Origin of the sequence: Acinetobacter sp. PC34 (assembly GCF_051789135.1) — a bacterium.
Classification (GTDB): Bacteria; Pseudomonadota; Gammaproteobacteria; order Pseudomonadales; family Moraxellaceae; genus Acinetobacter; species Acinetobacter johnsonii.
In genome coordinates, this window is sequence record NZ_CP196664.1 from 2,591,773 (window position 1) to 3,508,507 (window position 916,735).

Sequence of the window (916,735 nt, forward strand, 5' to 3'; positions counted from 1 at the left end):
TAGCTGTCCAGTAATCACATCATAAGCACGAATCACACCACCCGGCATATCGGCTGCAAAGTTGTCAGCAATACGACTTCCAACGATGATACTGGTGCCTGCAATGGTTGGCGCCGAGGTCACTTCAAAACGAGGCGCTTGCGTGCCCGCACCTAGACCATCTAGTAAGTTCACTGTTCCATCAACACCAAAGTCTTTACAGCGTTCGCCTGTATCGGCATTGACTGCAATTAAACGACCGTCAGGTGTATTGGTATAAACACGACGTGGACATGCAGTATTATTTGCCACCGCTGTCACCGCACTTGCACCTGCTAAAGTCGGTTGTACCAAGGCTTGAGTCGAGTCAAAGTAACCCACACCACGGCAACGCTCCCAAGCATCGGCTTTTGAGTTCACTTCAGCCTTCCAGATTTGTTTACCTGTATCTGCATCTAAAGCAATAATGTTGTTATGCGGTGTACATAAAAAGACTTTATCACCGACCTGTAAAGGCGTGAGCTGGTCTTCTGCGCCATTACCCGTACCTGTGGTCATATCGCCTGTTTGAAAGCGCCATGCTTCCTTTAACTTAGATACATTATTACGGTTAATTTGATCCAGTGCGGCAAAACGACTTCCACCGGCATCATTACCATAGTGCGACCAATTCACTTGTTGAGTTTGAGCTGTTACAGGCACTAGGGGTAGTTCTTCACCACTGGCTTTTACCGTTGGATGTGGAATAAACATGCCATACAAACCACCGAGCATACCTAACACCGTTAAACCACCTAAGGCATAAGCGGGTGCTGAAGGCGCAATTTGAAATTGGTACTTACGAATAGCAGGTAAAGTAAAACAGAGTGCGGCAAATAAACCCGCAGGGAACATTAAACGTGAATGGAGTGCCCAAAAATCCCAACCTGCATCAAACAGTGCCCAAACCACGGTTCCAAGAAAAACCAGTGCAAAAATCCAGACACCCAATGCTTTTTTTCTAAAAATAAATATTGCGGAAATAGTAGTCAATAAACCTGCAATGAGGAAGTACCATGAACCACCTAGACTAATCAGTTTTCCACCACCGATTAAATAAAATAAGCCAGTCAGCAATAAAGCTAAGCCTAATATAAAGCACCATATTTTAAATATGGGTTGAGATTGCGCTTCGGACATACTTTTTACTCCAAATGCTGTGTTTTAAATGATCTCTCCTACTTTGTTTTGAGCATCATTCACACCACATCCAAACTTTGAGCATCCACAATTAACTTGCTTCAACAATGAAAAAAGAGTGTTTAGGGACTGTTGATATTTCATAAATGGCTTGCGTTGTAGGCTAAAATTGAGCAGGCAAGGCATGGAACGATGACAATAGTGGGACTATTTTCAAGTTTCATAACGATGCCTGTGAAGATTTTAGCCACAACCTTTTAGGACTAGAGTATTTTTTGATGCTACGTTGTTGCGAACCACTTATTTAGAATGACTAAATTGCGTATTTCACGCCTAGTATCATCTAAAAAATACTCGTTGTCGCAAGCATAGATGAAGTGTCAACAGCCCCTGACTCAGCAACAGTATTGCTTACATTTTAAACACTCTTTCACTTTAAATACGATTAAAAATTCACCTTAACGCTAAGACCCGCTACCCAAGCATCATCCACTTCTTTCACACCAGAAGGTTGATAGATATATTGTAGGTTGGGTCTGAGCATCACCGCAGGTGACCACTGATAGGTATAGTTCAACTCAACATTGAGTTCGTCATGTTGAATTGGGACATAATCGCTAGCGAGCGCGTCATAACTGTAATAACCACGGCCTTCGTTAGTGGCGATTTGCTTGTCCGTCGCACGATCATTCACGACATAATTGGCTAAACCAAAACCAATAGAATCATTAGGACGGCTATCAAAAGGACCTTTGTACCAAAGCGCCAGTTGTTGTGTACTTTCTACAAATGTTGTGGCCTTATCGTTCACTACGCCATTAAAACTGATATATAAACCACGCTTCGGATCAGCTCCGTGTTGGGTCAGTTGTTGTTGTGCATTCAGCCAAAAACTGTATTTTCCATCTTGCATTTCACCACTGCGAATGTCTTTTGCCTCAGCCGTGGAATACAGTGCACCCACTTTATATTCACCAGACAAACCATTAAATGCTGCTAACTTTGGTTTCCAAGCCAACTCTACAGGAATGGTTGCCCCCTCAACATTGTCCATGTCAAGGTTAAAACCATCACTGTCTGAGTCTGTTTTGACATTGTCTGGATTGACTTCATACACGCCCAAACCAAGTGACCATGCAGGTGCAAATTGGTATTTAATATTGGTGCCCCAGAGTCCTACAGGCCAGTTGTACCAGATCGAACCGATGGATTTACCTAACTGACCACCACACAAAAGTAAGTTCTGGAATTCACATTGTGAGCTGTTAAAGTCATCCGACATGCCCATACGTCCAATCTTAAATTGGACACGGTTATCATCAAATCCTGTTTTGATCCAAGCCTGAGTTAAGCGCCAAATCTTGCCACGCCCGTAAATTTCTTGAGTATTGCCTAAAGTACTGGCACGCGGGTCTTTAATGCGTTCAAGCGTTAAGGCGTTACCATCACGTTTGGTAATCATTAAGCCTGCGGTGGTGTTTTCCCAACCCGCAATTTTATTTAAATCAAAATTGGCACCCAGTGTGAGCTGCGCGGCATTGTCAAAACTATTGTCATCGTTATAACCACCATCCAGATTGGTTGCCGCCTGACTCATAATTGCCGCAGTAAATTTATAGCCTTGATCTTCCAGTTGCTTCCGCTCACCGTTCCAATCCCCAAATAACCATTGACGATCAGCCGAATAAAATTCATTGGCCGAAGCCAGCTGGCAAGTTAAAAGTGCCAAAGATAATGTGCCAAGTTTTAATAGTTGTTGCATACCAAACATCCCTTTTTGTGAGGAAAGCTCAACTCAAGTGAGCTTTCCATGCATTTATGCTTATTTAATATGAACGGCTGGACTGAGTTCAGAAGTTGCACCTAAATGATCGGTCACATTGGCTGTCACACTGGCAGCACCACTCAGTGTTTTCCAAGTAGTTTGACCTTGACCTTGTGCATTGGTTTTTACCACTTGCGCACCTAAGTACTGTTCAGCTTCTTGACCATTCGCTTGAAGGTTGGCAAAGAATTCAACGTGATAACGTTGATTTGGTTGCCCTTGAACTGTCGCGGTGACTTGACCTTTGTTATAGCTTAAACGTGGCGCTAGGATATTTTGGTTTGGGATCGCATTACAGCCTTGTTCATTCGACTGTGTACAGGTTTTTTGCAGTTTTGCTGCTTCAATCACCACACCACCACCACGAGAACCGACAAAGCCAGCATGTTCAAGTGCAGGCACTGCAAATACAATGGCACCCAAACGTTGATCTGGCACACACGAACCACCTGCTTCACAGCGTTTAATGTCTTTGCCATTGTCCCAAATTAGGTTTTTGGTCAATGTCGTACGGGCATTGGCATCTTTTTCTGAACGAATGGCAATGCCAAGACGGTTACCATGCACTTTGTTACTGTCAAAAATGTTGCCATCACCCGTGAGGTTAAAGCCTATCGAATTGTTGGTCAGTTCGTTATAAGCGATGTAATTGCGCTTACCCCAGTTAATTTGCAAACCATCAGAATAGTTTTCAAATTTGTTGCCGACCACTGCGTTGTCATTGCCCCACAGGATTTCAATACCCTGAGACGGCTCTGGATTGGCTTTGGTTGAAGTAAATAGGTTATTGGCAACAAGGTTAAATGCGGCGCCACGAGTCAGCTCTAAACCATCACCATTATCGACAAACAAGTTGTTCAAGACTTTGTTGTTATTAGTGGTGGTCGAGGTCGGATTGCCCTTACCGTCATCACCCGTCAACATCACGCCTGAGCCACCGTAGTTATTACTGATACGGTTATGTTGAATCAAGTTATTGCTTGAACGGTTCACCAAAACACCAATACAGAACCGATGAATATCCAGACCTTTTAGCGTCACACCATTCACATCTTGTAGAACCAGACCCGGCAAAGTCGTGGTACGGACATTGGTGCCGTACTGTTCAGGGTTTGCCCCTGGGCAGGCTTTCGCGCCTTCACCTTTAATATAGTTTGAACCATCAATCGCAATAAACTCGCCTGTTTTGTCCCATTGCATCCCGATGATCTTCACTGAAGACTTAATTGGCGGCAAAGGCTGATTTAGTTTAATTGCATAGGGGGCTTGCCCCACAGCTTGGATGTGAATTTCATTTTCTTGCGTCGCATTGGCATTCGATTGTTCAATCGCCCAACGCAGTGAACCTTTTGCACTATCGTCCTGATAACGATCCACAATATAAGTTTCTGCACTGGCCAAACCTGATGCCGCTAAACTCAAAACCAATGTGGTCAAACGTAAAGTTGATGGTTTCATATTTTAAATCCTTTTCTATCCTTGAACATGAATAACGCAGTGCGTTAAGGGGTTGGTTGTACAGTTTTCAGCAACTGTTTGAGTTGAGTCACATCAATTTGACCCGGTGCAGAGGCTTCACCAATCATGCCAAAACTTAGGCTACCGCCCATGTTGGCAGTCGCCACACGTGAAATGGTGCCCAACTGCCCCATCGACATGGTCAGTAGTGGTTTTTGACTTTTTTGGCTGACGACCAAGGTGGCATTCATGAGGGTAAAGACATCTTGTTTTGACTTTGGCATTACCGCAATTTTCAAAATGTCGGCACCCATCTGATCTTGTTTTAGCAGACGGTTTTCAATGTCTTGTTGCTCAGGTGTCTTTGCAAAATCATGATTCGACATGATCACCAACACCTTCTTGTCATGCGCCAATTGGATTAATTTCGCCACACTGCCTGCATCACGGAACATTTCAATATCCAGCAATTGCATAAATGGCTTTTTCAGGTATTCACGATAAATTTTTTCATAGTTTTGGTCAGACACCGTCATTTTTCCGCCTTCGTTATGGGTACGAATGGTGGCGATTAACGGTTTGTCTTTTAAAATTTGATTCAACTGCTGACCCAATGCCATCACTTTTTTAGTGTCGGCAGAAAATTCCAATAGGTCGATACGAAACTCAGCCACGTCAGCGTTTGGGTTATTGGCAATCACTTGGGCTTGGGCAATGGCTTGCTCTGCTGTCTTTGCGGTAATCGGCACAATAGTTTTGACAGGTAAGTCACCAATATTGAGGTTTTTCACCATATAGTGTTGTGCGCTTGATTGAGCCACTTCCGCTGCAAATGCTGGCATTGCTGCTAAAACAGCACTGCTTAAGCAGAGTTGCATCGCAATTTTTTTAATCTTCATCATTACATTTCCTTGTATTTTCAAATTATTGCCAGACTTCTGTCATCAACGGCAAATATACGTGGGATGAATGAAATGGGTCATACCATCACCACGTATAAACTTTTATCTTTAGAGTTAGTTCAAGATGTCTCGCACTAAATCTTGGAAAATTTAGATATCCAAAAAGACCGTTTCGTCTTCTCCTTGAATACGAATGTCAAAGCGATACACCACTTCACCATCACGCTGTTCACGTTTTGCAATGAGGGTTTGACGACGAGGTGCCCACTCAATGCCTTTCAGCACAGGATCTTGTGCATTGGCTTCCGCTTCATCTTCAAAATAGACACGAGTGTTCAAACCGATGTTGATACCGCGTGCGAAAATAATCAGGGCAATATGCGGGGCTTGAGTTGTGCCTTTACGTCCCGGAACAGCACCCGGTTTAATGGTATTGAAACTCCAAAAACCAGTTTCAAAGTCTGCCCCTGTACGTCCCCAACCGAAGAAGTTTGGATCGACCGCTTTGCCTTGAATATCCGCCGCACTTGGATACACGCCGTTGGCATCAGCTTGCCAAATCTCGATTAAAACATCACGTAATGGCAAACCTAAGCCGTCAAACACCTGACCTTCCAAGCGAATGCGTTCGCCTAAAGTATTTTCTTTAACCAGTTGGTTGTTAAAGTTATTTTCAAAGACTTCAATGTTGGCTTGTTTTGGTAACAAACCAATGTGTACATATGGTCCACCTGTTTGAGATGGAGTTTCATGCAATTCTTGAAAGTTCCAATTGTTCATGTTGCTCTCCCTGAATTAAGTCAAATCATTTTCGAAATAAGTCGCACGACGACCACGTAAAGTGATGTCAAAGCGGTAACAACGGCTGTCTGCTTCAATGAAGTTGCTCTTGTCTTCTAAAGCAATCAATGCGCGACGTTGTTCTTCCGAAGGAATGGTTTTAATAATCGGACACGAATCAATCAGCGTATCGCCTTCAAAGTAGAACTGCGAAATAAGACGTTGTGCCCAACCATCAGCAATCAAAGAGAAATGAATGTGTGCAGGACGCCATTCATTAATACGGTTACGCCAAGGATATGGACCCGGTTTAATGGTACGGAATACAAAATAACCATTGGCATCGGTCATCATGCGACCACAGCCGCCAAAGTTCGGGTCCATTGCACCAATAAATTGGTCATTTGGATGACGGTAGCGCCCTGAAGCATTGGCTTGCCACACTTCGAGCAAAGCATTTTTGACTGGGCGACCAAACTGATCACGGACATAACCATGCACAATAATGCGCTCGCCAATCGGCAAACCTTCTTTGGCATAGTTCAAGATCAAATCATTGTCTTTAGGACCAAACTGGTCTGCACTGAAATGCGGTGCGGTCACTTCAGTTAAAGTTTCTGCAATTGAGATCAATGCATTTTTAGGCGAGCGTAATACACTGGTTTTATAGCCGGGTGCATATGCTGGCGGATGATCTTCGGTATTGCGTTGTGCATAAGCACCTAAAATAAGTTGCGACATGTGACGTCCCTCTTAATCTTGTTCCATTACTCTTGATTCATTTGTTCTTGGCTAAGCTGCTGTTCGCTGAGCTTTTGCGGGGCAATACCCAAATCTGCAAAAACTTCTTCTGCCATATGCATAGCTGCATTGGCTGCGGGTAAACCTGCATACAGAGAACAGTGCAAAATCAACTCTTTTAAATCATCCTTGGTCACACCATTGTTAAAACAAGCACGTAAATGCATACGTAGTTCGTCTTCACGGCCCAGTGCCAATAAAACGGCAATGGTGACTAAGCTACGGGTATGACGCGGCATGCCCGGTCTAGACCAGACTTCGCCCCACGCAAAACGGCTAATAAAATTTTGGAAGTCGGCATTGAAATCATTCAAGTTCTCAAGTGAACGACCGACATGCTTTTCACCCAGCACTTCAGTGCGTACGGTAATTCCTTGTTGATAACGTTGTTCATCATTCATGGGAGAAACCTCAATTAGGTCGCATCGGTATGTGCGACCAGTGATTTAACAAAAATAGCGACTGCTGCTGCTGTTGCTGGAATTAACAGCAGACTTAAAATAGCTGTAAACGACCAGTCATTGCCCAGTAAAACTGCGCCGATCCATGCACCAAATACTGCACCGAAACGACCAATCCCAGACATCCACGCCACACCTGTTGCACGGCATTGGGTTGGGTAAAAACGCGCACTCAGTGCTGGCATTGCCGACTGCGCACCATTAATTGCAACACCAGCGCAAAGCACTAAAATGGCAAGTAAGGTTGGATTTGCTAAGCTCTGACCAACGGCAAAGGCAAAGATCCCAGCGACAAAGTAGAAGCATGCAATAATGCGGTTCGGGTTGAAACGGTCCATTGCCCAGCCAATAAATAAAGCACTGAGTACACCGCCAAACTGGAATAAACCACCAATAAATGCAGCTCGTTCCATGGTTGCGCCAGTTTCACGCATTAAGGTTGGTAACCAACTGGTGAGTAGATAAATCATCACCAAACCCATGAAATAGGTCAGCCACAATAAAACCGTGCCTTTGACATATTTCTGAGAGAACAGCATGCCAAACACACCTTTCTTCTCTGCACCTTCAGTTTTTTCTTCAGGTACATGAAACTCAGTAACACCCTGTACTTGCATCGGTGCAATACGCGTCAAAATTTTGCGGACTTTTTCACTGTCACGACCTTTCACAATCAAGAAACGATACGATTCAGGTAAGAAGAAAATCACCAAGATCATCAAAATTAGTGGAGACCAACCGCCCAATAAGAATAAGCTGTGCCAACCAAAGGTTGGGATCAACCAACTGCTAATGAAACCGCCTGTCGCCATACCTAAGTTGTAACCACAGAACATGCAGGTCACGAGTAACGAGCGTGAGCGCTGCGGGCAATATTCAGAAAATAGCGTGGTTGCATTCGGCATTGCAGCACCCAAACCAATACCCGTTAAAAAGCGCAGTACCACTAAAGTGTTTAAGTCAGTTGCATATGCCGATGCCAGAGTAAAACCACCAAAAATCAGCATCGAAACACTTAAAACAATCTTGCGCCCAAAGCGGTCAGCGGTTGGACCAGACACCAAAGCACCAATAATCATGCCGCCTAAAGCCGCACTCATGACTGGACCCAGTTGTGAACGGTCTATTCCCCAGTCTTGTGCCAAAGCGGGAGCAATAAAACCCATTGCCGCAGTATCAATACCGTCAACAAAAACAATGAGAAAACATACAATTGCAATCAACCACTGATATTTGCTAATCGGTGCATCATTAATCAGTGCTTGTGCGTCTATACTCGTTTTTTGAGTAGCGTATTCCTGAGACGCCATACCTGCCTCCTTGGGCTGAAAGTCCTTTTAAAATCCTTAAACTATTGAATCGATTCAATAAACTGACTCAGGGTTTGATTAAACAACTCGGGCTGCTCAATATTGGAAAGATGCGATGCATCAATCACCGCGAGTTCACTCTTTTGAATCTGTTGTTGCATGAAAATGCCATCATCAACTGTCGTTACAGGATCCAAAGCCCCTGCAATTACTAAAGTTGGAATGTGAATATTCTGAATCTCGTTGCTCAAATCGGCTTGTGCCAATGCACGGCAAGATTCTGCATAACCCAATGCTGGCGTAGTCGCTAAAGACTGAATGGTGCGCTGCGCCAAAGCATCGTGTTGATAATCAAACTGTTCGCTGAACCAACGTGTATGTGTTGTCGCGACCAAATCTGCCAAACCATTTTCAATCACGGCATCGGCACGCGTATTCCATCCTTCTTCATTCCAGATTTTGGCTGCTGAGTTGGCCACGGTAATGCTATGAAAACGATCTGCATGGTGAATACCGAGCCATAAAGCGGTCATGCCGCCCATCGAAATGCCGCAGAAATGCGCTTTTTCAATGTTTAAACCATCAAGAATATCAATCACATCTTCTGCAAGATTTTGTACAGTGGTTTGCTCAATCACATCGCTTTTCCCATGACCACGGGTGTCATAGGTCACTACTTTAAACTGCTGTTCAAAGGTAGCAACTTGTGGCTGCCACATGCCTTGATCGGTACCGAGTGAATTTGAAAATACAATCACAGGCGCATTGTCTTGCCCACTGATCGCAACGGATAAAGTCTTGCCTTGACGATTGGTCATCGTGATATTCACTTTGCCTCTCCTTTTGCCTCTTGCAACACCGCATCAATCTGGTCTTGAATATTGCCAAGATAAGATTCGGGTTTAAAAATTTCTGAAATCTGAGCTACGCTGAATAAGTCTTTAACTTGATCCAATTCAGCAATCACATCTCTTAAGTGCACGCCTTTTGCAACAGCTGTTTTACACGCGTCCTCTACCAAATGATGAGCCTGTAAACGTCCGATGTGTGGCGCCAATGCCATCATGACCGCTTCTGCCATGATCAAACCCTGTGTGCAAGCTAAATTACGTTGCATGTTTTCAGCATTAACTTGCATCCCTTGTAGAACGTCCAAAGTCCGCTCTAAAGCACCTGCACAGAGTTGGAAAATTTCAGGCAATGCCAACCATTCCGCATGCCATCCACCTAGACTACGCTCATGTTCCTGCACCATGCTTTGGTACAAACTTGACATCAGCACAGGCACACGATTGGCTGCTGCCAAAACGGATGCCGCAGCAACAGGATTACGCTTATGTGGCATGGTTGATGAGCCACCACGCCCTTTCGCTGCCGGCTCAAATACTTCTGCAATTTCAGTTTGCATCATCAACGACCAGTCACGTGCCATTTTGCCCAGACCACCTGTCACTATTGCGAGAACACCCGCCACTTCGACAATACGGTCGCGCTCACCATGCCAAGTACAGCTTGGAACTGAAAGTTGTAACTGTGCTGCAAATGCTTGCACAACTGCTGTGCCTTGATTTTGCAAAGATGCCAATGAACCCACTGCACCGCCTAATTGCGCAGTGAACACACGTGATTTCATAGCTTCAATACGGGCTAAATCACGATGAAAAGCCGAAGCCCAACGTGCGAATTTATGCCCCAGCGTAATCGGTAAACCTTGCTGTAACCATGTTCGTCCAATCATCACTTGTGAACGATACTGCTGTACTTGAGCTAAAGCTGCGCGATAACATTCTTGAATTAAAGCTTCAACCTGCGTCATTGCTGCACGGCATTGCAAAATACAGGCGGTATCTAAAATGTCCTGACTAGTTGCACCCCAGTGCACATAGCGCGCAGTATCTTCATCACTTTGTTTCACAATTGCGGTTAATTGCTTTACAAATGGAATCGCAATATTGCCCGCTAAGCCTGTTGCTACAGCCAAAGCATCAAAATCAATCTGATCGAGGGCAGTCTGGGCAACTTGGGAAATTGCTGTTGCTGCAGATTCTGGAATGACACCGACCTGAGCCTGCGATTTTGCCAAGGCAACTTCCGCCTCAATCATGTATGACACCAACGCGCGATCACTGAAAATTTCAGTCACCTCGTTTTGGTAAAATAAGCTGGCATATAACTGGCTCATGATCGCTATCCTTAACTCTGCTTTAAACGCGCTGAATAATCATTGCAATACCTTGACCGACACCAATACACATTGAACACAAGGCATAGGTGCCACCGGTTTGTTCTAATTGATTTAAAGCTGTGGTCACCAAACGTGCACCCGAAGCACCCAATGGATGACCAATCGCAATCGCACCACCATTTGGATTCACTTGAGTCGTGTCATCTGCTAAACCGAGGTCACGGGTAACGGCAAGTGCTTGTGCTGCAAAGGCTTCATTCAGCTCAATCACATCCATCTGCTCGATTGTGAGATTGGCTTGTTTGAGTAACTTTTTGATGGCAGGTGCAGGTGCAAAGCCCATGATGCGCGGTTCTACACCCACTGCTGTTGAAGCAATGATTTTGGCACGTGGTTTAAGTTGGTACTCTTGAATCGCCTGTTCCGAAGCGATCAGTACAGCAGCCGCACCATCATTGATGCCTGACGCGTTTCCCGCGGTGACGGTGCCTTCTGCTGTCACGACTGGCTTGAGTTTCGCCAAAGCTGCTAAGGTGGTAGATGCACGTGGATGTTCATCCGTGTCGACTACGATTGGATCACCCTTACGCTGTGCAATATTCACAGGGATGATTTCATGTTTAAAAAAGCCTTGAGCTTGCGCGGTTGCGGTGCGCTGTTGACTCGTCAAGGCAAACTGGTCTTGATCTGCACGATCAATATTAAATTGTTGTGCCACGTTCTCCGCAGTCTGCGGCATGGTCTCTACACCATACATCGCTTTCAGCTTAGGATTGATAAAACGCCAGCCCATAGTGGTATCTTCAATCTTTTGACTACGGCCATAGGCGGTTTCTGATTTACCCATCACAAACGGTGCACGGGACATACTTTCCACACCGCCTGCGATAATTAAATCCGCTTCGCTGGCTTTAATCGCACGCGCTGCCATGGCAATTGCATCTAGTGATGAACCACATAAACGGTTTACAGTCGTGGCTGGGACTTCAACGGGTAAACCTGCAAGGAGTGCTGACATGCGTCCGACATTACGGTTATCTTCTCCCGCTTGGTTGGCACAGCCATAGATCACGTCATCGACTTGGGTCCAATCCACACTGGGATTACGTTGCATTAAGGCTTGAATCGGCACGGCGCCCAAGTCATCGGCACGCACTGGAGCGAGTCCACCGGCATAACGTCCGAATGGGGTACGGATGGCATCAATAATGTAAGCGTTTTTCATATCTATTCTTCTCTTAATCCTCCCTTAATCCCTCCTTTAAAAAGGAGGGAGACCTACCGCACTTGATGCTAGAGAAGTCCCCCTTTAGCAAAGGGGGATTTAGGGGGATTCAAATCATTAATTCTGTTGTGTCGCATCCACTAAAGTTGCACCGGTCATTGCCTGCAATTCTGCAAAGCTTAGACCGTCGACTTTCTCAATCACTTTTAAACCTTCAGCGGTGACATCAATCACACATAGATCGGTGTAGATACGATCGACACACTTCAAACCTGTCGCTGGGTAGCTCAGTTCAGCCACGATCTTCGGTTCACCCTGTTTGGTGACATGGTCGGTGGTGATAAAGACTTTCTTGGCACCGACGGCTAAGTCCATCGCACCACCGACGGCAGGAATAGCATCGGGTGCACCGGTATGCCAGTTGGCCAAGTCACCATTGGCTGCCACTTGAAAGGCACCTAATACTGCAATATCTAAGTGACCACCCCGCATCATGGCAAAAGAATCCCCATGATGGAAAAAGCTACCGCCTTCGAGCATAGTCACATATTCTTTACCCGCGTTGATCAACTCAGGGTCTTCTTGGCCTTTTTCAGGCGGTGGACCAAAAGCCAATAACCCATTTTCAGAATGTAAGAACACATCTTTGTCTGAAGGCAGGTAGCTGGCAATCTTGGTCGGTAAGCCAATCCCAAGATTGACATACGCACCATCTGGAATATCTTGTGCCACACGTTCTGCAATTTGGTTACGGCTGAGTTTTTGATAGCTCATGATGTTCTCCCGATTACACAGCAACAGGTTCAGGTTGAACCTGCACCACGTGTTGAACAAAAATACCTGCGGTAATGATGTGTTCAGGGTCTAAAGCACCCAAGTCCACCACTTCAGAGACTTGTGCAATGGTTACATCTGCGGCCATGGCCATAATCGGGCCGAAGTTACGTGCCGATTTGCGGTAGACCAAGTTACCCCAACGGTCGCCTTGTTGGGCTTTAATCAAAGCAAAGTCAGCTTTGATTGGATATTCCAGTACATAATCTTTACCATCGATGTGACGGGTTTCTTTGCCTTCTGCCAATAAAGTGCCATAGCCGGTTGGGGTGAACACTGCACCGAGTCCCATACCTGCAGCTTGAATACGACAGGCCAAATTGCCTTGAGGCACCAGTTCCAACTCAATTTTGCCTGCACGATAGAGTTCATCGAAGACCCAAGAGTCGGACTGACGTGGAAACGAACAGATGACTTTTTTCACGGCACCGGCTTTGAGTAGCTTGGCTAAACCATAGTCACCATTACCAGCATTATTGCTAACGATGGTAAGGTCTTTAATGCCGAGTTGAATTAAGCCATCGATCAGTTCCGCAGGTTGTCCTGCAGTACCAAAACCACCAATCATGATGGTTGAGCCGTCGGTGATTTGGGAGAGCACTTCCGCGAGGGATGCCGCGCTTTTATCTATCATTAGATAACTCCATTGTGCATCATGCAAATTTGAAAAGGCGCGGAAAACTAACTTATACTGGAGGATGATTCAGCTAAAACCACATTCCCTAGTTTTTTAGTTCGATTTCCTTATCTGTTCATTTTTTATAATTTCTCCACTTTAGGATAGATAGTGACCATAGGTTTTGTTCGATCATCGAACAAAAAATCTATAGATCGAACAAAACCTGATTATTTCACTCTGATTTCACGTTATAGTAAAAATAATGAATTAATAAAAATCGAAAAAGGGAACATGATGGAAGAAGCAGCCGAGACAAAAGAAAAGCGTCTTCAACACAAAGACAATAAAAAAACTATTCGACATGAAGATTTTGTCGCAGGTATTAGTAAAGGTATGGCTATTCTCGACAGCTTTGGTACTGACCGACATCGTTTAAATATCACTATGGCAGCAGAACGCACAGGCATGACTCGTGCTGCGGCACGACGCCATTTACTCACCCTTGAATATTTAGGCTATTTAGAATCTGATGGTCATTATTTTTATTTAACTCCTAAAATTCTTAAGTTTTCAGGGTCTTACTTAGGTGGAGCACATCTTCCTAAAATTTCACAACCTTTGCTGAATCTGCTCACCAATCAAACCTCACTCATTTTTTCCGTTATGGTTCTAGATGGCTATGAAGCCATTACCATTGCACGCAGTGCCGCGCACCAGCAAACGGATCGCGTCAATCCTTATGGTCTACATTTGGGAAATCGCTTACCTGCACATGCGACATCGGCAGGCAAAATTTTACTGGCCTATCTCGATGATCAGGAACAATGTGAATGGCTGAATCAGTATCCGCTACAACGCCTAACCAAATACACCCATACCAACAATGAAACATTTCTGGCTTTATTGCATGAAACTCGAGAGCAAGGTTGGTGCTATTCATGTGAGGAACATGAATTGGGCGTACATGCCCTTGCCGTTCCGATTTATGGCCAACAGTTAAAAGTGATTGCCGCCTTAAATATTGTTTCCCCTACCATGCGCACAACCAAAGAGTATTTGATTCAACACATACTGCCATTACTACAAGAAACCGCACGCGAACTACGTAATATTCTGTAACTGTGACACCTTCGGCATAACTTTAGTTAATTTCATGCTGTACACACTTCAGCACGTACAGCATTTTCTGTTGAAAATATTATTTCACCACAACTTTCGGATTAGAGTTACCCCACATGGTGTAGACATCTGCCAGCAAAGCGCCATTGTATTCTTCCAAATCACTTTGCTTCACTGTTGCACCCCTTTGTTCGCCAAACAGGACCACTTCATCATTGGCACGAATATCTGGAAAATCAGTGACATCCACCATGGAAGTGTTCATAGAGGTGCGCCCAACTACAGGCACTTTATGCCCACGAATCAACACATAGGCTTTATTACTAAATGCACGTCGATAACCATCTGAGTAACCAAGTGGTAAGTTCGCCAATAGTGAATCACGCTTCAAAGTATACGTTTGGTCATAGCCAACTGTTGTGCCTTTCAAATAGGCATTGACTGTTGCCACTTGAGTTTTAAAGGTCATCAGCTTTTTATATTCAGCTCGATCTGGCAGGCTGTCACCATAAATCACACCGCCTGCACGTACCATATCTAGGTGTGACTCTGGAACCGTCAAGGTCGCAAAAGAATTTGCGGTATGTAAAGTCAGTGCTTCTCGCTTTAATTTGGCTTTTTTAATTATCCAGTCCGTTTGCTGGTTAAAGACCGCCAAACGTTCACGTACATATTTTTCATCTTCCACAGCATAATGCGTCATGATGCCCACCAGCTTTAAATTTAGCAGTTTGGTCATGCGTAGCGCTTGCTGTTTACCTAGTGCACTGTCCAGCTCTAAACCGTTTCGGTCCATACCCCCTGCATTTAAACCCAAATGATACGCAAGGGTTAAACCTTGTTGTTTGGCCCATACTGAGAGGCGCTGTGCTTGTTCATAGTTCCCCAACAACTCTTCCATGTTTAAGGAAGCAGCATTTTGGATTTCTTGATCAGTCGCAGCACGTAGCCTTAATAGGCGCCCCTGATAACCAGACTTGCGCACCATCGCTGCTTCAGCATTACTGGTGATACCAACACAGGGTACATTAAGTTTCATAATACTCGGCATCAACAGTTCAATCCCATGACCATAAGCATCGGCTTTCATGACCGCACAAATCTGGCTTTTGTCCTGTAGCTGCTGTTGTAAGGTCTGAATATTCTGCTCAAAGGTCTGCACATTAATTTCGACCCATGCATTGGCCTGTGGTGCTGCCACTTGTGTCGCTGAAAGATGTGGCGTCAATAACGGTGCGGCAAAACTGCTCTGTATATGTAGTAATCCTGTACCCAACATGCATACCCAAAGTGTCGCTTTTTTCAAAATAAATCCCTCTGCTTTGCGATAAAAATAAAGGAGGAAAACTCCCCCTCTGTTCCTTAATTATTTTCTGGCATTTCATCCTGTTCAATGCGACGACCATGGGTCAAAATCCAGTTACGCTCTGCATATTTTTTCGTTTTATAGTAATAAGCAATACCTAATCCAATAAACCAAAGTGGAGAGAACGCTAACGAAATCATGGTGTCATGATCGAGCGCCAAAATCGCTACCACAAAGATTAAGAACAATAAGGTAAACCATGCCATAAAACGTCCACCCGGCATTTTATACGCTGACTGTTCATGCAGTTCAGGCGCTTTTTTGCGATAAGCCAAGTACGATAAAATAATCATGGCAAAGGTGAAAATACATAAAATCGAGGTGAAGGCTGAAATGATGATAAATGCCGTCATTACATCAGGCACAATGAACAAAATTGAAGTACCTACCACCACACAGAACATCGAGAACATTAAACTCAATACAGGCACTTTGCTTTTCGACAGTCGAGCAAAGCTTTTCGGTGCATCTTTTTCTACCGCTAAACCGAACAACATCCGGCTGGTGGCAAACACCCCACTGTTCGCTGAAGACATGGCAGAGGTGGCCACGACAAAGTTGACAATACTGGCTGCTGCAGGCAAACCAATTAAAGTAAACATTTCAACAAATGGACTCTTGTCTGGTGAAATCTGCGACCAAGAAGTGACTGCGATAATACAAACCAAAGCACCGATATAGAACAATAAAATACGTAATGGAATTGAGTTAATCGCGCGTGGTAAAGCATGATGCGGATCTTTAGTTTCTGCTGCTGTAGTTCCCACCAATTCAATACCGACAAAGGCAAATACCGCAATTTGGAAACCAGCCAAGAAACCCGTTAAACCATAAGGGAACAGTGACTCTTTCTCGACCACATGGGCTAAAGACGCTTTCACACCATCTGGAGAGACAAAACCAATCGTAATCAGATAAACACCGACCAACAGGAACATAATGATCGCGATAATTTTAATTAAAGCAAACCAGAACTCCACTTCACCAAACAGTTTTACCGCAACAAAGTTCAATAAAGTCAAAATGGCAATGGAGGTGAAGGCGGGTATCCATGCGGGGAGATCGGGATACCAAAACTGTGCATAGCCTCCAATCACAATCACATCCGCAATTGCGGTGACAATCCAACTGAGCCAGTACGACCAACCCAAAAAGAACCCTGCCCACGGCCCCAAATAAGCCGTTGCAAAGTCTGCAAAAGATTTGTAATTGGTATTAGAAAGCAGTAGTTCCCCCATCGCACGCATGACGAAGAAGAAGAAGAAGCCAATAATGAGGTAAGTTAAGATGATCGAAGTACCCGACACAGCGAGTGTCTTGCCCGACCCCATAAAAAGACCTGTACCAATCGCACCACCAATCGCAATCATCTGAATATGACGATTGGTCAGTGAGCGTTGCAGTTGTTCTTCCTCAACTGACTCGTAATGATGCCCACCCAGTAAATCACCGTCTAAGGGCTCTTTTTGTTGATGGGTCTGTTTTCCATTCATCATGTTTTTACTCCAATTTACAACCCAATGGGTGTAAATATGGGACTCAGATTTAGATAATTCCTTATTTCATCTCAGTCCAAAATTAAGCTACATATTATTTTTCAATAACATTAATTTTTATTATTCAGCACCACACTATTTATCTCTTTATGGCGGCAAAATAATACTCACACAGGCTGCAAAACCCATGCCTAATTTAATTATTTAATATTAAAAAACAACAATTTAATAAAAACACAACACAAAATCATCCATCGATTATAAGTATCCTTATGATCGACAGATGAAAATATTGAATTAATATTTTTCTCAATATCCATATATTCAATTCCATTGAAAATTAATTTAACGACTTAAGTTCGATAAACCACCATCATCACATTTAATAAATTGACTGAAATCATCAAGCATGAACCTCAGTTAATATCAGCCCAGCTCTTAATCCCTTTTTCACTTGAGTATTCGGAAATAAAATTCGAACCTGATCAGGTGCAGTCACATACGGTTTGCCCTGTTGCAGAGCAATCACTGCATCAGTTTCGAACACGGAAAAATTAGGCGCAGAATCTGCCAAATTAAGCTGGAAGTCATCTTCAGTTTTGATGATCGAATCAACGACTCGAAAAGTTTGAATTGCTTGTTTTTGACGGATAGGTAAGGCCTGCTCACTCACCACGGTGCGAAGCACATGATTAATCGCGGCGAAAGCCGCCAAATCATTTTGGCCAAAGGGTTTGGCATGACCAAGTTCAAGCGTCGAACTGGCTGCTTGAAACTGAGCGCTGCTAAAGTGCGTAAAGGTACGACCTACTGCATTGTGATACACCAAGGCATCCAGTTCCGCAGCTTTTAGGCTGTCCAACATCACCGCATCATAGTCATGGGTTTGATAAGGAAATAAGGCAAAAGTCGGCAACAAAGATGGGCGAATCGCAGTGTGCAAATCATAATGATAGCGTCGCACTTGAGCTGGACTATCATTAAAAAAAGCGGTGACGGTCTGTTCTAAGACCGCCACCCGCTGCGCTTCAACTGTGTCGGTAAATTGTTGATAGGCCCCGCAGAACATGCGGTTCATATCATTTTCAACATAACGTTGCCCTGTGCGAATCGCGATAGGGTTACCTAAAATCAGTAATAACTTCACCTTGAGCTCTAATGCCCCTGCAAACAAATCTTGACTCAACTGCGCCAACAACTCGATTGGCGCAGTTTCATTGCCATGCACACCCGCGGAAAGCACGACCGCTTTTTCATAAGCCTGTTTTGGCGTAAAAGATAAAACACCTTCAGCCAACCACTCCCAACAAAAATCATGCTGTACGCCATGCACTACAGCCGGGACACGTTGTGCTAAAACATCACCTAGAAAATTTATCATCTGCTTTCCCTGCACGATTGCTTAACGTTGGAAGTGATACACCGAACCTAAGTTCAAAATTTGAGTCAACTCATCTAACGCAGTACGGCTTTCAATCAGTAATTGCGGGTCAGCCAAATCTTGCTGCGCCAGCTGGTCACGGTAGTAGTGATCCACCCACGTATTTAAACGGGTAAACAAGGCATCATTCATAAACAGGTTTGGATTGATCGCGTTCAGTTCTGCTTCATTCACCGCCACACGTAAACGTAAACATGCAGGACCACCGCCATTGCGCATACTTTCACGCAGGTCGAAGACTTTGATGTCATCAATCGGCGTACCCATTTGGATCATGTCGTTTAAGTAGCCCCACACTGCTGGGTTTTGATGCGATTCTTCAGGCACCACAATGCTCATCCCGCCATCGGCACGCGTGAGCAATTGGCTATTGAACAAATAAGTATTGACCGCATCTTTCACAGATACACGCTGATCAGGCACTTCAATGGACACAAACTCTTGACCCAAACGCGCCATTTTTTCGCGAATTTCTGCCAACGCTTCCGATTGGTTCAAAAATGCATGCTGATGGTGAAACAAGACGTTTTGGTTACTCACCGCAATCACGTCGTTATGGAAAACGCCTTGGTCAATCACATCGGGATGCTGCTGGACAAAAACGGTTTGTTCCGCTTTGAGTTGGTGTAAACGTGCTACTGCTTCACTCGCCTCACGCGACTGGCGTGCAGGATAGTGTTTCGGACCGATACCACCACCGAGGAACTGCTGACCATAGACAAACACTTGCACGCTGGCTTGGTCATACGCACCGCCTAAACGGTTATGGTTCGCCGCACCTTCATCACCAAACAAAGCCACTTGTGGCAGTGCTTCATGATGGGCGAAGTGACGCTCATCCTTAAACATGGCTGCCATCACGCGTGATGTAGTATCGTGTTCAATAGAACGGTGGAATTTGTTGTTCAAATTTGCCGCAGTAAAATGTACACGACCATCTGCGCTGTCTGCCGACGGTGAAACCGTTGCCGCATTGGCAGTCCACATGCACGATGCAGAACTCAAAGCTGATAATAACGCAGGCGAAGTTCGCATCGCTTGTTCGATGACGCTGTGATCATCACCGCGAAAACCCAATTTGCGCAAAGTCGGCACATGTGGGCGTTCTTGTGGTGCAAATACACCTTGCTTTAAGCCCATGTCGGCCAAAGCTTTCATCTTTAACAGACCTTGCTTGGCAGCCAACTTTGGGTTGGAAAGATTATTTTGATTTTTGGTGGATGCTTCGTTTCCGAATGACAATCCCGCATAGTGATGCGTTGGACCGACTAAACCATCAAAATTAATTTCATAGCCTGACATTTCTAAACTCCCTTTTTGTCGACTTACAGCACAATGCCTGGCGATAATTTTTCAGGTAGGCTTACCTGCTGACTTTCCAGTGATGCCATTGGCCATGCGCAGTAATCTGCGGCATAGAAAGCACTGGCACGATGATTCCCTGATGCACCAACACCACCAAATGGCGCGGCACTTGAAGCGCCTGTTAATGGTTTATTCCAGTTCACAATGCCTGCACGCGCTTCAATCAATAAACGATCAAACAGATCACGGTCAGGTGAAACTAGACCCACCGACAAACCGAATCGAGTGGCATTCGCCAGTGCCAAAGCCTCATCGAAATGGTCATAACGATAGATACAGCTGAGTGGCCCAAAATATTCTTCATCTGGCACATCGCTAACATGGGTCACGTCTAAAAGACCCGGACTTAACAAGCTGCTGTTGGCATCCGCTTGAGTAACAGGGAGCAGAACTTGAGCCCCTAAATCGATTAGGCGTTGTTGTGCTTGTAGAATTTGCTGTGCAGCATGCAATGAAATGACACCACCCATAAACGGTTGTGGCTGAGCATCCCACTGACCCACAACCAAATTACGGCTGACTTCAACCAAACGTTGAATGAAGGCATCGCCTAGTGCACCATTTTTAATGATTAAACGACGTGCACAAGTACAGCGCTGCCCCGCTGAAATAAAGGCAGATTGGACGGTTAAGTTCACCACCGCATCAATGTCGGTAATCTCGTCGATAATTAATGCGTTGTTGCCACCCATTTCTAGCGCGAGAATTTTTTCTGGTGCGCCCGCAAGCTGCTTGTGTAAGTGGTAACCCGTATTGGCACTGCCTGTGAACAACAAGCCATCAATTTCATGCGATTGGGCCAGTGCTTCACCTGTACTGCGACCACCTTGTACCAAGTTCAATACGCCTGCTGGTAATCCTGCTTCTTGCCACAACTTCACGGTTTCTTCTGCTGTCCACGGCGTAAGTTCACTTGGTTTAAAAACAATGGTATTGCCCGCAATCAGCGCAGGGACGATATGACCATTTGGCAAGTGACCTGGGAAGTTATATGGGCCAAATACAGCCAAAACACCATGCGGACGGTGACGTAAAGACGCAGCGCCATCTGGCATTTCCGTCAGACTTTCACCTGTACGTTCGTGATAAGCACGTACTGAAATCGCTACTTTACCAATCATTGACTGAACTTCAGTCAATGTTTCCCAAATCGGCTTACTGGTTTCACGACTAATAATCGTTGCAAGCTGTTGTTTGTTTTGTTCTAACAAGCTGGCAAATCGTTGAATAATTTCAAGGCGCTCAGCTAAAGGACGGCGTGCCCAAGCGGCAAATGCTGCGCGTGCAGACTGACAAGCCTGTGCAACTTGCTCAGCTGTTGCTTCTGCACCATGCCAAATTGTGTCTTGCGTAACTGGATCGAGTTTGTCCCATGCCGTACCTTGTGCTGGAGACCATGTCCCGTTTATATATAAATTCCCTTGTGACATTATTTTTGCTCCATCTTATCTAAAGGCAACATACGAATGCTTTGCCCTGCTTGCACACCAAGGGCATGCGCTTGTTCTACCGTTAAACTTAAACTGTCTGTCTCAGCCGCATGCTGAATTAAAATCGCGCGATAGTCTTGATATCGATCATTCGCCACCAAATAACGCCCTGCACCTTCTGGTACGCTATCGACAATTTTGACGGCACAAGTGTGACTTTCTTTGACTGCACGAAGGCTACTGACTTCCGCTTCAAGCGTCGGGCCTGCATCAAAAATATCGACATAACCTTGGTAACACAGCCCTTCCGACTCCAACACACGAGAGGCAGGAACAGTCTGAGGATGTACCTGTGCAATCACTTGTTGTGCGGCCATCGGCAGTAAGTCGATATACACAGGAAAACGTGGCATCAACTCCGCAATAAAGACTTTTTGTCCAATACCACTGAGGTAATCCGCAGTCGAGAAATCCATATTGAAAAAGTGATGGCCTAAGGCATCCCAAAATGGCGAACGACCATTTTCATCCGAATAACCACGCATTTCTGCAATCAGCTTATTTTGAAAAGCCTGTTTGAAAGCTGCGATAAACAGAAAACGAATCTTCGACAGCAGTTTTCCATTTTGGTCTTTGCGGTACTCTGGATCTAAAAACAGTGTGCAGAGTTCACTACAACCTGTATGGTCATTGCTTAAAAACAGCGTATTTAAAGTTTTATAAACATTCAGAGTTTGTGAGGCATGGACTTGTTTGCCCACATGGTAGTTATAAAAAGGTTCAGTTAAACCCACTGAAACTTCAATGGCACTCACACCCACCACACGTTGTAACTGAGTATCTTCTAAAACAAATAAATACCCTTGTTCACTTGGTGCAGCTTGCCCCGCTAAGGTCTTTTGTGTGCGTGCAATTCGAGCAGATAAGATCTCTTTATTTTGGGGTAAAGAAGTCAGGCCAACGCCCGACTTCCCCGCCAGAATGTAGATATCATCTAAATCTCGATGCTCTGCATGTCTAACAATCATCATAACCAGTGGCCTATCACGCGCCAACAAAGCGCGCGAGCGCACGCTCAAAGCGTTGTAAACCTGCTTCGATATCTGCTTCTGGAATAATTAATGATGGCGTGAAACGAACGACATTTGGACCTGCAACCAGCGCCAATAAGCCTTCTTCGCCCGCTAAAGTCACGATGTCTTTGGCTTTGCCTGCATATTCAGCTTTTAGTACACAGCCAATGAGTAAACCTTGACCACGGACTTCTTCAAATAGGCCATAACGTGCATTTAACTGGTTTAAACCGTCGGCAAAAATTTGCGCACGTGTACGTACACCATTTAACACTTCTGGGGTATTGATCAAACCAAACACCGCATTGGCTACAGCAGACGCCAATGGGTTACCACCATAAGTCGTACCATGGTCACCCACCACAAACATGTTGGCAAACTTATCTGTTGTGATCATGGCACCAATTGGAAAACCGCCGCCGAGTGCTTTGGCTGTGGTTAAAATGTCTGGGATCACATCCGTATTCATATACGCATATAAAGCACCTGTACGACCGACACCTGTTTGCACTTCATCAAAAATAAGTACCGCACCATGTTGGTCACACAGTTCACGTAAACCCTTTAAAAATTCAGGGCTTGCCGTAATGACACCACCTTCACCTTGAATCGGCTCAACAATCACCGCACACGTGTCTGCATCAATCGCTTCACGTACGGCATCTAAATCATTAAATGCTAAGTGCTGAATACCTTCTGGAAGCGGTGCAAAATCTTGTGAATATTTCGGTTGACCACCTGCCGTAACCGTAAATAAAGTACGACCGTGGAAAGCATTTTTAAATGCAATAATTTTATTTTTGCGTGCAGAGCCTGAAACTAGGCCCACTTTGCGCGCAAGTTTCAAAGCCGCTTCATTTGCTTCTGCACCAGAGTTACAGAAGAACACTTTATCTGCAAAGGTGTTATCAACTAATTGTTTTGCAAGTGCAAGTACGGGTTCATTGGTATAACCATTGCCAATGTGCCAAAGCTTTTGACCTTGTTCGACCAAAGCTTTAACCGCCACAGGGTGAGCATGTCCAAGTGCATTGACCGCAATACCGCCTGCAAAATCGATATATTCCTTACCTTGCTGATCCCATAAACGAGAACCTTCGCCACGCACAGGAATAAACTGAGCGGGTGCAAAAACTGGCACCATGTACTGATTAAAATCTTGGCGAGCGGGTTGACTATTCTGGTTCATGGTTTGTTCGTCCTTAATAAATCTGATGTTGTTCTTTCTAATAATGTGGTGTGCCCCGAAGGGCACGGAACTTCCCCTTAACCTGGGAAAATTCCTCGTTCTTTACGTGCTTTTAAGATACGTTTACACGCCAAGATGTATGCTGCTGTACGTAGGCTGCACTGCTTTTCGCTTGCAGTGAACCAAACGTCTTCAACTGCTGACATCATGAGTTTGTCTAAACGTTGGTTAATTTCTTCTTCTGTCCAGAAGTAGCTCGCCATGTCTTGAACCCATTCGAAGTAACTCACAGTTACACCGCCTGCGTTACACAGTACGTCAGGTACAATCGTGATTTTACGTTCTAACAGAATGTCTTCTGCGTCTGGATACGTTGGACCATTCGCACCTTCCAAGACTAATTTTGCAGTCAATTTTTGCGCACGCTCAGGCGTAATCTGACCTTCTAAAGCCGCTGGAATTAAAATATCCATTTCAACCGACCAGAACGCTTCATCTTCAATTAAAGTGGCATCTGGGAAGCCTGCTACACCTTTATGAATCGCAACGTAGTCTTGTAACTGCTTAACGTCCATGCCTTCAGCATTAAAGATCGTGCCTGTATGGTCTTGTACACACACCACTTTCGCATTGGCTTTATGGAATAAGTAACCCGCTTCGCTACCCACGTTACCGAAACCTTGGATCGCTACACGACTGCCTTCAAGCGCAAGATTGATTTTCTTAGCAACTTCTAAACCAGTCACAAATACGCCACGACCTGTTGCACGCACACGGCCTAAAGAACCACCCAAGTGCACAGGCTTACCGGTTACCACACCTGTTACGGTATGACCTTTGATACTTGAATAGGTATCCATCATCCAACCCATAATGTCTGCATTGGTGCCTACATCTGGAGCTGGAATATCGACTTGTGGGCCAATCACTAGGCTAATTTCGCTGGTAAAACGGCGAGTTAAGCGTTCAAGTTCACGTGGAGACAATTTGCGGGGGTCTACACGCACACCACCTTTGGCGCCGCCATACGGTAAGTTTAATACCGCAGTTTTAATCGTCATCCACGCTGAGAGTGCCATGACTTCATTGAGTTCTACGTCTGGATGATAACGAATACCACCTTTACCCGGTCCACGCGACAAATTGTGCTGTACACGATAACCTTCGAAGTGCTGGATCGAACCATCGTCCATCACGATTGGTACATCAACAATCAAAGCGCGCTTAGGACGCTTTAAAGTATCGATGAATGGAATTAAGTCGTCTTCCAGATATGGCGCAACACGGTTAATCTGTGCAAGATAGGTCTGCCAAGCGCCACTATTGTCCATTTCATATGACAAAGACATGATGTTTCCCTTTGAAAATTTGGTGAATCAAATCCATTAAATAGATATGAGACATCACCCGCAGAACACATCGCCTCAGCTCGATGTAACGTTCATGTGAATACTGCTCAATATGCATAGTATGAAAAATCAAACTGCGCCGAAAAAGTTGTAATTTTGATTAAAATGAAATAAATTTCATCAAATTGATAACAGGAAAAATCAAAATGAATGATACGGACAGTCAAATCCTCGGCTTACTGCAAGACAATGCGCGTATCTCGATTACCGACATTGCCAACAAGCTCCGTATCTCTCGAAATACAGTGCAAAAGCGTATTGAATATTTGGAAACCAGTGGCGTCATTACAGGCTATACAGTGCGGATTAAACCGGGGACTGAGAAAAATAGTATCCGAGCTTGGATGAATATTATGGTCGAAGGCACCAAGACCAGTGCAGTCGTCAAAGAGCTCCGAATCGACTCTGCTGTGCATACCTTGCATAGCACCAATGGCAAGTGGGATCTGTTGGTAGAGTTGAAGTCTGACAGCTTAGAGAATTTTGACCGAATTTTAGAACGAATTCGAAATATTTCAGGTATTTACAATACTGAAACCAGCATTTTGCTTTCTACCTATAAAGTTTAAAGTCGATAAAGACAATCTGGAAAATTTATACTTCTCTCTAGCCTGTTGCCTTAAAGATCAAAAGACGTTGTAAATTGGATGCTGAACTAAAAATATATAATTCATAAGGATCAAATTTTTCTTTGTCTGAGCGGTTAGTGTGAATCTTTAACATTATTGATCCAAACTATCTTATTGTTTTATTTAAGATAAAATAGTATACAATATCCCACTAGATGCATTTAGTTATTATAAAAATCCTTTGATAGGCTCGACACTTGGCGGTCGTTTCTCCACCCATACTTAGTCTAGACCACTGATTTGGTCTGTGCTGGTTTGAATGGCATGACACTTCAAATGTTCTCATTTTAAAGCGTGACGAGCCTTTACTTTATAGTCAGTTTGATGGGGTTGATCCATCTCGAACTGTAAAAATGATTCAAGCAGAAAAAATACCAGAACTCATGCAATACATGGAAAAAATTTCAGGTGTAGTGGAGTATGAGAATCAGAGGTTTTTATTATTTTTTGGGTATATTAATTTAAATAATATTGAATTTAATTATATTTAAAATAAGTCTATTTAGTGTACATAGCGGGCTTAATAAATAAAATATCAATATTAAAATATTTTTTTATTGTAGTTTGGTTATTATGCTGATAAGCGAGTATGGTATGGGTAAGGTAGGTTTTGATTTCAAGGCTTCATTTTTATTTAGTGGAGTTATGGTATTGTTATCTGAGTTTCTTCTTGTTTTTTTTGATAAAGATATAATATTGATTAATTTGGAATTAATATTAATATTTCTTCCATTTTATATTGATGTTTCCTTGTTAAATATTATTGAGGTTAGAGCTTGGATTTACATATTTTTAATGTATTTCTTTTCTTTCCCTACTCTATTTTTAATAGTGTCGTATTTGCTTTATGACCATAAAATGCTAAATCACCCAATTCCTAAGAGGTTTTTAGTTTCAATATTGAATGTGTGTCTATCACCTGTAGCAATTATTTTACCTTTTATTGTTATGTTAGAAGGTGGGGATAGCATAGGTCGTGGAGGAGCATTTTATAGATTATTCACGAATTCTATGTTGGGTTTATGGATACTAGGTGCATTAATGTTTTACGCGATTACTTATATTTTTTGGAACTTAGTCATAGGAATGCCAAAAATGTGGGTTTCGCCAAAGAACAAATAGTAAATCTCCTTCATAAATCAAAAAGTGATCTTATTAGATTTATCAACCCTCACCTCTCATTGCTTCGAATTATAAGAGGATTATGACTAGACCATACAATATTAAAAATAAACCGACTCTTAACTAATATACACCCATAAAAAATCAGCCTTGAATGGGCAAGGCTGATTTTTAAACTGAAGGGTATTGGACTATCTTAAACCGATAAATCCACGCACAAATATTTCATTTCGAGATATTCGTCGATACCAAATTTAGAGCCTTCACGACCTAAGCCAGACTGCTTCACACCACCAAAGGGAGCCACTTCATTTGAAATCGCACCCGTGTTAATGCCGACCATACCGTACTCAAGTGCTTCACCAACACGCCACTGACGTGCGGTATTCTGCGTAAATAGGTAAGTTGCTAAACCAAACTCGGTGTCATTGGCCATTTGCACTGCTTCTTCTTCTGTTTTAAAACGGAATAAGGGTGCTAATGGACCAAAGGTTTCTTCTTTCGCGACTTTCATCTCTTGCGTCACTTCCGTTAAAAGTGTCGGTTCAAAGAAAGTACCACCTAAGCTTGAACGTTGACCACCGGTTTTAAGCTGCGCACCTTTGCTAATGGCATCGGCAATATGCGACTGTACTTTTTCAATCGCGGCTTCATCGATCAGCGGGCCTTGTGTTGAAGTCTCAACTCGGCCATCACCCACTTGTAAGTTCGCTACAGCAACTGCCAGTTTTTCAACCAAGGCATCGTAAATACCGTCTTGTACATAAATACGGTTGGCACATACACAGGTCTGTCCGCTATTGCGGAACTTGCTGGCCATAATGCCTTGTACAGCTTGCTCAAGATTGGCATCATCAAACACCAAAACAGGTGCATTACCGCCTAATTCTAAAGACAGTTTTTTGATGGTTGGCGCACATTGTTGCATCAAGATACGACCAACTTGAGTTGAACCTGTGAAGCTCAACTTTTTCACCGTGTCGCTTTCACACAGTGTTTTACCCACTTCGCTTGAATCACCACTGATGTGTAATAATACGTCTTGTGGCAAACCCGCTCGTATTGCTAACACTTCTAAAGCATAAGCCGTTAAAGGCGTTTGCTCAGCAGGTTTCACAATCATCGAGCACCCTGCTGCAATTGCAGGTGCGACCTTACGTGTGATCATTGCTGCGGGGAAGTTCCACGGCGTAATTGCGGCCGTAACACCAATCGCCTGTTTGATCACCAACAAACGTTGGTTCGGCAGTGTTGGTGTTAAAACTTCACCATCGATACGGCGCGCTTGTTCTGCAAACCAACGAATAAATGAAGCCGCATAGCCAATTTCACCACGTGCTTCAGCTAACGGCTTGCCTTGTTCTGCAGTCAAAATCTGAGCCAATGACTCTTTATTTTCCTGCATCAAATCAAACCAAGCCCAAAGCACATCAGCACGTTGTAGAGCTGTTTGCGCTTTCCACGCAGTTTGTGCCTTTTGAGAACGAGCAATCACTTGCTCAACTGACGCTCGGTCATGGGATTTCACCCATGCCAAGGTGTCATGTGTTGCCGCATCTTTGACTTCGATGTAACCGCCATTTTCAGGCACATCAAAACAAATATCTGGATGCTGTAATAAATCTTTATATTGCGCTTGAAGCATAGTCATTACTCTTCAATTATGCTGCAGCAGAAAGTGCAAAACCTTGTTTTAAAATGTTTAAGCCAGCACGGAATTGTTCTGCAGGAATCGTTAAAGGATATAAGAAACGGATCACATTACCATAACGACCACAGGTCAAAATAAGCAAGCCATTTTGCATTGCATAATTTTGAATTGCTTTCGCTTGATCCGCCGTTTCCAACTCAATCGCGACCATTGAACCCAACGCACGAATTTCTTGGACTGTAGACGAAGACTGTTTGAGTTCATTCAGAACTTCAACCAACTCTGCGCCCAATACATTTGCACGTTCGCAAAGACCTTCTTCTTCAATCACGTCCAGTACGGCATGCGCAGAAGCCACAGCCACTGGGTTACCTGCATAAGTCCCACCTAGACCACCTGGGTTTGGTGCATCCATCACTTCAGCACGGCCAACCACGCCAGAGATTGGGAAACCACCACCAAGGCTTTTCGCCATCGTGATTAAATCCGCTTTGGTCTCGTAGTGATCCATGGCAAATAACTTACCAGTACGTGCAAAGCCTGTCTGTACTTCATCTGCAATAATCAAAATACCGTGTTGATCACATAGCGCACGTAAACGCTTTAAGAATTCAGCAGGAACAACGTTGAAACCGCCTTCACCTTGAACAGGTTCAAGCACAATAGCGGCAACATCATGTGCCGCAATGTCTTCTGCAAAAATGTCTTCAATGCTTTCAATCGCAGCATCGACAGTAATGCCCTTTGACTCTACAGGATAGCGCGCATGGAAAACACCTGAAGGCATCACACCAAAGTCACGTTTGTACGGTGCAGTTTTACCCGTCATTGCCATGGTCATAAATGAACGACCGTGGAAACCGTTACCAAAAGTCACAATACCGTGACGACCTGTGTAAGAACGTGCAATTTTCACTGCATTTTCTACAGCTTCAGCACCAGTAGAGAAGAATGTTGTTTTCGCTTCACCAGCAATTGGCGCACGTGCATTAATACGTTCAGCTAAAGAAACATAGCTTTCATACGGTACAACTTGGTACGCTGTATGGGTGAATTTAGTCAATTGTTCAGTAACAGCAGCAATAATTTTAGGATGACGGTGACCTGTGTTCAGTACCGCAATACCGCCCGCGAAGTCTGTATATTGATTCCCTTCAGCATCCCAAATGGTGGAATTTTCTGCTTTCTCCGCATACCATTGACACATGACACCAACGCCACGAGGAGTCGCTTTTAGTTTACGTGCGTTCAGTGCAGAGTGTTTACTGTCCATTTTGTATCCTCATTCTTGATTCATACATTTATAAAATTTCAGCGTCCCGATCATGCTTTTTGCTGATATACAAAGGACGTGGGGTTTATTGCATTTTGCGCTTTTATTGGCACTAGACGAGAGCCACTTTTCATCAGACAGATGGAGCCAATTTACCCTATCCCTTTATAGTTATTTTCCACCTGAAATATTTATTTGATAAAAATAAACAACTTAAAAAATATCAATTAAAAAAGACATACTTATTTAAGAGAGCCATTACGGTATTCAATCGAATCACCAAAAATGATAAAGAAACCCAAAACTCAGCAGATGACTGTGCCAACCCAGAACCCATTTATGTCCAGCCTTACGCTTTTCTGACTATATTTTCAAACCGTTGTACGCGAATGTGTAAATCATCTAAAAAAACTTTTGCTTTGGATGCGACTTGTGTATATTTCCAGCCCCTTAGTCGCGGGCATTTGCTCCCAACGTCTACAAGCGAAATGCTTTACAACGGCTGCCTGACGAGATAATTTTGCATTTATGGTAATCGCTCACGAAAAGCCATTTTAATATTGTAGGAGAGAGCCAATTGCGTAGCTTGCTTGGAGATTATTTACTGCAACGATTACAGCAAGATATTGACGGAACCCTACAATTGCGGTTGTTTCGCTGCTTACGCAACGCCATTATTGACAGTGTGCTCGCACCCAAAACTCGCCTACCTGCATCACGTGATTTGGCCAAAGAAATTAAAGTCTCACGCAATACCGTACTCAGTGCATATGAACAATTACAAGCGCAAGGCTATGTTGAAGCACGTACAGGCCAAGGCACTTGGGTGGCTGAAAAACTGCCTGAATCCTTTTTGGTCAAAGCTGAAAATACCAATAGTCAAGCTCAAGAAAAAAAGACTCAGCAGAATTACAATTTGTCGCAACGCGGTTCCTATCTCATCGGCTATTCAGCTGCATCACCTTACCAATGGGGCGCGTTTGTGCCTGGTGCACCCGATGTCACAGAGTTTCCGCACCATATTTTTAGCCGTATTCAAACCCGCCTCAGCCGTGAACCCGAGATTAACAGTCTCATTTATAGCAATGCGGGCGGTTGTTTAGAGCTGCGCCAAGAACTGGCGGAATACCTCAAAATTGCGCGTTCGGTGCAATGCGATGCAGACCAAATCATTATTACTGAAGGGACACATCAGGCGATCGATTTGGTTTCACGGACCTTAAGTGACCCAGGCGATGAAGTTTGGATTGAAGATCCTGCTTATTGGGGGGCACGTAATATTTTACGCATTAATGGCGTGAATCTACGCTCCTTGCCTGTCGATCAAGAAGGCATTATTCCTGACCTAGACCCGAAAACCCCACCTAAACTGATTTTTGTAACGCCTTCACATCAGTACCCTTTAGGCTCTCACTTAAGTTTAGAACGTCGTAAACAACTGATTGCCATCGCACGCCAGCATAAAAGCTGGATTGTGGAAGATGATTATGACAGTGAGTTCCGCTTTTCGGGTCAGCCCTTCCCTTCTTTGCAAGGCTTGGAGACTGATGCACCTGTCATTTATATGGGAACCTTCAGTAAAACCATCTACCCGGCGTTGCGCATTGGTTATTTGGTGGTCCCTAAAAAGCTGTTTTCACCGCTGCGTATTGTGGCATCGGAGTTATATCGGGGCGGGCATTTACTGGATCAAAAAGTTTTGGCGGAGTTTATCCGTGAGGGCCATTATGAAGCACATATTCGTCGTATGCGTTTACTCTATAGCAAGCGTCACGCCTTTTTAATCGATCTGATTACACGTCATCTTGGGGCAGATTTCCTGCATGAATACAATACCGCTGCCGGTTTACATTTGATTTTAAAGCTGCCGAGCAACATGGATGATGTGCTGATTGCCAGCAATGCACTTGATCAAGGCGTGAAAGTTCGGGCGCTGTCACAATACTATACCAAACATTACTCAACACGGCAGAAAGGACTACTATTGGGCTTTGCCTGTGTCCGTGAACAGGAAATATTGGTGGCTTTTGGTGTGTTACTCAAATGTCTGCGAAATGCAGGAATTCGTACGCTGAGTTGATTGTTTTTATAAATTAGATACTTAAGTTTTTTTACAACCCTTCGACTTGCGACTAAAGCCGCGGTTACAAAGCTGAGTTTTGCTGCTTCATTCTATAAATTATTGAGATGAGAGTAAACATTGGCTCCCATGCTTTTCATATTTTAGCTGCAATTGGCTCCTTCCAAATGCTAAAAAATGGCTCTCGTTTACTGAGAACAAAAAAGAGAGATTAGGTGCATACATAAACAACATGTAACCGTTTTGTAGCCAAAGTGTGATTTTTCACGCTTTGACAGGAATATCAGATTTATTCATTTTTGCCTTAATAATGATAAAGCCTCTGATCATTCGGTTACAGTTTTAAAGGATGAGTAGTCCGAAAAAGGCTTTGCCCCTTTTGAAGCTACCTCCTTAAGATTAAGGAAAATTATATGGAAGCACCTAAACAAAGCGCTGTGCCGGATGCATCTCAAGGCTTAAAAAATGGACTTAAGTCGCGTCATCTCACCATGATCTCGATTGCAGGTGTCATTGGTGGTTCACTGTTCATCGGCTCGGGAAATGTTATCTATTCGGCAGGCCCGGCTGCAGTTTTGGCCTATGCGTTTGGTGGATTACTCATTCTGTTAATCATGCGTATGCTGGGTGAAATGGCCGTTCTCAATCCAGACAGTGGGTCATTTTCAACCTATGCAGATCGTGCCATTGGGCGTTGGGCTGGTTTTACCATTGGCTGGCTGTATTGGTGTTCTTGGGCTTTGCTGATGGGTTGGGAAGCCTATGTCGCAGGTAAAATTCTCAACAGTTGGTTTCCCTTTATCCCAATCTGGGGTTACATGCTGGTCGTAATTGTGTCCTTAGTTTTGGTTAACTTACAAAATGTCAAAAACTATGGTGAATTTGAATTTTGGTTTGCACTCATCAAAGTAATTGCGATTGTGATTTTCTTAGTAATTGGTAGCTTGGCTATCATGCATTTATGGCCATGGGGTCAAGCAACTGCATCAGGAATCACGCATTTAACCGCAGACGGCTTCATGCCGAACGGTTTCTCGGCAGTGATCACCGCCTTGCTCGGGGTTATGTTTGCCTACATTGGTGCTGAAATTGTTACAGTTGCGGCGGCAGAATCAGAAAATCCAGCCCGTGAAATCCGTAAAGCATCTAACTCTGTGGTTTGGCGGATTATGTTGTTCTATGTCGGTTCAATGTTTATTACCGTCTGCCTAATTCCACATAACAATCCACTGTTAAAAGATCCAACTTGGGGAACCTATAGTGTGACTTTGTCAGCACTTGGCATTCCAGAAGCAAAACACATTGTTAACTTTGTGGTCCTGACCTCGGTATGCAGCTGCTTTAACTCGGCACTTTATACCTGTTCACGGATGTTATTTTCACTGTCCAAACGTGGCGATGCACCGAAAAGCTTCGGTTCAATCAACCGTAATGGTAGTCCGTGGATGGGCGTTCTGGTCTCGTCATTATTTGCTCTGGTGGCAACGTACCTTACTGCAACTGAAAGTATGAATGTCTATGACATCTTCATGTTAGCAACAGGTACAGCAGCGCTGTATGTCTACCTGACCATTGCCTTCTCACAATTACGTATGCGTAAAAAATTAGAAGCCGAAGGACAAGTGATTGACTTTAAAATGTGGTTATTCCCTTGGCTCACTTATCTTGCCATTGTCTTTATCATTGGTGCACTCATTACCATGCTTGTGGAAGGTACCTACTTTAAAGAAGTGACTTACACTAGTTTACTTGCCTTGTTTATAGTTGGATTAGGCATCTGTGCACAGAAGTTTAACTGGGGAAAGCATGCTCAAGATAAGCCTATGAACACTCAAGCCGATTTAAGCAATAACCTTTAATTTTAAAATAATGTGGTAATGATCTAAGGTTACACCAGATTAAACCGATGGCTTTCAAGTGAGAGCCATCGGTTTTTTAGTGATAAGAAATGACCACTTAGATGAAACTCAAAATCTTAATTGAGATCTTTAATCAACACGTTTTTATGGTAAGCCTCGACAGGCTGCCCCACGATTACACGGTTCTTCAGTGCCCCTTCACGCCAACTTGAACGGTAAATGCCCATTTGGAAATAAGGTGACCACTTTTGATGGTAATTATTGACCCCACTGATGTTGGCTACTTCTTTTCCATTGTGTTTTACCACCACTTTCCCGGGAATCAGTTGATTGTTTGCATCAAGTTTTGACCATTGGATATCAAAATTCCAATCATTCCACTGGTTATAAGCCACAGGCACATCTAAGACATAACGCTTCAAAAGCGTTTCTGGAACCGCCAATGGCGAGCTCATTGGCTTCAACTCATATAAATGTAACTGCCATTCAGGTTTTAGACCTGAAAGCACCAAGGCTATTGGAGGATTCAAATCCTTTCCATTTAGGTTAAAACCATGCCACTGCGCCAGTATTGTTCCATACTGAAATGCTGGCCATGTTGAGGGAATATAATGAGAAAAAGAATAGTTGTAATGACCCCAACCAAATTGCTTTCGTTGTATTTCCGCGCGATAACATTGACCATCATCAGGCACGACAAATTTGGCAACATTCTGCCCTGTACCAGCTGGATCTTTAACTATCGTGGCTGAACTACGATTTTCAAAGTGGAGAGCCATTGCATTCCACGTCGACAAATCATTGCTGTATTTATCGACACGAATTGTCCCCGTCTCAAAGCCATCACGAAAAATGACCTTACTCTTTTCTTCTGTATTGTCGACCAATACATCATCCTCTTTAGGATCTGGTATCACATCTGATGGATTGACAACTTGTTGTGTATTTCTTGCAAAGACTTGTAGTTTGACCGTAGTGGTTTGACTGTCTTGTTGACCATCATTCACCATTAAACTCAGTTCATAATCTCCAGCACGGTCTGGAATAAAATGAAATGTTTTATCTGTACTGGCACCCAGACTGGGAAAGCTATTTTCTGGCTTTTTAACAACCGCCCAACGATAGCTCAATGTGGTCGTGCCATCATCGGTACTTTCAGAACCATCTAAAAGTATACTATCCTCGACCATAGCACTGTTTTGCGTTAACTGAATTACGGCTACAGGCATTTCATTTTGAACACCTTTTACCGTTGCTGTTGTTGACTGCTGATCCTAATCGCCCCCGCAAGCACTCATCCCCAAAACTGTAACTAAAACTAAAAAACATCTAATTTTTTTTCATGCAAATGCACTCTATTTATACCCACCCAAAATCTGCCATGTACCTCATCTCCCCCATTTCTCGTTGAGAATTGAAAGCAATAGAACATGGCCAAATTCAACTTTTAAAACCCTAATGAGGTTCATTTGAAACAATGAAACGTACTACTTTAGTTATTGATAAATGATCAATTTCCCCCAAAATCAAGCATTCAGCACAGCCTGCTCATCTTATAACATTATGAAAATCCAGCTCTTCTTTTTTTTATGGCTGAATACCTCAAAAAATGAGTATCAGTATTGAATATTTTAAAAAAGCTAAAAAATAGCAGTAAGGAAAAATAAAATATTAATCACACAAAATGCCCACTTTTTAACGTAATTGGCATTTTTTTTCAGTCTTTTATCTATATTTTTTTAACTTACAATTAGTTAAATTAACTTGCATCGATAATCATTAGCCCAACCTAGCATGACCACTTTTTTAACTATAAGATGATATTTTTACTCTAGGGATAAGAAGATGAATAAGAAGCCAACAATTATTTTAGTACATGGATTTTGGGGCGGCGCTGCCCATTGGTCTAAAGTCATTACTGACCTATCTCACCGAGGTTACGAAGCCCTTCGTGCCGTTGAACTACCTCTCACCTCTTTGGCTGATGATGTTGAACGAACCCGTAAAATGATTGCACAAGTACAAGGAGATGTACTTTTAGTTGGCCACTCCTATGGGGGGCGGTCATTACCGAAGTGGGTAATCAGCCCAATGTTGTTGGTCTAGTCTATATTGCAGCTTTTGCACCCGATACTGGTGAAAGTCCAGGTGGCATTACGCAACAACATTTACCCGTTGGTGCACCCAACTTAGAACCCGACAGTGACGGATACCTTTGGGTCAAAGCCGATAAATACCATGAAAGCTTCTGTCAGGACTTAACGAATGATGAAGGACTGGTCATGGGCATCACCCAGAAAGCCCCTGTTGCCAGTACTTTTGGCGATACCATTTCAAACCCAGCATGGAAAAACAAACCATCTTGGTACCAAATTTCAACTGAAGACCGCATGATTCACCCTGAAAACCAAGCCATGATGTCTTCACGCTTAAATGCTCAAAAAGTCATTTCTTTAGATGCCAGTCATGCTTCACTCGCGTCTCAACCCAAAGCCGTTGCTGATTTAATTGATGAAGCCGCAACTTTCCTTGCGCGTTAAACTATCTTTATTGAAGGGAGTCTAAAGACTCCCTTTTTTAGAGGTATTTTAAGTATCAAACGACTTTAAAATCACAATAGATAGTGCAATATTATTATCCTGTAGGTGTAAATATTCGCACATACTCGGTTCGATGGCTGTCAGCTAGACTTCAGCTTTTACTACTGACCTTATCATTCATAATGAAGCTCCCTCGTTAAAAGTTTTATTCAAACTACGCTATTTCAAACAAGGTGTTATGCAAATTTTGAATAACATTTTTTAACTAACTCAGCATCAAAACTTTCTGTATATTTTAATGAAGCAATAAGAATGAATAGATCATAAAAACAGTTCACAAAATATAACAGACTAAGTGCAATTTTCTATTTTGTTATATTTTTTCTCTCCAATTCTTGTACCTACATCTTCTAGGCATCCTGATGCAAGATCATCATCAGTATTTTAAGTAGGTAGTTTTTAATGAAACGATCTATGCTTTTTAATCATTCCTATCTAGACAGCAACTGGGTATCGAACCGTCGATATTCCTGCCAGCCATGGAGGATGCAATGAGCCTCGGATTAACCGCACTTGAGTTGGCAAGAATTCAATTTGCCTTTACTGTTTCCTTTCATATTATTTTTCCTGCAACCTCTATTGGTTTAGCCTGCTTTCTTGCCATGCTGGAATGGAAGTGGCTGCGCACCCAAAATCCAATTTATAAAGACTTATTTAAGTACTGGATTAAGATTTTTGCCGTGGCATTTGCTATGGGGGTTGTTTCGGGCATTGTCATGGCCTACCAGTTTGGGACCAACTGGAGTGAATTTTCACGCATCGCAGGCAGCGTCACAGGGCCACTGCTCACGTATGAAGTCATGAGCGCCTTCTTTTTAGAGGCGGGTTTCTTGGGCATTATGCTATTTGGTTGGGGACGCGTCAGTCCCAAAGCCCACTTTTTTGCCACTTTAATGGTCGCTATCGGTACCTGTATTTCCATGTTCTGGATTTTATCTTCCAACAGTTGGATGCAGACACCTCAAGGCTTTGCCATCGAAAATGGCATTATTGTCCCCACAGACTGGTGGGCAATTGTGTTTAACCCATCTTTCCCCTATCGATTTGCCCATATGGCAGCAGCGGCCTTCCTAGTCTCATCACTTTTGGTGGTTGGCACCGCAGCCTGGCATTTACTGAAAGGTCGTCGTGATGAGTTAGTGAAAAAATCTTTTTCCATGGGCTTATGGATGGTACTGGTCACATCTTGCTTACAAGTTGTGATTGGGGATAACCACGGTTTAAATACCTTAAAACACCAACCTGCAAAATTGGCAGCCATTGAGGGTCATTGGGAAACCAATCGTGATCATGGCATGCCTTTATTACTGTTCGCTTTACCGAATATGGAAACAGAGTCGAATGATTTTGAGATTGGTATTCCCAATCTGGGCAGTTTGATTCTGACGCATTCCCTAGAGGGTCAGGTCACTGGTTTAAAGGACTTCGCAGCTGAAGACCGTCCGAATGCACTGATTGTATTCTGGAGTTTCCGAGTCATGGTCGGCTTGGGTATGTTAATGGTTTTACTCTCATTAACAGCGCTGTGGCTGCGTAAAAAAGGCTCTTTATATGAAAGCAGTTGGTTTCATAAATTTGCCATCATCATGGGGCCTACAGGTTATATCGCGCTCCTAGCAGGTTGGGTCACTACAGAAGTTGGTCGTCAGCCTTGGGTCGTGTATGGCGTGATTCGAACTAAAGACGGTTTATCGCATACAGTCACCGCAGATCAAGTCGGCTTGAGCCTGATTATTTTTGTTCTGGTCTATACCGTCGTCTTTGGCGCGGGTATTTACTACATGCTGCGCTTGATCAAATTAGGCCCTGCTTTTTCTACGCCTTTAGATGCCGTGCAAGATACTGGCCCAGGGCATTTTAAAACCCCTTTACGTCCACTCAGTGCTGTTGAAGAATCTATCGAGACCACTGATCCTTCTGCTCAAAATAGTAAGGAGAAACCACATGATTGATCTCGCTTTGGTTTGGGTCGGTATTATCGGGCTCGGGGTACTCATCTATGTGGTTATGGATGGTTTCGACTTAGGCATTGGTATTCTGTTTCCCTTTATGAACGGAACGCAAGAACGTGATGTGATGATGAATACCGTCGCGCCCGTTTGGGACGGTAATGAAACATGGATGGTCCTAGGTGGTGCTGGCTTATTCGCTGCATTTCCTTTGGTCTATTCAACTGTTTTATCGGCACTGTATTTACCCATTATCTTTATGGTGGTTGCCTTGATTTTCCGCGGCGTAGCGTTCGAGTTCCGCTTTAAAGCCACGCGCACCAAATACCTCTGGGATCTCGCGTTTATCTGGGGCTCTATCTTATCGAGCTTTTTCCAAGGCGTGATTTTAGGGGCTTATATCCAAGGTATTCAGACTACCAATGGTATTTACAGCGGTGGTGGATGGGACTGGTTCACGCCATTTACATGTTTTACTGGTCTAGGGGTCGTGGTGATGTATGCCACTTTAGGCTGTGGTTGGCTCATTTGGAAAACCGAAAAAGAGATACAACAACGGATGTATCATCTGATGCCTAGGCTGATTATTGCTTTACTCATTATCTTCGGTGCCGTGAGTTTATATACGCCTCTGACCCATCCTGAAATTGCACAGCGTTGGTTCTCTCTGCCGAATCTATACTATTTTAGCCCAGTGCCAATTTTAGTCTTACTGTTTGTTGGCTTGATTCTATCGGCGTGCAAAAAGCAGCATGAACTAAAACCGTTTATCTATACTTTGGCTTTAGTCTTTTTGGCTTTTACTGGCTTCGTCATCAGCTTATGGCCCAATATTATTCCGCCATCAGTCACTATTTGGCAGGCCGCTGCACCTGAGTCAAGTTTGAAGTTCACCTTAGTAGGAGCTGCAATTCTCATTCCGATCATCATTGCCTATACCTTCTTGTCCTATTGGGTGTTCCGTGACAAAGTACGTATAGGGGATCAGGGTTATCATTAATTGAGGAGATAGACATGAAAAAATTTGTTGATCGACTCAGCCCACGATTATGGTTTATTTTATTGTGGTGCTTTGGCTTTATTTCTCTCGCACTGATTGCGGGTTTCTTTAAGCTGTTGCTGAGTTTTGCTTACTAAAGCCAGCCAAGCATTTTTTATGAATTAGGCACGGGACTTTCAATACATGTCCTGTGCCTTTTAATTGCAGCGAACCCATATGTATAAATCAGAAAAACTTGCGCTCAGCCTGAAACATTTGATTGAAAGTGGTTTTTGGAAAGCCAACGATAAACTACCTTCACTCCGTCAACAAGCTGAAACATCGGGTTTTAGCCTGATGACCGTGATGAATGCCTATCAGGAACTCGAAGCGCAAGGTCTGATTTATTCACAAGAAAAACTCGGTTACTTTGTGACAGGCGATGCACGCTCAGAAAGCAACTCCAATAGCGTCATCCTCAACGAAAAAATTGAAATCAACTCTAAAATTTTCAGATACTTAAAATCGATCCAATCTGAACAAATGGTTCCCTTTGGCATTGCCTTTCCCAACAGCCAACTGCTCTACTCTGCCAAGCTGATGCAAACGTTGGGACAACGTGCCAAACACCGTCTCAGTTATGAACAGATGCCAAGTTTACCTCCCGGAAACTTTGAGCTGCGGAAACTGATTGCACAGCGCTACTGTATGCAAGGGATTCCAACAGACCCGTCCGATATCGTAATTACCTCGGGCGGATTAGATGCTTTAAACCTCTCCTTACAAGCCATGACCCAACCGGGTGACTATATTTTACTTCAAAAAACAATATTTTATGGCGCATGGCAAGCGGCTGAACATTTGGGCCTAAAAGTCATTAGTATTCCTGAACATGAAGAACACGGTATTGACCTTGAGGCGTTTAAAGATGCAATTGAACGTTATCCAATTAAAGTCTGTTTGCTGATGCTCAACAGTCACAACCCAATTGGTTTTACGGTCAGTGATGACATCAAATACCAACTGGCAAAGCTTCTGCATGAACGTGATATCTATTTAATTGAAGATGATGTTTATGAGGAGCTTTATTTTGACCATAAAAAGCCGCTGTCGATGAAATACTTTGATCAGAAAAATTTGGTTTTACACTGCTCTTCTTTTTCAAAAACCTTAGGTGCGGGTTTTCGGATTGGTTGGGTCTATGCGGGTAAGTTTTCAGAACATATTCAGCATTTACAACTGATGAGTACGCTTTCCGTCAACTCGTTTATTCAAAATGCCTTGGTCGATTATTTATCGCATCGACACTATGAAAAGCACTTAAAAACTTTGCGTAACACCTTAAAACGTCTCAAAAATCAGTATTACACTTATTTATCTGAACATTTGTCTGAAGATTATCAAATTCATTATTATCCATCGGGCTATTTCTTATGGATTACTTTGCCCGAGCAGATCAATGGGAATTTGATTTATGAGCAGCTTTTAGAGAAAAATATCAGTATTGCGCCCGGTTCATTATTTTATCAAACGGACAATGTCCCACATCATATTCGAATCAATTGTTCATTTGAAATCAATGAACGTATTCAAAATGCCTTAGATGCCTTGATCCAATGTATTTACCCAGAAGCCTTTGAGTAAAAGTTGAATGCTTTAAATCCAAACTGATTTAAACCATCTTTTGATTTGAAGAGACCCACTCCCTCACACTGCAAATATCACCATCCCAGAGATAAAATGACATGATCAGATCTGATCATGTCATTTCTCTCAAGCTAGGTATAGGATTTCTCAGCACTCATATTCTGAAAATAGGTGCGATAGATATAGACACAGCCAAGTGAAAAGCCAGCCATCAGGCCGGATGCAACAGGTAAAGCCATCACGCTGTCTTAAGGAAAGACAAAAACCAAAAATGGAAAGGCATATACCGCAGGAATGCGCATATCAAAGAGCTTGAGCAAAAGAAACATCAAGGGCATATATATGAGGGTGAGCAAGATCCAATCTTGAATCCACAACTGCATAAGCACGGCCATTGAAATCGACAGTGTCAACGCAGCAATCTGCTTAAGGCACATTTTCAACGAATACATCATCATATTTAATGATTCATATACCACCACTGTAATCGGTGGAATCAGCGCCATCGCTTCAACCTTGAAAATAGCGGCGAGTGCAAAACCGATTAAGGTAATACTGGCATATACACCTATTTTTCGTCGATCAAAATTGCCTTTCTTCTCCACGCCTTGGTTCAGTTTAAAGAGCACAACACCCAACATCAGGATAAAACTGGTGGCAAAAATCGAAATCAAAAACGATATTTCATAGGCTTGGGTCACAATCGGCAAGAAACCTGTGGCCAGTGCGGGCGGTAATATATAGTTAAACATCCGCATCACGAGCAACATAGCACAGAGAACCAAAACCAGTTTGAACAAATATGAAATCGGCATCAAATTAATACAGAACCCGATTACAGCGGTCAAACTGGGTAAAATAAAAATTTTATCTGGCTGATTCAGCCACTGTTTATCTCGATAGACCCATAGCCCAACGGCCATCGCCGCCATTTCAGGCAGAATAATTTCACGATCATTCAGCCCATAGGCAGCCGCCACCATGAGTACTATAAAGACAAAGGCCGCGAGATAGCTTTTGGGGCTTAAGATTGTCTTTGCATGTGACATAGGATTCATATTCGATTCCTTATTGATTTAAAAAGATATAAAGCCAAGTAAATACTTCGTCACTGCTATCAGCGATGGGGCAAATAGCACCATAATGATTCCTGAAATAATCATCGAGAGACTAGCAATGACGCCTTCCAATTCATGCCGCTGTCTTGCCCGAGCTATACCCATAGCATGTGCGGCATTACCCAGTGCTGCGCCCGAAGCAAGGTGATTTTTATATTTGATCCAAAGCAAAAGAAGGTCTCCCAACAACATACCAACTAAACCTGTAATTACGGTAAAGAGCGGAATCAGGCTGATGGAGCCCCCGAGTTTTTCGGTGAGCACCAAAGCAAAAGGAATCGAAATGGAACGCGCCAACAGGCTATTTTTAACGATGTCATCAAAGTCCAATAGGCTCGCCAAAAACCAACTGCTGAAAATACCCACCAACATGGCGAGACTAGAACTGAAGAGCAACACTTTAAAATGTTGCTGAATCATGCGGCGATAACGAAATACAGGAATCGCAAAAGCCACCGTAATTGGGCCGAGCATGGCCACCAAATATTGGGTATAAAAGTAATAGTCTTGGAACTGATGCTGTAAAAGAAAGATCAGTATGATGCTCAAGCTAGGAACGACAATAATCGGAGATAAATAGATTTTTTGGGTTCGAACAAAAAGCTGCTTTGCCATGAAATAGCACAGCACAGTCCAAACCAAGTAAAAAATCCCCCAGCATTCAATCATTCTGATCTTCCTGTTTTGATTCTTGATTTAGCACTGGCTGCTTTAACAACAACCGCACGCTATATACAGAAACCATCATCACCAAAGCGGTGCTGATTAAAATCACCAGCAGAATTTTCCAACCACTGGCAATCAATAAATCTTGATATTGAATCACGCCAACCACTGGCGGAATGAAAAACAGCAGCAGTTCAGCCAGTAACAGATTGGCACCGCGTTCAACGTGGGCTAATTTCAACCATTTCATTTCAAGTAAAAACAACAGCAGAAAAAACCCAAGTACCCCTGATGCCACAGGCAAATTCAGCAACTTTTGTAAGACATCAGCACAGCTCCAAACGGCCAAAATAATGATGATTTGGTAGCTCGCAGTTTTTAACTTCTTCAGCCGAGTTCGGTCATGCAACATCTCAATTTATGTCCGCATAAGCCCGCTCTTTAAACGGCTGGATCGAGACACGTTTGTAGGTTTCTAAAAAAGATTCATGTGCTAAACGTAGATCCAGATAAGTATTTAAAATTTCTTCGAGCACATCGGGAATATCTTCTGCAGGAAATGATGGTCCTAAAATATCACCGATGGATGCATCATGATCTGAGTTACCGCCTAAACTAATTTGGTAATATTCAGCGCCTTTTTTATCAACACCTAGAATGCCAATATTGCCGACATGGTGGTGTCCACACGCATTCATACAGCCTGAAATGTTCAAATCAACCTTGCCTAACTGATATAAAGCATCCAAATCATCAAAACGGCGAGCAATTGCTTCATACACTGGGATGGATTTGGCATTTGCCAAGGAGCAGAAATCGCCGCCCGGACAGCAAATCATGTCAGTCAGAAAGCCAATATGCGCACGAGCCAATATGCCACGATCTAAGACTTGCCACAGTTCAAACAGATCCTTTTGACGTACGTCGGTTAAGGCAATATTTTGCTCATGCGTGGTTCGCAGCTCACCGAAAGTATATTGGTCAGCCAAATCTGCAATTAAACTCATTTCATCGGAAGTGATATCCCCCGGTGCTACACCCGCCCGTTTTAAGCTGATCGTAACGATGCGGTAGCCCGCGACTTTATGCGCATGGGTATTGATATTGAACCAGTGTTTAAACTTTGGATACTGTTGGAACAAAGCCTCAAAATTTTCCGCATCTAAAGATTCATAGGCAAACGGTCGAAATACGGCATCCATTTGCGCTAAAACACTAGGCTGAACTTTGAGCAGTGTTTGAGTATGTGCAAACTCAGCTTCAACTTTTTCCGCGAAGCCCGCTGGACTGAGGGCTTTCACTAAAATTTTAATACGCGCTTTGTATTTATTATCTCGGCGACCATGCAAGTTATATACGCGCATGATGGCATCTAAATAGGCAATTAAATCTTCACGGGCTAAAAATAGCTTAATCACATGTCCCGCTAAAGGGGTGCGTCCAAGCCCACCACCGACTTTAATTTGATAACCTAACTCCCCCGTTCCATTTTCTACCAGATAGACCCCAACATCATGAAAAGTTGTGGCAGCACGGTCTTGTTCAGGGTGTGCACAAACTGCAATTTTGAATTTACGCGGAAGGAATGAAAACTCTGGATGGAAAGTACTCCACTGGCGAATTAGTTCACAGGTGGGGCGCGGGTCTGTGAGCTCGCCCTCAACTACACCTGCATATTGGTCTGTGGTGGTGTTTCGAATACAGTTGCCACTGGTCTGAATAGAATGCATGTGTACTGTAGCGAGTTCCTGCAAAATATCGGGGACATCTGCAAGCTGCGGCCAATTCAATTGAATATTTTGGCGCGTAGAAATGTGCGCATAACCACGGTCATACTTCTGTGCAACCTCAGCCACCTTACGCAATTGCACTGAGTTCATTAAACCATAAGGCACCGCCAAACGTAGCATGGGTGCATAGCGCTGAACATATAAACCATTTTGTAAGCGTAAGGGACGGTATTCTTCTTCGGTCAGTTTCCCCTCTAAATAACGCTGGGTTTGGTCGCGAAACTGTGCGACACGTTCATTTAATAAATTTTGATCAAAGTCTGTATATAAAAACATGGGGATGACCTAGGTATATGCATCAATATGAAAGAAAAGCTGTTTTGAATGGGAGATCAAAAATGCAAGTTAGGCGAAAAAAGTCGCCTACTTTCGGGACACGCCATGTTGTAGACAGGTCTGCATATACTCGGCATAGACCGATAACTTTTCATAAATATGCTCCGCATAGAACATATCTTCAACCAACTGGGTCGCTTGCTGCTGGTTATAACTGCCATAACTCAACAGTAACTGCGCATTCAATGTGGCGAATTTTTCACATAAATCGATATATTGCTGATCTTTGTTTTTAAAGAACAATTTCCGCATATTCCATTCACTACTGTCGATGATGACATCTTGTGGATGGGTAGAAATATAGTTGATTTTGACTTTAAAAAACTGTTCCAGCTCTGCGAGTTTTTGTGTATTGAGCACTAATGATGTCACCAAAAAAATCTGCGAGACATCAGTTCGACATAGCGCTTTGATCAATGAAAAATAAAAAAAATCGACATCATTAAATACGCTATCACTCAAATCTAAATAAACATTGAGTGCCTCAAGCACATCATCTATTTTTAGGTTTTGTTTTTGCTCTGCTTGATAGTAACGATTGAGGATATTGAGGACGGTTGGTGTTGCAGAACTGCTATAAATCACAGGATGGTTCAAATTTGCCAAGATAAAAGGTGCAAATAAAAATGCGACCTCTGCATGTTCTGCTTGAATGGCAGACTGCACAATATACTGAACTTTAGCGCTTGAAAAATCACGTAAAACTTTAGCACGTAACAAAGTCGCTTCTAAGTTTAAATACTGCTGCGCAAGTAGATGTTGCAGTTGATCTGAAAGACCCTGCCCCTCAACCAATTCAGAAATTGTATTCAGTTGCTGTGTTATAAACATTACGCCACCATCAAGATTGTGATCCCTTCTTGAATCAAATTTTCAGCTAGTTTGGTGCTAATGAGTAGCTACAGTAAGGCTTGAAAAAACTATAACAGCGTGCCTCCTTCTCAAGTTTTATGGGTACAAAACCATCAAAATTAGAAAATAAATTCGCTATTTAAATAGAAGCCAATCCCCTCATGGCGTTATTTTGAGTGCCTAAAAATTCAGAAACTACTCTTCTCTTTTCCTATTTCAAGCTGACTGTTTAGCCATTGAATCTAAAATGGAATATAAAAAGGAGAATAAAAGTTATGGCTGACAAGACACCTCTAAAGTTGTTTTGATCCTTTCTAACACAACGGTGGTTTTAAACCATTGCACATTGGCATTATGATGAAAAAGCTGATCACATAAGGCTTGAAACCGACTCATACTTGGCACCAAGAGTACCAACATAAAATCCGCCTCACCTGTTACGTAATAGCACTGCTGTATTTCTGGAATTGAAAAACTTGCTTTCAACTCGTCAAGGTCAGTCACATGGGTTTGATTGACGCGAACCTCGACAAAAATCGTAATCACTTGTCCCAATTTGTCTGGATCAAGCACCGCGGTATTACCAATAATATAGCCACTGTCTCTTAATTTTTGAATGCGACGTTGTACCGAGGCCGTTGATAAATGCACTAAATCGGCCAACTCTCGAAGTGGCGTTAAGCAATCTTTTTGCAAATGCTCCAATAAAGCGAAATCAAATTTATCCAATTGCATGAGCAGCATCCTGCGAGAAATTTTCTCATTCAAACTAATGATTACAAGCCATTTTATCAAGAGTATTGCAATAAAATATCATCCATTCATCCTGTTTTAGAACCGCCTATGTCTACGCATTCCAATACAGCACTTGGCATTAGCTTAAATGTCACGGCCTCGGTATTATTTGCTTTAATGTTTGCCTATACCTCACTTTTGGGCACGTTGGCGGGTACAGAAATATACGGCTGGCGCATTGTATTGACTATTCCATGTCTAACACTTTTTATTTGGCTCAAAGGCAATTGGTCTCAGGTGGTTGTTATTTATCGCCGTTTCTACCAAGAGCGCTTTTTCTTTTTAACGCGAATTTTATCTTCGTTTTTAATTGGGATTCAGTTGTGGCTATTTATGTGGGCACCCAGTCATGGCTATGGACTGGATGTTTCACTCGGTTATTTTATGATGCCGATTAGCATGGTGATTGTCGGTCGCATCGCATTTAAGGAGCGAATGTCACGCTTTCAGCAACTGTCCTGTATTTTTGCAGTGCTGGGGATCTTGAATCTCTTAGCCATTTCTCAAACACTGAGTTGGCCCACTCTGCTGATTTGCTTAGGTTATCCAATCTATTTTTGGCTCAGACAAAAAACGGAGACGAATAATATAGGCGGACTTTGGTTTGACATGATGTTGAGCCTCCCTGTTTGTATTTTCTTTATCATGCAAGGCAGTATCGTCACAGAAAGCCTATCTGAAAGCGCACATACGCTTTGGCTCATTTCAGGACTTGGACTAATCAGTGCGCTGGCTTTAGCATTTCAGTCCTTGTCTGCCCCGCATTTAAACTTAAGCCTGTTTGGACTGTTGGTTTATGTTGAACCGATATTGTTAGTGGCCGTTTCAATCGCCTTAGGGGAAAGCATTACTTCAGCAGAATGGCCAACCTATATCGCCATTTGGCTCGCAGTTTTTACCCTCATGCTTGAAGGATTACGCAGCTTTAAAAAGAATCGTAAACTTGCAGCATAGGCATTTTTTATGCATATTTTCCTCTAGATCGCTTAAATTTAGCCATCTAGACATGCTTTGGTGCTGAATCGAGAACTGACTTTCTGATCGTATTTAAATGGCTATTTGACTCCATGAGTTACGTGCTGACAATTTATATTTAAAACGACATAGAGTGAATTACAGTGAACCTTTTAAATGATAATGCTGCCTCACAATACTATTCAATAAACTAGAAAAGTTGATTGCAGGTTGGCTATGCAAATCCGCCTTGAACGCAATACCGAGTCCAATCGTAGCGGTCTTATTCTTCAGGTATTTATATTTAATCCCTTCAATTTTGAGCTGTTGAGTAGACTCAGGCACCAAAGAAATGCCCAAATTTGCCGCAACCAACGATAAAATTGAAACAATCTGAGGGGCTTGCTGTCCAATTTTAGGCGTGAAGCCATGCTGTTGGCAGCTATTTAAAATCGCGGCATACAGCCCTGCACTCACCTCTGGTGGTGAGACAATAAAGCTTTCATGCTTAAATTCTGCCAAATCTACTACCTCATCTTCTGCTGGATATTGAATCGGCAAGGCAGCAATCAATTTTTCATCGATCAAATTACGAATCGTAATGGCTTTAGGATACTGTGCAGGTGGTCGCACAATCGCAATATCTAATTCATTATTCAATAAACTTTCAATCAAAATCAAAGAATTGGCTTCTTTAAATACCAAATTCACCTGAGGGTATTGCTGTTGAAATGCTTGAATGGCGGTAGGAATTAAAGAGTTTAGAATTGAGGTGCCTGTAAAGCCAAGCCGCAGTTCTCCCAATTCACCATTTGCCGTACTTTGGGTCAATTTCACCGCATTTTTCAGTTGGTTCTGAACGGGCAAGACCATTTTAAGAAAAGTTTCCCCTGCTGGTGTCAGAGCTACACCATGAGAGTATCGATAAAAAAGTTCAACACCGATTTGCCTTTCCAACTTTTTAATTTGCATACTCAACGGCGGCTGACTTATGCCAAGACGCAAAGCTGCTTTAGAGAAACTTTGCTCTTCCGCGATAGCAATAAAATATTGAATATTGCGCAGCTCCATATATTAAAGCTATACCATTATTGAGTTATATATATTATACATATACAAGTATAGTTCTTAAAATAAAGCTTCTCTCCATTTTAAATCAGCCAAGTCATGAAACTGAGCTCTTCATTAGACGCAGATTGGTCTACCCCTCAACAGCCGATTCCGCAGACCATCAGCCAAGGTACAGTTGAGTATAAAAGAGCGGGCATGGCGCTGTTTTTGTTGGGCTTTGCCAGTTTTTCACTGATCTATTGCGTACAACCCTTACTGCCCAACTTAAGTCAGAGTTTCCATATTGTACCCAGTGCAAGTGCGCTAGCACTGTCGTTAACCACAGGCTTTTTGGCTATGTCGATCGTGCTATCCAGTGCCTTTTCACAAACATTGGGCAGAAAAGGTCTGATGTTTTTCTCTATGCTTTTGGCTTCTATACTCAATGTGGTATGCGCGGTTTCACCGAGTTGGCATGTGCTCATGGTTTCAAGAAGTTTAGAAGGTTTTGTTCTAGGTGGAGTTCCCGCTGTTGCAATGGCTTGGATTGCAGAAGAAATTAGTCCCAAAAACTTAAGTAAAACCATGGGGCTGTATATTGCAGGCACAGCATTTGGCGGCATGATGGGACGTGTTGGCATGGGCATTTTGACCGAGTTTTTCTCATGGCGTATTTCCATGGCCATTCTTGGCGGCATCTGTCTGTTCTGTGCGTTTGGTTTTTTGAAACTCTTACCCAATTCACGAAATTTCATTGCCCAGCAAGGTCTCTCTTTTAAGTTCCATCTACATGCATGGTATGCACACTTGAGTCATATCCGCCTGCTAAAAATCTATGGGATTGGCTTTTTACTCACCAGTGTATTTGTCACGCTGTTTAATTATGTGACCTTCAGACTGTTTGCAGCACCCTATCATTTAAGCCAAACTCAGATTAGCCTCATTTTTTTATCTTATAGTTTGGGTATTATTTCCTCTTCGATTGCAGGCAATATTGCAGACCGAATAGGCAAAAAGCAGGTAATGATTTTGGGCTTTTTGTGCATGCTCTTAGGCGTGCTACTTACTCTTTCTGCCTCGTTGTTTTTAATTATTCTTGGTATTGGCTGTGTGACCACTGGCTTTTTCATTGCCCATGCCATTGCCAGCAGTCGTGTTGGAGAACTCGCAACATCCAATAAAGGTCATGCCACCTCCTTGTATCTGCTTTTTTATTATTTAGGTTCAAGCATTGTGGGTGCGTATGGTGGAAATATCTGGCAAAGCCATGGCTGGAATGGCATCGTTATATTAAATATTTTTCTGATTCTAATTGCACTCATCGTTATTTTTTCAATAAAACCGCTTCATTCTCCATCTGTTACCCATTAGGAATATTTACATCATGCAACAACACTTATTTGTTTACGGTACTTTAGGGCCAAACAAACCCAATGCTCATATTTTAGAAGCGATTGCTGGTATATGGAACAAAGGCTCTGTGAAAGGTTTGCTTAAGGAAGCAGGTTGGGGAGCAGAACTTGGCTTTCCTGGGCTAATGCTGAGTCCAGATGGACAAACTATTGATGGATATATGTTTAGTTCAGAGCAATTAGATACGCTGTGGAACAGCTTGGATGAATTTGAAGGAAGTGAATATCAGCGTGTTTTAACTGAAGTCACTTTAGAAAATGGGCAAATACAACAGGCTTATGTTTATGCGTTAAACCCAAATGGCTTTGTTGCACAAAGATTTAAAAGATAACACTCTGCTCATTTGAACAGAATTCAAGTGACAACTTGGGTATGAGAACGACCTAATTCGGTAAATTTGTTCAATACGGCTATGCGTGCATGAATCTCATTCACCTGACTAGAAAAACTCCTTGCTGTTAATTTATCACCTAATAGTTTGATGCAATGCATCTTGGTTTCAACTAAACTTCGACGATGATAACCAGACCATTTTTTCCAAAGCGTTCTTCCTAAACGTTTAACTGTTTTCAGTAACTCATTCCGATCTAAAGATCTCAATTTCTGATCTTTCCATGGTTTTGCATTTTTTCTTGGCGGAATGAGCGCATGTGCATCTCGATCTAGAATGACTTGTCTGCAGTGCTTCGTGTCATAAGCACCATCGGTATAGACCGAATCAATTCGTTCATCTAAGGGAATTTGAGCAAGTAAATCACCGAGTACTTGCGAATCGCTCACATTATTTGTAGTAAGCTGTACTGCACGTATTTGCAAGGTTTCAGCATCGATGCCAATATGAAGCTTACGCCATTGGCGACGATATTCAGGTCCATGTTTCTTACGTTTCCACTCACCTTCACCTAGAAACTTTAAGCCAGTTGAGTCGACGAGTAGATGTAGCCCATCACTACTTTTTTGATAGCTAATCGCAATATCAATATGTTTTTGTCTTCGACAAAGCGTACTGTAATCTGGTGCGGTCCAATTTAATCCACAAAGTTTAATCAGACTTTGAACAAAACCTGTGACCATGCGTAAAGAGAGTCTAAATAAAGATTTGATCATTAAACAGCATTGGATGGCTGTATCTGAATAAGTTTGATTTCGACCATGTTTACCTTTGGGTTGAGCGTACCATTGCGTCTTGGGATCAAACCAAATTGAGAGATTTCCTCGATTTATGAATGCACTGTTATAAGAAGACCAATTGGTTGTACGATAGATTTTAGGTGTGGGCTTATTCATTTGAGAATTATATTGTGGAATAAGCCTTTAGAGATAGGTTTGTGCAACAAAGCCAACTGGTACTATCAGTGGGCAGAGGGAGACACCCATACTTTTTGATAGAGAATCGCAATATCGATATGCTCTTGTCTACTACAGAGGATTGAATAATCTGGTGCGTTTCAATCCAAACTACAGAGTTTAATGAGACTTTGCATAAAGCCAGTGACCATATGCAAAGAGAGTCGAAATAAGGATTTAATCATGAGACAACATTGAATGGCTGCAATCGAATAAGTTTGATTTCGTCCCTGTTTGGCTTTTTTTTGAGCATACCATTGGGTAGTAGGATCAAATAAAATCGAGATGTTTCCTCGATTCATTAAAGCGTGATTTTAGGTCGACCAATTGCTGATTTGATATTTTTTAGATACAGGCTTAGTCAGCTGAGTATTATATTGCTGAATGGGCCTTTAACAGTAGATTTGTACGACAAAGCCACATGGAGTTAAAAAAGTACTCAGATAACTTTCATTATCTGAGTACTTTTTTAATCGTTCAACTTATTAAATACGTTAATTTATTTTGGAAACATAAATCTCATAATGAGAATGCATACCTTTATTTAATATCACTTCTTCTATTTTATATTTTTCAACAATTCCATCGGACAAGAAATTATGCAGACAATCTCCCTCATTAAGTGGTGTACATATATCTTTACTAGTAATCATTGTCGATTGAACAATACAATTTTTTAAAATTAGATCATCTCCACCATCAATCCTGCTTAATTTTAAATCTATTTTATTCATCATATTGGATTTCCTTTAATAAAGTTTTTCGGATATCTCTTAATGATTATTAGCATTTAGATTATACGTCTGTAAAGTACAACTTATTGTAATTTGGTAATCTGTTCGGGAAAAAAACTAAAACTGCCGAAACAATAATTTTTTCCATGCCCCCGTGTAATATGAAATACGACGCACTAAATTAAAATATAGGCGGATTATAGGCTTTTTTTATCTTGTAAAAAATGCAGTATAAAATTCATCCAACTATTAGTAGACCTCATACCAAAGTTACTACTAAATCTGAGCAACTTAGAGTAGATTTAACGGTGAAATACTTTCGCAATAAAACCAAATAAATTATAATCTTACACAGTTTCGTCCACTGTTTTTAGCCTCATAAAGATTCTTATCAGCCAGAATAAATACTTCTGAAATATCTTCAGAAGCTTCAGGCCAAGAAGCGATACCTATAGAGACTGTAATCGATCCAACCTTTTCTATCGATTGCGCTTCCACTTCTCTTCTAAATCTTTCAGCACTTTCATAAACGTCTTGCTGGCTAACATCAGGTACAATAACAATAAATTCTTCACCACCATAGCGACAACAAACATCATCTTTCCGAAAATTCTTTTGCATCATTTCTGCAATATTTTTCAGTACTAAATCACCTTCAGCATGTCCATATGTATCATTTACTCTCTTGAAGAAATCTATATCTATTAATAATATTGAAAAGGAGATTTTCAAAGCTATTTTCTGATCTATAGACAAATGCATCCCTCTACGATTCATCAAACCGGTAAGAGGATCCGTATTAATGAAATAATCCATCTCAGTCATTTTTTTTGAAAAGTGATGAACACTCAATAAAAGAGCACGTTTAAATTTAACGATTTCATAATACCATGGGTTAATATTTTTAATTTCCCTACTTGCTTCAGGCTGATGTAAAGAGCTTGCCATATTTGCAAGCTTATGCAGAGGAGATGCTATAAAAAAAGAACAGGCGAATTCAAACATGAGGTGCGACAGTTTCAAAAGCCATATGATAATCAACAAGCTGAGCAAATTTCTCTAATGGTGTAAGCCAATCTAACGCCTTTCTAGGACGAGTATTCAGTGACATGGCAACTTGATTTAAATAATGCTGATCTGCCTGATTTAAATCAATCCCTTTAGGTAAATATTGCCTAATTAAACCATTCATATTTTCGCATGTGCCTTTTTGCCAAGGTGAATGTGGGTCACAGAAATATACATCTATGCCTAAATCTTCTTCGAGTATTTTATGTTCTGACATCTCGCGTCCACGGTCATAGGTCAACGTTTTACGCAGTTCTGCAGGTAAATATTTCAGAGCTTCAGTTAAAGCCTTGCGCACTGATTCTGCCTTTGCATCAGGTAATGTTGCCAAGATACAGAGCCGTGTATTTCGTTCAATAAGTGTTGCTATCGAACTTTTATTGTCTTTACCTTTAATTAAATCAGCTTCCCAATGACCCGGTATTTTTCTTTCTTGAACTTCGGCTGGGCGCTCATGAATAGTTTTAATATCCTGTAATATAGAATCTTTTTTAGGTTCACCGTTAGCTTTTCGCTTTTTATTTTCATGACGCAGACAGGATAATAAGTCTTTTTTCAACTCACCCTTGGGTAATGCTCGTATCGTTGAATAAATCGTTGTATGGCTTACATTCATTGTTTGATCCAAATCAGGAAATGTCTTTAAACGCTTTGCTATTTGCTGAGGAGACCATAAACAACGGATCGCTTCAACAATAAATTTCCAGAGGATTGAATCGATTTTGAGTTTTCTGTGACCACGTCTACGTCTAGCGAAGGTGTTATCAGAAGCATATCGAGCTTGATAAACGTCATTGATGCTATTTCTTTTAAGCTCACGATAGATCGTACTAGGATGTCTTTTAATGAGTTCAGCAAATTTTCTGGCTGAAAAGCCTTCTTTTCTTGACTCAAGCATTAATGCAGTACGATCTTCAAAGTTAAGATGATGGTATGACAATTTTATATACTCCATAAACCCTTTAAATTAATTAGGTGGTTTATGTCGCACTTCAAGTTTTACTCTGCCACACTTCCAAACAACATAAAAAATTAGTAAATAAAATATAAAGATTCCCGCTGATACTTTATAAATAATCGAATTCGCTTGTTTTAATAACTGCTTTGTGGGTTGCTGGGAGACAATTATCCAATTCGTCGTTTTTACATGTGAGAATCCAGCAAGATTATCAACACCTCTACTGTTGATAAGACGAATTTTCCCTGAATTTTGTTTTTTTATATAATCTAAACCAGTGTTATTTTTGATTATCTCACCGATTCTTTCATGATCAGGGTGAAATATAATTTTATCATTTTTATCAATTACATACATGTAACTTTTTCGATATGTTTCATTCGTTGATAAAAGTTGATTAATTACATTTTTTTCTTTTAAATATATCGCAGATCCAACAAAACCTCTGTAGCGCTTTTTTTCATCGAATATCGGATATGAAATAAAAACAATCATATTCTTTTTAACAGAAAGATATGGCGATGATATATATGGTTTTTTCCTTTATTGAATTACTAATTCCTAACGTAGTTTGTACTTTATTTTTATCAATATTCAATATATTTGGTGAATAATTAATCAACCTACCCTCTGAATCACTGACAACCACGCTATTGTAGTAATCAGATTGCATTTTTAATCTCTGTACTTCTGTTTCTCGGATCTCATTATCATCAAATTTTTTCCCTAAAATCTTTGCGCTGTATCCAAGTTCGATCAGTATATTCTTAAAGTGATTATCTATAATTATTGCAATCTTGTTTGCGTGTTCGGAATTAAGTGCTAATGAATTATTTATAAGCTGATTTCTTACTATATAATAGCTAATTACTGAGCTAATAATAAAAAGACTTAATACCGAAAAAATTGCTAAAAAAAGTATTAATTTTCTTAAATTTAAATTAATTTTAGATATTTCCATTTTTAATTAATTAGCCATAATTTCTTAATTTTATTACACCTTTAACATAGAGTTAAAGTTACAATTAGATTTTTATTACAATTTACAAAGATTAATTACGTTAACTTAAACTTTCCAACGGCAAAAATTTCGAATTCAAGTCACTTATTGGGGCAGGCCGTGCATAAAAATAGCCTTGAAATAAATCACAATCGTGTTGATAGAGCAGAATTGCTTGTTCTAGTGTTTCAACACCTTCCGCTACGACCTCTAAATTCAGCTGATGGGCTAGAAAAATTATCGACCGAACAATTGCAGCATCTTGAACACTAATTGTCAGATTCACAATAAAACTTCGATCCAGTTTGATTTGAGTAATAGGTAGTAGTCGTAGATAGCTAAGGCTCGAATAACCAGTGCCGAAGTCATCAATGACCACATGCACTCCTAAAGCACGAATTGATTTTAGAATTTCAATTGCCCTGTCCGCACCACTAATAATAACGCCTTCGGTAATTTCAATTTTAAGCAGCTCAGCTGGTAATTGACTTATTTTTAGCGCTTTTTGGAGTTCCTCAAGAAACCCAGCACGTCCAAACTGCAAAGGAGAAATATTAACTGAAACTGTGAGCTGACTATCATGCGCCTTATTCCATTTAGCGATATCTAAACATGCTGTTTCTAAAACCCACTGTCCAATATTTACAATTTGTCCTGTTCTTTCAGCTAAAGGAATAAAAACATCTGGAAAAATATAACCCCGTTCGGGATGATACCAACGAATCAGCGCTTCTACTCCCTGAACCACGCCTGTTAATGGTTTGATTAACGGTTGATAGAATAGTGTAAACTGCTTCTTTTTTACTGCTTCCATAAGTTCTAGACGCAGATGAGCATAGTCTAAATTGGGTGAAATCTTATTGCTTTCTTCATAACAATGCCAAGTATTACGGCCTTGTCTCTTTGCTTCTCTCATAGCCAAAGTAGACCGATATAAAAGTTCTGAAGCACATTGTATAAAACTGTTATTTATGACGATACCCATACTTGCGCTTAGATGGAGTGTATGGTCATCGACTTGAAACGGCTCTGAAATCAAATCAAGAATCTTTTTAGCTCTTGTGGTTATTTTTTTATGATCATGTTGGCCTTTGATCAATAATACAAATTCATCTTCGGCATACCGACTCAAAACCTCATCAGGTTTTAAAAAACCTTTTAGTCGGCTCGCTATATTTTTAATAACTTTATTACCAACGTAGTAACCTAAACTATCATTCATCGAACTAAAGTCATCAAGATCAATATAAAGTAAAGTTAGAAGCTTTTGTTTTTCGAAAGTTTGCTCTAAGACTTTTTCAAAAGTTATTTGATTTAGTAAGCCTGTTAATTGATCATGAGTATTTTGATATTCAATATATTCTTCATGGATACGTTGCTGAGTAATGTCTTCCTGAATTCCAAGAAAATGAGTACATTTGCCATCTTGATCCAAAATTGGCCCCAACATTAATCTATTCCAGAACCAGCTCCCATCCCTACAATAATTTTTTAACGTTATCTGAACATCTTTCTGCTCCTTTACCGCTTGCTTAAACAAAGCAAGTTGCTCTAGATTAGTATCTCGGCCCTGTAAAAAATTATAATTACGGCCTATGACTTCCTCTTCTGTATAACCAACTTGTTTAAGAAAAGCAGGATTAACAAAGCTGATCACCATGTTTTCAGAGGCATCCGTGATAAACATCCCACTCGGACTTGCATCAACTCCGCGCTTTAAAAGACGTAAGCTCTCCTTATTTTTCCGATTTACAATAATGTCACGTGCTATCGTAAATACACCTGTAACCTTTTGATTTTGAATTATTGGTAAATTGATAATATCAAGCCATATAATTTTTTCTAACGCATTGTAAACGGGAATTTCGTAATGTTGAGACTTCCCCAGTAGGGCAGATTTAAATGCAGCATCAACTAATTCATGATATTCATCAGGTATTAATGTCCAATAGTGTTTCCCCTGTATTTGCTCTTGTGAAAAACCCGTAATTTCACGACAAGCAATATTGGTATTAAGAACGTATCCTTGCAGATCAAGTTCAAGAATTACATCTGGATGATAATTGTAAAAAGAACTATATTTTTCATTTATGGCTATTTTTTGTTGGCGTTCATCATCAAGCTCAATCGCTAATGCAACTAAAGAGGCGGCCTGTTCTAAAAGACGAATATTATGTTTCGTCGGTTTTTTGGGAGTTCGGTAATAAGTCCCAAAAGTTCCATATAAAATATTTCTTGCATTAATAATAGGCATAGACCAGCAACTTGAAAGCTGCTCTGCCTTTACTAATGCACGATAAGCTGCCCAATTCGGATCTTCCATCAGATCCTGACTAATGACCAACTTACGTAAAAATGCAGCTGTTCCACAAGCACCGCGCTGAGGACCAATTTTTAAATTATTGACGGCTTTACAGTATTGATTTGAGAAATGTTGTTTACCACTGATAAGCTTTAAAGTTTGGTCATGTTCAGAATAAAGCATGATCGTAACTAAGGCATCTGGAATATGGGATTCAAGCCACCCAGAAATTGCATTTAGAATGGGTTCTAATTCAGCGTGCTGCCCTATAAGACTAAAAATATGATACGTATCATAACTCTCTCTCATTTACTCCTACCCTCGCTTAACCTCTATTCAATCCTTGGTCTATTCTTGGCTTCATTATTATAACAGTTTGTATATTTTCCATTTATGACTGCTCCCTTAACAAGTAACATTAGTCTTTCCTTATGACAATAACATTTTTATAGAATATCGATTAGGTCTCTTTCATAAGTGAAAAGTAATCTTTTTTATTCAAGTTTATACTTGGCATGGTTGAGCTAGGGAAAGGAATAGGCTTTGTTGTGATGTGGGTCTAGGATTTTAGACCACGCCTATAAGTGATAATCTACTCCCCAATGAGCATGGGAAATGCTTGTTTTTGGAGTCAACCATGACACGAAGAAAACGTCGTAATCATTCAAGCAGAGTTTAAAGTTAAAGTTGCTCTCGCAGCAATTAAAGGGGACCACACACTCGCTGAACTTTCTACTCAATTCGATTTACATCAAAACCAAATCATTGATTGGAAAAATCAACTGCTTGAGCAATCAATCAATATTTTTTCACGACTAACAGCACAACAAGAACCAGAGATTGACCTCAAAGCTCTACATGCCAAGATAGGACATCAGGCATTGCAAATTGATTTTTTAGAAGGTGCGCTCAGAAAAATAGGGCAGCTGAGCGGCAAAAAATGATCGATAAGACCCATCAACTTTCGGTACGACAACAATCGCAATTGATTCAAATCAATCGCAGTACGTTGTATTACAAGCCCAAAGAGATTTCATCCACTGATTTGAGTTTGATGCGTCTGATCGATGAAATTCATCTCGACTACCCATTTATGGGCAGTCGAATGATACGAGATATGCTACAGCGTCAAGGGCATCAAATAGGTCGGCGTAAAGTCCGACGTTTAATGCACTTGATGGGAATACATGCCTTGTATCCAGAACCCAATACCAGTAAGCCTAATCTTGCACACCGTATTTTCCCATATCTGTTGAAAAACATGGTCATAGATCACTCTAATCAAGTCTGGTGTACAGATATCACGTACATTCCTATGGGTAAAGGTTTTGTCTATCTGTGTGCAATTATAGATTGGCATAGTCGTAAAGTACTGGCTCATCGTGTATCGATCAGTATGGAAACAGACTTTTGCATAGATGCGTTGCAAGAAGCAATTGTGAAATATGGTTGTCCAGAGGTGCTTAATACAGACCAAGGCAGTCAATTCACAAGCGAGGCATTTTTGAATGAGTTAAAATTGCGAAATATCAGTATCAGTATGGATGGGAAAGGACGGTGGATAGATAATGTGATGATTGAGCGGTTATGGCGCAGCGTGAAGCATGAGGAAGTCTATTTGAAGGCTTACGATACGGTTAAACAAGCGAAACAATCAATTGCTGAATATTTGGATTTTTATAACATGATACGTCCTCATTCAAGTTTGAATAAGGCAACACCGAATGAATTTTATGATCAACATTTACTAAAAGTAATGGCAGCATAATTTAAATATTTAGAGCGGATTTATCACTTATAAAACTGAATTGAGTGGTCTAATTAACGGAACCACATTAGATGACCAATTTGTTGTACGGTAAATTTTAGGTGTAGGCTTATTCATCTGAGAATTATATTGCTGAATAAGCCTTAAGAGGTAGATTTATGCAACCAAGCCATGTGTGTATAGAATTTTGGTGACTATTCACAGTTCTGTTCCATGATTCATGGTTACTTCTTACTTATGTAACTATGTCAGGGGCGATACAAGAATTAAGGAAACCTTATGAAAATAGCGAATATGAAATTACTAGTTGGTGCTTTTATGGCCCTAACTTTAGCTATGCTTAGCCCTGCCGTACTTGCAAATGATAACAATGATATACGAAAGGCTGTTGTAGTTAAGTTTGCAAAAAAAGCTTACTCTGCAAATTATTACGGAAGGATAGATGGATACAAGTATGATTCCTACAAATTTTATGCTAAAAAAGGGCAAAAGTTAAAAGTGACGTTGACTGGAGGAAATGTTGAAACTTACTTATGGGGTAATCAATTAAAAGACTCTATCAATCTTGGAGAATATTCTCCAGAGCTTGATAATAATGGTATTTATATTTTACCTGCTTCAGGTGAGTATGAAATTAGAGTATTACAACCTAGATCACAGGCAAGAAAAGATAAAAAACCTCAATACTGGATGAGTATTAACATTAAATAAAAGACCTCTTGCGAAAGTATCGTTTTACCTAATTTTTGAATTGGCTAAAACCTTATTAAATGTAGCTTTATGCTGTTTAAATTTTGACTAACGCAAGAAGTCTAAAGACTTGCTAGATTCTTTTAAGCTTTTATACAAGGGTTCAAAAACTATTGCCAGTTAAGCGGGGCGTGATTTTTACGCAGATGTGTTTATGTTAGTAAAATGATATAGATTACTTGTTTAATACCCCGAGGAATAATTTAATCTTGCTGTGCGTTTGTCACTTTTCTTTCAAAAGTTGATTATATCTTTCAACGTAACCGTCGTGATATTCAAGCCCTTTTGATAGGAATTTGCAGTGAAAGAATAGGCGAAACTTATCTTAAATAATGGTAATTCCTTATCTTTAAAATAGAGAACGCCCGATGAAATTCATTAGGCGTTTACTTTAAATAAGTGTCAGCTTATTTTATAACCAGATGTACTTGTCAATCATGATTCTTTTTCTCAATTGCCTTAAAAAACAATCTTGCTATTTTTGACTTTTCACACCATTTTGTTCAATTTGTACTGCGGCTTGCCAGCTAGGTAGTTGGCTTAAACCTGCTACGTAATGTTGGATATGGGGATAATTTTCACCTTGTCCCATATGATAAACTAAAGCATGTAGTCCAAAGCCCATCATGAAGTCAGCACCGGTCAAACGGTCTGCCACTAGAAATTCTTTATCTTTTAAATATTCATTTAAATGGCTAAATACTTTATCGAACTCAACTTGAGTATAATTTTCTAGAAATACCAACTTCGTGCCCTGCTTGGTTTCTATCGTATTAAACGTTTTTAACAAAAATGGCAGCATGGCAGAGCTTTCTGAGAAATGAATCCACTGTAGATAATCGACATAGGTAGGTTCATCCATATCTGGTGCTAAATGCGGCGCAAGTTTCTGAATTAATAACTCAACGATTGCGCCTGACTCTGCAATAACTTTGCCATCCCATTCCAATACTGGAGATTTCCCTAAAGGATGGATGATTTTTAAAGATTCAGGTGCCAAATGCGTGCTTGAGTCACGATAATAGCGTTTCAGCTCATAGGGCTGCTTGATTTCTTCAAGTAACCACAAAATGCGAAAAGAACGTGATTGATCTAAATGATGTAGTGTAATCATGATAATTCCTATTTTTTTAAATTTTTACAACCACTTTGCCAAAGTTTTCGCCTTTCAACATACCATTGAAAGCATTGATCGTGTTATCTAAACCTTGCACCATATGCTCTTTATATTTGATTTTTCCATCTTTCAACCATTCAGACATTTGCTGATAGAATTCCGGATACTGACTGCCATAATCATCAAAAATAATAAAGCCTTGCATGCGAATACGCTTTTTTAAAAGGGTGGAAATAAAGCCCGGTAAACGGTCTGGCCCTTGTGCTTGCTCGGTAGCGTTATACTGGGAAACCACACCACACACCGGTACACGTGCCGCAGAGTTAAGCAATGGCCATACCGCATCAAACACTTTACCCCCTACATTCTCATAATAAATATCTATACCGTTGGGAACTGCTTGTTGTAATTGTTCTGCAAAATTTTCATCATGATGATTGATACAAGCATCGAAGCCGAGTTCTTCTACTGCATAACGACATTTTTCAGGCCCACCTGCGACGCCAACCACGCGACAACCTTTAATTTTGCCAATCTGTCCAACCGTAGCACCAACAGGTCCCGTTGCAGCTGCAACGACTAAAGTTTCACCGGCTTTAGGCTGACCAATGTCCAACAGCCCCATATAAGCAGTAAATCCTGGCATTCCCAAAATACCCAATGCCCAAGATGGATGTTCAGGTTGCATACCTAAGCTTTGACAGGCAGACCCATTAGAAATTGCGTAGCCCTGCCAGCCATTTCCGGAAAGAACCCACTCGCCTTCTTTGAATTTTGGGTTTTTAGAGGCCACCACTTGACTGACTGTTCCACCGACCATCACTTCGCCAATTTCAACCGGTGCTGCATATGAAGGAGCATCGCTCATGCGACCACGCATATAAGGATCGAGTGACAAGTAAATGGTTTTTAACAATATCTCGCCTTGTTTAAGTTCATTGAGCTCAACTTGTTCAATACGAAAATCGCTGTGTTTTGGCTCACCCACTGGCCGTTTAGCTAAAACGATGCGTTGATTAATAACTGTTTTCACACATATAACTCCATGTTTTATTTAAAAGTATTTTTCTTCACAATCAAAAACTGTGATTAAAATTTCTTTACATCCATTGTAGATGAGTTATAATAAAAAACAATACGACTGGTCTATTTTTTACAATAGAGTAAATAATTAATATGAAGCCTACTCCTATTAAAAAGTCTGAAGCGAAGCGCTTACACATTCTTAACACCAGTTCAGACCTGATTTTGCATAAAGGTTTTACTGGCGTAGGATTACAGGAAATTTTACAGAGCTGTGAAATCCCTAAAGGCTCGTTTTATCATTATTTCCAATCTAAGGAAGCTTTCGGATGTGAATTGGTACAGCATTATGTAGACAATTACCAAGTCCGTTTAAATGATGTATGGCGTTGTGATAAATCCCCTTATCAAAAGCTGATTGAGTATTTTAATTTATGGATAGAAGATCCTGAAACACAGTGTGGTTGGGCGGATAGCTGTTTAATTGTGAAACTTGCCGCAGAAGTTGCCGATCTATCTGAAGATATGCGCTCGATTATGTCCGCTGGCGTTGATGATGTAATCCAACGTATTGCTGGTTTAATTGATTTGGGAAAACAGGATCAGTCTATCCAAGCAGATACCGAGGCCTCTACTTTGGCACAAGTACTTTACCAAATGTGGTTAGGTGCAGCATTACTGAGTAAGTTGCAAAAAGATAAAACACCATTACATCAAGCTCTGAGAGCAACTAAATTTCTATTAAAAAGTGAAGATTCATAAAAATTAAATATCAACTACATAATTAATAATTCATGATAGCAGTCCAATGATTACCTATTATTGTGTTGCTATTAGATCAATTTACAATCCATGAGTATAGCGCACAATGAATTCTCCTTCTAAAGCCCTCATGACTCGTATTTTAGTTGGTTATTTAGGCTTATATCCCACCTTATTACTGGTTCTCACTTTATTAAAGCCAATTACTCAGCATCAAAGTTTCCCGATGATGGTGTTGATTGAAGTCATAGTATTAGTGCCAGTAACGCAACTGATTTCTTTTCCACTGGCTGGTTGGCTCATTACACAGCTAAAAAATTTTAAGAATTTGTTTTAACAAGAAATTGTGCTGGCAACAGCAATCCTAAGCCCTTATTTTGCCAACCACAAAGGTTGGCAAAATAACTTACTTAGTCGATATTAATCTGCGTAAGCTGGATAATCAATATAGCCTTTTTCCGTCCCACCATACAAAGTGCTTGCATCTACTGCATTCAATGGCCAGCCATTAGCGATGCGATCGGGTAAATCTGGATTCGCAATAAATGGGCGTCCAAATGCAATTAAATCGGCCAGCCCTGCCTCTAAAATTCGAGTCCCTCTTTCTGCCGTATATCGACCTGCGTAAATAATCCGACCACTGAAAGTGTCTCTGACATCTCTACGAAAATCATGAGGAAGTTCTGGTGCATTATCCCAATCAGCTTCTGCAATCGATAAATAGGCAATCCCAACTTCTTCAAGTATCTTTATGGCCTCAATATAAGTCACATGTGGATCATCTTCAACTAAACCCATGTAGACACGATCTTCCTCTGTACTTTCAAATAAGGGGGCAAAACGCACTCCTAAACGATCTGCACCAACTACCTCAGCAACTGCCTCTACTACTTCACGTAAAAAACGCAAACGATTGTTTAGTGATCCACCATATTCATCTTCACGGTGGTTACTATGTGCAGAGATAAATTGGTTCACCAAATAACCATTTGCACAATGAATTTCAACTCCATCAAAACCAGCAGCCAAGGCATTACGCGCTGCTTGAGCATAGAGTTGCACTAATTCTTTAACTTCTGCATTGCTTAAAGCACGTGGCATTGAAGGATCAGCCAAGGCCCCCGCATTGGGCCCGGTCTCAATAAAGACTTTAACATTACTATCAGCCCTAATAGCCGAGGGCGCGACCGGTGATGCATGATCGGGTTGCAAAGATGTATGTGAAACACGCCCAACATGCCAAAGTTGTGCAAAAATAATGCCTCCTTTAGCATGCACTGCTTCCGTCACTTTACGCCATCCAGCAATCTGTTCAGAGCTGTAAATACCGGGCGTCCAAGCATAGCCTTGACCACGGGGCTCGATTTGCGTACCTTCGGTGACCATAAATCCTGCACCGGCACGCTGTTGATAATAGGTTGCCATTAATTCATTTGGAATATTCCCTGGCTGACTACTGCGCGACCGTGTTAATGGTGGCAATACAATACGGTTTTGCAAAACATAAGGGCCTAAGCTTAAGTTCTGAAAAAGTTTGCTGTCTTTCATTTCATTGTATCCAAGTAATCATGACTTAATTGATCTAAATTAAAAAAATACCCTTCCTTCCTGTATATAGAAAAAATAAAGGAAGGAAAGCTATTCACTCAGGCCCTTCACCATTAAATGAGGGTTATTTTGCTTATTGCGCCAGTTGCTCAGCGTCAGAAGTTTTATTCACTGCTAAGCACCACAACAGACACTAGCTACTCTTTATTTCAACAATTGAAGTAATGCTGAGGCAGTTGCAGCAGAAGATGCTGGATTTTGTCCAGTAACCAGCAAGCCATCTACTTGAACATATACTTGCCAATCATCCACTTTAGAATAATGACCACCGTTTTGTTTAAGCATGTCTTCGACTAAAAATGGTACAATTTCAGTCAAACCTACAGCGGCCTCCTCAGTATTGGTGAAACCAGTCACTAATTTACCTCTGACTAAAGGCGCTCCATTACTTGCTTTCACATGACGAAGAACACCCGGGGCATGACACACTGCTGCAACAGGTTTGCCAGACTGAATCGCCTGTTCAATCAGAGAAATTGAAATCGGATCTTCTGCTAAATCCCACAATGGGCCATGCCCGCCTGGATAAAACACTGCATCATAATCAGCTACAGAAATTTCGCTAAGTTTATGCGTCTGTGTTAATGCTTGCATTGCAGTTGGATCTGCTTCAAAACGATGAGTGGTTTCAGTTTGAGCATCGGCTAAATTACTTTTCGGATCTAGTGGTGGCTGCCCACCTTGAGGCGACGCCAGCGTAACTTCAGCACCAGAGTCAATAAAGGTGTAATACGGTGCAGCAAGTTCCTCTAGCCAGAAACCTGTTTTCTTACCAGTATTGCCAAGTTGATCATGTGAGGTTAAAACGATTAAAATTTTCATGTTATTTCTCCGATAATTTTCAGGATTGAGGAGCATTGTTGAATGATCACATACCATGTGGCGTGAGCATGCCAGATACGTGCATTTAGCTTATATGCTCGTCTCGAGAATTTGGCGACTGATCTCTAATGAAACATTTTTATGTTCGCCTAGCTGTGTAAGATTATGTGATTTAAGTTGCGTAATGATGATCTCAATATCTGTCTCCCCCAGTCCATAATCGCTAAGACGAGTTGGCAGTCCGAGTTGCTCAAAGAAGGTTCGAGTACGGGCAATGGCTGCATCAATACGTTGTTCTTCATCACCTTCGACAATCTGCCAGACACGAGTCGCATATTGTAGTAATTTTTCTCGCTTCTCTTGACGACGTACTTGTAGATTGGCCGGCAACACAATTGCTAAGGTACGAGCATGATCAATACCATGTAAAGCCGTGAGCTCATGTCCAATCAAATGGGTCGACCAATCTTGTGGTACACCTGCTCCAATCAGGCCATTCAGTGCCATGCTGGCGGTCCACATCAAATTGGCACGCGTGTCATAATCTGCCGAATCTTCCAAGACTTTCGGTCCAATCTCAATCAGGGTTTGCAATAGACCTTCGGCAAAACGATCTTGTACTTGTGCATTGACAGGGTAAGTTAAGTACTGTTCCATGACATGAATAAATGCATCGACCACGCCATTTGCCAACTGGCGCGTCGGCAAGCTATAGGTTTTATTCGGGTCTAGCACCGAAAATTGCGGAAAAACATAGGGACTGCTAAATGCAAGTTTGGCTTGGGTCGATTTTCGGGTAACTACCCCACCGTTGTTCATTTCTGAACCGGTTGCTGGAAGAGTGAGTACACTGGCAAAAGGCAAAGCTTGGCTAATTTGAGTGCCATGGGTTTCTAAAATTTCCCATGTATCACCTGCATAATTGACTGCTGCTGCAATAAATTTGGTGCCATCAATCACCGAGCCACCGCCGACAGCCATTAAGAAATCAAGCTTTTGTTCACGAATCAGTTCTACTGCTCTCATTAGGGTTTCATAGCTCGGATTCGGTTCGATTCCTCCGAATTCGTGAATTTCTCGTGTACCTAATGCTTCACGCACTTCAGCTAATGTGCCATTTTTACGGGCACTTTCGCCACCATACAGCATTAATACCCGTGCTTCTGCAGGCACATAGTCATTGATTTTGACAATCGTGTCGGCACCAAAAAGAATACGGGTTGGATTATAAAAGTCAAAATTCAGCATATTTTTATCCTCAAAAATCAGTTAATGATTTGAAAAACCACCGTTATTAATCGCGTCAACTATAAAAATTAATCCACACTGCGGTTTTTGCTGTGATCATGCAGCAACTATATACAAAAATAGACCAGTCGTCTATTTTTATAAAAATTATTTCATCTTGCGACTTGAGTGATGGTTAAACACATTCAGGCTTGTTCTATAACACTTTTATTATTGATGTATTTTCACGAGCGATTGTTGTATGGAAGGTATCAACATGTATGACTACTGACATGGTCGTGAACGCATTGGCTAAAACAGTGAATGACTCATACAAAATAACGATGATTAAATATTTTAAAAGCAGATTGGCACGGTTTAGCAGATGTACAAATGCGACAGTAAATTAGATAGATTGGTTCAATATAAAGCATGTACATAGCTGCATTCATTTATTTACCCTGTTTTGATATTGACCCATGTAAATGATGAGATTAAGCCATTAAATAAAGTAGCCCAACTTGAATAAAAAGCCTCCGACAAACCTCACAGGGTTGAAGTGCTGCCTTTCATTCGAAATTTCAGGCAGCACCCTCATACATTTAAGCGTCGGTATGAGCTGGTAGTTTACTCGCCAAAACATCTACTTTTTCAATTGATGGTGGCTCTGAAAATAGCTCATCGGCCTGAGCCATCAACGCAGCTGCAACCTTGCCAGATAAATGTGCTTGGCGACCCGCCTCATCAGGAAATGCATCAAAAATACCAAATGTTGTAGGTCCAAGACGTAAGCCAAACCACGCAACTGTCGCAGGTTCTTCCATTACAATAGGTAAACCGGCTTTAAGGAAAGCTTCCACTTCGTCTTCTTTACCCGGTTTAGCTTCAAGACGGACATATAAAGCTGTTTTAAGCATGACTAAAACTCCACAATTGATTAGAATTCAAACTGATTCTGTCATTGCTAATGTATGCATGTCAGAAAGTTTTGTTGTATAAAAGTTAAAAAACATCCCATAGCTGAGCCAAAATTTAGGTTTTTATTTCGACATAATGCTATGAATTTATTCAAGTTAATATCATTAACATTTGAATCAAAAAATCAAGATATGAGATGATTAAATTCAATCTTAGTTATATAAGGATCAATTGACTCTACCTTAGATTTATAAGCTGACCTCTTCATCTGGAAGTTATATTGCTCAAGAAGCATTCAAGAACAACATGCACATCTTCATATCTATGAAAGTTATTTAGCTAGGAATTTGCTGTGAAACTCTATATGTTTCTCTATAAAGCTCGCAATGAAGTAATAGCTATGGTCATACCCTTCTCTTAGGTTAAGTGTAAGAGGATATTCTTGTTCCAAACAAATATCACTAAGAAGCTTAGGTCTTAACTGTTCTTCAAGAAAATCATCAGCTGTTCCCTGATCGACTAAAATAGGTAAATGAACTTCATCGTTTTTGATTAATTCAATCGCATCATAGCTTTTCCATAAAGTTTCAGTTTCACCTAGGTAGTGTGTAAAAGCCTTTTTCCCCCAAGGTACTTGGCTAGGTGCAACAATTGGTGCAAAAGCAGAAATACTTTTATACAGCTCAGGGTTTTTTAACCCAATGACTAATGCACCATGACCACCCATGCTATGCCCCATAATGCTTTGGACTTGGTTGGTCGGAAAATTCAGGTCAATCAGATTTCTGAGCTCTTCCACAATATAATCATACATTTTGAAATGCTGTGACCAGGGTGCTTGTGTTGCATTCACATAGAATCCTGCGCCTTGGCCTAAATCATAATCTGCATGATCTGGTACATCCTCTCCACGTGGGCTGGTATCTGGTGCAACAATAATGACTTTATGTTCAGCCGCATACTTTTGTGCTCCGGCTTTAGTAATAAAGTTCTGTTCGTTGCAAGTCAGTCCTGATAACCAATATAAAACTGGCAACTTCTCATCTTTGTCATGAGGTGGCAGATATATTGAGAATTTCATTGAACAGTTTAATGCTATTGACTGATGGCGATACACTTCTTGCGATCCACCAAAAGAAGCATGTTTCTCAATTATTTCCATAATCAATTACCTATGTTGAGCAAGACTTCATGAGAAATCGAGTAAACAAAGAGTCTGACATTCTCCACAGAGAATACTGATAAAGATTTAAAATGTAGGCAGGTTTGTTGAACCTATACATGATGGATACATAGATAGATCTGTTTTACAGATGATGTGCCGTTTTAGAGGATTCCATGCATGTCAATCATGATTCACATGCATGGAAAAGTATAAGGTCTGACGGAATTATTCGTAATGAATTACAGTACGAATTGACTTACCTTCATGCATTAGATCAAAGGCTTCATTGATCTGATCCAAGCCCATCGTATGTGTCACAAATGGTTCTAATTGAATTTTACCTTTCATGGCATCTTCAACCATTCCTGGAAGTTGCGTACGACCTTTTACCCCACCAAAGGCAGAACCTAACCATCTACGACCAGTAACCAGTTGGAATGGACGGGTAGAGATTTCTTGACCTGCGCCAGCTACACCAATAATTACGGATTGTCCCCAGCCACGGTGTGCACTTTCAAGTGCTGCACGCATCACATTCACGTTACCAATACATTCAAATGAATGATCTACACCCCAGCCAGTCATTTCGACAATGACTTGCTGGATTGGTTTATCGTAATCTTTAGGGTTCAAGAAGTCCGTTGCACCAAACTCTTTTGCCAGCGCAAATTTATCTGGATTCATGTCAACTACAATAATACGCCCTGCTTTAGCTTGACGTGCGGCTTGTACGACTGCCAGACCAATACCACCTAAACCAAAGACCGCAACACTATCACCTTCTTGTACTTTAGCCGTGTTATGTACTGCACCGATACCCGTTGTTACCCCACAACCCAGTAAGCAGACATGTTCGTGATTGGCTTCAGGATTGATTTTAGCCAATGATACTTCTGCCACTACAGTGTATTCACTGAACGTTGAGCAGCCCATATAGTGGTAAATCGGTTGACCATTGTAGGAAAAACGAGTGGTACCATCTGGCATTACGCCTCTACCTTGAGTTTCGCGAACGGAAATACACAAGTTCGATTTTCCAGATTTACAGAATACGCACTCGCCACATTCAGCGGTGTAAAGTGGAATTACATGATCACCTGGTTTGACGCTAGTCACGCCTTCACCAACCTCAACTACGACACCAGCACCTTCATGCCCGAGAATAGCCGGAAAAACACCTTCAGGATCATCGCCAGACAAAGTAAATGCGTCTGTATGACACACACCGGTATGGGAGATCTTAATTAATACTTCACCTTTCTTTGGTGGTGCAACATCAACTTCAACAATTTGAAGAGGTTGACCAGGACCAAACGCAACAGCAGCACGTGACTTCATGGAATAATTCCTTATACAGATCTATTTTAAATATGATTTTAGAATCTTGGCGATTTCAGCCAATTCTTCTTTTCGTTGTTGTTCTGTGGTTTCACCTGATACTAAAGTGTCCTTTAAATGAACCTCCAACATTTCATTCATCAAACCATTAATAGCACCACGCACAGAGCATATTTGTTGCAGAATTGCACCACATTCCACATTGTCTTCTAACGCTTTTTCAATCGCTTGCGTCTGACCTTTGATCTTTCTGACGCGTAGAAGAATCTTTTTTTTGTCTTCAACCTGATTAGGCATCAGACCTCCTTATTTGCTAGCATTAATACTATAGTACCCCATAGTATAAAAAAAGCAATAATTTTTATAAATCGAAAATTAAAAAGATCTTTAGCGAAAATTTTCTATCCCTGTTTTTAGTTTTTTTAAATTAACATCATAGAGCTTATGCGAAAGTCACAAAAAAAATGGGACTTTTAGCTCCCATTTTTTATTTTGTCTCATGTTCTTTGTAATGCTGTGACCTTTTAGAATTATGTTTCAAATTTTAGCCACTTTGTAGATATTTTGAACGTTTCAAGCCTTGAAAATACTACCGACAGTTTAGATTAAACTGCCTTTACAGACTGTACTAGAATATTTTTAGTGAGCGGATGATGTTTACTATTCATTATTTAGGAATTATTAAATCCTATAAATATCATTTATTGGATTAATTTATTTTGGTACTGTGCATATCATCCCCTAGTTAAGAATAAGGAACAACTATGAATAAGATGATGAATGCTCTTATCCTAGAAAATTTTGGTGATCATGAATTTACACGTGTAGAACTCCCTATACCTCAACCAGAGGCTGGGCAAGTTCTAGTCCGTATTCATGCTAGTGGTGTAAACCCTATTGATTATAAAATTCGTCTTGGTGAAGCACCATATGCTATGCCAGAGCTTCCTGCCGTGTTGGGAACGGATATGGCTGGGGTTGTCACTGCTGTTGGTGAAGGTGTCACCCACTTCAACGTCGGAGATGAAGTTTACGGTCTGATAGGTGGCGTTCGTGGTCTTCAAGGATCTTTAGCAGAATATGTTGTAGCAGATGCTGATCTGATCGCATTAAAGCCACGCAATATCTCTATGCGCGAGGCAGCAGTACTACCATTGACGTTTCTCACGGCTTGGGAAGGTTTAGTGGATAATGCGAAGGTCCAACCAGGGCAAACTGTACTGGTTCAGGGTGGTGCTGGTGGCGTTGGCTATATGGTTGTTCAGCTTGCAAAAGCACTTGATGCAAATGTTTGGGCGACTGGTCGTACAGCTGATCAATCACTGATTTCAGAACTCGGTGCAACACCTCTCGATTACACAACAGCATCTTCCGATGACATTATTGCTGCAAGCCCTGAGGGTCAAGGTTTTAACATTGTTTACGACACTGTGGGTGGTCCAGTACTCGAAGCTTCACTTTCCATGACAACTCACTATGGCCACATTACCAGCTGTGCTGCATTTGGTAATCATAATTTAGCGAGTTCATCTCTACGGTGTGCCACAGTGTCTGGCGTATTCGTCCTAATGCCGATGTTAACAGGCAATCGCCGTGCTCATCATGGTGATGTCCTTAAGATCGCGACTCGTCTCGTTGAGGAAGGTAAACTGCGTCCTATTGTTGATCCTCGTCATTTTACTCTAGACCAAGCGATTGAGGCTCATGATGCTGTTCAAGATCGCTCTGCCAATATTAAGGTCGTGATTGATGTCATTTAACGCACTTCAGGCCAAGACTTGGCGCTTCAATTGTATTGGAGATACAGATGTTCTGACATTAGAAACACTTCCTGTTGCTTTACCAGCAGCAGGAGAAGTTCTAATCCAGATGAAAACGATCGGACTCAACCGGGCTGATGTAATGTTTCGGCGTGGGACTTATATTCAAAAGGCAGTATTCCCTTCTCGTCTGGGATATGAGGGAGCAGGCATAGTTCTGGCAATAGGTGAAGGTGTACGCCAATTTTCTCCAGGAGATGCAGTATCGATTCTTCCGACTGACAATCTAGCCAAATATGGGACATATGCGGACAAGCTTCTGATTCCAGAAACTTTTTTAGTTCACAAACCCGATAGTTTAAGCTGGGAAGAAGCTTCTTCAATCTGGATGCAGTATTTGACGGCTTGGGGTGGTGTAATCCATGCTGGTGGAGTTTCGAAAGGAAAAACGATCTTGATCACAGCAGCTTCAAGTAGCGTAGGACTAGCTGCGATACAGATCGCTGAAGCAGCGGGTGCTAAGGTCATTGCAAGTACACAGACGATAGAGAAAAAGCAACGTTTACTGGATCTCGGTGTTAAAAATGTTATAGCCAGTGAAGATGAACCAGATTTGTATGAGGCGCTTGTTTTACGTTTAGGTGGAGAACATCTTGATGTCGCCTTCGATGCTGTAGGAGGGCCACATATTGAACAGATTGCCAAAGCGATGTCTGTAGGAGGAACTATGGTTATGCATGGTGCGCTTAGCCCGGAGATCACACCATTTCCCCTTAAAGTTGCATTACGCAAGAGCTTAACCATGCGAGGTTTTTTGTTCCTTGAGGTTCTGCATGACCCTGTTCTAAGAGAGCAAGCCAGACGATTTATTCTTAGCAGTATAGGTGCAGGATATCTTCGTCCAGTGATCGACCGTTGCTTTAACTTTGAGAACATGCATGACGCTCAGCGCTATCTTGAATCAAATCAGCAAATAGGAAAAATTGTAGTTACTCTAAATACATGATGGTCTTATCTGATTTCTACTTTCTAGAAAAAAGGTTAGTTCCTTCTGATTCAGGTTTCTATATGGCCCAGCACTTCCACTAAGTAATCAAACAATGCTCGGATTCGCAAAGGTGTCGGGCCCCGCTGTGGACGATATAAATACAGGCGCCAAACGGGAGAGGTTTCCTCATGAAGTATCTGAATGAGCTTACCACTCCTAAGCCACGGCAAAACTAGAAATCCAGGCATGTGTCCGAATCCAACTCCAGCGAGAATAGCTTGAAATTCAGCTTCTAGATCATCTGTAATAAAACGAGGCTTTGATGGCGTGAAGCTTCGACTTTCGGTGAATGTCCATGGCCAGTAACGCCCTGTTTTATGATCGAATAGTGCTGTTAGAGGGTATTTATCAAGGTCAATAATTTTTTTGGGCATTCCAACCTTATCAATTAACTCTGGCGTACCCACAGAATAAAAATTCACTTTAGCCAATTCCCTTGCCACATATCGATTGTCCGGCAAAAATCCAAATCTGATCCCGATATCTATTCGCTCATCGATCACATCCGAGTGTGAATCTGTTAGCACACAATCCACGACAATATCTGGATAACGTGTGGCAAATTCTGCTAGTGCAGGTACTACCAATTTACGCCCTAACACAGACGACACAGTAAGACGGACAGTCCCACGCATTTCATCTCGTTTTTCCTTGGTGTCTTTTATAATCAGAGCATCAATCGATCCCACCGCAAAACGTGCTTGCTTTGCCAAACGCTCACCATCAGCAGTAATTTTAATTTGTCGAGTACTCCTGTAAAACAGAATCTCTCCGCGCTGCTCTTCTAGCTCCTTTATTGCCCGTGTCACTACCTGCGGGGAAATACCCAGCTGAGTTGCTGCCTCTTTAAAATTTCGAGACTCTGCTGCGACACAAAAGATACGCATCATTTCCAATTTGTTCTGCATGTCCAATCCTGTGGTCTGGTAATTATTCCGTAAATAGGAATTCTGAAAGATAATATTATTCATTTATTATATATAACAAGGCTGTAATACTTAACCCATCAAATATGATTACCAGATAGGTTGAAGGTTACTTGTATGAATAATATAGAAAATAAAGTTATTGTTATCACAGGTGCAAGTAGTGGTTTAGGTGAAGCTACTGCTCGCTTACTTGCTAAAAAAGGTGCAAAGGTTGTACTTGGTGCTAGACGTACTGAAAAATTAGAGGCTATTGTTCACGACATTCGTGCTGAAGGTGGTCAAGCTGAGTTTATTGGTATGGATATAACCAAACCACAGGAAGTACAAGCACTTATTGAAAAAGCATTAAGCGCATTTGGTCAAATCGATGTATTGGTAAACAATGCTGGATTAATGTCTATTGCACCATTAAGTGAGCTAAAAGTTGATGAATGGGATCGTATGATCGACATTAATATTAAAGGTGTTCTTTATGGTATTGCAGCTACCCTACCTGTTTTCCAAAAACAAAACTTTGGACACTTTATTAATCTCGCATCTGTTGCAGGGATAAAAGTATTTAGTCCAGGAGGTACTGTTTATAGCGGTACTAAGTTTGCTGTAAGAGCCATCTCTGAAGGACTTCGTCATGAAGTTGGGGGAACAATTAGAACGACTACTATTGAGCCTGGTGCAGTTGAGTCAGAACTAAAATTTGGTTCGTCTCATAAAGAAAGTTCAGAGTTTGTTACTGATTTCTACAAACAAGCTATACCAGCTGACTCAGTCGCTCGAGCAATTGCTTATGCAATTGAACAGCCTGCGGATGTAGATATTAATGAAATTGTTTTACGCCCAACGAGCCAAGAGTTTTAATAATTGAATAACAAAAAATGGGAGCACCTCGCTCCCATTTTTACTATATTTTTAAAGTTAAGGACAAATCTATGAAAGCCGTATCGTATGTTATCAATAACCATGATGATTTTAAAAATTCATTGGTAGATATTGAAAAAGCGAAGCCTACACTTAAGGAGCGTGATGTACTGGTAAAAGTTCAGGCAATCTCTGTGAATCCAGTTGATACCAAAGTGCGAAAAAATTCGTCTGAAGCAAATAATCGTATTTTAGGTTGGGATGCCGTTGGGGAAATTATTGAAGTTGGCTCAAAAGTTACCTCGTTTAAAGTAGGAGATTCTGTTTGGTATGCTGGCGATTTAACCCGAGATGGTAGTAATGCTGAGTTTCAAGCAGTCGATGAACGAATTATCAGTCTTAAACCAATTACAGTATCTAATGCAGAAGCCGCAGCATTGCCATTAACTGCTATAACGGCATGGGAAATGCTGTTTGATCGGTTTCAAATTTCAGAAACAGATGTTGGCAGTATTCTGATTATTGGTGGTGCAGGCGGTGTAGGATCAATTGCTATCCAACTCCTAAAAGCAAAAACAAATCTGACCGTTATAGCAACAGCTTCACGTGAAGAAACGAAATCTTGGGTGGAATCACTTGGTGCCGACCATGTCATTGATCATAGCAAAGATTTAAACGAACAAATCGAAGCACTAGGTATTGAAAAACCAAAATACGTCTTCTCTACAAATCATACAGAAACATATATCAAGCAAATAGTTTCTCTGATTGCACCACAAGGCAAGCTTGGATTGATCGATGATCCACAAACATTTGATATTATGCCGTTTAAGACTAAATCTATTTCTATCCATTGGGAGTTGATGTTCACTCGTTCAATGTATGAAACCGATGATATTGAAAAGCAAGGTGATCTGTTGCAACAGGTTGCCCAATTAGTTGACCAGCAAAAAATTAGAAGTACCCTCAACCAAAATCTAGGCAAAATTAACGCTGCAAACTTGGAGAAGGCGCATAAGTTGCTTGAATCAGGTAAATCAAAAGGCAAAATTGTACTAGAAAACTTCTAAAACAAACTTAAGGTGAAATAATGACTATTTCAGTAATTGCGAACATTAAGGCAAAATCAGATCAAAAAGAAACGTTAGAAGCGCTTTTAAAAAGTGTAATAGAGCCTACGCTTCAAGAAGAAGGATGCTTGAAATATGAGCTTTATATTAGCGAAAATGACTCGAGTAGATATTTCTTCTTAGAAGAATGGCGTAGCAGAGAGGATTTAGATATCCATATAGCGTCTGATTATATTCAAAGTTTATTTGGTAATATCCAATCGCTAATTGAATCAAGTGATATTGTAGAAATCAAAAAAATATAGCTGTATTCGGACGTTATGATGAAGTATTCTTCAAATTAACATAGAGACTTAGAAAGCTAACATAAAAATGGGAGCTCTAAACTCCTATTTTTTCTGGTTTTTTAAATTTTTAGGGCTTTGTTGCACAAAGATTTGAAAGGCAAAGCGCCCCTAATTAAGCCAAATTTAAGGCGTAACTTGGGTAAGTGGTCGACCTAATTCCGTAAATCTGTTAAGGACTGCTACACGTGCATGAATCTCATTGACTTGGCTATCAAAACTCCTTGCATTGAGTTTATCTCCTAATAATTTAATGCAGCGCATCTTAGTTTCAACTAAACTTCGCCGATGATAGCCTGACCATTTTTCCATAGTGTTTACCTGAGAAGCACTGCTTCGCAAGATTAACTGTTCGAAGTAATTCATTTCGCTCTAGCGAGCTGCTTGCTCTTTGTTTCTTTCCATGGTTTCGCATTTTTCTAGGTGGAATCACCGCATGCGCTTGCCGATCTGCAATGACCTGACGGCATTTCTTAGTGTCATAAGCTCCATCGGTATAAACAGAGTCAATCCGCTCATCTTGTGGAGTTTGATCAAGTAAATCACCAAGAACCTGTGAGTCACTGACATTATTTGTTGTAAGCTGAACTGCACGTATTTGCAGTGTTTCAGCATCTATATCTATGTGCAGTTTACGCCATTTTCGTCGATATTCAGGTCCATGGTTCTTGCGTTTCCATTTGCCTCATCTAGAAACTTCATGCCTGAAGAGTCCATGAGTAGATGCAGCCCATCGCTACTTTTTTGGTAGCTGATTGAAATATCAATATGCTTTTGTCTTCTACAAAGCGTGGTGTACGAATATCACTGATATTCGGGGCTGCTCAGCCGCAAAGTTTAATCAGACTTTGCATAAAGCCAGTGACCATACGTAAAGACAGACTGAATAAGGATTTAATCATTAAGCAGCATTGGATGGCTGCGTCGGAGTAGGTTTGATTTCGCCCTTGTTTGCCTTTTGATGGAGCATACCATTGCGTAGCAGGGCGAATTCAAACCAAATGGCAATATTTCCGCGACTAATGAGTGCTCGGTTATATGCGGGCCAATTGGTTGTACGATAAATTTTAGGTGTAGGCTTATTCATTTGAAAATTATATTGTGGAATAAACCTTAGATATAGGTTTGTGTAACAAAGCCGAGCTCAAATGAGACCCCATATTTAACATGGTCAAAATATTAGCTAAACGATCAGCTAATCGCTCATGAGTAGAACTATTTTGTTTCATCAATCAATAAGCAAATTTATGTGGGTGCATGGACAGATTGTGTCATCGTTATCAATCTTTTACTCTTATTTATTAAAAATTTTAAATGTTGTTTAAAGTTCATTTTATTTCATTAAATAATACAAATTCTCATCTTTTCTGATGGGATGGCGTCAATTAAACTCAACTCCTAAGCTATTGATTTAGTGAATTATAAAGTCAATAGCATTTTACCTATACCCATTTTTTACCCAAATTAGATTTAGTGCATTGAATCACAAAAATAATCTTGTTCAAATCCGAACTAAAGGATTTGAAATGGTGTACTCATTATACGATCTTTATAGCTCAACCAAAATATTATAATATAACATTACATTTTTGATATTTATTTTTTGATGTATTATTCAGAAAGACACATTCAGGGTTAAAGTTATGTTTGAAATTATTGATGATTTAAAGAAAAAATTAGATCAATATCGCCCTTTATCTCCTGCAATTGTAAAAAATTTACAAGAAGATCTTATTGTCCGCTGGACCTATCATTCAAATGCCATAGAAGGTAATACTCTTACACTATTGGAAACCAAAGTAGTTCTTGAAGGTATTACTGTAGGTGGAAAAGCGTTAAGAGAACATTTCGAAGCGATAAACCATAGAAATGCGATTTACTACGTCGAAGACATTATTCGTAAGGAAGAACCATTTTCAGAATGGCAAATTCGCAATATTCATCAACTTATTTTAAAAAATATTGATGATGAGAATGCTGGGCGTTATCGTCAGCAAAATGTATTGATTTCTGGTGCTACTACTACCCCTCCTGACTATACTTTATTAAATGACAAGATGGCTCAGCTAATCGATTGGTATAACCTTGAAGCATATAAACTTCACCCGATTGAACGTGCAGCCAAAGTACATGCGGATTTTGTGGGTATCCATCCATTCATTGATGGCAATGGTCGCACATCACGTCTTTTGATGAATCTGGAACTGCTTAAAGCAGGCTATCCACCCTGTGTGATTACTGTAGAAAATCGTTTAGCTTACTATGAAGCATTGGATCAATGGATGGCTTCTGGAAAGACTGAAGCATTTATTCGGTTAGTTTCAGAGGCGGTACAAGACGGATTTAAACCGTATCAAGTTGTTTTAGGAATATAGAACTATACTAACTTACATTTTTCTTCATTTATCTTTGCTTAAGACATTTTTGTTTATTCGGCCGGGATAGTATGCGCACAGCAAAAAAATTAAACCTTTGTTTATTAAAACATTTACAACCAACCTACTTCATTGTACCGCGAAAAGTTAGCAGGCTAAAAAATATTAATGGCAATGTATCTACATTACAGCTGTTAATGAACCTCAAGCTGCTGAATTCTGAATATCCACCTTGTATCATCAGTGTTGATAATCGATTGGCTTACTATAAAGCTTTAGATTATGGATGGCTTGTGGAAAACGAAGCTTTTGCATATTTTTATAAAAAATTCTAACCTCAATAAAATTATTCTTAATAACATTTCACATAAAATTCACTATTAAATACCTATACTTGAATTGGAAGTAAAACGCTGAAATTTAGAACCACAAAAATTTAGCAAGTGCTTTTAAGGTAAATTTAGTAATTTTACCAATTATAAATTTATATAGGTGTATTCTTCAATGGCTATAGAATTTGTTTCCAAATCAAAGTTACCTACAGCGTTTGGTGATTTTGAAATTATGGCATTTCAAGACCAAAGTACTGGTGAAGAACATATCGCTCTTGCCAAAGACATGGATACTATTTCTAATCAACCTGTACTCGTCAGAATTCATTCAGAATGTTTAACAGGTGATGCTTTTGGATCACTCAAATGTGATTGTGGTCCACAATTACACTCAACCATGAAGATGATTCATGATGCAGGTCAAGGTGTCATTTTATACCTTCGCCAAGAAGGCCGTGGCATAGGACTAACCAATAAAATTCGGGCCTACGCACTTCAAGACCAAGGACATGATACCCTTGATGCAAATTTATTATTAAACCTGCCAGCAGATGCTCGTAAATATGACATGTGTACCATTATGCTTGATTATTTACAAATAAAAGACGTCAAGTTGATTACAAATAATCCATTTAAAATCAAATCTTTGACTGATTTAGGAATCAACGTTGTTGAACGTATTCCTTTAAAAGTTGGCTTAAATATTTTTAACAAAGATTATTTAGAAACAAAGCAAAAACGTATGTCACATCTGTATGATAATAGTGATTTTTAAAAAGCAATTACTTTCAGTAAAAAAATCCACGTATAAAGTTCCATCTCCCTTTCGGGAGAAGGCTAAGATAAGATACTGTTTTATATTTAATTATTGTTTTAAAGAATACCTATGAAAGAAGCTGGCCTACTCTTTATTTTCTCTCAGGATTTGCGAAAAAACTGTGACTTTTTCTAAAGTCGCATTCATCCCCTTATTAAAAAAAGTATTGACAAGTGCTGAGCCAATGATAATAAGATCTACTTTATTGGCTAATGCTTTAACATGACTTTCATTTTTGATCCCAAAGCCAATTGCAACTGGAATATTAAAAATAGGCTTGATTTCAGCAATCTTTTTCTCAATATTGGGTAGATTTAAATGCCCCCCTGTTAAGCCATTTTCTGCAACATGATATAAAAAACCTGTCGCGCGCGCTGAGATTTGCTCTAACCTTTCAACTGGGGTAGTCGGCGCTGTCATTGCAATTAAATGCATATTTTTTTCATTTAATTGCACTTCAAAGTTTTCTCGATATCCATATGGAGCATCTAAAATCAATATTCCATCTATAAGATTTTCTGTATCGGCGACAAGTGTTTCGAAACCATATTGCATCATCCGATTTAAATAAGTCATAAAAATTATTGGTGTCTTGTCATCATGCAGCCTGATTGCTTTTACCAACTCAATGGTCTGTTTGACCGTTTGACCTGCACGTAATGCTCTAAGATGTGCTGCTTGAATGATCTCTCCATCTGCCACTGGATCTGAAAAAGGAATGCCAACTTCAATAATGTCAGCCCCAGCTTGACCTAATTGGCTCAACAGACGACAACTTTCTGCAAAATTAGGATCTCCAGCAGTAAAATAACAGACCAGACCGCTTCGATTTTCCAGTTTCAATTGCTCTAATTTTTGATCTAGACGGTTCATGCTGTAGCTCCTGCAAGATATTTTTTGACCGTGTTTAAGTCTTTGTCACCTCTGCCGCTTAAATTGACAATAATAATCTGTTCTGGCTGCATTTCTTGAGCAAGTTGAATCGCATATGCAATCGCATGAGAACTCTCAAGCGCAGGAATAATGCCCTCCTGTTGGCTTAAAAGCTGAAAGGCATTTACCGCTTCTTGATCGGTGATCGCCGTATATGTAACACGTCCTGTTTCAAACAGAAGGCCATGTTCAGGGCCAACACCAGGATAATCTAAGCCAGCTGATATAGAGTGCCCTTCTAAAATCTGCCCATCTGAATCTTGTAATAAATAGGTTAAATTGCCATGCAGCACACCGACTTGACCTTTGCAAATAGAGGCGGCATGTTCACCACTATTTGTTCCTTTTCCACCTGCCTCAACGCCAAACATTTTGACATTCAGGTCTTCTAGAAAAGGATGCATCAACCCTAGTGCATTTGATCCCCCACCCACGCAAGCAACAAGAGCATCAGGCAGCCTATTTTCTTTCAGGAGTATTTGGTTTCTGGCTTCTAGACCAATAATTTTCTGAAATTCTCTGACCATCGTCGGATATGGGTGAGGGCCTGCGCCAGTACCCAACAGGTAATAGGTTGTATCCACATGACGAATCCAGTCACGTAATGCTTCGTTCATGGCATCTTTTAAAGTCCCACGCCCTTTTTGAACACTTCTGACTTCAGCACCGAGTAATTTCATGCGCTCAACATTCATTTGTTGCCGCTGAATATCTGTTTCTCCCATAAAAATGGTACATTTCATCTTAAACAGCGCGCAAACCGTTGCTGTTGCAACACCATGTTGCCCAGCACCCGTTTCTGCAATGATTCTGGTTTTACCCATAAATTTGGCTAATAAGATTTGGCCTACACAATTATTGATCTTATGCGCACCCGTATGGTTCAAATCTTCTCGCTTGAAATATATTCGAGCGCCGCCTGCATAAGCTGTTAGGTTTTTTGCATAAAAAAGAGGACTAGGACGACCAACAAAGTCCGTTAAAATCTGCTGATATTCAGCCCAAAATTCAGGTTTGTGCCGAACAGTATTAAAGGCTTGCTCTAATTCTTGAAGTGCCGGCATTAAGCTCTCTGGCATGTAACATCCGCCAAATTGACCAAAAAATCCCAAGTCATCAGGACCATTACCTGTATAAGGGGTTGTCATCTCATATCTCTTTTACTATCAAAACTTGTTTGATCTTAAAATATTTTCATTTTTATGATAATTGATATATTTTGAGCTTATGGTGTTAGAGAATTTTACAACATGAAACGCAGAACATTACCTCCCCTTAATGCTTTAAAAGCATTCGAGGCTGTCGCCAGAAATAAAAGTTTCAGTTTAGCTGCGGAAGAATTGTGTGTAACCCATAGTGCGATTAGCCATCAAATAAAGCAGTTAGAAGAATGGTTGGATAAAAAATTGTTTATTCGACATTCCTCGACCATCTCTCTGACGGCGGATGCCGAAGAATTATCGCTAGTTTGTACGCAGCTTTTTAATCGTTTAGAACAATGCGTCTTTGAGTTAACAAATAAAACTTCAGAAGTAGAAGTTGTAATAGGCGCTTCTCATAGTTTTATGGCAAATTGGCTGATTCCTCGATTAGAAAAGCTCGAAGTCATTTATCCCAATATCCATATCAAATTAATGACATGTAATGACTTAAAATTGTTAGAAAAAGAGAAAGTTGACATATTTATCAATAGCGTCAGTGAACATCATCTACTTCCCAACTTTTTGAATAAATATCTGTTATTTCCCGATAACATGGGTCCTATTTGTAATCGTGAAATAAATCTTCTTCATTCCGTAAATGATCTTTTAAACTATCCATTACTTCATACCCACTCAAATAAAAGTGCATGGCATACATGGTTTGATCAGTTTCAAATAAGCTTTTCCCCAAAATCCAATGACCGTTATTTTGATAGTCTGAATTTAATGATAGAAGCTGCCGTGTCTGGGTTAGGAATTGCCATAGCACCTCAAATTCTAGTAGAAAAAGAAATGCTAAATGGAAAGATCATTGCCCCTTTTGGTTTTATCTATTGTGACTATAATTTTTATGCAATGGTCAGAAAAAATAACGAAAATCGTGATGTTATGAATATCATTGATTGGTTAATGGCCGAAGAAAAAAGTTAAACCTTTAATCTTTGATTTGAAAAATTCTATTCAATTGCTCATCTATAACCTCTATTTCACATTCTGTTCACGCTGTGCTGCCTAAGGTATAAACATACACTTCATACGGACACTGATGATGAGACTTGTAAAAACACTAATTGCTACAGCCTTATCCTTGCCGCTTCTGTTGTTAGCCGGATGTAAAAGTATTCCCAGTTATTCAGCCGATTACGTCCAATCCAGAAACGGTATTCAGGGGATAGCGCTGGATCAGGCTAAAGCTCAGGATATCGGCCTCCGCTTTACCTCAGCTTTTAATACCTTGGGCACACCAGAATTTGTGGAAAGAGCCGGATCGCTGTATGCCGACCAGCTGTTTATTAACGATACCCTATCGCAATTTTCATCCCGTCAAAATCTACTCGAGCACTTTCAAGGCATGAACAAACGGGTCAGCAAGGTCAGCGTCAAGCTGTTAAACGCTTCTTATCATCAGGACTCTGCCTATGTGCACTGGCATATGGCCTATGATTTTAAAATGTTCGGCACGACCCGCAGTATGGACTCTTACGGTATCAGTGAAATCAAGATCAACGAAAACAACAAGATTATTTTCCAGCAGGATTTCTGGGACCCTGCGAATGGCCTGTATCGTTCCCTGCCTTATGTTGGAGGGGTCTACTCATGGCTACTGCCTTTCAAAAAATAGCGATCAGCACGGCGTTAGTGATGGGATGTAGCTTCTGTCCATGGGCACAGGCACAAAGCCTGAATCAATGCGGCAATGGTCCGCTGATGGTGGGACAAAAACATGTCGGTGTGGCTAGTTACTTTGCGCAAAACTGTAATCAGCCTTGGCAAGGCCAAAACATGCAGATGGATTTTACCTATACGCAGAATATTCCGGAATGGGCATTTAAACGTACGGCCACACATTTACTGAAACGTAATATTAAAGACGCAAAAATACATGCTCTATTCAACCCAATCACTGATTTGTATCGTCCGGTCAAATCAGGTGACCTGTACCGTTTAAAATACAACCATGCTACACAGACCCTGAGCTTATCCTTGAACCAGCAAGGTTTAGGGCAGCTTAAACATCCTCTGGCACAACAATATTTTAATATATGGCTGGGTCCCCAGCCATTTAGTGCTAAATTAAAACAGCAATTATTAAATTAGTATCTGCCGCTATGTCGAAACATTTTATCCTGATGGTTGAAGACCATTATGAGCTGGCCTCTACCCTATGCGAGTTTCTGGAAGAACATGACTTTGTGGTCGATCATGCCCGCAATCTGAGTGCTGCTAGACAATTACTGAAACAGCAACGCTACCATATCTTGCTACTTGACATTAATTTGCCTGATGGTTCTGGTTATGAATTGTGCGAGTGGTTACGCAATGAAGAGGGGTTAGACTTACCTGTCTTGATGCTTACCGCTCGGGATACCTTGGATGATAAACTCAAAGGCTTCAATTCCGGCACGGATGATTATCTGGTCAAGCCCTTTGACTTTAACGAGCTGGTAGTTCGGGTCAAGGCCCTGATCAAACGTTCCATGGGTGAAGTATCTAGCAGTCGTCTGCAAATTCATGACCTAATTTTGGACACGGCAACACAGCAACTAACTCGAGCTGGGCAGAACATTGAATTGCCTCCGATTCAGTTTAAACTTTTGAAGTTACTGATGCGTCATTCTCCTAAAGTACTGACCAAACAGGAAATTATGATGCAGCTTTGGGGTGACGAAGAGCCAGAAAGTGATGCTCTGCGCAGTCATATCTATAATTTACGCAAAATGGTCGATAAACCCTTTGAACAAAAGCTGATTCACACCATATCTGGGATTGGTTTAAAGATTGCTCTCGAAGATGAAGCCTAATTTAGGTACACAACGACAATCAGTCCAGTGGTGATTGCTAGATCAACATCCTGATGGGTATTGAGATAATACTGCCGATCAAACAATTCCACTCGCCAGCCAAGCTGCTTGCACAACTTCTGTACCAATTGCAGTCCAATGCCATGACCTTTGATCTCTAATTGCAATTGCTGCCCCGACAGTTCTTGCACCTTTGAGTTATTCGGTAAAGGAATGCCGACACCATTATCTGCAATCAATACTGTATTTTTTTGCAAAATGACATCAATTTCTGTGCCTTGTGAATAATTCAGCGCATTGCGCAGAATATTGCCAAACACCATTTTGGTCATCGACGGGTAAAGTTTACGTGGCTGTTCGTTTAGATCTTTTTGAAAATTTATCCGCATGCCTTTGTTATGGCTAACACTATCCAGATCCTGAACTAAATTTTCCAAACATTCTGAAAGCATAGTTGATTCAGCGGTTAAAGTATTGGTGGTATTGCGGGCGATAGCCAGTAGTGTGTCAACTAATAGTTGCATGTCTTCAATGGTGTTGTTCAGGCGAGTAAATGATTTATTGTCCCCATAGCGTGCCTGACACAACTGCACATTGCCTTTTAAGATGGTAAGTGGTGTGCGAAGCTCATGACTGACATCACCAGTAAATTCACGTTCACGCTGAATAAACTCGCTTAATACCTGATGATATTTTTCTAGCGCCTGCTTCAGATATTCCGCTTCCAGATTTGAATCAGTCCGGATGTCATGAAACGGTGAAGCCTGATTTTTATAATCTTCCCAATCAATATGTTCCAGTGCGTTGGCAAGCCTTGTAATGGGAGAAAAATAGCGCCGGGCACGACGGTTCCACCACCACAGCACACTATATAGCACAAACAGGCTGACCATCAGCGGTGCCAGACCAAACAGCCACACCAGCTTGTTGACGTTGCTTTCACCAAACACCAGCAGCACATGCTGCCCATCTTTTTCGCCATAAACGGTCATGCGTTCCTTACCATCGACAAAATGCCGATTCACCCCTTGCTCAAGTGACATATTCTTAAATTGGGAGGGAGACACAGTGTTCCAGCGGTAACCATACAGGTTTTTGGTATCGGGCAATTCTGCGGCAGGATTACGTTCTAATCGCTGCCAGTAGTGTGACATTTCCTGTTCTAGCGCCGTTCTGAGCAAAGAACCTTTGATTACCCAAGCACTACAGCCAATCCCAATCACCACAGACAGGGCAATGAATCCGATTTGCAGCCAGTAGTAGCGGTTAAACACCTCACCCAGAGGATGATCGTGTTTGTCCCTGAACAGCTTTAACATTGGTGCATTCCCCGCTACCCCATCCGATTCGCCATTCAATTATACGGTTTTCTTTTTAAACAGAAAGTGACCGATCACCCACTCGCGTCCATGGTCATAACCAAATAGCTCGGCACAGGCCATAAAGAAAATCCGCCAGCGCTGCCACCAGATTGCGGCATCCGCGCCATAAGTTTTTTCAAATAAGGGCTTTAGCTCGGCCTGTTTACCATCCATATTTTCTAGCCAAGCATTTGCGGTACGTTCATACTGCGTACCCGCCCATTGCCAGTGCTGTTCTAGCTGTAAATGCTGCTGAAAATGTAGGAAAGTTGAGGCTGCTGGCATCAAACCACCACTAAAGAAATATTGCGACATCCAGTCAAACTCATTTTTGACTTCAAACGGGTAATGCAAGAAACGATGACAGAAAATATGACACCACAATAAGCCATCTGGTTTGAGCCAAATACTAATATTTTCAAACAGTTTTTGATAGTTGCGTACATGCTCAAACATCTCCACTGATACCACACGGTCAAATGACGCAGGTTCAAGTTGCAACACATTGACATCACAAGTGATCACATTAAGGTTATCCAGTTTTTTTAAACGGGCTTGTTCCTGAATATACTCGCGCTGGGTTGAAGAATTTGACACGACTGTAATACGGGCCGTTGGATAATGCTCGGCCATATACAGACTCAAAGATCCCCAACCGCAGCCAATTTCCAAAATATCCTGCCCGTCTTTCAGTTGTGCTCGCTGGCAATAGCAGGCAAGCGCAGCTTCTTCGGCTTGGTCTAGCGTCATATCGGCATGTTCAAATAGACTCGCGCTATATTTCAAACGCTTACCGAGTACTGCCTGAAAAAATGCGGTCGGCAGTTCATAATGCTGCTCATTGGCTTTGTCTGTATCAATGGCAATTTCGCTGTTTTTCAGCATGGTCAGCACATCCATATAGCGCCGGGCTGCCAGTGCTGGGTCAAAGCGTCCTTCCTGTGCCAGACGTTTTTTGCTTAGGCTGCGAATGCCCGCGCGAATCACCGAATCGGGCAGCTTGCCGCTTTCGACCAGTTTTAAAGATTGTTGAATCATAAAGTCCATGTATTTACCTACTGTTTGGGTGGCCACGGAATAAACATTGAAGTTCGTCGTTGATAGTCTTTATAGTTGTCACCACGGTGGGTGAGCGCCTGTTGTTCACTAAAGGGAATCCCGGTGATGTAGTACAGAAACAGCCACATCAGCAGTGGATAAATCCATAATTCATAGCATCCTGCTGCCAGACCGAGCACTGGATAAGCAAACCAATGCAGCCATTCAAAGAAATAATTCGGATGGCGCGAATATTTCCACAGACCCTGATCCATGGTTTTACCTTGATTCTGTGGATCTAGCTTAAAACGGTAAAGTTGCTGATCGGCAGTGCTTTCGCCTATCAAAGCGGATAGCATGATCATGCCCGCCACAATCACAGTGACCAAAGTCCAGTCATTCCATTGCTCGGTCGAGATACTTAACAACTTCAGCATTGGGTAAGAAAATAGTAGAGCCAAACCTGCCTGAAATATAAAAAACACCAGAAATCCAAGATGCTGATAATCCCCCATCGCTCGGCGCATGTTGGCATAACGCGTGTCTTCTTGGGTTTCATTGGCATAGCGCCGTAACAGATGCCAAGTCAGCCGTGAAAACCAGATCCCACTCGCCAGTCCCAGAAATAACCGAACCAACATCGGCGCACTGTCAATCACCCAAGCGGCAATAATCACATTAAGGGCAATACTGAAACTCCAAGCGACATCGACTAGCCCTGCTCTGCGGTTATAGGTCACCAACACCCAGTTACAGAGCATGATGAAGACATTGAACAAAAATAAATCTAGCAGCATGTCGCCCTCCTGTTTTATTTCTGCTTAGTAAGCACTGGCTTCAAACAGCAAATGCACATCACTGATCACACCTTCCCTAAAACCACCTTCGCAATAACACAGATAAAAATCCCACATGCGGATAAAACGCTCATCAAAATCAAGTTGCAGTACTTGATCACGCTGCTCCAGAAAACGCTGACGCCAACACTTCAGGGTTTGTGCATAGCTTTGACCAATATCTTCCAGATGTTTGAGACGAAGTTTTTGCTCAGAAGCCGTTTGCGTCATAACACTGATACATGGAATAAAACTACCGGGGAAAATATAACGCTTAATGTAATCCACCGTATTTAAAGCTTTAACATAGCGTGCATCTTCAATCGTAATCGCCTGTATCAAGGCTAGACCATTCGGCTTGAGGAGCTCGCGGCATTTTCGGAAATAAGTTGGTAAATACTGCTCACCTACGGCCTCGATCATTTCAATGGACACCAATTTGTCGTATTTACCCTCGAGTAAACGGTAGTCCTGAAGCTGTACAGACACCCGATGAGACAGCCCTGCTTCAGCAACTCGGGCGAGTGCTTCATCGTACTGAGCTTTGGAAATGGTAATGGTGGTCACCTTACAGCCATAATGCTGAGCCGCATAAATGGCAAAGCCTCCCCAGCCGCTGCCAATTTCAACCAAATGGTCCATCGGTTGCAATTGAAGTTTTTGGCAGATCAATTCTTTTTTATAATCTGAAGCTTGTTCCAAGCTCATACAAGGGTCTTTAAAGACAGCACTGGAATACATCATGCTGGAATCTAAGAACAATTTAAAAAAATCATTGCTCAAGTCATAATGCTCAGCAATATTCTGACGACTACCATCAATCGAATTCTTGCGGGATTTATACCAAGCCTTAAGTGCCAACTGGCTAGCTTTGGCCACTACATTTTGATTCATCCGATCAAGCACATCACGGTTACGTGCCAAAATGCGGATCACATCGACCAGATCTTCACTGCTCCAGTAGCCACGGATAAAACCTTCGGCAGCACCCAGTACACCATTACGGAACAGCAAATCCATCAGACGAACATCATGCACCTGTATCACCGCCTGTAAATCGCTATTTTCCCCGACAGCCCCGTTCCAGACGCCTTTAAAAATCAGCTGACCATGGCGTAATTTCAGCAGGTGGCGCAGTACCACCGGCAGTGTGCTTTGCTCTCCCATGAATAGTGTCTTCATCGCAATGTGTTTCCTTTTTCTTTTTTAGGATGTCGATAAAATGGAATTTTCTTTTTCCATAAACGAAAGGCGTGCAGATAAATTCCGCTGACCATCCTGAAGGGTTCAAGAACTTTCAGTACAGCATAACGATGCTGCTGTGAAGGAACCGTGATGGCCTGCAAGGAAAATTTCAGGGTGGCATCGAATTGCAAGATTCCCTGCTCAAACAGCTGCATATGAATCACGTTCTGCCGATCCGAAAAGCTGAAGCGCCAGCGATAATCCAGCCCCATCGGCATGAACGGCGACACATGAAAGGCCTTTTTAAAGTCAAACTGGTGACTCTGGTACGGCGCATATTCGTCTGGATTGTTCCGGCAATCGTGAATGTAGACCTGTCGTTCATTCCACGGTGTGTTGGTGATTTCACTCAGCACAAAGAGCAATTGGTCAGTGGCATCAAAGATCAGATAAAACACTACGGAATTGAAACGGAAACCCAGTGTGCGCGGCAAGGCCAGCACCCGGATGGAAGCGGCATGCGGTAACAGATAGTTTTCCCGCTTGATTAGCAGGCGTGCAACTTTCTGCCGGATTGAACCACATTCCATGCTCAGAAAATCGCGCTCATCCAGAGTCAGGAAATTCCAGCGGTTAGATGACCACAGCCAGGATTTACCGGTAAAGGTCGCGAGCTGATCCGGATCAAACCATAGATAGGTTAGCTGGGTCTCAAAAGCATGGGCTTTGGGCAAATAACGTCGGTGCCGGATTTCGGCAGAGGCAATCGCCAGTGGATACATCTGCATCATGTGCTCCTAGGCGGCCTGCTCGGCCTGTTTCAATAGCTGATCGACTACCCATGCAGCACTACGGGCACCATCCTCATGAAAGCCCCAGCCCCAATAAGCACCGCAGTAGGAGGTGCGGTTTTGGCCGTTGACCTCGGCCCAACGTTGTTGTGCCTCAATCGCGGCAGCATCAAATACTGGATGACGATAATATCGTTCTACCCATATTTTTTTCGGATCGAGGTTAAAGTTAGGATTGAGTGTGGCAAAGATTTGGGTTTTACAATTCAGGTTTTGCAACTGGTTCATCCAGTAACTGAAACCATAATGCATGCCACTATGCTGGAATGGAGTTGATTCGGTTGCACGACTAGGTGTCACATGTACATGCCAGCTGGCCCATTGGCGCCTGGATTTGGGCATGATATGAGTATCGGAATGCACCACCATATGGTTATCCTGATAACGAAACTTGCCAAGTACTTCCCGCTCTTGCGCTGACGGGTCTGTAAGTAAATTCAAGCTATCATCAGCATGGCTGGCAAAAATGACCCAGTCAAAACGTTCACTGCCCTGTCCAGTTTCAATCACTACATCATTGGCACTACGGGATACATGAAGCACACCTGTCTTGCGGAAAGTCATATTCGATTGGGCCTGAATGGCACGAACATAACGAGCTGATCCACCCTTGACCGTAAGCCACGAAGGTCGCTCTTTCAGCTGCAACATACGATGGTGCTGAAAAAAGCTCACCACAAATTTATACGGAATCTGTCCAGCTTGCTCTACTGGACAGGACCATAGCGCCCCGCACATCGGATAGAGATGTTCCTGACGAAAGGCTTCGGAATAGTCATGTCGATTGAGATATGCATCAATACTGAGCTGTGCATCGACCTGTTCAACATCAATATCTTTATTGGCCGCATAGAAACGGAACAGATCGGACAACATCGCGCGAAAATCTGCATTAAAAAAGTTTTGAGGTCGGAACAATAACGAGAATTTTTTTGAAGGATTGTACTGTAAGCCAGTGACCTGATTATTCACCGAAAAGCCCATGTCACTGCTTTGCGATTGAATCCCAAGTTCTTTTAGCATGGCGCAGAATAGCGGATAGTTATGCTCATTAAAAACAATAAAGCCACTGTCCACCGCAACCTGTTCACCATCGATATTCAGCTGATGGGTATCGGTATGACCACCAAAGTAGTTATTCTTTTCAAAGACTGTGACTTCATGCACTTTGCTGAGTTTCCAGGCAGCGTACAGACCGGAAATACCTGAACCAATAATTGCAATTTTCATGGTGATTCCTTTGAATGAATATTCGGAGTGCCGGTCTTGGCAGCTTTTTTCTGTTTTCGAGCCCGGGCAATTTTACTGACATCATAGACACGTGCCGGAATGGGCTTGAGTCCCCAGACCAGCCCGAACAAAGACATGAGTTTCAGCAGGTAATAGGTCACATCAATCTGCCACCAGTAAAAACCCTGCCGGGTACTGCCGGCATAATAATGGTGATTGTTGTGCCAGCCTTCGCCTAAGGTAATGATGGACAAAAACAAGTTGTTGCGGCTGTGATCATCCGTGTCAAAATCCCGGCTGCCATAATGATGCGCCAGTGAGTTAATACACAAAGTGGCATGGAGCAGTAACACAGTGGAGACCACAAATCCCCAGACCAGCAATTGTAGGCCGGAGGTACCAAGTTGCGGCCAGGTCATAGCTAGCCACTCCCCTAGCGCATAAATCCCGCCCGCGGTCAGCAGCACCACAATTAAACTGAAACGGTCCAGCCAGATCAGTTCCGGATATTTCATCCAATCTCTAATGACTTCTTTTCGCGTGGCAAAGTTATATTCATTTAAAAACCAGCCAACGTGGCTGTACCAAAAACCATGCGTGGAGGAATGCGGGTCTTGCAAGGTATCGGTATAGCGATGGTGATAACGGTGATGCGCCGCCCACCAGAGCGGCCCACGCTGCGCACTCATGGTACCCATCAGCACAAACAGGAACTGTACCAGACGCGAAGTCTGAAAAGTTTTATGTGACAGATAACGATGAAAAAAAGCGGTGATGGAAAACATGCGGATCAGGTAGAACGCCAGCATAAAGCCCAGCGCAAACCATGACACCCCCACCCAGAACACGGCGAGACAGGCCAGATGCAACAAAATAAAGGGCAAAATCCGGAGCCACTGAACCTGGCTGTTTTCAGCGGTCAGCGTTTCAGGCGATGTATGTATGGACCAGCTGTCTATCCATCGCATCAGGCTTTTCAACATGGACTCATCCTACTTTTAAGCGGTTGTCTTTATTCTATTTGATGAGTCTAATCAGTCAGATATGAATTTTATGTGAAGTGAAATAAAAAAAGCCGAACTGTAGAGAGACTAAGCAGTTCGGCAAAAGGGTAACAGATTAATGCGGCAATTTGATCAGTTTTGTGATGTCATAACCATAATATTTTGCTGTATCCAGATAGGACTGATAGGTGGCTTCATCCAGTTGCGGTTCGCGCGATAAAATCCACAGGTATTTGGTGCTCGGTCCACCGACCAGCGCCACTTTATATTCCGGATCCACGCGTAATACCCAGTAATGCCCTTTGGTAAACGGAATCCATCTTAAACCTGGCGGCAAAAAGCTGACCTTCAGTTTGCTGTTGCCCTGATTTTGCGAATAGGCCACCCCTTCAGAGCTAATCATTTCACCATTTTCAATCCGGCAGCTGTTTAAGACGCCTATGGTCTGATCGGCATTGACAGTGTATTGTGCCGAGATATCCGAGACACATTTACGCTGAAAATACATCGGTAAATGCGCAATTTCATGCCATTTACCCGCATACTGCCGGATATCCACCTGATTGACTGCCTGAGGGGCAACCGTTTCAGCCCGAGCAGTAAAGCTCAAGCTAATGATGGCCAGTGCTGTAACTGAAAAAACCGACTTGAATAGCATCTTCATTTTTAAGCCTTGTTTGATTTCAGGATTAGCATAACCCAGCTGAATGTGAACAAAGCGTGAAGATTAGATGCTGTGATTCAGTTTTTGTGGAGATGCCATTCGTTTATCCGCTAAACAATAATTAAGTCTTTAACATCGGAAAATTCAGGTTCTCGGGAATTACACCGATTGAAAATAAACTTCCTGATTTTTTTCTTAATTTAAGCAGTCAAACCAGACTGGTTAATTCAAAGCCATTCTTTGCTGTCATCGGCAACAGGTGTGCCATGCATCACATGCTGAATCATGGCATAAGCAATACTGCCCTTGAACGGAATCTCGGGTAACTGATCAAATTTGAAAAACCGCGCATCGCTGAGTTCATTTTCCTGAATCTGAATCTCGCCTGCATGATATTCGGCCTTGAAGGCCATCATCAGATTGCTAGGAAACGGCCACGGCTGGCTAGCCAGATATTGAATGTTTTTGATCTGTAGCCCCACTTCTTCCATCGTCTCACGGCGTACCGCCTCCTCCAGGGTTTCGCCCACTTCGACAAATCCGGCAATCAGGCTGTACATCTGGGTTTTGTTGCGGGCATTTTTTGCCAGCAGAATTTCATCTGTACCCCGAGTAATGATAGTGATCACACAAGGATTCACCCGCGGATACTGGTTATAGCCACAGGATGGACAGACCATGGCATAGTGACTGACGTGCTGCTGGGTGGCGTGACCGCATTTACTGCAAAAGCGGTGGTTACGGCGCCATTCCAGTAACTGTACCGCACGGCTGGCCTGTTCAAACTGCGGTCTGCTCCAGACTTGCACCAGTTGCCGGATTGGAACCAGCTGATAACCTTCCGGCACCGGTTCGTCTTCTTTCAGGTCACGAGCAATGATCTCGCCATTTTCCGACAGGTTTAGGTCGTGCTGCAGTCTTTCTACCTGCGGCAACTGAAAATGCTCATCCACTAGCAATTGCTGCTGTCTAAAAATATACGCTTTTGAATGCATGCTCATGACAATTCCCTGATTAAAAAAATCTCATACAGAGGGGTGTATGGGACAAAACTAAGGAAGCTCACATGGAGTAACTTCAAGCCAGATACTAGGCGTGAGCTACTTTAATTACAACCATAATAATTTTTATCTTTTTGATTAAAATCACATAATTTTCACACTACTCATGTATTAAGAAATCATGTAAAGCGAGTTTCATCAACTGGCTTTAGCATTGTAGGGATGAATATTTTGTTATAGCAGTACCCATCATTTCTGTGCGATGTCAGCGGGCCATCTGGTCGAGTTGGATTGATTCAACATGCAGAATGATCTTTATTTTCACAAAAAATTGAACTGTCTTGACTTACACTGCGCTATCTTTCATAGGGTCTGGAATGGCTATGCGTTTCGGTTTAATTCTGGGTGACCAGCTTCATCATCAGCTTGCTACGCTCAAAGCGCTAGATCGTATCAGGGATGTGATCCTGATGGCCGAAGTTGTTGAGGAAGCCACTTATGTCGCCCATCATCCGCAGAAAATTGCCCTGATTTTTAGCGCCATGCGTCATTTTGCCAAAGAACTCAAAGCAGAAGGCTGGCGTGTACGTTACCATGCTTTTAAATCTGATAGTCCGATTCGTAGCCTGCTGGATTTCGTAGAGTCACAACAGCAACTCTTACCAGTCACAGAACTGGTCATTACGCACTGCGGAGAATATCGTTTACAGCAGCAAATTGAACAGCATTGGAGCAAGCATCTGCAACTGCCAGTGCAGTGCCTGAATGATGAACGTTTTTTCTGTAGTCCAGAGCAGTTCCAGCACTGGGCCAGCCGCTACCAGACACTGCGTATGGAATATTTTTACCGGGAAATGCGCAAGCAAACCGGTTACTTGATGCAGGGACAGCAGCCGTTTGGAGAACAGTGGAACTATGACAGCGCCAATCGTAAGGCCTGGGCTGGCAATCCCCCTTTGCCTGCACCACTTCACTTTGAACACGATCAGATTGATCTGGATGTGCTTGAATTGGTTGAACGTGAATTTTCCCGTCACTCTGGCAGCCTTGACAACTTCCGCTGGGGCACCACACGTAGCAATGCTCTGCTTGCACTGGAGCATTTCATTACCCACAGTTTGCCACATTTTGGCGATTATCAAGATGCCATGGTTCAAGACTCAGACATGCTGTTTCACAGCCTGCTCTCACCTTATCTGAACTGTGGTCTGCTACTACCTAAAGAAGTCTGTGATGCGGCAGAAGCTGCATACCATGCCGGTCATGCACCACTGAATGCAGTGGAAGGTTTTATCCGACAAATTCTCGGCTGGCGCGAATATGTTCGCGGAATTTACTGGCTGTACATGCCAGAATATGCCAGCCGCAATGCACTGCAGCACTCAGCACCATTGCCACAATTTTACTGGACTGGCCGTACTCGGATGAACTGTATGGCTGAGTGTTTCCGTAATACTTTTCAGCATGCCTATGCACATCATATCCAGCGTTTGATGGTGACTGGAAATTTTGCCTTATTAACTGGTGTAGACCCGCAGCAGATCAGCGAGTGGTATCTGGCAGTCTATGCCGATGCCTATGAATGGGTAGAACTACCGAACACGCTGGGTATGGTGATGCATGCCGATAGCGGCTTGATGGCCAGCAAACCCTATGCGGCCTCGGGCAATTACATCCATAAGATGTCCGATTACTGTAAGCACTGTAGCTACAATGTCAAAACTCGCACCGAGCTAGATAGCTGTCCGTTCAATAGCCTGTACTGGTATTTTATGATCCGGAATGAGGCTAAATTTCGTACTCATCCACGTATGGGCATGATCTATCGACAGCTAGATAAACTTAAAGATCGGCATCAGATTATCAGCCATGCCCAGCAACTTCTTAGCCAGATCAATGAGTTATAAACGATGAAAAAACAGCATCTCCCTGAAAAAATCTGTATCTATTGTTTGCGCCCTTTTACTTGGCGCAAGAAATGGCACCGCTGCTGGGAGGAAGTACAATATTGTTCTGAACGATGTAAACGTGAGTCCAGACGGTAATCAAAATCAAACACTTAGAAACGCTTGTATTGGCGTGAACAATAGGCCCGTATCACATCAGGTAAACGCAGCTGCAGATGCTTGGTTTTTCGGCCTGTCACACGTGCACGCCACATTTTAAAGCTACTGGGTTTCATATTTTGCCGCATCAAGCGGATCACTGCCGCTTCGTTCAAACCAAACTCACATTGAATGGCTTCAAATGGGGTTCGATCCTCCCAGGCCATTTCGATAATTCTGGATAAGTCTTCTTCAGAAAATTGATTCATGCCATTCTCATTTTAATTACTATGAAGCTTCAATAAGTTCTATCAACTCATTTACATAACTTGAGTCAACTTTAATTCAACTAAAAGCATAATAATACGATCATGAATTTTTTGTGATTTTCTCTAGTTTACGGACTAAACACAAATAATAGGGCTAGTTAGACTTGGACTGCTCCCAGTATCCTAGACATTGAAGTAGCCTCATTTTGAAGCTGCCTCGAATGCTTCTGGACTCATCCCATCAAGATGCGAATGGCGCCTGATTCGATTATAAAACATCTCGATGTAATCAAACACATCCGCACGCGCCATTTCGCGTGCTTTATAAATTCTCTTTTTAATTCTTTCCTTCTTTAAGCTACTAAAAAAGGATTCTGCAACGGCATTATGTTCCTTTGGCCACAATTTCTTTTACTTTTGATGAAACCTGAAAGCGAGTAATTTCATCTAAAGGTAGCTCTAAAAAATCTTCAGTGATGTAGCCCAAACGGTATTTAACCGTGCTGATATATTTTTCACTAGACCACTGCGGACTCATTAATTCAAACCATTCATCACACACTTGTTTTAAATGATGTGAGACCTTTGATTTACCAGAAACTTCAGCTTTAAATTCCCGTGCAACTTTTCTTATTTCTTTACAGCCTACTTCGGGATATTCACCCAGTTGTTTCCTGGTCTGCTTTCCTTCAATTCGATATGAAAGTACCCATTTCTTTTTCCCAGTAGGAAAAACCTCAATAGAAAGCCCTTCCCCATCGGCTATTGAATATCGCTTTTCTTTTGGTTTAAGACTTTTAACTTGGATGTCTGTAAGCATTCTTGTTGTTACACGCGTGTCACTATTGTGTCACAAGTATATTTGATAGAAAGCAATTATCAATGACTTACAATAACGGACGCTGATAAACAACAGGCAGAAAAAAAGCCCTGATTTATTGCTAAACCAAGGCTTTTATTCACTTTTTTGATTAAACCTGATCATTAGCGATCATCTTTAATCGGTGGCGTCAATTAAACTAAACACATAAGCAGTTGATATAATTTAAAATAAATCTTATTCAACCAAACACCATACAAAATACCATACAAAAGCATTTTATTTAAATCGCAACTAACTCAGCTATTTTTTCCGCAACTATCTCCAACGTATCTTCAGATGTATCAAGACCACTTCTTGAAGCTAACATTGGACTGACATCTCTAAGTGCCTCGTACGTTGTATTATGTACAATTGGAATCAAACGGTTACCAGCTAGAAGAGTTGAAAGCTCTTTATCTGCTACACCTTCTTTAGGTAAGCGCGACAACAAAGCTGGTGTTACCAAAACGAGTCCAACTTTAGAATTAGCCAAACCTTTATCAATTGCTCTCATCATTGGAACACCCAAACCAAGGTCTTTTTCACTAAACCAAACTTTTACACCAGCAGCCTCTAGAAAATCGTGTAGTTGTTTAGCAGATTCCTTACGATCATCCCATGCATGGCATAAAAACACATCACGAAGGTCAGGCTGCTCAGAAGCTTTTTTCTCGATTACCTCTCTGACAGGTGTTAGGGATGTTACTTCATTTGTCGTATATACAAGAGAGGAGCCTGTTTTAGCCCAGCGAGGTTTTGAAACACTTTTTGAACTCCCACTGCCCCCAGCTCTACTAGAATCACTATAGGTGCTACTAGACCCATTATAAGAACTACCAGAACTATATGATGATGAGTAAGAATAACTACGAGAACGAGAACCATATCTGTTACGACATGCTGGGCAAGCCGCAGCAGCTGCAGCAGAACTATGGCCTCGAACAGGAGCTGTACATCTAGACATTTATTTTCCTTTTTTATGATTTATTCACATTTAGGTTTTAATTAAGCGATTAGCCTATTTTACAACATACTACTAACAAACTAAAAAATAAAAATAATTTTATGAATAACTTAACAAGCTGATATAGCTTCTTCGATTAAAATATCATTACCACAAAGAACAGCGAATTTAAATTATTAGCTTCTTTCAAAGACAAGGCTCGTCCCTAAGGGATCGAGCCTAATGCATTTGTTAACGCTCTTTGTTGAGCAGATGATTACGCCTGTACTGGCGGTTCAATTTTTTCATGCCGACTTAGGCCATATTCCATATCATATTTCTACTGCTAGGCAATAGTTTTATGCTTGTCTAATCTGGAAGAACAAGCCACGATTTTTTCATGCTGGTGTAGCATTATCCTGATTTAAGTCTCAGGCAAACCCGTATAAGTATATTTTCATCAGTGACCAAACTTCAGAATACTTACACTGTACCAATCTCGGCCTAGTCAGAGAGACCAATCCCCGACTGAGAAACACGACCAGTGTTCCATTAACCTTTCTTTTCTACATATTGTCCAACATGCTCACGCATGTGCCGACTCAAGTTTTCGCAATGAGCATCCCGACTGAAAAAAATCGAAATGTTTTAGGATTCGCTTTAAGCTAGCTATCTCATTTAATACAAATCTTACTATTAAGATTTGTATCACAATTTCCGCAAGTAAATACTTGCTTTATATGCGCTACTCACCATCGCTCCCACACTGAAAAAAATACAACAGACTTTTAACCAATTTAAGCCTTTTTATTCAGTGCTTCCCAAGTTATTTCAAAAGTGTCTTAATGTGCAGACCGTTTATCCTCTCGCCTGTATACATGCTTCCTGTTTCCCCCGACCGTAGTTCCTTAAAAAATATCGGGATATGATGTATACACAACTTTGTAAAGGGTAAAACTCTTACACTCCAATCAGCATCTATCGATTAATGCCGTTACACGTTTAAGCTATCCAGCGACCCATTCAGCTTGCGCAAAATGGTGCCAGCTTTTCCAGCGTTAGCCTCAAAGCCCTAGTACCTTACGGCACTCTCAGCAGCCATCGTGATTGGAAATGAGCATACTTTTCCAAGTAAATAAACTTGTTCGATCAAGCATACACATTCAGCTATTAACGGAGACTATCGCACATCCTATGCTGCTCCTAACTGTATCACTTTGAACAGGGTTTCAATGTTCCACTATTTTCATAATTTCACACCTAACTTGGCTATTACTAACCAAATGACCATTTCACGATAAATCGCTTATAGGCTCCCGTTTCCTTGTCGCCCAACCACTTTTTATTTGCTTGGAACTCTTAAAAAGTGAATGAACGGATAGAAAAAGGATATTGCAATCCTCTAGCCCCCGTTGCAACGTACCGAGCGAGGTTTCCCCAGCAGTCCGCTACATCGGCAGTATGAAGATGGTTAGTCTTATACTCAGGGCAATATGTATCAAAGTTTTTGAATGGTGGTCAGCCATTCAAACAACTTCAAAAAAAGAAAGTTGGAATGGATGGTCAATCCACAATTCGATTGATATGCCGTCATATTACCAGAATAAATTTAATATATCAATATTATTGATATATTATTTAAACAAGTATAAGATTTGCTGATTAAGTTTCTTAATGCGCACTAGGAACTACTTTATTGTCACCTTACAACGTGAGGTGACAGTGCTAGCGCAATTTGATCAATGCTGATTGCTGACGCGTTCAGCAAAATGGGAAATGTAGAGAAAATTATTGTTGATGAACAATTCAAAAATGAATGAAAAAATTTGGATTTAGGTGGATTGTTGATTGACATTAAAAGTGCATAGTTGGATGACGTAGAATGATTGATTACAGCCCCCACACAAAATACACCGCACAAAAAATTCAAGATAAGGTCACAAGAGGATCATATTTTTACTGCAAATTTATAGTGCAAACTGAGTTAGGTAAAATTGATATTGAAAAGATTATTCATAAATTAACCGAACGATATTCATTAAATTTAACCAGTCGGCAAAGAACATATCGACTAAAACAAGGATTACCTGTTGCTGATCTCATTGTTCAAGACATTCTTTATAAAGATGCATGGTTATTTGTCTTGTTGATCAAAACCCCTAATAGCCATCGTCACAGCAAAGAAACCATAGGCAAAGTGACTTCAACAACCATATCAGCATATACATCAAAAGATAAAATTGCTGAACTTGAACCTGTCATCTGGGACAAAATTACAGTCGGGCAAGAATTAACTTTTATCCGTCAATACTATAAAGACAATGAACAATTTAATTTCATATTGAATAAACCTTATCTATGCTTAGATTTTGGGAAATGTGAGGCTGAATTAGTACGGTTAAGCCATAAAAAGTATGCTGAACATCAGACTAAGTTTTACCGTAAAAATAATAAGAATTTCTCATGGACGTGGAGATTTAAGAAATCTGAAATAGAGAAACAAAAAAAAGAATTAACCCAAATTCTCAATCGAGTGATTTCCCAAAAAGATCAGACTAAGGCGCTCAATGATCTTCTTGCATGGCAGAATTATTTTAAAGTTTATGCAGTATTCAGAGGCAATCGACAGCAGGCGGGACGTTTATATACCTTCGGGAAACTATTCTTTTTCAGTCGGAAAAGACAACGATGGGATCAAGCACAAATGCCTGTGATGGACTTAACAATAATCGCGCGTTATGAAACCTATGCGGATTCTTATACTGAGTATTGTATGCGTAGATATTTTTATGAATCCTTTGAAGCAGAGCTTCCACGTGAAATTTCAAAAACTCAAGATTGGACATTAATTAATGCGTATATTGATGTTGAATATAACCAACTTTAACAAACCGTCTTGTTATTTATTTTACTTATAACTATTTTTTCAAACATCTGTAATTTTGATATAAGCCTTAATTTAAATTATGATAGTTGAGCCTGTTAATCTTTTAAAATCCAAATAAAACCTTATATATCAATATTATTGATATACATTTAGTGCGACAAATTTTGTCTTTCTATTTCCAATTTTGCTGAAAAAACTTTAATTTTCGGTACACTAGTCATGTTTTATTCATTTCATCGGACATGCATAACAATGACCCAAGTACAACTGCAACAATTACAAAAACAACTTTGGAATATTGCCAATACTTTGCGCGGCACCATGGGCGCCGATGAATTCCGTGATTACATTCTGGGTTTTATTTTCTTTAAATATTTATCAGAAAAATCGGTGAACTTTGCCAATGAATTGCTCGATGGTGAGGAGGTCAGCTTTTTAGAATTAGATGAAAATAATGCTGAGCATGTGCCATACATCGAAGAAATTAAAAAGAATGCCATTGCCGAAGTCGGTTATGCGCTCACACCCAAACAGCTATTCCATACCTTAGCCGAGCGTGGTCGTCAGGGCGAATTCATTCTGGATGATTTAACTGCGACCTTAAAATCGATTGAACAAAGCACGTTAGGTACTGACTCTGCCGATGACTTTGCCAACCTGTTTGAAGATTTGGATCTAAACTCGACCAAGCTCGGCAATAATGCCAGTGACCGTAATGCACTGGTGGCGAAAGTCCTGAGTCATTTAGATGATATTGATTTTGATATTAGTAATACCGAAGCCGATGTACTGGGCGATGCCTACGAATACCTGATTGGTGAGTTTGCCTCAGGTGCGGGCAAAAAAGCAGGAGAATTCTATACCCCGCAAACGGTATCGACTCTACTGGCAAAGATTGTCACCCAAGGCAAAGCGCGTTTACGTTCAGTCTATGACCCGACCTGCGGTTCAGGTTCGTTATTGCTGCGGGTAAAACGTGAAGTGAAAGATGTCGATATGATTTACGGTCAGGAGATGAATCGTACTACTTACAACTTGGCGCGAATGAACATGATTCTGCATGATGTGCATTTTGCCAAGTTTGATATTAAGCAGGAAAATACTTTAACTCGTCCGCAGCATTTAGATAAAAAGTTTGATGCGGTGGTGGCGAATCCGCCATTCTCTGCAAAATGGTCTGCCGATCCGTTATTTTTACAAGATGAACGCTTTGCTGCGTATGGCAAACTGGCGCCAAGTTCTAAAGCCGATATGGCGTTTGTACAGCACATGCTGTATCAACTGGATGACAACGGCACCATGGCGGTGGTGTTACCGCATGGCGTCTTGTTCCGTGGTTCGAGCGAGGGTGTAATTCGTCAGTATTTGATTGAACAGATGAACGTGGTGGATGCAATTATTGGTTTACCCGCCAATATTTTCTATGGCACTTCAATTCCGACCTGTATTTTGGTGTTGAAGAAAAGCCGTGAGCAGAGCGGCAATATTCTGTTTATTGATGCCAGCAATGATTTTGAAAAGCAGAAGAACCAAAACAAGTTATTGCCTGAGCATTTGGATAAGATTGTTGCGGCATTTGAAAAGCGTGAAAATATTGAAAAATACGCTCATGTAGCAACTTTACAGGAAGTCAAAGATAACGATTACAACCTCAATATTCCGCGTTATGTGGATACTTTTGAAGCGGAAGCCGAAATTGATTTAGATGCGATTGCAAAACAGCTTCAAGCTTTGGAACACGACAGCCAAAAGACCGATGCCATCATTGCAGATTTCTGCAAAGAGCTAGGCATTGTTTCACCTTTTGCGGAGGTGAAGTAATGGCTGTACCTAAGTTAAGATTTAAAGAGTTTGATGGGGATTGGTTTCAATCTAAAATTGGAGAAATTTTTCAAGTTACTTCTGGCTCTACACCATTGCGCAGTGATAACCGTTTTTTTGAAAATGCTGATATCGCTTGGGTTAAAACAACTGATTTAAATAACGGTTTAATCGAAAAAACAGAAGAGAAAATTTCTCAAATAGCTTTGAAAGAAACATCTGTAAAAATATTACCTAAGGGGACTGTTTTTGTAGCCATGTATGGTGGTTTTAATCAAATCGGTCGGACTGGGCTTTTAGTACATGAGGCTGCCTGTAATCAAGCATTATCAGCGATTTATCCTAACGAAAAAATTGATTCGTATTTTCTTCTAACCTTTCTAAACCATAAGGTTGATGATTGGAAAAACTTTGCAGCTAGTAGCCGTAAAGATCCAAATATTACGAAAAGTGATGTACTAGCTTTTCCACTTAAATATCCAGTAAAAGAAGAACAAACCAAAATCGCTTCTTTTCTTTCCGCAGTCGATGAAAAGATCAGCCAACTCACGCAAAAACATCAGCTACTCAGCCAATATAAACAAGGCATGATGCAAAAGCTGTTTAGCCAGCAGATTCGTTTTAAAGCGGATGATGGTAGTGAGTTTGGGGAGTGGGAGGAGAAAACTCTGGGCAGCCTTGGGGTTTTTAAATCTGGGCAGGGTTTTCCAGAAAAATACCAAGGTGGAAAAACAGGCGTTCCTTTTTTCAAAGTTTCAGATATGAATACTTATGGTAATGAAAAAAGAATGGTTGTGGCCAATAATTATGTTGATGCTGATTCAATACTAGAGATGAAAGTGAAGGTAATACTTGATGAGTCTATTATTTTTGCTAAGGTTGGGGCTGCTGTCTTTTTAGAACGTAAACGTTTGGCGACTAATTTTTTAATAGATAACAACATGATGGCTTTTACACCTGATCCAAAATTGAATATAAATTTTATTAAGCAATTTTTAGATACTATTAAGTTTTCTAATTTTGTTCAGGTGGGAGCTCTCCCTTCTTATAATGCTGGTGATCTAGCTATCATTCCAATTCATATTCCATGTGTTGTTGAACAAACTAAAATTGCTAACTTTTTATCTGCAATTGATCAAAAAATTGATATGGTCGCACAGCAAATTGAACAAACCAAACAATGGAAAAAAGGCTTGTTGCAGCAGATGTTTATATAGGTTTTGTTATGAAAAAATCCAGAGAACTTATAGCACTACATTCATCTAAACATAAATGGTTGCAAGATTTAGAAAGATTATTAAATCAAATTGATCAACAAACTAATCAGTGTGGAGATACACTGATTGAATGTAGTAAATCATTTATAGAAGCGATAGCTAAAAATATTATTTTAAAACTTAGACCGTATGAAAACGCCAAGGATATTAATTTATTGGATTTAGGGCGCTTGTTTAAAAAAGCTAAGGAGTGCATTTACGAACATTCAGCAATTGAAAATGTAATGCCAAAAAGCGACATAGAAAATTATTTTTCAGCACTTAATCAATGGATACGTTTTCTGGGGGAGATGAGAAATAATGTTGGTGAGATATCTCACGGCAAAATTCTTCCAAAGAGTTATTCAGTTGGAGTGGAATTAGCTCAGATTATTGCACAAACAACAGATCGATTATCATATATATTGCTTCTTCTTCTACTTAAAATTGATCTCTCTTACACACAAAGTTACCGTTACGAGGACTATCTTGAATTTAATGATTTTCTTGATGAGCAATTTGAATTACCTAGTGGTTTAAGTTATAGCAAGGCATTGTTTGAGCAAGATTATGATGCGTACTCAGAAGAGTTAGATAATTATCTTGATGCGCAAGGTATCGAAGTTGCTTAAGTTCTTGATTATAGATAATAAAGATTGAAGTGTATAATTTAAAAGATTAGAGGGTGAAATGACAGCACAAAGCGAATACCAACTTGAAAATGAACTGATTGGCCAGCTCAAACAACTGGGTTATGCCTCAGTCACGCTCAAGGATGAAAGCCAACTACTGTCTAACCTCAAAACCCAAGTCGAACGCGCCAATGGACTTGCGCCCCTGTCAGAAACGGAATGGAAACAGGTCATCAGTTTTTTAAATACGGGCACAGTATTTGAACGGGCCAAGAATCTGCGTGATCTTTTCCCGGTCAAATTTGATGATGGTACAAGCAAACACATCTTTTTCCTGTCTGATGACCCAAGCAAAAACATCTATCAGGTGACCAATCAAATTACGATTGACCACCGCGACTATAACGGCCGTACCAGCCGTTTTGATGTGACTTTACTGGTCAATGGTCTGCCTTTGGTACAGATCGAGCTGAAAAAACGCGGCATGGAAATTGCCGAAGCCTTTAATCAAACCCAACGCTATATTCGTGAAGCCTATTGGGCAGGGCAAGGGCTGTTTGGTTTTATTCAGCTTTTTGTGATTAGTAATGGTGCCAATACCCGTTATTACTCCAACGGCACCACAGGCATCGAGTTTGCCTTTCCCTGGGCCGATGTCCATAACAAACACATCAATGAAATTGTCGACTTTGCCGAAGATTTTTTCAATCATCAGCATCTGACCCAAATGCTGACCCAGTACATGGTGCTGCTAGAAACCACCAAAAGCCTGATGGTGCTGCGTCCCTATCAGATTTATGCGGTACAGAAAATTGTGGAGCATGTGCAAAACTCCGATCAGAACGGCTATATCTGGCATACTACAGGTTCAGGCAAAACCCTGACCTCATTTAAAGCCAGTCAGATCATCATGCAAATGCCTGATGTGGAAAAAGTCATGTTTGTGGTGGATCGTAACGACCTCGATACGCAAACCTCACGCGAATTTAATGCTTTTAAAGCCGACAGCGTGGACAGCACCGATAACACATCGACCTTGGTGAAACAGCTGGATCAACGTCATGACAAACTGATTGTGACCACCATCCAAAAACTCAATCGAGCCATCAGCACCGACCGTTATTTAGAATCGATTGATTATCTTAAAAATAAAAAAGTGGTTTTTATCTTTGATGAATGTCATCGCAGTCAATTTGGTGAGACTCATCAGAACATCAAAAAATTCTTCAGCAATGCCCAAATGTTTGGTTTTACTGGTACGCCTATTTTTGAAAAGAACAGCCAAAGCAAAGCAGGTTTAAAACTCACCACAGATTACCTGTTTAATGCGTGTTTGCATAAATACGTGATTGTCGATGCGATCCGCGACCGTAACGTATTGCAGTTCCAAATTGATTATCGTGGCAAATACACCGCCAAAGGCATGGCGACGAATGACAGTTATGAGGAAGATGTAGAAGGCATTGATACCAAAGAACTGTATGACAATCCGCAACGCTTAGAAATGATTGCCCGCTACATTGTCAATATTCACGATACCAAAACCCGTAATCGTGAATTTACCGCGATGTTCTGTGTCAGTTCGGTCGAAACACTGACCCAATATTACGACATCTTTGAAAAAGTGCAGGCTGATAAGCAAATTGAAGATGAAGCACAAGGTCGGATATTTAAACCGTTGACCATTGCCACCATCTTTTCCTATGCTGCAAATGAGGCTGTACCGACTGATGACTTAACTGGCTTGATTCACGAAGAAGCCGCAGATATTCCAAGTCAGGTCAATTCATCCAGTCGGGATAAGCTGGATCGCTACATTGCGAATTACAATCGACAGTTTAAAACCAACTACAATTCTGGTGATCAATTTTATGCGTACTACCGCGACATTGCACAGCGCGTAAAAAACAGACAGATAGATATTCTAATCGTGGTCAATATGTTCCTCACGGGCTTTGACTCTAAGCCGCTAAATACCTTGTATGTCGATAAAAACCTAAAATATCATGGCTTGATTCAAGCATTCTCACGCACCAACCGTGTCTATAACGATAAAAAACCATTTGGCAATATCATCTGTTTCCGCAACCTGAAACGCGCCACAGATGAAGCACTGGCGCTATTTTCCAATAAAGAAACGACCAAGATTGTACTTGTTCCCAGCTATGCGGAAATCGAACAGGATTACCAAGCAGCGGTGAGCAAATTGTTTGCCTTAACGCCCAATTACCAATCAGTCGATGATCTTGTCACTGAAGAACAGCAACTCGAATTTATTAAAGCTTTCCGTGAAGTGATGCGCTATAACGCGCAATTACAAACTTTTATTGAATACGATCAAGACCAAACACAACTTGATAAGCAGCACTTTGCAAACTTCGCCTCTAAGTATGCTGACCTATGTCGTGCCGTTAGAAAAACCACCAAGAGAGACAAAGTATCGGTACTGGATGATGTCGATTTTCAACTGGATTTACTGCATAGTGATCGCATTAATGTTGGTTATATCATCAACCTGCTACAGCTTGTTGTTGATACAGACTCAGAGGACAAGCGTAAGAAGTACCAAGCGCAAATTTACGATTTAATCAGTAGCGATATTAGCTTGCACGATAAGCAAGACCTCATTCAAAAATTCATTGAAGAAAACATGCCGAAGATGATCAATGGGCAGAGCGTCCAAACGGCTTTTTCTGAATTCTGGGATGCTGAAAAAGAACAGGCCTATCAGCATCTTTGTAAAGAAGAAAACCTGAAACCAGAAGCCATGAAGCAGGTTCTGGAGCATTATGAGTTCACCAAACGCCTACCACGTAAAGAAGAGTTGAAGGACTTACCAAACTATAAGGTTAAGCTGTTTGAGCGGGAGAACGTGTTTAGCAATTTGCTGGTCAAGACACGCCAGTTGATTGAGAAGTTTTATACTGGTTTTAATTAAATAATACACTTCAAAATGTGACTTTATTTCCAGAGAGTAAGCAGTGAAATTAGACTATATAGCAGGAACCGTGATCACTCATGATTAAAAATATGGATTCTTTCAAGCTGTCCTATGTGTATTTCTTTCCAGTGGTCTTTTTCCCATTTTTGAATATCTATCAATTTAGAAATGATCCAGATATTAAATCTTGGTTATTTAGAAATTTACTTGTCAGTTTTATAGTTATTTTGATCCCACTTTTTCTTACTTTAAGCATGATGATTACCAAGGTTTTATACAAAGATCAGGATAAAAATACAGAATATCGCTCAATAGGTTTGGGTTTGCTATGTTGTACATTTCTGACAGGAAGCAACTATTACCAATTTCAAAAATTTACAGTAGGAACAGACCTATCCATTGACTATTACCGAATGGTCATGATGATAAGTTTTCTAATCGCTTGTTTTATATCAAGTCTGTATTTCACATTGAAATATAAAAGATATTCACAAAAATACTCGGTTGATTTTAATGTAAAAACAATGAGATTTATGACGAGTACTGCCATCCCCTTCTTTATATCAGTAACTACTTTTTTTGTTGTTTAAATCATCAAAGTGTTAAACATGTTGGTAAGCAAGATGAATTTACAGCTGAGTAGTTTTCATACTTAACAATAAGGGTTTCTCTAATTTATAAGTTAAAGGGCGATATTATGAAAAATGGTGAACTGGAAAAGTTATTGACACCACCTGAAATAATTAGTGATCAACATAAAGATAATATTATAAAGTTAAATGAATATAACAATAAGTTAAAAATTTATCTAGTTGAAAACTATTTTAAAAAACCTGATATTTTATTGATTTATTTAAAGAAAATTGGGGCTGAAAAAATAATTAGCATTAGTGAGAATATTGAACTATTGCACAGAATATTCAGTAATATAGTTTTTTTTGATTATTTTAAGGAGAGTGAGCTTTGTGTGGCTGATCTAATTAAGATATTAACTATTTGTAATAATTCATCTGAATACTTTATTAATAGAATTAAGAATGAAGAAGAAATTATTAATAAAAAAATAAAAAAGCTAGAAGTCGTTTTTAAAAGTTTTATAGATAATGCAGAAGAACTTTATGATTTTGAGTTTTGGTTTAATGATAGAGCAATAAAAAATTTAGGAGAGATATTAAATATTATTGCACCTAATGATTTTGATAAAGAAGAGGAATTACTCAACTTGGAAATAGGCGACAAAATAAAATCCCTTGTAGTTTTTGAGAAAATTTTTGAAAATTACTATCAAGATGTAAAAAATATGTATGAAAGTAAAAGAGAATTAAATCCAAAAGAAAAAAACATAAATATTAATTATTTTGTTAGGGAGTTAAGGAATATTTTTGAATCTGGAAATAAAATAGAAATTCCCAATGAAATTATTTGCGAGCTGGTTTCTCTAATATTCGATAAACAGATGGATGATACTCAATTGAATAATATCCTTAAAAATTCTAATAAAAATATTTCAAATACTAGCTATACATTACAGTTTACAACGAAAGAAAATAATATTGAAGAAAGGGAATATATAAAAACCAAAAATTGCTTATAGTTTTTCTTGCACTATGTCAAGGTTATCTAGGCCTGTTTTTTTTGTGGGTTTAAGAGCATTACTCTTTTTTTGATTATTTATAAAAATGCATGTATCTACTTTTTACATGAGAATTGAAATGCTAAAGACAAAAAAAGAAGTCTGCGAATTATTGAGTCTTACACGTGATGGTCTGACAAAGTTACAACAGAAAGATCCATCATTTCCTCGACCTATAAAATTTTCAAAAGAACGTCAAGCTCATGCATATTTTGATATTAAAGAGCTACAGGAGTGGCTTGAGTTAAAAAAATCTGAAAGAGAGGAATATTAAAATGAGTAATATTCTTTTATCTGAATTATCTAAAGACCAATTGATTGAAAAATTTGAAGAATATCCAATTTATGCCTTTCCAAAAATAATTGCTAATGCGATTCAAAAATCTGCTTTTTATCATCATGTTCCTGTTGCAGTCGCAGCTCAAACATATTTAGCTCAAATGTCATTTATCGCACAAAAATTTATTAATGCGCCAAGCGATAAAAAAGAAAGTGGACAGCCGGCAAGTCTAGCTGTATTGACAGTTTTTGCTTCAGGTGAAGGAAAAGATGTATGTAAAGATGATGCTGCAAAAATTGCAATCGAAGTCGATAATACGAATATGCAAAATTATAATGAAGAAATAATCGCATGGAAAATAGCACATCAAAAAAACAAAGGTGAACGTCCGATTAGTCCTCAATCAATTTTTGTAAGAGCAACCACGCAAGGTGTATTAAAGCATATGAGTATTAGCCCTTCTTCGAGTTTTATTTGGAGCACGGGCGAAGGCGGTTATTTGTTTGGCGGTTATTCTTTGCAAAGTGATACGAAATCAGATGCTTTAAGCACATTAACAGATTTAGTTGATCGAGGATCAGTAACTACAAATTTAGGGGGTGATGATAGTACTCTTGTTATGAATAAACGCTTTTGTTTGGATATAGCGGTTCAAGACGTCGTTGCACGACCATCTCTTGAAAATGAAATGTGTAAAAAACAAGGTTTTTTTGCAAGATTTTTATTTGCTGCACCTGAATCATTGCCTTTTAAGGAAATCACAAAAAATAATCGTAAATTAAAGTCTTATGATGATAATGATATAAATATGTATTGGAGCTTATGTCGGGAACTGCTTGACCCAATAAATTTAACTATTGATACAGCTAAAAGACAAGTTATTATGAAAAATGACGAAGCTGATGATATTCATATTGAATATGAAAATTATATTAATTTTGAATCTCAAAAAGATGGTTTATATTATTCTATTCAAGCAAATGCAAAACGAACAAAACAATATGTTTTAAGAGTTGCGGCTATTCTTTCTTTTTTTGAATCTAAAAATATAATTGATGCCAAAATCATGAGAAATGCTATTGATATATGTAAGTATTCTCTAAATCAATGGCTAATATATTATAATAAGGGTGAAAAAACAGATAGTGAGATACTATTCTCTTGGATTAAAGAGCAATATAAACGTGGAAATAAAGTAATTTTAAAATCTAGCATTAATCAAAATGTTAGGAAAGTAAAAACTGCTCAATTAAGAGATGCAGCCCTAAAATACTTAATCGAAGCTGATTATATCAATATTGAAGAAATCGGAAAAAAAGAATATATCTCATTGACTAATAAAGCTCTTGAGAACATCTAAATTGCCTAAAACAACTAAAATATATACATGGTAAGGCTTTGACCGTAGATTGTAATATCTAATGAAGTCTAAATTGTCTAATGCTCAATTTGAGCTTAGACAATTTAGATCATATTAGACCATAGAATTCAGAATGTAAAACTAGAGTAGATATAGCGCCAATAAGATTTTAGACAAATAGATCACGTCGCTCTAAGATGCTAAATCATTTTCATCTTTCAACATATCAAGAATAAATAATTTTAATTGAGATACCTTAACTTTGTCAGAAGTCAAAGTATTTAAATTATCGATGACATCAAATTGCTCAGTATCAAAATTAAAATGTTGATTATTTATTAATGCATCCAAATAATCTGCCCAAATTTGCATCATTTTAGTTCTTTGTTTCAAATAAAGAGCTTTATTATAAACGCCTTCAACTCCACCAACAGCATGAGCTAAGGCAGTCTCAACATATTCTTTTCTAAAGCCTTTTTCTCTCAGAGTAGTACTTAAAATATGCCGAAACCCATGCGGAGTCTGGCGTCCTTGATAACCTAATGACTTTAAGGCTTTATTAAATGTATTATTGGAAATGGGTTGTTTCTTGGTACTTCTGCTAGGAAACAAGAATAAAGAATCACTAGTGATTATTTTTAGCTCGTTAAGAAGTGATAAGGCTTGCAGTGGTAAAGGGATAATATGCTCTTTTCTTTTTTTCATTCTATGTGCGGGGATAGACCATAGATTTTCCTGAAAATCAAATTCTTCCCATACAGCTTGCCTCATTTCTGATGGACGGGTACCTAACATAACACTCAATTCTAATCCAATAGCCGTCATTCGATTTGGATATGCTCTTATTTTTTTCAATAATTCTGGCATCTCTTTTTCTGAAACATGTGGCATATTTTGCTTTTCATGTTTGTCCAAAAATTTTGTAATACCAGTGACTGGATTGTAATCTATACGACCTGTAACTTCTGCAAAATCATAAATCTCTCTGCATAATGTACATAGCCTTTTACCCATTTCAACAATAGGTTTTTTTGTTTTAGGGTGTAATTTTTTTTGAATCGCTTGAAATAACTCTAACCATGCCTTTTTTGTTATTTTTCTATAATCCAGTTTTCCCATGATTGGATAAATATGGTTTTTTAATGCGCCTTCATTTCTAACTCTAGTTGCCTCTGTCCATGTTTTAGTTAAACAAAATTCTATAGCTAATTGTTCAAATGTGAATGAGTTGCTTAATAAACCGGCTTGCTTTTTATTTTCTCTATCAATTTTTGGATCTATCCCCTCTGAAATTAATTTTCTCATTTCTTCAGCATTTTTTCTTGCAAGTCTTCCCCCGACTGACGGATATCCTCCCAAACCCAACCATGTCCATTTACCATCGCTTGGTCTTTTATATCTTAATTCCCAGCGTTTGTTTCCTTTACTATGAACAGTGAAATATAGATTATTGCTATCTCTAACACGATACTCTTTTTCTTCAGGTTCTAAACTTGCAAGAGTAGTATCAGATAAAGGATATTTTTTTATATCGACTCTTTTCATAGTTAAAGCCTTGTATGGTGATTTCATTACAACTCAAAATATACACGGCACCATACAAACAATACAAGACTATACATATTCGTGGCTATTTATGTATATGCATAAAAAAAGCCTTAAACACTGATGTTTAAGGCTTTTTTAGTCATATTTAGTTATGTAACTTCATATAAATTTAAGAATTTGGTGGAGGTGGCGGCTACCTAATTAATCAAATAAACACATATTTTAAAAGGTAAATTATTCCAAAAAATCACTTATGTATAACATCTGTATAACAAATTAAAAATTTCACGCCAAATATGAGTTCTATTTCAGTTTCAGGATTTGAACTCACGCCATCTTGGTCAGATTTCAAATAACAGTACAGAAAATATATCAGATGTAGAGATCACACACATATATATGACAGCAATGGCCAACGTTTGGAAAAGGCTTTTTTAATGTGATTTTGATAATTTTGAAAATTTCAGGTGAGAAAAAAAAGAGGTTAGAAAAGTTAGAAATTTATAAAACAGTATTCAAATATTTGATTTATATAAATTAATTACAATTTCAAAAAGGTTAGAAAATGGTTAGATTATGGTTAGTTCTAACCTCTAATTTTGGTTAGAAGTTCTAACCTTTTATATTATTGTTTTATATAAATATTTTAACTTTTATAACTTTTTTCTAACCACTTCTAACCTTTATATGGTTAGAAATTTAATTATTAAATATCAGATACTTAAATAGTAAAAACCTTTCATTTTACTGTTTCTAACCTTTTTTAAGCACTATTGATTGAGTTGAAGAAACTTTTGATAAATCGCAAGTTGTAGGCATTCATAGAATCCATGTTGAATTATGTAGAACTGAATTTTGGACATTCGGCTGTGTCATGCACCAGTACTGCTGTGGCTTAGAGGGTCATCGGTTGGGATCACAAATCTGTTGAATATTCGACACATTTACTGGGCAGGTGAGGTGGGGGGTCAACCGCCCGGCTTGAACCGGATTCTGTAGTTTTAGAAACTTTGGCCAAAAAAAAGCCCTCACACATGGAGGACTTTTATTTTCGTGTAAATACTGTGATTATCTTTGTTTATCTGGCTTCACCTGCTGTGGCCATGCCTGATCTAATCGTTCTGCATCAATTGCGTGTCCATCAGCTGCTGCTGCGATTGCTCCACCACGGTCTGCCATTGTTTTGAGTACGAAGTTGCAGGTCTTTCCATATTCAACGATGGCTTCATGGGTACCTGAGGACAAACGTTTGTTTGTATCACTGATCTGCTTTGACAACCGGTCAACAGCCAAAGCACTGTCACTGGCAGCAGCCAACGCAACTTGTAAGTTTTTATTTGCATTTCGTTCTGACTCCAAAAGTTCTTGCGACCATGCCTGCTCTACTTCATGCACTTCATTGGCACGTTGCGATGCAAGCAAATCACGTTGTGTTTCAGCTAAAGTTTTTTGTGATTCGAGTAAATCAATTTGATGTGACTTACTTGTGCAGCTGGTGACTGAAAATGCCAAAGCGATGGCCAAGGCAGCCATCACGATGAATTTCCAATTTTTAATTGCCAAAGCAATATTCATTATTGTTTTTCCTGTTTGAATTGAAGTTGATGAAACTCTTTGAAGCGGATGATCTGATCACCTGCCCATTCGTTTACTGTGTTGGCGAATAAATTTTGAAGTGGAACAATTTCGGAATACCAATAGGCTTCACGTGCTTCACTGATAGATCCGAAGCCACCTGCATTGGATGGAATGATTCCGAGAAGTTGTGGCGGTGTACGTTGGGATGCAAGAACATCATCACGTGTGACATTTTTAATATTTAAGAATTCATCTTTGGCAGCCAATTCACTGATTGGAATCAGTTGCAAACCATCCTTTTTTCCATTTGGTGCATGCAGAAATAAATTTCGGAAGTTACCTGGACCACGTGAATCTTTCATCGCTTGTTTCAATGCATCCACATCTGCATCATCTACACCAGGATCAGTCATATATAGGATGAAGCCGGCATGAGATCCGTTGTTGTAATACTTGCGACGGAATAGAGTTGCTGACTCATTGAGCCAAACGGATTGAAGTGCAGCGATATATTCGGGCGTGCCATAAATTTCTTGATCGACATCGATGCCCTTGATATGGCAAACGGTACCAGGTTTAAAAATGTGTTCTTCAAAACCATTGAGCAGCTGCAAAAATTCATTCGAGTTTTTCATGCGTCTGGTGTACTTGGCCATGAGCCCATCATAGTGATGTGGTTCATTCAAACGATTGTCGATCCGTTGCAAATAGCCGTTGCCAAATACTAAGTAGTCAAAAGCTATTCGTTCAAATTCAGATGAGCTGATCAATTTATTTGGCGTGAATGAAGACACCAGTTGATTCTTTTTATAAAACACTGCAGTCGACAAATATGGCATTGCCTTAAAGGATTTTGCCAAAGCGTTCATACTGATATGTGGTTCATAGTAATTGCCACACAGACATGTTTCATAGAACTGTGATAAGTCACGGCCATTCATCACCGGTTCAGCATCACCGAAGGTAAATGCCTGCACTTTGCTGTCGGACATTAGTAAATCTCCATAGAGGATTTTTTAGATTTTGTTTGGTCATCAAGGGTCAAAGGCTCATTTGCGAAGGCATGGAAAATGGCAAAAGCCAAATCAGCATGACCAATGTTTTCTGCACGTGATGCTTCAAATGTCATTTGTCTTTGTGAAGCCGTCAGTGTTTTACGAATCGCCATAATCGACATGGCCACGTCTGTGGATCCAGCATCAAATTCAAAGCGTCCTTTGTTGATCACATCCATGGCTTTTATGACCAATTGTGTTTTGACATCGACGCTATAATTGAAGGTCGTTAGATTCGGGAAGAAATCAAGAACCAATTGCGCCACACCAGTACCCATACCGGACTTATCCAATCCGATATATTTGACGTTATATTTGGTCGTTAATTTTTTGATGTATTGCGCTTGGCTGGCAAAGTCCATGCCTTTGAACTGGTGATGTTCAAGCAGTCGGAATTTAGGATAATCAGGTTCAGGTGGTGCAATGACCACAAGCCCTGCACTGTCGCCACTTTCTGCTGGATCGTATCCAATCCAAACTGGTTTATTACCAAATGGACGCAATGCCAATGGCTTAAAATCTTTGGACCATACTTCCCATGAATCGACCATACACGGCTGAATGATGGACAGTGGAAAGACACTATGACCATCATCGACAAATTCACACATATATAAATTGGCGAATTCTTCAGGACTATTTTCAGCAATCAATTCATCAATATCGAATAGATCACAGCCTTGGCGTTCAGCATCCTGAATATTGACGATATGTCGCCACATTTTGTCGCCACACAAAGCACCGTCTCTTAATTTTGCGTGACTGGTGTCGATATCAATTCGATTTTCTTTGCTGCGACCTTTATTGAATGCGTCCCCTGTCCAGAATGCATAGGCTTCATGAGTTTTGCTAGAAGGTGTACTGAAATAGGTCTTTTTATATTGTTTTTGGGCAGCCATTGCCGATGCCACTTTTTTTAAGGTGGCAAAGCCATGCACCCAGAAGAATTCGTCAAAATACAAGTCGCCATGGTATGACTGAGCTGTTTTTGCATTGGTCCCCAAGAAAATCAGCTGAACGGTATTACCACATGGCAGCGTTATTGAAATTGGATCGCCTTGCAGATCCACTTCAATGGATTGCATGACAAAGTTTTTGATGTACGTTTTAAAACCGTGTGCCTGCGCTTTCGATGCAGACAAGAAAATTTGATTTCGACCAGTGGTGACAGCTTTGATCAATGCTTCACGTGCAAAATAAAAAGTCGCACCAATCTGACGAGATTTTAATAAGGCACGATTTCGCTGTTCACGAGCACGGTACCAAACTTTTTGATATTCAAATAAACCGTCATCAAAGTCTTCAAGAAGTTTTTCAACTTGTTCTTCAGTCAGTGCATTTGGTTGTTTTGGCTTACGTGGTCCAGCATTTCGATTTTTTAGTTTTGGATTCAGATCGGTTTCATTGCCACCATCAGAATATTTATCGATTCGTGCCATGCGCTCCATCTGACGCATGAGCAAATCAATTTCTTTGTAATCACCAGGTGTTTTTTTCTCAAGAATAATCAGTTTGATCAATTGAGCAGTTAAGGCTTCACCGACTCGACCAACAGGTGCATCTTTATCCCATTCGTCACGTGTTTTCCACGCATGAACATTTTTATCAGGTTCGTCGATGTGATCTGCAATCGAGCTGATTCGCCACCCCATCCAATACAAAAATTTTGCTAGAAGGCGCTTATCAAAGGTCACGTTTTTCGGGGTATTAAGTGCATTATCCATTGGCTCATTAAGCCAACACATCAGTTTTTATTCATTGCACTGATATTGTGAAATAGTGTTTATACAACCCACTTTGATTGAATGTTATGGCTGTTCTTCCGATTCTGCTAACTACTTTAAATAGATTTTATCTATCGACAATAGACACAGGATTCAGAAATGAAGAAATCCAAATTTTACCGAGTTGCTGTCGCTGGTGCTACGACTGATGGTCGCATCATTGAAGCTTCTTGGATTCAACAAATGGCCAAGAATTATGACCCCAATACTTATACTGCTTTAGCGAATATCGAACATATTCGTGGAATTTCTCCAAGTTCTGAATTTGGGAACTATGCAAAAGTACTTGGACTTAAAGCACAAGAAGATGACATTAACGGTCAAAAAAAATGGTGCTTATATGCACAGCTTGAAGCATTCGACAATCTGATTGAACTGCACGGTAAAAAACAAAAACTTTTCAATTCTATTGAAGTAAATCCAAGTTTTGCTGACACCAATGAAGCTTATTTGGTCGGTATCGCATTCACTGATACGCCTGCTTCATTAGGTACACAAATTATGGAATTTGCTTCTAAGAATCCTGAAGCAAACCCATTCACTTCAAAAAAACAGCATAAAGACAATTTATTTACTGCTGCTGAAGAAGTGGATCTCCAGTTTGAAGACAGTCCTGATCCTGAGACAGAAGCAAAAGGCCTGTTTTCTAAAGTTTTGGATTGGTTGAAGCCACAACAAGAACAACAAGACAATAAAAATAAAGACCAATTCAAAGAAGTATCTGACTCGCTAGAAGCGATTGCAAAAACCTTTGGCGCAAGTCAGACCAAATTGCAAAAGGTCGAAACTGAGTTTTCGGAACTTAAAACCAAGCATTCTAAATTCGAAGAAGACTTCAATGATCTAAAAACCAAATTAGAAGGTGAAGAAAACCCAGGTACACCACCTGCACCTGAAAACACTGGCAACTTCTCTGAACAAATCGAGTGCTAATAGTTTCAATACTGTCAGCAGTCTATAAATATTGCTTATAAGCGAGAAAAAAATGCGTAACGATACACGTAAAAAATTCAATCATAGTTTAGCCAAAGTTGCTGAACTGAACGGTGTTGAATCTGCACAGGTGCAATTTACAGTCGCACCTGCACCAGCTCAAAAAATGGAAGAAAAAATTCAGGCTTCAAGCGAATTTCTTCAAAAAATTAATGTCATGCCTGTCGATACTCAAACAGGTGAAGCAATTGGTTTATCTGTCAATAAAACAATTGCAGGTCGTACTGATACATCAGGCAATGGTGAACGTACTCCAACTGATCCGACTGGTTTAGGTTCAGACAAATACGAATGCAAGCAGACTGATTTTGATGTGGCGATTCCATATGCAAAACTTGATGCTTGGTCAGTTTTCGCAGACTTCCATCAACGTTGGACTAATGCCGTTGCTAAAGCAATTGCTTTGGACCGTATCATGATCGGTTTCAACGGTACATCTGCAGCAGCAACAACTGATCGTACTGTAAATACAAAATTGCAAGACGTGAATATTGGTTGGTTGCAAAAGATTCGTACTAATGCACCTGATCGTGTGATGTCAACAGTCACCGTGGGTGCAGCTGGTACATATAAAAACCTAGATGCTTTGGTGGTCGATGCAGTCAATGAATTAATTGATGAAGTTCACCAAGATGATACGGATCTCGTCGTGATCTGTGGTCGTTCACTGTTGGCTGACAAAAACTTCCCAATCGTGAATGATGCGTCTGACAATACCAATGTATTGGCTGGTCAGGTTTTATTAAGCCAAAAACAAATCGGTGGTTTACCTGCAGCACGTGTACCACACTTCCCTGATAATGCACTTTTGATCACGTCTTTTGACAACCTGTCAATCTACTATCAAAAAGATGCAAAACGTCGTTACATCCAAGAAAAACCAAGCAAAAACCGCATTGAAGATTATCAATCTTCCAATGAAGCGTATGTGATTGAAGCATACGAAAAAGTTGCATTGGTTGAAGGCATCACAATTCAATAATAGGTGATTTATGTTGAGTCCAGCTCGACGACATCGCCTTCAGGCTTTGGCAGCAATTGAAGCTGCCAAGGCTGACGAATTTGGTGGTGTACGTCCAGACGCAAGCGTCTACCAATTACAACTGACCGAACTCAAAAACGATATTCATGTTTTACGTTCAATTCAGTCACAAGAAAAACGTGCTGAAGCGAAAAAAGAACTGATTCCAAAGCACATGCCTTATGTGTTGGGTATTGTTCAGTCAGGCGCAAAAGTTGAACAGGATGAAGTCATTACCACCATCATGGTGTGGTGCTTTGACTGTGGTCTATTCAATCAAGGTTTAAGCATTGCTGAATATGCTTTGCAAAATGAGCTAAAAATGCCTGACTCATTTAGTCGCAGTACTGCAAGTATTGTTGCTGAGGAAATTGGTAATGCAGCACACAAAACCTATCAGGATGGCCAAGTATTTAAACTTGATGTTCTTGAAAAAGCGGATCAACTGACTGCCAACCATGATATGCACGACCAGATCCGTGCCAAATTATATCTGGCAATTGGTCGGACTTTCTTGCAGTTAGACCGTGGATCCGAAGCAGTAGCATTTATCAAAATGGCGATTGCAAAAAATGAAAACTGTGGCGGTAAAACAGATCTTAAAAAAGCTGAAAAGCTCTACAAAGAACAATTACAAAATTCACCTGAACCCATGCTGAATGCAGATGGTTCACAGGTCGTCGATGACCAAGGCAACTTGCAATTTCATCCGACGTAACGAGTGCCCCGCGCCAACCGAGGGGCAGAATTGACGCTGTAATGACATTTTTATGTGTAATTACAAACTCAATTCTCCACCCCTCAACTATTTGAGAATGACAATGACCGGACTAATTGCAAACGGCAACCGCAACAATGAAGAAGTTGTCATCACCAGTGAAGAATTCTTTCCTGAAATTTCTTCAAAAGCCATTCGTGAAAAATTGCGCTTTGATAGTAGTGTCACCAATGAGCGTTTAATCCCTGCCATCGAATCAGCCATCATTGAAGTGAATGATCAACTTGAATCACTCACATCAAAAGCAGCCACACTTGCTGAACTCAGCACAAAAACCATTACTTCAGGTACCACCACAAAACCGATTACTGAAGTTTTATATTTCCGTGCCGTTGCTGCAGCTGTTGGTGCTGAACTGAATGAACAATATCGCGCTTATGACACCACAAATAATGGTGGCCAAAAAGCTGATGAATTGACACCAACCATTGATGACTATCGTCGTGATCTGCGCTTTGCCATTCGTGATTTAAAAAAAATTCGTCGTTTGAATGTGGAGCTGGTCTAAATGAAAACTGTTTATGCCCTTCAAGATGACACGGTTGACGCTATTTGTTGGCGCAATTATGGACGCTCATCTGGTGTGGTCGAAGCAGTACTTGAAGCCAATCCACATCTGTCTGCATTTGGTCCATTTCTTCCGATGGGTACCAAGGTTCAGTTACCAGAAATTCAAACCCAACAAAATAAAACGCAAAGCATTCAGCTTTGGGACTGAGAACAAAAATATGGCTGAACCAACCACATCAACCACTGTCGCAATTACCGCTTCTGCAGGATTGGTATCACTCCTTCCATTCGTGAATGGTGATGCACTGTTTGGTGCCGTAATTGGTGCAGCATTTTTAGCATTTACCCAAGAGTCATTGAGCTATGGAAAACGTATTTTTTCGCTCATGTTATCCGTTGCCCTGGGCTATGCCTTAGCACCTGAAATTTCAAATCGTACAGGTATAAACAGTCACACGGTGATCGCTTGTTTCACCAGTATGTTTGCTTTACCGGTATTGGTCAAAGTCATGACGTGGGTCAATAAATCCACCCTGACAGAAATATTCAATACAACGTCTAAATTCTTTTCTGCCCTGTCCAATACCTTTGGAAAGGAGAATAAAAAATGATGCAACTTATGTTGTCGCCATTGGCGCAAACTATTTTTTCAATCATTGCCGTGCTTTGTTATGTGGCATGTGCATTTCGTATTTTATGTTTTGACCGACTACACCTGCAGTCATGTTCGTTACGATTATTCGCAACTGTTTTGATTGGTGCATTCCTGGCACAAAGCATTCACATCATTTTCATCAAGGATCCAGTCACGATATGGGATTCAATTCTTGCTGTATTCCTATTGATCTTTATTTTTCGCAGTAAAGGCAATGTCGTTTCAATGTTACGGAGCACCCCATGAGTATTTTAAAAATTGGATCCAAAGGTTTAGCTGTTATTGAATTGCAAAAATTACTCATCAAAGCCGGCATGACAGGAAAAAATAAAAAGCCACTGTCAGCTGACGGTGATTTTGGTGAAAATACTGAATATGCCGTGATTCAATTTCAAAAATTAAAAAACCTGAAAGTCGATGGCTTGGTTGGCGATTACACATTAAAAGCATTACGTGGCGAAGACATCAGTAAACTTTTAAAAGAAAGTGACTTGACTGCAGGTGCAAAGCGTCTAGGTGTGCCGGTCATCGTGATCAAGGCCATTGCTGAAGTTGAAACACTTGGTGAAGGTTACTTGCCAAATGGTAAGCCAAAAATTTTGTTTGAACGTCATCGCATGTATTTCTATTTGAGTCAAAAATTCGGCAAAACCAAAGCCAATGCACTCATGGCCAAACATCCGAATATTGTAAATACAAAAACAGGTGGATATCACGGTGGATCTGCTGAGTACACACGTTTAAGCCAAGCCAAACAGCTTGATGAATCATGTGCATTGCAATCTGCAAGTTGGGGCCGTTTTCAGTTGATGGGTGAAAATTGGAAAGACCTGGGCTATAAATCTGTTCAAGATTTTGTGGCTCAACATGAACAAAGTGAAAGCCTGCAGTTTGAAGCATTCCTTCGTTACTGTGAAAACAAATCTGGTGAAGTGGATGACAAGCATTGGAAGCTGATCGATGCATTGCGTCAAGAAAATTGGCATGTGGTTTTTACACTGTATAACGGCCGAAATTATAAAAAACTAGGCTATGACAGCAAGTTTTTACGTGTGATGAATCGCCTCGATCCAAACTATAAGAGTGCTAAAGCTGCATGAAAAAGCCACATCATTTAAGAGAATATCTACTGAAAGCGATTCCTGATCTAAGCCCCGATCAGGACCGCTTGCTGATTTTTGCAAACCAAGGCAGCTTGCGAAGTACAATGGCAGGCGGTTTTAGTTTTGAGCAGTCATATACGCTTGATGTCATTATCACAGACTATGCTGGTGATATTGATGTGATCGGAGTTGTACTGTTCACATGGATTGCAGAACATCAATCTGAGCTCATGGCCAACCATGAAAAAGCAAAACAGGCGATTACTTTTGAAGCTGAATTGATTGATAACAGCAAGTACGATATCAACTTCCAGATCCCATTGACTGAACGTGTGATTGTGAAAAAGAATGCTGAAGGAAAACTTGAAATCAGTTATCCGGCTGAACTGCAATACACACCATTTGAAAAACCGACTAACGTCACACTGACCGATTCATCTGGTCAAGAACTGGCATCATGGACCACAGCTAAAAAAGAAGGTTATTCAATGGCGTTTATGCCACCAGGTAAAAATCCATGAGCAATGTACTTGAATTGGCCAATTATCTTCAGCCGTTCTTAGAACGGCTGTCGATGGGTGAACGTGCAAGACTTGCCAAACAAATTGGTCATGATTTAAGAAAAAGCCAAGGAAAGCGAATTTCTGAACAGAAAAATCCTGACGGATCTAGTTATACCCCACGACGTAAACGCCTACGTGAGCAAAAAGGCAAAATTAAAAGAAAAATGTTCACAAAAATAAAGAATACGAGCAATTTAAAAGTACTCAGCAATGCTGATTCTATTGCAATTGGCTTTGTCGGTCGTGTCGCTAGAATTGCACGTGTGCACCAGGAAGGTTTAAAAGATCGTGCAGAAAAAGGTGCACCAGATGTGGTCTATCCAAAACGTGAATTACTTGGTTTTACCGATCAAGACATTAAATTGGTTGAAGATTCATTCCTAAAACATATCAAACTTTAAATTCTTTCATCTTGTGAAAATAGGTTTATACAACTTCACTCAGCTGAAATGTAGAAACCTATAAAGCAAAGTGTTGGCATGAGTGCTGACCTTAATCGTCGTCTTGAAAATCTAATTCGTTTTGGAACTATCAAGACCATCAATCCGTCTAAACCAATTCCACGAGTCATTGTTAATCTTGGCGATATCGACACGCCTGAAATTCGCTGTATGAATGTGCGTGCAGGTGCAGATACCACCTGGGATATGCCATCTGAACGTGAAGAATGTGTGGTGGTGTCACCCTGCGGTGAAATCGGTCCAACAAGTTTTGTCTTGTACGGCTTTTATAACGACGACCACCCTGCACCTTCTGATGATCTCAATCAAAAAATCCGCATGTTTGCTGACGGTTGTGTCATCGCTTATGACGTATCAGCCCATCATCTGTCTGCAATTTTACCAAGTGGCGGTACTGCTGTTTTGACTGCTGATGGTGGTGTCATTGTGAATGGAAATACAACTATTAATGGTGATTTAACCCTAAACGGTAATCAAACCACCAATGGCAGCACAGTCATTAGTGGCAATCACACCGTAGGTGGCAGTCAACTTGTGCAAGGATCCAGTCATTCAACCGGTCATTTCAGCACTGAAGATGATGTCACTGCTGGAGATATCAGCCTGACCAGTCATAAGACCCCAGGTATTCAACCTGGTTCGGGAATTTCTGGAGAACCAATTCCATGATGTCACGTGAGCAAGGCGCAATGGTTGCCGATGAATTAGATCAGATCCGTCAATCTATCCACGATATTTTGACCACGCCAATTGGATCACGTGTCATGCGTCGTGAATATGGTTCGCTTATTCCACAGCTGATTGATGCACCGTTTAATGAAATTACGGCATTACAGCTTAAAGCTGCCACAGCAAATGCCATTTTGCAGTGGGAACCCCGTGTCATGCCAAATTCAATTTCTCTCTATGAATCTGAAGGTGGTCGTCATGTTCTTGATTTAGATCTGACCATGACATCAAACAATCAAAACCAGTCTTTAAAAATCCCATTGGATCTTGGTGCAACTTTATAAGTGATCAAAAATGGCAAATTCAAATTTAACCGCAATTGATTTATCACAGCTGAATCCACCTGATGTGGTGCGTCAGATTGATTTTGAGACCATTTTAAAAGAAGGTCTTGAAGACTTTTATCAGCGCATGGAAGAAGTTCAGCCAAATTTTCCACGTTATCTTGAGTCAGATCCAGCAATGAAGCTGGCAGAAGCATTCGCCTATCGTGAAATGCTGATTCGTAAAGAAGCCAATGAACAGGCTTTGTCCGTATTACTGGCATTTGCCAAAGACAATGATTTAGATCACAAAGCAGCTGAACGAAATATTCAACGTCGAATTATTAGCCCAGCCACAGAAAATACACCTGAAGTCAAAGAATCTAATGATTCTTTGCGTAAACGTGTGCAACTTGCACCAGAAGGTCAAACGACCGCAGGCAGTGAAGGATCATATATTTTTCACGGTTTAAATGCTGACCCACGTGTCAAAGATATTTACCCATACGCCCCATTAGATGAAACCGGCAATCCAACTGGCATTTGCAATATTTATGTTCTTTCAAATGAAAGTGATGGTACTGCACCAGAAGATTTACTCAATGTTGTAAGTGCTGCACTAAATGCGAAGTCAGTACGACCTTTGACAGACAAGCCAATCATTTATTCAGCATCGATTTTAAATTACAGCATTGATGCTGAGATCTTTATTGATGAAGGTCCAGATGAAAATATTGTCTTAGACAGCTGCTATAAGGCAGCCCAAGAATATACAAAAAAAAGTCACTCATTTAATGACGGAATTTCACTGTCAGGTATTTATCAAGCATTGCATCAGCCTGGTGTCAGCCGTGTCAATCTGATTTCTCCAGCTGGCAATATTGATACCTCCCTTGGACAAGTAGCGTATTGCACTGACATCAACATTACGAGGGCAACAGCATGAATAAGCTTTTGCCACCGAATGCCACAAAATTTGAAATGAATTTTGAAGCTGCATTTGCACGTGTTTCAGATATTGAAATCAATATCCGCAGCTTTAACGATCCGCTGAATGCTCCGGATGAAGTACTGCCATGGCTTGCTTGGGAACGTTCAGTCGATGTTTGGAATAAAGACTGGACTGATGTCCAAAAACGTCAGGTGATCAAAACGTCTTTATACAACCACAGCATTAAAGGAACTGTGGAGTCACTTGAAGTTGCGCTCAATTCTTTAGGCTTTCCGGTGATTGTCCAGGAATGGTTCAACATGGTGCCGATGGGAAAACCTTATACCTTCAAGCTTTTCATCCAAACCAGTCAAGACAGCGTTTCAGTCACTGATTACAAAGAATTATTCAAATTGGTTCGTGCTTATAAAAATCTACGTTCGCACTTAATTGACACCACCGTCATGTTGGAAAGCCCATCAAATTTACAAGTGAATGCCATGACTCAAGCTGGCCATGAAACTGAATATGTTAAGGCAGCTGGAGGGCTTTACTTAGACGGAACTTGGTTATTAGACGGTACAAAAAAATTGAATGGAGTAGATATGTAATGCCAAATTTAGAAGCTCAAGCTGCATGGGTTCCAGTCCGTGAAATCGGTATTGAACTTGCACGAGGTGGCCCGAATGGAAATATGAATGAACAAGCTAAAGCATTGCTAGCACGTACTGAATATTTGAATCAGGAAAAAGCTAGTAAATCTGAAATTGCGCAGGGACATTATGAGTTTGGGACATATGCCGAATTTAACCTTGCTAAATCAGGACTACCTTTAAATTGTACAGTCATAATTAACGAAATTAATTCAACTGGAACCGGTTCGTGGAACCAGGGCTCAAACCGTTGGAATGGCTCAACACTCTCTAAAAGTGAGCATGATCCACTTGAGCAATCCAAAAATTATACTAATAAATTTTTCACAAACTATGCTACTGCAGCATTGTTAACAGTGAAGAATAAGTTTATTCAAAAAACGACAGGTCAAGAAGCCAGTGGTGCAAGCTTTGATTCTTCAGATTTTATTCCTGTAGTCGGTGGCGAATCGTACGATGTTTACAGCTACGTAACTGGTAATGCCAGTCATGCTTGGTATGACGAAAATAAAGCATTTATTGGTGCATTCGGTGAAGATCAGACAGTTCTAAGCATCAGAACTTTTATTGCACCAGAATCTGCACGTTATTTGAGAATCTCAGCTTATAACACACAAGCAAGACAGGCTGCATATTTAAAATCATCAGGTTATGCAATTGAAAAAGTCAAAAAAATTATTACTCAGCACACGCCAAATGTTGATGCAAATAAAGTGATTTATGATGGAAAGGGTTTAGATCAGACAATAATTAATGTCATTAATAAGCAAGATATTATTGTGTCTAATCAAAATTCAATCATTAGTCAATTAGATTTAATAACAGATCAAGATAGCCCATTTTTCGTAAATACATTCCAATATACAAGATCAGGTACTACACCTAATAATTTCAATATTGTAGATGTGACTGCTCGTGTATCAGCAAATGTGATGACTGTTTCCGATCCCACGGCATTTGTATATGGTAGTGCATGTGTTGTATACGACTCAGTGTCAGATAGCTACACAAGTCATGCGGTACTTCAAATTAACGGAATGAATATTACAGTTTCACCAAGTTTGCCCAATAATCCATCTAAAGTTCAAACAATGCATGATTCTCCAAATGGTCAGCATTTAACACTATTCGGAACAAAAGGCTTGGCAGATTATGTTTTAAAATCTATTCAGAAATATAGTTACAAGAAATCAGAAAATTTAATTTTCAAGTTTAATTCAGCACTTTGTTGCTATTTGGCTTGGAATAATAGCGATATTTATAATTCTGATGCATCACAGCTTTTGATTCCTGTAACTAAGGTTGGTACAGCTGGAAATGGTGGATATACGCCAGGAACAACGAATCTAGCAAAAATTTGTGCAATGAGTAATCCGAAGGATTCATATATAAATATTGGAGATAATCCGCATACTCAATATTTATCGAGAGCTTATAATCTTATCGATGGTGTGGCTGGTAATGGTTTTGAAATAAGTTTTAATGGTCAAGGCTCAGATGGATTTATCGAAATTCCTCTAGCTGTACGCGATGCATCATATATTTCAAGCGTCGATGGTCAAACTTATAAAACCAGTGGTAAGGCTCGATTACAGATTTTTAATGATTCTACTTTAGTCCATGATGTTGCATATGCAGCTGGTCAAGTGCATTCAGTATTTGTTGATTTTGCACGTGGCGGACTAATTAAAATTCGCATTACTTGCGAATCATCAGTCCCGACTTACGCAGCATTGAGCGGTATTTTTGCATATAAAAAGTCTGCTAAAACGTCGAAAGATACGCTATTTAAAGATGGTGATGTCATTGTGTTTTTGATGGATTCATGGGGTATCTATCCAGTTGCATCAACAATTGGGGAAGCGCCATACACATATCCGCTATCAAATTTAGCACCTAAATATCAGGCCATGTATCCAACAGGTCTGAAGTCAAACGGTACACATTGGATATCTCGACGTATTCAAGAAAAGCTAGCAAATCAAGGCGTAAATGTTGAAACATACAGTTATGCATTCGGTGGTCAAACAACGAGATGGGGCAAATATTGGTTAGATGCGGTTCTCACGATGTCGCCAAAACCAACCCATTGCGTAATTAACTTTGGCATTAACGACAATAACAGTATTGGTAATCCATCCAATACTTTTTATGACTTTGATCCTGAAAAAATGTTCGCAAATAAAGCTGAATCATCTGGTGGTATAAACGGAAGAACTGCCAGTTTTGATGAATGGGAATTAAATTTAAAATGGATTTCTGAAAGATGCTTAGCGAATGGAGTTAAACCTGTAATCATGATGCCTGCACATACCGCATCAACCGCACAGGCCCAATCAATTCGACAAAATGAACTTATTCGTTTAGCAGATGGTTTCGGTGAATAATATGAATTATAAAACAATCTACACAGCCCTTGGCCTTGCACTCGTCTCTCAAGCTGTCAGCCAACAACGCACTATAGAACTCACCCACTTCGCTGTGGGTGATGGCGGTGGTAATGCAATGATTCCGAATGAATCAATGATTCAGCTAATTCGAGAAAAATACCGCGCAACCATCAACCGCATTTATCAGGACCCTGAAAACGAAAATAAATACACGGCTGAAATGATCATTCCAGTGACGGTCGAAGGCTTCGTGGTTCGTGAAATCGCGCTATTTGACCGCAATGGCAATATGGTACTGGTCGGTAACACACCTGAAGTCCATAAGCCCACACTGGCAGAAGGTGTCACACAAGATTCGGTTTATCGAATTCCGTTCGTGATTTCAAACCCTGAAGTACTTGAACTAAACTTTGACCCGAACGTAATCATTGCAACGCACCAATGGATCCTGAATACACTGACACCAGCCAATATGTTTCCAGGCGGTACAAATGGGCAAGTGCTGAAGAAAAAATCCAATGCCGATGGTGACACTGAATGGGCAGATGCTGGATCTGCAGAAGTATTCGTCAACACCATTGAAGAAGAACAGTCACTTGTGGCTGATCAACTCATTGTCGATCTCAGTACAACCACCACCACTGGTGCAGCGGTTTATATCAATGGCGACCGTATTACCAATAGAGCTGGTGCAGATGGTTGGCTTGCAACCACTGCCACACGCATCACTTTAGGCAAAGCGTATCCTGGTGCAAAAATCCTGATTGTTCAAAATGAACCTTTAGGTGCAGCCCCTTACCCACTGGCACAAAAAAACAATTTCTCAGATGTTTTAAATAAACCTTTGGCACGTCAAAACTTGGGTGTCATGAGTGCAGATGAAGCCAAATTTAATGACTGTCCACCTGGTACAGTCGTGATGCTGGCATCACAAAATATCCCAACCGGTTATCGTTTATTAAAATGTAACGGTGCAACAATTTCTCGTACAGCGTACGCAGATCTATTCTCAGTCATTGGTACGACTTTTGGTTCAGGTGATGGTGTAAATACATTTAGATTGCCGGATCTTCGCGGTGAATTCTTACGTGGTTGGGATGATGGCCGTGGTATTGATTCAGGCCGTGCTTTTGGCAGCTGGCAGCCAGACGATTTTAAATCACATAGCCACAAAGTTCTTGATTCAAGTGCTGTTGGAACCAATATGGGTGTTTTCCATTATGGTGAGCGAGGCGGATACAACAATCAGGATTACAACGAAGTATCTTCATCTGGCGGTGTTGAAACACGGCCACGTAACTTTGCAATGTTGACTTGCATTCGCTACTAAGGAATGAAACATGAACCAGCTTACCGTGTATCAAACCAATTATTCAGGTCTATTTGTCGGTGAAACGTTGGCAGATGAATCACCGCTTGAACCTGGTGTGTTTGCCATCCCTGCAGGTTGTGTCGAGATGGCACCCCCTGAAAGTTGGCAAGAAGACCAATGGCCACGTTGGAATGGCTTTAAGTGGGAACTGATCCAAAAGCCTGAAGTTCAGCAAGTGGTAACACCAGAAGAAAAATTGGCTGAGTTTTTGGCACAAAATCCCGATGTCATGTCTTTAATTAACGCCAAATAGTTTGTAATTGTATAAACCTAGTTTCACAATTTCCGAAACTTAACACTGCCTTAAACTAATGCAAGCCTGTCTATTGAATTAAAACCTCCAATAACAGGCTTTTTTTATGGCAGATTATCACCACGGTCTGCGTGTCTTAGAAATTAATGAAGGCACCCGACCAATCCGAACCATTGCAACTGCTGTTCAGGGCTTAGTTGCGACTGCAGAAGATGCAGATCCACTTGTATTCCCATTGGATACACCAGTACTACTCACCAACATTCAAGCTGCTGTGGCCAAAGCTGGCACATCAGGCACATTAAAAACTGCACTTCAAGCGATGGCCAATCAAACCAATTCACTTTGTGTGGTGGTTCGTGTGGCAGCTGCTGCAGAAGAAGCTGCCCAAACTGCAAATGTTGTGGGTACTGTCACAGCACAAGGCAAATACACCGGCTTAAAAGCACTACTCACAGCCAAAACCAAGTTGGGTGTTCAGCCACGTATCATTGGCGCACCTGGTCTTGATACTCAAGCGGTAGCCACTGAACTTGCTGTCATTGCACCAAAACTTCGTGCCTTTGCTTATGCCTATGCATGGGGATGTCAAACTAAAGAAGAAGTCGTGGCTTATCGTGACGCATTCGCTTCACGTGAACTCATGGTCATTTGGCCAAACTTTGTGGCGTTTAATGTCGATACAGCACAAACCGAAACCGTTCCAGCGGTGGCATGTGCCATGGGCTTACGTGCCAAGATCGACAATGAAATTGGCTGGCACAAAACCTTATCAAACGTTGCCGTTCAAGGTGTCACTGGTATTGATGCAGATGTGACTTGGGATCTGCAAGACCCTGCGACTGATGCTGGTTATCTCAATAGCAATCAAATCACCACGCTCATTCAACAAGATGGCTTCCGTTTCTGGGGATCACGTACTTGTTCTGACGATCCTTTATTCCCATTCGAGAACTACACACGTACTGCACAAATCATGGCAGATACGATTGCTGAAGCACATATGTGGGCAATCGATAAACCAATGCATCCGTCATTGGTCACAGACATGATTGAAGGGATCAAGTCAAAACAGCGTGAATGGACACGTCTTGGTTATCTCATGGGTGGCGATTCTTGGTATGACCCTGAATCAAACAGCAAAGAAACGCTGAAAGATGGTCAGCTCAATATTGACTATGACTATACGCCAGTGCCACCGCTTGAAGATCTTCGTTTCCGTCAGCGCATTACAGACAGCTATTTGGCTGATTTCGCTGCTTCGATTACAGCATAAGGAATTAACGCATGGGATTACCTAGCAAACTCAAGAACATGAACCTTTTTAATGAAGGTGAAAGTTATTTAGGTGAAATCAAAACTGTGGTTTTACCTAAATTAGGTCGTAAAACTGAAGATTACCGTGGTGGCGGTATGAATGGCACGGTCAAGACAGACATGGGTATGTCTGATGATGGCTTGGTGCTTGAATCCACATTCGGTGGTTTAGACCTGCTCACACTACGTCAATACGGTATGGAAAAGATCGATGGCGTGTACATGCGTTTTACTGGTGCTTATCAACGTGATGACACGGGTGAAGTCGATGCAGTTGAAATCGTGGTTCGTGGTCGTCATGAAGAAATTGATGGCGGTGATTCTGAACCAGGTGAAGACACTGAACATAAAGTCGTGACCAACTGTGTTTATTACAAATTGACTGTAAACGGCAAAGTTGAGATCGAAATTGACATTCTAGGCTTCAAAGAAGTGATTGACGGTGTTGATCGCTTAGCGAAGCAACGTAACGCACTAGGCATTTAAGTTTTCCTACCCTTGCATGAACAACGTTTTGTGCAAGGTTTTTTTAATTTGTCACTTTTTAGGAATGCAACATGAATACTCAAGACCAAGACAACGTTCAAACCTTGACTGAAGATCAAGCGATGAATCAAAAAGCGATTCAAAACCCAAATGAAGAAACCGTTCAGCTAGAACAGTTCATTCAGTTTGGCGGTACCACAATCACAGAAATCAAAATCCGCAAACCCAATGTGAAAGCACTCAGCGGTGTCAGCCTGCAGGCGATCTATCAGCATGATGTCAATGCCTTGATCAAAGTACTGCCACGTGTGACCACACCTGCATTAACAGCACAGCAAGTACTTGAACTGGATCCTGTCGACTTTGCAAATTTAGGAGGTCACTTGGTCACTTTTTTGTACCCACAAGCGGTGCAGAAGGCGATCAAAGAGGAACAGTAATAAAACTGGTCGATGAAGTAGATGAAGCAATTGCCAATATTGCCTGCATCTTTCATTGGCCACCCAGCGCATACGATGACATGGACATTATGGAATTAAGTAAATGGCATCACCTTGCGCTGAAGCGTCATCAAACCAACGTGTAAACGAGTCCACCAATGTCAAAACTAAAATTAGAAGTCCTGTTCAATGCTGTAGATAAAGTATCTGGACCCATCAAAACAATCATTGGTGGCTCAAAATCTATGGCTGCTGCATTAAAGAAAACCAATGGTGAGCTGAAGGACCTTGAAGCACAACAGCGCAAAATCTCAGGTTTCCGTCAGCTCACAGCACAGTCTGAAAAAACAGCTCAGGCTTTGGCTAAAAATAAACAAACCATTGCTGAATTAAAACAAGCCTTAAAGATTAATCCTGAAGCACAGGAAACAGTGACCGCTTTGGCACGTGCTGAAGCTGCCCATAAACGCCTGATGGCAGTGCAAAAAGGTCAAAGTAAAGAATTGACTGGCATGGCACAGGAATTCAACAAAGCTGGTATTCAGATGGATCGGCTCAACAGTGAAGAATCCGAGCTGAAAAATAAAATCCACCTGACCACAATGGAACTGAACAAACAAAAAGAAGCCCTTTCACGTCATGAAAAGGCTCAAAAAAAATATGAAGAAATGCAAACGCGCATGAATAAAGCCAGTGAATTAGCCAAGAAGGGATTGGCTGTAAGTGCAGTTGCTATTGCTGGTATGGGATATTCACTTAAACAATACGAAGATGCTGAAGATGCTGCAATGGGGCTACGTGTATCTATGATGCAAGCCAATGGGCAAGTAGCCAAGGAATATGGCGAAATCAATAAACTGGCAAACAGCCTTGGAACAAAATTACCTGGTACAACAGCTGACTTCCAAAACATGATGGCTGTTCTAATACAACAAGGTATTTCAGCCAAAGCAATTCTTGGTGGCGTAGGTGTAGCAGCTGGCTATCTTGGTGTGCAAATGAAAATGCCATTTGAAGAAGCTGCTGAGTTTGCAGCAAAGATGCAAGATGCAACTAAAACAGCAGAAAAAGATATGCTTTCCCTGATGGATGTAATCCAAAGAAGTTACTACTTAGGGGTAGATAAAGGCAACATGCTTCAAGGCTTCTCAAAACTTTCTGCCGGGATGAAAACGATTAAGCAGGAAGGATTAGAAGGTGCAAAAGCTATGGCACCTTTACTTGTTATGGCAGATCAGGCAGCAATGGCTGGCGAAAGTGCTGGTAATGCTTTCAGTAAAATCTTTAAGTCCATGATGGATACAGATGGAATCAAAAAAGCGTTAAAAGACAGCAAGACTGGACTGACCATGAATTTCACAGATGGTAAAGGTGAATTCGGTGGTCTAGATAATATGTATAAACAGCTTGAAAAGTTAAAAGGATTAAGTACCGAAAAACGGCTACCAATCTTGGGTGATATGTTTGGCAACGATGCAGAAACTATCCAAGCCTTAAACTTGCTAATTGACAAAGGTAAAACAGGTTACGATGAAGTTGTCGCAAAAATGCAGGCACAAGCAGACTTACAAACTCGTGTAAATGCCCAGTTAAGTACACTTAAAAATTTAAAAGATGCTGCTGGTGGTACTTTTACCAGCTTACTTGCACTATTTGGGGAGCAACTTGCACCCCAGTTCAAATCTATGATTGAAGGTTTCACTAGCACTACAGAAAAAGTGACAGCTTGGGCTCAGGCAAATCCGGGTTTAGCCAATACAATTGCAAAAGTAGCTGGTGGTGCTGCACTTCTTATCGGCGGTCTATCTGCCCTATCCATTGGTGCGATTGCTATTTTTGGCCCAATGATGATGGTTGCCAAAGGCTTTGGTGTGGTCGCGCTTGCAGCCAAAGGCATGAGCATGGCTTTACTCACCAACCCAATTACATGGATTGTTTTAGGCATTGCAGGTGCTGCCCTGCTGATCTATAAGAATTGGGCCCCTATATCAGGATTCTTTGTTGGTATTTGGAATACCATCAAAACAGCGTTCAATGGTGGCATTAAAGGCATATCAGCACTGATCATCAATTGGAGTCCCATCGGGCTGTTCTATTCAGCCTTTGCAAAAGTACTGTCATGGTTCGGCATTGATCTGCCTGCCAAGTTCACCGGCTTTGGTGCCATGATTTTGGAAGGGCTCAAAAATGGTATTTTATCCAAAGTGAATGCCGTCAAAGATGCCATCACAGGTGCTGTCAGTGGTGTCATTGATAAAGCCAAGGGCATTCTAGGCATTCATTCCCCTTCACGTGTCTTCATGGGCATTGGTGGCTATACCATGCAAGGTATGGCCAACGGTATTGCCAATGCCAACAACTTACCAGTAGCAGCCACAACCACCGCCACACAAGGTGTGGTCAATACTGCTGCCCAAACTAAGCCAGTCAAACCCATCAATGTTGGTCGCAATAACCCACGTTCATATATCAGCCAAGATACAATTCAAGTCACTATTCAAGTCAAAGATGGATCCGTGGTCAAAGGAACGGCTGAAGCAATGCGTCAAGAACTTCGACGTGTAGCCGAAGAACAGCAAAATGCAAAACGTAAATTTTTAACAGACACGGAGTAATCACACATGATGATGGCTTTAGGCATGTTCGTGTTTTCACTACGCACTGCTTCATATCAAGAATTGAAACGTGTCACCAACTGGCGACATCCATCCAATAGCCGTGTTGGTGCTGCACCGGCTTATCAGTTTGTGGGCAAGGGTGAAGACACCATCACCCTGCAAGGGGTGATTTACCATGAGATCACCGGCAGTCGAAATACTTTAGACATCGTTCGTCAAATGGGGGATACCGGCAAAGCCTATACCCTCATTGAAGGCACAGGCAAAATTTATGGCTTGGTCATCATCAATGACCTAGAAGAAGGCAAAACCTTTTTCTTCAAAGATGGTGCAGCACGTAAAACAGAATTCACCATCAAACTGACCATCGTTCGCGACTGGCAACCCAGCATTTTGGGCACACTGGTTGGAATGGGCATTGGTGCACTGAATAGGATCTTGTAATGCTTAAACAGGCTTTAAATTTTGCAAATAACGCCATCAATGCGATTGATAAATTAACTGAATACCCAACGCCCATTTTTCGTGTTGAAGTGGATGGTGTCGATATTTCACCACAAATGGCCACACGTTTAATGTCGCTGACAGTCAAAGATAATCGTGGCTTAGTTGTTGACACTGTAGATATTGAACTCAGTGATGCCGACGGCATGTTATCTATCCCACCCAAAGGTGCAAAAATTCAGGTGTGGTTAGGTTGGTCCAATACCGGTTTATTTGATAAAGGCGTATATAAGGTTGAATCGACTTCACATCGTGGTGCGCCAGATGTACTTTCAATTTCTGCCATGGCCAATGACGTATCTGAAGGTTTAAAACAGAAACGTGAACGCAGCTGGAATAATCAAACCATTCAGCAAATCTTTGACAAGATCGGTGATGAATATGAACTCAAAGTCATAGTTCATGAAAAATTTGCGTCCAAAGTTATTAAATACATTGCTCAGAATGAATCTGATGCAAATCTCATTACTCGAATTGCCGATGAACAAGATGCCATTGCGACAGTGAAGAATGGCCATTTGATTTTATTACCACGTGGTGCCAGCCAAACGGTTTCAGGTTTAGCTTTGCCACGCAAAATCATCACCCGGGATGAAGGCGACCAGCACAACTACACCAATGGTACTGGTACCGACAACATCACTGGTGTCAAAGCCTATTACTATGCAGAAGGCAAGGCTAAAAAACTGCATGTCTTTGTGGGTGACAGTGAAGACAACTTAAAAGAAATTCGCTATGTGCATCGGGACAAGACCACTGCAGAATTGGCAGCCAATGCCGAATACAACCGATGCAAACGGACTGCACAAAAGCTGACTTATGCTTTGGCCAAAGGAGATCCAACGCTGATCCCTGAACAGGAATTTGAGTTCAACGGATTAAAGCCTGAAATTGACGACATCATTTGGCTGGGTACCAATGTCACCCATACTTTAAATGACAGTGGCTTGACCACTTCTGTTGAATTGGAAGTGCAGCTGCCCGATGCAGATGACGTGTCGACCTTGTTTGAAGGCAGGGAAGAAAAAACGGAAGAAGAAAAGCAAGCCAAAAAGAAAAAACGCACAGGTAAAAATTATGCCGAATATACCGGTGTAATCGCGTATTACAGTGAAGGTGGCAAGTCCATCAAACTGACCTCTGGTGATCAGTCCAAACCTTTAAAACTCACCCACATTTATAAATCTAAAAAGACTGCGACCAATGCCTTAAAACGAGAACAGGCAAAAATTGATAAATATAAAAAATCAAAATAAAAAAAATCCCGACTCTGGGGAAAGTCAGGATGAAATGGGTTTAATTAAAATAACGATATTTGATTATTTTTACAACATTTTATTTATATATATCGTAATTTTGTTATATATTTGTATGAATAAATTTTGATCCAAAGGTGCAATATGTCTAGACCTTCACGTACTAAATGCCCACATTGCGGTTCAAGTTTCCCTATCCGAAACAGTGTCGAATTAAATCCACTTTTACGACGTTTCCACGCTCAGTGTTCAAATGTTGAATGCGGTTTTACTGCGCAAGGTTTTTTTCAGATTGAGTTTGAACTCTCACCATCGGGCATGCCTAACCCAGAAATAAATCTCCCCCCTTCCCCACATAAAAATAAGAATCCACAGGTCTCACGTGTCTAAAAAATTTGATATTGCCCAACAAAATCAATTGGATCAAGTTCACGTGGTACCACGTGATTACAGCGCACCATCACTGACCGAGTGTTCCGAGTGTGGCAATGACATTCCACCAGAACGCCAAAAGCTAGGTGCAGTCACTTTATGCATTGAATGCAAGACCAAGGAAGAACGTCATGCCAGTCATTATCGCTGAACCATCAGATCCAATCGAATGCCCCTGCCCTGAATGCACATCACAAGATGAATAAACAAAGGAAAATAAAAAATGGACCAACAAACTGCTCTGATTTTAATTGTTGTAAACCTATCGGCTGCCGTGGTAATCATCATCTGGTACTTGTTCGACCGCTATACCAAACGCATTGAAAGCTTAATTCGGCAAAATAACAAACCAAGCTGTGCATTTATTCAAGCGCAAACCAAACGTAAAGGATAAAAAATATGTGGCTCTATCCTTTTTTAGTAGGTGCAATTGTTGGTGTTTGTGCAAGTGCTTTATTATTTCTGCACACAGTAGGCTGGTTTTAAAAAAACGGTTATAATAACAACAGGATGACAGCAAAATATTCAATATGCTGTACGTGGCGTGACACGTTTTCAGCTCCAATAATTAAGCCCCTTTCGGGGCTTTTTTATTCATAAAAATAATCTGTCACACTCCAATTATAATAAGGAGTTGTACGGTTACAGGTTTTACATGTCAGGCTAGTTGTCATGCCTTGTTCCCAATCACCTGCTAATGTGTGATTTTTAAATTTATCGGTATCATCAAATGTTTTAAATGTATCTTCGGTACCACATCGTGTGCATTTAAGTTGCGTTAATTCATCTTGAATAATCTTCTCAATTTTATGTTTCATCACTATCCCCCTAATACATTCACAAAATCATCTTCAGTTAAAATACGGATATTCGCTCCGTCCTTTTGCCACTTCAAAGCCTGTTCAAATTTACGCCCATAGCTCATGTGTGCCCAGTGTGGATTTCCCTTATTACAAATTACAAGATAATCAACAGTCTTGGTTAAATCATCTTTAAAAATTCCACCTTTGGCTTCAATGGCATCTTTCCATTCAGCTTTGGTATATCTATTCGATGCACCAGTTAAGCAAATGGTTTTACCAATAATTTCTACATTGCCATGGTAAAAATCAGGGTTCTGATTATCACTGGTACTGGTCACGGCTAAATTTGGCAAACCAAAATTGTTAAGCTGAACATATTTGCCAATGGTGATTTTTAAGACTTCTTTACTGTCTTCACTGACACGGTTTAAAACTCGCACGTGATTTAAAGCGATTAATAATTCTCTATAAATCGGATCATCTTTTAAGTAATTGTGTTGATTCAACCAATTATTGAGTGCAAATAATTCATTATCACTATATTCCTGATCACAAGATAATCCTGCCAATACACCATGCAATCGCTGTACATCGCCAGTATGTTCTTTAAAATATTTCGAGTTTTTAAATACATCTAAACTGGATTGTACTTCTTGATGACGTGACAACAAAAACTCTGGATCTTCAGCAGCTTTTATTAAAACTTGGTATAGGTTATCAAAATGAGGAACATTTACAGCCTCAGGATATTGCTCTACCCACTTAATCAAGGCCTCAATTTCTTGCAGCCTTACACGACCATCTAAAAATAAACCTTCAAAAAATCCTAAAAAAAGATTACCTAATTTACTTTGATTTGCATTGTAATTAAGTCGATCTAAATCCATAGGCCCACCCTCAAAATAATTCTTATAAAGTCACTTGACCTTAACACTTTAACACTGTTACAGTTTTAGGACTACAGCAAAATCTGTGGTCAGGCGTGGAAACCTGAAAAGTTATATAGGCGCAAAATGTCCGTCATGGGCTATTTTTTTGTGTAAAATTCGGCTATGCCTTTTATGGCAGGCTGGACAGGGTGTCCTTCGGGGCAGCCGTTTCCTATATAGCGGTAAATTTCCACCCCTGTTCAGTCTGTCACCAATCTTTGTGGAAATTGCTTGGTGTCAGGTTTTTAACTTGATATATAGGAAAAGCCATGAATAACTCATTTGCTTCTACGCATTCGCGCAGTCAAAATAGCGTACGTGAACACTCCCCTATTTACGATCTAGCTGCATACGAAAAACGCCAGCGCAAACTTAAACGTAAACAAATTTTAAAAAACATCTTAGACACCACCGTGTTCTTTTCAGCATGTTCTATCGTCTTCTCATTATTGTTTTGGGGAGTATGAGCCATGAATGCACTCATCCAAATCGACGATGCTGTTTTTATCCAAGACCAGCAAGTGAAAACCACCAGTTTAAAAGTGGCAGAGCTTTTCAGTAAACGTCACACTCATATTTTAGAAAAAATCACTAACCTAGATTGTTCCCCCGACTTTACATCAGCCAACTTTACGGCTCATGTTCAAACCATTGAAATTGGCAATGGTGCAACACGTGAATCTAAATACTATGAAATGACCAAAGACGGCTTTATGTTTTTGGTTATGGGTTTTACTGGAGCAGCTGCCGCAAAAATTAAAGAAGCCTACATCAACACCTTTAACCAAATGGCAGCCATGCTCTACAACTTGCACGGCCAAAATGAAAGTATCCATGTCGGTGCAGTAGTGCAGCTCAAGTCAGGTGGCCCCATTTACACAGTGAGTCAGATCCACTATGACCAGAATGGCTTTATGCAAGATGCTGAAGTCATTTGGCATAATAAAGCGACTCTGTGCCGTGACATCCTTCCAGTGGCTTGTTTATCCTTAGAAACAAAAAATATTATCAACAATAAAATGTTGAATGACTTCTGGGCAAGTGTGAATAGCTATGGCTTACATAGACTCAATCACAGTCGTAACCCAAATATCTTGGCACTTAATATTTCTCAGATTTATCAGTGCATAGAAGGTTTACCACTCAAGCCCCAGCTTTTTGCCATACTTATGCAAAGTCAAAGCCCTAACCCGGTGTTTATGCAGCACAATAAATCTATTCATAGTACGCTTTTAGCAAAGACCATAAAGTGTTGGCTTTTTAAGCCTGTATCTTTACGGAACTTAGGTTTGAGCTAAATTCAAAATAGTATGCCGATTTTTATACACTTTTTTCGTTCTATTTACATTATTTAAATCAGCTTAGGTCATAATCTGTCGCAGAGCCTAATTATGAACGATGTCACTGTGAAAAAGTTGTTCTAAAATACGCGAACAACTCTGGAGGGAAAATGACAGAAACAATTACTACAACAGACAATCAAGAAGAAATTTTAATTGACCTAATTCAATTAAAAGATTGTTTAAGCCTGTATAGCAAATTCAATATCGCAGATGGTGAAAGTATTACACCAGACGAAATGCATGCGCTATTTAACTCGCTAAAGATACAGGTTGAGGGTATTGTCAAAAAGGTTGAGTTCACATTGCACTAACCTAAAGTCATTCTATAAAAAATGCCGCTTTAAGAAGCGGCATTTGTTTGTGCATAGGCTTTGGCCATGCCAATGAATCCAAGTTTGGCTTCTTCTTTTATAGATCTAAAAGCCTCAAGTACCTGGTATTCATCTTCGGTCAGGTTAGCTAGACGCTGGCCAAATGTTATATAAAAAGTATCAAATCCAACATCTTGCAAAGCTATAAGCTGATTCTGATTCAGCGGATCTCCCTGCTTTTCATAACGGACTATAGATCCGACTGCTACCCCTAAAAGCTCTCCCATAGCTGGCTGTGTCAGCTTTAAGCGCTTTCTTTCAGCCTTTAGTCGATTGCCTCTCTCTAAAAACTTATCATTTATCGACATTTTTACCCCAACTAGCCTTGTATCTTTCGATATTTCGTAATATGATGACTTTAACAGTTTAACACTGTTGATATATCGAAACTTTAAAAAAAGGTAACTCAAATGTCTACAGTCAAAGAAAACCGAACAGAAATGAGTGGCGCACATTTTACCCAGCCCGAAAAAGACTACATGCGTATCCATGCTGCAAAAAACCGCACGACTATTTCTAATGTGATTCGTCAAGCCGTTGCAAATGAATTATCAAAAATTGCAGACCCTGAAAACCCTTTTTTCATTGCGAAAAATAACACCTAAGCATCTGAAAATGCTTAGAAGTTTACAAATTCACGCAAGAGTAAACAGAATGTTAACACTCAAAGAAATATGCCAAAAGCGTAAAGCTCAGATTGAAAACCGAAACGGTACAGCAGCACTGCACGAACGTATTGAACAAATGACTCAACTTCGTGACCCGTTCCGCTTTATTGCTGCACTAAAGTTAAAAGGTTACATCGAAGCACTTTGCGATCAAAAGCTTATGACGCTTATAGATGCAAACGACTGGCTCCAAATCGTAGAAACAAAATATCAGGACGTAAATTAATGTCTGAATTAAAACACCGCATTATTGACCGTCTTGAAAATATGTTCAGTTTCAAGACACGTGGCGAATGGTTCCGTGAAGGTGTCTGCCCACAATGCGGAAAAAAAGAACTTTATACCCATGCCCACAATCCTCGTTTGGTGAAATGTGGTCGTCTGGTCAAATGTGGTTATGAAGAACACGTCAAAGATATCTGTGAAGACTTATTCAAAGACTGGTCTGAATACCATCCGCAAACCGACACAAATCCAAATGCTGCAGCAGATGCATTTTTATCTGAAGGTCGTGGTTTTGATATTTCTAATCTGATTGGTAAATACACCCAGCAGTTCTATACAGATAAAGACAGTAAAGAATCATCTGCAACTGTTCGCTTTATGCTAGATGACAAAAACTATTGGGAACGTCTGATCGACAGACCTGAACGTTTTGGCAATAAAAAAGCACGCTTCAATTTTGGTTTTAAAAATGCTGGCCAAGCATGGTCAGTGCATGAATTGGATGAAATTTGCCGTCTAGGGGAAAAAGGCCAAGCGATCTGGATCACTGAAGGGATCTTTGATGCCATTGCACTGAGTCAGTCAGGTGTCAAAGCCATATCTTGCCTGTCATGTGTCAACTACCCTTCTGCATTCTTAAAACAAATTGCAGACCGTTGTCATGAACTCAAAATTGACAAGCCACGTTTACGTTGGGCATTCGACAATGATTCGGCAGGTAAAGGTTACACAGTTAAATGGCATGAACGTTCACGTGCTGAAGGTTGGTCATCTACGGCTGCACAGCCACCGGCAAATGGCGGTAAAAAACTTGATTGGAATGACTTGTTCCAGTGGGACAAACTCAACCCTGATCAATTCCCAAAGTACAAACACTATGGTGAATTGCTCATTGCTGAAACTGCAGAAGAAGCAGGTCTTCTGATTTATAACTTCTATGAAGGTCGTCGCCACACGTTCTATTACAACCACAAATTCCGTTTGTACTGGTGGGAACTCGACTATGACAAATTCAATAAAGCGGTTCAGCATTTAGAAGATCGCAACAATGAAGCCGCTGAAAATGGTGGTCAGATTCTCACAGATAAAGAGATCCGTTCAAGTGCATTAAAGAATTGTTCAGCAGCCAAAGAAATTTGTAACGCTCAGATTGAACCGTTGTACTTCCAGCGCAATGAAATCACCGATGAATCTTGGTACTACTTCAAATTGCAAAGCCCATGGTCAGAAGCAAAAACCACCTTTACAGCTGATCAAATGTCATCACGTTCAAAGTTCAAACCACGTGTCATGTCTGTGATGTCTGGTGCAATGTGGACAGGTACAGATAATCACCTGGAAACATTCATCAAACGTGAAACCGAACGTTTACGTGAAGTTAAAACCATTGACTACATTGGTTATAGCCGTGAATACCAGACTTACATCTTTGAAAAATATGCGGTGCATAAAGGCCAAATCATTGCCATCAATGAGCATGACTTTTTCAAAGTAAAACGTCAGGAAATTAAAACACTGGCAAGTTCACCAGCGATCACATTGAACCCTAAAAAACAGTTTGATCCGTCATGGTGGAATGACTTTCACAAGGTTCGTGGTGCAAAAGGTATCGTGGCTTTGGCTTGGTGGATGGGTTCATATTTTGCTGAACAAATTCGCGGCATGCACAGCTCATATCCTTTCATGGAAATTGTCGGTGAAGCCGGTGCAGGTAAATCTCGTTTAATTGAAATGATGTGGAAACTTTCAGGCCGTAAAGACTATGAAGGCTTTGATGCAAACAAATCAACAAACGTGGCGGTGTACCGTAACTTTGCACAGATTGCCAATTTGCCTGTCGTACTCATCGAGGGCGACCGTAATGACGTAAATGGTAATGCTGTTCAAAAGTCTAAATTCAGTTGGGATGAACTCAAAGATGCTTTTAACGGTCGTGCAATTCGTTCTAAAGGTTTAAAGACTGCAGGTAATGAAACCTATGAACCACCGTTTCGTGGTGCCATCCTGATTTCTCAAAACACGGCAATTCAGGCTTCAGAAGCAATTTTGACACGTACTTTGCACTTGTACTTTGACCGCAAAGGACAGTCACTGGAAACCAAACGCATTGTCGATGAACTAGATCGCATGGAACTTGAAGATGCATGCACGTTCATGACCCATTGTCTGCGTAATGAAGACAAGATATTGGAAACCTATGCGTCAAAGCTACAGTCAATTGAAGATCACTATCATGAAATTGGTATTACACATACACGTATTGCCTTATGTCATGCACAAGTGGCTGCACTGATTGAAGCAATGACCAAACACGTTTTGCCAATCGACTTGGAAGACATGCTTGAAGCACAAGAAATGCTTGAACAAATGGCGCGTGAACGTGTTGAACAGTTGAATGGTGATCATCCTGACGTGGAAAAATTCTGGGACGCTTACGAATACCTTCAAGGCAATCGTTCACCAGAATGGGGCTTGAACCATCACCCTGCCGATGCTCAAACGGTCGCAATCAACTTAAACGAAATTTACAAAGTGGCTGCACGCAATTATCAGCAGCTGCCTGAAATCAATGAAATGAAAAAATTACTTCGCACCTCACGCAAGTACAAATTCATTGAAAGCAATAAACAGGTGTATTCAGACCGCTTCCCTGCCGATGACGTGGCAGCAGTGAATAAAAGTCGTGAAGTACCAGGTAAACCAAGCCGTAACGTGAAGTGTTGGATCTTCACCAATCCAAATTTAGGGACAAAAAAATAATGAGTGATTTTCAAACCGGTCAGCAAGTGGTTTATATCGATGCTTTCATGCCCGACACAGTTGAAGTGATTACAGACATCAAAGATGGATGGGTAACTTTTAATAATGGTTCGCGTGGTTGTATCGCTGCAATGATTCACCCAGCAACTGCAACAGAAATTAAAAATGAAAAAAGATCATTGGAGCAAAATGCATGAATGCTCAAAACCAAAAAGACCAAAGCTATTACACCATGATTGCTGAACACCAAGAACTTTCAGCACGTGTACTTCGCTTGCACAGCATTTTAAATCAGCATCATTGCGTTCAACACATGCCAACAGAAGCATGCATCTTGATCAACGAAATGAAAAATATTGTCGACACAGGCAAAGCGCATCTTGATGGCTTGGAAACTTCAGCTCTTAATTTTGATGATGCCCTTCCATTCACGGATCCTGAAATCAATACCGTTCACGACTTCCAAGTGGGTGACACCGTTTGGATACCTGATGAATTTGCACGCTACAAATTTATTGTCAGCAGTCATCAGCGTTTTGAAGTGAAACAGATCGTTGGCACTGACCAGCTATATGTCTGCCACATTGAAAATCCAGACATTCCATTCACCAATAATCAGAAATGTTTCACTGCACATTTCAGTCATTTTGCAAAAGTTACAGGAGAAGAATCATGCGTGGCGTAAATAAAGTCGTATTAGTCGGCACACTAGGTGCCAACCCTGAAAGCAAAAGCTTTCCAAATGGCGGTTCAATCTGCAATTTTTCAATCGCCACTTCTGAAAAATGTCAAAGCAAACAAACGGGTGAATGGATTGAACAAACCGAATGGCACCGCATTGTGGCCAACAATCGTTTGGGTGAAATTGCCCAGCAATACTTAAAAAAGGGCTCAAAAGTTTATATCGAAGGCTCACTTCGTACACGTAAATGGAACGACCAAAACGGTCAGGAACGTTACAGCACAGAAATTCGTGCAGACAGTTTACAGCTGCTGGATTCAGCACCACAGGCAAATGGGTATTAAGGGGAAAAAAATGGCTTTTTATAAAATTACAGATGCAGCTTTACTCGAAAAAATTAACGCCTTTTTTGACCAACTAGATGCAGCAAAAATAGAAATTCAAAAATTTGTAGAAGCACATGGTTTTGAAGATTTCTGTACTCGAGACAGCCTTTCACATGGTTTTGAATTTGTCGGTATGCTAGTTAAACATGATCAAGAAATTGATTTAGATAAATGGAAAACCTTACCCTTTGACGAAAAACATAAGATTGCTGCGCCACGTAAGAGCAATAGAAAGTTTTACAATGAATGGCTCAAAAATAGCCCAATTCTAAAAGTTAGCTATTTGCCACTTATAAATTTAATTATTAAGGATGATATTAGAACAGCTTACAGCACTGGACTAAATTGGGCAGATAAGGAATGTTTTCTCTTTGAAACTAAGTATGCCGTAGTTCCCGAAGCCATAGAAATCCTGACCAGTGAATACATTAAATTAAACAAAGGCGGTGAAGGATGAACTTCATCGAATGGTTCAAAACTTTAAAAGAATATAGACAATTACGCTGGACTCTCACAGAAGCACAAATTTTTGAGCATAACGGCACCGAATACAGCGTCATGTGTGTCAGTACTGCACACCAAGCATTTGAATATTTGAAAAGTTTATAGGAAAGACAGAAATGAATTGGTATCCAATGGTTAAAGTTGCCGCAGAACTTGGAATCTGTGTAAATACATTCAAAAAACATTACCTGGCAAAGTATCCACCAGAGCGCGTATTTGGTAATCGAAAACAATGGACAGAAGCAACACTAAATAAAATGAAATCAGATACAAATATCTGTTCAGCGGCATAAAAAAGGGGGCAATCAGCCCCTTTTTTAATTCAAAACTAGCCACAATCTATCCAGTTTCTAACCTTTCACATATCATCAAAATTCTATTAGTTTCAGATTATTAAGATGACTTTTGTTTTTTTCTAACCTTTCAACCAACTATCTACTTCCAAAGCATACCATTCCATCATTTTTACGCGTTCCTCCCAATATTCAGCACGGTTATAAATGCCGCGGATCTTGTCTTTTGGAACATGGGCAATCTGATATTCAATAACATCGTATCTGAAATTTCCCGAATTATTTGCGTGTGTAGAAAATACAGATCTAAAACCATGCGTCGTCATCTGCCCTGCATATCCATTACGCTTGATGATGGCCAAAATACTTTCAGATCTCGCTGGAAAATTGGGTTTTCGAGCATGTTTAAAAATATATCCATCATTAATACGTCTGTCATGCATGGATTTAAACAGCTGAATAGTTTGTTCCGTCAGTGGCACAACATGATCCCGACGCATTTTCATTCTAGAAGCTGGAATAACCCATTCACGTTTTTCAAAATTAATTTCTTTTGTATCCCAACGTGCAAATAAAAGCTCAGAAATACGGACAGCTGTATAACATGCTAGTTTAATTGCAATCATCAAATCATCTGAAACTTGGCAATGTTGCACCTTTTGCCAAAATTCTGGCATTTCTGCTGGTTTTAATGCCGCTAAATTCTCTACTTCTTGTTTAGGTATAACATCTGCCACCAGTAGGCATGGATTTTTTTCTGTATAGTCAGAAGCGATCGCAAAATTAAAGACATCACTCAATAGCCTTAAAGAGCGCTTTGCAGTTTCTATTGTACCTTTGGCCACAATGTTTTTAACGCTATTAACTACCTGCTTTCGTTCTATTTCATCAATACTAATGGCTTCAAATTCTTCAGTGATATAGCCAAGCCTATAGACCACGGTATCTATATATTTTTGACTTGTCCAACGTGGACGCATGATAGCAAGCCATTCTTCAATAACTTCCTTCACTGTTGGAACATCAATTTTTTTACCTGAAAGCTGTTGTTTAAAGTCACGGGCCAATTGCCTTGCATCTTTACAACTTATGCCAGGATATTCACCAAGTGTTTTTTGATTCTGTTTGCCCTGGTATCTATATGCTAAAACCCATTTTTTCTTCCCTGTCGGAAAAATTGAGATAATTAGCCCTTCTCCATCGGCCATTGAATAGCGTTTTTCTTTTGGTTTTAAATTTTTGACTTGTGTGTCTGAAAGCATGCAGGTGTTATACCAGTATAACAAAGGTATAACATATTAATTTGATAGACCGTGATTTTCAATGATTGGTCGTGATTATTAATGACAGGTAATGACTAACAAAAAAGCCCTGAAATCGTTAAATTTCAAGGCTTTTCTGAGGGTTTATGATCAATTCTGATACTTACTGATTGACCATGATTACATCATTTGGTGGAGGTGGCGGGAGTTGAACCCGCGTCCGCCAGCACTACGCTCGAGAATACTACATGCTTAGATATCGTCTACTGTTTTAACTCTTTGTGACCCGACGAACAGGGTACAAATCGCGATCCTCTTAATTTAGTACAAAACCCCGAGGCTTAGTTTTATACGGACTTGTGTGCGTGCGCTTCAGTCGGACTCTCTAACCACAAGTATTCGGAGAGGCGGACAAGCTGCCCTTAGGCAGCTAGAGCGTATGATTCGTCGTTTGCGACTAAAAAATGCAAATTTGATTTACGAGAGAAAATGCGCTCTCGACATGCATCTATGAGTTTCATCACCAGCGTCGAAGCCAGAAACACCCCCAAAGTAGCGGTAATCATAGCATAGTTGCTAGAAAATACGATCTATTTTCTAAACAAACACACATATTGATGCGCTTAATTACATAATTGCGCTAATATTTTGGTTTTCAAGTCCAACAATAAAATAATTTATGAGCTACTTACTTGCACTCGACCAAGGAACCACTTCGAGTCGTGCCATTATTTTCAATGAACAAGGTCAAGTTCAGGCAACGGCGCAACGCGAAACGCGTATACATACCCCTCAATCAGGCTGGGTAGAACAAGATGCTCAAGAGATTTGGAGCTCACAAATTGCCGTTGTACAGCAGGCTCTGGCCTCTGCTCGTATTTTAGCCAAAGACATCAAAGCCATTGGCCTTACTAACCAAAGAGAAACGACCGTGGTTTGGGATAAACGCACAGGTCAGCCGCTTGCACCAGCCATTATCTGGCAAGACCGTCGTGCATTTGAATGGTGCAATCAGCTCCTACAGCAAAACCTAAAAGATAAGATTCAATCCAAAACTGGACTCCGAATTGACCCTTACTTTAGTGCAGGAAAATTGGTCTGGTTACTCGAGCATGTCAATGGTCTACGCACACTGGCTGAACAGGGGCATGTGGCCTTTGGCACGATTGATAGTTGGCTGATTTGGAATCTTACCCAAGGTGCTCAACATGTCATCGAAGTCAGCAATGCCTCTCGCACCATGCTCATGAACTTAAGTACCCAGCAGTGGGATGAAGAGCTGTTAGATCTATTTAATATTCCGTCTGCATTACTGCCAAAAATCATCAACTCGGACACCTATGTCGCCGATACCGCGGCAGGCTTACTCGGTGCCAATATTCCGATTACAGGCATATTAGGCGACCAACAGTCTGCGCTGTTTGGACAGTCCTGTTTTGACATTGGGACTGCCAAAAATACCTATGGCACAGGTTGTTTTATGCTGTTCAATACAGGCGAGACCGTTCAATACAGTAAGAACAAACTGCTTTCGACGCTGGGTTGGAAAACGCAACATCAAACCACTTATGCCCTAGAAGGCAGTGTATTTATGGCCGGTGCGATTGTTCAGTGGCTACGAGATAATTTAGGCATTATTCAAAAAAGTAGCGATGTTGAAAAATTAGCTTGTACAGTTCAAGATACCGATGGCGTCATGCTAGTTCCGGCATTTACTGGACTCGGTGCACCACATTGGGACAGTGAAGCGCGTGCCCTCTTATGTGGAATGTCGCGTGGAACCAATAAGGCCCATATCGCTCGCGCAGCCTTAGAGTCCATTGCCTTTCAAGTCTCTGATGTACTGACCGCCATGCAAGCCGATATCCAGCAGCCGCTGAAAGAGCTCCGCGTCGATGGTGGTGCCAGCCAAAATGACATGCTGATGCAGTTTCAAGCCGATATTTTAAATGTGCCTGTACTACGCCCTAAGATGCAGGAGTCGACCGCATGGGGCGCAGCGGCCATGGCAGGGTTAAGGTGTGGCGTATTTTCAAGTTTGGATGAAATTGCACAGTCTTGGCAGCTTGAACGTGCTTTTGAACCCAAAATGAGTCCAGATCAACGTGAGTTTCACTTACAACAATGGCAATCTGCCTTGAAACGTGCAAAGTCAGAACTTTGATTATTTAACGCTATTGTTTTGAGATGTCAAAAACATCATAAAATTGCATAATAAAAAACCGCTTCAAGAAAGCGGTTTTTTATTACCTTAATGCGCATGCCCGCCACCGCCTGCCCCTATTTTAGGTTTAGGGCAGAGCCAAATAATAGATGCTGCAAATAGGAACACCAAGGCCAAGATCAGGAAAATATAGTTTGCCGATAAGGTCAACGCTTCTTTATCCACCAGACTAGAAATATAGCCTAATGCACCTTCCGCGCTCATTCCCTGCTGCATCAACACCGACTGGGTTTGATCTGTATGCAAACTGCCGACCATTTCGCTACGTGCAACTTTGGTATGGTCGTCCCAAATAGTGACAGCAATAGAGGCGCCTATCGCCCCTGCCATAGTTCTTAAGAAGTTCATTAAACCTGCGGCTGATGCCATTTCATGCGGCAATACCGATGACAGCGCCATATTTGATAATGGGATAAAGAAAAATGGTACAGCAAAGCCCTGCAAGATTTGCGGCAGTGCCAATGCAAAAAAGTCAGCATCTGTGGTCCAGAACGAGCGCATCAAAGTCACCCCGCCCAAGATGCTCAAACCAAAACTGGCCAGTGCACGTTGGTCATATTTGGTTGCCAATTTCGCCACAATGGGTGACATGGCTAAACTACCAAAACCCATGGTTGCGGTTAAATAACCAGCCCAAGTTGCGGTATAACCCAAATTGATCTGTAACCACTGCGGAATCAGTACAATACTGCCAAAAAATGCGCCAAAGCCAAAGGCTAGTGCCAAGACAGAAATCGTGAAACTACGGTATCTAAAGATTTGGATATTCACCACTGGATGCCGTTCGGTCAGCTCCCAAATGGTAAAAATCACCAAGCCAATCACAGCCGTTAAAGCCAGTACCACGATCGCAGGACTATTAAACCAGTCACGTTCATGCCCCAAATCGAGCATAAGCTGTAATGCCCCAATCCATAAAATCAGAAGGATCAATCCACCGCGATCAATTTTGAGTTTGGCCGTTGCGGTTTCCGCAGGTTTAAGCAGACGCATCGCAGCAAAAGCACACGCTATCCCAACAGGAATATTAATAAAGAAAATCCAGTGCCAAGACATGTTGTCACTAATGGTTCCCCCTAAAATCGGACCAAGAATTGGGCCAACCACTGTCGTCATTGCCCACATGCCCATCGCTTGGGATTGCTTTTCTGGAGGAAAAATCCGCATCAGTAACATCTGACTGAGCGGCATGATCGGGCCACCAAATAAACCTTGGCCAATTCGGCAGAAAACCAACATTTCCAAACTGGTCGATAAACCACAAAATACCGAAAATATGGTGAAGCCAATCAGACTTAAGGTAAAAACTCTCACGCCGCCAAAACGACCTGCGAGCCAGCCTGTTAAGGGAACACAAATCGCTTCAGCCACGGCATAAGAGGTAATCACCCATGTTCCTTGCGAACTCGATACCGCAAGGCTTCCCGTAATATGAGGCACAGAAACATTGGCAATGGTCATGTCCAGCACGACCATAAAGTTGGCCAAAGCGAGGACGAAGGCCGCCAGCATAAGGCGACCACCCTTTAAGTCACCATAGGGAACGTAGCTATTCATGCGCAATTACTTCGATTTCAAATCGATTTGAGCTTCCATCGACAAGCCAACACGTAAAGGATGTTCAGCCAACTCTTTCGGGTCGAGTTGAATACGTACAGGCAAACGTTGTACCACTTTAATCCAGTTGCCTGTGGCATTTTGTGCAGGAATCAGCGCGAAGGCAGAACCTGTTCCACCAGAAAAGCCCAAGACCGTGCCATGGAACTCAACCGAGTCACCATAGAGGTCTGAGGTTAAAACCGCTTTTTGACCTGGGCGCACATTTTCAAGCTGGCTTTCTTTAAAGTTCGCATCGACATATAACTGTGAAATTGGCACCACCACCATGAGCACCGAACCCGGCGCCACACGCTGTCCAACTTGAATTTTTCGGCTCGTCACCACCCCATCAAATGGTGCTTTAATTTCAGTACGTTCTAAATCAAGTAAAGCTTGTTTCAGTTTTGCCTGAGCAACCAAAACATCTGGCGTTGAATTTTCATTGCTACCTTGAATTAAAGCTTCATTTGCAGCCAAGTTACTTTGCGCAGCTTTCTGGCTGGATTTAGCCTGCGCCCAACCCGCTTGCGCCAAGTTATAGCCTGCTTGTGCATTATTTAAAGCAGCTTGTGCCGTGCTTAATTCTTCTTTAGAAATCGCGCCTGTCGCACTCAACTGCTGACGACGGTTCAAGTCATCTTGCGCTTTATCCAACTCTGCTTTGGCTTTAGCCACTTGTGCTTCAGCACTGTGAATGGCGTCATCACTCACAAAGACTTGCGAGTTTAGAGAGCTGCTGTTGGCCGCACTTTGTTTATACTGGCGCTGTGCTTTAAGTAATTCGGCCTGAGCTTGCGCTACAGCAATTTCAGCATCACGATGATCGACCAAAACCAGCACATCACCTTTTTTTACAGTTTGCGTGTCACTGACCAAAACTTTTTCAACTTGGCCTGTCACCATAGAGGTAATCGAGGCCGTTTCCGCGCCCACATAAGCATTATCAGTTGAAACTGAATGGTTAAAGAACAGTTTCCAAATCAAGAATAAAATGGCAGCAATGATCAGGATCACAGCCACGAAACCTAAGCTTTTCTTACGTTTAGCTTTCAGTGCTTGATCATTGATTTGATCGGCTGGATCAGTATCTGGCAGTGTATTTGAGGCATCTGTCATTGATTTTTCCTAAATCTAACAGACTTGGTCAGCCGGCATCATCCCTGCGAAAGGGACATCAGACAAGTATTGTCTGCATTGGTGTCGATGAGAAAGTCACAATAAAATTTGATGCATTCTAAGAGCAAATAATCACATTTTGAGAAAATAAATTGTAACTGCTCAGTCTATTTTAGTTTTCAGCATCCAACTTCCTATTAGATGCTGTAAATTTCACTTGAATATTAAATACTTAATTAATTTAAAACTAATAAGCATAAGAAGCAATCGCTGTTGCAATCGATTTGCCTTCATCATTGACCATGGTCATGCGCATGGTGCAGCCTTTACGCCCCAATCTTAGGGTTTCAGCACGGGCAATAAAGTATTTTCCACGTCCCGGCGCAAGATAATCAACTCGCATATCGACTGTAGCTAAACGGGATACTTTTTTAATGGTGTCCGCAATCGTGTCAGGTTCCGCTTTTTTATACAGCTCCCCCATCGCTACAATGCCACCAATACTGTCTAAAACCGTTGCAGCCACGCCCCCATGTAAAATTTGGAACGCGACATTGCCAATTAAGTAATCTTGCATATCGATATAGGCTTCAATTTTCCCGTCAACGACTCGCATGGTCATGGTGTTGTGCTTAAAAAATGGCGACGCATTAAAAGCCTTAACCAACTGCTCAAAAACCACATCTATATCCACTTTTGCTCCTAAGTGTATGCTGCCCGTCCAGCTTTTTTCACCACTACTCATAACAATCTGCTTCACTCTTAAAACAATAAAAACCCGTCAATATGTGCCCAAAGCCATAAGATAGGTCTACAATACTGACCTAGTTTAATACCGATTATCGAGATTTGTATGACCTATACGTTCAATCGTCCCGCCTTCCCCGCTACTCGCATGCGCCGTATTCGTAAAAATGAACATCTGCGCTCTATGGTTCGCGAGACCCATTTAACGACAGATCATCTTATCTATCCAGTATTTGTACTGCCGGGACAAAACCAAACGCAAGACATTCCCAGTATGCCGAAGGTGCAGCGTCTATCTGCAGACTTACTCTTAAAAAAAGCAGAACGTTTACTTGAACTTGGCGTATCGAAACTGGCGATATTTCCAGTTACTCCCCAAGAAGATAAAAGCTTAAGTGCAGAAGCGGCATGGCGTGAAGATGGTGTGGTTCAAAACACGCTACGTCTGCTCAAAAAAGAATTACCTGAAATGGTGCTGATTACCGATGGCGCACTTGACCCGTATACTACGCATGGTCAAGACGGCATCATTGATGACACGGGTTATGTACTCAATGACGAAACCGTTGAAGCACTGATCAAACAAGGGTTAAGCCACGCTGAAGCTGGAGCAGATGTCTTTGCGCCAAGTGACATGATGGATGGTCGTATCGGTGCGATTCGCCAAGCCTTTGAAGCCAATGGTCATATCTACACCTCAATCATGGCCTATTCAGCAAAATACGCGTCGAGCTTCTATGGCCCTTTCCGTGATGCGGTCGGTTCATCCAGCAACCTCAAAGGTGGCAACAAATACAACTATCAAATGGATGTCGGCAACCGCGCAGAAGCATTACATGAAATTGCCCTCGATATTCAAGAAGGGGCTGACATGGTGATTGTGAAACCGGGTATGCCGTATTTGGACATTGTCCGTGAAGTCAAAGACAACTTCGGTGTGCCGACTTTCGTTTACCAAGTCAGTGGCGAATATGCCATGCTCGCAGCGGCCATCCAAAACGGCTGGTTATCGGACAGCGTGATTATTGAATCACTGATGAGCTGCCGCCGCGCGGGTGCAGATGGCATCTGGACCTATTTTGCAGAAGAAGCTGCACTAAAACTAAAAGATATGAAATAACAGCGCGTTTAGAAGGATTGAGTTGCAATGCATATTGCCATCGTTGGCGCGGGAATCAGTGGTTTACTGACAGCGCTTGAGCTGATTGAACACGGTTGTTCTGTTGAGATTTTTGATCAACAACAAGCGGGGCAAGCGGCTTCATGGGCAGGTGGAGGGATTCTCTCCCCGATGTACCCATGGCGCTATCCACAAAGTGTCAATGACCTCGCCAAATATGGCAAAAGCATGTATCAAGCATGGAATGAAAAAATTAGTCCGGTTTCGGGGATAGATTTTGAAATCCACGAAACAGGTATGCTGATTTTTGATGAAGCTGATTTTGACATTGGCCTAAATTATAAAGATCAACACCAAGAACCGATGCAGCATTGTGAGCTTTTGCAACGTGAGCAACTGGAACAGGTCAATTCCCGCATTTCGACGCGCTTTCAACAAGCCATCCATTTTCCGCAATTGGCTAACGTCCGTAATCCACGACTGCTCAAGTCAATTGTGGAATACCTCAAACGGCAGCCACAAGTCACCTTTCATGAGCAAGCGTGGGTACATACCTTTGACATAGTCAATCAGCAAGTTCAAGGGATAAAAACTGCTGATGGACAAAGCTACCATGCAGATCATGTGGTGATTGCAACAGGCGCATGGTCACAGCACTGGTCCGAACAACTCCAGTGCAGCATTCCAGTGAACCCCGTACAAGGGCAAATGTTACTGTTTAAAACCCCTGAAAACTGGCTACCAACCATGTGTATGAATCAGGTTATGTATCTGATTCCACGTTTGGACGGTCATATCGTTTGTGGTTCAAGCATGGCGGATGTCGGTTTTGACCAACGCCCTTCGCTACAAACCCAGCAAAATATTTATAAAGCCTGTTTGGATATGGTGCCTGAGCTGGCAGATTTCCCAATTGTGAAGCATTGGGCAGGTCTACGCCCAAGTTCACCAACGGGTGTTCCTTATATCGGCCCCTTCCCTGAAATAGCCAATCTCTGGACAAACTTCGGTCACTATAGAAATGGTCTATGTATGGGGCCTGCATCTGCACGACTGCTACGCGAATTGATGTTGGAGCAAAGCTTAACGGTTGACGCCAGCGCCTATAGCCCTGAGCGTTTGGTAAGCTTTGCTTGATCAAACGCTACTTGGCTAAATTTTGCGGTTGAATAATGTGGATCAAGGCTTCTTTTAAAGTGGGATATTTAAACTCAAACCCCTGTGCTTTCAATGCTTCGGGGCGAACAAATTGACCATTCAACACCAATTGAGACTGCTCGCCTAAAAGTAACTTCAGCACAAAAGCTGGTAAAGAAAGTAATGGTCTACGTTTTAGAATTTGCGCTGCGGTTTGTGCAAATGCTGACTGGGTGACTTTTTCTGGACTGATGACATTAAAAACTTGTGCAGTGGTTTCATGCAACATTAAAAACTCAATCGCTCGCAGCACATCTTGAATATGCACCCAGACCACAGGTTGCCGCCCCGAACCGATACGCCCACATAAGTTCATTTTGATCGGAAACAACATTTGCGGCAAAATGCCAGCCCCTCGTCCAAAGACCACACCTAAACGAATAATTTTGGTATTTTGCGACGTGTCTTGCCGTGCAGATTGTTCCCATTTTTGACACAACTCTGACATAAAAATAGACTGCGGCGCTGACTGCTCATTACAACACTCTGACCATTGTTCAGTCGGATCGATGCCATAATAGCCCACTGCCGAACCTGAAATAATACATTTCGGTTTAATATTTCTTTTAGCGAGATATTGATAGAGTATTGTCGTGGTTTCAACACGACTGGCGATCAGCTTTTGCTTGCGGGCATCTGTCCAACGTCCCTGAGCAATACTTTCCCCAGCCAAATTCACCACATAATCAATGCGATCATGCTTGAGTTCTTCTAAAGCTCGAATCCAAGTCAAATGTGGGTGAATTTTAGGCAAATTTTTCTGTCGACTTAAGCCAATCACTTCATAATCTTTTTCTAATAAATAATCGAGCAAGTTTGAACCAATAAAACCACTTGCTCCTGTCACCAATACACGTTCTTTTTGCATAGCGTGATCTCAAATGATGCTTTTGCTCAAACTATAGCATTTAGAGGAAAGCTTTACGATTGATCGATCATTTTTGCTGCCATACGCTCCGCTTGTTTGCCATAAAACCAGTAAGTCAGCACATACAGCGGAATCGCAATCAATAAAATCAGAATCACCACCATACTGATAAACTGTGGTTGTTGGACGTAGAGCATAAAGTTTTGCCAAACTTCAGCATCTCCTTGCGCAAAGATAAATAAACCTAACATGAGAAAGGCAAAGTTATAGCTCCAAAAAATTAGACTAAAACCTAAAGTGAATTTCTTCCGCTCTGCTTGGCTTGGCGCACGGCGCTGCTGCTTAATAAATTTAAGTAAAACCCAAATCATGGCCACCAAATAAGGTACAGCCGTTAATACAGCTCCCATCCCTGTCGGAAGTAGTGCAGCGAGCACACCACAGACACAACTAAAGACAAAACATATGAAAAAAAACCAGAGAAAATATCGTGTTAGCGAAATCATAGCGCTACTTTAAACCCAGCCAAAAAATCATTATAAAAAAAATTCAGTTTTTTTTCATTTTCATGTCAACCAATCGAAGTTGATGTGCGTTAAATAGGGTACAAGGTCGCAGCAACCGTCAACATTGTACCGGCATCCACAATACGTACGGTGACCTTTCCTAGAGCAATAAGATTGGCTCCAAATTTAAATGTTGTCAGCAGCCGACATTTAAGCGTGAAGCAGTTTTCTTTGACCGACGATTTCATCATCACTCGAATCGTCGGTCTTTATTTTTTTGAGGACTGATTTTTCAGTGCTCCCCCACCTCAATAGATCAAGAAACCCTTAAAAGTTAATATGAGTTTAAGTGCTGGACGTCTTCTGCATCCTGAATGACATAACCATTACGTCCCCGCTCTTTGGCCAAATAGAGATTCTGATCGACCTCTTTTAAAAAGGCCATTTTGTCATTTTTTTGCGTTGGGATAATGGTCTTCACCCCTAAACTGACCGATAAACGCTGATCCAATGGCGATGAGCTATGGCAAATATCAGCGGTACGGATACTCTGTAAAATACGCTCCACCACTTCAATTGCAGACGCTTGTGTTGTATCAGGCAATATCAAAATAAACTCTTCCCCGCCAAAACGTGCGACCAAATCACGTGGTCGTGAGACACTTTTTTTCAGTATTTGTGCAATTTGTTTCAGACAAGCATCACCGAGAATATGACCATTATGATCGTTGTATTGTTTAAAATAATCGATATCCAATAAGATGAGGGTCAAAGGTTGCTGTTCACGCTGGGCATTGAGCCACTCACGTTGGTAGCTATCTTCAAAGAAGCGACGGTTGGCAATCTCCGTCAGACCGTCTTGATACGAATATTCTTCCAGTTGTTTTTTCAGTATTTCTAACTCTTGTTCCTGTTTTTTACGCTCCGAAATATCGAACATAAATCCAACCAAACTATCGACTTCCCCATTGGGTTTTCGCACTACATGCACCACATCGCGAATCCAAATATATTCTCCATTTATGGTCAGTGCGCGATAATCCGCCTCATGATCAACCCCAGAAATTGACTGCGCCACACAAAAATCAACCACCCATGCACGATCATTTTCATGTATTCGCATCGCCCAATCTTCGACTGTTCTCCACGAGTCTTGCTTCCAACCCAGCACTTTTTCAATTTGTGGGCCAATATAACTAAACTTTTTGGTACCCCAATCAATACTCCAAGGAATAGCAAGTGTTGATTCAATCAGCGTCTTATACACCAGATCATTAACAATACGAGGCGAACTGAAAATAGAATCAGACATAGTTATGTTCTCCTTATACCCTGTCCTATTCAAGGCATAACTTATTTTTTAGACATTCTGCATAAATCATTCTTATAAAGTCTCAAAATTGAATCCGTGATCGATGTTCACATTTCATTTACGACTTCGACACGATATACAATTTCACAGAATTACATAATACCCCATTAAAAGAACATTTTTTAATCAAAATTTATCTTTTTACTATGGTGTTAATCAAATAAACCCATCACATTCTTTTTCACATAATCGCTCAATAGTTTTTCTGTGCAATTCAACTTAAAAATAGGCACTCAACTATCAGGTCAAAGATTGTCGTCGTAGCGACAATTATCCATCGCATAATTTTGATTTATGTTAGCTTATAGCTCTATTGCGCTTTGAGCTTGGGGTATCTATGGCTGTTCGTTTTTTTCATACATCTGATTGGCATTTGGGACAGTTTTTTTATAACCATTCCCGTCAGTATGAACATGAACAGTTTTTAGCATGGTTACTGGAACAAATCAGTGCAAGACAGCCAAATGCGCTTTTGATTGCAGGAGACATTTTCGATGTCATCAACCCTTCATCGTCCGCACAAAAGCAACTCTATCAGTTCTTAGCGGATGCGCATGCACGTGCACCGCATATGCAAACCCTGATGATTGCAGGCAACCATGACTCAGGCTACCGCATTGAACAAGTTGAACCCTTACTGGCCAAATACAATGCCAAAGCGGTGGGAGTGATTCATAAAAATAGCCAACAACAGATTGATCTTGAGCACTTATTGGTCCCGATTTTAGATGAGCAACAAAATACTGTGGCATGGTGTCTGAGTCTGCCCTTTTTGCGTCCTGCTGAAATTACAGGCTTTAATGAACACACCACCAATAGCCAAAACGCGATTGCCTATTTGCATCAACAACTGATTGCCGTGGCCAAAGCCCGCAAAACAGCAGATCAAGCCCTGATTTTAATGTCTCATGCACATATGCAAGGCGGCGAAACCTCAGACTCTGAACGGCCTATTGTGATTGGGAATGAAGAAGCACTCTCCACGACATTATTTGATGAAATCATTGACTATGTGGCACTCGGGCATTTGCATAAACCTCAAAAAGTCGGTGAAGAGCATATCCGATATAGTGGCTCCCCGATTCCACTATCTTTTAGTGAAATTAACTATAAACATCAGATTGTTGAAGTGACACTTGATCCCACACAAAACGATTCATCCCGTTTTCAATTGAATGTTTTAGCAATACCACGAAGTATTCAACTGCATAAGATACGCGGTGAACTCAATGAAGTACTGGAAAAGCTGCAAGCACTGCCTCAAAGTGCCATCCCAGAGATTGATCAACGTGAATATGTCGATATTGAATACCATACTACTGTTCCACCGCAGCCCAATTTAAGACAACAATTCGAAGAGGCTCTACCCAAAGACCGTTATCGTTTAGTCCGTATTTCACGTCAATATTTAGCGACTGAGCAAGACCCCAATGCACCCGCTAAAGTAAGTTTAGAACCGCCTACACCAGAAAAACTGTTTCAGCAAATTTGGGAAAAACAGGGTTATCACAATGATGCAGAAGTGTTGAACGATTTTATGAGCTTAATGCGTGAAGCAGAACAATGCCTTGCAGATGAACACGAGGCTTAAAGGTTTAGTATGAATATTTTATCGATTCGAATTAAGAACCTTGCTTCACTTTCTGGCGAACATTTGATTGATTTTGAAAGTGATCCCTTAGCCAGTGCAGGTCTGATTGCCATTGTGGGGAAAACAGGCGCAGGTAAATCCACCATTTTAGATGCTATGTGTTTGGCCCTGTTTAACCGTATTCCACGACTAAAAGACAGTGATGGGAAACTTCAAGATGTCGATGGCTCAGAGCTGCTCACCAACTCCCCATTGACCGTTCTGCGTCGTGGCACTGCACATGGTTATGCCGAGCTTTGCTTTATTGCACAAGACCAAAAGCGCTATATCGCGCGTTGGGAATTAAAACGTTCGCGTGAAAAAGCCGATGGCAAACTACAAAGTGTGCAACGTTCTTTAAAATGTGTCACCGATGGTGTTGTGGTTGCGGATAAAGCCAAAGCCGTCGATGAAAATATTAAACGCATCACACAGCTCAGTTTTGAACAATTTACTCGTGCCGTTTTATTGGCCCAATCTGAGGTCACCGTTTTTTTAAAAGCACGGGACAATGAACGCGGCGAATTGCTGGAATATCTAACCAATTCCGCTATTTTTGGGAAAATTGGTCAACTGGCTTATGAGAAAACCAAATCCGTCGCCACGCAGCGCAAAGAACTCGAAAATGTACTGGGTCATATTGAACTATTAACTGGTGAACAAGTCACTGCATTATCGACAGAGTTTCAGCAGTGTGACAGGGATTATAAACAGCTTGAAGCTCAAAAGTCGCAACTAGAAAAACAACAACAATGGTTTGAACGCAAACATAAACTCGACAGTGAAATCATCAACAAACAACAACTCTTCGATACACAAAGCAAGTTACAACAAGATTTAGCTCCTGAGCGCGAACACTTGGCTCGTTTGGAGATCTTTTCAGAAATTCGTGCTGTGGTCTTCCAGCAACAACAGTTACAGCAAACGGTGCAGCAACTGACACCGCGTATTCAACAACAGCAACAATTGTTCAATCATTTACAGCTTAAATTTGAAAGTGAAAAAGCCCAATTTACTCAAGCTGAAATAGCAGTGAATGAACTACAACAGTTTGAAAGTACCCATCATGATGCATTGAATGAGGTGCGTAAATGTATTCAAGAACGTGATTTTATTGGGGCTGAATTTAAGAAAGTTCAGGAAAAATGGCATGCTTTAGAGCAGTCTAAGCTGCCCCTAACTCAGCAACAACAAAAACTTGAACAGCAGATCCAACACATTGATCGACAGCAAACCGAGTGTAAGCAGCAACTGGAAAGCTCACAACAGTTTGTAAACTTAGACAAAGGTCTCAGCGCCCATACTCAACAGCTAGAACAGTTCATTCATCAATATCAAAAAATTGAACATCAGCTCGGGCCACGTGCTCAAGCGGAACATCGGCTAGCATCAGAAAAAGAACAATTACAGCAGTCGATTCAACAGTTCGGGACGATCGAACAGCTTGAAATAAAAGTTGCGCAGACACAACAGCAACGCGAGTTCAAAATCAATCAACTCAGCCAATTCGAGCTGATTCAGCAAAAAATTCAGCAGTTTTTTGACTTACAAGCTGAGGCTACAGAACAGCAAGTACTGCTCAACAACGCCAAAACACAGCTTCAAGCCGTACAACACAATAGTCGACAAGCTGAACAAGTCTTTCAATCTGCCAAAAGTGAACGCATCCAGCTACAACAGGTGTTGCAACAGCAGCGACTTTTGCATGCTGAAAATATCGAAGATTTACGCTCGGCCCTCCAAGACGGCGAACCCTGTTTAGTCTGTGGAAGTACCTCACATCCTTATAAAGTGGAAGATACTGTGCTCTCAAAGGCCCTGTTTGAGCTTCAAAAACAGCAGGAACAACAGGCAACACTGAAAGAACAAAATTGCTTTGATGGCTGGCAACAAGCGCAGCAACAGCTGACTAAACTGAATACTGAAATAGAACAACGCCAAACTCTAATTCAGCAACTTTCTGAAAAAATTAGTACTTTGCAACACGTGTTAATCGAACACAGTCAAACAGCAAATATGACACTCGACTTCACCCTAACAGCATCGGAATTGAAGACTCAGTTCACGCAAATGGCTCAACAATATCACTCGGATTTGCAACAACTCAAACAACAGTCTGAGCAGTTCCAACACAATATTAAAATCCAGCAACAATGCATCCAAAACATTCAACAGATTGAACATTTACTACAAACAGCGAACGGTTTGCACAACCAAGTTCAGCATATCGTGCAGTGTTTATCTGAAGCTGAAAAAATAGCTTGGCAACAGCAGACCACCCAAACCGCTCAGCAAATCTTGATACGCCTAAATACCCGTTCACAACAACTGGAACAGCTGGAACAATGGCATCAGCAACGCGATCAAACCACGCAACAGTTGAAGACCAATCAACTGAATATCGAAAATACCAGTAGGCACATCACTGAAACCAACAAACAGCTCAGTGAGATCAAACAAAGAGGACAGCAAAATACAGAAATAGCCAATCAATTGATCCAACAAATGACAGGCTTAACTGACATCAAAGCCAATGAGTGGCTCATCCAGCACGATCAACATCGCCAGCAGACGCAAAGCCATTATCAACAGCTGAAACAGCATTTTGATCAATTGCGCCATCAATTCGAACAAGAAAAAAATCAGCTAGAACAGCTTAAAGCCCAGTTGCAGCAGAATCAGACCAGTACCAGCCAAGTAGAAAATACCCTTCAACTCTGGCTCAATGCACATCCTGATTTCCACAAATCAGATTTAGATGCGCTGGCTCAAATTAACTCGGCTCAGGAACAACACATCCGTCAGAAATTACAGCATGCAGAACGCCTAGTAAATGAAGCACATGCTGCATTGAAAACTATGCAAGAGCAGTTGAGTGAACATCTGGGCCATCAACCTGAGATTGACCCAGCACAGTTACAACAGCAAATGCAGGAACATCAAACAGCACTGCAAACACAACTTGAACTACGTGATCAACTCAAACTCAAACTTGAGTTGCATCATCAAAATGTCGCCAAACAAAAACAATTTGCAGATCAGATTCAAGCGATACAACAGAAAGAACACCGTTGGGGTAAAATTTCAGGTCTGATGGGAGATGCCACAGGCAAAAAATTCCGTGATTATGCGCAGCAATATAATCTCGATATTTTACTGGAGCATGCCAACCAACAGCTCAACCAACTCTCACAGCGTTATACCTTAAAGCGTTTAGAGCATTCGCTGAGTCTAGCTATTATTGATCATGATATGGATGGAGAGACCCGCTCCGTTGCATCACTTTCTGGCGGTGAGTCTTTCCTGACTGCCCTTGCCCTATCTCTTGCCATTGCCAATATGGCCTCAGGGTCAATGAAAATCGAATCTCTATTTATTGATGAAGGCTTTGGAACTTTAGATGCATCGTCCCTGCACATGGTCATGAATGCTCTCGACCAATTACAGAATCAAGGTCGTAAAGTGGTGCTGATTTCACACATCCAAGAAATGCATGAACGTATTCCTGTACAAATCCAAGTTAAAGCTTTGGGCGCAGGTGCCAGTACTATTGAGGTGGTCGGATAATTTCACATTTTTGAAATGTCAAAGTTTGATTTGTTTTAAGACACCATCTCTCGGTTAGAAATAAAGGGAGCATCCTACTTGATGTAAATGCTCCCTGTGAGATCCAAACGAATGCTTTAATCCGCTGGGAATGCTTTTGGTGGAGGTGCATATTTAGATGCATCTGCGGCTTTGTCTGTAGTCGCCACAGACTGTAGCGGGTAGATCACGGTACCTATCACACCTGTATTTTGGATGGAACCATGATCTGAGTTTGCAGCATAGGCATCTTCAGGTCGACTAAAGGTAAAAGATGCCACCGCAGAGTCACTCTTACGGAAGCCTTCAATAATCACCCCCCCCTGTGGACGAAGCACATAACCTGAATTGCTACGTGATGCTGCACGTCCATCAATAACATCTAAACCATCGACACTGGCAACCACTTCAAATGTGCTATTGCTATGGTTTTGGTATTTGAGTTGATAACTTTGTCCATCTTTGCCAGATAAATAATACTGCTGACCATCTCGAAATAAAGGCAGTGGACGCTGTGCATCATCTACAATCGAAAAACTGATTTTTCCAGCGGCTAATGACAGGCTGTTCACGGCTTTCCCCACGTATTTTTTGCTGGCATAGCGAACTTGTGATTCAGCAATTGGGCTACTGGATAAACGTTTTAAATTGACTTCCGTGACGTTTGAACTAATCTCATCGCCCCACTTGGTGCCTAATTTTTCACTTTTAGCGACCTGAGCATTCTGAACCGTAGCTTCCGCACTCATCTCACTCATTTTGGTATTTGTACTACTACAAGCTGCTACAAATAAGCTTAAAAGCAGGGAGATAAATAAATAGAGTTTTTTCATTTTGGCTTCATCCTAAATGCAATTTTTATCGTTGTCAGGCAATCATTGTTCATCTGTCTAATCTATAGACGGTTCAATTCATGAGTTTAAATTAAGCCTATTTTTTTCAGCAGCCTATTAGTTTTATATAATTGTAAGTTAAGCGCTTCTCACTGCCTTTAAGCTCAAGAATCCCTATTTAGACTTAATGCTGTGAATAATCTCTCGCTCCGAACAAGGCGGTTCCAACGCGAACCATAGTCGACCCAGCTGCAATTGCATCGACCATATCGCCTGACATACCCATGCTTAAGGTATCCCAGTTTTCAGGGTGAACATGCAGCTCTTTTACTTGGTCAAATAACACTTTCGCCGCCTTAAAGGCTTGAGTATTGTTCGGTGCAGGAATCACCATCAAACCACGCAGTTTGATGTTAGGCAACTGACTGATACTTTTTACCAACTCAGCAACCTCGCTAGGTTGACAGCCATCTTTGCTGTCTTGAGCATCGATATTGACCTGTAGACAAAGATTTAATGGTGGTTGCATTATCAGGCGCTGCGCCGATAAACGCTCTGCAATAATTAAACGATCAACCCCATGCACCCATGCAAACTTTTCAGCCAAATGTTTGGTTTTATTGCGTTGTACATGCCCAATAAAATGCCATTCAATCTCTAAATCCTGTAGCGCCTCTATCTTCTGCAAAGCCTCTTGTAAGTAGTTCTCACCAAAGGCGCGTTGACCACAAGCATACATGTCTCGTAACACTTCACTCGGATGTGTTTTAGAAACCGCCAAAAGTTCTACAGACTCTACGCCACGCCCTGAAATTTCGCAGGCCTGTTGAATTTGGGATAACACGTGTTGACGTGAATTTTGCAAGATATTCATTGACGAGGGTCTCATTTCGGTCATCTTTTTTGCTTTGCCTTTCAACAAACTGTTGGTTAAGTTGATTGAAAGCCTTATTATTCTATCAAAATAATTAGCATTTAAATGAACTCGGGGAAATAATGGATATCACAGAATTACTAGCCTTTTCGGCTAAGAACGGGGCATCAGATTTACACTTATCTGCAGGTATGCCACCGATGATTCGTGTCGATGGTGAAGTTCGTCGTATCAATTTACCAGCGTTAGAACACAAAGAAGTGCATAAACTAGTCTATGACATCATGAATGACAAACAACGTCGTGATTTCGAAGAAAAATTAGAAACGGACTTTTCCTTTGAAGTGCCAAGCATTGCTCGCTTTCGTGTGAACGCATTCAACCAAAACCGTGGTGCAGGTGCAGTATTCCGTACCATTCCTTCTAAGGTCCTGACCATGGAAGACTTAGGTTTAGGACAAACCTTTAAAGAGTTGTGTGAATTGCCACGTGGTTTAGTTTTAGTAACGGGGCCTACTGGTTCTGGTAAATCTACCACTTTGGCGGCAATGATCGATTATATTAACGATAACCGCTATGACCACATCTTAACAGTTGAAGACCCAATCGAATTTGTACACCAGTCAAAAAAATGTTTGATCAACCAACGTGAAGTGCACCGTGATACACATGGTTTTAACGAAGCACTGCGCTCTGCACTCCGTGAAGACCCCGATATTATCCTCGTGGGTGAGATGCGTGACCTTGAAACCATTCGTTTGGCGCTCACTGCCGCTGAAACGGGTCACTTGGTCTTCGGTACACTACATACCACCTCTGCGGCAAAAACCATTGACCGTGTGATTGACGTATTCCCTGCTGAAGAAAAAGACATGGTTCGTGCCATGTTGTCTGAATCGCTACAAGCCGTGATTTCTCAAACCTTACTCAAGAAAAATGGCGGTGGCCGTGTTGCCGCGCATGAAATTATGATTGGTATTCCTGCCATTCGTAACTTAATTCGTGAAAACAAAGTGGCACAGATGTATTCTGCTATTCAGACTGGTGCAAACTACGGTATGACCACACTGGATCAAAGTTTGAAAAACTTGGTCACCAAAGGAGTGATCAGTCCACAGACCGCACGTACAGCTGCCAAGCAACCTGAAACCTTCTTATAAGAAAACAATGGATTTGGGGTAGAGATATGGATTTTAACGACTTACTCAATTATATGATTCAACAAAAAGCGTCAGATTTATTTATCACCGCTGATGTTGAGCCCTCCATGAAAATTAACGGTCAAATTGTGCCTGTGGCTAAGGGTAAGCTGACGGGTGATGTCGCGGGACAACTGCTCAACTCAATTATGAGTGAAAAACAGCGTAAAGAATTTGCAGACACACGTGAGTGCAACTTCGCGATTATGAATCGGGATAAAACTGCACGTTTTCGTGTCAGTGCATTTCAACAGCGTGATATGCCAGGTATGGTTTTACGTCGGATTGAGACGCAAATTCCAACAATGGATGAGTTAAAACTTCCGCCTGTACTCAAAGAGTTAGCCATGACCAAACGTGGCATCATCATCTTTGTGGGTGCAACAGGTACGGGTAAATCGACCTCTTTGGCTTCGATCATTGGTTACCGTAACCAAAACTCAAAAGGTCATATCATTACCATTGAAGACCCAATTGAATTTATTCATGAGCATGCAGGCTGTATCATTACCCAGCGTGAAGTGGGCATTGATACGGACTCTTTTGAAATCGCGCTGAAAAACACCTTACGTCAAGCACCCGATGTGATCCTGATTGGTGAGATTCGTTCCCGTGAAACCATGGATTATGCGATTGCCTTTGCTGAAACAGGTCACTTGGTATTTGCAACGCTGCACGCCAACAACGCCAACCAAGCCATCGACCGTATTATTCACTTCTTTGAAGCAGACCGTCATAGCCAATTGTTTATGGACTTGTCTTTAAACCTTAAAGCGATGGTTGCTCAGCAGTTAATTCCAACACCTGACGGTAATTCACGTCGCGCTGCAATTGAGATTTTGATTAACTCACCGTTAATTTCCGATTTGATCCGTAAAGGTGAAATCCACGAAATTAAAGACCTGATGAAGCGTTCTCGTGAACTCGGTATGCAAACCTTTGATCAAGCCTTATTCGATTTGTACAAAGCTAAGCAGATTACCTATAAAGATGCGCTGAAACACGCCGACTCTCCAAACGACTTACGTTTACAAATCAAGTTGTCCGAAGAAGGCGGTGATCGTCTATTGCATGCCAGTGCAAACATCACGTTTGACGGACAAGCTTAAGTATTCCTTTAAACAATAAAAAAGGGCTTCTCATGAAGCCCTTTTTTTAGATCTAAGTGATTACTTTTTACGAAGTGCTTCTTGGCACTCTGCAGCATCACAGTAACCGTATAGGTTTAGGGAGTGACCTGTTAAAGTAAAGCCATGCTTTTCAGCAACTTCGTGCTGCTCATGCTCAATCACTTCGTTGCTAAACTCAACCACTTTGTTGCAGTTTTGACAAACGATATGATCATGATGATCGTCTTGCATGATTTCGAAAACAGAATGGTTATTTTCAAAGTGATGGCGCTGAATAATGCCCGCTGCTTCAAACTGCGTTAACACGCGGTAAACAGTTGCTAAACCGACATCTTCACCTTGTTCAAGTAAAGTCTTATAAATATCTTCCGCACTTAAATGGTGTTGCTTTGAATTTTCTAGTAGTTCTAATATTTTAATTCGTGGAAGTGTAACTTTAAGTCCAGCTTTGCGTAGATCTTGATTTGAAATTGGCATGTAAAAAGGTCTCTCAACAAATTTAAAGTTAGAATATGCAACAAAGTGTAGATGCAGTATGATCTATCCGTGGCTCAATTGCATCATAATTAATTTGGGATAGTGTAGCAAAATGCAAAAAATCATGTTGGCGTTATTCGTCACTTCACTGCTCGCAGGCTGTTCGACCTTGGGCGTTTATAAAGTTGATATTCCTCAAGGTACGCCATTAACTCAAGCACAAGCGTCAAAAATACAAGTTGGCATGAGCCATCAACAAGTTCGCTTTTTGCTTGGCAGCCCGACAGTTTCAGATCCAATGAATCCGCTACGTTGGGACTACATCTACAATTATACCCCAGGAACGTATGCTAAAAAAGCCAAGATTCCTGCTGCACAAGGTCAACACCTGAAAGTCTATTTCGACCCAAACGGTATTGTGCAAAAAATTGAAGGCTTAGAAACCATTCCTGCATCTCAGCCGGGCTTACCAGCATCGAAAGAAGCGATTCTAAACGCGCCCCCACTATAAAGCCTTATTCTAAAAAAGAAACCCCTCAACTGAGGGGTTTTTCATATCATTTCGATTGTTTTAAGCGATTGCCTTTTGCAAAGCGACCCACAGGATTATTTTGTGCACGTATCCTTCGAATATCTTTAGGATTAATGCTCAAAGGTCGGTAAATTTCAACACGATCCCCTGCCTGTAAAACCTGTTGAAGGTCTTTCAAGCGGACACCAAAGATGCCCAATTGTAAAGGCTCAGGCAATTCAACCTGCGAACCTATGCCACTCAGCTGAATCGCATCCTGCGCCGTCATTCCTTCAGAAAATGGCACACTGATATGAAACTGCTGGTCTGCTGTTGCATAGGCAACCCAGACTTGTTGAAGCATGCGCATTAGATCAGTTTTCCAAGTACGGCTACAATGGCCAATACGATAGAAACGGGTAATACAACACGCACAGCAATGCGCCAAATATTATAAAAAGCTTCATTACTAAAGTTCATCGACTTACGTAAATGGCTAATTTTCATAATCCAACCAGCAAAAATGGCATAAATCAAACAAATCACTAAGCCCCACAACATCAGTAAAATGTTAAAGATCAGGCCAGTGGCTGGAATCAACCACACCAACGTTGCAGCCAGCAGCACGAGCCACTGAATCACAATATTTAACTGGCGCTGAGCCAACTGCTCACGTGCCATCTGTAACAGCACGGCTGCCGCTACAACTGCAGTTAAGGCAATCGCATACGCAGGTAATGCCGCTTGGACTGCAAAAAATGCAAAAGCAACCACCGCCAAAATTTGTGCAATCCAAATCGGTAAAACAGTCTTGCTTGCAGCATCTTGCTGTTGAACTTGTGCCAAACTGTTCTGCCAGTACAGGCCGAGTCCTAAACCGCTTGCCACCAAAGCCAATACCGTTGCACTGCCCCATTCTGAAAATTCAACCGGCGTCACTTGCCACTCAGCGGTTCCTGTACCAGAGAGGTTTGCAAGCACTAAGGAGATCAGCACACCGACCGCCGTTAACGCTAAGGTCAACAGACGTGGGGCAAAAGACAACGCAATCGCAACCACAGCCAAAGCAATAAAGATCACGGACGATGTCATATCGGCCAGTGCATATTGATTTAATAATTGCGCAGCATTAGACAACATGCCGCCCGCTAAAAAAGGAATAAAGACGACAGCAAGCCATCCAACAAGACGCCACGTCTGAGAAGCATCGGCATCACGCGTCAAACTCAACAAAGCATTCAATGCCGTGGTTTTTGAACGCTTGGCTAAGGCAATTTCTAAGTAACACACAGGTAAAGCCAAGATCACCATGGTCACTAACCAAAGTAACCAAAAGTCGAGCTGACGTTCAACCTGAATTCCCACCAAGGGTGCAAGTGTGGCAATGATAATAAATGATAAACAAAATGCCATCAGCGGCGATAACCATCGTGACAGAGCATTGTCTTGCATGATGCGTTCCTTCAATAAGTCTTGCGCTATTTTGCCTTGCTCGCTTATGAAAATCAAAAACAAAAAGCAAACCATCAAAACTGATGATTTGCTGCGCTAAATATAATTAAAATTTATTGTTTTTATCCCTCGTTTGGCTCACTTATGAAAAGAAACGAGCAAACCAATTTTTCCCTTTTTTCTTTTCTTTTTCTTTAATAATGCCCATCATATTTTCTTTTACGGCACCGACATAATCTGCATCATCATGCTGGATATGGTTAATCAGCCATTTCGACAACACTTCATGCAGCTCAGCTTCGATTGAATGACCCAGCTCAAAACGGTCACGATAAGATTCAATTTTTTTAATAAATAAATCATGTACACGTTTGTGTGGCACACGATATTTATAACCTGCTTCTTCTTGGAGAGACTCTTCAAAAGTGAAGTGAGACTGTGTGTAATCAATAATATTTTCTAAAATCTGTTTCACGCGTTCACGGTCAGTATTGACATCAATCGCATCAATTTCATTGATATAATCAAGAATACGACGGTGTTGATCGTCAATCACATCGATACCAGTATTATATTCTGGAACCCACTTCATTATCATTCCGACCACCCAATAAAAATTAATAGATTAATTACATGAATTAATCATATCGATTAGAATTAAAAATAAAAGTGAATCAAATTGGTTGGTTTTATACTATTTTCATTAAATTAAACTTAAGTATTTATTTTAAATAAGTAAATAAATTTAAATCCGACCAAAAGAATCAGTTATTATTTAATCAATTTTATTATTTTATAAGTATGTACCAAAATAAAAGCATGTTTTATTTTATTATAAACATGGGCAGAGTAAAACTTGAAGTGCGACATAAACCACCTAATTAATTTAAAGGGTTTATGGAGTATATAAAATTGTCATACCATCATCTTAACTTTGAAGATCGTACTGCATTAATGCTTGAGTCAAGAAAAGAAGGCTTTTCAGCCAGAAAATTTGCTGAACTTATTAAAAGACATCCTAGTACGATCTATCGTGAGCTTAAAAGAAATAGCATCAATGACGTTTATCAAGCTCGATATGCTTCTGATAACACTTTTGCTAGACGTAGACGTGGTCACAGAAAACTCAAAATCGATTCAATCCTCTGGAAATTTATTGTTGAAGCGATCCGTTGTTTATGGTCTCCTCAGCAAATAGCAAAGCGTTTAAAGACATTTCCTGATTTGGATCAAACAATGAATGTAAGCCATACAACGATTTATTCAACGATACGAGCATTACCCAAGGGTGAGTTGAAAAAAGACTTATTATCCTGTCTACGTCATGAAAATAAAAAGCGAAAAGCTAACGGTGAACCTAAAAAAGATTCTATATTACAGGATATTAAAACTATTCATGAGCGCCCAGCCGAAGTTCAAGAAAGAAAAATACCGGGTCATTGGGAAGCTGATTTAATTAAAGGTAAAGACAATAAAAGTTCGATAGCAACACTTATTGAACGAAATACACGGCTCTGTATCTTGGCAACATTACCTGATGCAAAGGCAGAATCAGTGCGCAAGGCTTTAACTGAAGCTCTGAAATATTTACCTGCAGAACTGCGTAAAACGTTGACCTATGACCGTGGACGCGAGATGGCAGAACATAAAATACTTGAAGAAGATTTAGGCATAGATGTATATTTCTGTGACCCACATTCACCCTGGCAAAAAGGCACATGCGAAAATATGAATGGTTTAATTAGGCAATATTTACCTAAAGGGATTGATTTAAATCAGGCAGATCAGCATTATTTAAATCAAGTTGCCATGTCACTGAATACTCGTCCTAGAAAAGCGTTAGATTGGCTTACACCATTAGAGAAATTTGCTCAGCTTGTTGATTATCATAAGACTTTTCAAACTGTCGCACCTCATGTTTGAATTCGCCCTAATATAAAAGCTTATTTTCAATAAAAAACACATCATAATACCCCCTTGCCTTTTAACCACAAAAATATTGAAGTTATTATTTAGAAGCAATTAATAGAAAAATAAACAAATCTTTTTTAAACAAGCTACTAATAAAAATATCTCCATCGAAAATAAAGTATAAAAATTCAAAAACCATTTAATAAAGTATCAATAGAGTTAAAATACATATAGCTTACTTTTAATTTTAAAGAGGAATACAAGAAATAATTTCTTGTATTCCTGTTATAAGATTGGGAGAACCAAGTTGATAATTTCACCCATTTCTTTGGATCTATTAATTTAAGTTTCGACTTTACTTATTTGAGCTTAGCCATTTGGTCGAGTCACAATCGGGAAAATTGAATCTGGACGTTTAAACATTGCAAAGAATTTTCCAATTTTCAGTGGATTACCTTTGACTTTACTGTCTTTAGAAAGCAGGACTTTTACCCCTTCTATTTGACCTGTAATCATTTTTAGATATAAGGGCTTGGTTAAGGTTAATGTAGGGCAATCCAATGCCAAATCTTTACTTTCATCATAACGCTTAAACTGCATGACTGAGTTTTCAACCCATAATGAAAAATGCTCTTTGGTATCCGACAAAACCAGATTGATACACTGGTTTTCATTTTTTAAATTTTCCACATCTAAATTTGTCGCCATAGCTTCAAGAAATCTTTCAGTTGGTGTATGAATCAATAAATCACTCGGATCAGAAGTATTTTGTAGGGGTACATTATTTTGTAGCTCTTGAGCGCCCACCAAAAAGAAATTACGCCAAGTTGAAGCCTCAGCAGCATAGCCCAATTGACGATAAGTATTCGCCAATAAGTCTTTTGCTTGTTGGTTTTGAGGGTTATTCAACACAATATGTTTTAAAATCTCGGCAGCCCATCTATAGTCAGCTTGAGCGTAGGCATCCCGCGCATTTTTCAATGCATTGTTCTCCCCACCTGCTAACTCAATATATTTTTTTGCAACAGCTTTAGGGGGTAATGGATCTAAATTGGAAGGATGGGCATCGAACCATCCCATATAATATTGGTATACTGCTTTTACATTATGTTTTAGGGTTCCATAATAGCCATGAGCATATAGTTTTTGATCAAGTGCCGCTGGAAGCTTAATTTTTTCGGCAATTTCAGCGCCATTAAAACCAGAGTTCATATATCTCACCGTCTGATCATGCGTGAACTTATAAACATCTCGCTGGGTTTTAATAAAATCTTGAATATTGTCATTGCCCCAGACAGGCCAATGATGCTGTGCAATCAATACATCGGATGCTTTGGCATGCTGCATTGCTTGGTCTAGATAGCCCACCCATTTTAAGGCATCACGGACTTTAGCACCCCGAAGGGTATAAAGATTATGCATGGTATGAGATAGAATTTCTGCGCCGTTATAAAGTTTCAATGATGGGATAGAGAACGTTAATTCTGCTGGTGCTTCTGAACCCGGCACGTTATAAAACACAAAATCCAAGCCATCAACCGTCATTTTCTGTTCTGGTTGAGTGATCAGTTGTGTAGGCTCAAGGATGCCCATTTTTCCCACAGCAACAGCCTTACCTAAACCTGTATCCACCAATCCTTCCGCATTTTTAGGTAGAAAAGTTCCATACATATAAGTCGCACGACGTATCATGGCTGAACCTGCCATCACATTTTCACTGGTCGCTTCTTCCATAAAGCCTTTTGGCGCAATAATTGGAGTTTTTCTAGCGTTAATTTCTTCGCTAGAAAGAACGCCTAATGCACCACCAAAATGATCGATATGGCTATGGGTAAAGATAATGGCTGAAATTTTTTGCTCACCTAAATGCTGTCTAGCAAATTTAAGTGCTGCTTCAGCCGTTTCTTTAGAGGTTAATGTATCCACAATAATCCAGCCAGTATCACCCTGAATGATGGTCATATTTGCCAAATCAAAACCACGAATTTGCCAAACTCGATCTGTTACTTTAAATAGCCCAACATTGTTGTTTAATTTTGCTTGTCGCCATAGAGTGGGATTAACGGTATTTGGTGCTTGATCTTGTAAAAAACTAAATGCATCAAAATCCCAGATAACATTGCCTTTCTCACTTTTAATTTGACCTGTTGGCTTGGCAATAAAGCCCTTTTGAGCCTGATTAAACTCAGTCATATCCTCTAAGTTATACTTCGCCTTATATGTATTATTTGATTCAATGACCGCTTTTTCTACTACAGTATTTGCTGCAAAAACAGAAAATGGCAGAATAAGCATCAATGAAACTGTTAAAAACTTAATTTTCATCTTCTTTCCTTTTTTTAAATAGAGGTGGTCCCACATGTTTGAACAACTAAAAGCTTATTTATAAGTGATACTCTGCTCTAGTTAAGCTACCTTATTTTGTTGTGGTAGCTGGTCATAGTAAAACTCATCTGGAGTCATTTTGTCCAGACTCGAATGAGGTCGTTTCAAATTATAAAATTCAAAATATGCGTTTAATTGCTTCTTCGCATCCAAAACATTGCTGTAGGCTTTGAGATACACCTCTTCATATTTAACGCTCCGCCATAATCGTTCAACCATCACATTATCAACCCATCGACCTTTACCATCCATGCTGATTTGGATGTCATTTGATTTCAATACATGGCAGAGTAAAACTTGAAGTGCGACATAAACCACCTAATTAATTTAAAGGGTTTATGGAGTATATAAAATTGTCATACCATCATCTTAACTTTGAAGATCGTACTGCATTAATGCTTGAGTCAAGAAAAGAAGGCTTTTCAGCCAGAAAATTTGCTGAACTCATTAAAAGACATCCTAGTACGATCTATCGTGAGCTTAAAAGAAATAGCATCAATGACGTTTATCAAGCTCGATATGCTTCTGATAACACCTTCGCTAGACGTAGACGTGGTCACAGAAAACTCAAAATCGATTCAATCCTCTGGAAATTTATTGTTGAAGCGATCCGTTGTTTATGGTCTCCTCAGCAAATAGCAAAGCGTTTAAAGACATTTCCTGATTTGGATCAAACAATGAATGTAAGCCATACAACGATTTATTCAACGATACGAGCATTACCCAAGGGTGAGTTGAAAAAAGACTTATTATCCTGTCTGCGTCATGAAAATAAAAAGCGAAAAGCTAACGGTGAACCTAAAAAAGATTCTATATTACAGGATATTAAAACTATTCATGAGCGCCCAGCCGAAGTTCAAGAAAGAAAAATACCGGGTCATTGGGAAGCTGATTTAATTAAAGGTAAAGACAATAAAAGTTCGATAGCAACACTTATTGAACGAAATACACGGCTCTGTATCTTGGCAACATTACCTGATGCAAAGGCAGAATCAGTGCGCAAGGCTTTAACTGAAGCTCTGAAATATTTACCTGCAGAACTGCGTAAAACGTTGACCTATGACCGTGGACGCGAGATGTCAGAACATAAAATACTCGAAGAAGATTTAGGCATAGATGTATATTTCTGTGACCCACATTCACCTTGGCAAAAAGGCACATGCGAAAATATGAATGGTTTAATTAGGCAATATTTACCTAAAGGGATTGATTTAAATCAGGCAGATCAGCATTATTTAAATCAAGTTGCCATGTCACTGAATACTCGTCCTAGAAAGGCGTTAGATTGGCTTACACCATTAGAGAAATTTGCTCAGCTTGTTGATTATCATATGGCTTTTGAAACTGTCGCACCTCATGTTTGAATTCGCCATGCTTTTATATTCCAATCATTTTGAAATAAATTAATATTGATCCGCTTTAGTAACGCGTTTTAAAGACGGATCTTTGGCTTCTCGGATTAAACGTTCCACATGGGTCATTTGGTGGCGTATCGCTTTGCCATATTGAAATAAAATCATTTCCCCTGGTGCAAAGGCTGTCCACGCTTCATTTTGAGTCAACGGTTCGGTAGTAATCACGGCCACGCGATCCTCTGCGGTAGTCACTTGACTAAAATCGACTTCAACATCAATGTCGATCAGCTGCGCAGGTTTAAATGGGTACTCACGCACCAACCAATGCAGTTTGGTAATGGCATAACTAAACAAGGCTTGTCCATTCGATAAACAAAAATTGAACGTGCCATGCTCCGCAATCCGTGGAGAAATATCCGTTAATAAATCAAAAACTTGATCTAGACTTGGCTCGATATAGCCAAACTTGTTCACCAGCTGATCAAGTAAATAGCAAAATGCACGTTCACTGTCGGTATTGCCAACTGGGGTAAAGCGTCCTGAAAGTACAGGATCAAAGTCATGCAAATCGCCATTATGCGCAAAAATCCACTGTCGCCCCCATAGCTCACGGCTAAATGGATGTGAGTTTTCTAAGTTAATTTTTCCCTGCGTCGCTTTGCGGATATGGGCAATCACATTGCGTGATTTGATCGGATAGTTCCGAATTAATTCAGCAATCGGCGACTCAACTGCAGATTGATTGTCAACGAATAAACGGCAGGCTTTATCCTCAAAAAAAGCTATCCCGAAACCGTCACAATGGTCTGAAGTAATCCCCGCGCGCTGTGAAAAGCCTCGAAATGAAAAGGTAATATCAGTCGGTGTTGCACAGTTCATTCCGAGCAGTTGGCACATAATCTTGATCTTATTTAAACATATTTATTTATGATGGTTTTATTGTGCATGAGTCCTGACTGGCTTGCAATTCACAATGCTTCATAACCCGAACACATTCACGCATAAAACTATTTTTATAAAATGCATAGGCCTAAAAAAAGCCTCCGAAGAGGCTTTTTTAAAATGCTAGTGTTTATTACTGCGATTGGTAATTAATGTACCGACACCATGATCGGTGAAAATCTCCAACAACGTTGCATGTGGCACACGACCATCCACAATATGCGCGCTTACCACACCACCTTTCACCGCATCTAGAGCACAACCCACTTTCGGAATCATCCCGCCGTAAATCACGCCCGTTTCAATGAGACGGTCAACTTCTTGGGTGGTTAGACCCGTGAGCAGGTTTTTATTTTCATCTAAAACACCTGAAATATTGGTCAACAAAATCAGCTTTTCAGCACCTAAAGCTTCAGCCACTTTTCCAGCCACCAAATCCGCGTTGATGTTATAAGTATTGCCCTCTTCATCCACACCTAAAGGTGCAATCACAGGAATAAAATCACCACTGGTAAACATTTCCAATACATCGGTTTTAACACTGGTCACTTCGCCCACTAGGCCTAGATCAATTTTTTGTACCGTGCCATCTTCCGCAGTTTTTTCCATCAGTAACTTTTGTGCACGCAGTAAATTACCATCTTTACCCGTTAAACCAATGGCACGACCGCCATGTTGGTTAATCAAGTTCACGATAGATTTATTCACACTACCGCCCAACACCATTTCAACCACTTCCATGGTCGCTGGATCGGTCACTCGCATACCATCAATACGATCCGACTCACGCCCCAATTGCTTTAAAAACGAATCCACTTGTGGACCGCCGCCATGCACCACGATTGGATTTAAACCGACGGTTTTTAACAAAACGATGTCACGTGCAAACGAGCTCTCAAGCTCAGGATCGGTCATTGCATTGCCACCATATTTCACTACTAGCGTTTTTCCAGCAAAACGTTGAATATACGGCAAAGCTTCAGTCAGGACTTGTGCTTTGTCGAGGCCAGTATGTTGATGTGGCATGTGCCTCTCCTTAATGGGCGTCTAATAGGTCTTGTGCAATCTGCGGATAATCTGCCGTCAGCATGTGCACAAAGTTATGGCGAATTTGATGGAGCCGCTGATCACTGTCCGCGTCGAAACGCACGGTAAAATACTCGCCCGTATTCGATGCTCGAATAATGCCAAATCCATCCTCAAAATCAAGTCTTACGCCATCAATTTTACTCATTTCTGCTTGAAAGTGCTGACTTTGTTTTTCCACATTCGCTAAAACCAGCGCGGGTGAAATCTGATGGGTGCTGATATAAATATCCTCTGTACTGGCACGTTCTGGGTAGTCTGCCAGTGCTTCGGACAAAGTGCATTGCTTCAAACTTAAGTATTCCAGCACACGTAGTGCGGCATATAAACCATCGTCATAACCAAAGCCACGACCATCATTAAATACATAATGCCCTGCATATTCACCGCCAAAAACCGCATGCCCTTCAGATTGCGCCAAATATTTCCGCAAAAAAGAACTACCTGTGCGAATCATTTTTGGAATACCGTGATGGGCCAATACTGTATTTCGAACCATGGTGGAACATTTCACATCAAAAACCACTTCATGTGCTGGATGATCAGCCAAACACATGTGCGCAAACAAGGACAATAAACGGTCTGCTGAAATGATTACGCCCTTTTCATCAATCAATACAACACGGTCACCATCCCCATCAAAGGCAATACCGATATCGGCATGCTGCTGTTGCACGGCGTTTCGTAGTAGATCTAGATGTTTGGCTTGAGATGGATCGGGGGCATGTTCAGGAAATTCACCATTGGCCTCACAGCGTAAAGCATGCACCTCACAGCCGAGTTTCTTTAAGACCAAAACGGCACAACGCCCCGCTGAACCGTATAAACCATCCACCACGACTTTATAGGGTCGCGGTTGAGGCATGAGCTGTATATCATTGAGCAATGCCGCCTGATAAGCCAGACAATATTCAGGCACGATCTGATGTGGCAACGTTTGCCAGTTCATCTCTGCATGGCTGTCAAAATATTCATTTGCATCGCGTGCCACCTGTTGGATTGCCTCAGGTAAAGGAGGCTCACCCTGCATAATCCATTTGATCCCATTATCCGACTTCGGATTGTGGCTGGCTGTCACCATAATGCCATTGCCGTCGAACTGACGTGCCGTGTAATACAACACAGGACTAGCACAACATCCGATGATTTGCGCATCTAAGCCCTGTTTAAGACATTCTTTGTAAATAATTTCTGCAAAAGCAGGACTGCTTTGTCTAGCATCATAACCAATGGCTAAACGTGTCTGCCCAGTCTTTAAATATTGAGTTGCGAGCGCTTGTGTAATGGCACGAATCAGCTCAGCACTCATAACATCCAATTTGCCACGGATGTCATAGGCACGAAAAATATGTGCAGGAAATTTTGGCTGAAAATCCATAGGTCTAACTTCTAATTTATTCAGATCAACAGCTCTTTCAGCTGTCCTTGTTGTTATGCTTAACGCTGGGTTTAATTTTACTAAGGATTCAAAAAAGAGTTGTAACTTTTTATGAACTAAAAATGATCATTCAGCATTAAAACAACAAAGCCTCTTTCAAGGAGAGGCTTTGTTGTTTTACTTTATCACTGAGAGATTAGTTTTGACCAGTATGTCCGAAACCACCTGCACCACGTTCTGTCGCTTCAAATTCATTTACAATATCGAACTGGGCTTGAATCACAGGTACGAGTACATACTGTGCAAGACGTTCACCTGGCTCTAAACTGAAAGCTGTTTGGCTACGGTTCCAAACCGACACCATCAATTCACCTTGATAGTCCGAATCAATTAAACCCACCAAGTTACCCAAAACAATGCCGTGCTTATGACCTAGGCCTGAACGCGGTAAAATTAAACCAGCAAAGTGTGGGTCTTCAATATAAATAGATAAACCTGTTTTGACCAAAACAGTTTGTCCCGGTTCGATGACGGTCGCAGCATCGACACATGCACGAAGGTCTAAGCCTGCTGAACCCGTTGTCGCATAGGTTGGCATTGGCCATTCATTGCCTAAACGTGAATCCAACACTTTAACCTGAACTTTCATTCTCTTTTTCCTAGTACAATAAATTTCTAAAATAAAAAAATATTTAGCGCTTAATCAATGCACGTAAATTATCTAAATAATGCTGCGCTTGTAATTTCGGATCGACATTGCCCGCCAGTTTCTTTTTACGCCCCAGCCATTCCAACTCATCTTGCGGCAACTCATCCAAGAAACGACTTGGTGTCATTTGCTTCATTTGACCGCCCGCCTTACGTTGTTCTGCAAGCGTGATGGTTAAACCCTGACGCGCACGGGTAATGCCCACGTACATCAGGCGACGCTCTTCCTCAACCGTATCTGCGGCAATCGAGTTTTTATGCGGCAGTAACTCTTCCTCAAGACCGATCAGATAGACATATGGAAACTCAAGCCCTTTGGATGCATGCAGCGTGAGCAGGTTTACTTTGTCAGTGTCTTCTTCTTCTTGCTGCTGCTCTAACATATCCAGCAACACCATTTTACGAATTACACTTTCAATGTTTTTCTCATCAACATCTTCAGCACGGTTAATCAAACTTTGAATACTGCTATACAACACTTCAATATTATCCAGCTTGGTTTTTTCTTGCGCAGGCGTCGCCGCAGACTCTTTGACATAGTCGATATAACCCGCTTCAACCATCATCTTGCGAATAATCGGTACAGGTTCATCATCCTCAAGCAACTCACGGGTAAAGGTGGTAATAAAGTCTGCAAACTCCGCCAACTGCGTGGTGGCTTTTTTAGGAATCACCATGGTGAGACGTTGATCACCCGCTGCAGAGAGCAAAGACAAATGATTTTCTTGTGCAAACAGACCCAGCTTTTCTAAAGTCACAGGCCCAATGGCACGTTTAGGTGTATTGATAATTCGCAAAAATGCACTGTCATCTTCAGGATTAATAATGACGCGCAAATAACTCATCACGTCTTTGATTTCAGCTCGTCCGAAGAACGACTGACCACCTGATAATTTGTACGGAATCTGCATTTGACGCAGTTGTGTTTCCAGTGCACGTGCTTGAAAATTACCCCGATACAAAATGGCGTAATCTTTCCAATTTTTACCATTCATCAGTTTATGCGTAATTAAGTCTTTTACTACACGTTCTGACTCATCGTCATCATTGCGGCACGTAATCACTCGAATTACTTCACCATGACCTTTATCTGACCACAGTTTTTTATCAAAAATATGTGGATTGTTACCAATCACAGTATTGGCCGCTTTTAAAATACGACTGGTCGAACGATAGTTCTGTTCGAGTTTAATCACTTTTAAATTGTGAAAATCTTCATTCAGCAAAGCCATGTTTTCAGGCTTGGCACCACGCCATGCGTAGATCGATTGGTCATCATCACCCACCGCAGTGAACTGTCCCATCACCCCGACCAGCAATTTCACCAAAATATACTGTGCGGTGTTGGTGTCTTGATACTCATCGACCAATAAATAGCGAATACGGTTTTGCCAGCGCTCACGTACTTCTGCATTTTCTTGTAAAAGACGCGTCGGCATCACAATTAGGTCATCAAAATCGACCGCATTATAGGCACGTAAATTACGCTCATACAGTTGATACAAGTGCGCAAACTGAACATCTTCTGCGGTTTCACAGGTGGTGTGTGCTTGCTCAGGTGGAATCAGATCGTTTTTCCAATCTGAAATCATCTTCATGGCTTTGGCAATCAGTTCTTTACTTTCCGCACCGGATAAATTGTCACGGTGCATCAAGTCCATCAAAATACGCTTACAGTCGTCCGCATCCAAAATAGAAAAATTATTTTTTAATGGTGTGTGTTTCAGCTCTAAACGCAGCATGTTTAGGCCAAAGGTGTGGAAGGTCGAGACTGAAAGCCCTTTTGCCTCTTCACGTGACAGCAGCTTGGTGACACGTTCTTTCATTTCGCGTGCTGCTTTGTTGGTAAACGTCATCGCGGTAATACGATAAGCAGGAATGCCGCAGTGTTTCACCAAGTAGGCAATCTTACGGGTAATCACCGAAGTTTTACCTGAACCAGCCCCTGCAAGTACTAACAAGGGTCCTTGAGTGTATTTCATGGCTTCAAGTTGCTTGTCATTTAATTGACTTGCCAGTGACATAGTCTTTCCTCTATTTCATTCCGAGCTCGATTATAGTCATCTCCGCTACAGATGCATAATGCAAATTCATATTTTAACAGTCATAAAAAAACCACCCGAAGGTGGTTTTTCAGTCTTCAATAAAAATTATTGAATTGCATAGATGCTGATTTCTACACGACGGTTTTGCTCACGGCCTTCAGCAGTCGCGTTAGATGCGATTGGGTTTGCTGAACCTTGACCTTGTGCATTAATACGTGTTGTAGAAACACCTTGAGATGCCAAGTAACTTGCTACAGATTGCGCACGCGCTTGAGACAGAGGAATATTGATTGAATCATTACCTGTACTGTCTGTATAACCTGTTACAAGTATACCGCTCTTGTTATCTTCAGTTAAGGTTTGCGCAACTTTATTTAAAGTTGAGTAGAAGTTCGGCTTGATGTTTGATTTGTTGGTATCAAAAGTGATGTTACCTGGCATAACCAAACCTACAGAACCATCTGGATTACGTTTAACTTCTACACCAGTACCCGCCATTTGTTGACGAAGTTTCTTCTCTTTGTTGTCAAGGTAAACACCAGTTGCACCACCGACAACTGCGCCAATCGCTGCAGCACGGTTGTTTTGACGACTCGTGTTTGCGTTTCCTTTAGAAATACCATAACCCGCAGCAGCACCAATTAAGGTCCCTAGAGCAGCTTTATCGTATTCCACACCACCAGTGTTATTACCAGTGCTTTGACAACCTGTAAGAACCATTGCCCCAACGACTGCGGAAATTGCTAGTGCACGCATCGCATGCCTCCTTCTTTGTGTGTTTTGTTTATAGACCGAATATTGTCGTAAAACGATGATCTAGACCATTGATTTTTTGTTAACAATAAAGCCTTTATTTACAATATGTAATAAAAAATTTCCTTTTCAAGGCATTCTTCGTCACAATTTCTACACAGTTAATGCTTGGTGCTTTTCTATTTGATCATCCCGTACTATATTGAGCTTTAGAAATAGAACGAGTTGCGAAACGCATTATATTTTAGGGTTTATTTTTATGTCATCACCAAACCAAAAACAACCTTTATTAAAAAAAATCACACGTGGTTTAACTGTTGGTTCAGTCATTACAGGCAGTACTTTTTTTCATGGTCCGCCAGTGCTCGCGCTAGGCCTGACCAAACTGTTTAAAAAATCAAAAAAAGTAGATGAGACCAATATTCAAATCACCAACAGTTGGCTCGCTGTGAACAATTATTTAATCGATCATGTCTTACCCAACACGAAATGGGACATTTCTGTCGACGATGATCTTGAGCTAAGTATGCAGGGCCGTTACCTCATGACTTGCAACCATCAAAGTTGGGTCGACACCACGGTTAACCAATATTTTGGTTTAACCCGTATGCCCCTTACCCGCTTCTTTACCAAGTGGGAACTTATTTTTATTCCATTTGTCGGCCAAGCCTTTAAAATTCTAGGCTTCCCGATGATGAAGCGGCATAGTAAAGAACAAATTACGAAAAACCCTGCGTTGAAAACACGCGATATGGAAGAGGCACGCAAATCTTGTGAACAACTGCTTAGCCAACCATTCACCCTGTTAAATTATTTGGAAGGCACGCGTTTTACACAAGAAAAACATGCACAGCAGCAGTCGCCTTATCAAAATTTACTTAAACCGAAAGCGGGTGGCTTGGCCTTAGCCTTAAGTATTTTAGGTAATGACATTGATGCCTTGGTAGATATGACCATTGTCTATCCCGACGGCGCACCTGGCTATAGCGAATTTTGGCTCGGGGAAGTCCCACGGATTGCGGTCAATTTACGTAAAATTGATATTCCTGCATGGGTACTCGCTGGAAACTATGAAGACGATGCAGACTTTCGAGAAAAATTCCAACAGTGGGTCGATCAACTTTGGACTGAAAAAGACCAATTGATTGAAAAAATGAAAGCCAAATACTCAACGTCCAATTTAACCCAGTAAGGGTCTATGCATGATGCAGAATAACCAAGTCAAAAAGTCTAAATATCATCAGGTTGATCCACAAAGTTTGTATTTCAAACTGTTTTTGATCTATGACATTTTTATGGTGTTTCTCATCATTTTTAACTTATTTTGTTTGTGTGCTAATTTTTTTATCATGAGCAATATCGGTGGATGGTTTTTCCATGCCATTCACCTAGAAAGTGTCTTAAGCTTCTATCGTGAGCATTTGCATCCGTGGGTCATCACCACAGAAGCTTGGTTTATTCTGTTCTTGATTACTGAATTATTGGTGCGTTGGGGCATTGCCATCGTGTATCGACACCATCGTCGCTGGTTTTTCTTTCCCTTCATTCATTGGTACGAAATTTTAGCAATTATTCCTCATTTACGTTTTTTAAGATTATTTCGTGCGGGGGTGATTGCTTTTCGCCTGCATGAGTTGGGCTATAGCGTGATTCCTGAGTCGGTACAAGCCAAGGCCAAATTTTACTACCGCGTGGTGATGGAAGAGCTCTCTGACCGCGTCGTGATTACTGTATTAGATGGGGTGAAGCACGAATTAAATACCAGTTCGACCCATAAAAAAATTATCCATGACCTCGTCGATCATCATCGGGCTTTATTTGCACAAGCATTGGCTGAAATTTTACAAGAATCTCTCGCCACTGAATTGAAACAGCGTCAGTATTTCATTGCTCAGAATGTCGGTCTGATTGTCAATCGTGCGATTGAAGATACCCCTGAACTGACCCAATTACTGCGTTTGATTCCAATTGTGGGTGGAAGAATTGAGCAACAAATTCAAAGTATCGGACAACGACTCGGTGAAAACATCACACAAGGTTTACTGGAACCAATGGTGGTGGGAAATCCTGCACAGCCCAATGCCACCTATCGCTTGATAGCTGAAAAAGTCAGTGATTTAAAAATCGATAATCAGTCTTTGGAACAGTTGGTTGAGTCTGTGGTCTATGAAAGTTTGGATGCCATTCGCAAGCAAGTTAAGGTGAAACAGTGGTTAGAAGAGCTTGAAAAAGATGATCAAGCCAAAGAATAAGCATTAAGGTAAAAATATTACAAACGCAGCTAGTGCAATCCTTCATTTTGTTCTAGGATTTGCTCTATTTACAACATCACTTCTTTAGTAAAAAATAAATCTGAGAAGTCTTAAGGAAAAATTATGGCTGATATCCGGATAACTGGCAGAATGGTCAATGCGATTCGCATTACCCTTGACACCAATGATCATGATGCAATCCGACAGCAATTAAGTAAAACATTACAAAATGCATCGACTGCTGGGGCGTTAGTTGTTCTGGAAAGTAGCGTTGAGCAAGAGTTAATTTCCTTGATTCAATTATTGCTGGATCTAGATGTACAGCCAATGGCAGTACAAGAAGGAATTTTGGCGGAACAAGCCCGTGCCATTCAATTCCCCGTGATTCCTGCGCAAGGTCATGGTATTAGTTCGCAACTTCAAGAAGTCAAAGCAACCAAAGAGCAAGTGGTTGAAGCCCCAGCTCCTGCTACGACAGTTTCTACCAATGCGCCAGTTGCGGCAGCACCTGTTATTCGTCATGCAACTTCATATCATGACGAAATTTTACGTACGGGTCAGTGCTTGGTTCAAAATCAAGGCGATATCATTATTACCGCAGGCATTAACAGCGGCTCGGAAGTGATTGCTTCAGGAAATATACATATTTATGGTAGTGCTCGTGGTAGAGTCATTGCCGGCGCGGGCGGAAACAGCGCTGCACGTATCTTCTGTCATGCTCTAGAAGCTGAATTGGTTTCAATTGCAGGGACCTATTGTGTTGCAGATGATATTCCAGCGCAGCATTTAAAACGCCCAACACATATTTACTTAAATGATCAACAAGAGCTTGTATTTGAAGCGCTTGAATTTTAATGTATAAATAAACACCAAAAGCCCCAAATGATAAATAAGGGGATTTAAACCATAACAGGAGTGGATTCGGTGGCGAAAATTGTTGTCGTAACATCAGGCAAAGGTGGCGTAGGCAAAACTACGACAAGCGCATCTTTTGCAACAGGTTTAGCCCTACGTGGTCACAAAACTGTTGTGATCGATTTTGACGTAGGTTTACGTAACCTTGATTTGATCATGGGTTGTGAACGCCGCGTTGTGTATGATTTTGTCAATGTATTAAATAACGAAGCTCGATTACAACAAGCGCTTATCCGCGATAAAGATATCGAGAATTTATATATTTTACCTGCGTCGCAAACCCGTGATAAAGATGCCTTAACTGATGAAGGCGTAGCACGTGTCATGGATGAGTTGTCACAAGAGTTTGACTACATTATTTGTGACTCACCTGCAGGTATCGAACGCGGTGCAATTTTAGCAATGTACCATGCCGATGAAGCGATTATTGTCACCAACCCTGAAATTTCATCTGTACGTGACTCTGACCGTATTATTGGTATGCTCGACAGCAAAACCAAAAAAGTTGAAATGAATGAAGGTCGTATTCGTAAACACTTGTGTATCACACGCTTCAACCCTGAACGTGCCGATAAACAAGAAATGTTAACCATTGACGACATTTCTAAAGATATTTTACGTGTGCCAACTTTGGGAGTGATTCCTGAGTGTAAGAGTGTTTTACAAGCATCTAACGAAGGTAAACCAGTGATTCTCTTTACTGAAGAAGCAGCAGGCCAAGCCTATGATGACCTTGTGGCACGTTTCTTAGGTGAAGAACGTCCTTACCGTCATATTACGGTGAAGCCTAAAGGCTGGTTAGCACGACTATTTGGAGCGTAGACATGGCAGGATTTTGGAGTAAGCTTTTTAGTAATGATGAAAAACCGTCTAGTGCTCAAACAGCAAAAGATCGTTTGAAAGTCATCGTAGCGTCTGAAAGTGGTTTAGGTAAACGTCTTAGCCAAGACAAAATCGACCAAATGAAGAAAGAAATCATGCAAGTGGTGAATCGCTATGTTCGCGGTGTAGATGAACAGCACATTCAAATGGCTGTCCGTTCTGAAGCGAATATTGAAATGCTTGAAATGAATATCAATTTGCCTGAAGAACGTTAATCTGATTTTTGATTAGTCAAGCAAATTGAATCAAGGCAGAATATGCGCAGACACAAGAAAGTATTTTCTTTGTCTCCCATATTTTGCCTTTTTTAATGATTAAACCAGCAAGGAGATTGCTATGGCATTATCTCAGCCAGCAACGTTCAATGAAGAATGGTCAGATGAGCGTGTATTTGCCTACTTAACTCAGCTTCCTCCTGAAGGTGTGAATGGCGATTTTCATGTGTTGTACCATGCATTTAAACACATGCGCCCAAGTGATTATGAGCGTCTACTCACCCAATTTAAAACGGATGGTCGCGATATTAACGCAACTAATCCAGAAGGTCAGCGCATTCATGACGTCATTGCCGCTTACCCACGTCAGGCAGCACCGTTTTTAGAAGTCTTGGCTAAATTTGCCTAACTCTTCAAAAACAGCAATTTTAAAATGCCAGCTCAGTACGGTAGAACTGGCATTTTTTATGTCTGTAAAAACCACATCCAAAGTGGAAAAGTCAAACCGAAACACAAAGTTTGCAAACTAATGATTGCCGCCATGAGTTGACTATCCCCTTGAAAATATTTGGTTAGGACATAGGCTGCTGAGGCTGTTGGGAGCGAGAAGAATACCACCACAATCATGGTTTCAAATGTTGCTAAACCAAATAAAAGACAGCCTACATAGGCTAAAATAGGTACCAAGATTAAACGCCCAAAGGTATTTAGAATTAGCGCTCGGCCAGCATATTTTAACGCATTAAACTGGAGTGCTGCGCCCACACACAAGAGCCCAAGCGGAAGGCTCATCCCTGCTACTAGCTTTAAAGATTGGCTGATGCTCTCAGGCAAATGCATACCTGAAAAATTAAAAAGAATCCCGACCAGACAGGCCAGAATCAGCGGATTTTTCGCAACCGACCACGCAATATTTTTATAAGACAGTCCCTGCCCTTGAGAAAAACCAAGTACGGACAGTACATTTACCAAAGGAATGACAAAAGCAATAATCATGGCAAAGACTTGCATCCCCGCAGCACCAAAAATCAAAGCCATACTGGTCAAACCAATATAAGTATTAAAACGAATATGACTCTGTAAATAGACGCCAAATTGCGCCACAGGCGTACCATACAGCGCTTTTAATACCCACAGCACCACACTCATCAGCAAGGTCACACTAAAGACCACAGCAAGCGCTGGCAAGACTTGCCCTACATTAAAATGAACGGTGGCTAGACTACTGAACAGCAAAACAGGAAACAAAATCCAATAATTCAGTCTTTCAGCGCCTTGCCAAAATTCTACCGTTAAAAAGCGATACCGCTTTAATACATACCCCATGGCAATGAGTACCACCAATGGAATTAATGCATCAATAATTTGCATGACTGGATGCCTAAACTGAATGATTAAGAAAAAGCCTGCAATCCGCAGGCTTTCTTTTTAAACTAAAATTTCTCGCTTACCGTTCGCACCTTGCGCACTCACGATCCCGTTTTCTTCCATTTGGTCGACAATCCGCGCGGCACGGTTATAGCCTAAACTAAACTTACGTTGTAGCGAGGACACAGAAACCTTGCGTGTTTCCAATACAAAGGATACGCACTGGTCATAAAGTGCATCACGGTTTGGATCGCCATCACCATCTTCAAAGCCACGAGAACTTGGCTCTTCATCAAATGGCGTTAAGATTTCATCAACATAGTTTGGCGAACCCCGTTCACGCCAAGCATCGCAGATGCGGTTGACTTCATCATCGGCAATAAAGGCACCATGTACACGTTCAGGTTCAATTTTACCCGGCCCTAAGAACAACATATCACCATGACCCAGTAAGTCTTCCGCCCCACCAGCATCCAAAATCGTGCGTGAGTCAATTTTCGAGTTCACACGTAAAGCCACACGTGTTGGAATGTTGGCTTTAATCAGACCCGTAATTACATCGACCGATGGACGCTGCGTTGCAAGTAACAAATGAATGCCTGCGGCACGTGACTTTTGTGCCAAACGCGTAATCATTTCTTCAGCTTTCTTACCGACCTGCATAATCATATCGGCAAACTCATCCGCCACAATCACAATCGATGGTAATGGGGTCAAACGTGGTGCACGCTCACCTGCAACCGAATCACTGGCTTTCCAAGTCGGGTCAATCAGCTCTTCACCATTGGCAATCGCTTCTTCCACTTTACGGTTATAGTCCGCCAGCTTACGAATTTTTAAGAAAGACATTAGCTTATAGCGACGTTCCATTTCATTCACACACCAGTTCAAGGCACTGACTGCATCTTTCATGTCCGTGACCACTGGTGTGAGCAAATGTGGAATATCGTTATAGTTAGCGAGCTCTAACTGTTTCGGGTCAATCAAAATTAAACGTAACTCATTCGGCGTATATTTCAACAACATCGATAAAATCATCGAGTTTACTGCCACCGACTTACCTGAACCTGTGGTGCCTGCAACCAGCATATGCGGCGCTTTACCTAAGTCAGCAATGACAGGATTACCTGAAATATCTTTGCCCATTGCCATCGAAAGAATGCTATTCGGATCGGTAAAAGCAGGAATGGTCAACAACTCGATTAAACGCACCATTTCACGTGTGCTATTCGGCACTTCAATCCCGATATACGGTTTACCCGGAATAACTTCGACCACACGTACAGATGCCATGGACATGGAACGTGCCAGATCTCGGGAAATATTGGTCACTTTAGAGGCTTTCACGCCCGGTGCTAAATCCAACTCAAAACGAGTTACTACGGGCCCTGGCTGCGCTTCGACCACTTTGGCTTTGACATTAAACTCTTGTAGTTTAATTTCAAGCAATTCAGATAAACGCGCCAACTGTTCAGCAGTGAAATTGACTTTTTTATTGAGGTCAACTTCATCCAGCAAATCCAACCCTGGCAGTGGTGATAAATCACGACGACGCTCTGCTACTTGCATGGACAAAGACATTGGACGGCCTGATGCATCAGTCAAAGGCGCATCAAAGTCAAACTCTTCTTCGTCTTGCGGTTTTCCAGCGGTGTCCTGCCATGCTTCAATAAACGCTTCTTTGGACAAAACTTCTTTGGCTACAGCCACTGTAGCACTTGTGCTCACTGTATTATGATGCTGAATGGGTGCTTGTACAAAAGCTGATGACTGCGCATAGCTACTGCTGGTCCGCACATCTGAAGCAGCAACTTTCTGCTCCGACCAATCTTCAGCAAGGAATTCGTCTAAATCATCCAATTCATCAAGCTGTGCTTTTGCAATTCCACTCGGCGCTGGTTGTAATGCAACGGGACTTGCAGCAGCACTTAAGGTTGCAACCTCGGCTACCGCAATTGGATCTTCAACCACATGTAAATGAGACACCGGTTCAGGCGTATTGAAGGGGCTGTGAACATCCGTTGCTGTTTTGCCATTGGGTACGGCAGCAAGCAGCTCGTCAAAGATTTCATCATCATCCCAATCAACATTTTTCTTCTGTGCAGGAGCATCGTCTTGGAAATAATGAGGATCAGCAATTGCCGCTGTATGATCTTGCACCACTGCTTGAAAGTGTTGTTCTGGGCTAAATGGGCGATCTTCTTCGGCAGCACGAAGTAAAGCATCAATATCATTTTTATGACGTTGATCTTCACCTGAGTTTAATGCACGCCACACTTCCCCTGTCGCCACCACGCGTTGACTGTCTTGTTCTAATTGGTGCGCTTTTTCTATAGTCCGCTCAAGCTCTACTTCATCATCCACATCCACCTGTTGTTCTTGAACACGTTGCTCTTTGGCCACCATGTCATTAAACAAATGCTCTGCTGAATAGTCGCGCTGAGGTGCTTTAACTGATGCCTCTTGCACGGCTACTGGCGCCTCGACCAATTCCGTTGCTTCAACACTCTTTTTCGGTGCCGTTGCAATCACTTCTTTTTTGACGCTTGGCGTCGTACGATCAAAGGCAGACTCGCTTTCAGGTACGTTACGGTAAAATAAATCTTGTAAATACGCAGGAGTTGCTTTGAGGGTCGCGAAAGTACGGTTCCATTTGATACCGAAAGCCAAGGTCAATAAGACCACGGTAAACACGACCAAAAATAAGGTTGCACCGTAAATGGTTAAAATCTGCGACAAACTTTGTCCCAGTTCATAACCAATAATGCCGCCAGAGGCATTGTCTAATGTGTCCGCTGGAACTTTCCAAAACAAGAACAGTAAGCTAGCGGTTGCAAGCAAAATAAAGAATTGTGCAGCATAACGAAATGGACGGTTTAAAAAACTATGCGGCCACCAGACTTGAATGGCTTCAATGAACAAAAACACAGGAATAAGTAGACTTGCCCAGCCTAAAAAACCGAACAGTAAGTCAGCAATCCACGCCCCAGCAACGCCACTGGCATTCGAGACTTGCAAGGTATCACTTGATATATGCATCCAGCCCGGATCAAATGGGGTATAGGTCACGGTAGCAAGGAACAAATAAATGCCAAACGAGACTAAAAATAATGTCATTAATAAGCGCTGTGCATAAGCACCCGACACCTCAGTCATATACTGTCCTGTAACAAATTCTTCATTAATGTTTTTGTTCGAAACCTAAAGCAAAAGTTTCACAATAAACGTCATATTATGCACCTCTTCTTTATAAAAAGATGCACTATTCTTAAATGCTTTATGTATAGCGAGCAGATGATTTTTCCACTTTTCCCCGCTCTACACCGCATATTTCTTCTATATAGCTCAAATCGATTTGATTGATCAATAATATCGACATTGAACTCACACAACTGTTATAGAGTTTCACGTATAATTCCACAAATTTCTAAATAAAAAAAGGATTCTACGTATGAGCGCTCGTCACTCACGTTTGATTATTCTCGGTTCAGGCCCTGCGGGTTACAGCGCTGCGGTATATGCTGCGCGTGCCAACTTAAAGCCTACATTGATTGCGGGTATCCAACTCGGTGGTCAGCTAACGACAACGACTGAAGTTGATAACTGGCCGGGTGACCCTGAAGGCTTAACAGGTCCTGCACTAATGGAACGTATGCAAGCGCATGCAGAACGTTTTGGTACTGAAATCATCTACGATCATATCAATGAAGTCGACCTTTCTGTACGTCCATTTGTACTCAAAGGTGACATGGATGAGTTCACTTGTGATGCACTGATTATTGCCACAGGTGCGACCGCTCAGTACTTAGGTCTTGAGTCTGAAGCTGCTTTTATGGGCCAAGGCGTAAGCGCATGTGCAACCTGTGATGGTTTCTTCTACAAAAACCAAAAAGTCATGGTTGTGGGTGGCGGTAATACTGCCGTTGAAGAAGCACTATATTTGTCTAACATTGCATCGCATGTGACTTTGGTTCACCGTCGTGATTCATTGCGTTCTGAAAAGATTCTTCAAGATCATTTATTTGAGAAAGAAAAAGAAGGCAAGATCAGCATCATTTGGAATCACCAAGTGGATGAAGTTTTAGGTGACAACACGGGTGTAACCGCCGTTCGCTTAAAATCAACTCAAGACGAATCTACACAAGATATTGATGTTCAAGGTTTGTTTGTTGCAATTGGCCACAAACCAAACAGCGCAATGTTTGATGGTCAACTGAACTTACGTGATGGCTATATCCAAGTTCAAAGCGGTACATCTGGTAATGCCACAGCTGCTTCTGTCGCTGGTGTATTCGCAGCAGGTGACATTGCTGATAGCGTTTATCGCCAAGCGATCACTTCAGCAGGTTCTGGCTGTATGGCTGCGCTAGATGCAGAAAAGTATTTGGATGCTTTAGGCGAATAATCTAAGCCTTGAAAAAGACCGCCTTCCATAGGCGGTTTTTTTATGTATGATCTTAAAGTCATTTTTTATCATGTATACACACCACTATGCAGCAGTTACCGCCTTCTGAGTATATCTTTCCCGATCCGCTTGAAGTTGACCCCGAGGGTGAAGGCTTAATTTGTATCGGTGCAGACCTCTCCCCTTCTACCCTGTTTGAAGCCTACACCCATGGTTTGTTTCCATGGTTCTCAACAGGCGAGCCCATTTGCTGGTGGTGCCCCGAGCCACGTTGCATCATACGCCCGCAGGATTATCAGCCCAGTAAAACCCTCATTCGGAGTATGAAAAAGCAGGATTATCGCATCACCATCAATCAGGCTTTTGAACGGGTGATCCGTGCCTGCTCACTACCTCGTAGCTACGCTGATGACACGTGGATCAGTGAAGACATTATAGATGGCTACTGTGCAATGTTTGATGCGGGTTATGGCTATAGCGTTGAAGTTTGGGATCAAACACGCTTGGTTGGCGGACTATACGGTATTAGCATTGGACACGGCTGTTTTGGGGAGTCCATGTTCAGCACCGAAACGGATGTCTCAAAAATGGCATTTTATACGCTGATGTTGATTGGACGTGAAAATAAGCTGCCTTGGATCGACTGCCAATTGGTCAATGATCATCTTTTAAGCCTTGGTGCTTGTACACTTTCTCGGCAAACCTACTTAAAATCGTTACAAGATGTTGTAAATCAACCCGCTATCGATTGGAAAATGTATCAGGAGGGTGTATTTTCAAGTAAAACAATAGCGCAAAATGCGCGACTGACTGAATAAAGAATAATAGAGGGATTTATCATGAATTCGTATCACCCGAAGTCCCTACTGAATGATTTACAGTATTACATCACGCCACCGCATGACTGTAGCTATCTAGAAAAAAAGTCAGCTCGGATGGTATTTCTCGATCCAGCACATCGTATTGATGTCGTCACGCTGTCTGAACTTTCTCGGGTGGGTTTTCGCCGGAGTGGCGATTTTGTCTACCGCCCAGAGTGTCATCTGTGTCGACAGTGCCTATCTAGCCGCGTACCAGTGCGCGAATTTAAAATGAACAGCAGTCAAAAAAAAGCATGGAAACGCAATCAAGATCTGACTTTAAAAATTACCCGCACTGCGGATGCCACCAAAAAACATTATGACTTATATGAGCGTTATATTTTTAAACGCCATGCCGATGGAGACATGTTCCCACCTAGCCGCGATCAGTTTGATAAATTCCTCGTACATAGCTGTACCGATAGCTTTTTCTTAGAACTGTGGAAAGAAGACCAGCTCATCTGTGTTTCGACCTGCGACCCTTTAGATGATGGTTTATCTGCGGTTTATACGTTTTTTGATCCCGATGAAAACAAACGCTCACTAGGGACTTTCGCCATTTTAAAACAAATCGAGCTCGCCAAAGCACGCGCTTTACAGTTTGTGTATTTGGGCTATTGGGTGCCGCACTCAGAAAAAATGAACTACAAATCGCAGTATTTACCGTTAGAATTGTTGATTGATGGTCAGTGGCGCAGACTCAATCATAGTCTGAGCAGCGAGGAAGTGCAGCAACTGGGAAACTCCTTAATGACCACCCTACCTTCGGGGTGGAATAACGCCATTATTAAATAATGACGTTATACAGAAGCTCGACTTTTCTCTTATTTAAATAACTCGGAAAAGTCATCACTACACGATTTCACCATAATAATGGCATGCTCACGACCACCATCTGGTTTAGGATAATAGTTTTTACGCAAATCAATTTGATGAAAACCGGACTTTTCATATAAGGCAATGGCTGCCTGATTGCTCTCACGGACTTCTAAAAACACTTGTATCGGGTTGTTTTTAAGTTGTGCCAGTGACGCATCTAACAGCTGATACCCCAACCCTTTGCCTTGCTGGCTTGGATGAATGGCCATCAACAATAAATTAGCTTCATCAAGAACGGGTTGGAGGATACAAAAGCCTACGACCTGCCCTGCCTGTTCAATCACGGTACTGTGATAAGACTGCATGGACTCTTGGAACTGTTGTAGGCTCCAAGGATGGGTTTGAACTAAATTTTCAATCTGCGCAACTTGGCTTAAGTCCGCAGCTTGCATTAAACGAATCATCTTCGTTTATCTTTCTAAAATGTGGAGGTCACAGTATAAAAAATTTGTGCTAAAAACCGAACAAAAAAAAGAGCGATTTACATCGCTCAAAGAGCCAAAACTGCTTAAAACCCTAATTTTAGCTTCCACTTCTCAAGTAACGCATCGGTGTCGTGATGATTAGGATGAAAACCCGGTTTAAAGTACATGATCATTTCACGTGCCATCCCTGTAATAATTCCTTTCGATGGACTATATGCATAGGTATAAATATCCTTCAACGCCGCCCTGTTCAGTTGTTTATCTTGCTTTAATAACCGAAACACAAAATACGACTGCACGCAGAATAAAATGGCCATGGCTGCAACCAGCGATCCTGTTCTCAGTAAATAGGATTTGACTCCCTTTCCAAAAACACCTTCAAACACATCATAAGCCACAGCTTTGTGCTCATTTTCTTCAATGGCATGCCATAACCACATTGTTTTCATCGTTTCATCGCTCATCAGCTCTTGAATGTGGTTATTGACCAACAACTGAGAGGCAATCGTTGCAGTAAAATGTTCCAACGCGGTGGTTGCTGTTAAATCCACCATCTCTTGTGTAATACCCACAGGCTTGCCTAGAAAAGCAAATACTTTACGCGTGGTTTGAATTGCACGATCCGTATAGTGATCAAGTGTTGCAACATCGTGCCCATACTTTTGCGCAGACGCATTAAAACCTTCATGTTCTTGCGTATGCATCGCTTCTTGACCAATAAAGGCTGAAATTTCTTTTTGTAATTCGGCATTATCCTTGATCGAGGGATGCTGTCTAACCGCACGAACACTGTCGATAAAAAACATTTCACCTGCTGGAAAGAGTGCCGAGAGCGCGGTCATAAAATGGGTCAGTCCAGCTGAACCATTCATCCAATATTCAGGTACGCTTTCAAACTCAAAGTTCATCCGACGTACAGGAAAACTCGCACCCGCACGATTGGTAATTTTTACCTTCGCATTCATCTTTCTGCTCCTATGAATATCCTGAAGACATCCACTACTTATAGTTGTTTTCGTCTTTTTATCTTACGCGATTGGACTTCACCCATAAGTGCAGTTAGGGTCAGCAAAATATCAGTTTAGGACAGTTTTCAGGGTGGATTGTTAGACAATTTAGTGTGCGTAAAGTTCTACGCTATTTTTAGGATGAACACTAAAGCATGCTGTATCTTGCCCTCAAATAATCACTTAATTGCTAAGATGAATAAATAAAAAAAGCGCCCCAAAGGAGCGCTTTTTTTCACACAATCAGATGATTATGCAGTTACTTTAGCAACTACACCAGCACCAACTGTACGGCCACCTTCACGGATCGCAAAACGTAGACCTGGGTCCATTGCGATTGGGTGGATTAATTCTACTGACATTTCTACGTTGTCACCAGGCATAACCATTTCAACGCCATCTTGTAATTTGATCGCGCCAGTTACGTCAGTTGTACGGAAGTAGAACTGTGGACGGTAACCGTTAAGGAATGGAGTGTGACGACCACCTTCTTCTTTAGAAAGTACGTATACTTCTGCATCGAATTTAGTGTGCGGCTTGATTGCACCTGGTTTAGCAAGTACTTGACCACGTTGTACGTCTTCACGTTTAGTACCACGTAGAAGAACACCACAGTTCTCGCCCGCACGACCTTCGTCTAGAAGTTTACGGAACATTTCTACGCCAGTTACAGTTGTTTTAACTGTATCTTTGATACCAACGATTTCAACTTCTTCGCCTACTTTCACAATACCAGTTTCTACACGGCCAGTTACTACTGTACCACGACCAGAAATAGAGAATACGTCTTCGATTGGCATTAAGAATGCTTGGTCGATTGCACGTACTGGCTCTGGAATGTAAGTGTCAAGCGCGTCAACAAGCGCAACAACTGCTTCTTCGCCATACTGACCAGCGTCACCGTTAAGTGCAAGAAGAGCTGAACCACGGATAACTGGAGTGTCATCACCTGGGAAGTCATAAGTAGAAAGAAGTTCACGAACTTCCATTTCTACTAATTCAAGAAGTTCTTCATCATCAACAAGGTCACACTTGTTAAGGAATACAAGAATGTAAGGTACACCAACCTGACGAGAAAGAAGGATGTGTTCACGAGTCTGTGGCATTGGACCATCAGTCGCTGCACATACAAGGATCGCGCCGTCCATCTGAGCAGCACCAGTAATCATGTTTTTAACATAATCGGCGTGGCCCGGGCAGTCTACGTGTGCGTAGTGACGAGTTGGAGAATCGTATTCTACGTGTGAAGTATTAATTGTAATACCACGTGCTTTTTCTTCTGGTGCAGAGTCAATTGCAGCGTAGTCTTTCGCTTCGCCACCGAATTTCTTCGCACATACAGTTGCAATTGCAGCTGTTAAAGTTGTTTTACCATGGTCAACGTGACCGATTGTGCCCACGTTAACGTGTGGCTTATTACGTTCAAACTTAGCCTTAGCCATGAGATCTTCCTTTTTAAACTACTCATGCAGGATCACTGCATGAGCACTTGGTTTTTAACTATGAATTAGTTTGGGCTTATAGTAATCGAAAGATTACTCGTCGTCACCTTTTTTACCGCCAGACTGGAATTTAGAAATGATGCCTTCAGCCACGTTACGTGGAGTTTCAGCATATTTAGCAAATTCCATAGAGTATGTTGCACGGCCTTGAGACATAGAACGCATTTGAGTCGCGTAACCAAACATCTCTGCAAGTGGAACTTCAGCTTTAATTGCTTTAGTACCGCCAGGCAAGTCATCCATACCTTGAACCATACCACGACGACGGTTTAAGTCACCCATGATATCGCCCATGTAGTCTTCTGGAGTTTCTACTTCAACTTTCATGATCGGTTCAAGCAAGATAGGATCTGCTTTCATGAAACCGTCACGGAATGCGTAAGAACCTGCCATCTTGAACGATAATTCGTCCGAATCGACATCGTGGTAAGAACCGTCAAACAATGTAGCTTTAATGCCAACAACTGGGTAACCAGCAAGGACACCATTCTTCATACGCTCTTGGATACCTTTATCCACAGCACCGAAGAATTCTTTAGGAACTACACCACCAACAACTTCTTCAGCGAACTCGTAGTCTTTACCAGCATCAGCATCCATTGGCTCTAAACGTACGTATACGTGACCAAATTTACCTTTACCACCAGTTTGACGAACGAATTTACCTTCTTGTTCAACTGACTTTTTGATCGTTTCACGGTAAGAAACCATTGGTTTACCAATGTTTGCTTCAACACCGAATTCACGCTTCATACGGTCAACAATGATGTCAAGGTGAAGTTCACCCATACCAGCGATGATTGTTTGACCTGACTCTTCATCAGTACGAACGCGGAATGATGGATCTTCCTTAGCCAAACGACCTAAAGCAATTGACATTTTTTCTTGGTCAGCTTTAGTTTTTGGTTCAACAGCCAATGCAATTACTGGCTCTGGGAATTCCATACGCTCAAGTGTGATGACATTTTTCTCATCACAAAGTGTATCACCTGTAGTTACGTCTTTAAGACCTACACAAGCAGCGATATCACCCGCACGAATTTCTTCAACGTCTTGACGATCGTTCGCGTGCATTTGCACGATACGGCCGATACGTTCACGTTTAGATTTAACTGGGTTATAAACAGAATCACCTTGTTTAAGAACACCAGAGTAAACACGTACGAAAGTTAAGTTACCTACGAATTTGTCGTTCATGATTTTGAACGCAAGTGCAGAGAACGGAGCTTCGTCAGATGCTTCACGAATCGCTTTAGTTTCAGCTTTATCGTCAAGAACACCTTCAATCGCTTTAACTTCTGTAGGCGACGGTAAGAATTCAATTACTGCGTCCAACATACGTTGAACACCTTTGTTTTTGAATGCTGTACCACAAAGCATTGGTTGAATTTGACAAGCCAAAGTTTGAACACGTAGACCATTAACGATATCTTCTTTAGAAAGATCGCCTTCTTCTAGGTATTTGTCCATTAGCTCTTCAGAAGCTTCAGCAGCAGCTTCAACCATGTTTACACGCCATTCTTCAGCAGTAGCTTGAAGTTCAGCCGGGATTTCACCGTATTCAAACTTCATACCTTGTGAAGCTTCGTCCCAAATGATCGCTTTCATTTCGATCAAGTCGATTACGCCTTGGAAGTTTTCTTCAGCGCCAACAGGGATTACTACAGGTACTGGAGATGCACCTAAACGTGTCTTCATTTGTTCAACAACACGGAAGAAGTTGGCACCAGTACGGTCCATCTTGTTCACGAATGCTAAACGAGGCACTTGGTATTTGTTCGCTTGACGCCATACAGTTTCAGACTGAGGTTGTACACCACCTACAGCACAGTAAACCATACACGCACCATCAAGAACACGCATAGAACGTTCAACTTCAATTGTGAAGTCAACGTGTCCCGGTGTATCAATTACGTTGATACGGTGTTCAGGGAACTGTTTAGACATACCTGACCAGAATGTAGTCGTAGCAGCAGAAGTAATGGTAATACCACGTTCTTGCTCTTGCTCCATCCAGTCCATTGTTGCTGCACCATCGTGTACTTCACCAATTTTGTGAGATACACCTGTGTAGAACAAAATACGTTCTGTAGTCGTGGTTTTACCAGCATCAATGTGCGCAGAAATACCAATGTTACGATAACGAGAAATTGGGGTTTGACGAGCCATGATTTCTTGCATTCCTAAATTTTGTTGTTTAAAACAGGCGCTTTAAGCTGACGAACAGCTTAAAGCGATTCGATGACAGTTTGGCGTAAGCCAAGCTATCACCCTCCTGAATAGGGGCTGTTTTAGTCGCTTAGAAGCGGTAGTGAGAGAATGCTTTGTTGGCTTCAGCCATACGATGCACGTCATCACGTTTTTTAACCGCTGCGCCTTTACCTTCAGCTGCATCAAGCAACTCACCAGCAAGACGTAAAGCCATAGTTTTTTCAGAACGCTTAGCAGCAGCATCTACTAACCAACGCATAGCTAGAGCAGTACGACGGGATGGGCGTACTTCCATAGGTACTTGATAAGTAGCACCACCAACACGGCGTGCTTTTACTTCAACCATAGGACGAACTTTTTCAAGAGTAGTCTCGAAAAATTCAACTGGGTCTACTTTGTTTTTTTCTTGAACGCGGTCTAAAGCACCGTAAACGATACTTTCAGCAATAGATTTTTTACCATCTTGCATTACGTGGTTCATGAATTTAGCGATTGTTTGGCTGCTGAACTTAGGATCCGGAAGGATTTCACGAGCAGCAACTACGCGACGTCTTGGCATTTTAAACTACCTATATATATGACACTTCAGGTTAATCCAGCCGTAGCACAAAGTGTCATGTGCTTTCGCTGGCCTTACTACACGTCGCTTGAATTTCACAAAATTAATGCAGAAATCAGACAAGCGAGACGATAAAGGATTGCAGTTCTAGCGAACTAAGAAGTTAATCTCGAAAGATTATTTCTTAGGACGTTTAGTACCGTATTTAGAACGAGACTGGTTACGATCTTTCACACCAGCACAGTCTAAAGAACCACGAACGGTATGGTAACGTACACCTGGTAAGTCTTTAACACGACCACCACGGATAAGAACAACACTGTGCTCTTGTAGGTTGTGGCCTTCACCACCGATGTAGCTAGAAACTTCAAAGCCAGAAGTTAAACGCACACGGCAAACTTTACGCATTGCTGAGTTAGGTTTTTTAGGTGTAGTTGTGTAAACACGTGTACAAACACCACGACGTTGTGGACAAGCCTTCAACGCAGGAACTTTAGATTTTTCAACTAAAGTCGTACGACCCTTACGGATCAACTGATTTGTTGTTGCCATTTGGCAATTCTCCCGTTAATAAAAAACCCAAAAAAAGACGACTTTTTGAGGGCATGCAATTGTAAGCTAAGACGTAAAAATGGTCAACATTTCAAACTACATGTAATGTTGACCAAATCAGGGCTTTTACAAATTTCTATCTATTTTAAAGGGTTTATTTTTTACTTGGTACATTTCGTCTTTTTGTAACCTTTTTTTCCGTCGGCTCTACCGCAGATTTTGCTGTGACTTTTGAAGCAGTATTAGGTTCATTTGGTGCTAAAGACTCATTATTATTCTGTGTAGCCTCCTCAGCCTCATCCACTGGATATAAATCTGCAAGATCTTCTTCCACGTGTAGGGCTGGTTGCTGCGGTGCGACAGCATCATGGGGTTCAACCATTTGATCTGCGAGCTGTTCCAGCCCTTGTTGAACACGTTCTTCGGTTGCGACAGGCGCTGTGACTTTGTCGGACTTTTTCTGAACTTTTACTTTAGCAATACTTTGATGACCATTTAACTCTACTTCAGCCCCAAGCTTCAAATCTGAGCTATCGGTGTCTGATGTACTGCGCTGTGACAGCAGTCGTGGTGAGGCTTTCACCAAAAGCTCAAGTGAGCGTTCATATGCTGTTAAAGCACTCAGGCTGGTATCTTTTTGTTGAATGATATATTGACGGGCTTGTGAAAAAACCAGTTGTGCTTTTTGGTGTACATCATCAACAAGGCGCCAACTATAAGCTGCACTCACCCCTGCACTGGCAATTGGTGTGAGTTTTGCCAGCTTATTCAGTAGTGATAGGTTAGCAATCGACTGCCCCCATTTCAGCTGACCATCGGCATTGGTCAACCATTTCTTTAAGGCTTCAATGTCATTGCTTGAACCTAAAAGCTGTTGTAACTGAGAGACATCATGCGTTTGCAAGGTACTTGAAATGGCTTTTATCGCCATCAACAAAGTTTGTTTTTCCGCAATCAGCCCAAGATCAATCTGTTTAAAAATAAACTGGACGATGTCTTGATCGGATTCTTTAGTTAAGTCAAAACCATAAGAACGCCCCACTTGGTAGATCATACGTAACGACATCACCAAGGAAGCGGGTACATCTACGGTTGAACCCACAAAGCCCGTTGCTCCAGTCAGTGCGCCTTGCAAGATAGCAATAATTTTATTTTGTTCGGACAGTGCCTGACTAATCCGTTTTGAACGGTCGACATCTTGGGTCAACATTTCTAAATCACGCACACCCGCTTCATCTAAAACGGCATCGACCGAGCTCATACTCGAGCTAAATTGATTGAGCTGGCTAAAAAAATAATCTGCGGCTTTATCGGAAAGTTGTGGCGACACAAAATGCGCGACTCGATTTGCGTTGACATAATGACGTCCTAATAAATGACGTGATACTGTCGGCAGATGGTCTCTTAAGACTTGCTGCGGATGTTCATAACGCTTATTTTTCGATTTTGTTTTTGTACTCGCACTATCACCAGTTGTAGCATTGGTCAGTGCTGAAGCCGTATCTGGGCTCACTTGGTTTAATATGTTTAAACCTGTATGGCTGAGCTTTTTAGCCACTCCGAAGGCATTTGAAAAGAAACCACTGCGCTGTTTATTGTTTGAATCCGCCATTCCGTACCCCGTACTTTATAATCTTTCATTTCTAGCTAAATACTAGGTGTAGTACGCATTTATCTCAATAAGAATATGTGTCTTTTAGTAAAGTTGAAATGCCCTGCTCCCGATTTTAAGACAAGTCAAATTGGCATAGGATTTGCCATAAGAATTAAAAATTCTTTCTGCTATTATGATCTGCATTGAAAACATAAGAGTTGCAATTGGCTTAGAAATAAATTGTTGATTCATCTTTAAGCGTAACTCTGCAAAACCACCATATAAGGGATCTTTAAATGAAACGTGTAGTAATCACTGGCATGGGTATCAACTCATGTATCGGTAATACTTTGGAAGAAGTTACTCATGCATTACAAAACGGGATTTCTGGGACACGTTTTAACCCAACCTATGCTGAACTCAATTTTAAAAGTCATATCAGTGCTGCTGCTGAACAAGACTTTGATGGTATCGACCGTAAGCTGAAACGCTTTATGGGTGTTTGTGCCATGTATGCATATAATGCTGCGGTTGCTGCAGTTGAAAATGCAGGCTTAACAGCAGAGCAAATTGGTGGCAACCCACGCTATGGTATCGCGGGCGGTTCAGGTGGTGGTTCAACTGCATCTGTAGTTGAAATGAAAGAATTGTTAGACACCAAAGGCGCACGTAAAGTTGGTCCGTTCTTCGTGCCACGTAATATGTCGAACACAATTACAGCAAACGTTGGTGTTGCTTTTAAAATGCAAGGTGTTGCACACACCATTACCAGCGCATGCGCAACGTCTGCGGATGCCATTGGTTATGCCTACAATCTGATTCAACTCGGCAAACAAGACTTAATGCTTGCAGGTGGCGGTGAAGAAGATCACTGGTCTCAAAGCTTGTTGTTTGATGCGATGGGTGCACTGTGCTCAAAATACAATGACACACCAGAAACAGCGTCTCGTCCTTACTCTGCTGACCGTGACGGTTTCGTGATTGCTGGCGGTGGCGGTTTTGTAGTGCTTGAGTCTTTAGAACATGCGCAAGCACGTGGTGCCAACATTTTGGCTGAAGTTGTAGGCTATGCGGCAAACTCTGACGGTGCAGACATGGTTGCGCCATCGGGTGAAGGTGCGACACGTTGTGTACTAATGGCACTTGAAGAAGCAAAACAACACGGCGTAGACAAAATTGACTATGTGAATACGCATGGTACGTCGACGCCCGCTGGTGATATCACTGAATTAAAAGCAATGGAACGTGCATTTGGCGAAGATCAAGTTCCTCCACTGAGCTCAACCAAGTCAATGACAGGTCATAGCTTGGGTGCTGCTGGTGTACAAGAAGCGATCTACTCAGTCCTAATGATGCAAAATAACTTTATTGCACCAAACATCAACGTGACTGAACTGGATGAAGGCGCAAAACCATTTGATATCGTGCTTGAAAAACGTGACGCAAAATTGAATACTGTGATGAGTAACAGTTTCGGTTTTGGCGGCGTAAATGCATGTCTCATTTTCAAAAAGTGGGAAGGCTAAGCCGCCCATTTTAGGGTGACTTGATGGATGCTCCTTCTGATGCTTTCTTGTGGGTAAAAGCATTACATATTATTGCCGTGGTGTGTTGGTTCGCTGCATTGTTCTACTTACCACGGCTCTATGTTTACCATGCCATGAGTGATGATGCCGTCAGTCATCAACGTTTCGAGGTCATGGAACGTAAGTTGTACCGTGGCATTATGTGGCCGTCGATGATTGCAACACTGATCACGGCACATTTCTTGGTCGAATGGGGTGATGCAACGCGCCACTACCATGAAGCCCTGTGGTTCTACCTCAAAGTCGGCTTGGTTGGACTGTTGGTGATTTACCACTTTGTTTGCGGCTATTACCGTAAGAAATTGATTGGTCATGCGCACTACAAGTCACACAAATTTTGGCGCTTCTTTAATGAAATGCCGACCCTCATTTTATTTGCTGTGGTGATTTTAGTCGTGGTGAAACCGACATTTTAAAATCCCACACTTAAAAAGCCCCGATTGATTCGGGGCTTTTTAATGTCTGTACAAAATCAACAGCACAGTTCAAGATCAGTATTACGAACGTATCCAAGATTGACGAATTTTTAAATTGAGTGGGGTCGAATAATATTTCTCAATCGCCCAACTCAAAATAAACACCGCGATAAAATAAACAGGCAACAACATCAACTTTTCAGCCGCTAAAGTGTCTTTTGGGAAATACACCACTTTCATTAAGCCGAGAACAATTAAGTGAAACAAATACATTTCATAGCTACGCTGCCCAATCCAAACCAAACTCCGTGCCGTGTATGAGGCAGGTTTAACTTTCGGCTCTTGAGAAAAGCAAAATATGAGTAACGCCGTAAGTAACGCAAATACGCTGATACCCCATGTACTCACCTCTTTGATGGGTGCATAAAAATATAAAGCGGTCATCAGAAACGCTGTTACTGCAACAATCATTTTTTGATTGTAAATGGCACCTTTGAAATGCTGCGTATAAATTGCGGTGAGGCAGCCAATGGCAATTCCATCGAAACTAGAAAAATAGTGATACAAATAAGCACCACTTTCCTCACCAAAATGGAGGGCACGAAAATATGGTGCATACGCGATGACAGCGAGCAGAAAAACAATAAAGCCTTTGCCTCGACCCAGTGCTAAACACAGGACAGGAAATGCTAAATAGAAGACCTCTTCAACCGATAAAGACCACAATACGCCCAAGGCATAGTTCACCCAGCCGTATTTAATAATTAATAGATTCATCCAGAAGCTCAACGCTGAAAGAACAGTCACAGCATAGGACACCTCTACGCCATTGGGCGACTGATTGAGAAAGGGTTGCAACCCTAAACTTCCGAGCACACTGACCATCGCAACCAATAACACTAGACACGGTATGATGCGGGCAATACGACGGATATAAAAATCTTTCAGCTTAATCTGCGCCAAAGACCCACTACGCTGTAAGGTATGCTGGGTAATCAAAAAACCTGAAATGACAAAAAACATGGTCACCCCATAGTTGCCATTTCTTGCAATCAAGGTACTTAAGCTCTCACTCCCAATTGGGATGCCGAGAAAGGTATCGTGTAATTTATAAGGGATATTGAAATGGTGAATCAGCACCAATAGGATGGACACGCCACGCAGAATGTCTATTTTATAATTACGCATAAATCATTATTAAAATTTTAAAGTGCTTCATTAAAAGTGAAATCGCCTGATTTAGACAGCTTTTATATATAAAATCATACAATGATCTAACACTTAGTTAGAACCCATTAATTCAGCTCAAGTAAAAAAGAAAGCCCTACTTATGCAGGGCTTTCTTTCAAATATCAAGAGTACAGAATGAATTTTAGTTATCCAGTTGCTGCCCTAACAGACGCTTTTTCATACGTGGTTTGTACAGCAGTTGATACGTCACGGCTAAAATAATCACCCAGAGTGGACTGATCATGAGTGCACGAAGGGTATCCGCCTCTAAACTCAAAATAATCAACGTAAAGAACAAGAAGATTAAGACCACATAAGACATCCAAACACCGCCCGGCATTTTAAAGGTCGATTTTGCATGTAGCTCAGGACGCAATTTACGGTAGCGGATATAGCACACCATAATAATGCTCCAAATACTGATGAACAGAATCACACACAATGAGCTGGCTAATGTAAAGGCTTCAACCGTGTTCGGTACAAAGTACTGTAGCGCCGCACCTGCCATGATAAAAGCACATGAGAAGAATAAGCCTTTTGCTGGTACCGCACGTTTTGATAGACGCGCTAGGCTCTGTGGTGCTTGCCCTTCTCTTGCCAAACCAAACAGCATACGTGATGTAGAGAACACACCACTATTCATTGAAGACATTACTGAAGACAGCACCACCAAGTTCATAATGATGGCTGAAGTTGGAATACCTGCATGTAAAAATAGTGAAACGAACGGACTTTGATCCGCAGGAATTTGATTCCACGGCGTCACCGACATCACCACAAATAATGACAAGACATAGAACAAAATGATACGGGTTGGAATCGCATTCACTGCTTTCGGTAAGTTCTTTTCAGGATCTTTGGTTTCAGCAGCCATGGTTCCAATCAGCTCTACACCGACAAAGGCAAAGAGTGCAATTTGGAAGCCTGCTAAAAAGCCACTGCCACCTTGAGGGAACATCCCCCCATGCGACCAAACATGACTGAAGCTTGCAACTGAACCGCCTGGTGCTTGGAAATGGCTAAACACCATAAAGCCACCAATCACGATCAGCCCTAAAATGGCTAAAATTTTGATTAAAGCAAACCAAAATTCAATTTCACCAAACAGTTTCACCGTCAGCAAATTTAGCCCAAGGACAAACAGCACACAGCCGACACTGATTAAAGCCTGCCCCATGGGAGTAAATGCCATGTCTGGCGGGAGCCAAAACCCGAGATAGTTAATAATGGCTGCCAAGTCCGCAATACCAACCAACACCCAACCGAGCCAATAGGACCAACCGATATAGTAACCCGCACCCGGCCCAATCAGATCATGAGCCATATCGATAAACGACTTATAGTGCAAATTTGACAATAAAATTTCGCCCAATGCACGCATCAGGAAGAAGAACATGGTCCCGATAATCATATAAATGATCAGAATAGAAGGACCAGCGAGAGAGATGGTTTTGCCCGAACCCATGAACAGGCCCGTACCAATCGCGCCACCAATGGCAATCAATTGCAGGTGGCGGTTGGATAATTTCCGTTGTAATTCATGCGATGATGCATTTGCACCGTCAGCTTGTGGGGTAGTCGTCATAATTTAACATCCTGTTAAAGTCCTTTTTTGCGTATAAACCATGTTCATACAGTGCTCGTTATCCTAACGGGCGGCATTTATACGCTCATCAGCACTTCGGTTGAAACCCAAGCGCTGATATACACGGGGAGAGTTTAAAAAAATTAGTTTTGTGCAGCTGTCACTGCAATTTCGATCAACCAGTTTGGATTAACCAAATCAGCCTGAATCGTGGCACGCGAAGGCGCTACACAACCATTCATCCAATCAATCCAAATCGCATTGACTGTTGAGAAATCAGAGAGATTTTTGATGTAAAGCTGAGCAGATAACAAACGTGATTTATCTGTATTTGCCAAAGCTAAAAGCTCATCAATTGTTGCTAAAATTTCACGGGTCTGACCTGCGACATCATTGTCGGTATTTTTTGGCACTTGCCCTGACAAATACACCACTTGATTAAACACAGTGACTGCACTCATGACTTCGTTGGTGTTGAATTTTTGAATGTCTGAATGTGACATAGGTCTTTCCTTGTATGAAACTGTATAAAAATAAAATTTAATCTTGGATAAAATTGACACGTGCAGTGACAGCACACATCAGCTCATAGCCAATCGTGCCTGAACCTGCTGCGACTTCATCAATGCTGAGTACAGCACCCTGTTTCGATGTACCCCACAGCACCACTTCACTGCCGACTTGGGCATTTGGAAGGTGAGATAAATCGACTGCTAACATGTCCATGCTGACACGTCCGACCAAGCTACTGCGTTGTCCATCGACTAAAATAGGCGTACCTGTTGCGGTAATCCGTTGATAACCATCGGCATAACCACAAGCCACAATACCCACACGCATGTCGCTTTCAGCAATGAACTTTGAGCCATAACCGACGCTATCGCCTGCTTTTAACTGCTGAATAGCAATCAGCTCACTGCGCAAACTCATGGCTGGTTGCAAGTCCCAGTCTTGAATCGAGTGGCTTGGATAATCTGGAGAGCTGCCATAGAGCATGATGCCGCTACGGATCACATCCGACTGCAACTGTTCATGGCGTAAGATCGCTGCACTGTTACTGACTGAACGTGCACCCGGTAGATCATGGATGATGGCATCAAATAACTGACATTGATGCGCAATGCCTTCACGTCCGAAACGCTCACCATCGGCATCCGAAAAATGCATCATATGAGTCAAACGTTGAACTTGAGGCAAGCTGGAAAGCTGCTGCCACACTTGACGGTACTGTTCTGGACGGAAACCTAAACGGTTCATGCCGCTGTTCATTTTCAAATAAACATCGAACTGCGCCTCTAAAGGAAAACGCGCTAACCATTCGAGTTGATATTCACTATGAATACTGAGGCTTAGGCCCAACTCATGGCAGTCAAATAGGTCTTGCTCTGAGAAAATACCTTCGAGTAACAGAACTGGACCTGTCCAGCCCAAAGCACGGATACGTTTCGCCTCTGCCAAATCGAGCAACGCAAAACCATCGGCAGATTTGAACGCTTGATAGACGCGTTCAATCCCATGACCATAGGCATTGGCTTTGACCACCGCATAGACTTGGCTATTCGGCATTTTAGTGCGAGCAACATTTAAATTATGCTGCAATGATTGGCTATGAATCACTGCAGTAATTGGACGTGGCATTTTCTTCTTCCTTGAATCAATATGACCTAAAACGAATTAGGCTGCTGAAGGGTAACGTTGAATCGATAGACCTTCAGTACTGATGTCTGGTTGATGATTCATCACCAAGTCACTAATGAGCTTGCCTGAACCACATGCCATGGTCCAACCCAGGGTGCCATGTCCTGTATTCAAGAATAAGTTTTTAAAACGAGTCGCACCAATAATCGGCGTAGAGTCTGGTGTCATTGGACGTAAACCCGTCCAGAAACTTGCTTCAGCTAAATTTCCACCTGGGAATAAGTCTTGAGTCACCATTTCCAAGGTCGCACGGCGGTCTTGGTTTAAACCGTGGTTGAAACCACTCAGTTCAGCCATACCACCCACACGGATACGTTGGTCAAAACGCGTAATGGCAATTTTATAAGTTTCATCAAGAACCGTAGACTGCGGTGCAAATGCAGGATCTACAATTGGGATCGTCAATGAGTAGCCTTTGACAGGGTACACAGGCAAATTCAAATTCAATGGTTTTAAGAAATCACGTGAATAACTACCAAAAGCAAGCACATAACGGTCTGCTGTAAGCACTTGACCATCAACCACCACGCCTTTGATTTCATCCCCTTCAACCACAAGTTTTTCAACATTTTGGTTAAATTTAAATTCTACGCCCATGTCTTTCGCAAGATTTGCCAAAGCGTTGGTAAATAAGTAACAGTCACCTGTTTCATCATTCGGTAGATGTAAACCACCAACCAGTTTGTCTTTGGCATAGGCTAAAGCTGGCTCGACTTTGGCTAAGTCATCTTTTAATAATAATTCGTAGTCGACACCACATTCTTTTAATACTTGGATGTCACGTTGTACTGCATCTAGTTGTGCTTCATTACGGAAAACCTGCAAAGTTCCTTTCGCACGGTTTTCATAGTGAATGCCTGTTTCTTTACGCAGTTCACGTAAGCAGTCACGGCTGTATTCAGCAACACGCGTCATACGCTCTTTGTTAATGGCATAACTTTGTGGATTGCAGTTTTTCAACATTTGCGCCATCCAGTTCAACTGCCACATGCTACCATCGATGTTAATCGCTAAAGGTGCATGATGTTGGAACATCCACTTTACGGCTTTAAACGGAATACCGGGTGCAGCCCACGGTGTAGAATAACCTGGAGAGATTTGCCCTGCGTTACCAAAGCTAGTTTCTTCAGCAGGACCAGCTTGACGGTCTAAAACCGTAACGCTTGCGCCTTGTTGTGCAAGGTAATACGCACTTGCAACACCGATGACACCACTACCTAAGACAATTACACGCATGACTGATCCCTTACACACACTAGTTTATTTCACTAGTATATTTTTAGGTTAATAGTTTTTTTCACTGTTTTTAATATTATAATCTAGGTAAATCGCCATTTTTGTCGCGCTAAAATTCTAAACATAGGAAATTTATAATGCGTAAATTAGATCGGATTGATCAGCAGATTTTAGACATTTTGCAGCGCGATGGACGAATTGCGATTAGTGAATTGGCCTCTCGCGTCAACCTCTCAACCACACCCTGTTCAGAACGTGTCAAACGCTTAGAGCGGGACGGTATTATCATGGGTTACTACGCACGACTCAATCCACAACTGGTCGATCGAAACTTATTGGTGTTTTTAGAGATTAAGCTGTCAGCCAAGTCTGGCGATGTGTTTGATCAAGTGGCACGTGACTTGGTCGAAATCCCTGAGGTTTTAGAATGCCATCTGATTTCAGGTGAATTCGATTATTTAGTCAAAGCCCGTTTAAAAGAAATGAGTGCCTACCGACGCCTATTGGGCGATTTACTAAAAAAACTCCCCTCTTCAGCGTCATCGCACAGTTATATTGTGATGGAAGAAGTCAAAGAAAGTTTTTATTTGGACATTCGCTAACAGCTTATTAAAAATATGCGTCTTCAAAGTGCATTCACTTTAAATATTTAAAACCTATCGATTCCCTATTGGAAGTTCTGCACCATGTTTAACAAACTCATGTCTAGCCTTGGCTTACAAGGCATTCAAGTGGATACTCGTCTACACACCACTGCACCACAAGCGGGTCAAGCCATTCAGGGTGAGGTTATTTTTAAAGGTGCCGCGTCTAATAAAATTATCAACGGTATTTATTTAAGGCTCATGACCACAGCCGAGGTTGAGTCAGACGATGCTGAGTACAATAGCGCGTTAAGTATTGCCGAATGGCACATTAGCGGGGCTTTTGAGTTACAAGCCCATCAGTCACATGCATTTCCTTTTTCGATTCAACTACCCTTTGAAACTCCAGTTACAGATGTGCCTTGCCGCGTCAATAAAACCCGAGTGTGGTTACATACACATTTAGATGTGGACTGGGGGCTCGATGCAACTGACAAAGACTATTTACAAATTTTACCGACACCGACCATGCAAGCGTTTATTCAAGCCATGCAGCAATGCGGTTTTCAGTTAATGACCGTCGATGTTGAAAAAGGTCAACTACGTGGCAACGGCTTCCACTCGAGCATTGGTTGTTATCAAGAACTTGAATTTAAACCTACGCAATTGTTCAACAGCATCAATGAAGTTGAAGTGTCCTTTGTGGCAGAGCAACATCAAACCCATGTGCTTTTAGAAGTGGATCGTAAATTTCGTGGTGATGGCTTCAACAGCCTTACCATTCCCCATCAGCAGGCTAATCCTGCACTGTTAGCGAATGAAATTAGACGCATGTTAGGACTTTAATTTTTAATCACTGCGCACGACTGTTTCAATATAGAAAAGTCGTGCGCAGTCGAAAAAGGCGTTATTTAAATCCTGTCCGAATTAAATTCTGTCTGCGTTAAATCAAGTCCAAGACTTCGGCAAAGGTTTTAATTCGTGCTTTAGGTGCTGCTTCCGTCAACTCTTGATCAGAACCATAACCGTATTCCACCGCAATGGTTTCAATACCGTTACGACGTGCACCCAAAATGTCATGCTCACGATCACCAACCATCAGACATTCTTCTGCGTTTAACTGCTCTTTTTCTAAAATATAAGCAATCAAATCTCCCTTATTGGTGCGCTCACCGTTCAGCTCACTGCCATAAGGATGCACGAAGTATTGCAGTAAATTGAAATGTTCTAAGATTTGACGGGCATAGATTTCTGGTTTTGCTGTCGCCAAATACAAATGATAGCCCTGCTCAGTCAGTTTTTTTAAGGTCGGTTCAACATCGGCAAATAAATGGTTTTCATATAAACCTTTCACCGCAAAACGCTCACGATAGCCCAATAAAGCTTGCTCTGCCAAAACATCGTCCACTGTAACATTTAAGAGTTTTGCCAAAGACGCTTTTAGTGGTGGCCCAATAATCCAGTCAATGTTTAGATCTTCAGCAATGGGGTGTCCGACTTTGTTCAAGCCATAACGCGCACTGGTGGTAATGCCAACTTTCGGATCTGTTAAGGTTCCATCTAAATCTAGCAAAATATGTTTAATCACAGCTGATCCTTCTTGGGCTTTAAATAAAATACTATCGAGAGTTCTGCTAAAGTTGCCTATACTATCGCAAATTTTCGCAACAAGGATATTTCTGTGCGCGCAACCGTACTGTGCTTTTCTGGTTTAGACCCTTCAGGTGGTGCTGGTTTACAGGCCGATATCGAAGCGATTGGTCAAAGTGGTGCGCATGCAGCCATTGCGTGTACAGCACTCACTGTTCAAAACTCGCAACAAGTGTTTGGTTTTGAAGCGACGTCAAAAGAATTGCTGTTAGCTCAGGCCCACGCTGTTGTCGGAGATTTACCAATTAAAGCCATAAAATCTGGCATGTTAGGCACCACAGATAATATTGCAGCACTGGCTGAGTTTCTACGTGAACATCCTGAGTACAAGTATGTGCTCGACCCTGTTTTAGTGGCGAACAGTGGCGGTTCATTGGGTGATCAAGCCACCTTAGTCAAAGCCTTTGTTGAGCTGATCCCATTGGCGGACATTATTACCCCAAATACAGTTGAATTACGGGCGTTAACGGGTCTCGATGACTTAGATGCCGCAACACAAAAACTGTTTGAAATGGGTGCCAAAGCGGTACTGGTCAAAGGTGGTCATGAAGACACACCTGACTATATTCGTAATGCCCTGTTTGTGAATGGCAAACTCATTTCTGAAACTCGCTGCCCGCGTTTAGCAGGCGAATATCACGGTTCAGGTTGTTCGCTGGCGAGTTTTATTGCAGGTCGTTTGGCGCAAGGTGACAGTGTTAAAGTTGCAGTACATCATGCCGAAACATGGCTCTTTGGCGTATTAAAACAGGCAGAAACACCTGTTGAAGGCGGTCAAAAAATTCCAAAGCGTTTTTAAGTTAGAAAAAAACTACAAAGATAAAAGCCAGTCCATGAAGAAATAGACTGGCTTTTTTTAAATTCTAGATTTTATTTTCGGCACAAAATGAATCAGTCACCTTTGGAATGGGGTATTTAACTATCTTGATGACGTTGTTTTAAATGTGCCACATGCTCACGGTTGGTTTTCCATGACTTTTCTAACACTTCTTTTTCAATCCGAAGCTGAATCCGTTTCAGTTTCATCGCTGGAATCACTTCTGTGTTAAAGGTCTTAATATAATCGACCCATGCTTTACCTTTAAATACCGTACTGGGCATCGCAGTTTTAAACTCGCATTCAGACATGAACACCACAGCAGAATGGATATAATCTACATCGACAATATCTTGCAACACACTTTGCAGCACTTTGACGTGTTTATAATTTTGATGCAGCGGATTTTGAAATTTAAAGCTCTTTTTATAAATTTTTTGCGTCCACATCTTTTGACGCTCACCACCAAAAATCCAGCCCTTATAGTTTTTGGTTTCAATCACAAAAACACCAAAGGGGCTCAATACAATATGGTCAATTTGAGTCGTTCCGCCCTGCTCATCAGGCAAAGTCACATCGTTAATTAGAGTATAACGCTCATCCAAATACAATTTCACATGCGCTTGAACTGCGAACTCACCGAATTTTCCTTTCAGATAGGGCTTAAACGCTTTTAAAAGACCGATCCCGAACAAGATCAGTAGCATCCACCACAGTTCTGAAAACACATTCCCCACAATTTGACTTATCATATTATTCATCGTTATTTGAGTTAGAGACACGATTCTTCAAAAGAATACAGATTAAAAAACAAAGTACTTATTTTTAAATTATTAAACTAAAATACGAGCGTAAAAACTCCGAAACACACGCTTAATTCGCAATTTTCTCAAGTTTCAATAAAATATCTTTATTGTCCAAACCGCCTGCAAAGCCGACCAATTTTCCATTCGCCCCCACAACCCGATGACACGGCGCAATAATTGAAATCGGATTTTTGCCATTGGCTGCACCCACTGCACGAACGGCTTTTACATTGCCGATCTGTAGCGCAATATCTTTATAGCTTCGGGTTTCACCAAACGGAATTTGCAGTAAAGCCTGCCAAACTTGCTTCTGAAAATCTGTCCCCGCAAAATCCAAAGGCAAATCAAAACATTGACGTTTTGCCACAAAATACTCGCTCAACTGTCGTTCAGTTTCCAGTAAAATCGGATGCTGATTGTGTTCGATCAGCTCAGCTAAACGTACCCGTTTGGGATTTTCATTTTCCCACAATACGGCAACCAAGGCTTGATCATGTGCCACCAGTCTCAGTACCCCGACAGGAGATGGCATATATTTAAAAAATAAGCGCATGGTTCACCACAAAAATTGTCTATGTATACAATATTATGACGATGAAAGTTTCATCAGTACAAGCCCAGAAATGATTAAAACCGCTGCGAGCATCCGCATGGCATTGGCAGGTTCACCCAAAATCAAAATACCAACCAAAAATGAACCAATCGCGCCGATCCCTGTCCAAACGGTATAGGCAGTGCCCAAAGGTAAGGTCTTCATGGCATAAGACAGCAATGCAAAACTGGCCACCATAAATACAAGAGTCAAAATACTCGGCGTCAGTTTAGTAAAACCATCCGATACTTTCATCGCATAGGCCCAAACCACTTCGAGTAAACCTGCAACTATTAAAATCACCCATGCCATAAGCAATACACCTTTTATTCAGAGCAGAAACAACAAAGCTTCAAACGAAGGATCGCTTGAAGCTCTACATATTTGAATGAATTTAGCTGGATGAGAGTTTCATCAAAATCAGGCCCGATACAATCAGCACCGCAGCAAACATCCGCATAGCCGTTGCGGGCTCACCTAAAATAAAAATCCCCACCAAGAAAGATCCAATCGCACCAATTCCTGTCCAAATGGTATACGCGGTCCCTAGCGGCAATGTTCGCATTGCATAGGCCAGTAAACCAAAACTTAAAATCATGAACACAATGGTGATGATGCTGGGTGTGAGTTTGCTAAACCCTTCGGACAGCTTCATTGAATATGCCCAAACGATTTCAAACAGACCCGCAAAGATAAGAAAAACCCAAGCCATGCTACTGACTCCTCTTCACTAGAGTCAGGCCGTCCTGACGAATTTTCTCAATATGAGGGAGGTCGTTCCTCCTAAATATGCCTTAAATTATAGCAAAGAGCGCACCAAAATGAATTATTTTCACACTTAGAAATCATTAAAGCGCAAAAAAGAGTGATCCATACCAACAGATCACTCTTTCAGCACAACCTTGGTGCAATCTCAGATATTCACTTTAAACCTAAACGTGCGACTTAGAACTTAAAGCGAAGACCCACTCCATACTGCCAACCTTTCTCTTCGTCGCTTTCAGCTTGCCAAGCCGTCGCTTCATTGCCTTTGCTATATTCATAGGCAATGTCCACATAAGGCATGACTTTTTTGCTGATCTCATAACGTGTCTCAAGACCAACGGCTGCACTACTGAGACCCGATTTTTTGGCATATTTAGAGTCATCACTGAAAATAATGTTCAGATCTAAATAAGGCTTGAAAATCAGCTTTTGGGTCAGTAACAAGTCCCGCTCAGTTTCTAAACTAAACGCAGCATAGTTGTCTGCACCAGCATATACATAGGCATCGGTTTCAAAGAAATACGGCGCTAAACCATGTAGGCCAAGCACCCCATCCACTTTTTCTTCCGTATCCCATCCCTGCTGTTCACGCTCCACCTTTTCAGCTCGGTAACGTGCACCCGCCTGTACATCCCAAAAGTCTGAGATCATACGGCTATACAGCACTTTGGCATCATACTCAGCCTTATGCGATTCCTGCTTATCCGCATGGACTTTAATAAACAGCTTGTTTTCATCTGTCCCGATACGGGTTTCAAACTCAGACTTTACACCACCATCTCCGTCTTCATTCAGCAACCATTTGTTATCGACAGTGGTAACCGCATAAATTTGCGCACCGTGCTCTTTGCGGTGATCATGCGTATGTGCTGTTGAATCATAATTCATCTGCTGTACATGTTGTGCGCTAGCCTGTGGAGCAGCTTGAGTTGGAATGGTCATCGCCTGATGCTGTGCATGTTGTGACATCACAGACTCAGTGGTCATGGAGATATTTGCGCTTGCTTCAGCAGGCATATGATGCCCTTCATGCGCCATAGTCGCAGCACTCATCAACACCAAAGAACTACTCAATATGCTTTTTGAAAAAAGATTAATGGTGCGCATGATGATCTCCTTTCTGAGCATTTGGCTGCTTGCTTGGTTGAGTCTGAACTTGCTTCTCCGATGAAGACTGACCCACCGCAGTTTTCTGTTTAAGCATCTGAGCATGTTCATTGGCACTATGCTGATGATGCTCATGTGCCATATCTTTGGACTGAACTTGGCTTGTAGATTTGGCTTTTTGTTTTTCATGCTGTGCATGAGATTCGGCAGCCATAGCTAACGAACTCAATAAGACACTAAGAGCTAAAGTAAAACCTGAAAAAAGATTAGTGATGCGCATGTTCATCTCCTTTTGGTTCAGCTTGAGCTGCTGTTTTTTGCTCTTGAATTGGGGTGGTTGACACTTGACTATCACTCACATTGGCCACAATCAGTTTATTCATCATGCCTGAGCTCATGTGGTACAGCAGATGACAGTGAATGGCCCATTCGCCTAACTCATCTGCGGTCAGTAAAGCGGTCACTGTTTTGCCCGGTGGCACAATCAAAGTGTGCTTATTCGGCATATCAACGGCAGCTTGTCCATTTTCCAGTTGCATAAACATACCGTGCAAATGCATCGGATGCGCCATCATGCTGTCATTGACAAATTTGATCCGAATACGCTCGCCGTACTTCACTTTCAACGGTTCAGCATCGCTAAATTTTTTCCCGTTGATGGTCCACAAATAGCGCTCCATAGTTCCACCCAAACGAATCACTAACTCGCTCGTCGCCTCGCGGGTATCTTTTTGCGGCTCTAAGGATTTCAGATCGCTATATTGCAATGCCTTATCACCTTTAGGGGTAGAGGCATTCGCCCACCCATACACTGGTGTAACAGCTTCCTGTACCGAACTTGCTGTCGTATTATGTTGCGCATGACCCATCTGTGTATGATCCATCTCAGACATGGTCTCATGATTCATCTTCGCATGATCCATTTCAGGCATCGCTTCAGGGTTCATTTTGGAGTGATCCATTGCAGGCATCGCTTCATGACTCATCTTTGAGTGATCCATACCTGAATGTTCTGAGCCGTGTCCCATATCTTCCATGGTCAACAATGAGCGTGGACGTGGCGCAGGCATATTTATACTCTGTGCCATTGGAGTCAACTCATTGTGTAAAGTTCCAATGGCGTAGCCTGAACGGTCAATCGACTCTGCTTCAATTTGATAATGCCCTGCTTTCGGTTCCACAATCACATCATAAGTTTCAGCAGTTCCAATCCTGAACTCATCCACAGGAACGGGTTTAACAGGCTGACCATCTGCACTGACTACCGTCATTTTTAAGTGAGGAATACGGATATCAAAAAAAGACATGGCTGAGGCATTGATAAAACGCAACCGAACCTTCTCGTTCGGCTTAAACATACCTATCCAGTTCTGCTCAGGCGTTTTACCATTAATGAGGAAGGTATAACCCGTAACATCCGACAGATCCGTTTTTAGCATGCGCATTTGGTTCCACATGGAACGGTCTTGCCACGCGGCTTTTAAGCCCTCACGCTGTACTTGTTTCCACACGTCAGCAACGGTTTCACGCTGATTTTGATAATATTCTGCAGAAATCTTCAAATTCTTCTGAATTTGTTCACTGCTCTGCTCATGGAAGTCCGACAGCATCACCACATAATCACGCTCTGCTTTTTCATGCTGAGCTAAAGGCTTTTTGTCTTTGGGATAAATGACCAATGCACCATACAGCCCATCTTGTTCCTGTCCTTTAGAATGCGCATGGTACCAATAGGTGCCACTTTGGCGCACTTTGAACTTATAGACAAATTCGCTCTTCGGCTGAATACCATTAAACCCGTTAAAACCTGGTACACCATCCATCAGCCCAGGCAAAAGCAAACCATGCCAGTGGATCGATGAATCCTGTTTTTTGAGGTTGTTTTTAACCCGAATGACCGCATCATCGCCCTCCTCAAATTCAAGCAAGGGAGCTGGAAACTGTCCGTTGACACTAATCCGCTTGAGCGACTTGCCGGTTAAATTGACGGGACTTTCATCAATCACCAATTGGTATTCTTTGACTGCGGCAAAGCTCCAAGAAGATGACATCAGACACACCCCAAGGATGAGGCTTTGTTTAAATTGAATAGACATGACTAAATCCTAATAATTTTAAAAATAAAGTTTTAAAAATCAGGATTAGGCTTTGGGAGGACGTAGAATTTCTTGCCAATAGCCCACTAAATGTTGAGCTTGATAGCGAAAATGGGGGGATGATTGTGCTAAAGCGGCTTCAAGCTGAACCACTGCAAGCAGTTCAGCCTCTAAAAGTGTCAGCGTTGTTTGGCAGTGATACTGTGCACACTCCTGACACTGAACTTGCTTATTTTGCAGCATATCCGAAGCATGACAGTTGCTCTTCGCTGTTATGTCGGTCTGAGCCATATGCATTTGATGTCCAGAGACTGGACTCAATGATTTCGTTTGATGACAGTCGGGCATGCTTTGCCTGCCTGTTGCATGCGCTGAACTTTGCTCACTGGTTGCAGTCTGCATACTTAGTTGCATCATTTGATGCATCGGCGCTGCCGAAGCTTGGGCAATACCACTCCACCCCATTACCAAAGTAATGAGTAAGACAAACCAAGAATGTGTCTTGAGCAATGAACGCACAATCAATCCTATTTAGTCAGTGAAGAATGATATCTCAACGCAACAAAACGCTCTTTGCAAGTAAATGCCTGATCTTTTGTTGCTGATCCCAATCTACAGGATAAGCAAAGAATGCTTTATACACAAGTTTATAAATTTAAATTCAATTACTACGACAGTTTAGCCACTACGCACACTTAAACAATAAAGTTATTTTTTAAACAGTGCTATTTTTAAGTACAGATGAATAAAGCATCAGTAACAATCAGGCATTCACACCATAAAAAGGACTCAAATGAGTCCTTTTTATACATTTAACGTCTAAATACTAAACCATTGCTATGTAAACGTTTAAACATTAATCAAGTTATCCATATCGTTATCAACATAGATATCCACCAGTTTATCCATAAAGTTATCCACAACCTGTATAGCATTTATACCTATGAGCTTAAACCTTTACCGCACCCACTTTTGCAAGCTCTGCACGCATATCATCAATCACAGCTTTATAATCTGGTTTTCCAAAAATAGCTGAACCCGCAACAAACATATCTGCACCCGCTTCTGCAATCTCGCGAATATTTGCAGGTGACACACCACCATCCACTTCTAAACGAATATCACGCCCTGAAGCATCAATAATTTTGCGCGCTTCACGTAGTTTATCTAAAGTCATCGGAATAAATTTTTGACCACCAAAACCTGGGTTCACACTCATCAACAAAATTTGATCGACTTTATCCAGCACATAATCTAAATAATGTAACGGCGTTGCTGGGTTAAAGACCAAACCAGCTTTTGCACCGCCTGATTTAATCAACTGTAAAGAACGGTCGATATGGTCAGAGGCTTCTGGATGAAAGGTAATAATATCCGCGCCTGCTTCTAGGAAGTCACCAATCATGCGATCGACAGGTTTAACCATCAAATGCACATCAATTGGGGCTTTGATGCCGTAGTTCTTGAGGGCCTTACAAATACCCGCACCAAAAGTCAGGTTTGGCACATAGTGGTTATCCATCACATCAAAGTGAACCACGTCTGCACCTGCTGCAAGTACATGTTCAACGTCTTCACCTAAACGGGCAAAGTCAGCAGAGAGAATAGATGGTGCAATTAAATAAGGCTTGGACATGCGTGTACCTGGCTTATACAAAAGGGAATAAAGGCATTATAGCAAATTCAGCTTTTGAACTGGGACTTGTGAAAAAAGAAAGCGTTAAGCTTTCTAAATTTGCAACGTAGCGTTGCAACATTCAACTTTTCATTTGACTTGAAACTGTTATGGTAAGAGATCAATCGACGAGGTAAATATGAAAAGTACTGCGGATATTGTCACGACAGATGCGGCTCGAATTGCAAAACGACTGGTGAATCATTGGAAACATAAGTTTGAAATCGAACAAGAACCCAGTAGTTTTACCATTATCATGCCTGAAGCCCGCGTACAGTTAAGCCCTCAAGCCGAACATTTACATGTCAGCATTGAGGCGAGTGAAGAGAAACTGAGTCACTTAGAGCACGTAGTCTTAGACCACCTGATCCGTATGGGACAAACGCCACTCACAGCAACATGGACACAAGTTTAAGTCAACGGCTGAATGAATTAGTTTGATAAGCGTTGCTGTTGGTTAAATTGGCGAATAGCTGCAATACGCTCTTGGGTCGCAGGGTGACTTTGGAAAAATGAACCAATGCCACCGTCCTCCTCTTCTTCGGACTTCCCTTGCGGCTGCTTTTCTTCCTCTTCGGCACGTGCATCATCTTCCATACGTGCTAAAAATTTTGCCAAATGTAAGCTGGAGATATGGTTTTTATCCAGCACTTGCATGGCATACAAGTCCGCATCACTTTCAAAATTGCGTGAATAACTGGCACCAACCAAAGCCACGGGCAAAGTTGTAAATAAGGCCGAACTGTCCCCCGTCACCGCAATCAATAGCACACTAAAACCTAAACTGGATAAGGCTTGCTGTAAGCTATGTCGCTCGACCAAGTGCCCTTGCTCATGTGCTAAAACGCCAATAATTTCATGATCATCTTTGGCTAAATTAACCAATTCATCGGTCAGAATAATGGTGTTGTTGGGAATGGCCAACGCATTGGTTCCAATTTGTCCGCCTGCACGAAACAGTACTTTGGCAGGTTGCCCATTGGCAACAAGGTCTTGATAGCTTTGTATGATTTGTTTTTGACGTGCAAGAGGGATAGTCGAAGGTCCCGTCAGCTTAAATACTTGTTCTTGCGCTTCATCACCGAGTTTATAGATGGTATCGGCAGGCAGTTGCATCGCGACATAATGTGCTGCGCTTGGAATACCCCATCTTAAAATGGCGAAGATAAAAGCGGCAACAAACACAACACTAAACAAGATGAGACTTGGTGAGCGTTCTAATTTCCAAATCGAATGCTGTACATGCTTTTTGTTCAACTCAAACCAGTCAGGCAATGCTTGTGGAAATTCAATCCGTGCATCATCTTTCAACTCAATCACAGGTTGAATCTGCCCCAATGCCCCAATCAACTGCATATCGGCATAGTAATAACGACGTTGCTGCTGGTTATAACAGATCAAGACCGTTTCGCTATCTATCGGTGCAATCGTGGCTGGATAAGGCTTAGAAATCTGCCCATCGTAAAAGATGATGTTTTGTTCCTGCATTTAAGCCTCGTTATAGCGAAATATCGATGTCAAAAATATCACTCAGCTCTTCAGCTATCGCATTCGGGTCATCTTGAGCCAAATTGTACATACGATCTGGATCATTTTTTAGGGTTAAAGTTAATGACTCAATTTGATACTGATACAAACGCACCGCAGCCCATGCCGATAACAAACCGAGCGAAAGAATTTTTAAAATCCAGTTGGTCATCACGATCCATGCATAATGCATTTGACCACAGTCCGTTTGGAAAGGACTACGCCCCAACGTGGCTTTATTCCATGTGGTAATAAAAATACGCGCCATCATCAACGGCCAAATCATAAAAGCAGCAATCATATAAATCACCGCCACGATGATCCCAAACTGGGTTGGAGAACTGCTCCCAACTTGAAGAGTGAAGGCAACGAATAATCCTAAAACAAAGACGATTCCAATAAACAAAAACACAGGGATGTACATAGCACGCATATAGTCAGGCCAATCGGCATGTAGCTCAAAACGTAACTGCCCAAGTTGTAAATTATCCAGCGTGTATTTTTTAAAATACCAAAACAGCACTGGGAAAAAGATCCCGAGGGTAAAGATGTAAATCAAAATGCCTTTCAGCGCCAAGATATAGGCTTCTTTGGTTGTGCCTGTAAAATAAAAACGGCTATTGCCAAATTTACTGTTCCGCGCTCGGAAACGAATGGTTGAACGCACCAACCACGGAACCAATAAAAAGATGATGAGGAAACCAATTAAAGAAGCTTGCCAAGATACCTGAGCCAAAGCTGAAGCGCCAAAGTACACGCCCAAAGCAATAATTCGACCAATCAGGATACGTGTAGGTACACCCGTAAAATCAAACTTGCGGCGATAAAACACCGTGTTGCCATAAAAATAGCGTAAGCGTCTAACCTTCGCCCAAGGCGCATATAAACTGAAGGTAACAATGGTCAATAAGATATTCACAATCCAAATGCCAAAGTACTCTCGGGCATTACCACGGAATTGGAAACGAAAGGTCTGTCCCAAATAGGCGTTTGGCTCATCCGTGGGAACGGCTGGTGGAGGTGGCCAGCTTGCTTCAAAAGAAGCCTCTACAGGTGGCAAAGATGCCTCTGAATTTTGCATGTATACCCTATCTATTATTTTACTGTTTTATTTTTTAAGAACAAAAAATCAATCACCCAACCATGTTAATGCCAGTGCTGGATGATTTCTAGTCAAAAATTAAGAATAAATATGACAAATCAAGATTTAAGATTCGAGCTGTACGGCATGAAACTGCAGGTGATCATCGATAAAACTTTGAATAAAGTAATAACCATGGTCATAGCCTGCATGTTCGCGAAGCGTCAGTGGCTGGCCCGCAGCCTGACAGGCTTGCTGAAATAATGCAGGATTGAGCTGGCTATAAAACTGATCACTCAAACCCTGATCAATTAAAATATCGGCAAAATGAGCTGTTTTTGTTTGGACCAAAGCAGTTGCATCATGTTTCAACCACTCAGCTTGATCTGAACCTAAATAGTTTGAAAACGCTTTTTCGCCCCAAGGACATTGACTTGGTGCACAAATCGGAGCAAATGCAGACACCGACTTAAACTTCTCAGGATATTTCAAGGCCAAGGTTAAAGCGCCATGACCGCCCATGCTGTGCCCGAAAATCCCAATACGCTCTGCTTGTACAGCAAATTGCTGAATCACTAAATCATATAACTCTTCAACGATATAGCTTTCCATCTGGAAATGCTCAGCCCACGGTGCTTGGGTGGCATTGATATAAAAACCTGCCCCTTGCCCAATATCCCAATGATCACCTTGCGCAACCTGTTCACCACGAGGAGAAGTATCAGGCGTTACCAAAACCAGACCTAACTGAGCTGCTAAACGCTGTGCGTGCGCTTTAATGGCAAAGGTTTCTTCGGTACAGGTTAAACCCGCCAAATAAAATAATGTTGGACACGCTTGCCCCGCTAACGCTTGAGCGGGTAAATAAATACCAAACCTGCTCTCGCCTTGAAGGCTGATGGAATTAAATCGGTAAATACGCTGTTCACCATCAAAACTACGGTTAGATTGTACTAATTCCATCAGGGTTCCTTTTTAGATCCAAATTAAGGGGTTGTAACAGCTTTAGGTGGAAACAAGCGCTGTTCAAGTTGTGGAAGCATCAGCTCCATATTTTTACCCATCGACCACTGAGGTTCAGAGGGTTCAAAACCTTGTGCTGTTTCCCATTGGCTCACAGTCTTTTGTGCTTGGCTAAAAGCAGTTTCTATACTGTTTTGTTCACGCATTGCTTGATCGAAAAACGCCCGACCAAAATAAGTATAATCGGCTTCATTGGTACAACCAAAAGACTGACGGTCTGCTGCCGAAGCAGTAATGATCAAGGTATTGTCATTTTGCAATGCTGGTACAAAGCTTCCAGAGAAGCACGATGAAATCACAATCACACGCCAGCGAATACCCGATGCATCTAAGGTTTCGCGTAACCATTTCGGGTCGACCTGAGTTAAGTCTAAAGGTGCATTTTCCATTTCGAACTGGTTCGGTAAACCATGCGAAGTCATATATAAAAATAACACATCGCTTTCACGGTTCATTTGCTGTCCCATACGGCGCAGTGACATTTCAATACTGTGTTTAGAGGCAATCGGAATTTCTGTCCGTGTTGCAGGGTTATTCACCAACATCATCGAACGACCCAAAGTACCAAAACGCGTATCGAACTGTTCTTTTATTCGCTCGACTTCCGAACGGAATACATCTTGATAACTCGCTCCCGCCACACCAAGGAAATACCAATGTGACTGGGCAAATTCACCATATTGCACAGACTCTAGTGCTTTATTCAGTAAACGACTTTGTGCATAAAAGGCATCTTCTGCAAAGGTTGGTGGCGTTTCTTCTACTTTCCAAATCGGCTGACTGGTCACTGACATTTGCCAAACCACAAGGGTAAACAGCGTAGCCAAGACAATCAGAGCACGCTCCCACCAAGGCCATTTCAGCTCACGTGAAAACACCCACACCACAGCCAAACTCTGCCAGACAAACAGTACCATGAACACATTCGGCAGGTAGTCGTAGAAGAAATACGGCAGGACATCAATCATGCCCAAATATTGGATAAAACTTTGTAATAACGCGATATGCGTATCCAACACGAGCCAAAGCAATGCTGGTACCAACATCAAACGCGGATTATTCACCCGTTGAGACAGAAAAATCCCGACAATCAGGGCAATGAAAGGCCAAAGTGCGTAACTGACCAAACCTTGTGGGTTAAAGTCACCGATCTCTCCTGCGCTCAACCAGCTAAATAAAGTATTGGCTGAGCCACCTAAAATTCCCCAGAAGATGAGCTGCATAATCGAAGGATGGACAATTTGCAAAGAGCGTCGTGAACCTAGAAACAACCACATCCCCGCAGTTTGGTTGCTTTTAAAATCATGCCAAAAGTTGATGGAGGGTTTGAAGTCGATCATAAGATTCTAATTAAATTGTGACTTGCGTAGGGACACACTAAGTTTATGCTTGATCAGCATTTTATCAATGATGTTTTTAATTATATAACAAATCTTTGCATACTTTTGAAGCAGTCTTCCACTTCAGTCTAAGCGTTCATGCTGAAAATAGGCATCAAAACGGCATGCATCCCCTAGCCACTGATGAGTGGTTTCTTGATTTGCCAAAAATACGGCCAAGCGAGGACGTTTGACCACCACCCGTTTTGCCACTTTTTGCGCTAAGCCAAGCAGATTATCGCCCAGATCCATTTCACCATCTTCAGGCAATAACATATGTAAAAGCTGCATTTGCTTTTTCACTTGCGCCTGTTTTTTCACCGCTTGCTGGTTTTGATCACGTTGTGGAAACATCGGATCTAGATAAACCACATCGACCTTATTGCCCTGCTCTGCTTGTTGCTGCAAATACTCTTCGGAATCTGAAAAAACCAAGTCAATTCGAGTCACCACGGGATTTAAAAATGCATCCTGCAAAGCCTGTTCCTTACTTGACTCTAACAAGGTGAATAAAATGGGATGGCGTTCTACCAAAGTGACATTGGCGCCTAAATGTGCCATGAGCAGTGAATCATGCCCAAGCCCTGCCGTTGCATCAATGAGCTTAGGTTTTTCAGTCAAGTGGCAAGCACGAGCAATCATTTCAGACTTTAACGACGCACGCTTTAAACGTGGAACTTCAGCTTTCCAATCCGGCTGCATTTTCATGCCATTGGCACAAAGCCAAAGCCCATCGGCATCGGCACACAGACCCAGTTCAGGATGAAAACGGAAGAAACGTGCATTTAACTTTTCGGCGACTTCGATGCTGACTTCGACACCACGAGAAAAAAGCACAGCAACATAGTGCTGTGCTTTTTCTAAATGCTCTTGTTCCACATATAAGCGCATTGGGCCTACCATAACTTCCAACCCGTAAAGGCAAACAGTAGAATCACTAAGCCTGAAGCGATGCGATACCATGCAAAAATCATGAAATCACGCTTCGCCACATAAGCGACTAAAGCACGAATCAACAGTAAAGCCGAGATAAAAGAAACAATAATGCCTGTTGCCAATACGATCCAATCTTGTTGTCCGTCAAACACATGCGCACTTTGGTACAAATCTAACAGACCCGCACCAATAATTACTGGAATACCCAAGAAGAATGAAAACTCAGTGGCTGCTTTGCGCGATACACCTAAGAACATCGCGCCAATAATGGTTGCCCCCGAACGTGATGTCCCTGGAATTAAAGACAGCACTTGAATCAGACCAATCCAAATCGCATCTTTTACACTCAGGTCTTCAACTTCATGCACGCGCTCTTGTGGTGGATGCTTTTCAATCCAAATAATAATCAAGCCACCCACAATCAAACCAATAGCAATCGCAATATCATTAAATAAAAGCTCTTTCACCGTTTGACCAAATGTCAAACCAATCAGCACAATAGGAATCGACGCTAAAATTAGCCCAATCCCGAGACGGCGACCTTGGGGTTCACCACTAAAAATTCCCGTTGCTGCCCCCCACAAACGTGTCCAATATTCATAAATGACGGCTGCAATTGCCCCCATTTGAATGGCGATCACAAAGACATCACTTTTTTCTTTGGTCCAAAAATTCATAAGTTCTGAAGCTAAAATTAAATGTCCAGTACTCGAAATGGGTAAGAATTCAGTAATACCTTCAACAATACCCATAATTGCCGCTTTGAGCAGCAGTAAAAGATCCATAAAAAAACCCTAATTATGCTTTGCCCTGTTCCGGGATTTTTTTCCAAGCGTTATCACGTAAATAGACTGGAAGTGCAAGTTCAGCACTCACCCAGTGTTGTTGCTGTGCATTCTTGCGCGCAATTGTGGCAATATCTTGCGCAGTTGCACTTAAATCTTTGTATTGTATTTGTGATGGATCAATTAAGGTTGCGCCTGAACCAACTAAAGTAAACGGTGTACATTCAGTAGCCGCGGCATAGCTTAGAAGCTGTTCTTCATCGACGGCTTGCATGATGCCGTCCGTATCTAATTGAAAACTTGCAATATAGACTTCACTCATGCGAGCGTCTAAAACTGCGGTGACTGTGGTTAGACCGTGCACACGATGTGCAGCTTGTGCGAGCGCTTGTAAAGTTGAAACAGGAACCACAGGCAAATCATTCGACCATGCCAAAGCTTGAGTCACGGCGGCATTAATACGAACGCCGCTAAAAGAACCAGGACCACGACTAAAAGCGATACAAGACAAATCTTCTGTCTTTATATCCAACTGTAAAAACCCTTGTTCAATCATTGGCAGAATCGTTTGCGTTTGTGCTTTTGCGCGCGTATCCAATTGGAAAAAAAGTTCTTGATTTTCATCTACAATAGAGACGGAACACTGCTCATTTGCAGATTCCAATGCCAGCACTTTCATGCACAACCTTAATGATTTAATCTATAAAAACGTGGCTATGATACTCCACTCAAAAGCACTAGGCGAGATGTTCTCGGAATAGAGCTAAAAAAGCCTAGAAAAATCTAGGCTGAATGGGAAAAAGTAAGCTTATAACTGTGCCGGCTCTAAATCGATAAATTGTTTAAAGTGTTTTGCATAATGCAGTGCACTCATTTTCAAACGAGCTTCAGCCGTTTCATCCAAAGTTTTGACGACTTTACCCGGTGAGCCCATAACCAGAGAATTATCTGGAATGACTTTACCTTCCGGAATCAGTGCATTTGCGCCAATAATACAATTTTTACCAATCATGGCATTGTTTAAAACTACGGCATTAATCCCAATCAGACTGTTATCCCCCACGGTGCAACCATGCAACATAGCTTGATGCCCAATCGTGACATAATTGCCAATATTCATTTCAATCCCAGCATCGGTATGTAAAACCGCATTTTCCTGAATATTGGTAAAGTCACCTAAACGAATTTTGCAATTGTCTGCACGTACGACTGCTCCAAACCAAATACTGACTTGCTGCCCCAATTCGACTTGACCGATAACTGTGGCATTTTCCGCAACCCAGCCATTCCATGGTTGATGCATCGCTTGTGGGGCATGACCTTTAAATTTGTACAGCATATCTCTTCCTTAAAATATTAAACTTACTTGGACAACCGAAATGTCGGTGAATTGACTAAAAATGGCCACTCTTTATGGTAACCCAAACCATATTGAAATAATGTAACAAGCATCCGTGCTGTCAGCCCCCAAACAATTTCATTTTCCACCCGCATACTGGGAAAATAGAGAGATTGATGGGCAAAACGAACTTCATAAGGCACAGCAGGCCCTTCCATCAGCTGTTTAAGTGATGCAAAGAAAATACGATCAATTTCTGTCGGCTGGGCAACCAATTCGACTTCAGGCGGAATCAGCCCGACCACAGGTTTGACTAGCATGCCATTACGGGCCTTTTGCATCGGCAAATCACCGAGCAGCTGTACATCAAAAGGATTCAATGCGGTCTCTTCATAAGCTTCACGCAAGGCAACCACGATATTACTGGTATCTTGCGGATCTCTTTTTCCGCCAGGAAAAGACACTTCACCAGCATGATTAGATAGGTAAACAGAGCGGCGGGTCAGTAAAACTTTGGGATTGTCTTCATTGGTGATCGCGATTAACACAGCTGCATCTGCCGATTTAATTTTGTTTGAAAACCGTAACTGTTGCTGCAGTATGCGTGTTAATGAATGTTCATCCATTGAACGTCGTCCCCATCATTCTTTTTTTCATCATAGCTGAATTTGATACTGAAAAAAGAGAAATGATGCCAAAATTTAATTTTTAAGTTATGCTGAGTCTGAACTTTATCATTGATGATGAATATGGACTTTTGCAGCAATTGCGGACAAAAAACAACAGAACAAATCCCTCTTGGCGACCATCAATTGCGTCGTGTTTGCACCTCTTGTAGTTCTATTCATTATGTGAACCCTAAAGTGATTTGTGGCGCACTCGCACTTTGGGAAAATAAAGTATTGTTATGCCGCCGCGCTATTGAACCGCGTTATGGGCTATGGACATTACCAGCAGGTTACATGGAATTGTTTGAAACCATGGAACAAGGTGCTGCACGAGAAACTCGTGAAGAAGCTGAAGCGGAAGTTGAAATTGAACAGCTATATTGCATGTACAATATTCCGCGTATTGGTCAAATTTATGTGCTCTTTAAAGCGAACTTAGTGGATGGAAAATTCGGTGCTGGCGAAGAAAGCATTGAATGTCGTTTATTTGAAGAAGATGAAATTCCGTGGTCAGAACTGGCTTTCCCAAGTGTCGAACATACCTTACGTCACTATTTTGCCGACCGTAAAAGTAATCAATTTAATCTTCATCTCGAAACCCTAGGTACACGCTTAGACCATACAGGTTAATGTTGCCTAATATCAAAAAAAGCCCATCGATGATGGGCTTTTTTGTATTTACAACGATATTATTTGGCTAAGACCTTATAGCAATCAGCAATGTCAATTGAAACCTCACCCTCACGAAAGTCTGCGGCTGCTTGATTGGCAATGCTATTTTTTTCATAATAATTACTCAAATACGCCTTATAGATATTGGTCCACTTTACCCCTGCACCAGAAAAATCACTGAGGGAAATATAAGCACTTTCATTAACATTGGCAGACAATAAATTACCGAGATTAACACGTGCTCCACCAATCACTGTAGAGGTCTGTTTTCCTTCACTATTCACATCACTTACAATATTGGTATTTGCACCAATAACTGCACCATCAATTTTATCAAAGATAGGATTTGCCAAGAGGATACGGAAGGTTACCGCTTTATTTGAAGTATCTGTCGCACCCAATGTCCCAATTCGGTACTGTATTTGATTGTTATCTGTCGTTAAGGTTGCACCCGTTGTTAGTAGCGGTGTACACGCCGTCGTTTTATTACTAGCGGACTGCATATCAGTACGAATATCTCCCGACTCATCAATTGCAATACCTAAGGCTACGCTATCACTAGAGTTTTTTGCCTTAAAAATTAAGTTGGCATACAGTGGAAAAATATACTTCTGCCCAGCCGCTACATTGCTCTTCGACTTAAATACATCATTATCTAAATAGCCAATTGGAAAAATTTTAAAGGCATCAAATGAACCTTTGAAGGTATCTGTGCCATAGTTTTGCTGCCATAAACCATAGGATGATGGGCTAGCATTCGGATCCTTGGTTAATTGTTTATAAAATTTTTCCGTCCCTGCAATTAGATAGTCATTAAACAACTTGCCTTGGGTAATGGTGAAATCATCCGAATTTGGATCTGTCAGGTTAAACTTAAACGGTTGCTGAATACTTTTAGTTAAGGGGTTAATCCAAGACGTTTGCGCTAAAGCATTCATTTTGGCAGGTTCAATATTTTTCAGTAAATCGACCGTCACACTGGTTGCCAAATCACTGCCTAATTGTTCTTTTAATGGTCCACGCCACTGTACACCTGAACCAAAGGTATAACCTTGTCGATCCGTTAAAATAATAAAACTTCCAATTAAATGGCGAAGATTAGCAGGACTAGTCTTGCAGTCTGTAGCATTACAACCATATAAGCCTTGCGGTAAACCAATCCCTGTCTTGTCCGATAGGGCATTTGCAAAAATCGGGAAGTCCGCTTGATAGGTGGCAGAGTTATTCATGAGCACCAATGTTTGGACCACTTTAAAAGCATCCTCATTGCTGACTTGACTGACATCAATCCATGGTCGGATTTTATCTACGTATGCTCCTGATGCATAATCTTCAGCACTAATCGATGTCAAGAGGAGTGATAAGTCAGCTTTTTTAGAGGCTAAAATACCAAAGGGTTGTACATCCCCAACCACCCCAGCACCACGCTCTAGACCTAAAGCTTGAAAAATTTTCGCCAAAGCCATCGCAATTTTTACGGTCTTATCGTTTGGACTCAAACTGGTTGCAGCCGTTCCACCATTTAACCCTTTTGCCATATCTAAAATACTGAGGCGTGGCAGTGAAGCTGAAACCGTACTCACATTGCCAATTTCAGACAAAGGAACTGTACCGAGTTCGACTTGTTTATCCGAACTTCCAGTCAACAAGAAGTGAATTTTGTCCCCTTCAGAGCACCGACCTGTTGCCGCATTGGTTTTCGGCTCCATCAAAGTCATATACGTATTATCGGGGTCGCTACTACAGACAAAGTTAATCCCATCAACTGGATAATCCAAGGCAAACTCAACACAGTTTTTATCTTTCAGCAAACAGCTTCCGTTGATAGAATTCACTTGATTCGGCTCTGGATTCACATTGGCACTTTCTCCACCACAACCAGCTAAGGCAACAACCAATGTCGACAAGGTAAATGGCCATAAAATTTGTTTTTGCATTTTCATACTCTATTTATTTTTAGCGAATTGCGATTAATTTTAACTGACCGTGATTGGTTAGAACTTTATGTTCGACATCTACAGCAGAAGAGAGTGGTGTCAACAATAAATAATGACTTTGTTCAGGTACATGTAAAATACCTGCGATCATTTCATGCGATAGCATAGAGGGTGAGTTTTCATCATTTTTAAACCCTCCTGCCCCTTCAAGCACACAGGCATTTTGGTCTAAGAACACAGCAAAAGGCCAATAAAATGTGGGATCATTTTGTGTAGATGCATACGAATTTAATTGAATATTTTGAATATTGCTGTCCACTTTGATGATTTCAAATTCAAAATTTTCTTTGATCGGCTTTTTCGGCCAAACATTAATATCGTGATTGGCTTGTAAGCTTTTTGCTTTTCTCAGCTTTTTATCCTTAAAACAAGTTTGTCCTAAGCTAGCGATCGTGTCTTGTTGTGACATTCGGTAATAGGTCGATGCTAAGGCAATCGGTGCTAAGTTTTCTTTTTGCTTTGGTTTAAACATAGTGTTAAGGACAGATTTACTCACTCCTTTTTCTCGCTCAATGACCTGAAAACGAGTCGCTCCAGTTTTATGATCAATCACCCCTTCAGGCATGGTATAAAAACGACGTTTGCCTTCTAAGTTAAATTCACGGTCTTCTAAATATTCATTGCGAACGTAATCAGTTCCATCCATTTGATTAAACATGCTTGAGGATGCTATTGATTTCTCTGCACTTACCGAATCCGTATGAGTTATGCTTTGAGGCGTTGATGCAGGCTTAATGGTTTGAGTACTACTCACTGGGGCTTGCGGGATCTGCTGAGTGGTTTCAATCACTTTTTGTTGAACCAGCACCTTGGTTTCAGTTTTGCTTAATGGACGCTCAGCCTGAATCACTGTAGAAGAAGTGACTTGCTTCTCAGCAGAAAGTTTCTTTTTTGGCGCAGGCTTTGTATCTGGTAAATGAGCCTTCATTTCGGTTATTGGCTGTATCGGCTGTGGTGCAAATTCCTGAGCGGGCATTAGTACTGGTACTCTGACCTCAGAGACTTCACGCGTTTCCTTTTCTTCCTGCTTACGACCCTGTTTCACTTGCTTATCTGGGGACTCACTGGCTTTGCCTTGTACCACCATCGGTCTACCATCTGGACCAATAATCGTAAAAAACTCTCCCGCAAAACTTGCACTCGAAATCCAACCCAATAAGCATAGTGATGAGGGCAATAAAATCCTTTTTATTGTATTCAATGTGCTTACCACCGTGTTCTATAGTTCAACCCTAAAATCGTAATGGTTGTATCTGTTTTTACATTTAAACCGGCATACGGGTTTAATAAAATATTATTTACCCCAGTTTGGTTCGCTAAGCTACTAGAATTTGCAGGAATTTTATCTCGGCTTTGCAAAAAACCAATCGATAGATCTAAATCAGTATCTGCATCAAAACGATAACCAACACCCAAACCAAACAAGCGTGCATTGTTAATCGGCACCATCGTATTCCGTTTATCATCAGGTATCGCACTGGTCCGTGGCTCATAGCCTGCACGGAGTTTTAAACGATCTGTTGCTGAATATTCAATCCCAATACCGTAGTTCCATGGTGACTCAAATGCCAAAGGCAAAGCCAAACTACTATCTGAAATATTGGCTGAAAGCAATTTTGCAATTTTGAGCGCCGAAACTTGACGGTCAAATTCAAATTTAAATTTGTCCCATGCTTTATAGTCGGTCCAACCTACATCGACATTGACTTGTAAATCGGGTAAAAGTTTATATTTAATACCCGCTTGGAAATGTGCTGGATATTCTAAATCCATTGATACCAGACCCGACTCACTGGCTGGTACTGAACTTGGAAAACCTAAAACTGCAGCCAGAATCTGCCCTGTTGGGGAGGACATCAATCCCTTAATGAGTTCTTGTGGTGCTTTAGCATTGTCTATGTGATATTTACCTTTCATCCGCATTTTTGCGGCACTTTGGTAGACCACACCAAAACTAAAATCTTCTGTCGGCTCCCACAGTACACCTAAGTTATAGCTTGGACTCAGAGATTGTTCTGCTGAAAGTTCAAGTTGACCAAAGCGCCCAAAAGGATTCATTCCCTCTTCAGCATTACACATGCCCAGCAAGAGAATGTCGGTAATCACATCAGAGTTTTCTTTGAACGGGGTACAAACGACATCATCAATCATACGCAGCATCCCAATCAACTCATTGGGAAAACGTAGATCATTTTTTAATGCCAAAGCTTGATAAGACATCCCAATTGAACCACCAATGGAAAGTTGATCATTGATTTGGTAGGCCATAGACGGTGATAAATAGGTGATCCGTTCTAGCGCAACTTGTTGACCCATAAAATTGCCAGGATTGCCATCTTCCGCACCGAATCCTGCAATTAATGGCGCATACATAGCTGTTGCAAACGTCATTTTAGAGCCAGGCGGATTATATGCTATACCCGCAGTCGGGGCAGCCACAGGCATACCTTTACCCAAGTCCACCATTTTCTTTAAACCAGGGACATATAAGCTCGGGTATTCAACATCACCGCGGACGGGCCCTTTAAAGTCGGTACAGATATCGGCATCAACTTCAGGCCCATCATTACAAACAATTGGGTCATCTGAATAGCCAAACACGTTATAACCTGCGGGAACAGAGAACTCACGCTCGATATTAAAATCAGCGAGAATACCTTGCACATCCGTTTGCAAACCTTCAATTTTGGTTAGTGCTGCTGGGTTAAAGTGAATAGCACTAATCCCAGGTGGATCAGCAGTGACCGCATTTCCCATTGCCAAAGAGCGAATATCAACTGATAAGTTTTGTCCTAAAGCAGCAAAGGTAACACTAGAATAGCCCGTTAATAATATGGCAGACACCAAAGGGCTAAGTCGGATATTTTTCATACGACTCCCCCTATTATTTAAGCTTTTTTCCAAAACCAAGAATATCTAACGGGAAAGACAACCCTAATGAAACATCAGGCGCATCTTCTGTTAAACCAAGGCCAACCGTCCCATTCACAATTGTTTCAGGTGAAACGCGTACACCTAAGGAAATCGCAAAAGTTGAACTGGTTTGATCTGCTGGAGAGTAACTTTCCCCCGAGCTATAGGTAAATTCAGCCCCAGTATTGAAACTTTGTTGGTATGACATCGTCATTGAGACATCATAGTTAAAGGAATAGGCAAAACCGAAGGCAAAACCACCACTAATCCCAGGTTCAAACGCTTCAATCACACGGCTACCGCGGCGCTGATCTAAGCCCGATTCTTTGAAACCATAGTTTGCAGAGACCGATGCAAACAGCACCACGGGATCAATATATTTACGCGTACTTGCTCCAACACCTGCTGAATAATACCCCTTGCCTGTTGCTAAGTCTGAAGTAGCATTAATTTCATAAGGACTATCCCCAGTTTTAGTAGATACGTTACCAAATAAAATTAAAGGCAAACGGCCAGCTTTGAGTGGAAACGGTTCCCAACGTGCACCAAAGGAAATGTCCCCAAGACCCGCTGTAGAGGTGTCTTTTAATAAGTCAGTTTTGGCAACCAAAGGCAATGATGCTGTTAAGGTTAAGTTATCTCTTAAACCATATTGTGCCGTAAAGGTATTGGTTAGACTGTGTGTTGCATTTTCTTGTACCCGCAGTTGATAGAGCTGACCTTGTGCCATCTCTAAATCCAGTTGAGTATCTCGGTAATAGGTATAATCGATGTCGTAATAAGATGAAATCTCACCTTGTTTAATTAATGAATACTGACGTTCATTTGAGGTAAAAACTTCTTCTAAGTTGGTCTCTTTAGTTGCATCACCCTCTTGCTGTTGCAATGCAGACGACGCTGCTTGCTCAACACTTCCAGTGTTTACAGATGCTGGCTTTTCTGGTTGTGCGGGCGCAGTGGTTTGATCCGACCCAACTTGATCTTGTGCTTGCTCAGTAGTTTGTTCTACCTCAACGGTTTCATATCCTCCTAAGCTCGGTTCTTCCGCAGCATAGGCCACCCCAAGAATCATCTGCACACTCACTGCGAGCAGTGTTTTATTCATCCATGTCTTCATCATTGTCCCTTAGCTACACCTTTGTTCTTGTTTTATTTTTTTCACACTTTATTTGTTTTTATAATAAAGCCTGAGAAAATTGTACGTCGGCTGTCCATAGTATTCCGACTCTTTATTTTTATTACGCTCTAGGCGAATTGTAGATGCACGATCGGCTATTTTTTCCATATAGTGTTGCGGATATTGAATATCGACGAGTGCATAGCGATTGACCGTAGCATCATCTACATGTCGCAGATCGGCTTCCTGTAAAGCCAACATATTTTTACGCATTTCAGTCGGAACATTAATTAAAAACAACGTGTTATTTTCCCAAACATCCTTGAAACGTTGTTCATCAAAACTAATATTTCCTAAGGCAGGATCGGCAACATAGACCCGTCCATCTTTATAGCCCTTATACACCACAAAATGTTTAAAACCAGCATAAGAAATTGGAACAATGGCAGGTTGACCTTGCTTGACCAAATCTTCAAATTCCCCCTTGTAGCCTCCACTTTCTAAGCCAAGTGCAGTCACAAAGCGTTTCATGTCCAATAAAGAAAAACTACGACGCTCAATAATTCGCTCATATTCGCCATAGCGAAGCAAGCCATCCATGGTTTGTTGTTCTGTAAGTTGAGCACCGACATAGCCATTGATTAAGGTGGTCAGTGCTGCTGAACCACAACTATAGTCATAAGCTTGACGGACAATGCCTCGAAATTGGTCTTCTACAGCAGGGTTAATTAGGACAGGTTCATGATGCATTCTGGTAAAAGATGCATTTCGAGAGTCTAAAACTTCAGTATAGTAAACCGCTTCCGCTGGTTTTTTCTTAATATCAAAGGCTTCGGTGGCAAAGTAATACATCATTGCTGAGCCCAATGCGATCTCTAACATAGCTTTTTACTTTTTTTAATAATATAGGCATCCCGCCCATTTTTTGTTTTTAGAGTTAATACTCTATATCCATACATTCAAGAAGATACTGCGTTTTATCTAAAAAAAATAGTCTTTTTTTGCATTTTTTATGAATAAATTTTAGAAAAAAAGCGCGTGAATTCACGCGCTTTCTTGAAGTCTAATTTTAGTGCCCCGAAATGGTAATCACAGCACCTGGCATGTATACACCAGCAGCTGGGCTAAAGTAAGTTTGCATACCTTGAACTTCGACATCACCAATAGATGCAGCATTACGGCTACCCAAATGTACACCTTTAACATAAGTGTCGTGCGCGCCACTTGTGCTAATCATACGAATATAGCCCTTATTCGCACCCTCTTCACCAATCACACTAATTTTTTGATTCAGTGTTAAATCTAGAGAATTTGCATCTGCAACTTTAATGCTTTCCACAAAGATTTCGCCTGCAGCACGCGTTCCTGTTTTAGTTGAGTTATCTAAGATACCGAGATCTTTAATTTCTAAACCACCAACCATAGTCGCACTTAATTGGATCATTGCGCCTTGCGGTGCAGCACCTAGTTGGATGTTTGCAGACATTGGACCTGTTTTCAGTGATAAACCACTTAGAATCGGATTCACCGTACCTGTACCACCACGACGGATAGAAGTTGCACCAGTTGCAGGCATATCAGCTGAAGCCACGACACCAATTTGACCAATATTAATATCTAGGCCTGAAACTTGAGCTGCAACATTAATAAATGCATTACCACTGTTTGCATCTGTGTCAATTTGCAAGTCAGCTAAGTTACGAGAAGGAAGTAAATATGCCCCAGCTTTATCATAGTTTGCACCAATGACAATACCGTTAACTTTATTTACATGCGCTGTACCATCAGCATTATCTTTCCCATTACCTTGAATCACAATAGCACCAGCCTTAGCAGTACCACCATTTGCAGTAGCTAAACCATCATTATCGTGAATAAAGACTTTACCGATTTCGACCTTAGAAATACCAATCCCAATACTAATGCCATCTTGACCTGTAGCGGCACTAAGCGAAGCGTCATCCATTGCTTGCATTGCCATTGCATTTGCACTGATTGCCATTGAAGAAACTAAAGCAAGTTTAGTAATAATTTTCATCGCGTTCCTCTCCTAAGAGCTTTATTTTTGTGATATCGATCACTCGGTGTTAGTTACTGTTTTTTTATTTTGTCGCAGTATTAACACCTATCCTTGAGTGACTTTATTGCCTGAACTAAGTTATATGCGAGTGATTTTTTGATCAACTACTGTTGGTCGCAATCCATAGCTTACCGATAAACGGTATTTCCTCTATGCGTACACCTACAATGAGGTAAAATAGCCTGAATTTTTTAATCCTATTTGCGTTAGCATGACTCTAAGCCAATCATTTAAAAAGATAATTTGTGATTCAAGCCTCTCTGTATCTCATATACTACAGGCATTGAATGAGCTCACACAGTTAGTCTATTTACAAAATGTCGATGCACCTGTCATTGCTTTTTTACCCGAGCGTTATCAAGTTTTTCAAAAAAACCAGCACTTTTTCTTTCAACGCACACGGGATTTTTGTTATATCCGTGATGATGAAGAAATAGACATTTCCAGTAATATTCAGCCAAGCTCAGAACAAAAAGAAGCATCTTTTAGTGGCGGACTCATTGGATTCGTCAGTTATGATTATGCCGCCCAGCAACACGTTCCGGTTCAAATTAAGTCACAGCCAAGCCTATTTTTGGGTTTATACAGCAGTTATCTACAATGGACTGATGCAGGCTGGCTATTTTGTAGTAGTGATTCACAAGCAGAACGCATTTATCGCAAAATTGAATCGTATTTATTACAGCCATCGGCCTTAACCCATCCACTCAAACTTGAGTCGATCTGCCAAGCACGCTGGACTGAAACCGAATACAAACAAGCTTTTCAGCAAGTACAGGAGTACATCAAAGCTGGGGATTGTTATCAAATCAATCTCACACAAGAGTTCACGGCTAACGCAGAGGGTCAGTTACTCAGTGCCGTTGAACATTTTTGGAAACTCACGGATGCACCCTATTCAGGATACTTACGCCTTGATGATTTTGAACTTCTAAGCTGCTCCCCTGAACTGTTTATCGACTTTAAAGAACAGCGGAAAATTGTCACAAAACCAATTAAAGGCACCATGCCGCGCTATGCAGATCCCGTCTTAGATGAACAATCGAAACAACGTTTGATGGCTTCAGAAAAAGACCAAGCTGAAAATGTGATGATTGTCGATCTACTGCGTAATGACTTGAGTGTTTATGCAGAAACGGGCTCAGTCAAAACACCTAAACTGTTTAATATTGAAAGCTTTAATCAAGTCCATCATATGGTCAGCGAAGTCGAAGCAACACTTAAAGCAGAAGTTCATCCCTTTCATGTGCTGCTCTCTGCGCTACCTGGCGGGTCTATTACAGGTGCACCTAAAATTCGAGCAATGCAGATTATTGAAGAACTCGAAGGTGCACCACGTGGAGCGTACTGTGGCTCAATGGGTTATTTTAATTTCGATGGTACTGGTTCTTGGAACATTCTGATTCGTTCCATTCAAAAATTCCAAGATGAGGTTTCACTTTGGGCTGGCGGTGGAATTACCATTGCATCAGAGTGTGAAGCTGAATACCAAGAATGCTTTGACAAGGTCTCAGCACTGCTTAATTTACTCAATACTTTTGTGCAAACGGACGCTGAATAACCACCAAAATAAAAAAGTGAACCTTCACATCAGTGAAGGTTCACTTTTCAAAGATCACAACTGTTGAAAGTTTATTTTAAAATATCATTTTTCAATGTATCGACTAAGCGTTGATTTTGTTCATCAGTTCCAACCGTGATACGTAAAAACTGGTTAATACGCGGTTTATTGAAATAACGCACAATAATGCCTTGTTCACGTAATTCAGCCGCTAATTCACCTGCATCTTTGCTAGGTAATGATGCAAAGATAAAGTTGGCACTTGATGGCAAAACGTTAAAGCCCAGTGCGGTCAATTGTTCAACCAAATGTTCACGGCTTTGAATTACTTTTTGATTTTGTGCTTCGAAATAAGCTTGATCTTCAAATGAAGCAACCGCAGCAGCTATCGCAAAACGGTCCATCGGATAAGAGTTAAAACTATTCTTCACCGCTTCCAGTGCCGCAATCAAATGCGGTTGAGCAATCGCAAAACCAACACGTAAACCTGCCAGTGAACGAGACTTAGACGTGGTTTGACACACCACCAAGTTCTCATACTTTTCCACCAAACTGACTGCCGACTCAGCACCAAAGTCCACATAAGCTTCATCAATCACCACGACTGAATTTGGATTGGCCTGAAGCACTGCTTCTATTGCAGCTAAACCAATATCTATACTGGTTGGTGCATTTGGATTGGTGATAATAATGCCGCCATTGGCTTGTTTATAATCATCCACCACAATTTCAAAGTCATCATTGAGTGGTAAAATTTTGGTTTTGACCCCAAAGAATTGGCTATAAACAGGATAGAAGCTATAGGTAATATCAGGGTAAAGTAAAGGCAGCTCTTGCACAAAAAAAGCTTTAAAAATATGCGCTAAGACCTCATCTGAACCATTGCCAACAAAGACATTTTCAACCGCAACATTTTGTTGTTTCGCAATCGCCTGCTTTAACGCAGAAGCATCTGGATCTGGATATAAACGCAATACATCTGCAGAGTTTTCCAAAACCGCTTGAACAGCCTCCACCACTTTTGGTGAGGGTGGATATGGGTTTTCGTTGGTATTGAGCTTCAATAAATTTTGAATTTTCGGTTGTTCACCTGGCACATACGGTTCTAATTCACGTACTTCAGGACTCCAAAAACGCATTTGTTCTTTAGTAATGTTAAACATTGTCTATCTCATTTATGCACTCAACTTACTTTTATATAAGCCCTATCCTTCTAGGAGAGGGTTTGGGAGAGGTTTATAATGTCCCAAACTGAATTAAATATTTTCCCCTCTCCTAACCTCTCCCATAGGGAGAGGAACATTCATTACTGAACAAATGAGGGATCTAAATTTATATTATTGATAACGATAACGTGCCGAACGCGCATGCGCATCTAAGTTTTCTTGTTGCGCTAAGATATCCGCGGTTTTCGCCAAAGTTTTCACACCTTGCTCAGAGCACATAATCAAACTTGAACGTTTTTGGAAATCATATACACCCAGCGGCGAGGAAAAGCGTGCCGTACCTGAAGTTGGCAAAACGTGGTTGGGCCCTGCACAATAGTCGCCAATCGCTTCTGGCGTATAACGCCCCATGAAGATTGCGCCTGCATGACGAATATCTTCAGCCATTTCCTGTGCTTCATCTAGGCAAAGCTCTAAATGCTCAGGCGCAACTTGATTAATCAGTTCAACTGCTTCAGCGCGGTCTTTCACAAGCACTAACGCGCCACGATTCGCTATTGAAGTACGCGCAATCTCCGCCTTAGGTAAAGCTTGTAAATGCGCTTCAATAGCCAGTTCTACTTCATTTAACAACTGCTCATCTGGTGTAATAAACACTGCTTGTGCCACAGTATCGTGTTCAGCTTGGGACAATAAATCCATTGCCAGCCACTGTGCGTTATTCACGCCTTCGGCATAAACTAAAATTTCAGATGGCCCTGCAATCATGTCGATACCGACCTGTCCGAATACCGCACGTTTCGCAGCCGCGACAAAACGGTTACCTGGTCCTGTAATCTTATCTACTGCTGGAATCGTTTCTGTACCATAGGCTAAAGCTGCAACTGCTTGCGCTCCACCAATGGTAAAGACACGGCTGACGCCAGCCAAATAAGCAGCTGCTAATACCAATGGATTCAACTCACCATTCGGTGCAGGTACGACCATAATAATTTCAGGTACACCCGCCACATGCGCAGGCACAGCATTCATCAGTACAGAAGACGGATAAGATGCCAAACCACCAGGTACATAAATACCAACGCGATCTAAAGGCGTTACTTTTTGCCCAAGTGTGTTCCCTAAGGCATCCACATAGGTCCAGCCTTCTTGTTTTTGCGCTTGGTGAAACTCACGAATGCGGTTTGCAGCAAGCTCTAACGCCTCGCGGACTTCGGTACTCAAACCCTCAAAAGCGGTTTTTAATTGCTCTTGGGTCAGTTCTAAATCTGAGAATTGATGCGCGGGATGTCGATCGAACTGTTGAGTGAGTTTAAGAACATGAGCATTACCATGCTGACGAACATCAGCGATGATTTGATCTACGGTTTTTAAAAGTTCTGGGTCACTCACGGTTTCAAAAGCCAACAAATCAGCAAAGACTTGTTTAAATTTCTGATCTTGAGTCGATAAACGTCGCATCAATTTATCCACAATGAAAATAAAGGGAAGCTTTAGTTTACCTTGTTTCCTGTATTTTGTGGGCAACAATCCTCCAGCTAAACACAGAGTGTAATGAAAAATTACTTTTAACTTCATCGGGAAATGAATCTGATTCAATATTTTTAAACTAGAATCATTAAACATGACTAAAAAACAGGCAAAACAAGATGGCCCTTACGGACATAGCCACCTACTTTTCAACGGGGCAATTTAGCCGCATCCAACAGCATTTTTCACAAACCATTACATGGGAAATTGTGGGTGAACAACGTCTTTCAGGTTTTGATCAAGTACTGAAGCATTGCCAGTCTATCGAACATTATTTTACGACGGTCGCGCATGAGTTCCATATTCAAGCAATTCATCAAGCGGGTCATCATGTGATTGTTCAAGGTGAAGCACAATTTCATGACACCCAGCAGACATCGCGAATTTCTGCTTGTGATGTCTATACTTTTAATACTTTAAATCAACTGGCTCAAATTAAATCCTATTGTATTTCAACCCAATAAAAATATTAAAAAATGAGCAGGTACAAAAAAACCGCCATCATCGATAGCGGTTTCTTAAACAAAAAAGATGAACTTATTTGTTTTTTAACGCTTCACGTTCAGCGACTGCTGTTTCTAACTGTGCAAGAATTGGGTTTAACAATGCTTGCTTACGTTTGAAACTTGCCTTGTTCACGATCAGACGTGAAGACACTTTACAAATTTCTTCCAAAGGTTCTAAACCATTGGCACGTAAAGTATTCCCAGTATCGACCACGTCAACAATGTAATCGCCCAAACCCACCAACGGTGCAAGTTCCATTGAACCGTACAACTTAATTACATCGACTTGCTCACCTAAGCTTGCATAGTACTGACGGGTTAAGTTTACGTATTTAGTGGCAATTTTTAAACGCCCTTTGGGACGCGCCATGCCAACTTTGCCTGCAGTCATCAGTTTACATACTGCGATTTTTAGATCGAGTGGTTCATAAACGTTTTGCGCGCCATGTTCCATAAGCACGTCTTTACCCGCAACACCGATATCAGCCGCACCATTTTCCACATAGGTGGGTACGTCAGAAGCACGTAAAATTAAAATACGGACTTGTTTATGGGTGGTTGGGAAAATTAACTTGCGTGACTTATCAGGATCTTCCAGTAAGTTAATTCCAGCCGTTTCAAGTAAAGGCAGGGTTTCTTTTAAAATACGACCTTTACTCAATGCCAATGTTAAACCATGATCAAAATTGCCCATTACGTCAAAATTTGGATCATCGTTTCTCATATCGCTCATGAACTTACTCGCTTAATTTGGGCGCCTATACCTTGTAATTTCGCTTCGACATCTTCATAACCGCGATCAATATGATAGATACGATCAATCAGCGTCTCACCATCCGCAGCAAGCGCAGCTAACACTAGCGAGAAAGAAGCGCGTAAATCTGTTGCCATCACAGGTGCAGCAGAAAGTTTCTCTACACCGGTCACAACAGCATCATTACCTTCGACCTGAATATTGGCACCCATACGTGACAATTCAGGTACATGCATAAAACGGTTTTCAAAAATCGTTTCAGAAATGGTGGCAAAACCACGACCAATGGCATTGACTGCCATAATCTGTGCTTGCATATCAGTTGGGAAATCTGGATGTGGAAGCGTTTGGAAACTCACTGCTTTCGGGCGTTTACCCATCATATCCAGTTCAATCCAATCATCACCACGGGTCACTTCCGCGCCCATTTCTTCAAACTTTTCTAAGACCGATTCCATCAACGTTGGATCAGTATGTGTGGTTTTTACACGACCTCCGGTAATGGCCGCAGCAGCCAAATACGAACCTGTTTCAATACGGTCAGCAACCACAGCATATTCACAGCCATGTAGTTTTTCAACACCTGTGACCACTAGGGTATCTGTGTCTAATCCTTCAATTTTTGCACCCATCGCGATCAACATTTTCGCAAGGTCCGTAATTTCAGGTTCACGTGCCGCATTACGAATCGTGGTCACACCTTCTGCCAATGCCGCAGCCATTAAGATATTTTCGGTACCACCCACGGTCACCATATCAAAAATGACTTCGCCACCTTTCAGACGTCCATCAACTTTAGCATGTACATAACCCGCTTCAACTTCAATCTCTGCACCTAAAGCTTCTAAAGCTTTTAAATGTTGATCGACTGGGCGCGAGCCAATCGCACATCCACCCGGCAAAGACACTTTTGCACTACCATAGCGCGCCACCAATGGGCCCAGCACTAAAATAGATGCACGCATAGTTTTCACCAGCTCATACGGTGCAAACTGATTGTCCAGTGTTGAGGTATCCGCAGTAACCGTGTCACCTTCATAGGTCATGGTAATACCTAGACCACCAATCAACTGCACCAAAGTATTTACATCTTTTAAATGCGGTACGTTGGTGAGCTTGGTTGGGGTTTCAGGCAAAATCATTGCTGCAAGCAACGGCAAGGCAGCATTTTTAGCACCCGAAATACGAACTTCGCCTTCGAGCTTCGTGCCACCTTGAATTAAAAATTTATCCATCTAATTTTAAGCTCCGAATAAGCTTGCTTTACGCCATTCTTCTTTAGTCATTGCACGAATAGTCACCGCATGCACTTCGCCACTTGCGATATAAGAATTTAATGGTGCATAAACAGCTTGCTGACGTGCAACAGGGCGTTTGCCTTCGAATTGGTCGTCGACAATACGTAAGTCAAACTTTCCGCCTTGCCCACTAACTGCAACTTCAGCTTCAGGAAAAGCAGCTTTTAAAATTTCAGTGAGCTGTTCACTATTCATCACAAAGACCTCTTATAGGACCAACGGTGTAAAAACCTGCCATTTTACTATAAATCTGAAAAATAAATCATAAACCCGCACACTTTATATATAAAAAAAGAGGTTTTAAAAAACCTCTTTTTGCATAAAAAACAAACTAAATGGCAATAGGTTGGTAAACCTGCTGCATTTTACGGTGCTTATCGAGCTGTCTTTTTAGTTTTTCTGATAATTTTTTAATCGACGTATACATATCATCTGCTGAAGCCTGAGCAAAAAATTCAATGCCTGGTAAACGGATAATTGCTTCTGCAATATGATTGCTACTGCCTTTTTTAGTATGTTTATCGACCTGATGATCCTTGGTTAATTTCACCTGCATACTGTTCACCTGATCAATATGCTTGGTCATTTCTGCAAATTTGCAGCGAATGGTATCTTCAATAGCTGGGGTAATGCTCAAATGATGTCCACGAATTGTTATTTGCATATATCTATCCCTCACCTTCATTAGGATTAATGAGGAAAAGCCAAGACGATTTAATGACTACAAAATAACCAGCACGCATAGAAACATCAAATCATTTTAGCCATTCCTTAAAGAAAAAAGAGGTTCATTATGTTGTCATAATGAACCTCTAGAATAGTCAGATTTTAAATTTTAGATCAAGACTTTTCGTTCAGAAGATGACGGAATATGTAACGATTCGCGATACTTTGCCACTGTCCGACGCGCTACATCAATTCCATCGTCTTTTAAAAGATTGGCAATTGCGTTATCAGACAAAGGTTTACGTGCATTCTCTTCAGCAATCAATTTTTTAATCTTGGCACGAATTGCAGTTGAAGATGCCTCACCGCCTGAAGTAGTCCCCACATGGCTTGAAAAGAAATATTTCAACTCGAACAAGCCTCGTGGCGTCAGCATATATTTGTTGGTTGTCACCCGAGAGACGGTCGACTCATGCAATTCAACTTCTTCTGCAATATCTCGAAGTACCAAAGGCTTCATCCCTTCAGCACCAATTTCTAAAAATGCACGCTGATGTTCAATGATACACGTCGCCACTTTCAGTAAAGTTTTATGTCGTTCATCGACACTTTTAATAAAGTTTTTCGCATCCAACATCTGATTACGTAAGTACTGATTATCTTCACTTTGATCAGCACGCTTAATCATATTGGCATAAAACGAGTTCACACGAAGTTTTGGCATCACATCAGGATTTAAAGCCACTTGCCATTGTTCGTTTTTCTTCATTACCACGACATCAGGAATTTGATAATCCGAGTCTTTATCTTCAAATTCAAGTCCTGGATGCGCTTTTAGCGTTTTCAATAAATCAACCGCACACTTGAGCTGCTCTTGATTTAAACCTGTTTGTTTAATCAGTTTCGCCAGTTCATTGCTGATCAATAGTTCATAGTTTTTCAGCAGATTCATGGCATCATTTCGACATGCGGTCTGCATCGGCAAGGCTTCCAACTGCACCATTAAGCACTCTGCAAGATTCCGCGCCCCAACGCCAAGTGGGTCTAAACGCTGAATATGCTTGAGCACCACAACCACTTCGTCATCTTCGACTTCGTCGTCATAGTCCATGCTTGTTAAAAGATGTTGAACTGAAGTCGTTATTTCTGAAATATCACTGTCTAAAAAACCTTTATCGTCCAACGAGTCAATAATGCAATAAGCAATCAACATATCTACTTGCGAAAAATGCAACAGATTGATTTGCTCGAGCATATGCTCTTTTAAGCCCAAATGACCTTGGCGATTATCTTCTCGTTCTTCAAACTCTGCTGCGCCCAAACTGGTCGGTTGATGGGTGTAAACATCATCCCAGTCGGTATCGACCGGTAAATCATCGGGTAAATGGTCGGCGTTGAGTTCGTTGGTTAAATCTTTCTTATCCTGTTCTTGCTCTTGCACACTGGATAAGCTTTCGATAGATGACTGTTCTTCTACTTTTTCTAAGAGTGGATTGCTGTCGAGTTGAATCTGAATTTCCTGTTCAAGTTCAAGGCTCGATAATTGAAGCAATCGAATAGCTTGTTGTAATTGGGGGGTTAGCGACAAAGAGTTCGAAACTTTCAATCCAACCGATAACTTCATAAAACTCTACTCATCAATACAACTATTTTTAAAGCACGCTTTATAAGCAATTTTTGTGCCGTTTTATTTTTTATAGCATAGAAAATTCAAAAAACCTACATTTTTTGAGCAGATTGTTTTTCATTTCCTACCTAGTTTTAGATTTTATGGATGTATTAATGCATATCAATTATTGAAAAGGCTCATTAAAACCTTCACACAGTCTAAAGTTACACGAAACACTGCATCGGCTACTTTCACTTACTTACAAGAGTCCGTTAAATCAAAACATCGGTATCATTCTGCTTTGTTAGGCTAAGCATAGACATTTTTTAGGTGATTTACATGACTCAAAAAGTATTGTCCATAACCTCAAATATAGGCGTAGAGCATGATGAGCTAATTCAGCCTCTCCATTTTCTACAGTCCAAAGGCATAGAATGCATTCATGCCGCGATTGAAGCTAGTGATGTTCGAACTGTCAAAATGGACTCAGACTCGGCAGCAAGCTATCCTCCAGACGTCGATTTGGATCATGTTCATTATGACGACTACGACTTGCTGATTATCCCCGGCGGTGCAGTTAATGCCGATCTATTACACCAACATCCCAAAGCGCTCGAAATTATCCAAAGTTTTAGCAACCAAGCCAAACCAATCGCTGTGATTTGTCATGCGCCTTTAGTTTTGATTAAAGCTGAACAGATTAAAACTAAGCATCTGACTTCGCATAAAAATATACGACTCGATCTGGAAAATGCAGGTGCTATATGGGTCGATGAAGCCGTTCACACATGTAATGCAGGTGGTTGGACGCTCATCAGCTCACGTAGTTCAGAAGATCTTCCCGCTTTTAATCAAGTGATATTGAAAGAAATTGAATCCAATTCGTCCATTTAAGATGCCATAAAATAAAAAGAGCCTGATATTGATCAGGCTCTTTTATTCATTTTTTAAAAGTCACAGACTTTTTAAGTATTCAATAATTTCTACTTGTTCCGCCATTTCAGCCAATTGAAGCGCAGTGTATTCACCTTTGTAGTGGACATTCGCACCTTTTTCAACCAATAGTTTCACCACTTCTAGATAGCCATTTTCAACCGCTGCTTGAAGTGCGCTATAGCCTTCATCATCGGTCGAGTTCACATCTACACCATTGGCGAGACTTTTTTCTACTTCAGCGAGTTCACCTAAAGAAGCCCAATACACCAGTTCAGGTAAATGCAGTTCATCATCGTTTTCAGGAATTGGGGAGAATGTGTTGAGTTTCATAATAAGTTACCTAATTAAATCGAATTTCAGACCAAAGTGTAATCCTGATAACTGTTCAGATAACTCTTTTAGAACTTCATGAATCTCACTTAACACTTCATTATCGCTTACGTATGATTCGATGATTTCATCGTTCCCATTATGAACAAGTAAGAAAATCTTAGATTTTGATTCACTTTTCGACTCTTTTGGAGTTTTTCCTTTAACAAGATTACATTTTTTAAAAGTAGATTTTTGATAATCTAAATTTTTATCCATACTAATAGGATATCTAAACATAGTTGAATTACTATCATATTCTTCTAGTTTATTAATTAATATAGGTATTTCTTCAGGAATGTCAAACCAGTTACATCCTGTTCTACTATATATAGAATCACGGTTATTTTCTAAAATAATTAAAAAATTTTCAAATAAAGTTCTAATTGAATGGACATTAAATATTTTTTCTCTTTATCATTTTCAACTAATTTTGGGAAATCATCATTTCCAGTTTTTGATTTTTTAAGACTGATCTCATATATGAAAGTAATTGCTGATTTTAGATATAGTTCAATCGAATGCCTATAAAGATATAGAATTGGTAATTTACCTCCACCGATACCAAAACCATTTTTGTATCTTGATTATCATCTAGTGCTTGTGCCGCATAATAGAAAGAATCCGCTGTTGCCTCCAATCCTAAATCTGTCTGCAAAGCTAAAGGTTTTAAATAATCTTCGATCATAATTTCAATAATACTTAATATTTATAATCGATAATATACATCTACTAGATAAGAAAAGCCTACTTTCGGAGGCTTTTCTTTTTAAAGAATCACAACTTATGCTTTAGCTATAGATGCGTCTTTAAGATCAATCTTATCGCTATCACTATCATGCATAATCAGTGCAACCGCAATAGCAGTAATCAATACAGGTAAACCCACAGCAATAAAGTTAAAGTGTGCAGGCAAATTCATCCCCAACAAACTCCCGATTAAAATTGGTCCAATGATTGCACCCATACGACCAATCGCAGACGACCACCCAATCCCAGTTGAACGAACAGCAAGTGGATAGTACTGAGCGACATAGCTATAAAGCAGCATTTGCGAACCAATGGATGCAGCACCCGCCAAGAATACTAAAATATATAAAAGGAATTGATTCGATTGGAAGCCCATCAAGCTCATTACAACAGCACCCATCATGCCCAAGCACATCAGCACAGGTTTCAAATGGAAGCGATCAGCCAAGATCCCTCCACCCACAATACCAATCACAGCACCAATGTTCATCACCATCATAAACATCAAGCTATTGTCCATTGAGTAGCCTGCTGCCATCATTAACTTCGGCAACCAACTGCTTAAAGCATACATTGTCAGTAAGCAGGTGAAGAACGCCACCCAAAACAATAAGGTATTTACCGCACGCCCACGTTTAAATAAGCTCACAACATTTGCAGACTCTGGCACATCAACCTGATGCAACTCAAAAGTTGTATCTTCTTTTACTGTCACCGTTGGTGCTAAACGACGAACAATTTTACGTGCTTCCGCCTGACGGTTTTGTTGCACAATAAAAGTCAAAGACTCGGGCAAAAACTTCCAAATAACTGGTAACAACAACAAAGGAATACCCGCAATAAAGAACATAATTTGCCAACCAAAACTTGGAGTAAACCACGCACCTAGTAATGCAGCCATTACACCACCCACAGCATAACCACTAAACATTGTGGTTACTAAGGTACTACGCATTTTTTGTGGTGCATACTCAGATGTCAGCGCAACAAGGTTTGGCATTACTCCACCAATTCCTAGTCCCGCAAGGAAACGGAGAATTGCAAATTCCGTTGGGTTTGATGCAAAACCACCTGCACAGGTAAGCCCGCTAAAAAGTACAATACAGATCATAATGACTTTTTTACGACCAATTTTATCCGCCAAAGAGCCAAATATCATTGCACCAAACATCATGCCTGCTAAAGCAGTACTTGCAAGCATACCCGCCTGTACAGCACTTAAGCCCCAGTCTTCCATTAATAATGGCAATACCACACCATTAATTGCCAAATCATAACCATCAAATAAAATAATTAGCAGACACCAAGCAACAACTTGAAAATGGAAACCCGAAAATTTTGCACGATCAATAATATCATTCACATTAACTGCTTTAGCTGACATTATTCACCTCCTATGAGCTATTGTTTCATTGCACTTTAACTAGCGCCCTTCAGTTTTTATAATGTGCTAATTCAGCCCAAACAGAAGTCATTCACCAAAGTAATTTGGTGTTATATTCACACAATTTATAGTGATATAAAAATTCAACATTAGTCTAAATAAATGATTTAATTCGCATTAAAAATAAATAAAACCAACCATTAACACTTGTCTTTCTGATATGAAATAAAATAATAATTAACAATAAAGGCCTAATTTAAATTAGATAAAAATATAGTATTTAGTTGATAGTAAAAATTAACTGATAGTAAAAAAGAAAAATAAGTATAGAAAGGTTTATTTAAATAATAATTATGACTATTTAGGATGTTTTATTTAATTACGATAAACCTCAATTAGACGATTGATTCATTTATTATTTAAATCTTTTCAGCATAAAAAAATCCCCCTATCTCATTTGAGATAGGGGGATTTAGAATTAATGAGCTGGCGATGACTTACTCTCACATGGATAACTCCACACTACCATCAGCGCTAAGAGGTTTCACTTCTGAGTTCGGGAAGGGATCAGGTGGTTCACTCTTGCTATTGTCGCCAGCACAACTGTTTATGACTATTCGTTGGGTCTTATTTACACATTGTGTATGCCTAACTTTCATCAAATGAGTTATTAACAGGTATATTTGAGTTGATTTTAACATAAAGCATAGCTTTATGTCTTGCGCTCGGACAAACATAATTAATGTTTGTTTATTCCTCGCTCATGTATCTAGCTTTATAACTAAATCAAGTTGTTTGCAGTGATTTGAACCACAACACCAACTGTTTGGGTGTTGTATAGTCAAGCCTCACGAGCAATTAGTATTGGTCAGCTTCACATATCACTATGCTTCCACATCCAACCTATCAACGTCGTAGTCTTCAACGGCTCTTTAGAGGACATAAAGTCCTAGGGAAATCTTATCTTGAGGTAGGCTTCCCGCTTAGATGCTTTCAGCGGTTATCCCTTCCGAACATAGCTACCCGGCGATGCGACTGGCGTCACAACCGGTACACCAGAGGTTCGTCCACTCTGGTCCTCTCGTACTAGGAGCAGATCCTCTCAAATTTCCAACGCCCACGGTAGATAGGGACCGAACTGTCTCACGACGTTCTAAACCCAGCTCGCGTACCTCTTTAAATGGCGAACAGCCATACCCTTGGGACCTGCTTCAGCCCCAGGATGAGATGAGCCGACATCGAGGTGCCAAACACCGCCGTCGATATGAACTCTTGGGCGGTATCAGCCTGTTATCCCCAGAGTACCTTTTATCCGTTGAGCGATGGCCCTTCCATACAGAACCACCGGATCACTAAGACCTACTTTCGTACCTGCTCGACTTGTGGGTCTCGCAGTTAAGCGCGCTTTTGCCTTTATACTCTACGCGTGATTTCCGACCACGCTGAGCGCACCTTCGTACTCCTCCGTTACTCTTTAGGAGGAGACCGCCCCAGTCAAACTACCCACCAGACATGGTCCTCGTCCCGGATAACGGGACAGAGTTAGAACCTCAATATTACCAGGGTGGTATTTCAAGATTGGCTCCACCGAAACTAGCGTCTCGGTTTCAAAGCCTCCCACCTATCCTACACAAGTAAGATCAAAGTTCAATGTCAAGCTGCAGTAAAGGTTCACGGGGTCTTTCCGTCTAGCCGCGGGTACACCGCATCTTCACGGCGAATTCGATTTCACTGAGTCTCTGCTGGAGACAGCGCCCCCATCATTATGCCATTCGTGCAGGTCGGAACTTACCCGACAAGGAATTTCGCTACCTTAGGACCGTTATAGTTACGGCCGCCGTTTACTGGGGCTTCGATCAAGAGCTTCGCTTACGCTAACCCCATCAATTAACCTTCCAGCACCGGGCAGGCATCACACCCTATACGTCCACTTTCGTGTTTGCAGAGTGCTATGTTTTTAATAAACAGTTGCAGGGGCCTGGTTTCTGTGGCTGCCAATAGCTCAAGGAGTAAATCCTATCACCGTCGGCAGCGTACCTTCTCCCGAAGTTACGGTACCATTTTGCCTAGTTCCTTCAGCAGAGTTCTCTCAAGCGCTTTGGTCTACTCGACCTGACCACCTGTGTCGGTTTCGGGTACGATTCCTATGTAACTGAAGCTTAGAGACTTTTCCTGGAAGCATGGTATCAGCCACTTCACTGTACAAGTACAGCTTGCTATCAGTTCTCAGCATACAGTACCCCGGATTTGCCTAAGATACATGCCTACAACCTTCCACCTGGACAACCAACGCCAGGCTGACTTAACCTTCTCCGTCCTCTCATCGCATTACATAGAAGTATTGGAATATTAACCAATTTCCCATCGACTACGCCTCTCGGCCTCGCCTTAGGGGTCGACTCACCCAGCCCCGATTAACGTTGGACTGGAACCCTTGGTCTTTCAGCGTGCGAGTTTTTCACTCGCATTGTCGTTACTCACGTCAGCATTCGCACTTCTGATACCTCCAGCATACTTCTCAATACACCTTCATCGGCTTACAGAACGCTCCCCTACCACTTGCAATAAATTGCAAATCCGCAGCTTCGGCATATAGTTTTAGCCCCGTTACATCTTCCGCGCAGGCCGACTCGACTAGTGAGCTATTACGCTTTCTTTAAAGGGTGGCTGCTTCTAAGCCAACCTCCTAGCTGTCTATGCCTTCCCACATCGTTTCCCACTTAACTATAATTTTGGGGCCTTAGCTGGCGGTCTGGATTGTTTTCCTCTTGACTACGGACGTTAGCACCCGCAGTCTGTCTCCCGGATAGTACTCATTGGTATTCGGAGTTTGCATCGGTTTGGTAAGTCGGGATGACCCCCTAGCCGAAACAGTGCTCTACCCCCAATGGTATTCGTCCGAGGCGCTACCTAAATAGCTTTCGGGGAGAACCAGCTATCACCGAGTTTGATTAGCCTTTCACCCCTATCCACAAGTCATCCCCTGGCTTTTCAACGACAGTGGGTTCGGTCCTCCAGTTAGTGTTACCCAACCTTCAACCTGCTCATGGATAGATCACCCGGTTTCGGGTCTACACCCAGCAACTAAACGCCCTATTAAGACTCGATTTCTCTACGGCTCCCCTATGCGGTTAACCTTGCTACTGAATGTAAGTCGCTGACCCATTATACAAAAGGTACGCAGTCACCGAACAAGTCGGCTCCCACTGCTTGTATGCATGCGGTTTCAGGATCTATTTCACTCCCCTCACAGGGGTTCTTTTCGCCTTTCCCTCACGGTACTGGTTCACTATCGGTCAGTCAGGAGTATTTAGCCTTGGAGGATGGTCCCCCCATATTCAGACAAGGTTTCACGTGCCCCGCCCTACTCGACATCATCATATAAGCCCTTTCGTGTACAGGACTATCACCCACTATGGTTGCACTTCCCAGAGCATTCCACTAGAACTTATATGACTTAATGGGCTTTTCCCCGTTCGCTCGCCGCTACTGAGGGAATCTCAATTGATTTCTTTTCCTAAGGGTACTGAGATGTTTCACTTCCCCTCGTTCGCCTCGTATGACTATGTATTCATCATACGATACCTGCCTTATGACAGGTGGGTTTCCCCATTCAGAAATCTCCGGATCACAGGATATTTGCCGCCTCCCCGGAGCTTATCGCAGGCTATTACGTCTTTCATCGCCTCTGACTGCCAAGGCATCCACCACATGCACTTAATTACTTGACTATACAACCCCAAACAGTCGTTAATCCCTACAAGTAGGATTAAGACAGTCTATGATGATTTCTCATCACTTCCTTACAGTTTGTTGTTCTGTGTACTTAAACACTGTACAGCTTCAATTCAATTCACATACCAAAACGCTTGATTCAGTTAATTTCGCTAGTAACTCATTTCTTCAATCTTCATCAATCAGTAATAAATCACTGTTAATGTCGATCTTAAAAACGAGTATGAACAAATTATTTCAACTCAAATATATTCTGTTAATGATTTTTCCAGCCTTCGTCAGGTCAGGAAACTGCGATAAATCACAGAAGTTAATAAGCTTTAACTTACTAAATTCTATAATCTATGGTGGAGACTAGGAGAGTCGAACTCCTGACCTCCTGCGTGCAAAGCAGGCGCTCTACCAACTAAGCTAAGTCCCCAGCTTATCAATAAGTCAATGTTTCTGTTTTCTGTATTCAGCATTTAACAATGCTTGTTAGTCAGATTTGGTGGGTCTGACAAGACTTGAACTTGTGACCCCACGCTTATCAAGCGTGTGCTCTAACCAACTGAGCTACAGACCCTCAGATACATCGTCATGAAGAACAACTTGTTGTGGATTCTTACCAATCGTCAATCTTTCGTTAAGGAGGTGATCCAGCCGCAGGTTCCCCTACGGCTACCTTGTTACGACTTCACCCCAGTCATCGGCCACACCGTGGTAAGCGTCCTCCTTGCGGTTAGACTACCTACTTCTGGTGCAACAAATTCCCATGGTGTGACGGGCGGTGTGTACAAGGCCCGGGAACGTATTCACCGCGGCATTCTGATCCGCGATTACTAGCGATTCCGACTTCATGGAGTCGAGTTGCAGACTCCAATCCGGACTACGATCGGCTTTTTGAGATTAGCATCCTATCGCTAGGTAGCAACCCTTTGTACCGACCATTGTAGCACGTGTGTAGCCCTGGTCGTAAGGGCCATGATGACTTGACGTCGTCCCCGCCTTCCTCCAGTTTGTCACTGGCAGTATCCTTAAAGTTCCCGGCTTAACCCGCTGGCAAATAAGGAAAAGGGTTGCGCTCGTTGCGGGACTTAACCCAACATCTCACGACACGAGCTGACGACAGCCATGCAGCACCTGTATGTAAGTTCCCGAAGGCACCAATCCATCTCTGGAAAGTTCTTACTATGTCAAGACCAGGTAAGGTTCTTCGCGTTGCATCGAATTAAACCACATGCTCCACCGCTTGTGCGGGCCCCCGTCAATTCATTTGAGTTTTAGTCTTGCGACCGTACTCCCCAGGCGGTCTACTTATCGCGTTAGCTGCGCCACTAAAGCCTCAAAGGCCCCAACGGCTAGTAGACATCGTTTACGGCATGGACTACCAGGGTATCTAATCCTGTTTGCTCCCCATGCTTTCGTACCTCAGCGTCAGTATTAGGCCAGATGGCTGCCTTCGCCATCGGTATTCCTCCAGATCTCTACGCATTTCACCGCTACACCTGGAATTCTACCATCCTCTCCCATACTCTAGCTTCCCAGTATCGAATGCAATTCCTAAGTTAAGCTCAGGGATTTCACATCCGACTTAAAAAGCCGCCTACGCACGCTTTACGCCCAGTAAATCCGATTAACGCTCGCACCCTCTGTATTACCGCGGCTGCTGGCACAGAGTTAGCCGGTGCTTATTCTGCGAGTAACGTCCACTATCCAAGAGTATTAATCTCAGTAGCCTCCTCCTCGCTTAAAGTGCTTTACAACCAAAAGGCCTTCTTCACACACGCGGCATGGCTGGATCAGGCTTTCGCCCATTGTCCAATATTCCCCACTGCTGCCTCCCGTAGGAGTCTGGGCCGTGTCTCAGTCCCAGTGTGGCGGATCATCCTCTCAGACCCGCTACAGATCGTCGCCTTGGTAGGCCTTTACCCCACCAACTAGCTAATCTGACTTAGGCTCATCTATTAGCGCAAGGTCCGAAGATCCCCTGCTTTCCCCCGTAGGGCGTATGCGGTATTAGCATTCCTTTCGGAATGTTGTCCCCCACTAATAGGCAGATTCCTAAGCATTACTCACCCGTCCGCCGCTAGGTCAGGTAGCAAGCTACCCTTCCCCGCTCGACTTGCATGTGTTAAGCCTGCCGCCAGCGTTCAATCTGAGCCATGATCAAACTCTTCAGTTAAAATCATTAGTAGCTTATGGCTACAAATCTTGGCTCATCAATTTTCTGACAAATATTTCTCAAATAAACTTCGAGTAATTCTTACCATCAATCAATGAAATATTTTCGATCGATCAATCAGTAAAAATCCACACAAGTTGTTCTTCATAATCTCTTAATGATCTTCTTGCTGATTCGTCATCAGCAAGCTAGGTCGGCTATACTACTCTCTTTCAAGAAGAAGTCAACTGGTTTTGTTAATTATTTTTAAACCTATTCAAGACTTCCAGATTTTACCGCTTGGGCTAAATCCTTGTTTCTCAACAAGTTTTAATCAACATCACCGCCGATGGATGTGCATTCTACAGTATTTCCAAACCAACACAACCCCCTTTATTCAATTATTTATAAAAAAACCTCCAACTGTTTACTTATTCAGCAAAATGTCGCTTTTTTACTAACATTTCTTAAAATTTGATTTAACAATGAGCAATAAAGAGCTGTTAAGATAGTTAAAAGATTATTTTTTTAATTCACCTGCTGATTATAAAGTTCCGGAACTCTTTTATATGCAACACATTCGCCACTTATGTGCTGGTCTACTCTTTGTAGGCTTTACAACATTTGCATTTGCTGAAGATGTAGCGCCTACAGCTGCCAGCGAAATAGATACCAGTGCTGATCCGCAAACAGCCCAATCTTCTTCGCTTAAAGAATTAAAGAATATTAAAGCAAAAGATTTAAAAGTAGATGCCAATGCGGCACAACCTGATAATGTAAAAGATCCACTTCAACCTTTAAATAGACAAATTTTTGCCGTCAATGATGCTTTAGACCGTGCGATCGTTCGCCCAATTGCGGTGGAATATAAAGAAAAGATCCCTTCACCGATTCGTGACTCTTATAGTGGCTTCCGTAAAAACCTCGGTGAACCTTGGAATGCGGTAAACCAACTTATACAAGGTCGTCCTGGCCGCGCCGCAAAAACTTTAGGTCGATTTACCATTAATACGGTAACCACTTTAGGCTTTGCAGATCCTGCTTCGCGTTTGGGTTTAGAAACTGAAGATGAAAATTTTGGTACAACCCTTGGCTATTGGGGTGTTCCATCTGGCCCATATCTCGTGCTTCCTATTTTTGGACCCAGTACTTTCCGTGATGGTTTTGGCTTAGTGGTCGATGGCTATGCACGCCCACAAAGATACATTCTAGAAGATGAAGAAGGCCTATATTGGGCTGAACAGACTTTACGTGGTATTGATGTAAGATCACAACTGATTGATATTGAGGGTGCGATTCAAGGCGACAAATATTCTTCAATTCGTGATATTTATTTACAGCGTAAAAACTTCATTATTGCTGAGAAAAAAGGCCAAGAAGCTGAAGGGATGTTTATTGATGATGTCGGTGATGATGATTCATCTAACCCTCCATCCACCAATGAATCGCATCAAATGTTAGATACGGAATAACAATGTATTCCAGCTAGAGTTGAATTTTTTTTCTCTAGCTGTAATTTGCTTGTTATAGTAAAGCAATAGCTTAATGCTAAGGATAAGCCATTTTTTTTATGTATTTCATTCAACCCTCTCGCCATATTCCATGTTTAGAACAGGTGCTAGACACACTACCAAGTGTGCAAATGATTCGCATAGAAGACATTGATCTTTATGACCCGACTATTATTGCTATTGCCGATATCCAAGATTATTTAGATTATAAATGGACACTGCCTACCATTGTCCTTGCCTTTGAAAATGAAGGTAGTGCTTTAGCCCAAGCTTGGGAACTCGGTGCTTTAGCAGGTTGGATGTGGAATAAACTGCCCAGTAACCCACAGCAATCCTTACTCAAAATTGATGCTCAATATAAGCGTAATCAAGACAGTCGCGATCTGCCTTCCGCAGCAGAGTTACAAAAGCGACTTTTACCAAACCCTATAGAACTCCAAAACTACACCGTTGAAACATTTTTTCAGCCTTCTGCTTATTTGTCTGGAGACTGGTTTGATTATTGGAAAATTAGCGATAAAGAAGTGATGTTCTATTTGGCTGATGTATCTGGTCATGGGGTCACCAGTAGCTTATTAACCTCTTGGATGGCGGCTTTTCATGGTCGTGCCAAAACACCGCGTGGGTTAATTAAGAAACTCAATGGTATGTTGGTTCAAGAGAATATTGAAAAGCACATCACCATGATTGCAGGGATTTTAAACCTCGAAACCCATCAACTTCGCTGGTCGAGTGCAGGACATTACCCCCCCGCAATTATCTTTGAGCCAAATCAAGCCCCTAAAATATTACATACCAGTAGTTTTCCTTTAGGCCTTACTGAAGAATTGGAAGTTGAAGAGCATGAATGTGTACTCAACCGTCATGCCCGCTTCATTATTTGTTCCGATGGCGCACTCGAACCCTTCAATGGGGGACTGAATGATCAGTTCACACAATTGGTCTATCATTTGCAAAATCAATCCTTTGAAGCACCAGAGCATGTTGCAGACGATATTGCTATATTAAGTTTACGTCGAATGAATTAACTAAATTATCAATAACTTATTACAATATCCTATCTTCTAAGACTGTTAGATACTTGAGTAAGTATTTGCCCTATGGGATAATTTCCTATCCTTCTCTGCAAATGGCATTTATATGTCAACAGGTCATGTTGAATATGCAAGCTTGAATGGAACGCATATTTTTAAGCTTATTGGCGAAGTGCGTGCCCAATCTTGTATCAGTCTAGACAAACTTTTAAACCGTATTGAACAACAGTCAAATGTTGTTGGTGCAATCGTAGATTTAACCCAAACTACATTCATCGACAGCACTGTGTTAGGCATTTTGGCAAAGTTAGGCTTAAAGCTTAAACAGATCCATAATATCCAAGCTGTCATGTTGTCCACCAACTCTGATATCACTACCTTAGCCAACAGTATGGGGCTAGGGCAGGTTTTTGTGATTTTAAACTACTGTGGCGATCCAAATGTTTGTACCCTCGAACTGATGGAAGAGCACATTACGCATCGTAATATGTTAAACACCGTACTAGATGCGCATAAGACTTTGATGGAACTGAATCAAAGTAATCAAAATATGTTTGAACCTTTGGTCAAACAGTTGCAAAAAGAACAAGACAGTCTCGATCAAGTGTCACAGCAACAAAACGCATAACAACAAATTTTGTAGGCCCATTTATGACTTTACTTTCTGTTGCACAGATGAACTCTCAAAATGACATCGAAGCAAACTTCCTTGTTATTGAGTCTCTCATTCAACAAAGTAAAGCAAATGGTGCTGAACTTATTGTGTTTCCAGAAAACTTCGTTTGTTTTGCTGCAGGCAAACAACGTGAGACAGCAGCACAGTTTGAAGACATTCAAAAGCGTTTAGAAAATCTTGCTCATCAATATCAGATCTGGATCGTCGCGGGTACTCTCCCATGCCCGTTCCGTCCAGATGGTTCTGTTATTGAGGATGGTCGTGTTCGTACAGTCAGTCTTTGCATTAGCCCTGAACGTACTGAAGCACGTTATGACAAAATTCATTTGTTTGACGTACAAGTTGGCGATGCTGTGGGTGGCTACCAAGAATCGAAGTTTTTTGAACCTGGTACAGATGTCGTTGTGGCGAAAACGCCTTTTGGTAATATTGGCTTGATGGTTTGCTATGACTTACGCTTCCCTGAATTGGCTTTAACTTTACGCGCGCGTGGTGCAAATATTTTGACTGCTCCTGCTGCATTTACTTACACCACGGGGCAAATGCACTGGCAGTTATTATTACAAGCCCGTGCGATGGATAGCCAAAGCATCGTGTTAGGCGCAGCGCAACAAGGTTGGCATGGTGAAAAGAGACAAACTTGGGGACATGCAGCAGCAACCAATAGCCGTGGTCAAGTTTTGGATTTAATTCTTAACCCGGGTGCACAGTTGATTACGGTACCGTTTGACTTGGCGGAACAAGTTCAAATTCGTGAAAGCATGCCGTTAATGCAACACCGAAAATTAGTGCAGTTTTAATCACGCTGCGATCGTTTAAGACAAGGTTATTCTTCGCACAAAAACTTTATATTGATTCACTACTGCTCTTTCATGGAGTAGCTCTAGCTCTCATAAAATACATGACTCTAATTTATCTTTAAAATTAATAATCACTCGAATCGCTCTCAGTTTTCATTCACATCGACAAGCCCTGATTGCGAATGTTAAAAAACAACAATAGGATTCTATACCATTGATTTTTAATTAACTAAACCCTCAATTTAAACGCAAGCATACTCTGTATAAATTTACAAAAACACTGCTTATTCTTTCTGCAATTTAGGACAGGATAAGAACTCAAATACAATATTCTGGGAATCACAATGTCTTTAGAAAAAGTAGTTTATACAGCACATGCTAAAGCGACAGGTGGCCGTGATGGTCGCGCAACCTCTTCTGATGGAATTTTAGATGTAAAACTCACGGTCCCTAAAGAAATGGGCGGCGCAGGTGGTGGAACGAACCCTGAACAGCTTTTTGCCGCAGGTTATTCTGCATGTTTTCTAGGTGCAATGAAGTTTGTTGCTAACCGTGACCAATTAAAAATTACACCTGATGTTTATATCGAAGCTGATGTTGGGATTGGTCCGATTCCAACAGGTTTTGGTATTCAAGTGACCCTGAACATTCACTTAGAAGGTTTAGAGCAAGCAGAAGCGCAAAAATTGGTGGATGCAGCACATATCGTTTGCCCTTATTCAAATGCAACGCGTGGCAATATTGATGTGACATTGAATGTAATTGTTTAAGTCATCTTTTCTATCCCGAAGTCATTACTTTGGGATAGATAGTTCATAACTTACAAGGGTTTGGGAATATCTTTTTAAATTTCTTTTGATCATCAATTTCATCTGCCAGCAAAATCAAATTTCCTTTTTGATCAAAATAAGAAGTGCCTTGGAACACCGTATATTGGGCAATATCAAAAATAGGGACATTTTGAAAAATAGGGTGCTGAGTACTGATCAAAGTATGTCTTTTTTTCGAATTTAATTGGCGAGCTGTGATTTTATTGTATTCAGAATCAGTTTCAATTAAACAATTATTCTTCGTATCAATAGCGATAAATTCTTGAGTCGCATCATCTTCTTGTTTATTTCTCGATAGAAAACTATGAGCCTGACATGGGCTACCACATGACATTTGAACATGATAATAATTTTGATTTAAACTCTCAATATTTGGTGATTTCATACCGCCATAAACTTTTTCTTTCTTGCCATGGGTGCTTCTAATGACATCACAAGACCACTCCATTTCATCATTGCATTGTTTATAAAAATTAAAAGTTTCATCTTTTGCAAAACTGAGAGGAGTAAAAAATACCATACCACTCAACACACCAAACAAGGCTAAGGATTTATTCATCATTATAAAGTTCTTTATTTTCATTCTAAAAGTAAAACGGACGCTGCCATAGAAACACATCAGGTAATTTCAGGATAATACAACTACACGCATAACCCGTATCTACTAGTCGATATTCATTACTCTGCCGCTTCATTGGTCACACGCAATACTTCTTCCAGTGTGGTTTTCCCAGCCAACACTTTACGCAAACCATCATCACGAATAGAGCCTGAATGTTGTCGGGCATAACTTTCTAATTCATATTCAGCGGCATTGCCATGAACTAAACGACGCATCTGATCATCCACAGCGACAATTTCATAAATCGCCGTCCGCCCTGTAAAACCTGTATGTGAACAACGTTCACAGCCATTCGGTTGAGGTAACTGAAGTTCTGCTTTTGGATTCAAATGCTGAAACAATTGTGTTTCAAAAGTATCGGCTTCATGCCATGTCACACAGTGACTACATAAGGTTCGCACTAAACGCTGTGCAATGACACCAATCAAAGAACTCGACAGCAAAAACGGCTCAATGCCCATATCTTTTAAACGGGTCACCGCACCAATGGCCGTATTGGTATGCAGTGTAGATAAAACCAAATGCCCTGTGAGCGATGCTTGTACCGCAATTTCAGCCGTTTCCAAGTCACGGATTTCACCCACCATCACCACATCAGGATCTTGACGCAGCATGGCTTTTAAGGCTCTCGCAAAAGTCATATCAACTTTGGTGTTGACTTGCGTCTGTCCAATTCCTTCCAGTTGGTATTCAATCGGGTCTTCGGCGGTCAAAATATTTTTCGAACCATCATTAAGGTCTGAAAGCGCCGCATAAAGCGTTGTGGTTTTACCCGAACCTGTCGGCCCTGTGACCAAAATAATGCCGTGTGGGCGATGCACCAATTGGGTTAAACGCTCATAGTCAGGTTTCAATAAGCCCAAATGGGTCATGTTCAAACGACCAGCTTGTTTATCTAATAAACGCATCACCACACGCTCGCCATGTGATGACGGCAAAGTCGATACACGCACATCCACTTCACGCCCAGCTAAACGCAGTGAAATACGTCCATCTTGCGGAATCCGTTTCTCCGCAATATCCAATTTGGCCATGACTTTAATACGAGACACCAACAGCGGTGCGAGTTCACGGCGTGGCTGCACAATTTCACGTAATTGCCCATCCACACGTAAACGCACCGATAGTTTCTTTTCAAAGGCTTCAATATGAATATCAGATGCGCCAACACGAATGGCTTCAGACAATAACGCATTAATCAAACGAACAATTGGAGCATCATCTTCTTGATCCATCAGATCTTCAGCTTCAGGCACTTGGTCAGCTAAACTAAGTAAATCGGGATGATCTTCTAAACCTGCGGCCACTTGTTGTGATTCACCACTGTCCCCTGCATAGCTACTACTTAAAAGCTGATGGAACTCTTCATCACTACACAGTTGATGTTGTGCTGCCACACCTAAAAAACGACGTGCCTCTTGCAAAGCCAACAACGGCGTACTTTCACGGCGCACAATAAAGGCTTGATCACCTTCGTAACGCAACAGCACGCCATGACGCTTCGCAAAACTATAGGGAATTTGTAATTGTTTAAGCACTTGCATCTTAAAATTATAATAATGATGAAAAATATTATTTTGAGTGTACTCTAAGCATATGACAGCGTGAAGTCTGTTTTTCACTGATTTGCAATATAAGGAAATGTGCTGTTGCCTAATATGAATGAACTGTTTGAATCGGATAGCCCCAATTTAAAATGGTGGGGGGAATACAACTTTGAGTTGAATCAAGCCCGTGCGTGGCAGTTCGGCTCATTACTTTTTCGCCTCACCCGCGGTCTACAAGAGTGGCGTTTAGAGTTCCATCGTCCTCAAGTTCAGTATGACTATGAGCAAAAATGGCATGCGATAGAAGACCCACATTTCGCCTTTCCACACCCCGTTGAAATTAAACGCTACATGTTTAAAAACACCCATCATACGATTCAACTGATGCCACGTTTGGCCGATCGTTCAGTCGTGATTAAACCTGTCGATCCGATTTATATTCCAGCGGGTCAGCGCGGGACGCTGTATATCAGCACTCCGTTATGGATTTCAGGTTTTATTGAAGGTCAGCGAGATCCCCTATTTGATATTCCTGTGATTTTACCCAAAGAAACTTGGTTTGGGCCAAACCACCGTACAGGTGAAATTGCCTACGCTACGGCTGTCGATGGTCGAACTGAATTGCATCAACTCAAACCACGTGCATTTCGTGCAGTGACTCCCATTGAGTTCCACAACACCAGTCACTTACAACTGCGTTTTGACCGCATGAACGTGCCTGTTTCAGCCCTGCCTTTATTTTATAGTGAAAGTACGGATCGACTTTGGACATCGCAAATTAAAGTCTTGCATGAAGGTGCCGATCGACCACCGAGAATCCGTATCGAAAACCGTACGCCTCCGCATGCAGGTAAAGTGATTTATGTGCATCCACCGCGCTCTTCGGCGAGTGCGTTATTTAATATGTTTGATTCATTCTTCTAAGGGGGACAAATGCCAAACTCAAATATTCCCCAAGAAATTACCAGTAGCCTAAAAGGCATTTTTACCAACATCAACACAGAACGATTAACAGAAATCTTAATTGCCTTAGTGCTGTGTTTTGTTGGGTTTCTCTTGGCACGTCTGGTTTCAAATACATTTATCCGAACCATTGGCACCAAGTTTAACGCCCACCAACGACTGGTCTGGCGTCGTGGTATTTTTTACTTTATTTTCCTAATTTTTGTGATGGCCAGCCTCAAAGAAGCTGGTTTTAAACTGAGTGTGTTTTTAGGCGCCGCAGGTATTTTGACGGTTGCTTTGGGTTTTGCCTCACAAACCTCTGCATCCAACTTAATCAGTGGGTTGTTCCTCATTGGTGAAGGTTCTTTTGAAATTGGCGACACCATTTCAATCACCCTTATTCGTGGCAATACCATTGAAGGTGAAGTCATTTCAATTGACCTCCTCTCGGTTAAGCTACTCACTCAGGACAACATTTATGTACGACTGCCGAATGAACAACTGATTCGAGCCCCAGTTCACAACCTCTCTAAGTTTCCAATACGGCGTATTCCCATCACCCTAGCGATTAACTTTCATGAGAACATTATTAAAGTACGTGAAGTGCTGATTGATGTGGCTAATAAATATCCTTTGGTGCTTGCAGACCCTAAACCTGCCGTCACTGTCACCGCCTTTCGTGAGTCTTCGATTGAGTTACTGTTTGCCGTGTGGTGTCAGCAAGAACACTTTTTGCAAGTGCGTGATGAAATGCAGGAACGTATTCGTAATGGTTTCTTAGATAACCAAATCGAAATTCCTGTGCCTAAAATGGGCTTTGTCGATCATCCGCTTTCGCGTCCATTATCCAATGAAGAAATTGATCAATATGCCAATGCACAAGCTTTGAAACGAGAACCGAACATCAAATAAATCTCCTCAGCTCCTTATGATCCATGCAGACATAAGGAGCTGAACTTGTTTAATTGGTCTTTTCCTCAAGTTCAGGCATCGGTGCAATATACGCAATTATCAACATCACCAAACCTGCGCCTAAGAATGAAATCACGCGGGTGAATGTCCCAATGTGAGATAAGTCAAACAAGACCAATTTCAGCGTTACAAGAACTAAAATACACCCACCAAAAATCCACAATGAACGCAAGTTGCGTTTGGTTGCCGTCAGCATGCAAATGAAAGCCAAACTAACCCAAAGCAAAGTAAAGCTCAGTTGCACTAAAGCGTTTTGCCACATTTCCCAGTCATTATAGGGTGTGAGGAAGTAGACATGCAGCGCACGTAGTACCACATAACTACTGAGCCAAAGTAGACTCGACATCATCAAAATGGCACCCAGACTTTTTTCCAAACCCGCTTTCATTTGTAAATTCAGCATCCAAATGAAACCGATCAGCATCGCAATACTGACCAAGTCAAATGGGTTGAAAATGGGTAACCAGTATCCTGCAAAAGCTTGTTGGCTAAAGATCTGAGAACACACAATCCAAAACAACATGAGCACTAAGGTGTTGCGTGCCCGCCAAAACTGTCTCCATCTCGTTTGAGTCGGTTGTGTGTAGCACCATGCAGCAAAGGCCAGCGGTAAAATGACCATGCTCAAATACGGCATACTTGGAATGAGGGTTAAGCTGGTGAGCGCCAAACTCAATAAAGCCCCCAAACTCACCCACTCCACCTCATCCTCCACGCCCTGTAGCGGGCGTAACCACAGCAACGTGAGTAATCCACTCGTTAAAGCAAACAATAGGCGGTCTAAACCAGTCGACCACATAATGATGCCATCATGGCTCAAGCCCACCAAGAAAATGAAGGCAACGGCATACGGCGGAATCAGGCCAATCCATTTGGGTAATAACCATGACCAACTGGCTTTACAGTAGAGCAACCATTCATTCAACACCGTATATAAAAGCACAATAATCAGCAGTGCCATCGTTACCTGACTTTTACTGTCGATTTCATCCAAAAGTAGGATAAACAACATGGTGGTTGCTGAAAGCAGTTGTAAGCAAAAAAAGGCAATGGTGGCAAAAGACAACTGTTGTCTAAAGCGCTCTACGCTGTTGGCAACGACAACCACAGCAAAATAACTCAGACACAGCGCCCAATAGACTTCCGTTGGAAAACGATTGAGCTCCACCACATAGTACAGACTTGAGAGCCCTGCCACGGCCAGTAAGCCCATCGCCAAATAACGACTCAGGGCGGAATTTCGATATAAGGCATACATAAAGATCAGTGCACCCTCAGCACTCCAACCCACCACACCCCACTGATCAGGCAGCAAAATAGGCGGAATCAGCGCCAAGAAGACCAAAGTCAGACTGAGATAACTTTGCGCAATCATCTCAACGCTATGGGCTCTTTTTAGCAGTTGATAAAGCATGGCATAGAGCGCTGCAAAGCCTAGACTAAAGCCTGCCTGCCAAATCGTTTCCTCAAAATACATCACATACAAAAAAGCAAAAGCAACAATGGGTGCAGCAAAAATCAAAGCTACATCCAAAATCGGTTTTAACTTAAACTGAGTTAAATCCTCACGCGCCAACAATTGACTATAACGAAAACTCAACCAAATAAAGACCGCACTATGTGCCAAAACCAACACGGCCAGCATGTCTCGCTCTGACGCTTTACCTTGGTAAAAGGCATAAGCGCCGCCTACGACCACCGTCATTATAAAAGCAATTTGGTTGAGTACTTTCCACGGCCTGAACGTGCTTAAAACCGCGACCGCAATATTGATGACCAAATAATAGGCCACTAGCTCTATCGCAGTGGCATTCCGTACAGGCAAAGTAAAAGGCGCCAAATAAGCAATGATCAGCGCCATCAACGCCAGCTCAATCGACTGCTGTTTTAAACTGAGCCAAAGTGTAACTGCCATAACCACCACAAAGTACAGACTTGCAATCGCTAAACTTGCAATCACACCGTTGTAGTAAGCAAAAAACAAAGTCAAAAATAAACCTGACAGTCCAAGTGCTTCTAAAGCCAAAGCAAAACTGCGGTTTTTGTGCTGAAACACATAACCAAAGACCACAATGCCCACACTTACCGCAGCAACGAGGCTCAGCTTAACCGCGAGACTCAACTGCCAATGTTCGGTGGCAAAGCGTAATAATAAAATAAGCCCAATCAGCAGTACCACAATCGCAACTTTTAAGACAGGATTACCCTGCCAAAGCCAGCGTTTCACTTGCTCACTGAGACTTAAATCATCTGTGTTGTTTAGAATAGTTGGTAAAGAGGGAGCGTTTTCAGATTCTGGGAATCGGTCAGATATCACCTGATGTGGTTGTGCTTGTACGAATAACAATAGATATTCTAGACGACGCAACCATCGAAAGAAAAAGAACAGCCAGCCACTGATCCCCAATCCAATGAGTCCGCCCCATTGCCCCACCATACCGATCAAAATGACGAAAGCAGCAAGGTAAAGCGGCACTTTTGACGTTGGCTGAAAAGCAATGCCCCGTTGTTCCGCCAAGGTCATACTAGGGTTTTCAATGCTATCAACATAGTGCATAACACTCATGATCAAAGCAATTCCACACAATGCACTCAACAGCGGTACGGCCAGAAACCATGCTGCAATAGCAACAATCGTGAGCCCCATTAACCACATCATGCGAATTTCACGCTGTTCAGTTTGCATCCGTTCTCAATCTCTTTTTCTCATCTTCAAATAATACATCAGCTTGTAGTACATCTTTAAGCGCATAACCGTAACCATCTATGCCAACCGGTACATCAATACACTTTGTTCTGTGCCAAAATCACGTACAATAAACGGGTTATTTGGATAAGGAATCTTGCAATGCCACCATTTGTCTTGGTCGATGGCTCATACTTTTTATTTCGTGCTTTTCATGCTTTGCCACCGCTCACCACGTCAACTGGCTTACATACCAATGCAATTCGTGGGGCAATTTCTGCCATCCAAAAACTGATGCGTCGTACCCAGCCAACACATATGGCGGTCATTTTTGATACGCCAGAACCAACTTTTCGTCATGTGCTGTCGCCCATTTATAAAGGTGACCGCCCAAGTATGCCTGAGGAGTTATCAGAGCAAATTCCATATTTGCATGCCTTAATTCGTGCTTTGGGTATCCCCTTGTACATGCTCCCAGGTGCAGAAGCAGATGACATCATCGGGACATTGGCCAAACGTGCGGAAGCCGCGGGACAGCAAGTGCTGATTTCCACAGGCGATAAAGACATGGCACAGTTGGTGACCGATAAAGTCACCTTAGAAGACAGCTTTAAAGACAAGCCGATGGATGTAAATGGCGTGTTTGAAAAGTTTGGGGTGTGGCCAAACCAAATTATTGACTATCTGACCTTAATGGGCGATGCCTCTGACGGCATTATGGGCGTTCCGGGTGTTGGTGCAAAAACTGCGGCAAAACTGTTAACAGAATACGGCTCGATTGGTGGCATTTTAGAAAATGTCGATAAAATTAAAGGCAAAGTCGGTCAAAACATCAAAGAACATACCGATGGAATTGCGCTTGATCACCAACTGGCAAGTATTGTCTGTGACTTAGAGACAGGACTGACCTTTGACGATCTGAAACTCCAAGATCCGAATACCGAAGCCTTGCGTTCACTGTATACCGAGCTTGAATTCCGTCAGCAGTTACAATCGCTCGATCATCCAAACAATCCCAATAGTGCAACCTATAAACAAGCAACACAAGAAATTGTAAAATCGGCGCAGTCTGAAACCGTCATTAATACAGAAGATCAGGCCGTTCAAAGTAGTGTCGATGACCAACTGGGTCAAGCGAACTACCATACTGTGCTCAGTGCGGAACAGTGGGCACAATTATTCAAACGTTTAAGTACAGAAAAACGTTTTGCCTTTGATACTGAAACCACCAGTTTAGACTATCGCGTAGCGCAAATTGTTGGTTTTTCGGTCGCGTTCGATGCGCAAGATGCGTATTACGTTCCACTTGCACATGATTATGAAAATGCACCTGCGCAGTTAGATCGTGAACAGATCTTGGCGCAAATTAAACCTATTTTAGAAGATGAGTCGGTTCAGAAAATTGGTCATCATTTGAAATACGATGCGCATGTCTTAGAAAATCATGGCATTGAGCTAAAAGGCTGGTATTTCGATACCATGTTGGCATCTTATGTACTCAATGCTGTGGCGACTCGTCACGGGATGGATGATGTTTCACGCCTCTACCTCAGCCACTTAACCACCACTTTTGAACAGGTGGCGGGTAAAGGCGCAAAACAGAAAACCTTTAATCAAATTGAGATCGAAACCGCCGCACACTATGCGGCTGAAGATGCACACGTGACCTATCGCCTGTTTGAAGTGCTCGATGCCAAACTACAAAAGCATCCCGAACTGGTCAATATCTTGCACAATGTCGAAATGCCAGTCGCCCGTGTCCTGACCATCATGGAAGAAAACGGCATTGAGCTCGACTTAAGCTTCCTTGACCAACTTGGTATTGAGTTTGCCAATACCATGGCCAATCTTGAAAGCCAGATTACCGAACTAGCAGGACAAAGTTTCAATGTCAGCTCGCCGAAGCAAGTCGGTGAAATTCTGTTTGATAAACTCGGACTTAAGGGCGGCAAAAAAACCGCAACGGGTCAGTACAGTACCTCTGAAAGTGTTTTAGAAAAGATTGACCACCCGATTACCGAGCTGATTTTGGACTATCGTGGGTTATCCAAACTAAAAAGCACCTATACCGATGGCTTATTAAAACAAGCCAACAGTGATACCCATCGTGTGCATACCAGCTACCACCAAGCACTGACCGCAACTGGTCGTCTGTCTTCGACCGACCCCAACTTACAGAACATTCCTGTGCGTGAGGAAATTGGACGTCAAATTCGTAAAGCCTTTATTGCACCACAAGGTCGCGTGCTCTTGGCAGCCGATTATTCACAAATTGAACTGCGTTTAATGGCGCATTTTTCACAAGATGAAGCCTTGGTCGATGCTTTTAATCATGGACAAGATGTACACCGTCGTACAGCGGCTGAAGTCTTAGGTGTCGCACTTGAAGATGTCACGTCAGACCAACGTCGTCAGGCCAAAGCCGTCAACTTCGGTCTACTCTACGGCATGTCTGAGTTTGGCTTAACCCGTCAACTCGGTTTTAGCCGTGAAGAATCGCGTGGCTATATTGCGAAATACTTCCAACGTTATCCGGGCGTGCTCGACTATATGGAACGTACCCGTCAAATTGCACGTGAACAAGGTTTTGTCGAAACCATTTTAGGCCGTCGCTTGTACACGCCTGATATTATGGCAAGCAATAAAATGATCAAACAAGCGGCTGAACGTGCCGCAATTAATGCACCACTGCAAGGTTCTGCTGCAGACATTATTAAAATGGCGATGATTGCTGTTGATCAAATGCTGCCTAAAGATCAAGCCAAAATGCTACTACAAGTACACGATGAATTGGTTTTTGAAGTCGATGAAAGTATTGCAGATGAACTGGCTCTAAAACTAGCAGACGTGATGCAATCTGTTTTGCAAATTTCTGTGCCATTGTTGGTTGAAGTCGGCAAAGGTCGAAACTGGGATGAAGCCCACTAAAACATTTGCGCCTTTCTCCTAGGAGGAAGGCTGATATGGAAGTCATTTGCCTCCTAGAAGAAATATCAACGTCTTCACCTAAAAAATTCAACCACAAAAAAAGGACTCGCAATCGAGTCCTTTTTTTATTCGCTACAATCTTATAAACCAGTGAGCAGAACAATCGCCACTTCATTCATAATCATTTCGGCAATATACAGCGCTAAGAACGCTACGATTGGAGAAAGATCAATCATGCCCATATTGGGCAACAAACGGCGAAACGGTGCCAATAATGGTTCAGCAAGCTCCTGAATCACTTCGATATAAGGCGAGCGTGACTGCGTAAACATCACCACCCAACTTAAAATAATCGTTGCAAAAATCAAGTAACGGCAGAAACGAATCAAGTCCTGAATCATGGTCACAAAAGTTAGAATGACCAAATGCACAGGACTATTTGGCATCGCTCCAGAGAGATACATGACGCCAAAAATTTTCAGTAAGTACAATAAAACCAAAAGCACTAAAGCCGCTAAGTTAACGCGGCCTTTCGCTACATTTGGAAAAATACGACCAAACATATCCACAATTTTTGTGGCTTTTACGGTCGACATCACCACTGGGTTATAAAAGTTAACCGCTGCCAACTGCATGAGAAAGCGGAAGAACACCAGTAAAATTGCAACGTTAATAATGATGCCAAAAATTAGCGCAGAGTTTGCACCCATACTTGAACTTTCCTAAATAAAACGATTATTTGCTACTTTCACTCAGCTCTTGAGCAAGTTCCTGACTGCGCTTTTGAGCAGCAGCCAATGCAGCTTGGATATTTTGTGAAATTTGTGCACGATCAAACACTTCAAGTGCCGCTTGGGTTGTACCATTCGGTGAAGTGACATTTTTACGCAATTCAGCTGGTGTATTTGAGCTCGTGATTGCCATTTGTGCCGCACCCAATGCCGTTTGCAACGTCAATGCCGTTGCTACTTTTTCATCTAGACCGAGGTTTTTACCTGCACGGATCATGCTTTCCATCATATAGAAGAAATACGCAGGACCTGAACCAGACACCGCCGTCACAGCATCAATTTGCGCTTCCTCGCCTACCCATAAAGTCAAGCCTGTTGCAGCCAGTACTTGGCTCGCCAAATCACGGTCTTCTTTATCTACAGCCTCAGTGGCATATAAACCATTCGCACCTGTTTGTACTAAAGCAGGTGTATTGGGCATTACACGAACAATACGATTACTGCCAGCTAATGCAGCAATCGTTGCAATTTCAGCACCCGCAACAATCGAAATAATCAACTTACCGTCAAATAAACCGTTTAATGGCTTTAAAACATTGGCTAAAACTTGAGGTTTAACCGCTAAGACCACGACATCGGCTTCACGAATAGCAGATGCGTTATCCTCAGTCACCACCAAGTCTTTTTCAGCCAATAAATGACGAACTTGTTCAACAGGATCAGAAACCGTAATGCGAGTTGAAGGTAAACCACGTGAAATCAAGCCACCAATGAGGGCTTGAGCCATGTTACCACCGCCGATAAAACAAATATTACGATTCAACACTGCGCTCATGATTATTTCTCTATCCTGAATTTTTTAACTAAGCGATTAAATTTGGTTGCCATCCACCCGCTTCACAATAAGCCGACTCGACCAACCAAAATCCTTTAGGCGTAAAAACACCAAGCATAACATTATCTATGCTTAATATTTGTATTGTATGACGTTGCCACGGAAAAATTTGTGCGCTCTGAATGGCTTTTTTCAACGGCCATGCCCCAACACGTCCATACAAATGCAATTTTTCTCCACCTAAACGTGGTTTTATCTGTAAAGGCTGCTCTAATAATGCAGAAGACAGTCCATATTTTTGTGTTTCAATGCGAAATTTCCCTGAAGCAAATCCATAAGCTTGATCTAAACTAAACCGTTGCTCAATTGACTCAATCGTCTGAAATTGTTCCGCCAAATACTCTGTTTTACTGACACGAAAGAGCTGCTGTTGATAGCGTACATAATAATATTGGTTCCAATGCAATGCGGCTTGGGCATCCACTTTGGATTCAATCACTTCATCAAACAGGCGTTGCACCATATCAAAAGCAGGACGATATAAATCCTCACCTTTCATCCAAGCAGAGAGCAACTGTCGCTGTCTCGGTGCAGATAACTGACGAAATGGGGTTAAGTTTAAAACCGCAGCATTCCCGCAACTGGCCCAGTCTTGCGCCAATACATCGGCCAAAATCGTTTCGGCATCTTGCATTAAATAACTAGTACGCGCCAAAGCTTGCTGCATTTTCGGAAAGCGTTGTTCTAAAATTGGCCACAATTCAGCTCGGCACCATGCACGATCATAACTGGTATCAAAATTGGTTTGGTCTTGAATATTTCTTAGCTGCATCTCAGCGGCCCACAGCTCAATTTGCTGTCTGGGCAAAGCCAATAGCGGGCGCCAAATTGTAAATTCCTCTCGTATGTCGATGCTCTGCATGGCGGCAAGTCCATGAATTCCCGCACCAGAGAGTAAACGGAGTAAAATGGTTTCAGCTTGATCTTGTTGATGATGAGCGAGAACTAAAATTTCATTGGCAAGAAGATGCTTCTGAAAGGCAGCATAACGTGCACTACGTGCTTGGCTTTCTACATTGCCTGTATCAACATCCACCGCTTGAATCACACATGGGACATCCAAGACATAGCATTGTTCTTGAACAAAGCTGCCCCACTGCGGACTGACATCCTGCAATTGATGATCAATATAGATGGCACGAATGCGCTTGGGAAATAAATGAGACATCAAATGGAGTAGCAACATGGAATCCATGCCACCACTACATCCGATTAAAAAATGAGGCTGTTCAGGCGTATCCTGAAACTCAGTTAAGACACTAGCCCTAAATTGTCGCTGCCAAACTTCATTAAACGTTGGTAACGTGCTTCGCATCGTTCATTCGCATCCATTGGTTGCAACTCAGCCAATGCATCTTTTAAAACGGTTTTTAAAGCATGCATGACTTGTTCTGGGTTGAGATGAGCGCCTTCACCTTCATCGACCACATATTCAACAATACCAATTTTCTGTAGTTTTTCAGCAGTCAATGCCAAAGCTTCGCTGGCTTGCTCTGCTTTTTCAGCTGTTTTCCATAAAATAGACGCACAGCCTTCAGGTGAAATGACTGAATAAATACTATGGGATAACATCACCACACGGTCAGCCACACCAATACCCAGTGCACCGCCTGAACCGCCTTCACCGAGTACAGTTGCAATGACAGGCACTTTCAAGCTTGAAAGTTGTGCCAAAGACGTTGCAATTGCTTCAGCCTGACCACGTTCTTCTGCACCCACACCTGGATATGCACCCATGGTATCAATAAATGTAAAGACGGGTAGATTAAAACGTTCAGCCATATCGAGTAAACGTTGTGATTTACGGTAACCTTCTGGGTTACTCATACCAAAGTTATGTTGTAACTTTTCACGCGTACTACGACCACGGTGTTGACCCACAATCATGACTGGCTGACCTTCAAAGCGAGCTAATCCACCGATCATTGCACCATCATCACCAAATAAGCGATCACCATGCAAAGCATCAAATTCGGTAAAAATTTCACTCACATAATCTAAAAATTGCGGACGCTCAGGATGACGTGCAATTTGAACCGTCGTCCATGCTTTGGATTGCGCAGCTTTATTCTTCATAGCTCAACCATAAATCCCTAATTGACCAATTTATTCATCGACAAATTGTTCTGATTGGATATCCAGCTCAACATCCCAATGCTTAAATTGCGCTTGCTCATCATGCAAGTCTGCAACCAGCAAAGGCCATTGCGCGGCATTACCAGAAACACTCAGCTGCCATTGTTGCGCATTGCCTACTGTTAATTCAATGGCAGGAAGCATCTGATCGCTACGACTATGATTGAGTAAAACAGCAAGGCGAAGTAACAAACACAGATAGACTAATTTGTTGCCGCCGACTTTCATCACATCGACACGCGCGTCACTACGCAGCTTACGACGGTGATGGGCCACCAAATGTGATAGATGGTTTTGATCAATTTGCGAGAATCCCGCAATGTCAGAATGTTGCAACAAATATGCGCCATGACGATGGTAGCCCGCATGGCTAATTGCTAAACCAATTTCATGCAGATAAGCTGCACGACGCAGTAAATCACTGTCTTCCGTGGTTAATTTCAGTGAATCCGCCACACCATCGAACAAATGCTGAGCCATGTTCACGACTCGTTCAGCTTGTTTTGGATCGGCGTTATAACGGCCCATTAACGCTTGTACAGAACGATCTCGAATATCCTCATGTTGAAAACGTCCGAGCAAGTCATACATCACCCCTTCGCGTAGGGCACCATCTGAATACACCAATTTATCCAGTTCGAGTACATCAAAAATGGCATACAAAATAGCGATTCCGGCTGGCAAAACTGCTCGACGGTCTTCTTTCAGACCATCAAACTCCATCTCAGCGACATGTTTGTATTTGAGCAATTTTTCTTTGAGCTTATCTAAACCGTCACGGGTGAGCTCTTCTTTTTCATTACTCCAGCCCATATTCACAGTAATTTGACGGCACGCCTTGATGGTTCCACTCGAACCGACCACCGTATCCCAACCCGCTTCTTTATAGGTATTGGCAATACCAGACAGTTCCTTACGTGCTGCAACCACGGCTTTATCAAAACTTTTTTGGTTAATTTCACCATCAACAAAGAAAGCTTTGGTAAATGCTACACAGCCCATTTGTAAAGATTCGGTATGAATGGGCTCAAATTCTTCACCAATAATCAGCTCTGTTGATCCCCCACCGATATCAATCACAAGGCGGCGCCCACTGTTTACCATGGTATGAGATACACCCAAATAAATCAGACGAGCCTCTTCACGACCGGCAATAATTTCGATGTGCTTCGGCAAAATTTCTGCCGCTTTTTGAATAAATTCGTGTCCATTTTTGGCTTGGCGTAGCGCATTGGTCGCCACAATTCTTAAACGATTCGGCTGAACCGAACCTAAACGTCCGACAAATCGAGATAAGCAGGCCAAACCACGTTGCTGTGCGGCTTCTGTTAAGTTTTTATTTTCATCTAAACCCGCTGCTAACTGTACTTTTTCTGACATTGACGCAACTTTTTTCACTTCGCCATGGTCCACTCGCGCAATCGCTAAGTGGAAGCTGTTCGACCCCATATCGATGGCAGCAAGTAACTCTTCATCAATCAAAAAATCAGACATGATTTAATATAAACCTATACAGAATTGTGCTTAGATTAATTCACCTCCATGCAATTTAAAAGCCATTTATGGTCAGAAATTGACGAGCTTTTAAAATTTCGGCATATATGACAATTGTGTTACACGATCAGTAACATCGTGAGCTTCAATTAGACAAATTCAAACTAAAGGTTGAAAATTTAGTAATCCATCTACTCAGTGATAGCAGGCTATGACATACTATTAGCCATAAAACTATCCAAAAATTGAAACTGGAGCTATCCATGTCTGGCAATATCGTAAATACAACTGATACAAACTTCGACGCTGATGTACTTCAATCAGACGTTCCTGTGCTTGTTGACTTCTGGGCAGGCTGGTGTGCGCCATGTAAAGCAATTGCACCTGTATTAGAAGTATTGGCGAACGAATACGAAGGTAAAGTGAAGATTGTTAAGGTTGACGTGACTTCTTGCGAAGCAACAGCTGTGAACTATAACATCCGTAACATTCCTGCATTACTCATGTTCAAAAATGGTGAAGTTGTTGCTCAACAAGTGGGCGCTGCACCAAAATCGAAATTGACTGCTTTCATTGAAGAAAACATTTAAGCATCCGTTTAGATTGAAAATGAAATACGCTGTCTAAACAACAGCGTATTTTTTTCGGCTATAAATTGACAAGTCTGTCTTTCTCTCTTATATTGCATGATCAAGAGATAAAGGATTATTCAATCCTGTCATTTTCTTAAAAGACACAACACATAAGATCGCCGCTCGGCAATACAAATTGTTTTGACACGTTTCTCTTCAAACAATGAATCAGTCCTCTGAATTGTTATAGTTCAAATACAATTGCGTTACTTCATTGCATGTCTGCGGCTAAATGTTGCTTCCTTTTCATCCTGTAATTTAGAATTTTTGATTCTTATCTGACCTCCTATGAATTTAACCGAACTCAAGAAAAAACCGATTGGCGAACTCATCAAAATTGCTGAATTTATGGGCCTCGAAGGAATGGCTCGTAACCGTAAGCAAGACATTATTTTTGCCATCTTAAAGCGCCATGCGATGAATGGCGAAGAGATCTTTGGGGATGGCGTTTTGGAAATTCTGTCAGATGGCTTCGGCTTCTTACGCTCTGCAGCGGGTTCTTACCTTGCAGGCCCAGATGACATTTATGTTAGCCCATCTCAAATTCGTCGTTTCAATCTACGTACTGGTGACACCATTACGGGAACCATTCGCCCACCCAAAGAAGGCGAACGTTATTTTGCACTGTTAAAAGTGAACCAAATTAACTACGACACGCCAGAAAACTCACGTAACAAAATCTTGTTTGAAAACTTAACACCACTTTTCCCAACTGAGCAATTGGTGATGGAACTTGGTAACGGGACGACAGAAGATTTAACTGCACGTGTAGTTGACTTGGTTGCACCTATCGGTAAAGGCCAACGTTCAATTATCGTAGCGCCGCCAAAAGCGGGTAAAACCATGTTGTTACAAAACATCGCTCAGTCGATTGTGCGTAACAACCCTGAGTGCTTCCTGATCGTTCTTCTCATTGACGAACGCCCTGAAGAAGTGACCGAAATGGAACGTACTGTTCGTGGTGAAGTCATTGCGTCAACGTTTGATGAATCTCCTGCTCGTCACGTTCAAGTGGCTGAAATGGTGATTGAAAAAGCAAAACGTTTGGTTGAGCACAAGAAAGACGTTGTGATTCTTCTAGACTCCATTACCCGTTTAGCTCGTGCTTACAATACAGTTGTTCCTTCATCTGGTAAGGTTTTAACTGGTGGTGTGGATGCACATGCGCTGGAACGCCCTAAGCGTTTCTTCGGTGCAGCACGTAATATTGAAGAAGGTGGCTCACTAACCATCATTTCTACAGCCCTGATTGAAACTGGCAGTAAAATGGATGAAGTGATCTACGAAGAATTTAAAGGTACAGGTAACCAAGAAATTACACTGGATCGCCGTATTGCGGAAAAACGTGTCTTCCCTGCGATGAATATCAAAAAGTCTGGCACCCGTCGCGAAGAGCGCTTAATGTCTGAAGACAATCTACGTAAAGTCTGGATTTTACGTAAGTTACTTCACACCCAAGATGAACTTGCAGCAATGGAATTCCTACTTGATCGCATGAAAGAAACCAAAACCAACGATGATTTCTTTGATCAAATGAAGCGTAAAGCGACCAGCTAATCCGACCTGCTTTACCTAAAAAGGCTGTCTTAACGACAGCCTTTTTATTTGGTTGACTTAGCTTACACAAAGCAACATTTCATCCGACTCTCTGTAAACTTATTTGCAAGTTTTTGATAAACAAAAATTTGAAATAAAAAACCTTCATCTTTTTAAATGTTTATTTGGCACTTCTCCAATACAAACCTCATCATTGATTGTTATTTTCTGTTAAAAAAGCCCTGTTTTTAGACCTTTTTTATCAATTTTTTCATCCCAGCTAGTAGCAATTCAAAATGCGCAGTGATAGCATATTTGCAGACCAGTTAGGCTGCTCCTGCATTGTTAGTCCCTAGCAAAATTAGGAACAATAAAAGCACACAACAGACTAACGTCGGTTTTTTTTAATCTCATATTTTAGAGAGTGATGCCATGTTATTCAAAAAAATCGCTATTGCTGCTGCAGTTGCTACTACTTTAGCTTTCGTTGGCTGTGCTAAGAAAGAAGAAGCTCCTGCTGCTGAAGCTGCATCTGAAGTTGCTGCTGCATCTGAAGCTGTTGAAGCTGCATCTGAAGTTGCTGTAGACGCTGCTGCTGCTGCTTCTGAAGCTACTGTTGCTGCTTCTGAAGCTACTGCTGCTGCTTCTGAAGTTGTTGAAGCTGCTGCTTCTGAAGCTGCTCACTAATCTTTTAGATTAGTTAGTAAAAAAAGAGAGCCTATGGCTCTCTTTTTTTATGCTCAAAATTTATCAAAAACAGAGCTCTGCTAGTTGGCAAGAATTAAATCAGCCAAACAATCAGAAAAATTCTAAGCAAAAAAAGCAGATCAATCGATCTGCTCATTTCCCACACGCTGGCGGAATTTCTGCCCTGCGCGGAAGGTCACTACACGGCGTGCAGAAATCGGAATTTCTTCACCCGTTTTCGGGTTACGACCTGGACGTTGACGTTTATCACGCAACTCGAAGTTACCGAAACCAGAAAGTTTAACTTGCTCACCAGAGATTAGCGCTTGGCTAATCTCATCAAAGAACAACTCGACCATTTGCTTAGCTTCACGACGGTTTAAACTCGTGAGCTCACTTAGATGGTCAGCCATTTCCGCTTTTGTTAATGCTGTCATGAAGCCCTCAATGTCGCCTGATAAGTGTTTTCCAACACTTGTAAAATATGATCCATACCGGATTTAATTTCAGCATCTTCAAGCGTACGTGATGGGTGTTGCCAAAGAAGTGCAAATGCCAATGAGCGCTTACCGTCTTCAACGCCTTGCCCAGTGTACACATCGAACAACCAAGTCGAGTCTAAAAGCTCACCACCTGTTTTTTCGATAAGTTGCTGAATTTCACTTACATTTATCTTATCACTAATTAAAAGCGCAATATCACGTCTAACCGACGGAAAACGTGATAATTCTGTAAAATTAGATACATAAGTTTGCAAAACAGCCGATTGATCAAGTTCAGCCACCCAAGTTGTACTCAAATCCAGTGCATCTTCTAAAGATGGATGTAATCGACCAAAGTAACCAATAGATTGACCATTGACTAAAATCTCAGCAGACTGTCCTGGATGCAACCAGCTACGCTCAGAACGAACATAATCTACTTGCACACGACCCGCCGCCAATACTTCTTCAATTTCACCTTTGAAATCAAAGAAATCCATAGCTTGAGGTTTAGCATGCCAAGTTTCTGAAGTTTTTGCACCTGTTGCAATCACTGCAAGGGTAGGAATTTGTTTCAAATCATGAATAGATTCAGCATCTTGATAATCAAACCGTAAACCCAACTCAAAGAAACGCACCCGCTGTTGCTGACGATTGACATTGTATTGCACACACGGAATCAAACTCGACAGCAAAGTTGAACGCATCACGGCCAAATCACTTGAAATCGGGTTAGCCAAAGCCAAAGGATTCACAGCCGCATTGAGTTGCTTTTCAAGTTTCAAATCTGCAAAGCTAAAACTAATCGCTTCTTGGTAGCCGAGCGTCACTAAAGTTTGACGCAATTGAATCATTTCAAATTGGTCTTGATATTGAGCCAATTGCGCTTCAATTTTTGGCAAACTGATTTGAATATTGTCATAACCATGAATACGCGCAACTTCTTCAATCAGGTCTTGGTAGATTGCCATATCATAACGGTGTGAAGGCGGTACGACAGACCACTGACCTTCTGCTTTAACCGTCACAGCACAACCTAAACGGGTTAATGCATCTGCAATAAATGCACCTTCAACCGAATAACCCAACAATTGATCGACTTGAGCTTGTTGTAACTCAATCGCTTCACGCTTTGGCAAAACAGTCGCTTGTTCCGCAGTCGTAATTGGACCGAACTCCCCCCCCGCCAAGTCTGCAATCAATTGTGATGCACGGTGCATCGCGAGCATTGGCAGTTCAAAATCCACGCCACGCTCATAACGCTGCGACGCATCGGTATGCAAACCAAAGCTACGGGCACGACCCGCAATGGCTAATGGTGCAAAGAATGCAGACTCCAAGAAAATGTCTTGAGTGTCATCACCTACAGATGAAGACATGCCACCCATAATGCCTGCAATCGCCAATGCTTTTTCATCATCCGCAATCACCATGACTTTTTCATTCAGCTCCACTTCTTGTTCATTCAGTAGAACCAATTTTTCAGATGCATTCGCTTGGCGAACTTGGACTGAACCTTGAATTTTTGCTGCATCAAAAGCATGGAGCGGTTGACCCAACTCCATCAGTACATAATTGGTAATATCAACCAAAATACTGTGCTGACGAATCCCTGAGCGAACCAAAGCGCGTTCCATCCATTCTGGGGTTGCTGCTTTGGTATTCACGTTTTTAATCACACGACCTAAATAGCGCGGGCAGCCTTCAGTGCTCACCACAACTTTTTTCTCATCAGCAATAGTCGCGGCAACGGCATTAATTTCAGGTGCAGTCACAGTCAGTTGGTTAATTACCCCAATTTCACGGGCAATACCACGAATACTAAAACAGTCACCACGGTTTGGCGTGATGCTGATATCAATGACATGATCATCTAAATTTAAATATTCACGAATATCCACACCGACAGGTGCATCAACGGGCAGCTCTAAAAGGCCATCAATTTTGTCTTCTAGATCAATTTCAGATGCACCACACAACATCCCTTGTGATTCAATGCCACGAAGTTTGCCTTTCTTGATTTTGAAATCGCCTGGAAGCACAGCACCAATGGTTGCCACAGGGGCTTTCATACCAACCCGTACGTTTGGTGCACCACACACTATTTGTAACGGCTCGCCTGAACCAATATTCACAGTGGTCACACGTAAACGGTCTGCATCAGGATGTTGCTCTACCGTCAACACTTCACCAACAACCACGCCAGTGAACGGTTTTGCCGCAGGCGATAAATCATCGACCTCTAAACCCAACATGGTCAGTTGATCAGATAAAGTATTGCTATCAACGGCTGGGTTAACCCATGTACGCAACCAATTTTCGCTAATTTTCATTTTGTTAAAAACCTATAAATCTAAATTTTTGAATCCCCCTCTAACTCCCTCTTTTGGAAAAGAAGGAGAACCCCGAGTCATCACAAACAACTCCTCTCCTTCAAGGAGAGGCTGGGAGAGGTATAAATCTGTTTAAGCAAATTGGCGTAAGAAACGCACATCGTTTTGGTAGAACATACGTAAGTCATTGATGCCATAACGAAGCATCGCAAAACGTTCCACACCTAGACCGAAAGCAAAGCCTTTGTATTTTTCAGGATCAATCCCTGCTGCCTGTAAGACATTTGGATGTACCATGCCACAACCAAGCACTTCTAACCATTTACCACGCTCATCCATAATATCCACTTCAGCGCTTGGCTCTGTGAATGGGAAATAAGATGGACGGAAACGTACTTTTAAGTCTTTTTCAAAGAATTCGTTTAACAGATTGACCAATAAACCTTTCAGTTCTGCAAAGCTAGTATTTTCAGCTACATACAAACCTTCAATTTGATGGAACATTGGCGAATGCGTTTGGTCAGAGTCACAGCGGTATACACGACCTGGGCACACAATACGAATCGGGGGTTGCTGGGTTTCCATGGTACGAATCTGCACACCCGAAGTATGGGTACGTAACAAATGTGTCGCATCAAAATAGAATGTATCGTGCATTGCACGCGCAGGGTGATGCCCTGGAATATTTAAAGCTTCAAAGTTGTGGTAGTCATCTTCAACTTCTGGGCCAGTTTCAATCACAAAACCGGCTTTGGTAAAGAACTGACAAATGCGCTCTTGCACTTGAGTAACAGGGTGAATACTACCAATCGTTTGACCACGACCCGGTAAAGTAATATCCACCGTTTCACTTGCGAGTTTTTGCGCCAACGCCGTTTGTTGTAATTGTGTTTGGCGTTCAGTTAAAGCACCGGTAATCGCTTCGCGAACTGCATGAATTTGCGCACCAAAATTTTTACGCTCTTCAGGGTCCATCTTGCCTAAAGCTTTGGATTGCTCAGCGAGCTGGCTTTTCTTACCCGTAAACTGCACTCGTACTTGATCGAGTGTAGCAAGGTCCTCTGCTGCTGCAATCGCAGCAAGCGCTTCAGTGGTCAGGGCTTCCAGTGACATAGTAACTCTCAAAGCAACAATTTATAAAATTAATAAAACCCCATATTCTATCAGTTTTTAAGCACGTTGATGAAGCTCTACGATCAGGAAAATTTGTTTAGTACATGGTTTTATAAACAGGTTAAGATAGTGTCATCACAGAAGAGAACAACAAACGATGTCGCTTGATCCTATTTGGCAACAACAACTTACTTTAGTTACTTATGGCAATGAATATTTACGCCACAACCTAAGTTTCCAACGTTGGTTAGAACATGCCATTTTTGACCGACATTGCTTTCAGTTTCGTGATCTGAATAGCCAACATTTACTGGCTCAGCATTTTCAGGTCTGGCTTGAAGCCTTAAAAAAACAAGGGGTCAAACAGCTCAGTCTGCATAGTTCAACATTGCTAGCAGACGAAAAGAACCCTAACCCAAATGTTGAACTCCTTGCGACCCCACATATTATTGTGAGCCATCAAGCACAACAAAAAACAGCTTGGATTTTTGGTAAAGAACTGGCTGAATGGTACAGCGCTGAACACGATTTTATAACTCCAAAAACGCAACAAAGCTCAATCCGTAGCGAAAATTTATGGCGTTTTGAACTGAATCACAAGCTCAGCAAACGTATTGAATCGGATTTACAAACGCCGAAATGGGATGAAATCGAAAACTTTACCGAACAAGAACTATTTAGTGCGTCATTTTCACAAGGTTTAGTAGAACCCGAGACAGTAGACTTACCGTACTATGGACAACAAGAGGCCACAGATGAAGCCCACCGTCTCGCTCTTTTACCAACAGACTATACTGCCGATTATGCACATCAAACTCTGTATCGCTTAGATGCGTTATCAGCATTGATCCAGACTAAGATTCAACATCCTTACAATGCAGAAGGCCAAGTGCTCACGCCAGATGAGCAATTGAACCTACGTCATTTTGAGCAAAAGATTGATGATTTAAGTACCAAGTTTATCGTGAAAGTGGCCAATCACTATCAAACCGCGCAGCTCACACCCAAAGACACAACTACACCACTTGATGCTCGCAATCATTCAACACCTAAATTAAGTGCGATAGAGACCAAGCCTCATGAAACACACCACAAATCGGGGAAAACCGGGGTATTTGCTTTAATCATAATTACGATTTTGATCTGTGTAGTTGGCTATTATTTTGGCTTATAAGCTATTAGAGATATATCAAAGCGCTCCTCTCAAAAAGCGCTTTTTTATGGTCTCAATTTCTTCAGGCGGTAATTAGAAGATTGAAGGGCCGGATTTTGATTTGTACCTTATGCTGATTGGCATGTTGATTAATATAATGATTAACCGAAACCACCTCACCCTCTAGCTCCGCATCAGGTCCATACATAATTTTGACTGACTCACCTTTTCTGGGAATCATTTGTAATTCCACCGTGATACTTCCCTGTCCCATCCCAGTAATTTCTGCAAGCATATCCTGCTCCTTTTCTTTTTAATCTTTTTATTTATTAGGCATCGGCCACCTTTGAGATTAAAGCAGATTTATGTAACTAAAGCTTAAAGGTTCACCTTAATCGCTGAGTACGCACTGAGCTTTTTTAATTTAAACGTTATGCTTTTCAACAGCCAACTGATCTAAAAAACGACTCACTTGTTTTGGTGTCTTTAAATGAATCCACTGTATATGTTGATATTCAGGCATCTGCATCATTTTTAAGTATTTCTGTCGGTTTTTAGCATGCGTTTTAATCATCCACCAAATAATCGAATCCCGACCAAACATCCGTAGCAAGCTTTCCCGATTATTCGAGTTTTCCCATAAATCCTGTTGTGCCCATGCCCGCTGAACAGCACGCTTCACAGAACGGTACAGGTTGACTGGAAACGGTAAGTCCAACCAAATGACAGTATCAATTTCCGCCCATTTCACAGGAATGGCACGGGTATAGTTACCATCGATCACATAGCCCTGTATTGCTTTTTGTACTTCTGACTCAATCTTGGCAAAGAACACCTCATCAGGACATTCTTGCCAGTCGTCTAACCAAAACAAATTATCCAACTCGATATAATGCAAATCTAACTTTTCGGCCAAAGCTCTGGAAAATGTAGATTTTCCTGTAGCAGAAGTTCCTACGACATTGATTCTTTTCATTGTACTGGCCTAACGCTGATGCGGTCTTTCTTATCATACCTAATTATGGTTGTATCACAGTCTCACCTTTGACCCATAAAAAAATTTGATTCAAAAAATAATCAGCCATAAAAAAGACCACTAAAAAGCGGTCTTTCTTTAAGTCTTAAAGACTTATGCAGCTAATGCATCTTTAGCTTTAGAAGCTAAAGCAGCGAATGCAACTGCGTCATGCATAGCGATGTCAGCAAGTACGCGACGGTCGATAATCACTTGAGCTTTTTTCAAGCCAGCGATCATACGGCTGTACGATAAACCATTTAGACGAGCACCAGCATTAATACGCGCAATCCATAGAGCACGGAATTGACGTTTTTTCTGACGACGGTCACGGTAAGCGTATTGACCCGCTTTGATTACTGCTTGGAACGCTACGCGATATACGCGTGAACGAGCGCCGTAGTAACCTTTAGCACGAGCAAGAATTTTTTTATGACGGCGATGAGCCTGTACACCACGTTTTACACGAGCCATTTATAATCTCCTTAGATGTATGGGCACATACGACGAACTGAAGCAACGTCACTCACGTGAACCATTACACAGCCGCGTAATTGACGAATACGCTTAGCAGATTTTTTGGTCAAAATGTGGCGTTTGAACGCTTGTTTACGCTTGAAACCGTTAGCAGTAGCTTTAAAACGCTTAGCTGCACCACGGCGAGTTTTCATCTTAGGCATAACAACCTCTTTTGAACACCTGTTCGGAACGTTTGCACCATTGCAAAACGACCTGCAGGTAAGGGAGCGAATATTCTAATCGAACTTTGTCTAAAACAAAAGCAAATAATCAACAATAAAAGCAAGCTTAGTTTATTTCCCGATAAGCTTTAAGCGATGATTTTATAACCGTGGTTTAGTCCAAGTCGTATAATGCCTCATCCATTCCATACTGTACCCTTATGAACGCTACACAGGATGCTTTTGCCGCACTCCGATACCGAGACTTCTCTATTGTTACGCTCAATCAATTTTGTCTGACGCTTGCCATTTTGATTCAGGAAATTATTGTGGCGTATTCTTTGTATAAAATTACCAAAGATCCTCTCACTTTAGGCTTGATTGGTCTGGCAGAAGCAATCCCCTTTATTGCGCTCTCCTTATGGGGCGGTTATTTTGCAGATCGCTTTAATAAGCAAACCATCATGAAAATCTGCTTATTCTTTGCCATTCCTCTACCCTTGGTTTTATGGGGGTTATTTCATGCTTATGGCTTAAAGCACATTGAACTCTCCACCCTGTCATGGGGTGTTTATGCCGTGATCTTTGGCTTAGGAATAATTCGAGGTTTCTATAATCCATCTGCAACATCACTCAAACCCTTTTTAATTCCTCGGGAACTTTATGCCAATGGTGCCACATGGACTACCATTGGTTGGCAAAGCGGGGTGATTATTGGGCCAATGCTGGGTGGATTTATGCTGGCATTTTTAGGCCGTGAAACCAGTTTCATCAGTGTGGCGGTGCTGCTTAGTCTGTGCTTCTTACTCGTCAATCTTTTAAGCAAACGCACTTTTCCTAAAATTGAAACGGAACGTGTACTACAAAGTTTAGGTGAAGGTTTTCGCTTTATTGCTAAAACTAAAATCGTTCTCTGGGCCATCTCACTCGACTTAGTCTCAGTGCTGTTCGGCGGTGTGATCGCTTTACTCCCGATCTTTGCTGAAGATATTTTGAAAATTGGGCCTGAAGGATTGGGCTATTTACGGGCAGCACCTTCGATTGGTGCACTCATCACCATGATTGCGCTGACGCGTTTTCCGCCCACACGACATGCATGGCGCAATATGCTGCTTGCTGTTGCAGGTTTTGGCCTATTCACCTTATTGTTCGCTTACTCAAACTACCTCTGGTTATCTTTGTTTACTCTTGCTATGACGGGTGCATGTTACAGTATTTCAGTGGTAATTCGTCAGACCATTTTACAAATTTATCCTCCTGAGAATATGCGAGGCCGTGTTGCAGCTGTAAATGGCATGTTTGTGTCGAGTAGTAATGAACTGGGAGCATTTGAGTCAGGTCTTGCAGCAAAATATTTAGGCCCTGTGATTGCAACGGTTTTTGGCGGCGGCATGACACTCTTGGTGGTCGCACTGAGTTGGACTAAAACCAAAGACTTATTTGGTGTAGACATCACCCAAGCCGAGCAAAAATAGTTTTAATTTAACAATATAACTTGCGAGTCTTTCTAATTCAGGAAATACTCGCAACAATTATTTAAGTCATGCGCACTGGATGCGTTATAAAAGAAATCGATCATATGAAACCACTCTTCTTGCTCGCATTGTCTACACTGCCCTTTCATCTCAGTCATGCAGCTCAACCACCATTAGAACTCACCATCCAAAAAAGTTCAGCTCAATCGGCGCATTTGACCACGCGTATTCAATGGGTAGATTTTCCCAAACCCCAATATAAAAATAGCGATTTAAATCAAAAAAACCGTGCAGCAATTATTCGTGTGTATGCAGATGAAACAGGTGATGTGACCAAAGCGACAGTCCAAGAAACGACTGGACTCAAAGCTTTAGATGAAAAGCTGGTAAATGCCGTGCTTCAAGCCAAAGTAAAACCGTTTATGGAGGACGACACCGCTTTAGCTGTCATTGGTTATCAAGTTTTTAATTTAAACTTAACCCCAGATGATGCCGAAGCATGTAACTATAGCTTTGACTCGAAAAACTGGCGTGCGCAACAGCAGCAGCAAAAAGTGCCTTTTCAATATCAGGCTCAACCTAAGCTTGCGCTAGATTCAACGCAGTTAAATGATCATGACCGTCAAATTAAATTTAGCTTTAAAGCCGATAAACACGGCAACATCAAGAAGCCTAAAATTATCAAAGGTTCAGGTATCTACGCGCTTGATCAACAGGTTTTACAAGCCGTTGCAAATAGCAAAGTCAGTGTTAAACGCACAGCAAGTACACTGTGGCTCTATAAAAAGTCTAAATTTAAAGATGCGATTGAATTCGATCTAAATGCTTGTCGTTAAAATTTAGCATGACACGAGTTTTCACTCACTCGTGTCATCTCTCTATATAAACTTTAAACCCATTCAGCCAATATAAGCATGTGGCCAGCCGCTCTCAGTACTTGAAAATAATTAGAACTGACTAAACATCCAATACACAAAAAGATAGCGTCCTATTTTCGCAATACTCACCATCACGACAAAACGAACAAAGTTTTCCTTGAGTAGTCCTGCAATGAGGGTAATCGGATCACCAATAACGGGCACCCAACTGAGCAATAAAGACCAAAAACCATATTTTTGATAAATGCCCTGCGCCTGCAACATCTTTTGCTCTGAGACGGGAAACCATTTTTTGTTTTTGTATTGCTCAACTTTCAAGCCGAGCCACCAATTCACACAGCTACCTAAGATATTACCTAGACTGGCAACAGCTACCAACAACCACACTGGATACTGCATCTGAGCCAACAATCCCACCAAGACTACTTCTGACTGTAACGGCAGCAGTGTCGCCGCCCCAAAAGCAGAAAGGAAAAGTAGTCCTAAGGCCCACATCATTTTATGATTTTAAACCCAGCTTTTTCTTGGTTGAGCTATAGGCAAAACTTGACCAGATCAATGCCAGAATCAACAAAGACCAACGTGACCATGAATATTTATCGGCAAGCGGTTCAATTGCAGCACGCAGTACCACCTGATCTTTAGTATTCAGCAGTTCAATGATTTTTTGAATGTGTACCGCTTCAGCTACAAATAGCATCAAACATCCTGCAATCCCCACAATAATACTGAGATAGATTTTAGGATTCGCTTCAATAATGCGGGTTAAATTGAGGAAAAACTCTTTTTTCATTACTACCTACTAACTTTCAATTTTTAAAACCACAAAAATGTTCTGTAAGTATGAGATATTAACATACTGAAGAATTTTTCTTAGAAAGGATAAAGTCCTTTAACACAGCAAACAAAAGATAGGGGTATATCAAGTGGATGAGTGGGATAAATATCAAGAAGAAATGAAATTTAAATATCCTAAAGTTTTTGAGAACGCTTTAAAAATCCAATCTTTGTACCCGGAAACTGATCGTGGCGCTGCATTAATTGTCGCAGCAGTACTTGAGGAGCAATTAACACTAATTTTGTACTCTTTTTTACGAGATTCAAAATCTGCAAAAATACTACTAGATGGATTTAATGCTCCTATAGGTCAATTTTCATCAAAAATTCATCTATGTCACGCATTAGGCTTAATTGAGGATGATGAATATAAGCAACTTGAAGGATTAAGAAAAATTCGCAATAAGTTTGCACATAGTTTCGAAAATATAGATTTTGATACTCAACAAATTAAAGACTTAATTAACGGCAATCTTATTGAACTTCCCCCAAACTCATCAACACGCAAACTATTTCATAACTGGTTTATTAATCTTAACCATGATTTACTCTATCGCTCAAATGAGGTGTTAACAGATAAACGAAATTCTAAAACATATAAATTTAAACATATTAAAAATATAAATTTTGTGGAAGTGGATGGTTTTTAATCACCCACCTTAGACTTTAAACTTTTACTGCCAACGCACGCTGAACTGCAGGACGCGCTTGAATACGCTCCATATACGCCTTCACATTTGGATAGTCATTTATATCAATTTGTTGCCATTCATAACGCAAAATCCATGGGAAAATTGCCATATCCGCTATCGAATACTCTCCAGCTACATAGTTTTGACCAAAAAGCTGATTATCTAGTACAGCATACAAACGCTTGGTTTCATTGACATAGCGTTCAGTCGCATACGCAATACGCTCGGGTGCAAATTTACTGAAGTGATGGTTCTGTCCAAGCATTGGACCAAAACCACCCATTTGCCACATCAACCACTGCTCAACTTCAACACGAGACTGTTCATCGCTTGGATAAAACTGTCCTGTTTTACGCCCTAAGTACTGCAAAATCGCCCCTGACTCAAACACAGAAATGGCTTCACCTTTAGGACCATCTTGATCCACAATCGCAGGGATTTTATTGTTGGGTGAAATGCGTAGAAAGTCGGGTTGAAACTGATCATTTTCTAAAATATTGATGGGAAAGACTTGATACTCCAAACCCATCTCTTCTAATGCAATGCTAATTTTATGTCCGTTGGGTGTTCCCCAATAGTACAAATCGATCATTCTTATTTCCTGAGTTTATTCACTTATTTTGGATACACGATATCATAATTAAACATGACTATTTTTATGTAATTTTATATATTATTTAGCGCTTATTCGAATAAAAAATGACTTAACAACATGAATAAAATCATTGATATTCCAAGCCCAATCGATCTTAAAGATCCGCTACATGCGACACAGTGGGCAAAGGAAGCAAACCTTAAACGACCTTACCGCATCGAGTTCTTCGAACACTATATTTCTCAAATTTTAAATCATCCAAAGCCAGATGTCCGTATTTTAGAATTAGGTTCAGGCCCTGGTTTCTTTGCATATGAGCTCTTAAGTAGACGAGCTAATATTCATTATACAGCCGTCGATTTTTCAGCGGCTATGCATAACTTAGCCAAACAACGCTTAGCTGCTATTCCCCATACATCCGTAGATTTTATCATCGCTGATTTTAAACAGCAGGATTGGTATACAGTTCTGAATGGTCAACGCTTTGACTATGTCGTGATTCATCAAGCTTTACATGAACTTCGCCATAAAGCATATGCTTATGAGTTTCATAAGAGTATTGCACAGCAAGTTATCCAACCCCATGGCTCCTACTTCATGACCGATCACTTGGCCCAACCTGATGGAAATATGAAGAATCTCGAACTGTATATGACCAAAGATGAACACATGCAAAGCTTAAGTAACGCTAACTTTAGGGATATTCAGATTGGACTTGAGATAGACGGCTTATGCACTTTGCAAGCAACTTTATAAGATCATAATCAAATTGGTTAGTAGCCTTCTCTTGATATTGCAATAAAAAAAGCACTGCATAGGCAGTGCTTTTTTAAGATCAATGGATCATTACTTTTTCTTTTTAGGACCAAGCAACATACCCATTTGACGACCTTCCATTTTTGGTGATTGCTCAACAACACCAATTTCAGCCACATCTGCTTCAACTTTTTGAAGTTGAGCCAAACCAAGCTGTTGGTGCGCCATTTCACGACCACGGAAACGAAGAGTAATTTTTACTTTGTTGCCTTCTTCAAGGAACTTAGTGATTGCACGTAGTTTTACGTTGTAATCACCAACATCAGTACCCGGGCGGAGTTTGATTTCTTTCACCTGTACTTGATGCTGTTTTTTCTTCGCTTCTTTCTGCTTTTGCTTTAGATCAAACAAATGCTTGTTGAAGTCCATGATTTTACAAACAGGCGGTTCAGCGTTTGCTACGATCTCAACAAGATCAAGCTCAACACTTTCAGCAGCGCGTAATGCTTCTGCCAAGCTAACAATACCTTTTTGCTCACCATTTTCGTCTACAAGACGGACTTCTTTCGCACGAATTTCATCATTCAAAGCAGGACGGTTTGATTTGTTACCGCCCTGTTGATTACGGTCAGGCTGTTTAATCGCTGTTACTCCACAATGTACCGGCCGCGTTCGGCAACGGCTGCTTTTACTAGGTCAACGAAAGCGTCGATTGACATAGTACCCAAATTTGTTCCAGAGCGGGTACGCACGTTCACTGTACCTTCCTCTACCTCACGGTCCCCAAGTACCAGTAAGTAAGGAATACGCTCTAATGTACGTTCACGAATCTTAAAGCCGATTTTCTCATTTCTCAAGTCTGAAATCGCACGGAGACCGTTTTCTTTAAGTTTAGCGACGACTGACTCACATGCTTCCGCTTGTGAATCGGTAATGTTCATCACACATGCTTGGATTGGTGTTAACCAAGGTGGCATAAAGCCCGCATAGTGTTCGATTAGTATACCAATAAAACGTTCAAAACTGCCAAGTATTGCACGGTGCAACATTACAGGTTGATCACGATCATTGTCTTCAGTGACATATGACGCATCTAAACGTTCTGGCAAATTGAAGTCACATTGGATTGTACCACATTGCCATACACGGCCTAAGCAGTCTTTCAGTGAGAATTCAATTTTCGGACCATAGAATGCGCCTTCACCTGGTTGAAGTTCCCACTCCAAACCAGCAGCATCTAAAGCATCTGCTAAAGATTTTTCAGCCATATCCCAAAGTGCATCATCACCCACACGTTTTTCTGGACGTGTAGACAACTTCATTTGCACGTCTTCGAAACCAAAGTCTTTATACACATCTAAAGTCAGTTGAATGAAGTCAGCCACTTCTTGACCAATTTGCTCTTTTGTACAGAAAATGTGTGCATCATCTTGAGTAAAGCCACGAACACGCATAATGCCGTGCAATGAACCCGATGGTTCGTTACGGTGACACGAACCGAACTCAGCCAAACGAATTGGCAAATCACGGTATGATTTTAAACCTTGGTTGAACACTTGTACGTGACAAGGACAGTTCATCGGCTTAATTGCATAGTTACGGCTTTCTGAATGTGTCGTGAACATACCATCTGCATAGTTTGCAGCATGGCCTGATTTTTCCCAAAGCGTGAAATCAACCACTTGCGGGGTACGAATTTCGAGGTAGCCATTATCTTGCTGAACTTTACGCATGTATTGTTCAAGTACTTGATAAATGGTCCAACCGTTTGGATGCCAGAACACCATACCTGGTGCTTCTTCTTGCATATGGAACAGGTCTAAAGCTTTACCAATTTTACGGTGGTCACGCTTTTCAGCTTCTTCAATACGTTTGATATACGCTGCAAGCTGTTTTTTGTCTGCCCACGCTGTACCATAAATACGTTGTAACTGTTCATTCTTCGCATCGCCGCGCCAATAAGCGCCTGACATTTTAGTCAGCTTGAATGCTTTTAAAAATTTAGTATTTGGCACGTGTGGACCACGGCACATATCCAAATAATCTTGATGGTAGTACAAGCCCATTTCTGTTTCTTCAGGCATGTCTGCAATCAAGCGTAATTTATAATCTTCACCACGCGCTGTGAATTCTGCAATCACCTCATCACGTGGTGTCATTTTTTTGATGACATCATAGTCTTGATCGATGAGCTTTTTCATGCGCTCTTCAATGGCTACCATGTCTTCTGGTGTAAATGGCTTTGCACTAAAAATATCGTAATAAAAGCCATCTTCAATGACAGGACCAATCACCATTTTCGCTTCAGGGAACAATTGCTTAACCGCATGTCCCACTAAGTGAGCGCAAGAGTGACGAATGATTTCGACACCTTCTTCGTCTTTAGGCGTAATAATTTGAAGGCTGGCATCCGTGGTAATCAAATCAGATGCATCGACTAAACGACCATCGACTTTTCCTGCAACTGTATTTTTCGCAAGACCCGGACCGATGCTCAGTGCAACGTCCATCACAGATACAGCTTGATCAAATTGTTTTTGATCGCCATTTGGCAAAGTGATAATTGGCATAAAAAATCCTTAAGGAGTGATGCCCCGTACCATGGAGCATGTCACCGCGAGATTATGATCGAGGTAAAACCTCAAAAGATAAAAACGGTGGATAAATAAAATCAGTCGAATTTTACACGTGTTATCCACAGGATTAAACCTTTTCCCCTAGAAAATTCACGTTTCAGCGCATTTTGAATTCATTTGCCAATCCATCAGCCTCCCTAAAATGAGGGGGATTGATGTTCCGCAATCCTTATCGCTACATTTTATAATGACTCTATCGGTCACTTTGTATTGAACAATGCAGCAACACAAGCATACACACTTTGCTTAAAAAGCAGGCTAAAATCTAACTAAAAGGGTTTATATCTCACAGAATCCATAGATTCAGTTTAGATAAACTAAACAAAGAAATTCAATAAATTCATCTAAAAAGCGCAACTCGACTAAAGCATAAATGCAAGATGGCTGAAAAATGCATATCTTTTAAGCAATGGAAAAAATAATACCAAATTCAGGAGTGATCAACATGGTGAGTGCGTATGATGAGTTACCAAGAACCCCCGCAAACTTTGTAGCTTTGTCACCGCTGCGTTATTTAGAACGAGCTGCTTATATTTACCCTCATCAAGATGCCATCATTCATGGGCACCGCCATATTTCATGGCGTGAAACTTACCTTCGCTGTCGCCAATTTGCCTCACAGTTACAAAAATTGGGAATCACAAAAAACGATACTGTCTCTGTTTTGCTGCCCAATGTCCCTGCAATGATCGAAGCACATTTTGCAGTCCCAATGGCAGGTGCTGTGCTCAACACATTGAACACGCGCTTAGATGCCAAAACCATCGCATTTATGCTTGATCATGCAGAAACCAAAGTCTTATTGGTGGATCCAGAGTTTGCATCGGTTGCACAAGAAGCCTTGGCTTTGGTCGGACGCGATATTTTCGTGATTGATGTAGATGATGCTGAGTACGAAAACTGTTTTGCAGCTCCCATTGGTCAAATCGAGTATGAAGACTGGTTAACCGAAGGCGATGAGAACTTTGAATGGCATTTACCTCAAGATGAATGGGATGCCATCAGCCTTAACTACACCTCTGGCACCACAGGCAACCCAAAAGGCGTGGTTTATCACCACCGTGGCGCTTATATTAATGCGGCCAGTAACATCATTGCTTGCGGCATGACACCACGTGCGACCTACTTGTGGACCTTACCTTTATTCCACTGTAACGGCTGGTGCTTTGCATGGACTATGGCAGCCAATGGTGGCACCAACATCTGTTTACGTAAAATTGACCCTGAACTCATTTTTAAACTCATCACTGAGCACAAAGTCGATTATTTCTGCGGTGCGCCGATTGTGTTATCAATGCTGATCAATACTCCAGAAGAGCAACGGATTCACTTTGAGCATCGCGTTGAAGTGATGGTGGCAGGTGCTGCACCTCCTGCTGCAATTATTGAGGGCATGCGTCATATTGGCATCAATGTCACCCATGTCTACGGTCTCACTGAAACCTATGGTCCTTCTGCGCTTTGTGCCTCTCAAGCAGGTTGGTCTGACTTATCGATTCAAGAACAAGCGCAGCTGCACTCACGCCAAGGTGTACCGTACCCACTGCAAGATGGTATGAAAGTCCTTGATCCAGATACCATGCAACCTGTACCGCATGATGGTCAAACCATGGGCGAAATTATGTTCCGTGGCAACATTGTGATGAAAGGCTACCTCAAAAACCCTGAGGCGACCGCAGAAGCGTTCACTGGTGGTTGGTTTCATACAGGCGATCTTGCAGTCTGCCAACCCGATGGCTATGCCAAAATTACTGATCGCTCAAAAGATGTGATCATTTCTGGAGGCGAGAATATTTCATCACTAGAAGTCGAAGAAATTCTCTATCAACATCCTGCTATTTTAACGGCTGCGGTGGTCGCGAAACCCGATCCTCGCTGGCAAGAAGTGCCCTGTGCATTTATTGAACTCAAAGCTGGGAAAGAAACCACACCTGAGGAAATCATTGAATTCTGTAAGCAACATCTGGCACGTTTTAAAGTACCGAAAGATGTAGTGATTACAGAAATTCCAAAAACGTCGACAGGCAAGTTACAAAAATTTGTTCTACGCGATTGGGCCAAAGAGCGTGCAACGGGCGAGTTTAGCTAAACATTCAGCAGTCTATACAAGCAAATATTCTCACATAAAAAAAGCGACCTTGAAGGTCGCTTTTTTATGTCTAAATGACTTAATTATCTGAAATTAAAGCCACTTGCTGAATGTAGTTAAACAACTTCAAACGCGAAGCTTTAAGTTGTTCTTCATCCGCCTGCTGTTTCATATCACGGTGAATACGCAATACATGCTGACGAATGGTATGACGTTCCGCGGCATTATAAGTTTTGGAAAACTCATTAATGACCACATCACCATCTTTGATCATACGGTCAACCCAACGCTGCAATTGAGCGGTTTTTTTCGCGCCTTGTTGCGGTGTCAAATAAGACAAAATCACCGTTTCATCTTCATTACGCAACAACTTCCCAATGCGTAAAAATTGGCGACGACGAGCTTCATTTGATGTAATTAGTTTTACATCCAAAAGAGCTTCAATCAAACGCTCTTCAACAGGTAAGTTTTGAATTTGTTTAGTGTTCAACTCTGCAAGTTGAGAACCCAAAGATGCCATACGTTGTACGGCTTTTTTCTGTTCAGTTTTACTTGCACGTCCTTCTAAAGATTCAAAGTCTTCTTCAGTAAAACTATGCGGTCGACGTGCCACGATTAATCTGCCTCGTAAAATTTTGCTGCAAATAGTGCCTGAATCTCAGATAAAGCTTGTTCTTCATCTGCGCCTTCAAGCACCAAGCGTAAAGTGGTGCCCTTTCCTGCGCCTAGCATCAGGAGGGACATAATATTTTTGGCATCCACCAATTTGTCTCCTTTTCCAATTTGGATTGAAGAACGGAATTTAGTGGTCACTTCAATGAGCTTGCCAGATGAACGCGCATGTAACCCTAGTTTATTAATTACGTCAACAGTTGTGTCAATCATGCCCAGTGCTTCATTTCTCGATGGAGGACCTGAATAGACCATTTTGCCTCAAGGGCTTTTTTTAGTCTATCCACAATATATACAGAGCGATGCTGCCCACCCGTACAACCAATTGACACGGTCATATAGTGACGATGCCCTTCAGCAAAAGCTGGTAACCATTTATCTAAAAACTTATAAATATCTTGGAACATTTCGTGCGTTTGCTCACTTTGTTCCAAAAATTTTTGCACAGGAGCATCCAGTCCTGAATACTTTCGTAGTTCTAAATCCCAATGTGGATTGGGTAAATGTCGAACATCAAACACATAGTCAGCATCCAACGGAATACCGTGCTTAAAGCCAAAAGACTGCAAAATCAAAATCAGGTTATCCGACTGCCCCAACTTTGACAGCAAGGTATGCTTTAAATCGTGCACACTTTTATCGGTGGTATCAATATGCACGGTTGAGCGCAAATTAATCGGCAATAGAAGGGTTTTCTCTTCTTGAATACACTGGTTCAAACTTTGAAAGCGTGTCGCCAACGGATGCGGACGACGTGAAGCACTAAAGCGCGCAATCAGCTCTTGGTCACGCGTGGTCAAATAAATAATATCGACCGTACCATGCCTTTGCAATTGTTCAAACACCAAGTCGAACTCTTGCAAATCTGCACGTGTACTGCGTACATCTACACCAAGCGCCAACTGCTCAAGATTATTTTCCCGATCCAGCTTGGCAACAATCTCTGGGAGTAAAGCCAAAGGCAAATTATCAATACAGTAATAACCGAGGTCTTCCAACACTTGTAATGCAGAGGATTTACCCGAACCAGACTGTCCTGTAACAATTAAAATGCGCTTCATCTTAATCCTTTGAGAGGTGAGCTTGACTAAATATGTTTCACTTTCAAGTTATCAATTAAACGAGTTGCCCCGAGTTTTGCCGCAATGAAAAGCACCACATCTTGGTCAAATGCATCCATTTTTTGCAATGCAGGTGTGCGTGCTTCCACATAATCCACAACAAAACCAGCCTGTGTCAATGTCGCCTTTATATTTGCTAACACATCCGCTAAAGCGGTACCGGCTTGTAGCGACTGTTCAGCCGCTTTTAAGCTTTGATATATGGTCGGTGCCTTTTGACGGTTTTCTTCGCTTAAATAACCATTACGTGAACTTAAAGCCAAACCATCTTCAGCACGTGCAATTGCCACACCCATCACTTCAAGCGGCATATTCAAATCACGAACAAACTGACGAATCACAGCCAACTGTTGATAGTCTTTTTCACCAAAGAAAGCAAAATTAGGTTGCACAATATTGAACAGTTTCGTCACCACAACAGCGACACCATCAAAATGACCTGGGCGTTGTAGACCACACAAATCATTGGTGATATCTGAAACAGTAATATTGGTCAAACGTGGGCTGTTGCCATACATTTGCTCAACCGATGGTGCAAACACGATGTCACAACCAACCTCGGCCAACAAGCGCTGATCTTGTTCCAAGGTACGTGGGTAACTGTCAAAATCTTCATTGGGTCCAAATTGAATAGGATTCACAAAAATGCTGACTACAACCACATCACAGAGTTTTTTCGCTTCGCGTACAAGGTTCAAGTGCCCCTGATGCAAGTTCCCCATGGTCGGGACGAAACCAATACTTTTTCGAGCCGTTCGCGCAGGGTTCAATGATGCTGATAGGCCTTGGATCGTGGTTTCAGTTTTCATGTTTTACAGCTCGACTTGGAATGTTTGTTCTTTCGCAGGGAATGAGCTATCAAGCACCGCTGCATGGTATGCCTTGAACGCATCCAAAATCGCCGTTTCCCCTGCTTGTTCTTTCATAAAGTTACGCACAAATTTTGCAACACGACCAAAAGTCAGTCCAAGCATGTCTTGTACCACCAAGACTTGACCATCGGTATCCACACCTGCACCAATGCCAATGACAGGTACATGTGGGAACAACTCACTAATTTCTTTACCGAGCTGCGCAGGCACACACTCTAATAACAGCACCGCAGCGCCTGCATCGACCACAGCTTGGCAGTCCGCAATTAATTGGTCTGCCGCTTCACGTGTACGTGCTTGTAATTTATAGCCACCAAACACATGTACAGACTGTGGGGTTAAACCTAAGTGTACACATACAGGAATACCGTTTCGTGTCAAAACTTGAACCGTTTCAGCCAGCCATGCACCACCTTCAACTTTGACCATTTGCGCGCCCGCTTGCATCACCACTTTTGAGCTTCGCAAAGCATCATTTAAGGTGGCATAACTCATAAACGGTAAATCGGTCATGATTAAGGCATGTTGATTACCACGGCGTACAGCTGCGGTATGATAAGCCATATCTTCAACTGTAACAGGCAAAGTGGAATCACGACCCTGTATCGCCATACCTAGCGAATCGCCAATTAAAATGGTATCAATTTCAGCAAGTTCCATTGCCTTTGCCATACTTGCATCATAGCAAGTCAGGCAGGAAAATTTGCGACCTTCTGCTTTAAATTTTCTTAAGTCATTTAAACTAATCATCAAACTATTCCTTTCAACATCTTTAGCTCGGCTAAATTAAATCTCTGCCCAATTGCCTGCATCCAGCACGCTCAACGTGGGTTGTTGTACAACAGGCAGCTGTTTCAACGCAATACCATCAATGTGTAAATTGGGGTCTAAATCCAGTAGTGGAATCAACACAAAATCACGCTCCATCACACCGACATGTGGCACGGTTAAGCGTTCATGCTGAATTTTCTCTTCTGCATAGATCAGTAAATCTAAATCTAAAGTGCGTTCACCCCAATGGCGTAAACGTACACGTCCCGACTCTTGCTCAAAACGTTGCAGTTCATCCAGCAAAGCCAACGGCGCCAAGTCTGTGCTGAGTTGCACCACAGCATTTAAATAATTGGGTTGGTCTTGCGGTCCCATCGGTGGGCTTTGATACAGCTTGGAGATCTTCACATCGCCAAGACTGGCCAACTTGTGCACCGCTTCAGTCAAAATCACCTTAGAGTCGCCTAAGTTACTACCTAGACCAATGTACGTGACGATGCTCATTGTGTCGGCCCAAAAATCACGCTGCTTAAATCACGTTGAACACGTTTACGTTTTAAAATTGGGTGGTCTGCGCCAATCTCTGTCGAGCTGTGACCTGCTCCCCTACCAGTCTGCGTACGAGCTTCAGCGTGTTGCTTCGGTTTACGTGCACGGCGACTGCGCGATTCTTGCTCTTGCACCAGAGGCTCAATTTCATGACTTACCGTTTTGGCAATCGCTGCTTCTTCAGCACTTGCTTTACCACTGCGACGTGATTTTGCACGTTGGCGGTTATATTGGCTGATAGCACGTTCTTTTTCATCGGTGCTCATCAACTGATACGCGTCCCACCATTGTCCCATGCCGAGCGTACCCTCATCACCGGATTTTTCGCGAAGTAACAAGAAGTCAAAGCCTGCACGGAAACGTGCATGGCTAGATAAGGCTTGAATTTGCTGTGCTTTCGGATTGAGTAAGCGAGTTTGCATTTCCCACACTTCACGAATGAAGGTTTCGGCAAAGCGCGGAATAATAGTCCGCGTGGCTTGGCGTTTTAATACATCCAGTCCTGCTTGTGCACGCGCTTCAGCTGCAACCACACCCTTACTGCTATAAAACTCACAACGTTCTAAGAACGGTTGCCATAACAATACCGCATAGAAAAATGCAGGGTTGATGGTTTTGCCCACTTGAATACGCTGATCGGTATTCTTAGCGGCACGTTCAATAAATGGGGTAATATTCGGTTGGATATCTGCAAATAACTGCTTCCAAATGCCGAAGTCAATCAGCATTGGCAACACACGATTTAGATGTCCCATCGTGAACAACTTCTGAGATTCATCATATAAACGGTGCGGCGAAACATCACGCAGCAACTGCGTCATTTCCAAGGTGAAAACGTCGAGAATTTGCTGATCGATTGAGAAACCTAATTTTGCAGCAAAACGCAAAGTCCGTAGCATTCGCACAGGATCTTCTTCAAAACGCGTTTGTGCATCGCCCAGTAGACGTAAGGTTTTATTTTTAATGTCATCCACAGCATGACAGAAATCTAAGACAACGCCCTTGCGTGGCTGATAGTACATTGCATTAATTGAAAAATCGCGGCGAGCAAAGTCTTGCTCTATCGTGCCCCAATTGTTATCACGCAAAATCATGCCTTGCGCAGAGGTGACTTCTTTCTTCGGCGGTGCACGGAAAGTTGCCACTTCAACCAACTCACGACCTGAATAGACATGAGCCAGCTCAAAACGGCGTCCGATAATACGGCAACGTCGTCCGAAAACTTCTTTTACCTGTGACGGTGTTGCATTGGTCACTGCATCAAAATCTTTGGGATTTAGGCCAAGCATCATGTCGCGGACACCGCCACCGACGATATACGCTTCATAGCCTGCCTTAGTTAATGCATCGATCACATCTAAAATGTAAGAAGGTAATTGAGCGGTTGATAAACCACATTTTGACGCGCGCAAAGTTTGCAAAAGCCGCTGTCTCCTACGCCTAAACGTAAAATTCTAAGATGACGCTAATCATATATCTAACACAATCAAAGGGCAATTTGATTATCGAAAGCAAAGCAGGATTCTGATCAATTCACCAATAAATGACACCGCTTTTTTCACAAGCCCAAACGAGTTTTATTTTTTGCAAAAATTGCCGGTCCAATCCCGCGCACCTGTTGTAGCTCATCTATGGTCTTAAATGGCCCTTGTTTCTGGCGATAGGCCACAATTGCCTGTGCCTTTTTTAGACCCACACCCTGAAGTTGCTGTAATTGATCAACACTGGCTTGATTTAAACTAATTTTATTTGTGCTCGACACAGGTTGAGCCTGAACAGGAGACACAGCACGTTTCACGCTTTTAGGAGCTTGAATACGATCATCCCACACCTGCTGCTCTGCTTTCCAGTTCAGATAGTTCTGATCAAAAGACTGTGCATAACTACTGGGTATCCACGCCAGTAAACTCAGTAATAACAACGCAATGATCAACAAACTTACTTTTATTTTTATCAATTCAAGCCACCATTTTTATTATTTCAGTTGTAATTTGGCTTGCTCCCACAGTTGATCCATTTCTTCTAAGGACATCTGCTCAATCTTTTTTTGTTGTTGCAAAGCTTGATCTTCAATGAAAGCAAAACGAGTACGAAATTTATGAATCGTACTCAAAAGCGACATTTCGCTTGAGACGCCCAGTTTACGTCCAACATTGATCATTGAAAATAAACAATCGCCAAATTCATCTGCTATTTCATCGGAATTTTGCTGTTGAACCGCATGTTTCAATTCAGCTAATTCTTCTTCAAGCTTGGTATAAGCACCTGCTACATCTGGAAAGTCAAAACCGATCCGTGCTGCATTTTTTTGAATCTGTTCCGCTTGTTGTAAGGCTGGGCCATGCTTGATGCTGTCTAATCGTGACTGTGCCTTACCTTGTTTTTCCTGTTGTTTAATTTGCTTCCAAAGCTCGCCTACATCTTCGGCAGACAAAGCTGAAAACTGCTGTGCTTGAAAAACATGGGGATGACGACGAATCAGTTTTTCTGTGATGGCATGGACCACATCTTGAAAATTAAAAGCCCCTTGCTCGGCATACATCTGTGACTGGAACACCACCTGTAGCAGTAAATCACCCAACTCATCGCGCACCTCATCAGCTTTACCTGAACGCACAGCAGCTTCAACTTCATAAGCCTCTTCAATGGCATAGCGGGTTAAGCTTTCTGGAGTTTGCTGTTGATCCCATGGACACTTTTCACGTAATTCACGCATCACGTTCAGCAATTGTTCCATGTTTATCTCTCTTCAAAAATCATATTGATAAAAATTACATTATGACGGCATTCATTTGTTATGCTCAATCCAATCACAACAATAACATCAAGAAAAAGAGCAACAAGGAGCAGTTTCAATGCGCAGTATTTTGATTAGCGGTGCAGCCCAAGGTATTGGTGCGGCCATCGCCCGCTTATTTTATACACATCACTACAAAGTCGGGATTTATGACATCAATAGCGCTCAAGCCCAACAGCTAGCAGCTAGCCTCGGCCCAAATGCCAAAGCAGGACAGCTCGATGTTTCCAGCTATCAAGACTGGCAAACAGCTTTAGCCGAGTTTGTCACATGGGCAGGTGAGCTCAATGTTTTGGTCAATAATGCAGGAATTCTATTCTCTGGGCCTTTTGAACACACAGAGATCAGCGCACATCACAAAACCATCTCGATCAATGTTAATGGTGTACTGAATGGCTGCCATGCTGCATTGCCCTATCTCAAACAAGCGAATTTTGCCCGCATCATCAACCTTTCATCAGCTTCAGCCATCTATGGTCAAGCTGATTTGGTCTCGTACTCTGCCAGTAAGTTTGCAGTACGCGGTATCACCGAAGGCTTAGATACCGAATGGCAGAAATATGGCATTCGCGTATTAGATGTTATGCCGCTATTTGTACAAACTGCCATGGTGCAAGATATGCAAGCGAAGAGTATTCAAAACATGGGGGTACACTTAACTACAGAAGATGTAGCGCAACACGTTTTTCAACGTGCTGTTGCAAAAGATACGGCACTCACTGCAACCCATCAAGCCGTGGGTGCCAAAGCCAAGCTTTTATTTCAACTGAGTAAAATCAGTCCCCAATTTCTGAATCGCCTAACCAACTTGTACCTTTCTAAATAAAAAAAGAGCCTGCAATTGCAGGCTTTTTTTTCAATTCGCTTAGTTACCTTGTACCAAACGACGCGCACTAATAATGCCTGGTTGTTGCTCTAATCGCGCCAACAGTTTTGATAATTGCGATAAGCCTTTCACTTCAATCAACAATTTCATATTGGCAATACCGTCTGCTTCAGAGATGGTATTAACCTGACGAATATTGATTTGATCGGAGAAAATCACTTGGGTCAAATCTTTGAGCAAACCACGGCGATCATAAGCTTCCACCACAATTTGCACACTCTGACCACGCGTTGGCTGCATTTCCCAATCGGCTTCTACTGCACGTTCAGGTTCATTTTGAATCATGCGTAAGTAGTCAGGACACGCTACTTTATGGATGCTCACCCCACGGTTCAAGGTGATATAACCCGCAATTGACTCACCATGCACAGGCTGACAACACTGCGCCACATGCAGCTCAACGTTATCTAAACCATCAATCAGAATGCCATGCGCTGACAAGGTATGACTAGCACGTGGATTCAAAGTTGGCTTCAGCACCAGTTCAGGTTCGTCCTGATCCAAATGCATATGACGGTTCACCTGATTGATCAATGCATGCAGACTAATGTCACCATTGACCAGTGCAATCAGAATGTCTTCACCCGCTTTGACATTAAAATGATTGCAGTAATCATTCAAATCAATACTTTTTGGGTGAATTGCTAAACGTGAAAGTTCTTTGTTGAGCAGGTCACGGCCCACTTCCAAGTTTTTGCTGCGGTCTTGTTGTCTAAACCAATGGCGCAGCTTGTCACGCGCACGTGCCGTCTTGATATAACCTAAAGAGTTCACCAACCAATCACGGTTTGGCTCACGGTCTTTCTTGGTTAAAATCTCAACTTGTTCACCCGTTTTTAAGGTATAGGTCAGCGGAACATAACGCTGATTCACTCTCGCGGCATAACACTTGTTCCCGACTTGAGTATGCACATGATAAGCAAAGTCGAGTACGGTCGAACCACGTGGGAGCTCTTTAATATCGCCATCACGGCTAAAGACATAAATCTTCTCAAAATCCTCAAAATCTTGAATCTGCTCAAAATTTTCAGAGTCTTCATCAGACTTATGTACATTCGCATCATTTCGCTCTTGATAGTGTTCAAGTACTGCACGCAATGAATGTAAACGATGGTTAAAAGAGCGATCGGTATTCTTACCGCCCTCTTTATAGTTAAAGTGCGAACACACCCCAAGTTCTGCTTCTTCATGCATGCTCTTGGTACGAATCTGAACTTCAAGTGACTTATTTTCCGCAATCACAGCCGTATGCAGTGAGCGGTAACCATTGGCTTTCGGATTGGTAATATAGTCATCAAACTGATGCGGAATATGCCGCCAAATTTGGTGCACGATCCCCAACGAGTGATAGCACTCAGGAACCGTTTTAACCAAGACCCGAACGGCACGAATGTCATACAGCTGATCGAAGCTCAGGTTCTTACTTTTCATTTTTCGATAAATCGAATAAATGTGTTTTACCCTGCCACTAATTTCAGCTTCAATACCATGCTCATTCAAAGATGCACGCAAAGTATCAATCACAAACTGAATATATTGCTCACGCTCCAGTCGCTTTTCATTCAGCAGCGTCGCAATTTCTTTATAGCGATCGGGTGCTAAATAGCGAAAGGCTAAATCTTCCAGTTCCCACTTTAACTGCGCAATCCCTAAACGGTGTGCCAGTGGTGAGTAAATGGTTAAGATTTCTCGTGCTACACGCTCTTGACGCTCTTTAGATGAAGTCGCCAATTCACGCAGTGCATAAGTCCGCTCAGCCAATTTGATCAGTACAACGCGCACGTCTTCCGTCACTGAAATCAACATTTTATAAATGCCGTTTAAGTGCTCGCGCTGATTGTTATTAAAGTGATCTTCGAGGCGTTTATTCTGCTCGATGAGGTCAGATAACTTACCCATAGCCAAAGTGCCTTTGACCAGTGCATGCACTTGTTCGCCAAAATGCTCTTGTACTTCCGCCAAAGGAATCACGCCTTCGCGTACACCACGATAGAGCATCGCAGCAGCCAAGGTGTCTTCATCGACATGTAGATGGGCCAGAATATCCGCCATTTCAATACCGGTATAAAAGGTATTGGAACGATGATTAACCGTGGTTTCTAACTCTTTTTGTAAAGTCAAATTGGCAACTTCTTCGAGTTGCTCAAGCTTCGCATCATCTAATATGCTTCGAACACGATCTAACCATTCAGCCAAATCATGTTGAGCTTGTTCGGCATGCTCTACAGTCGCCTCCTGAGACAACTCATTGAGTCGCCCAGGTAGTTGCTCACGTACTGTGACCATACCCTTCTCCTACACTTTTACGCTTCATATTCTTTAATCGTTTATCTCATTATCTTTTTCAAACAATGCTATCGACTCAACGTGACCTGTGTGGGTAAACATGTCCATCACACCGGCTTTGACTAATCGATAACCCTGTTGTACCAACAGCCCCGCATCCCTTGCGAGTGTCGCTGGATTACACGACACGTAAACGATTCTTTTTGCACCAAAGTTAGGCATATAATGCATTATTTCCTCTGCGCCTGCACGTGGAGGATCTATCAATAATGCATCAAATCCTTGATTTGCCCAAGAATGATGCGAGAAATCTTTTGTTAAATCTTGTGAAAAGAACTTCAACTGGCCAAGAGCATTACGTTCCGCATTTTCTGCACCACGTTGAACCATTTCTTCACTGCCTTCAACACCAACCACTTGTCCTGTTGCACCCACGCATCGAGCCAAAGGCAAAGAGAAATTTCCTAGACCACAGAACAAATCGAGAACACGTTCTCCTTGTTTTAAATCTAGCAAGTCACATGCCAATTTCACCATTTGCGGGTTAATGGTTGAGTTTACTTGAGTAAAGTCGTGTGGGTTAAATCCAAATGCCACATCAAAATCATTTAAACGATAATGTAAACGCATCTCTGCATGTTCATCATCCATACGCTTTAGACTGTCTGGGCCTGCAGCTTGTAAATACAACTGCCACCCTCTGTCTAACGCAAATTGTTTTAATCGGTTGACATCCTCTGTGTTTAATTTTTCAGTATGTCGCACCGTGAGGGCGATGTCACAATCCCCCATGGCCAATTCTATATGACCAATAGCCGCTTTGGCTGTTAGACTTTGGAGTAACTGCTTCAAGCGTGTGATTGAACCAAACGCTTGATCTAACACCAAGCAGCGATCAATTGAAGTTAGTTTATTGGTTTGACGCTCTCGAAAACCCACGACCAATTGATCTTTGTGCGGCAAATAACGCACCCCAATGCGTGCTTTACGGCGGTAGTCTTCACGTAAAGAGCGCAAAGGCGGCAACCACTCTTCAGGTTGAATCCCTGCAAAATGCTGCAAATGCGATTTAAGCACTTCTTGCTTTAAACGAATTTGCTCATCGGGATGAATGTGCTGCATATTACAGCCACCACAGCTTTTAAAATGCGGACACTTCGGCTCAACCCGAAAAGCAGAGGCTTCACTGAGGAGTTGAACAGCATCGGCTTCCTCTAAACGCTTTACCGCATGGGTAATCTGCGCTTTAACCGTTTCACCCGGCAATGCATAGTTAATAAAGACTTTTTTACCCTGCTTCTCTGCAGGATGGTCTGGATGCGAACCATAGTGCGCTATGCCGCGTCCTTCATGCGAAAGTGACTCAACCTGAAAAATATAACTGGGCTGTTGAGTTGGACGAGGTTTGGCTCTATGTTTCATGTGTACCTATAGATGGGAAGGGGAAAAATCGGCAGCGGTAAAAGCCGTCTGCTGTGAGGTCTCACGCCACACCGACAAAAAGTCTTGATGCTGCGGTTGGGCCTGTAAAAACTGGATGGTTTGATCAATAAAATGACGGTGGTCTTGAGCGAGCAATTGCCCTTTGAGCAAGAGCCAACGCAAATACACCAACCATGTATTTAGCACATCACCTTCACAATAACTGGTGAGTTTGAGCCATTCCTGCGCCCGAACATATTCAGGTACATGATAAGCCCCATCGCCTCGTTTACCGGGATACCCCAATAAATGGGCAACATCATCTAGCTTTTGGAAATGACGTCCATTAAACATTGCCATCACATCCATCAGGTCGATGTGACGCTGATGATAACGGTTCTGATAGTTATTATAGCGCTTTTGTGTGTCAATTTCGCCTTGATCGAACAAAGCAGGTGCAGTTAAACCATGATACATAGCACGAAGCATGATTACAGGTAAGTCAAACTGAGCACCATTCCAGCTCACTAAAGTTGGTAAGCGCTTATCAAATATGGATAAAAACTTACTGAGGATTTCTGCTTCCGAATATTGCTCACGGCTAAAAGAAAAAAGTTTCATCTGGCCTTGGTCATCCAGCCATAAGCCTGAAATACACACAATTTCATGCAAAGCCAAACGCTGAAAATCCATGCCTGATTCTTGGCGACGCAATTTGGTCAGTGCCGCCTCCAAATCAGCCTCAGGCAAATCTAAACCATATAAATGCGCCCCCGATCTCAAATCTGTCATTGTTTCGATATCAAAGGTGAGAACGGGTAAACGCATAGCAGGACTCTCTTTTATTGTTTTATTCAGGATCGACCACAGAGAAAAGACCCGTCGATAAATAACGGTCACCACGGTCACAAATAATGCACGCAATGACAGCACCAGGGTTTTCTTCAGCAATTTTAATCGATGCCCACACCGCACCACCTGAAGAAGTTCCTGCGCTAATCCCTTCTTTTTGCGCCAATTTACGCATGGTTTTTTCCGCTTCAATTTGCGGAATATCAATAATTTGATCAATCCGACTGCGGTCAAAAATCGTTGGTAAATATTCTTCAGGCCAGCGGCGAATCCCTGCGATACTTGAACCATCCGATGGCTGTAAGCCAATAATTTGAATGTCGGGGTTCATCTCTTTGAGATATTTAGAGACCCCCATAATGGTACCTGTAGTGCCCATTGAACTTACAAAGTGAGTGATTTTGCCACCTGTTTGCTGCCAAAGTTCAGGCCCAGTCGTTAAATAATGTGCTTCAACATTATCAGGATTACCAAACTGGTTGAGTACATGCCCTTTGCCTTCTTCTTGCATTTGCAAAGCCAAATCACGTGCACCTTCCATGCCCTGTTCTTTGGTCACTTCAATCAGTTCCGCGCCATAAGCACGCATTGCATCTTTACGTTCTTGGCTCATGTTGTTGGGCATAATCAGTTTCATCTGATAGCCACGCATCGCAGCAACCATCGCCAGTGCAATGCCGGTATTTCCACTGGTCGCTTCAATCAAGGTATCGCCCGGCTGGATTTGCCCTCGCTTTTCCGCTTGCATAATCATGTTATACGCGGGACGGTCTTTGACAGAACCTGCGGGGTTGTTGCCTTCTAACTTTGCCAATACTGTTGCTTGAGTGTGACTAGCCAGACGCTGTAAACGCACCAGTGGAGTTTTTCCAACATAGTGATCTAACAAAAATTCGTCTGCTTGAAAATCAGTGGATGTAGTACTCATTCTTTGCACCTTGATCGAGGTGCGCCTATTGTATGGAAAAATGCCAGTCCCTGCACCCATTTAGCGTGCTTTTTCGCGAAAGTGATTAAAGCACCATCGATTTTTTATAAAGCGTGCTACACTTCAAAGCATAGGGAATAAATCACTTGCACCATGTCAAATATCAATAAAAAGTTATTTAATCGTCTGCACTTAAACCATGCTTATGGACAGCTCATTGCACTTATTTTCGTGCCGATTATGATTTTGGCCTGTGTAGGTGCATTACTGGTTATTACCGAAACTTCAAATGCAGCCAAAGCCCAGCAGCGACAAATGGCGATTGCGATTTTAACGCGCTACCAACTGGATGCAGAAGCGGCGATCAATTTGGTGAATGCCTCCCCTTGGCAGTATGAAAATGCACGTTATTTGATGCAAAAGATGTTAGATGAAAAACATCTGATTCGTGCCGCAATTATTGATGAAAAAGGCAATAACAAACTCAGCATTGGCTACCAAGACCAAGCGCCGTGGCCTGCGTTGAAAAAAAATACTGATTTTTTTGGCCCGATGAATTTTAAAGGTAATACAGTATATGGTTTGCCCATCAACCAATTTACAGGCACGCCTGCGCAGTTGGTGGTTGAATTAGATAACCAGCCTTTACAAATTGCCCGTTATCGCGTGTTGATTGTGTTGATTGCGACAGGTCTGTTGACACTATTACTACTTTTACTCTGTTTAAATTTCTACTCGCGTCGCTGGATTGCGCCGATGTATGAAATTCGCATGCAGCTGCAACGTTTAAATGCCGACACCCTCGATCAACACATGCTGATTAACAGTACTGGTGAATTACGCTTACTACAGCGCGATATTGCCAATGTGGTGAAACGCCTGCATTTTAGTTTTTTAGAATTGAAAGAACACACTGAGCAGACGGAAGACGATTTACGTCGAACCCTTGACACTTTAGAAGTACAAAACATTACCTATCGTCAAGCGCGTGACCAAGCCATTTCAGCAAGTCAGTCCAAGTCTGTATTCTTGGCCAATATCAGCCATGAACTGCGCACGCCACTGAACAGTATTGATGGTTTTATTCACCTGTTACTGCGTCAAGACAACCTCAACAATGATCAAAACCTGTATTTACAAACCATCCGTAAATCATCTGCACACTTACTAGCACTGATTAATGATGTTTTAGATTTTTCAAAAATTGATGCCGGTAAACTAGAACTCGATACTGCAACTTTTGATTTAGAAGAAGCAATTTTTGATGTTATGGATATGCTATCTCCTCTTGCTGCACAAAAGCATATCGATATGGCCTTTTACTATGCCGACAATGTGCCAAAGCATGTGGTTGGAGATGCCCTACGCTTCAAACAAATTTTAACCAACCTGATTTCCAATGCCATTAAGTTTACTCCTGATGGCGAGATCATCGTCCGCGCAAGAATGGAACAAGATGATATTGGACAGTGCCTATTGCACTTTAGTGTACAAGACAGCGGCATCGGACTCAGTGGAACCGACCGCAAAAAACTGTTTGAGTCTTTCTCGCAAGGTGATGCTTCAGTCACGCGCCAATTTGGCGGTACAGGTCTAGGCTTAGCGATTTCCAAACAGCTAGTGCATTTGATGCAGGGGCAAATTGGATTTGAGGACAACCAAGAACGCGCGCCCACCGAAAAAGGTTCCACCTTCTGGTTTACAGCCATGTTTATGGTCAATGAAGAAGATGAGTACGTTGAGCATCCTCAGTTTAGCGACATGCAAGTGGTTTCGTATTTGGCACATCCTGCAACGGCCAATATTCTGCGTCATTATCTTGAAGACTATGCTGTGGAGCACATCGAATCGAGTTCAATTTTAGACTTGTTCAGTCACCTCAACAGACTGCCTCAAGATGTGGAAAACACATGGTTGATTGTTGACCATAGTGGGGATACCGAAGCTTTATTAAAAGAAATTCGTCAACGTTATAGCGGTAACCTTGCGGTTTATGGTTACCAGATGTCACTCGATTTGACTACGCTGAATGAGTATCGCGCACGACCATTATACCAACCGCTCAGTCGGAGTGCTTTGATTCAATTACTCAGCAATCAACCGCTATTTGAAGAAGATGAAATGGAGTCCTTCAATGGTCAAGGCTTACATATTTTAGCGGTGGATGACCATCTCCCTAACCTGATTGTCCTTGAAGCCCTGCTGGGCGAATTGAATGTCAAGACAACAAAAGCTTTAAGCGGTCAACAAGCCTTAGAGATTTTACAAGAGCGTGCTGAACACGACAGCAAAGCTTTTGATTTGGTATTTATGGATATTCAAATGCCTGTCATGTCGGGGGTCGATACCACACGTGCCATTCGTGCGCTGGAGTCAACCATTGAAAACCATAAACGTTTGCCCATCATTGCCCTCACCGCACATGCATTGGCCGATGAAAAGCAAAAACTACTGCAAGTCGGCATGGATGACTATGTCACCAAACCAATTCAAATTGATCAGATTATTCAAATCCTGACCCATTGGACCACTGATCGCTTCAATAAAGGCTCACCCGTTGAAAAAGCTATCGTGATTGAAGCACTCGATCCTAAGGTGCTCGACTGGCAGCAAAGCTTACAGTTAGCCGCCAATAAAGAAGATTTAGCGGTCGACTTATTGCGTATGTTAATGGACAGTTTTGATACTGAGTTGCATGAAATGAAGCAATTGATTGAAATGGAAGATTTCCCACAATTGGAGCATGTGCTACACCGCCTGTATGGTGCAACACGCTATGTCGGTGTACCCAACTTACAAGAAGCAACAGGGACATTTGAACAGTTTGTTTCAACCTTACGTAAAGAGCGTCGTAAAGCAGATGAACAATTTGTTCAAGAAACCATCAAGCGTTTCAATGAACTCAAAGTCGTGATTGAACAAGTACAACATGCGGCACAGCAAATTTTAATCAAACATAGCCCATAAAACATTCAAAAGAGCATGACACCTAAGACAAGTTGTGACGTGACTCTTGGTGTCATTTATCCGTACGAGAGCTATGCTATGCTCCGTGCGAGCAAAAAATAAGAGTTCTCATCATGGCTTTACTTCGCATTGAAAACAAAAACGGCATTGCCACTGTTTCACTTAACCGTCCAGATAAACGCAATGCGATGAGTTTCGACTTGTTACGCGAATTGGTTAAAACTGCTGAAAAAATTAAAAAAGACCGCAGCATTCGCTGTGTCATCCTCACTGGTGAAGCGCAAGTCTTTAGTGCAGGCATTGATCTTGCCGATTTGAACAATCCGAAGAATCGCGCCTATGCCGCATGGGAACTGATCAAACCTGGACAAAGCCTCTTTCAAAAAGCTTTCCTAATTTGGCAAGAACTGCCTGTTCCTGTGATTGCCGCGATTGAAGGATTTTGCTTTGGCGCTGGTATGCAACTGGCTTTAGCGGCAGACATTCGTGTCGCACACCCTGCAACCAAAATGTCGATTATGGAAAGCCGTTGGGGACTGGTTCCTGATATGGGACTGACGCGTTCTTTGAAAGGTTTGATCGGACTAGATCTTGCCAAAGAGTTAACGCTTACGGCACGTATTTTCGATGCAACTTATGCCAAAGAAATCGGCTTAGTCACACATCTTGATGAATCACCGCTTGCTAAAGCCCAAGCCATTGCAGAAGAAATGTTACAACGCTCACCAGATGCACTCATGGCCTCAAAATATGTGTTGGATGCCATGCAGCATAAGCCTAAAAAATCCTTACGTTTGGAAAAAATTTGGCAGCTCAAATTACTGTTAGGTAAAAATAGCCAAATCGCACGTAAAAAAGATAAACAACCCGACGCGCAGTATCTACCACGCCAATACAAATAACAGTATTTAAGCACTGACAATCAAAGAGGGTCCCATGAGTTTCGATCGACACACTAAAATTGCATTTCTTGGCATGGGACTCATGGGCAGCCGTATGGCCACCCGCTTACTTCAAGCGGGTTTCGAGGTCGCTGTATGGAACCGCACCCGCAGTGCCTGCGATGCACTCATTGATTTAGGGGCGACAGACTTAACGCTACAGAATATTGCCGACTATCCTGTAATCCTAACCTGTTTAGCGGACGACAAAGCCGCACTCAGCGTTTATGAACAAATCGAACCGTTTTTGACGGCGAAGCAAGTGATTATCGACTTTTCCAGTCTTTCGGTGGAGCAAACCCTGAGCCTTGCAGCACGTGCCGAACAAAAACAGGTGCAATGGATCGACTCACCTGTTTCAGGGGGAACTATCGGTGCGGAACAAGGTACGCTGGTCATCTTTGCTGGTGGCGATGCACAGACGATTCAAGACTTGTCTTTGATTTATAATATCTTGTCGCAACGTGTCACCTGTATGGGCAACACTGGAACAGGACAAGCCACCAAAATTTGTAATCAACTGATTGTGGCAGCCAATAGCACGCTGATTGCAGAAGCGGTTGCTTTAGCAGCCAAAGCTGGCGTGGACACTCGCTTACTTGCACCTGCGCTTGCAGGCGGTTTTGCCGATTCGAAACCCTTTCAAATTTTAAGTCCACGTATGGCGACTCACCTATTTGAGCCCGTACAGTGGAAAGTTCAAACCCTGTCTAAAGACTTGAACAATGCCGTGCAGCTTGCTGCGCAGCACCAACTCGACATTCCTGTTGCAGCGCGAGCACTTCAGCAATTGCAAGCACACCAACAACAAGGCTATGCTGAAGCTGATCTTGCCTCAGTCATATTACAAGTAGAACAACAAGCCAAATAAAATCAGGAGAAAATCATGTCCAAACTTGCTGTAAATTTATCCATGATTTTTACCGAAGTACCGCTGCTTGAGCGTTTTGCTTTGGCTCAAGCCGTTGGCTTTAAACATGTGGAAATCCAATTTCCCTACGAACTTAGCATTGAACAAATTCAAACTCAGCTTACGCTTCATGACTTAAGTCTCTGCCTGATTAACGTTCCTGCGGGCGACTTAATGACTGGTGGCAATGGACTCGCAGGTGTCCCCGGCAAAGAGCTAGAGTTTCATCACGCTCTTCAGTTAGCAGTGCAATATGCCAGCGCACTCAAAGTGCCAAGTGTGAATATCCTTGCTGGCAAACAACCCCTAGATGCCGACCTACTGCCCTGTTTAAATACCTTGTCTAAAAACCTGAAACTGGCCTGCCATATGTTCAGTGAACATGACATTCAGCCTGTCTTTGAAATGATCAACGGCACAGATATGCCACGCTTCTTAGTACAAAATATTGCCCAAGCACAGGAAATGTTAGAAGCAGTACAACACCCTGCACTTAAAATGCAATACGACTGCTATCACATGGCCATGATGGGTGAAGATGTGTTGCAAGGGCTACAAGAAAATATTCAAGATATTGGTCACATCCAATTTGCAGACTGTCCGGGGCGGCATGAGCCAGATACCGCACAAATTATGTATGCAAATATTTTTGAATGGCTACAACACAGCAGTTATGACGGTTTTATTGCGGCTGAATATCGACCAAAAACTGTTTCAACTCAGTCCTTTGCATGGAAGGCAAAATACTTTGCTACACATCCTCAAAGTTGAACTGTTGCGGATTTGAAATTTTCGCCTAAAAACGCTATATTATAAGATGAGTTATTGTCCGGAAAAATTCCCTTTATGAATTTAGAACCATCGCCCAGCGCTTCTAATTCTCACGATTTCGCAATGAATACCCAAGCTGCCGACGTACAAGCTTGCTTAAAAGTTGTACATGAAGCCCTTGAAGATGTAAAAGCAAAAGATATTTTAGCGATTGATGTCAGCCTAATCAGCAACGTCGCTGATGCAATTGTGATTGCAAGCGGTACATCAACGCGTCACATCAAAGCACTTGCTGATAACGTTGCTGAAGAAGCACGTAAAGCAGGTTTTCGCCCTCTCGGTGTCGAAGGCGAACGTGATGCAGAATGGATCTTGATTGATCTTGGCTTTGTTGTTGTGCACGTGATGTTGCCAACAGCACGTCGTTTCTACGACCTAGAAAGCCTTTGGCGTGCAGCCCCAGAAGAAACTGTAGCCTAATATGAAAAGAGCGACCTGAAGGTCGCTTTTTTTATGTCTATTTTTATTTAAATTAAGCGATGCATATCGACCATTGGGTAACGCTCTTTCACTTGGCGCTTCACATGGGCATAGAGTTGATCTGCTTTTGCTGGACCATAAAATTCACAATAATTTTCATAACAGACCGTCAAGACCTGCGCATATTGAGTCATGGGCAAAGCTTCAAGTACTGCTCGATCATCCAAGGCCTGATATCTATCAATCACAATGGATAAAGCATCTAGCTGCGTTTTCACCTCACGCTCAAACTCCTGCACATCAACGGCTTTGACTGCTTGACAGATATTTTGCATAAAAAACGTCAATGCATCGAATAACGCTGCTCCCCCTTGTTCGCTTTTCGATGCTTTTGCAGATGGGTTCAACAACACTTGTTTTTCAACTTGGGCCATCTCTGCCAAGACATTTTTGAGCATGTCTTTTCGAAAGTAACGTAATTCTTCTGTGGTGCAAATTTCACTCAAAAAACGATTCAGGACAAAGGAGGGTTGATCACCATATTTCGCTTCCCAGTGATTCAATACTTGCTCTAAAAGTGTTCCTTGTAAGTACTGACTCAGTCCACGCTCGATCGCTTGGCGTTTTTGTAAAATAGTTAATGTTTCAGTCGACATGAGCTATCCTCTTTCATTAATGACGTTTGGTCATATCATCAGTTTCAAACGTCACATCACGCTGAAACTCGGGATAAGACAGTTCTGCATGTTCGGTATAGTCCAAGCCACGTTGTTCATGTTGTTTACTCACCCGCAAACCACCAAGAACGAGGTCCAAGACTTTAAAGACGATCAATGCCACACCAAAACCCCACGCAAAGGCTGTCAAAATCCCCAAGCCTTGTACCGCAATGATCCCCGCATTAAACTTATTGTTTTCAAAAAACAAACCCGCTGCCAATGTGCCCCATGCCCCACAAAAACCATGCACAGTCACCGCATCGACCACATCATCCAAGCGGAGTTTTTCCATCACCACTGGTAAAATACTGACCAACACACCTGCAACCGCCCCACTGATGATGGCATACAGTGGACTCATGGTTGCACAGCCCGCCGTAATTGCAACCAGCCCACCCAAGGAGGCATTAATGGTGCCGCGCATTAAAATTGCTTTACCACATATTAGGGTATAAACCATATAGGCAACTGCCGAAGCACACGCCGCCAAATGCGTATTCAAGGCAATCCGCCCAATACTCACATCCGCCTTCACAGTAGAGGCCGCATTAAAACCAAACCATGCCAGCCATAGAACAAAACCGCCTAGCGCCACCAACGGTAAATTATGTCCTGCCAAGTAATGGACCTGTCCATTGCGCCCAAACCGCCCTAAACGAGGCCCCAACACAATAATTCCGGCTAAAGCCACCCATCCACCAATCGAATGCACCACCGTTGAACCTGCAAAGTCAATGAAACCCATGGCTTTTAGCCAACCTTCGCCATCAAATAAGCTCCCCCAAGCCCATGCACCAAAAATCGGGTAGATCAAACCACTGACCACCGCAGCACTCACGATATACGCCACAAAGTGAATCCGCTCAGCCATCGCCCCACTGGCAATCGTCGTGGCTGTGGCAGCAAACATCATTTGAAAGAACAAGAGGTTCCAGTGCCAGTCATCCATGGCATTGGGGGCAAAATGTGAGGTTCCTATCCAGCCACTCGAATTGACACCAAACATCAAACCAAAGCCAATCAACCAAAACACCAAGCCCCCTAAACACGCATCCATATAGTTTTTCATGAGTACATTAATGGTGTTTTTAGAGCGCACCGAACCACTTTCAATCAGGGCAAAACCTGCTTGCATGAAAAATACCAAGATGCCACCCAGCACCACCCAGACACTGTCAAGCGAGAGGCGAATCTCTTGAATATTTTGAGTCTGTGTTGGCAGGGACTCTGCGGCAAAACTGGGTAAGGCAATACAGCACACAAAGAAGAGTAAGTATTTTATTTTTTTCATGAATAATCCCCCAAAGATTATTCATCTCAATTGCAAAATCAATGCCAGTGTTTCAACACCTTATAGATATTTAAAAATGATCTATGTTCGCCAATATAAATGGAGCGATTTAAACAAGGTGAAAAAGCGATACACCATACAAGAGGTCAAAATGAATTTATAAGCTAATTGCTAAAACATGGCTTTTAGTTTTTATAGTATTCATCCACAGCATAATAGTGGACCCTCTCTATCCATCGACCACGATTCAGCGTTCGCTCCGTCACTTTAACCTTTCCCGCTTGGACTGTTGCATCTTCAATAAACTCTTTGACTAAACTCAAGCCGTGTTTAGGAATCACGATATATTCCGAACGGATGTGATAACAACATCCACTTTTATTGAAGGTTAAGATTCTTTTCTGTTTTGGATCGACCTCAAACATGCCCAAATTTTCATGAGTTAAGGCCGATAACTCCTGACTCAGCACAAATTTATTTTTAGTCCGATGAAAGACATAAACATCGTAAGTTGGCCCGCCATAAGCACCATAATTACCATTACGGATGGCGACATCCTCACTGCCGTCAAAATTAAAGTCGGCAAAAATCACGGCACTTTGCTCACCATAAAGCTGCACCACATTGACAGATGGTTTGTCAGTTTCGTCCAGATCCATAGTCAATTCAGCCGAGGAAAAATGCTGAAAGTGCTGTGTTGTCCCTTTTAGGTAAAGATCAATATTGGCTTGTCCATCACAGCTACTGTCCGAACAGTTCGTCATCATTTTTACATCATAGTGCTTCGATGCATTTTTTATTTCGAAGACTTGAGCCAGTGCTGATTGACTCAAAACGAACCCACCAAAGATCAGCAACACCTGAAACCAGATCTGATTTATGTTCATCTTGTTTTCTTATTGAAAAGATACACATCATCTTAGCAAAAGCTGCAAACATAAAAAAACCACCCGAAGGTGGTCTTTATACACTCTAGGAGGAGAATTAGTGTCCACCACCATTGATTGCTTTGGTCATATCTTCAACCACTTTCTTCGCATCACCGAAGATCATCATGGTTTTTTCGTTATAGAACAAATCGTTGTCTAGACCTGCATAACCTGTCGCCATAGAACGTTTGATGACCATAATGGTACGTGCTTTATGCGCTTCAAGAATTGGCATGCCATAGATTGGAGATGTTGGATCATCTTTTGCCGCAGGGTTCACCACGTCGTTCGCACCAATCACAAGCACCACGTCTGTTGCAGGGAAGTCAGAGTTAATCTCATCCATCTCTAAAATGTCTTCATACGCGACATCTGCTTCAGCCAAGAGTACGTTCATGTGACCCGGCATACGACCAGCTACTGGGTGAATCGCAAAGCGTACTTTTACACCTTGTTCTTTTAAGATTTCACACAGTTCTTTTACCGCATTTTGCGCACGACCTTGCGCCATACCATAACCAGGTACGATCACAACGCTGTCTGCATTCGACATCAAGAAGCCTGCATCATCTGCTGAACCAGAACGGTGGTTACGCTGTGCTTGCTGGCCTTTGTCCGCAGCAGCTACCGCAGTTCCGCCCATTGCACCACCAAACAAAACGTTGATGATTGAACGGTTCATGGCTTTACACATGATGTAAGACAGAATCGCACCTGAAGAACCCACCAGTGAACCCGCAACGATCAACATATTGTTTTCAAGTGTGAAACCAATACCTGCTGCTGCCCAACCAGAGAAGGAGTTCAATAGCGATACCACCACTGGCATATCACCGCCGCCAACTGGTGCAATCCACACCCAACCGAATGCAAGTGCAAGTACAGTCATAGCCCAGAATGCATTCATGTTGCCTGTGGTGAAGAAGTACACACCACACGCCAACATTGCAAGGAAAATCAGTGCTTGTACAGGTTTAACCCATGCACCAGAAATGGTTTTTGCCCATTTTTTCGCAGCCAATTTACCATAAGCGAATACAGACGCTGTAAAGGTAATCGCACCAACGAAACAACCCACGAACAATTCAAATAAATGAACCTTACTCATGTGTGCATGTTGCACACCCGCAGCAGTTAATGCTGCTTCATTTTGTGCAAATAATGCAGTCAGTTGGTTGTTATGTAGAATTGCCGCAATTGCAATTAATACCGCAGCCAGACCCACCAAAGAGTGCATCAATGCGACCGTTTCAGGCATCTGCGTCATAGGTACAGTACGCGCACGGGCAATACCCACTATCGCACCCAGCACCATCGCACCGCCAATCATCCAAATCACAGGATGATCTGCCACAAAGAAGGTGGTCACTACAGCAATCGCCATTGCGATCATGCCGTAACGGTTACCTTGAATTGCCGTCTTCGGGCCAGACAAACCACGTAAAGTTAAGATAAAGAGGACAGCACCAATCAGGTAGAACCAATCCGCATAGTCTCGAATGAATTCCATATATTAGCCCTCTTTTTTCTTTTGCTTTGGCTTGAACATTTCAAGCATACGCGCTGTTACTGCGAAGCCACCGAAAATATTGATACTTGCTAAGAACACCGCAATTGCACCTAAGATGCTCACCACATTCACACTTTGGAATGCAACATTCGCATCAACACCAATTGCAGGAATCCCCACAGTTTGAATCATTGCACCGACCACGATGATCGATGATAACGCATTGGTTACTGCCATAAGCGGTGTATGTAGTGCAGGCGTAACGCCCCACACGACGTAGTAGCCTACAAAGATGGCAAGGACGAAAATTGTAATTGTTTCAACCATGATCTATCTCCTTAACCACGCTTCAGCAGTACTTGACCGCCATGAGTTACTAGAAGGGCTTTTTGAATTTCTTCTTCAGGATTGATAGCAAAATTTTTCTCTGCATCAAATAAAGTATCTAAGAAGTTCAAGACATTTCGTGCATACAAAGCAGAAGCTTCAGTTGAAACCGTAGACGGAATGTTTGGAATCCCTAGAATGGTCACACCGTTGTCAGTCACAACATTTTCACCATTCTTAGAACCTTCAACGTTACCGCCTGTTTCAACCGCCATATCAAGGATGATTGAACCTGGTTTCATTTTGGCAACCGTTTCCGCCTTAATCAGACGTGGCGCATTACGACCTGGTAAAAGTGCAGTGGTAATCACGATGTCAGCATTCGATACAGCTTTATCCACAATAATGGCTTGATCACGGATATAGTCTTCACCTGGCATCCAGCCATAACCATTTTTCGCAGCATCGGCTGCTTTTTGCTGTTCTTCCGCTGACATAGGTACGTCTAACCATTTGCCACCCAAAGACTCCACCTGATCTTTCGCCGTCGGACGTAAATCCGTTGCTTCAACCACAGCACCCAAACGTTTTGCTGTCGCAATCGCTTGTAGACCTGCAACACCGACACCCATGATCACGACACGTGCAGGTTTTACAGTACCCGCAGCCGTCATCAACATTGGGAACATGCGCTGGTACTCTGCCGCAGCAAGAAGCACTGACTTGTAGCCTGATAAGTTGGCTTGTGAAGATAATACGTCCATGTTCTGCGCACGAGATAAAGTTCGTGGCAGTAGCTCCAAAGCAAATGCAGACACGTGTTGTGATGCAAACTGATCAAGCTCCGTATTACGGTACGGGTCAAACATGGCAATAACCGATGTATTTGGCGCAAGCTTTTGAATTTCAGCACCCTGAGGGGCACGTACTTTCAAAATCATTTGGCTACCAGTATAGGCATCATCTGTCAGCGTAGCACCGACTTGCTCATAGGCACTGTCGATATAAGCAGCTTTCACGCCTGCTCTACGTTCAATCACTACACTATGACCAGCACTGATCAACTTTTTTACCGTTTCTGGCGTTGCGGCTACACGATTTTCACCGACGACAGTTTCGGCTGGAATTCCGATCTGCATGAGCGTCCCTCAAGCTAGTTTTTCTTAAAGTAAACATCACCGATTAGGCAATGTTTTCTCACAGGATGTTCTTATGAATTTTTGGATTCTAATGAAACTTTTTTAAAATACCACCCACTATTTATTTAATAAATACCCATATACTGAACTGGTGATTCATAAAAAATATTGGGTGATATCTCGTTTATTTACTTTGAATCCGCTTAAAAATTGATTTATTTCTATTCAAATTCTGAGCTACAGATTTTTTTACACTAAAATCTGCACTTTTTTTGTACAAAACCAAGTCCTTTAATTCCGCAGTATTGATCTTTTTGACCAATCCAAGAATATGATCCACCACGTTCACATTAACCCGAACCTGTCATTCATCGAGCTTTGCCATCTGCCGTCGCGCAAACTTTGCAGGCATTGACTTGAATGACAGTTTTGCCCCATTTGCAAAAGCTTAGAATTGGCCTGTTCCTATTTTTCATCGATCAAAAATGCCAATGTGCAAAATTTAGTCTAACTAAAACGTTTATTTGAAATGGATCATCTAAAAATACGAGGAGGGATTGATCACGTTTAAGTAGATCTGAAACGCGGAACGACCAACAAAAATGTTTTTTTCATATTTTATGGGATGATAATGGCGTGCATTGGCACACTAGGGTTAAGCAAAAATGCACCACAATTGAGCAAAAATACTTTAAATAGATGAATATTTCAGCAATCAGCCCCAAATGCTTGGTGTGCTTCATGAGTAAAAATGATCGAATGCAACAATTTCACACAAAATAGACGGGTGCGTTCAGAATTTTTTAAAGATTTTCATCATTTTTTGACAGGAAATTCGAAACATCATCATTTTTTGATTGTATTGGACGAAAATGCTCTCCTGAGAACAGGTCATGCTATTTTCTGTGTCTTCATCTCCGACGCTTTTTTTTATGCGGTCATTTCTCGCCTGTTTTAGGCTTTTACCTCAGCTTCGTATACAATTTCTGAAACGATGCATCTATTTAGCTCAAGCACGATGTAAACGTCTTTCTGAAAAAATACTCCCTCATCAAAGGCTCATTATGAATACTTCTTTCGACATCAGTCGAGATAAATCTCTGCTCTGGCTGATGGCAATTGTCTGTGGCTTATGTGCAGGGGCAAACTATTATTGCCAGCCTTTGATTTCCTCTATTCAGCAAAGCTTTCAAGCGCCAGAAGAACAAGTGGCTTTGACCGTAACCTTTGCGCAAGTTTCCTATGCTTTGGGTTTACTGTTCATTGTGCCCTTAGGCGACATGTTGAACAAAGCCAAACTGATTCCATTCCTGATGTTTGGCGCATCTGCTGGACTGTTTATCTGTGCAACATCCACCAACTTATCGATGCTCTGGCTAGGCACCATTATTACAGGACTCTTTTCTGTCGCAGCACAAGTGCTGATTCCTCTGGCCACGGTGGCAGTCAAACCTGAAAAAACGGGAGAAGTCGTCGGTTTCCTCATGAGTGGCTTATTGGTCGGGATTTTACTGTCGACCAGTGTGGCTGGATTACTCTCAGACTTATGGCACTGGAAAATGATTTATGTGCTGAGTGGCATCGCCATGTTTGCTTTGGCCCTTCTGATGAAAGGAAAACTGCCTCAACTACCAAAACTCAAAATCACCTATTTCGACATTTTTAAGTCCATGGGGAGTCTGCTGCAACAAGAGCCTCGTTTGGTGTTTCGCTCAATCACGGGTGGATTTGCTTTTGCTGCCATGAGTATGCTGTTTTCAACCATTGCCCTACTTTTAACCTCTGAGACATTTCAACTTTCGGATGTTTTAGTCGGCGTGGTAACTTTAGTCGGCGTATTTGGTGCACTCTCCACTCAGTGGATTGGTAAATGGGCCGATCGCGGTTATACCCTGCTTTTGACTTGGGTCGGCTGCGGGACGTTAGCCCTCAGTTGGGTGTTCCTATATTTAGGCGGGAGTTCACTCATCAGCTACATCATCGGTTATGCACTGATTAACTTAGGGCTTGCAACCACACACAGTTGTAACCAAAACGTGATTTTCCGTTTACGCCCCGATGCGAAGTCTCGGGTGAACTCCATCTATATGACCTTATATTTTATCGGTGGTGCGTGTGGCTCGGCGCTAGGTGTCTATGCATGGCATCACGGCGGCTGGAGCAGTACGTGTTTAGTCGGTATTACACTGGTGATGATGGCAGGTGTCTTTGCTCTGCTGGATACCCTATATAGCAAAAGACATGGTATTGCTTAACCCTCAAAAAAGACAGTTTACTGAGTAAACTGTCTTTTTATTTGGACACTACTTTTTTAGCTCTAACTGACCTGAGCCACGGGATAAAAAGGTTTCCCCAAATCGAGGCTATCGGCATTTTCCAAAGCAATGTACAAAAATGCGGGCAGCAAAGCCGATAAAATTTGACAGCCATCTTGTAGCTGCTTGCGGTTCAACGAACTCTTATAGGTTGAACCGCCATGCATCAACTGATTTCTCAAGGTATATAAACGGTTAAACAGTACCAGTAAAATATCAACCGAATGCTTCTGTTGTAACGCTTTCGCCACTTTCTTCTTTTCTTGTTCAAGCTGAGCCTTACAGACTTCTAAACCAATTTTCTTATTTTGATAGTCCCAATACCCTTGATAGGTATATTGGTTGTCTAAGAGCATACGAATAGGCTGACTAAACTTGTCCCATAAAATACTATAAATTCTATGATCGGCATCATGCTGGCAAATTAAATATAAGAACTGACGTAAACTCTGCTTGTCCTGACTTTGCCCCAAGTCTTGTGCATATATCGCATTGAAGGAAATCCAGAGGCTGATAAATTGTAAATCGGAATCATGATCGAGCAGTAATGCCTGCTTCAACCAACTCAGCCCGCGATGTATTCTCAGATTAAACTCATCACTCTGTTGTACTTTTTTAGTTTTAAAAATTTCTTCTAAAAGCAACATCGGCTTTTCCTATACTTTATTCTTCTATGTATTCAACATACTGAATGATTAAGCTAAATTCAATTTAATCCTGCTAGGACCATAGTGATTGATAAATCCCGCTAGTTCAGTGTGAATGTTCTATCGAAAAAAACATTCTGTTTTCTATATTTCAATGTATCTAATGAATATTGGCTGCTCCTCTTACCATTAATTATAAGTTCTAAGCTTGATAAAAGCAGATAATATCTCTCAATGAATGTATTCCATTTTTGTGATAGTATTGCGTGCTATCGGAAATACCTGAATAAAATGAAGCATCGAGTTTCATTTTTCGTCCACTCCCAAAGATCCTCCTATCGGTAATGAATGCATTTCAGCTCATTACATTGTGCTGTATCTTGCTCAATAAATGGATTGACGCTTTGGCTTTGCGACATCTGATTTTCATGTAATTTCCCACATATTTCTTTGCACCGCTTCCGCTCTAAGACATAGGTTGTTCACCATGTCTTTGCAGACAAAAGCGGATAAACACTGATCAAGAGCCTGATTTTTTAATGAATACTGACAAAACCATTGAAACCCCTCAATCTCCACGAATCAGTGTTGCCCCGATGATGGATTGGACAATAAATTTAAAATATATATTAAATATCAATAATTTATAAAAATATTAAAATTCCATGGCGTAAAATTGGTGTAAGTTTAATCTTTTGTATCAAAACTTAATCCCTCAACATTCTCACTCCCAAACAATGATTGACGATCTAACGCTCCAGAACCAAATCAGGGATCTGGCTTTAGCGAGTCGGAGCGAACCGACCGATGGTTGGCGTACCGAAGAGCTTGACCCTAAGTTGTGGAACGGTTGGCGTAAAATGATTCAGGGGGACCGGCTAGAAATCGCTGAATACGATCTGACGGCTAAGGTTAGCCAAGGGGACTCTCCTAGTGACAAGCCCGGAGTGGTTGAAGGTCTAAAACAAAGAATAAGGGCTTACAACTTTAGTAAACAAAGGACGTCATCAATAGCAGTGATATAAAAAGTTATCTTTGCCGCCCCGATAAGGCTTTACGGGGCGACTAAGTCTCACCCAACCGACAATTCCGATAGTTTCAGAATAAGCTTTGAGTTTTCTAAGATTGGAATTACTACACCACAGCACGTACTCGAGATACTACAAATAGCTTTTTGGTAGGACCGATACCGAATAAATATCCATAATACATCAGGAGAAACTTTTTTTAATTTTCTGTAACCGGTCATAAATCAGTGGCGGATAATTTGCATGATATTCACCACACTCTGGGCAATGCTCTTGTTTTAGGTACGCTTGATTGTCGAGATCTTGATAAGGAAAAACGCTGAAGAGAAGTTCGTGCTGCATAAGCGTTTTATAAAAACTCTTATGATAAGGTGCAATCTCGCTGTCTTTGATTTTGTCGAAATATAGGTCAACGCTGTTCAAAATGCTCATAATTTCTTTAACCCCGTCGAACCTTAAAATGTCGTCATCTTTGTGAATATCAACATCTAAGCTCTCTAGATCCTCAATGAAACATTTAATCGCTCGCCGGGAATGCAAAAGGATCATTTGCGACTTGCCATCAATCATCTTTTCCTGATCGTAGCTAAAATTTTTAATGTTTCTTTCGACGAACATATAAAGTTCGTGAAGCTGATTCAACTCGTGCCTCAGTTGCTCCTTCGTATATTCCTTTTCGATTTGCTGATGGAGGATGCCATTAGCGTCAATCTGAGCTTTTAACACCAGAAAGAGAAGCACTGAACCCAGAATTTGTAGAAATGGGCTTGAAATACCTCCAAGAACATCTCCTATTTCGCCATAACCTTTCAAATATTGCAGCGGAAGAAGAGGTGCAAACAAAGGGATAAGCAGGCAAGCCGCACCACCAATGACTATGACCCAGAAAGCTATTTTGGTAACAGGAGAGTTATAGATATTCATTTTTACACCTTTTCAGAATTTTCTTTTCTGTACGCGCTAGGAGTTTTGCCAATTTTTTTCTTAAACAACTTTTGAAAGTGTTCATGTGCCGGATACCCAATGGCTTCACTCACTTCGGGAACAGACTTACCGGATTCTTTAAGCAGCTGCTTTGCTTTTTCAAGCCGACAATAGGTTAAATAATCAAGAGGTGTCATGCCTGACAGCTCCTTAAATTTGACGCTGTAGTTCGTACGCGACATCCCCGCAATCCCGGCGAGATCGTCAAGACCCCATTTTTTATCGAGACTATGATGAATAGCTTCCAAGGTTTTGCTGAGTTGCGGATTTTCGATCAGTTTGAAGAATCCAGCATTTTTATTGGATTTGTACATGTGGATTCTTAACGCTTGCACGAAGATAATTTCGGTCAGCTTTCTGACTAACGTGTTGCTTCCAGGAAGCCCTGATTTTGCTTCCTGCTCTATAATACTTAAAAGCATGGCAAGCCAAGGCGAGTGGGAGTTATCAGCACTCTTGATATGCACGACATTTGGCAGCGAATTTAAGAATGGATGATCGGGTCCGCCATTAAAACAAAAATGTCCGCAAACGACGTTGGCTTTGAGCTTGCTCTGATCACCGTATTCCAAAACTTGAGCTTCGGTGAGGTTGGCTTTAGCTCTAAATTCGACCGCAGGCTCGGCCTTGATTTTTGGTGCACTGGCCATGGTGTGCTCCATCCCTTTGAAAAAGATCAAAATATCGCCCTGCTCCGCCAATGCTTTAAGTTTAAGTTTTGGCACCTCATACCAAAACTCGCCATGAGTCACGATGTGAAATCTCGCTAGATTCTCTTCCTGCGGGAGGCTGATGCCCCAGTCTCCCGCAAATGAGGTTCTATACCAGTAGCTGCTAGTAAGCTCTACCTTATCTAAAATTTCACTGAGAACATCCATATATAGCTCCTACGTAAACTGTCTAATAAGTCACATTATACGAACTATTGAGCATGTTATATCTATTTTACATGCTGTAAATTCAGTTCCATTAGTAAATAGATAAAAACCAAGGAGGCTTTATGAAAAATAAATAATGTGATCGTTGCCGGAGGGTGTTTTTGGAGTCTCGAAGACCTCCTTAGGAGTCTGGACGGTGTGACGTCAACGAAGGTGGGCTACTCTGGCGGAGATTTTGATGATCCTACCTACGCCGATATTATAACAGGGAAAACGGGGCACGCCGAAGCGGTTCGCGTGGAATACGACCAAGACGAAATATCTCTCGAAGAGATTCTACATTACTTTTTCAAAATCCATGATCCGACTACGAAGAATCGCCAAGGAAATGATGTTGGCACTTCGTATCGCTCGGCAGCGTTCTATCGTGACGATGCACAGAAAGCGATTATCGAAAACGTGATTGATGAGGTCAATGAGATCGGTCGCTTCGAGAATGAAGTGGTCACGACCGTCACCCTGGAAAAAGAATTCTACGACGCTGAGGCATATCACCAAAACTATTTGCAGAGGAATCCCAGCGGATACTCTTGCCATTTTGAAAGAGACTAAATCATGAACCAAATGAACGAGGAAAAAATGAAAGCACTTAAGAATGTTGTTATTTATACGAAAGACCATTGTCCATTTTGCGCACGCGTGAAGAATTACCTAACTGCTGAAAAGGTCGATTTCAAACAAATTCGCGTAGACGACGATCCGAAGACTTACCTGGAGTTGAAGGAAAGAACAAATCTCCAAACTGTACCGCAAGTTTTTGTGGATGGAGAATTCATTGGTAGTGCTACAGACTTCTTCTCGTGGATTGATAGCTAAAGAGTGAACCCTAAAATAAAGGAGCAAATATATGTTCAATTGGAAAAGCATTTACAACTACCTGGATAACGGCACTCCCGCGCCTCCCAAAAAAGTAGAAAAGAGCGAGGAAGAGTGGAAAGAAATTCTGACGCCAGCGCAATTTCGGGTCATGCGGATGAAAGGCACCGAACGCGCGCACACCGGAGAACTCTGTTCATTTTATGAAGCTGGAAGGTACGCCTGTGTGGGCTGCGACACCGAACTCTTTGACTCGAACCTAAAGTTCGATTCGGGAACGGGATGGCCGAGTTTTTCTGAGCCAGTCGCAGACAACGTAATTCAATATGAACTGGATACGACCTTCGGGCGCAGAATCGAAGTGCTATGCAATGTGTGCGAAGCCCATCTGGGGCACGCTTTTCCAGACGGTCCTGAGCCATCAGGGGTCCGATTCTGTATTAACTCGGAGTCATTGAAGTTTGTAGAATAATTTTTAAATCGAGGGGGTTTATGAAAGTGAACCTTTTGAAAAAAGGAGCCGTTCGTGTTGATTAAGCTGTTCGGTCATAAAGACTGCCATAAAACCAAGATTTACCATTCGTACTTGCAAGAAAAAGGGAGCCAGTTTGTTTTTTTGGATGTTCATGAAGACGACGCGGCTGCTGATGAACTGTGCTCCCTCTATTCGAACGGAAAGCTGAATTTCCCGACAATAGTGGTTGGGACAAAGAAGCTGAGAAACCCCAAGTTCAAGGACCTTGACAGGTGGTTGGAAGCTTCAATGAAATAATGAGTTTTTTAGAATTATTAATAACTTAATAAGCAGTAAGATCAATGATTACAGCAATTTTCCGCAGTTGTGTTACCAAGAAACATGCTGCGGAGTTTTAGCAAAGATACTTCATCAAGCTGGTGTTGGAAAACGTGGTCTTATCGTCGTTTGCACGGCGTGAGGAATGGGAGTGGCTTCAATTTTTGAAAGTTAGGTGAAAAATATGTCGGATCTAAAAATGAATAAAGAAGACGGTGTTGAAAGCTATGAATTTGCAACCCCTGAAGCAATCGAAGAAGCATTGAAAATCGGGAAGCTTAGTCAAACGGTTTTCGGCATGGGTTGCTTTTGGGGACCGGATTCTAATTTTGGAGGGACGCAGGGAGTAGTGCAAACACGTGTTGGCTACGCTGGAGCATCAACTCTGGATCCGAGTTACCGCAACATCAACGGACACGCCGAAGTCGTCAGAGTGATCTACGATAAAGACCAAATCAGCTACAGGGAACTTCTTGGAAGTTTTGAATCATGGTCTGTTCATGGTAGAAAGCAGGGCCAGTATCGCCAGATACTTTTTGTTTTTGATCTGGAGCAAAAACAAGTAGCTGAAGAACTGATTCAAGCGATTGGAAAGGAGAAATCTCCCGAGGTGATTGAGGCCGGAGAACAAAATGGTTATTTTTGGCCCGCCGAAGATTACCATCAAAAGCATCGTCTTCGCAGAAACAAACAGCTTGTAAGTCTTGCAGAAGTAGATTTCGGTCCTCGCTGGGATGAACATCTGTATTTTACTAAATTAAATAGTACCGATAGAAAAGGCTTCAGTCTCTCAAGCTGGCTAAAAAAGTTGTCTCCGGAAATGCAGAAAGCTTACCGAATCGGTTAATCTGAAATTGCAGCTGGCTAAAGAACTCTATTTTCTATATGTAAAGAATGTGACGATCTCCTTCACATGGAGTCCAAGAGAGCATAAAAAATCTGTGTAAGTCGCATTACCCATGTATTTGAAAGGAATAAATAATGCCAATATCAGACCAGCTTATCGACCGAAGCAAGACCTCAGTTTTTATGAGGTCTTGAGATCAGCGCAGCATGAACAGATCTCTTACAGTGTGGCGAACACACTGGTTTGATTGCGGCCTTGGGTTTTAGCTTTGTATAACATCTGATCGGCGACTTCGAGCAACTGCTTTTTGTCGTCAAATAAATCAGCGCTGGCCAAACCTATGCTGACCGTTAATTGTCGTAATAACCACTCATGGTTAGCCACTACCAGCCTTAACTTTTCCAGTGTTTTATTTGCGGACGCTGTGTCTGTGCCTGGCAGGATCAGCACAAACTCTTCACCACCATAACGGGCGAAAAAGTCATAGTTCCTGCTATGGCGCTGAAACAGAGCCGCGACTTGACTCAGTGCCTCATCTCCTGCGGCATGACCATAGCTGTCGTTAAAACTCTTAAAGTGATCAATATCAATCAATGCCAGTACAAAAGATTGTCCTGTTCTTTGCCAGCGAGCAAATTCAGCTTCAAACTTGAGGTCAAAAGCTCTTCTGTTGTTCACCCCTGTCAGCGCATCCGTCATGCTGGTATTATGTAATTGTTCGCCGACTTTTTTCAGCTCCAGTATGGCGATCACTTGTCTGGACAGAGCCTGCAAAGAGCTTATCTGCCGCTGGTTCAGCTGCTTAGGAACATGATCATAGACACAAATAGTACCAATCACTGCACCTTCGGGATCAATCAGCGGCGAGCCAGCATAAAATCGGTAGCCAGGTCCTGAAATCACCATAGCATTGGTACTGAATCTGTGATCTAAAGTAGCGTCAGGGACCACCATTACCGCATCAGGTGTTTCCATTGCATACACGCAAAAGGACTCTTTAATTAATACAGAGGTACGCGAAATACCAACTTTTGCAATTAGATTCAGCTTTGTGTCATCGGTTCGCGTCACCATAGCCACTGGTGCATCACAGATATAACACGCCAGTTCAGTGATATCCCGCAGGTTCTGATCTGCTTCAGCAGGTGCTTTTAGTGTGGTTTCTGCACTAGCTGTTTGAGCTAAACTAAAGGTCATGTACTTCTCCGTTTTTCTACTGCATTTTTCAAAGATCCTGCATAGAAAAATGAATTAAATCGTTGATTTAACTCTAGCATAGATCTGTCAGACTTGAAGTTATCTCTGTAGCAATGGTATTGTTTTGTACAATATTCGCCTGCTTGATTTGAGTTTTAGCTGTATTTATAAACTTTTGGCTTTTCCGGTCGCAGGCTCTATAATTTGCTCGTTTAAATCCAACTCTTCGTCTAACGTCATCTATTTAGTGTGCATGCGGCCTCCGGAGCATTTTCCGTGGCTTATTTTACCGAAGCATCGGGATTGCTAAATAGAGCTGAACGCTGTAATGCGCTTTCGAACTGAGCTTTCCGTAACTTCGGCATTAGTTCATGTACCTTGCTTACTGGATGTTGGTTGACGCGCAGCAGCACGTCCGTCAGATAATCGTAAACGTTAATAGCAGTGTTGACCTTGCTTTGAATGACGCCAACATGCTTAGCACCAAGCTCCGTTCAGCAGAATCACAGCCAGTTTTTCAGTTATCCCAAGTGTCACTCTCAGATTAAAGGCCGCCATACCGGATGTAGTGCCAACAAGAAAACTAAAACACAACTTCGCTGATCATCGCTGAGTGTTTATAAATCGTCTCCCATCACCGGTATCGATAAGCAGATAAGCCTGGTTATGCCATTAGCAGTTCTTGAAGCATTCCTGCTTTCAATGTCGTCAACGTGATCACGATTTGAGTTGAGATAACGACTCTGTTGCTGAAGACTCTCAGTTAATTGCCACTCACCAGATTCAAGAACAGCACCCGCTAACTCGGCACATACTGTTGCAAAACCATAAAGCGCTTGATTATCGCGGGTAAAACGCAGCGGCATCGTCTGGCCATTTACAAGAAGGGACCATTCCAAAACTCTGTACTTACCTTTTAATCGGTTACTGACAAAAATAGTTATACTTGTACCGCTGGCGCCAACAACTAAAAAGCTCGTGATAGCTAGTCCTATCAGAGACCATAACTCTGGTTTCCCACTTAGTAACAGTGGATTAGGCAAATGACTCCTCAAAACGAGATCAGCACCAAGGGTCAGCGCTGTTTTATACACTGCTTGTTCTAATAATGGAGTTGCATTGACCAGTGACGCAACAGCATCACAACTATAAGGTTCTAGAACTGCCGTAGCTCTCAACCATTCTGTTTCATGGGCAATCGCCAACAAATTTGACCAAATTCGAACCAGTGCCGCTATATGAATGGAGTTTTCATCAGTCAGGACGGTTTGATTAAGCTGCTTATCCAGTTCCTGATGCCAGTATTGGTATTGGCTTGTCAAAAGTACAAACAACTCAGATTGAAGCAACTTATTATTAGTTACCGGTCTTATCCTATTTGACATCTCATTGAATAGTTGTATAAATTTTTTGTCTGCTTGTTGCTCACGCTTTAGCAGATCTTGCTGTTGTTGAAGCATCTGTAAATCGTATTCAATGGCCTGCTTAAAAAGTGTGAGTAAGGAACAGTGTTGTGATGCCCGATCTGGGCTTGAAAAGTCCAACATACACAAAGTACCGAAAGTTTTTCCGCTAGGCCAAAGCAATGGCAGGCCATAGTAATAACTAAAGCCTGCTGCAAATGTTGGGTTATTGTTTTCATATCGGGTACCGATTGCATTTTCAACTAGTAATGGCTGGTTACTGGAAATGACTTGGGAACAATAAGTGTTAAGTGCCAATGGAACAGGTTCACCGCAATAAAAAGTTGGTACTGACACACTGCCAACAGCCTGACAAATTTCGTTTTTATCTAATCGATTAATCAGCACACAAGGCACTTCCGCGACTTGAGCCATCGAGTTTACAATGCCTTGCCAGCGCTCTAGGAGCAGAGCGGTTTCTATGCTCAAATCTACTGCCATTTGTTCCCTCAGTATTTAAATAGTCCCCTTTTGCATCATTCGATCTTGTTTATCTCAGAGTATCAAACAGGAAACAAAGTGATTGATGTCAATCAGGGAATTAGCAGCATTGATGCATTAAGCGGCGCACATACACTCTAAGTAAAGTGCTTAAGTCTGATTATGGCAAGAAATTGTTACTTTGTCAGGGATAGTCAACACTTTATTAGCGAGAGACTTGCTTGGCTGACATTTAAGACAAATCGCGAGATTCCAAATCTGCCACCAACAGTCGGAACTGAGTAACTCACTTGAGCTTTAAAAAGTAAAGCATTGAAATATTTATGGTATTTATACATCCTACCTAGCTCACAGCAGAGTTTAGCATCGTGCATTAATATGACCTTACACTAAAAATACGTACTAGTTGACGTCTATCAAACTCGTTTACGAGATAGTGTAGTGGTCGACAAATTTTGGCCACATCGTTATTGCCTAATAACCGATGCTCTCTTTAAATGCGAAATGAGTAGTGCACGCATTTTTAGCCTTTTGGCAAAACGTTGATGTCTCGAAATTTTCAAGCGCTGTGCCTTGTTTATTTTCAGAAACGTCTGCTTTCAGTGAGTTCCTGATGCTCGGGCGCTCTAAATTATGGGTATAGACAATCTGATTTGCCCTATATTTGCAGTTTTTCGTGAACCCTTAATTTCACAACTCTTTTAATCTGATATCCAAAGTCTGCATCCATACATAGCCCCTACGTAAACTGTCTAATAAGTCACATTATACGAACTATTGAGCATGTTATATCTATTTTACATGCTGTAAATTCAGTTCCATTAGTAAATAGATAAAAACCAAGGAGGCTTTATGAAAAATAAATAATGTGATCGTTGCCGGAGGGTGTTTTTGGAGTCTCGAAGACCTCCTTAGAAATCAGGACGGCGTGACGTCAACGAAGGTGTGTAGTGGCACTGAAATGGCGACTGCGCAAGACGTGAAGATGAGCTGTCTGATAGCAACGGATTATCAAGCAGAACCTTCTTAAATACAATTTATTCCACGCCAATACAGCGTGCTGTCTTTCAAATCACTAGGAGAAATTTATGTCACGTTTGAACACCCCTACCACAATCGACGCCGCGCCTACTGCTACCCATACCTCACTCAAGGCTGTGGAAAAACAACTGGGCCGCGTTCCTAACATGTTCCGCGTCGTTGCCAACAGCCCTGCTGCGCTGACTGGCTACCTGCAATTGAGCGCAGCATCAGCACAGGGCGGCTTGGGTACAGCGACTCTTGAGCGTATTGCCCTAGCCGTCGCTGAGATCAACGGCTGCGATTATTGCCTTGCTGCCCATTCCTTCCTAGGCCGTAAGGTGGCCAAGCTTGATGATGCTGAACTCACTGCCAACCGCAGCGGTGCATCAAATGACCCTAAGGCCGACGCAGCCGTGCGTTTTGCTGCCGCCGTAGTCCGCCAGCGCGGGCAAGTCAGCAATGACCAGGTCCAAGCGGTGCTGAACGCTGGCTACAGTGATGCACATGTAGTGGATATTCTGTTGGCTGTTGCCCTGAACACTTTCACTAACTACGTTAACGAAGTGACACAGACCGAGGTCGACTTCCCGGCCGTTCAACCACTAGGCATTGATGTCTAATCCATTGGTGCTCAACTACAGCAATTACCTAAGTTAGGTTCGACTCGAGTAAACATATAGTTTTTCTCAAGAGTCATATCATTTTAGTGGGCTACATAGAGTGAGTCCACATGGCTAAAAATAATTGGAGATATAAGATGACTATTCCCGAAATTGAAAATGGTGTCCAGACTACCAATACCCTTAGTAATAATCTCGGTGCAAAAATCACTAAGTTTGGTATAGGTGGCATCTACGTTGCCATGACGATAATATATTTGTGGTTTGGTGGCATGAAATTCACTAGCTACGAAGCAAACGGTATACATGGTTTTGTTAGTAATAGCCCTCTGCTTTCGTGGATGTATAGCTTCCTCAGCATTCAAGGATTCTCAAATTTTCTGGGTGTGCTTGAAATTTCAGTTGGCCTGTTAATCGCTGCACGAGTTTTCTCCCCTAAGCTCGCAATCTTGGGCGGTGTACTTTCAACCGGACTCTTTTTTACGACATTGTCGTTCATGCTGACTACACCCGGTGTTTTTGAGGCATCTCTTGGGTTTCCTGCGATCTCTGTGGTTCCTGGCCAGTTTTTGCTAAAAGATTTAGGCTTGTTTGTCGTGTCTATATTTATCGTAGGTACATCACTTACAGCACTGGAGCACAAAAACAAATAAGCCTCACCCGAAACAACTATAAGTTAGATGGCTCCTAAACACATTAGAGAGCCTTTATTTTTATCTTTTAAGTGCTTCAAGTACGTGCCTTACTAGAGGCTGTTGATCTTTGAGTGAAAAATGAACGGCATAGCAACAAGGTATAATGGTTTCGCCAAAAATCAAAAATACCACCGAGAACGGACGTTGCTATGCCAAGGACAATGCTAACAGATAACGCCTAGGAAGCCCTAAAGCAAATACTTAAAGAGACAGGGCGTGTTTACAATAAATATGAACACCGAAATACACTGGAAGGCATACTTTATCGTATGCGCACAGGCATTCAGTGGCGAGATTTGCCTGAAAGATTCGGTCGTTGGAACTCTGTATTTAAGCGCTTTAACCTTTGGTCAAAGAAAGGTGTGTTACAAAAATGGTTTCAAAGCATATCGTCCGATAATGATCCAGAATGGTTGTTTATTGATGGAAGTATTGTCAAAGCGCATCAAGACAGTAGCGGAGCCGCAAGCAGTTCAGATGAAGCGATAGGAAAAAGTCGGGGTGGGAGTTCTACAAAAATTCATCTCGCTGTAGATAGCGGTGGGCTTCCCGTTTATTTTGAAATATCGGGTGGTCAGATAAATGACATTGGTTATGTGAAAAAAACCGATGCAGAAACCCAGGTACTGTTTGAATTTATCGCGCATCGATATGAAAGCGGTAGCCTGATCATCACAGCCAATCACCCGTTTAGTGCATGGGATCAGATCTTCCCAGACAGCATGATGACGGTAGCGGCCATAGATCGGCTGATCCACCACGCGACAATTATAGAATTAGAAGGAGAAAGCTATCGAAAACAACATCAGTTAAAACAAGCTGGAAGTAGGAAAAATGAGAAAACCTAACCGGCCATCATAATTGACGCGAACCGGCCAAGATAGTTGACGCCGAACACAACAAATTACTTACTGTAAGAAGTGCTGTATCCGACAATGATTGAGTTGCTAACACAGCTAGCCTTGTCATTGGGCGAGAAATGGAAACATAAAAAAGATTACGAGCTCTATAAAAACCTTTCGTATTTGCTCTATTCAGTTTTTTAGTCTCAAGCAACTCGAGAAGCTGTGGCCATTTATAATGATTCCACCCACCACCTAAGACAACTAATACATTCTCAAACTCAGCCCCCTTAACACTATGCTGCGTTGCAAAAGGAGTCTGCTTTTCAATAAACCTTGTAACTTCGATAACCTCCTTATATTCGATTTTTTTTAATTTATTATAACGTTGTAGTGTTGAAGACCATTCCGCTTCAGGTGTATCCATAAGTGAAAGAATCTCTTCCTCTCTTCTAAGTATTCGATCAGATGGCAATGGGCGTTTTGTCGTCTTTAAATGATCTATCACTTGACCAATAGTTCCTTCATTCCTTAACTTTAGCAATTGATCCATATCTCTTCGCCACAACATTTTATCTTCATGTTTTGTAATAGCAGGTCTAGTGCCTAATTTCTTAAACATTTCTCCATAAAGTGATGAGCTATAAGCTATGCATATTGGTTCAATTACTTCAGCAAAGAATCTAATAACCGGATCTTCTTTCTTTGTAAATTGTTCTGTATGGCGTTTAAATAATTCAGCAATTTGAGGATAGCCTTGTTCAATAGCCAAAACATTGTGACTAAGCATTAATACTTTTGTTTTTTGTAAATCCCAACCCTCTCCTTGCAGCCTTATTATCAACTCCTCACGGCAACTACGGGCTAAATCCGAAGGTAAATCTTCCTTAGAATGGAGCTCATCAGTTCTCCCCCCCTTATAAGCGTTGGTATGGAAAAACCTAGCCTCACCTTTAGCTTCTGGTACGCTAACAGCTTGAGGGAGTTCTGGACGTAAAGTATTAAGTACATTTACGATGGCGGGAGCTGAACGAAAGTTTGATCCCTTAGCAATTTCTTCAATTGGATATTCTGCTAGCTCATACTCACTACTGTAAATGGTTTGCCAATGATCTCCAAAAAGACCAATTATGGGGCCAGTTTTTGGCTTTAAAAAGAATTCAGTTATAGCATCCATAAATTTACGGTTAGTATCCTGATATTCATCAATAAAAATTACTGGAAATTGCTCACTAAATAACATCTGAAACTTTTCTTTAGCCAAAAGCATTGCCATCAATTCAGGTATATCATCATGATTAAGCGTAATTCGCTTCTCATCGACACTAAAGAATCCTAAATCATATTCTACTAGTTGTGACCCAATACCACCGCCCAGCTCAATTTTCTCTTTTTTATCATCTATTTCACTAACTAAATCACGTATTGCCTTCTGAAATTGACGAATAAATGCCCAACAAAAACCATGAATTGTATCAACAAGAATTGCTGGGTGATCTTCAATTTCTTGAGCAATTTCATTGCGTGCAACTTCTGTATAAGTAATACAAGCAACTTTTTTACCAGTCCGTACTAACATGGAACCACGTTCGTCGATTAGTTTCTTGAGTGCCGCTACCAAAGAATATGTCTTACCTGCCCCCGCACCTGCTTCAAGTCTAAAACTATAACCCGCATCTAGAGCCTCATTGATCTTTCTCTGAGCTTCTTGTGCAGCAACTAGTGCAGGATTTTCTTTAATCTGGCTCATGCTGTTGCTCCTTTATCTAATGGTTCTAAATTTTGTATAGGAACATCAGATTCAGCAAGCCAAACTAGACCCTCATGAATATATCTTGGTACAACCCATTCTTTTTTGCGAATTGCATATTCTAAAGCAAAATCTGATTTAGTAAGCCCCTTCGCATACTCCCAAGCTTCAATAACAACATCCTCTTCATTTGGCAGAGTAAAGTCTTTGAGGTTTGCTAAAATCAGAGCATCCTCGTAGCTTCTTGCACAAACATCCGTATTTGGATCCTCAGGGATCTGGTATGCAATTCGTCTACAGCTAACCTGCTTATCAGTTGGAGTCTTAGCTAAAAGTTCTACTGGGGATAAATGAAAATCCTCTATCTTTTTAATATCCTTAGGAGCAAACCAATATCTTATTGCGGTATTACAGGTTCGCGTACCTTCCGCTACTGGGCATTTTTCCCATACGTTAATTTTCTTTTTTTTATTATTTTCTTTTTCCACCTTTTTGATTGAATCTAAATCAGTAACTACCAAAGTCTTAAGTTCAAGAAAGTCGAGGAGTGGATAAAAAAGATGAGCATGAGCTCCTCCAGCTTCAATACAAGTTACATACTGGCTTGCTAATTTTTGATGTTCTGGTAAGGATTTATCAACTAATTCTCTGAGGCGAGGCATTAATAACCGTTCAGTTGTCCCCTCAACCATAATCACTTTATCTGCAAAATAAAGATCACACTTAGTCAGAGTCATGTATTTATGCAAGAACTCTTTATCAGTAACAGATATTGTTTGCATACCCTTTTTAAAATCTTTAACTTTAGTATTTCTAATACTTTTCACTGCATCTTTTTGGTTATAGAAATATCTTACTGCATCAAAACATGCCGCATTAGCAACATGAGAAGAATGTGTAGTAATAATAAACTGAACATTCCAAACGTCTTCTGCTGGATAGGCACTCGAAAGCTTTTGAATAGCAACATTTAATTGATTAATAAAAACTTCCTGCATCTGTGGATGCAAATGAGCTTCAGGTTCTTCAATGAATATCAAATGGGCTGAAGGGCGAGTAATTTGAGATCGGTAAATTTTGTGATAGCTTTCAAGTTGTAGCAGCATATAGATTAAATTTCGCGTACCAAGACCATTATATCCCTCAGGTAAATGCACACCATCTGTACCACTATAAACAACTTTTGTATGCCCAGACAAAAGTGCCTCTACATTTAATGAAGTTTCAGGCCTTAATTCAGTATCATTAAGACTTGGAAAACCCATCACCCCCATAACAGGTAATAACTTTTTGAGCATTTTGTCAAAATCACTTTGAACATTAAGCTCAATATCTTCAACAGATTTCTTTAATTTCGCAGCTAACTCTTGATCAGATTCTGTAGCCGTTGGTGCAGCAGCTGTTTTAAACAATTCACTAAGTAATTTTCCGATAACATCAGCCTCACCAAGCTTTGTCTTATCAAGAGTTCTTTGTGCTTGAACAAAGTTACATTGTAATAATGCTGCGAATGCTGAAGTATCCTCGAAATTTCTCTTATTAGACTTATCCGTCGGATCTATTGCACTAACATGCACTTCGTAAATTTTTGCTCTGTACACGACAAATTTCACAGAACCCTTATCCTATCAGGATTCTGCCTTCTTAAAATTGCCAAAATTTCCTTAAACTCTTCTTTTTTCCCAAAACCAATTAAACGCTGAATCGCCATTTGAACATAGTCTAAACCATAGCGAAATAAACTCATTGAGAGTCGTCCATGCTTCTTTATTTTTATCGCTTTTTTTTGATCATGTTGCCATTCACCCGTTAAGTAACACCAACAGAAGCTTATAGCTAACACCGCAATCAATTTTTTCACTCGTCTAGGGTCTGTCAAGCGCGTATTTTCAAGATTAAACCCGCGTCCTTTGAGACAACTGAATAAGGTTTCAATTTCCCAGCGTAATGCATAATCCTGAATAGCATTGGCATTAAACTGAGGAGAAACGACGAGTAAAAGCTCTCCATTTTCTAACTGTAGTGCACTTATATATAGTTTCACCCGACCAACCAAAATCCGTCGTTTACGACATTCAATTTGACCAACTTTAAGATGGCGAAATAAATCACTAATTTTATGATTCTTTCCTAAATGATTGGTGACAATGAAGTTTTTTTAACACGAATGCAGAAGTTGATGTCTTGTTCAATTAACCATGTAAACCACTGCTCACCGATAAACTCTCTGTCTGCGAACACATTCACAATACGGTCTTTACCAAAAATGGCTATAAAGCGTTGAATCAAAGCAATGCGCTCTTTCGTATCTGAATTTCCACGTTTATTAAGCAATGTCCAAAGGATAGGTATCGCTATTCCACGATAAACGATTGCGAGCATCAGGATATTAATATTTCGTTTTCCCCATTTCCAATTGGTTCTATCTAAAGTCAGTTGCACTTGGTCGAATGAAAACATATTGAAAATCAACTGAGAAATTTGACGATAATCAAAATACTGACCTGCAAAGAAGCGCTGCATACGTCGATAAAATGATTGTGGTAAGCACTTGATGGGCAAGGCTTTAGATGCAGAAGAAAGATTACATGTTTGCTTTAAAATAATCACAAGCATGATGAGCGCAAAGCACTTTAAATGTGACTTGTTCCATTTTAGAGATTTGTTTAAGATAAGATATAACTCAATGAGATGTGTCATAGTATTCGTCGTTAGAAAACAATTATTATGACATTATTTCAATGAGTTATCTATTTTTGTCGTGTACAGAGATCACGCTCATAATTTATACTGTTCCTGAGATGGTAGTTTCCTAATAGTTACAGCTGCTATGATGAATGAGATCGAAAACTGAAATCCCCCACTAGAATTGTTGACTGGAGTCAAAATGAATAAAAAGCGGCCGGTTAATCTTGATATTCGAACCATTCAGCTTCCTCTCACGGCGCTTACATCGATTCTGCACCGGATTTCAGGAATTATGCTCTTTATTTTTCTGGGACTGATACTGTATATGCTGAGCAAATCGTTGGAGTCAGAAAAGGGTTTTAATGAAGTCAAGGAGATTTTTTCTTCACCTTTCGGCAAAGTTAGTTTCTGGTTGGTATACTCTTCATTTATTTATCATCTCGTAGCCGGAATTCGACACCTAGTTATGGATGTGGGTGTTGGTCATACTTTGAAAGGCAGCAATCGCGCCTCTACTATTGTTTTAGTAGTGTCGGGTGTTTTAATGGTTGCTGGCGCCGTATGGATTTGGTAGCTGTGGAGTCGTAATGCGTATTTACAAGGACTAAAAGCGTCCTTTAAAGCTAACTTACGAAAGTATTTATAATCGACGGTTCACGCTTAAACGGTTGAATCCTTTCGGGCTTCCGAATAGCTGTTAGCTGAAAGCTATCATGAGCTAAGTTTTCTGTGCATCATCAAATGTGTTAATGGGAGCGCCATAGTACTAGGTACAAATATGGCTCTAGGACAATGTTAGATGTTTTGGATTTTGAGGCGGATCGCTCTTATCGAAGATCGTCTAATTCGCTCTGAAGCGCAGGTTTTTTGAAACTATCACCTGGTTGGCACACTGTGCGAATCAACATCAGATATGAGAAAGCCAATCAGGTGAACACTACCCTCGAGGGCTCATCTGTCCAGTTAAAGCCTCGAGTCTTTCTGGGTGCGCAAAAGACAAGAAGGTTATATGGGAAAATTATGAGGCCTGGATACCATGCGTCATGGGCGTGCCGATGCTGTGAGTGACAGAGCGAGAAGCAAGTGAAAGTCCCTGAAGTAGGGGCGGGATGCGCCCGAGTGGCATTTTTTGTCTTAAGGTAGATCGCGTAGCTGTTCTTCAGAATAATCTTCAGAGCGTTGACGACAGCCATCGCTGTGCATTCCTCAAGAATAGAATGTGTCGGAAGGGTGGCGTCATTGGTGTTAGTCATCGCTTAGGATTTCTCAATCTGGCTTACACGGGCGCCTGTACCGATATCCCCGCGGATGGCGACGTATCGATGTTGAATTCCTCGCCAGACGAAGTGCAATGAGCTGCGGCTATAGGCTTGCGCAGCCTTAGATAGCCGGCCGTCGCAGGCGCGCCGGTTGGCCGGGATCTTCTTCTGCCCGTCAGGTGTCCGGTCGGAACTCCAGCACGAACGCTACGACCTTTTCGGCGGACATTTCGCACGGCTTCAACAATGTCCTATCTGATGTAACGCGGAAGAGGTTGAAGCTGACAATGTCAGTCCCGTCCAACTCCCTGGCGAACAGACTGTTGCGACGTCCGTCCCCAGATCGCCGGACGATCAAGCTGAAACGCCGGCCTTCATAAGTCCCTTCTCTGTATCCCTCCGCAAGCTTCGCGAAAGCGGCATCGAACTCGGAATGCTCCATGTCATCCATCCTTATTGATAGAACAGAGGCGCGGCGGGTGCGAGACCGCCAGTGCCGGGTCGCGCTAAGGTGCCGGGCAGATTCCTGCAGCCGACGAGGCCCGGGGTGGGCAGGATAATTGAGATGTCGGCGCCCGCATGGCTATCAGCGAAGTCGTCCGTCCAGTCTGCTAGGCAACGTCCACGCCTTTCCAGAAAGCGATGTAATCCCGGATACCCTCGGCATCCGGAGTGGGGGCGGGATAGGTCCAAGCGGCGTTCACGTTGAGCGCGTCACCCGCGCGAACATGAAAGAAGCGCGCGGCGCCTTTGATCGGACAGACAGATGTGTGCGGGCTCATCTCAAGCAGGCTCAGGTCGACTCCTGACGGTGGGAAGTAGTGATTTCCCTCGACGATGACTGTTTCGTCGCTTGTGGCGATAGTAGTGTCTTTCCAGATGGCTGAGACCAACGGACTCTCCTTTTGTATTCATCAACCGGCGAAGGCTCGCGGGCTGGCTGCCCCAAGCCGCACCTCCTCAGGTGGCAGGCGGGTTGCGCCCGAGAAGTTTGTCGAGCTCGCCTCTGACATCGAGCGCGAATAGCTCATCGGAGCCACCGATAAGGGTGCCATTGATGAAGATCTGCGGCACGGAGCTTCGCCCCGACGCTTCCGCCATGGCCTGCCGGTGAGCCGGATCCGCCTCAATATCGAGCTCCTTCCATCGCACGCCCTTTTCCTTGAGGAGCGCCTTCGCTCGGCGGCAGAACGGGCACCAATTCGTGGTGTACAGCAATACATCAGTTGTCATATTGCATCTCCGGCAGTTGCACGCGGATCGCTGTCATGGCGTTGATCTCCAATTCGCGGCGTTCAAAGATGGCGACTGCACCTTGGCCGACATCGGAGCAGATGCTGACGATTGGCCGCTATCCAGGCGACATGGCCCAAAGTGCTTTCACCGCCAGGCAGAGGCCGCACGCGCCTCCTGTAGCGCCGAGCCGATGCTCTAAGGTAACCGAGCCTCGATTGGGACGGAAGCGGTCCCGCTCGAATCGCCCATCATGCTGGTCGAGCATATCAGGACGACGGATAGTGCAGGAACTTTCAAATTGAGCTTGATGTCGAGCCAGGTATCGCGAGCGAAGGCGTTCTAGAGGCCGGGGGGTACGAAGACTGTGTTCGGCAAAACGGTTCACGTTGATCGCCAAAGCTTCCCAGGGCGCACGTCTACGATCGGCGCGACGTGAGATAGCTCGCGCCGCTAGCCCCCGTAGCGCTCCGTCTTGATGATGGAGGCGTCCAAGCCCGCCAGCAGCGCGCTATCGGTTGCGATGTTGACGAATCCGTTAGACCCGCAGACGAACACTTGCGTCGGCTTTCCCTGAAGCCTGGTTAGAATTTCTTGGACCATCATGCCGTCGATCCGTCGCGCAAAGTCCGATGCGCGAACCGGTTTCTCGCGCGTAATCGCGAGCGCCAGGACGAACGCCGGATCGCTGATTTCGATGCAATGAAGTTCTTCTGAGAAGAGAACGTCCTCGGCGGTTCGTGCGGACAGGAGCAACGCTGTCGGAACGGCTTGGGCCAATGCGCGGCGCTGCCGGATCATTGCCATCAACGGCACGAGGCCGGAGCCTCCCCCGATCAACAGAACCGGATCTATGGCAGGCTCAGGCCAAAGGAAATGGCCACCGAGCGGACCGCGAACTTCGATTTCGTCACCAATCGCCGCGATGTCGTGAAAAAACGGCGAAACTTCGGCATCCGGCATGCGCTCGATAGCTATCTCGACGATCGGGGTCGAAACTGCCGATGACGCGATCGAGTAGCTGCGCATTGCACTGTAGCCGTCGGGCGCGGTCAGCCGGATATCGACGTGCTGACCTGCGGTGTGCGCGAACGGCTTGCTCAACCGAAGGAAGAAGCTCTTGATACTCGGTGTTTGCTGGATGATGTCGTCGATCACGCATGATTGCCACGAACGGACTTGCGCTTCGTTTTCAGTCATGGGTGTATCGTTGTTCGCGCCACGGATCGCCGTAGATGTGATAGCCGTGCAGCTCCCAAAAGCCGGCCTCGTCACGCGTCGTGAATTGCAGCGCATTCACCCATTTGGCGGATTTCCAGAAGTAAAGGTGCGGCACTAGAAGACGCGCCGGCCCCCCATGATCGCGGGAAAGTGGCTTGCCCGCATAACTGAGGGCGACCATCGCTTTCCCGGAAAGCAGATCCGTCAGAGGGACGTTTGTCGAATAATTATCGTAGCAGTGCGCCAAGACGAAATCGGTAGGCCGATCAAGCTCTGCATCTGCAAGGATGTCTTCAATGAGTACACCCTCCCAAACGGTATCCAGTTTGGACCAAGAGGTGACGCAGTGAATATCCTTTGTCACCTGGGTCTTTGGTAGAGTGTTGAATTCGCCCCAATTCCACGTTTTGACGGGCTTCGGACCAATTTTGACTGTGAATTTCCAGTCGGAGGGCTCTACCCTCGGCGTAGGGCCGGCCGACAGAACAGGGAAATCCTCCACCAGATGCTGACCTGGCGGAATCCGATCGGACTGGTCGCCTGAACCGCGACCGGTGAAACCTCTGGTGACCATAGTGACCCCTCTTGCTCGATACGGCAGACCGAAGCCGGCCTTCATTTCAGTACTCTGCGTAAAGCATTTGCCCGCACATCCGCCGAATAAGCCAATCGACTAAAAATCAGATACAGATGCTCTATCATCGTAAAAAATCGCGTATCGAACATAGCGTCAGGCCAGCATGATTCCCAATACCCAATGGCTATAGGGTAGATAACCCCAAGGCTGCGTACGCTGATCTGCGGTATGCGGAGCGGAAGTTGCAGGTTCGCTCTCAAACGGATGGGCAGCGTGCAAAGCTCAAGGCTCACCAGCGCATGGTTGCCCAGTTCGCGCTCGCCGGCAGCTTGAGTATATTAAGGACGAAATGTCGATCTGATCTATTCTGGCTTCAGGAAATAGGGAAAATAAGGTCGGACGTTCGCGCACCGTCGCGACGCGCGATCATCCACTAAGCTTCTGTATCGGGGTTGGAGGATCAGATGAACGAGATCGAACGACAAGCGCCTGAGCTGCGGGTGCAAAAATGGATTGGCAAAGATGGGGAAAGTATCGCGCCGTTCAAACTGTCAGATATCGGGCCCGGCCCGAAAATCTTGTTTGCCTTCCAGCATTGGTGCCAAGGTTGCCATTTGCATGGGTTTCCGACGCTACAAAAGTTGCATGCAGCGTTGAGCTCAAAAGACGTGGGGTTCGCAGTGATCCAGACCGTCTTCGAAGGAACGCATGAGAATACCTTCGAGAAGTTGCGCGTGAACCAGCTCAAGTATGAGCTTCCTATCGTTTTCGGTCACGACGAGCAACCGACCGGCTCGCCGTTTCCAACCTTCATGGAAGACTACCGCACACGAGGAACTCCGTGGTTTACGGTTATCGACGCTGGCGGTAGCATTGTTTTCTCGGACTTCCATCTCGACGCGGAGCGACTAGTGAAGCAACTTGAGCAAGGTTAATCGTTGGAAGGTGGGCAATCATCCTGATTGCCACCCATCCCCTGATGCCCACTACAGGCGTTGCGCGCTGTAACTCTGTTGATCAGCGTGCGAAAACCCGGATCCGGATAGGAGGAGCGTCAACGATTGAATCAATCCGTTGGGAGAGGGCGGCTCCGCTCCGTCAGCTCGGCAATAGATAACCCATTCTCGCCGAGCAACTCTCTGATCCGATCGACGATATGAGCCCCTAGCGCCGCTGTCTTGGTCCCCCCCACAGATTCCCAAGATGCGAGTTCACACGCCGATACCTCGTGGTCAGCGCCGAAGTGCTTCTGTCGGTATGTCACCGCCGCCCTTCAATGATAAAGGCGCGGTAACGGGAACCGGCAAAGCGTTGAGCAGCGATGGTTTGGTAGGCGGGACTGTCATACCAGTCGCGAGCGGCCTGCATCGTCGGGAAACGCAAGATTACGGCCCCTTCGATGGGCGGCCCCTCCAAATGCTGGATCGCGCCATAAGCGGCGAGAAAGGTAACGTCGTGACCATCGAACGATGGTCCGACGCCTGCAGAATAGGTTGCGAGTGCATGTGGGTCGCTGGTTTCTTCCCGCGTAAAGACGACGAACGCTTCCATCATTAGGCCTCTCAAAGGTTGGATCTGTTGGCCATTACCACCGGTGATGGCCTCACAGTCGTCAGGCTGGCAACTGGAACCCGATTTTCATGAGTGCCTCGACGCACGCATCCTGATCCTGCTGATAGTTGCCTCCGGAGATGCCTATGCCGCCGATCAACTTCCCATCCTCCAGAATCGGATAACCGCCGCCGACAGCGACCATCCGAGGGCGATAGGCTAGCGGCGCCACTTTTGGATCGTTGGTCACATAGTCGTTCCAGACATGGGTCGGGAACCCAAACGAGGCGGAACTCCAGGCCTTGTCGATGGCAACATCGACGGTAAGGAACGGCGCATCGTCGGTGCGCTCGAACGCGCGCAGGTTACCGGTGGCGTCGACGACGGCGACGGCAGCCGGGATGCCGATGGCACGGGCCGCAGCGAGCGCCGCGTCGATGAGGGCGACTGCGGTTTCGCGGTTGATCGAGGCGGTGGCAATAGATTTGGTCATGGGATTCTCATCGCTGGGGCATAACCCGTTCGGCTTTTTGAGGTTGGACAAGATGTTTGGCGATCGCGGTCGTTAGAAGCCTTCGAGGACGATCTTGCCTTTAGCCGCGCCACTTTCGATCAGTGCATGCACCGTCTTCAGATTGGCGGCATTGATCGGCGACAGTCGCCGGGTCAGCGTCGTGCGGATTTTGCCGTCGTCAACCAGCGCTGCCATCGCATCCAGAATCTCGCCCTGCTCATTCATGTCGGGCGTGCCGTAGATCGACCGCGTGAACATCAGCTCGTGGTGGATCGACACCGCCTTGCGCTTGAAAACCATGATATCGAATGCCTTGGGATCGTCGATCAGTCCGAACCGTCCTTGTGGGGCGATCAGTTCGGCGATGTCGGCGACATGTTGCTCGGTATGTGTGGTCGAAAAGACGAAAGCGGGAGCACCGATGCCGAGTTCGGCGATCTGTGGCGCGAGCGGACGAGAATGGTCGATGACGTGGTGAGCTCCAAGCCCTCTTACCCACTCTTGGGTTTCCGGTCGAGAGGCTGTGGCGATGACGGTGAGGTCCGTGCGCTGTCGCGCGATCTGGACGGCGATCGACCCAACCCCGCCCGCGCCACCGATGATGAGGATCGCCTCCGCCGCACCGGGTACGGGCTTCGCCACGTCCAGGCGGTCGAACATCGCCTCCCAGGCCGTCAACGTCGTCAGCGGCAGCGCCGCCGCTTCCGCCCAGGAGAGCGACGCAGGTTTGTGACCGACAATCCGGGCGTCGACGAGATGGAACTCCGCATTGGTACCGGGCCGTGTGATCGATCCGGCATAATAGACCTCGTCGCCTAACTCGAACTGCGTGACGTCGGGGCCGACCTCGCGCACAATCCCGGCGGCATCCCATCCCAGCACCTTCCAATCGCCATCTGCCGGCGGCGTGCTGTTGCGGACCTTGTAGTCGACCGGGTTGACCGAGACGGCCTTCACCTCAACCAGGATATCGTATCCTGCAGCGACAGGCCGAGGCAGATTGATGTCGACCAGCGCGGCATCCGCGGCGATGGGTCCCGGAACCTTGTAACCAATGGCTTTCATAAATGTCTCCAGCTTGCTTGATCGGATGACGCGAATGCTCGTTAGTCAACTTCTTCTACATTGAGGTCCCGACTCTTGAACTGGGTCGCGGTAGCAGATTTCATCGAACACGTCGATCAACAGGCCTTTATGCTCTGTCGCCGGATCGGTGATCGCGTAGATGTTGGAGGCATCTTCGCCGTCGTCCCCGCTCTCGAGGCGCAACGCCGCATCGACGCGAATGCTGCATGCATCGAGGGTTGACCCTAGTTCGAGATCGACGAGATTGCCGTCCTTGACGCGGTATTCGCGGTCATAGCCGTTGGCGATGAATGACTGGACTGCTTCTAGAACGTCGGTCACCTGGGAGGTCATGGAAGCACCTTCATCTTGAACTGGATTGGACACGCTCGCGCACAAAGCGCGCTGTGACTCGGCGGACGGAGAAGCTCGCGAAGTGCGTTACTCATAGCCACTTGGCCTTCTTGAAGCGCATGAACAGGAGAAGGCAGAACACCGCTATCACTCCGAGCACGACGAAGTAGCCATATGGCGTGTCCAGTTCCGGCATGTGCTTGAAGTTCATGCCATATATTCCGGCGATCGCCGTCGGGACCGTCAAGATCGCCGCCCAGGCCGCGAGCTGGCGAGTGACCACACCGATCCTTTGCGCTTCCAGAAGGCTGCTGGCCTCGAAGACCGTGGACAGGACAAGCAGGAGGCCGTCGACCATGGACTGCACGCGGTGGACATGGTCCGCGACGTCGTGGAAATATGGTGTCATTTCGGCGCTGATGCAGGGAAAGTGGCCGCGAACGAGCTTTCGCACCAGCTCGGCCATAGCCCCGAGCGTGCGCTGGAACCGCGTGAGTTCGGACCTTAGTTCGAAGATTCGCGCCACCTCTTCTGGCCCGAGGAAATCGTGCAGCGACCGTCGCTCCATCGCCAGGACGTCGTCCTCGATCATTTCGAAGATGGGCAGATACTGGTCGACCACTCGGTGCAAGATCGCGTGCAGCACATAGTCGACACCCTTGCCGAACTGCGTCGGCGATGCCTCGAGTTGCTCCCGAAGTTTGCCCAGCGCTCCGGCATTGCCGTGCCGCACGGTGATAAGGTGATTGTGACCGGTGAAGATCGCCATCTTGCCGTAGCTGATCCGGTCGCCGACCAGCTCGGCGGTCTGGGCGACGACGTACAACTCATCGTTGTAGACCTCGAGCTTGGGCGGGCACAGCGGGTGCATGGCGTTGTCGATCGCCAAAGGATGGAGGTTATACGTCGTCTGGATCGCGCTGAGTTCGTCTGCGGTGGGCTCGCTAAGCGCGATCCAGCAGAAGCCCGAGCGATTCTCGTTTAGTTCGACGTGCTCATCGAGCCTGATTTCACGGACTCGCTTACCTTCGTTGTAATAATATGCGGCGATAATGGTCATGCAGGCCTCGCAGGAATTCGCAGGCCACGCTGTACAGCCGGTCGCGCCAGCCCGCGTTCGAGCCATGCCTGCACGTTCGAATAGCTGCTTAGGCCGAGGATGTCGCCCGCTGCGTAGAATTCGACCAGCGCATTCACCCAGCCAAACGTCGCAATGTCCGCGATCGAGTAATCATCGACAATCCATTCGCGGCCCTCCAGCCGGTGATCCAGGACCCCGAGAAGACGCCTGGATTCATCAACAAAGCGCTGCCGAGGTCGCTTGTCCTCATAGTCCTTGCCGGCAAATCGCAGGAAAAAGCCTAGCTGTCCGAACATCGGCCCGATGGCCGACATCTGAAAGAACACCCACGCTAGGGTCTCGTAACGCTGGCCTGGTTCGGTGGAGATGAACTGACCCGTCTTGTCGGCCAGATAGAGGAGGATCGCACCGGATTCCCATAAGGCGATGGGTCTACCGTCAGGGCCAGCCGGATCGATGATCGCCGGTATGCGTCCGTTCGGGTTCAGCGACACGAACGCCGGATCCTTCGACTCGTTGTTCGAGATGTCGATCAGGTGGGGCTCGTACGCCAGGCCAGTCTCCTCAAGCATGATCGAGACCTTGACGCCATTGGGCGTAGGGGCTGCGTAGAGTTGCAGGCGATCGGGATGAGATGCCGGCCAGCGCTGCGTGATCGGAAAGGACGAGAGGTCTGGCATAAATCTGCGATCCTGGTGTTGCGATGGCGACTGACTGGAACGAGCCGTCACTCTGAAGTAGGGTTCGATGACCGCGTCGCTGAACGACGCGGTCACGAAGATTGCGGACCGGACCGGCGCAGTGGCAACGGCAGTGAAGCCTATTCCGCCGCGGTCCCGGCCGCTGGCTGTACGTCGTCAACCTTTTGGCGCTTCGGAAGCACCCAGCCGGGACGGACGAAGTGGCAGGTGTAGCCGCCCGGGCGCTTCTCCAGATAATCCTGGTGATCGGGCTCGGCCTCCCAGAACTCGCCGACCGGCTGGACCTCGGTCACCACTTTGCCATCCCACAGCCCCGAGGCATCCACATCGGCGATCGTATCCTCGGCGACGCGCTTCTGCTCCTCGTCGACATAATAGATGCCCGACCGGTAGGAGAGCCCACGATCATTGCCCTGGCGGTTCAGCGTCGTCGGATCGTGGATCTGGAAGAAGAATTCCAGGATGTTCCGGTAGCTCGTCACTGTCGGGTCGAAGACAATCTCGATCCCCTCGGCATGCGTGCCGTGATTACGATACGTGGCGTTCGGAATATCGCCGCCCGTGTAACCCACACGGGTCGAGATGATGCCGGGCCGCTTGCGGATCAGATCCTGCATGCCCCAGAAACATCCTCCTGCGAGAACAGCGCGCTGATGCATGTTAAGCCTCCTCTACTTGATCGAGATATTCACCGTATCCCTCGGACTCCATCTCGTCGCGCGGGATGAAGCGAAGGGACGCTGAGTTGATGCAGTACCGCAGACCGCCGCGGTCGGAAGGACCATCGGGGAACACATGGCCGAGATGACTGTCTGCGTGTACTGACCTGACCTCCGTCCGGACCATGCCGTGTGCGCTGTCCCGCACCTCGTTCACGTTTGCCGAAACGATCGGCTTGGTGAAGCTGGGCCAGCCAGTACCCGAATCGAACTTGTCCGTCGAAGCGAACAGTGGCTCTCCCGACACTATGTCAACGTAGATGCCAGGCTCCTTGTTGTCGTTGTACTCGCCCGTGAAGGGCCTTTCGGTGCCCGCCTCCTGGGTAATTCGGTGTTGCTCGGGAGTCAGGTGGTCGATTGCTGTCTGTGACTTTTCAAACTTCATTACAGTCTCCAATACTTATCTAGAGGGCCAGGCACGCTACCGCTAATTTTTTATGTCTCCTGATTTGCTCCTACAATGGTAGTGGGATGGCAAACGAGGTTTTACTAAGTGTTGGAAAATTAGAGATTTAAATTTCGCGTCTATTAATTCTAGCGCAACTGAGTGGTTAAGCAAGTACGTAATCAGTAAATATTAAAAAAATAACACAAAAGCACGATTATATAATACAGTGTCAGTGTTTTATGATAATCAACAACGCCTGTTTAGATGCTGGTAGATGCGAATTTTTTGGCGTACAGTCAAAATTTTCTGATGGTTGCTTAGTGTGTTGGCGCTGATGGAAAATTGACCCACCCTGCCGATTGAAATTTGACCCAGGGCGGATTGCTGATTTTGTTACCAGCAACTGTGGATAAGTCTACCAGCGCAGCTGCTGTTGCCCCCACTCCTTCGCTAGCCCAGTTCAGTTGTTTAAGACCTGCCACACGCAGCCATGTAGCAGGCCGTCGTCGCCATGAAATCAGAACGGCTCATCGTCCTCCGGTTCCTGGCCGCCCTTACGCTTTCGCTCCCGTGATTTGATCTTGGCCTGGGCCGCCAAGCTACTGTGTTGCAGGCGATAGGACTCGTTACCGGTTTCGACGATGTGGCAGTGGTGGGTCAGCCGATCCAGCAGGGCGGTGGTCATCTTGGCGTCGCCGAACACGCTCGACCATTCGGCGAAGCTCAGGTTGGTGGTGATCACCACGCTGGTGTGTTCGTACAGCTTGGATAGCAGGTGAAACAGCAACGCACCGCCGGCCTGGCTGAAGGGCAGATAACCCAGTTCGTCGAGGATGACCAGATCCATGCGCAGCAGAGCTTGGGCGATCCGCCCGGCTTTGCCGTCGTGCTTTTCGCGCTCCAGCAGATTGACCAGATCGACCGTGGAGTAGAAGCGCACGCGCTTGCCGTGCCGGGTGATGCCGGACACGGCCAGCGCAGTGGCCAGGTGGGTTTTACCGGTGCCAGGCCCACCGATCAGCACCACGTTCTGCGCGGTGTCGGTAAAGGCCAGACTGGCCAGTTCGCTGATCAAACGAGCGTCTGCGCTGGAGGCGCTGAAGTCGAAGCCGGCCAGGTCGCGGTGCATCGGCAGCTTGGCCATGTTCATCTGGTGGCTCACCGAGCGCATGGCGCGATCTGTGTGCTCTTGTTCCAGCAGGTGTTCGAGCAGCCACTTGGACGAGGCTGTGTTCGACTCACCCTGCGCAGTCAACTCCGCCCAGGCCGTGGCCATGCCGTGCAGGCGCAGCTCCTTGAGTGATGTGTGCTGAAAAAACAGGAGGTTTTAACTTGGTAAACTAAACACACTCATCAGGAGTTTACCATGAGCAAGAAACACAAGACTTACACCACAGAATTTAAAGCTGAAGCCATCAAATTAATTGAAGCCAATCAAGGCAATGTCTCGGAAACAGCTAGACAACTTAGCATTTCAATGCAAACTCTTTCAAATTGGAATACCAAAGCAAAGGCTGGAACTTTAGCAGGTACAAAACAGTATTCACCTGATCTAAACGCTCTACTCGAAGAAAATAAAAAACTCAAACAACAGCTCAAAATAGCTGAAATGGAACGTGAATTTTTAAAAAAGGCAGCAGCGTACTTTGCCAAAGAAAGTCAGTAAGGTACGCCGATATGAAACAAAAAAGATATTCTTTTCCAATTACCTTAATGGCTCGATTACTTCATGTTTCAGTTTCATGTTTTTATGATTGGCTCAAGAGAGGCGTGAGCAAAAGAACGATTCAACGAAATCAACAGACGATATTGGTGAAAATAGCCCATGAGGAGACAAGGCAGAGCTATGGTTATATTCGATTAACCAAATACTTACAAGCTCAGGGCATAAAAATGAGTATGTACGCTGTACGTCAGATAAAAGCGCTGAACCACCTGTATTGTAAGCGACACAAGCGTTTTAAAAGGACTACGAATAGTGACCATAATCGAGCGATCTATGAAAACCTGCTGGAGCAACAATTCTCAATGACTAGACCAAATCAAGCATGGTCAAGTGATATTACGTACATATGGACTGTTGAAGGATGGCTGTACTTAGCAGCGGTAAAAGACCTTTACACGAAACAAGTGGTTGGCTATAGCTTAAATGAGCGCATGACAGCACAGCTTGTTTGTAATGCGCTAAATATGGCTATTCACAATCAAAAACCAACCAAAGAACTGATTGTGCATTCAGACAGAGGAAGTCAATATTGCAGCCATGAATATCGAAATATACTTGAGCAATATGGTTTTCAAGGTTCAATGAGCAAGCGCGGAGACTGTTACGATAATGCACCGATTGAAAGCTTTTGGGGAATACTGAAAAATGAGTTAGTGCATCATTACAACTATCAAACCAGAGAAGAAGCCAAAGCAGATATTATAAAATACATTGAATTATTTTATAATCATCGAAGAATTCAAAAGGGTTTGGGTTTTAAGACACCAAATCAAATGGCCGAAGACTTTTATAAGTTGGCTGCCTAGAATCTCCCAAGGGAAAGTCTCCTGATAATTCAGCGTATATCATTAACTTTTTAAATCTAAAAAACAGGAATTTCATTTATGTCTAAACACTATGATTATATTGCGATTGGCGGAGGCAGTGGCGGTATTGCATCAGTCAATCGTGCTGCCATGTATGGTAAGAAATGTGCACTGATAGAAATGGGTGATATTGGTGGAACCTGTGTCAACGTAGGATGTGTTCCTAAAAAAGTGATGTGGTATTCAGCTCAAATTGCCGATGCGATTCATAAATATGGTCCTGACTATGGCTTTAATACAGAATTGAAATCCTTTAACTGGAAGAAATTAGTTGAAAACAGACAAGCCTATATCAGCCGAATACATACATCGTATGACACAGGACTAGCTAAAAATAATGTTGATGTCATTCGAGGTTTTGCAAAATTTTTAGATGCTCAAACAATTGAAGTAAATGGTGAAACGTACACAGCTGACCATATTTTAATTGCTACGGGGACTCAAGCATTCAAACCTGAAATTGAAGGTGCTGAATATGGTATTGATTCCAATGGTTTCTTCGGATTAGAACACTTACCGAAGCGGACTGCTATTGTTGGTTCTGGCTATATTGCTGTGGAATTGGCAGGTGTTCTTAATGCATTGGGTTCGAATGTACAATTATTTATTCGTAAACATCAGCCTTTGCGTGGATTAGATCATTTCCTTGGTAAAACACTATTAGAGAATATGCGCAGTGAAAATATTAACGTGCATACTCATAGTCAGATTAACAAAGTGACTAAAGTTCAAGATAACTCACTTGTATTACACCTAGAAGATGGTACAGAACATAGTGTAGATTGCTTGATTTGGGCAATTGGTAGAAAACCTGCAACTGAAGCGATCAATCTTAATAAGACTCAAGTTCAATTGAACGAGAATCGCTTTATTCATGTTGATGCATATCAAAATACAACACAGTCTGGCATTTATGCAGTGGGTGATATTACAGGTAAAGTCGAGTTAACACCTGTTGCTGTGGCAGCGGGTCGAAGACTGTCTGAACGTTTATTTAACAATAAGCCAAATGAACATTTAGATTATGAAAATATTCCGACTGTGGTGTTTAGTCACCCACCTATTGGAACAGTTGGATTAACCGAAGATCAAGCCATAGAAAAATTTGGTAAAGATGCCATCAAAATTTATAGTTCTTCCTTTACATCCATGTATACAGCGATAACAGAACATCGACAACTCACAAAAATGAAATTAATTTGTGTAGGAACTGATGAGAAAGTGGTCGGAATTCATGGTATTGGATACGGTATGGATGAAATTCTGCAAGGCTTTGCTGTTGCTTTAAAAATGGGAGCAACTAAAAAAGACTTCGATAACACTTTAGCAATTCATCCGACTTCTGCTGAAGAATTCGTCACAATGCGTTAATCATTGATCATCTAAAAGAGCATTTATTTATATATTTGCTCTTATTTTTATATTCTATATCCAAATTATGAACTTTCAACAACTTAGAATTATTAGAGAACTCACTCAACATAATCTCAATTTATCACAAACAGCACATGCTCGGCTTTGTTGCACAAAGATTTGAAATGCAAAGCGCCCCTAATTGAGCCAAATTTAAGGCGTAACTTGGGTAAGTGGTCGACCTAATTCCGTAAATCTGTTAAGGACTGCTACACGTGCATGGATCTCATTCACTTGGCTATCAAAACTCCTTGCACTGAGTTTATCTCCTAATAATTTGATGCAATGCATCTTAGTTTCAACCAAACTTCGCCGATGATAGCCTGACCATTTTTTCCATAGTGTCCTGCCTAAACGTTTAATTGTTCGAAGTAATTCATTTCGCTCTAGCGAGCTACTCTTTGTATCTTTCCATGGTTTCGCATTTTTTCTAGGTGGAATCACCGCATGCGCTTGCCGATCTGCAATGACCTGACGGCATTGCTTGGTGTCATAAGCTCCATCGGTATAAACAGAGTTAATCCGCTCATCTTGTGGAATCTGATTAAGTAAATCACCAAGCACCTGTGAATCACTGACATTATTGGTTGTAAGCTGAACTGCTCGTATTTGCAGGGTTTTAGCATCTATACCAATATGAAGTTTACGCCATTGGCGACGATATTCAGGTCCATGTTTCTTGCGTTTCCATTCGCCCTCACCTAGAAACTTCATGCCTGTAGAGTCCATGAGTAGATGCAGCCCATCGCTACTTTTTTGGTAGCTGATTACAATATCAATATGCTTTTGTCTTCTACAAAGAAATTTTTGATAAGTTATTACGTAAACACTTAAAAAAATGTATTTGAGGTTCCATACCTACTGGTGGTTGAGGTATATCAAACAACAAATGCATTTTTGCTAAGACAGGCCTATATTCAATACAAGCAATCGCTGTTGTAGAGTCCATATCTAAATCAATGATAAATGGTGAAAGAGGCCCTAAAGTCGGGGCATCACTATCGTATCGAAATGTCAAAGAAAGAGTGATTATAGGCAGTGTATTATATATCTGCTCTGGACTTGCCCCCTCTTCTTTCAATTTTCTTGCATTTAAAAACTTCTCACGAGACAAACTAGAAAAATCTTCCAACCTAAAACGGGCTCCTGACTCACCACAAAAACAATCAAATATGCTAGTAAAAGATGTTTTTCCGCTATTATTTCGCCCTACAATCACAGTTGAATTCTTTTCTAATACAATCTCAATATCTTCAAGAAGTCTATACCCCTCAACTCTAACTTTTTCGATACGCATTGTTCCCCCCAAAATACATTGGTTATTGTAACTTTATCTATTTTTTCAAAGGTTTCGCCCAAGAAGAGCATGTAAATTATTTTGTGTACATTACGTTCTTTATAAATGATTTTTTAGCTAGTCGTCCACGCATTCGACAACTGCTCAGCTTGCTTCATCACAAGCTCAATCGCTTCAGCCGCTTTATCAGGCGGGTATTTCCATCGCTGCAAAGTACGACGTACTAATATTTTCAGCTGAGCACGCACACTATCCCTAACCTGCCAATCCACTGTCGTTGACTTCCTAAGCTTCTCTGTAATCTCTCGTGCGATCTGTTTCAGCGTATCGTCTCCAAGCTCTCTGACAGCACTTTCATTGTTTGCCAAAGCATCATAGAAAGCGATTTCATCAGGATTCAAACCAAGTGCAGCTTCACGCTGCATCTCTGCCTGAAATTCTTTTGCCATTTGAATGAGTTCTTCAATGACCTGAGAAGTTTCAATCGCTCGGTTATTGTATTTCCTCAAGGTTTCCTGCAAACGGTCAGAGAAGCGTTTTTCCTGTACCACATTGTTTCGCGTCTTTGCCTTAATGCCATCATTGAGTAACTTTTCCAGAAGTTCAACTGCCAAGTTACGGTATGGCATCTGCCGTACATCTTCCAAGAACTCATCTGAAAGCAAGCCAATATTAGGTTTATCCAAACCACACATTGCAAAGACATCTGTTACGCCATCAGCAATGACAGCATTGTCCAGAATCTGTTTTAGCGTACTGTCCTTTTCCGCTTGCGACAGTTTACGATCTACAGAGGTATGCTTGCTAATGACCGCTTTAATGGCTGAGTAAAAGGCAATTTCTTTGTGCAGGTTCTTCGCTTCATCCAAGGTGCTGCATAAAGAGAAGGCTTTATTGATTGCCAGAACTAAATCAAGAAAACGCTTTTTACCATCCTTTAAGCTCAGCACATAGTTAGCTGCGGGGATAATCAGTCGGTGTGCCTGAGTTTCATAAGCACCCAAATCCATACCTGCCTGCTCGTTGGTTTTGGTGAACATTCCTCGTATTGCATCCATCTTTTCAGCAAGCACTGCATAGGCTTCTTCTGCACGTAAAGTCGGCTCACCTTTCCCTTTGGCATCGGTATAGGTTTTTAAGGCCTGCTTCAATTCATTAGCAATGCCGATATAGTCAACAACTAGTCCACCCTGCTTATCTTTAAAGACACGGTTCACACGTGCAATTGCCTGCATGAGGTTATGGCCTTTCATTGGCTTATCGATATACATGGTGTGCGTACACGGTGCATCAAAACCTGTAAGCCACATATCGCGCACGATCACTAAGTGCAAAGGATCATTCACATCTTTAAAGCGTTTCTCAAGACGTTTTTTGACTTGCTTGTTGTAAATATGCGGTTGCAGTAACGGTTTGTCCGATGCCGAACCGGTCATCACAATTTTGATTTTGCCTTTTTCAGGATCAGGGTCATGCCAATCTGGACGTAAGGCAATAATCTCATTGTAAAGGTGGACACAGATCTCGCGGCTCATGGTCACAATCATGCCTTTACCCGCCGTGGCTTCTGTACGGGCTTCAAAATGTGCGACTAAATCCGCAGCAATCTGTTTCAGCCGTGGTGTGGCACCCACCAGCTTTTCTAGTCGGCTCCATTCGCTCTTAGTCTTTTCTCGGTTACCAACATCTTCTTCATCTTCTACAACCTCATCGACTTGATCAGATAACTCTTCAATCTCAGTCTGATTAATATCTAGCTTTGCCAAGCGTGATTCGTAGTAGATTGGGACGGTTGCACCATCATCGACGGCATCCTGAATGTCATATATGGAAACATAGTCGCCAAAGACAGCTCTGGTGTCTTTATCCTCACTCGAAATCGGAGTTCCAGTAAAGCCAATAAAAGCAGCATTCTTTAAAGCATCGCGCATGTGCTTGGCATAGCCAAACTTGTACGTGCCATCGTTACCTAGTTTTGCTTTCAAACCATATTGGCTACGATGTGCTTCATCTGACATGACCACAATATTGTGGCGTCCATTCAATAATGGATGCTCACTCTCACCTTCCAGTAATGCGAACTTTTGCACTGTGGTAAAGATGATGCCACCTGACTCACGCTCAGCTAAAAACCTTCTCAGCTCATCGCGGTTATTGGCTTGTACTGGGGTTTGTTTTAATAGTTCTTGAGCATTGCTAAAAGTTTCAAAGAGCTGCCCATCCAAGTCATTACGGTCTGTCACAATTAACAAGGTCGGGTTATGCATAGCCGGCTGTTGTAACAACTTGCCTGCATAACAGCACATAGAGATACTTTTACCCGAACCTTGGGTATGCCAAACAACACCTGCTTTTTTGTCCCCAGTTGGATTGGCTGCTGCAATGGTGGCTTGGACTGCCTCCCTGACTGCATGGAACTGATGATAGCCTGCAATTTTCTTAATGGTCTTTTCGCCATCTGTTTCAAACAGCACGAAGAAACGGATGTAATCTAGGAACAATTCTCGATCAAAGAAGCCTCGAATAACTGTCTCTAACTCCCATTCTAAAGCGGGTTTATCATCTTCATTCTTGATCGTACGCCACGGCAAAAAGCGTTCCTGATTCGCCGTCAGTGAACCGACACGGGCTGTTACACCATCACTGACTACCAATGCTTCGTTAAAAACAAACAGATCCGAGATTTCTTCTTTATAGGTTTGCAACTGGTTAAAGGCATCCCAAATATCCGCGTTTTCATCAGTTGGGCTTTTTAACTCCAACACAGCAAAAGGAATACCGTTGATAAAGCAAATGATGTCAGGACGTCGAGGTTGCTTAGTACCTAGAATGGTAAATTGATTGACCACAACAAATCGGTTTTGATGCACATGATTAAAGTCCACTAAGAAGGCATGATCATGTAACCAATCGTCCTGCTTCTTATAAGTGACAGGTACACCCTCCAATAACATACGATGGAAGGCACGGTTATTGGTGACAAGATCTAAACTTTCAGGTTGATTCAGCTTTTGTAAGACTTGTTCAAAACAGTTTATTGGAAGATGCGGATTTAATCGTTCAAATGCAGCGTGTAGGTCTGATTCAATTAAGACTTGTTTATAGTCTTTCCGTAATGGGTTACTGCTATCAGGTGACAACTCAGAACTATTTAAAACATTCCACCCCGTTTGTTCAAACCAAGCTAAGCAATTCAATTCCAAAGTAATTTCATTAATCAATTTCTTGCCCCTCTATTTCTTCCAAACTCTCTTTATATTCTGCTAAGGCTACTTGATACTTGCTTTTATTCATTTGAAATAAAATATCTGAAGCTAAATACATATCCTCAAAAATATTCAAACTACCGTGTTGCTCATCTACATATTCATTAAATTCTAAATTTTCATGATATCTAATAGGCTCTGGTTTTAATGAATTAGAGTGATCTAATAATTTTAAAAAAAATAATAAAATTGCATCGGTTTGCTGTGCAACAAACTCAGCATATACAAAATCTAAAGGAATATGCTGTGAGCTTCTCCCATGGGCCAATGGACAATATTCATTCCTTAAAGTTCCTATAGCTGACATTGCATTTTCCAACGTTAAGGAAAAACTATTTATTAGCTTCTTAAAAGCCTCATTAGTTTTTTGTTCTTTCCATTCATCAGAATTTTTAGCTAACTCTTGAACTGCTTTCTTCGCCAATTTACTTAAATTTATATCAGCCTCAACAGGAATCTTACTTTCATCCAATATTGATTTACAAAGACCTTCAACCAATGATTTACACTGACCAACGATTAATCCTGATTCACCATCAGCATATGCTGAATTGATTGCTAAAACCGTTCTTTTTAATTTATAACGATCTGTAGAATTATCAATATATGCTAAAGCATTTATAATGATTTGATTACTCATCTAACAACCTACACTTAGAGTTAAATCACCTGCCATTAATTTCGGTAACAAAATATCTCTGATATGAGCTAAATCTACGGACTTATTATTATTAAGTGCTATCTGTTTTAAATTAGCTTTCACTTTTTCATTGAATAAATCACAAATATTTTTTGGTGGAGTCAAAACTTTAACCTTTCTAAGCTCTGATTGTCTTATACCAACAACTGTCGTACCTGTAGCACGTCCATTCATATCTGATTTTGCATAAGGACTTAATAACCAAAAATATAAAAATGCTGAAGATATTAAATCAGTATTAGCACGCAAAGCATAAAGTCTTTGACTCAAGCAATACTTTTCATCAGAAGCCAAATAATACATTTCACCCATAGGTCCTTCTGATGTTAAGAGAATATCACCTTCCTCTAATTCTTCTTTCATCCATTTATTATAAAGTTCTCTATCAACAAATCTAAGTTGTTCACGATTAACAATATATCCATCTTTAATATGCTTAGCAGATAAAACCGTTATACCTGTATCTGACCAATCAGAACCTAATTTTTTAGGTGTTTTACCTCGATGGTCAATAATTAATGAGGTAGTTTTATCAATATCTAATATTTCCCAACCTTTTGGCACTTCCCCTAACTCACTTTCAACCAACTCTTCAGGAAACAGTGCGGCAGTCGCTTGTAACTCAGCAAGATCATCTTCAGCCATTTGCTTCAGTTCAGCTTCGCTCTTACCACTAATAGCACACATGGCAGCAAGTTCAGTGTCTGTGCCTTCCTGCTTAGCTGCAATTTTGGCGCGTACAGGCTCAAAGTCGATAAACCAACTTTTAAAAATGGTTTGAGCGATGGATTCTAAAGTTTGGTTGATTTGATTATTTAGATGAATTTTTTCATCAAGATCAGAAAGAATCTTAGATATTTTTTTTTGAATCAAAATATCGGGTTTCGGAACTAAAAACTCTTCCAACATTCCTTTGGTTAAAGCATTTCTTGTCGCACCTGTTCCCGCTAACGTTAACAAATGATTTTGTGTATTCCTATCAGTCAAAAAATATCTAACAAACTTTGGATCAAGCTCATTTTTTACTGTTCTGATAATAGCTACATGCTGATTAACTCTTGCAGGTAATTTATCTTTAGGAGCTAAGCAAACTCGGGCAACAGAATCACCTGTAATATTAATTAGAACATCATTCAACTCTATTTCTACGTTATTTAATTTCTCTGCATCACTATCAGAAATAAAAACTAACCCATTCTCGCTAAATCCATCGTTATAAATATTTTGACTACGAATTAAGCAGACATTTCCACTATCAAGATATACATTAGCCCCGCCCCTTGGTGTAGAGCCACTCCCAATTTTTGTACAATAATCTTTCAAGCGAACAAAAGACCAATCAACACTCACACCTCACCCCCAAATTCTTTCTTAATTACCCAATAGCCACGAGTTCCACCCACACGCTCAAGCCAGCTAGCATCTTTTAAATGATTCAAATGCTTTTTCACTGCTGACTCATTAATTCCGAGGTGCTCCGCCATAGCACGATAGGAAACTTTTGGGTTGTGCTGAATTAAATTTAAAATCTCTTTTTGACGATCTGTCAGAATAGTTTCTTGGATTGAGCCACCTATTGAGCCACCTATTGAGCCACCTAATTGCTCAATCGAAGGACGGTAAAACTCCCAATCGACAAAATCACCTTGTGCTTTCAGTTGAGGTTCGGCATTACCTGCTTGTAAACAAAGATCTTTAATACGGGCAATACCACTGCCCCACTGCTCGATATAACCCAGCTCTTTAAACACACGCGCCAAAACACGGTTACGAATCTCAGAACGACCTTGAGCCAAATCTTCTTCAGTCAGTCCATTTGGCAAACCACCCGGCGATACGATATTCAGAATGTCATCATAAATACCAACCTTAATATCACGCCCTGCATTGCTATAGTCACGATGTAACACTGCATTCACCAAGGCTTCACGAATAGCAGGAATTGGGATTTCATAACTTTCTGTACGTTGTAACCCTAAAATTTCTGCCCGTAGATGCAGATGATTCTTGATGAATTGCTCTGTTTGCTTCAACTGGCTAAACAAGTCTCCACGGTATTCTTTTTTATCCAAAAATACTGTCATGGTCGTGCCTTTAAAGCGGCTGCATTTAATCTCAACCTGCTCATAAAGCCCCAACAAAATGAGCAGCCCATGACTTGGGTAATCCTGTCCATTCTGCTGAATGATCAATTTGAGATTCCGCATTTTCTGCAAAGACAATTCTTTACCCACCTCAGCAAAGGCTTGCTTTAAAGGCTGTAAATCAATGTCATCTAAACTGTATTGCGGATTCGGCTGTTCATCAAAAGTCTGATTTAAGCGTTGTAGCTCAAGTTGCTGAATATATTCAGGCGATGCCACACGATTGCTTGCACCTAAACGGATATAGGTTCCCTGTGCCTTGCCTTGCGGCTTGAGATAATAAGGCAATAACGAACCACGGCTGACTTCAATCACCAATAACTCAATGCCTTGGATATTCTCGATATAAATGTAAGGTAGAATATTGGGCGCACACAGCTCATTGATCATCGAAGTGATCTGATCTTGCAACTCAAAAATATCATCTTGAATACCTACGAGTTGGCGATCATCACTTACACCCACTACCAATTTACCACCACTGGTATTGGCAAAAGCAATCAGGGTCTTTGCGACCTGTTGCCCTTTCGGTAACTGCTCTTTAAATTCAAGGGTTTGACTTTCACCCTTCTGAATTTCCAGCAATAAAGAATGATCAGAACTCATAGCCCAAGCCCTTTAGGTTCTTTTTAATCTCACTTTCCAAGACCGCACTTTCAGCAAATTGTTCTTTGAGCTGAGCGGTCAAACGCAGCATTTTCTCAGCGAATGGCTCGCCATCATCTTCCTGCTCGACTGCACCTACATAACGCCCTGGGGTCAATACATAGTCGTGCTTCTGAATATCTTTTAACTCAGCAGAGAAGCAAAAACCTTTCTCATCTTGATAGGCTTCGCCTTCAAAATTTTCGCCTTGTTGCCAAGCATGTAAAGCATTGGTGATTTTGGCAATATCTGCATCGGTAAAGTCACGCAGTACGCGATCTTTCATGTAGCCCAAATTACGGGCATCGATGAACAGAGTCTTGCCTTCACGGTTGGCTTTCTTTTTATCTAAAGACAAGCCATTCTTTTTGTCCTTGGTTAGAAACCAGATACAGGCTGGAATTTGCGTGTTGGTGAACAGTTGTCCTGGTAATGCAACAATACATTCCACCAGATCGGCTTCGATCAGGTTCTTACGAATCTCGCCTTCATTGTTGGTATTGGAACTCATTGAACCATTGGCAAGTAACAATGCCATACTGCCTGTAGGTGACAGATGGTGCAGCATGTGCTGCATCCAGGCAAAGTTAGCATTACCTTGTGGCGGTGTACCGTATTTCCAGCGCACATCACTTTCTAGAGAAGCATGCCACCAATCCTTGATGTTAAAAGGCGGATTGGCCATCACAAAGTCAGCACGTAAGTCTGGATGCTGATCCTCTAAAAATGTATCCGCGTTCTTTTTACCAAAATTAAAATCAATCCCACGAATCGCCATGTTCATAGCGGCCAGTTTCCATGTGGTCGGGTTGCTCTCCTGACCATAAATAGAAATATGCTTTTTCTGCTCTGATGCTTTGTAATGCTTTTCCTGTGCATGTTGTTCAATGAACTTTTCACTGGATACAAAGAATCCACCTGAACCCATTGCAGGGTCATACACGCGGCCTTTATAAGGTTGTAGCATTTCAACAATTAAGGTGACGATACTTTTAGGCGTGTAGTACTGCCCACCTTGCTTCCCTTCAGCCAAGGCAAACTGTCCCAAAAAGTATTCGTAGACATGCCCGAGGATATCTTTGCTGTGCAGACTGAGTTGCTCACCGTTATATTCTGGATTAGTAAAACTGGTGTCAGAAAAAGTATTGATCAGATCAAGTAGCTTGTCATTGTCCAGCTGATACTGTCCAATACGATTCAGAATACCTTTTAGTTTTGGATTGGCTTTTTCAATTTCATCAAAAGCATTATCAATCAACCAAGATACAGAGCGTAACTTCACGTCCTGTCCTTGCTCATCCTGCCAAATGATTGAGCCAATTGGTAAAGCTGCTGCATTGCGGATACTTAACCAACGTGCTGCTTTTGGCACCCAAAATACGTTTTTTTCTTGGTAGTAATCCAGTATTTCTAGTTCATCAGCAATAGCCTGTTGGTATTCTTCTTCGCTGTCGTACTGATCACGCGGCATGTAATAGATGTTGTGGTCGTCTTTTTGTGCAAACAATTCTTTGAGTTCAGATTGCCGTTCATCAAAAGCATCTGATACGTACTTTAAGAAAATCAGTCCTAAAACAATATGCTTATAGTTAGCAGCATCCAGACTACTGCGTAATTTATCGGCGGCTTTCCAAAGCTTGTCATCTAAGTCATTTAGAAATTTTTGTTCCAATGAATGCATTTTATTTCCTCAATCCAAGATCAACCGCTTTGGTTTTATACTTAATGTTAAACAATGTTGCTAAGTTAGCATATCTGCGACCTATTAAAAGTCATGCACTTAACAAAAAAAATAGAGATTAATTAAGGCTTGTCATTTTAACGGGATAACCATAGCGAATATAGTCCTTTAACAACTGCTACGTCTTATAATGTCGTAAAAAAAAGAGCAACCTAGAAAGTTGCTCTTTTCCAACCAATCGATTAATTGACGGGTCTGACTGATCGCTGCAACCCTTGCTGAATATCCTGCACAAACCCTTTAGGCGAAGCTTGTTGCTCCACCGTACGGTTTTGTTCTTGTTCAGGGTAGTATTCCTCCAGCACCTCTAACCCTTCCTCTATATCCGTTTCAAACCGTGCATTGGTAAAACCCTTCCTTGCAGTAAAGTCTAGAGCCTCCTGATAAAACCCTGCCTGCTTACTCTGCTCATCAATCTGCTTCGCCTGAATAATCGCTTCATTTAAACTGATCCCATCTCTTAAAGTTAAATCCACGTAATACACGGGCTGACGATAACTCTGTGTCGTACTCTTGCCCCGCAATATCAATTGCAAGGGTAGACATGACAACAAGCCTCCTGAAGCTGCATGGTAATAACTTAAGCGTGCTGCCAAAGTGCGAATACTGTTAAAGCCTGTGGTTCTAAAGATAAAGGTGCCAAATTCATCCGATTCATCTAAGTTCACATGCAAACGCCCGTAGGGCTTGCAGTTCCCTCCTTGAGCCAATGGACATAAATCAGGGGATGGACAGGGAAGTTGCTCCACGCCTTGATTGGTTAAACGCTGGCAGGTTTCTCCATTACCGACACAGATAGGTCTTCCAGTCTGTCGGTCAAACAGGCTGTATTCTGCACGCAGGTTTAAATCAGGATCATTAAAGATCATTCTGACAGGGATTGAACGTAGCTTTTGATTAGGCGTATTGGCTCGAAGCTGATCATCCAGTGGATGTTTAACCCAGCCTTCTTTGCTTTGAATCTGGGAAGTAATGGTGAATTGATCATCTTTTTCAGGCAATCGCTTACCATTCTTTTCGATCATACGACCGATACTGATCCGTCCCAAGATTGGAGGAGTAATTGCTAAACCTTTAATCATGTTGATATTCCTTAATGTATTACCTTACAAATTTGGGTCTATGTATGTAGGTCGGAATAAGGACCAAATAAGTTACCCAAAGAATGTAGAGCCAGATAAAGTGCTACAGAAATCGCGACCGATTTGCTCTCTACCGAAGGGTAGAGAGCGGGGAGCGATTTTTGTGAATTTTTGATTTGGTGCTGTAGATAGGGCTTAGTCGGTATAGATGTTAAATCGACGACTGCCTTGCTTTTCAAGTGGATAAAGCTCAATGAGTTCAGGCTGGTGCTGAAGCAATGCTTTGGTATTGAGGCTGATAGAATCCTTGGCTTTCTTCCAGACTACTGAGCCATTTACAAAGACTGCCCTTTCCTTGTCTTGCATCATCATCTGGATTTCATGTTTAAGCTGGTCAAAGCGTTCCTGCTGATTCTGAATCTCTTCCTTCATTTTGATAAGCTGGTCGAACATCAAATTGGCATTTTCATTTTGCGAAAGATCCTCTACCGTTAAAGGTACATGCGCTGGATAGAGTTGTTGAATCGCTTTAGCTGCGGATTCACTTGCATCCACGGATGGTGGCGTGTCCTTTTCCACACATTCCCAGAAATATCGTTCTGCTTGAACAATATGTTCAATCACGGATTCTGATCGTGTCACTTTGAAGATCTTGGTTTCATGCCCACAGATCAAGACACAAACATGCGCTGCCTGTTTACCAGTCACCGCCAGTTGATGTTGTACCTGACATAACACGTATAACGGCACACCATCTCGCCACAGTTTAGCGCCATATTCTCCTGCGGTTTTGCATTCTAGGATTTGCACGTCTTCATTGCCCACCACGGCATAATCCAAGTTTGCCAACATAAAGGCTTTGTCAGGATCAGGGTGCTGCAGCACCGCATTGACCCGACGAACTTTGTTGTTGGTATGCAGACTGTAGTATTCAGCCACTAGCGGTTCTAACTGCTTGCCCCAATATAAAGGTGCATGTCCTGAGCTTTCATCATCAATATTCTGCTGTACCCGTCCTGTTTTGATCATCCACAGCTCCAGCATCGACATATAAGGATTCAAGCCACAGGCGGCTGCGGCATCACTGCTGCCTATTCCCTGCTTACGCACTTCCAGCCATGCCTGATAGTCCAGTTGTTTGGTGTTGATCAGACGTTTGGCATTTAAACTACGTTTTGAACCTGATTGACTTTGTTTAAGCTTGTCATTGGCTACAGTTGGTAAATACTGAGATTGAGACGTTACTGTTGGGTTTATAATCTGATTCATGGGTTTATCCTTCTATCATTGATTTTAAAACGGCATAAAAAAAACCACATCCGAAGATGTGGCAAAGAGGGATACGAGATAAAATTTAGGCTGCAAGATATAAAGCTTGCTCCAATCCACGTTGTTTCAATGCTGCCCCTGCACCAAACCATGCCGAATCGAGGCGGTGATCAGTACTCATCGCACGACGTTCATGGTCGACAAACTCGGTGATCGCACAAAGTAGTCCATAGGCGGTGTCTTTGGCTGAAGATAAGTCTGCTCCACGTCCCTGCCCATTAAACATATTCATGACTTTGGTCATGGCACGTCCATTCGGTTCAGTTTTATTGGGTTGTGGATTGGCTTGAGACGCAACATTACGGTAGTACTGAATAATGTTATCCTCCTGTTCCATCGCACTTAGGCTATTGTTGTTAAATACCGCATCAAAATAAGCCGCTGCTTCTTTCTGGGTGACTTTACGTTGGGTGAGTTGTTTCATTTCATACATGTGGTTGTACCATGTTTTCACTGAAATACCGAGTTGATCTTTGACTTTGTCGGCATCGAATTTGGTACTGTGCGGTACCTTGACTACACCTGCACTGGAACTCTGTCCACGTAAGGCAATCGCTAAAGTGTTGTTGCACACCACACGGATATTGGTGAATTGTGCTGTGGTCGCCAACGTACCGTCACATGCGGTTGCTAGCAGAATATAGCCATTGCTGACATCTCCACCTTTCAATTCTGCAGTTTGTCCTGTACGTGCCAAAGCCCAGAACTTTTTCCCACCTTTTAGGACACCTGCGGTTTCCAGTTCAAAGCCTGATTGCTCAGTCAGATCACGGTAGAACTCCAGAATTTCCATCGGTTGGACTTCTTGATAACGCTGACTCACCACCGATAAAGGAGCATGGGTATCTGAACGGTACAGTACCCGTTGTTCTTCATACGGCATGATGATGCTTTGTCCACGTGAGTTTTGAGCCATGTAGCTGACATTGGATGATTCAATGCGCCAATCCATGCCCGCTTGCTTGGCCCAGACTTCAATCGGTTGGTTTTGGCTAAGTTGATTGCCCAGACCATGCCACGGGGTTTGTCCGACATACGCCATTTGTTCAAGTTGATGTGCCATTTTGATTATTCCTTAAATAAAAGTGAAAGATGTAAAGATGCAGAAATGTGCTGTAAGGGTTTAAACAATCCATCTATTCAAAGATGTAACCGTGTAAAGTTAGAGATGCGATTACGGCACCCATGCAAACGCTTGTTGGCAATCCAGACAGAGATACTGCTCGGCATTGCTGTAGTATTTTTCAAAGGCATACTGACTCACCACCACCAGTACGCCACCCACCACTACCCCAACAGCTGCACCGAAGAGCGGTGAAAAGCCTGACTTGCGAGCGACCTGCATGCCAAACATCGCCATCTGTGTTGGTGAGATACAACGTTGTAGTTGCTCAAAATAATTGGCATGCGCATTGCCTGAATCGGTTTGTCTGACCTGGGTAGACTGACAGTAGGGACATCGAATAAAAGACATGGGTATTCCTTGCGAAATGAATTCAGTGCGAAGAGCGAATTGAGGACATAAAAAAACCGTGCCCATTGAGGACACGGTTTGATTTAAATTTTGCTTTGTCGAGGAGAGTCGCTATTGAAAGCTATAGCTTGCAGTGCCTTTATCTGTTTCGACATCAACCTGCACCACATTGCTGTAGCTACAGTCTGTTAATTTCAGTCTTAAACGTTGCCCCATCTTAAAGTGCTGCGGATATTCCAACGATCGACGATAGCCTTCATAACGACATTGTCCATGATTGACAGAAACATGGCTGACATCGATAGGCTCTGCAATATTGGAACGGATGGTCAATACCGTAGCGGATTGATTTTGGGCATACCAGTTACTGGTATCAATTACATCGAGTTCGACCGTAAATGTATTTGGATCAAGGCCAGAACTGCATCCACTCAACAACATTCCTGCCGTTACAGTCACTGCGAGTAGGATCGGTTTAAAAAATCGCTTCATACATTTCATCCTTAGCAGTAGTTATAGCTCACGCCATAATCGCCCGTATTTAAGTCAATACTGACCAGATGGATTTCACAGTCTGTGCCGTTATCAAATTTATAGACGTAGTAGCGATTACCCGCTTGCTCCGACTCCAGTGCGCCATGTTCTTGCAAGCTAAAGTCTTGCACTGATTTGCCTGTATCTTTTGCGGCTTTGGCAAAGATATAGCGCTGATACTTGTCTATATTTTCCTGCTCAAATTCAGGCAGTTCATCATAAGGCAGCATCGACAGTAAGGTATCCACCGCCTTAAGGTTTTGATCAAACTCAAAACTCAGCAATTCAGGTTCATGATCTGATGGACTCAGACGCTTGCTTCCCGTGGTCAATTCTTTGACATCGATGCCATCCACTTCTGCCGCTGCAATCACAGTGGATACTGCTTCTGAACTGGCGGATTCTAAAGGTTGTGCAGAGCTGACCTCAGAAGTACTGGCTGGAACCGTTTTTTCAGTTGTGTGTTTAGGGCTAAAGAAGTAGAAGCCTGCGATGCTGATCAAGGTCAGGGCTAAGATTGCCGCCAAGCCCAATATGGTTTTTTGAGTCATTTGAATGTTCCCCTCATTTAGTTGGGCACAGTGACTTGACCATTCTGCGCATTAAAGTGAACAAAGCGTGGACAACCACCTTGAAAGTTCACCGTGAAATTACGCCAACCACGGTTGCCAGGATTGGTTTTATAAAGACATTGATAAACCCCACCGCCTGTATGACGTGCTTGAACAAGGTAGGATTCACTGGCTTGTGCAAACCAGCCTGCCTGCGCCAATGATGCGCCTGCAAGTAGTGATGAAATAAGGGCAGTTTTTAGGAAGGTTTTAAACATCATCATTTTCTCTTTTTTTTAGGCATCACTGGTCTTGGTCTTAATCAAACACAGTGTTCCCCATGTCATAAATGTTGGAATGAATATCTATGTTTTTTTGAAGTGTTATAGACGATAAAGCACACAAATCTATGCCCCTCAAAAACAGCATGAGAGATTCATCTTCATATCGGTAATATGTACTTGAAAAAGTTTTATTCTTAGAAAGTGATCGACACAGCAATGCATGAAATACACAGCATCAGGTCACATTACCCCTGTGGTGTAGATCGGGCACACATAAAAAAGAGAAATGTAAAAGACGGTATTGATGTAAGCGCATGGCGTACTCCTTTGTTTTAAAAGAATCCTGCCAAATCACTGTCAATTGAAGGTGGCAGAACGAAAGAGGGTTGACAGACTGGTAACAAAGAAACCAGCACGCGCAAGCGCGTCCCCCCTCCGCCCTACCGCAAAGAAGGGGGACGAACGAGTTAGCCACCAAAAAATTACTTTTTTGATGTGCTTGTGTGTAAACGGTCTGTCAAAACCGACTGACGATGTAGGTCAGCAGACTAAGGATAATCTGCGCAATGTAGAGCGTCAAGCAAGTGCAGGACACTGATATAAATTTTCAGCGCCGTATAGGTGCTCCATCAAACCATTTAAATCCTTTAGGGTAAATGCAGATTCTATTCGGAAGCCCAAACTGCCCCGTTTGATTCTCCGGCATGCTATTTAATGCACCCAAAGGACAGCCCGCTTCTTCTTGCATGATCCAGTCAATCCGCAACGCTTTTTGTGCATCAGCATCGGAAAGCTGATGATGCATTTCTGGATAAACGCATGTGCCCAGATATCCAGTCGTTCTCATCCAGTGCTCTCTGATCTCATTGCAATATCCCAAAGGATCAGAATAGAGTGATCGGTTAAAGCTCAGATAAAAGTGAATCACATAGCGCTGCTGAACATCATCCCGTACAATCTGATAAAAGCGGTAAACGACTTGTGTTCTATACCAATACTCAGCCGCTAGACTTTTTTGAAAATTTAATAAATACCGCTCTAGCTGCCGTATGCCGATCATTTCATTTCCTGCCTCATTTAAGCTCAGTTCTAGTTTCAAATCCGCAGCATCTGGATAGATTTGACTGGTATTGCAATAAGATTCTCTCAGCTTTTCAATTTGCTTTTCATAACGCTCATTCTGCTTGTGCATTTCTTCAGTTAAGCTGGTGCTTTCAAACAGCACTCTCAGCCGCTTTACGATCTTATCGATATAAAAACCAGCGCTTCTTTGCGCCGTGACCTCAAAGAACCGAATCTGCTCTTCCTGTAATACACTGCAGTAAGCCTGAAAGAACTTGTCTGCCCAAAAGGAAAAAGATAAATGCTCATGAATGCCAACGGCCATCATTCTGCGCCATGCTGAAAAATAACCAGACAATTTACGCTTAAACTCATCATCAATATTTTTTTGATGATCTTTGTAATCAGTACCTTCTGGAATCGGGGCAAAGCGAATCGTTTGGTAATGCTCTAAAACGTCTTGTTCTAAACGTACTGCTGCAGACTCTAACTCTGAATGGCTCATGTGTTGTCCTATGAATGAATTGATTTCATAGAACTGGCATGTTCATATTTTTTTAAACCAAATCTCCTCTTCCAGCTTTGCTAAAGCAGTCTGCGCATTCCACTCTTTGATTCTTCTATTTTCTTCTGTGTCAGGTATTGGGCGACTATGATGCTGATAATCCCCCTTATAAAACGTTTTACGCCCTCGTGGTTTAACCAATAACGTCTGCTCGTATTTATCTGGGTCACTGAGATACGCAACTGCACCCAAAGCATTATTGCCTTGTTCGGGTATTGTTCGACGAATATCTCCAATGCCTAAACGACCTTGTTTCTCGTAGTTTTCTTTATTTTCTGTCGTGTTGATGTTCCATCCCGTCCCTTTGCCTAAAGTAATCTCATTCCACTTCTCAATTACCCCTTCAGCAATCTTATAATCGCTCTGGTGCTCAGACCGATTAATCACCAATGCTAAGTGAGCATGAAAGCCTTTGGTTATACCCTGCTCCAGTGCGATCGCATAGGTCAAAAGTGCATCAAAATATCCATTCTTATCAGTGATCAAATCACGTAGTTTTCCGATATGCTGATAGAAGTCATTTACTGTAATTTCACTCATGCTGTCCTTGCTATAGCTCAAATCCACTCTGATCACTAGAACCGAATAATACCCCTTAATTGCGCCTTCGAACTCCTCAAGTAATGCCACTCGATTGAATTCTTTCCGTCTCGCAAAGCTTTTGATCTCATCACGTATCAGCCCTCGATGCGCATGCAGGATTCGTCTTAATGCCTTAATTTCCCCTATTGAAAGCCCTGTCAGATATTCAGCAAAGCTAAGCATGCCACGTTGGCTATTGACGTATTCAGTAACTGCAATAAACGCCCTAAGCGATGCTGCATACTCAAGCCCTTCTTGTTTAAACGCTTCAAATGCGCAATACAAGCGTTCTAGGTTGAAAATGAATGCTTCGTCTGAAATATCAAAATTAAGACATACATCCACAAAGGTATGAATGGTACACATCACCCCTGCCTGATCATCTAAATCCAATGGGAACACGTTGAACTTCCTTAACTATGATTCACGTCATAGTTAAGCAATCGACTTATTTTTTTAAATAGTGTTCTTATCTAGAGTAAGAACAAGTCATCCACTATCCGCATATATCGAATAGTGCTCTCATCCTACATGGACTATTGGTCCCTATCATCATCCATATTGGGTATATATTCAGATCTGAATGACATGTCTAACTGTTCTTGTTATCTGTATGAGTAACAGTGATTGTATTGATATATCTAGTATTTATAGTTCTATACGCTATAGTCATTAATCTATTATTAGTATTAATCTCTATATTAATAGTATATAAAACCGTCTTAGCGTAAAAGCAATAACCATAGCCCAGCCGATCAGCAGAATTTCCAGACCTTCGGCTAAGCTCGGCTTTTTATATATTTTAGCGTTACGATAGTTAAGTCAGAAAAATGGTTTTCAGCTTTATTTTCTCTGAATCCCCTTAATATTTTTTTTGTTCGCAATTGGGGTCAAAACAAAATACTGAAAATAATGACTGGCTTCATAGAACCATGAATGCAATATTTTTTTCAGTTTTTTTCGATCTTCTTCCAAAGTTTGGAAGTCTACGTCATCTAATCTGGATGTTGAAATGTCAATAGATACATGATCCGCATCAATGGTGTTATTATCATTGTATTTACCGAACAACATTCTTAATTTAGCGAGAAACAGTGTTTTGAAGCCCCCTCCCAACTCGCCAGTCCGCTCATCATAATCGGTATAATTACTATCGATCGAAAACAACAGGGTTACTTTATAAGTGGGCTGAGCTGATTGACACTGAATGATGGTCCAATGACCAAGATATGCATAGATTTCTGGCTGACCCACTTTTTGCAATCGATCTATTGCCTTACGAATTGTAGAATCAATCATCGTAAAATTTTCAGTAAAATTGCCACAGCCAATCACCAGAGTTAGCAATACATGTGTCCCCTGATAAGCCTGCATCTCATCCCAGTATTTCAAATACATTCTATACGCTTTTTTGCTTTGTGCACTTTGTGAATTTAACCATTTTGCTACAGACTGTCCTTGGTGTTGCGCATTTTCCCTTACTGTGCTTAGCTCTTTCTTTTTAAGTGTATGGTTGATATAGCTGAATCTGCTTAAGACTGATACACCGATCTGATCTAAGGCTTTCCCATAATCACACAATTCAACTAATGTTCCTGCTAATAAAGAACGGATATTTTCAACAAGTGTGTGCTTAATTTCATTTGGACGCATCACCTGCATATGGAACTTAGCCTGCCTTTCTTCTATCTGCTGCAATGCCAAAAAACCAACCAGAACTCTTGTACTAAAAATACAGCCATACTCCTCAAGCAATCTTTTCAGCGATGTATAAATATCTATAAAGCTCACTCCAGCAAAGAAATACTCATAAATTCGATTGAGATCCGTTGCCCAAATAGGACGATTAACCATTAAAGGTTGATACAATGATTGCTTCCACTCTCCAGCCAAGTAGACAAACATTTCAATTTTAATCAGCCATTGAAAATCTGTATAAAGATTGAAGGGATAAGCGATTTCGAATTTTCGTATTAAAAAATTATAGCAATGTTGAATTTCTGCAAGTTGCCCAGCAACAGATCTGGAAAATTTACTTTTTTTGAGTAAATCTGCGTATATTTTTTGATGAGCAGAATAAGGTTTATGAACAGTATTTCGTTTTTGCTTTACTGCTGTTTTAGCAAGTACTGGCTGATCTTTGGCTGTTTCGAATTCTGAATAGCATCCTGCTTCTAATGCGTGTCCTGCGATACTTACAGTAAAAAGCTCGGTTTGGTTAGCAAAATAATTTAACGTGGTCCGAACAAAATTTTTGTATTTTGCTGAGTCTTTTTTTAGAATTCCATCCGTCTCAAAATCATCCCACTGATAATTTTGCACCCTCACGCAATAAGGCTTGGTTTGCAATTCTAAACCAGGAGCCAAAGTACAACGTTCGAATTCCGTCAAATCATAAAACGTACTTTCCCAGACCTGCCGAATTTTTTCTTCGAGTGATGCGATCGTTTCTGAACGTGTATTTCTAAAACAAAAAACAGCAAAAATATTAAAACAGTAATTAATACCAAATTCAATTTTATCAAAATGTGTCAGCAATCCTTCAATATTGCGTATTTCCGCTCTAAAAAATTGCAGGTGCTTTTGACAGCGCTCTTTAGCATGATTTAGATTATTGGAGTCAGCCGATACATTGTATAAGGGATCGATATACAATAATTTTAGGCTGATAAATTTAATGGATTGGCTGTGCTTGAAGCAAGCATCAAGTTTTGCTTGAAACGGAATAATTCGACGATCCATCTCATTCATGAATTGATCAGGAATGGTGAGTTGCTGATCAAAAAAACTTAACGTCTTTAGATCGATATTTCCTTTTGGAAAATCAATTTTGATGAAGGGAATCGTATGCTGATCGACAGCCTTAGCAAATAAGGCAGGATATTCGATTTGAGCATCGATCAAGCGCATTTCAGTGTAAAATGGGAATACTGAAGCTTGTTTAAGCTTTACAGAGGTTAGACACGCTGAAAGATGATGATATTGCTTTTTTTTATCTTCTAGGACGCGATGGAAAGATGCCAGTATTTGATCTCTAAAAAAATCAGAATTGTCTTCTACATATGCTTTAGATAGGTTAAACTCATACAGCTTAGAAAGAAAATCTAACCCAATTTTTTGTGCTTTATTCGGTTGTTGCCGTACTCCTCCAGCAGGATCAAAATAATAATTAAACTGAACAAGTCTCATCCAAAAGAGAATTATTCCTGAAATGTCCTTCACCCTCTGCCGATAACTAATTTTCCCCGATACCACCCCAAATCCCCCAATTTCATTACATAGTCAAAATACTATATTACTCTGCTTATTTTTAATTTAAGACCCTATCTTCACATTATCAAAAATCAGAATAAAAAACACCTTTTTAGACAGGTTTCCAAGCTCAACCTGAATGATGAACGAGAATTTTCACCATAAGATTTCGATGTCGTCGCAGGTGATTGACTAGTACTTCATCGCAATATGCTGTATTAAATGGGAGTTGCTTTTGCTGTGGAAAATACCGCTCTGGATGCTGTAGAAACTGTTCCCATTTTTTATTTTCATTCTGTAATTCCCTGATCTGGTTTAGATAGGTTCTATCCTGAATTTTAAATGACACACCAAAATCATCATCTTCACAGGTTTCTTTATTCTCGTTATTTTTTCTGGCTTCTGTTAAATCTAAAATTTTCTGTTTATTTGTCTCTAATCTGCTTTGAACCCATTGCAAATCAAACTCTCTAAACTTGATTTGCAGCGCGGGTAAAATCAGTTGTACTGCCTGCGAAGCATTTTTAAATCTGCCATTTTTTTGAGCATAACCAGTTAATTCTGAATAGAATATTTCAAGCTTTTTATGCAACAGCGGCGCATATCGTTTTCTTATATTCAAAATTCCATTGATTCTACGCTTCAAACTCGGGTTATAGGTGTAGACTCTCCCGCCTTCATCAACAACCAACTCAATATATTTATTTAATATTTCAGAATATTTCTCATTAATCTGCTGCTGTCTATAATCACGAATCCCCTCTATTACCGTATTAATTTGACCAAGCAAATTCAGCAAGTCTTGTACCGAATACGTTTCACCAAAGAACTGCATTTGGCTATGCTCTACCATCAGTTCAACCAAAAATTCGCGTTCTGACGCTTCAAACTCAGTCTTTGGGTCAGGATCGCTTATTATTTTATGTTCTCTTAAAAAACGTCCAGCATGATCCAAAAAGCAATTCAGAATTTCATCCTGCAATTGCTCAAAATCAAGAAGTGTGCAATTTCTCATTTATGAATCTAAATAATAGTTTTCAATATGTTATACCACAACTCTAGTAAAATATTATTTCTAATTATTAGTATTACATAAAGACCTACATCAAAAAAATAAGATTAAGACATAGGGATGGTCAGCCTTACTTCAAAGGTGACCCATTCAAATTAAAAAAGTTTTATGTATGGAATACCCACTTCATGAGTTGCTTTCAAATTAATACTACCGAACTACTTTTTATAAAGTATCGTTCTATGACCGTTGAACTAATGACAGTAGTTTCTGACTATTATCCCCACCTCAGCAAAGCCGAAGCACTGAGAAAAGCGAATAATCAACAATTCCCTTTCTCAGTATTCAAAATAGATAAAAGTAAACGTGCTCCATTTTTGGTACACATTAAGGATCTTGCTGCTGTCTTGGATAAGCAATATTCAGAGGCATCCAAAGATTTTGCTACGTTTCATCGATGAGGCGTAGCACCTCCTCCAACTGTAATATATTTCTTCTCGCTTTCACTGATACATAACGCTGTAAACTCCCCCAAGAATCGTGCAAACTTACTTTCTGAATTTCAGGAATAGTAAAACTCTGTTCAGCTAATCGAGTACAGCCTTCATGTCTCAAGTCATGAAATCGTAAATCTTCAATCCCCAAAATTTTACAAGCTTCTCTAAACTCTTTACCCAAACTTTTGGGATTCAAAGGCAATAACAAATTTTCATTATGTCCAAGCTTTAGCATCCGTTCTCGAACTTCTGAATGTTTCAGTCTTTTGATCAGCACCTTACACGGATCAAGTACATCAAATGACTTATGATTACCTTTAGAACCATTAGGATTCTTTAAATCATGCACTTTCCACGTTGAATGATGTGGGTCATAATCTCGAAGATACAATCGTGTTAATTCAGCTTCACGTCTGCATGAGAAAATTGCAAACCACATAATCAAATGCATTGGGTATTTAGAGCCATAACGATTTAGCTTCCATCGTTCTGCAAAATACTTCGTCAATGCAATCAATTCATCTCTCGAAGGCAGTCGGTCTCTTTTTTGACTGGAGGATATTTGACGTGTTTTTCTTAACTGAGCAGTAGCCTTATCAAAGCTATTTAAATCAATATCCATTTCCCACATAACAGCAGCATGAGAAAGAACACCTCTGATATGTAAAAGCTCATGTTGCAGTGTACTAGTTGCAATAGGTTCAAGATCGAGGTACGGAATTCCACCCTTCCTTAAAGCCACATGCTCGGCCAAATGTACTGATTTTATTTTTGTGATAATATTGCGCGCAATTGGTAGTTTCTTAATTAAGAGCAGAGAATAGCGTTTCGTCCTTCCGTACTCGCTCCCGACTTCATCCAAATATTTATCTATGGCATCTGATAAGGTCAGATCAATCAACTTTTCTTTGCCAAGCAAAATATCAGGATTTTCTTGAATTTCGACTTCTCGTTTCTTAATCCAGTTTTCAGCTAATTTCTTTGAGTGAAATGTTTTACTTTCAGAAAAAGCAGGAAAGCCCTTTCGAGTGATTCGAATCGCAGCACGATAGTTAACTTTACCATCTGCACCTTTCCTTGCTGTAATTGATCCCATAATTTACACCACAACATGTTTTTTCCATTATGGTGTAAAATTTGGTGTAAATGCAAACCGATTAACCCACCTAAACACTGGTTAAAACAGATTCGCGCAGGTTGCGAAATATAGTTTAAAGGTATGATTTTTAATGACTATTAACAAAAACATTGAAAACACTCAATCTCCGCGAATCAGTGTTGCCCCGATGATGGATTGGACGACCAAAGATTATCGTTTCTTTGCCCGCTTATTTAACCCGAATGTCATCCTTTATACCGAAATGGTGACCACTGGCGCGATTCTGTTTGGCGGTGCAAATCGTCATCTCGACTATAACAATGAAGAACACCCGATTGTGCTACAACTCGGTGGCTCAAATCCTAAAGACTTAGCCACTTGCACCAAAATGGCACAAGACTGGGGTTATGATGAAGTCAATTTAAATGTCGGCTGTCCAAGCGACCGTGTACAAAATAATAAAATCGGGGCCTGTCTCATGGCAGAACCTGACCTTGTCGCTGAATGTATTGCTGAAATGCAAAATGCCGTGGAGATTCCAGTCACGGTAAAGCACCGTATCGGGATTGATGACATGCATTCTTATGAAGAAATGCTACATTTTGTCGATACAGTCGCGAAAACGGGCTGCGATAATTTTATCGTACACGCACGTATTGCCTTGCTTCAGGGGCTTTCTCCGAAAGAAAACCGTGACATTCCCCCACTACGTTATGAAGATGTCTATCGTTTAAAGCAAGAACGTCCAAATCTATTGATTGAAATTAATGGCGGGATCAAAACCTTTGCTGAAACACAAGAACATCTCAAACATGTTGATGGTGTGATGATTGGTCGTGAGGCCTATCATAATCCCTATCTTTTGGCTGAGATTGGTCAATTATGGAATTTGGATCTACCTGATCGTTTTGAAATTATCGACCAAATGCTGCCTTATATTGCAAAGCGTATGCAAGAAGGTGCGCCTTTGTCGATTATCACGCGCCATATTCTTGGGCTATTCCAAAACCTTCCGGGCGCTCGCAAGTGGCGTCAGGCTTTAAGTGGTGGTAATGCCAAGACTTTTGCCGATGTTGAAAATGCAATTCTTAACATTAAAGACGCAATGCAACGCACCGAAGATTATTTAAAAGAACACACTCTAGCCCAGTAATTTAGAACGTTGATCTAACATAAAAAAGCGAAGCATCTGCTTCGCTTTTTTATATTTCACCGTTATAGCCGAGTACAAGGTTTTACTAAAGAACGCTTTTGGATATCGGTCAAACATTTTATTGTTTCAGTTTTAAAATCATAATGATAAGAAATATACTTTGCTGCAATATACTCACTAACAAAGGGCTCTTTTCTAAAATAAGCCGTGGTTATACAACCATGTAAATCAGGTGTGGCATTTACTTTGAGCTGTTCAACAAATTGACTTTGCTGACGTATTTGATCCTGTAATTTTAAAATACAATTCATATTTTGAAATTCTACGGATTGAGCAATCTGTTGTATATTTTTAAAATGACAAGCCTTCGTGACATCATCATGATGCTGATGCATTGACCAAACCAATAATGACTGTATATCACTCATCATTTCTTTGGCTTCATTGACCTGATTTAAAACATAAAAATGACGAACGGTTGAGTAAATAGCATATACAACACCACAACTCAAAATGATCCCTAAAGCCACTATTTTAACATCAAGTTTGGAATGCCCTGAAAGATGAGTCATGGAGCTGCTTTATCCCTTTATATTTTAAAAGTGCTTCAGGCGAACTCTTCTTTTATATAAGAGCTTAACCGGTAAATTTACTCAGAGCACGCCAGTATTTGTCTTTAAACAGACTGACCTCTATTTCAAAGTTGTCTTTATATTTTTCAATTACTTGATCAATGACTTTGGATGGCTTTCGAAACTCTTTACACGCAAAATATATGGTTCTTAAGTGATTACCCGTTTCACGACCAATATTTAAATAGCCATCCACATCCTTAAGCTCTTGTAATAATTCGTCTTCTATCAAATTCAGTAGCTCATAATCTGTAGATGCAGGCATGCCATTTGAATGCTGACCATCATAAGAGATTTCAATCAACATCATCCACGGATGCGAAGCTTTTTGATCCCATGTTAAAAGTGTACGATTTAAAGTCGCCAGCAACGGTAGACTCTCATTGGTTTCTCCCTCCAAACTGACAAATTCATCGGCATCCGTATTTGAACGGGTAATTTTGTCTAATCTTGAAATTTCACTACTTTTTAAAATTAAAATGTTTTTGAGCAAGTTAATCGGTAGCAATTCTTTTTCGGCATCTTGCTTAGACTGGACATAAACATTGTCCAATTTGGTGACCGCATCATACTCGCCCAAATAGTTATCGAGAAAAATATACACAGCCTGTAAAAACGCATCGTTTTCAGCTGCATTATATTCATCATGTACCACGACCAGATCAATCTCATCGGGATACTCGGCTTGCTGGTTAAAATAAAAAGACAAAGTCTGCTGACTAAACTCATAGCCATGCATATTAATCCCGACTTGATGAATATCGCTTTCAGGTTTAAGCGCAGTGAACTTCCACCCTGCAATCTCTGGTGCAGCTGCAATCAGCTCTTCCACAAAAACAATATTTGGAATGATGCCATCAGGGGTAAGAATTAATTCAGCTGTTTGTGGGGTTAACATGCCCGTCAGAAAAAAGATGCCGCTATGGACTTTTTCCAGTTCAGGCGTCAATCGATCAAAGAAATCTCGCTCGATTTCAGTTTTACTGCCTTGATTCACAATGTGGTGAAAATGCTGTTGATGCTGCTGAAACCATTGCCAAAATGCAGTATATGCATTTTCATTCGCAGGCGTTTTTTGTTTTTGAGAACCCCATAATTTTTTTAAAAAGCTCATTTTTCTTTTCTCTTTTTTCTATTGATTTCAATATTTTTTGTGGTCTATGGACTGTATCAATATATCGATGTATACAGTCCAATTAAACCTAAAACAGTCTTATTGTTTCGCTTTCATTCCATCTAATTTTTTCAGCACTTCCGCCACTGCCACCATCGCAAAGCTTGAAGTCACCACCACCGCAGAACCATAGCCACCACAGCGTAGGCCTGCACTTGGACACACATCTGCACTGGAAAATGGATTATCAATCGAATACACACAGCTAATCCCGAACTTTTCTTTTGGTTTTTTACAAATCCCCATGCCACGCAACTGGGTTCGAAGCTTTGCCAACATTGGATCTTGTTCAGTTTTAGACAAATCAGCCACTCGGATTTTCAATGGGTCGAGCTTACCCCCAGCTCCCCCTGAAACAATCAATGGAATCTTATTAAAACGACAGTGCAACATCAGTGCTAATTTAGCTTTGACGTCATCAATACAATCTAAAATTAAATCTGGTCGATGTTCTAAAATTTCTTTGACATTTTCTGGGGTCAAATAGTCATCGATCAAATTGATTTTGATCCGTGGATTGATGGATCGACAACGCTCGGCCATCACTTCAATTTTTTCATGTCCCAAGGTTGAGCTCATGGCTGGCAGTTGGCGGTTAATATTCGAAGCCGCAATTGAGTCCATATCAACCAGTGTTAATTCTCCAACGCCTGTACGCGCTAAAGCCTCGACTGCCCACGAACCTACACCACCAATTCCGATCACCATCACATGACTTTTTTCATAATATGAAAAGGCCTCGTCTCCATAAATTTTGGCTACACCAGCAAAACGGCGGTCATATTCATCATGTTGCAGATCAGTCATGCGTACATCTATATCGGTAAAATCGTGTTCATTTTACCTGAATACGACTTTGGATTGAATGTATCGCTACAAACAATAAAGCCCTGCTGATGACAGGGCTTTATTTCATTGAGATTAGGCTGCAATTAAATTACGCAGTACATAATGCAAAATGCCGCCAGCTTTAAAATATTCCACCTCATTCAAGGTATCAATACGGCACAACACTGTAAATTGGTTTTGGCTGCCATCTTCTCGAAGCACCTGAACATCCAAGGTTTGATGAGGCTGGATATCATCTGATAATCCATGAATCGAAAGCACTTCACGACCTGTCAAATTTAAGGATTGGCGTGTTTGTCCATCGACAAATTGCAATGGCAATACACCCATACCAACCAGATTCGAACGGTGAATTCGTTCAAAACTTTCGGCAATCACCGCTTTAACCCCCAATAAGTTCGTGCCTTTGGCAGCCCAGTCACGTGATGAACCTGTGCCATACTCTTTCCCAGCAATAATGATTAATGGCGTATGCTGCTGCTGATAAAACATAGAGGCATCATAAATCGGCAAGGTTTCTCCTGTTGGAATATAGATCGTGTTCCCACCTTCTTCACCGCCCAACATTTCATTCTTAATGCGGATATTGGCAAAAGTGCCTCGCATCATCACCTCATGGTTCCCACGTCGAGACCCGTAAGAGTTAAAGTCTTTGGGTTCAACCCCTTGTTCTTGCAAATAGCATCCTGCGGGGCTGTCTTTCTTGATATTACCCGCTGGGGAAATATGATCGGTGGTGACCGAGTCTCCAAGCACAGCCAAAATACGTGCCTGTTCAATGTTGGTAATCGGTTTCGGTGGCTGACCAATCTCTTCAAAAAATGGCGGATGGCGAATATAGGTTGAATTCTCTTGCCAAGCATAGGTCTGACTTTGAGGAATCTGAATCGCCTGCCATGCTGCATCACCATCAAATACTGCGGCATATTCTTTATGGAACATCGCGGTATTCACGCTCTGTAGCGCATGATCAATTTCAGCCTGACTCGGCCAAATATCTTTCAAGTAAACCGCTTGCCCATCTTTGCCGAGACCAATCGGTTGTGTAGTCAAATCTGTACGGATATTGCCCGTCAAACCATAAGCCACCACCAAAGGTGGCGAAGCCAACCAGTTGGTTTTCACCAGAGGATGTACACGCCCTTCAAAGTTACGGTTGCCTGAAAGCACTGAAGCAACATTGAGATCATGGCACTGTATGGCTTCTTCAATCGGTTCAGGCAGCGGTCCAGAGTTCCCAATACACGTAGTACAGCCATAACCGACCAAGTTATAACCCAACTCATCCAAATACGGTGTTAAACCAGCCGCAGCCAAATAATCGGTCACTACTTTAGAACCAGGCGCAAGCGAACTTTTCACCCACGGTTTACGCTGTAGACCTTTTTCAATGGCTTTTTTAGCGAGGAGTCCCGCGGCTAACATCACGCTGGGATTGGAAGTATTGGTACATGAGGTAATGGCTGAAATAACCACATCACCATGGTTCAATGGGTAAGATTTTCCATCAATAGTGCAAGATGGCTCCTCATGCGGTAGATTGGCTTTTTTAGCTTCAACAGCTGTGCCACCGCCTTCATTTTCTAAACGCTCTTTGGCTTCTTTGGCTGGCTTGAGATTTAGTTCCATCAAGTCATGAAAAGTTTTAGGTACATCTGCTAGCAAGACGCGATCTTGCGGACGTTTAGGGCCTGCCAAACTGGCCTGCACGGTGCTCATGTCCAAGCTCAAAGTATCGGTAAAAACGGGTTCATCACCTGCATTTCGCCATAAGCCCTGCGCTTTACTATACGCTTCAACCAAATCAATCCGTTGTTGCTCACGACCCGTCAACGCTAAATAGGCCAAGGTCACGTCATCAATCGGGAAAAAACCACAGGTCGCACCATATTCAGGGGCCATATTGGCAATAGTCGCGCGGTCAGCCAAAGGCAAGTCGGCCAAACCATCGCCATAGAATTCGACAAATTTACCAACCACGCCTTTTTGGCGTAGCATTTGTGTGATGGTTAAAACCAAATCCGTTGCGGTAATGCCTTCATTCAATTTCCCTGTGAGTTTGAAACCGATCACTTCAGGAATCAACATAGATACAGGCTGCCCGAGCATCGCCGCTTCAGCTTCGATCCCGCCGACACCCCAGCCCAGTACACCTAAGCCATTGATCATGGTGGTATGTGAATCTGTTCCCACCAAGGTATCAGGGAACGCAAAAGTTTGTCCCTCATCCTCCCCCAGCCATACCGCTTGAGCCAGATACTCTAAATTGACTTGGTGGCAAATTCCTGTACCGGGCGGGACAACGCTAAAGTTATTAAAAGCTGATTGTCCCCAGCGTAGGAATTGATAGCGCTCACCATTGCGTTGCATTTCAATTTCGACATTTTCAGCAAAGGCATCTTTATCCGCAAAATGATCGACCATCACGGAATGGTCGATCACCAAATCGACAGGGGACAAGGGATTAATCAAATTCGGATCACCACCCGCTTGTGCCATTGCGGCACGCATGGCAGCCAAGTCAACCACGGCGGGAACCCCTGTGAAATCCTGCATCAGTACGCGTGCTGGCCGAAATTGAATTTCTTGATCAGAGCTTCTGGTTTTTTGCCAATCGACTAGGGCTTGAATATGCTCTACTTTTACACTTTTTTGATCTTCAAAACGGAGTAAATTTTCGAGTAAGACCTTTAAAGACTTGGGTAATTGATCAATATTACCCAATGTTTGGGCGGCTTGAGGGAGGTTAAAAATTTGATAGGATTTTTCACCCACCGTGAGTGTTTGTAATGCATTGAAACTATTGATTTTGCTATATCTGGCCATTCGGTTGCCCTCCCAGTATTGGCGAATTTATTTATTATGATGTTCTTTCTTTAATGTAAGCCTGTTTAAAAAAGAATGTGTTCCCTTTTGGTTATCTTATTTTTATCGAGATTATTGTCTTATTCTTCTAAAATTTTAAATGCAACGCAGCCAATGAGTTCTGCCAGAGTTGAGTTGCTAGTGATCGCTCAGACTGATCCAGTGTCTGTGCGAGACTCTCCAAAACACAAGGTAAATTCACCGGCGTATTGCGGGTGCGATGCTCAGTCGATGTTTGACAACACAACGGCGTCATATCTGGACAGTCCGTTTCAATCACCAAATGTTCACTACCAAGTGCTTGCACCACTTGATGCAATTTTTTGGCATTTGGATTGGTGATTTGCCCTGTCACCCCAATTTTAAAACCGAGTTTGACCAAGGCCTTGGCTTCCTCCACCCCACCACTAAAGGCATGAGCGATACCACCGAATTTAAATTTTTGGGCTTTTAAAATGGCAATGCTTTCTGCATGTGCTTTGCGAATATGCAATAACACAGGTTTTTGATATTGCTTAGCAAGTTCCAGTTGTTCAGAAAAATAAGATTGCTGCTTGGCGAAAAGTGCAGGCTGTTTATGCTCTTTTAAAAAGGTGTCTAAACCAATTTCACCCACAGCTACGCAGTCCTGCTGCTGCAGGACCTGCTCTAAACGTTGTAAGTGTTCGGTCTGATGCTGTTCGATATAAAACGGATGTAAACCAGGGGCAAGATAAGAGCACGGAACATTCTTCCAGCTTTTTAATTGCTGATGGGTCTGAATCAGCGTATCAAATCGTGATTCAAGAAAACCAATAAGGACCAGTGCCTCTACCCCAACATGTTTTGCTTGCTCAGCCAAATGCTGCCGATCAGTATCAAAATCGGCAACATCAAAATGAGTATGGGTATCGAACAGAGGCAAGCTCATGCTTGATTAGCTCTTGGCTTCAGAAGCAGCCTGTACGCTCTGTTTGGCTTTGGGTAAATACTCAGGCTTTAAAATTTTCTGGAGTTGATCATAGCCAATAGTTAAACGCGGTAAACCCACCACATAAGGGCCAATTTCATACTCGCCATATTGCAAAATCAGACCTTCAGTACCCAAGTAATAATTGTTACTCAAGCTAAACTTCCACGCTTGCTCATATTCATCGACATTGGTCGCTAACTTAGAGTCCACAACCCAAGTACGAAAGGCTTCATGCGCTACTCTATTTAACGCCGCCTTCTGATTCGGCAACAATAGATCATCCAAACTCACCAGCTTTTGCTGCTTCAAGTCAAAATTATAATAATGCTGTGACGATGAACCATGTGCACCGCCTAAGTAGCTGCTGGTGTTCAACACCACCGTGGCCAAAGGATCTTTGGCATTTAGAATTTTCGGTTTAATCATCAAACTAATTTGATGGTTCGAACTTAAAGCTTTCAACTCTTGATCTAAACCCAGAAAAGCGGCCAAATAAGGTTGAACTTGTTTCTCTAGTTTCAGTTTAGGCGTGAGGACTTGGCCTACTACCGCAGGCTCAGAACTTGCCGCCACCGCACTTGATGCCGTGCTATCAGAACTGCTATGCATCGGCGAAATATCAATAATCTGCGAGAGATCTTTGACAATTTGTTGATCAATAAAATCATCAATAAATGCTTGATTACTTTGCAAACGATCAATGTTTAATTCTGGGCAAGCATTGCCATCACATTCAGGTAATTCGAATTGTAATTTTTCGGTGTCACCGACCAGCTTTAAGGCTGTTTCTATCTCTGAAGCCGCTGTGGTTTGCGTTGCAGGAGTTTGAGGCTCTTTATCTTTTGGTTGGCAGGCTGTCAAACTGATTGCAGCTGCAAGTACGCTGATTGTAAATATTGTTTTGCTTTTTAACATAAATAACCTATTACCTTGTGAAGCCAGCTCTTGCTTTGGCCAATGCACTAAAACAACTGGGTATAGACATCGGCTTTTAATACCTGTTGAGTTTGTGCTTTCGTCAAATAAATATCAAGCTGGGTCCCATCTTTTACAATCTCATGAGTCCGATAATGTAAACCAATGCCCTCTTGGTCAAAAAACCAATCTGCTTGCCCCCAGTACAACTTCACTGGTGCAGATTTTCTCACTTCAGGTTCTTGTTTCTTCAACCAGTCTTGATACGCTTTTTGCACCAACACATTCATCGCCAGTTGCTGTTTCGGGTGAATTAAATCTAATAATGCCACCGCTTTTTGATTTTTACGATCTGCAACAAAGAAATAATAACGTTCCTTAACATTTACATTCTCTTGATTGGTATCAACCCCAATTTGCATGAGCACAAACTGATTGCGCTGATACGGTATACGCGTATACATCGCCAAGCTATAAGCCTTGTTACCCTTGAATTCGGCTTGCCATGTATCCGACTTTTTCACATAGGCATTAATAGCTTGCTGTAAGCTCATGTCTTGTTTTAAGCCAATTTGATCTTGAATCACTCGGGCCTGACTTTTGGCAATCCATTGGTTTAACCACGGATCTGCCGTTGTTAAACTTTGCAGTTCTAATTCAATACAATTCTTGGTTTCACAAAATGGCTGTGCAATATCAGCCGTTTGTTGCTGAATATTTAAATATGGTAAAACTTCAGCCTGCTCTGTTTTTAATACCGAGCTTTTGGCATCTGCATCTATTTCAGATTGTTTAGAGGAGTCACATGCTGTCAATAAGACAGTCAAACTCACCAATATTGTATAAATAGCCTGTTTCTGCAGCATGCATCTTCCATGAAATTCATGATTAAAATTAAAGTATCTTGCATAATAAAACAGCTTCACGAAGAAGCTGTTTTATTTTTTAACATCCCGATTAGTGTTCGCGGGTATTGCGGAACACGATGTCTGGATAGCGCTCTTGCATCAGTTGTAAGTTCACACGACTCGGTGCCAAGTAGGTCAAGTGACCACCACCATCTACCGATAATTGATCATGTGCTTTTTTCTTAAATTCATTGAATTTTTTGTCATCATCACATGACACCCAGCGCACAGTGTTAATGCTTACAGGCTCGTAGACGCAGTCGACTTTGTATTCTTCTTTCAAACGGTATGCCACCACTTCAAACTGAAGCACACCTACCGCACCGACAATCAAGTCATTGCTATTTTGCGGCATGAAGACCTGTGTTGCACCTTCTTCTGAAAGTTCTTTTAAGCCTTTTTGTAACTGCTTCGACTTCAATGGATCTTTCAAACGTACACGGCGGAACATTTCAGGGGCGAAGTGCGGAATACCCGTAAATTGTAATTTTTCACCTGATGTAAAAGTATCGCCAATTTGAATCGTACCGTGGTTATGTAAACCAATAATGTCGCCCGGCCATGCTTCTTCTAAGTGCTGACGATCACCAGCTAAGAAAGTCAAAGCATCACTAATACGCACATCTTTATCCAGACGCACATGCTTCATTTTCAAACCTTTTTCATATTTGCCTGAACAAATACGCATAAAGGCAATACGGTCACGGTGTTTCGGGTCCATATTGGCTTGAATTTTAAAGACAAAGCCAGTAAAACCCTCTTCAGTTGCTTCAACCAAACGATTTTCTGTTGGGTGCGCTTTAGGTTCAGGCGCATAGTTGCTAAATGCATCTAACACATGGTCTACACCAAAGTTACCTAATGCTGTACCAAACAATACAGGCGTTTGACGACCCGCAAGGAACTCTGTGTGGTCTAAAGGCTCATTGGCCATTTGCACCAACTCTAGAGACTCTTCAAATGCCGCCCAAGCCAACTCACCGACTTTTTCACGTAAGTCTGGATAGTCATAACCATCACGGACTTCGATTTCGGTAATGGTTGAACCAAAACCTGCTTTATACACATAAAACTTCTCTTCGATCAGGTTAAAGACCCCAGCGAAGTCACGACCTGTACCAAGCGGCCAAGTGATCGGCACACATTTGATTTTGAGAACGTTTTCAATTTCATCCAACAGCTCTAAAGGCTCACGGATTTCACGGTCCATTTTGTTCACAAATGAAATGATTGGTGTGTCACGCATACGACACACTTCCATAAGTTTCACAGTACGATCTTCGACACCTTTTGCACCATCGATTACCATCAAAGCTGAATCGACCGCTGTTAAGGTACGATACGTATCTTCCGAGAAGTCTTCGTGTCCCGGCGTATCCAGTAGGTTAATCATCTTGTCTTTAAAGGGAAACTGCATCACAGAGGTGGTGATCGAAATACCACGTTCTTTTTCCATTTCCATCCAGTCCGAAGTGGCAGCACGGTCAGATTTACGGCTTTTCACCATACCTGCAATCTGAATGGCTTGCCCCCACAACAGCAATTTTTCTGTCATGGTGGTCTTACCAGCATCGGGGTGGGAAATAATCGCAAAGGTGCGACGCTGCGCAACTTGCGCGGCTAATTCATTTTTAAACATAAATTAAATCTGCAATTGATCATAGCCCTTATGATCAATACGATCATAAAGTCCTATAAAAGAAATTCTAAATTGGGCTAATTGTATCCGAATACCGCTTGAGCTTCTATTGTCTTTTATCAAGCGAAGCGAGAAAGCGCCTCACGCCAAAGCGTTTCAATGAGTGGCTTAATTGAAATAAGTTGACGATGTGTACTCAAACTCTTCTAAGCGCTTAACATCCATAGGCATGCCCAACAAATAACCTTGTAATTGCTGACAGCCTAAACGCGACAAGATTTCCATTTGCAGGGGACTTTCTACACCTTCTGCTGTCACGACCAAACCCAAGCGAATCGCCAGATGAACAATACTTTCTAAGATCATTTCATCTTTTGAGCCAACGGTCAGTTCATGAATAAAGCCACGATCAATCTTCAACTCATCTACAGGAAGATTTTTTAAATATAAAAAACTGGAATGTCCTGTCCCAAAGTCATCAATCGCCAAACGAATTCCCATTTCACGTAACCGCTGTAAGGTACGAATGCTGCCTTCGATATGGTGCATGGCCGTACTTTCAGTGATTTCAATAATTAAATGATTTGGGTTGACTTTATACTTATCAAAAAGATGCTCAAGATTATTAAATAAATGCTTATGCTCAAACTGCACCGCCGATAAATTCACGGCAATTGGATAGAGTTCAATTTTCTCTCGTTCCCAAATTTGTAGTTGCTTACATGCTTGCTCCAGAGCCCAATATCCCATTTGGATGATCAACCCCGTTTTCTCTGCGCCTTTAATAAACATATTGGGGGTCAGCAAGCCTAAAGTCGGATGCTTCCAGCGAATCAACGCCTCGACTCCACAAATCCGTTGATCTTGGATGGTAAATTTAGGCTGGTAATACAAAACAAACTGTTGTTCTTCTACGGCTTTATATAAGTCATTGATTAGCTTAGTTTGGCTTTTCGCTTCTTGTTGGTCAAAACTGTAGTTAAAAATAGAATAGGTATTTCTTCCCTGATATTTTGAGGTCAGCATCGCTGCATCGGCATTAATCAGTAAATCCTGCAAATTACTACCATGTTCAGGATACATCGCAATACCAATACTCGCAGACACATTAATTTCTTTACCCGCAATCAAAAAGCTATCTTGAATCAACTCCAGCACGTGCTCCGCCATTTGGCACGCTTGCTCAGGCGTCGCCTGTTCCAGCACCATCAGAAACTCGTCCCCACCAATTCTGAGAATTTTTTCATTTTTACTTAAGTGGCGATGAATCCGAGTGGTTAGTTGAACCAATAATTGATCCCCAACATGATGCCCAAAGACATCATTTACGGCTTTAAAACGGTCTAAGTCGATATATAAAAAGGCAATGCTTTCATTGCGGAAGCGTTGATCTGTAAACAAAAAATGGGCATATTCCGCCAAATACAATCGATTGGGCAGCTTGGTTAAATTATCCTGTACCGCCTGATTTGCCAACTCTTTATTGGCCAGAGAAAGTTGAATATTGCGCTCTTCTAAACGCTGCTCCAACACCGCAACAACAAATGCCGCCACCAAAATCAAACAGGTAATAAAGATAACAACAAATAAAACAATGCTTTGACCTGCTTCAAGGGGCATCACCAGCTTGTCACTATGGGTTGGATAGAACGAGACTGCTAGCATACCGGTATAATGCATACTCACGATGGTCAAGGCCATCATCCCTGCAACATACCATTGGTACAACAGTTTCTTACTGACTGCACTTTTATATTTAAAGATCAGCCAAAAGGTTAAACCCGAGCCACTAATGGCAAGTAAAATAGAAAAAACTGTTAATAAAGGATCGTAAACACTCTGATAGCCCTCAATAATCAGCCCCATCATGCCAGTATAATGCATGCCCGAAATACCAAGCCCCATCAATACCGACCCCAAAACCAATCTTAAAAAAGGTAAGGTCTGACGCGTGGTCAACCAAATTGAAAAAACAGATGCAATAAAAGCAATAAAAAAAGAAAGAATTGTCAGTGCAGGGTCAAAATAACTATGCGTCGGCAAATCACAAGCCAACATACCCACAAAATGCATGGCCCAAATGGCACAGCCTAAGAAAAAACTACTGAGTAAAATGAGCACTGTTTGAAATTTTTTACGCCAAGTACGAAATAATAAGCGTTCGGTCGACACTGCAAAAAAACACGCCAACAATGCCACAACAATTGAACCTAATACCAAACTAAAATCGTAATGCACATGCATCATATAAAATGTCCGTATTAATTTCTCTTTTTCTTCATTTATATCCTTTTTATCAAAGGCGAAAAGCATTGCTACCCGATTAAGAATCTTATACAAACAGGTTCAGGTCAAGAAAAAAACATAGAAATCTTATTAGAATTTATAGATTTATTTTACCTTGAAGATCGGTTTGGTAACCCGCCAAACCCGCATTTGTGTTTTGAATCACAATTTAAATAAAAAGCCAGTCGAAACTGGCTTTTTAATACATTGCGTCAGAGATTAAACTATTTTGCAGTGCCTTTTTGCAACTTGGCATAATCTAATAAGACATTTGCAGATTCAGTCACAAATGCTTCCTCTTCAGGCAATGCAGGACGCTGATTCGCTTTCATTTTAGCGCGTGCTTCAACCAAAGCTTCCATAGAAGCTTGATAGCTTTCCCAGTTTGCATAAGGCTTTTGCCCTGCAATCTGACGGCGCTTGTTTTCCGAGTCTAAAGTCTGTTTTTCCAGTGCCAACAATTCAGCTTTACGTTGATCAATATCTAAAACCACACGTTTTTGATCTTCGGTCTTTTTCGAGATGTCTTTACGCTGTTCAAGATAGTTAAACTGCGGGTCGACTTTAACACGTGCTTGCGACAGCTCACCTAAACGTTTTACATACGGTGCAATACTGCCTTCACGTTTAAATGGTGCGGTTGGAATAGTGTCCCACTCAAGCGCATTTTTCGCTTTACGCTCACCAAACTCTTCATTGTAAATGTCTACCAATTTCACGTCTGGAATTACGCCTTTGTTTTGCGTACTGCCACCCGTTACACGGTAAAACTTACGTTGCGTTAGTGTCGCTTGACCATGCGCCAAGTTATCGAGCTGAACTTGTGCCGTTCCTTTACCTGTGGTGGTGCTACCAATCACAATGCCACGTTCATAGTCTTGAATCGCAGCAGAATAAATTTCACTTGCAGACGCAGATGCTAAATTCACCATCACTGCCAGCGGACCCGCATAGGTTTGCGCACCATTGTCATCGTCTTCGAAAACGCTCACATTGCCGTTACCATCTCGAATTTGCACCACAGGACCTGACTTAATCACCTGTCCAAGCATACGCGCCACTTCTTCAAGTGATCCCCCTGGGTTATTACGTAAGTCGATAATAATCCCTGATACATTCTTGGCCGCTAAAGTTTTCAGCGCATTGTTGGTATCTTCAGATACAGAACGATATTCTGTGCCCGCACGACGTGCACGATAGTTCAAATAAAAAGACGGAATTTCAATCACACCAAAGGTGTATTGTTGTCCATCACGCGTTACATTCACGGTACGTGAACGTACCCCAGCATCTTCTTCTTGAATGACGTCACGGGTAATGGTCACATTACGCGCTTGGCTCATCGACGCACCCGAGCCGAGTAAACGTATGGTGACTTTGGTACCACGTTTACCACGGATTAAGCCCACAATTTCATTGCTCGGCCAACCGATGACATCCACCATTTTTTCACCATCTTGCGCTACACCAATGATGCGGTCGCCCGACTTCACCTGTCCAGACTTGCTTGCTGGACCACCTTCCACAATGGTTTCGATTTTGGTGTAGTCTTCATTGCCCCGTTCAGGTCGAATCGACACCCCAATCCCTTCAAGTTGCAAAGTCGTCTGACGATTCAATTCCATTGCATCGACAGGCGGGAAATAGTTACTGTGCGGATCATAGGTAAGCGTCATTGCATTGAGTGTTTTGTCTAACACATCATCGCTTTTCACTCGTGAAATACGTTCTAACTGGCGCGTATAACGCTTAGTTAAAGTCTGTACTGGGGTTAAATCTTCCGAGCTAGTGAGATCTTGTCCATTGGCCAATTCTGGGTTGGCTTTAAGCGCTTTTTGCTTCGCCAACTCTTCTTCTTTACTGATGGTCAAATTGATCAGCTGCGAAACCAACATTTTGTTCCAATGCTGACGCTGCGCCGCTTCATTGGCAAAATACGGTGCCTTTTCACGATCCGTTTCGATATAAACATTGGCTTGTTTTAAATTCTGCGGCTTTTTCAGCTCATCCAGCATATACGTATAAAACTGGGTCAAACGATCTCTATACTGTGCATGAATCGCATACGGTCCACTTAAGTCACCTGCTTTTAGAGCCGCACCTAAGTTTGAACCATATTTACGCTTATAACCGTCTACTTCAGAGGCAAGAAACAACGAATGATCTGGATCTAAACTGTCCAGATAGAAATCGAGAATACGCGCCGATGTTTTCGCATCTAAACGTTGATTGAGATAATGTTGACGGTCAACCAAGGTCGCCAGTTGACGAGACACCAAAGCCTGCTCCTGCGACGGAACAATAGCTTGTTTGGTTACAGCGGTAGTTTCAGTCGCTGCAATAGCTTCATTAATGGCATGAGTGAAAAAGAATCCACCCGTTGCAATTGCAACCGCACAAGCAATGGTTTGAAGTTTCATAAATAATTCTTAGTTCCTTGGTTTTTGACCAAAATTACAATGTCATTTTTCGACATGAATTGAGAATATTCAAAATCTTAAACAACTTAATCTGTTTATGTCGTGTAGTTTTATCATAATCTGTGCTGACAAAATGTAGCAAATCATTGCAAAATTCGGGTATTGTTTTCGACGACCTGTTTCGCTCACCTTTCAGAGCCAAAACAGTCACTGACCAAAAAATCAAATACGGACACCCAATATGATTGGCGCATTGATGCTCGACATCGCAGGCACAGAACTTACTCAAGAAGATATTGCACTATTACAAGCACCGCAAGTCGGTGGCATGATTTTATTTGGACGAAATATTGAGTCTCCTGCACAAGTTCGCGCCCTCACCGACCACATGCGCCGAATTCGTCCTGATATTTTGATTGCTGTCGATCAAGAAGGTGGACGTGTGCAACGCTTAAAACAGGGCTTTAGCCTACTTCCAGCAATGGGTAAGTTTGGCGAGCTATTCTTAAGCGAACCTGAAAAAGCCTTAAGCTTGGCAGAACAATCTGGCTGGTTGATGGCGACAGAAGTGCTTGCCGTCGGTATCGACTTTAGCTTTGCCCCTGTGCTCGATCTCAATGACATCAGTGATGTGATTGGTGACCGTGGCTTTGCCAAAAATATTCAAGACATCGTACCGCTGGCCAGTGCATTCCTAAAAGGGATGAAAGCCGCAGGCATGGCATCGACAGGCAAACATTTCCCCGGTCATGGTTCAGTCCAAGCAGACTCACATGTCGCAGCAGCCATCGACTCACGCACATATGATGAAATCTATGCCAAAGATATGCAGACTTTTATCAAACTGATGCCACAGTTGGATGCACTCATGCCTGCACATGTGATTTATAACCAAGTCGATCCAAACCCAGCAGGTTTTTCACCGTATTGGATTCAAACCGTTCTACGTCAACAACTGGGCTTTGATGGGGTCTTATTCTCAGATGATTTAAGCATGCAAGCTGCATGTGTTGCAGGCGGTGCAGATGCACGCATTCAAGCCGCACTCCATGCAGGCTGTGACATGGGGCTGGTGTGTAATGACCGAGCAGCTGCATGCGTGGCTTTGGAGGGGATTAGCCAACTGGCGCTACCAAACCAAGCTCGCTTAGAACGCATGCGTGGTCAGATTCCAAACGTCAACGTTCAATCGACGCTACATTTAGGTGAAGATTGGGCCAAAGTACGCGACCAAGTGGAACTGTTTAGATTAAGTTAAGCACTTCATCTTTGACCATTTCAACCACGATATTTCGGACAAAGGGACATCACAAGATGTCCTTTTTTCATTATGATAAACTCAAAATAAATCAACAGGCTTGCTCTGCATTGCCCAAACAACAACGCTAAAATAACAAAATATCAGGTACGGATACCATGACAGATGCTCTATCAGCTCATCGCCACATCTCTTTTACTGCACACTATACAGGCTATATTTGGTATAGCATGGGCATCTCACATCCTGTATTTGCCACCCGCAAAGGGAAGTTACTGGCCAAACTAGTGCATCCACTCGAAAGCTGGGCTGAGAAATATGTCGGTGGCAGTATGCGCACGACCTTAAAACAGCGTCATCAAATGATTGATGACCACCTCAGCGCGCTGATCCAACAGTACCCAAACTTACAAGTTTTAGAAATTGCCAGTGGTCTGTCCCCACGCGGCTGGAGCTTTCGCCAACAGTATCCTGAGATTGACTATCGTGAACTCGACTTACCGGACATGGCACAAATGAAAACTCAGGCCTTAAAACAGATCGATCAGACCAGCCCAGCAGTTCTCTCCGCCGACTTATTTAGTGCAGATTTTGCCCGTGCTTTTGAGGTGTTTGACCCAAACCGCCCTTTGGTGGTGGTGAGTGAAGGTTTGATCAACTACTTTAGCAAAGACATGCTCGCTCAACTGTTACAAGGCATTGTCCAATACGGACAGCAGTTTGATCAGTTATATTATCTGACTGACCTCTACCCTGAACCTGTGAAAAATAAGCTGGCTAATTTTATCTGGAGCAGTAGCAAGCTTTTAAAATGGATGTCTCGTAGCGCCTTTGGCTTTCACTTTGTCAGTCCGCCTGAAGCGGCTCAGTTTTTCAAACAAGCGGGCTTTCATACTGTGACCGTTCACCAACCCACTTTAGCCTTCAATAGTACTCAGGCCGATACTTCAAACTTAGATCAGCAGGACCACTTAGGCGACTTGGTCTGGTTGATACATAGCCAATGGCAAAAGCCCAATCAACCCGAGCAATAAACTTAGTCCCCATATAAAAACAGCGATGACACGCTGTTTTTATATTTTTAAAGTTCAATTAACTCACGGCTTCAAGCAACGTCTGTTCTTGTTTCTGACGCCCCACAAAGCGAAGCAGTCGCTCCGCGAGTTCAAAACTACCATGTTTAAATAAGGCACGAATATACGGTCCATCTTCCGCAAAAATTAAACATTCAATCTGAAACTCGCCTTCTTCATCGCTCAAGTGCAAAGCTAAATCACGCGGATATTCAGCCGCGATAGCAGCCAAGTCTGACTCAAAGCGTAAAAGCACCCCAAAGTAGTTCAAATCCACCACTTCTGTCTCAATCACCAAATCCGAATGTCGATAGCTTAAAAAAGTTTCAGGTTGTTGAACCTGAACCCGCTCCTCACCTCGGCGCTCCATATCCAGCATTTGTGCTCGACTAAAGGAGATAATCCCGTCTAAGTGCTGAATGGATTCATCCTTCAAAAACGTCGCAAACAGGTGCATGGTTTCTTTACGACGTTGTAGTTGTGGCACATGGTCTGCATTGGCAATTTGCGCATATTCCATGTCAGGACATTGCAACGCAAAGTTGGCATTTTCATGTGGCAAGGTAAAACTGTCATATTGGCCACAGGCCACCAAGACTTTGCACTGTGGAATCGGCACATCGGTGAGGCGAAGCAAACGATTGCAGTTGATTTCATAGCGCTCTTGTTCTGTTGCGGTAAACTCCGCCATCTGTCTAAAGAACAAACGTTTGGCTGTGGGTGACATTTTTGTTTTATCCATTTTGGCATGATTGACCAAATACAAAATCACGGCCTGACCAAACTCATCCATGCGTTGTTCACGCATTAAATGTAACGATTCCTCCAGCAACATCCGCCAGCTTTTACGGGTCTTTTGCATCACACCCATTAAAATCATACGGTCAATCAGCTCTGGCCGTTGATCGGCCAGACAAGATGCCACCACTGAGCCCAGTGACATGCCCATCACTGAAACTTTGTCTAATCCTTCAATGTCTAACCAAACACCGAGCATTTTCGCGAGATCACCCAGTTCTAACGTGCCCGCAGACAAGCCTGTATCGATATTACGAATTTGTTGATTGGCGCCCATTGAAGGCAGATCAATCAGGACAATCGGACCGGCATCGAGCAGTTGCTCAACACAGTATTTGTAGGAATTAAAGTTTTGAAACGCTCCACCAATAATCACGATAGGCGTGCGATGGAATGACTCTGGCCGAGCAATCGCCATGTATTCGACTTTCCAGCCCTCAATCCATGTGGTTCGTGCAGGTTCTTTAAAGCTGTTACGATGGTAAACATCGAAAAAACCTAAGCGTAAATTCGCGTCATTCAGCTCGGCATCCCTTTGAATCATAGAATTCATGTTCCTTCCCTCTACTCTTGCCTGTACTTTTTGTTTTGCAAGAAATGCACGATCACGCCTGTCAACGGCAACAGGGTGTTCAGTTTTGTAATAATTATGCAAGGACTTCATGTCCTAAAATTCATTCTATACAGAGCACTGTTTTACACGCAACAGATTGTATAACCGCTCATCATGTTTTAGATAAAAAACAATTTCAAAATATGTATAAGCCCGCCTATACGCTGGATTTTTCATGTAGAGACTATGCGGTCGAGTGTTAGGCTGTTACTATCTTCTGTGAAATTTCTAAGTGATCAACCCGCTATGCAAGAGTCGATTGAACAATATATGCAAACGGTAGGACAGCAAGCACGTCAAGCTTCTCGTATTTTGGCGCGTGCCTCTACCGAAACTAAAAACAACGCGTTGTCAGCTATTTATACTGCTTTAGTCAACAGTGAGCCCACTATTTTAGCGGCGAACCAAGCAGATATGAACAAAGCGCACAGCAACAACTTAGACAGTGCTTTACTTGATCGCTTAGAACTGTCTCCCGCACGCTTTAAAGGCATGTTGCAAGGCTTAAAAGATGTGATTGGCCTCAAAGATCCTGTTGGTGAAATCACCGATATGGCCTATCGTCCGTCAGGAATCCAGCTCGGTAAGATGCGCGTTCCTTTAGGCGTGGTTGGCATGATTTACGAGTCTCGCCCAAATGTGACCTTGGAAGCCGCGTCTTTAGCACTGAAGTCTGGTAATGCCATTATTTTACGTGGTGGTTCTGAAGCGCTCGAATCAAATAAAGCCATTGCTGAAGCCATTCAACGCGGTTTAAAACTGGCGGGTTTACCTGAACATGCGGTTCAAGTCATTAACACCGCAGACCGCGCAGCCGTGGGGCAACTGATTACACTCACTGAATTTGTCGATGTGATTGTTCCACGTGGAGGCAAAGGCCTGATTGAACGTATCAGCAATGAAGCCCGTGTCCCTGTGATTAAACACTTGGATGGGAACTGTCACGTTTATGTTGAAGCGCAAGCTGACCTACAAAAAGCCCTACCGATTGCGCTCAATGCAAAAACTCACCGTTACGGCGTGTGTAATGCAATGGAAACTTTGCTGGTCGATGAAAAAGTTGCAGATGAGTTTTTACCGCGTGTCGCTGAGCTCTACACTGAAAAACAAGTGGAGTTGCGCGGCTGTGCTGAAACTCAGCGCATTTTAGGTGCGACAGTCAAAACGGCGACAGAAGAAGATTGGTACACGGAATACCTCGGTCCAATTTTAGCAGTGAAAGTGGTGTCTGGTATGGAAGAAGCGATTGAGCATATCAACAAATATGGCTCACACCATACTGATTCGATCATTACAGAAAACTACTCTCTAGCTCGCGAGTTCTTGGCTGCTGTTGATTCGAGTTCTGTCATGATCAATGCCTCTACCCGTTTTGCCGATGGTTTTGAATATGGCTTAGGTGCAGAAATTGGCATCTCAACCGATAAAATCCATGCCCGTGGCCCAGTCGGCTTAGAGGGCCTGACTTCACAAAAATGGATTGTGTTTGGTGATGGTCAAATTCGCCAATAGCGCGTCCAACTCATTTTAAAGCATGATGCTCAGCCCTCTTAAGAGGGCTGAGCATTTTTTATATCTAAACATTCTCTGCCTCTGCGAATCCTTAAAATCTAGAGGAAATCATGCTTTTTTTGATGGTCACATTGATTGTGCATGTGATTATGTGTGGGTCTAAAATGAAATATCAAAAATAAACAGGAACGCCACAATATATTCAGCTCTTTTCAGCAGATAGCGTGTTATTTTTAAAGGGTTAAAGCTGATGAATAATTCAGCATCATTTCATGAGTAAATGAAAATCATGAACCGATAAATTTTAATTATTATTCATCAGACGGTCGATAGTGCTTAAGTCTAATCACCTAAAGTCTATCTTGGACTAAAAATATACACATGATACAACATAAAAAATGATCAAGATTGCATAAGAACGTACTGCATGAAGATCAGTTCTAGGACGGATAATTCAATTAGAATCAGGTATTAAAACGTGTCTACATCAGTATTAGTAATTAACTGCGGATCTTCATCAATCAAATATGCGCTCGTTTCTGAACGTCGTGAAGATCGTATTTTCGGTTTAGCTGAGAACTTAGGTTCTGCTGACGCTCGTATCAAAGGCATTACTGCGGGTGGTCAACCCCTTGAATTGTCTATTCCACATGCCGATCATGAAAAAGCATTGGAAACCATCTTAGAACGCCTTTCACATTATAACCCTCAAGCCATTGGTCACCGCGTAGTACACGGCGGTACATTGACCAAAGCTGAGCTTTTAACAGAAGAAATTGTCGAACGCATTCGTGCAGCAACACCACTTGCTCCATTACACAACCCTGCACACTTGGTTGGGATTGATGCCACGATGCGTTTATTCCCAGAACTACCACAAGTGGCGGTATTTGATACAGCATTCCACCAAACCATGCCTGCACATGCTTATCGCTATGCTGTGCCAAAATTTTTATACACTGAACACAATGTCCGTCGCTATGGCTTCCACGGTACAAGCCATGCTTATGTGTCTGAACGCGGTTCAGAACTGGCAGGTAGCTTCAAACAAGGGGGCTGGTTAACTGCACACTTGGGTAATGGTAGCTCTACTTGTGCAATTTGGAATGGACAAAGTGTCGACACCTCAATGGGCTTAACTCCACTTGAAGGTGTCGTGATGGGCACACGCAGTGGTGATGTCGATCCAAGCTTACATAGTTTCCTTGCCAACAACCTAGGCTGGGACATTTATAAAATTGATAAAATGTTGAATAGCCAATCGGGCTTACTCGGCCTGTCTGATCTATCAAATGACATGCGTACTTTGATTGAAGCCTCTGAACAAGGCAATGAAGATGCGACTTTAGCCATTGAAGTGTTCTGCTATCGCCTCGCAAAATCATTGGCCGCACTGAGCTGTGGTCTACCACGTCTTGATGGCTTGTTCTTCACGGGTGGTATTGGTGAGAACTCGGCATATATTCGTGAAAAAACAGTCGCTTTCCTACCGCACTTTGGTTTTAACTTGAGTAAAGAAGCCAATGACAGTTTAAAACGCGGTACCGAAGGTCGTATTGATACAGGTACAGGCCCGCAAATTTGGGTTGTGCCGACCGATGAAGAAGGCCGTATTGCCAAAGAAACTGCATCCGTGGCCGATGAGGTGATTCAAACTGCTGCAAAAAAGTCTGAAGACAATGTAGCGATCGCTTAAGCGGTCGTTACATTCACTCAAGTCTGTTTTAATTTCTTGTATGACGAATAAATATATGAAAACGATTTTACTTGTGCCCACAGGGGAAGGCGTCGGCTTAACATCCGCTTGTCTGGGTTTGGTTTATGCGCTGGAATGCCAAGGTGTTAAGGCTGGATTTTTAAAACCTTTTTCTCAAGAACTGACCACAGGTGCAGACCGTACCACAGCGCTTTATCACCATGTTTCAAAAAATGAAACCGTTGAACCAATTAGCTATCACACCATTTTGCAACAACTCAGTGCAGGTGAAAATGATGAGTTGCTTGAAGATGCGGTGCGTTTGCACCGCGCTATTGCGCGTAAGCATGACCTGATTATTGTTGAAGGCCTAGTCCCGAATAGCCGAGATTCTTTTGCTTCTGAACTAAATGCACAACTTGCGCAAGCACTCGATGCCAAAGTTATTATTGTCAGTAATGCAGACATTAATAAACCAAGCGCGACGGCTGAAAAAGTCGATAGCCAGCTACGCTATTTTGGCGGTGCCAGTTCTGAGCGAACTGCGGGTGTGTTATTGATGCGCACCAAAGGCTTGCCCGATGACTCAGCACACATTCCAGTGACGTTTGACCCTAGTCTGCGTTTAATCAGCGATACTAATAAATTTATTATTGAACTCCAAAAGACCCATCCAAAGCTCGGATCAGACAAACTCCCTGTAATCGGCTTGGTTCCATTTAGCAACACGCTCAGCGTACCACGCATGTCGGACTTGGCTTCACACATTCAGGCGGAATGGATCAATCAAGGCGATGCTAACCAACGTCGTGTGTTACATAGCAGTTTGATTGCATCGAACATTGAGCATGAACTACATAAGTTTGTCGCAGGTGAGCTGATCATTAGTGCATCAGATCGTATCGATGTGCTTTTAGCATCTAGCTTAGCCAGCAGTAACGGTATTCCATTGGCAGGTTTGGTACTGACTGAGCACCATACGCCAAACGAGCAAGTGCTTGCGTTCTGCCAAACAGCAATTAAGCAAGGCTTACCAATTTTACATACAACGCTCAGCACGTTCGACACGGCGCAGAGCTTAGCCAATCTCAGCAATGAAATTCCTGTCGATGATACTGAACGCGCTGAACAAGTCACTCGTTTTGTGTCGAGCCATATCAATGAAGAATGGCTAAAGGTAATGTTGAATGGCTCGTACCAACCTCGTCTCTCACCTTCGGCTTTCCGCCATGAATTGGTCCAAAAGTCGATTGCTGCGAAGAAGCGCATTGTTCTACCTGAAGGCGATGAGCCACGTACAGTTCAAGCGGCGGCTATTTGCCAATCTCGTGGCATTGCACACTGTATCTTATTGGCAAAACCTGAAGCTGTCGTAGAAGTAGCAAAAGCACGTGGTATTGAGCTTCCACATGACTTAGAAATTATCGATCCAGATTTAATTCGTGAAAACTATGTCGAAAAAATGGTGGAATTGCGTAAAGGCAAACTGAACGAGCTGCAAGCACGTGAACAACTGCAAGATACTGTCGTTCTAGGCACCATGATGTTAGCGCTCGATCAAGTCGACGGTTTGGTTTCAGGTGCAATACACACCACAGCCAATACTGTACGCCCAGCCTTCCAACTGATTAAAACAGCGCCTGAGTATTCACTGGTCTCTTCCGTGTTCTTTATGCTGTTACCCGATGAAGTCTATGTTTATGGCGACTGTGCGATTAACCCAGACCCAAATGCCGAAGAGCTCGCTGAAATTGCGATTCAATCGGCTGACTCGGCAAAGGCCTTCGGTTTAGACCCACGTATTGCAATGATTTCATACTCTACGGGTACCTCTGGTGCTGGAGCTGAAGTTGAAAAAGTCGCTGAGGCAACACGTATAGCGAAAGAACGCCGTCCTGATCTGTTGATTGATGGCCCACTTCAGTACGATGCAGCATCGGTTGAAAGTGTCGGACGCTCGAAAGCACCTGATTCTAAAGTTGCAGGTCGTGCCAATGTGTTTATCTTCCCTGACTTAAACACAGGAAACACGACTTATAAGGCCGTACAACGCTCTGCTAATGTGGTAAGCGTCGGCCCAATGTTGCAAGGTTTGAACAAACCTGTAAATGATTTGTCTCGTGGGGCTTTGGTGGATGACATCGTGTTTACGATTGCACTCACTGCAATTCAAGCAGAACAGCAAACAACAGCATAAAGTAATTTAAGCAGATCAAAACCATCCAACGGAAAAGTTGGGTGGTTTTTTATTCTATAGCGCTCAACGGTATGACCGAAGCTTAACTTCTATATATTTACGAACATAGCCCAAACACAGATAAAACAGTAAGACTTTACTTTTCAGATACTTAAACAATATACTCAAGAGATATAATTAAATTCTAAATCATTGGTCTCATAATGAATAAAAAATGGCTTCCAATTCTAATAGTGACAATATTTTCACTGACAGCATGTAATGAATCTAAGAAGCACCAAACACCGTCAGACTCAACCACAGCATATAAAAACTTAAGTACAGCCAATCCAGCTGACATTAAAGCGGATCTTGATACCCTAGATCAGATTTCGAATAAAAACTCTCAAGCCATTTTGAACGCACAAGATGCACTTAAAGCGGCTCGTCAAAATAAAGAAGTCGATACCATCCCCGCCCTGCTAGAACAACTGAAAACCCATTCTCTTGCGTTTAATACCGCACTAGATGCAACAAACTTCAAAAGCCAAGAGGCTGCTGCGTTACGTGAGAAATTTAAGCAAGTCCATCTTCTAGGAGTTGAGCTCGCACAAGAAAATACTAAAAACCCACCACAGATGGATCGTATCACTGGATTAGAAGCAAAAATTAGCGTCATACAACAAAGCTCTATCAGTGAAATGAGAGCCTTACAACGTATGGTATATCCTCAACTCAATACTGGGACATTAGACAACACACGACAACAACCAAAACCAAATACCGAATCCCACGTCGCGGCTCGCACTGCACCGCAGACCACCTCACATCTAAGTCAAGATAATGCTGCAGACATTAAATATGACCTCATCGTTCTTGGAGCTGCATCTCAAACCGCCAAACAAAAGGCTCAAAATTCTTTTATGGGCATGCAGCATGCGATAGACAGTGGTAATAGGAATGCGCTTATGACGGCTGTTAAACAAACCACTACGCGAATTCATGACCTGAATCAAAAATACGATGCTGTGACACTCAAAAGTGCTGAAGTAACGGCGGCTCGTGAAAAGTTGAAAGAAGAAAATAATCTTCAAATTGAAATGGGTAATATCATCCTATCTGCCTCACCAGATCGACAGAGGTTTGCTGAGCTGAATAAGAAATGGGAAAATGCTCAAAAAATGGTTGAGATTGAGATGGAAGCGCTTCGGATTAAAGCCAATACAGCGTCATGATGAATTCATGCAGATTTGGTTAACGCTATTTTTAGTGGAAAAACTCCCTGACAGCTCTAGATACGACTATGTCCAGTATAGCCAATGATCACAGCGGTAACGCTGTATACGTTTATTTAGCCGAAGCTCTATTCTTTTAAATTGCTATAATGACCTACCTAGTTGATAAAATTGAAAAATGATATTAATAGAAAAAGTAGTCCCAGTTATATTTCGAAATATCAATCAGAAAACAGAAATATTAGTGTTTAAGCATCCTATTGCAGGCATTCAAATCGTAAAAGGTACAGTTGAGACGAATGAAGAACTAGAAGAGGCAGCTTTGCGAGAGCTTTATGAAGAATCGGGGATTTCTTCTGCACACATTCACTCATATGTGGGTTTACATCATCCATCTGAGCAAGGTCCTAACTGGCATGTATTTATATGCCATAGCACAGAAACTTTAAAAGAGCGCTGGACACATTTTTGCAATGATGATGGCGGGCTAGAGTTTAATTTCTTTTGGCACCCTCTTTTTGAGTCACCAACCGCAGATTGGCATCCATTATTCCAAGAATTACTAGCGTTTATAAAATCAAAATATTGAGCCGCAGCTTAGGGAAGATTTTGGTTCACTAAAACTAACAGCTTATAGATTTAAAAGCCCAAAGCTCATGTCTGAGCTTTATAAACTGTAGTGTCTTTAGATCTTCATCACTCAGCTTCGCTTCAACATTTGACTCAGTCTAAACTTAGGCGTTTGAGTAAAGAAAATTGCATTACCACATAAAATCAAAATCACCCCAATCACCGCATTCATATGCCATTGATAGCCTTCCCAGATGGTCGAAATCACCAAAGCCACCAAAGGAAATAACAAAGTACTATAAGCTGCCTTACCCGCACCAATCCGTCCAACCAAATAGAAGTAGGCGGTAAAGCCAATCACTGAACCAAAAATAGCCAAATACAATAAAGCACTCACCGCACTGAATTCCATAGCGGGGAAAAACTCGTCTTGTTTAAATCCAGCAATCAATGCCATCAGAATTGAACCGTACAACATGCCATAAGCATTGGTTGTAAAAATATCCAGACCTTGTTTTTGATGACGCGCACTGATCATATTGCCCAGTGAAAACCCATAGGTTCCTAACACACAAAGGCCAATCCCCATCAGCGTATGATTATTTAAGGTACTCCCTATCACATCATGCCAAAACAAGGCGATGATCCCCAATCCACCCAATAAAGCCGCAGGATAAAAACGGGTAGAAACCTGTTGTCCAAAGAACAGTTTAGCGTTGAGGGTATTAAAAATGACCGCCATCGAAAAAATAACAGCCTCCAAACCGCTGCTGATATATTGAACCGCATAATAGAAACAAACAAAGTTAAAACCAAAAATACAGTATGCTTGTAACATACAAAACAGATGATCTTTTACAGCCAGCTTTTGCAGTTTTCGGCACAACACAACAAAAGCAAACAACACCAGAGCCGAAATAAAAAAGCGCCAAAATACGGCTACATTGGGCGATATTCCACTTTGTTGTTGCAAACTAATCGCAATCCATGTCGTCCCCCAAATTACAACCACCAAAGCATATAACAGCGCATTCATACTCTTTCAACCAAACTCAAACCACTCACGCTATTGTGCTTGGTTTAGGTCTCTCATTTCTTGCACCTTCTTGTTGTCACTATCATGAACTTGTGGTTTTTACTGATTTTCCGCTATAGATGACAAAATGAAATCAAAGTCCTACACTAGATCTTCCATTTGGCACTGCGTATAGATGATGAAATATCAGATTCTAGATCAATTACAACAACATAAAGCTCAACTACTCGACTCGGTCGAATTGGGTTCAGGCATGCAGTTGGCCATGTGGCAAAACAATCAAGACCGTGTCAGTGTTTGTAGTAACCACCATACCCTTAGTATGTACATTCAAGGTGGATATCACAGTTATCAAAAGACAGCTCAAGGTTGGCATAATGGCGGTGGGCCAGATCATATGTGCTTGATGCCACAGAATTTTGAGTCGACATGGGATCTGCGCGACCCACTGACTTTTGTGCATCTGTACTATACTGAAAAACACTTGCAATGCGTCGCCGAACAGGTCTGGGATCGTGAACCGAGCCAAATTATTTTAAATCCGCAAAGTTTCGTGGCCGACCCACAGATTGCCATGATCTATCGACATTTTTTACTCAATGGGGCTTGGCAAAACCGTGAAAATCACTTGCAGATGAGTACGGCCACAACGCTTCTGCTCAACCATTTGATTAAAAATTATAGCCATACCGAATGGCAAGTCCCTGAAGTTAAAGGTGGGCTGTCCCCATATAGCCTGAAGCAGTTATTAGAATGGATTGATCAGCATATTCAGCAAAGCTTGACCCTGTCGGATTTGGCCGAGCAAACTCAGCTCAGTGAATATCATTTTGCCCATATGTTTAAGCAATCCATGCACATGCCACCGCACCAATATGTGATGCAACGTCGACTTGAACTGGCACACCAAGCTCTACAGCGGACGACTGCTAATATGACAGACATTTCGGAAAAGTATGGATTTAGCTCCAGCAGCCATTTTAGTCATCGCTTTAAAAAGCACTTCGGCTACTCTCCATCCCAAATGCGGAAAAGTGAGAAAAATTAGATCGGATAAACTCACATTCAGCTTATTTATCTAACATCAAAATAAAGCTCATCATTAAACTCGACATTAAAAAACCGAAAAAAGCACTCATCAAATAAGCTTTCCGACGCTCTTGAGCAGATTGGCTCAGGACTTGATGGCGCATTTCCATATGTTGCTTTTCTTCAAAAATCGTCATCTCGACATCGTTTTTAGGCGGAACTTTTTTCAAAAGCAAAGGCGACATTGCAAGCATCATGCAGTAAAAATTAAATTTAAATATATCTTCGACAATGACATTGCCTGCATGCTTTTGAGCCATTAAATAAAACAGGAAAATAGACCACAAGAAAAAGCATCCGATAAATAGCAAGGCTGAAGTCGAGGAATAGTATTTCATTGTATTTTTTTTAAGATTTGAAACTGGAATCTTAAGACGTTAAACAATTTTTAGCTAGTTGAAGATTTGAAGATTTGAAGATTTGAAGATTTGAAGATTTGAAGATTTGAAGATTTGAAGATTTGAAGATTTGAAGATTTGAAGATTTGAAGATTTGAAGATTTGAAGATTTGAAGATTTGAAGATTTGAAGATTTGAAGATTTGAAGATTTGAAGATTTGAAGATTTGAAGATTTGAAGAAAGCTTAAAACAAAAAAAGAAGATAAAGCTTAAGCCTGATCTTCTTTTTGACCGTACATCCAAGTCGCTGCGATATATACACAAAAGCCCGCAGCCATCACTAAACCTGTCAACATGCTCGATGTCCTATTGTTTGATGAATGCATTATGCGAAAGTTTTATGACAACTTTATGACAGTGTTGTCATATTTCAATATTATTATTTTTACATTATATTCAATGCCTTAAGTAATAAATCATATTCATAATCCAAATTTAGACATGAAATATTTCATTAAATTTAGATATTTTTGTCATATTTACCACCGTTTATAACCTCATTTTCTCATCAATTTTGTTCAACTATTAAACTTTCGCCCAAAGGCTTCGCAAAACATCCACAACCTCGGCATTTTGTCTTATAATTTAGCCCGCTAGCTATCAGCCCGCTCAAGAGATATTTGTATGACCACTATTATCAAGCAAGATGATTTGATCACATCGGTCAAAGACGCGCTTCAGTTCATTTCTTATTATCACCCACAAGACTTCATCCAAGCGATGAGCCGTGCGTATGATCGTGAAGAGAACAAAGCTGCGAAGGATGCGATCGCACAAATCTTAATTAACTCGCGTATGTGCGCAGAGGGTCACCGCCCAATCTGTCAAGATACAGGTATCGTCAACGTATTCGTTGAAGTGGGCATGGATGTTAAATTTGATTTAACTATGAGCTTAGACGATGCAATCAACGAAGGCGTACGTCAAGGTTACCTAGAAAACTCAAACGTGCTGCGCGCATCAGTTCTGGCTGATCCTGCATTTGGTCGTAAAAACACCAAAGACAACACCCCTGCTGTGATCTATCACAAACTTGTTCCAGGCAACAAAGTGGATATTACCGTTGCGGCAAAAGGTGGCGGTTCAGAAAACAAATCTAAACTGGCTATGCTCAACCCATCAGACTCAATCGTGGATTGGGTACTTAAAACTGTTCCAACCATGGGTGCAGGCTGGTGTCCACCAGGTATGTTGGGTATTGGTATTGGTGGTACTGCTGAAAAAGCCATGATGCTTGCAAAAGAATCGCTCATGGAAGAAATCAACATGGATGAATTACTTCGTCGTGGTCCTGAAAATAAAATCGAAGAACTTCGTATGGAAATCTTCGAAAAAGTAAACGCACTGGGGATTGGCGCGCAAGGCCTAGGCGGCTTAACCACAGTTCTAGACATTAAAATTAAAGATTACCCATGTCACGCTGCTGGCAAACCAGTGGGCATGATTCCAAACTGTGCAGCGACTCGTCACGCACACTTCCAACTTGATGGTACAGGTGTTGCGCACATTCAAGCACCTAAACTTGAAGACTATCCATCAGTCACTTGGGATTCATCAACCTCTAAGCGCGTTGACCTCGACACCATTACCCAAGAAGAAATGAACGCTTGGCAACCAGGCGACACTTTGCTTCTAAACGGTACAATTTATACAGGTCGTGATGCTGCACACAAACGCATGGTCGACATGCTGAACAATGGTGAAGAGCTTCCTGTCGACTTAAAAGGTAAATTCATTTACTACGTTGGCCCTGTAGATCCAGTCGGTGATGAAGTGGTTGGTCCTGCTGGCCCAACAACAGCAACACGTATGGACAAGTTCACACGTCAAGTACTTGAAGCAACCGGTATGTTCGGCATGATCGGTAAAGCGGACCGTGGCCCTGCAGCTGTTGAAGCAATTAAAGACAACAAAGCAACTTACTTGATGGCAGTGGGCGGCGCAGCTTACCTTGTGTCTAAAGCAATTCGTGAAGCTGAAGTGGTTGCTTTTGCTGACTTAGGTATGGAAGCGATTTACAAATTTGTAGTAAAAGACATGCCTGTATCGGTAGCAGTTGATGTGAATGGTACGTCTATTCACGCAACAGCACCAAAAATCTGGCAAGCCAAAATTGGTAAAATTCCAGTAGTCGATGCTGCAGCGGGCTAAAACTTAAGTTTTACTTTTTTGGATACCCTTAACATGCTAAGGTCATGTTAAGGGTATTTTTTTTACCTACTTTTATAGACTTAATCAAAAGATATAGACCAACAATGAAAAAATTAAATCACATCCTTTGCGGTATTACCTTATGTGTCCTTACCACAGCGTCTTTTGCCAAACCCGCGACCGAAGCATCGGTAGAAAAGGCGCTCAAACTAGGTGATATTAAAGGCACTTTAGCGCAGTCTCAGCAAGAAATGCGCCCCGTCTATGACCAGCAAGCCGAAGAAATTATTAAGAATATTTTTAAAACATCAACACTCAATACTGAACAGCAAGAAGCAGCCAAACAAATCGCTGAAATCACAGCATCATTTAGCAGTAAATTGATTTCAGATCCAAAATTTATGCAAATGCTTAAAAATGTCTATATGCAGACCTTTACCGAAGAGGAAGTGTTGGCCAACATTCAGTTCCTCGAAACCCCTCTAGGCCAGTCTATCAATAAAAAAAGCAGCAAAATGATGAGTGAAATCATGCGTAATAGCATCGCCATGTCTGCTGAAATGATGCAAGATCCAGCTATTCAGCTGGAAATGAATCGTCAAATTGAAAAGACCCTGACACCATTATTTGAACAAGCCAAAAAAGCACAATAGCTCACTTACCAAGTTAAAGGATTCCACAGCTTAAAGGGCTTCATCAGCTGAACATCTTCACTTGGGTCATATTTGGCAGGTTTAAGTTTTTGCGCTTTCTTTCGTAACTCACCCGTGTGTTGATCTTCCGCGACAAAGTTGTAGCTGTTGGACTTTAACTGGGTAAATGCAATTTCTTGAATCGCAATTTTTTCAGGTATGACCGCCAAAGGCCCCGAAACATCACGACGTGTGGACAAGTTCTCTTCATCATACTTGATGAAATAAGACTGCCCCGCTTCTACGCTAAAATCGATATATTTCGGCTTTTGAAAATGGTTAATGCCCAAAGGCCGACTACTGGATAAACGATAAGTCCCAGCGGGCAATTCGACCCAATAGTAATGATTGTTCAGCAGGCTTGGAATGCGTTCTTTATTGATAAATAAACTCGACGCAACAATTTCTTGTCGGTTCCATTTTGAGTCTGGACGATACAGATAAACCATCGCCGCTTGTTCATGCTGGGGTTGGACACGCTGAAATCGCTGTCCTAATTTTTGATTGACCCATCCACCTACGCTAAACACCCCAATGCGATACTGCTCAATCATGCCTGGGTCGTGTTCAAAATCAACTTCATGACTGAGGGTTGATGTTAATTCAGGTTGTTCAACTGTCGCTTTTCCATGACAACCCAATAAAATTAAACTGCTTAAAAGCGTAATCGTCATTGCACGCATGACTATTCCTCACGACGTATTTTTATTTTGATACTGAATTTTTAGTTTTAATCTAGGCATCCCAGCCTATTGATGCAGAGTAGCATTCCCTCTTTTTTTTGAATATAAAAAAACGTGTGAAAACACTCGATTTTCACACGTTTCAGATGAATAACAACTTAAGCGGACTTTGAATTAATCACTTTTAAATCAACTTTAGCTGCATCTTTCTGTTCGATTCTTGGTAAACGCTCTGGCTTAAATAATGGTGCAGCCGTGCCGTTAATCACGTCTTCATTCACCACAACCGTACCAACATCGGTACGACTTGGTAAATCGTACATGGTTTCAAGCAGCGTATTTTCCAAAATAGAACGTAAGCCACGTGCACCCGTGTTACGATCCAAAGCTTTTTTCGCCACAGCGCGTAGTGCTGAGTCTTCAAAAACCAGATCAACGTTTTCCATATCAAACAAATGTTGATATTGACGGGTCAATGCATTCTTCGGTTCAGTCAGAATTTGCATCAAAGCTTCTTCGTCTAACTCTTCCAAAGTCGCAATTACAGGTAAACGACCAATAAACTCTGGAATCAGACCAAATTTCACCAAATCGGTCGCTTCAACTTGACGGAACAAATCAGACAATTTCTTGCCTTCATCTTTCTTCTTCACTTCAGCCGTGAAGCCGATTCCACCTTTTTCTTGGCGCTGTTGTACGATTTTCTCAAGACCTGAGAATGCCCCACCACAGATGAACAAGATATTTGAAGTATCAATTTGAATGAATTCTTGCTGCGGATGCTTACGACCACCTTGAGGTGGAATAGAGGCAACCGTACCTTCGATCATTTTCAGTAACGCTTGCTGTACACCTTCACCCGACACATCACGCGTGATCGATGGGTTTTCAGACTTACGGGTAATCTTGTCGATTTCGTCGATATAGATAATACCTTTTTGCGCTTTTTCTACATCATAGTCTGCTTTTTGTAGAAGCTTTTGTACAATGTTTTCAACATCTTCACCGACATAGCCTGCTTCGGTAAGTGTCGTGGCATCAGCCATAGCAAAAGGAACATCGAGAAGACGGGCCATCGTTTGCGCAAGCAAGGTTTTACCCGAACCCGTTGGTCCTACTAATAAGATATTACTTTTCGCAATTTCAACAGCATCGTCGTGTTTATGTCCACCATGTGTCGCTTTAAGACGTTTATAGTGGTTATAGACAGCAACTGACAAGGTTTTCTTTGCCACATCTTGACCAATGACATATTGATCTAGTGCCGCACGAATTTCGTGAGGTTTAGGCAAGGGTTTTGCAGCCCAGTCACCCGACTCAACTTGTTGACTGGTTTGCACCAAGTCTAAGCATACGTCCACACATTCATTACAGATGTACGCGTCCTCGCCTGCAATCAGTTTCCCAACTTCAGACTGCGTTTTACCGCAAAATGAACAATGCTTTTGTCCTTGAGGATGTTCGGACATATTCACTCCAATTCTAAACTTTTAAAACTTATGGACGTTTAGATAACACTTCGTCCACGAGACCATATTCTTTTGCAGCTTGCGCTGTCATAAAGTTATCACGGTCAGTATCACGTGCCACAGTTTCATAGTCTTGACCACTGTGCTCTGCCATTAAACGGTTTAAACGTTCTTTAATGAACAGAATTTCACGTGCATGAATTTCAATATCAGATGCCTGACCACGGAAACCGCCTAACGGTTGGTGGATCATGACACGTGCATTTTCAAGGCAATAACGTTTACCTTTCGCACCTGCATTCAGCAAGAAAGCACCCATTGATGCTGCTTGCCCCATACAATAGGTCACAACATCTGGTTTAATAAATTGCATGGTATCGTAAATCGCCATACCCGCAGTCACCGAACCACCTGGTGAGTTAATGTAAAGATGAATATCTTTATCTGGATTTTCCGCTTCTAAAAACAACATTTGCGCGACAATCAAATTCGCCATGTTATCTTCAACTTCACCAGTCATAAAAATGACGCGTTCACGCAAAAGACGTGAATAAATGTCAAATGAACGTTCACCGCGAGATGACTGTTCTACAACCATTGGAACTAAGGCATTATCGATAGTTGGAATATACATACGTTTACTTATTCCTAAATTTTTTGTTACTCAACTCATAGTCACAATATGAGGGATAATTGCTGAAAATGCAAAATATTCCCAAGTAAATAACAGATATTTTTTGCATAAGCTTTGTGAACGCAAGGCCTTTTACAAACCCAGATCACAATAAAAAAGGCGCTCAAAGCGCCTTTTTTACTTTAGCTAAACTTAGCCTTGTTGACGAGCTTGTTGCTCTTTCAATAAGTCTTCGTAGCTTACAGCAGTATCTGTTACTTTAGCAGACGCTAAGATGTGATCAACCACTTGGTCTTCTAACACAACAGCTTCGATTTGCGAACGTTGTTGTTTGTCATTTTTGAAGTATTCGATCACTTCAGCTGGATCTTCATAAGAAGAAGCCATGTCTTCGATGTAAGCATCAACACGTGCTTGATCTACTTCAATTTTAGCATCAGCTAAAACTTTGCTTACCAGTACGCCTAATTTTACAGATTTTTCAGCTTGTTCTTTGAACAATTCATCTGGAAGCATGCTTGAGTCAAATGCTTTCGCACCTTGAGCACCAAATTGCTGAGTGAACTGTTGGATCATTTGTTGACGTTGACGGTCAACTTCTTGAGCAACCATAGACGCAGGAAGTTCAACTTCGTTTGCAGCTACAAGTGCATCAAAAGCTGCACCTTTCACTTGATTACGCAAACCATTTTTCACTTCACGTTCCATGTTTTTACGAACGTCAGCTTTTAACTTCTCAATGCCTTCTTCTTCAGTTAGACCAAAGATTTTAAGGAATTCAGCATCAACTTCTGGAAGTTTTTGTTTTTCAACAAGCTTCACAGTAATTTTGAATTGAGCTGATTTACCAGCAAGGTTTTCAGCTTGGTAGTCTTCAGGGAAAGTTACATCGATAACTTTCTCTTCGCCTTTCTTCATACCAACGATGCCGTCTTCGAAGCCAGGAATCATACGACCTGAACCTAAAACAAGTTTAAAGTCTTCTGCAGAACCGCCTTCAAACTTCTCACCGTCTACTGCACCTTCAAAGTCGAAAGTTACTTGCATGTCTTTTTTAGCCATGCCTTTCGTTTCAGCCCAAGAAGCACGTTGCTTCTGAAGGTTTTCGATCATTTGATCAACATCTTTGTCGTTTACTTCAGATGCTTTACGTTCAACTTCTAAACCATCAAATTTCACGTTAACTTCTGGATAAACTTCAACAGTCGCTTCGTATACAAGCGCGTCGTCTTTTAATTCAGATTTTTCAATGTTTGGCATACCAACAGCATTGATTTTTTCTTGTTGGATCGCTTCAAATACTGTGTCACGAATAATGTCGCTTACGACTTCTTGGTAGATACCCGCGCCATATTCACGACGAACAACATTTACTGGCACTTTACCTGGACGGAAGCCGTTGATCTTCACAGTTTTAGCAGTGCGTTTTAAGCGAGCTTCGAACTGCTCGTTAACACGGCTCGTCGGTACAGATACATTTAAACGACGGGTAACACCCGAAACCGCTTCAGAAGTTACTTGCATGGCTTCCTCAATCTTTTGGTAAGAACAATTTTAAAAAGTGCCACATTATATGACAACATTGAACGATATACAAAACACCCGATTGAAACCACATATTTTTTTCTTCATTTATCGTTTTTTATTTTGAATATTTTTAAATCGCTACTGATTAAGCGCAAAGTATTATATTTTTTATGGCTTTTTGTTGCAAATGATAAATATTACCATTAATATTTGCGTCAACTTTGATCGTTTTTTTCAATTTTTTTCTCGTCCATCATTGGAACTCTAGTTATGAGTAAGTTTAATCTACACCCTCTTTCATTGGCATTGCTTGGGGCAATCACCACTCCTGTTTTCGCAGAAACAACAACTGAAGATTCATCTACCCATCAGCTTTCCACCATTGTGGTTTCAGCTGCGGGTTTTGAACAAGATATTAAAAATGCACCTGCATCTATTACTGTATTAAATCAAGAAGATCTCAAATCCAAACGCGTGAACTCATTAGCAGATGCTTTACGTGGTGTAGAAGGTGTAGATGTTAGCCCTACTGCAGGTAAGACAGGAACACTCAATATTCGTATGCGTGGTATGCCACCTGAATACACTTTAATTTTAATCGATGGTAAGCGCCAAAATAGTGTAGGAAACATTACACCGAATGGTTTTAGCGAATCTAATAATAATTTTATTCCACCAATTTCAGCTATTGAGCGAATTGAAGTCATTCGCGGCCCAATGTCAACTTTATATGGTTCAGACGCTATGGGTGGCGTTATCAATATCATTACTAAAAAAGTGTCTAATGAGTGGACTGGCTCTCTAAACTTAAACGGCACTGTCCTACCAAATAGCTCAGAGTTTGGTAACCAATACGCTGCCGAAATATTTACATCAGGCCCACTGGTAAAAGATTTGGTTGGTTTACAAATCCGCGCACGGAAAGCTGAACGCCAACAATCATATATTAAAGTCCCAGCTGCAAATAGCGAGATCAATACGTTAGCTCAAGGAAATAGTCCGACAAAATCAGATATTGAAACATTTGGTGGCCGCTTAACTTTTACACCACATCCTGATCATAGTTTTACACTTGACGTTGAAAACACTCAACAATGGTTTGATAACAGTCGTGGACAACTTGGTACATACCTAGATAATAATGGTAAGCCACTAGCGCCCAATAGCACTCAAGGCTATGGACCTAGTCAAGAATATGAACGCACCAAAGCCTATATCTCTCATGAATGGCAAACAAATTTTGGTCGTTTAGAAAGCAGTATTTCTCATGTAGAAACAGAAACTGTTGGACGGCTTTTACCCGCGGGCATGTTAACGACACCAGAAAACCAAAAATTCGTTAATCGTGAATTAAAAAGTGAAGATATCTATTTTGATACTAAATTCACCACGCAAAACATTGAAAATCACAACATTACCATTGGTGGTCAATGGTGGGATGCCAGCCAAAAAGATGGTATTCGTCGTGCCAACCCTGAACTAACTTTTGAGCAATATGGTCTATTTATTGAAGACACGTGGTCTATTTTACCAAACTTAAATTTAACCTTAGGTGGCCGTTTCGATGATCACAATGCTTTTGGTGATTTCTTTACCCCACGCGCATATTTAGTTTGGAATATGAATGATCAGTGGACTGCTAAAGGCGGTTATGCTGAAGGATATAAAGTTCCTCGCTTAGAACAACTTACCCAAGGTTTATCCAACATTGCTGGTCAAGGACGCACACCAGTTTTAGGTAATATTAATTTGCAGCCTGAAACGAGTGAAAGTACAGAGTTAGGCATTTATTTTGATAACCAACAAGGCTTTAATGCGAACCTAACATTATTCCAAAATAAGACCAAAGATAAAATTACAACATCAGGTGCAAACTACGCACTTACTTTTATTCGACAAAGTGATGTAGATACACTGACCAAAAATGGTACCTATGTACCTGGTGTCAGCTATGATGGTCGTCCGATCGAGTTTGACTGTACAGGTAATGAAGCAGCCTGTGATGCCAAGTTAAAAGAATGGGGCGCAGACTGGACAACTGCAAAAAATCGTAACTTAACACTTGCACGCCCTTATAACGCAGAAGAAGCTGAGTCACATGGTATTGAAGTTGGTGCCTCATACCAAATTAATAACCAATGGCAAGTTTCTGGCAATTATACATGGACAGAAGGTGAACTAACTGATGCGACAGGTCGTACCATTGATGATGCAGATAATGCTGAACACATGGCTAACCTCTTAGTTAATTACCAACCTGCTGATAATGCATCACTTTGGTTACGTGGTGAATATCGCAGTAGTCAAATCCGAGAAGATGGTAACGTTAAAAACACTTTAGGTGACTATAAAGGCTATACACAATGGCATCTTGGAACCAACTATATAGTGAATGACAATATCGAAGTTGGTGTCGCACTTTATAATATTTTTGATGTCAATTTTGTTGATTATCAATATGTTTCCACTGAAGATGCTTATTATAACCGCTATACAAACACCCAAGAAGGACGACGCGTTCAGCTAAGTACCACCTTTAAGTTCTAATCTACATGCAAAACCCTGCTCTGGCAGGGTTTTCTTCGTACATAGCTAATATAGATCCAACATAATTTATACATATTCACTTGAGAAACACCTTCAAACTTAGCTTAAAAATAATGGATTCTAAATTCCAATAATATTACAAAAATATAATCTAATTTTCCAATTTAAATAAAAATCAAAAACTTACGTTAAATTTATTACATTATTACATTTATTTTTTCTACACAAATATATCTAAGCATCGACAATTCCAATGTAATAGTTATGCTACAAAAAATAAGAATCATTATTATTCGCATACTAATTTACAACGCTAGAACTAGATTCGTTATGGCCTTCATCAAAACACGTAAAAAGCTGGTTTCTTCAGCAATCGCTTCAACACTCTCTGTGGTTGCAGTCAATGCTGTTGCGCAAGATCAAATCGCGCAATTAGAAACAATTCACACGGAAGCGACAGCAGAACAAAGTTTGAAAGTAGACAAATCTGCAAACAGCAAGTTCGTTGCTCCCCTACTCGACACACCAAAGTCTGTGTCGGTTATTTCTAAGCAGTTGATTGAAGACACTCAAGTTACAACTTTAAGCGATGCTTTACGCACAGTACCTGGTATCACACTTGGTGCAGGTGAAGGTGGTAACCCAAATGGTGACCGTCCATTTATCCGTGGTTATAACTCTGAAAGTTCAATGTACGTAGACGGTGTACGTAACTCTACTTCTCAAAACCGTGAAATGTTTGCGATTGAGCAAGTTGAAGTAACGAAAGGTTCTGCATCTGCGTTAGGTGGTGCTGGCGCTGCTGGTGGTAGTGTCAATATGATTTCTAAAGTTGCCAAAAAAGGGGACTTTTTAGAAGGTTCTGTGGGTGCAGGAACAGATGATTACCAACGTATTACCTTAGACGGTAACAAAGACTTTGGTAATGGTATTGCTGGCCGTGTTGCAGTAATGGGGCATCATAACAATAAAGCGGGACAGAAAGACGGCGCAGAATATGCACGTGTAGGTATTGCCCCAAGCATTACCTTTGGTTTAGACACAGCAACTCGTGCGACATTAAGTTATTATTATCTTGAGTCTGATGATACACCTGATTCAGGCGTACCTTATTGGAATTCATCGAATAATACAGCAACAGGTAAACCATTAAATGCCAAGCAAGGCATTTACTATGGTTGGTTAGATCGCGATTTTCAAAAACAAGAAAATCAAATTGGTACAATCAAACTTGAGCACGATCTGACTGATAATTTAACCATCAGCAATACTGCTGTTTATAGTAACTCTAAAAATGACTATATCTGGACACAGCCAGATGACAGTCAGAAAAATATTGCAAACGGTGAAGTATGGCGCCGTGTGAACTCTCGTATTACCGATACTAATACTTTTACAGATCAACTGGCTTTAACTGGAAAATTCAATACAGGCTCAATTAAGCACAGCTTTAATGTAGGTGCTGAATATAGTGATCAAGAATCTGATAAAGGTTCGTATACTGTTACATCAAAATCAGGAAAACCAATTACTGGCTCACCTACAACGGGTGCATGTTCACTTGGAATAGGTGTGGCTTCTGATTATTGGTGTACTGATGCATTCAATCCAAATTCAAAAGATCCATGGTTAGGCAATATTGCTGCAAATAAAGCAGTGACAACAACTACAGCAACAACCACTTCTGTATATTTACTAGACAGTATTGAATTTAATCCGCAATGGCTATTAGACCTAGGCTTACGTTGGGACAAATTTGAAACTGAGCTTAAGACCAATGCAACTGGTGCAAAAATTGAAAGTGATACAGACTTTTTCTCTTATCAAACAGGTTTGACATTTAAGCCTGCTGAGAATGGCAGTATTTATGCAAGCTTTGCAACTTCTGCCAATCCTGTTGGTATCGATGCAGGTGACGGTTCTGAAACTGCGGTGACTGTTGTCAATAAAGATCTAGATCCAGAAGAAAGTCGTACCTTTGAAATTGGTACAAAGTGGGATTTATTTAACAAAAAGTTAAATGTAACTGCTGCTATTTTCCGCACAGAAAAACAAAATACTCGTATCTCGCTTGATGCAAATACCACAACAAACGGTGGATCAAGCAAAGTTGATGGCTTTGAACTGGGCTTAAACGGCAACATTACAGATAAATGGGCGATTTCTGCGGGTTATACCTACTTAGATAGCGAATCAACTAAAAATGGTGTGAGCTGCCGCGGTGCGACATGTACAGACCAAACCATTTATAATGGTAACGTAATGCCAAACGTTGCAAAAAACAGTGCAACTCTTTGGACCACTTACCAAATTATGCCACAGCTCACTTTAGGTGCTGGCGCAATTGCAATGGACAAAGTTTATGGCGACTTAGCAAATACTAAATATGTCCCTGGCTACGTTCGTTACGATGCTATGGCGCGTTACAACGTCAACAAGAATGTTGACCTTCAGTTAAATGTCAACAACTTGGCTGATACACGTTATTTCACTAAAGCTTATGCATCTCACTATGCAACTGAAGCCGAAGGCCGTAGTGCAGTACTCTCTGTAAACTTTAAGTACTAAGTTCGATAGTTAATTCCACAACTTAGTTATGGAACAAAACAAAAATAGCCTCTCATTGAGGCTATTTTTATATATGCTTAAAGACTAAATAGATCTTTCATTTTCAGCAGGTCGTGTTGTGATCCATCATATTCCCAATGTATTAAGCAAAGAACAGGTACAATACTTTCGCCGTGAAATGGCAAAAGTCGAGTGGATTGATGGTAAAAAAACCACAGGATCACTCTCAAAAAATGTAAAACAAAATCAACAGCTACCCGAAGATCACCCTCTCACTCAACACCTAGGTAGTATCATCTTAGAAGCACTTGGACAACATCCGCTCTTTATGTCCGCGGCCCTACCTTTAGATATTTTGCCACCTTATTTTAACCGCTATGAACAGGGCGAAACTTTTGGCTTCCATGTGGACAATGCCATTCGCTGGGTAGCCGGAAGCAAAGATCGGATTCGTACCGATGTATCCTGCACTGTTTTTCTAAGCGAACCTGACGAATATGAAGGTGGCGATTTGGTAGTAGAAGACACCTATGGCTATCATGAAGTAAAATTACCTGCGGGTGATATGATTTTATATCCATCTACTAGCGTGCATGAGGTAACACCAGTGACCTCAGGCTGCCGTGTCGCTTCGTTCTTTTGGGTTCAAAGTATGATTCGAGATGATGCTGACCGCCATATCTTATTTAATCTTGATCAAACTATTCAGAACCTACGCGTGCAACTCAGTGATCAACATCAGGAAGTGGTTAAGCTCACCAGTCTGTATCATAACCTGATGCGTAAATGGGCTGAACTGTAAAACAATAATCCCAGCTCAACGTTAACTACTGTAGCAACTGGACGTTCCATGACATCAAAAACTTTTTTGCCACCACTCACCCAAATTCCTGTCTCATTGCAAACGATTGCTGACTATGAAATTGAGGCAGAAAAGCATCTGCCTGAGATGGTCTGGCACTATTTGCAAGGTGGCGCTATGGATGAAATCAGTGTTCGGAATAACCTCGCTCAGTTCCAAAACTTGCACTTGATACCACGCATGTTAAGAGATCTCACTCAAGGCAATACGAGCTGTGAAATCTTAGGGCAAACCTTTCCACATCCTATTTTTGTCGCACCGATTGGACATCAACAGCAGTTTCATCCTGAAGCAGAAGCAGCAACCGCACTGGCAGCTGAAGTACTCGGTAGCAATATGATTTTGAGTACTTTTACCAACACAGACATGCGAACATTCAAACCTAAAAATCCCTACAAATGGTTTCAACTGTACTGGCAAGGTGACCGTAATAAATCTTTGGCTTTGGTTAAGCTCGCTGAGGCACAAAACTTCACCGCCATTGTAATCACTGTGGACTCACCACATACAGGTATCCGTGACCGAGAACGTCGAGCCTTCTTTCACCTCCCTGAAAACATGCAGCATCCGCACACTCCTGCCCATATTCCACTGCCTGAACTGCAAGAAGGCGATCATCCCGTGTTTAATGGGCTAATGAAAATTGCTCCAACGTGGGACGACATCGCATGGATGGTTAAACAGACTGATTTACCAATTCTACTAAAAGGCATCGTCAGTCCACTCGATGCACAACTGGCCATTCAACATGGCATACAAGGCTTAATTGTGTCTAACCACGGCGGCCGTGTTTTAGATACCTGTATTCCGCCACTAAAAGCATTGCAACTCATAAAAAAAACTGTGCCGCATGACTTCCCTCTTTTATATGACGGCGGTGTTCGTCGCGGCTCAGATGTGTTTAAGGCGATTGCCTTGGGAGCTTCCGCGGTTTTAGTTGGGCGACCATGTATTTATGGTCTTGCCACTGCGGGTGCCCTAGGCGTTGCCCATGTGCTTAAAATCTTAAAAGAAGAATTTGAGATCACCATGGCGTTGATGGGCACTGCAACCCTTGCAGATATACAGCCAGATATGGTTATAGAGCTCTCATAACCTCTTCAAAAAAGCGAATGAAATAAACCAAATTCGAGAAATGAAGAAAAAGATTAAACACATCTCAAAAATACACGGAAATATTTCCCCTATATATCAAATTAGAGGGAAATATTTTTTCAGATACGACTAAAAGCCATAAAAAAAGAAAAATCTTTTCGACCGAAGTGGATTAAACTCTTAAATATAACGTTACAAGGTTACTCACGGTAAATCTAAGTCGTATCAAATATTTACGTTTACAAACACCCTGAAGACTCCCTTGTAAATAGAGACCATAGACACAATCTATATAAATAGTAGGTTGCTTTTTATTACCCCCTCAAATGCAACCCGTACTATGTAAGGAGTTACCTCATGATGTTGGCTGATCCAAGTAAAAAATATCGTCGCATGTATCAACGTGTTGACTTGCCAGACCGTCAATGGCCAAACAACGAAATTACAAAAGCGCCTATTTGGATGAGTACTGACCTGCGTGATGGTAACCAAGCGATTTTTGAACCGATGGATATGGAACAAAAATTTAAAATGTTCCAAATGTTGGTGAAAATTGGATTCAAGAATATTGAAATCGGTTTCCCTTCAGCATCTCAAATTGACTTTGACTTTACCCGTAAATTAATCGAAGAAAATCACATTCCAGATGATGTGTATATCGAAGTTTTAGTTCAAGCACGTGATCATTTAATCCAACGTACTTTTGAGTCTTTAGCGGGGGCAAAACGTGCCATCGTACATATTTATAATTCAAATGCTCCAACTTTCCGCCAAAAAGTCTTAAATGTCGATGTTGCAGGTGCGAAGCAATTGGCCGTCAATGCAGCCAGCAAAGTGAAAGAATATGCAGCGCAATACCCTGAAACGGAATGGGTGTTCCAGTACAGCCCAGAGTGTTTCTCTGCAACCGAATTAGAAGTTGCAAAAGACGTGTGTGATGCCGTTACCGAAATTTGGGAAGCATCACCAAGCAATAAAGTGATTTTAAACTTACCGGCTACGGTTGAAGTTTCAACCCCAAACGTTTATGCAGACCAAGTTGAATGGATGCACCGCAACATCGCCCGTCGTGATGGCGTGATTATCTCTGTACACTGTCACAACGACCGTGGCTGTGGGATTGCTGCATCAGAATTAGCCATTATGGCCGGTGCAGATCGTGTCGAAGGTTGTGTGTTTGGTAATGGCGAACGTACAGGTAACGTCGATGTCGCTGCGATTGCTTTGAATATGTACTCTCAAGGTGTTGCACCAAACTTAGATTTTTCAAATATCAATGAAATCATTGCAACGGTAGAAGAATGTACAGGTTTGCCTGTTCACCCTCGTCACCCTTATGCAGGAGACTTGGTCTTCACCGCATTTTCTGGTTCGCATCAAGATGCCATTAAAAAAGGGTTTGAGTTCCAAAAGAACGAAGAAATTTGGGATATGCCATACTTACCAATCGACCCGAAAGACTTGGGCCGCGACTATGATGCTGTGATTCGCGTCAACTCACAGTCAGGTAAAGGTGGTATTGCTTACTTGTTAGAAGCAAATTACAACGTAGTTTTGCCACGTCGTATCCAAATTGAATTCTCTCAAACCGTACAAAAACGTACCGATGAAGAAGGCACTGAAATTACCGCACAAGAAATTTGGAAATTATTCAAAGAAACTTATGTGGACACCAAAGATACGCATTACTCGACTAAAAACTACCGTTTATATGATAACAACGGCAAACAAGTGGTTGAGCTTGAAGTTGAAGTGAATGGTGAAACTCAGCAATTACGTGGCGAAGGCAATGGTCCAATCTCTGCAATGTTGGATGCTTTACAGTTACCAATCGACGTCTTGAGCTACGAAGAGCGTGGTATTAGCTCTGGGGCAAATGCTAAAGCACTGGCTTTGGTTGAATTACAAGTCAAAGGCACAGGTAAATCAGCATTCGGTGCAGGTATTCACGACAACATTGTGACCTCATCGATTGAAGCGATTATTGCGTGTACCAACCGCTTAATTGATCAAGGTGTGTTAAGCACAGATCAAGTGATTGCTGCTGCGGTATAAGTATTAGCAATAATAATTAGCACTAAAATGACTTTAGAAGGATACCCTCAAGTGGTATCCTTTTGTTTATTAATCCCAAAGATTTAAGGCGTATTATTCCTGTGTCTTTTCCTGCTGACTCCGTGGGTATCGTTAGTCCACAAAAGTTTACTTTTGAAGAGCCCTTAGAGCTCGAATGCGGTCGTATTCTTCCTCGTTATGAATTGATGGTTGAAACCTATGGGGAACTCAATGCAGATAAATCCAATGCGATTTTAATTTGCCATGCGCTATCAGGACATCATCACGCCGCGGGTTATCATCATGACGATGATAAAAAACCGGGTTGGTGGGATGCTTGTATTGGCCCAGGTAAAGCGATTGATACCTCGAAATTTTTCGTGCTTGCACTGAACAATATTGGCGGTTGTAATGGTTCTACGGGTCCAACTTCGCCAAACCCTGAAAATGACAACCGTCCTTATGGCCCAGACTTTCCTTTAGTCACCGTCCGTGACTGGGTTAAAACCCAAGCCATTTTATCCGATCATCTGGGCATTCAAGTCTGGAGTGCGGTGATTGGTGGTTCGCTGGGTGGTATGCAAGCCTTGCAATGGTCGGTTGATTATCCTGACCGTTTGCAAAAATGCGTGATTATTGCCAGTGCGCCGAAACTGTCTGCTCAGAATATTGCCTTTAACGAAGTCGCACGTCAGTCAATTTTGTCTGATCCAGACTTCCATGATGGTCGCTATCTTGAAAATGACAGCTATCCAAAACGTGGCCTAATTTTAGCACGTATGGTCGGTCATATTACCTACCTGTCTGAAGAAGCCATGAAACAAAAATTCGGCCGCGACTTAAAGTCAGGCAAATTTATGTATGGTTTCGATGTCGAATTCCAAGTCGAAAGCTATTTGCGCTATCAAGGTGAGCAATTTAGCCGTAACTTTGACGCCAACACTTATCTGATTATGACCAAAGCTTTGGATTATTTTGATCCTTCGCGTGAGTATGAACAGTCTTTAGTTAAAGCCATGTCACAGACCAAATGTCAGTTCCTCGTGGTGTCCTTTACCACCGACTGGCGTTTTACCCCGCAGCGCTCACAAGAGATTGTGGATGCGCTGATCACCAACCACAAACCAGTGAGCTATTTAGATATCGACGCTGAACAAGGCCATGACTCATTCCTGTTCCCGATTCCTTTGTATGTAAAAGCATTACGTGCATTTTTGGGTGGTTCTGAACACCTTCAAGCAACATCTCAGGAGGCTGTGTAATGCGTATTGATCATCAACTGGCAGAAAAATGGATCAAACCTGATTCCAGCGTACTCGATTTAGGTTGTGGTGACGGTGAATTACTGGCCCATATGAGTAAAAAGCACAATATTCGCGCATATGGACTGGAAATTGATCAAGAAAAGATTGCAATTGCGGTCGGTCGCGGGTTAAATATTATCCAACAAGACTTAAACTTGGGTTTAAGCCGCTTTGCAGACCAGTCTTTTGACTATGTCGTTATGGCACAAGCCTTGCAAGCGGTAGATGCACCAGATGTTTTATTACGTGATATGGTGCGTGTAGGGAAACAGGCGATCATTACTTTTCCGAACTTTGCCCACTGGAAGACCCGTTCTTTCTTGGCACTGAAAGGAATGATGCCCGTTTCTGAAGCTTTACCGTACATGTGGTATAACACACCCAATATCCACTTATGTACTTTCCGTGATTTTGAAGCACTTTGTGCGGAAAATAACATCAGAATTATTAATCGACTCGCTGTAAATGGGGATCAACAAGATAGTTTACTCAGTAAACGTCTCCCGAATTTGTTTGGTGAAGTCGCAATTTATCGAGTGAGCGCTCTATGAAAAAACTATTCTTAAGCACGACACTACTGGTTGGACTTTTGAGCATTCAGGCTCATGCAGATTATGTTTCCCCAACCACGTCTGTTGCGAGTCAAGCTGCACAATATTCTGTTATGGATATCAATAGCTTAATTAAAGCGGCAAAAGCAGGTCAGCCTGCTGCGCAGTTCTATCTTGCAACCAAGTATCAACAAGGTAAAGACATCTCTGCAGATGAACGACAGGCCTTTGCTTGGTACAAAGCCGCTGCAGATCAAGGTCTTTCAGCTGCTCAGCTGAATGTTGGCCGTATGCTTGCAGATGGCCTAGGCACCAAAAAAGATGAATCTTTAGCACGTCAATACTTTGAAAAAGCAGCCAGCCGTGGTGATAACCGCGCAAGCTTTAACTTGGCGATGATGGAAGAGCAAAAGAAAAACTACATGGGTGCTTATCAATGGTATGAGCTTTCAACCCGTGATGGCATGCTCGATAATAAAGTGATTACGCTTTCTGAAGGCAAGAAAACAGCCTTGGCGGCAAACTTAACACAAGATCAAATTCGCCAAGCACGTGACCGTGCAGATAAATGGATTCAAGCCCAATAAGCTGAATGTTAAAGATAGAAGAGCCGACTTGTGATAGTCGGTTTTTTATTACCATAATTCAAATCTATATCATGTAAAAGCCATATAGCTGATTTTGAAGCTACGTTAATAAATATAAAGAAGATAAAATGAATGTTGAGCAATAATACATTTAAGCTATCAATTTACATAAGTACTTTCCTTATAATAAGCAGTCTGATTATATTTCAGATGTTAAAACCATTCTTTTTTGACCATTCTCAAATGTTAAATTTCACGATTCAAATTACTTCTTATAAAAATGGCTATACACCAAACGATTTCATGAAAGAGTTAGAAAAAATAAATTCAGCAGCTTATGGGACGTATGAGTCTGATTACTTTTTCCCGTTTATCACAACCCATCTACAACGTGAAACAATCTTGATGCTACCAACACTCAGAAAGAATACAGACACAGAAATCAGTGATATACCAATAAAGTCAAATAATAAATTTCATTTTCAGCTCCCTCTCTATTCCCAAGAGCATTTTTATCCCATCTCTTATATTAGCTTCAATCTCCCTTCAATTTTTGGAGGTGTAACTTTTGATTGCAAAAGTAAGCTGCCACAACAAACATCTTTGATCGAGACAGAAAACTATACAGCCCAAATCATTTTTAATCGAAAAAAATGCTCTATTCAATCATATTCATAATTCAGCTATATAATTTTTAAAATGGGTTAAAATACAGAAAATTTAGATCGGTTTAACTCATGTCTACTCAATCATGGCTCACTCAAGGCACATTAGTCCTCGCAAGCAATAACAAAGGTAAAATTGCGGAATTTGAAAAATTATTTGCAGAGCTCAACTTACCTGTTGAAGTGATTGCTCAAGGTAAATTGAATATTGAAGATGCCATTGAAGATGGTTTGAGCTTTGTCGAAAATGCGATTATTAAAGCACGTCATGCTTCTAAAATTTCAGGAAAACCAGCCATTGCAGATGACTCCGGGATTTGCATCCCTATTTTAGATGGTGCACCGGGGATTTACTCTGCGCGTTATGCAGGTGAACACGGCGATGATGCTGCCAATAACCAAAAACTCTTAGCTGAACTCAAGCTACTGCGTAAAGATGGTCAAGCGATTGAAGGCATGTTTGTATGCGTTTTAGCGTTAGTACAACATGCCGATGATCCTCTTCCGCAAATTTTCCAAGGTATTTGGAAAGGTGAAGTACTAGAGGTTGCTCGTGGGGAAAATGGTTTTGGTTATGATCCACTGTTCTGGCTACCCGAGTTAGGGCTTTCAAGTGCAGAAATGAGTAAAGAAGAAAAAAATAAAATCAGCCATCGTGGCCAGGCGATGCAACTGTTTAAAGCCAGTTTAGAACAATAAAAACTAAGCTGTGTAATGTTGCCCCTTCTCCCCTCGGGGAGAAGAGTAGCGAAAGATTTCCTATATCCCCCTATCACCGTTGCGCAGCACTTGCATTTCCAGCTAAAAGTGAGTGCTTAGATCACAGCAAATACATGCAGCAATAAACCATAAATACTCACCACGGCACAGCTGATGATCGTACCTGAAGCAATGTATTTTGCCGATGTGCCTGTACCTTGATAATGCGTTTCCAAAGCCACAATATTGGCTGCTGGCGGTAAACAAAATAATAAGAACATGACCCCAATATATTGTTCAATATTAGGAATAGCAAGATAACGATAACTCAGCCCACACAGCACCACGCCACATACCAATTTTAACAAAGCTGTCCGACTACTTTGCCACAAGTCCGCTTTTTCAACTTTGGTGTGCCTCAACCACATGCCCAATACACACATGCCAGAGAAACTCATACCAAATTTGGCTGCACTATAAACCACATCAATCAGATCATGCTGTGACCAATGTTGTACCCCAACGAAACGAAAAATAACGGCCAGCATCAAAGCAATCATGGGTGGAGCACAGAGCACTTTTTTTAAAATAAACGAAAAAGCTAACGGTGTTTGGCTCACAGCCGTCACCGCCCAGAGATTGCCAAAAATAGAACCACCGATGTATAGCGCCACCATTGCTGGACTAATTTCTGTGCCAAACAACGCTATCGCAAAAGGAAAGCCTAGCCATGCCATATTGACATAACTAAAGCATAGGGCGCTTAATTTATTCTTTGAAAAGTATAAGAAAAAGTAAAATAAGAGCACTGCCACGACAAAACTGAATAACATCAAACTAAAGCTACCAGCCTGATAAAACACCATGTTGTAGACAATAACAATCGGAATAAAACAACGCGCTAATAGACTTGAAAATCCTGTTTTCAACCGTGTTGCCAATGGGGTAGATGCAAGGAATAAACCACTAAGAAAGGCCAACAGAGGGAGCAGCAACGTCACTTCAATATCCTTGAAATTTCACCTAATCATCATAACACTGCTTTTCCTCAAAATCTGTGCGGAGCGATCGTTTTGTCTTGAAATTGAAACATCATCGTCACCGCAATGTCACACAAGCCTGTTGATATAGGGAAAACGAAAAATGATGAGGATCTACCCATGGCGGGACTATCAATTTGGCACGTACTAATTTTTGCAATTGTGGTTATTCTTCTTTTTGGTACAGCCAAACTTAAGAACTTAGGCAAAGATGTCGGTGGTGCCGTGAAAGACTTTAAAAAATCAATCCGTGATGAGGACGCTGAAGCAGCTCAACTCAATGAACCACGCACCTTAGAACATCAAAATAGCAACACAAGCAACTCAACCGTCAAACATTAAGTCATTGGAGTTTTGCGATGCTCAATATCGGCATGACAGAGCTTTTGGTGTTTGGCATTATCGCACTATTGGTTCTTGGACCAGAGAAATTACCTGAAGCGGCGCGCTTTGCAGGCAAGTGGTATGGCAAAGTCAAACGCATGGTCAGTAATGTACAAAATGACATTGACCGTGAGCTACGGATGTCTGAATTACGTGAGCAAATGCAAAATGAAATGAAGCGAATTCAGGAGCTTGAACAAAAAATGCAAGCTCAGATGCAACACATACAACAACAAAATATTTTGGCAAATGAAAAGCACCAAGAAACTGCCATACTCGATAATAAAAATATCTCCCATACTTATCAGTATGTAGATCAAAAAGCGCCTATCTTACTGACACTTCAGCCTATGAAACAAAAGTCATCTGTAGATTCGGCACCTTATTTAGGCTGTGTTCAAAATCGCTTTGAACCGATGCGGGAGGCCGTATGAAATCTAGCAACTTAAGCCCTGTAGTGACTCAAGACTCAGAGCAACTGCTGCTTGAAGAAATGCCGATTACTAAGCACTTGATCATCTTAAGAGGTCATTTATTTAAAATCGTCGGTTTAATTCTCATTTTGTTTTTTTGTTTATTGCCTTTTGCCAATCATAGCTACCAAATGCTATCTGAACCCTTACGAGCACAACTTCCAGTTAGCTCATCTATGATTGCAACGGATGTTACTGCCACCTTTATGGCGCCATTTAAACTAAACTTTTTTGTGGCTCTCATGCTGGCCATGCCTTTTATCATTTATCAGCTTTGGGCTTTTGTAAAACCTGCACTATACGAAAAAGAAAAATCACTCGCAACACCTCTTTTGATTGGTAGTATTGCTTTGTTTTATGCAGGTGTAGCTTTTGCTTATTTCATTGCGCTGCCATCCATTTTACACTTTTTTATCAGTGTTTCCCCTGACACTGTGGCCCCAATGACAGACATCAACAGCTATCTCAGCTTCTGTCTAAAACTGTTTTTGGTTTTTGGCTTAACATTTGAAATTCCTATTGTTACCTTAATACTCATCTTGATTGGGGTGGTGAGCACACAACAATTGGTTGAAAAACGAAAATTCATTATTGTCGGCTGTTTTTTTGTTGCAATGTTTGTGACCCCACCTGATGCTCTTTCGATGATTATGCTCGCGATACCAATGTGGCTTTTATTTGAGATTGGTCTGTTTTTTGGAAAACTGATTGAAAAAAAGCGAGCTGCTGAAGCTTAAGCTCCCCGATTGAAAACAATGAGCAGGCAAAATTGCCTGCTTTTTTTATGGCTAAATGTGCTACCGATCATTTCATGTTTTTGACATATAAACTTCACCACGCTGTCATATTGACGTTTTACCTTGTTTGTAACTTTCTAAAAACGACCAAGCAAAAACGCTAGGAATAAACATGACCTATCAAACGCCTTACCATGAAGACCAAGAACTGGATAATAATGACTCAAGCAACGTCCATTTTCGAGACATTCTAGAAAAACGGATCTCACGTCGTAACTTAATTAAAAAAACGGCTAGTGGGGCTGCTGCATTGGCTTTAGCTTCAAGCTTAACCGCGTGTGGAGACGATGATGACAATTCAAACTCATCAGGTGGTAACACCACACCAACCGACCCCAATACGCGACCAGAAAAGCTTACCTTTAGCCCTGTTGAAAAAAACTTAGATGATTGGGTGACGGTTCCTGAAGGCTATACTGCCTCTGTACTTTATGCAATGGGCGACTCGATTCATCCTGCATTTGGGGCATGGGAAGACAACAATGTACCTTCAGGCCCAAGCTTTCAGTTCCGTTCAGGTGACTGCCATGATGGGATGAGCTTTTTTGGATTAGATACTGCAAAGGGTCAATTTGACGCTACCGCATCTGAACAAGGCTTGTTGGTGATGAATCATGAATATATCAACCAAACCTTCTTACACCCACAAGGCCCCACCAAACCGAATGGCCGTCGCCCTGAGGATGAAGTGATTCGCGAAGTCAACGCACATGGGGTTTCTGTCGTTCATATCAAGAAAGACAACACCAATCAAAAAGTTGAAATTATACAAAACTCGTTATTTAACCGCCGCATCACAGCATCCACGGTGATGGACTTTAACGGCCCTGTTGCCAACACTACTTTACTTGCGACCCAATACTCACCTGTCGGGACGAAAACGCGTGGTACACATAATAACTGTGGCAATGGCTACACCCCATGGGGCACTTATTTAACCACTGAAGAGAACTTTATTGGATACTTTAAACGCGCTGGTGCAGATGAATATGCAGGCCGCTCAGAGAAAGAAAAAATCGCATTAAAACGTTATGGCTTGGGCTTAAGTATTGATTATCTTTATGAGAAAAATGCAGATGGCACCCCGAAGAAGAATGAAAAAGGACAAATTATTTACCTCCTTGATCCAGCAGGAAATAAAATCCCAAATAAAGATGAGCAAAATCGTACCGTTTATTTGGATACGAACTCACGTTATGCATGGGAAACCGCAATTGGCGAAGCTGAGTCGCAAGATCTATATGACCGTTGGGATGCAACTATTAAAGGAGCAACTGCTACACAAGACTTCCGTAATGGGCCAAACACCTTTGGTTGGATTGTAGAAATTGACCCGTTTAACGCAGGTCAAAACCCTGTAAAACGTACTGCACTAGGACGTTTCGCACATGAAGACTGTCGTGCAAGCCGTGCAATTGAAGGCCAACCGTTTGCCTTCTACATGGGGGATGACTCTCGTGGCGAATACATTTATAAATTTGTCTCGGATGCAACTTGGGACCCGAAAGACATTAACACAGGTTACCGAGCAGGTGACAAATACATGAACAATGGCAAGTTCTATGTGGCTCAATTTAATGATGACGGTACAGGACAATGGGTCGAATTGGCTTATGGACAAAATGGCCTAAATGAACAAAACAGCATTTACCCATTTAGCTCTCAAGCAGAAGTCCTGACCTTTGCACGCTTAGCAGGTGACACGGTTAAAGCAACCAAGATGGACCGTCCAGAATGGGTCGCAGTTAACCCAGAAAATGGGGAAGTTTATGTTACGCTGACCAACAACTCAAACCGTGGTACAGCATATACAACCGATGCAGCGAATCCACGTAACTATAGCGACCCAGAAGGCGGTAAAGGCAATGTCAACGGTCATATCATTCGCTTCAAAGAAGAAAACTCAGCGGCAGAGACCTTTGAATGGGATATTTACTTATTTGGTGCTGAAGCTGCGATGGCGGAAAACATTAACCTCTCAGGTTTAAATGATAACAACGACCTGTCATCACCAGATGGGATGTGGTTTGACCCACGGGGCGTGCTGTGGATTCAAACCGATGATGGCGCGTATACCGACACAACTAACTGTATGATGCTTGCAGCCTTACCGGGTCAAGTGGGTGATGGCGGTGCTGCAACTGCTCCAAATGAACAAGCAACTATTGTGGGTGCAAAAGTTACAGATGAAAACTTACGTCGTTTCCTCACAGGCCCTGCTGAATGTGAAATCACGGGGGTAACCATGACGCCTGACCACAAAGCCATTTTCATTAATGTGCAACATCCGGGTGAAGACTCTAAGAGCTACGATGCACCAACCAGCCACTGGCCTGCAAGCCAAACCGATCGTACGAACCAAACTGCGCGTCCACGTTCGGCAACCGTGGTCATTACACGTAATGATGGCGGTTTGATCGCAGGTTAAGCAAAAACACAGCAAATGCCGACCTCATGTCGGCATTTTTTTATAGTTTAAAGAATACCGTCTGTTCCGTGATTTTTCCTTTACACTCATCCTGCTGCTGCTTTTCCAGCCAAGACCATTGTTCATGGGTCATGCGCAGGAAGTTAGAACAGCGTGTCCCATAAATAGGGCTTTGAATAAAGGTCGAAGACAATAACTCTTCCATATCCTGACTAATGCCAGTTTGCGGCAACAGGTCTGGAATAATCTTGCGCTCATCCTCCAAAATATCCCAAGATGTCGCCTCTAACTCGCGTTGTAAGATGTGGGACTGTTGCAACATCGGTAAGAACTCTTGGGTAAAGCGCTTACGTAAATGTTTGGTTTTTTCCCAATGTTCAGTCATCAAACCATTCGACACCACATACACGCCTTTCGGAAGAACCTGTGGTGCTTCACCACGATTGCTCATGTAGACCGCCTGATGCCGATCCCCCATAAAAAGATTAAAGCCCGCATAGTCACATTGTTTTTTCTCTAAGTCTTGAGCAAAACGAATCGGGGTTTGTTCAGACTCTAAAAAGGATTGAATCAAATGTCCACGAGACGTTGAATAGCTGGTTTGATCCTTTCCATCGCGAAAGTTGGTTAAAACTGCCCAACGTCCTATTGGCGTTATACCCATCCATGTGCCGCCAGACTGCAAATCTTGCCCTGCAATAATCGGACTATTTTCCCATTGCTTTAAAAGACTCGAAGGGCGCTGATAGAACTCATCTCGATTTGAAATCAAACACAATGGCATCTCATCCAAGACCTGCCATGCTATTGCCACAATACACATAAACGATACTCATCATCTTTACACATTGAATGTACAACATTTTTCATCTCTTTCAGCTAAAATCTGTTCAAAACATAATGACTAGGAATATGCATGCTGACCTATCCAAATATTGACCCCGTCGCAATAGCACTTGGCCCTTTACAAGTCCATTGGTACGGACTGATGTATTTATTGGCCTTTTTGTTTGCTTGGGGACTTGCAAGCTACCGCGCGAAAGAACGTGGTTGGACACCTGATATGGTCTCCGATTTGATCTTTTATGGCGCTCTAGGTGTAGTCATTGGTGGTCGTGTCGGTTACGTCTTCTTTTATGGCTTTGAGCAATTCCTTGCCAACCCAATTTGGCTGTTCCAAGTCTGGACAGGCGGCATGAGTTTCCACGGCGGCTTCTTGGGTGTAATGCTTGCCATGCTGTTCTGGTGCAAGAAATACAAAATGACTTGGTTCCAAACCCTCGACTTTATTGCGCCATGTGTCCCTACAGGGCTCATGTTTGGCCGTATTGGTAACTTCATTGGCGGAGAGCTTTATGGTCGTCCTGTTGCAGACCCAAACTTTGCACTGGGTATGATTTTCCCAACTGACCCGCTACAGCTGATTCGCCATCCATCTCAGCTCTATCAGGCCTTTTTTGAAGGGTTATTGTTATTCATCGTACTGTGGTGGTTCAGTTCAAAGCCACGTCCTCGTATGGCGGTTTCAGCGTTATTCCTGATGGGCTATGGTATGGCCCGCTTCATCGTCGAGTTCTTCCGTGAGCCTGACAACGGACAGCTGTTCATTGCATGGATGAGTAAAGGTCAATTCCTCAGTCTACCAATGATTCTGGTAGGCGCGTGGATGATGTGGTATGCCTATCAAAAGAAAATCTATGATTGGGGCCCACAAAAGAATAATAGCTAATCCGGTGAGCGGATTAAATATTGGGGGCATCATTGCCCCCTTTTTTAGGACCAAATTATGCTAAAGTGACATATGTTTGGTTTTTTAAATACATCACTCCCATGCTCGAATTTTGGTTTAATCCCTCAATTTCTATTCTTAAAAAATTACTTATTTTTATCGCAATTGCTGTTGTAACAGGTGTGTTGTATTGGATGGCCCCCCTAAGCCTCAATGCCATTTTAATGTTCTTGGGTACTGGGATTATTTTTCTGATTTGTCGTTACTGCAAAATTCACTTTGCGGCCAAAAATCCTACAGGTTTTCTGTATCGTCTACTGACTTGGATTCCGATTGCCCTACTCTTGGCGCTGATTTTTATGAATATTAAAGATGGTGAACTGTTGATTCCAGGTGCACAAGGGATTGGTTTTATGGCGCTGGGGATTTGCCTATTTTCCCCCCTATCCCTTTTGCATAGCAATACTCAGCCTGAGTCCAAATAAACCATGTTGAGCTTTTGGTATTCGGAACGCTGTAGCCGTGAAATTAAACTCATCATTTGTATTGCAACTTGTGTGATGATTGTTATCGCAGCACAAGTTCAACAGCTTGGCGCAATTTTTATTGGTTTGAGTCTAGGGATTGGCATTACAACGCATCTGCTGCGCAGTGCGCACTTGAAGATTGCTCAGGGCAATCCGTATCAGGAAGGCTTTTCGCGTTTGGTGGTTTTTCTACCCCTAATTGCCCTGATTTGTTTGCTCGGCTATCTACCCGCGCAAGATAAAATTGCGCTGGCGCTTCAGTGTATCGGCTTTAGTGGAATTGGTTTATTTTTAGTATCGATTCACGCACAGCGTGAAAAAAGAATTTAATCGGGATGCGGAGTTGCTCTACATCCCGTCAACATCTGCTTAATCCATTCGATAATAGCTGTAGTTCACATTTTGGTTACGGTAAACCGCATAACCACTTTGTTTAAAATCAGAAACCCAGCCATTGCCTGAATAAGCGGCAATATGTCCATAACGGTTTTTTGCAGTACGGTCGATAATATAAATATCGCCTTTTTTAGGTTGATCAAAAGATAAGTTGATTTTACGATAACCAATGCTGGTTAAGGTCTTACCCCAATCTGCCGCAGCCACAGGATGACTCTTGAAGCGTGCACCCGCAGACTCTAAGCCAATACGAATACTTTTAGCACATTTTTGGGTACTGGTTTGACGGGTAATATTTCTTAAAAAGCCTGTAAATTTTTCAATATCCACACGCTGATGGTTACTAATAGCCCTTTCTCGTGCCTGCTTCGAGCTTAAAATATCCGAAGCGGTGACATTTCGCTCTGACTGAGAACGTATTATGATATTGGTTTGCGCAGGCGCATAGACGTCATTCATATTTACGTTTTGATCATAAGGCATACTAAAACCAACTCTCCTCCCAATCATTAGGGGTGTGCAACTTTTCGAGTTCGAAATACTAACCGCTCAGCATTGAACTTTCATGTCGTAAATGTAATATTTTTTTTCAAAATGCAACACAACCTTTCTAAAGTTTTCTTTTCTCTGTACTTTTTGAAACCTAAATTAACTAAAAAAATTTAATCCTTCACCAAGTGCCTATTCGCCTCAAGCTCAAATGTTTCAACATCAGCAATGAAGTCCTTAGATATGGAATGGATTGCCCATCTAAACGACTGCCTATTTAGATCCAATATAATTAAATTATTTCAGTTTAAATCCTGTACAAAACCACTTTAACCTGGTTCTCTGTAATAGCTTTCACATAACTTTTATATGATTAATCATCTCGCCTGACTTACTAATCTCGGGTGCGCAATAAGGCACAATTCAGTATAATCATCCGCAGATTTTATAATTTAGAGTGGAAAGTACAGGCACATCTATTAAGAGGTCTGTTCCCCCGAAGTGTTTATTTGAGAGTTTTATGAAAACGTATTTAGACCTGCTACAACACATCCTCGATCACGGCGGTGATAAAGGCGACCGTACTGGTACAGGTACGCGCTCGGTATTTGGTCATCAAATGCGCTTTGATCTTTCTCAAGGCTTCCCTTTATTAACCACTAAAAAAGTACACTTTCGTTCGATCGTGATTGAGCTGTTGTGGTTCTTAAAAGGCGATACCAATGTGCAATATTTACAGGACAACAAAGTCAGTATTTGGGACGAATGGTCAACCGCAGAACAAACTGCGCGTTTTGGTCGCCCAGAAGGTGAACTGGGGCCGGTGTATGGACATCAATGGCGTAACTTCGGCGCAACTAAAAAAGCCGATGGTTTATATGAACAAGATGGTTTTGACCAAATTGCTTGGTTAGTCAATGAAATTAAAACCAATCCAAACTCACGCCGTCTGATTGTATCGGGTTGGAATCCACAAGAAGCTGGGCAAGTTGCTCTTCCTCCGTGCCACACTCTATTCCAGTTCTTTGTCCATAACGGCAAACTGTCTTGTCAGCTCTATCAGCGCAGTGCCGATGTATTTTTAGGTGTGCCTTTTAATATTGCCAGTTATGCGCTACTCACCCATATGATCGCACAAGTCTGCGGTTTAGGTGTGGGGGACTTTGTCTGGACGGGTGGCGATACACATTTATATGCCAACCATTTTGAGCAAGCAAAGCTTCAGTTAAGCCGTGAACCTTTAGGGCTGTGCCAACTGAAACTGAATCCTGCGATTAAAGATATTTTCGACTTTAAATTTGAAGATATCGAAATCGTGGGTTATGAATCGCATCCAGGGATTAAAGCACCTGTTGCTGTTTAAAGTAGATCAAGTCCAATTCAATCTCGCATTGAATCAGCGGGATTAAGGTTTACCCATAGATATTCTTCCTCTCCTTGAGGAAGAATCAGAAATATGACCCAACATTTGAGCGCATTATGGCCTTTCAAAACTTAGAAGTTGTACATGTAGTGGCAATGGATCAGCAGCGCTGTATTGGTAAAGGCAATGACCTACCTTGGCATATTTCAGCCGATCTAAAACACTTCAAAGCCATCACCCAAGGTGGTGTGGTCATTATGGGCCGTAAAACGCTGGAATCGATGGGCCGTACATTACCCAAGCGTGTCAATTGGGTCATTACTCGCGACACTTCTTGGGCTTTTGAAGGCACAAAGGTGGCTTACAGCATCGAAGAAGCTTTAGCGCAAGCTGTTGCCAATGTTCAAGCTTCAGAAAAACCTGACAGTATTTTTATCATTGGTGGCGGTGAAATTTTTAAACAGACCATCGACATTGCGGACCGTTTAGAACTCACGCATGTTGAACTCGATGTGCAAGGTGATGCGCATTACCCTGCCATTCCAGCAGCATTTAAAAAAGTCGCGTCAGAACAACATATTGATGACAAAACTGGAATTGCTTTTGAGTTCGCAACCTATCAAAAATAAAGCATATTCTTTTTGCTAAAAGCACGATGCACAACATGATCAAAATAGAATTTTGGCGGACACTGGGCTTTGGATTACTCCACACCCTGTTTAGTATTTTTGTCTTGTTCAGTTCAATTTGGCTGTGTTTTGCATTGTGGATTCAAGAGCCTTTGGGCTGGTTGGTCAGCCGTATTTTTATTGGGATCTGGATTGCTTTTGCGCTCAGCATTTTGGGTATCTATATCACCCAAAGCTTTTTTGGTCGTCGCCTCGATATCATCCTTTATCTCCTTGGCTTTTTACTGGCATTGTCTTGGTATTTTAGTTTAGATGCTCGCCAAGACCGCGACTGGCAACCTGAAGTAGCAAAAATCTTGCATTATGAAAAACAAGGCGACCATGTCACCCTTCATAATGTCCGTAATTTTACATGGCACCCTGACGGCTCCTATACTGAACATTGGGATACCCGCTCTTTCGATCTAAATCAAATCACTGGGGTCAATATCATTACCTCATACTGGATGGGACCGCAAATCGCACATACCTTGGTCAGTTTTGATTTTGCCAATACTGCACCGCTGACTTTTTCCATTGAAATTCGCAAAGAAAAAAATGAAGAATTTTCAGCGATTGGTGGTTTTTTTAGAAAATATGAGCTGAGTTTAGTGGCCTCAGATGAGCATGATATTGTGTATACCCGTAGCAATATTCGTCATGAACAAGTCTATTTCTTTCCTGTTCGCCTCGGACAGGCTGAAAGTAAAGCACTGTTTGTAGAGTATTTACATAAGGCAGACGAGCTGGCCAAACATCCTAAGTGGTATAACACCCTCACCAGTAATTGCACCACCTTGGTGTTTGATATGGTTCAAGCCGTTTCACATGACGCTTTACCAACCGACTATCGTATTTTAGCTTCAGGTTATTTGCCGAACTATCTGTATGACTTAGGCGCGATTAGCCCACAGTGGGATATGAAAACATGGTATCAAAAAGCCTATATCAACCCACGTGTAAGCAAACAAACAGCTTTAACCAGTCCTGAGTATTCACAGCTCATTCGTCAGGGTTTACCCGTTGACCAAACACGCTAAGGTCTGCAACGAAAAGCTGCAAGTTAAAACTGGCAATCAACGACAAAATTTGCTTTGATAGTTCAGACGATACATCAAAATAAGAGTCTGATCCCATGTTAAAAAAACTGATTGCAAGCAGTCTTTTAGCGAGTAGCTTAATCATGACTGGTTGCCAAACGACACCACCGCCATCCGACACCATTGAAATGGCCAACATTCAACAGCTTCAGCAACGGACTTGGATTTTGACGCAAATCGGCAATACCGAAATTAAAACAGCACCCAATGAACGTAATATTCCAAGCCTTCAGTTTTCAGCTGATAACCGCATCAGTGGTGCAGATGGCTGTAACCGAATTATGGGCAGCTATACCGTAGGACGCGATACGCTCACCTTGAGCCAGCTCGCAACCACCCGAATGGCCTGTATCAATAACAGTACTGTTCCGCAACAGTTCCAAGAAGCGCTGGCAAAAGTGACACATTACCAAGTGTTTGGTAAAACTCTGAAACTACTCGATCGACATGGCAACTTGCTGCTACAGTTTGGCTCTGCCATTCAACCACGTTAAATTATTTCTATAAAAAGCCTGTAATCACAGGCTTTTTTAATCTGTAGCAGACAACATTGTACTGCACCAATCAGCCCTTATATAAACAGATATAAACACAATTAGGATTTTAAAATGCAACAAGCACTCTTTGGTGGTGGATGTTTTTGGTGTGTAGAAGCGGTTTATTTAGAGCTTCAGGGCATACATAAAGTGACCAGTGGTTATGCAGGTGGAGATACCGATAACCCGACGTATGAAGATATTTGTCGTGGCGATACCAACCACGCCGAAGTTATTTTAATTGATTTTGATGAAACTCAAATCAGCTATGCTCAGCTGCTCGATGTATTTTTTGCCACTCATGATCCTACAACACTCAACCGTCAAGGCAATGATGTCGGAACCCAGTATCGTTCAGTCATTTATTATTTTAATGATGCGCAGCGTGCTGATGCAGAGCAAGCGATTAACGACTTAAAGGCAGAAGGTCTCGATATTGTGACCGAACTCAGCCCTGTACCAACGTTCTATTCGGCTGAAGACTATCACCAAAACTTTTACGCTCGTAATCCATCTCAAGGCTATTGCAACTTTGCCATTCCGCCAAAACTGATGAAGCTGCGCTCTAAGTTTCAGGCTTTATTGAAAGACAGCAAATAACTCAATCATTCACCATAAAAAAAGCGACTTCAAGAGTCGCTTTTTTTTAACATCAACTTAGTTATCGCTTACGAAAGCAATATCCGCCAGTCCAGCTTCACTCGCACGAGACATAACTTGTGCGACCATATCGTAACGAGATTCTTTATCTGCACGAAGTTGAACCGTTGGCTTGGTTTCCAACTCACCCGCTTCATTAAAACGCGTTTGTAGTTCTTCCAAACTAATCACTTGATTATCCCAAGCCACTTCACCTTTTGCATTAATACTCACCGTAATGGCTTTAGGTGGAGGATCTACAATATCAGCCGTCGTTTTTGGTAAAGTTAATGGAATTGATGGGTTGGCAACGGTCGCTGTCACCAAGAAGATGATCATCAAAACCAGCATAATATCAATCAGCGGAATGAGATTCATCTCATTCATGCCAGCATCGTTATCGTCACCCAATTGAAAAGCCATTAAGCTTGACCTCCAACTAAACCTTGTTGAGTCGCTTTACTTTCTACTGCCGCAGGTGCTGAGTCTTGTTGCAACATGGTATCAATGAGCAAGCCGTGTGCTTGGTCTTGAAGCTCATGTGCCAAAGTACGGTTTACACGCGCACAGATGTTATACGCTAACACCGCAGGAATCGCGACAGCCAAACCTAAACCCGTCATGATCAGTGCTTCACCTACAGGAGTTGCAACTTGCGCTAAGCCCGCTTGACCACTTTTACCAACAGCAACAAGGGCATGGAAAATTCCCCATACTGTACCGAACAAACCCACGAACGGTGCAAGCGATGCAATCGTACCTAGAACTGAAACACCTTTCTCAGCATTCGCTTTTTCAGCAGAAATTTGACGAAGAAGGGCTTGTTCTGCAACGGCTTTACGTTGTTCAAAGTTCAATACAGCAAACTTTGATTTTAACTTAGCTAAAGCTTGTGAAAGTTGAGCATAAGCTTGTTGTTTCAATTGACGTGTACCCATGATACGTAAAACAAAGATGGTCCACGTTGCAATCGACATTGCCAACAAGATGAAATACAGTGTTTTACTGACTGCATCAGCATGTTGCCAATAAACTGAAAAGTTCATACTCGAACTCCTGATAAAGTTAGCGTTTTGTATTCAATTCTAAATCAAATGGTTGCTCAGCCCGAATTGGATAAGCCACACCATTTTCTTTATAAGGTTTAAATTTAGCGCCTTTGACAGCTCTTAAAATCTTTTCATCTAAAGCAGGCACACCACTTGAGCGCGTAATACGGGCATTCACAATCGACCCTTTTTCATTCGCCTCAATCAGCACCACGACTCGACGGTTTTCACCTTGTAAATCTTGATTACTATAAACTGGTTTTGGAGAGCGGCTCCATTGCACACCTGAACCACCAATCGACACCGACTTAGGTGAAGTATCAGCTGGTGCAGCCTGAGTAACAGGTTTCGCTTGCTCTGGTTGCACGACAGGTTTTTCGACTTTTTTCTCTGTAATCGTCGTGGTGTCTGTCGGTTTCACTGGGGTTTCAGTTGGTTTAACAACTGGTTTAACCACTTCTGCTTTTTTAACTTGTTGAACCTTTTCTACCTTTTTCGGTGGGGTCGGTTGTGGTTTTTCCACAATCTTCACTTCCTTCGGCTTAGTCGGTTCCTTTTTCGGTTCTTCCTTCGGCTTAGGCGGTAGCGGTTTTGGTGGTTCTTGAATTTTAACGAAGCGAACCTTCAATGGTTCTTTTTCAATCGGTTTGAGTTCAGGAGCTTTCATGTGGTTCACTGCCCACAATACGCCCATATGGCCCACGACAACCGCGATCAAAGCAGCAAGAACTTTCTTTTTCATCGGGTTGGGAGTCTGCATAGGAGAAATAACTGTTGAACTCATTAAAATCGGTGACCTAATTTAAGCGGAGTGGTCACTGGGTTGGTTTCCACTATAACGCTTATCGGTTAGTACAATAAAGTAGCGCAATGATAAATGAGAAGTGTTTTCATTTGCAACTATTAATTTGTCACTTTTTATGGTTTTTTCTAATCATACCCAAACAAAAAAGGCATACTTAATGTATGCCTTTTTCAATCTTGCTTGCAACCCATTTTTTATTGGAAAACGACTGTTTTGTTACCATCAACAATAATACGGTCTTCTAAGTGCCACTTCACTGCACGTGCCAAGACATTACGTTCAACATCCTGACCCAATTCACGTAATTGATCAACCGTAAAGTCATGGTTCACACGCTCTACATCCTGCTCAATGATCGGACCTTGGTCCAGATCCGCAGTGACATAGTGCGCAGTTGCACCAATGAGTTTTACACCTTTTTCATGCGCTTGCTTGTATGGGTTTGCGCCAACAAAAGCAGGTAGGAATGAATGGTGAATGTTGATCACTTTCATTTCCCACTTCTCGACAAATGCTTCATCTAGAATTTGCATATAACGCGCAAGTACCAATAAGTCATTGCCTTGCATTAATTCATCAATTTCAGCATAAGCTTCGCGTTTGTTGTCCTTCGTTACAGGGACAACTTCAAACGGAATGCCAAAGTTCTCAACCGCTTCGCGTAAAGTTTCATGGTTAGAAATCACTTTGGTGATTTCGCACGGCAAACCACCACGCGCATGACGCCATAACAGCTCAAGTAAGGCATGGTCTACTTTAGACACCAAAATCCCGACTTTTTTCACGTCGCTGACCAGTGCCAAACGCCATTGCATTTCATAACGCTCTGCTACATTTGCAGCAAAAGTTTGAGTGATGCTTTCTTTACGAGACTGTAAATTGTCTAGTTCAAACTCAACACGCATGAAGTAACGTCCGCCCTGAGCTTCAGTCGCGTATTGATCAAGCGCAGTAATATTCGCGCCTTGATGATACAAAAAGCTCGATACAGCTTGCACGATCCCTGGCTTATCTTCACAAGTAATCAGTAAACGTGCCGTGTTAGCAGTTGTCATATTCATGTCAGTTTAAATCAGTAAAATGAAAATCAAGCCGAGTATTCTAGCGCTTTTTACCCAGCTGTCAAAACACCTTATGGCTTATCATCCGATTTAAATGACGCCAAGCTCGAAAACAGTTCAGACGGCCCCATCGTATCCAACAAGCGCTCATACGTCTCACGACTTTCACCACGCAAATAGGTCCCTTCTAAGAACACCATTTGACGGAGTGCCTGCCAGACCCACTTTTCTTCTAATGTATTGGAATCAGTGATATGACCCGACATATAAAGGAAGTTGGTCCAGTTGGTCAGTACAATCCATAAATTGATAATCAGGGCTTCAATTTCTGACGACGTCATTTGCATCAGACCGGCATCAACAAAGGCCTGATAGATCTTTTGCCCTTGTTGCATCACTTGCCCTGCAAAACGCGGATACATCTTGCGGAAGTCTTCATTGTTTTCAACCAAATGATAGACATCACGATGTAAAAAGCGATAAGCCCACAACTGGCTGCTTAGCACCTGAAAATAACGAATTTTATCATTAGCATCTAACAGACGGTCATCGGGCAAAGCCAGCATCTGTAGCGTTTCGCCTTGATACTGTTCCATGAGCTCTTTGATAATTTCACTTTTATTGCGAAAGTGATAATACAAATTGCCCGGACTCATATTCAATTCAGCGGCAATATGATTGGTCGTAACAGAACGTTCTCCACGCTCGTTAAAAAGCTGCAAACTGAGTTGCAAAATACGTTCTTTGGTTTTCAACGTTTTAGTTTGAGACATCCTAAAATAACCATTCATTCAGTGCATTAGAAGACTAACACATAAAGTAACTTGACTAATTAGAGCAATTACTCTAAAAAATTAAACATAAATTGAAATTTGAAATGGTAGTGCGGCATGAACAGTCAAACAAAAACAACTTCATTGACACCACATTCTTATGATATTCAGCACCTACATGATGTGCTTGAACAGCAAAAGCACGCTTATTTACGTTATCCATTGCCAACCGCAAAAGAGCGTATTGACCGTTTGGCACGACTTAAGCGTATCTTAGTTAAGTATCAAGATCAATTTGCAGAGGCAATTAATCAAGACTATGGCAACCGTTCCACCAGTGAAACCAAAATTGGGGAATTACTCACCTGCCTTGAACATATCAAATATTATAGCAAGCATTTAACCACGTGGATGAAACCCTCGAAACGTCACGTTTCCATCATTCACCAGCCGGCTAAAGCATGGGTGCAATATCAACCTTTAGGTGTGATCGGCATTATTACCCCATGGAACTATCCTTTATTACTCTCGATTGGACCCTTAATTTGTGCTTTGGCGGCAGGTAACCATGCCATGATCAAGATTTCTAGTTCATCGGGTAACTTTGGTCGCATCCTTGAAAAAGCGCTCTCTGAAGCCTTCCCTCAAGAATTAGTTTCCGTGACCAATGGCGGTGGTGCGATCTCGGATGCCTTTTGTCGTCTGGCTTTTGACAAACTGATTTTCACAGGTTCAACCAATGTCGGTAAAACCGTCATGTCTGCTGCGGCAGAGAACCTCGTTCCATTGATCCTCGAACTTGGCGGAAAATCACCAGTATTAGTACATCCTTCTATTCATTTACGGGATGTTGCACAGCGGATTGCTGCAGGTAAACTGTGGAATGCAGGTCAAACCTGTGTGGCACCTGACTATATGTTCTTGCCTAAAGGTAAAACTGCCGAGTTTATTGAACACTTCCGCGAGTGTGTGGAAGAGATGTATCCTGACATTCTGCATAATCCAGACTACACTTCAATTATTAATGACCGCCAATACAACCGCTTGCAAAGTTATCTTGAAAATGCACGTGAGCATGGAGCACAGGTGGTTGAAATCAACCCAGCCCATGAAACCTTCTCCGATACACGTAAAGTGCCCCCTACACTGTTAACTGGCGTCACGCCTGACATGCGTATTATGCAAGACGAAATCTTTGGACCACTGCTGCCGATCATGGAATATGATCAAATAGACGATGTTATCGAGTTTATTAATAGCCGTCCGCGTCCACTTGCATTATACTACTTCGACTTTGATCAGGCGCGTGCAGATTATGTTGCACAGCGTACTCATTCAGGGCATTTCGGACAAAACACGGTTTTGACCCATGTCGCACAAGACGATTTACCATTTGGTGGCGTTGGTGCATCAGGTATGGGGAAATATCATGGTCCAGAAGGTTTCTTCAGTTTGTCGCATGAACGGTCAGTGATGTCGAATCCCAAGTTATATAGCTTGAAATTCATTCTCCCACCGTTTAACAAACCAATTCACAAGTTGATTTCAAAGACCCTTCTTCGCTAAATGATCAAGGCATGACCTATCGCACGGGTTCATGCCTAGTTTTAATGAAAATCGCTTGTCTTTTAAGCGCATTTTTGGTATAAAACGCCCCTTGAATGATTTCATCCGTTTACTTAATAACTAGCGCACAATCGGTGCTGTCTAGCAATGGAGTTCACCATGTCTAAGGTTTGCCAAGTTACCGGCAAGCGTCCAGTCGTTGGCAACAACGTCTCGCACGCCAATAACAAAACCAAACGCCGGTTCGAGCCGAACCTGCATCACCACCGTTTCTGGTTAGAAAGCGAAAAACGTTTCGTACGTCTTCGTCTAACTACAAAAGGTATGCGTATTATCGACAAATTGGGTATCGAGAAGGTTGTTACTGACCTACGTGCTCAAGGTCAAAAGATCTAAGGAGTCTGAACAATGCGTGATAAAATTCGCCTAGTTTCTACTGCTGGTACAGGTTATTTCTATACCACAACTAAGAACAAACGTACTATGCCGGAAAAAATGGAAATCAAAAAATTTGATCCAAAAATCCGTCAACACGTAATCTTCAAAGAAGCTAAAATTAAATAATTTTAGTTTTTTGGAAAAAACGACCTGCTTTAGGTCGTTTTTTTTTGCTTTTTTTTCGTTCGACTTGTTAAACTTTTAATCTCTTTTGGCACCTTTTGTGCTTTGCTTCTTTTTCACCCTTAACTTTTGCTTAAGGAGTTTTTAGTGCCTCATGACGTAGATCTCATTATATTACTTGCTGTCGGTTTTGGGCTTGCGCTCATTTTCGGCTATCTTGCCGTACGCTTACGCCTTCCCCCACTCATTGGTTATCTGATTGCGGGTATCATTATTAGCCCCAATACTCCTGGTATTGTCGCAGACATTCATTTGGCGAACCAATTGGCTGAACTTGGGGTCATGTTCCTCATGTTTGGTGTGGGCATGCATTTTTCCCTCAATGACTTATTACAAGTTCGACGCATTGCGCTGCCTGGTGCCATTTTACAGATTGCTGTAGCGACCCTGCTCGGAATAGGCGTCAGTATGATCTGGGGGTGGAGTTTTGGCTCTGCCTTGGTCTTCGGCTTAAGCCTGTCTTGTGCCAGTACAGTGGTATTACTCAAAGCACTGGGAGACCGTGGTCTACTCAATTCGGTCAACGGTAAAATTGCCGTAGGCTGGCTCTTGGTCGAAGATCTGGTCATGGTCTTGGTGCTGGTACTCTTACCCGCAACAGCAGCTCTACTCGGTGGAGAAGCCCTTGCAGGCGGTGCTGATGACAACATTTGGCTTACCTTAGGCATCACCTTACTCAAAGTAGTAGGCTTCATCGCTTTTATGCTGATCATCGGGAAACGTCTTGTTCCAATGATCATGCAATTTGTTGCTCGACTTGGTTCACGTGAACTGTTTACCTTAACCGTGGTGGCTGCTGCAGTCTCAATCGCCTTTGGCGCGTACAAAATTTTCGGTGTTTCCATGGCACTGGGCGCTTTCTTTGCCGGGATGGTCGTTAAAGAGTCTGACTTTAGCCACCGCGCCGAAGAAGAAACTCTCCCTCTACGTGAAATTTTTGCCATTTTGTTCTTTGTTGCAGTGGGCATGTTATTTGACCCGCGCATCTTAGTGGAACAACCTGTGCATGTACTTGCAGTCGTTGCGATTATTATGGTCGGCAAAACCATTGCGGCCATGGCACTAGTGCTCTTTTTCCGCTACCCCATCAATACGGCACTCACCGTCGGTGCGTCACTGGCACAGATTGGTGAGTTTTCCTTCATCTTAGCGACACTCGGGGTTTCACTTAAACTCTTGTCCTTAGAAGGGCAAAACCTAATTTTGGCAGGAGCACTCATCTCCATCACCTTAAACAGTTTTGTGTTCTCCGCAATTGAGCCTGTACAACGTTGGATTCGTGAGCGCTCACATCTAGCACGCTTACTGGAACGTAGTGGTGACCCATTGGCAATGCTGCCTGATGAAGTCTCACAAGACTACTTACGTGACCAAGTGGTAATTGTTGGACATGGTGAAGTTGGCCGTCGCATTACCAAACAATTGATGGCCGAAGACATTAAAGTGGTGATTGCGGAAGAAAACCGTGAAATTGTAGAAAACCTGCGTGAAAAAGGCATTGCGGCTGTTTCTGGGATGGCGACAGACCCTGGCGTACTGATTCAAGCCCATATTCAGCATGCGCGCCTGTTGGTACTTTCCCCGATGGATATTTTAGATATTCATAAAATCGTGGATATTGCCAAAACCCTCAATCCTGAGATTCAGGTCTTGGTGTGTGCAGAAAGTAAAGAAGAAGCTGAAGTGATTCGCCGCGATCAAATTGGTGAAGTTTATTTTGCAAAAGAGGAAATGGCGAAAAATATGAGCAATCATATTTTAAATCAAATTCAGATTGCACATCATCAAGCACCCACCCACTAAGGAACAAACACTGGATACAAAAAAACGCACTGTTCAGTGCGTTTTTTTCTTATTCGACTTAGCTGAAGAACTTTGGCTTTTCATCCACCACTTCCGCTTGCCACTCGCCTACTTGTTTTTCAAGTAAGCCGTATAAAGCCGCTTGCACCATCTGCTGAGCAACGACTGTTGTCTGGTCGCCCAATAATGCTTTAAGCTCTTCATTAAATTGGATCGTGACTAAGGGTGCACTCTCCGAACCTGCGTTACGTAGTGCGAGCTCACCACCTTCAAGTTGAACCAATTCTAAAATGGCTTCTTGATTTCCAAATAATTCTTTCAATTGTTCTATAGACATATTTCCTCCATGTTCAACATGGTGGCAAAGGCAGTTGCACTTTGCTTCGCTTAGACTTATTGATATAAGGACAAATTTTCAAACTTCAAGCGCTGGTCATCGCTTTTAGAATTCAACCATCTCATTCCGAAAGCCATCGATCAACGCCGTTAAGTCTCGATGCCACTCGCGTAATATTTTGGTATCGGGTAACCATGCCTGAGGGGTTTGAGTTACTTTGATGATCAGATTCGATGAAGTTTCTGACTCAGGTTCAGGTGTACTCGGCTCTGGCGCATACTGACACAAGCGATAAGCACGTTTTAACTCGGCAATGAAACCCTCTTTCGATAGTTGTTGCATTACAGTCACTTCAGGCGAGACTTGGCCTTTAGCTGCCATATGCTCTTCTATGGACTTTAAGGTCGGGGTAAAGTCATTTAAGCGGTAGTAACGGACCAACTCTTGTAGAAACGCAAGCACCGCGCCATGCAAGTGAAACACAGCAGCCTCACGGTAAGCCTGAGCTTGTTGCACATGATCAATTTGTTCTGCTTGTTGACATGAAAGTCGAGCAAAGTAGAGTTTTTGGTTAGTGCGATCAGCATGGTAACGGGCAACACGAGTCATGAAGGGTGTTCCTAAGTTTTGGCGTTTATAACAATTCTAAGAGTAATCTTTCTATACAGCAGTGCATAATAAAAATTATGCATGATCTATTTCAATAAAATAAATCTTTCTTTTTGCTATGACAGGCATCGAAATATGGATTGGACGCACATTTGTGAGTACCCAAGCCCAATATCCCTCTTCCCAATATGATGCCATCGCCGAATCAAGCTCATCTTCTCTCCATGAGTGAATCGACTCAACATCAACCATAGCAACAGCATACCCCAACTCTTCATCGTCCTCGTGGGTTAAATAGTGCTTATTTTCCACAATAATCAAATCTTTGAGCAGCCATTGCTCTGGTCGCCAAGAACGAATCTCTAAGGTTTTATTTCCTTGAGAAATTTGTCGTCCCATCGGCGCAACAATCGATAAAGCTGGATAGATTTTTTTCATTATATCCCATAAAAAAGGAGCATCCATTGCTCCTTTTTATTTATGCTTCTGGCTTCTCAGGCTTATCTTCCGCCTGTTTGACGCGAATACCAGTGCCATGTAAACGTAGTGTATTAAGGCCTTTAATGGCTTTAATCGCTTCACGTGCATGCGGCATTTCAACAAAAGCAAAACCTTTCGATTTACCTGTTGCTGCATCGAGGATTAAATTACATGATGCAACTGTGCCGTATTGCTTAAATAATTCAAGCAGTTCAGCTTCAGTCACTGTACGCTCTAAATTACGAACTAAAATTTTCATCTTACAACCTTCAAAAATAGGCAAAATCATCAAAAAGCAATCGCCTACGCTACTTTCTGAACATTGCACAACAAATACCACAATGTAATCTGTTTAGTTTAATCGAGATTAATACCAAAATCTAAATTAATCGATTGGCGCTCAATTAAAGCACTCTTTACCGTTTGCTGACGAGGCTTATGATGGGTTTCCATGCTACACAAATTTCGCGTCAGATCATTCAAAAAATAACTTTCGACTTTGCGCCCTTGCTCATCAATCACGTCTCGCGCCCACAGACTTAAATTTTGCTTGGTTAAAATCAGCTCATTCTGAGCACGGGTCAGTGCCACATACAAGACCCGACGCTCTTCTTCGACATCATTAAAATTACCTTGGGCACGTGCATGCGGATATTGCCCTGGGGTGACATTGACGACATAACAGACTTTTTGCTCTGTACCTTTGGCCGAGTGAATGGTAATCAGGGTAACGACATCGCTATCGGACTGGCGTTCAATTTCAGAAATCGACACAGGATCAAGCACATATTCCTCTAGGAACTCACTCAACTGGGTATGTTTAGAAGCCAACTGTTTGACCAGTTCAAAATCCCCTTGGCGGCGGTTCCAGTCTTTTTTATAATTTTCTGCCAATTGTGCTTCAATCGCCTGAATACCCAAACTGACACAAGCCTGTACTTCCTGTTTCAGTACCGTCATTTGCTTCATGATCAACACAGTTTCAGCTGGAATCCGCCCAAATTTCTCTAATTTATCAAAGATCAAATCATACTCAGGCTCCAGTAAAAGTTGCTGAGCAAGACGGCTTGCACCCACATCTCCCACCCCATTCCACAGGGTAAGAAAACGCATCCATGCAATATCATCTAGAGGATTGGCAATCACGCGCAGCAAGCTCAGTAAATCTTTCACATGCGCGGTTTCAAGCAGTTTCATGCCCCCAATAAAGCGATACGGGACATTGGCCGCAATACATGCTGCCTCAATATGCCGTGCTGCAAAGCTGGAACGCACCAAAACCATATGATCCGACCAACGCTGTCCCTGTAAGTAATGGCGCTCTTTAATGTCGATCGCAATCCATTTTGCTTCATCAAATTCATTCGGGAAAACGTGCATGCGCGGTTTAATCCCTTCACCACGGTATGCATCTAGGCGTTTATTGTATTGAATTTCAGATTGATCGAGCAGCCAATTGGATAGGTCTAGAATTTCTTGGGTAGAACGGTAGTTTTGTTCTAATTTAAAAATTTGTGCATTCGGCACACGCTCTTTGAAATGGTGAATATTTTCAAAATCTGCCCCACGGAAACCATAAATCGACTGTGCATCATCACCGACACAGAACAGGCTCACTTTGTCTTTAAGGGGCTCAAGCAAGGCCCACTGCAAAGGATTAGTGTCCTGCATTTCATCAACTAGCATGTGTTTGCAGAGCGATGCCACATAGTCGGCTAAACCGTCTGACTGGTCGAGTGCTGAGGCCACGATCGCCAGAATATCGTCATAATCTAAAAAGCTACGGGCACGCTTGCGTGTCTCGTACTCTTTCATGATTTCTGCAATTTGATCTTTAAAAGCCAAATGCTCAGGATGCTGCTTTTCTAAGGCATCACTCAACTTTTGACGCGTATTTCGTGCAAAAGAATACAAGTCACACAGTTCTTGCGGCTTAGGTAGTTGATTGGGATTTTTCTTGTCATCTTTTCCACGAATCAGACGAAACATCATCAACTGATCATCACGATCAATAATTGAAAACTGCTCTAAACCAAAGGCTTTTGGTACGCGGCGTAGCAGATACATACAAAAAGTATGAAAAGTGGAAGCGCGCAGTCCTTTTGCCTGCTCACCTAAAGCCAACTCCACTCGCGCCACAATCTCGCTGGCTGAACGACGAGTAAAGGTTAAAATCTGAATTTGGTTGGCAGGAATCCCTTGATCAATTAGGTACGCAGCACGTGCCACAATGGTTTTCGTCTTGCCACAGCCAGCCCCTGCGAGCACCAGACTGTGTTGCGACTCAGTCGTGGCAGCTTGTTTTTGTTGCGGGTTTAATTCATCAATTAGGCTGGCTAAACTCATAATCACTCATCAATTCGTGGATGCTGCTAGTCTAACAAATCTATGACGTCAATATGAGGCTACAGCAACGATTATCCATTTCTGTCTGAAATGCACCTTCAAATCTGGGGCTAAGACCTTAGGCTCGAACCGCTTACTGCCTCAAAAATTTAAAATTAGGCTTGCTCAGTATGATTTAAAAGCAAAAGTCGAGTAATGTCCTCACAACTGTTTTGCAAATTCTGTTCTGCATTTTTCAATGCTGTTGCTAAATCGCAGTCAGGTTCATTAATCGAAACAATTTGACTAAACCCTTCATCAAATAATGCCTCAATATCCTCCCCGACATGTCCAGCAAAGGCAATCACTGGTTTATTCAACTGCTTGGCTAACTGAGCCACCGCCCACGGCGTTTTGCCAAACTTGGTTTGAAAGTCGATACTACCTTCACCAGTAAAGACATAATCGGCTTGGTTTATTTTCTCCGCCAGTTGAGTTTGCTCAATCACCCACTTCGCGCCAGACTGAAGCTGAGCGCCTGTAAAAGCCATTAGACCAAATCCTAGCCCACCTGCGGCGCCTGCCCCTGCAACATTACGTATCTGTAGATTAAGCTGTGTTTCCACCACATCCGCAAAGTGACTCAAACTTTGATCCAACTGCTCAACCATCTCTGCACTCGCCCCTTTTTGCGGACCAAACACATACGAAGCGCCTTGCATGCCACATAGTGGATTAGTGACATCGGAGGCAATCAAAACTTGTACTCGTTGCAAGCGTGGGTCTAAAGCCTGCATATCGATCCGTTCAATATCTTGTAAATGACCACCACCAACAGACACTTCCCGCCCTTGTGCATCTAAAAACCTTATTCCAAGTGCTTGTGCCATGCCACTGCCTGCATCATTGGTAACACTGCCTCCAAGTGCCAAAATAATTTTGGACACACCTGCGTCCAAGGCATGTCGAATCATTTGCCCCGTTCCCAAAGTTGTGGTCAGGAGTGGGTTTCGCTGTGCGGGCTCAAGTAGATGAATACCATTGGCTTTTGCCATTTCAATAACAGCCGTTTGCCCGCCATCAAATAAGCCCCAATACGTTTTAACTCGTTGTGATGGCAATGGCCCCGTTACCTCACATTCGATCTTTTGGCCTGCTAATGATGTTAATAAAGCATCGACTGTGCCTTCGCCGCCATCTGCCATGGGTACATGTATACATACAGCATCAGGGATTATGTTTTGAATTCCACGCTGCATCGCTGCACAGGCCTGTTCTGCTGTCATACTTTCTTTAAAAGAATCAGGCGCTAAAATAAAAGTTGTCATCATCCATAATTTTTTTAGAAAATTTAATTTATTAATAACACGATTTATAAATTTCCCGCCCGCATTTTTCTCTTTTCATTGTCCTTGGCACAGTTCGTTGTGATTGAAACTGAATACATCTCGATAAAGACAAAATAGCCTCAATAATTTTTTAATTTTAGCCATCTCTGAATTTTACTGTACGCGTCACCAAAATGGCCACCATAGTCCATTTGGTTTTAATGCATAAATTAAACAAAGTACTAGGGTGTGTTGACACTTTTAGCTTAAAAAAATAGCGAAGTAGTAAAATCAAATCGCCAAACCCAATTTTACTATTCGCTATGCCTCGTACCATGCTGACAGATCAACACTGGCAAAAGTTGAAAGTTATTCTGCGTAATTTATCCATTCACCACAACTCAAATTTACGCAATTTTATTGAAGCTATTCTCTATAGAATTAGAACAGGCTGTCCGTGGCGAGATATTCCTTGTTGTTTTGGTCATTCAAACTCTATTTTCAAACGTTTTAATCGTTGGTCAAGCAGCGGTAAGTTACTTAGATTATTCAAATTACTAGCCTCATGCCCCGATATGGATTGGATTTTTATTGATGGCTCTCATGTACGTGCTCATCAACATTCTGCCGGCATAGCGAATCAATCTATTTCTAAAAGTGTAGGAGGAAACTCCTCAAAAATACATTTGATTGTTGATGCACATGGCAATCCTATTGATTTCATGATTACCGATGGAACCACACATGATGTTAAAGTTGCACCTGATTTAATATCAACATTAGATTTAAAAGAGACAAAAGTGGTATGTGCAGATAAAGGCTATGATTCAGAACCACTGCGTGAACAGATCAGGAAAACAGGGACTAAAGCGAATATACCAAAGAAAACAAATAGCCAATCGAACAATGACCATATGGACTGGTATTTATATAAAATCAGGCATTTAGTTGAAAATATGTTTTGTAGATTAAAGCAATTTAGAGGAATAGCTACTCGATATGACAAGCTCAAAAGAAATTATCAAAGTTCTGTTGCTTTAGCCTGTATATTTTTATGGCTACCTTTATAAGGTTAATTATGAACAGTAAATGTCAACAGACCCTAATCAATTAGCCGATAAAATCATCACTAAACATTAAACGCTCTTTAAAAAAATAGGTGATGTATGCAACGAATCAACTTGGGGAAAGCCGCACCTGAACTGCATAAAACAGTATTAGAACTCGAAAACTTATCCATGCAAAAAGTCCAACAAGCAGGTCTTGAGATTGGGTTTTCACACTTGCTGAAACTGAGAGCCTCACAGATTAACCAATGTGCGTTCTGTGTACGTATGCATACGCAAGATGCCATAAAAGCTGGTGAATCAATCGAACGGATTGCCCTCATCAGTGCATGGCAAGAAAGTGGATATTTTTCCGAAAAAGAACGCGCCGCGCTGATTTTAATTGAAGAAATCACACTCATTGCTCAGCAGCATTTCACCGACTCGGCGTATCAAGAAGCAGCAAGAATATTATCCGATGCAGAAATTGCCGCTATTGAATGGATCGCGATTGTGATTAATACGTGGAATCGTATTGCGATTTCAAGTCAATATGCCGTCAATCCATAAGCATGCCATTCAGCTTTGCACATGATATAAAGCACACGAAAAAAGGGAGCCTGCATGAGGCTCCCTTTTTTCGTGTGCTTTATTCAGATTGGCTTGCTGGTGGAATCTGCTTAATGGCTGCCGCTAGAGTCAGATAATTAATACCTTGGAATAAAATATCAAAAGCAAGGAATAAGCCCAGCACCCAAAATGGGGCATCTGGTGTAGTTAAAATCATAATGCCGGCCAGCAGGGTTAAAACACCAGAAAAAAGTGTCCAGCCCCAACCTTGGAATGCTCGAAATAATATTGCATTAAAGATACGAATGACCCCAGCAATAATCAGGAAAACCGCTAAAACACTGGTCAAGACAATGGCTGTTTTCACAGGTGTGCTAAATGCGTAATAGCCCGCAACCAAATACAATACACCAAACAAAGCCCATAACTAGCGGAAGCCACCCTCAAAAATCTTAAAAGCGGCGATGAAGTGTAGAACACCTCCTATCATCATCAGCACGCCAAAGATAAACACCACAGATAAGGTGGCAAAAGGCAAAGCGGCCAAAAGGATGAAACCAAACAACACCAATAAAATTCCTAAACCCAAATACCATTTACGATTTTCATGGAGTTGATGGCGAACTAAATCATTACCGACTGTTTTCATCTTCTTCTCAAGTTTGATTTTCGTTCACTTAGTTTTAACATGTTTTGCATCGAACTTGTAGGTTTGAGTTTATCCACACAATCAATCCATGCTGTGGATAAACTCAGCATTATCCACAGTTATTTTTTCCACCCAATTTCAATCGCAGTGATCTCATTCACCAATGTTTCATCAATCGACTCAGGCATTTTACTCTGTGTTTGTGAGGTTGGAATGTGCCCAGCCATTAATTCAGCTTTGGCTTGAGGAAACAGCGGTTGTTGATTTGGATATGCATAGCCCGCAGGATACATCGGCTGTCCTGTGGCTAAGTCGTATTTATCACTGGCACCAAAGGCATGTAAAAGCTCATGTGCAAGAACGACTTTGTTTTGCTCGGTTTGCTTGTTAGATGCAAATAAATTCACTGAACCGATGCGACCTTTTTGCAAAGCTGTCGAGTGTTTCAGCTCTTTAGTCAGTGCTGGGTCATAATAGTTCAAATACAAAGTAACAGTTGGTGCACCATCTGAACCTTGATGGTTTTTCCATGCATAATAACGGAACTTTAAACTCCACAAGACCGTATCCAATAAACTTGCCTGCTCAGGTACTTTCGGCGGTAGCTGTTTGAGTTCACGCCCTAGTTGGAAATAAATCGCAATCGGTTGCCCGCGATATGTCGCCGACATCTGCTCTAAATAACCTTGTACCCCTCTTAAGTTCTTAGGCGTCAATTGCTGTATATATTGCTGAGTTGTACCTTGTCCATCAGCATTAACTGGATGGAGTGATACAATAATAGGCTTGCTCCAATCTTGGTTCTGATCCCGATAAGCGTTCAAAGCAACCACCAATAAAATCAGCAGCAAGATTAAAATACGAAGTTTTTTCCACATCTTTGATCCCCAATTTTTAATAATTTTTTATCACAATGATCAGCACATTACGTAATTTCTAAATGTATTATAGGTTGTTGTAATACAAAGTTTTCCCAAATAAAGTCGTATAATTTTCTTTGATTTAAAAATATAGCCAACGTTTTAGCTTCAGATAAGCTGCACCACCGATATTCAGTATGCTCATGATTCAATAGAACAGATTGGTTTTCAGCACAGAAGCCAACAAATGCGGGAATCATTTCAATCACATTCAAGCCTGGCTCATAAAACTGCTCGATGTAATCTGCACTAAATAAACGTTGGGGCTGAATGGCGGTTTCTTCTTTGATTTCGCGAAGTATCGCTTGGCTGGCGGTCTCATTCTCTTCAACCTTTCCTGCGACATGGCACCAATAAGCACCTTTAACACGCTTCATCAATAACAGTTTAATTTCACCCTCAATTTTTGACAGTAAAACAGCGGATACAACAACAGAGCGAATAGGAATCCTACATTAACCAGAATCTTTTTTTTATTTATAGCTGTGCATCATATAAAAAATGCCCACCAAAGTGAGCATTTCTTGATTATTTCTAAGCAATTAAAACTTAGGCTTCAACCCATTTTCCATCATTGAACACCAATGACCATTTGGTTTGCTTACCTTCAGGCGTTTCAGAACCAATATATTGCGCTTGATTCTTACGACTAAATTTCACCAAAGTTGGATTCCCTTCAGGGTCAACATCAGGTGCTTGCAAAATAAACTGATACTTCGGATCAAGCTGATCGGCAACACTACGAAGTTCCGAAACTTTAGGTGCACGTGTTTCACGTACTTTCGGGAACTTACTTGCCGCCAAGAATAAACCTGCTGCCCCATCACGTAGCACAAAAAAGTCATCATGCTTAGTTGAACGTAAATGTTCCATCTTAATCGGGTCTACACGCGGAGGTGCAGGCTGACCACTTTTTAAGACTTTACGTGTGTTATCACAGCTTGAGCAAGCAAAATAAGGACCAAAACGACCCGTCTTCAGCTGCATTTCCCCATCACACTTATCACATGGAATGGTTGGGCCATCATAACCTTTAATTTTGAACTCACCTTCTTCAAGTTCAAAACCAGCACAGTCTGGGTTATTACCACAGACATGTAGCTTACGACCACCGTCGATCACATAACTGTCCATCGCAGTTTCACAGATTGGACAGCGTTTTTTCGACATCAAATCTGCTGTTTCTGCTGCATCATCATCAGAAAGTGCGGCAAGTGATTCAACTGGCGTTAAGTTCAACGTGCCTTTACAACGCTCTTTCGGCGGTAAGTTATAGCCAGAGCACCCTAAGAAGACACCTGTGGTTCCCGTACGAATCTGCATTGGACGGTCACATTCTTTACAGTGAACCGCTTCCACCTCTACAGGTTGATTGCGGCGCATACCGCCTTCACCTTGCGCATTGGTCAGACGTTTTTTAAAGTCGCCGTAGAAGCTGTCGAGCAACTCCTTCCAGTTGCGTTCGCCATCAGCCACTTTATCGAGCTGACCTTCTAAGTCCGCGGTAAAGTCATAGTTCATGAGGTTATTGAAACTTTCATCTAAACGATCAGTAACAATCTCACCCATTTTTTCAGCAAATAGACGACGGTTTTCCAGTTTGACATAACCACGGTCTTGAATGGTCGAGATAATCGCCGCATAGGTCGATGGTCGACCAATGCCCTTTTTCTCAAGCTCTTTCACCAATGACGCTTCAGTAAAACGTGCAGGTGGCTTGGTAAAGTGTTGCGATGGATCTAATTTTTCAAGCTTCAGTATTTCACCGACTTTCACCGCAGGCAATAACACATCATCGTCCGACTTGTTTTGACCACGGACTTTAGTGAAACCGTCAAAGACTAAGGTGCGACCTTTGGCTTTAAGCTCAACACCGTTGGCATCCACTAAAATAGTCGATGACAAGTATTCTGCTGGTGTCATTTGACACGCGACGAACTGACGCCAGATCAAATCATACAAACGTTGTGCATCACGTTCCACACCAACCAAGCTGTCGCCTTTTAACGCCACATTCGATGGACGAATCGCTTCGTGGGCTTCTTGTGCACCCGCTTTGTTACCATAGCGGTTCGGCTTAGCAGGCAGATACTTCGTACCAAACTCGGTCTCAATATGATGACGCACCATATTCACCGCATCGTCACTCAAAAAGGTCGAGTCGGTACGCATATAGGTAATAAAACCCGCTTCATACAAACGCTGCGCCAACATCATGGTTTTCTTCACAGAGAAACCCAAACGTGTACTGGCTGCTTGTTGTAAAGTCGAGGTGATATACGGCGCGCTCGGATTCACCTTGGTCGGTTTATCTTCACGTGCTGAAACTTTGTAATCTGCGTCTTTAATGAGCTTCAATAAAGCATCGGTATCGGCTTTATTGCGTAGCTTTAAGGCTTTACCTGCTTGTTTGACGGCTTCTAAACGAATCTCATCGGTCTGTGACTTAGTGTCTGCAAAAACTTGCCAGTATTCTTCGGGAATAAACGCACGAATTTCACGCTCACGCTCAACCACCAGTTTAACTGCGACAGACTGAACACGACCTGCCGATAAACCACGGGCAATTTTTTCCCAAAGTAAGGGCGAAATCATAAAGCCAACAACACGGTCTAAAAAGCGGCGTGCTTGTTGCGCATTAACTTTATCGATATCAAGGCGTGCTGGATGCTTGAATGCATCTTGGATGGCATTTTTGGTAATTTCGTTGAATACCACACGTTGATAACGTGAGTCATCGCCACCAATCACTTCTTTTAAATGCCAAGCAATCGCTTCTCCTTCACGGTCCAAGTCCGTTGCGAGATAGACCTCGTCAACTTGCGAAGCAAGCTTTTTCAGTTCAGCAACCACATGCTCTTTGCCTGGAAGCACTTCATAATGTGCTTTCCAGTCATGCTCAGGATCAACCCCCATACGATTGACCAGTGCATTTTGTGCTTTTTCAGCTTTCTGAGCATCGGTCAGTTTGGTTCGTGTTGCTGGCTTCTTTTCTGCAGTCTTACTAGAACCACCTGTAGGTAAATCACGCACGTGACCCACAGACGACTTCACAATGTAATTCGAGCCTAAATATTTATTGATTGTTTTCGCTTTTGCAGGCGACTCCACAATCACTAAAGCACGCTTTTTTCCAGTCTCAGGAGAATCTGCTGTAGTACTTTTGGATGTGGACCGAGGAGCTTTCGCCATATTAACCGTTAATCCTGTTTCAATGGGTCTGTAAAATTAAAGTTCAGCCAAAGACTGTAAATATGCTTTCATGGCATCTAACTGGGTTGCTCTTAAGTCAGAATGCTCATCCCAATAGAGTCCCACGCAGTTTGCTTGCATATCAATAGCATAAATACCCTTTAATTCAATGGGTAAATGTTTAAACTTGTCATCACCTGTAATGAGCTCAAGCTGCTGATCAACAACGCGAGCGCGCATTAAAGGCAAGCGTGCTTCTGGAATCAGGACACTGTAGTACGCCACCATGCTGGCACGGTTTTCCGAAGCCATTGGTATTTTCGTCCAGTCAGGTGCTGCGATTAAACGTGGGTGTAAACCCATCTTGCGCGCTTTATCACGCATTTCACCCAAAGCTTTCTCTCTTGGACTTACACGAAGTCCAAAAATCGAGCCGAGGATGAATAAGATGATAAATCCGACAACCCAAATTCCAGTATTTTCCATAGCACAACCTTTTTATTCCTTTATTAGAGTTGCATAAGCACAATATAAAACGCAAGTTTGAACGATAAAATTAATTTAAGAACATTTCATGACTATATAGAACTTCATGTCCATTCCAGTAAATATAGCCTTTATCGAGTAACTCTTTCAGTAACATACGCACATCTGACTTCGGAAACATTTGCTCAAGCAAATCACGTAGTGCATAGATATCTTTGGGTTTATTGGTTTTTAACTCGCGCAGTTTTCGTGCGACCTCAAGCTGTACAGGGTCAATCTGTGCAAAGTTTTTAAACAACTCTTGTTGCGCGGACTGCGTATCTGCAGTTGGTTCAAGCACATCTACCCCACTGTCTTTTTGCAGTTGCTGTAGCGCTTGCTGCATGCTTTGCGGCTGTGAAATTGAGTCTTGTTCATCTAAATTCAGTGCCAACCACTGCTTCAACACTTTTTTACGAAAGCGAATCTGCTCATCATAGCGTTTGATGATTTTGAGATTAATCAACATCCCCACCACCCGCTGCGTCTTTTCAGGTACGAGTTGCAAAATATTACTTATTGAATTTTTTAGACCGTCCAATGTGTTAGGCTTACCTGACATTTTACCCAAAGCATCACAATATTTTTTGACCATTTTTAAATAAGGCTGATTTTTGATGCTGTCTAAACTGGGAAGATGACGTTGACTTGGTAACGCTTCAGACTGAATGAGGATCAAATTGCTCTGAATATGCGAAGATTGCATTAAGTCCAAAAGTATTTCTGCTGTATTGACCGCAGAGATAATTTCAACCTGCGTATCTGGCTCAAGCAAAGCCATTAACTGCCCCACCACCACGGCATATTCGAACTCTTTTTGCTCGGCTTTGGGCGTGTCTAAAATCACCACTTGACCACTACTGATCCAAGCAGCCAGTTCCGTCAAATCTTGCAATGCATACTCAAATTGACCTTGGCAATGAAACAAATACAAAGTCGGATAATGCTCCACAATCTCGCGCAACAATTTGGCCGTCGGAACATTATTTTCAAGGTCAAGAAGAACAACTTTTTGAGTCATAGGACAGTTTTTATGGGATGCACCAGAAAGCGGGTATTAGAGTAGGAACTGCATCAAAGGTCAAATGATTTCGTCAGTCAAATTGGGCTTTGAGTTGGGTAAAACAAAAAAAGAGACAAGGATCAGCAATATCCACAACCCACATCACAGCATTTTTTAGCCCCAGACAGCAAATGAACTTAATAATGTGGTGGACGATCGGCCATCGGGTCAAATGTCGCAATTCCATCGGACAAATCTGAAGATTCAACACGTTGATACAAAATTTGCATTTGTTTTTTTAAATCAGCAATTTCCAGTCCTTGAATCACCAATTGTTCATTGAGTTGCTCAACTAAATCATCTAAAAATGCAATTCGGACTTGCAAATCTTCAATGGGTGCGGACAATGGCGCTTGATTATCAATATTTTGTTGTTTAGACACTTCAAGTCCTCATTTGAGATTTTTCAGGAAACATTATGGCCTATATTACTTTAAGGGATGTCCAACTTGCGTTTGGTGGACCTGCCTTGCTCGACGGCGCGAACTTTTCATTGGAGCGCGGTGAACGAGTGTGTTTAATTGGTCGTAATGGTGAAGGTAAGTCTACTTTACTTAAACTGATCGAGGGAAGTTTATTACCCGATTCTGGCGAAGTTTCTCTACAGAATGGCATTACCATTTCGATGTTGGCGCAAGACGTGCCGATGGACTCGGGCAAAGTGGCGGATATCGTGGCAGACGGTGCAGGTGAAGCAGCAGATGTACTCAGAGCCTATCATGAAGCCAGTGATGCTTGTGTACTTGGAGACATGGAAGCGTGTGACCGCATGGGTAACTTGCAACACAAACTAGATCAGTTAGATGGCTGGGCTTTAGAAACCAAAGTCAATTCTATTTTAAGTAAAATGGGCCTAGACCCAGATGCCGATTTGGCCGATTTATCGGGTGGTCGTAAGCGTCGTGTGCTGCTTGCTCGTGCGCTTCTTACCCAACCCGATGTGCTATTACTGGACGAACCAACCAACCATTTGGACGTTGAAAGTATTGAATGGCTCGAGAAGTTTTTACTCGATCAAAATAATTTAACTTTACTGTTCATCTCACATGACCGTTCATTTGTGGACAGCATTGCGACTCGAATTGTTGAACTCGACCGCGGCACCCTGCGCAGCTATGAAGGTAACTACTCACGTTACCTCGAGCTGAAAGCACAGCAAATGGAAGCCGAAGAAAAGCAGAATGCACTGTTTGACAAACGCCTGGCTGAAGAAGAAGTGTGGATTCGCCAAGGCATTAAAGCGCGTCGTACGCGTAATGAAGGTCGTGTACGTGCCTTAAAAGAACTACGTGAACAGTCGAAAGCGCGTCGCTCACAGCAAGGTAAAGTCAGCATGGCGACACAAGATGCTAGCCGTTCAGGTAAAGTGGTCTTTGAAATTGAAAACTTAAGTGTTCGCTTTGGTCATGATGCACCAATCATCAAAGATTTCTCTGCATTGGTGCTCCGTGGTGACCGTATTGGTCTTGTTGGTGACAACGGTGTCGGTAAAACCACCCTCATTAAAGCCATTTTAGGTGAACAAGAACATACGGGTACGGTGAAAACTGGCACACAATTGGAAGTAGCTTACTTCGACCAATTACGTAATGCTCTCGACCTTGAAAAATCTGTCAAAGATAACGTGTCAGAAGGTTCTGACCATGTCGATGTGAATGGCAACCGTCGTCACATTTACAGCTATTTGCAAGATTTCTTGTTCTCACCAGAACGTGTGCGTACACCAGTCAAAGCTCTTTCAGGCGGTGAGCGTAACCGTATTCTTTTAGCCAAGTTACTACTTAAGCCATCTAACTTAATCGTGATGGACGAACCCACCAATGACTTGGATATGGTGACACTAGAGCTGCTAGAAGAAATGTTGTCCGACTACAAAGGCACTTTACTGCTTATTTCGCATGACCGTGCCTTTATGGATAACGTGGTCACCTCAACTTGGGTGTTTGATGGTAAAGGCAATATCGATGAATACATCGGTGGTTACCAAGATTACTTACAACAGCGACCAGACCAAACTGCGGTTGACCAAAAAAGTGCTGTGAAAAAAGCAGCGGCGAAAGCTGAAGCGAACGCAGCACCTGCTAAAAAAGTCAAACTCAGCTATAAAGATCAACGTGCGCTTGAACAATTGCCTGCCGAAATGGAAGCACTGGAAAAAGAGCAAGCGAAAATCAATGCCTCACTTGCAGATGGTTCATTATTTATTTCAGATGCAGACAAGGCGATGACGTTGTCGAATCGTTTGACTGAAATTGATGAGCTATTGCTGGAAAAACTGGAACGTTGGGAAGAACTGGAAAATTTAACCAAATAATTTTTCGTAAACTCCATAAAAAAAACTCCGCGCCACGCGGAGTTTTTTTATTTAACGTGGCTGACGATGCCCACCTCCACCTGGATGTATCCCTCCCCCGCCAGGATGAATTCCACCACCACCTGAATGACTACCTCCTGGATGCGACCCACCTCCACCAGGCTGCCCTCCTCCTGGATGGATATGATCAGGATGTTGCCCCCCCTGGATGTCCACCGCCATGACCATTAGGTGGTGGACGATGGTCTTCTAGTGGAAAGGGTACATACCCTGTCCAACCAAACCCGTGATAATAATGATTATAATCATCATATGGACTATAGACACAGCCCGTTAAAGAAATGAATAGCACACCGCAACTGATAATGTTTTTTAGCATTTTTACCCCCTATTCTTATCTTTCTTCTTAGTATTGTGAATTTCACCCAAATTAAAACAAAACAAATGGTGCGAGATGTTTAGACCATGTTCTCCACTGAGCATGAATACATCTTCTTCGCCCACCTCATAAAAACTATCACAACTTGATATGAGAAGGTCTTGTACAATAGGTTCATGGTGAAGATTGCATCTTCATTCTTGCTTCATGCTAAACTCGAAACATTCTTTTTTCAGCCTTTATCGCAATTTATGAGTTCGAAGCCAGACTATCAACCCGGTGAATTTCAGTGGTCTTTTCTGCATCCCAAATATTGGGGCGTTTGGATTGGTATCGTCTTTCTCATGATATTGGCGATTCTTCCATGGGCAATTCAACACCGACTGGCAACCCTCTTAGGTAACCTCAGCTTTAAATATTTGAAGTCGCGACGTAAAACCACCGTTCGTAATCTGGAGGTGTGTTTCCCTGAATGGTCGGCCCAAGAAGTCCTTGAAAATGCCCGTTTAGTTTTTGTCGATCAAATGCTGGGGGTCTTTGAAACGCTGAATGCGTGGTATAGCCCAAAGTGGTTTACTGGCCGTGTCAGTATTGAAGGTTTAGAACATATTCAAAAAGCACAAGCAGAAGGTAAAGGCGCACTGCTTTTAGGAACCCACTCTACTTTGCTCGATGCGGGTGGTTATCTATGCGCACAGTATTTTGAACCAGATGTGGTGTATCGCCCACAAAATAATCCACTGCTGGATATGCTCATCTACCGCTGCCGCGCCACCATTTATGCACATCAAATTGATCATGATGACATGCGTGGTTTGGTCCGCAACTTAAAAAATGTCCATGCCATTTGGTATAGTCCAGATCAAGACTTTGGCTTAAAACAAGGTGTTATGGCGCCATTTTTTGGCGTTCCCGCAGCGACCGTTACAGCACACCGTCGTTTATTGAAAATGACCAAAGCCGCAGCCATTCCTCTGTATTTTTATCGTGATGGTGATATTAAAAACCCACAATACAAAGTGTTGATTGAACCTGCGGTGGAAAACTTACCCAGTGAAGATGAAGTCGATGATGCGACACGCGTGAATCAAATTATTGAAAATCAACTCCGTATTGCTCCGACTCAATATATGTGGTTCCACCGTCGCTTTAAAACTCGCCCTGCAGGCTATGACAAGATTTATTCTTAACAAAAAGGGCTGATTAAAAAAAGTAGAACCCGAGTTCTGCGTCCTGCAAAACTCGGGTACATGAGGTTGTGCTTTCAACGTTATTCTTGTTTTATTCGGTGGCATTCCATACCTACATCATATCCATGATGATTTCCATCAGCTTCAACTTCCATACTGGGATGATCCATTCCCGCTCCATCTGCTGATGAGACTAGAATACGGGCATACCAAATGACTAACCATTCGTCAGATTCCCAAATCCCTGTAAGCCATATCCTACACTGATGAAATCCGCGCGCCCCTATATTTACTGGTAATCTTTGGCAATTTTATCTGTAACCTGCTTACCTTCTCGTTCCGCTTTCTCAATTCCATCTTCAATCGCCTCTTGCGCTTCTTGCTCATCGGCTTCGGTTTGTTCCAGCTCTTCTTGTACTTTCTCAAATACCCGACCGGTTTGAAGCACCACATATACAGGGAAATGATCTGAACCAATATGTGCTAAACGTTGCATCTGCACTAAGGCAAAATCCGTACTGTGAAAAACATGATCCAGTGACCAGCGCAACAAAGGATAGTCAGCATGAAAAGTATTGACAAAATGCCGTCCTACGCGAGGGTCTAGCAGCCCACTGATCCGTTGAAAAAGTTGTGTCGTGCGCGACCATGCCACATCATTCAAATCCCCCATCACAATGCAGCTCTCATCCAAATCTTTAATCTGATCCCCGACTATCAATAATTCAGCATCACGTAAAGTAGAGTCTTTGGCTTCGGTCGGACTTGGCGGTTTCGGGTGTAAGCAGTACAGTTGCACTGGTTGTCCTGACCTTAAGATGACTGTGGCATGAATCGAAGGAATTTCATCGCTCAAAATAAACTTAACGTCAATATCTTTAAGCGCTAAACGACTATACAAGTGCATGCCATACAGATTATCCAAAGGCACTGCAACCCGATAGGGATAGTCATCTTCCAGTTCACTCAAGGCTTGTTCCCAATGTGCATCCGACTCTAAAGTCAAAATCAAGTCCGGTTGATGCTGGTGAATCTGTTGCAGCAATAAGTAATATTGAGTATTGGGCGTTAGTACATTCGACACAATTAAAGAAATCTGACGTTCTGGCTGTAACTCTGTTTTAGCAACCGTTTTCACCTGCTTTTTCCATACAAAGGTATAAGGCAACACCATTTTGAGTTGGTACGACACTGCCGCAATTAACCCCAGCAAAATGACTTCACGCACCCAATTCCAAGGTGCATCCCAAAGCAACATCAAGATAAATGCAATCAATCCCAATGCCAAAATCTGTAAGCGTGGAAAATCTGCGCCTCGAAACCACCATTCATCTCGTGGAATCAGTGACCAGAAGCTTAACCAAATCACAACACATGCCAGCAACTCAACCCAGATCATAGATACCCACTCTTATATTCTTAATTTTTTGTAGATTCATAAATTAATATCAATTTTGCATGTAACATAAACAAGATATATTGCACAATATAATTGCTGTTTTCATTGTGTAGTGCTTGCAGTTAAGCGCTCTTTTGATACACTCGAATCCCCTTTTAATTTTTAACGCACCGAGGCAAAGTGACATGAAAGTAGGTCTGGTCGGTTGGCGCGGGATGGTTGGTTCCGTCCTAATGCAACGTATGGTTGAAGAGAATGATTTTGCTCATTTTGAGCCATTTTATTTCTCTACCAGTAATGCAGGCGGTGAAGCGCCTGCGTTTGGCGGTAAAACTGCCCCAGCACTTATGGATGCATCAGACATTAACAGTCTGAAGCAAATGGATGTCATTATTACCTGCCAAGGCGGCGACTATACCTCAGAAGTTTTCCCGAAGCTCAAAGCAGAAAACTGGACAGGCTATTGGATTGATGCGGCATCTACACTTCGTATGGAAGATGAAGCCATCATCGTACTTGACCCTGTCAACATGAACGTGATTAAAGATGGTTTAGTGAACGGTACCAAAACATTCGTGGGCGGTAACTGTACAGTTTCACTGATGCTGATGGGCTTAGGCGGCTTATTCCAAAACAATTTAGTGGAATGGGCAACCTCGATGACTTATCAAGCAGCATCGGGTGCTGGTGCGCAAAATATGCGTGAACTCATCTCTGGTATGGGCTATTTGTACAACAACACCAAAGATTTGTTAGATGACCCACGCTCTCCAATTCTAGATATCGACTCTAAAATTGCGGAATTACAACGTGGCGAAGTTTTCCCTTCAGCAAACTTTGGCGTGCCATTAGCAGGCTCACTCATTCCTTATATCGACAAACAATTAGACAGCGGTCAGTCGAAAGAAGAATGGAAAGGTCAAGTTGAAACCAACAAGATCTTGGGCAACCAGCAAATCGTTCCGATTGACGGTCATTGTGTGCGTATTGGTGCGATGCGTTGTCACTCTCAAGCTTTAACTTTGAAGCTGAAGAAAGACGTGCCTCTCGATGAAATCGAAGATATGTTACGTAGCGCGAACCAATGGGCAAAAGTGGTTCCAAATACCCGTGAAGCGTCTATGACGGACTTAACACCTGTGGCTGTAACAGGCACATTAACTGTTCCTGTTGGTCGTCTACGCAAATTGAATATGGGCAAAGAGTACTTAGGTGCTTTCACTGTCGGTGATCAATTGCTTTGGGGTGCTGCGGAACCCTTACGTCGTATGCTCCGTATCCTGATTGACTACAAAAATACTTAAGCATTTACCCGCTAAAGTATTAAGCCGATCACATTTGATCGGCTTTTTTTTGTAACCTCAATGTTAACGTTTTACAAATAACACACAACTCGCTAATCTATAATTTTCGCTTTGCGATCTGTGACCGAGCTAAAGATTAAGATGACCGTAAATAACAAATTAAAGATAGCCATTTTAGCCATTATTGCTTCGCAAAATGTGAATGCGATCACTATTGATCCTATTCAAATTCAGTCTGCACCTGGGGAACTGTTGTATGCAGAATTGAACTTTCACGATGCCGATCCGAATGCTCCCATTCAAGCCAGTCTAGCCAGCGCAGAAGATTTGATGTCTCTTGGTGTCATGCATCAGCCGCCCAGTAATCTGAACTTTTTTACCCGTCGTACCAGCGCCAGTACAGGTGTGATTACGATTACTTCTTCACGCCCTTTAACTGAAGCGGAACTGAACATTGTCGTCAAAATCAAAGAAGGCAATGCGGCACGGCTACAACATATTAAAACAGCCAATAAACGCTCGCCAGCACTTCAAGCCCGTACGAATAATAATGAAAAAGCCTTAAAACCGGTGGTGATTGTCAACGAAAAAGATATTGCGCTAAACTTACCTGTCAGCACACAATTCAATAGCTTAAAAACAACAGCTGCGCCGACGACAAATACCACACCCCTCAAACTCAATAAACATACCCCACCAAGCATGAGTGCGACCTCTATTACAGCGCCAACGCAAGTTATTTCAGTAGCCTCTACGCAAATTGCAGCAGCTGCTCAAACATCAGCTCCACGTGTTGAACCTATTACTCAAGCGAAAAAATCGGCAGATCCGTTGGTTCAAAAGTATGCCGATTCAGTTCAAAAATCAGATGCACCCATTTCTGCACAGGCTAGCCCAAAAACTAGTCCATCGACAGCAAAAATAACACCTGCTGCCCCTGCAACTACTGCACGCCAAGCCGCACCTCAAAGTGCCCATGTAGTTCGGTCAAATGAATCTCTATGGGGTATTGCATCGCGTATTGCTGCTGAAGAAAACCGTCCTGTCGGTGAAGTCATGCAACAAATTAAAGCCAAGAATGAACATGCCTTTATTCAAGGTGACGTAAACCGCTTACGTCGTGGTGCTAACCTCAATTTAACGGGTCTGCAAACAGCCAAATCAGAGCAAAAAGTCTCCGTTTCATCACTTCCAAAACAAAGCTCACAGCAATTCGGCAAGGCGAAATACCGCCTCAATCAAGCCGAGATGAGTTTGGTTGCAGAGAAAGAGCAAGATTCAAGTCATGGTTCTGCCAAGAAGTCGACAGAAAAGAATCAAACATCAAACGAGTTGTCATTAAAAGTTATGACATCCCGTGAAAAAACCGTTAAATTACAGAGAAACGTAACACAATTAGAAGTGGCACTTAATCAGAAAGATCAGAGAATTCAATTACTAAACGCTCGTCTTGCACAATTGCAACAACAATTGAAAGCACAACAAACTGAGAAAAAGCCAACACACTAAAGTGTTATTTTGATTATTTGATTTTGGATGAACTTGCACAAAGACAAGTTCAAAAGGGGTAAAACATGCTTATTTATGTGATTCCATTTATCTTACTATTGGTTGTTGCCATAGTCTTAAAAAAGCGTGAGGCGAGTAAAGAAGCAGAACCAAAAACTCAAAAAGCGGTTGCTGCAAAAAATAAAGCCAAAAAAACCAGTTCGTCTAAAAAATCCCCGCAACAAACTCAAGTCGTTGAAGATGTTGTTGCTAAAAAAGCCACGACACCACTCGCTACAGATCTACGTAATAAAATTGAAGGTCAAATTCGCGACCGCAATTTCTTCTCAGCTGAAGCACAAATCAACCAAGCCCTAAATAAAGACAATTCACAACACGAATTATATTTACTGCTGCTCGATATTCACTTGCTCCAAAAAGATGAGTTTGCCATCAGCCAATTGCTGAATCATTTACGTTCTTTAGAACTGGATGATATTTTGGCGCAAGCAGAAGCCAAAAAATCGGATTACGATCAATTACATCAAAATAGCCGTGACACGATTGAGTTTAAACCAACTGAAATTGCACCATCTGCACCAAAACCTGTAGAAGCAACCAATACTGCTGACTTTGATGCCCTGATGTCATCAAATAATCCTGCTCCCGCTCCTGTGCAGGCTTCTGTTGTTGAACCTGTTCAAGACATTAAACCGCTTGATTTTGATACCTCAGCATTTACCACCACAACACCGGCTCAACCTGAACCGAGCATAGAAGTTCAAAGCTTAGAATTTGATATCTCTAGTTTAAATACACCAACAGCAGAACCAGCCAAACCTGCTGAAGAACTTAAACCACTCGATTTCGGTTCACTCTCTTTAGAAAGCACGCCTGCTCAACCAGCAGAAACTGCTACAGCCGACATCCAACCTTTAGATTTTTCATTCAATCTCGACACAGCGCCGACAACAACGCCAGAAGCAGAAATTTCGCCGCCTGCTGTAGATGAGCGTCCTGAATTTACATTTGATTTTTCAAGCGAATCTACGGCTGAAGCGGCAAAAGACATCCCTGCTTTTTCTTTCGATACGGTTAGTCCAAGCGAAGCGATAGTAGAAGAAACACCAGCAGTTGTTACGCCAAACCTCAGTTTTAGTCTAGAGTCTACTGCACCTGCCAATACGGTGGATCAAAGCGATCCTCTGGTACAGTCTTTCCCTCAACTGAGCGAAGTCAATGAAATACACTTAAACCTTGAATTGGCTGAGCAATACATTCAACTTGGCGCTTTCGAAGCTGCACGTGAAATTTTGGTTGAACAAGAACCAAATTACTCTACGGAACAACGTCAGCAAGTCGAACAGTTGCTGAGTCGCATAGCATCCTAAGCCATTTCGTTTTAAACTAAAGCAGTCATCACCGACTGCTTTTTTTATAATGAAAAAAATTGCGCTTATCTATATGGGTGGAACCTTTGGCTGTATTGGCGAACCCTTACAACCAATGCCTGCCGAAGACTTTATTCCCAAGCTCACACATGTCTTGCCGATTCATCTCGACATTGAATGTTTTATTGCACCTGTCATTAAAGACAGTAGCGCCTGTACGGCTGCAGACTGGTTATTGCTGATTCAGCAGATTCAACAATTGCAACTGCAACAATTCCAGCATTTTGTCGTTATTCATGGCACAGATACCTTAAGCTATGCCAGTGCTGTCGCGGCACACTTTATTGCAGATTCCGCACGTGTGGTTTTCACAGGTAGCCAATATCCATTACTTAATGTACAAGGCACAGATACGCGTGAATTTAGCGATGCGATCAGTAATTTGAATTTTGCCTTAGATGCGGTGATGAAACATCCTGTCGGAGTGTATCTGGCTTTTCATCAACAGGTATTGCATGCGCAGACTGCGCTAAAACGACATACTACAGAACTGGATGCTTTTACAGGTGTCATGGCTGAACAGCCGATTCCACACAGCTTAAAAACGCACATAGTACAAACAGGTGATGTAGAACAATCCCACCAGTTCAATTGCCTCAACCTGATGATGCAACCTGTTGCCTTGGTGCAGCAAGTACAAAACTTGCGAAATTTGCTCTCTGCGCCGCCACATTTCCTCATTTTGCAAGGTTTTGGAACGGGTAATTTAGCTGTGAATGCCGAGCTAATAGCACTTTTCGATGAATTTTACGCACAAGGCTGTGTTGCTATCTTAAGCACCCAAGTCCCTTTCGGCCGTACTGATCAGCGCTATGCCGTTGCCGCGTGGACAACTCAGGCCAAAATAATTGTCAGTGATTGCCTCGGGCATGCAGATCTGTATGCCAAAGCCCTTAAAATGTATTTACAATACCCCAGCGCTGAAGCACGCTTCAGCCATTGGCATGATTTGGGTTAATTTGAGGTACATATGCAACGTTTTGCGATCGGCATTGAGTTTTGTGGAACACACTATCGTGGTTGGCAAACCCAGCAAACAGGTGTGATCAGCGTACAAGAGACGATAGAAAAAGTACTCTCTAAAATTGCCAATGAACCGATTAGCTTACACGGTGCAGGTCGTACCGATGCGGGCGTCCATGCCACCAACATGGTGGCGCATTTTGATAGCTCTGCACTTCGTTCAGAGCGCGGTTGGTTGATGGGCAGCAACAGCCAACTGCCAAAAGATATCTCGATCCAGTGGATCAAAGCGATGGATCAAGACTTTCATGCACGCTTCAAAGCGCAGGCACGTCGTTATCGTTATGTCGTTTATAACCACCCGCAACGCCCTGCTCTTATGCATAAACAAGTCACACATGCCTATTATGCGCTAGATGTAGCGAAGATGATGCAAGCTGCTCAAAAGTTCGAAGGCACGCATAACTTTGAAAGCTTCCGTGCAGCCGCATGCCAATCCAATCAACCTGTGCGCCATGTCAGCCATTGTCGCTTAATTCAACATGGTCCATATTTGGTACTCGACATTCAGGCCGATGGCTTCTTACACCATATGGTCCGCAATATCATGGGCTGCTTACTTGAAATTGGTCAAGGTCTGTATGAAGTCGAACATATTGAGGCGATTTTCGCAGCAGAAGACCGCAAAGCTGCAGGCATTACTGCACCTCCTGATGGGCTGTATTTCATTCATGCCGACTATCCAGCACAGTTTGAATTACCTAAGCAGCCACTTGGGCCACATTGGCTAAATATGCCTGAATAATTTATTTTTGAATCCCTCCCCGCCTGCTTTTTCAAAGGAGGGGAGAAATTCCTCCCTTTTATAAAGGGAGGTTAGGAGGGATTTCTTAACGCTGCTTACGCTTGCGATATTCCACTGGGGTTTCATTGGTCCAGCGTTTAAATGCACGATAGAAGGTACTTGGCTCAGAAAAGCCAGTCAAATACACGATACGCTCTACACTTTCAGCCGTATTGGCCAAAAGTTTTTTCGCCAAACGACAGCGATAATCAGACAAAATTTGCTGGAAGCTGGTATTCGCCTCACTAAGTTGTGTGCGTAAACGCCTTGGGGTAATACTGAGCTGTGAAGCCACTGTTTCAAGTGTGGTTTCACCACTTTCTAGGGTTGAACCTATCGCACGACGGACTTCACCCACCAAATCATAACGGGCTAATTCTTGAAGTTTTTCAATCGCTAACTGCTCATGCAGTTGCAATAATTCAGGTTCCGCTTGCCACAACGGATAAGCCAAAATACTTGGGTCAAAATATAAGCGGGTTTCTTTTTGCCCTAAACTAACAGGGCACTCATATACGCGAAAATACTCATCATCAAACGCGCCTTTACTGAAGTTAAAATCAATATAGATCGGTTCAAAGCGCCCTTCAGTAATAAATTTAAAGAACCGTAAAATACCGGACATCGCACATTCAGAAAAATGTCGATTGACTAAATTTTCAGCCCAAGGTTGTTCCCCATTGGTCAAATAACAGCGGTCATCTTCAACCACCAACTTGGCATGAAAGGCATCACTGATCAATCGCTGATAAGCCAAAGCACGCTTCAAGCCCTCACCAAAGTTTTCGGATGAAATAAACAAATGCTCAATCACTTGGCCACGGTATAAAGGCAGATTTTCACCCAAATGTAGACCAATGTCTGGATCGCGGCTCACCTCTTCTGCCGCCACCCAAAAAGCGTATTGTGCGCTCAAAGGCGTACGCTCATTGGTTTCCATCTGATTTAATGCAACACCAGCCTTTGTTAAAATTTCTTCTGTTGGCAACCCTGAACGACGAATCGCTTGGTAGCCTAATCGCAATACAACCGATGCATCCGTTAGCTGACCCACGCTAGAACCTTCCTTGTATGTTCTTCATTTATACATAAAACATTAAAATTAGATTAACTGCGATTGACCGAACTGACAACAACTTATACAGTTTTTTTGTTGAAAATATTTATTCCGCTTGTTCGCTTATTTTACTGACAGATGATCAGGCAACCGCCCATTCCGCCTTGTTTTATGCAAAAAAATTGACTATAATTTGCGCCTTTCCAATTTATTCATTCAGGTAGGCTATGGCCAATAAAGAGGAACTCATCGAGTTCGAAGGCGTTGTCACCGAGACGCTTCCTAATACTATGTTTCGTGTACGTTTAGAAAACGGTCATGAAGTGATTGCTCACATCTCTGGTAAAATGCGTAAACACTATATTCGTATTTTGACTGGCGACAGTGTTAAAGTAGAAATGACACCTTATGATTTGTCTAAGGGTCGTATCACTTATCGTGCGCGCTAAGTTTTAGCGAAGCGAAAAAGCCACTTTTTAAGTGGCTTTTTTAATGTCTGCGCTCAGACTAAACGTTATACATCGACTGTATTTAAACCAAAAATCAAACTATAGTTAAATGCAATAATAACTCAATACGCCAAAACAATAATGAAGACGGCTTCAACGAAGCTCGCTATTTTACTGTTTCCAATACTCTGTGTTGCTTGTGCTACAACAAGTCAAACTCAGCTCAAGCAAACCTTACAACACTATATTGGCCAATCGTCAAATCAAGTTCAAAATTAACTCAACCTCAATAGCATGGGTTATAAAGTGCTCGGTGCTCCTGTATATACCCCAGAGAAACTGACCTAAACTCTGTTACGTAATATGCCTATTCCGATGGTAACCCCCAATATTGGAACCAGTGTCAATATGGGTGCACCCATTCCGACACCTTCCAGCGGTAGCCTGAATATTGAAATGAAATGTAACATTGAGTTCAGACTGCATGATGATCTTGTGGAATCTATTCACTAGATCGGCAAGGCGTGTTAACGGCTGCGTCATTTTGAGTCGCCTACATACCGTTTATCTCAAATTACTCGAAACATACTCAAACGAACGTTCAGATATACAATACTAAAAGGGTCTTTCTCTGCTTAGGGGATGATCATGAAGCCCTTTATTGTCAGTTTTTTTAGTTCCATCTGCTTTCTACTGCTTCAAGCTTGCAGCAGCTCTCCAATGCAACACCAGACCGTCGTTTCACCCGCTAAAATTGCGCTCCCCGACTATTTAGAACAATATATCGGCCAAGATGTATCGAGCATTCGGCGCGAACTCGACTTACGTCAACTCGGTTATGAAACTTTAGGTGCGCCGATTCAAACACCAAACCAACTGAGTTACACCATTGTCAGGCGGATTCAAATTCCAACCCCTATGCCCACTATGCGTAGCGACAGCAGTGTCGGTGCGATTCCTATTCCCACACATACGCCATTTTATGATGTTCAGTTAGAGTGCCAAGTCCACTTCTTGTTAAAAGATAATATTGCTCAATCAATTCAATATCGAGGTAAAGCCTGCAAAAGTTATTAAATTTTAGGCATAAAAAAACGCAGCGGATGGCTGCGTTTTCAAATTGCTTTTGGCTTAGTTCAGCGCAGCCACAACTGCCTGCCCCATTTCCGCAGTACCCACTTTGCTCATGCCTTCAGACATGATATCAGCGGTACGCAAGCCTTGATCTAGGACATTGCCTACTGCATCTTCAATCGCTTGAGCAGCAGCTTCTTCACGGAAGGTATATCGCAACATCATAGCTACTGAAAGAATAGTGGCTAATGGGTTGGCAATATTTTGTCCTGCGATATCGGGCGCCGAACCATGACATGGCTCATACATCCCTTTCGCATTTTCATCTAAGGATGCTGATGGCAACATCCCAATTGAACCTGTCAACATCGCGGCTTCATCAGACAAGATGTCACCAAATAAGTTACCTGTCACAATCACGTCAAACTGTTTAGGCGCTCGCACCAATTGCATTGCAGCATTATCGACATACATATGCGACAAGTTAATGTTTGGATAGTCAGCTTCTTTCATCGCCGTTACGGTTTGTTTCCAAAGCTCCGTCACTTCAAGGACGTTGGCTTTATCAACCGAACAGACTTTGCCACCACGTAAACCAGCCATTTCAAAAGCCACTTTCGCAATACGCTTAATTTCAGACTCAGCATAAACGTCGGTGTTAAAACCTTGTTTTTCACCATTCTCAAGTTCACGAATCCCCCGTGGCTGACCGAAATAAATCCCGCCAGTTAATTCACGAACGATAAGAATATCAAGACCTGCTACAATTTCAGGCTTTAAGCTTGATGCATCTGCCAATTGCGGATACAAAATAGCTGGACGTAAGTTCGCGAATAAATTCAATTCACTACGAATTTTTAACAAACCACGCTCTGGACGGATCGAACGCTCAATGTTGTCCCACTTCGGACCACCTACCGCACCAAGTAAAATTGCATCTGCATTTTTAGCTTGTGCTGCGGTCACATCTGGATAAGGTGAACCGTGTGCATCTATGGCAGCCCCACCGAGTAGGCCCTGTTCCCACGTTAAACCTAAATTGAATTGATCATTGACTCGTGTAAGTACCTGTTCTGCGGCTTTTACAATTTCAGGACCAATGCCGTCACCAGCCAAAATCAAAATATGTTTAGACATGAAATATTCCATTGTTGGTGAGTGCTGACTCACACGATTAAAGTTTTTGTTCTACAAACTCGCCCAAGCCATTTAAGACATTGTAAGGTTTGCAAAAACGACGAATTGTTCTTTGGTTTTGCTTTAAATCGACACATAAAGGGTCAGGTGCAGACATATTCAACAAACTTCCCTGATGTCGACTGCGCGCACGGAACATCCTAAAGGTGTAGCGTTCCGCAGGCTTAAAACGATGAATGACATGCAGCGTTTCAGCGCGATCGACCGAAACGGGATAGAAGCGAATCACCAGTTCATGTTGCCCCGCTGGCACTGACAGAAACAAGGCATTCGCTTCATTCAAATCATCTCGTTTTAACCGCACAACCTTCTCTCGAATAGCCTCACGGCTGACACGATGATTGTCCGCATCCACAATTTTGATCTGATTCCATCGTTCAAATTCGCAGTTCACTGTACCAGTACAGTAAAGCTGCGCATTATTTTTACTCGCTGGGGTATCCTGAATCCGCTTTATGCTTGCCGTATTCATGCTTTGGCAGGCAGTTAATGTTCCCACCAACGCCAGTAGAGCGATACGACTGTAACTCGTCACCATTGTTCAAGCCCAACCTTTACCAGTAGCAAAACGTTTAAAATTCTTTTGCTCGATATTAACAAGAGATGGCCCCAAGCACTAGATGCATCGAATTTTCAATTAAGCATGAATTTCAGCAAACACCCACGGACGTGATGCTTTGGTCTTTTCTTCATAGGCTTTGATGTCATCTGCAACCTGTAAAGTTAAACCAATATCATCCAAACCATTTAACAAACAGTGCTTACGAAATGGATCGACTTCAAATGTGAAGGCTTCACCCGATGGTGTACGCACTTCTTGCACATCCAAATCAATCGTCAGCTGATAGCCTTCTGTTGCTGCACATTCTTTGAAAAGTTGGTCAACAATTTCTTCAGACAAAATCACAGGCAACATGCCATTTTTGAAACTATTATTAAAGAAAATGTCGGCATAGCTGGGTGCAATCACAGTACGGAAACCATATTCTTCCAATGCCCACGGCGCATGTTCGCGGCTTGAACCACAACCAAAGTTCGCACGAGAAATTAAGATGCTCGCACCTTGGTAACGTGGCTGATTCAATGCAAAATCAGGGTTTTTAGGACGTTTAGAATTGTCTTGTCCCAAAAAACCTTCATCTAAATAACGTAATTCATCAAATAAGTTTTCACCAAAACCCGTGCGTTTAATGGATTTCAAAAATTGTTTTGGAATGATCAAGTCTGTATCGACATTGGCACGGTCTAAAGGTGCAACGATACCCTGTTCAACGGTATATTTTTTCATGTCTATGCTCCCAAGCCCGAATTAAAATGAACGTACATCGACAAAATGACCTGCAATCGCTGCTGCCGCTGCCATCGCTGGGCTCACCAAGTGCGTGCGACCACCATTGCCCTGACGACCTTCGAAGTTACGGTTAGAGGTCGATGCACAGTGCTCACCGGGTTGTAATTTGTCTGCATTCATGGCTAAACACATTGAACAACCTGGCTCACGCCATTCAAAGCCCGCTTCAATCAAAACTTTGTCTAAGCCTTCGGCTTCTGCTTGCGCTTTGACTAAACCAGACCCTGGAACCACCATGGCTTGTTTAATCGTACTTGCCACTTTTTTGCCTTTGGCAACTTCAGCCGCGGCACGAATATCTTCAATTCGAGAGTTGGTACATGAACCAATAAAAACACGGTCTAACTGAATATCTGCCAACGCCTGACCTGCGGTTAAACCCATGTAGTTATAAGCACGCGTCCAATCATTGCGTTGCACTTCATCTTTGGCTTGTTCTAAAGTTGGTACAGCTTGAGTCACTGGAATCACCATTTCAGGCGATGTACCCCAAGACACTTGTGGCTCAATCTCTTCACCTTGCAATACAACTACAGTGTCAAAATGCGCATCTGCATCCGAATGTAAGGTATTCCAATACGCAACCGCAGCATCCCACTGTGCGCCCTGTGGTGCATATGGACGGTCTTTGACATAGGCAATGGTTTTGTCATCGACAGCGACCATACCCACACGTGCGCCGCCTTCAATCGCCATATTACACACCGTCATACGACCTTCGATCGACATATCACGGAACACTTGACCACCAAACTCGATGGCATGACCTGTACCGCCTGCAGTACCAATTTTACCGATGATGGCTAAAACTACATCTTTCGGTGTTACACCATGACCCAATTGACCATCAACACGTACCAACATGTTTTTCATCTTCTTTTGAACCAAGCACTGGGTTGCCAATACATGCTCCACTTCAGATGTACCAATCCCGTGCGCCAAACAGCCGAATGCACCATGTGTTGCCGTATGAGAGTCTCCACAGACCACAGTCATACCCGGTAAAGTCAAACCTTGCTCAGGCCCGACCACGTGTGCAATACCTTGACGGACATCATTAATGTCGAACTGCACCACATTAAAAGCTTTACAGTTGTCGTCTAAGGTTTGAACTTGGATACGTGAAGTATCATCTTCAATACCTGCTATTCCTTCTGAACGCTCTTTGGTCGATGTTGGAACGTTATGATCAGGAGTTGCCACATTCGCACTTAAACGCCATGGTTTACGACCCGCAAGTTGTAAACCTTCAAAGGCTTGCGGAGAAGTCACTTCATGTAATAAATGACGGTCGATATAGAGTAAAGCCGAGCCATCGTCGCGTTGTTTTACTAAGTGGTCATCCCACAATTTGTCATACAATGTTTTTGCTTGTTGGTTTTCGCCTGCCATGTCGATTGACTCCACTGGACTGGGTAATTCTTTCATTAAAATCGATTATAGCGACGATTTCACATAAATCTAATTTATCATTTTTATTAATTTAAAAACTTTTTGGAATTATTTTAAATTCATACCTCTTTGTTTCAATCCCTTTGATTACAAGCCCTCACTGCTGGTTTTAATTCAAGCGCTATAGCCTATTTCTCAACCTGTTGTAGGCCTCGCAGTATATGTCTCTGCTCAGCCATGCAAGGTTTATCTCCCCTATTTAGACCAATACTTTTTAAGGCTCGCTTCGTTGATGTGAATAGTAAGACAGCGACCTATGCATAGACTAAAGAGTAAAATCTACAGAAGCTTGTTTTCTCACGTCAAATATTCCAAACAGTCGACTGCATCGCCTTGCATTCAAAAACCCAATCACGAGCAATCAAAATTTCATTTTGACTTTATTAATGATAATAATTACTATTTACAAATGAAAGGCATTATTGAGAGGGTATTTATCATGGCGAACATTCAGAAATTTGTAGCGAACAATCAGCGCATATTCAAAAAAACCCTAAGCTATTACATCATGCACATTACCGTGGCCATGATTGTGGCTTATTTTGTCACAGGTAACTTATGGATGGCGGTCACCCTCAGCTTATTAGAACCAACCGTGCAAGCCTTCGCATTCTTTTTCCATGAACGTATTTGGGAGAAAAAGAACTGTACTACCGAAGAAAATATTCCTGCTTAAGCCCTTATATCAAGCGCCCTCTCAACTCTCCAAAAGATCACATCAAGTGATCTTTTTTTATTTCAGTCCAGACCAAATAACCTATATTCATTTTAAAGATCGCAATTCATATAAAATTATTTTATAATTTAATTATACTTTCATAACTAGATTATCCTTATGAATCTTGCAGCCTTCGAAGCTTTTGTAAAAGTCATGGAAACCGGCTCTATTTCTTTAGCCGCAGATCAGCTCTTCATTACGCAACCTGCTGTAACCAAACGTATTCATAGTTTAGAAGAATATTTTGGTGTGAAACTGTTTGAGTCTGCGGGTCGTGGTGTACAAGCCACACATGCCGCGCATTCACTGCTGCCTAAAGTTAAAAACTGGCTCAATGAACTGGGTGACATTCATCACACCTTGAGTCATGAACAAGGCATGGTCCAAGGCAAACTCAAAATTGGCACCAGTCATCATATTGGTTTGCATCACTTACCGAGCCATTTACGTAGCTATGTGCAAAGCTTTCCAAATGTCACCTTAGATGTGCACTTTGTTGACTCCGAGCAAGCGCATGAAAAAGTACTGGCTGGCGACTTAGAATTGGCTTTTTTGACGCTTCCACCCAAACTCGATGAACGTTTGCAGTACATCACCATTTGGGAAGATCCTTTAGTTTTTGTAGCAGCACCGTTTCATCCGTTGGCACAAATGCAAAACCTACAACTCGAAGACCTGATTCAATACCCAAGTTTATTGCCTGCGTCACAAACCTATACCAGCCAAATCACACTAGCAGAGTTTGAAAAACAAGGGCTGAAACCTAAAATCACCATGAGCAATAATCCACTCGAGTCGATTCGTATGTTGGCATCGATTGGACTGGGTTGGTCAGTGCTTCCAAAAACGATGATTAACCAAGACCTACAGCAGTTGAATGTGAAGTTCGAAATGAACCGTCAACTCGGTATGGTTTGGCATCCAGGCAGAACCCAATCTCGTGCGGTGCAAGAGCTGATTGCAATGATGAACTAAGCTTTGCAAGCATTAAAAAACCATCCACAAGGATGGTTTTTTATTTTGCGCAAGCGAATTAAGAAACACTAATAGCCAGTGCAGCCAGCCCAAGCCAAATCACCAGCAAGATCGAACCTACTATAAGATTTGTACCCCCACGATTTTCTAATTCCGTATGGACGTTTCCACTTCCCAACTGGCGAATTTTGGCAATCTGCTGATCGACATGATGCTTGTATAAGGTATTCTCAAACATTCCAAATGCTACGGCCAAGCCAATATTTGCACCAGAACTTTCAATCCCCAAAAATATTTCAACCATCCCTATGACCACAATTAAACCAATGGCCATAAAGCCATAACGGTACATTTTTCGATAAAATAACCAGACCACACCTAAGAAAAAGGCGGCAATATTAAAGCCTGCATATTGTTTCTTTGGCGTGATTTTTTCAAATTGAGCTTGATAGTAAGACTCATATTTCGCACCGACAAACAGGGCACGATCTTGTTCTAGTTGATTAACTGAAGCGACATGTTCTAAAGACGTAGAGTCAGGAAAAGTTTGATGATCGAGAGACATAAATTTCTACTTTTATCTTATTTTTATCAAGAGAGGCAAAGCTTCGACGCTCAGCCTCTTTAAGCTCAGTTTATTTTTGAATCAGTGAATCTTCATGCAGGGATTCATTCAGCTGATCTACAATGATAGCCCACTCACCATCCGATTTAATTTTTTCTGCCAAAAACTGACGTTGCGCTTCAGTCCAATACTCTGCGTCAACAATCGTGGTTTGTGCATTGAGCTGATGCGTTACAATAAACAACGCGATGGCCTCTTCACTCGCATCTAAACCGAGTTGCTCAAACAGGTGGGTCATTCTTGGTCGTACACTCATATTTTTCTCCACGCTTATGTTCTAATTTTTCATAGTCAAAATAGTTTTAGCCAAGGTTCAACATAGCATATTTGGTTAATTTTCCAAGATCAGCCTACCTCTAGCCCGATATTTTATTATCGCTTTACTCACTTTTCATTTTTTACGTCGATGCCTTTTAAATAAAAAAGACTGCCCGAAAGGAAAGCAGCCTTTTTAAACAAAGAAAGACAGATACTTAAATCGACCAGTCTTGAATTTCCCATGCCTGCTCTTTAGCCAATGCTTCTAGGCGGTCATCTGGATTGACGGCAATGGCATGGTCAGCATATTCAAGTAAAAAGCGATCATTGATGGAATCTGAATACGCCCAAGACTCGCTAACATCACGCCCTGCAAGCCATTGATCTAAACGCGTCAATTTGCCTTTTTGATAGCACGGCGTGTTGATCACTTTGCCCGTGTATTTACCCTCAACCACTTCAGCATTGGTCGCAATAATTTCATTAATCCCAAACTCACGGAAAATCGGTGCGGTAATAAAATCAGAGGTTGCGGTAATGCCAACCAAAGCATGTCCAGCATCGCGGTGTTTTTCAATGGCTGTAAAACCTTCAGGACGCATTTGCGGGCGAATCACTTTGTGCATGAACAGCTCATGCAGTTCAGTAAGGTAGGTATTGTCATGTTGGGTTAGAAATTCAAACACAAATTCATTATAGGCAATCGGGTCGAGCTGTCCTGCTTTGTAGTCTTCATAAAATTTATCGTTCATGGCGCGATGGCGAACTGGATCGACCAAGCCTTCATTCACCAAAAACTCTCCCCAAGAATGATCTGAATCGGTGTTTAACAAGGTGTGATCGAGATCAAATAGCGCCAATTTCATGAAAATACTCGTAAAAACTGAAATTTAAGAAAAAATTTGTAAATCTATCTCCGCTAGTCGATAGAAATTCGTTAAGATCATAGCAATTTTAACATTTTTAAACTTTGCTTTTTTCGAGTTGGATACAGAAATAAAAATCCCCGATCGCAAAGTCATAAATTACACAATATTTAGGTAGCCAAATGATCGATTCGGAAGGTTTCCGACCCAATGTCGGGATCATTTTGGCAAACGAGTTTGGACAAGTTTTATGGGCAAAACGCATTGGACACAATGCTTGGCAATTTCCACAAGGAGGTATCCAATATGGAGAAACCCCTGAACAGGCACTTTATCGTGAGCTGAGAGAAGAAGTTGGCTTACTGCCCGAACACGTCCAAATTGTAGCGCAAACTAAAGGTTGGCTGCGTTATCGTTTGCCGCACCGATACATTCGTACAGATTCCGATCCCGTATGTATTGGACAAAAACAAAAGTGGTTTTTACTCAAACTCACTGCTCCCGCTCAGAATATTCGTTTGAATTTGTCTGATCCGCCTGAGTTTGACCAATGGCAGTGGGTCAGTTATTGGTACCCGCTGGGGCAAGTTGTGAATTTTAAACGCGATGTATACCGCAAAGCGATGGTGGAGCTGTGCAATCAGCTCCCTCAAAAAAAGCCTTAAAAAATCTAGACGTCCTACAGATTTTTTAAGGATCTCTTGTTATAAATAAGTTGGACGCACATTATTTTTGGAGTAGACGCGATGTCGAATATGCAACTGGATACCCTTCGACGCATTGTACAAGAAATCAATGCGTCCACCAGTTTGCATGAATCACTCGACATTATGGTCAACCATGTGGCGGAAGCCATGCATGTTGACGTTTGCTCCATCTATTTACTCGACGAACGCAATCAACGTTATTTATTGATGGCATCGAAAGGTTTGAACCCCGATTCGGTCGGCCATGTTTCACTGCATACCAGTGAAGGCTTGGTCGGTCTGGTGGGTCAGCGTGAAGAAATCGTCAACCTTGACAATGCACCGAAACATGAACGTTTTATGTACTTACCTGAAACAGGTGAGGAAATTTATAACTCGTTCCTCGGTGTACCGGTCATGTACCGCCGTAAAGTCATGGGCGTACTTGTGGTGCAAAACAAAGAGTCGCAAGACTTTAGTGAAGCTGCGGAATCTTTCCTCGTCACGCTCTGTGCTCAGCTTTCAGGGGTTATTGCGCATGCGCATGCGGTGGGCAATATCGATGTATTTCGTAAACCCAGCAATCTACCTGCCTACAAAACTTTCCAAGGTGTCCCAGGTTCAGGCGGAATTGCCTTAGGTCGTGCTGTCATTCTCTATCCCCCTGCGGATTTGGCGGCTGTCCCTGACCGTGAAGCCGATGACATCAGTGAAGAATTAGAACTGCTGGATCGTGCCCTCACCTCAGTGCGTGATGAAATCAAATCGCTTGATGACAAAATGCAAGATGCCCTCATGGCGGAGGAGCGCGCCTTGTTTAGCGTGTTCTTACGCATGTTGGATGAAAATGCACTACCCGCGGAAATTAAAGAACAAATTCGTGATGGTAACTGGGCACAAGGTGCGGTGCGTATCGTCATCGATAATCACATCGATCTGTTTGAACAGATGGAAGATGACTATCTCCGTGAACGTGCCGCGGACTTAAAAGATCTCGGACGACGGATTTTGGCTTATTTGCAAGAAGCCGACTCCAGCCACCGTGAACTTACCGATGAAAGTATTCTGATTGGTGAGGAAATCTCAACCGCAGCCTTGGTTGAACTGCCCGTCGATAAAATTGCAGCCATCGTAACCACCGAAGGTGCCATGAACTCGCATATGGTGATTGTGGCGCGCGCACTCGGTATTCCAACCGTGGTCGGCGTGACTGAACTGCCGATTAATACCCTCGATGATGTGGAAATGATCGTCGATGCGCACCAAGGGCGTGTGTTTATTAATCCACCTCGCCGTTTACGTAGTCGCTATAAAGAAATTCAAAAAGAAGAAGAACTGATTGCCAAAGATTTAAAACAGTATGAAACTAAAGATGCCATCACCCCTGATGGTATGGCAGTCAAACTGTTCGTCAATACTGGCTTGATGATTGATGTGGTCCGTGGTGTACAGCGCGGTGCCAAAGGTGTTGGTCTATATCGCTCTGAAATTCCGTTCATGCTACGTGATCGCTTCCCAGGTGAAGAAGAACAGCGTGCGATTTATCGTCAACAGTTGAGCCACTTTGCCAACAAACCTGTGGTGATGCGTACCCTCGATATCGGTGCAGATAAGGACTTGCCTTATTTTTCAATTGAGGAAGAAAACTCAGCTCTCGGCTGGCGCGGTATTCGCTTTACGCTTGACCACCCTGAAATTTTTTCTTCACAAATTCGTGCCATGCTCAAAGCCAGTATTGGTCTCAATAACCTACACATTCTACTGCCGATGGTGACCAGCGTCAGTGAAGTAGAAGAAGCGCTGTATTTACTGGAGCGTGACTGGGTCGCGGTACAAGAAGAAGAACAGGTCAAAATCACCAAGCCAAAAATCGGGATCATGGTCGAAGTACCAAGTGTCTTATTGCAGATTGAAGAGTTTGCCGAGTTGGTTGACTTTTTCTCGGTAGGTTCAAACGACTTGACACAATACTTACTGGCCGTTGACCGTAATAATCCACGTGTCGCCAATGTCTACTCACATTTCCACCCTGCGGTTTTACGTGCGCTCACCCGCTTAGTCAAAGAGTGTCATAAGTACAACAAACCGGTCAGTATTTGTGGGGAAATGGCGGGCGATCCTTTGTCTGCGATCTTACTGATGGCGATGGGCTTCAATACCCTATCAATGAGCTCAAGTAACATTCTGCGTGTACGCAAAGCCATTTGTCATGTCCCAATGCCAGATGCGGTCGAATTGTTAGAGCGTGCCTTGAAAATGAGTAATCCACTCATTGTGAAAAGTCAGATGGAATATTATTTTAAAACCCATGGTTTGGCCGACATGGTCAAATCCGCAACACGTATTGTGACAGCTTAAAGGTCTTTAAACCCAAGGAACGGACATTAAAAAAGGGAGATAATCATCTGAATATCTCCCTTTTTTGTGCTTGTCATAGCCTCGTTTTGCATTTTTCTTTCGGTCTACAAAGACTTGGCTTTGGTTGACTTCATGCATGTGTTTAGCCACGAAGTTGTGAATCACAACTTTTGGCTCAGCTTTCTTCTTTGCCATTTTTTTCACCTTGTTGATGTGATCATCTCGCTGATGATGCGGTAGAAATTTTACGCCTTTTTGAACGTATTACAAGCGATTTTGGCTGAACCTATATCCCCCAACTCATGCGCTATTTTTCAATTCAATTACAGGTTATGGCAATGCTTTATTTTGCACTGCCTTTGATCCATATGCTTAAAATATCGCTTAGATATCAAACTGTTCTAACAATAAAATCATCGCCATCAACATCATCAATGCCCCTGACACTCGACTGACCACCCTAGCAGCCTGTGGGCGTGTGCCCAAAACTTTTTGCGCACTAAATCCAACCAAGAAATAAACAGCCGCGCAACTCATGAGATGAATTCCCGCCAATAAAACAATTTGAGAGGTGGGCGACAAAGCCGCTTGCGGGTCGATAAAGGGCGGCAATAAAGCCAAAAATAACAACAGGACTTTCGGATTTAAGCCACTTAAATAAACCCCTCGAATGTACCATAACTTTGAAGATGCAATAGCAATCTGATCGCTGCTAATCGTTGCAGGGCGCATCGACAGGCTCAGCCCCATCCACAGCAAATAAACAGCCCCAACACCCGTGAGTACTTGAAGCAATACGGGCTGACTGGTCACCAATGTGCCCACACCCGCAGCAACAATCAGTGCCGCCATCAAATGCCCTGTTAATAAACCGGTTACCGCAGGCAAGACTCTTTTTCCCTGTATCCCCGACGAAATGGCATAGGCCCAATCTATACCTGGGGTCATCACAAACAGGATCGAAACACCCCAAAAAGCAATCATAATATTCAGTGACATCCTTTTCCTCTCTTATCCATCACCGTTTTGAGGTTTGACCCAATCAAAACATGATCTGTATCAAATAATTTTGAAAGGATATCCTTTAGGCTCTAAAATGTGCTTTCAAATATTTGTGCAATAACACCTAAAAAGGGGAGATTCTTCCACATGGATAAAATTGATAAGAAGATTCTTGCTGAACTACAAGCCGATGGTCGTTTATCTGTTACGGAGTTGGCGCATAAGGTAGGGCTTAGCCTCTCTCCTTGTCACCGTAGAGTCAAAGCCTTAGAAGATGCAGGTATTATCAAAGGCTATCGCGCACAGTTAGATATTTCACAACTCGGCTTGAATTTCTCCACCATTGTTTTTGTGACGCTCAAAAATGGCGATAAAGATTCGGTGCAAAGTCTTGAAGAAGCGATTCTTAAGGTTCCTCAAATTGTGAAAGCGCAGCGACTTTTTGGTGACCCCGACTACTTGCTGCATGTCGTGACCTATGACTTGGAAAGTTATCAAAAACTCTATGATGAGCACTTGTCAGCACTGCCAAATGTGCAACGTCTCATCTCTACCATGGTGATGAAAAATATTATTTCCAATCGTAGCGTCTTGTTCTAACAAGACTATGCTCTAGGGTCAGCTAAACATCTGCAATTGATCTGTCTTTTTCTGAATGGCCTCGCGATTTCAATAAAATCTTTCCTGCTCGGTGCTAAAAAGTCCTTGTTAATGAATGATGTTCAGCAAAATCGAGAAGCCTCGCTTCAATAAAAAGAAAGTGGCTAGAACATATTCTAAATTGAAGCGTGAATCATATTATTTCTCACCATTTTTTTGTTTGCTTCCCTTGATAAAAGCGCTAGATTAAATCTTAATCACATACAAAATAAGAGCATCACCATGCCACTCGAAAAAGACAAAGATGCAACCATTGTGGTCAAAGATATACCTGACCAAGAAAAGTATGAGTTTCTAAAAGAAAAAATTCGTTATAAGCAGGCCTTGCGCGAAAACTCCAAAAAAATTGACCACCAAAAAGTCCGATTAAACATCCAAGCGGATGCACTGCCAAGCAAAACCTTTTTTATTATGAATGCCTTGGCTGCTGTCATAGCAGGCTATGGACTACTGTCCAACTCGGCTGCGGTAGTGATTGGCGCGATGTTGGTTGCCATGATGCTGGGGCCAATTTCAGGTATTGCCTTGGCTTTAATTGATAACCGATGGCTGCTGTTTAAAACCGCGTTGTCCACTTTGTTACTTGGCGTTGCCATGATTTATAGCATTGGGATCATTTTAGGGCTGGTGAACTATGACCTGCCCATGACCAATGAAATTTTATCGCGCACGCAGCCAACCATTTTAGATTTGATGATTGCTTTAGCAGGCGGTGCCGCAGGTGCTTTTGCCTCAGTATCCCCTCGCCTATCTGTGGCCGTAGTGGGCGTCGCCGTTGCGACGGCCTTAGTTCCGCCCTTGGTGGCCAGCGGGATTTTATTTGCGCATATGGAATGGAAAAACTCAGCCAATGCATTTTTACTGGCAGTGACCAACATCTTCGCCATTCAGATTAGCTCATCTTTAGTCCTTTGGATTGCAGGCTTTAGACGGGGTTCCACCGAAGAAGTACAGAGTAATGTCAAAGAATTTCTCAAACGTAATGCTGTTAGCCTAATGTTCTTGGCACTTTTAGGGATTTATCTCTCACTCAACTTTTATGCGCTGCTCAATACACGGCTGTACGAAAGCAGTACCGAGGCGACCATTAGCACTGAGCTGAACCATGCCAATAATATTATTGATACCATCCAATACGATAAAAGAGATGATTTCACTTTAGTCCGTGTCTCTATCCGTGGAGATATTCCGCCTAGCCCTGCGCAAATTGCAGCACTCAATCAAAAGCTATTGCCAGACTTGAACGATAACCCAAGCATTGTTCAAGTCCGCTTTATTCCGATTGATATTATTCAGGCTGAAGACAGCCCCAACATCAAACTCGAACAAGATGAAGCACAAAAGCTTTCCGTACAATAAAGAGCTTTAAGCTACAAATGCTCTATGCAGTAGTCGTTCTACGTCGGGTTGTTTCATCTCAAGCATCCCGACAACCCGACCATGAAATGGACTATAACGGCTTTGAATAAAGCCATCAGCCACATAGTCTGGTGCATGCCGTTTCAGCAGGACTGCTTGTGCCAAAATCACTAAACGGCTGACCAAACTGCGCCCCATAAATTGTAGTTCTTCAGGTGTCTGTTGGAACAACTGAAATAGATTTTGCAGCTCTTGTTTCAACTGTTCATCTTGCATAGCCGTGGTAGCCAAATCTTGAAACAGGATTTCAATCGACTCTACATCACGGCTGATAGCACGCAGCACATCCAAACACATGACATTGCCTGAGCCTTCCCAAATGGTATTGACTGGCGCTTCTTTAAAAATACGCGCCATGATGCCGTTGTCGACATAGCCATTGCCGCCAAAAACCTCCATCATTTCCCCTGTCAGCTCAACCGCACGTTTGCATATCCAGAACTTCGACGCTGGGGTCATAATACGTTTCCACGCCACAGACAGCGCATCATCCGTTTCATAGCAGTGTGCCAAGTGGAAACTGAGTTGCATTGCCGCTTCCGTTTCTAAGACTAAATCTGCCAGTACGGCGCGCATCAGTGGTTGTTCAACCAGAAGCTTACCAAAGGCTTTACGCTGACGGGTATAGGCAATGCATTGCACCAAGGCTTGTCTGAGCATGGCAGTACTGCCCACTGAGCAGGTTAAACGGGTGTAATTCGCCATTTCTATAATGGTGGGAATACCGCGCCCAGCGTCCCCAATCATAATGCCCCACGCCTCTTTAAATTCGACTTCCGAGCTAGAGTTACTTCGGTTGCCGACTTTTTCTTTTAAGCGTTGCACATGAATTGGATTCTTGGTGCCATCCTCCAGCCAGCGCGGTACAAAGAAACAGGCCAAACCATCTTGTTCCGTCTTTGCCACCACCAAATGCGCATCACACATCGGTGCAGAGAAAAACCATTTATGCCCTGTGAGCAAATAGCCTTGACCGCGTCCCGACTCAGCGACTGGTACAGCAATGGTTTCATTGGCACGGACATCTGAACCACCTTGCTTTTCAGTCATGCCCATGCCTAGCCAAATCGATTTTTTCTGGCTAATCGGTATATCACGTTCATCGTATTCTGTCGAAAGTAACTTATCGCCGATTTTAGCCCACAGTTCAGGTTCGCGTTGAATCAGTGGAATACTGCCTAAGGTCATCGAATTTGGGCACAAATTCCCACACTCCACCTGCCCTGCCAAATAAAAACGCGCTGCCCATTCGACCCATTTTGAGGGTGAATTGGGCTGATTAAACGGATGTGCGTGGGTATCGAACTGACGATTTAATCCCATCCATTTATGCCATGCGGGATGAAACTCGATAGAGTCTTTACGGCGTCCACGGGCATCAAAGGCATGTAATATGGGCGTATGCCTATTGGCGAGCTCGGCATAATCATAATATTCCGCTGAACCAACGGCTTTTCCCATCTCTGTGAGTCTTGCCTGATCCTGACTGCCATAACGAGTGAGAATTTCTTGTAAAACGGTATCGGTTTCAAACAGGTTATAATTTTCCAGTTCATCGAACTGATTACTGATTTGATGGGTCATCCATGCGGTATTCATGTCACTTTGCTCTTGTTATGCTGTACTTTTCATTTCAGTATAGAGAAAAATTGAGTCTGCCATGTTCAGCTTTGTGCTATGAAGAATCCTGAGATCCAAGTCCGCCGTAGGCCACGCCAATCCAGAGCTAAACTCACCCAAGAGGCTTTGCAAGAAAGTTTTGTTCGGCTTTTGCATGAGCGCCATGCGCACGAAATTACCATTCGGGAAATTACCGATGTGGCGGGAGTCGGTTTAGGTACCTTTTATGAGTACTTTTCAAAGAAGGAAGATTTGGTTGCATTGACCATTCATCAGCATGTGAAAACTAATGCGGAGCAGCTAAAAAGTTATGCACAAAGCCTGATGGAGTTATCCACAAAATTAACTTTTGAGTGCTATTTACAGCAGATTATTCACTTTCAGCTTGAGCAGATTCAGGCCCGACAGTTTCTTTGGGCGCAGACTTTTTTGCTTGAACGACAGGTTTCAAACATTGAAAGTTACCGTAAAAGTTATGCCATGATGGTGCAAATGTGGCACAGCATTCTTAAGCCTTATATTGATGATGAAGTACAACTTCAGCAAATGAGTTTAAATGTGCAACGGGTGTGTTATGGCTTTGTGTCGCAGACTTTACTGGTCGAGCCTGAGTTTGGGGAGTGGCATCAACTTGAAAAGGATATCCATCAAGGTCTGGTGAAACTTAATTTTTAATAAAAATAGGCTTTTTATTCATTTTCGCACTTACATTTAAATGATAAACATTTGATATATAAAACAATACTAAGCAGTTGTTATTCACCAATTAAAATGTCTATGTGATAAACCATTTAAAATGTCCTGTTTTTAACCACAAGAGTCAAGCACAGGATTTAACTTTCTTTGTTCAATAACAGCTTTCTGAGCTTTACGACTCGGCATACTTTTCTTGAGACGGGAACGTTTATTCTGTTTCTCCAACTCTTCATGTTGTTGCTGGATATGCGCCAGAACTGAGCCTAATCTTTTATTCTCAACCACTTCATTCTGCTGTAGTCCAGCCAGTTTATTGAAGACGCTATAGTTGATCTTCCGTCCTTCATGCATGAGGGCCACAGTGCCATCCGGGTACTCCAGAAATGAAATGTATTGCCCAACAAGCTTATGATTCAGCTCTGTCGGTTCAAGCAAATAAATACACTTGTCATAGGTGATGGTTAGGTTCTTCGTGACCTTACGCGGTTCCTGCCAAGTGAATATATCCTCCAGCTCAGCATCAGATTCCGTTAAAGATCGATGTAAATTCTTCGAGTTTCTCGCACACTTGGCAAACTTCTGATTGAAGTGCTCAATGAAGCAGGGTAGCCATGCATTGGCTTCGGCAATTGAACTGATGCCTTCCAGACGCATCTCCTTGATCAAACGGTCTTGAAGGGTTCTATTCGCGCGTTCTACGCGACCTTTAGCCTGTGGTGAGTTGGCAAAGATAATATCAATATTTAACTCGTTCAGAATCCGCCCAAATTGCGTGATCTGGCTGTCTTTCCTGGATTTCTGATTAACTCTGAATACCGAATGTTTGTCGCTATAAAAGGCCAGAGGTTTGCCGTATTGTTCAATGTAGGCTCGGGTTGAAAGCATATAGTCGAAGGTGGTTTCCGTCTCACAGAAGCGTAGATGCAACAGCTTTCCAGTGGCATCATCGATATACACCAATAAACAGCACTTAGCAGCGCGTCCTTCGAACCAGTCATGATATGAGCCATCAATCTGGATCAGCTCACCGAAGCAATCCCGGTTATAACGTGGCTGATATGGACGTTTAAGGCGCTTGGATCGCGGAATCCAGAGGTCATTGGCCATCATCCAGCGCCGAACCGTTTCTACCGGGATATTCAGGTCAAATATGCTGCTGAGCTTCTCATGCGCCAAGGTAGGTCCAAAGCCCAGCAGATGTTCAGAAATAATGGAAAGACATTTTGATTTTAATAACTCATCATGGCGATGATGGCCAGGTTGACCACGACTGGCATGTGCCAGACCTGAAACACCGTCTTGATTGAGTTTCTGCAATAACCGGGTAATTTGACGAGTGGAAAGATTCAGGATTTCAGCAGCACGGACCTGGGTAATACGATGATCTCGAACGTCTTGCAGAACTGCAAGACGTTGAATTTCCTTGTCAGACATAGTGATCAACATCTCTAATTTATATCCAGTCCATGATGGTAAAAACCATCATAAACTAGACATTTTTATTGGTGAGAATATAGACACTTTAAATGGTTTCTAACAGCAGTTATTCCTATAAGCTATATTATGTTAAATTGAAGTTTTAGTAGCTAAAGATTTGGAAAGCGAATTTTTGTTTCAGCTTTTCTAATTTCATTACTGGTAAAAGAAATAGTTGTTCCTAGTGAATAAGCATAGATTCCTTGAATAGAATCATTAGATGATTCATATGAAATATAGAATCCGTTATCAACTCTATTCACCCATTCGAAATTCATTTTATATTTTTCAAATAGAAATTCGATAATTTTCTTTTTTAACTCTATATCATTTGTATCAATATCATAAGCGATGCAATGAAGCTTACCTTGCCATTCTTGAAGTGAAATAGATCCAACTGGGGTTGCGAATATATACCAGTTTGATTCTTTGATGAAATTCACGTTTGGAGTATGTTTTTCTAAATTGAATTTAGTCTGAATAGTTGAAAAATCTGAACCAATTTCAAATATAAACGGTTTTAGTACTTTATCTTGATTCAGTGTATTGGTCTCTGCATGTAATAAATTATTAGTAAAAAGTGAAATGAAAGCCATCAAGATCAAAAAAGCGTTTGACATAAGTAATTCTAAATTTAAATTTTCATAAAATGAATAGAATACATACTATACAAAACCAAACTTTTAAATTAAACAATATCAGCACCTTATAATCTATAAAAAACCGCTCTTTTGAGCGGTTTTTTATTTCAGTGATAACTACTTCACGTCAAAACGGTCTGCATTCATTACTTTCACCCAAGCCGCAACAAAGTCTTTTACAAACTTCTCTTTGTTGTCATCTTGCGCATACACTTCTGCATATGAACGTAAAATCGAGTTTGAACCAAACACTAAATCTACACGTGTCGCCGTCCATTTGGTTGCCCCTGTCGCACGGTCTACAATTTCATAACGGTTTTTACCCACGGGTTTCCAGTTATATTTCATATCCGTTAAGTTCACAAAGAAGTCATTGCTCAATACCCCCACGCGAGCCGTCAACACGCCTTCTGGTGTACCTCCATAGTTTGTGCCGAGTACACGCATACCACCGACTAGAACCGTCATTTCAGGTGCAGTCAAACCCAGTAATTGTGCACGGTCTAACAACATTTCTTCAGGCTGTACGCTGTAATCTTCTTTGACCCAGTTACGGAAACCATCATGCTTAGGGAGTAAATCTTCAAAAGAATACACATCTGTTTGCTCTTGAGTCGCATCACCTCGTCCTGCAAGGAATGGAACTTAGATATTCACACCCGCAGCATGCGCCGCTTTTTCAACGGCTGCCGTACCGCCCAATACAATCAAGTCCGCAATAGTGACTTTTTTCGCCAGACCCGCCTGAATTTCTTCAAGTTTCGCCAAAACTTTAGCTAAACGCTCAGGCTCATTGCCCACCCAGTCTTTTTGTGGTGCAAGACGAATACGCGCCCCATTGGCGCCACCACGGTAGTCGGAACCACGGAAAGTCCGAGCACTATCCCAAGCAGTATTAATCAATTCAACCGAAGTTAAACCGCTATTCAGCAACTTCGCTTTTAAGTCTTCAATTTCAGCTTCAGACAAAACATAATCGACCGATGGAATTGGGTCTTGCCAAATCAGATCATCATTCGGTACATCTGCACCTAAATAGCGGGATTTTGGTCCCATGTCACGGTGAGTGAGCTTATACCAAGCACGCGCAAACACTTCAGACAAGTAAGCTGGATCTGCATAAAAACGCTCTGAAATTTTGCGGTATTCAGGGTCCATTTTCAGCGCCATATCAGCATCAGTCATCATTGGGTTGCGGCGTACATTCGGGTTATGTGCATCAACAGGTTTATCTTCCTCTTTGATGTTAATCGGTTCCCATTGTTTCGCACCCGCAGGACTGGTGGTTTTTTCCCATTCATAAGTGAACAACAGATAGAAAAACTCGTTATCCCATTTGGTCGGGTGTGTGGTCCAAGCCCCTTCTAAACCACTGACCATGGTGTTCGCGCCATTGCCTGTACCTTCTGAGTTATGCCAACCGAGACCTTGGAATTCTACATCCGCGCTTTCGACATCTGCCCCTAATTTTTCGGCTTTACCATTTCCGTGCGCTTTACCTACGGTGTGACCACCCGCAGTGAGTGCTACGGTTTCTTCATCATCCATTCCCATACGGTCAAAAGTAACACGCATGTCTTGTGCAGTACGAAGTGGATCTTGGACGCCATCAACCCCTTCTGGATTGACGTAGATTAAACCCATTTGTACCGCAGCTAATGGATTTTCAAGCGATTTACGGTCTTGGTCATTGGCATAACGGTTTGCTGTTGGTGCCAGCCATTGACGCTCTTCCCCCCAATAAATGTCTTTTTCGGGTGCCCAAATATCTAGACGGCCTCCACCAAAACCAAAGGTTTTTAGACCTGCTTCTTCATAAGCCACGGTCCCTGCAAGAACGATTAAATCGCCCCATGAAATTTTGTTGCCATATTTACGTTTGATTGGCCAAAGCAGGCGACGGCCTTTATCGGTGTTGACGTTATCAGGCCAACTGTTGAGGGGTGCAAAACGTTGGTTCCCTGTGTTGGCGCCGCCACGTCCATCTTGTTTACGGTAAGAACCCGCCAAGTGCCATGCGGTACGCACAAACATCCCAATGTAACTGCCATAGTCAGATGGCCACCATTCTTGGCTGCTGTTGATGAGTTCACGAAGATCTTGTTTCACCGCTTCTAAATCCAATGATTTGAATGCAGCTGCATAGTCAAAATCAGGATCCATCGGGTTGGTTTTTTTATCGTGTTGCGACAGGATGTCGAGATTGAGCGCATTGGGCCACCAATCAGAATTATTGGTGCTGGCTAAACTCGTTTGTCCACCATCTTTCTGGTGAAATGGACAACCTGATGCTTGCATATTCTGTGTCATGTCGAGCTCCAAATTTGATCATCAAATTATGATTATCATGAACCGTTTAAAGTAATTATTACTGTTCTAACATAGCCCCTTTTGATGACAATCAAAAGCGAGTTTTACGAATAAAAACAATCGGATTCTTCTATGTAAATATTTAAGAAAAAAAGAATTTTAATTTTTCAACAAGATAAGATTCGATGAAAACACAGCAAAAAGAAAGGCTTTTTATGCGAGGTTGATGGGCATTTTCAATTGAGTTTATCGATTAAAACTTAGACAACCCTTACCAGCAATGAGCGCGGCTCAGCTTGAGCAAAATTAAACAATAAAAGAGGCATACTTTCGGTTTTTAGATTTTATTTGAAAGATATTTTGGTGATGTCCGTATGGTCTCGGTGATGACTGTTTTGCCAGCCATCACCTGATCTTATACTTAAAGCGTTCATTACACGCTTAAACGTCGACCTTCTCTTAAGCAGACAAATGGATTCATCAGCTTCGAGCTATTTTTCATCGCCACTTTCAAATCAATCTCAGGCTGTTCTCGGCTTTCATCGGTCAGCTGAAAAGTGCGATAGTGAATGGCCATCGAGCATTTGGCATGCAGGTCTTTATGCGCTTGAAAGGCATCTTGCGGATTCATATGCATATAGCGCATCAGCTCACGCGGTTCATACGCCCCGATGGGCAGTAATGCAATTCGCGGTGCGCCAAAACGCTGATGCAGCTCTTTAAAGTGCGGTGAATAACCCGTATCGCCCGCAAAATAAGCATAGTCAGCGCCACAGTGAATATTAAACCCACCCCATAACGCACGGTTTTGATCACGCAGCCCACGGCCAGAACCATGCTGTGCTGGGGTATAGACCAGTTTTAAATCATGCAGACGTGCCGACTGCCACCAGTCCATTTCCAACACTTGTAAGTGCTTGGGCAAATACCATGCATTGCCTAGCCCTGTGTAAATGGGCATGGCGAAACGCTCATACAACCAGTTCAGACTGGCAATATCCATATGGTCATAGTGGTTATGGCTCAAAAGCACTGCATGGATGGTCGGTAAATCTTCCAAGGCAATGCCAGCAGGCATAACACGGCGTGGACCTCGCCCTTGCTTCGGACTGACATGTTCCGCCCAAACAGGATCGGTCAATAAGTTATAGGGCCCAATTTGAAGTAATACCGTGGCATGCCCCACAAACCACACCTGCCAATCCTTTAAATCGGCATGGGGGCGATCTTGCGGTAGGCTCTTTTTATCGGCATGAAAGTGCGCATACTCTTGCGCCAAGTCCACATTCCATGTCGAAGATTTACGCTTAATCAACCATTTCAGCAAGTCGCCTCGACTACGGCCCTCAGGTCGACGAACCGAATTGACAAAGCGAGTCCCGTTATAATGGTCGGAGTGTAGGAACTGAAATTCGGGCTGCCGCCATGTATGGGACATGGTATTTTCAGTCGGAATTTGATAATGGAGTTCAGTTGATTTTGGCTTCATTTAACGTCGTTATCTTTATTGCAATACACCAGTAACAGGACCAGTTTTGAAAACTGACCTCTACCTTAACCTATTCCAAGCGTCCTTGCATTCGCTCTAACCACACTTTTTTTGATTGCGGCTTCACAAAGAGTGCCACAATCTCAGGATGATTTTGTTTAATTTTTGCTTCAATGCGATTGACACACGCTTCTATCTCATCGGTAGTCAGGTGATCTTCAAACTCCACGCTCAATGAGGCCAAAACCTGTTTGGCACCCATTTGTTCGGTCAGTAAGCCGTTGGCCGACAATACGTCTTCATCATCTTGGGCAATTTTTAAGATATTTTGCCGTACATGCAGGTCTGCGGTTTCCCCAAGCAGCAAACCTTTGGTTTCCCGTGCCAAAAGAAAAGCAGACACCGCCAGAACCAGCCCAATCAGAATGGACGCCACCCCATCCAGTGCAGGCATATTTAAACGATGTGCCAAATAAATACCCAGAAAGGCAATCAACAGACCAATTAATGCAGCAGAGTCTTCAAACAGAACTGTAAACGTGGTGGGGTCTTTACTGCGACGAAAGGCCTCAAAATAACCTTGCTGACCTTTCGCCTTACGAAACACTTTCAGAGCAACACACCATGAAATACCTTCACTTACAAATGCAAAGCCAAGTACAACATAATTGATGGTCGGGTTTAAAATGGGTTCAGGGTGCAAAATGTGCATGATCCCATTGTACATAGACACCAATGCCCCTAAGGCAAAGACCATAAGAGATACAATGAAGGCCCAAAAATATAGCTCTCGCCCGTAGCCAAAAGGATGGTTAAAGTTGGCAGGTTTATTCGACTTCTTCAGTCCATATAACAGTAAAATTTCGTTTAAGGTATCCACAACAGAGTGAATGGCTTCACTCAACATGGCAGAGCTGTTGGTCAAATAAGCCGCAATAAATTTTACCAGCGCAATGGCTAAATTCCCCAACAGCGCGGCATAGACCACCAGTTTATTTGAATCTGCCATATCGATTTTTAGCTCATATGTTCAATTAAATTATATTTATGTTTTTATCATATCCAATTTCAGCAAAACGCAATTGTATTTTTATGTAGTTCACCTCACCCGATTTTCAGGTAATTGGAATGAACTATTTTCAATATTTAATTAATACCTTTTAGCAATTATTAAAAAAGTGATTTCATATAGAAAAGTCTTAAGACTCAATCCAAGATCATTTATTTTCTAAATAATTGAATCATCTTCACGGCATCATTGTTTATCGATTATACTTTACCGCAGTCATGGTAAGACATTTTTTGGATTAGTCAGTGGGTTATTTATATGGAACTTAGACACCTTCGCTATTTCATTACTGTTGCTGAAGAACTGAACTTTAGTAAAGCAGCACTGAAACTTTATACCGCTCAACCTTCATTAAGTCAGCAAATCAAAGACCTTGAAGAAGATGTCGGCGTACAGTTACTGTATCGAACCAAGCGAAAAGTTGAACTCACGGAAGAAGGCGCTGTTTTCCTTGAACAAGCACGTCTCACCCTAGCTCAGGCAGACAAAGCGGTCGCTATGGCACGCCAAGTGTCGCAAGCCAAACAGCAGATGCTGCGCATTGGTTTTGTCCCTGTGGCGGAAATGAAAATCTTTCCTTATGTACTACCCAATTTACGAGTACAAAACCCAGAGTTAAAAATTGAGTTATTCAGTATGAACAATACTGAGCAACTACGTTTGCTGAAAAAAGGGGAGTTGGACATTAGCTTTACACGAAATAATGTCCATAGTGATGAAATCGAAAGCCAGTTTGTACTGCGTGAACCACTCATTTTCCTGTTGCCGAAAGACCATCCTTTGGCCAAATATGAGCGAATTCCGGTTAAAGCATTAAATGGCATTGATTTTATTATTCCCGCAGCCGAGCAGTCACAGACTTTACACCAGACGATTTTAGACTTTGCCAAAGCTCATAATGTCGAATTCAACATTGTGCAAAAAGCGGACAATATTCTGTTCAATATCAATGCGATTGGCTTGGGGCTCGGCTGTACAATTTTACCTGGTTATGTTGCGCCACTTAGCATGAACAACACGGTAATTCGTCCACTTGAGGTTGAGCTGCCGTATTTGGATCTGTATGTGAACTATCGTAAAAATAACAGCTCACTGGCAGTGACTAAATTTATAGAATTACTGACTCGGGTATTTTATTTGGATATTAACCGCGAATAAATCCGCAGTGAGTTCTAATTACTCATCTCATTCGGCGCGCCACTATTTTCTGAATAAAATAAATAGTTACGCGCCTTTCTCATAGACCAATCCTCTGCATGAAAAGCGTATTTTCATCCTTTTGTTTTTAAGCGATGTCGATGACATCGCGCTTTTTCATTTTGTATTCTTTTTAAGCTAGGATAGGCTAAGAAAAACAGGCTTTTGTCAAGTTCCCTACAACTGAAGTCCGAACACAGACTGGTACTGAAGTAGATCTTGCGACTTTAGCTGCACGAAAAAAATAAAACGAAGAAGGAGAAAATTATGCCGATACCCACTTTACAGCGTTTAAAAACAGCAATGAAATTTCGCCCCTTCTTTTTCATTAGTTTTTTGCTGACTGCTGTTTTTTATACGCTGCTGAATATATTTACCGACTGGTCTTGGTCGACCAATTTATTGATCAGTTGGAATATTGCCGTCTCAAGTTATTTAGTCAAAACCATGACCACCCTGTGGTCTGTTGACCATCGGCACATTCTGCAACATGCACAACAGCAAGATGCCAGTAAATGGATCATTCTACTGTTGGTGATCCTGACTTTGCTCATGTGCTTAATTGCGATTGTATTGGAATTGACTCATCTTCCGAATGACCCAACCATCAAATATGGGCACTTAGCGCTGTCCTTACTCACCATTATTAGCGCATGGTTCTTTATGCATACCGTATTTGCCATTCATTATGCACATGACTATTATCTGGCTCTCGCAGATCAACAAGATGCTGGCTTAGACTTTCCCAAAACGGCTCAACCAACCTATCCCGACTTTTTATATTTTAGTTATGTGATTGGCACTTCTGCGCAAACCGCGGATGTTTCCATTACCTCACGTTCGATGCGTATTCTTAATATTCTGCACATTATTTTAGCTTATGGTTTTAATACCTCTATTCTCGCCATTAGCATCAATGTCGCGGCGGGTTTTATCACGCTATAAATACCCTGTTTTTCATTTCTTGCTCATCTTCACAAATGACAACCATCGAATATAAAGGCGATGATTGAAGTTCTTTCTGCGACAACATCACAAAAAAAGCCCCATCAAAGAGCTTTTTCAAATTACAAATCCAAAAGTTAAATGAAACGTTCATTCGCCTTAAAACATACTAAAGACAAAAACTTTAAAGATGATCGCCCCAAAACAGGCAGGCTCACTCTGACCAGCGTCCACAGGCTATATATTTGGACTACTCAAGTTAAATCACTTGTTTAAGGTCAACATATTGTAATAAATGCTGCTGCAAGCTCGGCACATCATCCGCGATGGCTAAAGGTTGATATTGTCTGAGCGTTTCAGGTGTATGCACCCCATAACTCACCCCGATTCTCGGCATGGCAATAGTACGCGCCATCTCTAGATCATAACTGGTATCACCGACCATAATCGCGCGTTCAGCAGACACGCCCGTTTCAGCTAAAATCTCTTCCAACATCAAAGGATCCGGTTTAGATTTGGTCTCACTGGCTGCACGCGTTGCCACAAATAATGCTTGGCTCTGCGTTTGCGCCAATACTCGATCTAAGCCTTTACGGCTTTTACCTGTCGCAACCGCCAACTGTAAACCTGCTTCACGTAAGCCATTCAACATATCGGCTACGCCGTCGAACCAAACATCACCTTTCGAGTTCGCCACATAATGCTCGGCATAGCATTGCAAAATCTCAGTATGTAGCTCAGGCACTTGAGGAAATAATCGCTGCGCGACTTCTGGCAAACCTAAACCAATAATACTTTTTGCTGCATCAGCAGCTAAAGGTTGTGCAAATTGCTGCGCGGCAAACAGTAAACTCGCCACAATCTGCCCCACTGAATCAAATAATGTCCCATCCCAATCAAAGATAATCAGTTCTACAGGTTTATTCATGCTGGGGTTCCAATATTTACTTTTATAAAGACAATTTACACGATGCATTTGCTACACAATGGCGACAAGGATGCGCCGTTGAGCTGACTTGCATTTCACTTTAAATCAGTGCTTAAAGCGCGTTCAAGACGTTCCATCAGCTCAACAAAAGATTTTTGTTACTTTGCATCTTTAAAATTAAAGATGACCAATACAGCATCATTTTAAATTAATCACAACCAACAAAAGTCATGGCGTTATCACCTCTTCTAAAATGAAAGGGAAAAGACTTAATCCTTCTTCTGCGCTCTTAATTGCGCCACAATACTCTGCATATCTTCAGGTAACGGTGCTTCAATCGGTGCATAACCAGGGATGTCTAAACGCATTGCATGCAGACATAAACGACGTGGCTTCGGCCCTTTATATTCTGTTTCATGACCATACTTATCATCACCGACCAATGGATGACCAATGCTTAAACCATGCACACGAATTTGATGGGTACGCCCTGAAAGCGGCGATGCATAGACTAAGGTTGCATGCATAAAACGCTCAGCCACATTCCACTGCGTTTTAGACTCTTTACCTTCACTCGACACACGCACACGACGTTCCCCATTGGCCAGTTCATAACGGTGCAAAGGCGCATCAATTAACTGCTTGTCTAAACTCACCACACCTTTGACTACAGCAGCGTAAGTTTTCTTAATTTTGTGTTCACGCAACATGTCTTGCAAACTTTTTAAGACACTACGTTTTTTAGAAATCATCACCAAACCTGAGGTATCACGGTCAATACGATGAATCAGTTCTAAATATTTTTTACCTGTCGCGGCACGTAAGCCTTCAATCAGACCATAAGCAACACCACTGCCGCCATGCACGGCAATGCCAGATGGTTTATTGACAACCATCAATCCTTCATCTTCATACACCACACGGCTCAGTAAACTCTGTGCTACTTTGTCAGAAACAGGCGCCGCATTTTCATCTTTTTGTTCATAGCGAATCGGGGCCACACGAATCTGGTCACCAATAGACAACTTAGTTTCTGCTTTTATACGCTTTTTATTCACGCGAACCTGACCTTCACGAATCAGGCGATAAATACGACTTTTAGGCACACCTTTTAAACGGCTAAATAAAAAGTTATCAATCCGTTGCCCTGCTTGATGCTCGTCCACTTCAAACCACGTCACGTTTTGCCATTGTTGGGTAGAATTCATACAGTTACTGCGACCTAAAAAATACGGAATTTGAATAAAAAATGACCATTTAGGCTATGCTTTACACAAGAAAGACTAGCTTAGCCCATAGGCAGATGGTACAAGGTTTGATATAGTCAGCGCACGGATACCACCATAAGTGAGTCAAAAGCTTAATCATTTCAATTTTAAATTGAATAGTTAAGAAAATAACTCAACTCAGCTTGGAACGGTCCCAAAAGAATTATGCCGACGCCGAAGGCTTATTATATCGGCAAAACAGCAAACTGTTAGGTTTAATTGTGCATCTGCACATAAATCAGTTTGCCCCAAAAAAATATGTGACCAACGAAGGTTGGTTTTTAAACGTAAACTGATATACATCAGATTAGTCGCTCCCTGATGTCGTATTCAGGCCACAGCGTTGATGCATATGGATCTGTTCAGTTGTAAAGGTACGATGATAATTCCGTATCAAGACACCCTATCCAAAAAGAAGGGTTGCTCTTCGAGCAAATGTGACAGTGAAAGTTACTTACATCCAATGCACCGCTTGTCCGCCAGTGAAACGCGCAGGAGACTTTAATCGTTTAAAGATTGAAGCCGTATTGCCATCATCAATATGTGAATCAAAACCGAAGCCGATCAAAAAGGCAGGTAATAAAACTCAGACCACAATCGGTTTATTTGAGATCTGAGCAAAATTGGTCCGTGATGTTTGATGTTCGCTACGTGTTTAGCGATAGTTTGCTGTGTATCACTATTAGGTGTTACACCCATGAAACGTATGTTGATTAATGCAACACATGCAGAAGAGATTCGCGTTGCACTTGTCACTGGGCAGCGTCTTTACGATTTTGACTTAGAAAATCGTACCCGTGAACAAAAAAAATCCAATATCTATAAAGGTCACGTGACTCGCGTTGAGCCTTCTTTAGAAGCCGTCTTTGTTGAATATGGTGCGGGACGTCAAGGCTTCTTGTCTATGCGTGAAATCGCAAACTCTTATTACAAAGCTGACCCTCGCCAAACTTCCAATATTCGTGAACTGATTACTGAAGGCACTGAGCTTTTAGTACAGGTAGAGAAAGAAGAACGTGGCAACAAAGGTGCTGCACTCTCTACCTTCATTTCTTTAGCTGGTCGCTACTTGGTACTCATGCCAAACAACCCGAAAGGTGGTGGTATTAGCCGTCAAATTTCAGGTTCAGTACGTGAAGAATTGAAAGAAATGTTGGCGTCGTTAAATGTACCTCGTGGCATGAGCGTAATTGTACGTACTGCGGGTATTGGCCGTTCTCAAGAAGAATTACAACTCGACCTACAGCACTTACTTGATCTTTGGGCGCAAATCCAAAACACAGCAAGTTCTGGTCCATCACCAATGCTGGTTCACCAAGAAGCAGGCGTGGTGACACGTGCGATTCGTGATTATTTACGTGATGATGTTGCTGAAATCTTAATTGATTCAGAGCAAGCCTATAACGAAGCCTATAACTTCGTAAAAGCAGTCATGCCTCGTCAAATCGACAAGTTAAAAACCTATACGCTAAATGAGCCGTTATTTGCGCATTTTGGTATTGAAAGCCAAATTCAAACAGCTTATGAACGTGAAGTTAAACTTCCTTCAGGCGGTTCAATCGTTATTGACCAAACCGAAGCATTAGTGTCAATTGACATTAACTCTGCAAAATCAACCCGTGGTAGTGACGTTGAAGATACAGCGCTCAATACCAACCTTGAAGCAGCGGAAGAAATTGCACGTCAACTGCGTTTACGTGACATTGGTGGTTTGGTTGTAATCGACTTTATCGACATGACCAAAGACCGTAACCAACGTATGGTTGAAGCGAAACTTCGCGAAGCAACACAAAGCGATCGTGCCCGTATCCAATTCGGTCAATTGTCTCGTTTTGGCTTGATGGAAATGAGCCGTCAACGTCTACGCCCTTCGCTTGAAGAAGCAACAGGTTATGTCTGCCCGCGCTGTCATGGCACAGGTATGGTGCGTGACTTGCGTTCATTATCGCTTTCAATTATGCGTAAAGTTGAAGAAATTGCGCTGCGCGAACGTCATGGGGAAGTTCAAGTACAGGTTCCTGTTGAAATTGCAGCATTCTTATTGAATGAAAAGCGTCACACGTTGGTTTACCTCGAACAAACCTCAGGTGTTCGTGTGACAGTGCTTCCGCACCCACACTTAGAAACCCCACATTACGAAATTTCGTATAACCCTGAAGGCTTTGCACCAACCAGCTATGAGCGTACAGAAGCAACACGTTTAAGCGAAAAAGAGTTGGGTTACGAGTCATCAGAATGGCATTTAGATGGTGCAGATCATGTGCATCAACATGCTGCTCCTGCACCTGCACCTGCACAACAAGAAAAAGGCAACAAAAAACCACGTAACAACGCGCCACAACAACAAGTTGCGCAACAAGCCCCTGTTCAAGCTGCACCATCAAGTAGCCCATGTGCATGGCTAGAGAACTTGTTTGTACAAAAACAAGCTGCGACTGTCGATCAATCACGTTCTGCAAATAATGCTGCTGCTGCCATTGAGCAAATGGTGAATGGTGGTGCAGTGAGCCGTGGTCAGTTTGGTCAAGTTGGCACGCCTGCTGTGGCACCTGTCGCGCCAAGCAACAATGTCTACATGAGCTCTGCACCTGTTCATGCAAAATCTGAACACCGTGAAGATAAGCATGTAGAAAAAGAAGAACGCGGCACACGCCACAACAAAAAGCGCCCTAATAAGCACAAAGAGTCACGTGAGCAAAATGCGCAACATGACAACCAAGTTCATGAAGAAATTGTGCAGGTCTCTCGTCAAGATCAACAGCGCCAAGATCGTTATGAACAACGCCCTGAACGCAATGAACCACAACGCCAAGACCGTCATGAACAACGCTCTGAGCGCAGTGAACAACAACGTCAAGACCGCTCAGAGCGCAGTGAACAGCAACGTCAGGAACCGCGTGAAAACAAGCGTTCATCACGTCGCCAACACGGTGAACAACAGCAAAACACTGATGTTCAAAACGAACAGCAAAATGTAATGCCACGTCGTGACCGCCGTAACCAACCTCGTCCAGAGCGCCCAAATCGCCACCGCGATCCAAGTGTATTAAATGAGCAAGCGACTGAAGCAGCGCCAGCTGTGGTTCAAGAACCTCAAGTTAAAGTTGAGTTGATTGAAGCACCGCGTCAAGAAATGATCACAACAGCCCATGTGGTCAATGTCGATCAAGCGCAAAGTGAAATCGTGGCATTAACTCCGCCTGCACACACCGAAACCAAGCCTCAGCAAGCTGCTGTTGCGAAAGCAGAAGTTGAAGTAAAAGCTGAGAAAGTGGTACAGGAGAAAGCAACTGAAGTTGTAGTAGCACCTGCTGAACAACAAGCAGAGCAAAAACCACGTGAAAGCGTAAAACGTGCCAGCAATGACCCACGCCAACGCCGTCGCCAGCAACGCGCTGCACACACACAGCAAACTGAAACACCTAAACTCACACCTTCACAGGTGCCAACTTTAGGTCAGTACACCATCAGCAGCTTGATTCGCCATGTCTATGGTGAAGACTGTTCAGTGCTGATTGAGCAGTTTGGTTTAATTCCAACCTTCAACCGTGCCCTTCAGAAATTTACTGAAGAGTATGCAGCAACGTTAAGCAAAACTGTGACAACGACTGCTGTTGAAGCAGAGAAAAAACCGGTCACCCGTGATGTTGAAATCACAAAAGCGCAGCCTGAAGCAGAGCCAGTTCCAGTATTGGACCTGACACCGCCTGCACCTGTGTCTGAACAACGTGTTGCAAATGACCCGCGTGAGCGTCGTCGTTTAGCTAAACTTGCTGCTGAACAAGCCAAACAAGCACGCGAAACAGCACCTGTTGCTGAATCGTCAGCGCCTGAAACAGCGGTTGTTGCAGAAACGCTTGCTGAAGAAGCTGCACCCGTTGTAACTCCACAGGAAAGCGAACCTGTTCTTGCAACAGAAAGCGAAGCGCCTGTTGCCGTTGAAAGCAGCGAAGTGAAAAGCTCAGCTGATGTAGCTGCGGTTGAAGAAGTGGAAGTTGTTGTTGCTCCAGTTCAAGCCAAAGCGCCTAGAGCGTCAAAGCAAGCTGAAAAAGTAGAAGTAACTGAAACTGTAGCGGAAACAGCTGCGGATGAGTCAGACAAATCAGACTCGGACAAGCCAGTTCGCCCACGTCGTCCACGTGGTCGTCCACCGAAAAAAGCGAGCCCGACTGAGTCGTAATTCGCCCTAGAGTTGTAAATTTAAAAAACCTAGTCATGTCAGTGGCTAGGTTTTTTTGTTATTTTCGTCAGATTAGGTTGATTGCACTAGACCGAAACGATTAAAAGAACAAGTGTAGAAACTGAGCACTATTCAAACGCATTGGATTGCATAAAATAATTAGGATTCATATGAGCCAACACCCATCACATGACCTCATTGGTATTACCGACGTTGCAGCAAAACTTCCTCAATTCATCAGTAAAGTTCCCAACTTACTCAGTGGATTAAAACAAGCATATTTACGGACCCCAAACACCCCAGCAGGTCTCGGGATTGCTTTTGAAAAAGCAGTGAAGCGCAACCCTCACGGTATGGCCTTGCTTTTTGAAGATCAAAAATTTAGTTACCAAGCCCTCAACGAATGGGCAAACCAAATCGGGCATTATTTTTTATCCATCGGGGCAAAAAAGGGGGATGTCATCACAGTGATGATTGAAAACCGTCCTGAATTGGTTGCAACCGTGATTGCACTTGCCAAAATTGGCGTTACTGCGGCTTTAGTCAACACCTCTCAAGTCGGTAAAGTGCTGGCGCATAGTATTAATCTAGTCAAGCCCATCGCAGTCATCGTGGGTGAAGAATGCCGTGCCGCAGTTGATGAAATCCGTCATGATTTAAATCTCTCTGCGGATCGTTTCTATTGGTTTGCTGACCAAGAAACCCAAAAAGATGCAGACCTTGCACCGCAAGGTTTTAGTAATCTTGCTGAAAAAATTGATGCCTTTGCCAAATTCAATACCCCAACCACACACAGTGTGTTGGGTAAAGATGGCTTATTTTATATTTACACCTCAGGTACAACCGGTCTACCTAAAGCCGTTATTTTCACACATAGCCGCTGGACGTTGGCTTATGGAACCTACGGGCACGTACTCAACCTCGGTAAAGACGATGTGATGTATGTCACCTTGCCGCTGTACCATGCAACGGGCATTGTGGTGTGTTGGTGTGGCGTGATTGCGGGTGCGGGCACCTTGGCTTTACGCCGTAAGTACTCCACTTCTGCTTTTTGGAAAGATGTGCAAAAGTTCGATGCCTCTGCCATTGGCTATGTCGGTGAGTTATGTCGCTACCTCATGGATGCATCACCTTCAGCGTTAGAAAAAGGCCACCGTGTCACCAAAATGATCGGCAATGGCATGCGTCCGAATATTTGGGACAAATTCAAACAGCGGTTTGGTATTGAAGAAATTTTAGAGCTTTATGCATCAAGTGAAGGCAATGTCGGCTTTAGCAATGTATTTAACTTTGACAACACTGTCGGTTTTTCACCCACGCCTTATGCCATTATCCAGTTTGATAAAGAAAAAAATGCGCCTGTTTATGATGCCAAAGGTGGCTGTATCAAGGTCAAAAAAGGCGAAGTTGGTTTATTGATCGGTAAAATTACTCGCCGCTCCCCTTTTGATGGCTATACCGACCCTGAAAAAAATAAATCAGTGATTCTTAAAGATGTCTTCAAGTCTGGCGATGCTTATTTCAACACAGGGGACTTAGTCCGCGACATTGGTTTCCGTCATGCCCAATTCGTCGACCGCTTAGGCGATACCTTCCGCTGGAAAGGCGAAAATGTGTCCACGACTGAAGTTGAAAACATGGTTAGTGAATATGACAAAATCACCGAAGCTGTAGTATATGGTGTTGAAATTCCAAACACCAATGGTCGTGCGGGAATGGCTGCGATTACACTGGCAGACGGCGCTGAACTGAATGAGCAGGATTTATCCCAAATGCTCGTGAGCTTTAAAAAATGTCTGCCTGCCTATGCTGTACCCGTTTTCTTACGCGTACAAAAGCAAGTTGAAACTACAGGAACGTTTAAATACCAAAAGAACAAGCTCAAAGAACAAGCCTTTGACCCGAAAAAAACGGATGAACGCTTGCTGGTCCTGTTACCCAACAGCAGTACCTATGCAGATTTAACGCAACAAGTCTTTGATAACATTCAAGCCTATCAATATCGCTTCTAAACTCGAATTGCTTGTTTTTTAGCTACCTAATCGCAAATTTGTTGTATTTATAATCAAACATCAACAAGTTTGCGATTTTTTACTTGCGCTCGATGCATATCTTGCTACAATACGCTCCATCAAATGATATGGGTCGTTAGCTCAGCTGGTAGAGCAGCGGACTTTTAATCCGTTGGTCCCGCGTTCGAATCGCGGACGACCCACCATTCCTTTGATACCCTTGATGGGTCGTTAGCTCAGCTGGTAGAGCAGCGGACTTTTAATCCGTTGGTCCCGCGTTCGAATCGCGGACGACCCACCATCTTTCTTGTAAAATCTAATTTTACAAACCTGCTCAGGTTCGAATGCTTTAAAAATTTCTTTTTTAAACTTTCAGCGAATACTCTTTCGCATACCTTGCTCAGGGTCGTTAGCTCAGCTGGTAGAGCAGCGGACTTTTAATCCGTTGGTCCCGCGTTCGAATCGCGGACGACCCACCATTTATTTAAATCCTCTTTAATTGCATTGATATGACGTTTATTTAGCGACATGCTATTTAAGTCATAAAATTCGCACGCTGTTCATTTCTTCACTATTTTTATTCTTCAGTCTTATTCTGTTGCTTTGCCCAATTCCATTTTAACTATGAATTAGGCTCACGCTTTAATGTATACGCACGCTCTAATTTCGGAAAACCTCGTGCATACAATTTTTGGTTAGTGGCATCTAGATTATTACTTTTATCTAAATCCATTTGCAGCGTTTGCGAATCCACCACGCGATAATAAAAATTAATCCCCTCTTTACGATGCACAATCAACTCTGTTCGCTCTTTATTCATGGTCCATGTATCACGGCGATAACTTAAGTTTGAAAAGCCAGGGCGTTGTTTTTCTGAAAAGACCTTACCCAAACGCACAATGCTGCGATGCACCGTACCATCAGGTAAAAAATTGAGAATAAAATCAGCCTTCCCTGTTTCACAAGGGAAAAAATAACCATCACATTGAATTTGTGTGCGATAACGCCCAATAAACTGCTGTTCACTAATATCAAGCGTACGAGGTGCATACTCCGAATCATCTTGCATGGTTGCCCGTCCTGCCACCTCAGTCAGCTTCTTCCCTGACTCAGGCGAAACAGCAGCGTCCCCTACCGTGCTATTTTCATGTTGTTGTGATGCCTCCGACAGCCCACCATCACAGCCAGCTAACGATACACCGATTAGCGCCACCGCTCCTTGCAGTAATGCGCCAATCAAACCCTGATGCTTTCGTTTCAACTTCATTCCACACTCACTTCCTGCACGTGATTAATATCCATAACCATCACGAGTTTTTCCATCCTGACCCTTGGTGTTTTCTCGGATTCAAATGACTTGCTGACTTTAAGCAGCTAGCTCAACACCAAAGAGAGCACATTTTAATCCCGATCAAAACCATAGCTTTTATCTCTTTACATAACTTTACTTTTTAATCGACTCCGCCACCTTTAAAAACCTAATTCCATCTCCATTTTTAAACTATGAGTGCATAAAGCCACTCAGATTTTAATTTTTAAGGAGACCTAGATGGCCAATGTTGGTTTATATCGCTCAAACCGCTCGAACATGATTGCTGGTGTGATGGGTGGTATTGCTGAACGTTTTGGTTGGAACGCAAATTTACTTCGTATTGTTTTCATCACCATTTCACTGTTAAGTGCAGCATTCCCCGGAATTTTGGTTTACCTGATTCTTTGGCTGGTGATGCCGAAACAAAAAGACCAAATCGAGCATTCTCCACAGGCCCGATCAGGTTATAGCAATACGATGCGTACCGTTAATCCAGATCATCACAACCCATAGGCGCACATCTTTCGTCTCAAAAAAGTTTCTTTTTATGCTACGACAACTTCCCCCAAAGTGTCGTAGCTTTTTTTTTGCCTACGACACTCACATGACTTAGCGATGTTGCAACAGACGATACAACGCTGCAATCATATCAGCACGGCTAATGATGCCGACCAACGCCTTATTTTCAACCACAGGAATATAGTTAAAAGAACGTTCAACAAAGTACGGGATCAAATCTTGTAGTTCTTGATCAGGCTGTACCGTGACCACCTGACGTTTCATAATGTGCTTGACTTGATCTTGCCAAGAGGTACGCAAATCCGTCGCCTTTTGGAACCACTCCACCACTTCATATAAAGCCAAGGTGCCGCATACTTGTTCAGCTCGATTTAACACAGGTAAACTCATTAGATTGACCTGTTTAAATTTTTCCACAGCGACTTGAATGTCTTCATCTTCATATAAACACAGGACATCTTTACTCATAATGTCCCGACAACGTAGGTCTATATGAAAGCGAGTATCTGCCTGCGCTTGGGCTTTTAAAATCAGTTTTTGTAAATCATATTCACTGATGTCGAGCAACTGTGTTTCTTGGGCTAAAACTTGATGAATATCTTCAGGTTGGATCGTGACCTTCTGGGTTGGGGTCGGATCGGTGCTACGCGTATTGACTTGCGCCACGGTTGGGTATTGCTTCCCGAGTAAACGGTTGAACACAATCGCAATCACGAGAAGCAAGATCGAGTTGAGTAAAACAGGATAAAACACAAACTGATAACCTAACTCGTGTACCGTCTCGCCTCCCAACACCGCTGTAATCGCCACAGCACCACTCGGTGGATGCAAAGAGTCTGTCGTCATCATCAAAATAATCGACAAAGCCACAGCAACACTAAATGCTTCTGTTAAGTTGGAAATATAGAGTGCGCAGGTCACCCCAATTACTGCTGCAATCGTATTCCCAATCACAATATTCCATGGCTGAGCCAAAGGACTGGCTGGTACGGCAAAAAGCAACACCGAGGACGCACCCATCGGGGCGATATACCATGCATTGATCCCACCCAAAAGCCACCAACTTATGAGTGAAGACAGTGCTAATCCCAACAATGCACCTAAACCACAGAGCATTCTTTCCTTTAGCGGTAACACTTTAAAATTCGGTTTTAAGGTATTTAACCATTCAAGTTGCATATGAAACACAGCCACCCTTCTACTTTTTCGCACTTAACCGGTGCAAAATTATACGTGGTCTCACTAATAAGATGCATCTATTTTACATCTTATTTTTATGAGTAATTCTACTGAATTCTTTAGTGAACGTATTGCTGTAACTGTACAACCCGTTCAGCACACTGCTGCATAGGACAAAAAGCATACATAGGCGATCCAACATACTGGCCTGCATTATCACACTCTTGCTCAACATAGGCTTTCCACAAGCGTTGTGATTTCAAAATGGCTTGATAACGTTCAGGCTGCTGCCATTCGGCACTTTGCACCCGTATTTGATCGAGTAATGCCACAATTTGCTTTTCGTAGCCCTGTTTGGCTTGATCCGCACAAATTTGTACCACGCTATTGTTAATCCCTGCCAGTTGCTGCTCTTGAATGGTTTGCTCGACACATTGATTATAAACATCCAGCTCGGCCTCTTGCTGCTGTGCGTGAACCGCTCCACTGAACGTAGCCAGCAGAACAAGGATCTGATGATAAAATTTTGGCATGAGGGTGCTCTTGGTTTTATTGTGCAGAAATTTAATATAGCAAACTCGGGCAATTTGGCTCAAACCAGAGAAAAGACGGTCTATGTAATACACGCAGCTCAATCTTTTTCAACATACAAAAATCGTGCTATCTGACTTCTCTCACGCAACCACCACAGTTAAATTTTTAAATGAATGAATCCTGCTGAACCCTTTGCCACTCACTCGCAAAATCCTTATACTTAGAACCAATTTTTTCTTATATTTATAATGGATGCTGCATGAGTCGCGCCATATCGCATATTGATACATTCCAAGGCTTAATTCTTGCCTTACAAAACTACTGGGCTGAACAAGGTTGTGTCATTTTACAACCTTACGATATGGAAATGGGTGCAGGGACATTCCACACTGCAACATTCTTACGCGCACTTGGGCCTGAAACTTGGAACGCAGCATACGTTCAACCCTCACGTCGTCCTAAAGACGGTCGTTATGGTGAAAACCCAAACCGTTTGCAACACTATTACCAATTCCAAGTGGTACTAAAACCAAACCCAGATAATATCCAACAGCTTTACCTAGACTCGTTAAAAGCCATTGGTATTGATACCCTCACTCACGATATTCGTTTCGTAGAAGACAACTGGGAATCGCCAACACTCGGCGCTTGGGGCTTAGGTTGGGAAGTTTGGCTCAACGGTATGGAAGTGACTCAGTTTACTTACTTCCAACAAGTCGGTGGTGTTGAATGTTACCCAGTAACAGGTGAAATCACTTACGGTCTTGAACGTTTGGCAATGTACTTACAAGGTGTCGATTCTGTTTACGATCTTGTTTGGACCAAAGGTCAGTTTGGTACAGTGACTTATGGTGATGTATTCCATCAAAACGAAGTTGAGCAATCAACCTATAACTTTGAATACGCACTAGTCGACAAAATGTTTGAATTATTTGACTTCTATGAAGCCGAAGCATCTCGTTTAATTGAAGCAGAATTACCACTTCCTGCCTATGAACAAGTCATTAAAGCATCACACAGCTTTAACTTACTCGATGCACGTGGTGCGATTTCTGTAACCGAGCGTCAACGCTATATTTTACGTGTTCGTACTCTGGCACGTTCAATTGCACAAAGCTATGTGGCGGCTCGTGCCAAGCTTGGTTTCCCAATGGCAGAACCACATTTACGTGATGAAGTTTTAGCTCAATTGAAAGCTCAGGTTGAAGCAGAAGCGGCTCAAGCAGAAAAATCAGCGGAGAACAAATAATGTCTAAACATACAGTTTTATTTGAACTTGGCTGTGAAGAACTTCCACCAAAAAGCTTAAAAACTTTACGTGATGCATTGCAAGCTGAAACAGAAAAAGGCTTAAAAGATGCAGGTTTAGCTTTTGATTCTATCGAAGCCTATGCAGCGCCTCGTCGTTTGGCATTGAAAATTATCAATGTAGATGGTGCTCAAGCAGATACTCAAAAACGTTTTGACGGCCCTGCTGTACAAGCTGCTTATGATGCTGAAGGTAAGCCAACCAAAGCGCTTGAAGGCTTTATGCGTGGTCAAGGCATTACTGCGGATCAAGTTTCAACTTTCCAAGCAGGTAAAGTTGAAAAAGTATGCTACCTAAAAGATGTGCAAGGTCAAAGCCTTGATGTTTTACTGCCACAAATTTTACAAACTGCTTTGGATAACCTTCCAATCGCAAAACGTATGCGTTCTGCAGCAAGCCGTACTGAATTCGTTCGTCCTGTAAAATGGGTGGTATTGTTAAAAGATAATGATGTTGTTGATGCAACGATTCAGGATCATAAAGCAGGTAATGTGACTTATGGTCACCGTTTCCATGCACCTGAAGCGATTACATTAGCCAATGCAGATGCTTACTTAGATGCGCTTCGTGCTGCAAAAGTTGTAGCAAATTTTGAAGAACGCCAAGCCATCATCGACCAACAAGTCAAAGCACTTGCGGATGAAGTGAATGCAATTGCCATCGTTCCTGCTGATTTACGTGATGAAGTAACCGCATTGGTTGAATGGCCAGTTGCACTTCGTGCGAGCTTTGAAGAACGCTTCCTTACTGTGCCTCAAGAAGCTTTGATCACCACCATGCAAGACAACCAAAAGTATTTCTGTTTAGTAAATGCTGACAATAAACTTCAACCTTACTTCATTACTGTTTCAAATATTGAGTCTAAAGATCCAACTCAAATCATTGAAGGGAATGAGAAAGTTGTACGCCCTCGTTTGTCTGATGCTGAATTCTTCTTCTTGCAAGATCAAAAGCAACCGCTTGCATCTCGTAAAGAAAAATTAGCCAATATGGTTTTCCAAGCACAGTTAGGTACGCTTTGGAATAAATCTGAACGTATTGCTAAATTGGCTGTGGCTTTATCTGCAATCACAGGTGCGAATCCTGCCGATGCTGAAAAAGCAGCACTTCTTGCAAAGTGTGATTTAACTTCTGAATTGGTTGGCGAATTCCCTGAACTTCAAGGGATTGCGGGCACTTACTATGCACGTATTGAAGGCGAGAATGATGAAGTTGCGGAAGCTTTAGGTGAGCAATATTTACCTAAGTTTGCTGGCGATGTTCTACCGAAAACCAAAACGGGTACGACGATTGCCCTTGCTGATCGTTTAGATACGTTGACTGGTATTTTCGGTATTGGTCAAGCGCCTACAGGTTCTAAAGACCCGTTTGCTTTACGTCGTTCTGCGATTGGTATTTTGCGTTTAGTGACTGAAAACAATCTTGATGTTTCAATTGAAGAATTGATCAAGCTTGCTTTGGCTGCTTATGGCGATGTATTGAAAGACCACAACAAGACTTTGGCGGATGCTGTTGCATTCCTTGAAGGTCGTTATCGTGCGAAGTATGAAGACCAAGGCGTTGCAGTTGATGTGATTCAAGCGGTTCAAGCGCTTTCACCAAAATCACCTCTTGATTTTGATAAGCGTGTGACTGCGGTGAATCATTTCCGTAGTTTGCCTGAAGCTGCTGCTTTGGCTGCTGCGAATAAGCGTGTTGCCAATATCTTGGCGAAAGAAGCTGCACCTACGGGTGTAATTGTTGAATCTAAGTTGCTTGAAGATGCTGAAAAAGCACTTTATGCAGAGATTCAAAATATCCTGCCTGTGGTTCAACCGCTTTTAGCTGCAAAAGACTACACCGCTGCACTTTCTAAATTAGCTGCACTTCGTGCGCCGATTGATGCTTTCTTTGAAGGTGTGATGGTCATGGCAGATGATGCTGAACTGAAAGCAAACCGTTTACGTTTACTAGCTCAGTTACGAGACTTGTTTACCAGTGTTGCGGATATTTCGGTGTTGCAGCATTAAGCTGAATGATTGAAATAAAGAAACCGCTTTAGAGCGGTTTTTTTATCATTTATATATAGGAAATAAAGGTCTTACCTTACGTAAATCTCTATCTGAAATAAGGATTCCTAAGCTATATTTAGCTCTAGTAAGTCCAACATAAAACTTCGACTGTGTTTGTTGCTCAAAAGTTTTTGTCTCATCTTGGAACCACTCAATCATTTGACTAGTCGGATAAAGTATTACTCTATCTAGAGTAAGCCCCTTACTTGAGCCAATATTCATTGAGGGATATTGAGAATCCACTTTTTTATTTCTTGAGTCCCATCTCAATTGAATAGGTTTATACTGTTCTAAATAACTTAACTTTTTAGATTCAGGAACATAAAAAATCCCTAAATGTTCAATGTGTGAATCATTACAACATACGCAACTTTCAGACGGGGTAAAATCTGGAAATAACTGAGATGATATGTGGCAAATAATTGGCTCATTTCTATGTGATTTACATAATGTCACTTCATCAATTTCACAAATACCATTTAGATGCTCTAAGAAGTAATTTTTAATCTTGCCTTTTGAATATTTTCCATATTTCTGTGAATGATGGGTACTGTATGTAGTTTGACGAGGATCACCAACTGCAATTACATTTTGTATAGATAAATATATATTTTTGACAATATCAAGATCATACCCTGCTAAATCTTGGATTTCATCAATAAAAATACAACCATAGATTTTTGCCAATCTTTGAAAAATTAACTGATTGTCCTTTTCATAAATCCTAACTATGAATTTAGAAATTTTATCTGAATATATTGATAAATTTGAATCAAAAAAATGATTTAAAAAATCCTTTTCTGCCCAATAAATAGGTCGTCCCTTCCAATAGTAGGCGAATTCAAACATGAGGTGCGACAGTTTCAAAAGCCATATGATAATCAACAAGCTGAGCAAATTTCTCTAATGGTGTAAGCCAATCTAACGCCTTTCTAGGACGAGTATTCAGTGACATGGCAACTTGATTTAAATAATGCTGATCTGCCTGATTTAAATCAATCCCTTTAGGTAAATATTGCCTAATTAAACCATTCATATTTTCGCATGTGCCTTTTTGCCAAGGTGAATGTGGGTCACAGAAATATACATCTATGCCTAAATCTTCTTCGAGTATTTTATGTTCTGACATCTCGCGTCCACGGTCATAGGTCAACGTTTTACGCAGTTCTGCAGGTAAATATTTCAGAGCTTCAGTTAAAGCCTTGCGCACTGATTCTGCCTTTGCATCAGGTAATGTTGCCAAGATACAGAGCCGTGTATTTCGTTCAATAAGTGTTGCTATCGAACTTTTATTGTCTTTACCTTTAATTAAATCAGCTTCCCAATGACCCGGTATTTTTCTTTCTTGAACTTCGGCTGGGCGCTCATGAATAGTTTTAATATCCTGTAATATAGAATCTTTTTTAGGTTCACCGTTAGCTTTTCGCTTTTTATTTTCATGACGCAGACAGGATAATAAGTCTTTTTTCAACTCACCCTTGGGTAATGCTCGTATCGTTGAATAAATCGTTGTATGGCTTACATTCATTGTTTGATCCAAATCAGGAAATGTCTTTAAACGCTTTGCTATTTGCTGAGGAGACCATAAACAACGGATCGCTTCAACAATAAATTTCCAGAGGATTGAATCGATTTTGAGTTTTCTGTGACCACGTCTACGTCTAGCGAAGGTGTTATCAGAAGCATATCGAGCTTGATAAACGTCATTGATGCTATTTCTTTTAAGCTCACGATAGATCGTACTAGGATGTCTTTTAATGAGTTCAGCAAATTTTCTGGCTGAAAAGCCTTCTTTTCTTGACTCAAGCATTAATGCAGTACGATCTTCAAAGTTAAGATGATGGTATGACAATTTTATATACTCCATAAACCCTTTAAATTAATTAGGTGGTTTATGTCGCACTTCAAGTTTTACTCTGCCGTATTTCAATCCAGATTGACCATCAGTCCAATAATTGAACCCTATCTTTTTTCCAAAAAGATCATTGTTCAGAACACATTGATAAGGTTTTAAACACTCCTGTAAAAGAAATGAGAACCACCCTTTAATGTGAATATTGTTTGGGATAAATCCATTTATTTCTATAAATTTCTTTTTAATTTCACGAACATTTTCATCAGTAAATGTTGTGATTAATACTTTCTTATCATGTATCTTAAGTGCTTCTGTAACTAAAAATGTTGTTTTACCTGCACCTGCTGCTGCAATCATCAACTTTTTCATGATTTACACCATTCAACTACGGCTTTAATATAAGTTGGATACTCTAAAACCTCATCAGATTCAAAGAGCTTTAATGCCCAATCTGTTTTTTGATTTATCATATACTTAATGATTTCTTCTGATGTTGTATAAGTTGACGGATAACCAATTACTTGCCTAAATTTAACTAAATCCGCTTTATTAACATCAAAAAATTGTGGTTCTAAAGTATGCAGTGCATTTCTATCATCAGCACTAATAAGGATATGCGCTAAACCTGAGTACTCGTTATATTTTTGAGTAATATTTACATTAAAATCCCCATCATTATCAGTAATAACTGCAACATTCTTATTCAAAAGATTAGCAATGTCTAGAAACCTTTTAAATGCCAAACTTTGAACACTAATAACATCAACTCCATCCTCGATAGGTAATTTATTTTCATTTTCTTGCCTATAAATTTTTTGAAAGACCAACTCATCTGATGGTCCTTCAACAAGTACTGCTTTTTTAGCTAAAATTAACCTTAATGTTTCATAACCCGCCAATTTCTGAAAATATTTATAAGTATCAGGGGGTAAATCTGTAAAAAATTTTGTTCTCTTATTATCTATCAAAATCAAATTTTCTAAACCCAATTTATTTGCTACAAAACTACTATGTGTAGAAACTATAATTTGTTTGCCTTCCTTTTTATTTTTAATCTGATTTATTAACGAATTCAGCTTTGTATGTGAAAGATGATTTTCAGGTTCCTCTATTAAAATTAAATTTTTGGCTTTATCATGTGAATGAGCCAATGCTAGATTTGTTTTTACTATACATTGCTCCCCCTTTCCAATTTGGTCAAAGGGCACATTATTAAAATTTGTTGTTAGTTGACTTTCCCATGAGTTATTTGAACTAAGATCAACCGTAATTGATAACTGTTTTTCTGAAATTTCTGCACCAGTTGTAATTTTTGAATTTAAATCAACAACATTAGTATCTTCATTAAAATTTTGCTTTAATTTACGATAAGACTGTGCAAGTCCTATTTGCTCTGTTTTACTTAAGTTGTCTTTAATGATTTTTGATAAATAAATATCTGAACCATTTTTAATTTTTGAAGTAGATGAATCTATAAGCACAGATTTAATAGGAATTACCCTACTAATCACAGCCTTTCTTGCAAAAGATTGCCAATCAATATGAAAATATTCTATAGGTAAAGATGTTTGCTCATCGGGTAATTGAATTAGATCTTGATATAAATCAGAATATGTATCATCAAGCTTAATTTCGAAGCGAATACCTTGAGCTTTAGAATTAGCATCGGAATTAAAAGAACCCTCGAACTCTGCCAACTCGTCATTAGATTGAAAATATACTTCAATCAATAACTCAGGTAATTTTGTAGTTTTATCTGTTTTAATCTTTGTTAAATATTCATTCACAATTTCATAATTAAATAAATACTGATGAAAATCATGCTTCAAATATTTTCCATCTAATATTCCTGATAGGCATAAATGAATAGCTTCTAATATTGTCGATTTTCCAGCTTCATTATCCCCAACAAGGATATTCAATCCATCATTAAATGCTACTGTTGTACGCTCTTTAAAACTCTTATAGTTCTGAAGTACTAGCTTTTCTACTTTCACAGGAATACCCTACAATTTTATTATTAAAGGTATAATCTTATAATTATTACTTTTTTTCAAATTATAGAGTGGCAATTTAGAAATATATTTCAACCTTTTCCCATCCTCTAGCCAACCCCTCCCCAATTCCCTATACTCAACCTAACAACTTGCAACAAGAACGAACCTTATGAAATTAAAAACTGTACTTTTCGCTACTTTTGCTGCCCTTTCTATTACAGCATGTACATCTCAACCAACGATTCCACAGTTGACAGCGGGTGTATTACAAGAAATCCAAGACATTGAAGTCTATCCAGACACAACCAATAACAAAGCAAAACTGACCAAATTTGAAGACAAATGCGTCATCGAATTTACAGGCAACCTCAAAGCAGGCAAAGTCGTAGAACAGTGGGCGTTCCGTGACTACACCCTTATCACAGGTGGCTCAGCAACCTTTGCACTCGATGGCACCAGCACAGCAACCAAATTTGAATTACACGATGCAGAAGTACAGAAAAACTTCCTCGCACTACGTAATCACTTTGCAAAAGAAGCCTTAGCGCAATGTAACTAAGCAAATCGTCATCACTGGTGCAACATCAGTGATGACTTTCTCTCAAATGCCTTCCGCTTCGTGTCCTTTACTTCAATACCAGTCTCCATACTCGTTACATTTTAAACACCGACCACGCATAAACTTACATAATTTTAATGAATTAACTGAATGACACAATTTTCAGCCCATTGTTCATGCGCTGTTGGCGCATTGTGCGACTTTCATATCAAACGCTATTTTTAAGCTCATTTCTGTCTATGATGACTGCTGTTCTGAACTCCTCATCGGGTTCTGTCATAAGAGGTAGAAAATCAAAGATGAAAGTTTTAACAAAGACACTCACCGCTTCGGCTTTAACCACTGCACTTTTAGCCTCCACTTCCCTATTTGCAAATACCACAGCCAATACATCGGCCAATGTTCAAGTTCAAACCTCGCAACCAAGCGTATTGCAAAACTTAAAACATGATGTCAAACATGCCGCGCATGCGACAGGTGAAACGGTTGAGCATGGTGTCGACAAAACCAAAGCATTCAGCAAAGAAAAATGGCAAGACACCAAAGAATTTTCAGCTGAAAAATCTGCTGTCGTAAAAGATAAGGCTGGTGACGTTAAAGACTCTGTTGAGCATAACACCAAAAAAAGTGGTCACTATATAGCGGATAAAGCGAAACAAGGCCAACAAGCGACCAAACAAAAATGGCAGGAAACTAAGCAGGCTGTCAGTGGTCAACCCAAACGTGCAGACGTAAATGGGCAAGCCCAAGTGGAACTAGATACACCTGTTGCTAAAGCCAAAGTCGGTTCATCGACCGATGCTGCTGTTGGCGCGAAGTAGAAAGTTAAACTCCTCCAGAGTTGAGAGAGCCCACATGCTGGGCTCTTTTTTTAGCTATATACGTTTGCACACTAAGCTTGTTTACAACCAAGCACATGAAATTCACACAAAGAGGCTTTATGCTAAAACGCTGATTTATGCACGATAGCCCAAGAGGTACACTGCTCTATGAACATGATGAAAACGACACTCTTCTACGCTCTTTTAATGACAACAGCAGGTGTATGGGCACAAACAGAAACCACCACTCAGCAAGCTCAAAAGCCAATTACGCCTTATGGTAAAAACCCCAATATCTTTCATGTCTGGGCTTATAAAACTCAAGAAGGTGTGATTAACACGGCGGAAAAAGTCGGTACCGCAACAGAAAAAGGTATCCAAAAAATTCGCCCTTCTGCACACCAAGCCTTGGACAGCGCAAAAACCATCACCAACAACACCGCAGAACAAGCCAAAGAAACAGGACAGCAAGTTACCCAAAATGTGAATAAAAAGCTGCATGAAACCAAGCAAGTGATTACTGGTCAAACGGATCAACCTGCCCCCATTTACCAAGGCAGCTTGAGTCAACCGTCATCTGCACCCGTAGATGCTCCTGCGGTTCAAGTGCCTTCAGTCTCATCTCCACAGCCTGTCGCCCCCCAAACAGTAAATGAACCCACAATTACCCAAGCACCATCTTCCTTTACACCTGCCCAAGCAGAAGAAGAAATTAAAGTGACTAAGCTTTAATAGCAAAAAAGCCCGTCAGTTGATGGGCTTTTGACTAAAAAAACAAAAAAACTTTTGAATTTATTGAGCTTAGACTCTAGCATCGACCTATAAAAACCACATAATCATAAAAATTTTCATGAAAATAATCATTGGTATCATTATTGGAATATTTTTAGTACTTGTAGCGTTATTTACTTATTCTAAAATTCCTAAGCTACAGCACGCTGCAACGTTGAATCTTTTACAACAGCATCTAATATGGCCACAGTACAGTCATGAGGCTGAAGGGCGAAAGCTTCAATCTATTGAAATGATTGAGGATGAAGAATATAAATCGACTGAAGGGAATGAAGCCTCGCTGTATCAACTTAAAGATCATTGTAAGCTGACACTCGAAATTTATGGTGAATCATTCCAAAGCAAACGCAGTTTTTACTTTCATCAAAATAAAACTCTACGAGCATTTGAAACACATTGGACCTATCCCAATGGGGGATTTTATGCTGAAGAGGGAAAGGCACAAGCGTTTGCACGCCAACAAAGTTATTTTATGCTCATGAATCCTAAAAATAGCGACACACAGCGTGCGTTAATTCACCTGCAACAATATTTCGATCCTAAATTTATTAAAAATTGTTAAATTTCTAATCTTTAGAAAACACGATTAAAGCTGAACTTAAAAAGAGCAACAATTAAAAAGCCCATCATCTGACGGGCTTTTTAGTTGTCATCATTTACTTTAATTCACCCGACGGATTGGCTGTCCAGCTTGAAAAGCTTGAGCATTTTCCACCAACTGCTGCACCATGCGCTGACGTGCATCGACACTGCCCCACGCGCTGTGTGGCGTGATGATTAAATTCGGCAGACCAGCATCTAATAAAACATTGCCCTCTTTCGGTGGCTCAACGGTCAATACATCAGTTGCAGCACCTGCAATTTCACCCTGTTTTAACGCGTCTGCCAAGGCTGCTTCATTAACAATTCCACCCCGTGCACAATTAATTAAAAAGGCACTTTTTTTCATTTTTTTGAAAGCTTGAGCATCAATCAGGTCACACGTGTCATCGGTTAATGGACAATGCAGACTGATAAAATCTGATTGCGCTAACAAGTCATCAAAGCTCACTCGTGTTGAGTCAGCATGTGGACGGTTTGGCAAATTACCCACCAAAACTCGCATGCCAAAGGCTTCAGCGAGTTTAGCCACTGCCTGCCCCAATTCCCCATACCCTAAAATGCCCAAGGTCTTACCGGAAAGTTCAATAATTGGATAGTCCAGTAGGCAAAACTGCGAAGCTTTATTCCATTCGCCCTGTTGCACCGCGCGGTCGTATTGCAAGCATGAGGTTGCAAGGTTGAGCATCAACATTAAAGTGTGCTGTGCCACTGCTGCCGTACCATAACCCTGACAATTACACACCACAACACCTTGTGCTTTGGCTTGCTGCAAATCGATGTTATTGGTGCCAGTGGCAGAGATTAAAATCAACTTTAACTGAGAGCATTGTTTTAGGGTATCGGCATCTACCATTACTTTATTGCTAATAATCACATCTGCGTCTTGTACACGAGCGACAAGCGTCTTAGCATTGGTACTTGGGTAAAGGATCAGTTCATCAAAAACAGCATGCAGTGCTTGAAAGTCCAAATCATTTTTATCTAAGGATGCATAATCTAAAAATACGGCTTTCATTGCTCACGTCCAGTTGTTCTGCATAATGATAGAGCGCTTATTTAAACCAACTCAGCTCCATTTTTCAACGTCAACACTGTCTTGACCACCTAAAAATAGCCGCTATACACAGAAAAAAGCCCGCTATTTAATGGGCTTATTACGATGAATACGAATAGAAATACTGATCTGTTTAATCACATAAAACGTCAGGATCAGCAGGAGAATCAGGCCACCACCGAATGTCAGATAGGCTGGGTCTAAACTTTGTGCCAGTACGCTTTGTGATGTTGAAATAAACAGTAATGTTATAAATACAGCCGACCAATGTCTTTGCATTACTTCCACCCTATTTGATCTTTATTCGTATTGTTTAAAAGATAAACAATACTTTCATATTAAACCAAATAGGACGGAAAACAAGCGCTTGGCCTTAGACCAAAGCTCGATATGAATAAATCACATGAACACATCTGATTCAGCATCGCTTGACACCAAAAACTGCGATGTTTCAGGAATCTCTTCGACCAAATCAAAGCCACCATATTCATCACAGCTAAAGTTAAACTGCTTATAGCTAATCAAATAATAATCACTGTATTTTTTCATTAACAATGGATGCATTCCAGCACTCAATTCGGCTTGTTCATGCACCAACTTCATAATCTGACGGTCATTCATTACCACGGTATAGCGCATGTCATTATAGTAAATGTGTACCAGTCCATTACCCTTGGCAAAAATCGGCAACAGAAACTTATGATTCAGTGCAATGGCATCTGGTGCATAGCTTTCAATCTTTTGACTGATCATATTGAACACTAAACCATGTCCAAAACTATCCATTAACTGACAGCTATTTTCTTGCGGCAAGTTGACCTGAATGCCCAATTTCAGCAGATCCGTCTGGCTCACTTGTCGATTGCTGAGTAACTCGCGGATAATGCTTTGTTTTAGCTTGGCATCAAAAAATTGACCGTCTAACTCAAGCTCATTATTTTTCAGAATTCGTCCCAAAGAAAAGCGATGACGCGGCAACAAGTTTTCGATCACTTTACGGTAGTAAAACTTACTGTTCTTTTTCACTTCACGAATTTTTTTATAAAAATACGGCGCATCAAACTCATGACGTAAAAAATCGTGTAACAAATCTGAACTGGCTAAAACCGCAATCGCATCATGCCCTGTAAAAGGTAAGTTCAGGGTATTCAGATTCGGTACGACCGTTTGTAATTTTTCATAATGCGCACGGTCTTCAGGGCAGTAAGGGTCATAAATAACAATGTATTCACACTCTGCCGAGACATCCTTCGGCTGTACCTGCATGTCATGGTTCAGCTCAGGCTGATAGAACATGTTATAGCGGTTATCCGTCACCTGTTCAGGGTCAATCGAATACTGCGGCACCAAGGCCACTACGCGCTTAAAACCAAGCAGTTTAGAGTATTTAATCGCAGCATAACCGCCCATTGACCCCGCATAGGCAATACGGGTTTGAAAAGGCGCAATCCAAGCGCGAATTGCATCCAACATGGCCAACATCGAAGACTCTGGAAACCATGACTTTTGTTTTGGCATAATGCCAACCACATTGAAGCCAAACTTCGCCAGCGACTTTTCTGCATTGATCGACGTTCCCTTGGCACGAGTAATCAGGTCGCCAAAAGAGAAAATAAGTTCGTCCGATGAACCCTGTAAAAAAATGACACGAATCTGTTCGTCTTCAAAAATAATTTGTTTCGCCATGTCCATGCTGAGAGATTTCATTCCTATAAAGTGAGGTCATGTTCGTTCCATACAGCATAAGCGATTTCATCGAACCAAATGTGTTATTTTATAGATGCAGAGCAGATAAAAAAGCGCAAAATATGACACAATTACTCCATCCTGCAGCACAACACGGGTTTAGCGCAGCTGCTGAACTTTATCAACAAGTACGTCCAAGTTATCCACAAGAGATCCATGCGTGGCTCACCGAGCAACTGCATTTAAACGCAAATTCACATGTGATTGATCTTGCCTCGGGTACAGGAAAGTTTCTGCCTTATCTGATTCCGCATAGTGGACAGCTCACTGCCATCGAACCTGTCACCGAAATGTTGGCTCAACTCAAACTAGCCTACCCACTGGTGGAAACTTTACAAGCCTTTAGTGACCATATGCCCCTGCCATCGCAAAGTATCGATGCGGTTTTATCTGCGCAGGCCTTCCACTGGTTTGCCAATCTGGACAGTTTAAAGGAAATTCACCGTGTCCTAAAACCGCAAGGGCATTTGGGCTTGGTCTGGAATCAACGCGACACTCAAGTCGACTGGGTCAATGCTCTGGCAGAACGGCTCGCTCCTTTAGAAGAAGATACCCCGCGTTATCATAGTGGGCTATGGAAAAAAGTCTTTGAACATCAACACTTATTTCAGCTCAAAAGCCTGCATCAATTTGCCCAGCAGCAAACAGGTACAGTAGAACAAGTGGTCTCAAAACGTCTCCTTTCGACCAGCTTTATTGCCGCAATGCCACTCGAACAACAGCAGGATTTAAAACATCAGTTTGAACAAATTGTGTTGCAGTACACGGGTAAACAGCCACAAGACGAAATCAGTTTTCCTTACATCACCTATGCCTATCACTTTCAAAAAATAGCAGAATAATAGGACACCAATATGAACCCACATACTCTTTCATTGAAACAGGTTCTACTGCCGCTTCTTTTAGGTAGCAGCTTAATCCTGACAGGCTGTAACAAAGCCAATGAACGTGCTGAGCAAGACACGCTTTCAAGTGATGATAAAGTTCTGCAAGAACTTAGCTCAGAACCCGTCAAAAGTTTTGCTAAAACAGCCAATGATCCACACGATATTGCGCTCTTGGTCGACTATGACCAGCGCTTTAGCAGCATGAGTGATGAAATGGAAGATGAACTCATGAAGATGCGTGAGTCAGGCACGCTCACGGATGAATTTGCAAAAACACGTCAACAAGACAATATTCAGTCTGCACTGAATATGCTGAAAGCACTGGATTTAAAAACAGAACAAGGGCGCTACATTCAAACTCTGATGTACCAATATTGGGATAACCAAGCCAAAATCATCCAAAATAAAACCGCAGCACCACATGACAACGTGAAAGGCCTCGGTGAGCTCATTCATGCCCAAGAGCAGCTTGAACACTGGCAGTCGCAGTATCCTAAAGCTCAAGATACGATGTCGACAGGCTACTAACTCAATCTCGGACAAAGAAAAGGGATCCGATGATCCCTTTCACTTAAATCTATTCTAATTATGGGCGTTCAGCATATTGTGGTAATGCATCACAAATGTTGTCCCACTCGGCTTGAGATGCCACAAAAATATGCTGCGTCGGCTTTTGCTGTAACGGGGTATCTAAAGTGCCGATCCGCAAACGGTAAAACTCAGGTGTTTCAGCTTTAATGCTGATAATCGGTGAACCACAGTTGCCACAGAAACAGCGCTCTGTGCCTGCACTCGATGCATATTTTTTTACGACGTCCTGACCAGAGGTCAGTTTGAAATCCGCCTTAGCAATCGGTGCATTGGTTGCATATGCCGTTCCATTGGCCTTGCGACATTTTTGACAATGGCATTGAATAATATCGCCAATCGGCCCATCAATTTGATAAGTCACTGCACCGCATAGGCAGCTGCCCATATACTGCTGAAGATCCGACATGATGATGCTTCTTGAATTTTTTATTCAAATTAGCACAGCTGATTTTCAGTTGCATCGCTTATGGCGAATTTTTTGCCACATTCAAATACTGCATCACACCCTCACCCGCGGCGCGTCCGGTTGCAAAACATGCAGTGAGTAAGTAGCCCCCTGTGGGTGCATCCCAGTCCAACATTTCCCCACATAAAAAAACGGCGGGATTGGATTTTAATTGTAGCTGCGAGCTTAGGCCTTCACGGCGCACACCGCCAGCACAACTAATGGCTTCTTCAATCGGACGAAAACCAGTTAAAGGAATCTGTAATTGCTTCACCTGCTGCGCCAATTGTTCAGGGTGATTCCAGTGATCTTTTGCAACCAACTCTCGCGCTAAACTTGCCTTGGCTGCATCTAAACCTGCTTTACGCCAAATATTACTTAAAGACTGTTTTTTTGTGGGTTTCAGACGCACAGCCAATTCTTGAACCGTGACATCAGGCAGTAAATCAAGCGTTAACACTAAAGGTTGGAGCTGTTTTTGCTGTGCACGTAGCGCTCGACCTTGCTTATAGACCAAACCACTTTCTAGGCCATAATGGGTGATGACGATATCGCCCATACTTTTTTCCGCATCGCCCACCCATGCCGCGATACGTTTCAGTGGCTGCCCAAAGACAGGTTGCATATAGGTAGACCATTCATGTTCTACCCCAGCATTGCTGGCTTGAAAAGGCTCAATTTCATCGGCCTCCAACCAGTTTTGCCATGCGCCATCACTACCGAGCTGAGACCATGACACTGCTCCGCAAGCCAAGACAATCGCATCATAGCTCTGGCTATGCGCTTGATCACTAAGCAAAGACTTGATTTCAAGCTTATGCTCTTTGAGGCTGAGGCATTGATGACGATAGTAAAACTTGACGCCTGACTCAACCAAGCGTTTCAACCATGCACGTAATAAAGGCGCGGCTTTCATTTCAATCGGGAAAATACGCCCAGACGTTCCGACATAGGACTCAATGCCTAAACCTTTCATCCATGCTTGAATCCATGTTGCATCCCACTTACGAATCCAAGGTGCCAACCATTCTGCTTGATCATAACGACCTATAAACTGCTCCACAGGTTCGGCATGAGAGATATTTAGTCCTGTTTTACCCGCCATCAGGAACTTACGAGCAGCAGATGGTTTTTGCTCAAACACATCGACCTGAACATCATATTGACTCAACACTTCTGCTGCCATCAAACCGGCTGGGCCCGCCCCAATAATTGCAATACGCTTTGCCATGATTTATTCAGCTTGATCCGAAGCTTGCGCCTGCGGGTTCTGACCTTGCAAGGCCTGAAACGCGTCAAAGCGCGTGCGATAACCTTCAGGTTTGGTGATGATCAACTGTTGGCAGAGCTCACCACGTTCTAAATATTTAATTTCAAAATGCGTGCGCGCTGAGCTATCCGCAATACGCTCTTTTACAAATGGTAACTTCCACACCTCAATCAACTGTTGCTGTGCTTCTTCGATATATTCAGGAATATTGCTGGCTAACGTAATTTGTCCGCCCACTTGTAAACGTGAAATCAGAAACTCAAAAAACGGCATATTCAACCAGCGCTGTGCAGGATTATGCGGTTCAGGGTTGGGATAAAGAATAAAAAACTGTTCAACCTGCTGCGGCTGCAAGGCATGTACCACCCACGGTAAAGCATCGGCATGTACCAGCTGTAAATTCTGCTGACCTTCTAAGCTATGTTGTTTCTGCATCGCCACAAACTTTTCACGGGTACGTTCAACCGCAATCAGCTTTTTCTCAGGATGATTGGCCGTAAACAATAAAGCATGTTTACCCTTGCCCGCCCCAATTTCCACACACAGTGGATCAGGACTGATCATTTGAAAATCACGAGGCGCATGCATACGCTGGGCTTGAAATTGACGAATCGGCATAATCAGATCAAACTAAGAAAAAACCGCATCAGTCTAACAACTGCCAACGTTTTTGCCTATTTCAATCCGAAAATTTTATCTGGAGTCGATCATGCCACACACTTTCCCTTGTCCCCGTTGTGGAGAAATGAGTCAATGGGAAGACAACGCCTTTCGTCCTTTTTGTTCTGAACGCTGCAAACTGATCGACTTAGGTGCATGGGCCAATGATGAATATCGCCTCCCAACGCAAGATGCACCACAGGCAGAAAATTCAGAAGAATAATATGTTTAATTTCATTATATTTTTCATATTTTAAGAGAAATTGTTCATTATTTAATGTCTTAATATTCGCTTAAAAAGATCATTCGTCGACTATACTCCCCCAAATTGGTACATGCTCACCGCATGATCAAGTCACAAAAATAACATCCTAAAGGGTGATAAGATGAACATCCTGAGTAAGACTATTGTTTTAATTGGCGTTTTACTCGCGATCTGTCTATTCAGTTTTGGCATCTATATGCAAGATCTGTTGATCCTCTCGGTTGGACTATTAGTGGTCTTATTCTCCATGGTATTGGCTCTAGAAACCCAACACATTTTGCATAATCCATTTCGCAAATAAAAAAGTCAGCAGCTGCTGACTTTTTTATTTTTCAATGAGACCACAAAGCGCTTAGCCTGCTTTCCCTGCCACAAAGGGATTATGTTGTTTTTCAAAACCAATCGTACTGATTGGCCCATGTCCTGAAATAAACTGCGTCTCATCAGGTAAGCTAAAGCATTCACGCTGAATAGAGTCAATCAACTGCTGATGATTACCACGTGGAAAGTCGGTACGACCAATGGAGCCTTTAAACAACACATCGCCGGTCCACAGCAGACCATAGTTTTTGTTATAAAACATCACATGACCCGGGGTATGTCCAGGAGCAAAACGTACTTCAAACGCTTCATTGCCCAGTTTAAGGACTTCACCGCCTTCAAGCCATGTCGTGACATCTACCTTTTCAGGAATAGGAAAACCATAACGCTGCGAGACTTCTTGGATCATATCCAACCAAAAGGCATCTTCTTTATGCGGGCCAATCACAGGGACATCCCACAGTTTTTTTAATGCCCCGACTGCTCCAGCATGATCTAAATGCCCGTGGGTCAACCACAGCGCTTTTACTGTCAAACCCAACGCTTCTATTTCTGCTTTAAGCTTCTCAGGCTCTCCACCTGCATCAATTAAAATTGCTTCTTTACTGTCACTGTCCCAAACAATAGAACAGTTCTGTTGAAATGCCGTGACAGGCACAATTTTAACTTGCAACATAGAGTGTCAACCTCAATTCGTTTTGCTGGCTAATGTCTGTTTTAAGGCATCAAGATTAGCCTGAACCAGAGTATTGAGCAATTGTAAATGATCTCCGCGGCTGTTCAAGGCTGGAATATATTGATACCGCTCTCCACCTTGAGACAAAAACAATTCAGCATTCTGAATCGCCAGTTCCTCTAAAGTTTCTAAGCAATCCGCTGAAAACGCCGGACTCATAATTTGCACCGATTTCACACCCTGCGCCGCCCATTCGGCCAGTAAGACATCGGTATACGGTTTCACCCACTCTTGTTTCCCAAAACGGGACTGGAAACTGATGGCCCATTCATTCTCCGCTAGGCCCAATTCGGCCGCCACTAACTGCCCAGTGATACGGCAACGGTCGGCATAGGGATCACCTTTATCGGCATAAGGCTGTGGAATACCATGGAAAGACATTAACAGCTTTTCAGTCACCCCATGTTCAGCACGGAAATCACGCACACTTTGCGCTAAAGCCTGAATGTATAAAGGGTGCTGATAATAATCGCGAATAATGCTCAGCCCTGGCAAATTGCGCTGCTTTGGAATCCACTTCGCGAAAGCATCATATAAAGGCGCGCTAGATGTTGCAGAATACTGCGGAAACAAAGGAAAAAGCACAATATGATCTTGCGGGTTTTGACTCAGCTCAGTAAGTAAAGACTGAATACCTGGATTGCCATAGGTCATTGCAGGGACGATATTCAGCTCAAACTCAGGGTATTGCAAAATCAACTGTTGTTGTAACGCAGCCACTTGAGTCAGTAAAATCTCTCGCATTGGCGAGTCATTACCCCACACCATCTCATAAGCATGGGCAACGCGTTTCGGGCGAAACGGCAAAATAAATAAACGGAGAATAATTTGCCAAAGCGGTTTGGGAATTTCAATCACCCGCTGGTCTGACAAAAACTGATCCAAAAAGCGACGCACTGCTGAAGCTGTCGGTGCATCAGGCGTTCCCAAATTTGCCAAAATAACAGTAACTTTTGCTTTTGTTGCAGTAGACATTCAACCCTCGTGGCTCGTTTTCGAATGTCTCTACTGTAACAGTTTTCAGTTCATTATCTAAATGGATAACTACGAAGATTGAAATTGAAAAGGCCGATCCTTTTCCAATAAATTACTCTCCAAAAGTTTCATCGCCTTCGGGGTCAACTGCCAGAGCATGCGCTGACGATCATCTCGACCCGACTGAACAATCCAATCATTTTGACGCATTTGCATTTTGATACTGTGCAAAGCACGAATATTAATTTGTGAGCGCGCAACAGCATGGGCACGAGGCATTTCTAAGCGTGCATCATTTAAACCAGTTTCGTTTAAATATTCATTAATGCGTTTGGAGAAATACTCTTCAGGAGTTGGGTGAATAAAGGTTGTCCCCAAAACCGAGAGTAATTGCGCCCAAGTCATCTGCTTTTGAATTTTCAGCTCTTTAAAATTGCCATCTTGATAGGCATGCATCCGATAATCAAATGCAAAAAATTCATGCATAGCCACTTTGGGTAAAGACAAAAATGGATCGACTTCACGTTTACCCGCTTCAGTTTCCAATTGCACCAATTTGGCTTTGAGTTTATCAATTTCGTCATGCAACACTTGGGTGTTCTGCGGACGTACCCAACCCGATACAGGATAGCGCTCTAGCATTTGCGTCATATTCAAGCGAACGGCCATTTCCAAGTCACGCATGGTGCGATAAGTGAAAACCTGATCGACTTCGTTTTGGAGTAGTTTTCTAAACTCTTTGAATTTTTCACGCAGCTCAGCTTTGTCGTCATGTAAACATAACTCACGGGCATCAGGATCATCATGCATAAATACAATAATCGGCTTTTGTTTGGTGACCGCATAAATGTATTCAAGGTGCATATATCCCACCCCTGACACGGACTGTTCGCCATATTTGCTGCCCAGCAACAATATGACATAGTCACAGTCATCGATCTGACGACGTGCAAAAGCCGTTGAAAGTGGTGTCCGTTGTTCTAATCCCCAAGAAAAAAATCCCATGCCCACTAAAGTTTGGGCCAAAATGATCCGCTCTGGTTGCATCTCGCTTCCAGAAGTGGTTATAAACACTTGATAACGCTTATCGAGCATCGGTTATCCTCATTATTCTTCGCAGCATCCCATCCCCCAAATTCCATTAGATAGACACTGCGACTAACTCAAGCATATTAGGTTGCAATTTTTGACTATATATCAAAATACTCGACTTATTTGTTTAAAAATTAATCAGATATGTTTGAAATAGTCCAATTTAGTTCTGGTTCAAGCAAAAGTTGTAAGATAGGTCTCAAACTTTCTGCATTATTTCCACTGACATAACATTCAATTCGAACATCACCATCATGATTTTGTTCAAATAATAACTCATTTTTGATTAAAATACGGGCTGTTTGTCGTGCAACTGCCAGTCCAGAGTCAATTAATGTCAGTTTCTGACCAAAAATAGATTGTATCGCTATTTTCAAAAAAGGGTAATGGGTACAGCCTAAAACTAAGTAATCTGCACCCTGATCAACAACCGGTTGTAAAATATCTTTTAACGTGGCTAAACATGCCGCACTCATCTGCGCGCCGCTCTCAACAAAAGGCACTAAATCTAAGCAGGTCACTGGAATCACCGTGACTCCCGAAGGCTGTGCAAACTTCTCAACCACATCTTTAATCAGCTGCCCGCGAAAGGTCGCAGGGGTCGCTAGAACAGCCACAGTCTTGGATTTGCTTTGCAATACCGCAGGTTTTAGGGCAGGAACAAGGCCGATAATCGGGAAGTTGTCGCCATAGTGCTCGCGTAAATAATCCAAACTAAAGGCTGAAGCGGTATTACAGGCCACAACTGCAACTTTACAGCCTTTGCGGTAAAGCCACTCAATCGCTTGCGCAGTCAATTCTCGAATATTTTGATCATCGCGCGGCCCATAAGGCACATGTGCGGTATCGGCAAAATAGATAAATCGTTCATGCGGTAAATGCTTGGCAATTTCTTGAGCGATGGATAAACCGCCTATTCCCGAATCAAATATCCCGATTGGCGCATTGGTTGTCGCTTTTGGCATGGGGTTGATCAGAGGAAATAAGGGCTGAATGGCACTCATGAGAACTCGTTGCAGTATAAAGTTAAAAGATCAATCAAGCTTAAACCTCAGGTGCCTAATTGCAATAGCAAATCACCACTTTGTAAGCACAGTTTGACCTGACCCTCCGCATCGTCGCTTAGCTCACCCATTTCCACCAAATGAAAAAAAGCCGCACGTTGAATCAGTGCATTGATGCCAAAGCGGACATGCACATAAGGGCGTAGCTCCCCTTGGAAGGCACGCATAAAAATGGGATGGTCTTCATCAACAATCACCACATCATGCGTGGTCGTGGTCAGCTGTAGGTAGATTTTTCCTGCAATTTCGACTTGATCGACCTGATTGACAAATAAAGGCTCATCTTCAACCTTGATTTCAATCTGCTCGACCGGAGTTTTGAGATAAAACTTATCTGCTTCTTTCCAAAGTACCGTTGCAAACAACTCAATCATGGCTGGACGTTTGATCAATTGACCTTCGTGCCACCATTCTCCATTGGTTAAAACCTTCAAATCCATTGCGCCACAATGCTTTGGGTGCCATTGATCTAAAGGGGGGATTGACCTTTTGTGACCGGACTGTCCATCTTTTATGTATTGTGCAATATCGGTTAAGTTTTTATTATCAGCAATAGCTACTTTTTTCGTCGGATTTGCTGAGTTGTGCTGCTTATCCATAAAATTCATGCCTGTCTGACGGAAAAATAATATGATTCAGCCAATTGGCTAGAACTCGGTTTAAACCTATACTAGCTCACAATATAAAAGACACGATGATAAATTTTGTGTCTGGGAACTAAGAACACTCATGGCAGCACCGTTCTTTGAGTCAAAACGGTTGCCACCTTTAACCATATGAGGAGTCCTACATGGAACACATCGAACGTGAATCGATGGAGTTTGACGTAGTCATCGTTGGCGCAGGCCCTGCTGGCCTTTCTGCTGCGATTAAAATTCGTCAACTTGCAATTGAAAACAACCTTAATGATCTGTCCGTTTGTGTCGTAGAAAAAGGCTCTGAAGTTGGTGCGCATATCCTTTCAGGTGCTGTGCTCGAACCGCGTGCGATCAATGAGTTGTTCCCAAATTGGAAAGAAGAAGGCGCGCCTTTAAATGTTCCAGTAACTGAAGATAAAACGTATTTCTTAATGTCTGCTGAAAAGTCACAAGAAGCGCCGCACTGGATGGTTCCTAAAACCATGCATAATGATGGCAACTATGTGATTTCACTTGGTAACGTAGTGCGTTGGTTAGGCCAAAAAGCTGAAGAATTAGAAGTTTCTATTTTCCCAGGTTTTGCTGCATCTGAAATTCTTTATCATGCCGATGGTACCGTTAAAGGCATCCAAACTGGTGATATGGGAATTGGTAAAGATGGTGAACCAACGCATAACTTTACCCCAGGCTATGAACTACATGCCAAATATACGATTTTTGCTGAAGGCTGTCGTGGTCATTTAGGTAAGCGCCTGATTGCCAAGTTCGATCTCGATAAAGATGCAGACCCGCAACACTATGGTATCGGTATCAAAGAACTCTGGGAAATTAACCCTGCAAAACACAAACCAGGTTTGGTGATGCACGGTGCAGGTTGGCCTCTAGCTGAAACCGGTTCTTCTGGTGGTTGGTGGTTATATCACGCTGAAAACAACCAAGTTACTTTGGGTATGATCGTAGATTTATCTTACGAAAACCCACACATGTATCCATTTGCAGAAATGCAACGCTGGAAAACGCATCCACTGATTAAACAGTATCTTGAAGGTGGTAAGCGTATTTCTTATGGCGCACGTGCTGTTGTCAAAGGCGGTTTGAACTCTCTGCCGAAGTTCACCTTCCCAGGTGGCTCTTTAATTGGTGATGATGCAGGCTTCCTAAACTTCGCTAAAATTAAAGGCTCACATACGGCCATGAAGTCTGGCATGTTGTGTGGTGAGGCAGTATTCGAAGCGATTCAAGCTGGCGTTGAAAAAGGTGGTGACCTTGCCATTGCACGTGTGCTTGAAGGTGAAGACTTCTTTGCAAAAGAGTTAACCGCTTACACAGACAAGTTCAACAACAGCTGGTTAAAAGAAGAGTTATATCGTTCTCGTAACTTTGGCCCAGCAATGCACAAATTTGGCACGTTCGGTGGTGGTGCATTTAACTTCATCGATCAAAATGTATTTAAGGTCCCGTTTACACTGCATGACTTAGTGCCTGACTTCAGTACACTGAAAACTGTAGATGCAGCAACAGTGAAACCGAACTATCCAAAACCAGATGGTAAGTTGACCTTTGACCGTTTATCTTCAGTATTTGTATCGAATACGGTGCATGAAGAAAATCAGCCAGCACACTTGAAACTGACCGATGCTTCTATTCCTGTAAATGTAAACTTACCTAAATGGGATGAGCCAGCTCAGCGCTACTGCCCTGCTGGTGTTTATGAAATTATGGAAGAGAATGATGGTTCGAAGCGTTTCCAAATTAACGCGGCTAACTGTGTGCACTGTAAAACGTGTGATATTAAAGATCCATCTCAGAACATTACTTGGGTAACTCCTGAGGGTGGTGGTGGTCCGAATTACCCGAATATGTAATTCCTTACGACACGGCAAAGCGGTTGCTTTGCTAACCGTGTCTCATACCCGAACATGTAATGTTAAAACGGGCTTGCGCTGAAGTACATTTCCGAGCAAGTAATCGCTTTTAGATTAAAAAAATCCCTTCAGTATTGAAGGGATTTTTTTAATTAATAGGCATCTGACTCTTTGCTAAAAACCATCACCGTTGGCCCTATCGCAGTATGCCCAACCCCATGATCTTGATAAATTTCAATCCGATAATCGTCACACTGATAGACATATTTATTTTCAGCTTGTTTCCAGCCGTTTTGCGCCACCTGAAAGCGTTTTAATACTCGACTTTTAAAAACATCTAAATCCGTTTCATACGTCGCAAGCGGCCCATCTAGAAAACTTAAACTGTATGAAATAATCATTTTAGAATGCGGATCGTAACGAATATGCTGAACCCAGCTCACACCTGCTTTTTTAATTTGTGTATCCACACCTTGTGCAAATTCAAACTGATAATTATCGCCCCCTAAAATAACCGTTTTTGCGGTGGGATGATGCTGTTGAAATTCACGAATATGCTGTCCAATTTTTAAACCTGCAACATTCATCGTGCCTACAGGAACTTCACAAGATTTTGCCCAAGAAATTGAACAAAATAATGCAAAAATATGAGCCCATAAGAACATATTTATTCTTTTCATTCTGATTTCCTTGGATGAACTTGATTTCTTTTTCTTTACTCAAGTACATTTTAAAAGGCTAAGACAAATGTCCTAACCCTTTTTAACTAAATAATGAAATTCTTTATTGCCATTTTCGTCTAAGCGCTCTTCTTGCAGCAAAAGTTCATGCCCAAGATGCATACAAAATTTAGGAATATCCCATGAAGTTGAATTGTCCGTTGCAAACACCTCCACTACATCTCCCGATTTAGACTTGCGAATGGCTTGATGCAACATCATCACAGGCTCTGGACAGCGTAAACCACGGGTGTTTAATTGGATGCTTGGGCTCACTTCCAAATCAGACATATATAAACTCAAAAATTTAAAAACTTGCCAATTTTAACACAACTGCCCATTTCGCATATCTGTTTGCATAGCTTGATGGCAGATGAACCTCGTATTTAAAAGTATTGATCTAATCATTCATGCAATCACTGCTTAATTACAATAGACAACTGTGTTTTCTACGGTATGATAAAATTAAGTTTTTTAGATATTAAGAGTCTTTAGGAAAGATCATGCACGAGGAATCAGGCCCGTCGTGGGGAATGCGTGGCTTACGCAAATGGTTAGGTACCGCGCCAGAAACTCGCGATGAACTGTTAAAGTTAGTTCAAGATTCACGTCGTTTTTTAGAACCCGACACTGTTGCGATGTTAGAAGGCGTATTAGACCTTCCAGCAACCAAAGTCCGCGAGGTCATGACACCGCGTACATCGATGATCAGCCTACAAGAAGATGATGAGTTACTCGACATTTTGCATACCTTGGTTGAGTCGGCACATTCACGTTTCCCTGTCTTTTCATCAGATCAACCAGACAATGTCGTTGGCATTTTATTGGCCAAAGACTTATTGCCTTTCTTGACTGAACCAAACAATAAAGTGGATATACGTGCGCTGATGCGCCAACCTTTATATGTACCTGAAAGCGCACGCTCAGACCAAGTGCTTCGCATGTTGAAAAACACCCAAACGCACATTGCGGTGGTGATTGATGAATATGGCACGACCTCAGGTTTAGTGACGTTAGAAGATATTTTGGAAGAGATCGTCGGTGAAATTGAAGATGAACACGACAAGATCGATGAAGAAGCGGAATATATTATTCCCGACAATGACCCTACGACCGCAAATACGTGGCTGGTTCAAGCACTTACACCAATCGAACACTTTAACAATCTTTTAGATGCAGACTTTTCTGATGATGAGGTTGAAACTGTGGGCGGTTTATTGCTTCAAGAAATTGGTTTAGTGAGTGATTTACAAGGTCAGGTGATTGATCTTGAAAATTGGGAATTTACCATTGTAGAAGCAGATGCACGTTCTATTCATCTGATTCGAGCCGTTCGTAAATGAGAGCTTACTTTGACAAACTGTTAACCCCCAATCCACAACAAAAACAGTTACCTTTAATTTATCCGCTTCTAATTGCCTTATTTTCAGGGGCTGTCTTTAGTTTTGCACTCGCCCCTTATCATTATTGGTGGTTGGCAATCTTATCCCCTGCACTGCTCTACGCCACTTTACGCAGGCGCAGTGCAAAGCAGGCCTTTGGTATTGGTTGGGCCTATGGTTTTGGCCTATGGTTCGTGGGAGCTTTTTGGCTCTACACTTCCATCCATGTCTATGGCGATACCAACAGTGCCTTAAGTGTGGGCATGATCGGCATTATGGCCTTGGTCATGGGCTTATTCACGGCTGTCCAAAGCTTTATATACCGCCGTTTTTTCCCTGAAACGCCACTGACCTTCGCTCCGCTTTGGGTGCTTTTTGAATGGGCAAAAACCTGGGTTTTCACAGGCTTCCCATGGCTGTTTGCAGGCTATGCCTTTACCGAACGTTTACTGGATGGTTATGCGCCATTATTTGGTATCTTCGGGGTGTCGTTTGTAGTCTTGGTCTTAGCCTGCGCACTGGTCGAAGTTTTAAACCGTCGCGTCTTTTGGGTCATTCCTTCTGCTTTATTGGTCCTTGGTGCATGGGGCGCATCAAAAATTGAATTCGTCTCCGCAAAAAATACCCCGCCATTATCAGTTTCTTTAATTCAGGGCAATATCCCACAAGACTTAAAATGGCTCACTGAGTATCAACTGAAAACACTTGGAATCTATGCTGATTTAACCAAAACAGAATGGGGACGAGACCTCATTGTTTGGCCTGAATCCTCTATTCCGATGTTCCAGAGTGATATCGAACCCTTTTTAGCTGCAATGACGGCACAAGCCAAGAAAACCAACACAGCATGGGTCACCGGTATTCCATACTGGGATATTTCAGGCTCTGAAGCGGCAGGTCGACCACTGTACTACAACAGTATTATGGCCAATGGTGCTGAATCCGAAGGACTCTATAAAAAGCAACGTTTAGTGCCTTTTGGTGAATATATTCCACTATCCGGTTTACTGAAATGGGTGTTGCCTGCCATGCAGAATGATCCGTCGATGAGTGGTTTTTCACGTGGTGAACAACAGCAACAACCGCTTTCTATTCATCAGCAGCATTTAGGCGCGGCCATTTGCTATGAAGTAGCTTATCCAAACTTAACACGTCGTAATGCCAGCCAAAGTGATTTCTTGGTGACAGTTTCCAACGATGCATGGTTTACGGGAACTGCAGGCCCTTTACAACATTTACAGATGGTTCAAATGCGTGCCAAAGAAAATGGACGCTGGTTTATCCGTGCCACCAATACAGGCGTAACTGCGTTTATTGACCATCAAGGGCATATCGTAAAACGTGCCCCACAAGATGTGGCAACCGTGCTTCGCGGCGAACTGCCTGCTATGCAAGGTCAAACGCTATATACCCGTTTAAGTGACTGGCCAATTTTAGGTTTCTCAGTTTTTTTACTGATCTTGGGCTGGATCTATCGTCCACGTAAAGTCGATGTATCGTTTAAGTCTCGTCGATAGTTGCTATTGTTGGATCAGACTGTTCCAAAGAAAAACCCAAGCTGAGCTTGGGTTTTTCTTTTTCAATTATAGTAGCTTGGTACCTACTGGAACATCTGTATCAGGCACACAAAGTACCACGCCTGCGTCTGAATCATGAAAGCCAGTCACTAAGCACTCAGACTGGATGGGACCAATTTGTTTGTTTGGAAAGTTAACCACTGCCACCACCAATTTACCCAATAACAGTTCAGGTTGATAACGCTCAGTAATCTGCGCACTCGATTTCTTAATGCCAATTTCATGGCCAAAGTCGACATGTAAAATATAAGCGGGCTTACGTGCCTGCTCAAAGACTTCGGCCTGAATAATACGCCCGACTCGGAGCTCGACTTTTAAAAAATCCGCCCAATCAATCTGTTCCATATTTCACTCTATATTTATATTTTCTACAGTATAGGGAGCGAACACGAGGATCACATACAACGAAACAGACAAGCGATCCTATCTTTCCGCCATTCTTCATGACGCAATAAAAAACCGAGCGTATGTGCTCGGTTTTTATCACAACTATAAATGTCAGTATTAAATTTGACCGACCAAATAGGACACCATACCGGCTAAAAAGAGCATCGGGGTATAACGATATAACATGACCACTTTTTGTTCTAATGCTGTAATCTGTACTTGATCGAGTGTGAGTACGGTTACTTTTAACGCAGACCAAAAGCTCAAAACCGCCCATGTGCTGAACAGACTGATTGCAAAGAAACCCACCACAATTTGGCTGCTGCCTTCAGTCGACTGCCACACACTTAAAACACCTTGAGCAAAAGGAAGCATACTCAAAATCAAAAGAACAGATTTGAGCATCGACCAATGGAATTGGCTCATTTCATCCAACAAGGTTAATGCTTTCATTCTATTCTCCTCAGGCAAATCAGTTGCCATTGAGAACATTATGCAAGGATTTAAATAAATAAAAAGCCTATTTTTATCCATAATTTACATTATTTGTAATCAATAAATATGGGAATAATTCTTATTATAAATCTCAGCTGATGCTTATTATATTTAATATTTTAAAATCATAATCTTAGATATTAGTTTTAAATTAAGATGTATTATCATTACAGTCCACATCGACATAACCTATGCACTGTAATGATATATTCAATCAAACCCAATATATAATAATTCTCAATTAAGGTTGATACTGAATATCAGCATCGGTTTCTTCACCACCTTGCTGTCCATCTGCGCCAAAAGAATATAAATCAAATGGTCGTCCATCAGTCCCAGGTGCAACATATTGAATGTCATTGTCCCAACTGTCTTTCGGATATCCACCTTTCACATAACCGCCTGGCAACCAATTTTTTGCAGACTCAGGCTTATTCACCAAAGCGTCGAGTCCACCCTCTTGCATCGAAGGATATTTACCATTGTCCAATTTATATTGATCCAATGCCGCAGCAACCCCTTTGAGGGTTATGACAGTGGTATCCACTTTGGCTTTTTCACCGCGTCCCATCACATTGGGAACAATTAAGGCTGCCAACACACCTAAAATAACAATCACCACCATGACTTCAATTAGGGTAAAGCCTGAAGCTTGGCGTCTATAGATTTTTGATTGCATGTGAATTTTCTCTTCCATCTTATATTTTTAAAATTAAATCATGTTGTTCATGTTGACGATCGGCAGCATAACGGCAATCACAATCACCAAGACAATGCTTGCCATCAGAACCAACATCAGTGGCTCAAGTAAAGCCAGCAAGGTCGATATGAGCGTTGTCACCTCTCGGTCTTGCATGGTCGATGCACGCTCCAACATCCGATCCAATTCACCCGACGTTTCACCACTTTTAATCATTTGTACCATCATCGGTGGGAAATAACCACTGCGCTCCAGCTGGGTCGCAAGGTTTCCACCTTCGGTCACTTTTTCTGCGGCATGATTGACCGCATCGCGAATCACCCAGTTGTTACTCACCGCCGCGCCAATTTTTAATGCATCTACCAAGGGCACACCCGACTGGGTCAAAATCGATAAGGTACTGGCAAAGCGTGCGGCATTTATACCACGTGAAAGTTTACCGAATAATGGCAGTTTGAGCGTTAAACGATCAAAGGCATAATGCCCTGCGGTGGTTCTTAAAAATCGCAATAATAAGCCGATGCCGAGTACACTGCCCACCAATAAAAATGGCCATGCCACTCGAATAAAATCACTGGCTTTCATTAGTGCAACCGTAATCCATGGCAAGGCATCTTTGCTTTGGTCAAAGGTTTTGACAATGTCAGGCACCACATAGGTCATAAGTCCCATCACGATGGAAAAAGACATCAGCATTAAAATAATCGGGTAAATCATCGCGCCTTGGATTTTTTTTTGCATCGCAAAGCGATTTTCGGTGTAATCTGCCAGCTGATCTAAAATTAAGTCTAAATGCCCTGAACGCTCGCCAGCGGCAATCGTGGCAATATACAACTCTGGAAAACGTCCAGATTGCTGTAAACCCTGCGCCAATGAGTGACCTTCCAATACTTTAGAACGTACTGACATCAATAGATTTTGTACATGTGTTTTTTCTGACTGCTTTCCAACCGCACGAATGGCTTCTTCCAACGGAATGGCTGCCGCCACAAGTACCGAAAGTTGACGTGTCAATAAAGCCAAATCATAGGCGGTAATTTGTTTTTGAAACCATGTTTTACTGCTGTGCTTATCTTTTTGTTCAACAGGATCAACCGAGACTGGAATCAGCGCTTTATCACGAAGTTGTTGCCGAATTTGACGTGCTGAATCCCCTTCGAGCACGCCTTTTTGCTGCTTTCCTGCGGCATCGAGTGCGGTAAATTGATATGCTGGCATGTTTACGCTTTCTAATGGTCCATTTAGTCATTTGGCGCTGTTGCATGTCGGCACCAAAATCATTCATATTCTAAGTTATAAATTATGTCATCACTCTAACACAACTCATTCATCGCACAACGACAATTTCATCAGGACATTTTGAGCTTTTTATGCCAGAAAATACACTTTCCACAACACCAAGCTACCGTATTCGTGTGGCTGTTCCCGTTTATCTATATGACTGTTTTGACTATAGTTTAACGGCTGAACAATACCACCAAGCTGAAGTGGGTGCACGTGTGGCTGTCTCATTTGGGCGCCAAAATGTGGTCGGTGTCATTGTTGAGAAACTCACTGATGAGAAACCACTCGATTTAGGCTTTAAACTTAAAGCCATAACTGAGTTGCTCGATGACAACGCTATTCTAGATACTAAAGTTTTAAGTTTATTGACATGGTCAGCGCAATATTACCAATTTCCCATTGGTGAAGTGATGCATGCTGCTTTGCCCAGCTTTTTACGCCAAGGCAAACCTTATAACCTACTGGCGCGAATGTGGAAGCTGATTGATGATCATGCCGAAGACAAATTAAAACGTTCAGAAAAACAACAAGATGCCTATAAAATTTTAAAGCTGCATCCCACCGGAACGTCTGAAAACATTTTAAATTTGGCTGGTATTGAAACTGCGACCTTAAAAGCCTTAGAAAAAAAGCAAATCACCCAGTGCATACTTGAAGCTCAAGACTTTAAACCCCAAGCCATGACACTGGCGCAAATGCCTCTCACGCCCAATGATGAACAAAAGCGTGCCATTCAAAACATTCTCAAAGTTCGTCATAGCTACCACGCTTTCTTACTGGATGGTTTAACCGGTAGTGGCAAAACTGAAGTCTATTTGCAAGTCATGCAAGAGGTTTTAAAACAAGGCAAACAAGTCTTGGTATTAGTGCCTGAAATTGGTCTCACCCCACAAACAGTGAGCCGTTTTCAGTCACGTTTTCACTGTCATATTGCGCTACTACATTCAGGTTTAAATGATTCTAAGCGCCTGCAAGCCTGGCAAAGCGCACAAACGGGCAAAGCTTCGATTGTGATTGGCACACGTTCTGCCATCTATACGCCCCTTCCGCATTTGGGTTTGATTGTCTTAGATGAAGAGCATGACTTATCTTTCAAGCAACAAGAGGGCTTCCGTTACCATGCTCGTGATGTGGCTTTATACCGTGCACACTTAGAAAACTGTCCGATTATCCTCGGTTCGGCAACGCCAAGTATCGACAGTTATGCATTGGTTGAACAAGGTAAAATGACCCGTTTGGAGTTGGACCAACGTGCAGGTGTGGCCGTGATGCCGAAAATGCATGTGATCGATCTGAAAGTGGCACAAAAACAAAATGGCATCAGCCAACAACTGATTCATGAAGTACAAAAGCGCTTAGACAAAAAAGAACAGGTGCTGATTTTTTTAAACCGTCGCGGCTATGCGCCTGTGTTGATTTGTGAAAGTTGTGGCTGGCAGGCGAAGTGCCCCCACTGCGATGCCAATTTTACCGTGCATCGACAGCCCTACCAGCATTTGCACTGTCACCACTGCGGCACCATCCACCGCATGCCTGAACACTGCCCGCAATGTCAGCATAGCGAACTGAAACCAATTGGTTTAGGCACCGCAAAAGTTGAAGAAAACCTACAAGCACTGTTCCCAAATTTTGACGTAATTCGGGTTGATCGTGACTCGACCAGTCGAGTCGGCAGCTGGCAAAAAATCTATAACAAGATTCAGAAAAGTGAACCCATCATTTTGCTCGGCACCCAAATGCTGGCCAAAGGACATCACTTTCCTTATGTGACTTTAGTGGCGATTTTAGACATCGACTCAGGCCTACTCAGTGTTGACTTTCGTGCCACAGAACGTACTGCACAGCTCATCATCCAAGTCGCTGGACGTGCTGGGCGCGGCGAGAAAAAAGGCGAAGTCTATTTACAAACTCTACGTCCAGATCATCCTTTGCTGAATACCCTGCTGGAATCAGGCTATCGCAGCTTTGCCAAGCAAACGTTGAAAGAGCGTAAAGCTGCATGGATGCCACCTTATCGCTATGCGGCTTTATTGCGCTGTGAATCCAAAGACCAAGAACTGAACCAAAACTTTTTACAAGAGCATGCGCAAGCACTGCGCCAAGCCTCCGAAAACAGTATTGATATTTGGGGGCCCATTCCTGCGCCGATGGAACGTAAAGCAGGCCGCTATCAAGCGCATATGGTACTACTGTCCAAAGACCGTGCGCGGATGCATTTTTACATTCGTCAGTGGTGGCAAAATGTCTGGCACAACAAACCGCATGGTATGAAATTGAGCCTTGATATTGATCCACAAGAGTTAAGTTAAGACTTGACGTGAATAAGGTTTAGACCTGAGTCGCGTTCTCCCTTAAACTTCCAACATAAAGAAAAAAATTTAGGACAGGGCAATGTCTCTACTGCTTCAAATCACCCTCTTTTTGGCTGCGGCACTGATGATCGTTCCGTTGGCAAAACGGCTGGGGATTGCCACGGTACTCGGCTATTTATTCACGGGTATCTTACTCGGCCCCAGTGTATTAAATGTCGTCCATGACCCTGAAGACATTCATAAACTCGCTGAATACGGCGTGATTTTCTTGATGTTCATTATTGGACTAGAACTTCGCCCGCAACGTTTATGGGAAATGCGTAAATCCATTTTTGTGATGGGCAGTTTACAAGTAACACTCTGTGGCGTGCTACTGGCGTGCATCGTCTTTTTTGCCCTGCAGCAACAGATTTCGGCCAGTGTTGTGATTGGTTTTGCCCTTGCCCTATCCTCCACCGCATTTGTGTTGCAACTGCTCAGCGAAAAACAGCAACTTAATACCACTTTTGGTCAGCAGTCCTTTTCCATTTTACTCTTTCAAGATATTGCCGCGATTCCGCTGATTGCGATTATCCCCCTGCTTGCGGGAACAAACTCAACCCATCATGGCGTGGCCTACTTTGCAGCAATTGTGGCCACCTTTACAGGCTTGTTTTTATTTAGCCGCTATCTCATGCGCCCTTTTTTCCGCTTTGTGGCCAAAAGTGGCGCGCATGAACTGATTACTGCAGTCGGTTTGTTTATTGTCTTAGGCGTAGTCGCGCTGATGGATGTCTTAGGCATCAGTACCACCTTGGGCGCATTTTTAACTGGGGTGTTACTTGCTGACTCTGAATTCCGTCATGAACTGGAAGCCAGTATTGCACCATTTAAAGGTCTACTTCTCGGTCTATTTTTCATGACCGTCGGGATGAGCACGCAAGTTTCGCTCCTGTGGGAAAGCCCAAGTCTGATTATTGGCGGTGCGTTATTGCTGATGTTGGTCAAACTACTGGCCTTAACAGCCATCGCTCGCTACTTCGAGTTTTCATGGCGCAATAGTTTGATGCTGGCAACCTGTTTGGCACAAGGCGGTGAATTTGCTTTTGTGGTGCTCAATGTTGCCATGAGTGAACACGTGATTACGCAAGCCATTTTAGAGCCGATCAATTTGATCGTGACGTTGTCGATGATTCTGACGCCTATTCTATACTGGCTGATGAGTTCGTGGGTGGTGCCTCTATTCGAGAAAGAGGCTACACCTGTCTATGATGAGATTCCTGAACAGCATAACCCGATGATCATTGCTGGCTTTGGCCGTGTCGGCCAAATTGTGGCACGACTGGTTCACTTACAGCACCAAACCTTCACGGCGATTGACAGCAATATCGACAAGGTCGATTTCGTTCGTAACTATGGCGGCAAACTCTACTATGGTGATGCCACTCAACCCGATATCCTGCGTGCAGCCGGTATCGAACATGCCAAAGTGTTTGTATTAGCCATTGATGATATTGAAGACTCGATGAATGTGGCACGCCATATCCGACTCAATTATCCAGATTTAAACTTGCTGGTCCGTGCCCGTGACCGACATCATGTGCATTTGCTGCGTGACTTGGGGGTAGAGCATATTTGGCGTGAAACCTATTTATCGTCTTTAGGGATGGCTTATTTTGCCCTGCGTAATTTAGGCATTGCAGAACAAGATGCTTATAAGAGCATTGAGTTATTTCGCGATTATGATGAAAAACTGCTCGCACAGCAGCAAAGTATTTATAACGACGAACAGAAGGTCTATGAAACACATCGTAATGCTTTGGCCGAATTAGAACACTTATTTGAAAGTGATACGCAGCTCCGTCAGAGTCCTGTCGGCGTTGACCTACAACGCGAGTTACAACATGACCGAATAGATGTCACACGGGATGAAGTAAAATGACTTGTGTTTTACAATATCGTCACCATTAAGACAGGATATTGGAGAAATTTATGTCTGATTTGCGTCAACGCTTTTATATTGAAGATAGTCCTGTTCGTGGTGAAGTGGTTCATCTAGAAGAAACCCTACAAACCATCTTGGCGCAGCGTGATTATGCACCTGCAGTACAAGTGCTGTTAGGTGAAATGCTCAGTGCCACGGCATTACTTGCCAGTACTTTAAAAATTAAAGGCCGTATTAGTTTACAAATTCAGGCTTCAGGTAGTTTCAAATGGGCCATGGCTGAATGTAATCACCTTGGTGAAGTGCGTGCCTTGGCGGATTATGAAGCAGATCCACGCTTTAATGCTGCCGACAGCAGCACTACGGTATTGAGCACCCTCATTAGCCCTGTACTATTTATTAATATTGAGCCTGAATTTGGTGAGCGTTATCAAGGGATTGTGGCTTTAGACAAGCCAAATCTTGCAGGTTGTTTAATGCAGTACTATGACCTGTCTGCCCAAATTCCAACGCGTATCGTTTTGGCCAGTTCAGCCCAACGTGCTGGCGGTTTACTCATTCAGCTGTTACCACGTAACAGTGAAGAAGAACAAGAACGTGTCGATCAAGACTTATGGCCACGTCTAACCATGTTGACTGAAACGCTCAAAACCGAAGAGTTAACCGACTTAGAAGCAAGTGAAATTCTTTACCGTTTATACAACGAAGAAGAAGTACGCTTACCTGAAGTTGAAGTACTGAAATTTGGCTGTACCTGTTCGAAAGAACGTTGTGCTCAAGCGCTTGAACAAATTGGCGCCGAAGCCGTTCGTGAAACGTTAGAACATCAGAACCCAATTACCATGGACTGCCAGTTCTGTAACACGCAATACAGCTTTAGTGCAGAAGAAGCCTTGGGTTTATTTGGTGAACACTTAAGCTAAGCACATCATGTGCAATAAAAAAAGAGCAGCTGAACTGCTCTTTTTTTATGCCTTTATTCTCATAAAAGCAAGATAATTCAAATGATTCATCACTTTTATTCATAGATATTTCACTGGTCACACCGCATAAATTTCGTTATAAATAAACCCATAATTTTTATATGTCTTTATTTTTCTCTTCCATTTGGGGTTTTATCATCATGAAATTTTCTTGCAGTCTTTTCGTACTCAGCAGTTTATGCGCCTTCTCCAGTTTTGCAGCCACCGATCCCTTGGTCGGCAAATGGAAAACTATCGATGATAAAACAGGATACTCTCTCAGTGACGTCATGATTGAAAAAGACAAAAACAATAGCTATAAAGCAGTCATCGTAAGTACGCGTGAAATTCCAGGTGCGGTAAAAATAGAAAACTGTAGCAAGTGTGATGGGGTCAATAAAAATCAGCCCATCGTCGGCATGACAACGCTCAGCCATTTGAAGTTAGACAATGCCAAAGATTCGACCTATAGCCATGGACAGTTCCTCGACCCTTTCACAGGGCTACGTTATGATGCGTATGCACGACTCAGCAACAATGGTAAGCACTTACGAATTCGAGGAACGTCGACCGAAAATGGCGGTGGGCGCAACATCACATGGGTCAAATATTAAGTATTCCTCATCCATCAAAGCCCCTTTCATCGGGGCTTTTTTCTTGTTATGTTTTGAAACAATAAGGAACATATCTTTACTGTTGAAATCTGCTGAAAGGCTGAATAATGATTAAAACTTAATCAATTTATTTAATCTTATTTATGCCGAAGAACCATTATGAAATACTCGGTTTAACGCGAGATGCGACCGCCGAACAAATTAAAAAAGCCTATCGAAAATTGGCACGTAAGTATCATCCCGATGTCAGTAAGGAGCCTGATGCTGAGGCACGGATGCAAGAATTAAATGTCGCCTACGACACCTTAAGTAATGAAACAAAAAAAGCTGAATATGACTTTGAACTCGATCATCCGCAAGGCTCACAGCAATTCAACCCCAATGCAGGCTTTGGCGGTTTTGAAGATGCATTTCGGAACGCCCAAGGCGGGCAACAGGCACATGATTTTTCAGGGTTTGAAGACTTATTTGGCCGTTTTGGTTCAGGTTTTGGAGGATCAAACTATCAATATCAACGCCAAAATAGCACTCGCCATAAAGGCGAAGACCAACATGCGCGTTTAGAGGTCGATCTTGAGGTTGGGTTCCACGGTACCACCCAAACTATTACCTTACAAATTCCTACTTTAAATGCCTATGGTGAAGCGGAAATTCAGCGCAAAACGCTGGAAGTTAAAATTCCCAAAGGCATGAAAGAAGGGCAACAAATTCGCTTAAGTGGTCAAGGACAGTCAGGTATTCAGGGTGGTGAAAATGGCGACCTGTATATCGAAATTTATTACAAAGATACGGAGACCACACGCATTGAAGGAGTTGATGTCTATCACCAACTGAATATCAGTCCTTGGGAAGCTGCTTTGGGGCAAAGCATCACCGCCGCGCTACCCAATGGTCGGACATTACAAATTCAAATTCCGAAAAATGCCAAAACGGGGCAGCAACTCCGTTTAAAAGATCAGGGGATTCCAGCCAAAACGGCAGGACATTTATATTTAATTTTAAACATTGTTCAACCTCCTGCGCAGAGTGAGCAAGAACAGCAAGCCTACCAAGCCTTTGCTGAAGCCTTCCCTCACTTTAAGCCGCGTCAGTCTTAAGGAGAAAATTATGACGACTATTCAATATCGTGAAATTATTTTAGACGGATGTCGACACGCTGAAATTGTTGATGAACAACATAGCTTTGATTTAAAGCATTTTGCTGAAGCCTGCGGACAAAGTCCTGAATGGGTTTTACAGCTGTTGGAATATGACATTCTGCCTAACCGACCCGATAACCGCATTCACCAATTTTTTGGTGATGATGTCTCACGTGCACGGCGAGCCTATCGCTTACAACGTGACTTTGATGCCAGCTTTACTGCAGTCGCAATGATGCTGGATTTGATTGAGGAAGTTCAAAAACTTCGTCGTGAAGTAAAACATTTACATCTCACTGACCCAGTTCAAACGACTCAACACTAGTTCTATAAAGAAAGATTGGCGCATGCCTTTCTTTCTTTTTTTATTTTTGAATAAGAGGATTAGACGGCAACCATGAAACTCAAAGTTTGTAATAAAAAGACTAAGCTCATGTTTCCTGAATACCGAGACATGATTCAACAGCTTAGAGAAGACAATCCGCATTTTTCTAAAATGTTTGACGACCATGAAGCTCTCGATCAGGAAATTTGTTTACTCGAACAAGACCCTGTCAGGATTCATCGTGGAGAGATTGAGCCCCTCAAACGCAAAAAGTTGTTCATTAAAGATCAGCTTTACCGGATTTTAAAAGGAGCCCAGTTAAAAACCTCTTAAATTAAATCTCCCTGCGACGCCCACATATCCGAATAATAAATTGAACAAGGATAGCGTCAGCATGTAAAGAAACACCTTAAAGCCCATTTGCTTTAATGGTCTATGTGGAAAATCACCGAATTATTTTAATTTGGTGATTTTCTCTAAATCTTTGATGGTGCCCTTCACGGTTTGCTTGATCGGCTCATAATCGATGAACCAAAATAAATTCATATGTTGATCCGCATGCTGCTGTGCCAACATATCAATGACACTTTTTTCGCCACGCCCGACCAAATGACGTCGATAAAAATAATACAGTAAGATCAATGTCGTCATTAACATGATGCCCAACATGATCCAAAACCCTGTTGGAGACTTCAGCCCCGGAATAAACTCGAAGTTCATACCATACACCCCTGTCAACAAGGTTAGCGGCGCAAAAATCGCGGTAATAATGGCTAAAATCCGCATGTTTTCATTGGTTTGATTGGCAATGGCTGAAAAATGTAGATCGATAGCTGCTTGCACTGCATTTCTCAAGCGAATGGTATGCTTTTGAATACGTTCAATATGACTGGTTAAATCATCGACACGTACTAGCATGATGTCTTGTTTTTCGCTACGCTTTTTCCCTTTCAAGTGCGAATAGTTATCGACAATTTCATCGCGTAATTCCTGCAAAGTTTCGATTTGTTCTTCGCACAAATTTTCCACTTGTTGGAAAGCCATATTCTCTTGTAACAGTTGATGCCACTTGGTAAAACGGCGATGCCCTTGTAAAAGCTCTTGCTGCCAAAACTCCACTCGACGCGTCAGCGGAACACGTAAATCGAGATAACCATCCACCATGTTATTGAGCAGTCTCAAGGTCAAATCTAAAGGCGTTGCGGGTAATTTTCGTGGCTTATTATGTTCTTCAATCGGACGGCTCAACACCGTTTCCATACGCTGAATATAGCTTTCAACTTCTTTATTACCCTGCTCTCTAACCGTAATCAAAACTTGCGGCGTGAGCATAAAGCTAATCGGGGTCGTCGCCAGACCAAAAACCCGTTCATGTTTTTCAGCCGCTTGAGTATCAAGCTTGATTTGATCATCAGGTGTGATCAGCTTACGAAAGATCAGCAAGTCATAATCTTCCAAAGTGTCAAAGGCACAAGGGTGTTCTAAATTGAGAATATCGCGCAGATGATATTCATTCATCCACAGTCCCGTTGCCGCATAAATGTCCTGCTGCCAATGTTCTGCCCGATTGACCACATCGTCACGGCTACACTCCACCCAAATAAACTCAGCTTCCTGCTCTGCAATTGGCTGTTTCTGCACATAAGTATGCTGCGCGGTGGGATGTTGATAGAAATAATAGCTTTGCATATCTCATTTATTATTGTCTGTCTTAGCCAGCATGATGCCATAAAAAAAGCCCTGAGCAAGCCAAAGTTTAAATTGGCCAAGCTCAAGGCTTTTCTAAGACAACTCAATTCACATGGCAAACACCATGTGAATTGACAAGAGATTAAACTTGTTCGATGTCTTTCATCGTCAATTTGATACGACCACGGTTGTCTACATCCGCAACTTGTACCTTAATTTCTTGACCTTCTTTCAACACGTCTGCCACGTTTGCAATACGCTCGTTCGAGATTTGTGAAATGTGAAGTAAGCCATCAGTACCTGGAAGGATGTTTACAAACGCACCGAATTCAACGATACGAATGACTTTACCGACGTAAATTGTACCCGGCTCAATTTCAGCAGTAAGTGCTTGGATTTTTGCAACCGCAGCAGCAGCAGCGGCTTTGGTTTCACCAAATACACGAACAGTACCGTTGTCTTCAATATCAATAGCAGCTTTGGTTTCTTCAGTAATGGCACGGATGGTCGCACCACCTTTACCGATTACATCACGGATCTTATCAGGGTTGATGTTGATCACTTGGAATGTCGGCGCATGCATTGAAATTTCAGGACGAGCACGTGAAATCACTTGGTTCATTTCATTCAAGATATGCATACGACCCGCATACGCTTGGTTCAATGCCGCTTCCATGATCTCTTCAGTGATACCTTCAATCTTGATATCCATTTGAAGTGCAGTAATACCGTTCGCAGAACCGGCTACTTTAAAGTCCATGTCACCTAAGTGATCTTCGTCACCTAAGATGTCAGAAAGAACTGCGAAACGCTCGCCTTCTTTCACTAGACCCATTGCAATACCTGCAACTGGCGCTTTCAATGGAACACCTGCATCCATAAGTGATAATGAAGCACCACATACAGAAGCCATTGAAGATGAACCGTTTGATTCAGTAATATCCGATACGATACGAATCACGTACGGGAAGCGGTCAGCTGCAGGAAGAACCGCTTGAACACCACGACGCGCCAAACGACCATGACCGATTTCACGACGCTTAGGACCAGATTCACGACCTGTTTCACCGACAGAGTACGCTGGGAAGTTGTAGTGCAACATGAAGTTGTCAGTTTTAGTACCAGCTAGGGTATCAACCATCAACGCATCACGGGTATTACCCAAAGTTGTTGTTACCAACGCCTGTGTTTCACCACGTGTGAACAATGCAGAACCGTGAGCACGATCTAACACGCCAACTTGAACGTCAATTGCACGTACAGTTTTTGTATCACGACCATCAATACGTGGCTTCCCAGACAAGATGTTGTCACGTACTGTGCGGTATTTTAAGTCTTCAAATAATTCGTCAACTTCAGCAGCAATACCAGTTTCATCTTCTTCAGGAACAAACTGAGCAACAGCTTCAGCGTGAAGCGCATCTAATGCTGCATAACGCTCTTGCTTAACAGCAATTGTGTATGCTTCAGAGATTTTCGCTTCGAATGCTTCTTTCAATTTACCAAGAAGTTCTTCGTTTTTAACTGGCGCAACCCAAGTAGATTCAACTGCGCCCGCAGCTGCAGCAAATTCTTTAATCGCTTGAATTGCGATTTGCATTTCGTCATGACCGAAAAGTACAGCGCCTAACATTTGGTCTTCAGAAAGCTCTTTCGCTTCAGATTCAACCATCAATACAGCAGCTTCAGTACCTGCAACCACAAGGTCAAGATCAGATTCCTTAAGCTGTTCTAAAGTTGGGTTAAGGATGTATTCGCCGTTGATTAAACCAACACGTGCGCCTGCGATTGGGCCTGCAAATGGAACACCAGCAATAGACATCGCAGCTGAAGCGCCCAACATTGCAGCGATATCGCCTTCCATGGTTTTGTCAGAAGAAATAACAGTCGCTGTTACTTGGATTTCGTTGTAGAAACCTTCTGGGAACAATGGGCGGATTGGACGGTCAATAAGACGTGAAATTAAAGTTTCAGCTTCAGACTGACGACCTTCACGCTTACCGTAACCACCTGGGATACGACCTGCGGCATATTGTTTTTCTTGGTAGTTAACAGTCAACGGAAAGAAGTCTTGGCCTGCTTTTGCTTTTGGTTGAGCAACGATTGCAACAAGAACCTGTACACCACCCATGGTGATCACAACAGTGTTTGCTTGACGAGCAACACGACCAGTTTCTAAAACAACCGTGTGTTGACCATATTGGAATTCTTTACGAATAATATTAAACATAGACATGTATTTTTCTTTCCTGATTTTTATTCTAGTGGAGACCCCTAAGGTTTGGCATTCACATCGCCATTTCAGGCAACTGTATAAATGACAAAGCTTAGAAGCCGACCTCACCAGAGACTAAAAATATGATTTTAAGACACAAAGAAGGAGCGAAACATTCGCCCCTTCCCCATTACCTCACAGAAGCAAGGTAGACTTTCTTTTTCAGTAATAAAGCATTCAAAATGCGATAGTCCGAAAATAAAAGTTTAATCGAATTAACGACGTAAACCTAAAGCAGCAATCAAGTCGCTGTAACGAGTAGCGTCTTTACCTTTAAGGTAATCAAGAAGCTTACGACGTTGGTTAACCATACGGATAAGACCGCGACGGCTATGGTGGTCGTGTTTGTGCTCTTTGAAGTGACCTTGTAAATCATTGATTTGAGCAGTTAAAAGAGCCACTTGAACTTCTGGTGAACCAGTGTCGTTTTCAGCGCGAGCAAATTTAGCAATGATCTCTGCGCGATCTGCGTTTGTTAAAGCCATTCGATTTCTCCGAGATGCTTATAAGTTACATTTGATACAAATCAAATTGATTCTTCAAAACCAAGTTGACTGCCGTGCATCACTACAGCAAGGCATTATTTTAAGGGATCTAGCGCTATATTGCAAAAATGTTTTATGTTCGCAGTCAATTCAGCAACTGACGGCTTTGCACAAATCATGCACAATCATGACAATTCTGATTTTCAGTATCAGACTCAAATCCAATAAAAACGAAAAATAGAGAGAAATTTGTGAAAATTTTATCTGCCAATACCTGTTATGTCCCCCATGACCTCAACCACGTGATTCGTTCTAAGAATGAGGTCTCCGCTACCTTGGGTGGCATGAATGACGCACAAATTCAAAGCATTTGGGCCAGTGTAGAGTCCCTATATAAAACAGGAAACTACCCTTTCATCAGCCTCTGTTTACGTCGTCAGGGACAAATATTGTTAAACCGCAGCATTGGTTATGCGCAAGGCAACTCAGCCGATGGTTTAGCGGCAGATGCGAAAATTGGCACACCCGACACCCCAGTTTGCTTATTTTCCGCCTCTAAAATCGTTACAGCCATGCTGATTCATATGTTGGATGAACGTGGTGATCTGAATTTACTCGATCCGATTAGCCACTATATTCCCGAATATGGCGTAAACGGTAAACGTCGTGCCACCATTTTCCATTTGCTCGCTCATCGTGGTGGCATTCCTCGGATTGACAGTAAAATCACGCCTGAACTGTTGTTTAATCAAGATCAAATTTTAGAACGTCTTTATGCGGCACAACCCGTTTCAGCCTCAGGCACACATCTGGCGTATCACGCCGTGACGTCAGGTTATATTTTAGGGGAAATTATCAAGCGGGTAACAGGTCAAACGGCCCGTGAATTTCTTGCCGAAAATATCGAGAAACCCATGGGCTTAGATTACTTTAACTATGGCCTAAAACCTGAGTATCGAGCGGATGTCGCTTTAAACTATGCCACAGGTCTACATCCACGTTTAGGCACAGACCATTATCTTAATCGAGTACTAGGCGGTGGTTTACAGTTAGCCGTCGATGTGACCAATGATGCGCGTTTTATGGACACGATTTGCCCAGCGGGCAACATTTATACCAGTGCGGAACAAGCTGGTCGTTTCTTTGAAATGCTCTTGAGTGGTGGCGAATACCAAGGCAAACAAATCATGAGTGCCCAAACGGTATTTCGCTCGACCTTGGCCACGTCAGGAGTCAGTTTAGATCGGACATTATTAGTCCCGATGCGTTATGCCTTAGGCCCAATGTTAGGGAGTAATCCTATCGGCTTATTTGGACCCATGACTGGGCAAGCCTTTGGACATCTCGGGTTTTCCAATATTCTCTGCTGGGCCGATCCAGAACGTGATATTAGTGTATCGCTATTAACCACAGGAAAATCTGTCGTCGGCACCCACTTACCGGCTTTAGCGAAAACGCTTTATCAAATCTCAAAGCATTGTCCCAAAATCTTAAAGCACCAACGTCGCTCCTTATTTGCAACCGATCGAAGCGAAACAGACTTAGTCTGAGCATAAAAAAAAGCCCAAGTAAACTTGGGCTTTTTTGCGCTGTAGTGTTCTTTTATTTTTGTTCTTGTTGTTTTGGTTATCATTATAATAATGCGCTTTTCCGCGTCTTGTATTAAACATTCCATGTTTAATCATTTACATCCTTATGTGACAGATTTTGCCACATCACACAGAAGAAAAAAGTCGTATTTCACTCATCTTCATGTAAGCGATTGCTTACACAAACTCCTCATTTTCTCCATTATTCAACCTAAATCTCTCTAAAAAATGCAGTATTAAAAATTTAATAAATAAAAAAACAAGCACTTAAAGACATAAGAGCTAAATTTAAAAAAGCATAAGCTGTGCAATACTGAGACAGTATCTCTTCAATATTTAATCTAAAACTGTATTTTATACTTCGAGGAATGAATGGCTATTTTTTGTCATATTTTGCCAATTTATCAGAGATAAAAAAGCCTTGTAGTCTCTCCCAAAACTACAAGGCTTAGCGGCTGTAAGTTTCCTCTTTCACCTACTTCACTGTAAGTTCGCTGTCTACTGACGTTATTATTATCTTTTTGCGATTATACTCAACATTCCGTGTTGAGCTCTTTATGTGAAGCCATCTTCTCAAAATCCTCAGTAAAGCTCTATGCGCAAATCTCCTGAATCCCTGTAAGCCATTTCGTACAAAGCTCCTATTTGTTTATTAAATCTTCACAATTGAATTTGTTGATTAATTTTTCTTGATAGACCACTATCTCGGGTGGTTCGAGTCACCATAGCATGTACGAATGCATCGGCATCGACCAGTAAACTGACCACTTTTTTCGCCCGCGTAATTGCGGTATAAATCAACTCTTTACTGAGTAATTTTTCAGCCTGCCGATCTAAAACCACCGCGGTATGGGTGAACTCAGAGCCTTGAGATTTGTGAATGGTCAGCGCAAAAGCCGTTTCAATATTTTTGGGTAATCGTGTCGCGGCGACCCATTTATTCAGACTAGGGAAATACACTTCAAACTGCAACTTCCCTTGTTGAACGCGCTGTAAACACAGGCCAATATCGCCATTCGACACCCCCAACTGATAGTCGTTATAGGTCATCATCACAGGACGTCCTAAATACCACTCACCCTGCTTGATTTGTTTTGACTGTTCTAATAAGCGCTGCTCGATTTGCAGATTGAGCTGTTTTAAGCCGAAATGGCCGTGACGTATGGCGGCCAAAATACGGTAATCATCAAAATGATGAATCACTTTGGGTACGAGAGACTCATTAGGATTTTGCTGATATTGCTTTAAAGCCTCGACATAGCCCTGAAAGCCGAGCATCAACAGATCATAATAATGTTGTAACTGCTCTGCAGATAAAGCCTGCTCAGGCAACAATTCAAGTTGTAGATAATCGACCTTGACCTGATCCAACTCAACCGCCTTCAACGTCGTGGCATTTACTACTTGCTGTTGAAAAGTATGCAATACGCTCTGTTTTTCGACAGGATGCGTCGTTGAGTCAAAACAAGTTTGCTGTTGAATAAATTGTGCCAACTTTCCAATCCGTGCATCTGATTTGAAACGACGGCTATTGACCAAATTGACTCTATTTTCAGCCAAAGCTGGAACCTGTTGTAGATCGGCGAGTACAGAGCCGACATCGACCGAAGCCAACTGATCGGCATCTCCCAATATAATCAAACGGGCTTGATTCGGCATGGCAGCAAAGAGCATCTGTGCCAAATTTAAATCCAGCATGGATGCTTCATCAACGACAATCACATCATAAGGTAAAGGTTGTCTGCTATGAAAACGCGGTTGCTGCGTATTCCCAAGCCCCAAAAGGCGATGTAGCGTCACAGGGTTTAAGTTTTTCAAATCTGGGGTAACTAAGTCTTGTAACTTTTCATCCTGAAAAGAGTTCTGAAGGGCTTCTTTCATCCGCTGCGCCGCCTTACCTGTCGGTGCAGCCATCGCAATACGAATATCAGGCAGACTTTGTTTGAGCACTGCAATAATACGCGCCAAGGTATACGTTTTCCCTGTGCCCGGACCACCTGTAATGATCGCGAGCGCCTGCTCGGCCACCATAGCCAAAGCCTGTTTTTGGTGTTGATCTTCTAGTAAATGAGCATAAGCTGAAATATCCACTTGCGTTAAATTTTGCAGTTTTAACCGTGCTACTTGCTGGGCCAAGGACTGCTCTAAAGCCCAATAACGATACAGATATAATTGCTGCTGATCGTAAACAAACGGCGCTTTTTGTTGCTGTGCCTGCTGTTCATCCATGACCAAATCATCTAAGACTGTGACGGCTTCAGCTGCAACCGAGAAACAACTCTCACCGCGTAGCATGGCTTCAAGGACCTGTTGAATCACTTCACTTCGCGCTTCGGTGAATCCTGTTTTACTCAGTGGCGACTGCTGAATAAACTGACTCCAACGCGTTAACCATGTGTCTACCACGGTAGCCTGATCAATACTGGCTTTACGAACATTTTCCACACGGTTATCCTCAAAGTTATCCACAGCTTAATTCTTTGTTTATGAGTGACTAATTTCACTTAATTCAGAAGTTTTGCCTACATGATTTTCAGTAGAAGTATCCTCAGCAAAATAACCCAAAATCGCATCTAGTCTTAAAATAAACTCTGGGCTAGCACGCCAACTTAAAACCCCTTGATCAGGCTGCCCATTCATCCCTCTCAAATAGAGATAACTCGCCTGACCAAGATGTTTTTCAATGTCATAGTCCAGCAAATTCACTTTTAAATAGCGATGCAAAGCCACCAAATATAAGCCCGCCTGCAACCAATAACTGGCATGTGACATATTCAATTGGATTGCGTCATGATTGTAGCTCTGCTGATCCGCCCCTAAGAAGTTACTTTTATAATCGGCGATGTGATAACGCTGACCATCAAAATAAACCAAGTCTATCGAACCTGTCAGATAACGAGCAGAATTGGCTTCATTTAAGTCGAGTAGATCAATGCCGTATTCTTGAAATAATGCCTGTATGCGTTTAATCGCGAGCACATGATCGGACAATGACAAATAAAAAGGAAACTCAGCCAAGTGTTCATCGGCTTTGAGTTGCTTCAACTGAAAACCAGCATGCAAAGGCGTTTCTAGCACATCTACTAACCACGCTTGCATCCACTGTACCAATTGGATTTCATCATCCTGTCCAAACTCGTTTTGATATTTGCCCAATAACTCTTGCCACAGTAAGGGACTATCATTTTTAAAACGACGATGAATTTCCAGTCCCCAGTCACGCGAGTCCTGGAAATCAATGTGCTCGAAAATTTCGTGCAGGAAGGTTCCCGCAGTCGTACCCATTGGAAACTGCCGTTTAATCCACGCCAAAGGCTGACTCAGTTCCACATCCTCAAGTACAGGATGATTGATCTCGTCATCCGCACTGCCCACTTTCTCGCTCAAAACAGCTAAGGCATCCATTGCCTCTTTACGACTCAAATGCTGTGCCAAAGCACTAAAACTGGTTTTGGAACGTGGATAAAAACGCTGTTCAGGAAAGGCCAAAGCTTGCAGTTGAATGATCTCTTGCTGCTCGGCTGGCTGTAAACGAACCGGCTTTTCAGTCAGCAGCACCTCATTACCACTGGCAGGATGCTCAAACAGATTACCTGCTTGACCACGCCAAAACGCCAATGCCGTATTTGATTTATATTCCTGATCTTGCAGCAAGGCATACACGCGGTGGCTCGCACGGGTCAGTGCGACGTACCATAAGCGATGCTGTTCCGCTTCGGCTCGCTCATTGTGTTGATCAATCGCGGCTGGGTCTAACAGGTTGGCATCATTTACTGCCACGATGCGCTGTAATTCGCTCTGCCCTGTCGTCGGATTGATCTGTTCCAGTGTTGAAAAATTTAAGGTTTTATTCATTTCCTTAAAGTCTTTGTCGGCACCCAGCAAGAACACAATTTTAAACTCTAGACCTTTGGACTGATGAATAGTCATCAGCTGTACGCCTGTGGCATTGGAGAGTTTGCGTTCCAACTCCCACTCACGTTCCGCAGGCAAATGTAACTGTTTGAGATACCAATGATACAGTTTCTGCGCGCCTTGGAACTGCTCACTATGTTGGCTCAACAACTCAGTCAAATGTCGAAGATTAACCACAGTCCGTTCGTTGTCTCGGCTTTGGTAAGCCACCAAGTTTTTCCACACTTTAAAAAGGTTTAAAGCGTACTGCCATGCACTTAAAAAGCCTTTATTGATCCACATGTCGCGGATGTCATCAAAATCCGCCATAAACTGGCTCAAACCGTTGGCTTGCTTTTCCAGTTCTAGTAACTGTTTTAAATCAATCGCCAACAGCCGGCTCAAAAGCGCACGGCGAACTTTGGCTTCATCAAAAGGATGCATCATTGCGGTCAATAACGCACCGACATCTTTCGCGACCTGACTTTCAAACACACTGCGTTTAGACGGACGGTTGACCAAAATTCCCAAACGCTCTAGTTCAAACTGAACTTTGTCCAAGCCATCATGGTTTTTCGACAACACCGCGATATCATTTGCCCCTATAAACTGTAGCGAATCATCTGCCACATACAGTTGCTGTTGAATGCATTGGTTGATTAAATCACGAATTTTCCATGCTACTTGTTGAGCTTCATTTTTTTTGTCTTCAAGTAATAGCCAGCGCAGCGGTACATGGTTTTCACCCTGTGCATCGACCAAAGCGGGATGTGGTCGAGTCCCTGCTTCTACAGGCTGGTAATAGACCTGCTCACCAAAGTCCTGTTGGCGTTGAAATAAAGCATCCACCACCTGTACCAGTTTTTGTACAGAACGATGATTATATTTCAAACTATACTGCCGACCTTGCTTTGCCAAAACATCTAAACGTGCCTTGTTATAGGTCAGCATGTCACCACCACGAAAGCCATAAATAGCTTGTTTTGGGTCACCGACCATAATCATACAACCTTGATGATAGCGCTGTGCATCACGCCAAATTCGCGCCAACATATCATCTTGGTCTTGGTTGGTGTCTTGAAACTCATCCACTAAAATGAGCGGATAGCGTGCTTGTACAAACTGGGCAAAGCGCCGGCCTTGTTCGCCCTGTAAGGCTTCTGACAAGGTACGGATTTGCTGGGCAAAAGTCGTTTCACTCTTTTGCTGCAAGACTTGTGGTAATCGCTTTTTCACCTCAGAACTTAAGTGATATTTTAAATACGCATCCAGCACATCCAAATTGAGCTCTAGCTCTGCCAATGCGTCTAAGAAAATGCGGACCTGTCGCCACACAGGATGCTGCTCAAACTGTTCCAACACATCTACAGCACATTTGTTTAAGACTTTTTTCGTTGCAAGGTCAGTCAGGTGCTTTAAGGTTTTTTCAAAATGTGGCGCAAATAAGGCATAAGCCCGCTGCTCTTTCAGTGCAGTCAAAAAAGCCGGTAAATCCTGACATAGAATGCGTTGCATCAAAGCATCGGTACGCCATTTTTTCCCCAGCACTGCATGGTATTGCCCTTCAGGGGCATAATAGTCTTTCAAGCGTTCAATCTGCGCCACATCCAGCGCGGTAAATTGATCAATGGCCTGCTCAAATTGCGTCAAATCAAGCACAGGTTTTTCCACCTGTTGAAACTGTGCCGATGCAAAGTTCAAACTATTTTCAACAATCGGCACATAGGCCTGTTCGTTTTTTAATTTTTGTTTTAACAGTAAATAATTCACCACAGGCTGTGGCTGTGCCTGAATCCACTCACGTAATACGTCATGAATGAGCTGCTGAGTATAACTCTGCGCATCATCGGTAATATCCGCACGCTCAATCTTGCCACTTTCAAAAGAAAACTCACGCAGTAACTTTTGACTAAAACTGTCCAATGTCCCGACAAATAACTCATCTAACTGGTCAATCACCAACTTCAAACGCTCTTGGGCAAAACCGACCCGCTGTGCATAGTCTATGAGTACTTTGATAAAAAGCGGATCTTGTTCAACAGCTATTTTGACCTGTATTTCTCGCTCGGTCAGACTTTGACAACCTTCAAAATAACGTAAAGTTTCAATCAAGCGTGCCCGAACGCGACTTTTCAGTTCCGCAGCAGCAGCACGGGTGAAGGTGGTTGCAATAACCTGATTTGGCAAATAGGCCCCGAGAAAAATGCGTACCATCAAACTGGATAAAGTAAAAGTTTTGCCTGTGCCTGCTGAAGCTTCAATCCAATGTAAGCCCTGAAAGCTCATATCGGCAATGGGTTGATAAGACATGTTCGATGTGGTGGCCTGAGACTGTGCTGTCATGACTTAGTCCTCAAGGCTTTGCTGATGCAAAAAAATCGGATGATATAGTTCATAAGAAAACTGCTCGCAGGCATGGGCAAGTAATGCTTTGGCATCCTGCTCTTGTAGAATAAACTGCCAGTCGCGGTGTGCTTTATTGGCTTCGTTTTCAGTCATTGAAAAACCACTAAAGCGACCATCTTCTTCCCACACTTTATAAATGGCGTCCATGTCCGCGATCACCATCTGTCCCTGATCATTCAATTGCCATTCATGGGTTTTATCTTTCTCTGCAATTTTCAACAACAAGGCCGCAGGTAAAACTAAGGGCTGAGTTTGTGCATACTCCCATGCTTTCAACCAAGGTTTGAGCCATTCACGCGCCTGATTTGAACTCACACCAGTGCATAAAATGGTTCGGTCACTAAACACCACGATGCGTTGATATTGCTGTCCACCCTCACCCAAATTGACATAAGCCAGCCACAGTAAATACTCCAACCAAACTTTGGCACGGCGCTTTGCCCGCGCACTAGACGCTTCTACACTGACCCATTTTTCAGCACTAAATTTGGCTAAAGTAACATTGATCTGTAAATGCTCACTCACCTTCCATACTTGTTGGGTCGTGGCTGTGGCCTCAGGTGCATAACGTTGTAAACGCGCCAGCAAGCGCTGCTGTTCAAGCACGCTCATTTGCCAGACTCCATCTTGAACTTTACCAATCGGCAGTTGATCCATCAGAAGATTGGCATCCGCTTCTGCTTCATGTTGTTGTAAAAAATGACGGATGGCATAACGTCCTAAACCATCGAGAAGTAAAGGTTCTTGCGTTGCAGGAATCTCTTCTGGTTTTAAGTTTTCCACGCCTAAAGTCTTGAGATACAACCGTGCAGGGAAAGTGATGTCCTGAATCCACTGCTGACTATCAAGAACTTGAATGTCTTGCTCTAATTTTGGATAAGGCGTGTTGACCCAACTGCTCCGTTGTCCCGATGCATGTTGCAATTGTTTCGCGACTTGAAACCATTGGTCTTGAAAACGAATACTGTGCTCAGACTCAAAACCACGCGGATCAAAAGGCAATAAAGGATGGACATGATACAGCGATGCCAACTGTGCAGGAACAGTCACACCATGCTGATCAACCGTTGCACCGGCACTCTTGGTCTGTGTGTCAGGCTGCACAATAAAGGCCATATGCTGAATCAGTTCTTGCAACACTGTAGACGGATCACGGACTTCACCATCGTTGATATCAAAGCCATTATAAAATAACCATAAGTTCTCTTGTGCCAACAACAACGCATCTAGAAAAGCCCCTTGATCATCTTCCAAACGGGAACGATCCCCCAGTTGTGGTTTCAGTAAATCCATTAGGTCAAAAGGCAAATGCGCACTACGGTTGGGAAACTTGCCACTGTCCAAGCCCAACATCACGATCAACTTATATGGCACAGGTCGAATCTGACCAATTTGACTAAACGTGATCTGCCCCGTGGGTTCTGCATAGTCCAGTTGCGCTTCTAAGGTCTTTTGGACTTCTTCTAATACATAAGGCAAAGGTAAACTTAAACTGCGCAGTGCATGATGGTCGTGTTCGTCATAGAAACTCGCCAAGGTCAGCATACGTTCTTGTTTTTTGACCATCTTATACACTGCGGCCAAAGACTCGACACCCGCAGCTTCAAACTCGCGAATATCTTCCATCAAACGATTCAGCCAAGTTTCCGCAGTCGTTCGCTGTCCGGTTTCATGCGCGATCATCCACTCGGAACGGTGTTTAAAATCTTGATAGATTTCTATCAAAACACCAATCAGCTCAAAATCACTCGACTGTACTTGGGCATAGCTTAAAGTCTCATGAAACAGCACATGCTCTGGTACAGCGACGCCTAAAGCCAAACGATCTAAGGCAAACTTCAGACTATAACGATAATCTTCATCCCCTTCGGCCAAACTGCGTTTTAAATGTTCGGCATCCAATCCACGCTTAAAGCCTGCGTTGATCAACAGCTCAGTCATCCGCTCAATCATATTCATGTCTAAGCCATAACGTTGCTGCGTTGCATTTAAACTGAGCCAATCGGCAAAGTCCTCAATACTGAAACGCCCCCGTACCAAGACCATCCGTCCCAACACAGCACGCCATGCATTTAAGACATCGAGCTGAGTCACGCCAGCTAGCTTAATCGGCAAATAAATACTGTCTTTACTCAGTTGATGGCCCTTTTTCAAAGCCTCACGCTCATGGGGAGGAGGTGCAAAAACACTGCGAATAAAAGGTTCTAGCTCAGTCAAACTGGGCGTCAACACTAAAATATCACTTGGACGTCGTGGTGCTTCAGCCGTGCCCTGAGCCAACCAATGCGTCAGTTGATCTTTGAGGACTTCAAGCTGTCTAAGGCTGGAGTGACAGACATGAATCTGTATCGAATCATCTTGTTCAGCCAAAGCATACTGATGCTGCGTAGGTTCTACCAAATACAGGACATCGGACTGAATTTTACCAAGTAACGTTTCTGGATACTCATCGACAAAGACATCGGCCCATACGCCATCTTCACCTGAAGAAAGGTTGGAAAGTAAAGAGAAATGGTCGCGCGCTTGTTTACCAAATCGGGTCAGTAAAGGATGGCGAGACTCTCGGGTTTCTGCATTAAAATTGAGGGTAAACTCATCAAAAAACTGCTGAATCTCTGCATCATTGGCATTTGGATTTTTTTCAATAAAACGCTGCTTTACCCGTGCGTCATAACGCGCTTTCCAGTTGGGATCGACACTGTCTGCCCAGTATTCTTGTGAAGGGTTATAGTGAAAAATAAAGATATCGAGGTATTGCCCCAATCGATGCAAAAACTCCAATTGTTTTGGCGGTAAATCTAAAACCGTAAATACCACCAACTGTGCAGGCAATTTTTTCAGTGCAGCGTCTCGGGTCTCTGCTTGATCGAGTAAGCCCCAAAATGCAGTATCAATACGCTGAATTTGTTCAAAGTCAGCATGGAACACCACTTGCCAGAGCCAACGTTGCCATGCTTCCAATTCATAAGCTTGATTGAGTTGAAAAGCACTGAGTTCTTGCTGAGTTTTAAAGAACATCTGCTCCAAATCGAGCGGCTGGTTTTTGCCCCACGCTTGTAACCAATTGGTCTGGCAACGGCAACTTTGCGGTGGACAGCCTTTGGTGCAATGCCCACGATAATCCATATAAAAACTAAACAGCCGTGAAACCTGCTCCGCGACCCAATACAGCATGCTTTGCTTTTTGAGCTGTTTATCGATGCCTTGTTGCAAACGGTCAGCGCTGGCATAGATCCGCTGAATAATCGGATACAACGGATGAGCAACCTCTAAAGGATTCAGCTCGGCTTGTATAAATTCTTTTAAGGCTTGAAAGACACGCCATTTAATAATCAATCGCGGAATATTGGCTTTACGGACTTCATCTTTTTGGTCGACCAAAACCCACTGATAAGCCGCCCATTGAAAACCACGAATACGATGATGAAACTGCGTGTTGGCACTGATGCCCTGCTGCTCTGCCAACTTTTGTGTTAGCCAGGCCTCAACCGCAGGTGAAGGTACAATAAAGTGCTGTGCTTGCAACACTTGAAAGGCATTTTTGGCTGGTTTAAAGACGGTTTTTTGCATGGCCTGCAACAGAACATCAATACGCTGACTTTGTATTACGTGTATCGCCATGTTTCCTCTCAAATAACCATCTTATGAAAAATCTACAAAAGTACACAGATTATTGACTATACTTCTAGTTCTGTCTATGTCACTTTCATGACATATTTCTATTTAAAATTTGCTTTAAAATACGCACTTTAAGCAAAACTAGAATCAATGTGAATCAGGATATTTTAGGATTTAGAAAATGAAATTAGAGCACATTCCAGAAAAAATTGATCCCTCTTTAAATTTAGAAAAAATCCGCGAAGAATGTTTGGACTTAGTCAAAAAGCGCGCCTATTTTTCCGCAGGTGCAGCGGTTATTCCAGTCCCTTTCCTTGATGTGGTGATTGATGTGGGCATATTGTCGCAGTTGATTCCCGAAATTAACGCCCGCTTTGGCCTAACCCCTGAGCAAGTCAGTGTTTACGACCCAGAAACCAAGCAAATACATTGGTCAGAACTGCGTAAACGTGGCGTGGAGTTCTCTGGACTGGTGGTGGCACGTACAGCCGTGAAGAAATCCCTCAATAACATGGCAGCCAAATACATCACTAAACAAGTCACTAAATTCATTCCTCTTGGTGGACAAATGATTGCGGCCAGCTTGGGTTATGTCGTGATGAAAAAAATTGCGGAAACCCATGTGGAGGAGTCGTATAAGCTCGCCAAAGGCATTCAACTAAAACAAGCCGCTGAACAAGGTGTTCCTGTTGCAGCGCCAGTGACCCAAATTCCTTTAAGTTAAAGAACTAAATCTACCTCTATAAAAAACGGTCAAATGACCGTTTTTTTAAGTTTTTTAATCCGTGTCGCGATCCGCTTTGAGCTGTTTTAAAATCGCCCTTAAGACTTCAATTCGGGCCTGTTGTTTATCATTGGTGGAAATAATATACCAAGGCGCATAACCCGTATCGGTATGTGCAAACATATCCGCGGCTGCCTTTAAATAGTCATCCCATTTGTCGCGATTGCGCCAATCTTCTTCGGTAATTTTAAAGCGTTTATGCGGGGTACTTTCGCGGGCTTTAAAACGCACCGCTTGTTCATCTTTATCTATCGCCAGCCAAAACTTAATCAGCACGGTTTGGCTGTTGCTGAGGTTTTTTTCAAAACGATTGATTTCCGCATAAGCGCGTTGCCACTCAACCTCGGTTGCGAAGCCTTCTATCCTTTCTACCAAAACACGTCCATACCATGTCCGATCAAAAATAGTGATGTCATCCGACTGCAATTTGCTCCAAAAACGCCACAGATAAGGACGGCGTAACTCATATTTTTCAGGTGCGGCAATGGTATGAATTTCATATTCTCGTGGGTCGAGCTTTTTCACAATGCGCTTAATCGCCCCCCCTTTACCCGCAGCATCCATACCTTCAAAAGCGATCACCACTTTACGGTCATCACAGCGGATGGCATCGGCCACTTGTTTGGTGAGTTTTTTCAATTCTGCTTTATAGTTCGCATCCTCAGCTTGAGGGACTTCAAACTGAGTCAAAATATCTGGTATCGGTGCTTGCTGCCATTTTAGCGCGGCCTTTTTTTCATGCTCTGGACAGTGTCGCAGCGCTGTTAAAATCGCTTGTGCAAAATTGTGATTACGCAAATCTTCATCTTCACCATCAATGATTTGCCAGTCATCGGTGAAGCGCGTACGTAGCTTTTGTAAGGTGTCATATTGTTTTTTATTGCGCCAGTCTAGCCCATGCAACTTATGCCAATGCACTTCGCTCGGGTCCATATCATCCAGACGCTTTTGCAAAGACTTCCACGACAAATCGAACCAAACTTTTAAGACATCTACGTTGTTGTTTTTTAAGTCCTGTTCAAAAGCCCGCATATTGCTAATGTATTCATCAAACAAAGTGTCGTCCAAAGGCTTTGAAGCATGCATGGCCGTAGCCAACAAGTCCCCATACCAATTACCAAACCACACCATAATTTGCCCTTCGGCAGGTACAAATCGAGTATAGGGCTGCCAAAAAGGCTGTTTTAGATTAAACAGATGCGGTGGATCGGCTTTGACATATAAAAAACGCGGATCGACCCATTCGCGCAGCTGTTTCACCGCTTCGCCTTTACCCGCAAGTTCAATTCCACTGACCAAAATCACTAAACTTTTTGCATTGCTCTGATCACGGGTATTCATCAACGCATATTGCGCTTCAATTAAGTCCAGTGAAAGCTGTTCTTCGTTCAGCACTGCACTGTCGATCGTTTCTGTATCCATTGCCCCCTCCTTTTTTCTATTTAATCAAATCACTAGATCCTAAAAGATGATGGTCTAGATGATTTTCATATGTATCTTTTGACTACTTCTACATCAAACTGACCACAAATAAATAGTTTTTTTGTCACTTTGTCATAGCGAGTTCCGTCATCACGCACTAAGATTTAGCTATCTTTAAATAGAACTGAGACAGCAAATGTCCAAACTCGCCGCCCTCGATGAGCTTTTAGAACAGTATTACCAATTGCATTATCATCAAGATTCGGTGCTCTTCCAACGTTTACAAGATGTGCAAGTCTGGCAAAAACAACGGATGCAACGCACGCATAACCGTGCTTTCGCAGAAAAACAGAACCTCTTGATGGCCGAGTATTTTATCAACCGTTTATATGGTGGCCCAGATTTTGACGCTTTGGCAGGACAAATCGCGCGCTTGAGCAAATATGCGCACAAAGCGGAGAAATTAATTCCTGAAAATGCCATTAAAACCGGTACCTCTGGGGTTGAGTTGGCGATTTTGGCGGTTCGACTTGATGAACAAGTGGCGATGCAATTGCTGAAAGATCACCATCCCTCTGAAGCCTTAACCGATGATTTGATGCGCCAAGCCTACTTAAAACTAGAACAAGGCGAAGAACGCTTGAAACAGCTATATTTACTCGATCAATTGGGTAAGAACCTCGATAAATACATGCGCTCTTTTATGGTCTATACCGCTTTTAAGATGTGTAAAGGGACTGCCAACAAATATAACTTCAATGTCATGTATGAATTTATGCAGGATGGCTTTTTGGCCATGAAACCGCTAAAGTCGGCAGAGAAATTTGTGAAAGACTTTACGGCGGTGGAACGTCAAATTATTGATAAAGTCCATGCGGGGCATTTGTATCCTTTTCAGTAAATTTCAACGAATGACTTGATAAAAATAAGCCAGCAGCAGCTTTGCTCTGCTGTTTTTCTGTATATTATTCAGCACAATTGCATGATGGTTACTGTACAACGTCCTAGAATCTGTCATCATGCATGCACTGCAACATTTACCCTATTGCTATGTTAGGAGTGACTCCCATGTCGAATGAAAATCAAACGCCTACCGCTACTCAAGAGTCGGCACAAAACACAGACAAAGTGAGTCCATTTTTAACTGAACCATTACCCCAAGGCACGGCGCAAGGTCAGCAAAAATCATTACAACAACAGTTGACTGATACCCCAGTAACGGGTTCTGTACCCAAATACAATCTTCCTCGCGGTGCCAATACAGGCAACGTCGGCAGTACCACACACTTTGGTTACCAGACGGTGAGCAGCGAAGATAAAGCGCAAAAAGTGGCGGAAGTTTTCCACTCGGTTGCCAGCAAATACGACATTATGAATGACTTGATGTCTTTTGGTATTCACCGTCTATGGAAACGCTTTGCGATCAATATGTCAGGGGTACGTCGTGGTCAACACGTGCTAGATATTGCTGGCGGGACAGGCGACTTGGCTAAAGTGTTTAGCCGCGAAGTTGGCCCTACAGGTCATGTGGTACTTTCAGACATTAATGAATCGATGTTGAATGTGGGGCGTGATCGTTTAATTGATGCAGGCTGTACCAATGTTGACTTCGTATTAGCCAATGCTGAAACCCTCGAGCCATTTGAAGACAACAGCTTTGACCTACTCACGATCTCGTTTGGTCTACGTAATGTGACCGATAAAGATGCAGCACTTGCAGCGATGTACCGCGTGCTTAAGCCAGGTGGTCGCCTACTGGTATTAGAGTTTTCTAAACCTGTGTTTGAGCCTTTTTCAAAACTGTACGATCTATATTCGTTCACCGCACTGCCGATCATGGGCAAAATTATTGCCAATGACTCAGAAAGCTATAAATATTTAGCCGAGTCCATTCGTATGCACCCAGACCAACGCACGCTAAAAGGCATGATGGAAAATGCAGGCTTCCAAAACTGTGACTATCACAACCTGACAGGCGGTATCGTTGCTGTACACCGTGGTTTTAAACTTTAAAATTAAACGTTTAAGGGCAAATTATGTGGTCGATTCTGGCACTCGGTGCAATTGAACGATTAATTCATCATGTGATTAATTTGGATGCGATCACTCGCATCCAGCTCAATGAACTACAAGGCAAGATGTTACGTGTGGTGATCGCATCCCCGCAACTGTCTGTAGATGTGTTCTTTGACCAAGCCAAAGTGCGCTTAGAACCTACCGTTACAGGGCATAGTGAAACAGCGTCCATTTTCGAACAACGCCCTTTTGACCAAGCTCAATCTCACACCCCAGCAACCGCAACTTTAACGGTGGCCAATGTGGTTGAGCTGCTCAAGCTATTACTGGCGGATGATGTCGGCAATATCCCGCTCCAAGGTGATTATCACCTTCTACAGGATATTCAACGGATTATGCAACACGCTGAGCCTGACTTGGCTGCGCATTTAAGCCCATGGATTGGCCCAAGTTTGGCGCATGAATTGGCTAAAATTCAGCTGGCACCAAAACACATCAAACAGGCCTTACAAAGTCATTTGTTTTTTGCTGAAGATGCCTTGAAAGAAGACAGTGGTCTATTTGCCCCGCGTTGGCAAATGGATGATCTGCATCAAGATACCCGCATTTTTAATCAAAACTTAGATCGTGCCGAAGCCAAAATTCAACAGCTTCAAGCACAGATTGACACTCAAGACTCAACTCAGAACTAGGTATTTACATATATGATTCCGCACGTTTCACGTTTACTCGAACTTTGGCGCATTGCCGCGCACTATAGACTCGACACGTTGTTTCCTGCGGAAGAATTACCTGAAAAAGCGCGTCATGCGCTGGGTGTAATTCGTATGCACCCTGCGGCATGGTCCAGTCGTGAACGTAAAAACCCACTGAAGCTCAAACAAGCTTTAGAGGAAATGGGACCACTGACGATTAAAATGGGACAACTGCTGTCTACTCGTCGTGACCTAATTCCACCTGAAGTACTACAACAACTGGTTCTACTCCAAGACCGTGTCAAACCCTTTGGTTCTGATGTCGCGAAAATGCGTATTCAAGACTCATTGAAAGCCGATGTAAATACGCTGTTTGCACGCTTCGACGATCAACCCTTGGCAGCAGCCTCAATTGCTCAAGTACATACAGCCGCTTTACATGATGGTCGCGAAGTGGTGGTGAAAGTCACCCGTCCCGCTATTCGTAGTCAAATTTTACAAGACTTTGAAATTTTAGAATGGTTGGGCGATTTTCTTGAAAAACGCCTAGAAGCCGCGCGTGCACTACACTTATCTGAAATTATTCAGGACTATCGTCAGGTCATCTTAAATGAACTGGATTTGACCTTAGAAGCCGACAATACCCGTCGTATGCGCCATTACTTTACAGGCTCAAGCATGATGTATGTGCCTGAAGTCTATATGGATAGCAAAGACGTGATGGTGGCTGAACGCATTACGGGCGTTCCCATTTCAGACATTGAAACCTTTGAAAAGCTGGGGATGGATCGTAAAGATCTGGCGGAAAAAGGCTTAACCATTTTCTTTACCCAAGTCTTCCGTGACAACTTTTTCCATGCCGACATGCATCCGGGCAATGTCTTCGTTGAAACACTAAACCCAAGCCAACCCCGCTATATTGCACTAGACTGTGCCATTATGGGTGAGTTGTCGAAGCACGACCAAATGACCGTGGCACGTATGCTGCTTGCGGTCATGAACAGCGACTTTATGCAACTGATTCAAATCGTGCATCAAGCTGGTTGGATTCCACCGGGCACAGACCAAGATGCACTAGCACGTGAAATGCGTCGCACGGTCGGGCCAATGGTGTCCAAACCCATGCATGAATTGGACTTCGCGGGCATTTTGATTCAAGTGATGGATATTGCACGACGCTTCCATTTGGAAATTCCGCCACAACTGATGCTGCTGCTTAAAACCCTCGTACATGTTGAAGGTTTAGGGACTGACCTTTACCCGGAGCTGGACATTTGGAGCCTAGCTAAGCCAATCCTGACCGATTGGATCAAAGCGCAAATGAATCCACAAAAGAACCTAAAAGAGTTAGGACAAAAAATTCCGGACTTACTTTTAGGGGCGCAAGACTTCCCAACGCTGTTGGTCGATAGCTTAAATGGTCTCAAAAACCAATCAGCTTGGCATGCTAAACAGCTCAATGAACTGCAAAGTATGCGCCTACAAATGGAGCATCAGCAAAAACGCAGTTGGATTTTTGGCAGTCTCATGGCCATTTTGCTGTCGATTGCGATTATCTCGCCTTGGTTTATTTCAGTGATTTTAATTGTACTCACCAGCTTACTGGCGGTGTGGCGCGTGTTTAAATAGACGCTTTCTGCTGTATTAAAAGCCTGAGTCTCTCAGGCTTTTTTATGTTTAGGTTTTATGTAGGAAGTGACTCCCAAGTCATTCTTGGATCACTTTTGCCAATGCGCTCGCTCTCTCGCCAGTTAAAATGACAATACATATTGTCTATTTTGAATGATCACGATGACTCAAATCCTGCAAAAACACCCTCCCGCTTTAAGCATTCGTGCAGGTAAATTAGCACGTCAACTCATTCAAAGTGAAGGCTTACAAGCTGAACAGGTCGATATTGTACCCGGTGCCGCAGGTGGGCCCAAAGGCATCGGGATTCAAGGTTTAGACCAAGCCATTTTTGGTGAATTCTTTGCTCGTGCACCGCAAAGACGAACGTTGATTGGTTCATCCATTGGCAGTTGGCGCTTTGCGAGCATCTTAGCGCACGGTGCGAAAGCAGGTACCGAACGTTTAGGTGAACTCTATACCAACCTCTATTTTGACAAAAAAATGCAGCGTCAAGAAGTCAGTGATATTTGCCGTGGCATGCTGCTCGACTTGGTGCAAGGCAAAGAAGCGGAATTGGTCAATCATCCCGATTACCACCTCACAGTGCTGTCGATTAAAGCACAGCACATCTTCCAAAGTGACCAAGTTCTCCCGCTATTGGCCTCTGTGGCAGGTATCATCGGCACAACCGCTGTTTCGCGAAAGCATAGTCGCCACTTTATGCAACGGGTAATTAGTCAGCCCAGCAATGGTAAACAATTTAAAGTGGAAGATGATTTCCTCACTCATTATCACAGTCTCACCACTGCAAACGTTCTGCCTTGGCTGATTGCTTCAGCCTCTATTCCAGGCGTGATGGCCGCAATTCGCGATATTCCAGATGCGCCACAAGGCAGTTATCGCGATGGTGGTCTGATTGACTATCACATCGATCTGCCTTTTGAGAGTCAAGGCATTGTGCTTTATCCACACTTTACGGACAGCATTACGCCCGGTTGGTTTGATAAGCTGTTTAAACGTCACGCCAATCCTGAAAATCAAGCCCGTACGCTGCTATTGTCCCCATCCCAAGACTATTTACAGAGCTTACCTTTAGGACGCCTGCCCGATCGTAAAGATTTCACACTCAAAGGGCTCGACCAAAAACAGCGCATTCAAATGTGGAACCAATGTATTTCTGAAAGTCAGCGCTTAGGCGATGAGTTCTTGGAAATGGTGGAAAAACAGCATTTTGCACAGGTCATACAAGATTTATAAACAAAATTTGCGCATGAATGTAATCTTGTTTAATCTGACCAAATAAAGAAAAATCGAGATTACATTTTTTCTATGCTAACAATAATTTCAAGTGAACAAGAAAAGTATGCTCAAATTATTGAATTACAAAATGAATCATGGGAAAAAAGTATTATTGCAAGCTCGTTAGAGGATTCCATTCAAATCAACATCGACCAATTAAAAAAATCGGATGATATTCGTTATGAATTCATTTTAGACAATGGTTAAATCATTCGATCTATGATTTCTAATCACCCACCCCACTTCGCCATTATTGGTGCAGGAACCGCAGGATTAGCCACTGCGATTTTACTGGCTCGACAAAATATTCAAGTCAGTATTTTAGAGAAAGCCTCAGAACTTGAACCTGTCGGAGCAGGACTGTTACTACAGCCCTCTGGTTTAGCTGTTTTTGAGCATTTAGGCCTTTTAGATGAAGTTTTAAGACTGGGTGCAAAAGTCACTGGGCTTAAAGGTCAGTTGCCGAGTGGAAATTTACTGGTCAATAGCCATTATCAACAAGCGCATCCTGATTTTTATGGTGTAGGGATTCATCGAGCAACGTTATGTCATGTTTTAGAAAATAAATGCCGCGAATATCCTGCACTCATTACTTGGCAAATGAATACCGACATTCAAAAATTAGAAGAAACATCCGATCAAGTCCGAGTTTTGGGTAGTAAAGATGGTGAATCATTTGATCAAGCTTTTGATGCTGTGATCATTGCCAATGGCGCACGCAGCTTTTTAAGACCGAAAGAATGGGTAAAGGTTGATCAAGCTTATCCTTGGGGAGCCAAATGGACAATTGTTCCCGAATGTCTTGAATTAGACACAGAAATTTTACATCAGTTTCATGATCGCTCTAAAATCATGATGGGCATCTTACCGACAGGTACAGTGCCACATGAACCCAAGCAAAGACTGTCGAGTGTATTTTGGAGTCTTCCAAGCCATCAGCTAAATAACTTTCTACACAATTCACAAGCGCATTCTGACTGGTTAAACCAAGTGTCTAAGCGTTGGAAGCCTGCTGCGGATTGGTTAGAACAAGTCATTGCCCAGCCTGAACAAAAATCACAATGGTTGACGGCAAATTATCGTGATGTGGTGCTGTCTAAGTTTGGTGAGGGTCGTATCGGTGTCATGGGTGATGCAGCACATGCCATGAGTCCACAATTGGGGCAAGGTGCAAATATGGCCCTTCTAGATGCATGGGCTTTAGGGCAAGCGGTTCAAAGCGCAAGAAAAAATGAAAACATTGATTATGTTCAACTCTGGCAAACGTATCATCAACACCGTCAAAGTTCCACGGCGTTCTATCAATTTTTAAGTCGTTTACTCACACCACTTTACCAATCTGACCTATGGTGGGCAGGTGGTTTACGTGATTTAAGCTTTGCTTGGATGTATCGAATTCCCTATTTCCGTGAAGAAATGGCGGTGACGATTTCAGGTTTAAAATTAGGCATGTTCAGTCAAATGAACTATCGGGATATTGCAAAACAAAACAATCATTCTGTGTAGAATGCAACGACAATCATCTTCATCCGCTTTGGATGGGTAACGGATAGTTGAATTTCTAAAATACATTATTAAGCCACTGTGAGATAACTGTAGAAAGTTTCTCCTCTATTCTGTTTAAATCACGTAGACTATAGCGCGCTACGTTAATATCGTAACACTCTCAATATTTATTCGCTTGGTGAAATCTTATGAACAATTTGCAATGGCTCGATGAAGTAAAATTTAACGAACAAGGTTTAGTCCCTGCCATTGCACAGCATCACCAAACGGGACGTGTCTTGATGGTTGCATGGATGAACCGTGAAGCTTTGGCTTTGACGGCTGAGAAAAACCAAGCCGTATATTTCTCTCGTTCACGCAATAAGTTATGGCACAAAGGCGAAGAGTCTGGACATTTCCAAACCGTGCACGAAATTCGTCTCGACTGCGATGCCGATGTAATTGTGCTGCAAATTGAACAACACGGCGGAATTGCCTGTCACACAGGTCGCGAATCGTGCTTCTACCGTAAACTCACGCCAAATGGCTGGGAAATAGTGGATGCACAACTCAAAGACCCGAACGCAATTTATGGTGAAAAATCAACCAACCCACATACATTGGTAATGAATGCCTCAACGGTGCAGTCTGAGCAAGTTGAAGTTTTATCCTACCTCGGTCAAATGATGGCTGAGCGTAAAGCAGCGGATCCAGACTCGTCTTATGTCGCGAAGCTGTATCACAAAGGTCTCAACAAAATTTTAGAAAAAGTCGGTGAAGAAGCGATTGAGACAGTGATTGCTGCGAAAGACTTTAAGTCTGAAGCCAATGAAGACCATAAAAATGATTTGATCTATGAAGTGGCGGATCTTTGGTTCCATACGATTGTGGTTTTAGGTTATTTCGACTTAGATCCTCAAGTGGTTCTCAATGAATTGGCACGTCGTCAAGGGCTTTCTGGTTTGCTTGAAAAAGCCAACCGCAGCCACTAAGTTTATTGCCTGTGTCAAATATCATCAAACCGAGCGCGACTTATGAGCAAGCCATTGCTATTGATAACGCGCGTCTGGGCAAATCGTTTAAAGTAATTGCCTATGCAGGCACAGGTAAAACCACTACCCTGCAAATGATTAGCGATGCCATGCCACAAAGACGTGGCATGTATTTAGCGTTCAACAAAGCCATTGCCAGCGAAGCGCAAACGAAGTTTCATGGCAATGTCGACTGCCGTACTTTCCACTCGCTCGCTTTTCGCAGTGTTCCACGTGGAGTGACCGACAAACTTCGTCTGCCTCGTTTAAGTCCGAGTTTTATCGCCAAAGAATACCGTCTTGAACCCATCACCCTAAGACGGATGATGGGTGGACGTTATGAAAAATATGTATTGATGCCCTCACGCTTGGCCAGCCTTGTGGCGAATGCTGTGAGTCACTTCTGTTCAACCAGTTCTCAGTATCCTGCACCGCGACATTTACAAGCACCGAGTTGGTTACATCCCGATGATATCGATTCATTACAAAAGCACCTCTACCCTGCCATTGAACGTCGTTGGTTAGAGTCCATCGATCCCAATCATCAAGCTGGGATTGGTCACGACATTTATTTAAAACTGTGGGCGTTGTCTGAACCCAATATCCCAAGTGACTATGTGTTGTTTGATGAAGCACAAGATGCTGACCCACTGATGTTGGGCATCTTACTGAAGCAGCGTAATACACAAGTGATCTATGTCGGAGATGCACACCAACAGATTTATGCATGGCGCGGCGCAGTCAATGCCATGCAACAACTGCCATTACCTGAATCCCGTCTCACCACCTCGTTCCGTTTTGGTGAAGAGATTGCATTGCATGCCAATGCCATTTTAGGCGCCTTGAATGAAAACGTACCACTCATGGGTAATCCTCTGCTCAACTCCAAAGTGGTCAACAAACCTCATACCAAAATGCGCGATGCGATTTTATGTCGCACCAATGCGCGCGCTATGGAACTGTTGCTTTCAGGATTGGTCCATGGTGACAAAGTCAGCCTACAAGCCGACCATGTCAAACTGAACCGCTTTGTCGATGCTGCGGCAATGCTCAAACAAGGCAAGCGCGTCACCGATGTGCCGGAACTGGCCTGGTTTAATTCTTGGCATGATGTACATGAATATTGCGAAACCAATGACGGCAGTGACATCAAGCCTTTAGTAAAATTGGTAGATGATCATGGCACCGATCCACTCAAAAAAGCCCTCGCGAAGATTACGCCGATTGAACAAGCGGATTATATTATTTCCACCGCACACAAAGCCAAAGGCTTAGAATGGAACCGCGTTCACATCGAAGATGATTATCAGTTTAAGGTCAATGACAAAGACCATAAAATTAGTGATGAAGAGTTAAGACTGCTTTACGTGGCCTGTACACGTGCTAAAGTAAGTTTAAATATCCATCACATTTACGATCTGATGCAACAGCTGAAAAAACAAATGCCAAGCTCATTACGTAAAGTTGCTGGATAGTCGAATGTAAAAATAGTCACAACCGCTGCGGGTGTTCTATGAAAATTCAATCGATTCACCTGAAACACATCCTGCATTTTGCTGACCTTAAAGTCGATTTTTCTTATCACGATAAACCCGTCACTTTAATTTTAGGCGATCAAGCCTCAGGCAAGACCTCAATCTTACGTTTTAGCTATCAGGCTCTGACTTGGTTTGCGGCCCGTTATAAAGATTTACGCTCTGCAGGTGTGGTGATGTTAGATCACGACATTATGCTGAACCGCCTACAGTCCAAAATTGATATTCAAGTTGCTGTGCCCGCTGAGTTGTATGCTCTCAAACCTACGGCAGCCGATACTGCGCCCGAACCCTATACATGGCAACTTTACAAAACCTTAAACCAACAAGGCATTGGCATCAGCCGAGTTGAAACATTAGAACTCGAACAACTGGTCAATCTATATCAGCAAGCAACGTTACAAGATCCGCTGCAAGGTTTACCGTTGATTGCGTATTATCCTGCGGAACGTTTTGTCAATGAGATGAATATTCTCAGCAAGAACAATCCCCTGATTTTCCAACATGCACATGCCTATGAAATTTCAGCTATTCCCTATACCACCTTTGCGCGCTTCTTTGAGTGGTTTCGTGAAATCAGCGATATTGAAAATGCGCAAACTGCACAGTTTTTACAAACGATATTGCATCAGCCCAAAAGCATGCCACCCGATATTCCCTTAAGCTATAAACTGGCTCAGGCTCAAGCACATATCCAGTCGCCCAGCCTACAAGCACTCAAGCAAGCGTTAGCAACCGTTCTGCCCGAAATAGAAGATCTTTATCTGCAATATCATCCCAAGTTACAACTGATGGTGCGCTACCATGGCAACAGCATGCTCTATCAACAGCTTTCCAATAGTATCCGCAACTGGGTGGCGCTCGTTGGCGATATTGTGCGACGTTTATGCCTACTCAACCCTGAAAGCCTGTTCCCTTGTTTAGAAGGTGACGGCGTACTATTAATTGATGCGATTGATCATCAATTGGATCAAAATATGGCGCAAGTCATTTTAAAACGTTTAAATCAGGCTTTTCCTCGACTACAAATTATCGCCTCAGGCAACCGAAGTGAGTTGCTGGAACAAGCCAGTGAGTTTCAATGCCTCAAACTGGAAAATAAGCAATTAAGTCCGATCCAACTCGAACCACTGCAACATCAGTTCGATGTAATTTACCAAAACCTTGCCAATCATGAAGCGATGAGTGGAAGCACCGAACCGATTGCGGCTGAACCCCAAGATTTAAGTGTGGCTGAATTATTCACACAGATTCAACAGCAGCTTTCTCCCGAACAGCAACAGCATTTGATTGCTTTACTCAGTGCTGAAGATGATGCTTCATCGGCAAATCCATTAACTTAGCCTGCTTCATAAGCATATCTATTTCAACCCTCAAAAACAGGCGACCAATGGTCGCTTTTTTACATTTCTTGCACTGAGAAAGTACCTGCCACCCACCAAGAAACAACCATCACGCGTATAATGTTTTGCGTCAGCGCAAAAAAGATTGATGTTGTTTTAGTCATGTTATATGATCGGTTTTACTTGCAAATTTCTAACTGAAATCGGATTTTGCTATAACGCTTCATGAGTTGCGCAACACAACTTCATTATTTTTAAATTTCACATTGGCTTTCAAGATTGAGACTCTTGGGCTGCTCTTTGCAGTCCTGTAATCCTTGAAAGATGAGATTCACCAATAGGTTTTGACCTATTCACGACAATGGAAACGAGTGTGCTACCGATTATTATATTGTTACCGTTAATACTTGGCACAACCCTTGTCTCATTACTGAAGCAGAGCTCACGTAGGCTAACCGCCTTCGCAGCTGTTGGGGTCAGTATGACAAGTTTAGGCTTATTACTGACCCAAGCACGAGAGGTGTTTAATGGCGCTGTCATTACACAGTCGTGGTCATGGTTGCCGCAGCTTGGAATTGACTTCAGCTTCCGTCTAGACGCATTAGGCCTCCTCTTTGCCTTACTCATTAGTGGCATCGGAACGCTCATTTATATTTATGCCTATTTTTATTTAGGCCCAAAAAACTCTCTCAATAAGCTCTATCTACTGCTCATGTTGTTCATGGCAGCTATGCTCGGAATTTCACTCTCCAATAATTTAATTTTACTCCTCATTTTTTGGGAGTTGACCAGTATCTCCTCTTTCCTCTTGGTCGGTTATTGGAGCAATTACGACGCGGCACAACGCGGCTCACGCATGGCCTTGACCATTACGGGTATGGGCGGATTAGCCATGCTAGGTGGTTTCATCTTGCTCGGCCAAATCACAGGTACCTACGAGATTGATCAAATCTTGACGATGACAGCACAAATTCAAAGTCATGCTTTATTTGTTCCTACGTTGCTGCTGATTTTACTCGGTGCTTTTACCAAAAGTGCGCAATTTCCATTCCATTTTTGGTTACCCAACGCGATGGCAGCCCCGACCCCCGTGTCTGCTTATTTACACTCAGCAACCATGGTAAAAGCGGGTATTTTCTTGGTGGCACGACTGTTACCCATTTTTGCAGGTGCGGCACTGTTCCATAATTTGGTCACCTTTATTGGCCTATTTACCCTGTGTATGGCTGCATTTTTCGCCATCTTTAAAGAAGACCTGAAAGGTTTATTGGCCTATTCAACCATCAGCCATCTCGGCTTGATCATGTGTCTCTTGGGAATCGGATCACCATTGGCTGTGGCTGCGGCTATTTTCCATATTATTAACCATGCCACCTTTAAAGCAGCGCTGTTCATGATCGCAGGTATTATCGATCATGAGTCAGGCACACGTGATTTACGTAAGCTTAGTGGGTTATGGCAACTGTTGCCTTATACAGCCACTTTGACGATGGTCACTGCAGCATCGATGGCCGGCGTACCCTTGACCAACGGTTTCTTATCTAAAGAAATGTTCTTTACTGAACTGCTCAGCAATCTGTCTGGTCCTGTGCTCATCTGCTCCGCGATTGTCGCGACACTGGCGGGGATTTTTGCAGTCGCTTACTCTGTGCGTTTGGTACATGGGGTTTTCTTCGATGGCCCATTAGGCAAGCAAGTTCCGAACAAGGATGCGCATGAGCCGCCGTTTGGCATGCGTGCACCGGCCACTTTACTGGCGATTCTCTGTATTTTAGTCGGCTTATTCCCTGCTCTCTTGGTTGAAAACATCGTCAACAGCACAGCACGCGCCAGCACCCAAGTGATGGACTTTGAAGGCGCACATCTTGCTCTATGGCATGGTTTTAACATGCCATTATTGATGAGCCTGATTGCATCGATTGGCGGTCTGATTTTCTATTTCAGTCTAGCGAAGGGTGGCAAAATTCGAGAAATTGATCTCGATCCATATTTAGGTCGCCTACAAGGTCGAGTTGCCTTTGACTTATTCCTTAAGTCACTTTTGCTCAACTCACGCAAATTTAAACGCTGGACTGAAAACGGTAAATTACAAAGCTATATTCTTTGGATTGTGATCTTCAGTATCGCCGTAGTCTCACTTCCATTTTTAGGACAAGGGCTGACCACAGGTACCCGTGAACTCACCCATGCCCCTGCTTTAGCGATCGTACTATGGCTACTGTTATTCTCTTCGTGCTGGATGATGTTGTGGTTCCACCACGAACGGATTAAAGCAGTATTGATCAGTGGCGCGATTGGTTTAGTCGTGACTATGGTCTTTATCTGCTTCTCTGCACCTGATTTGGCTTTGACACAAATCACCGTCGATGTGGTCACCACCGTACTGTTATTGATGAGTTTATCACTTTTACCACAACTCACTCCCTATGAGTCGAGTGTCTCACGCCGTTGGCGAGATGCCCTGATTGCGATTGGCGGCGGGCTCGGCATTGCATGGATCACATGGCTCATCTTGACCCGTGATCACAACTCCATTTCATGGTTCTTCATGCAGCAGTCGATTCCATTAGGCGGCGGTACCAACGTGGTCAACGTGATTTTGGTCGATTTCCGTGGTTTCGATACCTTCGGTGAAATTACAGTCCTCGGCATTGCAGGCATTGGCGCGCTGTGCCTAATGGATGGTATGCGTACCCACGGCACGACTATGACCCAAGGTCTCAGCTACCGTTTTAATCCATCGCCATTGATGCTTCGTATCACTGCATCTTGGATTTTACCGATTGCCTTGGTGGTTAGCCTGTATATCTTCCTGCGTGGGCACAATCTGCCTGGGGGCGGTTTTATCGCAGGTCTAATTACCGCTTTGGCCTTGATTATTCAGTACATGGCACTCGGTCAAGATCATGCAGAACAACTGCTCAAAGCCAAGTCAGGTCGTTTGTATGAAATCTGGATTGGAACCGGTCTGGTCATTGCAGGATTAACAGGCTTAGGCGCATGGTTCTGGGGACGTCCCTTCCTCACCAGTGCACACTTTTATGTGTCGCCACCGATCTTAGGCGAAATGCACCTAGCGACGGCTGCACTGTTTGATGTCGGGGTCTATATCACGGTCGTAGGTGCGACCATGCTACTTATTTCAGTACTCGGGGACTCGCGTCACTCTAGTATGTCTGGTCCAGTACCAAAGGGGGATTAATATGATTAGTTTAGAACTGTTACTTGCCTCCGCTATTGGTCTGTTGACTGCCACAGGCATCTATCTGATTTTACGTGCCCGTACCTTCCCTGTGGTACTTGGCTTGGCCATGATTGGTTATGCCGTCAATTTATTTTTATTTGCCATGGGGCGACTTCAACTTAATGCACCCGCAGTACTCACGGAAGCCAGCAAAGCCACTGACCCTTTGCCACAAGCCTTGGTGTTAACCGCGATTGTGATTGGCTTTGCTACCACGGCGTTTATTGTACAACTGGCTTTACGCAGTCGTTATGAAACAGGAACCGACCACGTTGACTCTAAAGAAGAAATACCACAAATTGACCCACGTGAGGATGAGCCATAATGAATGACTTCATCCAATTTTGGACAGAACACACCCCAATTTTTAGTATTTTAATTCCTGCCATTACCGCCTTTATTTTGGTGTTATTGGGTAATCCAGGATCAGGTTCTTTAGCACAAGACTGGCGACAACCGTGGCGTCGAGGCATCAGTTATACCTCTGGCCTGTTGGGCTTATTTACAGCAGTCAACTATCTGATCTTTGCCAGCTCAGGGCAAATCAGTGTTTATAACCTGAGCGAATGGGCAGCGCCATTTGGCATTGTTTTAGTCCTCGATCAACTGTCTGCCCTGATGCTGGTTTTAACCTACGGCTTGGCTGTTCCAGTGATGTGGTTCGCCAGTAAAGAATGGGATGAACGTGGCCGTTATTTCCATGCCATGTGCCATTTCCTACTGATGGGTTTAACCGGTGCCTTCCTGACAGGCGACTTATTTAACCTGTTCGTATTCTTTGAAATTTTGTTGATGGCCTCTTATGTTTTGTTACTGCATGGTCAAGGCAAAGCGCGTTTTCAACTCGGCATTCACTATGTCACCATTAACTTGTTGGCATCAGCCCTGTTTCTGATTGGCCTTGGCATGATTTATGGTAGCGTCGGCAGCCTCAATATGGCGGATGTTGCACGTCTGATGCCATTGTTAGAAGGCGATCAACATCGTATCGCCGTTGCTGGTGGGCTATTGTTATTTACAGTCTTTGGCATTAAAGCAGCCATGCTACCTGTCGGTTTTTGGCTACCAAAAACCTATGCGGTCGCAACCACTCCTGTAGCAGCCCTGTTCACCATCATGACCAAAGTCGGTATTTATGCCATTTTACGTGTTAATGGCACCGTATTTGACGATGCAATTAGCCGTGAAATCCTGCAATACATTCTATTACCGATTGGTTTAATTACCTCAGTCTATGGTGTGATTGGTGCAATGGGTGCGGAACGCTTACGTCGTTTCATTGGCTTTATGATTTTGTCTTCTGTCGGCACGATTTTAATCGCCATTTCCCTGTTCAATACCTTGGCATGGGCAGCGGCACTGTATTATTTGGTGCACAGTACCATTATTGCGGCAGCTTTCTATATTTTAAGTGGTTGGATTACCTCTCAACGTGGTGAGTTTAAAGACCACTTTAAAATTGCACCGCAAATGAAACAGCATAAGGTGGTGGCGTTAACCTATTTCACTATTGCCTTGATGATGGCAGGTTTACCACCCTTTAGTGGCTTCTTAGGCAAAGTGTTTATTCTCCAAGCCACTGCACACTCACCGTATCAATTGCTGATGATTGTGACAATTTTAATGGTGAGTTTATTAAGTATTATTGCGTTTACACGTGTGGGTTTCGTGATTTTTTGGCGCGCAACTAAACCAGAAGACAACCCTGATGAAGCTACTTATGCCGCGTACCAAGCTTTGCCTGAGCAAGCACCTAAGCGCAATGACAAAACCATTTATCTATTGTTGCTAGGTTTAATGGCTTATATGGTATTTGCAGGTCCAATTCAAAAGTACACTTACCAAACGGCTGAGCAGATCCAAAATAATGCGCTCTATGAACAGACTTTGCTCAAAACTGATGAGCATGGGCAAACCATTAGCGTACAACCTTTCGACAGTGAAAATTTGCCTGAAACCAAATATGGTGGCGAACGGGTGGATCCAAATGCACATTTGATTCCATATTTAATTTCAGAAGAAACACTGGAAGGCGAACATATTTCCGAATACAAAAAACGCCAAATGCAACAGCAACAACAGGCTAAAGTGAATCCCGATGCTGAAAGCCTACAACCGATGGTGGAGCCTTAAACATGAAAAAAACGTCGTTTTTGGAGCGTTGGTTACCCCACCCTTTTGTCTCGGTGATTGTTGCGCTGAGCTGGGTGATGTTGGCACATAGTGTCGATGCAGCCAGCTTAGTGATGGCATTTTTACTGGCTACTTTTATTCCGCGTCTGATCAGACCATTCATTACTTACACTCCAAATATTGAATGGAAAGCGGCGCTGAAACTATTTTTTGTGGTGTTATACGACATTGTGGTGTCGAATATTCAAGTGGCTAAATTGGTCCTCGGCCCAATTGATCGTCTACAACCCAAATGGTTTCGCGTTCCGCTGGAAACACAACATGAGGAAGTAAACACCTTACTGGCGATGATTATTACCACCACACCAGGCACTGTTTCAGCAGGCATCGATCAAGATCGTGGGGACATTTTAGTTCACGCCCTCAGCACCGATGATGAAAATGCCGAGATTGAAAATATCAAAGCGCGTTATGAAAAACCATTGATGCAAATTTTTGGTGTCGAAGCAGGAGACAAAGCATGACTATTTTGCCTTATGCCCTCGGGATTTGTTTAATCGCCGTCACCATTTCAATGTTGCTGTGCTTAATTCGCTTAATCATCGGTCCATCGATTGTAGACCGACTCTTAGCACTCGATACACTCTTTTTAAATGCAATCTGCCTCATTATTATTTTAGGCATTTACTGGGCCAGCACTTCATTATTTGAAGGTGCTCTTTTGGTTGCGATGCTCGGCTTTGTCTCTACAGCCGCTTTAGCACGCTACTTCACCTCAGGTCATGTGATTGACTAGGAGCGAGATCGATGCAACTTACGATGGAAATTTTAGTCTCCATTTTTCTCATGATCGGCACTTTCTTCATGCTGGTTGGAGGGATTGGAATGGTGCGCCTGCCCGATTTATTCATGCGCCTGCATGCCCCAACCAAATCAAGCACCTTAGGCTTAGGGAGCTTCTTGATCGCGGCAATGATCTATTCTGCATTCCAAGGACGCTTTGGTTTTGCTGAGCTGTTATTAACACTGTTTGCCTTCTTAACCGCACCCGTATCGGCGAATTTGATGGCTCAAGCGGCGCTACATTTGCGCTTACGCTCGCTCAGTGGTGACGTTCCAGAAGCACTCAACCGTCCACTGCCTTGGCAACGTACCCGCCGCAGAGCTTTTAGCAATAAGCATGAAGACACTGAACATCGTCTTTAAATGCTTGTGGTGTAAAGGCAATAAAATAAATACATTCTAGCGCTTCAGCATTGATATGGTGCTGTTGCGCTAATTTGAACATTGTACTGATGATAAGGCTCAAACTTATTAGATAGTGTCGCATCCATTACACTGACCAACACAGGTAGACTGATCAAGCTAATTGATACTCAATCCACTCAAAAATTAAAATGATCAAAGTGTCCCGCTAGTAAATCATTGCCCATATCAATCCAGTCCACAGCAACTTGATAGTCAAAATAATCCCTAAAAGCTCAACCTCTATTCTCCTATCATAATCCTATGCAATATCCCCCTAAGTCTTGCTCTAGCTTCAACCATTACTCCGCATAAAAAAAGCCACCCGAAGGTGGCTTTTTGATTCAGTTAGACTGAATTATTCATCATCTTTGTTTGCTTCGTCAGCGGGTAAATCCTTTACTGCTTCAGCAATCAGGCCAAACATATAGTTACCATATGCATTGGTTTTATCGTAATGGAAACGCAAACGCGGTGTAATACGTGTCTTAATACGACGGCCGAGTTCGTGACGCAAGAAACCAGATGCTTTGTTCAACACATCTAGCGTTTCTTTATTGGCTGCTTCACTTTGCTCATCGCCAAGCTCACGGCCCATCACAGTCACATATACTTCAGCATAACCTAAGTCTGGACTAACCTTCACCGCAGAGATGGTCACGAGACCACCTAAGCGTGGATCTTTCAACTCTTGACGAATCAGTTCAGACAACTCACGTTGTACTGTATCCGCCATGCGCTTAAGACGTTGACTACCCGCCATTAAAGACTCCGTTTGATCAATTGAACATCATAGACTTCGATCTTGTCTTTTTCTTTGATGTCTTTATAACCTTTAACCGCAAGACCACATTCCATACCTGCACGAACTTCTTCAACCACTTCTTTATAGCGACGAAGTGACTCAAGCTCACCTTGGAACACCACCACGTCATCACGAAGGACACGAATTGGTTTATTACGGTGTAACATACCTTCAAGTACCATACAGCCTGCTGCTGCACCAAACTTACTTGAGTGGAACACTTCACGTACTTCAGCCACACCCAGAATTGTTTCACGGTGTTCAGGTGCAAGCTTACCGCTCATCGCTGCTTTCACATCATCAATCAATTGATAGATGATTGAGTAGTAACGAATATCGATACCGTCAGCATCCGCTTTTTGACGCGCTGCGTTATCCGCACGTACGTTAAAGCCAAGAAGTACCGCTTCAGAAGATTCAGCTAGTGTCACGTCAGATTCAGTGATCGCACCAACACCTGAGCCAATAACACGAACTTTAACTTCGTCTGTTGCAAGGTCAGCAAGAGCAACGTGTAATGCTTCCAATGTACCACGTACATCAGTTTTCAATACCACATTGACGATAGGCACATCTTTCTTGCCCATAGACGCCATGATATTTTCAAGACGCATTGCGCTTTGACGCTCAAGACGTTTTTGACGTTCACGATCCATACGCGCATCGGCAACTTCACGTGCTTTTTTCTCGTCATTCACAACAAGAACTTCATCACCCGCCATTGGCGCTTCAGGTAGACCTAGAATTTCAACCGGAATTGAAGGACCAGCAGATTGAATACGTTTACCGTTTTCATCTGTCATCGCACGTACGCGACCGTAAGATGCGCCGGCAAGAACAAGGTCACCTACTTTCAATGTACCGTTTTGAACAAGGATAGACGTTACCGCACCACGGCTGTTGTCTACACGTGCTTCAATCACGACACCTTGAGCAGCACCTTCTTCAGATGCTTTCAACTCAAGTAATTCAGCTTGAATTGAAATAATATCTAGAAGCTCATCAATACCTTGACCTGTATGTGCTGAAACCATTGCAACAGGAACGTCACCGCCCCATTGTTCAGGCACGATTTCTTTCACAGTCAATTCATTCAATACGCGATCTGGATCAGCAGATTCTTTATCCATCTTGTTGATTGCAACAATAATTGGCGTACCTGCAGCACGTGCGTGATCAATCGCTTCAGCTGTTTGTGGCATTACACCATCATCTGCTGCAACCACCAATACCACGATGTCTGTCGATTTCGCACCACGTGAACGCATTGCAGTAAATGCTGCGTGTCCCGGAGTATCTAAGAATGTGATAATGCCTTTATCAGTCGTAACATGGTACGCACCGATGTGCTGAGTGATACCACCCGCTTCACCAGCTGCCACTTTTGAACGACGAATGCGGTCAAGTAACGATGTCTTACCATGGTCAACGTGACCCATAATGGTCACAACAGGAGGACGAGTCGTTTGAGCGCCACGTGCTTCTTCTGCTGCTTCAAGTAAGTTATCTTCTGCTTGCGTATCCGATACAAGAACTGGGTTATGGCCCATTTCTTCTACGATTAATGCTGCAATTTCTTGGTCAATCGCTTGGTTCTGAGTCACAAGCTCACCCATTTTCATGAGTGACTTAATTACTTCACGTACCTTAACTGCCATTTTTGCAGCCAAGTCAGCAACCACAATGGTTGAACCAATTTCAACATCATAAACTTGCTTTTTAACCGGTTTTTCAAAGCCATGCTTGTTTGCAGAGCTTGTTTTCAAACCACGTTTATGCGAGTTATCACGGAAAGATTGCTCTTCACCACGACGACCACCTTTCTTCGGTGCGCGTGTAGCTGGCGTATTGGTACCACGTTTGATTTCGCGGTCTTCTTTCGCAAATGAGTCTTCATATGCTTGACCAACCAGGCCCGCAGCAAGTGGAGAATCATCCACTACACGAATGGTCGCAGTTGCATCTTCGTTTGAATACTTAGATGCCATTTGACGCATTTGTTCAAGTGTACGTTGCTGCGCTTCTTCAGCTGCCTTACGACGTGCTGCTTCTTCAGTCGCTTTTAATTGAGCGGCTTGAGCTTCACGTGCTTTTTTCTGTTCAGGTGTTTCAACAACTTTAACTTGTGCTTTAACCACAGGCTTATTGTTTGATTTACGCTTCACAACTACCGCAGCTTTTGCTACTTCTTGCTTCGTCGTTTCTTGCTTTGCAGCAGCACGCATCGCTTCAAAGTTTGCAGCCGCTTTATTTACTACTGGAGTTTCAGCTTTTGGTTCAACCATAGCTTGAACGTTCGCACGAGCTTGTTGCTCAGCTTGCGCTTTTGCCAAAGCTTCCGCTTTAATTTGTTCTGGATCTGGCTTGGTAAATGTATGTTTCTTGCGAACTTCTACATTAATCGTTTTTGCCTTACCTGATGTACTCGCTACTTTAGCGGTACTGGTCGTTTTACGTTTCAACGTGATTTTTCCTGCCTGACCATCGTCTTGACCATGAATTTTCTTCAAATGGTGCACGAGGGCATCTTGTTGTTCAGTAGAGATTATATCGTCCGATTTACGCTGTGGTAAACCAGCATCACGAACCTGCTCTAGGAGCTTCTCAACAGGGCGGTTCACACTGAGAGCTAACTCTTGTATCGTCTTATCCGTCATGTAGATCTCCTAGTTAAACCATGATTCGCGCGCTTTCATAATAAGTTGACCCGCTTTCTCTGTACCCAGACCTTCAATATCAGCAATATCGTCAGTCGCTTGGTCAGCCAAGTCATCAATTGTGATGACACCACGTGCTGCAAGTGCATAAGCAATCTCTTGCGTCATCCCTTCCATTGCAACGAGTTCCGCGCTTGGATCTTGGATGTTTTCTTGCTGCTGTAATGCATCAGCCAATGCAACTTCTTTGGCACGACTTTGAAGTAATTCAACAACTTCAGCATCTAGCTCGATTTCGTCAAATGTTTCAGCTGGAACATAAGCAATCTCTTCTAAAGAAGTAAAGCCCATTTCAACCAATGCCATTGCCAAATCTTCTTCAATATCTAGACGCGATACAAATAGGTCTAAGTATTGTTGTGCTTCATTTTGCTGACGAGCATGATACTCATCTTCAAGCATCATGTTGAGTTTGTAGCCTGTAAGTTCAGAAGCTAAACGTACGTTTTGACCTTGTGAACCAATCGCACGCGCTAATTGATCGCTAGTTGCGAAAATAATATCCGCTGTACGTTCTTCTTCATCAATCACAATACCCGATACATCTGCTGGCTCTAAAGCACTCGCAATGTACTGTGCAGGATCATCAGACCATACAACAACATCAATACGCTCACCGTTCAATTCTTGCTGAACTGCTTGGATACGTGTACCACGCATACCAATACATGCACCCACTGGATCAATACGATGATCATTGGTTTTCACAGCAATTTTAGCACGAACACCAGGTTGACGCGCTGCCGCTTTAATCTCAATGATTTCCTCAGAAATTTCAGGAATTTCTTTCTTCATCAAAGCGATGAGCATTTCAGGCTTGGCACGTGACAATTGTAGTTGTGCACCACGGCCTTCACGGTTCACATTAAACAAAATCGCATTTACACGTTGCTTCGGACGCAAAATTTCTTTTGCAATCATTTCTTCACGTGCAAGATACGCTTCAGCATTGTCACCTAAGTCAATGATAAAGCCATCTTTAGTTTGCTTTTTCACTTCACCGTAGATCAACTCACCCACTTTAGACTCGTAGGCATCTGCAATCAGCGCACGTTCAGCTTCGCGAATCTTTTGAACAATCACTTGTTTTGCAATTTGCGCCGCAATACGACCGAAGTCAATTGAAGGCACTTCAAGCTCACGAATATCACCAATCGACCATTGTGCAGGATCAACATCTGAAATCGCATCTTGACATGCTGGCATTTCATGATCTTCATCCGCAACCACTTCCCATTGACGGAAAGTGCTGTATTCGCCCGTTTTACGATCAATCTCTACACGAAGCTGAGCTTCTTCAGAGTTTGTTCCTTCGTAAAATTTCTTTTTAGTCGCAGCAACAAGCGCTTGTTCTAAGGCTTCGAAAATCGCTTCACGAGGTACACCTTTTTCATTACTAACCGTTTCAACTACGGTAAGAATTTCACGTGCCATAAGCCACCTATTCGTTCAGATTCTTATTTATTAAATGAATTAATCTTGATAGACCAAATTGGCTTTATCAATATTATTACTATCGATTTCAAGCACCTGTTGCTTTTCCACTTCGACTTGAATCATTTCAGCTTCAAGATCTACAGCAACCAATTTAGCTTGGAATTTACGACGGTTATCGACTGCACTGATCAAACGGAAAGCGATCTGTTGACCAATATATGCAGGTAATTGTTCAAGTTGGAAAAATGGACGATCCCAACCCGGAGATGACACTTCAAGTGCATATTCACCTGAAATTGGATCATGGACATCCATCATTGCGCCGACTTGCTGGGTCACGCGTACACAGTCTTGTACGCCGATGCCACGGCCCTGCTCTTCTTCACCATCTTCATTGATGATGGGTTCTGCATTTTCGTCGACAGCTTTGTCGATATAAATGCGCAATAAAGAACGTTTTCCTTGAGGAAGGAATTCAATCCCCCAAAGATCAACACCACAGGCTTGCACTGCAGGAGCAATTAAGTCTTGGAGTGCTTGAGTTTTATTTGATAGCTTCATTTACTCTCGTCATTTTTGTGCGATTCAATGGCCGAAACAGACCACTACAAGCCAATACAAACTATAGTAGTAGTGGAACATGACACTTTGACTTTCACCGTATCCGGCTCACATCGACACTACACGATAGCCAATAAAAAAGGGCGTAATCGCCCCAATTATTGCACAGAAAATTAATATCCACTGTGCAAAAAGGCCCACCTTGTTGTGAGCCTCTTTTTAGAAACTTGGTAGCGGGAGCTGGATTTGAACCAACGACCTTCGGGTTATGAGCCCGACGAGCTACCAGACTGCTCCATCCCGCATCAACGTGCAAAAATTATATACAAATATGAACTATTTTTCAATCTAAATACTTCGTACTTGCTCTGATTTAGTTGCACCTAAATCAAATTGGTAGCGGGAGCTGGATTTGAACCAACGACCTTCGGGTTATGAGCCCGACGAGCTACCAGACTGCTCCATCCCGCAACAAAACGCAAAAATTATTCAATTTAATCACTTAAACTGCTTATTTTAGTTTGCATCTAAAATAAGATTGGTAGCGGGAGCTGGATTTGAACCAACGACCTTCGGGTTATGAGCCCGACGAGCTACCAGACTGCTCCATCCCGCATCAAAACGCAAAAAATATTCTTAACTTAATGACTTAAGCTACTCACTTTAGTTTGCTTCTAAAATAAGATTGATTGGTAGCGGGAGCTGGATTTGAACCAACGACCTTCGGGTTATGAGCCCGACGAGCTACCAGACTGCTCCATCCCGCATCAACAGAATTTGCTGCATACACCAACTTAATCTTCTGGATTCATAAGTTGGTGCGGAAGGGGGGACTTGAACCCCCACGCCCGAAAGCACTACCACCTCAAGGTAGCGTGTCTACCAATTCCACCACCACCGCAGCTGTGACGCATTCTAGTAGCATCGTCACAAAAAAGAAAGGACTAATTCCAATTATTCGCTTGTTTTAGGTGCAGCTGGCGAAGTTTCAGTCGATTGTGCAGGTGCAGAACTTGTCGTTTGCACTGACTTTAAGCTATAGGCATCTGTGGTTTGCTTTTTGGCAAACACAGCAAGTGACAAACTGGTGATAAAAAACAAGGCCGTCAAAACCGCAGTCAATCGGGTCAAGAAATTACCTGAACCTGATGCACCAAATACAGTTGCAGCACCGCCACCACCAAACGAAGCACCAGCATCTGCACCTTTACCATGCTGGACCAAAATCAGCACGATCATCAACACAGCTAAGATAATATGTACTACCAGCACAAAAGTTTGCATGCTGAACTCCTAATTATTTTGTATTTGCAAATGCTTCGACAATTTTATAAAACGACGTTGCATTTAAAGATGCCCCACCGACGAGTGCACCATTGATATCTGGACAGGCCGCTAACTCTACTGCATTTTCAGCTTTTACACTACCACCATATAAAATGGCCATGTTCGCGCCATGACTGGTAATTTGCGTGAGGCCTTCACGGATTTTAGCATGCATGGTTTGCGCGTCTTCTGGTGAAGCAGTTTTTCCTGTACCAATGGCCCAAATCGGCTCGTAGGCAATCACAATATGAGGCCACTGCTCTGCCGTTACCACACTGGCTAAATCGCAAATTTGTTGTAAAACCACTACTTCTGCCTGACCCGATTCACGCTGTTCTAAGCTTTCACCGACACAGTAAATGACTTTTAAACCCGCATTTAAGGCATTTTGGGCTTTCGCATTTAAAATTGCTGCACTTTCAGCAAAATATTCACGACGTTCTGAGTGACCAATTAAAACATATTCGATTTGACTATCTTTAAGCAGCTCTGCGCTCACTTCACCGGTATATGCACCCATGTTGCCAAAACGCGATACGTCTTGCGCCACAGTAAAAACTGAACGTGTAGCATTCGCCAATTCAGCCTGCGTTGACGTCAAAGCCAGCGTCACAGGCGCAAGCCCAATATTACATTTTTCTTCTGCTATTTCATTCTCTTGCAAGAGCTGTTTAAATTCTTGAAGCAATTGCTTGGCATCTGCCTGCATTGGGTTCATCTTCCAATTGCCGACAACCCATGGCTTAATCGTCGAACCCGACATACAGCACCCTATTCAAAACAGTTCATTAAAACGGCCTCATTCTACACGGTATTTATTTTTCAAAGATAGTTTTCTTCTAGAATTTCTTCAGCAATCAAAATAATACGAATGAAAATAAAGACATCTTTTTGTAAAAAAATCGCCTGCTATCACGACCAGTTCATGCTTTTAATCGATATTAAGGTGGTGACAACACTTTCAGATATGGTATTTTTGTGCAACAAAAGTATAATTTTACGATACCAATTATAAACAATTGAGAAGTTAAGGATCTGGGGAATGTCAGTATCAAATGGTTTGCCTAAGTTCACAGGCTTCATTCGACGCTTAGTCGAAGACGGACGCGTGACTGCTGAAAATATGCAGCAGGCAATGCTCTCTGCAAAAAAGGCTCAGCAAGACATCGTTCCTTATCTGATTGAAAACCATAAACTCTCCCCACAAATGATCGCTGAGACGATTTCTTTGGAGTTTGGAGAGCCTGTTTTTGACTTAAGTGTCTATGATTCTGTACAAATTCTACGGGATCTGGTCGAAGACAAACTTATCACCAAGCATCGTGTGTTGCCGATTTACCGTCGTGGCAATATTCTCTATATCGCTACCAGCAATCCAACCAACATGGATGCGATGGACGCGATTCGCTTCAATTCTAAAATGAACATTGAAGCGATTATTGTTGAACATCCCCAGCTTGAAAAACTGATCGAACAAAATTTCGCGCAAGCTGATAGCTTTGAATTTTCTGATGAAGATATTGATTTAGACTTAGAGCAAGACCATCAGAACTCAAATGACGAAGAAGATGACTCACCTCAAGGGGATGAAGCGCCGATCGTCAAATACATCAATAAATTACTGATCGATGCGATTCGTATGGGTGCATCAGACTTGCACTTTGAACCTTATGAAAAATCTTACCGTGTCCGTTATCGTGTAGATGGAGTTCTGCGTCATATTGCCAGTCCACCACTACAACTGGCGACTCGCCTCGCCTCTCGTTTAAAAGTCATGTCACAAATGGACATTTCTGAAAAGCGCGTGCCACAAGATGGCCGAATTAAATTAAAGCTGTCAAAAAGTAAAGCCATCGACTTTCGTGTCAACTCACTTCCAACCTTGTTTGGCGAAAAACTGGTTCTGCGTATTCTCGATCCATCCAGTGCTATGCTGGGGATTGATGCTTTAGGTTATGAACCAGACCAAAAAGATCTGTTTATGCAGGCTTTAGACAAACCTCAAGGCATGTTGCTAATTACTGGCCCGACAGGTTCAGGTAAAACGGTATCTCTATATACAGGTCTGAATATTCTAAATAAAGAAGACACCAATATCTCAACTGCGGAAGATCCTGTTGAGATTAACTTAGAAGGCATTAATCAGGTTAACGTGAACAATAAAGTCGGCCTTACCTTCTCTGCTGCGCTGAAGTCCTTCTTACGTCAGGATCCTGATATTGTGATGGTCGGTGAGATTCGTGACCTTGAAACAGCTGAAATCGCGATTAAAGCCGCGCAGACAGGCCACATGGTCATGTCGACACTCCACACCAATAGTGCACCTGAAACTCTGACACGCTTACGCAATATGGGGGTTCCCTCTTTTAACATTGCGACCTCGGTCAATTTGGTAATTGCACAACGTTTAGCACGCCGCTTATGTAGCCAATGCAAAGCCTCTGTCGATATTCCTGAACAAAGCTTGCTCGAAATGGGCTTTACTTCCACAGATATCAAAGATCCAGACTTCAAAGTTTATCAACCGGTGGGGTGTGCTGAGTGCCGTGAAGGCTATAAAGGACGTGTTGGTATTTATGAAGTCATGAAAGTCACACCAGAAATTTCAAAAATTATTATGGAAGATGGCAATGCCTTACAGATTGCGGAAGCATCTGCAAAATTAGGATTTAACAATTTACGTCGTTCAGGTTTACTCAAGGTTATGCAGGGGGTCACTTCCTTACAAGAAGTGAATCGTGTAACCAGCGAATAGTTGAAATATTGAAAGAATAAGGATAAATGCATGGCTGTCAAAAAAGCACAGATGATGCCAACCTTCAATTATGAAGGGATTGATCGTAAAGGGGCAAAAATTAAAGGGGAATTGCCTGCACGTAACCTTGCCCTCGCCAAAGTTACTTTGCGCAAACAAGGGATTACCATCAAGAGTATTCGAGAAAAGAAAAAGAATATTCTTGAAGGCATATTAAAGAAAAAAGTGACCACACTGGACATCACGATTTTCACCCGACAGCTCGCAACCATGATGAAAGCGGGTGTACCATTGGTACAAGGCTTTGAAATTGTGGCTGAAGGCTTGGAAAACCCGTCTATGCGTGAAGTTGTCCTCGGCATTAAAGGTGAAGTTGAAGGCGGTAATACCTTTGCGGGAGCACTCAAAAAATATCCACAATATTTCGACAACTTATTCTGTTCATTGGTTGAATCAGGCGAACAATCAGGTGCGCTTGAGACCATGCTGGACCGCGTAGCGGTCTATAAAGAAAAAAGTGAATTACTGAAACAAAAAATTAAAAAGGCCATGAAATACCCAGCAACCGTGGTTGTGGTTGCTGTGATCGTGACTATTATTTTGATGGTCAAAGTTGTCCCTGTTTTCCAAGAACTCTTTAGTTCCTTTGGTGCAGACTTACCTGCATTCACCCAAATGGTGGTAAATATGTCTGAATGGATGCAGAAATACTGGTTCATTTTGATTATTGTCGTTGGTGTGGTGATTACCGCTTTACTCGAAACCAAAAAGCGTAGTAAAAAGTTTCGTGACATGCTAGATAAAGCCGCCCTCAAAGCCCCAATTTTTGGTGATTTAGTCTATAAAGCGATTATCGCGCGCTATAGCCGCACCCTATCGACAACCTTTGCTGCAGGTGTACCCTTAATTGATGCCCTCGAATCTACCGCGGGTGCAACCAACAATGTGGTCTATGAAGAAGCTGTGATGAAGATCCGTGAAGATGTCGCAACAGGGCAACAACTTCAATTCGCGATGCGTGCCACCAATAAATTTCCATCAATGGCAGTACAAATGGTAGCGATTGGTGAAGAATCTGGTGCGCTCGATGCCATGTTGGATAAAGTTGCCACTCACTATGAAAACGAAGTCGATAATGCGGTGGATGGCTTAACGGCAATGATGGAGCCTCTCATCATGGCAGTCTTGGGTGTACTTGTGGGTGGCCTAGTAATTGCCATGTATTTACCAATCTTCCAAATGGGTTCTGTGGTTTAATGCAAGAAATAATTTCCTATCTTATCAATACTCCAATGGCGCTTTATTTCGCCGTTGGAGTTTTTAGTTTGTGCATTGGTAGTTTCCTGAATGTAGTGATCTATCGCACGCCAAAAATGATGGAACAAGAATGGCGCACCGACTGCCAACTTCTGATTCATCCTGAACAGCCTATTATTGATGAAACGAAACTCTCGTTGAGCAAGCCTGCCTCGACCTGCCCCAAATGCAAAAGTGCCATACGCTGGTATCAAAATGTCCCTGTAATTAGCTGGTTACTGCTACGAGGAAAGTGTGGCACTTGTCATAACCCGATCAGCATTCGCTACCCTGCGATTGAACTCCTGACCGCCATTTGTGCATTGGTCGTGGTTGCAGTCTTTGGTCCAACAATCCAAATGCTGTTCGGTCTCGTACTCACTTACATTTTAATCACCTTAACTTTTATTGATTTTGACACTCAACTTTTACCTGATCGCTATACCCTCACCCTTGCAGGTCTGGGTTTAGGGGTCAATAGTTATGCGATTTACACCACACCGACAGCGGCCATTTGGGGTTACATCATTGGTTTCTTATGCTTATGGATTGTCTACTATCTGTTTAAGCTCATCACAGGCAAGGAAGGTATGGGTTATGGTGACTTTAAGTTACTTGCTGCTTTAGGCGCATGGATGGGTCCTTTGCTACTACCACTGATTGTGCTACTTTCTTCTTTCGTAGGCGCCATTATCGGCATCATCCTGCTCAAAGTCCGTAAAGAAAATCAGCCTTTTGCTTTTGGTCCGTATATTGCCATCGCAGGATGGATTGCCTTTTTGTGGGGTGAGCAAATTATGAAAATATACTTAGGCAATTAAAATAATATGTCATTTATTTTAGGTCTGACAGGCGGGATTGGCAGTGGAAAATCTGCCGCAAGCCACTGGTTTGAACAACAAGGCATACAGGTAGTTGATGCTGACGTGGTTGCTCGAGAGATTGTTGCTGTAGGGCAACCCGCACTTCAGCAAATTCGAAGCAGCTTCGGCGAGTGGGCCTTACTGGACAATGGCGAACTGAATCGACGCGCTTTACGTGAACACATTTTTCAGGACCCGTCTGCCCGTAAGCAATTGGAAAAGATCACCCACCCTGCAATTCGTCAGTCCATCATGCAACAATTACAAGCTGCGACCAGCCCTTATGCGATTTTGGTTTCACCGCTACTTTTTGAAACTAATCAGCATGAACTGACGCAACATACGCTTCTGATCGATGCTTCAATTGATATCCAGATTCTCCGCGCTTCACACCGCGACCATCAAACCATTGAGCAAATTCAAACCATCATTAAAACGCAAATGTCCCGTGAACAAAAACAAGCGTTGGCCGATGATATTGTGGTAAATGATGGACACTTGGAACACTTATACGCACAGCTCAGACCTTTGCATTTAAAGTATTTGGCCCATTCAGAAGTCTAAAAAAAAGCAGTCAATTATGACTGCTTTTTTTGTTGTGCGAGTTGGGCTTTCAAACTGTCCTGCCGTATCCAACGCCATGGCTGCAAGGCCCCGATCCCCATTCCCAGAAGACCACATAAAATCGCAACACTCAAAGGCTCATTGAGCAAAGGAACCGCAATAATCGCAGCAATAAAAGGCGCCAAAGTCACAATACTGCCTGTTTTAAATGCCCCTAAACGCTTAATGGCTTCCACATAAGTGAGGGTCGCCACGATGACTACGAACACGCCATGAAATACAACCTGAGCAATCAATTGCACAGGTTGCACATGCGCTAGGGTTTTGGGTAGAAATAAAATATAAATCGGCACAAAAATAATCGCAGCCCAAATCGCAACACCTGCCATGGAGTGCCATGCCGACAGTTTCCATTGTCTTAATAAAACGGTAAATGTTCCCCACAGCACAGCACTGAGTAAAAACAAGCCATCACCTAAACTAAAAGCAACACCTGTTTCTTGATACATCAGCCCACTCATGGCCGTCAGTGCGAGCAACATAATACTGAGACTGAGCCAAGTATGCCGGTCAAACGGTTGTCGAAATAGCAGATAAGCTGCGACAGCCGTGCAAAGCGGAATGCAGCCATTCAGAAAGATCGCAGCATGTGCCGCAGGCACATAATGAAAAGCGCTATAAGCGGTGATGCAGTAACACACCCCACCAATCATCGCCAAAATAAAAGGCTCTTTCTTCCACAAAAAGGCGGTATCTTTTTTATAGATCAAGATTGGCATTAAGATGCAAAACGCCAAGAGAAAGCGTAAGGCGGTAATATCCCACGCACCAATACCCCAATTGGCACTAAGCCGCGCCGTTAAGGTAAATCCCCCCCAAATACACATGGTGATGGCAATAAATACATAGCCTTGTTTTTGAGGGGTCATCATTGAGCTTAAATTAAATTGGGAATTAAAAAATCTTAGACATTACGTTGACGGCATGCTTCATACAAAGCCATACCCGTTGCTACACTGACATTCAAACTTTGTAGATTGCCTGCCATCGGAATATAAACCGTTTGATCGCATTGAGACTGAGTAATTGGGCGCAGACCTGTGTCTTCAGCACCCATCACCACACATACAGCCGTTCCAGTAAAATCGAACTGTTGTAGTGGTAAGGCTTTTTCATCCAACATGGTACCGACCACACGCACATTAAACTCATCTTTAATTTGCGCTAAAGTCCGAGCCAGATTGGTCACTTGGATAAATTTAACTTTTTCAGCACCACCTGCCGCAACTTTGCGCGCGGTCGGGGTCAAACTTGCAGAACGATCACGAGGCACAATCACGGCCTCAACGCCCATTGCAGCTGCGGTACGGATACATGCGCCGAGGTTATGCGGATCGGTGACTTGGTCTAAACCCAGCAATAAACAATTTGGCGATTGTTTCAGTAAGGCTTCTAAATCTTTTTCATTGAAAACTGGATTAGGACGGACCGCAGCCACAACCCCTTGGTGGAACGGTAAGCCAGCCATTTTTTCTAATCGATCACGACCCGTTTGTTGTACGCTAATACCAAAAGGTTCAGCCAACTCAAGTACGCGTTTTAAACGCTGATCATCACGCCCTTTTAAGGTAAAAAGCGTCAGTACGCGTTCAGGTTCAAGTTCCAACAATGACTCCACCGAATGAACGCCATAGAAATATTCAGGTTTAGCCATGTAGGACCTCTAAAAGATAAATGACCATCGACACGATGTGCCAAAAATAAAAATCCTGTAAAGCTGACTTTACAGGATTGCTGTGCAACAGATAGTTTAACCGATTTCGCTTGAAATTACTTGGCGAGTATCAGTTGAAGGCTTAGCCTTCTAAATGGCACACGTAGTCCAACACTTCGTCAGTTTCAATTTTAAAACGACTATTGCCAGGCACATAAAAAGACTGACCTGCGCGGAACAATTCACTCTCTTCGCTGTCTGCAATTTGTACACGACATTCGCCTGAAATAATTTCCATACGCTCTGCCACATGTGTTTCAAACGTCAAAGCTTGCTCTGTCGGAAGAATAACCCCTAACGTTTTTTTGGTGCCATCTTCAAATTGCACAGTATGACTGATGCATAAACCGCCAAAATAAACATTGGATTTTTTAATGACAGAGACATGGTCGAACTGAGTTGACATGCGTACACTCCAGATAATGCGCATTTATATTCGTATTGATTCGCTAGTTTAAAGATGTGCGATTAACTAATCAATCGATGTTTTATTCCCCTCAATCAATATTTTGTTAAAGTCCGACCATCGTACAATTGCCTCAATTTCTAGCCCATTTTGGCGTGTTTTTTGCCAATGCGATCCGTTCCCTGAGTCGTGCTCTTTCTGTATACATCGCATACCCACATGTTTGTGCTGTGTTTGCTATAACAGTCGGATTTAAAAAATCTGCTAGGTCGACTTTCAGATTCACGCTAAAATAAGCCGACTTTGCACAAAACGAATAGCGTTGCCGTCTTGTCGGCTGAATAAAACTTCACTATCTTAAACTAAAACTTTTCGCAGCTCGGATGCGTTTATGCTGACACATTTAACTTTAATTAATTTTGCTTTAGCCGATCACTTAGCACTTGATATCGATCAAGGTTTTAATGTCCTGACTGGGGAAACAGGTGCAGGCAAATCATTATTGCTAGATGCACTGTCCGCCTGTCTGGGAGAACGTACCGACACCAACTATGTCCGTTTCGGTTCAGACAAAGCTGATGTCACGGCTATTTTCAGCTATCAAGAGCACAGCCCTGAAGCCATATGGCTAAAGGCACATGAGTTAGATGATGAGTCAGGAGAAATTCATCTAAGACGGGTTATTTTTGCCACTGGCCGCAGCAAAGCATGGATTAATGGTCGTCCGAGCAGCTTAGCTGAATTGAAAGAAATCGGGCGTTTGCTGGTACAGCTGTATAGTCAACACAGTCAGCAACAGCTATTAGAACCGCCTTATCCAAGACGCTGGTTAGACCTCTATCATAACTTCTACCCAGAAGCGCAAGCTGTGCGTGAAGCCTATAGCACATGGCAAAAAGACATCCGTCAGCATCAAGCAGCATTGGATGCCCAAGCCACACGAAAACAGCGTATCGACACGCTGAACCTACAACTTGAAGAACTCGAAGATGTGGTTCAAATCGACTACAAAGAGATTGAACAAGAGTTTGACCGTCTTTCACATCATGAAAATATCATGCAAGACAGCAGTTATGCCTTAAATGCGTTAGATGATGCAGAGCAGAATATTAATCAAGAAGTTTCCAGTATCCTTCGTCGTTTAGAGTCGCATGCTGGCCGTAGTGAGCAATTGGCTGAAATTCATACCTCTTTGCTGAATGCGCAAAGTGAACTTGAAGATGCTACAGCCAACCTGCGTCAGTTTATTGACCGTCAAAGTTACGACCCTGAACGTATGGAAGAGCTCAATACACAGCTTGAAATGTTCCACCGTTTTGCACGTAAATATCGCACGCAGCCTGAATTGCTCAAGCAAGAACATGAACAATGGCGAGTCGAATTAGAACAACTTCACTTATTGGAAGACCCTGAAACACTAGCAGAACAAGTCGAGCGCTCTCATCAAGACTTTTTAGATAAAGCCCACCATCTGGATCAAATTCGCCAAGATGCAGCCGCACCACTGGCCAAACATTTAACCGAACAAGTGAAACAACTGGCCCTACCTGAAGCCCATTTTGAGTTTAAGTTTGAACCTTTGGAACAGGCTTCAAGTGAGGGACTCAGCTTTATCCAACTATTATTTACAGCCAATAAAGGTATCCCACCTCAGCCCTTAGCCAAAGTAGCATCAGGCGGTGAACTCTCACGTATTGCCTTGGTCATGCAAGTGATGAATGCTGAAAAAACTGAAGCAGAAGTTTTGGTGTTTGATGAAATTGATGTCGGGATCAGTGGTGGCACGGCGGAAATTGTGGGACGCCTCTTGGCCGACTTAGGCTCACACGTGCAAATTTTATGTATTACCCACCAAGCCCAAGTCGCAGCACAATCCGACCAACATCTATTGGTGAAAAAGCGCCAAACTGACCCGGCCAGCAGTACCATTTTAAGTTTAGAAGAAGATGAGCGAATCAATGAGCTCGCACGCATGACAGGGGGGGTTGAAATCAACGACACCACACTGCAACATGCCAAGCAATTACGCCAGCTAAAGTTCCAGTCTGCTTAGAATATGTAGATTGGATCACAAAAAAAGATTTGGAGAATAGGCATTAGTCTAGTAACGTGGTAATTAGGAACATTTACTAGAAGCATTTCAATTTCAAGGAGAAGCCTTTAGGTGAGCAAACAATATCTGACGCATCGCTGTCTCATTGCCCCGCCCGATATGGCAGATGATTTTTTTGCCAATACGGTGATTTATTTGGCTCGACACGATGAAGAAGGTGCTCAAGGCATCATCATCAACCGACCTTCAGGACTTTCTGTTAAGGAATTGCTCAATGATCTTGAAATTGAAGCAGATCATGTCCGCCCTCATGATGTACTCCAAGGTGGCCCTTTACGTCCTGAAGCAGGCTTTGTCTTACATACTGGCCAACCAACATGGCACTCATCTATTGCGGTGGGAGAAAACATCTGTATCACTACCTCTAAAGATATTCTAGATGCCATTGCCCATAACGAAGGTGTGGGTCGTTATCAAATTGCTTTGGGTTATGCCAGCTGGACCAAAAACCAATTGGAAGATGAACTCGCTCGTGGTGATTGGTTGGTCTGTGATGCTGATATGGATTTGATTTTTAATATTCCTTATGACGACCGTTGGGATGCTGCCTATAAAAAGCTCGGGCTGGACCGAACCTGGTTGTCATCTGAGATTGGACATGCCTGATTTAAACACACCTCAAATGATTATGGCATTTGATTTTGGTACACAAAAAATGGGCATGGCAGTCGGTCAAGCACTGATTGAAAGTGCAACACCTTTGGCTTTGTTTCCAATGAAAGATGGCATCCCCAATTGGGATGAACTGCATAAAATTATTAAACAATATCAACCCAATGTATTTTTAGTCGGTCTACCACTCAATATGGATGATAGCGAGTCAGAATTATCTGCTCGAGCACGTAAGTTCGCACGTCGTTTACGCCATCAAACCAATATTGAAACATGGATGGTGGATGAACGCTTAAGTACTCGTGCAGCCCGTGATGAGCTGAGCCATTACCATGCGCAAGGCCGAGGCAAAAAAGTTTCTGCTGATAGTCTTGCCGCAACATTATTTATTGAAAGTTGGTATCGCAATCCTGAAGGTCTAACACCTTAAGTAAGCCTTTCTTAAAACAGATGACATGGTTTTTATGACTGGAGTCGGATCTCGACACATCAAATAGCGTTCAAAAAAAAGCATCCTCATTGGATGCTTTTTTTTGAAATGAACAGAGGTCAATTTAGTGCTGTGACTCGGTAATATGTACCGTTACGGTTCGCCCCGCGACAAATGCCAATTCATTTTTCGGAATATCATCCAGTGCAATTTTCACAGGAACGCGCTGCGCTAAACGCACCCAACTAAAGGTTGGGTTTACATTGGCCAATAAACCTGTACTTGTAGTTCGTTCACGATCTTCAATGCCTGAAGCAATCCCCTGCACATGTCCTTTCAATATGTTTGAGTCCCCCATCAACTGTACAGTCGCGGGCGCACCCAAATATATTTTATTTAACTTAGTTTCTTCAAAATAACCGACCACATAAAGCTGCGAGCGATCTAATAATGCCGCTACCGCCTGCCCCACTTTGACATAATTCCCTGCTTTCATCTCAAAATTAGACAGTGTGCCATCGGCTGGTGCTAGGACTTCGGAACGGTTTAAGTTTAATTCAGCCAAATGTAAATTACTGGTGGCTACATCGATTAATGCCTGTTGCTGCGCAATATTGGCTTTGGCCTGCTGAATCGCCGCTTGCATTTGTTCATGTTCGGCATGTGATTGATCTCGTACGGCAAACATCTGATCTTGTTCTTGCTTTGATATAGCACCATCCATCAAATTGGCATAGCGTTCTGCATTTTTATCGGCCAAGTGACTATTGGCTTGTGATTTGGTCAAATTGGCTTTGCTTTGAAACAACTCCGCTTCGGCAGCAGCCAAACTGGCTTTGGCTTTAGCCAAGTCTGATTTGGCTTGTTCCACATCAAGCGCCTGACGCGCCACATCAATTTTAAACAGCACCTGCCCTTGTTTGACGCTTTGATTATCATGCACTAAAACTTCCGTGACTAAGCCTGATACATCGGAAGACACTTGAATCACATCGCCACGAACCCGCCCATCACGTGTCCACGGTTCAGCATTATAATAATGCCAAAGATGCACGAGCACCGCGATCGCGATACCCGCAATCAGCACTAAAGTGATGGGACGGCTCAGTTTACGCCAATCAAAGGATGCCATTTCTTTTACCTCATTCATTTCAATCAGATGTGCGCTTAGGCAAAGCTCACGATAAAACCCCAATGGACTACGCCAAGCACAGTAATGTAGAGGCATAAATAAAAAATACTGGGTAAAAAAATCCAGCCTTTGTCGACCCAAGGATCGGTCACCCGCATGAGTAACCGTAATACGATGTAGGCCAATACCGCCTGAATGACCAAAACTGGCACATACACACCATAGATATTAAGTTCGCCCATCGTTATGCTCCCAACAAACGGACTTGAAACATTTCATCCCATGTCGCATGACAAAGACTGCTTTGAATATTATTCAGTGAAACTTGCAAACGCCGAGCAATGCTTAGGTCTTGCAGCTGTATAAGCTCGGCCTGAATGATCTGAATTTTGTCCAAAATGTGTTGTCTGACCTGTAGGTCGCTATGGTCTAATTCTTTAGCGTGAAAATAAGCATCCATTTGGCTTTGTAGTTCTTGTAGATGCAGCGTGATAGAGGCCTGCATAGGCATTTTTTCAATCAGTTCTTGCACCCGAGTTAAATCAATCACAGCACTGGATTCAATCAGGGCCAAATTGATTTTTTGCTTCAAGCGATCGGACTGTACCAATTTGGTATTCAGTACGCCTATCCGATCCAACATACTGCGCAAATGCACTCTAAATTCCACCCCATAAGGTAAATAAAGCGCTTGTCGTATCGCTTTATAATGTAAAGACAGGATTCGCTTGGCGGTAATGTCCGGCGACATCGCACGCACCAAGTGAATCACATAGACAGAAATGATGGGGCCAAGCACCGTCCCAATCGATGCATCAAAAAACATCACTTGGTCAAGGTGATAACGGTTTTTCAGGTTTAAGCCCATGACCACACCCATTATCAAAGGCAGCGCCAAACCTGTGAGTGGAGGATGTAAAAACAGCATCAGACAGTACATACAAAAAGGGGCTAACACCACAGCCAACATCCAAAAAGCGCTGATGTGTGGAAAGATGCCATAAGCATAAATAAAGACAATAATCGCCGCATACACACTGGCACGGATAAAGATTTTTAAGGCAGGAACGGGGTTGTCCATACTGGTCAAAATACAGGCACAAATAGCTGCCATTTCCGCCATCATAAAACCGGCTTTCCAACCACTGACAATCCAAAAGCCAGTCGCCACAAGCACCACAATAAAAGCTGAAATGCCGCCACGCACGGCTACGCCATGATCTCGATGTAAGTTGGGATAGTTTGTACTAATCGGAGTCACGATTGCGGGTAAGCTATCATCCCCCTGTTGGATACGCTGCCAAATCAACTTAATGGCGCGTATATTTTGGGTGAAATGACGCACATCCATTTTTAAACTGACCAACATGACTTGCTGCTGTGGCAAGGCACTGTCAAACACGGCTTGAAAACTCGACTCAAACTGCTCAGGTAGCTGGTTTAAGTCCTGCTCTAAAATGACCTGATCACTTTGTAAAAATTTTACAATCTGTACATGCGCCTTTTCTAAAGCTGGTCGGTAGCGTGAGTCAATGTGATCTAACTGCTGAATTCGCTCGGCCATGGCCACCAAGTTTGTCACCAACATACTGAGTTGATGCAGCATTTCTTGGAGCGGTTTGGTCATGCCCTGCAAGGTCGATTTTTCATAGCTCAAGTGCACGGCCATCACATGAATATCGGCAATATCCCGCGTGATATGACTAAGCGTAGTGCTGTAATTAATGGCCTTAACATCATCTGTCAGGATCTGATCAAAAACCGCTCGAGTGTCTTGAAAAGTCTGTGAAACACGGGTTTTGACTACGGGACCAATATGCATGGGAAACAGTACCGCATTCACCACTGCACTACACAGTACTCCCACCGTGATTTCAATGGAGCGACCAATCGCCATATCAAACATGGAAGTGGTTTCAATGTTATACACAATGTTGTAGCAAATAATGACCGTGGTATAGCCCGCCAACATAAAAATATAGCTACGCGGCGTCCGATCCAACAATGAAAAATATAGACAAAACCCGACCCATGTGGCTAAAAATAACGTGAACAATTCTGGAGTGTTGATCAGGTTTGGCGTGACTGCAATCGAAACAATCGCTCCCAACAACGTTCCCAATACCCGATAAAGACTTTTTGAGGAGGTCATACCCGCATAGGGGTTTGCGATGACGAAGACCGTTCCAATCGCCCAAATGGGATAAGCCAAATCTAATGAAAATGCGACATAAAGTGAAAGCATGCCTGCCAAAAAGGTTTTCGTCGCAAAAATCCAGTCCAATTTATTTGGACGGAATGCGAGTAACTGTTTGGTGAGGAACATAAATTCATCTCTAAATGCGCTGAATGACAACATTTAAACAATTCTTCCACACAGCATTGCTCAGACAAACAGCATCACTTCGTCCTCACCTCATGCGAAGACGGATGAAAAAATGATTCAAATAAATGAAGTCTTTTACTGACATGGTCAAAGACAGCGCCATGTTGAAAGGAAAGAAAATAGCTCAATAAATAACAAAAGCATTATTCATTAAAAGACATTTGTAATGATAATTTTTCCAAAAATATGGATTTTTGTCAATTAAAATATCTTAATATGATAATTTACATATTTTTAAGATCATATTTCACCCTTTTTATTGCATTACAAATGCTGATAAAAGTCCACGAAAGCCATGCGCCCAGAACGAAAGCCATGTCGAGTCTAGGGTTTTTGTTATATAGTAACTGTCGTTCAAATGGCATTTATTTTGACTAAGTAGGTTCTTATGGCACTTTCAAGTTTCGGTAAAATTCTCACTGTCTTAGACCTCTTTTCTGTGTCACGCCCGATTATCAATGTCGATATCATCAGTGCCGAACTGGGACTATCACAGCCCACCAGTTACCGTTACTTAAAGGAATTGGTATCCGCAGGACTTTTACAGCGCTTAAGTGGTACCAGTGGTGACTATACTTTAGGCTCTCAGATTGCTGTTTTGGACTATATCTCTCGAACCACAGACCCACTCTTACAAATCAGCATTCCTTTTATGCAAGACATCGTTGAGCGAACGGAGTTTTGCTGTATTCTCACCCAGCTTAACGCAGAGCACTGTATTGACCTATATGGTGAAGTCTTTAAAGACCTTGAGTTATTTTCTTATGGGCGCGGTTGCCCACGTCCCGTGTATTTGGGTTCATCGCCTAAAGTGGTGATTTCACAGCTCAGCAAAGCTAAAATTATTGAATATTATCAAAAATTTTCGGCTCAGCTGGCCGAGGTCAATTTTGCCGCGAGCCAAGATGAATTCTTACAGAAAATGAAAGCCATTAAGAAACAGGGCTATTATTTTTCCAATGGCGAGTTTGACCCCAACCTTGCCAGTCTGTCTGTACCTGTCAAATTTTCACCCAAAGATACACCGTTGGCACTGACCTTATTGGCTTCGAAAAACCGGTTTGAATTTGTCGATCTGAAAAAAATGGTCGAAATATTAAGACATAGCGCCTTACAGATCGAACAGAAATGCCATCTATTGCATAATATTGAGGCTTAATTATACTTAGCGTTGAAGCGTTGGATAGAAATAGCGAAAGGTTAAATTCAGACGCGGCTCACTGATTTTACTGGATTTCATCAAAGCATGTTTCCAGTAGCGCTGGGTCTGTCCACGCATCACGATCAATTGCCCACTATGCAACATCAGCTCGATTTTTTCCTGTTTAAACTTGTGCTTAAAGCAAAACTTACGGGTTGCACCAAAACTGAGTGAGGCAATCACCACATTTTCTTGCTTCGGTGAACGTAGTGAAGGCTCATCATCACTATGCCAGCCCACGGCTTGGCTGCCATTTTCATATAAATTGGCTAGGCACGAGTTAAATGGATGTCCCACCAGTTGCTCAATATGGTGTTTTAAACGAAACAAAGCGGGATGCCATAACAGTGCTTGCTTGGCACTCCCCGAATAGTGATATTGATAGTCGGCATCACCATACCACACCACTTTTCGTTCCGTGACATAATGTTTGCCATACAGTACGACTTCGTCAGGTTGCCATGCCAAATGTGCTAAAAAATAATCCAAATATTTCGCACTTTGCTCCGCAGTTAAAATCAAGCCCAAGTCCTGCACCTGCCCATCGAATGGCAGCAAGTTTTCTTGCGGTTCAGGACTAAACAGATCTAAGGTCATGACTTTTCCTCCTCTGCAAACAGTTTAACTGAATTCAGAACGACACAAATCAAAACAAAGTCACAGCTTGTCGCCTAGCCTCCTTATGCATACACTCATGTGAACTTTCACAATAAAAAGAAGCATGTATGAACCTTTGGCAGTTGTTTCAAAAGCTTCGCCCCTTTGTCCGTCCCTATCGGATATTGGTGATTGCGACCTTGATCCTGACGCTGATTGGCTCCTTCACCGCGCAGGTCAATGCTCTAACTTTGCAATACGCCGTCGACAGTATCAACCGTCTGGTCGAACAAGGCCAAGGACTGACCGAAGGCCTCCATATTTTGATCACCATTTCTATGATTTTACTCAGTAAAGAAATCATCAGTGCCTTGGTGCAGTTTGGTCAAAAGTTTTATGGGGAAAAGCTCCGCATTCTGGTATCGCAAGACTTGGCGCAAAGTATTATCGAAAAATTCCTTAGCTACCGTTTGGCTTTTTTTAATGCCGATCAAAACCAAGCGGGTAAGCTACAAACGCGAATTGACCGTGGCATTGGTTCACTGACCCGTCTGGTACAAATCTTTTTTATCGATATTTTGCCACTTTTTAGCAGCGCCATTGTGGCACTGGGGCTGATGTACTATGCCAACGTTTATGTCGGTTTGGTGGCGACCAGTATTGTGCCCATTTATTTTTGGTTGACCTTTCAACAGGCTAAAAAACTTGGCGGATGGCGACGCAACTTGCGGGATGACCGCGAGAAAAAGAGCCAAGGCATTCTCAGTATTATCCAATCGATTAGCGTGATTAAGTCCTTTAACCGCGAGTCGATTGAATCGACCAAACAACTGACACTGCAAAAAGCCCTGACCAATAACCAAATGCAAACGCGTCAACTCAGCTTTTTATTTGATGGCTTAAAGACCTTCATTGAACAAATCGGGATTGTGCTGATTATCATTCTGACGGCGTACTTCGTACTCGATGGGCAAATGAGCATCGGCATGATCATGTTTCATATTCTACTGTTTAACAATGTCTCCGCCCCGATTCGTTCATTACACCGTATTTATGATGAAGTGAATGATGCGATGATTTACGCGGAAAGCTTTTTTAAAATTTTGGAAGCCGATGATGCAATCGAGCAAAGTGGTACACTCAAACCCAAAATTCAGGGAAAATTCAGCCTAAAGAGTGTCGATTTTTTCTACCCAAATGGTCATCACGCATTAAAACAAATCGACATGGAAATTCGACCCAACAAAATCACGGCCTTGGTCGGTTTATCGGGTGCAGGAAAATCCACTTTAATTAGCTTATTGGATAAGTTTTATCAGCCCGGAGCAGGAAAAATTGAGCTCGATGGAATTGATTTACAAGACATCGACACCGCCTATTTACGCGATCACATTGGCCTCGTCTTACAGAAAAATCACATTTTCCAAGGCAGTATTTTAGACAATATTCGCTATGGAAAAATCAATGCCAGTGATGAAGAAGTGTATGCTGCCGCAGAAAAAGCCTCTATTCATGAACAAATTTTGCAGCTACCCACAGCTTACCAATCCGATGCACTGATGCTTTCAGGCGGGCAACAACAACGCATTGCGCTGGCTCGCATGTTCCTCAAAAATCCACCGATTATTTTTCTCGATGAACCGACCGCCAGCCTCGATGCTATTGCTAGCGAGCAAATTAAACAGAGCCTCGATGAGATCAAACAAGGGCGAACGGTGATTATTATTTCGCATAGTTTGTCACAAATTATCGATGCCGATTATACCTATGTCATGAAGGAAGGTTGTATTGCAGAACATGGGGAACATGAAGCGCTGTACCGTCAGGATGGGGTCTATAAGGAAATTTTCGATGCCATGGCCAAGAGCCTCAATATTGAAAAAATTGCCAAGACTTTTGAAGATGATACTGAGGAAGAAACGCATAGCTAATGAATCTCAGGTACAAAAAAAGCTCCCGCAGGAGCTTCTTAAAAATCTAACAATCAAGGCTGTTTTAAATACGGCCAAGCTGCTTTGAGATAAATAAACATCGACCACAAAGTCAAAATTACTGCGGTATACAACAATGCATAAGCCAACATTTCAAGCGGCTGCCAATTCAGTAAGAACACGGTAATTGCAATCATTTGAAAAGCGGTTTTATATTTCCCAACCGTAGACACGGCTACATTGGTACGTGCACCTAACTCTGCCATCCATTCACGCAGTGCTGACACCGTAATTTCACGGGAAATAATCACAATCGCCGCAAATGCCATCGAAATTTCTGGTTTCCACTGCACCAACACGATCAGTGCTGCTGCCACCATCAATTTATCCGCAACAGGGTCTAAGAAACGCCCAAATGCAGAGGTCTGATTTAAAGTCCTCGCCAAATAACCATCGAACCAATCTGTCACCGCTGCAACGACAAAAATAGACGTCAACAGAATATGACGAGACATACTTACCGCCTGTTCAGCGATACCCATTACAGGGGGCCAATAGGCCACCAACAAAAAGACCGGAATTAAGGCAATACGCGCCAAGGTCAAGATATTAGGAATATTCAGGATGCGACCTGTAGTCATAAACACCGCCAGTTGTTTCCCTCATGTACGATGAAAATGCACACTTTTTTGAGGTTTAATCCATCGTTAATAGCGCCCACTTTATACGAATTGACCTAAGGTGTCACTAGGCAAACACGGTAACTGTTTGACGCGAAATTGCAATTAAACGATTCTGATCATCCCACAAATAGGCAGCTTCGGTGGAATATCCATCCGCAGCATATTGCGTTTCAACGTGGTACTTCATCCAATCGTGTAACTGATTTTTCAGCGGATGCACATAGGTCAAATGCCATGTCAGCGAACTGGCGGGTGCCATGCTTTTAAACATCGGTAGCACCCCTGGTGGCCAAATATCCATCGACACCATGAGATCGGCTACGGTCATGTCTCGATTTTCATGTAAGTCTGGATTAAAGCGATACCAGCCAGAAAAGTCAGGCTTTGGGCTGGCAGTACATGGATACTGCCCTGTCACCCAAACCATATCTAGCTGCTTAAAGCACTCAGGCGCAAGCGGATGATGCGGTTCTGCTGTGAGACCATCAACCGATGGAAACGCTGGCGCTACAGGTTCTTGATGCACATGGATACTCGATTCACGCTGTGTCCCGAAGCTTGCCACTAAAATGCTTTGAACTGCATCATCTTGCCATAAACGTACTTCCAAGGTGGTAACCGATTTGCCTTGACGTAGAATCTCGCTGGTTAAACGAACTTTGGCCTGTTGTACTGGGCCAACAAAAGTCACGCTACAACTGAGTAAATGCTTCGTGTCATCGGCAAGAGTCAACAATGCTTTTTGCATCATTAAACCTGCGACCAGTCCCCCATAAATCGTGCGTCCTTGTAACCAGCCTGTAGGAATATCAATCCATTCTTGTTCTGCTAAAGCTTGATAACTGTGTTGAAGTGACATGTGGCATCCTTGTTTTAAATTCCGTCCATATCTTTACAACACAATTCAACCAATGTGAATGATCAATGACCCATGCGTCAATGAGCACTTTTGCCATCGCAGTAGATGCGGTTCTATTCATGCAAGACTTTATAAATAGTACGGGCCATCACTTCGCCCAAACCGGGGACTCCGGTTAAGTCTTTCTCGGAAGCCTTTAACACCCCTTGAATCCCGCCAAAGTGCGTCAACAAATCGCGGCGGCGTTTCGGTCCCAAACCTGGAATTACTTCCAAAATCGATGAACCCCGTTTTTTATCACGTTTAGCCCGGTGTTTAGTAATCGCAAAGCGATGTGCCTCATCACGCACCTGTTGAATCAAATGCAATGCTTTATGATCTTCAGGCAACTGAATTTTAGTTCCATCGGTAAAGTGTAGAGTTTCAAGGCCCGGTTTACGCCCCTCGCCTTTTGACACCCCGACCATAAAGGCCTCTAAACCCAGCTCTTGCATGACTTCCATCGCCATATGCAACTGCCCTTTGCCACCATCAATCAGCAGTAAATCAGGCAGCATAGCTTTTTTATAACGACGGGTCAGCGCTTGACGCATTGCGGCATAGTCATCGCCTGCGGTAATGTCTTGAATTGAAAACTGACGATAATCGCGCTTACGAATGCCTCCACTGTCGAATACCACACACGAAGCCACGGTTTCTTCACCCATGGTATGTGAGATGTCAAAACATTCGATCCGATCAATCGGACGTCCCACCACTTGTTCAAGTTGATGGAAACGCTCATTCAGCTCAAAGTGATTCGCCAATTGCCCTTTGATCGCATGCTGTACATTCATCTGTGCCAGCTCTAACCATTCTGCACGTGTCTCACGCACGCTATGTTTAATCTGTACTTTCTTATCAAACTGTTGTTGTAACGCTTGTTCCAGTTCTTTTCGATCGGGCAATTCGACATTTACAATCACCTCACTGGGTACTTCATCTGCCACTTGGAAATAAAAGTTCGCTATGAAGTCAGCCAGCATTTGCCCCAAACCCTCTCCGAGCATATCTGGAAAATAACTTTTTCCTCCGAGCATTTTCCCGTTGCGCACATGCATAATCTGCACACAGGTCACTCCTGCCTGATAGGCAATCGCTAAAATATCTGCCTCACCTTTGAGCTTATAAATGGCTTGTTGAGACTGGACATCCCGCAGCAGCGCCATACGGTCACGGTAAAACACTGCTTTTTCAAATTCTAAGGCTTCGGCCGCTTGCTCCATTTTTGCAATCAGTTCTTGATTCAGCTCTTTGGTGTCCCCTTGTAAAAAACGAATCGAGTTATCGACATCATTTTTATACTCTTCAGGGCTAATGAGTCCTACACACGGCGCTGAACAACGCTTGATTTGATACTGCAAACAAGGACGCTTACGCTGTGAAAAATAGCTATTTTCACACTGGCGAACATTAAACAGCTTTTGCAAAACCAACAAAGTATCCCGTGCATTATAAGCACTCGGATACGGTCCAAAAAACTTTCCAACTTGGTGTTTGCCTTTGCCCCGACCTGATGCAATCCGTGGATAAGGTTTGTCGGCAGAGACAAAGATATACACATAGGATTTATCGTCCCTGAGCATGATGTTATAGGGTGGACGGTGCAGCTTAATCAGGTTTTGTTCAAGCAGCAGCGCTTCAGTTTCGGAACGAACGACTAAGGTTTCGATGTCATAAATACGCGCCACCAAAGCCTGCGTCTTCGGGTGCTCAATGGTTTTGACAAAATAACTGGAAACACGATTTTTTAAATTTTTCGCTTTGCCCACATACAGCAGTTCACCGTCTTTGCCGAGCATGCGATAAACGCCCGGCAGTGTGGTCATATTGGCTAAAATTTTTTCGATATGTTCTCGCGCGTTTTCGTTCACAGGGTTCCCTAATTTTCTCGGCTCGCCGTCAACTGTTCTGTGCAGGCTTAGCCTTTGATCTGTCTTTTAGATTGGGCAGGTCTGACGCATTTCAAGCTCATTGCTAGTGCGTTTCACAACCAGTCTGGCTGGCAAAAGACATTGATACTGAGATTGAAGGCTTATTCCAGATCCATCGCTTCAAAATCGATCCGTTCAAACACACCTTGTTCATTGCGGGCAAAGTGACTTCCCGCAGGCGCATTTAAGTGAGCAATGATGTCCGCATCATAGTTGGCAATCACATTGACCTCATAAAGGCCTAAATTTTCAGGGTCTTCAATATAGTCATCCCCTTCTTCACCCGATAAAAACACCCAACCACTTTCCTCACTAGATTGTGCTTCTTCACGGTACATGTAGGCCACTTTTAGGCCTTGCACCGTAATCATATCTGAAGCGATACAACTTCCCATATGCGGCACTAAAGTTTGAATTTGTGTCGGACTGAATTGATACGACTTCATAAGAATATCCTTCAACGGCAAGTAGACGTTTTGCATGTGGAGGTTTGTGGGATGAACAGAACTCAAGTTTATTTTACTTTAGTCTTCACGGCATATTTGAGCAAGGCTTTCACTCGCTTAGGCCCGTAAAGCATACAACTTGCCTAAGACTGTATTTATGACAATTTTAACGCAGCTTTAAACGCTACTTTATCTTTCGGTGACACCAAAATGGTTTTGGTTTGGCCCTCTTTTAAGTATTCAATCTTTAGACGATCTAAGGACAAGGCTGGTGAACTGATGGAATTATCTGTTTCAGAAACAGACTGTATCGCAGTCAAGGGAATGATCCATTTAAAACAGAGACTACGAATTGTCAGTTGCTCCTGATCAACCACATAGCGGGTACTCCACAGCGGCCACCACAATAAAACAATAGTCAAAGCATAGACCACAACGAACAAAAGATTTTGCATCAAAATGCCTTTGCCATAGGTGGTCAAAATCAATTGGGCTAACAGGCCTGACATGGCAATAATAAACCCCAAAAACCACCAGTCCATCTTAGAACGAAACTTTTGCACCTTGAAACCTCATGCTTTATCTAAGTTATAAGTTGCGATCTTAAAAATGAAACAGATACGCGCCCATGTTGTTTTTAGTTTTAACTGGATAAAGCATAAAGCCATGTGTGGTTCGAATCCACTGTAAGCCTTGAAATAAATAGAAAAATCAAAAGGGCAGATAGGCTTCCCCTTTTCTGCCCAAATAAAAAACGCCCCCTCAGGGCGTTTAATGTGCTTTAAAACACATAAGGTCGAACAAAGATCAAAAAGAAAATTCCGAACATCAGGAACCACTTTAAGAAGTAGTAAAGTTGACGGTTGGTTTTCTTCAAAGCTTTGGCTTTGATCCGCACTTGATAGACATAACCAAAGACTTTATTCAGCCCACCCGTTTGGTCCCCTGCTTCATTTGGAGAGCTGGCAGCGGTCATAACTTTTTTACCAAACCAATGATTGAAACGTTCCATAAAACGTGTCTTTAAAGGACGCTCGACATCAGCAAAGAAAATAATGCGGTTTTGATCCGTGGTGTTTTCGGCATAGTGAATATAAGTTTCATCAAAGACCACGCTTTCACCATCGCGCCATGAATAGCGCTCACCATCCACATCAATAAAGCAGCGGTCATCGTTCGGTGTGATCAGCCCCAAGTGATAACGCAATGAACCCGCATAAGGGTCACGGTGACGAACCAAACGGCTGTCAGGTGCCAGCTCGGTAAACATCGCGGCTTTAATGGTCGGCAAGGTTTTCAGCAACGCCGTCGTTTTTGGACAAAGTTCAGCGGCTGAGGGATGTGCAGAGTCATACCATTTCAGATAAAAACGCTTCCAGCCTGTTTTGAAAAAGGAGTTAAACCCCAAGTCATCATAACTGCTCGATGCTTTAATTCCGCCTTTTTCATATAAAGCTTTTGCTTCATCACGAATCATTTCCCAGTTTTCATCCAACACCCTTAAGTCTTGAAAATGCTGGGTGTCGATATACGGCTGATTCGGTACCTTTGAAAACATGTACATGAGGTAGTTAATTGGCGCAAGAATCGTTGAGTGATCGAAAAATTGACGATAAAACGAGTGACGAACCTTCCCACGTTGCTGAATATAAAGTGCAGAAAGAATAAAAATCGCCAGAATGATCCACTTAATCATATGAAAACCTGGAAACCAAAGAAAACGAAATAAAAGAAAAAGACCAGTACTCGGTCTAGACTGCGAATTGTAGCATAAGCTGCAAAGTACGTCCTATTTCCAGCTTTTCATCACAAGTTTTCATTCTGCTTGGGTTTACCTGCAAGTGCAGCATTGACTAAATTGCCAAAATCGGCACAAAGATTGACTTGAAATATAAGGACGCTGTCTAATCATTTTTTAATCACTCATCCATAAAAAATCTTAAATGAAACAAAAACTTCACTCTATTTAGACCACATCATTTAAAAATACATCACGCAAGCACACGAAATAATTGAATAAAAATAGATGACCCTTGCGTCACGGCTTGATACAACTTGTTATGTTCTTTTTCGATATAGTTATCGTAAGATTGGCGGAGCATAGATGTACGTAGGAATGACGTACTCGCTTCACAACATCAACTTAGAAGTCCTCCAAAATAAAGGAGATCAGGCATGATCCACGCTGGCAATGCCATTACCGTCCAAATGCTTTCGGACGGAATTGCAGAATTCCGCTTTGACTTACAAGGTGAGTCGGTCAACAAATTTAACCGTGCAACGATTGAAGATTTTAAAGCTGCAATTGACGCTGTTAAAGCAAACGGTGACATCAAAGGCTTAATCGTTACTTCGGCTAAATCTACATTTATCGTTGGCGCAGATATTACTGAATTTGGTGCAAACTTCGCTCAAGGCGAACAAGCGATTGTGGATTGGGCATTGCCTGTTCACGACATCTTCAACGCGTTTGAAGATTTAGAGATTCCTAAAGTTGCAGCGATCAATGGTATGGCATTGGGCGGCGGCTTTGAAATGTGCCTCGTGTGCGACTATCGTGTGATGTCAGAAGCGGCTCAAGTCGGTCTTCCTGAAATCAAACTGGGCATCTTCCCTGGTTTCGGTGGTACGGTTCGTTTAAGCCGTCTAATTGGTATCGATAATGCAGTTGAATGGATGGCAATGGCTAATCCTAAAAAACCTGCTGCGGCACTGAAAGATGGTGCAGTTGATGCAGTGGTTGCTGCTGACAAACTACAAGACGCTGCAATTGACTTGGTTAAACAAGCCCTTGCTGGCCGTGTAGACTGGAAAGCAAAACGCCAAGAAAAACTTGACCCAGTTAAATTGAACCCAATCGAACAAATGATGGCGTTCAACTCGGCAAAAGGTGCGGTACTTGCAAAAGCAAATCCTGCTCAATACCCTGCGCCTAAACTTCTTCTTGACTCATTACAAGCAGGTGCAAGCCTTCCACGTAATGAAGCACTTCAAGCTGAAGCGGCTGGTTTTGCAAAAGCAGCGATTACACCACAAGCAAATGCGTTAATTGGTCTATTCATCAATGACCAAGTGGTGAAGAAAACTTCGAAGAAATATGAAAAAGGTGCGCACCCTGTAAACCAAGCGGCTGTATTAGGCGCGGGTATCATGGGTGGTGGTATTGCTTACCAAGCGGCAAGCAAAGGCACACCTATTATCATGAAAGACATTGGTAATCCGCAACTTGCTTTAGGTATGAAAGAAGCAAATGGCTTACTGACCAAACAAGTTGAACGTAAGAAGATGAAACCTGCTCAAATGGGTGAAACTCTTGCGCGCATCCGCCCTACTTTAAGCTATGACGAGTTTAAAGAAGTGGACATCGTGATTGAAGCGGTAACTGAAAATCCAAAAGTAAAAGGCATTGTACTTGCTGAAACTGAGAAAAATGTTCGTGACAACACGATCATTGCTTCAAATACTTCAACAATTTCAATCACACGTTTGGCTGAAAACCTACAACGTCCTGAAAACTTTGTCGGTATGCACTTCTTTAACCCAGTACACATGATGCCATTGGTAGAAGTGATCCGTGGTGAGAAGACTTCGGCTGAAGCGATTGCGACCACTGTAGTTCTTGCTCAGAAAATGGGTAAAACACCAATCGTAGTGAACGACTGCCCAGGTTTCCTTGTAAACCGCGTATTGTTCCCTTACTTCGGTGCATTTGACCTTCTATTGAAAGACGGTGCTGACTTCCAACAAGTCGACAAAGTCATGGAAAAATTCGGCTGGCCTATGGGTCCTGCTTACTTGATCGACGTTGTTGGTATCGACACGGGCGTTCATGGTGCAGAAGTCATGGCGGAAGGTTTCCCTGACCGTATGAAGCCAGACTTCAAAGGTTCAATCGAAATCATGTACGAAAACAAACGTTTGGGTCAAAAGAACGACGTTGGTTTCTACAAATACGAACTTGACCGTAAAGGCAAAAAAGCCAAAGTGGTTGATCCAACTGCGTATGAGCTTGTTGCTACTGTGGCAACTGCGGAAAAACGCGAGTTTGATGCTCAAGAAATCATTGACCGTATGATGCTTGCTTTCTGTAACGAAACTGTTCGTTGCTTAGAAGACAACATCGTAGCGACTGCTTCTGAAGCAGACATGGCAATGATTATGGGTGTAGGTTTCCCTCCATTCCGTGGTGGTCCATGCCGTTACATCGACCAAACAGGTGTTGCTGAATATGTTGCACTTTGCGACAAATATGCACACTTAGGTAAGGCTTATGAAGCGCCACAAATGTTGCGTGACATGGCTGCTAACAACAAAAAATTCTACGGTTAAGGAGCAACGTGAATGGCTACTTTAAATCCACGTGACGTTGTCATCGTTGATGGCGTACGTTCAGCAATGGGTAAAACCAAAAACGGTATGTTCCGCAATGTACGTGCTGACAGCTTATCGGCTGAATTGGTTCGTGCTTTAGTTGCTCGTAACCAGTTTGACACCAATGAAGTTGAAGACCTGATCTGGGGCTGTGTAAACCAGACTTTAGAACAAGGTATGAACATTGGCCGTAACATTGGTTTATTGGCTGACCTTCCAAAAACTGTGGCAGGTCAAACGGTTAACCGTCTTTGTGGTTCATCTATGCAAGCGCTTCACACCGCTGCTGCACAGATTGCAACCAACCAAGGTGATATCTTCATCATCGGTGGTGTAGAGCACATGGGTCACGTCGGCATGATGCACGGCATCGACCTCAACCCAGAAGCATCTAAACACTATGCAAAAGCGTCTAACATGATGGGCTTAACGGCTGAAATGTTAGGTCGTATGAACGGCATTACGCGTGAAGAACAAGATGCGTTCGGTGTGGAATCTCACCGCCGTGCTTGGTCTGCAACGCAAGAAGGTCGTTTCAAAAATGAAATCGTGGGTGTTGAAGGTCATGATGCCAATGGCTTCAAAATCCTATGCGACATCGATGAAGTGATTCGTCCAGATGCAAACCTTGAAGCATTCAAAGGTTTACGTCCTGTATTTGACCCGAAAGGCGGTACGGTAACAGCTGCGACTTCTTCAGCTTTGTCTGATGGCGCATCTGCAATGTTGTTGATGTCTGCTGAACGTGCTCAAGCTTTAGGTCTTAAGCCACGTGCTGTGATTCGCTCTATGGCAGTTGCAGGCTGTGATGCTGCGATCATGGGTTATGGTCCTGTACCTGCAACTCAAAAAGCGCTTAAACGTGCTGGCTTAAGCATGGCGGATATCCAAACCATCGAGTTAAACGAAGCGTTTGCTGCTCAAGGCTTATCAGTGATGAAAGGCTTAGGCGTGTATGAGAAGCAAGACATCATTAACTTAAATGGTGGTGCGATTGCACTGGGTCACCCATTGGGCTGTTCTGGTGCACGTATCACAACGACGTTGTTGAACGTAATGGAACAACAAGATACGCAAATTGGTCTTGCGACTATGTGTATCGGTCTTGGTCAAGGTATCGCGACTATTATCGAACGTGTTTAATATTTAGTTAAATACTGAGATAAAAAGAACCCCGCTTAGTGCGGGGTTTTTTTGTATTTATCAATTTCGATAATCAATTTCTCATAGAGTCTTTTATACTCTTTAACATTAGATAAATCATTTTTTCTATTTGCAACATAAACACTTAAATCATCTAAATTTAAAATTTTTATTTCATTTTCAAGTACTTGATATGGAGAGATAATTAACAAATCATCCCAGTAATCTCTAAATCTAAATGAAAGTTTCTTATATTCTTCCAACAAGTTAATTTTATCATGCATTAAATTCAGATATTTAGAATGAAAACAATAACCTTCAAATTGACACTCCCTAATTAGATTATCCCATAATTCCTCAAATACATTTTTACTTTCTATTTCACTAGAGTAATAAAATTCTGATTTACCCCACTTGTATTCCTTGCATAAATCAATTGGCTGAATATTCTTACTATAGAATGTTAAACCTACTTCTTCTGGATAACGATGAAAATTATCATCCAATCTTAAAATATATCTATTGTATCCATATTTTTCACAATAATTTTTTAATGCATGTACCATAAAAACATCATTATCACTTTCAGATTCTAAAGTAATATAATTATTAAAATTAGATCGTAGGTGTGCCTTTCTATCTTCCTGATTAGCAGTAGAACCATCTATATGAAGTATATAGAATCCAACTTCATTTAGAACATCACTAATTTTTCTACCACTTACGCTACCATTCAACCAATGTTCAGACAACTTAAAATCAATTTCATAATCAATGCAATAAGTAAGCTTTAATAAATCCGTTTCAAATTTTTGAATTTTGGAGATATGTTTTTCAAATAAATCTTTTAAATATTCTGAGTGCCTATTCTCAAAATAACTATCCCAATAATCTCTACTTATATTCAGTACTTTTTTAGCACTAACCCCGTATATATCAACCATATAATCAAGATAACTACAGTTAAAAAGACCATACTCTCTATAATTATTTATTTCAACTTTTTGACCTTTAAAAAAGAAACTTCTTATATCATCCGCATCATCTTCAATAGAATTTTTTATATAAAATGCGACCTGCTTTTCTTTATCCCAAATTACATCCGATATTAATTTTTTAGAAAAACCCAAAGTACAAATTGGTGCATTCTTCAAAATTTTCTCATATATTGTTTCTTTTTCATAAGCGCCCCATTTTTTTTCAAAAGCATCTATATTTATAAAATTGAAGTCTTGATCACCTTCAATTTTCTCCAAATCAAAATTAACTTTTATATAAAACTTTGTTTCTGTCCCAATTTTTCTAGTACCACCTATATTTTTTGTTATAAAACAATATCCTTGCTTTCCACCTAATGGTGAAAACATTTCAACATCTAAGCACTCATGAGAGAAATAACTATAGGTATTGAATTTAATACTCTGAAATTCAACTGGTAAGTCTTTTGTAAGTAGAAATGCGCTATGTAAACCTATACCAAATTCACCGGATGGTCTCATCCATTTTGGCATTTCATTAATAATTTTCTTTTTATGAATATTTTTACTTGACCCAGCCATAGTTTGCATATAGCCCAGATCAACCATACTCATCCCAATACCTTGATCTATAATTTGGAATTCCCAGATACTATCCAATGTTCCTTCGATATTTTTTACTTTATTAATTTCTAATTGAAGTGGATATTTTTCTAGAATTTGCAGGAAATCTTCGTGATAAGGGTGTAATTCTTTAAGTCTTTCCTGATCTTCTGCAAGCCAAATTCTTAACATTGTGGCATCAATTGAATTCTGAATAAGTTCACGATATATGCTGTATTCATCGCTATACAAGTTCGCACCTTGCAGTAACTCCATAGCATTTTTTTCGTCTAACTTAAATTTCATTGGTTTATTATTTAGAAGTAGTTTTTCTTTCTTAACCCCATTTTCATATTTCACCTCCATTTTTACATCTAATTGTTCGATAGTTGGAAGTGAACCAAATTTTAAGTTTGGTACTATCAAATTCCATTGAGACATTTGATTTTGAAATTCTTCACGTATCCATCCAAACCAGTTTTGCGTTTCTACATAAGACATTTCATCAGGACATTCAGCAACTAGCTTTACTGTTCGTTTATCAAGCTGAAACTCGCGTAACGATAAATGTTTGTCATGATGATGTTTACTCACAGAAGGCATATTACTGACGTGCTTTGCCATGACAGGGCAAAAACGATTGTCATCTAAGTCAAACAAATCCCCCAAACGGAGTAAACATCCTATAAATCTTGGATGACAATCTTCCGTACCCAAACCAGTCTGTTTATAAGGGAGTGCTGCCATAAAAGTATCGAAATTCATACCATGAGAAACACAAATTTGTCCTAAATAACGATAAATTCGGTTAGGTAAAAGTTCGGTTCTAGGTGAAGTTATTCCTAAGTCTTTAAATGGATCTTCAACAATCTTACCAACTCGCTTGTCATGTCCACGTCTAAACCATTCAGCAACTAATTGACGATATTGTTCAATTCCATCAAAAGGATGGTCTACAGTCCCTATTGCAGATAACCAATTTTGTTCAACATAGGCTTGGCAAAATTTTTGAAGATCATGTCCTTTTTCATTTGCAATTGTTTGAATCATGAAATTAAAGTCAGGATTTGAATGTACTGCTTTAGCATTTTGAGCATCGACTAACATTCCAACATCATGCCAATACGCAGCTTCTAGAATTAGCCATGTATCGGTTGCAGTTAGAAGCTCAATATCATTCCCAAGAATACGTTCAATATTGACTAAAATTTGCTGTGAATGTGAGGCATTATGATTACTAAAATGTGGATAAAAACCACCAATATTCTCTAAAGCTTTACCTACAAGTTTTTGATCAAACTCCCACTGTGAAAGTAAAATTTTTACATTATCATCCGCTTCACATTTCTTTTTTAAGTGGGCAATTAATTGAGTGCTCATGATGAATTCATTTATTTAGTTGTTAAGCCCATCCTAAACAATATTTACTTATTTTTTAAGTTGTTGTAGTCAAAAGAACTACAATAACTTTAATAATTTTTGTATTTATACCCGCTGTGCCAACAACGTCGCAAAATGCTGTTTAATCCGTTTCCCATCGACATCAACCCGATGCAGCTCTCCTACATTTTCATTGTATTTCACAATGTTCCAGCCATCATATAGCGCACTTAACTCTCCTGCTTTAAACGCAAATGGAAAGTCAGGCTGCGCAGGAATATCATCGGTATTCATCGCACAGACGATCAAGTTAAATCCATTTACATTTGTGGCTTGTTGCATCTGCGCAATCAATGGTTTCACAGTTGGCGCTTCTAAAAACATCATCACCACCGTACAGCAAATAAAGTCGTATCTGCCAGTAATGCTTGGGTCAGCATTGAGGTCACGCTGTTGCACATGAATCTTTTGAATACCTTCGGCATCTATTATTTGCTGTAATTTTTGCAAACTTTGCGGATTCACATCCCAAGCATCTACCTCAAAACCCTGCTGATTTAAGTACAGCGAATTTCGCCCTTGTCCACAGCCGACATCCAAAGCTCGGCCACCGTATAAATACGGCGTAGCCGCCAAAATTTCTGAATGCGTAGGTGAAAGCTGATATTTCTTATAAAAATAATCTTGCGGGGTACAATAAAATTGCAGTTGACACTCTAAGTCGTCGCTGGTCGAAACAATTTTGTGCCATGCTTGAGGCTGAATAAACGGTGGCTGTTGCTCAGCTGTAAACAGATGTTCAGATTGCACTTGACCTGCCTCGTCTAAAAAAGCAAAGCGCAGCTCACCTTGATAAATCTTTAACTTAGCCCACGTACCTGCTTTGGTATTATGTTGATTTTTAAACCCTTGCGGAATGGTCTGCGCAGTCCACACAGGAAGTTCTTTATAACAAATCAAGTCTTGCATCAGCCTATTCCCCACCTTGTTATGATGTATTCGCCAGTCCATACTTTTTATCGAAGCTTGTATGATCATAGCCAGTTCAGACTCAAATGAACATTCATTCAGTGACTAGAAACTACAGATGAGTAAGAAATAAAATCTGTCGCTCCCCTACATTGAGCGGCTCATAGAACTTTCATGACTTTAAACTTTTGAGCTTTGGCGCCTTTTTGAACCTTTTAATGATAGGCTTAAAGACAATAAAAATTCAGCTTAACTATATTTCAAATGAATCGGAGTCTGTCGATGTTTTCATCACCTTTAAAAACCATCATTTGCTTAGCCGTCATGGCAACATTATTCACAGGCTGTGCCACCAAAACCCTGATGACCAAAGACAATAAAACCTATACCCGTACCAACAAAGTGACCTTGATCGAAGACCAAGTGGTGGCTTTTGGCAAACCTGCTCAGCCTCTGCCGAATTTACCTGTGCATAGTTTAGTGATTGCGGGGCAACAAAAAAGTTATGTCCTTACCCAAGGTGGGCCTCAATTTGTCAGCTTGATTGGGAAACTGGACCCAAAAAATATTCAAGTGACCCGAGAACTGAGTTTCTTTTCAGAAAAAAATGATGGTCATTTTACAGGGACATTACCTCTGTCCTATGTGAAGCTCAAAGAGGACATCAGTAAGAAAGATCTAGAGTTTTTTATTGAAAATGGCGCGAAGGAATGTTCAAGTTCCAGTGATGAACGCATGTTTGCGCAGCGTTTCTGTTTCGAGATCAAACTGGCAGGTGTGGTTTACCCTGCGGCGAACAATTTAGCGTCGTTAAAAGCCTTGAGTAAGCCTTATCAGGTGAGCATTTATACCCATCAAGAGGAAAGTTATAAATCGAAGTCGGGCATGAATCCTTTTGAAAAATTAGTACTGCTACCTTTTGCCGTGGCAATCGACGTGGTCAGCCTGCCATTCCAAGCAGCCGATAAAATTTTTGATTAATCCAATAGAAGCACAGCGCCTAGAACGAATCAGGCGCTGTGCTGTTGTGTGAAGGATTTAAATTAAGAGTTCGTCCATCAACCAAGCCATATACTTTTCTTTGTCCATAAAGTCAGGCGCGCTGCCCGTATCTAGACTGAAGTACTGTTGGTTGAACTGAATCACGATTTGTTCGGTGTGGTGCCAGTCTTCAATCATTTTGAAATATTGGTTGAAGAAAAAACGATTCTTCCCCCAGTTGCTTAAGCGTTCTAATTTTGGATAGTTTTTATTTTCTACAAACTCACTATACACATGCTGAATATCATCAAAAACGTGTATGGTTCTCATGACTCACCTGCCTGCACTGAAAAGTCGTCATCGTTGTGATGCTTTTACTCTAGCAGCCAATTTTGAACAACAGATGACAGTCCGCTTACAAGACTGTCATCTTTGCACGGTGTTATAACTTCTGTTCCACCTCTTTTTGGGTCTGTTTTTCGACCTGCTGCATTTGGCTATTCAGTGCCAAAATCTCTTTATACAGCGCATTAAACTGCTGTAGTGGTGCATCTTCATAAAACATAAAGGTGTTATTTTTCTTTTCCCATTGGTTATTTTTCAGCACCAAGAAAATTTGATCCGCTTTGGCTAAATTCTGCTGTTCAAGACTAAACAGGCGGGTAGCTTCATGGCTTTTTTCACTGGCTTTCATGCTGTCGGTCAGTTGATGGCGGAACCGCGCAGATATTGCTAAATCTTTGGCCTGAGCAATGGCATCTTTTTGACGTTGTTCAACCTGCTGTGCATAGCTCTCAACAACGGCATGTACGTCTTTCAGCATTTGCTCCGTTTCAGCATAATTGTTCTTTTTGTTTTTGCTTAATCGGTCAATATTTAAAAATTGATCCCAATTTAAGGCTTTTAAATCTCGCAAATATTGATTACGCGCTTCGGCATTTTGCAGCATATGACTGAGCACAAACTCCGCCATAATTTGATAGTCACCTGTCAGACGTGGGTCTTTTACATCGACTTGAATTGGTGTGGTCCAATCTTGAGCTTGTTTGTAAATTTGTTCGGTCTTTTCATACAGCACCGTTTCATAGCTTTGTAGCTGCTGCTGCTCTTTTTGTTGTTGAGAATACTGATAAAACATCCAACCAAAAACGGCACTGGTCGCAAGAACTAAAATCAACACGATACGTCGCATGTTCAGCTTCCTCTTCATTTCTTTTCATCATATCAAATAAAGGCACATGATCAATATTTCAACATGTTATCGATCTTTGAGGATGCTCAGGCCGTACCTTCCCCAAGTGGATGAGGAATGTACTGGCGATAAACGAGTAAGGACGTGTTACTTTGCTGGAGCTGTTCTCGGCTGCTGACTATTCTGTTGAATCCCTTGCATAAAATTCCGATCAATCTGCCCAATCGAAATTTGTTCACGGGCAATTTGTACATTGGTCGCATTACGGTCAATGCCAAACGGCTGCAACATAATATACAAACCTTCAGTTGGATTAGACGACTGCAAACCAGCGGCGATGTTTAAGACATGTTCACGTAACAAAGGCGGCACAGAATTTAGATCTGCGGTGACTGCAGGTGGAAAAATATCTATGTTTTGAGTAATGGTCGGATCGACCACAAAAGACTGTGCATCATCCTGCAACTGAACGATACGGTGCTGCAAGGCTTTACGAATGTTTTCATCCTGTTGATAAGGAATCACGCCCGTTTCAGCACGTAGCTCTGATTCCGCCATGGTTTTAAAAGTCGGTAGACTCACGATCTCACCATTGGCTTGCAGCAAAGTCGGCATAAAAAGAAAAGCGTAACAAAAAAACGGAAGAGAATTTAAAAATTTCATAAAACAATCCCAAACGCTAAGAGATATAAAAAGGCATGCTCAAACTGAGCGCCTTCACCCTATTGTATATTTTTCGATCTTTGTGTTGCGTAGTTGTCAGATAAGCGGTAAAGCCCAGAAGATTCAACTGATTGAATACATAGCGAAACCGCTTTTTTTAATGGCCCTGCTTTAAATTTTATAACTCATCCCCATCATTTCCTTAATTGCTCTTTTTACTATTTTTGAGAAATCGCATGCGTGTAGATATTTGGTCAGATGTTGTTTGTCCTTTTTGTTATATTGGCAAAAAACGTTTAGAAGCGGCGGCTGAACAAGCTGGTGTGGAATTGGAAGTGCATTGGCACAGTTTTGAACTGGATCCAGATGCACCAGTACGCCAAGAAATTTCGAACTCAGAACGTCTCGCACTAAAATATGGTCGCACAGTGGCTGAAGTTGAAGAGATGCAACGTAATATTGCCAAAATGGCTGCGGAAGAAGGCATTGAATTTAACTGGGAAAATGCCAACTCAGGCAACAGTTTCAATGCACACCGTGTTATCCACCTTGCTCAAAGCCACGGTTTAGGCAATGAAGCCGAAGAAGCCTTTTTCTTTAGCTATATGACGCAAGGCTTACCGATTGGTGAACGTGAAACCATTGAAGATGTGGCCTCTCGTATTGGCTTAAACCCAGTTGAAGTAGATGATGTGCTGGATTCTGACGAATATGCAGATTTCGTGAAGTTTGACCAAGAAGTAGCGCGTGAACAACTGAAAGTAACAGGTGTGCCGTTCTTTGTTTTCGATCAACGTGTGGCTTTAGCGGGTGCGCAGCCGCGTGAAGTCTTTTTACAAGTCATTGAAAAAGCACAAATGCCAGCAGAAGAAAATAATGCGGCACAGTGTTCAGATGAGTCTTGTGAAACACCAAAACAATCATAAGGATACTGGATTCAGAGCTTAACTGAGCCCTATCCATAGATAAGAAAATCCCCGATCTGCGGGGATTTTTTATAGGTTATAAAAAAATGGACTTGTGTTTAATCGACCAAGAAACTAATTTTAAGATTGACCCGATATTCTACAATTTGGTTGTCCTTAATCACCACTTTTTGTTCATTGATCCAAGCACCTTGAACATTCTTCACCGTCTCGGTGACTTTTGCGATCCCTGTCTGAATCGCATCTTCAAAACTTTTCGCACTGCTTGAATTGACTTCTACCACTTTTGCAATGGCCATCTGTTTGTCCTCAGCTATTGTTGTTTTTGCCTGTTCATCTTAGGTGAATTTTTAATCAAAAATAGATAACTTAAACATTCCACAGCAAAAACTTACACAGTGTGCACAATCAAAAGACTTCAAAATGGTGAATATTTAAACAACTAATCATTTAACTCTACGTCCTTTTTCAGGTCTCATTTCAGACAAAAAGTCCTACTTTCAAGCTTCATTTCAAACTTGAAAAATCTAAATTTTCACTTTAAATTCAAATAGCTTAGCACTGGAGTAAAAACTCTATACCAAACTAGAGTATTTATTCTAATCTATTGTTTTTTAACAATAAATGAACTCATCATTCATCTTTTAATGGCCTAAACCAGCGCTTAAATCGATCATTTTTTGATATTATTCATGCGAAATTTATCTTTTTAAAACTCCCAGTCTCCTAAGTGAGACCTCTTTTTTAGAGGAAAAATCATGAACGCTGTTAAATATGCTTTGGCTGTCGCTGTAATGGCTCTTTCTGCAACTGTTTCTGCACAAGTTGTTTTTGTTCCAGATTTTCCTGTAAAAAAACCAGCAGACACTCAAACGGCAACGGCTGATGCTCCTGCGGCTGCACCACATCAAGAAGCGTAATTTGCGCTGACTTGGTCAAAAATAGGCAATGTTGATTGCCTATTTTTTTGCCCAAAATTGCAAAGAACTGACAAAAAATTTCAGCTATGAACCCTCTAGGGCAAAAATATTTAATTCACTCTGTGCTGAAATCGAAATTATCTACATTTTTCACTACCCTTTTCTCGTATCACGTGCAGAATAATTTTTGCCTATTTATTCTTTTCTAATTATGATCAAACAAGAAGACCCAATTCCAAAACCAATAAATTAAATGCACTCAATAGCACATACCTATGCAAAATTTACAAGCCCTTATCCAAGGTCGTATTACGCCCCAAGCCATTGACCTTGATCAATTGATTGCTTTCGCACAGCAGTATACGCAGCCGACTTCAGCCGAATATAAATTACTTGAACTGGCCATCAATATGGTTTTGGCAAGCTACTTGGAACAAGCACAAAAACAACTTTAGAGTTCAGCGCATGAAAGCAATCGAAAAAGCAATGCTGATCAAAGAACTGCATCAATTGATTGATGGTTTGGAGCATCAACCTCTGTCTTTTTTTGAAATTGCGCGCTCGAAAAAACGCATTCGCGAAATTTTTGCACTCTGTGATGAACCCATTTTTCAAAAACAACTCGAAGCCTATAAGGCGCTGACTCAGCCTCAAGCTGCGGCTGAACGCTGGATACAACAAAGCCCCTATCAGCATGCCTACATTGGACTATTTCAATATGAGTCTTCTTTAACTGATGCCTTAAAACAGCAGGCGGCTTTCGCATGGGGGGTTTTATATAAATCAGGTTTAGGTTGGCAAATTGTTTTTCAAAACACCCCAGCTACAGTGCATAGCAGCCCATGGCACATAAAGTTTGAGCACGCTTACCAAGGGTTTTTGAGCCATGCACAAAGCACTCAACAACCCGAGAACGTACCTTTTCTCACAACATCTGAAACATCCATAGAAGTTGCAGAAGTTGCAGAAGTTGCAGAAGTTGCAGAAGTTGCAGAAGTTGCAGAAGTTGCAGAAGTTGCAGAAGTTGCAGAAGTTGCAGAAGTTGCAGAAGTTGCAGAAGTTGCAGAAGTTGCAGAAGTTGCAGAAGTTGCAGAAGTTGCAGAAGTTGCACGAGACCAGTTTATCCCGCCCGTTACAACCATATCCCATAAAAAAACTGACATAGGGCATGCACAGGACAATGTGGTTACTGACGCTTTTGTTTTCACGGGTATTGAGCTTTTAAGCATTGCTACAGATGATACATCGGCTGAACGAACCCAAGAGTCTGAGTCAGACTTCCCCGAAGTCCGTCCTGAGTCTAGTCTGCTTTTATCTAAGGCTGAAGCAGCGCTTCATTTCAATACGGAAATACAACCTACATTCGACAGCAACCTAAATGCAACTCAAATTGAAGAATCCAAACTCAGGTCTTTTAAACAAGACGCTGTAGAAGATGTCGTCTCAATCAATCCTATTAAACTAAGTATCAAACAAGATAAGGAACCTGAAAATCAGATCGATATCGTACAAAAAGATTTAGATCTTCAATCTGAAGTATTAGCAGAAAATCATTTGATTCTCAGCAATCTGTCACTTTTAAGTAATGAGCTATGTCCACCTCAGGAAGAGTCGATAATCGATGCTGTTGTACCCATTCGATTTGACCTTAAGCCAAGTGCATCTATTTCAACGCTTGCCATTCAGGACTTTATCCAAAGGCGATCGATCTTGGCTGACCCACAAGACACAGACATTTCATCTGAATCTCATCAGCAAAATCCACTTGAAGGCGAAGCGACAGCACCATGCCCTGCTATGCAGGACAGCCATACAGAAAATTCAGAAACATCGGCCACTGCTACGCAACCCCTACTGCCCACACAGATTAATCTGGGGCAATATCAAGCGCAATTGCACACGCTGCATCAACCAAATTTAGACCCTAAGCTGTATGGCCTCGACATTTCAGGGCACATTGAGATCAATCAAAATATCGAGTTTCTGATCCACAGCGACCAACTCGATCACTGCTTGGACTATCCCATCTATTTGGCAGAACAGACCCATCAGCACGGAAGGTTTATTAAGTATTTGGCTCTATTTGGTGCTGACAGTCCTACAGAAGCCATTCGCCTGAGCCAACAATTTGCCCAGAGTTGTCAGCATCAACTCGCAGCCATTCGCGAAATTGAATGGGATCAGCTACAGACTCACATGCATGATGTGTTTTCGATTTTTCAGCTGTATACCCAACAGGCCAAATTGGTATGGCACATTGAAGACTATCACCCATTTATTCTGGCCGATCTCCTCAATAGCCGTAAATTCATTCATTTTAAAGAAAGCCCCGCGGACGTAAATACGCCCATTTTAGTGTTAAAAGAACGACAAAAAATTCGAGTAATTCATGGTCAAAAGCGGGTTGAACTCTCACGTACCGAGATCGCATATCCGTGCTTGGTCTTAGACCGACAGCACGGCGTCAGTTGGCAACTGATTCAAAATACGATTTCCACTTTGCCTGAACCTATCACTGTGTTTCAATTATTTGATTCTATTCAAAAACAACTGGGCAGCGAGTTGTAGAGTTTTGTATTTTCTACTTGTGTTCTTATGTGAAATTTACAACACTAAAACATCGAAGAACAATAAAGTACGAAAGCATGCTAAGAACTCAACATGTGGGATCCATCTCTTTATTTTTCTGCCTAAGTTTAGGTACATACGTCAACGTGGCTTGGGCGGAAAGCAATACCAACAGCACACAACATTTTGTGCCACCTCACGACGTGGCTGAAATTGACAAAATCGCATCGCCCCCCAAAGGTAGTGGACTTTTATACCAAATTCCACAGTGGATAGACTCACTTCCAACCGTTCTACCTGAGGAATCGGACGAGCTGATTGTGCCCACGACTGATCTCACTGAAGAGCGCACCTGGGTCGACCGCCAGCAAAAAGAAGTTCGAAACTGGGCAGACCGAACAGCCGCCAAAATGGACAATTGGTTTGGTGAAACCGATCCTAAAAAACCAGCTACAGCCACATTACGTGTCTTGGTCGATAACCGCTGGAATAAACATGATGAATACGATGTAAAACCACGTATTCGAGGTCGAGTCAAACTTCCAACTTTAGAACATAAACTCAGTGTGGTGTTTGGGGATGACTCATTAGATAACGAACTGCAAAACAATGTTGCAATTACCAATGAAAATCCACCCAGTGCGAATAACGATAAAACATTTGATCGCCGCCAAACCCGTGATGCCAATAGCTCACTGGCTTTAAGATGGTCGCAATTATCAGATCGTCTGCCTTTTGAAACTGATTTCGACTTGGGGGTCCGTTCAGGGGATGATATCTATGCGCGGATCGAGTTATCGAAAGAATGGAAACTCGACAATGATTTTCGTGCTTATGCTGAACAGATTTACCGTTATGGTATCGACAGTGAAAATTACTTACGTACCAACCTAGAGCTGACGCATGCACGACCCAATCAGCCATTTTTATCCAATCAGTTCAGTCTGACCTATGCAGACGATCAGGATGATGATCTGCTCTGGGATAACTATAGCTTTAGACAACACCAATTCTTTCATGGCAATCGTTTTAACTACGGCATTTACACTGGTGGTTTCTACAACAACGATGACCTACGCTTGAACCGTTGGGGGCCTTTTGTCTCGTGGCGTCAACCCTTCTTACGCGAGTGGTTTTATATCCAAGGCGATTTAAATTATTTTAACGATCACCGTGAAGACCGCAGCCATTACGTCAGTGCCTTGGTCCGTTTTGAGGCTTTATTTTAATGATATGGTGAATCTTTAAGCTGAACTGTGGATAAGTTCTCACTTATCCACGGATATCCACATCAGCTTCTTTTCCGCCAATTAAATCGATGCGTTCAACAGATATTAAGGTGCTTGCCCCAATGGGTTGACATAAAAAAGCCTATCTTAACGATAGGCTTTCTTTAAACATATAATGGTTTATTGAAGCAATAAGCTGTTAATCCGTTTGATATATTCGGCAGGATCATCAGGTAAGCCGCCTTCAGCAATCAGCGCTTGGTCAAAAATTACATTGGCCAAGTCATCAAACTGTGCCGAATTTTCTAATTTTCTTACCAATGGATGCTCTGGGTTAATTTCCAAAATTGGCTTGCTTTCAGGTACGGCCTGACCCGCTTGTTGCAGCATACGAATCAGTTGTGGAGAAAGTTCTCCCTCACCTGTCACCAAGCATGCAGGTGAATCGACCAAACGTGTGGTCACACGTACTTCTTTGGTCTTGGCTTTCAATGAGTCAGATAGTTTTTCAACCACAGGTTTAAACTGCTCTGCGGCTGCTTCAAGTGCTTTCTTCTCTTCGGCATCTTGTAAATCACCTAAGTCGACTGCACCTTTCGCCACGTTCTGCATTGGTGTGCCATCAAACTCATGCACAAATTCCATTGCCCATTCATCAACCCGGTCTACCATGAGTAAGACTTCAATGCCTTTTTTCTTAAACAGCTCAAGTTGTGGCGAGTTCTTCGCAGCATTGAGACTGTCTGCAGTCACATAGTAAATCGCTTTTTGCCCCTCAGGCATACGCGCTTTATAGTCCTGCAAAGAAGTGCTCACCGCATCATTGTTTGAAGTTGAGAAGCGTAAAAGTTTTAAAATACGCTCACGGTTACCAAAGTCTTCGCCCAAACCTTCTTTCAATACTGAACCAAATTCACGGTAGAAGGTTGTGAACTTCTCTTGATCTTTTTCATCTTCCGATTTGGCTAAAGCATCCAGCATGGTCAATACACGGCGTGCATTCCCTTCACGAATGGTTTTCACATCACGGCTTTCTTGTAACAACTCACGACTAACGTTCAGTGGTAAATCGGCACTATCGACCACCCCTTGGACAAAGCGTAAATAGTTTGGAATCAAGTTATCCGCGTCATCCATAATGAAGACCCGTTTTACATAGAGCTTAATCCCCGCTTTGGCTTCACGGGTAAAGATATTCGCAGCAGCTTTACTCGGTACATACAACAACTGCGTATATTCGGTACTGCCTTCAACGCGGTTATGCGCCCATGCCAGTGGGGCTGCAAAATCATGGCTAAGGTTCTTATAAAACTCGACGTACTGCTCTTCGGTCACTTCATTTTTATTACGTGTCCACAGCGCGCTGGCTGAGTTAATCGCTTCCCACTCACCCGTTTTCACATACTGACCCGGTTTTGGCTCTTCACCTTCAACCGCTTCTTCTTGCTGCCAAACCTCTTTTTGCATCTCAATCGGCAGGCTAATGTGATCCGAGTATTTATTGATAATTTGCTTCACTTTATGCGACTGTAAATAATCCAACGCATCTTCACGCAAATGTAAAATAATATCGGTACCACGGCTGTCTTTGTGGATCTGTTCGACTTCGAACTCACCTGTGCCCGCACTGGTCCAACGTACCGCCTGATCGGCATGCACACCTGCACGGCGTGATTCTACGGCAATTTTGTCAGCCACAATAAAACCTGAGTAGAAACCGACACCAAACTGACCAATCAGTTGTGCATCTGATTTCTGGTCACCTGTGAGCTTAGACATAAAGTCCTTGGTTCCAGACTTAGCAATCGTCCCTAAGTGATCAATCGCTTCTTGTTCAGTTAAACCAATCCCATTATCTGAAATAGTCAGTGTTTGATTGGCTTCATCAAAGCTGACGCGCACATGTAAGTCTGGGTCATTTTCATAATATTCAGGATGATTAATGCCTTCAAAACGCAGTTTATCGCAGGCATCGGATGCATTTGAGATCAATTCACGTAGGAAAATGTCAGGATTCGAATACAGTGAATGCGTCACTAAATGTAATAGCTGAGCCACTTCAGCTTGGAAACTATGTTTATGTGCGTTTTGCTCGCTCATCAATCGCTCCTTAATGTATTAAGCCTTATAGAGAATGCTTAATGAATTGGAGTGAGCGATACGTTTTTCAATAGCAATCGTAAGTTTTTTTACTTTTTTTAAAATGGACCTTGACGGTAAATACGATCTAAATTCAGCTCTAACTGCTGCTGGCGCATTTTATACACATCCATGAGGCAACTTTGTGAAGCACCACAACGGTCACGGAGACTCAACCACTTCACTTGCTCATCCTGAATCATTCCACGTGTCCCCATCGGAACAAGACGTTTTAAAATGGTATAAGTGGTGGCCATTTTCACATCGGCGTCATTGATTTGGCGATACTCACAAATCGCATGTTCTGTCGTCGTTTTTGCTTTATCACAATTAAAACTTGCCGCTTGAGCATGCATGCTCCACGCCAAACCACAGACTAAACCGATTCCGAACATAGATTTCATTTTTATAACTCTCTTATTCTGTTTCTATCCATTTTATAGATGATTTTCTTTTAATACTGAATCATCGTGATTTATTTCAGCATTGATCACTATTCAACTTTAGTCTTTGCATAAAAAAACCCCATCATCGATGAGGTTCTTAAAAAGCTACTTTTAATTATTAAAATTTGTAGCTATAACCGAGTGTATAAATTACTGGATCGATATCTAATTTAAACTTCGTTGTGCCATCTACATTTACTTCTGGGTTCAGATCTGCATAACGGACATCGGCAAACACACCCCAGTTTTTTGCATCAGCAGGTTGGAAGTTAAAACCAATTTGCGCAGCATAACCGAAATCTTCTTTTACGCTTTTCACACCTTCTTCATCCCATGCAATAAATGCGGTTGCACCGACACCGATATAAGGCGTGAAACCTGTTGAGTTTTTAAAGTTATACTTTGCCGTTAAGGTAGGTGGTAAATGTTTAATTTTTACTGCTTCTGCACCATTAATGAGTACATCGTGGCTAATTGGCGTTGCTAGCAGTAACTCGGCAGAAATATTGTCATTAAAGAAATATTCAACCGATGGCGTAAACGCAAGTTCGCTATCAGCTTCAACTTTTGCATTCCCCAATGCAGCAACTGTTGTATCTTGCGTTGGTGCAACTGCAGATCCACCGACTTTGATTTGCCATTGACCTGCCATTGCAGCAGATGCAGAAAGACCCATTAATGTAATTAGAGCAATTTGCTTCAACATTTCAAACAACCTCTGTTTGTAAAAATAATTAATATAAAAATTAACATTAATTCATCATAAACAAGAGTGTAATTAATATGCAATTATAATAATAATGTATTTTAAATACCATTTTTAAGTTATTGTTTTAAATTAATTTAAATATTAAATATACCATTTTAGTTGGTTTTAAATTAATAACATTAAATCAAAATAAATATATTTTAATTCCAACCTTTTTAATCCGAATTAACATTATAAACCCGATTATTTCAATCTGAATAAATAATAAAAAAGGCGATTTAAAATCGCCTTTTTATAATAATTGGAGGGTAAATTACAAAACCATGGCCGCAATCCAACCAAAAATCATGAGTGGAATATTAAAGTGAATAAAGGTCGGGATCACACTGTCTTTCATGTGATCATGCTGACCATCCATATTCAAACCCGAAGTCGGTCCCAAAGTGGAGTCAGAAGCAGGAGAACCCGCATCACCGAGTGCCGCAGCCGTACCAATAATCGCAATGGTTGCCGCTGGACTGAAACCAAACTGGATACACAAAGGCACATAAATAATTGCTAAAATTGGAATGGTAGAGAACGAAGAACCGATTCCTAAAGTAATCAGTAAGCCAATCAATAGCATCCAAAATGCAGCGAGTCCTTGGCTAGAACCAATCCATTGCACTGATGCTTCTACCAATGCTGGCACTTGATTGGTCGCAGAAATAACAGATGCAAAACCCTGTGCTGCAATCATAATGAAACCAACTAATGCCATCATTCGCATACCGCTAATAATCACATCATCTGCTTCTTTCCATTTAAAAATGCCCGCACAGCTCAAAATCGCAACACCAACCAGACCAGCTAAAATCATGGAATCTGATGCAATTTGTACCCAAAGCGTAGCAACTACCGCAATGAGAGCCATAGATAACGTAAACTTTGAAATTTCGGGCTTAGACTTCTCACCCGTGATATCAAGTTCAGAAGAAATACTTTGCTGCACTGGTTCCACATGTACTTCTTCGTATACACGTTTCTTACGGTAACTAAAGAATACAGCAACCAATAAACCAACAAACATGCCAAAAACAGGAATGGCCATTGCTGAAGGGATATCGGCATAATTGATTTTAAAGCCGTAGGGTTGCCCGAAAGTATTAATATTTTGACCTAAGATGTCATTCAGGAAAATCGCACCAAATCCAAATGGTACCAGCATATAAGTGGCAACCAAGCCAAAGGTTAGAACACAAGCAATTAGTCGACGATCTAACTGAAGATGGTTAAACACACTTAATAAAGGAGGAATCAGGACTGGAATAAACGCAATATGTACAGGAATGACGTTTTGTGAACAAATTGCTGCTAACGCGACGGTTATAAAAATCAGATATTTAACCCGATTTTGTGCCTTTTCATTGCTCGAACCTTTCAATGTTTTAATAAGCTTATAGGCCAACAAGTCAGGTAAACCTGAGCGTGCCAAAGCCAAAGCAAATGCACCTAAGACCCCGTAAGCCAACGCAATTTTTGCGCCGCCCCCAAGCCCATTATTAAATGCTTCGAGGGTACCGTGTAGCCCTAAACCAGCCAATAAACCGCCTGTGACAGCACCAATAATTAATGCAAATACTACAGGCACACGAGCTAATGAAAGTCCAAACATGACCCCAATAGCGGCAAGAATTGCGAACATAGTGAAAAGAGTGACTTGGAAGAAAGGCGCATTTTATCAGAAAATAACCAAAAAATTCTGCCCTTACAGGTCGCTAGCGCCTTTCTCTTTCACAGATCATTTCAGCTGGCTTCAACACAACGCCAGTTTTGAACAAACCTTTTGATTTCTTTAGCAATTACCTCTGGCTGGCTCAAGATTGCCCAATGGTTGGCATTCACATTCACCCGTTGAAAATCCTCGACCCACTTCGGCATTTCATCGATTAACGCTGGACTCACAAACTGATCTTGCTCCAACACAATCGCTAGTACGGGACAAATTGCAAAGCGTTCCCGAGGTTTCGTCAGGCGTGGGATAAAGTTCGCGCGGTAGAGCGCAACCCCGTGCTTACCATCGGCAGCAATGTGATGATTCAGCGGTAAGTCTGAGCGTCCTTCTAAACGCGATAAAATTTTGCTCCATTGCTTAGGACTAAAAAACTGCCATACTGTCGGTGCTAAAAAAGGCAACTGAAAGGCCGCAATGTACCAAGACTTCGTTAACTGCTTAAAAAATTGATGCTTATGTTGTACGAACTGTTCACGCATCCAAAATGCAGCATGGTCTAAGCATGGGCCTGAAATAGTGGTAAATGACAGCATACGCTCTCTAAATTTTGGCTCAGTCGCGGACTCCCATGACTGAATCGAACCCCAGTCATGCGCAACTAGATGAAAGCTAAGCTGCGGAATCACACTATTCACCACACTTTCCAAATCTAGTGATAGCTGAGGCAAGGCATAGGCCCGTGTACGACGCGGCACACTCGACATCCCTGCACCGCGAACGTCATAGGTCACAATATAATAATCTTGCACCAGATGCCCAATCACAGGCTCCCAGACCTCTTGATTATCTGGATAGCCATGCACCAAGACCAGCACAGGATTGTTCGCATTGCCCCATGTTTTCACATAAAGTCTTTGCTGATCTGTAGTTTGTACCCAGTAACTTTGCTGCTCCATATTCAGCTCCTTATTGTTATGGACTGTTTTTTATACTTTACTGGCAAAACGATCAATACCAATTGATTTGATCTTCTCTAGTATGGATAGAAGTTCATCAGATACCATTGACCGAAATGAGCATTTTAAAAAACTTGTGACACAGCCAATTGTCGCGAAATACTTTCTCAATCATTTTGCTCCCTTTAAAGGTGCAGGGATTCAAATTTAAAAATTTGACCTTAAACACGACCACATTCGCGTCAAAATGCCCCTCACTCGACAAAACCGAAATATTGTCGGAGTACATTTTAGCGGGAGTTTATATGCGATGGTCGACCCGTTTTATATGACCCTACTGATGCACTACTTAGGCAATAAGTATATTGTCTGGGACAAAGCAGCCTCTATCCAATTTCTCAGTTCAGGACGCAGTACAGTCTATGCAGACTTTCACCTTGATGCCCAAGAAATCGCGACTGTGAAACAACTGGCCGACAACTATGCCCCGTACATCGTACTTATACCTTAAATATTTACGATGAAGCCGGCATTCGAATTGGAGAAGTGGAAAAGACTTTATATATAGTCAAATCATTATAAAACCAATATATCTAAGTATATGAATTATTTTTATTTTTTTCGAATCATGTATGGATAATAAAGTAGTTTGACTATATCCGTCTTAAAAAACCTAAACCGGCACAGCTATAAAAAAAGCACTTCCATGAAGTGCTTTTTTTGGAAATTTGAACTTAAAACATTATTTACGTTCTTCAATTGCAGCGCCCGCACCACCGCCGATAGCTCCACCAATGGCAGCGCCGGTATTACCACCAAACACGCTTTTACCCACTGCTGAACCAATCGCACCGCCAACACCACTGTAGGTTGCATTACGGTTTGAACCACCTTGAGCTTTACTGCCCACAGCAGCACCAGCACCGCCACCAACAGCTGCACCTACACCGCCACCGAGGCTATTCCCCGCAGCACCACCTACTGCACCGCCTAAAGCCGCTGTCCCAATACGTTGATCAGAAGCGCTCATATTTTCACAACCTGCCAACAGCATCGTCGAAAGAGATGCCACTGCAATAATGCTCATATATTTTTTCATGAGATTTGTCCTTATTGGCTATTTCTTACAGCATAAAAGATCAGTATGAACTTAAAACCCGTGAAATGTTACGGTTACAGGTGCTATTGCTGAAAATTTGTAAGTAAGAAGCCCTCCTTAGAGGGCCTCATACTGTATTGAACTCAAGCTTATTCAGGCTCTTTCACCACAACCACATCTTTGGTGGTGGTGCCATTTTCTTGGAGCACCGCACGCGTCACACTTTCTTTACTGTTCGGATCTTTCACTTGATCTAGTTTCAGCTCCTTACGTACAGGTTCCTGCCCTTTCTTAAACTCAATCCCTTGTGCATCAACTTGCTTACCTTCTGCAAGGACTACACCACCTTGACTTAAGGTCGATTTCACTTCAACTTTGGATGTCGGAACAATCACGCTACCTTTTTGCACAATCGGTGCAGACATTTTTTTATCTGAAAATTGGCTGGCATTTTCTTCGAGAACCACTTCACGCGCCACAATATCTTTACCACCATTTTTCACTTCAAAAATAGTCGCTTCGGTCGTCCGCACTGGGTCTTGACCCGCGACACTGCGAATAATCTGTGTTTTGACAATCGGTACAACCGCCTTATCCTCCACGGTGATGGTATTCGGCATCGGCGCTGCCATCGTTTGGCCCACAAATGCGAAGATGCTTAAGCCCAATAGTTTTGATGTCAATTTCATGTGGAACCACCTGTATTTTTTAATCGTTAATGAAGTAAGGAGATTTGTGTACTTATATTTTTACTATAGGAAAAATGTAAAATTTATAAAAGCTTAAATCCACTTCTGTAACAAAAGGACAAAAAAAAGCCACCCGAAGGTGGCTTTTTCACGCGTTTAAAGGGCTAATTACAGACCGTTAAACTCATCGCTAAATGCTTGGCTTAATGCTTGATCCACATCAGAGAAGTCATTTACAAGCTCATGCTCTGCAGCTTCAGCTTCTTGACGACGACGCTCTAAGTGATATGCAAGACCAGTACCTGCAGGAATCAAACGGCCTACAACTACGTTCTCTTTCAAGCCACGTAAATCATCTTCTTTACCTGTTACAGCCGCTTCAGTTAACACACGAGTGGTTTCCTGGAACGATGCAGCAGAGATGAACGAGTCAGTAGAAAGCGACGCTTTAGTAATACCCATCAATTGACGTTCAAACTTCGCAGGGAACTTGTTTTGCGCAAGAACAGCTTGGTTCTCTTGCATCACACGGATGTAATCCACTTGCTCGCCTTTGATGAAGCTTGTATCACCGCCATCAGTGATATCAACTTTACGCAACATTTGACGTACGATCACTTCAATGTGCTTGTCGTTGATTTTTACACCTTGCAGACGGTATACGTCTTGAACTTCGTTCACGATGTAGTTGGTCAGCGCAACTTCGCCTTTCAAGCGTAGGATGTCATGTGGATTCTGTGGACCATCAGAAACAGTCTCACCACGGTTCACATGTTCGCCTTCGAACACGTTCATGGTACGCCATTTTGGAATCAGTTCTTCGTAAATCTCAGAACCATCATCTGGAGTAATCACTAAACGGTTCTTACCTTTAGTCTCTTTACCAAAGCTCACAACACCTGAAATTTCAGCAAGAATTGCATGCTCTTTCGGTTTACGCGCTTCGAACAAGTCAGCTACACGCGGTAGACCACCGGTAATGTCACGCGTACGTGAAGTTTCTTGAGGTACACGACCAATAACGTCACCCACACCAATTGTTTCGCCATCACGGACAGAAAGAATCGTGTTTTGTGGTAGGAAGTAGAACTGCTCACCACCATCCGTCGTATCAAGAACAACCGCAGGACGTAAATCTTTACCAGACGCAGGACGTGCAGTCACAGGTAAGATTTCAATCGTCGTCATACCTGTTGCATCATCAGTTTTCGAGGTAACAGTTACGCCATCAGCAATTTGGCTGAAACGTACTTTACCTGCAACTTCTGTTACAAGTGGGTGTGTGTGCGGATCCCAAGTCGCTACAATACCGCCAGCTTCTACAGCTTCGCCATCTTTCAACAAGATAGACGCACCGTATGGCAGTTTATAACGCTCACGCTCACGACCTAAATCATCCGCAATACCGATTTCGCCTGAACGAGAAGTCGATACCAAGTGACCTTTGGCATGTTGTACTGTTTTCACATTGTGGAAACGTACAGTACCTTTGTTACGTACTTGTACGCTGTTTGCAGCAGACGTTCGGCTTGCAGCACCACCTACGTGGAAGGTACGCATTGTTAACTGTGTACCCGGCTCACCAATCGATTGTGCAGCCATAACACCCACAGACTCACCAGGGTTCACCTGATGACCACGCGCAAGGTCACGACCATAACATTTCGCACATACGCCGAATGTAGATTCACACGCAACCACTGAACGTACTTTAACTTCATCGACACCTTGCTCTTCTAGGAAGTTTGCAAGTTTCTCATCGATCAAAGTGTTACGAGGCAGGATAACGTCGTCAGAACCTGCTTTTTTCACATCTTCAGCAACAACACGGCCCAGTACTCGAGTACCTAAGTTCTCGATCACGTCACCGCCTTGAATGAACGGAGTCATTACAAGACCGCCCAAAGTACCACAGTCAGGCTCAGTAATAACCAAGTCTTGCGCTACGTCTACAAGACGACGTGTCAAGTAACCAGAGTTTGCTGTTTTCAGTGCTGTATCGGCCAAACCTTTACGCGCACCGTGTGTTGAAATGAAGTACTGAAGTACTGTCAAACCTTCACGGAAGTTCGCTTTAATTGGAGTTTCAATGATCGAACCATCTGGTTTCGCCATCAAACCACGCATACCCGCTAACTGACGAATCTGAGCTGCCGAACCACGGGCACCTGAGTCAGACATCATATAGATCGAGTTGAATGATTTTTGCTTCTCATCTTCACCCTGTTTGTTTTTAACAGTGGTAAAAGACAAGTTGTCCATCATCGCTTTCGCTACTTGGTCGTTGGTACGTGCCCAAATATCGACAACTTTGTTGTAACGTTCGCCCGCAGTTACGAAACCTTGTTCGAACTGTTGCTCAATTTCACGAACTTCAACTTCTGCTTTTTCAATAATTGAGTACTTCGCAGGTGGAATCACCATGTCTTCCATACCGACCGATACGCCTGAACGTGTCGCTTGACGGAAACCTAAGTACATCAATTGGTCAGCAAAGATCACTGTATCTTTAAGACCTAATTTACGGTAGCAAGAGTTAATCAATTTAGAGATGTTTTTCTTGGTCATCTCAACGTTGATTTGTTGGAAATCCATACCTTCTGGCACAACTTCCCAAAGTAAGCAGCGACCTGGTGTTGTATCCACAACAATGGTTTGCTGTTCACGGTTACCATTTTCATCAATCACAGTCTGGTGTACACGTGCTTTTACGCGAGCGTGTAAATTTACCTGACCTGTTGCAAGTGCACGGTTAACTTCGTGAGTATCTGCAAACACCATGCCTTCACCTTTGGCATTGATCGCATCACGCGTGATGTAATACAAGCCTAAGACAACGTCCTGAGACGGTACGATGATTGGCTCACCGTTCGCTGGAGACAAGATGTTGTTGGTCGACATCATTAACGCACGCGCTTCTAACTGCGCTTCAAGCGTTAATGGTACGTGTACCGCCATTTGGTCACCATCGAAGTCGGCGTTAAACGCAGCACAAACGAGTGGGTGAAGACGGATCGCTTTACCTTCAATCAGGATCGGTTCAAATGCTTGAAGACCCAAACGGTGAAGTGTAGGCGCACGGTTCAACATCACAGGGTGTTGACGAATCACGTGAGCAAGAACGTCCCAAACTTCTGGCGTTTCGCGCTCAACCATTTTCTTCGCAGCTTTAATGGTTGTTGCTTGGCCAGATGCTTGTAGTTTCGCGAAAATGAATGGCTTGAATAATTCAAGCGCCATTTTCTTCGGAAGACCACATTGGTGCAGACGTAAAGTAGGACCTACAGTAATTACCGAACGACCTGAATAGTCAACACGCTTACCAAGTAAGTTTTGACGGAAACGACCTTGTTTACCTTTGATCATGTCAGCCAAAGATTTAAGAGGACGCTTGTTCGAACCCGTGATTGCACGACCACGACGACCGTTGTCTAGCAATGCATCTACAGACTCTTGTAACATACGTTTTTCATTACGTACGATAATGTCTGGCGCTGCAAGGTCAAGAAGACGCTTCAAACGGTTGTTACGGTTGATCACACGACGGTAAAGGTCGTTCAAATCAGAAGTCGCGAAACGACCACCTTCAAGTGGTACTAACGGACGAAGATCTGGTGGAAGTACTGGAAGTACATTCATCACCATCCATTCTGGCTTGTTGTTTGACTCTTTGAACGCTTCCATCAACTTCAAACGCTTAGACGCTTTTTTAAGCTTCGTCTCAGACGTTGTGTTTGGAATTTCTTCACGTAAACGTGAAATTTCGTTTTCAAGATCGATGTCTTTTAACAAGTCTTGAACAGCTTCTGCACCCATTTTCGCAGTGAATTCATCACCGTGTTCTTCTAAAGCGTTGAAGTATTCTTCATCATTAAGAAGTTGGTATTTCTCAAATGGAGTCATACCTGGGTCAGTTACTACGTAAGATTCGAAATACAATACACGTTCGATATCACGTAAAGTCATGTCTAATAATAGACCGATACGGCTCGGAAGTGATTTTAAGAACCAAATATGTGCAACTGGAGACGCCAGCTCGATGTGACCCATACGCTCACGACGAACTTTCGCAGTTGTTACTTCAACGCCACATTTTTCACAAATGACGCCTTTGTATTTCATACGCTTGTATTTACCACACAAGCATTCGTAATCTTTGACTGGGCCAAAAATTTTGGCACAGAATAAACCATCACGTTCTGGTTTGAACGTACGATAGTTAATGGTTTCAGGCTTTTTAACTTCACCATGAGACCATGACTTAATCATTTCTGGTGACGCAAGACCAATACGGATGCGATCAAACTCAACTGGAGCATGACCGTCTGAATCCGTCTTTTTGCGCATGATATCGAGCAAGTCTTTCAATTTTTTTCTCCGTGTGTTGTGGAGACTTTCACTACACAACTGGGTCACAAATATTGTTTTTACTGAAATTTGGGAATATCTAATCCCCCTAAATCCCCCTTTGTAAAGGGGGATTTGCTCCCCTCTTTAATAAAGAGGGGCTGGGGGAGATTTCTTAGTCACCATTTTTCAGTTCAATGTTGATACCTAAAGAACGGATCTCTTTGGTCAATACGTTGAACGATTCAGGCATACCTGGGTCCATATAATGGTTACCATCTACAATGTTCTTATAGATACGGGTACGACCTTCAACGTCATCCGACTTAACAGTAAGCATTTCTTGAAGCGTGTAAGCTGCGCCATATGCTTCAAGCGCCCAGACTTCCATCTCACCGAAACGCTGACCACCGAATTGTGCTTTACCACCAAGCGGCTGTTGAGTTACTAATGAGTAAGAACCAGTAGAACGCGCGTGCATCTTGTCGTCTACCAAGTGGTTCAGTTTCAACATGTACATGTAACCTACAGTTACAGGACGGTCAAACTGTTCACCTGTACGACCATCATACAATACTGTTTGACCAGTACGTGAAATGTTCGCAAGCTCTAACAAGTCTTTAATTTGTGATTCTTCAGCACCATCGAATACTGGCGTTGCAAGTGGAACACCTGCACGCAAGTTACCTGAAAGCACCAAAATTTCATCATCAGTTAAGCTATCAAGATCTTCTTGCTCGCCACCAACTTTGTTATAAATCTTGTCTAAGAAGCCACGAAGCTCAAGTACAGTACGTTGCGCTTTTAACATCTTGTCGATTTCTTCGCCAAGACCTTTCGCTGCCATACCTAAGTGAGTCTCTAGAATCTGACCCACGTTCATACGTGACGGTACACCCAGTGGGTTCAATACGATGTCGACTGGAACACCATTGGCATCGTGCGGCATGTCTTCAACAGGTAAGATGTTAGAAACAACACCCTTGTTACCGTGACGACCTGCCATCTTATCACCCGGTTGGATGCGACGTTTAACAGCCAAGTAAACCTTAACAACTTTCAATACACCTGTTGTTAATTCATCACCTGTAGAAAGTTTGCGTTTTTTCTCTGCAAATTTCTCATCAATTTCGAAGCTCTTCTCTTTCAAGAACACTTGAATTTGAGTTAAACGCTCTGCAATAGCTTCATCAGTCGGTTGGATTTCAAGTAAATCAACCAATTCTAAACCAGACAACACGTCTGCAGAAAGCTTATCTCCACGCTTGGTTGTACCACCACCGTTAGACTCTTGACCTGTCAACAAACGAACAATACGTTCACGTGCTGCTTCTTCGAAGATTTTGTATTCTTCTTTCAAGTCTTTACGGTATGAATCTAGCTGAGCTTTTTCAATTGCTTGCGCACGTTCGTCTTTTTCAAGACCGTCACGTGTAAACACTTGAACGTCAATCACTGTACCTTTGGTACCTGATGGAACACGTAAAGATGAGTCTTTTACGTCAGCTGCTTTTTCACCGAAGATTGCACGAAGCAATTTTTCTTCTGGTGTTAACTGCGTTTCACCTTTAGGCGTTACTTTACCTACAAGGATATCGCCAGCAGTCACTTCAGCACCGATATATACGATACCTGATTCATCAAGCTTAGACAGTGCAGCTTCACCTACGTTAGGAATATCCGCAGTAATTTCTTCTGCGCCTAACTTCGTATCACGAGCAACACACGACAATTCTTGAATGTGAATTGACGTTAAACGGTCTTCTTGAAGTACGCGCTCTGAAAGTAAGATCGAGTCTTCATAGTTGTAACCATTCCACGTCATGAACGCAACGCGCATGTTTTGACCGAGTGCAAGCTCACCGCCATCTGTTGATGGACCGTCAGCCAATACATCGCCACGACCGACTTTATCACCAAGTTTCACAAGAACTTTTTGGTTAATACAAGTGTTTTGGTTCGAACGTGTATATTTGATCAGGTTATAGATATCTACACCTGCCTCGCCTGCAACCATTTCGTCTTCGTTGACACGAATCACGACACGTGAAGCATCGACGAATTCGATACGACCACCACGACCCGCAATCACACACACACCAGAGTCATGCGCTACATTTGCTTCCATGCCTGTACCTACAAGCGGTTTGTCAGCAATCAATGTAGGCACAGCTTGACGCTGCATGTTTGAACCCATCAATGCACGGTTGGCGTCATCGTGTTCAAGGAATGGAATCAGTGATGCAGCAACAGAAACAACCTGCTGTGCAGAAACGTCCATATGCGTCACTTTTTCAGGCGGCATACGTACGAAATCACCTTGGTGACGTACAGAAACAAATTCTTCTGTTAAGTTACCGTCTTTATCTACGCCAGAATCGGCCTGTGCAATCACAGTACCTACTTCTTCAATTGCAGATAAATACTCAACTTCATCCGTTACACGACCATCAACCACTTTACGGTATGGTGTTTCTAAGAAACCGAAATTGTTACATTTCGCATAAACAGAAAGCGAGTTGATCAAACCAATGTTTGGACCTTCCGGCGTTTCAATTGGACATACACGACCGTAGTGAGTTTGGTGTACGTCACGTACCTCAAAGCCCGCACGTTCACGTGTCAAACCACCAGGACCAAGCGCCGATACACGACGTTTGTGCGTAATCTCAGACAATGGGTTGTTTTGGTCCATGAACTGAGATAATTGGCTTGAACCAAAGAATTCTTTGATTGCAGCAGCCACTGGTTTCGCATTGATCAAATCTTGCGGAGACAAGTTATCTGTTTCAGCTTGGCTTAAACGTTCTTTAACAGCACGTTCTACACGAACTAGACCAACACGGAATTGGTTTTCAGTCATTTCACCTACTGAACGCACGCGACGGTTACCCAAGTGGTCGATATCGTCGACTTCACCTTTACCGTTACGGATTTCAACCAATGTTTTGAGTACATCAGTGATATCTTCGTTCGACAAAATTCCTTCAACTTCACGAGACTTCTGATCCGTACCCACTTCGTAAGGACGACCCAAACGACGGTTGAACTTCATACGACCCACTGGAGAGAGGTCATAACGTTCTGAAGAGAAGAACAAGTTATTGAATAAATTTTCAGCCGCTTCTTTCGTTGGTGGCTCACCTGGACGCATTACTTTGTAGATTTCTACCAATGCTTCTTCACGACCTGTCGTGGTATCTGCACGTAAAGTATCTGCAACGAATGAACCACGGTCGATGTCATTGGTGAATAGAATGTTAAATTGTTTAACACCACCTTCAGCCAATTTCACCATCACTTCATGGCTTAACAAGGTATTTGCTGCAATCACATCACCATCTTTAAGTGGGATGTCTTCTGCAGTAATACGCTCGTACAAGTACTCATCTGGCACAGAAAGCTTTTCTAGGCCAGCAGCTTCCATTTGACGCACATGACGCGCGTTGATGCGCTTGCCTTGCTCAACAATGGTTTTGCCATCATTGTCTACGATGTCAAATTGTGCCATTTCACCACGCAAGCGTTCTGGAACAAGGTCAATCTGGTAGCTACCCATGTCTAGGTATACAGGCACTTTTTCATAGAACAAGTCTAAGATTTGCGCATTGTTATAACCCAAAGCACGAAGAACCACAGTCGCAAGTAATTTACGACGACGGTCAATACGCACAAATACAAGGTCTTTTGCGTCAAATTCAAAGTCTAACCATGAACCACGGTAAGGAATAATACGCGCAGAATAAAGCACTTTACCACTAGAGTGGGTTTTGCCTTTATCGTGGTCAAAGAATACGCCCGGTGAACGGTGTAATTGAGATACGATTACACGCTCAGTACCATTAATAACGAATGTACCGTTATCGGTCATGAGTGGCATTTCACCCATGTACACTTCTTGCTCGCGCACGTCTTTAATTGATTTAGTTTCGCGATCTTTTAAGATCAAACGAATTTTTACGCGCATTGGTGCTGCATAAGTTGAGCCACGAAGAATACATTCGCGTACATCAAACTCAGGCTTACCAAGACTATACTCAACAAATTCTAAAGCAGCATTGCCAGAATAACTTTCTATAGGAAAAACTGAACGAAACGCGGCTTGCAGACCGATATCTTCGCGGTTTTTTGGTGATTTGCCATCTTGTAAAAATGTTCTGTACGAGTCGACTTGAATCGCGAGCAAGTACGGAGCATCCATAACACTAGGCAATTTACCAAAATTCTTACGGATCCGTTTCTTTTCGGTATATGAGTATGCCATCTGGAGTCCTCGGAAAGTAAACCGAGCCCGCCTGCAGAACGGGCTCAGAAGGAATTACGCAGGCCGATATGGCCACCACTTTTTACAAATGCTGCAATTTTCAGTGGTATTGAAACGCTTACCAATATTTTTAAATTTGAAAAATATTGGTAAGCGTTTGATTCTTTTCTTTATTTTAATTTGATGGATTTTCCACCAAGCAAACAAAAATCGAGCCGATTATTGTAACGCAAAAAGGCTGATGACCCAAGAGCCATCAGCCAATTTTTGGGGTGAAATTAATATTCCCCCCCTGGTAGCATTACTTAATAGTAATAGTAGCACCAGTTTCTTCAAGTTTTTTCTTAAGTTCTTCAGCTTCTTCTTTAGAAACTGCTTCTTTAAGAACTGAAGGAGCGCCTTCAACCATGTCTTTAGCTTCTTTCAAGCCAAGACCAGTGATTTCACGAACTGCTTTAATCACAGCTACTTTGTTCGCGCCGAAAGAAGTCAACTCAACGTTGAATTCTGATTGCTCTTCAGCAGCAGCAGCAGCAGGACCTGCAGCTACAGCTACAGCAGCAGCAGATACGTTGAATTTTTCTTCGAAAGCAGAAATAAGTTCAACAAGTTCAAGAACAGTTTTTTCAGCAACTGCGTTTAAGATTTCTTCGTTTGTTAAAGCCATGAGAGTAACTCCAAATGGGTATTGAATGATGTGTGTTTAAGTTTGAGCTTATGCAGCTTCTGACTCGTTTTTCTCTTGAAGCGCTGTAAGTAAGCGACCCAATTTCGAAATAGGAGCCTGAAGAACGTTTGCAAGCATAGTAAGCGCTTTCTCTTGGTTTGGAAGATTCGCGATAACGCTAACTTCTGCGCCTTGATAAAGTTTGCCTTCAAATGCAGCAGCTTTAAGTTCAAATGCTTTGTTAGTTTTCGCAAATTCTTCGAATAAGCGTGCCGCAGCACCCATGTCATCTGCAGAAGTTGAGAAAGCTAAAATTGTTGGGCCAACAAGGTTGTCGTTCAAGATATTGAATGGAGTATCTTGAAGAGCGCGTTTAGCCAAAGTATTACGTACAACACGTGTAGCAACACCTAACTTACGAGCTTCAACACGAAGAGCAGTTAATTGCTCAACAGTTAAACCTTGGTAGTCAGCAACAACAGCAGCAAACGCAGTAGAAGCAACTTCAGTTACTTCAGCAACGATCTGTTTTTTGCCTTCGATAAGAAGAGCCATTGTAAAACCTCCTAACGGTGATTTATGTACTTACGCGAAGTACACTCCCAATTCGCAAGTTCATCACTGAACTTACACGCGGAGGATGAACAAATCACACCACCGCGTCTACTCAGGCTGGGAAATTAAGAAAGTAATCGAAATTACTCTCGCCTGAGGTCTTTGACGCTGATAAATCTACATTTACCAATTCAAAGTTTGCCTAAGTTTGCAAGTAGTCCGAAACCGGTTTCTCTTGCGTAATATTTGAAGCAGTGCTTCAAATATTACTCAGGGCTTTAAAATTCTGTCTAAGTTAAACTTAGTTAGAAACGTTGTTTACATCAACAACAAGACCAGGACCCATAGTTGAGCTCAAAGTGATCTTTTTGATGTATACACCTTTAGATGTCGCAGGCTTTAACTTTTTCAAGTCTGCAATCAAAGTTTCAACGTTTTGACGAACAGCTTCAGCAGAGAAATCTACTTGACCGATCGCAGCGTGGATAATACCCGCTTTGTCTACACGGTAACGTGCTTGACCAGCTTTTGCATTTTTAACTGCACCAGCTACGTCAGGAGTTACAGTACCCACTTTAGGGTTTGGCATTAAGCCACGTGGACCAAGAATCGTACCCAACTTACCCACAACGCGCATTGCATCAGGAGCAGCAATCACTACATCAAAGTCAAGGTTACCCGCTTGGATGCTTTCAGCAAGGTCATCAAAACCAACCACGTCCGCACCTTCAGCTTTAGCAGCTTCAGCAGCAGCGCCTTGAGCAAACACAGCTACACGTACAGTTTTACCAGTACCTGCAGGAAGTGTAGTCGCGCCACGAACAACTTGGTCAGATTTACGAGGGTCAACACCTAGGTTTACCGCAACATCCAAAGATTCTTTGAATTTCGCAGCAGGAAGACCAGCAAGAACAGCTACGGCTTCTTCTAAAGTGTAAACTTTGTTTGCTTCAATAGCAGCAGCAATGGCTTTTTGACGTTTAGTTAACTTTGCCATGTCTTATAGCTCCACTTCCAAGCCCATAGAACGTGCAGAACCAGCGATGGTACGAACACGTGCGTCTAAATCAGCACCAGTTAAATCTGGTTCTTTAGTAGTCGCGATTTCTTCCAATTGAGCACGAGTCAACTTACCAACTTTAGTTTTGTTAGGTACAGCAGAACCCTTTTGGATACCAGCAGCTTTCTTAAGAAGAATAGATGCAGGAGGAGTTTTCATGATGAATGTGAACGACTTGTCGTTGTACACAGTGATCACGACTGGAATTGGTAAACCAACTTCAAGTTTTTGTGTCGCAGCATTGAATTCTTTACAGAATGCCATGATGTTAACACCACGTTGACCCAATGCAGGACCAATCGGTGGAGATGGATTCGCTTTACCAGCTGGAACTTGCAGCTTGATATAGCCGTCAATCTTCTTAGCCATTTCAAATTACCTCTGGGTACAAACGCCGATGAAGGCTCCCCAATTTCTAAGTAACGATACCGTTACAACAACAATGCCTGACTTATTAATAAGCCAGGCGTTTTTCAACCACATCCAATTAAACAGATTTTTCGACTTGGCGAAATTCCAGCTCAACCTGAGTTGGTCGATTAAATACATTAATGGTCAACGTTAAACGTGACTTTTCGTATAGAACTTCTTCCACCACACCTTTAAAGTCTGTGAATGGACCGTCAATTACGAGTAATTCTTCGCCTGGTTCAAACATCGTCTTCGGACGTGGTGCTTCACCAGTATTGCGTACACGAGCAAGAATCGCATCTGCTTCACGTTGGGTAATTGGCGCCGGTTTCTCAGCCGTACCACCAATAAAACCTAAAACTTTTGGACATTCTTTAACAATGTGCCAAGTTTCATCATTCATTTCCATTTCGACCAATACATAGCCTGGAAAGAACTTACGTTCAGATTTACGTTTCTTACCATCCTTCATTTCTACCACTTCTTCGGTAGGAACAAGGACTTCACCAAAGCTATCGGCTACAGCGCTACGCTGGATTCGATCATTAAGTGAACGCATCACTTGTTTTTCATAACCTGAATAGGCATGAATAATGTACCAACGTTTCATAGCTCTCTTACCCGATAATAAACTTCATTAACCAGCCCAAAATGTAGTCAAAACACCATAATAAAATGGATGCAACAACTACAACCGCAAGCACCTGCCAAGATGTGGTCATGGTCTCTTGCTTCGTTGGCCAAGTCACTCGACGCAGCTCAATTCGTGAGTCTTTCAACAAACGAGCAAAGCCTTTGCCTTGATGGGTGGCGTATAATAAACCGAATGCCACGATGATACAAGCCAAAATTACCCCAACGCGCACCCAGATATCGTTGGCTGGTGCCCAATACGCTGGTAGGTGTTGATTCACCATGGTCGCACCAATTAATAAAATCAATGCGATAATCCATAAGACGACGTCTAGGGGAGAACCAGATTTAACTACTTCAGCAGAATTATTTCTTTGAGGGATTGCCGCGTCGCTTTGTGCGTCGCGTAATTTTTCATTCGACATTTTTGTACTCGTCGTAGGTTTCGCGACTTATTATATGACCAGTTTTGCCGACATCAAGCGTCTTTTATAAAAAAGTTGGCAGGCCAGGAGGGACTCGAACCCCCAACATTCGGTTTTGGAGACCGACGCTCTACCAATTGAACTACTGACCTGCAAAACAAATTGGAGTCGAAACCCCAATTTGTAATTTTATTTTATAATTATGCAGTTACTTTAGCAACTACACCAGCACCAACTGTACGGCCACCTTCACGGATCGCAAAACGTAGACCTGGGTCCATTGCGATTGGGTGGATTAATTCTACTGACATTTCTACGTTGTCACCAGGCATAACCATTTCAACGCCATCTTGTAATTTGATCGCGCCAGTTACGTCAGTTGTACGGAAGTAGAACTGTGGACGGTAACCGTTAAGGAATGGAGTGTGACGACCACCTTCTTCTTTAGAAAGTACGTATACTTCTGCATCGAATTTAGTGTGCGGCTTGATTGCACCTGGTTTAGCAAGTACTTGACCACGTTGTACGTCTTCACGTTTAGTACCACGTAGAAGAACACCACAGTTCTCGCCCGCACGACCTTCGTCTAGAAGTTTACGGAACATTTCTACGCCAGTTACAGTTGTTTTAACTGTATCTTTGATACCAACGATTTCAACTTCTTCGCCTACTTTCACAATACCAGTTTCTACACGGCCAGTTACTACTGTACCACGACCAGAAATAGAGAATACGTCTTCGATTGGCATTAAGAATGCTTGGTCGATTGCACGTACTGGCTCTGGAATGTAAGTGTCAAGCGCGTCAACAAGCGCAACAACTGCTTCTTCGCCATACTGACCAGCGTCACCGTTAAGTGCAAGAAGAGCTGAACCACGGATAACTGGAGTGTCATCACCTGGGAAGTCATAAGTAGAAAGAAGTTCACGAACTTCCATTTCTACTAATTCAAGAAGTTCTTCATCATCAACAAGGTCACACTTGTTAAGGAATACAAGAATGTAAGGTACACCAACCTGACGAGAAAGAAGGATGTGTTCACGAGTCTGTGGCATTGGACCATCAGTCGCTGCACATACAAGGATCGCGCCGTCCATCTGAGCAGCACCAGTAATCATGTTTTTAACATAATCGGCGTGGCCCGGGCAGTCTACGTGTGCGTAGTGACGAGTTGGAGAATCGTATTCTACGTGTGAAGTATTAATTGTAATACCACGTGCTTTTTCTTCTGGTGCAGAGTCAATTGCAGCGTAGTCTTTCGCTTCGCCACCGAATTTCTTCGCACATACAGTTGCAATTGCAGCTGTTAAAGTTGTTTTACCATGGTCAACGTGACCGATTGTGCCCACGTTAACGTGTGGCTTATTACGTTCAAACTTAGCCTTAGCCATGTTCATCTTCCTCGTTTACGTCGAACACAGGTATAAACAACTCAGTATCGACACATCGCCTAAAAAATCAAACACCAAATACTTGAAAAGCAGACTAATAAGCCTGCTTCTTTAAAAATTTGTAGAAATTCTACTAAACTGTAATCTGGAGCTCTTATCGAGATTTGAACTCGAGACCTCTCCCTTACCAAGGGAGTGCTCTACCACTGAGCTATAAGAGCAAATATAAAACTTCAAATGGAGCGGGAGACGAGGGTCGAACTCGCGACATGTAGCTTGGAAGGCTACCGCTCTACCAACTGAGCTACTCCCGCACGATGTTGGTACAAAGACCACTTTCTTGAAGTCTTAAAATTGGTGGTGAGGGAAGGATTCGAACCTTCGAAACTTTCGTAGCGGAGTTACAGTCCGCCCCCTTTGACCGCTCGGGAACCTCACCATTTTACACTTACTTCAGTGTCGCTCTTTACTTAACTTACTCAACTCTCTAAGATGGTGCCGGCACACGGATTCGAACTGTGGACCTACTGATTACAAGTCAGTTGCTCTACCAACTGAGCTATGCCGGCGTTTCTTAGTGTTTCGTACGTTTCGTATCGGAACGGTGTGCAGTTTAGCAAAACTCAAAATCCTTGCAAGTGTTTTTTTCAAAAAAAACGTCAAAAACTCACAAAATCAATCCGTTTGACGATAATTCAACCGCTTTGATCACTGCGCGAGCTTTTATTTGGGTTTCATTCCACTCAGATTCAGGATTTGAGTCATAAACAAGCCCCGCTCCTGCCTGAACATAGACCTTATTTTCACGAATCACACAGGTACGAATTGCAATCGACATGTCCATTTCGCCATGCCAGCCTAAATAACCAACAGCACCACCAAAAATTCCACGTTTTACGGGCTCAACTTGATCAATAATTTCCATCGCACGGATTTTTGGCGCACCTGAAAGTGTACCTGCAGGGAAAGTTGCTTTAAAAACATCCAAGGCATCTACATCATCACGAACTTCGCCTTGCACATTGGAAACAATATGCATGACATGCGAATAACGTTCGATCACCATTTGATCAGTCACTTGCACTTTGCCAATTTTCGAGACACGACCGACATCATTTCGCCCCAAGTCAATCAGCATTAAATGTTCAGCAATCTCTTTTTCATCCGACAGCAAGTCTTGTTCAAGCGCTAAATCCTCCTCTTTGGTTTTACCACGTGGACGCGTTCCTGCCAGCGGACGTACGGTTGCAATCCCATTTTCAAGGCGAGATAAAATTTCAGGGGAAGAACCGACAATATGAAAAGGTTGATTATTTTCCAAAGTTTGCCCCTGTACCAAGAACAAATAAGGCGATGGATTCAAATGACGTAGCGCGCGATAGACTTGTAAAGGTTCACCATCAAAGTCAGAGACCATACGATGCCCTGGCACCACCTGCATCACATCACCCGCACGAATATACTCTTTCACCGTTTCAATCGATTCTAAGAATTTGGCTTTGCCCGTGAGTGACTCAAAATGCGGTGCAGTATGCGGCGTGGCTTTTAGACTAATGGGCGTTGCGAGTAAATCTTCCAATGCATCCAGTTGCTGCTGAGCTTGGTTATACGCATCCGCATCTACTACATCGGCATGCACGATCAGGAATAGCGTATCTTTTAAGTTATCAAACACAATCACTGTTTTAGACAACATCATCCAAATATCAGGTAAACCCACTGGATCTGCTTCTGGCGCGTTATTTAAACGCGGCTCAATGTAACGTACCGCATCATAACCAAAGTAGCCCACCAAGCCACCCGTAAAGCTTGGCAGAGCAGGTAAATCAGCTTGAGTAGGTACTTTATACTGCGACTGAAAATCTCGGATGAATTGAAACGGATCTGTACAAGGTTGTTTTTCTATGGTGCCGTCGGCTTGTTGAATGGTCAGCTCACCCGCGTTGCATGAGAACACGGTAGATTCACCTAAACCAATAATAGAATAGCGTGCCCAATTCTCCCCACCTTCCACAGATTCAAACAAATAGGCTTGCTTATGCTCTTTTAGGCGAGCAAAGACGGACAATGGAGTCTCAGTATCGGCTAAGCGCTGACGATAGACAGGAATCAGGTTATAACCCGCTGTTTTGAGTTGATCGAATTGAGTTTGCGTTGTCATGAGTGTTCTCTATTTTTTCAATATGGCGTGATCAGTTTTTAAAATTAGTGGTTTGAGTTTCGCCATCGAAAAGTCATATGTTTACTCATGTTCATTCCTTCGTTTACAAAGTTACCCGATCAGTTCACACAGATTATCCACCACTTGCTGTGGCTGACAGTCTAAAATATTTTCACCATGATTATAGCCATAGCTGACCACAACACAATCAATACCCGCACGGCGTGCAGCCTCAACATCATTGGATGAGTCCCCAATCATTAAAACCTGATCTTTGCTTTGTGCATATTGCTCAACACAATGTAACAATTGGCGCGGATGAGGTTTGCGCTCTTCGAAACGATCGCCGCCGATGACATCCGCAAAATAATGATTCATACCTAAATGATCGACAATAGCACGTGCAGGCGCTTCAGGTTTATTGGTCACGCAAATCATGGTTTTCTTTTGCGCCAAGCCCCATTCTAAAAACTCAAGAATGCCATCGAAAGGCTGAGTTTCCACACATGGGTCGGCATTATAAATTTTTAAAAACGTCTCCAACAATTGTTGTTGCTGAGCAGGATCGACTTTACCTGTTAAATGTTGCAAGGTACTTTGACAAAACAGCGCTGTTCCCTTACCAACCCAGACCCGCACCTGTGCCTCAGTAACGGTAGGCAGCTGCAAAGCATTCAGGCTCATATTCATGGCACGATGTAAATCTGTTGCTGAATCCACCAAGGTTCCATCTAGATCGAAAAGTAAAACCTCTCGCTGTGCCACATTTGCAATATTCATTCACCCTCACCCATTTTTATCATGTACTGCCCAAAAACAATCAAGGCATGCTTGTGCATGCCTTGATTGTAGTGTGATCTGCGTTTTATTTGAACATCAGCCAAGCAATAATCGCTAAAATAATCAAGACAATAATCGAGATTAACCCCAGCGAGGCATTTTTATGAGTTTCAGCCTCTTGTGCAACCTGTACTTTTGGAGCCTCGTTGTTCTCAACCTGAGGCACGCTAGGCGCAGTCAAATCCACCCCTGCAGGAATAGGAGCGGGTTTCGGAATACCGACATTTTGCGGCATACCGTCACGCGTTAAACTCACATTGCCATCGCGTTCTTTTAGCTCAGGCATACCCTGATCGCTCATATGCTGTGCTGCCGTTTTCGGCTGTTCTGGCTCAACAACAGGCGTATCAGCACTCACTTCCGCTTGAGCCGTTTCTGAAGCAGCTACTGCTTCAGATGGCTGGCTAATCGGTGTTTCAACCACAGCTGCGCCCAAAGTTGCAGCCTCTACCGATTCCACCACGTCTTCTAACGCTTTCGCAGGCTCAAAGACCGAAAACTTTAAGCTTGCAAACTGGACGATATCACCCTGTTTCAACAACGTTTCTGCCGCAATTTGCACATCATTCACATACGTGCCATTTGAAGAACCCAAGTCTTGTAGCCACAAAGCCTGTTCTTTCAGTAAAAAGGCCGCATGTTTACGCGAAATTTCAGATTGTTGTAATAAAATATCCGCTGCTTGATGACGACCGACCAACATATCACGGTCAATGCTAATTTCCTGACCCGTTAATTCGCCAGTAATTGCTTGTATTTTCCAAGTCATGACTTATCTCTCTATGTGCTGATTTATGATAACACAGAGAATATTCTTTACCATTTCACCTTCCCTCACAGATGAATGGCAGGACAGCTAGGCTGAACCTATCGAGACATTCTCAGTATATCGCTCAGGGATGGAATAGCTTGTCGATACCATCTGTGCCATGTGTGCCACACGAGCACCTTGAACATTTTGCATCATCAAGTTCAAGCCAATCTGGGGCTGAACCCTTGGGTATAACTGACGCGAGGTGGTATTTTTAGGAACACTAGCAATCGGCTGTTTACGAATCGCAGGTTCAATGGCCACAGGCGTTGTTTCAACCATCGGTTGCGTTGTAGTTGGGCTGCTTGGCACCTGTTGATACGATTGTGGCAAGGTCGGTTTGGTTGATGTTACAGGCAAGCGCTGTTGGAAGACATCATCAACATTTTCAGGCAACTTGGCAAAGCTACCATCTTTATCCATGGCCAACTGCAAACTATAAAGCTGACTGTAGCGCTGCTGAGAAAGGCGACGTGCAGACTCCCCATCTCCCACAATCGTCGGATGAATGAAAACCAACAAATTGCGTTTCTGATCTGACTTGCCATCTGAGCGGAACAAACGCCCCAATCCCGGTATTGCACCAAGACCTGGAATCGATTGGCGTGAATAAGACGTATTATCCGAAATCAAGCCACCTAAAACGATGGTATTGCCATGTTCCGCCAAGACTGAGGTTTTAATCGCACGCTTACTAGTGACCAAATCCTGCGCTTGACCTTTATTGGCTTTGACATCAGAGACTTCTTGTTCAATTTCTAAGCGGATGGTGCCACCTTCACCAATATGTGGCACCACCTTAAGCGTTACACCCACATCTTTACGTTCAATGGTGGTGTAGGGGTTAGCTGTACCTGAAGAGGTGGTAGAAACCGAACCTGTTACAAAGGGCACATTTTCCCCCACGACGATATAAGCCTCTTCATTGTCCATGGTGACAATCGATGGTGTAGACAGCAGATTCGACTTGGTATTACTTTTTAATGCTTGGATCATCGCGCCATATAACTGACGCGAGCCATCACTGCCTTCTTTATAATCCCCAAGGATTAACGAACCACCCGCGCCAATTGCACTTGCAGCCCCCGCACCGCCACCCGTTAAATAGTTTGCAGCAATACTTTTGAGACTCGAACCAATATTGTCAAAATTAATAATCCCAACACCACTACTTAAATCACCCATCGCCCATTGTACGCCCAGTTGGTCGGCATCGTTACCTTCCACCTCAAGAATAGTCGCTTCGATCAGGACTTGCTGACGACGGGTATCCAACTGCTGAATGGCAGACTCGATTTCACGCATCAACTGAGGGTCTGCTTTGACCACCAATGCATTTTGCGAACTATCAGCAATAATGCTAACGCCGTTACTGTTAAAGCTGGTGATGTTGTTCTGATTGCGATTGGACTGGCTGTTTAAGTTTATACTTGGGGTAGAAATCTGTGAAGATGAACCTTCACTCGCGCTATTACTTTGGTTATAGCTGGAATTACCATTGTTATTGCTGTCGTTAGACTCGCTAGAATTAACAGCCTGCCCTGAGACCAAACCTTGTAAAATTTCGGATAAGCTTTTAGCGCTGGCATATTTTAAGCGGAACACTTTCAATCCGCCTAGACGCTCCGCAGCAGGTACATCCAGCATCTCGATCATTTGGCGAATACGTTTACGCGTCGCGGTATCCCCTTTTAGAATAATCCGATTGGTACGGTTATCTGCAATGATTCGTATTCTGGAACCCTTTAAATCTTTGATCGAGCCTGTTCCGCTCATACTTTCCAACAACCCAATCATTTCCTCAGCCTGACTCGACTGCAACGACACCGCTTCGATATCATTTTGTCCCGTCCCATCCAAGTTACGGATGATGGTCTCAAGCTGATAAATATTGCTGGCGCGATCAGACACAATCAGTGCATTGGTGCCATTCACCGCAGATAAATGTGCAAACTGCGGCATCAATGGACGCAGTGCAGGAATCAAGTCATTGGCATTGGTGTTTTCCAGCCAAATCACCCGCGTCACAACCTGATCGCCTGTGGCACGGTGACGAACATCATAGGGAATGCCTGAACTTTTAACATTACTGTCAGGCACAATTTTAATGGTCCGACCAGAAGGAATCGCGACCACACCGTTGACATTCAAGACTCCTAAGAACAAGTCGTAGACTTCTTGCTTATTCAACGCTTTGTTTGAAATCACCGTGACATTACCGCGTACCCGTGGATCAACTGCAAAGTTTTTCCCCGTAATATCCGCAACCTCATTAATAAATGCAGTTAAGTCCGCATCGCGCAGATTAATTTTCCACGTTTGTGCATAGCTGGCTGTACTCACCATGGCAAGCAAAGGCGCTGCGATTGTCAGTGCCCAAGCAGGGCGGTGATTCAATAAAGCCATAAATCCAAGTCATTCCTAACTAATATTGGTGATGTTCGATCACTGAAAATTCTGTTGTACCGTAATGATACGATCACCACGTTTCACTTCTATTTTTACTTGTCCTTCACGGCGCGCACGTTCTAACAACTGCGCGTCGTTTTGCCCCTGTCCGATCGTTTGACCATTTAAAGACATAATCTGATCCCCTGCCTGCAAGCCTAAACGGCTTCGCAGTGCAGCTGGTGTTTGCTCAGTGACTTGATAACCTTGCCCTGTATTACTGGTATTTACACCCAAATCTTTTAAATATTGCTCACGATCTTGTTGTAAGTTCTGTACTGCTTGGCCTAATACTTGCTGCTCTTGACTCACAGCAGGCGCTGCAACGGGTGCTGTTGCTGGGGGCACAATTTGCTGATCTAAATTATCAATCCCATGAAAAAACAATTCTCGGGTTTGCCCACTGTTATTTTTGAGAATCGCGCGATCCCAATACACCTCTGACAAATAATAAGCGCTGCCTTCGATGTTTTCCCCCACCCGATAACGCTCTGCTACATTATTTGCCTTAATCACAGCAGATGAGAACTGACTGGGTTGCCCAACCACCACCCCTTGTAGCTGTAAATTGAGCTGATCATCTGCGGGATTCTTACTTTGCTCTGCAAATAACGCAAAATTGGTAATATTCGGAACTTGAGGTTGCTGCGAACCCAATTCAACGCGTGGCATTTGCATGACTTGTGGTGGCGCCACCCAAAGCCAAAATAAGCCAGCCAACTTCCAGCATAGTGCCAAGATCAAAAGCATTAAGCACAGTGGTGCTATACGTTCAAACTGTTTGAGATTTAGCTCTGGTAATTTTTGCAGATCAAAACCCATTAAAAGCCCCCACTAAGTAAAGGCTGACGTGAACTCACCACATAACTATCTAGGCCTGCTTTACCTTGATATGAAGGCACATTCAACATGAGACGCTGGGTTAATTGCACATCTAACATCAGACTTGGGTCGATGGTCAGGTTCATCAGTTTTTGTTGTCGTTGATCGCGTAAATCGACCATCAGCTTATTTTGCTCCTGCGACAAACGACCTGCCAACGATGGAATCTGCATTTGTTGTGGGCGCTGCGCAAAGATATACATGAGTTCGCCGCCTGCCCATTGTATTCCCCCATCCACCTGATCAAATCCCTGCTCTTTTTTATAATTAAAATCAATTTTTTGTAACTGAATCGCATTACTCGGCCATTGCCAATTGGCCAACGACTTTAACGTTTCGGGTGCAATTTGTCCGTTTAAATCACGCACCATTATTTTTCTTCCAAACCCATAGGCCAAAACGCCTTCAAGCTTGGTATTGGCACTATAAATTTCGAGATTCGTACCTGCACGAAGGAGCAGTAAATCTAAAGGTCGGGTGGTCCACAGCACAGTTCCACGCAATTTTCCAGTTTGCCAATCGGCCTGTCCATGCCAAATATTACCGCTGACGTTATGTAAAACTTGGTTGTTTTTATAAAATTTTGCAATGAGCCATACCGCAGGAATTTGCAGCAAAACAAAAATTAAAAACGCAACGACTGCAAACATCCACCACGTGATGTATTTAGGTTTTGTGATTCTCCCACCACGAACTTTCAATTATTCTTCCTTGCTTCATTTCTTGTCTTTCTTTGATAGACATTATGCATAATTTTACAACAACACCAAACTTTAACTATAAAAAAAACCAAGCAGATAATGCTTGGTTTTTTGAGCTTATGTCACATCTGTGACAAGGTGATGACTTAGATTAAAAAATCTTCAAGCTTCGCACCTTTTTCTAACTGAGCCACCAACCAACGTGGTTGCTTACCACGGCCAGTCCATGTCTCAGCAGCATTGCCTTTGTTACGGTAACGCGGTTCAACCGACTTACGTGTGCCTTTTTTACGCTTAGTCGCGCCAAACTCTAAAATTTGCTCAATGCTTAAGCCTACATTTTCCGCAATCGCGTTAATTTGGGTATAAGCATCTTCAATTGCTTGATCTTTTTTAGATGCAATTAAAGCTTCCGCTTCGATTTGTAGACGCTTTAACTCTTCTACGGATAAATTACTAATATCTGGCATTACATTAACTCCATTAACCAACATTTTATTTACTGAGTCTATTTAATAATATTTTGATTAGACCAAAGACTCAACTCATCCATGACTTAAACAACAATACTTAGACAGTATTTATATAGTCTAGCGACTTTTAAAATAAATAAAAAGATATTTATATTTGGTGACCGACCGTTAACTCAAATTCTTTGAGTTTTTGACGCACCAGTTCAGGAATTAATGTTTTCTGCATATTGGTTTTATCGACACAAACAATGACCGCTTCTGCTTCCGCAACGAATGATTGTTGCTGTTCACTCCATAATAAATAATGCATACGAAATGCACTATTTCTGAGTTCTTCAATACGCGCACTAATTTTCAATTGATCTGGATAAAATACTGGTTTTAAATATTTGCACTGATTTGATGCAACAACGGTCAATACATCCGCAGATAAAATACCCGTATGTTCAATATAAGCCAAACGCGCACTTTCAACATAACGATAATACATGACATTATTAACATGACCAAAGGCATCCATATCTCCCCAAGCCACGTGTTGAGTATAAACCAATGGGTAATCTAAAACGCTCTGCATTATGCACCTATATTTTCATTTCTACAAAATTTGCATTATTTTCAAAAATTAAATTTAACTGTTTAATTAAATCTTCATCACCATTTAAGGTCGATTTGATTCTTAAATAGTTCATTAATACATTATCGGGATATAAACTTAATAACGCATCTGCCTGCTCTTGCATACCTAAAGCAGTATAAATATGCCACTTGGCAAAACTCAAAACCGGCACACTCGTATACTTTGCTTCCCATGCTTCAATGTGTTGCTGCAAGTCCACATAATCAGGCTGCTGTTTCAAAAGTTGCTGCTGGAACCACAAATAAAATACTTCCGAATTAAACTGCTGATTGAGTAAATAAATCGACAAGTGTTCGTGCTGTTCACTCATGTCTGGCATACGTGCTAATAACTTAAGCCACAGCAGTTGAACATCATAACTGCGGCTGAAAATCTGATCAGACAAGTCCAAATAACGTTGTTTTAAATCCTCTAAATTTTCATAATTGGCTTGATCAAATTTTATCAACAAACGCTTCAGCCATGCTTTTTTCACATCTTGATCTAAATGACCATATTGAGTTGAGCGTAAATAAAGCCATGGAAACAGAATCGCAAAACGTCCCCATAGCTCTTTTAAACACGCTTCATAAGCGGTTTGCACGTCTTTAAGCCAAGGTGACAGTTCATGTTGATTGAGAAACTCAAGATGAGTTAAAGCTTGTTCTGCATCTTCTTGTGCTAAAAACAGTTCAATACGTTGCAGTTCAGCCAACTCAAAGGCCATGGCATTGCTTTGGCTCAAGGCGCTTAAGGCTTCAGGGAACTGCTCCTGCATCAAATATAAACGTGCATCGATAATACTTTTGAGCAAGCCTGACTGCGCGAAGGCATTTTGAATAAAGGCTTGTTGATCTCGGCCTGCATCCAACAACCAAATCACAGCCAGTTGTTCATAAGGATGCAAACTTTTAAAATCAAAAACAGTTCCCGCTTTGCGTTTTTCTCGACTGAGATATCGTTTTAGCCCCAACCAAACCAAATGTAAGCTAAAACTGAGCAGTGCTAGAGCAATAAATACGATCCAGAGATTGGTTTGTAACTGCCAGTCATGCCAAAACACATAGACATAACCCGCACCATGTCCATAACTCAAGACACTCAACGCGGCAATTGCAATTAAACTTACCAAGCCATAAGCAATCAGTATTTGTTTCATTCCATTACCCCAACAACGCACGCGTAGTTAAAATAGGCGTTGGGACAACCACCAATGTTTTCAGCTTATTCAGCTGTTTCAGCAGCTCTTTGGCTTTAGGGTCTGGAAGTTGTTGGATCAACAGCATCACTTCGGTTAAGTCTTTTTGATATTCGGTATATTGCCCTGCAGCTAAGGCTTGGCGTGCTAACAATAAACGTAACTGAGCTTCTTTAAGCACGATTTTTCGTTGCATTAACGCTGTTGCAGGTGCTTGCGCAGATTCTAGTCTAAACCATTGCTTCCAAAAGGATTCAGACCTATCGCGCGTGGTGTTTAACTGAGGTTGTTGTATTTCTCGATTTAAGGCCTGATCAATCTGTTGCAGCTGACGATTAATCAGCGCTTGCTGCTCCTTGCGCTCAGCCACAAACTTATGAATGGTTTGCATATCTCGCGCTATGACCTGATGCAAACTTTGCTTCAACGCCACAGCCAAGTTATATTTTTCCAGCTGCATATCTAAAAAAGCTAACTTATCGGTGGCCACCACATACTGCTGTTGCTTTAAGGCAAACTCAACCAAGTCCAGTTGTTGCTTAATAAACAAAATTGGATCAATGCCCTCAACCACCAATTCGGCAGGTTGGCTACTCGTCACATTCGCTGCTGTTGGGTCTTGTTTCAAAGTTTCTTTTTGACGCTGCATAGCCACGACTTGATCGTTCAAATTGGCGCTGCGCTGTTCGATTTGGTGCATTTCATTGAGCAAAGTAGCTTGTTGTGTACTCAGCCCCCACACGTCATAACTTAGCTTCGCAATCCACGCCAATGCAGCCATCAATACAATGATAAGAATCTTCTTCATGCGTTCCCTTGCTCACTTTGTAACAACTGTACAATCGTGGCTGTCTTTAAATCTTTCAGTACACTCATTTTAAACGGCACATGCATTTGCTGTTGATACTGCTTCAAGATCTGTGCCAAACGCTCACCCAACACCAAAAAGTGTCCTTGTTGCAGAAGCTGAATATTTGAGTCCAGCAGAGCTAACCAATTCAGCCAACTGGCCTCACTGCTGATCAGTGCGACGTAGTGATTATGTTCTGATAAACATTGAATTAATTCAGCCTGTTGCTGCATCGTTTCATTTGGACAGCGACGCTCATACAAAACAAAGTTCAGTATAAGACGCCCGTGTTGCATTAAGGTGTCCATCATAAACTGACGCCCACCTTCTCCTCGCCAAAATGCAATACTCGCATCACTGGCCAAGTTCTGCAAAACAGGCAGTTGTAACATCCCTTCAGAGGTTTCTACCTCAGGCACCACACTGCCCAAACCATATTCGGCCAAAGCCTGTGCTGTTTTTTGTCCGACTGCAATCCATTGAATATGCTGTAAATCAGACACCGTTAAACCGCTTTGCAGCAAATGTGCCATACCAAACTGCACAGCACTAGGGCTGACCACCACAATCACTTGGGTGTACACTAGCTGCTGATACAAGCGCTCTAGGTCATGACTCCATGCTCTAGGCAACAACTCCAGTAACGGCAATGGATAGACCTCAACAGCCTGTTGCTCTAGTGCCATCGTGAGGCTTGCCGCGCGATCAATAGGGCGCGTATTAATAAACAGCATCGTTAAGCAATATTAGTGATAAAAGGCTTTGAGTAAATCACCTGCACCTTGAGCCAATAACTCTTGTGCAAGGACAACCCCCAAATGTTCAGCTTCAGCGGCATCACCCGCCACTTGTGCTTTGAGGAGCGTTTGCCCATCGACACTCCCCACACGCCCTTCGATCTGGATGATGTTGTCTGCTAACGTGGCATAGCCTGCAATGGGTACCTGACATCCACCTTCAAGATAAGCATTGAAAGCACGTTCAGCGCGAACACAGGTATCGGTTTCTACATGTAATAAAGGATGAATCAAATCCAATACCGCTTGATCATTTGCACGGCACTCTAGCCCTAAAGCGCCCTGACCCACGGCAGGTAAACTCAACTCAGGTCGAATGGTATGACGAATACGTTCTGCCAACCCCAAGCGTTTTAATCCCGCACTGGCCAAAATAATGGCATCGTACTGACCCGCATCTAATTTAGATAAACGCGTTCCTACGTTGCCACGTAAATCGATAATCTCTAAGTCAGGTCGTAGTTTTAAAATTTGGCATTTACGGCGTAAACTCGAAGTGCCGACCTTCGCCCCTTGTGGCAATGCATCAAAATTCGCATAACTATTCGACACAAAAGCATCTAAAGGATCTTCACGCTCACAAATCACGGCCAGTGATAACCCCTCTGGCAGAGCCATCGGAACATCTTTCATTGAATGCACTGCCAAATCGGCACGACCATCCAACAAAGCCGCTTCAAGCTCTTTGACAAATAAACCTTTGCCACCAATTTTTGCCAATGGTGTATCTAAAATTTTGTCCCCTTGGGTAACAAAAGTCACCAACTCTACTGTGAGCCCCGCATGCAATGCTTCTAAACGAGCACGGATATGTTCAGCTTGCCAAAGAGCAAGCGGGCTTTGTCGAGTAGCGATCTTTAGGGTTTTCATAAATTTTAGTATGTGCCAATAAGAATGAAACTATCTTAAACTGAATTTCCCCCATTGGAAATGTATTCAGCCCAAAGCGTCCCATCTCATCATCAGCAGCAGAATAATTACATTAGCCTGCTAAAGCCTATGTAAGCGCTCACGCAAGCCCGGCAAATGTCGTCGACTCACCGCTAGACGCTCATCTAACTCACGGCAACGCACTTGATACTGCCCAGAGTTGACCACTTCAAGTCCTTCTAAAAAATGAACAGAAACCAAAGCATTACGGTGGATACGAATAAAGGCATCCCCAAACTCATGCTCTAAGTCTTTTAAGGTTTCATCAATTAAGACACTGCCATTTTTATGGCGTACCGTGACATATTTTTGATCCGCCAAAAAATAATAAATATTTTCAATGGGCACCAATTCCACACCACGATAGGTTTTCGCTGCGATTTGATGTCGCTTTACGTTAAATTCGTCCATATTTTCTTTTTGTTTTATCTCGCTCATTTGAGCTTGGGTTAATTTAGTGAGGTGACCAAGCACCTGTTGCAATTCCTGTTGCATCACTGGTTTTAATAAATAACCTTCAGCATGTGACTTAAATGCATCGAGCGCATGTTCATCATAAGCTGTACAAAACACCAAAGCAGGCATCGGCTCAAGTTGTCGCAAATAATGCGCACAGGTCAAACCATCCATTTCTGGCATCTGAATATCTAAAAGCACCACATCTGGTTCATATTGTTGAGTTAATTCAATTGCTTGTTGACCATGTGAGGCTATTGCCACCACTTGATGTCCGAGCTGACTCACCAATCTAGACAAACGTTCGATTGCTAAAGGCTCATCATCACAAATTAGGATGTCCATTTATCTCCTCCCCAACAGTCACCTTGTTTATTTTTATAGGTTCACTGCGGCTTATTTATATTGATACTGCACAACAGTGGTATACATTCCCTCCCCTGCATAGGTTTGAAAGCTCACAGTTCGCCCAAAATATGCTTCTAGACGCTGCTTCACATTTTCAATGGCAATACCATGTCCTTGTCGTTTATGAATTGTTTCCTTTGTAAATGGGTTGGTTATGACGATATTAACTTGATTTTGCAATATTTCAATCAGTACACTTATCGTACTCTTAGTTAAAAATTTTTCAACACCATGAAAAATACTATTTTCAAGTAAAGGTTGTAAAGTTAAGAGTGGAATTTGTACCTGCTTACACAATTCGGCATGCTCGATTTTCCATTCAACCTGTAAACGATCTCCCAAGCGAATTTGCTCAATCGCCAAATAACGCTGACACAACTCAATTTCATCACTGAGCTTGACCAGTTTGAGTTCTTGGAAACTGGCTCTAAACAGACGCGATAGATTGAGCAACATCTGTTCGGCTTTATCTGGATCAATCGCGATCAAGCTAATCACATTATTTAAACTATTAAACAAAAAATGCGGGTGGATACGGGCTTGCATCGCCTGTACCCGTGCATTCAGCTCACTGTTTTGCTGCCTAAACCATTGCTCTCTTAGGTACAAATAACGAAAACAAAAGCTGCCTAACAACAAGCCATAACCCAAATGCAAAGCCACATCATTCCATAAGATGGCTGAAGTCAAACCTTTGAAACTAAAATTAGCTCCAAAGAAGATCAGTATATTAAGGCTGAGCGTGGTCACCAACACAATGATCTGCAATAGAAAAAAGCCTGACAATAAAGTCATACCCAGACTCAAATCTTGTAACTTTTTTTGTCCATATTGCATTAGCGCAGCAAAAGACAGTAAAACCCAATTAATGTAAAGCATATAACCGAGTACATGCTCAAACACCAAGTTTGACCAAGACTGTGCCTCGGCCAAAGCCAACAGCATGGCCAACAAATTTCCCCCAACAAATAATTCCAACAAATGCGGCCATTGCACGATTTTGCTAAATAAATAAGAGATATTTGGCTTAGCCATGCTGGAAGTTAAACTTTGCGCATCTTGAACTTCGGCAAGTTGTCTTGAATTTGTTATACTCATGCGAGTTCTACCGCTTTTTATCTTATTGAGCCGACATGACCACATCTTCTAATTCCTCAAATCCGTCACAAGCCCAAACTTCGGGTATGTGGGGCGGTCGTTTCTCTGAAGCTACTGATGCCTTTGTTGCTGAATTTACAGCATCTGTACAATTTGACCAACGCTTTTATAAACAAGATATTGCAGGTTCTATTGCTCATGCGACCATGCTTGCAAAAGTTGGCGTTCTGACTGAACAAGAACGCGATGACATCATCAATGGCTTAAACACCATTCAAACTGAAATCGAAGCGGGTCAGTTCGAATGGCGTATTGACCTAGAAGATGTGCACATGAACATTGAGTCACGTTTGACTCAACGGATTGGCATCACAGGTAAAAAGCTCCACACCGGTCGTAGCCGTAATGACCAAGTGGCAACCGATATTCGCCTCTATGTCCGCGATGAGATCGATGCCATTTTAGAATTACTAAAAAAATTACAAAAAGGTATTTTGAGTATTGCTGCTCAAAACACGCACACCATTATGCCGGGCTTCACCCACTTACAAACAGCACAGCCTGTGACTTTTGGTCACCACCTACTAGCATGGTTTGAAATGTTAGTGCGTGACTCTGAGCGCCTCATTGACTGTCGTAAACGTACTAACCGTATGCCTTTAGGTTCAGCAGCACTGGCAGGTACCACTTACCCCATCGACCGCGCATTTACAGCAGAGTTACTGGGTTTTGAAGCTGTTTCTGAAAACTCGCTTGATGCAGTATCTGACCGTGACTTCGGTATTGAATTCAATGCTGCGGCTTCGCTGATCATGATGCACTTATCACGTATGTCAGAAGAACTGATTCTTTGGACGTCTGCACAGTTTAAGTTTGTAAACATTCCGGACCGTTTCTGTACTGGCTCTTCAATCATGCCACAAAAGAAAAATCCAGATGTGCCCGAATTAGTGCGCGGTAAAACAGGTCGTGTCTATGGCGACCTGATGAGCTTGTTAACACTCATGAAAGGTCAACCGTTGGCGTATAACAAAGACAACCAAGAAGACAAAGAACCGTTGTTTGATGCGATCGATACCGTGCGTGGCTCGCTCATGGCTTTTGCAGACATGATTCCTGCTTTGGTGCCAAACATTGACATCATGCGTGAAGCAGCGCTGCGTGGTTTCTCAACCGCAACAGACTTGGCTGATTACCTTGTAAAAAATGGCGTGGCTTTCCGTGATGCACATGAAATTGTGGGTAAAGCCGTTGCTTTAGGTGTTCAAGAGTCAAAAGATCTTTCTGAATTAACTTTAGAACAACTTCAACAGTTTTCTGATTTAATTCAAGCGGATGTGTTTGAAAAAGCGCTGACCCTTGAAGCGTCAGTCAATGCACGTAACCACATTGGTGGAACTGCACCTGCGCAAGTAGAAGCTGCCATTGAACGTGCCCATGCACGTTTAGAAAAACTTTATGCTCAATAAGGACGTCTAGATATGACTCGACAAGTTTTTTGCCGTAAATATCAAACAGAAATGGAAGGTTTAGACTTTGCACCGTTTCCTGGTGCAAAAGGCCAAGAACTTTTTGAAAGCATCTCCAAGCAAGCTTGGGGAGAATGGTTAAAGCACCAAACCACTTTAATCAATGAAAAACGCTTAAATGTATTTGAACCTGATGCGAAAAAGTTTCTTGAAGAACAACGTGAGAAGTTCTTTAACAATGATGAAAGCTTAGAAAAAGCAGAAGGCTTAAAGCCTGAGGTGTGATAAAGCGTTGCACATTTGAAAAGCTCCGACATCGGGGCTTTTCTTTTTATTCATACAATGTTCTATCTAAGCACAGGTCTAACCAAACCCCAAATAGATGAAATATTGATGACCCAATGACGTTATAAAGAGATTATTTGTATCCAAATAATTAAGTGTAAACATAGCGCTACACAACCATTGCAAAACTCAACATTACACTACAAGAACCTACATGACGCAGAAAAACATCTTTCCTATAATAACATTCAAGGATAGAGGGAAACCTCTTATCTATAACGATAAATATCCCCGATTTTAGTCTCAGATTTCCCCCAAAGTCTGAGATTTTTTTTATCTAAAAATTAAACAACCATTAAAAAGCACAACCGAAGTTGTGCTTGAAAAATAAGATACGCTATTTTTTATTTTTGGATATGTTTTTCAACCTCTTCAAAACTGGTATGACGCACATCTAAACCTTTCACCATGTAAATCACTTGCTCAGAGATATTACGCGCATGATCGCCAATCCGCTCCAATGAACGCAATACCCACATCACATTAATCACACGGGCAATATGACGTGGGTCTTCAATCATATAAGTCATTAAAGTACGTGTTGCAGACTGATATTCACGGTCAATATCAGCATCGGCCATCATCACACGTAGCGCTTGTTCTGCATCTAAACGTGCAAAAGCATCTAGGGCATCATGAATCATGACACGGACTTGGTTACCAATATGACGCGTTTCCATATAACCGCGAGGGGATTCACCATCTTCACATAAGCTTTGCGCAATACGAGCAATTTTCGCAGCTTCATCACCAATACGCTCTAGGTCGGTATTGGCTTTCGACATCGCAATCACCATACGCAAATCAATCGCAGCAGGATGACGACGCGCCAAAATCAAGGTCAAAGCTTCATCAATTTCACGTTCGAGCTGATTCACCGCATTGTCTTTAAACTGAACATCGACCGCTAAGTTGGCATCGGTGTCGAGTAGCGCATGAATTGCATTTGCCACTTGTTGCTCTACCAAACCACCCATGGTCATAAATTTAGTGTTCACATCCTGCAAATCTTCATTGAACTGCGAAGAAATGTGATGGTTTAAAACAGGACTATTTGGCAAAGGACGCACTCCACAGCAACATCATGAGGGACTAAAGATTGAGCGATATTAAAGCATAGCAATTGTGAAGATTTGATGACAAGACCCTTTTATAAGCGTGCTTTGTCCACCAACCATGCATTCATTTCTTGAATATCTTGTTCAGTCAACTTACCCACAGATGCCTTTAAATGCAAGACATTGATCAGATAGTCATACTTGGTATTGACATAATCTTGCTTGGCCGAAAAGGCATTGCGCTGTGCCAGCAAAACATCGACCATGGTTTTTAAGCCCTCTTGATACTGCGCTTGGGAGGCACGAGAGACGAGGCTGGATGACTCCATAGCAGCTTTACGTGCTTGCAACTTGGCTTGGTCTGTTTCCACTTGCAAATAAGACTTTTTCACCTCGGTGTTGGCTTTACGGATAGCGGCATCCAATTCGGCTTCAGATTTTTTGACGTTAACAGCGGCTTTTTGAATCGACTTCTTGGTTCGCCCCCCCGTATAGACATTCCAATTCATCTCAATACCAATCTGATCAAAGTTGCCTTTGGTCGACATAATATTCTCAGGCGTCTGCTCACTATAACCATAGCTTCCCACAGCTTCAATTTGCGGATACAACGCAGCTTGTTCAACCCGTTTTTGATCTTCAGCATAGCGCTGTTGCAAGCGTGCCTGCTGAATGCCTAAGTTCTGTGCGAGAGCCAAATTAGTCCATGCCGAAAGCTCTGCTGGATAAGGCTTTTGAAACTGAAAGTCTTCTCGCAACACTGCCAAGTTTTCTTGATAAGGCCCGATCATTTGCGCCAGTTGTTCCTGCGCCAAGACCAGTTGTACATGCGTCGCAATGCGGTTAGCTTGTGCGCTTTGGTACTGTGCATTAGCTTCACTCACATCACTTTTTGCTACCAAACCCTCTCTGAGTTTGGCATTCATCATATTCAGTTGTTCAAGTAAGGCTTGTTCTTCTTGTAAATTGGCTGCGGTTAAACTTTGTTGGCGCAGTACATTAAAATAGGCTTCCGTCACCGCTAAAATGTGCTGCTGACGCTGTAGCTGTAAATTGACTTCACTTAAACTGAGGGAGGTCTTGACTTGTTTCAATCCTTCCCACGCATCCCAACGAAAAAGGGGTTGGCGCGCCGTAATCGCCACTTGTTTGGTGATGGTCGTATCGGGCATGGAAAGAACCGAACTCACCTGCCCAATGGGTTGATTTTTTCGAGTCACATTGCCAGACAGACTAATAGTAGGTAGTAAGTTACCTTGAGCAATGCCTAAATTGAGTTGATCTGCTTCATATTGGAGTAAATTGGCTTGCCAGTTAGGATCATTGACTTTGGCGCGTTGTAATGCGTCGACCAAATCCAAGGCATGACTCCACGGCGCGAAAAACAACACACAGCTGGCCAGAACACATTTAATCTTCATTGTTTTTGGTCCACCTTTCCGCCTCACTGGCCTCGTTCTAAGCAACGCTATACTAAAACGAGTTGTCATTATTTTCGTATATTTTTTATTGCACTGGTTACAATAGCGCGCACTAATCTGTTCATTATGAAGTAAATATTGAATAGTGTCATAGCCCGTTCAACAAACTCATTCACAATACTACACATTAAAAATTCCATTCCCCCTATAAAATGAGCCACGGAGAAAAGGAGTTTCTCTACTGTGTTGTCGCTGAACTGAGTTTTTTGATCGAGTCGCTGTGAATCATTCTTCTTTATTTTCGCTTAAACCTTACGCACTGATTTTTATGTGTGCGCTGTTGGCTGCCTGTCAGAAACCTGAACCTGTCAGCTTTCAAGAGCCCGCACAAATAGAAGCATCTTCGACTCAAACCTTGGACTTAACCGACTTGTGCCAAAAAATTGATAAAAACATGTCGGAAATAGATGCACAACGTACGACTTTTGCTCTAGAGCAAATCAATCAAGATCTTAAGCTGTGTTTACCTTTACTCGGCTTTCAACAACAAAAGCATTTATTGGGTTTATCCAATAAAATGTACCATGACTTTTTATCGGTTGAACGTACGCCGCAACAGCAGCGCGCTTTTGAAAGCTATGCCCTAGAAATGGCTCAACATCCGACCATTCAACAAAGTCTTTTTGAGCAACTCACCATTCGCGACCAATACCTCATCAAACACCAAGGGCAGTCTTATGTCGAGCTGTTTGATGCAGGCGAAGGACAAGTGCATTACCGCCGTAGCCCTGAATATTTAGCCAAAATTTTTGCGCCTTATCTCCCTGTCGCAGAGCAAGAGTTTATTGAACATCTGGCAACACAGAATCAATACCCTGCCGTGATTGGAAGTCAGGTCAAAATTGATGCCAAAGAAATTGTGGATCGTGCGCTGTATTGGGAAAGTTATTTACAGCAATACCCAAAAAGTAGCTACCACCAAGATGCACGTCATCTGTTGAACCTATATAGCACCCTCTTGTTTATCGGACTGGATGCTCAACGCATTTACGACGGCTATACCGTGCAAAGCAATTATTTGGAAGAAATTGAGCACCTAGCCGAATTAAAAAATTCAAGTGTGACGGATCAAGCGCGCTTATTTTTAAAGTTCGTGAAACTCAGCCCTGAACAAAGAGCGGCTCAAATCATCTTGCCTGCTTCCGCCCATGCGCAGCGCCTAGGTGCAGATCAACTCTTACAAAGACAATTGGCGCATTTTATCCAATTGCGCATGGTCCAACCCGATCAAGGCAAAGACTGCTTAAGCGATGCCATTTGCTTAGAACGTTGAACATATCTCCTTTCACACTTTGAATAAAAAGGTCGCTGTTTTTAACAACATTGCATGTTAAGATGATGCATCGCTTGACGGAGCGCGAGTAATTGCTCGCTGAGATCAGCTAAGACTTTTCAATAAAGTTTTGAAGCTGAGTACCGTTGAACCTGATCAGGTTAAGACCTGCGTAGGAATCAAGCCATCTAAAAACTGAACGCCTTTCATTGAACTATTTCCAGTAGAAATACATCCGTTGCATTTGTATCATCAAATTAACAACACACAGAAATAGCTTCAATTGCCATCGTTTTTGGTCGTGCTTGATTCGTTGATGTCATTCATAAGGATCATTGCAATGAACCAGTTAACGAATCTTTCCGCTGAAATTTCAGCACAACATGAACAAGATGCCAAAGATCTGACCCGTATCTTGCCTGCCTCTAAAAAAGTTTATATCCAAGGTTCACGCCCAGACATTCAAGTCCCCATGCGTGAGATTGAACTGACCGAAACCCCAACAGGCTTAGGCGGTGAGTATAATCCACCAGTGATGGTGTATGACACCTCTGGTGTGTATACCGATACCAATGTCAGTATTGATCTGAACAAAGGTCTACCGAATGTTCGCGAAAATTGGATTGAAGAGCGCAACGATACCGAAATGTTAGATAGCCTGAGCTCAAGCTTTGGTCAAGAACGTTTACGAGATATACGTACCGCTGATATTCGTTTTGCTCACATCCAGAAACCACGTCGCGCCAAAGCAGGTCACAATGTCACGCAGATGCATTATGCCAAACAAGGCATCATTACTCCTGAAATGGAATACATCGCTATTCGTGAAAATCAGCGTCAACGTGAAGGGGTCGATGCACGTCAACACGCGGGGCAAAACTTTGGTGCGCATAACCTGATGGAAATCACGCCTGAATTTGTGCGCAAAGAAGTGGCTGAAGGGCGTGCCATTATTCCTGCCAATATTAACCACCCTGAAATTGAACCCATGATCATTGGCCGAAACTTCTTGGTGAAAATCAATGCCAATATTGGTAACTCGGCTCTAGGCTCTTCAATCGATGAAGAAGTCGCAAAAATGACGTGGGCAACTCGTTGGGGTGCAGACACCATCATGGACCTCTCCACAGGGAAGAACATCCATGAAACGCGTGAGTGGATTATCCGTAACTCACCTGTTCCGATTGGTACCGTACCTATCTATCAAGCTTTAGAAAAAGTTGATGGGGTGGCTGAAGACCTGACGTGGGAAATCTTCAAAGACACGCTGATCGAACAAGCGGAGCAAGGCGTAGACTATTTCACCATCCATGCAGGCGTCTTATTACGTTATGTTCCAATGACGGCGAATCGCCTCACTGGTATCGTGTCTCGTGGCGGTTCGATCATGGCACAGTGGTGTTTGGCCCATCATCAAGAAAACTTCCTCTATACGCATTTCGATGAAATCTGCGAAATCATGAAAGCCTATGATGTGTCATTCAGCCTCGGCGATGGCCTACGTCCAGGGTGTATCCAAGATGCCAATGACGAAGCACAGTTCTCTGAATTACGCACTTTAGGTGAGTTGACCCATCGTGCATGGAAACATGATGTGCAAGTGATGATTGAAGGTCCAGGGCATGTGCCTATGCATATGATCAAAGAAAATATGGATCTACAACTTGAAGTCTGCCAAGAAGCGCCCTTCTACACTTTAGGGCCATTAACCACCGATATTGCACCGGGTTATGACCATATTACTTCTGCGATTGGTGCGGCGATGATTGGTTGGTATGGGACTGCCATGTTGTGCTATGTCACGCCAAAAGAACACTTGGGCCTGCCGAACAAGAAAGACGTCAAAGATGGCATCATCACCTATAAAATTGCAGCACATGCGGCAGATTTGGCCAAAGGTCATCCGGGTGCGCAAGTTCGTGACAATGCTCTGTCTAAAGCACGTTTTGAATTCCGCTGGGAAGATCAGTTTAATCTCAGCCTTGATCCAGACACGGCGCGTAGCATGCATGATGAAACCATGCCGAAGGAAGCGCACAAGTCTGCGCACTTCTGTTCGATGTGCGGTCCCAAGTTTTGCTCGATGAAAATCACACAAAACGTGCGTGATTATGCACAAAACCAGCAAAACGCTGCACTGAATAAAATTCAGCAAGAAGAGGTCGAAACCGGTCTCGATAGCATGAAAAAACAATTCCATGCAAGCGGACAAAACTTGTACCAAAAAGTGTAAGCTGATAAAAAACCTTTTGTAATCATGCGATTCTCAGTTAGGATGAAATGATAAATTTCATCCTGATTGCGCTTTATGAACATAATTAAGCAAGCTACATATCACCGTGAAGATGTCCAAATTGTAGACAGAGCCTTTGTTTTTCAGGGTTTTGTTCAAGTAGAAAAAGTAAATTTACGTCATCGCCTGTTTAATCAAGCTGAGTACACCGCTGTGATTTCACGTGAGCTTATTCAGCGCCCTGAAGCGGCAGGTGTCTTAATTTATGATGATGCACAACAAAAATTTGCCTTGATTGAACAGTTTCGTATTGGTGCTATGGATGATCAAGATTCAGCTTGGCAGCTGGAGATTATTGCGGGAGTACTCGATGGTGATGAATCACCTGAAAGCTGTATTCGCCGTGAAGCATTAGAAGAATCAGGCTGTCAGATTGAACACTTACAACATCTGTTTAGCTTTTACCCTTCTGCAGGTGCCTGTGCGGAACTGTTTCATCTGTATAGTGCTGCGGCCGATTTACCCGAACAAGGTGGTGTATTTGGTATGCCCGATGAAGGTGAAAATATTTTATTACACCTGATTGATTATGCGCAGATCGATACATTACTTTCCAATGGTCGGCTCAGAAATGCGCCTGTCATAATGGCCTTGCAATGGCTACAACAACAGATTAAAACGACAAGGAATGTCTAAGGGGTCAGGCATGACTTTAAATAATGAGAAAAATTGGACCATTATCCAAATTTCAGATACGCACTTGATGGATCAAGATCATCTGGAGTTTGTACGTATGAATCCAGAGCAAAGCTTTCATCATGTAATACAACACATTGTGGAACGTCATCCACAACTGAATGCTATCGTCCATACGGGTGACTTGGCACAAGTACCTGTGCCTCGAACCTATCAACGCTATTTAGACTTTATGCAGAGTTTAAAGACGCCGTTTTATCAGGTTCCGGGCAATCATGACAATGCCGAACACTTCCCTTTTCATCAGCAACAAAACAAAGTTCATGTGATTCACTTTGGCCCTTGGAGCGTGGTTTTACTCAATAGTGCTGTCAAAGGTAAAATCGATGGCTGGGTCGATGAAGCACAATTGAACCAACTGGAACAGATCCTACAAGAATTTGCCCAGCAACACATTGTGATTGCCTGTCATCATCATCCTTTTGAAATGCAGTCAAAATGGATTGATCAACATAAACTCAAGAACACCCAAGACCTCACTGCGGTTCTTGCGAAATACCACAATGTCAAAATTGTGCTGTCGGGACATGTCCATCAAGAATCATGGCGTGAGTGGCATGGTATTCAGTTTTACTCGACGCCGTCTACCAGTGTCCAATTTAAACCTTTAAGCGATCATTTCGCCTTAGATGAGCAAGCACCAGGTTATCGTATTTTACAATTAAACGCAGATGGCAGCCATGAAACCCACGTAGAACGTGTCTTACACGCACAGCAAAAAATAAATGTTGAAATTTCAGGTTATTAACTTTTCATTTTTATCGTTTTCAATTACCTTAGTTGCTCTTACGAAAAAGTGATCAATTTAATCCAAACATCAAAGACTATCAAAATACTTAAAAAGTCTATATGATGACGACCCCCGAGGGTGAATCTCCTCGAGGGTGGATAAAAACACTTGCATATCACCATATTTTTTGCGTATTAAAGATACGTATATGATGAGGATTGCCCTAAATGGCGAATGACAACCAAAATACTGTCTTAGACGAACAAACTGATGTTGTAGATGAAAAATCTACAAAACGTGTGCGCAAAACTAAGCCTAAAGCGACTGACGGTGGTTCTACTGCAAGCTTATTTGGTATTGAACCTTATCAGCCGAAAAAAAATGAAGAATACATGTCTGAAGGTCAGCTTGAGCACTTCCGCCAAATTTTGTTGGCATGGAAAGCAGAGCTGATGTCAGAAGTTGACCGCACACTCAACACCATGCAAGACGAAAACACCGCTTTGCCTGATGTGAATGACCGCGCGACACAAGAAGAAGAGTTTGCAATTGAATTACGTACACGTGACCGTGAACGTAAACTCATCCGCAAAATCGAGCAATCAATTGAAGCGATTAAAAACGATGACTATGGTTTCTGTGAAACCTGTGGTATCGAAATTGGTCTGCGCCGTTTAGAGGCCCGTCCAACAGCAACTTTATGTATTGACTGCAAAACACTGGCAGAAATCAAAGAGAAGCAAAATAACGGTTAATCATGTTATTCAATAATCCTCCCCCAACCCCTCCTTTACATAAGGAGGGGGACAACAGGATGGCTTATGTGGGTCGGTTTGCGCCATCGCCAACCGGCCCTTTGCATTTTGGTTCACTCATCACCGCCGTTGCCAGTTATTGCGAAGCTAAAGCACATCAAGGCACATGGTTGGTTCGTATTGAAGATACCGATATCCCGCGTATTTACCCCGGCAGTGAAAGCCATATCTTGCATTGTATCGAGGCTTTCGGCTTTCAGCCCGATGCGGAGATCATATTCCAAAAAGATCGTCTCGACCTATATGAAGACGTGATTCAGCAACTGCATCAACTCAAACTGGTCTATGCCTGTCAGTGCACCCGCAAAATGCTCGGTTCTAACCACATTTATGCAGGCACCTGCCGTGACCTTGCTCTGCCTTTTGAGCAACAAGCCATTCGCGTCAAAGTAGAAGATGTCGAGATTTGTTTTGATGATGCTCTGCAAGGCCGACACTGCTCACAACTGGCACATGAGCTCGGTGACTTTGTACTGAAACGCCGCGATGGCATTATCAACTATCAATTAGCGGTCGTGGTAGATGACTACCTACAAGGCATCACCCATGTGGTTCGTGGTGCAGATCTATTGGATAATACCGAGCGACAAATTTATTTAGGTCAGCTGCTAGATTACCCACGTCTTAGCTATATGCACCTGCCTTTAGCCATGAATAATCAAGGGCAAAAATTGTCTAAACAAAATATGGCACAAGCGCTGGATCTTAACCAAGCACCAGCTCTACTCGCTCAAGCAATACGCGCACTAAATCAGCCAGTTGTCGAACTAGACCATCCTAAACGAATGTTGCAACAAGCCATTGCACAATGGGATGTTTCACTGATTCCGCACCGTACTACCCTGCACGGTATCTATTTATAGCAAAACCATCGCGGCAGAAACTCAACACTACGCATAGCGCGCAACGTTTCAATTGAAGAAAATTCAAAAAATTAGATTATTACAGTCACATTCATCATGAAAGAATGATGCATAAATACGCTGATGAGAAACACAATTTAGGAAGGGCTCAAACGCTATCCGCATAACGAAAAGTGAGTTTCGTCTGCAGATAGCGTGATGAAAGAACAACCGGCTTAGAAGCTGGATTCTTCTTTGGTTGGATTGGCACTTTGTGTGGTTGCATCAATTTTCAAAATCAAACTGATCATCACTGCGCACATAATCAGTGATGAACCACCATAACTAATGAAAGGTAGGGTCAAACCTTTGGTTGGCAGCATGCCCATATTCATACCTGCGTTTACCAAAATTTGCAGTAAGAAAATAATCGATACCCCATATGCCAAATAACCCGCACGCAGGTACTGATTCTTCAAGGCACGATGACCCACTTTGATACAGCACAGCAACATGGTAAAGGACAGAATTAAGACCGTAGTGATCCCGAAAAAGCCAAACTCTTCGCCTAAAATGGCCAACATGAAGTCGGTATGCGCTTCAGGCAAGTAGGCCATTTTCTGTACACTGTGGCCAAGCCCTACACCAAACCATTCACCACGCCCAAAAGCCATTAAGGCATTGGAAAGCTGGTAACCAGTACCTAGCGGATCTTCCCAAGGGTTTGAGAAAGACATTAGACGTTCAAAACGGTAAGGCTCAAATACAATCAGAAAGACAAAGGCCGCAAAGATTGCACCAAAAGCCATACCAAACTGAATCAACGGCGCGCCAGCAAGGAAAAAGATACCGAGCATCATCAAACTAATCACCACGGTTGCCCCCAAGTCAGGCTCCGCAATAATCAAACCCACCGTCAACAGCATAATAATACCGAGACGGATCAAGCCTTTGATGTTATTTCTTACTTCTTCGGCACGGCGTACCACATAGTCCGCTGTGAAAATCGCCATCATTACTTTGGCGACCTCAGAAGCCTGCAAGGTGAAGCCCGCAACACGAATCCAACGGGTCGAACCATTAACCTCGGTACCAACAACCAATACGGCAGCCAGCAGTAAGATGGTCAAGATCCACAGTGGGAAGGTGTTATTGAACCAAACATTGAGCGGAACTCGGTATACCGCATAGGCCAAAACGCCCGCCACCGCGATTGAAATCCCGTGACGAAGGACATAGTGAAATGAATTCTCATGAAGGCGTTCAGCATAAGGCATCGACGCAGATGCAACCATGATCGAGCCTAAACACAACAAAGCAATGACGCAAAAGATCAACACATTACGCGGTGTCACTTCGCTGGGTACACGCGGCGCCCAACGGCTATAAAACTGGTTAATTTTATTGATCGTTGTCTGAGCAAACTCAGCCATCTCAATTTCCTTATTATTTTTAGTGGAGTTCTTGCACACAAGCGACAAACTGATGTCCGCGCTGTGGGTAACCACTGAACATATCAAAACTTGCACATGCAGGTGACAATAACACGACATCATGGGCTTGGGTATGGGCTTGGCAAAGTGCAATTGCCTGCTCTAAAGTCTCAGCATGCAGTAAGGTGGTTGTTCCTACCACAGCTTGTTCAACTAACGCCGCATCTTCACCAATCAACACAGCCACTTTCACGTATTTGCTCAAAGCCTCACGTAAAGCACTAAAATCTTGTCCTTTGCCTTGACCACCTAAAATGATCGCGACCTTACCACCTTTGGCTTCAATCGCAGCACCTAGACCATCAATCGCAGCCAGTGTTGCGCCTACATTGGTGCCCTTAGAGTCATTATAGTAGCGCACACCCTCAACTTCTTTCACAAACTCACAGCGATGCTCTAAGCCTTTAAAGCTTTTCAGTGTTTCCAACATCGACTCCAGTGGCAAGTTGATTGCCTCACCCAAAGCCAAACAGGCCAAAGCATTGGCAACATTGTGTGTACCTTGAATATACATCTCTGCACTGTTCAATAAACGTGTGCGGCCACGGGCTAACCAGATCGTACCATCGTCATCTCTTAATACACCGTACTGATTCATATCAGGTGCATTTAAACCAAAGCTTTGCATTGGCGTAGCATCAGGCACTAAAGGACGAGTAAGTGAGTCATCACGGTTATGAACGACTTTTTTCACGCCTTGGAAAATGCGATGCTTCGCGGTGTGATAGCCCATCATATCGCCATGACGGTCAAGATGATCTTCACTCATATTCAGCACCACCGCAACTTCAGCTTGTAAATTTGAAGTGGTTTCTAACTGAAAGCTGGATAGCTCTAAAATGTATAAATCTGGCTCATCTTTGGTTAAATCCAACGCTGGGCGACCAAGGTTACCGCCTACCGCGACTTTCACGCCTGCATGTTCAGCCATCAGACCAATCAAGGTCGTCACAGTACTTTTTGCATTAGACCCAGTAATGGCCATGATTGGCTTGTCAGTTGCACGACGTAGGATTTGAATTTCACTCACCACGGGAATGCCTTTGGCAATCGCAGCTTGAATTTCAGGTAGTTTCGGATCGAGCCCAGGGCTAATAACGATTTCTTCAGCAGACAACAACAGTTCTGCGTCAAACTGACCAAAACTGGTTTGTACCTCTGCTGGAATTTGGTCATGACCGGGCGGAGTCGATCGGGAGTCCGTTACTGCAACGCGGTAGCCTTGGTTATGTAAAAAATTGACCGCTGCAACACCAGAAATGCCGAGCCCTGCAACGACCTTAAGTCCACCACGTTGTATTAACATTTTCGCCCCATGCTTGGTCTGAGATTTATCTGCGGAAATGTTAGCACTTTGCTGTTTTGAATGCTTTTTCTGTTTTGACTTTCCTGCACTTTTTTTGTGTCAGTGCGTAAAAAAGCCGCCCCTCTTGGACGGCTTTTTTATTTGTGAGCAAAAATCGTTTTATTTCCATTTCACCGCTTGGACTTCAGGCTTTTTCGTATTGCGGTCTTCTGTTGCTGGGCAGGCACAGTTTCCGCCACAACCGCCAGCCATTGACGGCTTTAACCACATCGCTAAACGTGTCCAACCACGAGCCTCACACAGCGCGGACAAGGACATGAAAACTGAACCCGATGTCCTAGGAAATACTTTCTTAAATACCACCACTGCACTCCAGATCACTAGAGCAGCAACAATTAGAATTTCAATCATCTCAATCTCCTCGCCTATTTACGCCGATTAGCCCAAATAGTGCGTTGCAATTTGATAGGTCAGGAATGACATTAAATAAGCCAAACCAAACAAGTAAATGGTCATAAAACTCACGGTTTTCCATGAACCTGTTTCACGTTTGACCGTTGCTAAAGTCGCCAAACAGTGCGGTGCATAAATAAACCACACCAATAAAGACAGACCAGTCGCCACCGACCAGCCGAGCTCACCGCCACTACTGATCAGTGAAGCCAAACCTTGTGACATGGCATCTTCATCAACAGCGGATAAGGCATATACCGTACCTAAAGCTGCCACCACCACTTCACGAGCAGCCATGGCTGGAATCAAGGCAATACAAATCTGCCAGTTGAAGCCCAGCGGTGCAAAAATCGGTTGCAGTAAATGACCGAGCATACCGGCAAATGAATAATCAATTTCAGGTAAAGTCGCGCCTTCAGGAGCTTGCGGGAAGGTACATAAGAACCACAGCAAAATAGACAACGCGAAAATGATGCCACCCACGCGACGCAAGAAGATCTTGGCACGGTCAAGTAAACCAATCCAAATATTCTTCAAGTCAGGGAAACGATAGCTTGGTAACTCCATCATCAACATATGTTGTGACTTGTCTTTCTGGAAGAATTTCAGAACGAAAGATACACACAGTGCACTGACAATCCCGGCCATATATAAAGCAAACAACACTAAACCTTGCAGATTAAAAATCCCCCAAACAGTTTGTTCAGGAATAAAAGCAGCAATTAACAAGGCATATACAGGTAAACGTGCAGAACACGTCATTAACGGTGCCACAAAAATCGTAGTCAAACGGTCACGCGGATCACTAATGGTACGCGATGCCATGATGCCCGGAATTGCGCAGGCAAAGCTAGACAAGAGCGGAATAAAGGCACGCCCAGAAAGACCTGCTTTAAACATCAGCTTATCTAGCAAAAACGCGGCACGCGGTAAATAACCCGACTCTTCCAATACCAAGATAAAGAAGAACAAAATTAAAATCTGCGGCAAGAACACCACGACACCACCCGCACCCGCAATAATCCCGTCTACCACCAAACTGTTAAGTAAAGGGTGGCTAATTGACCCACCGATGGTTTCACCCAGCCAGCCAAAGAAGGTTTCAATCCCATCCATAAACGGCGCTGCCCAAGAAAAAACGGCTTGGAAGACAATAAACATCATTACTGCAAGGCTAACTAGCCCCAAAACTGGATGTAGAAAAATCTTATCCAGAAAATCAGTTCGCTTGTCTTCTTCATCGACGTACTGCACGGCATCATGTAATAAATTTTCTACTTTCTCATGTGCAGTGTCGCCTTTTAAGCCCGTCAACTCGGTATAAGGCACGGCATATTTGCCCTGCTCTAAAGCACTGAGCAAGCTTTCAATACCCGAATTACGCACCGCAACGGTTTCAACGATCGGTACACCCAAGCGCTCAGAAAGCTTTTGGGTATTGATTTGCATGCCACGGCGACGTGCTTCATCCATCATGTTTAAAACGATTAACATTGGACGGCCCAATGCAATCAGTTCAATCACTAAACCGAGGTGAAGTTTGAGGTTAGTTGCATCAACGATACATAAGAAAGCATCTTGCTGACCTTCTTCTGCAATTTTCCCCATCACCACGTCACGGGTAATCATTTCATCAGGGCTAGTCGCATCCAAGCTATACGTCCCTGGCAAATCCAGAACGCGAACTGCTTGACCTGAAGGAAGAGTAAATTGACCAACTTTACGCTCAACCGTAACACCCGCATAGTTACCTACTTTTTGGCGCGTTCCAGTGAGATGGTTAAATAACGAAGTTTTACCGCAGTTTGGATTACCTACAAGGGCAACACGCAAGGCATCACTCATCTAGGTGCTCCTTCGACTTGAATTTCAATTTTTTCAGCTTCAACTTTTCTTAAGGCGAAACGTGTAAAACCCACTTGGATTAAAATTGGATCGCCACCAAAAACACCTTTGGTAATCACCTGTACTTTTGTACCTGCGACAAAGCCTAATGTTTCAAGACGACTAGCCACCAAATCAGTCTGAGCTTCGCCATCCAAAGTATGATTCACTTTGTTAATGATGGCAGTTTGTTTGACTTTTAAATCAGATAAACGCACCGCATCCAACCCTTTAATATTTTGAACAGTATACAAACAAATGAGAATAATTACCAAATCAGATTCGATAATGATTCGCATCTGTTATAACACATCGACAAGCGAGAATGATTACACTACATTGAATAAAACCCCTATTCCTTGTTTTGTCTTTCCGTGATGATGTGCTTGAGAGCTTTATGTTAAATAAAAAACCGCGTGTGCCTGCGCCTGTTCAAATTCCAACTCAGCTCAGTTTTTTACACGGCTTTAAAGATTATCTCATTGCACAAACCGTCAGCCCACACACCCGAAATGCTTATCTCTCTGACTTATTGCAGTGCAGCGAGTGTAGTCGGGTGAGCATGCCTGAATGGAGCAGTGACGATGTCGCCGATGTTCTGCTGACCCTCACCAAGCAAGGCAAAAGCCCGCGCTCCATTGCGCGCTGTCTGTCTGCTCTGCGTTCTTTTTTTAAGTTTCTACGGGAACAAAAACTGCGTTCAGACAACCCTGTCGCACTACATAAAACACCCAAAATTGGCCGTGCACTGCCTAAAGATTTGTCTGAGCAAGACGTGGATGCCTTAATCCAAGCTCCAGATATTGAAACCGCTCTCGGACTCCGTGATCGTGCCATGTTTGAAGTGTTGTATGCCTGTGGTTTACGTGTATCTGAGCTACTGAATCTACGCCTAGACTTAATCAATTTGAAACAAGGCTATTTAAGGATTACGGGTAAGGGCAATAAAGAAAGACTGGTACCTTTGGGGCAAATCGCAGTGGAATGGGTCGAAAAATACTTAATTGAATCCCGTCCGCAATTATATAAATCTGCAACTGACTATCTATTTTTAACTCAACATGGCGGCATTATGAGTCGGCAAAACTTTTGGTACGCCATTAAACGCTATGCCTTACAAGCAGGGATTCAGGCTGAACTATCTCCACACACCTTACGACATGCTTTTGCAACGCATTTACTCAATCACGGTGCTGACTTGCGTGTGGTACAAATGTTATTGGGACATAGTGATCTGTCCACGACACAAATTTACACCCATGTCGCACAAGTGCGTATGCAACAACTACATGCCAGCCATCACCCAAGGGCTTAAGGTCTTGATCATCCATAACTTAAGGCTGTTTTTAGCACGAAGACTACGAAGTATTACCGAGTCCTGTACTTTTTTTGCTATGCTTGGCGCTCTGTTTTTATAAAGTCAAAAGAAAAAGGGTTATCTATGTTATTTACCCGTAAACCATTGTTCATTGCCTGTGCCATTGCTTCAAGTGTTCTATTTACAGCATGTTCAAATAACACTGAAGAAAAAAAACAAGACTCTTTAACGGCAAGTGCACCAGCCACAGGTGAAGCGTCGACTTTGACGGAACGCAATGCAAAGCAACGTTTAATTGACACTCTTCAAAAGCATTTCAAAACAGCCAATATCAATGCCAAAATCATCGATATCAAAACCACTGAAGTGCCAAATTTATTTTGGGTCAATCTTGAAGGGATGAGCTCGGTTTATACCACGGCAGATGGTAAATATATTATCCAAGGTGATGTGATTCGCTTGGGCGATAAAACACTCCACAACGTCAGCGACAACCTGCAAGCTGAAGCCAACAAAAAGCTTCTAGCAGGGCTCAAAACTGAAGACCTACTGGTTTATAAAGCCAAAGACAAGACCAAACATGTGGTTTATGTCTTTACCGATGCCAGCTGTCCATACTGCCATAAACTGCACGAGCATATCCCTGAAATCACAGCTCAAGGCATTGAAGTGCGTTACATTGCATGGCCGCGTGGCGAACAGTTCATGCCAGCCATGGAAAGTGTGTGGTGTAGTGCAGACCGTCAAGCTGCCTTTGATCAAGCGATTTCAGGTGCTCAACTTCCACCAGCGACCTGTAAAAATCCAGTGCGAGATCAATACCAGTTGGGTCTGAACATGGGCGTAAATGGGACACCTGCGATCTACAATGAAGATGGTGAATATCTCGGTGGCTATTTGGCCCCAAGTGAATTATTAAATCGCCTTAAATAACTAGGGTGTGTTGACACTTTTAGCTTAAAAAAATAGCGAAGTAGTAAAATCAAATCGCCAAACCCAATTTTACTATTCGCTATGCCTCGTACCATGCTGACAGATCAACACTGGCAAAAGTTGAAAGTTATTCTGCGTAATTTATCCATTCACCACAACTCAAATTTACGCAATTTTATTGAAGCTATTCTCTATAGAATTAGAACAGGCTGTCCGTGGCGAGATATTCCTTGTTGTTTTGGTCATTCAAACTCTATTTTCAAACGTTTTAATCGTTGGTCAAGCAGCGGTAAGTTACTTAGATTATTCAAATTACTAGCCTCATGCCCCGATATGGAGTGGATTTTTATTGATGGCTCTCATGTACGTGCTCATCAACATTCTGCCGGCATAGCGAATCAATCTATTTCTAAAGGTGTAGGAGGAAACTCCTCAAAAATACATTTGATTGTTGATGCACATGGCAATCCTATTGATTTCATGATTACCGATGGAACCACACATGATGTTAAAGTTGCACCTGATTTAATATCAACATTAGATTTAAAAGAGACAAAAGTGGTATGTGCAGATAAAGGCTATGATTCAGAACCACTGCGTGAACAGATCAGGAAAACAGGGACTAAAGCGAATATACCAAAGAAAACAAATAGCCAATCGAACAATGACCATATGGACTGGTATTTATATAAAATCAGGCATTTAGTTGAAAATATGTTTTGTAGATTAAAGCAATTTAGAGGAATAGCTACTCGATATGACAAGCTCAAAAGAAATTATCAAAGTTCTGTTGCTTTAGCCTGTATATTTTTATGGCTACCTTTATAGGGTTAATTATGAACAGTAAATGTCAACAGACCCTAATTTTTATTTGTTATTTAACTAATATTTATAGTTAAACATAAAATGATTTCTTTCCTAGAGTCTCACAGTTTTTTTAGCTATGATCTAGGCTTGGTTCAATATATATAAGTAAATTGGAGTGTGACGTGAAACCAGTTCGTCTGGCAATCCTCGGTCTTGGTACTGTGGGTGGTGGTGCCCTTAAACTACTAAAAGAAAATGCTGCTGAGATTAAACGTCGCACCGGTCGTGAAATTCAAATTACCTATGTCGGCACACGCCGCCCTCGTCCAGACTTAGATTTAGGCGATGAGGTCAAGCAAAGTGCTGACTTACTCGACATTGTGCGTCAGCCTGATGTCGATGTTGTGGTTGAAGTGATGGGTGGCATCCATCCTGCATATGAAGTGATTAAAGAAGCCATTTTGCATGGTAAACAAGTCGTCACCGCGAACAAAGCTTTACTTGCTGAACATGGTAATGAGCTATTCAAATTGGCGGATGACAATGCCGTGCAAATCGCCTATGAAGCTGCGGTTGCAGGGGGCATTCCCATCATTAAAGTGATGCGCGAAGGTCTAGCTGCAAACAAGATTAATTGGTTAGCGGGTATCATCAATGGTACAGGCAACTTTATTCTGACTGAAATGCGTGAAAAAGGTCGTGCTTTTGCCGATGTGCTCAAAGAAGCACAAGAGCTGGGTTATGCCGAAGCTGATCCAACTTTTGATGTCGAAGGCATTGATGCTGCACATAAACTCACGATTTTAGCATCGTGTGCTTTTGGTATTCCGCTACAGTTTGACAAAGTCTATACCGAAGGCATCAGTAAAATCACAGCACAAGATGTGAAATATGCTGAAGAGCTGGGTTTCCGTATTAAGCACTTGGGGATTGCGCGCCGCGCAGCGAATGGCATCGAACTTCGAGTTCACCCAACCTTGATCCCTGCGGAAGAACTGATTGCCAATGTCAACGGTGTTAAAAATGCTGTCTTGGTACAAGCCCATGCTGTCGGTCCAACCCTGTACTATGGCGCAGGCGCAGGCGCGGGCCCAACCGCTTCTGCGGTCGTTGCAGATGTCATTGATATCGTCCGTGATATCTCTTATACCGAAGATGGTGCTGGAACGATTCCACAATTGGCTTTCGAAGCACTGACCAATGTGCCCATTTTAAGCCGTGAAGAAATGACTACAGGTTATTACATTCGGATTAATGCAGAAGATCAAACTGGCGTCTTGGCCGATGTAACCACGATTCTCAGTCGTGCAGGCATCAGTATCGATGCCATCATGCAACAACCACGCTTAAAAGACCTTATTCCAATCGTGATTTTGACTGATCCAGTCGTTGAATCAAAAATGGACGAGGCACTTGCTCAAATTCAAGCCTTACCCGTCATTCATGGCGAAATCGTGCGAATTCGTTTAGAATCGCTTGATAATTAATCGGGTTGAGGAAAAGAACGCTCTTCTCTTCCTCACCAAGCTCTACACACAATTGGAACATCATCATGTCGAATGCCAATCGTTATACTGGTTTAGTTGACCGTTATCGCGACCGTTTACCAGTGTCTGCAACTACTCGCGCTATTTCTTTGGGTGAAGGTAATACGCCACTGATTAAACTCGAGAACATTCCACGTTTAATTGGCAAAAATGTTGAAATTTATGTGAAGTACGAGGGCTTAAACCCGACTGGTTCATTTAAAGACCGTGGTATGACCATGGCAGTCACTAAAGCCGTTGAAGAAGGCTCAAAAGCCATTATCTGTGCATCTACTGGTAATACCTCAGCTGCAGCTGCGGCTTATGCAGCGCGTGCAGGCATTAAAGCGTTTGTGTTAATCCCAGAAGGCAAAATTGCCATGGGTAAAATGGCGCAAGCAATGATGTATGGTGCCATCACCATGCAAATCCGTGGTAACTTCGATGACGGTATGCGTCTGGTTAAAGAAATTGCCGATAAAGCCCCTGTAACGATCGTAAACTCAATCAACCCGTACCGTTTGCAAGGTCAAAAAACCATTGCTTACGAAATCGTAGACGAGTTAGGCCGAGCACCAGATTACCACTGCCTACCAGTGGGTAACGCAGGGAACATTACTGCACACTGGATGGGGTATACCGAAGCGGTTGCTAACCAACCTGCGGATCAATTTGAGCAAGTGATTTACGACGCTGAAACAGATCAGTTCACGGGTCCAAAACCTGAAGGCTTACCAACTATGGTTGGTTACCAAGCAGCAGGTGCTGCGCCATTCTTACGTGGTGCACCCGTTGAGAACCCTGAAACAGTTGCAACGGCAATCCGTATTGGTAATCCACAAAGCTGGAGCCATGCTAAAGCAGTGGTTCGTGACTCTCAAGGTTGGTTCGATGAACTGACTGATGCTGAAATCTTAGAAGCACAACGTTTGCTTTCAATGTATGAAGGTGTCTTTGTAGAACCTGCTTCTGCAGCATCGATTGGCGGTGCAATCCGTGACATCAAAGCAGGTAAAATTGCGGAAGGTTCCGTGATTGTCTGTACCGTGACAGGTAATGGCCTAAAAGACCCAGATACTGCGATCAAACAGTGTTCTGATGCAGTCATGCTGTCAATCGATGCAACTTTAGAACAAGTTCGCGATTCAATTCTTTCAAACATGTAATTGAGAGAAGACAAAAAAGCCCTGCATCTGCAGGGCTTTTTTATGACTCAATTTTTGTTGTTGAGTGAGCAAAAACAAAGTCGGGTTAAATACGTTTTGGTAATTGGCTCGCCCAGTTCATTAGGCGTGTTGCATCATTGGTACGTGCTGCAGATGAGTCCGCGCCCAATAACACCACCACTGCTGGACGGTTATTTAAAGTGGTATGCATTACCACACAACGACCGGCTTCATTAATGAAACCTGTTTTTGAAATATTAATATTCCAACCACCATTACGAACCAAGGCATTGGTATTGTTTGATTTTAATACACGATAGCCCAAGTTAAAGTCATAGCTGGCTGTGGTTGAGAACTGACGAATCAGACCATACTGTGATGCGGCATTGACCAAAATACCCAAGTCACGTGCTGAAGCGACATTACCTGGATGTAGACCTGTCGACTCCATATAATGGGTTGAATTCATACCCAAAGATTTGGCTTTGGCATTCATCGCCGAAACAAAGGCTGAGCGACCACCCGGATACGTCCGTGCAAGCGCCGATGCTGCTGGGTTTTCTGACTTCATTAATGCAAATAACAATGCCTCTGCACGGTTCATACTGTCCCCTGCACGCAGGGACGAGCTTGAACTTTTACAACCCGAACACGAAAAGTCCGCTTGCTGTAAAGTAATGTTTTCAGACATATTTAAACGCGCATCTGAAATCACCACCGCCGTCATCAACTTAGTAATCGAGGCAATCGGCAGCGCGGTATTACTGTTTTTACTGTACAGTACTTCACCTGTATTGCCATCCATCACCAGTGCTGCACGAGCATTGACACTGGGTTGGTTGGAATATTTCGAGGTATCGAAAATTTGTACTGTTTTCGAGGTACTGTTGTTTGTTACCACACCATTGGAACTGCGAATACTGGTAGTGACTTTTGTTGAACCCTTAGGAGCGTACTCTTCAGGATCTTCCATGAGATCATCATTCAGAAACTGTTCTGCATCTGCTGCAGACCAGCTCATGCTTGCTTGGCTAGGGCCCGAGCCCGGATTCATCACCAAGTCTGCAAAGCTATGGGTACTGACCGTCGTTGCAATCGACCATCCCAATAGATGCATTAAAAATTTATTTGATTTTTTCACTTTTCTTCACTCAACTTCATAACCCATAAGATACATTTGCGTATTCACGCCAATATGCCTTACATTTGTACACAATGCGAACAGCATTGCCGTCGACAGCGTGCATATCTTTTCAAATAAGCCTAAGAATAGGATTGCTAATTTTGTCGTTTCATTGCAAGCTTATTTTGCTTTATGTAACAAAAAATATGGTTTTTATAGTGAGGAAGAGCTAGGTGATCACAGTTTTAGTGGTAGATGACCATGAGTTAGTACGTACAGGGATTTGTCGAATGCTCGAGGACCATGCCGATGTTCAAGTCATTGGCCAAGCTGAATCTGGTGAAGAAGCAATTAACCTCGTCCGTCAATATCACCCGAATGTGGTTCTGTTAGATGTCAACATGCCAGGCATCGGTGGAGTTGAAACCACACGCCGCTTACTACAAACCGCACCCGAAACCAAAGTACTGGCGGTCAGTGGTCTAGCTGAAGAACCTTATCCTTCCCTGTTACTCAAAGCTGGCGCCAAAGGCTACATTACCAAAGGTGCGCCCGTGACCGAAATGGTCCGTGCGATTAATAAAGTGATGCAAGGCGGTAAATATTTCAGCGCTGATATTGCTGAACAACTGGCCAGTTCTTATCTATCGGATACACAAACCTCACCTTTTGATGCTCTGTCTGAACGTGAAATGCAGGTGGCGATGATGGTTGTGAATTGCATCAGTGCACAAGAAATTTCTGACAAGCTTTTTGTCAGCGTAAAAACGGTCAATACCTACCGTTACCGAATTTTTGAAAAGCTCAATATCGACAGTGATGTGAAGCTGACTCACCTTGCTATTCGTTATGGCTTAATCAAACCCTGATGCAAGCTGACTAACACCCGCATGCTGCAATACTCAACCAATATTCAGTTAAATCAATACCGTTTAGGTGTTTGGTATGCGTCTTATCGACTGTTTATTGGCTGCTGTTTGTTGTTGGTTTATCTACTGACCTATGAGCAGTTGTTTTCAAATTATCAATATCCAATATTGTATCGTTCTGTCCTGATTGGCTTTATTTTTATCAGTGCCTTTCAGCTATTGAGCCTCAAGCATGTGCGCAAGCGCATACCACTTCAGCTCACCTTGTTGTTTATCATCGATGTCATTAGCCTCAGCTTACTCACTTTGGCCACCGACGGTCCGAACTTACAGTTAAGCTTATTGTTTGTGATCACGATCTTTGCCTCTTGTGTATTGGTCGATAAACAAAAAGCACTCATCATTACCTTGATTGCTGTGATTACACTGGTTTATCAACACTTTATTGGAACGCTATTTTCAATTAGTTCACTGAATACCATTGGCAACAGTGCCGTGCTCGCCTTTTTGTTCTTTGTGGTTTATGGGTCTGGACAAATTGCAGTACGACGTTTTCAAGTCCTTGAAAATTTAAACTTCTATCAGTCCCAAGAACTGGATCAACTGCAAAACATTAACCGTTATATTTTAGAGCAAACCGAGCTCGGCTATTTGGTTCTCGATGAAAACTGCCACATGGTGCTGAGTAATCCTGCAGCCTGTGCATTATTGGGTATCTCCCCGATTTATGCTCACGATAAATATCCTTTGTACAAAGCACAGCCTGATTTATTTGAACTCCTCAAATTCGACCAACTGAAGAATGGAGAAAAATTCCAATTTACATCCCAGCTGAGTCGCTTTCAAATTCAGATCGAAATTCAAAAACTTCAAGTCCCGAACCAAACACTGACCTTATTCGTCCTACAAGATGCACAAAAAATTAATCAACGTGTACAACAACTCAAGCTGGCTGCACTGGGTCAACTTTCTGCCAGTATTGCCCATGAAATCCGCAATCCATTGGCTGCCATCACCCAAGCCAATGAATTGATGCAGGTGAACGATCCTGAGCAAGCCCTGTTACAGAACATGATCGCCAAACAAGCCTCACGGATTGATAAAATTATTGGCGATACACTGAGCATGGCACGCAGTAAAGAAACCTATCCAACCTTGATTGATGTCGCCGCTTTTTTAGAACGTTTTATCGTTGAAGATTTGCCCGATGTCAAAGATCAAATTGATTACCGCATTTCCGATCAAGCTCAGATTCAGTTTGATGAACAACAACTGAGGCAAGTGCTGATCAACCTGATTCGAAATGCCATTCGGCATAATGCAGCTGAAGCCGAGCACATTCACATTCGAGTCTATAGCTATAAAAACCTCGTCCACATTGATGTCTGCGATTTTGGTGAAGGGGTCGCCACTCAGGATCAAAGCACCCTGTTTCAACCGTTTTTTAGTACCTCAATCAATGGAACTGGGTTAGGATTATATTTATCCCATAGTTTCTGCGAAGCCAACCAAGCTAAGCTATACTATGTAGAACAAAAAATAGGGGCATGCTTTCGGATTGAATGCCCCCGTATAAACAATGACGTGTAATTTTTGGGGTTAAACGTGGAAAAAAAACCACTTGTTTTATTGGTGGATGACGAACAAGACTTATGTACACTGATGCAAATGTCTTTAAGTCGGATGGGGATTGATACACGTATTGCCTATCGCTTACAGGAGGCTGTTCAAGCACTTAAAACACATCAATATGATGCCTGTCTGACAGATTTGAATTTACCTGATGGTAATGGATTAACGCTGGTGGATTTTATTGCTCAAAATTATCCTAATCTACCTGTAGCTGTATTAACTGCTTATGGCAACATGGATATTGCGATTGCAGCACTTAAAGCTGGTGCTTTTGATTTTGTCAGTAAACCGATCAACCAAAAACATTTAGAGCAACTTTTACAAAAAGCCTTTAATCAGCCCATCAGTCATCTGCATATCCAAGAAGATACGCTTGAACATCGTCTGCTGATTGGTCAGTCCCTTCCTATTCAACAGCTACGTATCACCTTAAAGAAAATTGCACGCTCGCAAGCCCCTGTCTTTATTACGGGTGAATCAGGCACTGGCAAAGAAGTGGTGGCTAATCTGGTACATCGCCTGAGCAATCGCAATGAAGGGCCATTTATTGCCATTAACTGCGGTGCCATACCGACCGAACTGATGGAAAGTGAATTGTTTGGACACCGTAAAGGCAGCTTCACAGGGGCCACTCAAGACAAACAAGGGCTGATTCTCTCTGCACATGGCGGCAGTTTATTTTTAGATGAAATTGCCGAGTTACCGCTCACTATGCAGGTGAAACTGCTGCGCGCGGTACAAGAAAAACGCATTCGCCCAATTGGGAGTGACACGGAAATTGATGTCGATTTTCGTGTGATTAGTGCCAGCCATCAAGACCTAGAAGCACTGGTACAACAAGGCAAGTTCCGTCAGGATTTGTACTTCCGCATCCATGTCATGGACATTGTGCTGCCTGCCCTACGTGAGCGTGGCAATGACATTATTCTTTTAGCACAACATTTCATTCAGAAAATCTGCCAAGAATGGGACATCCCAGTCAAACCACTGAGTGAACGTGCACGTGAGTTTTTATTGGCCCAATATTATCCAGGCAATGTGCGTGAACTACGCAATATGATGGAACGTGCCATCACTTTAAGTGATGAAAGCAGTATCGACTTACCACACTTGCAAACAGCACCACTGCGACCGATTGCTCAGACCAACTATGCCAATGCCACCCAACAAGGTACTATTGGCAATGATCAACTTAGCCATGTGCCTTCGCGTAAATTGCCCGAAGAGGGTTTAGAGCTGTATTTAGAAAAAATTGAAAAAGAAATTTTGATGAATGCGCTCAATCTCACCCACTGGAACCGAACACTAGCGGCTAAAAAGCTCGGCATGTCTTTCCGTTCTTTACGTTATCGCTTGAAGAAATTCGGGCTAGATGGCGAAGACGATTCCGTTTAGAGACTTAACGACGATTCATTAAAATCTCTGCCACATGTTCAACATAGCTTTCGTCTTTGAGTTCATGTGGCATTGGGTACACCTGATTTGGCGCAATCCCCACCCCCTCAATCATTTGCCCACTTGGGGTGTAATAGTGTGACACGGTCATTTGCAGAGCTGCGCCATTCGATAGTGGAAATAGTTTTTGCACCACGCCCTTACCATAACTTTTTTCACCCATCACCCACGCCCGTCCATGCTCCTTCAACGCAGCGGTAAACACTTCCGCAGCCGATGCAGAGCGGTCATTAATCAAAATGCCCACTTTTAAATTTTGAAACTCGAGGCTAGGTAAGGCCTGAAACTGCTGATCCCCTTCGGAACGGCTTTGAGTTGAAACAATCACCCCTTGATTTAAGAATAAATCGGCAGATTCAACTGCGGCAGACAACAGCCCCCCGGGATTATTTCTGAGGTCTATCAAGACCGCTTTTAAACGCGAAGACTGGTGCTCTTCAATCAGTTGCTGAATTTCATTGGCCGTATCCTGTTGGAACACCCGCACCTTGAGCACCAAAACTTGGTTATTCAACAGTTGCGCCTGGATATCGGTTTCAACTTTTCGAGTTCTGACCACATTGATTGGTGTGGCGTTGGTTTTTAATTGTAGACTGACGGTACTGCCAATCGCCCCACTGAGTAATTCATTGACTTGAACATGGTTGAGCTTGCGTAGCTCTTGATCATCCACTTTAAAAACGGAGATCCCATTTTTTAAGCCCAGTTTGCTGGAATCTGAGTCAGGTTTTAATCCACGAATCAGCCATTGTTGTAAACGGGAATCGAACTCTAAACTGAAGTCAACTGAAGCCAAATCCCCTTCAGTATATTGCACCAGTTGTTTATATTCTTGAGGAGATAAATAGCGAGAATAACGGTCTAAGCCACTAACTAAACCTTTAATGGCCTGTTGAAAGAGTGCTTCATCACTACGTTCAGCCACATAATTGTCTTTGACTAAACCGTAGATTTGCACAAATTGTTGAATGGATTCAATCGGAACCTCAACATAACCTTGTTCCAATTCATCATCAAAAGCGGGTGCTGCCGCTGTTTTTGCAACAGCCCCCATCGGGTGGATCAGAGTCAGACCTAAAGCAATCACTACACCTATTGAAGTCCACGATGCTTTTGCCATTTACCCACCCAAATTGATTTATACGTCTAATGTAATTAAGTTACGACCTTGCATGTCTGCTGGAACAGGAAGATGCATCAAGCTTAACAAGGTTGGTGCGACATCGGCCAATACGCCCCCCTCAGCAATGGTTGCTTGGGTTGGGCCAACATAGATAAAAGGCACCAATTCTGTCGTATGCTGAGTATGCACCTGACCACTGTGATAATCCTGCATTTGTTCAACATTACCATGGTCAGCCGTAATTAACATATGGCCTTTTTGTGCCATCACCGCCTCATAGACACGGCCTAAGCATAAATCAACGGCTTCAACAGCTTTCACAGCAGCATTAAATACGCCCGTATGACCCACCATATCACCGTTGGCATAGTTCACCACCAACAGATCAAACTCGCCTGAGTTAATCGCAGCCACCAATTCATCGGTTACTTCATATGCGCTCATTTCTGGCTTGAGGTCATAAGTAGCCACATTCGGTGATGGAATCAAAATACGTTTTTCACCTGGATATTCATCTTCACGACCACCACTGAAGAAGAATGTCACATGTGCATATTTCTCAGTTTCAGCAATACGTAATTGGGTTTTACCAAGGTCTGAAAGATATTCACCAATCGAGTTTTTTAATGCTTCAGGCATATACGCCACAGGCGCATCAATACTGGCTTGGTAACGTGTCAACATCACAAACTTAGATAGGTTTGGTACAACTTTACGCGCAAAGCCAGCAAAATCTTTTTCAACAAACGCTTTGGTAATTTCACGCGCACGATCCGCACGGAAATTCATAAAGACGATGCTGTCACTGTCTTGAACTTTTACGGCATCGCCAATGCGTGTTGCTTTGACAAATTCATCAGATTCGTCTGCGGCATAAGCCAATGCTAAACCTTCAACTGCTGTAGTTGCAGTACGTGTTGCTTCAGACTCTGTGAGTAAACGATAGGCTTGTTCCACACGGTCCCAACGGTTATCTCGATCCATCGCAAAATAACGACCAATCAGACTCACAATACGACCTTGATTTGGATATTGAGCAAACAATGCATCTAATTTTTCTAAAGAAGGCTGTGCACTGCGTGGCGGGGTATCACGACCATCTAAGAAGGCATGGAGATACACGGTTGCACCGCGTTTTAACGCAAGTTCAGCCATGGCAACAATGTGGTCTTCGTGTGAATGCACCCCACCTTCAGACAATAGCCCCATGATGTGCAACGCACCACCCGCTGCTTTGGCTTTTTCAACGGCATCAACCAAAACTTCATGCTCGAAAAAAGCACCCGTACGAATGTCTTTGGTGATTCGGGTAAAGTCTTGATAGAGCACACGCCCTGCACCCAAGTTCATGTGGCCCACTTCAGAGTTGCCCATTTGGCCATCTGGCAGACCCACGTCTTCACCAGAACCTGAAATTAAGCTATTCGGATGCTTTGCTTCAATCGCTGTTAAATTCGGTCGATTTGCTGCTAAAAAAGCATTGTCTTCGATCGCTTCACGGTGTCCCACACCATCCATAATGACCAGTACGTGAGGGATTTTGCCAGCAGTTGCATCCGCCATAATAAGCACTCTTTTTTTGTCTACAAATTCATCGCTCTATCTTACCGAATTTTCGGTCAAGACTCTATGCAGGCATGATGGTTTAACACCATCATCCGCATTGTTTTCTTCAATATCGTACAGTTATCGCGCACGTTGTAATAAATAACCACCTGCGACAAACATCAGTAAAATCGGCACAAAAACAAACCATGCGGGTGAAGGCGAATACACCAAACTTGCATAACCCAAGAAGTCTTGTAGGTAAAAGAAACCTAAGCCTGTAAACAGTGCAATCACCAAACGAAAGCCCATCGATTGTTGGCGCAGTGGACCAAAAATAAAGGAACAGGCGATCAATACCAAAGCAATCAAGGCAAATGGAGACGCCACTTTCTGCCAAAAAGCCAACTGATAAGTTTTAGGCACTTGGCTGTATTCATGCATATAGCTCATGAAACTGACCAATTGACTCGGTGAAAGGTCTTCAGGATCAATCGTCACCATGTGCACATATTTCGGCTGCAGTGCCAATGCCAAAGGCGTTTCAGCGGCCTTTTGTGCCGTAGCATTGCCTGTCGGCAGCAAATCAACTTGGGCGGTATTTTCTAAAATCCAATGACCATCTTGCACAAACTGACCTTGCTCAGCATTTAAAACGCCTTTCAAACGAGCATTATTATCAAAGTCGACCACTTGCACATTTTTCAGCTGACCTTGAGAATTGGCATAATCAACATAAATAAAACGCTGCCCTTCTCGTGTCCAGTAACCACGTACTTCACCAAGTTCAGCCACAGTTCGATGGCTTTTCACACCTTTAGCTTGCTCATTGGTATAAGGAATCACCCATTCACTTAAAGCGAATGACAGTACCACCAAAATTAAAGCCGAACGAATCACCCAACCAACAATCCGCCAAAGACTCACCCCCACCGAGCGCATCACAATCAGCTCACTGTTTGAAGCCAAAGTGCCCAGTCCCAGTACCGAGCCAATTAACGCGGCAATCGGTAGAATCTCATAGAGATATTGCGGTGCTCCCCACAGTACATAACGTAAAGCATCCCAAACGCCATAACCTTCTTTAAGAGAGCCTAACTCACCCAAATAGGTAAATAGAATTTGCAAGACCGATAAAATAGCGGTAGCACCCAGCATCGCCATCGCGGTGGTTTTGGTCACATGTTTTGCGACTATACGACGTGCGAACATGATTAAGACCCCGCTCGTTGTAATGTTTTCTTAATTTTTGGGGCAAGCTTTTGCTTACGCGAAAACAAAGCCGCTGCTATCGCATAGATCACCAAGATCATTGGATAAGCCCAAATCCCCATTTCTTCCTTACTGACTCGAGTTTTAATGGCCATCAAAGCCACGATTAAACTGGCAAAAATAAGCAATGCAGGGAACAACTTTAAATAACGGCCTTGGCGTGGGCTCACTTCAGATAAAGCCACAGCAAGGAGCAACGCCACTACAATGGCAAACGGTACAAAAATACGCCAGCCCAACTCACTCGCCACAACAGGATCATTACGATTATCCCAAAGTTTCATGGTGGACAATGCTTCAACATCGGCACTTTCAAACTTTGCTTCTTTATCATTTTCTAAACGTAGGCGATAAGACTGAAACTCGGCTTGGCTATAACGCGGCTGTCCCGGATAAATTTCATAACGGCGACCTTGCACCAAATCCACCACATTGGCTGGATCGTTTTCAATTTCAACCCGCGTGGCTTCTTTGGCCAAAATCATCACATCAGGCTTACCTTCTGCTTCAGCGCGTTGATAGAAGAAGATATCTTTGAGGTTTTTACGGTCTTCGGATAAATCACCCGCATAAATGGTATAGGGACCCGATGAAATAAACTCTTTGGGTCGAACCAAATCAAAACCAGTACGCACCGCCTGACTGGTGGTGAGTTGCTCAAACTGACGAACACCCCACGGTGCCATCCATAGCATCAGCACTGCCTGAACGGCAAGAAACACCACGGTCATAGGAATCAGCAGTCGCCCCAATTGGTTACGACTGACGCCACTACCATTGAGTACTGCCATTTCATGATCGACATACAAACGACCAAAAACCAGCATCAGCCCAATAAAAAAGCCTAGAGGAAGAATCAGCGTTAAAAATTCAGGCAAACGATAGCCAATAATGCTAAATAAAATACCTGCATCTAAGCGACCCTGCGCGGCTACGCCAAAATACTTGATCAAACGACCGCCCATCATGATCAAGGTCAATAAGGCGATCACAACCAAGGATGTCGACACCACTTGTTTGACCAGATAACGCCGAATAATCAAATTAATTCTTCCAAAAATAGGTGAATAAAAACTAGCGCTAGTTTACCCGAATAGTGAAAATATAAAACCTGTACTCTTGTTGCACTTTGCAACTCTATTCATGTTAATGTTTCAGTGGTTTAATCATTTTCAAACTTTATAAGGCTTAAATAAAACTTATGAAACTCTCTATTAATACGTCATTCACAGAGAATACGTCTAGCCAATTTTTGTTGATATTAGTAGATTCTGAAAACACGCAACATCTTGCAAATGCTTATCAAATTAATGATTTAAACAACTTAATTGAAGCGACTCAGTTTAAAGCTGTGTTCAATGAAACCTTGAGCCTCATTGGTCAAATTCCTGCAAGCCCCAATGCAGCCTTGGTGGGTGTCGGGAAAGCAGCTGAATTACAAGCAGCAAAGCTGGTGAAAATTGCTCAAACCATTATCAAAGCTTCACAAAAAAAATTCAAACACATCAGCCTTGACCTTTCAGCCCTTCCAGCTGAACTCCATTATTTATTTGCCCTCAGTTTGACGCAAGCGGCATATGCTTTTGATGAATTCAAATCAAAAAAAGCCGACAACGTACTTGAACAGATCAGCCTGATTGCCGCTGAGTCGCCGCTGAATGCTGCACAACTTAAACTGATTGAAGCTGTGCAGTCAGGTCAAAGCTTTGCACGTGACTTAGGCAACCGTCCGGGCAATATCTGCTTCCCTGAATATTTGGCAGAGCAAGCCTTAGAACTGGCAGCCCAATATCCTGACCTACTCCGTGTTAATGTCCTTGATGAGCAACAAATGGCTGATCTGGGCATGCATTCCTTCCTTGCGGTGAGCAAAGGTTCAGACCGCCCAGGCCGTATTATTACCCTTGAGTATCAAGCTGAACGTACTGAAGCCCCAGTGGTCTTGGTCGGTAAAGGAATCACCTTTGATACAGGTGGCATTTCATTGAAGCCGGGTGCTGGTATGGATGAAATGAAATACGACATGTGTGGTGCAGCATCGGTTCTAGGGACGCTCCGTGCCCTGTGTGAATCACGTTTAGCCATTCATGTCGTAGGTACGATTGCGGCAGCTGAAAATATGCCTTCAGGCAAAGCTACGCGTCCAGGTGACATCGTGAGCACCATGAGTGGTCAAACCGTTGAAATTTTAAATACCGATGCAGAAGGTCGTTTGGTGCTGTGCGATACATTGACCTATGTGAAGCGCTTTAACCCTGAACTGGTCATTGATATTGCAACCTTAACGGGCGCCTGTGTCGTGGCACTCGGTTCAGTCTTAACGGGTATGTTTACCCCAGACGACAAACTGGCGGCCGAACTATCTGAAGCAGGTCAAAATAGCTTTGACCGCGTCTGGCGCATGCCTGTGATTGATGACTATCAAGAACAGCTAGACTCTCCATTTGCCGATATTGCCAATATTGGCGGGCCTAAAGCCGGTGCTGTAACTGCAGCGTGCTTCTTGCAACGTTTCACCCGTGATTACCGCTGGGCGCATTTGGACATCGCAGGTACAGCATGGAACTCGGGTGCCAATAAAGGGGCAACCGGTCGCCCAGTACCCTTATTGATGCAATTCTTAGCTCATCGTGCGCAGTCTAATGGCTAATATTAGCTTTTATCTATTTGAACAAAGTCCTGAACGACAAGTCGAAAGTGCTTGTCGTTTATGTCGTAAAATCTTGCGTCAGCCAGAGCGAATCTGGCTGTATGCAAGCGACCCTGAACTACAACAGCAATTGGATGAACGTTTGTGGAGTTTTGATGATACGAGCTTTATTCCACATGGCATTAATCAAATCGATGCGCGCATTTGTATCTCAGCCCAACTGCCTGAGCAATCCGATTGGATTGTGTTCAATTTTAACGATCAAGCTCTTGAACAGTTCGAAAAATTTAGCCACATTATAGAAATTATTGAAAATAACGAATCGGCCAAACAACAAGGTCGTGAAAAATTTAAACAATATAGACGTCTCGGGGTTGAAGCTCGAACCTTCAAGCTTTAAATGATTCCCCCGTCTAAATAAGGAGATGCGTAGTGGCATTGAATGTTGGTCCAGATTTTAAACAGCGCTGGTTAAATGTACCTGATGCTGTTCGTCAGGCCTTTATTGATGACCTGAGTCGCGTCTGCGATGTACTCAAACCTGAAACAGGTTTGCACAGTTGGATTGAACAAGACCAACGCGCTCAAGCCGTCTCGACCCAGAAAATTGAACAAGCGTATGCCGATCTGAAAGCACAGCTGATTGAAGAAGCGCGAATTCGTAAACAACAAGCGTTGGAAAAATCACTAGCAGACAAACGCGCAGCGCAGGAAGCTTATGCGGAAAGCCTCAAAAAAGACGAAATCCGTCAGTTCAATGAGCAAACCCAAGCTTTAAATGTGATGCGTCAAAGTGTCGATCAAGAAATTTTGAGCTACACCGCACGCTACGAGAAAACACCTGAACAAGCTCTGGACTATGCCAAAGGTAAATTTGGCATAGATGACTCACAAATTTTGTCTGAGTTAGAAAGTGTCCGTTTACGTTTAGAGCTTGAAGCGGAAACCTTAATTGAAGAGTCTGTAGCCAGCTACCGCAGTAAGCTGCAAGCCGCGGCTCAAGAAGAAATTGACTATATTTTGAAAAATTCAGACTTTTCTGATGAAGTGGTGTCCAATTCTGCTTAACAGGCCTAAGCTTCCACTTAAACTCACTTCGGTGAGTTTTTTTATGCACCCTTGTTTTGCTCGGCTGATGTGCTCTGTCTCGATCTCAAACCAACACATCAACCATAAATGATAAGGTATTGCCCACACCATAACCAATCGCCAACAAACTACCAATCCAAATCAGGCCACCAGTCACGTTGTACCACATAAAAGTCGCCAAACTCATATGCCCTGCGCCCGCAGCAAAAGGCGCGAAAGAACGTACAAAAGGAATAAAACGTGCTACTAAAATGGTTTTACCGCCATGCTTTAAGAAATATTGATTGGTCTTCATCATATATTCGGGTTTCAGCCAACGCGAATGCTGATGGGCAAATTTAAAGCCCAGCTTCTGACCAGTATAATAATTGACGATATAGCCCAATACGGCAGCAATCATCATCAAAATACCCATGGTATGGATATGGATTAAATCCGAGCTGGAACATAAGGCACCAATGGCAATCAGTAAACTGTCACCCGGCAAAAAGAACATAAAAACGAAACCAGTTTCTGCAAAAATAATCAGAAAAAGAATCGCATAAATCCAAAGGCCGTATTCTGCAAGCAGTACGGGCAATAATTGTTCTAGATGGAGAAAAAAATCAATCATTGTCACCGATCCGTGCAATGAACTGCGTACTATCTTTCATCATACTCAATTGCTTACCTATTAATTTCAAAAGAAAAACTCCCTCATTTTGGGCAAATAGGGAGCTCATCTTTTGTCTATTCTTGCTGCAATCTAAACGATTTTTCTATTTCAAGAAACCATTTTGTGCCAAAAAGTCTAAACTAATTTTAGATTGTGGGGGAGTTTCCGCAGCCTTATCACCCATCATCAAACGTTCAATGTAGCGTGCTAACACATCCACTTCAAGGTTCACTTGACTGCCTGCCTTCCACGTTCCAATGTTGGTTCGTTCAGCCGTATGCGGAATTAAATTGAGGCTTAAAATACGCCCACGCAAATGATTAATGGTTAAACTGATTCCATCAACCGTGATCGAGCCTTTTTCTGCCAAGTAACGTGCAATCTCAGCTGGCGCAGTCACTTCAAAATAAAGCGAACGTGCATCTTCACGCACAACGGTGATTTCACCCACAGCATCGACATGACCTGACACAATGTGTCCACCAAAACGTGTGGTGGGCAACATCGCCTTTTCCACATTAACACGTTGTCCAACTTTCCAGTGGGCCAGTGTGGTTCGGTTTAAACTTTCACGTGAGACATCGGCAGCATACCAGTGCTCACCCCAGTCAATCACTGTGAGGCAAATGCCATTGGTGGCAATCGAGTCACCCAAATGTACATCTGACATATCAAGATCTGTACCAATGCGCAACCGCACATCGCCACCGACATTTTGTACGCTTTCAACTGTGCCCAGACTTTCGATGATCCCTGTAAACATTTCTGATTTCTACCTACCTCTATATTTTTACCACAGCGCCAACTGTGTCGTAACCCCAGATGTATCGACCCCGCCCAATTCGGCATAATGGTACAACTGCCCCAGTAGCTGACGAATTGGCGGACCTGACTTGGCATGGGTATCCGTGATCACAATAAACTCTAACACACGCGCACGCTCAGACTGACGCTGCTTACTCACGCGATAACGCGGTACATCCTGCGTTAATAAAGTCACGCGACCTCGCTCCAAATTGGCTTTGAGCAAGTCCCCTGCTTCAATATTACCATCGGTTGAATAACTGGTCAGAATGTAACGTGCATTGATGGTCGAAAGTAATTTTTCATATGCCTCTTTGGCATACTTTGACGAGTTATAAGGACTCGGACGCTCTTTGCGCCACGCACGGTCAATTCCGCTTTTAAAACCTTTGGTGTCTGGTGTTGGTAAATCTACCTGATCCCATAAGGTTAAAGCATTTAAGACATGATAATTACTGCTGTAGGCATGCTGGTTATAGGGTGGATCTAGATAAGCTACATCGACCTCAAAACTGCTCATTTGGTTGGCCAAATGCTGCGCATCGACACACCACATTTCAGCCATCGGATTCTTTTGCTTATTATCACCCACTTCACTAAAACGACTTGGAGTTAACCACAACAAGGATTCAATCCGCTCTAGCGCTGTTTGGGTTTTACCGCCCCAACCATGGTGGAAACTTTTAAAGACGCCGGAAGTATTGCTGACAAAACTTGCAGAATACAGCAGCGGTGCTAGTAAAGCAGACATCTCCACATCATCGATTGCCCCTTGTGCCTGCCATGTGGCAATTTGCTGACGAATCGCATCAATGCGCATGCCGTTGCGACGTTTGAAGAACAAACGATCTCGGCTTGGATCATAAATTTCATCATTTCGCGGACACAGATTATGCGTTACCCAGCCCTTAACTTCAGGCAAGCGGTTTAAATAATCAATGGCTTTTTGATAACCACCCAACTCTTTAAATGCAGGCGCTTCGGTACAAGCCAAAATGGCATGGTTCAGGGCATGGCTATACGGCTCCCAGTCATTGGCAATCACGCGATAACCATTTTGACGCGCCAAACGCGAGACCACGCCCGAACCCGCAAAGAAGTCGGCAAAAATAGGCGCACGACCATCTGCACGGTTTAAAGTCCCTGTACTCTCAAGCGCCTCTAAAATCAGATGCAACAGACGGCGCTTATTCCCCAAATAAGGAACAAGTTGATGAAAGAGATATTCATCGGTGGTACGTGCCGCGTGACGACGTTTATGATAAACCGTAGACTCTGAACTCATAATGACTCTTGAGAAGGGATAAGCGTTAAGCGCACATCATCACCGAATTGTGTGACATCCATAAGCTTAAAGCGGAGTTGCTCTGCCATCTGAGAAAACTCAGCATTGAACATTGCACGTGCAGACTGACCCAATAAGGTCGGTGCAACATAACTAATCATTTCATCGACCAACTTTTCTTGTAAAAAAGCCGTCGATAACGTTGCACCTGCCTCAACCATGACATCATAAATTTGATGCGATTGAACCAACTGCTTTAATAACTGATCTAAAGGCTGTACAGCAAACTGTAGCACGCCTAAATCAGCCAATGCTTGCCGATAAGGCCCCATCACCATCACGGTATCCGGCTGCTGTAAAATTTGGGCCGTCAGAGGCAAGCGGCCTTGACGGTCGAACACCAGACGTTTCGGTTGTACAACCGTTGTCAGATCCGTAACACCCTGAAGCTGTCTGACATTGAGCTGAGGATCATCGGCCAGTATAGTTTCAATCCCCGTGATCACGACGCCAGAAATGGCACGAAAATGCTGAACATCTAAACGTGCGTCTGAGCCTGTAATCCATTTTGACTCACCCGAAGCCATCGCCGTTCGACCATCTAAACTAGAGGCAACTTTTAAACGCACATAAGGCATGCCAGTAGCCATGGCTTTTAAAAAGCCCGCATTCAACTGATGCGCTTCGGCTTGGCAAATACCGACATCGACCTCAATGCCTGCTTCTTTTAAGATTTGTACCCCTTTACCGGCCACCAAGGGGTTGGGATCTGGACAGGCAATCACAACCCGCGCCACACCTGCCTCGACCAAACCTTTGGCACACGGCGGTGTACGCCCATAATGTGCACAAGGTTCTAAAGTGACATAAGCCGTTGCGCCTTGGGTCTGTTCGCCCGCTTCGCGCATCGCAAAAACTTCTGCATGGGGCTGACCCGCTTTAGGGTGATAACCCGTCCCCAGCAACAGCCCATCTTTGACAATGACACAGCCTACATTTGGATTTGGCTTGGTGCTGTATTGACCTTGCAGTGCTAAAGCAATCGCTTGTTTCATCCAAGCTTGGTCGGCGTGTAAAGCACTGGACTGTAATTCAGACATGGATGCCAACTCGCTTAATGTTCACGTTGTTGCATTTGTTCAATTTGGTGGCGAAAGGCGTCGACATCTTGAAAGTCTTGATAGACCGATGCAAAACGCACATACGCAACATGATCTAACGAAAATAAAGATTGCATAACAATTTCACCAATGGTGCGTGATTTCACATCTCGCTCACCTAAACGGCGGATTTGTAGCTGAATATCGCTCAAGACGGTTTCAATTTGCTCTTGCGTCACGGGACGTTTTTGTAAAGCATGCATCAAGGAGCGACGCAATTTTGCTTCATCAAAAGGTTCACTTTTGCCATCCGACTTGATCACACGAGGCATGACCACTTCATAACTTTCAAAGGTTGTGAATCGTTCACCACAACTAATACATTCACGACGACGACGAATTTGACAACCTTCAGCGGCCAAACGTGAGTCGATCACTTTACTGTCTTCAGCGTTGCAAAATGGACAATGCATAGTGGTTAAATTGAACAAATTTGAATGGTTTTAGAGTGTAGCAAAAATTCGGTGTTTTGTAGAGTTTTACTCTAGATATAGAAAAAAAACAGCCCTTTCGGGCTGTTTCACACAATATATTGATTATACTGTTTATTTATTATTCTATTGATTAGTCCACGCGTTCGCCATGTTGGCTCAAGTCTAGGCCCATACGTTCATCATCAGATTCAACGCGAATTCCAATCACCAGATCAATCACTTTTAAGATAATGAAGGTTAATACTGCTGAGTATGCAATCGTTGCCAATACCCCTTCAACTTGAACCCAAAGTTGATGCATTACATCACTTGGTGCTTTGTCGCCCATGATGAAATCGCTTGCAAAGAATGCCGTTAAGATTGCACCGACAATACCACCCACACCGTGTAAACCAAATGCATCTAAAGAGTCATCGGCTTTTAAAGCACGTTTCAATGCACTGATACCCCAGAAGCACACCACACCACCGATTAAACCCATCGCCAGTGCACCGCCGACAGTCACAAAGCCTGCTGCTGGTGTAATCACTACCAGACCAGCAACCGCACCAGATGCAGCACCGAGTACTGAACCTTTACCACGTGCAACTTTTTCAGTAATTAACCAAGAGATTGCCGCTGCTGCTGCTGCTACTTGAGTCACGAGCAATGCATAACCTGCTGAGCCGTTTGCTCCCAATGCAGAACCACCATTGAAACCAAACCAACCGACCCACAGTAGGCTTGCACCCACAACGGTTAATGCCAAGTTGTGTGGAGCCATTGATTCACGGCCTAAGCCCATACGTTTACCGAGCATGTATGCAGCAACCAAACCTGCCACACCTGAGTTGATGTGTACAACAGTACCGCCAGCAAAGTCGAGTGCGCCATCATTTGCTAACCAACCACCGCCCCATACCCAGTGAGTAATTGGTGCATAGACCACGACTACCCAAATCGAGATGAAAGCGATAAATGCGCCGAATTTCATCCGTTCTGCAATTGAACCACTAATAATGGCAACTGTAATGATGGCAAAGGTCATTTGGAAAATAACGAATAGAACTTCAGGAATAGTTCCTGTGAGTGCATCTGTGGTAATCCCAGTCAGCATGAACTTATCTAAGCCACCGATAAAGGCATTACCCTCACCAAAGGCCAATGTATAACCAATGATAACCCATGCAATACTCACCACTGCCGCAGCAACAAAGCTATGTGCCATAGTGCTTAAGACGTTTTTCTTACGAACCATACCGCCGTAGAATAACGCTAAACCTGGAATGGTCATTAATAAAACCAGTGCTGTGGAAACTAAAATCCACGCCGTATCACCTGTATCTAATGTTGGTTCTTCTTCTGCAGGTGCGGGTGCTTCTACTGGAGCAGCAACGGCTTCAACCGCTTGTACCGCTGGAGCAGCCACATCCGTTGTTTCAACCACTGTGACTTGTTCTGATGGAGTTGGCGCTGTTGCTGCTTCTTCAGCCCAAGCAACAGAACCACCTAAAAGTGCGCCAGATAAGCTCAGCGCGAATAGCATCTTTTTCATTCGTATCCCCCAACCTAATTTGTGCGAGTTATGTGTTACTCAGCAAACTTCATGCCAAATTAAACGGCATCGGCACCTGTTTCACCTGTACGGATACGGATGACTTGCTCTAAATTTGTGACGAAAATTTTACCGTCGCCAATTTTTCCTGTGCTAGCAACACGTGTGATTGACTCAATCACCGCGTCGACCATTTCATCACTGATCGCGATTTCGATTTTTACTTTTGGTAAGAAATCAACAACATATTCAGCGCCACGATAAAGTTCAGTATGACCTTTTTGACGACCAAAGCCTTTGACTTCGGTTACCGTGATCCCTTGAACACCAATTTCAGACAGTGCTTCACGCACATCATCCAATTTAAACGGTTTTACAATTGCAGTTACGAGCTTCATGTTTGTTTTCCTTCGGCTTATTTCACCAGTAAGGTTTTATGTTCAAATTTCATGCCAAAAATTCTTAGGTTGGGGGGAAAAGAAAGTCTGACATGAGTTTTCTTTATACCCTATTCTATACATTTAAATGCGTTTTGAGCTTCAAAATTCAGGTTTTTTAGTCGAAGATTTATGATTTTTTTACAATCGATGAAATCATATTTCATCTGAAAGGCTATAGAGTCAGAAGCAGCAATGGTACACTGCTGTCACGTCTCCAACTGTTGGATATAGAAATGATTGAAACTTTATTACAAGCCATACTGGAACAAGTCGAACAACCTAAACAAGACTTAGAACATAATTTACGCGCACTGCTGAATGAAGCGGTGACCAAGATGGATTTGGTTTCCAAAGATGAAATTGAGCGTCAACGTACTGCACTGAATAATGCCAATTTGCGTTTAAATGACTTATTGAAACAAGTGGAAGCTTTAGAGTTACGCATTCAGAACAAAAAATGAGCACCTGTTTGGTGCAACAAAAGACGCATAACGAATTAAAATAATGCACTATAATGGAACAAAAGATGTCTTTTGCCAAAATTTACACTCGAGCTTTGCTCGGTTTACACGCACCTTCGGTTGAAGTTGAAGTTCATCTGAGCCAAGGACTACCCTCTTTAACTATTGTGGGGCTTCCTGAAGCAGCGGTTCGGGAAAGCAAAGATCGGGTGCGCTCCGCCATTATCAATAGTGGCTTTCAGTTTCCGACCAAACGCCTCACCATCAACCTTGCGCCCGCAGATCTACCCAAAGACAGCTCACGACTAGATTTGCCTATTGCACTGGGTATTTTAATTGCCTCTGGCCAGATCCCTGAGCAAGGAACTGAAAATTTTGAATTTATAGGTGAGTTGGCACTTGATGGGCAACTGCGACCAATTTCAGGTACTTTAAGTATTGCGATTGCCTGCCAGCAAGCTGGGCATCAACTGATTTTACCTGAGGCCAATGCGCAAGAAGCCTCTCAACTGCCTAACTTCCAAGTGTTTGCAGCGCAACATTTAAAACAAGTCTGTGAGCATCTGTCGCAAAACCATCTCATCCAACAGTTTCAACCCACGGCGCTAAAAGCCTCCCAACATTACAAATTTGATTTGGCCGATGTTAAAGGTCAACTACGTCCGAGACGTGCCTTAGAGATTGCGGCAGCAGGTGGTCATTCTTTGCTATTTAAAGGACCGCCAGGAACAGGGAAAACCCTATTGGCTTCACGTTTAGCCAGTATTTTACCGCCCTTGAATACGCAAGAGAATTTGGAAGTGGCGAGTATTTACTCGGTGGCCAATCATCAACATCCTTTTGGGCAGCGGCCATTTCGTGCACCGCACCATACAGCTTCTGCGGTTGCCTTAGTCGGTGGCGGGTCACAACCCAAACCCGGTGAAATTACTTTGGCACATAAAGGCGTGCTGTTTTTAGATGAACTACCAGAGTTTGACCGCAAGGTTTTAGAGGTTTTAAGACAGCCGATAGAAGCCAAAGAGATTGTGATTTCGCGTGCTTCACGGCAGATCACCTTTCCAGCCAATTTCCAACTGATTGCTGCAATGAATCCGTGTCCCTGTGGTTATGCTTTTAATCAAGATAGCCGTTGCCAGTGCTCAGCCGAGGCGATTAAACGCTACCAAAACCGCATTTCAGGGCCTTTGCTGGATCGAATTGATTTACATATTGATGTACCACCCTTGCATGCTTCTGAATTGCAAGACACACAAGCCGTGGAAGACTCGGCAACTGTACGTGAACGCGTGATTCAAGCTTATCAATGGCAAATGCAACGCCAAGCTTGTCTCAATATGGCTTTATCACCCAAACAACTGGAACAGTTTGCGCCACTCAATGAACAAGCCGCGCTGATCTTTGAAAAGGCACAACAGCGCTTAAACTTATCTGCTCGGGGGTATCACCGTATTTTAAGAGTGGCCAGAACCATTGCCGACTTAGCGCAGTCTGAACAGATTCAAACAGGCCACTTAACCGAAGCCCTGTCTTATCGTGGGCAACATCACTAAAACGGCTGACTGTTCATAAAAACTGACAAGTTAGAGCGAAATCCCATCGCCGATAAAAAAAGCCCACTCGATTGGAGTGGGCTTTTTTATATTTAAGCAGCGTACAGCTTAGAACTCATACTTCAAACCGAAGACAACTTTGTTCTTTTGTTTTACGTCCGCACGGTCATAACCACCCAAGGTGTAATTCATACTTGCAGTTAAACCTGTTTCAGCTAAAGGTTTGCTCACGCCCACATCAAAATGACGGAAACCAAAACTCTCCGTCGTCCCTAATGCTTCTTCATAATCGCCAGAGTCTTGATAAGCATATAAGCCCAATGCCGTATCTAAGCTGAAATCATTCGGCAATGGATAACTATAAGTTGCCTTAATATAAGTATCACCCGCGTTACTCCAAGTGGTATCTTCCAGTAAAGTCTGTACAGTGACGCCAAAGTCTTTGTAGCTTAAGCCAAGCAAAGTTTCAAAACCGTTGGTATCTGAATTATCTGTTTCATAGTAATAATAATAAGTCGTACCAATAGTATAGCCGAGATCATCATTAATTGAGCCGTTATAGCCCGCGTAGAAATTGTTTTCAAAGGCATCACGGCCTTCTTCAACCAATGAATAACCCAGTGTAGAACCCCACCAACCTGCATAAAAACCAGATGCGTGGCTGTAATCTAAACCACCTTGAATAGTCGCATCTTCATTTTCAGGCGTATTGGTAATACCACGTAAGTTATAACTAGAAAAAACCCCAATATTCCCTGACACAGAATGAACGGACGTTGCTTCATCTGCATAAGTGAATGTAGAAGCTGCAGCTACCACAGCTAAAGATAATGCCTTAAGTGCAAATTTCATGGTTTGATTCCCCCACATCGTATCCGACGTCTTTTGGTTATTTCGATAAACTCATGTAGGTAGTAGCAATAGCTATGCCACATTCAATTCAACTTCAGATACACCTTTTACAAAATCATTATAAATAATTGTTTTTATTAAAATTATTTAAAATATAAAAAATTGAGCTCGCACTCAACTTGATCGTTAAACCTCTTCGCGGTGAATTGAAGCCAAGCCCATCAAGCAAACATAATTGTTTACAATATGCGCTATTTTGAGACTCATCTTTGGAAGGTACGTTTTTAAGTGCATAAAAAAAGTGCATCCCCAACCGATCTGGATGCACTTTTCATATCTACAACATTTAAAAGTTGTAAGTTAAACCCAGCACCAGATGGTCCTCTAAATCCTCGCCCATACGATTATGCACACCATAAATATAATCCGCAGACATCTCGATCCCTGTCTCTGCAAAGGGCCTACTCAGGCCTAAGCGAACTTCATTAACAGTAAAGTTCTTCTCTGTAGTGAGTATGGCATCATCATGCTGACGATAAATCGATGCACCAATTGAACTATTGAATTGAAAGTGTTGTGGAAGAGCATAATGATGTGCAAGGCTTAAATAAGTATCGCCCGCGTTGGCATAGCTCACATCCACTAAAGCCACCGTGACGCCTACATCAAAGTCTTTATAGCTCAAACTATTTACAAATTCCGCTCCAGTCGTACTTCGGCGTTCTGTGCGATCTTCACTATAGACCGAGCCGCCATCATTATATAAATAAGTCACAATATGCGACCGATAGCTTAAATCTGGACTGAGTGTGTGTGCATAACCCATATAAAAGTCATGCTCAACACCGTGATCTTTGCTGATATCCGCTGCATCATAATTCAGTGTTGAAGCCCAATAACCTGCATATAGACCAGATGTATGTTCATATTCAAGCCCTGCTTGCAGGGTAGGCTGGTCATTTTCAATACCCCCACGATAGATATACTGACTGAGCACAGCAAGGCTTCCACTGAGTCCGCCTTCTGAGCTTTGTTGCTGGGGCTCGCTTGCGTTGACCGACACACTGCCAGTGAAAAAAATTAAAAATAGTGCAATTTTATGTGAATTCTTATGCATTTAAGCTCTCAAAATCTCTTTAGACATGAATCATTTACTGATTCCATACCCATAAATTTTAAAGCTATTTTTTAACAATAGGTCAATTTTATCTAGGCAACTGCTGTGTAATTCATCATTTTCCAATCTGGGTATAGGTTATTCTGAACCGATTCCAGACGACTAGAAATGACTGAACACTTTGATTCATAAGCTAAAATGACCTCACAGTCTATATATTATTTTCTGCAATACATAGCAAAAAACAGAATTAAGAGGAGAAAAATAATTCGATGTTTTATAAAGGTTTATTTTAGCAAACCGAATATTTTAACCAAAATTAAAATATTTCAAACATATCACTTACAAAAAAATGCATTACTTTAGTTGAATATGATAAATAAAAATGAAAATTTTTCAGCGATTACTTATACAATTGCTGTTCTCTTTCCATCCAATTTGTATAAGGTTCGCTCCCCAATGCAAAACACAAAAAAATTAGCATTAGCAGTTTTAGTACAAACTGCACTTATATCAACAGCTTTTGCGAGTGAGCAAAGTGAATCTAAAGGTTTCGTTGAAGGCGCTGAAGGATCAGTGCTATTCCGCACAGGCTTTTTAAATCGTGATAAAAAAGACGGTTTAACAAATGATACAAGCTCAACTGCTCAAACTGCCATTTTTGATCTTCAATCAGGCTTTACAAAGGGTATTGTTGGCTTTGGTGTTGGCGTAGTAGGTGATGCATCTTTCAAGCTTGGTGCGAATAATAATACGGGTAATCAAATGATTCCTGTAGATGATCGTGGATTTGCTTATGATCATTGGGCTCGTGGTGGTGCCAATGTGAAAGCACGTATTTCCAACACAACCGTGACTTATGGTACACAGGTGTCAACACTTCCTGTCATGGCAAGTAATCAAGCCCGTTTAGTGCCTGAGTATTACACAGGTGTTTTCATTGAAAGTAATGAAATTCCAAATCTAAATGTGGTTGCAGGTAAATTCACAAAAAACCAAATGTCAAACCAAATTAGTACCGATAAAGATGTGACAGGTCAAGGACTTGATCGTGCAGTAGTTTGGGGTGCTAAATATAAATTTAATGATCAACTCAATTCATCGTATTATGGCTTAGATGTTCAAGATAAGCTAGAACGTCATTATGCCAATGTAAACTTTACCCAAAGCTTAAAAGACAAGAGTACCTTAACACTTGATGCCATGGGTTATCATACAAAATGGGATAAAGATGCGCTCACTGATTCACATACCACAGATGATCTAGCAAACCGCAAAAACTCGATTTGGGCTGTTTCAGTGGGCTATGGCAAAGATGTACATAATGTCATGCTTTCTTATCAAGATAACACAGGTAATACTGGGTATGACTATGGCTATAATGCTGATGGTTTACAAAGTATCTATGTCCCTAATTCCTATTTAGGTGACTTTAATGGTAATGATGAAAAATCTGTCGGGCTACAATATAACTACAACTTCAAAAATCACGGTTTACCTGGTCTAAACTGGACAACTGCATTTGTTTATGGTTGGGATATTGATATCGCTAAAATAACAGATCGCTCAAAAATCATTGACCAAGCCGAAGAACATGAGTTCTTTAACCAAGTCAAATATACAGTTCAAACAGGTGCATTGAAAGATGCAAGCCTACGTGTTCGCTATTCTTACTTACGTTCAAGTGATACCTATAATAATGTTTCTGGTCAATATGTCAGCAATGTCATTGGCTCAACCAATGAATGGCGTTTATTCCTTGATATTCCTGTGAAACTGTTCTAATTCACTTTAGATCAATTCATAAAAAACCGCCATTCAATTGAATGGCGGTTTTTTTATGAGCCTGATTTTAGGGTAATAAAATCAGGCTTTATTTTTTCAAAATTATTTTTTAGCAGCTTCGATTGCTTTCAACACTTCTTCTTTGGCAACAGCAGCATTTTCCCAACCACTGATTTTTACCCATTTGCCAGGCTCTAAATCTTTATAGTGGGCAAAGAAATGCTCAACTTGGCTGATCAACAGCGGAGGAAGATCGGTATATTCCTGAACATCTTTATACAATGGAGATAATTTTTCATGTGGCACAGCGATGAGTTTCGCATCAATACCACCATCATCTTCCATGTTCAGTTTGCCCACTGGGCGGCAACGGATGACTGAACCCGCAGCAACAGGATGTGGCGTTACAACAAGTACATCTAATGGGTCGCCATCTTCAGACAAGGTGTTTGGTACATAACCATAGTTCGCTGGGTAGAACATTGCTGTACCCATGAAACGATCTACAAAAAGTGCATCCGAATCTTTATCAATTTCATATTTGATTGGTGCTGCATTTGCAGGAATTTCGATGATCACGTAGATATCGTTCGGTGCATCTTTACCCGCAGGGATATTGCTGTAGCTCATAACATCACTCTTTAACAAGTTAAATCTTTTAAAAAAACCGCATCGATTATAACGGTTTTTGAGAAAAAAATATTTCTGCGATTATACATCCACTGGGTGAAAATATGTATGTTTCGCACTTAGCCCATCGTTAGTCGAATGACCAACAATAATAAACAAATAGGACAAAGCAGTGACAACAGCCAAACGATCGATCGAAGCGTCGACCAGTTGGCCAAATAGCAAATCCCATACACCACACGAAAGACAAGATAGGCAATACCAAACGTCATGGTGACCACTTGCGGAATCACCATATATTCAGCCATTAAAATAGCGGCAATAAATAACGGTAAACTCTCAAAGCTATTTTGCTGTGCCGCATTGGCACGTGCTGCCAGACCAGTCGTCTTGGCGAGAAATTCACGCGGATGTTGATTATCCTTGGCGCGAAATCCTGCTGTTTTTTTAGCAATGATTGTAAATACGTAAGGCAGTAAACAAGCAATTAAAATGAGATAAATAATCCCGCTAATGCTTTGCATTGGTTTTTTCTCATCAAGATCATTTCGATGGCTATCATAGCATGGCATTCCGAGGATAAATTTGGTTAAATTATAGTGTTTTTATAATTTCCCGATGAGACTCCTGCATGGCTAGCCCTGATCAAAAAGAAATGTTCGACGTGCTCGAAATTCAGCGTCAACATCAACGCCAAGTGGATCGTGTTTTAAAGATTGTGCTTCCCGTTACTGCATTTTTATTGGCGGTCATTTGTGCCAATATGAATATTGGTTCGACTCTTGGCACACTGGTCATACTGATCATTGCATTTTGGATGGTCGGGATTAAACGTCAAAACCTATGGTATTGGTTGCTTGCAGTGACCGTCTATTGTCTGATCGATAATGTCCTGAGTTTTGGTAGTTTTGCTTTCCCAGCTTTTAGTCGTCAGTGCGGTACGATGCTGACCTTTGTTGGCATCTTAGGCATTGGCCGTCCCTATATTGATCGCTGGTTAATGAAAAATTAAATGTGAACATGAAAAAAAAGCGCCTGACGGCGCTTTTTTATTTGAACTTAAGCTGTTTTACGTAAATCTTTACGTAGGATTTTACCTACGTTTGATTTCGGTAACTCATCTAAGAATTCAACATAACGCGGACGTTTGTAACCCGTTAAGTTCTCTTTCGCAAAGGCCAAGACTTCTTCTGTGGTTAAAGATGGATCTTTCTTCACTACAAACAGTTTTGGTACTTCACCTGATTTTTCATCAGGTACACCAATGGCAGCTACTTCCAATACTTTAGGATGCTTTGAAACCACTTCTTCAATTTCTGAAGGGTAAACGTTAAAGCCTGACACCAAAATCATGTCTTTCTTACGGTCTACAATTTTCACATAGCCGCGAGAATCCATGACACCAATGTCGCCTGTACGGAAGAAACCATCTTCCGTCATCACTTTAGCCGTTTCATCTGGACGGTTCCAATAGCCGCGCATCACTTGTGGACCACGGATTGAAATCTCACCCTGTTCACCCAGTGCAACTTCCTTACCATCATCATCCAAAATTGCAACTTCAGTTAATGGCAATGGAATACCAATCGTGCCACTGAATTCTTCAGACGCTGGCGGATTTGCCGTTGCCACAGGTGAAGTTTCAGATAGACCATAACCTTCAATGATGTTGGTCCCAGTAATTCGCTTCCACGCTTCTGCTGTAGAAGGAAGCACAGCCATACCACCACCCATTGCCATTTTCAATTTGCTGTGGTCGAGTTGCTTAAACTCTTCATTGTTCACTAAAGCATTGAATAGCGTATTCACTGCTGGGAAGAATGACGGTTGATATTTACGTAATTCTTTCATCACCGCAGGTAAGTCACGCGGGTTTGGAATCAAAACGTTGGCTTGGCCTTTGTACATGCCGTACATCGCACACACCATGAACGCAAAAATATGATATAGCGGTAAGGCACAGAAAATGCGGTCATCAGGTTGACCATCTTGTGCACCAAATTTACTTTGGAAAATACCGTCACACTGCAACATGTTCGCCACAAGGTTGCGATGCGTCAGTTCTGCACCTTTAGATACCCCTGTAGTGCCGCCAGTGTACTGAAGCACTGCTGTGTCACTTAACGTTAAGTTCGGGCGCTTATAGTTACTCGCACTAACTTTCGACATTGCCGCATTAAAGCGAATATGGCCAGGAATATTCCATGCTGGAATTTGCTTACGCACTGAACGTAATACAAAGTTCACCAGTGTGCCTTTTAATGCACCCAACATGTCACCTACAGAGGCAATCACGACATGTTTAACTGGCGTTTTACCATTAATCGCTTGGTAAACAGAGGCAAAGTTTTCAATGATCACCAAAACTTCTGAGCCCGAGTCATTTAACTGATGTTCAAGTTCACGCGCGGTATACAGTGGATTGACGTTAACCAATACTAAACCTGCACGGAATACACCCAAAGCAACGATAGGATACTGAAGAACGTTCGGCATCATCACAGCGACACGTGAGCCTTTTGCTAGACCCAAACTTTGTAAATACGTTGCAAATTTACGGCTTGCTTCTTCTAACTCATTAAAAGTGAGCACTTTATCCATAAAGATAAAAGCATCACGAGAGCCAAATTTTTGGAAATTTCGTTCAAAAACATCTACTAATGACGTGTTTTCTGGTGGCAATTCTACAGTCTCTGGAATCCCCGTTTTTTGGTATTCTGCGAACCAAATTTTTTCCATATCGCCCGATTCTCCTATCAGTAATCCTTAAATTTCAACTATTGTTCTCAATATTAAGCGCTCTTTATTTAACTTCTGTTGCTTAATACTGCATCCATTTCCCGCATACATACCATATATAACGTATTTTGATCAATGGATGCTAGTTTTATCTCTGAACTAACAGTTTATTTGCTTTTTGATAACCACGTGGTAATAACTGCCCTTTTGATGCTCTTTTGCCTATGTATTTTTGCAAGTCATCACCCTTCAATTTTAATTGCTGCTGTCCTGCAACGACTTGCAGTATTTCATCTAGCGTTAATCTTGTCATGAATACAATTTGATCTTTCTCTTCAAGTTGTATCAATTTATTACCTTTACCTTTATTCAAAACAGGCAACTCTGACAACTCTAAAATCAACAAACGACCCGTTGAGGTCAATAACGCCAAATGGGTGGCCTGATCAACACTGGTTAACGGCATAACTGTGGCTTTTTCAGGTAAAGTAAGGAAGGCTTTCCCTGCTTTTGCATTGGTATCTAACTGTTTTGCCTGTGTTTTAAAACCATACCCCTTGCTACTTAGCGCTATGACTTCGGCTTCATCATCAGCAATAAAGACTTGTTTAAAACCAATACCACTGGCTGGGGACAATTTTGAACTCAACGGTTCTCCCAAACCACGTGCGGACGGTAGGCTATTAATGGCTAGTGCATAACTACGCCCTGACTCATCCAGCACATACACGCGCTGATTAGATTTGCCTTGCGCATGACTAAGGTATTGATCGCCCGCACGGAAGTTCAGGTTTTCGGCATCAACTTCATGACCTTTGGCTGAGCGAATCCACCCCGCTTCAGACAAGACCACAGTCACAGGATCAGCAGGCATGAAATCTTGCTCACTCATCGCCGTCGCTTCTGCACGATGCACGATTGGTGAACGACGGTCATCGCCGTATTTTTTCGCATCATCTTTGAGTTCATTGATGATCAAAGCTTTTAAAGACTCAGGATTGGCCAACTGTTCACGAATCAGTGCAGCTTTGGCTTCTAACTCTTCTTGCTCACGGCGCATTTCCATTTCTTCAAGTCGAGCCAAATGACGCAACTTGAGTTCTAAAATGGCTTCGGCCTGAATATCATCAATATTAAAACGTGACATCAACTCCGCTTTGGGCTGTTCTTCTTCACGAATAATACGAATCACTTCATCAATATTTAAATAGGCAATAATTAAACCGCCCAAAATATGTAAGCGTTTTTCAATTTTATTCAGGTGATATTGCAGACGACGGGTGACGGTTTCCTTTCGAATTTCAATCCACTCCAGCAAAATACGACGAATCGATTTCACTTGTGGACGGCCATCCGCGCCAATCATGTTCATATTGACCCGATAGCTCGACTCAAGATCAGTGGTGGCAAAAAGGTGACTCATCACTGCTTCAGCATCAATCCGATTTGAACGCAGTACAATCACCAAACGGGTTGGGTTTTGATGATCCGACTCATCACGCACATCGCTCACCAAAGGCAGTTTTTTCGCCTGCATTTGATCTGCAATTTGCGAAATAACTTTCGAGCCTGACACTTGATAAGGCAAATCCGTGATCACAATTTCATTTTTTTCGATGCGATACACCGAACGCATACGGTAACTGCCCCGACCTGTGCTTTGTATTTTTAATAACTCTTCAGGTGGCGTAATAATTTCTGCTTTGGTCGGCAAATCGGGGGCAGGAATATATTCTGCAACTTTTTCATCGCTTAAATTTGGATTACGAATTAAGGCAATGGTGCCTTTCACGACTTCACGCAGGTTGTGTGGTGGAATGTCCGTAGCCATACCAACCGCAATGCCTGTGGTGCCATTTAACAAAATATTCGGAATACGTGCAGGTAAAGTCACTGGCTCTTTCATCGAACCATCAAAGTTGTCCTGCCAGTCACAAGTCCCCTGTCCCAGCTCAGACAAAAGCACTTCACTATACTGAGATAATTTGGCTTCGGTATAACGCATCGCAGCGAATGATTTCGGATCATCGGGAGAACCCCAGTTACCTTGACCTTCAATAAACGGATAACGATAACTAAAAGGCTGAGCCATCAGCACCATCGCTTCATAGCAGGCTGAATCACCATGCGGGTGATACTTACCGAGCACATCGCCGACGGTACGCGCAGATTTTTTGGGTTTCCCACTGTGTTTCAGCCCCAACTCACTCATGGCATATACAATACGGCGTTGTACAGGTTTTAAACCATCGCTGATATGCGGTAAGGCACGATCCATGATCACGTACATGGCGTAATTGAGATATGCTTGTTCAGTAAATTCTGCTACGGAACGGTTTTCTGTCGCTTGATGCGCAAGGTTCGTCATAACAACCTGTCATCCTAATTAATCGTTTTTTGTTTAAGTTCTTATGCTATGTCGCGGGCTCTGCCTATACAAGTGAAAGCGTACACCACTACGACAAATTGCGTCTTTAGATGTTCCTAGTGTCGTAAAATTATCCATTTTTTTTAAAATGAGCAACTAATTATTTTGAAGTTCAGTTCCTGTGTTCATCTCTGCTCATCAATGAAAACAATGAAGCAACTTCAGCCCACTCAACTTGATCGATACGATCGACAAAAAATTTGCCCATCCTCGCCCAAAATGCGACACAACCAATTGGGTAGATCACATCAATCAAGCAGTGATTATTTAAAGGTCTCATCATTAGCAAGATCTGCGTTTACCAAAATGCAGCGTTGAGAGGCTACGTTTTGGCCGAGCAGATTGAATTTTTTATTGCTGAGTTGGATCTGGTTATCGGTTATTTTCAGATCCATCTTCTAAATTTTATCTTGATGTTTACTGAAGGCTGAGAGTCTCAGCACATCTGACTCTCAATCTTCAGCACGGACTAAATTACAGTCCAATTTCTTCCAATGTTTTGCCTTTGGTCTCTTCACCCAAAATCAAAATTACCGCTGCAACCGCAAGCAATACTGCGGTAAACATCATGAAAATCGCACTAAATCCATTGCTCTGTACCATCATATGTGTCACCACCATCGGTGCGACAATGCCGCCCATACGACCAATGGCTGATGCCCAGCCCGAACCAAAAGCCCGGATATTGGTTGGATATTGCTCTGGGGTATAGGTATACAACACGCCCCATGCACCGAGGTTAAAGAATGACATCAAACAACCCCAGAACATGATCATGCTCACAGTATCAGCTTGACCAAAGAAATACGCGGAAACTGCACACATGCCAATAAAACCAGCCAAGGTTGCTTTACGTCCCAGCTTTTCGACCAGCCATGCTGCGGCCACATAGCCTGGCAGCTGTGCCAAAATCATCACCAAGACATATTCAAAAGACTGAACAATGCTATACCCCTGCTTCACCAGCAAACTGGGTAACCATGTAAAAATGCCATAATATGAGTAGACAATACCAAACCAAATCAACCACAACATCAAGGTTCTACGTGCAAATGCCCCCGACCAGAGCTGGGTAAAAGACACATTCTTTTTTTCTGCCACTGGTTTAACGATGATATGTTCAATCACTTCCACACCGCATTGGCGTTCAATCTGCTGCACCAAGGCATGCGCTTCCACAATACGACCACGGTTAATGAGATAAGGAATTGACTCAGGCACTTTGAACCAAATCACAATGGCGTACAGTGCAGGAATTCCACCGATTAAGAAGGCCATATGCCAGTCAAATTTTGGAATCACAAAATACGCCACCAATGCAGCGCAAAGCCAACCTAAGCCCCAAAAACTTTCTAGCAGCACGATAAAACGCCCACGCACCTGCGCAGGAATGTATTCACTGACCAAGGTCACCGCTACTGGCAACTGTCCACCTAAGCCTAAACCCACAATAAAACGAAACACCAACAACCACGTTAAGTTCGGGGCAAAGGCACAGGCCGCCGTCGCTAAACTGTAAATCACGAGGGTCGCGGCAAAAACTGTTTTACGTCCGATGCGGTCGGCCAGACCACCTGAGCACACCGCACCAATCGCCATTCCGACAAAGCCAATGGAGACCACCCAACCTTTCTCGGTTGGGCTCATGTGCCAATCTTCGGCCATTTTTGCCAAAATAAAAGAAATCAGCCCCGTGTCCATGGCATCGAACATCCAGCCCAAGCCAATGACCCACAACAAGGTGTAGTGAAATTTACCGATCGGTAAGCGTTGTATGCGAGAAACTAAATCCATAGCTCGGCCTCTAAAGCGGGAAAAGATAGCAGGCTGCTTTCTCAACAGGCTTTATCATTATGTGCTTTTTTTATACAAATAAGGCAGTCAAATCACTGCTATTTTAGCTGGCATCTTTCGAAGAAGCAGATTGCTCATCATCGTCTTGATAAATGAATTTTGGCATTTCTAAGCCAAAGTAAATCGCGATTAGACGTAAGCTAAAACCAAAGATCAAAGTCGAAATCACGGTCAGCTCAAGTGATAAACCGAGCTGAATGCAGCCCCAATAGAAAATCACCGCGACAAAAGAAATACTGGCATACAGTTCACGGCGGAAGACCAAAGGGACGTCATTACACAAAATATCACGTAAGATACCGCCTGACACCCCTGTCAGAACTCCAGCAACCGCAGACACCACAAACCCATGTCCCATTTCTAAGGCAATTTGACAGCCAATGATGGTAAAACCGATCAGGCCCAAAGCATCGAGCACCAAGAAGATATTACGTAAATGACGCATCCACTTGGCAATCAAAATCGTCATAAAAGCGGCAAAACAGGTCAGCATCAAATATTCAGGATGCTTGACCCAAGTCAGCGGATAATGTCCCAACAACACATCGCGGACAGAACCGCCGCCCAGTGCTGTGACACAGGCAATAATCACCACACCAAACCAATCCATACTACGCCGACCCGCCGACAGTGCACCTGTCATTGCCTCTGCTGTGATCGCTATAATATAAATAATAGTGAGTAACATCGCCTGGATTCCATATAGGCTAATTGATGCGCGCTATTCTAAGCCAAATTTGCTTAAAATTATAAAAATTGTGCACAACATTGTTTAAATTTTTTCCCTGAACCGCAGATGCACGCTTGTTTCATGGTGATTTTCATTTCAGTGGTTGGATCTAAAAAATACCACGCCTCGGCATGTTTCACAAAATGTGAAATTTCATGATGTATCTGTGGCGATGTGCCATCATGATAATGGGCCTTAAACTCAACCATGGCATGGTTTTTATCGAGTTTTTCATTGGCCTGCACGACGTCTAACTTCAACCATTGGTTGCTTCGACTCCACTCAGCAATTGCTGCAACATCTAGAGCCTGTTGCTGTCCCAACGCTGTGGTTTGTAAAATGTAATCAATTTGCTGTTTGGCAAAAGCACTATAACGTGAGCGCATAAGTTGAGTAGCACTCTGCGCACGGCTTTGTCCCAAGTGCAATGGCTGACAGCACTGCTTATATTCGCCCTGTCCACACGGACACTCAACATTACTCATGATTTTTCCATAAAAAATAGCTCGACATTGCGAGCTATTTTAACCTGTTCAAACCAGATTACGGTTTGTTTTAAGAGGATTCCTTGTGCAGATCCAACTTGGGAATCACATGCACTTTTTCAATTTTGTGCCCATCCATCGTCACCACTTCAAAAATACAACCATCTGCTTCAAGGCTAGAGCCATTCTCGGGTAAACGACCTAAATGAAAGAGGATATAGCCTGACAAGGTTGAGTACTGATCAGACTCGTCGACCAAATCACGATCCAACAATAACGACACATGGCGAATATCGGTTGAACCATCGAGCATCAAGCTACCATCTTCTAAGCTTTCAGCCACATTATCTTCAGCATCTTCATCGGGGAACTCCCCTGCAATCGCCTCTAATACGTCAATCGGCGTGGCAATCCCTTCAATCGAGCCGTATTCGTTCAAGACCAAAGCCATTTGCAACGGTGCTTGACGCAATTGTTCCATCACCATCAGGACTTGCGCATTTTCATGCACAATCACAGGTTCACGTAAATGTTTATCAAAATCAAGGACACCCGTTTCAATATATTCATTCAAAACTTTATGGGTCAGCACCACACCGGCGATGTTGTCTAATTCGCCCCGTGCCACGATTAAACGTGAATGCGTAATACTGAGTAGTTGTGATTTGATTGAGGCTTCTTCATCTTCTAAATCAATCCACTCCAACTCTGGACGTGGGGTCATCACGGACTTCACAGGACGCTCGGACAAACCCAGCACCCCTTGCACCAAGACACTATGATAAACCCCATTTTCAGGATCAAATACTTCATCCGCATAAGCGCGAGTTGCCAATACATCTTCAGGCTCAGAGGCATGATCACTACTTTTACCGCCCAACATTCGCAGCACCGCAGATGCAGTTTTATAGCGAAGGTCTGTGGTGGTGACCATTTTTTCTTGATTACGGCGCATGGTTTGGTTGATGAATTCAACAATTACCGAGAAACCAATCGCGGCATATAAGTAGCCTTTTGGAATATGGAAACCAAAGCCTTCTACAATCAATGAGAAACCGATCATCATCAAGAAGCCGAGACACAAAATCACCACGGTCGGATGTTTGTTGACGAATTCCATTAAGGCTTTCGATGCCCACAGCATAATGCCGACGGCAATAACCACCGCAATCATCATCACAGACAGGTGTTTAACCATACCGACTGCGGTAATCACCGAATCTAAGGAAAACACAGCATCCAAAACTACAATCTGAACGATCACCATCCAAAACACAGCATTGGCTGGACTTTCTTCTTTCTGAACCACTTTGGCGTCAATACGTTCATGCAGTTCCATGGTGCCTTTAAATAGTAAGAACACCCCACCAAACAGAAGAATCAAATCCCGTCCTGAGAAAGGATGATCGAAGATATGGAACAGCGGCTCGGTCAGTGTCACCACCCAAGCAATTGAGGCCAACAGCACCAAACGCATTAAGAGCGCAAGGATCAAACCAACAACACGGGCCGTATTACGTTGTTCTGGTGGAAGTTTCTCCGCCAAAATCGCAATAAAAACCAAGTTATCAATCCCCAGCACAATTTCCAGCACCACTAAGGTGAGTAACCCCACCCACGCAGAAGGATCAGACATCCATTCAAATATCATGTGATCTGCTCCTGTCGAGGGGAAATATACGGTGCATAACGCAACTTAAGCGGATGAAAAGGAAGATTCAGCCCCAATGGCTGTAATTTTTTTTCGGAAAACTGAAGATGTCTTGAGCGACAACTACCACTACCCATGTTCGTTCTTGTGTTGTAAAACAGGAAATAAGTATAGGCAAGATCTACATGAAATTCATCTTTTTTTCAAAAGCGCACTGTTTTAAAAGATTTAACAAATTATTACCCGATTGTTAGATTAAATACAGCTTGCCGTCACATTTCTTGCTTAAACTAAGAGAGAAAAAGTAGATAAAGCAAAAGGTAAAAACATACGCCATGAATAGTGAATTAAAAATATCCTCTCTCAACACTCAAGTAAATGTTCAAACCACTCAACCTCTGATCGCACTTTATTGCGGTTCTCGTTCAGGCAATAAACCGATTTATCAAGAAAAAGCGATTGCACTGGCACAAGGTTTAGCTAAACAGGGTTTTGGTCTGGTTTATGGGGGGGCCAGCATTGGTCTCATGGGACAAGTGGCCGATGCCATGATTAGCCACGGCGGTGAAGCAGTCGGCGTCATTCCAGAATTTATGCTGGATTATGAAATTGCGCATCACCAACTGACCGAATTACATGTTGTACAAACCATGCATGAGCGCAAAGCCTTAATGGCCGAACGTGCAAGCGCCTTTGTCGCACTACCCGGTGGTTTAGGCACTTTTGAAGAAATTTTAGAAGTGGCAACCTGGGGACAACTGAACCAACACCAAAAACCGATGATGATTTATAACGTGAATGGTTTTTATGACGCACTGATTACACAATTGGATCATGCAGTAGAAGAAGGTTTTCTACCGCCACAGCACCGCGCAAAAGTAATTGTATGCAACCATGCTGAACAGATTTATTCAGCTATTGCCAACCTCGGCAGCCCAGCGCACTTTGCCATTTAAATCCTGTTCTTAATGCCATAAAAAAGCGAGCCTAGAGCTCGCTTTTTTAACATGTGTGGTTATTGCCCATAATGGGTGACAAAGTTATAGAACCACGGCAGTGTGGTCGCCAAAATCACCGACATAGCTAAACCAAACATCAATTTCATCGCATCTTTACTGACGTTACGCGAAGTGCGATGTTTGTTCACTTCATCAAAAATCATCGACATTGCAAACTCACGACCTGCAAGTAAACCTAAGAATACCCATGTGGTACTCATTGGAATATTGCTCCACTCTTTGAACACCAACAAAATCAGGGCATACATAAAGTCAATAATGGTCGCTGCACGAATATCGGTGACACCTGTTTTGGTATCGACAATCTTCTGAATCGCACCACCGCGTTGGTACAAAATCACCGCCAACAACACCACAAAGACCGTGATGGCAAACAGTAAAAATGAAAACGGCACTTGACGGGGTACATAGACGAAAATATTGGCCAAATCTTGAATTAGCCACTGGCTCCACAGAAAAGCCGTAGAGACCCACTGTAGTCCGATCCAAATATGCGACGGTTCTTGATTACGGGTTTTTGCAAAATACTTCGCGACTTGTCGCATCACAAAACGATAGACAATAATCGCAACCACAAAGGCCACCGCGTAGCCCATCATCGATTTCACCATCATCGAGCCTAAACTTGCAGGCGAGAAAATGGTTAAAACCAAGAAAGTGGTACTGACGGGAATTCCGTATTTGGTTAAAAATAACAGTAAAATCGGTGGCACAATATAGAGCCACGTGACCCCACCCTCAGGAAAAGGGATCGTTTCTAAACGGCCATATGATGCATCACCCACACCGGATGCATACCAACCATAAATCAACACCACCACCAAAATGGTGCTGATAAAGAGCCAAAGCACCCACCATGGACGATGTGCATTGGATGAAATAAACGTACCTAATGTCTGTGGCACATCATTTCCGACGATAGAATAAGCAGCTAAACAGAAGCCTATCACCATCAAAATTTCGATTGTCATAAAACCAACCTTTTGAATAATTTATTCCAAGACAGTGCCCTTGGACGTTTGCCAAAGATTATGACGGTTTTATTTCATTTTCATGACATCCTTGTCATATATTTTTTGTAGCGCCATAAAAAAGAACACCGCAGTGCTCTTTTTTCAAAGTCAAAACTCAGTTTTTTTAATTGAGTTTGACTTCATAAACCGCTGTACTACCACTGACTTCATTTCCCACCACCAACAGCGGACGACCATTGGGTGAATTCTTCGCCGCGATGAAAATCAAACCTTCTGGGCCTAAGTCACCTTGCTTCGTGACTTCTGTTTCCGTGGTGTTGCGATGGTTCAGATACTGAACAAATTTAGCCTGATTCGGGTTACTAATGTCATACACTATGATGCCACTGGCACGCTCAAGTCCAATAAAGGCAAAGGTCTTTTCACCAATTTTACCCAAAGTCACGCCTTCAGGTTCAGGGCCTTTATTGTCACTACGGTCATCAAATTTAAATGCTTCATGATTGCTATTAAATTGCTCTGGGAACAGCTCCGCAATTTTTTGCTCAAACTCACTCCCCGAGTCCCATACAATTTGCTTGGTTTCAGGGTCGACAATACTCACCGAACGGCCACCATAGACATATAATTTGTCATAAGTCAGACGACCATTTTCATCTAGCTTTGGCAGACCCGTTAGTGGATCTTTTTGATAACCTTGCGTCCAACTAATGGTCAAACGTCCAATTTGTGAATCTTTAATTAAATTATCCGCGCAGACTTCTGTTGCATCAGCCGTTTGACAAGGTTTAAACACCTCGGGGTTTAATTTCGCCCCTTTTACGCCCGGTGCAAGCTGACGTAAATGCGCGGCATAATCGCCTTTGGCATCAAAACCTGCTTTTTTAAACAAATGTTTAATGCGTATCTCTTCTGCATAACCAGCATTTAAGTCCCCGCCTTCAAAGTATTTGGCTTCATCCCTTAGCCATTCACGGGCATCCCCCTCATTGGCTGTGACCAAATATGTTTTACCGTTGGCTTGGTATGATGCAATGGCATCGGGCATATACATGCCATATAGCCCCGGCCAAGAGCGAATATTAATCATGCCTGCATCTTTTGCACATTCTGTAATACTACGTCCCAAAGAGTCTTGGCCAATAGCACAGTCACGGTCACTTCCATCCAAGGCATTTTCAGGCAAACTATGGTCCTTGTAGCCCATCGGGAAAAGATCAACAAATTGATTTTTTTCTAGGTCTAAAACCCCAATCGCATTGTTTTCCTGCAAACTAACCCATGCTTTTTTACCATCAGCACTGACTGCGATGTACTCAGGTTCTAAATCTTGTGCAACGGTGGTCGTTTGAATACCTACCTTAGCAACATTTGGGTATTGACTGATGTCTGGGCCAAAAATACGAATGCCTGCATCTAATAAGTCTTGTTTACGGTCATTCCATGCGTGGAAACCCGCAATAGTTGCTGTTGGTTTTTGAATATCTGAAATATCAATAATACTGACCGAACCTTCGGGATCGACTTGATAACCTTCATTCGGTTCCGCTTCATTCGCTACCAGTACTTTTCGACCATCAGGCGTGAAGGTCAACATATCTGGCAAAGCTCCCACGTTGACTTGGCTGATAAAGGAAAGATCCTGTGCTTTAAAAAAAGCCACAATACCGGTTTGGGTTTTATCCTCAGCCTGAACCGCAAGCGCCACGATGCCATTATGCACGGCGACACTATTCACCTCAGAATTAGCTAAATAAGTTTTGGCATCCAAAGATTGGATATATGTCGGCTGCGTTGGTTGGGAAAAATCTAAAACATCGACCATACCTTTTTGTGCATTCACCACGAACAGACGCTTACTCGCAGCATCATAGGCGGGGATTTCAGCTGCACTCTGTCCAAATATCCCCGATTCATAACTTGCAAGATGAACCAGTTCAATACTATTCGGGGTGGCTTCCTCTACCACTGGTGGTGGTGTGATGGTTTGCGCATCATCACTGTCATTGCATCCTGCTAAGCCCAACCCCATGCATGCTAAAAAGACAGCACTATATGTTTTATTCATCATGATCTAAATATCGGTTCAAATTTGACCAATGTATGACGTACGCGTTGCAAACACATGACGTAGAGATGTCAATTTGATGGCATGTGATAAATGCACATTCGCAACAACAGTCCAACTTAAATTAAGCTAAACTGTTTAAAAATTTCACTTTGTTGTATCTATGAACCAAACGCCGACCCATCAAGCACTCGCTCCTGAGTACCGTCTTTTGGTACTTTTGGTTTCGATTGGCTTTTTTATGCAAGGCTTAGATACCACCATTGTGAATACCGCTCTACCCGCTATGGCAGCCAGTTTGAATGAAGATCCGCTCCAAATGCATAGCGTGGTGGTGGCCTATGTGCTTGCCGTTGCTGCCTGTATTCCCTTGAGTGGCTGGCTCGCCGACCGTTTTGGAGTGCGCAATACCTATTTCAGTGCCATTATCATTTTTACCCTTGCCTCACTGGGCTGTGGCTTTTCTGAAAGCTTAAATGAGTTATTGTTCTATCGCGTACTACAAGGTGTGGGTGGTGCATTATTACTCCCTGTTGGCCGTTTAGCCATGCTCAAGGTCATTCCGCGGACGCAATTCTTATCGGCCATGAGTTTGATGAGTCTCGCGGGACTAATTGGTCCACTGATCGGGCCAACACTCGGGGGCTGGTTGGTCGAAGTCAGTACATGGCATTGGATTTTCCTGATTAACCTCCCCATGGGACTGTTAGGGGTCCTGATTAGTTTTGAAGCCATGCCGAATGTCACCGAGCAGAATGTGCCTCGTTTTGACTTTTGGGGTTTTATCCTGTTGGTGATCGCCATGGCAGGACTATCTTTAGGGATTGAAAATTTTGCCAGTCCGCACCTGACTTTATGGTGGAGTATTGGGCTGATTGTACTGAGCTTGGCGACTGCGCTTTGGTATGCCTATCATGCACATACACATCAAAATGCGCTATTTCGCAGTAAACTGTTTCGTAACCGCATTTATGCCGTGGGTATTTTAGGTAACTTCTTTGCTCGCCTCGGTGGCAATGCCATGCCCTTTTTAATGCCACTCATGCTCCAAGTGGCTTTCGGCTTTGAACCCTTTGTGACCGGACTCTTAATGATTCCGACCGTGCTGGGTTCACTGGCGTCTAAACCCATCATTCGTCACTTGATTCAGCGCTTTGGTTATCGCCACGTGCTTTTGGTTAACACCTTGTTGGTCGGTGCATGTATCGCCAGTTTTGCCCTCAATACCGCAGACACCCCAACTTGGCTGCGCGCACTGCATTTCTTTGTTTTTGGCATGCTGAACTCCCTGCAATTTGTGTCTATGAATACCCTCACGCTGAAAGATTTACCGCAACAAGATGCCAGCAGTGGCAACAGTTTCTTGTCGATGATCATGATGGTATCGATGAGTATTGGCGTGGCTTTGGCAGGTACTTTAGTCAATGTCTTTACCGCATATTTGGGTACAGATCATATCGTCATGGCATTCCATAACACTTTAATTGTTTTGGGCTGTATTAACCTGATTACCGCAGCTATTTTCTGGCATATCCCCAAAGATACCGTGGATGAATAACAGATACAAAGTGCTGCCATTCACTGACCATAATCATCATGGTCAGTTCCACAAATTCGAGCTATGATGATGAGCTAAAAACCAATACCTGCAAAAGCATGTCCGCAAGAAAAAAAGTTTCCACGCCGTCAAAAACCTCATATCTCTATTACATAATTGCCTGTGTAGTGATGCTATGTGTCGGACTGGGAATCACCTATTTTTTCTTGCAGAACAATGTCGCATCTGCCCAAGAGTATCCGATAAAAGGCTTTGATGTGTCTCATCATCAGGGCGATATTCAATGGCAATCCATTTCTCCCCAAGAGTTTAAATTCGTCTATTTAAAAGCCACTGAAGGGGGCGATTTCAAAGACCGTAAATTTCAGGACAATTGGCTCAAAGCCCGTGAACAAGGCTTTTTAGTCGGGGCTTATCATTTTTATCGTTTATGCCGTGATGGCCAGATTCAGGCGCAAAACTTTATCGAAACTGTGCCGAAGAAAACGGATAGTTTGCCGCCTGTGATTGATTTGGAATATGACAGCAACTGTATCAACACCTATACCAGAGAACAGCTGCTCAAAGAGATTCAGGTCATGCACGACCAACTGTATAAACACTATGGTTTGCAACCCATTTTTTATACATCTAAAGCATTTTATAATATTGTTTTGGTCGATGAATTTAAACAAACTCCCCTTTGGATTCGTGAATATCAAGGCAAGCCTGAGCTCAAAGGCAATCCGAAATGGACCTTTTGGCAACACACCAGCCAAGGTCAAATTAAAGGCATACCAACCTTGGTGGATCTCAATGTATTTCAAGGCTCAGAGCAAGATTGGATCAGCTTTTTAGAGCGCCAAGGGCTTTATCAACCGCCACAAAACTTACCGATCAAGTAAGCAGTTTCAAGCTCAGCATTGAAGTTCAAATACAAAAATACCAAGTCAAATTCTGTCGCTTATGCCGCATACAGGACTACGCAATCGATCTGAATAGTGCAATACTGACTTAGGTTTCAACATTAAAATTCAACATGCGAAAAATCATTCACATCGACATGGATGCCTTCTATGCCTCGGTGGAGTTACTTGATCGTCCTGACTTAAAGCATTTACCTGTAGTGATTTCTTCACATCATCCTCGTGCCGTCATTGCTGCCGCATCCTACCCTGCACGTAGATACGGACTCCGCTCTGCCATGTCGATGACTCAAGCCAAAAAACGCTGCCCTCAAGTGATAGTAATTGAACCTAATTTCGCTAAATATCGTACGGTCTCAGAGCAAATTCATACAATTTTTCAGCGTTATACCACACTCATTGAACCGCTTTCATTAGATGAAGCTTATTTAGATGTGACGGAAAATTTACAACAACTGGCCAGCGCCACAGAGGTTGCTGAACGCATCCGTGCTGATATTTTTCAGAGCACAGGACTGACCGCCTCTGCGGGTGTAGCACCGAATAAGTTTCTAGCCAAAGTTGCTTCGGACTGGAATAAACCCAATGGTATCTGCGTGATTAAACCCTCACAAGTTCAGCAGTTTATTCAGCACTTGCCGCTTAAAAAAATCCCCGGAGTGGGTAAAGTCATGCAAGAAAAATTACATGCGCTCAAACTTGAAACTTTAGGTGATTTACAGCATGTAGATGAAAATATCCTGATTCATCATTTTGGCAAGTATGGAAAACAGCTCTATCTCTATGCACAAGGGATTGATGAGCGTCCTGTACAAGCGGAACGAGAACGTCAGCAAATTTCAAAAGAAACCACTTTTGATGATGACTTAATCCTTGAACAATGTCTCCCATTTTGGCCCAAGTTGATTGCACAAGTCTGGCAAAGCTTAGAGAAAAAGCAACTGTATGCCCGCGGTGTCACCGTCAAACTGAAACTGAAAAACTTTCAAACCCTACAGCACAGTAAAAGCTTCAAAACGCCATTAAAGCATCAAACTGAACTACAAATGACCTTAGATATCTTACTCAAAGAAATGCAAATCACACCGGATCAACAATTTCGTCTTATCGGTGTTGGGGTCTATGCACTTTCGACTCAAGAACCTTTACCCCAGCTCTCTTTATGGTCTGAGTGATTGCTCAATGAGTCATTTTTTAACCAAAAGAACAAAAATAATGCAATTTAGCATTCACAAACTGTGTTTTTAGAGTAATCTAATGACGCGCTGCATTTATCCATGTAACCGCTGAGATGCTAAAACTTACCTTTACTTTTAGCATACGTCCTGTGATTGGCGTGACGATCAAATCCGAAGATTACAGGACATCTCTGATATTTATCATGGTATTCCCCCTCTATATTACAGAGCAGCGCTCTAGCATCAGAATAATCCAATATTTAAAAATATACTTTTATAAAGCCCGAATAAGATTGAACTATTAATCGCGTTGCTTCATTTTTTGTAATTCCCACGTCAAGATATTGAACCCATCCTCTGTTCACATGCACTTATAACAATAGATAGGATCCTTCAAGCTGTAAAATTCTGCACCTGATTGAAAGCCAACATCGTAGCCATCTGTCATACATGAGTTTGTGGTAGGCTATTGAACTACTTTTCATGTTCTATTTTTATACTCATCACACAGGATGCATACATCATGACGGTTCAACGTTTGCATGTCTCAAATCGTTTTTCTGAAGTTGCAATTGCTGGCAACCTCGTTCATTTGGCAGGTCAATTGGCGTCTGACTTTGATCTCGATATTAAAGGTCAAACCCAACAAACATTCGACATGATTGACCAATTTTTAGCTGATGCAGGCACAGATAAAAGCCATATCTTATCGGTAACGATTTATTTGAAGAATATTGAACAAGACTATGCAGCTTTCAATGAAGTATGGGACGCTTGGGTTGCAGATATTGATGCCTTACCCCGTACCTGTGTTGAAGCTAAACTTTATGATCCACGAGTATTGGTAGAGTTAACCGTTGTTGCAGTGCAACCTGCATAAAAATACACGCAGCATAAAAACATGAGTTTTCATGTTTTTATGCTGCGCGCTGAGATTGAGTTAGCCGATCAGACGTAATTTTCGAGTTTGTGCAGCATTATAGTAATCATATTTTTTGGCCACACGCGTATCTTTAGTCAAACGCGATGAAGCATAGAGATCGCCATAAAAATCTTCACGTAACTGATGATAGTCAGGCACTTCTTCATAACGAATCACTTTATAGCCAGCCATATCAAGGATCGCATCCTGAAACTGTGCCTTTTGTGGACGTTTCAGTGAAAGCGGATCTTCTAAGGCAACCACTGCCAAAACTTGTTGTGCACTATCCACAATGACAAAATCAGCCACCAAATTGCGGTATTTATTTCGTGTACGCGAAAATTTTGTCGTGAGTAAGGCATCATAAGATACATGTGCCAGCACAGTATGATGCGGTAAAATTTCTTTCAAACGAGTATAAGTCAGTTGCTCATGCATACTAAAAATAGCACGTTGTCTTAATGCACTATCTTGCTGCTTGGTCTTAGGGATCAACGCTTTACTCGCTAAAATCATGACCAGTATCAACAACACGCTACCAATTACCATATAAGTTGTCATATTTGCATCCTTTTGATCTTTATTATAATTTTCGGTATCACAACCATTTTTATTCGATCAGTATAACCTACTGACCATTTATCCAAACCACGCAATAAAAAAACTAAAGCTAAAATCAAACAAACGCTGATAAAACTAAACAATTTTTTGCAATGTCATTCGTTGTAACACGTTTTGTTTTAATCTAAATGAAATTTTGGCTCTTTAGCCTATCTACACTGTAATAGAGTGATCCATTCACGTGCAATATGATTCTTTGGACTGACCCAATTTTCCAGACGTATGGCAGAAAAGCCAATCTTTGAGTTATTTTTCTAACGCAATAAAAAAGATCAATCCTAAAAAAGGATGCCGTAGCATCCTTTTTTATATTCAATTGCGATTAAGCACGTGACTTAGACTTTGGTTTTGACTTTGAATGTCCAAATGGCTTCTTGGCATCACCTGCTTCACGCGGTGGTAAACCTGTATGCTGCGTTAAAATCTGACCGCGCTCAGGACGCTTTTTGGTATTTGATGGACGCGATTGATTTTTCGCTTGTTGGTTACGGCTATCACCATTACGTTTTTGCGAATCGCCATCCACGGTTGAGTTTTTCTTCCGAGCAGACTGATACTGACCTTCTGTCCCTTGCGGTTGATAGGTTGGAATCAAATGCTGTTTCGAGTTGCCAATCAAATCTTGGCGGCCCATCTCCTTTAAAGCTTCACGTAATAATGGCCAGTTGTTTGGATCATGATAACGCAAGAAGGCTTTATGCAGACGACGACGCTTCTCACCTTTCACAATATCAACATCTTCAGTATATCGCGCCACTTTAGCTAATGGGTTTTTACCCGTGTGATACATGGTGGTCGCGGTTGCCATTGGTGATGGATAGAAAGTCTGTACCTGATCGGCACGGAAACCATTTTTCTTCAACCAAATCGCCAAATTCATCATGTCATATTCGGTCGTACCCGGATGCGCTGCGATAAAGTACGGAATTAAATATTGCTCTTTACCTGCTTCCTTACTGAAACGATCAAACATTTGCTTGAAACGATCATAGGTTCCGATGCCCGGTTTCATCATCTTAGACAATGGACCTTTTTCGGTATGTTCAGGCGCAATTTTTAAATAACCACCAACATGATGCTGTACCAATTCTTTGACATATTCAGGGTTTAACACCGCCAAGTCATAGCGCAAGCCTGAACCAATCAGAATCTTTTTAATGCCTTTAATGGCACGTGCTTTACGATATAGCTGCGTTAAAGGTGCATGATCGGTATGTAGGTTTTGACATACGCCCGGATAAACACAGGATGGTTTACGACAGTTCTTTTCAATTTCAGGGTCTTTACAGTGCAAACGATACATGTTTGCAGTTGGGCCACCCAAGTCAGAAATGATGCCGGTAAAACCCGGTGCAGTATCACGAATCTTTTCAACTTCACGTAAAATTGATTCTTCTGAACGGTTTTGAATGATGCGTCCTTCATGTTCTGTAATCGAACAGAAAGTACAACCACCAAAACAACCCCGCATGATGTTCACAGAGAACTTAATCATGTCAAATGCAGGGAAACGGGCATCGCCATAGACAGGATGTGGTAGACGTGCATAAGGTAAATCAAATACATAGTCCATTTCTTCCGTCGTTAACGGAATCGGTGGAGCATTTAACCAGACATCACGCTCGCCATGCTTTTGTACCAATGCACGAGCATTTCCTGGATTGGTTTCAAGGTGCAAAATACGGTTGGCATGTGCATATAAAACGGGATCATCTGCCACCGCTTCAAATGCAGGCAAGCGAATCACAGCCAGCTCACGCGGCGGTAATTTATGTTTAATTGCCTTTGAAGACGGCTGTAACTGCACAATTTGTGTATCAGGATCGAGTTGATCCCCTTCACGAACAATTTGATTCGTCACAATTTCTTTTTGGAAATTTTGGTATTGGGTTAAAGAATTACCCTTATCTTTTTCAATTTCACAGCCATCTAAATCTTCAGTCATCACATAAGGATTGATAATCGGATCGACACGGCCAATGGTATCCACATCATTCGATGCAATTTCCACAAACTTGGCTTTAGATGGACGGTTTAACTTATTCACGATAAATGCCGTGCCACGAACATCTGTAATTTCGTGAATTTTTTCGCCTTTGGCTAAGCGATGCATCACTTCAGTAATTGAACGCTCACCATTACCATACATCAAAAGATCGGCTTTTGAGTCCATCAACACTGAACGACGAACTTTGTCTGACCAATAGTCATAATGTGCAATACGACGTAAAGATGCTTCAATTCCACCTAACAATACAGGTACATCTGGAAATGCTTCACGCACACGTTGGCAATACACCGTTGCTGCACGGTCTGGACGTTTATTGGGTAAATTATCTGGCGAATAGGCATCATCAGAACGAATTTTACGATCAGCCGTATAACGGTTGATCATCGAATCCATGTTCCCAGCAGTCACACCCCAAGCGATATTTGGCTTACCCAAAACTCGAAATGCTTCAACATTAGTCCAATCAGGTTGTGCAATAATCCCGACACGGAAACCTTGTGCTTCTAACGTACGGCCAATAATGCCCGAACAAAATGATGGATGGTCGATATACGCATCACCACAGACCAAAATAAAGTCACAACTATCCCAACCGAGTTGGTCCATTTCCTCGCGCGACATCGGCAAAAATGGCGCAGGTTCAAAACATGACGCCCAATATTTGTCGTAATCAAACAACGCTTTAGGCGCGGTCTGCATAGTATAAGCAGTAGACATGGCTAGCAATTCTCGGCTGGCAGATGAAAGATCTCAAATAAAGATCAAAGATGAAAGCCGATCATTTTACCATGAATTACATTCAGCTTGCTTGGTTAAAAAAGCATCATATACAGCACGTTATCATTTATTTTTTTATGCAAACGTAATTTCGAAGTTTTTATTTAAAAAGAAACAATTTGACAGTGAAGAGACAAAAGCTGGCCCTTCATTCCTTAAAGAATAAAGATCAATGTCCAATCACTTGGGACAGTAAGCAATACATCGAGACCCAACTGACTCAGCTGAATTATGCAGCAAAGAATGAAAAATTAACATCAACTATAGCTATGCCGATCTCTCAGAATATCCCTCACTTTATATAGTTTTTATTTAAGATATCACCCATTTCCTTTTAAGATTCTAATATTTAGATTAATGAAAGATGCTACTAAAAATAAACACCATCTTTCATCATGTAAAAACTCAATCAGTTGAGTTCTTTCATACCAACTTTATTATTTTTGAGCGGTCGATAAGTCCATAATCAACTTTGTCGCTAAATATAAACGCGGCACAATACTTTCGACCAGAATATATTCAGCATTATTCGAATGTGCACCATCACCAGATAAGCCCATGCCTTCTAAAATCGCTGCTTTCGAATTTAAGCCAGCAAATGCTGCATCTGTACCACCACCTGTTGCTTCAGTTAAGACCTTCATTGGTAAGTTAAAATCATTTTTGTAAATAAGCTGTGCTTGTTCAGCCAATTTTTTTGCCTGTGGATTTGCCATTAAAGGTGGGCGACGCATTTCAAACTTTAACTTAACTTCACTATCAGCTAACTTTTTACGTTTAATCCTTTGCTGTAATACACGTTCCACTTGCTGAAAATCTTTAACTTGCAAAGCACGAACATCTGCTTGTGCAGTCGCAAGGTCTGGAATCACGTTACGCACTTTACCTGCACTCGCTACAGTCCAGTTTAATTTCAACCCTGTTTTAAGATTGGATAAATCTTGTAACTGTAAGATTTGATGTGATAATTCTGTCAGTGCATTTATGCCTGCTTCAGGCTTAACCCCTGCATGTGCAGATTTCCCGTGAACCTCTAAATATGCTGCACCAATCCCACTGGTGGCTAATCGTAAACTGCCATCTTTACCACCACCCTCAAATGACAAAACCACATCTTGGTCTTGTGCAGTTTCAGTAATCAGTTTGCGTGAACCTGGCGAACTGATCTCCTCATCGGAGTTAAGTAAGATTGTGATCGTGCCATAGTCTTGATAATTCAACTTTTTCAAAAGATCAAGCGTATGAATAATCGCAGCAACCCCCTGTTTATCATCTAAAATTCCAAGACCAAAAACTTTATCCCCTTCCATTTTAAAAGGTTGGTCTTTCAACATTCCTGTTAAATACACCGTATCCATATGAGCAATTAGCATAATTTTACTGCTGCCTTTACCCTTTAAAACAGCTTTTACCATTGGACCAGTCTGTTGGGGCGTATCATCCATACGATATATATCTTTAGCTTCTACAATACTGACCTCAGCTCCTGTCATTTTTAATTGTTCAGCGACATATTTGGCTATCTTATTCACGCCGACAAGATCTTTACTCCCCGACTCAATATTGACTAAAGCCTCTAGAGTATTTAAATAATTCTTTTTTTCTGACTCAACCAGATGTTTGACCTGATCATTAGATACAGCATGTACTTGCCCAAAAGCCAAACAGCTCAACAACGCACATGAGATTAAAGGAAGTTTTTTCAGTTGATATTGAATTTTATTAGACATACTCATTATTCCATTTAAAGATATTGCTAACAAACTATGAGCATTTGATCGACTATCCAATTTTTTAAAAATTTTAAAACAAAAATGTTGGGTAGATTAAATGTCATGATCGATAAATAAGTAAATCAGTATGTAGAAACCTGTCCTAAACCTCAATTAGACGATTGATTCGTTCATTTTTATTATTTCACACATAAAAAAATCCCCCTCAGCGATTAGCGGAGGGGGATTTAGAATTAATGAGCTGGCGATGACTTACTCTCACATGGATAACTCCACACTACCATCAGCGCTAAGAGGTTTCACTTCTGAGTTCGGGAAGGGATCAGGTGGTTCACTCTTGCTATTGTCGCCAGCACAACTGTTTATGACTATTCGTTGGGTCTTATTTACACATTGTGTATGCCTAACTTTCATCAAATGAGTTATTAACAGGTATATTTGAGTTGATTTTAACATAAAGCATAGCTTTATGTCTTGCGCTCGGACAAACATAATTAATGTTTGTTTATTCCTCGCTCATGTATCTAGCTTTATAACTAAATCAAGTTGTTTGCAGTGATTTGAACCACAACACCAACTGTTTGGGTGTTGTATAGTCAAGCCTCACGAGCAATTAGTATTGGTCAGCTTCACATATCACTATGCTTCCACATCCAACCTATCAACGTCGTAGTCTTCAACGGCTCTTTAGAGGACATAAAGTCCTAGGGAAATCTTATCTTGAGGTAGGCTTCCCGCTTAGATGCTTTCAGCGGTTATCCCTTCCGAACATAGCTACCCGGCGATGCGACTGGCGTCACAACCGGTACACCAGAGGTTCGTCCACTCTGGTCCTCTCGTACTAGGAGCAGATCCTCTCAAATTTCCAACGCCCACGGTAGATAGGGACCGAACTGTCTCACGACGTTCTAAACCCAGCTCGCGTACCTCTTTAAATGGCGAACAGCCATACCCTTGGGACCTGCTTCAGCCCCAGGATGAGATGAGCCGACATCGAGGTGCCAAACACCGCCGTCGATATGAACTCTTGGGCGGTATCAGCCTGTTATCCCCAGAGTACCTTTTATCCGTTGAGCGATGGCCCTTCCATACAGAACCACCGGATCACTAAGACCTACTTTCGTACCTGCTCGACTTGTGGGTCTCGCAGTTAAGCGCGCTTTTGCCTTTATACTCTACGCGTGATTTCCGACCACGCTGAGCGCACCTTCGTACTCCTCCGTTACTCTTTAGGAGGAGACCGCCCCAGTCAAACTACCCACCAGACATGGTCCTCGTCCCGGATAACGGGACAGAGTTAGAACCTCAATATTACCAGGGTGGTATTTCAAGATTGGCTCCACCGAAACTAGCGTCTCGGTTTCAAAGCCTCCCACCTATCCTACACAAGTAAGATCAAAGTTCAATGTCAAGCTGCAGTAAAGGTTCACGGGGTCTTTCCGTCTAGCCGCGGGTACACCGCATCTTCACGGCGAATTCGATTTCACTGAGTCTCTGCTGGAGACAGCGCCCCCATCATTATGCCATTCGTGCAGGTCGGAACTTACCCGACAAGGAATTTCGCTACCTTAGGACCGTTATAGTTACGGCCGCCGTTTACTGGGGCTTCGATCAAGAGCTTCGCTTACGCTAACCCCATCAATTAACCTTCCAGCACCGGGCAGGCATCACACCCTATACGTCCACTTTCGTGTTTGCAGAGTGCTATGTTTTTAATAAACAGTTGCAGGGGCCTGGTTTCTGTGGCTGCCAATAGCTCAAGGAGTAAATCCTATCACCGTCGGCAGCGTACCTTCTCCCGAAGTTACGGTACCATTTTGCCTAGTTCCTTCAGCAGAGTTCTCTCAAGCGCTTTGGTCTACTCGACCTGACCACCTGTGTCGGTTTCGGGTACGATTCCTATGTAACTGAAGCTTAGAGACTTTTCCTGGAAGCATGGTATCAGCCACTTCACTGTACAAGTACAGCTTGCTATCAGTTCTCAGCATAGAGTACCCCGGATTTGCCTAAGATACATGCCTACAACCTTCCACCTGGACAACCAACGCCAGGCTGACTTAACCTTCTCCGTCCTCTCATCGCATTACATAGAAGTATTGGAATATTAACCAATTTCCCATCGACTACGCCTCTCGGCCTCGCCTTAGGGGTCGACTCACCCAGCCCCGATTAACGTTGGACTGGAACCCTTGGTCTTTCAGCGTGCGAGTTTTTCACTCGCATTGTCGTTACTCACGTCAGCATTCGCACTTCTGATACCTCCAGCATACTTCTCAATACACCTTCATCGGCTTACAGAACGCTCCCCTACCACTTGCAATAAATTGCAAATCCGCAGCTTCGGCATATAGTTTTAGCCCCGTTACATCTTCCGCGCAGGCCGACTCGACTAGTGAGCTATTACGCTTTCTTTAAAGGGTGGCTGCTTCTAAGCCAACCTCCTAGCTGTCTATGCCTTCCCACATCGTTTCCCACTTAACTATAATTTTGGGGCCTTAGCTGGCGGTCTGGATTGTTTTCCTCTTGACTACGGACGTTAGCACCCGCAGTCTGTCTCCCGGATAGTACTCATTGGTATTCGGAGTTTGCATCGGTTTGGTAAGTCGGGATGACCCCCTAGCCGAAACAGTGCTCTACCCCCAATGGTATTCGTCCGAGGCGCTACCTAAATAGCTTTCGGGGAGAACCAGCTATCACCGAGTTTGATTAGCCTTTCACCCCTATCCACAAGTCATCCCCTGGCTTTTCAACGACAGTGGGTTCGGTCCTCCAGTTAGTGTTACCCAACCTTCAACCTGCTCATGGATAGATCACCCGGTTTCGGGTCTACACCCAGCAACTAAACGCCCTATTAAGACTCGATTTCTCTACGGCTCCCCTATGCGGTTAACCTTGCTACTGAATGTAAGTCGCTGACCCATTATACAAAAGGTACGCAGTCACCGAACAAGTCGGCTCCCACTGCTTGTATGCATGCGGTTTCAGGATCTATTTCACTCCCCTCACAGGGGTTCTTTTCGCCTTTCCCTCACGGTACTGGTTCACTATCGGTCAGTCAGGAGTATTTAGCCTTGGAGGATGGTCCCCCCATATTCAGACAAGGTTTCACGTGCCCCGCCCTACTCGACATCATCATATAAGCCCTTTCGTGTACAGGACTATCACCCACTATGGTTGCACTTCCCAGAGCATTCCACTAGAACTTATATGACTTAATGGGCTTTTCCCCGTTCGCTCGCCGCTACTGAGGGAATCTCAATTGATTTCTTTTCCTAAGGGTACTGAGATGTTTCACTTCCCCTCGTTCGCCTCGTATGACTATGTATTCATCATACGATACCTGCCTTATGACAGGTGGGTTTCCCCATTCAGAAATCTCCGGATCACAGGATATTTGCCGCCTCCCCGGAGCTTATCGCAGGCTATTACGTCTTTCATCGCCTCTGACTGCCAAGGCATCCACCACATGCACTTAATTACTTGACTATACAACCCCAAACAGTCGTTAATCCCTACAAGTAGGATTAAGACAGTCTATGATGATTTCTCATCACTTCCTTACAGTTTGTTGTTCTGTGCACTTAAACACTGTACAGCTTCAATTCAATTCACATACCAAAACGCTTGATTCAGTTAATTTCGCTAGTAACTCATTTCTTCAATCTTCATCAATCAGTAATAAATCACTGTTAATGTCAATCTTAAAAACGAGTATGAACAAATTATTTCAACTCAAATATATTCTGTTAATGATTTTTCCAGCCTTCGTCAGGTCAGGAAACTGTGATAAATCACAGAAGTTAATAAGCTTCAACTTACTAAATTCTATAATCCAACCTATCTGCGCGAAGCATAGCTTCTTGCTTAAATTTCAAGGAAAAACATTGTTTTTCTATTCTTGAAATTTGGTGGAGACTAGGAGAGTCGAACTCCTGACCTCCTGCGTGCAAAGCAGGCGCTCTACCAACTAAGCTAAGTCCCCAGCTTATCAATAAGTCAATGTTTCTGTTTTCTGTATTCAGCATTTAACAATGCTTGTTAGTCAGATTTGGTGGGTCTGACAAGACTTGAACTTGTGACCCCACGCTTATCAAGCGTGTGCTCTAACCAACTGAGCTACAGACCCTCAGATACATCGTCATGAAGAACAACTTGTTGTGGATTCTTACCAATCGTCAATCTTTCGTTAAGGAGGTGATCCAGCCGCAGGTTCCCCTACGGCTACCTTGTTACGACTTCACCCCAGTCATCGGCCACACCGTGGTAAGCGTCCTCCTTGCGGTTAGACTACCTACTTCTGGTGCAACAAATTCCCATGGTGTGACGGGCGGTGTGTACAAGGCCCGGGAACGTATTCACCGCGGCATTCTGATCCGCGATTACTAGCGATTCCGACTTCATGGAGTCGAGTTGCAGACTCCAATCCGGACTACGATCGGCTTTTTGAGATTAGCATCCTATCGCTAGGTAGCAACCCTTTGTACCGACCATTGTAGCACGTGTGTAGCCCTGGTCGTAAGGGCCATGATGACTTGACGTCGTCCCCGCCTTCCTCCAGTTTGTCACTGGCAGTATCCTTAAAGTTCCCGGCTTAACCCGCTGGCAAATAAGGAAAAGGGTTGCGCTCGTTGCGGGACTTAACCCAACATCTCACGACACGAGCTGACGACAGCCATGCAGCACCTGTATGTAAGTTCCCGAAGGCACCAATCCATCTCTGGAAAGTTCTTACTATGTCAAGACCAGGTAAGGTTCTTCGCGTTGCATCGAATTAAACCACATGCTCCACCGCTTGTGCGGGCCCCCGTCAATTCATTTGAGTTTTAGTCTTGCGACCGTACTCCCCAGGCGGTCTACTTATCGCGTTAGCTGCGCCACTAAAGCCTCAAAGGCCCCAACGGCTAGTAGACATCGTTTACGGCATGGACTACCAGGGTATCTAATCCTGTTTGCTCCCCATGCTTTCGTACCTCAGCGTCAGTATTAGGCCAGATGGCTGCCTTCGCCATCGGTATTCCTCCAGATCTCTACGCATTTCACCGCTACACCTGGAATTCTACCATCCTCTCCCATACTCTAGCTTCCCAGTATCGAATGCAATTCCTAAGTTAAGCTCAGGGATTTCACATCCGACTTAAAAAGCCGCCTACGCACGCTTTACGCCCAGTAAATCCGATTAACGCTCGCACCCTCTGTATTACCGCGGCTGCTGGCACAGAGTTAGCCGGTGCTTATTCTGCGAGTAACGTCCACTATCCTAGAGTATTAATCCAAGTAGCCTCCTCCTCGCTTAAAGTGCTTTACAACCAAAAGGCCTTCTTCACACACGCGGCATGGCTGGATCAGGCTTTCGCCCATTGTCCAATATTCCCCACTGCTGCCTCCCGTAGGAGTCTGGGCCGTGTCTCAGTCCCAGTGTGGCGGATCATCCTCTCAGACCCGCTACAGATCGTCGCCTTGGTAGGCCTTTACCCCACCAACTAGCTAATCTGACTTAGGCTCATCTATTAGCGCAAGGTCCGAAGATCCCCTGCTTTCCCCCGTAGGGCGTATGCGGTATTAGCATTCCTTTCGGAATGTTGTCCCCCACTAATAGGCAGATTCCTAAGCATTACTCACCCGTCCGCCGCTAGGTCAGGTAGCAAGCTACCCTTCCCCGCTCGACTTGCATGTGTTAAGCCTGCCGCCAGCGTTCAATCTGAGCCATGATCAAACTCTTCAGTTAAAATCATTAGTAGCTTATGGCTACAAATCTTGGCTCATCAATTTTCTGACAAATATTTCTCAAATAAACTTCGAGTAATTCTTACCATCAATCAATGAAATATTTTCGATCGATCAATCAGTAAAAATCCACACAAGTTGTTCTTCATAATCTCTTAATGATCTTCTTGCTGATTCGTCATCAGCAAGCTAGGTCGGCTATACTACTCTCTTTCAAGAAGAAGTCAACTGGTTTTGTTAATTATTTTTAAACCTATTCAAGACTTCCAGATTTTACCGCTTGGGCTAAATCCTTGTTTCTCAACAAGTTTTAATCAACATCACCGCCGATGGATGTGCATTCTACAGTATTTCTAATCCCTTGCAACACCTTTTCTCAATAAATATTTCTGCATGTTTATTTTTCAAACTCATAAAAATATAAGTTACTGTTATTTATGCAAAATCTTTTTTAATAAATTTATCTACTTCCTAGCTAGCGCCTTAAACCGCCCATCACATTCGCACAAATTAAACTTAATATATTGTTTTAATTAATTTAAATAGAAATATATCAAAGTAATATTTAAATATTTTATTTAAATCGCTTTTTCTTTCTACTTTTTATGGTGAATATCCGCTCACAATGCTGTTTTCTCACTCAATTTCTACCTTAAAACCAAAACAGCCATTCTATTTCTAGAATGGCTGTTTCCGATCATCTCAACATGTTTAGAACTTCATACTGATACGCGCCCAATAATTACGTCCAATATTATTGAATTGTTCGGTTGCAGCATAATCAAAACCTGAACTTCCAAGTTTATTCAAATGCTCGGCATAGTTTTTATTCAGCACATTATCTATTCCGACTGAAAGGTCTAAATCTTTTTGGATATTATAAGTCCCATTTAAAGACAAAGTTCCAAAACTTTTACTGTCTTCTAAATCGTATCCAATGATATTGCCTTCTCGATAACTGGTACGATCTTGTGCTGCCACCACACGCCATAACAAACCAAGATTATATTTCTCTTGCACATAACGTAGATTGAAACGCCCTTCTAATGGTGCAATTTGCGGTAAAGCGGTGTGATCCGTTGTATTTTCACCCCACGCATACATGGCACTGATATCCGCTTGAATTTGATCCGTCAACTGGTAAGCCACACCTACTTCAGCACCGGCAATGGTTGCATCGACATTTCGGCTACGAGCTTCATATTTCGTTTTACCCATAGAAATCACGGGTACATATTTAACTAATATATAGTCTTGAATTAAGCCTGCATAAACTGAAGCCCATGATTTAAATGCACCCTGTTCATATTGATAACCTGCATCAAACTGCGCGGTTTTTTCATTCTCTAAATCGGCAAAGGTCGTACCTGTACTTTGATGGTATTTGGTACTAAACAATTCCCAATAATCAGGCACACGCTCCACATAACCCAAACCTGCGTAAGTTTTAACATGTTCCGCAAGTTCACTTTCAATTCGAATAAAACCACTTGGCAGGGTTTCTTTACGCTCTGTATCAGTGGCTAAGTTATCGATCTTCGCTTGATCGAGGCGTGCACCTGTCACCAGTTTATGCTGATCATTGAATGCATAACTCAGCTCACCGAAAGCCCCATAAGACTCAAAATCCATATCTCCGACACGAGCTTTATTTTGATAAGGAGACATTAAGCTACCACTACGTTTAGTGTGCTCATTTTTTTGACTATCAATACCTGAAATAAGTTGCAATTTTCCCCAGTCCTGCGTCATAGCAACCCGTGCATTTAAAGTCCTACGAGCAACATTTGAAGCCATCGGCATTGACATACCATCTGCGGGATTAAATTTTCGCAAACTAAAATTATCCATGACATGATCGTTATAGCTATAGTCCACCTGCGCTTCGACTTTCTTGATCACCTCGCCAATGTTTTTCTTTTCAACATGTAAACCTAGACTTTCACGAGCAAACTTAGAGCCATCCATGCTACGTCCAGCATAGACTGCCTCACCATCACTCTTCCCACCTTTCAGCTCTATCCATGTGTCCTCATTTGGAGTCCAGCCCAGCGCAAGATCTGCATTCCACTTTTCCCAATCGGACGGAACCGTATTGCCAGCTCCATCTTGATAACTATCTGCAATCGAACGGTTGGCATTTAAACGTGCATATTTCGTTTCATCACCAACAGCGGCTTCAACATTCTGATCCAAACGACCGTAAGAACCAAGCATGGCACTGGCTTGCCCACGATAAGGTTTCGCCGAAGTGAGCTGCTCAGGCTCACGTTCAAAGATAACGGTTGCGGCTGAGCCAGTATGCGCATACTGAACGGTTTGTGGCCCTTTTACGACTGTGATTTTGTCGTAGCTTTCAGGGGAGACATAAGAAGCTGGATTATCCATACGACCTGGGCATGCGCCTAAATTTTCCGTACCATCGGTGAGAATTTTAATACGTGAGCCAAACATACCACGGAAGGTGACGTCACCATTCGCCCCGCCATTTTTGATTTGGTTAAAACCCACAATACTTTGTAGGTAGGCTGCACCATCAACCGCAGGAATCGGCTGAGTGGGTTGTTTAGGGTCGGCATGTACAATCAGACCATGGGCATCATTGCCCTGCTGAGCCGTCACCACGATAGGTGCTAAAATGTGCGCACTGTCTGCTTCAGCGGCAAATACTACACTTGAAAAACAAGCAAGAGAAATCGCAGCCGCAAGAGGCTGTAAAAAGAATGTAGGCTGAGCCATTTTTATTCTCACTGAATCTATAAATACAACTAGGCTAGAGTCCGTTAAGACCCGAAAATATATGTCTAGGTTTATACAAACAGTGGCGGTGCTCGCCCTTGAGGCAGTAAGAAGAGTTGTTGCAGTGCAAACCAAACATGCGCAAAGGCTTTTTGGAATGCAATTAAACGGACTTGAATACGGTCAAGTACCGCTTTTAACTCTAAATCAGGCGGCAACACGAGATTGCCATACACCGTACAGTATTGGCATTGATGACTTGCATCATGATGATTGTGTTCAGCAGGTTGTGAACTGAGTTCATGCTGAGCCTGCATTTCATGCTGATGTGTGGAATGCTTTTCAGCATGAGAACTGAGATGTTCAACTGGTTTGAGTAAAAGCGCACGCGAAATGGTTTCACAGACCGGCGCAATTTGATATTGCGTCGGTAGTAAAGGCTGTAAAAAAACAGCAATCTGTAAAAACACGGCTACACAAGACAGTAGCAACGCAGCTCTAAAAAACAATCCATTCCATCCGAATTGAGAACGCGGCCAGTATAACAAAGCCCAATCGAAATTGGGCTCACTTTAAAGATGATTTTTAAGCAAAAAAAATTAACCGCGTTTCACAGCCACTTTGTCTTTTTGGCGCTGCCGGGTCAATTTTTCCACTTTTTCACGTGCGCGTTGACGCTTCAGTGGTGACAAATAGTCGACGAACAATTTGCCATTTAAGTGATCCATTTCATGTTGAATGCAAACAGCGAGAAGTTCGTCAGCTTCGATCTCAAATGCTTGACCTTCAAGGTTAATTGCTTCGATCTTTACGCGTGACGGGCGCTCAACTTTGTCGTATATTTGGGGAACTGATAGGCAGCCTTCTTCATAGGGCTGCGTTTCTTCAGTCAATGGGGTAACTTTGGGGTTAATGAATACCAAAGGTTGATCTTTATGTTCAGATAAGTCCATGACAATCAACTGAATATGACGATCAACTTGTGTCGCGGCAAGTCCAATGCCTGGCGCTTCATACATGGTTTCAAACATATCTGCAGCCAGCTGACGAATTTCATCAGTAACTTCTTCGACGGGTTCTGCAATGGTACGAAGACGGGGATCAGGAAAACTTAAAATAGGTAATAAGGCCATACTGCGTCCTCAATTATGCCATTGATCAAAAAACCAAATGAAGGGAATGCTTGATCAAAAAAATGTGTGTAATATCGTTATTATAACGCAACTACATACATAATTTTAGGAATTATGATAATGAAAAAGGTTTTTATGGGCATGCCATCTTTTAGTGCCTTGGGGTTTAAGCAACACATGTTAGCACTTGCGGTTTGCGTAAGTGTTGGCGCTGGCGTCACTTCAACAGCTCAAGCTGCACCTACACGAAATTACAATCCTCCTGCTTTAAAAGCCAATGCACCGAATGTTTATGTGGTGAAAAAAGGCGATACCCTGTGGGATATTTCTAAACGTTTCCTAAACAATCCTGTGCGTTGGCCTGAAATTTGGGCTAGCAATAGACACGTCAAAAATCCGCATTGGATTTTCCCGGGTGATCGTTTATTGATGTGTACCTATGAAGGTCGTCCAATTATTGGTAAAGATGAAGGCGATGGCTGTGAAGGGATTATTCGTCGTTATACAGGCGGCACTAAACTTCAACCTCAAGCACGGGTTGAGTCTTTAAACAATGCTATTCCTGTCATTCCACTGGAATACATTAAAAACTGGCTTGAACACAGCACTATTCTTTCAGAGGAATCTTTGGAAGGTACACCGTATATCATTGGTGCTGCCGATCAGCGTGTGATTGCAGGTAAAGGTCAAACCGTTTATGCACGTGGCCAAGGCATTGAAGTCGGTCAACGCTACGCGATTTACCGTGAAGGCGAACCGTACATTGTGACGGATGCAGAGGGTAAAAAACAAAATCTAGGTCTAGAATTGACTCAGGTTGGCTCAGCCATTGCCATTCGTGGTGAAAATGATATGTCCACCTTAGAAATCACAGACTCGTATAATTCTGAAGTACGTCGTGGTTATCGCGTACTGCCTGAATACGACGCCATGCTTCCAACCTTGTTTTACCCAACACATGCACAAGATGTGACTGATGGTGGACAAGTGATTCGTGTTCAAGGTTCGATTGGTCTAGCTGCGAAGCATTCAGTTGTAACCATTGACCGTGGCACAGTGGATGGCGTTCAATCGGGTTATGTATTCTCGGTTAGTCAAAAGGGTCAAGAAATTCGTGATCCGAAAACCAATGAAAAACTGACCCTTCCAACGGAGCGTATCGGCAACATCATGGTCTTTAAAACCTTTGATCGTGTCAGCTATGCTTATGTGCTCGACAGCGAACTACCAATGAACTTGGGCGCGAAACTTTCTCCCTCTGTCGTGGATGAATAATCCGTTGCCTTAAGGTGTATATATGCTGAACTCTTTATCACATGAACAGATTGCAACAATCACCCTGTGGTATTTGGTTCAGCATTCTTTATCGAGCTTTCAAAAACTACAGCAGCATTTTGGCACAAGCACAAAAGCTGTTGCTGCCTCCAATCATCAGATCTGGCCAAATCTCGGCTTACACAAAAGTCATCTACAACGTGTCGTAGAAATTCAAACACCTGCTGGACAAATCAAATTACAAACTTTACTGCAGGACGTCCAAGCCAGTTGTGATTTTATTTTGCTTGATACTGAAAGTCATTATCCCTCGCAGCTGCTGCCCTATGCTGACCGACCACCGATTTTATTTGGTCAGGGCAATCCACAAAGTCTACTCCAGCCTCAAGTTGCTATCGTCGGCAGTCGAAAACCCAGTCCGCACGGCAAGCAAGTGGCTTATGACTTTGCTTATTATCTCGCCGAGAAAGGCTTTTATATTTGCAGTGGTTTAGCTGAAGGCATTGATGCTGCAGCACATCAGGGCGGATTAAAACATCAACGTACCATTGCGGTGATGGGCACGGGCTTAGATCTCACCTATCCTTCCCAACATCAAACACTGCGTACGCAAATATTAGAAAATAATGGCTGTATTATTACTGAGTTTTTACCTCAAACCCCGCCTTTAAAACGTAATTTCCCACGGCGAAACCGCATCGTCAGTGCATTGAGTTTAGGAGTTGTGGTTGCAGAAGCCGCACTCAAAAGTGGCTCTCTTGGCACAGCCAAATCTGCTGCTGAACAAGGCAAGACGATTTTTGCGATTCCCGGTCATATTTACAGCGAACACCATCAAGGTTGTCATCAACTGATCCGAGAAGGGGCGATTTTGGTCGATCATCCTGAGCAAATCATTGAAGACTTGGCACTCCCCACTCAATGGCATAGCCAATCCCAGTCACAAGAAACCACCCCAAGTGCTAGTATTGAGATCCCATCTGATTTACTCGAACTTTATAATCAACTGGATTGGGTTGGACAAAATATGGATCAACTTAATTTCAAACTTAACATCGATATTGCCACACTCACTAGCCAGTTAATGGAACTGGAGATTTTAGGACTCGCACAACAACAGGCTGGCAATTATCTGCGTTGCCGTTCCAGCCAATAAGGTTCACAATAACCCTTTATGAATCAATAAAAGGTACAAATTGTAATGATTACCACCTCTGTGACTGAAGCGGCGCAATGTTTAAAACAAGGTCAAGTTTTAGCATATCCAACAGAAGCAGTATGGGGTTTAGGCTGTGATCCGTATAACGAACAGGCCTTTCTAGATATTTTACAGATTAAGCAGCGCCCGATTGAAAAAGGGGTAATATTACTGGCTGGGCAAATTGCTCAAGTTGAACCGCTTTTAGAACATTTAGATCCCCACATCCGTCAACAAGTGATCGACAGCTGGAGCGATCGCAGTCCATCAGAACGCGCAACCACGTGGTTGTTACCTGCAAATGAACATATTCCAACATGGATTAAAGGCAATCACCCTAAAGTTGCTGTACGGGTAACCACACATCCGATTTGTGTGGCGCTTTGCAATGCCTTTCAAGGCTTTATTGTCTCAACCAGTGCCAACCCCGCTGGATTGCCACCTGCTCGTTCACTACAAGATGCCAATCACTACTTTGCGCAACAAGTGAATTATCTGAATGGTGACCTAGGCTTGAGCCAAGAACCGAGTCGCATACTCGATGCCGAAACTGGAGCCGTGGTTCGTGCTTAAAAGCATGCTCTTTCTCAGGATTTTTACTGAAAAATAGATAAAAAAAAGCTCAGCCATATAGGGATGGCTGAGCATAAAAAAGGATGTGTAATCACATCCAGAGGGTCTGAAAACTGATGAGCAAACACTTAATACCCGTTTTGACATTGGCCTAAGTTTGCAGTGCGCGTATTATGTAGCAAATTGCATTTCTAAACAAATAGATTTTTTATATTAAAAACAGCGTTAAAACGCTGATTAATGGAGATAATTAAATTGTAATTCAAATTATCTACCTATTTTTAATCAGCTTTTGCATACATTAAATACATTCATCATCTAAAATAGCATTAATAAATTAACTTATTAATGAATTATTCTATTAAAAAAAGAATTTAAATGGCCATTTTTTAATCAATATCAATCCATCGAGTTTGCTAAAGGTGGCGTTTTTAATGCTGTTTTACGCTGTGCAAGTAAAATACCACAGATAATGACCACTCCACCGACCGTATGATAAATCGTCCACGCCTCTTTCAACCAGACATAGGCAATCACTGCGGTAAAGACCGGCATCAAGTTCATAAAAATACTGGTTCGATTCGGCCCTAAATGGGTAATGGCCAACATCCACAGTAAAGGTGCAACTAAGGAAGGGAAAATGCTGGCATACATGACACTTGCCGCATTTTGACTATTGATTGAATCGAGACCGAAATAGACAATGAAAGGTAAATGGTAAAGCAGTGCAAAAAAGATCTGTACATAGAGGCTCAACATCAAGGGAATTTGCAATTGCCACTTTTTTAAAAACACCCCGTAAAAGGCATAGAAGAATACCGCAACCACCATCAGGACATCACCCAAATGCCCACCCGATTGAACTAAGCCTGCAAGATTGCCCTGCCCAATGATATAAACCAAACCTGCAAAAGATAAAATACTCCCGATCATCGCAAAACGATTTGGAATATCTTTTAAGATCAGCAGTGAAACAAAAATGGTAAAGATCGGAATAAAGGCATTAATCAGTCCCATATTGGTCGCGGTCGTATAGTGCGCTGCGGTGTAGGCTAAGCCCTGATACAACACTAGGCCAAATGCACTTAGCACTGCCAACTGCCCCAAATGCGCTCGGATCAATGCCCACTGCCGACATAATGGTCGCACGACAAAAGGCGTTAACAGAATGAAGGCAAAGAACCACCGATAAAAACTAATACTGACTGGCGAAATGAAATCAGCTACATAACGCGTAACGACAATATTGATCGACCAAATGAGTACGGCAATGATAGGCAGACTCAAAGCCCAATACATACGTTGTGGTGTGGTACTCATTCTTTTTCCCGTTTAGCTTTTGTTTGCAAAATTTAAATGAATGGTAAAACATTTTTATGATGTATTCGAATATCATTTGGGTATCACACATAATTGATACATTTATCTTAAAATATAAACTTCATAAAAAACATAATATTAAGACAATATAAAACTATACATTTCAATAAATTGATGTATTTCAGCAGCTTCACTCTACAAAAACACCATAGAACAATGTCAACGATCTCTGCATCGTATTGATGCTGTTCTAGCGAACGTATTTTTTAATTGATTGGTCATTGCTCTTAAACTCTGGCCTACAAAAACATATTTCCCGATAGAAGGATGTCGTTATGAAAAAGTTACTTTTAACCACAGTTTGTATGGCCACACTTACTTTGGCTGCGTGCGAAAAAAAAGGAACTGAGCCAGCCGTTGAACAAACAACGTCTGCATCTGAAGCGACCTCAACCGAAGCAACAACTATCGTTGCTAATCACAGCAATAACAATATTGCCGATATTCAAGCCGATTTGTTAGCCGTACAAACGCTATCGAATGCCAAAGCTCAAGAAGCCGCCACGTTTCAAAAAGAAGTGAGTGCAACCTTAGAGAAAAAGGATCCCACTCAAATTAAAGCCATGGTTGAAAAAACAGAAACCTATGTAAAGCAATTTAATGATGAATTAGATGCCTTAACCTTAAAAAGTGCTGAAGTAGATGCTTTACGTGAAAAAATGCAGGACGCCAATGATCTGGGTGTAGAGCTCACCAAAGAAAGTACAAAAACAACGCCAGATAGTGCGAAAATCACCGAACTACAAAACAAAGCCACTGAATTGCAGAAATCGATCATTGCTGACGTAACGGCTTTGGAAGCGAAAGTCAAAGCGGCTCCAGCGTCTTAATGACCTCCCTACCCTTTAAAGCAAGCCTTGGCTTGCTTTTTTGTTGCGATCAATCCGCAAATGGGCGTGACTTTGTCGAACGCTTCCAACACAATAAAATGCACATCGTATAAGGACACGCAAATGAGCACTTCGATTTATAATATTCCAGTCAAATCCATTCAGGGTGAAGACATCAACTTAAACCAATACCAAGGTAAAGTTCTCTTGGTGGTGAATGTGGCATCTAAATGTGGCCTCACACCGCAGTACGAAGGTTTAGAAAAACTCTATCAAGACAAAAAATCACAGGGTTTAGAGATTCTAGGTTTTCCTGCCAACAATTTCTTGGCACAAGAACCGGGTTCAGACGCTGAAATTCAAGAATTCTGCTCTTTAAACTATCAAGTGGATTTCCCGCTTTTTTCAAAAATCTCGGTTGCTGGGGATGATAAGCATCCGTTATATGAAACGCTCACCCAAGCGGTGCCTGAACGCATTGGTGAAGGCCCTTGGTGGAAAGACTTGGTGGACTATGGTTTAACACCGAACGAACCACCTGAAGTGCTGTGGAACTTTGAGAAATTCTTAATCAATAAAAATGGCGAAGTGGTTGCGCGTTTTGCACCAGACATTACGGCCAATGATCCGCGTATTGTCGATGCTATCAATGCTGAATTGGCCAAATAAGCCGGAAGCTGTTTATAAGCAGTCAGATTTAACGGCTGCTTATATTTTATTTTTTAAATGAATAATGGCACTCGAATCGGTTCGATCTTCATGATTCCTTCGTTATTTTGATGATTTTACAACACTTCATTCACGATCAATCAAATACTTCACTCTATGATGCATCTATTCGCTCAAGACAACCAAAAGTGAAGCTCATGAATACCTTTATAAAAGCAGCTATTTTATCTATCTCAACCGCATGGATTGCCCTGCCTGCACTAGCAGCACCACAAGAACAACATCAGCAACATCACGCAGCTCAGTCATACGGACATGCGCAACAGCACACATCGAATGGCCATCAACAGCCAACTCAAGCCACTGTAAAGAAAGCCAAGCGTCCATCTCAAGACTGGAAAGCAGGTCAAAAACTCCCAAGCGTTTACCATAGCAATGCCTATAAAGTAGATCACCAAAAATACAAAAAACTCAGCAAACCGGGTAAAAACCAACAGTGGATTAAAGTGAATGGCGACTATGTACTGACAGACATTCGCAACCATTCCATCATTAAAATCATTGCTGGTTAAACTGCTGTAAATGAAGAGTGCTCAGGCACTCTTTTTTTGTTTTAAAAAGTTTTGTTATGACTTTGAAACCCAGCATATTATCTACACATTTTGCCCTTATATTAAAAAACACATAGCCCAATATTGATTTGATGATGAAAAAGCTTTTACAAAACTTAGTTCTTCCTTTTGCACTGTTTAGTTCAGGCATCCTACTTATTGGCTGTGAGCAAGCAACAGAGCCGAATCAGCAAGACATCCAGACTGAGTCATCTGAGCAACACCAATCAGCGAATACACAAAGCCCTGAAAAAGCTGAACTGAAAAGTGGCAACATGCTCTATATCGTGCGTGATGTTGCAGATATGCAATTAAAAGCAGGCGAATATGTCACTCAGCTGCAAGAAACCCAAAGTGACTTGCAGTCCGCAATTGAACAGCACGATCAGCAACAGTTGCAACACGCCGCGACAGCGTTACAACAACAGCTCACAGGTTTCAATAATGCCTTGAATAGTCTGAATCTTAAAACCCAAGAAATCAATGATATCCGTGAAAAATTACTGTCTGCCAACCAACAAGTCTTAGCTTCACCTTTTTTAAATGGACAGGTGGATTTTAGCCAAGTCGACTTTAAAAAGATGCAACAGCAAATGGGCACTATTCAATCTGAAATGTTGAAATTGGCTTCAATGATGATTCCTCAGCAAGCTGAGAATGATAGCTCAAACACAAACCAATCTTAAAACATTTAAATAGTGGTGCTTTCAGCAATAGAGTAGGAGAAAATGACTACAACCGTTTTTTCCTACTTTGATTGAGGCACGATTTCACACATGCAGCTGATTATTTTTATGGGCATCCAAGCTTCGGGAAAATCGAGCTATTATCTGTTGAATTTGGCACATAGCCATTTGCGCATCAACCTCGATATGCTGAAAACACGGCATCGTGAAAAAATCATTTTTGAAGCAGGACTGGCCTCAAAAACCAAAATGGTGATTGATAATACCAACCCTACGCTAGCCGATCGGGCGCGTTATATTGCCAATGCTCAGGCCGCAGGCTTTGAAATTGTTGGCTATTTCTTTGAGACTGAGCTTAAAGGTGCACTGGAACGCAACCACTTACGTGAAGGCAAAGCCTGCATTCCCGAAGTCGGGATCAGAGCCACCGCTCAAAAATTTGAACCACCACACTATGCTGAAGGCTTTGATGCACTGTATAAAGTTCGTATTCTTGGGCAAGGTGAATTTTCAATTTTACCCATACAGATTTGAAGCTTTAATGAAAAAACATTAACTATTTCTCATTTTTAGGCTACCATGTACAAATAAGAAACACAGAAAAACATTTTTATAATGAAAAAAGTCATTCTTGTGATCGCCTGTTTAGCAATCATCGTCTTTGGCGGGATGCACTTTTTAATGCCTGAAAAAACCACGCCACACTTAACACAGTTTTTTTCTAAAGAGCATAAAGAAGTTCAACGTATTCAGGACTGGCTCAAATACAAACAACAGCAGCAGTTACTTTTGGTCGATGTTGTAAGCCCTGTCAGCCCCAAACAACAAGGTGCTTATGCTGAATACATCAAACAAAAAATTGAGTTCAACCAGCAAAATATTCAGCGCCTGCAGCTCAGCCGCTATCAAAGCAAAGCGTTTAAAGAGCTACAACAGCTCGAAATTCATACGCTAGAGCAATGGAATACCTTATTCCAAACGCATATTGTAGATGCCTTCGTTGAACAACAACATTTCACTGAAATTCCAGCCGAAGAATACCAACAATTTGATGCTGAAGCGCGCTATGCCTTACAAAAGCAAGAAGTTTTGGTTCTCGAACACTTACAACAATTGCTGCAACACAACAGCCCATATCTGTCTGACATCGATCATAGCCTGCTCAGCGATTGGCTTTATTACCAACTGATGCAACATGAAATTCGTCCGGTTCTCTCTGAATGGTTGGCAGTCGAAACAGATATGCCTGACCGAAGCCGTCAAGATGCAATGCAAGACCTGAGACTATATAAGCGGTTTAACCCCAATACCGATGAATATAAGTACATCATGTCACTCGAAACACAGCTTTGGCATGCCGAACACCCATCTTCAAATTTGCGGGTACAACCGTCCAATACCATGTCCAATTCGGATATCGAAATCGATCCAGAGATTGTGATTCCTGAAGATGAACCTCAAGTTGAGCAAATCAAAAAGTTGATTGAGACTCAACACAATAGCGTTAGCCGCATGATGTTCAGCCAATTGCGTCAGAGCTTTTTAAAATAATTTTAAAACAATGCCTTAAGCTCATAGCTCATCAAAAAGAAGACTGTTCCTGAGTTTTGCTCTGTGCTAACCATTCTTTAAAAGCCTTTTGCATGGCGTGACGCTCATATGGCTTGGCTAAACGTGCTTCCATCATTGAAAAATCACCCTTATAAGCTGCGTCAATCATGGCTTTGGTCAGCTCCTGAATACTCACGCGACCTCGATGTTCATATTGTAATATTTCTTCTGAAGTCAGTACCAAGTCCCAACACGACACCACTGAACTCATATCGACTGCGATACTCAGATAATAATGCTCAAAATCTTGATAAAGTTCCCAAAAGTGGGATTCATGCGCTATCAGGTTCATCTTCATCTTCGCTTACAGAGAAGCTTTCAAAATATAACTTCTGTTGAATAAAAGATATGCAACTTTAGATAGCTATATCCTTGCTTAACGAAATATATCAAGCATAGGAGCATTGATTCAGATGAGTTTTAAAAATTGTGTATTCAAAATATTCTACAAGCAAGCGTACAGTTAAAAGACGAAGCACTATCATGCAAAACAAAGATTGCTCGTATGCAGCAGACCAATCCAGTCCATTTGAACAATGAGAACTAAGAAACCAACAAACTCATTATGAAATAAGCAATTGACGCATTTTTATCAACAGACATAAAAAAAGCCACCTTTCGGTGGCTTTTTAATCTCAAACCGTCTCTTATTGAGCGCGGTTTTTGATTTTGCGGATGGTTTCCAACTGAGCAGCAGTTTCTGCAAGAGCAGCCAAAGCAGCAGCCGAGTCCAAGTCGCTCTTTTGATTTGCAAGCAATTGTTCAGCGTGTTTACGCGCTTCAAGAATTGCTGCTTCATCTAAGTTTTCTGCACGGACTGCAGTATCTGCAAGAACCGTAACAACATGCGGTTGAACTTCTAAAACACCACCAGATACATAGATTAACTCTTCTGTACCGTTTTCAAGCAGAACACGGATTGTACCCGGCTTGAGTAAAGTTACTAGTGGCGTGTGACCAGGCATAATACCTAATTCACCACCAGCACCTTTAGCAATTAGCATCGTTACAGTGCCAGAGTACAAAGACTCTTGAACACTTACAACATCACACTGCATAGTCGACATGAGAATCTCCTAAATTAGGTAACTAATTAAAGTTTCTCAGCTTTAGCAATTACTTCGTCAATACCACCAACCATATAGAACGCTTGTTCTGGAATGTGGTCATATTCACCAGCTAAAAGACCTTTAAAGCCACGAATCGTTTCTTTAAGCGGTACAAGTTTACCAGGAGCACCAGTAAACACTTCAGCTACGTGGAACGGTTGAGAGAAGAAACGTTGAATTTTACGCGCACGGTAAACAGTCAACTTATCTTCTTCTGCAAGTTCGTCCATACCAAGAATCGCGATGATGTCTTTCAATTCTTTATAACGTTGAAGAACGTTTTGAACTGAACGAGCAATCTCGTAATGCTCAGCACCCACTACTAGTGGATCTAACTGACGTGAAGTTGAGTCAAGTGGATCGATCGCTGGGTAAATACCAGAAGATGCGATGTCACGGCTCAATACTACAGTTGCGTCTAAGTGAGCAAACGTAGTTGCAGGCGATGGATCTGTTAAGTCATCGGCAGGTACGTATACCGCTTGGATTGACGTAATCGAACCAGACTTAGTCGATGTAATACGTTCTTGAAGAACACCCATCTCTTCTGCAAGTGTCGGTTGGTAACCTACTGCAGATGGCATACGACCTAGAAGTGCTGATACTTCAGTACCTGCTAGTGTATAACGGTAGATGTTGTCTACGAACAATAGTACGTCACGGCCTTTGCCGTTTTCGTCTTTCTCGTCACGGAAGTACTCAGCCATAGTCAAACCAGTCAACGCTACGCGTAAACGGTTCCCCGGTGGCTCGTTCATCTGACCGTAGACCATTGCTACTTTGTCTAGAACGTTTGAGTCTTTCATCTCGTGATAGAAGTCGTTACCTTCACGAGTACGCTCACCAACACCAGCGAACACAGATAAACCTGAGTGCGCTTTAGCGATGTTGTTGATCAACTCCATCATGTTTACAGTTTTACCAACACCGGCACCACCGAACAGACCAACTTTACCACCTTTAGCGAACGGGCATAGTAAGTCGATGACTTTAATACCAGTTTCTAAAAGGTCAGTAGAAGCTGCTTGTTCAGCATAAGAAGGTGCTTGACGGTGAATCGGCAAACGCGCTTCAGTCGCAACTGGACCAGCTTCGTCGATTGGGCGACCAAGAACGTCCATGATACGACCCAAAGTCGCTGTACCCACTGGTACAGAGATTGGAGCGTTAGTATTCGTTACGTTCAAACCACGCTTAAGGCCTTCAGTAGAACCCATTGCAATAGTACGAACTACGCCATCACCAAGTTGTTGCTGAACTTCTAATGTAGTTTCAGTGCCATCAACGTGGAGAGCGTCATAGATCTTAGGAACGCTGTTACGTTCAAACTCGACGTCGATAACCGCGCCGATGATCTGAATGATACGACCGCTACTCATTGCTGTCTCCTCAATTCAAAATAATGTTAAACGGCAGCGGCACCACCAACGATCTCAGAAATTTCCTGAGTAATCGCGGCTTGACGCAGCTTGTTATAAATAAGTTGTAGGCTCTTGATCAAATCACCTGCGTTGTCCGTTGCAGCTTTCATTGCAACCATACGAGCTGACTGCTCACACGCGATGTTTTCGATCACGCCTTGATATACCACAGACTCGATATAACGAACCAATAAGCCATTTAAAAGCTCTTCAGCTTCAGGCTCATAGATATAATCCCAACCGTATTGACGGTTAAGGGTCTTGTTTTCTTCAGCAGTTGCTAAAGGAACAAGTTGTTCGATTTTTTGATTTTGAGTCATGGCATTGACAAAGCCGTTTGACACAAGATAAATACGATCTAACTCGCCTTTATCAAATGCGTCTAACATCACCTGTACAGAACCAGATAACTGTTCAAGGCTTGGTGTATCACCGACATTTGTCGTAGCACCCAGCACTTTACCGCCGTAGTTTTTAAAAAACGAAACCGCTTTTTGACCAATTAAAGCAAATTGAACTTCAATTGACTGCTCTTGTTGCTGTTGGACGTGTTTAACCACTTTTTTGAACAAGTTAATGTTCAAACCACCAGCAAGGCCACGATCTGAAGACACAATGATATAGCCAACGCGCTTTACCGGGCGTTCAACCATATAACGGTGTTTGTATTCAGGATTCGCTTGAACCAAGTGAGCAATTACACGGTGCATATTTTCGGCATACGGACGGCCTTGAGCCATGCGCTCTTGCGCACGACGCATCTTAGAAGCTGCTACCATCTGCATCGCGCGAGTAATTTTCTGCGTGCTTTTGATACTAGCTACTTTGGCGCGAATTTCTTTTAAATTTGCCATACGCTTAACCTAGTATTCGAAGGCCCTTTCGAGCCCTCGAAGGTTGATCCGTGAACCAAACCAAAACTAAATCCAACTGAAGTTGAAATTAGTAAGTTTGAGTCGCTTTAAAGCTTTCAATACCTGCTTTGATTGCAGCTTCGATGTCTTTGTTGTAATCACCAGTTTCATCGATGTTTTGCATTAACGCAGCATTTTCTGAACGGAAGTAAGAGATTAACGCAGCATCAAAATCTACGATTTTCTTCACTTCAACGTCAGCCATGTAGCCTTCGTTAGATGCATAAATTGAAACAGCTTGGTCAGCAATTGAATATGGAGCATATTGTTTTTGCTTCATTAATTCAGTTACACGTTGACCATGTTCAAGTTGCTTACGAGTCGCTTCATCAAGGTCAGAAGCGAACTGAGCAAACGCTGCCAATTCACGGTATTGCGCCAAAGCAGTACGGATACCACCAGACAATTTTTTAATGATCTTAGTCTGCGCTGAACCACCAACACGAGATACAGAGATACCCGCGTTCACAGCAGGACGAATACCTGCGTTGAATAATGATGTTTCAAGGAAGATCTGACCGTCAGTGATCGAAATTACGTTCGTTGGTACGAATGCAGATACGTCACCCGCTTGAGTTTCAATGATTGGCAATGCAGTTAATGAACCAGTTTGGCCTTTAACTTCACCATTCGTGAATTTCTCAACATAGTCAGCAGAAACGCGCGAAGCACGCTCAAGAAGACGAGAGTGAAGATAGAATACGTCACCTGGATACGCTTCGCGACCTGGTGGACGACGTAATAACAATGAAATTTGACGGTAAGCAACAGCTTGCTTAGACAAATCATCATAAATGATTAGTGCATCTTCACCGCGGTCACGGAAGTATTCACCCATTGTACAGCCAGAGTATGGAGCCAAGTACAACATTGCTGCTGGATCGGCTGCAGCTGCTGCTACAACAGTGGTATACGCCATAGCACCAGTTTCTTCTAGCTTGCGCACAACGTTAGCAATAGTCGATTGTTTTTGACCAATTGCTACGTATACACATTTAATGCCAGAGTTTTTCTGAGCGATGATCGCATCGATCGCCATTGCTGTTTTACCAGTTTGACGGTCACCAATGATCAACTCACGCTGACCACGGCCTACAGGGATCATTGTATCTACTGATTTATAACCAGTTTGTACAGGTTGATCCACTGATTGACGCCAAATTACGCCTGGTGCTACTTTTTCAACAGCATCAGTTAATTTTGCATCAATTGGGCCTTTACCATCAATTGGGTTACCCAAAGCATCTACTACACGGCCTAAAAGTTCTGGACCAACCGGAACTTCTAATACACGACCTGTGCAACGCGCTTTTTGACCTTCTTGAAGGCTTAAGTAGTTACCTAAAACAACGACGCCCACTGAATCCTGTTCTAGGTTCAGTGCCATACCGTATAAGCCGCCGTCGAATTCGATCATTTCACCGTACATTGCATCAGCAAGGCCGTGAATACGCACAATACCGTCGGAAACCATAACAATGGTCCCTTCGTTTTTAGCGGTCGCGCTGGTGTCCAGATCGCCGATACGCTGTTTAATGAGCGCACTGATCTCGGATGGATTCAGTTGTTGCATTGCGCTATACCTCAATCTTTTTAAAGTTCAGTCTTCATATGCAATTAAGCAAGAAGACGAGTCCGCATTTTTTCTAGCTTGTTAAGCGCAGAATCATCTATCACTTGGTCGCCTGCACGAATAACAACACCAGCAATAAGCTCTGGTTTAACTTCTACAGAAACATTTACCGCAGCTTCGAATTTTTTCTCTAAAGCATGTGCAAGTAATTGTTCTTGTACAGAAGTCAATGGGAATGCAGATTCAATCACTACATCCACAGTATTGTTATTCTGTGATTTGAGCTGCTCGTATTCAGCAGAAATTTCAGGAAGAAGCGCCAAACGGTTGTTTTCAGCAAGCAATGTCAAAAAGTTTGACACTGCTGCAGTTTGGTCTTCGCCTAATACTTTTGCAAAAAGACTTACCTGCTCAGCAGGAGTAAGCTCAGGGCGAGTTAAGAAAGCTGAAAATGCTTCGTCTTGCACCGCAGCACTGAGCAAGTTCAATGCAGATGACCAAGAGTCAGTTGCATTTTGCTCAGAAGCGTAAGCAAATGCTGCTTTAGCGTACGGGCGTGCCAACGTCAAGAGTTCAGCCATAATCCGCCTCTCTTAAAGTTTAGCAGCCAGCTGAGTCAGCATGGCATTGTGAGCTTCAGCATCAACTTTTTGGCTAAGAATTTTCTCAGCACCTGTTACTGCAAGATCAGCAACTTGTTGACGTAATTCTTCACGGGCAGAATTGATTTCTGTATCAACAGCTTCTTTTGCTTGTTGACGAATACGCTCACCTTCAGCTGACGCTTGAGTACGAGCTTCTTCTACCAATTGTGCACCGCGACGGTTCGCTTGTTCGATCAATTGAGCCGCTTGCGCTTTCGCTGCATCTAATTCAGCTTTCACTTGAGCTTGCGCATCCGCAAGATCAGCTTTTGCTTTTTCAGCAGCGTTTAAGCCATCAGCGATTTTACGCTGACGCTCACTAATCGCATTGATTAGTGGTGGCCATACAAATTTCATGCAGAATGCGACAAACATCGCAAATGCAATCGCTTGGCCAATCAATGTGAGGTTGATATTCATTGCTATTCCTCAATAGTTTAATTTAGGAATTAAGCCGATTAACCTACAAATGGATTAGCAAAGATGAAGAACAAGCCAATACCAACACCGATCATAGGCACAGCATCAAGAAGACCCGCGATTAAGAACATACGAGTTTGAAGTTGTGGAGCCAATTCTGGTTGACGTGCAACAGCTTCAAGGAAGCGACCGCCTAAAAGACCAAAACCAATCGCAGTACCTAAAGCACCAAAAGCGATCAAGATAGCAGATGCAATTGCAACTAGACCTAAAGTGAGTTCCATGATAATTCCTCAGAGGTTAGGTTTATACCAAATTAAATTAAAAAATTGTGCGCCCAACCATCCAGTGATAGTTGGGCATTACCATTAATGCTTTTCGCTTGCCATGCTCAAGTATACGATAGTCAGCATCATAAAGATGAATGCTTGTAGCGTGATAACAAGAATGTGGAAGATCGCCCAAGGCACAGACAACGCCCATTGGATCCAGAACGGTAATAATGCGATAAGGATGAAGATTAACTCACCTGCATACATGTTACCGAAAAGTCGCAGAGCCAATGAAACTGGACGTGCAAGGAATGTTACTAATTCAAGAATTAAGTTCACTGGAATCAATAACGCTTTTGCAACTGGGTTACTTGGGTTAAATGGGTTAAGTGCTAATTCGCCAACGAAACCACCAATCCCCTTTTCGCGAATACTGTAGAACAAGATCAATACAAATACAGATAAAGACATACCTAGGGTAATGTTTGGATCTGTAGAAGGTACAACCTTGAAGTAAACGTGATGAGGATCCATACCAAATACACTTGCACCAATCAGTTGAGCTGTATACGGAATAAAGTCAACTGGGATTAAGTCCATTGCGTTCATGAGGAAAATCCACACGAAAATGGTCAATGCAAGTGGCGCAATTAAGCGTGATTTGCCATGGAAAGTGTCGCGAACACTTGAGTCCACAAACTCAATGATCATTTCAATTGCAGACTGGAACTTGGTTGGAACACCAGAGTTTGCAGCTTTCGCTACGCACCAGAACAACAAACAGAAAATCACACCAAGAGTGATAGACCAACCCATTGAATCCAAGTGAATAGCAGTGAACCCCATCTGTTGAGCTTCTTCAGCAGTCTCAGCCAACTTCCATGAACCGTCTGGCATTTTGCCATAAGTCATATTCGTCAAGTGATGCTTGATATACTCGGTCGAAGTAAGGGCATGTTCTTCAGCAGCCATAAATCACACCTGGTCAATGTCAAATACAAATAGAGAGAACGAACATCGCGTGCTGCTTGATATCTCGTTCATCTCCTAAAAAACTTTTCAATTTTTTGTAGTGCTTATTAAACTCGTTTTTGTTGACGCGACACCCAAAATGGAGCAACCCACGTCATGGTTTGAACGAGCATAAAACCACAAAACAACGCCACCGCTGACAACGGTTTGACATTGCTTAAAATTAAAATGAAACCAACAATCACAATTGCAAACTTACCCATCATGCCTTTATACATGTTCGCAAGAACTTGTTTAGAAGCGCGAGCTCCTGCTGCTCGAAACGACTGCCATGAAAAATAGCAAGTCGCAAGCCAACACACGAGCGCACCTAATGCTGCACTCAGGGCTGCGGTTGAGTCTTTCACGACCCAGCCGATCAAGGCTGAAACAGGAATCATACATGCTTGTAAGAGGACTAAAGCTTTCGCTAATCGTCGGTCAATCAAGCGACTAGTTCGGCTCATTATTTATTCACTCACAACAATCATGCTTGACAAGTTTAGCTGATGATTATTTTTAATCGCAGGCATTATAGAGTTACACCCCTGAACATGCAATCTTTTCCCGACCTAAGTCGAGTTTTTTTCTATGTTTAAATTGCTTTTAAACTAATCAATTATTGTTTAATTTTTGCGTCACTTTCGCGCATTTAGCACACATTTATGCACATGATCGGCCAATTGCTTCCACGCGCTGACAAAATCCCCTGCCCCAGTCATGCTTTCATCAACCGCTTGGAAGACTAATGGGTTCAACTTTTGATATTGTGCTTGACTTGCATGCACTTCAGCCAAAAGGCACATCTTTGAATAAGGGCGGCTGTCATTTAAGTATTTGATTTGCGCAACCGTAGGCGCAATATGTGGATCATCTGTCAATGCACCTGCAAAGCGTAAGTTTAAAGGTCGCTCCAGGTATTGATAGGCATCATGAAAAGACCAATACGGGCGAGCTTGGGTACTTTGACTATATATAGCTGAGGCTTGTAACATTTTCTGAGCAAAGAGTTTGGCATTGTTCCAGTAGCGCTCCTTATACTCAGGCATCTGCTGTGAACGCAGGCCTGCAATAAAGAAACCAATGCGTACCGCATTGTTTGGGTCAAGCCAAACATGGGTATCAATGGTATTTTTTAAGGCATCACCACGGGTATTTCGTAGTGGTAAGGCATTGATAATGCCTGAATCTAAAATAGAAACTGCTTTATCATTGGGGGTCAGGAGTTTATCCAGCGGTGCTTCATGTGCTCGTCCCAACCAAATAACCAAGCCTGCATCCTGAATGATTTTACGATGCATTGGGGTCAAACTCACATCATGTCCAGATTGATCGGCCAACAATAAGGTTGGTTTTTCAATGCCTTTCGTCACTTCCTGTGCAATCAAGTAAATCGGCTGTGTAGAAACAACCAAGTCTTGCGTCCAAGCAACACTACTAAACAGCGCAAACGCAAAAAAAGCCAAGAAACGGGACATGGGGAGCAATCACTAGAAATACAATTAGTGTTATAATATAACAAATCGACAAAAATACCTATGCCTAATCGAAACTCTCTGCGCTTCATGTTAAGATTTAATGTCGTTTTTCTTTTATAAATTTTGCACTTGAGGTTTGTTATGAGCGCTTGTTCTCACGAACACCACCATGCTTTACATGATGTGCATGGTCATCACAACGTTGAGACGCGTTTGGCTGAAGCAGAAGTCTTGTGCGCAACAACTGGTGCGCGCCTAACCCCCTTAAGAAAAGAAGTCTTGGCACTGATCCTGAATGCGACAGGTCCGATGGGTGCGTATGACTTGTTGGCTAAAATTAAAAGCAATGCCGACCGCCCTGCTGCCCCACCGACGGTGTACCGCACCTTAGACTTTTTATTAGAAAAAGGCCTCATTCACCGACTCACCTCGATTAATGCCTATATTCCGTGTTGCCATCCCCGTGAAGGCCATCAAGCAGCCTTTCTCATTTGCACTGATTGCAAATCAGTGACCGAGGCCTCTGCACAAGGATTATTACAACAACTCGATGCACTTTCCGCAGCCGATGGTTTTACGGCACAACATAGCATTATCGAAATTTCAGGAATTTGTCAGCAGTGTCGCCACAAATAAGCCTCGATCCTGTTCTGGTCGAACTCTCCCAAATTAGTGTTCGTATCGATGAACGCGACATTTTAAAGCATGTCGATTTTGTCTTACATGAACGGGAAATTGTGACCCTGATTGGGCCAAATGGTGCAGGGAAATCCACGCTCATTAAAGTGCTATTGGGTATTGTGCACCCTAATACTGGCGAAATTAAAACAACAAAGCCACTCAAGTTTTCTTATGTACCGCAAAAATTTAATCCCTCACATAGCCTACCGCTTAGGGTAAAAGACCTATTGGCTTTGGAAAAATGTGATCCTGTAATTAAGCAAGAAATTATCCACGATACTGGGATCAGCAAACTTGAAAATTCTAAAGTACAGCAGCTTTCAGGTGGAGAGCGTCAACGCGTTTTACTGGCACGTGCGCTGTTACGTCAACCTGATATTTTGGTTCTCGATGAACCGATGCAGGGCCTAGACATTCAGTCTGAGGCTGAGCTGTACGACTATGTGCGCAGTTTACCCGCCAAATATGGTTGTGCTGTGCTCATGGTTTCACATGATTTGCAGTGGGTCATGCAAGGAACTCATCGTGTAGTGTGTTTGAATAAACACATTTGTTGTAGTGGCCTGCCTGAAAGTGTGCAACAACACCCTGAGTATCAAGCTATTTTTGGTACCAACCGCGTATTCTATCAACATCATCATGATCACTGCGCACATGGTGATAGTGCAACGCCTTGTCAGCATGACGCTCGCCCACACATTCACCCCGAACCGGAAGCTTAAGTCATGATGGAATGGTTACAACTGCTATTACCTGCATGGATTATGGGTACGTTGCTAGTCTTTTTGACTGCACCACTGGGCTGTTTGATGCTATGGCGCCGCATGTCATTTTTTGCCGACACCATGGCACATGGTACTTTACTGGGTGTCGCGATTGCAGGAGCAATGGCGTTGCCCCTGTGGATGGGTGTGGCTTTTATTGCGGGCTTGTTGGTGGCGATCCTTTGGGTTTTGCATGATCCACGGTTACCTAATGACGCATTACTCGCACTCTGTTCTGCGACCTTGCTCTGCTCGGGTCTGATGTTTATTCAACATATTCCAAGCTTAAGACCTGAGCTACTCAGCTATTTATTTGGTGATTTGCTCACGATCACATGGGCAGACCTGCCCGTTTTTGCCACTGTTATTGTTGTTGCATTGGCAGTGCTTTATAAAAGTTGGCAAGCTCAAATTCAGATCGCGATCGATCCTGATATGGCCGTCAGTGAAGGTGTCAGTGCGAAATGGCAACGTTTGATTTTTATGTTGCTACTGGCTTTATTTACCATTTTGGCGCTTCGTGCAGTGGGTTCTTTACTGATGGGTGCTTTGCTTGTCATTCCAGCACTTACCGCTCGACTGCTTGCCCACTCTCCAAAACAAATGGTGATTTGGGCCTTTGTGATTGCGCAAATTGGGGTGACAGTTGGTTTATGGTCCAGCGCAGGGCTGAATACCTCTACAGGACTCAGCATTGTTTTAACCATGTCGATTCTGTTTGCGTTGATTTTTATCGCGCAGAAGTTTAAAAAACTGACATAACTAAATGATCCATCAACGTTATTTTATCAGCGCATGTCTACTCGGACAAAAAGTCCGTTATGACGGCAAAGACTGCTTAGTCTCTCAGTTAGTTCAAGCTTTGCTCGATAAAAATTATGTCAGCTTATGTCCTGAAGTCAGTGCAGGACTTCCAACCCCGCGTCCCGCAGCAGAAATTCGCGACGGGTCAGGTGCTGATGTTTTATCAGGCCACGCACAGGTTTTTTCCTCAGATGGTCATCAGCTTAGCGATGTCTTTATTCAAGGTGCTTACAAAGCTTTAGCATTGGCGCAAGCCAGTCACGTCACGCATGCTGTGCTCAAAGCCAATAGCCCATCTTGTGGCAGTGATGGTATTTATGATGGCTCATTTACTGGGCAAAAAATTGCAGGGGAAGGAATCACTGCCGCCCTATTTCGTCAGCACGGTATACATGTGGTTACCGAACAACAGTTTTTAGCAGAACTGACGCAGACTAAACTTACTGATGAACCAAACTAAGCAATCCCGCCGCACAACTAAATAACACTGCGAAAGTACGATTGAGATATTTTTGCTGTCGCGGTGATGTTAAAAGTTTTAAAACTTTCGCTGCCAATCCCGTATATCCTGCCATCACAATCAAATCAATCGTGACCATCGTGACGGCCATCACCGCATATTGACTCCACTGCGGTTTAGACAAATCCAAAAATTGCGGTAAAACTGCCAATAAAAAGACGATTGCTTTGGGATTGCTCATATTGATCAAAAAGCCATACATCACCAATTTCGAGCGAGACTTAGTCGGTTGTTCTTGTTGAATTTCAATCGACTGGATGGGTGCCGTACATTGTAAATAAGCCAAATACAACAAATAAGCCACACCAAACCACTTCACGGCCCAAAATGCCCAAGGCTTTGTGGCAAAGAGTACCCCTACCCCAGCCGCCACAATACCGATTTGCACCAATAAGGCGAGTTGTAAACCCAGCGCATTCCAATAACCATGCCGAAAACCGTAGTTAAGGCCACTCGACATTGACGCAATGGCCCCTGCCCCTGGAGAAATACTAATGATCCAACATGCGAGTACAAAGCCAAGCCAAATTTGAAATGACATAGTGGTATTGAGAAAAAAATGATCTTTAGATTATATGATCTTTCATGCTTTTAGGGTTTATTATTCATCAATGAATTTATCACTTAAGGCTATGAAGCTGAAACTGCATAAGGCACAATAAGTGCAGCCAATAGAAATAACAATTTTTTTAGGAGCCATGAATGACCGCCCAATCTGTAATTCTGCCATTACCTTCAGATCATGCCCGTTTTATTGTTTTACGTTTAAAAGATTTAAGTATTGAAGAACTTAAAGAAAAATTAGAAGATTTATTTTCAACCCGTGATCGTCTTATTACCCAACATCCACATGCGCAGATCAAAACAGCTGTTGCTTTTGGCCCTGAACTTTGGGCACAACTTCATCCTACAGCGCCTGCAGGGTTTAAACAGCTAGAGCCCATTTATGGCTCTTTCAATATGCCTGTTTCACCTGCGGATGTTTTAATTCATATTGCGTCTCAGCGTACCGATATTTGTTTTGCCCTGAGTCAATCCTTCTTTGAAGGCATCCAAGATAAAGTGGATGTTTTAGATGAACGAGTCTGTTTCCGCAATTTTGATGGTCGAGATTTGACTGGTTTTATTGATGGTACTGAAAACCCGCAGTTTCCCGATGATCGTGCTGCAACGACATTATTAAGTGAAGATGCAGGAGTATTCGCAGATGGTTCTTTTATCTTTGCACAGCGCTATTGCCATGATTTGGAAAAGTGGAAAAAGCTAAAGGTTGATGCTCAAGAGCAAGTCTTTGGACGGACAAAACTTGAAAGTATTGAACTAGATGATGACGTTAAGCCTGCAAATTCTCACGTTGCACGTGTCGTGGTTGAAGATGATGAAGGCGAGGAAATGGAAATCCTACGTCACTCTCTTCCTTATGGCGATGGTAAAGGTGAGCAAGGTTTATTTTTTATTGCCTATACGAAAGATTTAAACATTATTGATGCGATGTTACTGCGTATGTTCGGCACCAGTGGTGATGGAATCCATGACCGTATGCTTCATTTTGTGACTCCTGTGGACGGTGCTTACTATTTTGCGCCGAGTGAGGAGTTGCTGGAAGAAGTGTTGGAAGGGTGAAAAACCAAACCAAGCTGACAGAAATCAGCTTGGTTAAATCCATAAAACAAGAATTTTCTCTGCATTGGTATCAGATGAATACTCGTCACAATCAGATATATTAAACGCCTTTCGTTCTAAATTAATTACTTGTATTTCACCATTTATAACATCAAACAATAGAACATTATTTTTCTGATTTTTATCAATAGAAGTATAGACTAAATCTTGCGATGAATCACTTGCCCCTTCACTTACCATCCTCTCAACTTTAATAAGTTAAAATCCAAATGACTTTCATCCCCCTTACTATCATTTAAATAAGTACAAGATCCTAGTGAAACCAATATAAAATATAAAATATTACATCTTCATTGGAATCAATTACCCTTTAAAAAATAAGAATACATGCCACCACCATCATCTTTTGAAATAATCTTGTTAGTTCCTTTCTTTTTTTCCACAAAGTTTTTTATCGAAAAAGGTTCTTTTTGATCAGGTATTAAGATAAATGAGTACTCAATAGGAGATTTTTCATAGACTACTCTTCCGGTCGAGCTAAAGTCTTCTGAAGCTTTTTGAAGCTCATATAGAATCTGATATGTCTTTTTGTTTTTATTATATTTCACAGACCCCAACTTACTAAAATCCATAGAAACCTCATTAAAATTTTTTAATTTAGAATTTAAAGACAAGAAAAAAGGTGAATATAAGCCTAAATTTTTTTTATTTAAAATATATACATCACTTTTAAATTTTTTTGAATTATTATTTGAAACTGGACTTGCATAGCTCTCAATTGAGAAAATAACCATATTACTATCATTAAACAGCACACTAGAGCCAATAGCACTTACATCTGAAATAATAAAAGGTAACTTATACTCTATTCCATCTAGCTGAATAAAAGTCTCATAATTTAAAAAATAATAATCATTTCCTTTTATTCTATTGTCATTTCTTAATAGAGGTTTCAATAAAATTGAAATATCTTCATATGGAACATTAACTGTATTTTTCTTTAATTTAAAATTTTTATCATTATCAGTATATATAAACCCAGAATTTAAAACATTCCTATACCCTAATTTTATATAATTAGGTTGATTTATGTTATTTTCTATATTAAATTCTGCATTAGCAATTGTTGAAAAAGCCAACATACCTATCAAGCATAATTTATATTTCATGATCTATTTACCTATTTAATTTAACACCATTTTCAGTGGTCTTACAATTATCTAACCAAGGAAATGGGTCTTGTCTATACGTCATTCCAGATTTCCCCATTGATTTCGTTATCTCTGTTCTGACCTCAAAATGCAAATGTGCACCATCCTCAATTCTTGTCATACTTCCGGCATTACCAGTATTACCTGTTTTCCCAAGAATAGTATCTAGAGTGGTTATAATAGCTCCCTCTGTTACATTTATAGAATTTAAATGTGCATAAACAAAGTAAATTGTGTCTATGTTTTTTGCTAAAGCTTTTTTTGAAACTGGCAAATCATTTATGTCACATTCTAAAATAATCGTTTTTCCATAACCTGGATATGATGGAATTACTTTTGCAATGGTACCAACACAAACTGGATAAACATTGGCACCATTATCAGCCTCAAGATCAAGACCTTGATGCATTCCACTAGATCTATAAGTTGTTCGATTAAACCCTGATGCAACCTTAGTTGCCTGCTGTAAATTACTTTGATTATAAGTTGCAGCATTTGCCTTTAAGGGTAATGATTTATAACCAAACCGCCTCACTTGACAAGTACCATTAAGTGGATTTCTCCAACCATCAAAATTGAGCTTCTGTTCGTTGTTTGTACTCACTTCTTGTGTTTTCTTCTGTATATTTTTTTCTTGAGTAATTGGAAAATTAATCCTAAATTCTTCTTTATCTTTTATCGAAGTGATTGAAGTTAAAACTTGATTATCGAAAATGATTTCAAGCTTATCTCCTTTTTTAATTTTAATAACTTCATGACCATTTTCATTTGTCAAATGTGGTTTTAACCCATATTTAGATTTTACGAAATACTGAATACTGGGTTCAACCTTATTATTTACAATGGATGTAATAATAATACTAATATTTTCTGTTGCTTGGGTATCATTAGCTCCTTTCTTTTTCTCGAATTCTTTACTTGGCCGAACTAAAGCTTTACCACCTAGAAAAACAATAATTTCCTCCATTGTTCGAGCATTCTTAAATTTTTTCCCATCAGCAGGGCTAAGGGTAAATCGATTTACATTAATTTTTGCATCTGTATATTCAGTACATAACCACCATCGATATGCATCCCTCCCATTACTAAATCTTTCCTTATAATTTTGTAATGTACTGCAATTAGGACTATCTTTGGAACACACTTGCCCTTGTAGTTTTGACCATGAAGAGTCGTTTGTTGCTTCAATTATTTTGCCAAACCCTGTTGGACCATCATGATGAGCTACATATCCAACTTTTGCGAGATCACTAGGTTCTAAACTATCGACCTTTCTATATATGTTTGTAACTATATCAATATTTGCCCTAGCATATGCCGCTGCTGAATCCACCGAAAAAGTAGGGTCCGTTCCAAGAGCTTTTAATTTTTCTTTATCTTTTACCGAAATTAACTTAAGAGCCATATTCTCTTGAAAATTAGAGATTAATTTTTTCTTAATAACATGTTTTTGAAGTAATGTGTCACTATAAGTAGAACGTGTACATATCTCATACCAAGTGCCACTTAAAAACTGAGTTAATCCTACTGCAGATGATGTTGAAGCACGTGCTTGAGCATTCCATTCTTGACTTCCTCTTTTTGTACCAGCTTCTGCGTTAATTTTTGCAGCTAAGGCTTGTGGCGCTAAATTATATTTTTTTGCTGCGTTAATAATTATTCTTCGATATTTTTCATTATCTGGATGTAAATATAAATTTTCTTCAGAATATACTGCAGCTACTGTGACAGCAGGTAATCCACCTTCCACTCTTGTTTCAGATGTCCCAGATGTCCCAGATGTCCCAGATGTCCCAGATGTCCCAGATGTCCCAGATGTCCCAGATGTCCCAGATGTCCCAGATGTATTCTGCGCTTTCTTACCATTAACTTTCAATTCTTTTTCAATTGCTTGTGTATTTGTTCTAGCTACACCCTCAACTTGATAAGTATTACCTTTTAATATCATTGCACGAGAACTTAGTTTTAATATTTTTTTCCCCATCGGCAATGTTTTATGATGAGCTATAAGTTCAAATATATTTTTTAATGTATATAAACTTATTTTTATACCTTTCAAAGCATCTTCAATTTGAATATCTTTAATTAACCCATTATCATCGCTAGTCATTAAATGACACTGACCATCATACTCTAGTAATAGCTTAGCTTGAGGAATTGATTCCCACTTTAGATCATAAACTTTTATTGTTAAAAATGTATCAATTTTTCTACTATTATTTTTTTTCAAATATATCTTTTGCCCAATCTTTAATAAATTTTTCTTTTTACCATATAAACCATTTATTTCAACTAACTCATTAAGACTAATATTATATTTGTTTGAGATACCCCAAAGCGTATCCCCTTTTTTTACGATATGTACATTACTCATACTGATTTCCAGACTCTTTATCATATGGATTGTGATGCTCACCTAAATCTATTTCTTCTTGTAATTCCTCTTCTTCATCATCAAACCATGAAACCCAATCATCGAACCCAACCAATGCTTTATACTCAATATTTTTTTCATCATTTTCTAGTCTAAAAATAGATTTATCAATTTTCGAATCTAATTTAAAAACATAGTTCTCATTTATTTTTTCATAAATTTGTATCATTGCATTTTCCATTTTCTCACCTTCTAGTGACACAAAATGGAATAATTTAGTAAATGGACCACTGCTTGGTAATTCAGGAACCTCATAAGATACTTTTGCACCACCCACAAAACTATGCTGACCCGCCTTACTTTCAAACTTTCCACCTGTTGTCGTAAAAATCCCATCCCCATTAATTTTGAGCTGTGAACCACCAGCAGTCAGTACAATTTCTTTCGGACTGGTTATTTCTATTTTATCTTCTGTTGAAATTAGCTTAATCACCTTACGCGCAATCGCCTCTATCGCATCATCTTGTGCCTGTAATTCGACTTTTCCTTTTGCTGCAAATGCTTTTAGCCCTTTTTGTGCAGCAAATAAGCTCACTTTATCCTGCGCATGCGCAATAATATTCTTCTGGGCACTTAAGTTAATGGACCCCTGTGCGCTTTCAGCAATGTCTTGAGAAGCTTGTAAAACAATATCTTCAGGCGTCGTTAAAGCAATACCATTGGGGGAAGCCAGCAGCATTAAAGCCTGACGAAAGATCTTCGCTTGAGCTTGATTCTGAGTATCCTGCGTTTGCTCTGCCTCTTGAGCATATGTCTCCATAAAACCTTGCATGGAGACCAATGCCTGCATGGGATTAACATCCAATTTGCTGCCTTTATTAAAGCTTCCGCAAGCACTCGTCAGGTCAAAGTCTCTCATATCAACATTCGCAATCACTTTACCAACATCTTTTAAAGCGCCGAGTGGATCCGCATTCAATTTGTCTTTCACGCCTTGCAACTGACTTTTTAAAGCATCTGTACCATGTTCTTCGAGGTTATCAATAAAGGCTTTTAAATTTTCTATTGAAGCCTCTGCATCCTGAAAATAATCTTTAAATTCATTGATCAAATTGTCTGTGTCTTGACCAAATTTTTGAATATCCTCAATAAAACCACCACACGTTTTTAATGCCGAAATCGGATCCTGACTGACTGCAGTTTTAAATAAACCAACAGTTGCTTGGAGGGCTTGATTGGCCCCTTTTAGCTCTACAGACTGAATCAATTTAGGCAGACGATTGATCACATTCAGTGCATCAGTCTGTTGTTTAACAGCCAAAGTACTCAGCATGTGCATACTGTCATGACCTTGCTGCAAGATGGACTGGGCTTCGGATGCAGCCAAATGATCTGCGACCGCTTGATCCTGTGCATAGGTACTAATCAAGAGGCCTTTGCCTGCACGCATGGCTCCCCATTGATCCGTTCTTAGCTCAAACCCCTCACCACGCCCATCACTGTTCTCAGTTTCTTTTGGATGACTGAGGTTACCGAGATTGAGCTGACTCGCTCCATGACTGCTGTGTAGCTGCACACTAATTTGCCCTGTCGTATCATCAAAACGCAGTTGGTTAAAGCCTTGCCCTGCAACCTCTTGTGAACGAATCCCGCTGAGTTTTTTCGTCGCAGGCAATGTCCCTTTCACATCAAACATGGTTTGGTGGCGCTCGGCCTCATGAATGCGTCCTACTACAAAGGGTCGATCGACATCCCCCTCAAAGAAGTCGATGACCACAATTTCTCCAACACGCGGATGAAAACGTACGCCATACCCCTCACCCGCCCATGGGGTCAATACATCGACCCAAGCCGAGTCCGTGTCATTGTCATTTGCACCCGCCCCACCATCATGAGCATGGTCATCACTACGTGTAAACATAAAGCGAACTTTAATCCGTCCCCATGCATCCACATAAATTTCTTCCCCTTCAGGCCCGACAACTTTGGCACGTAAAGGATAGGCTGCTGGACGGTGTATCCACGCTTGATATTCAGGAACAATTTTGACCTCACGGCGTACGACAAAGAGTTCATTGGCTTGCCGTTCCTCATTCAGACCTTGCCAGCGACTTACTTTTAATAACAGATTGATTTGCTGTAATAACTCTTTGGGTAAATTATTTTGGTTATAAAAAACTTTGCCTAAAATGAGAAATTCACGCTCTGCGGACACATGCTGTTCTATTTCAGGATGATCCACCATTTCAAACCAATAGCCCACTTGCGCATCTCGAACGCTACTTTTTGCTGTGAAATATTTGGCCTGAAGCTCATGATATTGGTTCAGTTGTTGGTTGAGACGATCTAGTTGACTGCTATTAGCAGACGTGGCCTGATCCTCACCTTGTAGATCAGCCGTCCATGCTGGACTGACACACCAGGCTTGTTCCAGACCCAAACTTTCATTGTCTTGTTGATCACTATGCTGATGTGCACTCAATACAGCCTGACTCTGATCTTGAGCTAAATGTTGCGCTTGCCAACGCTGCGTCTGTACCGTGGTGGATTGTAAGTGACGTTCAGCAATAAAACTGGTGATGCTATCAAAAGGCTCAGTGGCATGGCTACAGTGGAAACGAATCTTTCGGCGGCCCAGTGCTGTAAAAGCTTGATTATCATCCATCAAACGAAGTTGCTGTGCCTGAATCGGTTCCGACGAACTGAGCACCGTCGGAGCTTGTTCATCGATCAACCAATTAATCCCTTCACTCCGCCATAGTCGAGTGAGAAATTCAGCGTCGGTTTCATTAGACTGCATGACAAAGGGTCGTACATCATAATCACGACTCAAACCCTCTAAGTTCAGGCTTAAGCTGGCTGCAAATAACGTGCTGTGACTTTGCCATTCGCTAAACAGAATTTCAGTAATTTCACGAACACTTTTGCTCATAAACACACGACTGTTTCTGCGCTTATGCCACAGCGTTGTTGCATCTTCAATAGTGAGTTTATAAACAGTTAGCGCGCCATCACTTTGACCCTGACTGGCACTGGTAATCACTCCCGTCAGACGCGACAGCTGCCCCACATCCGTGACCTGATCAACCGCGACTCGCCCACCAATGAACTGTTTTAAAGGCAAATAAGCATTGGTCGATAAACATAGGATTTCAGCTTTTAGGCCCTGATTAATGCGATGTTCACCCTCAATGCGCTGAATAAACACCTGTGTGTTCAAAGCCAGATTGGAAAAATGAATATGCACAGCACGTTTTTGCGAGCCAAACCCAAAGGATTCCAGCATTTTATAAATAGAATTGAACATGATCATTGTTAAGTTATTGGTTTTTATACTTGTGCGCGGAGTGTACAAAATGTCTTTTTTTTAATCTAGTAAAATAATGTTAATGAAGACGCAGCTCTCAAAAAAACAAAAAGGAGCATTACGCTCCTTTTTGTTCAATCTCATTTTCAGCTTTAGAAGGCGACACGTTTATAGTGACGATACTCTGGCTTCCAGAAGTTTTTCTCAATCGCGTGTTGCAATTGCTCATCACTAATAATCGGGGCTACACCTGCATCCATTGCTGCTTTGGCCACTTTGAATGCTATCAACTTAGAGACTTTCTGAATTTCATCAATCTCAGGCAATAAATCTGCTGTAGGGTTAGTCAACATCGGTGAGCAATCTGCCAAAGCATTACTCGATGCAATCAGCATCGAATCGGTCACACGGGTTGCATTGGCCGCAATCACGCCCAACCCAATGCCTGGGAAGATGTATGAGTTATTACATTGCGAAATATTATAAATTTTGCCTTGATAATTGACAGGAGCAAAAGGACTGCCCGTCGCAATCAAAGCCTTGCCGTCCGTCCAGTGAATAATATCTGCTGGCACTGCTTCTACACGCGACGTTGGATTAGACAGTGGCAATACAATCGGACGATCACAGTTCGACGCCAAAGTGCGAATCACTTCTTCAGTGAATAAACCCGGCTGACCCGATACTCCAATCAACACAGTAGGTTTGGCATTTTTCACGACATCAAGCAGTGAAATCACCTCTTCAGCATTACCCCATTGCGCAATCACGTCTGGCTTTTGCGCCAATTTACGTTGGAAATCGAGTAGATTCGGCTGATTTTCAGTGATTAAACCAAAACGATCGACCATATACACGCGTGCACGTGCTTCGGCATCAGTTAAACCCTCAACTTTCATCTGTGCAACAATTTGCTCAGCAATCCCACAGCCTGCTGAACCTGCACCTAAGAAGGTAACGGTTTGATCTTTGAGCTGTTTACCTGCCGCACGTGATGCAGCAATCAAACTGCCCACAGAAACGGCTGCGGTACCTTGAATATCATCATTAAAACAACAGATTTCATCACGGTACTTATTCAATAACGGCATGGCATTATTTTGCGCAAAATCTTCAAATTGAATTAAGGCTTTCGGCCAACGACGCTTGATCGCAGCAATCACTTCATCAACAAAAGCATAGTACTCATCACCACTGATACGCGGTTGATTCCAACCCATATAAATTGGGTCATTCAGTAACTGCTGATTATTGGTCCCGACATCGAGGGTAATTGGTAAAGTATAAGCTGGGCTAATACCACCACACGCAGTATAGAGCGACAACTTTCCAATCGGAATACCCATCCCGCCAATGCCTTGGTCTCCCAAGCCTAAAATACGCTCGCCATCGGTAATCACAATGACTTTGACATTTTTCTTGTTGATGTTATGCAAGATGTCATCAATATGCGCACGGTCTGGATAAGAAATAAATGTGCCACGATGGCGGCGATAAATATCCGAGAAACGCTGACAGGCCTCACCCACCGTTGGGGTATAGATGATCGGCATCATCTCACTTAAATGGTTTTCAATGAGGTGATAGAACAAGGTTTCGTTAGTGTCTTGAATATTACGCAAGTAAATGTGCTTATTGATCGCATCATTAAAAGCACAATATTGTTGATAAGAACGCTGACTTTGTTCTTCAATGCTTTCTTCAACATGTGGAATTAAACCATGCAAGTTGAAGCGAGTGCGCTCTTCTTCCGTAAACGCCGATCCTTTATTTAACAGCGGCAACTCAAGTAAGGTATTGCCCGCATAAGGGATGTATAAGGGTTGTTTTGTCTTTAAATATTCTGTCGTCATTACCTATCTCGTTATACATAGATTTAGATGAACCTATGGGGAGAATCTATGCATCTAATTCGGCTACTAGCTTAGCGTCATTTGCTCGTCTTTTGATATTTATAAGCGTGATGTAATTATCAAAGCGATTTAGTCTGAAAATAAAAATCAAACCGACGCAACGCAAAAATCAAGTTTGCGGCAGTCTTTTCAGTCAAATAGCGCATGGATAAAATTTGAACTTAAATAAAGCTCAAGCTAAGCTAACGCTTTTATTTCTTCTTTATATTAAAAATGATCATCAAAAAACTGATGTTGTTGAGCCCTACATGTCTTTACCTCACACAAATGACAGCATGCCAGTCCATTTCTACGGCGCAAACGACAGTGAGTGATAAAATTACAGGGCTATTTGGTCATAACGAAAAACTGCCTGAAATCGATCCCAAAGGCATTGTCGATATCAGTAAAGCCACCATCGAGCAATATGAGCAACTCAGTGCAAATTTACCCTTGAACCAATGGGTCTATTTGGAAAATGAAAAACAAGGGATTTATCAGCTACAAAACAAATCGACCGAAGGCTTTGTACTCTCACTGCGTCTTAATTGTAAAATCAGCAGTCATCCGCCTACGTTTGAACTTCAAGATACGCAAGGCAAACGTATCTTATACGGCTATGATAAAGAAGCAGGACAGATTCAGTTTTTACTCGACAACAAAAACTACGGCAATCCCTTTGATCCATTTCAACGCCAAACCCTAAGTCGTTTTCAACAACAGCTTGCCAGTGCCAAAGTGATTAAACTCTTTCATGCCAGCAAACTGTATCGTTTTCAAAACCAAAATGCGGAACTCCTAAGCAAACCTGTCTCATGCCGTGAAAATAGCTAAAATGGAGGTTATTTGAGTGGGTTCAAATGTGACATATCGACAAACACACCGGTCAAACGGCGCACAATCGGCAGTACAATAAGCACTACAGGATAGGCCACCACCCAAGACATCATCCATGAGGAAAGCCAAACCTGTAGGAAATTGTCCACCCAGCCCAAATTGCGCCAAAGATTGATCATCGAGATAATGCCACTCATAAAAAATGAGATAAAAAACGGCAAAATAAACATGGCATATTTTGCTGGTAACTTGGGAATATTCCCAATGATCATGGGCCGCTGTTCAGACACGTTTTATCCTTAAAAGTATGCGTTTTGATTTTCATCATACTGTTCTTTTCATGTTTATTGCAGCGCAATCGTTAGCAGTTTTCGAACATTTTTTATTCTATGAAAATGGATTCACCTAAAGACGTGGAAATTTGCTATATTTAGCGTTTTTCTGCGACATCAAATTTTCGACTGAATATGAACACGGCAATCCAAGCAGCTCTCGAGCACGCAGTACAAAACCTTCAAGCTGAAGGTATCCTTCCAGCAGACTGGAACAACAGCAGTACTTTGACGCGTACCAAAGACCGAAGCCACGGGGATTTCGCGTCCAATATCGCGATGATTGCCTCTAAAGCTGCGGGTATGAAGCCTCGTGATTTAGCCGAAAAAATTCTTGCTGCGCTGCCAGAAGTGGCGGACATCAGCAAAGCAGAAATCGCAGGCCCTGGCTTTATTAACTTCTTTTTAAATGCTGACCAACGTTTTGCTGTACTTGATCAAATTCAAGCGCAAGGCAAGCAATTTGGCCGCACTCAAGCCAATGCTGCGAAAAAAATACAAGTAGAATTCGTTTCTGCCAACCCAACGTCTAGCTTGCACGTTGGTCATGGTCGTGGCGCAGCCTATGGGATGACGGTTGCAACCTTGCTTGAAGCAACAGGTGCAACCGTAGACCGTGAATATTATGTGAATGATGCAGGCCGTCAAATGGACATCCTTGCAACATCTACCTATTTACGCTACCTCGAATTAACAGGCCAAGAACTGGTTTTCCCTAAAAATGCCTATCAAGGCGATTATGTTAAAGAAATCGCGCAAAGTATTATCGATGCTGATGGCGATGCTTACGTTCGCCCTGTAGCAGATGTGTATAAAGATGTTCCTGAAGATGTGCAATATGCAGAAGAACTCGATGCTGAAGGCAATAAAGTTGTCCTTTCAGGCGACAAAGAAAAGCACATTGATGGTTTGATTCATAATTCACAAAGCTTAATCGGTGAAGCTTACCGCGTATTCCACCAAGCAGCGCTTAACGCGATCTTAGATGACATCAAAGATGACTTGGGCGAGTTTGGCGTAACCTTTAACCAATGGTTCAGCGAAGCCTCATTGACAGACAAAATTGATGAAGCTTTAGTCACTTTAGAACAACGTGGTTTCTTATACGAAAAAGACGGCAACATTTGGTTCAAATCGACTGAATTTGGCGATGAAAAAGACCGTGTTGTGAAACGTCGTAATGGGCAAACCACTTACTTTGCTTCTGACATTGCTTATCATCTGAACAAATTACAACGTGGCTATACCGATATCATTGATATCTGGGGCTCAGACCACCATGGCTATATTTCACGGGTCAAAGCAGCCATTGATGCCTTGGGGTATGATTCGAAAAAACTGACTGTGCTTTTAGTTCAGTTCGTCAGCCTATGGCGTGGTGGTGAGATGGTACAAATGTCATCTCGTTCTGGTCAGTTCGTGACTTTACGCGACCTGCGTAAAGAAGTGGGCAATGATGCTGCGCGTTTCTACTACGTGATGCGTAAGTCTGAGCAACACATTGACTTTGACTTAGACCTTGCAGTTTCACAAAGCAAAGACAATGCGGTGTACTACATCCAATATGCGCATGCACGTGTCAATCGTATGGTCGATGTGAAAGCACCTGAAAAAGGCATTAGTTTTGATCGTAGCAAAGCAGCTGATTACGATGCGACCTTATTAACTCTTGATGCTGAAACTGAAATTCTTGCCAAACTTGCGGCCTATCCTGAAATTGTGCTTCGTGCAGCAAATAGCTATGAACCACACCAAGTGGGTAACTATTTGAAAGAACTCGCGGCGTTATTTCATGGTTGGTATAACTTGGATAATACAAGAATTATCGACGAACAGAATATTGCCCTTTCGCAAGCCCGTTTATTACTTTCAATAAACGTACAACAAGTTTTGCGTAATGGTTTAGAGTTACTAGGTGTGTCTGCACCTGAGACGATGTAACCAGCAAAGCAAAGCTTCACACATGGCTGTAAGACCGAAAGCTATGCTTGAGGTACCGATGTAAAAAGCAACGCTTTGCACATCGTCGCAAGATGAAGGGCTTTGCCCGAAGTAGCCATATCAACCCCGATGTATTGCTCGCTTTGTGAAACTTGAATTTTGCAAAGCGATTCTTTATTTTACAATGACGCCTCTTTTAATTGCTTGAGGCCAAGTACTAAAATAAAGCAAAGAATGGGCCAGTCCCTCATATTGATTAGAAGAAAAGAGGTTTCCACGTGTTTGGAAAAACGCAGCGCGGTGTATCTGAAAGACCGAACAAACCCAAAAAGCCACTGATTCCAGCTTGGCTCGGTACACTTGTGGTCATTTTAATCGTGCTCTGTTTTGCTGTAGCACTGTTACTGTGGAAACCTTGGGCACCAGTGAAGCCGAAAGGGCAAATCACTTCGGAACATTATCAAGAAGAAACCAATAAAGACTACCGTTTCTATGACCTACTGCCACAGCAGCAAGTGACGCCGATTCCTGATCAAGCCATTCCTGAAACCAAAGACAATCCAAGCACTGTGGTGATTGTTGAAGCACCTGCTGCCGAAGAAAGCACCCCTGCTGAACCGGGTTTAACCGAAGCAGCACCGACACCGCAAGCGCCAAGTTTTATATTGCAAGTCCGCAGTTACCCTGACCCAGACAGTGCCGATGCACGTCGTGCAGAAATTATCTTAAATGGTCTCTCTGCCGATGTCGTCAAAACCGTTGAAGGTGGCCAAACATGGTATCGCGTGATTTCAGGGCCATATGACTCGCAAGAAGCCGCAGTGATTGCGCAACAAACCCTACAACATAGTGGCATTGACTCAATTGTGGTCAAACGCTAAAACAAAAAAAGGATGCCTCGGCATCCTTTTTTATACTCTGAGTTTGACGAGAAAATTTTGAATCAATTGCGCAACATGCTCCGCATGCACATAAGCCAAATCATGTTGACCCTGTGACACGATGTGCAATTTAGCATGTGGGATTTGACGGTGTAAGGCCTGCCCCACCGCAACAGGACTAATCGGATCTGCATCGCCCCAAATCAGCAGAACTGGACAACGGATATGCTCCAAACTGTCCGTCAAATCAGACTGATGCTGAATAAACTAATCAGGAACCGTAAAGCTCTGTTGATAATCCTCTCTCCAATCCGCCAGTTGAAAAGGACTTAAATCAATGCCGCCTGAGGTTGCCACGAGCACCAAGGCCCGCACCTGTTCAGGTTTTTGTAGGGCAGCTTGTACTGCAAAAATGCCACCCATAGATTGTGCAATGACCACAGAAGGCTGTTGAATTTGATTCAATACATCGTCTTGTAAGCTCTCAAAACTTTGCACACCCACATCATCAGGATAACCACCAAAGCTCGGATAAGCGACGACCATGGTTGAATCGTCCTGTAGGAGTTGGATAACAGGTTGCCAAAATGCCGTATTGCCCGATGCACCGGGCAAAAAAATCAGGTTCAAATCATCACAACCCACTAGAAACCACTGAGCTCTTTGGCTTTTTTAAATGCTGGGCGCTGCTGAATGCGCTGTGCATAAGCAACCATTTGAGGGTTATGGGCTTTTACCCGCTCTTGCATCGCCACCACAGGAAAGCTCATTTGAATATCGGCAAAGGAAAAATCACCTGCAAAATAGTCATGTTGAGATAAATAATCTTCCAAATATGCACTGTGCTCTTTCAAGCGTGGATTAATAAAACCGCCTTTCACCCCATCACAAATTTTATTGGCAAGCGGTTTAATTAGAAAGGGAACATGCTTGGGTACATTACTCATCACCAAGGTCATAACCAAATATGGCATCAAAGAGCCTTCGGCATAATGCATCCAGTAGTTGTATTGCATTAAATCCTTTGGATTTTGCGGTTTAAACTTATGTTCTGTATCGTAGGTGGCTTGCAAGTATTCTAAAATCACCGCAGATTCTGCTATGACCAAATCACCATCGGTCAAAACAGGGGCTTTACCTAAGGGATGAATGTTTTTTAACTCAGGTGGCGCAGCATAGGTCGGCAGACGTTTATAAAACTTCACCTCATACTCCAGCCCTAACTCTTCCAAAGCCCATAAAATGCGTAAAGAGCGTGAATGTTCCAAATGGTGCAGGGTAATCATTGTTGTGCCTTTTGTTTTAATTGAAATCTAGCACTCACTTTACGCTAAAATTTGGATTTTGCACCTGTCGATATACATGAATACCCAGTCGCGCAAAATCCTTTACCACCTATAAAAAACCGTCAAGCGAGTTAAACAATTGAAGTTTCAATCTCGACGGAACGTAATAAAGTTTTAGTGACCGGTGTTTTTTGACAGATGTCTAAGATTTTTTGGCGCACTTCTTCTGTCAATGTTTGCTCAAACGACAAACGACGACTAATCCATTCTCGGCCTTCTTTATTGGCATTAAAATCTGCTTCCACACTAAAAGCCCCCCACTCGATACCTTTGTGCTGCGCATACATCCTTAGGGTAATCATGGTGCAGGAAATCAAACCTGTACAAATAAAGTCATAAGGTGCTGGGCCTTTGTCCTGACCGCCAAAAGACGCTGGTTTATCGGTGATGAATTGATGTCGCCCACTGCTTACTTGACCAGACCATGCTTCGACGCATGTTTTGACTTCCGCATTCGCAATTATTGCCATTTTTTATTATCCTATTTTTCATTGAATTATTTTGAATAGGTTTCAAGTATTTAAACTGTCCACCTATTCTATTGTTAAACGATTTTTCGCAGTATTCCCTTTATTTTGAAGCGCGCATTTGGTCTGGAAATGCCGGAGCTTCCAAGCGCGGGCCTTCATAGTCAGGAATTGAACCAAAACGTTCATCTTGCGCAATCCACTGATCACGCGCAATTTTTAATTCTTCTTGAGTACGACCCACAAAATTCCACCACAGTAAAATTGGACTTTCAAATGGCTCACCACCTAACAGTAACAAGCGACTGCCAGCATGGATTTCAATTTCAATCGCACTTACACCCTGCTCGAGCACCACCATATTGTCTTCAGTCAGTTCGTGTCCATTGACCGTAGCAGTTCCTTCTAAAGCCATAAAGCCATATTCAAAGTTAGGATTGAGTGTTAAACGGGTTTTGGTGCTTTCTGTTGCGCTTAAGTCCACTCCTAACAGCTCGGTATAAACACTCACAGGTGAGGTAGTATTTAAAAACTCTCCGACCAAAACGGTAAATTCCACCCCATCTTTTTCCACCACTGGCAGTTCTGGATAGTGATCGAAACGGGGTTCAACAGCAATTTGTGCATCAGGCAATGCAATCCACAATTGTGCTGCATGCATTTTAGTTTCTGTATCTGGTGCGACTTCCGTATGGGAAATCCCGTGTCCTGCGGTCATTAAATTGACCTGTTTTGGACGAATCAGCTGTTTGCTGCCCAAACTGTCGGTATGCATCATGGTGCCTTCTATCATCCATGTAAAGGTTTGCAAACCGATATGTGGATGTGGGCCAACATCTAAACCGTACCCTTGAGGGAAGGTTACAGGGCCTGCATGATCTAAGAAACACCATGCACCAATCATTCGTTTATGGCGACTTGGCAGCGCGCGTTTGATGACCGTCCCTTGGCCGATTTCAGCACTTCTCAGTGGAAACTCTTGAATGAATTGATTTACGTATTTTTCACAGTCATCCGAATGTGATAGTTCAGTATAGTTATTATTCGTCATGTGCTTACTCATTACAGATCCATATGTCCTAGATCATAACAAGCAGATTCCCAACTGCACATCCCTAAAAATAGAATGCTGATTCTTAAACTTGGGACAATATCTTGTGTTTTCAAAACTTAACTACAAGGCAATGAGTGAATGTAAAAATGTTGTTACATCTTTATTTTTTAAAGATTACGACCACCTGAAAATAAGAAAAATATTATTGTGTAAGCCCTTTTGATAAATGAAATATACAGATTTCTCAATTTTCATGCCTACCCCATATAAATTTCATTCTGATGATAGTGTAGATAAGGCAGGTGTTTTACATCCAAGTGCAATTTTAAATGTGTTGGAATAGAAAAGAACTCTTTATCAATCTTATTGAGCTTTTTCGAAATCTGAACTATCCCCGTGTCAAGAAAAGTAATAAATCCTTGATCAAATAGACGGTCAAAATTTGGAGACAATAAGAATCCATTATAAACATCTACTTTTTCATTTCCATCACACTTTGCCCAAGGCTTAATATGGGATGCAATTAACAATCTACTATGACTAAAGCCTGTGACTGCACAATAGGGATAAAAATCAAAAAGCTTTTTCCTGAACTTATTTTGAATCAGTCTGACTTTAACTAAACGCTCAGCATCTGTTGTAAATATTTGTTTTTCCGTAAATATTGACTCATCATTAACATCAATTTCTTTTAAAAAGTCACCATAATGCTTCAATGCAGAAGAATACATATTATTCCCCACTCGGTTTCTATCTTGATAGATATCTAAAGTAAAAATTGTCTGCTTTAATGCTTCAAACTCAATGCTGTTTTGAGGTAACTCATAACTAGGTAACCACTCATTAATTCTATTTTTTATAACTAAATCATATTTTAAAGCTGTAGCCTTTGAAAGATTCTTATTCTGTATTAACCAATGATAAAAATTCATCCCTCTCTCCCTACCTCGTTATATAAAAAAGGACGCCTAAGCGTCCTTTTCAAAGAGTAATTTCTCATTCACTGCCGCGAGCATAGCTCTTGGCGTAATTTAGGCAAGAAGCTTCGCTTCTTGAAAGCCTTTCTGCCGCAGACGTAGCCTTTGGCGTAAAACTGGCATGAAGCGTTGCTTCATGAAAGCCCAGTTTTACTCCCATTCAATCGTTGCTGGTGGCTTAGACGACACGTCATAAACGACACGAGAAACATCTTTAATTTCGTTCATGATGCGTGTCGAAATTTTATCAACCAAATCATAAGGAAGATGTGCGAAACGCGCTGTCATAAAGTCAACCGTTTCAACAGCACGAAGTGCAATCACCCATGCATAACGACGACCATCACCGACGACACCAACAGATTTCACCGGTTGGAATACAGCAAATGCTTGCGCAGTTTTATCATACCAACCACTTGCACGAAGCTCTTGCATAAAGATATCATCTGCAAGACGTAAAATGTCTGCATATTCTTTCTTCACTTCACCCAAAATACGCACGCCCAAACCTGGACCTGGGAATGGATGACGATATAGCATTTCAAACGGTAAACCTAAAGTTGTACCTAAACGACGCACTTCATCTTTAAATAAATCACGGATTGGCTCAACCAATTCAAAAGCCAAGTCATCTGGTAAACCGCCCACATTATGGTGTGATTTAATCACATGCGCTTTACCATTTTTAGTTGCAGCAGATTCAATCACGTCTGGGTAAATCGTACCTTGAGCAAGGAAGTTTACGCCATCAAGCTTACGCGCTTCTTCAGCAAAAACTTCGATGAACTCACGACCAATGATTTTACGTTTTTTCTCAGGATCAACTTCACCAGCAAGTGCAGTCAAGAAACGCTCTTCCGCATCGGCACGAATTACACGGATACCCATGTTTTTCGCAAACATGTCCATCACTTGCTCGCCTTCGTTCAAACGAAGCAGACCATTATCAACGAATACACAAGTCAATTGATCGCCAATCGCACGGTGTAAAAGCGCAGCAACCACTGATGAATCAACACCACCCGACAGACCTAAAAGAACTTTTTGATCGCCAATTTGCTGACGTAATTGTTCAACACGTAAGTCAATGATGTTTTCAGAGTTCCACAGGCTACGACAGCCACAAATGCTGTGTACAAAGTTAGATAATAACTCTGCACCTTTTGCAGTGTGCGTTACTTCTGGGTGGAACTGAATACCATAAAAACGACGCGTTTCATCAGAAACCATCGCAACTGGACAGCTTGGTGTGCTTGCAGTGATTTGGAAACCTTCAGGAATCGCTGTCACTTTGTCACCATGACTCATCCAGACTTTAAGTTGGTCTTTGGTGTCTTCAAGATCACCAATCAACTTGTCACGAACTTGGATGTTTACTTCGGCATAACCGAACTCATGTACAGTACCCGGCTCAACTTTACCGCCAAGCTGTGCAGACATGGTTTGTAAGCCATAGCAAATACCCAAAACTGGTACACCTAAGTTGAACACAACTTCTGGCGCACGTGGGCTGCCTTCTTCGTGTACGCTCTCAGGACCACCTGATAAGATGATACCGTTTGGATTAAATGCACGAATGTCTTCTTCAGACATGTCATAGGCATACATTTCAGAATATACGCCAGCTTCACGTACGCGGCGTGCAATAAGCTGGCTATATTGAGAACCGAAATCCAAAATAAGGATACGATCTTCAGTAATTTGAGTATTGGTAGTCATGACAAACAACTATGAAAGGCAAACGAATATAAGCGCCGTATTCTAGCATTTTTCCGCGCATAACGCACATAATTCGGACAAGCTTTATACAACGCTTAAAACCCAATGGTTTTTATATCAAAAAGCACGCTTTCGCGTGCCTGATGTTTATTTCAAAACTTTTTCTATTTTAACGGCTTCAATATCGGTCGGTTTATAACGATGTGTATCCACCTCTCCCACAACCTGCACTTTATCACCTGCTTTAATATTAGATGCTTTCCATAAATCGTCATCAATATCCAGCAAAATAACCCCTGTACCATCGCTGAACTCGTAGTGGTCTTCATTGAGATGTTTCAGCAGTGTCCCTTTTAAAGTGACCGCCGTTTCATCTTTGAGCTTTGCAATGGCTGACACAGAGACATGATTCTTTGCTGCTTCTTGTAAAATGATATGGTCATCTTTAGCCCATGCACCAGTGGCAAGACTTAAACTTGTAATACATAACCCTATTTTAAAAAGATTTTTTCATCTTATTTTCCTCATGTTTTATTGATCTTGATCAAAAAAAATAACGTCCACACCGTACTTTCTTGTAAATAAAAAAGCAGCATCCTGTATGCTGCTTTTCATTTTGAATTATTTTTCAATCAAATGATCTAGACTCATTTTTCCTGCACCATGCAGCATTAGAAAAAATAGACCACCTACCATGGCAAAATTTTTCATAAAATTAATGCTGACTTGTGCGCCATCGTGAAAAATAAACGCGGTAATAACACTAAATAGGTCTAAGCCAAACGCAGCAAAGCGGGCTTGAAAACCAAATAACAGCGCTAAGCCACCACCAAACTCAACTAAAATGGTTAAAGGTAATAGCGCTCCAAGTCCTCATCGACTCCATATACCCTAAAGTTACGCTATAAGCTGAAATTTCTCCCTAGCCTGCAACAAGGAAAATATAAGCCATCAGTACACGGGGAATTAAAGCTAAAACTGCATCGGTATTGGGTTGATTGACAATATTTTTGGCCACAACATTTCGATTAAATATTTTTACACCTTTAAATAGGTTTTATTTGAAGTTGTAGCTATCTTAATGTTCTCTATTTTTAGAATAAATATCCATTTTCATCACACATCGTTTTAAGATAAGAACACTGATAGCTAAATTTATTTACGTTTTAATACTGACTTCTGATAACGAGACTGCTAGGATTTCCGCACTCTTTTGCTTATTTGTGCCCCATGGAACTGATTGATTTTATATTACATGTCGATGACCATCTGCTTGAGTTTATCACCAACTATGGGGTTTGGATTTATGCAATTTTGTTTCTCATCATCTTTGTGGAAACAGGTTTGGTGGTCATGCCGTTCCTACCCGGCGACAGCTTATTGTTTGCCGCAGGTGCCTTAGCAGCATCCACAGGTGCAATGAATCCGTGGACTCTTGGTGTTTTACTTTTTATCGCGGCCGTACTGGGCGATACGCTGAATTATCACATTGGTCGTTATATTGGACCGCGCGTTTTTGAAATCGAATCCCGTTTCATCAATAAACAACATCTGATTAATACACAAAAATTCTTTGAAAAACATGGTGGTAAAACCATTATTTTTGCGCGTTTTATTCCTTTTGCGCGGACTTTTGCACCTTTTGTAGCAGGTGCAGGAAAAATGGATTACAAATTTTTCCTATCTTATAACCTAATTGGCGCATTCTGCTGGATTGGTTCATTCATTACTTTAGGCTATATTTTTGGTAATGTGCCTGTGGTCAAAGATAATTTCACGCATCTGATTTTCGGCATTATTATTATTAGCATCTTGCCGGGAATCATTGGTTTTATTCGTGCCAAATTAAAGAAAAAATCAACCACTGAAGCTTAAGCAAAAAAACGTAGAATCACGGGAAACATACACACCACCAACAACATGGCCGATCCTTTATATAAGAGATCGGCTTTTATTTGTTTGGACTCACCCGATAAAATGGCACGGCCAAAAGACATCCAGAACAGTGCCGTTGGCAATAACACCAGACTAAACACCGCAAACACCAAAAAGAAATTGGTGGGATTATCCCAGGCTTCATAGGGAAAAATACCCGCAGCAAATAAGACCGCTTTCGGATTTTTCAAAGTAGAAAAAAACAATTGTTTAGGTCGAATCGAGGTAAAACGTTGATTATGTTTTTCTAAGTGTGAGCTTTTCCACAAATGAAAAGCCAGCCAGAACACATAGACTGCACTGAGTGCATGTAAAAGGTCTATCAGATAAGGCCAAGTCGGGGTGCTAAGATGAATCAGGAGTGCCCATAAATTGATGGCATAGAAATACCCTAACAGTTCTGCGGGTACAAGTAAGCTGGTCTTCGCCAGACCTTGCTGATGTGCAGAGCTTGCGAGTAAAGCATTGGTTGGTCCCGGAATCATCAAGACAGCAATCATTGCCAATACAAACAGCCAACTCTCAATCATAGACATCCAACAACAGCATTAAAGATGCGCAATTTAGCCGAAAAAGAGCGGTTTCCTCAAGCCAAAGTCGAAAAAAATACAGAACCCATGAGGTAAAAAAGTGCGTGTTAAAACGATAGTCTATTGTTTTATTGAAATTATTTTCGAAACATTTTGCTAAGATTTTAATGACTGCTGAAAGGTTGAACCCTTCAGCAGGATGAATAAATGCGGCATTAATTCGTCTTATTTTGCACGGTAATCGCACAGCCTTTGAATTTTGCAGCCTGTACAATCGCCTCTTGCTGACCCAAAAGTCGTGAAATTTCAGTTTTTTTAGTATTCGATGATTGTCCCATATTCACTGAAACGCTTGGACCAAAGCCCCAACCGCCACCATGACTCCATCCACCACCCAGACCTAGACCCACGCCGACACCCGTACGTTTCGCAGTAGGTACACCTTCATCTAAATGTTGCTGAATCCGATTATATTCCGCTTGTAACTGTTGGCAGTTCAAAGCTTGATACTGTGTAGGAGAGACATAAGTCGGTTTAACCGTTGTGGCGCAGGCGCTCAATAACAGCGTAGTGCCCATTAAAAAAGCAATTGTGATCTTTTTCATGCTGAATCTCGCAATTTATTATTCTCAATCTCATTGAACAATGATTGATAGGCCTGCGTCAATTTATGATCGTGTGCCAAATGAATTAAGGGTAAATTTTTGTGATGCGATTCTTTCATCAGCACCGATGGGGGCAACATACTTTCTAGTACAGGAAGACCTTCATCCTTCAGCTGTTGCACCACTTCACGCGGAAGTTTGGCCTGCGCTTGGAACTGATTCACGACAATGCCTTCAATTTCCAAATGATCATTATGATCGTCTTGAGTTTCAAGCACATTTTCGATCAAAGTTTGCAGTGCACGTTTAGAAAAGACATCACAATCAAACGGAATCAGGACTTTATTAGCTGCAATCAGTGCCGACAAAGTAAAGAAGTTAAAGGCTGGCGGTGTATCGATATAAACACGATCATATTTTCCAGCAAGCTGTTGTAACGCATCACGCAGTTTATAAATTTTATGTTTTGACTCTAACGCATAAGCCAATGCCCCAAGGCTTGGGCTGGCTGGAATCACATCCAAATTTTTAAAAGGGGATTGGTGTACATAACTTTCTAAGCCTTTAGCTCGTCCTTTGAGGATCGAACCAATGGCACTGCCCAATAAACTTTTATTTTGAGTCATTCCAAGCACTTCTTCAAAATAGTTTTCAATATTGGGTTCTAAAGCTGGTTTGTCTGCCGAATACGTTGCGTCATCGCCCAGCACATACTGACTCGAATTCGCTTGCGGATCGAGATCAATCAATAAGGTTCTTAGGCCTTGATGTGCACTAATTGCCGCCAAATTTACTGCAATACTGGACTTACCGACACCACCTTTTTGATTAAATACCACACGTGTATGCATGAAATCCCCTCCTTCTTGTTATTTTTCCGCTATAGATAGCAGTGTAGCGCAGAACAATCGCTGTGCCGATGATTATGTCTAACAATTAGCCAAAGTTTGGTTTAATCATGACTAAACCTAAAATGGATATCATCGCAACCACGGCCAAGAATAAGCCCGCTCGGCGCTGTGTAAGTAAAATGCTGTCTTCTTTTTTATAAGCCTTCGACAAAGCGGACAACATCACTAAAAATAAAACCACTTTGGCATAAAACCATGTTTGCACATCAAAGTTTTTCATCACTAAAAGGACAATCCCGGTCAGTACAATCACCAGCATACTTAAATGCTGAAGAGCAACAAAAGCCGTTCGACCCGCTGGATTAGGCTGATTGCCTTGGACGCCTTTAAATAGCGTCATGGCACGCGCCAAAATCACGACACATGCCAAGCTGACCGCACTCATATGCACGATCTTAATCAATAATTGTGTTTCCATGACTGAATCTCTGCTTAGCTTTTCGGGGCATGTGCACAATTTGGACTAGAAGTGTCTTGTCCTTGCCACTCCTCGGGTAAAAAAGCATGTATAGCCAAAGCATGAATTTTACCAGGACTGAGTAAGTCTCCTGCTACCGCATAAATTTTTTGATGGCGCTGAACTAAGCGTAATCCCGCAAAAATCTCACTCACCACGATCACTTTAAAATGTGATTCTTTACCTGGAAAATAGCCGCCATGACCAGAAGATTCATTCACGACTTCTAAATGTGATGGGGAAAGCTGTTGTAAGCGTTCAATCAATTGCTGCTCCAAGCTCATACCTGTCTCCAAAAATAATGATTCGTTCAGAGTATACCTGTTCCTTCAAGATGTTGAATGCATAAAACCCTTTCAGCTAGCATGAGGCACAACTTTTCACGAGCAAAAGTTAAAAAAATCTCAAGGCATCGTCTAAAACTGGCTTTATTTTATGCAATTAAACTCAGCTTTTTCATAAAGCTATTGACCCTGAACTTGCTTGCTGTATCATACAGCGCTATGCGGGAATAGCTCAGTTGGTAGAGCACAACCTTGCCAAGGTTGGGGTCGCGAGTTCGAGTCTCGTTTCCCGCTCCAAATTTTTTTCAGTGTAAGTTTTAGCAAAAACTGCTCAATACGCGGGAATAGCTCAGTTGGTAGAGCACAACCTTGCCAAGGTTGGGGTCGCGAGTTCGAGTCTCGTTTCCCGCTCCATTTTTTAGTGTAAGTTTTAGCAAAAACTGCTCAATACGCGGGAATAGCTCAGTTGGTAGAGCACAACCTTGCCAAGGTTGGGGTCGCGAGTTCGAGTCTCGTTTCCCGCTCCAAATTCAAAAAAGCCCTCATCGAAAGATGGGGGCTTTTTTATTAGATTTTTTAGGTGGTGTTTTAAAAAGTATGCTGACATTAAATGAAGCCATTATTGATGTAAAAGAAGGTTAAGTCGAAGGCTTTAAAATGGTTTTCAAGCATTTTGGAGAAATTGCAACTTCTTCTAAAACCACGCCTTATTCGATGCCTTATTTTGCAATTATTACCTTCAATTCCTACAGTAAAAAACTTACCAATACTTTGCTTGCAGTTTTTAAAAGCAGTGATGAAACTGTCCCAATGATCACTTGCAATTCGGGTGTAGTGAATACCTAATTGTTTAAGCTTTGTCTTCAACCTTTGGACTGTAGCTAAATCTCTCTTACCCCAAACATAAGCAACAATCTCACCTGTTTTTCGATGGTAGGCGTAAATAAGCCATTGTTTATTATTTTTATTTCCAACAAAAGTCCAGAATTCATCTACTTCGAGAGATTCATAATGACTTTGTTTAGGCTGAATTTGATAGGCCGATTCAGTTAAAGTCCGTAAGACTTTACCGATACTAATGCGCTCAACTTCAGCGATATCTCGTATACCGCTGCCTCTGACCATTAACTGTAATATTTTACGAGTAATGCCAGAATTACATCCTAGACAGCTCAGAGCATGGTCACCAATAAACTGACGTTTGCAGTCTTTGCATTGGTAGTTTTGTTTCCCATCTACTTTGATACCATTTTTCTTTATACTGTCACTGAGGCAGGTTGGACATTTGATTTCTAGAGTTATTTGCATTTCTCTATTTTATCAAAATTCAACCTGCTTTTTTTTAGCATACTTTTTGATACACCACCTAAATTCTATGTATCAGTAACCTCTGAAACAGAGATCAGTTATGCGTAAAACATTAGAAAAAATTGCAAAACAAAAAAAGGTATTGTCTAAATCTGTTTTATCAGCTGCAAAACAACTTGGTTTGACACAGGATCAGCTTGCTATCGTTCTCAATTTAGATTCAGTGGAAACTTTAAATTCGCTTGAGTTAGATCCCGTTTCAAGTCAGGGAGAACTCGCAATTATTTTAATTCGTATTGCGATATCATTAGATGCTCTAACAGGTGGAGAGGCTAAATGGATGCAACATTTTATGAATGTCACCCAATAAATTGTTGAGTGGTATTCCAATAGAACAGATTCAGAACCCTCAGGGATTGGCCTCTGTTTTACAATTGGTGGAAGGCCTTCAGACTAAACTTTAAGATAAGCAAAGTATTACAGAAAAATTTGAAAGTGATAGTCCTCTCCAATAATTCAAATGCGAGGTATAAGAATCCCCTCTTCTTTTCAAGATGTATATGTCTGACCTAATTCCGTCAATAATACAGTCAGCAAAGCTGAATGGCCTAGATCCGTATGCCTATTTAAATGATGTGCTGAAAAGGCTGCCGACACATAAATGACCCAAATAGAAGAATTACTAACACACCGCTGGAAACCTGAACCGAATTAAAAAATAGCTATGGGGTTCAGCGGACGCTTACGTATTAGATTCCTTTAGATTTTAAATATCTAATTAGACTCCTTTAATCTAATAGGATCTAATCAGCCCATTAAGCACCTCATTACCGATCAACTAGCACAGTTAATAACTCCATTATTTTGTGGTTTAATACATATATATAGACATAAGATACAATATTATGGATTTAAAATTCAAAAAACCTGAAGAGGTTGTTACTTCATTATGTGAAAGGCTTCGCAAAGAACGACTTTATCTGGAAATGACTCAGGCAGACGTCGCTACACGTGCTGGTGTTAGTGTGAATACAGTATCTAATCTGGAAGCTGGTCGAAATGTTTCATTTGAAAATTTAGTACGTGTTGCCATGGTATTAGGCCGATTAAAAGAATTAGAGGAACTCTTTAAACCTCATTTAAACAGTGTAAATGACATTCTCCGCTATGAGAGCAATACGGCTCGCCAACGTATCAAAAGGAAATAAGTCCATGCTCAAAAAACTTAATGTTTACTACAATGGATGGGGTGAATATTGGCTTTGGGGTACACTGGTCTCCTCAACCGCAATCACAGGTCGGCCATTAATCGCCTTTGAATACAGTGCAGAAGCGATCAGTAAAGGTTTAGAACTTTCCTCTTACCTACTTCCGTTAAAAGGTGACCCATTAAGAACGAACTTTCATGCACATCAAATGGGATTGCCAGGTCCTATATATGATGCCTTGCCCGATGGTTGGGGCATGCTTCTTATGGATCGCTTATTTAAAAAAAATGGATTTAATCCTGCACGGATTGGGCCATTAGAAAGACTCACGTATATTAATACACATGCGATGGGAGCATTATCCTTTGAACCTTCAGCAACTGAGTTAGCATTAACTGAAAATATCCCACTGATTAAACTCGCTCAAGAAGTTCAGGAAGTTCTCAAAGGAGAAGGTGCAGAATTTTTACAGCATTTATTAATTATGGGTGGATCTCCACAAGGTGCAAGGCCAAAAGCGCTCATCTATCGTGATTCTGTCACCAACGAATTCTCAACAGTTAGCTCACATCAACATGAAGCTTGGCTGATCAAATTTCCCGCTCAGCAAGAGCATCCTGAAGTTTGTGCAATTGAAGCTGTTTATGCAGAATGTTTGCGTCATTGTCATATTGATACCCCTGACACTCAATATTTTACTCTTCCGAATGGATTAACCGCATTTGCATCAAAGAGATTTGACCGCCACGATGGCATGCGTATCCCTATGCAAAGTTTAGCGGCCTTCACCGGAGCTGATTTTAAATCACCAGGGAGTTTAGACTACAGTAACTTTCTTCGCGCTGCACACTTTTTCACCAATGATGTTCGTGAAAAAGCAATTGCATTCAAGCGAGCTGTTTTCAATGTAGTCTTCAATAATCGAGATGATCATTGCAAAAACTTTTCATTTCTGATGTCCCAAAATGGGCAATGGAAACTATCCCCTGCCTATGATGTTACTTTCTGTGAAGGGCCAGGTGGATATCATCAAATGGATATCATGGGTGAGGCACTGGATATTCCTCGACAAGCTCTTGTAAAACTTGGTACTCAGGAAGCGGAACTTTCTGCCCAAGAAGTCGATGAAATTATTAGTTCGATTTGTAAGGTTGCAATCCGATTCAGCAATATCGCTCATGATCTATTACCTGGACAAATTCAAGCAGAGACTATCCAAATGATCCAAAATAGGATTGAGCATAATATCAATTTATTGCACTAAATAGCTTTTACAAAGCTTGAACCGTACCGGGTTTGTCGGAGACCAAACTTTCTGAGATGAGACGCATTGCTTCGCAAGACGTAGCGAAGCGTAGTGATCCGATGAAAAACCTAAATATACCCCTGAAATCAGAGATAGAGCGGTTCAATTATTGATTGAATTTGAAAAAGATTATCCATCGAATTGGGCTGCGATTGTGCCTAAAATTGGTTGCACTCCTGAAACTTTACGAGTTTGGTACCAAAAATATTTAGATCAACAAAATTCAATTAAAGTACAGCAACTTCCATATCAAGAACGTATTAAACAGCCCGAACGTGAAAATAAAGAAGTGCAACGTGCGAATGAAATTCTCCGTAAAGCAGCCACTTTTTTCGCCCAGGTGGAGCTCGAACGCCCACACAAATAATGCTGGATTTCATCCATAACAATAAAGACCTATATGGCGTTGAGCCGAATTGTAAGATTTTACCGATCGCAGCTTCTACCTATTAATTTAATTAAAAATGGGGGTATTACCCCTAGATCTAGTTGATGGGAAGCTTCGCTTCGCAAGGGAACATCAAACAAAGCGAGATCTACATGATTTGCATCATGCTGAATAAATTAAACGAATTTGGAAAGAAAGCTCCGGGCGTTATGGCATTTTAAAAACATCAGACAGCCTATCTAAGAGATTATTTATTGGTCTACTATGATAAGACTAACCCGTTAAGCTAGGTGGCCTAACTTAAATAAAAAAGTCTCCGACAAACCCGGTACAGTTCACCAAACTAAAATTTCTCAAACAAGTTCATCACGTCATTTTCCGTCAGTTTCGCTTCGCCCTCATGATCGGTACTTAGAATAGAGTGTGCCAGTTCTGCTTTATTTTGCTGTAAGGCAAGAATTTTTTCTTCTATGCTTTTATTGGTAATCAGCTTATACACAAATACTGGCTTGTCCTGTCCAATCCGCCATGCACGATCTGAAGCTTGATCTTCAGCAGCAGGGTTCCACCATGGATCATAGTGAATGACCGTATCTGCGGCAGTTAGATTCAGACCGACCCCTCCTGCTTTCAGACTGATTAAAAATATCGGCACTTGTCCAGACTGAAACGCTGTAATGACTTCATCTCGCTTTTTGGTCTTTCCAGTCAGCTTCACATAGCCAATTTCTGCGTGATGGAGGTGTTGCTCAATCAGTTCCAACATTGAGGTAAACTGAGAGAAGATAAGAATTTTTCGCCCCTCCTCCACCATTGGAACGACCATATCCATCAACTGTTCAAGTTTGGCAGAGTTTGCCTGCCCAATTTTCACTGAATCCAGCTTTAGTAAGCTAGGATGGCAGCACACCTGACGTAGCTTCAGTAAGGCATCTAAAATTTGAATTTGACTACGTTTAAAGCCTTTTTCTGCCACAATTTTCTGAATATTTTCCTGCATCGTGGCACGAACAGCCTCATATAACTTGGATTGCTGGTCATTCATATCAATATTGACTTCAATCGTGGTTTTTTCTGGCAATTCTTTGGCTACGTCAGTTTTCAAGCGACGTAAAATGAAGGGCTTAATCCGGTTGACCAGCTTTTGCCTTAACTGCTGATCACCGCGTTTTTCAATCGGATGACGGTACTTTTTATTAAAAATTTCTTGTGAATATAAAAATCCTGGCATCAGGAAATAAAATAGTGCCCACAGTTCACCCAAATGATTTTCCATCGGGGTACCTGTTAGACACAAACGATGTCGTGCTTTTAATTGCCGTACTACCTGTGCAGCTTTGGCACGCGGATTTTTAATATTCTGCGCCTCATCTAAAATGAGTTGATGATATTCATATTGCTTTAATTGTTCTTCATCTCTCGCTAGAAGCGGATAGGTGGTTAACACAATATCATAGTGCGGAATCTGCTCAAAATTCTGATGGCGGTCGGGCCCCTGTAGCAGCAATACCTTCAGCTGAGGGGTAAATTTCTCCGCTTCTTTGAACCAGTTATGCATCAGCGATGTGGGTGCAACAATTAAGGCGGGACTGTCCTGCAAATATCCAGCCTGCTTTTCCATGAGTAAATGGGCTAAAGTTTGTGCTGTTTTCCCCAAGCCCATATCATCTGCCAGAATCCCGCCATGCTGGGTTTCCCTTAAAAACTGTAACCAGCCTAAGCCCTGCTGCTGGTATGGACGCAACTCCCCCTGAAAACCTTGTGGTGTCGGCAGTTGTTGCTGATAGCCTTGTTTGAATTTCTGTACAAATTGCTGCAGGCGATCACTGACCTGCCATGTCATCCCAAGATTATGCTGCAATTCTAATAATTGACTCGCATCATAGCGATCAATACTGCGCTCTTCTTGCTGTAAAATGCTCTGCAGATGCAACAATACCGGCTTAATATCCCTAGCGGATAGAGCCAAATCAGGTTGATCAACTGCAGTTTTCACGGTGAAAATTTGACTGTCATGCAGATGAATAAACGTCCGCGGATCAAGTAAATCAGGATTTACTCGCACCAAAGCTACGAGCGCATCAAGCAAATTATAAGAATTGCCTGCACTGTCTTGAACCGTCGCCCCGATATTGAACCAGTCCTGCTGGCCTTCAGATTCAGTGATAGAAATATTTAAATTTTCAACATATTGCAGATTAAAGGGGCTGTTTTCCAGATGCTCTATCTGCCAGCCCATCAACTCAATTTGATTGATGGGCATCAGCTGTTTGATCCAGTCTCCATAGAAAGCAAAAACCATAGAATCAAGACGTTGTTTATCCAGTTTTAATTGATGGTCATAACTAAGATCTTTCACCCACTTCAGTGATTCGACCAATAGCTGTAAACGCTGGATTGACTGTTGTTCCTGAACTAAGTCCCGAAGCTGTCGCACCATTTTGCCATGCTGTTCATCAATAAAACTGTCACCTGATGTACCTGCTTTAATTCGCCCACCTGCATAGGAGAATTCAATTTCGGCACAAACAGACTCTTCCCATTTCCAATCAAATTTATTTAAAACACCGAAGCGTAAAATTGGCTGGGGACTTCCCTCAAGGACATCAATATGCTGAATAGACTCGGGCTGAGGCAGATTTTTCACGTCTGAATATTGATGAGTCAGTTTCTCAAACTCTGGCAAGAGCTTAGCTGGAAGATCAGGCATCTGTAAAAAATGGTACAGAAGATTTGCCGTATATTCACCATATAACTGGCCCACCGTGTTCTGTTGAATATCCACATAACATCGTGGATGGCTCGCGAGAATCTGAATATGAGGATTTGATTTTAAATCGAGCCGAATATCACCATTGACCAATTCAATGTTTAAATGCTCTGTCTGTTTGTTTAAACCTTGTTGCCAGATCAGTTCGATGTGATAGCCTTGTTCTGACCATTGAAGTGCAGTATGGCTCTTTTTTTTCCAGTACACATCGCCACTTTGAATAAAAGATTTGAAATGCTCCAATAAAATGCTTGAGATATCAAGATTGCTTTGATAAAAGCGTTCGTCACTGTTTATTTTGGCATAATAATAAATCTGGTTAAATAATTGTCGTTTTTGTTCAGGTAAAGTCAGATGCTTTCTGGTGATATTTTCATATTGGGTATAATAACTTTCCCCCGCAATTGAGCCGTTTTTATTGCGTCTGGCTTTCTGAACATCAACTGTCAATTTCTTTAAGCTGACAGACTGATCTAGCAGGTAAATTAAATAATTGTTTGTTTTGACAGATTGCTCTGGTTCAGTCTGTTGTAAATACCGTTTAAAATCATTCAACCAGCGCTGCGCCTGATCATCCTGCCGTTGGCGTTTTGCGATTCCCTGCGGGGATTGAGATTCAGCATAACGCTGTTGAAATTCCTGACGATATTCTTGAAAGAATAACCGCGCTAAAGCAGCAGCATGTTTACAGTTATATCCAACCGGACAAGTGCAGTCGTCATCGATTAAACGGTCTTTTTTAAGATTATAGGTAATCGCGGTATCGTAATAATCTGTCCCTTCAATTTGAGCATACATCGTGACATCATCATTTTCCTCAAAGAACTCAATTGTTTCTCTATCAATGTGTTTAGCATAGCTCAGACTGCGCTGAAGAGTTGCAGTACTAAAGCGAGATAGAAAGTTGATCAATGAGGACATAATTACCAGACACCAAAAATGTTTATACAATAATAACGGACAAAGCTGTCATTTCAGAACAGTAGTGCTCGCCAACGTATCAAAAGGAAATCAATCCATGCTCAAAAAAACTTAATGTTTACTACAATGGATGGGGTGAATATTGGCTCGATTTGTAAGGTTGCAATCCTATTCAGCAACATCGCTCATGATCTATTACCTGGACAAATTCAAGCAGAGACTCTCCAACTGATCCAAAATAGGATTGAGCATAATATTCATTTATTGCACTAAATAGCTTTCACAAAGCCTCTATAGAGGGCTTATTCTAACCGTTGTTTTATCACAGCATAAGCTACACCAGTCACCACACTTCCAATCGCAATCGCCAATAAATATTTTAATGGATAATTCATCGCATTCGGAATGATCAGTACCATTACACCGCCATGCGGAGTGACTAGTTCACATTTAAATAATGCAACCAAAGCCCCAGTTACAGCACCACCTGCGATCGCGCATGGAAGCACTCGAATCGGGTCTTTGGCAGCAAACGGAATAGCACCTTCCGAAATGAAACATAGGCCCAGAACTACAGCAGCCTTCCCTGCATCTTGCTCAGGTTTGGTAAATTTATACTTTGCTAGAAAAGTTGCAATTGCCATACCCAATGGTGGTACCATACCCGCAGCCATGGTAATCGCCATCGGTCCGTATGTTTGTGACGTAAGTAAGCCCACCGTAAAGGCATAAGCCGCTTTATTTATTGGCCCCCCAACATCAATACACATCATACTCCCAAGGATAACCCCCATGATCATGGCATTGGTCGTCCCCATATTGGCAAGGAAGTGTGTGAGTAATTCAAACAATTGTGCAACAGGCTGTCCAACCACATAAATCATGATTAAACCAACAGCTAAACTGGCCAATAGTGGAATAATCAAAATTGGTTTTAATGCTTCTAGGCTACTTGGGAGTTTAAGCTGTTTCGATAAAAATAACGCAATATAACCTGCAATAAAACCTGCAACTAATCCACCGAGAAAGCCTGCCTCTAATTGTGTTGCAAGTAAACCGCCAATCAAACCTGGAGTTAAACCCGGACGATCCGCAATAGAATAAGCAATGTAACCTGCCAGCATAGGTACCATAAGAGTAAATGCTGCAGCACCTATTTGCTTTAAGGATGCGGCAAAGCTTCCTTCAACAGGATTGAGGCCAAACATAAACGAGATGGCAATGATCAAACCTCCCGCCACCACCATCGGCAGCATGAAAGACACCCCTGTTAAAAGGTGTTTATAAATTCCAGTTTTTTCTTTGTTTTCATTTTCTGTCTTAGTGGCTGTTTGCTTACCCGTTTCAAGCACTTTGGCTTCAGCAATTGCATTTGCAAAAGTCTTATCCGTTTGCTTAAGGGCAAATCCTGTACTGCAGCGATATACACGTTTGCCTACAAAGCGATCTGTATTTACCTCAATATCCGTTGCTAAGATCACCACATCTGCTTTGGCAATACTTTCTGCCGATAAAATATTTTTAGCCCCAACCGATCCTTGGGTTTCAACATCAATCTGATAACCGTGCTTTACTGCACCTTGTTGTAAGGCTTCGGCCGCCATAAACGTATGCGCAACACCAGTTGGACATGCTGTAATGGCGACAAACCGTGTAACCCCTACATTGGCTGCAATAGTTTCATCTAAAACATCTGAATGCTCAAGAACCTCTTGCAAAAGCATGATCGCATCGTGTTGTGCGTTATTCAAACCAATGACTTTCACAACCTTGTCACGCAGTTGAGTCGCATCTGCCGACTTCTGTCCAACAAAAACAACCGTATCAATAACATTTGATAAATCGAGATGCTCAACTGATGTCGCCACATCATTGGAAATACCAAGTGCTGTTGCTGCTTTGGACAGTTTTTTGGCCAAAATCACTGCATTAATCGGCTGCTCGGGACTATGTGGCACAAATAAAATATGTTTAATCTCTTGCATCGTATTAACTCAATGATTGGACTGAGATTTGCGATTTCAAATCTTCAATAACAGCAAAGTCTGGAAGGGCAAACCCAATTTGGGTCACAGCATTGCTCGCAATTGCGGTTGCTGTTTTCAATGTTTCTTCTGGGGAAGTTGAACTCAACAAGCCATGAATCATACCTGCCAGCAAGGAATCTCCCGCACCCACCGTACTTTGGACGGTGACCTTCGGTGCAGTAGCATGCAGGGTTTGCGTGCGGTGAAGCCAGTTCACCCCGTTTTCACCCATCGAGACCACCATATGTTCGATCTGACTATTTAAACTGGCAAAAAGATGCTGCTGTTCTGCAAACGTTTCTGCTGGCAAATGGTAGGTTTCTGTCAACTCATCTGTATTAGGCTTAATCAACCAAGGATGGGCAGCAATTGCTGCTTTCAACGCAACACCACTGGTATCTACTGCGACTTTTTTACCCGCAGACTGTAACCATAGAATCAGTGTCGAAAGCTCTTCTGCAGAAAAACCTTGTGGCAAACTGCCAGCAATTACAATCACATCAACCTCTAAAATCAGTTGAGATAGGCGTTCACGTAGTTGTTGTTTTGCTGAGGTATCTACAAAAAAGCCCTTGCCATTGATGTCAGTCATCTGACCAGAAGCTTCTGCAACTTTAATGTTTTGTCGTGTTTGACCTGCAACATAAATAAATTGGTTATCAAATTGCTCTTGCTGGATATGATGGTCAAAAATTTGACGGTTTTCTTGCCCCAAAAAGCCACTCACAATCAGTTCATGTCCCAAATCCTTAAGGACCTGTGCCACGTTTAAGCCCTTACCTGCTGCATGGCTTTGAGCTGTTAACTGACGATTGACCTCGCCAACTTTTAGTTGATCCAATTGCACGGTGAGGTCAATTGCAGGATTCAGAGTAATGCTTAATATCTTAGCCATTCGGTAATTACTCCACCAATGAACGTACGGCAGACGCACTGTCACAACTTAAGGCTTGCTGTGCGACCTGTTGGCAATTTATATAGTTCAAACCACGAATTTGCGCCTTCACCAATGGAATACTGGTACTCGACATACTCAACTCATCCACGCCCAAGCCTATCAATACAGGCACAGCTTTTGGATCAGCAGCCAATTCACCACAAATGCCCACCCATTTACCATGCTGATGTGCTGCCCGAACAGTTTGATCAATCAATAACAAAATACTCGGATGTAAGCCATCAGCTTCGGCAGACAACAGTGGATGACCACGGTCAATCGCCAGAGTATATTGAGTCAAGTCATTGGTTCCAATACTAAAAAAATCAACTTCTTGAGCAAGAATTGGAGCCAATAATGCTGCCGCAGGAACCTCAATCATAATACCGACTTGTAAGTTTTCACATGGATGCTGTATGCGAACCTCATCCAAAATCGCTTTTGCTGCTCGCCATTCTTCAACCCGCCCAATCATAGGAAACATAATCCTTAATGGACGATTATCCGCCGCTTTCAGCAAAGCAACCAATTGTTGACGTAACAATTCTGGCTTACGCAAGGTCAGACGAATACCACGTAAACCCAAGAATGGATTTTCTTCCTTTTCAATAGGCAAATACGGCAAAGGCTTGTCTCCGCCCACATCAAGTGTACGTACCACCAATGGACGACCCGCCAAAGCATCTAACACCACCCGATAATCAGCTTCCTGTGTAGCCTCATCAGGCGCACTGCTGTGTGACATAAAGACCAATTCTGTGCGTAGCAAACCAATTGCTTCTGCCCCATCGGCCACAGCCTGTATCGTAGCGCCCACTTTGCCAATATTGGCTGCGATTTCAACTTGATGTTGATCCAGTGTGATGGCAGGTTCTAAACAATGCTGTTCCGCTTGTTCTCGTAACTCACGCTGGCGTTGGCGCTCTGCAATGGCATGATCAATCTGACTTTGCTCGGGTGAGACCACATACTCACCACTATCCCCATTAATTAGCACGGTGGCATGGTTCTCAATATTTAAAACAGCTACACCTGCACCTACGACTGCTGGAATAGCCAGAGCACGTGCCACAATGGCACTATGGGCACTCGCTCCACCAACCGCGGTCAAAATGCCTGCAACACGATCTTTATTCAGACGCGCTACATCACTCGGACCAACATCATGCATAATTAAGATATAAGGTTGCTCGGGTTCTGTGACATCGGCCACACCGCACAAAGCAGCCAAAACACGCTCACCAATATCCCTTAAATCAGCCGCACGCTCTGCCAGTAAACGATCGCTAAGTGCAGCCTGTGCGGTAGCAGCCACTTCAATATGATCATGCCAAGCTGCAGCAGCAGACAACCCCTGTTTTAAACCGCGTTGTACACTTTGGAGGAGGTCTGGGTCATCCAGCATTTCCAAATGTGCCATGAATATCTGCTTAATGGCAGTAGATTCAGTATGTGCAATGAATTGACGTAAGCTATTTTTCACCTGATGAAGTGCAATTTCAAGCCTTTCATTCTCAGCTTTAAAACTCTGTCCGCGACGTTCATAACTAAATTCACGTGGCTTCACCACATGAGCAGGACCAAAAGCAAGGCCAGTTGATGCCGCAATACCGCAGCTACCCGTATCGCCATGTGATTCAAAAGGCATTAATTCCAAAGTATTTACGACTGGGTCACTAATGCTATGCTGATGAGATACAAGGTCAACAGCTTCAACCTCTTCTCCTAAGCCCTGTTGAACTGCATCAATAATCTGTTCTAAGCCTGCTTCAGCATCGGTATCAGGTTGTGCAATAAAAGTCAGCGTTTGACCACGACGGCATCCCATGGCTAATAATTTGGTTAAACTTTTTGCCGAAACGTATGCCCCCTCATCTACAGCAACGAGAATATCCCCTGCAAATTTCTTGGTCATATTGACTAAGTGTGTCGCGGGACGCGCATGTAGACCATGAGCGTTAGCTAAGACAATACGACGAGATGGCCAATCAGGAATCAGTTCAGCACCAATTAACTGCGCCAACTGGTGACTATCTTGCTCTTGGTTGAGGGTATGAACTTGTTCAGTATCAAACAAAATATCCATTAACCGTTGAAACCGTTGCATATCCAGTTGCTCATTACTGGCAATGCACACCAATGTCTTGAGCATTTCCTGCTGATGGCTTAAAACCTGTTCCGCTTTTACCAAACTTACAGCTGGGCTCAAAACATGCTGGTTAGAAGTGATCGACCAGACCCCCTCCCCTAAATGAATCATGCTGTTTAGGTTTAAACCCGACAGAAAACCACACTCCACCATTTTTTGCTGTTTCAGCAACTGTGTTGCCTGCCAAATTAAATCTTCTACATCAAGTGCGGGAACTTGGGTGGCAATTAAATTTTCATGCAATGCCAAAGATGCGGGTTGGGCTTGTAATAATGCAATAATTTGCTCTGCAGATTGAGCCTGTTTCACTTGATCAGCGACATCATTAATTAAAGCTCGCGTCAAAATTTGTAAGACTTGCAAATGCTCATCTGATTTCGCAGCAATCACCACTGCTAAATAAATTTTATTTTCACCGTCCCAAACAACTCCTTCAGGAAAGTGCGCCAGACGAATCCCAGTTTTTAAAATACATTGGCGAGACTGAGGCGTCCCATGCGGAATGGCAATTCCTTGCCCTAAATACGTTGCACTTTGTTGTTCGCGCCCGGTCAACCCATGAATATAATCAGGTGTAACCAACTGGTCTTCGACCAAGATATCGACTAGACATTGCAACGCTTGTGCCTTATCAGTGGCGTGTTGTTTCATTCGAACATGTTGTATATCTAGCGCGAGCATAAAACGTCCTTGCAAAGCAGCATAGTGAGAAGCCATGCCTTTTTTACTGGAAAAAAAATAAAAGTCGAATTCTACTCAGGATTTACCCGAAAATCTGTATATTTTAGTCAATCATTTAAATGATTGTTATCGTGAATAAAGGTTTAATATTTTATGAAGAAAAATTTTCATAAATTATAAATAGTTAAGAATAGTTAAAAAAAGAGAAGGAAATATGTTCCTCCTCTTTTTATTTTTCAACTAGATATAGTATTGCGCTCTTTTTTTGGCAAATTTATCGAGCTGCTTTAAAAAGCCTTCAAAATAGTCTTTTTCTTTTTCTTCAGTACGATATCCAGCGTAGAGAGTACGACGCAAACCTTCAGGTGCTACACAGTCCAAACGACGTGAAGTCACCCAGCCTTTTTGTTCATATTCATTCACTACCCAGTCTGGCAACGCACCAATACCACGACCACTTGCCACCAACTGGATCAACATTTGAGTCAGATCGGTGGTACGGATTTGTTTTGGCAGAATATTGGCTGGAATAAACAGACGCGACATAATATCCAAACGATGTTTATCAACTGGATAGGTAATAAGAGTCTCTTCGGCAAGCTCTTGTACAGTAATCTCTTTAGCGCGAACCAAAGGATGGGTATTGGATAAGACCAAACGTGACTCGTACTCAAAAATTGGGAAATATTCTACCCCTTTTAATGCAATCGGATCGGCTGTAATCAATAGGTCAAATTCGCCCGTCTGTAATAATTCATGCGGGTTCGCCTCAAAGCCTGAAGCAAAGTCCAAATCAACATCAGGATATTGCTGACGATATTGATTTAACAACGGCATTAACCAATCAAAACAACTATGACACTCAGAAGAAAAGGTAATGCGTCCTGTTTGCCCATGTACGATACGGGTAATGTCGCTTTGTGCAATTTGTACCTGCGGCAATACTTCATCAGCCAGTTTTAACAAACGCTGTCCCACATTAGAAAAGCTAACGGGACGGCTACGACGGTTCACCACCTCCACGCCAAACCATTGATCAAGCTCACGCAACTGGTGCGATAGTGCTGAAGGGGTTAAACACAAATCCCCTGCGGCAGCAACCAATGAGCCATGCTCTCTTAAAGCGGTTAAGGTTTTTAAATGGCGGAGTTCTAACATCTGGCGCGGCCCAATTTTTTAATCTTGATGAATACGGTATAGCTTAACCTATAAAAGTGAGATTCACTTATTTTTTTTCACCTTAATATATTTTTAATTAGTTTATTTCATTTTAATATCTATGATCTGCAACAAAAACACTCGCCCCATTTACAGAGAATGAAAAAATTTAAGCATTCAAATTCACAATCTTCATGATCCGTACATGTGCGCCAATCGAGAAGTAAGGCTTTCTTTTATAACTGTGGATGACTTTTAAGCCCATCTCTTAATCATGCCTAGGTTGAAGCGTGATTCCTTCAGTTTTTTGAGAGGTACAACAACCGAATCCAGCCCCCCAACTGTCCTATTTAACTCGTGGCTATGCATCGAACTCTTGTGATATGTCTACTTTGATATAATGAAATCATGTGACAGCAAGCAGCATGCTCTTGTACCTGAGTTAAATTCAGCTCAAATATTGAGAACTGATGATTCTGATCTTCTATCCAAATTGAGCAGGCTAAAGCGCTGAAAAAGCATAAAGTACTGGCGAGTAAAACTTCGAATAGCCCTAGTCTTCAGGCTTTTTTATGTTCCACGTGAAGCATTATGTAAACATCGAATAAAAGTCGCTTGTCTCTCAAACTGATGAAATGCAAAACAGAGCATACAAAAACAAAAAAGCTTCCGACTAGGAAGCTTTTTTTAGATCTTAGATTTAACCATCAATCGTGAGCTTTAAAATCTCAGCTTTGGTATAACCCCGTTCTTTTAAAAGATGTTGAATGGCTTTTTTCTCATCTTGATCTTCAAGGAATTTACAGCGTTGGATCAAACGCATATCGGTCTCATACTGAAAGTTATGACGACACTCCAATTCCTTATTGGAAGGCGTAGTAAAAAAATGAAGCACAGCTAGATACTCTCTTTCTTGCTGTTGAAGTGGCCCGCCTTCAACGAATACCTATCTAACACAACTGTTAAACACCCTTTGGGTAAATGATGACGAATCTCGCCCCATTATGCAAGTTTGGGCCTCTCAAATGTTCTCTCTCTACTCATCTTCAGCGTTCAATACAGGTCCTCATCATCTGCCAAAGTCGATTTTAATCATGAAAATTCATCAGCTCATCCTGAGAATTCTTCATCCAATCGTCGTTGATCCGCTCGTTAGACGTTTTAAACTGTCTGGTTTAAATAGATAAAAATCATTCAATATGTCGAAGCTCGAACGTCAGAAACTTAGCCTCCCCACAGGTCATGACAAACTGCTCTTGCATTCCTGCTGTGCGCCTTGCTCAGGTGAAGTCATGGAAACCCTCATTGAATCGGGTATCGATTTTTCTATCTTTTTCTATAACCCCAATATTCATCCTGTAAAGGAGTACTTGATTCGTAAAGAAGAAAATATTCGCTTCGCAGAAAAACATCATATTCCATTTATTGACTGTGATTACGACACAGACAACTGGTTTGCACGTGCCAAAGGTATGGAAAATGCGCCAGAGAAAGGTATCCGTTGTACCATGTGTTTTGATATGCGTTTTGAACGGACGGCATTATATGCAGCAGAACATGGCTTTAGCCTAATCAGCAGCTCTCTCGGCATTTCCCGTTGGAAGAATATGCAACAGATCAATGAGTGCGGGCACCGCTCTGCTTCACATTATGCAGGCATTCACTACTGGGACTATAACTGGCGCAAACATGGCGGTGCGGTACGCATGCTGGACATCAGCAAACGCGAAGAATTTTATCAACAAGAGTATTGCGGCTGTGTGTATTCACTGCGGGATAGCAACCGTTGGCGCATGAGCCAAGGCCGTGAACGGATCAAACTCGGACAAAAGTTCTATTCCAATGCCATGGATCAGGACAGCTGATTTCAGCCAGCAGCCTCCACATACCAATTTTTCCAAGAGCTGGTTCCACGCACCGTAATCGACACGGTCGGAATCAGTTTTTCTTTTAATATCTTTGTTTGTCCAACGGCTTTGGCTAAGCGTGCTTTGACGGAGTGAATGCATTCACGGTCACCAAATTCACAGCGGTCTAAGCTGGTTCCACCACAGGGCCCATTGGCCAAGCCTTTGGGGCAAGTTTCAGGGCAAATATACAAGGTCTCGCCTAAACGGCATTGACCACAACTTTCACAGCCCACCACCGCATGCTTACTCAAATGTTCTGTTTTCAGTAGTGCTTGATTGGCACGCGAGCGATCCCAAACATTAAAATTAAAAATAAACCGCCCCACGCCTTTGGCCAGTTTAGATTCAAATAAAGCATCATGCATCAAATGCAGATGTTGGTACTTAATAATCTGACTCGATGTCGCAGGCCGTGAATAATAAGCCAGCTTCGGATGAAACTCTGTACCGGTTTGCACCTGCCAAAGCGTATTCCAGAGTCGTTCACACTCAGCAAAACTCAAGTGCCGATATTCTTCAAGATAACGCTCCAGTAAGCTTTGTTCTTCAGGCTGATGGCAAGCCGATAAATACACCCCCGCAAAACCCAAATGTCGACACACTAGAATCTGTAATGCGCAGCGCACATAAACGCGATCACTTAAACCCTGTTCTTTTTCCTGTTGCAACACCTGCAACATATGCGGGGTGATCACTATACCAGCCACTTTATGCTTCAGCATAAACTTAGCCCGTGCCAAGGTCAGTGGCATGACGCAGACTAACATTTTCTGAGCATACTGATGCTGCACTAAAAATGCATGCGCATCCTGTAAAGCAGCCATGTCATAGCCCAATTGGGTAATCACATAATCGGCCCCTGCTTTCATTTTTTTATGCAGTTTTAAATATTGCGCCTCTTTTTCCGCTTCCGCATATTTAAACGGATTAAACGCGACACCAATATGAAAACCACCTTGGCGTTTGGCTTCCATGACAGCATTCACGGACTCCAAATAACGGGTCCGCGGTTCTAGGTCGTGGCTATAGCAGTGCTGTTTTAATTTATCACCCGTTAAGAGCAACAAGTTCTTTTGACCCTGTGTTTTTGCATCTTGCAAAAACTGCTCAAAGTCTTGTATATCGCGAGCCTTCCCCGAAAAGTGAATGACTTTTTCAATCTCTTGTGGATACTGTTTGGCGACTTGCAAAGGCGCTTCATCGTCATCTGCATGCACCCGATCGGCCAGCGTCATAGCCACAGGAAAGCCTGCAAATTCAGTTTTGACAGACCACTGGGCTTGGCGTGCGCTTAAGTATTCAACCAATACGCAAAATTGTTGCTGTGCAAAATATTGAGCAAGTAAGGACATCACAGGAGAAATAATCCAGAGGATTAAAAAAGAAGAATTATAGTACAAATCAAAAATAGATGACGAATCGTATGATTTTTCGCGACGGCACATTCAATATTTTTTAACTCATCCTCTACCCGATGAGTGAACTCAAATATCTACCCCGATCTGATTGATCAGTTGCAGTACCCTGCTAAAACTGAACCTAATGGTCAAATTCAAAAAAGAAGGTACTCCAACGCTCAACCACACGCCGCCCATAGCACAACATTTGTCTAGACCTCTTATTTACTACGCCGATTGACTTATTTTCGATAAGATTGTTTTTTTATGCTTCTCAATTGTTTAAAGCCTGAGCACATTTCAGCTTTTTAAAATAAAGGCATCTTTTCAAGCTGGGACTGACTGTGTATAACAATGAACGACTTAAGGAAATAATTCGCACATAGGCAAAAGCCTGAAAAAAGCTTAAACTATGTGCCAATGAAAACAAATGATATGTCGTCTATGGCGACAACGATGAAGGTGAAGGTTGATGCCGCTCAATACCGTTGAAGAGCTAGTTGCAGATATCCGTGCAGGTAAAATGGTTATCCTGATGGATGACGAAGATCGTGAAAATGAAGGTGATTTAGTTATCGCAGCAACCCATGTTCGCGCAGAAGACATCAACTTTATGATCACCCACGCACGTGGTTTGGTGTGCTTAACGCTCAGCCGTGATCGCTGTAAACAATTGAATCTTCCTTTGATGGTCGATGCCAATGGCGCACAACATGGCACCAACTTCACGCTTTCAATTGAAGCGGCAGAAGGGATTTCTACAGGGATTTCACCTGCGGAACGTGCGCATACCATTCAAACGGCAGTAGCAGCACATGCCAAACCATCAGACATCGTTCAACCAGGTCATATTTTCCCATTGATGGCGCAGCCTGGTGGCGTTCTACACCGCGCAGGTCATACCGAAGCAGGTTGTGATTTATCTCGTCTAGCGGGTTTAGAGCCTGCATCAGTCATCTGTGAAATCATCAATGAAGATGGCACAATGGCGCGTCGTGCCGATCTTGAAATTTTTGCTGAAAAGCATGGTTTAAAAATTGGTACCATCGCGGATCTGATCCACTATCGTATGACCAATGAACAAACCGTTGAACGGATTGATCAGCAAAGCATTGATACCGAATATGGCACGTTTGACTTATACCGTTACCGCGAATTAGGCAATCCAGATATTCACTTGGCTTTGGTGAAAGGTGAACCAAAAGAAGGGGTAACCACCGTTCGTGTTCATGGTTTCAACCCTGTTCGTGACTTGCTTAAGTTCAATAAAAAGGACGGCGAGCCAGCATGGAATCTCGACAAAGCGCTGCAAGAAATTGCAAGTAGCGATCGTGGTGTTTTGGTTTGGATTGGTCAACGTCACTTACAAGACCTAGGTCCAGCGCTAGACAGCCTTACAACACCAAAACCGACCAAATCCAATGCTGCTTTATCTCAGCAGTACCAAACCATTGGGGTAGGCGCACAAATTTTACGTGATTTAGGCGTAGAAAAGATGAAGCTTTTGAGCTCACCTTTACGCTTTAATGCACTCTCTGGGTTTAATTTAGAAGTGGTGGAATATATCACCGCACATCAAACAACTTAAAAAATCATCGAGGTTGCTATGGCAATTCGCCGTATTGAAGGTATGTTACATCTCGCTAGCGAAGGCCGTTATGCGATTTTAGTGGGTCGTTTTAATAGTTTTGTTGTCGAACATCTATTAGAAGGTGCAATTGATACATTGAAACGTCATGGTGTATCAGAGGATAATATCACTGTTGTTCATGCACCAGGCGCGTGGGAACTTCCTGTCGTGGCTAAAAAATTAGTGGCGTCTGAACGCTTCGATGCCATCATTGCACTGGGTGCTGTGATTCGTGGTAGCACACCTCACTTCGACTTTGTTGCAGGTGAATGTGCCAAAGGTTTAGGCGTGGTTGGCCTAGAATCTGGTCTTCCAGTGATTAATGGTGTATTGACTACGGATAGTATTGAACAAGCGATTGAACGCTCGGGTACAAAAGCAGGTAATAAAGGCGGCGAAGCTGCTCTTACTGCAATTGAAATGGTTAACTTGTTAAAGGCTATTTAACGCTATGTCGCAAACATTGCAAGCAACTTATGCAGCAAAACGTAAAGCACGTCGCTTTGCTGTACAAGGAATTTACGAATGGCAAATGAGCCACAATCCAGTCCATGAGATTGAAGCACGTACGCGTGTGGAAAATGCCATGCACAAAGTGGATCTGAGCTATTATCATGAATTGTTAACCCAAGTGGTTGCCAATCATGAAGCATTGGATGCGCTCTTAATCCCTGTGCTTGATCGCGAAGTTTCTGCGCTTGATGGCGTTGAACTTGCGACCCTTCGTTTAGGCGCATATGAACTCAAGGAACATCTTGAAATTCCATATCGTGTGGTTTTAGACGAAGCGATCGAGCTTGCTAAACATTTTGGCGGTGCAGACAGCCATAAATACATCAATGGTGTATTAGATCGTTTAGCAACAACTTTACGTGCAGCAGAAAAGCAACAAGCGAACTCACAGTAGTAGATTTGTTTGTATGGCTGAGTTTTCGATCATTGATACCTATTTTAATCGTAAGAGTCCTCATTCTGTCGATTTAGGCGTCGGTGACGACTCAGCCTTGCTCACCCCACCACCACATCAACAATTGGTCATTTGTGCCGATACCTTGGTTGCTGGACGTCACTTCCCGCTTGATACCAGCCCACATGCGATTGGCTGGAAATCTGTCGCGGTCAATTTATCTGATATCGCCGCAATGGGCGCGAAACCTCAGAGTATTTTACTGGCTTTGAGCTTACCCCAAATTGATCATGACTGGCTCAAAGGTTTTAGTCAGGGTTTATATGATTGCTGTGATCAATTTGGCGTGAGTTTAATTGGTGGAGACACCACCCAAAGCCCACATCTCACCATTTCCGTGACTGCACTGGGCTGGGTTGATATCGGTCAAGCCGTTACTCGCTCTGCCGCTCAAGTGGGTGATTTGATTTGTGTCAGTGGCACTGTCGGCGATGCTGCTTTTGCCTTGCAACACTTGGGGCACCCTCTCCAGCAACGTTTAGACTACCCCACCCCACGCTGTGAACTGGGGCAAGCACTCAAAGGCTTAGCGCACAGCATGATTGATGTGTCGGATGGCTTAGCACAAGACTTAAGTCATATTTTAAAAGCATCCCATGTGGGCGCGACCCTACAGCTTGATCAATTGCCCATCAACACCACGCTACAAGATTTAACACGAGAACAACAATGGCAATATGCTTTGGCGGGTGGCGATGACTATGAATTATGCTTTACAATAAGCCCGCAGAATTATGAAAAACTTTTGCAACAACAAAACCATAGCAGCATCAGTGTCATTGGAAAAATTGATGCCGAAAGTGGTCTGCGTTTTCAACAAAATGGCTTAGACCATTCCTTGCAATTTAATGGATATCAACACTTTGCATAAGCCCCCTATCCTCTTTCGTCAGATGTCTTGGTATGACCGTTTCATCGTATTTTGTGGTGTAGGGTTTGGCTCAGGGCTAGCACCCAAAGCACCAGGAACGTTTGGTTCTGCATTCGCACTGCTGTTCGTCCCGATTTGGCTTGCAATTGGCTTATCGAACACCATTATTGCCATCATCCTCATGTCTCTAATTGGCATTTATATCTGTGGGCATACTGCCAAAGTGATGGGCGTCCATGATGATGGGCGTATTGTATGGGATGAGTTTGCTGGCCAGTCCATCACCTTTTTGCCTGTCCTGTATTTAGGGCAAATGAATTGGCTCTGGCTGCTGCTGGGTTTTATTTTATTTCGTATTTTTGATGTGTGGAAACCGTGGCCGATTCGTGTCATTGACCAAAAAGTCGAAGGTGGCTTTGGTATTATGCTCGACGACCTGATTGCAGGACTTTGGGCTGCACTTTGTATTTGGATTTATTTTTATTTCACTGTGGCTTAGGCCATTTTTAGGATTAGAACATGTCAACGACTGTTATTATTCTTGCTGCAGGTAAAGGAACACGTATGCGTTCTTCTTTACCCAAAGTACTACAACCACTTGCAGGACGTCCTTTACTTGGTCATGTCATCGACACTGCAAAAAAATTAAATGCAGCCAATATTATTACAATTTATGGGCACGGCGGAGCACGAGTTCAAAAAACATTTACTCATGAAAAGATTGAATGGGTGGAACAAGCTGAGCAACTCGGAACAGGTCATGCAGTGCAAATGACACTCCCAGTCCTTCCACAGGAAGGCAGCTCACTGATTTTATCAGGCGATGTACCTTGCATCTCTCAAAACACGCTACAAAAATTACTCAATGCGACAGCCGAGACAGGCATTGGCTTAGTGACTTTAACTTTAGCCGATGCAACTGGTTATGGCCGTATTGTGCGTGAGAATGGGAAAATTCAAGCGATTGTTGAACATAAAGATGCAACCACAGAGCAGCATCAGATTAAAGAAATTAATACTGGTATTTACTGTGTCAGCAATGCCAAATTACATGAGTGGTTACCACGCTTAAGCAATAATAATGCGCAAGGTGAATATTACCTGACTGATATTGTAGCAATGGCCTTAGCTGATGGGATGCAAGTCGCATCGGTTGAGCCTGAACAAGCCTTCGAAGTTGAAGGAGTGAATGATCGTATCCAACTCGCCGCATTAGAACGTCAATTTCAAACAGATCAAGCCAAAAAGCTCATGCAGCAAGGTGTCCATCTGATTGACCCAAGTCGCTTTGACCTTCGTGGACATTTAATCGTTGGGCAAGACGTACGCATCGACATCAATGTGATTATTGAAGGTGAATGTGAATTCGGCGACCATGTAGAAATTGGTGCAGGTTGTATCATCAAAAACACCAAGATCGCAGCAGGTACAAAAGTTCAGCCGTATAGCCTCTTTGATAATGCTATGGTTGGTGAAGATGCGCAGATTGGTCCTTTTGCTCGTTTACGTCCAGGTGCAAAACTGGCGGCTGAAGTGCATATTGGTAACTTCGTTGAAGTCAAAAACACCAGCGTTGGCTTCGGTTCAAAAGCCAACCACTTTACCTATTTAGGTGATGCTGAAATTGGTGCAGGCTCGAACATTGGTGCTGGGACTATTACCTGTAATTATGATGGTGCAAATAAATTTAAAACCATCATTGGTGATGCTGCATTTATTGGTTCCAACAGCTCATTGGTTGCACCTGTCACCATTGGCAATGGGGCAACCGTCGGTGCGGGCTCCACCATTACCCGTGATGTTGCAGAGAATAGTTTAGCGGTAGAACGCTCTAAACAAGTTGAAAAAGAGAACTATCAACGTCCACAAAAGATGAAGAAATAAGAGGATTAGATTATGTGCGGTATTGTCGGTGGCGTTGCAGAACGTAGTATTACAACTATTTTAATTGAAGGTTTAAAACGCCTTGAATATCGTGGCTATGACTCTGCAGGTTTAGCGCTGGTCAATCAAGGCCAAGTTTTACGCGAAAGACGTGTCGGTAAAGTTTCAAATTTAGAAGAAGCCGTTAATCAATCCAATTTTCTCGGTTCTCTGGGTATTGCGCATACCCGTTGGGCAACCCATGGTAAACCCACTGAAGATAATGCACATCCGCACATTTCTGGCGATGTTGCTGTAGTCCATAATGGCATTATTGAAAACTATCAAGAACTCAAAGATGATCTTGAAGCTTTAGGCTATGTATTTACCTCACAGACCGATACCGAAGTGGTCGCTCACTTGGTGAAGGATGCCTTAAAGTCTACCCCAAGCTTGCTGGAAGCTGTGCAACAAGTCGTGCCTCAGCTTAAAGGGGCTTATGCACTAGGTATCGTACATACTGACCATCCAGATGAACTCATTACCGTGCGTGAAGGTTCACCTTTGGTGATTGGGGTCGGCATTGGTGAAAACTTTATCAGTTCAGATCAATTGGCTTTACTGCCTATTACCAATCGTTTTATTTACCTTGAAGAAGGTGATATTGCTCGTTTAACCCGCAATAGCATTGAAGTTTTTGTCGCTGGTCAACTGGTCGAGCGCCCAATCAAAGAATTAGATGCTGCCGTCAGCAATGCATCTAAAGGTGAATATAAGCACTACATGCTCAAAGAAATTTATGAGCAACCTGAAGCAATTCAACAAACCATTTCTCAAGCTCTAGATGGCAATGCACTGCGTGAAGACTTTCTTGCCAATGCAGTTGCTGATTTCCAAAAAATTCAGCAAATCCAAATCATTGCCTGCGGGACAAGCTACCATGCAGGCATGATTGCCAAATATTGGTTTGAACAACTGATTGATCTACCGTGCCAAGTAGAAATTGCGAGCGAATTCCGCTATCGCAGCCCTGTCATTGTCAATCACACGCTTTATGTCTGCATTTCACAATCTGGTGAAACCGCTGACACTTTAGCCGCACTGCGTGATACCCAAAAGCGTGCTGCAGCAAAAGGTGCTGACATTACTACCATGACTATTTGTAATGTCGCAACATCGTCTATGGTACGTGAGACCAATCATAGCTTGCTTACACTGGCGGGTCCTGAGATTGGTGTAGCATCAACCAAGGCATTTACCACACAGCTTGCAGCACTCATGTTATTGGTCTTAAAAATCGGTACAGTTAAGAAAAGCATTTCTGTACAGCATGTGGCTGAGATTACGGCTGAACTTTGGCATACCCCTAAAGTAATTTTAGATACCTTACGTAATGACCCTGAAATTTTACGTTTGTCTGAACTTTTCGTAGAGAAGCAGCACTGCTTATTCTTAGGTCGTGGCACGAATTTCCCGATCGCACTTGAAGGGGCGTTAAAACTCAAAGAGATTTCATATATCCATGCTGAAGGCTATGCCGCAGGTGAACTTAAACATGGTCCGCTCGCTTTAGTCGACAATGACATGCCTGTGGTCATTCTCGCACCGAAAGATGATATGCTCGATAAACTCAAATCGAATATGGAAGAGGTTCAAGCTCGTGGTGGTGAACTCTTTGTCTTTGCCGATGAAAATAGTGGCATTAAAGCCAAAGACCGTCAGCATGTGGTTTATGTACCAAGCATTAGCCCAATATTGGCTCCAATTGTTTATAGCGTACCTGTACAACTGCTGTCTTATCATGTTGCAGTCCTTCGTGGCACGGATGTCGACCAACCTCGAAACCTCGCTAAATCGGTCACTGTAGAATAATTATTTAAATAAAGGCTGGATATCTGTTTTTGGACAATATAGTTTTAAACCTACCATTAAAGTTCTAAACTGTAACAATATAGTTCTAAACTATACATTAAAGTTGTAAACTGGATAAACCCAGCTATACTGATTAAAAAGTAGGCTGGGTTTTTCTATGAGTAGAGCACCGAGATTCTTCACACAAGAACAAATTAGCAAAAGAATAAAAGATGGTCGTGGACAAGGTATGGGAAAAGATTACCAACCATGGCTGACTATTCAGGATGTACCCTCTCGTGGGGTCTCTCATCGTATTTACTCTCATAAAACTCAAAGAGTTCATCATTTACTTTCTAATTTAGAACTGTATGTTTTTTTGATTTTAGATTGGTCTAGTTCTGTTCAGGATATTCGGGAACAATTTCCTTTAAATATAGATGACACAAGAGAAATCTGTTTAGAGCATGGTTTGAGACATCCCAGCATACAGGGCTCAGAACAAGTCATGAGTTCCAATTTTCTGATTGATACAAATGATAAGAACAAGCCTCAGTTTGCGATTCAGGTAAAGCCTTTAAAAGAGCTATTAAAAGAAAGGACAATTGAAAAACTTGAAATTGAACGTCGTTACTGGAAACTCAAAGAAATCCCGTGGAGTATTGTGACGGAACAAAATATTCCTATAACTGCCCGAAAAAATCTCGAATGGTTAAGTCCCTTTATTGTAGAACATTTAGATCCTGATATCTGGGATAAACTACATTCAATTTTCTATTATTTTTCAAAAAAGCCAGGGATTTCTATCATTAAACTTTGTAAAGAGGTTGATATTCAGGAAAGAACTACGGCTGGAATGACCCTACAATATTTAAGAACACTTATAGCAAATCGTTCAATTAAATTTGATATCCAACAGCCATTCGATAAATTAAAAGGGTCTGACCTAGTGTTTGATTTAGAGGTGTCTTATGTGGCAAATCAATGAGGTCGTTAAATTTGATGAAAGCCACTATCGGGTTTTATTCTTTCAATCTGGCGAAATCATATGGATTCATATGGAGGAAGCCAAAGGCGTTCCCTCTTTAGTTCTTGAAGAGCAACTTTCACAATGGATTGATGAAAAACGCTTATTTAGAAGTTCAGACCCTTTTGAGTATCTTAAGTCTCTAGAGCCACCTGTAAACTCAGTCACTTTTGAAAAACGTGATCAGGCTTACCGAATTATTGAACCAATTGTATATGATACAGGCTGTTTTGATGAAGAGATTAGGGCTAAGCGGATTCGTTTAGTAGAACAGACAAATATTGTAACTAAAGCCACAATATACAAATACCTACGCCGCTATTGGCAAAGAGGTCAAATTCCAAATGCTTTATTACCAGATTATAGAAATGCTGGTGCACCAGGTAAGCCAAGAACCTTGGTAGGTTCTAAAAAGTCAGGGGCAAAGCGTAAATTTGGTGACGGAACTGGTATTAAAATTACGCCAGAAATTGAAAGGCTCTTTAGGTTAATAGTTGAATCTGAATTATTAAATGACAAGAAAATTAATATCACATCTGCTCATCGACAATTTGAAGAACTTTTTGTCCAACATTACCCATGTATAAAACAGGCAGATATTCCAACACGTAGACAGTTTGATCATTTCTACAAACGTGAATACAAGCTTCCGCAAAGAATAGAGGCCAGAACATCTGTCCTAAACTTTCAAAAAGATGTACGACCATTAAGTGGGACTGCTACAGCGAATACAATTGGACCTGGTAGTCGTTATGAGATTGATGCAACTATTGCCGATATCTATTTAGTTGCTGATGATGATCGAAGCAGAATTCTAGGTCGTCCTATCCTATATGTAGTGGTTGACGTTTTTAGCAGAATGGTCGTGGGATTCTATATTGGGTTTCATAATCCATCATATGTTGTTGCCATGCAGGCAATTGTCAATGCTTGCAGTGATAAAGTCAGTTTGTGCAAATTACTTGGAATTGATATCCAGCCAGAACAATGGCCGACCATAGGTTTGCCTGATACCATTCTTGCTGATCGTGGTGAAATGATGAGCCATCAGGTCGAGCGCTTAATCCATGGTTATAATATACGTATTGAAAATGCACCTGCTTATCGAGGGGATGCGAAAGGTATTGTTGAACGTTATTTTAGAACATTACAAGCAGAATTCAAACCTTATGCCCCTGGTGTAGTAAAAGGGAATCGTATTCAAAAACATGGCGAAAGTGATTACCGTCTTGATGCGGTTGTACCCATTTCTGCCTTTTCCAAGATGATTTTAAAGACAATACTTTATCGGAATCAGCATCATGTATTGGATACTTATGACAGAGATGCAGATTTTCCACCAGACTTACCCTCTATCCCATTACACATATGGAACTGGGGAATTCAAAACCGTACAGGCCATCTTCGTACTGTAAATCCAGATACTTTACGGATCATGATACTGCCTCGTAAGAAAATTTCTATTTCCACTTCTGGCGTCAATTTATGGGGACTGTATTACATTGGATCAGAGATACTCAAAGAAGGCTGGTTACATCGTAGTAAAGAAGTCACTCGCCCACAGGATCTCCAAGCTGCCTACGATCCCAGTTGTGTAGATAAGATATATTTATTCCCAAAACATGATAGTACGATCTATTGGGAATGTTCTTTATCAACTAAAAGTCGTCAATTTACAGGTATGTCATTTTGGCAAGTCTGGGAAATACAAGATCAAGAAAAAAATCTACATGCAATTGAAAAAGATAATAGTAAAACTGCTCGTAGAGAATTAGATCAATTTATTCGTGACACCATTGCAGAAGCCAAAAAAATGGCGACCAACTCTGGTGTATCCAATCGCCAGCGTTTATCTGAAATTAAATCGAATAAAAATTCTGCTCGTGAAAATGAAAAACTTTCTAATACTTACTTGAAACCTGATAAGCAGCCTAAAAATCAGGGAACAATTATTTCATTTAAGCCGAAACAAGATGAGTCAAGCTACCCACAGTTCGTTCCAGGTCTTTTTGATGATGAGGATGATCAATCATGACAATTGATATAATAAGAAATGCAGAATATCAGGATACAGGTGTTCAGGCTTATAAAGATAACCCGTTCATCGAAGCTTTACCTCCTATTCAGGAACCTTTTGAAGATACAAAAAATCTCATCTCAAAAGTAACGCCTACCCTTGACGATCTAAAGCAAAAACGAGTTATTCGAGCCCATAATATCCATCAGATTACAGGCTCATTTTTCCAACCTTTAGCAATGCATATGCTACTGAGTGAGCGTATTTCTCTCATGATTCGTGGAGGATATGTCGGCCGTAATCCAAACACAGGAAAGTTGCAACAGCACCTACAAAATGGTTATGAAAGATTGCAAAAAGGTGACTTAGATGCCAAACGCTTTGATGGAGCTGAATCAACTGCTCATAGCATGGCCATCATTGGGTGTTCAGGTAGTGGTAAAACGACATCTTTACGAAGAATACTAAACACATATCCTCAAGTCATTTTTCACCCTACATTAAATCGTCATCAGATCGTCTACTTAAAAATAGATTGCTCCCATGATGGATCGCTTAAAGAGCTTTGTCTCAATTTTTTCCGAGCAATTGATAAAGTCATCGGTTCAAATTATGAGAAAAAGTATGGTATGAAAAGACATGGCGTAGAAACCATGCTTGCACTAATGGCTCAAACAGCTAATATGTTTGCTTTAGGTCTCTTAGTCATTGATGAAATTCAACATTTGAGTCGGGCAAAGTCTGGTGGTTCAGAGAAAATGCTCAACTTTTTTGTCACCATGAGCAATACCATTGGTATTCCTGTACTTTTTGTGGGGACACCTAAAGCAAGAGACATTTTTGATCTTGATCTACGTTCCAGTCGACGTGCTGCTGGCTTAGGATCTATTTTTTGGAACCCAATATCACAATACCTACCTGATCAAACTAGTCAAAATCCTGAATGGATTGGATTTACCAATACGCTTTGGAAATTGCAATACTTGCAGAAAAGAAACCCTATTTTAAGTGATGAGATTCGTGATACTTGGTTTGATCTAAGCCAAGGTATTCTCGATATTGTAGTGAAAATTTTTATTTTAGCTCAATTACGTGCTCTCGCAACGGGAGCAGAAACGATTACTGTAGAGCTACTGAAACGTGTTTATGAGGATGAACTGAAACTTGTACATCCTATGCTCAGTGCATTACGTTCAGGAATACCTGAGCGAATCGCTCAATTCTCTGACTTGGCTGTACCCGATATGGATAAGAAAATTATTCATCTTATTCAGAAAATCTCCGCAACTACCGTTGAATCTGAAGAAGACCGAGCCTTAAAACAGTTGAGTAATGATGATCAACGACGTGTCTATCTGATGCTAAAAGATGAGTTTCCATCAGACTCTATCCTCTTTGCCATTCAACAAATTGTAGCGTTAAAACCCCAAATATCCAGACAACAGCTCTTAGCTGATATTATTCAGACAATGGAGATAGATAATACAACGTCTCAAATTCCAGTAACCAAAAAGAAAAACCAACGGATTAGCTTAAAACACTGGAATGAGCTGGAGGATATAGATCTTCGTCATATTTTTTCGATGAATCAAACCAACTCAGAAAATATTTATACCCAATTAGACCATCACGGTTTAATTCTGCAAATGTCAGACCTATTGTCATAGCATGGGATAAGAATCATGTGGAATTTTCCAACACCGCTCCCCGATGAACTAATTTACAGTACCATCGCCCGTGCTGGATTACACCATGGTATTCAAAGTCCTAAACAGCTACTTGATGAGGTCTTCAAAGATAGAAAAGTCGTTGCTACGTTAGATTTGCCTAGTCATTTAAATGCTATCGTACATTTATTACAGCAAACTGGTCATTTTAGTTTAATAGACCTAATTTATAAACACACTATGTTTGGCCTATATGCTCCCTTTGTTCAGGAATCCCATCGACAGAAAGCAATCGCTTTAATGGCTGAGCAGGCATCTGGATCTATTCATCTTATGCTTGGTCTGAATGCTTCCCGAGTCCCCAACAACACCAAACTCCACTACTGCCCAATCTGTATACAGCAACAACGAGAAACTTATGGGGAGTATTTCTGGAATAAGGTCTGGTTTCTACCCAACCTTTCAATATGCCTGAAACATAATTGTTCACTTCTGTCTCAGGATTATATTCAACAACAGCATCGACATCTTTTCTTACCCTTATTACCCAATCAAAATCAGGACACTCCTCATCCCTATTACAAGGAAGATTTCATACTAGGGCAAATGGCTGTAGAGTTATTACGACTTGATCCTCAACCAACTCCAAGCCACGAAAAATGGACTAAATTCTATTTGGAAATGGCTGATGCAAAGAATTTTCGTAGAGGGAATCATGTTTGTCATGAGCAAACTTATGAGCAAGTGATTAAGAAATTTACATGCGATTATCTTGATTCTAAAAATTTAGGTATTGATCCTGATCAAGATTCTTCTTGGCTCAAAACTATTTTTAGAAAGCATCGTAAAACCTTTAGTTTTTTAGAACATTGTATTGTATGGTCCTCGTTTATACCTGAGATGGCACCTAAAGACATTCTGCAATATGTCAGCTCGATTCCAGCAAATCTATATTTTGTAAAAGGACCTATTTTTGCTGATGATGCCCCCTCTATAAAAAAAGAAGAGATACGACAGAAGTGGCAAGATATAGTACTACTGCATGGTGTAAAAACTGGCCGTAACATTAAACCAGGTTCAGCAATTTATATGTGGCTTTATAGAAATGATCGAAATTGGCTATTGGCATTTAATTCAAAACATATATCATGCCCCCCAATTAGAAAAAATAAAATAAATTGGTCCATACGTGATTTTTCAATAACCAAAGAATTATTTAAAGTTTTATACCTTTCAAATGATGACTTAGCTTGTCCGAGAATGTCAAAGAGTTGGTTTCTCCATCAATTATCCAAAGGAAATTCCATTTCCAAAAATTTGCACCAACTACCTTTAAGCTCCAAATTTCTTTCAACTTATTCTGAAGATACAATTGCTTATCAAATACGGAGAATTACCCATGCTATGATCAGGCTTGGTTATACAGAATCCAGTACTAAAGATAAATGGCGGATTTTGCGACTTGCAGGATTAAGTAAAGAAAGGATTACGCAAGAAGCCCAAATTTTCCTAAATATGATTTGTGAGAAGAAGATTTATGCATATTAAAAGCTTTCCTTTAGATACATTGATTACAGGCATAGGACAACTATTTAAATATGATGATAAACCCTGGTTTATTAATCTGTGGGGAGAGACCCAAGAGTCTAAAGCAAAATATAACACCTCATTTTCCCACATGCATTTGCTGGCCAAACGTCGAATTATCAACTCCACCAAAAATGAGCATCGAAAGTCTGGATTTCACCTAAAATTTAGATGTCCTTTACCAGCAGAGTGGATGTCTTTTGCCCAGTCTAAATCAAAATTTCAGTTTTTCGGGTTTGATGCTCTGGCAACCTTTTCAAATGAAGCACAAACTGTCAAGCAGGTCCATATTCAATTGCCACAGCTTGAGTTAGCAAGAGCTTTGTTCTTCCGGAATGCTTACCTCACTCGATCTGCGCTTGAGTTGAACGTGCTGGAAGACGACTTTGATATTCAGAACAAGACTGATCATTACCTAATTAATGTTCTTCCATCATGTGAACGTTCACTTGCACTTTCTCATTTTAATAAACCTGGGTTTCGTCGATTCATTGCATATCTACTTCTAAATAAAAATATAAGAGCTTCATATGAAAGCATCGCTCAACAGTGTCAAGCCTTTGAAAGCATTAATAATAAGGTAAGAACATGGAACTTTAGTTTCATTCCTCCAAATTTAACAGACGTAAACATCGAGGCACATGGTTATTACGACAGTTTAACCAATACATTTAAGATTGATGAAATCATTGGCTTTTCTGGGCTCTCTACCCATATTAATAAACCAGTTTATTTTCATAATGATAAATTTTCTAAAGCAGCAAAAAAATCGGGTAATACCAGTACCATACCACCGAAACCGAATCATGCAGAACCCAAACTCAATGATGAGGAAGAAGCAACGCCTAGCAATAAGCCTACTATTGTAGATGGTCCAACCACTTTACTTGATTTTGATGATCCATTTGAAACTGGGAAAGTTGCAGATAAAACTGGCTCAAAAAATGCTGTTATCGTTGATGATGCCCAAGAGTATATTGATGAATTGATCGGCGATGTTAATGCAGATGAACCAGTGATAGGTGGTTCAGTTAAAGCTGGTGATTTTGAGGGTGCAAAGGATCAAACCAATGATGCTCATTTATATCTAGACCGTTTCTCAGCTTTTATACAGATGCTTTATAAACTTGAGGAAAAGTACGGAATTCAATACACACTAACTTTAAAGGTTTTGCCTGAAGTAGAAGGATTTACCAAACATCTAAAGATTGATGATAAACCACGCTGTATTGCTGAAGTGCATTTTCTTCATCAAGGCCAGCACTTCATTTTACTAGAGGTTGATACATCTGATAATGCGACTCGTCTTTCAACCCAATTATTAAAGCTAAAAGATCTGAACTGTTGGGAAGAAGATTATAAAAAAATTCGTAAATTTGTAGTTCAAAAAACCCTTAATTGGCCGAATAGCTTTATCAAAAAAATAGCAATTCAACACGTCAGATTTAATCATCCACGTATTGATGAGGGTCAAAAAGTCGCTATTGAAGATTTAGAAAGATGGGCAAATCGCATTTATAAGCATCTACATTCTTAGTCTAACTATAACCAAAATTATCTCCGGACATAGATGAAATGTGTTATTTATTGATTTTACTGTATAATTTTTGATAATTAGATTTACTGGAAATCAAACGAGTGTAATTGTAGCTTTAAAAAATTCAACTAGAAAATGTCAAAGGTATATCTAATCGAACTTTTGAACCTGAGATCTTACCTAATAAGGCCTAGTTTACTTGTTGTTCCAAATGGTTTTGGAAAGAGCTCTTTTGCTTGCGCCTTTATTAGCTTATTATGAGCCTGAAAGTGAGAATGATATTGCTCTTAGTTGTTCAAATCTTAAGGAGATGTTTTATGTTTACCTTATAAAACATCATAGAACTAATAGCCAGATTATTATTGAGAACCAACATCCACTATTAAATGTTCAACGCCAAATATCATTGACTGTTTTCACAAAAAATCCACATGAAGGGTGCTTTGGTCTTCTTTAGTTTACAACTTTATTGTCTAAAAAAGAATTAAAACCTTGAACTTAGTTTAAGACTTTAATGTAAAATTCTTAATGATCTAATTCTTTAACTCATTGATTTTATTAAATCATAAGTTTAAAACTTTATTGTTCAAACACATCAAGCGACAGGATTTATCTAGAACCAAATATAGAAGGAAAAGTGAGGTTCAGCAAATGCTTACCATATGTTTAAATACCTTAAAGTTGAAAATTATTTTCAGGAATCTCGAGAGATCACATGACCAAACTCACATGCTTTAAAGCCTACGATATTCGTGGAAAATTAGGTGAAGAATTAAATGAAGACATTGCCTACAAAATTGGCCGGGCTTATGGACAGATCTATCAACCTAAAACAGTAGTAATCGGTTGTGATATTCGTCTCAGCAGTGAGGGCCTGAAACAGGCCACTATTTGCGGTTTAAATGATGCAGGTGTGAATGTCTTGGATTTAGGCATGACCGGTACGGAAGAAGTTTATTTTGGAGCATTCCACCTGGACGTTCAAGGCGGTATTGAAGTCACTGCCAGTCATAATCCAATGGATTACAACGGCATGAAACTGGTGCGTGAAAATGCCCGCCCGATCAGTGCCGATACAGGTTTAAAACAAATTCAAGCGCTGGCTGAAACGGGTACTTTTAATGAGGTTGCAGAAAAAGGCACAAGCAAAAAATATAATATCGTGCCTGAATTTGTCGATCATCTAATGACCTATATCGACCCGAAAAAAATTCGCCCATTAAAACTGGTCGTCAATGCCGGAAACGGTGCTGCAGGGCATGTGATTGATGCAATTGAAGACAAATTTAAAGCTGTAAACATTCCGGTTGAATTTATCAAGATTCACCATGAAGCGGATGGTAACTTCCCAAATGGTATTCCGAATCCAATTCTGGTTGAGAACCGTAATAGCACCCGTGAGGCGGTCATTCAGTATGGTGCGGATATGGGTATTGCATGGGATGGTGACTTCGACCGCTGTTTCCTGTTTGATGAAAAAGGACAGTTCATTGAAGGTTATTATATTGTTGGCCTTTTAGCACAAGCCTTCTTACTCAAACAATCAGGCGAAAAAATTGTCCATGACCCACGTCTAATTTGGAACACCTTTGATGTCGTAGAGAAATATCAAGGTATCCCTGTTCAGTCTAAATCAGGACATTCCTTTATTAAAGACAAAATGCGTGAGCACAATGCTGTTTATGGCGGTGAAATGTCTGCACACCATTATTTCCGCGATTTTTCTTATTGCGATAGTGGAATGATTCCATGGTTGTTGGTTGTTTCCGTACTGTCTGAAACTGGACAATCATTGTCCTCATTGGTTGAAGAGATGATCACTAAATTCCCTTGCTCTGGGGAAATCAATTTTAAAGTGGCAGATACTCAAATCACGATTCAAAAGCTTTTTGACCATTTCGCAGATCAAAATCCAAGTATTGACCACACAGATGGCGTAAGTTTAGATTTTGGTGCTTGGCGCTTTAACGTACGTGCTTCAAACACAGAGCCCCTGTTACGTTTAAATATTGAAACTCGTTTAGACCAACATCCAAAGCCGATGCAAGACTATGTTGATGAATTGACTCGGTTGATTCAAAATTAATTTCTCGGTTTTAAATATAAAAATAGGCACCTTAAGTGCCTATTTTATTGTGCGGAAAAATATTATAGAAAATTATGCTTTGTAGCCTGTGGGATTCTGCTTTTGCCAATTCCAACTGTCTGCCAACATATCTTCTAGTTTATATTTTGGTTTCCATCCCAGTTCACTCACCGCTCGAGCATTATTCGCAAAAGATGTTGCCACATCACCTGAGCGGCGTGGTGCAATTTCATAAGCAACAGCAATGCCGTTCACTCGCTCAAAAGTATTCTTCACTTCCAGAACAGACGAACCATTACCGGTTCCCACATTCCAAGCTCTACAACCTTTAGCTGCCAAACGATTATTCAATGCACATAAATGCGCATTTGCCAAATCTACAACGTGGATATAATCACGAACACCAGTACCATCAACCGTATCGTAATCATCGCCATAAATTGAAAGTTTTTCACGACGACCAACCGCAACTTGCGTCACATAAGGCATCAAATTATTTGGAATACCTTGTGGGTCTTCGCCAATACGACCACTTTTATGCGCACCAACTGGATTGAAATAACGTAAAAGTGCGATTGACCAACGCCCATCAGCAATAGAAAGCTTTTCTAATAATTGTTCAACAATCAGCTTGGTATAACCATAATTATTGGATGGCATACCTGTTGGCATTAATTCATCCAAAGGAGAAATATTCCCTTCATCATAGACTGTTGCTGAAGAACTAAATACCAAATTAAATACATTGGCACGTTCCATTGCTTGAACCAGCTGTATTGATCCTGAAATATTATTATCAAAGTAAGTCAGTGGTATTTGCTGGCTTTCACCTACCGCTTTTAACCCTGCAAAATGAATCACAGCATCAATAGCATACAGAGAGAAAATTTGATCTAAATCACTTTGATTACGTATATCGCCCTGAATAAACTTAAGCGTTTTTCCAGTTAACTCCTGAACACGTTTTAATGACTCTTCCGAGCTATTTGAGAGATTATCTAAAACAATCACATCATGTCCAGCTTCAAGGAGTTCAACACAGGTATGTGAACCGATATAACCTGCCCCACCAGTCACTAAAATATTAGCCATCTAATTTTCCTAATAAAATTTTTAACAAACCCTGAGTCGAAACATCTAATGCCGATAGATCTTGTTGTTGACGATTTAAAATGGGCAATAACTGGTTGGCAATTTCCTTGCCCTTTTCAACACCCCATTGATCGAAAGGGTTAATATTCCACAGCACCGATTGTACAAATACTTTATGTTCATACATCGCGATGAGCATACCTAAGCTATAAGGATTCAGCTCCTGCATTAAAATTGTTGTGCTTGGTTGATTTCCATCATATTTTTTATATTCAGGCAAAGAGGCTAATTCGCTCTGATCTAGTGCTTGATTGCCAAACGCTAATAAACGTGACTGTGCTAAACAATTGGAAAGTGCCAAATGATGTTGTTCAATTAATGCCTCAGCATTATCCACATAGGTAAACTGATTTGCGTTATAACGTTGTATTGGTGCAATGAAGTCACAACTCACCGAATGTGTCCCTTGATGCAACAGTTGATAAAATGCATGTTGCGCATTCGGTCCCACCTCGCCCCATACAATCGGACAGGTATCCCATTCAACTTTTTCACCATTGCGTTGGATCGACTTACCATTCGATTCCATCTCAAGCTGCTGTAGATAGGATGCAAAGTACTTGAGGCGACCGTCATACGGTAAAACAGCATGGGTTTGAATGTCTAAGAAATTATTATTCCAAGCGCCTAAAAGCCCCATCAAGACAGGAATATTCTGCTCAAAAGGAGCATGTTGAAAATGCTGGTCAATGGCATAAGCACCCGCTAAAAACTGCTTAAATCCATTCACTCCAATAGTTAAAGCAATTGGAAGTCCAATACACGACCATAAAGAATAACGACCACCCACCCAATCCCACAATAAAAATTGATTCTCTGGCGCGATCCCCCAAGCAGTCATTTTTTCAGGCTTGGTCGAGACACCAATAAAATGGTGCTTTAAGGTTTGAGCCTCTTGACCTAATGCTTTTTCAAGCCACAGACGTACCGTTTGCGCATTGGAGAGGGTATCAATCGTACCAAATGACTTTGACGAGATAATAAACAAGGTTGTTTCTGGACGCAGTTTATGCAGAAGTTCTGAAAGCTGACTGCCATCTATGGTTGAAACAAAATGCAGATTTAAAGGCTTTTGTGTCGATTTTTTAAAGTCAGATAATGCATGGCTGACCATCAGTGGTCCTAGGTCAGATCCCCCCACACCAATATTCACCACATCTTGAATCACTTCACCCGTCGCACCCCGGTATTGGCCCTCGTGAATTTTGTTGACCAATGCATACATTTTTTGCAGTTGTTCATGAACCTGATCGGCAATAGCTTGATGCTGTTGATCGCATTTTGGTAAACGTAACGCCCAATGCATGGCTGAACGGTGTTCAGTATAGTTAATCGCTGTACTTGAAAATAAGGTTTTAATCCGATTGGTTAAATCTCGTGCCTGCGCCCACTGTACTAAAGAATCAACTACGGTTCGATCAATACGATGTTTACTAAAATCAAAAATAATCGGCTCTAATACGACAGAGAGCTGCTCAAAACGAGTCGAATCATCTGCAAAAAGATCATTCAGATGATGCTGTTCAAAATGAGCTTTCAAGCCCTGCAGTCGGGCAATGGCTGTATTAATATCTTCGACGGGATACGGTTTATTTTGATTCTTCATCGCCCGACTCCCTGATAGGCAAAGCCTTGGGCTTTGACATAACATGGATCATAAATATTTCGACCATCTAAAATCAGTGGGTGCTGCATTTTTTTGAGTAATTCTGGGTAATTAGGGCTCCAGTACTGCTTCCAAGCGGTTAATAAGCACAAAGCATGTGCTCCCTCAACGGCCTCATATTGATTGGTACAGTAAATCAAATCTTCTCGATGCCCATAATGTTTTTCAATTTCTGCCAGTGCCTGAGGATCATGCAATTTGACCACCATATTTTGTGCCCAAAGCGCTTTTAACATGGCATGAATTGGAGACTGCTGAATGCGAGACGTGTTTTCTTTAAATGATGCACCCCAAATCGCAATCACCTTACCCGCTAAATCCCCATGATAATAATTCCATAATTTACGAAAGAGAATTTCTTTTTGCTGCTCATTGATATCCCAAACTTGTGCCAATAATTGGCTCTTTGCCCCAGTACCTGAAACAGTATTTGCCAATGTTAAGACATCATGAGAGAAATTTTCACCACCAAAGCCAGCTCCCGGATAAAGATATGACGCACCAATTCTGCTATCTGCTGCCAAGCCTTGACGTACATGCTCAATATCAATGCCTAGCTTCTCAGCCACCACGGCTAAATCGTTAATATAGCTGATGCGGGTTGCCAACATGCCTGAAACACTGAGTTTAGTAAACTCAGCATCTAAAACAGGCATAAACAAATATTGTTGTTCTCTTGGAAATAAGGGACGAAGTAACTCTCGAATTTTAATTTGGCTTGTTTCGCTTGAGCAACCTACAGTCAACTGTTTAGCCTGTAGTAAACTTTGCAAAGCGTTACCCTCTTGGATCACGTCAGGCAAATATACCCAATCATCATCCGTTAAGATTTTTTCAAATTTTTCAGTGCCGTGTAACCCTAAAGTCGAGGCATTGATCATCAATTTAGGATGAATAATAGGGCGCTGTTTGAGTTCTTTTAAAATTTCAATGCCTTGCGATTCTTCTGTCGGACTCAGACTAAAAAAGTAAGCATCGATATCGAGAGGAATCGCATTAAAATTGCAGTATTGCAGAAATCCACTTTTTTCTTGCTTATGGAGTAGATTGATCACAGCATCATCTTGGGTATAGGCTTGCTCTGAAGCCGACCTTTTTAAGATATCGCACCAAAAGACCTGATGTCCACATTCAGCTAGCAATGCCGCCATAACACCTGAATACAGGGTTTGTCCAAATACTGCAACTTTCATAAGAGTTTCCCGCTGATCATTAAAGCTCTTGGATAAGCGCTTTAAATGCCTCACCCAACGTCGGGTGATCAACCCCATAATGCAAAACAGCTTTTAAATAACCCAGTTTACTACCACAATCAAAAGTTTGACCTTTCATACGATAGGCTTCAACAGTATTGGTCTGTTGTAGCATGGCAATTGCATCGGTTAATTGAATTTCGTTACCCGCACCTTTCGGTGTTTGTTCCAAAAGTTGCATAATCTCAGCGGGCAAAATATAGCGTCCGACCACAGATAAATTAGACGGTGCTGAACCCACTGCTGGTTTTTCAACAATACCTTGCATCACTATACTTTGACCTTCATTGGGTACAGAAGCTACATCAACAATACCATACTGATCAACCAAATGGTCAGGCACCGCTTCAACCATAATTTGTGAAGCATGTGTTTCATTGAAACGCTGAATCATTAAGCTCAAATCATTAGTTAGATCAGCATCTTTAACTAGAACATCAGGTAACAGCACAGCAAAATCATCATTTCCCACAATCGACTTTGCACATAAAACTGCATGTCCAAGTCCTAAGGGTTGCGGCTGGCGCACACTGACTACGCTGACATGTGCGGGCAGAATATCCTTAATCTCTTTGAGTAAATCAAATTTTTGCTTCTGCTCGAGCGTTGTTTCAAGCTCAAAGTTACGATCAAAATAGTTTTCAATCGATGCTTTAGATGAATGCGTGACTAAAATGATCTGCTCAATACCCGCCGCGACAGCTTCTTTCACAACGTACTCAATCGCTGGGCGGTCAACGACTGTCACCATCTCTTTCGGAATGGACTTACTTGCAGGTAAAAAACGGGTTCCTAGACCCGCAACAGGAAGAATGGCTTTTTTAATTGTCATCACAGATCCAGACATTTGCGTTCATTAAATCATTAAAGCTTAGTTTACCTTAACTTCTCGACTTCGGTGATAGCCATCAACATAATGTTCTAACTGAGTAAGTGCCCAGTCAATGTCTTGATCAATTGCAGTTAAGCCATAAATGCGTTCGAAAATCGGCAATAATTCATCTAAAGAGAAATGCTTTTCAAATGAACGTAAGATTCGACTATGCTCAGTTAACTGTGTATCTTCATGATCAATTAGCAACTCTTCATATAACTTTTCACCTGGACGTAATCCAGAGTATTCAATGGCAATGTCGCCAATATCCGACCCTTCTTCACGCATTTTTAAGCCACTCAACGCGATCATCTGACGGGCCAAATCTTGAATACGAACAGGCTCTCCCATGTCCAGTAAGAATACATCTCCGCCAGCACCTAGAGCACCAGCCTGAATGACTAACTGTGATGCTTCAGGAATCGTCATAAAATAACGCGTCACTTCAGGGTGTGTCACTGTAATTGGGCCACCTTTTGCTATCTGCTGTTTGAACAGAGGAACAACGGAACCTGAAGAACCTAATACATTCCCAAAACGAACAATACTAATTTGAGTTTGCTGCTGTGCTTCTGCCATCGCTTGACAGTACAGCTCAGCCATTCGCTTAGACGCTCCCATTACATTGGTCGGACGCACAGCCTTGTCTGTTGAAATCAGTACAAAAGTCTCTACACCTTTTTTAATCGCAGCATTCACACTAAAGGCTGTACCAATAGAGTTATTTTTGAGTCCTGCAATTGGATTACACTCGACCAATGGAACATGCTTATAAGCCGCTGCATGGTATACAGTTTGTACATTATACTGCTCAATTACACGCTCAAGTTTAGCTTCGTCGAGAACTGTCCCTAAAATCGGAATAATTTCTACTTGTGACTTAAGACGTAACTCTTTATCAATACTATACAGTGCAAATTCAGTAAGCTCATAAATAACCAATTTCTGTGGGTTATTCTTTATAATTTGTCGACAAAGTTCTGAACCAATAGAACCACCTGCCCCTGTGACCATCACTACTTTATGTTGAATATTTTTGGCCAATAACTCGGGGATCGGCGGAACAGGATCACGCCCAAGTAAATCAATAATGTCTACTTCTCGGATGTCTGAGACTTTAATGTCGCCATCTACAAGCTTGGTAAGGCCAGGAATTTCGGTAATTTTAATATGTGCAGGTTCAAGAAATTGAACTATTTCACTTTTGCGCGTACGCCCTACAGATGGTAAAGCAATGAGAATTTCATCAACTGTTTCTCTTTCCAGACGTTTTAGCGCATGTTCAGCATTATAAACTTTTAAACCACCAATAATTTGCCCTGATAACGACTGTTCATCATCAATAAAAAATAAAGGAAAATGCTCATCAGAACGACTCAACATTGCCGCAATTTGTTGGCCTGCATATCCAGCCCCATAGATCACGATTTTTCTTTTTGGAATATCAGTTTGCAAACATGCCCGCACAATAAATCGAATAGCACCACGGCTAAACCAAACCCAGGAAAACATGAAGAAACCAAACATCAAAGGAATTGATGTCGGAATAAAAGCCTCTGTACAATATGCCAGTCCAAAAAGTCCAAGGACGGTTAACCCTGTTGCAATCGCTAAGCGTGTAAAGAACACCTCATTGAATGTACGAACAATAAAATGATATGTTCCACAAATCAATAACATAGTGATTGCTAAAACACTTACCCAGAGTGATCCGAATGAGATATTAGGAACAACTTCTGCCCCTAGGTTAAATTCACGTAATGCGTAGCTCAACCAAATCAAGACAGGAAAAACTAAAAAATCCAAAAGGATTAAAAATAATTGTTTGGCATATCGTGGCGATGTAACCAAAGGCAGAATGACTGATTTCACAGGGTGAGTCTTCTCTATGCTATTTATATAAGTAAACTAAATGTGTTTTTAAGTTATTTGCTACCCACAAACAAATGTAAAAATGTAAAGTGAATGCAAAACCGAAACATTCACTTTACATCAGAACATTTAAATTCTAGTAAGTACTTGTTCAATAGCAGAAATAGTTTGATTAATACTATCTTCACTCAAAGTTGGATGAACTAAAAACATTAAACTACTTTCACCTAGTTTTTGTGCGTTCTGAAGTCGTTGAGCAGGACGCCAAGGCGTATTGTCAAAAGCATGCTCTAAATACACTTCTGAACAAGAACCACTAAAGCAAGGAACACCTAATTCAGCAATTTCATTCATAATACGATCACGAGACCACCCTTCCGGTAATTGATCTACATTTACTTGAACATAACACTTATAAGCGGCATGTACATAATCATTCGAAGGCTGAAAAACGGTTATATATGGGGTCTTTTCAAATGCTGAATAAATGCGCTGCATATTATGATTACGAATTTCAGTCCATTCAGCCATTTTTTTCAATTGAATACGCCCAATGACTGCTTGCATTTCCATCATGCGCCAGTTGGTGCCAAAAGAGTCATGTAGCCAACGAAATCCTGGTGGGTGTTGCTTGTTATAAATACTGTCGAAGTTTTTGCCATGATCTTTATAAGACCACATTTTTTTCCATAACGCTTCATCATTAGTGGTGACCATGCCGCCCTCGCCACCAGTTGTCATAATCTTATCCTGACAGAAAGACCAAGCACCAATATGCCCAATAGAACCCGCAGGTTTCCCCTTATATTGTGCGCCATGCGCTTGTGCACAATCTTCAATCACATATAAACCACGCTCAGCTGCAAGTTGCATGATTGGATCCATATCACACATCCAACCTGCCAAATGGACACAAATAATCGCTTTAGTATTTGGCGTTAGTACAGCTTCAATAGTCCGAGCCGAAATATTTTGTGAATCCAATTCAACATCTGCGAATATAGGATTAGCACCAGCCGTTACAATCGAGCTTGCTGAAGCGAGGAAAGTCCGTGAAGTGACAATCACGTCATCACCAACTCCAATTCCCAGAGCTTTTAAAGCGACATCTAGGGCAACGGTACCGTTGGTTAAAGCCACGGCATATTGTGTTCCTGCAAATGTTGCGAATTCTTTTTCAAATTCACGGCATTCTTGACCCGTCCAATAGTTTACCTTATTCGACAGCAGTACTTTAGATACAGCATCTGCTTCTTCTTGCGTAAAGCTTGGCCATGGTTCAAATGCAGTGTTTAACATATTTATTTCCTAGTTAAATTCTTACAAAAATCTTTATTTTTTCTCTAAAATTCGGGCTGGATTACCCACGACGGTAACACCTGCGGGAACACTTTTGGTCACTACTGCACCCATACCAACGATTGCACCTTTACCAATTACCAATGGTCTATCTGGTGTGCCTTGTTTGATCACAGCGCCAGTACCGATATAGGCATGGTCTTCTATATGAATATTGCCATTACATTTAACACCTGGAGCAAAGGTAACGTAGTCACCAATCACACAATCATGCTCGACATAACTGTATAAATTGGCATGGAAACATTTGCCGATTTTGATATTTGATGTAATTGAAACAAAAGGGCTTAATGCCGCACCTTCATCAATTTCAATATTGTCCATCATGACCACATTATCAGCTTGGACAGTCCACAATTGAAGACCATCCATGACGAGCTGATTAGCAAGCTTTTCACGAATTTGACTATTTGCAATGGCAATCAATACAAACTTTTGAGCAGCATTTAAATTTTTAAAAGACTGGTAGTTTAATGCAGTATGTCCATTTACAATCTGCTGTTCTTGTAGACTGTCATCAATAAAATAGATTTCGGCCGAAACACCTAAACGCTGTAATTGTTGTCGTGCCACAGGCATTAAACTACGACCACAACCCGATGCGCCATAAATTGCATACAGCACGTCAGTCATGATGCTGCCCCAGCTTAGTGCCCGTGAACTTTGTTATAGTCGCTTCACCTTCTGCACTAATGTCATCTTTAGCAATCACTTTCTGTACAGTCTTCAACATGATTTTAAAGTCGAGCCAGATGGACTGGTTTTCAACATACCATGTGTCTAATTTGAATTTTTCTTCCCAACTAATTGCATTACGCCCATTGACCTGTGCGTGCCCAGTCATACCTGGACGTACATCATGACGTTTGGCTTGTTCTTTATTGTATAAAGGTAGATATTCCATCAGTAACGGACGTGGACCTACAACACTCATATCTCCTTTAATTACATTCCAAAGCTCAGGCATTTCATCCAGACTGGTCGAACGTAACATTTTGCCAAAAGGTGTTAAACGCTCACTATCTGGTAATGGATTGCCTTGTTCATCCAGTGCATCTTTCATAGTACGAAATTTAATCATTTCAAAAGGTTTACCATGCAAACCTGGACGAACCTGACGGAATAAGACTGGCGAGCCTAAGTTCTTTTTTACCTTATATGCTACATAAAAATATAAAGGTGAAAGCAATACCAAAGCAATTGAAGCAATAACGATATCCAGTAAACGTTTAAGCATATTACGCTCCTGTGACCCAATCAGAAAACTTCTGCGAAAGAATAGAACGATTAAACTGTTCTCTGGCAACCTGCTGACCATTTCTGCCCATTTCAATCAGTCGTTCGCGCTGATTCGCTGCTTGTTCCAAGGCATCGGCAAACGCTTGAGGATTCTCTGGGGGTACAGCAAAACCACATTGCTCTTTGGTAATTAACTCCGCTAACCAACCCGGATAATTATTTAAAACGGGCAAGCCTGCTGAAATGTAATCAAAAAATTTATTTGGTGAGGTTCCATAATAAAAGGCAGGGACATTGGCTAAAATTTGTAACCCAATATCCGCACTGGCCATAAGACCTGCCAACTTTGCTTTATTAACGGGATTATGAAAAATCACATTATCCAATTGAAGCTCGACCGCTCGTTCAAGCAATGCTTTTTTCTGCATGCCATCACCAACCAGAACCAATTTAATGTCCGTTCTTTGACGTTTTTTCAATTCAACTGCTGCGTCTAGCACGGCATTAAGACTATTGGCCAAGCCATGTGTCCCAGTAAAAATGGCCATGAGGTCAGTTGGTTGAACGCCCTCAGGTCGCCATGCTTGATGTTCAGATGCAAAAATATCTAAATCACAACCATTTGGAATAGAGGCTACTTTTTCAGGGGCAATCCCTCGTTTAATAATGCCGTCCACAATACCTGGAGACAATCCCACTAAACGATCAGCTGAATGATAAGAGGTCCACTCAAGCACAGACATCATCCATAAAACCACTGGATTTTTGATCACACCCATCGCTTTAGGAAGCTCTGGCCATAAATCCCGAACCTCAAAAACGAATGGTTTACGTCGAAACCACTTGGCAAAAATACCTGGAATACCAGCAGTTAATGGCGTTGTTGTCGCAAATACAACATCGTATTGTTCAGTCAAAGCAACCTTGATCGATTTGAAAGCAAAACTTAAAAAAATTAAAATACGCTTGAGAAAAGAAAGCGTATTTGAATAAGGCAGTTCAAATTCTATGATATCGATGCCATCGACCATACCACGGCGCATTCCTTTATTAAAAGGCTGGGTTAAACCCGTTTGACCTGCACCAAAAGAACCACAAACCATCGTCACTTGATGACCATTACGAATGAGCGATTGAGCCATAGCGTAGGAACGGATTCCTGCTGACCCTTTAGGTGTTGAAAAATGCTGATGGAAATATAAAATTTTCATGTTAAATCTTTAATTACAGTAAAAATTGTAGTCGCTTGTGTAGCAATCACTTCTAGAACAGGCACTTTGCTCTTTTGATAGTAGTACCTAGACTCCTCTCCCTCACTCCAACGAAGGGTGATCGGATGCTCAGCCTCTAAAATAATCTCCACTTTACCATTGCTTAGAACATTGTTCTCAAGAGCCCAATGATCTGGCTGTAAACGCCAACGTAAGATCGCCTGTTGCTTAAAACCAGAGATATTATCTGCTATTTTAATTGCATTATCTGTTAATGAAATTTTACGGTGGTGGGTACAACCCCAATGATCTTGATAACCACAACCAAATTCATTAGCGCTATACACTAATTCTTTTGGTGTCAGCCATGCACCAAATAAAAAGCGACTTAAACGCGGCATTTGTTGATGTTGATCAAACTCAACGGTATTGTGACTGGCAACGCCAGAAAAGTAATTTAAATCTTCTACGGTGGAATTATAACTATAAGTTCCGCCATCGCGTAAAAGGTTTTGTCCTTTAAACCACACATCTAGATGTAACGCATCACATTGACTTGGACGAAATTTGAATTTCGGCAATTTGAGTGCAATAAAGAAATTATGAGTTTGAGACGTGATTAACCCGCTTTCATTAAAAAATTGATTTCGCGAAGGCAGCTCAAAGTTTTGTTGCTTCAATTTTTGTATTTGAAAGAACGTTAGACTTTCATCATATGAATCTGGTTCTGAATAATAACTATGTTGATGGAATAAGGTACTTGCCAACTGAACTGTTGGTCTAAAATCACGATAATCCGTTTGGCTTATAGGAATCAGTCGCGCACCATCATTGGCACCTAAATTAGGGACATCCCCATCAGCTTGGGTTAATACATATAACCAGTCTGTCGCTTTCTGCAATTGACGGTATAGTTGTCCTGAAAAAGGCTTCAATTCGAATTTTTGGCGGACGATTTCAGCTAAGCAATAAGAATCCAGCATCACGCGATGGTAATTAATCGAATATTGACTAAAACCGCCATCTTGCATAATGAGCTTGCTTGCACGGTTCAGCAACCATTTCTCACCCAATGCCTGCCATTGCTGATATTGAGGCTTAGGTTTCCAAAGATTTAGAACAGCCCCACCAATATACAATGCAGCTGCCTCAGAGGTCCCATGATTATTATCCTGAGCAATGGCATAATCAATTGTAGGTTCAATACGCTTTAAATGTGCCTCGATAAGTGCACAGACATTGTCATGTGGATGCTGCTCTTGCTCTAAACCGATGAGTGCAGTAATGATATGCATGACACGGATGGATGCTTCCTGCCCACATTTCCAATTCGGCCCAAAATAAGCAGGGTTCTTCTCACACCAATCATTCAACCATAAATCAAGCTGAACCAGTGCTTGCCCATCTCTCACTTGACGCTCGTGTAGCACAAGGTCTATTAGCCAGTCAAAACGAGAAGCCTCCCAAATGCCTTTAATATCACCAACATTTCCATCAAAATCTGGAATTTGATACCACGCCTTCTCTGTATTTTGAAAGGTATGTTGGGTTAAAGGGCTATAGAACCAATTCGGCAGCTGTCCAGCCACTGGATACTTGAGGTATCCAAAGGCTGTTAACGTTGAGTTTACGGGCACATTCATTGTGCCAGTGGGTGCACTCTGACTAAAGAAGCAACCCGCTGGCAATTGTGCAGACAGCTTTTGTACAGGGTTTAAACCTGTTTTTACGCCCACACGATATTTAAACACTCTGAACAAATTAAACAGCCCTAATGCAAGCGCTGTTTGACCTTTCATAAGTAAACTCATGTTTGTGCTCTTAAAATTTCAGCCACCTGAATAGTCACTCTAGCAACTTCAAAAATTTCATCAGCAGGAATTGGTGCTTCTTTTCCATCTCGAATACTGTCTACAAAGACCGCAGCACAAGCATCTTGACCTTTATCTTGACGCCACAGATTCATCTTGTTAAATCCAGGCCAGCCAAATGCTTTTAGCTTTCTGAAATTATCTAATTGTAGTACTCGACCTGCTGTAAAGACTTCTACACGCTCTTTAGGGAAGCTTGAAGCGCCATTTGCTAAGTAGAAAATGGTGCCAAATGAACCATCTTCAAAACCAAGCGTAATTGAAGCCTTATCTTCTAGAACCTGTACTGCATCAGTTTCGCCCATACGTCGAGCCTGAATAGAAACAATTTTTGAACCTGCTAGGAAGCGCATCAAGTCGATAAAGTGACATGCTTCTCCAATGATACGCCCACCACCAACTGCATTATCTTGTGTCCAATGATCCGCCGGTATCGCACCTGCATTCATGGTCATGATAAAACTCTTCGGCTCTTTTACTGTATCCAGCAAAGTTTTCATTTTTTGCACTTGTGGTGAGAAACGACGATTGAAGCCCACCATGACTCGTGCATATTGATTATTCTGGATATTTTGATTGTAGACCGTTTCAATTTTTTCAATTTCTTCGACAGTCAGAGCCAATGGCTTTTCAACAAAAACATTCTTACCTGCCGATAAAACTCTTTCTACAAAGTATGCATGGCTATTATGGCGGGTCGCAATCGCGACGGTATTAATATCTTTATTATTTAATAAACCATCCAGATCTGTCGAAGCTTCGGCAAATCCTGTTTTTTCTCCATGAATAACCCCATTAATGCCGCCAGAGGTTACGATGGTGTGTAATTGAGAAGATGCTTTTTTGAAAGCAGGAATCAAGATACGAGAAGCATAGTTACCCGCACCAATAAAACCTACGACAGCATTTTTTGGCTCAATAGAAATTGGGCGTAAAACCACTCGTTTTTCTAAACGAGTTTCGACTGGAGAGTTATATTTAAGCAATAAACCCAAACCAGATTTGTCTTCCGTCAATGCATCATACGCTTTAGGTGCATCTTCAAATTCAAATCGTTGCGTGATCAACGGCTCTACATTTAAAGTACCTGCAGCCATCATATCCAAAACGGCAACAAAGTTACGTTGTTCTGTCCAACGAACAAAGCCAAGTGGATAGTCATTACCCTTGTCTTCATATTCGGTATCATAACGACCTGGACCATAAGAACAAGAAACTTGAAAACTGAGTTCTTTTTCATAAAAATCGGCACGATTTAACTCTAAGCCAGTTACACCAACTAAAATAATGCGACCGCGTTTTCGACTCATGCGTGCTGCTTGAATAACAGGATCACTGACCTTGGTTGAAGCGGTAATAATGACACCATCTACACCCGCACCACGACTAAATGCTAGACCCACAGCAACTGGATCTTCACCTTTACCAGGATTACAGATCTCTGCACCAAATTGTTTTGCCAAATCTAATTTACTTTGGTCGAAATCAATAGCGAGAACGCGACAGCCATTTGCTCTTAGCATCTGAATGGTGAGTAGACCAATAAGACCCGCACCAGTCACGACAAAGCTTTCGCCCAAAGTTGGTTGAGCAAGACGGATACCTTGCAAGCCAATACTTGCGACGACAGCAAAAGAAGCAGTTTCATCACTGACATTATCTGGAATTTTTGCACAAAGGTTTTTAGGTACTTTCACCATATCAGCATGGGGACCATTTGACACAACACGATCGCCAACTTGGAAATCATCTACATTTGCACCTACTTCATGCACGATACCCACATTGCAATAACCTAATGCAAGGGGTTGAGCCAGCTTAGACTTTACAGCGTCATACGTGGTTAACAGGCCATCTGTCTGTACTTTTTCCAGTACCATTTTGACTTTTTCAGGTTGCTGGCGTGCTTTATCAATTAAAGAAGCTTTACCAAACCCCACTAACATCCGCTCTGTACCCGCAGAAATAAGCGAAGTCGTTGTGGAAATCAGTAAATGACCTTTTGAACATTGTGGTACTGGAGCCTCGGTTACAGTGGTACCACCATTCGCCATATCTTGAAGAATTTGTTTCATAAAATATACCTTAGAAAAATGCCTGTATTTGATCCCATTCACCTGTAAAGCAGGTATGATTCGAAGGAATTTTTATATTTTTTACCTTCTCCAAATTAAACCTGATCTCTTTAGACTCTAATACGATGAAATTTAAATCATTAAATTTATTACAGAGGTTTCTCACGTAATCTACATTACTTAAGACCACGGGTAGACCATAATATTGAGCTTCAAAAATTGGGAGTCCTACTGTTTCAAATAAAGAATTAAAAATTATTAGATTTGATTGACTATATAAAAAATGTAGTTCAGAGTAACTACAATTCCCACAAAAATAAAAAACATCATTATTTGAATAACCATACTTATCAGAAGTTACAAGCACTCTTATATTGTTATTTTTAAAAAAATCATAAGCCTTGTAAACATCTTCAAATCCCTTGTGTGACATTCTGACGTCAGTATAGGGACATAAAGCGATTATATTTTTAGAATCATAAAAATCCTTATACCATTCAGGTTCAACTCTTTCACGAGGAATCTTTATTCCAGGCCACAAATCAACAACTTTTTTCTTCACACTAAAATCAAAGAATTTTTCAAGATTACTTTTTATAATTTCATTTTGACAAATGAATACACTTCTAGCCTGAAGTAATAAAAAAAACCTATAAACCATAAATCTAAAATTTTTCTCTTCGAAAAATTTTGCCTGATGAAAATAAGTTATTCTATTAAAAAATGGAAAACAAACATTTAAGTTCATAAATGAAAAAATAATATTTGTTCTATAGATAATAGAATAATAGAGAATACCAAAAACTGCAAAAAAAACTGAGAATAATCCATTTGTTTTTAGTTTAATAATCTCAATATTCTCAGATTCACTTTCAATATCAAATCCTACAATAAAAATATATTTATTACTAAAATCATTCAGCTCGACCCATTGAATAAAAGTTTCTACAATTGTTCTAGCTCCACCTACCTTTGCACCAGAAGCATTAACAATAATTTTCTTCATTACCATTCAAACCTATTATCTATACCATTAATGATTGAAATAAATTTATCTGCCGCAACTTTGGGGCTTATATTTTTGCTTGACCAATCAAAGATCTCTTGACGACTCTTATTCAAAGATTTAACTTCCAATACTGCATCAACTAAACTATCATTATTTACTTCCGTCAGAATAACACCGGCACCAGAAGAAACAATTAAACAAGATGCTCCTGTTTTTGTTGAGCATATAACTTTCAAACCTGATTGCAATGCCTCATTTATGACGGCCCCCCAACCTTCATCACCAACATTGGGTAGTACTAAAACATCATACTCATATAACTTTTCTCTCATAATTTTGTTTGTAACAAAATCAAATCGTCTCACTCGATCTATTAAGTCATTACTATTTATAAATGAATTAATCTCACACTCTAAAGCACCATTCCCATAAATATCTAAAGTAAAATCTTTTAATCTATAATCTTTAAAAGATTCCAACAGTTCCATAATTCCCTTTGATGGAAGCAATCTACCAACAAAAATCATTTTTCCATTAAATGACTTTTCTACCATAAACTTTCTAGAACTTTCTTTTGTAAAATAACCAAATTTTATTATTTGGTCACTTGGAACGCCAACTTTCAAGAACCAATTTCTACCTTTGTCACCTATGGCTAAAAATTTAATTTTAGGATTTGAATTAAATTTCCAAAGTAAAAAGTCTTTGAATAATCTTAAGGACCCTCGAAACCCGACATCATCTTTTCCTTCAGAATAAATAAAAATTTTCTTATTTTTATTTCTACAAAGAGAGAAGGCTTTATTTAAATCCTTATAAGCAAAAAAACCACTAAAGACATTAGCATCAGAGTTAGTAACGTAATCCAATATATTAATATCACCAATATATTTTAAATTTACTGGAGAAGAAATTTCAGCATCCCACCCCATTTTCTTACGTTCATTATTATTAATATCACATACAATAAGATTTACTTTAATATTTTGATTAATACAAAGCTCTTCTAAGAAGGGAAGCTGATGGATACTAAGTACATTTTGCCAGAAGTTAATAATCATAATGTTCTCAAATTAATTTCTTCTTGAATTTTGCAGGATTACCAGCATATAGAGAGAAAGGTTCTATATCTGTATTGACTACACTACCAGCGGCAATAATTGAATTCTGACCAATTGTTATCCCAGGAAGAATTATACTCCCCGCGCCAACCCAAGCTCCACTACCAATTTGTATATAACTATTAAAACCCGTACCGGCCGCACGCTTAGGCAATAAGTCAACTTTATGAGAACCTGTTAATAATTTTACTTGTGGAGCAATATCTACATTATCACCTATAATAAATTCCCCATTCCCATAGAAGCAAACATCATGACCAATAAAGGTATCTTGCCCTATACTAATCAAACAATTACCACTAATTTTTATTGAAGAAACTATTCTAGCCGTTGGACTTATATCAAAACCTAAAAGCCTTAAAAATCTACTTTTAAATTTATAAAGTCTAGTATGTGGCAACAATAACATAAAAAAGAAAAATAATTTAATTACTATTAGCTTCATTATTAATTCCAAAAATAAATTGAAAAACAAATAAGAATATATATGACAGCGCAAGAGGAATAAATAAATTATAGCTTAAAAAGCCATAAAAAATATAAGAAGTGAGGATGCAAGCTGCCCCCCAAAAAACATTGCAGAAAAAAACAAAATTAACCCTTAAATTTGACAAATCACTATTAAAATTCACCATAGTCAAAGAGCAAAATAATGCACCGACCCCCAAGAAAACAATATCCATAAAACCAATTATTTTAAAATAGTCAACCATTATCTGCTTCACGATTAGCAATAAAAATATAGAAAACATTGTAATTAGACTATACAACACATATAAGGTATGGACAGTTTTTCTTTCACCTTGACCTATCACTGAGGAGGAGGTTATTTTTAAAAGAATAGGACTAAATGAAGAAGGTAAAAATATTAATGCATTTCTAATCTGTAAACCCAAGTTATATAAATTAACTATTTTTTCCCCATAAAAACCACCAATAAAACCCAAAACAACAATATTAACAGGCATTAAAAAAAAAGAACTTAAAAAACTAGGTATAATAAATCTTAAAATTTCCTTAAATTTACTATACTCATATTTTGATTTCCAAAACTTTGTGAAATCTAAAAAACCAATAAAGAAAATGCTTAATACAAGAAACTCCACAATTACAGATGCAAGATAACTATAAAGAAGATTATTATTAATAAAAAATAAAACCAATAAAAAAAACACTGCGCTCAAAGAAGCAACAAATATTAAATGATTTTTATTAAATGCATAGTAAAAACCCTTAATAACTGATGTGCAACACAACAAAAAAACTGAAAAAGAAAAATATATTTTCTCAACATTCGACACATAATAATTTTTCTTCAAAATATTATCTAAAATTAATTCACAAGAAAAATAAAATATCACTGCGAAGACAATTGCTAAAAAAACAGAAACACCTATTATATTTTTCAAATATGAGTATTTTTCCTCAAACTTGCTGGTAAATGTTATTGCAGCCATACTCAAACCAGCCGTACCCAAAGACTGAAATGTCAATAAAATCATTATGATTGTAGTATATAATGCATTATCACCAAACTGCTTTACATGTAAAAAAAATAAAAGCAATATACTAAAACGATATAGCCCTTGAGACAATGCATTTAACATACCATCTTTTAATAAGTTAAAAATCATACATTAGTCCTTAAGTAAAAATAAATAACACAAAATAGAAATAGCACTTCCTATTCCTGTTAAATACCCTTCACTTATACTTAGCACCAAAAGAGGTATTAAATATAGTTTATAAACATCCCTTCTAATAAAATTTATAAGAATAATTATACAAAAAATAAAAAAACCGACAATACCAGACATTGCCAAAATCTCGGTATAAGAGGATTCCGCCTGAAATCTTGATTTATTATTATTTTCATCCGCTACCGTTCCCACCCCATAAATTGGACTATAATTAAACGACTCTAATTGTCTTTCAATTTTCTCCTCTCTTGAACCCACCTCAATTTTTCTTACAGTCAATATACCTTTAATATCATCCGAACCAGCTTCTTTAATATCCAAATTAATATAAAATAAAAACCCCAACAAACTCATCAATACCACATAAAATATATTTCTCTTATTTTTTAAATTTATAATTAAGCCCACAAAAACCGTTAAAATTGTAGCTATTAATGCTCCTCTAGATTGCGTCAATAAAATTATTATAAAAAAGCACACAAAAGCCATAATATAAATTTTTTTCTTATCTCCATATATATATTTTAAAAATATAAAAGAACATCCTACTGCACTAAAACCAGCCACCATATTTGTATTTTGCATCCACCCCGCAAAACGCCCCCCGAGATAAGATGATGGGAAAAATAAAAATGGCAACAAAGTTACTAAAAAAAGAATAGAAAATTTGATATAAGAATTTACTATCAAATCCTTACTTCCATTAAATAAAAGTGGTATCAGCAATGAAAGATAAAATGGAGACAGCCATATAAAAGAATCAAAAACTAAACCAGTAAAGTTTATAGTAGAAAATGTCAAAACAAACAAATAAAAACAATATAAAGCCACTGAAATAGTTAAATTTTTTTTATTTATTTTCCATTTATCAATAAATAATCCGAAAAACAAAAAAACAAACAATATTAACCATCTTAGCCCCATAAATATTTCAGATATAAATTTAATATTTGAAAGAGCCAATGCAAAGGAAATAAAAACAGCATATAATAAAGCATTATAAACCATTTCTATCCTTAATTCTCTTTTATAATCCACATACATTTAAAATATTACCAGTGAAATTATGATTAAGAAATTTCTTATGTCTTACTAAAATTAATTTAATATTAGCAATATCGGATTCATCCAATGAAATTAATTTCACATTTTCAGGCATCTTCGCAGGCAATTCATGAATATTCGGTTCTATTGCAAGGATATTTAAGCCTTGTTCAGCCAATTTTTTCGTAATTTCGAGTGCTGGACTCTCACGTAGGTCATCGATATCAGGCTTAAAAGCCAAGCCATAACAAGCCACTGTTACATCTTTTATCGTTTTTTCAGGGTTAGCTTGCAAGAAATCCGCAATCTTAATTTTAACTTGGTCAATCACCCATTCAGGCTTGGCATCATTCACTTCACGTGCAGTACGAATCAAACGTGCTTGTTCTGGTGTCTTTGCCACAATAAACCAAGGGTCAACAGCAATACAGTGACCACCTACTCCTGGTCCTGGCTGTAAAATATTGACGCGTGGGTGACGATTCGCCAGTGAAATCAACTCCCATACATTGATATCTAACTTGTCACAAATAACTGAAAGCTCATTTGCAAAAGCAATATTGACGTCACGGAATGAGTTCTCTGTCAATTTGCACATTTCTGCAGTACGAGCATTGGTTTCAATACATGCACCTTTTACAAAGATTTTGTATAAATCACATGCTGCTTTTGAACAACGTGGTGTCATTCCACCAATAATACGGTCATTACTGATCAATTCTTGTAAAACTTTACCTGGCAACACACGTTCTGGGCAGTGCGCGACTAAAATATCAGCCTCTTCACCCTTTTGTTGCGGGAAGCTTAAATCTGGACGCGCTTCACTTAACCAAGCCGACATTTGTTCAGTCGCTTCCACAGGTGATGTCGACTCTAAAATAACCAAATTACCTGACTTTAAAAAAGGTGCTAAAGCCTTAGCAGCAGATTCAATATATTTGAGATCTGGCTGATAATCATCTTTAAAAGGTGTCGGAACAGCAACAATATAAGCATCTGCTTCAGTCGGCGCCAATTGAGCAGACAATTTACCCTGAGCAACGACGTCACGAACCAAAGCATCTAAATCAGGCTCAACAATATGAACTTTACCTTGATTAATCATATCTACCGCATGTTGATTCACATCAACACCAGTAACTTTTACCCCATGTGCAGCAAATGTCGCAGCTGTTGGTAAACCAATATAACCTAGCCCTATAACGCAGATATGCTTGAATGAATTGCTCATACTCTATACTTTTAAATCAAAATAAATGGAAATTTCGGCTTAGTTTGTTTTAAGAAAATCAATAATTTGCTGACATGAATCACCATCCCCGTACGGATTATGGGCTTCTGCCATCTCAGCATATACATTTGGATTTTCAAGTAACTCTATGACTGAACGCTCAATAGTTTCTGTATCTGTACCAACTAAACGTACCGTTCCTGCACGAACCGCTTCAGGTCTTTCAGTGGTATCTCGCATAACCAGAACGGGTTTACCCAATGATGGTGCTTCTTCTTGAATACCACCAGAATCGGTTAGAATCAGATAACTACGATTCATTAAATACACAAAAGGCAAATAATCTTGTGGGGCGATCAAGTGAATATTGGCAATACCCGCTAACAGCTCGTTAACAGGTTGTTGTACATTAGGATTTAAGTGAACGGGATAAACAATCTGAATGTCAGAATATTTTTTAGCTAAATTTACCAATGCTTTACAGATATTTAAAAAACCCTGACCAAAGTTTTCACGGCGGTGACCTGTGACTAAGATAAGTTTTTTATCCGCATCAAGAAATGAAAACTCTTGCTGAAATTGCGTTACTAATGCTTGATCTTGTTCAACCTTCTGTTTGACTTGCAGCAAAGCATCAATCACGGTGTTTCCTGTTACTACAATATTTTCATGATTCACATTTTCTTTAATTAAATTTTCATACGATGATTGGGTCGGTGCAAAATGATAATTGGCAAGTACGCCCGTTAATTGTCGATTCGCTTCTTCAGGCCAAGGAGAATACAGATCACCTGTCCGCAAGCCCGCTTCAACATGACCTACTTTTATTTTGTGATAATACGCGGCCAATGAGGCTGCAAAAGTGGTAGCGGTATCCCCATGTACCAAAACGACATCGGGAAGCCATTCTCCAAATACTTGCTCTAACCCTTTTAACACACCAGTTGTGACATCGGACAACGTTTGCCCAGGTTTCATTAAATTTAAATCATAATCAGGTGTAAGCTGAAATAAGCTTAAGACTTGATCTAACATCTGCCGATGTTGACCTGTCACACATACCTTTGTTTCAAAGTCTTTATTATTTTCTTTTAATTTCAATACCAAAGGTGCCATTTTGATCGCTTCTGGACGCGTACCAAATACTAGCAATACTCTTTTCACTCTATTGTTTCCTTATAACTTGAAAGTAGATTTTTAGAAATTTAAATAGTAAACCTTAACAATCATGTGCAACAAGAATTCGCTTCGAACTAAATAAAAAATTAAAGTGCTAGGCAAATATTCTTTAAATCAAAATATATAACTACCAGTTCAGTTCAAAGCGATAATTACTGAATAATTCTTCAATGAATATATCTTTCGGGGGGAATACTACCAGAAAAACATGAATTTTCTGTTATGATTTTTTACCAAACACTAAGCATGGTTTTTATTTTTCCATTTTTAAGTAAGATTTCGCAATGTATTCCGTATCTTAGTACGATAAATTTCACAAAATGTATAACATTGATATGCCAAGAAGAACCTTTACTATAAAATTGATTACAATTTGTTATATACCCCAAAGCGAACTTCGGTAAAATGCTGTTTAATTGAAACGATTTTAAAAAATCTAAAATGGGAATTTTTGTGCGACATTTTAAATCTATAATTTTACTGTCCGTTATTATGACATCTACTGGATGTGCTCTTACATCCGGGCTACAAACTTATGATTTACCAGAGGAAGGGATTTACCAAACGGATTTAGGCACACACGTCAATGTTGTAAAGCTTACCCAAACATCATTACCAGCTGTCCAACTTGCACAATACAATCAAGAATATTTTGCTCATTTGTTCAACATTCCTCAAAAAAATTACAAGCTCAGTGCTGGAGATATTCTCTCGATTTATCTCTGGGCATATCCAGAAATTACTCCACCTACAAATACCATCAGTAATGAAGAAGCTATCAAGTCCAATGGCTATCAAATTGATCAAAGTGGTTATATCCAATTTCCTATTATTGGTCGCTACAAAGCCGCAGGAAAGTCTTTAACACAAGTGAACCAAGAATTACGTAGCCAGCTTTCACGGTATTTAAAAACTCCCGACGTCATTGCTCGTGTTCTATCGTATCAAGGACAACGCTACTCTGTACAAGGCAGTGTCATGAAAGGTGGACAGTTTACTTTAACTGACCAACCCACCAGTGTTTATACTGCATTAGGTTTAGCTGGCGGTATCAATACTCAGTTAGGAGATAACACCTCTATTACACTTGTCCGCCAAGGTAAAACTTATAATCTCAATAGCATTTCGCTTGAAAAGGCGGGTTATTCACTACACAATTTATTGATTCAGCCTAACGATACACTTTATGTAAATTCAAAAGAAAATCAGAAAATTTATGTTATGGGTGAATCTGGACAAAACAAACCGATTCCGATGCGAGATCAGGGTATTAGTTTAAGCGATGTCATTGGGGAAAGCCTCGGTTTGGATCCACTTTCAGGTAGTCGAAGCAAAATTTATGTGGTTCGTAGTCATCGTGATGCAGGGATCACTGATGTCTATCACCTAGATTTAACCAGTATTGGTGATTTTGGACTGGCAAATAAATTTCAAATGCAAAGCAATGATATTGTGTATATCGATGCCTCAGGGTTAACACGCTGGCAACGTGTAATCAATCAAGTTATTCCGTTCTCAAACGTGATTTATAATATTGACCGTATGGGGCAGTAATGCAGTTCAAAAATATTTTGGTCGTTTGTATAGGTAATATCTGTCGTAGCCCTATGGCAGAGTACTTACTCAAACAAAAACATCCACAGCTCACAATTCACTCTGCAGGCATTTCTGGCATGATTGGATATGCGGCTGATGACAAAGCAAAGCTTTGCATGCAACGTATTGGGATTGATATGAGCCCTCATATTGCAAGAAAACTTAATGCTGAACTTATTAAGCAAGCTGATTTGATTTTAGTCATGAGCCAAAATCAACAGAAGCATATTGAGCAAACATGGCCATTTGCAAAAGGAAAAACGTTTCGCTTAGGTCATTGGCAAGGAAAAAATATTCCTGACCCCTATCAACATGATCAAGCTTTTTTTGATGAAACTTCCCTGCTTATACAAGCCTGTGTAGCAGATTGGACTAAACATATTTAACTTTGATGTACGATTATGAGCCAAACTACAAATACAGAAGATACTATTGATTTAAAAGAATTATTTTTCTCATTGATCGCACAATGGAAGTTAATTGCGCTGTGTATCCTTTTGAGTCTAATTTGCGCCCTACTATACTTAAGAGCAACTCCGGATACCTATTCGGTGGACGCCTTGGTACAAGTAGAAGAAAATAAAGGCGCTTCCGCAGCGCTATTAGGTGATCTCTCGAGCATGGTTGAGCAAAAACAACCCGCTCAAGCAGAAATCGAAATTTTAAAATCGCGTTTAGTTTTGGGCAGTGTCATTCAACATCTGAATTTAGATCTTAAAATTTCGGGCACGGAAAATTCATTTACTGATCGTCTATTATCTCCACACCATTATCAAACAGAGTACCAGCCGAAATCGGTGTTGTTTAAAGATGATGAAAAAGCATTCGATATTCGCCAGTTTAATGTTCCATCAAACTTCCGTGATAAAAACCTTGAACTTCGCTTTAAAGATGGTCAGTTTAGTTTAACGAATACACAAACTGAACAAGCCATTTTAACAGGAAAAACGAACCAATCGAATACCTTACGTACAGCGGATGGCTTGTGGAATATTTCTATTTATACACAAGACCAGCTGAATGATGTTTATCTCATTCAAAAACAATCTCTACCAGCTGCTGTCAATAATATCTTGGCAAATTATTCAGTCGCAGAAAAAGGAAAGTTAACAGGTATTCTTGGGCTCAATTATCAAGGTACAGACAAAACTCATATTACCCAAGTACTCAATGCTATTCTGGTTTCTTATAGCCAACAAAACATTGAACGTCGTTCAGCTGAAACAGCGCAAACACTTAAATTCTTAGATGAACAACTACCAGAGCTGAAACAACAACTTGATGTAGCAGAGCGTGAATTTAACAAATTTCGCCAACAATACAACACCGTAGATGTCACGAAAGAATCTGAGTTATTTTTAACCCAAAGCGTAACCTTAGAGACACAAAAAGTACAACTTGAACAACAAGTGGCTGAAGCTGGTGCCAAATATACTGCTGAACATCCAGTCATGCAGCAAATGAATGCGCAACTAGGAGCTATTAATAAAAAAATTGGTGAGTTAAATGCGACATTAAAAGAACTGCCAGATTTACAACGTCGTTATTTACAACTTTACCGTGAAGTTGAAGTCAAACAGCAATTATATACTGCCCTACTTAACTCTTATCAACAGCTACGAATTGCAAAAGCGGGCGAGATTGGAAATGTTCGTATTGTCGATACAGCTGTTGAACCGATTGAGCCAATTGCACCGAAGAAATTACAGATTTTAATTCTCTCTATTTTCTTAGGTGGTTTCCTCGGTACACTCTTGGCATTATTACGTAATATGATGCGTTCAGGGATCAAAGACTCCACTCAAATCGAAAATGAGTTGGATCTGCCTGTGTATGCAACGGTTCCTCGTTCACCTGTACAAGAAAGCCGTATTAATATTTTAAAGAAGAAAAAGAATATTCCTATTCTGGCTGTTAAAAATAGTGATGATATCGCTATTGAGAGCTTAAGAAGTATGCGTACAGCCATTCATTTCGCGCTAAGCTCTGCCCGAAATAATCTAATCACAATTTCAGGCCCTGCGCCAGAAGTTGGTAAATCCTTTATCTCAACCAACTTAGCCACAATTTTGGCGCAAAGCGATAAACGTGTATTAATCATAGACGCAGACTTACGTCGGGGTTATTTACACAAGTATTTTAATCTCGACACACAACCTGGCTTAACAGAGTTACTCAATGGTCAACAAAGTTTAGACACGGTTATTCGTCCTACAGAAGTGCCAGGTTTAAGTGTAATTTCTCGCGGGAAAAGTCCTGCGAATCCTTCTGAACTACTAAGCTCTAACCAGTTCAAAAATCTATTAGAGCAAATGTCAGAGAAATTTGATCATGTGATTATCGATACTCCACCAGTCTTAGCCGTGACGGATGGCATCATTATTTCTCAATACACAGGGGTTAACTTAGTGATTGCCCGTTATGCGAAAACTCAGATGAAAGAGTTGGAATTAACCCTGAATCGTTTTGAACAAGCTGGTGTGAAAGTCAATGGATTCATTCTAAACGATATTCAACGTTCAAGTGCAGGCTATGGCTATGGCTATGGCTATGGCTATAACTATGCTTATGCCTATAAAGCCAATAAAGAATCAGACTAAATACATCCTCTAACCGATAAAAAGCCAGAACTTGATTTCTGGCTTTTTATTTTGTATGACAAACGTTTATATATTCAAATCCTTATAGTTTTTTTAAGGACTTCGGCATATATTAATTTGAAAATGTACTGGTGGTACAAAACACGTCATTCATGAAGTCTGCTAAGATGCTAAAAAACTTTTTGAATGTAATAGAATTAGGAAAAATTTCACATGAGTAAAGCCTTACCCATTGCTGTAGCTGTTATTCTAGGCGGTGCTGCACTTGTTCCCGTTTATTATGCATCTCAACACCCAGCTTCAGCCGAAGCCCAAGTTTCAAAAAATGCATCTGCCGTAGAAAAAATTAGCTATGCATTGGGTTATGAGGTTGCTCATCAAACTCCACCAGAACTCGATATTAACAGTTTTGTAACCGGTGTCCGTGCCGGTCATGCCCGTAGCCAACCCGCCTATAGCGAAGAAGAATTAAAACAAGCTTATGAGCAGTTCCAACAAGAAATGCAGCAAAAACAGGCCAATGATGCGAAGCAAGCACAAACAACCAGTGACAGCTTCTTAACTGAAAATGCGAAAAAACCTGGGGTGAAAACCACAGCGTCAGGCTTACAGTACAAAATTACGCAAGAAGGCACAGGCAAGCAACCCACTGCCAGCTCTGTCGTGACCGTGCATTACAAAGGCCAACTGGTCGACGGTAAAGTCTTCGATAGTTCGCTTGAACGTGGCGAACCGATTGAGTTTCCTTTAAACCAAGTGATTCCGGGTTGGACTGAAGGTCTACAACTCATGAAAGAAGGTGGGAAAGCGACACTTTACATCCCTTCTAACTTAGGCTACGGTCCACAAGGTGTACCCGGCATGATCCCAGCCAACAGCACGCTTATTTTTGATGTTGAACTGATCAATGTAAAATAAGGCAAGTCAATCAAAGGAGAGCTTTTGCTCTCCTCTTTTTATTGAGAATACAATATGAAAATTCAAACAACATTACTCTGTGGCTTGTTACTTTCTACACCTGTTTTTGCTGCACCGATTAATAATAAAAGCAGCATCAACCAACAAGTCGGTTATAGCTTCGGCTACCTCATGGGTCGTAGCAATGCCGAGTCAATTCAAGATTTAGATCTTGATGCTTTTGTGCAAGGGTTACGTGAAGCATCTAAAGGCCAAGCTGCGTCATTAAGCGATGAAGAAATGGCGCGTGTACTCACCCAATATAAACGCCAAGCCGAAGCAAAACAGTTATTAGAAGTTAAACAACTGGCTGATAAAAATGCCAAAATTGGTGCGGCTTTCTTAGCTGAAAATGCGAAAAACCCCGAGGTGAAAACCACGGCTTCAGGCCTACAATATATGGTTTTACAACAAGGCCAAGGTAAGTCACCTAAGGCCAACAGCAAAGTCAAAGTCCATTATGAAGGACGTCTGATTGATCAAACTGTTTTTGACAGCTCGATTGCACGTCAACAGCCTGCGGAGTTTCAAGTCAGCCAAGTGATTCAAGGTTGGACTGAAGGCTTACAGCTAATGAAAGAAGGCGCAAAATATCGCTTATTTATTCCTGCTAAACTGGGCTATGGCCAAATTGGTTCAGGCGATGTGATTGAACCGAACAGCACCTTGATTTTTGATGTGGAACTGATTGAAGTGTTGCCAAAATAAGGCAGCAATGCAAAGGCAATGCTATATACAAAATAAAAAGCCTGATCTTCGTGATCAGGCTTTTTATTAATTTCAATCTATTCTTAAATCAAGCCATGCTTTTTTAAGCTACGCGCTTTGCTTGCAATATAAAATAAAGTACTGCTTTGTTTTATGCTTCATGTTTGAGGTGACGTGGTCTAAACCCAGTAAGGAGCAAACCAACCGCATAAGCCACAACGCCGACCACGCACAGCCCGATCACTTCGGCAACGCGAAACCACTGTGACACGTCACCATTATACCAAGTCAATGCATACCACAAAGCCACAATCATCACGGCGTTAGAAATACCAAACTGGATAAACAGTTTTTTCCAGTGTGCGCCAAAACGGAAAATATCGCGCTTGTGTAGATAGAAATACAACATCCCCGCATTCACCAAAGCAGAACCCGAAGAGGCTAAAGCCAAAGCCATATGCTCTGCCTGCCAGTCAATCAGTTTAAAGAAGCCAATAAATACCACGTTTAAAATCGCATTTGCGGCAACGGCCATTAAACCGACACGAACTGGTGTTTTGGTGTCTTGCTGCGCATAAAACCCAGGTGCAAAGACCTTAATCAACATAAATGAAATCACCCCAGCACTCATACATTGCAGAGCCAAAGCCGTCATTTGCGTATCTTCAAGGGTGAATTGACCGCGTTGGAACAGGGCCTGAATAATGGGGGTCGATAACATAAACAGTGCAATACTGGCAGGCACCCCCACCAAAACAATCACCTTCGCAGCCCAATCCATCATGCCACGAAACTTCGACATATCTTGCTCTGCATGACGGGTCGACAATGCGGGTAAAATCACCGTGCCGATCGCTACCCCAATCAAGCCCAAAGGTAACTCGGTCATGCGTTCCGCACTGTACAACCATGACACTGAACCATCTTGCATAAACGAAGCCCAAATGGTGTTCAGGAGTAAGTTGATTTGCGTGACAGAAACACCAAATAGCGCAGGCAGCATCAATTTCATGATGCGATCCACCCCTTCATGTTTAAAATCGACTTTCGGCGGAATCAGTAACTTTTTATGCCAAAGTTCAGGAATTTGGATCGCCAGTTGCAATACACCCGCAGCAATCACCGCCCAACCGAGTGCCATAATCGGTTCTGTCATATACGGCGTCAGCCACCATGCCCCCGCAATCATCGCAACATTTAGCAATACTGGTGAAAAGGCGGGCGAAGCAAAGGAACCATAACTGTTTAAAATACTGCTGGCAAATGCCGTCAACGACATAAACAATAAATAAGGAATGGTGAGGCGGAACATTGAAACCGCGAGGTCGAACTTCTCTGGATCGGCATGGAAACCTGGTGCGTATATATATAGCACCGCTGGAGCGGCGACCATGGCAATGAAGGTTAAAGCCGTCATAACCGTCATTAAACAACCAAAGACACGGCTAATCAGAATTTGAACTTCCGCATGGGTACGCCCAGTTTTATATTCGGTCAGTACTGGAATAAACGCCTGTGAGAATGCTCCCTCAGCAAACAGCCGACGGAAGAAGTTCGGGATACGAAAGGCTACCACAAAGGTATCGAAATCTTTCCCCGCACCAAAGACATTTAGTAAGACAATGTCTCGTACCAAACCCAAGACCCGAGAAAGCATGGTCATTGCACTTACAATTACGGTTGACCGCCACAGCGCCATCGTATCCACCTAGTTTTTCATTTGCCGCTATTGTAATGAAACTTCAGCGAATATTTGATTGTTTAATGTTGTTGTCGACTCTCAATTCATTGACTTTTTAACTGCTGCAAACGATTTCGATAGTCTAACCAATCAAAAAATGTGCCTGGATCGGTCTTACGTCCTGGCGCAATATCGGAATGTCCTGCCAAATGCTGCTGAATTTGAGGATAGGCTTGTTGTAAACAGGCCGTCACGTGTACCAATGTTTCATATTGGGCATCTTCAAAAGGCAAGTCATCACTGCCCTCAAGCTCAATGCCAATCGAATAATCATTACACTCTTTCTTGGCCAGATAGCTTGAGCGTCCTGCATGCCATGCACGGTCATTAAAATTGACAAATTGTAAGACTTCGCCACTTCTTAAAATCAGTAAATGCGCTGAAACTTGCATACCTTGAATAGTTTGAAAATATGGATGTACTGACCAATCCAATTGATTTTGAAAAAATTGTTCAATATAACCGCCACCAAACTGTGAGGGAGGCAAACTGATATTATGGATGACAATCAGTTGAATCTCAGTATCAGCAGGACGTGCATTAAAATTAGGCGATGGAATTTGTCTCGCTCCTAGCAGTTGCCCTGCTTGCACTTGAAACGACGGAATGACCTGCATATTTTTATTCCTCAAACCCATTACGCCCTTTGGGCAATCTGTTTTAATGTCTCTCATGCTAAATCTTTCCCCGTCATTTCTCAAATTGATCAGCGTTTGATTCTGAAATTTTCACGCCTTTTTCAGGAAAAATGCTAATATATTGCGCAATTTTCATGGCTTCTATAAAGATACGGACAATCGGATGAGCATATCGCAGCAACTGCTTGAACAATCTATTCAACTCAATATTCAACAGGCATTACAAGAAGACATCGGTGATGGTGACATTACGGCACTTTTGACACCTGAAGATGAACAAGCGACTGCGACCATTATTAGCCGTGAAGACATGATTCTTGCAGGTCAACCTTGGGTCAATGCATTAATTGCAGCTTTTGATCCAAGCGTACAAATCACGTGGCTCAAAAATGATGGCGATCTGGTTCGTGCCAATGAAACCATTTTTAAACTGGCGGGTTCAGCACGCAGCTTACTTACGGTTGAACGCCCTGCACTCAACTTTGTACAAACGCTATCTGCTGTGGCCAGCAAAACTGCGGAATATGTCAAACAGCTCGATGGCTTAAACACCAAGTTGCTCGACACCCGTAAAACCCTACCGGGTCTGCGTATTGCCCAAAAATATGCTGTCGCGGTCGGTGGTGGTCAAAACCACCGTTTAGGTTTATTCGATGCTTTTTTAATTAAAGAAAATCACATCATGGCAGCGGGTGGCATTGCTCAAGCCATTGCCAAAGCGCATCAAATTGCCCCAGGCAAACCTGTCGAAGTCGAAGTTGAAACTTGGGCTGAATTAGACCAAGCATTGGAAGCCCAAGCCGATATCGTGATGTTAGATAACTTTAGCCAGCAACAAATGATTGATGCGGTCAAGCATGTTGCTGGACGTTGTAAACTGGAAGCGTCAGGGAATATCACCATTGCCAACTTGCGTGAAGTCGCAACTACAGGCGTGGATTATATTTCGATGGGTGTATTGACCAAAGATGTCAAAGCAGTCGACCTTTCTATGCGTTTTAATGCTTAATTTCAACAATTTGCATTCAAACGACACCCAATAAAAAACGCACTCTAGAGTGCGTTTTTTATTGGGTTAAAACTTACCAGCCCAGTGCTTGCTGTTGTTTTTTCACCAATTCTTGAATGCCCTTTTCTGCCATTTCTAACATGGCATTGCACTGTACACGGGTAAATGGTTTATCTTCTGCCGTGCCTTGAATTTCAATAAATTCGCCAGCTTGAGTCATGACCACATTTAAATCCGTTTGGCAGTTTGAGTCTTCTTCATAGCACAAGTCTAAAAGCACTTCATCTTGGAAAATACCGACTGAAATGGCAGCCACTAAGCCTTTTAATGGATCTTGCTTAATTTTCTTTTTCTCAAGCAACGTATTCATCGCATCAATGAGGGCCACCGCAGCACCGGTGATCGCAGCAGTACGTGTACCGCCATCTGCCTGAATCACATCACAGTCAATGGTAATGGTGTTTTCACCGAGTTTTTTTAAATCCACCATGGCGCGTAGACTACGACCAATCAAACGTTGAATTTCTTGAGTACGACCACTTTGCTTACCACGCGCAGCCTCACGGTCACTACGGGTATGCGTCGAACGTGGCAACATGCCATATTCAGCGGTTACCCAACCCTGACCCTTGCCTTTTAAAAAGCGTGGTACTGAGTTATCAATACTTGCCGTACAAAGAACTTTGGTATGACCAAACTCAACCAATACCGAACCTTCCGCATAACGTGTGTAGTTACGAGTAATGGTGACATCACGTAATTGATCTAATGTTCGTTGGTCGATACGCATAATACGCCCTTCATCTAGCTTAATAGGTTGGCGCATAGTATAGCAGAAGCAGACCCAAAGCATTTGTCTGACTGCATTGCATTTGTAATTGATCGCCTGCTTCCCTACCCATCCATATTCTTTGTTAAACTGAAGCTTAAAAGAGGCTGAGGCAATCATCTATGTCGATTCGGGAAGAACGTAAACAACAAAGCCGCCAAGCTTTGCTGAATGCTGCATTACAACTCAGCACCTCGGGACGTTCCTTTGCTCGCATTAGTCTCCGTGAAGTCACTCGCCAAGTGGGTTTAGTGCCGACCGCTTTTTATCGCCACTTTAATGATTTGGATGAGTTAGGACTTGAACTGGTCGACCAAGCTGCGCTCCACATCAAAAGTATGTTAACGCAATTGGGACAAAGCTATGTTTATGGTCCACATGCCACGATTGAGCATAGTCTAGACCTATTTTTTCATGCTGTAGAGCAACATCCTGAACAATGGATTTTCTTGATTGGAGAACGTTGGGGTGGGTCGGCCTTGATCCGTGCTGCCGTTGAGCGAGAAATTGCCTTTTTAATCGATGACTTCGCCCATGAATTAACCCGTATTGAAAGCATGCAACATATTCATGACAGCGAAGACCTCAAAGTATTGGCCAATATTTTAATGGATGCCTCTTTTAACTGGGCCATGCGCTGGATTGGTTTGAGTCGAGATGTGGCTCCCGATAAACTCCAACAGCAGCGGGCTGAATTTAAACTACAAACCATCGTGCAGATTCAACTCATGTTCCGTGGAATCTCCAATTGGCAACGACCATCTGCTCAAACCAAACAAGCCAACCCGACCTTACATTAAGCCGCTCACAGACGTAATTTTTGCTGTATTACAAAATTTTTAATGCGCTTTACTCAAACTTGGATGCTTTTTCACTATCATAGAGCCAGTTTTTTCATCTGTAGCTCCTATGCGTTTTTTTCTTTTTTTAGCGGCGAGTGTCTGTATCGCCTTGGCATGGCTATTGCCCATTCATTATCGACCTTGGGTCACCTATACAGGTGAATTGTTTGCATTTTTATCTTTATTTGCACTCTCTGCCTTATTTTTAAAAGAAAAACTCTTGCTCCCTAAAGTGAGCCTGCCGCTATTGCTGTTGAGCCTCGTGCCCTTCATTCAGTACGGTTTTGGCGAGCTGTTCTTTTTCAGCAAAGCGCTAATGTGTGGCTTATATATCTTTGCATTCTGGCTGAGTATGGTTTTAGGTTTTAACCTGAGCCAAAAACCCTTGGAACGTGAGCAATTATTTAGTGGTCTGTGTAGTGTATTTTGGTCGGTCGGTCTGGTAACAGCGCTCATCGCCACTTGCCAATGGCTCAATATTGAACAGTACATTCCCGGCATGACTGCCTTAAAAGGCGATCGTCCTTATGCCAACTTTGCTCAGCCGAACAATATGGCGAGCTTTCTGATTCTATCCTTACTCGGCACACTGTACCTATTTGAAAAGAAAAAATTCAACTCGATTCTGCTGTGCGTCAGTGCTGCATTGATGTTATTTGCGGTGGCACTGAGTCAGTCCCGCACATCATGGGTCGCAAGTATCTGTGTATTGCTGTATTTGCTCTATCAGCAGTACAAAGGTGTGGTTGAACTGAAGTGGTATAGTGCCGTCGCATGGTTTGCGTTGTTCATTGCATTTACTGCGTTTATTCCACAACTCAATCACCTGTTGGCTCAGCTGTCTAATGTCGAAGTGACCCAAACCCGTGATGCAGTTGCGCGAGCAACGGGCGATATGTCACGTCTTGCCATTTGGCAACAGATGCTCCATGCCATTGCTGAGCGACCTTGGTTTGGTTATGGTTGGCATCAAACCAGTGTGGCTTACACCCTAATCAGTGATCAGTTCCAAGGTCCCGTTTGGGTGAAAAGTGCGCACAACTTCATTCTCGACTTTATGTTATGGAATGGATTAGTGATTGCGATTCCATTTTTTGCCTATCTCAGCTATTGGGGCTATCAACTGCAAAAGCATGCGACATCACTCGAATCTGTCATTGGACTTCTGATGGTCGGTGCTTTACTGATTCACGGAATGCTCGAATTTCCGTTGTTCTACGCTTATTTCTTGCTACCACTCGGATTGATTCTAGGCATTATTCAATCTCAGCAAAAAGTGAAAACGTGGACTTTACCGAGCTTTGCCATGCCGATCACATTTACTGTCTGTGTGGTCTTAGTCGCACTGATTATTCGTGACTATGAGTTGATGGTACCAAAGCTGAATCAAGCTTCTCGTTATGAACACACCCCTGAAAAGTTCACCAATCAAGATCACATTTTACTGCTGTCGGAGTTTAACCGCCGCATTGCATGGATTCAGTTAAATCCATACAGCAAAGTCAGCCCTGAGCAAATTCGTGACTATGAGGAAATGGTACTGAACTACCCGATCCCCTATGATTTGACCAAATTTGCCAAACTCTTGGCCTTTAACGGCTATGAAGCCGAAGCCCGTCATCAACTTTGGCGCTTAAAAACCTTAAGAAAAATTGAGCTGCGTTATGAGGATTTATTGCAGCCTGCATCAGCCGCGCAATAAACGTTTTTAACCCATAAAAAAGCCTGCTGACGCAGGCTTTTTAACTTAATAAGGACTTAAAACAGATTCAGCTTATTTGGCAGCACGTTCTTTTTCAATCAAGTAATCCACGACTTGAGTCACTTTAGCATCTTCGCCTTGCACAATATATTTACCATTCACCGTCACCGCAGGAACACCACTGAGTTGATAACGCTTGGCTAAGTCTTGTGCTTGCGCAATTTTTGAAGTAATCGCAAATGATTTATAAGTACTGTTAAATTTCGCTTCTGGAATACCAAACTGGGTATAGAACTTGGCTAAAGCAGGTTGCTCTAGAATTGGTTGATTTTGATCATGAATGGCATGGAATAACGTCAAGTGGGTCTTTTTACGTACACCTAAGGCCTCAGAGACATAATAAGCTCGCGCCGCTTGCTCCCACACTGGATTCATGGCTGCTGGCGTACGCACAAAACGCACATCTTTCGGTAGTTTTTTCAACCAAGTCTGCATATGCGGTTCAAGTTTAAAACAGTGACCACAGCCATACCAAAAGAATTCGCGGACTTCAATTTTTCCTGGCACTTCTACCTGTACAGGTGTTGGTACGACCATATAGTCCTGACCTGCCACGAAATTTGCAGCCAATGCGCTGCCAGAAATAGCGAAAACAGCGGTTGCTAAGCCACTCAAAAGGAGTTTTTTCATTGAACTTATTGTCCTCAAAATCATTATGATAAGTTTATGCAAATACTATAAATCAAATATGCCAAATTCGTTTTCATTCTGTGAACTTTTTTCAGGCTTTTATCGCTTTTTCTAGAATAAACGCTACACTAAGCCCTATTGAACGTTTTAAATATCATGACTTAAATTGAGGTGCCGACGATGTCGCAACTGAATGTTGATCCACAAGAAATTGCCAAATTTGAAGCATTTGCTGCCATATGGTGGGATCAGCACTCGGAGTTCCGCCCTTTACATATGATCAACCCACTGCGCTTAAACTGGATTGATGAACATGCAGGTGGACTCAGTGGGAAAAAAGTCCTTGATGTCGGCTGTGGTGGCGGAATTTTAGCTGAAAGTATGGCACGTCGTGGTGCAGATGTGCTCGGCATTGATATGGGCGAAGCCCCCCTAAATGTGGCACGTTTACATGCAGAACAAGAAGGTGTTGAGCATATCGAATATCGCCAAATTCCAGTTGAGCAGCTCGCAGAAGAACAAGCAGGACAATACGATGTCGTGACCTGTATGGAAATGTTGGAACACGTACCCAATCCAGCCTCAATCATTGAAGCCTGCCATAAACTGGTTAAACCAGGCGGTCATGTATTCTTCTCCACCATTAACCGTAATCCCAAAGCCTACCTGTTTGCCATTATTGGTGCTGAATATCTACTGCGTATGTTAGCCAAAGGCACCCACGATTATCAAAAATTCATTAAGCCCTCAGAACTGGCACATGATATTCGCGGCGCAGGACTCAAACTAAAAGACATGACGGGTTTACATTACAATCCCTTGACCAAACGCTATTGGTTAGCGCCGAATGTCGATGTCAATTACATGGTTTATACCGTCAAAGAAGGTGCTGCATGAAAGCCGTCTTATTCGACCTTGACGGCACCCTAATCGACACGGCTGCCGACTTTATTCGCATTATTCAAGACATGTGCCGTGAAAAAGGCGTCGCTGTGGTCGATGCAGACCTGATCCGTAGCCAAGTCTCCGAAGGTGCACGGGCCATGGTGAAATTGGTTTATCCAGAACTTGCGGTCGAAGACCCGATTTTTCTGGCACATCGTCAGCGTTTTTTAGATACCTACGGTGCCGATATCGCAGTAGATACTGACCTGTTTTCGGGCATGTATCCGCTTATTGAAAAACTTGAAAACCAAGAGGTTCCTTGGGGCATTGTCACCAATAAACCGCGTTGGCTCAGTGAAGCATTATTAGACGCGCTGAATTTGACAGAGCGCTGTGCGGTTTTGGTTTGCCCAGAGGATGTCTCACAGACCAAGCCTGATCCTGAACCGATGTATTTGGCTGCCAAGCACATCGCGATTGCGCCTCAAGACTGTATCTATGTCGGCGATCATCCACGTGACATCGATGCGGGTCGTAACGCACAAATGTATACCATTTTGGCGGCTTATGGTTATTTACCATTCGCGCACAAAGATGACTTAACAGCGTGGCAAGCAGATTGTATAGTGAAGACTGTGGCTGAATTGGACGATGTTATTCAGTCTCTTGTGAGTCAAACTACACCATCCAACTCACTGACTTGATCACAATTAAAAAATCAAAATAACGAGGAGGTAATGATGAAATATTCAGAATATCAACCTCGCCCCGATCTGCTCAAAGATCGCATCATCTTAATTACAGGTGCGGGCGATGGTATTGGTCGTGCTGCTGCATTAAGTTATGCCCTACACGGCGCAACTGTAGTGCTGCATGGGCGTTCCTTAAATAAGCTCGAAGTCATTTATGATGAAATTGAAGGCTTAGGTGCGCCGCAACCTGCAATTTTACCCTTGCAGCTGTCGAGCGCCTCTCCTCGTGATTATGAATTACTGGTCGACACCTTAGAGCGTCAGTTTGGGCGCCTAGATGGCATTTTGCATAATGCGGGCATTTTAGGTGAGCGCACCGAACTGGAAAATTATCCTGTCGATGTCTGGGATGATGTGATGGCCGTCAACTTGCGTGCGCCATTCGTTATGACTCAAGAGTTAATGCCACTCCTGAAAAAATCTGAGCATGCCTCCGTGGTTTTTGCCAGCTCAGGTGTCGGACGTGAAACGCGTGAACGTTGGGGCGCATATTCGGTGTCTAAGATCGCGATTGAAGCGGTCAGCCAACTGTTTGCCAAAGAAAATACCTCACCGAATATCCGCTTTAACTGTATCAATCCGGGGGCGACCCGCACTGCAATGCGTGCAAAAGCCTATCCCGATGAAGATCCAAAAAGATTGCCAACGCCTGAAAATATCATGCCTGCCTATCTGTACTTGATGGGCGATGACAGTTTGCATATGAATGGTCAAAGTATTGATGCACAGGACTAAAATGTGTCACTCAAGAGGAAGCTTCGGCTTCCTTTTTTTATGTATCAAACTGAAGCTTAGTCATCTGCAACATGATCTCAAGTTCTGAAAAGGTTGTCTTTTTTCAATTTTTGCGGATACTGATGCCCAACTCCATTTTTGAAGCATATGCCATGACAGACTTGAGCAACATCACTGTACAACCCACTGAAGATGGTATGGTTAGCCTGTTGATTGACCAACAGCCGATTTCAGAAAAATATGGGATGAAGTTTGAAGCCAGTGTTGTGGAGGAACTTCAAGCATTGGAAAATGGCGCCACACTGAAACTTTTCGACCAGTTTGTTTTTGCCCATACCGACTTGAACTTTGAACATAGCTATCACTACGTGACGGTCATTGCCAAGGATGATGAACAATACAAAGCCAAGAAAAGCTTTGTTTATCGCATTAAAATTGAGGGTCAGCCCGATATTGAGCATGCCATCAGCAAAAATGGTGAACCGATGACTGCAGCCGATGTACGTGAATTTATTCAAGCGCATGTGCAGAAGTCATTGAGTGATTATACCGACCTCAACTACGCCTATTAAGCCGAATCAGCCAAGTTGAAAACTCAGCTTGGCTAGCTCGATATTTTAAATCGTATTTTTAAATTATTTTAATAAAAATATTCGGTTTTTCAGATTAAAATTTCCGATTTATCATTCTGATTGATCAAGAATTGAAAATAAGGATGCAGCATGGCTGATTTACAACGTAAACATGACACCATTCGTGATATCCATCATTTACAACTCCACGAAAGCCTGATTGGTGCTTTAGAGGATGTCAGCCAAGCTGAAGCAGTGGTTCATTCAATCCGTTCATTACAACATCTGGCGCAGCAGTGGAATTAAAGAATGCGTTATGCATTCTTTGACAAAGGGGGATCTGAGCCCTCAAAATGAGTCAAAAATCAGAAGATACAGACTGTTTGCTTTGGACTTTGGCGCAATTGATGATTTAATTCAGGCTTAGAATTGGGCATAATCTTCTTAATATCTCTGCATTTGTTAATAAATACCCAATTCATCTTCACAGTTTCTCTGCATTTTTTTCGTACATTATAGGAAAGAATGAAATTACCTTAATGAGGATTCAACATGAAAAAGATTTTGACAGTATTGGCAATCTCTTTCAGTGCTTTGATGGCAAGCAGTCTCAGTACTGCTGCCCCTCAGTTTGACCACGATCATCCACGCTATGGCAATGAGCCACGCGGGCGTGACTTTCGCGATTCAGATGATGACGATCAGCAAGATCGTCGACGGATGCGCGAAGAGCGCGGTGTCAAACGTTTACAACAGCATAAATGGCAACAAGGTTATGTCATGCCACAGCATTACCGTGGTAACGGCTATAAAGTCGAATATAAAGACCATAATCTTCCAAAGCCAAACCGAAATCAGCAGTGGTACAAAATCAACAATGACTACATCTTAGTCGATGCAGACAGCAACAATATTCTGCGGATTATGGGGCTTTAATCTGCGCTTCATTTTGTACAACTCAGCGAAATTATTGAAACCTGAATCAACACCCTTTCACCCGCTTTAGCACGACTGCATACTCCTCTTAAGAGACCACAGTCAGGCACAGCATGGAAGGCGTTGTTTCAGGTTTTTTTATGTGCCAAAGCTTTTGTTTGCAAGCATTTCAGAAAAACAACCATCTCCTCAGTCTCTTCATACATTTCACAATTCACCTAAATAGCCCTCACGCTTTCTCTAGAGTTATTCGCTAATTTTGAATAATCGAAACAAGACTAATACTGGACGAAAGCAATGAAAAAAATTCTGACTGCAATCACGCTCTCTTTAGGCGCACTCATGGCCACATCTGCAATGGCAACACCACAGTACTATGACCGCTCGCATGATCATGACTCGCGTTGGGATCATCGCGATGACCGCCGTTGGGACAATGACAACCGCTACCAAAACAAACGTGTTAACCCAAGCCGAGACTGGCGCTCAGGTCAAACTTTGCCACGCGGCTATGACTCATCGCGTTATCATGTTAGTGACCGCGAAGCACGTCGCCTACCCTACACTGGGCGCTACCAACAGTGGTATAAGATCAATGGTGACTATGTTTTAGTCAATGAACGTAATAACCGTATCCTGCGTATTATTGGTTAATTCTGGCTAGTGTCACAAAACCGATAGAACACCTGAACATTGCTTCAGGTGTTTTTCTATTTAAGACTTCCTCTTCTGCATTTTTTGATTAAAATCATGCTAAGCAGTTCATTTTGAGATAGGCATGCAAACGAATTCCATCGAAACACATCACAGTACAACTTTGCAGTATGTGCATTGGTTTCGACATTCTGCGCCTTATATCAATGCTCACCGTAATAAAACCTTTGTGATTATGTTCGATGGTGAAGCCGTTCAGCATGATAAATTTCAACATATTATTCACGACATTGCCCTGCTGCATTCACTCGGGATTCGCCTGATCTTGGTGCATGGGGCACGTCCGCAAATCAACCACAACTTAAAACAAAGCCAACTACAAACGCCATTTCATCAGTATCGTCGCGTCACCACCCGAGAATCGTTGGGCTGTGTAATGAACGCGGTGGGCTCGATTCGTTTACAAATTGAAGCCTTACTGTCGATGGGACTGGCCAATTCACCGATGTATGGCGCACGTATTGATGTGGTTTCAGGGAATTTTGTCACAGCCAAGCCCTATGGCATTCGCGATGGGGTCGATTTTCAGTTAACCGGCGAAGTCCGTACGGTCGATACCGATGCCATTCAACGCCATTTGGATAATCACAATATTGTGCTGCTCGGGCCAACAGGCTATTCCACCACAGGCGAAGTATTCAATCTGCTGGCAGAAGAAGTGGCGACCCGCACAGCGATTCATCTTAAAGCGGACAAATTGATTTTCTTGGGCAAACAACATGGTCTGCTCAATGAACATGGTCAGTTGCAACGCGAAATTTCTCCCCACAAGCTCGATGCACAAATTGAAAAATATCAAGATTCGAATCCAGACATTGCGGTACATTTACGCGGTGCCAAAAAGGCCTCGACGCATGGCGTCCATCGCGTCCATCTGATTTCCTATGCTTATGATGGTGCCTTGGTTGAGGAGCTCTTCACGCGTGATGGTTCGGGCACCATGATTACCGATGCCCATTATGAAGAAGTCCGTATGGCCAACATTCAAGATGTTGGCGGGCTGATTAACCTACTACGCCCACTTGAAGAAGAAGGCATTTTGGTTTATCGCTCACGTGAACGTCTCGAAAATGAAATTGGGCAATTTGCGGTGATTGAACGTGATGGCATGATTTTGGCCTGCGCTGCCCTCTACCCACTGCCAGCGGCAGAGGGTGAAATCCGCAGTGCTGAAATTGCCTGTGTCGCAGTCGATCCTAGCTATCGCAAATCTAATCGCGGCAGCCAAATTTTGCATTATCTCGAAGGTAAAGCCCGTAGTATGGGCATTCAACAGTTGTTTGTACTAACCACACGCACGGCTCATTGGTTCTTAGAACATGGCTTTGAAACGGCCAATGTCGATGAACTTCCCAATGCACGCCAAGCCTTATACAACTATCAGCGCAATTCGCTCGTCTTTAAAAAGCCACTTTAAGTGGCTTTTGCAGGATTATGGATATCTTTATTTCTCATATCTTTATCTAAAAAACACCGCAAAAATCGCTCAACTCTATATTGCGTGAAAGACTAAGCTTATTCCAAAAATAAAAATACCTTTTAAATAATAAATATCAATAAGTTAATCTCAATAAATTTTATATTTTATGTTTTTTATATCGCTGTTTTTTACATAAGTTTTGCACTTTTGTTTTTATCTTTTTTTTTCATGTCTAAAGCCCGATTTCTTATTTTTTCTGAAAAGAAATGCCCATTAGCGTATGTGTTCACCAACTCACTCACCTTATTTATTTGGAGTTATGAAACACATGAGCACTTCTCGAGCACAGTTCTGGATCAAAACAAGCGTTCTTTCTGCAGCAGTCGTGGGTGCCATGATGTTATCTGGATGTGGGAAAAAAGAAGCTGAAACCGTCACACTCAATATTGGCTTTCAGAAATATGGCATTTTGCCCATCGTCAAAGAGCGTGGCGCTTTAGAAACGGCGCTTAAAGCACAAAATGTCCAAGTGAAATGGGTCGAGTTTCCTGCTGGTCCACAGCTCCTCGAAGGCTTAAATGTCGGCAGTGTGGTCTTTGGTGAAGCGGGGGAAGCACCTCCGATTTTCGCACAAGCTGCAAATTCGAACTTGGTTTACATTGCCAACCAACCTGCTGCACCTAAAGCAGAAGCACTGATCGTACAAAAAGACTCAAAGATTCGAAGCATTCAAGATTTAAAAGGCAAACGGATTGCACTCAACAAAGGTTCAAATGTGCATTACCTGCTACTCAAAGTGTTAGAAGCGAATAACCTGAAACTTTCTGATATTGAAGCGGTGTATCTTCCACCATCGGATGCACGTGCCGCATTTGAACGTGGTGCAGTCGACGCTTGGGTGATTTGGGATCCCTTCTTTGCTGCCGCTGAACACCAAATCTCAGCACGTGTGATTGCTACGGGAGAAAACTTAGTCAGTAATCATCAGTTCTATTTGGCCGATCGTAAATTTGCCGAAACCCATCCAGAAGTTTTAAAAACGGTCGTCAATGAACTCAACACCACCACACAGTGGGTCGAACAAAATCAACAACAAGCAGCCCAATTGTTAGAAAAACCGACAGGCTTGTCTTTAGACATTTTACAAACTTCGATTGGTCGTATGGGCTTTGGCGTTCAACCCATTTCAGCCGAAGTCGCAAAAAAACAGCAGTACGTTGCGGATGCTTTCTATCAACAAAAACTCATTCCGAACCAGCTGAATATTGACGCTGCCATTATTAAATAAAAATATAGAGATCATCATGAAAACACTTAAAACAGTTTCCAGTATTGGCATCGTCACCTTGAGTCTTGGACTCGGGGCATGCCAAAAGCAAGACACGGCAGCAACAAATACTTCTGAAAAGCAGGCAGCAGCTCCAGTTAAAACCCTGTCGATTGGCTATCAAAAGTCGTCTTTGAACCTGTTGGTCGCACGTGAGCAAAAATTATTTGAGCAACAATTTCCTCAAGCCAAAATTGAATGGAAAGAGTTCCCTGCTGGCCCACAAATGTTAGAAGCCTTGGCCGTCGGTGCAGTTGATTTTGGCTCTGTGGGCAATACCCCACCGATCTTTGCTCAAGCTGCTGACAAAGAGCTAAGCTACGTCGGCTATGAGCAAGTTCCAGCCAATGCTCAAGCGCTGTTGATTGCTAAAAACAGTCCCATTGATTCAATTCAAGACCTAAAAGGCAAACGGATTGCGGTTCAACGCGGCTCAAGCGCGCATGAGTTACTGGCGAAAGTTCTACAAAAAGCAGGGCTCAGTTGGCAGGACATTCAACCGATTTGGCTGCCCCCTGCGGATGCGCGTGCCGCGTTTGATAAACAATCCATAGATGCATGGGCCATTTGGGAACCCTACCTCAGTGCAGCAGAGCAGGATGCACAGGCCAAAGTCTTGATTGATGGCACAGCATTTCCACAAACCTATTCTTTTTATATTGGCAACCCGAAGTTCATTCAGACTTATCCTGAGGCCACCGCTCAGTTCATTCACGGGCTGAATCAGGCCGATCAATGGGTGCTAAAAAACCAAGCGCAAGCACTTTCCGTCTATACCCAAAGTACAGGTTTACAGCCCTCTATTGCCCAACGCGTCATCGACAAACGTCTGAAGCCTTCACCAATTCAAACCCTGACGCCTGAAGTGGTGCAAGCCCAACAACAAATTGCGGATTTGTTCCAACAAGTCCAGCTCATTCCGAAACACATTCAAGTTCAAAGTACCGTTTGGGTTGCACCGAGCAAACCTTAAACGACTCTATCTAAGGATTTTTAAAAATGAAAATTTTCTGGTTTATCCCAACTCACGGTGACAGTCGCTACTTAGGTACCAGCAAAGGTGCTCGTCAAGTGGACCATGCCTATATGAAACAGATTGCGGTTGCCGTGGATAATTTGGGTTATGAAGGTGTACTGATTCCAACGGGTCGTTCATGTGAAGATCCATGGTTGACCGCAGCCAGTCTGATTGATGCCACGAAAAAATTAAAATTCTTGGTTGCATTACGTCCAGGCGTGACCACTCCAGCACTGGCTGCACGGATGGCAGCCACCTTTGACCGTCTCTCCAATGGTCGAGTTTTATTGAACTTGGTGACAGGTGGCGATGAAAAAGAACTGCAAGGCGATGGTGTTTATGAAGACCATTCGACTCGCTATAAAACTGCCAATGAATACGTCAAAATTTGGCGTGAGATTTTAACCCGCTCCCATACAGGTGAAAGCTTTACCTTTCACGGCGAACGTCTAAAAGTAGATGATGCCAAACTGCTATATCCACCTGTGCAACAACCCTACCCTCCACTTTGGTTTGGCGGCTCATCTGATGATGCCATCGAGTTGGCTACAGATCAGGTTGACACATATCTGACATGGGGGGAACCTCCTGCGGCAGTCAAAGCAAAAATTGACACTGTACGTTCCAAAGCCGAGGCCAAAGGCCGTACGCTCAACTATGGTATCCGTCTGCATGTGATTGTACGTGAAACCAATGAACAAGCATGGCAAGCGGCAGAAGAGCTCATTCAATATGTCGATGATGCCACCATTGCTGCAGCACAGGCAAAATTTAAGAGCATGGACTCGGTCGGCCAACGTCGCATGGCTGAACTACACAATGGTGACCGCAGCAAACTTGAAGTGTCCCCAAACCTTTGGGCTGGCCTAGGTCTGGTTCGTGGGGGTGCAGGTACGGCATTGGTCGGCGACCCTGAAACGGTTGCAGCCCGTATTCAAGAATATGCCGACTTGGGCATCAGCACCTTTATTTTCTCAGGCTATCCACATCTTGAAGAGTCGATTCGTTTTGCCGAGTTGGTGTTCCCTCTCCTGCCGCTTGAAACTCAAACAAAGTTAGCACAACCAAATTTAACAGGCCCCTTTGGTGAAATTGTGGCAAACAACTACACACCCGATGAAAACAAAAAAACCAAAGTGATTCAGGAGCCTGCCTAATGTCCAAAATCGTTTCAGTGCAAACCCTCCAGCAGGAAAAGGTTTCACGTGGAACTCAGTTGGGGCAGCTATTGCTGCCTTGGCTCTTTCCTATCGGCTTAATTGTGCTTTGGCAAATTGCCTCCAGCACAGGACTTTTAGAAAGTCGGATTTTACCTGCACCAACGGCGGTGGTTACTGCCTTCTGGAACTTGCTGCTGAGTGGAGAGCTTTGGAAGCATGTGCAAGTCAGTGCAGGCCGTGCCTTACTCGGCCTATTGGTGGGTGGAGGTTTAGGGCTCTTTCTGGGTTTGTTAAATGGTTCATCGAAAACGGCATCAACCCTGCTCGACACCACCCTACAGATGATACGAAATATTCCTGCGCTGGCACTTATTCCGTTGGTGATCTTATGGTTCGGGATTGATGAAACCGCCAAGCTGTTTTTGGTTGCAGTTGGGGTCTTTTTCCCCATTTACATCAACACCTATCACGGCATACGTTCGGTAGATCCACAACTGATTGAAATGGGGAAAAGCTATGGTTTGACCCGTTGGCAACTGTATAAAGAAATTATTTTACCGGGTGCGATGCCCTCTATTTTAGTCGGGCTGCGCTTTTCACTGGGTTTGGTGTGGGTCCTGCTGATCGTTGCCGAAACCATTTCTGCCCAAGCGGGCATCGGTTATATGACCATGAATGCGCGTGAATTTTTACAGACTGACATCGTTTTGGTGGGGATTTTACTGTATGCCCTACTTGGAAAATTGGCTGATGTACTGGCCGTCACATTAGAAAAATACCTGCTGCGCTGGCATGCAGGATACCAAAAATAAGGAGTCTGAGATGACTGATTTAAGCCTTGGTCGCCATGCCAATATTCCGTCGCTGCCAAATCACAATCAAGACATTAACCCTCAAGCGGTGCTTGGGGCCGAAATTATTATCGAACAACTGCATAAGTTTTATGGCTCAGTTAAAGTCCTCGAAGACTTAGATCTGCATATTCAGCCGGGTGAGTTTTTAGCCATTGTCGGACGCAGTGGTTGTGGTAAAAGTACCCTCCTGCGTCTGATTGCCAACTTAGAACAACAAAGCTACGGCGAAATTAAGTTTAAGTCCGCACGACACCTCCGCGAAGGGATTACAGCAGACGATATACGGGTCATGTTCCAAGATCCACGACTGTTACCATGGCGCTCAATTGAACAAAACGTACAACTAGGTTTGCCGAAACAACAACATGCCACTGCCTCGGGTCTGCTAGAAAAAGTCGGGCTTAAAGAAAAAGCGGGACTTTGGCCTTCGCAGCTCTCTGGGGGACAGCGTCAACGGACCGCTTTGGCAAGAGCTTTATCGCATAAGCCGCGGATTTTATTGCTCGATGAACCTTTGGGTGCACTCGATGCCTTAACCCGCTTAGACATGCAGAATTTGATTGAAAAATTATGGACGGAACAGGGCTTTACCGCCATTTTAGTCACCCATGATGTCAGTGAGGCCGTTCAACTGGCCGATCGGATTATTTTGCTAGACCGTGGCCATATTGCCAAAGAGTTTCAAGTCGACCTACCCCGCCCTCGCGTCAAAGATATGCAGTTCAATACCCTTGAACAGCAGGTGTTAAATGCAGTTTTAGCCATATAAGTAGACTAAAAAATCCTTAGCTTGGGGTGCTAAGGATTTTTTATGCTGAATTTCAGTAAAAAAACACAAGACCATCATATGAATTGAGCATACTTTATCTTAAATAATGTAATAAATTTCACGTTATTTTTATCAAAACATACCACTTCACATTGAATCATTTCATATAGTTTAGACAAAATAGTTTTTATATAATTATATTTTATTGGACAACTTTTAGAATTTATCGCAATTTAAGAGCCAATCTACAGAATAAATGATCATTATTCAAAAAATTAAATTTCCACTTTGTGCACAAATCTGATGATTTGCCGTACAATTTGTCCTTCCCCCTTTTTATTGTTTTTTAAATTAGAGAATGGAACAGAAAAAGAGTACTCAAAAACGCCACCAGCTGCTGAATGCTGCACTAGACGTCTTCTCACTCTATGGATTTAATGGAGCAAGCTTAGATGAAATCGCACAGATTGCTGAAATGCACAAATCGAATATTTTCTATTACTATGAAAATAAAGAAGCTTTGTACGTTGAAGTTTTAACGACGGTTTTACAAAAATGGTTAGCCCCACTACAGATGTTAGAAGCTGACTTAGAGCCGGAAGAAGCGATCACCAACTACTTATTGCAAAAAATTGAGGTTTCTCGGACTCAACCGAAAGCGTCTCGCTTGTTTGCTTTAGAAGTGATCCAAGGAGCGCCGCATATTTTGGAAATCCTCAAAGGGCCTTTAAAGAAGTTGGTCAAACGTAAAGCCAAAGTCATTAGCAATTGGCAAGAGCAAGGTAAAATTTCAACTGAAATAGACCCTGAGCTGTTAATCCTCAACATTTGGGCATTAACACAAAACTATGCTGATTTTGCCACGCAAATGGAAATGGTAACAGGTAAAACCCTACGTAACCGCAGTATGCAACAACGAGTCATTCAACATACCGTGCATATGATGCTGTATGGCGTGATCCCGCGAACACCGTCTGCATTATTCAAAGCTGAGTAATTTTGGCATACGACCATAGCACTCTATGGTCGCCGAATTGAAAAAGACAGAATCAAAGCCTCAGATACTTTCAAATAATGCTAATAATTTCTGAGCTCCCAATAACAAATTGTCTTCCCAGTCCAAATGCGCGGTGTCGTTGGCACCATCTGAAATATATTTGACCGAAATCAGGCGGACACCCTGTTTTTTACAGACCTTTGCCAGCGCATATCCTTCCATATCAACCAAATGACACGGTACTTTGGGCTTACCTGTTTCAAAGCTATCCCCTGTTCCACAAATGCCGGTACGGAGCTGCTGGAAAAAAGGTTCTAAATGAATTTCCGCAGGATGCATGGTGTCAAATGGGGTAAAACCGACAGCGAAACCCAGTGGAGAGACATCCATGTCGCGTTGTACAAATTGAGAGACTTCAACCAATTCGTGCTTATCAAAATACGTACTGCCTGCTGTGCCTAAATTAATCAGAGTTTTACAGCCTGTTTTTTGAATCACTTCAAATGCTTTATAGGCCGCGTTGACTTTACCAATACCGCTGTAATGGACTTCAATCCCTGCTTGCTCAAACAATCCTTTAGACTCATTCGGCAAAGCCATGATTAGTGCAACATCCGACATAAAATACCCAAATAACAGACTTCATGCGTGCCATTAGAAAACAAATCGATCCGAAAGAAAAGCGCCTCTGGTCTCTGCTCAAACAACCTACATAAGATCAGATGGCACTTTAAACTGAAAGGATTTCTGACCTCATTTATACTGCTGTTCTAAATAGGTTTTTAAGCACGGCGAAAAGAACAAATGACCTTGATAAAAACCCTGTGCCGTTTTGGTTGCGACCAAACTCCATAACAACATCATTATGGTTGCAAAAGCATAGCCAACAGCATACAAGAAAGCCAAGTTGAGTTGTTGGGCTAAGTTTAAGATTGCGAGTGTATACACGCCCAATGGGAAGGTCAGTCCCCACCAACCCAAATTAAACGGTAAGTCCTGTTTGGCATGGTGCAAAGTCGTGAGTACCGCAATTCCCAACCACCACAGTCCAAAACCCAGCAGGATTAAACTGGCTAAAATCCCTGCCTGATGAAATAACTGACCCAGTTGTGCTAAGCCCAAACTCGCCATCAGCGTCGGTGCCTGATGTCCTAAAACCAATAACGCCAAAGCAGCAGTGCCTATCGGCCCCAAAGCCAACCAACTGCTGACCGCCAACTCTTTTTCAGGCAATTTATGTAAGACCAAACGCAACATTAAAATCGTTAAAATTGCAAAGGCGGGTAATACTGAAACACCCCACAACACATAACTACCCAATAAAATCGCAACGGCGTGAGTATCAGCTGCCAAATGCCCCAGTAATAGACCACCACTGCTGGCTGCAACTTCACAGGCCACAATCGGCAATAACCACACCGCGGTCATCTGCTGTAAAGCATGCTCCTGATGTCGATACATGGCAAAAGGAACTGCCCACGCCACCAAGAGCGCTAAGACCACATCGGTATACCAGAGCATTTGCGCAATCTGTACAGCTGTGTCGCCATAAATAGGCTGACCATACTTTAAAAAGCCATTGAGGATGGTGGCCAGCGCCATCGGAATCGTCCCTAAAAATAGGCTCATGCTTGAATGTTGAAAAATCTGTTTGGCTTCGTGCGGATAAAATGCCCAACGTAAGCCATATAGCACACTAAAAAGTACGAACAATAAAATATTGAAATACCACAGCCCTGTGCCGAGTTGCCATGTGAGTGCCTTTAACATCGGAAACTCTGATACAATTAACGCCACAACACCTGTTCCCATACTGACAGTGAACCAGTTGGGAGTGAACTGACGAATGATATTGTGGCGCTGTCCAAGTTGTGTAAATGGTTTTTGCATGAGTTCGGCCTCATTTAAAATCTACATTTATATTAATCAAATTTATAAATAAGAAAAATTGATTAATTTATATTAAATAAATCAATAAAATTGATATAAATATACTTTGCACTAAATTTTGCGTTGTCAAAAAACAACCACAAGACGAATGCCCAAGAATATGGCAATATATAAGCCGTTCTTAATTCCAAGCACTTGATTTGCCCATGAAGCTGCTCCGTCTAAATGCTTTGCCCTCAAAACCCCAATTAGAAAAAACCGCTGTCACTATCGGTAATTTTGACGGGGTGCATTTGGGTCATCAAGCCATGATTCATCAGCTCAAAGCCGTTGCAAAACAACAAAATCTAAAAACAGTGGTGATGATTTTTGAACCTCAACCACTTGAATTCTTTAAAGGTTATGATGCTCCACCGCGTATTTCATCATTGCGTGAGAAAGTCGAATATTTAACTGAGCTGGGTGTGGACTATATTGCGGTTGCGAAATTTGACAACAGCTTCCGCAGTTTAAGTGCAGAACAATTTGCCGATATTTTAAAAGAAAAACTCAATGCCCAAAGTTTGGTTTTAGGCGATGACTTTCACTTTGGTAAAAACCGCCAAGGCAACAGCGAATTTCTCGAAAACTATGGTTTTCAAGTCCACAATCTAGAAACTATCCTCTCAGAAGGTGAACGCGTCAGTTCAACTCGGATTCGCCAAACACTGGCCGCAGGGGACTTGGCGCTGGCTGCTCAGTTATTAGGGCGCCCTTATAGCATTACGGGTCGCGTACAATATGGCGACCAAATTGGCCGAACCCTTGATTTTCCAACCATTAATGTTCGTTTAAACCGACATAAACCCTGTTTAAACGGCATTTATGGTGTAGATGTGATATGTGAAACCGCGTCTTTACGCGACAAAGTGAAAGCAGACCATCCTGATCGATTAGGGGTTGCAGGATATGACCATTCAGCACTTTTTGGTGCGGGTCATGTCGGAACACGTCCAGCCATTCAACAAGCACAGCCAGAATGGCGATTAGAAGTACATTTCCCTGATGTTTCTGCTAATCTGTATGGCTTGTTAATGCGGGTCACTTTCTTAAACTATTTACATGGTGAAAAGAACTACCCTTCGCTGGAAGCACTAAAAGCGGGAATTGATGATGATGTGGTGAAACTGCTTGAGTTCCGCCAAAACACCCCCACATTTCCCTTTTAAATACCAATCAATTTTATGTAAAACGCGTCAGCCGAGCCGCTGATTAAATTGGAAGACATCTTGCATGAGCGATAAGCAAACTACTGAAAATGCAGTGGATTATAAAGCCACACTCAACCTCCCAGGTACCGAATTTGCCATGAAAGCAAACCTTGCGGTGCGTGAAGCAAAATGGTTAGAAGAGTGGTATGCCGACAACATTTATCAGCAGATTCGTGCGTCGCGTATTGGCAAGAAAAAATATGTCCTGCATGACGGCCCTCCTTATGCAAATGGCCAAATTCACTTGGGTCATGCGGTCAATAAAGTTTTAAAAGATATCATTATTAAAAGTCGTATTCTCGACGGCTTCGATGCCCCTTATGTACCAGGTTGGGACTGTCACGGCCTTCCGATTGAACTGAAAGTAGAAGAGAAAGTCGGTAAAGTGGGCGTGAAGGTGGATGCTTCTACTTTCCGTAAAGCCTGCCGTGAATATGCTTACACCCAAGTTGAACTGCAAAAGAAAGACTTTGTGCGTATGGGCGTGTTTGGTGACTGGGACAATCCTTACCTGACCATGAACTTTAAGCAGGAAGCGGACATTGTGCGTTCTGTTGGCGCGATTGCAAAAGCAGGCCATATCGAACCAGGTCTTAAACCTGTGAACTGGTGTTTAGACTGTGGTTCAGCTTTGGCTGAAGCTGAAGTGGAATATGAAGATAAAAAATCTGACGCGATTGACGTTGGTTTTACGGTTATCGATTTAAAAGACTTAAGCGAACGTTTAAATCTCAACGTAGAAGCTGCAACAGATATCGTAATTTGGACCACCACGCCTTGGACTTTGCCTGCAAACCAAGCAGTTGCCGTCCATGCTGAAATTGACTATCAACTAGTTCAAGTTAGCACCGACCGTGGCGTTCAAAACTTTATTTTAGCTAAAGACTTGGTTGAATCTGCAGTTGAGCGTTATAAGCTTGAAAAACCTGTGGTTCTCGCTGATTTTAACGGCTCAGTAATCGAAAACCTATTATTACAACACCCGTTACTGACCGATCGCCAAGTGCCTGTGATTTTAGGTGAACACGTGATTGCAACCAGCGGTACAGGGGCGGTACATACGGCACCTGGCCATGGTGTAGACGACTATAAAGTTGGCTTACATTACAACTTAAAAGTTGAAAACCCAGTGGGCGGTAATGGTGTGTACTTACCAACTTCACCGATTTTTGCAGGCGAGCACATCTACAAAGCCAATCCAAAAATTATTGAAGCTTTGGATGCAGTTGGTCGCTTATGGGCACATCAACCGATCAAACACAGCTACCCACACTGCTGGCGCCATAAAACACCGATTATCTTCCGTGCGACCCCACAGTGGTTTATCAGCATGGATGCACAAGGTCTGCGTCAAAACGCTTTAAATGCGATCGAAAACGAGATTAGCTTTGTGCCGGATTGGGGTAAAAACCGTATTCAAGCCATGATCGAAGGTCGTCCAGACTGGTGTATCTCACGTCAACGTACGTGGGGTGTGCCAATCCCATTCTTCGTGCATAAAGACACCAACGAGCTCCATCCGCGCACAGCCGAGTTGATCGAAGAAGTCGCGAAATTGATCGAACAAGAAGGGATTGACGCTTGGTATAACCGTGAAGCGAAAGACTTTATTGGTGATGAAGCGGAACAGTACAACTGTGTGCGTGACACTTTAGACGTGTGGTTCGACTCAGGCACAACGCACTATGCCGTGTTGCGTGAACGCGAAGAACTCACCGATCCTGCTGATTTATACCTTGAAGGTTCAGACCAACACCGTGGTTGGTTCCAGTCTTCATTGCTCACCTCGATTGCGATCAATGAACGTGCGCCGTACAAAGGTTTACTGACCCATGGCTTCGTGGTGGATGAAAAAGGCCGTAAGATGTCAAAATCTTTGGGCAACATCATCACCCCACAAGACATCATTAAAGACATGGGTGCAGACGGCTTACGTTTCTGGATTGCATCAGCCGATTACCGTTATGAAATGACTGCTGGTAAAGAAATCTTTAACCGTGCATCAGATGGCTACCGCCGTATTCGTAATACCTTGCGTTTCTTATTGGCAAACTTAAATGGGTTCAAACCATCGACGGATGCACTGCCTGTAGATCAATTGATCGCACTTGATCAATACATCTTGCAACGTGCAGCAGATGTACAGAAAACCATTCAGCAAGCCTATGAAGATATGAACTTCCATATCGTGACCAATGCGCTGACCAACTTCTGTATCAACGACTTGGGTGGTTTCTACCTCGACATCATCAAAGACCGTCAGTACACCACCAAAGCCGATTCACAAGCGCGCCATTCAGCTCAAACTGCGCTGTATCATTTGGTTCAAGCCTTTGTACGTTGGATGTCACCAATTTTGAGCTTTACCGCTCAAGAAGCATGGCCACTGATTCCAGAACAAACTGAGAAATACGTGTTCACTGCGGAATGGTATGACATTCCTGTGGCTTCAAAAGCAAACTTGTTGTCTGAAGCCGATTGGCAAACGCTGATTGCAGTGAAGTCTGCGGTGAACAAGTTCATCGAAACTGCGCGTACCGCGAAAATCGTGGGTTCAAATCTCTCTGCCAAAGTTGAACTGTGGGCAGATGCAGAACTCAAAGACGTACTGGGTCGTTTAGATGATGAACTTCGTTTTGTTATGATCACTTCACAAGTCTTGGTCAATGCATTCGATGCAACTCAAGGTGAAGCCTCTGATCTGGCAGGTCTGAATGTTCAAGTCTCTGCGGCTGATGGTGAAAAATGTGTACGCTGCTGGCATGTTCTGCCAGATGTGAATACACATGTTACACATCCAGGTCTATGTGGTCGTTGTATTATCAACCTTCCTACAGGCCAAGGCGAAGAGAGAAAGTATGCCTAACCCACAACATAAAAAGGGCTTATTCCAATTCTATCCGCACAATTTGGTGTGGGTAGGTTTGGCTATTCTAGCCATTGTCTTAGATCAATGGACCAAATGGATTGCAAGTACCCATCTGAATTATGCAGATCCAGTACCAGTCCTGCCCTTTTTAAATTGGACCTTATTGCATAACTATGGCGCAGCCTTTAGTTTCTTATCCGATGCGGGCGGCTGGCAACGTTATTTCTTTACCTCTCTTGCAGGTATTGTGTCTGTCATTTTTCTGTTTTGGCTAATGCGTATGCCTAAAACCGTGAAAGTACTGCCCATCGCGATTGCTCTTATTTTAGGTGGTGCTATAGGGAATCTAATTGATCGTGTAACCTTAGGCTACGTGGTTGATTTTATTCATGTGTACTATCAAAACAGCCACTTCCCTGCGTTTAATATTGCAGATAGTGCGATTACGCTAGGAACGATCCTTTTGTTGATCGATACCTTTTTTCTCGAAAAAAACCGTATCCAACGTGCCGAAGTAAACCATGACTGATTTTATTAATCCCAATGAAGAAACTCGCGTAAGCGAAGGTTCAAAAGTAGAGTTACATTTTTCTGTTTGCATTGAAAATGGCGTAGAAATTGATAATACACGTAGCCGTGAAGAGCCTGTGAGCCTTGTAATGGGTGATGGCAGCTTACTGCCTGGTTTTGAAAAAGCACTGTTTGGTTTACGTGCTGGCGACCGTCGTACAGTGAGCCTACCGCCAGAAGATGCTTTTGGCCCGTGGAATCCTGAAAACGTACAACAGTTTGATACGGTCAAATTTGAACAGCGTCCTATTGAAGGGCACATGATTGAATTTGAGGACAAAGCTAAACAGAGTCTTTATGGTGTGGTTAAAACTGTAGGTGATGACATCACCGAAGTCGACTTTAACCATCCATTGGCAGGTAAAGATATTACCTTTGAAGTTGAAATCTTCAAAGTGACGCCTGCTGGCCAACAAGGCATTAAAATTATGTAAAGCCACAGATCGACTGTCTGTGTGACATTCAAAGCCCCTTCAGGGGCTTTTTTAATGCCTCAAACACTTGTCGATCAGATACATATTCAATCTATGCAAAGCCTAATTTTCATACTACCGTAGCGTAATCACATTTATTTCCCAAGGATTTTTTATGAAAATTCAGGTCATTATAGGCAGTGTGCGCGAAGGTCGGACAGCCATTAAAGTTGCGCGATGGGTGCAAAAAGGCTTTGAACAACTAGAACTCAATACGGTCCAACTCGAGTTGGTCGACTTAAAAGAGTGGGATTTGCCAATTTTTTCAGGTGCAAATCCCCCTATGACAGGGATTTATGATCAACCCAAACAACAAGCATGGGCCGACCACATTGCGCAAGGCGATGCCTTTATTTTCATTAGCCCCGAATACAATCATGGTTATAGCCCTGCACTTAAAAATGCTTTGGATTACTTAGGCAAAGAATGGCAGGGTAAACCTGCGGCCTATATCAGTTATGGTGGTACCAATGGCTCACGCTCCATCGACCAAATTCGCCAAGTCGGTACTCAGCTCGGTCTGGTCGATACCAATGCGGTGATTGAAATTCGAGATATTTTTTCACGCAATAAAACCGAAGATTTTGAACCAAATCCTTTTGATGAGAAAAATTTAAAAGCAGCAATTGATAAACTCATTAAATATGTCAGTGCATAAGCATGAGATTCTTCTGTACGCTATTGCTTACAGTAACTTAAGTATTTGTCGGCTTTTCAATAAACAGCATCGACGCTATAGTTAAATCATACAGCGACAGGATGTCTCAGATTAAAAACAAAAATAACAACATACGCAGCAGGATGCTGATCGGTAGGACAGGAGTTATACCGCTTGAAAGAATTTAAAAAGCCCTCGACAGGATGTCGGGGGCTTTTTAATTGTATTGATTTTTAGCTCAATTTTTTTCCAAAAGCCCAAATCAAGATCAGATATTAACTAACCTCTTATATGCTTCAATACTTTAGAAGAAGCTCGTGAATACAAATTAAAATTGGTCTGACAGGATGTCTATCTCAACTTAAATATTCTAAAAATAACGATATAAAACATATAAATAAATACCAAATGTTTCCCAAGTAATCATTTCCGTCCAACGTATATATTTAAGCGCTAGTACATAAAGTAAATCCATCAAATATTAAGGCTTTCACCATTTGTCGGTATGTTCTTCTGCACAACGAAATATTACATCTTATGCCCGAACTACACTTTATACTCTCGCCCACTGAACATTTGCTGATTCAGCCAAAAGGCTTCAGTCCAATACAATAAATTAAAAAAACAACAATAGAGACCATTCCATGCAACTAAACACCACACTTTTAAATGATTATTGCAAAATTTATGCCTCTGATCCTGAATATTCAGATGTAGATGCTCTAGCCGCCTACGTTAGAGTCCATCGTACAGAGCTTATGTAAGAGTTGCATCAGTACGGCATCTTATTATTTCGCGGCTTTAAATTACAACGTCACTATGAGTTTCATGAGTTGATCGAATATCATTTTCAGTTTGAACCTTAGCATACATTTACGCCTAAGAAATCAGGTTGGTTTGCCTCTTTCATGCGTAAATATAGCGAAAATCGTGCAGGTGATGATAGACCTTATCTCAACCACAATACGGTGCAATTAGACTATGTTGAAAACTCAATTCAAGGTCCACATGTCGAAGGTGGCCTATACTCGACTCGCTCGCGTTATATTGCCTTGTTTTGCCAAGAACCCGCGGACCACTTACTTGAAACTGGGTTTAATAACCTCGAAAAAATTTGGGCCCATTTTCCAGTCAGCTCACAACAAAAATACTTAGGCGCATGGAACCATTTTTCTTATATTTCAACACGTAAGCTTAATCTATTTGATCGCTTGACCTTCAATAAAAGCTCATTTGGTTTCCAGAAAAAATCAAATAAAGAAAGCAAACTTACCTTAAAACGCTCACCTTTCGTTGTCATACACCCGAACACGCAAAAGTTGATGATCCAGCCGTGGGCTTTTGCAAACAATACCAATTCTTTTGCCCATCAAGCTGCACAAAAAAGCTTTAAGCATCGAGGAAAGCTTCTACCAGACACTACGGCTCATTGCATGCAACTGTCATGGGAACTTTTCACCCATGAAGGTGAAAAAATTGAATGGACGGATCAGGAAAAACAGCACTTCTTTGAAGTCTTATATCACGATGCACTCTTGCTCCAGTGGCAAAAAGGGGATGTCGCCTTGGTCGATAATATTAAAATTGCCCATTGGCGGATGAATGGCAAACAAGGACAACGAAAACTGATGCAGATCCAAGCCAATGTCTTAAATGCCGATCGACATGCTGCGCTTTAAGACCGCCTTCCTTAGCAACACTCTGTTTGGGTGATTAATGTGAAAGCAGCTGAATTAAATCTGCATGTTTTCCATCCTCAATCACCCAAATACTGCCATCTTTCGCTTGTTGTAAACCACGGATACGTTCTTTCATATCTATCCGTTGAATTTCTTTTACTGGCTGTGCTGTGGTGTCTACAATAATTAATGCTTCAGATGAAAGCCCACCAATGATGGCTTTATCCTGCCACTTTGGAAACATCTGTCCCGTATAAAAAATCAAACTCGATGGAGAAATCACAGGGGTCCAATCTAATTTCGGCGCTTCAAACTCAGGTCGTGTGGCGTGGTCAGGGATATTCATACCACTATAATGATCACCATTCGAAACGATTGGATAACCATAGTTTTTAGCCTTTTGAATTAAATTGAGTTCATCCCCACCTTTGGGGCCCATCTCCACCACCCAAAGTTGTTTTTTGGCATCCAAAGCCATTCCCAAAGGATTACGATGCCCCAAACTCCATATTTGTTTTGCGATATCCCCCTGCATCTGAAATGGATTATCTGAAGCAACCGAACCATCATCATTCAAACGAATCATTTTTCCAAGGTTCGATGTTAAATCTTGTGCAGGATCAAACTTTTGCCGCTCTCCTGAACTAATCCATAGTTTTCCTGCGCCATCAAATAACATCCGATGTGCATAATGTCCTTGCCCACGCACCTTAGGTACTTGTTTCCATATCGTTTTAAGGTTATCTAATTGTGGCTGTGCCTGATCTAAATTCAAATCAGCACGAATCACGACCGCACCATAACCATCTTGCCCTGCTTCTGCATAGCTAAGATAAATTTGATGGTTTTGTGCAAACTCAGGATGTAAAACAATATCACCTAATCCGCCCTGACCACCATAAGCCACTTTAGGTATATTCTTAATGAGGATCTTTGTCTGATCTATAGGATTAAATAAAATCAACTGTCCTGATCTTTCAGTAATCAATAATCGCCCATCGGGTAATACCGCTAATGCCCATGGCTCATTAAATTCAGCGATACGCTTGAGATCTATAGATGTGCCTAAAGAAGTGAAACTGTCCTGTTTTTCCTGTGCCGCTGACTCTATCTGACTTTGAGCATGACATGCCATTAAGCCCAAAAATGCACTCACTGTCATCAACAAACAAAAAGCTTTTTTTCTCAGCATTGCCTTCCCCATTAAACGCACGATCCCAATTCATTGTAGAGAAATCATAAGTACAGCGTTATCCGCTTTGGTAACAAGATGAATCCGTGTAAGTCAAAGCTTACAAAAACTAAGGAAAGTGACCACTAGCCTTAAAACAGCTTATAGCATATATTGAATACATCAGGAGACAGGACGTTTCCCAAACTTAAAACAACAATAATCAGTTTGAGCATCAGGACATGAGATATGACAGGAGTTGTATCTAAGCACTGAAATACAAAGAAACCTCGACAGGATGTCGGGGTTTCTTTTTTATTGAGCACATTAAAACTTAAATGAAACCTTGCTTTGACACATTTTGCATGATCACGAGTTAACTATAGCCATTCTTTCCCAACGGATATAGATGGAATAGTTGTTAAAATTGCTCAGAATATATTCGGATACTTAGTTATAATCTCTTTTAGTGAGTAATAAATCATCAAATTTAAGTGAAAAACTAAATCTCTTAAGTGTTAACAGCTACCTTTTAGCCAATCTTTTATTATCTAACATTATTTAATATATTCAGCATAAAAAAATCCCCCTCTGCTTTAAGCGGAGGGGGATTTAGAATTAATGAGCTGGCGATGACTTACTCTCACATGGATAACTCCACACTACCATCAGCGCTAAGAGGTTTCACTTCTGAGTTCGGGAAGGGATCAGGTGGTTCACTCTTGCTATTGTCGCCAGCACAACTGTTTATGACTATTCGTTGGGTCTTATTTACACATTGTGTATGCCTAACTTTCATCAAATGAGTTATTAACAGGTATATTTGAGTTGGATATTTTATCTAGCTTTATAACTAAATCAAGTTGTTTGCAGTGATTTGAACCACAACACCAACTGTTTGGGTGTTGTATAGTCAAGCCTCACGAGCAATTAGTATTGGTCAGCTTCACATATCACTATGCTTCCACATCCAACCTATCAACGTCGTAGTCTTCAACGGCTCTTTAGAGGACATAAAGTCCTAGGGAAATCTTATCTTGAGGTAGGCTTCCCGCTTAGATGCTTTCAGCGGTTATCCCTTCCGAACATAGCTACCCGGCGATGCGACTGGCGTCACAACCGGTACACCAGAGGTTCGTCCACTCTGGTCCTCTCGTACTAGGAGCAGATCCTCTCAAATTTCCAACGCCCACGGTAGATAGGGACCGAACTGTCTCACGACGTTCTAAACCCAGCTCGCGTACCTCTTTAAATGGCGAACAGCCATACCCTTGGGACCTGCTTCAGCCCCAGGATGAGATGAGCCGACATCGAGGTGCCAAACACCGCCGTCGATATGAACTCTTGGGCGGTATCAGCCTGTTATCCCCAGAGTACCTTTTATCCGTTGAGCGATGGCCCTTCCATACAGAACCACCGGATCACTAAGACCTACTTTCGTACCTGCTCGACTTGTGGGTCTCGCAGTTAAGCGCGCTTTTGCCTTTATACTCTACGCGTGATTTCCGACCACGCTGAGCGCACCTTCGTACTCCTCCGTTACTCTTTAGGAGGAGACCGCCCCAGTCAAACTACCCACCAGACATGGTCCTCGTCCCGGATAACGGGACAGAGTTAGAACCTCAATATTACCAGGGTGGTATTTCAAGATTGGCTCCACCGAAACTAGCGTCTCGGTTTCAAAGCCTCCCACCTATCCTACACAAGTAAGATCAAAGTTCAATGTCAAGCTGCAGTAAAGGTTCACGGGGTCTTTCCGTCTAGCCGCGGGTACACCGCATCTTCACGGCGAATTCGATTTCACTGAGTCTCTGCTGGAGACAGCGCCCCCATCATTATGCCATTCGTGCAGGTCGGAACTTACCCGACAAGGAATTTCGCTACCTTAGGACCGTTATAGTTACGGCCGCCGTTTACTGGGGCTTCGATCAAGAGCTTCGCTTACGCTAACCCCATCAATTAACCTTCCAGCACCGGGCAGGCATCACACCCTATACGTCCACTTTCGTGTTTGCAGAGTGCTATGTTTTTAATAAACAGTTGCAGGGGCCTGGTTTCTGTGGCTGCCAATAGCTCAAGGAGTAAATCCTATCACCGTCGGCAGCGTACCTTCTCCCGAAGTTACGGTACCATTTTGCCTAGTTCCTTCAGCAGAGTTCTCTCAAGCGCTTTGGTCTACTCGACCTGACCACCTGTGTCGGTTTCGGGTACGATTCCTATGTAACTGAAGCTTAGAGACTTTTCCTGGAAGCATGGTATCAGCCACTTCACTGTACAAGTACAGCTTGCTATCAGTTCTCAGCATACAGTACCCCGGATTTGCCTAAGATACATGCCTACAACCTTCCACCTGGACAACCAACGCCAGGCTGACTTAACCTTCTCCGTCCTCTCATCGCATTACATAGAAGTATTGGAATATTAACCAATTTCCCATCGACTACGCCTCTCGGCCTCGCCTTAGGGGTCGACTCACCCAGCCCCGATTAACGTTGGACTGGAACCCTTGGTCTTTCAGCGTGCGAGTTTTTCACTCGCATTGTCGTTACTCACGTCAGCATTCGCACTTCTGATACCTCCAGCATACTTCTCAATACACCTTCATCGGCTTACAGAACGCTCCCCTACCACTTGCAATAAATTGCAAATCCGCAGCTTCGGCATATAGTTTTAGCCCCGTTACATCTTCCGCGCAGGCCGACTCGACTAGTGAGCTATTACGCTTTCTTTAAAGGGTGGCTGCTTCTAAGCCAACCTCCTAGCTGTCTATGCCTTCCCACATCGTTTCCCACTTAACTATAATTTTGGGGCCTTAGCTGGCGGTCTGGATTGTTTTCCTCTTGACTACGGACGTTAGCACCCGCAGTCTGTCTCCCGGATAGTACTCATTGGTATTCGGAGTTTGCATCGGTTTGGTAAGTCGGGATGACCCCCTAGCCGAAACAGTGCTCTACCCCCAATGGTATTCGTCCGAGGCGCTACCTAAATAGCTTTCGGGGAGAACCAGCTATCACCGAGTTTGATTAGCCTTTCACCCCTATCCACAAGTCATCCCCTGGCTTTTCAACGACAGTGGGTTCGGTCCTCCAGTTAGTGTTACCCAACCTTCAACCTGCTCATGGATAGATCACCCGGTTTCGGGTCTACACCCAGCAACTAAACGCCCTATTAAGACTCGATTTCTCTACGGCTCCCCTATGCGGTTAACCTTGCTACTGAATGTAAGTCGCTGACCCATTATACAAAAGGTACGCAGTCACCGAACAAGTCGGCTCCCACTGCTTGTATGCATGCGGTTTCAGGATCTATTTCACTCCCCTCACAGGGGTTCTTTTCGCCTTTCCCTCACGGTACTGGTTCACTATCGGTCAGTCAGGAGTATTTAGCCTTGGAGGATGGTCCCCCCATATTCAGACAAGGTTTCACGTGCCCCGCCCTACTCGACATCATCATATAAGCCCTTTCGTGTACAGGACTATCACCCACTATGGTTGCACTTCCCAGAGCATTCCACTAGAACTTATATGACTTAATGGGCTTTTCCCCGTTCGCTCGCCGCTACTGAGGGAATCTCAATTGATTTCTTTTCCTAAGGGTACTGAGATGTTTCACTTCCCCTCGTTCGCCTCGTATGACTATGTATTCATCATACGATACCTGCCTTATGACAGGTGGGTTTCCCCATTCAGAAATCTCCGGATCACAGGATATTTGCCGCCTCCCCGGAGCTTATCGCAGGCTATTACGTCTTTCATCGCCTCTGACTGCCAAGGCATCCACCACATGCACTTAATTACTTGACTATACAACCCCAAACAGTCGTTAATCCCTACAAGTAGGATTAAGACAGTCTATGATGATTTCTCATCACTTCCTTACAGTTTGTTGTTCTGTGCACTTAAACACTGTACAGCTTCAATTCAATTCACATACCAAAACGCTTGATTCAGTTAATTTCGCTAGTAACTCATTTCTTCAATCTTCATCAATCAGTAATAAATCACTGTTAATGTCAATCTTAAAAACGAGTATGAACAAATTATTTCAACTCAAATATATTCTGTTAATGATTTTTCCAGCCTTCGTCAGGTCAGGAAACTGTGATAAATCACAGAAGTTAATAAAATGCAAACTAATGTCTACTTCTTACTAATTTCTATAATCTAACTACTTAACTTATATATTGATGAACAATATATGGTGGAGACTAGGAGAGTCGAACTCCTGACCTCCTGCGTGCAAAGCAGGCGCTCTACCAACTAAGCTAAGTCCCCAGCTTATCAATAAGTCAATGTTTCTGTTTTCTGTATTCAGCATTTAACAATGCTTGTTAGTCAGATTTGGTGGGTCTGACAAGACTTGAACTTGTGACCCCACGCTTATCAAGCGTGTGCTCTAACCAACTGAGCTACAGACCCTCAGATACATCGTCATGAAGAACAACTTGTTGTGGATTCTTACCAATCGTCAATCTTTCGTTAAGGAGGTGATCCAGCCGCAGGTTCCCCTACGGCTACCTTGTTACGACTTCACCCCAGTCATCGGCCACACCGTGGTAAGCGTCCTCCTTGCGGTTAGACTACCTACTTCTGGTGCAACAAATTCCCATGGTGTGACGGGCGGTGTGTACAAGGCCCGGGAACGTATTCACCGCGGCATTCTGATCCGCGATTACTAGCGATTCCGACTTCATGGAGTCGAGTTGCAGACTCCAATCCGGACTACGATCGGCTTTTTGAGATTAGCATCCTATCGCTAGGTAGCAACCCTTTGTACCGACCATTGTAGCACGTGTGTAGCCCTGGTCGTAAGGGCCATGATGACTTGACGTCGTCCCCGCCTTCCTCCAGTTTGTCACTGGCAGTATCCTTAAAGTTCCCGGCTTAACCCGCTGGCAAATAAGGAAAAGGGTTGCGCTCGTTGCGGGACTTAACCCAACATCTCACGACACGAGCTGACGACAGCCATGCAGCACCTGTATGTAAGTTCCCGAAGGCACCAATCCATCTCTGGAAAGTTCTTACTATGTCAAGACCAGGTAAGGTTCTTCGCGTTGCATCGAATTAAACCACATGCTCCACCGCTTGTGCGGGCCCCCGTCAATTCATTTGAGTTTTAGTCTTGCGACCGTACTCCCCAGGCGGTCTACTTATCGCGTTAGCTGCGCCACTAAAGCCTCAAAGGCCCCAACGGCTAGTAGACATCGTTTACGGCATGGACTACCAGGGTATCTAATCCTGTTTGCTCCCCATGCTTTCGTACCTCAGCGTCAGTATTAGGCCAGATGGCTGCCTTCGCCATCGGTATTCCTCCAGATCTCTACGCATTTCACCGCTACACCTGGAATTCTACCATCCTCTCCCATACTCTAGCTTCCCAGTATCGAATGCAATTCCTAAGTTAAGCTCAGGGATTTCACATCCGACTTAAAAAGCCGCCTACGCACGCTTTACGCCCAGTAAATCCGATTAACGCTCGCACCCTCTGTATTACCGCGGCTGCTGGCACAGAGTTAGCCGGTGCTTATTCTGCGAGTAACGTCCACTATCCTAGAGTATTAATCCAAGTAGCCTCCTCCTCGCTTAAAGTGCTTTACAACCAAAAGGCCTTCTTCACACACGCGGCATGGCTGGATCAGGCTTTCGCCCATTGTCCAATATTCCCCACTGCTGCCTCCCGTAGGAGTCTGGGCCGTGTCTCAGTCCCAGTGTGGCGGATCATCCTCTCAGACCCGCTACAGATCGTCGCCTTGGTAGGCCTTTACCCCACCAACTAGCTAATCTGACTTAGGCTCATCTATTAGCGCAAGGTCCGAAGATCCCCTGCTTTCCCCCGTAGGGCGTATGCGGTATTAGCATTCCTTTCGGAATGTTGTCCCCCACTAATAGGCAGATTCCTAAGCATTACTCACCCGTCCGCCGCTAGGTAATGTAGCAAGCTACATCACCCCGCTCGACTTGCATGTGTTAAGCCTGCCGCCAGCGTTCAATCTGAGCCATGATCAAACTCTTCAGTTAAAAATCATTAGTAGCTTATGGCTACAAATCTTGGCTCATCAATTTTCTGACAAATATTTCTCAAATAAACTTCGAGTAATTTTTACCATCAATCAATGAAATATTTTCGATCGATCAATCAGTAAAAATCCACACAAGTTGTTCTTCATAATCTCTTAATGATCTTTCTAACACCTCGTCAGTGCTAGAAGCTGGACTCAATATACTCAACAACTCAGCACTTCGTGCTTCGTTCGTTTCCGTCTATCTCGTCGGTATGGGGTGCATTCTAGACCATTACGAAATCTTTGCAACCCCCAAATTCACTTATTTGAAACGGGCGTTGGTTTTTTCTACAAAATTTAAGAAAAACCGTATTTTTCATCTATTTTTTGATCATATTTATAATTTTTTCTCTTATTTCTTTCAATATGAGCCTTTCATTTCCAATCTTTAAAAGTCTTTTAAGCTTAAAATTTAAGCCTTAACATTTATTTTTTCTTTAGGATGAGTCTTATCTATCTTCTAGCAACATTTTCGGACTTAAAATCACTCTGTATTTCTTTCATCTCTGTGTTTTTGATAAATCATCTTTCTAAAGACGTAGTTCTTTTATATTTAATACGCGCCTAAGCTGAAAAACTGCCACATCGCTATAAAAGCACCTAATATTTAGCAAGAATGGAATGCTTAGTCTGTTTTTATTTCATTCGCGTAATAGCAAAGCCCTCTTCTATCTATACCATGGTCAAGATAATTCAAGACAGAGCTGAAATAACAGCCACGATAAAGCTTGATGATACGAAGCATCTGGATATAAGTAGAAAACGCAGTGCTATATACCTATAAAGCTGATGACCAGCTTTATTTAAAAGTCTATTGCACCTAACTTTTATGACAGCTCGTTATTTGTCTGCGAGAAACTGATTTTAAAAACTAAATTTTTGCCAATAAAAAAGGAAGAGATCTCTCCCAAAACCTCTTCCTCGGAGTTAGATCGTTATCTGATCCATAGATGTCATTATTATAGTTATCTTAAAAAAAGTCCCTTGGGGAAGAGACTTGAAAACTGTGGAGAGTTATTCTTATTGACCCTTCTAGCGATATTAAAAACATCGACTAGACGTTGAAATCTTATACACACTCATTTTAAATTGCAATATTTTTGGAAAAAATTAAGCATTGTTTTTATAAGGTTTTTTTTGAATTTACTTATTTGATTTTTTTATAAAGATTAAAAAAATAAAAAGCAGGCCGAAGCCTGCTTTTATATCAATAACTTAAAGCATATATATGCACTGACTTAGTCTGTAAAAGTGACTTTGGCAATGGCTTTTTTACCCGACTGGACAATTAAAGTGACATTTTCTTTAACAGAGAAACCCATATCGACCACGTTCCAATCAACTTTGACCGCACCACGACCCACGGCATCTTTTGCCGCTGCAGCATTTGGGTTTAAGCCCGCTACGCGAAGAATTGTTGCAATAAACAACTCGCCACCAAATTCTGCACGTGAAATTGTCACTTCTGGTGTCCCTTCGGGTAGTTCACCCTCAGTAATCAGGTTGCCTGCACCTTTATGTGCATTTTCTGCTGCTTCTGCACCATGGAAACGCTCTACCAACTCAAGGGCTAGAATTTTCTTCACTTCTTGTGGATTACGCCCTTCAGCAATTTCTTTTAGCAGGACTTTAATATCATCAACGGATTTAAAGCTGAGTAAATCGAAATAGCGTTCAATTAATGCATCTGGCATCGAAAGGACTTTCTGATACATCGCCCCTGGTGCATCAAATACCCCAATATAATTACCCAAAGACTTAGACATTTTGTTCACACCGTCTAAACCTTCAAGGATTGGCACTGTAATGCAGACTTGCGCTTCTTGATCATAACGACCTTGAAGTGTACGCCCCATCAATAAGTTAAAGGTTTGGTCCGTACCGCCTAACTCAACATCTGCCTCAAGGGCAATCGAGTCATAGCCTTGAACCAATGGATATAAAAACTCATGAATTGCGATTGGTTGATGGTTGTTATAACGCTTGGTGAAGTCATCACGCTCAAGCATACGTGCAACCGTTTGCTGTGATGCCAACTGAATTAAATCAGCCGCTGTTTTGGTTGCAAACCATTCTGAGTTGAAGCGCACTTTGGTTTTATTAGGATCAAGAATTTTAAACACTTGTTCTTGATAGGTTTTTGCATTTTCAAGCACTTGCTCACGCGACAATGGTGGACGTGTTGCACTTTTTCCAGTTGGGTCACCGATCATCGCGGTATAGTCCCCAATCAAGAAGGTCACGTCATGACCCAAGTCTTGGAAAGTTTTCAGTTTATTAATTAAAACCGTATGCCCCAAGTGCAAGTCAGGCGCAGTCGGGTCAAAGCCCGCTTTAATTTTTAAAGGACGATTTTCTTTTAATTTCTTCAGAAGATCTTCTTCAGAAATAATTTCATGCGTGCCTCGTTGAATGAGAGCAAGTTGTTCTTCAGCCGGCAGGAAATTTGACATCACAAAACCCAAACACATCAGTTATTCAATTTGTGCGATATACTAACACTTTTTCAGCACATTGCAGGCTTTAGAATAATCATGACAGCGATCTATATTGGGGTAATGACTGGCACCAGCATGGATGGTGTTGATATTGTTGCTGCTTCTTTTGATCCTTTAGAGATTCACGCGACACTCACCCTTCCTTTTGATCCAGACCTTCGCGATGAACTCATGGCACTCACTTTGCCAGATGACAACGAAATTGATCGTATGGGTAAAGCCGATGTCGCACTGGCTCAAATGATTGGTCATGGCATCAATGAGATGATTGAGAAAAATCAGCTTGATCGTAGTCAAATCAAAGCCATTGGTTCGCATGGTCAGACTATTCGACATCGTCCTGAACATGGTTTTACTCTGCAAATTGGTGATCCCAATATTATTACTGAGCTCACTCAGCTCCCAGTAATTTCAGATTTTCGCCGTCGTGATATGGCTGCAGGTGGTCAAGGGGCACCGTTGGTACCTGCATTTCATCAAGCGCTCTTCCAACACGATAGTATTCACCGTGTGATATTAAATTTGGGTGGTATTGCCAATGTTAGCATGTTGCCTGCAGGTCAACCTGAAGCCGTGTATGGCTTTGATACAGGTCCAGCTAACATTTTAATGGATGCTTGGTGTGAACGTTATACTGGCCAGCCTTATGATGAAAATGGTAACTGGGCGGCTTATGGTCAACCTATTCGTAGCTTACTCGACCGCCTGCAAGCTCATGAATTTTTTTCTAAAGAACCACCCAAAAGTACTGGTCGTGAAGACTTCAATCTAGAATGGCTAGATGAACAAATTGCCGACTGGCGCAATGACCTTGAATACGACGAGCTTGAAGACAGTCCTGAAAATATTCAGGCTACATTAATGAAGCTCACCACGCGCGCCATTAAAAAAGCCATCTATCGCTCCGATATGGATACGGGTGAAGTCTACGTCTGTGGTGGTGGTGCCTATAATTCACACCTTTTAGAACAGTTACGTTGGCGCTTACGTAAACATAATTGGTCTGTACAAACCACCTCCGCGATTGGCTTAGCCCCAACTTGGGTGGAGGCGACTGCCTTTGCTTGGTTGGCCATGCGTTTTATCCAGCAACTCAGTGGCAACTTACCGACAGTGACAGGCGCACAAGGTAACCGTATTCTCGGAACGATTACCGCGGTTTAAACATCAAAATGCTTCTGGTCTTTTAGACGCAACCCAAGCAAATCAAAAAAACCAGTCAGGTGAATAACCGACTGGCTTTTTCTTTAATTTATATCAACGATTTTTTTTGCTGTTAATGTTAACGCATCATCAACTTGGCATTTTCCTGACGGAAGGCTTTTAAAATTTGCTGCCCCGCTCGTCCCGTCGGACTTAAGCCTAAACGAATTTGCTCCTGACGAATCGCTTGACGAGTTTTATCACCAATCAAGCCATCCACCGCGCCAATATCATAGCCACGATTCAGTAAAAACTGCTGAATTTCACGACGTTCAGAACGTGAAGTGCCTGCATCATCAGTTGGCCAAGTTGTACTAAACCCACCTTGCCCTTGTAAGCGGTCTGATAAATGCGCAATCGCTAATGCATAACTTTCTGCTGCGTTATAACTATAGATTGCATCAAAGTTTTTAAACACTAAAAATAGTGGACCATTTTCACCAGCGGGCGCCATCAACCCCGCTTGTGAGCTAGAAGATAAATTGCCTTGAATTAACGCTGAGCCATCTGCGCGTACCAAGCCGTTTTGCATCCAGTAAGATAAGGACTTCTTATTACGACGACTTTCTCCACTCAGAGAGATCGCTTGCGGATTTTTTACTTCAAATCCCCAAGGCTGCCCAGTTTGCCAGCCGCGTTTTTTAAGGAAATTGGCTGTTGATGCCAAAGCATCTGTGGTACTCGACACCAAATCACGGCGTCCATCACCATCAAAATCGACCGCCAGCTCTTCATACGTCGATGGCATAAACTGGGTATGGCCAAACGCACCTGCCCATGAGCCTTTCAGTTGTGGCTCCGTTAAATCGCCACGCTGTAAAATACGCATAGCGGCAAAAAACTCTCCACGGAAATAGCTTTGGCGGCGCCCTTCACAACTCAATGTGCCTAAAGCTTGTAATAATGGATATTTACCTGAAATATCGCCAAAATTACTTTCCACGCCCCACACGGCAACCACAGTCTCCGCAGGCACACCATACGCGGCCGCAACACGATTCAACACTTCACGATGCTGCGCCAATTTTTGCTGACCTACCGCAACACGCTCATCATCCACCAATCCTGACAAATAATCCCAAATCGGCGTGGAAAATTCAGGTTGGTAATTTAATTTTTCAATCACAGAATAATCAGGCGCTAAATTTTGTGTGTAGCGATCATAAGTGGACGCAGACACACCATTCGCCATCGCTTGGCTTTTTAAATTGGCAATACAGCTTTGAAATGAATTCTGAGGATGATAATCGGAAGTTGCGACATTTGAACTGCCTGTAACTTTTTGACCATTAATAATAAGCTCAGCATTCGCCTGAGTCGCCGCTAAAAAAAATGAACCTAAAAGAAAAGCAAAACGGTGCATAAAATCCCTAATGATTCTTTATCTCTGAATTATGCTTTTAACCTTAACACTTTCGATTTCACTTTTCTGAATCAAAACGTAAATGAATATTCATTTTGGTTTAAATTCAAAACCATCTTTTAAATTTAAAACCACTTATCCACAACACTACAGATCTCAACTTTTGAATTCAAAAACAACCTTTAGTTCAGCAAGCACTTTAAATTCAATCATCTTGTTTTAAATTTATTTTATCCACATTTTTATTTAACCTTCATAATCAACAATATACAAAGAATTAAACTTCGAAACCCAAGCTCAATATTTTTAAATTCAAAACTTTAAATTCATCTCACAGACTTTAAATTTATTGTTTTGAATTTAAATTCAAACAGCATCAAAACTTTTAAATTCATTTTAAATTTAAACACTCGATTTAAATTTAAAACCCACTTTTAAATTCAAAATTTTACTTCTATTTTTTAAATTCAAAATAGACTTAAAAAGATATCCACATACCCAAGTTGATAGAGCTCTCTACTGTTTCACTTTCTTTTAGGTGAAAACCAGTGTCACATTCAATCGTAGACGCTGTTTTAAACGTGCTTCTCTGCACAAAACTCGCTTTATTTTGCTTTCAGTTTATTTTTCTATGCGCTAATTTTATCAAAACGGATAAAAAACACTCAATTTATTTCAATTTTGATCCGATTAACGGTCACTTTTTTCAAAGAGGCGCAATCATGCCTGAATGAGTCCAAATAAAAAAGCGACCACTATCGTGATCGCTTTTTTTAACAACAACTGAAGCTTTAGATGGTCATATCTTCGCTCAGTGCCAATGGATTTGGTAAGATTTTAGCCAACTGGCGACATAGCATCGTGAGTTGAGCGGTATCATTCGGCATTAAAGTTAGGTGACCAATCTTACGACCTTCACGTTCTTCCTTATTATAAAGATGTAGATGTACACCTTCTAAGGCCAAGACTTGTTCAGACTGTGGATACTGACCAATAATATTGATCATGACCGTAGGGCGAACGACTTCAGTTGAACCCAAGGGTAAGCCTGCAACTGCACGAATATGGTTTTCAAACTGAGAGCATACTGCGCCTTCAATCGACCAGTGTCCTGAATTATGCACACGTGGCGCCATTTCATTGGCATACAAACCTTTGTCTGTGACAAACAGTTCTAAGGTCAACACGCCAACATAATTCAAATGATTCAATAGGCGAGTGATGTAGTCTTGTGCAACGGGTTGTAAGTCCGCACTATTCGGTGCAGGAACAATCGAATGCGACAAAATACCATGATGGTGATGGTTTTCAGCCAATGGCCACGTTTTCACATCGCCATTTTGACCACGTACCGCAATGATCGAAACTTCACGCGAGAAGGTCACAAAGCTTTCTGCAATTAAACTTCCAGCAGGGCCTAATTCAGCCCATGCTTGTTCAATTTGTTGTTCAGAACGCAATACAAACTGACCTTTGCCATCATAGCCACCTGTGGCTGTCTTCAGCACAATCGGTAAACCCAGCTCAGCAACTGCAGCGCTTAAACTTTCTAGAGAATCTACCGCTTTATAAGGCGCAACAGGAATCTCAAGCTCATCAAATAACGCTTTTTCAGACAAGCGATGCTGTGCAATAGCTAAAGCCTGACGCGGCGGATGCATATCTTTTTGCTTGGTCAAAACATCAACATCGGACAAAGGCGTATTTTCAAACTCAAGGCTGAAGACATCTGCACTGGCAATAAAGTCTTGTAAACCATTTTCAGTTTTGCTTGAAATCACTGTTCCTAAAGCCGCTGAAGGGCAGTCTGTACTCACATCAAAGAACGTACATTGAATATTCAGTGGCAAAGCCGCTTGCGCCATCATGCGACCCAGCTGCCCACCACCAAAAATACCGATGGTTTTATTCATGAGGAATGCCCCGTATTAAGCTTGGCCTGGAATATTGCTGCTTGCGACTTTGTCGGTTTGTGCAGCACGGAAATCTGCTACATTTTTTGCAATTTCAGGACGTGTCAGACCTAAAATTTGTGCTGCCATAATCGCGGCATTGGTTGCGCCTGCTGGACCAATTGCTAAAGTACCCACTGCAATACCTGCTGGCATTTGCACAATGGATAACAGTGAATCGACACCGTTTAAAATCGAAGACTTCACTGGCACACCCAGTACAGGCAAATCAGTTTTCGCCGCACACATTCCTGGTAAATGCGCCGCACCGCCTGCACCCGCAATAATCACTTGGATACCACGGTCACGTGCTTGCTCAGCATATTCAAAAAGACGATCTGGCGTACGGTGCGCAGACACAACTTCCGCTTCAAATGGGACACCAAGTTGCTTAAGCATATTGGCAGTGTGTTCGAGAGTGGCCCAATCTGATTGAGAACCCATGATAATTCCAACGAGAGGAGTGTCTTGTGAAGCGGCCGCATTCATTGCAATGTTTCCAGAGATAGTTAAGAGAGATAAATCTCGACTAGCGCCAAGCTTTAATAAGAGCCCCGTATTATAGACTGATTTTTCAGCTCTCCAAAATTTAACCGTACAACTAAATGCAGATTTTTCTTGTTTTTTTATGGCGTAGCATAAAACTTAAATAAAAAGAGGACTGTAGCCTCACTTTTTGATTTATTGGCTGCGAAAGACAAAATACACACAACCAAATAAACACAGTCCTGCCCATAAATAATCGAGCTTAAAAGGCTGTTTAAATAAGAAAAGCATAAACGGTACAAAAACCAAGAGCGTCACCACTTCTTGAGTGATTTTCATTTCGCCCATCGACCAGCCTTGCTGTGACAGCATACGGGTCGCAGGAATCATAAAACTGTATTCCACCAACGCGATGAACCAGCTAAATAAAATGGCTTGCCAAAGCGGCACACCCGGTAAAAATTTTAAATGTCCATACCATGCAAGTGTCATAAAACAGTTGGCAATAATCAATAAAATAAAGGGCAGGGACATGAAGCAAAATCGCTGAGTTTAGGAGCATTTTATTCTACGTTTTTTGCTAGAAAATTCAGCAAATATTGCACTTTTTAGCCGAATTTTTTACAAAATAAAAGCGTTGTTCAAGCCGCAGAATAATTAAACGATTAGATACAAGAATCACTATCTTTTCGCTAAGCGCCTTGCTATGGTTGCTTTCACATCGAATTAATCACGACAACAGCACCAACAATACGTGATGTGTCTATAAAAGCAGTGGAGTGAGGCGGAATGCATCTGCATATTTTGGGTATTTGTGGCACCTTTATGGGGTCTTTAGCGCTTTTAGCACGTGATCTTGGCCACACAGTGACGGGTTCGGATCTAAACGTTTATCCTCCCATGTCGACCCAACTCGAAAATGCAGGCATTACCTTAATGCAAGGTTATGACCGCAGTCATTTGCAACCGCATCCTGATTTGGTCATCGTCGGCAATGCGATGAAACGCGGGATTGATGCCGTTGAATACATGCTTAATGAAGGCTTACCATATATTTCAGGCCCACAATTTTTGGCCGATCATGTACTTCAAGGCAAACACGTACTTGGTGTAGCAGGGACCCACGGTAAAACTACCACCACCACCATGTTGGCTTGGGTGTTGGATCAGGCTGGCTTAGAGCCAGGTTTCCTAATTGGCGGTGTACCTTTAGGTTTCTCTGAAAGTGCGCGTTTAGGTGCTGGCAAGTACTTCTGTGTCGAAGCCGATGAATATGATTCTGCCTTTTTCGACAAACGTTCGAAGTTCGTGCATTACCATCCCAAAACAGCCATTTTAAATAACCTTGAATTTGACCATGCCGACATTTTTGATGATTTAGCAGCAATTCAAAAACAATTCCACCACTTGGTTCGTACTATTCCAAGTGAAGGTCGTATCATTGCGCCTATTACTGAAAGCAATATTGATGAAGTTTTAGAGCAGGGCTGTTGGACACCTGTGGTTCGTACCTCTTTAGAGGCCCACGACAAGTCTGAATTGTATGCCGAACAACTCAGTGCTGATGGTTCACATTTTAAAGTACTCCAACACGGCGTGGTAAAAGGCATCGTGCAATGGAACATGACAGGGCAGCACAGCGTAGCCAATGCTTTGGCGACTATCGCTGCGGCTGAACATGTTGGCGTAAGCATTGAAACAGCGTGCGAAGCACTGTCTAACTTTGGTGGCGTGAAGCGCCGTATGGAGCTTTTAGGTACAGTACGTGGTGTTGAAGTGTATGATGACTTTGCCCATCACCCAACCGCAATAGATACGACGCTGGAAGGCGCACGTAAGCGTTTAGGCGAACGTAAGTTATGGGCGATTATTGAACCACGTTCAAATACCATGCGTATGGGAAGCCATAAAGATGGACTTGCGCACTCTGCACGTTTGGCCGATGAAGTGATTTGGTATCAACCAGAAGGTTTAGACTGGGACTTACAACCTGTCATTGCGGCTGCACCCAACAAGGCAGTAGTTGCACGCACTTTGGATGACATTATCCATACCATCGTCAGTGATGCAGGCGAGGGCGATGCGGTTGTGATCATGTCCAATGGCGGCTTTGGTGGTTTACACCAAAAATTGATCAGCGCTTTAAACGCAGAATAAGTTATTCCCATTAGAAGAAAAAACCCGCATATGGCGGGTTTTTTACAAGCTTATCCAATTAAAAACCAGACATCGTACCCGTATATTCAAAATCTTTTAGTTTTGCCCAGCCTTGAACCGTGTCTCCCAAGCGCTTGCTGAAATACATCATCGAAACCCACTGTTCTTGGCCATCATCATAGGTGCTATAAGCAGTAATATGATCATTTTTAATCATAAACAGATCTTTGATTTTACAAGCATTGCTCGGTGCTGAATGAAAATATACTCTGGTTGGAGCAATCACTTTCATACCCCAACGTGGAATGATCTGAACTTCTTTTTGTTCTGCCTTTTCCTCAAGTTTTACACAATCTTCAGCATGCAATAAAGGGGCAACTGAACAGAATAGGGCAATAGATAAAAGCGTCTTCATATACTTTAATTTCACCATCATTCAGCGCTGCAAAACACAAAATAGAACTGTAATGGCAGCTATATCGATCTCATTTAGCTTAACCTTTAGAATTGCGATGAATGGCGAACAATTAAGCCGCAACATCCTCAAAACTTTTCTCACGGCGAAACATCACATCGACATAAGAACAGGTCGGGATAATCTTCAGGTTTTTCTCACGCGAAAAATCAACGAGAGTATCCAACAGCAAACGCGCCACACCTTGACCTCGCAGTGAATCATCGACCCAAGTATGGTTGGCATCAATGGTTGTCTCGTCCCGCCAAATATAGCTAATTTCAGCAATGCGCTGACCGTCTGCATTATTTAAAAAAAACTCACCTTTTTGATCACGATCTACATGTTGAAATTGCATAGCACACTCATTGAATGGATTGATTTATCGTTCTCTATCTTAGTGGAATAAAACATCATGAATAGATGGATCTTTGTCGAATACCGATTTGGAAAACGGACACAAGGGTAAAATTTTCACGCCCTTATCACGGGCAAAGTTAACCAAAACATCCAATAACTGACGCCCCACATGTTGCCCACGGAGCAACTCACTGACCCAAGTGTGATCAATAATAAATTTATCATCCCCAGCCCAACTATAAGTCATTTCCGCCACACGCTCGTTTTCTTGCTCAACAAAAACTTCGCCTTTACTACCTGTTTCTTGATGTTGAATTTTCATTATTATTCCTCTTTGGTTTACTGTTTTTTTTTAGCTTGCCACAAATTGAAGTAAAATTTTGTCTCATTTATATTTCATCTACAATTTTCTTTAATATTTGCTCAAACCATAAAAATATGCGATGCTTAACTCACTTTTGGATCAAATCCAAAACCAAATTTATGTTGAACAAGGGGAGTAGCCTCCTCCAAACGTGAAAAATAAATGCCATGCATCACTTTCACGTGTCAGATTATCGTCATTACACTTTGCAAAAAGTCGGTATCTGAGCATTTTAGCGCACAAAATACATACGCTAAAATGTAGGCAAGACCTTGATCATGTTGTCACAGATATTTTATTTCATCTGGCAGCAGGTCAAGGTTTTTTTGTGGCCGATTGCTGGATGTGGAGGATTTCATGGAATCTATCGGCAATTTATGGCTATACCTTGCTTTTTTCGGCATTGTTACCGTGATGCTACTGATCGACTTTTTAGGCTTTAAACAAAAAGAAGGCCAAGAAGTTAAAATCAAAACAGCCGCGTTATGGAGTATTGCGTGGGTTTCCGTCGCATCACTCTTTGGTGCAGGTCTCTGGCTTTATTTACAACAAACTGCAGGTGTCACTGTGGCCAATACCAAGGTCATGGAGTATTTCGCAGGTTATTTACTTGAAAAATCTTTAGCCGTCGACAACGTCTTTGTCTGGCTGATGATCTTTGCTGCTTTTGCTATCCCACCTGCACTACAACGCCAATTACTGCTGTATGGTGTATTGGGCGCGATTATTCTACGTACCATCTTTATTTTTATTGGCGCGTGGTTCGTGCAAGAGTTCTCATGGATTCTGTATATCTTCGGTGCTTTCTTGGTGTATACGGGCTTCAAATTCTTCAAAGGGCAAAACGAAGAAGAAACCAATATCGAAGATATGGCGATCTTAAAATGGCTGCGCAAACATATGCGGATTACTCCGCAAATGCATGGCAATAAGTTCTTTGTCCGTCAAAACGGGATGTTGTGGGCAACACCACTGTTCTTGGTGTTAATTTTAGTTGAAGCGTCGGATGTAATTTTCGCGGTGGACTCCATTCCTGCAATTTTCGCGGTGACCTCTGATCCGTTTATCGTATTGACTGCAAACTTAATGGCAATTTTGGGTCTACGTGCGATGTTCTTCTTGTTGTCTGGTGCAGCAACCAAGATGCATTATCTCCCATATGGTTTAGGTATTATCTTGGTGTTTATCGGCTTTAAGATGCTCATGCTGGATGTGTTCCATATGCCAATTTGGATTTCACTGGGCTTTATTGTGTTGGTGCTGACTATTACTGCAATCCTATCGATTCGATACAGTAAGAAACATCATCAAACCACCCTCTAATGTTTTAAAAAAGCCTTCCTCTGTGAAGGCTTTTTTTATGACCAAATTTTAGTATACATAAGACTTAATCCTATGATTTTCTGTGTAAATGTACTGTACTTTATGCAAACAGCTCCCTATGATAAGCGGGCTTAAAACCCTTGGTTTTACCTGTAAAAATAAAAGAACCCGAAGGTTGCTCATCCATGCGTACCAAAAAATTAACTCTTGTTGTGGTGCCGGTTTTACTCACGGCATGTAGCGGCTCTAAAACCCTACAACAGGATGTTTACAATAACCAATATAACTGCTACCAAGACTGGCATTTTGAACTGTGCGAACCTGCTAACGAAAATGGCGAATCGAGCTATAGTGGCTCTACTGGGGTCTATATCGGCCCACAATATTATAAAAATAACCGTAAAGTCCGTTACTTGGGCCAAGTCATGAAAGCACGCGGACGACATTCGACAGGCTCACCCAGAATCTCGACTCACGTTTTTAGCCATGCCAAATCCCAACCCATTCGTGGAGGCTTCGGCCGTGGCGGAGGCTCGTTCGGAGGTTAATACATGAAACGAGTTCTACTGCCTGAGCGTGCAAACTGGCAACAAGCACATCAAGAGATTGGTTTTGACTACTACAACTTGCCGTCGCGGGATGGTTCAATGTATTGGTCAGAAGGTGTGGCTTATGAGTTTAGCCTCAAGCAAATTGAACAACTTGAAGATGCCTCGAACGAATTACACCAGATGTGCCTTGAAGTGGCAGGGGATATGATTCAACGCGGTTATTATCCCGAATATTTTCAACTCCCCCCAGCAGCGATTCCTCTGATTGAGCATTCATGGAAAAACCAAGCACCAATGCTCTATGGCCGTTTCGATTTTGCCTATGATGGTCAAGCCATCAAAATGCTGGAATACAATGCCGATACGCCAACGGGTTTACTCGAAGCGTCTGTTGCACAGTGGCATTGGATTGAACAAGTCGAAAATATTGCAAACCGTGATCAGTTCAACAGCATTCATGAAAAGCTGATTGAGCGCTGGAAACAGCTCTATCCTGCGCGTAGCCGTGTCCATTTCGCAGCCTGCCAAGAAGCAGGGCGTGAAGATTGGGGCAATTTAGAATACCTCATGGATACTGCTTTTCAGGCAGGCTTAAATGTCAGCGAACTGTCGATGGAAAACATCGGTTGGAATGGCACAGCCTTTGTCGATTTGCATCAGCAAGAGATTCAGCATTTATTTAAGCTGTATCCGTGGGAATGGATTTGGGAAGAAAATTTTGCGCAGTTTCTCAAACCTGAAACCGAATGGATTGAACCGTGTTGGAAAATGCTGCTCTCCAATAAAGCCCTATTGATCGAGCTATGGAAACGCTTTCCGAATCATCCATTGTTGTTAGAAACCCATGCTTATGATGCGCACGCCCACTACGCAGGGAAATGGGTGCGTAAGCCCATCTTAGCGCGCGAAGGCGCAAATATTCATATCCTACAAAACAATGTCGATTGCGGCGCAGCCTCAGGTAGTTTTTACTTCGATGACTACGACAAATATGGCTATGTCATGCAGCGCTGGGTAAAAACTCCGTTGCATGAAGGCATGCTGCCCACCTTGGGACTTTGGATGGTCGGAGATGAATGTGCGGGGATGTCACTGCGTGAAGATGTGTTTGATGTGATTGGCAATGATGCGCATTTTGCTGCGCATTATTTTGTGGAATAAAGTGGCGCTCTAAATCACCTATTTAAAATAGATGTCCAAAGATTAATGCGGGTCTGTTCAGGCGTTTTAGTAGGAGCACCATCACTTTTAGGTTATTCACGGCGGAGTCTTATCTTTTTTAAGTTCGATACTGGGAGCTCAATTATTCTTTTGTTTCGCCAAATGAGAAGCGAAGCTTCGTAAGGAAAGCATTTGTTCTCCGCAAAACCTATTCACTTTCTATAATTAAAAAATTTGTGTTGCAAAAATAATCTACTCCAAACACTACGCAGGTTGCGGATGACGCTTCCGTGTATCAAATAAAGTTTAAATTGAAAAAGAAAATGCCTGTCAACTCTAAAACTGACAGGCATACATTCGAAGACAATATTTTTTTCAAGCTTAAATAGTATGCGCTTTAACCCGCTTCATATAAGACACCAAACGCGTGAAAAACAAGATTTGCAGGAAGATGGTAAATAGCGAAATAGTCCATTCATACCAATTATCAAACGCTGTGCCTTCTAGATTAAAAGCAAAATAAAGCCCCAATAACACTGCACCAAAGACAACACCAGCCACGGTGGTTTGTACCAAAATGGGAAAAGACAACGCTGTGATTCGACCTAAGAAATGCTCGCCCTCATCGCCACCATTGGCTTTATAAGCGCTTTGAATCCCGATAAACATAATCAATAAAGTCAGAAGTCCCTCAACGCCAATCACACGGACATCACCATAGGGTGAATACATGCCGTAGTAATACACCACTGAAACCAGTAAGGCGGTGACTAAGTAATAATTTTTATAATGCTTTTTATCGAGGGTATTGCTAGATAATTCATGTGCTAATGCTTTGGTATTCCAAAAATACATGCCGATAATTGTCTCTTATTTTATCAATGCCGACACTGTACTGACTCAGCATTCAAAGATAAAGACTTTCTCAACAAAATTTTGCGAAGAGATTGAATCATTTAAGCTCAAAGCATCTGCTTATGCATTGCATAAAAAATCACGATCTTATCGATGGCACAGGTACATGTCTGGCCTTAAAACAGTTCAATTTTTAAGAAAATACTGCTCCAGTCTTTCATTTAAAATGTAGTGTTCACAACCCAAATAAAAACTTCAGTAAATAGCCGTGAAAAAAATCCAGTTTACGGTACAATCAATCGAAAAAAAGTCAAAACGCAGGTTTAAAATGTCTTCTGTAGTTGCAACGACGGCGGTTCGCGGTCGCTTCCTAGATATTCAGAATACGGTTGCCCAAGCGCGTGAAATTCACGACCAAGTGCGTTACGTAGAAGATGGTTTACTGATTAGCCAAAATGGCAAAATCCAATGGTTTGGATCTTGGCAGGAGGGGCAACAGCACCTTCCTGTTGGCGTCGAGGTTCAGCACTATCCTGAACAATTGATTGTGCCGGGCTTTATCGACACCCACATTCATTTTCCACAAACAGAAATGGTGGGGGCCTATGGTGAACAGCTACTTGAATGGCTCAATACCTATACCTTCCCAACTGAATTACAATTTTCAGATAAAGCCTATGCCGACCGGATTGCCCAATTCTTTGTGCAAGAACTGCTAAAAAATGGCACCACCACAGCCTTGGTCTTCTGTACTGTACATACCGAATCGGTAAATGCACTATTTGAAGCGGCAGGGCAGCACCAGATGCGTCTGATCGCAGGTAAAGTCATGATGGACCGTCATGCACCTGAAGATCTGTGCGACACACCTGACAGTGCTTATGCAGACTCTAAGGCACTGATTGAAAAATGGCATGGCAAAGGCCGTAACTTGTATGCGATTACGCCACGTTTTGCTCCAACCTCAACACCAGAGCAACTGGCTAAAGCAGGGCAGCTCAAAGCTGAATACCCAGATGTGTATGTGCATACGCATTTAAGTGAAAATAAAAATGAAATCGCTTGGGTGAAAGACTTATTCCCTGAGCAGCAAGGTTATCTGGATGTTTATCATCACTTTGGCTTAACCGGTTCGCATTCGGTCTTTGCCCACTGCGTGCATTTAGAAGAGGCTGAGTGGGACTGCATGCATCAGACTGACTCTGCCATTGCTTTCTGTCCGACCTCCAACCTATTTTTAGGCAGTGGTTTATTTCCATTGAATAAGACTTGGGACAAGCAGGTAAAAGTTGGGCTGGGTACAGACATTGGTGCAGGGACCTCTTTTAACCAACTACAAACCCTGAATGAAGCCTATAAAGTGCAGCAGCTTCAGGGCGATAAATTGTCTGCGTTTGAATCGCTCTACCACGCTACGCTGGGCGGTGCCAAAGCACTGAGCTTGGATGATAAACTCGGTAACTTTAATTTGGGCAAAGAAGCCGACTTTGTGGTGCTCGATCTCAAAGCAACTGCGTTGCAAGCATTACGTCAACAACGTGCAAAAGGGATTGAAGATGCGTTATTTGCCCTAATGACCATGGGTGATGACCGTAATATTCATGCGACTTATATTTTTGGTCAGAAAGCCTATGTGCAAAATTAAGTAGCAAATAGCGAAAATTTAAGCAGCTAATCGAGTTTTGAAACAACTTTGATTTTCGCTTCTAAACCAAGCTGCATCCCGCCTGCAATGAAATGATTACATTTCCAGCAGGCAAAAGGGGGTGCATCTCGTTTAGAGATATATTAAAATTAATGCATATATAGAGGTGTTGCAGGTCAACGCCTTTTTTATTTTTGATTTTTTTAAATTTTTAGGTATCTACCCATGACCGTTCAAATGAGCGTAATGATTTCTACTGAAGAGATTCAAGCGAAAGTAAAAGAGCTTGGTGCACAAATCGATGCGCATTATGCAAACAGTGATAAGGAACTCGTACTGATTGGTTTATTACGAGGTTCAGTCATTTTCATGGCAGACTTATGTCGTACGATTTCAAAACCCCATGAACTCGATTTCATGACGGTTTCGAGCTACGGCAGCGGTACGGTATCTTCACGTGATGTAAAAATTTTAAAAGATTTAGACGGTGAAATTCGCGGTAAAGATGTTTTGGTCATTGAAGACATCATCGACTCAGGCAACACCTTGAGCAAAGTACTCGAAATTTTAGAAACACGCTCTCCCAACTCAATTGAACTTTGTACCTTAGTCAGCAAACCTTCACGCCGTGAAATTGAACTCGATGTGAAGTTTTTAGGCTTTAGTGTCGAAGATCGATTCATTGTGGGTTATGGCCTAGACTACGACCAAAAGTACCGTCATTTGCCATTTATTGGTGAAATTGGTCTTTAAGAGCAATCGATAAAAGAGTGGCCGAAGGCCACTTTTTTTATTTTTATCGTGAGCTAAGTACATAAAACATACAGTTTTTAGCAGATTCGCTCTACTGCACAGTCGCATTATGCCTGATGATATTTTTGCACATGATGTAAAAACAAAGACATGATAAAAAAAGGAGCTGGCTCATGTGGTCACTTATTGTTGCAATCGTGATTGGTTTTATTGCAGGTCTCATCGCACGTGCTATCCATCCTGGCGATGACAAAGCAGGATTTATTATCACCACTTTACTGGGGATTGCAGGTTCTCTCGTAGCCACTTATGGTGGTCGTTTACTTGGTCTCTATAGTGAAGGCTCTGCCGCAGGCTTTATTGCTTCAGTTATTGGGGCCATCGTTATTCTATTCATCTACAACATGGTCACCAAAAAAACCTAAACTCAGCCATTAAAAAAAGCACCGTTTCAGGTGCTTTTTATCTGTATGTTTGAACTCTTATAAGCCCAGTTCACGCCACATATTTTCAATGGTGGTTGAAGGCACAGCGCCATTCACTTTAAAGCCATTTGAGAAAATAACCACGGGCGTCCCTTGTAAACCCAGACTACGACCGAGTTCAATGTTGCGCTCAATTGGATTGGCGCACGGTTTTTTCGACGTCGGTTGAGTCCCTTTCGCAATCAAATTTTTCCATGCGAGGGCAGGATCTGCTTCACAAAATACTTGTTTCGACGGTGCAATCGATTGCGCCTTAATAGCATAAATAAAAGTGTAGATGGTCACATCATTCAGTTTATTCAGCTCAGCCTCTAACTGCTTACAGTAAGGGCAGTTTGGGTCTGAAAAAACCGCCAATTGGCGTTTGCCGTTGCCTTTAACGCTTTTAATGGCATCTTTTAGCGGCAGCTTGTTCCAATCGAGCGAGTTCTGTTGCACATATAAGGCAGCACTTAAATTTTTCTGATCTTTTAAGCGTACCATCGAACCTGCAATCACATGCTCAGCCGCTTCGCCTAAATACACAATTTCGCCATCTAAAGATCCGCTATAAATGCCCGACATTTCTGTTTTTTGAATATTTTGAACATTAATATTTGGATAATTCTTTTTTAAGTTGGCTTGAACACTTTCTACGCTGGCCATACTCATGCTTGCAATTGCACTTGTGAGTAGTGCCAAACCCAGTTTTTTTATCATCACTTTTTGCTCTTTCAATCGGAGAACCACGGCGCTAGTGTAGAGCGTATTATTCAAGCATTGAATCATTTTTTCCACGGCTTTACCGAAACCCAACACGCCTTGCTTATGAACTGGCCAAAGTTTCACGTGGAACAGTTAGAGCCTTGCTATTAATTTCCACCGAGACATGAACAATTTCCTCATGAATCGAGAGCATTGCCCGCACGCGATCCGCAGTTAAGTCTACCGTCGTTTCTAAAGCCAAAATGCAGGAAAACTTGCCTTTGCCTACTTTCCAAACATGTAAATCAGTCAAGGTCGTCTGCGGTAGTTCTGCCAACACTTCGCGAATTTCATCCACCACATGATGATCCATTTCAGCATCTAACAAGGTTTTTCCCGTTTCTTGCATTAAGCTCAATGCCCATTTGGCTACCAGTATTGATCCCACGATTCCAAGGGCAGCATCGAGAAAATCCCAGCCCAAATATTTACCAAAAATCAGCGCAATAATGGCAAAAATGGAAGTCACTGCGTCTGCCACTACATGCATAAATGCAGCTTTCTGATTTAAATCATGATGATGGCTATGTACTTCTGATGCATGATCATGAGCGTGATGGTGATGGTGATGGTGATGGTCACCATCGTGCAGCAACCATGCACAGATTAAATTCACCAATAAGCCTAAAATCGCAATTGGAATCGCTTCGTTATAATGAATTTGTACAGGCGAGAATAGACGCTGAATCGAGTGAAAAGCCATAAAACCCGCCACTATCATCAGCAAAATAGCACTGCTGTAACCTGCAAGAATTTCAATTTTCCATGTGCCGAAACTAAAGCGCTGATCATGGGCATAATGCCGTGCAGCACGATAAGCAAAATAAGCCAAACCCAGTGCCAACATATGCGAACTCATATGCCAACCATCCGCCAGCAAAGCCATTGATTGGAAAATCCATCCACCAATCACTTCTAATAACATCATGACTGCCGTTAAAATGGTCGCCATTAAAATCCGTTTTTGTGCCAGTGGATTACCGTCATCAAAATGATGCGTATGCTGACGTGATGGGGTATTTTGCATTTAAAATCATTCACCAATATACTCCCCCTTAGTATATTTATTTTTGGAGCAATGTGTTGAGTCATTTGCATGAAGATAAAAAAATTTTAAACCGTGTGAAGCGCTTACAAGGGCAGGTCAACGCCGTTGAACTCTCGATTACATATCCCGATGCCAGTTGTATCGACGTTTTACAACAAGTCGCTGCTATTAAAGGCGCGGTCAATGGGCTGATGAATGAACTGGTTGAAGCACACTTACGCCATCATGTATTAGCACAAGCTGAACAGGTCAATGAAGAAGAGTTGGCTGAGTTCTTAAAACTGCTGAAACGCTATGGCTAAGTTTTATTGCGTTCTTTTTCAAGTTTTTAGTTGACCATTTTTTCCACAAACCGATACACTGTTGCTCTCTATCCTTTTTCTCTTGGGCATCAAAATATTCTTGTTTTGACCGAGAGAGCCGCATGGCATTTGCATGACAACAAGCACTTCTTGGCGTCCATTTTGTATGGTCAGCCTCGCCTTAATGATGGGAACGATGGGGACTGCCTTAGCCAGTCCACTTTACCCGCTGTATCAAGCCTTATGGCATCTGGTGCCGAGTCAGATCACCTATATTTTTGTGGCTTATATGTTTGGTTGTCTCGCTACTTTACTGTTTCTCGGCCGGACCAGTAATAGCATTGGCTATTTACGCACCTTACAAGTAGGGTTGGTGTTTATCAGCATCGGGTTGGTGATTTCCGCTTATGCTTCTGATGCTCTCATCTTATCTTTGGGGCGCTTTATTATTGGTATTGCATCTGGTTTGATGACCACTTCGGCCTTACTGGGACTGATGTATACCGTGCCCAAAAGCCATCAACAGATTGCGCCGCAGCTCAGTTCGATTATTACCGCAGTAGGTTTTGGCTTAGGCCCGCTGATTGGTGGCCTGATAGCTCAATTTTCAGAATACCCTTTGGTCAGCCCTTATCTACCGGTCATTCTTGGTGCTGTACTGTGTTTCTTTGGTTTATTTTGGGTTGAGTCTCCCACATTTACCGCACAGCCCTTTAGTATTGCCCCAAAGCTACTCCGACCAGAAGTGCAATATCATCAGTTGTTTTTGATCGTTGGATTTACCGCATTTAGTGCCTTTGCCGCGTTTAGTTTATTTGCATCCTTATCCCCGTCATTTGTGCGGGATATTTTGCCGTGGCACGGCCCCCTTATCAGCGGTTCAGCCATTACCAGCATTCTCATTGTCTCTGCCGTGGTGCAGTATTTTGCCAGAAGTATTCCTGCATATAAGTGCCTCAACTATGGCTTAATTACCTTGATTGCAAGCTTAGGCATTTTGGCGCTGTGTATGCTATTTCAACTGAGTGCATTTTTCTTTATCAGTGATTTTCTCGTTGGTGTCGGACATGGCCTGACCTTGATTGGTTCCTTTGGTCTCATTCATGCCATGACCAGCTTAGAGAATCGTGCTGCGGTGATGTCGACTTATCTTTTTATTGGTTATTTGGGTACGATTGTGCCTATTGTAGCTGTGGGTTATCTGGCAGATCACTTTGGATTAAGTTTCGGGGTCATTAGCTTTAGCATTGTCATCGCTTTATTGTGTTTTTATCTGTGGTTTGCGCATAAGGGCAGTATACGTCTGGCTTAAAGATCAAAAGCCCTGATCAGAGGGCTTTTTCATCAATAGCAGTGTTATTTTCCAATACAGAATGATCCAAAAATTTTCCCAAGCAAATCATCCGCACTAAAGTCCCCTGTAATTTCACCGAGGGCATTTTGCGCCAAACGTAGCGACTCTGCGACCAACTCACCTGCGTTATACACCACCAATTGTTCACGAGCTTCAGCAAGGTAAAGCTGAGTACGTTTCATTGCGTCTAAATGGCGTGTACGCGCAATAAAGGTATCTTCTTCTGGCTGGAAGCCTGCATGCGCTGTAATCGCTTCTATGAGTGCTTGAACGCCAGTTTCTTGCTTTGCCGAAACCATAATACGACGGAAGCCATTAAAATCTTCGATATGCGATGTTGTTTCCATCAAATCACACTTATTACCAATCAGCATTAAACGTTTCGGTTCAATATGCTCAGCAAAATATTCTTGCGCCAGTTTGAGTGGGTCTTCGCCTTGGCTTAAGTCATAGACTAAAAGTAACAGGTCGGCTTGCTCAATTTCTTTAATGGCACGACGAATCCCTTCTTTTTCTACAATATCGCCGGTTTCACGTAAACCCGCAGTATCGGTTAAGGTAATGGGTAAACCATTCAGGGTAATTTTTTCATGTAAGACATCTCGCGTCGTACCTGCAATATCCGTCACAATGGCGCGTTCAATGCCCGCTAATGCATTGAGCAGTGATGACTTACCCGCATTCGGTTTCCCTGCAATCACCACTTGTAAACCTTCACGCAGCAACTGTCCTTGACGAGCCGATTGTTGCACTTGATTCACAGCAGACGTAACACCATCTAAAAGATTTAAAATTTTCCCGTCCGCAAGAAAATCAATTTCTTCTTCAGGAAAATCAATCGCAGCTTCCACATGCAAACGTAGATGAATCAATTGCTCCAACACACGATTCACTTTAGTTGAAAATGCGCCTTGTAATGAACGTACCGCAGAACGTGCAGCCGCTTGAGACGTCGCATCAATCAAGTCAGCGATTGCTTCAGCCTGTACCAAATCCAGTTTGCCATTTTCAAAAGCACGCATGGAAAACTCACCGGCTTTTGCTGCAATCGCACCAAGCTCCAACAAACGCCCCAGTAAAGCATTTTGAATGACAGGGCCCCCATGACCTTGCAACTCAACCACATCTTCACCAGTAAACGAGTTCGGGTTCGGGAAACAAATCGCTAAGCCCTCATCCATCACTTCGCCAGACGCATCATAAAACTGGCGAAAACCAGCAAAACGCGCTTTCGGTAAGTCTTTTTGGGTCAAGGCCTGTGCAATCTCATATGACTTGGGACCAGATAGGCGAATGACCCCCACACCACCACGCCCAGGTGGTGTTGCAATGGCAGCAATCGTGGTTCGGTTGTACATAACATTCACCTAAAAAATCTTAAAAGTCACACAATGAAAAATCCGCCTAAGATTACCATCTTAAGCGGATTTATTCAGCTTTTCGCGAAAAGTTGCCTCGATTAACTCGACGCACTTTCCTTATTCAAACGATCTTTTTCAACAGATTTGTTGATCAAGGTCTGCTGAATAATCGTGATACTGTTGTTGACAATCCAGTACAACACGAGACCCGCAGGGAAGAACAACATAAAGACTGTGAAAACAATCGGCATGATTTTGAAAACTTTCGCTTGCATTGGATCAGCCGGTTGTGGATTTAAAGACTGCTGAATGAACATCGTTGCGCCCATTAACAGCGGTAAAATAAACCACGGATCCATCGCTGACAAATCTTGAATCCAAAGTAACCATGGCGCATGACGAAGCTCAACAGACTCCATCAACACCCAGTACAACGCAAGGAAGATTGGCATTTGTAATAACAATGGCAAACAACCCGCAAGCGGATTGACTTGTTCACGTTTATACAGTGCCATCATTTCTTGAGAGAAGCGCATGCGGTCTTCACCGAACTCTTCTTTCATACGCTGCATTTCAGGTGCAATGACACGCATTTTCGCCATTGAGCGATAGCTCTTAGACGACAATGGCCAAAGAATCAGTTTCACCAAGACCGTTAACAAAATAATTGCCCAGCCCCAGTTACCCACTAAACCGTGGAAGAACTCAAGACCCAAGAACAATAATTTCGCAATTGGCCATAACCAACCATAATCAACAGTTTGGTTTAAACCAGTTGCCAGCTCTTTCAACTCAGATTGAACTTTAGGACCTGAATAGAAAGTCGCATCAATCTCAGCCACTGTACCGGCAGGCACAGTAATCGTCGGCGAAGTAAAACCAATGATATTCATATCATCCGTTGACTTACGCGACTCTAATTTCGCGACATAAGGTTGACCATTGGCTTGCGTCAATTTTAAGTCACCAGGAATCCAAGCACTCACAAAGTAGTGCTGAACCATAGCAACCCAGCCGCCTTTCGCTTCAACATTCAATTTTTCTTCATTGAAGTTAGCAAATTTAAGCTTGTTATAATGTTCTTCAGGCGAACCCCAAGCACCACCTAAGAAAGTGCCCAGCGTGAAAATACCTTGATCCGATTTGCCTGGATCATCAGAGTTGTCACGTTTGAGTTGACCAAACATTTGACCCTGCCAGTTTTGACCACTGCGGTTCACCACTTTATGGTTCACAACAACAGGATATTCACCTTGCTTAAAGGTAAAGGTTTTAATGATTTCCACACCATCAGCTGTTTTCAGTACCATCGGTACGGTTAACACTTTGATGCTTTTTCCATCTTCAGTTTGAACCGCTTTGGCATCATTCAATGTATAAGCAGATTTTTCAATCTCATACATTGGACGACCGCTACGGTTACTGTCTGGACCATTAAGACCAATTAAACCAGACTGCGCCACATAAGTACGTTTTGCATCACTTTCAAGCATGACAAATGCTTCGTTACTGTCTTTGCTCTTGTCATGGTTTAACAATTCAATACGAACAATATCACCACCTTTAGGATTAATCCAAAGATGATAAAGGTCAGTTTGTACTGAAATAAGCTGTTGATTTACAGATGCTTTTGCTTCTGTAGCTGGTTGCTGAGTCGCGATATTTGCTTGTGGCATATCAGACGCTGCTGAAGCCGTTTGAGCATTTGGCAAATCTGCAGATACTTCATGTGAAACTGCTGCAGCCTGTTGTGGCTGTGGCTGAGTTTCAGCATGTCCATAATCTTTTTGCCAAGCCAAAATGAGCAAATAAGCGACAACAAACATGGCCCCGAGAATGGCAAACCTGGCCCATTGTTGCATATCGATTACCCCAAGTGGTTAGAGTGATTTTGGTTCAAGAAACAATCACGAAAGGGTACAGCAACCAGATGCTTTTGAGAATCTATTTGCTGAAAAGAGATAAAACGAATCCTTTTGTTTGGAACAGGGTCATACCCCGAACCACCCCAAGGATGACAACGGCAAATACGTTTAGTAGCCAACCACACACCACGCACAGCACCATGTGTATGGACTGCTTCCAATGAATATTGAGAACATGTAGGGATATAACGACAACGCGGTCCAAGTAAAGGACTAATCGCAATTTGATAAAATCGAATTAACCAATGCAGTAACCGGACCATTGGCCATCTCTACTTTTGCAGGGAGGGAGCTATTTTTTGATGCTTTTTGGCAAGACGTTGTAATTTTTGCCAAGCAAATTGTAATTGCTGGTGCAACTCTGCATTAGGCACTGTTTCTATCCCCATTTTAGGCATAACCACAATATCTAAAGTTAATTGCTGTTGATGCAAGCGAAAACTTTCGCGAGCCAAACGTTTTACTCTATTTCTTTCGTGTGCACGACGCACTTTCTTTTTAGCAACAACAATACCCAAACGACTTTGAGGTTGTTCGGTCAGTTTTGCTAGAAATAAGAAATGGGGCTGATGCACTTTAAAAAGCGCACCATCGAAGACACTCTTATAATCGGCAGCACAGCGAATACGAACCTCTGTGCTGAAGCCATAAAGTGTAGTCATAACACCCAAAATCGTTTAAGCGTTAACTATTGATTAAACAGTTAAGCTGTGACGACCTTTTGCACGACGACGAGCTAATACTTGGCGACCAGCTTTAGTAGCCATACGAGCACGGAAACCATGAACGCGCTTACGCTTTAATTCAGATGGTTGGAATGTACGTTTCATATCGAAACTCCAAAAATGATCATTCAATGAAGGTTCGCGAGTTTAGTGTTCATTGCTTGAGCTGTCAATGGAAAACCGATTTTCTTGTGAAATTAAGCCTTTTTATTTGTAACAGCAGTTTGAGCTTGCTCTTTTCTCGAAAACATTTAAACAACTGCACTTTTTCCTTATACACAACCTAGATTATTGTTTATTAAAGTGATATAAGTTACCAACAAGATTACCCACACAATTATCCACAAGCCTTTAAATTCACTTGCTGTGCATGTTTTTAAATTTAAATTCATTTTGGATCTCCAGTTATCCCCAGAAAACAGGTCTCTTATAAATAAATTCAAATTTATAAATTTAAATTTATTACTATTAGGGTGGTCTTTTTCTGTGGAAATGACACTTTTTTAATTATAAAACAATAAAATATGGTGTGGATAAGATTGTTTTTATGAAATTAATAGTTTGTGGATAACTTTGTGCTATATTCTATCCACAGTTTGCGGATAAACTTATCCACACCAGTATTTGAATTTAAATTTATTTTCATAAGCAGGCTTTTTGAGCAATATCTGCAGAAT

General features: G+C 42.3%; 824 protein-coding genes, 22 tRNA genes, 9 rRNA genes, 1 other RNA gene, 25 pseudogenes, 1 riboswitch and 1 other annotated feature (1 of these 883 cut by a window edge). Of the genes and pseudogenes, 370 read left to right on the forward strand and 511 right to left on the reverse strand.

Going from position 1 to position 916,735, the window contains the following annotated elements:
- From ACSC9N_RS12650 to ACSC9N_RS12710, 13 genes are all read right to left on the reverse strand, one after another.
- A protein-coding gene (locus ACSC9N_RS12650; RefSeq protein WP_058952211.1) for a glucose/quinate/shikimate family membrane-bound PQQ-dependent dehydrogenase crosses the window boundary here: on the reverse strand, window positions 1-1,158 show its beginning. It extends 1,266 nt beyond the left edge of the window; only the first 1,158 of its 2,424 coding nucleotides appear in the window; its start codon is at window positions 1,156-1,158; its stop codon lies off the left edge, out of view.
- A gap of 445 nt (window positions 1,159-1,603) precedes the next feature.
- Entirely contained in the window at window positions 1,604-2,920 is a 1,317-nt protein-coding gene (locus ACSC9N_RS12655) for a carbohydrate porin (protein WP_058952212.1), read from the reverse strand.
- Between the two features lie 60 nt (window positions 2,921-2,980).
- Window positions 2,981-4,441, reverse strand: coding sequence for a NosD domain-containing protein (locus tag ACSC9N_RS12660; RefSeq protein ID WP_058952213.1), 1,461 nt, complete (start codon window positions 4,439-4,441; stop codon window positions 2,981-2,983).
- A gap of 44 nt (window positions 4,442-4,485) precedes the next feature.
- Complete coding sequence (gene aroD / locus ACSC9N_RS12665) at window positions 4,486-5,343, reverse strand: type I 3-dehydroquinate dehydratase (protein WP_058952214.1); 858 nt, start codon at window positions 5,341-5,343, stop codon at window positions 4,486-4,488.
- Window positions 5,344-5,493: 150 nt separating this feature from the next.
- Window positions 5,494-6,123, reverse strand: a complete 630-nt coding sequence (gene pcaG, locus ACSC9N_RS12670) for a protocatechuate 3,4-dioxygenase subunit alpha (RefSeq protein ID WP_058952215.1) — start codon at window positions 6,121-6,123, stop codon at window positions 5,494-5,496.
- A 15-nt stretch (window positions 6,124-6,138) separates the two neighbouring features.
- Window positions 6,139-6,864 (reverse strand): protocatechuate 3,4-dioxygenase subunit beta, encoded by a 726-nt coding sequence (gene pcaH / locus ACSC9N_RS12675; protein WP_058952216.1) that lies wholly within the window; start codon window positions 6,862-6,864, stop codon window positions 6,139-6,141.
- A 26-nt stretch (window positions 6,865-6,890) separates the two neighbouring features.
- The gene (gene pcaC, locus ACSC9N_RS12680; RefSeq protein ID WP_058952217.1) at window positions 6,891-7,325 is read right to left on the reverse strand and encodes a 4-carboxymuconolactone decarboxylase; all 435 of its coding nucleotides are present in this window, start codon (window positions 7,323-7,325) and stop codon (window positions 6,891-6,893) included.
- 14 nt (window positions 7,326-7,339) lie between these two features.
- The gene (locus tag ACSC9N_RS12685; RefSeq protein ID WP_058952218.1) at window positions 7,340-8,695 is read right to left on the reverse strand and encodes an MFS transporter; all 1,356 of its coding nucleotides are present in this window, start codon (window positions 8,693-8,695) and stop codon (window positions 7,340-7,342) included.
- A gap of 41 nt (window positions 8,696-8,736) precedes the next feature.
- On the reverse strand, window positions 8,737-9,513 hold the full coding sequence (gene pcaD / locus ACSC9N_RS12690; RefSeq protein WP_058952535.1) for a 3-oxoadipate enol-lactonase: 777 nt from the start codon (window positions 9,511-9,513) through the stop codon (window positions 8,737-8,739).
- Between the two features lie 8 nt (window positions 9,514-9,521).
- Window positions 9,522-10,877: a 3-carboxy-cis,cis-muconate cycloisomerase gene (gene pcaB / locus ACSC9N_RS12695; protein ID WP_058952219.1), complete on the reverse strand. Its 1,356-nt coding sequence runs from the start codon at window positions 10,875-10,877 to the stop codon at window positions 9,522-9,524.
- 22 nt (window positions 10,878-10,899) lie between these two features.
- A complete protein-coding gene (pcaF, locus tag ACSC9N_RS12700) occupies window positions 10,900-12,105 on the reverse strand; it encodes a 3-oxoadipyl-CoA thiolase (RefSeq protein WP_058952220.1) in 1,206 nt (401 codons plus the stop codon).
- A gap of 117 nt (window positions 12,106-12,222) precedes the next feature.
- Window positions 12,223-12,879 carry a 3-oxoacid CoA-transferase subunit B gene (locus ACSC9N_RS12705; protein ID WP_058952221.1) on the reverse strand — a complete coding sequence of 219 codons (657 nt, stop codon included), beginning with the start codon at window positions 12,877-12,879 and terminating at the stop codon, window positions 12,223-12,225.
- A 13-nt stretch (window positions 12,880-12,892) separates the two neighbouring features.
- Window positions 12,893-13,573: a 3-oxoacid CoA-transferase subunit A gene (locus tag ACSC9N_RS12710; protein ID WP_058952222.1), complete on the reverse strand. Its 681-nt coding sequence runs from the start codon at window positions 13,571-13,573 to the stop codon at window positions 12,893-12,895.
- 279 nt (window positions 13,574-13,852) lie between these two features.
- Between ACSC9N_RS12710 and pcaU the strand changes: the two genes are divergently transcribed.
- The gene (gene pcaU / locus ACSC9N_RS12715) at window positions 13,853-14,677 is read left to right on the forward strand and encodes an IclR family transcriptional regulator PcaU (protein ID WP_058952223.1); all 825 of its coding nucleotides are present in this window, start codon (window positions 13,853-13,855) and stop codon (window positions 14,675-14,677) included.
- 79 nt (window positions 14,678-14,756) lie between these two features.
- Here the strand turns inward: pcaU and alr (ACSC9N_RS12720) are convergent, their stop codons facing one another.
- The 8 genes from alr (ACSC9N_RS12720) to ACSC9N_RS12755 all read right to left on the reverse strand — a co-directional run bounded on the left by alr (ACSC9N_RS12720) (window position 14,757) and on the right by ACSC9N_RS12755 (window position 25,389).
- Window positions 14,757-15,956 carry an alanine racemase gene (gene alr, locus ACSC9N_RS12720; protein WP_228141100.1) on the reverse strand — a complete coding sequence of 400 codons (1,200 nt, stop codon included), beginning with the start codon at window positions 15,954-15,956 and terminating at the stop codon, window positions 14,757-14,759.
- A gap of 83 nt (window positions 15,957-16,039) precedes the next feature.
- Window positions 16,040-17,539: an amino acid permease gene (locus ACSC9N_RS12725; RefSeq protein WP_058952225.1), complete on the reverse strand. Its 1,500-nt coding sequence runs from the start codon at window positions 17,537-17,539 to the stop codon at window positions 16,040-16,042.
- A gap of 403 nt (window positions 17,540-17,942) precedes the next feature.
- Window positions 17,943-18,920 carry a succinylglutamate desuccinylase gene (gene astE, locus ACSC9N_RS12730; RefSeq protein WP_058952226.1) on the reverse strand — a complete coding sequence of 326 codons (978 nt, stop codon included), beginning with the start codon at window positions 18,918-18,920 and terminating at the stop codon, window positions 17,943-17,945.
- Window positions 18,921-18,941: 21 nt separating this feature from the next.
- Window positions 18,942-20,282, reverse strand: coding sequence for an N-succinylarginine dihydrolase (gene astB, locus ACSC9N_RS12735; protein ID WP_058952227.1), 1,341 nt, complete (start codon window positions 20,280-20,282; stop codon window positions 18,942-18,944).
- A 23-nt stretch (window positions 20,283-20,305) separates the two neighbouring features.
- The gene (gene astD / locus ACSC9N_RS12740; RefSeq protein WP_058952228.1) at window positions 20,306-21,775 is read right to left on the reverse strand and encodes a succinylglutamate-semialdehyde dehydrogenase; all 1,470 of its coding nucleotides are present in this window, start codon (window positions 21,773-21,775) and stop codon (window positions 20,306-20,308) included.
- A complete protein-coding gene (gene astA, locus ACSC9N_RS12745; protein ID WP_058952229.1) occupies window positions 21,775-22,806 on the reverse strand; it encodes an arginine N-succinyltransferase in 1,032 nt (343 codons plus the stop codon). Before astA ends, astD begins: the two co-directional genes overlap by 1 nt.
- A gap of 13 nt (window positions 22,807-22,819) precedes the next feature.
- Window positions 22,820-24,037, reverse strand: a complete 1,218-nt coding sequence (locus ACSC9N_RS12750) for an aspartate aminotransferase family protein (protein ID WP_058952230.1) — start codon at window positions 24,035-24,037, stop codon at window positions 22,820-22,822.
- 77 nt (window positions 24,038-24,114) lie between these two features.
- Entirely contained in the window at window positions 24,115-25,389 is a 1,275-nt protein-coding gene (locus ACSC9N_RS12755) for a Glu/Leu/Phe/Val family dehydrogenase (RefSeq protein WP_171253722.1), read from the reverse strand.
- Between the two features lie 203 nt (window positions 25,390-25,592).
- On the opposite strand from ACSC9N_RS12755, the gene ACSC9N_RS12760 reads away from it, so the two are divergent.
- Both ACSC9N_RS12760 and ACSC9N_RS12765 read left to right on the forward strand, forming a co-directional pair.
- The gene (locus ACSC9N_RS12760; protein WP_058952232.1) at window positions 25,593-26,015 is read left to right on the forward strand and encodes an Lrp/AsnC family transcriptional regulator; all 423 of its coding nucleotides are present in this window, start codon (window positions 25,593-25,595) and stop codon (window positions 26,013-26,015) included.
- Between the two features lie 654 nt (window positions 26,016-26,669).
- On the forward strand, window positions 26,670-27,197 hold the full coding sequence (locus ACSC9N_RS12765; protein WP_094148456.1) for a hypothetical protein: 528 nt from the start codon (window positions 26,670-26,672) through the stop codon (window positions 27,195-27,197).
- A gap of 196 nt (window positions 27,198-27,393) precedes the next feature.
- On the opposite strand, the gene ACSC9N_RS12770 is transcribed toward ACSC9N_RS12765, so the two are convergent.
- Together ACSC9N_RS12770 and gabT are read right to left on the reverse strand one after the other, a co-directional pair.
- Window positions 27,394-28,842 (reverse strand): NAD-dependent succinate-semialdehyde dehydrogenase, encoded by a 1,449-nt coding sequence (locus tag ACSC9N_RS12770; protein WP_058952234.1) that lies wholly within the window; start codon window positions 28,840-28,842, stop codon window positions 27,394-27,396.
- Window positions 28,843-28,858: 16 nt separating this feature from the next.
- On the reverse strand, window positions 28,859-30,121 hold the full coding sequence (gene gabT / locus ACSC9N_RS12775) for a 4-aminobutyrate--2-oxoglutarate transaminase (RefSeq protein WP_058952235.1): 1,263 nt from the start codon (window positions 30,119-30,121) through the stop codon (window positions 28,859-28,861).
- A 577-nt stretch (window positions 30,122-30,698) separates the two neighbouring features.
- Here gabT and ACSC9N_RS12780 point away from each other — a divergent pair.
- On the forward strand, window positions 30,699-32,201 hold the full coding sequence (locus ACSC9N_RS12780) for a PLP-dependent aminotransferase family protein (RefSeq protein WP_058952236.1): 1,503 nt from the start codon (window positions 30,699-30,701) through the stop codon (window positions 32,199-32,201).
- A gap of 413 nt (window positions 32,202-32,614) precedes the next feature.
- On the forward strand, window positions 32,615-34,060 hold the full coding sequence (locus ACSC9N_RS12785) for an amino acid permease (RefSeq protein WP_058952237.1): 1,446 nt from the start codon (window positions 32,615-32,617) through the stop codon (window positions 34,058-34,060).
- Window positions 34,061-34,176: 116 nt separating this feature from the next.
- On the opposite strand, the gene ACSC9N_RS12790 is transcribed toward ACSC9N_RS12785, so the two are convergent.
- Complete coding sequence (locus ACSC9N_RS12790) at window positions 34,177-35,289, reverse strand: heparin lyase I family protein (protein ID WP_439036045.1); 1,113 nt, start codon at window positions 35,287-35,289, stop codon at window positions 34,177-34,179.
- 616 nt (window positions 35,290-35,905) lie between these two features.
- Here ACSC9N_RS12790 and ACSC9N_RS12795 point away from each other — a divergent pair.
- The 5 genes and pseudogenes from ACSC9N_RS12795 (at window position 35,906) to ACSC9N_RS12815 (ending at window position 41,232) form a co-directional block, all read left to right on the forward strand.
- Window positions 35,906-36,600: pseudogene (locus ACSC9N_RS12795) on the forward strand (alpha/beta hydrolase).
- A gap of 551 nt (window positions 36,601-37,151) precedes the next feature.
- Window positions 37,152-38,612 carry a cytochrome ubiquinol oxidase subunit I gene (locus ACSC9N_RS12800; protein WP_058952238.1) on the forward strand — a complete coding sequence of 487 codons (1,461 nt, stop codon included), beginning with the start codon at window positions 37,152-37,154 and terminating at the stop codon, window positions 38,610-38,612.
- Entirely contained in the window at window positions 38,605-39,609 is a 1,005-nt protein-coding gene (gene cydB / locus ACSC9N_RS12805) for a cytochrome d ubiquinol oxidase subunit II (protein ID WP_004694788.1), read from the forward strand. The genes ACSC9N_RS12800 and cydB overlap by 8 nt, the downstream gene beginning before the upstream one ends.
- A gap of 14 nt (window positions 39,610-39,623) precedes the next feature.
- The gene (locus ACSC9N_RS12810) at window positions 39,624-39,746 is read left to right on the forward strand and encodes a hypothetical protein (RefSeq protein WP_004694789.1); all 123 of its coding nucleotides are present in this window, start codon (window positions 39,624-39,626) and stop codon (window positions 39,744-39,746) included.
- A gap of 79 nt (window positions 39,747-39,825) precedes the next feature.
- The gene (locus ACSC9N_RS12815; RefSeq protein ID WP_058952239.1) at window positions 39,826-41,232 is read left to right on the forward strand and encodes a PLP-dependent aminotransferase family protein; all 1,407 of its coding nucleotides are present in this window, start codon (window positions 39,826-39,828) and stop codon (window positions 41,230-41,232) included.
- Between the two features lie 251 nt (window positions 41,233-41,483).
- Here ACSC9N_RS12815 and ACSC9N_RS12820 read toward each other — a convergent pair whose 3' ends face one another.
- From ACSC9N_RS12820 to ACSC9N_RS12845, 6 genes are all read right to left on the reverse strand, one after another.
- Window positions 41,484-42,293 carry an HPP family protein gene (locus ACSC9N_RS12820; RefSeq protein WP_228141070.1) on the reverse strand — a complete coding sequence of 270 codons (810 nt, stop codon included), beginning with the start codon at window positions 42,291-42,293 and terminating at the stop codon, window positions 41,484-41,486.
- Between the two features lie 18 nt (window positions 42,294-42,311).
- On the reverse strand, window positions 42,312-43,022 hold the full coding sequence (locus tag ACSC9N_RS12825; RefSeq protein ID WP_439036046.1) for an LrgB family protein: 711 nt from the start codon (window positions 43,020-43,022) through the stop codon (window positions 42,312-42,314).
- Window positions 43,015-43,431: a CidA/LrgA family protein gene (locus tag ACSC9N_RS12830; protein ID WP_058952241.1), complete on the reverse strand. Its 417-nt coding sequence runs from the start codon at window positions 43,429-43,431 to the stop codon at window positions 43,015-43,017. The genes ACSC9N_RS12825 and ACSC9N_RS12830 overlap by 8 nt, the downstream gene beginning before the upstream one ends.
- Window position 43,432: 1 nt before the next feature.
- Window positions 43,433-45,085: a nitrite/sulfite reductase gene (locus ACSC9N_RS12835; protein ID WP_130235112.1), complete on the reverse strand. Its 1,653-nt coding sequence runs from the start codon at window positions 45,083-45,085 to the stop codon at window positions 43,433-43,435.
- A gap of 87 nt (window positions 45,086-45,172) precedes the next feature.
- The gene (locus ACSC9N_RS12840; RefSeq protein WP_058952244.1) at window positions 45,173-45,976 is read right to left on the reverse strand and encodes a hypothetical protein; all 804 of its coding nucleotides are present in this window, start codon (window positions 45,974-45,976) and stop codon (window positions 45,173-45,175) included.
- Window positions 45,977-46,270: 294 nt separating this feature from the next.
- Window positions 46,271-46,732: an Lrp/AsnC family transcriptional regulator gene (locus ACSC9N_RS12845; RefSeq protein WP_058952245.1), complete on the reverse strand. Its 462-nt coding sequence runs from the start codon at window positions 46,730-46,732 to the stop codon at window positions 46,271-46,273.
- Between the two features lie 108 nt (window positions 46,733-46,840).
- Between ACSC9N_RS12845 and rarD the strand changes: the two genes are divergently transcribed.
- The gene (rarD, locus tag ACSC9N_RS12850) at window positions 46,841-47,746 is read left to right on the forward strand and encodes an EamA family transporter RarD (RefSeq protein ID WP_058952246.1); all 906 of its coding nucleotides are present in this window, start codon (window positions 46,841-46,843) and stop codon (window positions 47,744-47,746) included.
- Between the two features lie 159 nt (window positions 47,747-47,905).
- On the opposite strand, the gene ACSC9N_RS12855 is transcribed toward rarD, so the two are convergent.
- Window positions 47,906-48,817, reverse strand: coding sequence for a LysR family transcriptional regulator (locus ACSC9N_RS12855; protein ID WP_058952247.1), 912 nt, complete (start codon window positions 48,815-48,817; stop codon window positions 47,906-47,908).
- A 96-nt stretch (window positions 48,818-48,913) separates the two neighbouring features.
- Here ACSC9N_RS12855 and ACSC9N_RS12860 point away from each other — a divergent pair, with 96 nt between their 5' ends.
- Together ACSC9N_RS12860 and ACSC9N_RS12865 are read left to right on the forward strand one after the other, a co-directional pair.
- Window positions 48,914-50,167 (forward strand): MFS transporter, encoded by a 1,254-nt coding sequence (locus ACSC9N_RS12860; protein WP_058952248.1) that lies wholly within the window; start codon window positions 48,914-48,916, stop codon window positions 50,165-50,167.
- 13 nt (window positions 50,168-50,180) lie between these two features.
- The gene (locus ACSC9N_RS12865) at window positions 50,181-50,540 is read left to right on the forward strand and encodes a gamma-glutamylcyclotransferase family protein (RefSeq protein ID WP_058952249.1); all 360 of its coding nucleotides are present in this window, start codon (window positions 50,181-50,183) and stop codon (window positions 50,538-50,540) included.
- 23 nt (window positions 50,541-50,563) lie between these two features.
- Here ACSC9N_RS12865 and ACSC9N_RS12870 read toward each other — a convergent pair whose 3' ends face one another.
- The 7 genes and pseudogenes from ACSC9N_RS12870 to ACSC9N_RS12900 all read right to left on the reverse strand — a co-directional run bounded on the left by ACSC9N_RS12870 (window position 50,564) and on the right by ACSC9N_RS12900 (window position 57,927).
- Window positions 50,564-51,496 (reverse strand): IS5 family transposase, encoded by a 933-nt coding sequence (locus tag ACSC9N_RS12870; protein WP_439036047.1) that lies wholly within the window; start codon window positions 51,494-51,496, stop codon window positions 50,564-50,566.
- A gap of 92 nt (window positions 51,497-51,588) precedes the next feature.
- Window positions 51,589-51,921: pseudogene (locus tag ACSC9N_RS12875) on the reverse strand (transposase); the annotation flags it as partial.
- 129 nt (window positions 51,922-52,050) lie between these two features.
- The gene (locus tag ACSC9N_RS12880; protein WP_058952250.1) at window positions 52,051-52,293 is read right to left on the reverse strand and encodes a hypothetical protein; all 243 of its coding nucleotides are present in this window, start codon (window positions 52,291-52,293) and stop codon (window positions 52,051-52,053) included.
- Between the two features lie 336 nt (window positions 52,294-52,629).
- Window positions 52,630-53,238: a GGDEF domain-containing protein gene (locus ACSC9N_RS12885; protein ID WP_228260979.1), complete on the reverse strand. Its 609-nt coding sequence runs from the start codon at window positions 53,236-53,238 to the stop codon at window positions 52,630-52,632.
- Window positions 53,239-53,287: 49 nt separating this feature from the next.
- Entirely contained in the window at window positions 53,288-54,313 is a 1,026-nt protein-coding gene (locus ACSC9N_RS12890) for an IS30-like element ISAba125 family transposase (protein WP_004994718.1), read from the reverse strand.
- A 15-nt stretch (window positions 54,314-54,328) separates the two neighbouring features.
- A pseudogene (locus ACSC9N_RS12895) lies at window positions 54,329-55,277 on the reverse strand (cache domain-containing protein); the annotation flags it as partial.
- Between the two features lie 100 nt (window positions 55,278-55,377).
- Window positions 55,378-57,927 carry a bifunctional diguanylate cyclase/phosphodiesterase gene (locus tag ACSC9N_RS12900; protein WP_395474896.1) on the reverse strand — a complete coding sequence of 850 codons (2,550 nt, stop codon included), beginning with the start codon at window positions 57,925-57,927 and terminating at the stop codon, window positions 55,378-55,380.
- A gap of 328 nt (window positions 57,928-58,255) precedes the next feature.
- On the opposite strand from ACSC9N_RS12900, the pseudogene ACSC9N_RS12905 reads away from it, so the two are divergent.
- Both ACSC9N_RS12905 and ACSC9N_RS12910 read left to right on the forward strand, forming a co-directional pair.
- Window positions 58,256-59,386 (forward strand): annotated as a pseudogene (locus ACSC9N_RS12905) (IS3 family transposase).
- 279 nt (window positions 59,387-59,665) lie between these two features.
- Window positions 59,666-60,097: a PPC domain-containing protein gene (locus tag ACSC9N_RS12910; RefSeq protein WP_058952252.1), complete on the forward strand. Its 432-nt coding sequence runs from the start codon at window positions 59,666-59,668 to the stop codon at window positions 60,095-60,097.
- A gap of 514 nt (window positions 60,098-60,611) precedes the next feature.
- Here the strand turns inward: ACSC9N_RS12910 and ACSC9N_RS12915 are convergent.
- Window positions 60,612-61,250, reverse strand: coding sequence for a glutathione S-transferase family protein (locus tag ACSC9N_RS12915; RefSeq protein ID WP_058952253.1), 639 nt, complete (start codon window positions 61,248-61,250; stop codon window positions 60,612-60,614).
- A gap of 16 nt (window positions 61,251-61,266) precedes the next feature.
- Window positions 61,267-62,286, reverse strand: a complete 1,020-nt coding sequence (locus ACSC9N_RS12920) for an NADP-dependent oxidoreductase (protein ID WP_058952254.1) — start codon at window positions 62,284-62,286, stop codon at window positions 61,267-61,269.
- Between the two features lie 143 nt (window positions 62,287-62,429).
- On the opposite strand from ACSC9N_RS12920, the gene ACSC9N_RS12925 reads away from it, so the two are divergent.
- The gene (locus ACSC9N_RS12925; protein WP_004733176.1) at window positions 62,430-63,038 is read left to right on the forward strand and encodes a TetR/AcrR family transcriptional regulator; all 609 of its coding nucleotides are present in this window, start codon (window positions 62,430-62,432) and stop codon (window positions 63,036-63,038) included.
- Window positions 63,039-63,144: 106 nt separating this feature from the next.
- Window positions 63,145-63,375: a hypothetical protein gene (locus ACSC9N_RS12930; RefSeq protein WP_001087973.1), complete on the forward strand. Its 231-nt coding sequence runs from the start codon at window positions 63,145-63,147 to the stop codon at window positions 63,373-63,375.
- An 83-nt stretch (window positions 63,376-63,458) separates the two neighbouring features.
- On the opposite strand, the gene ACSC9N_RS12935 is transcribed toward ACSC9N_RS12930, so the two are convergent.
- From ACSC9N_RS12935 to ACSC9N_RS12945, 3 genes are all read right to left on the reverse strand, one after another.
- On the reverse strand, window positions 63,459-64,586 hold the full coding sequence (locus tag ACSC9N_RS12935) for an alkene reductase (RefSeq protein ID WP_058952255.1): 1,128 nt from the start codon (window positions 64,584-64,586) through the stop codon (window positions 63,459-63,461).
- 204 nt (window positions 64,587-64,790) lie between these two features.
- On the reverse strand, window positions 64,791-65,468 hold the full coding sequence (locus tag ACSC9N_RS12940; RefSeq protein WP_058952256.1) for a type 1 glutamine amidotransferase domain-containing protein: 678 nt from the start codon (window positions 65,466-65,468) through the stop codon (window positions 64,791-64,793).
- A 90-nt stretch (window positions 65,469-65,558) separates the two neighbouring features.
- Entirely contained in the window at window positions 65,559-66,716 is a 1,158-nt protein-coding gene (locus ACSC9N_RS12945; protein ID WP_058952257.1) for an iron-containing alcohol dehydrogenase, read from the reverse strand.
- 179 nt (window positions 66,717-66,895) lie between these two features.
- Here ACSC9N_RS12945 and ACSC9N_RS12950 point away from each other — a divergent pair.
- Window positions 66,896-67,224: pseudogene (locus ACSC9N_RS12950) on the forward strand (IS3 family transposase); the annotation flags it as partial.
- Between the two features lie 73 nt (window positions 67,225-67,297).
- On the opposite strand, the gene ACSC9N_RS12955 reads toward ACSC9N_RS12950, so the two are convergent.
- The 4 genes from ACSC9N_RS12955 to ACSC9N_RS12970 form a co-directional block, all read right to left on the reverse strand.
- Window positions 67,298-67,612: a putative quinol monooxygenase gene (locus tag ACSC9N_RS12955; RefSeq protein WP_004812141.1), complete on the reverse strand. Its 315-nt coding sequence runs from the start codon at window positions 67,610-67,612 to the stop codon at window positions 67,298-67,300.
- 332 nt (window positions 67,613-67,944) lie between these two features.
- Complete coding sequence (gene fghA / locus ACSC9N_RS12960) at window positions 67,945-68,775, reverse strand: S-formylglutathione hydrolase (RefSeq protein WP_058952258.1); 831 nt, start codon at window positions 68,773-68,775, stop codon at window positions 67,945-67,947.
- A 228-nt stretch (window positions 68,776-69,003) separates the two neighbouring features.
- Window positions 69,004-70,116, reverse strand: coding sequence for an S-(hydroxymethyl)glutathione dehydrogenase/class III alcohol dehydrogenase (locus tag ACSC9N_RS12965; RefSeq protein WP_005105874.1), 1,113 nt, complete (start codon window positions 70,114-70,116; stop codon window positions 69,004-69,006).
- Between the two features lie 21 nt (window positions 70,117-70,137).
- Entirely contained in the window at window positions 70,138-70,413 is a 276-nt protein-coding gene (locus tag ACSC9N_RS12970; protein WP_001133624.1) for a metal/formaldehyde-sensitive transcriptional repressor, read from the reverse strand.
- Between the two features lie 467 nt (window positions 70,414-70,880).
- Here ACSC9N_RS12970 and ACSC9N_RS12975 point away from each other — a divergent pair, with 467 nt between their 5' ends.
- Together ACSC9N_RS12975 and ACSC9N_RS12980 are read left to right on the forward strand one after the other, a co-directional pair.
- Complete coding sequence (locus tag ACSC9N_RS12975) at window positions 70,881-71,876, forward strand: zinc-dependent alcohol dehydrogenase family protein (protein WP_034617118.1); 996 nt, start codon at window positions 70,881-70,883, stop codon at window positions 71,874-71,876.
- Entirely contained in the window at window positions 71,866-72,882 is a 1,017-nt protein-coding gene (locus ACSC9N_RS12980) for a zinc-dependent alcohol dehydrogenase family protein (RefSeq protein ID WP_058952259.1), read from the forward strand. Before ACSC9N_RS12975 ends, ACSC9N_RS12980 begins: the two co-directional genes overlap by 11 nt.
- 50 nt (window positions 72,883-72,932) lie before the next feature.
- On the opposite strand, the gene ACSC9N_RS12985 is transcribed toward ACSC9N_RS12980, so the two are convergent.
- Window positions 72,933-73,832 carry a LysR family transcriptional regulator gene (locus tag ACSC9N_RS12985; protein ID WP_058952260.1) on the reverse strand — a complete coding sequence of 300 codons (900 nt, stop codon included), beginning with the start codon at window positions 73,830-73,832 and terminating at the stop codon, window positions 72,933-72,935.
- Window positions 73,833-73,967: 135 nt separating this feature from the next.
- On the opposite strand from ACSC9N_RS12985, the gene ACSC9N_RS12990 reads away from it, so the two are divergent.
- The 3 genes from ACSC9N_RS12990 (at window position 73,968) to ACSC9N_RS13000 (ending at window position 76,083) form a co-directional block, all read left to right on the forward strand.
- The gene (locus tag ACSC9N_RS12990) at window positions 73,968-74,708 is read left to right on the forward strand and encodes an SDR family oxidoreductase (RefSeq protein ID WP_001059479.1); all 741 of its coding nucleotides are present in this window, start codon (window positions 73,968-73,970) and stop codon (window positions 74,706-74,708) included.
- A gap of 71 nt (window positions 74,709-74,779) precedes the next feature.
- Window positions 74,780-75,778, forward strand: a complete 999-nt coding sequence (locus ACSC9N_RS12995; RefSeq protein ID WP_058952261.1) for a zinc-binding alcohol dehydrogenase family protein — start codon at window positions 74,780-74,782, stop codon at window positions 75,776-75,778.
- A gap of 20 nt (window positions 75,779-75,798) precedes the next feature.
- Window positions 75,799-76,083: a putative quinol monooxygenase gene (locus ACSC9N_RS13000; RefSeq protein WP_058952262.1), complete on the forward strand. Its 285-nt coding sequence runs from the start codon at window positions 75,799-75,801 to the stop codon at window positions 76,081-76,083.
- Between the two features lie 165 nt (window positions 76,084-76,248).
- On the opposite strand, the pseudogene ACSC9N_RS13005 reads toward ACSC9N_RS13000, so the two are convergent.
- A pseudogene (locus ACSC9N_RS13005) lies at window positions 76,249-77,209 on the reverse strand (IS5 family transposase).
- A gap of 43 nt (window positions 77,210-77,252) precedes the next feature.
- Window positions 77,253-77,351 (reverse strand): annotated as a pseudogene (locus ACSC9N_RS13010) (helix-turn-helix transcriptional regulator); the annotation flags it as partial.
- A gap of 414 nt (window positions 77,352-77,765) precedes the next feature.
- Between ACSC9N_RS13010 and ACSC9N_RS13015 the strand changes: the two are divergent.
- The 3 genes from ACSC9N_RS13015 to ribA all read left to right on the forward strand — a co-directional run bounded on the left by ACSC9N_RS13015 (window position 77,766) and on the right by ribA (window position 79,604).
- Window positions 77,766-78,497, forward strand: a complete 732-nt coding sequence (locus ACSC9N_RS13015) for a Fic family protein (protein ID WP_058952263.1) — start codon at window positions 77,766-77,768, stop codon at window positions 78,495-78,497.
- A gap of 71 nt (window positions 78,498-78,568) precedes the next feature.
- A complete protein-coding gene (locus ACSC9N_RS13020) occupies window positions 78,569-78,832 on the forward strand; it encodes a hypothetical protein (protein ID WP_058952264.1) in 264 nt (87 codons plus the stop codon).
- Between the two features lie 169 nt (window positions 78,833-79,001).
- Window positions 79,002-79,604: a GTP cyclohydrolase II gene (gene ribA / locus ACSC9N_RS13025; protein WP_058952265.1), complete on the forward strand. Its 603-nt coding sequence runs from the start codon at window positions 79,002-79,004 to the stop codon at window positions 79,602-79,604.
- 126 nt (window positions 79,605-79,730) lie between these two features.
- On the opposite strand, the gene trpA is transcribed toward ribA, so the two are convergent.
- On the reverse strand, window positions 79,731-80,519 hold the full coding sequence (gene trpA, locus ACSC9N_RS13030; protein ID WP_058952266.1) for a tryptophan synthase subunit alpha: 789 nt from the start codon (window positions 80,517-80,519) through the stop codon (window positions 79,731-79,733).
- Window positions 80,516-81,727 carry a tryptophan synthase subunit beta gene (gene trpB, locus ACSC9N_RS13035; RefSeq protein WP_058952267.1) on the reverse strand — a complete coding sequence of 404 codons (1,212 nt, stop codon included), beginning with the start codon at window positions 81,725-81,727 and terminating at the stop codon, window positions 80,516-80,518. The genes trpA and trpB overlap by 4 nt, the downstream gene beginning before the upstream one ends.
- 102 nt (window positions 81,728-81,829) lie before the next feature.
- Between trpB and ACSC9N_RS13040 the strand changes: the two genes are divergently transcribed.
- The 4 genes from ACSC9N_RS13040 (at window position 81,830) to ACSC9N_RS13055 (ending at window position 84,582) form a co-directional block, all read left to right on the forward strand.
- Window positions 81,830-82,711, forward strand: a complete 882-nt coding sequence (locus ACSC9N_RS13040) for a LysR family transcriptional regulator (protein WP_004976964.1) — start codon at window positions 81,830-81,832, stop codon at window positions 82,709-82,711.
- Window positions 82,712-82,829: 118 nt separating this feature from the next.
- A complete protein-coding gene (locus ACSC9N_RS13045) occupies window positions 82,830-83,402 on the forward strand; it encodes a nuclear transport factor 2 family protein (RefSeq protein WP_171253723.1) in 573 nt (190 codons plus the stop codon).
- Window positions 83,378-83,878, forward strand: a complete 501-nt coding sequence (locus tag ACSC9N_RS13050) for a chalcone isomerase family protein (protein WP_439036048.1) — start codon at window positions 83,378-83,380, stop codon at window positions 83,876-83,878. The genes ACSC9N_RS13045 and ACSC9N_RS13050 overlap by 25 nt, the downstream gene beginning before the upstream one ends.
- 11 nt (window positions 83,879-83,889) lie before the next feature.
- Window positions 83,890-84,582, forward strand: a complete 693-nt coding sequence (locus ACSC9N_RS13055; RefSeq protein WP_058952270.1) for a response regulator transcription factor — start codon at window positions 83,890-83,892, stop codon at window positions 84,580-84,582.
- On the opposite strand, the gene ACSC9N_RS13060 is transcribed toward ACSC9N_RS13055, so the two are convergent.
- The 9 genes from ACSC9N_RS13060 to nudC form a co-directional block, all read right to left on the reverse strand.
- Window positions 84,579-85,901 carry a sensor histidine kinase gene (locus ACSC9N_RS13060; protein ID WP_058952537.1) on the reverse strand — a complete coding sequence of 441 codons (1,323 nt, stop codon included), beginning with the start codon at window positions 85,899-85,901 and terminating at the stop codon, window positions 84,579-84,581. The genes ACSC9N_RS13055 and ACSC9N_RS13060 overlap by 4 nt on opposite strands.
- Before the next feature lie 39 nt (window positions 85,902-85,940).
- Window positions 85,941-86,990 carry an SAM-dependent methyltransferase gene (locus tag ACSC9N_RS13065; protein WP_058952271.1) on the reverse strand — a complete coding sequence of 350 codons (1,050 nt, stop codon included), beginning with the start codon at window positions 86,988-86,990 and terminating at the stop codon, window positions 85,941-85,943.
- A gap of 8 nt (window positions 86,991-86,998) precedes the next feature.
- Window positions 86,999-87,778: a DUF1295 domain-containing protein gene (locus tag ACSC9N_RS13070; RefSeq protein WP_094148334.1), complete on the reverse strand. Its 780-nt coding sequence runs from the start codon at window positions 87,776-87,778 to the stop codon at window positions 86,999-87,001.
- A gap of 24 nt (window positions 87,779-87,802) precedes the next feature.
- Window positions 87,803-88,999, reverse strand: coding sequence for an SAM-dependent methyltransferase (locus ACSC9N_RS13075; protein ID WP_058952273.1), 1,197 nt, complete (start codon window positions 88,997-88,999; stop codon window positions 87,803-87,805).
- Window positions 88,996-89,790, reverse strand: coding sequence for a DUF1365 domain-containing protein (locus tag ACSC9N_RS13080; protein WP_058952274.1), 795 nt, complete (start codon window positions 89,788-89,790; stop codon window positions 88,996-88,998). Before ACSC9N_RS13080 ends, ACSC9N_RS13075 begins: the two co-directional genes overlap by 4 nt.
- Before the next feature lie 9 nt (window positions 89,791-89,799).
- Window positions 89,800-91,083, reverse strand: a complete 1,284-nt coding sequence (locus ACSC9N_RS13085; protein ID WP_058952275.1) for an NAD(P)/FAD-dependent oxidoreductase — start codon at window positions 91,081-91,083, stop codon at window positions 89,800-89,802.
- Window positions 91,080-92,066 carry an acyl-CoA desaturase gene (locus ACSC9N_RS13090; protein ID WP_058952276.1) on the reverse strand — a complete coding sequence of 329 codons (987 nt, stop codon included), beginning with the start codon at window positions 92,064-92,066 and terminating at the stop codon, window positions 91,080-91,082. Before ACSC9N_RS13090 ends, ACSC9N_RS13085 begins: the two co-directional genes overlap by 4 nt.
- Before the next feature lie 136 nt (window positions 92,067-92,202).
- On the reverse strand, window positions 92,203-92,751 hold the full coding sequence (locus ACSC9N_RS13095; RefSeq protein ID WP_058952277.1) for a lipocalin family protein: 549 nt from the start codon (window positions 92,749-92,751) through the stop codon (window positions 92,203-92,205).
- A gap of 227 nt (window positions 92,752-92,978) precedes the next feature.
- A complete protein-coding gene (gene nudC, locus ACSC9N_RS13100) occupies window positions 92,979-93,752 on the reverse strand; it encodes an NAD(+) diphosphatase (RefSeq protein ID WP_058952278.1) in 774 nt (257 codons plus the stop codon).
- A gap of 383 nt (window positions 93,753-94,135) precedes the next feature.
- On the opposite strand from nudC, the gene ACSC9N_RS13105 reads away from it, so the two are divergent.
- The gene (locus ACSC9N_RS13105) at window positions 94,136-95,659 is read left to right on the forward strand and encodes a cryptochrome/photolyase family protein (protein WP_058952538.1); all 1,524 of its coding nucleotides are present in this window, start codon (window positions 94,136-94,138) and stop codon (window positions 95,657-95,659) included.
- Between the two features lie 3 nt (window positions 95,660-95,662).
- The gene (locus ACSC9N_RS13110; protein ID WP_081316836.1) at window positions 95,663-95,797 is read left to right on the forward strand and encodes a DUF2256 domain-containing protein; all 135 of its coding nucleotides are present in this window, start codon (window positions 95,663-95,665) and stop codon (window positions 95,795-95,797) included.
- A 14-nt stretch (window positions 95,798-95,811) separates the two neighbouring features.
- Here ACSC9N_RS13110 and ACSC9N_RS13115 read toward each other — a convergent pair whose 3' ends face one another.
- The 4 genes and pseudogenes from ACSC9N_RS13115 to ACSC9N_RS13130 form a co-directional block, all read right to left on the reverse strand.
- Entirely contained in the window at window positions 95,812-96,066 is a 255-nt protein-coding gene (locus tag ACSC9N_RS13115) for a TIGR03643 family protein (RefSeq protein WP_058952279.1), read from the reverse strand.
- A gap of 201 nt (window positions 96,067-96,267) precedes the next feature.
- Window positions 96,268-96,453: pseudogene (locus tag ACSC9N_RS13120) on the reverse strand (IS3 family transposase); the annotation flags it as partial.
- A gap of 1 nt (window position 96,454) precedes the next feature.
- A pseudogene (locus ACSC9N_RS13125) lies at window positions 96,455-96,886 on the reverse strand (Arm DNA-binding domain-containing protein); the annotation flags it as partial.
- Between the two features lie 283 nt (window positions 96,887-97,169).
- Entirely contained in the window at window positions 97,170-97,892 is a 723-nt protein-coding gene (locus ACSC9N_RS13130; protein WP_026444370.1) for a toll/interleukin-1 receptor domain-containing protein, read from the reverse strand.
- 1,861 nt (window positions 97,893-99,753) lie between these two features.
- Here ACSC9N_RS13130 and ACSC9N_RS13135 point away from each other — a divergent pair.
- From ACSC9N_RS13135 to ACSC9N_RS13170, 8 genes are all read left to right on the forward strand, one after another.
- Window positions 99,754-100,758, forward strand: coding sequence for a hypothetical protein (locus ACSC9N_RS13135; protein WP_058952281.1), 1,005 nt, complete (start codon window positions 99,754-99,756; stop codon window positions 100,756-100,758).
- Window positions 100,759-101,010: 252 nt separating this feature from the next.
- Window positions 101,011-102,579 carry a type I restriction-modification system subunit M gene (locus ACSC9N_RS13140; protein WP_058952282.1) on the forward strand — a complete coding sequence of 523 codons (1,569 nt, stop codon included), beginning with the start codon at window positions 101,011-101,013 and terminating at the stop codon, window positions 102,577-102,579.
- Complete coding sequence (locus tag ACSC9N_RS13145) at window positions 102,579-103,796, forward strand: restriction endonuclease subunit S (RefSeq protein ID WP_058952283.1); 1,218 nt, start codon at window positions 102,579-102,581, stop codon at window positions 103,794-103,796. The genes ACSC9N_RS13140 and ACSC9N_RS13145 overlap by 1 nt, the downstream gene beginning before the upstream one ends.
- 8 nt (window positions 103,797-103,804) lie before the next feature.
- On the forward strand, window positions 103,805-104,467 hold the full coding sequence (locus tag ACSC9N_RS13150) for an abortive infection protein (protein ID WP_058952539.1): 663 nt from the start codon (window positions 103,805-103,807) through the stop codon (window positions 104,465-104,467).
- Window positions 104,468-104,525: 58 nt separating this feature from the next.
- Window positions 104,526-107,405, forward strand: a complete 2,880-nt coding sequence (locus ACSC9N_RS13155; RefSeq protein WP_058952284.1) for a type I restriction endonuclease subunit R — start codon at window positions 104,526-104,528, stop codon at window positions 107,403-107,405.
- A 700-nt stretch (window positions 107,406-108,105) separates the two neighbouring features.
- Complete coding sequence (locus ACSC9N_RS13160; protein WP_058952286.1) at window positions 108,106-109,002, forward strand: hypothetical protein; 897 nt, start codon at window positions 108,106-108,108, stop codon at window positions 109,000-109,002.
- Between the two features lie 118 nt (window positions 109,003-109,120).
- Complete coding sequence (locus tag ACSC9N_RS13165; protein WP_002047799.1) at window positions 109,121-109,315, forward strand: helix-turn-helix transcriptional regulator; 195 nt, start codon at window positions 109,121-109,123, stop codon at window positions 109,313-109,315.
- A gap of 1 nt (window position 109,316) precedes the next feature.
- Entirely contained in the window at window positions 109,317-110,681 is a 1,365-nt protein-coding gene (locus ACSC9N_RS13170) for a DUF3987 domain-containing protein (protein ID WP_395474901.1), read from the forward strand.
- Between the two features lie 192 nt (window positions 110,682-110,873).
- Here ACSC9N_RS13170 and ACSC9N_RS13175 read toward each other — a convergent pair whose 3' ends face one another.
- The 4 genes from ACSC9N_RS13175 to ACSC9N_RS13190 form a co-directional block, all read right to left on the reverse strand.
- A complete protein-coding gene (locus ACSC9N_RS13175; protein ID WP_058952288.1) occupies window positions 110,874-112,226 on the reverse strand; it encodes a tyrosine-type recombinase/integrase in 1,353 nt (450 codons plus the stop codon).
- Between the two features lie 1,071 nt (window positions 112,227-113,297).
- Window positions 113,298-113,804 carry a hypothetical protein gene (locus tag ACSC9N_RS13180; RefSeq protein ID WP_439036049.1) on the reverse strand — a complete coding sequence of 169 codons (507 nt, stop codon included), beginning with the start codon at window positions 113,802-113,804 and terminating at the stop codon, window positions 113,298-113,300.
- The gene (locus ACSC9N_RS13185; RefSeq protein ID WP_439036050.1) at window positions 113,804-114,799 is read right to left on the reverse strand and encodes a phage portal protein; all 996 of its coding nucleotides are present in this window, start codon (window positions 114,797-114,799) and stop codon (window positions 113,804-113,806) included. Before ACSC9N_RS13185 ends, ACSC9N_RS13180 begins: the two co-directional genes overlap by 1 nt.
- The gene (locus tag ACSC9N_RS13190) at window positions 114,799-116,586 is read right to left on the reverse strand and encodes a terminase large subunit domain-containing protein (protein WP_439036051.1); all 1,788 of its coding nucleotides are present in this window, start codon (window positions 116,584-116,586) and stop codon (window positions 114,799-114,801) included. The genes ACSC9N_RS13185 and ACSC9N_RS13190 overlap by 1 nt, the downstream gene beginning before the upstream one ends.
- A gap of 159 nt (window positions 116,587-116,745) precedes the next feature.
- Here ACSC9N_RS13190 and ACSC9N_RS13195 point away from each other — a divergent pair, with 159 nt between their 5' ends.
- The 26 genes from ACSC9N_RS13195 to ACSC9N_RS13320 all read left to right on the forward strand — a co-directional run bounded on the left by ACSC9N_RS13195 (window position 116,746) and on the right by ACSC9N_RS13320 (window position 136,768).
- Window positions 116,746-117,579, forward strand: a complete 834-nt coding sequence (locus tag ACSC9N_RS13195; protein ID WP_439036052.1) for a GPO family capsid scaffolding protein — start codon at window positions 116,746-116,748, stop codon at window positions 117,577-117,579.
- A 52-nt stretch (window positions 117,580-117,631) separates the two neighbouring features.
- A complete protein-coding gene (locus ACSC9N_RS13200; protein ID WP_005267272.1) occupies window positions 117,632-118,621 on the forward strand; it encodes a phage major capsid protein, P2 family in 990 nt (329 codons plus the stop codon).
- A 10-nt stretch (window positions 118,622-118,631) separates the two neighbouring features.
- Window positions 118,632-119,378: a phage terminase small subunit gene (gene gpM, locus ACSC9N_RS13205; RefSeq protein ID WP_439036053.1), complete on the forward strand. Its 747-nt coding sequence runs from the start codon at window positions 118,632-118,634 to the stop codon at window positions 119,376-119,378.
- Between the two features lie 103 nt (window positions 119,379-119,481).
- The gene (locus ACSC9N_RS13210) at window positions 119,482-119,946 is read left to right on the forward strand and encodes a head completion/stabilization protein (protein WP_194598191.1); all 465 of its coding nucleotides are present in this window, start codon (window positions 119,482-119,484) and stop codon (window positions 119,944-119,946) included.
- The gene (locus ACSC9N_RS13215; RefSeq protein ID WP_005267282.1) at window positions 119,947-120,156 is read left to right on the forward strand and encodes a tail protein X; all 210 of its coding nucleotides are present in this window, start codon (window positions 119,947-119,949) and stop codon (window positions 120,154-120,156) included.
- Between the two features lie 10 nt (window positions 120,157-120,166).
- Window positions 120,167-120,559 (forward strand): putative holin, encoded by a 393-nt coding sequence (locus tag ACSC9N_RS13220; protein ID WP_155861801.1) that lies wholly within the window; start codon window positions 120,167-120,169, stop codon window positions 120,557-120,559.
- A gap of 286 nt (window positions 120,560-120,845) precedes the next feature.
- Window positions 120,846-121,703 (forward strand): N-acetylmuramidase domain-containing protein, encoded by an 858-nt coding sequence (locus ACSC9N_RS13225; protein WP_439036054.1) that lies wholly within the window; start codon window positions 120,846-120,848, stop codon window positions 121,701-121,703.
- On the forward strand, window positions 121,700-122,227 hold the full coding sequence (locus ACSC9N_RS13230; protein WP_439036055.1) for a phage tail protein: 528 nt from the start codon (window positions 121,700-121,702) through the stop codon (window positions 122,225-122,227). Before ACSC9N_RS13225 ends, ACSC9N_RS13230 begins: the two co-directional genes overlap by 4 nt.
- Window positions 122,224-122,670 (forward strand): phage virion morphogenesis protein, encoded by a 447-nt coding sequence (locus ACSC9N_RS13235; RefSeq protein WP_439036056.1) that lies wholly within the window; start codon window positions 122,224-122,226, stop codon window positions 122,668-122,670. The genes ACSC9N_RS13230 and ACSC9N_RS13235 overlap by 4 nt, the downstream gene beginning before the upstream one ends.
- A gap of 78 nt (window positions 122,671-122,748) precedes the next feature.
- Window positions 122,749-123,399 carry a phage baseplate assembly protein V gene (locus ACSC9N_RS13240; protein ID WP_439036057.1) on the forward strand — a complete coding sequence of 217 codons (651 nt, stop codon included), beginning with the start codon at window positions 122,749-122,751 and terminating at the stop codon, window positions 123,397-123,399.
- Window positions 123,396-123,743 carry a GPW/gp25 family protein gene (locus ACSC9N_RS13245; protein ID WP_248603546.1) on the forward strand — a complete coding sequence of 116 codons (348 nt, stop codon included), beginning with the start codon at window positions 123,396-123,398 and terminating at the stop codon, window positions 123,741-123,743. Before ACSC9N_RS13240 ends, ACSC9N_RS13245 begins: the two co-directional genes overlap by 4 nt.
- Before the next feature lie 10 nt (window positions 123,744-123,753).
- Window positions 123,754-124,668: a baseplate assembly protein gene (locus ACSC9N_RS13250; protein WP_439036058.1), complete on the forward strand. Its 915-nt coding sequence runs from the start codon at window positions 123,754-123,756 to the stop codon at window positions 124,666-124,668.
- A complete protein-coding gene (locus ACSC9N_RS13255) occupies window positions 124,665-125,264 on the forward strand; it encodes a phage tail protein I (RefSeq protein WP_439036059.1) in 600 nt (199 codons plus the stop codon). The genes ACSC9N_RS13250 and ACSC9N_RS13255 overlap by 4 nt, the downstream gene beginning before the upstream one ends.
- The gene (locus ACSC9N_RS13260; protein ID WP_439036060.1) at window positions 125,264-127,693 is read left to right on the forward strand and encodes a hypothetical protein; all 2,430 of its coding nucleotides are present in this window, start codon (window positions 125,264-125,266) and stop codon (window positions 127,691-127,693) included. Before ACSC9N_RS13255 ends, ACSC9N_RS13260 begins: the two co-directional genes overlap by 1 nt.
- Before the next feature lies 1 nt (window position 127,694).
- The gene (locus ACSC9N_RS13265; protein ID WP_439036061.1) at window positions 127,695-129,026 is read left to right on the forward strand and encodes a phage tail-collar fiber domain-containing protein; all 1,332 of its coding nucleotides are present in this window, start codon (window positions 127,695-127,697) and stop codon (window positions 129,024-129,026) included.
- 10 nt (window positions 129,027-129,036) lie between these two features.
- The gene (locus tag ACSC9N_RS13270) at window positions 129,037-129,321 is read left to right on the forward strand and encodes a phage tail protein (RefSeq protein ID WP_439036062.1); all 285 of its coding nucleotides are present in this window, start codon (window positions 129,037-129,039) and stop codon (window positions 129,319-129,321) included.
- 106 nt (window positions 129,322-129,427) lie between these two features.
- Window positions 129,428-130,597, forward strand: a complete 1,170-nt coding sequence (locus ACSC9N_RS13275; RefSeq protein ID WP_439036063.1) for a phage tail sheath protein — start codon at window positions 129,428-129,430, stop codon at window positions 130,595-130,597.
- Between the two features lie 11 nt (window positions 130,598-130,608).
- Window positions 130,609-131,124, forward strand: a complete 516-nt coding sequence (locus tag ACSC9N_RS13280; protein WP_439036064.1) for a phage major tail tube protein — start codon at window positions 130,609-130,611, stop codon at window positions 131,122-131,124.
- 71 nt (window positions 131,125-131,195) lie between these two features.
- Window positions 131,196-131,564: a phage tail assembly protein gene (locus ACSC9N_RS13285; protein WP_439036065.1), complete on the forward strand. Its 369-nt coding sequence runs from the start codon at window positions 131,196-131,198 to the stop codon at window positions 131,562-131,564.
- Window positions 131,565-131,602: 38 nt separating this feature from the next.
- The gene (locus ACSC9N_RS13290) at window positions 131,603-131,710 is read left to right on the forward strand and encodes a GpE family phage tail protein (protein WP_287166089.1); all 108 of its coding nucleotides are present in this window, start codon (window positions 131,603-131,605) and stop codon (window positions 131,708-131,710) included.
- Window positions 131,711-131,722: 12 nt separating this feature from the next.
- Window positions 131,723-134,179 (forward strand): phage tail tape measure protein, encoded by a 2,457-nt coding sequence (locus ACSC9N_RS13295; protein ID WP_439036066.1) that lies wholly within the window; start codon window positions 131,723-131,725, stop codon window positions 134,177-134,179.
- A gap of 6 nt (window positions 134,180-134,185) precedes the next feature.
- Window positions 134,186-134,626: a phage tail protein gene (locus ACSC9N_RS13300; RefSeq protein ID WP_005146692.1), complete on the forward strand. Its 441-nt coding sequence runs from the start codon at window positions 134,186-134,188 to the stop codon at window positions 134,624-134,626.
- On the forward strand, window positions 134,626-135,942 hold the full coding sequence (locus tag ACSC9N_RS13305; RefSeq protein WP_439036067.1) for a contractile injection system protein, VgrG/Pvc8 family: 1,317 nt from the start codon (window positions 134,626-134,628) through the stop codon (window positions 135,940-135,942). Before ACSC9N_RS13300 ends, ACSC9N_RS13305 begins: the two co-directional genes overlap by 1 nt.
- Window positions 135,943-136,086: 144 nt before the next feature.
- Window positions 136,087-136,332: an ogr/Delta-like zinc finger family protein gene (locus ACSC9N_RS13310; protein WP_272348092.1), complete on the forward strand. Its 246-nt coding sequence runs from the start codon at window positions 136,087-136,089 to the stop codon at window positions 136,330-136,332.
- Complete coding sequence (locus ACSC9N_RS13315; protein WP_195728607.1) at window positions 136,325-136,525, forward strand: TraR/DksA C4-type zinc finger protein; 201 nt, start codon at window positions 136,325-136,327, stop codon at window positions 136,523-136,525. The genes ACSC9N_RS13310 and ACSC9N_RS13315 overlap by 8 nt, the downstream gene beginning before the upstream one ends.
- Before the next feature lie 72 nt (window positions 136,526-136,597).
- Complete coding sequence (locus ACSC9N_RS13320) at window positions 136,598-136,768, forward strand: hypothetical protein (RefSeq protein WP_004672746.1); 171 nt, start codon at window positions 136,598-136,600, stop codon at window positions 136,766-136,768.
- Window positions 136,769-136,964: 196 nt separating this feature from the next.
- Here the strand turns inward: ACSC9N_RS13320 and ACSC9N_RS13325 are convergent, their stop codons facing one another.
- A complete protein-coding gene (locus ACSC9N_RS13325; RefSeq protein ID WP_439036068.1) occupies window positions 136,965-137,192 on the reverse strand; it encodes a hypothetical protein in 228 nt (75 codons plus the stop codon).
- A 2-nt stretch (window positions 137,193-137,194) separates the two neighbouring features.
- Window positions 137,195-138,064 (reverse strand): BRCT domain-containing protein, encoded by an 870-nt coding sequence (locus tag ACSC9N_RS13330; protein WP_439036069.1) that lies wholly within the window; start codon window positions 138,062-138,064, stop codon window positions 137,195-137,197.
- Between the two features lie 311 nt (window positions 138,065-138,375).
- On the opposite strand from ACSC9N_RS13330, the gene ACSC9N_RS13335 reads away from it, so the two are divergent.
- The 3 genes from ACSC9N_RS13335 (at window position 138,376) to ACSC9N_RS13345 (ending at window position 139,760) form a co-directional block, all read left to right on the forward strand.
- A complete protein-coding gene (locus tag ACSC9N_RS13335; RefSeq protein ID WP_439036070.1) occupies window positions 138,376-138,573 on the forward strand; it encodes a hypothetical protein in 198 nt (65 codons plus the stop codon).
- A gap of 3 nt (window positions 138,574-138,576) precedes the next feature.
- Window positions 138,577-139,404 (forward strand): Rha family transcriptional regulator, encoded by an 828-nt coding sequence (locus ACSC9N_RS13340; RefSeq protein ID WP_439036071.1) that lies wholly within the window; start codon window positions 138,577-138,579, stop codon window positions 139,402-139,404.
- A gap of 152 nt (window positions 139,405-139,556) precedes the next feature.
- On the forward strand, window positions 139,557-139,760 hold the full coding sequence (locus ACSC9N_RS13345) for a hypothetical protein (protein WP_287166073.1): 204 nt from the start codon (window positions 139,557-139,559) through the stop codon (window positions 139,758-139,760).
- Between the two features lie 29 nt (window positions 139,761-139,789).
- Here ACSC9N_RS13345 and ACSC9N_RS13350 read toward each other — a convergent pair whose 3' ends face one another.
- The gene (locus ACSC9N_RS13350; protein WP_405264875.1) at window positions 139,790-140,128 is read right to left on the reverse strand and encodes a transcriptional regulator; all 339 of its coding nucleotides are present in this window, start codon (window positions 140,126-140,128) and stop codon (window positions 139,790-139,792) included.
- A 102-nt stretch (window positions 140,129-140,230) separates the two neighbouring features.
- On the opposite strand from ACSC9N_RS13350, the gene ACSC9N_RS13355 reads away from it, so the two are divergent.
- The 9 genes and pseudogenes from ACSC9N_RS13355 (at window position 140,231) to ACSC9N_RS13395 (ending at window position 145,338) form a co-directional block, all read left to right on the forward strand.
- A complete protein-coding gene (locus ACSC9N_RS13355) occupies window positions 140,231-140,425 on the forward strand; it encodes a hypothetical protein (RefSeq protein ID WP_137311808.1) in 195 nt (64 codons plus the stop codon).
- 49 nt (window positions 140,426-140,474) lie between these two features.
- A complete protein-coding gene (locus ACSC9N_RS13360; protein ID WP_439036072.1) occupies window positions 140,475-140,714 on the forward strand; it encodes a hypothetical protein in 240 nt (79 codons plus the stop codon).
- Window positions 140,714-143,473: a toprim domain-containing protein gene (locus ACSC9N_RS13365; RefSeq protein ID WP_439036073.1), complete on the forward strand. Its 2,760-nt coding sequence runs from the start codon at window positions 140,714-140,716 to the stop codon at window positions 143,471-143,473. Before ACSC9N_RS13360 ends, ACSC9N_RS13365 begins: the two co-directional genes overlap by 1 nt.
- Window positions 143,473-143,670, forward strand: a complete 198-nt coding sequence (locus ACSC9N_RS13370) for a hypothetical protein (protein WP_439036074.1) — start codon at window positions 143,473-143,475, stop codon at window positions 143,668-143,670. The genes ACSC9N_RS13365 and ACSC9N_RS13370 overlap by 1 nt, the downstream gene beginning before the upstream one ends.
- Window positions 143,667-144,158 (forward strand): hypothetical protein, encoded by a 492-nt coding sequence (locus ACSC9N_RS13375; RefSeq protein WP_439036075.1) that lies wholly within the window; start codon window positions 143,667-143,669, stop codon window positions 144,156-144,158. The genes ACSC9N_RS13370 and ACSC9N_RS13375 overlap by 4 nt, the downstream gene beginning before the upstream one ends.
- A pseudogene (ssb, locus tag ACSC9N_RS13380) lies at window positions 144,146-144,484 on the forward strand (single-stranded DNA-binding protein); the annotation flags it as partial. The gene ACSC9N_RS13375 and the pseudogene ssb, both read left to right, overlap by 13 nt.
- Before the next feature lie 25 nt (window positions 144,485-144,509).
- Window positions 144,510-144,998: a hypothetical protein gene (locus ACSC9N_RS13385; protein WP_439036076.1), complete on the forward strand. Its 489-nt coding sequence runs from the start codon at window positions 144,510-144,512 to the stop codon at window positions 144,996-144,998.
- A complete protein-coding gene (locus ACSC9N_RS13390) occupies window positions 144,995-145,150 on the forward strand; it encodes a hypothetical protein (RefSeq protein ID WP_439036077.1) in 156 nt (51 codons plus the stop codon). Before ACSC9N_RS13385 ends, ACSC9N_RS13390 begins: the two co-directional genes overlap by 4 nt.
- Before the next feature lie 11 nt (window positions 145,151-145,161).
- Window positions 145,162-145,338: a hypothetical protein gene (locus tag ACSC9N_RS13395; protein WP_004996092.1), complete on the forward strand. Its 177-nt coding sequence runs from the start codon at window positions 145,162-145,164 to the stop codon at window positions 145,336-145,338.
- Between the two features lie 122 nt (window positions 145,339-145,460).
- Here ACSC9N_RS13395 and ACSC9N_RS13400 read toward each other — a convergent pair whose 3' ends face one another.
- Both ACSC9N_RS13400 and ssrA read right to left on the reverse strand, forming a co-directional pair.
- Window positions 145,461-146,600 carry a tyrosine-type recombinase/integrase gene (locus tag ACSC9N_RS13400; RefSeq protein WP_439036078.1) on the reverse strand — a complete coding sequence of 380 codons (1,140 nt, stop codon included), beginning with the start codon at window positions 146,598-146,600 and terminating at the stop codon, window positions 145,461-145,463.
- A 190-nt stretch (window positions 146,601-146,790) separates the two neighbouring features.
- Window positions 146,791-147,149: a transfer-messenger RNA gene (gene ssrA, locus ACSC9N_RS13405) on the reverse strand.
- A gap of 130 nt (window positions 147,150-147,279) precedes the next feature.
- Here ssrA and glpK point away from each other — a divergent pair.
- Window positions 147,280-148,764 (forward strand): glycerol kinase GlpK, encoded by a 1,485-nt coding sequence (gene glpK / locus ACSC9N_RS13410; protein ID WP_058952289.1) that lies wholly within the window; start codon window positions 147,280-147,282, stop codon window positions 148,762-148,764.
- A gap of 87 nt (window positions 148,765-148,851) precedes the next feature.
- Here the strand turns inward: glpK and ACSC9N_RS13415 are convergent, their stop codons facing one another.
- The 3 genes from ACSC9N_RS13415 to ACSC9N_RS13425 all read right to left on the reverse strand — a co-directional run bounded on the left by ACSC9N_RS13415 (window position 148,852) and on the right by ACSC9N_RS13425 (window position 152,284).
- Window positions 148,852-150,381 carry a DHA2 family efflux MFS transporter permease subunit gene (locus ACSC9N_RS13415; protein ID WP_058952290.1) on the reverse strand — a complete coding sequence of 510 codons (1,530 nt, stop codon included), beginning with the start codon at window positions 150,379-150,381 and terminating at the stop codon, window positions 148,852-148,854.
- A 6-nt stretch (window positions 150,382-150,387) separates the two neighbouring features.
- Window positions 150,388-151,539, reverse strand: a complete 1,152-nt coding sequence (locus tag ACSC9N_RS13420) for an HlyD family secretion protein (protein WP_004984327.1) — start codon at window positions 151,537-151,539, stop codon at window positions 150,388-150,390.
- A 247-nt stretch (window positions 151,540-151,786) separates the two neighbouring features.
- Window positions 151,787-152,284, reverse strand: coding sequence for a thioesterase family protein (locus ACSC9N_RS13425; protein ID WP_058952291.1), 498 nt, complete (start codon window positions 152,282-152,284; stop codon window positions 151,787-151,789).
- 108 nt (window positions 152,285-152,392) lie between these two features.
- Here ACSC9N_RS13425 and hemB point away from each other — a divergent pair, with 108 nt between their 5' ends.
- Both hemB and thiO read left to right on the forward strand, forming a co-directional pair.
- Window positions 152,393-153,406, forward strand: a complete 1,014-nt coding sequence (hemB, locus tag ACSC9N_RS13430; protein WP_058952292.1) for a porphobilinogen synthase — start codon at window positions 152,393-152,395, stop codon at window positions 153,404-153,406.
- Between the two features lie 27 nt (window positions 153,407-153,433).
- A complete protein-coding gene (thiO, locus tag ACSC9N_RS13435; protein ID WP_058952293.1) occupies window positions 153,434-154,543 on the forward strand; it encodes a glycine oxidase ThiO in 1,110 nt (369 codons plus the stop codon).
- Window positions 154,544-154,550: 7 nt separating this feature from the next.
- Here thiO and ACSC9N_RS13440 read toward each other — a convergent pair whose 3' ends face one another.
- The 3 genes from ACSC9N_RS13440 to ACSC9N_RS13450 form a co-directional block, all read right to left on the reverse strand.
- Window positions 154,551-155,471, reverse strand: a complete 921-nt coding sequence (locus ACSC9N_RS13440) for a TIGR01777 family oxidoreductase (RefSeq protein WP_058952294.1) — start codon at window positions 155,469-155,471, stop codon at window positions 154,551-154,553.
- A 53-nt stretch (window positions 155,472-155,524) separates the two neighbouring features.
- Window positions 155,525-155,977: an ABZJ_00895 family protein gene (locus ACSC9N_RS13445; RefSeq protein ID WP_058952295.1), complete on the reverse strand. Its 453-nt coding sequence runs from the start codon at window positions 155,975-155,977 to the stop codon at window positions 155,525-155,527.
- 334 nt (window positions 155,978-156,311) lie between these two features.
- A complete protein-coding gene (locus ACSC9N_RS13450; RefSeq protein WP_058952296.1) occupies window positions 156,312-157,289 on the reverse strand; it encodes a GGDEF domain-containing protein in 978 nt (325 codons plus the stop codon).
- A 397-nt stretch (window positions 157,290-157,686) separates the two neighbouring features.
- Between ACSC9N_RS13450 and ACSC9N_RS13455 the strand changes: the two genes are divergently transcribed.
- Together ACSC9N_RS13455 and ACSC9N_RS13460 are read left to right on the forward strand one after the other, a co-directional pair.
- The gene (locus tag ACSC9N_RS13455; protein WP_058952297.1) at window positions 157,687-158,940 is read left to right on the forward strand and encodes an exonuclease SbcCD subunit D; all 1,254 of its coding nucleotides are present in this window, start codon (window positions 157,687-157,689) and stop codon (window positions 158,938-158,940) included.
- A gap of 9 nt (window positions 158,941-158,949) precedes the next feature.
- The gene (locus tag ACSC9N_RS13460) at window positions 158,950-162,546 is read left to right on the forward strand and encodes an AAA family ATPase (protein WP_058952298.1); all 3,597 of its coding nucleotides are present in this window, start codon (window positions 158,950-158,952) and stop codon (window positions 162,544-162,546) included.
- A gap of 116 nt (window positions 162,547-162,662) precedes the next feature.
- Here ACSC9N_RS13460 and ACSC9N_RS13465 read toward each other — a convergent pair whose 3' ends face one another.
- Both ACSC9N_RS13465 and ACSC9N_RS13470 read right to left on the reverse strand, forming a co-directional pair.
- Window positions 162,663-163,397 (reverse strand): hypothetical protein, encoded by a 735-nt coding sequence (locus tag ACSC9N_RS13465; protein ID WP_279699826.1) that lies wholly within the window; start codon window positions 163,395-163,397, stop codon window positions 162,663-162,665.
- Window positions 163,398-163,581: 184 nt separating this feature from the next.
- Window positions 163,582-164,271: a YggS family pyridoxal phosphate-dependent enzyme gene (locus ACSC9N_RS13470; protein ID WP_058952300.1), complete on the reverse strand. Its 690-nt coding sequence runs from the start codon at window positions 164,269-164,271 to the stop codon at window positions 163,582-163,584.
- A gap of 122 nt (window positions 164,272-164,393) precedes the next feature.
- Here ACSC9N_RS13470 and ACSC9N_RS13475 point away from each other — a divergent pair, with 122 nt between their 5' ends.
- Both ACSC9N_RS13475 and ACSC9N_RS13480 read left to right on the forward strand, forming a co-directional pair.
- Window positions 164,394-165,431, forward strand: coding sequence for a type IV pilus twitching motility protein PilT (locus tag ACSC9N_RS13475; RefSeq protein ID WP_004694862.1), 1,038 nt, complete (start codon window positions 164,394-164,396; stop codon window positions 165,429-165,431).
- A 26-nt stretch (window positions 165,432-165,457) separates the two neighbouring features.
- Complete coding sequence (locus ACSC9N_RS13480) at window positions 165,458-166,579, forward strand: PilT/PilU family type 4a pilus ATPase (protein ID WP_010326019.1); 1,122 nt, start codon at window positions 165,458-165,460, stop codon at window positions 166,577-166,579.
- Window positions 166,580-166,639: 60 nt separating this feature from the next.
- Here ACSC9N_RS13480 and fur read toward each other — a convergent pair whose 3' ends face one another.
- Window positions 166,640-167,077, reverse strand: a complete 438-nt coding sequence (fur, locus tag ACSC9N_RS13485; protein WP_004694866.1) for a ferric iron uptake transcriptional regulator — start codon at window positions 167,075-167,077, stop codon at window positions 166,640-166,642.
- A gap of 112 nt (window positions 167,078-167,189) precedes the next feature.
- Here fur and ACSC9N_RS13490 point away from each other — a divergent pair, with 112 nt between their 5' ends.
- Window positions 167,190-167,588 (forward strand): outer membrane protein assembly factor BamE, encoded by a 399-nt coding sequence (locus ACSC9N_RS13490; RefSeq protein WP_004694868.1) that lies wholly within the window; start codon window positions 167,190-167,192, stop codon window positions 167,586-167,588.
- A gap of 46 nt (window positions 167,589-167,634) precedes the next feature.
- Here ACSC9N_RS13490 and ACSC9N_RS13495 read toward each other — a convergent pair whose 3' ends face one another.
- From ACSC9N_RS13495 to ACSC9N_RS13505, 3 genes are all read right to left on the reverse strand, one after another.
- Window positions 167,635-167,958 carry an RnfH family protein gene (locus ACSC9N_RS13495; RefSeq protein WP_010326018.1) on the reverse strand — a complete coding sequence of 108 codons (324 nt, stop codon included), beginning with the start codon at window positions 167,956-167,958 and terminating at the stop codon, window positions 167,635-167,637.
- Entirely contained in the window at window positions 167,958-169,040 is a 1,083-nt protein-coding gene (locus ACSC9N_RS13500; protein WP_029574954.1) for a membrane protein, read from the reverse strand. The genes ACSC9N_RS13495 and ACSC9N_RS13500 overlap by 1 nt, the downstream gene beginning before the upstream one ends.
- Window positions 169,041-169,182: 142 nt before the next feature.
- Complete coding sequence (locus tag ACSC9N_RS13505; RefSeq protein WP_005400160.1) at window positions 169,183-169,638, reverse strand: bacteriohemerythrin; 456 nt, start codon at window positions 169,636-169,638, stop codon at window positions 169,183-169,185.
- Between the two features lie 299 nt (window positions 169,639-169,937).
- Here ACSC9N_RS13505 and ACSC9N_RS13510 point away from each other — a divergent pair, with 299 nt between their 5' ends.
- Window positions 169,938-170,963 (forward strand): IS30-like element ISAba125 family transposase, encoded by a 1,026-nt coding sequence (locus ACSC9N_RS13510; RefSeq protein ID WP_010326927.1) that lies wholly within the window; start codon window positions 169,938-169,940, stop codon window positions 170,961-170,963.
- Between the two features lie 357 nt (window positions 170,964-171,320).
- Here ACSC9N_RS13510 and ACSC9N_RS13515 read toward each other — a convergent pair whose 3' ends face one another.
- Both ACSC9N_RS13515 and ACSC9N_RS13520 read right to left on the reverse strand, forming a co-directional pair.
- Window positions 171,321-173,276 carry an alkyl/aryl-sulfatase gene (locus tag ACSC9N_RS13515; protein ID WP_000693745.1) on the reverse strand — a complete coding sequence of 652 codons (1,956 nt, stop codon included), beginning with the start codon at window positions 173,274-173,276 and terminating at the stop codon, window positions 171,321-171,323.
- 81 nt (window positions 173,277-173,357) lie between these two features.
- A pseudogene (locus tag ACSC9N_RS13520) lies at window positions 173,358-173,618 on the reverse strand (integrase core domain-containing protein); the annotation flags it as partial.
- A gap of 56 nt (window positions 173,619-173,674) precedes the next feature.
- Here ACSC9N_RS13520 and ACSC9N_RS13525 point away from each other — a divergent pair.
- On the forward strand, window positions 173,675-174,700 hold the full coding sequence (locus ACSC9N_RS13525) for an IS30-like element ISAba125 family transposase (RefSeq protein ID WP_004994718.1): 1,026 nt from the start codon (window positions 173,675-173,677) through the stop codon (window positions 174,698-174,700).
- Between the two features lie 39 nt (window positions 174,701-174,739).
- Here the strand turns inward: ACSC9N_RS13525 and ACSC9N_RS13530 are convergent, their stop codons facing one another.
- The 6 genes from ACSC9N_RS13530 to ACSC9N_RS13555 all read right to left on the reverse strand — a co-directional run bounded on the left by ACSC9N_RS13530 (window position 174,740) and on the right by ACSC9N_RS13555 (window position 181,606).
- Window positions 174,740-175,588, reverse strand: a complete 849-nt coding sequence (locus tag ACSC9N_RS13530) for a class II glutamine amidotransferase (RefSeq protein ID WP_010326014.1) — start codon at window positions 175,586-175,588, stop codon at window positions 174,740-174,742.
- A 168-nt stretch (window positions 175,589-175,756) separates the two neighbouring features.
- Window positions 175,757-176,659: an acetylglutamate kinase gene (argB, locus tag ACSC9N_RS13535; protein WP_004984290.1), complete on the reverse strand. Its 903-nt coding sequence runs from the start codon at window positions 176,657-176,659 to the stop codon at window positions 175,757-175,759.
- 10 nt (window positions 176,660-176,669) lie between these two features.
- Window positions 176,670-178,097, reverse strand: coding sequence for a phosphomannomutase/phosphoglucomutase (locus tag ACSC9N_RS13540; RefSeq protein WP_010326013.1), 1,428 nt, complete (start codon window positions 178,095-178,097; stop codon window positions 176,670-176,672).
- A gap of 196 nt (window positions 178,098-178,293) precedes the next feature.
- Window positions 178,294-178,746 carry a dUTP diphosphatase gene (gene dut / locus ACSC9N_RS13545; RefSeq protein ID WP_004694889.1) on the reverse strand — a complete coding sequence of 151 codons (453 nt, stop codon included), beginning with the start codon at window positions 178,744-178,746 and terminating at the stop codon, window positions 178,294-178,296.
- A 43-nt stretch (window positions 178,747-178,789) separates the two neighbouring features.
- On the reverse strand, window positions 178,790-180,829 hold the full coding sequence (locus tag ACSC9N_RS13550) for a UvrD-helicase domain-containing protein (RefSeq protein ID WP_004694892.1): 2,040 nt from the start codon (window positions 180,827-180,829) through the stop codon (window positions 178,790-178,792).
- Window positions 180,830-180,955: 126 nt separating this feature from the next.
- The gene (locus ACSC9N_RS13555) at window positions 180,956-181,606 is read right to left on the reverse strand and encodes an OmpA family protein (protein WP_010326012.1); all 651 of its coding nucleotides are present in this window, start codon (window positions 181,604-181,606) and stop codon (window positions 180,956-180,958) included.
- Window positions 181,607-181,862: 256 nt separating this feature from the next.
- Here ACSC9N_RS13555 and ACSC9N_RS13560 point away from each other — a divergent pair, with 256 nt between their 5' ends.
- The 6 genes from ACSC9N_RS13560 (at window position 181,863) to ACSC9N_RS13585 (ending at window position 186,276) form a co-directional block, all read left to right on the forward strand.
- The gene (locus tag ACSC9N_RS13560) at window positions 181,863-182,795 is read left to right on the forward strand and encodes an acyltransferase (RefSeq protein ID WP_010326011.1); all 933 of its coding nucleotides are present in this window, start codon (window positions 181,863-181,865) and stop codon (window positions 182,793-182,795) included.
- A gap of 10 nt (window positions 182,796-182,805) precedes the next feature.
- Window positions 182,806-183,855 (forward strand): hypothetical protein, encoded by a 1,050-nt coding sequence (locus ACSC9N_RS13565; RefSeq protein ID WP_029574953.1) that lies wholly within the window; start codon window positions 182,806-182,808, stop codon window positions 183,853-183,855.
- 123 nt (window positions 183,856-183,978) lie between these two features.
- Window positions 183,979-184,710 carry a septum site-determining protein MinC gene (gene minC, locus ACSC9N_RS13570; protein ID WP_010326009.1) on the forward strand — a complete coding sequence of 244 codons (732 nt, stop codon included), beginning with the start codon at window positions 183,979-183,981 and terminating at the stop codon, window positions 184,708-184,710.
- A gap of 69 nt (window positions 184,711-184,779) precedes the next feature.
- On the forward strand, window positions 184,780-185,592 hold the full coding sequence (minD, locus tag ACSC9N_RS13575; RefSeq protein ID WP_010326008.1) for a septum site-determining protein MinD: 813 nt from the start codon (window positions 184,780-184,782) through the stop codon (window positions 185,590-185,592).
- Between the two features lie 2 nt (window positions 185,593-185,594).
- Window positions 185,595-185,867 (forward strand): cell division topological specificity factor MinE, encoded by a 273-nt coding sequence (minE, locus tag ACSC9N_RS13580; RefSeq protein WP_004694905.1) that lies wholly within the window; start codon window positions 185,595-185,597, stop codon window positions 185,865-185,867.
- Window positions 185,868-185,988: 121 nt separating this feature from the next.
- Window positions 185,989-186,276 (forward strand): PA4642 family protein, encoded by a 288-nt coding sequence (locus tag ACSC9N_RS13585; RefSeq protein WP_004694907.1) that lies wholly within the window; start codon window positions 185,989-185,991, stop codon window positions 186,274-186,276.
- Between the two features lie 56 nt (window positions 186,277-186,332).
- Here the strand turns inward: ACSC9N_RS13585 and ACSC9N_RS13590 are convergent, their stop codons facing one another.
- Together ACSC9N_RS13590 and ACSC9N_RS13595 are read right to left on the reverse strand one after the other, a co-directional pair.
- Window positions 186,333-187,238: an AEC family transporter gene (locus tag ACSC9N_RS13590; protein WP_010326007.1), complete on the reverse strand. Its 906-nt coding sequence runs from the start codon at window positions 187,236-187,238 to the stop codon at window positions 186,333-186,335.
- A gap of 57 nt (window positions 187,239-187,295) precedes the next feature.
- Window positions 187,296-190,391, reverse strand: a complete 3,096-nt coding sequence (locus ACSC9N_RS13595) for a DNA translocase FtsK (RefSeq protein WP_010326006.1) — start codon at window positions 190,389-190,391, stop codon at window positions 187,296-187,298.
- Between the two features lie 295 nt (window positions 190,392-190,686).
- Between ACSC9N_RS13595 and trxB the strand changes: the two genes are divergently transcribed.
- The 3 genes from trxB (at window position 190,687) to ACSC9N_RS13610 (ending at window position 193,295) form a co-directional block, all read left to right on the forward strand.
- Entirely contained in the window at window positions 190,687-191,640 is a 954-nt protein-coding gene (trxB, locus tag ACSC9N_RS13600; protein WP_004694912.1) for a thioredoxin-disulfide reductase, read from the forward strand.
- 86 nt (window positions 191,641-191,726) lie between these two features.
- On the forward strand, window positions 191,727-192,458 hold the full coding sequence (aat, locus tag ACSC9N_RS13605; protein WP_130235182.1) for a leucyl/phenylalanyl-tRNA--protein transferase: 732 nt from the start codon (window positions 191,727-191,729) through the stop codon (window positions 192,456-192,458).
- Between the two features lie 21 nt (window positions 192,459-192,479).
- Entirely contained in the window at window positions 192,480-193,295 is an 816-nt protein-coding gene (locus ACSC9N_RS13610; protein ID WP_125273874.1) for an arginyltransferase, read from the forward strand.
- Window positions 193,296-193,324: 29 nt separating this feature from the next.
- Here the strand turns inward: ACSC9N_RS13610 and rimI are convergent, their stop codons facing one another.
- The 7 genes from rimI to ACSC9N_RS13645 form a co-directional block, all read right to left on the reverse strand.
- Window positions 193,325-193,783, reverse strand: a complete 459-nt coding sequence (rimI, locus tag ACSC9N_RS13615) for a ribosomal protein S18-alanine N-acetyltransferase (protein ID WP_058869027.1) — start codon at window positions 193,781-193,783, stop codon at window positions 193,325-193,327.
- A 104-nt stretch (window positions 193,784-193,887) separates the two neighbouring features.
- Window positions 193,888-194,769 (reverse strand): metal-dependent hydrolase, encoded by an 882-nt coding sequence (locus tag ACSC9N_RS13620; protein WP_130235181.1) that lies wholly within the window; start codon window positions 194,767-194,769, stop codon window positions 193,888-193,890.
- 293 nt (window positions 194,770-195,062) lie between these two features.
- The gene (gene tuf / locus ACSC9N_RS13625) at window positions 195,063-196,253 is read right to left on the reverse strand and encodes an elongation factor Tu (RefSeq protein WP_010325730.1); all 1,191 of its coding nucleotides are present in this window, start codon (window positions 196,251-196,253) and stop codon (window positions 195,063-195,065) included.
- 93 nt (window positions 196,254-196,346) lie between these two features.
- Complete coding sequence (gene fusA / locus ACSC9N_RS13630; protein WP_010326001.1) at window positions 196,347-198,482, reverse strand: elongation factor G; 2,136 nt, start codon at window positions 198,480-198,482, stop codon at window positions 196,347-196,349.
- 130 nt (window positions 198,483-198,612) lie between these two features.
- Entirely contained in the window at window positions 198,613-199,083 is a 471-nt protein-coding gene (gene rpsG / locus ACSC9N_RS13635) for a 30S ribosomal protein S7 (RefSeq protein WP_004694929.1), read from the reverse strand.
- 177 nt (window positions 199,084-199,260) lie between these two features.
- Complete coding sequence (rpsL, locus tag ACSC9N_RS13640; protein ID WP_002050319.1) at window positions 199,261-199,635, reverse strand: 30S ribosomal protein S12; 375 nt, start codon at window positions 199,633-199,635, stop codon at window positions 199,261-199,263.
- 154 nt (window positions 199,636-199,789) lie between these two features.
- Window positions 199,790-201,247, reverse strand: a complete 1,458-nt coding sequence (locus ACSC9N_RS13645; RefSeq protein ID WP_010326000.1) for an EcsC family protein — start codon at window positions 201,245-201,247, stop codon at window positions 199,790-199,792.
- Window positions 201,248-201,525: 278 nt separating this feature from the next.
- Between ACSC9N_RS13645 and ACSC9N_RS13650 the strand changes: the two genes are divergently transcribed.
- On the forward strand, window positions 201,526-202,755 hold the full coding sequence (locus tag ACSC9N_RS13650; protein WP_439036079.1) for a beta-ketoacyl synthase N-terminal-like domain-containing protein: 1,230 nt from the start codon (window positions 201,526-201,528) through the stop codon (window positions 202,753-202,755).
- A 23-nt stretch (window positions 202,756-202,778) separates the two neighbouring features.
- Entirely contained in the window at window positions 202,779-203,231 is a 453-nt protein-coding gene (locus ACSC9N_RS13655; RefSeq protein WP_010325998.1) for a CopD family protein, read from the forward strand.
- Window positions 203,232-203,312: 81 nt separating this feature from the next.
- On the opposite strand, the gene ACSC9N_RS13660 is transcribed toward ACSC9N_RS13655, so the two are convergent.
- From ACSC9N_RS13660 to ACSC9N_RS13680, 5 genes are all read right to left on the reverse strand, one after another.
- Window positions 203,313-204,419: an acyltransferase family protein gene (locus tag ACSC9N_RS13660; protein WP_130235035.1), complete on the reverse strand. Its 1,107-nt coding sequence runs from the start codon at window positions 204,417-204,419 to the stop codon at window positions 203,313-203,315.
- A gap of 184 nt (window positions 204,420-204,603) precedes the next feature.
- A complete protein-coding gene (locus ACSC9N_RS13665; RefSeq protein ID WP_004984251.1) occupies window positions 204,604-206,046 on the reverse strand; it encodes an amino acid permease in 1,443 nt (480 codons plus the stop codon).
- 143 nt (window positions 206,047-206,189) lie between these two features.
- Window positions 206,190-206,549, reverse strand: a complete 360-nt coding sequence (locus ACSC9N_RS13670) for a RidA family protein (protein ID WP_004694941.1) — start codon at window positions 206,547-206,549, stop codon at window positions 206,190-206,192.
- 37 nt (window positions 206,550-206,586) lie between these two features.
- Complete coding sequence (gene alr / locus ACSC9N_RS13675) at window positions 206,587-207,684, reverse strand: alanine racemase (RefSeq protein WP_130235034.1); 1,098 nt, start codon at window positions 207,682-207,684, stop codon at window positions 206,587-206,589.
- 36 nt (window positions 207,685-207,720) lie between these two features.
- Window positions 207,721-208,980, reverse strand: coding sequence for a D-amino acid dehydrogenase (locus ACSC9N_RS13680; RefSeq protein WP_004694945.1), 1,260 nt, complete (start codon window positions 208,978-208,980; stop codon window positions 207,721-207,723).
- Between the two features lie 137 nt (window positions 208,981-209,117).
- Here ACSC9N_RS13680 and ACSC9N_RS13685 point away from each other — a divergent pair, with 137 nt between their 5' ends.
- Window positions 209,118-209,582 (forward strand): Lrp/AsnC ligand binding domain-containing protein, encoded by a 465-nt coding sequence (locus ACSC9N_RS13685; protein ID WP_004694947.1) that lies wholly within the window; start codon window positions 209,118-209,120, stop codon window positions 209,580-209,582.
- Window positions 209,583-209,666: 84 nt separating this feature from the next.
- Window positions 209,667-210,410 (forward strand): sporulation protein, encoded by a 744-nt coding sequence (locus ACSC9N_RS13690; protein WP_010325994.1) that lies wholly within the window; start codon window positions 209,667-209,669, stop codon window positions 210,408-210,410.
- Window positions 210,411-210,507: 97 nt separating this feature from the next.
- On the opposite strand, the gene ACSC9N_RS13695 is transcribed toward ACSC9N_RS13690, so the two are convergent.
- On the reverse strand, window positions 210,508-211,152 hold the full coding sequence (locus ACSC9N_RS13695) for an HAD-IA family hydrolase (RefSeq protein ID WP_010325993.1): 645 nt from the start codon (window positions 211,150-211,152) through the stop codon (window positions 210,508-210,510).
- 93 nt (window positions 211,153-211,245) lie between these two features.
- Here ACSC9N_RS13695 and ACSC9N_RS13700 point away from each other — a divergent pair, with 93 nt between their 5' ends.
- The gene (locus ACSC9N_RS13700) at window positions 211,246-212,013 is read left to right on the forward strand and encodes a hydroxymethylpyrimidine/phosphomethylpyrimidine kinase (protein ID WP_010325992.1); all 768 of its coding nucleotides are present in this window, start codon (window positions 211,246-211,248) and stop codon (window positions 212,011-212,013) included.
- A gap of 116 nt (window positions 212,014-212,129) precedes the next feature.
- On the opposite strand, the gene ACSC9N_RS13705 is transcribed toward ACSC9N_RS13700, so the two are convergent.
- The 9 genes from ACSC9N_RS13705 to rpe all read right to left on the reverse strand — a co-directional run bounded on the left by ACSC9N_RS13705 (window position 212,130) and on the right by rpe (window position 219,033).
- Window positions 212,130-212,783, reverse strand: coding sequence for a nuclease-related domain-containing protein (locus ACSC9N_RS13705; protein ID WP_010325991.1), 654 nt, complete (start codon window positions 212,781-212,783; stop codon window positions 212,130-212,132).
- A 121-nt stretch (window positions 212,784-212,904) separates the two neighbouring features.
- Window positions 212,905-213,390, reverse strand: a complete 486-nt coding sequence (locus ACSC9N_RS13710; RefSeq protein WP_010325990.1) for a methylated-DNA--[protein]-cysteine S-methyltransferase — start codon at window positions 213,388-213,390, stop codon at window positions 212,905-212,907.
- Between the two features lie 33 nt (window positions 213,391-213,423).
- Window positions 213,424-213,741 (reverse strand): quaternary ammonium compound efflux SMR transporter SugE, encoded by a 318-nt coding sequence (gene sugE / locus ACSC9N_RS13715; RefSeq protein WP_010325989.1) that lies wholly within the window; start codon window positions 213,739-213,741, stop codon window positions 213,424-213,426.
- An 82-nt stretch (window positions 213,742-213,823) separates the two neighbouring features.
- Window positions 213,824-214,141: a quaternary ammonium compound efflux SMR transporter SugE gene (sugE, locus tag ACSC9N_RS13720; RefSeq protein WP_005400191.1), complete on the reverse strand. Its 318-nt coding sequence runs from the start codon at window positions 214,139-214,141 to the stop codon at window positions 213,824-213,826.
- Window positions 214,142-214,374: 233 nt separating this feature from the next.
- The gene (locus ACSC9N_RS13725) at window positions 214,375-215,301 is read right to left on the reverse strand and encodes a copper resistance protein B (RefSeq protein WP_010325988.1); all 927 of its coding nucleotides are present in this window, start codon (window positions 215,299-215,301) and stop codon (window positions 214,375-214,377) included.
- Window positions 215,288-215,581, reverse strand: coding sequence for a hypothetical protein (locus ACSC9N_RS13730; RefSeq protein WP_010325987.1), 294 nt, complete (start codon window positions 215,579-215,581; stop codon window positions 215,288-215,290). The genes ACSC9N_RS13725 and ACSC9N_RS13730 overlap by 14 nt, the downstream gene beginning before the upstream one ends.
- The gene (locus ACSC9N_RS13735) at window positions 215,568-217,397 is read right to left on the reverse strand and encodes a copper resistance system multicopper oxidase (RefSeq protein WP_010325986.1); all 1,830 of its coding nucleotides are present in this window, start codon (window positions 217,395-217,397) and stop codon (window positions 215,568-215,570) included. Before ACSC9N_RS13735 ends, ACSC9N_RS13730 begins: the two co-directional genes overlap by 14 nt.
- Window positions 217,398-217,442: 45 nt before the next feature.
- Window positions 217,443-217,916, reverse strand: coding sequence for a hypothetical protein (locus ACSC9N_RS13740; RefSeq protein ID WP_010325985.1), 474 nt, complete (start codon window positions 217,914-217,916; stop codon window positions 217,443-217,445).
- 430 nt (window positions 217,917-218,346) lie between these two features.
- On the reverse strand, window positions 218,347-219,033 hold the full coding sequence (rpe, locus tag ACSC9N_RS13745; RefSeq protein ID WP_004694978.1) for a ribulose-phosphate 3-epimerase: 687 nt from the start codon (window positions 219,031-219,033) through the stop codon (window positions 218,347-218,349).
- A 178-nt stretch (window positions 219,034-219,211) separates the two neighbouring features.
- On the opposite strand from rpe, the gene ACSC9N_RS13750 reads away from it, so the two are divergent.
- The gene (locus ACSC9N_RS13750; RefSeq protein ID WP_010325984.1) at window positions 219,212-219,487 is read left to right on the forward strand and encodes a DUF2218 domain-containing protein; all 276 of its coding nucleotides are present in this window, start codon (window positions 219,212-219,214) and stop codon (window positions 219,485-219,487) included.
- Between the two features lie 17 nt (window positions 219,488-219,504).
- On the opposite strand, the gene ACSC9N_RS13755 is transcribed toward ACSC9N_RS13750, so the two are convergent.
- The 9 genes from ACSC9N_RS13755 to ACSC9N_RS13795 all read right to left on the reverse strand — a co-directional run bounded on the left by ACSC9N_RS13755 (window position 219,505) and on the right by ACSC9N_RS13795 (window position 227,768).
- The gene (locus tag ACSC9N_RS13755) at window positions 219,505-220,560 is read right to left on the reverse strand and encodes a M48 family metallopeptidase (protein ID WP_010325983.1); all 1,056 of its coding nucleotides are present in this window, start codon (window positions 220,558-220,560) and stop codon (window positions 219,505-219,507) included.
- 10 nt (window positions 220,561-220,570) lie between these two features.
- Window positions 220,571-221,680, reverse strand: a complete 1,110-nt coding sequence (locus ACSC9N_RS13760; RefSeq protein WP_010325982.1) for a YjgN family protein — start codon at window positions 221,678-221,680, stop codon at window positions 220,571-220,573.
- Window positions 221,681-221,806: 126 nt separating this feature from the next.
- Window positions 221,807-222,643, reverse strand: a complete 837-nt coding sequence (fghA, locus tag ACSC9N_RS13765) for an S-formylglutathione hydrolase (RefSeq protein WP_010325981.1) — start codon at window positions 222,641-222,643, stop codon at window positions 221,807-221,809.
- Between the two features lie 23 nt (window positions 222,644-222,666).
- Window positions 222,667-224,043 (reverse strand): C13 family peptidase, encoded by a 1,377-nt coding sequence (locus tag ACSC9N_RS13770; protein WP_010325980.1) that lies wholly within the window; start codon window positions 224,041-224,043, stop codon window positions 222,667-222,669.
- Window positions 224,044-224,166: 123 nt separating this feature from the next.
- Entirely contained in the window at window positions 224,167-224,985 is an 819-nt protein-coding gene (locus ACSC9N_RS13775; protein ID WP_010325979.1) for a class I SAM-dependent methyltransferase, read from the reverse strand.
- Complete coding sequence (locus ACSC9N_RS13780) at window positions 224,979-225,803, reverse strand: undecaprenyl-diphosphate phosphatase (RefSeq protein ID WP_010325978.1); 825 nt, start codon at window positions 225,801-225,803, stop codon at window positions 224,979-224,981. The genes ACSC9N_RS13775 and ACSC9N_RS13780 overlap by 7 nt, the downstream gene beginning before the upstream one ends.
- 13 nt (window positions 225,804-225,816) lie before the next feature.
- The gene (gene tsaB / locus ACSC9N_RS13785) at window positions 225,817-226,482 is read right to left on the reverse strand and encodes a tRNA (adenosine(37)-N6)-threonylcarbamoyltransferase complex dimerization subunit type 1 TsaB (protein ID WP_010325977.1); all 666 of its coding nucleotides are present in this window, start codon (window positions 226,480-226,482) and stop codon (window positions 225,817-225,819) included.
- A 129-nt stretch (window positions 226,483-226,611) separates the two neighbouring features.
- Window positions 226,612-227,142, reverse strand: coding sequence for a gamma carbonic anhydrase family protein (locus ACSC9N_RS13790; RefSeq protein WP_130235033.1), 531 nt, complete (start codon window positions 227,140-227,142; stop codon window positions 226,612-226,614).
- Between the two features lie 23 nt (window positions 227,143-227,165).
- Window positions 227,166-227,768, reverse strand: a complete 603-nt coding sequence (locus tag ACSC9N_RS13795) for an NUDIX hydrolase (RefSeq protein ID WP_010325975.1) — start codon at window positions 227,766-227,768, stop codon at window positions 227,166-227,168.
- Window positions 227,769-227,891: 123 nt separating this feature from the next.
- Between ACSC9N_RS13795 and ACSC9N_RS13800 the strand changes: the two genes are divergently transcribed.
- Window positions 227,892-228,440 carry an NUDIX hydrolase gene (locus tag ACSC9N_RS13800; RefSeq protein ID WP_010325974.1) on the forward strand — a complete coding sequence of 183 codons (549 nt, stop codon included), beginning with the start codon at window positions 227,892-227,894 and terminating at the stop codon, window positions 228,438-228,440.
- Between the two features lie 59 nt (window positions 228,441-228,499).
- Here the strand turns inward: ACSC9N_RS13800 and filF are convergent, their stop codons facing one another.
- From filF to filA, 6 genes are all read right to left on the reverse strand, one after another.
- Window positions 228,500-230,419 (reverse strand): putative pilus system protein FilF, encoded by a 1,920-nt coding sequence (gene filF, locus ACSC9N_RS13805; RefSeq protein ID WP_010325973.1) that lies wholly within the window; start codon window positions 230,417-230,419, stop codon window positions 228,500-228,502.
- Window positions 230,420-230,438: 19 nt separating this feature from the next.
- A complete protein-coding gene (filE, locus tag ACSC9N_RS13810; RefSeq protein ID WP_058952302.1) occupies window positions 230,439-231,656 on the reverse strand; it encodes a putative pilus assembly protein FilE in 1,218 nt (405 codons plus the stop codon).
- Between the two features lie 29 nt (window positions 231,657-231,685).
- Window positions 231,686-233,350, reverse strand: a complete 1,665-nt coding sequence (gene filD / locus ACSC9N_RS13815) for a putative pilus system OmpP1/FadL family transporter FilD (protein ID WP_004984191.1) — start codon at window positions 233,348-233,350, stop codon at window positions 231,686-231,688.
- Window positions 233,351-233,363: 13 nt separating this feature from the next.
- Window positions 233,364-234,497, reverse strand: a complete 1,134-nt coding sequence (gene filC, locus ACSC9N_RS13820) for a putative pilus system protein FilC (RefSeq protein ID WP_010325971.1) — start codon at window positions 234,495-234,497, stop codon at window positions 233,364-233,366.
- Window positions 234,498-234,557: 60 nt separating this feature from the next.
- Window positions 234,558-235,391: a putative pilus system C39 family peptidase FilB gene (gene filB, locus ACSC9N_RS13825; protein ID WP_004695004.1), complete on the reverse strand. Its 834-nt coding sequence runs from the start codon at window positions 235,389-235,391 to the stop codon at window positions 234,558-234,560.
- Between the two features lie 187 nt (window positions 235,392-235,578).
- Window positions 235,579-236,547 carry a putative pilus system protein FilA gene (gene filA, locus ACSC9N_RS13830; protein WP_010325970.1) on the reverse strand — a complete coding sequence of 323 codons (969 nt, stop codon included), beginning with the start codon at window positions 236,545-236,547 and terminating at the stop codon, window positions 235,579-235,581.
- A 253-nt stretch (window positions 236,548-236,800) separates the two neighbouring features.
- Between filA and pabB the strand changes: the two genes are divergently transcribed.
- Window positions 236,801-238,150 carry an aminodeoxychorismate synthase component I gene (pabB, locus tag ACSC9N_RS13835; RefSeq protein ID WP_029574949.1) on the forward strand — a complete coding sequence of 450 codons (1,350 nt, stop codon included), beginning with the start codon at window positions 236,801-236,803 and terminating at the stop codon, window positions 238,148-238,150.
- A gap of 71 nt (window positions 238,151-238,221) precedes the next feature.
- On the opposite strand, the gene hisC is transcribed toward pabB, so the two are convergent.
- The gene (gene hisC, locus ACSC9N_RS13840; protein WP_010325968.1) at window positions 238,222-239,313 is read right to left on the reverse strand and encodes a histidinol-phosphate transaminase; all 1,092 of its coding nucleotides are present in this window, start codon (window positions 239,311-239,313) and stop codon (window positions 238,222-238,224) included.
- 174 nt (window positions 239,314-239,487) lie between these two features.
- Window positions 239,488-240,789: a histidinol dehydrogenase gene (hisD, locus tag ACSC9N_RS13845; RefSeq protein ID WP_029574948.1), complete on the reverse strand. Its 1,302-nt coding sequence runs from the start codon at window positions 240,787-240,789 to the stop codon at window positions 239,488-239,490.
- A 176-nt stretch (window positions 240,790-240,965) separates the two neighbouring features.
- On the opposite strand from hisD, the gene ACSC9N_RS13850 reads away from it, so the two are divergent.
- Window positions 240,966-241,310 (forward strand): nuclear transport factor 2 family protein, encoded by a 345-nt coding sequence (locus tag ACSC9N_RS13850; RefSeq protein WP_010325966.1) that lies wholly within the window; start codon window positions 240,966-240,968, stop codon window positions 241,308-241,310.
- 73 nt (window positions 241,311-241,383) lie between these two features.
- Here ACSC9N_RS13850 and hisG read toward each other — a convergent pair whose 3' ends face one another.
- The 5 genes from hisG to ACSC9N_RS13875 all read right to left on the reverse strand — a co-directional run bounded on the left by hisG (window position 241,384) and on the right by ACSC9N_RS13875 (window position 245,694).
- A complete protein-coding gene (hisG, locus tag ACSC9N_RS13855; protein WP_010325965.1) occupies window positions 241,384-242,085 on the reverse strand; it encodes an ATP phosphoribosyltransferase in 702 nt (233 codons plus the stop codon).
- A complete protein-coding gene (murA, locus tag ACSC9N_RS13860; RefSeq protein ID WP_005400214.1) occupies window positions 242,082-243,341 on the reverse strand; it encodes a UDP-N-acetylglucosamine 1-carboxyvinyltransferase in 1,260 nt (419 codons plus the stop codon). The genes hisG and murA overlap by 4 nt, the downstream gene beginning before the upstream one ends.
- A 6-nt stretch (window positions 243,342-243,347) precedes the next feature.
- Window positions 243,348-243,599 (reverse strand): BolA family iron metabolism protein IbaG, encoded by a 252-nt coding sequence (gene ibaG / locus ACSC9N_RS13865; RefSeq protein WP_004695019.1) that lies wholly within the window; start codon window positions 243,597-243,599, stop codon window positions 243,348-243,350.
- Between the two features lie 136 nt (window positions 243,600-243,735).
- Window positions 243,736-244,068 (reverse strand): ribosome hibernation-promoting factor, HPF/YfiA family, encoded by a 333-nt coding sequence (hpf, locus tag ACSC9N_RS13870; protein ID WP_004695021.1) that lies wholly within the window; start codon window positions 244,066-244,068, stop codon window positions 243,736-243,738.
- Between the two features lie 171 nt (window positions 244,069-244,239).
- Complete coding sequence (locus ACSC9N_RS13875; protein WP_005400217.1) at window positions 244,240-245,694, reverse strand: RNA polymerase factor sigma-54; 1,455 nt, start codon at window positions 245,692-245,694, stop codon at window positions 244,240-244,242.
- A 324-nt stretch (window positions 245,695-246,018) separates the two neighbouring features.
- On the opposite strand from ACSC9N_RS13875, the gene ACSC9N_RS13880 reads away from it, so the two are divergent.
- Window positions 246,019-246,573, forward strand: coding sequence for a protease (locus ACSC9N_RS13880; RefSeq protein WP_010325964.1), 555 nt, complete (start codon window positions 246,019-246,021; stop codon window positions 246,571-246,573).
- A 60-nt stretch (window positions 246,574-246,633) separates the two neighbouring features.
- Here ACSC9N_RS13880 and ACSC9N_RS13885 read toward each other — a convergent pair whose 3' ends face one another.
- From ACSC9N_RS13885 to ACSC9N_RS13925, 9 genes are all read right to left on the reverse strand, one after another.
- Window positions 246,634-246,945 (reverse strand): ankyrin repeat domain-containing protein, encoded by a 312-nt coding sequence (locus ACSC9N_RS13885; protein ID WP_010325963.1) that lies wholly within the window; start codon window positions 246,943-246,945, stop codon window positions 246,634-246,636.
- 6 nt (window positions 246,946-246,951) lie between these two features.
- Window positions 246,952-247,203, reverse strand: coding sequence for a hypothetical protein (locus tag ACSC9N_RS13890; protein WP_010325962.1), 252 nt, complete (start codon window positions 247,201-247,203; stop codon window positions 246,952-246,954).
- A 283-nt stretch (window positions 247,204-247,486) separates the two neighbouring features.
- Window positions 247,487-247,672, reverse strand: a complete 186-nt coding sequence (locus tag ACSC9N_RS13895) for a hypothetical protein (RefSeq protein ID WP_010325961.1) — start codon at window positions 247,670-247,672, stop codon at window positions 247,487-247,489.
- 96 nt (window positions 247,673-247,768) lie between these two features.
- Window positions 247,769-249,118 carry an aromatic acid/H+ symport family MFS transporter gene (locus ACSC9N_RS13900; protein WP_010325960.1) on the reverse strand — a complete coding sequence of 450 codons (1,350 nt, stop codon included), beginning with the start codon at window positions 249,116-249,118 and terminating at the stop codon, window positions 247,769-247,771.
- Between the two features lie 484 nt (window positions 249,119-249,602).
- Window positions 249,603-249,717: ribosomal RNA gene (gene rrf / locus ACSC9N_RS13905) — 5S ribosomal RNA — on the reverse strand.
- A 238-nt stretch (window positions 249,718-249,955) separates the two neighbouring features.
- Window positions 249,956-252,849: ribosomal RNA gene (locus tag ACSC9N_RS13910) — 23S ribosomal RNA — on the reverse strand.
- A gap of 349 nt (window positions 252,850-253,198) precedes the next feature.
- Window positions 253,199-253,274 (reverse strand) — tRNA-Ala (locus ACSC9N_RS13915).
- A 67-nt stretch (window positions 253,275-253,341) separates the two neighbouring features.
- Window positions 253,342-253,418: transfer RNA gene (locus tag ACSC9N_RS13920), tRNA-Ile, on the reverse strand.
- Window positions 253,419-253,479: 61 nt separating this feature from the next.
- Window positions 253,480-255,017: ribosomal RNA gene (locus ACSC9N_RS13925) — 16S ribosomal RNA — on the reverse strand.
- Together the 16S, 23S and 5S rRNA genes with 2 tRNA genes alongside form the textbook arrangement of a ribosomal RNA operon.
- A 548-nt stretch (window positions 255,018-255,565) precedes the next feature.
- Here ACSC9N_RS13925 and ACSC9N_RS13930 point away from each other — a divergent pair.
- The 5 genes from ACSC9N_RS13930 (at window position 255,566) to ACSC9N_RS13950 (ending at window position 259,787) form a co-directional block, all read left to right on the forward strand.
- Complete coding sequence (locus ACSC9N_RS13930) at window positions 255,566-256,468, forward strand: MlaA family lipoprotein (protein ID WP_010325959.1); 903 nt, start codon at window positions 255,566-255,568, stop codon at window positions 256,466-256,468.
- A 98-nt stretch (window positions 256,469-256,566) separates the two neighbouring features.
- A complete protein-coding gene (gene gigA / locus ACSC9N_RS13935) occupies window positions 256,567-257,535 on the forward strand; it encodes an RsbU family protein phosphatase GigA (RefSeq protein ID WP_010325958.1) in 969 nt (322 codons plus the stop codon).
- A gap of 112 nt (window positions 257,536-257,647) precedes the next feature.
- The gene (gigB, locus tag ACSC9N_RS13940) at window positions 257,648-258,169 is read left to right on the forward strand and encodes an anti-anti-sigma factor GigB (protein ID WP_004692241.1); all 522 of its coding nucleotides are present in this window, start codon (window positions 257,648-257,650) and stop codon (window positions 258,167-258,169) included.
- A gap of 23 nt (window positions 258,170-258,192) precedes the next feature.
- Window positions 258,193-259,017 (forward strand): carbon-nitrogen hydrolase family protein, encoded by an 825-nt coding sequence (locus ACSC9N_RS13945; RefSeq protein ID WP_010325957.1) that lies wholly within the window; start codon window positions 258,193-258,195, stop codon window positions 259,015-259,017.
- Between the two features lie 344 nt (window positions 259,018-259,361).
- Window positions 259,362-259,787 (forward strand): organic hydroperoxide resistance protein, encoded by a 426-nt coding sequence (locus ACSC9N_RS13950; protein WP_010325956.1) that lies wholly within the window; start codon window positions 259,362-259,364, stop codon window positions 259,785-259,787.
- A gap of 43 nt (window positions 259,788-259,830) precedes the next feature.
- Here ACSC9N_RS13950 and ACSC9N_RS13955 read toward each other — a convergent pair whose 3' ends face one another.
- Window positions 259,831-260,409, reverse strand: a complete 579-nt coding sequence (locus tag ACSC9N_RS13955) for a hypothetical protein (RefSeq protein ID WP_010325955.1) — start codon at window positions 260,407-260,409, stop codon at window positions 259,831-259,833.
- 116 nt (window positions 260,410-260,525) lie between these two features.
- On the reverse strand, window positions 260,526-262,013 hold the full coding sequence (gene gspE / locus ACSC9N_RS13960; RefSeq protein WP_010325954.1) for a type II secretion system ATPase GspE: 1,488 nt from the start codon (window positions 262,011-262,013) through the stop codon (window positions 260,526-260,528).
- A gap of 114 nt (window positions 262,014-262,127) precedes the next feature.
- Here gspE and ACSC9N_RS13965 point away from each other — a divergent pair, with 114 nt between their 5' ends.
- Window positions 262,128-262,940 carry a hypothetical protein gene (locus ACSC9N_RS13965; protein ID WP_010325953.1) on the forward strand — a complete coding sequence of 271 codons (813 nt, stop codon included), beginning with the start codon at window positions 262,128-262,130 and terminating at the stop codon, window positions 262,938-262,940.
- A 9-nt stretch (window positions 262,941-262,949) separates the two neighbouring features.
- Window positions 262,950-263,873 carry a mechanosensitive ion channel family protein gene (locus ACSC9N_RS13970; RefSeq protein WP_004692251.1) on the forward strand — a complete coding sequence of 308 codons (924 nt, stop codon included), beginning with the start codon at window positions 262,950-262,952 and terminating at the stop codon, window positions 263,871-263,873.
- 49 nt (window positions 263,874-263,922) lie between these two features.
- Here the strand turns inward: ACSC9N_RS13970 and ACSC9N_RS13975 are convergent, their stop codons facing one another.
- Window positions 263,923-266,619 carry a DUF2339 domain-containing protein gene (locus ACSC9N_RS13975; protein ID WP_010325952.1) on the reverse strand — a complete coding sequence of 899 codons (2,697 nt, stop codon included), beginning with the start codon at window positions 266,617-266,619 and terminating at the stop codon, window positions 263,923-263,925.
- A gap of 162 nt (window positions 266,620-266,781) precedes the next feature.
- On the opposite strand from ACSC9N_RS13975, the gene polA reads away from it, so the two are divergent.
- Window positions 266,782-269,547 carry a DNA polymerase I gene (polA, locus tag ACSC9N_RS13980; protein ID WP_010325951.1) on the forward strand — a complete coding sequence of 922 codons (2,766 nt, stop codon included), beginning with the start codon at window positions 266,782-266,784 and terminating at the stop codon, window positions 269,545-269,547.
- Window positions 269,548-269,687: 140 nt separating this feature from the next.
- On the opposite strand, the gene ACSC9N_RS13985 is transcribed toward polA, so the two are convergent.
- From ACSC9N_RS13985 to ppx, 5 genes are read right to left on the reverse strand one after another with little or no spacing between them, the layout of a single operon-like run.
- Window positions 269,688-270,257, reverse strand: a complete 570-nt coding sequence (locus ACSC9N_RS13985; RefSeq protein ID WP_004979206.1) for a YggT family protein — start codon at window positions 270,255-270,257, stop codon at window positions 269,688-269,690.
- 25 nt (window positions 270,258-270,282) lie between these two features.
- Window positions 270,283-271,113: a pyrroline-5-carboxylate reductase gene (gene proC, locus ACSC9N_RS13990; protein WP_010325950.1), complete on the reverse strand. Its 831-nt coding sequence runs from the start codon at window positions 271,111-271,113 to the stop codon at window positions 270,283-270,285.
- A gap of 28 nt (window positions 271,114-271,141) precedes the next feature.
- On the reverse strand, window positions 271,142-272,488 hold the full coding sequence (gene tilS, locus ACSC9N_RS13995) for a tRNA lysidine(34) synthetase TilS (RefSeq protein WP_081241747.1): 1,347 nt from the start codon (window positions 272,486-272,488) through the stop codon (window positions 271,142-271,144).
- Entirely contained in the window at window positions 272,425-273,249 is an 825-nt protein-coding gene (locus ACSC9N_RS14000) for an acetyl-CoA carboxylase carboxyltransferase subunit alpha (RefSeq protein WP_004692261.1), read from the reverse strand. The genes tilS and ACSC9N_RS14000 overlap by 64 nt, the downstream gene beginning before the upstream one ends.
- A gap of 30 nt (window positions 273,250-273,279) precedes the next feature.
- On the reverse strand, window positions 273,280-274,803 hold the full coding sequence (gene ppx / locus ACSC9N_RS14005; protein WP_004692262.1) for an exopolyphosphatase: 1,524 nt from the start codon (window positions 274,801-274,803) through the stop codon (window positions 273,280-273,282).
- Window positions 274,804-275,066: 263 nt separating this feature from the next.
- Here ppx and trxA point away from each other — a divergent pair, with 263 nt between their 5' ends.
- The 3 genes from trxA (at window position 275,067) to ACSC9N_RS14020 (ending at window position 277,658) form a co-directional block, all read left to right on the forward strand.
- Window positions 275,067-275,393, forward strand: coding sequence for a thioredoxin (gene trxA / locus ACSC9N_RS14010; RefSeq protein WP_004692264.1), 327 nt, complete (start codon window positions 275,067-275,069; stop codon window positions 275,391-275,393).
- Window positions 275,394-275,723: 330 nt separating this feature from the next.
- The gene (gene rho, locus ACSC9N_RS14015; protein WP_004692266.1) at window positions 275,724-276,992 is read left to right on the forward strand and encodes a transcription termination factor Rho; all 1,269 of its coding nucleotides are present in this window, start codon (window positions 275,724-275,726) and stop codon (window positions 276,990-276,992) included.
- 411 nt (window positions 276,993-277,403) lie between these two features.
- On the forward strand, window positions 277,404-277,658 hold the full coding sequence (locus ACSC9N_RS14020; RefSeq protein ID WP_010325948.1) for a hypothetical protein: 255 nt from the start codon (window positions 277,404-277,406) through the stop codon (window positions 277,656-277,658).
- A gap of 140 nt (window positions 277,659-277,798) precedes the next feature.
- On the opposite strand, the gene ACSC9N_RS14025 is transcribed toward ACSC9N_RS14020, so the two are convergent.
- The 3 genes from ACSC9N_RS14025 to pheS form a co-directional block, all read right to left on the reverse strand.
- Complete coding sequence (locus tag ACSC9N_RS14025) at window positions 277,799-278,095, reverse strand: integration host factor subunit alpha (protein WP_004649746.1); 297 nt, start codon at window positions 278,093-278,095, stop codon at window positions 277,799-277,801.
- Window positions 278,092-280,473, reverse strand: a complete 2,382-nt coding sequence (pheT, locus tag ACSC9N_RS14030) for a phenylalanine--tRNA ligase subunit beta (RefSeq protein WP_010325947.1) — start codon at window positions 280,471-280,473, stop codon at window positions 278,092-278,094. The genes ACSC9N_RS14025 and pheT overlap by 4 nt, the downstream gene beginning before the upstream one ends.
- Before the next feature lie 132 nt (window positions 280,474-280,605).
- Window positions 280,606-281,586 (reverse strand): phenylalanine--tRNA ligase subunit alpha, encoded by a 981-nt coding sequence (pheS, locus tag ACSC9N_RS14035; RefSeq protein WP_439036080.1) that lies wholly within the window; start codon window positions 281,584-281,586, stop codon window positions 280,606-280,608.
- A 157-nt stretch (window positions 281,587-281,743) separates the two neighbouring features.
- On the opposite strand from pheS, the gene ACSC9N_RS14040 reads away from it, so the two are divergent.
- Window positions 281,744-282,760, forward strand: coding sequence for a hypothetical protein (locus tag ACSC9N_RS14040; RefSeq protein ID WP_010325946.1), 1,017 nt, complete (start codon window positions 281,744-281,746; stop codon window positions 282,758-282,760).
- Between the two features lie 61 nt (window positions 282,761-282,821).
- On the opposite strand, the gene ACSC9N_RS14045 is transcribed toward ACSC9N_RS14040, so the two are convergent.
- The 4 genes from ACSC9N_RS14045 to rpmI form a co-directional block, all read right to left on the reverse strand.
- A complete protein-coding gene (locus ACSC9N_RS14045) occupies window positions 282,822-283,034 on the reverse strand; it encodes a hypothetical protein (protein WP_004692273.1) in 213 nt (70 codons plus the stop codon).
- 129 nt (window positions 283,035-283,163) lie between these two features.
- Window positions 283,164-283,715 carry an adenylate kinase gene (locus ACSC9N_RS14050; protein WP_130234914.1) on the reverse strand — a complete coding sequence of 184 codons (552 nt, stop codon included), beginning with the start codon at window positions 283,713-283,715 and terminating at the stop codon, window positions 283,164-283,166.
- 153 nt (window positions 283,716-283,868) lie between these two features.
- Window positions 283,869-284,228, reverse strand: coding sequence for a 50S ribosomal protein L20 (gene rplT, locus ACSC9N_RS14055; protein WP_004692276.1), 360 nt, complete (start codon window positions 284,226-284,228; stop codon window positions 283,869-283,871).
- A gap of 11 nt (window positions 284,229-284,239) precedes the next feature.
- On the reverse strand, window positions 284,240-284,434 hold the full coding sequence (rpmI, locus tag ACSC9N_RS14060) for a 50S ribosomal protein L35 (RefSeq protein ID WP_004278281.1): 195 nt from the start codon (window positions 284,432-284,434) through the stop codon (window positions 284,240-284,242).
- 221 nt (window positions 284,435-284,655) lie between these two features.
- On the opposite strand from rpmI, the gene ACSC9N_RS14065 reads away from it, so the two are divergent.
- Both ACSC9N_RS14065 and ACSC9N_RS14070 read left to right on the forward strand, forming a co-directional pair.
- Entirely contained in the window at window positions 284,656-285,909 is a 1,254-nt protein-coding gene (locus ACSC9N_RS14065; RefSeq protein WP_130234913.1) for an MFS transporter, read from the forward strand.
- A 104-nt stretch (window positions 285,910-286,013) separates the two neighbouring features.
- Window positions 286,014-286,745, forward strand: coding sequence for an energy transducer TonB (locus tag ACSC9N_RS14070; protein ID WP_010325944.1), 732 nt, complete (start codon window positions 286,014-286,016; stop codon window positions 286,743-286,745).
- Between the two features lie 111 nt (window positions 286,746-286,856).
- Here ACSC9N_RS14070 and ACSC9N_RS14075 read toward each other — a convergent pair whose 3' ends face one another.
- Together ACSC9N_RS14075 and ACSC9N_RS14080 are read right to left on the reverse strand one after the other, a co-directional pair.
- On the reverse strand, window positions 286,857-287,285 hold the full coding sequence (locus tag ACSC9N_RS14075; RefSeq protein ID WP_010325943.1) for a YqaA family protein: 429 nt from the start codon (window positions 287,283-287,285) through the stop codon (window positions 286,857-286,859).
- Between the two features lies 1 nt (window position 287,286).
- On the reverse strand, window positions 287,287-287,580 hold the full coding sequence (locus ACSC9N_RS14080; RefSeq protein ID WP_010325942.1) for a hypothetical protein: 294 nt from the start codon (window positions 287,578-287,580) through the stop codon (window positions 287,287-287,289).
- Window positions 287,581-287,713: 133 nt separating this feature from the next.
- On the opposite strand from ACSC9N_RS14080, the gene ACSC9N_RS14085 reads away from it, so the two are divergent.
- Entirely contained in the window at window positions 287,714-288,274 is a 561-nt protein-coding gene (locus ACSC9N_RS14085) for a hypothetical protein (protein WP_010325941.1), read from the forward strand.
- 16 nt (window positions 288,275-288,290) lie between these two features.
- On the opposite strand, the gene ACSC9N_RS14090 is transcribed toward ACSC9N_RS14085, so the two are convergent.
- A complete protein-coding gene (locus ACSC9N_RS14090; RefSeq protein WP_010325940.1) occupies window positions 288,291-288,908 on the reverse strand; it encodes a glutathione S-transferase family protein in 618 nt (205 codons plus the stop codon).
- Between the two features lie 120 nt (window positions 288,909-289,028).
- Between ACSC9N_RS14090 and ACSC9N_RS14095 the strand changes: the two genes are divergently transcribed.
- Window positions 289,029-289,667 carry a class I SAM-dependent methyltransferase gene (locus ACSC9N_RS14095; protein WP_010325939.1) on the forward strand — a complete coding sequence of 213 codons (639 nt, stop codon included), beginning with the start codon at window positions 289,029-289,031 and terminating at the stop codon, window positions 289,665-289,667.
- Window positions 289,668-289,757: 90 nt separating this feature from the next.
- Here the strand turns inward: ACSC9N_RS14095 and infC are convergent, their stop codons facing one another.
- Together infC and thrS are read right to left on the reverse strand one after the other, a co-directional pair.
- A complete protein-coding gene (infC, locus tag ACSC9N_RS14100) occupies window positions 289,758-290,309 on the reverse strand; it encodes a translation initiation factor IF-3 (protein WP_050796974.1) in 552 nt (183 codons plus the stop codon).
- A 5-nt stretch (window positions 290,310-290,314) separates the two neighbouring features.
- Window positions 290,315-292,237, reverse strand: coding sequence for a threonine--tRNA ligase (gene thrS, locus ACSC9N_RS14105; protein ID WP_010325937.1), 1,923 nt, complete (start codon window positions 292,235-292,237; stop codon window positions 290,315-290,317).
- 511 nt (window positions 292,238-292,748) lie between these two features.
- Here thrS and ACSC9N_RS14110 point away from each other — a divergent pair.
- Window positions 292,749-294,392, forward strand: a complete 1,644-nt coding sequence (locus ACSC9N_RS14110; RefSeq protein ID WP_010325936.1) for an acyl-CoA synthetase — start codon at window positions 292,749-292,751, stop codon at window positions 294,390-294,392.
- 79 nt (window positions 294,393-294,471) lie between these two features.
- Here ACSC9N_RS14110 and yjgA read toward each other — a convergent pair whose 3' ends face one another.
- The 9 genes from yjgA to mazG form a co-directional block, all read right to left on the reverse strand.
- Window positions 294,472-295,005 (reverse strand): ribosome biogenesis factor YjgA, encoded by a 534-nt coding sequence (gene yjgA / locus ACSC9N_RS14115; RefSeq protein ID WP_005400753.1) that lies wholly within the window; start codon window positions 295,003-295,005, stop codon window positions 294,472-294,474.
- 2 nt (window positions 295,006-295,007) lie between these two features.
- Window positions 295,008-295,277, reverse strand: a complete 270-nt coding sequence (locus ACSC9N_RS14120; protein WP_130234912.1) for an HPr family phosphocarrier protein — start codon at window positions 295,275-295,277, stop codon at window positions 295,008-295,010.
- Window positions 295,274-296,125 carry an RNase adapter RapZ gene (gene rapZ, locus ACSC9N_RS14125; RefSeq protein WP_004692298.1) on the reverse strand — a complete coding sequence of 284 codons (852 nt, stop codon included), beginning with the start codon at window positions 296,123-296,125 and terminating at the stop codon, window positions 295,274-295,276. The genes ACSC9N_RS14120 and rapZ overlap by 4 nt, the downstream gene beginning before the upstream one ends.
- Window positions 296,126-296,151: 26 nt before the next feature.
- On the reverse strand, window positions 296,152-296,994 hold the full coding sequence (gene panC, locus ACSC9N_RS14130; RefSeq protein WP_010325934.1) for a pantoate--beta-alanine ligase: 843 nt from the start codon (window positions 296,992-296,994) through the stop codon (window positions 296,152-296,154).
- 3 nt (window positions 296,995-296,997) lie between these two features.
- Complete coding sequence (gene panB, locus ACSC9N_RS14135) at window positions 296,998-297,807, reverse strand: 3-methyl-2-oxobutanoate hydroxymethyltransferase (RefSeq protein ID WP_010325933.1); 810 nt, start codon at window positions 297,805-297,807, stop codon at window positions 296,998-297,000.
- Window positions 297,808-297,843: 36 nt separating this feature from the next.
- Window positions 297,844-298,332 (reverse strand): 2-amino-4-hydroxy-6-hydroxymethyldihydropteridine diphosphokinase, encoded by a 489-nt coding sequence (gene folK / locus ACSC9N_RS14140; RefSeq protein ID WP_010325932.1) that lies wholly within the window; start codon window positions 298,330-298,332, stop codon window positions 297,844-297,846.
- Window positions 298,329-299,798 carry a polynucleotide adenylyltransferase PcnB gene (gene pcnB, locus ACSC9N_RS14145; protein ID WP_010325931.1) on the reverse strand — a complete coding sequence of 490 codons (1,470 nt, stop codon included), beginning with the start codon at window positions 299,796-299,798 and terminating at the stop codon, window positions 298,329-298,331. Before pcnB ends, folK begins: the two co-directional genes overlap by 4 nt.
- Before the next feature lie 137 nt (window positions 299,799-299,935).
- A complete protein-coding gene (locus tag ACSC9N_RS14150) occupies window positions 299,936-300,334 on the reverse strand; it encodes a ComEA family DNA-binding protein (protein ID WP_029574943.1) in 399 nt (132 codons plus the stop codon).
- An 18-nt stretch (window positions 300,335-300,352) separates the two neighbouring features.
- Window positions 300,353-301,114 carry a nucleoside triphosphate pyrophosphohydrolase gene (gene mazG, locus ACSC9N_RS14155; protein ID WP_010325929.1) on the reverse strand — a complete coding sequence of 254 codons (762 nt, stop codon included), beginning with the start codon at window positions 301,112-301,114 and terminating at the stop codon, window positions 300,353-300,355.
- Between the two features lie 118 nt (window positions 301,115-301,232).
- Here mazG and ACSC9N_RS14160 point away from each other — a divergent pair, with 118 nt between their 5' ends.
- A complete protein-coding gene (locus ACSC9N_RS14160) occupies window positions 301,233-302,000 on the forward strand; it encodes an SDR family oxidoreductase (protein WP_010325928.1) in 768 nt (255 codons plus the stop codon).
- Window positions 302,001-302,039: 39 nt separating this feature from the next.
- Here the strand turns inward: ACSC9N_RS14160 and ACSC9N_RS14165 are convergent, their stop codons facing one another.
- Genes ACSC9N_RS14165 through cysM form a run of 4 tightly spaced genes read right to left on the reverse strand, consistent with a single transcriptional unit; the run spans window position 302,040 to window position 307,548 of the window.
- Window positions 302,040-304,346: a RelA/SpoT family protein gene (locus tag ACSC9N_RS14165; RefSeq protein WP_004979149.1), complete on the reverse strand. Its 2,307-nt coding sequence runs from the start codon at window positions 304,344-304,346 to the stop codon at window positions 302,040-302,042.
- A 33-nt stretch (window positions 304,347-304,379) separates the two neighbouring features.
- Window positions 304,380-305,768, reverse strand: coding sequence for a 23S rRNA (uracil(1939)-C(5))-methyltransferase RlmD (gene rlmD / locus ACSC9N_RS14170; RefSeq protein ID WP_010325927.1), 1,389 nt, complete (start codon window positions 305,766-305,768; stop codon window positions 304,380-304,382).
- A gap of 6 nt (window positions 305,769-305,774) precedes the next feature.
- Window positions 305,775-306,596 carry a 3'-5' exonuclease gene (locus tag ACSC9N_RS14175; RefSeq protein ID WP_004692313.1) on the reverse strand — a complete coding sequence of 274 codons (822 nt, stop codon included), beginning with the start codon at window positions 306,594-306,596 and terminating at the stop codon, window positions 305,775-305,777.
- 22 nt (window positions 306,597-306,618) lie between these two features.
- Window positions 306,619-307,548 (reverse strand): cysteine synthase CysM, encoded by a 930-nt coding sequence (cysM, locus tag ACSC9N_RS14180; RefSeq protein ID WP_005400763.1) that lies wholly within the window; start codon window positions 307,546-307,548, stop codon window positions 306,619-306,621.
- Window positions 307,549-307,701: 153 nt separating this feature from the next.
- Here cysM and ACSC9N_RS14185 point away from each other — a divergent pair, with 153 nt between their 5' ends.
- The 5 genes from ACSC9N_RS14185 to rsfS all read left to right on the forward strand — a co-directional run bounded on the left by ACSC9N_RS14185 (window position 307,702) and on the right by rsfS (window position 313,617).
- A complete protein-coding gene (locus ACSC9N_RS14185) occupies window positions 307,702-310,515 on the forward strand; it encodes a GacS-like sensor histidine kinase (RefSeq protein ID WP_010325926.1) in 2,814 nt (937 codons plus the stop codon).
- A gap of 113 nt (window positions 310,516-310,628) precedes the next feature.
- The gene (locus tag ACSC9N_RS14190; protein ID WP_010325925.1) at window positions 310,629-311,417 is read left to right on the forward strand and encodes a crotonase/enoyl-CoA hydratase family protein; all 789 of its coding nucleotides are present in this window, start codon (window positions 310,629-310,631) and stop codon (window positions 311,415-311,417) included.
- A gap of 34 nt (window positions 311,418-311,451) precedes the next feature.
- Entirely contained in the window at window positions 311,452-312,327 is an 876-nt protein-coding gene (locus ACSC9N_RS14195; protein ID WP_010325924.1) for an NAD(P)-dependent oxidoreductase, read from the forward strand.
- Between the two features lie 15 nt (window positions 312,328-312,342).
- On the forward strand, window positions 312,343-313,137 hold the full coding sequence (locus ACSC9N_RS14200; protein WP_010325923.1) for a hydroxypyruvate isomerase family protein: 795 nt from the start codon (window positions 312,343-312,345) through the stop codon (window positions 313,135-313,137).
- A 75-nt stretch (window positions 313,138-313,212) separates the two neighbouring features.
- Window positions 313,213-313,617, forward strand: coding sequence for a ribosome silencing factor (gene rsfS / locus ACSC9N_RS14205; RefSeq protein ID WP_004692321.1), 405 nt, complete (start codon window positions 313,213-313,215; stop codon window positions 313,615-313,617).
- A 47-nt stretch (window positions 313,618-313,664) separates the two neighbouring features.
- On the opposite strand, the gene ACSC9N_RS14210 is transcribed toward rsfS, so the two are convergent.
- From ACSC9N_RS14210 to ACSC9N_RS14235, 6 genes are all read right to left on the reverse strand, one after another.
- Entirely contained in the window at window positions 313,665-314,273 is a 609-nt protein-coding gene (locus ACSC9N_RS14210) for a hypothetical protein (protein WP_010325922.1), read from the reverse strand.
- A gap of 16 nt (window positions 314,274-314,289) precedes the next feature.
- Window positions 314,290-315,627, reverse strand: coding sequence for an ammonium transporter (locus ACSC9N_RS14215; protein ID WP_010325921.1), 1,338 nt, complete (start codon window positions 315,625-315,627; stop codon window positions 314,290-314,292).
- A 185-nt stretch (window positions 315,628-315,812) separates the two neighbouring features.
- A complete protein-coding gene (locus tag ACSC9N_RS14220) occupies window positions 315,813-316,514 on the reverse strand; it encodes an XAC2610-related protein (RefSeq protein ID WP_010325920.1) in 702 nt (233 codons plus the stop codon).
- Window positions 316,515-316,611: 97 nt separating this feature from the next.
- On the reverse strand, window positions 316,612-318,066 hold the full coding sequence (locus ACSC9N_RS14225; protein ID WP_010325919.1) for an NAD(P)(+) transhydrogenase (Re/Si-specific) subunit beta: 1,455 nt from the start codon (window positions 318,064-318,066) through the stop codon (window positions 316,612-316,614).
- A gap of 3 nt (window positions 318,067-318,069) precedes the next feature.
- Entirely contained in the window at window positions 318,070-318,393 is a 324-nt protein-coding gene (locus tag ACSC9N_RS14230) for a proton-translocating transhydrogenase family protein (protein ID WP_004692331.1), read from the reverse strand.
- Window positions 318,394-318,404: 11 nt separating this feature from the next.
- The gene (locus tag ACSC9N_RS14235) at window positions 318,405-319,532 is read right to left on the reverse strand and encodes an NAD(P) transhydrogenase subunit alpha (protein ID WP_005400772.1); all 1,128 of its coding nucleotides are present in this window, start codon (window positions 319,530-319,532) and stop codon (window positions 318,405-318,407) included.
- 1,064 nt (window positions 319,533-320,596) lie between these two features.
- Between ACSC9N_RS14235 and ACSC9N_RS14240 the strand changes: the two genes are divergently transcribed.
- Complete coding sequence (locus tag ACSC9N_RS14240; RefSeq protein WP_010325918.1) at window positions 320,597-321,787, forward strand: MFS transporter; 1,191 nt, start codon at window positions 320,597-320,599, stop codon at window positions 321,785-321,787.
- 62 nt (window positions 321,788-321,849) lie between these two features.
- Here ACSC9N_RS14240 and ACSC9N_RS14245 read toward each other — a convergent pair whose 3' ends face one another.
- The 3 genes from ACSC9N_RS14245 to ACSC9N_RS14255 form a co-directional block, all read right to left on the reverse strand.
- The gene (locus ACSC9N_RS14245) at window positions 321,850-322,494 is read right to left on the reverse strand and encodes a HEPN domain-containing protein (protein WP_010325917.1); all 645 of its coding nucleotides are present in this window, start codon (window positions 322,492-322,494) and stop codon (window positions 321,850-321,852) included.
- A gap of 1,211 nt (window positions 322,495-323,705) precedes the next feature.
- Window positions 323,706-324,446, reverse strand: coding sequence for a hypothetical protein (locus ACSC9N_RS14250; protein ID WP_005403709.1), 741 nt, complete (start codon window positions 324,444-324,446; stop codon window positions 323,706-323,708).
- 2 nt (window positions 324,447-324,448) lie between these two features.
- Window positions 324,449-325,384: an AraC family transcriptional regulator gene (locus ACSC9N_RS14255; protein ID WP_002123001.1), complete on the reverse strand. Its 936-nt coding sequence runs from the start codon at window positions 325,382-325,384 to the stop codon at window positions 324,449-324,451.
- Between the two features lie 138 nt (window positions 325,385-325,522).
- On the opposite strand from ACSC9N_RS14255, the gene msrA (ACSC9N_RS14260) reads away from it, so the two are divergent.
- From msrA (ACSC9N_RS14260) to ACSC9N_RS14280, 5 genes are all read left to right on the forward strand, one after another.
- Window positions 325,523-325,996, forward strand: coding sequence for a peptide-methionine (S)-S-oxide reductase MsrA (gene msrA / locus ACSC9N_RS14260; RefSeq protein WP_005403707.1), 474 nt, complete (start codon window positions 325,523-325,525; stop codon window positions 325,994-325,996).
- Window positions 325,997-325,999: 3 nt separating this feature from the next.
- Entirely contained in the window at window positions 326,000-326,260 is a 261-nt protein-coding gene (locus ACSC9N_RS14265; RefSeq protein WP_005403706.1) for a glutaredoxin, read from the forward strand.
- Between the two features lie 31 nt (window positions 326,261-326,291).
- The gene (msrB, locus tag ACSC9N_RS14270; RefSeq protein ID WP_005403705.1) at window positions 326,292-326,732 is read left to right on the forward strand and encodes a peptide-methionine (R)-S-oxide reductase MsrB; all 441 of its coding nucleotides are present in this window, start codon (window positions 326,292-326,294) and stop codon (window positions 326,730-326,732) included.
- Window positions 326,733-326,786: 54 nt separating this feature from the next.
- Window positions 326,787-327,032 (forward strand): glutaredoxin family protein, encoded by a 246-nt coding sequence (locus ACSC9N_RS14275; protein WP_011711656.1) that lies wholly within the window; start codon window positions 326,787-326,789, stop codon window positions 327,030-327,032.
- Between the two features lie 220 nt (window positions 327,033-327,252).
- Window positions 327,253-327,900, forward strand: a complete 648-nt coding sequence (locus ACSC9N_RS14280; RefSeq protein ID WP_223846397.1) for a peptide-methionine (S)-S-oxide reductase MsrA — start codon at window positions 327,253-327,255, stop codon at window positions 327,898-327,900.
- 219 nt (window positions 327,901-328,119) lie between these two features.
- Here ACSC9N_RS14280 and ACSC9N_RS14285 read toward each other — a convergent pair whose 3' ends face one another.
- On the reverse strand, window positions 328,120-329,097 hold the full coding sequence (locus ACSC9N_RS14285) for a sensor domain-containing diguanylate cyclase (RefSeq protein WP_002119794.1): 978 nt from the start codon (window positions 329,095-329,097) through the stop codon (window positions 328,120-328,122).
- Between the two features lie 617 nt (window positions 329,098-329,714).
- Window positions 329,715-331,001 (reverse strand): GAF domain-containing protein, encoded by a 1,287-nt coding sequence (locus ACSC9N_RS14290; RefSeq protein WP_439036081.1) that lies wholly within the window; start codon window positions 330,999-331,001, stop codon window positions 329,715-329,717.
- Window positions 331,002-331,869: 868 nt separating this feature from the next.
- Between ACSC9N_RS14290 and ACSC9N_RS14295 the strand changes: the two genes are divergently transcribed.
- The 4 genes from ACSC9N_RS14295 to ACSC9N_RS14310 all read left to right on the forward strand — a co-directional run bounded on the left by ACSC9N_RS14295 (window position 331,870) and on the right by ACSC9N_RS14310 (window position 334,187).
- A complete protein-coding gene (locus ACSC9N_RS14295) occupies window positions 331,870-332,031 on the forward strand; it encodes a peptide-methionine (S)-S-oxide reductase (RefSeq protein WP_223290059.1) in 162 nt (53 codons plus the stop codon).
- Between the two features lie 58 nt (window positions 332,032-332,089).
- On the forward strand, window positions 332,090-332,644 hold the full coding sequence (locus tag ACSC9N_RS14300) for a carboxymuconolactone decarboxylase family protein (protein WP_000088799.1): 555 nt from the start codon (window positions 332,090-332,092) through the stop codon (window positions 332,642-332,644).
- A gap of 137 nt (window positions 332,645-332,781) precedes the next feature.
- The gene (locus tag ACSC9N_RS14305) at window positions 332,782-333,297 is read left to right on the forward strand and encodes a YkgB family protein (RefSeq protein ID WP_004911234.1); all 516 of its coding nucleotides are present in this window, start codon (window positions 332,782-332,784) and stop codon (window positions 333,295-333,297) included.
- A gap of 239 nt (window positions 333,298-333,536) precedes the next feature.
- Window positions 333,537-334,187: an IS5 family transposase gene (locus tag ACSC9N_RS14310; RefSeq protein ID WP_198114842.1), complete on the forward strand. Its 651-nt coding sequence runs from the start codon at window positions 333,537-333,539 to the stop codon at window positions 334,185-334,187.
- Between the two features lie 7 nt (window positions 334,188-334,194).
- Here ACSC9N_RS14310 and ACSC9N_RS14315 read toward each other — a convergent pair whose 3' ends face one another.
- The 3 genes from ACSC9N_RS14315 to ACSC9N_RS14325 all read right to left on the reverse strand — a co-directional run bounded on the left by ACSC9N_RS14315 (window position 334,195) and on the right by ACSC9N_RS14325 (window position 338,631).
- Window positions 334,195-335,931: a UvrD-helicase domain-containing protein gene (locus tag ACSC9N_RS14315; protein ID WP_183174076.1), complete on the reverse strand. Its 1,737-nt coding sequence runs from the start codon at window positions 335,929-335,931 to the stop codon at window positions 334,195-334,197.
- A complete protein-coding gene (locus ACSC9N_RS14320; RefSeq protein ID WP_017482078.1) occupies window positions 335,928-337,544 on the reverse strand; it encodes an ATP-dependent nuclease in 1,617 nt (538 codons plus the stop codon). Before ACSC9N_RS14320 ends, ACSC9N_RS14315 begins: the two co-directional genes overlap by 4 nt.
- Window positions 337,541-338,631, reverse strand: a protein-coding gene (locus ACSC9N_RS14325; RefSeq protein WP_087400455.1) for an IS4-like element ISAba1 family transposase whose coding sequence is annotated in 2 segments (ribosomal slippage) — window positions 337,541-338,091 and window positions 338,091-338,631 — 1,092 coding nt in all. Because the reading frame shifts where the segments join, the coding sequence is not laid out codon by codon here. Before ACSC9N_RS14325 ends, ACSC9N_RS14320 begins: the two co-directional genes overlap by 4 nt.
- Before the next feature lie 187 nt (window positions 338,632-338,818).
- Here ACSC9N_RS14325 and sdhC point away from each other — a divergent pair.
- Window positions 338,819-339,193, forward strand: a complete 375-nt coding sequence (gene sdhC / locus ACSC9N_RS14330) for a succinate dehydrogenase, cytochrome b556 subunit (RefSeq protein WP_005005993.1) — start codon at window positions 338,819-338,821, stop codon at window positions 339,191-339,193.
- A 1,296-nt stretch (window positions 339,194-340,489) separates the two neighbouring features.
- On the opposite strand, the gene ACSC9N_RS14335 is transcribed toward sdhC, so the two are convergent.
- From ACSC9N_RS14335 to ACSC9N_RS14350, 4 genes are all read right to left on the reverse strand, one after another.
- Complete coding sequence (locus tag ACSC9N_RS14335; protein ID WP_003464986.1) at window positions 340,490-340,771, reverse strand: DUF427 domain-containing protein; 282 nt, start codon at window positions 340,769-340,771, stop codon at window positions 340,490-340,492.
- Between the two features lie 67 nt (window positions 340,772-340,838).
- Complete coding sequence (gene grxC, locus ACSC9N_RS14340; protein WP_005005995.1) at window positions 340,839-341,111, reverse strand: glutaredoxin 3; 273 nt, start codon at window positions 341,109-341,111, stop codon at window positions 340,839-340,841.
- A 453-nt stretch (window positions 341,112-341,564) separates the two neighbouring features.
- A complete protein-coding gene (locus ACSC9N_RS14345; RefSeq protein WP_002118292.1) occupies window positions 341,565-342,311 on the reverse strand; it encodes a ferredoxin reductase in 747 nt (248 codons plus the stop codon).
- Entirely contained in the window at window positions 342,304-342,906 is a 603-nt protein-coding gene (locus tag ACSC9N_RS14350; RefSeq protein ID WP_003464980.1) for a sulfite oxidase-like oxidoreductase, read from the reverse strand. Before ACSC9N_RS14350 ends, ACSC9N_RS14345 begins: the two co-directional genes overlap by 8 nt.
- Before the next feature lie 467 nt (window positions 342,907-343,373).
- On the opposite strand from ACSC9N_RS14350, the gene ACSC9N_RS14355 reads away from it, so the two are divergent.
- A complete protein-coding gene (locus ACSC9N_RS14355; RefSeq protein WP_003464979.1) occupies window positions 343,374-343,844 on the forward strand; it encodes a TlpA family protein disulfide reductase in 471 nt (156 codons plus the stop codon).
- Window positions 343,845-344,169: 325 nt separating this feature from the next.
- On the opposite strand, the gene ACSC9N_RS14360 is transcribed toward ACSC9N_RS14355, so the two are convergent.
- The 9 genes from ACSC9N_RS14360 to istB form a co-directional block, all read right to left on the reverse strand.
- Window positions 344,170-344,463 (reverse strand): DUF1330 domain-containing protein, encoded by a 294-nt coding sequence (locus ACSC9N_RS14360; protein WP_010591688.1) that lies wholly within the window; start codon window positions 344,461-344,463, stop codon window positions 344,170-344,172.
- 58 nt (window positions 344,464-344,521) lie between these two features.
- Window positions 344,522-344,953 carry a GlcG/HbpS family heme-binding protein gene (locus ACSC9N_RS14365; protein WP_005006001.1) on the reverse strand — a complete coding sequence of 144 codons (432 nt, stop codon included), beginning with the start codon at window positions 344,951-344,953 and terminating at the stop codon, window positions 344,522-344,524.
- A 72-nt stretch (window positions 344,954-345,025) separates the two neighbouring features.
- The gene (locus tag ACSC9N_RS14370; RefSeq protein WP_002118279.1) at window positions 345,026-346,039 is read right to left on the reverse strand and encodes a zinc-binding alcohol dehydrogenase family protein; all 1,014 of its coding nucleotides are present in this window, start codon (window positions 346,037-346,039) and stop codon (window positions 345,026-345,028) included.
- 45 nt (window positions 346,040-346,084) lie between these two features.
- On the reverse strand, window positions 346,085-346,393 hold the full coding sequence (locus ACSC9N_RS14375; protein ID WP_005006003.1) for a hypothetical protein: 309 nt from the start codon (window positions 346,391-346,393) through the stop codon (window positions 346,085-346,087).
- Window positions 346,394-346,484: 91 nt separating this feature from the next.
- Window positions 346,485-347,453: a magnesium and cobalt transport protein CorA gene (locus ACSC9N_RS14380; RefSeq protein ID WP_002118270.1), complete on the reverse strand. Its 969-nt coding sequence runs from the start codon at window positions 347,451-347,453 to the stop codon at window positions 346,485-346,487.
- Window positions 347,450-348,154: a glutathione S-transferase N-terminal domain-containing protein gene (locus tag ACSC9N_RS14385; RefSeq protein WP_005006007.1), complete on the reverse strand. Its 705-nt coding sequence runs from the start codon at window positions 348,152-348,154 to the stop codon at window positions 347,450-347,452. The genes ACSC9N_RS14380 and ACSC9N_RS14385 overlap by 4 nt, the downstream gene beginning before the upstream one ends.
- A gap of 140 nt (window positions 348,155-348,294) precedes the next feature.
- Complete coding sequence (gene msrA / locus ACSC9N_RS14390) at window positions 348,295-348,834, reverse strand: peptide-methionine (S)-S-oxide reductase MsrA (protein WP_003464967.1); 540 nt, start codon at window positions 348,832-348,834, stop codon at window positions 348,295-348,297.
- Window position 348,835: 1 nt separating this feature from the next.
- A complete protein-coding gene (gene msrB / locus ACSC9N_RS14395; RefSeq protein ID WP_003464965.1) occupies window positions 348,836-349,279 on the reverse strand; it encodes a peptide-methionine (R)-S-oxide reductase MsrB in 444 nt (147 codons plus the stop codon).
- 520 nt (window positions 349,280-349,799) lie between these two features.
- Window positions 349,800-350,558, reverse strand: coding sequence for an IS21-like element ISPst3 family helper ATPase IstB (gene istB, locus ACSC9N_RS14400; RefSeq protein ID WP_074964445.1), 759 nt, complete (start codon window positions 350,556-350,558; stop codon window positions 349,800-349,802).
- 90 nt (window positions 350,559-350,648) lie between these two features.
- Between istB and ACSC9N_RS14405 the strand changes: the two genes are divergently transcribed.
- Both ACSC9N_RS14405 and gorA read left to right on the forward strand, forming a co-directional pair.
- Window positions 350,649-351,814, forward strand: a protein-coding gene (locus ACSC9N_RS14405) for an IS3-like element ISAba22 family transposase (RefSeq protein WP_155519647.1) whose coding sequence is annotated in 2 segments (ribosomal slippage) — window positions 350,649-350,907 and window positions 350,907-351,814 — 1,167 coding nt in all. Because the reading frame shifts where the segments join, the coding sequence is not laid out codon by codon here.
- A 78-nt stretch (window positions 351,815-351,892) separates the two neighbouring features.
- On the forward strand, window positions 351,893-353,245 hold the full coding sequence (gene gorA / locus ACSC9N_RS14410) for a glutathione-disulfide reductase (protein ID WP_002122354.1): 1,353 nt from the start codon (window positions 351,893-351,895) through the stop codon (window positions 353,243-353,245).
- Between the two features lie 195 nt (window positions 353,246-353,440).
- On the opposite strand, the pseudogene ACSC9N_RS14415 reads toward gorA, so the two are convergent.
- The 18 genes and pseudogenes from ACSC9N_RS14415 to ACSC9N_RS14500 all read right to left on the reverse strand — a co-directional run.
- A pseudogene (locus tag ACSC9N_RS14415) lies at window positions 353,441-354,088 on the reverse strand (IS5-like element ISAba12 family transposase); the annotation flags it as partial.
- A gap of 1 nt (window position 354,089) precedes the next feature.
- Window positions 354,090-354,584 (reverse strand): annotated as a pseudogene (locus tag ACSC9N_RS14420) (AAA family ATPase); the annotation flags it as partial.
- A gap of 113 nt (window positions 354,585-354,697) precedes the next feature.
- Window positions 354,698-357,802: a type I restriction endonuclease subunit R gene (locus ACSC9N_RS14425; protein WP_057077019.1), complete on the reverse strand. Its 3,105-nt coding sequence runs from the start codon at window positions 357,800-357,802 to the stop codon at window positions 354,698-354,700.
- Window positions 357,798-358,490 (reverse strand): abortive infection family protein, encoded by a 693-nt coding sequence (locus ACSC9N_RS14430; protein WP_002126048.1) that lies wholly within the window; start codon window positions 358,488-358,490, stop codon window positions 357,798-357,800. The genes ACSC9N_RS14425 and ACSC9N_RS14430 overlap by 5 nt, the downstream gene beginning before the upstream one ends.
- On the reverse strand, window positions 358,491-359,900 hold the full coding sequence (locus ACSC9N_RS14435) for a restriction endonuclease subunit S (protein ID WP_081038225.1): 1,410 nt from the start codon (window positions 359,898-359,900) through the stop codon (window positions 358,491-358,493).
- Window positions 359,897-361,300: an AlbA family DNA-binding domain-containing protein gene (locus ACSC9N_RS14440; protein ID WP_057077015.1), complete on the reverse strand. Its 1,404-nt coding sequence runs from the start codon at window positions 361,298-361,300 to the stop codon at window positions 359,897-359,899. The genes ACSC9N_RS14435 and ACSC9N_RS14440 overlap by 4 nt, the downstream gene beginning before the upstream one ends.
- Window positions 361,290-363,020, reverse strand: a complete 1,731-nt coding sequence (locus tag ACSC9N_RS14445) for a type I restriction-modification system subunit M (protein ID WP_057077014.1) — start codon at window positions 363,018-363,020, stop codon at window positions 361,290-361,292. The genes ACSC9N_RS14440 and ACSC9N_RS14445 overlap by 11 nt, the downstream gene beginning before the upstream one ends.
- A gap of 242 nt (window positions 363,021-363,262) precedes the next feature.
- Window positions 363,263-364,162 carry a recombination directionality factor gene (locus tag ACSC9N_RS14450; protein WP_057077013.1) on the reverse strand — a complete coding sequence of 300 codons (900 nt, stop codon included), beginning with the start codon at window positions 364,160-364,162 and terminating at the stop codon, window positions 363,263-363,265.
- A 195-nt stretch (window positions 364,163-364,357) separates the two neighbouring features.
- Entirely contained in the window at window positions 364,358-365,431 is a 1,074-nt protein-coding gene (locus tag ACSC9N_RS14455) for a YqaJ viral recombinase family protein (RefSeq protein ID WP_057077012.1), read from the reverse strand.
- A gap of 85 nt (window positions 365,432-365,516) precedes the next feature.
- The gene (locus tag ACSC9N_RS14460; RefSeq protein ID WP_017482063.1) at window positions 365,517-366,554 is read right to left on the reverse strand and encodes a DUF932 domain-containing protein; all 1,038 of its coding nucleotides are present in this window, start codon (window positions 366,552-366,554) and stop codon (window positions 365,517-365,519) included.
- Window positions 366,555-366,665: 111 nt separating this feature from the next.
- Complete coding sequence (locus ACSC9N_RS14465) at window positions 366,666-366,965, reverse strand: hypothetical protein (protein ID WP_002126054.1); 300 nt, start codon at window positions 366,963-366,965, stop codon at window positions 366,666-366,668.
- 111 nt (window positions 366,966-367,076) lie between these two features.
- Entirely contained in the window at window positions 367,077-367,457 is a 381-nt protein-coding gene (locus tag ACSC9N_RS14470; protein WP_017482062.1) for a hypothetical protein, read from the reverse strand.
- A gap of 11 nt (window positions 367,458-367,468) precedes the next feature.
- Complete coding sequence (locus tag ACSC9N_RS14475; protein WP_017482061.1) at window positions 367,469-368,050, reverse strand: hypothetical protein; 582 nt, start codon at window positions 368,048-368,050, stop codon at window positions 367,469-367,471.
- A 17-nt stretch (window positions 368,051-368,067) separates the two neighbouring features.
- Window positions 368,068-368,328 (reverse strand): hypothetical protein, encoded by a 261-nt coding sequence (locus tag ACSC9N_RS14480; protein WP_002126044.1) that lies wholly within the window; start codon window positions 368,326-368,328, stop codon window positions 368,068-368,070.
- Window positions 368,329-368,941: 613 nt separating this feature from the next.
- Window positions 368,942-369,901, reverse strand: coding sequence for a hypothetical protein (locus ACSC9N_RS14485; protein ID WP_017482059.1), 960 nt, complete (start codon window positions 369,899-369,901; stop codon window positions 368,942-368,944).
- A 42-nt stretch (window positions 369,902-369,943) separates the two neighbouring features.
- On the reverse strand, window positions 369,944-370,945 hold the full coding sequence (locus tag ACSC9N_RS14490) for an inovirus-type Gp2 protein (protein WP_017482058.1): 1,002 nt from the start codon (window positions 370,943-370,945) through the stop codon (window positions 369,944-369,946).
- A 441-nt stretch (window positions 370,946-371,386) separates the two neighbouring features.
- Complete coding sequence (locus ACSC9N_RS14495; RefSeq protein WP_017482057.1) at window positions 371,387-373,732, reverse strand: hypothetical protein; 2,346 nt, start codon at window positions 373,730-373,732, stop codon at window positions 371,387-371,389.
- A 193-nt stretch (window positions 373,733-373,925) separates the two neighbouring features.
- Entirely contained in the window at window positions 373,926-374,810 is an 885-nt protein-coding gene (locus tag ACSC9N_RS14500; protein ID WP_017482056.1) for a hypothetical protein, read from the reverse strand.
- A gap of 185 nt (window positions 374,811-374,995) precedes the next feature.
- Between ACSC9N_RS14500 and ACSC9N_RS14505 the strand changes: the two genes are divergently transcribed.
- Window positions 374,996-375,268, forward strand: a complete 273-nt coding sequence (locus tag ACSC9N_RS14505) for a pyocin activator PrtN family protein (RefSeq protein ID WP_004692381.1) — start codon at window positions 374,996-374,998, stop codon at window positions 375,266-375,268.
- Here ACSC9N_RS14505 and ACSC9N_RS14510 read toward each other — a convergent pair.
- Window positions 375,252-376,400, reverse strand: coding sequence for a site-specific integrase (locus tag ACSC9N_RS14510; RefSeq protein ID WP_004692382.1), 1,149 nt, complete (start codon window positions 376,398-376,400; stop codon window positions 375,252-375,254). The genes ACSC9N_RS14505 and ACSC9N_RS14510 overlap by 17 nt on opposite strands.
- Before the next feature lie 133 nt (window positions 376,401-376,533).
- Here ACSC9N_RS14510 and dusA point away from each other — a divergent pair, with 133 nt between their 5' ends.
- The gene (gene dusA, locus ACSC9N_RS14515) at window positions 376,534-377,556 is read left to right on the forward strand and encodes a tRNA dihydrouridine(20/20a) synthase DusA (RefSeq protein ID WP_058952347.1); all 1,023 of its coding nucleotides are present in this window, start codon (window positions 376,534-376,536) and stop codon (window positions 377,554-377,556) included.
- Window positions 377,557-377,618: 62 nt separating this feature from the next.
- Here dusA and ACSC9N_RS14520 read toward each other — a convergent pair whose 3' ends face one another.
- The 10 genes from ACSC9N_RS14520 to ACSC9N_RS14565 all read right to left on the reverse strand — a co-directional run bounded on the left by ACSC9N_RS14520 (window position 377,619) and on the right by ACSC9N_RS14565 (window position 392,196).
- Complete coding sequence (locus ACSC9N_RS14520) at window positions 377,619-378,128, reverse strand: hypothetical protein (protein ID WP_010325915.1); 510 nt, start codon at window positions 378,126-378,128, stop codon at window positions 377,619-377,621.
- A gap of 64 nt (window positions 378,129-378,192) precedes the next feature.
- Window positions 378,193-379,302, reverse strand: coding sequence for a DUF695 domain-containing protein (locus ACSC9N_RS14525; protein WP_010325914.1), 1,110 nt, complete (start codon window positions 379,300-379,302; stop codon window positions 378,193-378,195).
- A gap of 99 nt (window positions 379,303-379,401) precedes the next feature.
- Complete coding sequence (locus ACSC9N_RS14530; RefSeq protein WP_010325913.1) at window positions 379,402-380,169, reverse strand: tRNA threonylcarbamoyladenosine dehydratase; 768 nt, start codon at window positions 380,167-380,169, stop codon at window positions 379,402-379,404.
- 114 nt (window positions 380,170-380,283) lie between these two features.
- Complete coding sequence (acnA, locus tag ACSC9N_RS14535) at window positions 380,284-383,037, reverse strand: aconitate hydratase AcnA (RefSeq protein ID WP_010325912.1); 2,754 nt, start codon at window positions 383,035-383,037, stop codon at window positions 380,284-380,286.
- Between the two features lie 127 nt (window positions 383,038-383,164).
- Window positions 383,165-383,980: a TatD family hydrolase gene (locus ACSC9N_RS14540; RefSeq protein ID WP_029574942.1), complete on the reverse strand. Its 816-nt coding sequence runs from the start codon at window positions 383,978-383,980 to the stop codon at window positions 383,165-383,167.
- 12 nt (window positions 383,981-383,992) lie between these two features.
- Complete coding sequence (locus ACSC9N_RS14545) at window positions 383,993-384,943, reverse strand: RsiV family protein (RefSeq protein ID WP_010325910.1); 951 nt, start codon at window positions 384,941-384,943, stop codon at window positions 383,993-383,995.
- 47 nt (window positions 384,944-384,990) lie between these two features.
- Entirely contained in the window at window positions 384,991-385,809 is an 819-nt protein-coding gene (locus ACSC9N_RS14550) for a hypothetical protein (protein ID WP_058952348.1), read from the reverse strand.
- Between the two features lie 91 nt (window positions 385,810-385,900).
- Complete coding sequence (locus ACSC9N_RS14555; protein WP_010325908.1) at window positions 385,901-387,490, reverse strand: peptide chain release factor 3; 1,590 nt, start codon at window positions 387,488-387,490, stop codon at window positions 385,901-385,903.
- Between the two features lie 168 nt (window positions 387,491-387,658).
- The gene (locus ACSC9N_RS14560) at window positions 387,659-389,737 is read right to left on the reverse strand and encodes a bifunctional diguanylate cyclase/phosphodiesterase (RefSeq protein ID WP_010325907.1); all 2,079 of its coding nucleotides are present in this window, start codon (window positions 389,735-389,737) and stop codon (window positions 387,659-387,661) included.
- Window positions 389,738-390,000: 263 nt separating this feature from the next.
- Window positions 390,001-392,196 (reverse strand): carboxy terminal-processing peptidase, encoded by a 2,196-nt coding sequence (locus ACSC9N_RS14565; RefSeq protein ID WP_010325906.1) that lies wholly within the window; start codon window positions 392,194-392,196, stop codon window positions 390,001-390,003.
- 241 nt (window positions 392,197-392,437) lie between these two features.
- Between ACSC9N_RS14565 and nagZ the strand changes: the two genes are divergently transcribed.
- Together nagZ and ACSC9N_RS14575 are read left to right on the forward strand one after the other, a co-directional pair.
- Complete coding sequence (gene nagZ / locus ACSC9N_RS14570; protein ID WP_010325905.1) at window positions 392,438-393,454, forward strand: beta-N-acetylhexosaminidase; 1,017 nt, start codon at window positions 392,438-392,440, stop codon at window positions 393,452-393,454.
- Window positions 393,455-393,612: 158 nt separating this feature from the next.
- Window positions 393,613-394,488 carry a class I SAM-dependent methyltransferase gene (locus ACSC9N_RS14575; protein ID WP_010325904.1) on the forward strand — a complete coding sequence of 292 codons (876 nt, stop codon included), beginning with the start codon at window positions 393,613-393,615 and terminating at the stop codon, window positions 394,486-394,488.
- Between the two features lie 58 nt (window positions 394,489-394,546).
- On the opposite strand, the gene ACSC9N_RS14580 is transcribed toward ACSC9N_RS14575, so the two are convergent.
- On the reverse strand, window positions 394,547-395,878 hold the full coding sequence (locus ACSC9N_RS14580; RefSeq protein ID WP_010325903.1) for an alpha/beta fold hydrolase: 1,332 nt from the start codon (window positions 395,876-395,878) through the stop codon (window positions 394,547-394,549).
- A 306-nt stretch (window positions 395,879-396,184) separates the two neighbouring features.
- On the opposite strand from ACSC9N_RS14580, the gene ACSC9N_RS14585 reads away from it, so the two are divergent.
- The 5 genes from ACSC9N_RS14585 (at window position 396,185) to ACSC9N_RS14605 (ending at window position 403,146) form a co-directional block, all read left to right on the forward strand.
- Window positions 396,185-397,450 (forward strand): glutamate-5-semialdehyde dehydrogenase, encoded by a 1,266-nt coding sequence (locus tag ACSC9N_RS14585; RefSeq protein WP_004979082.1) that lies wholly within the window; start codon window positions 396,185-396,187, stop codon window positions 397,448-397,450.
- A 478-nt stretch (window positions 397,451-397,928) separates the two neighbouring features.
- On the forward strand, window positions 397,929-399,146 hold the full coding sequence (locus tag ACSC9N_RS14590) for an acetate/propionate family kinase (protein ID WP_004979078.1): 1,218 nt from the start codon (window positions 397,929-397,931) through the stop codon (window positions 399,144-399,146).
- Between the two features lie 55 nt (window positions 399,147-399,201).
- Window positions 399,202-401,343 (forward strand): phosphate acetyltransferase, encoded by a 2,142-nt coding sequence (pta, locus tag ACSC9N_RS14595; protein ID WP_010325902.1) that lies wholly within the window; start codon window positions 399,202-399,204, stop codon window positions 401,341-401,343.
- A gap of 203 nt (window positions 401,344-401,546) precedes the next feature.
- Window positions 401,547-402,557, forward strand: a complete 1,011-nt coding sequence (locus tag ACSC9N_RS14600) for a hypothetical protein (RefSeq protein WP_010325901.1) — start codon at window positions 401,547-401,549, stop codon at window positions 402,555-402,557.
- Between the two features lie 178 nt (window positions 402,558-402,735).
- Window positions 402,736-403,146, forward strand: a complete 411-nt coding sequence (locus tag ACSC9N_RS14605) for an NUDIX hydrolase (protein ID WP_029574941.1) — start codon at window positions 402,736-402,738, stop codon at window positions 403,144-403,146.
- Between the two features lie 111 nt (window positions 403,147-403,257).
- On the opposite strand, the gene ACSC9N_RS14610 is transcribed toward ACSC9N_RS14605, so the two are convergent.
- Window positions 403,258-404,163 (reverse strand): DMT family transporter, encoded by a 906-nt coding sequence (locus ACSC9N_RS14610; protein ID WP_010325899.1) that lies wholly within the window; start codon window positions 404,161-404,163, stop codon window positions 403,258-403,260.
- A 178-nt stretch (window positions 404,164-404,341) separates the two neighbouring features.
- On the opposite strand from ACSC9N_RS14610, the gene ACSC9N_RS14615 reads away from it, so the two are divergent.
- Entirely contained in the window at window positions 404,342-405,211 is an 870-nt protein-coding gene (locus ACSC9N_RS14615) for a helix-turn-helix transcriptional regulator (RefSeq protein WP_029574940.1), read from the forward strand.
- Window positions 405,212-405,233: 22 nt separating this feature from the next.
- Here ACSC9N_RS14615 and ACSC9N_RS14620 read toward each other — a convergent pair whose 3' ends face one another.
- Window positions 405,234-405,539, reverse strand: coding sequence for a hypothetical protein (locus ACSC9N_RS14620; RefSeq protein ID WP_228127592.1), 306 nt, complete (start codon window positions 405,537-405,539; stop codon window positions 405,234-405,236).
- 736 nt (window positions 405,540-406,275) lie between these two features.
- Between ACSC9N_RS14620 and ACSC9N_RS14625 the strand changes: the two genes are divergently transcribed.
- Both ACSC9N_RS14625 and ACSC9N_RS14630 read left to right on the forward strand, forming a co-directional pair.
- Window positions 406,276-407,802, forward strand: a complete 1,527-nt coding sequence (locus ACSC9N_RS14625; protein ID WP_004692421.1) for a fumarate hydratase — start codon at window positions 406,276-406,278, stop codon at window positions 407,800-407,802.
- Between the two features lie 104 nt (window positions 407,803-407,906).
- Window positions 407,907-408,455: a DUF2059 domain-containing protein gene (locus ACSC9N_RS14630; protein WP_010325896.1), complete on the forward strand. Its 549-nt coding sequence runs from the start codon at window positions 407,907-407,909 to the stop codon at window positions 408,453-408,455.
- Window positions 408,456-408,460: 5 nt separating this feature from the next.
- On the opposite strand, the gene ACSC9N_RS14635 is transcribed toward ACSC9N_RS14630, so the two are convergent.
- The 4 genes from ACSC9N_RS14635 to tig form a co-directional block, all read right to left on the reverse strand.
- The gene (locus ACSC9N_RS14635; RefSeq protein WP_010325895.1) at window positions 408,461-409,177 is read right to left on the reverse strand and encodes a DUF2846 domain-containing protein; all 717 of its coding nucleotides are present in this window, start codon (window positions 409,175-409,177) and stop codon (window positions 408,461-408,463) included.
- Between the two features lie 158 nt (window positions 409,178-409,335).
- On the reverse strand, window positions 409,336-410,646 hold the full coding sequence (gene clpX, locus ACSC9N_RS14640) for an ATP-dependent protease ATP-binding subunit ClpX (protein ID WP_010325894.1): 1,311 nt from the start codon (window positions 410,644-410,646) through the stop codon (window positions 409,336-409,338).
- Between the two features lie 28 nt (window positions 410,647-410,674).
- Window positions 410,675-411,280, reverse strand: coding sequence for an ATP-dependent Clp endopeptidase proteolytic subunit ClpP (clpP, locus tag ACSC9N_RS14645; protein WP_004692427.1), 606 nt, complete (start codon window positions 411,278-411,280; stop codon window positions 410,675-410,677).
- Between the two features lie 192 nt (window positions 411,281-411,472).
- Window positions 411,473-412,804 (reverse strand): trigger factor, encoded by a 1,332-nt coding sequence (tig, locus tag ACSC9N_RS14650; protein WP_010325893.1) that lies wholly within the window; start codon window positions 412,802-412,804, stop codon window positions 411,473-411,475.
- Window positions 412,805-413,077: 273 nt separating this feature from the next.
- Between tig and ACSC9N_RS14655 the strand changes: the two genes are divergently transcribed.
- From ACSC9N_RS14655 to rdgB, 10 genes are all read left to right on the forward strand, one after another.
- The gene (locus tag ACSC9N_RS14655; RefSeq protein ID WP_395474907.1) at window positions 413,078-415,354 is read left to right on the forward strand and encodes a TonB-dependent receptor domain-containing protein; all 2,277 of its coding nucleotides are present in this window, start codon (window positions 413,078-413,080) and stop codon (window positions 415,352-415,354) included.
- 330 nt (window positions 415,355-415,684) lie between these two features.
- Window positions 415,685-417,922 (forward strand): TonB-dependent receptor, encoded by a 2,238-nt coding sequence (locus ACSC9N_RS14660; protein WP_010325890.1) that lies wholly within the window; start codon window positions 415,685-415,687, stop codon window positions 417,920-417,922.
- Window positions 417,923-418,040: 118 nt separating this feature from the next.
- Complete coding sequence (locus ACSC9N_RS14665) at window positions 418,041-418,724, forward strand: Fe2+-dependent dioxygenase (RefSeq protein WP_010325889.1); 684 nt, start codon at window positions 418,041-418,043, stop codon at window positions 418,722-418,724.
- Between the two features lie 48 nt (window positions 418,725-418,772).
- Entirely contained in the window at window positions 418,773-419,879 is a 1,107-nt protein-coding gene (locus tag ACSC9N_RS14670) for an alpha-hydroxy acid oxidase (RefSeq protein WP_058952349.1), read from the forward strand.
- Between the two features lie 357 nt (window positions 419,880-420,236).
- On the forward strand, window positions 420,237-421,934 hold the full coding sequence (leuA, locus tag ACSC9N_RS14675; protein WP_010325887.1) for a 2-isopropylmalate synthase: 1,698 nt from the start codon (window positions 420,237-420,239) through the stop codon (window positions 421,932-421,934).
- A 101-nt stretch (window positions 421,935-422,035) separates the two neighbouring features.
- Window positions 422,036-423,196, forward strand: coding sequence for a homoserine O-succinyltransferase MetX (gene metX, locus ACSC9N_RS14680; protein WP_010325886.1), 1,161 nt, complete (start codon window positions 422,036-422,038; stop codon window positions 423,194-423,196).
- A complete protein-coding gene (gene metW / locus ACSC9N_RS14685; protein ID WP_004979039.1) occupies window positions 423,196-423,789 on the forward strand; it encodes a methionine biosynthesis protein MetW in 594 nt (197 codons plus the stop codon). The genes metX and metW overlap by 1 nt, the downstream gene beginning before the upstream one ends.
- Complete coding sequence (locus tag ACSC9N_RS14690) at window positions 423,786-424,376, forward strand: tetratricopeptide repeat protein (protein ID WP_004692440.1); 591 nt, start codon at window positions 423,786-423,788, stop codon at window positions 424,374-424,376. The genes metW and ACSC9N_RS14690 overlap by 4 nt, the downstream gene beginning before the upstream one ends.
- A 132-nt stretch (window positions 424,377-424,508) precedes the next feature.
- Entirely contained in the window at window positions 424,509-425,054 is a 546-nt protein-coding gene (locus tag ACSC9N_RS14695) for a hypothetical protein (protein WP_010325885.1), read from the forward strand.
- Between the two features lie 59 nt (window positions 425,055-425,113).
- Window positions 425,114-425,740, forward strand: coding sequence for an RdgB/HAM1 family non-canonical purine NTP pyrophosphatase (rdgB, locus tag ACSC9N_RS14700; protein ID WP_010325884.1), 627 nt, complete (start codon window positions 425,114-425,116; stop codon window positions 425,738-425,740).
- A gap of 116 nt (window positions 425,741-425,856) precedes the next feature.
- On the opposite strand, the gene ACSC9N_RS14705 is transcribed toward rdgB, so the two are convergent.
- Window positions 425,857-426,741, reverse strand: coding sequence for a permease (locus tag ACSC9N_RS14705; protein WP_010325883.1), 885 nt, complete (start codon window positions 426,739-426,741; stop codon window positions 425,857-425,859).
- A 159-nt stretch (window positions 426,742-426,900) separates the two neighbouring features.
- On the opposite strand from ACSC9N_RS14705, the gene tatA reads away from it, so the two are divergent.
- The 4 genes from tatA (at window position 426,901) to ACSC9N_RS14725 (ending at window position 430,862) form a co-directional block, all read left to right on the forward strand.
- Complete coding sequence (tatA, locus tag ACSC9N_RS14710; RefSeq protein WP_004979030.1) at window positions 426,901-427,122, forward strand: Sec-independent protein translocase subunit TatA; 222 nt, start codon at window positions 426,901-426,903, stop codon at window positions 427,120-427,122.
- Window positions 427,123-427,139: 17 nt separating this feature from the next.
- Window positions 427,140-427,598, forward strand: coding sequence for a Sec-independent protein translocase protein TatB (tatB, locus tag ACSC9N_RS14715; RefSeq protein ID WP_010325882.1), 459 nt, complete (start codon window positions 427,140-427,142; stop codon window positions 427,596-427,598).
- Window positions 427,595-428,374, forward strand: a complete 780-nt coding sequence (tatC, locus tag ACSC9N_RS14720; protein WP_010325881.1) for a twin-arginine translocase subunit TatC — start codon at window positions 427,595-427,597, stop codon at window positions 428,372-428,374. Before tatB ends, tatC begins: the two co-directional genes overlap by 4 nt.
- 172 nt (window positions 428,375-428,546) lie before the next feature.
- Window positions 428,547-430,862, forward strand: a complete 2,316-nt coding sequence (locus tag ACSC9N_RS14725; RefSeq protein ID WP_010325880.1) for a PhoX family protein — start codon at window positions 428,547-428,549, stop codon at window positions 430,860-430,862.
- Window positions 430,863-430,902: 40 nt separating this feature from the next.
- Here ACSC9N_RS14725 and ACSC9N_RS14730 read toward each other — a convergent pair whose 3' ends face one another.
- Window positions 430,903-431,685: an NRDE family protein gene (locus tag ACSC9N_RS14730; protein WP_010325879.1), complete on the reverse strand. Its 783-nt coding sequence runs from the start codon at window positions 431,683-431,685 to the stop codon at window positions 430,903-430,905.
- A gap of 93 nt (window positions 431,686-431,778) precedes the next feature.
- Between ACSC9N_RS14730 and lgt the strand changes: the two genes are divergently transcribed.
- From lgt to ACSC9N_RS14745, 3 genes are all read left to right on the forward strand, one after another.
- Entirely contained in the window at window positions 431,779-432,591 is an 813-nt protein-coding gene (gene lgt / locus ACSC9N_RS14735; RefSeq protein ID WP_010325878.1) for a prolipoprotein diacylglyceryl transferase, read from the forward strand.
- A 101-nt stretch (window positions 432,592-432,692) separates the two neighbouring features.
- Window positions 432,693-433,076, forward strand: a complete 384-nt coding sequence (locus ACSC9N_RS14740; protein ID WP_029574939.1) for a hypothetical protein — start codon at window positions 432,693-432,695, stop codon at window positions 433,074-433,076.
- A 3-nt stretch (window positions 433,077-433,079) separates the two neighbouring features.
- Window positions 433,080-433,448 carry a hypothetical protein gene (locus ACSC9N_RS14745; RefSeq protein WP_010325876.1) on the forward strand — a complete coding sequence of 123 codons (369 nt, stop codon included), beginning with the start codon at window positions 433,080-433,082 and terminating at the stop codon, window positions 433,446-433,448.
- Between the two features lie 39 nt (window positions 433,449-433,487).
- Here the strand turns inward: ACSC9N_RS14745 and ACSC9N_RS14750 are convergent, their stop codons facing one another.
- Window positions 433,488-433,997 (reverse strand): hypothetical protein, encoded by a 510-nt coding sequence (locus ACSC9N_RS14750; RefSeq protein WP_010325875.1) that lies wholly within the window; start codon window positions 433,995-433,997, stop codon window positions 433,488-433,490.
- A 526-nt stretch (window positions 433,998-434,523) separates the two neighbouring features.
- Here ACSC9N_RS14750 and thyA point away from each other — a divergent pair.
- The 5 genes from thyA to msrA (ACSC9N_RS14775) all read left to right on the forward strand — a co-directional run bounded on the left by thyA (window position 434,524) and on the right by msrA (ACSC9N_RS14775) (window position 438,270).
- Window positions 434,524-435,366: a thymidylate synthase gene (thyA, locus tag ACSC9N_RS14755; protein ID WP_130235061.1), complete on the forward strand. Its 843-nt coding sequence runs from the start codon at window positions 434,524-434,526 to the stop codon at window positions 435,364-435,366.
- A gap of 116 nt (window positions 435,367-435,482) precedes the next feature.
- Window positions 435,483-435,995, forward strand: coding sequence for a dihydrofolate reductase (locus ACSC9N_RS14760; protein WP_010325873.1), 513 nt, complete (start codon window positions 435,483-435,485; stop codon window positions 435,993-435,995).
- Between the two features lie 26 nt (window positions 435,996-436,021).
- Complete coding sequence (locus ACSC9N_RS14765) at window positions 436,022-437,074, forward strand: Lnb N-terminal periplasmic domain-containing protein (RefSeq protein WP_035330379.1); 1,053 nt, start codon at window positions 436,022-436,024, stop codon at window positions 437,072-437,074.
- A 95-nt stretch (window positions 437,075-437,169) separates the two neighbouring features.
- Window positions 437,170-437,628 carry an META domain-containing protein gene (locus ACSC9N_RS14770; protein ID WP_010325871.1) on the forward strand — a complete coding sequence of 153 codons (459 nt, stop codon included), beginning with the start codon at window positions 437,170-437,172 and terminating at the stop codon, window positions 437,626-437,628.
- 114 nt (window positions 437,629-437,742) lie between these two features.
- Entirely contained in the window at window positions 437,743-438,270 is a 528-nt protein-coding gene (gene msrA, locus ACSC9N_RS14775; RefSeq protein ID WP_010325870.1) for a peptide-methionine (S)-S-oxide reductase MsrA, read from the forward strand.
- A 57-nt stretch (window positions 438,271-438,327) separates the two neighbouring features.
- Here the strand turns inward: msrA (ACSC9N_RS14775) and ACSC9N_RS14780 are convergent, their stop codons facing one another.
- The 5 genes from ACSC9N_RS14780 to ACSC9N_RS14800 form a co-directional block, all read right to left on the reverse strand.
- The gene (locus ACSC9N_RS14780; RefSeq protein ID WP_004692473.1) at window positions 438,328-438,732 is read right to left on the reverse strand and encodes an ExbD/TolR family protein; all 405 of its coding nucleotides are present in this window, start codon (window positions 438,730-438,732) and stop codon (window positions 438,328-438,330) included.
- Window positions 438,732-439,355 carry a MotA/TolQ/ExbB proton channel family protein gene (locus ACSC9N_RS14785; RefSeq protein WP_004692475.1) on the reverse strand — a complete coding sequence of 208 codons (624 nt, stop codon included), beginning with the start codon at window positions 439,353-439,355 and terminating at the stop codon, window positions 438,732-438,734. The genes ACSC9N_RS14780 and ACSC9N_RS14785 overlap by 1 nt, the downstream gene beginning before the upstream one ends.
- A 19-nt stretch (window positions 439,356-439,374) precedes the next feature.
- On the reverse strand, window positions 439,375-440,142 hold the full coding sequence (locus ACSC9N_RS14790; protein WP_010325869.1) for an energy transducer TonB: 768 nt from the start codon (window positions 440,140-440,142) through the stop codon (window positions 439,375-439,377).
- Between the two features lie 215 nt (window positions 440,143-440,357).
- Complete coding sequence (gene purU / locus ACSC9N_RS14795; protein ID WP_004692478.1) at window positions 440,358-441,224, reverse strand: formyltetrahydrofolate deformylase; 867 nt, start codon at window positions 441,222-441,224, stop codon at window positions 440,358-440,360.
- A gap of 71 nt (window positions 441,225-441,295) precedes the next feature.
- Window positions 441,296-441,997 (reverse strand): TetR/AcrR family transcriptional regulator, encoded by a 702-nt coding sequence (locus ACSC9N_RS14800; protein ID WP_010325868.1) that lies wholly within the window; start codon window positions 441,995-441,997, stop codon window positions 441,296-441,298.
- A gap of 117 nt (window positions 441,998-442,114) precedes the next feature.
- Here ACSC9N_RS14800 and ACSC9N_RS14805 point away from each other — a divergent pair, with 117 nt between their 5' ends.
- The 4 genes from ACSC9N_RS14805 (at window position 442,115) to ACSC9N_RS14820 (ending at window position 445,987) form a co-directional block, all read left to right on the forward strand.
- Window positions 442,115-443,563 carry a coniferyl aldehyde dehydrogenase gene (locus ACSC9N_RS14805; protein WP_010325867.1) on the forward strand — a complete coding sequence of 483 codons (1,449 nt, stop codon included), beginning with the start codon at window positions 442,115-442,117 and terminating at the stop codon, window positions 443,561-443,563.
- Window positions 443,564-443,722: 159 nt separating this feature from the next.
- Window positions 443,723-443,959 carry a 50S ribosomal protein L28 gene (rpmB, locus tag ACSC9N_RS14810; RefSeq protein WP_010325866.1) on the forward strand — a complete coding sequence of 79 codons (237 nt, stop codon included), beginning with the start codon at window positions 443,723-443,725 and terminating at the stop codon, window positions 443,957-443,959.
- A gap of 12 nt (window positions 443,960-443,971) precedes the next feature.
- Window positions 443,972-444,127 (forward strand): 50S ribosomal protein L33, encoded by a 156-nt coding sequence (rpmG, locus tag ACSC9N_RS14815; RefSeq protein ID WP_003654787.1) that lies wholly within the window; start codon window positions 443,972-443,974, stop codon window positions 444,125-444,127.
- Between the two features lie 144 nt (window positions 444,128-444,271).
- Window positions 444,272-445,987, forward strand: a complete 1,716-nt coding sequence (locus tag ACSC9N_RS14820; RefSeq protein ID WP_004978997.1) for a cation:proton antiporter — start codon at window positions 444,272-444,274, stop codon at window positions 445,985-445,987.
- Between the two features lie 58 nt (window positions 445,988-446,045).
- Here ACSC9N_RS14820 and ACSC9N_RS14825 read toward each other — a convergent pair whose 3' ends face one another.
- The 6 genes from ACSC9N_RS14825 to ACSC9N_RS14850 all read right to left on the reverse strand — a co-directional run bounded on the left by ACSC9N_RS14825 (window position 446,046) and on the right by ACSC9N_RS14850 (window position 451,069).
- A complete protein-coding gene (locus ACSC9N_RS14825) occupies window positions 446,046-446,324 on the reverse strand; it encodes a hypothetical protein (protein ID WP_010325865.1) in 279 nt (92 codons plus the stop codon).
- A gap of 105 nt (window positions 446,325-446,429) precedes the next feature.
- Window positions 446,430-446,933, reverse strand: coding sequence for a DUF6586 family protein (locus tag ACSC9N_RS14830; protein ID WP_004978994.1), 504 nt, complete (start codon window positions 446,931-446,933; stop codon window positions 446,430-446,432).
- A gap of 75 nt (window positions 446,934-447,008) precedes the next feature.
- Window positions 447,009-447,371 (reverse strand): ASCH domain-containing protein, encoded by a 363-nt coding sequence (locus ACSC9N_RS14835; RefSeq protein WP_029574938.1) that lies wholly within the window; start codon window positions 447,369-447,371, stop codon window positions 447,009-447,011.
- A gap of 40 nt (window positions 447,372-447,411) precedes the next feature.
- The gene (locus tag ACSC9N_RS14840) at window positions 447,412-447,672 is read right to left on the reverse strand and encodes an RNA recognition motif domain-containing protein (protein ID WP_029574937.1); all 261 of its coding nucleotides are present in this window, start codon (window positions 447,670-447,672) and stop codon (window positions 447,412-447,414) included.
- A gap of 98 nt (window positions 447,673-447,770) precedes the next feature.
- Window positions 447,771-449,759, reverse strand: coding sequence for an ATP-dependent helicase (locus tag ACSC9N_RS14845; RefSeq protein WP_010325862.1), 1,989 nt, complete (start codon window positions 449,757-449,759; stop codon window positions 447,771-447,773).
- A 155-nt stretch (window positions 449,760-449,914) separates the two neighbouring features.
- Window positions 449,915-451,069, reverse strand: a complete 1,155-nt coding sequence (locus ACSC9N_RS14850) for a glycerate kinase (RefSeq protein ID WP_029574936.1) — start codon at window positions 451,067-451,069, stop codon at window positions 449,915-449,917.
- A 320-nt stretch (window positions 451,070-451,389) separates the two neighbouring features.
- Here ACSC9N_RS14850 and ACSC9N_RS14855 point away from each other — a divergent pair, with 320 nt between their 5' ends.
- Window positions 451,390-452,136 (forward strand): IS5 family transposase, encoded by a 747-nt coding sequence (locus ACSC9N_RS14855; RefSeq protein WP_130234824.1) that lies wholly within the window; start codon window positions 451,390-451,392, stop codon window positions 452,134-452,136.
- Between the two features lie 96 nt (window positions 452,137-452,232).
- Window positions 452,233-452,682, forward strand: coding sequence for a carboxymuconolactone decarboxylase family protein (locus tag ACSC9N_RS14860; RefSeq protein ID WP_010325860.1), 450 nt, complete (start codon window positions 452,233-452,235; stop codon window positions 452,680-452,682).
- A 79-nt stretch (window positions 452,683-452,761) separates the two neighbouring features.
- On the opposite strand, the pseudogene ACSC9N_RS14865 reads toward ACSC9N_RS14860, so the two are convergent.
- The 7 genes and pseudogenes from ACSC9N_RS14865 to ACSC9N_RS14895 form a co-directional block, all read right to left on the reverse strand.
- Window positions 452,762-453,331: pseudogene (locus ACSC9N_RS14865) on the reverse strand (HdeD family acid-resistance protein).
- Window positions 453,332-453,450: 119 nt separating this feature from the next.
- Complete coding sequence (locus ACSC9N_RS14870) at window positions 453,451-454,209, reverse strand: hypothetical protein (protein ID WP_010325859.1); 759 nt, start codon at window positions 454,207-454,209, stop codon at window positions 453,451-453,453.
- A 47-nt stretch (window positions 454,210-454,256) separates the two neighbouring features.
- Window positions 454,257-454,700: an NUDIX hydrolase gene (locus ACSC9N_RS14875; RefSeq protein ID WP_029574935.1), complete on the reverse strand. Its 444-nt coding sequence runs from the start codon at window positions 454,698-454,700 to the stop codon at window positions 454,257-454,259.
- Between the two features lie 100 nt (window positions 454,701-454,800).
- Complete coding sequence (topA, locus tag ACSC9N_RS14880) at window positions 454,801-457,443, reverse strand: type I DNA topoisomerase (RefSeq protein ID WP_010325857.1); 2,643 nt, start codon at window positions 457,441-457,443, stop codon at window positions 454,801-454,803.
- 36 nt (window positions 457,444-457,479) lie between these two features.
- The gene (locus ACSC9N_RS14885) at window positions 457,480-457,929 is read right to left on the reverse strand and encodes an ammonium transporter (RefSeq protein ID WP_010325856.1); all 450 of its coding nucleotides are present in this window, start codon (window positions 457,927-457,929) and stop codon (window positions 457,480-457,482) included.
- Window positions 457,930-457,999: 70 nt separating this feature from the next.
- Entirely contained in the window at window positions 458,000-458,989 is a 990-nt protein-coding gene (locus ACSC9N_RS14890) for a hypothetical protein (protein ID WP_010325855.1), read from the reverse strand.
- A gap of 179 nt (window positions 458,990-459,168) precedes the next feature.
- Complete coding sequence (locus tag ACSC9N_RS14895) at window positions 459,169-459,414, reverse strand: SlyX family protein (protein WP_004692513.1); 246 nt, start codon at window positions 459,412-459,414, stop codon at window positions 459,169-459,171.
- A 35-nt stretch (window positions 459,415-459,449) separates the two neighbouring features.
- Between ACSC9N_RS14895 and ACSC9N_RS14900 the strand changes: the two genes are divergently transcribed.
- On the forward strand, window positions 459,450-461,345 hold the full coding sequence (locus ACSC9N_RS14900; RefSeq protein ID WP_010325854.1) for an ATP-binding cassette domain-containing protein: 1,896 nt from the start codon (window positions 459,450-459,452) through the stop codon (window positions 461,343-461,345).
- A gap of 187 nt (window positions 461,346-461,532) precedes the next feature.
- On the opposite strand, the gene ACSC9N_RS14905 is transcribed toward ACSC9N_RS14900, so the two are convergent.
- The gene (locus ACSC9N_RS14905; protein WP_228127591.1) at window positions 461,533-461,724 is read right to left on the reverse strand and encodes a hypothetical protein; all 192 of its coding nucleotides are present in this window, start codon (window positions 461,722-461,724) and stop codon (window positions 461,533-461,535) included.
- Window positions 461,725-461,975: 251 nt separating this feature from the next.
- Here ACSC9N_RS14905 and ACSC9N_RS14910 point away from each other — a divergent pair, with 251 nt between their 5' ends.
- Window positions 461,976-462,914: an LpxL/LpxP family acyltransferase gene (locus tag ACSC9N_RS14910; protein ID WP_010325852.1), complete on the forward strand. Its 939-nt coding sequence runs from the start codon at window positions 461,976-461,978 to the stop codon at window positions 462,912-462,914.
- Between the two features lie 289 nt (window positions 462,915-463,203).
- On the opposite strand, the gene ACSC9N_RS14915 is transcribed toward ACSC9N_RS14910, so the two are convergent.
- Window positions 463,204-464,313 (reverse strand): endonuclease/exonuclease/phosphatase family protein, encoded by a 1,110-nt coding sequence (locus ACSC9N_RS14915; protein ID WP_010325851.1) that lies wholly within the window; start codon window positions 464,311-464,313, stop codon window positions 463,204-463,206.
- A 185-nt stretch (window positions 464,314-464,498) separates the two neighbouring features.
- Between ACSC9N_RS14915 and asd the strand changes: the two genes are divergently transcribed.
- From asd to truA, 5 genes are all read left to right on the forward strand, one after another.
- The gene (gene asd / locus ACSC9N_RS14920; RefSeq protein WP_130235087.1) at window positions 464,499-465,617 is read left to right on the forward strand and encodes an aspartate-semialdehyde dehydrogenase; all 1,119 of its coding nucleotides are present in this window, start codon (window positions 464,499-464,501) and stop codon (window positions 465,615-465,617) included.
- A 141-nt stretch (window positions 465,618-465,758) separates the two neighbouring features.
- Window positions 465,759-467,126 (forward strand): type IV pilus assembly protein FimV, encoded by a 1,368-nt coding sequence (locus ACSC9N_RS14925; protein WP_395474908.1) that lies wholly within the window; start codon window positions 465,759-465,761, stop codon window positions 467,124-467,126.
- Between the two features lie 65 nt (window positions 467,127-467,191).
- Window positions 467,192-468,496 carry a hypothetical protein gene (locus ACSC9N_RS14930; RefSeq protein ID WP_058952351.1) on the forward strand — a complete coding sequence of 435 codons (1,305 nt, stop codon included), beginning with the start codon at window positions 467,192-467,194 and terminating at the stop codon, window positions 468,494-468,496.
- Between the two features lie 49 nt (window positions 468,497-468,545).
- Window positions 468,546-469,514, forward strand: coding sequence for an asparaginase (locus ACSC9N_RS14935; protein WP_010325848.1), 969 nt, complete (start codon window positions 468,546-468,548; stop codon window positions 469,512-469,514).
- A gap of 12 nt (window positions 469,515-469,526) precedes the next feature.
- Window positions 469,527-470,324: a tRNA pseudouridine(38-40) synthase TruA gene (truA, locus tag ACSC9N_RS14940; RefSeq protein ID WP_010325847.1), complete on the forward strand. Its 798-nt coding sequence runs from the start codon at window positions 469,527-469,529 to the stop codon at window positions 470,322-470,324.
- Window positions 470,325-470,409: 85 nt separating this feature from the next.
- Here truA and ACSC9N_RS14945 read toward each other — a convergent pair whose 3' ends face one another.
- Window positions 470,410-471,417 (reverse strand): AraC family transcriptional regulator, encoded by a 1,008-nt coding sequence (locus tag ACSC9N_RS14945; RefSeq protein ID WP_004692528.1) that lies wholly within the window; start codon window positions 471,415-471,417, stop codon window positions 470,410-470,412.
- A 230-nt stretch (window positions 471,418-471,647) separates the two neighbouring features.
- On the opposite strand from ACSC9N_RS14945, the gene infA reads away from it, so the two are divergent.
- Window positions 471,648-471,869 (forward strand): translation initiation factor IF-1, encoded by a 222-nt coding sequence (gene infA, locus ACSC9N_RS14950; protein WP_004692529.1) that lies wholly within the window; start codon window positions 471,648-471,650, stop codon window positions 471,867-471,869.
- Window positions 471,870-472,589: 720 nt separating this feature from the next.
- Window positions 472,590-472,946 carry a hypothetical protein gene (locus ACSC9N_RS14955; protein ID WP_228141074.1) on the forward strand — a complete coding sequence of 119 codons (357 nt, stop codon included), beginning with the start codon at window positions 472,590-472,592 and terminating at the stop codon, window positions 472,944-472,946.
- Window positions 472,947-473,000: 54 nt separating this feature from the next.
- Here the strand turns inward: ACSC9N_RS14955 and leuB are convergent, their stop codons facing one another.
- The 4 genes from leuB to leuC form a co-directional block, all read right to left on the reverse strand.
- Window positions 473,001-474,080 (reverse strand): 3-isopropylmalate dehydrogenase, encoded by a 1,080-nt coding sequence (gene leuB / locus ACSC9N_RS14960; protein ID WP_010325845.1) that lies wholly within the window; start codon window positions 474,078-474,080, stop codon window positions 473,001-473,003.
- Window positions 474,081-474,117: 37 nt separating this feature from the next.
- Entirely contained in the window at window positions 474,118-474,678 is a 561-nt protein-coding gene (locus ACSC9N_RS14965; RefSeq protein ID WP_010325844.1) for a hypothetical protein, read from the reverse strand.
- 99 nt (window positions 474,679-474,777) lie between these two features.
- Window positions 474,778-475,428, reverse strand: coding sequence for a 3-isopropylmalate dehydratase small subunit (leuD, locus tag ACSC9N_RS14970; RefSeq protein WP_010325843.1), 651 nt, complete (start codon window positions 475,426-475,428; stop codon window positions 474,778-474,780).
- A 21-nt stretch (window positions 475,429-475,449) separates the two neighbouring features.
- Window positions 475,450-476,883 carry a 3-isopropylmalate dehydratase large subunit gene (gene leuC / locus ACSC9N_RS14975; RefSeq protein WP_010325842.1) on the reverse strand — a complete coding sequence of 478 codons (1,434 nt, stop codon included), beginning with the start codon at window positions 476,881-476,883 and terminating at the stop codon, window positions 475,450-475,452.
- Between the two features lie 499 nt (window positions 476,884-477,382).
- Between leuC and ACSC9N_RS14980 the strand changes: the two genes are divergently transcribed.
- The gene (locus ACSC9N_RS14980) at window positions 477,383-477,619 is read left to right on the forward strand and encodes a DUF2061 domain-containing protein (RefSeq protein WP_010325841.1); all 237 of its coding nucleotides are present in this window, start codon (window positions 477,383-477,385) and stop codon (window positions 477,617-477,619) included.
- Between the two features lie 159 nt (window positions 477,620-477,778).
- Entirely contained in the window at window positions 477,779-478,636 is an 858-nt protein-coding gene (locus ACSC9N_RS14985) for a LysR family transcriptional regulator (RefSeq protein ID WP_010325840.1), read from the forward strand.
- 58 nt (window positions 478,637-478,694) lie between these two features.
- On the opposite strand, the gene ACSC9N_RS14990 is transcribed toward ACSC9N_RS14985, so the two are convergent.
- The 3 genes from ACSC9N_RS14990 to ACSC9N_RS15000 all read right to left on the reverse strand — a co-directional run bounded on the left by ACSC9N_RS14990 (window position 478,695) and on the right by ACSC9N_RS15000 (window position 480,385).
- Window positions 478,695-479,201 (reverse strand): DUF2628 domain-containing protein, encoded by a 507-nt coding sequence (locus ACSC9N_RS14990; RefSeq protein ID WP_010325839.1) that lies wholly within the window; start codon window positions 479,199-479,201, stop codon window positions 478,695-478,697.
- Window positions 479,202-479,271: 70 nt separating this feature from the next.
- Complete coding sequence (locus ACSC9N_RS14995) at window positions 479,272-479,517, reverse strand: DUF2789 family protein (RefSeq protein ID WP_004978928.1); 246 nt, start codon at window positions 479,515-479,517, stop codon at window positions 479,272-479,274.
- A gap of 217 nt (window positions 479,518-479,734) precedes the next feature.
- Complete coding sequence (locus ACSC9N_RS15000; RefSeq protein WP_010325837.1) at window positions 479,735-480,385, reverse strand: HAD family hydrolase; 651 nt, start codon at window positions 480,383-480,385, stop codon at window positions 479,735-479,737.
- Window positions 480,386-480,567: 182 nt separating this feature from the next.
- On the opposite strand from ACSC9N_RS15000, the gene ACSC9N_RS15005 reads away from it, so the two are divergent.
- Both ACSC9N_RS15005 and ptsP (ACSC9N_RS15010) read left to right on the forward strand, forming a co-directional pair.
- The gene (locus ACSC9N_RS15005) at window positions 480,568-481,050 is read left to right on the forward strand and encodes an RNA pyrophosphohydrolase (RefSeq protein WP_004692547.1); all 483 of its coding nucleotides are present in this window, start codon (window positions 480,568-480,570) and stop codon (window positions 481,048-481,050) included.
- Between the two features lie 81 nt (window positions 481,051-481,131).
- Entirely contained in the window at window positions 481,132-483,429 is a 2,298-nt protein-coding gene (gene ptsP, locus ACSC9N_RS15010) for a phosphoenolpyruvate--protein phosphotransferase (protein ID WP_010325836.1), read from the forward strand.
- 6 nt (window positions 483,430-483,435) lie between these two features.
- Here ptsP (ACSC9N_RS15010) and ACSC9N_RS15015 read toward each other — a convergent pair whose 3' ends face one another.
- Entirely contained in the window at window positions 483,436-483,624 is a 189-nt protein-coding gene (locus tag ACSC9N_RS15015) for a DUF7230 family protein (RefSeq protein ID WP_010325835.1), read from the reverse strand.
- A 189-nt stretch (window positions 483,625-483,813) separates the two neighbouring features.
- Window positions 483,814-484,428, reverse strand: coding sequence for a LysE family translocator (locus tag ACSC9N_RS15020; RefSeq protein WP_010325834.1), 615 nt, complete (start codon window positions 484,426-484,428; stop codon window positions 483,814-483,816).
- A 150-nt stretch (window positions 484,429-484,578) separates the two neighbouring features.
- Here ACSC9N_RS15020 and ACSC9N_RS15025 point away from each other — a divergent pair, with 150 nt between their 5' ends.
- Window positions 484,579-485,031 carry an Lrp/AsnC family transcriptional regulator gene (locus tag ACSC9N_RS15025; protein WP_010325833.1) on the forward strand — a complete coding sequence of 151 codons (453 nt, stop codon included), beginning with the start codon at window positions 484,579-484,581 and terminating at the stop codon, window positions 485,029-485,031.
- A 282-nt stretch (window positions 485,032-485,313) separates the two neighbouring features.
- Window positions 485,314-486,450, forward strand: a complete 1,137-nt coding sequence (locus ACSC9N_RS15030; RefSeq protein ID WP_010325832.1) for a DUF389 domain-containing protein — start codon at window positions 485,314-485,316, stop codon at window positions 486,448-486,450.
- Between the two features lie 6 nt (window positions 486,451-486,456).
- On the opposite strand, the gene ACSC9N_RS15035 is transcribed toward ACSC9N_RS15030, so the two are convergent.
- A complete protein-coding gene (locus tag ACSC9N_RS15035; protein ID WP_010325831.1) occupies window positions 486,457-488,109 on the reverse strand; it encodes an acyl-CoA dehydrogenase family protein in 1,653 nt (550 codons plus the stop codon).
- 78 nt (window positions 488,110-488,187) lie between these two features.
- On the opposite strand from ACSC9N_RS15035, the gene ACSC9N_RS15040 reads away from it, so the two are divergent.
- Window positions 488,188-488,805: a TetR/AcrR family transcriptional regulator gene (locus tag ACSC9N_RS15040; protein ID WP_029574933.1), complete on the forward strand. Its 618-nt coding sequence runs from the start codon at window positions 488,188-488,190 to the stop codon at window positions 488,803-488,805.
- Between the two features lie 132 nt (window positions 488,806-488,937).
- Here ACSC9N_RS15040 and ACSC9N_RS15045 read toward each other — a convergent pair whose 3' ends face one another.
- From ACSC9N_RS15045 to ACSC9N_RS15065, 5 genes and pseudogenes are all read right to left on the reverse strand, one after another.
- A complete protein-coding gene (locus ACSC9N_RS15045) occupies window positions 488,938-490,272 on the reverse strand; it encodes an ISNCY family transposase (protein ID WP_439036082.1) in 1,335 nt (444 codons plus the stop codon).
- Window positions 490,273-490,412: 140 nt separating this feature from the next.
- Complete coding sequence (locus tag ACSC9N_RS15050) at window positions 490,413-490,922, reverse strand: hypothetical protein (RefSeq protein ID WP_010325829.1); 510 nt, start codon at window positions 490,920-490,922, stop codon at window positions 490,413-490,415.
- Window positions 490,923-491,060: 138 nt separating this feature from the next.
- A pseudogene (gene katG / locus ACSC9N_RS15055) lies at window positions 491,061-493,253 on the reverse strand (catalase/peroxidase HPI).
- A 433-nt stretch (window positions 493,254-493,686) separates the two neighbouring features.
- A complete protein-coding gene (locus tag ACSC9N_RS15060) occupies window positions 493,687-494,742 on the reverse strand; it encodes an MBL fold metallo-hydrolase (RefSeq protein WP_010325827.1) in 1,056 nt (351 codons plus the stop codon).
- Window positions 494,743-494,812: 70 nt separating this feature from the next.
- Window positions 494,813-495,751: a cation diffusion facilitator family transporter gene (locus ACSC9N_RS15065; protein WP_010325826.1), complete on the reverse strand. Its 939-nt coding sequence runs from the start codon at window positions 495,749-495,751 to the stop codon at window positions 494,813-494,815.
- A 318-nt stretch (window positions 495,752-496,069) separates the two neighbouring features.
- On the opposite strand from ACSC9N_RS15065, the gene hcaR reads away from it, so the two are divergent.
- Together hcaR and ACSC9N_RS15075 are read left to right on the forward strand one after the other, a co-directional pair.
- Window positions 496,070-496,969 carry a DNA-binding transcriptional regulator HcaR gene (hcaR, locus tag ACSC9N_RS15070; RefSeq protein WP_010325825.1) on the forward strand — a complete coding sequence of 300 codons (900 nt, stop codon included), beginning with the start codon at window positions 496,070-496,072 and terminating at the stop codon, window positions 496,967-496,969.
- A gap of 306 nt (window positions 496,970-497,275) precedes the next feature.
- Window positions 497,276-497,953: a DUF1345 domain-containing protein gene (locus ACSC9N_RS15075; protein ID WP_010325824.1), complete on the forward strand. Its 678-nt coding sequence runs from the start codon at window positions 497,276-497,278 to the stop codon at window positions 497,951-497,953.
- A gap of 259 nt (window positions 497,954-498,212) precedes the next feature.
- Here ACSC9N_RS15075 and ACSC9N_RS15080 read toward each other — a convergent pair whose 3' ends face one another.
- Both ACSC9N_RS15080 and ACSC9N_RS15085 read right to left on the reverse strand, forming a co-directional pair.
- Window positions 498,213-498,881 carry an HAD-IA family hydrolase gene (locus ACSC9N_RS15080; protein ID WP_010325823.1) on the reverse strand — a complete coding sequence of 223 codons (669 nt, stop codon included), beginning with the start codon at window positions 498,879-498,881 and terminating at the stop codon, window positions 498,213-498,215.
- A gap of 269 nt (window positions 498,882-499,150) precedes the next feature.
- Window positions 499,151-500,089: an RluA family pseudouridine synthase gene (locus ACSC9N_RS15085; protein WP_004692575.1), complete on the reverse strand. Its 939-nt coding sequence runs from the start codon at window positions 500,087-500,089 to the stop codon at window positions 499,151-499,153.
- A 757-nt stretch (window positions 500,090-500,846) separates the two neighbouring features.
- Between ACSC9N_RS15085 and ACSC9N_RS15090 the strand changes: the two genes are divergently transcribed.
- The 5 genes from ACSC9N_RS15090 to ACSC9N_RS15110 all read left to right on the forward strand — a co-directional run bounded on the left by ACSC9N_RS15090 (window position 500,847) and on the right by ACSC9N_RS15110 (window position 506,820).
- The gene (locus tag ACSC9N_RS15090; RefSeq protein ID WP_010325822.1) at window positions 500,847-504,329 is read left to right on the forward strand and encodes an Rne/Rng family ribonuclease; all 3,483 of its coding nucleotides are present in this window, start codon (window positions 500,847-500,849) and stop codon (window positions 504,327-504,329) included.
- A 170-nt stretch (window positions 504,330-504,499) separates the two neighbouring features.
- The gene (locus ACSC9N_RS15095) at window positions 504,500-506,341 is read left to right on the forward strand and encodes a long-chain-acyl-CoA synthetase (protein ID WP_010325821.1); all 1,842 of its coding nucleotides are present in this window, start codon (window positions 504,500-504,502) and stop codon (window positions 506,339-506,341) included.
- Window positions 506,342-506,471: 130 nt separating this feature from the next.
- Window positions 506,472-506,547: transfer RNA gene (locus ACSC9N_RS15100), tRNA-Lys, on the forward strand.
- Between the two features lie 19 nt (window positions 506,548-506,566).
- Window positions 506,567-506,642, forward strand: a tRNA-Lys gene (locus ACSC9N_RS15105).
- A 102-nt stretch (window positions 506,643-506,744) separates the two neighbouring features.
- Window positions 506,745-506,820: transfer RNA gene (locus ACSC9N_RS15110), tRNA-Lys, on the forward strand.
- A 143-nt stretch (window positions 506,821-506,963) separates the two neighbouring features.
- Here ACSC9N_RS15110 and ACSC9N_RS15115 read toward each other — a convergent pair.
- A complete protein-coding gene (locus tag ACSC9N_RS15115) occupies window positions 506,964-507,608 on the reverse strand; it encodes a hypothetical protein (protein WP_010325820.1) in 645 nt (214 codons plus the stop codon).
- Window positions 507,609-507,890: 282 nt separating this feature from the next.
- Between ACSC9N_RS15115 and ACSC9N_RS15120 the strand changes: the two genes are divergently transcribed.
- On the forward strand, window positions 507,891-508,166 hold the full coding sequence (locus ACSC9N_RS15120) for a PspC domain-containing protein (protein ID WP_005400889.1): 276 nt from the start codon (window positions 507,891-507,893) through the stop codon (window positions 508,164-508,166).
- A 96-nt stretch (window positions 508,167-508,262) separates the two neighbouring features.
- Here ACSC9N_RS15120 and ACSC9N_RS15125 read toward each other — a convergent pair whose 3' ends face one another.
- Both ACSC9N_RS15125 and ACSC9N_RS15130 read right to left on the reverse strand, forming a co-directional pair.
- Window positions 508,263-509,360 (reverse strand): HPP family protein, encoded by a 1,098-nt coding sequence (locus tag ACSC9N_RS15125; RefSeq protein ID WP_010325819.1) that lies wholly within the window; start codon window positions 509,358-509,360, stop codon window positions 508,263-508,265.
- 110 nt (window positions 509,361-509,470) lie between these two features.
- Window positions 509,471-509,884, reverse strand: coding sequence for a lysozyme inhibitor LprI family protein (locus ACSC9N_RS15130; protein WP_010325818.1), 414 nt, complete (start codon window positions 509,882-509,884; stop codon window positions 509,471-509,473).
- 260 nt (window positions 509,885-510,144) lie between these two features.
- On the opposite strand from ACSC9N_RS15130, the gene glyQ reads away from it, so the two are divergent.
- Window positions 510,145-511,134 carry a glycine--tRNA ligase subunit alpha gene (gene glyQ, locus ACSC9N_RS15135; RefSeq protein WP_439036083.1) on the forward strand — a complete coding sequence of 330 codons (990 nt, stop codon included), beginning with the start codon at window positions 510,145-510,147 and terminating at the stop codon, window positions 511,132-511,134.
- Window positions 511,134-513,203 (forward strand): glycine--tRNA ligase subunit beta, encoded by a 2,070-nt coding sequence (gene glyS, locus ACSC9N_RS15140; protein WP_439036084.1) that lies wholly within the window; start codon window positions 511,134-511,136, stop codon window positions 513,201-513,203. The genes glyQ and glyS overlap by 1 nt, the downstream gene beginning before the upstream one ends.
- A 45-nt stretch (window positions 513,204-513,248) precedes the next feature.
- On the opposite strand, the gene ACSC9N_RS15145 is transcribed toward glyS, so the two are convergent.
- Genes ACSC9N_RS15145 through ACSC9N_RS15160 form a run of 4 tightly spaced genes read right to left on the reverse strand, consistent with a single transcriptional unit; the run spans window position 513,249 to window position 517,097 of the window.
- On the reverse strand, window positions 513,249-514,094 hold the full coding sequence (locus ACSC9N_RS15145) for a UvrD-helicase domain-containing protein (protein WP_439036085.1): 846 nt from the start codon (window positions 514,092-514,094) through the stop codon (window positions 513,249-513,251).
- Window positions 514,087-515,112 carry an IS30-like element ISAba125 family transposase gene (locus tag ACSC9N_RS15150; protein ID WP_004994718.1) on the reverse strand — a complete coding sequence of 342 codons (1,026 nt, stop codon included), beginning with the start codon at window positions 515,110-515,112 and terminating at the stop codon, window positions 514,087-514,089. The genes ACSC9N_RS15145 and ACSC9N_RS15150 overlap by 8 nt, the downstream gene beginning before the upstream one ends.
- A gap of 12 nt (window positions 515,113-515,124) precedes the next feature.
- On the reverse strand, window positions 515,125-515,469 hold the full coding sequence (locus ACSC9N_RS15155) for a UvrD-helicase domain-containing protein (RefSeq protein ID WP_439036086.1): 345 nt from the start codon (window positions 515,467-515,469) through the stop codon (window positions 515,125-515,127).
- The gene (locus ACSC9N_RS15160) at window positions 515,466-517,097 is read right to left on the reverse strand and encodes an ATP-dependent nuclease (protein WP_439036087.1); all 1,632 of its coding nucleotides are present in this window, start codon (window positions 517,095-517,097) and stop codon (window positions 515,466-515,468) included. Before ACSC9N_RS15160 ends, ACSC9N_RS15155 begins: the two co-directional genes overlap by 4 nt.
- A gap of 169 nt (window positions 517,098-517,266) precedes the next feature.
- Here ACSC9N_RS15160 and ACSC9N_RS15165 point away from each other — a divergent pair, with 169 nt between their 5' ends.
- The 4 genes from ACSC9N_RS15165 (at window position 517,267) to ACSC9N_RS15180 (ending at window position 519,831) form a co-directional block, all read left to right on the forward strand.
- Window positions 517,267-517,656, forward strand: coding sequence for a hypothetical protein (locus ACSC9N_RS15165; protein ID WP_004692600.1), 390 nt, complete (start codon window positions 517,267-517,269; stop codon window positions 517,654-517,656).
- Between the two features lie 299 nt (window positions 517,657-517,955).
- Window positions 517,956-518,477 carry a hypothetical protein gene (locus ACSC9N_RS15170; RefSeq protein ID WP_148826826.1) on the forward strand — a complete coding sequence of 174 codons (522 nt, stop codon included), beginning with the start codon at window positions 517,956-517,958 and terminating at the stop codon, window positions 518,475-518,477.
- Between the two features lie 168 nt (window positions 518,478-518,645).
- The gene (locus ACSC9N_RS15175; RefSeq protein ID WP_439036088.1) at window positions 518,646-519,209 is read left to right on the forward strand and encodes a hypothetical protein; all 564 of its coding nucleotides are present in this window, start codon (window positions 518,646-518,648) and stop codon (window positions 519,207-519,209) included.
- 118 nt (window positions 519,210-519,327) lie between these two features.
- Window positions 519,328-519,831 carry a hypothetical protein gene (locus ACSC9N_RS15180; protein ID WP_004692604.1) on the forward strand — a complete coding sequence of 168 codons (504 nt, stop codon included), beginning with the start codon at window positions 519,328-519,330 and terminating at the stop codon, window positions 519,829-519,831.
- A gap of 99 nt (window positions 519,832-519,930) precedes the next feature.
- On the opposite strand, the gene ACSC9N_RS15185 is transcribed toward ACSC9N_RS15180, so the two are convergent.
- From ACSC9N_RS15185 to ACSC9N_RS15195, 3 genes are all read right to left on the reverse strand, one after another.
- Window positions 519,931-520,887 carry a 2-hydroxyacid dehydrogenase gene (locus ACSC9N_RS15185; RefSeq protein WP_439036089.1) on the reverse strand — a complete coding sequence of 319 codons (957 nt, stop codon included), beginning with the start codon at window positions 520,885-520,887 and terminating at the stop codon, window positions 519,931-519,933.
- Between the two features lie 123 nt (window positions 520,888-521,010).
- Window positions 521,011-521,205, reverse strand: a complete 195-nt coding sequence (locus ACSC9N_RS15190; RefSeq protein WP_078425266.1) for a hypothetical protein — start codon at window positions 521,203-521,205, stop codon at window positions 521,011-521,013.
- 120 nt (window positions 521,206-521,325) lie between these two features.
- Complete coding sequence (locus ACSC9N_RS15195) at window positions 521,326-522,612, reverse strand: hypothetical protein (RefSeq protein WP_439036090.1); 1,287 nt, start codon at window positions 522,610-522,612, stop codon at window positions 521,326-521,328.
- Window positions 522,613-522,734: 122 nt separating this feature from the next.
- Here ACSC9N_RS15195 and ACSC9N_RS15200 point away from each other — a divergent pair, with 122 nt between their 5' ends.
- Together ACSC9N_RS15200 and ACSC9N_RS15205 are read left to right on the forward strand one after the other, a co-directional pair.
- Entirely contained in the window at window positions 522,735-523,514 is a 780-nt protein-coding gene (locus ACSC9N_RS15200) for a class I SAM-dependent methyltransferase (protein ID WP_279699481.1), read from the forward strand.
- 12 nt (window positions 523,515-523,526) lie between these two features.
- Window positions 523,527-524,087, forward strand: coding sequence for a hypothetical protein (locus tag ACSC9N_RS15205; protein WP_010325809.1), 561 nt, complete (start codon window positions 523,527-523,529; stop codon window positions 524,085-524,087).
- Between the two features lie 58 nt (window positions 524,088-524,145).
- On the opposite strand, the gene ACSC9N_RS15210 is transcribed toward ACSC9N_RS15205, so the two are convergent.
- The 3 genes from ACSC9N_RS15210 to ACSC9N_RS15220 are packed head-to-tail and all read right to left on the reverse strand — an operon-like array spanning window position 524,146 to window position 526,489.
- Window positions 524,146-524,556 carry a GFA family protein gene (locus ACSC9N_RS15210; protein ID WP_010325808.1) on the reverse strand — a complete coding sequence of 137 codons (411 nt, stop codon included), beginning with the start codon at window positions 524,554-524,556 and terminating at the stop codon, window positions 524,146-524,148.
- A 58-nt stretch (window positions 524,557-524,614) separates the two neighbouring features.
- Window positions 524,615-525,826 (reverse strand): TIGR03862 family flavoprotein, encoded by a 1,212-nt coding sequence (locus tag ACSC9N_RS15215; RefSeq protein WP_010325807.1) that lies wholly within the window; start codon window positions 525,824-525,826, stop codon window positions 524,615-524,617.
- A 3-nt stretch (window positions 525,827-525,829) separates the two neighbouring features.
- Entirely contained in the window at window positions 525,830-526,489 is a 660-nt protein-coding gene (locus ACSC9N_RS15220; RefSeq protein ID WP_171056730.1) for an SAM-dependent methyltransferase, read from the reverse strand.
- An 85-nt stretch (window positions 526,490-526,574) separates the two neighbouring features.
- Here ACSC9N_RS15220 and ACSC9N_RS15225 point away from each other — a divergent pair, with 85 nt between their 5' ends.
- Complete coding sequence (locus ACSC9N_RS15225) at window positions 526,575-526,748, forward strand: DNA gyrase inhibitor YacG (protein ID WP_004692619.1); 174 nt, start codon at window positions 526,575-526,577, stop codon at window positions 526,746-526,748.
- A 394-nt stretch (window positions 526,749-527,142) separates the two neighbouring features.
- On the opposite strand, the gene ACSC9N_RS15230 is transcribed toward ACSC9N_RS15225, so the two are convergent.
- The 5 genes from ACSC9N_RS15230 to ACSC9N_RS15250 form a co-directional block, all read right to left on the reverse strand.
- Window positions 527,143-527,787 carry an MBL fold metallo-hydrolase gene (locus ACSC9N_RS15230; protein WP_004978841.1) on the reverse strand — a complete coding sequence of 215 codons (645 nt, stop codon included), beginning with the start codon at window positions 527,785-527,787 and terminating at the stop codon, window positions 527,143-527,145.
- A 12-nt stretch (window positions 527,788-527,799) separates the two neighbouring features.
- Entirely contained in the window at window positions 527,800-528,822 is a 1,023-nt protein-coding gene (hemH, locus tag ACSC9N_RS15235; RefSeq protein WP_010325804.1) for a ferrochelatase, read from the reverse strand.
- A 69-nt stretch (window positions 528,823-528,891) separates the two neighbouring features.
- Window positions 528,892-529,917: a DUF4062 domain-containing protein gene (locus tag ACSC9N_RS15240; protein ID WP_004692624.1), complete on the reverse strand. Its 1,026-nt coding sequence runs from the start codon at window positions 529,915-529,917 to the stop codon at window positions 528,892-528,894.
- 131 nt (window positions 529,918-530,048) lie between these two features.
- Window positions 530,049-530,918 carry a glutamate racemase gene (gene murI, locus ACSC9N_RS15245; protein ID WP_010325803.1) on the reverse strand — a complete coding sequence of 290 codons (870 nt, stop codon included), beginning with the start codon at window positions 530,916-530,918 and terminating at the stop codon, window positions 530,049-530,051.
- Window positions 530,919-530,965: 47 nt separating this feature from the next.
- Window positions 530,966-531,577, reverse strand: a complete 612-nt coding sequence (locus ACSC9N_RS15250) for a DUF1285 domain-containing protein (protein ID WP_010325802.1) — start codon at window positions 531,575-531,577, stop codon at window positions 530,966-530,968.
- Between the two features lie 191 nt (window positions 531,578-531,768).
- Between ACSC9N_RS15250 and ACSC9N_RS15255 the strand changes: the two genes are divergently transcribed.
- Window positions 531,769-533,481 (forward strand): electron transfer flavoprotein-ubiquinone oxidoreductase, encoded by a 1,713-nt coding sequence (locus ACSC9N_RS15255; RefSeq protein ID WP_010325801.1) that lies wholly within the window; start codon window positions 531,769-531,771, stop codon window positions 533,479-533,481.
- A 152-nt stretch (window positions 533,482-533,633) separates the two neighbouring features.
- On the opposite strand, the gene ACSC9N_RS15260 is transcribed toward ACSC9N_RS15255, so the two are convergent.
- Entirely contained in the window at window positions 533,634-534,161 is a 528-nt protein-coding gene (locus ACSC9N_RS15260; RefSeq protein ID WP_029574929.1) for a hypothetical protein, read from the reverse strand.
- Between the two features lie 72 nt (window positions 534,162-534,233).
- The gene (tusA, locus tag ACSC9N_RS15265) at window positions 534,234-534,491 is read right to left on the reverse strand and encodes a sulfurtransferase TusA (RefSeq protein WP_004692640.1); all 258 of its coding nucleotides are present in this window, start codon (window positions 534,489-534,491) and stop codon (window positions 534,234-534,236) included.
- A gap of 212 nt (window positions 534,492-534,703) precedes the next feature.
- Between tusA and ACSC9N_RS15270 the strand changes: the two genes are divergently transcribed.
- Window positions 534,704-535,543, forward strand: coding sequence for an HlyC/CorC family transporter (locus ACSC9N_RS15270; protein ID WP_004978829.1), 840 nt, complete (start codon window positions 534,704-534,706; stop codon window positions 535,541-535,543).
- On the forward strand, window positions 535,540-537,099 hold the full coding sequence (lnt, locus tag ACSC9N_RS15275) for an apolipoprotein N-acyltransferase (protein WP_010325799.1): 1,560 nt from the start codon (window positions 535,540-535,542) through the stop codon (window positions 537,097-537,099). The genes ACSC9N_RS15270 and lnt overlap by 4 nt, the downstream gene beginning before the upstream one ends.
- A 66-nt stretch (window positions 537,100-537,165) precedes the next feature.
- Here the strand turns inward: lnt and ACSC9N_RS15280 are convergent, their stop codons facing one another.
- From ACSC9N_RS15280 to gspF, 4 genes are all read right to left on the reverse strand, one after another.
- Complete coding sequence (locus ACSC9N_RS15280; protein ID WP_004978826.1) at window positions 537,166-537,504, reverse strand: tRNA-binding protein; 339 nt, start codon at window positions 537,502-537,504, stop codon at window positions 537,166-537,168.
- A gap of 159 nt (window positions 537,505-537,663) precedes the next feature.
- Window positions 537,664-537,999 (reverse strand): hypothetical protein, encoded by a 336-nt coding sequence (locus ACSC9N_RS15285; RefSeq protein ID WP_010325798.1) that lies wholly within the window; start codon window positions 537,997-537,999, stop codon window positions 537,664-537,666.
- Window positions 538,000-538,282: 283 nt separating this feature from the next.
- Window positions 538,283-538,720, reverse strand: coding sequence for a type II secretion system major pseudopilin GspG (gene gspG / locus ACSC9N_RS15290; RefSeq protein ID WP_010325797.1), 438 nt, complete (start codon window positions 538,718-538,720; stop codon window positions 538,283-538,285).
- A gap of 33 nt (window positions 538,721-538,753) precedes the next feature.
- On the reverse strand, window positions 538,754-539,959 hold the full coding sequence (gene gspF, locus ACSC9N_RS15295) for a type II secretion system inner membrane protein GspF (protein WP_010325796.1): 1,206 nt from the start codon (window positions 539,957-539,959) through the stop codon (window positions 538,754-538,756).
- Window positions 539,960-540,111: 152 nt separating this feature from the next.
- Here gspF and ACSC9N_RS15300 point away from each other — a divergent pair, with 152 nt between their 5' ends.
- From ACSC9N_RS15300 to ACSC9N_RS15330, 7 genes are all read left to right on the forward strand, one after another.
- Complete coding sequence (locus tag ACSC9N_RS15300) at window positions 540,112-542,334, forward strand: primosomal protein N' (RefSeq protein WP_010325795.1); 2,223 nt, start codon at window positions 540,112-540,114, stop codon at window positions 542,332-542,334.
- An 82-nt stretch (window positions 542,335-542,416) separates the two neighbouring features.
- The gene (locus tag ACSC9N_RS15305) at window positions 542,417-544,258 is read left to right on the forward strand and encodes a monovalent cation:proton antiporter-2 (CPA2) family protein (protein WP_010325794.1); all 1,842 of its coding nucleotides are present in this window, start codon (window positions 542,417-542,419) and stop codon (window positions 544,256-544,258) included.
- Between the two features lie 50 nt (window positions 544,259-544,308).
- Window positions 544,309-545,184, forward strand: a complete 876-nt coding sequence (locus tag ACSC9N_RS15310) for an Hsp33 family molecular chaperone HslO (protein WP_010325793.1) — start codon at window positions 544,309-544,311, stop codon at window positions 545,182-545,184.
- A 200-nt stretch (window positions 545,185-545,384) separates the two neighbouring features.
- Entirely contained in the window at window positions 545,385-545,837 is a 453-nt protein-coding gene (locus ACSC9N_RS15315; protein WP_010325792.1) for a DUF2147 domain-containing protein, read from the forward strand.
- A gap of 143 nt (window positions 545,838-545,980) precedes the next feature.
- On the forward strand, window positions 545,981-546,934 hold the full coding sequence (locus ACSC9N_RS15320) for a DnaJ C-terminal domain-containing protein (protein ID WP_010325791.1): 954 nt from the start codon (window positions 545,981-545,983) through the stop codon (window positions 546,932-546,934).
- 10 nt (window positions 546,935-546,944) lie between these two features.
- Window positions 546,945-547,301: a chaperone modulator CbpM gene (locus ACSC9N_RS15325; RefSeq protein ID WP_004978810.1), complete on the forward strand. Its 357-nt coding sequence runs from the start codon at window positions 546,945-546,947 to the stop codon at window positions 547,299-547,301.
- A gap of 72 nt (window positions 547,302-547,373) precedes the next feature.
- Entirely contained in the window at window positions 547,374-547,634 is a 261-nt protein-coding gene (locus ACSC9N_RS15330; RefSeq protein WP_004692664.1) for a YdcH family protein, read from the forward strand.
- A 120-nt stretch (window positions 547,635-547,754) separates the two neighbouring features.
- Here the strand turns inward: ACSC9N_RS15330 and ACSC9N_RS15335 are convergent, their stop codons facing one another.
- The 3 genes from ACSC9N_RS15335 to rpsO all read right to left on the reverse strand — a co-directional run bounded on the left by ACSC9N_RS15335 (window position 547,755) and on the right by rpsO (window position 551,750).
- The gene (locus ACSC9N_RS15335; RefSeq protein ID WP_004978806.1) at window positions 547,755-548,990 is read right to left on the reverse strand and encodes a magnesium transporter CorA family protein; all 1,236 of its coding nucleotides are present in this window, start codon (window positions 548,988-548,990) and stop codon (window positions 547,755-547,757) included.
- 142 nt (window positions 548,991-549,132) lie between these two features.
- Entirely contained in the window at window positions 549,133-551,220 is a 2,088-nt protein-coding gene (gene pnp / locus ACSC9N_RS15340; RefSeq protein ID WP_171056729.1) for a polyribonucleotide nucleotidyltransferase, read from the reverse strand.
- A 260-nt stretch (window positions 551,221-551,480) separates the two neighbouring features.
- Entirely contained in the window at window positions 551,481-551,750 is a 270-nt protein-coding gene (gene rpsO, locus ACSC9N_RS15345; protein ID WP_004692669.1) for a 30S ribosomal protein S15, read from the reverse strand.
- Between the two features lie 251 nt (window positions 551,751-552,001).
- Here rpsO and ACSC9N_RS15350 point away from each other — a divergent pair, with 251 nt between their 5' ends.
- The gene (locus ACSC9N_RS15350; protein WP_010325789.1) at window positions 552,002-553,300 is read left to right on the forward strand and encodes an EstA family serine hydrolase; all 1,299 of its coding nucleotides are present in this window, start codon (window positions 552,002-552,004) and stop codon (window positions 553,298-553,300) included.
- A 699-nt stretch (window positions 553,301-553,999) separates the two neighbouring features.
- Here ACSC9N_RS15350 and recD read toward each other — a convergent pair.
- The 3 genes from recD to ACSC9N_RS15365 are packed head-to-tail and all read right to left on the reverse strand — an operon-like array spanning window position 554,000 to window position 563,260.
- On the reverse strand, window positions 554,000-555,784 hold the full coding sequence (gene recD / locus ACSC9N_RS15355; protein ID WP_130235396.1) for an exodeoxyribonuclease V subunit alpha: 1,785 nt from the start codon (window positions 555,782-555,784) through the stop codon (window positions 554,000-554,002).
- Between the two features lie 39 nt (window positions 555,785-555,823).
- The gene (locus ACSC9N_RS15360) at window positions 555,824-559,576 is read right to left on the reverse strand and encodes a UvrD-helicase domain-containing protein (RefSeq protein WP_010325787.1); all 3,753 of its coding nucleotides are present in this window, start codon (window positions 559,574-559,576) and stop codon (window positions 555,824-555,826) included.
- 3 nt (window positions 559,577-559,579) lie between these two features.
- Complete coding sequence (locus ACSC9N_RS15365) at window positions 559,580-563,260, reverse strand: exodeoxyribonuclease V subunit gamma (protein ID WP_010325786.1); 3,681 nt, start codon at window positions 563,258-563,260, stop codon at window positions 559,580-559,582.
- Window positions 563,261-563,438: 178 nt separating this feature from the next.
- On the opposite strand from ACSC9N_RS15365, the gene ACSC9N_RS15370 reads away from it, so the two are divergent.
- Window positions 563,439-563,981: a hypothetical protein gene (locus tag ACSC9N_RS15370; RefSeq protein WP_010325785.1), complete on the forward strand. Its 543-nt coding sequence runs from the start codon at window positions 563,439-563,441 to the stop codon at window positions 563,979-563,981.
- A gap of 54 nt (window positions 563,982-564,035) precedes the next feature.
- On the opposite strand, the gene pap is transcribed toward ACSC9N_RS15370, so the two are convergent.
- Entirely contained in the window at window positions 564,036-565,463 is a 1,428-nt protein-coding gene (gene pap / locus ACSC9N_RS15375; protein WP_010325784.1) for a polyphosphate:AMP phosphotransferase, read from the reverse strand.
- A 196-nt stretch (window positions 565,464-565,659) separates the two neighbouring features.
- On the opposite strand from pap, the gene ACSC9N_RS15380 reads away from it, so the two are divergent.
- The 15 genes from ACSC9N_RS15380 to ACSC9N_RS15450 all read left to right on the forward strand — a co-directional run bounded on the left by ACSC9N_RS15380 (window position 565,660) and on the right by ACSC9N_RS15450 (window position 583,061).
- The gene (locus tag ACSC9N_RS15380) at window positions 565,660-566,364 is read left to right on the forward strand and encodes an FFLEELY motif protein (RefSeq protein ID WP_004978789.1); all 705 of its coding nucleotides are present in this window, start codon (window positions 565,660-565,662) and stop codon (window positions 566,362-566,364) included.
- 167 nt (window positions 566,365-566,531) lie between these two features.
- Complete coding sequence (gene ubiE, locus ACSC9N_RS15385; RefSeq protein WP_010325783.1) at window positions 566,532-567,476, forward strand: bifunctional demethylmenaquinone methyltransferase/2-methoxy-6-polyprenyl-1,4-benzoquinol methylase UbiE; 945 nt, start codon at window positions 566,532-566,534, stop codon at window positions 567,474-567,476.
- Between the two features lie 23 nt (window positions 567,477-567,499).
- Window positions 567,500-568,171 carry a ubiquinone biosynthesis accessory factor UbiJ gene (locus ACSC9N_RS15390; RefSeq protein WP_010325782.1) on the forward strand — a complete coding sequence of 224 codons (672 nt, stop codon included), beginning with the start codon at window positions 567,500-567,502 and terminating at the stop codon, window positions 568,169-568,171.
- 12 nt (window positions 568,172-568,183) lie between these two features.
- Window positions 568,184-569,803 (forward strand): ABC1 kinase family protein, encoded by a 1,620-nt coding sequence (locus ACSC9N_RS15395; protein ID WP_010325781.1) that lies wholly within the window; start codon window positions 568,184-568,186, stop codon window positions 569,801-569,803.
- Between the two features lie 162 nt (window positions 569,804-569,965).
- A complete protein-coding gene (locus ACSC9N_RS15400) occupies window positions 569,966-571,042 on the forward strand; it encodes a patatin-like phospholipase family protein (RefSeq protein ID WP_010325780.1) in 1,077 nt (358 codons plus the stop codon).
- 261 nt (window positions 571,043-571,303) lie between these two features.
- On the forward strand, window positions 571,304-572,590 hold the full coding sequence (locus tag ACSC9N_RS15405) for an FAD-dependent oxidoreductase (protein ID WP_395474911.1): 1,287 nt from the start codon (window positions 571,304-571,306) through the stop codon (window positions 572,588-572,590).
- 188 nt (window positions 572,591-572,778) lie between these two features.
- Window positions 572,779-573,561: a bifunctional phosphoribosyl-AMP cyclohydrolase/phosphoribosyl-ATP diphosphatase HisIE gene (hisIE, locus tag ACSC9N_RS15410; protein WP_010325778.1), complete on the forward strand. Its 783-nt coding sequence runs from the start codon at window positions 572,779-572,781 to the stop codon at window positions 573,559-573,561.
- Between the two features lie 11 nt (window positions 573,562-573,572).
- Window positions 573,573-575,075 carry an AAA family ATPase gene (locus ACSC9N_RS15415; RefSeq protein ID WP_130235393.1) on the forward strand — a complete coding sequence of 501 codons (1,503 nt, stop codon included), beginning with the start codon at window positions 573,573-573,575 and terminating at the stop codon, window positions 575,073-575,075.
- 38 nt (window positions 575,076-575,113) lie between these two features.
- Entirely contained in the window at window positions 575,114-576,478 is a 1,365-nt protein-coding gene (locus tag ACSC9N_RS15420) for an ATP-binding protein (protein ID WP_010325776.1), read from the forward strand.
- 361 nt (window positions 576,479-576,839) lie between these two features.
- Window positions 576,840-579,680: a monovalent cation/H+ antiporter subunit A gene (locus ACSC9N_RS15425; protein ID WP_029574927.1), complete on the forward strand. Its 2,841-nt coding sequence runs from the start codon at window positions 576,840-576,842 to the stop codon at window positions 579,678-579,680.
- Between the two features lies 1 nt (window position 579,681).
- A complete protein-coding gene (locus tag ACSC9N_RS15430; protein ID WP_004692695.1) occupies window positions 579,682-580,047 on the forward strand; it encodes a Na+/H+ antiporter subunit C in 366 nt (121 codons plus the stop codon).
- Window positions 580,047-581,855 (forward strand): monovalent cation/H+ antiporter subunit D, encoded by a 1,809-nt coding sequence (locus ACSC9N_RS15435; RefSeq protein ID WP_010325774.1) that lies wholly within the window; start codon window positions 580,047-580,049, stop codon window positions 581,853-581,855. Before ACSC9N_RS15430 ends, ACSC9N_RS15435 begins: the two co-directional genes overlap by 1 nt.
- Window positions 581,856-581,857: 2 nt before the next feature.
- Window positions 581,858-582,379, forward strand: a complete 522-nt coding sequence (locus ACSC9N_RS15440; protein ID WP_010325773.1) for a Na+/H+ antiporter subunit E — start codon at window positions 581,858-581,860, stop codon at window positions 582,377-582,379.
- Window positions 582,376-582,651: a monovalent cation/H+ antiporter subunit F gene (locus ACSC9N_RS15445; RefSeq protein ID WP_004692700.1), complete on the forward strand. Its 276-nt coding sequence runs from the start codon at window positions 582,376-582,378 to the stop codon at window positions 582,649-582,651. The genes ACSC9N_RS15440 and ACSC9N_RS15445 overlap by 4 nt, the downstream gene beginning before the upstream one ends.
- An 11-nt stretch (window positions 582,652-582,662) precedes the next feature.
- Entirely contained in the window at window positions 582,663-583,061 is a 399-nt protein-coding gene (locus ACSC9N_RS15450; RefSeq protein ID WP_004692702.1) for a Na+/H+ antiporter subunit G, read from the forward strand.
- A gap of 397 nt (window positions 583,062-583,458) precedes the next feature.
- On the opposite strand, the gene ACSC9N_RS15455 is transcribed toward ACSC9N_RS15450, so the two are convergent.
- The 11 genes from ACSC9N_RS15455 to tpiA form a co-directional block, all read right to left on the reverse strand.
- Window positions 583,459-583,863 carry a ribosome-binding factor A gene (locus tag ACSC9N_RS15455; protein WP_004978763.1) on the reverse strand — a complete coding sequence of 135 codons (405 nt, stop codon included), beginning with the start codon at window positions 583,861-583,863 and terminating at the stop codon, window positions 583,459-583,461.
- Window positions 583,863-586,562, reverse strand: coding sequence for a translation initiation factor IF-2 (infB, locus tag ACSC9N_RS15460; RefSeq protein WP_010325772.1), 2,700 nt, complete (start codon window positions 586,560-586,562; stop codon window positions 583,863-583,865). Before infB ends, ACSC9N_RS15455 begins: the two co-directional genes overlap by 1 nt.
- Window positions 586,563-586,571: 9 nt before the next feature.
- The gene (gene nusA, locus ACSC9N_RS15465) at window positions 586,572-588,056 is read right to left on the reverse strand and encodes a transcription termination factor NusA (protein ID WP_004692706.1); all 1,485 of its coding nucleotides are present in this window, start codon (window positions 588,054-588,056) and stop codon (window positions 586,572-586,574) included.
- Between the two features lie 39 nt (window positions 588,057-588,095).
- The gene (gene rimP / locus ACSC9N_RS15470) at window positions 588,096-588,620 is read right to left on the reverse strand and encodes a ribosome maturation factor RimP (protein ID WP_004692708.1); all 525 of its coding nucleotides are present in this window, start codon (window positions 588,618-588,620) and stop codon (window positions 588,096-588,098) included.
- 228 nt (window positions 588,621-588,848) lie between these two features.
- Window positions 588,849-588,925 (reverse strand) — tRNA-Met (locus tag ACSC9N_RS15475).
- A gap of 89 nt (window positions 588,926-589,014) precedes the next feature.
- Window positions 589,015-589,091, reverse strand: a tRNA-Met gene (locus ACSC9N_RS15480).
- Window positions 589,092-589,159: 68 nt separating this feature from the next.
- Window positions 589,160-589,236 (reverse strand) — tRNA-Met (locus tag ACSC9N_RS15485).
- A 74-nt stretch (window positions 589,237-589,310) separates the two neighbouring features.
- Window positions 589,311-589,387 (reverse strand) — tRNA-Met (locus ACSC9N_RS15490).
- Window positions 589,388-589,436: 49 nt separating this feature from the next.
- Window positions 589,437-589,521, reverse strand: a tRNA-Leu gene (locus tag ACSC9N_RS15495).
- Between the two features lie 53 nt (window positions 589,522-589,574).
- Window positions 589,575-589,904, reverse strand: a complete 330-nt coding sequence (secG, locus tag ACSC9N_RS15500) for a preprotein translocase subunit SecG (RefSeq protein ID WP_004692710.1) — start codon at window positions 589,902-589,904, stop codon at window positions 589,575-589,577.
- 13 nt (window positions 589,905-589,917) lie between these two features.
- Window positions 589,918-590,709 (reverse strand): triose-phosphate isomerase, encoded by a 792-nt coding sequence (gene tpiA / locus ACSC9N_RS15505; RefSeq protein WP_010325769.1) that lies wholly within the window; start codon window positions 590,707-590,709, stop codon window positions 589,918-589,920.
- A 279-nt stretch (window positions 590,710-590,988) separates the two neighbouring features.
- On the opposite strand from tpiA, the gene pilB reads away from it, so the two are divergent.
- From pilB to coaE, 4 genes are read left to right on the forward strand one after another with little or no spacing between them, the layout of a single operon-like run.
- Window positions 590,989-592,701: a type IV-A pilus assembly ATPase PilB gene (pilB, locus tag ACSC9N_RS15510; protein ID WP_010325768.1), complete on the forward strand. Its 1,713-nt coding sequence runs from the start codon at window positions 590,989-590,991 to the stop codon at window positions 592,699-592,701.
- Window positions 592,702-592,731: 30 nt separating this feature from the next.
- Window positions 592,732-593,958, forward strand: coding sequence for a type II secretion system F family protein (locus tag ACSC9N_RS15515; protein ID WP_010325767.1), 1,227 nt, complete (start codon window positions 592,732-592,734; stop codon window positions 593,956-593,958).
- Window positions 593,958-594,818 carry a prepilin peptidase gene (locus ACSC9N_RS15520; RefSeq protein ID WP_010325766.1) on the forward strand — a complete coding sequence of 287 codons (861 nt, stop codon included), beginning with the start codon at window positions 593,958-593,960 and terminating at the stop codon, window positions 594,816-594,818. The genes ACSC9N_RS15515 and ACSC9N_RS15520 overlap by 1 nt, the downstream gene beginning before the upstream one ends.
- Before the next feature lie 6 nt (window positions 594,819-594,824).
- On the forward strand, window positions 594,825-595,424 hold the full coding sequence (coaE, locus tag ACSC9N_RS15525; RefSeq protein WP_010325765.1) for a dephospho-CoA kinase: 600 nt from the start codon (window positions 594,825-594,827) through the stop codon (window positions 595,422-595,424).
- Between the two features lie 14 nt (window positions 595,425-595,438).
- On the opposite strand, the gene ACSC9N_RS15530 is transcribed toward coaE, so the two are convergent.
- The 3 genes from ACSC9N_RS15530 to ACSC9N_RS15540 all read right to left on the reverse strand — a co-directional run bounded on the left by ACSC9N_RS15530 (window position 595,439) and on the right by ACSC9N_RS15540 (window position 597,604).
- Complete coding sequence (locus ACSC9N_RS15530; protein WP_029574926.1) at window positions 595,439-596,356, reverse strand: DMT family transporter; 918 nt, start codon at window positions 596,354-596,356, stop codon at window positions 595,439-595,441.
- 32 nt (window positions 596,357-596,388) lie between these two features.
- On the reverse strand, window positions 596,389-597,138 hold the full coding sequence (rlmB, locus tag ACSC9N_RS15535; protein ID WP_004692717.1) for a 23S rRNA (guanosine(2251)-2'-O)-methyltransferase RlmB: 750 nt from the start codon (window positions 597,136-597,138) through the stop codon (window positions 596,389-596,391).
- Window positions 597,139-597,280: 142 nt separating this feature from the next.
- Window positions 597,281-597,604, reverse strand: coding sequence for a pyrimidine/purine nucleoside phosphorylase (locus tag ACSC9N_RS15540; protein WP_004692718.1), 324 nt, complete (start codon window positions 597,602-597,604; stop codon window positions 597,281-597,283).
- Between the two features lie 391 nt (window positions 597,605-597,995).
- Here ACSC9N_RS15540 and recN point away from each other — a divergent pair, with 391 nt between their 5' ends.
- From recN to ruvX, 3 genes are all read left to right on the forward strand, one after another.
- On the forward strand, window positions 597,996-599,657 hold the full coding sequence (gene recN / locus ACSC9N_RS15545) for a DNA repair protein RecN (protein ID WP_010325763.1): 1,662 nt from the start codon (window positions 597,996-597,998) through the stop codon (window positions 599,655-599,657).
- Between the two features lie 111 nt (window positions 599,658-599,768).
- Window positions 599,769-600,323 (forward strand): YqgE/AlgH family protein, encoded by a 555-nt coding sequence (locus ACSC9N_RS15550; protein WP_010325762.1) that lies wholly within the window; start codon window positions 599,769-599,771, stop codon window positions 600,321-600,323.
- Window positions 600,316-600,759 carry a Holliday junction resolvase RuvX gene (ruvX, locus tag ACSC9N_RS15555; protein ID WP_004978741.1) on the forward strand — a complete coding sequence of 148 codons (444 nt, stop codon included), beginning with the start codon at window positions 600,316-600,318 and terminating at the stop codon, window positions 600,757-600,759. The genes ACSC9N_RS15550 and ruvX overlap by 8 nt, the downstream gene beginning before the upstream one ends.
- Window positions 600,760-600,883: 124 nt before the next feature.
- Here ruvX and ACSC9N_RS15560 read toward each other — a convergent pair whose 3' ends face one another.
- The 3 genes from ACSC9N_RS15560 to ACSC9N_RS15570 are packed head-to-tail and all read right to left on the reverse strand — an operon-like array spanning window position 600,884 to window position 604,217.
- A complete protein-coding gene (locus tag ACSC9N_RS15560) occupies window positions 600,884-601,891 on the reverse strand; it encodes an HlyD family secretion protein (protein ID WP_010325761.1) in 1,008 nt (335 codons plus the stop codon).
- Between the two features lie 35 nt (window positions 601,892-601,926).
- Window positions 601,927-602,133 (reverse strand): DUF1656 domain-containing protein, encoded by a 207-nt coding sequence (locus ACSC9N_RS15565; protein ID WP_004692723.1) that lies wholly within the window; start codon window positions 602,131-602,133, stop codon window positions 601,927-601,929.
- Between the two features lie 2 nt (window positions 602,134-602,135).
- On the reverse strand, window positions 602,136-604,217 hold the full coding sequence (locus ACSC9N_RS15570) for an FUSC family protein (RefSeq protein ID WP_010325760.1): 2,082 nt from the start codon (window positions 604,215-604,217) through the stop codon (window positions 602,136-602,138).
- A 448-nt stretch (window positions 604,218-604,665) separates the two neighbouring features.
- Here ACSC9N_RS15570 and ACSC9N_RS15575 point away from each other — a divergent pair, with 448 nt between their 5' ends.
- A complete protein-coding gene (locus ACSC9N_RS15575; protein WP_004692725.1) occupies window positions 604,666-605,436 on the forward strand; it encodes an IclR family transcriptional regulator in 771 nt (256 codons plus the stop codon).
- 6 nt (window positions 605,437-605,442) lie between these two features.
- On the opposite strand, the gene ACSC9N_RS15580 is transcribed toward ACSC9N_RS15575, so the two are convergent.
- A complete protein-coding gene (locus tag ACSC9N_RS15580) occupies window positions 605,443-606,075 on the reverse strand; it encodes an alpha-ketoglutarate-dependent dioxygenase AlkB family protein (protein ID WP_010325759.1) in 633 nt (210 codons plus the stop codon).
- A 128-nt stretch (window positions 606,076-606,203) separates the two neighbouring features.
- On the opposite strand from ACSC9N_RS15580, the gene ACSC9N_RS15585 reads away from it, so the two are divergent.
- Window positions 606,204-608,006, forward strand: coding sequence for an ABC transporter ATP-binding protein (locus tag ACSC9N_RS15585; RefSeq protein WP_010325758.1), 1,803 nt, complete (start codon window positions 606,204-606,206; stop codon window positions 608,004-608,006).
- Between the two features lie 53 nt (window positions 608,007-608,059).
- On the opposite strand, the gene pgsA is transcribed toward ACSC9N_RS15585, so the two are convergent.
- The 6 genes from pgsA to lpxO form a co-directional block, all read right to left on the reverse strand.
- Window positions 608,060-608,647, reverse strand: coding sequence for a CDP-diacylglycerol--glycerol-3-phosphate 3-phosphatidyltransferase (pgsA, locus tag ACSC9N_RS15590; RefSeq protein ID WP_004692729.1), 588 nt, complete (start codon window positions 608,645-608,647; stop codon window positions 608,060-608,062).
- 106 nt (window positions 608,648-608,753) lie between these two features.
- Window positions 608,754-609,548, reverse strand: a complete 795-nt coding sequence (locus ACSC9N_RS15595; RefSeq protein WP_010325757.1) for a thioesterase family protein — start codon at window positions 609,546-609,548, stop codon at window positions 608,754-608,756.
- 113 nt (window positions 609,549-609,661) lie between these two features.
- Complete coding sequence (gene uvrC / locus ACSC9N_RS15600; protein ID WP_010325756.1) at window positions 609,662-611,461, reverse strand: excinuclease ABC subunit UvrC; 1,800 nt, start codon at window positions 611,459-611,461, stop codon at window positions 609,662-609,664.
- A 161-nt stretch (window positions 611,462-611,622) separates the two neighbouring features.
- A complete protein-coding gene (locus tag ACSC9N_RS15605; RefSeq protein ID WP_010325755.1) occupies window positions 611,623-611,967 on the reverse strand; it encodes a DUF2185 domain-containing protein in 345 nt (114 codons plus the stop codon).
- Window positions 611,968-612,122: 155 nt separating this feature from the next.
- The gene (locus ACSC9N_RS15610) at window positions 612,123-612,530 is read right to left on the reverse strand and encodes a PH domain-containing protein (protein ID WP_010325754.1); all 408 of its coding nucleotides are present in this window, start codon (window positions 612,528-612,530) and stop codon (window positions 612,123-612,125) included.
- A 218-nt stretch (window positions 612,531-612,748) separates the two neighbouring features.
- Window positions 612,749-613,663: a lipid A hydroxylase LpxO gene (lpxO, locus tag ACSC9N_RS15615; protein ID WP_395474912.1), complete on the reverse strand. Its 915-nt coding sequence runs from the start codon at window positions 613,661-613,663 to the stop codon at window positions 612,749-612,751.
- A gap of 479 nt (window positions 613,664-614,142) precedes the next feature.
- Between lpxO and fadB the strand changes: the two genes are divergently transcribed.
- Both fadB and fadA read left to right on the forward strand, forming a co-directional pair.
- Complete coding sequence (gene fadB / locus ACSC9N_RS15620; RefSeq protein WP_004978714.1) at window positions 614,143-616,296, forward strand: fatty acid oxidation complex subunit alpha FadB; 2,154 nt, start codon at window positions 614,143-614,145, stop codon at window positions 616,294-616,296.
- A gap of 12 nt (window positions 616,297-616,308) precedes the next feature.
- Complete coding sequence (gene fadA / locus ACSC9N_RS15625) at window positions 616,309-617,481, forward strand: acetyl-CoA C-acyltransferase FadA (RefSeq protein ID WP_058952359.1); 1,173 nt, start codon at window positions 616,309-616,311, stop codon at window positions 617,479-617,481.
- Window positions 617,482-617,516: 35 nt separating this feature from the next.
- Here the strand turns inward: fadA and ACSC9N_RS15630 are convergent, their stop codons facing one another.
- Complete coding sequence (locus ACSC9N_RS15630) at window positions 617,517-620,441, reverse strand: HD domain-containing protein (RefSeq protein WP_130235395.1); 2,925 nt, start codon at window positions 620,439-620,441, stop codon at window positions 617,517-617,519.
- A gap of 105 nt (window positions 620,442-620,546) precedes the next feature.
- Window positions 620,547-621,410 carry an SAM-dependent methyltransferase TehB gene (gene tehB / locus ACSC9N_RS15635; protein WP_010325749.1) on the reverse strand — a complete coding sequence of 288 codons (864 nt, stop codon included), beginning with the start codon at window positions 621,408-621,410 and terminating at the stop codon, window positions 620,547-620,549.
- A gap of 282 nt (window positions 621,411-621,692) precedes the next feature.
- Between tehB and ACSC9N_RS15640 the strand changes: the two genes are divergently transcribed.
- Window positions 621,693-622,391, forward strand: a complete 699-nt coding sequence (locus ACSC9N_RS15640; protein ID WP_010325748.1) for a hypothetical protein — start codon at window positions 621,693-621,695, stop codon at window positions 622,389-622,391.
- A 57-nt stretch (window positions 622,392-622,448) separates the two neighbouring features.
- On the opposite strand, the gene ACSC9N_RS15645 is transcribed toward ACSC9N_RS15640, so the two are convergent.
- From ACSC9N_RS15645 to ACSC9N_RS15655, 3 genes are all read right to left on the reverse strand, one after another.
- Window positions 622,449-622,721: a hypothetical protein gene (locus tag ACSC9N_RS15645; protein WP_010325747.1), complete on the reverse strand. Its 273-nt coding sequence runs from the start codon at window positions 622,719-622,721 to the stop codon at window positions 622,449-622,451.
- A gap of 112 nt (window positions 622,722-622,833) precedes the next feature.
- Entirely contained in the window at window positions 622,834-623,583 is a 750-nt protein-coding gene (locus ACSC9N_RS15650; protein ID WP_010325746.1) for a hypothetical protein, read from the reverse strand.
- A 147-nt stretch (window positions 623,584-623,730) separates the two neighbouring features.
- Window positions 623,731-624,246 carry a hypothetical protein gene (locus ACSC9N_RS15655; protein ID WP_010325745.1) on the reverse strand — a complete coding sequence of 172 codons (516 nt, stop codon included), beginning with the start codon at window positions 624,244-624,246 and terminating at the stop codon, window positions 623,731-623,733.
- Window positions 624,247-624,482: 236 nt separating this feature from the next.
- Here ACSC9N_RS15655 and ACSC9N_RS15660 point away from each other — a divergent pair, with 236 nt between their 5' ends.
- Window positions 624,483-625,172: a DsbA family oxidoreductase gene (locus ACSC9N_RS15660; protein WP_010325744.1), complete on the forward strand. Its 690-nt coding sequence runs from the start codon at window positions 624,483-624,485 to the stop codon at window positions 625,170-625,172.
- A 98-nt stretch (window positions 625,173-625,270) separates the two neighbouring features.
- Here ACSC9N_RS15660 and ACSC9N_RS15665 read toward each other — a convergent pair whose 3' ends face one another.
- Window positions 625,271-625,471, reverse strand: a complete 201-nt coding sequence (locus ACSC9N_RS15665; protein ID WP_004978694.1) for a dodecin family protein — start codon at window positions 625,469-625,471, stop codon at window positions 625,271-625,273.
- Between the two features lie 459 nt (window positions 625,472-625,930).
- On the opposite strand from ACSC9N_RS15665, the gene ACSC9N_RS15670 reads away from it, so the two are divergent.
- The 4 genes from ACSC9N_RS15670 to ACSC9N_RS15685 all read left to right on the forward strand — a co-directional run bounded on the left by ACSC9N_RS15670 (window position 625,931) and on the right by ACSC9N_RS15685 (window position 629,889).
- The gene (locus ACSC9N_RS15670) at window positions 625,931-626,092 is read left to right on the forward strand and encodes a hypothetical protein (protein ID WP_004692748.1); all 162 of its coding nucleotides are present in this window, start codon (window positions 625,931-625,933) and stop codon (window positions 626,090-626,092) included.
- Window positions 626,093-626,367: 275 nt separating this feature from the next.
- Entirely contained in the window at window positions 626,368-626,547 is a 180-nt protein-coding gene (locus ACSC9N_RS15675; RefSeq protein WP_017397192.1) for a hypothetical protein, read from the forward strand.
- A 10-nt stretch (window positions 626,548-626,557) separates the two neighbouring features.
- Window positions 626,558-628,660 carry a hypothetical protein gene (locus ACSC9N_RS15680; RefSeq protein WP_439036091.1) on the forward strand — a complete coding sequence of 701 codons (2,103 nt, stop codon included), beginning with the start codon at window positions 626,558-626,560 and terminating at the stop codon, window positions 628,658-628,660.
- Between the two features lie 77 nt (window positions 628,661-628,737).
- The gene (locus tag ACSC9N_RS15685; protein ID WP_029574925.1) at window positions 628,738-629,889 is read left to right on the forward strand and encodes a hypothetical protein; all 1,152 of its coding nucleotides are present in this window, start codon (window positions 628,738-628,740) and stop codon (window positions 629,887-629,889) included.
- A gap of 180 nt (window positions 629,890-630,069) precedes the next feature.
- Here ACSC9N_RS15685 and htpG read toward each other — a convergent pair whose 3' ends face one another.
- The 5 genes from htpG to ACSC9N_RS15710 all read right to left on the reverse strand — a co-directional run bounded on the left by htpG (window position 630,070) and on the right by ACSC9N_RS15710 (window position 635,853).
- Entirely contained in the window at window positions 630,070-631,989 is a 1,920-nt protein-coding gene (gene htpG / locus ACSC9N_RS15690) for a molecular chaperone HtpG (protein ID WP_010325741.1), read from the reverse strand.
- Between the two features lie 98 nt (window positions 631,990-632,087).
- Window positions 632,088-632,432 (reverse strand): lysozyme inhibitor LprI family protein, encoded by a 345-nt coding sequence (locus tag ACSC9N_RS15695; protein ID WP_010325740.1) that lies wholly within the window; start codon window positions 632,430-632,432, stop codon window positions 632,088-632,090.
- Window positions 632,433-632,592: 160 nt separating this feature from the next.
- Complete coding sequence (locus ACSC9N_RS15700) at window positions 632,593-633,180, reverse strand: OmpW/AlkL family protein (RefSeq protein WP_010325739.1); 588 nt, start codon at window positions 633,178-633,180, stop codon at window positions 632,593-632,595.
- 316 nt (window positions 633,181-633,496) lie between these two features.
- On the reverse strand, window positions 633,497-634,867 hold the full coding sequence (locus ACSC9N_RS15705) for a Na+/H+ antiporter family protein (protein WP_004978663.1): 1,371 nt from the start codon (window positions 634,865-634,867) through the stop codon (window positions 633,497-633,499).
- A 101-nt stretch (window positions 634,868-634,968) separates the two neighbouring features.
- Window positions 634,969-635,853: an alpha/beta fold hydrolase gene (locus tag ACSC9N_RS15710; protein WP_058952362.1), complete on the reverse strand. Its 885-nt coding sequence runs from the start codon at window positions 635,851-635,853 to the stop codon at window positions 634,969-634,971.
- Window positions 635,854-635,935: 82 nt separating this feature from the next.
- Here ACSC9N_RS15710 and ACSC9N_RS15715 point away from each other — a divergent pair.
- A pseudogene (locus ACSC9N_RS15715) lies at window positions 635,936-636,435 on the forward strand (DUF4442 domain-containing protein).
- Window positions 636,436-636,595: 160 nt separating this feature from the next.
- On the opposite strand, the gene ACSC9N_RS15720 reads toward ACSC9N_RS15715, so the two are convergent.
- The 30 genes from ACSC9N_RS15720 to ACSC9N_RS15865 all read right to left on the reverse strand — a co-directional run bounded on the left by ACSC9N_RS15720 (window position 636,596) and on the right by ACSC9N_RS15865 (window position 666,111).
- The gene (locus ACSC9N_RS15720; protein ID WP_010325736.1) at window positions 636,596-636,952 is read right to left on the reverse strand and encodes a hypothetical protein; all 357 of its coding nucleotides are present in this window, start codon (window positions 636,950-636,952) and stop codon (window positions 636,596-636,598) included.
- A gap of 149 nt (window positions 636,953-637,101) precedes the next feature.
- On the reverse strand, window positions 637,102-637,641 hold the full coding sequence (locus ACSC9N_RS15725; RefSeq protein WP_010325735.1) for a hypothetical protein: 540 nt from the start codon (window positions 637,639-637,641) through the stop codon (window positions 637,102-637,104).
- Window positions 637,642-637,809: 168 nt separating this feature from the next.
- Window positions 637,810-642,009 (reverse strand): DNA-directed RNA polymerase subunit beta', encoded by a 4,200-nt coding sequence (gene rpoC / locus ACSC9N_RS15730; RefSeq protein WP_010325734.1) that lies wholly within the window; start codon window positions 642,007-642,009, stop codon window positions 637,810-637,812.
- Between the two features lie 154 nt (window positions 642,010-642,163).
- Entirely contained in the window at window positions 642,164-646,252 is a 4,089-nt protein-coding gene (gene rpoB / locus ACSC9N_RS15735) for a DNA-directed RNA polymerase subunit beta (RefSeq protein ID WP_010325733.1), read from the reverse strand.
- A 301-nt stretch (window positions 646,253-646,553) separates the two neighbouring features.
- Complete coding sequence (gene rplL / locus ACSC9N_RS15740) at window positions 646,554-646,919, reverse strand: 50S ribosomal protein L7/L12 (RefSeq protein ID WP_004692767.1); 366 nt, start codon at window positions 646,917-646,919, stop codon at window positions 646,554-646,556.
- Window positions 646,920-646,967: 48 nt separating this feature from the next.
- Entirely contained in the window at window positions 646,968-647,474 is a 507-nt protein-coding gene (rplJ, locus tag ACSC9N_RS15745) for a 50S ribosomal protein L10 (protein WP_010325732.1), read from the reverse strand.
- 301 nt (window positions 647,475-647,775) lie between these two features.
- The gene (rplA, locus tag ACSC9N_RS15750) at window positions 647,776-648,471 is read right to left on the reverse strand and encodes a 50S ribosomal protein L1 (RefSeq protein WP_010325731.1); all 696 of its coding nucleotides are present in this window, start codon (window positions 648,469-648,471) and stop codon (window positions 647,776-647,778) included.
- Between the two features lie 3 nt (window positions 648,472-648,474).
- Complete coding sequence (gene rplK, locus ACSC9N_RS15755; protein ID WP_004668262.1) at window positions 648,475-648,903, reverse strand: 50S ribosomal protein L11; 429 nt, start codon at window positions 648,901-648,903, stop codon at window positions 648,475-648,477.
- A 118-nt stretch (window positions 648,904-649,021) separates the two neighbouring features.
- Window positions 649,022-649,555: a transcription termination/antitermination protein NusG gene (gene nusG, locus ACSC9N_RS15760; RefSeq protein ID WP_004692772.1), complete on the reverse strand. Its 534-nt coding sequence runs from the start codon at window positions 649,553-649,555 to the stop codon at window positions 649,022-649,024.
- A 7-nt stretch (window positions 649,556-649,562) separates the two neighbouring features.
- Window positions 649,563-650,003, reverse strand: a complete 441-nt coding sequence (gene secE, locus ACSC9N_RS15765; RefSeq protein WP_004692774.1) for a preprotein translocase subunit SecE — start codon at window positions 650,001-650,003, stop codon at window positions 649,563-649,565.
- A 76-nt stretch (window positions 650,004-650,079) separates the two neighbouring features.
- Window positions 650,080-650,155, reverse strand: a tRNA-Trp gene (locus ACSC9N_RS15770).
- A 48-nt stretch (window positions 650,156-650,203) separates the two neighbouring features.
- Complete coding sequence (gene tuf / locus ACSC9N_RS15775) at window positions 650,204-651,394, reverse strand: elongation factor Tu (RefSeq protein WP_010325730.1); 1,191 nt, start codon at window positions 651,392-651,394, stop codon at window positions 650,204-650,206.
- A 146-nt stretch (window positions 651,395-651,540) separates the two neighbouring features.
- Window positions 651,541-651,615 (reverse strand) — tRNA-Thr (locus ACSC9N_RS15780).
- 17 nt (window positions 651,616-651,632) lie between these two features.
- A tRNA-Gly gene (locus ACSC9N_RS15785) sits at window positions 651,633-651,708 on the reverse strand.
- Window positions 651,709-651,749: 41 nt separating this feature from the next.
- Window positions 651,750-651,833 (reverse strand) — tRNA-Tyr (locus ACSC9N_RS15790).
- A 54-nt stretch (window positions 651,834-651,887) separates the two neighbouring features.
- Window positions 651,888-651,963 (reverse strand) — tRNA-Thr (locus tag ACSC9N_RS15795).
- A gap of 98 nt (window positions 651,964-652,061) precedes the next feature.
- Window positions 652,062-653,555, reverse strand: coding sequence for an anthranilate synthase component I (trpE, locus tag ACSC9N_RS15800; RefSeq protein WP_010325729.1), 1,494 nt, complete (start codon window positions 653,553-653,555; stop codon window positions 652,062-652,064).
- A gap of 111 nt (window positions 653,556-653,666) precedes the next feature.
- Entirely contained in the window at window positions 653,667-654,335 is a 669-nt protein-coding gene (locus tag ACSC9N_RS15805; protein WP_010325728.1) for an HAD-IA family hydrolase, read from the reverse strand.
- Window positions 654,336-654,420: 85 nt separating this feature from the next.
- The gene (locus ACSC9N_RS15810; protein WP_010325727.1) at window positions 654,421-655,164 is read right to left on the reverse strand and encodes an FHA domain-containing protein; all 744 of its coding nucleotides are present in this window, start codon (window positions 655,162-655,164) and stop codon (window positions 654,421-654,423) included.
- Window positions 655,165-655,251: 87 nt separating this feature from the next.
- A complete protein-coding gene (gene gspD / locus ACSC9N_RS15815) occupies window positions 655,252-657,612 on the reverse strand; it encodes a type II secretion system secretin GspD (protein ID WP_010325726.1) in 2,361 nt (786 codons plus the stop codon).
- Window positions 657,613-657,651: 39 nt separating this feature from the next.
- Entirely contained in the window at window positions 657,652-658,476 is an 825-nt protein-coding gene (locus ACSC9N_RS15820) for a type II secretion system protein N (RefSeq protein WP_010325725.1), read from the reverse strand.
- Window positions 658,476-659,186, reverse strand: a complete 711-nt coding sequence (gspN, locus tag ACSC9N_RS15825; RefSeq protein ID WP_010325724.1) for a type II secretion system protein N — start codon at window positions 659,184-659,186, stop codon at window positions 658,476-658,478. The genes ACSC9N_RS15820 and gspN overlap by 1 nt, the downstream gene beginning before the upstream one ends.
- A 197-nt stretch (window positions 659,187-659,383) precedes the next feature.
- A complete protein-coding gene (locus ACSC9N_RS15830; RefSeq protein ID WP_004692786.1) occupies window positions 659,384-659,707 on the reverse strand; it encodes an H-NS histone family protein in 324 nt (107 codons plus the stop codon).
- Window positions 659,708-659,858: 151 nt separating this feature from the next.
- On the reverse strand, window positions 659,859-660,287 hold the full coding sequence (locus tag ACSC9N_RS15835; RefSeq protein WP_010325723.1) for an acyl-CoA thioesterase: 429 nt from the start codon (window positions 660,285-660,287) through the stop codon (window positions 659,859-659,861).
- Between the two features lie 7 nt (window positions 660,288-660,294).
- Window positions 660,295-661,488 carry a hypothetical protein gene (locus tag ACSC9N_RS15840; RefSeq protein ID WP_058952363.1) on the reverse strand — a complete coding sequence of 398 codons (1,194 nt, stop codon included), beginning with the start codon at window positions 661,486-661,488 and terminating at the stop codon, window positions 660,295-660,297.
- A 4-nt stretch (window positions 661,489-661,492) separates the two neighbouring features.
- The gene (locus ACSC9N_RS15845) at window positions 661,493-662,335 is read right to left on the reverse strand and encodes a hypothetical protein (protein WP_010325721.1); all 843 of its coding nucleotides are present in this window, start codon (window positions 662,333-662,335) and stop codon (window positions 661,493-661,495) included.
- Window positions 662,332-663,111, reverse strand: a complete 780-nt coding sequence (locus tag ACSC9N_RS15850) for a uroporphyrinogen-III synthase (RefSeq protein ID WP_010325720.1) — start codon at window positions 663,109-663,111, stop codon at window positions 662,332-662,334. The genes ACSC9N_RS15845 and ACSC9N_RS15850 overlap by 4 nt, the downstream gene beginning before the upstream one ends.
- Window positions 663,112-663,123: 12 nt before the next feature.
- Window positions 663,124-664,044: a hydroxymethylbilane synthase gene (gene hemC / locus ACSC9N_RS15855; protein WP_010325719.1), complete on the reverse strand. Its 921-nt coding sequence runs from the start codon at window positions 664,042-664,044 to the stop codon at window positions 663,124-663,126.
- Between the two features lie 120 nt (window positions 664,045-664,164).
- Window positions 664,165-664,905 carry a LytR/AlgR family response regulator transcription factor gene (locus ACSC9N_RS15860; protein WP_010325718.1) on the reverse strand — a complete coding sequence of 247 codons (741 nt, stop codon included), beginning with the start codon at window positions 664,903-664,905 and terminating at the stop codon, window positions 664,165-664,167.
- Between the two features lie 51 nt (window positions 664,906-664,956).
- On the reverse strand, window positions 664,957-666,111 hold the full coding sequence (locus ACSC9N_RS15865; protein ID WP_029574923.1) for a sensor histidine kinase: 1,155 nt from the start codon (window positions 666,109-666,111) through the stop codon (window positions 664,957-664,959).
- Here ACSC9N_RS15865 and argH point away from each other — a divergent pair.
- Window positions 666,102-667,535, forward strand: coding sequence for an argininosuccinate lyase (gene argH, locus ACSC9N_RS15870; RefSeq protein WP_010325716.1), 1,434 nt, complete (start codon window positions 666,102-666,104; stop codon window positions 667,533-667,535). The two genes, ACSC9N_RS15865 and argH, sit on opposite strands and share 10 nt — an antisense overlap.
- Window positions 667,536-667,547: 12 nt before the next feature.
- Complete coding sequence (locus ACSC9N_RS15875) at window positions 667,548-667,820, forward strand: oxidative damage protection protein (RefSeq protein WP_010325715.1); 273 nt, start codon at window positions 667,548-667,550, stop codon at window positions 667,818-667,820.
- Window positions 667,821-668,224: 404 nt separating this feature from the next.
- On the opposite strand, the gene phoU is transcribed toward ACSC9N_RS15875, so the two are convergent.
- The gene (gene phoU / locus ACSC9N_RS15880) at window positions 668,225-668,941 is read right to left on the reverse strand and encodes a phosphate signaling complex protein PhoU (protein ID WP_004692799.1); all 717 of its coding nucleotides are present in this window, start codon (window positions 668,939-668,941) and stop codon (window positions 668,225-668,227) included.
- A gap of 89 nt (window positions 668,942-669,030) precedes the next feature.
- Window positions 669,031-670,359, reverse strand: coding sequence for a TolC family outer membrane protein (locus tag ACSC9N_RS15885; RefSeq protein WP_010325713.1), 1,329 nt, complete (start codon window positions 670,357-670,359; stop codon window positions 669,031-669,033).
- Window positions 670,360-670,639: 280 nt separating this feature from the next.
- Between ACSC9N_RS15885 and ACSC9N_RS15890 the strand changes: the two genes are divergently transcribed.
- The 6 genes from ACSC9N_RS15890 to gluQRS all read left to right on the forward strand — a co-directional run bounded on the left by ACSC9N_RS15890 (window position 670,640) and on the right by gluQRS (window position 677,089).
- Window positions 670,640-671,692 (forward strand): hypothetical protein, encoded by a 1,053-nt coding sequence (locus ACSC9N_RS15890; protein ID WP_010325712.1) that lies wholly within the window; start codon window positions 670,640-670,642, stop codon window positions 671,690-671,692.
- A 68-nt stretch (window positions 671,693-671,760) separates the two neighbouring features.
- Window positions 671,761-671,888, forward strand: a riboswitch (TPP riboswitch).
- A 144-nt stretch (window positions 671,889-672,032) separates the two neighbouring features.
- Window positions 672,033-673,925 (forward strand): phosphomethylpyrimidine synthase ThiC, encoded by a 1,893-nt coding sequence (gene thiC / locus ACSC9N_RS15895; RefSeq protein WP_010325711.1) that lies wholly within the window; start codon window positions 672,033-672,035, stop codon window positions 673,923-673,925.
- Window positions 673,926-674,000: 75 nt separating this feature from the next.
- On the forward strand, window positions 674,001-674,621 hold the full coding sequence (locus ACSC9N_RS15900) for an NUDIX domain-containing protein (RefSeq protein ID WP_010325710.1): 621 nt from the start codon (window positions 674,001-674,003) through the stop codon (window positions 674,619-674,621).
- Between the two features lie 10 nt (window positions 674,622-674,631).
- Window positions 674,632-675,429: a 3',5'-cyclic-AMP phosphodiesterase gene (gene cpdA / locus ACSC9N_RS15905; protein WP_010325709.1), complete on the forward strand. Its 798-nt coding sequence runs from the start codon at window positions 674,632-674,634 to the stop codon at window positions 675,427-675,429.
- A gap of 209 nt (window positions 675,430-675,638) precedes the next feature.
- Window positions 675,639-676,166, forward strand: coding sequence for an RNA polymerase-binding protein DksA (dksA, locus tag ACSC9N_RS15910; RefSeq protein ID WP_004692816.1), 528 nt, complete (start codon window positions 675,639-675,641; stop codon window positions 676,164-676,166).
- Between the two features lie 2 nt (window positions 676,167-676,168).
- Window positions 676,169-677,089, forward strand: coding sequence for a tRNA glutamyl-Q(34) synthetase GluQRS (gene gluQRS, locus ACSC9N_RS15915; protein ID WP_228127590.1), 921 nt, complete (start codon window positions 676,169-676,171; stop codon window positions 677,087-677,089).
- A gap of 215 nt (window positions 677,090-677,304) precedes the next feature.
- Here gluQRS and ftsW read toward each other — a convergent pair whose 3' ends face one another.
- The 5 genes from ftsW to ACSC9N_RS15940 all read right to left on the reverse strand — a co-directional run bounded on the left by ftsW (window position 677,305) and on the right by ACSC9N_RS15940 (window position 682,422).
- Window positions 677,305-678,501, reverse strand: coding sequence for a putative lipid II flippase FtsW (gene ftsW / locus ACSC9N_RS15920; RefSeq protein ID WP_010325707.1), 1,197 nt, complete (start codon window positions 678,499-678,501; stop codon window positions 677,305-677,307).
- A gap of 19 nt (window positions 678,502-678,520) precedes the next feature.
- Window positions 678,521-679,867 carry a UDP-N-acetylmuramoyl-L-alanine--D-glutamate ligase gene (gene murD, locus ACSC9N_RS15925; RefSeq protein WP_010325706.1) on the reverse strand — a complete coding sequence of 449 codons (1,347 nt, stop codon included), beginning with the start codon at window positions 679,865-679,867 and terminating at the stop codon, window positions 678,521-678,523.
- Between the two features lie 159 nt (window positions 679,868-680,026).
- A complete protein-coding gene (locus ACSC9N_RS15930) occupies window positions 680,027-680,278 on the reverse strand; it encodes a DUF6587 family protein (protein WP_010325705.1) in 252 nt (83 codons plus the stop codon).
- A gap of 27 nt (window positions 680,279-680,305) precedes the next feature.
- Entirely contained in the window at window positions 680,306-682,165 is a 1,860-nt protein-coding gene (gene feoB, locus ACSC9N_RS15935; RefSeq protein ID WP_010325704.1) for a ferrous iron transporter B, read from the reverse strand.
- Window positions 682,162-682,422 (reverse strand): FeoA family protein, encoded by a 261-nt coding sequence (locus ACSC9N_RS15940; protein ID WP_010325703.1) that lies wholly within the window; start codon window positions 682,420-682,422, stop codon window positions 682,162-682,164. The genes feoB and ACSC9N_RS15940 overlap by 4 nt, the downstream gene beginning before the upstream one ends.
- Before the next feature lie 179 nt (window positions 682,423-682,601).
- Here ACSC9N_RS15940 and xerD point away from each other — a divergent pair, with 179 nt between their 5' ends.
- The 5 genes and pseudogenes from xerD to thrC all read left to right on the forward strand — a co-directional run bounded on the left by xerD (window position 682,602) and on the right by thrC (window position 687,954).
- Entirely contained in the window at window positions 682,602-683,519 is a 918-nt protein-coding gene (gene xerD, locus ACSC9N_RS15945) for a site-specific tyrosine recombinase XerD (protein WP_010325702.1), read from the forward strand.
- 126 nt (window positions 683,520-683,645) lie between these two features.
- Window positions 683,646-684,455, forward strand: a complete 810-nt coding sequence (locus tag ACSC9N_RS15950) for a DsbC family protein (protein WP_010325701.1) — start codon at window positions 683,646-683,648, stop codon at window positions 684,453-684,455.
- Between the two features lie 81 nt (window positions 684,456-684,536).
- Window positions 684,537-685,302, forward strand: a pseudogene (locus ACSC9N_RS15955) (IS5-like element ISAba31 family transposase).
- A gap of 142 nt (window positions 685,303-685,444) precedes the next feature.
- Window positions 685,445-686,749, forward strand: a complete 1,305-nt coding sequence (locus tag ACSC9N_RS15960) for a homoserine dehydrogenase (protein WP_010325700.1) — start codon at window positions 685,445-685,447, stop codon at window positions 686,747-686,749.
- A 65-nt stretch (window positions 686,750-686,814) separates the two neighbouring features.
- On the forward strand, window positions 686,815-687,954 hold the full coding sequence (thrC, locus tag ACSC9N_RS15965) for a threonine synthase (RefSeq protein WP_010325699.1): 1,140 nt from the start codon (window positions 686,815-686,817) through the stop codon (window positions 687,952-687,954).
- Window positions 687,955-688,039: 85 nt separating this feature from the next.
- Here thrC and ACSC9N_RS15970 read toward each other — a convergent pair whose 3' ends face one another.
- A complete protein-coding gene (locus tag ACSC9N_RS15970) occupies window positions 688,040-689,095 on the reverse strand; it encodes a serine hydrolase (RefSeq protein ID WP_010325698.1) in 1,056 nt (351 codons plus the stop codon).
- A gap of 215 nt (window positions 689,096-689,310) precedes the next feature.
- Between ACSC9N_RS15970 and gacA the strand changes: the two genes are divergently transcribed.
- The 3 genes from gacA (at window position 689,311) to ACSC9N_RS15985 (ending at window position 692,973) form a co-directional block, all read left to right on the forward strand.
- A complete protein-coding gene (gene gacA, locus ACSC9N_RS15975; protein ID WP_010325697.1) occupies window positions 689,311-689,946 on the forward strand; it encodes a response regulator transcription factor GacA in 636 nt (211 codons plus the stop codon).
- Window positions 689,947-689,967: 21 nt separating this feature from the next.
- Entirely contained in the window at window positions 689,968-691,536 is a 1,569-nt protein-coding gene (locus ACSC9N_RS15980) for a sensor histidine kinase (RefSeq protein WP_439036092.1), read from the forward strand.
- Between the two features lie 72 nt (window positions 691,537-691,608).
- A complete protein-coding gene (locus tag ACSC9N_RS15985) occupies window positions 691,609-692,973 on the forward strand; it encodes a sigma-54-dependent transcriptional regulator (RefSeq protein ID WP_395442680.1) in 1,365 nt (454 codons plus the stop codon).
- 4 nt (window positions 692,974-692,977) lie between these two features.
- Here the strand turns inward: ACSC9N_RS15985 and ACSC9N_RS15990 are convergent, their stop codons facing one another.
- The 4 genes from ACSC9N_RS15990 to lptF form a co-directional block, all read right to left on the reverse strand.
- Complete coding sequence (locus ACSC9N_RS15990) at window positions 692,978-694,153, reverse strand: S41 family peptidase (RefSeq protein WP_010325694.1); 1,176 nt, start codon at window positions 694,151-694,153, stop codon at window positions 692,978-692,980.
- An 18-nt stretch (window positions 694,154-694,171) separates the two neighbouring features.
- Window positions 694,172-695,719, reverse strand: coding sequence for a 2,3-bisphosphoglycerate-independent phosphoglycerate mutase (gpmI, locus tag ACSC9N_RS15995; RefSeq protein WP_010325693.1), 1,548 nt, complete (start codon window positions 695,717-695,719; stop codon window positions 694,172-694,174).
- Between the two features lie 123 nt (window positions 695,720-695,842).
- Window positions 695,843-696,913, reverse strand: coding sequence for an LPS export ABC transporter permease LptG (lptG, locus tag ACSC9N_RS16000; RefSeq protein ID WP_130234828.1), 1,071 nt, complete (start codon window positions 696,911-696,913; stop codon window positions 695,843-695,845).
- Between the two features lie 2 nt (window positions 696,914-696,915).
- On the reverse strand, window positions 696,916-698,016 hold the full coding sequence (gene lptF / locus ACSC9N_RS16005) for an LPS export ABC transporter permease LptF (RefSeq protein WP_010325691.1): 1,101 nt from the start codon (window positions 698,014-698,016) through the stop codon (window positions 696,916-696,918).
- Between the two features lie 158 nt (window positions 698,017-698,174).
- Between lptF and ACSC9N_RS16010 the strand changes: the two genes are divergently transcribed.
- Genes ACSC9N_RS16010 through blhA form a run of 3 tightly spaced genes read left to right on the forward strand, consistent with a single transcriptional unit; the run spans window position 698,175 to window position 700,691 of the window.
- On the forward strand, window positions 698,175-699,623 hold the full coding sequence (locus tag ACSC9N_RS16010; RefSeq protein ID WP_010325690.1) for a leucyl aminopeptidase: 1,449 nt from the start codon (window positions 698,175-698,177) through the stop codon (window positions 699,621-699,623).
- On the forward strand, window positions 699,616-700,023 hold the full coding sequence (locus ACSC9N_RS16015) for a DNA polymerase III subunit chi (protein WP_010325689.1): 408 nt from the start codon (window positions 699,616-699,618) through the stop codon (window positions 700,021-700,023). Before ACSC9N_RS16010 ends, ACSC9N_RS16015 begins: the two co-directional genes overlap by 8 nt.
- Window positions 700,024-700,055: 32 nt before the next feature.
- Window positions 700,056-700,691 (forward strand): cell division protein BlhA, encoded by a 636-nt coding sequence (blhA, locus tag ACSC9N_RS16020; RefSeq protein ID WP_010325688.1) that lies wholly within the window; start codon window positions 700,056-700,058, stop codon window positions 700,689-700,691.
- An 85-nt stretch (window positions 700,692-700,776) separates the two neighbouring features.
- Here the strand turns inward: blhA and ACSC9N_RS16025 are convergent, their stop codons facing one another.
- The 7 genes from ACSC9N_RS16025 to glnK form a co-directional block, all read right to left on the reverse strand.
- Window positions 700,777-701,325, reverse strand: coding sequence for a VTT domain-containing protein (locus tag ACSC9N_RS16025; RefSeq protein ID WP_004692848.1), 549 nt, complete (start codon window positions 701,323-701,325; stop codon window positions 700,777-700,779).
- 145 nt (window positions 701,326-701,470) lie between these two features.
- The gene (locus ACSC9N_RS16030) at window positions 701,471-702,130 is read right to left on the reverse strand and encodes a riboflavin synthase (protein ID WP_010325687.1); all 660 of its coding nucleotides are present in this window, start codon (window positions 702,128-702,130) and stop codon (window positions 701,471-701,473) included.
- 27 nt (window positions 702,131-702,157) lie between these two features.
- Window positions 702,158-703,456, reverse strand: coding sequence for a DNA adenine methylase (locus ACSC9N_RS16035; protein WP_004692850.1), 1,299 nt, complete (start codon window positions 703,454-703,456; stop codon window positions 702,158-702,160).
- On the reverse strand, window positions 703,453-704,556 hold the full coding sequence (ribD, locus tag ACSC9N_RS16040) for a bifunctional diaminohydroxyphosphoribosylaminopyrimidine deaminase/5-amino-6-(5-phosphoribosylamino)uracil reductase RibD (RefSeq protein ID WP_010325685.1): 1,104 nt from the start codon (window positions 704,554-704,556) through the stop codon (window positions 703,453-703,455). The genes ACSC9N_RS16035 and ribD overlap by 4 nt, the downstream gene beginning before the upstream one ends.
- 14 nt (window positions 704,557-704,570) lie before the next feature.
- Window positions 704,571-705,029, reverse strand: coding sequence for a transcriptional regulator NrdR (gene nrdR / locus ACSC9N_RS16045; protein WP_004692852.1), 459 nt, complete (start codon window positions 705,027-705,029; stop codon window positions 704,571-704,573).
- A 151-nt stretch (window positions 705,030-705,180) separates the two neighbouring features.
- Window positions 705,181-706,584 (reverse strand): ammonium transporter, encoded by a 1,404-nt coding sequence (locus tag ACSC9N_RS16050; protein WP_010325684.1) that lies wholly within the window; start codon window positions 706,582-706,584, stop codon window positions 705,181-705,183.
- Between the two features lie 59 nt (window positions 706,585-706,643).
- The gene (glnK, locus tag ACSC9N_RS16055) at window positions 706,644-706,982 is read right to left on the reverse strand and encodes a P-II family nitrogen regulator (protein WP_004281042.1); all 339 of its coding nucleotides are present in this window, start codon (window positions 706,980-706,982) and stop codon (window positions 706,644-706,646) included.
- A 275-nt stretch (window positions 706,983-707,257) separates the two neighbouring features.
- Between glnK and ACSC9N_RS16060 the strand changes: the two genes are divergently transcribed.
- Together ACSC9N_RS16060 and ACSC9N_RS16065 are read left to right on the forward strand one after the other, a co-directional pair.
- Entirely contained in the window at window positions 707,258-707,485 is a 228-nt protein-coding gene (locus ACSC9N_RS16060; protein ID WP_004692854.1) for an accessory factor UbiK family protein, read from the forward strand.
- Window positions 707,486-707,550: 65 nt separating this feature from the next.
- Window positions 707,551-709,038 carry a YifB family Mg chelatase-like AAA ATPase gene (locus ACSC9N_RS16065; RefSeq protein ID WP_010325683.1) on the forward strand — a complete coding sequence of 496 codons (1,488 nt, stop codon included), beginning with the start codon at window positions 707,551-707,553 and terminating at the stop codon, window positions 709,036-709,038.
- 108 nt (window positions 709,039-709,146) lie between these two features.
- On the opposite strand, the gene ACSC9N_RS16070 is transcribed toward ACSC9N_RS16065, so the two are convergent.
- Both ACSC9N_RS16070 and ACSC9N_RS16075 read right to left on the reverse strand, forming a co-directional pair.
- Window positions 709,147-709,890, reverse strand: coding sequence for a TorF family putative porin (locus tag ACSC9N_RS16070; protein WP_004692873.1), 744 nt, complete (start codon window positions 709,888-709,890; stop codon window positions 709,147-709,149).
- Between the two features lie 346 nt (window positions 709,891-710,236).
- Window positions 710,237-711,007, reverse strand: coding sequence for a TorF family putative porin (locus tag ACSC9N_RS16075; RefSeq protein ID WP_010325682.1), 771 nt, complete (start codon window positions 711,005-711,007; stop codon window positions 710,237-710,239).
- Between the two features lie 459 nt (window positions 711,008-711,466).
- On the opposite strand from ACSC9N_RS16075, the gene ACSC9N_RS16080 reads away from it, so the two are divergent.
- Entirely contained in the window at window positions 711,467-712,792 is a 1,326-nt protein-coding gene (locus ACSC9N_RS16080) for an OprD family outer membrane porin (protein ID WP_010325681.1), read from the forward strand.
- Between the two features lie 102 nt (window positions 712,793-712,894).
- Here the strand turns inward: ACSC9N_RS16080 and ppa are convergent, their stop codons facing one another.
- Both ppa and ACSC9N_RS16090 read right to left on the reverse strand, forming a co-directional pair.
- Entirely contained in the window at window positions 712,895-713,422 is a 528-nt protein-coding gene (gene ppa, locus ACSC9N_RS16085; protein ID WP_005060879.1) for an inorganic diphosphatase, read from the reverse strand.
- A 119-nt stretch (window positions 713,423-713,541) separates the two neighbouring features.
- The gene (locus ACSC9N_RS16090; RefSeq protein WP_005401007.1) at window positions 713,542-713,946 is read right to left on the reverse strand and encodes an MAPEG family protein; all 405 of its coding nucleotides are present in this window, start codon (window positions 713,944-713,946) and stop codon (window positions 713,542-713,544) included.
- Window positions 713,947-714,053: 107 nt separating this feature from the next.
- On the opposite strand from ACSC9N_RS16090, the gene ACSC9N_RS16095 reads away from it, so the two are divergent.
- Window positions 714,054-714,434, forward strand: coding sequence for a hypothetical protein (locus tag ACSC9N_RS16095; protein ID WP_010325680.1), 381 nt, complete (start codon window positions 714,054-714,056; stop codon window positions 714,432-714,434).
- Window positions 714,435-714,481: 47 nt separating this feature from the next.
- Here the strand turns inward: ACSC9N_RS16095 and ACSC9N_RS16100 are convergent, their stop codons facing one another.
- The 6 genes from ACSC9N_RS16100 to ACSC9N_RS16125 form a co-directional block, all read right to left on the reverse strand.
- On the reverse strand, window positions 714,482-716,161 hold the full coding sequence (locus ACSC9N_RS16100) for an AMP-binding protein (RefSeq protein WP_010325679.1): 1,680 nt from the start codon (window positions 716,159-716,161) through the stop codon (window positions 714,482-714,484).
- Window positions 716,162-716,309: 148 nt separating this feature from the next.
- Entirely contained in the window at window positions 716,310-718,529 is a 2,220-nt protein-coding gene (gene parC / locus ACSC9N_RS16105) for a DNA topoisomerase IV subunit A (protein ID WP_078425948.1), read from the reverse strand.
- A gap of 534 nt (window positions 718,530-719,063) precedes the next feature.
- Window positions 719,064-720,383: a niacin transporter NiaP gene (niaP, locus tag ACSC9N_RS16110; RefSeq protein WP_010325677.1), complete on the reverse strand. Its 1,320-nt coding sequence runs from the start codon at window positions 720,381-720,383 to the stop codon at window positions 719,064-719,066.
- Window positions 720,384-720,486: 103 nt separating this feature from the next.
- Complete coding sequence (locus tag ACSC9N_RS16115; protein WP_004692884.1) at window positions 720,487-721,131, reverse strand: trimeric intracellular cation channel family protein; 645 nt, start codon at window positions 721,129-721,131, stop codon at window positions 720,487-720,489.
- Between the two features lie 59 nt (window positions 721,132-721,190).
- Window positions 721,191-721,658: a YchJ family protein gene (locus tag ACSC9N_RS16120; protein ID WP_010325676.1), complete on the reverse strand. Its 468-nt coding sequence runs from the start codon at window positions 721,656-721,658 to the stop codon at window positions 721,191-721,193.
- A gap of 70 nt (window positions 721,659-721,728) precedes the next feature.
- Window positions 721,729-723,309: a TerC family protein gene (locus ACSC9N_RS16125; protein ID WP_010325675.1), complete on the reverse strand. Its 1,581-nt coding sequence runs from the start codon at window positions 723,307-723,309 to the stop codon at window positions 721,729-721,731.
- A gap of 335 nt (window positions 723,310-723,644) precedes the next feature.
- Between ACSC9N_RS16125 and ACSC9N_RS16130 the strand changes: the two genes are divergently transcribed.
- Window positions 723,645-724,265: a TIGR00730 family Rossman fold protein gene (locus ACSC9N_RS16130; RefSeq protein WP_010325674.1), complete on the forward strand. Its 621-nt coding sequence runs from the start codon at window positions 723,645-723,647 to the stop codon at window positions 724,263-724,265.
- A gap of 59 nt (window positions 724,266-724,324) precedes the next feature.
- Here ACSC9N_RS16130 and ACSC9N_RS16135 read toward each other — a convergent pair whose 3' ends face one another.
- Together ACSC9N_RS16135 and ACSC9N_RS16140 are read right to left on the reverse strand one after the other, a co-directional pair.
- Entirely contained in the window at window positions 724,325-725,299 is a 975-nt protein-coding gene (locus ACSC9N_RS16135) for a hypothetical protein (protein ID WP_004692891.1), read from the reverse strand.
- A gap of 166 nt (window positions 725,300-725,465) precedes the next feature.
- Complete coding sequence (locus tag ACSC9N_RS16140; RefSeq protein ID WP_035330361.1) at window positions 725,466-727,373, reverse strand: choice-of-anchor I family protein; 1,908 nt, start codon at window positions 727,371-727,373, stop codon at window positions 725,466-725,468.
- Window positions 727,374-727,533: 160 nt separating this feature from the next.
- On the opposite strand from ACSC9N_RS16140, the gene mdtD reads away from it, so the two are divergent.
- The 4 genes from mdtD to ACSC9N_RS16160 all read left to right on the forward strand — a co-directional run bounded on the left by mdtD (window position 727,534) and on the right by ACSC9N_RS16160 (window position 731,891).
- Window positions 727,534-728,928 (forward strand): multidrug transporter subunit MdtD, encoded by a 1,395-nt coding sequence (mdtD, locus tag ACSC9N_RS16145; RefSeq protein ID WP_010325672.1) that lies wholly within the window; start codon window positions 727,534-727,536, stop codon window positions 728,926-728,928.
- 170 nt (window positions 728,929-729,098) lie between these two features.
- Complete coding sequence (locus tag ACSC9N_RS16150; RefSeq protein WP_010325671.1) at window positions 729,099-729,812, forward strand: glycoside hydrolase family 25 protein; 714 nt, start codon at window positions 729,099-729,101, stop codon at window positions 729,810-729,812.
- A gap of 134 nt (window positions 729,813-729,946) precedes the next feature.
- The gene (gene dinB / locus ACSC9N_RS16155; protein ID WP_010325670.1) at window positions 729,947-731,008 is read left to right on the forward strand and encodes a DNA polymerase IV; all 1,062 of its coding nucleotides are present in this window, start codon (window positions 729,947-729,949) and stop codon (window positions 731,006-731,008) included.
- A 526-nt stretch (window positions 731,009-731,534) separates the two neighbouring features.
- Window positions 731,535-731,891 carry a RidA family protein gene (locus tag ACSC9N_RS16160; RefSeq protein ID WP_010325669.1) on the forward strand — a complete coding sequence of 119 codons (357 nt, stop codon included), beginning with the start codon at window positions 731,535-731,537 and terminating at the stop codon, window positions 731,889-731,891.
- Between the two features lie 60 nt (window positions 731,892-731,951).
- On the opposite strand, the gene ACSC9N_RS16165 is transcribed toward ACSC9N_RS16160, so the two are convergent.
- Together ACSC9N_RS16165 and ACSC9N_RS16170 are read right to left on the reverse strand one after the other, a co-directional pair.
- Complete coding sequence (locus ACSC9N_RS16165; protein WP_010325668.1) at window positions 731,952-732,494, reverse strand: DUF2726 domain-containing protein; 543 nt, start codon at window positions 732,492-732,494, stop codon at window positions 731,952-731,954.
- Window positions 732,495-732,876: 382 nt separating this feature from the next.
- Window positions 732,877-735,282, reverse strand: a complete 2,406-nt coding sequence (locus ACSC9N_RS16170) for a YgiQ family radical SAM protein (RefSeq protein ID WP_010325667.1) — start codon at window positions 735,280-735,282, stop codon at window positions 732,877-732,879.
- Between ACSC9N_RS16170 and ACSC9N_RS16175 the strand changes: the two genes are divergently transcribed.
- Window positions 735,281-735,508: a hypothetical protein gene (locus ACSC9N_RS16175; protein ID WP_010325666.1), complete on the forward strand. Its 228-nt coding sequence runs from the start codon at window positions 735,281-735,283 to the stop codon at window positions 735,506-735,508. The two genes, ACSC9N_RS16170 and ACSC9N_RS16175, sit on opposite strands and share 2 nt — an antisense overlap.
- Before the next feature lie 271 nt (window positions 735,509-735,779).
- Here the strand turns inward: ACSC9N_RS16175 and ACSC9N_RS16180 are convergent, their stop codons facing one another.
- From ACSC9N_RS16180 to def, 9 genes are all read right to left on the reverse strand, one after another.
- The gene (locus tag ACSC9N_RS16180) at window positions 735,780-737,072 is read right to left on the reverse strand and encodes a glutamate carboxypeptidase (RefSeq protein WP_010325665.1); all 1,293 of its coding nucleotides are present in this window, start codon (window positions 737,070-737,072) and stop codon (window positions 735,780-735,782) included.
- Between the two features lie 242 nt (window positions 737,073-737,314).
- Window positions 737,315-737,429, reverse strand: a 5S ribosomal RNA gene (gene rrf, locus ACSC9N_RS16185).
- A gap of 238 nt (window positions 737,430-737,667) precedes the next feature.
- Window positions 737,668-740,561, reverse strand: a 23S ribosomal RNA gene (locus ACSC9N_RS16190).
- A gap of 420 nt (window positions 740,562-740,981) precedes the next feature.
- A tRNA-Ala gene (locus tag ACSC9N_RS16195) sits at window positions 740,982-741,057 on the reverse strand.
- Window positions 741,058-741,124: 67 nt separating this feature from the next.
- Window positions 741,125-741,201, reverse strand: a tRNA-Ile gene (locus ACSC9N_RS16200).
- Between the two features lie 61 nt (window positions 741,202-741,262).
- Window positions 741,263-742,800: ribosomal RNA gene (locus tag ACSC9N_RS16205) — 16S ribosomal RNA — on the reverse strand.
- A gap of 710 nt (window positions 742,801-743,510) precedes the next feature.
- Window positions 743,511-745,538: a TonB-dependent copper receptor gene (locus ACSC9N_RS16210; RefSeq protein ID WP_010325664.1), complete on the reverse strand. Its 2,028-nt coding sequence runs from the start codon at window positions 745,536-745,538 to the stop codon at window positions 743,511-743,513.
- A gap of 71 nt (window positions 745,539-745,609) precedes the next feature.
- The gene (locus tag ACSC9N_RS16215; RefSeq protein WP_010325663.1) at window positions 745,610-746,047 is read right to left on the reverse strand and encodes a DUF2946 family protein; all 438 of its coding nucleotides are present in this window, start codon (window positions 746,045-746,047) and stop codon (window positions 745,610-745,612) included.
- A gap of 90 nt (window positions 746,048-746,137) precedes the next feature.
- Complete coding sequence (def, locus tag ACSC9N_RS16220) at window positions 746,138-746,671, reverse strand: peptide deformylase (RefSeq protein ID WP_004684452.1); 534 nt, start codon at window positions 746,669-746,671, stop codon at window positions 746,138-746,140.
- A 120-nt stretch (window positions 746,672-746,791) separates the two neighbouring features.
- Here def and ACSC9N_RS16225 point away from each other — a divergent pair, with 120 nt between their 5' ends.
- From ACSC9N_RS16225 to ACSC9N_RS16235, 3 genes are read left to right on the forward strand one after another with little or no spacing between them, the layout of a single operon-like run.
- Window positions 746,792-747,946, forward strand: a complete 1,155-nt coding sequence (locus ACSC9N_RS16225; protein WP_010325662.1) for a LysM peptidoglycan-binding domain-containing protein — start codon at window positions 746,792-746,794, stop codon at window positions 747,944-747,946.
- 22 nt (window positions 747,947-747,968) lie between these two features.
- Window positions 747,969-749,102, forward strand: a complete 1,134-nt coding sequence (gene dprA / locus ACSC9N_RS16230; RefSeq protein ID WP_130234894.1) for a DNA-processing protein DprA — start codon at window positions 747,969-747,971, stop codon at window positions 749,100-749,102.
- A 45-nt stretch (window positions 749,103-749,147) separates the two neighbouring features.
- Window positions 749,148-749,717, forward strand: a complete 570-nt coding sequence (locus ACSC9N_RS16235; RefSeq protein ID WP_010325660.1) for an L-threonylcarbamoyladenylate synthase — start codon at window positions 749,148-749,150, stop codon at window positions 749,715-749,717.
- A gap of 399 nt (window positions 749,718-750,116) precedes the next feature.
- Here ACSC9N_RS16235 and ACSC9N_RS16240 read toward each other — a convergent pair whose 3' ends face one another.
- Window positions 750,117-751,037: a DMT family transporter gene (locus ACSC9N_RS16240; protein WP_010325659.1), complete on the reverse strand. Its 921-nt coding sequence runs from the start codon at window positions 751,035-751,037 to the stop codon at window positions 750,117-750,119.
- Window positions 751,038-751,372: 335 nt separating this feature from the next.
- Between ACSC9N_RS16240 and ACSC9N_RS16245 the strand changes: the two genes are divergently transcribed.
- The 6 genes from ACSC9N_RS16245 (at window position 751,373) to ACSC9N_RS16270 (ending at window position 755,444) form a co-directional block, all read left to right on the forward strand.
- Window positions 751,373-751,927, forward strand: coding sequence for a hypothetical protein (locus ACSC9N_RS16245; RefSeq protein ID WP_010325658.1), 555 nt, complete (start codon window positions 751,373-751,375; stop codon window positions 751,925-751,927).
- 123 nt (window positions 751,928-752,050) lie between these two features.
- Window positions 752,051-752,596: a glutathione peroxidase gene (locus tag ACSC9N_RS16250; protein ID WP_004984048.1), complete on the forward strand. Its 546-nt coding sequence runs from the start codon at window positions 752,051-752,053 to the stop codon at window positions 752,594-752,596.
- Between the two features lie 197 nt (window positions 752,597-752,793).
- A complete protein-coding gene (locus ACSC9N_RS16255) occupies window positions 752,794-753,168 on the forward strand; it encodes an RcnB family protein (RefSeq protein WP_029574920.1) in 375 nt (124 codons plus the stop codon).
- Window positions 753,169-753,302: 134 nt separating this feature from the next.
- Window positions 753,303-753,893, forward strand: a complete 591-nt coding sequence (locus tag ACSC9N_RS16260) for a hypothetical protein (protein WP_010325656.1) — start codon at window positions 753,303-753,305, stop codon at window positions 753,891-753,893.
- A 90-nt stretch (window positions 753,894-753,983) separates the two neighbouring features.
- Window positions 753,984-754,427: an AAA family ATPase gene (locus tag ACSC9N_RS16265; protein WP_010325655.1), complete on the forward strand. Its 444-nt coding sequence runs from the start codon at window positions 753,984-753,986 to the stop codon at window positions 754,425-754,427.
- 81 nt (window positions 754,428-754,508) lie between these two features.
- Window positions 754,509-755,444 (forward strand): hypothetical protein, encoded by a 936-nt coding sequence (locus ACSC9N_RS16270; RefSeq protein WP_010325654.1) that lies wholly within the window; start codon window positions 754,509-754,511, stop codon window positions 755,442-755,444.
- Between the two features lie 31 nt (window positions 755,445-755,475).
- Here ACSC9N_RS16270 and ACSC9N_RS16275 read toward each other — a convergent pair whose 3' ends face one another.
- From ACSC9N_RS16275 to ACSC9N_RS16325, 11 genes are all read right to left on the reverse strand, one after another.
- The gene (locus tag ACSC9N_RS16275; RefSeq protein WP_010325653.1) at window positions 755,476-755,796 is read right to left on the reverse strand and encodes a hypothetical protein; all 321 of its coding nucleotides are present in this window, start codon (window positions 755,794-755,796) and stop codon (window positions 755,476-755,478) included.
- Window positions 755,797-756,151: 355 nt separating this feature from the next.
- Entirely contained in the window at window positions 756,152-756,571 is a 420-nt protein-coding gene (locus ACSC9N_RS16280; RefSeq protein WP_010325652.1) for a F0F1 ATP synthase subunit epsilon, read from the reverse strand.
- A gap of 26 nt (window positions 756,572-756,597) precedes the next feature.
- Complete coding sequence (gene atpD / locus ACSC9N_RS16285; RefSeq protein WP_004684425.1) at window positions 756,598-757,992, reverse strand: F0F1 ATP synthase subunit beta; 1,395 nt, start codon at window positions 757,990-757,992, stop codon at window positions 756,598-756,600.
- A 26-nt stretch (window positions 757,993-758,018) separates the two neighbouring features.
- Window positions 758,019-758,888, reverse strand: coding sequence for a F0F1 ATP synthase subunit gamma (gene atpG / locus ACSC9N_RS16290; RefSeq protein ID WP_004984038.1), 870 nt, complete (start codon window positions 758,886-758,888; stop codon window positions 758,019-758,021).
- An 88-nt stretch (window positions 758,889-758,976) separates the two neighbouring features.
- Complete coding sequence (gene atpA, locus ACSC9N_RS16295; protein ID WP_004684423.1) at window positions 758,977-760,521, reverse strand: F0F1 ATP synthase subunit alpha; 1,545 nt, start codon at window positions 760,519-760,521, stop codon at window positions 758,977-758,979.
- Between the two features lie 44 nt (window positions 760,522-760,565).
- Window positions 760,566-761,102, reverse strand: a complete 537-nt coding sequence (locus ACSC9N_RS16300) for a F0F1 ATP synthase subunit delta (protein WP_004984037.1) — start codon at window positions 761,100-761,102, stop codon at window positions 760,566-760,568.
- Window positions 761,103-761,114: 12 nt separating this feature from the next.
- Window positions 761,115-761,585: a F0F1 ATP synthase subunit B gene (locus ACSC9N_RS16305; RefSeq protein ID WP_004684420.1), complete on the reverse strand. Its 471-nt coding sequence runs from the start codon at window positions 761,583-761,585 to the stop codon at window positions 761,115-761,117.
- A gap of 38 nt (window positions 761,586-761,623) precedes the next feature.
- Entirely contained in the window at window positions 761,624-761,869 is a 246-nt protein-coding gene (atpE, locus tag ACSC9N_RS16310; RefSeq protein WP_000424060.1) for a F0F1 ATP synthase subunit C, read from the reverse strand.
- Window positions 761,870-761,953: 84 nt separating this feature from the next.
- On the reverse strand, window positions 761,954-762,829 hold the full coding sequence (gene atpB, locus ACSC9N_RS16315) for a F0F1 ATP synthase subunit A (RefSeq protein WP_004684418.1): 876 nt from the start codon (window positions 762,827-762,829) through the stop codon (window positions 761,954-761,956).
- 107 nt (window positions 762,830-762,936) lie between these two features.
- Window positions 762,937-763,335, reverse strand: coding sequence for an ATP synthase subunit I (locus ACSC9N_RS16320; RefSeq protein WP_004684416.1), 399 nt, complete (start codon window positions 763,333-763,335; stop codon window positions 762,937-762,939).
- Window positions 763,336-763,506: 171 nt separating this feature from the next.
- Entirely contained in the window at window positions 763,507-764,346 is an 840-nt protein-coding gene (locus ACSC9N_RS16325; RefSeq protein WP_004684414.1) for a metal ABC transporter solute-binding protein, Zn/Mn family, read from the reverse strand.
- A 141-nt stretch (window positions 764,347-764,487) separates the two neighbouring features.
- On the opposite strand from ACSC9N_RS16325, the gene ACSC9N_RS16330 reads away from it, so the two are divergent.
- The 4 genes from ACSC9N_RS16330 to ACSC9N_RS16345 are packed head-to-tail and all read left to right on the forward strand — an operon-like array spanning window position 764,488 to window position 767,055.
- On the forward strand, window positions 764,488-764,982 hold the full coding sequence (locus ACSC9N_RS16330) for a transcriptional repressor (RefSeq protein WP_004984035.1): 495 nt from the start codon (window positions 764,488-764,490) through the stop codon (window positions 764,980-764,982).
- The gene (gene znuC, locus ACSC9N_RS16335) at window positions 764,967-765,749 is read left to right on the forward strand and encodes a zinc ABC transporter ATP-binding protein ZnuC (protein WP_058952383.1); all 783 of its coding nucleotides are present in this window, start codon (window positions 764,967-764,969) and stop codon (window positions 765,747-765,749) included. Before ACSC9N_RS16330 ends, znuC begins: the two co-directional genes overlap by 16 nt.
- 3 nt (window positions 765,750-765,752) lie before the next feature.
- Complete coding sequence (gene znuB / locus ACSC9N_RS16340) at window positions 765,753-766,553, forward strand: zinc ABC transporter permease subunit ZnuB (RefSeq protein WP_004984031.1); 801 nt, start codon at window positions 765,753-765,755, stop codon at window positions 766,551-766,553.
- A gap of 4 nt (window positions 766,554-766,557) precedes the next feature.
- Window positions 766,558-767,055 carry a DUF523 domain-containing protein gene (locus ACSC9N_RS16345; protein WP_094148882.1) on the forward strand — a complete coding sequence of 166 codons (498 nt, stop codon included), beginning with the start codon at window positions 766,558-766,560 and terminating at the stop codon, window positions 767,053-767,055.
- Here ACSC9N_RS16345 and ACSC9N_RS16350 read toward each other — a convergent pair.
- A complete protein-coding gene (locus ACSC9N_RS16350; RefSeq protein ID WP_130234895.1) occupies window positions 767,036-767,656 on the reverse strand; it encodes a LysE family transporter in 621 nt (206 codons plus the stop codon). The genes ACSC9N_RS16345 and ACSC9N_RS16350 overlap by 20 nt on opposite strands.
- Before the next feature lie 161 nt (window positions 767,657-767,817).
- Between ACSC9N_RS16350 and ACSC9N_RS16355 the strand changes: the two genes are divergently transcribed.
- The gene (locus ACSC9N_RS16355; protein ID WP_058952384.1) at window positions 767,818-768,738 is read left to right on the forward strand and encodes a Dyp-type peroxidase; all 921 of its coding nucleotides are present in this window, start codon (window positions 767,818-767,820) and stop codon (window positions 768,736-768,738) included.
- Between the two features lie 33 nt (window positions 768,739-768,771).
- On the opposite strand, the gene ACSC9N_RS16360 is transcribed toward ACSC9N_RS16355, so the two are convergent.
- The 5 genes from ACSC9N_RS16360 to ACSC9N_RS16380 all read right to left on the reverse strand — a co-directional run bounded on the left by ACSC9N_RS16360 (window position 768,772) and on the right by ACSC9N_RS16380 (window position 777,483).
- The gene (locus ACSC9N_RS16360; protein ID WP_058952385.1) at window positions 768,772-768,978 is read right to left on the reverse strand and encodes a hypothetical protein; all 207 of its coding nucleotides are present in this window, start codon (window positions 768,976-768,978) and stop codon (window positions 768,772-768,774) included.
- Window positions 768,979-769,097: 119 nt separating this feature from the next.
- On the reverse strand, window positions 769,098-769,907 hold the full coding sequence (locus ACSC9N_RS16365; protein ID WP_171253708.1) for a hypothetical protein: 810 nt from the start codon (window positions 769,905-769,907) through the stop codon (window positions 769,098-769,100).
- Window positions 769,908-769,914: 7 nt separating this feature from the next.
- Window positions 769,915-772,323: a LysM peptidoglycan-binding domain-containing protein gene (locus ACSC9N_RS16370; RefSeq protein ID WP_395477897.1), complete on the reverse strand. Its 2,409-nt coding sequence runs from the start codon at window positions 772,321-772,323 to the stop codon at window positions 769,915-769,917.
- Entirely contained in the window at window positions 772,316-775,630 is a 3,315-nt protein-coding gene (locus ACSC9N_RS16375) for a type VI secretion system Vgr family protein (protein WP_130234897.1), read from the reverse strand. Before ACSC9N_RS16375 ends, ACSC9N_RS16370 begins: the two co-directional genes overlap by 8 nt.
- Before the next feature lie 152 nt (window positions 775,631-775,782).
- Window positions 775,783-777,483, reverse strand: a complete 1,701-nt coding sequence (locus ACSC9N_RS16380) for an NAD-dependent malic enzyme (RefSeq protein WP_130234898.1) — start codon at window positions 777,481-777,483, stop codon at window positions 775,783-775,785.
- Window positions 777,484-777,756: 273 nt separating this feature from the next.
- On the opposite strand from ACSC9N_RS16380, the gene ACSC9N_RS16385 reads away from it, so the two are divergent.
- The gene (locus tag ACSC9N_RS16385) at window positions 777,757-778,356 is read left to right on the forward strand and encodes a hypothetical protein (protein WP_439036093.1); all 600 of its coding nucleotides are present in this window, start codon (window positions 777,757-777,759) and stop codon (window positions 778,354-778,356) included.
- Between the two features lie 8 nt (window positions 778,357-778,364).
- Here ACSC9N_RS16385 and ACSC9N_RS16390 read toward each other — a convergent pair whose 3' ends face one another.
- Window positions 778,365-778,649 (reverse strand): DUF2798 domain-containing protein, encoded by a 285-nt coding sequence (locus tag ACSC9N_RS16390; protein WP_130234900.1) that lies wholly within the window; start codon window positions 778,647-778,649, stop codon window positions 778,365-778,367.
- 177 nt (window positions 778,650-778,826) lie between these two features.
- Here ACSC9N_RS16390 and argS point away from each other — a divergent pair, with 177 nt between their 5' ends.
- Window positions 778,827-780,632: an arginine--tRNA ligase gene (argS, locus tag ACSC9N_RS16395; RefSeq protein ID WP_130234901.1), complete on the forward strand. Its 1,806-nt coding sequence runs from the start codon at window positions 778,827-778,829 to the stop codon at window positions 780,630-780,632.
- A 278-nt stretch (window positions 780,633-780,910) separates the two neighbouring features.
- A complete protein-coding gene (locus ACSC9N_RS16400) occupies window positions 780,911-781,513 on the forward strand; it encodes an SPOR domain-containing protein (RefSeq protein ID WP_004684390.1) in 603 nt (200 codons plus the stop codon).
- Between the two features lie 30 nt (window positions 781,514-781,543).
- Here the strand turns inward: ACSC9N_RS16400 and ACSC9N_RS16405 are convergent.
- From ACSC9N_RS16405 to ACSC9N_RS16440, 8 genes and pseudogenes are all read right to left on the reverse strand, one after another.
- Window positions 781,544-782,143, reverse strand: a pseudogene (locus ACSC9N_RS16405) (alpha/beta fold hydrolase).
- A gap of 14 nt (window positions 782,144-782,157) precedes the next feature.
- Window positions 782,158-782,799, reverse strand: coding sequence for a glutathione S-transferase family protein (locus ACSC9N_RS16410; RefSeq protein ID WP_058952391.1), 642 nt, complete (start codon window positions 782,797-782,799; stop codon window positions 782,158-782,160).
- A gap of 131 nt (window positions 782,800-782,930) precedes the next feature.
- Window positions 782,931-783,329, reverse strand: coding sequence for an OsmC family protein (locus tag ACSC9N_RS16415; protein WP_058952392.1), 399 nt, complete (start codon window positions 783,327-783,329; stop codon window positions 782,931-782,933).
- Between the two features lie 100 nt (window positions 783,330-783,429).
- On the reverse strand, window positions 783,430-784,377 hold the full coding sequence (locus ACSC9N_RS16420) for a pirin family protein (RefSeq protein ID WP_058952544.1): 948 nt from the start codon (window positions 784,375-784,377) through the stop codon (window positions 783,430-783,432).
- Window positions 784,378-784,637: 260 nt separating this feature from the next.
- A complete protein-coding gene (locus tag ACSC9N_RS16425) occupies window positions 784,638-785,312 on the reverse strand; it encodes an HNH endonuclease (protein WP_058952393.1) in 675 nt (224 codons plus the stop codon).
- 195 nt (window positions 785,313-785,507) lie between these two features.
- The gene (gene guaA / locus ACSC9N_RS16430) at window positions 785,508-787,076 is read right to left on the reverse strand and encodes a glutamine-hydrolyzing GMP synthase (RefSeq protein ID WP_004684379.1); all 1,569 of its coding nucleotides are present in this window, start codon (window positions 787,074-787,076) and stop codon (window positions 785,508-785,510) included.
- Window positions 787,077-787,223: 147 nt separating this feature from the next.
- Window positions 787,224-787,571: a NirD/YgiW/YdeI family stress tolerance protein gene (locus ACSC9N_RS16435; protein ID WP_058952394.1), complete on the reverse strand. Its 348-nt coding sequence runs from the start codon at window positions 787,569-787,571 to the stop codon at window positions 787,224-787,226.
- Between the two features lie 126 nt (window positions 787,572-787,697).
- A pseudogene (locus tag ACSC9N_RS16440) lies at window positions 787,698-788,112 on the reverse strand (DoxX family protein).
- Between the two features lie 194 nt (window positions 788,113-788,306).
- Here ACSC9N_RS16440 and ACSC9N_RS16445 point away from each other — a divergent pair.
- Complete coding sequence (locus ACSC9N_RS16445; protein WP_058952395.1) at window positions 788,307-788,951, forward strand: DedA family protein; 645 nt, start codon at window positions 788,307-788,309, stop codon at window positions 788,949-788,951.
- Here ACSC9N_RS16445 and ACSC9N_RS16450 read toward each other — a convergent pair.
- From ACSC9N_RS16450 to ACSC9N_RS16470, 5 genes are all read right to left on the reverse strand, one after another.
- Entirely contained in the window at window positions 788,948-789,541 is a 594-nt protein-coding gene (locus ACSC9N_RS16450) for a LysE family translocator (protein ID WP_058952545.1), read from the reverse strand. The two genes, ACSC9N_RS16445 and ACSC9N_RS16450, sit on opposite strands and share 4 nt — an antisense overlap.
- 215 nt (window positions 789,542-789,756) lie before the next feature.
- The gene (locus ACSC9N_RS16455; protein WP_058952396.1) at window positions 789,757-790,146 is read right to left on the reverse strand and encodes a hypothetical protein; all 390 of its coding nucleotides are present in this window, start codon (window positions 790,144-790,146) and stop codon (window positions 789,757-789,759) included.
- A complete protein-coding gene (locus ACSC9N_RS16460) occupies window positions 790,143-790,997 on the reverse strand; it encodes a ParA family protein (RefSeq protein WP_058952397.1) in 855 nt (284 codons plus the stop codon). The genes ACSC9N_RS16455 and ACSC9N_RS16460 overlap by 4 nt, the downstream gene beginning before the upstream one ends.
- A gap of 85 nt (window positions 790,998-791,082) precedes the next feature.
- The gene (locus ACSC9N_RS16465; protein WP_004983982.1) at window positions 791,083-791,475 is read right to left on the reverse strand and encodes a SirB2 family protein; all 393 of its coding nucleotides are present in this window, start codon (window positions 791,473-791,475) and stop codon (window positions 791,083-791,085) included.
- Between the two features lie 14 nt (window positions 791,476-791,489).
- On the reverse strand, window positions 791,490-791,798 hold the full coding sequence (locus tag ACSC9N_RS16470; RefSeq protein WP_058952398.1) for a BolA family protein: 309 nt from the start codon (window positions 791,796-791,798) through the stop codon (window positions 791,490-791,492).
- Window positions 791,799-792,019: 221 nt separating this feature from the next.
- On the opposite strand from ACSC9N_RS16470, the gene ACSC9N_RS16475 reads away from it, so the two are divergent.
- The 3 genes from ACSC9N_RS16475 (at window position 792,020) to ACSC9N_RS16485 (ending at window position 792,325) form a co-directional block, all read left to right on the forward strand.
- Window positions 792,020-792,095, forward strand: a tRNA-Gly gene (locus ACSC9N_RS16475).
- A 41-nt stretch (window positions 792,096-792,136) separates the two neighbouring features.
- A tRNA-Gly gene (locus tag ACSC9N_RS16480) sits at window positions 792,137-792,212 on the forward strand.
- 37 nt (window positions 792,213-792,249) lie between these two features.
- A tRNA-Gly gene (locus ACSC9N_RS16485) sits at window positions 792,250-792,325 on the forward strand.
- Window positions 792,326-792,404: 79 nt separating this feature from the next.
- On the opposite strand, the gene ACSC9N_RS16490 is transcribed toward ACSC9N_RS16485, so the two are convergent.
- Complete coding sequence (locus ACSC9N_RS16490; RefSeq protein WP_131229815.1) at window positions 792,405-793,106, reverse strand: IS1 family transposase; 702 nt, start codon at window positions 793,104-793,106, stop codon at window positions 792,405-792,407.
- Between the two features lie 100 nt (window positions 793,107-793,206).
- Here ACSC9N_RS16490 and ACSC9N_RS16495 point away from each other — a divergent pair.
- The 5 genes and pseudogenes from ACSC9N_RS16495 to ACSC9N_RS16515 all read left to right on the forward strand — a co-directional run.
- A pseudogene (locus ACSC9N_RS16495) lies at window positions 793,207-793,570 on the forward strand (MbcA/ParS/Xre antitoxin family protein).
- 108 nt (window positions 793,571-793,678) lie between these two features.
- A pseudogene (locus ACSC9N_RS16500) lies at window positions 793,679-793,821 on the forward strand (transposase domain-containing protein); the annotation flags it as partial.
- Between the two features lie 190 nt (window positions 793,822-794,011).
- Window positions 794,012-794,314, forward strand: a complete 303-nt coding sequence (locus ACSC9N_RS16505) for a helix-turn-helix transcriptional regulator (protein ID WP_004681114.1) — start codon at window positions 794,012-794,014, stop codon at window positions 794,312-794,314.
- Window positions 794,315-794,318: 4 nt separating this feature from the next.
- Complete coding sequence (locus ACSC9N_RS16510; protein WP_058952400.1) at window positions 794,319-795,578, forward strand: type II toxin-antitoxin system HipA family toxin; 1,260 nt, start codon at window positions 794,319-794,321, stop codon at window positions 795,576-795,578.
- A 127-nt stretch (window positions 795,579-795,705) separates the two neighbouring features.
- A pseudogene (locus ACSC9N_RS16515) lies at window positions 795,706-796,264 on the forward strand (transposase); the annotation flags it as partial.
- Window positions 795,945-796,061, forward strand: a sequence feature (AL1L pseudoknot). It overlaps the preceding pseudogene by 117 nt.
- 87 nt (window positions 796,265-796,351) lie before the next feature.
- Here ACSC9N_RS16515 and ACSC9N_RS16520 read toward each other — a convergent pair.
- Window positions 796,352-799,699 (reverse strand): DEAD/DEAH box helicase, encoded by a 3,348-nt coding sequence (locus ACSC9N_RS16520; RefSeq protein WP_058952402.1) that lies wholly within the window; start codon window positions 799,697-799,699, stop codon window positions 796,352-796,354.
- Between the two features lie 141 nt (window positions 799,700-799,840).
- Here ACSC9N_RS16520 and ACSC9N_RS16525 point away from each other — a divergent pair.
- Window positions 799,841-799,972, forward strand: a pseudogene (locus ACSC9N_RS16525) (serine/threonine-protein kinase HipA); the annotation flags it as partial.
- Window positions 799,973-800,001: 29 nt separating this feature from the next.
- On the opposite strand, the gene ACSC9N_RS16530 reads toward ACSC9N_RS16525, so the two are convergent.
- From ACSC9N_RS16530 to ACSC9N_RS16555, 6 genes and pseudogenes are all read right to left on the reverse strand, one after another.
- Window positions 800,002-801,684, reverse strand: coding sequence for a fructose-specific PTS transporter subunit EIIC (locus ACSC9N_RS16530; protein WP_058952403.1), 1,683 nt, complete (start codon window positions 801,682-801,684; stop codon window positions 800,002-800,004).
- A 4-nt stretch (window positions 801,685-801,688) separates the two neighbouring features.
- On the reverse strand, window positions 801,689-802,621 hold the full coding sequence (pfkB, locus tag ACSC9N_RS16535; protein ID WP_058952404.1) for a 1-phosphofructokinase: 933 nt from the start codon (window positions 802,619-802,621) through the stop codon (window positions 801,689-801,691).
- Window positions 802,622-802,628: 7 nt separating this feature from the next.
- Window positions 802,629-804,278, reverse strand: a pseudogene (gene ptsP, locus ACSC9N_RS16540) (phosphoenolpyruvate--protein phosphotransferase); the annotation flags it as partial.
- An 86-nt stretch (window positions 804,279-804,364) separates the two neighbouring features.
- Window positions 804,365-805,493 (reverse strand): annotated as a pseudogene (gene fruB / locus ACSC9N_RS16545) (fused PTS fructose transporter subunit IIA/HPr protein); the annotation flags it as partial.
- Window positions 805,494-805,733: 240 nt separating this feature from the next.
- Entirely contained in the window at window positions 805,734-806,651 is a 918-nt protein-coding gene (locus ACSC9N_RS16550) for a LysR family transcriptional regulator (RefSeq protein ID WP_058952405.1), read from the reverse strand.
- Between the two features lie 700 nt (window positions 806,652-807,351).
- Entirely contained in the window at window positions 807,352-807,474 is a 123-nt protein-coding gene (locus ACSC9N_RS16555) for a hypothetical protein (RefSeq protein WP_004684300.1), read from the reverse strand.
- Window positions 807,475-807,850: 376 nt separating this feature from the next.
- On the opposite strand from ACSC9N_RS16555, the gene ACSC9N_RS16560 reads away from it, so the two are divergent.
- Window positions 807,851-808,516 carry an epoxyqueuosine reductase QueH gene (locus tag ACSC9N_RS16560; RefSeq protein ID WP_081316847.1) on the forward strand — a complete coding sequence of 222 codons (666 nt, stop codon included), beginning with the start codon at window positions 807,851-807,853 and terminating at the stop codon, window positions 808,514-808,516.
- Between the two features lie 2 nt (window positions 808,517-808,518).
- On the opposite strand, the gene ACSC9N_RS16565 is transcribed toward ACSC9N_RS16560, so the two are convergent.
- Window positions 808,519-809,913 (reverse strand): methylenetetrahydrofolate reductase C-terminal domain-containing protein, encoded by a 1,395-nt coding sequence (locus ACSC9N_RS16565; protein WP_094148735.1) that lies wholly within the window; start codon window positions 809,911-809,913, stop codon window positions 808,519-808,521.
- 517 nt (window positions 809,914-810,430) lie between these two features.
- On the opposite strand from ACSC9N_RS16565, the gene ribBA reads away from it, so the two are divergent.
- The 13 genes from ribBA to ACSC9N_RS16630 all read left to right on the forward strand — a co-directional run bounded on the left by ribBA (window position 810,431) and on the right by ACSC9N_RS16630 (window position 827,061).
- Window positions 810,431-811,546: a bifunctional 3,4-dihydroxy-2-butanone-4-phosphate synthase/GTP cyclohydrolase II gene (gene ribBA, locus ACSC9N_RS16570; RefSeq protein WP_094148734.1), complete on the forward strand. Its 1,116-nt coding sequence runs from the start codon at window positions 810,431-810,433 to the stop codon at window positions 811,544-811,546.
- An 18-nt stretch (window positions 811,547-811,564) separates the two neighbouring features.
- Window positions 811,565-812,035 (forward strand): 6,7-dimethyl-8-ribityllumazine synthase, encoded by a 471-nt coding sequence (gene ribH / locus ACSC9N_RS16575; RefSeq protein WP_004684294.1) that lies wholly within the window; start codon window positions 811,565-811,567, stop codon window positions 812,033-812,035.
- Between the two features lie 4 nt (window positions 812,036-812,039).
- On the forward strand, window positions 812,040-812,495 hold the full coding sequence (nusB, locus tag ACSC9N_RS16580) for a transcription antitermination factor NusB (RefSeq protein WP_004983920.1): 456 nt from the start codon (window positions 812,040-812,042) through the stop codon (window positions 812,493-812,495).
- A 13-nt stretch (window positions 812,496-812,508) separates the two neighbouring features.
- Window positions 812,509-813,426, forward strand: coding sequence for a thiamine-phosphate kinase (gene thiL, locus ACSC9N_RS16585; protein WP_094148732.1), 918 nt, complete (start codon window positions 812,509-812,511; stop codon window positions 813,424-813,426).
- Window positions 813,404-813,925 carry a phosphatidylglycerophosphatase A family protein gene (locus tag ACSC9N_RS16590; protein ID WP_004983912.1) on the forward strand — a complete coding sequence of 174 codons (522 nt, stop codon included), beginning with the start codon at window positions 813,404-813,406 and terminating at the stop codon, window positions 813,923-813,925. Before thiL ends, ACSC9N_RS16590 begins: the two co-directional genes overlap by 23 nt.
- 20 nt (window positions 813,926-813,945) lie before the next feature.
- Complete coding sequence (gene glmU / locus ACSC9N_RS16595) at window positions 813,946-815,310, forward strand: bifunctional UDP-N-acetylglucosamine diphosphorylase/glucosamine-1-phosphate N-acetyltransferase GlmU (protein WP_130235526.1); 1,365 nt, start codon at window positions 813,946-813,948, stop codon at window positions 815,308-815,310.
- Window positions 815,311-815,322: 12 nt separating this feature from the next.
- Window positions 815,323-817,161: a glutamine--fructose-6-phosphate transaminase (isomerizing) gene (gene glmS, locus ACSC9N_RS16600; RefSeq protein ID WP_130235527.1), complete on the forward strand. Its 1,839-nt coding sequence runs from the start codon at window positions 815,323-815,325 to the stop codon at window positions 817,159-817,161.
- A gap of 157 nt (window positions 817,162-817,318) precedes the next feature.
- Complete coding sequence (locus ACSC9N_RS16605) at window positions 817,319-818,128, forward strand: TnsA endonuclease N-terminal domain-containing protein (RefSeq protein ID WP_171355043.1); 810 nt, start codon at window positions 817,319-817,321, stop codon at window positions 818,126-818,128.
- Window positions 818,112-820,202 carry an integrase catalytic domain-containing protein gene (locus ACSC9N_RS16610; RefSeq protein ID WP_178895903.1) on the forward strand — a complete coding sequence of 697 codons (2,091 nt, stop codon included), beginning with the start codon at window positions 818,112-818,114 and terminating at the stop codon, window positions 820,200-820,202. Before ACSC9N_RS16605 ends, ACSC9N_RS16610 begins: the two co-directional genes overlap by 17 nt.
- Complete coding sequence (locus ACSC9N_RS16615) at window positions 820,199-821,851, forward strand: ATP-binding protein (protein ID WP_178928360.1); 1,653 nt, start codon at window positions 820,199-820,201, stop codon at window positions 821,849-821,851. The genes ACSC9N_RS16610 and ACSC9N_RS16615 overlap by 4 nt, the downstream gene beginning before the upstream one ends.
- 15 nt (window positions 821,852-821,866) lie before the next feature.
- The gene (locus tag ACSC9N_RS16620) at window positions 821,867-823,399 is read left to right on the forward strand and encodes a TnsD family Tn7-like transposition protein (RefSeq protein ID WP_114836451.1); all 1,533 of its coding nucleotides are present in this window, start codon (window positions 821,867-821,869) and stop codon (window positions 823,397-823,399) included.
- Complete coding sequence (locus tag ACSC9N_RS16625; protein WP_395474924.1) at window positions 823,389-824,975, forward strand: Tn7-like element transposition protein TnsE; 1,587 nt, start codon at window positions 823,389-823,391, stop codon at window positions 824,973-824,975. Before ACSC9N_RS16620 ends, ACSC9N_RS16625 begins: the two co-directional genes overlap by 11 nt.
- A 715-nt stretch (window positions 824,976-825,690) precedes the next feature.
- Window positions 825,691-827,061 (forward strand): phosphomannomutase CpsG, encoded by a 1,371-nt coding sequence (locus tag ACSC9N_RS16630; protein WP_178895899.1) that lies wholly within the window; start codon window positions 825,691-825,693, stop codon window positions 827,059-827,061.
- A gap of 72 nt (window positions 827,062-827,133) precedes the next feature.
- Here ACSC9N_RS16630 and galE read toward each other — a convergent pair whose 3' ends face one another.
- The 18 genes from galE to wecB form a co-directional block, all read right to left on the reverse strand.
- On the reverse strand, window positions 827,134-828,153 hold the full coding sequence (gene galE / locus ACSC9N_RS16635; protein WP_291389331.1) for a UDP-glucose 4-epimerase GalE: 1,020 nt from the start codon (window positions 828,151-828,153) through the stop codon (window positions 827,134-827,136).
- Window positions 828,146-829,819 (reverse strand): glucose-6-phosphate isomerase, encoded by a 1,674-nt coding sequence (pgi, locus tag ACSC9N_RS16640; protein WP_395474925.1) that lies wholly within the window; start codon window positions 829,817-829,819, stop codon window positions 828,146-828,148. Before pgi ends, galE begins: the two co-directional genes overlap by 8 nt.
- Window positions 829,816-831,072, reverse strand: coding sequence for a UDP binding domain-containing protein (locus tag ACSC9N_RS16645; RefSeq protein WP_395474926.1), 1,257 nt, complete (start codon window positions 831,070-831,072; stop codon window positions 829,816-829,818). Before ACSC9N_RS16645 ends, pgi begins: the two co-directional genes overlap by 4 nt.
- Window positions 831,073-831,091: 19 nt before the next feature.
- Window positions 831,092-831,964, reverse strand: a complete 873-nt coding sequence (gene galU / locus ACSC9N_RS16650; protein WP_218289158.1) for a UTP--glucose-1-phosphate uridylyltransferase GalU — start codon at window positions 831,962-831,964, stop codon at window positions 831,092-831,094.
- Between the two features lie 39 nt (window positions 831,965-832,003).
- Window positions 832,004-833,878 carry a polysaccharide biosynthesis protein gene (locus tag ACSC9N_RS16655; protein WP_395474928.1) on the reverse strand — a complete coding sequence of 625 codons (1,875 nt, stop codon included), beginning with the start codon at window positions 833,876-833,878 and terminating at the stop codon, window positions 832,004-832,006.
- A 129-nt stretch (window positions 833,879-834,007) separates the two neighbouring features.
- Window positions 834,008-835,177, reverse strand: coding sequence for a DegT/DnrJ/EryC1/StrS family aminotransferase (locus ACSC9N_RS16660; RefSeq protein WP_395474929.1), 1,170 nt, complete (start codon window positions 835,175-835,177; stop codon window positions 834,008-834,010).
- A gap of 33 nt (window positions 835,178-835,210) precedes the next feature.
- Entirely contained in the window at window positions 835,211-835,870 is a 660-nt protein-coding gene (locus tag ACSC9N_RS16665; RefSeq protein ID WP_395474930.1) for an acetyltransferase, read from the reverse strand.
- On the reverse strand, window positions 835,863-836,474 hold the full coding sequence (locus ACSC9N_RS16670) for a sugar transferase (protein ID WP_395474931.1): 612 nt from the start codon (window positions 836,472-836,474) through the stop codon (window positions 835,863-835,865). The genes ACSC9N_RS16665 and ACSC9N_RS16670 overlap by 8 nt, the downstream gene beginning before the upstream one ends.
- Before the next feature lies 1 nt (window position 836,475).
- Complete coding sequence (locus ACSC9N_RS16675; protein WP_395474932.1) at window positions 836,476-837,687, reverse strand: glycosyltransferase family 4 protein; 1,212 nt, start codon at window positions 837,685-837,687, stop codon at window positions 836,476-836,478.
- Window positions 837,684-839,498, reverse strand: coding sequence for a heparinase II/III domain-containing protein (locus ACSC9N_RS16680; protein WP_395474933.1), 1,815 nt, complete (start codon window positions 839,496-839,498; stop codon window positions 837,684-837,686). The genes ACSC9N_RS16675 and ACSC9N_RS16680 overlap by 4 nt, the downstream gene beginning before the upstream one ends.
- On the reverse strand, window positions 839,495-841,633 hold the full coding sequence (locus ACSC9N_RS16685; protein WP_395474934.1) for a bi-domain-containing oxidoreductase: 2,139 nt from the start codon (window positions 841,631-841,633) through the stop codon (window positions 839,495-839,497). The genes ACSC9N_RS16680 and ACSC9N_RS16685 overlap by 4 nt, the downstream gene beginning before the upstream one ends.
- 10 nt (window positions 841,634-841,643) lie before the next feature.
- Complete coding sequence (locus ACSC9N_RS16690) at window positions 841,644-842,639, reverse strand: glycosyltransferase (protein WP_395474935.1); 996 nt, start codon at window positions 842,637-842,639, stop codon at window positions 841,644-841,646.
- Window positions 842,639-843,703, reverse strand: a complete 1,065-nt coding sequence (locus ACSC9N_RS16695) for a glycosyltransferase family 4 protein (protein ID WP_395474936.1) — start codon at window positions 843,701-843,703, stop codon at window positions 842,639-842,641. Before ACSC9N_RS16695 ends, ACSC9N_RS16690 begins: the two co-directional genes overlap by 1 nt.
- A 7-nt stretch (window positions 843,704-843,710) precedes the next feature.
- Window positions 843,711-844,208 (reverse strand): acyltransferase, encoded by a 498-nt coding sequence (locus ACSC9N_RS16700; protein WP_395474937.1) that lies wholly within the window; start codon window positions 844,206-844,208, stop codon window positions 843,711-843,713.
- A complete protein-coding gene (locus ACSC9N_RS16705) occupies window positions 844,189-845,397 on the reverse strand; it encodes an oligosaccharide flippase family protein (protein WP_395474938.1) in 1,209 nt (402 codons plus the stop codon). Before ACSC9N_RS16705 ends, ACSC9N_RS16700 begins: the two co-directional genes overlap by 20 nt.
- Before the next feature lie 3 nt (window positions 845,398-845,400).
- Window positions 845,401-846,471 carry an O-antigen ligase family protein gene (locus ACSC9N_RS16710; protein WP_395478864.1) on the reverse strand — a complete coding sequence of 357 codons (1,071 nt, stop codon included), beginning with the start codon at window positions 846,469-846,471 and terminating at the stop codon, window positions 845,401-845,403.
- Window positions 846,472-846,490: 19 nt separating this feature from the next.
- Entirely contained in the window at window positions 846,491-847,738 is a 1,248-nt protein-coding gene (wecC, locus tag ACSC9N_RS16715; RefSeq protein ID WP_395474941.1) for a UDP-N-acetyl-D-mannosamine dehydrogenase, read from the reverse strand.
- A 39-nt stretch (window positions 847,739-847,777) separates the two neighbouring features.
- Entirely contained in the window at window positions 847,778-848,902 is a 1,125-nt protein-coding gene (gene wecB / locus ACSC9N_RS16720) for a non-hydrolyzing UDP-N-acetylglucosamine 2-epimerase (RefSeq protein ID WP_395474942.1), read from the reverse strand.
- A gap of 468 nt (window positions 848,903-849,370) precedes the next feature.
- On the opposite strand from wecB, the gene ACSC9N_RS16725 reads away from it, so the two are divergent.
- The 5 genes from ACSC9N_RS16725 to ACSC9N_RS16745 all read left to right on the forward strand — a co-directional run bounded on the left by ACSC9N_RS16725 (window position 849,371) and on the right by ACSC9N_RS16745 (window position 854,778).
- Window positions 849,371-850,471, forward strand: coding sequence for a polysaccharide biosynthesis/export family protein (locus ACSC9N_RS16725; protein ID WP_395474943.1), 1,101 nt, complete (start codon window positions 849,371-849,373; stop codon window positions 850,469-850,471).
- Complete coding sequence (locus tag ACSC9N_RS16730; protein WP_395479233.1) at window positions 850,471-850,899, forward strand: low molecular weight protein-tyrosine-phosphatase; 429 nt, start codon at window positions 850,471-850,473, stop codon at window positions 850,897-850,899. The genes ACSC9N_RS16725 and ACSC9N_RS16730 overlap by 1 nt, the downstream gene beginning before the upstream one ends.
- A 15-nt stretch (window positions 850,900-850,914) precedes the next feature.
- Entirely contained in the window at window positions 850,915-853,113 is a 2,199-nt protein-coding gene (locus ACSC9N_RS16735; protein WP_395474945.1) for a polysaccharide biosynthesis tyrosine autokinase, read from the forward strand.
- A 213-nt stretch (window positions 853,114-853,326) separates the two neighbouring features.
- The gene (locus tag ACSC9N_RS16740) at window positions 853,327-854,031 is read left to right on the forward strand and encodes an FKBP-type peptidyl-prolyl cis-trans isomerase (protein ID WP_395474946.1); all 705 of its coding nucleotides are present in this window, start codon (window positions 853,327-853,329) and stop codon (window positions 854,029-854,031) included.
- A 54-nt stretch (window positions 854,032-854,085) separates the two neighbouring features.
- Window positions 854,086-854,778, forward strand: coding sequence for an FKBP-type peptidyl-prolyl cis-trans isomerase (locus ACSC9N_RS16745; protein WP_395474947.1), 693 nt, complete (start codon window positions 854,086-854,088; stop codon window positions 854,776-854,778).
- Between the two features lie 151 nt (window positions 854,779-854,929).
- On the opposite strand, the gene murJ is transcribed toward ACSC9N_RS16745, so the two are convergent.
- Window positions 854,930-856,486 carry a murein biosynthesis integral membrane protein MurJ gene (gene murJ, locus ACSC9N_RS16750; RefSeq protein ID WP_395474948.1) on the reverse strand — a complete coding sequence of 519 codons (1,557 nt, stop codon included), beginning with the start codon at window positions 856,484-856,486 and terminating at the stop codon, window positions 854,930-854,932.
- A 77-nt stretch (window positions 856,487-856,563) separates the two neighbouring features.
- Window positions 856,564-857,136 (reverse strand): 1,6-anhydro-N-acetylmuramyl-L-alanine amidase AmpD, encoded by a 573-nt coding sequence (gene ampD, locus ACSC9N_RS16755; protein WP_010325555.1) that lies wholly within the window; start codon window positions 857,134-857,136, stop codon window positions 856,564-856,566.
- A 184-nt stretch (window positions 857,137-857,320) separates the two neighbouring features.
- On the opposite strand from ampD, the gene nadC reads away from it, so the two are divergent.
- Window positions 857,321-858,166, forward strand: coding sequence for a carboxylating nicotinate-nucleotide diphosphorylase (gene nadC, locus ACSC9N_RS16760; RefSeq protein WP_148827017.1), 846 nt, complete (start codon window positions 857,321-857,323; stop codon window positions 858,164-858,166).
- 73 nt (window positions 858,167-858,239) lie between these two features.
- On the opposite strand, the gene rph is transcribed toward nadC, so the two are convergent.
- The gene (rph, locus tag ACSC9N_RS16765) at window positions 858,240-858,956 is read right to left on the reverse strand and encodes a ribonuclease PH (protein ID WP_004684198.1); all 717 of its coding nucleotides are present in this window, start codon (window positions 858,954-858,956) and stop codon (window positions 858,240-858,242) included.
- 161 nt (window positions 858,957-859,117) lie between these two features.
- Between rph and ACSC9N_RS16770 the strand changes: the two genes are divergently transcribed.
- Together ACSC9N_RS16770 and ACSC9N_RS16775 are read left to right on the forward strand one after the other, a co-directional pair.
- Entirely contained in the window at window positions 859,118-859,795 is a 678-nt protein-coding gene (locus ACSC9N_RS16770) for a TetR family transcriptional regulator (RefSeq protein WP_270428596.1), read from the forward strand.
- A 109-nt stretch (window positions 859,796-859,904) separates the two neighbouring features.
- Window positions 859,905-861,539, forward strand: coding sequence for an O-antigen ligase family protein (locus ACSC9N_RS16775; protein WP_395474950.1), 1,635 nt, complete (start codon window positions 859,905-859,907; stop codon window positions 861,537-861,539).
- Window positions 861,540-861,611: 72 nt separating this feature from the next.
- Here the strand turns inward: ACSC9N_RS16775 and ACSC9N_RS16780 are convergent, their stop codons facing one another.
- Window positions 861,612-862,229, reverse strand: a complete 618-nt coding sequence (locus tag ACSC9N_RS16780) for a thiol:disulfide interchange protein DsbA/DsbL (RefSeq protein ID WP_078390033.1) — start codon at window positions 862,227-862,229, stop codon at window positions 861,612-861,614.
- A 180-nt stretch (window positions 862,230-862,409) separates the two neighbouring features.
- Between ACSC9N_RS16780 and ubiG the strand changes: the two genes are divergently transcribed.
- The 14 genes from ubiG (at window position 862,410) to ACSC9N_RS16850 (ending at window position 874,368) form a co-directional block, all read left to right on the forward strand.
- Window positions 862,410-863,126 (forward strand): bifunctional 2-polyprenyl-6-hydroxyphenol methylase/3-demethylubiquinol 3-O-methyltransferase UbiG, encoded by a 717-nt coding sequence (gene ubiG / locus ACSC9N_RS16785; protein WP_078390032.1) that lies wholly within the window; start codon window positions 862,410-862,412, stop codon window positions 863,124-863,126.
- Window positions 863,123-863,818 (forward strand): HAD family hydrolase, encoded by a 696-nt coding sequence (locus ACSC9N_RS16790; RefSeq protein ID WP_395474951.1) that lies wholly within the window; start codon window positions 863,123-863,125, stop codon window positions 863,816-863,818. The genes ubiG and ACSC9N_RS16790 overlap by 4 nt, the downstream gene beginning before the upstream one ends.
- A gap of 36 nt (window positions 863,819-863,854) precedes the next feature.
- The gene (locus tag ACSC9N_RS16795; protein ID WP_439036138.1) at window positions 863,855-864,601 is read left to right on the forward strand and encodes a YciK family oxidoreductase; all 747 of its coding nucleotides are present in this window, start codon (window positions 863,855-863,857) and stop codon (window positions 864,599-864,601) included.
- 152 nt (window positions 864,602-864,753) lie between these two features.
- Window positions 864,754-865,173, forward strand: coding sequence for a hypothetical protein (locus ACSC9N_RS16800; protein ID WP_078390039.1), 420 nt, complete (start codon window positions 864,754-864,756; stop codon window positions 865,171-865,173).
- Between the two features lie 150 nt (window positions 865,174-865,323).
- A complete protein-coding gene (locus ACSC9N_RS16805) occupies window positions 865,324-865,479 on the forward strand; it encodes a hypothetical protein (protein ID WP_171263897.1) in 156 nt (51 codons plus the stop codon).
- 246 nt (window positions 865,480-865,725) lie between these two features.
- On the forward strand, window positions 865,726-866,109 hold the full coding sequence (locus ACSC9N_RS16810) for an RcnB family protein (RefSeq protein WP_004983820.1): 384 nt from the start codon (window positions 865,726-865,728) through the stop codon (window positions 866,107-866,109).
- A 297-nt stretch (window positions 866,110-866,406) separates the two neighbouring features.
- A complete protein-coding gene (locus ACSC9N_RS16815; protein WP_395474952.1) occupies window positions 866,407-866,763 on the forward strand; it encodes an RcnB family protein in 357 nt (118 codons plus the stop codon).
- A gap of 124 nt (window positions 866,764-866,887) precedes the next feature.
- On the forward strand, window positions 866,888-868,240 hold the full coding sequence (gene argA / locus ACSC9N_RS16820) for an amino-acid N-acetyltransferase (RefSeq protein WP_395474953.1): 1,353 nt from the start codon (window positions 866,888-866,890) through the stop codon (window positions 868,238-868,240).
- Window positions 868,241-868,571: 331 nt separating this feature from the next.
- Window positions 868,572-869,531: a sulfonate ABC transporter substrate-binding protein gene (locus ACSC9N_RS16825; protein ID WP_348958421.1), complete on the forward strand. Its 960-nt coding sequence runs from the start codon at window positions 868,572-868,574 to the stop codon at window positions 869,529-869,531.
- Between the two features lie 16 nt (window positions 869,532-869,547).
- Complete coding sequence (locus ACSC9N_RS16830; RefSeq protein WP_395474954.1) at window positions 869,548-870,543, forward strand: aliphatic sulfonate ABC transporter substrate-binding protein; 996 nt, start codon at window positions 869,548-869,550, stop codon at window positions 870,541-870,543.
- Window positions 870,544-870,569: 26 nt separating this feature from the next.
- Complete coding sequence (ssuD, locus tag ACSC9N_RS16835) at window positions 870,570-871,745, forward strand: FMNH2-dependent alkanesulfonate monooxygenase (RefSeq protein ID WP_395474955.1); 1,176 nt, start codon at window positions 870,570-870,572, stop codon at window positions 871,743-871,745.
- On the forward strand, window positions 871,745-872,560 hold the full coding sequence (gene ssuC, locus ACSC9N_RS16840) for an aliphatic sulfonate ABC transporter permease SsuC (RefSeq protein WP_178928700.1): 816 nt from the start codon (window positions 871,745-871,747) through the stop codon (window positions 872,558-872,560). The genes ssuD and ssuC overlap by 1 nt, the downstream gene beginning before the upstream one ends.
- Window positions 872,561-872,570: 10 nt before the next feature.
- A complete protein-coding gene (locus tag ACSC9N_RS16845; RefSeq protein ID WP_395474956.1) occupies window positions 872,571-873,371 on the forward strand; it encodes an ABC transporter ATP-binding protein in 801 nt (266 codons plus the stop codon).
- A 358-nt stretch (window positions 873,372-873,729) separates the two neighbouring features.
- Window positions 873,730-874,368, forward strand: a complete 639-nt coding sequence (locus ACSC9N_RS16850) for a TetR/AcrR family transcriptional regulator (RefSeq protein ID WP_058868590.1) — start codon at window positions 873,730-873,732, stop codon at window positions 874,366-874,368.
- Between the two features lie 60 nt (window positions 874,369-874,428).
- Here the strand turns inward: ACSC9N_RS16850 and ACSC9N_RS16855 are convergent, their stop codons facing one another.
- Both ACSC9N_RS16855 and ACSC9N_RS16860 read right to left on the reverse strand, forming a co-directional pair.
- Window positions 874,429-874,989 (reverse strand): phosphorylase family protein, encoded by a 561-nt coding sequence (locus tag ACSC9N_RS16855; RefSeq protein WP_062031505.1) that lies wholly within the window; start codon window positions 874,987-874,989, stop codon window positions 874,429-874,431.
- A gap of 132 nt (window positions 874,990-875,121) precedes the next feature.
- Window positions 875,122-876,258 carry a TDT family transporter gene (locus ACSC9N_RS16860; RefSeq protein WP_395474957.1) on the reverse strand — a complete coding sequence of 379 codons (1,137 nt, stop codon included), beginning with the start codon at window positions 876,256-876,258 and terminating at the stop codon, window positions 875,122-875,124.
- Window positions 876,259-876,464: 206 nt separating this feature from the next.
- On the opposite strand from ACSC9N_RS16860, the gene ribF reads away from it, so the two are divergent.
- From ribF to ACSC9N_RS16890, 6 genes are all read left to right on the forward strand, one after another.
- On the forward strand, window positions 876,465-877,466 hold the full coding sequence (gene ribF / locus ACSC9N_RS16865; RefSeq protein ID WP_058868587.1) for a bifunctional riboflavin kinase/FAD synthetase: 1,002 nt from the start codon (window positions 876,465-876,467) through the stop codon (window positions 877,464-877,466).
- A gap of 64 nt (window positions 877,467-877,530) precedes the next feature.
- Window positions 877,531-880,374 (forward strand): isoleucine--tRNA ligase, encoded by a 2,844-nt coding sequence (ileS, locus tag ACSC9N_RS16870; protein WP_395474959.1) that lies wholly within the window; start codon window positions 877,531-877,533, stop codon window positions 880,372-880,374.
- Complete coding sequence (gene lspA / locus ACSC9N_RS16875; protein WP_010325539.1) at window positions 880,367-880,906, forward strand: signal peptidase II; 540 nt, start codon at window positions 880,367-880,369, stop codon at window positions 880,904-880,906. The genes ileS and lspA overlap by 8 nt, the downstream gene beginning before the upstream one ends.
- Window positions 880,899-881,381 carry an FKBP-type peptidyl-prolyl cis-trans isomerase gene (locus tag ACSC9N_RS16880; protein WP_004684162.1) on the forward strand — a complete coding sequence of 161 codons (483 nt, stop codon included), beginning with the start codon at window positions 880,899-880,901 and terminating at the stop codon, window positions 881,379-881,381. Before lspA ends, ACSC9N_RS16880 begins: the two co-directional genes overlap by 8 nt.
- Before the next feature lie 154 nt (window positions 881,382-881,535).
- Window positions 881,536-882,078 carry an NADPH-dependent FMN reductase gene (locus tag ACSC9N_RS16885; protein WP_114836732.1) on the forward strand — a complete coding sequence of 181 codons (543 nt, stop codon included), beginning with the start codon at window positions 881,536-881,538 and terminating at the stop codon, window positions 882,076-882,078.
- 908 nt (window positions 882,079-882,986) lie between these two features.
- Complete coding sequence (locus ACSC9N_RS16890) at window positions 882,987-883,757, forward strand: TauD/TfdA family dioxygenase (protein ID WP_395474960.1); 771 nt, start codon at window positions 882,987-882,989, stop codon at window positions 883,755-883,757.
- Between the two features lie 34 nt (window positions 883,758-883,791).
- Here the strand turns inward: ACSC9N_RS16890 and ACSC9N_RS16895 are convergent, their stop codons facing one another.
- From ACSC9N_RS16895 to tyrS, 7 genes are all read right to left on the reverse strand, one after another.
- A complete protein-coding gene (locus ACSC9N_RS16895; protein WP_395474961.1) occupies window positions 883,792-884,949 on the reverse strand; it encodes a PQQ-dependent sugar dehydrogenase in 1,158 nt (385 codons plus the stop codon).
- A gap of 603 nt (window positions 884,950-885,552) precedes the next feature.
- Window positions 885,553-885,667, reverse strand: a 5S ribosomal RNA gene (rrf, locus tag ACSC9N_RS16900).
- A 170-nt stretch (window positions 885,668-885,837) separates the two neighbouring features.
- Window positions 885,838-888,731: ribosomal RNA gene (locus ACSC9N_RS16905) — 23S ribosomal RNA — on the reverse strand.
- A gap of 395 nt (window positions 888,732-889,126) precedes the next feature.
- Window positions 889,127-889,202 (reverse strand) — tRNA-Ala (locus ACSC9N_RS16910).
- Window positions 889,203-889,269: 67 nt separating this feature from the next.
- Window positions 889,270-889,346: transfer RNA gene (locus ACSC9N_RS16915), tRNA-Ile, on the reverse strand.
- 61 nt (window positions 889,347-889,407) lie between these two features.
- A 16S ribosomal RNA gene (locus ACSC9N_RS16920) occupies window positions 889,408-890,945 on the reverse strand.
- 1,282 nt (window positions 890,946-892,227) lie between these two features.
- Complete coding sequence (tyrS, locus tag ACSC9N_RS16925) at window positions 892,228-893,460, reverse strand: tyrosine--tRNA ligase (protein WP_278345301.1); 1,233 nt, start codon at window positions 893,458-893,460, stop codon at window positions 892,228-892,230.
- A 63-nt stretch (window positions 893,461-893,523) separates the two neighbouring features.
- On the opposite strand from tyrS, the gene ACSC9N_RS16930 reads away from it, so the two are divergent.
- A complete protein-coding gene (locus tag ACSC9N_RS16930; RefSeq protein WP_278345302.1) occupies window positions 893,524-894,651 on the forward strand; it encodes an anhydro-N-acetylmuramic acid kinase in 1,128 nt (375 codons plus the stop codon).
- Window positions 894,652-894,769: 118 nt separating this feature from the next.
- Here the strand turns inward: ACSC9N_RS16930 and ACSC9N_RS16935 are convergent, their stop codons facing one another.
- From ACSC9N_RS16935 to ACSC9N_RS16950, 4 genes are all read right to left on the reverse strand, one after another.
- Window positions 894,770-896,053 (reverse strand): lytic murein transglycosylase, encoded by a 1,284-nt coding sequence (locus ACSC9N_RS16935; RefSeq protein ID WP_395474963.1) that lies wholly within the window; start codon window positions 896,051-896,053, stop codon window positions 894,770-894,772.
- A gap of 791 nt (window positions 896,054-896,844) precedes the next feature.
- Window positions 896,845-897,966, reverse strand: coding sequence for a 5-(carboxyamino)imidazole ribonucleotide synthase (locus ACSC9N_RS16940; protein ID WP_005401789.1), 1,122 nt, complete (start codon window positions 897,964-897,966; stop codon window positions 896,845-896,847).
- 15 nt (window positions 897,967-897,981) lie between these two features.
- Window positions 897,982-898,494: a 5-(carboxyamino)imidazole ribonucleotide mutase gene (gene purE, locus ACSC9N_RS16945; protein ID WP_058870640.1), complete on the reverse strand. Its 513-nt coding sequence runs from the start codon at window positions 898,492-898,494 to the stop codon at window positions 897,982-897,984.
- Between the two features lie 192 nt (window positions 898,495-898,686).
- A complete protein-coding gene (locus ACSC9N_RS16950) occupies window positions 898,687-899,025 on the reverse strand; it encodes a DMT family protein (protein WP_004977754.1) in 339 nt (112 codons plus the stop codon).
- A gap of 255 nt (window positions 899,026-899,280) precedes the next feature.
- Between ACSC9N_RS16950 and mpl the strand changes: the two genes are divergently transcribed.
- A complete protein-coding gene (gene mpl, locus ACSC9N_RS16955) occupies window positions 899,281-900,648 on the forward strand; it encodes a UDP-N-acetylmuramate:L-alanyl-gamma-D-glutamyl-meso-diaminopimelate ligase (protein ID WP_279677322.1) in 1,368 nt (455 codons plus the stop codon).
- Between the two features lie 58 nt (window positions 900,649-900,706).
- On the opposite strand, the gene ACSC9N_RS16960 is transcribed toward mpl, so the two are convergent.
- The 3 genes from ACSC9N_RS16960 to ACSC9N_RS16970 form a co-directional block, all read right to left on the reverse strand.
- Window positions 900,707-901,084 carry a hypothetical protein gene (locus tag ACSC9N_RS16960; protein ID WP_341767605.1) on the reverse strand — a complete coding sequence of 126 codons (378 nt, stop codon included), beginning with the start codon at window positions 901,082-901,084 and terminating at the stop codon, window positions 900,707-900,709.
- Window positions 901,085-901,175: 91 nt separating this feature from the next.
- Window positions 901,176-901,460, reverse strand: coding sequence for a GNAT family N-acetyltransferase (locus tag ACSC9N_RS16965; RefSeq protein WP_004697494.1), 285 nt, complete (start codon window positions 901,458-901,460; stop codon window positions 901,176-901,178).
- Window positions 901,461-901,499: 39 nt separating this feature from the next.
- Window positions 901,500-901,784, reverse strand: coding sequence for a GNAT family N-acetyltransferase (locus tag ACSC9N_RS16970; RefSeq protein WP_062031177.1), 285 nt, complete (start codon window positions 901,782-901,784; stop codon window positions 901,500-901,502).
- A 399-nt stretch (window positions 901,785-902,183) separates the two neighbouring features.
- Between ACSC9N_RS16970 and ACSC9N_RS16975 the strand changes: the two genes are divergently transcribed.
- From ACSC9N_RS16975 to ACSC9N_RS16985, 3 genes are all read left to right on the forward strand, one after another.
- Window positions 902,184-903,149: a TerC family protein gene (locus ACSC9N_RS16975; RefSeq protein ID WP_004697489.1), complete on the forward strand. Its 966-nt coding sequence runs from the start codon at window positions 902,184-902,186 to the stop codon at window positions 903,147-903,149.
- A gap of 185 nt (window positions 903,150-903,334) precedes the next feature.
- Window positions 903,335-903,697 carry a hypothetical protein gene (locus tag ACSC9N_RS16980; protein ID WP_395474964.1) on the forward strand — a complete coding sequence of 121 codons (363 nt, stop codon included), beginning with the start codon at window positions 903,335-903,337 and terminating at the stop codon, window positions 903,695-903,697.
- Window positions 903,698-903,700: 3 nt separating this feature from the next.
- Window positions 903,701-904,861 carry a glutathionylspermidine synthase family protein gene (locus ACSC9N_RS16985; RefSeq protein ID WP_395474965.1) on the forward strand — a complete coding sequence of 387 codons (1,161 nt, stop codon included), beginning with the start codon at window positions 903,701-903,703 and terminating at the stop codon, window positions 904,859-904,861.
- Between the two features lie 381 nt (window positions 904,862-905,242).
- On the opposite strand, the gene ACSC9N_RS16990 is transcribed toward ACSC9N_RS16985, so the two are convergent.
- Window positions 905,243-905,716 (reverse strand): hypothetical protein, encoded by a 474-nt coding sequence (locus ACSC9N_RS16990; RefSeq protein WP_159151802.1) that lies wholly within the window; start codon window positions 905,714-905,716, stop codon window positions 905,243-905,245.
- A 328-nt stretch (window positions 905,717-906,044) separates the two neighbouring features.
- On the opposite strand from ACSC9N_RS16990, the gene guaD reads away from it, so the two are divergent.
- The 3 genes from guaD to ACSC9N_RS17005 all read left to right on the forward strand — a co-directional run bounded on the left by guaD (window position 906,045) and on the right by ACSC9N_RS17005 (window position 908,539).
- Window positions 906,045-907,361 carry a guanine deaminase gene (gene guaD, locus ACSC9N_RS16995; RefSeq protein ID WP_395474966.1) on the forward strand — a complete coding sequence of 439 codons (1,317 nt, stop codon included), beginning with the start codon at window positions 906,045-906,047 and terminating at the stop codon, window positions 907,359-907,361.
- Between the two features lie 225 nt (window positions 907,362-907,586).
- The gene (gene hpt / locus ACSC9N_RS17000) at window positions 907,587-908,114 is read left to right on the forward strand and encodes a hypoxanthine phosphoribosyltransferase (protein WP_279699875.1); all 528 of its coding nucleotides are present in this window, start codon (window positions 907,587-907,589) and stop codon (window positions 908,112-908,114) included.
- Window positions 908,115-908,287: 173 nt separating this feature from the next.
- On the forward strand, window positions 908,288-908,539 hold the full coding sequence (locus ACSC9N_RS17005) for a GlsB/YeaQ/YmgE family stress response membrane protein (RefSeq protein ID WP_395474967.1): 252 nt from the start codon (window positions 908,288-908,290) through the stop codon (window positions 908,537-908,539).
- A gap of 57 nt (window positions 908,540-908,596) precedes the next feature.
- Here ACSC9N_RS17005 and ACSC9N_RS17010 read toward each other — a convergent pair whose 3' ends face one another.
- Window positions 908,597-909,298, reverse strand: a complete 702-nt coding sequence (locus ACSC9N_RS17010; RefSeq protein ID WP_005401779.1) for a DsbC family protein — start codon at window positions 909,296-909,298, stop codon at window positions 908,597-908,599.
- Between the two features lie 106 nt (window positions 909,299-909,404).
- Window positions 909,405-910,370: a CDF family Co(II)/Ni(II) efflux transporter DmeF gene (gene dmeF / locus ACSC9N_RS17015; RefSeq protein ID WP_395474968.1), complete on the reverse strand. Its 966-nt coding sequence runs from the start codon at window positions 910,368-910,370 to the stop codon at window positions 909,405-909,407.
- A gap of 56 nt (window positions 910,371-910,426) precedes the next feature.
- Between dmeF and ACSC9N_RS17020 the strand changes: the two genes are divergently transcribed.
- Both ACSC9N_RS17020 and ACSC9N_RS17025 read left to right on the forward strand, forming a co-directional pair.
- Window positions 910,427-910,693 (forward strand): metal/formaldehyde-sensitive transcriptional repressor, encoded by a 267-nt coding sequence (locus ACSC9N_RS17020; RefSeq protein WP_395474969.1) that lies wholly within the window; start codon window positions 910,427-910,429, stop codon window positions 910,691-910,693.
- Between the two features lie 133 nt (window positions 910,694-910,826).
- Window positions 910,827-912,005: an MFS transporter gene (locus ACSC9N_RS17025; protein WP_434056447.1), complete on the forward strand. Its 1,179-nt coding sequence runs from the start codon at window positions 910,827-910,829 to the stop codon at window positions 912,003-912,005.
- A 44-nt stretch (window positions 912,006-912,049) separates the two neighbouring features.
- On the opposite strand, the gene mnmE is transcribed toward ACSC9N_RS17025, so the two are convergent.
- From mnmE to rpmH, 5 genes are all read right to left on the reverse strand, one after another.
- The gene (gene mnmE, locus ACSC9N_RS17030; protein WP_439036094.1) at window positions 912,050-913,405 is read right to left on the reverse strand and encodes a tRNA uridine-5-carboxymethylaminomethyl(34) synthesis GTPase MnmE; all 1,356 of its coding nucleotides are present in this window, start codon (window positions 913,403-913,405) and stop codon (window positions 912,050-912,052) included.
- A 101-nt stretch (window positions 913,406-913,506) separates the two neighbouring features.
- Entirely contained in the window at window positions 913,507-915,270 is a 1,764-nt protein-coding gene (gene yidC / locus ACSC9N_RS17035; RefSeq protein WP_004697434.1) for a membrane protein insertase YidC, read from the reverse strand.
- Between the two features lie 5 nt (window positions 915,271-915,275).
- Window positions 915,276-915,596, reverse strand: coding sequence for a membrane protein insertion efficiency factor YidD (gene yidD, locus ACSC9N_RS17040; RefSeq protein ID WP_004977726.1), 321 nt, complete (start codon window positions 915,594-915,596; stop codon window positions 915,276-915,278).
- 9 nt (window positions 915,597-915,605) lie between these two features.
- Complete coding sequence (gene rnpA, locus ACSC9N_RS17045; RefSeq protein ID WP_039890852.1) at window positions 915,606-915,995, reverse strand: ribonuclease P protein component; 390 nt, start codon at window positions 915,993-915,995, stop codon at window positions 915,606-915,608.
- Window positions 915,996-916,028: 33 nt separating this feature from the next.
- Window positions 916,029-916,163: a 50S ribosomal protein L34 gene (rpmH, locus tag ACSC9N_RS17050; protein ID WP_000831329.1), complete on the reverse strand. Its 135-nt coding sequence runs from the start codon at window positions 916,161-916,163 to the stop codon at window positions 916,029-916,031.
- Window positions 916,164-916,735: the final 572 nt, after the last annotated feature.

Excerpts from the sequence above, each read along its gene's own strand:
- ACSC9N_RS12655 (WP_058952212.1), bottom strand. The coding sequence starts at position 2,920 with ATGCAACAACTATTAAAACTTGGCACATTATCTTTGGCACTTTTAACT.
- ACSC9N_RS12660 (WP_058952213.1), bottom strand. The coding sequence starts at position 4,441 with ATGAAACCATCAACTTTACGTTTGACCACATTGGTTTTGAGTTTAGCG.
- aroD (WP_058952214.1), bottom strand. The coding sequence starts at position 5,343 with ATGATGAAGATTAAAAAAATTGCGATGCAACTCTGCTTAAGCAGTGCT.
- pcaG (WP_058952215.1), bottom strand. The coding sequence starts at position 6,123 with ATGAACAATTGGAACTTTCAAGAATTGCATGAAACTCCATCTCAAACA.
- pcaH (WP_058952216.1), bottom strand. The coding sequence starts at position 6,864 with ATGTCGCAACTTATTTTAGGTGCTTATGCACAACGCAATACCGAAGAT.
- pcaC (WP_058952217.1), bottom strand. The coding sequence starts at position 7,325 with ATGAATGATGAACAACGTTATCAACAAGGAATTACCGTACGCACTGAA.
- ACSC9N_RS12685 (WP_058952218.1), bottom strand. The coding sequence starts at position 8,695 with ATGGCGTCTCAGGAATACGCTACTCAAAAAACGAGTATAGACGCACAA.
- pcaD (WP_058952535.1), bottom strand. The coding sequence starts at position 9,513 with ATGACCAATCGTCAAGGCAAGACTTTATCCGTTGCGATCAGTGGGCAA.
- pcaB (WP_058952219.1), bottom strand. The coding sequence starts at position 10,877 with ATGAGCCAGTTATATGCCAGCTTATTTTACCAAAACGAGGTGACTGAA.
- pcaF (WP_058952220.1), bottom strand. The coding sequence starts at position 12,105 with ATGAAAAACGCTTACATTATTGATGCCATCCGTACCCCATTCGGACGT.
- ACSC9N_RS12705 (WP_058952221.1), bottom strand. The coding sequence starts at position 12,879 with ATGAGCTATCAAAAACTCAGCCGTAACCAAATTGCAGAACGTGTGGCA.
- ACSC9N_RS12710 (WP_058952222.1), bottom strand. The coding sequence starts at position 13,573 with ATGATAGATAAAAGCGCGGCATCCCTCGCGGAAGTGCTCTCCCAAATC.
- pcaU (WP_058952223.1), top strand. The coding sequence starts at position 13,853 with ATGGAAGAAGCAGCCGAGACAAAAGAAAAGCGTCTTCAACACAAAGAC.
- alr (WP_228141100.1), bottom strand. The coding sequence starts at position 15,956 with ATGTTGGGTACAGGATTACTACATATACAGAGCAGTTTTGCCGCACCG.
- ACSC9N_RS12725 (WP_058952225.1), bottom strand. The coding sequence starts at position 17,539 with ATGATGAATGGAAAACAGACCCATCAACAAAAAGAGCCCTTAGACGGT.
- astE (WP_058952226.1), bottom strand. The coding sequence starts at position 18,920 with ATGATAAATTTTCTAGGTGATGTTTTAGCACAACGTGTCCCGGCTGTA.
- astB (WP_058952227.1), bottom strand. The coding sequence starts at position 20,282 with ATGTCAGGCTATGAAATTAATTTTGATGGTTTAGTCGGTCCAACGCAT.
- astD (WP_058952228.1), bottom strand. The coding sequence starts at position 21,775 with ATGTCACAAGGGAATTTATATATAAACGGGACATGGTCTCCAGCACAA.
- astA (WP_058952229.1), bottom strand. The coding sequence starts at position 22,806 with ATGATGATTGTTAGACATGCAGAGCATCGAGATTTAGATGATATCTAC.
- ACSC9N_RS12750 (WP_058952230.1), bottom strand. The coding sequence starts at position 24,037 with ATGAACCAGAATAGTCAACCCGCTCGCCAAGATTTTAATCAGTACATG.
- ACSC9N_RS12760 (WP_058952232.1), top strand. The coding sequence starts at position 25,593 with ATGAATGATACGGACAGTCAAATCCTCGGCTTACTGCAAGACAATGCG.
- ACSC9N_RS12765 (WP_094148456.1), top strand. The coding sequence starts at position 26,670 with ATGGGTAAGGTAGGTTTTGATTTCAAGGCTTCATTTTTATTTAGTGGA.
- ACSC9N_RS12770 (WP_058952234.1), bottom strand. The coding sequence starts at position 28,842 with ATGCTTCAAGCGCAATATAAAGATTTATTACAGCATCCAGATATTTGT.
- gabT (WP_058952235.1), bottom strand. The coding sequence starts at position 30,121 with ATGGACAGTAAACACTCTGCACTGAACGCACGTAAACTAAAAGCGACT.
- ACSC9N_RS12785 (WP_058952237.1), top strand. The coding sequence starts at position 32,615 with ATGGAAGCACCTAAACAAAGCGCTGTGCCGGATGCATCTCAAGGCTTA.
- ACSC9N_RS12790 (WP_439036045.1), bottom strand. The coding sequence starts at position 35,289 with ATGCCTGTAGCCGTAATTCAGTTAACGCAAAACAGTGCTATGGTCGAG.
- ACSC9N_RS12800 (WP_058952238.1), top strand. The coding sequence starts at position 37,152 with ATGAGCCTCGGATTAACCGCACTTGAGTTGGCAAGAATTCAATTTGCC.
- cydB (WP_004694788.1), top strand. The coding sequence starts at position 38,605 with ATGATTGATCTCGCTTTGGTTTGGGTCGGTATTATCGGGCTCGGGGTA.
- ACSC9N_RS12810 (WP_004694789.1), top strand. The coding sequence starts at position 39,624 with ATGAAAAAATTTGTTGATCGACTCAGCCCACGATTATGGTTTATTTTA.
- ACSC9N_RS12815 (WP_058952239.1), top strand. The coding sequence starts at position 39,826 with ATGTATAAATCAGAAAAACTTGCGCTCAGCCTGAAACATTTGATTGAA.
- ACSC9N_RS12820 (WP_228141070.1), bottom strand. The coding sequence starts at position 42,293 with ATGAATCCTATGTCACATGCAAAGACAATCTTAAGCCCCAAAAGCTAT.
- ACSC9N_RS12825 (WP_439036046.1), bottom strand. The coding sequence starts at position 43,022 with ATGATTGAATGCTGGGGGATTTTTTACTTGGTTTGGACTGTGCTGTGC.
- ACSC9N_RS12830 (WP_058952241.1), bottom strand. The coding sequence starts at position 43,431 with ATGTTGCATGACCGAACTCGGCTGAAGAAGTTAAAAACTGCGAGCTAC.
- ACSC9N_RS12835 (WP_130235112.1), bottom strand. The coding sequence starts at position 45,085 with ATGTTTTTATATACAGACTTTGATCAAAATTTATTAAATGAACGTGTC.
- ACSC9N_RS12840 (WP_058952244.1), bottom strand. The coding sequence starts at position 45,976 with ATGTTTATAACACAGCAACTGAATACAATTTCTGAATTGGTTGAGGGG.
- ACSC9N_RS12845 (WP_058952245.1), bottom strand. The coding sequence starts at position 46,732 with ATGCAATTGGATAAATTTGATTTCGCTTTATTGGAGCATTTGCAAAAA.
- rarD (WP_058952246.1), top strand. The coding sequence starts at position 46,841 with ATGTCTACGCATTCCAATACAGCACTTGGCATTAGCTTAAATGTCACG.
- ACSC9N_RS12855 (WP_058952247.1), bottom strand. The coding sequence starts at position 48,817 with ATGGAGCTGCGCAATATTCAATATTTTATTGCTATCGCGGAAGAGCAA.
- ACSC9N_RS12860 (WP_058952248.1), top strand. The coding sequence starts at position 48,914 with ATGAAACTGAGCTCTTCATTAGACGCAGATTGGTCTACCCCTCAACAG.
- ACSC9N_RS12865 (WP_058952249.1), top strand. The coding sequence starts at position 50,181 with ATGCAACAACACTTATTTGTTTACGGTACTTTAGGGCCAAACAAACCC.
- ACSC9N_RS12870 (WP_439036047.1), bottom strand. The coding sequence starts at position 51,496 with ATGAATAAGCCCACACCTAAAATCTATCGTACAACCAATTGGTCTTCT.
- ACSC9N_RS12880 (WP_058952250.1), bottom strand. The coding sequence starts at position 52,293 with ATGATGAATAAAATAGATTTAAAATTAAGCAGGATTGATGGTGGAGAT.
- ACSC9N_RS12885 (WP_228260979.1), bottom strand. The coding sequence starts at position 53,238 with ATGGCAAGCTCTTTACATCAGCCTGAAGCAAGTAGGGAAATTAAAAAT.
- ACSC9N_RS12890 (WP_004994718.1), bottom strand. The coding sequence starts at position 54,313 with ATGGAGTATATAAAATTGTCATACCATCATCTTAACTTTGAAGATCGT.
- ACSC9N_RS12900 (WP_395474896.1), bottom strand. The coding sequence starts at position 57,927 with ATGAGAGAGAGTTATGATACGTATCATATTTTTAGTCTTATAGGGCAG.
- ACSC9N_RS12910 (WP_058952252.1), top strand. The coding sequence starts at position 59,666 with ATGAAAATAGCGAATATGAAATTACTAGTTGGTGCTTTTATGGCCCTA.
- ACSC9N_RS12915 (WP_058952253.1), bottom strand. The coding sequence starts at position 61,250 with ATGATTACACTACATCATTTAGATCAATCACGTTCTTTTCGCATTTTG.
- ACSC9N_RS12925 (WP_004733176.1), top strand. The coding sequence starts at position 62,430 with ATGAAGCCTACTCCTATTAAAAAGTCTGAAGCGAAGCGCTTACACATT.
- ACSC9N_RS12930 (WP_001087973.1), top strand. The coding sequence starts at position 63,145 with ATGAATTCTCCTTCTAAAGCCCTCATGACTCGTATTTTAGTTGGTTAT.
- ACSC9N_RS12935 (WP_058952255.1), bottom strand. The coding sequence starts at position 64,586 with ATGAAAGACAGCAAACTTTTTCAGAACTTAAGCTTAGGCCCTTATGTT.
- ACSC9N_RS12940 (WP_058952256.1), bottom strand. The coding sequence starts at position 65,468 with ATGAAAATTTTAATCGTTTTAACCTCACATGATCAACTTGGCAATACT.
- ACSC9N_RS12945 (WP_058952257.1), bottom strand. The coding sequence starts at position 66,716 with ATGCTGAATTTTGACTTTTATAATCCAACCCGTATTCTTTTTGGTGCC.
- ACSC9N_RS12955 (WP_004812141.1), bottom strand. The coding sequence starts at position 67,612 with ATGCTTAAAACAGCTTTATATGTCCGTCTTGAAGCTAAACCGGGTAAA.
- fghA (WP_058952258.1), bottom strand. The coding sequence starts at position 68,775 with ATGGAAATAATTGAGAAACATGCTTCTTTTGGTGGATCGCAAGAAGTG.
- ACSC9N_RS12965 (WP_005105874.1), bottom strand. The coding sequence starts at position 70,116 with ATGAAGTCACGTGCTGCTGTTGCGTTTGGTCCTGGTCAACCTCTTCAA.
- ACSC9N_RS12970 (WP_001133624.1), bottom strand. The coding sequence starts at position 70,413 with ATGCCTAATCAGGTTGAAGACAAAAAAAAGATTCTTCTACGCGTCAGA.
- ACSC9N_RS12975 (WP_034617118.1), top strand. The coding sequence starts at position 70,881 with ATGAATAAGATGATGAATGCTCTTATCCTAGAAAATTTTGGTGATCAT.
- ACSC9N_RS12980 (WP_058952259.1), top strand. The coding sequence starts at position 71,866 with ATGTCATTTAACGCACTTCAGGCCAAGACTTGGCGCTTCAATTGTATT.
- ACSC9N_RS12985 (WP_058952260.1), bottom strand. The coding sequence starts at position 73,832 with ATGCAGAACAAATTGGAAATGATGCGTATCTTTTGTGTCGCAGCAGAG.
- ACSC9N_RS12990 (WP_001059479.1), top strand. The coding sequence starts at position 73,968 with ATGAATAATATAGAAAATAAAGTTATTGTTATCACAGGTGCAAGTAGT.
- ACSC9N_RS12995 (WP_058952261.1), top strand. The coding sequence starts at position 74,780 with ATGAAAGCCGTATCGTATGTTATCAATAACCATGATGATTTTAAAAAT.
- ACSC9N_RS13000 (WP_058952262.1), top strand. The coding sequence starts at position 75,799 with ATGACTATTTCAGTAATTGCGAACATTAAGGCAAAATCAGATCAAAAA.
- ACSC9N_RS13015 (WP_058952263.1), top strand. The coding sequence starts at position 77,766 with ATGTTTGAAATTATTGATGATTTAAAGAAAAAATTAGATCAATATCGC.
- ACSC9N_RS13020 (WP_058952264.1), top strand. The coding sequence starts at position 78,569 with ATGCGCACAGCAAAAAAATTAAACCTTTGTTTATTAAAACATTTACAA.
- ribA (WP_058952265.1), top strand. The coding sequence starts at position 79,002 with ATGGCTATAGAATTTGTTTCCAAATCAAAGTTACCTACAGCGTTTGGT.
- trpA (WP_058952266.1), bottom strand. The coding sequence starts at position 80,519 with ATGAACCGTCTAGATCAAAAATTAGAGCAATTGAAACTGGAAAATCGA.
- trpB (WP_058952267.1), bottom strand. The coding sequence starts at position 81,727 with ATGACAACCCCTTATACAGGTAATGGTCCTGATGACTTGGGATTTTTT.
- ACSC9N_RS13040 (WP_004976964.1), top strand. The coding sequence starts at position 81,830 with ATGAAACGCAGAACATTACCTCCCCTTAATGCTTTAAAAGCATTCGAG.
- ACSC9N_RS13045 (WP_171253723.1), top strand. The coding sequence starts at position 82,830 with ATGAGACTTGTAAAAACACTAATTGCTACAGCCTTATCCTTGCCGCTT.
- ACSC9N_RS13050 (WP_439036048.1), top strand. The coding sequence starts at position 83,378 with ATGGCTACTGCCTTTCAAAAAATAGCGATCAGCACGGCGTTAGTGATG.
- ACSC9N_RS13055 (WP_058952270.1), top strand. The coding sequence starts at position 83,890 with ATGTCGAAACATTTTATCCTGATGGTTGAAGACCATTATGAGCTGGCC.
- ACSC9N_RS13060 (WP_058952537.1), bottom strand. The coding sequence starts at position 85,901 with ATGTTAAAGCTGTTCAGGGACAAACACGATCATCCTCTGGGTGAGGTG.
- ACSC9N_RS13065 (WP_058952271.1), bottom strand. The coding sequence starts at position 86,990 with ATGGACTTTATGATTCAACAATCTTTAAAACTGGTCGAAAGCGGCAAG.
- ACSC9N_RS13070 (WP_094148334.1), bottom strand. The coding sequence starts at position 87,778 with ATGCTGCTAGATTTATTTTTGTTCAATGTCTTCATCATGCTCTGTAAC.
- ACSC9N_RS13075 (WP_058952273.1), bottom strand. The coding sequence starts at position 88,999 with ATGAAGACACTATTCATGGGAGAGCAAAGCACACTGCCGGTGGTACTG.
- ACSC9N_RS13080 (WP_058952274.1), bottom strand. The coding sequence starts at position 89,790 with ATGCAGATGTATCCACTGGCGATTGCCTCTGCCGAAATCCGGCACCGA.
- ACSC9N_RS13085 (WP_058952275.1), bottom strand. The coding sequence starts at position 91,083 with ATGAAAATTGCAATTATTGGTTCAGGTATTTCCGGTCTGTACGCTGCC.
- ACSC9N_RS13090 (WP_058952276.1), bottom strand. The coding sequence starts at position 92,066 with ATGTTGAAAAGCCTGATGCGATGGATAGACAGCTGGTCCATACATACA.
- ACSC9N_RS13095 (WP_058952277.1), bottom strand. The coding sequence starts at position 92,751 with ATGAAGATGCTATTCAAGTCGGTTTTTTCAGTTACAGCACTGGCCATC.
- nudC (WP_058952278.1), bottom strand. The coding sequence starts at position 93,752 with ATGAGCATGCATTCAAAAGCGTATATTTTTAGACAGCAGCAATTGCTA.
- ACSC9N_RS13105 (WP_058952538.1), top strand. The coding sequence starts at position 94,136 with ATGCGTTTCGGTTTAATTCTGGGTGACCAGCTTCATCATCAGCTTGCT.
- ACSC9N_RS13110 (WP_081316836.1), top strand. The coding sequence starts at position 95,663 with ATGAAAAAACAGCATCTCCCTGAAAAAATCTGTATCTATTGTTTGCGC.
- ACSC9N_RS13115 (WP_058952279.1), bottom strand. The coding sequence starts at position 96,066 with ATGAATCAATTTTCTGAAGAAGACTTATCCAGAATTATCGAAATGGCC.
- ACSC9N_RS13130 (WP_026444370.1), bottom strand. The coding sequence starts at position 97,892 with ATGTCTAGATGTACAGCTCCTGTTCGAGGCCATAGTTCTGCTGCAGCT.
- ACSC9N_RS13135 (WP_058952281.1), top strand. The coding sequence starts at position 99,754 with ATGATTGATTACAGCCCCCACACAAAATACACCGCACAAAAAATTCAA.
- ACSC9N_RS13140 (WP_058952282.1), top strand. The coding sequence starts at position 101,011 with ATGACCCAAGTACAACTGCAACAATTACAAAAACAACTTTGGAATATT.
- ACSC9N_RS13145 (WP_058952283.1), top strand. The coding sequence starts at position 102,579 with ATGGCTGTACCTAAGTTAAGATTTAAAGAGTTTGATGGGGATTGGTTT.
- ACSC9N_RS13150 (WP_058952539.1), top strand. The coding sequence starts at position 103,805 with ATGAAAAAATCCAGAGAACTTATAGCACTACATTCATCTAAACATAAA.
- ACSC9N_RS13155 (WP_058952284.1), top strand. The coding sequence starts at position 104,526 with ATGACAGCACAAAGCGAATACCAACTTGAAAATGAACTGATTGGCCAG.
- ACSC9N_RS13160 (WP_058952286.1), top strand. The coding sequence starts at position 108,106 with ATGAAAAATGGTGAACTGGAAAAGTTATTGACACCACCTGAAATAATT.
- ACSC9N_RS13165 (WP_002047799.1), top strand. The coding sequence starts at position 109,121 with ATGCTAAAGACAAAAAAAGAAGTCTGCGAATTATTGAGTCTTACACGT.
- ACSC9N_RS13170 (WP_395474901.1), top strand. The coding sequence starts at position 109,317 with ATGAGTAATATTCTTTTATCTGAATTATCTAAAGACCAATTGATTGAA.
- ACSC9N_RS13175 (WP_058952288.1), bottom strand. The coding sequence starts at position 112,226 with ATGAAAAGAGTCGATATAAAAAAATATCCTTTATCTGATACTACTCTT.
- ACSC9N_RS13180 (WP_439036049.1), bottom strand. The coding sequence starts at position 113,804 with ATGAATATTGCTTTGGCAATTAAAAATTGGAAATTCATCGTGATGGCT.
- ACSC9N_RS13185 (WP_439036050.1), bottom strand. The coding sequence starts at position 114,799 with ATGTCCGACAGCAAAGTGCAGGCATTTACCTTCGGTGATGCTGAACCG.
- ACSC9N_RS13190 (WP_439036051.1), bottom strand. The coding sequence starts at position 116,586 with ATGGATAATGCACTTAATACCCCGAAAAACGTGACCTTTGATAAGCGC.
- ACSC9N_RS13195 (WP_439036052.1), top strand. The coding sequence starts at position 116,746 with ATGAAGAAATCCAAATTTTACCGAGTTGCTGTCGCTGGTGCTACGACT.
- ACSC9N_RS13200 (WP_005267272.1), top strand. The coding sequence starts at position 117,632 with ATGCGTAACGATACACGTAAAAAATTCAATCATAGTTTAGCCAAAGTT.
- gpM (WP_439036053.1), top strand. The coding sequence starts at position 118,632 with ATGTTGAGTCCAGCTCGACGACATCGCCTTCAGGCTTTGGCAGCAATT.
- ACSC9N_RS13210 (WP_194598191.1), top strand. The coding sequence starts at position 119,482 with ATGACCGGACTAATTGCAAACGGCAACCGCAACAATGAAGAAGTTGTC.
- ACSC9N_RS13215 (WP_005267282.1), top strand. The coding sequence starts at position 119,947 with ATGAAAACTGTTTATGCCCTTCAAGATGACACGGTTGACGCTATTTGT.
- ACSC9N_RS13220 (WP_155861801.1), top strand. The coding sequence starts at position 120,167 with ATGGCTGAACCAACCACATCAACCACTGTCGCAATTACCGCTTCTGCA.
- ACSC9N_RS13225 (WP_439036054.1), top strand. The coding sequence starts at position 120,846 with ATGAGTATTTTAAAAATTGGATCCAAAGGTTTAGCTGTTATTGAATTG.
- ACSC9N_RS13230 (WP_439036055.1), top strand. The coding sequence starts at position 121,700 with ATGAAAAAGCCACATCATTTAAGAGAATATCTACTGAAAGCGATTCCT.
- ACSC9N_RS13235 (WP_439036056.1), top strand. The coding sequence starts at position 122,224 with ATGAGCAATGTACTTGAATTGGCCAATTATCTTCAGCCGTTCTTAGAA.
- ACSC9N_RS13240 (WP_439036057.1), top strand. The coding sequence starts at position 122,749 with ATGAGTGCTGACCTTAATCGTCGTCTTGAAAATCTAATTCGTTTTGGA.
- ACSC9N_RS13245 (WP_248603546.1), top strand. The coding sequence starts at position 123,396 with ATGATGTCACGTGAGCAAGGCGCAATGGTTGCCGATGAATTAGATCAG.
- ACSC9N_RS13250 (WP_439036058.1), top strand. The coding sequence starts at position 123,754 with ATGGCAAATTCAAATTTAACCGCAATTGATTTATCACAGCTGAATCCA.
- ACSC9N_RS13255 (WP_439036059.1), top strand. The coding sequence starts at position 124,665 with ATGAATAAGCTTTTGCCACCGAATGCCACAAAATTTGAAATGAATTTT.
- ACSC9N_RS13260 (WP_439036060.1), top strand. The coding sequence starts at position 125,264 with ATGCCAAATTTAGAAGCTCAAGCTGCATGGGTTCCAGTCCGTGAAATC.
- ACSC9N_RS13265 (WP_439036061.1), top strand. The coding sequence starts at position 127,695 with ATGAATTATAAAACAATCTACACAGCCCTTGGCCTTGCACTCGTCTCT.
- ACSC9N_RS13270 (WP_439036062.1), top strand. The coding sequence starts at position 129,037 with ATGAACCAGCTTACCGTGTATCAAACCAATTATTCAGGTCTATTTGTC.
- ACSC9N_RS13275 (WP_439036063.1), top strand. The coding sequence starts at position 129,428 with ATGGCAGATTATCACCACGGTCTGCGTGTCTTAGAAATTAATGAAGGC.
- ACSC9N_RS13280 (WP_439036064.1), top strand. The coding sequence starts at position 130,609 with ATGGGATTACCTAGCAAACTCAAGAACATGAACCTTTTTAATGAAGGT.
- ACSC9N_RS13285 (WP_439036065.1), top strand. The coding sequence starts at position 131,196 with ATGAATACTCAAGACCAAGACAACGTTCAAACCTTGACTGAAGATCAA.
- ACSC9N_RS13295 (WP_439036066.1), top strand. The coding sequence starts at position 131,723 with ATGTCAAAACTAAAATTAGAAGTCCTGTTCAATGCTGTAGATAAAGTA.
- ACSC9N_RS13300 (WP_005146692.1), top strand. The coding sequence starts at position 134,186 with ATGATGATGGCTTTAGGCATGTTCGTGTTTTCACTACGCACTGCTTCA.
- ACSC9N_RS13305 (WP_439036067.1), top strand. The coding sequence starts at position 134,626 with ATGCTTAAACAGGCTTTAAATTTTGCAAATAACGCCATCAATGCGATT.
- ACSC9N_RS13310 (WP_272348092.1), top strand. The coding sequence starts at position 136,087 with ATGTCTAGACCTTCACGTACTAAATGCCCACATTGCGGTTCAAGTTTC.
- ACSC9N_RS13320 (WP_004672746.1), top strand. The coding sequence starts at position 136,598 with ATGGACCAACAAACTGCTCTGATTTTAATTGTTGTAAACCTATCGGCT.
- ACSC9N_RS13325 (WP_439036068.1), bottom strand. The coding sequence starts at position 137,192 with ATGAAACATAAAATTGAGAAGATTATTCAAGATGAATTAACGCAACTT.
- ACSC9N_RS13330 (WP_439036069.1), bottom strand. The coding sequence starts at position 138,064 with ATGGATTTAGATCGACTTAATTACAATGCAAATCAAAGTAAATTAGGT.
- ACSC9N_RS13335 (WP_439036070.1), top strand. The coding sequence starts at position 138,376 with ATGAATAACTCATTTGCTTCTACGCATTCGCGCAGTCAAAATAGCGTA.
- ACSC9N_RS13340 (WP_439036071.1), top strand. The coding sequence starts at position 138,577 with ATGAATGCACTCATCCAAATCGACGATGCTGTTTTTATCCAAGACCAG.
- ACSC9N_RS13345 (WP_287166073.1), top strand. The coding sequence starts at position 139,557 with ATGACAGAAACAATTACTACAACAGACAATCAAGAAGAAATTTTAATT.
- ACSC9N_RS13350 (WP_405264875.1), bottom strand. The coding sequence starts at position 140,128 with ATGTCGATAAATGATAAGTTTTTAGAGAGAGGCAATCGACTAAAGGCT.
- ACSC9N_RS13355 (WP_137311808.1), top strand. The coding sequence starts at position 140,231 with ATGTCTACAGTCAAAGAAAACCGAACAGAAATGAGTGGCGCACATTTT.
- ACSC9N_RS13360 (WP_439036072.1), top strand. The coding sequence starts at position 140,475 with ATGTTAACACTCAAAGAAATATGCCAAAAGCGTAAAGCTCAGATTGAA.
- ACSC9N_RS13365 (WP_439036073.1), top strand. The coding sequence starts at position 140,714 with ATGTCTGAATTAAAACACCGCATTATTGACCGTCTTGAAAATATGTTC.
- ACSC9N_RS13370 (WP_439036074.1), top strand. The coding sequence starts at position 143,473 with ATGAGTGATTTTCAAACCGGTCAGCAAGTGGTTTATATCGATGCTTTC.
- ACSC9N_RS13375 (WP_439036075.1), top strand. The coding sequence starts at position 143,667 with ATGAATGCTCAAAACCAAAAAGACCAAAGCTATTACACCATGATTGCT.
- ACSC9N_RS13385 (WP_439036076.1), top strand. The coding sequence starts at position 144,510 with ATGGCTTTTTATAAAATTACAGATGCAGCTTTACTCGAAAAAATTAAC.
- ACSC9N_RS13390 (WP_439036077.1), top strand. The coding sequence starts at position 144,995 with ATGAACTTCATCGAATGGTTCAAAACTTTAAAAGAATATAGACAATTA.
- ACSC9N_RS13395 (WP_004996092.1), top strand. The coding sequence starts at position 145,162 with ATGAATTGGTATCCAATGGTTAAAGTTGCCGCAGAACTTGGAATCTGT.
- ACSC9N_RS13400 (WP_439036078.1), bottom strand. The coding sequence starts at position 146,600 with ATGCTTTCAGACACACAAGTCAAAAATTTAAAACCAAAAGAAAAACGC.
- glpK (WP_058952289.1), top strand. The coding sequence starts at position 147,280 with ATGAGCTACTTACTTGCACTCGACCAAGGAACCACTTCGAGTCGTGCC.
- ACSC9N_RS13415 (WP_058952290.1), bottom strand. The coding sequence starts at position 150,381 with ATGAATAGCTACGTTCCCTATGGTGACTTAAAGGGTGGTCGCCTTATG.
- ACSC9N_RS13420 (WP_004984327.1), bottom strand. The coding sequence starts at position 151,539 with ATGACAGATGCCTCAAATACACTGCCAGATACTGATCCAGCCGATCAA.
- ACSC9N_RS13425 (WP_058952291.1), bottom strand. The coding sequence starts at position 152,284 with ATGAGTAGTGGTGAAAAAAGCTGGACGGGCAGCATACACTTAGGAGCA.
- hemB (WP_058952292.1), top strand. The coding sequence starts at position 152,393 with ATGACCTATACGTTCAATCGTCCCGCCTTCCCCGCTACTCGCATGCGC.
- thiO (WP_058952293.1), top strand. The coding sequence starts at position 153,434 with ATGCATATTGCCATCGTTGGCGCGGGAATCAGTGGTTTACTGACAGCG.
- ACSC9N_RS13440 (WP_058952294.1), bottom strand. The coding sequence starts at position 155,471 with ATGCAAAAAGAACGTGTATTGGTGACAGGAGCAAGTGGTTTTATTGGT.
- ACSC9N_RS13445 (WP_058952295.1), bottom strand. The coding sequence starts at position 155,977 with ATGATTTCGCTAACACGATATTTTCTCTGGTTTTTTTTCATATGTTTT.
- ACSC9N_RS13450 (WP_058952296.1), bottom strand. The coding sequence starts at position 157,289 with ATGTCTGATTCTATTTTCAGTTCGCCTCGTATTGTTAATGATCTGGTG.
- ACSC9N_RS13455 (WP_058952297.1), top strand. The coding sequence starts at position 157,687 with ATGGCTGTTCGTTTTTTTCATACATCTGATTGGCATTTGGGACAGTTT.
- ACSC9N_RS13460 (WP_058952298.1), top strand. The coding sequence starts at position 158,950 with ATGAATATTTTATCGATTCGAATTAAGAACCTTGCTTCACTTTCTGGC.
- ACSC9N_RS13465 (WP_279699826.1), bottom strand. The coding sequence starts at position 163,397 with ATGAAAAAACTCTATTTATTTATCTCCCTGCTTTTAAGCTTATTTGTA.
- ACSC9N_RS13470 (WP_058952300.1), bottom strand. The coding sequence starts at position 164,271 with ATGAATATCTTGCAAAATTCACGTCAACACGTGTTATCCCAAATTCAA.
- ACSC9N_RS13475 (WP_004694862.1), top strand. The coding sequence starts at position 164,394 with ATGGATATCACAGAATTACTAGCCTTTTCGGCTAAGAACGGGGCATCA.
- ACSC9N_RS13480 (WP_010326019.1), top strand. The coding sequence starts at position 165,458 with ATGGATTTTAACGACTTACTCAATTATATGATTCAACAAAAAGCGTCA.
- fur (WP_004694866.1), bottom strand. The coding sequence starts at position 167,077 with ATGCCAATTTCAAATCAAGATCTACGCAAAGCTGGACTTAAAGTTACA.
- ACSC9N_RS13490 (WP_004694868.1), top strand. The coding sequence starts at position 167,190 with ATGCAAAAAATCATGTTGGCGTTATTCGTCACTTCACTGCTCGCAGGC.
- ACSC9N_RS13495 (WP_010326018.1), bottom strand. The coding sequence starts at position 167,958 with ATGCGCATGCTTCAACAAGTCTGGGTTGCCTATGCAACAGCAGACCAG.
- ACSC9N_RS13500 (WP_029574954.1), bottom strand. The coding sequence starts at position 169,040 with ATGCAAGACAATGCTCTGTCACGATGGTTATCGCCGCTGATGGCATTT.
- ACSC9N_RS13505 (WP_005400160.1), bottom strand. The coding sequence starts at position 169,638 with ATGATAATGAAGTGGGTTCCAGAATATAATACTGGTATCGATGTGATT.
- ACSC9N_RS13510 (WP_010326927.1), top strand. The coding sequence starts at position 169,938 with ATGGAGTATATAAAATTGTCATACCATCATCTTAACTTTGAAGATCGT.
- ACSC9N_RS13515 (WP_000693745.1), bottom strand. The coding sequence starts at position 173,276 with ATGAAAATTAAGTTTTTAACAGTTTCATTGATGCTTATTCTGCCATTT.
- ACSC9N_RS13525 (WP_004994718.1), top strand. The coding sequence starts at position 173,675 with ATGGAGTATATAAAATTGTCATACCATCATCTTAACTTTGAAGATCGT.
- ACSC9N_RS13530 (WP_010326014.1), bottom strand. The coding sequence starts at position 175,588 with ATGTGCCAACTGCTCGGAATGAACTGTGCAACACCGACTGATATTACC.
- argB (WP_004984290.1), bottom strand. The coding sequence starts at position 176,659 with ATGCCACATCAACATACTGGCCTCGACAAAGCACAAGTCCTGACTGAA.
- ACSC9N_RS13540 (WP_010326013.1), bottom strand. The coding sequence starts at position 178,097 with ATGGATTTTCAGCCAAAATTTCCTGCACATATTTTTCGTGCCTATGAC.
- dut (WP_004694889.1), bottom strand. The coding sequence starts at position 178,746 with ATGAAAGTTCAGGTTAAAGTGTTGGATTCACGTTTAGGCAATGAATGG.
- ACSC9N_RS13550 (WP_004694892.1), bottom strand. The coding sequence starts at position 180,829 with ATGTCACTGGCAAGTCAATTAAATGACAAGCAACTTGAAGCCATGAAA.
- ACSC9N_RS13555 (WP_010326012.1), bottom strand. The coding sequence starts at position 181,606 with ATGCGTGCACTAGCAATTTCCGCAGTCGTTGGGGCAATGGTTCTTACA.
- ACSC9N_RS13560 (WP_010326011.1), top strand. The coding sequence starts at position 181,863 with ATGTCATCACCAAACCAAAAACAACCTTTATTAAAAAAAATCACACGT.
- ACSC9N_RS13565 (WP_029574953.1), top strand. The coding sequence starts at position 182,806 with ATGATGCAGAATAACCAAGTCAAAAAGTCTAAATATCATCAGGTTGAT.
- minC (WP_010326009.1), top strand. The coding sequence starts at position 183,979 with ATGGCTGATATCCGGATAACTGGCAGAATGGTCAATGCGATTCGCATT.
- minE (WP_004694905.1), top strand. The coding sequence starts at position 185,595 with ATGGCAGGATTTTGGAGTAAGCTTTTTAGTAATGATGAAAAACCGTCT.
- ACSC9N_RS13585 (WP_004694907.1), top strand. The coding sequence starts at position 185,989 with ATGGCATTATCTCAGCCAGCAACGTTCAATGAAGAATGGTCAGATGAG.
- ACSC9N_RS13590 (WP_010326007.1), bottom strand. The coding sequence starts at position 187,238 with ATGCAAATTATTGATGCATTAATTCCATTGGTGGTACTCATTGCCATG.
- ACSC9N_RS13595 (WP_010326006.1), bottom strand. The coding sequence starts at position 190,391 with ATGACTGAGGTGTCGGGTGCTTATGCACAGCGCTTATTAATGACATTA.
- trxB (WP_004694912.1), top strand. The coding sequence starts at position 190,687 with ATGAGCGCTCGTCACTCACGTTTGATTATTCTCGGTTCAGGCCCTGCG.
- aat (WP_130235182.1), top strand. The coding sequence starts at position 191,727 with ATGCAGCAGTTACCGCCTTCTGAGTATATCTTTCCCGATCCGCTTGAA.
- ACSC9N_RS13610 (WP_125273874.1), top strand. The coding sequence starts at position 192,480 with ATGAATTCGTATCACCCGAAGTCCCTACTGAATGATTTACAGTATTAC.
- rimI (WP_058869027.1), bottom strand. The coding sequence starts at position 193,783 with ATGATTCGTTTAATGCAAGCTGCGGACTTAAGCCAAGTTGCGCAGATT.
- ACSC9N_RS13620 (WP_130235181.1), bottom strand. The coding sequence starts at position 194,769 with ATGAATGCGAAGGTAAAAATTACCAATCGTGCGGGTGCGAGTTTTCCT.
- tuf (WP_010325730.1), bottom strand. The coding sequence starts at position 196,253 with ATGGCTAAGGCTAAGTTTGAACGTAATAAGCCACACGTTAACGTGGGC.
- fusA (WP_010326001.1), bottom strand. The coding sequence starts at position 198,482 with ATGGCTCGTCAAACCCCAATTTCTCGTTATCGTAACATTGGTATTTCT.
- rpsG (WP_004694929.1), bottom strand. The coding sequence starts at position 199,083 with ATGCCAAGACGTCGCGTAGTTGCTGCTCGTGAAATCCTTCCGGATCCT.
- rpsL (WP_002050319.1), bottom strand. The coding sequence starts at position 199,635 with ATGGCAACAACAAATCAGTTGATCCGTAAGGGTCGTACGACTTTAGTT.
- ACSC9N_RS13645 (WP_010326000.1), bottom strand. The coding sequence starts at position 201,247 with ATGGCGGATTCAAACAATAAACAGCGCAGTGGTTTCTTTTCAAATGCC.
- ACSC9N_RS13650 (WP_439036079.1), top strand. The coding sequence starts at position 201,526 with ATGAAACGTGTAGTAATCACTGGCATGGGTATCAACTCATGTATCGGT.
- ACSC9N_RS13655 (WP_010325998.1), top strand. The coding sequence starts at position 202,779 with ATGGATGCTCCTTCTGATGCTTTCTTGTGGGTAAAAGCATTACATATT.
- ACSC9N_RS13660 (WP_130235035.1), bottom strand. The coding sequence starts at position 204,419 with ATGCGTAATTATAAAATAGACATTCTGCGTGGCGTGTCCATCCTATTG.
- ACSC9N_RS13665 (WP_004984251.1), bottom strand. The coding sequence starts at position 206,046 with ATGACGACTACCCCACAAGCTGACGGTGCAAATGCATCATCGCATGAA.
- ACSC9N_RS13670 (WP_004694941.1), bottom strand. The coding sequence starts at position 206,549 with ATGTCACATTCAGACATTCAAAAATTCAACACCAACGAAGTCATGAGT.
- alr (WP_130235034.1), bottom strand. The coding sequence starts at position 207,684 with ATGCCACGTCCAATTACTGCAGTGATTCATAGCCAATCATTGCAGCAT.
- ACSC9N_RS13680 (WP_004694945.1), bottom strand. The coding sequence starts at position 208,980 with ATGCGTGTAATTGTCTTAGGTAGTGGTGTCATCGGTGTTGCAAGTGCG.
- ACSC9N_RS13685 (WP_004694947.1), top strand. The coding sequence starts at position 209,118 with ATGCGTAAATTAGATCGGATTGATCAGCAGATTTTAGACATTTTGCAG.
- ACSC9N_RS13690 (WP_010325994.1), top strand. The coding sequence starts at position 209,667 with ATGTTTAACAAACTCATGTCTAGCCTTGGCTTACAAGGCATTCAAGTG.
- ACSC9N_RS13705 (WP_010325991.1), bottom strand. The coding sequence starts at position 212,783 with ATGATAAGTCAAATTGTGGGGAATGTGTTTTCAGAACTGTGGTGGATG.
- ACSC9N_RS13710 (WP_010325990.1), bottom strand. The coding sequence starts at position 213,390 with ATGCGCTTATTTTTTAAATATATGCCATCTCCTGTCGGGGTACTGAGA.
- sugE (WP_010325989.1), bottom strand. The coding sequence starts at position 213,741 with ATGGCATGGGTGATTTTAATAGTTGCAGGTTTACTCGAAGTGGTTTGG.
- sugE (WP_005400191.1), bottom strand. The coding sequence starts at position 214,141 with ATGGCTTGGGTTTTTCTTATCTTTGCGGGTCTGTTTGAAATCGTTTGG.
- ACSC9N_RS13725 (WP_010325988.1), bottom strand. The coding sequence starts at position 215,301 with ATGCGCACCATTAATCTTTTTTCAAAAAGCATATTGAGTAGTTCTTTG.
- ACSC9N_RS13730 (WP_010325987.1), bottom strand. The coding sequence starts at position 215,581 with ATGCGCATCACTAATCTTTTTTCAGGTTTTACTTTAGCTCTTAGTGTC.
- ACSC9N_RS13735 (WP_010325986.1), bottom strand. The coding sequence starts at position 217,397 with ATGTCTATTCAATTTAAACAAAGCCTCATCCTTGGGGTGTGTCTGATG.
- rpe (WP_004694978.1), bottom strand. The coding sequence starts at position 219,033 with ATGTCCAAGCCTTATTTAATTGCACCATCTATTCTCTCTGCTGACTTT.
- ACSC9N_RS13750 (WP_010325984.1), top strand. The coding sequence starts at position 219,212 with ATGAAAAGTACTGCGGATATTGTCACGACAGATGCGGCTCGAATTGCA.
- ACSC9N_RS13755 (WP_010325983.1), bottom strand. The coding sequence starts at position 220,560 with ATGCAGGAACAAAACATCATCTTTTACGATGGGCAGATTTCTAAGCCT.
- ACSC9N_RS13760 (WP_010325982.1), bottom strand. The coding sequence starts at position 221,680 with ATGCAAAATTCAGAGGCATCTTTGCCACCTGTAGAGGCTTCTTTTGAA.
- fghA (WP_010325981.1), bottom strand. The coding sequence starts at position 222,643 with ATGGAATTAGTACAATCTAACCGTAGTTTTGATGGTGAACAGCGTATT.
- ACSC9N_RS13770 (WP_010325980.1), bottom strand. The coding sequence starts at position 224,043 with ATGATCGACTTCAAACCCTCCATCAACTTTTGGCATGATTTTAAAAGC.
- ACSC9N_RS13775 (WP_010325979.1), bottom strand. The coding sequence starts at position 224,985 with ATGGTAGGCCCAATGCGCTTATATGTGGAACAAGAGCATTTAGAAAAA.
- ACSC9N_RS13780 (WP_010325978.1), bottom strand. The coding sequence starts at position 225,803 with ATGGATCTTTTACTGCTGCTCAAAGCGGCAATTATGGGTATTGTTGAA.
- tsaB (WP_010325977.1), bottom strand. The coding sequence starts at position 226,482 with ATGAAAGTGCTGGCATTGGAATCTGCAAATGAGCAGTGTTCCGTCTCT.
- ACSC9N_RS13790 (WP_130235033.1), bottom strand. The coding sequence starts at position 227,142 with ATGCTGTACAAATTTAAAGGTCATGCCCCACAAGCGATGCATCAACCA.
- ACSC9N_RS13795 (WP_010325975.1), bottom strand. The coding sequence starts at position 227,768 with ATGGATGAACATTCATTAACACGCATACTGCAGCAACAGTTACGGTTT.
- ACSC9N_RS13800 (WP_010325974.1), top strand. The coding sequence starts at position 227,892 with ATGGACTTTTGCAGCAATTGCGGACAAAAAACAACAGAACAAATCCCT.
- filF (WP_010325973.1), bottom strand. The coding sequence starts at position 230,419 with ATGCAAAAACAAATTTTATGGCCATTTACCTTGTCGACATTGGTTGTT.
- filD (WP_004984191.1), bottom strand. The coding sequence starts at position 233,350 with ATGAAAAATATCCGACTTAGCCCTTTGGTGTCTGCCATATTATTAACG.
- filC (WP_010325971.1), bottom strand. The coding sequence starts at position 234,497 with ATGAATAAAACACTGCTCGCAGTGAGTGTGCAGATGATTCTTGGGGTG.
- filB (WP_004695004.1), bottom strand. The coding sequence starts at position 235,391 with ATGTTAGAGATCGCATTGGGCTCAGCAATGATGTATTACTTTGCCACC.
- filA (WP_010325970.1), bottom strand. The coding sequence starts at position 236,547 with ATGAAAATTATTACTAAACTTGCTTTAGTTTCTTCAATGGCAATCAGT.
- pabB (WP_029574949.1), top strand. The coding sequence starts at position 236,801 with ATGACTCTAAGCCAATCATTTAAAAAGATAATTTGTGATTCAAGCCTC.
- hisC (WP_010325968.1), bottom strand. The coding sequence starts at position 239,313 with ATGTTTAACATTACTAAAGAACAAATGCGTTTTTGGAGTCCTGAAGTA.
- ACSC9N_RS13850 (WP_010325966.1), top strand. The coding sequence starts at position 240,966 with ATGGCCCTTACGGACATAGCCACCTACTTTTCAACGGGGCAATTTAGC.
- hisG (WP_010325965.1), bottom strand. The coding sequence starts at position 242,085 with ATGAGCGATATGAGAAACGATGATCCAAATTTTGACGTAATGGGCAAT.
- murA (WP_005400214.1), bottom strand. The coding sequence starts at position 243,341 with ATGGATAAATTTTTAATTCAAGGTGGCACGAAGCTCGAAGGCGAAGTT.
- ibaG (WP_004695019.1), bottom strand. The coding sequence starts at position 243,599 with ATGAATAGTGAACAGCTCACTGAAATTTTAAAAGCTGCTTTTCCTGAA.
- hpf (WP_004695021.1), bottom strand. The coding sequence starts at position 244,068 with ATGCAAATAACAATTCGTGGACATCATTTGAGCATTACCCCAGCTATT.
- ACSC9N_RS13875 (WP_005400217.1), bottom strand. The coding sequence starts at position 245,694 with ATGAAGTTATCGGTTGGATTGAAAGTTTCGAACTCTTTGTCGCTAACC.
- ACSC9N_RS13880 (WP_010325964.1), top strand. The coding sequence starts at position 246,019 with ATGACTCAAAAAGTATTGTCCATAACCTCAAATATAGGCGTAGAGCAT.
- ACSC9N_RS13885 (WP_010325963.1), bottom strand. The coding sequence starts at position 246,945 with ATGAAACTCAACACATTCTCCCCAATTCCTGAAAACGATGATGAACTG.
- ACSC9N_RS13890 (WP_010325962.1), bottom strand. The coding sequence starts at position 247,203 with ATGGATAAAAATTTAGATTATCAAAAATCTACTTTTAAAAAATGTAAT.
- ACSC9N_RS13895 (WP_010325961.1), bottom strand. The coding sequence starts at position 247,672 with ATGATCGAAGATTATTTAAAACCTTTAGCTTTGCAGACAGATTTAGGA.
- ACSC9N_RS13900 (WP_010325960.1), bottom strand. The coding sequence starts at position 249,118 with ATGTCAGCTAAAGCAGTTAATGTGAATGATATTATTGATCGTGCAAAA.
- ACSC9N_RS13930 (WP_010325959.1), top strand. The coding sequence starts at position 255,566 with ATGCAACACATTCGCCACTTATGTGCTGGTCTACTCTTTGTAGGCTTT.
- gigA (WP_010325958.1), top strand. The coding sequence starts at position 256,567 with ATGTATTTCATTCAACCCTCTCGCCATATTCCATGTTTAGAACAGGTG.
- gigB (WP_004692241.1), top strand. The coding sequence starts at position 257,648 with ATGTCAACAGGTCATGTTGAATATGCAAGCTTGAATGGAACGCATATT.
- ACSC9N_RS13945 (WP_010325957.1), top strand. The coding sequence starts at position 258,193 with ATGACTTTACTTTCTGTTGCACAGATGAACTCTCAAAATGACATCGAA.
- ACSC9N_RS13950 (WP_010325956.1), top strand. The coding sequence starts at position 259,362 with ATGTCTTTAGAAAAAGTAGTTTATACAGCACATGCTAAAGCGACAGGT.
- ACSC9N_RS13955 (WP_010325955.1), bottom strand. The coding sequence starts at position 260,409 with ATGATGAATAAATCCTTAGCCTTGTTTGGTGTGTTGAGTGGTATGGTA.
- gspE (WP_010325954.1), bottom strand. The coding sequence starts at position 262,013 with ATGCAAGTGCTTAAACAATTACAAATTCCCTATAGTTTTGCGAAGCGT.
- ACSC9N_RS13965 (WP_010325953.1), top strand. The coding sequence starts at position 262,128 with ATGAATGAACTGTTTGAATCGGATAGCCCCAATTTAAAATGGTGGGGG.
- ACSC9N_RS13970 (WP_004692251.1), top strand. The coding sequence starts at position 262,950 with ATGCCAAACTCAAATATTCCCCAAGAAATTACCAGTAGCCTAAAAGGC.
- ACSC9N_RS13975 (WP_010325952.1), bottom strand. The coding sequence starts at position 266,619 with ATGCAAACTGAACAGCGTGAAATTCGCATGATGTGGTTAATGGGGCTC.
- polA (WP_010325951.1), top strand. The coding sequence starts at position 266,782 with ATGCCACCATTTGTCTTGGTCGATGGCTCATACTTTTTATTTCGTGCT.
- ACSC9N_RS13985 (WP_004979206.1), bottom strand. The coding sequence starts at position 270,257 with ATGGGTGCAAACTCTGCGCTAATTTTTGGCATCATTATTAACGTTGCA.
- proC (WP_010325950.1), bottom strand. The coding sequence starts at position 271,113 with ATGAGCGCAGTGTTGAATCGTAATATTTGTTTTATCGGCGGTGGTAAC.
- tilS (WP_081241747.1), bottom strand. The coding sequence starts at position 272,488 with ATGCGAAGCACGTTACCAACGTTTAATGAAGTTTGGCAGCGACAATTT.
- ACSC9N_RS14000 (WP_004692261.1), bottom strand. The coding sequence starts at position 273,249 with ATGAAGAATAAAGCTGCGCAATCCAAAGCATGGACGACGGTTCAAATT.
- ppx (WP_004692262.1), bottom strand. The coding sequence starts at position 274,803 with ATGTCTGATTTTTTGATTGATGAAGAGTTACTTGCTGCCATCGATATG.
- trxA (WP_004692264.1), top strand. The coding sequence starts at position 275,067 with ATGTCTGGCAATATCGTAAATACAACTGATACAAACTTCGACGCTGAT.
- rho (WP_004692266.1), top strand. The coding sequence starts at position 275,724 with ATGAATTTAACCGAACTCAAGAAAAAACCGATTGGCGAACTCATCAAA.
- ACSC9N_RS14020 (WP_010325948.1), top strand. The coding sequence starts at position 277,404 with ATGTTATTCAAAAAAATCGCTATTGCTGCTGCAGTTGCTACTACTTTA.
- ACSC9N_RS14025 (WP_004649746.1), bottom strand. The coding sequence starts at position 278,095 with ATGACAGCATTAACAAAAGCGGAAATGGCTGACCATCTAAGTGAGCTC.
- pheT (WP_010325947.1), bottom strand. The coding sequence starts at position 280,473 with ATGAAAATTAGCGAAAATTGGTTGCGTACATGGGTTAACCCAGCCGTT.
- pheS (WP_439036080.1), bottom strand. The coding sequence starts at position 281,586 with ATGTCACTGGAAGCCCTGACCACTGAAGCGCTTGCTGCGATTGCAGCA.
- ACSC9N_RS14040 (WP_010325946.1), top strand. The coding sequence starts at position 281,744 with ATGTCGCTTGATCCTATTTGGCAACAACAACTTACTTTAGTTACTTAT.
- ACSC9N_RS14045 (WP_004692273.1), bottom strand. The coding sequence starts at position 283,034 with ATGCTTGCAGAAATTACTGGGATGGGACAGGGAAGTATCACGGTGGAA.
- ACSC9N_RS14050 (WP_130234914.1), bottom strand. The coding sequence starts at position 283,715 with ATGAAAAGAATCAATGTCGTAGGAACTTCTGCTACAGGAAAATCTACA.
- rplT (WP_004692276.1), bottom strand. The coding sequence starts at position 284,228 with ATGGCTCGTGTAAAACGTGGTGTACAGGCTCATCGCCGTCATAAAAAA.
- rpmI (WP_004278281.1), bottom strand. The coding sequence starts at position 284,434 with ATGCCTAAGATGAAAACTCGCCGTGGTGCAGCTAAGCGTTTTAAAGCT.
- ACSC9N_RS14065 (WP_130234913.1), top strand. The coding sequence starts at position 284,656 with ATGAACGCTACACAGGATGCTTTTGCCGCACTCCGATACCGAGACTTC.
- ACSC9N_RS14070 (WP_010325944.1), top strand. The coding sequence starts at position 286,014 with ATGAAACCACTCTTCTTGCTCGCATTGTCTACACTGCCCTTTCATCTC.
- ACSC9N_RS14075 (WP_010325943.1), bottom strand. The coding sequence starts at position 287,285 with ATGATGTGGGCCTTAGGACTACTTTTCCTTTCTGCTTTTGGGGCGGCG.
- ACSC9N_RS14080 (WP_010325942.1), bottom strand. The coding sequence starts at position 287,580 with ATGAAAAAAGAGTTTTTCCTCAATTTAACCCGCATTATTGAAGCGAAT.
- ACSC9N_RS14090 (WP_010325940.1), bottom strand. The coding sequence starts at position 288,908 with ATGATCGATTTGTACTATTGGGGAACACCCAACGGACATAAAATTAGC.
- ACSC9N_RS14095 (WP_010325939.1), top strand. The coding sequence starts at position 289,029 with ATGAATAAAATCATTGATATTCCAAGCCCAATCGATCTTAAAGATCCG.
- thrS (WP_010325937.1), bottom strand. The coding sequence starts at position 292,237 with ATGCCAATTATCACTTTGCCAAATGGCGATCAAAAACAATTTGATCAA.
- ACSC9N_RS14110 (WP_010325936.1), top strand. The coding sequence starts at position 292,749 with ATGGTGAGTGCGTATGATGAGTTACCAAGAACCCCCGCAAACTTTGTA.
- ACSC9N_RS14120 (WP_130234912.1), bottom strand. The coding sequence starts at position 295,277 with ATGATTGACACAACTGTTGACGTAATTAATAAACTAGGGTTACATGCG.
- rapZ (WP_004692298.1), bottom strand. The coding sequence starts at position 296,125 with ATGAAGCGCATTTTAATTGTTACAGGACAGTCTGGTTCGGGTAAATCC.
- panC (WP_010325934.1), bottom strand. The coding sequence starts at position 296,994 with ATGAAAACTGAAACCACGATCCAAGGCCTATCAGCATCATTGAACCCT.
- panB (WP_010325933.1), bottom strand. The coding sequence starts at position 297,807 with ATGATTAGTTTAAATGACTTAAGAAAATTTAAAGCAGAAGGTCGCAAA.
- folK (WP_010325932.1), bottom strand. The coding sequence starts at position 298,332 with ATGAGCATCGTCACGTACATTGGTCTAGGTAGTAACTTAGGCGACTCT.
- mazG (WP_010325929.1), bottom strand. The coding sequence starts at position 301,114 with ATGGAACAATTGCTGAACGTGATGCGTGAATTACGTGAAAAGTGTCCA.
- ACSC9N_RS14160 (WP_010325928.1), top strand. The coding sequence starts at position 301,233 with ATGCGCAGTATTTTGATTAGCGGTGCAGCCCAAGGTATTGGTGCGGCC.
- ACSC9N_RS14165 (WP_004979149.1), bottom strand. The coding sequence starts at position 304,346 with ATGGTCACAGTACGTGAGCAACTACCTGGGCGACTCAATGAGTTGTCT.
- rlmD (WP_010325927.1), bottom strand. The coding sequence starts at position 305,768 with ATGAAACATAGAGCCAAACCTCGTCCAACTCAACAGCCCAGTTATATT.
- ACSC9N_RS14175 (WP_004692313.1), bottom strand. The coding sequence starts at position 306,596 with ATGCGTTTACCCGTTCTCACCTTTGATATCGAAACAATGACAGATTTG.
- cysM (WP_005400763.1), bottom strand. The coding sequence starts at position 307,548 with ATGAGTACTACATCCACTGATTTTCAAGCAGACGAATTTTTGTTAGAT.
- ACSC9N_RS14185 (WP_010325926.1), top strand. The coding sequence starts at position 307,702 with ATGTCAAATATCAATAAAAAGTTATTTAATCGTCTGCACTTAAACCAT.
- ACSC9N_RS14190 (WP_010325925.1), top strand. The coding sequence starts at position 310,629 with ATGGCTTTACTTCGCATTGAAAACAAAAACGGCATTGCCACTGTTTCA.
- ACSC9N_RS14195 (WP_010325924.1), top strand. The coding sequence starts at position 311,452 with ATGAGTTTCGATCGACACACTAAAATTGCATTTCTTGGCATGGGACTC.
- ACSC9N_RS14200 (WP_010325923.1), top strand. The coding sequence starts at position 312,343 with ATGTCCAAACTTGCTGTAAATTTATCCATGATTTTTACCGAAGTACCG.
- rsfS (WP_004692321.1), top strand. The coding sequence starts at position 313,213 with ATGAATTTAGAACCATCGCCCAGCGCTTCTAATTCTCACGATTTCGCA.
- ACSC9N_RS14210 (WP_010325922.1), bottom strand. The coding sequence starts at position 314,273 with ATGTCGACTGAAACATTAACTATTTTACAAAAACGCCAAGCGATCGAG.
- ACSC9N_RS14215 (WP_010325921.1), bottom strand. The coding sequence starts at position 315,627 with ATGAAAAAAATAAAATACTTACTCTTCTTTGTGTGCTGTATTGCCTTA.
- ACSC9N_RS14220 (WP_010325920.1), bottom strand. The coding sequence starts at position 316,514 with ATGAACATAAATCAGATCTGGTTTCAGGTGTTGCTGATCTTTGGTGGG.
- ACSC9N_RS14225 (WP_010325919.1), bottom strand. The coding sequence starts at position 318,066 with ATGGAATTCATTCGAGACTATGCGGATTGGTTCTACCTGATTGGTGCT.
- ACSC9N_RS14230 (WP_004692331.1), bottom strand. The coding sequence starts at position 318,393 with ATGGTTGAAACAATTACAATTTTCGTCCTTGCCATCTTTGTAGGCTAC.
- ACSC9N_RS14235 (WP_005400772.1), bottom strand. The coding sequence starts at position 319,532 with ATGCAGATCGGAATTCCAGCCGAAACTGTCGTCGGTGAAAATCGTGTA.
- ACSC9N_RS14240 (WP_010325918.1), top strand. The coding sequence starts at position 320,597 with ATGAATACTTCTTTCGACATCAGTCGAGATAAATCTCTGCTCTGGCTG.
- ACSC9N_RS14245 (WP_010325917.1), bottom strand. The coding sequence starts at position 322,494 with ATGTTGCTTTTAGAAGAAATTTTTAAAACTAAAAAAGTACAACAGAGT.
- ACSC9N_RS14250 (WP_005403709.1), bottom strand. The coding sequence starts at position 324,446 with ATGAATATCTATAACTCTCCTGTTACCAAAATAGCTTTCTGGGTCATA.
- ACSC9N_RS14255 (WP_002123001.1), bottom strand. The coding sequence starts at position 325,384 with ATGGATGTTCTCAGTGAAATTTTAGATAAGGTAGAGCTTACTAGCAGC.
- ACSC9N_RS14265 (WP_005403706.1), top strand. The coding sequence starts at position 326,000 with ATGAACCAAATGAACGAGGAAAAAATGAAAGCACTTAAGAATGTTGTT.
- msrB (WP_005403705.1), top strand. The coding sequence starts at position 326,292 with ATGTTCAATTGGAAAAGCATTTACAACTACCTGGATAACGGCACTCCC.
- ACSC9N_RS14280 (WP_223846397.1), top strand. The coding sequence starts at position 327,253 with ATGAATAAAGAAGACGGTGTTGAAAGCTATGAATTTGCAACCCCTGAA.
- ACSC9N_RS14285 (WP_002119794.1), bottom strand. The coding sequence starts at position 329,097 with ATGACCTTTAGTTTAGCTCAAACAGCTAGTGCAGAAACCACACTAAAA.
- ACSC9N_RS14290 (WP_439036081.1), bottom strand. The coding sequence starts at position 331,001 with ATGGCAGTAGATTTGAGCATAGAAACCGCTCTGCTCCTAGAGCGCTGG.
- ACSC9N_RS14300 (WP_000088799.1), top strand. The coding sequence starts at position 332,090 with ATGTCACGTTTGAACACCCCTACCACAATCGACGCCGCGCCTACTGCT.
- ACSC9N_RS14305 (WP_004911234.1), top strand. The coding sequence starts at position 332,782 with ATGACTATTCCCGAAATTGAAAATGGTGTCCAGACTACCAATACCCTT.
- ACSC9N_RS14315 (WP_183174076.1), bottom strand. The coding sequence starts at position 335,931 with ATGAGCCAGATTAAAGAAAATCCTGCACTAGTTGCTGCACAAGAAGCT.
- sdhC (WP_005005993.1), top strand. The coding sequence starts at position 338,819 with ATGAATAAAAAGCGGCCGGTTAATCTTGATATTCGAACCATTCAGCTT.
- grxC (WP_005005995.1), bottom strand. The coding sequence starts at position 341,111 with ATGACAACTGATGTATTGCTGTACACCACGAATTGGTGCCCGTTCTGC.
- ACSC9N_RS14345 (WP_002118292.1), bottom strand. The coding sequence starts at position 342,311 with ATGACTGAAAACGAAGCGCAAGTCCGTTCGTGGCAATCATGCGTGATC.
- ACSC9N_RS14350 (WP_003464980.1), bottom strand. The coding sequence starts at position 342,906 with ATGGTCACCAGAGGTTTCACCGGTCGCGGTTCAGGCGACCAGTCCGAT.
- ACSC9N_RS14355 (WP_003464979.1), top strand. The coding sequence starts at position 343,374 with ATGAACGAGATCGAACGACAAGCGCCTGAGCTGCGGGTGCAAAAATGG.
- ACSC9N_RS14360 (WP_010591688.1), bottom strand. The coding sequence starts at position 344,463 with ATGATGGAAGCGTTCGTCGTCTTTACGCGGGAAGAAACCAGCGACCCA.
- ACSC9N_RS14365 (WP_005006001.1), bottom strand. The coding sequence starts at position 344,953 with ATGACCAAATCTATTGCCACCGCCTCGATCAACCGCGAAACCGCAGTC.
- ACSC9N_RS14370 (WP_002118279.1), bottom strand. The coding sequence starts at position 346,039 with ATGAAAGCCATTGGTTACAAGGTTCCGGGACCCATCGCCGCGGATGCC.
- ACSC9N_RS14375 (WP_005006003.1), bottom strand. The coding sequence starts at position 346,393 with ATGACCTCCCAGGTGACCGACGTTCTAGAAGCAGTCCAGTCATTCATC.
- ACSC9N_RS14380 (WP_002118270.1), bottom strand. The coding sequence starts at position 347,453 with ATGACCATTATCGCCGCATATTATTACAACGAAGGTAAGCGAGTCCGT.
- ACSC9N_RS14385 (WP_005006007.1), bottom strand. The coding sequence starts at position 348,154 with ATGCCAGACCTCTCGTCCTTTCCGATCACGCAGCGCTGGCCGGCATCT.
- msrA (WP_003464967.1), bottom strand. The coding sequence starts at position 348,834 with ATGCATCAGCGCGCTGTTCTCGCAGGAGGATGTTTCTGGGGCATGCAG.
- msrB (WP_003464965.1), bottom strand. The coding sequence starts at position 349,279 with ATGAAGTTTGAAAAGTCACAGACAGCAATCGACCACCTGACTCCCGAG.
- istB (WP_074964445.1), bottom strand. The coding sequence starts at position 350,558 with ATGGCCACGGCCTGGGCGGAGTTGACTGCGCAGGGTGAGTCGAACACA.
- gorA (WP_002122354.1), top strand. The coding sequence starts at position 351,893 with ATGTCTAAACACTATGATTATATTGCGATTGGCGGAGGCAGTGGCGGT.
- ACSC9N_RS14430 (WP_002126048.1), bottom strand. The coding sequence starts at position 358,490 with ATGAGTAATCAAATCATTATAAATGCTTTAGCATATATTGATAATTCT.
- ACSC9N_RS14440 (WP_057077015.1), bottom strand. The coding sequence starts at position 361,300 with ATGAGTTCTGATCATTCTTTATTGCTGGAAATTCAGAAGGGTGAAAGT.
- ACSC9N_RS14445 (WP_057077014.1), bottom strand. The coding sequence starts at position 363,020 with ATGCATTCATTGGAACAAAAATTTCTAAATGACTTAGATGACAAGCTT.
- ACSC9N_RS14450 (WP_057077013.1), bottom strand. The coding sequence starts at position 364,162 with ATGATTAAAGGTTTAGCAATTACTCCTCCAATCTTGGGACGGATCAGT.
- ACSC9N_RS14455 (WP_057077012.1), bottom strand. The coding sequence starts at position 365,431 with ATGAATCAGATTATAAACCCAACAGTAACGTCTCAATCTCAGTATTTA.
- ACSC9N_RS14460 (WP_017482063.1), bottom strand. The coding sequence starts at position 366,554 with ATGGCACATCAACTTGAACAAATGGCGTATGTCGGACAAACCCCGTGG.
- ACSC9N_RS14465 (WP_002126054.1), bottom strand. The coding sequence starts at position 366,965 with ATGTCTTTTATTCGATGTCCCTACTGTCAGTCTACCCAGGTCAGACAA.
- ACSC9N_RS14470 (WP_017482062.1), bottom strand. The coding sequence starts at position 367,457 with ATGAAGCGATTTTTTAAACCGATCCTACTCGCAGTGACTGTAACGGCA.
- ACSC9N_RS14475 (WP_017482061.1), bottom strand. The coding sequence starts at position 368,050 with ATGACTCAAAAAACCATATTGGGCTTGGCGGCAATCTTAGCCCTGACC.
- ACSC9N_RS14480 (WP_002126044.1), bottom strand. The coding sequence starts at position 368,328 with ATGTTTAAAACCTTCCTAAAAACTGCCCTTATTTCATCACTACTTGCA.
- ACSC9N_RS14485 (WP_017482059.1), bottom strand. The coding sequence starts at position 369,901 with ATGAGCCATTCAGAGTTAGAGTCTGCAGCAGTACGTTTAGAACAAGAC.
- ACSC9N_RS14495 (WP_017482057.1), bottom strand. The coding sequence starts at position 373,732 with ATGAGACTTGTTCAGTTTAATTATTATTTTGATCCTGCTGGAGGAGTA.
- ACSC9N_RS14500 (WP_017482056.1), bottom strand. The coding sequence starts at position 374,810 with ATGAGAAATTGCACACTTCTTGATTTTGAGCAATTGCAGGATGAAATT.
- ACSC9N_RS14505 (WP_004692381.1), top strand. The coding sequence starts at position 374,996 with ATGAGTTGCTTTCAAATTAATACTACCGAACTACTTTTTATAAAGTAT.
- ACSC9N_RS14510 (WP_004692382.1), bottom strand. The coding sequence starts at position 376,400 with ATGGGATCAATTACAGCAAGGAAAGGTGCAGATGGTAAAGTTAACTAT.
- dusA (WP_058952347.1), top strand. The coding sequence starts at position 376,534 with ATGACTATTAACAAAAACATTGAAAACACTCAATCTCCGCGAATCAGT.
- ACSC9N_RS14520 (WP_010325915.1), bottom strand. The coding sequence starts at position 378,128 with ATGACTCATCTTTCAGGGCATTCCAAACTTGATGTTAAAATAGTGGCT.
- ACSC9N_RS14525 (WP_010325914.1), bottom strand. The coding sequence starts at position 379,302 with ATGAGCTTTTTAAAAAAATTATGGGGTTCTCAAAAACAAAAAACGCCT.
- ACSC9N_RS14530 (WP_010325913.1), bottom strand. The coding sequence starts at position 380,169 with ATGACTGATCTGCAACATGATGAATATGACCGCCGTTTTGCTGGTGTA.
- acnA (WP_010325912.1), bottom strand. The coding sequence starts at position 383,037 with ATGGCCAGATATAGCAAAATCAATAGTTTCAATGCATTACAAACACTC.
- ACSC9N_RS14545 (WP_010325910.1), bottom strand. The coding sequence starts at position 384,943 with ATGTTAAAAAGCAAAACAATATTTACAATCAGCGTACTTGCAGCTGCA.
- ACSC9N_RS14550 (WP_058952348.1), bottom strand. The coding sequence starts at position 385,809 with ATGCTGCAGAAACAGGCTATTTATACAATATTGGTGAGTTTGACTGTC.
- ACSC9N_RS14555 (WP_010325908.1), bottom strand. The coding sequence starts at position 387,490 with ATGTTTAAAAATGAATTAGCCGCGCAAGTTGCGCAGCGTCGCACCTTT.
- ACSC9N_RS14560 (WP_010325907.1), bottom strand. The coding sequence starts at position 389,737 with ATGATGCATGTGCATTACGATTTTAGTTTGGTATTAGGTTCAATTGTT.
- ACSC9N_RS14565 (WP_010325906.1), bottom strand. The coding sequence starts at position 392,196 with ATGAAACTTCAAACCATTGCTTGTGCGGTTGCAATTGCAACGGGTGGA.
- nagZ (WP_010325905.1), top strand. The coding sequence starts at position 392,438 with ATGATTGGCGCATTGATGCTCGACATCGCAGGCACAGAACTTACTCAA.
- ACSC9N_RS14575 (WP_010325904.1), top strand. The coding sequence starts at position 393,613 with ATGACAGATGCTCTATCAGCTCATCGCCACATCTCTTTTACTGCACAC.
- ACSC9N_RS14580 (WP_010325903.1), bottom strand. The coding sequence starts at position 395,878 with ATGAATTCTATGATTCAAAGGGATGCCGAGCTGAATGACGCGAATTTA.
- ACSC9N_RS14585 (WP_004979082.1), top strand. The coding sequence starts at position 396,185 with ATGCAAGAGTCGATTGAACAATATATGCAAACGGTAGGACAGCAAGCA.
- pta (WP_010325902.1), top strand. The coding sequence starts at position 399,202 with ATGAAAACGATTTTACTTGTGCCCACAGGGGAAGGCGTCGGCTTAACA.
- ACSC9N_RS14600 (WP_010325901.1), top strand. The coding sequence starts at position 401,547 with ATGAATAAAAAATGGCTTCCAATTCTAATAGTGACAATATTTTCACTG.
- ACSC9N_RS14605 (WP_029574941.1), top strand. The coding sequence starts at position 402,736 with ATGATATTAATAGAAAAAGTAGTCCCAGTTATATTTCGAAATATCAAT.
- ACSC9N_RS14610 (WP_010325899.1), bottom strand. The coding sequence starts at position 404,163 with ATGAATGCGCTGTTATATGCTTTGGTGGTTGTAATTTGGGGGACGACA.
- ACSC9N_RS14615 (WP_029574940.1), top strand. The coding sequence starts at position 404,342 with ATGAAATATCAGATTCTAGATCAATTACAACAACATAAAGCTCAACTA.
- ACSC9N_RS14625 (WP_004692421.1), top strand. The coding sequence starts at position 406,276 with ATGACCACTATTATCAAGCAAGATGATTTGATCACATCGGTCAAAGAC.
- ACSC9N_RS14630 (WP_010325896.1), top strand. The coding sequence starts at position 407,907 with ATGAAAAAATTAAATCACATCCTTTGCGGTATTACCTTATGTGTCCTT.
- ACSC9N_RS14635 (WP_010325895.1), bottom strand. The coding sequence starts at position 409,177 with ATGCGTGCAATGACGATTACGCTTTTAAGCAGTTTAATTTTATTGGGT.
- clpX (WP_010325894.1), bottom strand. The coding sequence starts at position 410,646 with ATGTCCGAACATCCTCAAGGACAAAAGCATTGTTCATTTTGCGGTAAA.
- clpP (WP_004692427.1), bottom strand. The coding sequence starts at position 411,280 with ATGTATATTCCAACTATCGATAATGCCTTAGTTCCAATGGTTGTAGAA.
- tig (WP_010325893.1), bottom strand. The coding sequence starts at position 412,804 with ATGCAAGTAACTTCTGAAGCGGTTTCGGGTGTTACCCGTCGTTTAAAT.
- ACSC9N_RS14655 (WP_395474907.1), top strand. The coding sequence starts at position 413,078 with ATGAGTAAGTTTAATCTACACCCTCTTTCATTGGCATTGCTTGGGGCA.
- ACSC9N_RS14660 (WP_010325890.1), top strand. The coding sequence starts at position 415,685 with ATGGCCTTCATCAAAACACGTAAAAAGCTGGTTTCTTCAGCAATCGCT.
- ACSC9N_RS14670 (WP_058952349.1), top strand. The coding sequence starts at position 418,773 with ATGACATCAAAAACTTTTTTGCCACCACTCACCCAAATTCCTGTCTCA.
- leuA (WP_010325887.1), top strand. The coding sequence starts at position 420,237 with ATGATGTTGGCTGATCCAAGTAAAAAATATCGTCGCATGTATCAACGT.
- metW (WP_004979039.1), top strand. The coding sequence starts at position 423,196 with ATGCGTATTGATCATCAACTGGCAGAAAAATGGATCAAACCTGATTCC.
- ACSC9N_RS14690 (WP_004692440.1), top strand. The coding sequence starts at position 423,786 with ATGAAAAAACTATTCTTAAGCACGACACTACTGGTTGGACTTTTGAGC.
- ACSC9N_RS14695 (WP_010325885.1), top strand. The coding sequence starts at position 424,509 with ATGTTGAGCAATAATACATTTAAGCTATCAATTTACATAAGTACTTTC.
- rdgB (WP_010325884.1), top strand. The coding sequence starts at position 425,114 with ATGTCTACTCAATCATGGCTCACTCAAGGCACATTAGTCCTCGCAAGC.
- tatA (WP_004979030.1), top strand. The coding sequence starts at position 426,901 with ATGGCGGGACTATCAATTTGGCACGTACTAATTTTTGCAATTGTGGTT.
- tatB (WP_010325882.1), top strand. The coding sequence starts at position 427,140 with ATGCTCAATATCGGCATGACAGAGCTTTTGGTGTTTGGCATTATCGCA.
- tatC (WP_010325881.1), top strand. The coding sequence starts at position 427,595 with ATGAAATCTAGCAACTTAAGCCCTGTAGTGACTCAAGACTCAGAGCAA.
- ACSC9N_RS14725 (WP_010325880.1), top strand. The coding sequence starts at position 428,547 with ATGACCTATCAAACGCCTTACCATGAAGACCAAGAACTGGATAATAAT.
- ACSC9N_RS14730 (WP_010325879.1), bottom strand. The coding sequence starts at position 431,685 with ATGTGTATTGTGGCAATAGCATGGCAGGTCTTGGATGAGATGCCATTG.
- lgt (WP_010325878.1), top strand. The coding sequence starts at position 431,779 with ATGCTGACCTATCCAAATATTGACCCCGTCGCAATAGCACTTGGCCCT.
- ACSC9N_RS14740 (WP_029574939.1), top strand. The coding sequence starts at position 432,693 with ATGCTCGAATTTTGGTTTAATCCCTCAATTTCTATTCTTAAAAAATTA.
- ACSC9N_RS14745 (WP_010325876.1), top strand. The coding sequence starts at position 433,080 with ATGTTGAGCTTTTGGTATTCGGAACGCTGTAGCCGTGAAATTAAACTC.
- ACSC9N_RS14750 (WP_010325875.1), bottom strand. The coding sequence starts at position 433,997 with ATGCCTTATGATCAAAACGTAAATATGAATGACGTCTATGCGCCTGCG.
- thyA (WP_130235061.1), top strand. The coding sequence starts at position 434,524 with ATGAAAACGTATTTAGACCTGCTACAACACATCCTCGATCACGGCGGT.
- ACSC9N_RS14760 (WP_010325873.1), top strand. The coding sequence starts at position 435,483 with ATGGCCTTTCAAAACTTAGAAGTTGTACATGTAGTGGCAATGGATCAG.
- ACSC9N_RS14765 (WP_035330379.1), top strand. The coding sequence starts at position 436,022 with ATGCACAACATGATCAAAATAGAATTTTGGCGGACACTGGGCTTTGGA.
- ACSC9N_RS14770 (WP_010325871.1), top strand. The coding sequence starts at position 437,170 with ATGTTAAAAAAACTGATTGCAAGCAGTCTTTTAGCGAGTAGCTTAATC.
- msrA (WP_010325870.1), top strand. The coding sequence starts at position 437,743 with ATGCAACAAGCACTCTTTGGTGGTGGATGTTTTTGGTGTGTAGAAGCG.
- ACSC9N_RS14780 (WP_004692473.1), bottom strand. The coding sequence starts at position 438,732 with ATGGCTTTTCAATTGGGTGACGATAACGATGCTGGCATGAATGAGATG.
- ACSC9N_RS14785 (WP_004692475.1), bottom strand. The coding sequence starts at position 439,355 with ATGAACTTTTCAGTTTATTGGCAACATGCTGATGCAGTCAGTAAAACA.
- ACSC9N_RS14790 (WP_010325869.1), bottom strand. The coding sequence starts at position 440,142 with ATGAGTTCAACAGTTATTTCTCCTATGCAGACTCCCAACCCGATGAAA.
- purU (WP_004692478.1), bottom strand. The coding sequence starts at position 441,224 with ATGAATATGACAACTGCTAACACGGCACGTTTACTGATTACTTGTGAA.
- ACSC9N_RS14800 (WP_010325868.1), bottom strand. The coding sequence starts at position 441,997 with ATGTCTCAAACTAAAACGTTGAAAACCAAAGAACGTATTTTGCAACTC.
- ACSC9N_RS14805 (WP_010325867.1), top strand. The coding sequence starts at position 442,115 with ATGAACAGTCAAACAAAAACAACTTCATTGACACCACATTCTTATGAT.
- rpmB (WP_010325866.1), top strand. The coding sequence starts at position 443,723 with ATGTCTAAGGTTTGCCAAGTTACCGGCAAGCGTCCAGTCGTTGGCAAC.
- rpmG (WP_003654787.1), top strand. The coding sequence starts at position 443,972 with ATGCGTGATAAAATTCGCCTAGTTTCTACTGCTGGTACAGGTTATTTC.
- ACSC9N_RS14825 (WP_010325865.1), bottom strand. The coding sequence starts at position 446,324 with ATGTCTATAGAACAATTGAAAGAATTATTTGGAAATCAAGAAGCCATT.
- ACSC9N_RS14830 (WP_004978994.1), bottom strand. The coding sequence starts at position 446,933 with ATGACTCGTGTTGCCCGTTACCATGCTGATCGCACTAACCAAAAACTC.
- ACSC9N_RS14835 (WP_029574938.1), bottom strand. The coding sequence starts at position 447,371 with ATGAAAAAAATCTATCCAGCTTTATCGATTGTTGCGCCGATGGGACGA.
- ACSC9N_RS14840 (WP_029574937.1), bottom strand. The coding sequence starts at position 447,672 with ATGAAAATTTTAGTTCGTAATTTAGAGCGTACAGTGACTGAAGCTGAA.
- ACSC9N_RS14845 (WP_010325862.1), bottom strand. The coding sequence starts at position 449,759 with ATGAGTTTAGCCAGCCTAATTGATGAATTAAACCCGCAACAAAAACAA.
- ACSC9N_RS14850 (WP_029574936.1), bottom strand. The coding sequence starts at position 451,069 with ATGATGACAACTTTTATTTTAGCGCCTGATTCTTTTAAAGAAAGTATG.
- ACSC9N_RS14855 (WP_130234824.1), top strand. The coding sequence starts at position 451,390 with ATGCCTCGTACCATGCTGACAGATCAACACTGGCAAAAGTTGAAAGTT.
- ACSC9N_RS14860 (WP_010325860.1), top strand. The coding sequence starts at position 452,233 with ATGCAACGAATCAACTTGGGGAAAGCCGCACCTGAACTGCATAAAACA.
- ACSC9N_RS14870 (WP_010325859.1), bottom strand. The coding sequence starts at position 454,209 with ATGTGGAAAAAACTTCGTATTTTAATCTTGCTGCTGATTTTATTGGTG.
- topA (WP_010325857.1), bottom strand. The coding sequence starts at position 457,443 with ATGGCGAAAGCTCCTCGGTCCACATCCAAAAGTACTACAGCAGATTCT.
- ACSC9N_RS14885 (WP_010325856.1), bottom strand. The coding sequence starts at position 457,929 with ATGGAAAATACTGGAATTTGGGTTGTCGGATTTATCATCTTATTCATC.
- ACSC9N_RS14890 (WP_010325855.1), bottom strand. The coding sequence starts at position 458,989 with ATGACTCAAAAAGTTGTTCTTCTTGACCTTGAAAATAATGTTCCGACG.
- ACSC9N_RS14900 (WP_010325854.1), top strand. The coding sequence starts at position 459,450 with ATGGCCTATATTACTTTAAGGGATGTCCAACTTGCGTTTGGTGGACCT.
- ACSC9N_RS14905 (WP_228127591.1), bottom strand. The coding sequence starts at position 461,724 with ATGCTAAAAAACATTATCAGTTGCGGTGTGCTATTCATTTCTTTAACG.
- ACSC9N_RS14910 (WP_010325852.1), top strand. The coding sequence starts at position 461,976 with ATGAGTTCGAAGCCAGACTATCAACCCGGTGAATTTCAGTGGTCTTTT.
- ACSC9N_RS14915 (WP_010325851.1), bottom strand. The coding sequence starts at position 464,313 with ATGATCTGGGTTGAGTTGCTGGCATGTGTTGTGATTTGGTTAAGCTTC.
- asd (WP_130235087.1), top strand. The coding sequence starts at position 464,499 with ATGAAAGTAGGTCTGGTCGGTTGGCGCGGGATGGTTGGTTCCGTCCTA.
- ACSC9N_RS14925 (WP_395474908.1), top strand. The coding sequence starts at position 465,759 with ATGACCGTAAATAACAAATTAAAGATAGCCATTTTAGCCATTATTGCT.
- ACSC9N_RS14930 (WP_058952351.1), top strand. The coding sequence starts at position 467,192 with ATGCTTATTTATGTGATTCCATTTATCTTACTATTGGTTGTTGCCATA.
- ACSC9N_RS14935 (WP_010325848.1), top strand. The coding sequence starts at position 468,546 with ATGAAAAAAATTGCGCTTATCTATATGGGTGGAACCTTTGGCTGTATT.
- truA (WP_010325847.1), top strand. The coding sequence starts at position 469,527 with ATGCAACGTTTTGCGATCGGCATTGAGTTTTGTGGAACACACTATCGT.
- infA (WP_004692529.1), top strand. The coding sequence starts at position 471,648 with ATGGCCAATAAAGAGGAACTCATCGAGTTCGAAGGCGTTGTCACCGAG.
- ACSC9N_RS14955 (WP_228141074.1), top strand. The coding sequence starts at position 472,590 with ATGCAACACCAGACCGTCGTTTCACCCGCTAAAATTGCGCTCCCCGAC.
- leuB (WP_010325845.1), bottom strand. The coding sequence starts at position 474,080 with ATGTCTAAACATATTTTGATTTTGGCTGGTGACGGCATTGGTCCTGAA.
- ACSC9N_RS14965 (WP_010325844.1), bottom strand. The coding sequence starts at position 474,678 with ATGGTGACGAGTTACAGTCGTATCGCTCTACTGGCGTTGGTGGGAACA.
- leuD (WP_010325843.1), bottom strand. The coding sequence starts at position 475,428 with ATGAAAAAATATACCGTTGAACAGGGTATCGTTGCACCTTTAGACCGT.
- leuC (WP_010325842.1), bottom strand. The coding sequence starts at position 476,883 with ATGGCAGGCGAAAACCAACAAGCAAAAACATTGTATGACAAATTGTGG.
- ACSC9N_RS14980 (WP_010325841.1), top strand. The coding sequence starts at position 477,383 with ATGGCGAACATTCAGAAATTTGTAGCGAACAATCAGCGCATATTCAAA.
- ACSC9N_RS14985 (WP_010325840.1), top strand. The coding sequence starts at position 477,779 with ATGAATCTTGCAGCCTTCGAAGCTTTTGTAAAAGTCATGGAAACCGGC.
- ACSC9N_RS14990 (WP_010325839.1), bottom strand. The coding sequence starts at position 479,201 with ATGTCTCTCGATCATCAAACTTTTCCTGACTCTACGTCTTTAGAACAT.
- ACSC9N_RS14995 (WP_004978928.1), bottom strand. The coding sequence starts at position 479,517 with ATGAGTGTACGACCAAGAATGACCCACCTGTTTGAGCAACTCGGTTTA.
- ACSC9N_RS15000 (WP_010325837.1), bottom strand. The coding sequence starts at position 480,385 with ATGAAATTGGCGCTATTTGATCTCGATCACACCTTGTTAAACACCGAT.
- ACSC9N_RS15005 (WP_004692547.1), top strand. The coding sequence starts at position 480,568 with ATGATCGATTCGGAAGGTTTCCGACCCAATGTCGGGATCATTTTGGCA.
- ptsP (WP_010325836.1), top strand. The coding sequence starts at position 481,132 with ATGTCGAATATGCAACTGGATACCCTTCGACGCATTGTACAAGAAATC.
- ACSC9N_RS15015 (WP_010325835.1), bottom strand. The coding sequence starts at position 483,624 with ATGGCAAAGAAGAAAGCTGAGCCAAAAGTTGTGATTCACAACTTCGTG.
- ACSC9N_RS15020 (WP_010325834.1), bottom strand. The coding sequence starts at position 484,428 with ATGTCACTGAATATTATGATTGCTTTTTGGGGTGTTTCGATCCTGTTT.
- ACSC9N_RS15025 (WP_010325833.1), top strand. The coding sequence starts at position 484,579 with ATGGATAAAATTGATAAGAAGATTCTTGCTGAACTACAAGCCGATGGT.
- ACSC9N_RS15030 (WP_010325832.1), top strand. The coding sequence starts at position 485,314 with ATGCCACTCGAAAAAGACAAAGATGCAACCATTGTGGTCAAAGATATA.
- ACSC9N_RS15035 (WP_010325831.1), bottom strand. The coding sequence starts at position 488,109 with ATGAATACCGCATGGATGACCCATCAAATCAGTAATCAGTTCGATGAA.
- ACSC9N_RS15040 (WP_029574933.1), top strand. The coding sequence starts at position 488,188 with ATGAAGAATCCTGAGATCCAAGTCCGCCGTAGGCCACGCCAATCCAGA.
- ACSC9N_RS15045 (WP_439036082.1), bottom strand. The coding sequence starts at position 490,272 with ATGTTGATCACTATGTCTGACAAGGAAATTCAACGTCTTGCAGTTCTG.
- ACSC9N_RS15050 (WP_010325829.1), bottom strand. The coding sequence starts at position 490,922 with ATGTCAAACGCTTTTTTGATCTTGATGGCTTTCATTTCACTTTTTACT.
- ACSC9N_RS15060 (WP_010325827.1), bottom strand. The coding sequence starts at position 494,742 with ATGAAGCCAAAATCAACTGAACTCCATTATCAAATTCCGACTGAAAAT.
- ACSC9N_RS15065 (WP_010325826.1), bottom strand. The coding sequence starts at position 495,751 with ATGGCAGATTCAAATAAACTGGTGGTCTATGCCGCGCTGTTGGGGAAT.
- hcaR (WP_010325825.1), top strand. The coding sequence starts at position 496,070 with ATGGAACTTAGACACCTTCGCTATTTCATTACTGTTGCTGAAGAACTG.
- ACSC9N_RS15075 (WP_010325824.1), top strand. The coding sequence starts at position 497,276 with ATGCCGATACCCACTTTACAGCGTTTAAAAACAGCAATGAAATTTCGC.
- ACSC9N_RS15080 (WP_010325823.1), bottom strand. The coding sequence starts at position 498,881 with ATGAATAAACCTGTAGAACTGATTATCTTTGATTGGGATGGGACATTA.
- ACSC9N_RS15085 (WP_004692575.1), bottom strand. The coding sequence starts at position 500,089 with ATGAATTCTACCCAACAATGGCAAAACGTGACGTGGTTTGAAGTGGAC.
- ACSC9N_RS15090 (WP_010325822.1), top strand. The coding sequence starts at position 500,847 with ATGAAACGTATGTTGATTAATGCAACACATGCAGAAGAGATTCGCGTT.
- ACSC9N_RS15095 (WP_010325821.1), top strand. The coding sequence starts at position 504,500 with ATGAGCCAACACCCATCACATGACCTCATTGGTATTACCGACGTTGCA.
- ACSC9N_RS15115 (WP_010325820.1), bottom strand. The coding sequence starts at position 507,608 with ATGAAGTTGAAACGAAAGCATCAGGGTTTGATTGGCGCATTACTGCAA.
- ACSC9N_RS15120 (WP_005400889.1), top strand. The coding sequence starts at position 507,891 with ATGGCCAATGTTGGTTTATATCGCTCAAACCGCTCGAACATGATTGCT.
- ACSC9N_RS15130 (WP_010325818.1), bottom strand. The coding sequence starts at position 509,884 with ATGCCAAAATTTTATCATCAGATCCTTGTTCTGCTGGCTACGTTCAGT.
- glyQ (WP_439036083.1), top strand. The coding sequence starts at position 510,145 with ATGAGTCGCGCCATATCGCATATTGATACATTCCAAGGCTTAATTCTT.
- glyS (WP_439036084.1), top strand. The coding sequence starts at position 511,134 with ATGTCTAAACATACAGTTTTATTTGAACTTGGCTGTGAAGAACTTCCA.
- ACSC9N_RS15145 (WP_439036085.1), bottom strand. The coding sequence starts at position 514,094 with ATGTTTGAATTCGCCTACTATTGGAAGGGACGACCTATTTATTGGGCA.
- ACSC9N_RS15150 (WP_004994718.1), bottom strand. The coding sequence starts at position 515,112 with ATGGAGTATATAAAATTGTCATACCATCATCTTAACTTTGAAGATCGT.
- ACSC9N_RS15155 (WP_439036086.1), bottom strand. The coding sequence starts at position 515,469 with ATGAAAAAGTTGATGATTGCAGCAGCAGGTGCAGGTAAAACAACATTT.
- ACSC9N_RS15165 (WP_004692600.1), top strand. The coding sequence starts at position 517,267 with ATGAAATTAAAAACTGTACTTTTCGCTACTTTTGCTGCCCTTTCTATT.
- ACSC9N_RS15170 (WP_148826826.1), top strand. The coding sequence starts at position 517,956 with ATGAAAGTTTTAACAAAGACACTCACCGCTTCGGCTTTAACCACTGCA.
- ACSC9N_RS15175 (WP_439036088.1), top strand. The coding sequence starts at position 518,646 with ATGAACATGATGAAAACGACACTCTTCTACGCTCTTTTAATGACAACA.
- ACSC9N_RS15180 (WP_004692604.1), top strand. The coding sequence starts at position 519,328 with ATGAAAATAATCATTGGTATCATTATTGGAATATTTTTAGTACTTGTA.
- ACSC9N_RS15185 (WP_439036089.1), bottom strand. The coding sequence starts at position 520,887 with ATGAAAGCCGTATTTTTAGATTATGCATCCTTAGATAAAAATGATTTG.
- ACSC9N_RS15190 (WP_078425266.1), bottom strand. The coding sequence starts at position 521,205 with ATGCAAAGACATTGGTCGGCTGTATTTATAACATTACTGTTTATTTCA.
- ACSC9N_RS15195 (WP_439036090.1), bottom strand. The coding sequence starts at position 522,612 with ATGGCGAAACAAATTATTTTTGAAGACGAACAGATTCGTGTCATTTTT.
- ACSC9N_RS15200 (WP_279699481.1), top strand. The coding sequence starts at position 522,735 with ATGACACAATTACTCCATCCTGCAGCACAACACGGGTTTAGCGCAGCT.
- ACSC9N_RS15205 (WP_010325809.1), top strand. The coding sequence starts at position 523,527 with ATGAACCCACATACTCTTTCATTGAAACAGGTTCTACTGCCGCTTCTT.
- ACSC9N_RS15210 (WP_010325808.1), bottom strand. The coding sequence starts at position 524,556 with ATGTCGGATCTTCAGCAGTATATGGGCAGCTGCCTATGCGGTGCAGTG.
- ACSC9N_RS15215 (WP_010325807.1), bottom strand. The coding sequence starts at position 525,826 with ATGGCAAAGCGTATTGCAATTATTGGGGCGGGCCCAGCCGGTTTGATG.
- ACSC9N_RS15225 (WP_004692619.1), top strand. The coding sequence starts at position 526,575 with ATGCCACACACTTTCCCTTGTCCCCGTTGTGGAGAAATGAGTCAATGG.
- ACSC9N_RS15230 (WP_004978841.1), bottom strand. The coding sequence starts at position 527,787 with ATGTTGCAAGTTAAAATTGTGCCTGTCACGGCATTTCAACAGAACTGT.
- hemH (WP_010325804.1), bottom strand. The coding sequence starts at position 528,822 with ATGTCTACTGCAACAAAAGCAAAAGTTACTGTTATTTTGGCAAATTTG.
- ACSC9N_RS15240 (WP_004692624.1), bottom strand. The coding sequence starts at position 529,917 with ATGCTCGATAAGCGTTATCAAGTGTTTATAACCACTTCTGGAAGCGAG.
- murI (WP_010325803.1), bottom strand. The coding sequence starts at position 530,918 with ATGAGTGCCATTCAGCCCTTATTTCCTCTGATCAACCCCATGCCAAAA.
- ACSC9N_RS15250 (WP_010325802.1), bottom strand. The coding sequence starts at position 531,577 with ATGGATAAGCAGCACAACTCAGCAAATCCGACGAAAAAAGTAGCTATT.
- ACSC9N_RS15255 (WP_010325801.1), top strand. The coding sequence starts at position 531,769 with ATGGAACACATCGAACGTGAATCGATGGAGTTTGACGTAGTCATCGTT.
- ACSC9N_RS15260 (WP_029574929.1), bottom strand. The coding sequence starts at position 534,161 with ATGAAAAGAATAAATATGTTCTTATGGGCTCATATTTTTGCATTATTT.
- tusA (WP_004692640.1), bottom strand. The coding sequence starts at position 534,491 with ATGTCTGATTTGGAAGTGAGCCCAAGCATCCAATTAAACACCCGTGGT.
- ACSC9N_RS15270 (WP_004978829.1), top strand. The coding sequence starts at position 534,704 with ATGCACGAGGAATCAGGCCCGTCGTGGGGAATGCGTGGCTTACGCAAA.
- lnt (WP_010325799.1), top strand. The coding sequence starts at position 535,540 with ATGAGAGCTTACTTTGACAAACTGTTAACCCCCAATCCACAACAAAAA.
- ACSC9N_RS15280 (WP_004978826.1), bottom strand. The coding sequence starts at position 537,504 with ATGGAACAGATTGATTGGGCGGATTTTTTAAAAGTCGAGCTCCGAGTC.
- ACSC9N_RS15285 (WP_010325798.1), bottom strand. The coding sequence starts at position 537,999 with ATGAAAGCATTAACCTTGTTGGATGAAATGAGCCAATTCCATTGGTCG.
- gspG (WP_010325797.1), bottom strand. The coding sequence starts at position 538,720 with ATGCAATCAAAAATCTATAGACGCCAAGCTTCAGGCTTTACCCTAATT.
- gspF (WP_010325796.1), bottom strand. The coding sequence starts at position 539,959 with ATGCCAGCATATCAATTTACCGCACTCGATGCCGCAGGAAAGCAGCAA.
- ACSC9N_RS15300 (WP_010325795.1), top strand. The coding sequence starts at position 540,112 with ATGCCAGAAAATACACTTTCCACAACACCAAGCTACCGTATTCGTGTG.
- ACSC9N_RS15305 (WP_010325794.1), top strand. The coding sequence starts at position 542,417 with ATGTCTCTACTGCTTCAAATCACCCTCTTTTTGGCTGCGGCACTGATG.
- ACSC9N_RS15310 (WP_010325793.1), top strand. The coding sequence starts at position 544,309 with ATGTCTGATTTGCGTCAACGCTTTTATATTGAAGATAGTCCTGTTCGT.
- ACSC9N_RS15315 (WP_010325792.1), top strand. The coding sequence starts at position 545,385 with ATGAAATTTTCTTGCAGTCTTTTCGTACTCAGCAGTTTATGCGCCTTC.
- ACSC9N_RS15320 (WP_010325791.1), top strand. The coding sequence starts at position 545,981 with ATGCCGAAGAACCATTATGAAATACTCGGTTTAACGCGAGATGCGACC.
- ACSC9N_RS15325 (WP_004978810.1), top strand. The coding sequence starts at position 546,945 with ATGACGACTATTCAATATCGTGAAATTATTTTAGACGGATGTCGACAC.
- ACSC9N_RS15330 (WP_004692664.1), top strand. The coding sequence starts at position 547,374 with ATGAAACTCAAAGTTTGTAATAAAAAGACTAAGCTCATGTTTCCTGAA.
- ACSC9N_RS15335 (WP_004978806.1), bottom strand. The coding sequence starts at position 548,990 with ATGCAAAGCTATTATTTCTATCAACATCCCACCGCGCAGCATACTTAT.
- pnp (WP_171056729.1), bottom strand. The coding sequence starts at position 551,220 with ATGTTTAATATTATTCGTAAAGAATTCCAATATGGTCAACACACGGTT.
- rpsO (WP_004692669.1), bottom strand. The coding sequence starts at position 551,750 with ATGGCTTTAACAAACGCAGATCGCGCAGAGATCATTGCTAAATTTGCT.
- ACSC9N_RS15360 (WP_010325787.1), bottom strand. The coding sequence starts at position 559,576 with ATGACAGCACAGTCTCAGGCCACCACATCGAACATGTCTTATCAACCC.
- ACSC9N_RS15365 (WP_010325786.1), bottom strand. The coding sequence starts at position 563,260 with ATGGCGATACACGTAATACAAAGTCAGCGTATTGATGTTCTGTTGCAG.
- ACSC9N_RS15370 (WP_010325785.1), top strand. The coding sequence starts at position 563,439 with ATGAAATTAGAGCACATTCCAGAAAAAATTGATCCCTCTTTAAATTTA.
- pap (WP_010325784.1), bottom strand. The coding sequence starts at position 565,463 with ATGGATACAGAAACGATCGACAGTGCAGTGCTGAACGAAGAACAGCTT.
- ACSC9N_RS15380 (WP_004978789.1), top strand. The coding sequence starts at position 565,660 with ATGTCCAAACTCGCCGCCCTCGATGAGCTTTTAGAACAGTATTACCAA.
- ubiE (WP_010325783.1), top strand. The coding sequence starts at position 566,532 with ATGTCGAATGAAAATCAAACGCCTACCGCTACTCAAGAGTCGGCACAA.
- ACSC9N_RS15390 (WP_010325782.1), top strand. The coding sequence starts at position 567,500 with ATGTGGTCGATTCTGGCACTCGGTGCAATTGAACGATTAATTCATCAT.
- ACSC9N_RS15395 (WP_010325781.1), top strand. The coding sequence starts at position 568,184 with ATGATTCCGCACGTTTCACGTTTACTCGAACTTTGGCGCATTGCCGCG.
- ACSC9N_RS15400 (WP_010325780.1), top strand. The coding sequence starts at position 569,966 with ATGACTCAAATCCTGCAAAAACACCCTCCCGCTTTAAGCATTCGTGCA.
- ACSC9N_RS15405 (WP_395474911.1), top strand. The coding sequence starts at position 571,304 with ATGATTTCTAATCACCCACCCCACTTCGCCATTATTGGTGCAGGAACC.
- hisIE (WP_010325778.1), top strand. The coding sequence starts at position 572,779 with ATGAACAATTTGCAATGGCTCGATGAAGTAAAATTTAACGAACAAGGT.
- ACSC9N_RS15420 (WP_010325776.1), top strand. The coding sequence starts at position 575,114 with ATGAAAATTCAATCGATTCACCTGAAACACATCCTGCATTTTGCTGAC.
- ACSC9N_RS15425 (WP_029574927.1), top strand. The coding sequence starts at position 576,840 with ATGGAAACGAGTGTGCTACCGATTATTATATTGTTACCGTTAATACTT.
- ACSC9N_RS15430 (WP_004692695.1), top strand. The coding sequence starts at position 579,682 with ATGATTAGTTTAGAACTGTTACTTGCCTCCGCTATTGGTCTGTTGACT.
- ACSC9N_RS15435 (WP_010325774.1), top strand. The coding sequence starts at position 580,047 with ATGAATGACTTCATCCAATTTTGGACAGAACACACCCCAATTTTTAGT.
- ACSC9N_RS15440 (WP_010325773.1), top strand. The coding sequence starts at position 581,858 with ATGAAAAAAACGTCGTTTTTGGAGCGTTGGTTACCCCACCCTTTTGTC.
- ACSC9N_RS15445 (WP_004692700.1), top strand. The coding sequence starts at position 582,376 with ATGACTATTTTGCCTTATGCCCTCGGGATTTGTTTAATCGCCGTCACC.
- ACSC9N_RS15450 (WP_004692702.1), top strand. The coding sequence starts at position 582,663 with ATGCAACTTACGATGGAAATTTTAGTCTCCATTTTTCTCATGATCGGC.
- ACSC9N_RS15455 (WP_004978763.1), bottom strand. The coding sequence starts at position 583,863 with ATGGCGGGTAGTCAACGTCTTAAGCGCATGGCGGATACAGTACAACGT.
- infB (WP_010325772.1), bottom strand. The coding sequence starts at position 586,562 with ATGACGGATAAGACGATACAAGAGTTAGCTCTCAGTGTGAACCGCCCT.
- nusA (WP_004692706.1), bottom strand. The coding sequence starts at position 588,056 with ATGGCACGTGAAATTCTTACCGTAGTTGAAACGGTTAGTAATGAAAAA.
- rimP (WP_004692708.1), bottom strand. The coding sequence starts at position 588,620 with ATGAAGCTATCAAATAAAACTCAAGCACTCCAAGACTTAATTGCTCCT.
- secG (WP_004692710.1), bottom strand. The coding sequence starts at position 589,904 with ATGCAAACTTTTGTGCTGGTAGTACATATTATCTTAGCTGTGTTGATG.
- tpiA (WP_010325769.1), bottom strand. The coding sequence starts at position 590,709 with ATGTCGGGTTCGACGATTAAGCCATGGGTTGTCGGCAATTGGAAGATG.
- pilB (WP_010325768.1), top strand. The coding sequence starts at position 590,989 with ATGTCAGTATCAAATGGTTTGCCTAAGTTCACAGGCTTCATTCGACGC.
- ACSC9N_RS15515 (WP_010325767.1), top strand. The coding sequence starts at position 592,732 with ATGGCTGTCAAAAAAGCACAGATGATGCCAACCTTCAATTATGAAGGG.
- ACSC9N_RS15520 (WP_010325766.1), top strand. The coding sequence starts at position 593,958 with ATGCAAGAAATAATTTCCTATCTTATCAATACTCCAATGGCGCTTTAT.
- coaE (WP_010325765.1), top strand. The coding sequence starts at position 594,825 with ATGTCATTTATTTTAGGTCTGACAGGCGGGATTGGCAGTGGAAAATCT.
- ACSC9N_RS15530 (WP_029574926.1), bottom strand. The coding sequence starts at position 596,356 with ATGATGACCCCTCAAAAACAAGGCTATGTATTTATTGCCATCACCATG.
- rlmB (WP_004692717.1), bottom strand. The coding sequence starts at position 597,138 with ATGGCTAAACCTGAATATTTCTATGGCGTTCATTCGGTGGAGTCATTG.
- ACSC9N_RS15540 (WP_004692718.1), bottom strand. The coding sequence starts at position 597,604 with ATGTCAACTCAGTTCGACCATGTCTCTGTCATTAAAAAATCCAATGTT.
- recN (WP_010325763.1), top strand. The coding sequence starts at position 597,996 with ATGCTGACACATTTAACTTTAATTAATTTTGCTTTAGCCGATCACTTA.
- ruvX (WP_004978741.1), top strand. The coding sequence starts at position 600,316 with ATGCCTGATTTAAACACACCTCAAATGATTATGGCATTTGATTTTGGT.
- ACSC9N_RS15560 (WP_010325761.1), bottom strand. The coding sequence starts at position 601,891 with ATGGCATCCTTTGATTGGCGTAAACTGAGCCGTCCCATCACTTTAGTG.
- ACSC9N_RS15565 (WP_004692723.1), bottom strand. The coding sequence starts at position 602,133 with ATGGGCGAACTTAATATCTATGGTGTGTATGTGCCAGTTTTGGTCATT.
- ACSC9N_RS15570 (WP_010325760.1), bottom strand. The coding sequence starts at position 604,217 with ATGTTCCTCACCAAACAGTTACTCGCATTCCGTCCAAATAAATTGGAC.
- ACSC9N_RS15575 (WP_004692725.1), top strand. The coding sequence starts at position 604,666 with ATGGCACTTTCAAGTTTCGGTAAAATTCTCACTGTCTTAGACCTCTTT.
- ACSC9N_RS15580 (WP_010325759.1), bottom strand. The coding sequence starts at position 606,075 with ATGACCTTAGATCTGTTTAGTCCTGAACCGCAAGAAAACTTGCTGCCA.
- ACSC9N_RS15585 (WP_010325758.1), top strand. The coding sequence starts at position 606,204 with ATGAACCTTTGGCAGTTGTTTCAAAAGCTTCGCCCCTTTGTCCGTCCC.
- pgsA (WP_004692729.1), bottom strand. The coding sequence starts at position 608,647 with ATGACTACAGGTCGCATCCTGAATATTCCTAATATCTTGACCTTGGCG.
- ACSC9N_RS15595 (WP_010325757.1), bottom strand. The coding sequence starts at position 609,548 with ATGTCACTTCAACACAGTTATCAAGCTTTAGCAGAACAAGAATGGATT.
- ACSC9N_RS15605 (WP_010325755.1), bottom strand. The coding sequence starts at position 611,967 with ATGAAGTCGTATCAATTCAGTCCGACACAAATTCAAACTTTAGTGCCG.
- lpxO (WP_395474912.1), bottom strand. The coding sequence starts at position 613,663 with ATGATTAAGTGGATCATTCTGGCGATTTTTATTCTTTCTGCACTTTAT.
- fadB (WP_004978714.1), top strand. The coding sequence starts at position 614,143 with ATGATCCACGCTGGCAATGCCATTACCGTCCAAATGCTTTCGGACGGA.
- fadA (WP_058952359.1), top strand. The coding sequence starts at position 616,309 with ATGGCTACTTTAAATCCACGTGACGTTGTCATCGTTGATGGCGTACGT.
- ACSC9N_RS15630 (WP_130235395.1), bottom strand. The coding sequence starts at position 620,441 with ATGAGCACTCAATTAATTGCCCACTTAAAAAAGAAATGTGAAGCGGAT.
- tehB (WP_010325749.1), bottom strand. The coding sequence starts at position 621,410 with ATGCAAGACTTGATTTGTTATAAAGAACTTCCTGTGTGGACTGCGCAG.
- ACSC9N_RS15640 (WP_010325748.1), top strand. The coding sequence starts at position 621,693 with ATGTTTTCATCACCTTTAAAAACCATCATTTGCTTAGCCGTCATGGCA.
- ACSC9N_RS15645 (WP_010325747.1), bottom strand. The coding sequence starts at position 622,721 with ATGAGAACCATACACGTTTTTGATGATATTCAGCATGTGTATAGTGAG.
- ACSC9N_RS15650 (WP_010325746.1), bottom strand. The coding sequence starts at position 623,583 with ATGCGACGTATCGTGTTGATTTTAGTTCTTGCGACCAGTGCCGTTTTT.
- ACSC9N_RS15655 (WP_010325745.1), bottom strand. The coding sequence starts at position 624,246 with ATGAAATTTTTAAATTCTCTTCCGTTTTTTTGTTACGCTTTTCTTTTT.
- ACSC9N_RS15660 (WP_010325744.1), top strand. The coding sequence starts at position 624,483 with ATGCGTGTAGATATTTGGTCAGATGTTGTTTGTCCTTTTTGTTATATT.
- ACSC9N_RS15665 (WP_004978694.1), bottom strand. The coding sequence starts at position 625,471 with ATGGCCATTGCAAAAGTGGTAGAAGTCAATTCAAGCAGTGCGAAAAGT.
- ACSC9N_RS15670 (WP_004692748.1), top strand. The coding sequence starts at position 625,931 with ATGAACGCTGTTAAATATGCTTTGGCTGTCGCTGTAATGGCTCTTTCT.
- ACSC9N_RS15675 (WP_017397192.1), top strand. The coding sequence starts at position 626,368 with ATGCAAAATTTACAAGCCCTTATCCAAGGTCGTATTACGCCCCAAGCC.
- ACSC9N_RS15680 (WP_439036091.1), top strand. The coding sequence starts at position 626,558 with ATGAAAGCAATCGAAAAAGCAATGCTGATCAAAGAACTGCATCAATTG.
- ACSC9N_RS15685 (WP_029574925.1), top strand. The coding sequence starts at position 628,738 with ATGCTAAGAACTCAACATGTGGGATCCATCTCTTTATTTTTCTGCCTA.
- htpG (WP_010325741.1), bottom strand. The coding sequence starts at position 631,989 with ATGAGCGAGCAAAACGCACATAAACATAGTTTCCAAGCTGAAGTGGCT.
- ACSC9N_RS15695 (WP_010325740.1), bottom strand. The coding sequence starts at position 632,432 with ATGAAATCTATGTTCGGAATCGGTTTAGTCTGTGGTTTGGCGTGGAGC.
- ACSC9N_RS15700 (WP_010325739.1), bottom strand. The coding sequence starts at position 633,180 with ATGTTGAAGCAAATTGCTCTAATTACATTAATGGGTCTTTCTGCATCT.
- ACSC9N_RS15705 (WP_004978663.1), bottom strand. The coding sequence starts at position 634,867 with ATGTTCGCAATTCTTGCCGCTATTGGGGTCATGTTTGGACTTTCATTA.
- ACSC9N_RS15710 (WP_058952362.1), bottom strand. The coding sequence starts at position 635,853 with ATGGAGCAGCAAAGTTACTGGGTACAAACTACAGATCAGCAAAGACTT.
- ACSC9N_RS15720 (WP_010325736.1), bottom strand. The coding sequence starts at position 636,952 with ATGAAAAAATATATGAGCATTATTGCAGTGGCATCTCTTTCGACGATG.
- ACSC9N_RS15725 (WP_010325735.1), bottom strand. The coding sequence starts at position 637,641 with ATGAAATTGACATCAAAACTATTGGGCTTAAGCATCTTCGCATTTGTG.
- rpoB (WP_010325733.1), bottom strand. The coding sequence starts at position 646,252 with ATGGCATACTCATATACCGAAAAGAAACGGATCCGTAAGAATTTTGGT.
- rplL (WP_004692767.1), bottom strand. The coding sequence starts at position 646,919 with ATGGCTTTAACAAACGAAGAAATCTTAAACGCAGTTGCTGAAAAAACT.
- rplJ (WP_010325732.1), bottom strand. The coding sequence starts at position 647,474 with ATGGCTCTTCTTATCGAAGGCAAAAAACAGATCGTTGCTGAAGTAACT.
- rplA (WP_010325731.1), bottom strand. The coding sequence starts at position 648,471 with ATGGCAAAGTTAACTAAACGTCAAAAAGCCATTGCTGCTGCTATTGAA.
- rplK (WP_004668262.1), bottom strand. The coding sequence starts at position 648,903 with ATGGCTAAGAAGATTGACGGCTATATCAAGCTGCAAGTTCCAGCTGGT.
- nusG (WP_004692772.1), bottom strand. The coding sequence starts at position 649,555 with ATGAAACGTTGGTACATTATTCATGCCTATTCAGGTTATGAAAAACAA.
- secE (WP_004692774.1), bottom strand. The coding sequence starts at position 650,003 with ATGTCGAATGAAAAATTACGCGACGCACAAAGCGACGCGGCAATCCCT.
- tuf (WP_010325730.1), bottom strand. The coding sequence starts at position 651,394 with ATGGCTAAGGCTAAGTTTGAACGTAATAAGCCACACGTTAACGTGGGC.
- trpE (WP_010325729.1), bottom strand. The coding sequence starts at position 653,555 with ATGACAACGCAAACTCAATTCGATCAACTCAAAACAGCGGGTTATAAC.
- ACSC9N_RS15805 (WP_010325728.1), bottom strand. The coding sequence starts at position 654,335 with ATGAATATTGCAAATGTGGCACAGCGAGAGGTTTTACTTTTCGATCTA.
- ACSC9N_RS15810 (WP_010325727.1), bottom strand. The coding sequence starts at position 655,164 with ATGACTTGGAAAATACAAGCAATTACTGGCGAATTAACGGGTCAGGAA.
- gspD (WP_010325726.1), bottom strand. The coding sequence starts at position 657,612 with ATGGCTTTATTGAATCACCGCCCTGCTTGGGCACTGACAATCGCAGCG.
- ACSC9N_RS15820 (WP_010325725.1), bottom strand. The coding sequence starts at position 658,476 with ATGGGTTTTGATCTGCAAAAATTACCAGAGCTAAATCTCAAACAGTTT.
- gspN (WP_010325724.1), bottom strand. The coding sequence starts at position 659,186 with ATGTTTGCAGTCGTTGCGTTTTTAATTTTTGTTTTGCTGCAAATTCCT.
- ACSC9N_RS15830 (WP_004692786.1), bottom strand. The coding sequence starts at position 659,707 with ATGCCAGATATTAGTAATTTATCCGTAGAAGAGTTAAAGCGTCTACAA.
- ACSC9N_RS15835 (WP_010325723.1), bottom strand. The coding sequence starts at position 660,287 with ATGCAGAGCGTTTTAGATTACCCATTGGTTTATACTCAACACGTGGCT.
- ACSC9N_RS15840 (WP_058952363.1), bottom strand. The coding sequence starts at position 661,488 with ATGAAACAAATACTGATTGCTTATGGCTTGGTAAGTTTAATTGCAATT.
- ACSC9N_RS15845 (WP_010325721.1), bottom strand. The coding sequence starts at position 662,335 with ATGAAGAAGATTCTTATCATTGTATTGATGGCTGCATTGGCGTGGATT.
- ACSC9N_RS15850 (WP_010325720.1), bottom strand. The coding sequence starts at position 663,111 with ATGCTGTTTATTAATACGCGCCCTATTGATCGCGCGGCAAGCCTCACG.
- hemC (WP_010325719.1), bottom strand. The coding sequence starts at position 664,044 with ATGAAAACCCTAAAGATCGCTACTCGACAAAGCCCGCTTGCTCTTTGG.
- ACSC9N_RS15860 (WP_010325718.1), bottom strand. The coding sequence starts at position 664,905 with ATGGACATCCTAATTTGTGATGATGAGCCTTTAGCAATCGAACGTTTG.
- argH (WP_010325716.1), top strand. The coding sequence starts at position 666,102 with ATGACCACATCTTCTAATTCCTCAAATCCGTCACAAGCCCAAACTTCG.
- ACSC9N_RS15865 (WP_029574923.1), bottom strand. The coding sequence starts at position 666,111 with ATGTGGTCATGTCGGCTCAATAAGATAAAAAGCGGTAGAACTCGCATG.
- ACSC9N_RS15875 (WP_010325715.1), top strand. The coding sequence starts at position 667,548 with ATGACTCGACAAGTTTTTTGCCGTAAATATCAAACAGAAATGGAAGGT.
- ACSC9N_RS15885 (WP_010325713.1), bottom strand. The coding sequence starts at position 670,359 with ATGAAGATTAAATGTGTTCTGGCCAGCTGTGTGTTGTTTTTCGCGCCG.
- thiC (WP_010325711.1), top strand. The coding sequence starts at position 672,033 with ATGAACCAGTTAACGAATCTTTCCGCTGAAATTTCAGCACAACATGAA.
- ACSC9N_RS15900 (WP_010325710.1), top strand. The coding sequence starts at position 674,001 with ATGAACATAATTAAGCAAGCTACATATCACCGTGAAGATGTCCAAATT.
- cpdA (WP_010325709.1), top strand. The coding sequence starts at position 674,632 with ATGACTTTAAATAATGAGAAAAATTGGACCATTATCCAAATTTCAGAT.
- dksA (WP_004692816.1), top strand. The coding sequence starts at position 675,639 with ATGGCGAATGACAACCAAAATACTGTCTTAGACGAACAAACTGATGTT.
- gluQRS (WP_228127590.1), top strand. The coding sequence starts at position 676,169 with ATGTTATTCAATAATCCTCCCCCAACCCCTCCTTTACATAAGGAGGGG.
- ftsW (WP_010325707.1), bottom strand. The coding sequence starts at position 678,501 with ATGGCTGAGTTTGCTCAGACAACGATCAATAAAATTAACCAGTTTTAT.
- murD (WP_010325706.1), bottom strand. The coding sequence starts at position 679,867 with ATGTTAATACAACGTGGTGGACTTAAGGTCGTTGCAGGGCTCGGCATT.
- ACSC9N_RS15930 (WP_010325705.1), bottom strand. The coding sequence starts at position 680,278 with ATGATTGAAATTCTAATTGTTGCTGCTCTAGTGATCTGGAGTGCAGTG.
- feoB (WP_010325704.1), bottom strand. The coding sequence starts at position 682,165 with ATGAGTGATGCCTTGCGTGTTGCCCTTGTAGGTAATCCAAACTGCGGT.
- xerD (WP_010325702.1), top strand. The coding sequence starts at position 682,602 with ATGTTAAATAAAAAACCGCGTGTGCCTGCGCCTGTTCAAATTCCAACT.
- ACSC9N_RS15950 (WP_010325701.1), top strand. The coding sequence starts at position 683,646 with ATGTTATTTACCCGTAAACCATTGTTCATTGCCTGTGCCATTGCTTCA.
- thrC (WP_010325699.1), top strand. The coding sequence starts at position 686,815 with ATGTCGAATGCCAATCGTTATACTGGTTTAGTTGACCGTTATCGCGAC.
- ACSC9N_RS15980 (WP_439036092.1), top strand. The coding sequence starts at position 689,968 with ATGCTGCAATACTCAACCAATATTCAGTTAAATCAATACCGTTTAGGT.
- ACSC9N_RS15985 (WP_395442680.1), top strand. The coding sequence starts at position 691,609 with ATGCAAATGTCTTTAAGTCGGATGGGGATTGATACACGTATTGCCTAT.
- ACSC9N_RS15990 (WP_010325694.1), bottom strand. The coding sequence starts at position 694,153 with ATGGCAAAAGCATCGTGGACTTCAATAGGTGTAGTGATTGCTTTAGGT.
- gpmI (WP_010325693.1), bottom strand. The coding sequence starts at position 695,719 with ATGGCGGATGCAACTGCTGGCAAAATCCCTCACGTACTGGTCATTATG.
- lptG (WP_130234828.1), bottom strand. The coding sequence starts at position 696,913 with ATGTTCGCACGTCGTATAGTCGCAAAACATGTGACCAAAACCACCGCG.
- ACSC9N_RS16010 (WP_010325690.1), top strand. The coding sequence starts at position 698,175 with ATGAAACTCTCTATTAATACGTCATTCACAGAGAATACGTCTAGCCAA.
- ACSC9N_RS16015 (WP_010325689.1), top strand. The coding sequence starts at position 699,616 with ATGGCTAATATTAGCTTTTATCTATTTGAACAAAGTCCTGAACGACAA.
- ACSC9N_RS16025 (WP_004692848.1), bottom strand. The coding sequence starts at position 701,325 with ATGATTGATTTTTTTCTCCATCTAGAACAATTATTGCCCGTACTGCTT.
- ACSC9N_RS16030 (WP_010325687.1), bottom strand. The coding sequence starts at position 702,130 with ATGTTTACAGGGATCATCGAAAGTCTGGGCACAGTTGAAAGCGTACAA.
- ACSC9N_RS16035 (WP_004692850.1), bottom strand. The coding sequence starts at position 703,456 with ATGAGTTCAGAGTCTACGGTTTATCATAAACGTCGTCACGCGGCACGT.
- ribD (WP_010325685.1), bottom strand. The coding sequence starts at position 704,556 with ATGTCTGAATTACAGTCCAGTGCTTTACACGCCGACCAAGCTTGGATG.
- nrdR (WP_004692852.1), bottom strand. The coding sequence starts at position 705,029 with ATGCATTGTCCATTTTGCAACGCTGAAGACAGTAAAGTGATCGACTCA.
- ACSC9N_RS16050 (WP_010325684.1), bottom strand. The coding sequence starts at position 706,584 with ATGAAAAAGATGCTATTCGCGCTGAGCTTATCTGGCGCACTTTTAGGT.
- glnK (WP_004281042.1), bottom strand. The coding sequence starts at position 706,982 with ATGAAGCTCGTAACTGCAATTGTAAAACCGTTTAAATTGGATGATGTG.
- ACSC9N_RS16060 (WP_004692854.1), top strand. The coding sequence starts at position 707,258 with ATGATTGAAACTTTATTACAAGCCATACTGGAACAAGTCGAACAACCT.
- ACSC9N_RS16065 (WP_010325683.1), top strand. The coding sequence starts at position 707,551 with ATGTCTTTTGCCAAAATTTACACTCGAGCTTTGCTCGGTTTACACGCA.
- ACSC9N_RS16070 (WP_004692873.1), bottom strand. The coding sequence starts at position 709,890 with ATGAAATTTGCACTTAAGGCATTATCTTTAGCTGTGGTAGCTGCAGCT.
- ACSC9N_RS16075 (WP_010325682.1), bottom strand. The coding sequence starts at position 711,007 with ATGCATAAGAATTCACATAAAATTGCACTATTTTTAATTTTTTTCACT.
- ACSC9N_RS16080 (WP_010325681.1), top strand. The coding sequence starts at position 711,467 with ATGCAAAACACAAAAAAATTAGCATTAGCAGTTTTAGTACAAACTGCA.
- ppa (WP_005060879.1), bottom strand. The coding sequence starts at position 713,422 with ATGAGCTACAGCAATATCCCTGCGGGTAAAGATGCACCGAACGATATC.
- ACSC9N_RS16090 (WP_005401007.1), bottom strand. The coding sequence starts at position 713,946 with ATGCAAAGCATTAGCGGGATTATTTATCTCATTTTAATTGCTTGTTTA.
- ACSC9N_RS16095 (WP_010325680.1), top strand. The coding sequence starts at position 714,054 with ATGGCTAGCCCTGATCAAAAAGAAATGTTCGACGTGCTCGAAATTCAG.
- ACSC9N_RS16100 (WP_010325679.1), bottom strand. The coding sequence starts at position 716,161 with ATGGAAAAAATTTGGTTCGCAGAATACCAAAAAACGGGGATTCCAGAG.
- parC (WP_078425948.1), bottom strand. The coding sequence starts at position 718,529 with ATGACGAACCTTGCGCATCAAGCGACAGAAAACCGTTCCGTAGCAGAA.
- niaP (WP_010325677.1), bottom strand. The coding sequence starts at position 720,383 with ATGGATTTAGTTTCTCGCATACAACGCTTACCGATCGGTAAATTTCAC.
- ACSC9N_RS16115 (WP_004692884.1), bottom strand. The coding sequence starts at position 721,131 with ATGTTACTCACTATTATTTATATTATAGCGATCACAGCAGAGGCAATG.
- ACSC9N_RS16120 (WP_010325676.1), bottom strand. The coding sequence starts at position 721,658 with ATGAGTAATGTTGAGTGTCCGTGTGGACAGGGCGAATATAAGCAGTGC.
- ACSC9N_RS16125 (WP_010325675.1), bottom strand. The coding sequence starts at position 723,309 with ATGATATTTGAATGGATGTCTGATCCTTCTGCGTGGGTGGGGTTACTC.
- ACSC9N_RS16130 (WP_010325674.1), top strand. The coding sequence starts at position 723,645 with ATGAATAGTGAATTAAAAATATCCTCTCTCAACACTCAAGTAAATGTT.
- ACSC9N_RS16135 (WP_004692891.1), bottom strand. The coding sequence starts at position 725,299 with ATGACAATCGAAATTTTGATGGTGATAGGCTTCTGTTTAGCTGCTTAT.
- ACSC9N_RS16140 (WP_035330361.1), bottom strand. The coding sequence starts at position 727,373 with ATGATGAATAAAACATATAGTGCTGTCTTTTTAGCATGCATGGGGTTG.
- mdtD (WP_010325672.1), top strand. The coding sequence starts at position 727,534 with ATGAACCAAACGCCGACCCATCAAGCACTCGCTCCTGAGTACCGTCTT.
- ACSC9N_RS16150 (WP_010325671.1), top strand. The coding sequence starts at position 729,099 with ATGCTATGTGTCGGACTGGGAATCACCTATTTTTTCTTGCAGAACAAT.
- dinB (WP_010325670.1), top strand. The coding sequence starts at position 729,947 with ATGCGAAAAATCATTCACATCGACATGGATGCCTTCTATGCCTCGGTG.
- ACSC9N_RS16160 (WP_010325669.1), top strand. The coding sequence starts at position 731,535 with ATGACGGTTCAACGTTTGCATGTCTCAAATCGTTTTTCTGAAGTTGCA.
- ACSC9N_RS16165 (WP_010325668.1), bottom strand. The coding sequence starts at position 732,494 with ATGACAACTTATATGGTAATTGGTAGCGTGTTGTTGATACTGGTCATG.
- ACSC9N_RS16175 (WP_010325666.1), top strand. The coding sequence starts at position 735,281 with ATGGCTAGCAATTCTCGGCTGGCAGATGAAAGATCTCAAATAAAGATC.
- ACSC9N_RS16170 (WP_010325667.1), bottom strand. The coding sequence starts at position 735,282 with ATGTCTACTGCTTATACTATGCAGACCGCGCCTAAAGCGTTGTTTGAT.
- ACSC9N_RS16180 (WP_010325665.1), bottom strand. The coding sequence starts at position 737,072 with ATGTCTAATAAAATTCAATATCAACTGAAAAAACTTCCTTTAATCTCA.
- ACSC9N_RS16210 (WP_010325664.1), bottom strand. The coding sequence starts at position 745,538 with ATGGCTCAGCCTACATTCTTTTTACAGCCTCTTGCGGCTGCGATTTCT.
- def (WP_004684452.1), bottom strand. The coding sequence starts at position 746,671 with ATGGCCTTATTACCTATTTTAAGTTTTCCTGATCCCCGTCTTCGTACC.
- ACSC9N_RS16225 (WP_010325662.1), top strand. The coding sequence starts at position 746,792 with ATGAAAAAGGTTTTTATGGGCATGCCATCTTTTAGTGCCTTGGGGTTT.
- dprA (WP_130234894.1), top strand. The coding sequence starts at position 747,969 with ATGCTGAACTCTTTATCACATGAACAGATTGCAACAATCACCCTGTGG.
- ACSC9N_RS16235 (WP_010325660.1), top strand. The coding sequence starts at position 749,148 with ATGATTACCACCTCTGTGACTGAAGCGGCGCAATGTTTAAAACAAGGT.
- ACSC9N_RS16240 (WP_010325659.1), bottom strand. The coding sequence starts at position 751,037 with ATGAGTACCACACCACAACGTATGTATTGGGCTTTGAGTCTGCCTATC.
- ACSC9N_RS16245 (WP_010325658.1), top strand. The coding sequence starts at position 751,373 with ATGAAAAAGTTACTTTTAACCACAGTTTGTATGGCCACACTTACTTTG.
- ACSC9N_RS16250 (WP_004984048.1), top strand. The coding sequence starts at position 752,051 with ATGAGCACTTCGATTTATAATATTCCAGTCAAATCCATTCAGGGTGAA.
- ACSC9N_RS16255 (WP_029574920.1), top strand. The coding sequence starts at position 752,794 with ATGAATACCTTTATAAAAGCAGCTATTTTATCTATCTCAACCGCATGG.
- ACSC9N_RS16260 (WP_010325656.1), top strand. The coding sequence starts at position 753,303 with ATGAAAAAGCTTTTACAAAACTTAGTTCTTCCTTTTGCACTGTTTAGT.
- ACSC9N_RS16265 (WP_010325655.1), top strand. The coding sequence starts at position 753,984 with ATGCAGCTGATTATTTTTATGGGCATCCAAGCTTCGGGAAAATCGAGC.
- ACSC9N_RS16270 (WP_010325654.1), top strand. The coding sequence starts at position 754,509 with ATGAAAAAAGTCATTCTTGTGATCGCCTGTTTAGCAATCATCGTCTTT.
- ACSC9N_RS16275 (WP_010325653.1), bottom strand. The coding sequence starts at position 755,796 with ATGAACCTGATAGCGCATGAATCCCACTTTTGGGAACTTTATCAAGAT.
- ACSC9N_RS16280 (WP_010325652.1), bottom strand. The coding sequence starts at position 756,571 with ATGTCGACTATGCAGTGTGATGTTGTAAGTGTTCAAGAGTCTTTGTAC.
- atpD (WP_004684425.1), bottom strand. The coding sequence starts at position 757,992 with ATGAGTAGCGGTCGTATCATTCAGATCATCGGCGCGGTTATCGACGTC.
- atpG (WP_004984038.1), bottom strand. The coding sequence starts at position 758,888 with ATGGCAAATTTAAAAGAAATTCGCGCCAAAGTAGCTAGTATCAAAAGC.
- atpA (WP_004684423.1), bottom strand. The coding sequence starts at position 760,521 with ATGCAACAACTGAATCCATCCGAGATCAGTGCGCTCATTAAACAGCGT.
- ACSC9N_RS16300 (WP_004984037.1), bottom strand. The coding sequence starts at position 761,102 with ATGGCTGAACTCTTGACGTTGGCACGCCCGTACGCTAAAGCAGCATTT.
- ACSC9N_RS16305 (WP_004684420.1), bottom strand. The coding sequence starts at position 761,585 with ATGAATATCAACCTCACATTGATTGGCCAAGCGATTGCATTTGCGATG.
- atpE (WP_000424060.1), bottom strand. The coding sequence starts at position 761,869 with ATGGAACTCACTTTAGGTCTAGTTGCAATTGCATCTGCTATCTTGATC.
- atpB (WP_004684418.1), bottom strand. The coding sequence starts at position 762,829 with ATGGCTGCTGAAGAACATGCCCTTACTTCGACCGAGTATATCAAGCAT.
- ACSC9N_RS16320 (WP_004684416.1), bottom strand. The coding sequence starts at position 763,335 with ATGAGCCGAACTAGTCGCTTGATTGACCGACGATTAGCGAAAGCTTTA.
- ACSC9N_RS16325 (WP_004684414.1), bottom strand. The coding sequence starts at position 764,346 with ATGTCCCGTTTCTTGGCTTTTTTTGCGTTTGCGCTGTTTAGTAGTGTT.
- ACSC9N_RS16330 (WP_004984035.1), top strand. The coding sequence starts at position 764,488 with ATGAGCGCTTGTTCTCACGAACACCACCATGCTTTACATGATGTGCAT.
- znuB (WP_004984031.1), top strand. The coding sequence starts at position 765,753 with ATGATGGAATGGTTACAACTGCTATTACCTGCATGGATTATGGGTACG.
- ACSC9N_RS16345 (WP_094148882.1), top strand. The coding sequence starts at position 766,558 with ATGATCCATCAACGTTATTTTATCAGCGCATGTCTACTCGGACAAAAA.
- ACSC9N_RS16350 (WP_130234895.1), bottom strand. The coding sequence starts at position 767,656 with ATGTCATTTCAAATTTGGCTTGGCTTTGTACTCGCATGTTGGATCATT.
- ACSC9N_RS16355 (WP_058952384.1), top strand. The coding sequence starts at position 767,818 with ATGACCGCCCAATCTGTAATTCTGCCATTACCTTCAGATCATGCCCGT.
- ACSC9N_RS16360 (WP_058952385.1), bottom strand. The coding sequence starts at position 768,978 with ATGGTAAGTGAAGGGGCAAGTGATTCATCGCAAGATTTAGTCTATACT.
- ACSC9N_RS16365 (WP_171253708.1), bottom strand. The coding sequence starts at position 769,907 with ATGAAATATAAATTATGCTTGATAGGTATGTTGGCTTTTTCAACAATT.
- ACSC9N_RS16370 (WP_395477897.1), bottom strand. The coding sequence starts at position 772,323 with ATGAGTAATGTACATATCGTAAAAAAAGGGGATACGCTTTGGGGTATC.
- ACSC9N_RS16375 (WP_130234897.1), bottom strand. The coding sequence starts at position 775,630 with ATGTTCAATTCTATTTATAAAATGCTGGAATCCTTTGGGTTTGGCTCG.
- ACSC9N_RS16380 (WP_130234898.1), bottom strand. The coding sequence starts at position 777,483 with ATGACGACAGAATATTTAAAGACAAAACAACCCTTATACATCCCTTAT.
- ACSC9N_RS16385 (WP_439036093.1), top strand. The coding sequence starts at position 777,757 with ATGATCATCAAAAAACTGATGTTGTTGAGCCCTACATGTCTTTACCTC.
- argS (WP_130234901.1), top strand. The coding sequence starts at position 778,827 with ATGAACACGGCAATCCAAGCAGCTCTCGAGCACGCAGTACAAAACCTT.
- ACSC9N_RS16410 (WP_058952391.1), bottom strand. The coding sequence starts at position 782,799 with ATGATTACCCTGCACCATTTGGAACATTCACGCTCTTTACGCATTTTA.
- ACSC9N_RS16415 (WP_058952392.1), bottom strand. The coding sequence starts at position 783,329 with ATGGCAATAATTGCGAATGCGGAAGTCAAAACATGCGTCGAAGCATGG.
- ACSC9N_RS16420 (WP_058952544.1), bottom strand. The coding sequence starts at position 784,377 with ATGACGAATAATAACTATACTGAACTATCACATTCGGATGACTGTGAA.
- ACSC9N_RS16425 (WP_058952393.1), bottom strand. The coding sequence starts at position 785,312 with ATGAATTTTTATCATTGGTTAATACAGAATAAGAATCTTTCAAAGGCT.
- guaA (WP_004684379.1), bottom strand. The coding sequence starts at position 787,076 with ATGACTACCAATACTCAAATTACTGAAGATCGTATCCTTATTTTGGAT.
- ACSC9N_RS16445 (WP_058952395.1), top strand. The coding sequence starts at position 788,307 with ATGGAACTGATTGATTTTATATTACATGTCGATGACCATCTGCTTGAG.
- ACSC9N_RS16450 (WP_058952545.1), bottom strand. The coding sequence starts at position 789,541 with ATGATTGAGAGTTGGCTGTTTGTATTGGCAATGATTGCTGTCTTGATG.
- ACSC9N_RS16455 (WP_058952396.1), bottom strand. The coding sequence starts at position 790,146 with ATGAAAAAGATCACAATTGCTTTTTTAATGGGCACTACGCTGTTATTG.
- ACSC9N_RS16460 (WP_058952397.1), bottom strand. The coding sequence starts at position 790,997 with ATGCATACACGTGTGGTATTTAATCAAAAAGGTGGTGTCGGTAAGTCC.
- ACSC9N_RS16465 (WP_004983982.1), bottom strand. The coding sequence starts at position 791,475 with ATGGAAACACAATTATTGATTAAGATCGTGCATATGAGTGCGGTCAGC.
- ACSC9N_RS16470 (WP_058952398.1), bottom strand. The coding sequence starts at position 791,798 with ATGAGCTTGGAGCAGCAATTGATTGAACGCTTACAACAGCTTTCCCCA.
- ACSC9N_RS16490 (WP_131229815.1), bottom strand. The coding sequence starts at position 793,106 with ATGCAAATAACTCTAGAAATCAAATGTCCAACCTGCCTCAGTGACAGT.
- ACSC9N_RS16505 (WP_004681114.1), top strand. The coding sequence starts at position 794,012 with ATGGATTTAAAATTCAAAAAACCTGAAGAGGTTGTTACTTCATTATGT.
- ACSC9N_RS16510 (WP_058952400.1), top strand. The coding sequence starts at position 794,319 with ATGCTCAAAAAACTTAATGTTTACTACAATGGATGGGGTGAATATTGG.
- ACSC9N_RS16520 (WP_058952402.1), bottom strand. The coding sequence starts at position 799,699 with ATGTCCTCATTGATCAACTTTCTATCTCGCTTTAGTACTGCAACTCTT.
- ACSC9N_RS16530 (WP_058952403.1), bottom strand. The coding sequence starts at position 801,684 with ATGCAAGAGATTAAACATATTTTATTTGTGCCACATAGTCCCGAGCAG.
- pfkB (WP_058952404.1), bottom strand. The coding sequence starts at position 802,621 with ATGGCTAAGATATTAAGCATTACTCTGAATCCTGCAATTGACCTCACC.
- ACSC9N_RS16550 (WP_058952405.1), bottom strand. The coding sequence starts at position 806,651 with ATGTTAGAACTCCGCCATTTAAAAACCTTAACCGCTTTAAGAGAGCAT.
- ACSC9N_RS16555 (WP_004684300.1), bottom strand. The coding sequence starts at position 807,474 with ATGCGTTTGATCCAACGCTGTAAATTCCTTGAAGATCAAGATGAGAAA.
- ACSC9N_RS16560 (WP_081316847.1), top strand. The coding sequence starts at position 807,851 with ATGTCGAAGCTCGAACGTCAGAAACTTAGCCTCCCCACAGGTCATGAC.
- ACSC9N_RS16565 (WP_094148735.1), bottom strand. The coding sequence starts at position 809,913 with ATGTCCTTACTTGCTCAATATTTTGCACAGCAACAATTTTGCGTATTG.
- ribBA (WP_094148734.1), top strand. The coding sequence starts at position 810,431 with ATGCCGCTCAATACCGTTGAAGAGCTAGTTGCAGATATCCGTGCAGGT.
- ribH (WP_004684294.1), top strand. The coding sequence starts at position 811,565 with ATGGCAATTCGCCGTATTGAAGGTATGTTACATCTCGCTAGCGAAGGC.
- nusB (WP_004983920.1), top strand. The coding sequence starts at position 812,040 with ATGTCGCAAACATTGCAAGCAACTTATGCAGCAAAACGTAAAGCACGT.
- thiL (WP_094148732.1), top strand. The coding sequence starts at position 812,509 with ATGGCTGAGTTTTCGATCATTGATACCTATTTTAATCGTAAGAGTCCT.
- ACSC9N_RS16590 (WP_004983912.1), top strand. The coding sequence starts at position 813,404 with ATGGATATCAACACTTTGCATAAGCCCCCTATCCTCTTTCGTCAGATG.
- glmU (WP_130235526.1), top strand. The coding sequence starts at position 813,946 with ATGTCAACGACTGTTATTATTCTTGCTGCAGGTAAAGGAACACGTATG.
- glmS (WP_130235527.1), top strand. The coding sequence starts at position 815,323 with ATGTGCGGTATTGTCGGTGGCGTTGCAGAACGTAGTATTACAACTATT.
- ACSC9N_RS16605 (WP_171355043.1), top strand. The coding sequence starts at position 817,319 with ATGAGTAGAGCACCGAGATTCTTCACACAAGAACAAATTAGCAAAAGA.
- ACSC9N_RS16610 (WP_178895903.1), top strand. The coding sequence starts at position 818,112 with ATGTGGCAAATCAATGAGGTCGTTAAATTTGATGAAAGCCACTATCGG.
- ACSC9N_RS16615 (WP_178928360.1), top strand. The coding sequence starts at position 820,199 with ATGACAATTGATATAATAAGAAATGCAGAATATCAGGATACAGGTGTT.
- ACSC9N_RS16620 (WP_114836451.1), top strand. The coding sequence starts at position 821,867 with ATGTGGAATTTTCCAACACCGCTCCCCGATGAACTAATTTACAGTACC.
- ACSC9N_RS16625 (WP_395474924.1), top strand. The coding sequence starts at position 823,389 with ATGCATATTAAAAGCTTTCCTTTAGATACATTGATTACAGGCATAGGA.
- ACSC9N_RS16630 (WP_178895899.1), top strand. The coding sequence starts at position 825,691 with ATGACCAAACTCACATGCTTTAAAGCCTACGATATTCGTGGAAAATTA.
- galE (WP_291389331.1), bottom strand. The coding sequence starts at position 828,153 with ATGGCTAATATTTTAGTGACTGGTGGGGCAGGTTATATCGGTTCACAT.
- pgi (WP_395474925.1), bottom strand. The coding sequence starts at position 829,819 with ATGAAGAATCAAAATAAACCGTATCCCGTCGAAGATATTAATACAGCC.
- ACSC9N_RS16645 (WP_395474926.1), bottom strand. The coding sequence starts at position 831,072 with ATGAAAGTTGCAGTATTTGGACAAACCCTGTATTCAGGTGTTATGGCG.
- galU (WP_218289158.1), bottom strand. The coding sequence starts at position 831,964 with ATGACAATTAAAAAAGCCATTCTTCCTGTTGCGGGTCTAGGAACCCGT.
- ACSC9N_RS16660 (WP_395474929.1), bottom strand. The coding sequence starts at position 835,177 with ATGTTAAACACTGCATTTGAACCATGGCCAAGCTTTACGCAAGAAGAA.
- ACSC9N_RS16665 (WP_395474930.1), bottom strand. The coding sequence starts at position 835,870 with ATGACTGACGTGCTGTATGCAATTTATGGCGCATCGGGTTGTGGTCGT.
- ACSC9N_RS16670 (WP_395474931.1), bottom strand. The coding sequence starts at position 836,474 with ATGCTTAAACGTTTACTGGATATCGTTATTGCTTCAATTGCTTTGGTA.
- ACSC9N_RS16675 (WP_395474932.1), bottom strand. The coding sequence starts at position 837,687 with ATGAAAATTTTATATTTCCATCAGCATTTTTCAACACCTAAAGGGTCA.
- ACSC9N_RS16680 (WP_395474933.1), bottom strand. The coding sequence starts at position 839,498 with ATGAGTTTACTTATGAAAGGTCAAACAGCGCTTGCATTAGGGCTGTTT.
- ACSC9N_RS16685 (WP_395474934.1), bottom strand. The coding sequence starts at position 841,633 with ATGAAACAAATTCTTCAAGATATGGCGAATGGTGGTACCACTGTAACC.
- ACSC9N_RS16690 (WP_395474935.1), bottom strand. The coding sequence starts at position 842,639 with ATGAAGAAAATTATTGTTAATGCTTCTGGTGCAAAGGTAGGTGGAGCT.
- ACSC9N_RS16695 (WP_395474936.1), bottom strand. The coding sequence starts at position 843,703 with ATGATTATTAACTTCTGGCAAAATGTACTTAGTATCCATCAGCTTCCC.
- ACSC9N_RS16700 (WP_395474937.1), bottom strand. The coding sequence starts at position 844,208 with ATGAAGCTAATAGTAATTAAATTATTTTTCTTTTTTATGTTATTGTTG.
- ACSC9N_RS16705 (WP_395474938.1), bottom strand. The coding sequence starts at position 845,397 with ATGATTTTTAACTTATTAAAAGATGGTATGTTAAATGCATTGTCTCAA.
- ACSC9N_RS16710 (WP_395478864.1), bottom strand. The coding sequence starts at position 846,471 with ATGGTTTATAATGCTTTATTATATGCTGTTTTTATTTCCTTTGCATTG.
- wecC (WP_395474941.1), bottom strand. The coding sequence starts at position 847,738 with ATGAGCAATTCATTCAAGCATATCTGCGTTATAGGGCTAGGTTATATT.
- ACSC9N_RS16730 (WP_395479233.1), top strand. The coding sequence starts at position 850,471 with ATGCAGTTCAAAAATATTTTGGTCGTTTGTATAGGTAATATCTGTCGT.
- ACSC9N_RS16735 (WP_395474945.1), top strand. The coding sequence starts at position 850,915 with ATGAGCCAAACTACAAATACAGAAGATACTATTGATTTAAAAGAATTA.
- ACSC9N_RS16740 (WP_395474946.1), top strand. The coding sequence starts at position 853,327 with ATGAGTAAAGCCTTACCCATTGCTGTAGCTGTTATTCTAGGCGGTGCT.
- ACSC9N_RS16745 (WP_395474947.1), top strand. The coding sequence starts at position 854,086 with ATGAAAATTCAAACAACATTACTCTGTGGCTTGTTACTTTCTACACCT.
- ampD (WP_010325555.1), bottom strand. The coding sequence starts at position 857,136 with ATGCAGGTCATTCCGTCGTTTCAAGTGCAAGCAGGGCAACTGCTAGGA.
- nadC (WP_148827017.1), top strand. The coding sequence starts at position 857,321 with ATGAGCATATCGCAGCAACTGCTTGAACAATCTATTCAACTCAATATT.
- rph (WP_004684198.1), bottom strand. The coding sequence starts at position 858,956 with ATGCGTATCGACCAACGAACATTAGATCAATTACGTGATGTCACCATT.
- ACSC9N_RS16770 (WP_270428596.1), top strand. The coding sequence starts at position 859,118 with ATGTCGATTCGGGAAGAACGTAAACAACAAAGCCGCCAAGCTTTGCTG.
- ACSC9N_RS16775 (WP_395474950.1), top strand. The coding sequence starts at position 859,905 with ATGCGTTTTTTTCTTTTTTTAGCGGCGAGTGTCTGTATCGCCTTGGCA.
- ACSC9N_RS16780 (WP_078390033.1), bottom strand. The coding sequence starts at position 862,229 with ATGAAAAAACTCCTTTTGAGTGGCTTAGCAACCGCTGTTTTCGCTATT.
- ubiG (WP_078390032.1), top strand. The coding sequence starts at position 862,410 with ATGTCGCAACTGAATGTTGATCCACAAGAAATTGCCAAATTTGAAGCA.
- ACSC9N_RS16790 (WP_395474951.1), top strand. The coding sequence starts at position 863,123 with ATGAAAGCCGTCTTATTCGACCTTGACGGCACCCTAATCGACACGGCT.
- ACSC9N_RS16795 (WP_439036138.1), top strand. The coding sequence starts at position 863,855 with ATGAAATATTCAGAATATCAACCTCGCCCCGATCTGCTCAAAGATCGC.
- ACSC9N_RS16800 (WP_078390039.1), top strand. The coding sequence starts at position 864,754 with ATGACAGACTTGAGCAACATCACTGTACAACCCACTGAAGATGGTATG.
- ACSC9N_RS16805 (WP_171263897.1), top strand. The coding sequence starts at position 865,324 with ATGGCTGATTTACAACGTAAACATGACACCATTCGTGATATCCATCAT.
- ACSC9N_RS16810 (WP_004983820.1), top strand. The coding sequence starts at position 865,726 with ATGAAAAAGATTTTGACAGTATTGGCAATCTCTTTCAGTGCTTTGATG.
- ACSC9N_RS16815 (WP_395474952.1), top strand. The coding sequence starts at position 866,407 with ATGAAAAAAATTCTGACTGCAATCACGCTCTCTTTAGGCGCACTCATG.
- argA (WP_395474953.1), top strand. The coding sequence starts at position 866,888 with ATGCAAACGAATTCCATCGAAACACATCACAGTACAACTTTGCAGTAT.
- ACSC9N_RS16825 (WP_348958421.1), top strand. The coding sequence starts at position 868,572 with ATGAGCACTTCTCGAGCACAGTTCTGGATCAAAACAAGCGTTCTTTCT.
- ACSC9N_RS16830 (WP_395474954.1), top strand. The coding sequence starts at position 869,548 with ATGAAAACACTTAAAACAGTTTCCAGTATTGGCATCGTCACCTTGAGT.
- ssuD (WP_395474955.1), top strand. The coding sequence starts at position 870,570 with ATGAAAATTTTCTGGTTTATCCCAACTCACGGTGACAGTCGCTACTTA.
- ssuC (WP_178928700.1), top strand. The coding sequence starts at position 871,745 with ATGTCCAAAATCGTTTCAGTGCAAACCCTCCAGCAGGAAAAGGTTTCA.
- ACSC9N_RS16845 (WP_395474956.1), top strand. The coding sequence starts at position 872,571 with ATGACTGATTTAAGCCTTGGTCGCCATGCCAATATTCCGTCGCTGCCA.
- ACSC9N_RS16850 (WP_058868590.1), top strand. The coding sequence starts at position 873,730 with ATGGAACAGAAAAAGAGTACTCAAAAACGCCACCAGCTGCTGAATGCT.
- ACSC9N_RS16855 (WP_062031505.1), bottom strand. The coding sequence starts at position 874,989 with ATGTCGGATGTTGCACTAATCATGGCTTTGCCGAATGAGTCTAAAGGA.
- ACSC9N_RS16860 (WP_395474957.1), bottom strand. The coding sequence starts at position 876,258 with ATGCAAAAACCATTTACACAACTTGGACAGCGCCACAATATCATTCGT.
- ribF (WP_058868587.1), top strand. The coding sequence starts at position 876,465 with ATGAAGCTGCTCCGTCTAAATGCTTTGCCCTCAAAACCCCAATTAGAA.
- ileS (WP_395474959.1), top strand. The coding sequence starts at position 877,531 with ATGAGCGATAAGCAAACTACTGAAAATGCAGTGGATTATAAAGCCACA.
- lspA (WP_010325539.1), top strand. The coding sequence starts at position 880,367 with ATGCCTAACCCACAACATAAAAAGGGCTTATTCCAATTCTATCCGCAC.
- ACSC9N_RS16880 (WP_004684162.1), top strand. The coding sequence starts at position 880,899 with ATGACTGATTTTATTAATCCCAATGAAGAAACTCGCGTAAGCGAAGGT.
- ACSC9N_RS16885 (WP_114836732.1), top strand. The coding sequence starts at position 881,536 with ATGAAAATTCAGGTCATTATAGGCAGTGTGCGCGAAGGTCGGACAGCC.
- ACSC9N_RS16890 (WP_395474960.1), top strand. The coding sequence starts at position 882,987 with ATGCGTAAATATAGCGAAAATCGTGCAGGTGATGATAGACCTTATCTC.
- ACSC9N_RS16895 (WP_395474961.1), bottom strand. The coding sequence starts at position 884,949 with ATGCTGAGAAAAAAAGCTTTTTGTTTGTTGATGACAGTGAGTGCATTT.
- tyrS (WP_278345301.1), bottom strand. The coding sequence starts at position 893,460 with ATGTGTTTGGGTTTTGTGATGTCAAATTTCCTGCCGGCTGAAGAACAA.
- ACSC9N_RS16930 (WP_278345302.1), top strand. The coding sequence starts at position 893,524 with ATGACAGCGATCTATATTGGGGTAATGACTGGCACCAGCATGGATGGT.
- ACSC9N_RS16935 (WP_395474963.1), bottom strand. The coding sequence starts at position 896,053 with ATGCACCGTTTTGCTTTTCTTTTAGGTTCATTTTTTTTAGCGGCGACT.
- ACSC9N_RS16940 (WP_005401789.1), bottom strand. The coding sequence starts at position 897,966 with ATGAATAAAACCATCGGTATTTTTGGTGGTGGGCAGCTGGGTCGCATG.
- purE (WP_058870640.1), bottom strand. The coding sequence starts at position 898,494 with ATGAATGCGGCCGCTTCACAAGACACTCCTCTCGTTGGAATTATCATG.
- ACSC9N_RS16950 (WP_004977754.1), bottom strand. The coding sequence starts at position 899,025 with ATGTCCCTGCCCTTTATTTTATTGATTATTGCCAACTGTTTTATGACA.
- mpl (WP_279677322.1), top strand. The coding sequence starts at position 899,281 with ATGCATCTGCATATTTTGGGTATTTGTGGCACCTTTATGGGGTCTTTA.
- ACSC9N_RS16960 (WP_341767605.1), bottom strand. The coding sequence starts at position 901,084 with ATGATGGTGAAATTAAAGTATATGAAGACGCTTTTATCTATTGCCCTA.
- ACSC9N_RS16965 (WP_004697494.1), bottom strand. The coding sequence starts at position 901,460 with ATGCAATTTCAACATGTAGATCGTGATCAAAAAGGTGAGTTTTTTTTA.
- ACSC9N_RS16970 (WP_062031177.1), bottom strand. The coding sequence starts at position 901,784 with ATGAAAATTCAACATCAAGAAACAGGTAGTAAAGGCGAAGTTTTTGTT.
- ACSC9N_RS16975 (WP_004697489.1), top strand. The coding sequence starts at position 902,184 with ATGGAATCTATCGGCAATTTATGGCTATACCTTGCTTTTTTCGGCATT.
- ACSC9N_RS16980 (WP_395474964.1), top strand. The coding sequence starts at position 903,335 with ATGCGTACCAAAAAATTAACTCTTGTTGTGGTGCCGGTTTTACTCACG.
- ACSC9N_RS16985 (WP_395474965.1), top strand. The coding sequence starts at position 903,701 with ATGAAACGAGTTCTACTGCCTGAGCGTGCAAACTGGCAACAAGCACAT.
- ACSC9N_RS16990 (WP_159151802.1), bottom strand. The coding sequence starts at position 905,716 with ATGTATTTTTGGAATACCAAAGCATTAGCACATGAATTATCTAGCAAT.
- guaD (WP_395474966.1), top strand. The coding sequence starts at position 906,045 with ATGTCTTCTGTAGTTGCAACGACGGCGGTTCGCGGTCGCTTCCTAGAT.
- hpt (WP_279699875.1), top strand. The coding sequence starts at position 907,587 with ATGACCGTTCAAATGAGCGTAATGATTTCTACTGAAGAGATTCAAGCG.
- ACSC9N_RS17005 (WP_395474967.1), top strand. The coding sequence starts at position 908,288 with ATGTGGTCACTTATTGTTGCAATCGTGATTGGTTTTATTGCAGGTCTC.
- ACSC9N_RS17010 (WP_005401779.1), bottom strand. The coding sequence starts at position 909,298 with ATGATAAAAAAACTGGGTTTGGCACTACTCACAAGTGCAATTGCAAGC.
- dmeF (WP_395474968.1), bottom strand. The coding sequence starts at position 910,370 with ATGCAAAATACCCCATCACGTCAGCATACGCATCATTTTGATGACGGT.
- ACSC9N_RS17025 (WP_434056447.1), top strand. The coding sequence starts at position 910,827 with ATGACAACAAGCACTTCTTGGCGTCCATTTTGTATGGTCAGCCTCGCC.
- mnmE (WP_439036094.1), bottom strand. The coding sequence starts at position 913,405 with ATGTACAACCGAACCACGATTGCTGCCATTGCAACACCACCTGGGCGT.
- yidC (WP_004697434.1), bottom strand. The coding sequence starts at position 915,270 with ATGCAACAATGGGCCAGGTTTGCCATTCTCGGGGCCATGTTTGTTGTC.
- yidD (WP_004977726.1), bottom strand. The coding sequence starts at position 915,596 with ATGGTCCGGTTACTGCATTGGTTAATTCGATTTTATCAAATTGCGATT.
- rnpA (WP_039890852.1), bottom strand. The coding sequence starts at position 915,995 with ATGACTACACTTTATGGCTTCAGCACAGAGGTTCGTATTCGCTGTGCT.
- rpmH (WP_000831329.1), bottom strand. The coding sequence starts at position 916,163 with ATGAAACGTACATTCCAACCATCTGAATTAAAGCGTAAGCGCGTTCAT.